General features: G+C 44.6%; 621 protein-coding genes, 1 tRNA gene, 1 other RNA gene, 8 pseudogenes, 1 riboswitch and 2 other annotated features (1 of these 634 running past the window's edge). Of the genes and pseudogenes, 493 read left to right on the top strand and 138 right to left on the bottom strand.

Features of this window, described 5'->3' with window-relative positions:
* Nucleotides 1-189: 189 nt before the first annotated feature.
* On the bottom strand, nt 190-822 hold the full coding sequence (locus AC58UW_RS03400) for a bifunctional 4-hydroxy-2-oxoglutarate aldolase/2-dehydro-3-deoxy-phosphogluconate aldolase (RefSeq protein WP_497419300.1): 633 nt from the start codon (nt 820-822) through the stop codon (nt 190-192).
* 169 nt (nt 823-991) lie between these two features.
* Here AC58UW_RS03400 and AC58UW_RS03395 point away from each other — a divergent pair, with 169 nt between their 5' ends.
* Both AC58UW_RS03395 and AC58UW_RS03390 read left to right on the top strand, forming a co-directional pair.
* Nucleotides 992-1,438, top strand: coding sequence for a DUF948 domain-containing protein (locus AC58UW_RS03395; RefSeq protein WP_497419299.1), 447 nt, complete (start codon nt 992-994; stop codon nt 1,436-1,438).
* Nucleotides 1,439-1,452: 14 nt separating this feature from the next.
* A complete protein-coding gene (locus tag AC58UW_RS03390) occupies nt 1,453-1,824 on the top strand; it encodes a YtxH domain-containing protein (RefSeq protein WP_497419298.1) in 372 nt (123 codons plus the stop codon).
* A gap of 53 nt (nt 1,825-1,877) precedes the next feature.
* On the opposite strand, the gene AC58UW_RS03385 is transcribed toward AC58UW_RS03390, so the two are convergent.
* Complete coding sequence (locus tag AC58UW_RS03385; RefSeq protein ID WP_497419297.1) at nt 1,878-3,002, bottom strand: phosphodiester glycosidase family protein; 1,125 nt, start codon at nt 3,000-3,002, stop codon at nt 1,878-1,880.
* A 118-nt stretch (nt 3,003-3,120) separates the two neighbouring features.
* Nucleotides 3,121-3,792 (bottom strand): helix-turn-helix domain-containing protein, encoded by a 672-nt coding sequence (locus AC58UW_RS03380; RefSeq protein ID WP_497419296.1) that lies wholly within the window; start codon nt 3,790-3,792, stop codon nt 3,121-3,123.
* Nucleotides 3,793-3,962: 170 nt separating this feature from the next.
* Here AC58UW_RS03380 and AC58UW_RS03375 point away from each other — a divergent pair, with 170 nt between their 5' ends.
* The 7 genes from AC58UW_RS03375 to AC58UW_RS03345 all read left to right on the top strand — a co-directional run bounded on the left by AC58UW_RS03375 (nt 3,963) and on the right by AC58UW_RS03345 (nt 11,410).
* Entirely contained in the window at nt 3,963-5,999 is a 2,037-nt protein-coding gene (locus AC58UW_RS03375) for a glycoside hydrolase family 15 protein (protein ID WP_497419295.1), read from the top strand.
* An 18-nt stretch (nt 6,000-6,017) separates the two neighbouring features.
* The gene (locus AC58UW_RS03370) at nt 6,018-7,175 is read left to right on the top strand and encodes a glucose 1-dehydrogenase (RefSeq protein ID WP_497419294.1); all 1,158 of its coding nucleotides are present in this window, start codon (nt 6,018-6,020) and stop codon (nt 7,173-7,175) included.
* A gap of 496 nt (nt 7,176-7,671) precedes the next feature.
* Nucleotides 7,672-8,091: a disulfide oxidoreductase gene (locus tag AC58UW_RS03365; protein ID WP_497419293.1), complete on the top strand. Its 420-nt coding sequence runs from the start codon at nt 7,672-7,674 to the stop codon at nt 8,089-8,091.
* Nucleotides 8,092-8,176: 85 nt separating this feature from the next.
* On the top strand, nt 8,177-9,166 hold the full coding sequence (locus AC58UW_RS03360; RefSeq protein WP_497419292.1) for a polysaccharide deacetylase family protein: 990 nt from the start codon (nt 8,177-8,179) through the stop codon (nt 9,164-9,166).
* Between the two features lie 114 nt (nt 9,167-9,280).
* Nucleotides 9,281-10,090 carry a glutamate racemase gene (gene racE, locus AC58UW_RS03355; RefSeq protein ID WP_497419328.1) on the top strand — a complete coding sequence of 270 codons (810 nt, stop codon included), beginning with the start codon at nt 9,281-9,283 and terminating at the stop codon, nt 10,088-10,090.
* 132 nt (nt 10,091-10,222) lie between these two features.
* Nucleotides 10,223-11,110 (top strand): M14 family metallopeptidase, encoded by an 888-nt coding sequence (locus tag AC58UW_RS03350; protein WP_497419291.1) that lies wholly within the window; start codon nt 10,223-10,225, stop codon nt 11,108-11,110.
* A 90-nt stretch (nt 11,111-11,200) separates the two neighbouring features.
* The gene (locus tag AC58UW_RS03345; RefSeq protein WP_497419290.1) at nt 11,201-11,410 is read left to right on the top strand and encodes a hypothetical protein; all 210 of its coding nucleotides are present in this window, start codon (nt 11,201-11,203) and stop codon (nt 11,408-11,410) included.
* 285 nt (nt 11,411-11,695) lie between these two features.
* Here the strand turns inward: AC58UW_RS03345 and AC58UW_RS03340 are convergent, their stop codons facing one another.
* Nucleotides 11,696-11,875, bottom strand: coding sequence for a hypothetical protein (locus AC58UW_RS03340; protein ID WP_497419289.1), 180 nt, complete (start codon nt 11,873-11,875; stop codon nt 11,696-11,698).
* Nucleotides 11,876-12,072: 197 nt separating this feature from the next.
* Complete coding sequence (locus AC58UW_RS03335; protein WP_497419327.1) at nt 12,073-14,319, bottom strand: FAD-dependent oxidoreductase; 2,247 nt, start codon at nt 14,317-14,319, stop codon at nt 12,073-12,075.
* 121 nt (nt 14,320-14,440) lie between these two features.
* Here AC58UW_RS03335 and AC58UW_RS03330 point away from each other — a divergent pair, with 121 nt between their 5' ends.
* Complete coding sequence (locus tag AC58UW_RS03330) at nt 14,441-15,223, top strand: helix-turn-helix domain-containing protein (RefSeq protein WP_497419288.1); 783 nt, start codon at nt 14,441-14,443, stop codon at nt 15,221-15,223.
* A 368-nt stretch (nt 15,224-15,591) separates the two neighbouring features.
* Here AC58UW_RS03330 and ytvI read toward each other — a convergent pair whose 3' ends face one another.
* The 3 genes from ytvI to AC58UW_RS03315 are packed head-to-tail and all read right to left on the bottom strand — an operon-like array spanning nt 15,592 to nt 17,869.
* On the bottom strand, nt 15,592-16,704 hold the full coding sequence (ytvI, locus tag AC58UW_RS03325; protein ID WP_497419287.1) for a sporulation integral membrane protein YtvI: 1,113 nt from the start codon (nt 16,702-16,704) through the stop codon (nt 15,592-15,594).
* Nucleotides 16,705-16,730: 26 nt separating this feature from the next.
* Nucleotides 16,731-17,477, bottom strand: a complete 747-nt coding sequence (gene map / locus AC58UW_RS03320) for a type I methionyl aminopeptidase (RefSeq protein ID WP_497419286.1) — start codon at nt 17,475-17,477, stop codon at nt 16,731-16,733.
* A gap of 32 nt (nt 17,478-17,509) precedes the next feature.
* Entirely contained in the window at nt 17,510-17,869 is a 360-nt protein-coding gene (locus tag AC58UW_RS03315) for a winged helix-turn-helix transcriptional regulator (RefSeq protein ID WP_497419285.1), read from the bottom strand.
* 250 nt (nt 17,870-18,119) lie between these two features.
* Here AC58UW_RS03315 and AC58UW_RS03310 point away from each other — a divergent pair, with 250 nt between their 5' ends.
* A complete protein-coding gene (locus AC58UW_RS03310) occupies nt 18,120-18,422 on the top strand; it encodes a HesB/IscA family protein (protein WP_497419284.1) in 303 nt (100 codons plus the stop codon).
* Entirely contained in the window at nt 18,422-18,643 is a 222-nt protein-coding gene (locus AC58UW_RS03305) for a DUF1450 domain-containing protein (RefSeq protein ID WP_497419283.1), read from the top strand. Before AC58UW_RS03310 ends, AC58UW_RS03305 begins: the two co-directional genes overlap by 1 nt.
* Before the next feature lie 46 nt (nt 18,644-18,689).
* Here the strand turns inward: AC58UW_RS03305 and AC58UW_RS03300 are convergent, their stop codons facing one another.
* A complete protein-coding gene (locus tag AC58UW_RS03300; protein WP_497419282.1) occupies nt 18,690-19,184 on the bottom strand; it encodes a glutathione peroxidase in 495 nt (164 codons plus the stop codon).
* A 114-nt stretch (nt 19,185-19,298) separates the two neighbouring features.
* On the bottom strand, nt 19,299-20,189 hold the full coding sequence (locus tag AC58UW_RS03295) for a TIGR01777 family oxidoreductase (RefSeq protein WP_497419281.1): 891 nt from the start codon (nt 20,187-20,189) through the stop codon (nt 19,299-19,301).
* Between the two features lie 133 nt (nt 20,190-20,322).
* Between AC58UW_RS03295 and AC58UW_RS03290 the strand changes: the two genes are divergently transcribed.
* The 6 genes from AC58UW_RS03290 (at nt 20,323) to AC58UW_RS03265 (ending at nt 25,964) form a co-directional block, all read left to right on the top strand.
* Nucleotides 20,323-21,330, top strand: coding sequence for a UCP032817 domain-containing protein (locus AC58UW_RS03290; protein ID WP_497419280.1), 1,008 nt, complete (start codon nt 20,323-20,325; stop codon nt 21,328-21,330).
* A 126-nt stretch (nt 21,331-21,456) separates the two neighbouring features.
* The gene (locus AC58UW_RS03285) at nt 21,457-22,158 is read left to right on the top strand and encodes a FadR/GntR family transcriptional regulator (RefSeq protein WP_497419279.1); all 702 of its coding nucleotides are present in this window, start codon (nt 21,457-21,459) and stop codon (nt 22,156-22,158) included.
* A 55-nt stretch (nt 22,159-22,213) separates the two neighbouring features.
* Nucleotides 22,214-23,446 (top strand): MFS transporter, encoded by a 1,233-nt coding sequence (locus AC58UW_RS03280; protein WP_497419278.1) that lies wholly within the window; start codon nt 22,214-22,216, stop codon nt 23,444-23,446.
* 21 nt (nt 23,447-23,467) lie between these two features.
* Nucleotides 23,468-24,274, top strand: a complete 807-nt coding sequence (locus tag AC58UW_RS03275) for an ABC transporter ATP-binding protein (protein ID WP_497419277.1) — start codon at nt 23,468-23,470, stop codon at nt 24,272-24,274.
* Between the two features lie 337 nt (nt 24,275-24,611).
* Nucleotides 24,612-25,040, top strand: coding sequence for a MarR family winged helix-turn-helix transcriptional regulator (locus AC58UW_RS03270; protein ID WP_497419276.1), 429 nt, complete (start codon nt 24,612-24,614; stop codon nt 25,038-25,040).
* Nucleotides 25,041-25,274: 234 nt separating this feature from the next.
* Entirely contained in the window at nt 25,275-25,964 is a 690-nt protein-coding gene (locus tag AC58UW_RS03265; protein WP_497419275.1) for a carboxymuconolactone decarboxylase family protein, read from the top strand.
* Nucleotides 25,965-25,987: 23 nt separating this feature from the next.
* On the opposite strand, the gene AC58UW_RS03260 is transcribed toward AC58UW_RS03265, so the two are convergent.
* Nucleotides 25,988-26,155: a hypothetical protein gene (locus AC58UW_RS03260; RefSeq protein WP_497419274.1), complete on the bottom strand. Its 168-nt coding sequence runs from the start codon at nt 26,153-26,155 to the stop codon at nt 25,988-25,990.
* Nucleotides 26,156-26,203: 48 nt separating this feature from the next.
* On the opposite strand from AC58UW_RS03260, the gene AC58UW_RS03255 reads away from it, so the two are divergent.
* The 14 genes from AC58UW_RS03255 (at nt 26,204) to AC58UW_RS03190 (ending at nt 41,337) form a co-directional block, all read left to right on the top strand.
* Entirely contained in the window at nt 26,204-27,619 is a 1,416-nt protein-coding gene (locus tag AC58UW_RS03255) for an MFS transporter (RefSeq protein ID WP_497419273.1), read from the top strand.
* An 11-nt stretch (nt 27,620-27,630) separates the two neighbouring features.
* The gene (locus tag AC58UW_RS03250) at nt 27,631-28,809 is read left to right on the top strand and encodes a LuxE/PaaK family acyltransferase (protein ID WP_497419272.1); all 1,179 of its coding nucleotides are present in this window, start codon (nt 27,631-27,633) and stop codon (nt 28,807-28,809) included.
* A gap of 36 nt (nt 28,810-28,845) precedes the next feature.
* The gene (locus AC58UW_RS03245) at nt 28,846-29,211 is read left to right on the top strand and encodes an iron-sulfur cluster assembly scaffold protein (RefSeq protein WP_497419271.1); all 366 of its coding nucleotides are present in this window, start codon (nt 28,846-28,848) and stop codon (nt 29,209-29,211) included.
* Nucleotides 29,208-30,374, top strand: coding sequence for a cysteine desulfurase family protein (locus AC58UW_RS03240; protein WP_497419270.1), 1,167 nt, complete (start codon nt 29,208-29,210; stop codon nt 30,372-30,374). Before AC58UW_RS03245 ends, AC58UW_RS03240 begins: the two co-directional genes overlap by 4 nt.
* Before the next feature lie 22 nt (nt 30,375-30,396).
* Nucleotides 30,397-30,699, top strand: coding sequence for a phosphopantetheine-binding protein (locus AC58UW_RS03235; RefSeq protein ID WP_497419269.1), 303 nt, complete (start codon nt 30,397-30,399; stop codon nt 30,697-30,699).
* An 18-nt stretch (nt 30,700-30,717) separates the two neighbouring features.
* The gene (locus tag AC58UW_RS03230; protein ID WP_497419268.1) at nt 30,718-32,478 is read left to right on the top strand and encodes a fatty acyl-AMP ligase; all 1,761 of its coding nucleotides are present in this window, start codon (nt 30,718-30,720) and stop codon (nt 32,476-32,478) included.
* Between the two features lie 25 nt (nt 32,479-32,503).
* Complete coding sequence (locus AC58UW_RS03225; protein ID WP_497419267.1) at nt 32,504-34,960, top strand: type I polyketide synthase; 2,457 nt, start codon at nt 32,504-32,506, stop codon at nt 34,958-34,960.
* A 14-nt stretch (nt 34,961-34,974) separates the two neighbouring features.
* Entirely contained in the window at nt 34,975-36,078 is a 1,104-nt protein-coding gene (locus tag AC58UW_RS03220) for a flavin-containing monooxygenase (RefSeq protein ID WP_497419266.1), read from the top strand.
* Nucleotides 36,029-36,745 (top strand): 4'-phosphopantetheinyl transferase family protein, encoded by a 717-nt coding sequence (locus AC58UW_RS03215; protein WP_497419265.1) that lies wholly within the window; start codon nt 36,029-36,031, stop codon nt 36,743-36,745. The genes AC58UW_RS03220 and AC58UW_RS03215 overlap by 50 nt, the downstream gene beginning before the upstream one ends.
* Nucleotides 36,746-36,896: 151 nt before the next feature.
* Nucleotides 36,897-38,123, top strand: coding sequence for an MDR family MFS transporter (locus AC58UW_RS03210; RefSeq protein WP_497419264.1), 1,227 nt, complete (start codon nt 36,897-36,899; stop codon nt 38,121-38,123).
* 100 nt (nt 38,124-38,223) lie between these two features.
* Nucleotides 38,224-38,317: riboswitch (cyclic di-GMP riboswitch) on the top strand.
* Nucleotides 38,318-38,420: 103 nt separating this feature from the next.
* Nucleotides 38,421-38,720, top strand: coding sequence for a hypothetical protein (locus tag AC58UW_RS03205; protein ID WP_497419263.1), 300 nt, complete (start codon nt 38,421-38,423; stop codon nt 38,718-38,720).
* 133 nt (nt 38,721-38,853) lie between these two features.
* On the top strand, nt 38,854-39,768 hold the full coding sequence (locus AC58UW_RS03200; RefSeq protein WP_497419262.1) for an exopolyphosphatase: 915 nt from the start codon (nt 38,854-38,856) through the stop codon (nt 39,766-39,768).
* Nucleotides 39,769-39,841: 73 nt separating this feature from the next.
* The gene (gene gloA2, locus AC58UW_RS03195; protein WP_497419261.1) at nt 39,842-40,240 is read left to right on the top strand and encodes an SMU1112c/YaeR family gloxylase I-like metalloprotein; all 399 of its coding nucleotides are present in this window, start codon (nt 39,842-39,844) and stop codon (nt 40,238-40,240) included.
* Nucleotides 40,241-40,560: 320 nt separating this feature from the next.
* Nucleotides 40,561-41,337 carry a metallophosphoesterase gene (locus AC58UW_RS03190; RefSeq protein ID WP_497419260.1) on the top strand — a complete coding sequence of 259 codons (777 nt, stop codon included), beginning with the start codon at nt 40,561-40,563 and terminating at the stop codon, nt 41,335-41,337.
* A gap of 197 nt (nt 41,338-41,534) precedes the next feature.
* On the opposite strand, the gene AC58UW_RS03185 is transcribed toward AC58UW_RS03190, so the two are convergent.
* Nucleotides 41,535-42,674, bottom strand: a complete 1,140-nt coding sequence (locus AC58UW_RS03185) for a THUMP domain-containing class I SAM-dependent RNA methyltransferase (RefSeq protein ID WP_497419259.1) — start codon at nt 42,672-42,674, stop codon at nt 41,535-41,537.
* Between the two features lie 116 nt (nt 42,675-42,790).
* On the opposite strand from AC58UW_RS03185, the gene AC58UW_RS03180 reads away from it, so the two are divergent.
* The gene (locus AC58UW_RS03180; protein WP_497419258.1) at nt 42,791-43,426 is read left to right on the top strand and encodes an O-methyltransferase; all 636 of its coding nucleotides are present in this window, start codon (nt 42,791-42,793) and stop codon (nt 43,424-43,426) included.
* 85 nt (nt 43,427-43,511) lie between these two features.
* Here the strand turns inward: AC58UW_RS03180 and AC58UW_RS03175 are convergent, their stop codons facing one another.
* Both AC58UW_RS03175 and AC58UW_RS03170 read right to left on the bottom strand, forming a co-directional pair.
* A complete protein-coding gene (locus AC58UW_RS03175; protein WP_497419257.1) occupies nt 43,512-43,730 on the bottom strand; it encodes a hypothetical protein in 219 nt (72 codons plus the stop codon).
* Nucleotides 43,731-43,810: 80 nt separating this feature from the next.
* Nucleotides 43,811-44,584 carry a metallophosphoesterase family protein gene (locus tag AC58UW_RS03170; protein ID WP_497419256.1) on the bottom strand — a complete coding sequence of 258 codons (774 nt, stop codon included), beginning with the start codon at nt 44,582-44,584 and terminating at the stop codon, nt 43,811-43,813.
* A 153-nt stretch (nt 44,585-44,737) separates the two neighbouring features.
* On the opposite strand from AC58UW_RS03170, the gene AC58UW_RS03165 reads away from it, so the two are divergent.
* Nucleotides 44,738-45,985, top strand: a complete 1,248-nt coding sequence (locus tag AC58UW_RS03165) for a CapA family protein (protein ID WP_497419255.1) — start codon at nt 44,738-44,740, stop codon at nt 45,983-45,985.
* 17 nt (nt 45,986-46,002) lie between these two features.
* Nucleotides 46,003-46,626, top strand: a complete 624-nt coding sequence (locus AC58UW_RS03160) for a fumarylacetoacetate hydrolase family protein (protein WP_497419254.1) — start codon at nt 46,003-46,005, stop codon at nt 46,624-46,626.
* A 53-nt stretch (nt 46,627-46,679) separates the two neighbouring features.
* On the opposite strand, the gene AC58UW_RS03155 is transcribed toward AC58UW_RS03160, so the two are convergent.
* Entirely contained in the window at nt 46,680-47,870 is a 1,191-nt protein-coding gene (locus AC58UW_RS03155; protein ID WP_497419253.1) for an HD domain-containing phosphohydrolase, read from the bottom strand.
* 175 nt (nt 47,871-48,045) lie between these two features.
* On the opposite strand from AC58UW_RS03155, the gene AC58UW_RS03150 reads away from it, so the two are divergent.
* Nucleotides 48,046-48,858 carry a DUF92 domain-containing protein gene (locus tag AC58UW_RS03150; protein ID WP_497419252.1) on the top strand — a complete coding sequence of 271 codons (813 nt, stop codon included), beginning with the start codon at nt 48,046-48,048 and terminating at the stop codon, nt 48,856-48,858.
* 79 nt (nt 48,859-48,937) lie between these two features.
* Here the strand turns inward: AC58UW_RS03150 and AC58UW_RS03145 are convergent, their stop codons facing one another.
* The 5 genes from AC58UW_RS03145 to AC58UW_RS03125 all read right to left on the bottom strand — a co-directional run bounded on the left by AC58UW_RS03145 (nt 48,938) and on the right by AC58UW_RS03125 (nt 52,924).
* On the bottom strand, nt 48,938-49,246 hold the full coding sequence (locus AC58UW_RS03145; protein ID WP_497419251.1) for a LapA family protein: 309 nt from the start codon (nt 49,244-49,246) through the stop codon (nt 48,938-48,940).
* A 64-nt stretch (nt 49,247-49,310) separates the two neighbouring features.
* Nucleotides 49,311-51,101, bottom strand: coding sequence for an oligoendopeptidase F (pepF, locus tag AC58UW_RS03140; RefSeq protein ID WP_497419250.1), 1,791 nt, complete (start codon nt 51,099-51,101; stop codon nt 49,311-49,313).
* 248 nt (nt 51,102-51,349) lie between these two features.
* On the bottom strand, nt 51,350-51,532 hold the full coding sequence (locus AC58UW_RS03135) for a hypothetical protein (RefSeq protein WP_497419249.1): 183 nt from the start codon (nt 51,530-51,532) through the stop codon (nt 51,350-51,352).
* Between the two features lie 88 nt (nt 51,533-51,620).
* Nucleotides 51,621-52,457, bottom strand: coding sequence for a YjbE family putative metal transport protein (locus AC58UW_RS03130; RefSeq protein ID WP_497419248.1), 837 nt, complete (start codon nt 52,455-52,457; stop codon nt 51,621-51,623).
* Nucleotides 52,458-52,732: 275 nt separating this feature from the next.
* Nucleotides 52,733-52,924, bottom strand: coding sequence for a hypothetical protein (locus AC58UW_RS03125; RefSeq protein WP_127454723.1), 192 nt, complete (start codon nt 52,922-52,924; stop codon nt 52,733-52,735).
* A gap of 254 nt (nt 52,925-53,178) precedes the next feature.
* Here AC58UW_RS03125 and AC58UW_RS03120 point away from each other — a divergent pair, with 254 nt between their 5' ends.
* The gene (locus AC58UW_RS03120) at nt 53,179-53,895 is read left to right on the top strand and encodes a methylase (RefSeq protein ID WP_497419247.1); all 717 of its coding nucleotides are present in this window, start codon (nt 53,179-53,181) and stop codon (nt 53,893-53,895) included.
* A gap of 128 nt (nt 53,896-54,023) precedes the next feature.
* The gene (locus tag AC58UW_RS03115) at nt 54,024-54,221 is read left to right on the top strand and encodes a cold shock domain-containing protein (RefSeq protein ID WP_028556542.1); all 198 of its coding nucleotides are present in this window, start codon (nt 54,024-54,026) and stop codon (nt 54,219-54,221) included.
* A 146-nt stretch (nt 54,222-54,367) separates the two neighbouring features.
* Here the strand turns inward: AC58UW_RS03115 and AC58UW_RS03110 are convergent.
* The 6 genes and pseudogenes from AC58UW_RS03110 to AC58UW_RS03085 all read right to left on the bottom strand — a co-directional run.
* Nucleotides 54,368-54,517 (bottom strand): annotated as a pseudogene (locus tag AC58UW_RS03110) (GntT/GntP/DsdX family permease); the annotation flags it as partial.
* A 127-nt stretch (nt 54,518-54,644) separates the two neighbouring features.
* Nucleotides 54,645-55,358 carry a GntR family transcriptional regulator gene (locus AC58UW_RS03105; protein WP_497419246.1) on the bottom strand — a complete coding sequence of 238 codons (714 nt, stop codon included), beginning with the start codon at nt 55,356-55,358 and terminating at the stop codon, nt 54,645-54,647.
* An 11-nt stretch (nt 55,359-55,369) separates the two neighbouring features.
* Entirely contained in the window at nt 55,370-56,386 is a 1,017-nt protein-coding gene (locus AC58UW_RS03100; protein WP_497419245.1) for a sugar kinase, read from the bottom strand.
* A complete protein-coding gene (dagF, locus tag AC58UW_RS03095) occupies nt 56,379-57,134 on the bottom strand; it encodes a 2-dehydro-3-deoxy-phosphogluconate aldolase (RefSeq protein ID WP_497419244.1) in 756 nt (251 codons plus the stop codon). The genes AC58UW_RS03100 and dagF overlap by 8 nt, the downstream gene beginning before the upstream one ends.
* Nucleotide 57,135: 1 nt before the next feature.
* Nucleotides 57,136-58,239, bottom strand: a complete 1,104-nt coding sequence (locus AC58UW_RS03090; protein ID WP_497419243.1) for a DgaE family pyridoxal phosphate-dependent ammonia lyase — start codon at nt 58,237-58,239, stop codon at nt 57,136-57,138.
* A complete protein-coding gene (locus tag AC58UW_RS03085; protein ID WP_497419242.1) occupies nt 58,217-59,314 on the bottom strand; it encodes an amidohydrolase/deacetylase family metallohydrolase in 1,098 nt (365 codons plus the stop codon). The genes AC58UW_RS03090 and AC58UW_RS03085 overlap by 23 nt, the downstream gene beginning before the upstream one ends.
* A 152-nt stretch (nt 59,315-59,466) precedes the next feature.
* On the opposite strand from AC58UW_RS03085, the gene AC58UW_RS03080 reads away from it, so the two are divergent.
* The gene (locus AC58UW_RS03080; protein ID WP_497419241.1) at nt 59,467-59,748 is read left to right on the top strand and encodes a hypothetical protein; all 282 of its coding nucleotides are present in this window, start codon (nt 59,467-59,469) and stop codon (nt 59,746-59,748) included.
* Nucleotides 59,749-59,795: 47 nt separating this feature from the next.
* Here the strand turns inward: AC58UW_RS03080 and AC58UW_RS03075 are convergent, their stop codons facing one another.
* The 6 genes from AC58UW_RS03075 to AC58UW_RS03050 all read right to left on the bottom strand — a co-directional run bounded on the left by AC58UW_RS03075 (nt 59,796) and on the right by AC58UW_RS03050 (nt 66,239).
* Entirely contained in the window at nt 59,796-60,443 is a 648-nt protein-coding gene (locus tag AC58UW_RS03075; RefSeq protein WP_497419240.1) for a nitroreductase family protein, read from the bottom strand.
* Nucleotides 60,444-60,523: 80 nt separating this feature from the next.
* The gene (locus AC58UW_RS03070) at nt 60,524-61,627 is read right to left on the bottom strand and encodes an efflux RND transporter periplasmic adaptor subunit (protein ID WP_497419239.1); all 1,104 of its coding nucleotides are present in this window, start codon (nt 61,625-61,627) and stop codon (nt 60,524-60,526) included.
* 13 nt (nt 61,628-61,640) lie between these two features.
* Nucleotides 61,641-62,990 (bottom strand): ABC transporter permease, encoded by a 1,350-nt coding sequence (locus tag AC58UW_RS03065; RefSeq protein ID WP_497419238.1) that lies wholly within the window; start codon nt 62,988-62,990, stop codon nt 61,641-61,643.
* Nucleotides 62,987-63,679 (bottom strand): ABC transporter ATP-binding protein, encoded by a 693-nt coding sequence (locus tag AC58UW_RS03060; protein WP_497419237.1) that lies wholly within the window; start codon nt 63,677-63,679, stop codon nt 62,987-62,989. Before AC58UW_RS03060 ends, AC58UW_RS03065 begins: the two co-directional genes overlap by 4 nt.
* Nucleotides 63,680-63,703: 24 nt before the next feature.
* Complete coding sequence (locus AC58UW_RS03055; RefSeq protein WP_497419236.1) at nt 63,704-64,882, bottom strand: MFS transporter; 1,179 nt, start codon at nt 64,880-64,882, stop codon at nt 63,704-63,706.
* A 22-nt stretch (nt 64,883-64,904) separates the two neighbouring features.
* On the bottom strand, nt 64,905-66,239 hold the full coding sequence (locus AC58UW_RS03050; RefSeq protein ID WP_497419235.1) for a multi antimicrobial extrusion protein MatE: 1,335 nt from the start codon (nt 66,237-66,239) through the stop codon (nt 64,905-64,907).
* A gap of 181 nt (nt 66,240-66,420) precedes the next feature.
* Here AC58UW_RS03050 and AC58UW_RS03045 point away from each other — a divergent pair, with 181 nt between their 5' ends.
* The 5 genes from AC58UW_RS03045 to serS all read left to right on the top strand — a co-directional run bounded on the left by AC58UW_RS03045 (nt 66,421) and on the right by serS (nt 71,058).
* Nucleotides 66,421-66,735, top strand: a complete 315-nt coding sequence (locus tag AC58UW_RS03045; protein WP_497419234.1) for a hypothetical protein — start codon at nt 66,421-66,423, stop codon at nt 66,733-66,735.
* A gap of 30 nt (nt 66,736-66,765) precedes the next feature.
* Nucleotides 66,766-67,398 carry a hypothetical protein gene (locus tag AC58UW_RS03040; protein WP_497419233.1) on the top strand — a complete coding sequence of 211 codons (633 nt, stop codon included), beginning with the start codon at nt 66,766-66,768 and terminating at the stop codon, nt 67,396-67,398.
* A 1-nt stretch (nt 67,399) separates the two neighbouring features.
* Nucleotides 67,400-68,455, top strand: a complete 1,056-nt coding sequence (locus AC58UW_RS03035) for a tetraprenyl-beta-curcumene synthase family protein (protein ID WP_497419232.1) — start codon at nt 67,400-67,402, stop codon at nt 68,453-68,455.
* Between the two features lie 35 nt (nt 68,456-68,490).
* Nucleotides 68,491-69,459 carry a 6-phosphofructokinase gene (gene pfkA / locus AC58UW_RS03030; protein ID WP_497419231.1) on the top strand — a complete coding sequence of 323 codons (969 nt, stop codon included), beginning with the start codon at nt 68,491-68,493 and terminating at the stop codon, nt 69,457-69,459.
* A 315-nt stretch (nt 69,460-69,774) separates the two neighbouring features.
* Nucleotides 69,775-71,058 carry a serine--tRNA ligase gene (gene serS, locus AC58UW_RS03025; protein WP_497419230.1) on the top strand — a complete coding sequence of 428 codons (1,284 nt, stop codon included), beginning with the start codon at nt 69,775-69,777 and terminating at the stop codon, nt 71,056-71,058.
* Nucleotides 71,059-71,116: 58 nt separating this feature from the next.
* Here serS and AC58UW_RS03020 read toward each other — a convergent pair whose 3' ends face one another.
* Together AC58UW_RS03020 and AC58UW_RS03015 are read right to left on the bottom strand one after the other, a co-directional pair.
* Nucleotides 71,117-72,076 carry a D-2-hydroxyacid dehydrogenase gene (locus tag AC58UW_RS03020; RefSeq protein ID WP_497419229.1) on the bottom strand — a complete coding sequence of 320 codons (960 nt, stop codon included), beginning with the start codon at nt 72,074-72,076 and terminating at the stop codon, nt 71,117-71,119.
* Between the two features lie 140 nt (nt 72,077-72,216).
* Nucleotides 72,217-73,401: a putative glycoside hydrolase gene (locus AC58UW_RS03015; RefSeq protein WP_497419228.1), complete on the bottom strand. Its 1,185-nt coding sequence runs from the start codon at nt 73,399-73,401 to the stop codon at nt 72,217-72,219.
* A gap of 102 nt (nt 73,402-73,503) precedes the next feature.
* On the opposite strand from AC58UW_RS03015, the gene AC58UW_RS03010 reads away from it, so the two are divergent.
* Complete coding sequence (locus AC58UW_RS03010) at nt 73,504-74,661, top strand: MFS transporter (RefSeq protein ID WP_497419227.1); 1,158 nt, start codon at nt 73,504-73,506, stop codon at nt 74,659-74,661.
* Nucleotides 74,662-74,703: 42 nt separating this feature from the next.
* On the opposite strand, the gene AC58UW_RS03005 is transcribed toward AC58UW_RS03010, so the two are convergent.
* From AC58UW_RS03005 to AC58UW_RS02985, 5 genes are all read right to left on the bottom strand, one after another.
* The gene (locus AC58UW_RS03005; protein ID WP_497419226.1) at nt 74,704-74,940 is read right to left on the bottom strand and encodes a Sec-independent protein translocase subunit TatA/TatB; all 237 of its coding nucleotides are present in this window, start codon (nt 74,938-74,940) and stop codon (nt 74,704-74,706) included.
* Between the two features lie 129 nt (nt 74,941-75,069).
* Nucleotides 75,070-75,228: a hypothetical protein gene (locus AC58UW_RS03000; protein ID WP_407945420.1), complete on the bottom strand. Its 159-nt coding sequence runs from the start codon at nt 75,226-75,228 to the stop codon at nt 75,070-75,072.
* 162 nt (nt 75,229-75,390) lie between these two features.
* Nucleotides 75,391-76,215 carry a YitT family protein gene (locus tag AC58UW_RS02995; RefSeq protein WP_497419225.1) on the bottom strand — a complete coding sequence of 275 codons (825 nt, stop codon included), beginning with the start codon at nt 76,213-76,215 and terminating at the stop codon, nt 75,391-75,393.
* A 149-nt stretch (nt 76,216-76,364) separates the two neighbouring features.
* Complete coding sequence (locus AC58UW_RS02990) at nt 76,365-77,054, bottom strand: DUF4247 domain-containing protein (RefSeq protein ID WP_497419224.1); 690 nt, start codon at nt 77,052-77,054, stop codon at nt 76,365-76,367.
* 51 nt (nt 77,055-77,105) lie between these two features.
* Nucleotides 77,106-77,642, bottom strand: coding sequence for a DUF4178 domain-containing protein (locus AC58UW_RS02985; RefSeq protein WP_497419223.1), 537 nt, complete (start codon nt 77,640-77,642; stop codon nt 77,106-77,108).
* A gap of 292 nt (nt 77,643-77,934) precedes the next feature.
* Here AC58UW_RS02985 and cshA point away from each other — a divergent pair, with 292 nt between their 5' ends.
* Nucleotides 77,935-79,554: a degradosome RNA helicase CshA gene (cshA, locus tag AC58UW_RS02980; protein ID WP_497419222.1), complete on the top strand. Its 1,620-nt coding sequence runs from the start codon at nt 77,935-77,937 to the stop codon at nt 79,552-79,554.
* 70 nt (nt 79,555-79,624) lie between these two features.
* Here cshA and AC58UW_RS02975 read toward each other — a convergent pair whose 3' ends face one another.
* Complete coding sequence (locus AC58UW_RS02975; RefSeq protein WP_497419326.1) at nt 79,625-79,708, bottom strand: YjcZ family sporulation protein; 84 nt, start codon at nt 79,706-79,708, stop codon at nt 79,625-79,627.
* Between the two features lie 153 nt (nt 79,709-79,861).
* Here AC58UW_RS02975 and AC58UW_RS02970 point away from each other — a divergent pair, with 153 nt between their 5' ends.
* The gene (locus tag AC58UW_RS02970; RefSeq protein ID WP_497419221.1) at nt 79,862-80,749 is read left to right on the top strand and encodes a YesL family protein; all 888 of its coding nucleotides are present in this window, start codon (nt 79,862-79,864) and stop codon (nt 80,747-80,749) included.
* A gap of 50 nt (nt 80,750-80,799) precedes the next feature.
* Nucleotides 80,800-80,981: non-coding RNA, 6S RNA (gene ssrS / locus AC58UW_RS02965), on the top strand.
* 72 nt (nt 80,982-81,053) lie between these two features.
* Here the strand turns inward: ssrS and xylB are convergent.
* Nucleotides 81,054-82,574: a xylulokinase gene (xylB, locus tag AC58UW_RS02960; RefSeq protein WP_497419325.1), complete on the bottom strand. Its 1,521-nt coding sequence runs from the start codon at nt 82,572-82,574 to the stop codon at nt 81,054-81,056.
* Nucleotides 82,575-82,730: 156 nt separating this feature from the next.
* On the bottom strand, nt 82,731-83,231 hold the full coding sequence (locus tag AC58UW_RS02955) for a GNAT family N-acetyltransferase (RefSeq protein WP_497419220.1): 501 nt from the start codon (nt 83,229-83,231) through the stop codon (nt 82,731-82,733).
* A 160-nt stretch (nt 83,232-83,391) separates the two neighbouring features.
* On the opposite strand from AC58UW_RS02955, the gene AC58UW_RS02950 reads away from it, so the two are divergent.
* Entirely contained in the window at nt 83,392-84,741 is a 1,350-nt protein-coding gene (locus tag AC58UW_RS02950) for an Nramp family divalent metal transporter (RefSeq protein ID WP_497419219.1), read from the top strand.
* Nucleotides 84,742-84,886: 145 nt separating this feature from the next.
* Nucleotides 84,887-85,276, top strand: a complete 390-nt coding sequence (locus AC58UW_RS02945) for a DUF1499 domain-containing protein (RefSeq protein WP_145659234.1) — start codon at nt 84,887-84,889, stop codon at nt 85,274-85,276.
* A gap of 48 nt (nt 85,277-85,324) precedes the next feature.
* On the opposite strand, the gene tpx is transcribed toward AC58UW_RS02945, so the two are convergent.
* Nucleotides 85,325-85,843: a thiol peroxidase gene (tpx, locus tag AC58UW_RS02940; RefSeq protein WP_145659233.1), complete on the bottom strand. Its 519-nt coding sequence runs from the start codon at nt 85,841-85,843 to the stop codon at nt 85,325-85,327.
* Nucleotides 85,844-86,003: 160 nt separating this feature from the next.
* Between tpx and gltC the strand changes: the two genes are divergently transcribed.
* Nucleotides 86,004-86,888: a glutamate biosynthesis transcriptional regulator GltC gene (gene gltC / locus AC58UW_RS02935; protein WP_497419218.1), complete on the top strand. Its 885-nt coding sequence runs from the start codon at nt 86,004-86,006 to the stop codon at nt 86,886-86,888.
* A 56-nt stretch (nt 86,889-86,944) separates the two neighbouring features.
* On the opposite strand, the gene AC58UW_RS02930 is transcribed toward gltC, so the two are convergent.
* Both AC58UW_RS02930 and AC58UW_RS02925 read right to left on the bottom strand, forming a co-directional pair.
* Nucleotides 86,945-87,637 (bottom strand): zinc metallopeptidase, encoded by a 693-nt coding sequence (locus tag AC58UW_RS02930; protein ID WP_497419217.1) that lies wholly within the window; start codon nt 87,635-87,637, stop codon nt 86,945-86,947.
* Nucleotides 87,638-87,658: 21 nt separating this feature from the next.
* Entirely contained in the window at nt 87,659-88,099 is a 441-nt protein-coding gene (locus tag AC58UW_RS02925; RefSeq protein ID WP_127454568.1) for a MerR family transcriptional regulator, read from the bottom strand.
* Nucleotides 88,100-88,403: 304 nt separating this feature from the next.
* On the opposite strand from AC58UW_RS02925, the gene AC58UW_RS02920 reads away from it, so the two are divergent.
* Genes AC58UW_RS02920 through AC58UW_RS02910 form a run of 3 tightly spaced genes read left to right on the top strand, consistent with a single transcriptional unit; the run spans nt 88,404 to nt 91,689 of the window.
* Nucleotides 88,404-89,789, top strand: coding sequence for an ammonium transporter (locus tag AC58UW_RS02920; protein WP_497419216.1), 1,386 nt, complete (start codon nt 88,404-88,406; stop codon nt 89,787-89,789).
* A 38-nt stretch (nt 89,790-89,827) separates the two neighbouring features.
* A complete protein-coding gene (locus AC58UW_RS02915) occupies nt 89,828-90,910 on the top strand; it encodes a DUF294 nucleotidyltransferase-like domain-containing protein (protein ID WP_497419215.1) in 1,083 nt (360 codons plus the stop codon).
* A gap of 44 nt (nt 90,911-90,954) precedes the next feature.
* Entirely contained in the window at nt 90,955-91,689 is a 735-nt protein-coding gene (locus tag AC58UW_RS02910) for an exonuclease domain-containing protein (RefSeq protein ID WP_497419214.1), read from the top strand.
* Here the strand turns inward: AC58UW_RS02910 and AC58UW_RS02905 are convergent.
* The gene (locus AC58UW_RS02905; protein WP_497419213.1) at nt 91,683-92,111 is read right to left on the bottom strand and encodes a M67 family metallopeptidase; all 429 of its coding nucleotides are present in this window, start codon (nt 92,109-92,111) and stop codon (nt 91,683-91,685) included. The genes AC58UW_RS02910 and AC58UW_RS02905 overlap by 7 nt on opposite strands.
* 45 nt (nt 92,112-92,156) lie before the next feature.
* A complete protein-coding gene (locus tag AC58UW_RS02900; protein ID WP_497419212.1) occupies nt 92,157-93,476 on the bottom strand; it encodes an MFS transporter in 1,320 nt (439 codons plus the stop codon).
* 133 nt (nt 93,477-93,609) lie between these two features.
* On the opposite strand from AC58UW_RS02900, the gene AC58UW_RS02895 reads away from it, so the two are divergent.
* Entirely contained in the window at nt 93,610-94,143 is a 534-nt protein-coding gene (locus AC58UW_RS02895) for a TlpA family protein disulfide reductase (protein WP_497419211.1), read from the top strand.
* A gap of 58 nt (nt 94,144-94,201) precedes the next feature.
* Here the strand turns inward: AC58UW_RS02895 and cimA are convergent, their stop codons facing one another.
* Complete coding sequence (gene cimA, locus AC58UW_RS02890) at nt 94,202-95,821, bottom strand: citramalate synthase (RefSeq protein WP_497419210.1); 1,620 nt, start codon at nt 95,819-95,821, stop codon at nt 94,202-94,204.
* 212 nt (nt 95,822-96,033) lie between these two features.
* Here cimA and AC58UW_RS02885 point away from each other — a divergent pair, with 212 nt between their 5' ends.
* The 7 genes from AC58UW_RS02885 to AC58UW_RS02855 all read left to right on the top strand — a co-directional run bounded on the left by AC58UW_RS02885 (nt 96,034) and on the right by AC58UW_RS02855 (nt 105,317).
* Nucleotides 96,034-97,335, top strand: coding sequence for a DNA polymerase IV (locus AC58UW_RS02885; protein ID WP_497419209.1), 1,302 nt, complete (start codon nt 96,034-96,036; stop codon nt 97,333-97,335).
* 7 nt (nt 97,336-97,342) lie between these two features.
* Nucleotides 97,343-97,849 (top strand): molybdopterin-guanine dinucleotide biosynthesis protein B, encoded by a 507-nt coding sequence (gene mobB / locus AC58UW_RS02880; protein ID WP_497419208.1) that lies wholly within the window; start codon nt 97,343-97,345, stop codon nt 97,847-97,849.
* A 66-nt stretch (nt 97,850-97,915) separates the two neighbouring features.
* The gene (locus AC58UW_RS02875; protein ID WP_127454548.1) at nt 97,916-98,149 is read left to right on the top strand and encodes a ferredoxin; all 234 of its coding nucleotides are present in this window, start codon (nt 97,916-97,918) and stop codon (nt 98,147-98,149) included.
* A 163-nt stretch (nt 98,150-98,312) separates the two neighbouring features.
* Nucleotides 98,313-100,160: a CHASE2 domain-containing protein gene (locus tag AC58UW_RS02870; protein WP_497419207.1), complete on the top strand. Its 1,848-nt coding sequence runs from the start codon at nt 98,313-98,315 to the stop codon at nt 100,158-100,160.
* A gap of 31 nt (nt 100,161-100,191) precedes the next feature.
* Nucleotides 100,192-101,982 carry a FecR family protein gene (locus AC58UW_RS02865; protein ID WP_497419206.1) on the top strand — a complete coding sequence of 597 codons (1,791 nt, stop codon included), beginning with the start codon at nt 100,192-100,194 and terminating at the stop codon, nt 101,980-101,982.
* A 27-nt stretch (nt 101,983-102,009) separates the two neighbouring features.
* The gene (locus AC58UW_RS02860) at nt 102,010-103,629 is read left to right on the top strand and encodes a stalk domain-containing protein (RefSeq protein WP_497419205.1); all 1,620 of its coding nucleotides are present in this window, start codon (nt 102,010-102,012) and stop codon (nt 103,627-103,629) included.
* 128 nt (nt 103,630-103,757) lie between these two features.
* Nucleotides 103,758-105,317: a L,D-transpeptidase gene (locus AC58UW_RS02855; RefSeq protein WP_497419204.1), complete on the top strand. Its 1,560-nt coding sequence runs from the start codon at nt 103,758-103,760 to the stop codon at nt 105,315-105,317.
* 158 nt (nt 105,318-105,475) lie between these two features.
* On the opposite strand, the gene AC58UW_RS02850 is transcribed toward AC58UW_RS02855, so the two are convergent.
* Nucleotides 105,476-105,610: a hypothetical protein gene (locus AC58UW_RS02850; protein ID WP_497419203.1), complete on the bottom strand. Its 135-nt coding sequence runs from the start codon at nt 105,608-105,610 to the stop codon at nt 105,476-105,478.
* A 365-nt stretch (nt 105,611-105,975) separates the two neighbouring features.
* Between AC58UW_RS02850 and AC58UW_RS02845 the strand changes: the two genes are divergently transcribed.
* The 15 genes from AC58UW_RS02845 (at nt 105,976) to AC58UW_RS02775 (ending at nt 121,169) form a co-directional block, all read left to right on the top strand.
* Complete coding sequence (locus AC58UW_RS02845; protein ID WP_497419202.1) at nt 105,976-107,340, top strand: ABC transporter substrate-binding protein; 1,365 nt, start codon at nt 105,976-105,978, stop codon at nt 107,338-107,340.
* Between the two features lie 87 nt (nt 107,341-107,427).
* Nucleotides 107,428-108,333 (top strand): carbohydrate ABC transporter permease, encoded by a 906-nt coding sequence (locus AC58UW_RS02840; protein WP_497419201.1) that lies wholly within the window; start codon nt 107,428-107,430, stop codon nt 108,331-108,333.
* A 46-nt stretch (nt 108,334-108,379) separates the two neighbouring features.
* The gene (locus tag AC58UW_RS02835; RefSeq protein WP_497419200.1) at nt 108,380-109,219 is read left to right on the top strand and encodes a carbohydrate ABC transporter permease; all 840 of its coding nucleotides are present in this window, start codon (nt 108,380-108,382) and stop codon (nt 109,217-109,219) included.
* Nucleotides 109,220-109,357: 138 nt separating this feature from the next.
* Nucleotides 109,358-110,806 carry a PTS transporter subunit EIIC gene (locus AC58UW_RS02830; protein WP_497419199.1) on the top strand — a complete coding sequence of 483 codons (1,449 nt, stop codon included), beginning with the start codon at nt 109,358-109,360 and terminating at the stop codon, nt 110,804-110,806.
* Nucleotides 110,807-110,891: 85 nt separating this feature from the next.
* Complete coding sequence (locus AC58UW_RS02825; RefSeq protein WP_497419198.1) at nt 110,892-111,725, top strand: PRD domain-containing protein; 834 nt, start codon at nt 110,892-110,894, stop codon at nt 111,723-111,725.
* A gap of 152 nt (nt 111,726-111,877) precedes the next feature.
* Nucleotides 111,878-112,975: a quinone-dependent dihydroorotate dehydrogenase gene (locus tag AC58UW_RS02820; protein WP_497419197.1), complete on the top strand. Its 1,098-nt coding sequence runs from the start codon at nt 111,878-111,880 to the stop codon at nt 112,973-112,975.
* 26 nt (nt 112,976-113,001) lie between these two features.
* Nucleotides 113,002-113,799 carry a GTP diphosphokinase gene (yjbM, locus tag AC58UW_RS02815; protein WP_497419196.1) on the top strand — a complete coding sequence of 266 codons (798 nt, stop codon included), beginning with the start codon at nt 113,002-113,004 and terminating at the stop codon, nt 113,797-113,799.
* Between the two features lie 3 nt (nt 113,800-113,802).
* Nucleotides 113,803-114,231 (top strand): DUF309 domain-containing protein, encoded by a 429-nt coding sequence (locus AC58UW_RS02810; protein ID WP_497419195.1) that lies wholly within the window; start codon nt 113,803-113,805, stop codon nt 114,229-114,231.
* Nucleotides 114,224-115,228 (top strand): ABC transporter ATP-binding protein, encoded by a 1,005-nt coding sequence (locus AC58UW_RS02805; RefSeq protein WP_497419194.1) that lies wholly within the window; start codon nt 114,224-114,226, stop codon nt 115,226-115,228. Before AC58UW_RS02810 ends, AC58UW_RS02805 begins: the two co-directional genes overlap by 8 nt.
* On the top strand, nt 115,225-116,040 hold the full coding sequence (locus AC58UW_RS02800; RefSeq protein WP_497419193.1) for an ABC transporter permease: 816 nt from the start codon (nt 115,225-115,227) through the stop codon (nt 116,038-116,040). Before AC58UW_RS02805 ends, AC58UW_RS02800 begins: the two co-directional genes overlap by 4 nt.
* An 18-nt stretch (nt 116,041-116,058) precedes the next feature.
* Entirely contained in the window at nt 116,059-116,844 is a 786-nt protein-coding gene (locus tag AC58UW_RS02795; protein WP_497419192.1) for an ABC transporter permease, read from the top strand.
* A 162-nt stretch (nt 116,845-117,006) separates the two neighbouring features.
* Complete coding sequence (locus AC58UW_RS02790) at nt 117,007-118,602, top strand: spore germination protein (RefSeq protein ID WP_497419191.1); 1,596 nt, start codon at nt 117,007-117,009, stop codon at nt 118,600-118,602.
* A gap of 14 nt (nt 118,603-118,616) precedes the next feature.
* Nucleotides 118,617-119,816: a Ger(x)C family spore germination protein gene (locus AC58UW_RS02785; protein WP_497419190.1), complete on the top strand. Its 1,200-nt coding sequence runs from the start codon at nt 118,617-118,619 to the stop codon at nt 119,814-119,816.
* Between the two features lie 4 nt (nt 119,817-119,820).
* The gene (locus AC58UW_RS02780; RefSeq protein ID WP_497419189.1) at nt 119,821-120,054 is read left to right on the top strand and encodes a hypothetical protein; all 234 of its coding nucleotides are present in this window, start codon (nt 119,821-119,823) and stop codon (nt 120,052-120,054) included.
* Between the two features lie 11 nt (nt 120,055-120,065).
* Complete coding sequence (locus AC58UW_RS02775; protein ID WP_497419188.1) at nt 120,066-121,169, top strand: GerAB/ArcD/ProY family transporter; 1,104 nt, start codon at nt 120,066-120,068, stop codon at nt 121,167-121,169.
* 35 nt (nt 121,170-121,204) lie between these two features.
* Here the strand turns inward: AC58UW_RS02775 and AC58UW_RS02770 are convergent, their stop codons facing one another.
* Nucleotides 121,205-121,714 carry a thioredoxin family protein gene (locus tag AC58UW_RS02770; protein WP_497419187.1) on the bottom strand — a complete coding sequence of 170 codons (510 nt, stop codon included), beginning with the start codon at nt 121,712-121,714 and terminating at the stop codon, nt 121,205-121,207.
* A 146-nt stretch (nt 121,715-121,860) separates the two neighbouring features.
* Here AC58UW_RS02770 and AC58UW_RS02765 point away from each other — a divergent pair, with 146 nt between their 5' ends.
* From AC58UW_RS02765 to AC58UW_RS02730, 8 genes are all read left to right on the top strand, one after another.
* The gene (locus AC58UW_RS02765; protein WP_497419186.1) at nt 121,861-123,372 is read left to right on the top strand and encodes an RsmB/NOP family class I SAM-dependent RNA methyltransferase; all 1,512 of its coding nucleotides are present in this window, start codon (nt 121,861-121,863) and stop codon (nt 123,370-123,372) included.
* Nucleotides 123,373-123,378: 6 nt separating this feature from the next.
* Nucleotides 123,379-124,131 (top strand): pseudouridine synthase, encoded by a 753-nt coding sequence (locus AC58UW_RS02760; protein ID WP_497419185.1) that lies wholly within the window; start codon nt 123,379-123,381, stop codon nt 124,129-124,131.
* Between the two features lie 179 nt (nt 124,132-124,310).
* Entirely contained in the window at nt 124,311-125,354 is a 1,044-nt protein-coding gene (locus AC58UW_RS02755; RefSeq protein WP_497419184.1) for an S-layer homology domain-containing protein, read from the top strand.
* A gap of 3 nt (nt 125,355-125,357) precedes the next feature.
* Nucleotides 125,358-132,383: a PKD domain-containing protein gene (locus tag AC58UW_RS02750; protein ID WP_497419183.1), complete on the top strand. Its 7,026-nt coding sequence runs from the start codon at nt 125,358-125,360 to the stop codon at nt 132,381-132,383.
* Nucleotides 132,384-132,496: 113 nt separating this feature from the next.
* Nucleotides 132,497-133,297: a Cof-type HAD-IIB family hydrolase gene (locus tag AC58UW_RS02745; protein WP_497419182.1), complete on the top strand. Its 801-nt coding sequence runs from the start codon at nt 132,497-132,499 to the stop codon at nt 133,295-133,297.
* 116 nt (nt 133,298-133,413) lie between these two features.
* Nucleotides 133,414-135,081 carry a hypothetical protein gene (locus tag AC58UW_RS02740; protein ID WP_497419181.1) on the top strand — a complete coding sequence of 556 codons (1,668 nt, stop codon included), beginning with the start codon at nt 133,414-133,416 and terminating at the stop codon, nt 135,079-135,081.
* A gap of 13 nt (nt 135,082-135,094) precedes the next feature.
* Nucleotides 135,095-136,531 carry a glycosyltransferase gene (locus AC58UW_RS02735; RefSeq protein WP_497419180.1) on the top strand — a complete coding sequence of 479 codons (1,437 nt, stop codon included), beginning with the start codon at nt 135,095-135,097 and terminating at the stop codon, nt 136,529-136,531.
* 305 nt (nt 136,532-136,836) lie between these two features.
* A complete protein-coding gene (locus tag AC58UW_RS02730) occupies nt 136,837-137,910 on the top strand; it encodes a hypothetical protein (protein WP_497419324.1) in 1,074 nt (357 codons plus the stop codon).
* Nucleotides 137,911-137,977: 67 nt separating this feature from the next.
* On the opposite strand, the gene AC58UW_RS02725 is transcribed toward AC58UW_RS02730, so the two are convergent.
* The gene (locus AC58UW_RS02725; protein WP_497419179.1) at nt 137,978-138,607 is read right to left on the bottom strand and encodes a nitroreductase family protein; all 630 of its coding nucleotides are present in this window, start codon (nt 138,605-138,607) and stop codon (nt 137,978-137,980) included.
* Between the two features lie 169 nt (nt 138,608-138,776).
* Here AC58UW_RS02725 and AC58UW_RS02720 point away from each other — a divergent pair, with 169 nt between their 5' ends.
* From AC58UW_RS02720 to AC58UW_RS02680, 9 genes are all read left to right on the top strand, one after another.
* A complete protein-coding gene (locus AC58UW_RS02720) occupies nt 138,777-139,064 on the top strand; it encodes a hypothetical protein (protein ID WP_497419178.1) in 288 nt (95 codons plus the stop codon).
* Between the two features lie 64 nt (nt 139,065-139,128).
* Complete coding sequence (queD, locus tag AC58UW_RS02715) at nt 139,129-139,602, top strand: 6-carboxytetrahydropterin synthase QueD (RefSeq protein WP_497419177.1); 474 nt, start codon at nt 139,129-139,131, stop codon at nt 139,600-139,602.
* Nucleotides 139,602-140,282, top strand: a complete 681-nt coding sequence (locus tag AC58UW_RS02710) for a 7-carboxy-7-deazaguanine synthase QueE (RefSeq protein WP_497419176.1) — start codon at nt 139,602-139,604, stop codon at nt 140,280-140,282. Before queD ends, AC58UW_RS02710 begins: the two co-directional genes overlap by 1 nt.
* 63 nt (nt 140,283-140,345) lie before the next feature.
* Complete coding sequence (gene queC, locus AC58UW_RS02705; protein ID WP_497419175.1) at nt 140,346-141,050, top strand: 7-cyano-7-deazaguanine synthase QueC; 705 nt, start codon at nt 140,346-140,348, stop codon at nt 141,048-141,050.
* Nucleotides 141,051-141,084: 34 nt separating this feature from the next.
* Complete coding sequence (locus tag AC58UW_RS02700; RefSeq protein WP_497419174.1) at nt 141,085-141,762, top strand: response regulator transcription factor; 678 nt, start codon at nt 141,085-141,087, stop codon at nt 141,760-141,762.
* Nucleotides 141,759-143,150: a HAMP domain-containing sensor histidine kinase gene (locus AC58UW_RS02695; protein WP_497419173.1), complete on the top strand. Its 1,392-nt coding sequence runs from the start codon at nt 141,759-141,761 to the stop codon at nt 143,148-143,150. Before AC58UW_RS02700 ends, AC58UW_RS02695 begins: the two co-directional genes overlap by 4 nt.
* A gap of 115 nt (nt 143,151-143,265) precedes the next feature.
* Nucleotides 143,266-146,379, top strand: coding sequence for an efflux RND transporter permease subunit (locus AC58UW_RS02690; RefSeq protein ID WP_497419172.1), 3,114 nt, complete (start codon nt 143,266-143,268; stop codon nt 146,377-146,379).
* A 12-nt stretch (nt 146,380-146,391) separates the two neighbouring features.
* Nucleotides 146,392-147,690: an efflux RND transporter periplasmic adaptor subunit gene (locus tag AC58UW_RS02685; protein ID WP_497419171.1), complete on the top strand. Its 1,299-nt coding sequence runs from the start codon at nt 146,392-146,394 to the stop codon at nt 147,688-147,690.
* A 37-nt stretch (nt 147,691-147,727) separates the two neighbouring features.
* A complete protein-coding gene (locus AC58UW_RS02680) occupies nt 147,728-149,443 on the top strand; it encodes a hypothetical protein (protein ID WP_497419170.1) in 1,716 nt (571 codons plus the stop codon).
* A 50-nt stretch (nt 149,444-149,493) separates the two neighbouring features.
* Here the strand turns inward: AC58UW_RS02680 and AC58UW_RS02675 are convergent, their stop codons facing one another.
* Nucleotides 149,494-150,399 (bottom strand): AraC family transcriptional regulator, encoded by a 906-nt coding sequence (locus tag AC58UW_RS02675; protein WP_497419169.1) that lies wholly within the window; start codon nt 150,397-150,399, stop codon nt 149,494-149,496.
* Between the two features lie 154 nt (nt 150,400-150,553).
* On the opposite strand from AC58UW_RS02675, the gene AC58UW_RS02670 reads away from it, so the two are divergent.
* The 3 genes from AC58UW_RS02670 (at nt 150,554) to AC58UW_RS02660 (ending at nt 153,940) form a co-directional block, all read left to right on the top strand.
* On the top strand, nt 150,554-151,396 hold the full coding sequence (locus AC58UW_RS02670) for a sugar phosphate isomerase/epimerase family protein (RefSeq protein WP_497419168.1): 843 nt from the start codon (nt 150,554-150,556) through the stop codon (nt 151,394-151,396).
* Nucleotides 151,397-151,399: 3 nt separating this feature from the next.
* Nucleotides 151,400-152,419, top strand: a complete 1,020-nt coding sequence (locus AC58UW_RS02665; protein ID WP_497419167.1) for a Gfo/Idh/MocA family protein — start codon at nt 151,400-151,402, stop codon at nt 152,417-152,419.
* 138 nt (nt 152,420-152,557) lie between these two features.
* Nucleotides 152,558-153,940, top strand: a complete 1,383-nt coding sequence (locus AC58UW_RS02660) for an MATE family efflux transporter (protein ID WP_497419166.1) — start codon at nt 152,558-152,560, stop codon at nt 153,938-153,940.
* Nucleotides 153,941-154,109: 169 nt separating this feature from the next.
* Here AC58UW_RS02660 and AC58UW_RS02655 read toward each other — a convergent pair whose 3' ends face one another.
* Entirely contained in the window at nt 154,110-154,874 is a 765-nt protein-coding gene (locus AC58UW_RS02655) for a MerR family transcriptional regulator (RefSeq protein WP_497419165.1), read from the bottom strand.
* Nucleotides 154,875-155,036: 162 nt separating this feature from the next.
* Here AC58UW_RS02655 and AC58UW_RS02650 point away from each other — a divergent pair, with 162 nt between their 5' ends.
* The gene (locus tag AC58UW_RS02650; protein WP_497419323.1) at nt 155,037-155,663 is read left to right on the top strand and encodes a LysE family transporter; all 627 of its coding nucleotides are present in this window, start codon (nt 155,037-155,039) and stop codon (nt 155,661-155,663) included.
* A gap of 2 nt (nt 155,664-155,665) precedes the next feature.
* Here the strand turns inward: AC58UW_RS02650 and AC58UW_RS02645 are convergent, their stop codons facing one another.
* Both AC58UW_RS02645 and AC58UW_RS02640 read right to left on the bottom strand, forming a co-directional pair.
* Complete coding sequence (locus AC58UW_RS02645) at nt 155,666-157,066, bottom strand: amino acid permease (protein WP_497419164.1); 1,401 nt, start codon at nt 157,064-157,066, stop codon at nt 155,666-155,668.
* A gap of 75 nt (nt 157,067-157,141) precedes the next feature.
* Nucleotides 157,142-157,438, bottom strand: a complete 297-nt coding sequence (locus tag AC58UW_RS02640; RefSeq protein ID WP_497419163.1) for a Rieske (2Fe-2S) protein — start codon at nt 157,436-157,438, stop codon at nt 157,142-157,144.
* A gap of 99 nt (nt 157,439-157,537) precedes the next feature.
* Here AC58UW_RS02640 and AC58UW_RS02635 point away from each other — a divergent pair, with 99 nt between their 5' ends.
* The 4 genes from AC58UW_RS02635 (at nt 157,538) to AC58UW_RS02620 (ending at nt 161,247) form a co-directional block, all read left to right on the top strand.
* Entirely contained in the window at nt 157,538-158,635 is a 1,098-nt protein-coding gene (locus tag AC58UW_RS02635) for a threonine aldolase family protein (protein WP_497419162.1), read from the top strand.
* Between the two features lie 46 nt (nt 158,636-158,681).
* Entirely contained in the window at nt 158,682-159,587 is a 906-nt protein-coding gene (locus AC58UW_RS02630; protein ID WP_497419161.1) for an ATP-dependent DNA ligase, read from the top strand.
* Between the two features lie 111 nt (nt 159,588-159,698).
* Nucleotides 159,699-160,001 (top strand): Dabb family protein, encoded by a 303-nt coding sequence (locus AC58UW_RS02625; protein WP_497419160.1) that lies wholly within the window; start codon nt 159,699-159,701, stop codon nt 159,999-160,001.
* A 160-nt stretch (nt 160,002-160,161) separates the two neighbouring features.
* Nucleotides 160,162-161,247 (top strand): peptidoglycan-binding domain-containing protein, encoded by a 1,086-nt coding sequence (locus AC58UW_RS02620; RefSeq protein ID WP_497419159.1) that lies wholly within the window; start codon nt 160,162-160,164, stop codon nt 161,245-161,247.
* A gap of 59 nt (nt 161,248-161,306) precedes the next feature.
* Here the strand turns inward: AC58UW_RS02620 and AC58UW_RS02615 are convergent, their stop codons facing one another.
* Nucleotides 161,307-161,705 (bottom strand): helix-turn-helix domain-containing protein, encoded by a 399-nt coding sequence (locus AC58UW_RS02615; RefSeq protein WP_497419158.1) that lies wholly within the window; start codon nt 161,703-161,705, stop codon nt 161,307-161,309.
* A 452-nt stretch (nt 161,706-162,157) separates the two neighbouring features.
* Between AC58UW_RS02615 and AC58UW_RS02610 the strand changes: the two genes are divergently transcribed.
* From AC58UW_RS02610 to AC58UW_RS02600, 3 genes are all read left to right on the top strand, one after another.
* Nucleotides 162,158-162,382 (top strand): helix-turn-helix domain-containing protein, encoded by a 225-nt coding sequence (locus AC58UW_RS02610; protein ID WP_497419157.1) that lies wholly within the window; start codon nt 162,158-162,160, stop codon nt 162,380-162,382.
* Nucleotides 162,383-163,278: 896 nt separating this feature from the next.
* The gene (locus tag AC58UW_RS02605) at nt 163,279-163,506 is read left to right on the top strand and encodes a hypothetical protein (RefSeq protein ID WP_497419156.1); all 228 of its coding nucleotides are present in this window, start codon (nt 163,279-163,281) and stop codon (nt 163,504-163,506) included.
* A gap of 980 nt (nt 163,507-164,486) precedes the next feature.
* On the top strand, nt 164,487-164,954 hold the full coding sequence (locus AC58UW_RS02600) for a hypothetical protein (protein WP_497419155.1): 468 nt from the start codon (nt 164,487-164,489) through the stop codon (nt 164,952-164,954).
* Between the two features lie 571 nt (nt 164,955-165,525).
* Here the strand turns inward: AC58UW_RS02600 and AC58UW_RS02595 are convergent.
* Together AC58UW_RS02595 and AC58UW_RS02590 are read right to left on the bottom strand one after the other, a co-directional pair.
* Nucleotides 165,526-166,128 carry a hypothetical protein gene (locus tag AC58UW_RS02595; protein WP_497419154.1) on the bottom strand — a complete coding sequence of 201 codons (603 nt, stop codon included), beginning with the start codon at nt 166,126-166,128 and terminating at the stop codon, nt 165,526-165,528.
* 75 nt (nt 166,129-166,203) lie between these two features.
* Nucleotides 166,204-166,905 (bottom strand): N-formylglutamate amidohydrolase, encoded by a 702-nt coding sequence (locus tag AC58UW_RS02590; protein ID WP_497419153.1) that lies wholly within the window; start codon nt 166,903-166,905, stop codon nt 166,204-166,206.
* Nucleotides 166,906-167,106: 201 nt separating this feature from the next.
* Here AC58UW_RS02590 and AC58UW_RS02585 point away from each other — a divergent pair, with 201 nt between their 5' ends.
* The 6 genes from AC58UW_RS02585 to AC58UW_RS02560 are packed head-to-tail and all read left to right on the top strand — an operon-like array spanning nt 167,107 to nt 175,487.
* Nucleotides 167,107-169,722, top strand: coding sequence for a putative amidoligase domain-containing protein (locus AC58UW_RS02585; RefSeq protein ID WP_497419152.1), 2,616 nt, complete (start codon nt 167,107-167,109; stop codon nt 169,720-169,722).
* Between the two features lie 50 nt (nt 169,723-169,772).
* The gene (locus tag AC58UW_RS02580; RefSeq protein WP_497419151.1) at nt 169,773-171,176 is read left to right on the top strand and encodes a Mur ligase family protein; all 1,404 of its coding nucleotides are present in this window, start codon (nt 169,773-169,775) and stop codon (nt 171,174-171,176) included.
* 35 nt (nt 171,177-171,211) lie between these two features.
* Nucleotides 171,212-172,105: a phosphoenolpyruvate mutase gene (gene aepX, locus AC58UW_RS02575; RefSeq protein ID WP_497419322.1), complete on the top strand. Its 894-nt coding sequence runs from the start codon at nt 171,212-171,214 to the stop codon at nt 172,103-172,105.
* Nucleotides 172,102-173,232: a phosphonopyruvate decarboxylase gene (gene aepY, locus AC58UW_RS02570; protein ID WP_497419150.1), complete on the top strand. Its 1,131-nt coding sequence runs from the start codon at nt 172,102-172,104 to the stop codon at nt 173,230-173,232. The genes aepX and aepY overlap by 4 nt, the downstream gene beginning before the upstream one ends.
* Nucleotides 173,225-175,090, top strand: a complete 1,866-nt coding sequence (locus tag AC58UW_RS02565) for a 2-aminoethylphosphonate aminotransferase (protein WP_497419149.1) — start codon at nt 173,225-173,227, stop codon at nt 175,088-175,090. The genes aepY and AC58UW_RS02565 overlap by 8 nt, the downstream gene beginning before the upstream one ends.
* Entirely contained in the window at nt 175,071-175,487 is a 417-nt protein-coding gene (locus AC58UW_RS02560; protein ID WP_497419148.1) for an NUDIX hydrolase, read from the top strand. Before AC58UW_RS02565 ends, AC58UW_RS02560 begins: the two co-directional genes overlap by 20 nt.
* A 110-nt stretch (nt 175,488-175,597) precedes the next feature.
* On the opposite strand, the gene AC58UW_RS02555 is transcribed toward AC58UW_RS02560, so the two are convergent.
* A complete protein-coding gene (locus tag AC58UW_RS02555; RefSeq protein WP_497419147.1) occupies nt 175,598-176,026 on the bottom strand; it encodes a hypothetical protein in 429 nt (142 codons plus the stop codon).
* Here AC58UW_RS02555 and AC58UW_RS02550 point away from each other — a divergent pair.
* Both AC58UW_RS02550 and AC58UW_RS02545 read left to right on the top strand, forming a co-directional pair.
* Nucleotides 176,001-176,205, top strand: a pseudogene (locus AC58UW_RS02550) (heavy metal-binding domain-containing protein); the annotation flags it as partial. The gene AC58UW_RS02555 and the pseudogene AC58UW_RS02550 overlap by 26 nt on opposite strands.
* A 737-nt stretch (nt 176,206-176,942) precedes the next feature.
* Nucleotides 176,943-177,536, top strand: a complete 594-nt coding sequence (locus AC58UW_RS02545) for a dihydrofolate reductase family protein (RefSeq protein ID WP_497419146.1) — start codon at nt 176,943-176,945, stop codon at nt 177,534-177,536.
* A 231-nt stretch (nt 177,537-177,767) separates the two neighbouring features.
* Here the strand turns inward: AC58UW_RS02545 and AC58UW_RS02540 are convergent, their stop codons facing one another.
* Nucleotides 177,768-178,193, bottom strand: coding sequence for a transposase (locus AC58UW_RS02540; RefSeq protein ID WP_497419145.1), 426 nt, complete (start codon nt 178,191-178,193; stop codon nt 177,768-177,770).
* A gap of 91 nt (nt 178,194-178,284) precedes the next feature.
* Between AC58UW_RS02540 and AC58UW_RS02535 the strand changes: the two genes are divergently transcribed.
* Both AC58UW_RS02535 and AC58UW_RS02530 read left to right on the top strand, forming a co-directional pair.
* The gene (locus AC58UW_RS02535; protein WP_497419144.1) at nt 178,285-179,034 is read left to right on the top strand and encodes a nucleotidyltransferase domain-containing protein; all 750 of its coding nucleotides are present in this window, start codon (nt 178,285-178,287) and stop codon (nt 179,032-179,034) included.
* A gap of 251 nt (nt 179,035-179,285) precedes the next feature.
* Nucleotides 179,286-179,918 (top strand): histidine phosphatase family protein, encoded by a 633-nt coding sequence (locus AC58UW_RS02530; RefSeq protein ID WP_497419143.1) that lies wholly within the window; start codon nt 179,286-179,288, stop codon nt 179,916-179,918.
* A gap of 261 nt (nt 179,919-180,179) precedes the next feature.
* Here AC58UW_RS02530 and AC58UW_RS02525 read toward each other — a convergent pair.
* From AC58UW_RS02525 to AC58UW_RS02505, 5 genes and pseudogenes are all read right to left on the bottom strand, one after another.
* Nucleotides 180,180-180,599: pseudogene (locus AC58UW_RS02525) on the bottom strand (transposase); the annotation flags it as partial.
* Nucleotides 180,600-180,605: 6 nt separating this feature from the next.
* Nucleotides 180,606-181,190 (bottom strand): GNAT family N-acetyltransferase, encoded by a 585-nt coding sequence (locus tag AC58UW_RS02520; RefSeq protein WP_497419142.1) that lies wholly within the window; start codon nt 181,188-181,190, stop codon nt 180,606-180,608.
* Nucleotides 181,191-181,220: 30 nt separating this feature from the next.
* Nucleotides 181,221-182,402, bottom strand: a complete 1,182-nt coding sequence (locus tag AC58UW_RS02515; protein ID WP_497419141.1) for an ATP-grasp domain-containing protein — start codon at nt 182,400-182,402, stop codon at nt 181,221-181,223.
* On the bottom strand, nt 182,399-183,610 hold the full coding sequence (locus AC58UW_RS02510) for an MFS transporter (RefSeq protein ID WP_497419140.1): 1,212 nt from the start codon (nt 183,608-183,610) through the stop codon (nt 182,399-182,401). The genes AC58UW_RS02515 and AC58UW_RS02510 overlap by 4 nt, the downstream gene beginning before the upstream one ends.
* Before the next feature lie 26 nt (nt 183,611-183,636).
* Nucleotides 183,637-184,914 (bottom strand): tetratricopeptide repeat protein, encoded by a 1,278-nt coding sequence (locus tag AC58UW_RS02505; protein WP_497419139.1) that lies wholly within the window; start codon nt 184,912-184,914, stop codon nt 183,637-183,639.
* 181 nt (nt 184,915-185,095) lie between these two features.
* Here AC58UW_RS02505 and AC58UW_RS02500 point away from each other — a divergent pair, with 181 nt between their 5' ends.
* From AC58UW_RS02500 to AC58UW_RS02385, 24 genes and pseudogenes are all read left to right on the top strand, one after another.
* Nucleotides 185,096-185,320, top strand: coding sequence for a hypothetical protein (locus AC58UW_RS02500; protein WP_497419138.1), 225 nt, complete (start codon nt 185,096-185,098; stop codon nt 185,318-185,320).
* Nucleotides 185,321-185,401: 81 nt separating this feature from the next.
* Entirely contained in the window at nt 185,402-186,325 is a 924-nt protein-coding gene (locus AC58UW_RS02495) for a GHMP family kinase ATP-binding protein (RefSeq protein ID WP_497419137.1), read from the top strand.
* A complete protein-coding gene (locus AC58UW_RS02490; RefSeq protein ID WP_497419136.1) occupies nt 186,315-187,385 on the top strand; it encodes a cysteine synthase family protein in 1,071 nt (356 codons plus the stop codon). Before AC58UW_RS02495 ends, AC58UW_RS02490 begins: the two co-directional genes overlap by 11 nt.
* A 16-nt stretch (nt 187,386-187,401) precedes the next feature.
* A complete protein-coding gene (locus AC58UW_RS02485; RefSeq protein ID WP_497419135.1) occupies nt 187,402-188,388 on the top strand; it encodes an ATP-grasp domain-containing protein in 987 nt (328 codons plus the stop codon).
* Nucleotides 188,385-189,608: an ATP-grasp domain-containing protein gene (locus AC58UW_RS02480; RefSeq protein ID WP_497419134.1), complete on the top strand. Its 1,224-nt coding sequence runs from the start codon at nt 188,385-188,387 to the stop codon at nt 189,606-189,608. The genes AC58UW_RS02485 and AC58UW_RS02480 overlap by 4 nt, the downstream gene beginning before the upstream one ends.
* Before the next feature lie 30 nt (nt 189,609-189,638).
* Nucleotides 189,639-190,880: an ATP-grasp domain-containing protein gene (locus tag AC58UW_RS02475; protein ID WP_497419133.1), complete on the top strand. Its 1,242-nt coding sequence runs from the start codon at nt 189,639-189,641 to the stop codon at nt 190,878-190,880.
* A 70-nt stretch (nt 190,881-190,950) separates the two neighbouring features.
* On the top strand, nt 190,951-191,619 hold the full coding sequence (locus AC58UW_RS02470; RefSeq protein ID WP_497419132.1) for a response regulator: 669 nt from the start codon (nt 190,951-190,953) through the stop codon (nt 191,617-191,619).
* Between the two features lie 299 nt (nt 191,620-191,918).
* Complete coding sequence (locus AC58UW_RS02465; RefSeq protein WP_497419131.1) at nt 191,919-193,739, top strand: WD40 repeat domain-containing protein; 1,821 nt, start codon at nt 191,919-191,921, stop codon at nt 193,737-193,739.
* 30 nt (nt 193,740-193,769) lie between these two features.
* Nucleotides 193,770-194,522 (top strand): ABC transporter ATP-binding protein, encoded by a 753-nt coding sequence (locus AC58UW_RS02460; RefSeq protein WP_497419130.1) that lies wholly within the window; start codon nt 193,770-193,772, stop codon nt 194,520-194,522.
* Complete coding sequence (locus tag AC58UW_RS02455; RefSeq protein ID WP_497419129.1) at nt 194,512-195,303, top strand: hypothetical protein; 792 nt, start codon at nt 194,512-194,514, stop codon at nt 195,301-195,303. Before AC58UW_RS02460 ends, AC58UW_RS02455 begins: the two co-directional genes overlap by 11 nt.
* On the top strand, nt 195,287-196,090 hold the full coding sequence (locus AC58UW_RS02450; RefSeq protein ID WP_497419128.1) for a hypothetical protein: 804 nt from the start codon (nt 195,287-195,289) through the stop codon (nt 196,088-196,090). Before AC58UW_RS02455 ends, AC58UW_RS02450 begins: the two co-directional genes overlap by 17 nt.
* Before the next feature lie 26 nt (nt 196,091-196,116).
* Nucleotides 196,117-197,478: a gluzincin family metallopeptidase gene (locus AC58UW_RS02445; RefSeq protein ID WP_497419127.1), complete on the top strand. Its 1,362-nt coding sequence runs from the start codon at nt 196,117-196,119 to the stop codon at nt 197,476-197,478.
* Entirely contained in the window at nt 197,475-198,242 is a 768-nt protein-coding gene (locus AC58UW_RS02440) for a formylglycine-generating enzyme family protein (protein ID WP_497419126.1), read from the top strand. Before AC58UW_RS02445 ends, AC58UW_RS02440 begins: the two co-directional genes overlap by 4 nt.
* Before the next feature lie 15 nt (nt 198,243-198,257).
* Nucleotides 198,258-198,902 carry a class I SAM-dependent methyltransferase gene (locus AC58UW_RS02435; protein ID WP_497419125.1) on the top strand — a complete coding sequence of 215 codons (645 nt, stop codon included), beginning with the start codon at nt 198,258-198,260 and terminating at the stop codon, nt 198,900-198,902.
* A 95-nt stretch (nt 198,903-198,997) separates the two neighbouring features.
* On the top strand, nt 198,998-200,830 hold the full coding sequence (locus AC58UW_RS02430; protein ID WP_497419124.1) for a WD40 repeat domain-containing protein: 1,833 nt from the start codon (nt 198,998-199,000) through the stop codon (nt 200,828-200,830).
* A gap of 16 nt (nt 200,831-200,846) precedes the next feature.
* Nucleotides 200,847-201,656 carry a GTP cyclohydrolase II gene (locus tag AC58UW_RS02425; protein ID WP_497419123.1) on the top strand — a complete coding sequence of 270 codons (810 nt, stop codon included), beginning with the start codon at nt 200,847-200,849 and terminating at the stop codon, nt 201,654-201,656.
* A gap of 49 nt (nt 201,657-201,705) precedes the next feature.
* Nucleotides 201,706-202,794 carry a bifunctional diaminohydroxyphosphoribosylaminopyrimidine deaminase/5-amino-6-(5-phosphoribosylamino)uracil reductase RibD gene (gene ribD / locus AC58UW_RS02420; protein WP_497419122.1) on the top strand — a complete coding sequence of 363 codons (1,089 nt, stop codon included), beginning with the start codon at nt 201,706-201,708 and terminating at the stop codon, nt 202,792-202,794.
* 517 nt (nt 202,795-203,311) lie between these two features.
* Nucleotides 203,312-203,641: pseudogene (locus tag AC58UW_RS02415) on the top strand (phosphotransferase-like protein); the annotation flags it as partial.
* Nucleotides 203,642-203,772: 131 nt separating this feature from the next.
* Complete coding sequence (locus AC58UW_RS02410; protein ID WP_497419121.1) at nt 203,773-203,985, top strand: helix-turn-helix domain-containing protein; 213 nt, start codon at nt 203,773-203,775, stop codon at nt 203,983-203,985.
* 157 nt (nt 203,986-204,142) lie between these two features.
* Complete coding sequence (msrA, locus tag AC58UW_RS02405) at nt 204,143-204,664, top strand: peptide-methionine (S)-S-oxide reductase MsrA (RefSeq protein WP_497419120.1); 522 nt, start codon at nt 204,143-204,145, stop codon at nt 204,662-204,664.
* Between the two features lie 222 nt (nt 204,665-204,886).
* Nucleotides 204,887-206,026, top strand: a complete 1,140-nt coding sequence (locus AC58UW_RS02400) for a response regulator (protein ID WP_497419119.1) — start codon at nt 204,887-204,889, stop codon at nt 206,024-206,026.
* A 240-nt stretch (nt 206,027-206,266) separates the two neighbouring features.
* Nucleotides 206,267-211,198 carry an S-layer homology domain-containing protein gene (locus tag AC58UW_RS02395; RefSeq protein WP_497419118.1) on the top strand — a complete coding sequence of 1,644 codons (4,932 nt, stop codon included), beginning with the start codon at nt 206,267-206,269 and terminating at the stop codon, nt 211,196-211,198.
* Between the two features lie 164 nt (nt 211,199-211,362).
* Nucleotides 211,363-212,163: a polysaccharide deacetylase family protein gene (locus tag AC58UW_RS02390; RefSeq protein WP_497419117.1), complete on the top strand. Its 801-nt coding sequence runs from the start codon at nt 211,363-211,365 to the stop codon at nt 212,161-212,163.
* A gap of 66 nt (nt 212,164-212,229) precedes the next feature.
* Nucleotides 212,230-212,529: a DUF6509 family protein gene (locus AC58UW_RS02385; RefSeq protein WP_497419116.1), complete on the top strand. Its 300-nt coding sequence runs from the start codon at nt 212,230-212,232 to the stop codon at nt 212,527-212,529.
* A gap of 95 nt (nt 212,530-212,624) precedes the next feature.
* Here the strand turns inward: AC58UW_RS02385 and AC58UW_RS02380 are convergent, their stop codons facing one another.
* Nucleotides 212,625-213,758 (bottom strand): GGDEF domain-containing protein, encoded by a 1,134-nt coding sequence (locus AC58UW_RS02380; RefSeq protein WP_497419115.1) that lies wholly within the window; start codon nt 213,756-213,758, stop codon nt 212,625-212,627.
* 172 nt (nt 213,759-213,930) lie between these two features.
* Between AC58UW_RS02380 and AC58UW_RS02375 the strand changes: the two genes are divergently transcribed.
* The 5 genes from AC58UW_RS02375 (at nt 213,931) to AC58UW_RS02355 (ending at nt 220,447) form a co-directional block, all read left to right on the top strand.
* Nucleotides 213,931-215,100 carry a glycosyltransferase family 4 protein gene (locus tag AC58UW_RS02375; RefSeq protein WP_497419114.1) on the top strand — a complete coding sequence of 390 codons (1,170 nt, stop codon included), beginning with the start codon at nt 213,931-213,933 and terminating at the stop codon, nt 215,098-215,100.
* A gap of 20 nt (nt 215,101-215,120) precedes the next feature.
* A complete protein-coding gene (locus tag AC58UW_RS02370) occupies nt 215,121-216,398 on the top strand; it encodes a metallophosphoesterase family protein (protein WP_497419113.1) in 1,278 nt (425 codons plus the stop codon).
* Nucleotides 216,395-219,628, top strand: a complete 3,234-nt coding sequence (locus AC58UW_RS02365) for an AAA family ATPase (protein WP_497419112.1) — start codon at nt 216,395-216,397, stop codon at nt 219,626-219,628. The genes AC58UW_RS02370 and AC58UW_RS02365 overlap by 4 nt, the downstream gene beginning before the upstream one ends.
* Nucleotides 219,629-219,700: 72 nt before the next feature.
* Nucleotides 219,701-219,985, top strand: coding sequence for a hypothetical protein (locus AC58UW_RS02360; RefSeq protein ID WP_497419111.1), 285 nt, complete (start codon nt 219,701-219,703; stop codon nt 219,983-219,985).
* Nucleotides 219,986-220,015: 30 nt separating this feature from the next.
* Nucleotides 220,016-220,447, top strand: coding sequence for a hypothetical protein (locus tag AC58UW_RS02355; RefSeq protein WP_497419110.1), 432 nt, complete (start codon nt 220,016-220,018; stop codon nt 220,445-220,447).
* Here the strand turns inward: AC58UW_RS02355 and AC58UW_RS02350 are convergent.
* Complete coding sequence (locus tag AC58UW_RS02350) at nt 220,388-221,428, bottom strand: YkvI family membrane protein (protein WP_497419109.1); 1,041 nt, start codon at nt 221,426-221,428, stop codon at nt 220,388-220,390. The genes AC58UW_RS02355 and AC58UW_RS02350 overlap by 60 nt on opposite strands.
* Nucleotides 221,429-221,570: 142 nt before the next feature.
* Between AC58UW_RS02350 and AC58UW_RS02345 the strand changes: the two genes are divergently transcribed.
* Nucleotides 221,571-222,176: a DedA family protein gene (locus AC58UW_RS02345; RefSeq protein WP_497419108.1), complete on the top strand. Its 606-nt coding sequence runs from the start codon at nt 221,571-221,573 to the stop codon at nt 222,174-222,176.
* 65 nt (nt 222,177-222,241) lie between these two features.
* Here AC58UW_RS02345 and AC58UW_RS02340 read toward each other — a convergent pair whose 3' ends face one another.
* Entirely contained in the window at nt 222,242-222,964 is a 723-nt protein-coding gene (locus AC58UW_RS02340) for a hypothetical protein (RefSeq protein ID WP_497419107.1), read from the bottom strand.
* Nucleotides 222,965-223,245: 281 nt separating this feature from the next.
* Between AC58UW_RS02340 and AC58UW_RS02335 the strand changes: the two genes are divergently transcribed.
* Nucleotides 223,246-223,815, top strand: a complete 570-nt coding sequence (locus AC58UW_RS02335) for a xanthine phosphoribosyltransferase (RefSeq protein ID WP_497419106.1) — start codon at nt 223,246-223,248, stop codon at nt 223,813-223,815.
* An 80-nt stretch (nt 223,816-223,895) separates the two neighbouring features.
* The gene (locus tag AC58UW_RS02330) at nt 223,896-224,222 is read left to right on the top strand and encodes a hypothetical protein (RefSeq protein WP_145662633.1); all 327 of its coding nucleotides are present in this window, start codon (nt 223,896-223,898) and stop codon (nt 224,220-224,222) included.
* 83 nt (nt 224,223-224,305) lie between these two features.
* Here AC58UW_RS02330 and AC58UW_RS02325 read toward each other — a convergent pair whose 3' ends face one another.
* Nucleotides 224,306-224,623 carry a hypothetical protein gene (locus AC58UW_RS02325; protein WP_497419105.1) on the bottom strand — a complete coding sequence of 106 codons (318 nt, stop codon included), beginning with the start codon at nt 224,621-224,623 and terminating at the stop codon, nt 224,306-224,308.
* Nucleotides 224,624-224,769: 146 nt separating this feature from the next.
* Between AC58UW_RS02325 and AC58UW_RS02320 the strand changes: the two genes are divergently transcribed.
* Genes AC58UW_RS02320 through AC58UW_RS02310 form a run of 3 tightly spaced genes read left to right on the top strand, consistent with a single transcriptional unit; the run spans nt 224,770 to nt 225,807 of the window.
* Complete coding sequence (locus AC58UW_RS02320) at nt 224,770-225,033, top strand: hypothetical protein (protein WP_477502193.1); 264 nt, start codon at nt 224,770-224,772, stop codon at nt 225,031-225,033.
* Nucleotides 225,020-225,172 (top strand): hypothetical protein, encoded by a 153-nt coding sequence (locus AC58UW_RS02315; RefSeq protein WP_497419104.1) that lies wholly within the window; start codon nt 225,020-225,022, stop codon nt 225,170-225,172. The genes AC58UW_RS02320 and AC58UW_RS02315 overlap by 14 nt, the downstream gene beginning before the upstream one ends.
* Nucleotides 225,169-225,807, top strand: a complete 639-nt coding sequence (locus AC58UW_RS02310) for an adenosylcobinamide amidohydrolase (RefSeq protein ID WP_497419103.1) — start codon at nt 225,169-225,171, stop codon at nt 225,805-225,807. The genes AC58UW_RS02315 and AC58UW_RS02310 overlap by 4 nt, the downstream gene beginning before the upstream one ends.
* 302 nt (nt 225,808-226,109) lie before the next feature.
* On the opposite strand, the gene AC58UW_RS02305 is transcribed toward AC58UW_RS02310, so the two are convergent.
* Nucleotides 226,110-226,289 (bottom strand): hypothetical protein, encoded by a 180-nt coding sequence (locus AC58UW_RS02305; RefSeq protein ID WP_145662629.1) that lies wholly within the window; start codon nt 226,287-226,289, stop codon nt 226,110-226,112.
* A gap of 121 nt (nt 226,290-226,410) precedes the next feature.
* Between AC58UW_RS02305 and AC58UW_RS02300 the strand changes: the two genes are divergently transcribed.
* The 3 genes from AC58UW_RS02300 (at nt 226,411) to AC58UW_RS02290 (ending at nt 228,200) form a co-directional block, all read left to right on the top strand.
* A tRNA-Leu gene (locus AC58UW_RS02300) sits at nt 226,411-226,494 on the top strand.
* Between the two features lie 135 nt (nt 226,495-226,629).
* Entirely contained in the window at nt 226,630-227,448 is an 819-nt protein-coding gene (locus AC58UW_RS02295; protein WP_497419102.1) for a DUF695 domain-containing protein, read from the top strand.
* 98 nt (nt 227,449-227,546) lie between these two features.
* The gene (locus AC58UW_RS02290; RefSeq protein WP_145662623.1) at nt 227,547-228,200 is read left to right on the top strand and encodes a Bax inhibitor-1/YccA family protein; all 654 of its coding nucleotides are present in this window, start codon (nt 227,547-227,549) and stop codon (nt 228,198-228,200) included.
* Nucleotides 228,201-228,567: 367 nt separating this feature from the next.
* On the opposite strand, the gene AC58UW_RS02285 is transcribed toward AC58UW_RS02290, so the two are convergent.
* Nucleotides 228,568-228,774: a hypothetical protein gene (locus AC58UW_RS02285; protein WP_497419101.1), complete on the bottom strand. Its 207-nt coding sequence runs from the start codon at nt 228,772-228,774 to the stop codon at nt 228,568-228,570.
* 169 nt (nt 228,775-228,943) lie between these two features.
* On the opposite strand from AC58UW_RS02285, the gene AC58UW_RS02280 reads away from it, so the two are divergent.
* Both AC58UW_RS02280 and AC58UW_RS02275 read left to right on the top strand, forming a co-directional pair.
* The gene (locus AC58UW_RS02280; RefSeq protein ID WP_497419100.1) at nt 228,944-229,225 is read left to right on the top strand and encodes a hypothetical protein; all 282 of its coding nucleotides are present in this window, start codon (nt 228,944-228,946) and stop codon (nt 229,223-229,225) included.
* Between the two features lie 78 nt (nt 229,226-229,303).
* On the top strand, nt 229,304-229,495 hold the full coding sequence (locus AC58UW_RS02275) for a YqzE family protein (RefSeq protein ID WP_497419099.1): 192 nt from the start codon (nt 229,304-229,306) through the stop codon (nt 229,493-229,495).
* A 61-nt stretch (nt 229,496-229,556) separates the two neighbouring features.
* Here AC58UW_RS02275 and AC58UW_RS02270 read toward each other — a convergent pair whose 3' ends face one another.
* From AC58UW_RS02270 to AC58UW_RS02260, 3 genes are all read right to left on the bottom strand, one after another.
* Complete coding sequence (locus AC58UW_RS02270; protein ID WP_497419098.1) at nt 229,557-230,516, bottom strand: hypothetical protein; 960 nt, start codon at nt 230,514-230,516, stop codon at nt 229,557-229,559.
* A 116-nt stretch (nt 230,517-230,632) separates the two neighbouring features.
* Complete coding sequence (locus AC58UW_RS02265; protein WP_497419097.1) at nt 230,633-231,622, bottom strand: YqhG family protein; 990 nt, start codon at nt 231,620-231,622, stop codon at nt 230,633-230,635.
* A complete protein-coding gene (locus AC58UW_RS02260; protein WP_497419096.1) occupies nt 231,619-233,409 on the bottom strand; it encodes a DEAD/DEAH box helicase in 1,791 nt (596 codons plus the stop codon). The genes AC58UW_RS02265 and AC58UW_RS02260 overlap by 4 nt, the downstream gene beginning before the upstream one ends.
* A 268-nt stretch (nt 233,410-233,677) precedes the next feature.
* Here AC58UW_RS02260 and AC58UW_RS02255 point away from each other — a divergent pair, with 268 nt between their 5' ends.
* Nucleotides 233,678-234,517: a lipoate--protein ligase family protein gene (locus tag AC58UW_RS02255; RefSeq protein ID WP_497419095.1), complete on the top strand. Its 840-nt coding sequence runs from the start codon at nt 233,678-233,680 to the stop codon at nt 234,515-234,517.
* 397 nt (nt 234,518-234,914) lie between these two features.
* On the opposite strand, the gene dat is transcribed toward AC58UW_RS02255, so the two are convergent.
* A complete protein-coding gene (gene dat, locus AC58UW_RS02250; protein ID WP_497419094.1) occupies nt 234,915-235,742 on the bottom strand; it encodes a D-amino-acid transaminase in 828 nt (275 codons plus the stop codon).
* A gap of 345 nt (nt 235,743-236,087) precedes the next feature.
* On the opposite strand from dat, the gene AC58UW_RS02245 reads away from it, so the two are divergent.
* Both AC58UW_RS02245 and AC58UW_RS02240 read left to right on the top strand, forming a co-directional pair.
* Nucleotides 236,088-238,730 carry an adenosylcobalamin-dependent ribonucleoside-diphosphate reductase gene (locus tag AC58UW_RS02245; RefSeq protein WP_497419093.1) on the top strand — a complete coding sequence of 881 codons (2,643 nt, stop codon included), beginning with the start codon at nt 236,088-236,090 and terminating at the stop codon, nt 238,728-238,730.
* Between the two features lie 200 nt (nt 238,731-238,930).
* Nucleotides 238,931-240,523 carry a TniQ family protein gene (locus tag AC58UW_RS02240; RefSeq protein ID WP_497419092.1) on the top strand — a complete coding sequence of 531 codons (1,593 nt, stop codon included), beginning with the start codon at nt 238,931-238,933 and terminating at the stop codon, nt 240,521-240,523.
* A gap of 88 nt (nt 240,524-240,611) precedes the next feature.
* On the opposite strand, the gene AC58UW_RS02235 is transcribed toward AC58UW_RS02240, so the two are convergent.
* The 4 genes and pseudogenes from AC58UW_RS02235 to AC58UW_RS02220 form a co-directional block, all read right to left on the bottom strand.
* Nucleotides 240,612-240,899 carry a hypothetical protein gene (locus tag AC58UW_RS02235; RefSeq protein ID WP_497419091.1) on the bottom strand — a complete coding sequence of 96 codons (288 nt, stop codon included), beginning with the start codon at nt 240,897-240,899 and terminating at the stop codon, nt 240,612-240,614.
* A gap of 285 nt (nt 240,900-241,184) precedes the next feature.
* Nucleotides 241,185-241,469: pseudogene (locus tag AC58UW_RS02230) on the bottom strand (CPCC family cysteine-rich protein); the annotation flags it as partial.
* Between the two features lie 114 nt (nt 241,470-241,583).
* Nucleotides 241,584-242,195 (bottom strand): glycyl radical enzyme family protein, encoded by a 612-nt coding sequence (locus AC58UW_RS02225; protein WP_497419090.1) that lies wholly within the window; start codon nt 242,193-242,195, stop codon nt 241,584-241,586.
* 102 nt (nt 242,196-242,297) lie between these two features.
* Entirely contained in the window at nt 242,298-243,908 is a 1,611-nt protein-coding gene (locus AC58UW_RS02220; RefSeq protein WP_497419089.1) for an RCC1 domain-containing protein, read from the bottom strand.
* 291 nt (nt 243,909-244,199) lie between these two features.
* Between AC58UW_RS02220 and AC58UW_RS02215 the strand changes: the two genes are divergently transcribed.
* From AC58UW_RS02215 to AC58UW_RS02205, 3 genes are read left to right on the top strand one after another with little or no spacing between them, the layout of a single operon-like run.
* Nucleotides 244,200-244,847: a Tn7 transposase TnsA N-terminal domain-containing protein gene (locus AC58UW_RS02215; RefSeq protein WP_497419088.1), complete on the top strand. Its 648-nt coding sequence runs from the start codon at nt 244,200-244,202 to the stop codon at nt 244,845-244,847.
* Nucleotides 244,848-244,898: 51 nt separating this feature from the next.
* Nucleotides 244,899-246,986: a TnsB C-terminal domain-containing protein gene (locus AC58UW_RS02210; protein ID WP_497419087.1), complete on the top strand. Its 2,088-nt coding sequence runs from the start codon at nt 244,899-244,901 to the stop codon at nt 246,984-246,986.
* The gene (locus AC58UW_RS02205; protein ID WP_497419086.1) at nt 246,967-247,959 is read left to right on the top strand and encodes a TniB family NTP-binding protein; all 993 of its coding nucleotides are present in this window, start codon (nt 246,967-246,969) and stop codon (nt 247,957-247,959) included. The genes AC58UW_RS02210 and AC58UW_RS02205 overlap by 20 nt, the downstream gene beginning before the upstream one ends.
* A 2-nt stretch (nt 247,960-247,961) precedes the next feature.
* Here the strand turns inward: AC58UW_RS02205 and AC58UW_RS02200 are convergent, their stop codons facing one another.
* From AC58UW_RS02200 to AC58UW_RS02190, 3 genes are read right to left on the bottom strand one after another with little or no spacing between them, the layout of a single operon-like run.
* A complete protein-coding gene (locus AC58UW_RS02200; protein ID WP_497419085.1) occupies nt 247,962-248,279 on the bottom strand; it encodes a hypothetical protein in 318 nt (105 codons plus the stop codon).
* 4 nt (nt 248,280-248,283) lie between these two features.
* Nucleotides 248,284-249,444, bottom strand: coding sequence for an EVE domain-containing protein (locus AC58UW_RS02195; protein ID WP_497419084.1), 1,161 nt, complete (start codon nt 249,442-249,444; stop codon nt 248,284-248,286).
* Nucleotides 249,437-249,871, bottom strand: a complete 435-nt coding sequence (locus AC58UW_RS02190; protein ID WP_497419083.1) for a DUF6884 domain-containing protein — start codon at nt 249,869-249,871, stop codon at nt 249,437-249,439. The genes AC58UW_RS02195 and AC58UW_RS02190 overlap by 8 nt, the downstream gene beginning before the upstream one ends.
* A 262-nt stretch (nt 249,872-250,133) precedes the next feature.
* Between AC58UW_RS02190 and AC58UW_RS02185 the strand changes: the two genes are divergently transcribed.
* The 4 genes from AC58UW_RS02185 to AC58UW_RS02170 all read left to right on the top strand — a co-directional run bounded on the left by AC58UW_RS02185 (nt 250,134) and on the right by AC58UW_RS02170 (nt 257,634).
* On the top strand, nt 250,134-251,069 hold the full coding sequence (locus AC58UW_RS02185) for a YxiH-YxzG fusion protein (RefSeq protein ID WP_497419082.1): 936 nt from the start codon (nt 250,134-250,136) through the stop codon (nt 251,067-251,069).
* A gap of 17 nt (nt 251,070-251,086) precedes the next feature.
* The gene (locus AC58UW_RS02180; RefSeq protein ID WP_497419081.1) at nt 251,087-252,412 is read left to right on the top strand and encodes an SMI1/KNR4 family protein; all 1,326 of its coding nucleotides are present in this window, start codon (nt 251,087-251,089) and stop codon (nt 252,410-252,412) included.
* A gap of 103 nt (nt 252,413-252,515) precedes the next feature.
* The gene (locus tag AC58UW_RS02175) at nt 252,516-256,676 is read left to right on the top strand and encodes an AAA domain-containing protein (protein WP_497419080.1); all 4,161 of its coding nucleotides are present in this window, start codon (nt 252,516-252,518) and stop codon (nt 256,674-256,676) included.
* A 73-nt stretch (nt 256,677-256,749) separates the two neighbouring features.
* Nucleotides 256,750-257,634 (top strand): hypothetical protein, encoded by an 885-nt coding sequence (locus AC58UW_RS02170; protein ID WP_497419079.1) that lies wholly within the window; start codon nt 256,750-256,752, stop codon nt 257,632-257,634.
* 168 nt (nt 257,635-257,802) lie between these two features.
* Here AC58UW_RS02170 and AC58UW_RS02165 read toward each other — a convergent pair whose 3' ends face one another.
* Nucleotides 257,803-258,147: a helix-turn-helix domain-containing protein gene (locus AC58UW_RS02165; RefSeq protein WP_497419078.1), complete on the bottom strand. Its 345-nt coding sequence runs from the start codon at nt 258,145-258,147 to the stop codon at nt 257,803-257,805.
* A 168-nt stretch (nt 258,148-258,315) separates the two neighbouring features.
* Here AC58UW_RS02165 and AC58UW_RS02160 point away from each other — a divergent pair, with 168 nt between their 5' ends.
* The 10 genes from AC58UW_RS02160 to AC58UW_RS02115 all read left to right on the top strand — a co-directional run bounded on the left by AC58UW_RS02160 (nt 258,316) and on the right by AC58UW_RS02115 (nt 266,721).
* On the top strand, nt 258,316-258,648 hold the full coding sequence (locus tag AC58UW_RS02160) for a nucleoside triphosphate pyrophosphohydrolase family protein (RefSeq protein ID WP_497419077.1): 333 nt from the start codon (nt 258,316-258,318) through the stop codon (nt 258,646-258,648).
* A complete protein-coding gene (locus AC58UW_RS02155) occupies nt 258,645-258,926 on the top strand; it encodes a TniQ family protein (RefSeq protein WP_497419076.1) in 282 nt (93 codons plus the stop codon). Before AC58UW_RS02160 ends, AC58UW_RS02155 begins: the two co-directional genes overlap by 4 nt.
* Before the next feature lie 306 nt (nt 258,927-259,232).
* On the top strand, nt 259,233-260,339 hold the full coding sequence (locus AC58UW_RS02150; protein ID WP_497419075.1) for a hypothetical protein: 1,107 nt from the start codon (nt 259,233-259,235) through the stop codon (nt 260,337-260,339).
* Between the two features lie 594 nt (nt 260,340-260,933).
* Nucleotides 260,934-261,884 (top strand): caspase family protein, encoded by a 951-nt coding sequence (locus tag AC58UW_RS02145; protein WP_497419074.1) that lies wholly within the window; start codon nt 260,934-260,936, stop codon nt 261,882-261,884.
* Nucleotides 261,885-261,921: 37 nt separating this feature from the next.
* Nucleotides 261,922-262,332, top strand: coding sequence for a TIR domain-containing protein (locus AC58UW_RS02140; RefSeq protein WP_497419073.1), 411 nt, complete (start codon nt 261,922-261,924; stop codon nt 262,330-262,332).
* An 85-nt stretch (nt 262,333-262,417) separates the two neighbouring features.
* Nucleotides 262,418-263,287: a type II toxin-antitoxin system PemK/MazF family toxin gene (locus tag AC58UW_RS02135; protein WP_497419072.1), complete on the top strand. Its 870-nt coding sequence runs from the start codon at nt 262,418-262,420 to the stop codon at nt 263,285-263,287.
* Nucleotides 263,288-263,373: 86 nt separating this feature from the next.
* Entirely contained in the window at nt 263,374-264,288 is a 915-nt protein-coding gene (locus AC58UW_RS02130) for an MvdC/MvdD family ATP grasp protein (protein ID WP_497419071.1), read from the top strand.
* A 1-nt stretch (nt 264,289) separates the two neighbouring features.
* A complete protein-coding gene (locus AC58UW_RS02125; protein ID WP_497419070.1) occupies nt 264,290-265,438 on the top strand; it encodes a hypothetical protein in 1,149 nt (382 codons plus the stop codon).
* Between the two features lie 7 nt (nt 265,439-265,445).
* The gene (locus AC58UW_RS02120; protein ID WP_497419069.1) at nt 265,446-265,901 is read left to right on the top strand and encodes a hypothetical protein; all 456 of its coding nucleotides are present in this window, start codon (nt 265,446-265,448) and stop codon (nt 265,899-265,901) included.
* 319 nt (nt 265,902-266,220) lie between these two features.
* On the top strand, nt 266,221-266,721 hold the full coding sequence (locus AC58UW_RS02115; protein WP_497419068.1) for an RDD family protein: 501 nt from the start codon (nt 266,221-266,223) through the stop codon (nt 266,719-266,721).
* Here AC58UW_RS02115 and AC58UW_RS02110 read toward each other — a convergent pair.
* The gene (locus AC58UW_RS02110) at nt 266,663-266,863 is read right to left on the bottom strand and encodes a hypothetical protein (RefSeq protein ID WP_497419329.1); all 201 of its coding nucleotides are present in this window, start codon (nt 266,861-266,863) and stop codon (nt 266,663-266,665) included. The two genes, AC58UW_RS02115 and AC58UW_RS02110, sit on opposite strands and share 59 nt — an antisense overlap.
* Before the next feature lie 370 nt (nt 266,864-267,233).
* Complete coding sequence (locus AC58UW_RS02105) at nt 267,234-267,542, bottom strand: hypothetical protein (protein WP_497419067.1); 309 nt, start codon at nt 267,540-267,542, stop codon at nt 267,234-267,236.
* Nucleotides 267,543-268,041: 499 nt separating this feature from the next.
* Between AC58UW_RS02105 and AC58UW_RS02100 the strand changes: the two genes are divergently transcribed.
* The 6 genes from AC58UW_RS02100 (at nt 268,042) to AC58UW_RS02075 (ending at nt 272,408) form a co-directional block, all read left to right on the top strand.
* Complete coding sequence (locus tag AC58UW_RS02100) at nt 268,042-268,620, top strand: TetR/AcrR family transcriptional regulator (RefSeq protein ID WP_497419066.1); 579 nt, start codon at nt 268,042-268,044, stop codon at nt 268,618-268,620.
* A 31-nt stretch (nt 268,621-268,651) separates the two neighbouring features.
* A complete protein-coding gene (locus AC58UW_RS02095) occupies nt 268,652-268,843 on the top strand; it encodes an SDR family oxidoreductase (protein WP_497419065.1) in 192 nt (63 codons plus the stop codon).
* A 79-nt stretch (nt 268,844-268,922) separates the two neighbouring features.
* The gene (locus AC58UW_RS02090; RefSeq protein ID WP_497419064.1) at nt 268,923-269,699 is read left to right on the top strand and encodes an SDR family NAD(P)-dependent oxidoreductase; all 777 of its coding nucleotides are present in this window, start codon (nt 268,923-268,925) and stop codon (nt 269,697-269,699) included.
* 87 nt (nt 269,700-269,786) lie between these two features.
* A complete protein-coding gene (locus AC58UW_RS02085; RefSeq protein WP_497419063.1) occupies nt 269,787-270,266 on the top strand; it encodes a DinB family protein in 480 nt (159 codons plus the stop codon).
* Nucleotides 270,267-270,418: 152 nt separating this feature from the next.
* On the top strand, nt 270,419-271,240 hold the full coding sequence (locus AC58UW_RS02080) for an enoyl-CoA hydratase/isomerase family protein (protein WP_497419062.1): 822 nt from the start codon (nt 270,419-270,421) through the stop codon (nt 271,238-271,240).
* 52 nt (nt 271,241-271,292) lie between these two features.
* Nucleotides 271,293-272,408, top strand: a complete 1,116-nt coding sequence (locus AC58UW_RS02075; RefSeq protein WP_497419061.1) for an alpha/beta hydrolase — start codon at nt 271,293-271,295, stop codon at nt 272,406-272,408.
* 600 nt (nt 272,409-273,008) lie between these two features.
* On the opposite strand, the gene AC58UW_RS02070 is transcribed toward AC58UW_RS02075, so the two are convergent.
* The 3 genes from AC58UW_RS02070 to AC58UW_RS02060 all read right to left on the bottom strand — a co-directional run bounded on the left by AC58UW_RS02070 (nt 273,009) and on the right by AC58UW_RS02060 (nt 274,741).
* The gene (locus AC58UW_RS02070) at nt 273,009-273,362 is read right to left on the bottom strand and encodes a substrate-binding domain-containing protein (RefSeq protein WP_497419321.1); all 354 of its coding nucleotides are present in this window, start codon (nt 273,360-273,362) and stop codon (nt 273,009-273,011) included.
* Between the two features lie 380 nt (nt 273,363-273,742).
* Complete coding sequence (locus AC58UW_RS02065) at nt 273,743-274,249, bottom strand: DL-endopeptidase inhibitor IseA family protein (protein ID WP_497419060.1); 507 nt, start codon at nt 274,247-274,249, stop codon at nt 273,743-273,745.
* Nucleotides 274,250-274,273: 24 nt separating this feature from the next.
* On the bottom strand, nt 274,274-274,741 hold the full coding sequence (locus tag AC58UW_RS02060) for a DL-endopeptidase inhibitor IseA family protein (protein ID WP_497419059.1): 468 nt from the start codon (nt 274,739-274,741) through the stop codon (nt 274,274-274,276).
* A gap of 323 nt (nt 274,742-275,064) precedes the next feature.
* On the opposite strand from AC58UW_RS02060, the gene AC58UW_RS02055 reads away from it, so the two are divergent.
* Entirely contained in the window at nt 275,065-275,559 is a 495-nt protein-coding gene (locus AC58UW_RS02055) for a DL-endopeptidase inhibitor IseA family protein (protein ID WP_497419058.1), read from the top strand.
* Nucleotides 275,560-276,282: 723 nt separating this feature from the next.
* Here the strand turns inward: AC58UW_RS02055 and AC58UW_RS02050 are convergent.
* The gene (locus AC58UW_RS02050; protein WP_497419057.1) at nt 276,283-277,134 is read right to left on the bottom strand and encodes an aldo/keto reductase; all 852 of its coding nucleotides are present in this window, start codon (nt 277,132-277,134) and stop codon (nt 276,283-276,285) included.
* Nucleotides 277,135-277,342: 208 nt separating this feature from the next.
* Nucleotides 277,343-278,260, bottom strand: a complete 918-nt coding sequence (locus AC58UW_RS02045; RefSeq protein WP_497419056.1) for an AraC family transcriptional regulator — start codon at nt 278,258-278,260, stop codon at nt 277,343-277,345.
* A gap of 160 nt (nt 278,261-278,420) precedes the next feature.
* Between AC58UW_RS02045 and AC58UW_RS02040 the strand changes: the two genes are divergently transcribed.
* The 7 genes from AC58UW_RS02040 (at nt 278,421) to AC58UW_RS02010 (ending at nt 284,981) form a co-directional block, all read left to right on the top strand.
* Nucleotides 278,421-278,750 (top strand): carboxymuconolactone decarboxylase family protein, encoded by a 330-nt coding sequence (locus AC58UW_RS02040; protein WP_497419055.1) that lies wholly within the window; start codon nt 278,421-278,423, stop codon nt 278,748-278,750.
* 37 nt (nt 278,751-278,787) lie between these two features.
* Nucleotides 278,788-279,789 (top strand): aldo/keto reductase, encoded by a 1,002-nt coding sequence (locus AC58UW_RS02035; RefSeq protein ID WP_497419054.1) that lies wholly within the window; start codon nt 278,788-278,790, stop codon nt 279,787-279,789.
* Nucleotides 279,790-279,807: 18 nt separating this feature from the next.
* The gene (locus tag AC58UW_RS02030; RefSeq protein ID WP_497419053.1) at nt 279,808-280,788 is read left to right on the top strand and encodes an aldo/keto reductase; all 981 of its coding nucleotides are present in this window, start codon (nt 279,808-279,810) and stop codon (nt 280,786-280,788) included.
* A gap of 438 nt (nt 280,789-281,226) precedes the next feature.
* Nucleotides 281,227-281,385: a hypothetical protein gene (locus AC58UW_RS02025; RefSeq protein ID WP_497419052.1), complete on the top strand. Its 159-nt coding sequence runs from the start codon at nt 281,227-281,229 to the stop codon at nt 281,383-281,385.
* 201 nt (nt 281,386-281,586) lie between these two features.
* Nucleotides 281,587-282,561, top strand: a complete 975-nt coding sequence (locus tag AC58UW_RS02020) for an aldo/keto reductase (RefSeq protein ID WP_497419051.1) — start codon at nt 281,587-281,589, stop codon at nt 282,559-282,561.
* Between the two features lie 470 nt (nt 282,562-283,031).
* Nucleotides 283,032-283,883: an ATP-dependent sacrificial sulfur transferase LarE gene (gene larE, locus AC58UW_RS02015; RefSeq protein ID WP_497419050.1), complete on the top strand. Its 852-nt coding sequence runs from the start codon at nt 283,032-283,034 to the stop codon at nt 283,881-283,883.
* Nucleotides 283,884-284,102: 219 nt separating this feature from the next.
* Nucleotides 284,103-284,981, top strand: a complete 879-nt coding sequence (locus AC58UW_RS02010) for an aldo/keto reductase (protein ID WP_497419049.1) — start codon at nt 284,103-284,105, stop codon at nt 284,979-284,981.
* Between the two features lie 289 nt (nt 284,982-285,270).
* Here AC58UW_RS02010 and AC58UW_RS02005 read toward each other — a convergent pair.
* The 3 genes and pseudogenes from AC58UW_RS02005 to AC58UW_RS01995 all read right to left on the bottom strand — a co-directional run.
* Nucleotides 285,271-285,500 (bottom strand): annotated as a pseudogene (locus AC58UW_RS02005) (4-hydroxythreonine-4-phosphate dehydrogenase PdxA); the annotation flags it as partial.
* A 62-nt stretch (nt 285,501-285,562) separates the two neighbouring features.
* On the bottom strand, nt 285,563-286,522 hold the full coding sequence (locus tag AC58UW_RS02000) for a 2-keto-3-deoxygluconate permease (RefSeq protein ID WP_497419048.1): 960 nt from the start codon (nt 286,520-286,522) through the stop codon (nt 285,563-285,565).
* A 331-nt stretch (nt 286,523-286,853) separates the two neighbouring features.
* Nucleotides 286,854-287,795: an aldo/keto reductase family protein gene (locus tag AC58UW_RS01995; protein WP_497419047.1), complete on the bottom strand. Its 942-nt coding sequence runs from the start codon at nt 287,793-287,795 to the stop codon at nt 286,854-286,856.
* 246 nt (nt 287,796-288,041) lie between these two features.
* Between AC58UW_RS01995 and AC58UW_RS01990 the strand changes: the two genes are divergently transcribed.
* Nucleotides 288,042-288,533 (top strand): hypothetical protein, encoded by a 492-nt coding sequence (locus AC58UW_RS01990; protein WP_497419046.1) that lies wholly within the window; start codon nt 288,042-288,044, stop codon nt 288,531-288,533.
* Entirely contained in the window at nt 288,523-289,002 is a 480-nt protein-coding gene (locus AC58UW_RS01985; protein ID WP_497419320.1) for an HD-GYP domain-containing protein, read from the top strand. The genes AC58UW_RS01990 and AC58UW_RS01985 overlap by 11 nt, the downstream gene beginning before the upstream one ends.
* A 248-nt stretch (nt 289,003-289,250) precedes the next feature.
* Here the strand turns inward: AC58UW_RS01985 and AC58UW_RS01980 are convergent, their stop codons facing one another.
* Genes AC58UW_RS01980 through AC58UW_RS01970 form a run of 3 tightly spaced genes read right to left on the bottom strand, consistent with a single transcriptional unit; the run spans nt 289,251 to nt 293,160 of the window.
* Nucleotides 289,251-290,279, bottom strand: a complete 1,029-nt coding sequence (locus tag AC58UW_RS01980; RefSeq protein WP_497419045.1) for an alpha/beta fold hydrolase — start codon at nt 290,277-290,279, stop codon at nt 289,251-289,253.
* 33 nt (nt 290,280-290,312) lie between these two features.
* On the bottom strand, nt 290,313-291,893 hold the full coding sequence (gene ggt, locus AC58UW_RS01975; RefSeq protein WP_497419044.1) for a gamma-glutamyltransferase: 1,581 nt from the start codon (nt 291,891-291,893) through the stop codon (nt 290,313-290,315).
* A gap of 37 nt (nt 291,894-291,930) precedes the next feature.
* Complete coding sequence (locus tag AC58UW_RS01970; RefSeq protein ID WP_497419043.1) at nt 291,931-293,160, bottom strand: MFS transporter; 1,230 nt, start codon at nt 293,158-293,160, stop codon at nt 291,931-291,933.
* A 523-nt stretch (nt 293,161-293,683) separates the two neighbouring features.
* Between AC58UW_RS01970 and chrB the strand changes: the two genes are divergently transcribed.
* The 27 genes and pseudogenes from chrB (at nt 293,684) to AC58UW_RS01835 (ending at nt 326,677) form a co-directional block, all read left to right on the top strand.
* Nucleotides 293,684-294,262 carry a chromate efflux transporter ChrB gene (chrB, locus tag AC58UW_RS01965; protein ID WP_497419042.1) on the top strand — a complete coding sequence of 193 codons (579 nt, stop codon included), beginning with the start codon at nt 293,684-293,686 and terminating at the stop codon, nt 294,260-294,262.
* Nucleotides 294,259-294,801, top strand: a complete 543-nt coding sequence (gene chrA / locus AC58UW_RS01960) for a chromate efflux transporter ChrA (protein ID WP_497419041.1) — start codon at nt 294,259-294,261, stop codon at nt 294,799-294,801. The genes chrB and chrA overlap by 4 nt, the downstream gene beginning before the upstream one ends.
* A gap of 119 nt (nt 294,802-294,920) precedes the next feature.
* Nucleotides 294,921-295,019, top strand: a pseudogene (locus AC58UW_RS01955) (AsnC family transcriptional regulator); the annotation flags it as partial.
* 490 nt (nt 295,020-295,509) lie between these two features.
* Entirely contained in the window at nt 295,510-296,571 is a 1,062-nt protein-coding gene (locus AC58UW_RS01950; RefSeq protein ID WP_497419040.1) for a HupE/UreJ family protein, read from the top strand.
* 160 nt (nt 296,572-296,731) lie between these two features.
* Nucleotides 296,732-300,076, top strand: coding sequence for an FN3 associated domain-containing protein (locus AC58UW_RS01945; RefSeq protein ID WP_497419039.1), 3,345 nt, complete (start codon nt 296,732-296,734; stop codon nt 300,074-300,076).
* 22 nt (nt 300,077-300,098) lie between these two features.
* Entirely contained in the window at nt 300,099-302,549 is a 2,451-nt protein-coding gene (locus AC58UW_RS01940) for an S-layer homology domain-containing protein (RefSeq protein WP_497419038.1), read from the top strand.
* Between the two features lie 238 nt (nt 302,550-302,787).
* Nucleotides 302,788-303,660: an HAD family hydrolase gene (locus AC58UW_RS01935; RefSeq protein ID WP_497419037.1), complete on the top strand. Its 873-nt coding sequence runs from the start codon at nt 302,788-302,790 to the stop codon at nt 303,658-303,660.
* A gap of 22 nt (nt 303,661-303,682) precedes the next feature.
* Nucleotides 303,683-304,513, top strand: a complete 831-nt coding sequence (locus tag AC58UW_RS01930) for a DeoR/GlpR family DNA-binding transcription regulator (RefSeq protein ID WP_497419036.1) — start codon at nt 303,683-303,685, stop codon at nt 304,511-304,513.
* Between the two features lie 19 nt (nt 304,514-304,532).
* Nucleotides 304,533-305,870 carry an ABC transporter substrate-binding protein gene (locus AC58UW_RS01925; RefSeq protein ID WP_497419035.1) on the top strand — a complete coding sequence of 446 codons (1,338 nt, stop codon included), beginning with the start codon at nt 304,533-304,535 and terminating at the stop codon, nt 305,868-305,870.
* Between the two features lie 23 nt (nt 305,871-305,893).
* Complete coding sequence (locus AC58UW_RS01920) at nt 305,894-306,694, top strand: sugar phosphate isomerase/epimerase family protein (protein WP_497419034.1); 801 nt, start codon at nt 305,894-305,896, stop codon at nt 306,692-306,694.
* A gap of 5 nt (nt 306,695-306,699) precedes the next feature.
* Complete coding sequence (locus tag AC58UW_RS01915) at nt 306,700-307,578, top strand: carbohydrate ABC transporter permease (protein WP_497419033.1); 879 nt, start codon at nt 306,700-306,702, stop codon at nt 307,576-307,578.
* Between the two features lie 176 nt (nt 307,579-307,754).
* Entirely contained in the window at nt 307,755-308,408 is a 654-nt protein-coding gene (locus tag AC58UW_RS01910) for a carbohydrate ABC transporter permease (protein ID WP_497419032.1), read from the top strand.
* 66 nt (nt 308,409-308,474) lie between these two features.
* Nucleotides 308,475-309,413: an aldo/keto reductase gene (locus tag AC58UW_RS01905; RefSeq protein ID WP_497419031.1), complete on the top strand. Its 939-nt coding sequence runs from the start codon at nt 308,475-308,477 to the stop codon at nt 309,411-309,413.
* A gap of 62 nt (nt 309,414-309,475) precedes the next feature.
* Nucleotides 309,476-310,360 (top strand): aldo/keto reductase, encoded by an 885-nt coding sequence (locus tag AC58UW_RS01900; RefSeq protein WP_497419030.1) that lies wholly within the window; start codon nt 309,476-309,478, stop codon nt 310,358-310,360.
* A 611-nt stretch (nt 310,361-310,971) separates the two neighbouring features.
* Nucleotides 310,972-311,853, top strand: a complete 882-nt coding sequence (locus tag AC58UW_RS01895) for a carbohydrate ABC transporter permease (protein WP_497419029.1) — start codon at nt 310,972-310,974, stop codon at nt 311,851-311,853.
* A gap of 12 nt (nt 311,854-311,865) precedes the next feature.
* Nucleotides 311,866-312,690 (top strand): carbohydrate ABC transporter permease, encoded by an 825-nt coding sequence (locus tag AC58UW_RS01890; RefSeq protein WP_497419028.1) that lies wholly within the window; start codon nt 311,866-311,868, stop codon nt 312,688-312,690.
* Nucleotides 312,691-312,723: 33 nt separating this feature from the next.
* Nucleotides 312,724-314,049, top strand: coding sequence for an ABC transporter substrate-binding protein (locus tag AC58UW_RS01885; RefSeq protein ID WP_497419027.1), 1,326 nt, complete (start codon nt 312,724-312,726; stop codon nt 314,047-314,049).
* Between the two features lie 38 nt (nt 314,050-314,087).
* Complete coding sequence (gene nagA, locus AC58UW_RS01880; RefSeq protein WP_497419026.1) at nt 314,088-315,242, top strand: N-acetylglucosamine-6-phosphate deacetylase; 1,155 nt, start codon at nt 314,088-314,090, stop codon at nt 315,240-315,242.
* The gene (locus tag AC58UW_RS01875) at nt 315,232-315,675 is read left to right on the top strand and encodes a hypothetical protein (protein ID WP_497419025.1); all 444 of its coding nucleotides are present in this window, start codon (nt 315,232-315,234) and stop codon (nt 315,673-315,675) included. The genes nagA and AC58UW_RS01875 overlap by 11 nt, the downstream gene beginning before the upstream one ends.
* An 89-nt stretch (nt 315,676-315,764) precedes the next feature.
* Nucleotides 315,765-316,514, top strand: a complete 750-nt coding sequence (locus AC58UW_RS01870) for a glucosamine-6-phosphate deaminase (RefSeq protein WP_497419024.1) — start codon at nt 315,765-315,767, stop codon at nt 316,512-316,514.
* A 2-nt stretch (nt 316,515-316,516) separates the two neighbouring features.
* Nucleotides 316,517-317,668 carry an N-acetylglucosamine-6-phosphate deacetylase gene (locus tag AC58UW_RS01865; RefSeq protein ID WP_497419023.1) on the top strand — a complete coding sequence of 384 codons (1,152 nt, stop codon included), beginning with the start codon at nt 316,517-316,519 and terminating at the stop codon, nt 317,666-317,668.
* Nucleotides 317,669-317,788: 120 nt separating this feature from the next.
* Nucleotides 317,789-321,811 carry an S-layer homology domain-containing protein gene (locus AC58UW_RS01860; protein WP_497419022.1) on the top strand — a complete coding sequence of 1,341 codons (4,023 nt, stop codon included), beginning with the start codon at nt 317,789-317,791 and terminating at the stop codon, nt 321,809-321,811.
* A gap of 430 nt (nt 321,812-322,241) precedes the next feature.
* Nucleotides 322,242-322,367: a hypothetical protein gene (locus AC58UW_RS01855; RefSeq protein ID WP_497419021.1), complete on the top strand. Its 126-nt coding sequence runs from the start codon at nt 322,242-322,244 to the stop codon at nt 322,365-322,367.
* A 36-nt stretch (nt 322,368-322,403) separates the two neighbouring features.
* Nucleotides 322,404-323,201: a sugar phosphate isomerase/epimerase family protein gene (locus tag AC58UW_RS01850; RefSeq protein WP_497419020.1), complete on the top strand. Its 798-nt coding sequence runs from the start codon at nt 322,404-322,406 to the stop codon at nt 323,199-323,201.
* A gap of 17 nt (nt 323,202-323,218) precedes the next feature.
* Nucleotides 323,219-324,562, top strand: coding sequence for an extracellular solute-binding protein (locus tag AC58UW_RS01845; protein WP_497419019.1), 1,344 nt, complete (start codon nt 323,219-323,221; stop codon nt 324,560-324,562).
* A 126-nt stretch (nt 324,563-324,688) separates the two neighbouring features.
* On the top strand, nt 324,689-325,765 hold the full coding sequence (locus AC58UW_RS01840; protein ID WP_497419018.1) for a carbohydrate ABC transporter permease: 1,077 nt from the start codon (nt 324,689-324,691) through the stop codon (nt 325,763-325,765).
* Nucleotides 325,766-325,783: 18 nt separating this feature from the next.
* A complete protein-coding gene (locus tag AC58UW_RS01835; RefSeq protein WP_497419017.1) occupies nt 325,784-326,677 on the top strand; it encodes a carbohydrate ABC transporter permease in 894 nt (297 codons plus the stop codon).
* 117 nt (nt 326,678-326,794) lie between these two features.
* Here AC58UW_RS01835 and AC58UW_RS01830 read toward each other — a convergent pair whose 3' ends face one another.
* On the bottom strand, nt 326,795-327,685 hold the full coding sequence (locus AC58UW_RS01830; RefSeq protein ID WP_497419016.1) for a LysR substrate-binding domain-containing protein: 891 nt from the start codon (nt 327,683-327,685) through the stop codon (nt 326,795-326,797).
* A gap of 155 nt (nt 327,686-327,840) precedes the next feature.
* On the opposite strand from AC58UW_RS01830, the gene AC58UW_RS01825 reads away from it, so the two are divergent.
* From AC58UW_RS01825 to AC58UW_RS01750, 16 genes are all read left to right on the top strand, one after another.
* On the top strand, nt 327,841-328,788 hold the full coding sequence (locus AC58UW_RS01825; protein WP_497419015.1) for a carbohydrate ABC transporter permease: 948 nt from the start codon (nt 327,841-327,843) through the stop codon (nt 328,786-328,788).
* Nucleotides 328,785-329,621 carry a carbohydrate ABC transporter permease gene (locus tag AC58UW_RS01820; protein ID WP_497419014.1) on the top strand — a complete coding sequence of 279 codons (837 nt, stop codon included), beginning with the start codon at nt 328,785-328,787 and terminating at the stop codon, nt 329,619-329,621. The genes AC58UW_RS01825 and AC58UW_RS01820 overlap by 4 nt, the downstream gene beginning before the upstream one ends.
* 50 nt (nt 329,622-329,671) lie before the next feature.
* Nucleotides 329,672-331,015: an ABC transporter substrate-binding protein gene (locus AC58UW_RS01815; protein WP_497419013.1), complete on the top strand. Its 1,344-nt coding sequence runs from the start codon at nt 329,672-329,674 to the stop codon at nt 331,013-331,015.
* A gap of 43 nt (nt 331,016-331,058) precedes the next feature.
* A complete protein-coding gene (locus tag AC58UW_RS01810) occupies nt 331,059-331,778 on the top strand; it encodes a 2-phosphosulfolactate phosphatase (RefSeq protein ID WP_497419012.1) in 720 nt (239 codons plus the stop codon).
* A complete protein-coding gene (locus AC58UW_RS01805; RefSeq protein WP_497419011.1) occupies nt 331,775-333,232 on the top strand; it encodes an alkaline phosphatase family protein in 1,458 nt (485 codons plus the stop codon). The genes AC58UW_RS01810 and AC58UW_RS01805 overlap by 4 nt, the downstream gene beginning before the upstream one ends.
* Nucleotides 333,233-333,691: 459 nt before the next feature.
* The gene (locus AC58UW_RS01800) at nt 333,692-334,012 is read left to right on the top strand and encodes an NIPSNAP family protein (RefSeq protein WP_497419010.1); all 321 of its coding nucleotides are present in this window, start codon (nt 333,692-333,694) and stop codon (nt 334,010-334,012) included.
* Between the two features lie 69 nt (nt 334,013-334,081).
* On the top strand, nt 334,082-335,032 hold the full coding sequence (locus AC58UW_RS01795; RefSeq protein ID WP_497419009.1) for an aldo/keto reductase: 951 nt from the start codon (nt 334,082-334,084) through the stop codon (nt 335,030-335,032).
* A gap of 36 nt (nt 335,033-335,068) precedes the next feature.
* Nucleotides 335,069-336,025, top strand: coding sequence for a bile acid:sodium symporter family protein (locus AC58UW_RS01790; protein ID WP_497419008.1), 957 nt, complete (start codon nt 335,069-335,071; stop codon nt 336,023-336,025).
* A 54-nt stretch (nt 336,026-336,079) separates the two neighbouring features.
* Nucleotides 336,080-337,303 carry a multidrug effflux MFS transporter gene (locus tag AC58UW_RS01785; RefSeq protein ID WP_497419007.1) on the top strand — a complete coding sequence of 408 codons (1,224 nt, stop codon included), beginning with the start codon at nt 336,080-336,082 and terminating at the stop codon, nt 337,301-337,303.
* Between the two features lie 429 nt (nt 337,304-337,732).
* Nucleotides 337,733-338,038, top strand: coding sequence for a winged helix-turn-helix transcriptional regulator (locus AC58UW_RS01780; protein WP_497419006.1), 306 nt, complete (start codon nt 337,733-337,735; stop codon nt 338,036-338,038).
* Between the two features lie 295 nt (nt 338,039-338,333).
* The gene (chrS, locus tag AC58UW_RS01775) at nt 338,334-338,792 is read left to right on the top strand and encodes a chromate efflux transcriptional regulator ChrS (RefSeq protein WP_497419319.1); all 459 of its coding nucleotides are present in this window, start codon (nt 338,334-338,336) and stop codon (nt 338,790-338,792) included.
* A 288-nt stretch (nt 338,793-339,080) separates the two neighbouring features.
* Nucleotides 339,081-339,212 carry a hypothetical protein gene (locus tag AC58UW_RS01770; protein ID WP_497419005.1) on the top strand — a complete coding sequence of 44 codons (132 nt, stop codon included), beginning with the start codon at nt 339,081-339,083 and terminating at the stop codon, nt 339,210-339,212.
* Between the two features lie 141 nt (nt 339,213-339,353).
* Nucleotides 339,354-340,247, top strand: a complete 894-nt coding sequence (locus tag AC58UW_RS01765; protein ID WP_497419004.1) for a DMT family transporter — start codon at nt 339,354-339,356, stop codon at nt 340,245-340,247.
* A 417-nt stretch (nt 340,248-340,664) separates the two neighbouring features.
* Nucleotides 340,665-342,248 (top strand): spore germination protein, encoded by a 1,584-nt coding sequence (locus tag AC58UW_RS01760; protein WP_497419003.1) that lies wholly within the window; start codon nt 340,665-340,667, stop codon nt 342,246-342,248.
* Between the two features lie 19 nt (nt 342,249-342,267).
* Nucleotides 342,268-343,371, top strand: a complete 1,104-nt coding sequence (locus tag AC58UW_RS01755; RefSeq protein ID WP_497419002.1) for a GerAB/ArcD/ProY family transporter — start codon at nt 342,268-342,270, stop codon at nt 343,369-343,371.
* Complete coding sequence (locus tag AC58UW_RS01750; RefSeq protein WP_497419001.1) at nt 343,368-344,525, top strand: Ger(x)C family spore germination protein; 1,158 nt, start codon at nt 343,368-343,370, stop codon at nt 344,523-344,525. The genes AC58UW_RS01755 and AC58UW_RS01750 overlap by 4 nt, the downstream gene beginning before the upstream one ends.
* A gap of 166 nt (nt 344,526-344,691) precedes the next feature.
* Here AC58UW_RS01750 and AC58UW_RS01745 read toward each other — a convergent pair whose 3' ends face one another.
* Nucleotides 344,692-345,861: an iron-containing alcohol dehydrogenase gene (locus tag AC58UW_RS01745; RefSeq protein WP_497419000.1), complete on the bottom strand. Its 1,170-nt coding sequence runs from the start codon at nt 345,859-345,861 to the stop codon at nt 344,692-344,694.
* 720 nt (nt 345,862-346,581) lie between these two features.
* On the opposite strand from AC58UW_RS01745, the gene AC58UW_RS01740 reads away from it, so the two are divergent.
* From AC58UW_RS01740 to AC58UW_RS01505, 48 genes are all read left to right on the top strand, one after another.
* Complete coding sequence (locus AC58UW_RS01740; protein ID WP_497418999.1) at nt 346,582-347,916, top strand: ABC transporter substrate-binding protein; 1,335 nt, start codon at nt 346,582-346,584, stop codon at nt 347,914-347,916.
* A 73-nt stretch (nt 347,917-347,989) separates the two neighbouring features.
* Complete coding sequence (locus AC58UW_RS01735; RefSeq protein WP_497418998.1) at nt 347,990-348,883, top strand: carbohydrate ABC transporter permease; 894 nt, start codon at nt 347,990-347,992, stop codon at nt 348,881-348,883.
* Between the two features lie 12 nt (nt 348,884-348,895).
* Nucleotides 348,896-349,759: a carbohydrate ABC transporter permease gene (locus AC58UW_RS01730; protein ID WP_497418997.1), complete on the top strand. Its 864-nt coding sequence runs from the start codon at nt 348,896-348,898 to the stop codon at nt 349,757-349,759.
* 37 nt (nt 349,760-349,796) lie between these two features.
* Nucleotides 349,797-350,816 (top strand): C45 family autoproteolytic acyltransferase/hydrolase, encoded by a 1,020-nt coding sequence (locus tag AC58UW_RS01725; RefSeq protein ID WP_497418996.1) that lies wholly within the window; start codon nt 349,797-349,799, stop codon nt 350,814-350,816.
* Between the two features lie 8 nt (nt 350,817-350,824).
* Nucleotides 350,825-351,589 (top strand): amidohydrolase family protein, encoded by a 765-nt coding sequence (locus AC58UW_RS01720; RefSeq protein WP_497418995.1) that lies wholly within the window; start codon nt 350,825-350,827, stop codon nt 351,587-351,589.
* Entirely contained in the window at nt 351,586-352,332 is a 747-nt protein-coding gene (locus tag AC58UW_RS01715) for an amidohydrolase family protein (RefSeq protein WP_497418994.1), read from the top strand. Before AC58UW_RS01720 ends, AC58UW_RS01715 begins: the two co-directional genes overlap by 4 nt.
* Nucleotides 352,333-352,357: 25 nt before the next feature.
* On the top strand, nt 352,358-353,086 hold the full coding sequence (locus AC58UW_RS01710; protein ID WP_497418993.1) for a glucosamine-6-phosphate deaminase: 729 nt from the start codon (nt 352,358-352,360) through the stop codon (nt 353,084-353,086).
* 12 nt (nt 353,087-353,098) lie between these two features.
* Complete coding sequence (locus tag AC58UW_RS01705; RefSeq protein WP_497418992.1) at nt 353,099-354,238, top strand: NHL repeat-containing protein; 1,140 nt, start codon at nt 353,099-353,101, stop codon at nt 354,236-354,238.
* A gap of 41 nt (nt 354,239-354,279) precedes the next feature.
* Complete coding sequence (locus AC58UW_RS01700) at nt 354,280-355,437, top strand: N-acetylglucosamine-6-phosphate deacetylase (protein ID WP_497418991.1); 1,158 nt, start codon at nt 354,280-354,282, stop codon at nt 355,435-355,437.
* Nucleotides 355,438-355,647: 210 nt separating this feature from the next.
* Nucleotides 355,648-356,694: a LacI family DNA-binding transcriptional regulator gene (locus AC58UW_RS01695; protein WP_497418990.1), complete on the top strand. Its 1,047-nt coding sequence runs from the start codon at nt 355,648-355,650 to the stop codon at nt 356,692-356,694.
* A 192-nt stretch (nt 356,695-356,886) separates the two neighbouring features.
* Nucleotides 356,887-358,029: a GerAB/ArcD/ProY family transporter gene (locus AC58UW_RS01690; protein ID WP_497418989.1), complete on the top strand. Its 1,143-nt coding sequence runs from the start codon at nt 356,887-356,889 to the stop codon at nt 358,027-358,029.
* A complete protein-coding gene (locus AC58UW_RS01685; RefSeq protein ID WP_497418988.1) occupies nt 358,013-359,524 on the top strand; it encodes a spore germination protein in 1,512 nt (503 codons plus the stop codon). The genes AC58UW_RS01690 and AC58UW_RS01685 overlap by 17 nt, the downstream gene beginning before the upstream one ends.
* Entirely contained in the window at nt 359,521-360,690 is a 1,170-nt protein-coding gene (locus AC58UW_RS01680) for a Ger(x)C family spore germination protein (protein ID WP_497418987.1), read from the top strand. The genes AC58UW_RS01685 and AC58UW_RS01680 overlap by 4 nt, the downstream gene beginning before the upstream one ends.
* A gap of 27 nt (nt 360,691-360,717) precedes the next feature.
* A complete protein-coding gene (locus AC58UW_RS01675; RefSeq protein WP_497418986.1) occupies nt 360,718-360,948 on the top strand; it encodes a hypothetical protein in 231 nt (76 codons plus the stop codon).
* Nucleotides 360,949-361,609: 661 nt separating this feature from the next.
* Nucleotides 361,610-364,624 (top strand): glycoside hydrolase family 2 TIM barrel-domain containing protein, encoded by a 3,015-nt coding sequence (locus AC58UW_RS01670; protein WP_497418985.1) that lies wholly within the window; start codon nt 361,610-361,612, stop codon nt 364,622-364,624.
* Between the two features lie 189 nt (nt 364,625-364,813).
* The gene (locus AC58UW_RS01665) at nt 364,814-366,451 is read left to right on the top strand and encodes a sensor histidine kinase (RefSeq protein ID WP_497418984.1); all 1,638 of its coding nucleotides are present in this window, start codon (nt 364,814-364,816) and stop codon (nt 366,449-366,451) included.
* Nucleotides 366,433-367,623 (top strand): response regulator transcription factor, encoded by a 1,191-nt coding sequence (locus AC58UW_RS01660; protein WP_497418983.1) that lies wholly within the window; start codon nt 366,433-366,435, stop codon nt 367,621-367,623. Before AC58UW_RS01665 ends, AC58UW_RS01660 begins: the two co-directional genes overlap by 19 nt.
* 154 nt (nt 367,624-367,777) lie before the next feature.
* Nucleotides 367,778-369,115, top strand: a complete 1,338-nt coding sequence (locus AC58UW_RS01655) for an ABC transporter substrate-binding protein (RefSeq protein WP_497418982.1) — start codon at nt 367,778-367,780, stop codon at nt 369,113-369,115.
* A gap of 100 nt (nt 369,116-369,215) precedes the next feature.
* Nucleotides 369,216-370,097 (top strand): carbohydrate ABC transporter permease, encoded by an 882-nt coding sequence (locus tag AC58UW_RS01650; RefSeq protein WP_497418981.1) that lies wholly within the window; start codon nt 369,216-369,218, stop codon nt 370,095-370,097.
* 19 nt (nt 370,098-370,116) lie between these two features.
* On the top strand, nt 370,117-370,989 hold the full coding sequence (locus AC58UW_RS01645) for a carbohydrate ABC transporter permease (protein WP_497418980.1): 873 nt from the start codon (nt 370,117-370,119) through the stop codon (nt 370,987-370,989).
* Between the two features lie 25 nt (nt 370,990-371,014).
* Nucleotides 371,015-371,641 (top strand): bifunctional 4-hydroxy-2-oxoglutarate aldolase/2-dehydro-3-deoxy-phosphogluconate aldolase, encoded by a 627-nt coding sequence (locus tag AC58UW_RS01640; RefSeq protein WP_497418979.1) that lies wholly within the window; start codon nt 371,015-371,017, stop codon nt 371,639-371,641.
* 16 nt (nt 371,642-371,657) lie between these two features.
* A complete protein-coding gene (dgoD, locus tag AC58UW_RS01635; protein WP_497418978.1) occupies nt 371,658-372,806 on the top strand; it encodes a galactonate dehydratase in 1,149 nt (382 codons plus the stop codon).
* Nucleotides 372,807-373,702: 896 nt separating this feature from the next.
* On the top strand, nt 373,703-374,731 hold the full coding sequence (locus tag AC58UW_RS01630) for a LacI family DNA-binding transcriptional regulator (protein ID WP_497419318.1): 1,029 nt from the start codon (nt 373,703-373,705) through the stop codon (nt 374,729-374,731).
* 245 nt (nt 374,732-374,976) lie between these two features.
* Nucleotides 374,977-376,302 (top strand): ABC transporter substrate-binding protein, encoded by a 1,326-nt coding sequence (locus tag AC58UW_RS01625; RefSeq protein ID WP_497418977.1) that lies wholly within the window; start codon nt 374,977-374,979, stop codon nt 376,300-376,302.
* A gap of 63 nt (nt 376,303-376,365) precedes the next feature.
* Entirely contained in the window at nt 376,366-377,283 is a 918-nt protein-coding gene (locus AC58UW_RS01620; RefSeq protein WP_497418976.1) for a carbohydrate ABC transporter permease, read from the top strand.
* The gene (locus AC58UW_RS01615; RefSeq protein ID WP_497418975.1) at nt 377,270-378,166 is read left to right on the top strand and encodes a carbohydrate ABC transporter permease; all 897 of its coding nucleotides are present in this window, start codon (nt 377,270-377,272) and stop codon (nt 378,164-378,166) included. Before AC58UW_RS01620 ends, AC58UW_RS01615 begins: the two co-directional genes overlap by 14 nt.
* A 22-nt stretch (nt 378,167-378,188) precedes the next feature.
* Nucleotides 378,189-379,598 carry a glycoside hydrolase family 30 protein gene (locus tag AC58UW_RS01610; protein ID WP_497418974.1) on the top strand — a complete coding sequence of 470 codons (1,410 nt, stop codon included), beginning with the start codon at nt 378,189-378,191 and terminating at the stop codon, nt 379,596-379,598.
* Between the two features lie 242 nt (nt 379,599-379,840).
* Nucleotides 379,841-380,698 (top strand): alpha/beta fold hydrolase, encoded by an 858-nt coding sequence (locus AC58UW_RS01605; RefSeq protein WP_497418973.1) that lies wholly within the window; start codon nt 379,841-379,843, stop codon nt 380,696-380,698.
* A gap of 250 nt (nt 380,699-380,948) precedes the next feature.
* Nucleotides 380,949-381,896, top strand: coding sequence for an ABC transporter permease (locus AC58UW_RS01600; RefSeq protein ID WP_497418972.1), 948 nt, complete (start codon nt 380,949-380,951; stop codon nt 381,894-381,896).
* 13 nt (nt 381,897-381,909) lie between these two features.
* The gene (locus tag AC58UW_RS01595; protein WP_497418971.1) at nt 381,910-382,779 is read left to right on the top strand and encodes a carbohydrate ABC transporter permease; all 870 of its coding nucleotides are present in this window, start codon (nt 381,910-381,912) and stop codon (nt 382,777-382,779) included.
* 71 nt (nt 382,780-382,850) lie between these two features.
* Complete coding sequence (locus tag AC58UW_RS01590) at nt 382,851-384,437, top strand: extracellular solute-binding protein (RefSeq protein WP_497418970.1); 1,587 nt, start codon at nt 382,851-382,853, stop codon at nt 384,435-384,437.
* A gap of 89 nt (nt 384,438-384,526) precedes the next feature.
* Nucleotides 384,527-386,266 carry a sensor histidine kinase gene (locus tag AC58UW_RS01585; protein WP_497418969.1) on the top strand — a complete coding sequence of 580 codons (1,740 nt, stop codon included), beginning with the start codon at nt 384,527-384,529 and terminating at the stop codon, nt 386,264-386,266.
* A gap of 2 nt (nt 386,267-386,268) precedes the next feature.
* Nucleotides 386,269-387,888, top strand: a complete 1,620-nt coding sequence (locus AC58UW_RS01580; protein WP_497418968.1) for a response regulator transcription factor — start codon at nt 386,269-386,271, stop codon at nt 387,886-387,888.
* 100 nt (nt 387,889-387,988) lie between these two features.
* Entirely contained in the window at nt 387,989-390,205 is a 2,217-nt protein-coding gene (locus AC58UW_RS01575; RefSeq protein WP_497418967.1) for an FAD-dependent oxidoreductase, read from the top strand.
* Nucleotides 390,206-390,222: 17 nt separating this feature from the next.
* Nucleotides 390,223-391,431 (top strand): SGNH/GDSL hydrolase family protein, encoded by a 1,209-nt coding sequence (locus AC58UW_RS01570; protein ID WP_497418966.1) that lies wholly within the window; start codon nt 390,223-390,225, stop codon nt 391,429-391,431.
* A gap of 13 nt (nt 391,432-391,444) precedes the next feature.
* Nucleotides 391,445-391,639: a hypothetical protein gene (locus AC58UW_RS01565; protein ID WP_497418965.1), complete on the top strand. Its 195-nt coding sequence runs from the start codon at nt 391,445-391,447 to the stop codon at nt 391,637-391,639.
* A 25-nt stretch (nt 391,640-391,664) separates the two neighbouring features.
* Nucleotides 391,665-391,910, top strand: coding sequence for a hypothetical protein (locus AC58UW_RS01560; RefSeq protein WP_497418964.1), 246 nt, complete (start codon nt 391,665-391,667; stop codon nt 391,908-391,910).
* A 313-nt stretch (nt 391,911-392,223) separates the two neighbouring features.
* Entirely contained in the window at nt 392,224-393,633 is a 1,410-nt protein-coding gene (locus AC58UW_RS01555; RefSeq protein ID WP_497418963.1) for a sulfatase family protein, read from the top strand.
* 99 nt (nt 393,634-393,732) lie between these two features.
* Nucleotides 393,733-395,967, top strand: coding sequence for a helix-turn-helix domain-containing protein (locus AC58UW_RS01550; RefSeq protein WP_497418962.1), 2,235 nt, complete (start codon nt 393,733-393,735; stop codon nt 395,965-395,967).
* A gap of 157 nt (nt 395,968-396,124) precedes the next feature.
* Nucleotides 396,125-397,096 (top strand): ABC transporter permease, encoded by a 972-nt coding sequence (locus AC58UW_RS01545; RefSeq protein ID WP_497418961.1) that lies wholly within the window; start codon nt 396,125-396,127, stop codon nt 397,094-397,096.
* A 1-nt stretch (nt 397,097) separates the two neighbouring features.
* Nucleotides 397,098-397,997: a carbohydrate ABC transporter permease gene (locus AC58UW_RS01540; protein ID WP_497418960.1), complete on the top strand. Its 900-nt coding sequence runs from the start codon at nt 397,098-397,100 to the stop codon at nt 397,995-397,997.
* A 59-nt stretch (nt 397,998-398,056) separates the two neighbouring features.
* On the top strand, nt 398,057-399,724 hold the full coding sequence (locus AC58UW_RS01535; protein ID WP_497418959.1) for an extracellular solute-binding protein: 1,668 nt from the start codon (nt 398,057-398,059) through the stop codon (nt 399,722-399,724).
* 17 nt (nt 399,725-399,741) lie between these two features.
* Nucleotides 399,742-400,572: a ThuA domain-containing protein gene (locus tag AC58UW_RS01530; RefSeq protein ID WP_497418958.1), complete on the top strand. Its 831-nt coding sequence runs from the start codon at nt 399,742-399,744 to the stop codon at nt 400,570-400,572.
* 2 nt (nt 400,573-400,574) lie between these two features.
* Nucleotides 400,575-401,567, top strand: coding sequence for a zinc-dependent alcohol dehydrogenase (locus AC58UW_RS01525; RefSeq protein WP_497418957.1), 993 nt, complete (start codon nt 400,575-400,577; stop codon nt 401,565-401,567).
* 7 nt (nt 401,568-401,574) lie between these two features.
* A complete protein-coding gene (locus tag AC58UW_RS01520; RefSeq protein WP_497418956.1) occupies nt 401,575-402,420 on the top strand; it encodes a sugar phosphate isomerase/epimerase family protein in 846 nt (281 codons plus the stop codon).
* A gap of 13 nt (nt 402,421-402,433) precedes the next feature.
* Nucleotides 402,434-403,234, top strand: coding sequence for an alpha/beta fold hydrolase (locus AC58UW_RS01515; RefSeq protein ID WP_497418955.1), 801 nt, complete (start codon nt 402,434-402,436; stop codon nt 403,232-403,234).
* A gap of 28 nt (nt 403,235-403,262) precedes the next feature.
* Nucleotides 403,263-404,159 carry a sugar phosphate isomerase/epimerase family protein gene (locus AC58UW_RS01510; RefSeq protein WP_497418954.1) on the top strand — a complete coding sequence of 299 codons (897 nt, stop codon included), beginning with the start codon at nt 403,263-403,265 and terminating at the stop codon, nt 404,157-404,159.
* Between the two features lie 3 nt (nt 404,160-404,162).
* Entirely contained in the window at nt 404,163-404,981 is an 819-nt protein-coding gene (locus tag AC58UW_RS01505) for a sugar phosphate isomerase/epimerase family protein (protein WP_497418953.1), read from the top strand.
* A gap of 71 nt (nt 404,982-405,052) precedes the next feature.
* Here the strand turns inward: AC58UW_RS01505 and AC58UW_RS01500 are convergent, their stop codons facing one another.
* Both AC58UW_RS01500 and AC58UW_RS01495 read right to left on the bottom strand, forming a co-directional pair.
* A complete protein-coding gene (locus AC58UW_RS01500; protein WP_497418952.1) occupies nt 405,053-405,481 on the bottom strand; it encodes a YuzB family protein in 429 nt (142 codons plus the stop codon).
* A gap of 61 nt (nt 405,482-405,542) precedes the next feature.
* Nucleotides 405,543-406,277, bottom strand: coding sequence for a phytanoyl-CoA dioxygenase family protein (locus AC58UW_RS01495; protein WP_497418951.1), 735 nt, complete (start codon nt 406,275-406,277; stop codon nt 405,543-405,545).
* 133 nt (nt 406,278-406,410) lie between these two features.
* Between AC58UW_RS01495 and AC58UW_RS01490 the strand changes: the two genes are divergently transcribed.
* The 6 genes from AC58UW_RS01490 (at nt 406,411) to AC58UW_RS01465 (ending at nt 412,553) form a co-directional block, all read left to right on the top strand.
* Nucleotides 406,411-407,253 carry a helix-turn-helix domain-containing protein gene (locus AC58UW_RS01490; protein ID WP_497418950.1) on the top strand — a complete coding sequence of 281 codons (843 nt, stop codon included), beginning with the start codon at nt 406,411-406,413 and terminating at the stop codon, nt 407,251-407,253.
* Nucleotides 407,254-407,452: 199 nt separating this feature from the next.
* Nucleotides 407,453-409,147: an ABC transporter substrate-binding protein gene (locus AC58UW_RS01485; protein WP_497418949.1), complete on the top strand. Its 1,695-nt coding sequence runs from the start codon at nt 407,453-407,455 to the stop codon at nt 409,145-409,147.
* Between the two features lie 66 nt (nt 409,148-409,213).
* Nucleotides 409,214-410,146 (top strand): ABC transporter permease, encoded by a 933-nt coding sequence (locus AC58UW_RS01480; RefSeq protein ID WP_497419317.1) that lies wholly within the window; start codon nt 409,214-409,216, stop codon nt 410,144-410,146.
* A gap of 21 nt (nt 410,147-410,167) precedes the next feature.
* Nucleotides 410,168-411,091, top strand: a complete 924-nt coding sequence (locus AC58UW_RS01475) for a carbohydrate ABC transporter permease (RefSeq protein ID WP_497419316.1) — start codon at nt 410,168-410,170, stop codon at nt 411,089-411,091.
* 12 nt (nt 411,092-411,103) lie between these two features.
* Nucleotides 411,104-412,204 carry a fatty acid desaturase family protein gene (locus tag AC58UW_RS01470; protein WP_497418948.1) on the top strand — a complete coding sequence of 367 codons (1,101 nt, stop codon included), beginning with the start codon at nt 411,104-411,106 and terminating at the stop codon, nt 412,202-412,204.
* 28 nt (nt 412,205-412,232) lie between these two features.
* Entirely contained in the window at nt 412,233-412,553 is a 321-nt protein-coding gene (locus tag AC58UW_RS01465) for a MocE family 2Fe-2S type ferredoxin (RefSeq protein WP_497418947.1), read from the top strand.
* A 217-nt stretch (nt 412,554-412,770) separates the two neighbouring features.
* Here the strand turns inward: AC58UW_RS01465 and AC58UW_RS01460 are convergent, their stop codons facing one another.
* The 3 genes from AC58UW_RS01460 to AC58UW_RS01450 all read right to left on the bottom strand — a co-directional run bounded on the left by AC58UW_RS01460 (nt 412,771) and on the right by AC58UW_RS01450 (nt 415,512).
* Entirely contained in the window at nt 412,771-413,613 is an 843-nt protein-coding gene (locus tag AC58UW_RS01460; protein WP_497418946.1) for a helix-turn-helix transcriptional regulator, read from the bottom strand.
* A 38-nt stretch (nt 413,614-413,651) separates the two neighbouring features.
* The gene (locus AC58UW_RS01455; RefSeq protein ID WP_497418945.1) at nt 413,652-414,410 is read right to left on the bottom strand and encodes a phytanoyl-CoA dioxygenase family protein; all 759 of its coding nucleotides are present in this window, start codon (nt 414,408-414,410) and stop codon (nt 413,652-413,654) included.
* Between the two features lie 241 nt (nt 414,411-414,651).
* Nucleotides 414,652-415,512, bottom strand: a complete 861-nt coding sequence (locus AC58UW_RS01450; protein ID WP_497418944.1) for an enoyl-CoA hydratase/isomerase family protein — start codon at nt 415,510-415,512, stop codon at nt 414,652-414,654.
* Nucleotides 415,513-415,728: 216 nt separating this feature from the next.
* On the opposite strand from AC58UW_RS01450, the gene AC58UW_RS01445 reads away from it, so the two are divergent.
* Nucleotides 415,729-416,565, top strand: a complete 837-nt coding sequence (locus AC58UW_RS01445; RefSeq protein ID WP_497418943.1) for a M15 family metallopeptidase — start codon at nt 415,729-415,731, stop codon at nt 416,563-416,565.
* 171 nt (nt 416,566-416,736) lie between these two features.
* Nucleotides 416,737-417,246 carry a GNAT family N-acetyltransferase gene (locus AC58UW_RS01440; protein WP_497418942.1) on the top strand — a complete coding sequence of 170 codons (510 nt, stop codon included), beginning with the start codon at nt 416,737-416,739 and terminating at the stop codon, nt 417,244-417,246.
* 126 nt (nt 417,247-417,372) lie between these two features.
* Here the strand turns inward: AC58UW_RS01440 and AC58UW_RS01435 are convergent, their stop codons facing one another.
* On the bottom strand, nt 417,373-417,720 hold the full coding sequence (locus AC58UW_RS01435) for a hypothetical protein (protein ID WP_497418941.1): 348 nt from the start codon (nt 417,718-417,720) through the stop codon (nt 417,373-417,375).
* Nucleotides 417,721-417,890: 170 nt separating this feature from the next.
* Between AC58UW_RS01435 and AC58UW_RS01430 the strand changes: the two genes are divergently transcribed.
* A complete protein-coding gene (locus AC58UW_RS01430) occupies nt 417,891-418,730 on the top strand; it encodes an MFS transporter (protein WP_497418940.1) in 840 nt (279 codons plus the stop codon).
* Between the two features lie 146 nt (nt 418,731-418,876).
* Here AC58UW_RS01430 and AC58UW_RS01425 read toward each other — a convergent pair whose 3' ends face one another.
* Complete coding sequence (locus AC58UW_RS01425; RefSeq protein ID WP_497418939.1) at nt 418,877-420,517, bottom strand: multicopper oxidase family protein; 1,641 nt, start codon at nt 420,515-420,517, stop codon at nt 418,877-418,879.
* Nucleotides 420,518-420,776: 259 nt separating this feature from the next.
* On the opposite strand from AC58UW_RS01425, the gene AC58UW_RS01420 reads away from it, so the two are divergent.
* The 5 genes from AC58UW_RS01420 to AC58UW_RS01400 all read left to right on the top strand — a co-directional run bounded on the left by AC58UW_RS01420 (nt 420,777) and on the right by AC58UW_RS01400 (nt 427,250).
* Entirely contained in the window at nt 420,777-421,730 is a 954-nt protein-coding gene (locus AC58UW_RS01420) for an aldo/keto reductase (protein WP_497418938.1), read from the top strand.
* 78 nt (nt 421,731-421,808) lie between these two features.
* A complete protein-coding gene (locus AC58UW_RS01415) occupies nt 421,809-422,756 on the top strand; it encodes a hypothetical protein (protein ID WP_497418937.1) in 948 nt (315 codons plus the stop codon).
* A 197-nt stretch (nt 422,757-422,953) separates the two neighbouring features.
* On the top strand, nt 422,954-423,862 hold the full coding sequence (locus AC58UW_RS01410) for an SDR family oxidoreductase (protein WP_497418936.1): 909 nt from the start codon (nt 422,954-422,956) through the stop codon (nt 423,860-423,862).
* A 63-nt stretch (nt 423,863-423,925) separates the two neighbouring features.
* Nucleotides 423,926-425,491: a multicopper oxidase family protein gene (locus AC58UW_RS01405; RefSeq protein WP_497418935.1), complete on the top strand. Its 1,566-nt coding sequence runs from the start codon at nt 423,926-423,928 to the stop codon at nt 425,489-425,491.
* A 133-nt stretch (nt 425,492-425,624) separates the two neighbouring features.
* Entirely contained in the window at nt 425,625-427,250 is a 1,626-nt protein-coding gene (locus AC58UW_RS01400; protein ID WP_497418934.1) for a right-handed parallel beta-helix repeat-containing protein, read from the top strand.
* A gap of 88 nt (nt 427,251-427,338) precedes the next feature.
* On the opposite strand, the gene AC58UW_RS01395 is transcribed toward AC58UW_RS01400, so the two are convergent.
* Together AC58UW_RS01395 and AC58UW_RS01390 are read right to left on the bottom strand one after the other, a co-directional pair.
* Nucleotides 427,339-428,943, bottom strand: a complete 1,605-nt coding sequence (locus AC58UW_RS01395; protein WP_497418933.1) for a response regulator — start codon at nt 428,941-428,943, stop codon at nt 427,339-427,341.
* On the bottom strand, nt 428,918-430,684 hold the full coding sequence (locus tag AC58UW_RS01390) for a sensor histidine kinase (protein ID WP_497418932.1): 1,767 nt from the start codon (nt 430,682-430,684) through the stop codon (nt 428,918-428,920). The genes AC58UW_RS01395 and AC58UW_RS01390 overlap by 26 nt, the downstream gene beginning before the upstream one ends.
* A 183-nt stretch (nt 430,685-430,867) precedes the next feature.
* Between AC58UW_RS01390 and AC58UW_RS01385 the strand changes: the two genes are divergently transcribed.
* The 12 genes from AC58UW_RS01385 (at nt 430,868) to AC58UW_RS01330 (ending at nt 454,354) form a co-directional block, all read left to right on the top strand.
* Nucleotides 430,868-434,233, top strand: a complete 3,366-nt coding sequence (locus AC58UW_RS01385; RefSeq protein ID WP_497418931.1) for a cadherin-like beta sandwich domain-containing protein — start codon at nt 430,868-430,870, stop codon at nt 434,231-434,233.
* A 93-nt stretch (nt 434,234-434,326) separates the two neighbouring features.
* Nucleotides 434,327-435,850, top strand: a complete 1,524-nt coding sequence (locus AC58UW_RS01380) for an extracellular solute-binding protein (protein ID WP_497418930.1) — start codon at nt 434,327-434,329, stop codon at nt 435,848-435,850.
* Between the two features lie 26 nt (nt 435,851-435,876).
* Nucleotides 435,877-437,517, top strand: coding sequence for a hypothetical protein (locus tag AC58UW_RS01375; protein WP_497418929.1), 1,641 nt, complete (start codon nt 435,877-435,879; stop codon nt 437,515-437,517).
* 17 nt (nt 437,518-437,534) lie between these two features.
* A complete protein-coding gene (locus tag AC58UW_RS01370) occupies nt 437,535-438,473 on the top strand; it encodes an ABC transporter permease (protein WP_497418928.1) in 939 nt (312 codons plus the stop codon).
* A gap of 10 nt (nt 438,474-438,483) precedes the next feature.
* Nucleotides 438,484-439,356, top strand: a complete 873-nt coding sequence (locus tag AC58UW_RS01365) for a carbohydrate ABC transporter permease (protein WP_497418927.1) — start codon at nt 438,484-438,486, stop codon at nt 439,354-439,356.
* A gap of 54 nt (nt 439,357-439,410) precedes the next feature.
* Nucleotides 439,411-440,973, top strand: a complete 1,563-nt coding sequence (locus AC58UW_RS01360) for an extracellular solute-binding protein (protein WP_497418926.1) — start codon at nt 439,411-439,413, stop codon at nt 440,971-440,973.
* A 67-nt stretch (nt 440,974-441,040) separates the two neighbouring features.
* Nucleotides 441,041-442,465, top strand: a complete 1,425-nt coding sequence (locus AC58UW_RS01355; protein ID WP_497418925.1) for a sialate O-acetylesterase — start codon at nt 441,041-441,043, stop codon at nt 442,463-442,465.
* 285 nt (nt 442,466-442,750) lie between these two features.
* The gene (locus tag AC58UW_RS01350; RefSeq protein ID WP_497418924.1) at nt 442,751-443,914 is read left to right on the top strand and encodes a DUF4317 domain-containing protein; all 1,164 of its coding nucleotides are present in this window, start codon (nt 442,751-442,753) and stop codon (nt 443,912-443,914) included.
* Between the two features lie 628 nt (nt 443,915-444,542).
* Nucleotides 444,543-448,337: a rhamnogalacturonan lyase family protein gene (locus tag AC58UW_RS01345; RefSeq protein ID WP_497418923.1), complete on the top strand. Its 3,795-nt coding sequence runs from the start codon at nt 444,543-444,545 to the stop codon at nt 448,335-448,337.
* A gap of 151 nt (nt 448,338-448,488) precedes the next feature.
* Nucleotides 448,489-449,499 carry a zinc-dependent alcohol dehydrogenase gene (locus AC58UW_RS01340; RefSeq protein WP_497418922.1) on the top strand — a complete coding sequence of 337 codons (1,011 nt, stop codon included), beginning with the start codon at nt 448,489-448,491 and terminating at the stop codon, nt 449,497-449,499.
* A gap of 113 nt (nt 449,500-449,612) precedes the next feature.
* Nucleotides 449,613-450,488 (top strand): helix-turn-helix domain-containing protein, encoded by an 876-nt coding sequence (locus AC58UW_RS01335; protein ID WP_497418921.1) that lies wholly within the window; start codon nt 449,613-449,615, stop codon nt 450,486-450,488.
* A gap of 110 nt (nt 450,489-450,598) precedes the next feature.
* On the top strand, nt 450,599-454,354 hold the full coding sequence (locus AC58UW_RS01330; protein ID WP_497418920.1) for an OmpL47-type beta-barrel domain-containing protein: 3,756 nt from the start codon (nt 450,599-450,601) through the stop codon (nt 454,352-454,354).
* Nucleotides 454,355-454,684: 330 nt separating this feature from the next.
* On the opposite strand, the gene AC58UW_RS01325 is transcribed toward AC58UW_RS01330, so the two are convergent.
* Together AC58UW_RS01325 and AC58UW_RS01320 are read right to left on the bottom strand one after the other, a co-directional pair.
* Nucleotides 454,685-456,436: a cache domain-containing sensor histidine kinase gene (locus tag AC58UW_RS01325; protein WP_497418919.1), complete on the bottom strand. Its 1,752-nt coding sequence runs from the start codon at nt 456,434-456,436 to the stop codon at nt 454,685-454,687.
* A gap of 17 nt (nt 456,437-456,453) precedes the next feature.
* A complete protein-coding gene (locus AC58UW_RS01320) occupies nt 456,454-457,998 on the bottom strand; it encodes a response regulator transcription factor (RefSeq protein WP_497418918.1) in 1,545 nt (514 codons plus the stop codon).
* A 225-nt stretch (nt 457,999-458,223) separates the two neighbouring features.
* Between AC58UW_RS01320 and AC58UW_RS01315 the strand changes: the two genes are divergently transcribed.
* The 12 genes from AC58UW_RS01315 to AC58UW_RS01260 all read left to right on the top strand — a co-directional run bounded on the left by AC58UW_RS01315 (nt 458,224) and on the right by AC58UW_RS01260 (nt 472,487).
* On the top strand, nt 458,224-459,147 hold the full coding sequence (locus AC58UW_RS01315) for an ABC transporter permease (RefSeq protein WP_497419315.1): 924 nt from the start codon (nt 458,224-458,226) through the stop codon (nt 459,145-459,147).
* Between the two features lie 29 nt (nt 459,148-459,176).
* Nucleotides 459,177-460,067, top strand: coding sequence for a carbohydrate ABC transporter permease (locus tag AC58UW_RS01310; RefSeq protein ID WP_497418917.1), 891 nt, complete (start codon nt 459,177-459,179; stop codon nt 460,065-460,067).
* A gap of 104 nt (nt 460,068-460,171) precedes the next feature.
* A complete protein-coding gene (locus AC58UW_RS01305) occupies nt 460,172-461,791 on the top strand; it encodes an extracellular solute-binding protein (RefSeq protein WP_497418916.1) in 1,620 nt (539 codons plus the stop codon).
* Nucleotides 461,792-461,876: 85 nt separating this feature from the next.
* The gene (locus AC58UW_RS01300) at nt 461,877-463,916 is read left to right on the top strand and encodes an alpha-galactosidase (protein ID WP_497418915.1); all 2,040 of its coding nucleotides are present in this window, start codon (nt 461,877-461,879) and stop codon (nt 463,914-463,916) included.
* A 110-nt stretch (nt 463,917-464,026) separates the two neighbouring features.
* Complete coding sequence (locus AC58UW_RS01295; protein ID WP_497418914.1) at nt 464,027-464,626, top strand: TetR/AcrR family transcriptional regulator; 600 nt, start codon at nt 464,027-464,029, stop codon at nt 464,624-464,626.
* A gap of 63 nt (nt 464,627-464,689) precedes the next feature.
* Nucleotides 464,690-465,886 carry an MFS transporter gene (locus AC58UW_RS01290; protein ID WP_497418913.1) on the top strand — a complete coding sequence of 399 codons (1,197 nt, stop codon included), beginning with the start codon at nt 464,690-464,692 and terminating at the stop codon, nt 465,884-465,886.
* A gap of 282 nt (nt 465,887-466,168) precedes the next feature.
* Nucleotides 466,169-467,053 carry a carbohydrate ABC transporter permease gene (locus AC58UW_RS01285; protein WP_497418912.1) on the top strand — a complete coding sequence of 295 codons (885 nt, stop codon included), beginning with the start codon at nt 466,169-466,171 and terminating at the stop codon, nt 467,051-467,053.
* 21 nt (nt 467,054-467,074) lie between these two features.
* Nucleotides 467,075-467,998 carry a carbohydrate ABC transporter permease gene (locus AC58UW_RS01280; protein WP_497418911.1) on the top strand — a complete coding sequence of 308 codons (924 nt, stop codon included), beginning with the start codon at nt 467,075-467,077 and terminating at the stop codon, nt 467,996-467,998.
* A 92-nt stretch (nt 467,999-468,090) separates the two neighbouring features.
* Nucleotides 468,091-469,395, top strand: coding sequence for an extracellular solute-binding protein (locus tag AC58UW_RS01275; RefSeq protein WP_497418910.1), 1,305 nt, complete (start codon nt 468,091-468,093; stop codon nt 469,393-469,395).
* A gap of 15 nt (nt 469,396-469,410) precedes the next feature.
* Nucleotides 469,411-470,133, top strand: a complete 723-nt coding sequence (locus AC58UW_RS01270) for a glycerophosphodiester phosphodiesterase (protein WP_497418909.1) — start codon at nt 469,411-469,413, stop codon at nt 470,131-470,133.
* A gap of 12 nt (nt 470,134-470,145) precedes the next feature.
* On the top strand, nt 470,146-471,342 hold the full coding sequence (locus tag AC58UW_RS01265; RefSeq protein WP_497418908.1) for an ROK family transcriptional regulator: 1,197 nt from the start codon (nt 470,146-470,148) through the stop codon (nt 471,340-471,342).
* Nucleotides 471,339-472,487, top strand: coding sequence for an MFS transporter (locus tag AC58UW_RS01260; protein ID WP_497418907.1), 1,149 nt, complete (start codon nt 471,339-471,341; stop codon nt 472,485-472,487). Before AC58UW_RS01265 ends, AC58UW_RS01260 begins: the two co-directional genes overlap by 4 nt.
* Before the next feature lie 165 nt (nt 472,488-472,652).
* Here AC58UW_RS01260 and AC58UW_RS01255 read toward each other — a convergent pair whose 3' ends face one another.
* Nucleotides 472,653-473,441 (bottom strand): GNAT family N-acetyltransferase, encoded by a 789-nt coding sequence (locus AC58UW_RS01255; RefSeq protein WP_497418906.1) that lies wholly within the window; start codon nt 473,439-473,441, stop codon nt 472,653-472,655.
* 381 nt (nt 473,442-473,822) lie between these two features.
* Here AC58UW_RS01255 and AC58UW_RS01250 point away from each other — a divergent pair, with 381 nt between their 5' ends.
* Nucleotides 473,823-474,482: a type 1 glutamine amidotransferase domain-containing protein gene (locus AC58UW_RS01250; protein ID WP_497418905.1), complete on the top strand. Its 660-nt coding sequence runs from the start codon at nt 473,823-473,825 to the stop codon at nt 474,480-474,482.
* 243 nt (nt 474,483-474,725) lie between these two features.
* A complete protein-coding gene (locus AC58UW_RS01245) occupies nt 474,726-475,607 on the top strand; it encodes a LysR family transcriptional regulator (protein ID WP_497418904.1) in 882 nt (293 codons plus the stop codon).
* 510 nt (nt 475,608-476,117) lie between these two features.
* Here the strand turns inward: AC58UW_RS01245 and AC58UW_RS01240 are convergent.
* Nucleotides 476,118-476,990, bottom strand: coding sequence for a LysR family transcriptional regulator (locus AC58UW_RS01240; protein ID WP_497418903.1), 873 nt, complete (start codon nt 476,988-476,990; stop codon nt 476,118-476,120).
* A 195-nt stretch (nt 476,991-477,185) separates the two neighbouring features.
* Between AC58UW_RS01240 and AC58UW_RS01235 the strand changes: the two genes are divergently transcribed.
* The 8 genes from AC58UW_RS01235 to AC58UW_RS01200 all read left to right on the top strand — a co-directional run bounded on the left by AC58UW_RS01235 (nt 477,186) and on the right by AC58UW_RS01200 (nt 486,163).
* Complete coding sequence (locus AC58UW_RS01235; RefSeq protein WP_497418902.1) at nt 477,186-477,653, top strand: DinB family protein; 468 nt, start codon at nt 477,186-477,188, stop codon at nt 477,651-477,653.
* A gap of 116 nt (nt 477,654-477,769) precedes the next feature.
* Nucleotides 477,770-478,807: an NADH:flavin oxidoreductase/NADH oxidase gene (locus AC58UW_RS01230; protein ID WP_497418901.1), complete on the top strand. Its 1,038-nt coding sequence runs from the start codon at nt 477,770-477,772 to the stop codon at nt 478,805-478,807.
* Between the two features lie 187 nt (nt 478,808-478,994).
* The gene (locus tag AC58UW_RS01225) at nt 478,995-480,425 is read left to right on the top strand and encodes a PTS mannitol transporter subunit IIBC (RefSeq protein WP_497418900.1); all 1,431 of its coding nucleotides are present in this window, start codon (nt 478,995-478,997) and stop codon (nt 480,423-480,425) included.
* 65 nt (nt 480,426-480,490) lie between these two features.
* Nucleotides 480,491-482,530, top strand: coding sequence for a BglG family transcription antiterminator (locus tag AC58UW_RS01220; RefSeq protein WP_497418899.1), 2,040 nt, complete (start codon nt 480,491-480,493; stop codon nt 482,528-482,530).
* A 23-nt stretch (nt 482,531-482,553) separates the two neighbouring features.
* Nucleotides 482,554-482,988: a PTS mannitol transporter subunit IIA gene (locus AC58UW_RS01215; protein WP_497418898.1), complete on the top strand. Its 435-nt coding sequence runs from the start codon at nt 482,554-482,556 to the stop codon at nt 482,986-482,988.
* The gene (locus AC58UW_RS01210) at nt 482,988-484,145 is read left to right on the top strand and encodes a mannitol-1-phosphate 5-dehydrogenase (protein ID WP_497419314.1); all 1,158 of its coding nucleotides are present in this window, start codon (nt 482,988-482,990) and stop codon (nt 484,143-484,145) included. The genes AC58UW_RS01215 and AC58UW_RS01210 overlap by 1 nt, the downstream gene beginning before the upstream one ends.
* Nucleotides 484,146-484,175: 30 nt before the next feature.
* The gene (gene ptsP / locus AC58UW_RS01205) at nt 484,176-485,903 is read left to right on the top strand and encodes a phosphoenolpyruvate--protein phosphotransferase (protein WP_497419313.1); all 1,728 of its coding nucleotides are present in this window, start codon (nt 484,176-484,178) and stop codon (nt 485,901-485,903) included.
* Nucleotides 485,900-486,163: an HPr family phosphocarrier protein gene (locus AC58UW_RS01200; RefSeq protein WP_497418897.1), complete on the top strand. Its 264-nt coding sequence runs from the start codon at nt 485,900-485,902 to the stop codon at nt 486,161-486,163. Before ptsP ends, AC58UW_RS01200 begins: the two co-directional genes overlap by 4 nt.
* A gap of 397 nt (nt 486,164-486,560) precedes the next feature.
* Here the strand turns inward: AC58UW_RS01200 and AC58UW_RS01195 are convergent, their stop codons facing one another.
* Nucleotides 486,561-487,226: a hypothetical protein gene (locus tag AC58UW_RS01195; RefSeq protein WP_497418896.1), complete on the bottom strand. Its 666-nt coding sequence runs from the start codon at nt 487,224-487,226 to the stop codon at nt 486,561-486,563.
* A gap of 154 nt (nt 487,227-487,380) precedes the next feature.
* Between AC58UW_RS01195 and AC58UW_RS01190 the strand changes: the two genes are divergently transcribed.
* From AC58UW_RS01190 to AC58UW_RS01130, 13 genes are all read left to right on the top strand, one after another.
* The gene (locus AC58UW_RS01190; RefSeq protein WP_497418895.1) at nt 487,381-489,216 is read left to right on the top strand and encodes a cache domain-containing sensor histidine kinase; all 1,836 of its coding nucleotides are present in this window, start codon (nt 487,381-487,383) and stop codon (nt 489,214-489,216) included.
* Complete coding sequence (locus AC58UW_RS01185) at nt 489,209-490,798, top strand: response regulator (RefSeq protein WP_497418894.1); 1,590 nt, start codon at nt 489,209-489,211, stop codon at nt 490,796-490,798. The genes AC58UW_RS01190 and AC58UW_RS01185 overlap by 8 nt, the downstream gene beginning before the upstream one ends.
* A 90-nt stretch (nt 490,799-490,888) precedes the next feature.
* A complete protein-coding gene (locus tag AC58UW_RS01180; RefSeq protein ID WP_497418893.1) occupies nt 490,889-491,995 on the top strand; it encodes an ABC transporter substrate-binding protein in 1,107 nt (368 codons plus the stop codon).
* A 1-nt stretch (nt 491,996) separates the two neighbouring features.
* Nucleotides 491,997-493,088 (top strand): ABC transporter ATP-binding protein, encoded by a 1,092-nt coding sequence (locus AC58UW_RS01175; protein WP_497418892.1) that lies wholly within the window; start codon nt 491,997-491,999, stop codon nt 493,086-493,088.
* A complete protein-coding gene (locus AC58UW_RS01170) occupies nt 493,081-494,763 on the top strand; it encodes an ABC transporter permease (protein WP_497418891.1) in 1,683 nt (560 codons plus the stop codon). Before AC58UW_RS01175 ends, AC58UW_RS01170 begins: the two co-directional genes overlap by 8 nt.
* A gap of 38 nt (nt 494,764-494,801) precedes the next feature.
* Nucleotides 494,802-496,058, top strand: a complete 1,257-nt coding sequence (locus AC58UW_RS01165; protein WP_497418890.1) for an extracellular solute-binding protein — start codon at nt 494,802-494,804, stop codon at nt 496,056-496,058.
* 38 nt (nt 496,059-496,096) lie between these two features.
* Nucleotides 496,097-503,164: a DNRLRE domain-containing protein gene (locus tag AC58UW_RS01160; protein WP_497418889.1), complete on the top strand. Its 7,068-nt coding sequence runs from the start codon at nt 496,097-496,099 to the stop codon at nt 503,162-503,164.
* A 158-nt stretch (nt 503,165-503,322) separates the two neighbouring features.
* Complete coding sequence (locus AC58UW_RS01155; protein WP_497418888.1) at nt 503,323-504,456, top strand: glycoside hydrolase family 88 protein; 1,134 nt, start codon at nt 503,323-503,325, stop codon at nt 504,454-504,456.
* A gap of 155 nt (nt 504,457-504,611) precedes the next feature.
* Nucleotides 504,612-505,598, top strand: coding sequence for an ABC transporter permease (locus tag AC58UW_RS01150; RefSeq protein WP_497418887.1), 987 nt, complete (start codon nt 504,612-504,614; stop codon nt 505,596-505,598).
* 12 nt (nt 505,599-505,610) lie between these two features.
* Nucleotides 505,611-506,486, top strand: a complete 876-nt coding sequence (locus AC58UW_RS01145) for a carbohydrate ABC transporter permease (protein WP_497418886.1) — start codon at nt 505,611-505,613, stop codon at nt 506,484-506,486.
* A 103-nt stretch (nt 506,487-506,589) separates the two neighbouring features.
* On the top strand, nt 506,590-508,281 hold the full coding sequence (locus AC58UW_RS01140) for an extracellular solute-binding protein (protein WP_497418885.1): 1,692 nt from the start codon (nt 506,590-506,592) through the stop codon (nt 508,279-508,281).
* A gap of 241 nt (nt 508,282-508,522) precedes the next feature.
* A complete protein-coding gene (locus AC58UW_RS01135; protein ID WP_497418884.1) occupies nt 508,523-510,736 on the top strand; it encodes an AraC family transcriptional regulator in 2,214 nt (737 codons plus the stop codon).
* 106 nt (nt 510,737-510,842) lie between these two features.
* Entirely contained in the window at nt 510,843-512,342 is a 1,500-nt protein-coding gene (locus AC58UW_RS01130) for a glycosyl hydrolase family 28-related protein (protein WP_497418883.1), read from the top strand.
* A 98-nt stretch (nt 512,343-512,440) separates the two neighbouring features.
* On the opposite strand, the pseudogene AC58UW_RS01125 reads toward AC58UW_RS01130, so the two are convergent.
* Nucleotides 512,441-512,904: pseudogene (locus tag AC58UW_RS01125) on the bottom strand (hypothetical protein); the annotation flags it as partial.
* Nucleotides 512,905-513,064: 160 nt separating this feature from the next.
* On the opposite strand from AC58UW_RS01125, the gene AC58UW_RS01120 reads away from it, so the two are divergent.
* The 8 genes from AC58UW_RS01120 to AC58UW_RS01085 all read left to right on the top strand — a co-directional run bounded on the left by AC58UW_RS01120 (nt 513,065) and on the right by AC58UW_RS01085 (nt 519,703).
* Nucleotides 513,065-513,667 (top strand): TetR/AcrR family transcriptional regulator, encoded by a 603-nt coding sequence (locus AC58UW_RS01120; protein ID WP_497418882.1) that lies wholly within the window; start codon nt 513,065-513,067, stop codon nt 513,665-513,667.
* 5 nt (nt 513,668-513,672) lie between these two features.
* On the top strand, nt 513,673-514,416 hold the full coding sequence (map, locus tag AC58UW_RS01115) for a type I methionyl aminopeptidase (RefSeq protein ID WP_497418881.1): 744 nt from the start codon (nt 513,673-513,675) through the stop codon (nt 514,414-514,416).
* 325 nt (nt 514,417-514,741) lie between these two features.
* On the top strand, nt 514,742-515,668 hold the full coding sequence (locus AC58UW_RS01110) for a polysaccharide deacetylase family protein (RefSeq protein ID WP_497418880.1): 927 nt from the start codon (nt 514,742-514,744) through the stop codon (nt 515,666-515,668).
* 11 nt (nt 515,669-515,679) lie between these two features.
* On the top strand, nt 515,680-516,438 hold the full coding sequence (locus AC58UW_RS01105) for an MOSC domain-containing protein (protein ID WP_497419312.1): 759 nt from the start codon (nt 515,680-515,682) through the stop codon (nt 516,436-516,438).
* Between the two features lie 188 nt (nt 516,439-516,626).
* Nucleotides 516,627-517,043 (top strand): hypothetical protein, encoded by a 417-nt coding sequence (locus AC58UW_RS01100; protein ID WP_497418879.1) that lies wholly within the window; start codon nt 516,627-516,629, stop codon nt 517,041-517,043.
* 427 nt (nt 517,044-517,470) lie between these two features.
* Nucleotides 517,471-518,085, top strand: a complete 615-nt coding sequence (locus AC58UW_RS01095; protein ID WP_497419311.1) for a YdcF family protein — start codon at nt 517,471-517,473, stop codon at nt 518,083-518,085.
* 409 nt (nt 518,086-518,494) lie between these two features.
* Entirely contained in the window at nt 518,495-518,998 is a 504-nt protein-coding gene (locus AC58UW_RS01090) for a hypothetical protein (RefSeq protein WP_497418878.1), read from the top strand.
* A gap of 192 nt (nt 518,999-519,190) precedes the next feature.
* Nucleotides 519,191-519,703 carry a hypothetical protein gene (locus tag AC58UW_RS01085; RefSeq protein WP_497418877.1) on the top strand — a complete coding sequence of 171 codons (513 nt, stop codon included), beginning with the start codon at nt 519,191-519,193 and terminating at the stop codon, nt 519,701-519,703.
* 138 nt (nt 519,704-519,841) lie between these two features.
* On the opposite strand, the gene AC58UW_RS01080 is transcribed toward AC58UW_RS01085, so the two are convergent.
* Nucleotides 519,842-520,846, bottom strand: coding sequence for a methyltransferase (locus tag AC58UW_RS01080; protein WP_497418876.1), 1,005 nt, complete (start codon nt 520,844-520,846; stop codon nt 519,842-519,844).
* A 118-nt stretch (nt 520,847-520,964) separates the two neighbouring features.
* Between AC58UW_RS01080 and AC58UW_RS01075 the strand changes: the two genes are divergently transcribed.
* The 6 genes from AC58UW_RS01075 (at nt 520,965) to AC58UW_RS01050 (ending at nt 526,461) form a co-directional block, all read left to right on the top strand.
* Nucleotides 520,965-521,432, top strand: coding sequence for an ASCH domain-containing protein (locus AC58UW_RS01075; protein WP_497418875.1), 468 nt, complete (start codon nt 520,965-520,967; stop codon nt 521,430-521,432).
* Between the two features lie 266 nt (nt 521,433-521,698).
* Nucleotides 521,699-521,966: a binding site (T-box leader), on the top strand.
* Between the two features lie 95 nt (nt 521,967-522,061).
* Nucleotides 522,062-523,522: a lysine--tRNA ligase gene (gene lysS, locus AC58UW_RS01070; RefSeq protein ID WP_497418874.1), complete on the top strand. Its 1,461-nt coding sequence runs from the start codon at nt 522,062-522,064 to the stop codon at nt 523,520-523,522.
* Nucleotides 523,523-523,705: 183 nt separating this feature from the next.
* Entirely contained in the window at nt 523,706-524,260 is a 555-nt protein-coding gene (locus AC58UW_RS01065) for a DUF1572 family protein (protein ID WP_497418873.1), read from the top strand.
* Nucleotides 524,261-524,406: 146 nt separating this feature from the next.
* On the top strand, nt 524,407-525,498 hold the full coding sequence (locus AC58UW_RS01060; protein WP_497418872.1) for a hypothetical protein: 1,092 nt from the start codon (nt 524,407-524,409) through the stop codon (nt 525,496-525,498).
* Nucleotides 525,499-525,657: 159 nt separating this feature from the next.
* Entirely contained in the window at nt 525,658-526,134 is a 477-nt protein-coding gene (locus tag AC58UW_RS01055; RefSeq protein WP_497418871.1) for a UPF0158 family protein, read from the top strand.
* Between the two features lie 72 nt (nt 526,135-526,206).
* Nucleotides 526,207-526,461, top strand: a complete 255-nt coding sequence (locus AC58UW_RS01050; protein ID WP_497418870.1) for a DUF5662 family protein — start codon at nt 526,207-526,209, stop codon at nt 526,459-526,461.
* Between the two features lie 128 nt (nt 526,462-526,589).
* Here AC58UW_RS01050 and AC58UW_RS01045 read toward each other — a convergent pair whose 3' ends face one another.
* On the bottom strand, nt 526,590-526,808 hold the full coding sequence (locus tag AC58UW_RS01045) for a hypothetical protein (protein WP_497418869.1): 219 nt from the start codon (nt 526,806-526,808) through the stop codon (nt 526,590-526,592).
* Between the two features lie 24 nt (nt 526,809-526,832).
* The gene (locus tag AC58UW_RS01040; RefSeq protein WP_497418868.1) at nt 526,833-527,345 is read right to left on the bottom strand and encodes an acyl-CoA thioesterase; all 513 of its coding nucleotides are present in this window, start codon (nt 527,343-527,345) and stop codon (nt 526,833-526,835) included.
* A 359-nt stretch (nt 527,346-527,704) separates the two neighbouring features.
* Between AC58UW_RS01040 and AC58UW_RS01035 the strand changes: the two genes are divergently transcribed.
* The 20 genes from AC58UW_RS01035 to AC58UW_RS00940 all read left to right on the top strand — a co-directional run bounded on the left by AC58UW_RS01035 (nt 527,705) and on the right by AC58UW_RS00940 (nt 544,278).
* Nucleotides 527,705-528,205: a GNAT family N-acetyltransferase gene (locus tag AC58UW_RS01035; protein ID WP_497418867.1), complete on the top strand. Its 501-nt coding sequence runs from the start codon at nt 527,705-527,707 to the stop codon at nt 528,203-528,205.
* Between the two features lie 639 nt (nt 528,206-528,844).
* Nucleotides 528,845-529,102 carry an NADPH-dependent FMN reductase gene (locus tag AC58UW_RS01030; RefSeq protein WP_497418866.1) on the top strand — a complete coding sequence of 86 codons (258 nt, stop codon included), beginning with the start codon at nt 528,845-528,847 and terminating at the stop codon, nt 529,100-529,102.
* Nucleotides 529,103-529,164: 62 nt separating this feature from the next.
* Nucleotides 529,165-530,166, top strand: coding sequence for a type I glyceraldehyde-3-phosphate dehydrogenase (locus tag AC58UW_RS01025; RefSeq protein WP_497418865.1), 1,002 nt, complete (start codon nt 529,165-529,167; stop codon nt 530,164-530,166).
* 117 nt (nt 530,167-530,283) lie between these two features.
* Nucleotides 530,284-530,868, top strand: coding sequence for a GNAT family N-acetyltransferase (locus tag AC58UW_RS01020; RefSeq protein WP_497418864.1), 585 nt, complete (start codon nt 530,284-530,286; stop codon nt 530,866-530,868).
* A gap of 273 nt (nt 530,869-531,141) precedes the next feature.
* Nucleotides 531,142-531,780, top strand: coding sequence for an FHA domain-containing protein (locus tag AC58UW_RS01015; protein ID WP_497418863.1), 639 nt, complete (start codon nt 531,142-531,144; stop codon nt 531,778-531,780).
* Between the two features lie 18 nt (nt 531,781-531,798).
* Entirely contained in the window at nt 531,799-533,091 is a 1,293-nt protein-coding gene (gene murA / locus AC58UW_RS01010) for a UDP-N-acetylglucosamine 1-carboxyvinyltransferase (RefSeq protein ID WP_497418862.1), read from the top strand.
* A gap of 166 nt (nt 533,092-533,257) precedes the next feature.
* The gene (locus tag AC58UW_RS01005) at nt 533,258-533,707 is read left to right on the top strand and encodes a GNAT family N-acetyltransferase (protein WP_497418861.1); all 450 of its coding nucleotides are present in this window, start codon (nt 533,258-533,260) and stop codon (nt 533,705-533,707) included.
* A gap of 80 nt (nt 533,708-533,787) precedes the next feature.
* Nucleotides 533,788-534,015: a binding site (T-box leader), on the top strand.
* Nucleotides 534,016-534,081: 66 nt separating this feature from the next.
* Complete coding sequence (locus tag AC58UW_RS01000) at nt 534,082-534,888, top strand: class I SAM-dependent methyltransferase (protein WP_497418860.1); 807 nt, start codon at nt 534,082-534,084, stop codon at nt 534,886-534,888.
* A gap of 33 nt (nt 534,889-534,921) precedes the next feature.
* Nucleotides 534,922-535,356, top strand: coding sequence for an HIT family protein (locus AC58UW_RS00995; RefSeq protein WP_497418859.1), 435 nt, complete (start codon nt 534,922-534,924; stop codon nt 535,354-535,356).
* 14 nt (nt 535,357-535,370) lie between these two features.
* A complete protein-coding gene (locus tag AC58UW_RS00990; protein ID WP_497418858.1) occupies nt 535,371-535,850 on the top strand; it encodes a DinB family protein in 480 nt (159 codons plus the stop codon).
* 409 nt (nt 535,851-536,259) lie between these two features.
* Nucleotides 536,260-536,385 (top strand): hypothetical protein, encoded by a 126-nt coding sequence (locus AC58UW_RS00985; protein WP_497418857.1) that lies wholly within the window; start codon nt 536,260-536,262, stop codon nt 536,383-536,385.
* Between the two features lie 194 nt (nt 536,386-536,579).
* A complete protein-coding gene (locus AC58UW_RS00980) occupies nt 536,580-536,888 on the top strand; it encodes a hypothetical protein (RefSeq protein ID WP_497418856.1) in 309 nt (102 codons plus the stop codon).
* Nucleotides 536,889-536,991: 103 nt separating this feature from the next.
* Entirely contained in the window at nt 536,992-538,185 is a 1,194-nt protein-coding gene (locus AC58UW_RS00975) for a sugar phosphate isomerase/epimerase family protein (RefSeq protein WP_497418855.1), read from the top strand.
* 233 nt (nt 538,186-538,418) lie between these two features.
* The gene (locus AC58UW_RS00970) at nt 538,419-539,393 is read left to right on the top strand and encodes an SDR family NAD(P)-dependent oxidoreductase (RefSeq protein ID WP_497418854.1); all 975 of its coding nucleotides are present in this window, start codon (nt 538,419-538,421) and stop codon (nt 539,391-539,393) included.
* 158 nt (nt 539,394-539,551) lie between these two features.
* Complete coding sequence (locus AC58UW_RS00965; protein WP_497418853.1) at nt 539,552-540,199, top strand: hypothetical protein; 648 nt, start codon at nt 539,552-539,554, stop codon at nt 540,197-540,199.
* 176 nt (nt 540,200-540,375) lie between these two features.
* Nucleotides 540,376-540,957 (top strand): dienelactone hydrolase family protein, encoded by a 582-nt coding sequence (locus AC58UW_RS00960; protein ID WP_497418852.1) that lies wholly within the window; start codon nt 540,376-540,378, stop codon nt 540,955-540,957.
* 171 nt (nt 540,958-541,128) lie between these two features.
* A complete protein-coding gene (locus AC58UW_RS00955) occupies nt 541,129-541,458 on the top strand; it encodes an antibiotic biosynthesis monooxygenase family protein (protein WP_497418851.1) in 330 nt (109 codons plus the stop codon).
* A 654-nt stretch (nt 541,459-542,112) separates the two neighbouring features.
* Nucleotides 542,113-542,352: an aldehyde dehydrogenase family protein gene (locus AC58UW_RS00950; RefSeq protein ID WP_497418850.1), complete on the top strand. Its 240-nt coding sequence runs from the start codon at nt 542,113-542,115 to the stop codon at nt 542,350-542,352.
* Between the two features lie 267 nt (nt 542,353-542,619).
* Nucleotides 542,620-543,567: a hypothetical protein gene (locus AC58UW_RS00945; RefSeq protein WP_497418849.1), complete on the top strand. Its 948-nt coding sequence runs from the start codon at nt 542,620-542,622 to the stop codon at nt 543,565-543,567.
* 105 nt (nt 543,568-543,672) lie between these two features.
* The gene (locus AC58UW_RS00940) at nt 543,673-544,278 is read left to right on the top strand and encodes an S-Ena type endospore appendage (protein ID WP_497418848.1); all 606 of its coding nucleotides are present in this window, start codon (nt 543,673-543,675) and stop codon (nt 544,276-544,278) included.
* A 7-nt stretch (nt 544,279-544,285) separates the two neighbouring features.
* On the opposite strand, the gene AC58UW_RS00935 is transcribed toward AC58UW_RS00940, so the two are convergent.
* From AC58UW_RS00935 to AC58UW_RS00915, 5 genes are all read right to left on the bottom strand, one after another.
* The gene (locus tag AC58UW_RS00935) at nt 544,286-544,633 is read right to left on the bottom strand and encodes a DUF3992 domain-containing protein (protein WP_497418847.1); all 348 of its coding nucleotides are present in this window, start codon (nt 544,631-544,633) and stop codon (nt 544,286-544,288) included.
* 21 nt (nt 544,634-544,654) lie between these two features.
* Nucleotides 544,655-545,032, bottom strand: a complete 378-nt coding sequence (locus tag AC58UW_RS00930) for a DUF3992 domain-containing protein (RefSeq protein ID WP_497418846.1) — start codon at nt 545,030-545,032, stop codon at nt 544,655-544,657.
* 175 nt (nt 545,033-545,207) lie between these two features.
* A complete protein-coding gene (locus AC58UW_RS00925) occupies nt 545,208-546,842 on the bottom strand; it encodes a type 2 periplasmic-binding domain-containing protein (RefSeq protein WP_497418845.1) in 1,635 nt (544 codons plus the stop codon).
* 24 nt (nt 546,843-546,866) lie between these two features.
* Nucleotides 546,867-547,748, bottom strand: a complete 882-nt coding sequence (locus AC58UW_RS00920) for a carbohydrate ABC transporter permease (RefSeq protein ID WP_497418844.1) — start codon at nt 547,746-547,748, stop codon at nt 546,867-546,869.
* 11 nt (nt 547,749-547,759) lie between these two features.
* Entirely contained in the window at nt 547,760-548,620 is an 861-nt protein-coding gene (locus AC58UW_RS00915) for an ABC transporter permease (protein WP_497419310.1), read from the bottom strand.
* Between the two features lie 354 nt (nt 548,621-548,974).
* On the opposite strand from AC58UW_RS00915, the gene AC58UW_RS00910 reads away from it, so the two are divergent.
* The 21 genes from AC58UW_RS00910 (at nt 548,975) to AC58UW_RS00810 (ending at nt 576,051) form a co-directional block, all read left to right on the top strand.
* Entirely contained in the window at nt 548,975-551,215 is a 2,241-nt protein-coding gene (locus tag AC58UW_RS00910; protein ID WP_497418843.1) for an AraC family transcriptional regulator, read from the top strand.
* Nucleotides 551,216-552,153: 938 nt separating this feature from the next.
* The gene (locus tag AC58UW_RS00905; protein WP_497418842.1) at nt 552,154-553,815 is read left to right on the top strand and encodes a sensor histidine kinase; all 1,662 of its coding nucleotides are present in this window, start codon (nt 552,154-552,156) and stop codon (nt 553,813-553,815) included.
* A 48-nt stretch (nt 553,816-553,863) separates the two neighbouring features.
* A complete protein-coding gene (locus tag AC58UW_RS00900) occupies nt 553,864-554,484 on the top strand; it encodes a response regulator (RefSeq protein ID WP_145655808.1) in 621 nt (206 codons plus the stop codon).
* Between the two features lie 397 nt (nt 554,485-554,881).
* Nucleotides 554,882-555,625, top strand: coding sequence for a YveK family protein (locus AC58UW_RS00895; protein ID WP_497418841.1), 744 nt, complete (start codon nt 554,882-554,884; stop codon nt 555,623-555,625).
* A complete protein-coding gene (locus AC58UW_RS00890; protein WP_497418840.1) occupies nt 555,609-556,250 on the top strand; it encodes a CpsD/CapB family tyrosine-protein kinase in 642 nt (213 codons plus the stop codon). The genes AC58UW_RS00895 and AC58UW_RS00890 overlap by 17 nt, the downstream gene beginning before the upstream one ends.
* A 31-nt stretch (nt 556,251-556,281) precedes the next feature.
* Nucleotides 556,282-557,220, top strand: coding sequence for a UTP--glucose-1-phosphate uridylyltransferase GalU (gene galU, locus AC58UW_RS00885; protein ID WP_497418839.1), 939 nt, complete (start codon nt 556,282-556,284; stop codon nt 557,218-557,220).
* Complete coding sequence (locus AC58UW_RS00880) at nt 557,189-557,872, top strand: sugar transferase (RefSeq protein WP_497418838.1); 684 nt, start codon at nt 557,189-557,191, stop codon at nt 557,870-557,872. The genes galU and AC58UW_RS00880 overlap by 32 nt, the downstream gene beginning before the upstream one ends.
* Before the next feature lie 24 nt (nt 557,873-557,896).
* The gene (locus AC58UW_RS00875; RefSeq protein ID WP_497418837.1) at nt 557,897-558,832 is read left to right on the top strand and encodes a glycosyltransferase; all 936 of its coding nucleotides are present in this window, start codon (nt 557,897-557,899) and stop codon (nt 558,830-558,832) included.
* Nucleotides 558,833-558,840: 8 nt separating this feature from the next.
* Nucleotides 558,841-560,178 (top strand): O-antigen ligase family protein, encoded by a 1,338-nt coding sequence (locus AC58UW_RS00870; RefSeq protein WP_497418836.1) that lies wholly within the window; start codon nt 558,841-558,843, stop codon nt 560,176-560,178.
* The gene (locus tag AC58UW_RS00865) at nt 560,178-560,963 is read left to right on the top strand and encodes a WecB/TagA/CpsF family glycosyltransferase (protein ID WP_497418835.1); all 786 of its coding nucleotides are present in this window, start codon (nt 560,178-560,180) and stop codon (nt 560,961-560,963) included. Before AC58UW_RS00870 ends, AC58UW_RS00865 begins: the two co-directional genes overlap by 1 nt.
* Nucleotides 560,964-560,994: 31 nt before the next feature.
* Nucleotides 560,995-562,467: an O-antigen ligase family protein gene (locus AC58UW_RS00860; RefSeq protein WP_497418834.1), complete on the top strand. Its 1,473-nt coding sequence runs from the start codon at nt 560,995-560,997 to the stop codon at nt 562,465-562,467.
* Nucleotides 562,409-563,776, top strand: coding sequence for a lipopolysaccharide biosynthesis protein (locus tag AC58UW_RS00855; protein WP_497418833.1), 1,368 nt, complete (start codon nt 562,409-562,411; stop codon nt 563,774-563,776). The genes AC58UW_RS00860 and AC58UW_RS00855 overlap by 59 nt, the downstream gene beginning before the upstream one ends.
* Nucleotides 563,777-563,803: 27 nt before the next feature.
* Nucleotides 563,804-564,640 (top strand): glycosyltransferase family 2 protein, encoded by an 837-nt coding sequence (locus tag AC58UW_RS00850; protein ID WP_497418832.1) that lies wholly within the window; start codon nt 563,804-563,806, stop codon nt 564,638-564,640.
* On the top strand, nt 564,624-565,886 hold the full coding sequence (locus AC58UW_RS00845) for a glycosyltransferase family 4 protein (protein WP_497418831.1): 1,263 nt from the start codon (nt 564,624-564,626) through the stop codon (nt 565,884-565,886). Before AC58UW_RS00850 ends, AC58UW_RS00845 begins: the two co-directional genes overlap by 17 nt.
* Nucleotides 565,855-567,000 (top strand): glycosyltransferase family 4 protein, encoded by a 1,146-nt coding sequence (locus AC58UW_RS00840; protein WP_497418830.1) that lies wholly within the window; start codon nt 565,855-565,857, stop codon nt 566,998-567,000. The genes AC58UW_RS00845 and AC58UW_RS00840 overlap by 32 nt, the downstream gene beginning before the upstream one ends.
* Before the next feature lie 30 nt (nt 567,001-567,030).
* Nucleotides 567,031-568,131 carry a glycosyltransferase gene (locus AC58UW_RS00835; protein WP_497418829.1) on the top strand — a complete coding sequence of 367 codons (1,101 nt, stop codon included), beginning with the start codon at nt 567,031-567,033 and terminating at the stop codon, nt 568,129-568,131.
* Nucleotides 568,132-568,135: 4 nt separating this feature from the next.
* Entirely contained in the window at nt 568,136-569,467 is a 1,332-nt protein-coding gene (locus tag AC58UW_RS00830) for a UDP-glucose dehydrogenase family protein (RefSeq protein WP_497418828.1), read from the top strand.
* Nucleotides 569,468-569,508: 41 nt separating this feature from the next.
* Nucleotides 569,509-570,879, top strand: coding sequence for a sugar phosphate nucleotidyltransferase (locus AC58UW_RS00825; protein WP_497418827.1), 1,371 nt, complete (start codon nt 569,509-569,511; stop codon nt 570,877-570,879).
* 133 nt (nt 570,880-571,012) lie between these two features.
* Complete coding sequence (locus AC58UW_RS00820) at nt 571,013-572,515, top strand: glycosyl hydrolase (protein WP_497418826.1); 1,503 nt, start codon at nt 571,013-571,015, stop codon at nt 572,513-572,515.
* Between the two features lie 20 nt (nt 572,516-572,535).
* Nucleotides 572,536-575,145 carry a discoidin domain-containing protein gene (locus AC58UW_RS00815; RefSeq protein WP_497418825.1) on the top strand — a complete coding sequence of 870 codons (2,610 nt, stop codon included), beginning with the start codon at nt 572,536-572,538 and terminating at the stop codon, nt 575,143-575,145.
* A gap of 330 nt (nt 575,146-575,475) precedes the next feature.
* Nucleotides 575,476-576,051 (top strand): TetR/AcrR family transcriptional regulator, encoded by a 576-nt coding sequence (locus AC58UW_RS00810; RefSeq protein WP_497418824.1) that lies wholly within the window; start codon nt 575,476-575,478, stop codon nt 576,049-576,051.
* 33 nt (nt 576,052-576,084) lie between these two features.
* Here the strand turns inward: AC58UW_RS00810 and AC58UW_RS00805 are convergent, their stop codons facing one another.
* Entirely contained in the window at nt 576,085-576,954 is an 870-nt protein-coding gene (locus AC58UW_RS00805; RefSeq protein WP_497418823.1) for a helix-turn-helix transcriptional regulator, read from the bottom strand.
* A gap of 116 nt (nt 576,955-577,070) precedes the next feature.
* Between AC58UW_RS00805 and AC58UW_RS00800 the strand changes: the two genes are divergently transcribed.
* From AC58UW_RS00800 to AC58UW_RS00755, 10 genes are all read left to right on the top strand, one after another.
* The gene (locus tag AC58UW_RS00800; RefSeq protein ID WP_497418822.1) at nt 577,071-578,180 is read left to right on the top strand and encodes a glycoside hydrolase family 172 protein; all 1,110 of its coding nucleotides are present in this window, start codon (nt 577,071-577,073) and stop codon (nt 578,178-578,180) included.
* Nucleotides 578,181-578,460: 280 nt separating this feature from the next.
* On the top strand, nt 578,461-580,053 hold the full coding sequence (locus AC58UW_RS00795; protein WP_497418821.1) for an ATP-binding protein: 1,593 nt from the start codon (nt 578,461-578,463) through the stop codon (nt 580,051-580,053).
* Nucleotides 580,054-580,244: 191 nt separating this feature from the next.
* Complete coding sequence (locus tag AC58UW_RS00790) at nt 580,245-582,551, top strand: helix-turn-helix domain-containing protein (RefSeq protein WP_497418820.1); 2,307 nt, start codon at nt 580,245-580,247, stop codon at nt 582,549-582,551.
* 287 nt (nt 582,552-582,838) lie between these two features.
* Nucleotides 582,839-583,735, top strand: coding sequence for an ABC transporter permease (locus tag AC58UW_RS00785; protein ID WP_497418819.1), 897 nt, complete (start codon nt 582,839-582,841; stop codon nt 583,733-583,735).
* Nucleotides 583,736-583,753: 18 nt separating this feature from the next.
* The gene (locus AC58UW_RS00780) at nt 583,754-584,650 is read left to right on the top strand and encodes a carbohydrate ABC transporter permease (RefSeq protein WP_497418818.1); all 897 of its coding nucleotides are present in this window, start codon (nt 583,754-583,756) and stop codon (nt 584,648-584,650) included.
* Between the two features lie 117 nt (nt 584,651-584,767).
* On the top strand, nt 584,768-586,450 hold the full coding sequence (locus AC58UW_RS00775; RefSeq protein ID WP_497418817.1) for an extracellular solute-binding protein: 1,683 nt from the start codon (nt 584,768-584,770) through the stop codon (nt 586,448-586,450).
* A 90-nt stretch (nt 586,451-586,540) separates the two neighbouring features.
* Nucleotides 586,541-587,431 (top strand): SGNH/GDSL hydrolase family protein, encoded by an 891-nt coding sequence (locus AC58UW_RS00770; RefSeq protein ID WP_497418816.1) that lies wholly within the window; start codon nt 586,541-586,543, stop codon nt 587,429-587,431.
* Nucleotides 587,432-587,538: 107 nt separating this feature from the next.
* Nucleotides 587,539-587,952, top strand: coding sequence for a DoxX family protein (locus AC58UW_RS00765; RefSeq protein WP_497418815.1), 414 nt, complete (start codon nt 587,539-587,541; stop codon nt 587,950-587,952).
* Between the two features lie 74 nt (nt 587,953-588,026).
* On the top strand, nt 588,027-588,725 hold the full coding sequence (locus tag AC58UW_RS00760; protein WP_497418814.1) for a pirin family protein: 699 nt from the start codon (nt 588,027-588,029) through the stop codon (nt 588,723-588,725).
* Nucleotides 588,726-588,745: 20 nt separating this feature from the next.
* Entirely contained in the window at nt 588,746-589,072 is a 327-nt protein-coding gene (locus AC58UW_RS00755; protein ID WP_497418813.1) for a hypothetical protein, read from the top strand.
* Between the two features lie 266 nt (nt 589,073-589,338).
* Here AC58UW_RS00755 and AC58UW_RS00750 read toward each other — a convergent pair whose 3' ends face one another.
* Nucleotides 589,339-590,253, bottom strand: coding sequence for a helix-turn-helix domain-containing protein (locus AC58UW_RS00750; protein ID WP_497418812.1), 915 nt, complete (start codon nt 590,251-590,253; stop codon nt 589,339-589,341).
* A 121-nt stretch (nt 590,254-590,374) separates the two neighbouring features.
* On the opposite strand from AC58UW_RS00750, the gene AC58UW_RS00745 reads away from it, so the two are divergent.
* From AC58UW_RS00745 to AC58UW_RS00715, 7 genes are all read left to right on the top strand, one after another.
* Nucleotides 590,375-592,888 carry a glycoside hydrolase family 2 TIM barrel-domain containing protein gene (locus AC58UW_RS00745; RefSeq protein ID WP_497418811.1) on the top strand — a complete coding sequence of 838 codons (2,514 nt, stop codon included), beginning with the start codon at nt 590,375-590,377 and terminating at the stop codon, nt 592,886-592,888.
* Between the two features lie 24 nt (nt 592,889-592,912).
* On the top strand, nt 592,913-594,064 hold the full coding sequence (locus AC58UW_RS00740) for a glycoside hydrolase family 88 protein (protein ID WP_497418810.1): 1,152 nt from the start codon (nt 592,913-592,915) through the stop codon (nt 594,062-594,064).
* Between the two features lie 508 nt (nt 594,065-594,572).
* A complete protein-coding gene (locus tag AC58UW_RS00735) occupies nt 594,573-595,013 on the top strand; it encodes an SDR family NAD(P)-dependent oxidoreductase (RefSeq protein ID WP_497418809.1) in 441 nt (146 codons plus the stop codon).
* 4 nt (nt 595,014-595,017) lie between these two features.
* Nucleotides 595,018-595,251 carry an SDR family oxidoreductase gene (locus AC58UW_RS00730; protein WP_497418808.1) on the top strand — a complete coding sequence of 78 codons (234 nt, stop codon included), beginning with the start codon at nt 595,018-595,020 and terminating at the stop codon, nt 595,249-595,251.
* A gap of 107 nt (nt 595,252-595,358) precedes the next feature.
* Nucleotides 595,359-595,544: an NIPSNAP family protein gene (locus AC58UW_RS00725; RefSeq protein ID WP_497418807.1), complete on the top strand. Its 186-nt coding sequence runs from the start codon at nt 595,359-595,361 to the stop codon at nt 595,542-595,544.
* 325 nt (nt 595,545-595,869) lie between these two features.
* Nucleotides 595,870-596,169, top strand: a complete 300-nt coding sequence (locus tag AC58UW_RS00720) for a hypothetical protein (protein WP_497418806.1) — start codon at nt 595,870-595,872, stop codon at nt 596,167-596,169.
* Between the two features lie 41 nt (nt 596,170-596,210).
* On the top strand, nt 596,211-597,953 hold the full coding sequence (locus tag AC58UW_RS00715) for an AAA family ATPase (protein WP_497418805.1): 1,743 nt from the start codon (nt 596,211-596,213) through the stop codon (nt 597,951-597,953).
* 654 nt (nt 597,954-598,607) lie between these two features.
* Here AC58UW_RS00715 and AC58UW_RS00710 read toward each other — a convergent pair.
* A complete protein-coding gene (locus AC58UW_RS00710) occupies nt 598,608-598,751 on the bottom strand; it encodes a hypothetical protein (protein WP_497418804.1) in 144 nt (47 codons plus the stop codon).
* Nucleotides 598,752-598,860: 109 nt separating this feature from the next.
* On the opposite strand from AC58UW_RS00710, the gene AC58UW_RS00705 reads away from it, so the two are divergent.
* From AC58UW_RS00705 to AC58UW_RS00685, 5 genes are all read left to right on the top strand, one after another.
* On the top strand, nt 598,861-599,820 hold the full coding sequence (locus AC58UW_RS00705; protein ID WP_497418803.1) for an acetylxylan esterase: 960 nt from the start codon (nt 598,861-598,863) through the stop codon (nt 599,818-599,820).
* Nucleotides 599,821-599,849: 29 nt separating this feature from the next.
* Entirely contained in the window at nt 599,850-600,710 is an 861-nt protein-coding gene (locus AC58UW_RS00700; protein WP_497418802.1) for a sugar phosphate isomerase/epimerase family protein, read from the top strand.
* Nucleotides 600,691-601,185 (top strand): SRPBCC family protein, encoded by a 495-nt coding sequence (locus AC58UW_RS00695; protein WP_497418801.1) that lies wholly within the window; start codon nt 600,691-600,693, stop codon nt 601,183-601,185. Before AC58UW_RS00700 ends, AC58UW_RS00695 begins: the two co-directional genes overlap by 20 nt.
* Before the next feature lie 172 nt (nt 601,186-601,357).
* Nucleotides 601,358-602,059 (top strand): hypothetical protein, encoded by a 702-nt coding sequence (locus tag AC58UW_RS00690; RefSeq protein ID WP_497418800.1) that lies wholly within the window; start codon nt 601,358-601,360, stop codon nt 602,057-602,059.
* A 17-nt stretch (nt 602,060-602,076) separates the two neighbouring features.
* Complete coding sequence (locus tag AC58UW_RS00685; RefSeq protein WP_497418799.1) at nt 602,077-602,910, top strand: hypothetical protein; 834 nt, start codon at nt 602,077-602,079, stop codon at nt 602,908-602,910.
* Nucleotides 602,911-602,962: 52 nt separating this feature from the next.
* Here the strand turns inward: AC58UW_RS00685 and AC58UW_RS00680 are convergent, their stop codons facing one another.
* Entirely contained in the window at nt 602,963-603,880 is a 918-nt protein-coding gene (locus tag AC58UW_RS00680; RefSeq protein ID WP_497418798.1) for a helix-turn-helix domain-containing protein, read from the bottom strand.
* Nucleotides 603,881-604,025: 145 nt separating this feature from the next.
* Between AC58UW_RS00680 and AC58UW_RS00675 the strand changes: the two genes are divergently transcribed.
* The 34 genes from AC58UW_RS00675 to AC58UW_RS00510 all read left to right on the top strand — a co-directional run bounded on the left by AC58UW_RS00675 (nt 604,026) and on the right by AC58UW_RS00510 (nt 668,825).
* Nucleotides 604,026-605,171, top strand: coding sequence for a glycosyltransferase WbsX family protein (locus AC58UW_RS00675; protein ID WP_497418797.1), 1,146 nt, complete (start codon nt 604,026-604,028; stop codon nt 605,169-605,171).
* Nucleotides 605,172-605,240: 69 nt separating this feature from the next.
* Entirely contained in the window at nt 605,241-606,464 is a 1,224-nt protein-coding gene (locus AC58UW_RS00670; RefSeq protein ID WP_497419309.1) for an MFS transporter, read from the top strand.
* Nucleotides 606,465-606,753: 289 nt separating this feature from the next.
* Nucleotides 606,754-608,370: a response regulator gene (locus AC58UW_RS00665; RefSeq protein WP_497418796.1), complete on the top strand. Its 1,617-nt coding sequence runs from the start codon at nt 606,754-606,756 to the stop codon at nt 608,368-608,370.
* Nucleotides 608,371-608,372: 2 nt separating this feature from the next.
* Nucleotides 608,373-610,169: a cache domain-containing sensor histidine kinase gene (locus tag AC58UW_RS00660; RefSeq protein ID WP_497418795.1), complete on the top strand. Its 1,797-nt coding sequence runs from the start codon at nt 608,373-608,375 to the stop codon at nt 610,167-610,169.
* Nucleotides 610,159-611,148, top strand: coding sequence for a substrate-binding domain-containing protein (locus AC58UW_RS00655; protein WP_497418794.1), 990 nt, complete (start codon nt 610,159-610,161; stop codon nt 611,146-611,148). Before AC58UW_RS00660 ends, AC58UW_RS00655 begins: the two co-directional genes overlap by 11 nt.
* Before the next feature lie 26 nt (nt 611,149-611,174).
* Nucleotides 611,175-612,452, top strand: a complete 1,278-nt coding sequence (locus AC58UW_RS00650) for an ABC transporter substrate-binding protein (protein WP_497418793.1) — start codon at nt 611,175-611,177, stop codon at nt 612,450-612,452.
* Between the two features lie 222 nt (nt 612,453-612,674).
* Nucleotides 612,675-614,066: an ABC transporter substrate-binding protein gene (locus AC58UW_RS00645; protein ID WP_497418792.1), complete on the top strand. Its 1,392-nt coding sequence runs from the start codon at nt 612,675-612,677 to the stop codon at nt 614,064-614,066.
* A 153-nt stretch (nt 614,067-614,219) separates the two neighbouring features.
* The gene (locus AC58UW_RS00640; RefSeq protein ID WP_497419308.1) at nt 614,220-615,101 is read left to right on the top strand and encodes a carbohydrate ABC transporter permease; all 882 of its coding nucleotides are present in this window, start codon (nt 614,220-614,222) and stop codon (nt 615,099-615,101) included.
* Between the two features lie 13 nt (nt 615,102-615,114).
* Complete coding sequence (locus AC58UW_RS00635) at nt 615,115-615,963, top strand: carbohydrate ABC transporter permease (RefSeq protein ID WP_497418791.1); 849 nt, start codon at nt 615,115-615,117, stop codon at nt 615,961-615,963.
* A 32-nt stretch (nt 615,964-615,995) separates the two neighbouring features.
* On the top strand, nt 615,996-621,155 hold the full coding sequence (locus AC58UW_RS00630; protein WP_497418790.1) for a discoidin domain-containing protein: 5,160 nt from the start codon (nt 615,996-615,998) through the stop codon (nt 621,153-621,155).
* An 83-nt stretch (nt 621,156-621,238) separates the two neighbouring features.
* Nucleotides 621,239-625,204, top strand: coding sequence for a family 20 glycosylhydrolase (locus tag AC58UW_RS00625; RefSeq protein ID WP_497418789.1), 3,966 nt, complete (start codon nt 621,239-621,241; stop codon nt 625,202-625,204).
* 92 nt (nt 625,205-625,296) lie between these two features.
* Complete coding sequence (locus AC58UW_RS00620) at nt 625,297-628,476, top strand: beta-N-acetylglucosaminidase domain-containing protein (protein ID WP_497418788.1); 3,180 nt, start codon at nt 625,297-625,299, stop codon at nt 628,474-628,476.
* A 389-nt stretch (nt 628,477-628,865) separates the two neighbouring features.
* The gene (locus tag AC58UW_RS00615; RefSeq protein ID WP_497418787.1) at nt 628,866-632,381 is read left to right on the top strand and encodes a LamG-like jellyroll fold domain-containing protein; all 3,516 of its coding nucleotides are present in this window, start codon (nt 628,866-628,868) and stop codon (nt 632,379-632,381) included.
* A gap of 248 nt (nt 632,382-632,629) precedes the next feature.
* Nucleotides 632,630-637,666 carry an Ig-like domain-containing protein gene (locus AC58UW_RS00610; RefSeq protein ID WP_497418786.1) on the top strand — a complete coding sequence of 1,679 codons (5,037 nt, stop codon included), beginning with the start codon at nt 632,630-632,632 and terminating at the stop codon, nt 637,664-637,666.
* Between the two features lie 20 nt (nt 637,667-637,686).
* Complete coding sequence (locus AC58UW_RS00605) at nt 637,687-638,709, top strand: S-layer homology domain-containing protein (RefSeq protein ID WP_497418785.1); 1,023 nt, start codon at nt 637,687-637,689, stop codon at nt 638,707-638,709.
* Nucleotides 638,710-638,782: 73 nt separating this feature from the next.
* The gene (locus AC58UW_RS00600; protein ID WP_497419307.1) at nt 638,783-639,742 is read left to right on the top strand and encodes an ABC transporter substrate-binding protein; all 960 of its coding nucleotides are present in this window, start codon (nt 638,783-638,785) and stop codon (nt 639,740-639,742) included.
* A 126-nt stretch (nt 639,743-639,868) separates the two neighbouring features.
* Nucleotides 639,869-641,620, top strand: coding sequence for a sensor histidine kinase (locus AC58UW_RS00595; RefSeq protein WP_497418784.1), 1,752 nt, complete (start codon nt 639,869-639,871; stop codon nt 641,618-641,620).
* Entirely contained in the window at nt 641,614-643,179 is a 1,566-nt protein-coding gene (locus AC58UW_RS00590; protein WP_497418783.1) for a response regulator, read from the top strand. The genes AC58UW_RS00595 and AC58UW_RS00590 overlap by 7 nt, the downstream gene beginning before the upstream one ends.
* Nucleotides 643,180-643,323: 144 nt before the next feature.
* Nucleotides 643,324-645,546: a helix-turn-helix domain-containing protein gene (locus tag AC58UW_RS00585; protein ID WP_497418782.1), complete on the top strand. Its 2,223-nt coding sequence runs from the start codon at nt 643,324-643,326 to the stop codon at nt 645,544-645,546.
* A 224-nt stretch (nt 645,547-645,770) separates the two neighbouring features.
* Nucleotides 645,771-646,697 (top strand): ABC transporter permease, encoded by a 927-nt coding sequence (locus tag AC58UW_RS00580; RefSeq protein WP_497418781.1) that lies wholly within the window; start codon nt 645,771-645,773, stop codon nt 646,695-646,697.
* Nucleotides 646,698-646,734: 37 nt separating this feature from the next.
* Nucleotides 646,735-647,634, top strand: coding sequence for a carbohydrate ABC transporter permease (locus AC58UW_RS00575; RefSeq protein ID WP_497418780.1), 900 nt, complete (start codon nt 646,735-646,737; stop codon nt 647,632-647,634).
* 37 nt (nt 647,635-647,671) lie between these two features.
* Nucleotides 647,672-649,366, top strand: a complete 1,695-nt coding sequence (locus tag AC58UW_RS00570; RefSeq protein WP_497418779.1) for an ABC transporter substrate-binding protein — start codon at nt 647,672-647,674, stop codon at nt 649,364-649,366.
* A gap of 22 nt (nt 649,367-649,388) precedes the next feature.
* On the top strand, nt 649,389-650,660 hold the full coding sequence (locus AC58UW_RS00565) for an alpha-L-fucosidase (protein ID WP_497418778.1): 1,272 nt from the start codon (nt 649,389-649,391) through the stop codon (nt 650,658-650,660).
* Nucleotides 650,661-650,664: 4 nt separating this feature from the next.
* Complete coding sequence (locus AC58UW_RS00560; RefSeq protein WP_497418777.1) at nt 650,665-651,537, top strand: sugar phosphate isomerase/epimerase family protein; 873 nt, start codon at nt 650,665-650,667, stop codon at nt 651,535-651,537.
* A 516-nt stretch (nt 651,538-652,053) separates the two neighbouring features.
* Nucleotides 652,054-653,670, top strand: coding sequence for a response regulator (locus AC58UW_RS00555; RefSeq protein WP_497418776.1), 1,617 nt, complete (start codon nt 652,054-652,056; stop codon nt 653,668-653,670).
* Nucleotides 653,671-653,672: 2 nt separating this feature from the next.
* The gene (locus AC58UW_RS00550; protein ID WP_497418775.1) at nt 653,673-655,469 is read left to right on the top strand and encodes a cache domain-containing sensor histidine kinase; all 1,797 of its coding nucleotides are present in this window, start codon (nt 653,673-653,675) and stop codon (nt 655,467-655,469) included.
* Nucleotides 655,459-656,451: a substrate-binding domain-containing protein gene (locus AC58UW_RS00545; RefSeq protein WP_497418774.1), complete on the top strand. Its 993-nt coding sequence runs from the start codon at nt 655,459-655,461 to the stop codon at nt 656,449-656,451. Before AC58UW_RS00550 ends, AC58UW_RS00545 begins: the two co-directional genes overlap by 11 nt.
* 25 nt (nt 656,452-656,476) lie before the next feature.
* On the top strand, nt 656,477-657,748 hold the full coding sequence (locus AC58UW_RS00540) for an extracellular solute-binding protein (protein ID WP_497418773.1): 1,272 nt from the start codon (nt 656,477-656,479) through the stop codon (nt 657,746-657,748).
* A gap of 187 nt (nt 657,749-657,935) precedes the next feature.
* Entirely contained in the window at nt 657,936-659,309 is a 1,374-nt protein-coding gene (locus AC58UW_RS00535; protein ID WP_497418772.1) for an ABC transporter substrate-binding protein, read from the top strand.
* Between the two features lie 55 nt (nt 659,310-659,364).
* Complete coding sequence (locus tag AC58UW_RS00530; protein WP_497419306.1) at nt 659,365-660,288, top strand: carbohydrate ABC transporter permease; 924 nt, start codon at nt 659,365-659,367, stop codon at nt 660,286-660,288.
* A gap of 13 nt (nt 660,289-660,301) precedes the next feature.
* The gene (locus AC58UW_RS00525) at nt 660,302-661,150 is read left to right on the top strand and encodes a carbohydrate ABC transporter permease (RefSeq protein ID WP_497418771.1); all 849 of its coding nucleotides are present in this window, start codon (nt 660,302-660,304) and stop codon (nt 661,148-661,150) included.
* Between the two features lie 30 nt (nt 661,151-661,180).
* On the top strand, nt 661,181-664,444 hold the full coding sequence (locus tag AC58UW_RS00520; RefSeq protein WP_497418770.1) for a family 20 glycosylhydrolase: 3,264 nt from the start codon (nt 661,181-661,183) through the stop codon (nt 664,442-664,444).
* 144 nt (nt 664,445-664,588) lie between these two features.
* Complete coding sequence (locus AC58UW_RS00515) at nt 664,589-667,738, top strand: LamG-like jellyroll fold domain-containing protein (protein ID WP_497418769.1); 3,150 nt, start codon at nt 664,589-664,591, stop codon at nt 667,736-667,738.
* Nucleotides 667,739-667,808: 70 nt separating this feature from the next.
* Nucleotides 667,809-668,825, top strand: a complete 1,017-nt coding sequence (locus AC58UW_RS00510; RefSeq protein ID WP_497418768.1) for an S-layer homology domain-containing protein — start codon at nt 667,809-667,811, stop codon at nt 668,823-668,825.
* Between the two features lie 55 nt (nt 668,826-668,880).
* Here AC58UW_RS00510 and AC58UW_RS00505 read toward each other — a convergent pair whose 3' ends face one another.
* Nucleotides 668,881-669,684, bottom strand: coding sequence for an AraC family transcriptional regulator (locus tag AC58UW_RS00505; protein WP_497418767.1), 804 nt, complete (start codon nt 669,682-669,684; stop codon nt 668,881-668,883).
* A gap of 174 nt (nt 669,685-669,858) precedes the next feature.
* Here AC58UW_RS00505 and AC58UW_RS00500 point away from each other — a divergent pair, with 174 nt between their 5' ends.
* Nucleotides 669,859-670,683 carry a phytanoyl-CoA dioxygenase family protein gene (locus tag AC58UW_RS00500; RefSeq protein ID WP_497418766.1) on the top strand — a complete coding sequence of 275 codons (825 nt, stop codon included), beginning with the start codon at nt 669,859-669,861 and terminating at the stop codon, nt 670,681-670,683.
* A gap of 82 nt (nt 670,684-670,765) precedes the next feature.
* Here AC58UW_RS00500 and AC58UW_RS00495 read toward each other — a convergent pair whose 3' ends face one another.
* A complete protein-coding gene (locus AC58UW_RS00495; protein ID WP_497418765.1) occupies nt 670,766-671,608 on the bottom strand; it encodes a GNAT family N-acetyltransferase in 843 nt (280 codons plus the stop codon).
* 133 nt (nt 671,609-671,741) lie between these two features.
* Between AC58UW_RS00495 and AC58UW_RS00490 the strand changes: the two genes are divergently transcribed.
* Together AC58UW_RS00490 and AC58UW_RS00485 are read left to right on the top strand one after the other, a co-directional pair.
* On the top strand, nt 671,742-671,963 hold the full coding sequence (locus tag AC58UW_RS00490; RefSeq protein ID WP_497418764.1) for a hypothetical protein: 222 nt from the start codon (nt 671,742-671,744) through the stop codon (nt 671,961-671,963).
* A gap of 82 nt (nt 671,964-672,045) precedes the next feature.
* Nucleotides 672,046-673,188, top strand: a complete 1,143-nt coding sequence (locus AC58UW_RS00485; protein ID WP_497418763.1) for a stalk domain-containing protein — start codon at nt 672,046-672,048, stop codon at nt 673,186-673,188.
* A gap of 74 nt (nt 673,189-673,262) precedes the next feature.
* Here AC58UW_RS00485 and AC58UW_RS00480 read toward each other — a convergent pair whose 3' ends face one another.
* Nucleotides 673,263-673,718 carry a DinB family protein gene (locus tag AC58UW_RS00480; protein ID WP_497418762.1) on the bottom strand — a complete coding sequence of 152 codons (456 nt, stop codon included), beginning with the start codon at nt 673,716-673,718 and terminating at the stop codon, nt 673,263-673,265.
* An 83-nt stretch (nt 673,719-673,801) separates the two neighbouring features.
* Nucleotides 673,802-674,680: a helix-turn-helix domain-containing protein gene (locus tag AC58UW_RS00475; protein ID WP_497418761.1), complete on the bottom strand. Its 879-nt coding sequence runs from the start codon at nt 674,678-674,680 to the stop codon at nt 673,802-673,804.
* A gap of 129 nt (nt 674,681-674,809) precedes the next feature.
* Between AC58UW_RS00475 and AC58UW_RS00470 the strand changes: the two genes are divergently transcribed.
* The 13 genes from AC58UW_RS00470 to ppdK all read left to right on the top strand — a co-directional run bounded on the left by AC58UW_RS00470 (nt 674,810) and on the right by ppdK (nt 700,108).
* Nucleotides 674,810-675,787, top strand: a complete 978-nt coding sequence (locus AC58UW_RS00470) for a Gfo/Idh/MocA family protein (protein ID WP_497418760.1) — start codon at nt 674,810-674,812, stop codon at nt 675,785-675,787.
* 31 nt (nt 675,788-675,818) lie between these two features.
* Nucleotides 675,819-676,805 (top strand): Gfo/Idh/MocA family protein, encoded by a 987-nt coding sequence (locus AC58UW_RS00465; RefSeq protein ID WP_497418759.1) that lies wholly within the window; start codon nt 675,819-675,821, stop codon nt 676,803-676,805.
* A 483-nt stretch (nt 676,806-677,288) separates the two neighbouring features.
* Nucleotides 677,289-678,308, top strand: a complete 1,020-nt coding sequence (locus tag AC58UW_RS00460) for an S-layer homology domain-containing protein (protein WP_497418758.1) — start codon at nt 677,289-677,291, stop codon at nt 678,306-678,308.
* A 151-nt stretch (nt 678,309-678,459) separates the two neighbouring features.
* Complete coding sequence (locus AC58UW_RS00455) at nt 678,460-680,238, top strand: cache domain-containing sensor histidine kinase (protein WP_497418757.1); 1,779 nt, start codon at nt 678,460-678,462, stop codon at nt 680,236-680,238.
* 116 nt (nt 680,239-680,354) lie between these two features.
* Nucleotides 680,355-681,674, top strand: a complete 1,320-nt coding sequence (locus AC58UW_RS00450; protein WP_497418756.1) for an ABC transporter substrate-binding protein — start codon at nt 680,355-680,357, stop codon at nt 681,672-681,674.
* Between the two features lie 67 nt (nt 681,675-681,741).
* Nucleotides 681,742-682,623 (top strand): carbohydrate ABC transporter permease, encoded by an 882-nt coding sequence (locus AC58UW_RS00445; RefSeq protein WP_497418755.1) that lies wholly within the window; start codon nt 681,742-681,744, stop codon nt 682,621-682,623.
* A 1-nt stretch (nt 682,624) separates the two neighbouring features.
* A complete protein-coding gene (locus tag AC58UW_RS00440; RefSeq protein ID WP_497418754.1) occupies nt 682,625-683,521 on the top strand; it encodes a carbohydrate ABC transporter permease in 897 nt (298 codons plus the stop codon).
* A 30-nt stretch (nt 683,522-683,551) separates the two neighbouring features.
* Complete coding sequence (locus AC58UW_RS00435; RefSeq protein WP_497418753.1) at nt 683,552-685,240, top strand: response regulator transcription factor; 1,689 nt, start codon at nt 683,552-683,554, stop codon at nt 685,238-685,240.
* Nucleotides 685,241-685,656: 416 nt separating this feature from the next.
* On the top strand, nt 685,657-690,426 hold the full coding sequence (locus tag AC58UW_RS00430; RefSeq protein WP_497418752.1) for a DUF4073 domain-containing protein: 4,770 nt from the start codon (nt 685,657-685,659) through the stop codon (nt 690,424-690,426).
* A 214-nt stretch (nt 690,427-690,640) separates the two neighbouring features.
* The gene (locus tag AC58UW_RS00425; protein ID WP_497418751.1) at nt 690,641-695,089 is read left to right on the top strand and encodes an endo-alpha-N-acetylgalactosaminidase family protein; all 4,449 of its coding nucleotides are present in this window, start codon (nt 690,641-690,643) and stop codon (nt 695,087-695,089) included.
* Nucleotides 695,090-696,207: 1,118 nt separating this feature from the next.
* A complete protein-coding gene (gene gap / locus AC58UW_RS00420; RefSeq protein WP_497418750.1) occupies nt 696,208-697,263 on the top strand; it encodes a type I glyceraldehyde-3-phosphate dehydrogenase in 1,056 nt (351 codons plus the stop codon).
* Nucleotides 697,242-697,427, top strand: coding sequence for a GapA-binding peptide SR1P (locus tag AC58UW_RS00415; RefSeq protein WP_497418749.1), 186 nt, complete (start codon nt 697,242-697,244; stop codon nt 697,425-697,427). The genes gap and AC58UW_RS00415 overlap by 22 nt, the downstream gene beginning before the upstream one ends.
* Nucleotides 697,424-700,108 (top strand): pyruvate, phosphate dikinase, encoded by a 2,685-nt coding sequence (gene ppdK, locus AC58UW_RS00410; protein WP_497418748.1) that lies wholly within the window; start codon nt 697,424-697,426, stop codon nt 700,106-700,108. Before AC58UW_RS00415 ends, ppdK begins: the two co-directional genes overlap by 4 nt.
* A gap of 152 nt (nt 700,109-700,260) precedes the next feature.
* On the opposite strand, the gene AC58UW_RS00405 is transcribed toward ppdK, so the two are convergent.
* Entirely contained in the window at nt 700,261-700,740 is a 480-nt protein-coding gene (locus tag AC58UW_RS00405; RefSeq protein ID WP_497418747.1) for a hypothetical protein, read from the bottom strand.
* A 202-nt stretch (nt 700,741-700,942) separates the two neighbouring features.
* On the opposite strand from AC58UW_RS00405, the gene rfbG reads away from it, so the two are divergent.
* Genes rfbG through AC58UW_RS00380 form a run of 5 tightly spaced genes read left to right on the top strand, consistent with a single transcriptional unit; the run spans nt 700,943 to nt 705,426 of the window.
* Nucleotides 700,943-702,058 (top strand): CDP-glucose 4,6-dehydratase, encoded by a 1,116-nt coding sequence (gene rfbG, locus AC58UW_RS00400; protein ID WP_497418746.1) that lies wholly within the window; start codon nt 700,943-700,945, stop codon nt 702,056-702,058.
* Nucleotides 702,048-702,593, top strand: a complete 546-nt coding sequence (rfbC, locus tag AC58UW_RS00395) for a dTDP-4-dehydrorhamnose 3,5-epimerase (protein WP_497418745.1) — start codon at nt 702,048-702,050, stop codon at nt 702,591-702,593. The genes rfbG and rfbC overlap by 11 nt, the downstream gene beginning before the upstream one ends.
* A gap of 1 nt (nt 702,594) precedes the next feature.
* A complete protein-coding gene (locus tag AC58UW_RS00390) occupies nt 702,595-703,593 on the top strand; it encodes a glycosyltransferase family 2 protein (protein WP_497418744.1) in 999 nt (332 codons plus the stop codon).
* Between the two features lie 7 nt (nt 703,594-703,600).
* Entirely contained in the window at nt 703,601-704,305 is a 705-nt protein-coding gene (locus AC58UW_RS00385; RefSeq protein ID WP_497418743.1) for a GNAT family N-acetyltransferase, read from the top strand.
* The gene (locus AC58UW_RS00380) at nt 704,296-705,426 is read left to right on the top strand and encodes a DegT/DnrJ/EryC1/StrS family aminotransferase (protein WP_497418742.1); all 1,131 of its coding nucleotides are present in this window, start codon (nt 704,296-704,298) and stop codon (nt 705,424-705,426) included. Before AC58UW_RS00385 ends, AC58UW_RS00380 begins: the two co-directional genes overlap by 10 nt.
* A gap of 180 nt (nt 705,427-705,606) precedes the next feature.
* Here AC58UW_RS00380 and AC58UW_RS00375 read toward each other — a convergent pair whose 3' ends face one another.
* Nucleotides 705,607-706,596: a glycosyltransferase family 2 protein gene (locus tag AC58UW_RS00375; protein ID WP_497418741.1), complete on the bottom strand. Its 990-nt coding sequence runs from the start codon at nt 706,594-706,596 to the stop codon at nt 705,607-705,609.
* 43 nt (nt 706,597-706,639) lie between these two features.
* Nucleotides 706,640-707,410: a glucose-1-phosphate cytidylyltransferase gene (gene rfbF / locus AC58UW_RS00370; RefSeq protein ID WP_497418740.1), complete on the bottom strand. Its 771-nt coding sequence runs from the start codon at nt 707,408-707,410 to the stop codon at nt 706,640-706,642.
* 230 nt (nt 707,411-707,640) lie between these two features.
* Between rfbF and AC58UW_RS00365 the strand changes: the two genes are divergently transcribed.
* Nucleotides 707,641-707,859 carry a hypothetical protein gene (locus AC58UW_RS00365; protein WP_497418739.1) on the top strand — a complete coding sequence of 73 codons (219 nt, stop codon included), beginning with the start codon at nt 707,641-707,643 and terminating at the stop codon, nt 707,857-707,859.
* 364 nt (nt 707,860-708,223) lie between these two features.
* On the opposite strand, the gene pdxR is transcribed toward AC58UW_RS00365, so the two are convergent.
* Nucleotides 708,224-709,663 (bottom strand): MocR-like pyridoxine biosynthesis transcription factor PdxR, encoded by a 1,440-nt coding sequence (gene pdxR / locus AC58UW_RS00360; protein ID WP_497418738.1) that lies wholly within the window; start codon nt 709,661-709,663, stop codon nt 708,224-708,226.
* A gap of 219 nt (nt 709,664-709,882) precedes the next feature.
* Between pdxR and AC58UW_RS00355 the strand changes: the two genes are divergently transcribed.
* From AC58UW_RS00355 to AC58UW_RS00340, 4 genes are all read left to right on the top strand, one after another.
* A complete protein-coding gene (locus AC58UW_RS00355; protein WP_497419305.1) occupies nt 709,883-710,539 on the top strand; it encodes a GntR family transcriptional regulator in 657 nt (218 codons plus the stop codon).
* 25 nt (nt 710,540-710,564) lie between these two features.
* Nucleotides 710,565-711,647, top strand: coding sequence for a mannonate dehydratase (uxuA, locus tag AC58UW_RS00350; protein ID WP_497418737.1), 1,083 nt, complete (start codon nt 710,565-710,567; stop codon nt 711,645-711,647).
* A gap of 2 nt (nt 711,648-711,649) precedes the next feature.
* Complete coding sequence (locus AC58UW_RS00345; protein WP_497418736.1) at nt 711,650-712,504, top strand: SDR family oxidoreductase; 855 nt, start codon at nt 711,650-711,652, stop codon at nt 712,502-712,504.
* A 217-nt stretch (nt 712,505-712,721) separates the two neighbouring features.
* Nucleotides 712,722-713,627 carry an S-layer homology domain-containing protein gene (locus tag AC58UW_RS00340; RefSeq protein ID WP_497418735.1) on the top strand — a complete coding sequence of 302 codons (906 nt, stop codon included), beginning with the start codon at nt 712,722-712,724 and terminating at the stop codon, nt 713,625-713,627.
* A 40-nt stretch (nt 713,628-713,667) separates the two neighbouring features.
* Here the strand turns inward: AC58UW_RS00340 and AC58UW_RS00335 are convergent, their stop codons facing one another.
* Nucleotides 713,668-714,519 carry an AraC family transcriptional regulator gene (locus AC58UW_RS00335; protein ID WP_497418734.1) on the bottom strand — a complete coding sequence of 284 codons (852 nt, stop codon included), beginning with the start codon at nt 714,517-714,519 and terminating at the stop codon, nt 713,668-713,670.
* 117 nt (nt 714,520-714,636) lie between these two features.
* Here AC58UW_RS00335 and AC58UW_RS00330 point away from each other — a divergent pair, with 117 nt between their 5' ends.
* Nucleotides 714,637-715,416, top strand: a complete 780-nt coding sequence (locus AC58UW_RS00330; RefSeq protein WP_497418733.1) for a phytanoyl-CoA dioxygenase family protein — start codon at nt 714,637-714,639, stop codon at nt 715,414-715,416.
* 76 nt (nt 715,417-715,492) lie between these two features.
* On the opposite strand, the gene AC58UW_RS00325 is transcribed toward AC58UW_RS00330, so the two are convergent.
* Nucleotides 715,493-715,654: an asparagine synthase gene (locus tag AC58UW_RS00325; RefSeq protein WP_497418732.1), complete on the bottom strand. Its 162-nt coding sequence runs from the start codon at nt 715,652-715,654 to the stop codon at nt 715,493-715,495.
* Between the two features lie 210 nt (nt 715,655-715,864).
* On the opposite strand from AC58UW_RS00325, the gene AC58UW_RS00320 reads away from it, so the two are divergent.
* Nucleotides 715,865-717,358, top strand: a complete 1,494-nt coding sequence (locus AC58UW_RS00320) for an alpha-N-arabinofuranosidase (protein ID WP_497418731.1) — start codon at nt 715,865-715,867, stop codon at nt 717,356-717,358.
* Between the two features lie 6 nt (nt 717,359-717,364).
* Nucleotides 717,365-717,643, top strand: coding sequence for a DUF6171 family protein (locus AC58UW_RS00315; RefSeq protein WP_497418730.1), 279 nt, complete (start codon nt 717,365-717,367; stop codon nt 717,641-717,643).
* A 35-nt stretch (nt 717,644-717,678) separates the two neighbouring features.
* On the opposite strand, the gene AC58UW_RS00310 is transcribed toward AC58UW_RS00315, so the two are convergent.
* Both AC58UW_RS00310 and AC58UW_RS00305 read right to left on the bottom strand, forming a co-directional pair.
* Nucleotides 717,679-717,837 carry a hypothetical protein gene (locus AC58UW_RS00310; protein WP_164819394.1) on the bottom strand — a complete coding sequence of 53 codons (159 nt, stop codon included), beginning with the start codon at nt 717,835-717,837 and terminating at the stop codon, nt 717,679-717,681.
* A gap of 24 nt (nt 717,838-717,861) precedes the next feature.
* A complete protein-coding gene (locus tag AC58UW_RS00305) occupies nt 717,862-718,185 on the bottom strand; it encodes a winged helix-turn-helix transcriptional regulator (protein WP_497418729.1) in 324 nt (107 codons plus the stop codon).
* Between the two features lie 172 nt (nt 718,186-718,357).
* Between AC58UW_RS00305 and AC58UW_RS00300 the strand changes: the two genes are divergently transcribed.
* Both AC58UW_RS00300 and AC58UW_RS00295 read left to right on the top strand, forming a co-directional pair.
* Entirely contained in the window at nt 718,358-719,578 is a 1,221-nt protein-coding gene (locus AC58UW_RS00300) for an MFS transporter (protein WP_497418728.1), read from the top strand.
* 67 nt (nt 719,579-719,645) lie between these two features.
* Complete coding sequence (locus AC58UW_RS00295) at nt 719,646-719,999, top strand: group I truncated hemoglobin (protein ID WP_497418727.1); 354 nt, start codon at nt 719,646-719,648, stop codon at nt 719,997-719,999.
* Between the two features lie 415 nt (nt 720,000-720,414).
* Here AC58UW_RS00295 and AC58UW_RS00290 read toward each other — a convergent pair whose 3' ends face one another.
* Nucleotides 720,415-722,793, bottom strand: a complete 2,379-nt coding sequence (locus AC58UW_RS00290) for an immune inhibitor A domain-containing protein (RefSeq protein ID WP_497418726.1) — start codon at nt 722,791-722,793, stop codon at nt 720,415-720,417.
* A 218-nt stretch (nt 722,794-723,011) separates the two neighbouring features.
* Between AC58UW_RS00290 and AC58UW_RS00285 the strand changes: the two genes are divergently transcribed.
* The 8 genes from AC58UW_RS00285 to AC58UW_RS00250 form a co-directional block, all read left to right on the top strand.
* Entirely contained in the window at nt 723,012-723,167 is a 156-nt protein-coding gene (locus AC58UW_RS00285; RefSeq protein ID WP_497418725.1) for a hypothetical protein, read from the top strand.
* 101 nt (nt 723,168-723,268) lie between these two features.
* A complete protein-coding gene (locus tag AC58UW_RS00280) occupies nt 723,269-724,363 on the top strand; it encodes a low temperature requirement protein A (protein ID WP_497418724.1) in 1,095 nt (364 codons plus the stop codon).
* Nucleotides 724,364-724,402: 39 nt separating this feature from the next.
* Entirely contained in the window at nt 724,403-725,320 is a 918-nt protein-coding gene (locus tag AC58UW_RS00275; protein ID WP_497418723.1) for a nucleoside hydrolase, read from the top strand.
* A 384-nt stretch (nt 725,321-725,704) separates the two neighbouring features.
* Nucleotides 725,705-727,051: an ABC transporter substrate-binding protein gene (locus AC58UW_RS00270; RefSeq protein WP_497418722.1), complete on the top strand. Its 1,347-nt coding sequence runs from the start codon at nt 725,705-725,707 to the stop codon at nt 727,049-727,051.
* Nucleotides 727,052-727,134: 83 nt separating this feature from the next.
* Nucleotides 727,135-728,091, top strand: a complete 957-nt coding sequence (locus AC58UW_RS00265; protein ID WP_497418721.1) for a carbohydrate ABC transporter permease — start codon at nt 727,135-727,137, stop codon at nt 728,089-728,091.
* Nucleotides 728,088-728,969, top strand: coding sequence for a carbohydrate ABC transporter permease (locus AC58UW_RS00260; protein WP_497418720.1), 882 nt, complete (start codon nt 728,088-728,090; stop codon nt 728,967-728,969). Before AC58UW_RS00265 ends, AC58UW_RS00260 begins: the two co-directional genes overlap by 4 nt.
* A gap of 34 nt (nt 728,970-729,003) precedes the next feature.
* Nucleotides 729,004-729,921, top strand: a complete 918-nt coding sequence (locus AC58UW_RS00255; RefSeq protein WP_497418719.1) for a class II fructose-bisphosphate aldolase — start codon at nt 729,004-729,006, stop codon at nt 729,919-729,921.
* A gap of 34 nt (nt 729,922-729,955) precedes the next feature.
* Nucleotides 729,956-731,797: the 5' portion of an alpha-mannosidase gene (locus AC58UW_RS00250; RefSeq protein WP_497418718.1), read on the top strand. It continues 594 nt past the right edge of the window; only the first 1,842 of its 2,436 coding nucleotides appear in the window; it begins with the start codon at nt 729,956-729,958; the stop codon falls past the right edge of the window.

The following is a 731,797-nucleotide window of genomic DNA, read 5'->3' as shown; positions in this document are numbered from 1 at the left end:
AGCATTGTTTGTTGTATAGTAGGCATGAGTAGGGTTCCTTTCTTGGTGGTGTCGCAATCCCGAGAATACCCTACTTTTTTGCTGCCTGGCTAGGCTCCAAATCTTGGTACACAAACAATTTTACACCGTCCCCAACCCCGCGCAGAGATCAAATTAGCGGTGGATTTTCCTTTTATTCCAGCTCAGCAATTATCGTGAAGCCGCAAGCAGGCGGGCAGCTTTGTCTGTTACCCATTCGTAGCGACCGGCTTCGATCTCTTTTAGATTAATAAGCGAGCCGCCAATTCCTAATCCATAGCAGCCTATATCCACAAATTGCTTAATATTCTCCTCGGTTACGCCACCAACAGCCATCATAGGAATATGGTCTAGCGGCCCCATTAGTTCCTTGATGTAGGTCAGTCCAAGGCTGGCGCTTGGGAAAATTTTGATCGCTGTCGCGCCTGCTTTCCACGCTTTGACGACCTCGGTTGGTGTCATCGCTCCCGGGAAAATCGGAACTCCCTCACGGTTTGCATAACGAATGACGTCCTCGTCCAAATTCGGCGTCACCAGAAAAGAGGCGCCTGCTTGAACAGCTTTCTGCGCACCCTCTACATCGAGCACAGTGCCTGCGCCAATATACATTTGTTTACCCAACCTATCCTGCAGCTCACTAATCATCGCCAAAGCGCCAGGTGTGTTGAGCGTTACCTCCATTACGGTGACTCCGCCTTTCAAGAGCGCTTCTGCTAAAGCAACAATATGAACTTCTTTCACGCCTCGAACAATGGCGATAATGCGCGTTCGTTCAATTTCCTTCAATCCTTGCTCTCGGTTCATGTGACTCCTCCAGATGTTCATTTGTTTTTCATTATGACAGGTCCCTGAAATTTTTCCAGTTTTTTTGTGTCAAAACAAGCTGCTCCTACCTATACTGTAGTAATTCATAGGCATTCGTCTAGAAGCCGTCATCAATCTACGCAGTTTGCAGACCCAGGAGGTGCCCGTCATGACGTGGATGGAGATTAGTGCAGTTAGTTCGGCTCTTGCTTTTATCGTGTTAGTTGTATTTGCCGTTCGCATGCTGATTACAGCAAAACACATGTTACAGCAGCTTAGTAATACGGTTTCTCAAACGGAGCAGCATGTAGCAAAGGCAGCAGGGGAAGCCGAGCAATTACTGAAGCAAGCGGGGCAACTGACCGAAGAGGTGCACTTGCAGGTACTGGCGCTAGAGTCAACCGTTCAATCCATCGAGAAGACTGGAGCAGCTATAGGGGATGTCGCTTCGGTTCTTCGCAAAGGTGCACGAATGATGAATGATTCGCTTCACGGTGCGGAAAAGGTTGTACATACCCACCAGAAGCGTATACAGGACGTCATGGAGTGGGCAACGACGGGTTATGAGCTGTGGCAAAGATGGCAGGCGAATCGGAAAGCCAAATCAGACCATTAAGGAGTGGATTTCACATGACAAGCGAAAAAAAAGGTAAAGATCTTCTCATCGGCGCGATAGTTGGAGGTTTACTTGGCGCAGCGACAGCTCTCCTGCTCGCACCGAAATCCGGACGCGAGCTTAGAACTGACATTGCGGAGAACGCCAAAGCCGTTAGTGACAAGACAGTACAACTGGCAAACTCAGTCTCCCAAAAAACGCAAGAGGTTGCAAAATCTGTAACCACGACAACTTCTGATTTCGTAGGCAAAGCGAAAGACACAGCATCCAATGTGGTTGGCACGGTTCGTTCCTGGAAAGAGTCCAAGAATGACGATACGGAATTGCTTGATGACGTGGAAGTATCTGAAGCAGCAGAAGATTTAGTAATCCTAGGTAATCGCTAAAAGGAACTTAAAAAGCAGCAAGCTCAAGAACTAGAGCTTACTGCTTTTTGCATTTACCATTTGGATGGGTCAATTTTGCGAATATCCAAACCTTCCCAGACGTTCTTGATGGGAGCCGTTTCCGGATGTTCGAAGAGCAGCCATGCCGTAGGAAGATACCTCTCCCCGTATTCACTGGAGGGCTTGTTGATGATTGCATTATTATGCACAAGAACGGTAGAGGCTCCACCGTCTAAATTAGCGGCTGTGACAGCGCCATGCGCCAGGAAAATCTCCTGAATATCGTATAGCGTTGCTCCTATGCTGTGCTTTTGTCTGCCGTCGATAACAGCGAATAGAATGGAGCCGTCTTTGGTTTGCGCCATGCTGGTTCGCGGAGCAATGCCCCAGCCATCGGCTTGGCTTTTAATTTGTCCAACGCCATTGACGATGAACCGTGGGGAAAAGGAAACAGCTTCCTGAACACCCATCTCCACCAGCTCGGAGACTTTATATTTGCCTGCGATCATGCGACCTTCTTTGTCGATGCCGACCACTTGGACAGTGCCGTTCATCCCTTTGTCATTGTAAAAGATTTTGCCCCCGGACATGACGATGCCTTCCGGTTGAAACCCATTCCCCTCCCAGTTGGGGTCAATGAAGCCTCCGCCGTTAACGCCGAGGATCGCTCCCGTTCTTTTGACCATGGAGGATACTTTCTCGCCTTTGCCAACTTTCTCTGGAACGGCAATTCGAAGCTTTTTTGGATCCGAAATCGTAACAAGCTGCCCTTTGAAATTCGTCCCCGAAATAGGTTCGATGGTCACGAGCTCCTTCTTGACGGCCGCCGCTGGGGCTGCCTGGCTCACAGGCTCAATCTGAACAATTCCTTTATCCTTCTCGTCGCCCATCTCGTCAAACTGCTTCCAATAAGCTTCCACGCGCTTCTGCAATTCCTCAGAGCCAATTAAATATTTGGCCCAATCCCGATGCTGTGTTGTAATCAAAGTATCGGCCATCATTAGCCGAACACTCGTGCCTGACGAAGTAAGGAAAAACCAACATAAGGACAGGATAGAAACAAGAATAAAGCTTAGAATCGTATACAGAAAAAAACGCATGCCCACAGAACGTTTTGTGTTGTTCTTTCTCGCTAGTCGAGACTGTGTCTGTGTGGAGGTGGTCTGTTGTACAGCCATGAATTCATTACCAACCCTCTCTGCCAAAAAATCAATGTAATCAACCCTTATAGATAGACGAAAAAAAAGGAGTAAAGTTTCATTATTGATGAACTTTACTCCTTTTTTATACTTGGTGTTAGATTGGACGCTTTACTGAAGACAGCAATGAATCTGCTGCGGAAGGACGCTCGTAATGAAATTCTAGGCCCATGCCCGTATTCCGAGCTACGCTGCGCAGAATAAGATCGTGGTACTTCTTTTGACGAATCGCAGCGATAACAACAAATTTCGAGATGCCGAGGGCGTCGAAATAAAGTTTGCCTTCTCTTTCATTATACTTTTGCACATGATTCATATTGACGAAAAGGTCGGTATCCATCTTTTTAAAGCCAATTTCTTCAAGCTTATCTAAGAAAAGACTGAAATCGAGCAATGAATTTACAGCTTGGCTTATACGTTCAAAACGAGTATGATAAATCATTTCTTTCGAGCTGACTTCAATAAATAAAGTATCGTTCACGGAAACAGGTTCCTGCAATGCGGCTTTGCTGCTGCCAACTTGCTCACTCTCGTTCTCGAGGTAGCCGGCTTTCTCCATTAAATCCGTGTATGGAATGTTGTAGGCATCCGACAGCTTTTTAAGCGTAACAGGCGATGGGTTGATTTTCTCATTGGTCGAGCGATTGCGCTCTAATTCCAAATCTCTGATGTAGGCGTGTGAAAGTCCGCTTTTGTTAGCTGCTTCGCGCAGGGACATTTTGCCCCGTAAGCTTTCCAAAAATTTACCGAATCCTTCTAATTGCTTCATAGTGATGAATCCCTCCATATTGTTTAATTGTAAATGTTTTTCATGGAAATGAAAATGTGTAAGCGTGAATTGGTGCCATTTTCCTGAAATCCCTGCCATGTGGGCTGCGTGCATATTTATGCTTAGCGATTGGAAAATTAGTAGCATCATCATGGAAAGAGGCTGATCGCATGGCAAGGGATTTACCCATTGGGAACGGGAATGTACTCATTAATTTTGACGCTGCTTATAATATTCGTGACATGTATTACCCTTTAGTAGGTCAAGAGAATCAATCTAGCGATCATCTTTCACATTTTGGTATTTGGTGCGCGCGAGATTTCTTCTGGATCGACCATCCGGAGGTCTCAAAAAAGCTGAATTACCTAGAAGATTCGCTGGTTACCAACGTTGAATGCGCCCATGAGAGGCTGGGATTAAGCTTCGTCATTCGAGATGGCGTTGATGTTCAACAAAATGTTTTTTTACGCAAAATTAAGCTGCAAAACCATTTTGATGAGGAAAGAGAGATAAAACTTTACTTTCATTTGGATTTGCAAATCTATGGCAATGGTGTCGGCGATACGATTTATTTTGACCCGGAGTTGAATTCGCTGTTGTTTTATAAAGGGCATCGCTACATGTCTTTGTCGGGTTTATCTCCAGATGTCGATAAGCCGTATCCCAGCGGTTATGCAACAGGGCAGAAAGGGATACATGGTCTCGAAGGCACATGGCGTGATGCGGAAGACGGCCACTTAGGGGGGAATCCGATTGCACAGGGTTCAGTTGACGGGACACTTGAGTTGACGATGCTGCTGCCTCCCAAAAGCTCGAAAGAAGCATGGTTCTGGGTTTGTTTTGGTCATACGAAACAGGAGGTAGAGCGATTGGAAAGCTTGGTGCGCACAGAGTCGCCACAAACTTTACTGCAGCGCACCCATGATCACTGGGTCAAATGGGTCAACCAAGATGCTCATCAGCTTTCCTTGCTGAAGCCGGAACTAGCTTCCTTTTATAAAAGATGCCTGCTGATCACTAGGACGAATGTTGACAATCGCGGTGCGATTATTGCAGCAAATGATTCGGATATTTTGAAGTTTGCCAAAGATACCTATTCCTATATGTGGCCGCGGGACGGGGCGCTGGTGTCTCATGCTTTAGACCGGGCCGGGTATTATGAGCTTTCCAGGAAATTCTTTGACTTTTGTCTAAAAGTGTTGACACCTGAAGGCTATCTCATGCACAAATACAATCCAGACAGCTCTGTAGGCTCAAGCTGGCATCCATGGGTGGACGGTCAGGGGAAAAAACAGTTAGCCATTCAAGAGGATGAAACGGCACTCGTTCTGTATACCTTGTGGCATCATCATAAGCTGGCAGGCACCATAGAGCGCTCCCGGGAAGATTACGAGAAGTTTGTGAAACCCGCTGCGGACTTCCTCGTTCATTATCGGGACGCCTCTGGGCTTCCGCTGCCTTCCTACGATCTCTGGGAAGAGCGCTATGGCGTACTAGCCTTTACAGTCGCATCTGTGTATGCGGGTCTAGTTGCTGCTGCTCGTTTCGCTGATTATCACCAGGACAAAGCACGAGCCGTTTATTATGCAGATATCGCGAGTCAGGTGAAAAAGGCAGCGGAACAGCAGTTGTTCGCGGCTGACCAGAATCGGTTCTTACGTGCTTTATATTGGAGCTATAATGACAATAAATATGTGCCTGACTATACGCTGGATATGAGTATGTACGGGCTATTCGACTTTGGATTGTTCGAGTTGGAGGATCCGAGGATCGTGACGACGATGAAGGTTCTAAAGGAGAAATTGTGGGTACATACGGATATCGGCGGCATTGCCAGATATGAGAATGACTACTACCATCAAGTGACGAATGATGTGGCTAAAGTGCCAGGCAATCCGTGGTTTATTTGTACGCTTTGGTATGCGGAATGGCTGGTGGCCTCGGCAAAAGCGATTGAAGATCTGCAAGAAGCGGAGAATCTGATGTTCTGGGCGATCCGCCACGCGTTGCCATCGGGTACGATGGCGGAGCAAGTGCATCCGTTCACAGGGGTGCCGCTTTCCGTTTCGCCGCTAACATGGTCACACGCTTCTTTCATCAAAGTAACGCAAGAATATTTGTCTAAGCTAAAGAAATTAACCTTGATGGGAACCAAGCAAGCAGCAGATGCCAGCGAAGACAAGGTGTTGGAGCCGGTTGTTCAATAGTTGGGAGGAGATGATGAGATGAAAGCGATTCGCGTCAAACAACTGCGACAGGGCAATGCATCGATTGCGTTAGAAACCGTAGACGATCCCGTGATTTCTCATCCGCAAGAAGTGATTGTCAAGGTATTGGCAGTAGGTTTGGACGGTACGGATAAGGAGATTCTGCAGGAAAAATACGGTGTTCCACCGGAAGGGGAGGACGATTTGACGACTGGTCATGAATCCCTTGGTGTTGTGGCCGAAGCTGGGGCAGATAGTGGATTCCAGCCAGGGGATCTCGTGACCGCAATTGTGCGGCGGCCCTGCCGAAATCAAAGCTGCGTCAATTGCCGGAACGGTCACTCTGACTTCTGTCAGACCGGGGAATTTGTGGAACGCGGAATCAAAGGCGCGCATGGCTTCCTCTCGGAATACTACAAAGAAGAGGGACGTTACCTCGTACAAGTTCCTACTGAACTGCTTGAGCAAGGCGTGCTGGTAGAGCCGCAGAGCATTGTTGAGAAAGTATGGGATCAGGTGCTGCGCGTGCAGCAGCGGCTGATTTGGGAGCCGAAGACAGCGCTTATTCTTGGCTCAGGCCCATTAGGGCTGCTCGCTGCCGTCACATGCAGACTGCTCGGCTTGGATGTGCACGTGTGGTCCAGATCCCCGCAGGACAGTCTGCAAGCGCAGCTTGTTAAGGACTGCGGCGGTGTGTACCAAACCGCGGACGAAGGCGGCGCCGCGAGTTTGACAGCTTATGCGGAGGGACTCCGCAAGCCGTTAGATCTGGTGCTCGAATGCACGGGCTACAGCCCGCTTGCCTTCGAGGCCATGGCTGTGCTAGCACCGAATGGCGTGCTGGCGCTGCTCGGGGTCACGCCAGCTGACCGCAAGCTGGAGATTTCCTCCGACATGCTCAATCAGAGCATGGTGTTGGAGAACAAATGCGTGATTGGCTCAGTGAACGCGGCGCGCAAGGATTTTGAAACGGCCATCTACCGGCTGCAGCAGATGGAGCGGTTGTACCCCGGTTGGCTTGACCGATTGGTCACCAACCGGATGAAGCTGGAGGCTGTGCCGGAGCTGGATTTTGCGAGTATCCCGATCAAAGCGGTCGTCGACATCGTTCCGGTGGAACAGTGGCGCGGGCTGGTGAAACAAACGAGAGAAGTCGCGTATAGCTTCTCGGTTTAGAACGATTAAGCGGGCAAGTTGTGGCCTGCTTAGTCGTTTTTTTGTGATGCGCGCTGAGGAGCTTGGTCCGAGAGAGCCGAAAAGGCCGTCTCGGAAGCCGAGGCGGCGTGAACAAGCCGCGAGACGTTCAGAAAGGCCGTCTCGCGTACGGATTTGACGGAGTGGATGCCGAATGCCCGTCCGAGAGAGCCGAAAAGGCCGTCTCGGAAGCCGAGGCCGCGTGAACAAGCCGCGAGACGCTCAGAAAGGCCGTCTCGCGTACGGATTTGACGGAGTGGAGGCCGAATGCCCGTCCGAGAGAGCTGAAAAGGCCGTCTGGGAAGCCAAGCGGCGTGAAACAAGCCGCGAGACGCTCAGAAAGGCCGTCTAGCGTACGGATTTGACGGAGTGGAGGCCGAATGCCCGCCCGAGAGAGCCGAAAAGCCGGCTCACCCAAAAGGTTAGACTTCCCTCCTATATTTTTCTATAATAATGGGGAAGGGGAGGACGAGCACAAATGTCAAAAAAATTCTTAAAAGAAAACGGTATGTACCTATCCTGGCTGATTGCTTTAATCGCCACATTAGGGAGTCTGTATTTCTCGGAAATTATGCATTTTATTCCTTGCAAACTATGTTGGTATCAACGTATTCTCATGTATCCGCTGGCTATCATCTTGGGGATCGCAGCTGTGCGTAGAGACTATAAGCTGACGATTTATGTTCTACCCTTGACGATCTGGGGAGCCTGTATTTCCGTTTATCACGTTTTGCTCCAATCTGGGGTTTTCCACGAATCCGCAACGGGTTGCGGGCCAATCCCATGTGATGTAGATTACTTGAACTGGCTTGGATTTATTACGATTCCTATGCTTGCCGGAACTGCTTTTATTTTGATTACTATTCTCCAATACTTGACATACCGAGCTACGAAATAAACCCCCGTACCAAAAATAGGCAGGTAATTTGTCTAGCACTGTCGAAAGGAGTACTGAACGTATTCCTAACTAACGAGGTGCTACGATGACACCAATTACCAAAAGTGCTGCACTGCTGATCCTTTTAAGCGCAACATTGGTCGGTTGTGCAGACAAGAGCCTGCTTTCTCCAGCAGCCGAAGCTGTAACGACGCCAAATCCGCAAGCAACTACCATAGCGGTTGAGCCAACGCCAACGCCAACTCCTAAACCAACAGCAAAGCCCATAGCTACTCCTAAGCCAAGCGTAGTACCGAGTGCAACTCCGCAACCAACGACGGCCCCCAGCCCTACAGCATCAACAAAGCCGGCAGCGGGCACGACAATTACAAAGACCCCCACAGGGGACAAAGTGCCTTATTCGTGGTATTACATGAAGAAGAAAACAGGACAAGTTCCCGATTTTCCGAAAGAAACGAAATCTTTTACCGCTGATCAGAAAGCCGTTTGGGTAGGGACCGGGAAAAAGGTTTACTTAACGATTGACGCAGGAGGCCCGCTGATTGAAGTGGATTTAATGCTGAAATCCTTGAAGGAAAACGGTGTGAAAGCGAACTTTTTCATATCAGGCAACAATATTAAGTTAAATCCGGATTATTTAAAAAGAGTTGTGGCCGACGGCCATTTTGTTGCCAATCATACGATGACGCACAAAGATTTCAATGAGCTGAGTGATGATCAAATTCGCAAGGAAATTACGGATTTTGAAGCCTTATATAAGAAACTGACGGGTAAGGAAGTTGAGAAATATTTCCGCTTCCCTTACGGTCACTACAATATGCACAACTTAAGTTTAGTATCCAGTATGGGGTATACGTCTGTCTTTTGGTCGACAGCCATGCGAGATTGGGAGCCAAGAGAGAATGGAGCCGAGGATCCGTACAACGATATCATGAATAATTTGCATGATGGCAATATTATTTTGATGCATCAGGGTTCTTTGGAAAACATGCAGGCGCTCGCGCGGATCTGTAAAGAAATCAAGAAGCGGGGGTATGAATTCGCCCTTGTGAATGATTTGCAGCCCAAAAAATAGGTGACCGACCACCTATAATCAGTGTTGTAAGCCTAGGTACCTTTCAGCTTGTACGTTCATATTCTATCCATGTAGCCTGTGAAATTCATTAACCGGCAAAGGATGCGGATAGGTGTGCAGCAAGCGATAGCCGTACTGGACTCCGGAGTCGGAGGATTAACTGTAGTAAAAGAACTCATGAGGCAGCTGCCGCAAGAAAAAGTCATCTATTTCGGTGATACGGCTCGAAGTCCTTATGGTCCGCGATCAGCTGTAGAAGTACGTACATTTACCCGGCAAATTGTGGATTACTTAATTCAATTTAACCCTAAAATGATTGTGATTGCTTGCAATACGGCAACCGCGGTTGCCATAGAAGATATTCGAGAACGGGTCTCGATTCCGGTGCTGGGGGTCATCTCGCCAGGCGCGCGAGCCGCAATAAAGCATACTCGAACCGGTGTTGTTGGGGTTATCGGTACGGAAGGGACGATCAAAAGCAAGGCGTATGAACATGCCTTAAGGTTAATTTCACCGAACATTCAGGTGTACAGCGAGCCTTGTCCGCTTTTGGCGCCATTCGTGGAGAAAGGACTTTTTGGCAAAGCACAAGAGCAGGAGATTGTGGAGCAATCGCTTCGGCCGCTGGTCGGCAAGCCAATTGATTGTTTAATACTGGGATGTACGCATTATCCCTTTCTGATGGAGCCGATCTCCCGGGTTATGGGGCCGGATGTCACCTTGATTTCATCTGCGGACGAAACGGCAAGAGAAATCAGCACGATTCTGTACCATCGCGATCGAATGGAAACATCGGGGATACTGCCCATTCACCAATTTTTTTGCAGCGGAGAACCTACATTATTTAAGCGTATTACAGAAAGCTGGCTCAAAGATCAGATTGCCATTACACCTGTCGTCTGGCAAGTGCCCACTATTTTTTGATTAGACCCTTAGGGGTCTATTTTTTTGTTGGGAAGTGCCCATAACATAACTTCATTACACCGCATGATTCTAATGGAGCAGGCATATTCATAACCTACGTAGGAGATCAAAGAGCTGTGAGGTGGTCGTATGTTGGGTTACGGGTATGGGACGTTGTGTGATGAATTAAATCGGCTGGGCAGGATTTATCCTTTCCTGCATGTCGAAGTTATAGGGGAAAGTGTGATGGGAAAAGGCATACCGGCGCTGCGCATCGGTCAGGGGGCCAGAGAGCTTCATGTCAACGCAGCGTTCCACGCAAATGAGTGGATTACCACACCGCTTCTCATGCAATTCGTGGAGGATCTTGCTTGCTCCTATGCCAGAGGAACGGCATGGCAGGGCAGAAACACCAGACGCCTGCTTTCAGAGTATTCCCTATGGGTAGTTCCTATGGTGAATCCTGATGGCGTAGAACTTGTCCTTAATGGCATCAGCCCTGATCATCCTTATCAAGCTAACCTGCTCGAATGGAACGGAGAACAGCCGGATTTTAGCAATTGGAAAGCGAATATAAGGGGCGTAGACCTCAATGATCAATTCCCTGCCCATTGGGAAGAAGAGGCTGAGCGAAGAGGCCAATTGGGGCCGGGGCCGCGGGATTATGGCGGAGAGGCGCCGTTATCTGAGCCAGAGGCTGCAGCACTTGCGCGTTTTACAGAAAGCCATCCATTTGAGCTTGTCGTTGCCCTACATACCCAAGGGAGAGAGATCTATTGGAATTACCGCGAGTATGAACCTCCGGAATCCGAGTCATTTGCCGAACAATTAGCGATCGTCAGCGGTTATGAGGCCGTGAAGCTAACAGATAGCGATGCAGGGTATAAAGATTGGTTCATTCAGCAATTCCGAAGGCCTGGATTTACTGTCGAGGTGGGAGTTGGCGTCAATCCGCTGCCTGTGGAATTCTTTGCCGACCTGTATGCGGAGATCGTCCCGATCCTGCTGGCTGCGCTGGAATTGCAAACAGTTAACCGTTAGACAAGTACTGTGAACATAACCTTGTTTCCCAAGAACCGATCTGTCCATACTTCATATACTGGAGTAAGGAGACGGTTGGGAGGCGAGGTTATGGCACCACCTAAAGGTAAAGGCAAGGTTGCTAAGAAGAAAGTAATATCTTCCAGAGAGCAGTACACGATGAGAATTGTGGAGTCGTCTACGTGCGCGGTTTGTAAAACACAATGTACAAGAGGACTTCGTTATTTAGAACAAATGTCTCAGCCGGGGGCTGTTGGTAGAGGGGTTCCATGCATTTTGACAAGAAGAAAAATCAATTAATCGAAAAAAAAAGTCCACGCCTAATGGTAGAGAAGGCATGGACTTTTCTTTATTTGTGTCCTTTATTGCTTTTCTGATCTTGCGTTTTCGTCGTTGTATTTTTGCGGGATTGTCCTTGCTGTTTATGATCTTCTGACATGGCTGGTCCTCCTTGAATATCGTTGTTGGAAAGCGCGTGATTATTATAAGCAGTTGGTTGATTTTGATACAGCTCTAGGTGGAAAATAAAAACCCAACGGACGATGGTTATCGTTCGTTGGGCTGTATGCGAAGGCGTAGTTGCGATTAATGGTTAGGAGTAAGCAGCTTATCTTCAAGACGTTGTTTCACTTTTTTGATAGCGTCTGTCTCTAATTTGTGGTTCAGGTTGAATTTCGCACCTGTAAGTGCAAGCGCTTCCTTGACAGTCATTTCTACATAAATAATCTCTTCACCTTGACGAATTTGAACAGAATTTTGTTCCATTTCTATCACTCCCATGTCAACTTTTTGAAGAGGAAACCTTGATTTGACGCACTTTTAATATAACATATCATGTGAGGTTAAACAAGGGTTATTAAGACCTATTTATTAAAAAAGATTGTCGGAAACCATGCCGAGCGGCAAAGGAAAAAGCACGCGAAACGGCAGCGTAGGCTAGACCATTTAGCGTGCTTTTGATATTAACTGTAGCAGCGAATCTCAACGATTTCGGCTCGTTCAGCTCCGTTGGTTGACTCCACAAGCAAACGTAACCGATTGGTTTCTACGGATTCTGGGAATGTGTGGGTATGACGGCGTGTGTGATTATCAAGTTCTTCCGCGACCGTTTTCCACTCTCCGTGAACAAAGGCTTGCAGCTTGTAATCTTTAACCAACTCAGGAATAACCTCGAACTCTGTCCGATGGTGATGCAAATTAATTAGATCCTCATGGACATCATCATTCAGTGTAAGCTCTACGCTGCGGATCGGCACTGCATTCGGCCAGCTGACCTCAAGCCATTCCGGTTTACCAGCTTCTAGTTGAGCCGAAGACCACATGTTAGGGCCGCCGTAAGGCCGTTTAAAGCCATTGGCAGCTTTATCTGCTGAGAAGGCAGAAGTAGGAGAGAGCAGTCGGAAGCAGATCGGCTGGCGATTGAATTCCCCAGGTTTCCAATCAGCGGCAGGCTGGTTCGGTATAGTGTCACCATAATCTACCGACATGCTATTTTCTTTATGCTTGAGTCCAAGGACGCCAGACTGTAGTTTGTCGGACTTATGGATAGATAGATCAGGATTGCTGCGTAAAATAATAAACGCATTTTGGGCGGTATCCGGGTGCCAGCTTAGCGGAACTTTGACCCACTGCTCCGAACCTTGCGAGACGGCTATTTGGACGGCTGCTACTTGCGTGTGCGGGACGTAGTTTTGCGGCTTACCGGTGCTCCACAACTCAACGGATAGTTCCGTATGCTCCGAGGCGTCAAGCAGCAGCTCTATGCCTTCTATATAAGGATCTACGGGCACGAGAATTGCTACATTATCGGTAAGCTGATGCACCGACGCAGACTTCTCAACCGCCAGCTGGCTTAAGGTGCTGGAAGCTGTTAATGACGCGCTAAGCACGAGGTCAGCGGCGTCGGCGTTCTTGATCCCGAGCACAGAGGCATCCTGCCGCAGCAGCGTTTGCTGCAGCTCGCTCAGATGGCTGTTATGCAGCTCGCGAGGGGAAATGCCTTTCGCTGCGCAGAGCGCAGCGCCAGTTCCTGCGGCTTCGCCGATGACGGCACAAGTCGCCATGACGCGCGTTGTGCCAAAAGCAACGTGGGACGCGCTGATATTGCGCCCAGCCATAAGCATATTCGTCGTATTGATCGAATAGAGGCAGCGGAACGGTATGTGGTAGCTGCCATCCACATGCATGTGCTTGGAGCCGCTGGCTGTAGCGTACATGCCTTGCGGCGGATGTAAGTCAATCGACCAGCCGCCGAAGGCGACGCGGTCTTCGAACGGCACCTGCGCGATGACATCATTTTGATTCAGCACGTAGTCCCCAACGAAACGACGATATTCCCTTTTGCCTGGAACGGATCCGATCCATTCGAGGGTAAGGTTATCGGCTTCGAACTTACCGGAATTTTTGATATAGTCCCAAATCCCGTAAATCACGGAAGACAGTTCATCGCGGATTTTTTCATTATCATGAACCGTATCCAGCTCGCCGCCCCATTCAACCCACCAGTAAGAGCAACCGTTGTCTCCGCTGCGAATAACCCGTCTCATAGGAATAGTGGTTTGTGTAATGTCTTTAGCGAAGCTTGGCGCGATGTATTTCACAGGTCGGCCTGCGTCTTTGGTATAGAAGAGCAGTGTGCTCCCTAGCGTAATATCATCTGGTACGAGAGGTGCCCACTCTTCATTAAACTCCTCTTGCGCTTCACGGCCAATACGGAACTTAGCGCCTGCCAGAAAACCGACGAGCCCGTCGCCTGTGCAGTCCAGATAAATGCGACTATCAAAACGGATACGGCGTTCCGAGCCCATCATCCAGCCTGTAACGGATCGGATCGTCCGGGAAGCTTCTTCTCCGTCCGCATCAACTTCATGAACATCTGTATTCAAGAATAGGGTAATGTTTTTCTCAGCTTTTACTTTTTCGAGCACAATCAAATCCCATAGATAGGGATTTCCATCGATATTGCGGTATTGATTCTCAACAAACATTTCACCCATGATACCGGTTTCACGCGCGTACCGATGAAGTCCGTGGGAAGTAGCTCCACAAACCCACACCCGTACTTCACTGCTGGAGTTGCCTCCAAGAACAGGGCGATTTTGAACAAGTGAAACAGTTTGACCTAATCTGGCAGCTGCGATTGCGGCGCATACACCTGCTAACCCCCCGCCGACAACAGTAATGTCGGATGTAACGATTTCGTGTTTCATGACCAGCACCTCACTAGTTAATAGAATGTCTTTGATTTCATTGTAAAAGATTCTATTCCCATTGAACATGCAGTCAGTTACAATTGTCATATACTTTATTTCACAATTAGGGAGTGGGAGTATGGCCTTTCGTGATGTGGCGGTGAAACTCATTTCCCATGTATATTGGCATCGGAAAGATGAGTTTATGTATGATGAGGACACCTATCCTTGCTGGACATTATTTGCCGTGGAAGAAGGGAGATTTGTCTATGGAATCGAGGATCATAAGGGTGAAGCGGGATTCGGCGAGTTTGTCATCTGTCCACCCCATGTTGGCTTTCGAAGGAGGACGCTGGAGCCGCTGTCGTTTCATTTTCTGCAATTTGTCTGGTTGTCAGAGCCAAATTCAGAGGAAGTCAGCAGTTGGAGAGGCAAGCTCGTCATTAAGGATATAGAAAGATTGGCCTCGAATTATCACTATTTGAAGAAGCTGCCAGGTTGGGATGAAGAGAGCACGCTGCATAAACAGCATATGCTCAGCGATATGTTTCGATTGGTCACAATTGAACGAGAGCTCGAAGACGACTTCGCCATAGAAACCGATATCTTAATGGAAAAAGCACGCAAATATTTGACGGATCACGCATACGGAAATTTATCGATGTTGGACTTGGCGGAGAGCCTGGGGCTTACTCCCGTGCAGTTTACCCGAAGGTTTCGCAGAGCTTTCGCGTTAACTCCGTCTGAATTTCTGAATGAGCTGCGCCTAACAAGAGCTCGCCATTTGTTGGAAGGTTCTACCATGACGTTAGATGCGATCGCTGGAAATTGCGGCTTTGATAACGGGTTTTATTTGAGCCGCGTGTTTACGCAAAAAGTCGGCATGGCTCCTTCGGTATACCGCAGCATGTATCGTGTTTAACGCAGAAAAAAGGGGCTGTCCCGATAGTCATTTAATGACCGAGAGACAAGCTTTTTTTGAACTTTTGGGAGCACCTATTCAGATTAAAGGGAAATACTACCGCTAAATCGTTTAATAACACAGCAACAGATATGAATAAATGGAATTTCTCCTGTTAATGCGGACGATTGAGCTTAGAAACAGGGATAATGGAGTTAATTAACGGTAATTTTACTAGTTATTAGCTTTATATAGCGAGGACTTGCTTGAAATAAAGGGAGTTTTTCTCGCTATTCAATTCGGCTCCATAAAAAAGAGGCTATCCCAAGTCATCTAATGACCGAGGGAGCGCCTCTCTTTTGAACCTTTTGGGACAGCCTCTTATATGGTTATGGGCCGGACGTAGGAAGTCTGCCCTGACCATATTCGTCCTCTGGCTTACGTATCCAACGCTGGAAATAGCCTTGCGTATACAGGGCTTTGAGCAGGATGATTAAGACAGGTGAGAGGATGACTCCCGCAACGCCAAACAACGAAAGGGACACAATCATGAAGGCTAACGTAGTAAAAGCCGACACGCCTAGGGATTCCCCTGTAATTTTAGGTTCCATGATCTGTCTGACAAGGATAACTACGAGCAGCAGCGCGCTTAACCAGATCGCAAGTGTTGTCTGACCCACGATAAATAAGTAAATGATCCATGGAATAAACAAAGTGGAGACACCCAGCAGTGGCAAAACATCGAAGATCGCCGAGAGCAGGGAAATGGAAAATGCATTATTGACGTCGAGCAGAAGCAACGCGAAGAAAACGACGATAAACGTTAAGGTAATCAGTTTAAGCTGAGCTTTTACATAAGAGACAATACCCTTGACGACATTTTCCTTTAAAAAGAAGAAAACCGATTTGAACGTTCTTGGTGTTTTCTCACTGGCAAGACGTTTCCAAGAGTCGATTTCTATGCTGAGGAAGTAGGCCAATATGATTCCGACAATGAAGTTGAACATGAAGGTGGAAAAGGAAGTCAGCGAGGCTACTAAACCGGATAAGAAAGAAATAATGAATTTAGACGCATTGCCTGCGAATTGTCCAGCATATTCTTTGGCTTTGACAATCACATCAGGAGGCAATGTTTGGAAACGATCATTTAATTCGCTAATCTTATGTATGATTTGGTCATTAAAAACGGCTTGATAATCGTCTACTTTATCGACAAGACTCATGATCTGGCTTGTGAAAATAACAGCGGCACCCGTTAGTGCGCCCAAGATGATCAGGACGAAGAGGAGTGTCGAGATTGCGGATGCAATCGACTTTCGCATTCCTTTCCGATTCAGAAACCTAGCAAAAGGCTCGATCATCATGAAAATGATCAGAGCCAGAAAGATAGGCGTCGCGATGCGGTACAGATAGCTGAACAACAGCATGAAGAGGTAGACGGTTAGAACAATGAGAGCAATGTCAAAGGCAGTTCTCCAATATTTCTTATAAAAAGAAATCATGCATGTTCCTCCGGGGGGCTTTATGTTTATTGTTCCGTCAAAATAACGGGTCCTTGGCTCGTAATCGCAATCGTGTGTTCATATTGGGCAGATAGACTGCCGTCGTAGGTTCTTGCTGTCCATCCATCGCTATCTACCTTGGAATGGTATTTGCCGACATTGAGCATAGGTTCAATGGTGAATACCATGCCTTCTTTAATGCGCGGCCCTTTGCCTGCTGGTCCGTAATGCGGAACCTGCGGTTCTTCATGCATTTCGGCGCCGATTCCGTGTCCGATAAAGTCTCTAACGACGGAGAAGCCGTGAGATTCTGCGTACACCTGGATCGCATGTGCAACATCGCCGATGCGGTTGCCTGGAATCGCTTGCTCAATGCCTTTATATAGCGATTCTTTGGTTACTTTAAGCAATTTCTCGGCAGTAGGAGAGATGTTCCCAACCGCGTAGGACCAAGCGGAATCCGCCAACCAACCATCAATCCGCACAACCATATCAATGGTTACGATATCGCCGTCATTTAAAGCCTCTTTCTTCGGGAACCCGTGGCAGATAACGTCGTTAACGGATGCGCAAGTGGCGTAAGGGTAGCCGTGATAGCCTTTTTGTTCCGGTGTTGCGCCGTGCTTCGCCAAAAAGCCCTCTACGAATTGGTCGATTTCCCAGGAGGTGATGCCAGGGCGAATCATCTTGGCAATTTCTTTATGGCAATCGGCTAGTATGCGTCCAGCTCTGCCCATTTTTTCAATTTGCTCTTTCGTTTTAATGATAATCACGTAAGTCCAACTCCTCAGCTGTTATTCACTCATTATGTCCACTTTGCAGACCATAGCTTCATTTCTTTTAATATTTGATGCAAATCCTGACCTTTCGGTGTCAATGTATACTCAACGGTAACAGGGACAGTAGGGTATGCCATTCGCTCTAAAACACCATGCTCCTCAAGGTGACGGAGAATATCCGTTAGAGATTTAGGGCTAATTCCATTTACTTGACGCTGCAGTTCGCCGAAACGCTTCGTACCGCAAAACAGTTCCCGAAGAACGAGAAATGCCCATTTACCGCCGATCACTTCAAGTGTTCGTTCAATAGAGCATTCAATTTCTTTCGGTACTTTAGGGACATAGTTGCTGAGTGGGGCGACTTTTTCATTTTCAAGAGTTGACATTCAGAAACGCGTCCTTTCCATTTTGGAATGTACATAACTATACATGAAGTAAGTAAGTTACCATCTTGTATCTAGGGTAAAATAGACTCACTACTATTTATTTTAAAGTTCGTGAAGCCAATTAGCAAGAGTGAGGCTTAATTGTGACGATTGTAAATCACTATCAAGTCAGTCGTGGACAAAGGTTGATTTCGTGCCTTAGATTCTTTACAATAAGAAATAAAATTATTGTTTCAGGAGATGTGTACATATGAAAGTCAAAATTTCCCGTAATGCAGCGAAAGTACTTCAATTGGAACTTGAAAAAGAAGAAAACAAAGGCCTGCTGGTTCGCGTTCAAGTGACTCATAAGCATGGTGACCATGCTCACTATGGCTTGGGTCTTGACGATAAATCTGATAAAGACGTCGTTGTAAGCACGGATAAAGGCATTGATGTTTTGTTGGATCAAAGTGAACCATTGCTTGATGGCATCCGTATTGATTACTTCTACACACCAGAAGAAGGTTTCATGATTACGAACCCAAGCAAGGGGAACCACGGAGATCACTAATGCGCAATGATATTCGCATTTGTGATAAATGCAAACATATGAAAGTGAAATCTGCACTTTCAAAAATTAAAGTCATTGCACCTGAAGATGAAGTCAAAATTGCCTGTAAATCATATTGCGGTCCTTGTTCTCGTTTTGCTTTTATATTCATTAATGGCCGCTATGTGACAGGAGCAACAGAAGACGAGGCCATCGAAAAGGCTAAAAAGTACGTCAAATAAAAAGAACCGTCTGGGCGAATAAAGCCTAGACGGTTCTTTTCTTAGATTAAACATGTACGGAAGAATTCGCGAGCAATTTGCGAATTTGACTTTCAATTTTACGCGGCGTTGTAGTGGGTGAGAATCTTTTAATAACGTTGCCGTCTTGATCCACCAGAAATTTGGTGAAATTCCATTTGATGCTGGAGCCAAGCAGACCGGAAGCTTGCTGCTTCAAGTAGCGGTAAAGCGGATGGGTGTCAGCGCCGTTGACATCAATCTTGGAGAACAAGGGAAAGTTCACGCCAAAATTGATTTGGCATGCCTGTTCAACCTCCGCATCATTTCCAGGCTCTTGATCTTTGAATTGGTTGCACGGAAAGCCCAATACGCTAAAACCCTGATCTTTATATGTGTCATGAAGCTCTTGAAGTCCCTTGAATTGAGGTGCGAATCCGCATTTGGTTGCGGTATTCACAATGAGCAGCACTTGCCCTTTGTAGTCTGCAAGCGGCTTATCTTCACCGCGGATCGTCCGGGCTGAAAATTGATGAACGGTCAAAAGAATCACCTTTTTCGCAATTATTTTATACAATTTAATTTTACACAATTTTAATTGGTTTGTGAAGTGAATACTTATAGGGCAAAAACCCGGATCGAGCTGAGCTCTCCTGGTTTATTTGTTTACGATATCCGCCAGGGCATTGTCAACGGAACTATATGTAAAGCTGAAGCCATGCTGGAGCAGTACATGCGGCAGAACTTTCTGTCCCTCCAGAAGCAGTGTGGACAATTCGCCGAAAACAAGTTTCATGACAAAAGCAGGGAGCGGGAACAGATTCGGTCTGTGCAAGGCTTTGGCGAGTAGCGCTCCGAACTGCTTGTTCGTGACCGGACTTGGGGCTGTCGCATTGACAGGCCCGCTGATTGTCTCGTTATGTATGCAGAAATCGATCAATCTCACCATGTCTTCAATGTGAATCCAAGACATCCATTGTTTGCCGCTGCCGACAGGACCGCCAACGCCAAGCTTATAAGGTAAAGCCATCTTTGGGAATGCTCCCTCTTTCCCGTCGAGCACAAGTCCAACCCGAACTTTTACGATTCGCGGTCCTTTGATTTGGTCTGCCGCCTGTTCCCATTTGTCCACGACACTAGATAAGAAATCCATCGTATGGTGCGGGCTGCGCTCATCGAAAGTGGCAGTCTCTGATGTGCCATAAATAGACATGCCTGAAGCGTTAACGACGATCTTAGGTTTCTTGTCCAGCCGTTCTATCAGTTGCGCCACTTGCTGTGCAGCTTTGATGCGGGACTCTAGGATGCGCTGCTTCGCGGCTGCCGTCCAGCGCTGATTAATCGATTCGCCGGCCAAATTTACGATGGCATCCAACCCTTCAAGCTTCTCAGGCTGATCATGCAGTTCTTCCCAAGTTACCGTGCGCGCACCTTGTACGACTGCTTGGGAAGAGCGTGAAATCGTAATCATATCATGGCCGCGCTGATGGAAATAGGCAATTAAACGTCTTCCGATAAAGCCGCTTCCGCCGGTTACCGCTATTTGCATCGTGAACACCTCCTTCAAGCTATTATATCATTTACAAAATTTGCATGTCATCTTCGCAGGTTGATGAAATCCATATCCATCCATTGACATGGAATAGGAAGCAAATGGTATATTAGGAAAAGGAGGGATGCCTATGTTTCGTTTTTTATTTGGAAAATCATCTAAACCGTCTAAGCGCAATCGACCCGGTAAAGCTATGCCAGTCTATCGGGCCTCGGAACTGCCTAATGGTTTAGGGGTGCTTGAAGGTATTCCGTTAGATCGTATTGTTGCTAAGTTGAACAGCTCAATTCCCGCAGACTATGCTGAAAGAATTCAATATCGGGTGAAAACCGAACATCCACGTATGACTGACGACGAATATGCCTGCAAATGGTTTGAATTACAGCGTTATTTCGTAATGAGTCTCATTCTGAAATCAACACCGATGTTTAGCGGCGAAATCGATGAATTGTGGCACGAAATGTTGATGTTCACAAGGGAATATCAGCGTTTCGGAGAGCAGTTTGCAGGTGGGGTTATCCATCACTCCCCAGAACGTGAACCGAAGCAGATGCCAGGAGAGCGCGCTTGGTTTGACTGGGTGTATGCACACCTGTTCGAATTCGCGCCGAGCAGCAAGCGCTGCTGGAACGGATTTTTCCGTAATGCTTTAGATCCTGAACGTACAGAACTGCTTCGCGAAGGAAATGTGGACGCGATTACCCGCAGCTTATTCAATATGGAGCAGGCTGGCCGATATCCTGAGGTTGCAGAGACCATTCGCATCTTAGTTGAGCAAGCCATTCTGGAAGCTAATAAGGCCGCAAACAGTCGTCGTTTAGTGGATACGGGTTGGGACTATTCCGTAGCAAACCCGAACTCAATGCTCTATCTGGCAGGCGCCATGATGTTCTTCTCCATCCAAAGTCCCCATAGCTATGCCAGCGATATGAATGCGAATTACCCAGAGAATTACCCGGGAGATCAACGAGATAAGCATAGCAACTGCTCTTCCTCGGGCTGTGGAACTGTAGGTAGTGGAGATAGCTCCGGAGATCAAGGAGGAGGCAGCTCCTGCTCGTCAAACTCTTCTTGCTCATCAGGCTCCTCTTGTTCATCATCTAGTTCAAGCTGCGGGTCCAGTTGTGGTTCGAGTTAATGGCCATAAGCACTTTCCTAGGAAATCTCAGGGAAGTGTTTTTCGTATGCAAGGGCATGCTAAAATTTAGACTAGAAAAATTCAGATGCTCTATGCTATACTCATTTTCAAACGGGAGATGATCAGATGAATTCTAAAATGTCTTTCCAACCGCTGAATCGCCCAAAGTTGGTAGACGATGTAGTGAATCAGCTGCAAAAGAAAATTTCAGAGGGTGAAATAAAACCTGGTGATAAGATTCCGACGGAGCCGGAATTGATGCAGCAGTTTGCTGTGGGCCGTTCAACGATTCGCGAAGCGGTCCGTGTACTCGTACACGCTGGCCTGCTTGAGAAGAAGCAGGGCTTCGGTACTTTTCTGAAGGCGCAGTCAGCCGTGCAGGAGCCGCTTGATCACAGGCTGCGTAGAGCTCAGATTCTGGAGGTTTACGAGGTCAGAAGGATGCTCGAGCTGGAAATTTCTCGATTGGCCGCTGAGCGCCGTGATGAGAACGACCTTGTGCAGATGCGAAGCGCACTCGATCAACGATATGAAGCATTGGAGAAGGATGACACTGACACGTATTTACGCTCTGATGTGAAATTCCATCTGTCCATTGCTATCGCCAGCAAAAATAGTGTTGTCATCGACCTCTATCGTTCCTTCACATCGGCACTTTTGGAGGCATCTCAAAAATTGATCGTGACGGTGCAAGATCCTCATCATCTTTTTCACGAAAATATGTACCAAGCTATCAAAGACAAGGATGTCGCGGCTGCTGAGTATTGGACCATGAAAAATCTCGATGAAACGGTTACACAGCTTAAACAATTTGTAAATCAGGAGTAGCTTCACCCTCCTATGGATTTAAACGTCAGATGATATGATGAAAGGAGTTAGTTCAATGTCAGACACGAGTTCAACACGCAATCATACGGTTTATGCAATTTTATTCTCAATCTCTCTAGTCCATTTATTGAATGATGCCATTCAATCCGTTATACCTGCTGTTTTCCCGATTCTTCATAATTCGCTACAGCTGAGTTTTACTCAAATTGGGTGGATTGCTTTTACGCTAAACGTAACAGCCTCCTTGTTCCAGCCTTTGATTGGCCTGTATACAGACGCAAAGCCAAAGCCGTTTTTGTTGCCCGCAGGTGTCTTTTTCTCGTTATTAGGCGTGATTTTGCTCGCCGTAGCGTCTTCGTTCGTTCAAGTGCTAGGAGCAGTTGTTCTTGTTGGTCTAGGCTCCTCCGTGCTTCATCCAGAAGCTTCGCGCGTGGCCTACTTGGCTGCTGGACCTCGCAGAGGACTTGCGCAGTCGATATTCCAAACAGGCGGTAATATCGGGCAGGCCCTTGCTCCAATTTTTACAGCGCTGATTTTCGTTCCTTTTGGTCAATTCGGGATTATCTGGTTTTCGTTTGTTGCCGCGGCAGCGATCATTGTTCAGTTTTTCGTAGCCAAATGGTATCGCAGCGCTGGCAGCAGCCGATCGGCGGCTACAAGTAAAGCATTTGTTAGAAAACAGCCACTGCCGCGCAAAACAGTTACCTATGCGATTTCGATTTTGATTATGCTCTTATTCTCCAAGTTTGTTTATGTGGCCAGCATGACAGGCTTCTACGCCTTTTATTTAATTGAACACGATCAACTCTCCGTTGAAAAAGCGCAGCTATTTATTTTCACTTTGCTTGCCGCTGGAGCAGTTGGTACCTTCATGGGCGGCCCGCTCGCGGATCGATTCGGAAGACGAAACATGATCTGGTTTTCCATTCTGGGAACGGCTCCGTTCTCCCTGTTATTGCCTTATGCCAATTTGTTCTGGGCGGGTGTTTTGTGCGCTTGCATTGGATTCATTTTGCTATCCGGCTTCTCCGTCATTGTCGTTTATGCGCAGGAACTGATGCCTGGCAAGGTAGGGACAGTATCCGGCTTATTCTTCGGCTTGGCTTTCGGGTTAGGCGGGATCGGCTCAGCCGTGCTTGGTACACTTGCGGATGCAACCAGCATCTCGTTTGTCATTAAACTCTGCGCTTTCTTGCCGCTAATCGGGCTGTTAGCTGCTTTCCTTCCTTCGGATAAGAAATTAAATATGACCCAAGCTGAGCTGCCTCAAATTGCAGTAAAAGCTTGATTGATCAAGAGGTGAAACGGAATGACAACGATTATTGAAATGAACAACGTCTCCTGGTACCGAGATAATAAAACAATACTGAATCAAGTGGACTGGCAGGTGTTCAAAAATGAGCATTGGGCCGTATTGGGATTGAACGGTTCAGGCAAGACGACCATACTGAATATGATTAATGGTTATATCTGGCCTAGTCAAGGACAAATGGCGGTGCTTGGCTATCCGTTTGGAACGGTAGATTTAAGAGATTTGCGTAAAATGATTGGCTGGGTAAGTTCCTCCCTGCAGGAGAAGTTGTACGCCTCTGATAAAACGCAGCATGTCGTTATTAGCGGTAAACATGCTTCAATCGGGTTGTATGAGAAGCCGAGTTTGGCGGATTTCGAACAGGCCAAAGAGCATATGCAGCGGCTTAATTGCTTGCATTTATATGACCGAACTTATCAATCGTGCTCACAGGGTGAGAAGCAAAAGCTTTTAATCGCACGTGCATTAATGGCCTCGCCTAAGCTGCTGATTCTGGATGAAGCAACGAACGGATTAGATTTCCTTTCCCGAGAAGCCTTACTTTCCAGCATTCAAGAGTTAGCTAAGGAACCGGATGCTCCGACATTAATATTCGTGACGCACCATATTGAAGAAATTCTCCCCGTTTTCAATCAAACCTTATTGATTCGCCGTGGTGAGGTATTCGCCAAAGGACTGTCGCGCCATGTATTGACAAGTAAAGGTTTATCCTCTTTTTTTGAGACGGAGGTAGAAGTGAAATGGCAGCGTGAACGCCCATGGCTTTCAATTCCTGCGAGTAATGCAGTGACGTTAGATTCATAAAAAGGTTCAAAGAGTACTTTCTTTATGGAAGTGCTCTTTATTTTGTGGGAATTATTGACATGCGGTTCTTGGTATCATACTATATATTTAGATATCTAATTAATTAGTGAGAAAGGAGGTTACAGAGTGAAATCGTGCCCGATTAATCCTCAAAAATCACTACTGAAGCCCAGGTTTTTCGGCTGTTTCATCTGTTATACAGCTGGTTGGATTTCGTATTGGAATGCGAAGAGGAAAATGTCCAAAGGCCAGTACTAAGGTTGCAATATGTTCATCAGAGAGGTGATCGTATATAATGGCAATATAACGTAAAGCAACTTGTAAAGGGAGAACCAACATGAACGCCACACTACATGGATCTATTGGATTCTGGTTGAAGAAGAATTATCGCAACGCCTGCAATTATTTGGATCAAAGGCTAGAGGAAGAAGGTGTCACGAACTCTCAGCTAGGTGTTCTTATGATTCTATGGGAAGAAGAGGGACGGACACAGAAAGATATGGTACACATTCTAGGCATTCAACCAGCTTCCATGACCTTTCTTCTTCGCGGTTTAGAAGACAGGGGTATGATCAATCGGTTACAAGACAAGTTGGATTCTCGTATCAATCGTATTTATTTGACGGAGAAAGGCTCCTCGATTAAAGAGGCTTGTTTAGCTATTGTCGAAGAGGGAGAGAAGATGATTCGCCAAGGATTTTCCGATCAGGAGATCGCCTTAATGTTGCATTGGATGAAGCGGGTTGACAGTAATTTTCAAATGTAAGCAGACTGACAGATTCAGGTTAAATTTCAGTCTTTTTTTAATTATATAGTTAGATATCTAATTTAATTTGATTCGGATTGATTTTATAACAGGTACTATTACAGCTTATTTCAGGCCAATGATGAAGATATTAATGTAAATTTAACAAAATAAAGTCGAAATATATATATGTTGACAGTTAAAATTAAGTTAGATATCATATTATTTAAATCGTAGAAATGGAGGAATATGGGAATGGATACTAAAAATTCTAATTCATTGTATGAACGTAGCAATTTGAGAAGGGTAGCGGAACTGCAAGAGATTGTGCCACAAGGATCCAAAGCATTTTTTCAGTTTATGGGTGAAGCTTTTGCTGAGAGGGCTATTACTTCCAGAACCAAAGAATTAATTGCCGTTGCTGTAACACATGTTACAGGATGTCCTTACTGTATTGATGTTCACACGGGCAAGTTCAAAAAGCTGGAAGGTTCTGTCGAAGAGGTAGTGGAAGCGATTCTTGTGGCAGGGGCTGTGAATGCAGAAACGGTGTTATTTCATAGCGTGAACGCATGGAATACCATGAATGATATTGTTACTAATGAGCTTTATGCAACGAGCAACGTAAGCAAACTGCCTCAGGTTAAGGAAACACGTCCAGAGACGTTTGCAGCTTTTGAACAATTCCAGTCCACTGCCATGGCGGATGGGGCTATCGATGCCAAAACGAAACAGCTGATTGCTGTAGTCATCGCACATGTGAATGGCTGCGCTTATAGTATTGACAACCATACTCGAAAATTCAAAGAGTTGGGCGGGACAGCGGAGGAACTAATGGAAGGACTGCTAGTCGGCGGTGTTGCGAATGCAGGCTACGTCCTGACTCATGGAATCAACGCACTCAATGCCTTTGATTATCATTCCGATGTAGTAGCCCAGAATTAGAAACTCACTTCCATGATGCTTCATTATGAAAGGAGGAGTACAGTGTCCACGTTAACGATGGTGGTTGTTGGATGTTTGCTAGTCTGTTGCTGCGTATTTATCGCCATAAGCATGATGCGTAAAAGATCAAAATGAAGTAAGAGCAGCTTTTTGGGCAGCAGTTCAACCATCTTTGGCTCTAGAATTTGCATGCAAGGATGGTTGAATGGCTTACATCAGGATGGGAAGGTGAGTGACGAATGCAACTTGAATTAAAAGGTGCTCCCCCCACAGCAACAGGGATGTATCAGGTAATTGTGATTAGTCTTGGGTTGTTTGTCATCTTTCTCGACAGTACGATTGTCAATATTGCACTGCCAACGATTATTGTACAATTTGCCATTTCCCTAAAAACGGCAGCATGGGTGATGAATGCCTACACAATGACCGTAGCCATTTTACTTGTATTTATGGGGAAATTGGCTGATCTCTACGGGAGAAAGCGGCTGTTTTCATTAGGCTTGATTTTATTTATGTTGAGCTCACTTTCGTGCGCTTTGGCACCGAATGCATCGTTCCTTATCGCAGCAAGAACCTTGCAAGGAATTAGCGGAGCTATGGCGATTCCCGCAAGCATGAGTCTTGTTCGATCTATTGTCCCTAAAGAAAAAGTTGGAGCAGCTATGGGGATCTGGAGCGCTGTTGGCGCTTTAGCCATAGCCATCGGGCCTAGCTTGGGCGGTTTGATAACGGAAGCGTTCAGCTGGCATTGGGTATTTTATATGAATGTTCCTGTCATCCTCTTTGCGCTTTTTCTACAGAGAGTTGCTTTAAAGTCTCATCAAGACCAAGTGCAATCTGGTAAACTTGATTGGTGGGGCACATTATTGCTTTGCTTGGGTTTATTCTGTTTTATTAATGGATTCTTACAGGTGACGGAGTCTGGTTGGTTAAGCCGGGCAGTTTGGTGGCAAATCTTGATCGCTTTACTCACAATCAGCGGGTTCTTATGGACTCAAACAAAACGTGTCAACCCTTTATTAGATCTCACTATTTTCAGAAACCGTCAGTACTTGGCCGGACTCCTGTCCAATACTTTAGGCGGTCTCCTGTTAATGGGAACGATGATGATCTCCCCGCTATTTTTAACTCGCATTTTGCATTTCAGCACACTTAAAGCTTCCATCCTGATGACGCCATTGTCTGTTAGTTTACTGATCATCGCACCATTCGTTGGTAAATTAATTGATAAAATCGGTAGTCGAATTCCTCTAACAATCGGGTATGGTATTACCATTATTAGTTTTATTCTCCTTGGAACACTTCATTTGCAATCTTCATTAAGCTTATTTGTTAGTTGTTTAGTTTTAGCAGGAATTGGTATAGGTATTTTAGCTATTGCCAGCCTTACACTCAGCACGATGTCCATCCCGGAAGAACAATTGAATATAGCTTCAGGTACCTTCGCTATGTTTCGTAATCTTGGAGGGGCGCTTGGAATTGCGCTATTCGTTTCAGTTACTTTGGGGAGCGCTGCTGAAACTGCGAGTGCTGTGGAGGCATTTAGAACGGAGGGGTTTCAGCATGCTTACCTTAGCGGAGCAGGTCTAGCCATTGGTTTTATGTTTTCATTAGCGCTTTTGAACAGAAGGAAAGAGGGAGTAACCCAAAATTAAGGGGGCTAAACATGACTTCGTATGGTGATTTTTTTGAAAAATCAATCCAGCTAGGGATGGATCCTGTTGGCAGCGTTATTGCGTCTATCAAGTCTATTTATCAATTGCCATATGAGTTGCAAAACGAAATGAAACTAGAGCTAATTAAACATAGCTTCCAGTATCACTATACGCATAATGCGCTTTATAACAAACTTTGTGAAGAAAAAGGAGTGACATTGACGGATTTTAAAAGTATCGAGGATCTCGCATTGATTCCAGCTATTGGTATTGGGAAATTTAAGGATGTCAATGCTCATTTGTTATTAACGAAGCCGATTTACGAATTAGAACATGAGTTGAGAAGCACGGGGACTAGCGGAATCCCTAGTATTTCCCGCAGGGATGAGCACACATTAACTCGCAGCGTGTTCAGTATTTTCTCCATGTTTCGAGAGATGTTTGGTTTTTTTGGCGGAGCAGCCATTTATTTAGCGCCGTCAGCAGAGGAAATGCCAGAGATGGGACTAGTAAAGCTGATTAATATGTTCTCCGGATTGCTAGATTCAAACCGATTTTTTATCAGCGGGCATGCGTTTGACCCAGAGGCTGTTATACAACAATTGAGAGACTGGGAGCATGTGCACACCCGTCATATTATCGGCCCGCCCTTCCTGGTCGAAAGGTTGGCTGCTTATATCGAGGAACATCAGATTGATATTCAACTCGACAAGCAGTCACAAGTTATTACACTGGGAGGCTGGAGAAGCTTTACAGGAAGGGAGATTAATCGGCTTGAGTTCTACGAACAAATAGCGCAAATATTTGGCGTCAATCAGGGGCAGGTGCGCGATATGTTCGGATTAGTCGAAACGAATTTCATGGCTATCGAATGTGAGCATCATGCTAAGCATGTTCCTCCTTGGGTTCATTTTTCCATTCGTAATCTGGATAAGTTAGAACAAGAGGTGGCGCATGGTGAGCCAGGGCGCTTAGTTGTGTATGACCCTACCTCATTATCGTATCCAGGTTTTATTATGACGGATGATCTTGTATATGTGGACAAAAATTCTTGTCCTTGCGGCAGGAAAGGACAAGTTGTGAACTATATGTACCGTATCAAAGGGGCCGAAGTAGGCTGCTGTGCCATAAATTTGGAAAAATTCATGTCAGATAGAGAAGCAAGAATTACACAATGCCCTATTGGATAAACGGATACTCAACCTAATAAAAGGAGAGTAGAGAACATGTACAATGCAATTATTTCTGATCATTTTATGAATCCTAGAAACATTGGAGAAATTATCCATCCTGATTTGGAATTCCGAATCGGCAATCCGATTTGTGGGGATACGATATATGTTTGTGTGAATTTTCATGAAAGCAAAATAAAGGAAATTAAGTATAAGGCCTATGGCTGTGCAACATCTATTGCAACAGCAAGCATTTTTAGCGAATGTGTACATGGAAAAGCGATCGAAGAATTAACTGACATCACACTGGCAGGGCGTGAAGAAATGCTTGGGGAGCTGGAGCCTAACCAAAAGCATTGTCTTGATATCCTAAATGAACTATTCGCTTCTTTTTATGAACGTCAGGGGTGCAAGCCGTGATAGGTCGTTATTTTGATTATAATTCAACGACGCCAATCCATCCTCTTGTACGAGAGGTCATGACGGAAGCTTTAGAAACTTTTGGCAACCCTTCAAGTGTTCACGGTGTTGGCAAGAATGCCAAAGTCGCGTTGCATTCAGCACGCGAGCAGATCGCTGCATTATTGAATTGTGAGCCAAGTGAACTCTATATGACCTCAGGTGGAAGTGAAAGCAACAATTGGGTAATTAAAGGGTATCTAAGCCGGTGGGCAGGGGCGCCTTTTCATGTCATTTCTTCTGTCATTGAGCATCCGTCTATACGCGAAACGCTTCGGTACTGGTGCCATTTTGCAGGTGGAGAGGTTACATTCGTTCCTGTTGATGAAAGTGGATTTATTTCCTCAGAGGCAGTGATTAACGCGATCCGACCAGACACCAAATTGATAAGTATCATGCTTGCCAACAATGAAACAGGAGCGATTCAACCCATACAGGAAATAGCTGCAGTTGCTAGATCAAGAGGAATCTTCATCCATACGGATGCCGTTCAGGCCGTCGGGAAAATGCCAATCCATGTGCAAGAGTTGGGGGTCGACGCGTTATCTTTTTCGATTCATAAGTTGTATGGTCCCAAAGGAACTGGGGGAGTGTACGTGAATAAAGCGTATTTGCTGGAACCGCTTATTCATGGAGGCGGGCAAGAGCAAGGACTGAGAAGTGGTACGGAGAACGTTGTTTCACTACTAGGTGCAGCAGAAGCTTGTCGCGTGGCTCAAGTGGAGATGGAACTTTTGTATGACAGAATGACAATCTACAAACAAGTTTTAGTTGATCAACTGAGCTTGCTTGCTCCGAATTTGAGGATTAACGGGACTTTGGATCCAACAAATACGTTGGCAAATACACTGAACATTGCAATTCCTGGTATCCGAGGAGAGGCGTTGGCCGCCTATTTAGACCAATGCTTCGGTATTGCTGTTTCTGTAGGCTCTGCATGCAGTTCAAACAATGAGAAGAAACTTTCCTACGTTTTGCAAGCAATGGGGCTGGACGAGAATGAGATTCGTTCGTCATTGCGTATTAGCATGGGCTTATTTACAAAAGAGTCGGATATTCACTATTTCTTACAAAGCATGGAGCGTACATTAGCTCATTTCTATCAATGCATGCCAAGCCGGTAGACGATATGGAGAGGTGGACCCTATGGATAATAAACCCCAGATTTATGATAAAGCAGAAATAGCGAAGCTGATTAAACAAAAGATTATTATTGAAAACCTGGAGTTAAAGGGGGTTTCTCCGGAAGATATTGTAGATCATGCGCCTTTGTTCGGCGAAGGACTGTGTTTGGAATCCGTTGAAGCATTCTATATTGCCGTGGGCATTGAACAACAATTCGGAGTTCAAATTGATCGCACGAAACTTCATCAGTTGCGCCATCATTTTCAATCCGTTGAAGCACTGACTTCTTATGTATATGAACGCATTGCATCTTCCATATCATAGAAAGAGTGGAGGGAATTTATGGAAAGCAGCTTAATGAAAGCAACCATTCATTCGAATCTTGTGGACTTGCTGCAGTATCGGGCATTAGTCACGCCAAATCTTAAGATGTACACATACTTGGTTGATGGAGAGAATCAAGAAGTGAGTGTGACTGCGGCAGAGTTGAACAAACGAGCAATGACGATTGCTTCGTCTCTTCTTAAGTGTGGCAGTCAACATAAGACGGCATTGCTGCTTTATCCACCAGGATTGGAGTTTATTTCTGGATTTATGGGATGTCTATATGCCGGTGTGATTCCAATTCCAGCGTACCCTCCGCATATGAGACGCCCTTCACCGAGACTTGATGCGATTATTCATAATTCGCGCACCGAGATCGCGCTATCTACAGATAAAGTGATTATAGACATAGTATCAAGCGTTGATAAAGATTCCTTGCTTTCAAAGTTGGAATTTATGGCTACGGATCATCTAGTCTCAACCGGCGGATTTTTCTGTATGCCTTGTGAGGCCGATGATATCGCATTCTTACAATATACATCGGGTTCTACGGCAGATCCCAAAGGGGTCATGGTCAGCCATAGGAATTTAATCCATAACATGTCATTAATAGCGAAGTACTTTCAACTTTCAGAAACAACTCGCATAGTGAATTGGCTGCCTGCTTATCATGATATGGGATTGATTGGACAATTGCTTATGTCTCTATATTTAGGTTGTGAACTTGTTTATATGTCTCCGGTTAGTTTCATGCAAAAACCAATACGGTGGTTGCGGGCAATTACTAAATACCGCGCAACTTACAGCGGAGCCCCTAATTTTGCCTATGAGCTATGCGTAGAGAAATTTAATCCGGAAATTGACGGAGATATTGATCTCAGCAGTTTGGCGCTGGCATTCAATGGCGCAGAACCAGTTAGAAAAGAAACCTTAGAGAAATTTATCCGCACATTTGTCCCGTACGGGTTTCAGGCAAACAGCCTCGCACCGTCCTATGGATTAGCCGAGGGTACTCTATACGTTTCTGGCTACAAACGGGAAGAACTATACACAGCATTATGGCTGGATACCAATCTTCTCGAGATGGATCAAGCTGTACCCGTTAACGAAGATTCGAAGGACGCTCGAGCGGTGATTGCATGTGGCCTTGTAGTTCCTGAACAACGTACAGTTATCGTGAGCCATAAGGATGGCCGGCTGTGCAAGGAAAGAATGGTTGGAGAAATTTGGGTGAGTGGGTCCAGCGTTGCACAAGGTTATTGGGCGAATGAGGAGGCAACGCAACTATCATTTCAAAGCGAGTTGGTTCATTTCCCAGGTGAACGATTCCTACGTACAGGCGATTTAGGTTTTATTAAAGACAATGAACTCTATATTACTGGTAGAATCAAAGATGTTTTGATTGTCAACGGACGCAATTTGTATCCGCAAGATATAGAATACTCCGTGCAGAATTGTCATCTAGCTGTGCGCAAGGAATTCCTTGCTGCTTTTCAACGTCAATGTGCCGATGGTAGCGAAGAAATTGTCGTTGTTGCAGAACTCAACCGCGAATACAGGAGTCGCAGCAAGGAAGAAGAGACTGTTAGTGAGAGAAGTATACAGTTACAGAACGAAGTGTTAGCAGCAGCCCGCAGGTTATTATGGGAGCAATGTGAGATTCACCTGAACGATCTTGTGTTGATACGCACAGGGACGATTCCGAAAACCTCCAGCGGCAAAATTCAGCGCAGTTTGACGAAAAAATGGTATGAAACAGGCGAACTTCAACGTAGTTGACTAGCCGATTCGGAGGAGTACATTGATGAAGTCGATTGAAGTGATGCATTGGTTAAGAAGTGAAATTGCGCTACTGGTTGACCGAAAGCAGGAGGAGATTGATATCCATGAGCCTTTTAGTTCTTATGGACTAGATTCATCAAAGACGATGCTGCTTTCAGGTGAGTTAGGTGCAGCGCTGAATATGCCTGTTTCTCCGACGATTTTTTGGGACTACCCGAGCCTTTATGAGTTGTCTCATTATTTGGGTGGAAACGAAGAAGCACGAAAGCTCAATCAGGAGCCTGCTGCTTCAGGAGAAATGCCGGGTCGACGAGATCCCATCGCTATTGTGGGTATTGGCTGCCGCTTTCCTAATGTATCTGGAAGCGCAGAATTTTGGGAGCTTCTGCTTCAGGGGGGCGATGCAGTCAGACATTACCCCACTCAGCGTGAGCAGTTAGGCGAATTGAAAGTGGAAAGGCAAGGAGGCTATCTCGATCAGATCGATGGCTTTGATTACCCTTTCTTTAACGTATCCTATCGGGAAGCGATTCGAATGGATCCGCAGCAACGATTACTATTGGAGGTCGCTTGGGATGCCTTGATGGATGCTGGAATTTCACCGGATTCGTGGGCTAACACGAAGAGCGGCGTGTTTATTGGAATTTCCAATAGTGATTATGGAAGAAGGGAACTTGAGTCCTCGGATGACTTGCATATTCATTCGGTCGTTGGCGGGGCACTCTGTATAGCGGCAAATCGACTATCTTATTTTCTGGGTCTTCAAGGACCAAGTATGGCGATTGATACAGCTTGTTCCTCGTCGTTGGTCGCTGTGCATCAAGCCTGCAGCAGCATATGGTCAGGGGAAAGTGAGCAAGCCATTGCCGGCGGTGTGAATGTCATTCTTTCCAACGCGATTACAACAAGCTTAAGCAAAGCAGGTATGCTTGCAGCGGATGATCGCTGCAAAACCTTCGATGCACAGGCGGATGGTTATGTTCGAGGGGAAGGTTGCGGAATTGTAGTGCTCAAGCCGCTATCTAAAGCGCTGGGAGATGGTGATGAGGTGTATGCTGTCATTCCGGGTAGTGCTGTCAATCAGGACGGCCGCAGTAACGGGATTACAGCGCCGAATCAATCCTCACAGGAGAAGCTGCTTGAGTCGGCATATGAGAATGCCGGCATACAGCCTCATCAAATTGGCTATATTGAAGCACATGGTACAGGTACTTACCTTGGCGACCCTATTGAAGTAAAGGCACTGGGAAAAGTGCTTGCTCAAGACAAAGTAGCTGGTGAGATGATTTATCTAGGTTCAGTGAAAAGTAACATCGGACACTTAGAGTCTGCGGCAGGGATGGCTGGACTCATTAAGTCTGCACTGATCATGAAACACGGAATCGTTCCGCCAAGCTTGCACTTTCAGGATTGGAATCCTGAAATTCCACATGAGAGTTTTCCATTTGTGGTACCTACACAAAGTGTGGAACTGCGATCTGGGAATGAAGTATATGCCGGCGTTAGCTCGTTCGGGTTTGGCGGGACCAATGCGCACATTGTGGTTGGCAGGCCAATTCATCGATTGCCAGCGAAATCTCAATCGGAGTATTCGCCATTACTATTTACGCTGTCTGCTGCGAGAAAAGATAGTTTATCGATTTTGGCTCAAAGATATATGGATTGGTTGAAGCTCACGGATCAGCCTGATCTTCTGTCAATATGCTCAACCTTGCTGAAGGGCAGGAGGCATCATGAACATAGATTGGCTATTGCAGCATCTTCTAAGGAGACACTGGTGGAAGGATTGCAAGAGTATTTGAGTGCTCTTGACAGCAATCTTCTGTGCAAGAGCTATGGTCATGTGCTGTCTAATTCACCTGGGATTGTGTACTACTTTCCTGAGCACGACATGATAAATGGTGATGCAAGGAAGGAAGTATTGACTTGCGATGCGATTTTTCAACAATCTTATTTTGTAGTGAGCCAACTGTATCGTCAATTGGCGTCGGAGTCGATGCAAGAGCAGGACGAATGGCGAACTTTCGCGAAACAATTTGCACATGCGGAGATGTTGCGAAGTTGGGGATTAAGGCCGAATAGTTGCCTAGGCGAGGGAGTTGGAGGTTTAACAGCAATGGTTGTGGAAGGGGAATTGTCACTGCCAGAAGCCATTGAACGGCTAGTCCGCGGGGAGTTTAACAGTTCCGTGAGATCTGAGTCGGAGATTGCTCGCGGCGATGTTGTATTATGCCTGTCGTCTGTACCTGCCTGGTTCCAAGGAAAGGATGAATCCATGATTGTTTGCAATTGCAACGATGAGCATGGGAAGCAGCAATTACAGTGTCAATTATTTATTAAAGGTCTATTTGTGCCTGAATGCTCAGAACAAAAGAAACAATCACATATGCTCCCGGGATACCCGTGGAATCATATTTCATGCTGGAAGCCCATAGGAAAGAATGAGGCGGAGTCGAATGGCATGACTTGTTTTTGTTAATTGGGGGAGTAGCATTGAAAAGAATTGATATCGTTGTAATTGGCGGAGGGCAAGCAGGTCTATCGACAGGTTATTACTTAAGCTCAGAGCAGCGGGAGTTCATTGTATTGGATCAAAGCCATGAAGTGGGATATTCGTGGAGCAGCAGATATGACTCGTTAACTTTGTTTACTCCTCGCATGTATAGCAGTTTGCCAGGTTTACCGCTAGAGGGAGATCCATGGGGCTACCCAACAAAGGATGAGATGGCAGCTTACTTACAACAGTATCAAGAGAAGTTTGCCATTCCCATCCAGCTATCAACAGAGGTAACAAGATTAACCTATCAATTAGGGAGATTCCTTGTAACGACGAATAATGGAGCATGGTTAGCCAAGCAAGTCGTTGTGGCTGCGGGTCCCTTTCAAACCCCATTTATTCCTCCGATTGCACAATCACTGAGTTCAGAAGTTTTTCAACTACATACCTCCGACTATCATAATCCCGGAATGCTGCCACAACAGGGAGAAGTGCTCGTAATCGGCGGGGGAAATTCCGGAGCGCAAATAGCGCTTGAGATCTCTCAGCAGAGAAATGTTTATTTGTCATTGGGTCATGACATCCAGTATTTGCCCTATCGTTTATTCGGAAGAAGTCTTTTTTGGTGGTATGAGAAGGTCGGGATATTGCGAAAAAGTCCAGAGTCATGGGTCGGGCGAAGATTTATTAAAAAGAAAGATCCGCTCTATGGCTTTGAACTTAGGAATGCAATAAGCAGTGGAAGGGTCAATTTATTAGCGAGGACAACAAATGGCAGCGAGAAACAGTTGAAATTTGCCGATGGCTCATCTCTTGAAGCGGGAACGATCATATGGGCTACCGGGTTTCGGTCCAATTATCCTTGGCTTCATATTCCCGAGATTTTAAATAACAAACAAACGGTCATTCATGAACGGGGCGTTACGTTAATTCCCGGGTTGTATTTTGTAGGTCTACCTTGGCTGTCCTCCCGAGGGTCTGCATTAATAGGATGGGTACATCGGGATGCCAAGTTCATTTGTCAAATGATTAAACAATATGAGGATCAGTATGCAAATGAAGATTATTGCTACGAGGATTTACCCTCACACGGGAGTTGACATCTGGAAGTTATTTGGTTCACTTCTAGACCAGGTAAGAAGGTCTAAGATTGACAAATGTCTGCAAAAAGATCAACAGCAAAGAATGATCGTAGGGGACATTTTGCTCCAATTTGTGCTGCGTAACGAACTATGTAGGATTGGAAAAAGAAGACCTAGCGTCATATACAATCCATTAGGAAAGCCATCCCTAAGCGACTGGCCAGATATTACTTTTAATATTTCTCATTCCGGGGAGTGGGTCACTATTGTCCTTGCTTCTTGTGAGGTAGGGATTGATGTTGAAAAGCAAGATCCGCGTTTTGTTAATTTGGAGGAATGTATATTATCTCCTTCGGAACGCAGGGAATATCGTACGATTCAAGATCGTGAGGCCTTTCTTTGTGAACACTGGGCGATGAAAGAAAGCTTCGCCAAACTGATAGGCGTCGGACTTGGTTATCCATTTACGGAGGCATCATTTGATAAGTTCACTGCAAGTGAAGCCGTAACCATTTACGAGAATAAATGCTATTTTTGCAGAACCTTTGTGTTGGATGCGCTGAACAGCGAGAAGCCGTATCATTTAGCGGTTTGCAGTGAAGCCTATAACTTCCCTGATGAGTTGACCATTCTTCCTTTTGATAGTTTAAAATTATGGGCACTCAGTGCCGCGAAAAGTGTTTAAAACAGGCTTCCCGTTCGATTACGGGGAGCCTGCTTTTTATTCGACAAAAAATTATAATTAAGGACACGAATAGCCTTTTTTCGTGTATAATGGGTTCTTGATCTCATTTTCTTAACCTATGGTAAATTAACAGCGAGAGGAGTTCTGACAGATGAATCGGTTACGCGGTTTTCTTGGTTCGTATCATCCGATTGTACATACGTTAATTTTAGGAACGGTTATGGCCAGGGCTGCGTCTTCCATGAGTCTGCCTTTTCTAGCAATTTACTTAGCTAAGCATACGTCGATGAGCGCGGTAATGATCGGGGCCGTTATTGGAATGGGCGCCTTAGCAGGAACAGTTGGAGGATTTATTGGTGGTAACTTATCTGACCGATTCGGCAGACGCGTCATCATGCTGGCTGCTCTTTTTGGATGGGGGGTTGTGTTTCTAGGCTTTAGTATTGTGAAACTGCCGATTTTGTTCATGATGCTGAATATGCTTAACGGCTTGTGCCGCTCCTTCTACGAACCAGTCTCTCAAGCGTTGATGGCGGATTTGACCGAGCCGGCCAAACGACTCAGTGTGTTTTCAATGAGATACATGGCGATTAATGTCGGTGTTGCTGTAGGACCTTTATTAGGGGCCTTTTTTGCAACGATGGATGGCTCACTGCCGTTTCTACTGACTGGAATCGTATATTTTCTCTATGCGGTTACACTTTATGTTCTCCTCATCGTTTTTGGCATTAAGCAAATAGAAGGGGAGAAGAAACAACCGGTTACGTTTGTCTCCGCTTTGCGGGTCATCCAACGTGATGTCACGTTTCGCTACTATATTCTGGGCGGAATTATCGGGGCTATCGGCTACTCGCAAGTCATGGTGACACTATCGCAATATTTGGAACAGAATTTCACTGAAGGTGTGAGAATGTTTGCTGTCCTTATGAGTGTCAATGCTATCGTGGTCATTGCAATGCAGATTCCTCTTACACGGATCTCTGATAAATACACACCACTTGCAGCCATTATTTTTGGCAATTTGATGTTTGCGTTAGGGGATATCGGTTTTGCGTTCTCGCACTCGCTAATTCCAATGATTGCTTCAATGGCGATTTTTACTCTAGGCGAAATTTTGAATTATCCCGCGGCGAGCATGCTGATTGATAAGCTGGCACCTGAGCATATGCGAGGTACTTATTTCGGTGCACAAACCTTAACAAACGTAGGTCACTTTATGGGACCATGGGTTGGAGGCTTTTTGCTTGTGACGTATGGGGGTACTACGCTTTATCTCATCATCGCCTTTGTGACACTTGCGGGCTCACTCTTTTACTGGAAAGGCGCCAATAATCTACAAATGCTTTTGAAAAACAGGTCGAAAAAAGAAATTTTTTGATAGATCTTGCAAAAATAGTTCTTGAGAACTATACGATTTCAAAACAACTTCCCTTATTCTTGAGAGTGTAGTTATTTCTTGCAAAAGACTTCACAACACATCTCGACAATGGCAAAACTGACGAAAGTCAGTGACGCAAAGCTATAGGGGCTACCTTGTTCCTGAAAAGGACTTGTTGCCAGCCAGCTGCCGAGCGATTGGGTATTCAACTTAGAGCCCCTCCGATCGGTACACTATGGTGGGGTTTTTCTCTGTCATAACTTTCATAAACAATGGATAAAAGGAGGACCAAGCAGCATGCAGTCTGAATTACATGAAGAGCAAAAAGTAACATCACTTTGCGGCAATCATGTTGCCCGTTTGGTGCCATCCTCGGATGGACCAAAGCTATTGATTAATTTAGAAGAATACGCACTTAATGAAGCATGTTGGGATGTTGAGATGTTTCAGGGGAGAAGCAACAGCATTTTGATTTTCTACTGGAAAGGTGAAGTTAAGCTTTCCGTGAAAATGCCTCCGATGCCTCAAATTGAGGCTTTTATGACTAGACTCTATCAAATTTTGACGTCCAAATTAAGAACGGTTCAGCCAGTATAGGCGAACTGTTCTTTTTTTTACATCCGAAAAGCCCTGACGACAAAATGATTGTCACAAATCGACAGGTGCTGATATAATGGAACACATAATCATACATAGTTCTTAAGTACTATTCAGTAGGGGGCTTTGCGTTATGAGATTAATTACGCGTTCGGATTTTGACGGTTTAGTATGCGCAATGCTTTTCAGAAAGTTAAACATGGTTGATGAAATGAAATTCGTTCATCCCAAAGATATGCAGGATGGTTTGATCGAGGTTACCGAGAACGATATTTTGGCCAATGTGCCTTATGTTGCAGGCTGCGGATTATGGTTTGATCACCACTCCAGCGAACTTGAGCGGATGGGCGAAAAGGTGGCATTCAAAGGGGAAACCCGCATTGCACCAAGTGCAGCACGCGTCGTTTATGATTATTATGGAGGGCAAGAAACCTTCGGTGATATTGACGATATTATGCAAGGCGTAGATAAAGCGGATGCAGCACAATTTAGTAAAGATGATATTTTGAACCCATCCGGTTGGGATTTGTTGTCATTCATCATGGATGCTCGGACGGGTTTAGGACGTTACCGGGACTATCGAATTAGCAATTATCAGCTTATGGAAGAGCTTGTGGATCATTGCGACGTGATGACGGTTGATCAAATTATGGAGCTTCCGGACGTGAAGGAACGGGTGGAACGGTATTATGAACTAGATGCTCAGTACCGTGAAATGCTTATTAAGCATACCTGTACAGAAGGAAATGTGATCATAACGGATCTTCGGGACGTTGAAACGATCTATCCCGGCAACCGATTCATGGTTTACGCGCTTTTTCCAGAGCAGAATGTATCCATATGGATCGTGGACGGGCGCAATAAACAAAATTGCGTATTTGCTTGCGGGCACAGCATCGTGAATCGCTCCTCCCAAACGAACATCGGGACTTTGATGCTCCAAAATGGCGGAGGAGGTCACCACGCAGCAGGCACTTGTCAGGTTGAATATGCGCAAGCTGAGAATATTTTGAAGAAAATTGTTGAAACGATGAGAGCAGACGGATAAAATAATAAACGAACCGCAGGATGGGGAGTTCCCGGAATGCGGTTTATTTACGGAGCCGGGGGGGGGCGTGTTAGTGAAAATCGATCGCATTCATCATGTGGCTATTATTAGCTCGAATTACGAACGGTCGAAGCATTTCTATGTTGAACTACTAGGAATGACGATCGTCAATGAGTCGTACCGGGCAGAACGTGATTCCTATAAGCTGGATTTGCGCATAGGAGAAACAGAGCAGCAGATCGAATTGTTTTCGTTTCCTAATCCACCATTAAGAGTGAATAGGCCAGAGGCGCGAGGACTTCGGCACTTGGCTTTTGTTGTTGGGAATATGGACGAAACCGTCAAAGAACTAGAAAGCAAGGGAATTGCCGTTGAACCGATACGAATTGATCCCATAACAGGCGATCGGTATACGTTTTTTGCAGACCCCGATGGACTCCCGCTAGAGTTGGTGGAACATGCCGAACGATGATTTATCAAAAAATGAACAAAAAGCGAAATTAGGTTTCGCTATAGGGTGCTTATGGAGTATCCTACTGTCTATTCCACTCTGGGCCATAGTGATTTGGCTTTTGATGAAAAAATAAATCCCTCTAACGCTCAGCTGACCACAAGTCGGAGTAGCGATAGGGATTTTTTTATTGGATATCGGCGGTAAATAGGGGACTCCTCCCAAAATAAGGAATCATAATTGAACTCTTATACTCATGTGGCATTAATGTATTAACACTATAATAAAAATTAAAATATATGTAATTATTATTTGATACGCTTTTGCTGAGGAGGATGAGCTTGGAAGGAAATTTATTGAACTGCCTTTACTTATTCTTAGTGGTGTTTGCTTGCTACATAATCTTTATTTTACCGACACAATGGCTGAAAATTGAGCGGATTAAATACCCACTTAATCTAAATGTGAGAATTCTACAAATAAGTGATATGCATGTTGAAAGATTAAGAATTAGTCCTTCCAGAATAGCCGCTATTATTAATGATGAAAAACCGGACTATATATTTATTACGGGTGATTTTACCAAATACCGAAAAAGGCTTCCTAGACTAGAAGAGTACCTAAGAGCTATGACTATTTCCAACGTGCCCGTATATTGTGTTCTTGGAAACCATGATTATCAGCAGAAGAATGTAAAAGATATTGTCAAGCTTCTAAGAAAATATGGGTTTCATTTGTTAAGAAACGAGTCGTTACACTTAGAACGATTTGAATTAATAGGAATCGATGATTTCGATTCAGGTAAAAGTGACATTGAAGCTGCGTTTCAAGCTGTTGATGAACGTAAAACAAAACTGATTATTACCCACGATCCTAACGTAGTTCTACACTTAAATAAAGATTTTGACTATTTAATGGCTGGACATCTTCATGGTAAACAATTCAATATTCCATTTTTCTTTCATATCAAAAACGCTGGTAAGCTGCCTAGAATGGGGATTTATAAAGGATTACATAAACATCAATTTGGGGCTTACTACATTACTAAAGGTATTGGGCAGACAGGAATTAATGCAAGATTTCTTGTTAGAAGCGAAGTAACGATGCATTATTTATAAAAAAGTGAGGGTGTCCGTTAGAGTTCAGAATCGGCGATATTTCGCCGAATAAGGCCTCCTGTGCCCGTTAGCCAGGCACGAGACTTATCGGTCTAGAAATATTCTTGGGTTAATGGGTTACCCACGTAAAGATCAAAAAAATTGGCCGCTAAGACGTAAAGTCTCAGCGGCCGATTGCTCATTCCGTGCTATACGCCCTACCTACGCGGAGGAAACGGCCCAAGATACTGATACAGATTACACTCAATCCGTCCGTTAAACAACTTCCGCTTCTTATCAGCGCGGCGGTTCATATAATGCTCGAGCTGTGTGCTCGGGCTGAGAATGAACATGCTCCAAGAAGGCATTGGAGCTGTAAGAGCACCGAGCTCGCGCAGCGCGATCTCGACATCCTTGGCCTCACCAAGCCGCTCGCCATAAGGCGGGTTGGTGATCAAGCAGCCATAGTCGCCGCGCGGGCGGGCTTTGGCCACCGGTTCCACGCGAAGCTGGAACTGCTTCGTCAGCCCAGCCGACTTCGCGGCGGCTTCTGCCACTTCGATGGCAGACGGGTCAATGTCACTGCCGATAATGTGAAGCGGCACCTTATCGCGGACCGCGTCGAAGGCTTCGTCGCGTGCCTTGTCCCAGAGCTTGCGCGGCACATTGCCCCATGCCTCGCTAGGGAAGCTGCGCCGCAAGCCTGGCGCAATATTCCAGCCGATCATGGCAGCCTCGATCGGGATCGTTCCCGACCCGCAGAACGGGTCGTAGAGCGGCCGATCGACGGTCCAGCGGCTGAGCAGGATCATGGCTGCTGCCATGGTCTCCTTCAGCGGCGCTTCGGTCACGAGCTTGCGATACCCGCGCTTGTGCAAGCTTGGGCCTGTGGTGTCGATCGTTAGTGTCGCGATATCGTTCAGAAGCGCTACCTCAATGACGTACCGCGCCCCGTTCTCGGGGAACCATTCGGTGCCGTATTGAAGTTTTAGCTTTTCGACGACAGCTTTTTTTACGATGCCTTGGCAGGCGGGGACACTGGAAAGCTGTGACTTATGGGAACGCCCTTGCACAGGGAATTCGGCATCGTTCGGAATCCAGTCGGGCCAAGCGAGCGCCTTTGTGCCTTCAAAAAGCTCATCAAAGGTAAGGGCTTTAAACTGGCCCATAAGCACCAGAATTCGGTCCGCTGTACGTAACCATAGATTGGCTCGGCAGATAGCAAGCTCGTCTCCCATAAAGCGCACGCGGCCGTTCTCAACGGTAACCTCGGTATAGCCGAGGTCACGGATTTCGCGGGCAACGATAGCTTCAAGTCCCATTGGGCAAGTTGCAATTAGTTCGATAGATTGTGGCATGTTTAGATTCCTTCCATCCGGGTTGTGCTTCGTTCATAAAACTCATACAATTAACAAGTATAGGACAAATAAGATATACTTACAAACGAAACAGGCAAACTCTTAGGAGGAATGACATGGAAACCATAACAGCTGAAAGCTATATGGAAGGCTTATATGCGGATGATCCCGTGCTTGAGCGGGTAAAGGAAGTTATACGAACCAATAATATGCCAGAAATATCAATCGCACCTGGTTACGGCAGACTGCTCACAATGATAGTTACGATGATTGGCGCAAAAAAGGTGCTTGAAATAGGAGCTTTAGGCGGTTATAGCGGGATTTGTCTGGCAAGAGGCCTGCAAGAAGGCGGCAAGCTCGTCTCGCTTGAGTTAAAGCAGGAATTCGCCGATGTAGCCAAACAAAATGTGGTTGAAGCGGGTCTAGGCGAGTTCGTCGAGTATCGCATTGGCGAAGCGTTGACGCACCTGAATGAGCTGCTTGCGCAAGGGGAGCGCTTTGATTTCTTTTTTATCGATGCGGACAAAGTGAACTATCCAAACTATTTGGAGCTTGCCATTCAATTAGCGAATCCAGGGGCTATCATTGCAGGCGATAATACGCTGATGAGAGGCAAAGTGGTTGACGCAAACCAAACCAAAGCCTCCGTGCAAGCGATGCGCAGCTTCAATAAGCTCATTGCGATGGATCCACGTTTGGAAAGTACGATCCTACCAGCCTATGATGGCTTAGCGTTAGCTCGGGTGAAATAAGGCATATACATATCAAGGGCTACCTAGAATGTCTGATAAGACGTTCCTGGTAGCCCTTTGATTATGGCAGATGAGAAGGTCTATCTTAAGAAGTTAGCTGATGCGCATGAAATAATTTGAATTCGGTCATTAGCCATGGTGCCTTCTCTTCTAGCTGGGTAATAGGCTGAGCGGGCTGTGGCGTGGATATAGGGTGTACAATTTGCTGTTTCTTGAAAGGTATAGCGCTCATCCCATTCCAGTAAATAAGCAAAATCTCCGCACATAAAACGATAAAAGCAATTTTGGGCCAGTTTAGCTTCATGGAGGGCATCCTCGCTTTCAATGATGCACCTATATTATCATGTAGTGGAATTAATTTCCATAATAATTTTGTGGAATCCGTTATTTATGTACCAGTCCAGTTGAAATCTCAAGCGAATAGCGCTTAGTCTCAGGCATATTCACGGCGTTAGCTCTATTGATTGCATGGTCGATATCATACGGTACCCGTACATATTGAATGGAGAATCCTGCTTGTTCTTGACTGCCCATATTGCCTTCCAGAACGCAGTAGCAGGCTTGTGGAATGCCATCATAGGGGATGCCCACGCTGCCCACGTTAAAGAGCATTAGACCGCTGTCAGTATGCTTTGTAGCGCTCTTTTCGGAGGGGTTCTTCATGGTAATCAAAAATGGGATGTGAATATCCGCGTAGCCGACAATATCAGGCAGCTTCCCGTTAGGAGCTGCACCGGTCATTTCTGTATTTTGAAACAGTGCCAGACGTTCTTGTTTGGAAGCTTTACGCTTTACACGATGGTAGACGCTTTGTGAGGAAGCGTGGAATAACCGGAACATTTTGCCGCTAAGGTAGAAGTCGACGGAGAAAGGCAGCCCTTCCAAATATGCAAGCCTTTCAGGCCCTAACTGCTGCTGCTGCCAAATGCCTGCTGGCTGGTCTTGAGGCAAATTGATGCCTAAGTCCCAATTCCCCTGGATGACAACCTCACAGGTCCTTTGTATAGAGTCAACAACGGCGGCCGGATCAGGCCCTTTGCCGACTAGGTCGCCTAAGCAATAGATTCGCTCAATGCCGCGCAGCTTGATATCAGCAAGTACGGCTTCAAGTGCAGGTAAATTTCCATGGATATCTGAAATAATCGCAATTTTTTCCAAAATGTTGAATTCCTTTCCGGGCTAGTCTCATGTGTAAATCTTAATGCTTCTGTTATATCATACGGAAACCATTCTGAAAATGAGTGTGCTTGACTATTACCCAATGCTAGATTCTTCTGCTATAATTTGTAGGGGGAAAGGGGAAGGTTTTGAATGGAATCCAGACTAGAGCGTCATCGCAAGGTGAAGGTAGAGCGCACTCCTCAGAAGAAAACTCCACTGAAATCAATTGGGGGACTCACACTGGCCGCTGCGGCTTGTTTCGCCATTGGGATCGGCGCGTCCTATTGGACGTCGAACGGTAATACAGTCGAAGAACAAGAGGCAGCTTCACCATCGGTGGCTACTAATTCGCCTCAACCTACGAATGCAGCGACTACGCAGCCCAGTCCTACAGCTACAGCAAACGCAATCGTTCCATCGCCATTACCGGCAGTTACAGACAAGCCAACGAACAGTGCCGGACAAGTGAATCTGACTTTTGTGGGAGATGTGCTGCTAGCCTCAAAAGTGGAAGATATTTTGAAGCAAAAAGGTTATGATTACCCTTATGCGTTTGTTAAAGACTATTTGACCAAACCGGATTTCACCATCGCTAATTTGGAAACACCCATAACGACTAGAGGTACTGTTCAGAATAAGGATTACGTTTATCGTTCTTCGCCCTTAGCTTTACCTCCATTGAAGGCTGCTGGCGTTGATCTCGTCAATTTAGCCAATAACCATGTCATGGATTATGGCCCCGAAGGTTTGCAGGACACGATGAATGCCTTGGACCAAGAGGGTATTAAACGCATGGGAGCGGGCAATGATTTGGATGAAGCCTACCGGCCAGTCATTATGGAAAAAGACGGCGTAAAAATTGCCTTCTTCGGGTTTAGCCGCGTTGTTCCTGAGGCCTCTTGGAAAGCAGGCCCTGGACGCATCGGAGTGGCGGAAACTTACAATTACAAGCCGCCTGTTGAGGCCATTCAAAAAGCGAAAGAGAGTGCAGATCTTGTTGTCGTTGTTGCTCATTGGGGTGTCGAACGAAGCGATCATCCGGATAAGTATCAGACGGATTTGGCACACCGTTATATCGATGCCGGAGCAGACTTGGTCGTTGGCGGCCATCCGCATGTGTTGCAGGGCTTTGAGCAGTACAAAGGCAAATGGATCGCTTATAGTTTAGGCAATTTCATATTTACAACGAATGATATTTCAAAGACATGGGAAACAGTTATTTTGGAAGCATCATGCTCGAAAGATAAATCATGCAATATTCATCTTGTACCTATTTTGAGCAAATTCGCACTCCCTACACCAATGAATCTGGCAGACAGCTCCAAGCTGTTCCAGAGATTAAGCCAAATTTCAATTGGTTCCAAGGTTGATGCGGAAGGTAATGTTAGCAAGAAATAATGTGAGGAGAAGACAACATGACAGATATTCGCAATATTTATTGTGTAGGACGCAATTACCGAGCGCACGCCGCCGAGCTGGGGAATGATGTTCCGGATCAACCGATGATTTTTACGAAACCGACGCATGCCTTGGCTGATATGAGTGGCGGCGAGCTAACGCTTCCAGGCGATCAAGGCGAAATTCACTATGAAGCCGAATTGGTACTGCATATCGCTAAGCCCTACCATGAAGGCATTCAGGTTGATGAGATTGTTGATAAATATGCTCTTGGCATTGATTTTACACTAAGAGATGTGCAGTCCGTTATTAAGAAAAAGGGTCAACCTTGGCTGCCAGCCAAAGGATTCCTGAAGTCAGCGCCAATCACGGATTTCCGTCCTTTCCCGGGGGCTACCAAACTTACGGAGGAGAACTTCCAACTTCGCCAGAATGGACAAGTCGTTCAAAACGGTAACATCAGCAATATGATTTTCGATTTGCAAACAATCATCGATTACATAGCTAAGCATTACGGGCTTGGCGTAGGCGACATCATTTACACGGGAACCCCTGAAGGCGTAGGGCCAGTAAATAATGGCGATCATTTGGAATTAGCATGGGGCGAAGAGGTATTTGGGGCAGTAACCATTCGCGTATAAAACAAAAAGGGCAGTCTCTTAAGGTCATCATTGACCTGAGAGATTTGCCCTTTTTATTGTACATCTGCAGGATCCTCTAGAGCACTATCGGCATACTGTTCACGCGCATGAAGGATCGCCGGTAATTGTTCAAAAAACACATCAACGATGTGAGGGTCAAAATGTTCGCCTCGTTCTTCTGTGAAGAGCTGTAAGATGCGGTCTAGATCCCATGCTTTTTTGTAGATACGTTCACTGCCAAGCGCATCAAACACGTCAGCAATCGCAGTAATACGCCCGTAGATGTGAATTTCTTCACCTTTGATTCCTCTCGGATATCCGCGACCATTCCATTTCTCGTGGTGCTCATAGGCGACAACCGCAGCGGTTTTGAGGATATGACGATTGGAGTTTTTGAGCAAGTTATAGCCGATCACGGTATGATTTTGCATGAATTTGAACTCTTCATCGGTTAGTTTGCCTGGTTTATTAAGCACACTGTCAGGAATGGCTACCTTCCCGATGTCGTGCATGGGCGAAGCAATTTTGAGGAGATCCGACTCTTCCTTACTCATGCCTAATCCACGTGCAAGAATATAGGAATACTCGGCAACACGTTTGACGTGGTTACCCGTTTCTTTGGAGCGGCTCTCGCCAATTTCGCCCATTCGGAAAATGATTTCTTTCTGTGTTGCTTCAATCTCGCTAGTGAGAAGGGCTGATTCTAAAGATTTACCCGCATAAGAGGAGGCAAGTGTTAAATATTCCATATCTTTATCCGAAAATTGCTGGCATTCCGTTAGTTTATTAATGGCTTGATAAGCGCCCATAATTTCGCCTTGGCTGTTTCGGAAAGGAATAACCATCAAGGCTTTCGTGCGGTAGCCTGTTTGCTGGTCCGTGTGCAGCGCACCATGAAGCAAGTAGGTTTTATATGGTTCATTCGTGTAGGCGTCATCAATAAAGACAGCTTTATCGTGTGTGACCGCATAACCGACAAGCCCAGCTGATTTTGGAATACGAATCTCATCGAGTCCATGGGCCACTTTGGACCAGAGCTCATTTTTGCTCGTATCTAGCAGCCAAACTGTACAGCGATCGGAGACAACCATTTCCCGACCCATATCTGCCATTAGCATAAGGACGTTCTCTAGGACTCGTTCATTGGCAATTTTGGCTGCATAATCAAAAATAACGCGCAGCATTTCTTGCGGATCCAAGTCTTGTTTTATTTGGGATTTAATTGTAATCTGGTCGTTATCCATGGCAGCCTCCTAGCTTTCGGAAATTATCTTACCATATTATTCTCGTAAAAAGGTTAACTTCCTGCTAGAATGACTTCGAGAAATGATTGATTTTGTCGAAAAAAAGTACGTGCATTCAGGATGAATTACATCACCGTGCTATACTACAATAAGAAGTGGAAATTGAGGTGGTCAAATGGAATGGATTTGGGGTTTAGCCGGCAGTTTGCTCATTGCAGGCGCAGCTTACTGGAGAGGGTCCCTCTCTGTATCTGGTTTGATTTCTGCCGTTATTCTTGGGACCTTGATGTTTGTATTTGGAAGTTTAGCCTGGTTTGGGACACTGATCGCCTTTTTTATCTCTTCGAGCGTGCTGTCGAAGCTTAAGCATCAGCGTAAAGCCGCTGCGGAAAGTGGTTATGCCAAAGGCGGAAGACGAGATGCCGGACAAGTTGCGGCTAACGGCGGGTTGGGCTTAGTGCTTTGTATAGGCCATGCGATTTGGCCTGATCCTGTTTGGTGGGTGTTGTTCGTTGGCGTGATGGCAACCGTCACAGCGGATACGTGGGCAACGGAAATTGGCGGGATGAGCCCATCAGCACCAAGGTCGATCCTCACTGGGAAGCGTGTTCCAGCTGGAACGTCTGGTGGCATTAGCACGATTGGACTGCTGGCTTCTGTGGTGGGAGGAGCCTTCATTGGATGGCTCAGCGGTTGGTTCAGCACCATGGGCGATAGGGGTTACGAAGCAGTAGCCATTCCTGTTTTAATCCTATTCGGTGCCATTTCAGGCATGCTTGGTTCTTTAGCTGATTCATGGTTAGGGGCAACCTGGCAGGTGATGTATCAGTGTACGGTTTGCGGTAACACAATTGAGAAAGAAGTCCACTGTGGTCAGAACGCAAAGCAAATACGCGGTTTCCGTTTCATGACCAATGATCGGGTAAATGCGCTCTCCTCGCTGATCGGTGGCGTACTTTGCTACGTCTTGTTTCTATTATTGATGTAGCTCTGGAACACATATGGGTAAAAAAAGTGCAGCAAATGTATGAATTTTCGAATTCAATAGATTTGCTGCACTTTTTACATTAATGCACGGTGGGCGACGCCTCTCCTGCTGTTTCTCTCACAGGCTGCGCGGCTGGAGGCAGGACGGCGTCGTGCAGCTGTTTTTCCAAGTGCTTTACTTTCCGATGCAGCTTGTACTGACGAACCATTCCGAAGAGACCGACAATCAGACCGCCTAATAATGTAGATGTTAGAATAACGAGAATGAGTGGCGTGGATGTTTGGGCGAATATGAAATTTACTTGCACCGGTTCGACATTCACAACCGCAAAAACGGCAGTAATGAGGGCGAATAGTAATGCGCAGATCAGAATCCATTGCATCTTCATCCAGCATTCATCCTTTCAATGGAGAAAAGGTTGAAGGCTCACGCCTCCAACCTTACTCTTGTACTTACTTCGTAAGCTCTTCCATCTGATCGAGCAAGGAGCTGAAGACGCTCATGGCTTGCTTGATCGGCTCCGGTGTCGACATGTCAACGCCGGCTTTTTTCAGGATGTTCAGCGAGTAGTCGCTGCCGCCGCTTTTCAGGAAGCCCAAGTAACGGTCAACGGCTGGTTGGCCTTCATCCAGAATTTGCTTCGCAAAGCTGGTTGCTGCCGAGAAGCCTGTTGCGTATTTGTAGACATAAAAGCTGTTATAGAAGTGAGGAATACGTGCCCATTCCATCTCAATATCCTGATCCACGACCATGTCATTGCCATGGTACAGCTTGTTCAAGCCGTAGTAGATTTCACTGAATTCTTGCGGTGTAAGCGACTCGCCTTGCTCCGATTTCTCATGTGTAATCATTTCGAACTCAGCAAACATCGTTTGACGGAAAACGGTAGTACGGAACTGATCCGCATAATAAGTCAGCAGATAGAGCTTCTCTTTTGGATCCGTTACGCGTTTCAATAAATAGTCCATGAGCAGCGCCTCGTTCAGGGTAGAAGCGACCTCTGCAAGGAAAATCGTATACTGCGCATAGCGGTACTCTTGATTTTCATCGGACAAATAGGAATGGATGGCATGACCCATTTCATGTGTCAGGGTGAACATGCTGTTTAAATTCTCTTTATGGTTCAGCAGCACGTAAGGATGTGTGCCGTAGGCACCCCAGCTGTATGCGCCGTTACGCTTATTCTTGTTCTCATAAACGTCGATCCAATGGTTGTCGAAGCCGTCTTGAAGAATTTTCAAGTAATTTTCGCCAAGTGGAGCTAGGCTTTTCTTGATTTCTTCTTTGGCTTGCTGATAAGTGATATCCATTTTGAACTCTTCAACCAGTGGGGCAAAGAGGTCATACATATGTAATTCATCGACTTTCAGCAGCTTTTTACGGAGCTTCAGATAACGCTGCAATTGTGGAAGAGAGTCGTGAATGGTGGAAATTAAGTTCGTGTAGACTTCCTTCTTGATGTTATCGCCGAATAGGGTTGATTCCAGAACGGAAGGATAGTGACGGGCTTTGGCATAAAAAATATTTTTATTAATATTCGCGCTGAGCGTTGCGCCGATCGTGTTCTTATTGTTACGGTAAGTTTCGTAAACGGCAAGGAAGGCATTTTTCCGAACTTCGGGATCACGGCTCTCCAGGAATTGAATGTAGCTTCCGTGGGTGAGCTCGACTTCCTCGCCCTTTTCATTCTTGACTTTAGGGAACTTCAAGTCAGCGTTGTTCAACATACCGAAGATCGTGCTTGGCGCTCCCGCCATGTTGCCTGCTTGAGCCAGCAGAGCTTCCTGTTCTTTGGATAGCGTATGCGGCTTCTGACGAATCATTTCTTCGAGCGTGTCTTTATAAAAAGATAAAGAAGGATCGTTCACCAGCTGCTGAAGCTTTTCGTCAGATAAACTTAAAATTTCCGGCGAAATGAAGGAGAGAGCTTCGCCCACTTCGACGTTGATTTTTTTCGCTTTATCGGATAAGGCCTGGTAAGTAGGCTCTGCTGTATCTTCATGATGTTTCATGTTGGCGTACACATAGAGTCTTTCTGACTTCAGAGAGACCTCATCTTCCAACTGGAAGCATTGCTTGACGGCATCGGCATCGCTAAGTTTTCCTTGGAAGGCGCTGATTTTGCTGATTGAGCCTTTCACATCTTGAAATTCTTTTTCCCAAGCCTTCGCATCGGCAAATAAATCTTCCAGATTCCAACGGTGCTCGGCAGGTACTTGTTTGCGTTCCAATAGTTGAGCCATGGGAGCCCTCCTGTTCTTGTTTTGAGTTTGGGGTAAACGGTTTTCCTTCGCATGCAAATCAGCTGCTGGGACTGAGCTGAGCAGAAGTCCCATTGCAACAGTTACATAGATCCAGCGCATTACGGTCACGCTCCCGGCTTATACCCATTTGGGGGTTTCTTGATCTAAACCCATTTCATGGTTTTCACCTAGTATGACCGTTAACCCACTCATTTATGATTATAAGAAAAAGCTGGAAGGAAGTAAATTTACTTTCCGGCGCCAAAGAAACTGATCAAGATAAGTACAAACGAAATCGAGACCATGACGATTGCGAGCAAAGCGAGATAGCGTTTCATTTGGGCTGGAAGGCTGTCTTTTTTCATAATCAAAATGATGGCAAGGCAGAAGGATACGAGTACAAATGTGAGTATAGAACCGGAATCGGTCATGGGTGAATCATCCTTATCCCTATAAAGTATGACGCTTGTTAACTACTGCATGATAGTAAATTTCGCTGTATTTAGGCAAACTCCTTTTTCAGCCGGCATGCTGCATGGTTTCATCAGGATTTTCATCATCTTCTGTCTTCACCAGTATTAGCTTGCCTCGGGAATCCATTTTGACTGTAAAACGATCTTCTGGAGCAATTTGGGCTTCATCGCTTAATTCTTTAGGCAGTTTTAATTGTCCGCGGTCTCCGACTTCTACGAGGTAACCAACCATTTTGGACCATTTGCCTGCCGCAAGCACGATGACGACGAGCAGACCGATAAGCAGCCATTTGCCGAGCGGGTTTGAAGAGAAATAAGGGGAGAGGAACTTTTCGCCGGTAATCATTTTACCTGCTGTTAACGCGAGCACACCTGCGCCGATATACATGATCCAAGGATAGGTTTCAATCCATTTGATGAACAAGGTGCTGCCCCAGACCACGATTGGAACACTGACAAGCAGACCGATTACGACGAGTAGGAAATTTCCATGAGCAGCGCCAGCAACGGCAATAACGTTATCCAGACCCATCACGGCGTCGGCAATAATAATCGTACGAATCGCAGCCCACATGCTGCTCTTGGCTTGAACTTGTTCGTGATTTTTCTTTTCGCTGAGCAGCTTATACGAGATCCAAAGAAGGAGAATTCCACCTGCTAAGAGAAGTCCCGGAATTTTCAAAAGCGTAACCACGATGAGGGTTGCCAGAGCACGAATAACGATGGCGCCTACTGTTCCCCATAAGATGACTTTCTTTTGTGTTTTCTTTTCCAAATTACGTGCCGCCATACCGATAACGATTGCGTTATCTCCTGCAAGTACCAAATCAATGAGAATAATGCTGAGTAACGAAACGAAAAAACCAGCTGATAACCATTCCACAACGACCACTCCTTTAGCAATTTTTTTTGAAAAAAAATAGAGCCCAGCACCGATGACCGGTGAAGGCTCTAATTCATCAAAAAAGACCTTCACCAAAAAATTGGCAAAGGTCTTGCTAACAACGATAGTCGTTGCCAATAAAGCCGGGATCTGATGAGGATCCGAATTGACGACTTTACTGTATCAGCTACTCCCCTTTGGAGTATTGCGTATGAACTTATAACTTGATTATAAAAAGATAGAGAATGAAAGTCAAGGCATTTGGTCTAATCTGCTTATACTTCTTTGAAAGCGTCCATAATCGCTTGCCATTCTTCCTCAGTACCATCGAACTTATCCTTAGCAAATCGCTCATTAGCCCAGTGCAGCATCGCTGGCCGCCCGATGAAGGTATGGCACTCTTCGCCCCACTGATCGGAGATCTCGGTTAGCACAATTTTGGTCCCTTGGACTTCAACGTTGAGCATGTTCCATTTATCTTTTTTGTAGATGGTATGTTTCTTGAAAGGTTGTTTTGACACGGTTGTTCCTCGTTTCTGTAGTAAGCTTAAAGATATATGCAATCGTATCATAAATAGGTGTGATTTCCAAACGGGTCATCAAGAAATTCCTATTGCCACAAGCTGTCCCCCATGGTAGTATTCTCCTAATCCTTTCCAGAGGGAAACGGGTTACGAGGGCAAGGTGTTGCGCAGTATAGAGGAGCTGAGGAGAGATGAGCATGGAACAGAAGCGTATTTATGAGCAAGTCGGAGTCGCTATGACCTCAAGATCGTATGCAGAGTATGAGAAAATGTTTATGCTTCAGACTGAACGCTTGCAAGGTAAACGTGTCCTGGATGTTGCTGGCGGAGCTTCTTCATTTACGGTAGAAGCAAGGCAGCTGGGTATTCTCTCAGAAGCGGTTGACCCGCTGTATGAGAAGTCAGCTGAGGAGATTGACGAGCATGGCAGGCAAGAAATCGAGCTCGTTGCGGCAAAGATGGAGAAGCTCCAGGATGTCTATGACTGGACGTTTTATGGTTCGCTTCAAAATCATACGGCAGGACGTATAAAAGGCCTAGAAAGGTTTGTAGATGACTTCTCAAGCCGTGATGGAGTGGCAAGGTATCATGTGGCTTGTCTTCCGGTTATGCCGTTTGAACAAGAATCCTATGATCTTGTGCTTTGCAGTCACTTTCTCTTTCTGTATGAAGAGCAGTTCGATTATGCTTTTCATCTAGAGGCGGTGCGAGAGTTGATTCACGTCGCAAGGTCAGGTGGAGAAGTAAGGATTTATCCGCTGCTAAGTTTCCGAACAGAGGAGTATAGCAGATTGCCTGATTTAATAAATGAACTCACAAATGAGGGGCATTTGGTTGAAAAAAGAGAGGCAAGCCTACCATTTTTACCAAATTCTCATCAATATTTAAGCATAATTAAGATGGCCTCTGCATAGAGGAAAAACGTTGGTACATCAACAAATTTTAGCATGTCCAGAGCTTTTTATTCGTTGATTTATCCCAAATCTGGTGGTATAATTTCCTTATTCGTCATAGATGGCGATATTTTTAGGAGGTTGTTCATTTGAAAGGTACAGTTAAATGGTTTAACGCAGAAAAAGGCTACGGTTTCATTTCTGTTGATGGAGGCGACGATGTATTCGTTCACTTCTCCGCAATTCAGGGCGAAGGATTCAAAACATTAGAAGAAGGCCAATCCGTTGAGTTCGATATTACTCAAGGTAACCGTGGTCCTCAAGCAGCTAACGTCACAAAATTATAAGAAATTGGGAGTCCCCACTTATAAATAGAGTGTCATAGCACAAACAACAGAGACAGTCCCCTGTGGGGCTGTCTTTTTTGCTGTAAGAAATGCCTGTACACATCCATTCATGGGTGTGCACAAGCTTTTATTTAAACGAATATATCGATAATCAGCTTAAATCCGCCGCCGGCACCGATAATCAAAATAATCGAACCAACGGGCAGCAGGCAATCGTGCGACAGTTTGCTGATATAATTTTTATTCATACCTTGGCGAATGCCTAGGAAGTAGAAGGCAGCGAAACAAGAGATGACGTTAAAGCTATAAAGTCATGCCATTTCCACCAGGCTACGCCAAGAATGACAATGACAATGACAATAGCAAGCAGGGTAACTATCAATGTGTCGGCGAGAAAAGGAAACGAGCTTCAAGCCAGTATTCCTAAGTATCGTAATTAACTACATACTTGTGCATTTCGGTACTGTAATGCCCAGCACTGAATTCGATTAAAGTGCCTTGTTCATCATAGGAATATCGCAATCTGTTCAGTAAGGGCGTGCCGGCTTTCACCTGCAGCATGTCCTCCACATGAGAAGAAGCGATGACAGCAGCAAACTCATCCCGATATTTTTCTAAGACAATACCGTGATCTTCAAGGAGCTCATACAGAGATTGTTCGTTCAAATCCGTGAGTTCGATCGTGGCCATCTGCAGTGAAAGATAGTGGGAATAGTGAATATAGGGTCTATCATTTAAGTGATAAAGGCGTTCGATATAGAAACATTGCTCTCCAAATAGCTGATAAGGCAATGTTCCTGGTGTATTCGAGACTTTTTCTGCTCGCAGCAATTGCTTGTGAATCTGGTGGCCTTCTTCAACAAGGACCTCCGTGAAACGTTTCCATTTGGAAAGCTTGGACAGAGAAGCATTGCGAATAACTTTGGTTCCTTTGCCGCTTCCTTTTTCCAAATATCCCTCTTGTGCCAACTCTTTGATGGCATTTCGAACTGTGATCTTGCTGACGTTGAATTCCTGCTCCAACTGAGGTTCAGAAGGAATATTGGTACCCAAAGGATACACACCGTGTAAGATGCGATCCTTTAGGATATTCATAATTTGCAAATATAAGGGTCGTTTATTGCGGGATAAGTTCACCTAAACGTTCACTACCTTTCTACGTCGCCCACTGCTTCCGTCATCGCACGCAGGATATCGCTTTCGGATGACATGGGCGTATCACCAACAATGGTATGGGCGAGCATGCCCGCGGCAGCTGCAAATCCGACTGTTTTTTCAGGTGAAAATCCTTCGATTTCCCCATGCACGATACCGCTTGTGTAGGCATCTCCAGCACCAATTCTATCATAGATAGAAAATGTGAGCAGATTAGAAAAGGTGAACGCTTGATCTTTATAAATAAATCCACGTAAGGAATGGGTATTGTCACTGTTAATGTGACGATGTGTTCCTGCAATGACAGCGATCTGATACTTGTCTGAGACCATTGGAATCAGCTCCATCAGCTGCTCTTGACGTTCGGTGTGATCGGTATGCATACCCAGGATGTACATGGCATCTTTCTCATTCATCATGACAATGTCAGCGAGTTGCAGCATGTCTTCGTAATGAGGTTTTGCTTTCGCGTAACCGCCTTCACCCCAGTGGGCTGGACGATAATTGCAATCGAAAACAACTGTGCCGCCGTGAGCTTTGACTTCTTGGGCCAGGGCTTTCATATGCTGGCGCACGTTATCATTCATGGCGAGAGTAATCCCGCAGAAATGAATCATATCGATATTTTGGGCAATTTCAGCAAAATGATAAGTGCTTTCAGGGGCAGTGTTGAAACTGCTTTCCTGCCGATTGGAATACGTCACGCGGCTGGGCCGGGCACCGAAACCATTTTCTAAAAAATACATACCGACATCGTTGCCGCCGCGAGTAATCATGGATGAGTTGATGCCTAGCTTGCGTAAGTAAGCTTCCGCAGCATCTCCCACAGCGTTGGACGGCAATCTGGAGATCAGGGATCCGGTATGTCCGAATCGAGCAAGCGCAGAGCTGATATTCACTCCTGTGCCGGAGAACGTGTAGCTCAGCGAGCTAGCTTGGGATAAGAGTTCATAACCTGGAACCTGCAGGCGCATCATAACCTCTCCAAAAGCAGCGATTCGCTTAGCCATGTTGATCAACCAGTTTCTTCATGATGCTGAGCAGCTCACGTACATCCGATGTATTCGTTTTCCCGGTTTCTTTGTCAATGATCGACGAATACACGTGGGGAATGACTTGCGGAACTTTCGCTTCGAGCGCGATGCGTAGAATCGTTTCAAAGTTTTCCATGTCGATGCCGCCGGTTGGCTCTAATGCAAAGCCTTCTTCGCCGCAAGCCTGTGCCACGGCACGAAGCTCGTCTTCACGGCTTAAGCCGTTCATCGGGAAATACTTCAAGGCATTACCGCCCATGTCGCGAACAAGCGCGATAGCTGTTTTAACAGGGACGATAGCGTGCTCAGATTGAGCTGCGCTCACAGGACCTGTTGAGATATTGACATAGCCGACGCGGCCAGTAGGAGAGACCAAGCTGTTGATCCAGCTGTCTTGCTCGCCAAGGTTTGCGCGCGTAGCGCCAACAGCAGGGAACACTTGATTGATGTGAGTGCCTGGATACTGCTTGGCAATCGCGGCAACCACAGCTGCTTGACGGTTGTCACCAGCGCCTAGACCGATAGATACGGCTTCGTCAATCGCTTTGCCGTACTCTTTCATTGCAGCAACGGCTGTTTCCACAGTTGGATAGTCTTTCGAAAGAACGCCGACAAGCACATAACCTTCTGCGGCTTCGAATACTTCTTTCGCGTTTTCAACGGAGTTCGCAAGCACGTTGAGTGCTGCGCGGCCTTTATACATTCTTTTTGCCATGTTGGACATGTTATTGACCTCCTGCTAGTTTACGTATTTGAGCAGCGATAACCTCAATATCATCGCCTTGAAGCGGACGTGGATCGATATCAAAATAGCCTTGTCTCACGCCATAATCACGTGTATAAATAGCGATTTCACCTTCGCGCAGCCCATTCACGACTTCCTTAGCTGTCGTTCCGGCTTGCTCCGGATCAATTTGAATGCGTCCGCGAAAAATGGCACGGCCTGCTTCGTCTTGTACGATCGTCACTTTGATACCTTTTAATTCGCTGAGAGGCATTAGAACCTGCAAAGCTGCTTTTTCTTGCTCGCTTTTGTCTTCCTTGACTCCATATTCATCAAGTGCTTGGAGCAAGCCGAAGGAAGTTTCTTTGCCTACTTTCATGCTCCGGCCAATGCCGTGCAGTTGGACTTTAAGCCATTCGATATACGTGCGTTTGCCGCCGACAATACCTGAAGTAGGTCCTTCAATTGCTTTGGAACCGCTGTAAATAGCTAGATCAGAGTATCTTACATACTTTTGAATATCTTCTTCAGCAGCAGCATCTACGATGAGCGGCACGTTATTTCGCTGAGCGATTTCCCATGCTTCTTCAACGGAAATCATGTTTTTCTGTACAGCATGATGGGATTTCACATAGAGAATCGCGGCTGTGTTTTCGGTAATCGCGTCTTCAATATGCTCAGCTTTACCTTCATTGGCATAGCCTACTTCGACGAGCCTGCCGCCACCAAGATAAACCATGGTTTCAACAGGAGCTCCGTATTGAACGTTGTGACCTTTGAGGATGATGATATCACGTTTGGCAATCGGGTCCTGATGCAGTCGCTCGCTTGCTCGGCGATTTCCTTGAGTTACCACGGCTGCGACGGAGAGCGCGATGCCGCTGGAGGCTGAGTTAACGACAACGGCAGCTTCAGAACCAAGAATTTTCGCGATGTAGTCGCCGGCCTTATCAACAAGATCAGCAATCTCAACGTAATTTTGTCCGCCATGTTTCATAGCCTCCATGACGGTGTCCGTCGGAGCGGATACCCCTAGAATACTCATGCGTCCACTTGCATTGATGACACGTTTAAGACCGTATTTAGCATTTAATGAGAGCACCATTCACAACTACTCCTTTAGATTGAATTTGTCGATCGGCCGTGCGCTTGTCCCCTTCAGAGTCGATGAGCTGAGTCTCTTCATTCTGAACAGTAAATAGTGTGAGATTAGCTGTATCTCCAACCTCAATTCGACCTAGCTCCGGTTTGTTCAGCCAATTAGCAGCATGAGTAGTCACGGCAGCAATGACCTCTTCGAGCGAGTAGCCCAGATACAGAAATTTCGTCAGCACATTGGACATACTATAAACAGGACCATTCAAACGATTCCCACGATAAATATCCGTTGAGATCGTGTCCAAACCGATATGATGCTTCTTCGCGGCTTCCGCAACTTTGAATGAAAAGCTAGCAGTGCCGTGTCCGACATCCAGATGTACGCCTCTATCAATCGCTTCCACAAGGACAAGCAGAGGCTTGCCGCCATCAAAAAGATTATTAGCCTTCCCATTCAAATAATGGGTAATGATATCTTTCTTTTCTAAAAGCGAAATGACGTCTTCAATGCTTGGTGGCCCAGAACCGATATGAACCATCAAAGGAAGAGCGGTCGCTGCTGAAAGTGCACGTGCAGCACGCAAGGGCTCAATGCCGGAATCGCGAACAACACTTTTGCTAATTCTTGCCTTTAAACCGACGATGAAGTCTGCATAGTTCCTCACAGCTTCTACAACCTTCTCATGATTAATCCAAGCCATGTCCGATAATTCATCGATCCTTTGCAACCCAATGTGCGAAATGTTCAAAAAAGCAAACAAGTTCGTTAAAGCGTTTTGTCTGCTTGCCGCTAATTCGGCGATACGGTCAGCTCCGCAGCTACCAGCGTCAACAATCGTGGTGACACCTTGCTTGATGCCAATCTCATCGATTTCATCACCATAGGGATCAAAGGCTGGGAAAGCATGAACGTGCATATCAATCCAACCGCTTGAAACATACGCGCCTGAGTAGTCAACGATTTGTTTTCCTTGTCCATGTCCAGGACTAGTCAATTCTGCAATTTTTCCGCCTTCGATTACAATATCGAGAAATTCACCGTTTACATGCTTTACATTGTGTAGGACGAATCGCTCATGCATGCCTGTCACCTTTTTCCATAACTCGAATTGTGAAATTGAGTATAACGTTATAATGTTAGATTAACATATCATATTGTTTAAGTAAATATAACGTTATAATGTTTGGGATGGTAATTTTGATATAGTTGCGAAGACGATTTTGTCATGTTGGTGTGGGGGAGAAAGGCGGTATTTTGGAGCTTGTTGTTGAGTGCGCTTACAGGCAGGGGTCTCGTACAGGTAAAGGAACAAGAGGGTGCTATTTATGGGGAAAAGCGCGTAGTGCTAGCTCAGACAGACCTGTTGGATGGGTCTTATTTGCGCACAAATGGGTGTATTTCCTCCAAAATGGGGCGAATAGCGGAGCGCAGTTCCCACCGCCGATGCGCGAAATGGTTGATTTGTGGCAGGTCACGATTGTTAATCTGCGAAGGCGTAAATCTCTTGCTCAATAAAAGAAAGAAGCTGTCCGCGAATTGCGGCAGGCAGCTTCTTCTTGTAATTAGTCGATGATTTGAAGAATATCATCAATTTCTTTGCGGGCTAATTTGCCCGGACGATCCTTCGGATGACCGAGGGAAATAACCATATTGATCTGACATTCTTCCGGAATGTTCAGATACTCGCGAATTTGATCTTGGGCTAGCAAGACAGGCCCTGTCATCGGACATGTTGCGAGACCTCTGGCATGCGCGGCAAGCATCAAATTCTGGGAGGCTAGGCAGGAACTTTTGATACCTTCTTCCGCCCACACCGCATCTTCAACAAGCTCAATCGGATCAAAAATCCGTTCGCGGAACTTCGATTCGTAAGGCGTTGCTAAACAAATGATCAGTACAGGAGCGTTGGAAAACGCAGTAGCATAAGGTCCAAACGACTTCACAAGAAGGCGTGCTTCTCTGGAGAGACCTTTCTGCTCGGCTTCAGATGCCCTGAGATGAAGCTGATCCCAAGTTAATTGTTCGATATGTTTAATCTTTTCCGTATTTCGTATCGCAATAAACTTCCATGTCTGGGAGTTCGTATCGCTTGGCGCATAGCGGGCACAGTCGATAATTTCTCGAATATCTTCGGTCGCGACTTCCTGATCTGTAAAATTTCGAACGCTGCGGCGCTCCAACACAATAGACTTGAAATCCTCATAATTCATAAAAAAATATTACCTGCCTTTGCTGCTTCATTTTCGCCACCATTATTACTTGGTCCTAAGACTATAGTATAAAACAGTTGTCACTGCAGCACAACCGTGTCACCTTCTTGTAGACCCTTGATGACCTCCGTTTTTTCAGGTGTTTCCAAGCCGATCTCGATTTCACGGCGTTCTGTCCCTTGCGGAGTCTGCAGCATGACGTAGTAAATATCCTTCTCATGCATCACAGCTAGCGTAGGAACGACCGTTGTTCCGCTTTTCTTCTCGGTCTCGATTGTCCCCGAAAGACTGAGTCCTGCGATAAGCTGCTCATCCGGTTCTAAAGAAATAGTAACCTCGAATTGTGCGGAAGCGGAGCCTTGGTCAGTGCCAGCCTTTGCAAATTTGGAAACTTTCTCAACTTTGCCTTGCAGCTTTTTCTGTTTCAGTGCATCTACTTTGACTTGGACGGTCATACCTGGCTTAATCAGGAATACATCAAACTCGCCAACCGTACAAACGAGCTGAAGTTTCGTCAAATCCACAATTTTACCGATGCGTACGCTTTCCTCGACCGACTTGGGGATTTTGGAGGAATCCTCGAATAAGAAGATGCCGTCCTCAGGTGAAACAAAAGCCGCCTGTTCCACTTTCTCTTGCTTTTTTGCCAGCTGCAGTTGAATGGATTCATCGTTAACTTGATTCAACTGCTCCTGGATTCTGCGTCCTTCGGAAGCAGCAAAACGTGAACGGGAATCATCTTCGCTGACAGCGCCAGCCGGAGTGCTGGTTGTTTCTCCCTCTGGTCCAGCTGCTTTGAAATTCGCCAGATCAGCCTCAAGCTTCTGCTTTTTCAAATTGGATTGCAGCGTTGCGATTTCACTTTTCAGCGGTGTGGCATCAAGCTCAAACAGCAGCTGTCCCTTTTTAACTTGAGCGCCGTCCGTGATTTGCCATGCTTTAATTTCGCCGCCAAATGGCGCGTAGACCCGTGTTTCCTTCTCGTAAGAGGACTTTCCTTTTACTTCAACACTGTTAACCAGATCCTCTTTAGTCACATTAAATTGCAGTGCCCCGGGAGAGGCGGAGATTTCCGTATTTGCTTTCTTCATGGCACTGGGATGGCTAGATATGTATAAAAATCCGCTAATGCCGCAGATCAGGAGGGCTGTAATAAGCAGCACCCATGTTTTCTTTTTCCTCATGCTAGGCAAACTCCTATTCTCGTTTAATTGCTGTCAACGCGTCCGTGCGCGATGCTTTAATGGCGGGGTATAGCCCTGAAAGAACGCCGGTCATAACAGCGAAGAACATCCCTACGGGAAGAATCCAAAAGGAAATGAATAAAATTTCAGCAGGCTCTCCGGAATTAGATCCGAATCGAATAATGATTAGATTGATTCCCCATATAACCCAATAAGAAAGCATAATACCTACAAGTCCGCCTAGCATGCCTAAAAGCGATGATTCTACAATAAACATATTGCGGATTTGTTTTAAATTCGCACCCAACACTTTCATGATGCCAATCTGCCTCCGGCGTTGATGAGTGGACATCGTCATGGCAACAACAATAGAGATCGAGGCTACGAACAGAACAAAAAGACCGACACCCGTGAGCAGCAACCGAACGATAACGAATTCGCCTTTCATCCGATCCTCTTGATATAAATTGGTTTGCGTATTGAGCTGGAGCTTCTTTATCCACTCATCCACTTGCTTGACATTGGCGCTATTGTCGATTTTCACTTTCACTTCGGAATATTGAACGCGGCCGTTTTGTGCTGATTTGTTCAATGCCTCCAAAATTTTCTGGCCGGTTTGCGGGGAGACATAAGCTGTTTTGTTCCCTTGCAGCATAGAGTCCGGAAGACCATCCGGCTTTTTTAGTATGCCAGTAACCCGAAGTGTCACTTCTCTCGGTTCAGCCAAGATTGTACCTGAATTCCTTGCGGATTGCTCTTCGTAGTTATTTGCTTTGAGCAGCAATTGCTTCTGATAAAGGGGATAAGGGATTGCACCCATTTGACGGTAAGTTTCAGACTGCTCCTTGGTTGGATTCTGCTGCATCAGCTTATTCCTAGCTTCCATCGTCTTCGAATCCAAAACGCCGAGGGTTGTCCCGTAATTGAGTACAATATGGTTGTCTTGATTACTAGCTCCGCCTTGCGCAAATTTAGAATCGAAATCTTCCAACGCACTAAGTTCAGTGGCAATCAGATGAAGATAACTTTGTTTGCCGTCATCAACGGTAAAGCTGAATTGTCCTAAATCTTGAAAGCTAGCAACGGATTTAACATGTGGAAAAGTACGAATGAGATCGAGCTTGCTCGTTGTTAGTTTAGGAGGATTGTTCGGGTCATTGTTTTGTTCTGTAATCGTAATTTCATCTGTTTTGAGATAGAAACTCATTTGCTTCTGGCTGTAGTGCTGAATGGATTCCCCGAAGCCGAGCGCCACCATAATGGATGCCGAGCCGATGGCGATTCCTACCGTACATAAGGCTGTGACGACTTTGCGCCGCTGCAGCTGGTCCCAACCAAGACGAATATAATCTTTAAACTTCACCGGGCCTCACCTTCCTGCTCATTTCCTTCCAGTAAGTAGCCGTCTCGAAGCTGCAAAATTCGCTGTGTTCGGCGCGCTACCTCATGCTCGTGAGTGACGATAACGAAGGTAATGCCCGAGTTCTCATTTAAATCGATGAGTAAGTCGATGATCTCGGCTTCCGTCTTCGTATCTAGATTTCCTGTAGGTTCGTCAGCAAAAACGATGGCCGGCTTCGTAATTAGGGAGCGGGCGATACTGACGCGCTGCTGCTGTCCGCCGGATAACTGGGAAGGAAATAGATCCGATTTATCACCGATACCAACTTGTTGCAGGAGCTCCATGGCTCGTTGTTTGCGTTCTGAGGCGGCCACACTTTGAAAGACGAGAGGCAGCTCAACATTCTCGCGGACGGTTAAATGTGCTATTAATTCATAAGATTGGAAAATGAAGCCGATATGCGTCCTTCGAAATTCCGCCAAGCGGTTTTCGCTCATTTTCTCAATTGCATGTCCTGCGATGCTAATACTTCCTCGGGTGGGCTTCATTAAGCCCGCCATTAAATTTAGCAGTGTTGATTTCCCGGAGCCTGAGCTCCCAAGCAAAGCGACCATCTCGCCTTGCTCTACCCGGAAGCTAAGTTCATGCAGAACGGGAGTATCCTCTTGCCCCGTGCGGAAACTATGAGATAACCGTTCAATGGCTAACACGTAATCATTCCCTTCAATAAAAAACTATCTGCTGCCAGGCAAACGATCCCCGTCTTGGAATAGATGTGTGGCAAGGAAACCGATCGCTGCAACGATCGATAAACAGCCGGCAATGACGTAGACCGTGCTTCCCCCTAGAGCGTCATAGATCCAGCCGCCTAACAGGCCGCTGATTAATCCAGCTACACTTGACCAAGCTGCAGCAAAAATCGCTTGCCCGGACGAGCGGTATTCGTCTGGTATAATTTGACTCAAATAGCGATTGGCGGTAATGAGGAATACACCGAATGTTAAGCTATGCAGAAGCTGAACGCCGATGATCCATGCGGGATTATGGATAGAGCCCATGATGAAAAAGCGCAGAGCATATATGATTCCCGCAAAGGCAAGAAGCGGCAATTCTTTAAACCGATGCCCATGCTTGCTTAGAAAAAAGAACATGGGGATTTCACTTAGTGCGGATGCCATCCAAGCGTAGCCGATCACGGAGTCAGAGGCCCCGAGTTGCCGCATATAGAGGGCCAGGAAGCCGTCATTAAAGCGGTGGGAGACCGACATGATAATGATCAATGTTAAGAACCAGACAAACTTCTTCGAACGTAGAATGCTTAGCATCCCGCCTAAAGCCATTTTCTTGCCGCTTTGACGCGCGTCCTTTAAGAAGAAAACAAGGATTAACGTGCAGACAATAGTGAACAGACATAGAATCGGCGTGAGACCTGTCCCGTAATGTCGAAGCAGCAAACCAAAAACGCCGGCTGATACAGCGAACCCGATGGAGCCCCACACACGAAAAGAGGCGTAGCTTTTGCCGCTAGCCCGAATGCTCAACATGAGTTGGCTGTCGTTCAGAGAATTAACCGGTTGCTGAAAGAAGAAAAACATTGCTAAATAAACATACAAAAGGTAAAACCATCCCGCTGTAAACACTAAGATGGCCGTGATGAGCTGGCCAAAGATAAGAATGATCATTATTTTTTTGACCGTTTGAAAACGGTCGCTCAAGAAACCCCACAATAAATTTGTTGCGATTCCAATCAACGGCCCGATGGCATAAAGCAATCCAATTTGGAGCTTGGAATATCCCTTGTAATCAAAGTACAGGGGGAAAAAAGTGACCACGATGCCCATTGTCATAAAAAAGGAAAACGTGAACAATCGAAGCAGGTGATGTTGTGACTTTATAAGATTAGACGTACTCATAGATGGTTATCACTCGTTTTCACTACAAATTTTTTTGAGAAAGATTTGGCTGAGGCTCTTCAGACGTACGTTTGAGCACATAAACCACAACCAGCAGCTCAGCTAGCGTGCCAACAGATTGTGCTAATGCGCCAATCATTCCATTCCAATCGGGTACTGCCCAAATGGCGATGAAAAGCGTCAATACCGTTATGGTAGCATTCGCCGATTGCGAGAAAACCATAATTTTTGTTTGTCCTCTGAGCATAATAATTCCGTTCATATAATCCAGCCAAGGGAATACTAATGTCATAATCATAAAGATACGCAGTGCATGCAGACTGGCATACATAAGCTCAGAATTAACACCCATCACATGGATCATAAACCAAGGACCAAGAGGTGTATAAGCAAGAATAGCGATAAGAGCTCCAGGAATAAAGCTAAGTATAAGTACAAACCGCAGAACGGATTTGGCATCTTTGCGATAGAAGTTCAACACGATTTGATGGGTATAAGAGAAAAAACTTATTACCAACTGCGTTAATGAGCCAGCAATCGCAAAAGATGAGATAGCAAGATGGATATGGGTTGTTTTACCTAAAACCGCGTTAATGGCCGGACCGATGATGACGGCGATGATGGATGAATACAAGAGCGGCTTATAGAAGCTGAAAATTTGTTTTTTGGTTTCAATGGGGTGGCCAGGCGCCTTTTCAGGAATTACTTTTTTAAGTAAGCTGGTGCCTTCCCAGATGGCTACTAAGGCTTCTATCACCATCCCCATTAGAAAAATAATAGCGCCAACTCGCCCGCTAGAGACATTATCTGTTGTAATAAAATATAACGATAATAAATACATAGCGACGATTCGTACGGCCATCCCGATGGTTAACCACTTGGTCCGCATGTTAAAAATAATAATGCCGTGAAATAAGCACCGCAGTCCGGAAAAAATGCTTACGTACATCAAAATACGGTAAACACTGATTGTAGATTCCAATAGCTCGCTTTCAACGCCAAAGAAATAAAGAAATACCCACTCTCCGACCGGTGTGTAGCATATAATGAGACCAAGAAGGATGATACAAGCAAATACATAAGAACTGACTGCTGCCATGGCTCGAAATGAGATACGGTCCCTGACGAGGGCTGAACAAGCTTGTCTAAGCAGAACAGCGGGTCTCTCGGTTATACCTAACAGACTTAGCGGTAGCGCATAGCTGGCAATGACCAATTCGGGATTATCAGCTCGGGCGAGTGTGCTATTAATGATAACGTGCGAGAGGGTAACTAACGTTGCGGAAAGACCGAGGGGAAGAAAAAAGGCGATAAGCTGATTCCATGAGATCGTTCTTTTCACATCTGAAGCGGTCATTTCTGTATCTCTCCTAACGAATTGTCCCTTCTAAAAACGTTATTTAAGTATACCAGAAAATGAAATACTGTTGACATACAATTTTAACTGGAAACCCAAGGTTTGAAGTGATACATTTAAAGGTAGAATGTTTCTTGAACTATCGCAGCATGTTTTTACTGCAAGGAGGTAATTCAGAAGAATGAGCTGCTACTTTCAATACGATGCCAGACTCGGCATCGAGACGCCAACTTTAGAACAAGATTGGGACACTTACCCCTCTGATGTACGTGTTGAAATCTTATTTCAATGGGAACAAATTCGAGGAGTTATACCCGACCGAATCATGAAGCTAGAGCGCGCAATTATTCGTAAACAAAACCAGTTGGATCAAGAGGATGATTTTATCACTTCCTGTCGTTTGAATTCCGAAATTGCTGATTTGGCATCGATCATAAATGATCTTCACCTTTGGTTCCGGATTAATCAGGATTTGGAAGCGAAGACCCACCATTAAGTTTGTCTAATGAAAGGGAGAGTGACTGGCATGCATAGCAATAAAGAAGATGCAGACTGGCTGGAAGCTATTGCGAAGCCGCTCTTGGAGCATCTGCCTGCCTTATATCCAATTGAAGAATGGGATCTAGCAATGGATGCGAACATTGAAGCGATGTTACCGGCTCATATGAGCCAAGGCAATCCAGAGCAACAAATGTATGGATTAGCCATCAAAGCTGGTCTTTATTTACTGAATGAAAGCCTCGACAAGTCGCATGATATTTCCCAGGAAATCACAAATGCTACTGGAAGCTATTGGCATGCTCTTATGCATCGGATGGAAGGCGATTATAGCAATGCGAAATATTGGTTTAATGATGTCGGCCATCATCCTATTTTTTCAAATTTAATTGCATGTGTGAGAGATTATTTGAGTGTGAAAGACTTAGCGGATCTAGACAATGAGGCGTTGCGTCAGAAACTGGAAGTGCTGATTACTTCTCCTGTTTGGAATCCATGCGTATTTATTGACGTTGTAGAGCTTCAGGTGTCCCTGGTTCAAAATTCAACAGTCGATAGTTGGCTGAGACATATACAACGTTATGAAATGCAGCTGCTGCTGCAATATTGCTACGAACAAAGTTGTGGAGGAAGTCTGCTTGAAGCAATTGGACAAAAGTAGTATGAAGGTTCCGGAAGGTCCGCTCCGGTTAATGCTCAGGGTGTATCGGTACATCTTACCGGATGTAGGCGAACAGCTTTCCATGTGGAAAACAAGAGCGGAGAACATTCCAGATACTGAACTGCGTACGCAAGCTTTAGCCAGCATAGCAACGAAGAAATTTCATTGTCAGGGCGGCGCCGTCTATGCGGCTGCCAATTTGTCGATGCGCCATGTTCTTATTCCGCTCATTGTTGCTTTCCAGACGATCAGCGATTATTTAGATAATTTATGCGATCGCAGCACTTCATTAGATCCTCAAGATTTCCGAAAATTGCATCAATCGATGCTGGATGCCGTAGATCCTTCCAAACCTCTGCATGATTATTATGCGTACAGACAAGAGAAAGAGGACGGCAACTATTTAAGGGATCTTGTTCTGAAGTGTCAATCCTGTATCGATTTGCTGCCGTCGTATGGACAAGTCGCGGATCAGGTGCGGGATTTCGTTGCTTTATATTGCGATTTGCAAGTGTACAAGCATATCCGCAAAGATATGCGAGAGCCCGAGCTCCAGCAGTGGTGGAAGCTCCATCATCATCGCTATCGCCAGATTGATTGGAATGAATTTGCGGCAGCTACAGGGTCGACATTAGGGATGTTTATGCTGTTCCTGGCGGCATGTGATATGCAGTTGGATGACAAGCAGGTGGAGGCGATTCGTGAGGCGTATTTTCCTTACGTCTGTGGGCTTCATATTTTGCTTGATTATTTAATTGATCAGGAAGAAGATGTTCTTGGTGGAGATCTGAACTTCTGCAGCTATTATGGCTCTATGGAGGACACGGTAGAGAGGATTGCATTTATCGTGCAGGAAGCGCGCAGCAAAATTTTGTTCTTGGAACATCCGCGATTTCATCGTATGATAATCGAAGGTTTGCTTGCGCTCTATTTGTCAGACCCTAAAGTGAATGGACAACAACAAGTAAAAAACATATCCAAGCGTCTTATGAAAAATAGTCCGATAACCCGGTTGTTTTTCTGGCTAAATAGCATGTATATCCGTACGACATCATGAATGTCATTCACAAGAATTTGAAGGAGGAAAATGAAATGTCAGCAGTAAAGTCAATTGCAGTTTTAACAAGCGGAGGAGACTCCCAGGGGATGAATGCGGCAGTTCGTGCGGTTGTAAGAAGCGCATTGTTCCATGGACTTGAGGTTTATGCCGTACAACGCGGCTATCATGGATTAATTAACGATGATATTCGCAAAATGGATCTTAGAAGCGTTGGGGATATCATTCAACGCGGAGGAACGATCCTGCAAACAGCACGATGCAAAGAATTTTTGACTCCCGAAGGCCAACAAATCGGTGCTGATAACCTGCGTAAGCGCGGGATTGACGGCTTGGTTGTTATTGGTGGAGACGGTTCTTACCAAGGAGCGAATAAATTAAGTAAGCTGGGTATCAAAACGATGGGTCTGCCAGGGACAATCGACAATGACATTCCGTTTACAGACTTTACCATCGGTTTCGACACAGCGGTAAGCATCGTAGTGGATGCGATTAATAAGCTTCGCGACACGATGACGTCCCATGAGCGTTCATCGGTTGTAGAAGTTATGGGCCGTCATTGCGGAGAGATCGCGCTCTACGCGGGATTAGCCAGCGGCGCGGAAACGATCATCGTTCCAGAGGTTGAAGTTGACATTTGTGAAGTGGCTAACCGTATGAAAGAAAACTTCTCCCACGGCAAACGCCACAGTATCATCCTGATCGCAGAGGGAGCAGGCACTGGCGACGGAGTTGCGAAGCAGATCACAGAAGTTGTCGGTATTGAGCCGCGTGTTACCGTTCTTGGTCATATCCAGCGTGGTGGAACACCAACGCATAACGACCGCATCTTGGCAAGCCGTCTTGGTGATTTTGCAGTTCGTAGATTGATGGAAGGCGATTCTTCCAAAGCATGTGGCGTTATCAAAGGCGAGTTAGTCGCTACGGATATCGACTTAGTAGTAAATACCAAGCGTGAGTTCAACAAAGAGCTTTATGAATTGGCAAGCCGTTTATCTCAATAAGGCTAGTAAGCAGGGAGCCTATTGACCTGAGGGTTGACTTCGTCTATAATATCCTTCAACGTACAAAGCGACATTATGTCTATGAAGAGCATCCAACTCGGAGACGTTTATGATCGGAACGGTTGATGACTGAATAAGCATCGACTCTCTCTAAGTAAACCGGCACCGCCCGTTATCGCGGAACCAAGCGGATGATGGCAAGTAATTGTCGTCATCAAGTTGGGTGGCACCGCGAGCAGAACGCTCCTCGTCCCAATTCGGACAGGGGCGTTCTTTGTCTTTTTCTCATAATCGAAAAGGAAGCGGTGACGGAGAATGTTGGATATCAAATGGATTCGCAACAATCAAGATCAGGTTAAAGAAGCTGCTCAGCACAAGGGAATAGAATGTCCCTTGGAGGAGCTTCTCGAAGTAGAAGAAAAGAAGAGGCAGATGCAGCATTGTGTTGATCTGCTTCGAGCTGAGCGCAATCGTGCGACTACACAAATTGCAACGTATATGGCTGAGAAGAACCGAACGGAGGCCGACGTACTGAAGGAGCAGGTTCGAAGCTGGAATGTGAGCTTGGCAGCGGACGAAGAGGAGCTTGCGAACTATGAGGAACGGTTCAAGGAGCTTATGCTGACGGTGCCGAATCTCGTTTCGCATGATACACCTGAAGGAGCTACGGATCAAGATAATGTTGTCGTGAAAATAGCAAGAGAGCCTGCATCGTTTGCTTTTGAGCCTCGTGATCATCTGCAAATCGGGGAAGACCTGGACATTCTTGATATACCAAGAGGTGTTAAGGTAGCTGGAACTCGCAATTATTACCTCAAAGGAATGGGGTTGTATTTGCACCGGGCGGTTCAACAGCTAGCCATTGATCTGTTAACGGATCGTGGCTTTACCGTCATGGATGTGCCGTTGATGGTTCGTGAAGAAACACTACTGAACGCAGCGTTCTTTCCGGCAGGCAAGGATCAGACTTATGAGCTGCAGGATGAGAACAAATGGTTAGTAGGTACATCGGAAGGACCACTTGTTTCGTACTATGCGAATGAAATTGTAGATCTCTCTGAGGGTCCTATTCAGCTAGCAGCGGTATCGAATTGCTTCCGTAAGGAGGCTGGTTCGGCTGGCAGAGACGTGCGTGGATTGTATCGCGTTCATCAATTTGCGAAGGTTGAGCAGGTAATTATTTGTAAGAATGATCCGGAGATCGCTGAACATATGTTGGAGCAGCTCACTCGGAATGCAGAAGATATTCTTGATCTGTTGGAGCTGCCATATCGAATCGTTGCCGTCTGCGCTGGTGATATGGGGGCTAAAAATTATAAGCAGTACGATATCGAGACATGGATGCCAAGCCGGGGGGCTTATGGCGAAACGCATTCGTCGTCAAGCCTTCTTGATTTTCAAGCACGCCGCTGCGGGCTGCGTTATCGAGATCAGAATGGCGAACTGCGCTATTGCTACACACTCAACAATACAGCTGTAGCCACACCGCGTATTCTGATTCCCTTACTTGAAAACCATCAACAAGCAGATGGTTCGATCTATCTTCCTGAGGCTCTTCGTCCCTATATGAGAGGATTATCGGCGATAACTGCCAAATAAGGATAAACGCACCTTATCACTCGGAAGCTATTCCGTTTAAGATAAGGTGCGTTATTGTTTAGTAGCCTTCGTGGATGTTTACCAAGTTCATCATTTCTCCACCATCCAGGAGCGCTCGCAAATTATGATAAAAGATCGTGGATACACGCTCTGTATAATGCGAGGATGAGCCTGCAATATGCGGGGTTACAATCACGTTTGCCATGCTCCAGAGTGGAGAAGTCTCCGGTAAAGGTTCCTGTTCGAAAACATCGAGTGCAGCACCAGCAAGCTTACCTTCCTGCAGCATAAGCGTTAATGCACTTTCATCAATCACATCGCCTCGAGCGAGATTGATCAAGAAGGCGCTTGGCTTCATTAGGCTTAGATGTTCTTTCGTGATTAAGCCTCGTGTTTTCGGAGTGCTGGGAAGAAGCAGGACGACGAAATCACTTTCTGCAAGCAGGCTGCGAAGCCCCTCATTGCCGCTGACGGTTTGATCATAACCAGGCTGTGGCGTGCCCGAGCGGTTTAAACCGATGACCGACATATCGAATGCTTTCGCTTTGCGGGCAACAGCCTCACCAATAGCTCCGGCACCAACAATACCTAGCGTTTTACCAGCAAGCTCGCCAACGGTGATGCGTTGATACCATTCTTTCTGGAGCTGGCATTCATACAGCTTGTTTGATTTGCGTACCCACTGAAGCATAAGACTGAGCGTGAACTCACTCATCTGGATCGTATGCACGCCACGCGCGTTAGTCAGGGGGATTTCCCTCTCGTCCAACTCTAGTAGGGGCAGTTTGTCGACCCCAGCGGATAAGGTTTGCATCCATCTGAGCTTAGGGGTTCTTTCCTTAGAGACGAATTCCGGATTAATCCGACCGGCTGTAATGAGTACTTCAGCATCAGCAATATGTTCTTGAGCATCTTTTGAAGATCTAAACCATTGGAATTGGGTGCGGTTCTTTAAATCCTGAGGCATCTGCTCCTGCATAAGGGATAGATCCATATCCGTGATGGCAACAATTTTCATTTCTTCAACTCCTTTTGAGTTACTCATGTACTTAATTCTTGTGAAACTTTTAGTGTACAGCTTAACCTCAAATCTGGTAACATAATCTTGATTATACGATAAAACACCCTGAGGTACATAGCCTCAGGGTGTTTACTTGATTAATAACTAACATTTGGTGTGTAGTTGTTATTAGCATTCCAAAGCAGGAATTCGTCTACGCCATTATCTTTCAGCGCGCGAATTTGTTCTTGTACCTCATGCGGGCCGTATTTAATGTAACCAGATACCCATGAGGCAGTGAAATCTTGAATCCAAGGGCGAACGACTGGCTTCCAACCTTTTTTGTCAATGGCTTCTAATTTCTTCGTTGTATCCTTCGACGCTCCGTTAATAGTCACATAAGGAGCGGCATCGGGTACTTTAGCGCCAAACCAACCCGTGCTATAATGACTCGGATAAATCATCGGGGAAATGACATCGACATTTTGAGAAATTTTCTCGAAATCTTGACCAATGCCCTCAGCTGCAGGGACCGATGCGGCGTATCCGAAAATGTCAACGGAAACACGTACACCAAGTGGCTGTAATTGTTCTTTGGCATATTTGACGAAAGAAGCTACAGCATCGATGCGAGGACGCTCATCTTTGGTGTATTTGAGTGTGTCTGCTCTTTTCTCAAAGCCTTCCGGGAACCGGACGTAATCGAACTGAATTTCTTTGAAACCGGCCTTGACCGCTTCCTTGGCTACAGCAATATTGTAATCCCATACTTCTTTGTTATATGGATTTACGAAGCTGTCCGGCGGATTTTTGCCATTGCCCCAAAGTGTGCCGTCTGGGTTAACAAAGGATAATTCTGGTTTCTTCTTAGCAAGAACGGTGTCCTTGAAAACAACAATGCGTGCAATGGGATAAATGTTATGTTCATTAAGCGTGCTCATAAGTCCAGGCATATTGCCAATGATTTTCTGGGTGGTGCCCATTGCGTCAAGCTCTGGATTGCCAGTTTCCCACGTGATGTAACCCCAATCGTCCTTGACGTCGATGACCATTGAGTTTAGTTCCGTGTCGTCCATCAATTTCACAAGCGTATTGAGACGGGAACCTCCGGCGCTATGCGCAGTAGCGTATACACCTTTTACCTTGGGGGCATCTTTTTGCGGATCTAGTTTGTTAACTGGGGCGAGAGGATCAATTGGATCATTAGTTGGGGCTGGTTGAACGATAGCTACGGCATTCTTAGCGTCCAAGGATGCTTGTACGAGCTGCTCGAAGCTTGCGTCAGGGTTAGCAGCAGTAACATTGCCCCAAATAAGGGCGAGTGAAGCTAGTAAAATTTCCATGATGTATAAGTCCTCTCCAATCTTGGTCTAGCTTTATTATAAAGCAAGTGGCAAGCTCCGCACAGAGGAAATTTGTTGAGAGTTGTAGAAAGAAGGTAGTCGTTGTTGAAACTTGATAAGCAAATTGTATCTTTGTCGGGAGTTAACTTTTTTTACTATGCTTCAAGCGCAATCTTGTTGCCCTATTTACCCTTGTATTTGCAAACAAAAGGCTATACAGCAGCAGAAATTGGACTCTTAATGATGATAGGCCCCTTTATCTCCATATTCGCTCAACCCTTCTGGGGGTATGTAAGCGACAGGTTCAATTCAGTAAAAAACATTGTGTTTCTGCTGTGGGTGCTTTCATTATTAGGGAGCTTTGGACTATTTTTAACGAGCGGGTTCGGTCTTACATTAGGTTTCATACTGCTTCTGTATTTCTTCTTGCTGCCATCGATTCCACTCATCGATAATTTGGTGGTGAAGTCAACCGCTGTTCGAGGAATGTCTTATGGCTCAGTTCGGGTATGGGGCTCCATTGGTTTCTCAGGGGTTGCGTTAATCTCGGGGCTGCTGCTGGATCAATTGGGCGGAGTAGCAAAAATTCCATATTTTTATTGGGTTCTGTGGATTTTTCCATTCCTGCTTCTAGCCTTTATTAAGGATGAGAAGAGTAGTGGGCAGCGAATTACGTTAAGTGCAATTAGTATTATTTTTAAAAATAAAAGCTTTCTGTGGTTTATGTTAATGATCTTGATTATTTCAATCCCACATCGCATGAATGATGCACTATTAGGCTTATATCTCAATAAGTTGGGCGCCACGGACGCGATGGTAAGCTGGGCATGGGCGATTGCTGCATGTAGTGAAATCCCTGTATTTGCCTTAATAAATCGATACATTCACCGCTACCATGAGCTGACCATTCTTGGAATTGTCGCTATTATCTATACAATTCGTTGGGTTCTTTATTCGGTCATCACGGACCCATGGGTGTTAATCGGGCTGCAAGTGACACAAATGCTCACCTTCGCAGTGTTGTGGATTGTCGCAGTTCAATATGTCGTTCGTTTGCTGCCAGAACAATTTGGATCTACGGGTCAATCGATACTTGCCATGGTGTTCATGGGACTAGCAGGAATTATCGGAGGTTCGATTGGAGGCTGGTTAAGTGAAGTGTGGGGAGGCGCCAGCATGTATGTATTCGCGACAGTTATGTCTGCCATTGCGGCAGTTATGTTCTTAGGTACACAGGCGGTTATGCGCGGCAAAAGTTAAAATAAAAGCACCCTGTAGAGGAACATTACCGGGTGCTTTTCATTATTTGTTAACCTGACCTGTCTCTGTATTCGTTACTTCTGCAGGGTTAATCTCTTTACGAACCGGTACAGGCTGATCATCAGATATGTTGTTACCGCCATTTCCACTCGTTGCATCTTTGAATTCACGAAACATTTTGCCAAAACCTCTGCCAAGTTCAGGCAGTTTATTAGGCCCGAACAAGAGAAGGGCAACAATTGCGACTAAGATGATGTGCCAAGGAGATAATGCTCCCATAGTAGACACCTCCAATAATTTATCTTAAGCTTTATTATATCATGTTCTTATCATAACCTATATAGCCTAATTATTACAAACTCGATAACAATGTGTAAAAATTTGTGTCAAATCAGAAAAAGACGCCCCTTAATGATAAAGGGCGTCTTTATGATGTTCCGAAATACTGAACTGAATAATCTCCATGACATCTTCTGCCTCGAGCGCCTCAATACCAAATCGAAGGACGATCTCAGAGTCCAGCTCACAGCTGGTTAAGAAGGGGTACAACTCGGGTGTTAATTTCATTACAATCCTGGATAATTTGACTGTTTCCACAAGCATCACCCTTCCAATCATAAGATTAGAATAAGAACTACGCCTGAACCACTCACGATGAAACCAGAACTATATGAAATTACAATCATTATAACACAATTTAATAAGGATGTAAGAGGCGGGTTACACGGTTTACGACTTCAGCTTGCGGAATTCGCCAACGACACCAACGGTTTCAACGATATTTACGAACGCTTTTGGGTCTATCTTCTTAATAATTCGTTTTAGCTCGGCAAGCTCATATCGGGTAGTGACGGTCATGAGCATATCATGTTGTTGTTTCGTATAAGCGCCTTCTGTTTTTACTAGTGTGACACCTCTAGGAAGCTGCAGCAGCTCATGTGTCAACTCATCCTTCTGTTTCGTAACGATGAACGCTGTCACCTTAACGTGGCGAATATGTACCGTATCGACGACTTTGCCACAGATATAGATGGCTAACATGGAAAAGAGGGCAAGGTCCCAATTGTTTTTAAAATAACCGAGAGCCACAATTACGATCCCGTTCATAGCAGATATAACATTACCCAATGGAAAATCAAATTTGCGGGTTAATATCAAGCCTACAATATCAAAGCCGCCGGTGGAACCGCCAATTCTTAAGGTTATACCGCTTCCGATCCCGATCAAAACACCGCCAAACACTGCGCCAAGGATAGGTTCCTGCGCAACATAACTAGTAGGCAGAATTTGCATCAACCACGCGGTTAAAATGACAGAAACAACACTGATCATAATGAATCTGCGGCCGATCGAAATCATTCCCCAAATCATGAGGGGCAGGTTAAAAATTAAATATAATAAGCCAATGTTCCAGTTCGTAAAATAGCCGATAATCATGGCGAATCCCGACACCCCGCCGCTAAGCAGCTGGTGAGGGATGAGAAACATGTTGAAGCCAACCGCGACAAGCAGAGCGCCAACTAAAATGATGACGGCATCCAGCGCTTTTTTCAAAAAAAATCACCTCTAAAATAGTATGCAGCATAATGCAAGTATAATTCATTCTTTCAAAACTTCAATCATTATTTAACCAGTGTATAATTAAAATAAACGAAAATAAAAAAGCTGTGTCCATTTCGTGGACAACAGCTTTTCTAATGTGACTAGCGCCTTTTGAAGGAGCCGGTCTTTTTCGTTGTGCTAGGCTTGCTGGTCGAAGGCTTCGTCACCTTATTAGGTGTGGAACCGTCGTTCTTGCGTGCCGTGGAGGAACTGCCTGAACTAGGATTTGCCGTCCCGCTCTTGAAAGTTCCCGTCCGATCCGATGTTGTCGGTTTTTTATCCTTGGAGGTATCGGTTGTCGGCGTAGTTGGCTTACCGGAACCTGCATTATAGGTCGGTGTCTTCGTATAGCCTCGATAATCGTAGGACCCTCTATTGTTGAACCAGCTTCCCCCGAAGAGGTTTTGCAGTAAGGCCGCTGTCAAAAACCCTTGTAAGAAAGAGGAATCATAATGGGTTTTTGCATATTCTATACTGTCTACCTGAACCAGGGTGTTCTTGCTCTCATTAGGATCTTTCTGAATGTTAATGACTTTATCACTATAAACAAGGAACATTTGATCTTCGGATTCCTTGCTCTTTTCTTTCGGTGACTCTTTCGCGGCCAGTTCAGTTGCAACAGCAGGGACATTTTTACCTTCGACTAAATATACTTTAGAAAGGTTAGTGCCTTTACCTTCCACACTGACAAGCGGGTACTCATCTTTGATATAACGTACGGCATCAGCGCCACACCCGGTAAGAAGGGCGATGATCAATAAGAAGGAAAGCCATGAGGTCCATCTTTTCACTTTACAGTAAACCCTCCTTTTGGGGTATGACTAAATGATATCACAGGTGGATTAATGCGTCGATTTCAAAAATTTAATCTGATTCCCCGGCGTCCGCTCCCCTTCGAGGGCGACAAATTTGCCATCTTGCCATTGAAGGAAGAAAAACCTGCGATCAGGGCCGAAGTAACGCCAGAAGATGATATCATCACCACTCCGGAAATCAGTATTGCCTTCAGTCCGTGTAACATCATTACGATGAAACTCTAAGTCGAACGTTAAATCGTCATCCAATTCAAGACGGGTTGGGACATCATTGGGGTCATCGAGTGCACCTTCAACAAAGCTGCAAAGGAAACAATCATAGGTTCGTCCTTTTTCCACAATCAGACACTGAATATTTTTGCCGCTTTGCAAATAATAGGCGTAGCGATGCGGAGCAAAACCCCGGTCGAAATAAATGACTTTACCGGATACGACGTATTCCTCTAAGTCTACATTTACAATATCCCCAACTCTGGCGTCTTCAAGCGGGTTGCCAGCGGGGGTTGTTTCCGGTACTTGTTTCTGACTTCGCAGAATGCTGCTTACACGTTTAAATATGGACATTGAAAAACTCTCCTCTGTTCCGAATGTTGTTCTAATCTGTAATACGTTTAGCTTATGCTTAAGGTTTCGTTCTCATCATTCGTTGTGTTCATGAAAGCAGCCTCTGGCATTGTGCATATAACTTGTGCTATAATATTTTAGATGTTCTTAAGGGCGGCCCATTGGATCATGGAAGATGATGAATCGAAATGTTATCCACCAAGAAACTATAGACACGGATAGGAAGTCGTACTTAAGGGTAAAAAAGATACAAGGCATTAGCCTGCCCTGTACAAAAGGAGATTGAATTTATTTGAAAACATTTCAGGAGTTTGGTTTAGAGCCGGCGATTTTACGTGCGGTAACGGAGATGGGGTTTGAAGAATCCACACCGATTCAAGAAAAAACGATTCCGTTAGCCATGGAAGGCCGGGATTTGATCGGTCAAGCACAAACAGGTACTGGTAAAACCGCTGCTTTCGGTATCCCGCTAATCCACAAAATTAATATGAAAGAAGAGCGTATCTCCGCTCTTATTATGTGTCCAACACGGGAACTTGCCATTCAGGTTGCGGAAGAGATTGAAAAGCTCGGCCGTTTCAAAGGCATTCGTTCCTTACCCATTTATGGTGGACAGGATATTGTAAAACAAATCCGCGCCCTCAAAAAGAAACCGCAAATTATCATCGGTACGCCTGGTCGTTTGCTTGACCACATTAATCGCAAAACGATTAAACTTGATGATGTTCAAACGGTTATTCTGGATGAAGCAGATGAAATGCTTGACATGGGTTTCATGGACGATATCCAATCCATTTTGAAACTCGTTCCGGAAGAGCGCCACACAATGCTGTTCTCAGCAACGATGCCGGCAAACATTCAGAGATTGGCACAACAATTCCTGCGTAATCCTGAGCATGTATCGGTTATCCCGAAACAAGTCAGCGCACCGCTTATTGATCAAGCTTATATCGAATTGCACGAAAAACAAAAATTCGAAGCATTAAGCCGCTTGCTTGATATGGAAGCTCCGGATCTGGCCATCATCTTCGGACGTACAAAACGCCGCGTTGATGAATTAGCGGAAGCTCTACAAAAAAGAGGCTATGCTGCAGAAGGTTTGCACGGCGATTTGTCCCAAAATCAACGTGATAACGTAATGAGGAAATTCCGTGACGGAAGCATCGATGTGCTCGTTGCTACGGATGTCGCGGCTCGTGGACTTGACGTATCCGGTGTAACGCATGTTATCAACTTTGACCTTCCGCAAGATCCAGAAAGCTATGTTCACCGTATCGGTCGTACAGGACGTGCTGGTAAAGAAGGTACAGCTTGGACGTTTGTAACACCAAGAGAAATCGATCACTTGCACTTCATCGAGAAAGTTACTCGTCATAAAATTAGCAAAAAGCCGCTGCCTAGTTTGGCAGAAGCAATCGAAGGCAAGCAAAAAATGACAGCTGAACGTATTCTTGATGTGCTTCAAAATGATGCACAATTCGAATTCAAAGGTTTGGCTATTCAAATGCTTGAGCAATACGATTCAGTAAACTTGCTTGCAGCTGCTATGAAGCTTCTAACAGGCGATAAAAAAGAATTGAATATCGAATTGACTCCGGAAGATCCAATCCGTGCTAGAAAGAAAAAATTCGACGTGCGCAGCTCAGGCCGACGCGTTGGCGGCGGATATGGTTCAGGATCAGGAGATCGTCGTCAAGGCGGCGGATACGGATCTGGTTCTGGTGGTTCCAGCAGCTCTAATTCCCGATACCCGCGTAAAGATGGTGGCGGCAGAGATTACGGTTCAAACAGAGAAGGTGGAGAAGGACGCAGTTCCTCTTCCAGAAACCGCGAATACGGAAGCAACAATCCGGGCAATCGCGACCGTTCCAGAGCTCCTCGTAAAAGCGAAGACACATTGGTGAACAAATAAGGGGTTACACCCACAAATAAAGGCGGAGATCCTTGGAGGATCTTCGCCTTTTTTCAATAATTATAGGATTTTAGAGGACAAAAGAGCTAGTGATAATAACAAGTAGGATAAAGAGAACCAAAACAGCACCTGCAGATGCACCAACTGCTGACATAGTATCTACCTCCTAATAAAGATTTGGGGTTGGTTCTAATGACACAATATTATACTATGTAAAAGAACCTAGAACGACTAGACGTCTACCTATATGTTCAAAAATAGGCTATAATTAAACTATGGTTGGTCGAGACAAGCTATTTAATTATTTATGGACTATCAACGTAGAAAGTTTCCTAAAGGAAACGCTAAGGAGGAAGCGGTTTTGGAGTTTAGAGGGGTTATGGGAGGACTTTACAAAATATCAGAATGGATCATGCGTTTATCGGTGATTAACCTGTTGTGGATGTTGTGTTCAATTCCGGTTTTCTTTTTTGGTTTTATGGGATTGGTAAGTCCATCTCCTGATGGGCTGAAAGCCATGTTACCGATCATTGCAGTTTTGGCACCGTTTACTTTATTCCCGGCGACTTCTGCCATGTTCGCAGTTGCTAGGAAATGGGTTACTGGAGAAGAAGATGTACCTCTGCTTAAAACATTTTTCCGCGGATATAAAGAAAACTACAAGCAAAGCATGGTCGGCGGTATTTTCTTCGTAATCATATTCGTAATCATTAGCGTGAACTACTTCTTTTACTTAAAACAAGGCACCTCACTCAAAATATTGGCCGTTTTGTTCATTGCCTTCACAGTGATTATGATAATTTCCCTATTTAATTTCTTTTCCATCATGGTTCACTTGCATATGAAAATCTTCCAAATTTTAAAAAATTCCGTCTTGATTTCAATTGGAAATCCAATCAACTCCATCGTGTTGTTGCTTTGTAATGGAGCGATTTTCTACATTTGTATTACGAAATTTAATTTCTTCCTTGTTGTGTTCTTCATGGGAAGTATTATGGCAACCTTTTCATTCTGGCAGTTTAACCGCAGCTTCACGAAACTGCAAATTAAGCAGCAGGAGCTTGAAGAGAAAGAACTACAAAAGCTTGAAGAAGCTGAAACGGAAGCTAATTCGGAAGAGTTGGTTGAAGAGGAAACAGAAAACAGAAATTCTGCTGTCAGCTTGCATAAAAATGATGAAAAGAATAGAGAATAAAGCTACCAGTTGATTATCAGCCGGTACAGCACTATAATAAGAACTACAAAAGAATCCTGCGATGTACGTAACGGTTTTAAGTTGTTTTAAACCAATGACTGTTTCTAGGGAGACCTATATCGAAGTGTGGCTGACATGCCCTCGAAAGGGGACCTCAAATACACTTCTGCGGACACCCACCTGCGAGAGCGGGTTTGAAGCACCAAAACCGGACGGCATAGGCGGGTTTCTTTGCGCCTACATACGTAAAATAAAGCGGTTGATCAGGGGATTTCCTGTTCAACCGCTTTTTCAGTTCTTACAATTAAGATTGACCGGCAAGGTCGCTTAATTGGTGGAAAGTATTTTGTAGCGTGCCGTAGAGGCCACGGTAAATTTGATAATAAGCCTCATACTTAGTTTGATTATCCGTGTTTGGCTCTACGCGATCTGTGACCTGAATCCACTTCTCACAAAGCGATGTGATATCCTCTCCAAGGACACCTGAAGCAGCCATAATGGCAGCACCATAAGCAGGGCCGTCTGTGGAGTTAACCGTGACAACAGGGATACCGAAAATGTCAGCAATCATTTGACGCCAGAACGGGCTTCTAGCGCCGCCGCCGTTCACGCGAAGTTCGGTCACCTCGACACCGGACTCCCGTATTAATTGAAGAGAGTCGCGAAGCCCGAATGTAATGCCTTCAAGAACAGCGCGGGTCAGATGCGCTTTGCCGTGTCTGAGATTAAGGCCGATGAATGCGCCGCGGGCTTTCGGGTCTGGGTGCGGCGTTCGCTCCCCAGATAAGTAAGGCAGGAACAACAAGCCTTCACTGCCTAAGGGAGCCGTGGAGGCCTCAGACGTCAAGATCTCGTAGACGTCTTTGCCTTCCTGCTGCGCACGCTCGAACTCTTCGTGCGCGAAGTGGTTGCGCCACCACTGGAACGAGCCGCCGGCCGCCAGCATAACTCCCATGCGGTGCCATTTGCCAGGCACGCCGTGACAGAATGAATGAAGCCGGTACGCTTCATCCACTTGATAGGTGTCGTCGTGGACGAAGACGACACCGGATGTGCCGAGCGCCACTGACGCGATGCCTTGTCGGACGACGCCAACACCAACGGCGCCGCAAGCTTGATCTCCGCCGCCGGCTACGATCGGCGTGCCTGCGGCTAGCCCGGTCAGGCTGGCTGCTTCCGGCAGCAGGTGACCAGCCACGTCGCCGGACTCAAAGAGCGGAGGCAGCCACTCGAGCGGAATTTCCAGCCGCTCGGCTACGGTCTGAGACCAGCTGCGGTGGGCGACGTCCAGCAGCAGCGTGCCGCTTGCGTCGGCCATATCCATGCCGAACGCGCCCGTCAGGCGCAGCCTGACGTAGTCCTTCGGCAGAAGCAGATGCCGAACGCGTGCGTAGTTCTCCGGCTCATGCTGCCGGAGCCAAATGACTTTGGGCGCGGTGAAGCCGGTCAGCGCCCGGTTGCCCGTAAGTCGGCCGAGTTCGGCTTCGCCGACGGTCGACTCGATGTAAGCGCACTGCTCAGCCGTGCGCTGATCGCACCAGAGCAGCGCAGGCCGGATGACCTGCTGCGCCTCGTCAAGGAAGACCGACCCGTGCATCTGGCCGGAAAAGCCAATACCTGCAACATCGCTGCCAGCGATGTTTGTTTTCGTTAAGAGCGAGCGAATACCTTGAATGGTGGCGTTCCACCAGTCCTCAGGATGCTGCTCTGCCCAACCGGGATGAGGCTGCTGAAGCGGGTATTCGACGCTATGGCTTCCAATGACCGTTCCTGAATCATCCACAAGAATACATTTAACTGCAGAAGTTCCTAAATCTAACCCCATAAAATAAGACATAAGAATTCACCCTTTGTTGAAAATAGAATGTTGATCTTTATAATCTTTGTTTGTTTAATAAATATACAAAGATAGATTATTTATATTATTCGCACAAAAACATTAAATTCCTTCTTTATATTCTGATTTTTTTCGTTTTATCGTTTATTGCCAAAGCAAATGCATTTCGTGCCACTGGACTCCGCCGTGCTCGGATGCTGATGGGGCGATGTACTGAAATCCATGTTTTTCATAGAATGAAATCAAGTGTTTTTCACACATTAAAACAATGCCTTTTAAGCTTTCTTCTTTGGTTTTTCGAATCATTGCTTGAAGGAGTTTAGCGGCAACACCTTGCCGTTGATAATTTGGCTGAACAGCAATTGTAAGCAGACAGAAATAACCGCCGTTACTATCATAATCTACGCCCTGTTTGATACTCTCATCAGCGAGGTCTTTGTGATTCAGTTTCACACCGTTGGCTACACCAATGATTGTATGCTCGGAGCTTGAATCGAATTCAGCTACCAGAAAATAAGGACCGAATACGGCCATCCTCATTCGAAAAGCCTCCCAAGTAGCAGCGGATTCTTTCGCATAAACGCTCATTTCAATGTCATGAGCTGCTTTCAATTCTAAGTCATTGGCAATTGGACGAATATTCATAGTGAGATTAGCTCCTCGGTGTTGGTTTTTCCCATGGGAAAATTTATTTCATATGCACATAAGTGTTTGCCTATAGCATAGTATGGGGTTATATAGTATAATTCTAATTAAAAAGTTTCCTTAGGACAACATTATTGGTCTTACGAAAGAAGGAGATATTATGTCAATAGCATATAAAGAAGCTGAGCATGAAGGTGAAGGCTGGAAAGGCAAACCCTCCATGCCGAGCTTGCCTGAGGTTCATCAAAGTATGCGAGTACCTAAAAAAGCGGGATTCTTCCGTAAATTGCTTGCCTTCGTAGGTCCTGGCTATCTCGTTGCGGTAGGGTATATGGATCCTGGCAACTGGGCAACGGATTTAGCAGGAGGTTCCAAATTTGGATACACGCTTTTGTCTGTCATCCTAATCTCAAACCTGATGGCAATTCTCTTACAGGCTTTAGCCGGCCGTTTGGGTATTGTAACAGGGCGTGACTTGGCGCAAGCATGTCGAGATCATTATAGCAAGCCTGTATCGTTCGTGTTGTGGATTCTATGTGAATTAGCGATCGCGGCCTGTGATTTAGCAGAAGTTATTGGCGCAGCAATTGCCTTGAATTTGCTGTTCGGTATTCCGTTAATTTATGGCGTTATATTAACGGCTATAGACGTACTTTTAGTGTTAATGCTTCAAAAAAGAGGCTTCCGTTATATTGAAGCTATGGTTATTAGTCTGATCGCACTTATCACTTTTTGTTTTGTGATGGAACTCATTTTTTCACAACCTGATTTTGCGGCTGTAGCAGCGGGATTCATTCCTACAACTGAAATTGTTACCAATCCTGCTATGTTATATATTGCTCTTGGTATTTTGGGTGCGACGGTTATGCCTCATAATTTATATTTACATTCTTCAATCGTTCAAACACGTAAAATTGAACCTACTATTAAAGGAAAACGCGAAGCGATCAAATTTGCAACGATTGACTCAACTGTAGCTTTAATGCTTGCTCTATTCGTAAATGCGGCTATTCTTATTCTTTCTGCGGCAGCTTTTCACTCGGCAGGCACAGAAGTAGCTGAAATCCAGGATGCCTATCATCTGCTGGGACCTATGCTAGGTACTGGCGCCGCGAGTATTTTATTTGCAGTTGCGCTACTAGCTTCTGGGCAGAATTCAACGCTCACAGGGACATTAGCCGGGCAGATTGTAATGGAAGGCTTCCTAAATATTCGTCTTTCCCCATGGCTCCGTCGATTGATTACCCGATTGATTGCGATCATCCCGGCGGTCATCGTGATTGGTATCTATGGAGAAAGTGGCGCTACGGATTTGCTCATCCTAAGTCAGGTCATCCTGTCCTTGCAGCTTTCCTTTGCTGTCATTCCGCTAGTGAAATTTACCTCTGATCGTAAAAAAATGGGTGAGCTTATCACACCGAAGTGGATGATCGTGCTTAGTTGGTTCGTGGCGGTAATAATCGCTGGTCTAAATGCCTATTTGCTTTATACTACCTTTTTTGGAAATTAATCAGTAAATCTGTCGGAATGACGGTTGAGTAATCCTATCGATTTCATTTTCCCTCTTTTTCTTATCCCCAAACAGTGGTAATATAGAGAACAGTGTAGAGAAGGCAAGCGGTCTAAATGCACTTCATTGAAGGGGGAAAAGGCTTTTGCTTAAGAGAACTTTAATCGGATTACTTCGCAGTCACGAAACGACCGGAGATAAAGCCAAAGATCCTTTGCTTAAAACAAGGTATTATAAGCTTTCCAAAGAGCAAGTTTGGGAAGAGGTCACGGCTGTTTTGAAGAAGACACCAGGTTATAAGCTGCTCCACGAAGTCCAAAGTGTAGGTGAGATTCTCGCTGAACGCAAAACAATGACAGGCAGGACACAGGATGTTACTTTGACACTGTTCGCGATTAATCCCGTGAAAACGGCAGTGGATATATATTCAGCATCCCGCGGCTCGATGGGGGACCTAGGTTCCAACTACCGTACGATTATAGATATTTACAAACAATTAGACCGTAAACTAGCTCAATATAAGATTGAAGGATAATAAAAACAGCAGGGAAGCTTGGCCTCCTTGCTGTTTTATTTGTTTCTATTAGATTAATTTTTTAACAGCTGCTACGGCTGCTTCGTAGTTAGGGTGAGCAGTCATTTCGCCCAGATATTCCACGTATTGTACGGTATCGTTAGCATCGATAACGAAGATTGAACGCATATCAAGTTGAAGCTCTTTGATCAATACGCCATATGCTTCACCGAAGGATTTTGTTTTGTAATCGGACAAAGTGATAACTTTATCGATTCCAGCTGCGCCACACCAACGGGATTGCGCGAAAGGAAGGTCAACGCTGATTGTCAATACAGTGACATTATCGCCAAGGCCAGCTGCTTCTTCATTGAAGCGGCGAGTTTGTGCGTCACAAACACCTGTGTCCAAGGATGGAACTACGCTGATCAGCTTTACTTTACCAGCATAATCTGCCAAGGTTACTTGTGTCATCAAGTCTTTGTTAACAGTGAAGTCAGGTGCTTTGTCACCTACTTTAATTTCAGGTCCTACCAAGGTGATCGGATTGCCTTTGATTGTAGCAACACCAGTACGGTCTTGAGCCATTTGAACAGTTCCTCCTTTGATTTCCATGCAATTTAACAACTTTTTCATTATAAGCTTTTTGAAGTTAGGTTGTCCAATTGAAGATGTGAGGCTATAATTTAGATGCATAAAATGTTGACAGATTCGTAATCCTGTAAGAAAAGCCGGGGGATTCATCCAAGTGGAATTAAGACAATTGCAGTATTTTGTGAAAGTTGCAAGAAAGCAGCACGTAACTCAAGCCGCAGAAGAAATGCATGTGGCTCAGTCGGCTGTTAGCCGCCAAATTCATCTATTGGAAGAGGAACTTGGCGTAAATTTATTTGTTCAAAAGGGACGTAATCTGCATCTGACTTCGGTTGGTCACTTATTCCTAAGTCGCATCGAGGGGATACTGACGGATTTGGAACGTGCTGTTGGTGAGATGCATGAATTTCTCGATCCTGAGGCAGGGGAAATTCGCATTGGTTTTCCACACAGCATGGTCATTAATCTGCTGCCTGCTGTCGTCGCGTCTTTTAAGAAAGATCATCCTAATGTTAAATTTCGGCTTCGGCAAGGGACGTACACGTCTTTGATTCGAGATGTTACAAAGGGTGAGATCGATCTCGCTTTTATTTCGCCATTTCCAGAGTCGCATGAGCATGTGACAGGTGAATTATTACTGACAGAAGAATTGTATGCGATTATTCCGGCCAATCATATCCTTGCTGATTATACGTCGATTCGTCTCGAGCAGTTGAAGCATGAGAACTTTGTTATGTTTAGTGAAGAATATACGCTGCGCTCGATTGTCATGGAGGCGTGCTTGAAGGCGGGCTTCGTCCCAAAAATCGAATTCGAGGGAGAAGAGACGGATACGATTCGAGGTCTTGTTGCTGCGGGGATGGGGGTTAGCTTGCTACCCTCCATGGCACTAATCGAAGGCGGACAGATGCAGCCTGCCAAAATCCGTGTGACCGATCCGCAAGTGACACGAACGGTTGGTTTGATCAGCCGGAAAGGCGAGAAGCTTCCGTTAGTAGCTGAAGTATTCAGACGCTTTCTGCAAGAATATTTTCAATAATAAAAGCTCTCCTTGTGCGCTGCTTAGGCTGCGGCACAATGGAGAGCTTTTGTGTATTAATCGTCGCTGTTACGACCGCTAAATATCATGATATATTTCAGTAGCTCAAGAACAGAAATTAACGCTGCCGCGACATAAGTAAGTGCTGCTGCATTGAGGACCTTGGCTACTCCACGTTCTTCCTGATTCGAGATGAAACCCTCGGAAACCATCAAATCGCGTGCTCTAGAGCTAGCGTTGAATTCTACCGGCAAGGTTACTAGTTGAAAGGCGACTGCGGCTGCGAAAAAAATGATACCCAGACCGAGAAGCCATGGAATTTGCTGGAACAAGAAACCGGCTAATATTAAGAATGGAGCTACACCAGATGCAATATTGACGACTGGGAACATATAATGTCTTGCGACGAGCATGGGATAATGTACTTTGTGTTGAATCGCATGCCCAACTTCATGACAGGCGACGGAAACGGCTGATATAGAGCTTTGATAGTAGACAGGTTCTGATAATCGAACAACTCTAGCCAAAGGGTCATAGTGGTCGGTTAACGTGCCTCGCACGGCTTCAACAGGGACATCATAGAGCCCATTGGCATCCAGCATCCGACGTGCGGCTTGGGCGCCTGTCATTCCTGAATAGACAGGGACACTAGACCATTTGTTGAATGTTCCGCGGACTCGGAACGAGGCCCACAAAGAAAGAGCAAATGCAATAATAATGAGAAAATCCATTGGGTGAAAAAATAACATTTCACACGCCTCCGTAATTCGTTATGAGAACGGATTTTTACCTAGAAGAACAATTAATGCTTCAATGCACGCTGCAGTTGGCTGCGTTAGTATGCGGTAAAGCTTTTTTAGTTGATTTGGCTTCAGCTGCTGGATGATTGGCCCAAGTTCTTTGGCTTCCTTCATTAACTGTTCAAGATGAAGTTGGATAGATGTCAGCTTATCTCTCACTGTATCATCCTGGGACACCTTGCTCCATTGCTGTAAGTTTGCTTTGATCTCCTCTAGGGTATATTTCTCGTTCTTCATAGTTTCAATACGTTTAAGTCGATTCAAAGTTTCATCGCTATAAAGCCGGTAATTCGTGTCGGATCTTTTCTCGGGCTCGATCAAGTTAAGCTTGGTGTAGTAATCAATGGTTCGAGAACTAACATCGGCAAGTTTGGCTAGTTCCCCGATTTTGTATAGCTTCTCATTTTCCATATTTCATTCACCCCTACTCCAATGTCATATAATAAATTACTTCTATAATAATGATACCTGATTACAAACCGTACAGTCAAACGTGATGCTTATCATAGCTGACAAGGGTTTTAAGATAGGAATCTTAACATTTTTTCACAAATAATTATGAAAACACGAATTATGCCTGTTCGATGTCAGGTTATTTTTCGTTTTTTTCATTTTTTTAGAGAAAATCCTATTGTCAAACCCATATAACCTGTATATAATGACATTAAGAGTTTCATTACATGTTATTTAATCTAACATTAAAGGAAGTGGTCGTATGGTTAAGAAGTTGTTGTTAGCTTTTGGTGTCATGGCCTTGTTGTTCCCTACTCTCGCATTTGCTGCAGATGAAGCAACAATTCCCCAATTGCAAGGTGCAATCGATGCTGTTTGGGTCATGTTAGCCGCTATTTTAGTTATCTTCATGCAAGCTGGTTTCGCCTTATTAGAAGCAGGGTCGACTAGAATGAAAAATGCCGGTCACGTAGCTGGTAAAACAATCTTGACATTCGGATTATGTGCCATTGCATTCTGGGCTGTTGGCTTCGGTTTCGCCTTCGGTGACGGAAATGCCTTCTTCGGTACAACAGGGTTCTTCGTTACAGGCTTGGAAGATCAAGCTGCAGCGGCCTTCGGTTCCTTGTCCTTCTCTGATGTGCCAATCGGCATCAAGTTCTTATTCCAACTAGCTTTCGCAGGTGTATCCTTGGCAATTGCTTGGGGTGGATTTGCAGAAAGAGCTAAGCTTCCTGTTTACTTTATCTTCGGAATTTTGTTCACCGTAGTGATTTATCCAATCGTTGCTCACTGGGTATGGGGCGGCGGCTGGTTGAGCAAGCTTGGTATGCAAGATTTCGCAGGTTCAACTGTCGTTCACTTACAAGGTGCAACAGCAGCTTTAGTAGCTACGATCTTGTTAAAACCACGTATTGGCAAATATAATAAAGATAATACGCCAAACCTTATTCCTGGTCATAACCAAGTGTTGTCTGTTCTCGGTGTTATCATTCTTTGGATCGGTTGGTTCGGATTCAACCCAGGTAGTACGCTAAGCGCAATGGGTGATGGATTCTTCGGTTATATCGCCTTAACAACGAACATGGCTGCTGCAGCAGGCGGCGTTGCGGCGCTGATTATTTCTTGGATGTACTTTGGTAAAGCAGACATTCCTAGCATGTTGAACGGTGTTCTTGCAGCACTTGTTGCGATTACAGCAGCGTGTGCGTTCGTAGACACTTGGGCAGCGATCGTTATCGGAGCAGTGGCAGGTATTGTTACTTTCTTCACGGCACAATGGTTTGAAAAAGCGGGTATCGATGATCCAATCTACGCTTTCTCGGTACATGGTATCGCTGGTATCTGGGGTACGCTTTCCACAGGTTTGTTCGCCACACCTGAACTTTCTGCTAAAGTTGGTATCGGTGGCGCGGGGTTATTTTACGGTGGCGGTTTGCACCAATTAGGTATTCAAGCGCTTGGCGTTTTCGGAGCATTGGCATTCGTACTTGTTCTTTCCTTCATTATCTTAGGAATTCTTAAAGCTACAGTTGGTCTGCGTGTAACTGAAGAAGAAGAAATCATTGGTCTGGACTTGTCTGAACATGGTTCATACGGTTACCCAGAACAAATGAAAAAAGCAGCTCAAAACGGCGTGTCCGTTTAATATCACATAACTTTCTACTTGGGCAAAGGGGATGCAAAATGAAACATCTCTCAATGGAACAGATCCTGGAGCGTATCTATCTATCGGAACAGTTCGATGAGATGCGAATAACCAGAGATCAGGTGCATGAGATGTTTCGGGAGCATCTCCTTTTCTCTCATACACCTGAATTAGGACGAAAAGTGAACGCCATTCATGATGCTCTTATACAAAGGACGATCGAGCTTGCTGAACACATTTTAGAAGATGAAGGCTTTGGGAAACCACCTGTGCCGTATGCTTTTATATTGTTCGGGAGTGGAGGGCGAAGTGAACAAACACTTTGGAGTGATCAGGATAACGGGCTAGTATACGGAGAAAGCGAAAAGCATCTGGAAGAAGAAGTAGAATCATACTTCATAAAATTGGTTGATTGTATTTTACAAGGTCTAGATGCATTAGGATACCCGCCGTGTGAAGGCAATGTTGTTTCTAGTAATAAACAATGGCGAAAGCCGTTAACAGAGTATACCCAAATGATGCTGGAATGGTTGCAGGAACCAGAGTGGGAAAATATCCGTTATCTGCTCATCATGGCGGATATGCGGTGTATATACGGATCGCATAATTTGGTCGATCAACTGAAAGGTACGTTTTTAACCTATGTTCAGGAGAATTCGGGTATTTTGAACTATTTATTATCGAATACACTCCACCACAAAATATCGTTAGGTGTCTTTGGCCAGTTAATTACTGAGAGGTATGGCGAGGACGCAGGTGGTTTTGATATCAAATATGGCGCTTATATTCCTATCGTAAATGGTATTCGCCTGCTCGCTATCCAAGCTGGAATTATGCACTCATCCACGTCGCAAAGGATTAAGCAATTAAAGGATAGTGAGTTTATACCAGAACAGTTAGCAGATGAATGGTTAGAGGCATTTGGCGTAGCGCTTAAACTTAGGGATTTGACACCGTTCCAATTGGAAGATGATATGTATACAACGCGGGGGAAGCTAGCCGCAGATCAATTGACCAAGGAAGTCAAACAAGAATTAAAACAATGTTTGCGCGCTGGAATTGAGTTGCAGAAATATGTAAAAAAGTCGATTGTTTCGCACATAGAGAGAGAAAAAGGTTAGATAGATCGGAATACATTTTTCTTGTGTTGGAGAGGTGAATTGGGATGAAAGATATGCGACCTGCCGGACGTATGTGGCACCTGTACAAGATGGGGGGGCTAACACCCGCTATTACCTCCATGTTTGATGTACAAAGTGCTCAGCAGATGGCTTTTATTCGCTCCATGTTAAAAGAACAGCGGAAGGATTCCCTGTTTGAAATACCGCTGCACTCGATGGAAATTGTAGTTTTTGATTTGGAAACGACAGGGTTTTCTCCTTATAATGGTGATGAAATTATTTCGTTCGGTGGCGTCTCCGTTATAGGAGGTGAAGTTCAGAGAGATCATACCTTCTATAGTATGGTAAATCCAAAACGTAAAATCCCAGAAGAAATTGTTGAACTGACGGGGATTACGAATGAAATGGTGGCAGATGCGCCTGAACTGATCGGCGTTTTGAGTGATTTTCTGGAATTTGTACAGCAGCGAATTTTGGTTGCGCATGCTACTGGACACGATAAAAATTTTCTGAATTCTGCGCTTTGGCGGACTTCTAAGGTTAGCTTATCTCATCGTGTTCTTGATACAATGATGATTGCGAAGTGGCTGATGCCAAAAAGGAAAAATTTAAGCTTAGATTCTTTGCTTCATGCCTATGAAATTCCGGTTACACAGCGTCATCATGCCTTGGAGGATTCCTTGATGACAGCAGAGCTGTGGTCTAGATTCATGGACGAGATTAAAGCGAGGAATGTGGATACGTTAGGTGATCTATACGCCCTCTTAAGCCATCATTGACCGATTACAAACGCGAGTTTGTGATAATTGGTTGATGTGGCTTTTTTTATTGTGTAAAGCAGCAATTCGGGCTTATTTGGATGCATCAAAGACAGGATCCAATAAGTAGGAATTGTGTGCCAAAGGGTTTGCAAGTCCGCGGCGGATGGTACCGCGGGAGCTGTTGGGTGTGAGTGGAATAAGCCGATCACAGGATTTTCGCTATTTGTTAGAAAGGGAATCATCTCTACTGGGCTGAGCTCGAAATGAGTTCGAGGACTGATGGAGCAATTACGCATCGGAACAAAGGAAGAGGCTAGAAGCTCCTCATTTGTGCTTGAAGAATGTTTGCCTATAATGAGGCCGCAGGCTTCCTCGGGCAGTTTTTGCTGACTGAATTGAAGCAGCTGAGTGTAGAGTTCTTCTTTTAAATATACGATCATTAGCGCTCCCACCTTATTAATACGACTAAGATTGAGGCTAGTATATCATGCTTTTTCTTTCAGGACTTCATTTGGTTTGATGCAGAAAAAGACGAGCACTAACATCAGAAGAGCCATTGAGGCAACTGATATAAATAAGGTTTTGTGGGACATGTTCATGAGCCACCCGAATAATGGCGGGCCGAATGCTACGCCGATAAAGCGAAGGCTATTGTACAACGAAGTGATCATACCGCGTTGATCGCGTTCTACAGAGCCGGTGATCATGGTGTTTAAGCAGGGAAGCAGGAGGCCAGTTCCTATTCCGCTAAGCGATAGAAGTCCGATGAAAACATACAGGTTTGTGTTGAGAAAGATCGCTAATGTTAAAGAGACTGTCATCATAATCAGTCCGATATTCATTAACCAACGCATCAACGTTCCATTTTGCTTGATTTTGGCACCGGTTGTGTACGAAGTTATGACCATGCAAAGCAGGGGGATTGCCAGCACGAACCCTTTGCGGACTCCCACGATACTGTAAGGTTCTTCTTCTAATATTTGAGATAAATAAAAGAGTACGCCGAAAAGTATAAATAGGGTGATCGCTCCGGCAAAAAATGATGGGATAAGCCACTTTCCTTTTTCCCGATGGATATCTCTAATTTGCTTTAAGTAGGTGCCAAGAGGCTCAGCTTTTTTCTCATTCGGCGGTTCTTTGATCATAAAAATAACGGCTAACAAGGCTAATACGCAAAATATCGGAAATGCGAAAAACGGGGCAAACCAGACGATTAAGGCAAGTAAAGAGCCTAATATTGGGCTAACTACCTTGCCTGCCCCATTGGAAGCTTCTATGAGCCCTAGCGCTTTGCTCGCATCTCCGCCTTTATACAGATCGCCAACTAGAGCCATGGCTATAGGGGCTGTACCAGCTGCTCCCAGGCCTTGTATGGCGCGAGCAATGATAAGGATGGGATAAGAGTTCCAAACGGCTCCAAAGCCTGCTAGGACGCCAGCTGCGCCATATACGACGAGAGATGGAATGATGACGGATTTCCGGGTAAAACGGTCTGATAAATACCCTGACACCGGAATGATGATCCCTGCTGCGATGGAGAATAGTGTAATGACTAATGAGCTCTGGAAGCGTGAGATGCCCATCTTTTCCTGCAGATCAGGTAAAATGGGGACTAGCATGGAATTCCCTAAGACGAGAACTAAAGGTATTGTTGCTATCGCGATATATTCCCATATGGAGCCTTTGCTTGATTTGTCTTTGGATTTACCGTTCGATTTGTTGTTTGAAGTGTTGTTAGAACCGTTGTTGGCATTGTCACTAAATCTGTTTTTGGTTCGGGCGTTGGATGTTGCAACTTTGTTCACTTTGGTTATTCCTTTCAGAGCAATTGGTAGACTTACTTTTCCCGTAAATGGGGAAAGCATACTTTGTTGACTTGCTGATGTTGGAAATTAGGCTGAATTGGAGATAATATAGACAGTGGAGGTGAACACTTTTTTGAAGAAGAATGTATTTGTGATCGTATTGGTTGTATTATTAGCTGGGATAGCTATCTATCAAAATGCCCAGCATAAGAATAAACAAACGTTAATGCCTACAGAGCAAGCTCCTCAGGTGAATTTCTTAGCACCTTCGTTTACCTTGACAGGGCTTGATGGAAAGGCGTATACGATTGGCGGTCCGCGTGAGAAGCCTTTGCTCGTTAATTTTTGGGCATCCTGGTGTGGTCCCTGTGAGGAAGAAGCGCCGGATCTGGTGAATGTATATAACAAATACGAAGGACAGTTTGATTTGTATGCGGTGAATGTTACACCTGGGGATAAAATGGAGAATATCAAAAAGTTCGTGGAAACGTATAAATACCCTTTCCCAGTACTTTTAGATAAGCAAGGAACGAACGCGGATACGTACCGAGTCGTTGCGATTCCAACCAGTTTTCTGATTGATAAAAATGGCGTTGTTCGTGAGGTTATTCACGTACTTTCGCCAAAAGAGCTGGATAAGAAGATTGCGAGTCTAATTAAAGGATGACAAAAAAGCTGCAAGTTAGCCTGAGGGCTAATTTGCAGCTTTTGTCTGTCCGAAAGCTTTAGTGATTGATCAAACCAAGTCGCTCGTTCTGCTCTTTGTTGGTTGGCTCAACACGTTGTCTGCTGATAAGCGCATAGCGCAAGCTGTCCACAAGGGCATACCAACTGGCTTCGATGATGTTACTGGACACCCCGAGCGTATTCCAAGTCGTGTTAAAGTCTGTTGTTTCCATCAAGACGCGAACTTTACCGGCTGTGGCGCCTTTCTCGTCAAGGACACGCACTTTGTAGTCTGACAGATGAATATTCTTAATGTCCGGATAATATTGAATAAGCGCTTTGCGTAAAGCATTATCCAAGGCATTGACCGGACCGTTACCTTCTGCCGCGGTGTAGATCGTTTCGCCATGAACCTTCACCTTGACAATGGCTTCAGATACGACAGATTGATTCGCAGATTTCTCAACAAGCATTTTGAACGATTCTAAGGTGAAAATCTCTTCTAGTCCTTCGAAGGCTTCGCGCAGCAACAGCTCAAGTGTTGCGTCCGCACCTTCGAATTGGTAGCCTTGATGCTCTAGATCTTTGATCTTCTCGATCACTTCTTTGGTTTTCTGGTGCTCTTTATCGAAGTCTAAGTTCAGCTCTTGCGCTTTGACAAGCACGTTGCTTTGGCCGGCAAGCTCTGAGACAAGGACGCGCTGTTTGTTACCGACTAGCTCTGGCTTCGTGTGCTCATATGTGCTTGCATCCTTAAGGATCGCAGATACGTGAATACCGCCTTTGTGGGCGAATGCAGCGTTGCCGACGTAAGGCTGGTTGATTGGCATATGCATGTTGGCAATTTCGCTGATATATCTTGAAACTGGCGTTAATGTTTTCAATTGTTCTTCAGAGATCACGTGGTAGCCGAGCTTCAGTTGAAGGTTAGGGATAATCGAGCTCAAGTTGGCATTCCCACAGCGCTCGCCGTAGCCGTTAATCGTACCTTGGACTTGTCCGGCACCTGCTTGAACAGCAGCAAGGCTGTTGGCTACACCTAACTCGCAATCGTTATGAGCATGAATACCAACAGGCGTAGATACGTGCTGTTTGACTGCTGTCACGATAGCTGTTACTTCGCTAGGAAGCGAGCCACCATTGGTATCGCATAATACGATCCAATCTGCGCCTGCTTCTTGAGCTTTTTTGATCGTTTGCAGGGCGTATTCAGGGTTATTTTTGTAGCCGTCAAAGAAATGCTCTGCGTCATAAATGACTTCTAATCCGGAACTTTTCAAATAAAGAACGGAATCATAGATCATGGCCAGGTTTTCTTCTAACGTTGTTTGAATAGCCGTATGCACGTGGAAGTCCCATGACTTCCCGAAGATTGTTGCTACCTGCGCACCTGACTCAACAAGTCTGTTCAGATTGATGTCATCTGAAGCTATGGAATCCTTGCGTCTTGTGCTTCCGAATGCGGCAATCTTGGCATTGGTGAAGGTCATATCGCGGACACGCTCAAAGAATTCGATGTCTTTGCTGTTGCTGCCCGGCCATCCGCCTTCAATATAATGAACCCCAAGCTCATCGAGCTTTCGGGCAATTTTAATTTTATCCTCAACTGATAGGCTGATGCCCTCTCCTTGAGTTCCGTCTCGTAGTGTGGTGTCGAAGATTTTGACTGATGTTGGCATGGGTTCCTCCTTCAAAAGCTAGCAAAAGTGACTTGGATGCTTATGTGCAGGTTAATATGCTTGCTTTAAAGCGCTAATGTATAATTTACGATTATACCATAATATTACGGGTAAAGACATCATAACTCAAAATTGCGTTTGCTTGAAACAATATTTTTTTGTATGCTGAAAATGGCTTTAGTCTAGGTCTTTGATCATGGGAGGGTTGTGAAATGACGACGGTCGAGCATCACTATCCCAAGCAAGGCAGAGTTATTTTACATATCGATATGAATGCGTTCTATTGTTCGGTCCATGAGGCTGTTGAGCCAGAATTATATAAAGGTAAACCAATTGCAGTTGCAGGGAGTGTCGAGCTCCGAAGAGGGATTATTGTTACTTCATCTTATGCTGCACGATCGATTGGGATTAAGACAGGCATGCAAGTCAGACAAGCGTTGAAAATCTGCCCTGATTTGATTCTTATCCGTCCTGATTTTGAATTGTATCGCGGTTTTTCAAGACGTTTTATGCAAATCGCCTATAGCTATTCGCCAATGGTTGAATCTATGTCGATTGATGAGTGCTTTGTAGATATTACTGGGTCCAAACAGTTCGGCACTCCGCTTGAAATTGCCGCAGCGATTCAGCAGAGGATTATGAACGAGCTGCAGCTGCCCTGCTCCATTGGCGTTGCGCCTAATAAATTATTAGCTAAGATGGGCTCGGATATGAAAAAACCGAATGGAATTTCTGTTCTGCGCTTACGGGATGTGCCTACTGTCTTATGGGACAAACCGTGTAACTATTTATATGGAATCGGCAAAAAGACGGCGGATAAGCTAACGAGGCTGGGGATACTTACACTAGGTCAATTAGCTGAAGGCGACGAGCTATTACTTAGTAAGCATTTTGGCATTATGGGTCCACACTTAAAGCGCGCAGCTAATGGCATTGATAACTCACCGGTTAACCCGGAGCAAGAGCAAAGCAAATCTATCGGTCATACGACTACACTGCCTCGGGATTATATAGAAAGAAAAGAGATTCACCGCGTCTTCTTGAATCTTGCAGATCAGGTAGCCAGACGGCTCCGAAAGCAGGAGTTGATGACGTCTACCATCCAAATCACCATTCGCGATCCAGAAATGAGGACGATTACGAGATCCGTTACTTTGCCTACGCCGACGGAGCACATGGATGATATCTACAGAACTTCCTGCCAGCTATATGATCATCAGTGGGAGGATGGAAACCCTGTTCGGTTGTTGGGGATTACGCTGCAAAATCTAACTAGCAAAGAAGAGACGTTTGTACAGCTTGATTTATTCGACTATGAGAAGCAGCCAAAACGTGAGAATTTAAATAAGATCATGGATGGACTTCGAGATAAGTTTGGGGAGAATGCGATTCTGACCGCAGGCATGATGAGTGACGACCCTTCCGCTTTCATTAGAAATCATAAGTCAAGAGGAACTTCCTTGCAGATGGATCACTTGAAAAATAATCCGCTTCATAAGGAAGAGGAGAAGTGAGGGAACTATGGCACATTGTATCGGTTTCGCCGGCTATTCGGGCAGCGGCAAAACGACGCTGATTACCAAACTGGTCATAGAAATGAAGTGTCGCGGAAAGCGGGTTGCTGTATTGAAACATGATGCTCATGGACACTATAAGGAAGCGGCCGGTGCGGATTCTACAATTTTTGCTCAATCCGGTGCGGATGCGGTTGTGACAATTTCTACGGATGCTATTCATGTCTATGAGAAAAGACGGAAGCCTGACTTGCAAGAGCAGATCAACGCATATTCACACATGGATTATGTTTTTGTTGAAGGATTTAAGCGGGAAAAGCATCCAAAGATCGCAGTTTTTCGTACAATAGAGCAGAGTGAAATTATTCAAGCTCTAGAACAGCAACCAGTAGCAATTGCAACGGATATGCAGGCGCTGGATTCGCTTTTAACAAACCTGCCAACGCTTGATTTGAATGACGTTGTTGCTCTTGCGGACTTTGTTGAGAGGTATTTTAAGGTAGAACAATTTTAAGGTTTGAACTTTGTCCTCATTTATATTATATTTTACAATGAGGATAAAATGAGGAGGAGTTAAACTATGGCAAAGTATACATTCGTTGATAAAGATACTTGTATTGCTTGTGGCGCTTGCGGAGCTACAGCACCAGACATCTATGATTACGATGATGAGGGCTTGGCAGAAGTGATTTTTGATGGAGATGGCAATAAAGGGGTAACTGAAATCCCGGAAGATCTATTTGATGATCTTCAGGATGCACAAGATGGCTGCCCAACTGATTCCATCAAAGTTGCGGATTCACCTTTTAACTAATCATAACTCAACTTGTGGAGCGTTCCACAATATGTCGAAAAAGCTCAGTTCCTGTAATGGGACTGAGCTTTTTTTTGCTACAATTTGTATTTTTTTGTAACAATTCATTGCCAATTGTTTCCCTCCATCTTACAATGAAGCTAGTATGCATGGGGAGGCTCTTATGGGTAAAAAGAAATGGATCAATACGTTGGCAGCAGGACTAGTGTTGATGCTGTTGTCGACATATTTCTACACGGTGAACTCGAGCGGATTATTTTATTTTATTGAGGGTCCCCTTCAAGATGTATTGCGTAAAGCCAAATCAGTCGATGAACGCCAACCTGAGGATCGGATTAAAATTGTCAAGATTGATGAGAAATCTTTAAAAGCAATCGGGAAATTCCCATGGGACCGAACAACGTACGCACAATTGATCGAAAAGCTGGAGCAGTCCGGCGCAGCTGCAATCGGCATAGACGTAGTCTTGGCTGAACCTTCAAAAATCCCCGCAGACGATAAAGCTTTGGCTGATGTGCTAGCCAAATATCATAATGTTATCCTGCCCGTTCAAATCAATTACCCCTCCAAACAACAGCAAGCAGGAGATCTAGTGCCTGAGAAAGTTGACTACCCAACGGCAGCCTTGACCACTAACAAACAGCAAATGGCACACATTAATGTGTTTGTCGATAAGGATGGAAAGGCCCGAAAGCTCCCAGTTGGATTGCCGGATGAGAATGGGACTTTCATACCAGCTTTCAGTGTCGCACTTGCCAATCTAGTTCTTGACGATAAAGAGAAAGTTAAGAGAGATGAAGTGACGGGAGAATGGAAGCGCGGCAGTATCGTTATGCCAACGAATGAGAGAAATCAAGTAACGACTGAGTTTTTTACACTGCCTAGACAGAAAGTCGATGCTACTTCCGGATACGAAATGCTTTCATTCGTAGATGTTTTGAATAGTAAAAATCCTTTGCCCCTGCAGGGCAGCATTGTGCTGGTTGGGCCTTTCGTTACAGCGATGCAGGACGAATATCCTACGCCGATTAGTTCAGTCAAAATGTTTGGGATTGAAATACATGCCAATATGATTCAAACCCTGTTGGAAAGTAAATTTTATAAAGACACAAGTACAACAGTTGGTATTGGTCTTATTCTACTAATTTCTTTGCTAGCAATTTACTTATTTGAGAGATTCAAAGGAAAGACCGCTCTATTTATTTTTATTGGCATGTTCGTGATTTATGGCGGTGTATGGTTAGTCTTTTATATTGCAGGCTCAACTTTTGCTCCGCTTGTTTATCCGCAATTTGCCTTAGTAACGATATACATATGGTCATTAGTAAGTCATTACCTGGAGGAGCGTAAGGAACGTAACCGGGTAACAGGGATATTTGGCAGATTTGTTTCGAAGTCGGTCGTAGACGAGCTGCTGCAATCTGGAGAAGATGTCAAGCTCGGGGGAAGTCGCAAGGATATATCGCTTATTTTCGTTGATATTCGCGGGTTTACGCCAATGTCAGAGAAGTTAGAACCAGAGCAGGTCATTCAAGTTCTGAATGAATATTTGGATGTATGCACGAAAGCGATTTTTAAATTTAATGGAACGCTTGATAAGTTCATAGGTGATGGGGTTATGGCGATGTTCGGTGCTCCCATTGAATATGATAATCACCCGGAAATGGCTGTTCGCGCAGCGATTGAAATGAAGTCACAGACGAATGTGCTTGAACAGAAATTGATCGAGAAGTATGGAGTCGGCGTGAAATTCGGTCTAGGAATTAATAGCGGACCCGCTGTAGTCGGGAATATCGGTTCCGAAGAACTGCGTTTGGACTATACGGCGATCGGGGATACCGTGAATTTATCGGCACGTCTGGAATCGAATGCGAAGCCAGGACAAATTCTCATTAGCGAGCAGACGTATAAGCGAGTCAAAGACCTTTTTGTCATTGAGTCTATCGGTGAAATCAAGGTTAAAGGAAAAGAAAAACCCGTAGAGGTATTTGAAGTAATCGGGAATCTTTAAAGTTGGAAACTAGGGAGGAAGCAGTGTGGGGATGTCCAAGAAATCATTTGTCTCAGTATGTTTAAGCTTAAGTTTGATATTTAGTTTGATCTCAGTGCTGCTTGCGAAGCCTGTAGACGCCAAAACCGTTCGGGTAGCTGTGGTATCGTCATTGTCAGGAGAAGTAACCGTCAAAAAAGGCGGAGGTTCCAAATCATACGATGCTTATGAAAGTATGAGTTTAAATCAAGGTGACACTGTTTATACGGGGGCCAGCTCATCTGTAACGCTTAATTTGAGCAGCGGGGATGCCGATGTAACCTTGGGAGAAAATGCGGAAATCAATGTATCCGATCTCAATTCTTCGGATGGAAACAAGAAATCCAAGCTCAAAGTATGGGCTGGTTCGTTATGGGTGAAAGTGAAATCATTAGCCGGTTCTAATGATGAATTTGAAGTTGAAACGCCGACTGCAGTCATGGGTGTGAGGGGAACGCAGTTCTTTGTCATGGTTGATCCGGTTACTGGGGCCATCAAAATGGCCGTTGGGGCAGGGAAGGTTTCTGCTTCTACGGTAACGAGCACAGAGGATTCGGAGCAGAAAACAACCGTTACCTATTTGTATCCAACACAACAAATTTCACTTGATTCCAGAGATGAAACTGAGGATTTGTCATTGAAGGTGGATTTCCTTGATCTGGATGATTTTGTTAAACAGGCATCGCCTGAAGTCATCAAAGAGTTCATTCTGAACAAAGCGGAAATTGATAAAGAAAATGATGAGTTTCTTGCCGAAAAAGCAAAAGAACTTGCAGAAGGCAAAGTAACAGATGATGAGAATTTAGTCGTGAAGAGCAAAGAAGACCTCGATAAAGTGAAGCAAAACTTCGATAATTTAATCGGAAACATTGCCAAGAAAGCTTTGACGGAAAAGAAATTTGATCAATCTTCGATGGATAAAGTCCTTGCAGAAGTCAATAAAAAGATTGCTGAGGAAAGCAAGAAATTAGATTTAAGCAAAGTGAAGGATTTGGATAAAACAGCGGGTATTGATGCCGAAAAAGAGAAACAAAAGCAAGAACTTTTGAAGAAGCTTGAAGCTGAGAAGTTGAAAAATAAGCTAGAACAGGAAAAGAAGCAAGCTGAGCTGAAGAAGCAGCTGGAAGATCAACTTAAACTGCTGGAAGAGCAGAAGAAAAAGATTGAGGCAGCTACGAAAGCGGCCGAGGAAAAGGCTAAAGCCGATGCATTAGCAAAGTTGAAAGAATCGGAAGTCGTTAAGCCACCGGCGACTGGCGGCGATTCGGATTCTGGAGGAAATTCTGGTGGAAACACAAGCCCGGGCAATCCTGACCCAGGAACACCTGAAACACCAACGCCATCCGTAAGTTTAAAAGCGACATTAAATGAGGCTAGTCCTAATGCGAATACATACAACTTGGATATTAATTTAAGCAATTTCGTTGGAACTAATGATATTTATGGCGTTGAGGTCCATTTGTTGTATGGTACAAATACTTTTTACACAGCAGATAAGCCGCTTGTAAATGGGGCGATTTTTGGTCGAAACAATCTTACGAATTATGCCAAGAATATCAAAGAATATGAGAGTAATAGTCAAAAAGAGCTAGTTTACTCGGTAACAGGCTTCGGGGATGCAAGTAACATCGCGGTTTCAGGCACTCAAAAACTCGTAACAATTCCGATGAATGGCTATGGACATCAAGAGGTTAGTGTTGGAAAAATTGTTATTGTACGTAAAAATGGAACTTCCGTTCAAATCATCCCGATTGTTGAATCCGGCATTCAACCTGCAATCCTAGATATTCATACTGGTGTTTAATAGAAAAATTAATGAAAGGAGAAACCTATGAAACCCTTAAAATATATACTTATTTCCACCCTAACGGCTGCAACTCTACTTGGAGGTTCATCCGTGTGGGCGGCGGGCTTGTCTGCGGATGCCCTGCACGCAAGCAATGGCCAAATTCTTGCGGATGTTACGACCTTCGCTGGAATTGGGGATTTTGAAGATGGGAATGGCGATGCCCTAAGCGCTGGATTTCGTGCTCCTGGCAGTGTCGTTCAGCTTCCTGATGGCAGCATTCTAGTTGCAGATACTCGCAATCATCTTATTCGTAAGGTTACTGGAGGCAAAGTCACGACGTTCGCAGGACCGGAGGTTGTTATAACTAAGAATAGCCTAGGATTTCCAACGGGGGGACTCCTTGATGGCAAGGCCTCTGAAGCATTTTTTAATGCACCATCAGGTTTGGCAGTCGACGGCAAGGGAAATGTGTATGTAGCTGACTCTGCGAATAACGCGGTTCGAAAAGTGGATACGAACGGACAAGTTACCACGCTTGCAGGAAATGGTATTCCCGGTAAGAAGGATGGCAAAGGACCAGACGCAAGCTTCGATCATCCAAGTGATGTTGCGGTAACTGCTGACGGAAATGTGTATGTAGCGGACTCCCTCAATCATGTGATTCGTAAAATTACAACGGATGGTACGGTATCAACACTAAATGCGGCTTCTACTCGTGCGATTCTGATTCGTCCTGGAGAAGCGTCATTTGCGGGTGAGTACAAAGATGGCAGTTTAGCTGAAGCAAAGTTCAACGAGCCTGCGGGACTTGCTCTGGACAGCAAAGGAAATCTGTATGTGAGCGACACGGGTAATCAGCGCGTGCGTTATATAGATCTGCAAACTGGCACCGTGAAGACGGTTGCTGGCTCAACAGCACAATTAAGCAATCATACAATTTATGAGAAAAATGAGCTGTATGCAGGCGGAGACTACGCAGATGGTGAAGCGCTAAAAGCTAAGTTTGACTTTCCGAAAGGACTCGCCGTGACGTCTGAAGGTGGAGTTTTGATTGCAGATAGCTTAAATCATGCGATTCGTTATTTGTTGGATGGTAAGGTGACAACGATTTCCGGTACGGTTCAAACGGGTGAGACAGACGGCGTGGAACGGGCAGCTGAATTTTACAATCCTAGTGATGTAATGGTAACTGTTCAAGGAAATATGATCGTTGCAGATGCTTCGAACAACAAGATCCGTAAAATAACGCCGTATCATTTACCTGCAAATTTAGCTAGTCAAGGAATTAAGGTCGTAAACGGCGACAAAGCAATTTCATTCGATGCTCAGCCTGAGATTCAGGGTGGACGGACAATGGTTCCAGTTCGCGCGATCAGTGAAACATTTGGTTTCGAAGTTAAGTATGCGGAACAAGCGGGCAAAAAAGTCGTTCTGTTAATTAAAGGAAACACGACTGTGGAGTTAACCATCGGTGAAACAGGTGTTGTGCTTAAACAGGCAGGGCAAGCTGATCTGAAACAAGCTACGGATGTTTCACCGTATGTGAAGCAGGACAGGACGTATGTACCGATTCGTTTCTTCGCGGAACAGATCGGTTTGGATGTGCAGTGGGATGAAGCAGCACAAACAGCGATTTTACGTACAAAATCTTATGTGAAGTAAGAACGAAACGAGTCTGGCGGGGGAAACCTTGTTGGGCTCGTTTTTAATTTAAGCTTCAACTCCAAGCCTCATCTGCCGATAAATTTGAGAGAGTTAGTCTCGAAGTTCGTGCGGGGGAGGTATCCGAGGTGAAAAATAATCATCGCCAAGATCAGCTGGAACGATTTTTTCAGCATAATCCGATCGAAGATCCGCTGTATCTTAAGAAATATGTCAAAGAGCATCCTGAACACAAAATGGCTTGGTATTTGTTAGGGCGAGAATATGCGGCGCAAGGAAAAGAAGGTAAGGCGGCCTACTGTTTTGCGCAATCTGGCGAGATCTACGAGGCTTTTGAGCGTCAAAAAATAACGATTGAAGGGCCGCTGCCTTCTTCCTCATCTGCCCCATTTGCCGGCTCTAAGATCGCCAAGGATGCGGATCATGCTAGCCGTGGGAAGGGCAAAGGGAAGTGGCTGCCGCTTTTAGTCCTTTTGCTGCTTTTGGCAGTTCCAGCCGCGATAGATTCTGCGCAGAGCGGCGTGTCTAGTAGGGCTGTAAAGACAAATCCAAGCACAGACACGGGTGCTCTTGCTGTGGTTAAACCAGCTCAAATACAAGGAGATTCGCACGGGCCCGGGACAAAGTTATACTTCTCAGGAGAGGACTGGGGGAGAAAGCTTCAACAAGTCCTTGTTTCGTCTAGCGCGAGCCCTGGTGAATCGGTTATTATGCAAGCGCCGCGAAGTGCAGATGGCAAATGGATCGAGTGGAACAAATCGGTGAGTCCGCTGATAAGTGTTACATCCGAAGGTGGAGGCGCCGGCTCATCTGCCTTGAAATACTATCAGTCGCAAATTTGTTCCTGTCAAATTGCTGATAGCACGGCGCTTATTCCGATCATTGATCTATGGATGCGGGATCGTGAGCAGGCAATCGTTCTACAAAGCGCGATGAAGGCCTATCAAGCAAAAACGGGTTCGCTGCCTGAGACACCTGATCAGCTAACCAAGCCATACCCGGATAATTTGCTTCCGGGGCTCACGCCAGAGATGCTGGAGCTTTTTCCGCAAACGCTCAAGCTGCTGAAGGCTGAACCTGCTATGCCAGGACAATCTCAGGAGACGAAGCAAGCGGATGGGCAAGGTCTGCAGTCTAATCAAGATTTCAAAGAGATTGCCGTGCCAAGCAGCTCGCAACCCAAAGCTTCAAGCGATCCTCTGCGTGAACCGCTCAGAATTATGATTGATACGGATAAGCACCTTCTTGTCTTAGTTAGCGGAGATAAGATCATTCGGAGCTATCCCGTTGGGTTAGGCGGCGATAAAACGCCTCAGGGTGATTTTATCATTAGTGAAAAAGTGCGCAATCCGAACGGTAAATCGAATGGTGAGTTTGGAAGTCGAGGTATGACTTTATCAGATACGCTGTATGCTATTCATGGTACGAATAAGCCTTCCAGCATCGGCAAAGATGAGTCGCACGGCTGTGTTCGGATGCAGCAAGCGGACATCGAAGAGCTCTACAACATGGTAACGCATCAAACGAAAGTGACCATTGGCAAGGGGATACTGCCTGAGCCGGGTTCAGCTGAAGGATCAGGGTCCCCAGGCAGTGGAGCTGGGAGAGGGAAACCAGAGCAATCCTTCGGATTGCCGCTGCAGACAAATGACAGCAATCCAGGCAAAAAGTATAAATGGTTGGATTAGTCCTATCAGCCTTATCATTATCGAAGCAAACCCCGCCTGAACTAAGATTCAGACGGGGTTATTCGTTGCTCGTTAAAACAACGACGGATTTCTATTGACATTCATTAAGAAAGCGATTACAATTCAAAATGTGATAAATTCAATCATTTCAATTGCAATCATTTGTCCAAAATGAGCAGTAATGCCATTGCTATTATGATAACACCCAAAGCGGCGCCTGTCCAAATGATAGCTTTCTTATTGACTTCCTCTTTGGCTCTTCGATTAACGGCTGTTGGTTTACGTTTGGACATAGGAATCACCCTTTACTTAGGATTAACGATATGATCTATCATATCACAAGATGGGTCGAACATAGAATATAGTAGTCACAAGGAAATTTTTGAATCATGTATTGACGACCATGTCATTGTGTTGTAAGATTTAATCACACAAGGCAACGAATATAATTGAATATGTTAGTTTTAATAACATGTTACCGTAAGGGCATTAGTTATTAGAAGAATGCAAATCTTCTTCTATAACTATGCCCTTTTATTTTTTTTCAACAGTTGAATGCTGAAAGGGGTTGGTCGCGCAAACGACGGAATCATAGTAACCGGTAATTCGCTACTCCAAATAACAAACAGATTTATTAAAAAAGGGAGAAGATGAACACATGAATATGAAAAAATGGTCAACAATGGGCTTGGCTGCATCGATGGTACTTGTAGCAGCAGGCTGCGGTAAAACCGCTGCTCCGGCAGAAACGACAAAACCAGCTGCATCTGCAACAACTGCACCTACAGCAGCTGCAAGTGCTGCGCCTACTGCGGCAGCTGCGAAAAAATTAACAGGTGATTTTGAAATCCAATACTTTGTTGGCGGATACGGCGACAAATGGTGGAAGAAAGTTATTGCTGATTTCCAAGCAGCAAACCCAGATTTGAAAATTAAAGAAAGTGCGGGACCAAAAATCAACGAACAAATGAAACCCCGTTGGATCGCTGGTACCCCACCTGATTTCGTATATATCGACGGACCTGAATTGTTCGATCGCCAAATGGTGACAGACGGTCAACTGGAAGATTTGACAGAGTGGATCAAAGACGCGAAAAACGTTGACGGCGATAAAATTATGGATTTGCTTGCTCAAAAACCACAAGAGTTTGACGGTAAAATCTATAACGTTCCTTTCGTAATGAGCTCATGGGGTATTTTCTACGATAAAGCCCTATTCAAAGAAAAAGGTTGGGCAGAGCCTAAAGACTTTGAAGAGTTCTTGGCTGTAAGTGAGAAAATTAAAGCCGCGGGCATTAATCCTTTCATTCACACAGGTAAATACCCTTACTACATCAATGGCGCTGTACTATTCCCTGCAATCGTATCTGCTAATAATAATGACTACAAATTGCTGCAAGATATGTCCACAAATAATCTTGAAGCTTGGAAAAACCCAGCAATCATCAAAGGTCTAAACAAAATCGTTCAATTGCGTGATAAAGGATTCATCGACAAAGCATCCGTTCAAATCAACCACACGGATTCCCAATCCTTGTTCTTACAGCACAAAGACGCTTTCATCCCGAATGGTCTGTGGCTGCCAAACGAAATGGCGAAAGACGTTCCAGCTTCCTTTGACTTCGGATTCATCCCTTCCATCACGCAAGATAAAGGTGGAAAAGTTGTAGCGAACACGTCCACAGCGACATTTGCCATCGCGAAAAAAGCGAAAAACAAAGATGCTGCTAAAGCATTCATGCAGTTCGTATTCTCCAAAACGCAAGCTTCCCAATGGGCTGAGCTGAGCGGTGCTCCTTCTAACGTTAAAGGTGATATCTCCTCCTCCAAAGCACCTAACTTCGTTAAAGACGCTGCAAAATTCTTATCCTCACCTGACACAGTGGTAGTACCTACGGTTTCCTTTGCAGCAGACGTTGACAAAGCTATGCAAGATGCGAGTGTTGCTTTGACTATCGGAACAATCACACCTGAAGAGTGGGTAAAACGTGTTACTGATGTCGTAGCCAAGCAGAAGAAATAGGAACTGAATGAGGCAGTGCGGAGAACAAATAAGGCTAAGTGCCCTAGGCGTTCTCCGCCATTTTAATGATAGGACGGTGAGGATAGAATGAAGGCCAAGTCAAAAGTGTGGAAACGGAATATGTTCATCGCTTCATTCATCATTCCGACTTTTTTGTTCTTCTGTGTGTTTACGATCTACCCTGTTATACAGGCCTTGCAGAAGTCATTCTATGATTGGTCAGGAATGTCGGAGAACAGCACGTTTATCGGTTTTGACAATTTCAAAGAGATATTCAAGGACCCAATTATCCTTAGAGCCATTGGGAATGATTATTTCTTAGTCGTTGGAAAAGTGATTGGCATTATGATTCTGGCAACGTTCTTCGCAGTTGCTTTGACACGCTTCAGAGTAAAAGGGGCTGGATTTTTCCGAGCTATCTTTTTTATCCCAAATGTGATCTCGGTCGTTGTTATCGGTGTTCTCTGGAACTTCATCTACAATCCGCAAATTGGATTCCTGAATGCTTTCTTATCCCTTTTTACTGGGGAAAAGGTTGATATTACTTGGTTAGGCTTTCCTCAGCATACGATTTGGATGTTACTGCCGCCTACAATCTGGGCAGGTATCGGTTTCTATATGATCTTGATGATTGCTGCAATCGTGAATATTCCTGCTTCTTATTACGAAGCAGCTAATATAGATGGAGCCGGTCAATGGTCGCAATTCCGCAACATTACGATGCCGCTCATATGGGAGCAAATTAAAGTCTCCGTTGTTAACATTGTTATCACGACACTAAACGGTTCCTTCGTAATTGTTCAGCTTATGACAAACGGCGGACAGCCTGATAATACAACCCAAGTGATGGGATCTTATCTGTATCGGATGGCTTTTCAACAATATCATTTCGGTTATGGAGCGGCCATCGGTGTAATGATCCTAATCGTCTCACTGATCACAACGCTTATTCTTCAGCGCGTTATGCGCCAAGAAACAATCGAAATGCATTAAGGTCATCTTAGAAAAAGAAAGATTCTGAAGGAGGGGGAACTATCATATGGAGATCAAAAATCCGTTAGCCAAATCGATTGTCTGGATTATTCTTTTGATTTGGAGCATTGCCGTGCTATATCCTTTGTTATGGACGCTGCTCGACGCACTCAAAAATAATGAGCAATTTTTCCTGAACGCCCCTTGGGCGCTGCCGAAATTCCCACTGTTATGGTCCAACTTCTCCTATGTCTGGAGTAAATATAACTTTAGCACTTATTTTCTCAATTCCATTGTTGTTACAGTAGGAAGTACCCTGCTTGGTATGATTCTTGCGGCGATGACCGCTTATATCTTAGCTAGATATGATTTTAAAGGAAATAAAATTATCTTTACGATTTATATCTCATCTATGATGATTCCTTTTGCGTTAGCTTTGATTCCCCTGTTCTTCTTGCTCAATGATTTGCAGTTGATCAATACGTGGCTTGGCTTGATTCTTGTCTATGCGGCGCTTAACCTGCCATTCGGAATCTTCCTGCTGGTTGGGTTCTACAAATCGCTGCCAAAAGAAATTGAAGAAGCCGCTATCATTGATGGGACCTCTCATTACGGTACATTCTTCCGAGTCATGCTGCCGCTGTCGCAGCCGGGACTAATTACGGTTATGATTACGAATATGCTGAACAACTGGAACGAGTATTTCTTAGGTGTCGTTTTGACGAATGAACCAACGAAGTACACGCTTCCAATCGGTCTTGCCGTTATGCAAGCGGAAATGCAATATCGAGTGGAGTGGGGGCCGTTGTTCGCAGGACTTCTGATTACAACGCTTCCAACGCTGATTGTGTATATCATCTTCCAACGCCAAATCGCAAGCGGGATTACGGCTGGAGCGGTGAAATAACAGCATACTGTTGCATAGAAAAAACACCTTATCCTAGAGGATTTTATCCTTTCGGGAGGGTGTTCTTTCTACTATAATTGGGATAGGAAAGAGCAAACAAGAAACGGCCAAACTTGTGGGCTTAATAGGTGAGACATAATGAGAGCGATGTATCTTTTGCAAAAAATGGGACGTTCCTTAATGATTCCGATTGCGGTGCTGCCGGCGGCATCCATTCTTTTACGAATAGGCAAAATGACGTTCAGTGATCCTTTTCTTATGCAGGTGGCTCATATTTTTGAGTCAGGCGGAAGCGCGATTTTTGATAATTTACCATTAATCTTTGCGATTGGCATTGCCATCGGGTTGACGTCCGGAGATGGCGTCGCGGCATTGGCAGCAACGGTTGGGTATCTTGTATTTAACAATGTTTTGCAGCTTTTCCATACAGGTACGGACTCGGCTGAGCGCTTGGATATGGGGGTACTCGGGGGGATGCTCGTCGGCGTACTCTCTGCTTCTCTCTTTAACCGCTTTCAGCATATTCAACTGCCTAAATCATTAGGCTTTTTTGGTGGGAAACGTTTTGTTCCTTTACTGACCGCGATGGTCATGGTTTTTCTAGGGCTGCTGTTGGGCTCCATTTGGCCTCCGGTACAAAGATCGATTAGCGTTTTCGGGTTATGGATTGTTGATAATGGGAATATCGGTGTGCTCATCTATGGCATTATGAATCGGCTGCTGATTCCTACCGGCTTGCATCACATCATTAATAATATCGCCTGGTTCCAAATCGGGGATTATAGCACGGTAACTGGCAAAATCGTGCACGGCGACATCTCCAGATTTTTCGCAGGTGATCCTGAAGCGGGTATGTTCATGACTGGATTCTACCCCGTGATTATGTTCGGGCTTCCTGCTGCAGCTCTAGCTTTGATTCAAAGTTTACCGACGGTCAATAAACCGCTGCTAGTTCCAGTTCTGTTAAGCGCCGGTTTGACCAGCTTCTTAACAGGTGTAACAGAGCCGATCGAATTCGCTTTTATGTTCGTTGCTCCTGGCTTATACGTCATCCACGCATGCTTAACGGGTATTTCGATGCTGCTTATGAATGTGCTTCAAGTAAAAATGGGGTTTGGTTTTTCAGCAGGATTTATAGATTTTCTACTTAATTGGCACATTTCGACGAACCCATATCTCATTCTCATTGTTGGTTTAGGTTACTTTCTTCTCTATTATGTAACGTTCCGGGTCTATCTGTATTTCTTTCCGATGAAAGTGCCAGCTCGTGACGAAACGGCTGAGCTAGAAAATGTGGATGAAAGTCCTCCAATCGAGACGAAAGAAGATCGTCCGACCCGTATTCTAAGACATATCGGCGGACCTTCCAATATCATTTCGATCGACGCTTGCATCACGCGACTGCGCTTGCTAGTTAATGAAGAGAAGCTCGTCATGGACAATGAACTCAAAGATCTCGGTGCGATAGGAGTTATCAGGCTTGGCAAAGGAAATGTTCACGTTGTATTCGGTACGGAGTCTGAGCAGATTCGCGAGAGTATTAAACCTATGCTTCACACGCAAAAAGACAAATCAGGACAAGCCTAAATTTACCCCGCAAAGTGACGTATGACTTCGAAGTTAATTCCGATTACTTTGCGGGGACCTCGAAACAAATAGTAGGAGGTGTCTTATGATTGAACGGACGATCATTCATGTACTCTCACACAATGTGGTGATGGCACATTTGACATCAGGGAAAAATTCGATAGCTTTCGGTAAGGGGATCGGCTTTAAAAAGGCACCAGGGATGCCGATAGCTGATGCAGAGATCACGCAAGAATTCCTATTGCATACATCAGAGGTGCTTAAGAACTATGAGCAAATCCTCAACGCTGTAGATGTGAAAATCATTGGGATCACGGAAGAGGTGATCGCATACGCGCAGAGCATGCTGGAAGGTGATTTCTCGGAAACGATTCATGCCTCGTTAGTAGACCATATCAATTTTGCGGTTGAGCGGCAGAAAAGAGGCATTTTCATCACAAATCCCTTTGCCTATGAAATTGGCTATATGTACCCGGAGGAGTATAAAGTAGCCAAGAAGTCAGTTGAATTCCTCAACGATCATCTTGATGTCAAATTGCCAGAGGATGAGGTCGCCTTTTTGACAATGCACTTTAATAGCGCGCGCAAAAAGGAGCAGGCGTCGGATTCCTTGGCGGTTGTCAGAATCGTATCGAAAACGATCGAATCGGCCAAAGAATTAGGCTTTAATTTCGACGATTCCTTCTCCACCTTGCGGTTCATCAGTCATTTGAAGGGTGTCATTGAACGGGTTAAACAAAAGAAGACACTTCAAAATATGCTGCTGGATAAAATTAAAGAAGAGTATGGGGACACCTACGTGAAGGCAAAAGTACTGTCGCTTATGCTCAGCGATGCACTTCAATTGGAAGTGCCGGACGATGAAACAGGTTATCTTACGATGCACTTGGAACGACTGCTTATTCGCTCAGAAGTATAGAGTTGGTTAGAGAAATTCATTCCCTTGCAACCTTCATGGAGCAGGGATTTTTTGTTTTAAAAAATAGGTTTATACCTTACTGCGGATTGCATAATTGGGCATTGTCAGATAAACTGACTGTTAGAGTCATTAGAGAACGGAGTGCATAGGACATGCTGTATAAGAAGTTAGCAAAACCGATTTTGTTTCGAATGGATCCTGAGAAGGCCCATCATCTGACCATTGACGGTCTAAGTGCGGTAACTCGATTCCCAGGCGGAGCGCAATTACTTAAATCGATGTACGGAGTGCAGAACTCGCCTCTCATGAACCAGCGTATATGGGGACTTGAGTTCGCCAACCCGGTTGGCTTAGCCGCAGGATTAGACAAAAATGCAAAAGCAGTAAAAGGCTTCTCACAGTTAGGGTTTGGATTCATGGAGGTTGGAACGATTACTCCCAAGCCGCAACCAGGCAATGAGCTGCCGCGGTTATTTCGTTTACCCGAAGACAGGGCGCTTATCAATCGGATGGGCTTCAATAATGTAGGGACGGACGAGATGGCGCATAACCTGCAGAAGACGGGCAAGCGTGATATTCCTGTCGCAATCAACATAGGTAAAAATAAAACGACTCCGAATGAGCAGGCCGAAGAGGATTATCGGGCTTGTATTCGGGAGTTATATACATATGGTGATTTCTTTGTCGTCAATATTAGCTCACCAAATACGCCGGATTTGCGTAATTTACAGCATGGGAATGATTTGAAGCGATTGCTTGATGCGGTTACGGCCGAGATGCAGCTTCAACAGCAAAAGAATGGCCATGCAGGCAAGCCTGTACTTGTAAAAATAGCGCCGGATCTCACGGATGATGAGTTGGAATTGACCGTGCACACGATTAAGGACAGCGGAGTATCCGGAATCATTGCGACGAACACAACGCTAAGCAGAGATGGACTTGTGCATGCGAATCGTTCGCAAACAGGCGGGCTTAGTGGAAGTCCGCTCACGGAGCGTTCCACTGAGGTCATTAGACGCGTCTACCAGCTGACGGAAGGCAAGCTTCCAATCATTGGGGCTGGCGGTATATTCACGGCTAAGGACGCTTACGACAAGATTCGTGCCGGTGCGAGCTTAGTTGAAGTTTACACAGGATTAATCTATGAGGGTCCAGGCATTCTTACGAACATCAATCGAGGACTTGTAGATTTACTCCAGAAAGATGGGTATACTCATATTTCCCAGGCAATCGGTGCAGATCACAACTGACTTCATTCGGAATGGAGGATAAATCAATGGATGGACGAGACTGGAAAAAATTTCTCCTGCCTTACGAACAAGCGGTGGAAGAGTTGAAGGTAAAATTTAAAACGCTGCGCGGCGAACTCAAAAGCAGGGAAGAATATGCCCCCATTGAATTCGTAACAGGCCGCGTTAAGAAAATATCAAGTATGCTAGAAAAAGCGAAGCGTTTGAACGTGCCGATGGATCAATTAGAATCTGGCATTGAGGACATTGCCGGAATTCGGATCATGTGTCAGTTTGTTGCGGACATCGAACGTCTGGCCGAACTCATTCGCAGTAGGCAGGATATGACGATTGTCTACGAGAAAGATTATATTACCAATAAGAAACCAAGCGGATATCGAAGTTTTCATATCATTATTGAATATCCGGTACAAACCGCATTAGGAATGAAACGAATTTTGGCTGAGGTGCAAATTCGAACGCTTGCCATGAACTTCTGGGCTACCATTGAACATTCCTTGAATTATAAATATAAAGAGCAATTGCCAGCTGATGTTAGGGCTCGCCTGAGCAAGGCGGCAGAAGCTGCCTACCTGTTAGATCAGGAAATGTCCAGCATTCGCGGTGAAATCGTTGAATCGCAGAAAATGTTTGAAGATAACTCGAATTTAGTCAATAAAGTTCTCAGCAACATTCAGGAACTTTATTTCTATCATAGGGTTCGGGAAGCAGCTCAATTTCAGCTAAGATTCAACGAGATTTGGGAAACGGAAGACGGTTTAAGCGACTTGTCTGCCGATATTGAGATCGCAATCGCCCGAGCGAAAAAAGGAGATCAAAACTGATCTATGGCTGCTTACGATCGATTATATGTTGCTTACTTATATTATTTTAACGAGCTGCGCGATTATTTTGAATGTCATGAAGTGATGGAGGAGCTCTGGTTGGAAGAAGGCCGGAGCCCACTATATCAAGGTCTGCTGCAGATTGCAGTGGGCCTTTATCATCATGCGAATGGAAACGTAAGCGGTTCCATCAAGCTTTTTAGCGCAGGATTGGATAAGTTAGCGCCATACCCGGTGGATTCACTTGGAATCGATTTAGGAAGATTGATCGAAGAGAGTAAGACCTATGTAACGAAGCTGCACCGGATTAAGGAAGAACCATTCGCTCCGTATGACCTGACCATTGATCTCATAGACCCGGAACTCAATGATCTTCTGGATGAAATGAAGCAGAATCCACCCCACCATGAGGAGGAGGAAGGTCATGATTGAGGTTCGTAAGCTGAGCAAATGGTATCAAGTCCACGAACGGGAGCCGGGCTTCATCGCTTCGCTCAGAAGCTTGTTCCACCGTAAGTTCCGTACGGTGAAAGCTGTAGATGAAGTGTCCTTCTTCATCCCGGAGGGAGAAATCGTCGCCTTTCTTGGACCGAATGGTGCTGGCAAAACAACAACGATGAAAGTCCTCACTGGACTGCTGCATCCTTCAGGTGGTGAAGTGAATGTAGGCGGTTTTGTTCCCTTTCAGCATAAAAAAGAATTCAAGAAGCAGATCTCTCTGGTCATGGGGCAGAAAAGCCAGTTGATCTGGGATCTTCCCGCAGCAGAAACGTTTCTCGTAAATAAAGTTATCTACGAAATACCCGATCAGGACTACGATGAGACATTGGGAGACTTGGTACAGCTCTTAGAGCTGGAGGAAGTTATCCGCAAGCCGGTCAGGCAGCTCTCACTTGGAGAGCGAATGAAATGCGAACTAGCTGCTGCGCTGCTGCACCGGCCAAGAATCGTGTTTCTCGATGAGCCGACGATTGGGCTTGATGTGAACATGCAGGAAGTCATGCGCCGGTTCATTCAGGATTACAGCCGCAAATATAAAGCGACCATTCTGCTCACGAGTCATTACATGGCTGATGTTACAGCATTATGCGAGCGTGTGCTTGTCATCGGCAAAGGGCGTCTTCTATATGATGGAGCGATCAATCAGCTGATAGACAAATATGCGCCAAACAAGCGTATTCGTCTTCAACTAGCTAAACGCGCGCATGAGCGAGAGCTTGAGGATGTTATCCACGGGATGGGAACGATCATTCACTATGCGTTTCCGGATCTTGATGTGGATGTCCCTAGAGAGCAAGTTTCCGAGCTTTCGGCAAGGCTTTTATCCAAGCTGAACGTCATTGATTTGACGATCGAAGATCCATCCATGGAATCGGTGATTGCCCAAGCATTTGAGGCAAAGACCGAAGGGGGTAGTGCCGGCTCATGAAGGGATTAGCTATATTTTGGCATAAATATCGCGTCTTGCTTCGGGTGGAGTGGGCAGTTATGTTTGCGTACCGCAGTGAATCGCTGATCTGGATGGTTGGCGCTTTTATACAGCCCCTTGTTTCTATGGCAGTTTGGCTGTCGATTAGCAACAATCAAGCTATTGGCGGATATGATGCTCATGATTATATGGTGTATTTTCTAGGTGTTCTTGTCGTTGACCGTTTAACGAGCACTTGGGATGTATGGGAGCTAGACGCTAGCATTCAGGATGGCTCGTTGTCTTCAAAGCTAGTTCGCCCTTTCCATCCCGTGCATTGGAGCATTTCTCAAAACCTCGTATACAAAATGTTTTTCGCTTTTCTCTTAATTCCGGCTTGGGTGATTGCAGCCGCATTGTTCCCTATATTAAGGCTGAGTATTTCCTTGGAAATAATTTTGCTTTTTTTATGCGCAATCGTTGTTTCTTCAGCAATCCGCTTTCTGATCGGCTTTGAGTTTGGTTTGCTGGCATTTTGGACGAATCGGGCTACGGCGATTTACAGTCTTTACGAGGGATTTCATCTCTTTCTTGCCGGTCGGATAGCACCTTTAAGCATGTTTCCCTCTTGGGTTGAAGAGGTTGCTGCTTGGCTGCCATTCTATGGCACCGTTGGTTTTCCAGTAGAGCTCCTAGTTGGTAAAATCGAGGTGGGTTCTCCCGCAATTCTTCAAAATTTCGCGATCCAATTTGCTTGGCTCATTATTCTGTTTGTATCATTTCGATTGCTGTGGAGAAAAGGTATTAAGAAATATGGCGCTGTAGGCGGATGAGAATGGGGGAAGCCTTCAATGAAATACTTGCGGCTATTTCGTGAATTTATGCGTGCATGCTTGGTAGAGGAGTTTGAGTATCGCGCTAATTTTGCAGCAAATATGCTGTCGACGGTGTTTTGGCTGGTGATGGCAATCCTGACCGTGCAATTATACTTTTATCGGACACAGGAAATTGGCGGTTGGGATTTCTATGAAGTGCTTGTCCTGCTGGGCATTTTCAATGCGGTGCATGGTTTTATAGAATTTATTTTACAGCCCAATATGTCCCGTCTTGTTAATCATATTCGCAAAGGGACACTGGATTTTGTCTTGACGAAGCCCGTAGATAGCCAGTTTTATATTAGTTTCAGGCATCTTGTTTTCTGGCGCTTATCTGACGTTGTACTCGGATTTGGCTTAGTTGCTTATGCACTTTGGCAGCTTAACGCCGTACCAAGTTTCGTCGAGCTTATACAGTTCGTTATCGTGTTCTTGGCGTCTCTTGTTGTCGTCTATTCGCTTTGGATGGGGATGATGATGTTTTCCTTCTGGGCTGTAAAAGTAGATAATTTATCCTATTTATTCGGCTCGTTTTTTGAGACGGCAAGGTTTCCGGTTTCTGTATACAAAGGTTTTTTACGTTTCACGTTAACCTATATATTTCCGATTGCTTATATCACAACCTTTCCTGCTTCTGCACTTATTGGACGCATTAGTAGTTGGCAGGTCGCCTCGAGCGTTGGGATTGCAGTCATCTGTTTGGCATTGACACGTGTGTTGTGGAAATTTGCTTTGCGGCATTATACAAGTGCAAGCAGTTGAAAATGAATTGTGCAACGAGTAAAAAGGACTTCTTCCCTTACGGCGGCAGAGGTCCTTTTTGCTTTGTGTCTGATATTCTATACATAATTATGAGAGTGACAGGGAAAACTTCCCACAAGATGAACTGATTTCAAAAAGAGCTTGGTGGAGGCGATAATAAGAATGTCTTGGACCAAGACGCTACATCAACTATTCAACCATAAAAAAACTCCAAGCACGCGCTCCCAAGAGCAGGAAGATCCTATTTCGCATATAAGTCTACTTAGCGATAGCCTATTGAATATCGAACAAATCAAAACGACCTTTGGCGATAGTGACGACCTTAAGACTGGGGAAATGTACCTGGAACTGGATACCAACTGCAAAATTGGTTTCGCCTTCCTTGAGCAGATGGTAGAGAGAACATTATTTCAGGATATCATGAACGGTTTGACGGCTAAATCGGCTGAAATCGTAGAGGCCATGGAAACGGGTTTCTATGAGCTGCCTGATTTGATGAAGAATATTCTTCAGAACTTAGGGGAAGTCAAAACGATTAATGACTACCAAGAGGTATGTTATCGGATTTTGTCAGGAGAAACTGTTCTTTTTGTCGATAGTTATACACAGGTGTTATCTGTGAATACGGCTGCTGAAGAACAGCGCTCGGTAGAGGAGCCAATGACGCAGTCCGTTGTTAGAGGTCCTCGAGATGGTTTTACGGAGTCGATAGGCACGAACATCTCTCTTATTCGCAAGCGTATCAAAAGCCCGAATTTATGGCTGGAGAGCATGACAATAGGCAGAGTTACGCAAACAACGGTTTCGATGATGTATATAAACGGGATTGTGAATGACAAAATTGTAGATGAGGTGCGGCAACGGCTTGAGCGTATTGATATTGACGGCATCCTTGAAAGCGGCAATATCGAGGAACTTATCCAGGATGAAACGTTCACGCCGTTCCCAACGGTATATAACACCGAACGGCCTGATGTGATTGCATCTGGCTTGTTGGAGGGACGCGTTGCCATTCTGGTGGATGGAACTCCCTTTGTGCTTGAGGCTCCTGTCATTTTCACGCAATTTTTTCAATCTGCCGAGGACTATTATCAACGAGCTGAATTTGCAACATTGATCCGCATGTTGCGATATGTTTGTTTTTTTATCTCGTTAATGGCACCTTCTTTCTACATCGCGATGACTACGTTTCACCAAGAGCTCGTGCCCAGCTCATTATTATTTAATTTAGCGGCGCAGCGGGAAGGCATTCCTTTTCCTGCTTTTGTGGAAGCCTTATTAATGGAAGTGACATTTGAGATCCTGCGTGAAGCAGGCGTGCGACTTCCTAAGACGGTAGGTCAAGCAGTATCTATCGTAGGTGCGCTAGTTATCGGGCAAGGCGCCGTGGATGCAGGGCTGGTTTCACCGGCGATGGTCATCGTGGTTGCGATTACAGCGATCTCGAATTTTGTTATACCAGCATTTAGTATGGGGATTCCCATACGCATCATGCGTTTTATTTTGATGGTATTTGCCGCTACATTTGGCTTATTCGGCATTACCGTTGGTTTAATCGCGATGGTCCAGCATCTATGCTCACTTCGTTCATTTGGGGTGCCGTACATGTCTCCGATGGCTCCGTTCGTAATGGCTGACCAGAAGGACACCATTCTTAGATTGCCGCAATGGAGCCTATTCTCCAGACCTCGATTTATTAGCCAAAAGAATATTATTCGTGAAAACAATGCCCCGACAACCAAACCAAAACGAAAATAAAGGGGGATCAGCCAATGAAAAGATTAGGTTGTATACTGTGTACACTAAGCTTACTTGGCCTTGTGCTCTCGGGGTGTTGGGATCGTCATGAACTGAATGATTTGGCAATTACGGTTGGCGTGGGATTCGATAAAAGCGGTGACGAATATTTAGTTACGGCACAAATCGTGAACCCCAATGAGGTAGCTTCGAAAAAGGGAGCAGGCTACAGTACGCCTATCACGACCCTTTCAGCGAGAGGGATTTCAACGTTGGAAGCGGCAAGGAAATTAACGACTTCGGCTCCTCGTAAGTTGTTTGCATCCCATTTGCGTATTATCGTGATCGGTGAGGAGCTTGCGCGTGAAGGGGTTTCTAAAGTCATGGATGGCATCACCAGAGATCACGAAATCCGATCCGACTTCTACATCATCGTGGCCAGAGGTACGACAGCCGCCAAAGTGCTGCAAATATTGACACCAATTGAGAGGATTCCAGCGAACAAAATGTTCAAGACGTTAGAAACGTCAGAGAAGGCGTGGGCACCAACGGTTAGTGTACGTATCGATCAGTTCATAACGAAGCTAAGTGAACCGACGACGGAATCGGTATTAACAGGCATTCGAATTGTGGGTGATTCAAAGAAGGGAAGTTCGAAGTCGTCCCTAGCGGAGACCAATCCAATCACTAACTTGGAGTATACCGGGCTAGCCCTTTTTAAAGAGGATAAATTGGTTGATTGGCTGAACGAGGATGAGAGCAAAGGGTTTAACTATATCATTGGAAATGTCAAAAGCACGATGGGGTATTTGAAATGTCCCAAAGGCGGAACGATAACGGTAGAAATTATCCGTGCTAATTCCAAGATCAAAGGGGCGGTGAAAAACGGGAAGCCTGAAATTAATATTAATGTCATGTTGGAAGATAATGTAAGCGAAGTGCAGTGTGATATTAATTTGTTGGACCCGGATACGATCCTTGAACTTGAAAAAATTGCGGCTAGTACCCTGAAAAAAGTTATGTATGCCTCGATTAACAAAGCAAAGGAAAATAAAGCAGATATCTTCGGTTTCGGTGAAGCTATTGAGGATGCATCCCCCAAGACGTGGAAAAAGCTTGAGCCGGATTGGCAGAATGAATTCGCCAAGCTGCAAGTAAATATCACCACGGACTTACATATTCGCCGCTTAGGTACAACGAATAACTCCATCATTATGCGCCCAAAGGAGGAGTGATGACATGTGGGTTGTCATCTCGGTTTTGATCATTGCGACTCTCGCGGGGTTACTTGAACTCCCGCAACTACTGCGCAAACAGCTAGTTGCGGAAAGCTGGGTATTCTCTTCGCTTTTATTCATAGGATCTTTGCTTTGCATTCTCCATTTCCAGAGAGTGAAGATTCCGAATCCGCTGGAATGGATTACGTATATCTACCAACCGGTGAGTCAATTTGTTTTTGGCATTCTAAAATAGAGGTGAATCACATGTTTGAGAAGGGTAGGATAGGCGTTCACCAGTTTACGATATTGACTATTCTTTTTACGATTGGCAGCGCTATCCTCATCGCTCCTTCGGGACTTGCCTATGATGCCAAACAGGACGCTTGGATTGCTTCCATTCTAGGACTCTTAGTAGGCTTGTTGCTCGTTATCTTATACCTTGCTCTTGGACAACGTTTTCCTCAAAAAACACTGGTTGAATACGGTGAGGAGTTGATGGGAAAATGGGTCGGAAAAGCCATCGGCTTGCTTTATTTCTGCTTTTTCTTTATATTAGCAGCGTTGGTGCTTCGTAACTTAGGCGATTTTATTTCAACCCAGGTCCTTGTGGACACACCGCTGCAATTTACGCATATCTTCTTTTTGGCGATCGTCATTTTGGGCATTCGAAATGGACTAGAAACCTTCACGCGTACATCGGAAATTTTCCTGCCATGGGTGCTGCTATTTTTCTTCCTCATGTTCATCCTGCTGCCAACGCAAATGAAAACAACCAATATACTACCAGTACTCGGGTACGGCTTCAAACCTATTATACGTGCTTCCGTACCGCTCATTGGAACCCCATATTTGGAACTTGTCGTCTTTTTAATGATTCTGCCTTTCGTAAATCAAACCAAAAAGCTGGGAAAAGCGTTTCTTGTAGGTGTTTCCATCGGAGGCTCCTTGATTGTTATCATTTCGCTTTTATCTATTCTAGTGTTAGGGGATGATTTGACATCGGTCCAAATGTATCCTAGCTTCTCATTAGCTAGAAGAATTTCTATTGGCAGCTTCCTTGAACGTCTTGAGGTTGTAATGGCGGGGATTTGGTTCATCACCATTTACTTTAAACTAACGTTATGCCTGTATGCGTCTGCGGTGACTCTGGGCGCTGTTTTTAAACTGAGTGAAATCCGGCAGCTCTATATTCCTTTGGGAATGAGCTTAGTTGTACTTTCGGTCATCGCCTACCCGAATGTCGCGTATTTCATCCAGTTTGCCTCTAAAATATGGGTCTTCTACTCGGGAACGTTCGGACTCATTATCCCCTTATTGCTATTAGGTCTAGCTATTTTTCGCAAAAAAAACCGGAAGCCATTGAAATAAAAAAGCAGCGGAATCCGCTGCTTTTGTCGTACCTATTAACCTTTGTATTTCTGGAAAAAAGCTTTAAACATCTCTGGCGTATTACCGCCTGCAGCGCCGGCTTCAGGAATACCGCCAACAATGCGATCAACTTCTTTGCCATCTTTGTAGTAAATAAGGGTCGGTGTGGAGTCAACTTTGTACTTTTCCCAACCGTCTTTGAATTCTTCCAGATTGAATTGTTTGACATCAATGCCGAGCTCTTTTTCGATAGGAACAAGAACAGGAGTCGTTACTTTACAATGCGGACAAGTGGAAGCGTAATAATATTGGAAAAATGTTTCTTTGTTTTTCAGCCTTTGATCGAGATCTTTAGGCAGAATAAGGTTCTGATAGTTCGGATCGTTTAATTGCTTCACGGTTTCCGGGTTTAGCTTGGATGCTGCAACACCGTAAGGATTACCAGCATTGGCCTTATCCGATGATTTGGTAGACTGCTGATTAACGAAATATAAACCCCCGAATAAAATAACGACAATGCCTAGATAAATAAGCAGCTTCTTCATTTCATGCACCTCATCTTGTGTTGTATACTAACTACTAATTTCGATAAAAAGTATAGCATATCCTGTTCATATTTTGAAAATAATTGGCTGTTTCGTGACAGTTCAGCTATAATAGCGATGATAAAAGAGGAAAGAGAAGATGTCGGATGACGAAGCAACTGCCACCCTTATTTAGGGATAAAATGATTGATTTATTAGGGGAAGAGGAATTTGAGCTCTTTCTGGCTTCTTATGACCAAGCGAGATCTTTTGGTTTAAGGGTGAATACGGGTAAAATCACGAAATCAGATTTTTTGGATAAAAGTCCTTTCTCGTTGGAGCAGATAGCATGGGCGTCGGAAGGGTTTTATTATGAAGAAGGAGAACGTCCTGGTAAGCATCCGTATTATCACGCAGGACTTTATTATATTCAAGAGCCTAGCGCAATGGCGCCAGTAGAGCTGCTTCAGGTTCAACCTGGTGAGAAAGTGCTCGATTTATGTGCGGCTCCGGGCGGGAAGTCTACTCAAATTGCAGCTAAACTGCAGGGCGAGGGAGTTCTTGTCGTGAATGACAACCATTCGGATCGGGTGAAGGCGCTTGTCAAAAACTTAGAGCTTTTTGGGGTCCGCAACGCCGTCGTTTTGAATGAGCGGCCGGAGCGGATGCTGAATGTGTTTCAGGGCTATTTCGATAAAATATTAATAGACGCCCCTTGTTCAGGGGAAGGGATGTTCCGCAAGGAAGAAGATATGATGCAGCAATGGGAGCGCCATACGGTACAGGAATTTGCCGTAATGCAGAGGGAATTACTTGGACAAGCGGCTCAAATGTTAGCGCCTGGCGGAACAATTGTGTATTCCACCTGCACGTTTTCTCCGGAGGAGAATGAGGCGCAGATTGCGGAATTTTTGGACAAACATCCTTCGTTTGATGTGGTGCCGATTGAGCGCTTTGACCATGGACAGCCGGATTGGCTGCGTGAGCCGTGGTGCGAGGAGCATTATTCAGCTCGCGCTAGAGAAGCAGTTGCTGGGACTGCGCGGCTTTGGCCTCATCGTTTGCGCGGTGAGGGGCATTATGTGGCTGTGCTGAGGAGTGGCGTTGAGTCGGATGCGGGGGTTGGGGGGAGAGTAAGGACGGACGCCGACGTTGTTTTGGCATCTAGAGCGGGGCGCAGCGGACGTGATGCGCTGCGTGGGAAGGTCCGCGCGGGGACTGAGTCCCGAGTGAGCTTGGAGCCGCTTCAGGCGTTCGAAGACGAGCTGCTGCGCAGCGAGCCTTTCGCCGCATTGCGGCTTGTATGTTACGGCGAGCACGCATATGCGTCGCCAGCGGGTTTGCCCGAGCTGCACGGACTGAAAGTCGTGCGGCCTGGTTGGTACATCGGCGCGCTGCACCGCGGCCGATTCGAGCCGTCCCATGCGCTAGCCATGGGACTTCGCATGCGCGAAGCCAAGCGAGCGCTGAGCTTGGCTTCGAGCGACGAGCGAGCCCTTCGGTACCTGAAGGGCGAGACGCTCGAAGTCGCGGAGAGCGAGATTATCCGCGACCCGGAAGTGACCAAGGCAGCCAAAGGCTACTGCCTTGTCTGCATTGATGAGCATCCCGTCGGCTGGGGCAAATGGCTGGATGGGATGCTCAAAAACGAATACCCGCCCGGCTGGAGGTGGACCTAATCGGTCATGAAACAAACACAACGGCTCGATAAAATACTCGCCCACGTGGGCATCGGCTCGCGCTCTGAACTCAAACGCCTTGCTAAGGAAGGCGCAATTTATGTGAACGGCGCGAAGGTTAAAGACAGCGGGATGCAGGTCAACCCTGATAAGGACATCATTCAAGTAAACGGCGAAACTGTGCTTTACAGGGAGTTCATTTACTTGATGATGAATAAACCGCAAGGCGTGGTTTCCGCTACAGAGGATAATCGTGATCGTACCGTGGTGGATCTTTTGGATGCGGCATATGCGCCATTCGAAGTTTTCCCAGTGGGTCGATTAGATAAGGATACCGAGGGTTTTCTTTTGCTCACCAATGATGGGAAGCTTGCGCACAACCTTCTTTCTCCTCGTAAACACGTATCCAAAACTTATTTTGCTAGGGTAGAATGGGAGGTTACCGAGAAGGATATTGAGGCATTTTCGCAAGGCGTGACCTTGGATGATGGTTATGAGACATTGCCAGGTATCTTGAAAATTCTTAGTTCCGGTAATGAAGTTAGTGGATTGCTCTCCGAGATTGAGTTGACAATCATGGAAGGTAAGTTTCATCAGGTGAAACGAATGTTTCAAGCTGTAGGAAAGAAAGTCGCCTACTTAAAACGCATTTCCATGGGACCGCTTGCCTTGGATCCTAACTTGGCATTAGGTGAAGTGAGAGAGTTGACGGATGAGGAGCTTACTTCACTTAGAAATGCTCACGACATTCAAAATTAGAGATTTACAAAAATACTAGTATATGGTATTTTTGGAGTAATACAAATGTCTTTGAGCGGAAGAACCGCCCATGTCATCGTTGCGTTTCGTGCATCGCGATGGCAGGGTGGTTTTTTATGTTGTTTTTAGTGGTTTGATACCAAACATGTCTGCTGTTAGCAATGAAAGAGGGGTTAAATATGAAAAAAAGATTATCTGTACTAGGAATTGCAGTGCTTTGTGCTTTATCTATTGGCTATGATGCCATGGATTCCTCCGCGCAGAGTCCAACTCGTTTCAAAGACACATTCCAGCACTGGGCAGAATTGTCTATTCAAACTGCCGTTCAAAAGAAGTACGTTGACGGTTACGAAGACGACACTTTTAAACCTGATGCCCCAATCAGCCGCGCTGAATTTATCAAAATGGTAGCATTGGCAACAGGGGAGAAGGTCAACAAAATTGATGGGGATGGGTGGTTTCAGCCCTATGTGGATCGGTTGAAGACGCAGGGAATAATCCCTGCTGAGTTTCCAGAGAGATATAACGAACCACTCCAAAGATATGAGATGTCTATTTTGAGTGTGCGAAGTATTGATAAGACTTTAAAGGGATCAATGGTGGACTCTACGAAAATGGGGTTAATTCATGGCGTAAGCAGGACCGATTTGGACGTGTATGGGACAAGTACGCGTGCTCAGTCGATTACGATCATTGAGCGGATTCTTGCTGCCAAGAATGGGGAGAAGCTGCAGGTTGATAAGTATGCTGCGAGTGCGGCTGAGATTGCTGCAACTGGGAGCAATGTGGGGACTATGTTGGGGTTAAAAGCGAAGGAAGTAGGGACTGAGTGGCCATATGGCACTGGTGTGACAGTGAAGTTGAACCAATTAATCATAGCTGATCCATCGGATCCTGATGATCCATATATGAATTTGATTGATATGAGTACTTTTGATAACGAGTTAGATAAGTCCGAAAATGTAGTTGTTCTTGCTCATTTCACTGTCAAAGTTGAGGATGCAGGAGTAAACAATGGTGATCTTCATCCCTATCAATTACTCACTTTGCTTGATCAAACTGATCAAATGTTACTTGCAGAGCAACAATTAAAACGTTGGATACGTTTTGATGAACCACAAATTCAAACGGGCTTTGTCGCTTATTCTAGACTGAGAAATAGTACCACTAATGGATTTACATTTGACATTTTAGGAAAGAAAGTTCCAATGGCGAATAAGTAAGGAGTGAAGAAACTGCGGATTTTTTTACATTGCTCAATCGTGATTTTATTGTTCTTGGAGTTATTACTTCCATTTTTTGAGATCAATTCTGCTCAAGCATCTGGAATAAAGAGACTATATTATAATTATGAAACGGCCACCTATCTTGAATCGATGATTGAAACTCAATATTCTTCCTCGCCAGTAAAAAGTTTTGCTGAGGATATTAGTTCTTATATAATTGGTTCTATAATTGGTGTAAGCCTAAAGAACAATGGAGTTGATAGATCTTCGAATGTCACGTTCTCAGGAACTTCAGTTTCAGTCACTAGTCTAGAAGGCTCAAATCTAACAGTATATGGAAAATCAGAGACTAAACCAATGCATCAAGTTTATCGTCAACCGAAAGGTCAGATTTGGGAGCATAAGGGAAGTAAAACATTAGCAATAGAATTTAACGGCATATACGGATTTCCTAAGTCTCCTTATCCAGGAGCTATTCCTCTGTACGGTCGTGAAAGATATAATACAACCCCATTTAATTACTCATCAGTCACTAGCAATGGACCTGATTTAAGGTATTCATATAGTTCCAGTCAATATTTAAAAGATGGTCAAACAAACATAACTGGTCATGTTGCAAGTGGAGATATGGTCAAAGATTACAATAAAGAAGGTTACGCAGTAACTTCTGCTTACGAAGTTACTAGACCAGATAAATGGTTTAGTTTAGCTTCAGCAGCATCACTTGATCCGCTTGATCCTAATGCAATTATTTCAGACGGGGACAAACTTGCACAGAATTCCATTGAAATCTATGATGCACAGAAGTATAAATCCTCTTATGGTGCTATTCCCTTATCTGTAGGCCAAGGAACACTAGCAGGTCAAGGCATGATTCGTACAATGATGTTGCTTGATGATTCTGTTCCGGAAGAGCAAATTGAAGAATACCCAGATACTGACGGCTCAGGAGGCCTATCCCGTAACTACCACATGTACGCCATAGGCCTATGGAAAGGAGAAACCTACAAATACCAAACCTATATCGAAGTCACCTACACCCCACCCAACAAACCCGATCTAGCCGCTATATCGATCGACGCCGGCAGTTGTGTCCTCTCGGGTTCAAGTACTAACCTCACCATCAAGTTCAAAAACGTGGGTACTTCCATCTCGAGCGGCAGCTCATTCAAAGTTACAATAGCTGCCGACGGCGCAGTATTCAAGACCTATACCTACACGGCAGGACTTCCGCCGGGCGAGACCAAAACCGAGACAGTCCCCTACACCTTCAACAGCATGAAAAGCATCACATTAGCCGTAGATTCCAATGACGATATCTCAGAAACCTCTTCCACGAATAATGTGTTTTCTCAAATTATTACCCCGCAAGCCAGCTGTTCGCCTACAGGCGGTAGCTATTCTGGAAAAACCTCTGCAGACAAACCTACTATGCCATGGAAAGATTCCAACATAATTAAGGCGGAATGGACCATACCGTCCAGTTGCACGCCAGTTAGAGGACGTTTTATTTTATCTCAAGCAACTGGGGAGTCTGTTCAATATGGTTGGAGTACTCTGAACAGCACATCAGTCAATGACATGTCTATTTTTGCTTATGGAATGATGGGCTTCATTGGCTACCCTGGCAACATGCAAAGTGGACAAGTAGATATCTCTTACAAACTTGAGGATAGTTGTGGAGGAACTTCTTATTTTTATGAGGGGAAGTTTACAATAGGCCCTAAACCTCCCAATAGACCGCCACAGTTCGAAATCGGATGGTTTCCAGAAAATGATTTTAACAGTCGTACACCGATGTCGGAAGCGGTAGTTGGAGACAAACTAAATGTACGCTTGCTGCCTGAAATTTCGCCTAACCATTATGATCCTGACGATGATTTTGTTACTTTTGAATGGTTGTTCGCGAACAGCTCGAGTGATTGGGTCAAAAGTTTTCCTTCCAGGGGTTATTTTAAAAATGAGGAAAAACTGACATGGCTAACGGCATCAACAGCCGGAGATCATACAATTTCGGCAAAAATGTGCGATGACAAAGGAGCATGCACGCAAAAGGAAGCGACAATAACCATCATGCGACCAGATCCCATTCCGTGCATAAATGTTCCAAGTCGCGTTGTGCAAAATCGCCCTCTAGTCCCAAATGCTATCAATGGCGCTTGCAGCCGGCCAGCCAAGAACAGGACAATTTCGGAATATTTTTGGACGAATAATCTTGCAGTATACCCCAATGTTGGTATGGAGACTGTCACTCTCGAGGTCAAAGATAACTATGGCATACGCAGTTTGCCAGAAAATATAGCAATCAAAAACATCAATGTTGTCGAGGATAAGCCGCCTATTGCTGCAATTAATCTTCCGCTTTTTGCGGTTCGTGGAAACGTTCCATTTCGAGATATTTCTTTTAGTCCCGACGGAGACGTCATTACTGAAACTACAATTAGCTATATATACGACCGTAATAATGATGGGGTTTTTAATGATCACATGCCATTCAATCTACCTATTGCAGTAGGAGGAACGTCACAACTACCTGCCGCAAAGGTTGGTAAGTATAAGTTAACTGTCATAACGAAGGAAGACTGGGGACTAACAGACACGAAATCCTTTGTGATCGATATCAAAAATGAATCGCCTGAGGTCGCATTCACGGTAACAAGTGCAAATCCCGAACCTCCTTTGTTTCAAACCGTAAATGAGAACGAAATGCTAATGGCATTTGGGGATCAATGGGAAGGTTCATCACTTACAAATACAAATTTACATAGAACTAAGGATCTTGGTTTCACATACAACCCTGTTACGAAAGGATTTACTTCTCATTTTGGAAAATCGCCATATAAAGCTCCTGCCAATGGTTTGATTTTTACTCGCGCTATGGAGACCGTTGGGATTGATATGGGCAGCAGTTTTAGCATACCACTTTTGTATGGTACTCAATTTATAGGTAATAAAAGCGGATCGGCTGTTCGTGGTACTATCCCCTATACATTGCAAATGGTTAATCGGGATGGAGTTCCTTTTGGCCCACCAACGACAACACAGCTTAGCGGTATTGGAATTACCGCGTCGCCGACAGCGAGTAATCCGGGCAATTATTTAATGTATGACGCCAAAGGAGGCAGCTATAGTTTATCCTGCAAATATTTTTATGAAAATGTCCCGGATGATAATGATGACTATCATTGGTGGTGTGACTATACGAGGAAAAATGCTTCTGGTCAAACTTCCTGGATTAAAAGCTTTGAGAATTACAGCTATTCGATTTCCAGTTATTTCGAGCTGCCGACACAGTCTTACCATATTGGCAATGCAAATAACATGGAAATTAATGATGATGGTACGAAAATAAAACTACCATACGTACTTTTTAATCCTAGTAACTGTTTTTACTGCGGTGGCGGAGATCTCTCACGTTGGTATGATGTGGAATCTGGATTAGAAGTAGCGTCTGGAACAATTACGAGGTCAAGTGGGAGTGGAGCTGTATATGAAGACTCCGAGGTATCCGTGTACGCACATCAAGATTATTCGAGTACCTATAGCAACTCAAATTATTCAAATAGTGGCAGCAGCTCGGCCGACAGAGGAACCTACAACAATTATTTGACTTCGTATAACAAGCAAACGGGCATTACTAAACGCTTAGACGTCAGTACGGTCAATCGAGATGATAGCAGCCAAGTCCGAGATGGAGTTGTTATTAGAGGGGAAGGTTGGGACCATTCAACAAGCTCGATTGTGCAAGTAAAGTGGGATGTTTCTGAGGATGGATACGTGTACATCGTAGATGGATTTAACAAGGTAATTGTGGCTGACAAATATGCTAATAAAATAGCGGAATACACAACGGCAAATTTACGTCCAATGAATTACTCAAGTAATGAACAGCTCTTATACGAAAAAAGACAGTTTATAATAAGCGCATCAGGATTTGGGAATGACGGTGAATATTACTTACAGCTCCAAGAACAATACTACAAGCTTAGAAGATATAATTTTAAATGGGCGTCATGTGGCGGCTGTAGTAGCGGCAGTTATGTCTCAAGTTATGACGAAGATTCAACAGGTTCGTTTAACAAGTTCTATTCCTATACGATAAAGGGTACAATTGCTAGTCCCAAAATCTATGCATCCTCTGAGGTTGGCCAAGTTTTAAAAAAGGATACAGAGATTGCCGATGCGGATTACTACTTTGACTTTATGCAATCGAGTTTGAATTATAGCTTGAATTCACCGTCCGGGTTTATTTTTAGAGCACAAAACAATCGGAATATGTATAGGCTGGAGTTGACATCAAATTGGATTACTCTTTCTAAAATTGTGAACGGGAATCGTACCGTCCTTAGAACTAGCCCTAATAGTCTTAACACGACTGATTTTATAAACCTCAAAATTTCAGTTAGAGGGTCAAAGATGAAGGTCCGATTAGGTCAACTCCCTGTTATGGAAGTATCGGACTCCTCGTTCACTTCTGGGACCTATGGAGCATTCATCTGGGGATTCGGCTCTCATTTTCGTAACGTTTTTGTGAAAATTCCTATAGTAGATAACACGACAGTTAGCGATGTAGGAATAGCAGGGGAGGAGCTAACCTACGGAATAACGTATGATGACCCTGAAAACGATCCGCATCTAGCTGCTAAAGACAAATGGACATATGAGCACACGAATTCAGCGAAATTTTTGGATGCAGGTGATGGAAAAAGCGGCTTGTCCGGCTATCATGGTCAAACATTAATAGGCGCCCCAATGAAAATACTTGATAAAGTTGGTCTGTATAAATTGACGTACATCGGTGCTGATGATCCTGCTCCACTAGACTATACGTATCCAAAAGCAACTTTTGCCGATTACATATCTGAGTCGGATCCTTATTCGAGAAATGTTTTGATTCATCGAAAACCAATTAGTAAGATAGCTTGCAACCAAGATTTGTATTATAAGGTGACATGCGACGATTCACAAAGCTATGATCCGGATCGATGGTTAAGTTCAACAAATTACTCTTCAGAGTCTACGGGAATTAACTATGGCTCAACCAAAGGTATCCTTGATCGCAGGTATGAATATATCCTTCCGGACGGAACTACAGTGCCTGGACTGATCGATCGGGTCAAAGAAATAGGATTATATACGTTTCGGGTAGCGGTAAAAGATGAGTACAACGCATGGTCCGACTGGGCAGAAGCGTATATCTGGTTAGAGGCTCCACCTGCCAATCATCCGCCTTTTGCAGATATAACGAACCCTGCCAGTTCTGACTTTAATAATCCATCTGGGACGGCATCATCAAACCCGATTTTTACATGGAATGCTGTTGATTTCGATGCGGATAGTTCCATTGTAAAATCTGAAATCCAAGTCCAATACTACAATTATGATTATTATAGTAACCCGCAGTATCAATGGGTAAATCAGTTTTCTTCTGCTCTTTCTCTGAGCAGTAATCTAAAAAGTGACGGTTTGACGGTTGGCTTAAGTTACACTGCTCCAATGTCTTTACAGGAGAATAAGATTTATAAGGCTAGAATACGGGTACAGGATGAAAAAGGGTTATGGTCGGAATGGTCGGAGAAATATTTCAGTAAGGGATATCCGCCATCGTCTGTGCTGACTTATCCGAATGGAACATATTCTAACCCTACTCCGATTACAAGCGGATTGCTAACACCTTCTTGGAATCAATCGGATCCTGATGTTCCAACCCAATTTAAAAACTATCAGTACAGAATCCTTGATGAAATGGGGACTCAACTTACATACACATATCGTGGGTATACGAGTGATGCAATTCGGGGAGGCAGCTATGCCCATTCGTGCACCTATGATAATGAAACAAGGGTATGGCAGTATTGTAATTATTATACGACAAGCACTTCTTGGACGGTTCATCCAAGCGAACAATTCGACTTGTCGGTACTTGAAGGAATATTAGGTCCGTTTCAAGTTCAGGTTCGTGTATCTGACGGTAGGTACTGGTCCGAGTGGTCCAACTCCGGATGGTTCAATTTGAATAGGCCTCCCTCTGTGACTATGAAAATGCCTAATGGGACGCAAGCTGTACCTTCCATTTATTCTGAGCTCCGTCCAACCTTCCAATGGACTCAAACGGATCCAGATCTTGGAACAACTTTCACGTATGCTCAGGTGCAAATTACGAATGAAGCTAATGACGTATTGGTTCTGGATTCGGGACAATTTTATCAAGGAACTGCTTCCAATGAGGGAAGCTGGCAAGTCAGTCACGATCTCCCTTCTGGGCAAAAACTACGCGTAAGAGCAAGAGTATTCGATGGTATTGTTTGGTCTGAATATTCAGCGCAAACTTGGTTTTATATCAATCGGCCGCCTGTTGCTGAGTTTGACTGGACGCCTAAGCCAGTTTGGGAAGGGGATGTGGTTCAAAGCATCAATTCCTCCGTTGATCCGGATGGAGATAATCTGAGCTATACATGGAAATTGGAGCAGCCGAGTGGAACGGAGGTTATTTATTCCTCACAAAATATTAGCCATCAGTTCCTAACTCCTGGCGTTTATAAAGTTACGCTTACTGTGTCTGATGGACTGCTTTCAAACTCGATTGTCAAATTGATTACAGCTGCACCGCTGGCAATTCACTCCGACGTTACTTATACCAACAATTGGCTGCTTTTACATGAGAAAAAAGGCCACCAAACAAATGCGGCACCCAAGGATTTTTACTCGGGTGAAATATTCGTTGTATCAAGTCAGAGCTCGCCGGCACCTGTTGACGAAGTAACGGCTTGGATAGATACATCGGGGTTGGACGGTAAGCTTCTCTACGTATCCGAGCGTTTAACTCCAGCAGCAGGAGATGCGACATCTTTTTGGGGAGAAATTTTTGATATGAAATTTCAGTCATTCTCGGAGGGGTTGCCTGAAGGATTGCAAACGATTCATTTTCGTATGCGATATCGCAATGGCGTCATAAAAACAGAAGATATTCACGTAAATATTATTGGCAATGTCAATAAATCAGTAGGTGTTCATAGGGTTCAATAATTTCAAAGCAGTTATCTTCGGATAGCTGCTTTTTGGATGAAACGGTGAATCCTAAGCTGTCCTATGATACAATTAGTCGATAAAAAAGCTATGCCTAAGGGAGCGAGAAAACCTTGAACTATCGTCTAATTGCATTGGATGTTGATGGAACGCTTTTGAATGACGATCATGTATTAACCGAGCAGACGATTGAAACGATTCAGGAAGTACATGATCAAGGAGCACACATCGTATTGTGTACAGGAAGAGCTCCTGACAGCACGCTGCCTATCCTGCAGCAGCTTGGACTAGAAGGAACGATGATTACGCATAATGGAGCGGCAACCGTTCACGCAGATGAGCGCGGGAAAGCACTAATCAATGAGTTCTCTTTTACGCTGCCAGAAATTGCCCCTATGTTGGAGTATGTGAGAAGAGAGGGCATTCATTTCGATGTCTGCACGTCTTTTAACATGTATATCGAGCGAATTGGCGAATACGAAAAAGAGATGTACACGAAGTTTCTGGTTAATCCCAAACTCGTGACGGATGTTTCCGAGCTAGGGATGCCGATTGTGAAATTTACACTTTTCGGTAAGCCAGAGGTCCTAGATCGTGTTCAACAGGAATGGGAAGAACAACAACTATACGGTCAATTGCGGATGATTCGGAGTGGCGATTTATTCATTGATGTGATGAGCGCTAAAGCGAATAAAGGAAATGCGTTGAAAGCTCTGGCTGCGTCCTTGGAGGTCGATTCGAGCGAAATTATGGCCATCGGCAATTATTATAACGATTTGGAAATGATGACATTTGCCGGACTCGGTATCGCTGTAGAGAATTCGCCAGACGGGGTGAAGGAAGCCGCGGATGCGGTGACCGCATCAAATAACGATGAGGGTGTGCATAAAGCCCTAGTTAAATATTGTTTATAAGTTAAATTTCCTATAAAATCCTCGATTTTTGGGGATTTTTGTCGTTTTAGGGGTTCTTCCTACTACTAGGCTATGGTAGAATGAGGGAAATAAACTAGACGGCGGTGGTGTAAATAATGGGAGAAGAGAGAAAAACATTTAGTAGAAAGAAAAAAATAGTAGGGGCTATTGCAAGTACGGCGATGATCGCTGTGCCATTTTTGACTGTGCCAGCTGCGGCGAATGAAATTGGAATTCCTCCATTACCAGTAGAAGTGGATAAGATACAAACGATTATTATACCGCAGAATGGATCGAAATTTATAGATTTAGGAGCATTGGAGTCTTCTTATGCCGCTATATATCCGTCTATTATTCAGGTTGAGAATCCAAATACAAATCCTGTTGCAATTAGTTCCTTTACAGGTATAAACGGCATTTATCAAATTAAGGCTAGTGGCAATTCAGTAGGTAAAGCGACATTCACGGTAATAGGTAATCGCTACAATGGTGAATCAGAGGTACCGAAGATAGTCACAGATTCTTTCGATGTTATTGTTGTTTCTAGTACTGGCGATGCGGATGCATATAAGTTTGATATTTCGAATGTAGTAACTGCAATGATGGAGTCCCCCGAGCATTATCAAACTAACGATCAGGTCAAGGGGTTGCTTCGCAACGTAAGTCCTAAGACAGTTGTTGAGAATAGTCCAGTTGATTATGACGGACATAATACCGCTCCATATCCAGTTGATAATGCGGAGAGAATCCAAGGTGTCGTTGGTCTAGGAATCTCTAGTCATTCAATTCGGCAAAGCTTACATAATTATTTTTTCGATGCGGATGTAAGACCAGTTGATGGCGAGTATTACGAACATGATGAGTTAGATGCTATTTTCGTGGAAAACGAGAATATCCGAATCGAAGAGGAGTACAACGGATATAAGCTAATTCCGCTAAAAAGTGGTGATTTTGACCTAGATGTTATAGTTGTCGATCATCATGGAGGCATCACGAAAGGGAAAATTCCATTCCATTTTGGAAATGAAGAACAATTCTACTTGGATGATGAGTCAACAATAAAGGTAGATTTACGTGATTATTTCCCGAATACTCATGAAATTGTATATTTTGATCTGGAGGATGGTAACTCAAGCTTCGTAGACATTTCGGGCAATGAAGCTACGTTTAAGGCGGACATTGTGCCTCATACCTATACAATTGTTGCTGGTTACGGAAATGACAATACAGAATATTACATATTCCGTGTTTTTCCAAAAGATAGCTTGAAGAATATTAACTTGCTCACAAGCAGTGAATTGGATTTGAAACTGCCATCTTTACTCCTGCCAAATCCTAGTCCAAATGTAACTTATTCTGTATATTCAAATTCTGAACATGTTGGTGGATTATCGTATGGGATAGAAAACGCTCAAAACTTAACTTTCGAAGCAGCGAATGATGCACAGATGAATTCAATCATCAATGTCACAGTGACAGCGAAAGATTTAACGAATCATATAACCATCAAAGATAACTTGCAAGTAAAAGTTGTTCCCTATATAACTGAAAATTATAGCCAACGGGTTGGTTTGAGAACGACAGAATTATTTAATTTTGGAATTTACAATAATGAGGTTGAGGTTACTTCACCATTTATCCTATCCGGTATGTTTGGGAGCTACAGTACGGTGAGTGCGCCGGCAGACAGCGGAACAGGCACTGTTGTAATAACGTTAAACTACAAAGATGACATTATTTACAAAATTCCGTTTGCGTATCCAAACCAACCAGCAATAGACTAATCAGGTGACACCTATGCAATCAAAACAATCTCTTATCGACGATTTAAGGAATAGAAGATACAAAGACGCTGAAACAGCTTCTAAGGATTTAATTAGAGCAAATCCCCTGGAAGCCCAATCTTGGGTTTTTCTCGGAGAAGCACTGATGCATCAAGGATACGGGGATGCAGCCAATAAAGCATTTCAGCGAGCATGGCTCCTTGATCCTGAAGCAACTTGGGTAGCTCCTATATTAAATGCACTTAAATCGGTTCCTCCCGGGGATGAGCGTGTAGACATAGAAGGTCTGCTCCGAGTAAGAAAGGTCACGATTACCGCTGGCATTATTTCCTGCAATATGGAGGATACGATTGCACGTTGTTTGGAATCGCTCCAAGGTGCTGTTGACCACATTGTATTAATGGATTGTTCCACGGATGGTACGGCAGAGCTTGCTTCGCAATTCGCCAATGTTACGGTCATTCCTTTTGTATGGGAGGATGATTTTGCCGCGGCTCGAAATTTGGGGCTGATGCATATGACGACAGATTGGGTATTCTGGATTGATGCAGACGAGTTTCTGATCCAAGAAGATGTAAATACGATTAGAGAAGTTGCAGGTATTTACCATGATTCACCCATTCCCGTTATTTTGAGTCTATGGCAAATTAATTTTATACAAGGCCAATTGAAGCACAATTTTGCTCAAACCAGACTATTCCCTCTCCGTCGCGGGCTTCGGTATTGGGGAAGAGTACATGAACAGGTTGGGACCGAATTAGGTTTATATCATACGGAGGCTTCACGTCATAAAGTTAAGGTTCGAGTTTTTCATGATGGTTATGAGCCAGAAGTGATGACAAGCAAGAGGAAGATCGAGCGAAATTTATCTTTATTACGAATGATGATTCAAGAGGAACCAGATAACCCCGCATGGTGGTTTTATCAGGGTAGAGAGCTCCATGGGGCGCGTCAGCAAGAAGAGGCTATTAAATCACTTGTCGAGGCAGAACGAAAAGCATGGGCTCAACCTCTTTTTGGAAGATTACTCGAAATTTATAAATTTTTGATAGATATTTATTTCTTGCGTAGTGACTGGAAGCAGGCAGAATTTTTTTGTAAGAAAGCATTGGAATATCAATCTGACTTTCCTGATGCCCATTACATGCTGGCCCAGGTCCGTATGAAACAAGCTGATCAGTTGTATAAGGATGCGGAGATTGGACTTAAGCAAGCTAAAGAATCTTTCCATTCTTTCCGGAGCATCGTAGCACCTGATCATGAGATTGCGGAATGGAAGTCTGATGCGGGACTAGGGGATATCGCGTTTCGTGCCGGGAAACTTGCCATGGCAAGGACTAGCTATACGAATGTTATTCGGAAAAACAATTCAAGCTTAACAAATGTCATAAGTAAAAAACTCGCTGCCATCGAAGCCGAACGGCAACGCTTGAATCAACAAAGCGAATAAAAAAAAGACTGTTCCCCCATCTTGAGATGGTGAAGGAACAGCCTTTATTAGTTCATCAAAGATTAAAGAACAAATGCACTAGTGATGATAACCAACAAGATGAAAAGCACTAAGATCGCACCTACGTTATTGTATCCAGCAGACATGTCAGAATCCCTCCCTCTTGACTCTATAGGATAGCATATGAAGTGAAGGACATAAGTGTATAGACGTTTACCCTGTATACTCATATTTTGGACGATATTGGGACAATCTACAGAAGATTTATTAGATCTGTAGAGGAGGCGAAGAAAGTCGTGGCCGATATGATGCTTAGACCCGACCTGAAAACAGCAGGCGGAGAAGTCTGCGATATTATGTACAATGGGGAGTTTGTCGGTACGTTAACGCTAGTCTACAGGGAATCGGATCGACTTAAAGGCTCGATTCATCTGGAGCGGCAGTCCATTGCACAAGAGGACAAAGATAGTGTGTATGAATTTGTCCAGTCGTACATTCAGAATGTAATTGATGCACTAGATATTACGGAGTGCGAAGTAGTAGTCAGCTATAGTGATTATGATTTTGTGATCGCGACTGATCATGCCATTGGGCCAGTGATTATGGAAGAAGATTACAGCTCAAGTAATTACTACTTAGATGATGATGCTGATTATGAATGGGTGAACGATGATGAAACCAGGTTTGATGATATCGAGGGAACGAACGGACCCGAAAGTTTGCATATGATTGAGCTGCGCAGGCAGCAAATGGGGTACGAGCTTGTCCATGTCGGGGAGTATAGAAATCTTGTGGAATACCATGTGTATGATAAAGACTCGGAACTGGTTGCTGAAGTCATCACGCATGTGTACGGTTCAGACGTGATTGGGGAAGTCACATGGCAGTTTGATCCTTTTGATGAAGAAATGGACACGGTGACGGAACTGGTTGTAGCCGATTACGATGAAGATGAAACGGATACGTTCGTTTTCAATATGATCTATGAAGGTGAAATTATTGACACCGTCGAGCTAACCCATATTGATTTATTGGAGCTTGTGGATGACATTAGGGAAGAATCGTTAATTCCACCGAATCCAGAGGATTATTCGATTATTCTGGCAAGGGATGACGGGGATACGTTGACTTATGAAATATATCAGCAATCGTATGGCGGTCTACCGATCGGGACAGCAACGGTGGATATTAGTTCTCGGCAGTTAACCGGCTTTATTGACTTCCGGGAGCCAGGAGATTCTGATGATCGAGAGCTGATTGCGGCTTTGTTGCTGGATGAGCTAGATAAGGAAAAAGATTACGAAACCTTCAATGTGTCCATGTTGTATCGGAATAAGCTGATTGACGAAATTTGGTTTGAAACCGATCAGTTGCATTGACTGTGGTGAAAAAAAGAAAGGCATGCACTCCTATTCTGCTTGGAGAGCCATGCCTTTTTTTGCCCGATTAGAACGTGTTGGAAACTGTGATTTGATCCAAAGATAAACGGCCAGCGGAACGAGCAGGAGTAGCCGCCAATCCAACAGTGATTAGCATAACTGGAACGTAACGAGCTGGAACATTGAAAGCTTCAACGAATTTCGCCGCGTCGTATCCGCCCATTGGGCAAGTGTCATAACCCATTGCTTTAGCAGCAATCATAAGCTGCATAGCGGCAAGGGAAGCATTGCGAATCGCTTCATCACGAGCAACTTGTGGGTATTGATATACATTTTCAATTTGAGCGACAAGGCCGTCTTTCACCTCTTTTGGCAAGTGACCAGCTTCAACAGCTGGGCCAAAAACAAGCTCAGCATTTTTGTTAGCTTCGAGATCACCAAGAACGGCGATAACAACAGAGCTTTCTACGATTTGTTTTTGACCGTATGCAATTGGAAGCAATTTCTCTTTTTGAGCTTGGTCGTCAATAACAACCAGCTTCCAGTGTTGAAGGTTCCATGAAGATGGAGCTTGGGAAGTAGAAGTTAGAAGCTGTTCAAGATCAGCTTTCGGCATTTGGTGTCCAGCTTGGTAGTGCTTAACGGAATGGCGATCTTCCAAAACTTGTAAAACGGCAGATTGTACTTGTGTGCTCATGTAAATTCCTCCAAAAATTTATTTGTTAAATTATTGTAAAAGTAATAAAAATTGTAATTTCTAAAAAACAATTTACTGTAATCATAAATGTTATAGTTATTGTTGTCAAGGGGCCTTTCGTGATGTCGGAAAATGTTGGATAATGGTAGTAAGAAAGGGGATGTCCCTCTTGAAATTGACGCAAAAAGAGTTAAGCCACCTTGTCTTTCTATCTGAGGTTGTCCTGACAGGCAAGAAAAAAAGCCTAATGGAAGAAACGCTGCAATCCCTGCTCTATATCGTGAAATCATTGGAAGAAGTTGAGCTTCCGGATACGGTTGTCGATCAAATCAAATGTTTGATGGCAACGATTGAATCGGATTTGCGCGATGAAAACGAGCGGATGCAGGAAATTAGGGGCCACTTGGATTGGACGCAAAAGCGAAGGCGGAATCCGCCAGATGTTGATAGATTGTGAGAAATGGTCCTCTCATGATATAATGTAGAGTACTGTTTTTTTTTATACTTAAGAGGTGATAGATATGAGCTATGAAATCCCAAGAGATGTGCAAATGTTGGGGCGTGACATCACAGAGAACCAATTAAAATATCATCACAAATCCGTTTTGATTTCTAAGGAATTTACGTTTGACAGTGCGCATCATTTGCATTGTTATGAGGGAAAATGTAAAAATCTGCACGGCCATACCTATAAGCTGCAAGTCATTATGCGCGGTAAGGTAGATAGCCGGGGGATCACAATAGATTTTGGAGATATTAAACGTATTGCGAAAGAACGCGTCATTGATCGTTTGGATCATAAATATTTGAATGATGTGCTGCCGCCTATGAATACAACGGCTGAAAATATGGTTGTTTGGATATATGAGGAGATTCATCAGGCGCTCCTGGATGAAAAGTTGTATCCAGCCATTAAGCTGGAAGAAATCCGGCTGTGGGAGACGCCGACCTCCTACGCGGCCATCACTCGTTCGATGATGGAGGAGGAAGAGTAATGCGAGATATCCGCATTCCGATGGTTGAGATCTTCGAGACGGTTGAAGGCGAAGGGACCCGTGCCGGGTTCCCAACGGTCTTCGTCCGTCTTTTTGGTTGCAACCTGCGCTGCACCTGGTGTGATACCAAGTACAGCTACCCGCCAGCGGAAGCGGAGAACGTCATGACCATTGCTGAAATTGTCAGCAAGGTCACTTCGTTCCGCTCCCGGCATATTTGCCTGACCGGCGGCGAGCCGCTCCTGTACGGCGAGAAGTCGCTCGCACTCATCGACGCGCTCGCTGAGCTGGAGCAGGTCGATGACCTGCACATAGAGACGAACGGCGCGATCGATCTCGCTATGTTTGTAGAGCGTGTTGCCTCACCGAAGGTGCGATACATTATGGACTTTAAGCTACCTGACTCCGGTGAGATGGAGCAGATGATTGTCAGCAACTTCGGCTTGCTGCGCGAGCAGGATGAGCTGAAGTTCGTTATCGGCAGCGAGCACGATTTCCGCACGGCGGTGGACGTGCTTGAGAAGTATCCGACGAAGGCGCTGCCGATGTTCAGCCCGGTGTGGGAGACGATGCCGCCGCACAAACTCGTTCAGCATATGCTAGAAGCTGGACTTTCCAAAGTAAAGCTGAATATGCAGCTGCACAAGATTATCTGGGATCCGGCGATGCGCGGCGTTTAAGCCGCTCGTCAGCCGTGGTATCCCTTTTTTCACAACAATTTAGAAGATAAATGAGGTGTCTTTATGAGCATAAGCAACGATAAGAAGAAAAGAGCCGTTATTATTTTGAGCGGAGGCCTGGACAGTACCACGTGCATGGGGATTGCCCAAGAGGCGGGATACGACCTGTATCCAATTTCTTTTGACTATGGACAGCGCCATAAGATTGAACTGGAAAATGCGAAGCAAGTCGCGGAGCACTATGGTGTGAGCCAGCGGCACAAAATAATTAAGCTTGATTTCTTTCGTGACTTTGGCGGCAGTGCCTTAACGGATGATAGCATTGATGTGCCTAATGTGATGAACGGAGAAGCGGAAGAATCTGAAATTCCGGTGACTTACGTGCCTGGCCGCAATCTGATGTTTCTTTCCATCGCAACGTCTTATGCGGAAGTAACGGGCTCCGAGGCGATCTATATCGGTGTGAATGCCCTTGATTACAGCGGATACCCGGATTGCCGTCCGGAATTTATTCATAAAGTGGAAGAAGTGATCGCCCTGGGAACCAAGGTAGGTGTAGAGGGGAAAGGTATCACGATTGAAACGCCCCTCATTAATTGGACGAAAGCGAAGATCATTGAGGAAGGTTTGAAAATCGGAGTTCCCTACGAGCTGACAACTTCTTGCTACAACGGAAAAGCTGAAGCCTGTGGCGTATGTGACAGCTGCAGACTGCGGTTGAAAGGCTTCGAAGAAGCGGGTTCGAAGGACCCTATCCCTTATCTGTAAGCAGTTCAAAGCTGGATGAAAGGCAGGGCGTATCGTGACCAGAATCATGGTGGTGGATGATGACGCGGACATCAGGGAGCTGATTCGCGTATATTTGGTTGGAGAAGGCTTAACGGTTTCGCAAGCTAGCAATGGCGTGGAGGCGCTCAGCATGCTTGAAACGAACCCGGCGGATCTAGTCGTTATGGATATTATGATGCCCTTGATGGACGGTTGGGAATTATGCCGCGAGCTCAGGACGCGTTACGAAGACTTGCCTCTTCTAATGGTTACGGCCAAAAGCGAGTCCGTACATAAGGTGAAAGGGTTTCAGCTTGGCACGGACGATTACCTTGTGAAGCCCTTTGACCCTTTGGAACTGGTGATGCGGGTCAAAGCTTTGCTGAAGCGATATCGTATTAATGCCTCGCAGACGATCTCGGTCGGTAATGTCGTCATAGACCGTACGGCTTATGAAGTGCGCTTGCAGGATCAACGGCTGTCCCTCCCGCTCAAAGAGTTTGAATTGCTTTATAAGCTGGCTAGTTATCCCGCACAAATTTTCACACGAACACAGCTCATTGAACAGATCTGGGGGATCGATTACGAAGGTGATGATCGGACTGTTGATGTACACGTCAAAAGGTTGCGAGAGCGGTTCGAGCCGTTGACCGAAGAGTTTCGGATAGCCACAATCCGAGGCTTGGGGTATAGACTTGAGGTGAAAGCATGATCAAGTCGCTCTACCTCCGCGTGGTGCTGACTTTCTTAGCCGTTGTAGTCGTGAGTGTGTCCGTCGCATTTCCGCTTGCAACGATATTTTTCAGAAGTCTGATTACGAACGAATTCCAGGATGAGATGCTCACGATCGGCAATCAAATCATCAAGCTAAGCGAAGACATGCAGGTTAGACAACTTGATTCCTTTGTTTCGGGGAGCAACCGTTTTAATGATAACTACATTTTTACATTATTTAACGAAAATGGAGAGCCCATGACGGCGGTTTCACTAAATAAAAACGGTGTCCCTCGTATTGAAGCATCGGAAGTTGCCTTTGTTTTGAAAGGCAGTGTGTACAAAAGCTTAGATTATGGCAGGATTAAAGACCCCCTGAAGGATATGAAAGTAGGCATCCCGCTTAAAGTGGGAGATAAGACATTTGCTCTTTTCATTCATCCTTACTTATCCGAAGCGACCCGCCGGCAAGTACAGACTGCTGTCATTACCGTTCTGGTTATCGTGCTTGTTGTCGGCAGCCTGCTCATTCTCATTGCATCTCGTTATTTGGTGAATCCACTGAAGAAATTAACGCTGGCTACCCAGCGGCTGGCTCGCGGGAACTTCAACGTGCACGTCGCGGTCAGGCAGAAAGATGAGCTGGGACAGTTGGCCGCTAGCTTCAATCACATGGCTGGCGAGCTGAAGCAGCTTGAACAGATGCGCCAAGACTTTGTTTCGAACGTGTCACACGAAATTCAAACACCGCTTACGTCGATTCGCGGCTTTTCCAAAGCATTGCGGGGGACAGAGATTGAGGAGCCAGAACGAGAGCGCTACTTGGAAATCATTGAACGTGAAAGTGAGCGTTTATCTCGCTTAAGCGATAATTTGTTAAAGCTGGCATCGCTGGAATCCGAGCATCACCCGTTTCATCCGTCGACATTTGATTTGGATGAACAACTACGAAGAATCGTCGTCTTTTATGAACCGTTATGGTCAGAAAAGCAGCTTGATATGGACCTGTCTTTACCGAGAGTCAAAATTTCTGCGGATTCAGATCAATTGAACCAGGTGTGGATGAATCTGATTGGAAATGCGGTTAAATTCACGCCTGTCGGAGGCCATATTTTTGTAAAGCTTGTCCCTTTAAGAGATCGCGTTCAGATCTGGGTTCAAGACAACGGGATCGGCATTGCGGAGGAAGATCAAGGGCGGATTTTCGAGCGGTTCTTTAAAGTAGATCAAGCTAGGCAGCGGGATACGGGGAGCGGGCTTGGGCTCGCGATTGTAAGGAAAATTATAGACCTCCATCAGGGCACGATCGAGGTTCAGAGTGAACAAGGAAAAGGAACTCAATTTCTAGTCACTCTTCCAATTTTAACCTATAACTTGAAGAAATAATGAACACTGAAAGCTTGGAAAGCTTATTTCCAGGCTTTTTTGATGTTTGTTCATATTGGGTTCATATTTGAAATGTATCTTATAGAAACAATCATTAGACGAGGGGAGTAAAGGAATGAATCGACTCACATACTTTTCCATGAAAAATGTTTCGGCATTATTCATTATCATGATCATGCTTTTTGCAGGCGGCTTGTATTCTTCATCGCAGCTTAAAGTAGAGAACATGCCGAACGTTTCTTTCCCAGTAGTTGCTGTTACGACTACGTATACAGGTGCACCAAAGGATGTCATGGATGAAATTACATCACCGATAGAGAAGAAGCTTGCGAATCTAGAAGATCTGGATTCGATGCAATCGACATCAAGTGATAACTTCTCCATGATCATTTTAATGTTCAAGCAAGATGTGGATGTTGACAAAAAGAAACAGGCTGTTCAGGATATGCTTGGTGAAGTTTCTCTCCCTGCAACAGCAGCAGCTCCTAAAGCGTCGACATTCGGCGCGGCTTCATTCCCTTCCAACTATTTAGTTGCCTATGCCGATAATGGCATCAGCCAAACTGAGCTTGATAAATCTTTTAAAGATAAAATTAAGCCAGGTCTCGAAGGAATCAAAGGGATTGACCACATGGACGTGATCGGAGCCAGAGACACCTCGCTGGATATTGAGCTTGATGCCTCCGCGCTTGATGTCTATGGCTTATCACCAGGCATGGTGTCGAATGCGATTAATGCCGCTGCGACGAAAAGTCCGATCGGCAGCGTAGAAATCAGCGGCAATGACAAGATGACGCGTGTCACGGGCAACTTGTCAAGCTTGTATGAGTTGGAGCAGCTAGAAATCACAACGCCAAAAGGCGATATCGTAACCCTAGATCAGGTTGCGAACGTCAAAGCGATTACGGAATCTGATTTCATCGGTCGATTGGATAGCAAGCCGGCGATTGGAATGATTTTGTACAAAGCGGGCAGTGCGAATGCCGTTGAATTCTCTGATGAGATTCAGAAACAGATTGAAGACTGGAAAACAACTTTGCCTAACGTAACTTTCAAAAATACGTACGATAGTGCAGACCAAATTAATGAATCGATTTCAGGACTTATTCGTGAAGGTATCGTAGGGGCTATATTGGCCTCCTTGATGATCCTGATTTTTCTCCGTAATGTTCGGATGACGCTTATTGTTCTAGTGTCGATCCCTCTTTCGATTTTGATTACATTACTATTAATGTCTAGCTTAGGCTTGACGCTCAATACGATGACCCTCGGCGGTATCTTTATTGCAGTAGGCCGGGTCGTGGATGACTCGATTGTTGTTATTGAAAATATATATGCCTCCTTGCAGAAAGCGCAGGAGCGCAATGAATCCGTTATTGCTTTAGCGACGAAGCAAGTTTCGATGGCAATTACGTCTTCCACGCTTGCAACTGTTGGGGTATTTGCACCGCTTGCTTTGGTTACGGGCGTTGTCGGCGGATTCTTTAGACCTTTTGCCTTAACAATCGCTTGTGCGTTGCTTTCTTCCTTGATTGTAGCTTTAACGGTTATCCCGATGTTGGCTAAGCTGCTTGTTCTTCGCAGCAAACCAAGTAAAGTTCATCACGATGAGTCGCAACCAACGAAGCTAACTACGTTTTATGAGAAAGTATTGACTTGGAGCTTGAAAAACAGAATCAAAACGCTGCTTGCCTCAGCGCTAATGCTTGTTGTGACAATGGCAGGAACCATTCCATTCTTGTCCGTGGCCTTCTTACCTGAATCAAGTGCCGCGACGACGATGTATTTCCAATTGAAACTGCCATATTCGACTTCATTCGAAGCGACAGATGCGAAAACGAAGGAAATCGAAAAAGTCTTGTTAGATACGAAAGACTCGAATGGCGAGCCTGTCTTTAAATTTGTGGAATCCTTAATCGGTTATGCTGGGAATGACGATGAGCGTACACCGTATGCTTCACAGATTTTCGTTCAAGTAAACGATAAAGTTGATGGTAATCAAGTAAAAGATGAAATGAAGGCTTATATTCTTTCAGAATTGCCAAGTGGATCTGAGGTTGAACCTAAAGCAATGGAGGGTGATTTCGGGGTTTCATCGACGGATTTTGCCTATACGCTGCAAGGCGAGGATCAACTTCAACTGGAGAAAGCTGCGAAGATCGTGAAGGATAAGCTGCAAACTTTCCCAGAGCTTTCTGAGATTGAAGATAATTTAAGTGATGCCAAGACAGAGATAGAGATTGCTGTAGATCAGAATAAAGCAAGAGCCTATGGCCTCAGCTCCGCATCTGTTCGAGATACAGCACGTGCCTGGATTCAAAAACAAAGTCTGGGAGATATGAAATTCGATAATATCACGTATACAACTACGGTATCGTTAGACAAATCGGACAAAAATACGCTTGAAAAATTAGGCAACATTCCGTTAGCTGGATCAAATGGATCAACGATTCTGCTCAAGGAAGTAGCCAAAATTAACGAAACGAAGGGCGCTGCGTCCCTTGCACGTGAAGATCAGCAGCAGCTTGTCAAAGTATCAGCCAAAATTAATGATACCAATAAAACCGGCGTAAGTGCTAAACTTACCGCGGCATTAAAAGATGTTGAATTACCAGAAGGCGTGACACCGAAAGTAACGGGTGTTTCCGACGATGTCAATGAGAGCTTCGGTCAATTGTTCGTCGCCATGGGAGCTGCGATTTTCGTAGTTTACCTCATCATGGTTCTGGCTTTTGGAAACGCAAGTGCACCATTTGCCATCTTGTTCTCACTACCGCTTGCGGTTATCGGAGGGCTGCTCGGACTCGTTATTGCCCGCGAGCCGCTAACCGTTACATCTATGATTGGTTTCCTCATGCTCATCGGAATTGTCGTCACGAATGCGATCGTCTTGATCGACCGTGCGCAGCAGCTGCGTCATGAAGGCTACACGGTTCGCCATGCTCTAATTGAAGCTGGGAAAGTACGACTTCGTCCGATTATTATGACAGCTGGAGCTACGATTATGGCTTTGGTGCCGCTGGCATTAGGTATTTCTGCAGAAGGCGGGTTGATTGGTAAAGGACTGGGTGTTGTCGTTATCGGTGGTCTCATTACCTCTACCGTTCTTACTCTAGTAGTCGTACCTATTGTTTACGAGTTGATTGAAAGCATAAAGAACCGTATAGGTCGCATGTTCAGTCGTAAAAAAGAAAACCAAAACACAACTACAAGTACGATAGAGGTATAAGGAGGCACATAGATGATTAACGATAGTTCGCGAAAACGTAAATTTAGATATCGCTCGATGGGCGTGATTGCGCTACTGACCGCTGCTGCGGTCTTAGCGTCCGCATGCGCAGCGCCAGGGTCCAAGGGGGCTGCGACGGTTTCGTTGGCGCCAAAAGCGGTTAAAACAGAAGCTATTAAGAAGCAAAAGATTAGCAATCCCATTGAGCAAGTTGCCGATGTAGCAGCAGGAACGACTCTGGATGTTGTTTCCAAAGCAAATGGTGAAGTGCTGAGCGTGGTGAAAAAACGAGGAGAGTACGTGGAAAAAGGAGAAGTCCTGTTCGTTATCGATAATAAAGACGCCTTGTCTGCGAAACGCAAAAATGAATTAGCTTTAAAAAGCGCGCAAGAATCTTTACAACAAGCAAGAGACAATAAAGTGAACAACCGCAAGGATCTGGCGGACAATGTGGTGAGGTCGCAAACGGCCTTGAAAAACGCTCAACAGGATTACAACAAATCCCGGAATGATTTTGATGCAGGTACGGCCGTTCAGCACCAAGTGGATCAAATGAAGCAGGCTTTGGATAACGCTCAAATGGCCCTGGACGCCGCACAAAGCAAGCTGTCGGCCTTTGATAATTCCGATTCGATCTCTGCTGCACAGACACAGGCAGAATCTGCCAGTTTATCTTTAGAGGATGCGACTCGGTCTTTAGAGAATTATGAAGTTAAGGCACCGAGCAGCGGTGTACTAACTGACTTCAATGTGGTCGTGGGGCAGACAGTATCTGCGGCTGCTGGAAAGGTCGGTCAAGTTCAGCAAATTGATCCGATTAAAATCAAAACGGAGCTTACAGAAACCAACTACCAACTTGTTAAAGGGAAACAAGAGCTTGTTTTCTATAATCCAGATACACCGGACAAAAAAGGAACAGCGAAAATTAGCTATTTAGCTCCAATCATGAGCACAGCTACCAAAACGTACACGCTTGAGTTGGAGGTTCCAAATAGTGATCACGCGCTTCAGCCAGGTAACCGATTCATGGTACAGTTGACAACGGAAACCGAAGAGCAAGTTGTATCTATCCCAACGCTCAGTGTGATTCGTGAAGAGTCGGATACTTTCGTCTTCGTTGAACAAGGCGATCAGTATGTGAAACGTAAAGTGAAACTTGGACGTATCAGTGGAGAGTTCCAAGAAGTGATAGATGGCGTAAAAGAAGGCGAGAAATTAGTCATTTCCGGACAGAACACTTTGAAGGACGGGCAAAAGGTAGAGAGCGCCAGTGCTTCTCCAGCAGCGACTACAACGCCAGCAGCGAAATAATCAGCAGCGAAATTACTCAAAAGAGGAGCGTATATACATGAAAAAAAGACCATGGAAATCTAGTCTGACCGCCATTATGCTTGGCGCGATGATCGTGCAAGGCGGTACCGCCGTATGGGCAGCTGATGCTGCGCCAACCGCACCTGTTAGTGCACCTACTGTTAATTATGGATTAACAAGTGACATCCGCGCAGCCGTGAAAAGTGTAGCCGTGACACCAACAGCGTCCGGTTCACAACTTGCTGTTACGGTTCGCTTATATAATGGCGGCGTGACACAGAACCGAATACCTGAGCACGAGCTTCGTGTGCAGACTTCGAGCGGCGTTTCCTACACGCTGAAACCAAGCGGAACCAATAAAGAGTCCTTGCAGCCGAAGGAAATTGGCGAACTTGTTTATATGACAGCTGTTGATACGAAGGAAATTGGCACGATTGATCAGCTTTCGTTCGTCAACGTTGATGTGTACTCTTACCCAAAAGTAGAAACAACTTTGCTTGCTATGCCAACTAAATCCGTTTGGTATGGCGCCATGGGAAGTTCAGCTTTGAAAAGTTTAGACAACGTTGCTTGGGGCCAATCGTTCTTGATCCCAGGTGTTAACTCTGGATTAACCTATACAGCGGTTGAAACTTCTATGCAAAACACAACGGCTGGCCGCGTAGCTGTCGTGACTGTTCTTGCTAACAATCCGGGTGCAGGCCGCGAAACAGTGCCAGCCTTCCGCATGGATGCTCAGTCCGAAACGAAGAACTATGAAGGAAAACGTGCGGAAGTAGAACCTGTTACGTTGGAAGCCGGTGAGCAAAAGTACATTCATTTTGCAATCCCAGTTGAAAACGGTGTGACATTGTCTAACCTGGTGGTCTTATCAACAGATACCTTTGTTCCAAAAGGTGCAACCGAAGCGGCAACAGTAGCAACAGGTAAGCTGGCTATCGCATGGCCGAAAGAACAAGGGGCTACAACAGCCGTTCCTTATACCATCGGTCAACCGATCGCTTTTGATGCTTTGACTAAAGTGGTCGACAAATCGACGCAAGTCTCTTTGATGGAGCTTCATCTGCATGAGAATCCAGGCGAAGGTTTCAAAACAGCAGTAGCGAAGTTCAAACTAACGAATACTAGCACTTCGCCTATTGCATTGCCAGCCTTCGTGTCGGAATTGGTGAGTACACAAGGCTTAACGTACCAAGGAGCTCGTCAAGCCAATGTGACAGAAATGATGAACCCAGGACTTAGCTACGTTGTGAGCTACTCCTACATTGTTCCACAATCGGAAGAGGGAACAAGCTTCTCCCTGAAGCTGCTTGATACCGTTGCTGCCGCGCCGTATACAACGACAATTGCAGCACTTCAAACGGATCTGCAGCAGGAAGAAACAGATTCAACGGTTTCCTTGTATCCATTCGATTTGAAAATTAATGATGTGTCAGTAAATACGCAAACGACAGCTCAACTGATGTATACGTACAAGGTTCGTCTGGATTTGGACATCCAACAAAAAGAGAATGTCGTCGTAGACAATAACTTCTCAAAATTGAGATTCGAGATTGTTGACAGTGCGGGGCGTGTTCTGGGCTCCAAGGATGCGGCTTTCACAGGCGTAAATAAGTTGATTAGCGGGATTCAAATGCTAGATGCTTCGAACATTACAACGGATCAATTCAGCTACCCATTCACAGTGAATGTGTATGAAACAATTGAAACGGCTAACGGTACAGCGAAACGTTTATTGAAAGTAATTAAATAAAGCGGATGTCAAAAAAAGCACCCTTCCCGGGTGCTTTTTGCTGTATATGGTTAGACACGCGCTTTAACCGATTTCGCATAATCCGAGGGAGACATGCCCACCGTCTTCTTAAAGTCTCTGGAGAAATAATGAATGCTGGCATAGCCGAGCATCGCGGCAATTTCCGTGAAATTGTACCGGCCTTCTCTAATATAGGTTTTGGCTTGTTCGATTTTCAGAGATTTGAAGGCTTCCATGACGCCGGTTTGCATTTGTGACTGGAAAAGCTCCTTTAATCGGCTTTTGCCTAAGTGAAATATCTGGCATAACTGATCCTGGGTAAAGGATTGGGAGAGATTTTCCTGCAAATAAGCGATAATTTGCTGAACGATGCGCTGTTCGGCCTTTTCTTTTTGAAGTGATGACTGCTTAATCTTAATGGCCGCATCTATGGGGGTAGAGGCTCGTTTTTGATTGCGAATCAGGGTGATAAGCAAGGCTTCCAAGTACGATTTGATCAACTGCTCGCTGGCAAAAGGGGCTTCCGGATTTCGTTCAAGATTATGAACGAAAGGCCTGTCGAAGGGAGGTAGAAATGCCTGAAACCCCTCTTGAATTATGAGGGATAGCATATTCCTTTCCCGGTCGCCAAGGGGCAAAACTTTATTCTCAAAATCAGACATCGCTGCTGACGCGCATTCGAAGGAAATGACGATAAGATTAGGCGGTTTATGTTCATGCTTAACGCTAACCGTATGGAATTCTTCTGGTTTATGAAAGATCATATGACCTTGCTGCAGGGTATGAATGTGATCATCGGCCCGCACCTCGACCTCACCTTTGTCGACATATAGAATTTCCCAGAAGTCGTGTTGTTCGCCGTCAAACACATATCCCTTTGCATACTCAAAATAGTGAAAGGAAATGAGATTTTGAATGGATATTGATTCTTGAAGCTGTATGCGTGGGAATTCCATGCTGTCCGTCCTTTCTTAGCGTCGTTGTAGGGGTAGGACCCAGCCTTATTTTAACATATTCGTTTTTGCAAAAGTGCAAATTAATCGGCTTTTTGGATAAATCTTATCTTGCCAACCTCTTTTATAATAAAGGAAAGAGACGGAGGAGATAACGATGAAAAAAGGGATTAATATTTGGTCATTTCCAGGCTCCATGAAGGTCGAGGAATGTATAGCTGTCGCGAAAGATGCTGGGTTTGACGGTATCGAGCTGGCTTTGAACGAAACAGGTGAACTCAGCCTTGAAAGTAATGAAAGCGAAATCAAACAATACCGCCAGCTTGCCGATGGTAAAGGGATTGAGCTAACGAGCTTAGCCAGCGGTTTATATTGGATGTACTCCTTGACTAGTGGACATGCTGGAACGCGTCAAAAAGCGAAAGACATCATCAAAAAGCAGTTGGAAAGCGCAGCGATTCTAGGCGTAGACACGATATTAGTTGTACCTGGCGCGGTTGGCGTCGATTTCATTCCGGACTCTGAAGTTGTGCCATATGATCAAGCCTATGATTATGCGCTTGAAGGGATCAGTGAGCTGTCTGCGGTGGCAGAATCTCTGAAAGTTTCCATCGGCATTGAAAATGTTTGGAATAAATTATTGTTGTCACCGCTAGAACTGAGAGATTTCATTGATAAAATCAATTCGCCGTATGTTGGTTCCTACTTCGACGTTGGGAATGTCTTATTTGCAGGTTACCCGGAGCACTGGATTTCGATTCTGAATAGCCGCATCAAAAAAGTTCACTTCAAAGATTATCGCCGAGCCGCAGGAGGTTTGCACGGATTTGTTGATTTGCTTGCAGGCGATGTGAACTATCCAGAAGTGATGAAGGCTTTGCAAGCAATTGGCTACGAGGACTACGTTATCGCGGAGATGATTCCTGGCTATACGCATCACGGTCAGCAAATTATTTATAATACATCAGGTGCTATGGACGCCATTCTGGGGAGGAAATAAGCCATGTTAAAAATCGGATTAATCGGATTAGGCTTTATGGGGAGAACGCATTTGGAGAATTACATTCGCCTTGAAGCCGAAGGGGTTCCAATTAAAGTCGTTGCCTTATGCGATATTGATATCGTAAAGTTGGAAGGACAGGCGGCTGGAGGCAATATTGATACTGGAGCTTCCGGCATCGACTTCAGCGTCTACAATAAGTATACAAGTGTTGCTGAAATGCTTGAGAATGAGCAGCTTGATTGTGTGGATATGACACTGCCAACGTTTTTGCACAGAGAAATTTCCATTCAATGTTTGAATAAAGGCCTTCATGTTTTGTGTGAAAAGCCGATGGCACTGAATGCAGAAGAGTGTAAAGACATGATTGAAGCTGCCGAGCAAAACGGGAAACAGCTGATGGTCGGTCAATGCCTGCGCTTCTGGCCAGCCTATGAATATTTGAAACAAGTTGTCGCAAATGAAACGTATGGCAAAGTTCTCGCTGGTTACTTCTACCGCGGCGGCGGAACGCCGACTTGGGGACCCTGGCTGTTGCAGAATGCGAAAAGCGGTGGAGCACTGCTCGATATGCACGTTCATGACATCGATATGATTAACTGGTTGTTTGGCAAACCGGAATCCGTCTCCTCCTTGGCTCGCAACGTTGTTCCAGGCAGTGGGTACGATATCGTTTCAACGAACTATTTGTACGAAGATGGCAAGGTTATCAATGCCCAAGCGGACTGGACGCTGCAAGGGGATTACGGCTTCGATATGCAGTTCCGGGTTAATTTCGAAAAAGGCAACGTCGTATTCACAGCGGATGGCTTGAAAGTGAATGTGAACGACGGTCCTGGTTTCACTCCTGAGATCTCCGCGGAAATGGGCTATTATCAGGAGCTCAAATATTTTGTAGAGACTTTGATTTCTGGACAAAATGTAGCAACTGCTACACCTTTCAGTACGATGGACAGCATTGTTATCGCAGAAGCTGAAATTGAGTCAGCTGATAATCGCGGTGCATGGGTTCGCGTCAAATAGCTTTGAATCATGGAGCAACCTCGGATTTCCTCGAAAGAGAGATCCAAGGTTGTTTGTTTTATTGGATATTAATAGCATTTGACTGAAATCGCTTACGTATCCTAAACTAAAAGCATTTGAAATTGAGGAGCATAGAGAATGATAGACACTCAGTCAACAGCAACTTGGAAAAAGCTTAGTCTATTCGCTATCACGTGGCCGATCTTCATTGACTCCGTTCTAAGGATGATGCTCGGTACCGCGGATGTGTTCATGCTCAGTCGAATCTCAGATGAAGTAACCGGAGCTGTCGGATTAGCGAATGGAATCATCGTATTCTGCATCCTGATGTTTGGCTTCGTCGGAATCGGAACGAGTGTAGCGGTTGCCCAAAATTTAGGTGCAGGCAGAGCCAAGGAAGCAAGTCGTATTTCGGCACAGGCGATAACCATTAATTTATTATTCGGGATCGCGGTCAGCATCGTCTTGGTTGTATTTGGCGAATCGATCATGCAGCTAATGAACTTGGCTCCTGACCAGATTGCTATAGCTAAGAAATACCTGAATCTTATCAGTGCTTTCATTTGGATCGAAGCGCTGTCGTATGCAGTTTCGTCCGTACTTCGTTCGAATGGTCAGACGAGAGACGTTATGTATGTGACACTCGGCGTGAACCTGATCCATGTCGTTGGTAATATTCTGCTCATCTTCGGGAATCTCGGGTTTCCTGAATGGGGGGTAACGGGGGCTGCGGTCTCCACGGTCGTAAGCCGTTTACTTGGACTCATCGTACTTTTTGTGATTTTATATCGCCGGATTCCTTTCCCGATTCGCCTCAAGGATTACTTCACTTTTGACAAACGTATCGTGAAGCAAATCTTGAGCATTGGACTCCCTTCTGCGGGCGAGCACTTGTCTTGGCAATCTCAATATTTAATGATAATGGGCTTCGTTAATATCATTGGCCAAGTCGCGTTAAGCACTCATGTGTATGTGATGAATGTAACGAATTACTTTATGGCACTCGGTATGGCGATCGGTATGGGGACGGAGATTATCGTTGGTCATATGGTTGGAGCAGGCGAGTTTAAGGCAGCGTACCACAAGCTCATTCGCAGTCTGAGAATGACATTCTTACTGACCTTTGTAGTGGTTGGTATAGCTGCTATCTTCCGCAAAGAGCTGCTCGGGTTGTTTACGGATAACCCAGAGATTATCGCGATGGGATCGGGGATCCTGCTGCTAAGCGTAATTCTGGAGCCTGGACGTACCTTCAATTTAGTTGTTATAAATTCACTCCGCGCAGCAGGTGATGCTAGATTTCCAGTTGCCATGGGAGTTCTCTCCATGTGGGGCGTTGCGGTGCCGCTTGCGTATTGGCTGGGCATTCATATGAGCATGGGGCTTCTAGGAGTATGGATTGCCTTTGCTGTCGATGAGTGGTTGCGAGGTTTGATTATGTATTTACGGTGGAGAAGCCGCGTATGGGAGACGAAGGCGTTGATCAAACCTACTGGCGGCGGCGTTACTGCCAACTCCTAACACAAAAGCACAGGGCCCCTAAGGGTTCCTGTGCTTTTTGGGCTGGAGGTTGACATACACACGGCTGCTGGTGGCTGGTGTAATACTATTCTATTCAGGTTTCTTCTAAATAACTGGATGTTTGCAGGATATAGTAGAAAAAATGCTAGTGTCCCTATTCACTGGGTTATTATTTCGTTAAACCGGTATAAATGTATATGGCATCCCTCAGAAATTCAGCGGTTCCTGGTTGTTTATCGTCATAGTATGCCTTAAATCTCTCATCATCCACATACATTTGGGCTAGACCGGCATGAGCCTCTTTGCTGTATTCGCTCCAGTAATAGGATAGCCATTGCTTGTGCAGATCCGCGGCTTTTTGGGCGGCTGCGCTAGCTGGATCTCCCGTTTTGAAAGCTTCAGCAAGTGAGGAGATGACTTCATTGGTCAGACGTGTAACCTCGTCATGCTCCTCTTGCGTCATGTTTTTCAATTTTTGATTTGATTTGTTCACTTGTTCATCGCCATACTTCTCGCGAATTTCTTTCCCATACTTGTGCTCGTTCTCATCAATAAGCTGTTGTTTAAAGCCTTCGAATTTCTCCTTATTTGACATGGATATTCTCCCTTCATGTAACGCTATCGTTTTTTCAACATTGGCAATCAACGCATCAAGCTGGGCTCGCTTGTCCAGGAGCTGTACATGATGTTCTTTAAGTGCATCAGCTCCATGGAAGGTGGGGGCGGTTATGATCTCTCTGATGCGATCTAGATTCACACCTAATTCTCGGTAAAATAAGATCTGCTGTAATCTATCAACCTCCGCCTGGCCATAGATTCGATACCCGGAAGAATTGATTCTTGCCGGCTTAAGAAGCTCAATCTCATCATAGTACCGAAGCGTTCTGGTGCTTACACCTGCCAATTTTGAGAGACTTTGCACGGTGTATTCCATCTGTTCACCTCCTGACAACTTAACTCTACAGCTTGACGCTGCGTGAATGTCAACGACTTTTTTATAGCAAAAGCCCAAACAAAGTTATACAAGCCCTGTTCAAAGAATAGGATAATACGAGCCGTAAGGCTTGTATGTATAACCGACGAATGGGTGATCGAGATGTATATGATGCTAAGTTTTTTACTATTGGGTTTGTCACTTTCCGCGCCGATTGGTCCTATTAATGCCGCCATGCTAGACAGAGGCATCAAGCGCGGCTTTATGCATGCTTGGATGGTGGGTATAGGAGGCATGCTCGCTGACGTCATATTGATTGTGCTCATTTATTTCGGTCTTGTACACTTTCTTACAACACCATTTATGAAGACGTTTCTCTGGCTGTTTGGTTGTTTTATTTTACTCTACACAGGAATCGAAAGTGTCATTGGTGCTGGCAAATTGAAAACGGAAGGTTATAGATCAGAAGAAACGTTGGCGAAATCCTTTTTTACTGGATTAATCATGGCCATCAGTTCTCCCTTATCCATCCTATTTTGGCTAGGGATCTATGGGTCGGTGTTAGCAGAAACCATTGCAAAGTATGATAGAAACCACGTGCTGTTGTATACGGGGATCATGTTCGTGGGGATTATCCTGTGGGATCTCATCATGGCTTCGTTAGCCAGTGTATTTCGCAAATACCTTACGCCACGCGGACTTTCGGTCATCTCCATCGTTTCAGGTTTGTCCCTGATCGGTTTTGGTCTGCATTTTGGAATAAAAGCTTTTCACGCCCTCTTCACTTAACGTTAAGTTGCCCCTTCACGATTATCAGGGTCCTGGATGGACAAATTGTCAGTATGGAATGTAGCGATGGAACTTGGCGCATTCTTCTTCCATTTGAAGCTCAGTCCCAAAGTCACAAGGCCAATGATCCCGATGAACAAGAGGCTGACCCAGAAGCCTGGCCTGCTCGTCGGATGAAACGCCGTTCCTGTGATTGCTGCAAGGATAAGTAACACGCCAGTGTACCTTTTGATTTTCCCCCACATAGATAATTGCAATAAGCGTCCTGATGATAGGAGGATGAACAGCCAATTCATCAGCAGCATAATGCCTGCCGCAGTGGTGATATACGCATACAATTTCTCAGGCAGAAATAGAGCCATCAGCACCGCTGCCGTTATTCCGCCAGTCGTAAATCCGATGGCGGGTAACGGTATTTTGCGTTTGCCCTCTGTTCGTCTGGCAAATATGGCGGGAGCATTGTGATCTTGTGCTAACGTGATAAGGATCGTTGTAACCGCAAATAGCGAAGCGACCATCGTCGAGAATCCCGCGATGATCAAAATCGCATTGAAAGCATGGGGGACAAAAGGGAGCTGGTAGGAACCTAAGGCCGCCTGAAAAGGGCTTTCCTTTCCCTGCAGTTCGCTCAAGGGGATCAAAGTCAGGGCAAGAGCTAACGAGGCGATATAGATGATGGTTAAAAGAAGTATCATCATATTCCCGGCTTTTGGGGCCTCTTCAGGCCGCTTAAGCCTTGCGGCCATGATGCCCATGATTTCAATGCCGCCAAACGCATAAAAAGCATAGATGAAAGAAGACCAAACACCGACTCCCCCTTTTGGAAAGAAGGCCTCCTTGGTAGTCGGAAACTTCGGCGGGTGTGTGCCTGTAAGGAATCCCAAGACCGCCGCACCTGCGATAATCACAAACATGACAATCGCAGACACTTTGATAATGGCAAAAACATGCTCAGCACGTTCGAAAACTTTGGTCCCGAGCAGAATAACGCCAAGTCCTAGGAGGGCGTAGGCCGTCGCAAAGACCCACATCGGTAACCTGGGGAACCAGAAGCGGGTGAAAAATGATAAAGCTGTTAACTGACTTCCCATAATTAATAGCTCTGAACACCAATAGACCCAGCCGCTGCTGAAGCCTGCCCAGCGGCCGAAGGCTTTGGCGGCATAGGTCTGAAATGAGCCTTGCTGGGGATCTTTGCCCGTCATTTTGGCCAGAACATCGAAGACAATATAAGTGCCGAAAGCTGCGAGTATAAACATAAAAAGGACGGAGACGCCGCCCATTTGAATTGCGATTCCGGAGCCTAGGAAATATCCGGTGCCTATGGTGCAGGCGACTCCGAGCAAGCTCAACTGCCACCACTTCATTCCCTGGGACTTACTCGTGCTTATCTTGTCGGTCATGAAGCCTCCTAAAGCCGTTCTTTTAATAACAACAGCTGTTATTATAGCTTGACCACTGGTAAAATATACGTAAGATCATGCCATCTGAGCGTACAACTGGTTGTCACGAAGGATGACGTTATAAGAAGCAAGTCTGGCGCTAGGCACATTATGACAACGTCCTGTATGGACTTCAAAGGTCCAACCGTGCAAAGGGCATTCAAGCTCCCCGTCAATCAGATCCACCGTGTAACCGCCATGAGGGCAAACACTGGAGTAAAGGTTGTACTGGTCATCGTCTACCTGCATCAAAAAATACAGATCACGGTCAAGCTCAACCTCCACAGGAAAAGTAGTAAATTGATCAATGGAACCGATGAGGATTTCCTTCATGGCTTGAGTCTCCTTTTTCGAATAGAGTTAGTTTGATTATAATCCACTGCCCTTCTAAGACCAAGAGTGAGCCGTGACAAACAAAGGAGTACGATACAAATGAACAAAATCAATCCATTATTAGCAGCGTTTCAACAAACCAACTACCCATTGGGTGGACATGGCAAAAGAAATATTCAAGTATTGATAGACGCATTGCAGGACGTTGATGGTCTTACGGATGGAGATACATATGGCAATGGGAAGTTAATTGAAGATTTCCAAGAGGAAATGGCCGCGTTTCTTGGTAAAGAGTCAGCCGTCTTTTTCCCTAGTGGAACTATGGCTCAGCAAATTGCTCTACGTATCTGGTGCGATCATAAAGGGATCAAGAAGGTCGCCTATCATCCGCTCAGCCATCTGGAAATTCACGAGGAAGACGGGCTGAAGGAGCTTCATCACATCGAGCCTATCCTGCTTGGTGGTAAGGGTCGTCTCATTCGTCTAGAAGATGTGCTGCAAATAAAAGAAGACATCGCCTGTTTATTGCTGGAATTGCCGCAGCGGGAAATTGGCGGGCAGCTTCCTGATTACGAAGAGCTTACACAGATCTCAGCCTATTGCCGCAGCCATGGCATCAAATTACATTTGGATGGGGCTAGACTATACGAGATTCTTCCTTATTATCAGAAGTCTGCGCGCGAAATCTGCGAGCTGTTTGATAGTGTGTACATTTCGTTCTATAAAGGGATTGGCGGCATTGCTGGGGCAGTTCTTGCGGGAGACGAGACATTTACGAAAGAGTCTAAGGTGTGGAAAAGGCGCCACGGCGGCGATTTGATTAGTCTGTACCCGTATATCCTTAGTGCAAGCCATTATTTCAAGCAGCGTCTGAACAAAATGGAGCAGTACTATGAGGAAGCCAAAGAACTTGCTGCTTGGTATAATGAGGTTCCTGGCGTTGTTACGAACCCTATTAAGCCAGTCACAAATATGTTCCACGTTCATATCCATTGGCCAAAAGAAGAGATGGAGTCCCTATTAATTAACTTATATGAGGCAACAGGGGTTGGACTCACTCAGTATTTAAAAGAGTTGAACGAGACATCATGCGGTTATGAGGTTTCCATCGGGGATCGGTATGCCCATGTACCGAAGGAAGAGCTGAGCAAAGCTTTTGCATGGTTGAAAGGTCATATGAAAGAAAATGGCGTTTAGACTTAAGATTAAATCCCCAAACTGGTAACAGGAGGGGATTTTTCTCATGTTATTTTCAGCTATAAAGCCAATGGCCGTCAGTCTCGGTCAGGAGCCTTTTGATGATCAACAATTTATTTATGAGCCGAAGTGGGATGGCGTTCGAATCCTTATCCATAAGCAAGGAAGCCGCATTGAAGCCTACTCGCGGAGCGGAAGAGCAGTAACCCACAAATTCCCAGAGTTGCAGGATGCATTAGGAGGGATCAAGTCGCATTCTGCTATTTTAGATTGCGAAGGGATCGTATTACGTGAGGGCTCGCCTGCATTTGATGACTTTTTGTATCGGGAGCGAATCAGTCAATCAGGGAAAATAAACCGTGCGGTGCACACGCATCCGGTGACCTTTGTTGCGTTCGATCTTTTATATACGGATAGAGAGCATCTAAATGAAGCATTAATAGAGAGGAAAAAGCGTCTAGCGGCTGCCGTTGATTCTACACCCGTACTGATGCCGACGTTGTTTGTGGAGACGCAGGGGAAGGCGCTTTTCGAAATGATGAAGGAACGGAATATGGAAGGGATCGTGGCCAAACGGAAGAGCTCGACTTATGTGCCTGATAGCAGAAGCAGTGAGTGGCTCAAGATTAAGTATGTGAAATCCATAGATGTGGAAATATTGGGGTACAACATGGACCCTTTCGAGCTTGTCATCGGATTGAATTTCAGGACGGTGAAGCATAAACCGGTTGGTGTAGTGGGAGCGGGTATTACAAAGGCGGACAAGGAATTATTTCTAGCGTTAGCAGCGCCATTAGGTACGGTGATAAAAGGAAACACGCAGTGGATGGAGCCGCGATTATGCTGCCGCATCGATTATCTGGATCGAACGGATATGCATCAGTTAAAGATGACGACGTTTCGGGGATTTCTATTGGATAAGAGGCCTGAGGATTGCGTTTGGCCGTATTGAGATCTGAACATTAGCCTCCTCAGATTGAAACACTTCAGCATGGTAAAGAAAGTATGATAAAATAGTTTGATGTGGAGTAGAAGAAAATAAGCAGGAGGTTGGTCCGACACGATGTTTGAACACTTGGTTTGTTTTAAATTTAAGGAGACTTTAGCTGCGCAGAAGGAACAGGAATTGATTGAGACGTTATTATCTTTTAAAGGTAAAATACCGGGCATTGTCCAGATTACTGCAGGTGCGAACGAGACAGAAGAAACAGGGAATAGGCAGGGGTACACACTTGGATTGCGGGTGACCTTCCAAGATCGTGAGTCTTTGCAGCAGTATGGCCCACATCCTATTCATCAGGAATTCGTGCAATCGCTTAAAGGCATAATCGAAAATGTAATTGTGATTGATTACCCTATTAAATAACGATAGGGATTGATAAGAAGGGGACTGGCAGCTTTTGCCGGTCCTCTTTGTTTTGGGAACCACAGAATTTCCCATATAGGAAATGAAGTAGCAGGCCAGAGAGTTGGGGAATAGTATTACCGCGGTAAAATAATTTTCAGCTTAAGGAAGGTGTCTGCTAATGCAACAATGGAAGGAAAGTAAAAAGCAAAGAACGAGAATCGGTATGTTTGCAGGAAAATATCTGGGCGTTGCTATTCTGTCGGTCATGCTTCTACTTTATGTGCCGAACCTGGCAGGAGCAGTTGGGAAACCCGCGAATGGTCCTGACGTATATGTCATTCAGGGAATGCTGAAGACACTGGGAAGCTATTCAGGTGAAATTAACGGTTATTATGATGATTTGACAGTGAGGGGAGTTAAGTATTTTCAGAAAAAACACGGACTTCCCGTGACAGGTGCGGTAGATAACCGAACTCTCGAATCAATCACATACGCTTATATAAGGGCTAAAGGAGCCGGCCAAGGCGGAACCGGAAGCGGCAAAGGCGGTGGCCAGGGCCATGGGGAAGGTAAAGGTCATGGCGGAGGCGGCAAAGGTCAAGGCGGAGGCGGAGGCGGACAAGGTGGTGGCCAAGGCGAGGGCGAAGGTAAGGGCTTTGGCGGAGGCGGCAAGGGTCAAGGCGGAACCGAAGGTGGACAAGGTGGAGGCAAGGGTAATGGCGATGGTAAGGGCTTTGGCGGAGGCGGCAAGGGTCAAGGCGGAACCGAAGGTAGACAAGGTGAAGGCAAGGGCAATGGCGAAGGTAAGGGCTTTGGCGGAGGCGGCAAGGGTCAAGGCGGAACCGAAGGTGGACAAGGCGGAGGCCAAGGCAAGGGTGCTCCGACACCAGCACCGAACGGCAATGGCATGAAAGCGCCGAATGGTAACGGAGGACAGACACCGATGCCCAATGGCAACGGAGCTCCGACACCAGCACCAAACGGAAATGGCATGAAGGCGCCGAACGGTAACGGAGGGCAGGCACCGATGCCCAATGGCAATGGTGCTCAGACGCCAGCACCAAACGGCAATGGCATGAAGGCGCCGAACGGTAACGGAGGGCAGGCACCGATGCCCAATGGCAATGGTGCTCAGACGCCAGCACCAAACGGCAATGGCATGAAAGCGCCGAACGGTAATGGAGGACAAGCGCCTGCACCGAATGGTAATGGTAATGGTAACGGGAATGGTAATGGGAACGGTGGTCAGTCAAACGACGATTAATAGAAAAAAGACTTCGTGAGGAGAGCCCATTTCATTCTAATAGAATGAAATGGGCTTCTTTATGTCGTATGCGGATCTACAAGCTTGGATTCCTGACGCTGCTTCCAGAATAAAACGGTCAGCATCCGCTCGACCCATTCCTTGTCCTCATCCGTTAAAAGTAAGCCATCGAACATAAGCTCATTCTCGCGAAGAAAGCGCCGTAAATTGACGGGGTTGCTTTGAAATTTCTCTGTTGACGGCGTTGATTCCAAGTACCCAGCCAGGTCCATTAGCTCAGAATACGACGTGTTGAGTCCTTCGGAAAGCTTCATCAACACTTCTGGTGATGGGATGCCGCGATTGCCGTTTTCTAACTGGGAGATGTATGCCGCAGAAACGCCAGAACGGTCAGCTAGCTCCCGCAGAGTAAAACCTTTTAATTTACGCAAATCTCGTAATTTATCATAGAAATACATTGTTTTCACCCTCGCGATTCGAAAAGTAAACAGTAGTAAACATTTTAATAATATCAGTATACAAAAGTAATTACAATGAGCGGAGGGTTGGAAGTTATCCGGAAAGAATGTTGTTTAAAGTAAACATTTTTGGTTGCAATAGTTAAATTCCGTGATATAATAGAAACTAGGGGAACAAAATGAGAACGGGAGGGGAGCAGAAACGAATGATGTGGGAAAATAAAGATCGTTAGTGGAAAATAAAGTGTGTTAGTGGAAAATAAAGTTCGTTAGTGGCTGTTAACTTCTGTAAACAAGCGGTTTTTGGAAGAAATAAATGAAAAATTATGAAATTTATTAGAATTTAGTTCAGATTATTCGGTTTCCTGATGGTTAAAGCCAAATAAGGACATTAAATATTTATTTTTCAATGATGAATTATAAGGTTTTTTAATAAGTGCTTATGTTATTGGATGAAGGAGAGCAGGGATATGAGGATTATGGCTAAAACCGATTCGTTTATGAGGGCTCGAATTATCAAAGGGTACTCCCAGAGGGAGTTGGCAAAACACTCGGGGTTAAGTCATTCCTATATCAGCTTACTGGAAAGATCATTAAAGTCAGTGGGACCTGCAACAGCGAAGAAGTTAAGTGATTTATTGGGAAAGGATTTGGAGGATGTCTTTCGGATTGATTAAACATATAAATGGAAATGACTAAGGACCGGTTTCACAGTGTCCTAAATTTTAGATTTTAAACTATGAAAACTTAAATTTATGCTCGATTATTATTTCGTCTGGTATGAGAGATTAAAGGCTTACATATCAGGCGAACCGACAATGAGGTATAGAAAGACCCATTGTTTGGAAGATGGGGTGAGGCGATGGGGCATATCCACGCTGCTTCAAAAGAAGATATTTCCAGATATTAAATTCCAGGTGTGAATAAACAATCAGCAATTTCGAAAGTTGATCTCGAATTAGACCCTGCGATAAATTCAAAAGATGTTTTATCAGTGTCAAAACTGTAAAAATACATATCTTAGACCTATTGAGGATTAATACTAGGGTTAAAATAGTAAATTGATTTTTACATATAAAAAAGGCAGAAGAAATTCTGGCTTTTTTATTTATGTAATGGGGGATAGAAAGCCATTACTAGGAAAATTATCCCATTTAATGTTTATAGAAGCGATGATAACGGGGATACAAAAGCGAAGATTGATCTGTTCCTTTACATCCACCCGAACAAATGTTTTTTCATTGGAAGATGGGTTAGAATTGCAGTAACAGGCTCAACTGATCAAAAGGTGCTTAAGAAACTTGACAAAAAAAATGGCATTGTTCTTAAAGTAGGAGGCGGTGATTACAAAGAAGATTCCTACGAGATTTCTAAATCATTATATGTTCCAACAATGAAATATTTATTTGAAAAATTAGCTGATTGGTACTGCTCCGAAAAAAAGAAACATAAACAATCCGTATAAAGACGCAGAGAAGAGACTTAATACGGATTCTTTTTTATAAGCGATTTGATGGGCTTGTTTTATTCACATTAGCTTTCAAAGCATAATGTGTAAAGGGGGATGCGAAGTATGAATAACCTTGAAGCATTAGCCGCTATTAACCCTGCGTTGTACCGTAAGATGCGTCTATCATATGTATGCGAAGACGATTTTGCCTCTAAGTTTAATGCTGCATTACCTGATGCCGTAAGGAGTGAAACGGCTGATGAAGTACCGCGTGATGAAGTGGCGATGTTTTGGCTGTTTCTACCGATATTTGAGCATATAGAGTTCATGGTGGTTTGTAATTTGTTATGAAGCGAGGCTAAGCGTCACGTAAAATTGAAAAACTGCTCCAAGCGGAGCCGTTATAGTGTAATAATAGCTTAGTCCCGATCTTCTGATTGGGACTTTTTGTCGATTGGTAAAATAAACTTCTGATCGGTTAGTTCTTGTGGACTAGACTGTGATATTCATGATATTCTTTTTTGTGGGTATTTTTGGATAATATTCAATGCAAAATTGGGATTTTAAAGTGCATAAAACAAATATTTCTTTTGATATTTAATCTCAATATTTGCATGTCGAATTATTACGGGAGATAAATATGATTGATGATTATTATGTAAACATTGAAAGTCTAGAGCGTTTTATTATTAAGATGCGTCGTAATTCATTAGACTCAAAACTTGAACTTTGTAGAAAGTTGAGCCATATGATTCGCGCTTAGGGAATCAAAATTTTTTACAGCATACATTTATAAATGCAAATCCTGCTTATTATGAAATTATCCGAAAGCATGTTCATTTCTTTGAGCTCGATTCCATTAGCAACATGTCTATAATTCATTTTCACGTTTAATCAATTTGTTAAAAAGTTATAGCCCTCCATTTAAACATGTGAATGATGAAGACAAAGTAGACCACAATATAGATCTATTTTTTACGAGAGCTGCCTTACAACAGTTTAAATATCAAGAACATCCGTTAATTGGGTTATATCGCTAACCAGTTCTTGTTACTGGTGAACCCGAGTATTCTATTTCAATATTTGCATTCGATAAAGTTAAAGGTAGAATTCAGAATGGTAAAGACGATGAGATTCCATTTTACTTTGATGGTTATATCGAGGCTGTTGAAAAAGGTAAGAAGACAGGATACTCTGCTACAATTGTATCAAGCTCAGAGATTGAACAAACGGAAAACGTTACTAAGAAAGCCTACCATTCCTCCATGAATTGCAACCAAGTGTTTCGACAATCGTAATACAGCATATACTGATGTACGGAGGTGCTTGAGATGGATTTTCTGAAGGATTTAGGCAAGCTGGCAGGCGATGTGACAGGCAAAGTGCTTGGAGGAACTGTCCGTGTGGCAGGGGAGCTTGTTCGCAGTGATTATATAAAGGAAATCGGGAATGATGTAGAACAGGTCACGGCTAAAACTGGAGAGATCGCAGGCCATGCAGCGAGCGGTGTATGGGATTTAGGCGCAGGCCTAATTACCGCGGATAAGCAGCAATCGAAAGCTGGACTCCATGAACTTGAACGAACGGCCATTACAACGACAAGAGGAGTTGGCCATGGCATCGAGTATGTGGTTGAGGGTGGAAAAGATGTCGTGACAGGCTTCAAGGACAGCGATAAAGCGCGGTTGAAAGACGGCTTGAAAAAGCTGGGAAAAGCGGCCGCTATCAGCATTCTGGCTATCGGTGTGATCGATGTCGTCGATGGTCCGGACATACCGGATTCTTCGGGTACGGTTTAAAACATGTGCCGTCATAAAACAGACCCAACGAGATATTGTTGGGTCTGTTTATAGTACTAGTTAGTGTACCACAACAGTGGTCAAGATAGCTGAATGAAGACACCTCGGCAATCGGCCTGACAACCGGTTGCCGTTTCCACGCTAAAGGGCAGATTTGCTCAAAAAAATGTATTCCCTCTAGTAACGGATTCTAATAAAATTATTACGATTCAACCTTGAGATGGAGGGATTTGGTGAGTAAATTTAAATTACTTCCTAACATAATGCTCGGGCTTTTATTTTCAGTTTTATGGATTTCAATTGGAGGTATTATTTACATTAATTCACTTTCAACAATGCCAAGAATTTTACACTCCAACAGTGGAATGAAGTTCTTGCCTTATTTCTTATGGGGCATTCCCTTTTTAGTAGTTGTATATTCCGAACGCTAGTCCGCTTATGCTCCCAGGAACTGTAATAGAAGATTGTAGGGCGTACAGGTTCGGTTGTACATAAACTGGGCTAGGTTGCTCTCGCTGCGCACCATTGTTCTCGAAGTTAAGTGAAACAGAAAATTCTCTGAGCGTATCATCTAGCATGGTAGCTGAAACGAGTCTTGCTTTCGGTAAGAATCGACCGGTTTCAGCATTAATAACGGTGGACGCTTGATTGGCAATCGAAAACCAACTTTACAACCTCCGACTATTAACCATGAAAACGGGTATACGTCGACACTGGTGATACCTCCGGGTCTTGGCGGTGGCACTAAATCTACACTACCGTTTAATATGTCCATGGAAAGATTGAACACGACGTAGATAACCCGTGATAACAGGGGGCTTGGATTCGGTCCATTAGCCTCCAAGTCATTCTTTTTAGCCAAGAATAACTCTACAGCCTGCCTCACTTGCACAAATGGAACAGTATAGAATGTGAGGTGGTCATACTTATGACGAAACCATACGATTTGTGTGGGGACTTTAGGTTCTGTGCCGTTTAAAACGTCTCGTGGATTAGTTTGTTTCTGTATGAATGTCGTTTCTGGAAAAACGATGTGGTCAATCACATAGGGGATAATATGACCATTCTCATCTGGTAGGGACAAATCCTGGCCGGCCGCAATATCCAAATTCCGTAAACGAAGCCATGTGATGTTTGCAAAAAAGTTTCCTTCAAATTGAAAATCTAGAAACATCCTCTTATCTCCTAGATAATTTATTTAAGTGCACGTAATTATTTCAAGTAATCATTATGAAGAAAAAGGCGAACCTTAGGGTTCGCCTTTTTCTTCTGCAATCGGCCAAGTTACAAACTGGGACTGAAAATCCTGGATCACCTCAGCCAGAAGCAGGACGATGGTGTCCCGGTGGAATTGGCGGAGAGTGCGAGAAATCTCGATTTGGAACGAGTGGAAGTTTGGCCCATATCCCGGGTATGCAATACCATCACCAAGCCGATGGTAGGCAAGTGATTTATCACCACGAAAGTTTCGATCGAACACGATGCTGATTTCGGGCATGATCGCTTTGACCTTGTCCGTTAAGGCAGCCTGCAACCATATTCTCATCTCTGCCGAACAAGACGCATCATTCAAGGTACCAACCTCGATGGCATGAGGACCATAATGTACATCCTGCATGCCATGGATCGACAAGTGGAGAAAAGGCTTATTTACGAGCTGCTGGTCATCAAGTATGCACAAATGATCCAGAATACGGCGCAGTGTTTTCTTATATTCGTGCAGCGCTTCGTTATTTGTACCGTCAGGAGCTCTGTTCAGATCCGCTTGTGTCCTTGATACTGTGCCAATGATACTTGCAATCCCGAGCATTTCTATAAGTTTTATGACGATTTTATCCGTATTCAGATCGGCTTTCGGTGGGGTGGCATGAACCGCATCCAGATGACAGCACCACATTCCGTTGCCTTTGTGATATTTCAAATAGGTCAAGTGTTTGAACGAGAGGGACATGAATAACACTCCTTTACAGACGGTTGGCTGAAAAGATTCGATCGATTCTACGGGATTGCCTCGTACTATAGCAAATGCGCAAATTGATAGCGATGTGATCATGGTTGCAACTTGATGAACAAATTAGTTGAACGCACAGGAAATCTGAAATAAACCACATACACTAAAACTAACTTCTTTAACAAGATGGAGGACATACATGTGGAACGACTGAACGAAGGTATCGGGCAGACGATCGATAAAGAGCTCCTTCTCCAAACGCTTACATTGAATAATGTTCCCGCCATAGAGCTTGTGGATTTGAAATCATGCACGTATCCTGTTGTCGGTCGTAAATACGGTCATCATGAAGGAAAGGACCTTTCCATCGTCTATACACAGGAGCAAGCCATGGAAGAACGAGCGGATTATTTGACTAAGCTGTATTGGATTGAAAAAGAATATCGACTGGTCATCGCAGGCCTCCATGTGTTGAGTGCTCAGGAAGCGAAGGCGCAGCAAATGGTATTCAATGAAATTCCCGTACGCACGGCAAGTTATGGTTGGACATGGCAGGACATCAATCCTGCTGATTTACCGCTGGAATGGTTAAGCTTGTCGACTCGGGCCTTGTATGTGACCGGTTTGACGAACGGATACGTAAAAATCGGTCAATTAATGAACCAAACAGCAATCGTCATCGATATTCAAGAAGCAGTTCTGCCGCTTGATGCACCGCTTGATGAGGATCCAAAGCAATGTTCGATGGGTGCGGATATCGAATTTATGCTGCGTTGTGATGGTGAGCTTGTGGCGGCGTCACACTTTTTTCCTGTTGAGGGTCCGGTCGGGTGCGATGATCGGCAAATCGAGCAGGACAGCGGTGAATATGCGTTGGCGGAAATACGGCCCAAAGAGGCTAGCGAACCACATGAGCTTTTTAACAATATCCACTTGCTTATTGAGGATGCGTCGATGAGGGTTCCCTTTGCGAATGTGGAGTTTTTGGCAGGAAGCATGCCGTTCTCGGGATATCAGTGCGGCGGGCATATCCATTTTGGCGTGCCGGTAACATTACCTTTCCTGCGTGCACTCGATGAGTATTTGGCGATCCCTATGGCCATGGTCGAGGAATCGTACACTGCCAGACAAAGACGCAAAACGAAGCATGGCGGTTTGGGCCGTTATCGGGTGAAGCCGTATGGATTCGAGTATTTATCGCTAAGCTCTTGGATCGTAGATCCGCAAATAACACTTGCCGTACTCTGTCTCGCCAGTCTCATCGCCACACATCACCACGAAATGCCATGTAGTATCTTATTTGAGCCTGTCGTTCAACGCGCTTATTATCAGGGAAATCAAATGCTCCTCAAACGTTATTGGCATGAACTTAAGAAACGGATCACGCAGACCTCGGGCTTTTTCTCGTATGAACGGGAACTTTCCATCCTTTTTGATCGGATTGAATCGGAGGATATTTATAATGAAGCAGTCGATATTCGAAGAAACTGGGGATTCCAGGCGGAACATCGGCTGTTTGATCGGGGGCTGATTATTCAGGTCCCTAAGAAAATAAGAACGAAGTGTAATCTTCAGGACGGACAAATGGTTCACGTTCGTGTTGGGAAGTCTTTGACTTCGGCGACCATACGAGCATATCCGTTTTCTTTCATGGATGCGAACAGGGTATTGCTTTCAAAATCGCTTTGCGAAACACTGTCGATACCCAAAGATTGGAATCCCAAAATTCATGCGCACAAAGGAGTGCTCTCACTAGGGCCGGTGCTGGGGATTCTGGCAAATCGTCCTTTTGAGCGGCAAGCTTCGTACTTCCAGCATCTCTCTCGTCTGGCCAAAGAGAAGCAGATGCTTCTTTATGTGTTCGAACCCGGAGATATTCATTGGGAGAAAATGCAGATTAGGGTCTCCTCCATTTACGGAGAGGGTATTTATCCATTTCCATCTGTTGTCTATGACCGCTATTTTGCGGCCAATATGGAACAGGTTCAAACATTGAGTGATCTGCGTTACAAGCTACAGTCCGTCTATGAAATCCCATTTATTAATCCCCCGAGTTTGTTTCAAATTACCGGCGATAAGTGGAGTTCTCACCTCGTCCTTGCCAAGTCGCTTCAAGATCATCTGCCGGATACTCGTCTGCTCGAGAGTTTATCCGGTGTGATGGAGATGCTTGACCGTTATGGCGAAATATTTTTGAAGCCTTCGCAAGGCGCATTCGGAAGAGGCGTATTACAAATCGTCAGACGTCCGTCGGGCATCTATTGGATGCGCTCAGGAGAACGATTATTTAAGAAGCTGACGAAAATGGAAGAGTTAGAATCCCTTGTAACGACTTTGAAGACAAATGAAACATACCTCATTCAGGAAGGCATTCGGCGCAAACAGCTCGGTGGCAATCACGTGGAAATCCGCGTTTATATGCAGCAAAACGGCCAGCAGAAGTGGGTCCGAACGGGAATGGTTACACGGCTTACAAGTGTAGGTGTGCTGACGGATGAATCGGAAATCAATAGGCGATCCAGTCAAGTGCTTGACCGAATCTATCCGAATGTCGCAGATAGAAACCGCATGCGGGAACAACTGGCGGAGGTAGCAAAAAGTGTGGTCTTAGCGATCGAAGAAGTATCCGGTGCCTACGGTGAAGTAGCTATTGATCTTTGCATTGATGCCTTTGATTTCGTGAAAATTTTGGAAATTAATAGCAAGCCAGATAATTTATTTTCACAAATTAAGGCGTATAAGCTTCGCAATCTGGCCGGCAATCGGCTGCTGAATTATGCAGTGTCATTAGCCGGTTATAACGTCGATGAGAGCTGAGCTCAAACTAATGAGCAAGTTACAAATCTCCTTCAATGAGGTGATGTCCATTGATAAATTTGCCGCTGAACGAGATTATTGGTGTGACTGGCGGTCAGCTACGTCATGGTTCGGGCAACCCGGTTATTTCGCATGTAATAACTGAATCCTTGAAAGAAATCGAAGACGGCACACTCGTGTTTCATCTCGATCGCGATCCAATCAGAGGGGGTTACTGGAAAAAAAACAGTTCCATTGTAATCATCACTGATGAGCCTGAACAATGTACAGACTTGGGTGAGCATATCGTTCTGATTGAATCTGCTGATATTCATGAAGCCTACTGGAACTTTGTCCATTATTACAGAAGCTTAATTCACATTCCAGTCATTGGCGTCACGGGCACCTGCGGCAAAACAACGACAAAGGAAATGATCAAGCATATTCTTAAAAAGGATTCTAAGGTCAAAGCCACCTGGATGAGCCTCAACTCCAAGTCACATAACTTGCGTTATTTACTAGGTATTGATGAGAATACAGGTGCGGCAGTGTTTGAAATGCCGGTCGTCTATCCGGGTTATTTGCGGACCAGTTGCGAATATTTTAAGCCGCAAATCCGAATTTTGCTGAACATCGGCGTTCATCACTTAGCCGATAGCGAAACACCGGAGGCGTACATGAAAGCGAAAGCGGAAATCATGCACGCGATGGATCCCGAACATGATACGCTCATCCTGAACGCGGATGATGACAATATCCGCAGATATGTTGATGCAAGCCATCTGCAACGGGTTGTCTATATCGGCAAGAGCAGCCATTCAGACTTCCGAATCGGATTTATTGCCTATGATGAAGATGGAATGACCTTTCAGTTTGAGCATGAAGGACAGTCCTATGAGGCGTTCGTACCAGGTTACGGTGAACATAACGTGTACAATGCATTAGCCTCTATTGCAGCCGCATCTCATGCAGGTGTTAATATTCGGACATGCGTGATACGGATTGCCGATTTCCAGCAAGTGGAGGAACATATGGAATTCAAACGAGGTAATAATGGCTGTACGGTCATTGACGACACCTGGAATTCTTCATCCATGTCAACAATTACTGGACTTCAAGTGCTGCAGGATGTTTCTATGGGGAAGACATCAATAGCCCTTCTTGGCTACATTCCGCAGTTGGGAGAAGGACCCTACGCCGATTATGAATATGCGTTATTAGGGGAGAAAGCGGCTGCAGCGAATGTCGACCTGCTTATCGCAGTGGGACCGGAAGCGGTAGGGATCGGGGAGCGTGCGATTGAGGTCGGGATGGATCCAGCCAAAGTACGCTTTTGTGAGAATGGAGCTGAAATCTATAAGGTGCTGCAGCCCTACTTCAATGAAAATACCGTTATTTTACTTGAAATTACTCACCGTGTGATGACACAGCCTTCCTTCGCAGCGCTCAAGCAAAAGCTCATCCCAGAAGATTAAGTGAAAAGAATGGGGGAAGCTTGATGAATCAAGTAATGAAAAAATCGGCGCAATTAAGAAGCTTAATCTACAGTGATAAGCTGGAGATGATTATGGAAGCGCACAACGCGATATCTGCGAAAATCGTGGAAGAAGCCGGTTTTCAAGGGATATGGGGAAGCGGGTTATCCATATCTGCAGCCTTAGGTGTCCGCGATAACAATGAGGCCTCATGGACGCAGATCCTGGATGTATTGGAATTTATGAACGATTCGGCTTCAATTCCGATTTTGCTTGATGGCGATACGGGCTATGGAAATTTCAATAACGCCAGACGATTGGTCAAGAAGCTGGAGCAACGGCAGATTGCAGGCGTGTGCATCGAAGATAAGCTGTTTCCAAAAACAAATTCGTTCATCAATGGTGAATCTCAACCGCTAGCGAATGTGGATGAATTTTGTGGCAAGATCAAAGCGATGAAAGATACGCAGAACGATCCGGATTTTGTGGTTGTGTCCAGAGTCGAAGCGTTCATTGCAGGACATGGACTGAAAGAAGCGTTAGATAGAGCGGAAGCTTACCGGCAAGCTGGAACGGATGCGGTACTGATTCATAGTAAACGGTCCGATTTATCTGAAATTGAATCGTTTATGAAGGAATGGGGGAAACGGCTACCTGTCGTCATCGTTCCGACAAAATATTACACGACACCAACCGAACGATTTAGGGAGCTCGGCATCAGTCTTACGATCTGGGCGAATCATAGCCTGCGTGCGTCCATTACAGCGATGCAGCAGGCTACTCGGCAGATTTATGCAGACGGACACCTGATGAATGTGGAAAATCGTGTCGCGTCTATGGAAGAAGTGTTCCGGCTGCAAGGGGCAGCTGAGCTTGTCGAAGCAGAGAAAAAATATTTACCTGCTGGTAGGAACGGTGATGCAAATTGATCGAGACTAACAAATTTGGTGCCAAACTGAAGCGGATGGGGTATGACTTTTACAGTGGGGTACCCTGCTCATTTCTAGAAGCCCTAATCAATTACTCTATCAACGAGTGCCGTTACATCAAGGCCTCCGGAGAAGGCGAAGTAGTCGCCATAGCAGCAGGCGCATATCTTGGAGGGTCCAAACCCGTCGTGTTGATGCAAAATTCTGGATTGACCAATGCCATTTCACCGTTATCCTCGCTGATCTACCCTTTTCATATTCCGCTTCTTGGCTTTGTGAGTTTGCGTGGTGAGCCAGGTCTTGCCGATGAACCGCAGCACGAACTCATGGGGCAAATTACGGAACAGATGCTTACTCTGCTCAATATTAAATGGGAATATTTATCATTCAACCTTGACGAAGCTATCATACAACTGCAGGCTGCAGATGAAACCATCATGAATAATAGCCCGTTCTTCTTTATTGTGCGAAGCGGAACATTCGAGCCGGAGCCGCTTCGTAATCAGGACACTACGGCATCCATCAATTTGCTCAAACAGCCTAAAAGGAACAAGGACCAGTTTCCTACTCGCTACGAAGCTTTAGGTGTTATAAATGAGCTGAAAGATGAAAGCACGGTCATGCTGGCGACCACTGGCAAAACGGGCAGAGAACTTTATACGCTAGAGGATGCACCCAATCACCTATATATGGTAGGCTCCATGGGATGTGTGAGCACGCTTGGACTAGGGCTATCATTGAAGCGCAGCGACAAACAGGTCATTGCTATTGACGGCGACGGAGCGCTGCTCATGCGGATGGGCAGTCTTGCCGTCAACGGCCATTACAGTCCACCTAATCTCCTCCACGTTCTCTTGGATAATAATGCCCACGATTCTACCGGAGGGCAGCAGACCGTCTCACATACCGTGAACTTCGTTGAGGCAGCCGCAGCTTGCGGCTATGAGAATGCAATTTACATCCATCACCTGGATGAATTGAAGGCTGCGATTGCAGCTTGGCAGAAAAAGCCTAAACTTACTTTTCTTCAAATGAAAATAGCGAAAGGATCATTGAAAAATTTGGGACGACCGCAAATGAAGCCTTACGAAATCAAAGAACGATTGCAGGTGTTTCTGAATGATTAGAACAGCGGCCATTGTTGCGGCAGGTCTGGGAAGCCGGATGGGGGCGAGGACGGCCGATCGTCCCAAAGGTTTTTTGCTTGTGGATGACCTGCCGCTCATCGAGCATTCGATCAATAAGTTAATCGACGCCGGCATCCGTAAAATCATCATCGGCACAGGATATTTGAGCGAGTGGTATGAGGATTTAAGCAGGCTGTACCCGCAAATTATTTGTGTTCATAATCCGGATTTCTCTACAACCGGAAGCCTGCAAACCCTCTATCAATTAAAAGAAGAAATTGATGAAGATTTTCTCCTGCTGGAATCGGACTTGCTTTATGAACGTCAGGCGCTGCACGCTTTGCTTGCTCATTCACAGGCTGACATCGTATTGGCAAGTGGACCCACGCATTCGAGTGACGAAGTATTTATTGAAGCGGATGAGCGTCAGCACCTTGTTCATATGTCGAAAATCGTGACAGAGATCAGTTGTCTTTACGGCGAACTGGTCGGAATTACCAAAATTTCATTAGCTGTCTTTCGGCAAATTTGCGAATTTGCGGCTGTGACATTGTGTGAAAAGCCGGAGCTTCACTACGAAGATGCACTTGTGGGCATCGCCAAACACGCGAACATTCTCGTCCACAAGGTGGAGGATCTGGCCTGGTGCGAGATGGATAACGAGCAGCATTTGCAGCGAGCGCTTCATGTGATCTTTCCAATCGTTCAAGCTAGAGATGCAATGCCCGTTAACGTAGTAAGGAAGGTGTTGCTGAACCCCGGTCCAGCCACGACAACGGATACCGTTAAATATGCTCAAATCGTTCCTGATATTTGCCCGAGAGAACAGGGGTTCGGTGAGGTGTTGACGTTCATAGCCACCGAGTTGACCCAGTTTGCAGCAGATGACCCTGACACCTATACAACCGTGTTGTTCGGCGGCTCAGGCACGGCAGCCGTGGAGTCGATTCTCAGCTCCGTTGTCGATCAGAATGCAATTATCATCATAAATAACGGCGCATACGGCAAACGGATGTGCCAAATCGCAGAAGCGTACGGGCTGCCACTTTTGGAATTTGTGAGTCCCGTGGACGACGCGCTCGATCTTGCAGCTTTGGAAACCTTCATAGCGACAAGTGCACAGCCCGTTTCCCATCTGGCGATCGTGCATAGCGAAACGACGACAGGGCTTTTAAACGATATTGAAGCTGTCGGAGCACTTTGCCAAACGTATCAAATCCAAATGATCGTAGATGCGATGAGCTCGTTCGCCGCCATCCCGATTCAGATGGAGCAAATGAATATAAGTTACTTGGCGGCAAGCTCGAACAAAAATTTGCAGGGAATGGCCGGTATTTCTTTTGTTATCGCCAAAACCGACCATTTGGAAGCGTCACGGCTTATTCATCCAAGAAACTTTTATCTCCATCTTTATTCTCAGTATCACCATCAGAAGACGACGCAGCAAATGCGGTTTACACCGCCTGTCCAAACATTCTATGCCTTAAAACAGGCCATCATCGAGACGAAAAGGGAAGGGATTCCTTATCGATATGCACGCTACCAAAAGTCATGGCGCGTGCTCATTGAAGGGCTTCAGAAGCTCGGTCTTTCCTATTTAGTTCCCGACAAGCATCATTCGAAGCTGATCACTTCAATTGTGGAACCGTCCTCCGAGAGCTTCAATTTCCTTGAAATGCACGATTATTTCTACAGCAATTCCATTACGATATATCCAGGGAAATTGGATCGTTTGAATACTTTTCGTATTGCCAATATAGGGGATATCACGTATATGGATATTGAACGTTTTCTATATCTTCTAGAACAATATCTAACGAAAGTGGGAGGTGGCGCAGTTGACCATTCGAACACATAGACTGGCTGTAGCTGTTATGGTCTTGACAGATGACGGCAAAGTGCTTTTAATGTATGATCACCGCAGAGGCTGGGAGTTTCCAGGGGGGTATGTCGAGGAGGGGGAATCCTTGAAGTCAGCGGCAATAAGAGAAGTCGAGGAAGAGTCCGGTATCCAGATACGACTGACCCGTTTTGCCGGGATTGAACAGGATGTGTCGCGTTCCCTGTGCGTCTTTTTATTTGAAGGGAAACCTATCGGCGGTACGCTGGCTGGCTCCGATGAACATCAGGATCTCAGTTATTTCCCTTTGGAAGAGGCGTTCAACAAGATCACGCTTCAGATATATAAAGACCGCATTCATCGTTACATGAATAAGAAGAGACAGGCATTTATCATTGAAGTTAATGGAGATTAGTTTCAAAATCCCCAACGTGATTGCACGGCGGGGATTTTTGTTTATGTAAATAATACCAAATGACAAGAACTTTATCCCATCATCACCTGGAAACGCGGCACATTGAATCATTACATTCTCCCGGCGAACGGTTTATCGCCGTCAGCCGTTAACCATATATCGAGCTGCTTGCCGTAATATTCGAGGTTTAATCTCGTATTCATGCGCCAGGTTGCGGGAACGTGAGCGAGGTCAATCCGGTAGAATCCGTTCTCGTCCGTTACGGCTTGCATGTTGCTGTCGTAGAGCAATAAATTATCCGCATTTATGATTACATCCGGTATAGGGTTACCCTGCCCGTTAAGCAAGTAGCCCTTTACGACGTACGGTTCAACTTTCCCTGCAGACGGTACGGGTACAGGTGTCGGCGTTGGTGTCGGTTCCGGGTCTGTGGTTTTTCCAGCGCCCTTGATCTTGATAGTCCAAACATTGCTGCTACAGGAGAAGTCGACATGAGGAAACGTCAAGGGCGACAGTCGTGGGCTTAGCGCTGACATCATAGCAGGATTCAAAAGTTTGGTGGGAGGCGAAATCCACGGACCGCTTGGTACAAAATGCTCAGGCAATGGGCGCGAACGCCATCGTGATGGTCCGCTTTGATTCAGGGGAAATTGGAAAAACGATGGGCGAAATTGTAGCATACGGCACCGTCGTAGTGGTTGAAAAAGATAGAGAATGAACTGGATCCTATAGAAAAATGGAAAGAAATAACGCGCTCAACGCCGATTTTGAATAAAAATAAGAAGAGAGAGCAATAGAAAATACGTTGCAAGGTTTGACTATTTATCGCTCAGAATCCGAATGCAGACCTTTTTCATTATTGAATGGTGGGTAAAACAAGAAAAGTTAACAGTAGGAGAGAAGGTTGGAATGAGTTGGTCTTAATTTTGAAGACGAAATGGCTACGAAACTTCCTGTTGGAGTAGAAATTTTTGAGCCAATCAAGAAAATTGGACCAGTATTAATAGTCAAATTAAATGGTAAGGAAATTAGATATTTGGGATTAATCGAGGGTTAAATCTTTGTCTGGCGTTCCGCTCACTTGTCATTTATCGGAACAAATTGTCGGGTGACAAGAACTTTATCTCATTCCCGACGGAAGGCCAGGGGGAGTTTTTTCCAAATGATTAAATAAACCGAGGGACGGGCAGGATTGCTTAATAAAATGTGGAATTATAATTACTATTTAGTGTAGTAGGCGGGTGACTTGTAAAAGACATTAGCAATGTCGACTTAAATAACGAAAAATGAATTTGCTCGGATACGATATTGCTGGAGATTGGGGTAATTGTTGCGGCAGCATGAGGGCGGGCAACGTTATGAACAATTTCAAAAGATATACGGAAGAATTCTAAGACCAAATTAATGAAAGAACATTAAGTCAGTTAGTAATCCAGATATAGGAGGAACTCAATAATGAGAAAAATTATTGTGCATGAACATGTCTCCCTTGATGGTGTCATACAAGCCCCAGGCGGGCCAGACGAAGATGTCAGCAATGGCTTCGCATATGGCGGGTGGTCAGCGCCATATTCTAACGAGACCGTTGGAACGCTCCTGAGAAAGCAGATGAACATGCCGTTCGATCTGTTGTTAGGACGCAAAACCTATGAAATTTGGGCACCGTATTGGCCGCGACATGCGGACGTATGGCCAAGGGCTAACAAGGCAACCAAGTACGTCGCCTCAAACACCATGACATCTGGCGAATGGCAGCCGTCCGAGTTTTTAAGTGGAGATATTGCTGAAAAAATCACTCAAATCAAGCAACAGCAAGGGCCAGATTTGCATGTTTGGGGAAGCGGTGATCTCATTCAGACGCTTTACAAGCATGATTTGGTCGATGTGTTCTGGCTGATGATATATCCTATAACGTTAGGCAGTGGAAAGCGGTTGTTTGCTGATGGCACGATCCCGGCGGCATTCAAGGTGACGGAAAGCAAAGTCGCTCCGAATGGCGTTATTGTCGTGAATTACGAGCGTGCCGGCGCAATCACAACCGGGAGTTAAAACAAAACCTGCTGCTTAACTACCATGAAAAATAAAATGCAGGCAGTCGAAGAAAAAGACATCACTAAAGAAGAAGCGGCACAGACGCTTTTTAAAATCTGAAATGCAAAGGAGGGATTGGTAAACCTTGGATCAGGAGACTTCAGAAATTGTAACGTTTAGCCTAAGGTTTCAAGTCTTCGGACTGAATTTCTTACAATAGATCCAAGCTTTTGTTTATCAAAATAATCTTCACCTAAATCTACATACATTTCTTTTCTTGTCAGTAGATAAAAAGCGATTCTTAGCATGGCGTGTGCTACTACAATAGCTGCGCGTTTCCTGCCTTTTCGCGCTAATGTTCGCCTGTACATAGCCCCAAGGTAGTTTTTTGGATGCACCTACGGAGTGTGCGGCTTCTGTTAATGCAGATTTTAGATATTTGTTTCCTTTCTTTCCTTTAGAAGACTTCCTTTTGCCAGCGCTCTCATTATGTCCAGGTACTAGTGCTGCCCATGAACACAAGTGAGCCGCGCTTGGAAACTGGTCATTAATGTTTGTTCCTATTTCAGCTAGGATTTGCTCAGCCATTCGAGTGGCAATTCCGGGTATAGAATCTAATCGCTCGATATCCTCTTGATTTGAGATGACTCTCTGCGAAACCTCTTGATCTAACATCTCAATTTGCTCAGTAAGGAAGTCAATATGAGCTAAAATAGTTTTTATATCGTCGATACTTTTAAGGCCATCATTGGTTAAGAGGGTGGAGGTGAATGAATTGATAAACGAGAAAAAAGCATGGCAGATTGCAGAGGAATTTTCTCGTGAAATTGCGAGAAAAATTGATGGTCACCTAAAGGCTGTTGTAGTTATTGGCTCATTAGCAGATGGAAATTATAAGCCTGGAAAAAGTGATATAGATACAGTGCTAATCGTAGATGATGATTTTACAAGAGAACAAAAAATTGAGGTTAAGGAAATAGCAATATCATTCCGAGATAAATATGGGATTCCAAAAGATTTTGGGGCTGTTGTAATCAAGGAAACGGAATTGAAACCACCATTTGACCCAACTCAAGAACTTGTGCCAGAAATCCTGAGATTAAAGCGCCAGGGGGTCATCATTAGCGGAGATTACGTATTAAATGACATATCTGAGCCTACAAATGAAGACATAAAAGATTTTGTTCGAACATTTTATCCGTGGCTAAGGACGAACTACATTGACAAACGTCCAATTGAAGCACGAACAATTGAAGCAGTGGTAAACACGCTTCTTTATGAATTGCGATTATATGTCTGGGCATTTCAAGATGAATATGTATTCAACAAAGATGCGGTGCTTAATCGGTTCCTAACAATACCCGAAGGGAATATCTTTCACTCCAAACTTCAAATCGTTGCTCAACATTTTAACGGCGATATATCTACTGTCAACATTGAAGAAATCGAGGCGCTTTTGCTTGATATTTCGGTATTTGTTCGTAAGGAAATCCCTTGGTCAAACAGAATTGGCTAAGGGAACGAACATAGTATGAATGTTAATACGGAACTTTCATTACGCTAACGAAAACTTTAGTACATTTACGAGGTTGCCCGAAACGATAGCTGAGAAGCTTGCTTGATGGCAGGCTTCTTTTTTATTCTCTTTGATGTAACACGTATGAATTAGATTTATTTATCTTTCTAAGAACATAGAAATAAAGTACAATCTAATTAGATGCACATCTAATTAGACGTTAATAAAATTGCTAAAAAGGAGTGCTGATAATGAGCACTGATTTTTTTCTTGTAAGACATGCTATTAAAGAGAAAGATATAGGTGATGTCTCTATTTCAGTTGAAGGCTTAAAGCAAGCACATGTAACGGCAAGCCATTTTGAAAAATTGCCCATATCTAGAATATTCAGCAGTCCTCTTAAGAGAGCGAAACAAACCGCTCAGATCATTGGTAACGCAACAAGATTACCGATTTTAGAGAATCTTCGCTTGCGAGAACGTGCTAATTGGGGTGACATATCAGGACAAACCTTTCAGGAGTTTGTTGAAATGTGGAATCGGTGTACGATAGAAAGGGACTTTTTGCCTCCCATCGGAGATTCCGCAAGAATTGCTGGTGAGCGATTGTCTTCATGTCTATTAGAAATATCAATTCAATACCCTCAGGAAAGCATTGTCATAGTTACTCACGGCGGATTGATTACAGACTTTTTACTAAATGAATATTCTCAAGATGAGCTGAATAAAAAACACCCGAATTTTATAGTTGAGCAAAGCAATAAGTACACGCGGTTACCCCGGCAACTCGGCAGCCGCGTTAAGCTAACAGTAAGCGTTAGTGGAACATTTCTCAGTATTTCAGAAGAGAGGGGTAAATATTTTGGAGAACAAACTAACTCCTAAGCTCCTAAGCAACAAAAACGACAGCAAGAGCGTGAAATTATTGACAAGTATCATAAATTCGTAACTGAACAAGCACTGGAACCCTTGTACCAATCTTTTTTGGATTGGAAATCAGAGACATTGTCATACTCTGAACTAACTGAACTAATTCACCTATTCCATAAGAAGAACCAGGAGATCTACAAGGACTTTGCGAACTCAGATCATAAAAACCTCCTTCTACTAGCAAAACTCAGTTGCGGGATGAAATATTCAAGGAAACTAGGGACTATCTTGTATCAGAGAGCACTCAAACCATCCTTGGTTGTAGTCTTCATCACTACGGGCCATTCCTACTAAGAGTCGAGCTAGCTTTCCACAAAGCTTCATAATAGACTTCATCTTTTTAAGCTTTTTCACCTGAACATTGTAGTGGTATAAGGCTTTAAATTCTTGGTTACTCATGACCATGCATATGGTAATTAAATAGAGAAAGTGACGCAGGCGTGGACGGCCTCGTTTACTGAGCTTCAGTTGTGCCTTCCATTTCCCAGAGCTTGCTTCGGTCACATTGAGGCCTGCATGACGAAGTAGAGCGTTCCCGTGCGCATAACCTCTAAGATCCCCAGACTCTACTAAAACACCAACTAGAGCAATTGGATTTATGCCAGTAATGGCAAGGATTTTGCCTGAATAGGGGATATCTCGCTAAGAAATTCCGTTCATTAATTCCCATTCTTCGCGGAGAATTCCCATTTTTATCGAATCGTAATAAACTCCGTTAACTATACGAGCTTTTCGAATCCTACCCTCATGAAGCATACCGATTTTTTCTGCCAGACGAATCATTCGATCATTTCCCGACCATGTCGATATACCAACGCGTGCAACATCAATATGCTGAAAAATATAATCCGTCCACATTTTAAACGCTTCGGTGCCGTATCCACCAGACCAATAATTTGAATTTAAGATAACAATTCCATTATTTAGCCAGTTAGTTTGTTTATCAACCCAATACCAACCAACCGTGCCGATAAGCTGGTTGTCGGCTTCGATAACCAGCTTTGATCTTGGCTGCTGTGTTCCCACAGCAGATAATATTGGCTCATATTCGTCCCGATAAAATGATTCAAAGGATTTAGGCTGGGGAGGATGATAAGGCGCATTCCAATTTAGATGTTCACGATCTTTTGCTTCGTATCTCCAAAAGTAAATTTCTTTCACGTCTTGCATCGTTAAATCTCTTAAGAGAACCTTGTTTCCAAGTCTCATTACAAGTTTGGTTGTCATTGGCTAGCCATCCTTTTCTAGGCAAGATTATTAATCTTCCCATATAATTTGTTTGCGAAACCAGGAATCGAGCTCTAGAATCTTTTCTTTCAAGCCTATCGCGGTAGTATCTTCAATAACAAAGCCCGCCATTTTATCAATACTTCGACTGGGATTACTATAATTTTCTCCGATGATCCCAATCTTGTCATACCTCTTAACCCAATCGAATGGAATTTCATCTGGGTATGAGACTAATTTGGACTTTTTCGGAGGAACAAGTAACCAGCCATTTAATTTTTGTGGAGTATCTATTGTTATTTCTTGAACCGAAAGATTGGACATAGCTCTCAGCCAATAACTAAAGAGATTAATGGTAAATGAATTAATTACTGCATCTAGTATATAGGCTCCGCCTATACGGCTGGCAATTTCACAGAAAATCAGCTCATCTTCCTTTGTGCGGAAAACCTCTAGATGATAGGCACTAGTTGAAGGAGCAGGCATACTCCTTAAAACTTGATAGAAATATTCTTTAAGACGACCATACATACCATCCGAAGGGTGCAATTGGTAACTACCTAAGCTTTTTTGTTCAATATATGCAAGACAACCATTAATGTATTTAGATATAGAAATTACAACTTCAACTTGATTTACAAATAATGCATCTATATGATACATTTCGCCATCAATAAATTTTTCAACCATTAGATTTGTCTGCCAATCCAGCTTTGAAAACATTTCAAAATCATTATTATTTGAGATGATATTAATATTAACTGATGCAGCCGCATCTACCGGTTTAACAACAATAGGATAATCGTGTAATGAAATAAAGTCATAAAGCTCCGAAATGTTATTGATCTTTTGATAAGCAGGCACTGGTATTGAACTAGAAAGAATATTTTTCATCAGGACTTTATCTCTGAAAGCAAGAGCACTTACTTCGCTTTGTCCCGAAATACAAAATCGATCTCTTAGTCGACCAGCTAAAACAAGATCAAACTCATTTTCTGCAATTATTGCTTGAAATTGAAATATTTCATGAAGCTTAATTCCACATAGTTCCGCATAGCTAGTTTGGGATAAATCAGGAATGTATTCGAAGTGTTTAAATTTTTCTGCGTCAGGAAGTTTATGAGTACTTAAAACTACGAGTTGGTCGCTTACTTCAGCTAGTATTTCAGAATATAAATAGTTTTTATATCGGTTAATTAGCAAAATGCTCAAAATGCTTCCTCCTTTTGAATAAATAATTGTTTTCTGTGATGGGAACTAATTACATAACTTAGCATGCTTATAAAGAAAATTAGAGAGCAAAAATAAAGTAGTACGTTATTAGAATAATGTTGAAGAAAATACATCCCAGTAATAGGTCCAAATGCATTTCCAAGTGTCGTTAAACTTCGGAATCCAAAATAGGTTCCTTTATTAGAGGAATTAGAAAGATCAAGCATACTTTTTTGTACGCCGACAAATGAAACAAGCTCTCCTAAGGTCAAAATAACGATGCCGAACATATATGTCCATAAACTATAATTTTGGAAAGTTAAATAAGCAATTGAACATAGGCAAGAAGAAATAACCAACAAAATATATGGATTCAAGCGGTTTAAATATTTCGCAATCGGTATTTGAAGGGAAAGAACGATAACTGTATTCATTGTTATCATATAACTGTACCAGGTAACACCAGCACTATTCCAAACTTCTTCCATATGTATAGGTAATGTGCTTGTTAGTTGGCAAAAAGAGAAATTGAACAGAATGCCGCCTAAAGTAATCCAGAAAAGAACGCGATCATGAAATACCAATTCCAATGTTTTTAGAAAACCCAATGATTTTTTAGGTTTATCTGAAGCCAGCACAATTCGCGCAGGTTCTTTAATAAAGAAAAGGATAAGCAGGAGTAGTAGGAAAGTGAGCGTAGCAGTAAAAAGAAAGATGTACGGGGCTGATGATGTAATCATTACTGAACCCAGTAACATACCAATTACATATCCTGAATTATAAGCTGTCTGGTCGTAACTAAGTATGTGGACTCTCCGATTGTCTGGAACTAGATCAGTTAATAGTGAACGAGATACGGGATTAAAGGCGATTCGCGAAAAACCACATAGCATATTGATCCAGAAAAAACTAGCCCCATCCCTAGCATATGCTAGTCCGATTGTTGATATAGTAGACAGTATCAAAGCAGCAATCATGATAGGTTTTCTTCCATAATGATCAGAAAGATAGCCACCTATAACTCCACCAAAGATACCGGCAAGAGGGGCAATACCAACAATCAAACCAATCTCGGAGAGAGATAGGCTTGATTGTTTATTTAAATAAGTGCTTAAAAATGGAATCATTGCAGAATGTGCCATTCCTATCAGAAAGCTTGCAAAAATGAGGATGCAGATTGGAATCGATATGTTAAGTTTATTTTTCATAGAATCACCTCTATTGGTGCAATTGACTATCTATCTTGGTTCAAATCTGAGTTTGATCCTAACCTGTAATAGTATGCTGCGGATTCAAAATCTTTTTCTAAATAATAAGCTTCTCCAATGAATAGATATAGTTTTTTTAACTTTGTATTTTGTGAGGTTTGCTGATAAATAGTTTTTGCTTGAAAGAAGTATTCCAGAGCTAAACTAAGGTTGCGTTCTTGTGAGCTAATTCTACCCAGTACTACAAATAGCTGAGATTTTGTTTGTGATTTTAATTCAAATAATAATAATTCATCACATAGTTGTTTAGCTTCAACATATTTCTGAGTGCTCAAATAGATTTCAGTCAGTTCGAGCTTTGCATTTAGCATGCCACTTGAATCCGACAATGAAGTATATATATCTGTTGCTTCATGAATGTATTTTAAAGATTGATCAAACTCCTTCATTATATTGGATAAAATACTTAAATTCACAAAGATACCTGCTTTGAGTCGTTCGTTATTTGTTTCACTAAAGGAATGCAGGGCTTTTAAATATGATTTTTGTGCCTCTTTAATATTTCCAATCCTCTTGTAACAGACTCCTAGGGTCATAAAAACTTCACCAGACTTATAGAAGGTACCCTTACTTTTATTGATTTGAAGTGCCTCTAACAAATAGGTTATAGATGAGGTTAATTCATCCATATGAAAATGAAAAATTCCCAGGTTCAACAATACTTCAACATATAGAAGCGGATTGGATACAAACTGTTGCATCAACTGAAGCGATGTATTGAAGCTTTGCATAGCATCTTGTAAACGATCTAATTGATAGTAAATTAGTCCTTGTAGATTAAATGCTTTGGCACGGTATTCAAAATTTGCCGGATAAGAGTGTTGAATACTAGCTTCAACGTGTTCTTTGGCTAGATCAAACTTTTTATCTTCAAAATAATACTGAGCATATAGGAATTCTTTGATACAAATACATGTGCTATCCAGATTGTACTCATTAATAGCAGACATAACGGCAGAAAATTGATCCATTAAACGTTGTTCTAAACATTGTTCGGCTTGGAAGAGAAGAGCGGGTGCTAGAGATGAATGTTGATTGTTTTCATTATCAGATATAAAGTAAGCAACCGAACAATTTAATCGAGTTGCAAGTTTTTCTAAAATGTCATAAGAAGGAGAGGCATCCCCCTTTTCAATCTGACTAATATAACTTCTGGATACAATTCCTTCAGCAAGATCTTCCTGTCTCATCTTTAAAGAGACACGAAGTTCTTTTATTTTTCTTCCAATTATTTTTGGATCCATTATTATCTCCTTTCAATTATCATCAACTAATAACATATTAACATTTATGTTACTAAAGTCAACCTTGATTATCCCTTTTTGGAATTTCAAATTAACTGTTGACTATAAAATGTTTGTGATAGTAGAATGATGTTATTGAAAGCAACAAACAAAAATTCCCAATAAAGGAGTAGTGTTGTAAATGAAAATCAAATTATTAAGAGTATTTGCAATTGTAGCAGTTTCTGTCGTTGCTTATTGGGGTAGTTCGAATTTTGCAGAAGATGTTACACCATGGTCAATAAGTGATAAAATGCTGGCAATCGATGTTACACCATGGTCAACGAGCGATAAAATGCTGGCAATCGATGTTACGCCATGGTTAAAGAGCGATAAAAAGCTGGCAGTCGATGTTACACCATGGTAAATGAGAATAAACTGCTCGCTTCATTAAAATACCTTCATATCGTGATTAATAATAAAATTAATTAATTAATTAACGTAAGGAATGATTAATTTGTTAACTAATATTGAAGAAGTTGATGTTAAAAGAGGATATGGGGAATCATTCGGCACGTTTGGGGAGTTATTACAAGGTGTTCTTCCTAATGGACAAGATTTTCTCGTTACATTTCCAGTTGATAGATACACAAAAGCATCTTTTATTTCATTCCCCCAGAGTGATACCTTAATGGTTTTTCCTGCCTTGAAACTCAAATCAAAAAAACTAGCGCATATGATATTAACTTATTATTCCTTGCCACAGGGAGGCTGCTTGGAGTTGGTGAGTGATATTCCTGTAGGTAAAGGATTAGCAAGTTCATCCGCAGATCTAGTAGCGACAGCTCGTGCTATTTCTGACTTTTATAATCTAAATATGACAAATGTACAACTACAAGAATTTATGCGGTGTGTAGAACCATCTGATGGAGTGATGTATGCAGGAGTATGCTCATTTCTTCACAAAAAGGTGGAATTGCTAGAGTGTTACGGAGAACTATTGCCATTAACTGTTCTTTCAATTGATGAAGGCGGTATTGTAGACACGATTGAGTTTAATAAGTTAGATAAGAAATATACCAAATTAGACAAATTGGAATACGGGAAGTTATTAGAGGAAATGGCAAAGGCAATTCGATACGGAGATGTATCCAAGATTGGACAGATTTCAAGTCGTAGTGCCGCAATCAATCAAAAGGTGCAGCCAAAGAAATTCTTTGAGAAAATAATGCAAATTTGTCAAGAGCATAATTGTCTAGGTGTGATGGTAGCTCATAGTGGAACTTGTATCGGTATTTTGCTGAATCCTGAAGAAGAAACATACGTCCATAAAACAGCTAGAGTATACGAGGCACTTCTTAATTTAACAGAAAACGTTACAATTTATCATTCCTGGCAGAAGAGTAGGGAGAGTAAACGTTATGCTGTTTAGTGATATGATTTCTGGCATAGGGAACACACCATTGGTTAAATTGAAAAGCGATGAAAACACACTGTGCGTAGAGGTCTATGCAAAACTTGAGCTGCTAAACCCGTTTGGTATGAAAGACCGTGTAGCCAAAAGGACCATATTAGAGGCGAAAAGTAGAGGGCTTCTAAAGGAAGGCAGTCCAATCATCGAAAGTTCGTCAGGGACTATGGCTTGTGGCGTAGCATTAGTGGGTACCTACTTAGGACACGAGGTACATATTGTCACGGACCCCCGTATTGATCGAATCACACTAGCGAAACTGACTTCACTTGGTTGTAAAATACATATTGTAGATAAAATGGGATGTAACGGTTGGCAAAGCGCACGTTTGGAACGCTTATACGAATTATTGAAAGAATACCCGGGGGCATTCTGGCCTCAACAATACCAAAACCCAAACAATCCCAAGGCTTATGAAGAGCTGGCAAATGAAGTTCAAAAAGATCTAGGACGAGTAGATGTGCTCATTGGTTCTGTAGGAAGTGGGGGTTCCTTGTCTGGTACGGCAGAGGCCCTTCGAAGATGGAACAAAAGCATGAAGGTGATAGCTGTTGATTCTGTAGGCAGCGTTATTTTCGGTCAACCAGATATTCCAGGACGGTTACAAGGGGGACTTGGCAATAGCTTAATTGCACCCAACGTGGATTTTTCCATCATTGATGAGGTCCATTGGCTGAACGATAGAGAAGCATTCGCCGGTACCTTACAGCTTGCAGATCGAGAAAAAATTTTTGCAGGAAATAGTTCGGGATCCGTGTACGTAGTTGCCAATTGGATTCGAAAGCAATATTCGAAGAATGTAAATATTGTAGCCATTTTTCCGGATCGAGGAGATAGGTATGTCGATTCCATCTATAGTCCTGTATACCTGCAAGACAAAAGTTTAGATATCACTTCTCTCCCTGAAGGACCTGAACAATTACAATTCCCAAAAGTTGTGAATTCATGGTCTTGTTTATCCTTGGAAGGAATTACGTCTCAGTCGCAAATAATTGTTGATGACAAAACTATAAAAATATAAGTTGGAGGCAATGTATATGAGAGTTCTTATTTTAATTAGTTCATATCATGGTGTAGACCAAGCGTATATGGTGAATGGCTTTCTGAGTAAAGGGATTTCTGTTGATCTAGGCCTGGTTAATTCCCTCACTACAAAAGATTACCACGTATTTGGTGACGTTGTGTCTGTTTATTCCCCTATTTTGCCCTACGGGAGTGTAGAAGGGACGATAAACCAACTTTCAATGGAGAATTATGATCTGATTTGGGTTATGAATCAACCCCATCAATCTATTTCTCAAGATATTTGGCAAATTCTCTGGCTACTTTCCCAGCGTGTTCCCTTCGTTAATAAGGTAGAGGCAATGGTTTTCTTAAATAATAAAAACAATCTCGGTTTAATTGTTCCACCTGAAAATCTTGTTGAAAACTATATTGCTAGCAGCTTTGAGTTTTTATGGGATGTCTATGAATCTCACAGCGACGAAAAGTGGATTGTTAAGCCAACTAACGCTGGTTGTGGGGAAGATGTCTTTTTATTGGAACCAAAGGGTGCCAATAGTCGCGCAATTTTACAGTCTATGACGGGAAATACTGTAGCACGTCATTCGATTACTTTCGATAACAGTTTACTTGGAATTCAAAACAAATATTGTAGTTTACAAAAATACGCGCCAGAAGTGAAATTGAATGGAGAAAAAAGAGTAATAATCGCGGGGGGCCAAGTAATTACTTCCCATGGACGTCGATTAGCGGATAATGATCACCGGTCCAACATTGCTCAGGGAGGACATTTTATTGAAGACAATCTTACACCAGATGAGCAAAGTCTCTGCAATTTATTAGCAGAACGACTTCTGGACTATGGAATCGGCTTTATTGGACTCGATATGTCTTTCCCTTATATTTTTGAATTCAATATTGTCAACCCGGCAGGAGTAGAGGATATTGAAATCGCTACTGGGATTAACCATACTTCTGCAGCAATCGATGCCATATTGGAAGCCCGCGTAGCCCGCATATGAATAAACATATTGTAATATTAGAATCTACAACCTCCGGTTCCGGTTTAGAGATCATTCGCGGAGCTATGGATTTGGATATGGAAGTTACTTTTTTAACAAGTGACCCCATGAAATATTTCAAAACCAAGGATGATAAAGAATTTTTAGGACGGTCTATCCGAATTATTGTCACTGACACTAGAAATGTAATGACGCTGATACAGTTATTAGAGAAATTAAAAATAACGAATCCATTTCAAGGGATGGTAAGTTTAACGGATAGTTACATGGAGATAGCTGCTCAAGTAGCAGCTCATTTCAAACTTACCTTTATGTCCACCGAAGCAGTTTCAATTGCTCGGAATAAAGACCAAATGAGAGACTTATGCAGTCAAATAGGTATACCAATACCCAAATATCAAGTAATCGAAGAGTTGGATCACGCACTCCATTCTGCACAAAAATGGGGTTATCCATGTGTCATTAAGTCTTCGAGGGGGACGGGGAGCGATCAAGTTATGTTGTGTCGCGACCCCGAAGAATTAGAATATGCATTTAGAACCATTCAAAAAAGTTGCAATTCTTTAAATAGCCGAGTGTTAATTGAAGAATTTGCGCGAGGTCCCCTTTATAGTATCGAAACTATAACTTTTAGCGGTAAAACAACATACCTCGGAATTACAGACAGAACTTTAGGCGGTTTTCCTCACTTTGTAGAGATTGCAGACTCATTCCCTGTTAATATTGGCGAAAAAATGTATGAAAGAGTAAAAGAAATAGTAGGTGAACTATTTCAAAATATGGGTGTTGATTACGGGACAGCGCACACTGAGTTCATCATAACCGAGTCTGGACCCGTGATCATCGAAGTTAACCCTAGACTTGGAGGTGCTATGATTGGACCGATGATATCAGCAAGTTATGGAATAAACATTTATCATCAGATCATTCGTATCGCACTAGGCGAAATCCCAATATTTCCGCCTTGCCCTGTAGGTGGAGCTTCAGAGTATTTCGTATATCCCAATTTTGAGCAAGCGATAATGAATATTGGCGGAGAGGAATTAGCGAGAACATACCCCGGAGTACAAAATGTTGTGATTTCTGCCAAAATCGGAGATATTGTTAAGCCGCCTACAGATTATAAGGGGGAGATTGCATATGTTTGGGCGATCGGCCCAACGCCTGAGGCAGCTGCGTCTAACGCACGATCCTCTGCAAATGCGATTTGGTGGAACTAAGAATCAATTTAACAAAGGAGAATATGCGCGGTGGCCATTGTCATTTTAAATAAATCAAGACATGCAGTCTTTCCTTATGAGCAATGGTTGAAACATACAGGTGAAGATTTAATTCTTCTAAATAGTGGAAAATCCGCTGCTGATTATTACAATAAGGACTACTTTAATATTGAACCGTTCGCGGATTATGAGAGCAATCAACTAGAAAATCGGGTTTTGGAACTCGCCCGAAAATACCCTATTAGTAGACTGGTCAGTGTTTCCGAAGACGATTTAATTAGGGCGGGAAGATTACGTGATCAATTGGGTGTTGTAGGACAAACGTTTGAAAGTGCGCTTACTTTTCGTGATAAGACATTAATGAAACAAACGGCAAGTGCAGGTGGAGTCAGAGTTCCAAAGTATCAAAAAATTAGGAATTTCAATGATATAGAGAATTTTATACAGAATCACAGTTATCCTGTTGTTTTAAAGCGAATAGCTGGTTCAGGAGCAGAGTATCTTTACTTTGTTGACCGAGAGGCCGACTTGTTGAAATTTAAAGAAGAACAAAAAAATAATCTGCATGAATACGAGATAGAAATCTTCGTTACAGGAGAGTTATATCATGTAGATGGCATAGTAGTAAATAATGAAATTAAGTTTATTTGGCCATTTAAATATTTGGATGGTTGTAGTCTTCGTTCGAAAGTAATAGGAAGTTATCTGTTAGATCAAAATAACCCGATGAAGAGCAGGTTAATCGAATTTGCAACCAGGCTTTTGCAAGTAATGCCTACACCTGAGCATGCGGCATTTCATATTGAAGTTTTTCATACACCGGATGATGAATTAGTTCTATGTGAAGTTGCAAGTCGTGCAGGTGGTGGAATGATTGGAGATTGTATTTATAAATCTTTTGGTCTAGACATGAGAAAAATGTGGGTTCAAGCACAATGTGGTCTATTCGATGAAACATCGGAGCTAAAAAGTTTAGACACAATAACACCAGATATGTATACTGGCTTTGTTCTGATACCCAAAAGAATTGGAGTGCTTTCTGAATTGCCCAAAGAATCGCCTCCTGAATGGGTTCAAGAATATGTAATAAAGGCTGTGGAAGGGCATGTCTTCACGAATGATGCTCAACATACAATTGATTCTATTGCTTCTATTCTAGTAGCAGGAGAGACAGAAGAACAAGTAAAAGAGCGATCAATGGAGATGTTTGATTGGTTTATGAAACGAACAAAATGGAAAACAGCCATGGTTTGCAATGCTAATCCCTCCTAATGGTCGGTCGGGAACAACACTTAATATGCGCATCCGATATTACTTAGTGTAAAAGGAGTGGGTTATGTGTATGGATAATATCAACATTATGTTAATAGAAAGCAATGAATTTTGGCTAAGAAAAATCCTTAATCCCCTACAAAGTAGCCCTGATTTGAATGTGGTTTCAATTGTATCCGAAACAAAAGCTGCCTTACAGGTAATCATGAGTAATACTAAAAAAATTGATATTCTTATTATTGATATCAATATGGATAGAGGTTACAGCGAAGAGATTGATCTAGCAATTGAGATTGTAAGGTTGAATTCTGATATTAAAATTATTATGATTTCATCTGCGATTGATGAAGAGTTGATTCATTTATGCCTAGGTTATGGATTAGTAGAAAATTTCTTAGTCAAAGATTACATCATGGATATTCCTGAAGTGGTTAGAGCAGCATATATAAAAAAATCTTCCATTCATTTTAGTTCAGCATATATTTTTCGAAACAAATGCATGAAAGAAAATATAAAGAAGTTTAGAAAAGAAACAACAATGACAGAACGGCACATCCTTGATCTACTAAGCCAAGGGTATTCTTTATTTGACATCGCAGAAATAAAAAGTGTCAGCTATCAAAGCCTTAAGAACGAATTATATCGATTATCCAAGAAATGTACGCATCTAAAAATGGTTTGGGAAAAGGCTGGAAATAGGGAACTAGCAGGAAGGGCTAAAAAATTGGGGTTGTTCTAGGTTAGAGTAACCAAAAAACTGGGTACTGATGAAAAGAAAATTGTGTTATATAGTTAATTTCATGAGATAGGCAGTTGAAGATTGAATTGCGAAGAATAAGATTCACCTGCTCAATCCATACGAAGTAGACTATTCAAATTCCATGAAAGGAGTTGAAAAATATGAAATTGCCTGTAAAAACACAACCAAAACGTCTTTCTGGAAAAGTTGAAGTAGGTTAAACCAATATCCAAATGAATACATCACAGTGAAGATTATAATCTTCACTGTGATGTATATTTCTAGATGGGGGAATTTATATGATTCGAGAACGGATACAGCATATACGATATTCTAAGCATCATACCAAAATTATTGCTGCCGGACGTGAAGGTGGCTTGTACTCGCTTGATCATGGACTAAACGTCTTGCAATCATCACCGGTAACCAAGTACAACTTTCCAATTTGCGCTATGGATAGTAATGAACGGTTTATTTTTACTAAAGATACGTTTGGTACTATTACAAGATGGGACGCAGAATCCCTGAGACCCATTGACTATCTATGTTCAGGTCAGTTTTCTGATCAATCTTTATTAACAGAAGATGATATCGTCATTCCAAGTACTAATCATGCTTTAGCTATTCAGGAAGATCGTTTGCTAGTCACTAATGGCTATGGCCAACTGCTAGAATTATCTCAAGACCCGTTTTCATTAATACGTATTTCAGATCCTCTAAAAGATGTACATGCTGAGACAATTGAGACAAAAAAAGATGGGATTACGGTACTTTCAGATTTTAAAGGATTTGTTACATTTGTTGACCTGGTCAATAATGAGGTAGTTCATAAAGTGCGTCTCGATTTTGGACCCGTTCATTGCGTGAAATATGACCCGCGCCATGACCGTTTTTGGGCAACATCAGATAATAACTACACTTTTTATATTCTAAGCACGCAAGGTGAGATTACAGCAGAGTATCGAATTACCAACGATGACATCGAATGGATAGATTTTAATTCGGATGCCTCAATTGCATATTTGGCCTGCTTCGATCATCACTTATATATATATTCGAATGAGACCCAGACACCAGTACTTAAACAAATTATTGGACCCTTCAAGTTTCAATTGAAGCAGGTTCTTTGTGTAAATGATGATTATACATATGTACTGCTGGAATCCGGCGAAATCTATCGAGTGGATCAAGATGGTCTCATCAATAAGCAGAGCTACTTCACAGGGAACTGTGTATGGGGACTTGATGTGCATCCATCCAATGAAAGTATTGTTTATGCTGCGCTTGAGGACAGCAGTGTAGCTGTGCTCCAATACGATACAGGAGCCTATAACAGCTTAAATATACAACAAATACAACGTCATCGTTATGGCTTTGGAAGAATACGCAGAGTAGTTCCATTCCGTGATAGTTCTTTTGTAGCCATCTCATCTAAAGGCACGGTTTTTAAGGCCAATGCCCAAGGGGATATTATCTGGCACACTACTATTCTGGGAATTTGTCGTGATGTGGACGTAAACACCGATTACACGAAAATTATCGTAGGAACAGAAGCAGGTATTGCGGTTGAATTCGATGCACAAACTGGAGAAGTTCTATACACCTATTCTGTCGGCTACCCAGTCTGGGCCGTATGCTATTCTCAATCTGGTCAAATTGTAATTGGCACAAGAAGGAAAGTAATGTTCATCTATGATGGGCAAACCAATAAACTCGTACATGAGCTGCAGGTAAGAGATAACATAAAACGTTTCCGCCGTCTAGAGAATGGGAATATTTTAATGAACGGACCAGAAGGTATCGTTGAATTTAACCCTGATGGGTGGGAAATCTCCAGAGACTGGAGAGAGTGGATAACGACTACTGTCGAAAATGCAATCGTATTACACGGCTTTGTGCATACGATTAGCTACAGTTATGTCATGACTACATATGATTATGAGGTCGGGGAAGTTGTAGATAATCAAATTACAGTTCCTGATTTTCCTAAAGGGTTAGCAGGACGTACAACAGAAGATGGTCAGACACTATTATTAGTTGCTGGTAGAGGCGCATATGTAAGCCTTTATAGCATTAATGAGAACGGTGAACCAATTAAATCCAGAGACTTATATCTTTAAATTGGATAAAAGTTTGAAGGAGGAGCACGGATGATTGAAACACAAAACATTTATTTCTCTTACAAGCCTCACAAAAAATGGTTTCAATCTAACTCCAAACTTACTCCTATTCCTATATTAAATGGAGTAAGTTTGACGGTAAAACCTAACCAAATATTTGGTCTAATCGGCCCTAATGGTTCGGGTAAAACAACGCTGACCAAATTACTGCTTGGAGCCTATGAACCGGATGAAGGTCATATATGGTTTAATGGCAAGAGTAGACCGAATCTTGACAATTCAGCATGGAAACAGAAAATTGCTTGGCTATCAGGAGCGTCATCTCGGTTGTTTTCTACAATTACGCTTATCGAGCATATAGAAATGTTTAGAAGCATCTACCGTCATTTCGATGAAAATTGGTTTAAAGTGACTATAGATGAGCTTGGGCTTGCGGAACATCTTACTAAAAGACCTACAGCCCTATCATTCGGTGAACGCATTAAATTTGAAGTTGCCATAAGTATGGCTTATAAGCCACAGGTTCTTATTTTGGATGAACCGACAGTTGGATTAGATCCACTTGCTATCACACAGGTTCGGAGATTAGTGCAAGCCTATATGGAACACAATAATGTGTGTGGATTAATGACTTCTCACAATTTAAAGGATATTACAGAACTATGTTCATCCGGAGCTTTTTTACATCAAGGCACATTGATTGACTCTATTGAATCTCGATACCTGGGAAGTGTCACTTTTTTGGAGGAAAGGTATAGAGAGGTCTATAGCAATGAGAGATAGCTTGTCGCAGATAAGTCGTATTTGTGGAATTGACATTTTGTATCGGGTGATCCGATCAACTGTGAAGCAAAAGGCTGATTGGTTACTGGTCATTTATTATTCACTTCTTGTATTGGCAACAGATTGTTTCATTTGGCTTTCAGCAGGAACGCTATCCGGATATACATGGGAATACCTAGTTCAGTACTCCCTAATGTCGTATCCTCTTTGGATGATCATTGCTATCAAAGGTATTGCCAAAGAACAAGCAGATTTACTGGAGACTTCAAGATGGCAGGCTGCTGATCTCCTACCTTGCAGCCCCTCACTCCTTTTCGTTGCTCATTATATGGGGAAAACTATTAAGCAAAGGCCGCTATATGTATGGTTATTTATTTATATTATCTTGGTTCTATACCATGGAAATTCATTGTTTTTAATTGTTCTTGGTTTCATAAATCTATGTATGGGAACCATTAATCTTACATTAACTTCCATACTTACAAAGTATTATTCTCCGAGGGGTTATTCCTCGGTTATACAATCTATTTTTTACAATATGACTTGGATCTTTTCTGGTGCAGTGTTTCCACTGGGGATGATTAGCGAATCACCATGGTTCTATTTGTTTAATCCTTTTTCAGCTGCTATCTCGTCTCCATTACTTTTATTGAATGTGCATCCATCTTCAGAACTTCATTTAACCATGTTAAGTCAGTCGGCGGGAAGCTGCCTCTGGTTTGCCTTATTGATATTGCTTGCTCTTAGAGCGGAGAGGTTACGCCGTGCCAAATTCTATTAATGAGAAATTGCTTGATAATATGAACTTAGTTAAATGTGCTTGGAGAGTCAGTAAAGTGGGAATCAGTGAACGATGGCATTATGGATTGATTGAACTCATACCAAATCTAGTGTTTTATAGTGCTCATTCCATAATAGTACTTATTATGTTTCGCAATATTAATGGCGTACCTATGGACTCATCGTATCTTATCTTTTTTCTTCTAATCATGTTTTGTGTGGATTCTATAGGCGACGCTCTTATTTTTAAAGGATTAAATGAATATATTCGCTCTCTCCGTCGTGGCGAAACATTACACTACTTATTAACTCCTGGTGCCCCTTTTATTAAAGTATTTTGTTTTAGATGGGATTTTCCTATGATAGCGGTTGGATTTGTATGCGGGCTTGCTGCTATACTCATGGGATTTAAAATATTCGGACAGTCTCCTTTCATTATTTTTTTGTGTTTGACAGTAGGTATATTTGCCCATGTCGTGCTAACAAGTGCATTTCATATTATTCAAGCTCATTTCGATCCAACTATGCCTCTTCCTTTAGGAAGTCCAGCAACTAGGTTTTATACAAAACCATTGCATCTCTTCGTCAATAGTAACATTGCCATTGGAATAACAGTCATTCTTTACCCAGCCTATCTAATTACGGCTTTACCTTCTGGCATAGGTTCCAATTACCTAGTTGGAAATATGTTAACTCCGGCCCTTTGCTATATAGCGGGATTAATCAGTTTGTTACTATGGATGATCATGCTCAATAAATTGATTGTGAGAACTTGCAGGCAGAGGTGATAAGCATGTTATGGAATCTGAATACGATGTATCCGAATAATGAGGCTGACTATCTATGGACGATGGACTATACAAAGGCACAACGTTTGTGGGAAAAAGGCCTGATTTCAGAAGCTGAAGAACTTCAATCATATCTATGGACGTATGCTTACGCTAGACATGCTATGGATACAAGGGAACAGATATGGATTCACCGTGTAAATGAAGTAGATTCGTTATTTCTATATGATGAAGACGGATATGATTGCCCAGAAGAAGCAAATGAACGATACAGTTATGCAAAGAAGAATTACGAAACGTTAATTGCTACCTTAAAAGCAAAGAGATTTAATGGTCTGACTTTACATCAGGCTACGAACTCAAGTCAGATTGAGGTACGTAGACAAACCTATGAAGAAGTGAATAAGTTTGTCATGGAGCATCTCAATGAGTTTACCGAATCCCTGTTAATTCTAATTAAAGAACCTATTATTTTAGAAGAAAATTATGTAACGGTGAAGTGTAAGTTGGAATCGCAACTTCCCTGGTTTCAGGATTATTTTAGTCAAATAAGTCAGAAAAGTCATACCAAACAATTGGACTGGTACAATTTGCTTCCGCAAACGAAGAATTCAATCCAAGTTAACAATGTAGATGAAGCAGTTGAACAAATTAAAAAACTTTATAAAAAATACTCTGAAGAATGGGAAAACTGCTTCATAGAACTTATAGGACAGAATCGTATTGATATTTCGAATCAACCTTTCAAAAAACAAGCCGCTTTTACTATGCCTCTCGCTTATCATCAACTTCCTTTATGCTTTGTTCACAGTTTTAAAAATAAACTTAGTATAGAAGGTTTATTGCATGAAACGGCACATGGCATTCATTACTCAATGAATCGCCATCATCGTGAAAATTTTATAGTTCCCCATCTGTCCGTTGAGGAAATTTTTCCAACAGTCATGGAACTTTTATCTAAACTTGAATGGGAGGGGGTAGAAAGCTACTCTAACAGATTGGTAGAATTGACTTTCCTCCAGTTCATGCATGTGCAATTTAGATACAACTTAAGTTTAGTAGAGGCACATAGTCTCCAGGATATGCAATCAGTATGGACAAGCACATGTCATTCGTTCTTTGGTGGTGACATCATTCGTAATAATGAAACCAATTATACGTGGATGGTTGGTCGTCTTTTTTCGAGCCCACATGAATATGGACAAAGCTATGTTTGTGGAAGTGTAGGAGCATGGAATCTTGCAGACCAGATTTACAGTGGAAGTCAAGTGTTACCAAATCTTCTTAGTAAAGCTCTTGCGTTCTCACCTAAATTAAAAGTTCAGGATTGGAACCATGTATTAGGCTTCAATTTGTATACAAATTCTTTTCGGGAGGGAAATACGTGACAAAACCAAAGTGGATTCCTGTTCCTACCGGATCGGCCTATATAGGTAGTACGCTGGAAGAAGTGGATGAAGCCTTTCTTTTTTGGCAGGATAAGCTATTGAATCCAGAGTACAAGGTATCTTTTAAAAGTTATCTGATGAAAGAGTACCCTCGACAGACGTTACAAATTCCTGGATTTGAGATTACGGATATTTTGGTAACAAATGCGATGTACAGAGATTTTGTAGAAGACCAGTTTGAGAGAGTTCCAGAAAGCCTCACAAATTCTGATTTAGGTGGTGAGGAGGATCATCCGGTCTGGGGAGTAACCTTTGAAGAGGCAGAACGTTATTGTCTATGGTTAAGTAAAGAAACAGGACGCAATATTTCACTACCGACAGAATCTCAATGGGAATATGCCGCACGCGGTCCAACTACCCGTCAGTATCCATGGGGAGATGAATGGAACCCGCACTATTGCAATTCATACGAAGATGGAATGGAAAAAACAACCTTTGTTCGAAAGTTTGAGACAGGAAAATCATATTTTGGACTATATGATATGGGAGGAAATGTGGAAGAATGGGTATCGACCCGCTATATGGAATATCCAGGTGGAGAGTACGTTAAAGACGACATTTACTTTGCAGTAGGTGAGGATTACCGCATTCTCAAAGGAGGTTCCTTTGCAAGAGGAGGTGATTTGTGCAGAGTATCAAGAAGACATGGTCCTTTTCCTGCTCCAGAGTTTAGGTTTACAGGATTTCGTTTGGTTCGGTACTAAAAGGAGGATACGATCATGCCTATTTCTTTGGGGGCTAAAAATTACAAATCGGTGATGACGGAGGCATTTCGCAAACATTATGACCAGCAAAGTGATGTTTGGTCCAGTGATCACTCATTAATTCATTCATCTATACGAACTCTTCATGTATGGCTACATAATAATAAATTAGAAAAAGCAAATATTCTTGACATCGGTTGTGGTAATGGAAGGCACCTTAACTATTTAAAGGATGGTGCTAAAAGCTATACAGGTCTTGATATCATCAGCCAATCGAATTGGAAAATAGAGCAGGAGCAATATACATTCTCAGTAAAATTTGTAGAAGTGGATTTTTTGTCGTGGAACAATTCCAATCAGCTAGAAATGGATGTGATTCTTGATCAAGGGACATTTCACCATCAACATCCGGATGACAGAAATAACTATTTAGGCAGAGTAAGGAGAAACCTAGGGTCTACTGGATTGTTTAGTTTAGTTGTATGGGCAGAGGCCTTTATTGAGGGAGATATGGATACATTCGGACGTTTTCACGCTCATTTCGATAAAGCTGAATTAAGGAGTCTATTACTTGCTAACGGATTTCATGTCATTGAAATTAACCCGTCCATATCTAAAATAGGAAAGCAACAGTGGCATGCAATAGCAGCAATCTCATAACAATATAAGTCAGAAAATTCAAAAAAATACCGAGAAAATCCAATGATAATTTTACAATGTATTTCCAAATATACAAAGGAACAGGAGCTTATTTTATGATAACAGAGCAAGCAACGTACAATGAAACGAAATTTATTAGACACAGAGGCCCTATTACTGCAGTTACACAAATTGGAGATTTTCCTTGGGTAGTAACTTCTGCTTATGATGGGGCGGTTGCTAAGTATGCATTAGACTCTAACGAAGTTTACTTGCTTGGATATCATGATCATTTAGTAAATAAGGTTGTAGTAAGTCCTGATGGAGCTAGTGCTGCATCGTGTTCTTCTGACTACTCTATTATTATTTGGTGCTTATCGAAGTTCTCCAAAGATAAAGTTTTATTAGGCCACAGTGATGATGTAGAAGACTTTGTATTTATTGATAGTGAGACAGGGGCTTCCGCATCTCGAGATGGTCGAATCATTTTGTGGAATCTAACAACAGGCGCTGTTATTCGGATTTTCGATGGTCACAGCAAAGATGTACTATCTCTAGCCTATCATAAAGGCAAATTATATTCTTCTGGCGATGATAAAACACTTCGAGAGTGGGATGTTCAAAGCGGTAAAAACATTAACGTATGGGGACCATTTGAAGTTGAGACAGATACTTGTGCAATTGATTTAATACATGAAAGAGTTATTTTAGGTTGTGATGATGGGAAAATTCGAATTTTCAATTTACACACGGGTGTATTAATAAATGAAATTGAAGCGCATTCATCGGGTATTAAAAAAGTCTCTCTCTCTCCAGTGACGGGAGATATCCTGTCAGCAGCGTATGATCAGCGAATATTAGTTTGGGACGCGATAAGTTTTCAAATGAAACTTGAACTTGAGCAAAGCTTTATTAAGTGGGAGCGGTCTATTACATGGTCAACTGATGGAAGCAAGTTGTTGGCGGGGACATTTGATGGGACTATAATCGTATGGGATTCCCAGGCGGGACACATTCTGTGCCAAAAAGGAGCTGACCCAGATACTATTGGAAATGCATGTTTTAATGATGTTTCAATGCTAACTACGAATACTATCGTAACTGTAAGTGACGATGGTTTTGTACGCTTAATTAATCTTGAAATCCAAGAGTCAACCCGAACTGAACCTCATTCTGGGCGTTTTTTAATGAATGGTTTGGCAGCAGATTATGATATGAATTTAATCGTAAGTGGTGCGCATAATCAAAAACTACATTTCTTTAGTTGTGATAATGGATATTTACGCACAGAGAAGGAAACCTGGATCGGTGAAGGACCAATAAATTCAATACGAATTTCATCTGTTGAAAATTTTAAGAGTAATATTTTTGTGGCTTGTTATAGCGGTGCAATAGTTAGAGTTAGTAAAGATCATGGAATTCTTGGGACATATCGTCTTCATGATGGTGCGGTGAAGGCTCTACGACTACATCCAAGTTTGGATTTCGGAATTAGCTGTTCTGCAGCAGGGGAACTTATATCTTGGAGCTTAGACGGGGAGCTGTTTCAAAAGTATTTGGGGCATACTGCAATTATTAACGATTTGGATAATAGCCCCGATGGTAAACTTATTGCAAGTGTTTCCAGAGATTTCACACTAAAAGTATTTGACTTTCAAACGGGCAGATTGTTGCATTCAATTGGCTTAGGACGTCGTTCTTTAAAATCGGTTCAGTTTTTTAGTGATGATTTAGTAGTTGTTGGCGATTATTGGGGCAACATCATCTCGGTAAATTTAAACTCTGGGGAAATCAACCATAAAAGGATAGCGAAAAATGGGATTAGCAGTATCGTAAGACATGAAGATCATGTTATTGCAGTGTCCTACGATGGTGGAATTTATATGGTTCATCCAATGTCTTTAGAAATAGTTGGTGGCTATTCGGAAATGAAGCAGCGCGTGTTATAAGAGAAAGTAGGTGCGGATGTTGAAACAGGAAGTTTTAGAGATACTTTCCCAAAAAATAAATGTGTTAAAAGCTACAAATAATTATATTTACTTGTTTGGTCCTGTAAATATGCCAATTAAAATTGAGGATGAAATGTACGATTTCAATTGGTACACCTGGATCACATACGATTCGGATCAACTAAATGCAGAACAATTGATTCAGACTTTTTCAGAAATAGACATGGCACAGTATCAAAATAGTTCTATATTGACGTATGGTGAATTCCATGATGCAGATAACGCGTTCGTACGATTACATAGTATTTGTCATACTGGCGATATTTTTAATAGTCAACGATGTGATTGTGGAAGTCAGTTGCAAAATGCTCTAAAGATGATTGTTCGTTACGGTGTTGGAGGACTGGCGTATATCGCTAACCATGAGGGTAGAGGCATTGGATTGTTTAATAAAGCTATGACTTATGCATTACAGGGCGTAGGTATGAATACCGCAGAAGCGAATCTTGCATTAGGGTTTGATGTTGACAGCAGAGATTACTCGGAAACAGCCATCGTGCTCCAGTTCCTGAGAGAGAAGCCGTTCACTCTCCTGAGTAATAATCCTAAAAAATTGAGTTCCCTTTTAAAGAATGGAATTAAAATTAAGGGACGAGAAAGTTTATTAGGTACTATTAATAAGTACAATGAAAGATATCTAACTACTAAGAAGGAATTATTTCAGCATGATTTAAAATTATGTACAAGTACCTGTTCTTTAAATAAAAATGATTATAAATGTAAGTCAATGACTTGTGTAGAATCATTTGTAGTCAGCCCCTTATGAAACCCGTTAGTACGGGTTTTATTTTATCTTAAGAAGGTGAGTGTTTTGAATGAATGATTCCCACTACATGCAATTAGCAATTAATTTGACATCTAATCTAAAGGGACAGACTCTTTCTAATCCTTTGGTAGGCTGCATAATTGTAAAAAATGGAAACGTTATAGGAATGGGAGCGCATCTAAAAGCTGGAGATGCACACGCAGAAATTCTTGCTTTAAATATGGCTGGAGAAGCAGCAGCAGGAAGCACCATGTATATAACGCTTGAGCCCTGCTCACATTACGGTAGAACGGGGCCTTGTGTCACAAAAATAATTGAGAGTAAAATTTCAAGGGTTGTTGTTGCTCAATCCTATGATCCTGATGACAGGGTGTCGGGACAAGGGATCGAAATACTTCGAAAAGCAGGAATCGAAGTTAAAGCAGATGTAAAAAAAGAGGCAGCGGAAAAATTAAATGAAGAATACATATATTTCAAAAAGAATCAGTTGCCTTTTGTAACATTGAAAGTTGCATCATCGTTAGATGGTAAAATTGCTACTTCAACCGGGAATAGCCAATGGATTACAGGCAATGAGGCAAGATTGGATGGACACAAACTTAGACATGAACATTCGGCTATTTTAGTGGGCATTGGAACCATTATCAAAGATAATCCCCAATTAACTACAAGGCTGGAGTTAGGCGGAAGAAACCCCATCCGAGTGATTATTGACTCTAAACTTTCCATTCCTCTTGATAGTCAAATATTAAAAAATAATGAGATACCCACTTGGATTTTTACGACAGATCAATATGATGTATCCAAAAAGAAAACGTTAGAGCAACTTGGTGTGAAAGTGATTACGACTGGGGAGAAGCATAACGTAGATATAAACGTCCTACTAGAGTACCTTGGGAATCAGCAAATTAGTACGTTGCTGGTGGAGGGGGGGAGTGAAGTGAATTCCGCATTTTTGCAAGGAAAACATTTTCAAAAACTGGTTTTATATATAGCTCCAAAACTAATAGGGGGAAAACTTTCAGCTTCTTCTTTTGGTGGCGAAGGTTTTAAATATATGGATCAATCGCTAAATCTTAATATTAGTAGTCTCGAAAAAATAGGTGAAGATATTAAGATAGTCGCCTATCCACATTAAGAAAAATATAAAAGAGGTGCTCAATGGTTATTCAAAAACAGTATATTATTGAAATTCAGGCTATACTGGACAATTGTTTTTCCGATGCTAAAGACCATTATTTCTGGAAGTATTGGTACTGCTAATAATTTAAAGCGTATACTCGAAATAAGGAATCAAATAGACGACGGAACAGGGGATATATCGTTTTTTCAATCCAGTATCAAGATTGAAGATGTAGAAACAATATATCAATATAAAAATCTTTTATTAATGCTAGATGCATTGAACTAACGAAGGAACGATAGCGGAATATGCAGGGAGCAGCTCGCCACGCGGCAGCCGCTCCCTGCTTTCGTTAAAGTAATGAGCAGGTTAATTCAATCGTTTCTCGAATATTTTCTGAGTTGGATAATTTTATGAACTTTGTGAACATAACGTTATCTGAAAAATATGCAATGATTATTAATTGAAGGGATGATTAAATTGAAGCAAGGGAGTTTTTCTAAATGGAACTTCAAGTTCTGGAAAGACCTCCATATCAACTGAACTGATAAATTAGAAAGAGATTCCTTTTTATCATTTATCAATTGATGATTTTTTTAATAATTACAATGATTTTATTAATAATAAATTTCCAGATGAACCTCCAAGAGAAATAGATCATCAAGTTGTCTCACAAATACTTGATGATTCCATTATTTCAGTGTACCATTCGACAATTAAATTGTTATCAGAATTGGGTTTTAATGTAGTAGTAGATACCGTAATCAACAATGACAAAAGGTTCAATGAGTTTCTTGATCAATTTTTCGATCAGCCCACGTTATTTATAGGCGTTACAATATATGAAGAAAAACCATTGAAATGAATTTACAAAAGTAAATATTACTAACGAACTTTATTTTCCACTTTTACTGAACAATTCTTGAAAAAATCATTTAACTAACGAACTTAATTAAATTACAGCATTGAATGAAAATGATGAGCACGAAGATCATGGCTAACACAGATGCTTTTATTAAGGCTAGAGTTGTCAAAGGTTACTCACAGCGAGAACTGGCGCGACATTCGGGTTTAAGTCATGCATATGTCAGTCTGCTAGAACGAGCGATTAAATCGGTAGGGCCCTCCACTGCGAAGAAATTAAGCGATCTGCTCGGTAAGGAATTGGAAGAGCTGTTTCGAATAGAGATGCAGCCGAGATCATAGTGAACTCCTGGATTAGCCATTCATTATTTATAATGATTGGTTTTTTTGTTTTACCTGAAAGATAGTTGATGTAAAATGGACTTATTTAACGTAAATAACTATAATAAATATCTATACAAACAACGCTATCATACATGATGGTGAAAGGAGTAGACCTATGATACAAAAAGCGACTTTTGCCGGCGGCTGTTTCTGGTGCATGGTAAGTCCATTTGAAGAACAACCAGGCATTCATGGTATTGTGTCTGGTTATATGGGCGGTACCGTGGAGAATCCAACGTATGAACAAGTGAAGACTGGGGAAACCGGTCATTTGGAAGTTGTCGAAATAACGTTTGACTCGGCCATCTTCCCATATGAGAAACTGCTCGAGTTATATTGGCCTCAGATAGATCCTACCGATGATGAAGGGCAGTACATTGATCGCGGTAGTCAGTATCGTACAGCTATTTTTTATTACAATGAAGAGCAGCATAAGCTTGCATTAAAATCGAAAGATGAGCTTGGGCAAAGCGGACGTTTTGATAAGCCGATTGTAACGGAGATCAGGCCGGCAGCTACTTTTTTTTCTGCAGAAGAGTACCACCAGAATTACCACATCAAGAACCCAAAGGAATATAAAGAAGAACGGATTTCCTCTGGGCGCGATGCTTTTGGTGAAAAATATTGGAATAAGTAATTATATCCGCCTGTAGGAGGGTACAAAAGCTGTAACAGCGCATTTCCTGTTACGGCTTATTGGTGCTTGGGAAGCGTAAGCAATAGGAAGATGATGGATAATCCAAAAGTCCTGAAATTATTTTAAAAAACAGGTATAATGACCTATGAATCCTTTCTGAATAACGGAATGAACATATAAAAATGAAGCGTTTCAAATAGATTCCGAAAAGAGGTGATGAGTATGAGAGTGCTCATAGTTGATGATGAGCCACTAGCTCTAAAGAGTATCGAACAATTACTTGAACAGCATGAGGGGATTGAGATTGCAGCTTCCGTATTAGATCCCAGAGAAGCTCTGATTCTGTGTGGCCAGATCAGAGTGGATGCTGTTTTTCTTGAGGCGGTAATGCCTGAGATTGGTGGTATGGAGTTGGCTGCGAGGATATCTGTGCTACAGCCCGATGTGCAGATCATATTCGTTACGGCTTTTGAAAAGTATGCCGCTCAGGCATTTGAACTGCATGCCTTAGACTACCTCTTGAAGCCTGTCTCGGATAACCGTTTGGCCAAAACAATAGAAAGATTGCGTAGAGCGTTAGCTAATTCAGGACGCCTCCCCGTACAAGTAAACCACTATACGCAGCTTGGATGTCTCGGCACACTGCATTGGAAGAAATCATCCGAAGAGATCCGCACTTTTACTTGGCGTACAAGCAAGACACAGGAACTATTCATATTTCTGCTGCATCAAAGGCGTGGGCCAGCGATTCGCAAGGAGACCATACTTGACGTACTGTGGCCGGAACAAGATCCAGTCCGCGCAACAGTACAACTGCATACGACCGTATATCAAATTCGTAAAATGCTGAAAGAACAAGGGCTTGCCATCCAGGTTGTTTATGAGCAGGAAGGCTATCGTCTGCAGCTCAATGATATTCGCGCGGATGCGGATGTGTGGGAACAAGAGTGTGCCACAGTACCGGTGCTAGATACTGCTTCCATAGAAACGTATAAACAATTGCTTGCTATGTACAAAGGGGACTATTTCGCGGACTCCCCGTTTGAGTGGTTGGAAGGGGAACGGGAGCGTTTGAGGCAGCTCCGGTGGCAGTATCTCCAAAAGTTTGCTGATTTTTGCCTGGCGCAGGAACTTTTGCCGGAAGCGGGGGGGGCCTATCAGCAGATGAAAGAACATTTTCCGCTTGTCGAAGCCGGATATTGGGGTCTTATGCAGGTTCATCAGAAGCTTAACAACTATGCGGAAGTTAAACAGCAGTATGACATGCTGCGGGCTCGACTTGAGGAAGAGCTGGGCATATTGCCAAGTTCGGAGATAAGGGAATGGTTTGTTCATGTGTTTGAACAGAGACAGCACACATAATCCAACAAAATCCGCCAGGAATGGCGGTTTTTCTGTTTTTAAAGGACTTTAGTCCTATTTTTTTGTCGAATGTTCAGATTTTGTTCAGTGAAATGTGGTTTAATGTCGAAAAGAAGATGTTATTCCTAGGACTAAGGTATCATCTTTTGGGTATTTACATAGGTCATTGCCACCAATCTGGGATAGGTTGATGCTGCGATTTGTAAAAAACAAATTTATATCGGGTAAGGAGAACGAAAGATGAAGAAAAGATTGTTTAGTAAGCCGTTCTTGTCTCTAGTTGCGGCTTCTTCTATCGCGGTAAGTGTGCTGCCACAGGCGGCGTGGGCTACCCCGGTACCTCAAGATGGCTACACATCATTTGTAACCACTGACAATTGGGGGGGCGGAAGTGAAGGGGACGAGCCGAAAGATAATGATTTGGACTCGTATACCCCCTCTCCGTCAGATAGCAATGACGGTGGTGATATCCGCAAAAAGTATGATCCAAGTAGTGGCTCGATGATCAAAAATGGAACGGCTGTGAAATACCCATTTGAGTTCAAAATCCCTGTTCCTGCGGAGAACTTGCCGCATACGAGCGCTTACTTATTAATTCGCGCTTATGATGTGGATGAAGAATCAGGAGAATGGGATCGTGTGTACCTCTCCAATACTCCTTTGGCACTCACAGCCAATTCAAACCTTCCAAATGGGTACACGGAGCCTGAATCATGGGGAAATACATATAAAAAGAGTTTCCCGCTTGCTAATTATGTTGGAGCCCTTTCAGGAAACAACGTTAAATGGAATACAACTGTTTTTAAATTAAATCTCAATCAGGTAAGCGCAGGAGATAACTACATAGGCATATCTGTTCATTCCAATCCAAAGGTAAGCAGCTTTAACAGCGGATGGGAGACAACGATTGATTGGGGACAACTGATTCTGGATGGCGGCAGCCGCACAACTGGCGAGATGAAGGATGTCAATATTGGAGTTGTTAATGGCAAAGTAACGGTAAACACGACCGTACAACAAAACGGGGAAGGTAATAATTTCCTAATCGAGGCTAACATTATTGATAAAGCCGGGAACAACATCGCGACGGAAGTTCTAAAGGTTCCAGAAGAAAATGACGGAAGACCGCTGCAAATTCAATTAAACAACCCTAATATTGATGCGAGCAAAGAATATACCGTTAATATTATTTTGTTCGATGAAGAGCCGGAAACAACGGGTCCGAATGCGGGCGTGTCAGGGTTAGTGGTTCCAACCAAAGCAGAGCATATGTATTCTATTTCTACGATTCAACCGAAGGTCGGAAATATTGCTAAGACAGGATTTCAGTATGATCCGACAGCGTTTCAGGCGAATGATTTCAAAAACCAGTATTTCGTTAACAACAACGTCGCCTACGGAGAGAATCTTGAGAAAATTCAAATCAAGTCGCTTCCTTCAGCAAGCATAGGCAAGCTGCAGTTGAATGGTACAGACATAGTCCTCAATCAGGAAATCCTCAAGGGGAATTTGGGACAGCTTAAGTTCGTGCCTGTTGCTGCTGGATTTACGGGCACAGTTACTTTTGACTGGAATGGTAATAACGGCACGAAATACGCGGATACCGATGCGACTGTGACAATTACAGCCAACGCAGCGCCTATCGTAGAGAACATTAGCAAGAGCGCAAATAAAGGCTCCGAGATCCCTTTTATCACAAGTGATTTCGAACTGGCAACCCAGGATAGCGATGCATTGACAAAAGTGAAAATTACAACGTTGCCTACAACGGGGACGCTAACTTGGAACAACACCAATGTAACCGTTGGACAGGAAATTCCAGCAGCAGAATTAAATAAATTGAAATTCGTGCCTGCTGAAGGTCAAACCGGTGGAGTATCTTTTGAATGGAATGGATTTGACGGCAATCAATATGCCAAGGATGCGAAGCTTGTTCTGATTACGATTAACACGCCTCCGACAGTAAGTCTACTACAAAAAGCAGGACTAACAGGAGAAACCATTCCTTTTTTCGAAAATGACTTTGTTAGCCATTATCAAGACGCCAACTCGGATGTTATGACCAAAGCCACGATCACTTTACCTAGCGGCTTTGACCAAAAAGGTAAGCTATGGTACACCGATGTTACGACGGCTGTCTATCTGCCAGCGGGGAGTTCAACTGAATTAACTGGTGTTAATCTTGATTCCTTGAAGTTCTCACCTTCAGCAGAGTTGCCGAATGGTAGCAGTGTGACGTTCAATTGGTCAGGCTTTGACGGGAAACAATATGCCGAGACGGCAGCAGCTGTCACTATTTCTTATAATGGCAAGCCAATTGCCGAGCCTCAAACAGTGAAAGCTGAACAAGGTAATCCATCCATTCTGATATATGTAACGGGGAATGATCCAGAGACTATAACGGGACTAGTGTATGGTATCGTGTCTCAACCGGCCAAGGGAACTTTAACTCCGACTAGTGTGCCTGGTATCTATACGTTTACGCCGAATGCTAATTTTGAATATGGAAAAGATAGCTTCACGTTCACGGTAACAGATGCTGATGGTCAAGTCAGCCAGCCGGCGATTGTGACGATTCAAATCAACCGTACATTAGATGGTTGGGTTGGCAACAAAGAGCAAAGCGATATGACTACAGTGAAAGCTCTGCCTGGTGAGCCACTCAAGTTAAGAGCGGTGAGCTCGCTGCTAGCTGATCAAGTGACCGCAACCATTAATGGAGCTGTCGAATCGTTAATGCTTATGAATGCAGGCACAGCGGTGGCTGACGGATACAAACTATGGGAGAAAACAAACTTCGTGCTCCCACAAGAGACACACGCAGGCAGTTACGCAGTTACTTTCTCATCTGTACAAGGCAGTACGCCGCTGCCGGCAGAGACTGTGCTTGCCAATAACCGCTTTGAGGTTATTCCTGCCATATTGAAGCTAACAGCAAATCCGGAAAAAATCGTCGGAGACGGTAATTCCAAGACTGAGCTTCAAGCTTTGTTGACGGATGAGGATGGAAATCCAATTCAAGGGGTAGAAGTCACATTTACTGCCCCAGTAGGAATCGGTTCGTTCGTTGGCTCGAATAAGGCGATTACTAATTCACAAGGGCTTGCTGCTGTTACTTACAAGTCATCCAAGATAACCAGTGATATGGAACAAAATGTCCCTGTGAAAGCCAATGTGCACGATATAGAACGCAGCCTATCGGCAGAAGATGAAATTCAAATTGTTTTCCAGCCGGCTGTCATTAGTGGTGTCATTACACAAGGCGGTACAAATCAGGTTGTTGCTGGCGCTACTGTAAGAATTACGCTTGATTTGAACGGCGATCATGTCATTGATGCTGAACATGATTTTATCCGTACGGTTGTTACAGATGAGCATGGTGCTTATTCCGTTCCTGTCCCCCAAGGCGACAAGGTATACGATTTGGAATTCACGCAATTAGTTAATATCGGAGGAAACGCAACACCGATAACCTATAAGCAAAAGGCTGAGGTAGGCACAATTACTGGTGGTGGCAACGAGGAGTTTAATTCTGTCAAAACAGTCACAGGTATTGTTCTATTGAAGTCCTCCTCAGGTGAGTCGAATATGCTTAGTGATGAGGCCAAAGGCAAGACGAAAGTATATTTGAAAGATCAGTTTGGCAATTACACAGTGGCTCCGCTGCAAGCAAATGGTGTATTTAGTGCTGAGGGCTTAACCATTGGCTCCTATAGCATGGAAGTGCGCTACGAGTTAGCGCAAGGGCAGGAAATCGTTATTAAGCGCAGCAATGTTACCGTGCTCTCCAATGGGGAGATGAACATTGCCGAGGAGTTGATTGACCCTTATGGTACAGTAACGGACGCCGTTACAGGTGCTGTAATTCCAGGAGCGAAGGTGACTCTGTATTACTCCAACTCCACTAGGAACGGTGTGAAAGGCGGTACCAAGGTTACGCTTCCGGCTATTCCTGGATTTGATCCCAACGACAATGCAAGCCCAGAGCAAAATACAGATGTAAATGGCTTATATGCTTACATGGTTTATCCGAACACCGACTATTACTTGGTAGTCGAAAAATCAGGCTACGAAACGTATGTGAGCCCGATGATTCCCGTAAATGCAGATATCGTTAGACATGATATTAAAATGAATCGTCCTTCATCCGATAGCGTGTATATAGCGCCATCCCAAAATCCTGTGACTTTGAGTCTTTCTGTCGACAAGAATCAGGTGGAGGAAGGCACATCTTCATCCATCCTTGTCGATTATAAGAATACGGATAACTTCTCGATTAATGATGGGGCTATTACGTTACAACTACCTGCCGGTCTGGAAGTCATAGACGCAGATGGAGGTAAAGTCGATGGCAATACGATTACTTGGAAAATAACAGATCTAGCAGTTGGAAAAAGCGGTAACTATACGATTGTGGTCAAGTGGCCGCAATTAACCGAAGCTAATAAGGAATTTGATATTCCTGGCGTGTTTAAGGCAGGGCCAGCAGACAGCAGGGAAGCAAACTCGGATGTGAAAGTTAATGTGTATTCGAACCGTTTCGGGAATTTGCAGCATCAACGGTATATTCTTGGATATCCAGACAAACAGTTTAAACCGAACAATTCCTTGACTCGTGCTGAGCTCGCAGCCATTGTTGCAAGACTGACCGAGAACCAAACGTTGAATGACTCGCTTCCATACAAAGATGTCTCTAATAGCCATTGGGCAGCTAACTACATCAAAATTGTTACGAAGCACAATTATTTTAGCGGTTATGCAGACGGCAACTTCCGGCCAGAGGCGCCGGTGACACGTGGCGAACTAGCCTCCGTTATGACTCGTTTCTTGAAGTTGAGCGTTAGCGATCCAACGAACCTCCACTTCACGGATGTCAAAGAGCATTGGGCTGCCGCAGCCATTGAGCAATTGTATCGCTGTAAATTCCTTTCCGGCTATCCGGATGCGACATTCAAGCCGAATGAAGCGATTCGCAGGGTAGAAGCGGTGACGATGATCAACCGTATGCTGTACCGTGGACCGTTAAAAGGAGTCAATGCCTTATTCCCTGATGTCAGTTCTGATCACTGGGGCTTTGGCGACGTACAAGAAGCAACCTTCTCCCACGAAGCTACTCGAAATCTGGATGCTAGCGAGCAGTGGAAGTCGAACCTGAAAGATGATGTTCAGTAAGTAGAGAAAGCAGGGGCCGATCGGGGTGCCCTGCTTTTTTTTGTTTGGATAAAGCGATGGTGGAGCCTTATATTTGGGAACTAAGCGGAATTCACTTGCAGAAATCGGACAACCCTAGGTAAAATATGGTAGTAACTTTATTACGTACTTATGGGGGGAAAGCAATGCGTATTCGCAATGACCGATTTCCTGGCGGGGTTCACAAAGCCCTGACCCTTAGTTATGATGACGGAAGAGTGCATGACCGTAGACTCGTGGGGAAGTTAAATGAATACGGGATCAAAGGAACGTTCCACTTGAACAGTGGTTTTTTGGGCAAAGAAGGCTATATTTCAGCGGAAGAAGTTGCTTCACTTTTCACAGGGCATGAGGTCTCGGCGCATACGGTTGATCATCCCTTTCTGGAGCAATCTCCGACTGATCAAATAGTCACGGAAATCGTGGATGACCGCAGAGCTTTGGAGTCGCTAGTTGGCTATCCCGTCAGGGGGATGAGTTACCCTTTTGGAACACACAGTGATCGTGTAGTTTCACTACTGCCTGCTCTCGGCATTGAATATGCGCGAACCGTAGCCAGTCACGGGAAATTTCAACTTCCGGACGATTTTCTAAGGTGGCATCCTACCTGTCATCATAAGCAGATGATGGAGTACGGAGAGCAGTTTGCCAAGCTTGAGCAAAGGCACACACGCATGGCCCTGTTCTATGTATGGGGACATAGTTATGAATTTGAAAACGATAACAATTGGGACCTTATTGACCGTTTTGGAGAGATGATAGGCGGGCACAGCAACATTTGGTATGCAACCAACACAGAGATCTTCACCTACTTACAGGCTGTGGAACAGTTACGCTACTCGGTTGATCGCCATCTTGTTCATAATCCCGCAGCTACTTCCGTTTGGATCAGTGTGGAGGGGGACTCGGTCGAAATTCCCGCGGGACAAATCGTGAAGCTGATCTAAAGCATGTGTGCGATTCTTCCCATAATCAGGTATACTATAGCCTGCAGAAGAAAAAGGGGGGATACGATGTTTACGATTACGAGCTATACAGTTGAAGTGATCAAAGATCCGTTCGGTATTTTGAGCGGACGACGATACGAATTTCTCATAGATATCGAAGTTGAGGAAGATGATGAGCTGTATTCCGAAAGCGGGTTGTACATTCGTGCGATCTATAACGTTGAAGAAGGCAAATCAGGTCTATTGAAATACGAGCTTTATGAGAAAACGACGCAAGTGTACCTGGATTTTGATCTTGAGGATGATGAAGTCGCGGCAGTAGATGCATTTTGCAAAGCGCATGTGCTGGAAGCGGACGACGAGTAGAAGGAATAGAGTGAGTAAAGGGCTGTCTCCGGGTCATTTATGGACCTTGGGGACAGCCTTATTTAATCTTGTTTTTCAAGAGGGATCAACGGCCTTTAATATTTAACGACCTTGTTTTTCCCGGTTGTTTTGGCCTTATACATGGCCTGATCCGCTTGCTTGATAAGCTCTTCGGCGCTTACGCCGTTTTTGTATTTGCTGTAGCCAATGCTGGCGGTAACAATGGTTTCTTTCTCAATCCGGCTGCGAACGCGTTCCGCGAACACATCCATTTTGACACTCGGATCAGTTACCATCACGACCATCTCTTCTCCACCGTACCGGCCAGCAATGCCGCATTCCTCGGCTTCATCCTTCATAATTTGCGCCACTTGCTTGAGCACATCGTCGCCCATCTGGTGACCCTTGGTATCATTTAATTTCTTGAAATTGTCAATATCGCTGAACAAAATATAAATAGGAAGATGCCTCCCTACATACTGCGAAACACGATTATAGAAAAATTTGCGGTTATACAAGCGAGTTAGTCCGTCCGTGATGGATGAATTATAGATGGCTTGCATGAGCTCAACGACACGATCAAACAGCATGATAAATAATAAAAAGTAAAAGATGATCGGCAAAATATTGCCCGCCAAGGTGAGCCAAATCTGATCATTGCCATACATATACACATTGATTAAATGACAGGTTTGGATGAAGAAAAAGATCGTAAGCGCCCACTGATACTTCGCTTGTTGACCGATATAGGGAGGTATCATGTAAAAACACAGAAAGATTAGCACGAAAACATAAAGCTCAAGACCAATGTCTTGCAGCAGTCGAACCTGCTGAATCGTTCCATTGTACATTTGAGGCACACTAAAATGAAGAATAGAGACAACGAATCCCATAATGATCAAACCATAGAAAAATATGTACTGTTTGCGGTGCGTTCGGTTGTATAATTGATAAACTCCAAAATTTAAAAGTACGAATGAAACAATTTTCAGCATTAACAGCACGTACGACGTTAAGCTTGTATCTAATGCTGTGAGCAAAACGTATATCTTAAGCAGGTAATGAATGCCAACGAGAATAACGGAGAAGGTCATCGACATGTAGCCTTTTTTGCGGCGATCGAGAAACAATCGAAGAGAAATGACGAACATTAGTGTCACAATGACCAATACAATAGCATTCGATAATAATGAAGCTAAATCACCGAACAAGAGATCAACAGCTTTCATGTGTTCCCCCAAATCCCCTATTTTTCGACAAGATGTGATTCTATTATAAAGGAAAATGAGAGAGAGGGATAGAATCGTTTCGAGTGGCATGAAGTTGTTCTCTTTTCTATTCGGCGCACACAAGTTACAATAAGAAGGTAAAGCTCAAGGCTTTGGGAGAGGGGCTCATGCAATGAACATCTTGCAAGCATTATTTTTCCCACCGGAACAACCGGGTGGGGTGTCATCCATGGTTCCCTATATATTGGACCGATTTAATAAAAAGGGATGGGAAATGGAACTCTTTTCGCTGCCAAAAAGGATTCGTAATAAAGGCACAGAGGAAGTGGAATTCGTCACTTTCGATTGGCGGAAGTATGCCGGTAACCCGATCGTTGATAAATATATACAGACTTACAAGGACTACGTTTGGTGGACGAAGCTGCGTGTGACCAAGAAGTATGACATTATCCATGCCCATCATCCTATTGCAGCCATGGCGATGAAGCAAATTTATCCGGAAACACCCGTGATTCTGACCATTCACTCCAGCTTTGAGAGAGAGCTTGTGTTGAACGGGCGCATCAAAGAGAATGGGGTGGAGCATCAGTTCCTTACCCAGATTTATGAGGAGCTTGAAACGAAGGTCGATCAGATTATCACGGTGTCGAATTCGTTCAAACAATATATCGCCGAGTATGTGCAGGATAGCGAACGGATTGGCGTGATCCCGAACGGTTTTGATGAGAAACGTTTCCGCCCGATTTCCCATGAGAATGCGGTAACGCAATTCATTACGGTGTGTCGTCTCGTACCTGCGAAAGGGCTGGATACCCTGCTGATCTCTTGCGGAGAACTGAAAAAGCGCGGACATCCCTTTGTTTTACATATTATTGGGGATGGACCAAGCCGGGAAGAGCTGGAGAAACTCGCCATTCAGCAAAATATTTATGAAGAAACGATTTTTTATGGCTATATGCTGCATCCAGAAGAATTCATGCCGTTCTTTGATGTCTTCGTATTGCCGTCGCGCGCGGAAGCATTCGGTTCTGTATTTGCAGAAGCAGCGTTATGCTGGCTAGCTTTGATTGGGACTGATGTCGGCGGGATTGCGGAGCAAATCGAACATGGACATAACGGTTTGCTTGTGCCTGTTGGAGATGCATTAGCGTTAAGCCACGCTTTGGAGAAGGTGGTCATTGATCCAACGTTCCGATACAACCTAGCGCGTACCGCCTGGGAAAAAGCGAAGAAAACCTATTCGTTGAATCGTGTTCTACGCCAGCTGAAAAGTGTTTATGAGAGCTATCAAATAGAGGAACATACAAAGGTAAATAACGAAGAGCAGAACGAAAATAGCTAAAGCAGGAAGGCGTTAGAGACATGAAACGACTGCGGTTTATGCATGCCGCCGACTTGCATCTGGATTCCCCGTTCAAAGGCATGTCGGCGCTGCCTGAACGAGTTCGTGAGCGCATGCGAGAATCAACATTTGGCGCGCTCAAGGAGCTCGTCGCGGCAGCTGTTCAAGAGCAAGTGGATTTTGTACTTATCAGCGGGGATGTCTACGATTTGTCGGATCGTTCCCTTCGCGCGCAAATTCGCTTTCAGAAAGCGTTGGAGCAATTAGCTGCGCAAGGAATCCCTACTTATATCATTCATGGAAATCATGATCCGGAGGATGGACGTGCCGCAAAGCTGGTTTGGCCGGCAGACGTCCATTTTTTTGCGTGCGATCAAGTGGAGACGCTGACGGTAACGAAACCGGATCGAGGTATCATTGCACAGATTCATGGGATATCCTACCGCAGTGCAGCGGTTATGGAGAACTTAGCACTGAAGTTTAAGCCAGGTCACGAAGATGCGGCTCAAATTGCTCTTTTACATACGAATGTCGATGGTGACCCGGCTCATGATAATTACGCCCCATGCAGCAAACAGGATTTGCTGAAAGCTGGGATGCACTATTGGGCCTTAGGCCACGTACACACAAGAAATGTACTTAATGAGCAGCCGGCAATTGTGTATCCGGGGAACCTGCAAGGACGAAATATTAGGGAAATAGGGCCGCGCGGCTGTTATATCGTAGATCTGTCGGAAAATGGGCGAGCGGATCTCGTGTTTCGTGCGCTAGATCAGGTGCGCTGGTTCCAGCAGCGGCTGTCTGTTGCCGGCATGCAGACAGAGCAAGAATTAAAGGACAAGATCGGCGACCAACTTGAACGGGTTAGGGCTGAAGCGGACGGACGCGATGCTGTCGTCCGTATTATTTTGGAAGGGCGCAGCGCGGTCTCCAGCATGCTCCGCAAAGGGCGGTTGCTGCAGGAACTAATCGCTGAGCTGCGGCTGGACGAAGCAGAGCGAAGCCGCTTCGTCTGGATCGAATCGATCGAGGACCGAACGGCAAGTGAGCTCGATCTGGAGCTACTACAGCAGGAGAAGAGCTTTCTTGGCGATCTCCTGCGGATTTCAGCTGCGCTGCGCGGCGACGACGCCGCGCTGAAAGCGTTCGCGGGCGAAGCACTCGCCGCGCTGCAAAGCCTGCCGCAGTCAGCCGGAGATCCGGCTGCGGCTGATCCCGACCGGCTGCGCGAATGGCTGCGCGCCGCAGAGGAAATGGCCGCGGATCTCCTATCCGCGGATGGGGGGTGGCCTGGATGAAGATCGTATCCATCCAGGTAGAGGGCTTCGGCAGCCTGCGGCAGCGGCAGCTTGACACGGACAGCCCGCTGGCGCTGTTCTACGGCGCGAACGAAGCGGGCAAGAGCACGCTCATGGGCTTCGTCCGCGCGGTGCTGTTCGGCTTCCCGACCCGGCAGAACCGGTCGGAGCGCTACGAGCCGCTGGGCGGCGGCGCCCATGGCGGCGCATTGACCCTGCAGGATGAGCAGGGTCAGCTCATTCGCGTCGAGCGCTACGACGCGCCCGCCGCAGGCGGCAGACGTGCCTCTGCGGGGCACGTTAAGGTTACCCTCGGTGATGGCACCACCGGGGGAGAAGAGCTACTGAACACGCTGCTGGGCGGCCTATCGGCCGACCTCTTTCGCAGCTTGTTCGCTTTTGGTTTAACCGAGCTGCAGGAGCTTCGCACCCTGCAGACGGACGAGCTCAGCGGCTATTTGTATAGCGCTGGGCTTGGTGTAAGCGGCTCGGCCATCATGGAGGCCGAGCGCAAGCTGACGGCGCAGGCCGACGGCCTGTACAGACCCCGTGGGCGCAATCAGGAGATGAATCGTCTCCTGAAGGAGCTGGAGGGTCTGGAGCAGTCGCTGCGCCGCAGCCGTGACTTGGCAGCCGGTTACGACGCGCTGCAGGGAGAGCGCCGCTCCGCGGAGGAGCGCATTGCTGCGCTGGAGCAGCAGCAGGAGGCGCTGCGCGCGGAGCAGCTTAGGCTCAGCCTGGCCGGCAAGGCGCGCAGCGGATGGATCCGGCTGCGGCAGATCGGCCAGGAGCTGGCGGCGCTGCCGGAGCTGGCAGGCTTCCCCGAGCGCGCCTCGGCGAGGCTGGACGCGCTCGAGGCGGAGCTGGAGCGCCTCCATGCGGAGCGCGCAAGGCTCAGCCTGCGGCAGCAAACGCTAGCGGATCAGCTTGGCGAGATCCGCATCCAGCCTGATGTGCTCACGCATCAGACGGAGCTGAATCATTGGCTGGAGCAAGCCGCCACTTATGAAGAACAGAAGCGCAGTTTGAACGGGCTGCGCGTGGAACAAGAACACGGGCGCGCGCAAATTGACAGACTGCTGAAGCAAATAGACGCTGCGGACGGGGAAAGCCAGATGGATATTGGCGCATTTGCGGTGTCCATCTCCCTTCGCGAGCAGATTCGATCTTTCAAGGAACAGTTCCACAAGTGCCGGGCGGATGAACTGCGTGTTCGAACAGAGCTGGAAAGCCTGGAGCAGCAGCTCCTGCGTGCCGAAGATACGATTCGCATCCTGGAAACCGATGTACGGTTAGCTCCATCATTTCCAGGAGGGATCGACCCTGGAGCGGCGCTGCAAAGAATCGCAAGAGATTATGCGCAGTGGCAGCTTCTGGTCAGGGAGGTTCAGCATCACAAAGAGCGGGAAGCTGTGCAGAACCAGTACAAGCTTAGTCTGGAGGAAGCGGCGAAAGCAGGTAAAGCTGCCTCGCGGAAGCTTCGAAAGCGTATGGTGCTTTTAATCGGCGTATTGGCAATTCTTGCCCCTATTCTCTTGGCATGGCAGAGCAGCTGGGTAATGGCTGTTTGTGCGTTCGTGCTATTTGCTGGCGCTGCACTCTATGTCCAGTTCGGCGATCGCTCGGCTTCGGATAGCCGAGCTTCCCGGACAATGACGGCGTCTTCCGGCCAGGAGTCCTCGCCAAATGAAGCGATCATTCGCAAACTTCTTGACTTGGAGCGGCGTTTGCAGGAACAAATTACAGCGTACATGGAATCTAGTCAGATGCAGAGTGGCTTTAACGAAGCTGCGGCAGCATCTGCATTCCACCCTTCGCAGCCGATAGGCCGTGCCGACTTGCACTCTCTTACTAGCTTCCAGCCACAGTTAGATGCCTGGTTGAGAGAAGCGGAGAACAACAAGCAGCAGCTTGGCCAGCAGCAGCGCAAGGTGGAAAAGCTGCAGGATGCGAAGGAAATGCACGAGTCCCTTCAACACCAAGAAGGGCAACGAGGAATTTTATATGAACAGCACGTAGCGGACTCTGAGCAGCTTCAGAGGGATTGGAGCAACTGGCTTCAATCCCTTGGTTTAAGTGGGCGATTGTCCCCTGATGCCGCTATGGAAACGATTCAGACGATTGAGCAGGGGCAGGAAAGTCTCCGTCAGCTCCATAAACTGGAAGAAAGGCTGGCTTCCTTGTTAAGAAGTGTAGAACAATATGAAGAAGCTATCGTATTGCGGCTTCAGTTATCTCCTGGACAAGAGCCTTTATTTGCGCTAAAAAGCTGGAAAGAGCAGGAGCAAGAGCAGCTGAAGCTGCTTGCAGCGCGAAAGCATAGCGAAGCGCTTTATGCAGAGGTTGCAGATGAGCTGCAGCTTCTGGAAGCTGCCGAGCAACGCACGCGTGAGCGGCTTGCCTTCTTGCTGCAGGATGCCTCTGCCGCAGATGGCGAAGCGCTGCGCTTGCAGGAAAGAGAGCAAGAGGAGCGCAAGAAGTTGACAGAAGAGCAGAAGCTGCTGGAATCTTCGCTTGAGGCTTTGCTTAGCCGCGCGTCGCTTGCCAGTTATACGCAGCTGCTCGAGACGCAAGGGGAAGCAGACATGGCTTACCGCATGGAGACTCTTGAGCAGCAGATGGCGGAAACGGCAAACTTAACGAACGAACTCCGCGAAGCAGCCGGCAAGCTGACAGCATACATCGAACAGCTGGAGCAAGGCTCCGAGCAAGCCGACGGCCAACTTCAGGCTGAAGCTTTTCGGGCTTCGATTCGGGAACAGGTCGATCAATATGCGGTGGCTTCCTTTGCTTCCCTGCTCATGAAGAAAGCACGCGAGATCTATGAGCAGGAACGACAGCCTGGTGTGCTTTTACGTGCATCCGATTATTTGGACAGAATGACGAATGGAGCGTTCACTCATGTCAAAGCGCCTTTCGGAGAACAACGTCTTGTTGCGGTTAGATCGAATGGGCAGTCCGTGGACACGAGTCAACTCAGTCGGGGAACTGCGGAGCAGCTCTATCTATCGATGCGCTTTGCGCTTGTGGAAGAATACGCAGGCAAAGCGGTATTACCGATCGTCATGGATGATATTCTCGTCAACTTCGACGAGGAACGGATGGAGAGCTGTCTACGTGTGCTCGCTGATTTAAGCAGCAGGCATCAAGTACTGTTGTTTACCTGTCATGGGCATGTGCGGGATGCGGCAGCACGCGTTATTCCCGAATACCAATTAATAAACTTGTAGAACGGTTGCCTGCATGACATGAGAACCCGTTCAAGATCATATAAGTTGAAGAAAAAAGCTGGAGGAATCAAAGTGGAACCAGGAAGCGAGAAGAAGAAAGAGCATCGAGAAATGACGTACCAGGTTGGTTGGAAAAAAGGGAAAATCGAGTGGAATGAAGGGGCAGCGGAAGCGTTATCCGTTAAATCACTTAAGCCGGCTGAAAGTCCGGAGGAGGCAGAAGTGAGACGGCTTCAGCTCCTGTGGAAACCAGCGATGAAACTTCCAAGCTGGATGCTGTTTCCTCTTCTATATGCGCTTCCGGTTCTTTGCTTTAGTTTAACGCTTATCCTCATTTATGGTCTGCGGCATGGATAGTCGACAATTAGGAAGGGGGACTTCTTAGGCATGAATATGCTATTAGCGATAATTGGCGGATTTCTAGGTCTTTTTGTAACGGGTGTTGCTATTTATACGGCTTGGATGATCCATCAGCTTTGGCGCCAGCAGGCTGCAGCGTCAAAGGCACTCAGCCAAGTGGAGATTGCAGTGAGCTATTTCTCACGCTGGACGATAATGGATTATGCGGTGATCGGACTGTTTATCAGTGGTTTGTTGCTGCTGTTAGCTCAGCTATTCGCGATCCTGCGCGATCAAACGGCGACGACTGCTAATTTTCATTTTGCCTATTTGCTCACTGGCCTTATTTTATGCGCGATGGGGATGCTCCTATTGATGGTCCGTTTGATCGTCGTTCTCGGCTTCGCCCAGACAGGGGTCTTACACCGCACGTTTACGGTTGCGCCAGATCATCAGCACGAGCCAGACAACGCTAATTAAGCCAAATATAGGGTACAGAGCGGCAAGAAGCGTTTTAAAACCAATTTGACTGACCAGATAACTAAGTCCTAGGATGCTGAGCAGCAATAACTTAGGGGGTAGTTTCGTACGTTGCTGCAACTGCAAGGACAGGCCATACGCATCGGCAATAAATGTTGTGAAAATCTCTCCGTAAATAACGAGCAAATACGCGATTTGCGGGACAGAGCCCAGCCTGTTAATGATATTCCCCATTGGAATCTCATACTGCGCAATACCAGGCATTTGCGCTGAAAGCGCATAGTGGGCGGAGAGGAGCAGCAGTCCAATGCCAGCTCCTCCAATAAGCCCGCCCCAGTAAAGTTCTGAACGCTTCGAGATGGAAGCTCCCATCGGCACCAGAACGGCTTGTGCCATAGCCAAATTGAAGGCTGTATAGAGAAATGGGGCGAACCATATTTTACCGAGTGAATCATCCGTTGTGATCCGCAGCCAATTTCCCGATGATGGTGAATGCCACGTATAGACGACGATAACCACGCTAAAAAGCAGCATGATAGGAACGACTATCGAGTTGACTGTCATAATGGCTCCAATGCCTCGCGATAAGACGAGATAGGAAAGCACCAAGGTGACCAAAAGTCCAGTCTGATAGGACAGATGAAGCTGCTCCTCAAATACAGTACCGCCACCGGCAAGCATAACAGTTGTTATTCCGAAGAGAACAATCATAGTAAACAAGCTGATCCAATTCCCTATTTTCGGTCCAAAAATGACCCGGTTCAAATCCTCATAAGATGCGGCTTTCAATGTATGAGCCATTAGCATGAGTTTAATGCCAATCCATATAAATAGGACGGTGGATAAAGCGATCGTTAATGTAGCTATCCATCCGTAGCGCGTAAAAAATTGCAAAATCTCTTGTCCAGAAGCAAAACCTGCTCCAACGACAGTTCCGATATAGGTAAAGGCAATACGGACGATCTGTGACCCTTTTCGCATGGATTGCCCCGCTTTCTTTCGTTTGGTATAGTACAAGGTATGTTCGCGAAGACAGTAGCATGACTGCAACTTGGGGCAAGCCATCGTTTTTGATAAAATGGTTAGGAACAGAAAGACGTAAGAATTTGGGAGTGTGTCTTTTGTGAAAGAAGCTCTTTATGATTTCATTGGGCATTATGGCTATATTGCTCTCTACCTTTTGTTATCTGCCGGGATTGTTGGCGTGCCTATACCAGATGAGACGTTGATGGCTTTCGTGGGTTCGCTGACCGCGCCAGGAGGTCCATTTGAGTATGGGACAACACTAATTGTGATTTATGCAGGTACCATGACGGGAATGATTGTGAGTTACCTCATTGGTCATCGGGTCGGCAAGCCATTCTTGTACCGGTATGGAAAATGGTTCAAATTGACGCCGGACCGCATTGAAAGAGCGGAAGGTTGGTTTCATAAATATGGTCTTTGGACCGTATTCTTCGGCTATTTTGTGCCGGGGGTACGCCATTTCACCTGTTATTTATCTGGGGTAAGCGGAGTTAAATTCTACAAATATATGCTTTACGCGGGGACTGGGGCCTTGTTATGGTGTACAACCTTCCTCACCTTGGGCCATTTTATCGGCAGCAATTTGGACGGGTTGTTCAATCTGATACATAAATATATGGGTGTTAGTCTCATCATTATTGCGGTTGTGGCTGCGATAGGAGTGGCGATTTATTTCCGCTTTCGGAAACGAAGAGCGATCTAAACACAAATAAAGACCATACGTGTCATCCTTGCGGAGACGGTATGGTCTTTGCTTTTCGTGCGGTATTAACGATCTGCAAAAAGCTTGATCGACTGGATCGTGTTGGCATTCGGGTCCACGTCGAGCTTCAAAAGAGTACCTTGTGATTTATAAGAAAGCACGTAGGTTGTGTTGGAATCCGGTTTGCCGAGAATGGCAACGGCATCCTCAACTTTCTGACCGAGGTGCAGGCCCCGTAGTCCTGGATCAATATCAGTGGAGTGTACATCCACGAATTCAAGGGCATCCTTGACATTGAAGCCAACGGAGAAATCACCGAAGTCGTAGACTTGAATCGCATCATCGTCTTCATCCATAACGAATTGTTTCTTTGCTTTGCCGAATCGCTCCAGCACCGTATTTTTGCTCGTTCCAAGTTTTAAGCCCATGAGGGTCGGTTTCTCCTGCTGGTAAGCATCTTCAGCTTTCACCCGCGGCTTTGACGTTGGTTTGGCACTAGCAGCGTTCTGTGGCAGATCCGCTAAGTCTGTTTTGTTCGTGCCTGCAACTTGCGCTTCGTGCTTGGCTATTGTCTCCTCCGGCATAGGGGAAGCAGTTGGAGTTTCTACAACCAACACGGGAGGCGTGTTGACCGGGCTTGTGCTTTGATTCTGCTTCTGTACATGAACCGATGGATCTATAGTAGACTGAGCGGAAGGAGCAGATGACTCTTGGCAGCCAGCTACGATAAGCAAGGAAAATGCAACAGGCACAAAGCCAAGCATGACGGGTCTCATAGCATTGTTCATCATCATCTTTCCTTTCTGCTGAATAGTTGTCTTAATAATTTCTTAAAAAATAGCATTTACTAATCATACTGCGTTCGGGTTGTCAATCTCAATGGATCTTGCACCTTAAATGTGAGCATTTCTAAACAAATTTCAAAAAATTAAAGCCTATATGATTATAGACACCTATTGGGAGGGAAAAGTTTCACGTTCAAGAACGATATTCGCAAATTGGGACTTGAAACCTACTTCATCCTTATGGTAACTTACTCATAATAGACAGGACTAAGGGGGCCAGTATCATGGAATTGTTAAAGCAGCGGATCCAAGAGGTCGGTGTCGTTGTATCGGATAAAGTACTTAAGCTGGATGCCATTCTTAATCATCAAGTGGATCCGGTTTTGACCATGGAGATGGGACGGGAGTTTGCAAGACTTTTTAGAGACTCCAAACCGGACAAGGTGTTAACCGTAGAGTCGTCTGGAATTCCAATTGCCTTTACGACAGCTTTGCATCTTGAGATCCCTATGATTTTCGCTCGCCGCAAGAAGACATTAACGATGGATCAAGATACTTATAGTGAACGTGTGCCTTCTTTTACCAAAGGAATCGTGACCGACATTATGGTATCCTCACATTTATTGCACAAAGGTGACCGCGTGTTGCTCATTGATGATTTTATTGCGAATGGGGACGCTGCTCGCGGTTTAATTCGGATTATTGAAAAAGCGGAGGCTGAACTTGTCGGAGTTGGCATCGCCGTGGAGAAATCCTTCCAATCTGGCGGCAGTTCGATTAGAGAACGTGGTATTCGAGTGGAATCGTTAGCACGAATTGCCTCGCTAGAGAACGGGCAAATCACTTTTGACTGATTTTACATCTAGTCTATGACTTCCCTGAACGCCAATTATCCATTATAATGGTTATAAGGTAAGAGAGGAGGCTGACATCTATGGGTATCGAAAATGGTTCCATTGAATATTTCATGACTAAGCTTGGGGAAGCCAAAACACATTTTGAACGTGCACTTGATTGTAAGCATACAGAATTTGATGATCTATATCCGTATATGATCGAACATCCTCAATTTTTCTGGTACAAACGATATGTTGCCTGGTCTGAGTTGTTAACGATTGTAAAACTTTGCACAGAGCTGACTATTGAATGGGAGCAACAATTTTCCGTGGCACAAGTGGAATATATTCAGAAGCGTGTAATGTCAAGCAAAGTCCTTGATTTCTGGTTTGAAACGAATGATTCCAAGGAACATGTAAGCTAATGCAAATTCAAGAGACCAATGGATCCATTGCGGATTCGTTGGCCTCTTTTTTATTCCATAGACATTCTGCAGGAAAGATTTTGTTAAACACCATTTTGTAAAATATTCATGCTTTCAATATGCCTTTTGGTTTGTTCATTCCCTAATCGATGTAAGGCTCGATAGACTTCCGTCAAATAATAGTCATATTCTTGATTTTCTTCATTGGAGTAATAAACGTTCCAAGGAGTCCAAGAGGTAGCATAGCTAGCTTGGGAAGTGTTATCTGTTTCCTCAAAGAGCTCCTGCAGCTGATCAAATTCCTCATCGGTAGCAGAGATTTCAAATTCATAATTGAGTGCTGTACTGTCTTCTAGTACTTCGCCTGTGCCGACGTTAACGTAATAAGTTTTTTTGTCCAATATAAAAACCCCCAAGGTTAGGATGGCGTTCTATTGCTTCGTCATGATTAAGTTAACCCTGATCTAGCGGATTTATGTAAAGTTTCACTAAGGCAGGAATTGGTGTATGCTAAAGGTGTAAAACTGGATGGTTGGAGGTAAAAGGAATGATAACAGAAGATCAATTGGATCTTTATCGTGTAGAAAGCACATTGCTTCGCGTTATTCGCGATGTTAGCCCAAGGAATGATGTCCGCGGCATTGTTGTCGCTTGGGATGATGACAGTGTCTTAATCCGCAAAAAAAATCGCAGAGTGGTCAAGCTTGCACGCAGCTATGTGTATCAGCCTTATGAGGCTGAGCGGCCACCGGAATATATGCTTCCGCAAGAACTGATCGAGCCGGATGATGCTTCGGATGAATCTGAATAGAGTTCCAATCACCGGTGTTTACATGGAATTGGTGAAATCCGTTCACAGCAGCTACGTGTTAATTCGAAGCGATAGTCCGATGCGGACCTTGAATTCTTCGCCATGGGGCGGAGGATTCGGGTTGCATACCTCGCTATGAATCGGCAGGTAGACAAGCTATATAACGAGGCTGATCCCCTTCGTGAAATGGACGACTTTATCCAACGTGAAGGGTTGAATTCTCGAGAAACAGCTGGTATGCTCACCGCAGCGCTGGTGAAGGATGTTGGGTACCGCACATTAACCTGGACGCGAGACGGCGCTGAAGATTGGAGCCATAAGCAGTTGGTGGAGCAGGCGAGCGAGACTGGGAATGAGACCATGGCCGAGACCGTGGCCGACACCGGGACGCATCCCTTGCATGTTTGTGCATGGGTCACGGTAGGTCTCGGGAACAAGGCTAGGGCAGGGGCAGAGTTGCCTGCTGCCTCGATTTATCCCGGTACGATTAATACCATTATCGTCATAGATGGGCAATTAACCGATGCCGCGATGGTTGGCGCGGTCATCACCGCGACTGAAGCTAAGGCGGCTGCGCTTCAAGCGTTAGGCGTTGAAGTGGCCGGACAGCCAGCTACTGGAACAACCACGGACGCGGTGCTCATTGCCACAACATGCTGCGGCCACTTGTACAGCTATGCGGGCACGGCTACTGCGCTGGGTTACATGATTGGAAGAACGGTGTATGAGGCCATCCTGGCATCGGGACAGTTGTATGAGAAAACGCCCTACTGATCCGTGAGGATACTGCGGGGCGTTTTGTATGTCTGGCAGTAGGCTCGGAGAATTCACCGATTTTGAACATCGTGAATTCCGCTGAGGCTTAACCGAAGGAAACTGGAGTCCGCTATTTTGGAGGAAAACAAGCGGTTTCCTCTCTGAGCGGAACTACAGGACCTTATTCGGCCCCCAGGGCATGTTTTTCAGGTGAAATTGAAAAAATAGCGGACCCTAGTTCCCCTTACTGCCGGAAATGTGCCTTTTCAGAGAAATAAGGGCCTGTAGTTCCCACAAAGCCATGCGGTGGATCGCTTGCTCTATGTTCTGCGGGTAACCCCGAAGGCAAGCCCTGCTGTAACGGCATCAACGCCTGCCGGATCGTCTTCTTCATTTTTGTAATTTGGATCATGTACAATACCTTCTGCTTCACCTTCTGTAAGATGCCTCTCATTGCCTGTATATTTGGGCTCGAGAGCTTTGATTTCTTCCTTATCCATCGTCATCCCTCCTTTGGGAATAGGGTTAGGAGCGGGGTTCGAATTTATGCATGGATTGTAAAAGTTTCGTTGACGAGCTTTCGAGTCCCATGTTATATTTAATTTTGTCACCATATGATGCGCGATCATGGCGGAATTGGCAGACGCGCACGGTTCAGGTCCGTGTGGGCTTACCCCCGTGGAGGTTCGAGTCCTCTTGATCGCATCAACCGTAACAACCCCTTCAGGTTCTGAAGGGGTTGTTTTTTATTTCCTAGGAAATAATGCTCAGGTGGGTAGGCAGCTAGGACTAAGCCTTATATAATAAAGATTATCTGAGAGGAAATAGGGAGGTCATCCTATGGAAGAAGATTGGAATTTGTTTGAACGCATCCGAGATCGGGAGCAGGTTCTAATCTTTATGAACACTGCTTTGAAGCAGAAGGCTCCTTTCATGGGATATGGTCAAAGAATTACGATCGTATTTAATATGTATAGCTTGTGGGACCTCTCGGACAGCTCGACGCAAAAGGCGCAGCAAGCCTTCTACGAGCTTGAAGACAAGCTCATTTCACGGTTGAAAGATAAGGGATATGCGCTATATGCAGGGCGTATTTCATCCCATAATAAAATGGAAATGTACTTTTATGCCAAGGATGATTGGGACTGGGAGCGGGAAATGAAGCGGATCCTGATGGATTTCCCTAACTTCCGCTATTATTTTTCGATGAATTTGGACGTAGATTGGAGCTTCTACCTGGAAGAAATGGCGCCTTCACCTTTGGAGGAGCAATGGATGCGCAATGCTAAGATTGCCTACGCGCTGAAGCGTCGAGGGGACAATTTGGAGAGAGCCAGGGAGGTTCAGCATTGGCTGCACTTTCCGGATTCAACGCGGATGGATGAGATGAAAAGCAAAGTGGGTCCGCTTGGCTACAGGGTCATTGTCTCCGAATTCGATACGACACGGCAGGTGGAGCCATACGTGCTTCACCTGAGCAAATTGCATACGCTTGATGTTCCAACCGTCAATGCCATCACCAAAGAATTGTTCGTTCTAGCCTCAGAAGTTGGCGGGACCTATGACGGTTGGGGGACGCGTCTTATTCTTAAGTTTCCTGCGAAACTTCGTGCGCATTTGAAACGTATCTTTATTAAGATGATTGCCGTATTCAAATAGTTGCCTACGGTCTAGGCGTTATAGCGGTTTTCATGAAGATTAGGTATAATGCATAGTATAGATTGTACATGTTTTCTAATAAAAGGAGTTGACGTTTCGTGGATAGAACGGTCACGGTTTCTCATTCAGGCAGTTTTGCTCATGTGCTTCAAACGTTTGCCATCTCCCTTTTGGTATCCTTTCTGGGGACACTGATCGGCGCTATGGTCGTTCCGCCTTCGATGATTATGCTTTTCGTCATTGCTGAAGTAGCCATGCTGGTGGCAGCCATCGTTATTCGGATTCGCGGCAAAAATATCGGATATGGTTTCCTTTATGCGTTTACTGCGATTTCGGGTGTAACTTTATATCCAGTCATCATGGCATACGGGGGTATGCTTGGAGCTAACGTGGTATCGGGTGCCTTCTTCGCGACAGCGGCGATTTTTGGCGGTCTTGCCTTCTATGCCCACCGTTCGCAACGTGATTTCAGCTTCCTCGGCGGCTTTTTGTTCGCTGGAACGATTGGCCTTGTGTTGATGAGTGTAATTGGCATGTTCGTTAACTTTGGTTCGATTACGAACCTGATCTGGTCGATGCTCGGTATTCTGATTTTCAGCGGTTGGGTGTTGTACGATGTGGCTCAATACCGTAATGGGGTATCTTCCGAAGAGGTTCCACTGGCTGCACTCAATATTTATTTGGATTTCATCAATCTCTTCTTGTACATCTTGCGCTTCTTGGCTTCCATTGTTGGAATTAGCCGAGACTAACGAGTATATGGCAATGAAAAAGAGGCTGTCTCAAAAGTCATTAAATGACCGAGGGACAGCCTTTTGTGCGCTTGGCAGCGTCTCTTTAGATTAACGGGAAATACTACCGCTAAATCCTTGAATAACACAGCTACATGCACAAATAAATGGAATTTCTCCTGTTAATGCGGACGATTGTGCTTGGAAACAAGGTTAATGAAAAGAATTAGCTGGATTTTTTCCAGTTATTAGGTCGCTAGAGATGTGACTTTCTTGAAATAAAGGGATTTTTTCCCTTTATTCGATTTGGCTTCAGAAAAAGAGGCTGTCACAAGTCATTAAATGACCGAGGGAGCGCCTCTTTTTTGAATCTTTTGCGACAGCCTTTTTAGTTATGAAAATATGGGATATCCCCGCGAAAACATCGATTAATTTCCAGCAGGGTATGAAGAAGTAAAATGAGCTCAGCATGACTTAGCAGAACTGTGGAGAACGTATCTTCCTGATCGTGGTCACGCAGCTTCAATTCCAGCATGTGGTTGGATTTATCCATGTGGATGTTGAGCTGTTCAGTTAGGAGCATCTCTTCCCACATTCGATGCACCCCTTTCTCTCTAAATTACTTTAATATATGCAGCAGGGACGAGGTTAGAAGCGTGTTTGGAGGCTCAAAGAGCTGGACTGATTTTTTTGAAACAAGCACGATTTAAGCCCTCTCTTCATACAATTTAGTGATCCTATATGGGGAGAGAGGAGATTGACCTATGGCGGCTTGCAGTACTTGGACGTATAGAGGGATTTCGTCTTCGGTATTTCGATCGTTGCAACAAGTGGGCAAGAAACAGGGCTTCACAATTCCAAACGCAGCATCGGGTAAATTCATGATTACCGTGGTAGGAATGAACGTCGGTTTCCAATATGCCTGGGATATGAATGCGCAGACCTTGCTGCTGCAGTGTGATAACAAACCGATGCTGCTCGGCTGTAGTACAATTAAGACATTTGCGGATAAAATTATTGGAGAGAGCGGCGGAAAAGTCAGTTGAATCCATGTCTTCCACCTGTCTCAACCGTTTAAGCCCGGAGCTCTCTGGTTACACTAGGGAGAAAAGGCAGGTGGGTGTATGGCCAAAAGTGATGACTTGGTCAAGTACATAACACAGCAGGTCGTGACGTTTATTGATACCCCAAGAGATGTCCGCCAACAAGCAAAAGCGATGCATAAAGAGCAGCGCGAGCAGTGGCAGACACGTTGGTTTGGCATGCTGCCTTTGGCAGCCCGGATGCTGTTTGACCAGTTTAAACCCAAGAAATAAGTCACACAAAAAGAGCTGCCCTTAAGTAGATTAGTCTACTTGAGGGCAGCCCTTTTTAGATTTAGTAAATGTGACCCAATTTAAGGGCAGCTGGCAGTTGGATGAACCTCGGTCCCTCATGCTCCAGAACGAGATAAGGCGATCCTTCCTGCCATGATTGATAGCCCAATACGGCGAGTGGCAAAGTAACTTGACCATCGTAAAGCTCGGTGACATAGGTTAGATTTTTATCGGATGCAAGAGCACTTTGGAGTTCAGTCAGACCTGTGACAGGAATCGGTGAGCCGACAATCCAAGGCATACGTTCATAGGGATCAAATGCTTGATGCATCACGGTATTTGCTTCTTTCAACTCAGTAGTCATAGGAATGTTATCTTCGGCCTGAAGCTTGGGTGTAGGGTCTTCTTTTATTGGAAGCACCTCACCTGACTTGGCGTCCGCATAGTAGGTTTGATTGTTAAGCTTGATTCTCCAAACAGCGGTTAAGCCGTCCATATATAAGCGGTCTTTGGCGATCGTTTCACTCGCGATAAAATCAGAATAAGTAATTGTTGTAGGTATGAGTTCTTGCTGTACCAAAGAACGATACAGCGTGGTCAAACTGAAAAGCGGGTGTTTACCTGTTCCGTATTCTGTTAATCGGAAGGAGCTATTATCTACGGCTTGTACGATCATATAGCCGACATCCTCGCCATGATCCGTGAGAATAACAACCCAGCCATGTGTCCCGGGACCAAGCGGGTAGCTGTTCCAAGCTGCCGATTGCCAGTTATGGAACCCTTCTTCACGAGCGAGCGCCACCCGCCATTTATCAATGGTTGCTGTTAAAGTGGATTCGCTTCGCAGATCCGGTGCGGGCTTCGCAGCTTCAGCTAATTGACTAATGGCTGCGGGTTGTCCTGTCTGTTGCACGAGGCTTGTCCGATCTGGATTATCACCCGCTGAGCTTTGGGTTGGTATGAATAAGAGACTGCTAATACATAGGAAGCAAGTTGCTGTCCATGCAGTCCACAGCTTCATCCGCGTTCACCTGCCTATCGCTAACTTCTCATTTGTATGAATCTATTGTAATTCTTATGCTATAAAAAGAATGTTAGAACCTGCAGCGTTAATTTGCGAGGTTTTAGCGACTATCGTCAGTTCCTAGGCGATCGCCCGGCGGTTAAATGAAACAATCCGCAATTGATGACAGAAACGGCAATACGCGGCTTATGCTGCCAGTCGATTTCACTGAGGCGGTTGCGGCATTGCGTTTCGATTTCGTCTCTTTTGTCTGGCTCTGCGTTTAGCAAAAGGCCGTTGTAAAAGGATTCGACACGGTCAATCTCGCTGCGGTGCTGCTCGTTCGCCTCGTCTGCCCATCTATGGTCATAGGTGCTGACTTTGCGTTCGAGCGTCGTTTCAAGCAAGTTCACGGCTTTGGACAGCGAGATCGTATCCGGTAAAATATGACTATTCGCAGGCAGTTTAGGAGAAAGGCTTTTGGTTAGCAGATGTTTATGAAAATTCTCACGAATCTCGCCGTTGTTCAATTGAATGGCAAGAGAGTGGATTTCACTTCGCTTGCGGTCGCACGCGAGTTCAACCTTGTAATTGACGCAAAACCATGTATCATACACAAGCGCAGCATGGTACGTAGCTCCTGTCGGAAAAGGCTCCTCAAAAAGATGAACGAATTTCCCGCGTTCCCGGACGATATTGAACATTTGTTCCAGGCGCCTGCTGCCAAAAGTGACATCATCCTGTGGAACACGCGCTGTGATCGTCGTCGGAACGAAGCCAAAATAACGTCCCAGAATGCTGTCGGAGGAGCCGTCAGGTGCTTGCTCCTGGTTCGGTACGGCAGGCACGCCTGTATTAGGCGGACTCTTCACGGCAGTTGATGCAGCCTTAGTCTTGGTATCGAGCCTCAGTTGTTCCGGGTCGAAGACGAATTTATAGGTCATAGTTTCGGCAGGCGTCCCGGTTCGTTCCACGAAGCTCCAATAATAGGGCCGGCCAGTCATTTCCCGATCTGCTTCCGGTGACAGCTTGGCTGTGACATAAGAGGGGCTTTTCTCTAAAATCGTACAATCATAGGCTTCAAGAAATCGCATGACAAAGGTATGAACGTTTCGTTTGTTCATGGTCTGACCTCACTGCTTTGCGCGCCGCCTACGGCATCAAGGATATGTTGAAACTCTGCGCCATACACAGGATTTTGTTCAATTTCTTCTTTGATTTCGGAGAAAGAATGCCCGAGCTCGTCAATTTTTCTGCGAATATCTGCGCTCGACCCTGCTTCCATCACCATACGGAATAACGAGGTTTCGAGAGAACCTTTCTTTTCAATCTTCTCCAAAATCGTATCGAGCTGTCCGATGACCATCTCAAACATATTGATCTTCTCGTGCAGCAGGGAGAGGATATGCTCTTCAATCGTATTATTTGTAGATAGATTATAAATGTTCACATCATGCGTCTGGCCAAGGCGATGGACACGGCCAATCCGTTGTTCCACGCGCATCGGGTTCCACGGCAGGTCGAAATTAATCATGTTATGGCAAAACTGTAGATTAATTCCCTCGCCGCCTGCTTCCGTTGCTACAAGCACTTGTACGCGGTTGCGGAATAAATCCATCATCCAATCCTTTTTCCCACGGTTCATCCCGCCGCGATAAGGGACTGCCGTAATTTTATGCTCTTTCAAATAGTTGAGCAGATATTCCTGAGAAGCGCGATACTCCGTGAAAATAATGACTTTATCATTAATTTCCTGAACAAGCTTCATGGTGGTTTCTGCTTTGCTATTCGATTTAATGCTGCGGATCAGCTCGACAAGCTCCCATATTTTTGCACGCGTTGGAGAGTCCTCCGCTGTTTTTTTGAACAAATTGACGAGGGTGATGAATACAGCATCCCTTGAGGAGCAAACCTCCCGCTGTAGTGTGATGAGCGAAAGCATGCTGCTTAAATCGCCGCCGCTTTCTGCGTACCTCGTGCGGACGAAATTAGTGACGCCATCGTAGAGCGCTTGTTCATCCGGTGAAAGCGTCAGCGGGATGTTCTTCACCACCCGCTTGGTGTAATGAACACCGCCATCGCCACGACGATTCCGGATCATCACCTTGGAGAGCTCCTGCTGCAGCTGGATCTCATTTTTCGGTATCCTTTTGCCAACAACGAAATTGGACTTAAAGGAGCTGTGCACCCCAAGTTGACCGGGTTTGAGCAGGGTGATGAGATTATAAAGCTCTTTCAAATCGTTTTGAACCGGTGTGGCGGTAAGCAGCAAGCAATATTTTTTGCGCAGCTCATTGACAAAGGTGTAGTTGGTCGTTTTTTTATTTTTTAATTTATGGGCTTCGTCGACAATAAGCATGTCGTATTCCAGACCCAGCACGATTTCCCGGTGAGGATCGCGTTTGGCGGTGTCCATGGAGGCAACGATAATATCGCTTTGCTGCCACATATACGCTTTTTTGTGAGCGATGGCTGGGATGCCGAATTTGGTGTTTAATTCACGGACCCATTGCAGGACAAGGGATGCCGGCACCAGGATAAGTGTTTTGCGGACCAAACCGCGGATCATGTATTCTTTTAAAATTAAACCAGCCTCAATCGTTTTCCCGAGTCCAACCTCATCGGCCAAGATGGCTCGACCGCGCATCTCATTGAGCACACGCTTCGCTGTATCGATCTGATGAGCCATAGGCTCAAGCTGCCCCAAATGAGGGAGGCACTGCATTTCATCAAACGTAGAAATAAGCCCCGATTCTTCCGATTCGTAGGCCAGCTGGTATAAGGTCCAATCGTCCCATGGCCCTCCTCCGCGCACACGATGATCCAGCTCAGTAAACCAGTCCCTCTCAAAGTGCATGTCCAACCGATGATGAATGGGGCGAATGTTCTCTTGCTGTTCATGTTGACGCATAGTTGTGCCCTCCTAAGAGTTTTCGTAAGAAAACTGACTTCGTAAACATAAACTGAGTTTTGCTTGGCTATGATGCACGGACGCTAAACGCCGAATACGTGTTAGTATGTCCATAAGAGGCGCTTTCATAACTTTTCCATTGCAAAACAGACGAGGAGATTAGGCGGGAGCTTGAAGAGGGGGAGGAATCGTAACAGAAGGTGATTATGTGGTATGATAGACGTTGTCTTTTGACAAGCAATGCAGGAAAGAAAGGGTGAGGGTTTCGATGACAGCATGGCGATTTATACATACGGGAGATCGTTCTCCTGCTGAAAATATGGCTTTAGATGAAGCAATTTTGACCGCTCATAGTGAGGGATTGGTGCCTCCTACGGTTCGTTTCTATGGATGGAATCCAGCAACCCTGTCGATCGGCTATTTCCAAAAAGCGTCAGAGGTCGATCAAGAGGCCGTAGCGAATGAAGGGATTGGCTTCGTACGTCGTCCAACAGGAGGCAGAGCGGTTCTGCATGATAAGGAACTGACATACAGCATCATTGTGGCTGAGGATTACCCGGGCATTCCCCGAAATGTCACCGATGCTTATCGCGTCCTGAGCGAAGGACTGCTGCAAGGCTTTCGCGCGTTAGGACTTAACGCCGAGATGGTGCAGCTTGCAAGCGATGAGGAGAAGGAGAAATATGCATCTGCAGGCTCAGCTGCTTGCTTCGATTCTCCCTCATGGTATGAGCTTGTCGTTGAGGGGCGTAAAGTAGCCGGCAGCGCGCAGGTACGCCAAAAGAACGTCGTGCTGCAGCACGGCTCGATTCTACTGGATATGGATACGGACCAACTGTTCCGTATGCTGCGTTTCTCGAGCGAGAAGATGGCGGAGCGGATGAAGACAAGCTTTTCGAAAAAAGCTGTGGCGATTAACGAGCTGCTGCGGGCACAGGGGAAAGAGGCTGTTACCTTAGGGCAAGTTGAAGAGGCATTCCGCCGTGAAATTGCACTGGGTTTGGGTGTGGAGCTAGTGGAGGCGTCTTTGACACCGTATGAGGTTGAGTTGACCGATCGTCTCGTGCAAGAAAAGTATGGGACGGATGAGTGGAATTTGCGGCGGTAATGGTGAGGCGGAGGCGTCTTGTTGATCCCGATCTATTACCTTGTACAAGGTAACTTTAGAAGATCTAGGGAAACTAGAGTAGCTAAGTTAGGGCTAGCTGAACCAGCTGAACCAGCTGAACCAGCTGAACCAGCTGAACCAGCTGAACCAGTAAAATAGGGGAACTAGGGGACGCTATTTAGGGGGAAAGTGGCTGTCGGGGAGCTGAAACGGAACTACAGGGTCTTATCACAGCAAAATGAGGGCTAAATCGGACGAAAGCTCCGAAATAGCGGCCTGGAGTTCCCTTTCGTAGCTCAAACAGTGGATTTCGCTAAAATAGCGCCCTGGAGTTCCTTTATTATTGCGTGAGGATTTAAAAAACCTAAGGCAGTTGCCTTAGGTTTTTTATGGCTAATTATGAAAACGTGCGAACAAACGCCTCTTGCAGTTTGCGGGTATATGCCCCGGGCGTGCCAGCTCCAACTGTGTGGCCATCTACTTCTAGAATCGGCGTTATTTCTACCGTTGTTCCAGTGATAAAGGCTTCGTCAGCTGCCAGAAGCTGTTCCGTCGAAAAAGCTTCCTCTTTAACCGGTATTTCTAGAGAAAGGGCTAGTCTTAGAACAACGGCCCGGGTGATGCCATGTAAAATCAAATGATTGGCCGGGTGTGTATAAAGCACGCCATCCTTGATCATCATCAGGTTAGATGCGCTGCATTCCGTCACCGTACCTTCACGATGCAGCACAACCTCCTGCACGCCGTGATCGAGAGCTGCTTGCTTAGCCATGACATTGGGCAGCAAATTGAGCGTTTTGAGATCGCATCTTAACCAGCGAATATCGGCAAAAGTAATCGCTTTGATACCGTTATGTATGGTTGTTACAGGTCTTGGCACTTCTGTACAGTAGGCGAGCATGATAGGTTCTGCTTGAGAAGGAAATGGATGTGCGCGTGGGGCTTCCCCTCGGGTGATTTGCATATATACGGTGCCTTCGATCAGCTTATTTCTGTCCACTAGCTCCGTGAGAATTTGTCCGATTTCTTGGATGGTATAAGGGAGCGTAAGCCGGACTTCGCTTGCGGTTCTTTCGAGCCTCTGCATATGTGCATCCTGCTCATATATTTGGCCCTGATACAGTCGGAAAACTTCATAGATACCGTCTCCGAAATAATAACCGCGATCATCGGGTGAGAGATGAATATCCGCTTTATTCATAAATTCATTTTTATAAAAATACATGTCTCCAACATCTCCTTAGTGTTTACTTGGGAAGTTCATTTTCAAAAATAAATAACGAACAAATGTTCTAATAGGAAGCGAATTGTGGTATCCTAAATACAGGTTAGCAGAGGAATCCGCTATCGTCAAAAGCAACGAACAGCTTGCTCGCTTTCTATAAAATAAAGAGAGATTTAGAGTAAATTCTAGCTAAAGCGATATTTACTTGTCTTATTAAACAAAATTGGTCCTTTGGCCATTCGAAGGTCCATATCTAGTGTTGTATAATGGATTTCTCACACCATATATTGTAATTTTCAATCTAGTTGGAGCTGAATCTGTAGCTTATTGGGAGGGCATTTATCAATGGGGATTTCGCAATCAAGTAAGAGGCTGGAAGGGTTAAGCGAGAAAATATTTTTGGATCGCTATGCACTCAAGAATGCGGATACGAGCTTTGCTAAGGTAGGGGACACCGTGCTCGTATTGACGAAGGATGATCCCAAATTCCCAGCCAAAGAAGTAGGCGAAATTATTAGCCGTGAAGGCGACATCGTTCAAGTAAGAACACGCAGCGGTGAGACAGTCAAATCTAAGGTAGAGAAGCTTACGCTAAACATAGAAAAGACACCTGAAGAACTGTGGGATCGTTTGGCCGGAGCCATGGCTTCCGTAGAAGCGACACCCGAGAAACGCAGCGAATGGACAGAAAAATTTAGATATATTTTAGATGATTGGAAACTTGTTCCAGGTGGACGAATTGCGGCAGGAGCGGATGCAAGTGATGAATTAACGCTGTTCAACTGCTATGTCATTCCTTCTCCTCACGATAGCCGAGGGGGCATTATGAGCACGCTTTCTGAAATGACGGAAATTATGTCACGCGGCGGCGGAGTCGGCATCAATCTATCTTCCCTTCGTCCACGGCGTTCTGTTGTGAAGGGAGTTAACGGTTCTTCGAGCGGAGCAGTATCCTGGGGCGGCTTGTTCAGCTATACAACGGGTTTGATCGAGCAAGGCGGCAGCCGTCGGGGCGCCCTTATGCTGATGATTAATGACTGGCATCCTGATCTAGAGGATTTCATTACGGTGAAATCAACCATGGGGCAAATCACCAATGCCAATTTATCCGTTTGCGTAAGCAATGGGTTTATGAAGGCTGTGAAGGAAGATTTGGAATGGGAACTCGTCTTCCCAGATACGACGGATCCTGAATATAACGACAAATGGGACGGCAATTTGGAAGCTTGGAAACAGCTTGGCAAAACCGTCAAGCCTTACCGCACAGTAAGAGCTCGTGAAGTATGGCACACAATAATTGAGTCTGCTTGGAAATCAGCTGAACCTGGTGTTGTATTCATGGAATACTACAACCAAATGTCGAACAGCTGGTATTTCAATCCGATTATTTGTACGAATCCTTGCGGGGAGCAGGGGCTTCCAGCTTGGGGAGTCTGCAACTTATCCGCGATTAACTTATCGAAGTTTTATGATGCGGAGAAACACGATGTCGATTGGGCGGATCTGGCAACGGTTGTCCGTTACTCGACGCGTTTCCTCGATAATGTCATTGACAAGACGCCTTATCATTTTGAAGAAAATCGTGAGAATCAGCAGAAGGAACGCCGCGTTGGCCTAGGATCAATGGGCTTAGCGGAATTAATGATTAAGTTGAAAATTCGTTACGGCAGTCCGGAATCCTTAGTGTTTTTAGACAAAATCTACGCTTTCATGGCAAGAGAAGCTTATCTCGCATCGGCTGAGATTGCCTGCGAGAAAGGATCTTTCCAAGCTTTTATCGCAGATAAGTTCCTAGAGAGCGGCTTTATGAAAAATATGACCCATGTATTCCCAGAAGTTGGCGAAGCCATTAAGAAGAGCGGCATGCGCAACGTAACGGTCATTACGCAGGCTCCTACGGGAAGCACAGGGACCATGGTTGGCACTTCAACGGGTATTGAACCGTACTTTGCATTTGAATATTTCCGTCAAAGCCGCCTGGGCTTCGATAAGCAATATGTGCCGATCGCTCAAGAATGGAAAGACGCCAATCCGAATCAGGAATTGCCGGATTACTTCGTAACTTCCATGACCTTGACGGCTGAAGATCATATCCGAGCACAAGCAGCGATCCAAAAGTGGGTTGATAGCTCGATCTCCAAAACAGCGAATTGCCCATCCGATTTCACAGTTGAAGAGACCAAACGGTTGTATGAATTGGCTTTTGATCTCGGCTGTAAGGGTGTCACTATCTACCGTGATGGAAGCCGCGATGTGCAGGTTCTTAGCACAAGCGCTGACAAGAAAGAGGAGAAGAAAGAAGAGAAGGAAGAAGCAGCACCTGTTGCTGTAGCAGCGGAAGCAGTGAAGGAAGAAGCCAGCTTAACGAATCTCTCAGGCAAGCTTGCGGTTAATGTTGACGCGAAAACAGAGCAAGTTTTCGATAAGCAATATAAGCGCCGTCCGCAAATTTTGCGAGGCGCAACATATAAAGTGAATACACCATTCGGCATGGCGTATATCACGATTAATGATATGAACGGAACGCCGAGTGAAATTTTCCTCAACGTGGGCAAAGCCGGATCAGACGTATTTGCGATGTCTGAAGCACTTGGCCGCGTGTGCTCGTTGTTCTTGCGCTACGGCGACCATGGGGACAAAGTGAAGCTGCTCGTGAAGCACTTGAAAGGCATTGGCGGCTCCGGCGCCATTGGATTCGGCACGAACCGCGTCGAGTCTATCGCTGATGCGGTTGCCAAAGCGCTCGAGCAGCACGACGAAGTGATGAACGAGCAAGACGACGCGCGGAACTACGTGACCGCGACGAGTGAAGTGCTGGATGCGCCAGCTCCGGCACCGGTGGTTGCTCCTAGCGGGCACTCCGCGCATGGCGGCAGCACAGCTAGCGCCGCGACGAAGGACTTGTGCCCGTCTTGCGGGTCCGCTTCGCTGATTAACAGCGAAGGGTGCAAGAATTGCGCGAACTGTGGCTATAGTCGCTGTTCGTAGGAAAACCAGGGGGAGTTCCCCTGGTTTTTTGTGAAATTCCAGAAATAATTAGAATTGTTTCAAAAATCGATGGACGATTTATTTCAAAATTCGTTGGAATGGATTATCATGCGCAAAAATGAATAAATATACATCAAGGGTAGGCGATGAGGGAACATTGCCTACCCTTATTATATTTTTGGTCTGGGGAGATTATTGAAATGGAGTTTTCTAACCAAGTAGAAATGTATTCCAATGAATCTTATGAAGGATACCTTCATCGAGTAGCAATCATAAACCACCGTACTATAAATGACATTGGTTTCAAGTATATTCGAGATTACACACAAGAAAGAGATCTTCAATATAATTTGGAACAGGTTTTTGCACTTACAGGATTAAACAAATCATTAGACGAAGTTTATCCTTATGTTTGGTATTTGCAGGGTTTAACATTGCCTGAATGGAAAACAAAACAATATTCTCGGTATTGCTCACAATGCCTACAAACAGTTGTATACCATAGGTCTGAATGGTGCTTGACTCACCATACGTTCTGTTATCAACATAGAGTCTTTCTGTTGGAGAATTGTCCAAGATGCTTTGAGAAAATAAAAGTAATCGATACAGTAAAGGGACATTGTAGCCAGTGTTCTTATAGTCTTAAGGACTGCAATATGATCGAAATGGATATGACTCAACTTGGTGAATTATATTTACAAGAAACTGGTGAATTCTGTGGGGTTGATTCACCTTATTTGTCACTTCACTTGAGTCGCACTGAACAACTGATATTAACTCAGTGGTTAGCATATTACTTGGTAGAAAAGACGAACCTTTACGAACTAAACTTGGGTATCACGGAAAAGAAGCGTTTAGCTTTTAATGGTTATTGCAGGGATACAAAACTTCAATTTGAGGTAATGACTAATGCTAGGCAATTATTAACAGGTTGGCCAACAAAATTAATTTTGTTTTTGAAAGAGCAGTTCTTGGATAACAACGATAAAATCCAAACTTTCTTTTTTAATTTTGTTTATCATAACAGAAATGAAAACATTAAAAGAGTTTTATGGAACTCTTACTGTAAAGAAATAGGTTTTAAGAGGTATACAAACTTTGAAAGTGAACATATACAATGGGACCTTAATTATATAGCTTTGGATGATTTGAGATTGAAATGTGATGTTTATCATGAATCCTTTTGTACATTACTTCATGATTTAAAGGTTGAAATCATCAAGCACCCTAGATATGAACGCAAAATTCTACATAAAGATTATATACCTGAAGTTCTGAATCGAATTAAAGATTTGAAGCAAATACCTCGTTATTACACCTTAAAGGAATTAGCTGTACTTCTAGACAGAAATGAATCCTCTCTTGAAGTCATTTGTGAATACTTAAAGGTATCAGTTAGGAAAATTGTTGATGTGGATTGTTACCATCTTGAGTCACTGAAAGAACATTCGGAGAAGTTCAATATTTATATTAGCTTACATGACATTTCAGAGCAGAGTGTTTGGGACCTCTATACATTAAATCACTTTTTAAAGAAAAATAATTTGAAAGAGGTTTATTCGTCCAGAGTGGGTTCAATGAAAAAGCTTTATTTTAAAACGGAGGTAATGAGTGTCATTCTAAATCTAAGTAATAACTTTGAAGATTACATATTAAGAAGGGAAGCAATGAAAAGACTCGGCGATGAATTATTTAGAAAGGCAGAATTGGAGGCTTATTACCCGCGAGTATCTCCAAACGGTAGAACCTTTTTTTTGAAATCATCGATAGAAGAAATTCTGAAATTAAAATAAATCCAATGGCAAGAACAGTTGATTCATTCCTATTTGAATAATAGTCTTAGCCACAGCTTTGTTCAACTATCGTTCTGCATATGAACAATCATTTGGAGTCAACAATATCATCGAACCGTGTAGCTAACTTGATAAATTTTTCACCCCAACCACTCTCAATTGATATTTCTTGGAATGATCCAGTTGGACCAAACAAGTTTATTAGCTCAGATATTGCTTTATCTTCTCCAAGTTTGAGCCCCTGTTTGAGCGTATCTAAGGTCGTTAGTACATCCTCAACGTTTTCGAAACGCGACCATGTGACATCAGTATTTGGAGAGTCTATCAAATTCCTTAATTCAATTAACAATTCCAATAAATCATTAAGATTGTGCAATATGTATCACTCCCAATTTCCTAACATAGAAAGTCAATTATTTCCTTCAATAGTAATATTCAATTTTTCAAGCAATGCATTAACCACACCTAGTGCTTCATCTCTTTGCTTGAAATCAGAAGTACAAAATCTAATCAATTCTAAATCGTTTTCTGTATGTTTTATGAGCTCTGTAATTTCATCGGGCACAGCTATCCATGATAAGCTATGTTCTAATTCAGCAATGCTAAAAGTACCTTTAATGAACTTACGACAAGCTAACTTGAACTCGTACAGACTGTCATTAATTGGATTCCAATCAGGGTCTCTTTTGTCTTGCATTGTTGGTTTTCTAACATTTTGGGTTGCTTTTTCTTCGCAAGCACCATATCGAATATAATTCTTTTGTGCCTCCACCAAGGGGATTGAATTTGCTCCTAAATCATATTCATTCATTTTTTGAAATGGGTCATCTTCCCAAAAGCAAATTGGACATATGTCATAATTCCCATCACTGCCAATCGTTTTATACCCACAACATGGGCAAGAGTATTTTTTCACATTACACCTCAATGGCTTTTTATTTATCATAAAACATCTAACATCTTATTGCACGATTCTGCCCGTTACATGTATGAACAAAAAAAGCTGCCGCGAGGCAAGCTCCTTCACTATTGTTTTCCGTTAAAAGCATCGTTACATTGACTAAGATAATAAAACATATACATTTTTCATGAAACTATTTAGTTTTTTTATGGTTTCACGATCACTATAAATCAATGTTAAATGTTGACCATCATTAAAGTAGTAATACTGTTTTGAATCGCTTTTTGAAGCTAACTTCCCTAATTTTCGTAACAGATTGAAGTCTACCCAATCATCTTCGAATATTATATCCCAATTGAATTTCACTCCATCATACTCGAAAGATATCTTTGCTATCTCATCATCAAAATCTACAGAACTTTCCACGTTTTTTAAAACAAATTCGCCCTTGGAAAGTTTAGTGAACTGATCAACTAGATAGTAATAAATTTTCTCATCATCCACACATTCTGCATCAAAATTCCAAATGTCACTAGAAAATCGTATCACGTTATCTTCTTCATCAATAAGTTCAGCGCCACAAACTGTAAGAAGCAAACCATAGGGATCATCTTCATAGATGTCTCTCTCAAAATGTATTATTAATGAATCTATCAGATCTTTATCATCGACGAGATTAAATTTAAATCCAAGTTGTTTAAGGGTAAGTATCTGTTCTTCAAGCGAAATACTAGCATTCTTTTTCTTTCGATTGCTAAATAGACCGAACATTGTTTGTAACCTCCCAGCTGTCTTCTGCAATTTAATAATTAAATCATTAATTGCCTTTAACTTGATGAGGCTACGAGTCAAGTTAAAGGCAACCTTACCGAATCAATATATCTTTAAATCTATTAGCTTGTTACTCGCATCCCATATAACTTGCCCACCGAAGGATTCAGTGATAAAACGCAATGGAACAAGTGTTAATTCATTCTTAATTACTGCGACTTGATCAAGGAGCACTTTTTCGTCGTTGATATATGCCGTGTCAGAGTTGACTGAAAGCTTCACGGTTACATTTCCTCTAGTAGCTGAAATGGACTGTGTAATACTATCCCAATCTATGGTAGCCCCTAACGACTCAAATATCTTTCGAAGCGGTACCATAGTTGTCCCATTAATTATCTCTGGATATTGTTGAAAAGATAATATATCTCCGTTTAGCCTCACTTTAATTATTGAGGGTATAGATACTTTAATAGGTTCGTTAAAACTCCATCCGCCTGGGCCTACTTGCCCCACCTGATTGAATCCCCAAGCCCAAGCGGTACCATTATTGTCTAATGCAACAGTGTGTGTGCCGTCATAATAATAACGATTTCCACTAACTTGAATTATAGAATTAATTTTAGAATTTAAGGTCATTTCCGACACCCCCTCGTAACTTCCGTTGCCGAGTTGGCCGAGATTATTCTTTCCGAGACCCCAAATGGAGCTATCCTTCTTCAAAATGATCACAGAGTGATCCGCATAATTGCTTTGAGATGAAAGCAGTATTGTCTTTACGTCGGTGAGTGCGGGTACCATCTCTGGAACAGCATGAACATATGATTGATCCATGCCCTTCAATTTAAATATATCAGGTCCCCACTGAAAGACAGAGCCATCCTCAGTAATAGCAGCGCTTGAGGCACGTCCAAGAGTCATGATTGCTTTAATATTACTCGTATTTTGTACTTGTACCGGAAGGAAACTTCCTTCATTTATTATTCCAGTACCTAGGGAGCCATCTTTATTCAGTCCCCATGCCCATACAGTCCCATCTTTTTTTAAGGCTAGACTGTAATTTGTACCGGCTGCAACTTGTATGACATCAGTTAGTCCAATAACCTGAACTGCGGTGGAATGTTTTGCACGAGAATCCCCGCTTCCAACCTGTCCTGACATATTATTTCCCCATGCCCATACAGTTCCGTCCTTTTTTAACGCGAGGACATGGGTCCCTCCTGCAGAAACAGCAATAACATTTTTTAAATCTTTTACTTGAACAGGTTTAGTTTCATCGTTTTTTATCCAATTTGCTTGTAGGTCTTTTGGTGATACAACAATGTTTTCAATATTGCCCAATTGTCCCATGTGACCGTGTCCCCATGACCAAACAGTTCCATCCTGTTTTAGTGCAATCGAAAAGTCAGAACCTGCTGAAATAGAAGTAACATCTGTTAATTCCGAAATTCGCTGTGGTTTCGCACGATAATTTTCCGAAAACATACCATTTCCGGTAGTGCCATCTGCTAACTGGCCATATGTATTATCGCCCCATGCCCAAACGGTTCCATCCTTAAGTAACGCTAGATTAAAACAATATCCAGAAGAGATCTGGAGTATATCCCCTTTGTCTGTTTCGGAATACGCAATATCTGATGAAAAGTAATTCGCAAAAATAAGTATAGACAGAGAAAAAATAAAATATCTAACAGTTATTTTACAGACTTGAACCACAATATTTCCTCCTATGATACATTATCAATTGATTTAACGAGTGATACTTGATGACAGCATAATATTTATTCGTCAGAAAGTGGGGGTTCCCTTTTTCTGTAATAAAGGATTGCTGCTTAAAACTCCACGTTGAGTAACCGAATGAAAGTCTACATCTTTATTTTCACGGTCTAATACTATATATTTCTACATTAACTCAGCCATTTTTTCTTCTTATCGCGTATTGAGCAAAAGAAGTTTGCGGAATTTACATTTTGGGAACAATGGATTCTAACGAATTCTGTTATAAGGATGAGATCTATGAACCTTAAACCGGCCCGAAAAATCCGGCCAACCAAAGGACCTAATTACAGGTGTAAAATTTCCAGGTCCAAGAACTTGAGCATTGTTCACTCGGAAAGTTTATTAGAACGTGATTTCGTAAAGATGTGTAATTTTGACTCCTCTATATTAGAGATCTACTTTCAGCCTTATGGTATTAGGTATCACTATAAAGGAATTAGACGTAGATATTTCCCTGACTATTTGCTTTTGACCAAGGATGGTCGTTACTTACTTGTTGAAGTCAAGCTGAAAAAGTACACAGACACTGATTTAAATAAGGCCAAGTTCATTGTTGGGCAAGAATTTTGTCGTGAGAGAAATTGGACATATCATGTGGTCACAGAAGATCAAGTGAGACCGGGATTTTTTCAAAGAAATCTTTCCTTATTACTTGAAGTGAAATGTCACGAATCGGATCCGGTAGTGACGGAGTATATTCAGACTGTTCTGCAATTTGAGGGGCCATTAAGTATTCAAGATTTAAGAAAGAAATGTAAATTGGTCGATGGTCCAACATTAATGATCAACTTATATAAGCTAATTTACACGAATACAGTGCATACGGATTTGATTTCCCGAAAATTATCAGACGACTCAAGTGTTTGGGTCAGCTAAGGAAGGATAATTATGTCAAGATGTAGTTTTTCTTATGGAACAAAGTTTCTTATGGACGGCGTTGAACACGTCGTTAAAAGATTAGATCGGAATGAAGTGGTCGTTGAACTGATTAAATATAAGCAAACTAAGAGTTACAATGTTCGTGAACTTGAAGAGGCATGGGATGAAGAACGATTGGCTTTTGAGGATCCAGGTAAAAGACTTGGTAAAATAAAACTTGATTTAGGGCAGTTGACCGAAGAGGAAAACAGAATAATCAAGTTGAAACTAAAAATACTAGAACCAGTAATTAAAGGTTATTATCACACTATAAATTTAGACGTATATTTGGCAGATTTACGGTCTAAAGGTATTGAAATATGTAAAGCCACATTTTATAACTGGAAGCAACTTTGGGAGGATTACGGTGATGCAAGGTTCTTATTGAATGGTAAACCTGGTCCCAAGAAACGCAGAACTGAAAAGGAAGTACTCGATGTTCTTGGAAAGATCATGGATGAAAACATCTATGGTGGTGAGCATGTTAACTACCACCTAGTTTATGGCGAGTATAAAGATAGCATCAATAAAATAAATGAATTGAGAGAAATTGACAAACAGGTCATCGTTCGATCTTTTCAAACAGTTTGGAGAATAATTAAGGAAAAACGTGATAGATACCGAGAACAGAAAGCTAGAGAAGGACACGTTGCTGCTAATCTTGAAAAAAGTGGTTCTCAAAGCACAGCGAAACCCGAGCGACCACTACAGCGAGTTGAGTTGGATTGGACTCCTGTTGATCTATACTTAGTTGACCCGGTTACTTTGAAGGCTAAAAAACCTTGGCTTATCTATGCAATCGATGTTTACTCAGGAAATCCGTTAGGCTTCTACATAACATTCGAACATCCTGATTCTTTTGCAATAAAACAATGTCTTCTTCATTGCTTCTTACCCAAAGTTTATGTGAAGAAGCTATATCCTGAAATTAAAAATGTATGGACAGCGTACGGGATTCCAAAGGAGATCGTCGTTGATAACGCATCGTCTAATAACTCATATGATCTCGAAGACGTCTTTAATTATTTTGGTATCGATCCACTGTTCCCAGAAGTTGCTGCTGGACATAAAAAGGGAACAGTTGAGAGAGGTTTAAAATCATTTAATGATATTATTCACACATTAAAAGGTACGAGCTTTTCGAATATTTTCGAACGTAAACACTACGACTCAGAAGGAAAAGCATGTATTACTTTGCAGGCGTTTTATTACATTGCTCATATAATATTCATTGACATCATTTCACACAATTACAGTCAAAGGCGCTTGGGTGGAACACCTCACGAAAATTGGGAAAAAGGTTTTCTGGAGAATCCACATCTATCCAAAGACCTACCATTTACGAAAAAAGAAATAAAACTCGCACTCTGCGGTGGTAGGGAGAGAAGAATTATTCAAAGTAAAGGAGTCGTTCTAGAAAGAGTATGGTATACAAGTGATGAGTTAATGAAATTAAGATATCGCCTTCTACAGGAAGGGCGCGAAGAAACACAAGTTGTTATTCGTTATGATTTTTCAGATGTCCGTAAGTTGTATGTGGAGAACCCATATGATCATTCGTTTATAGAAGCGCACGCTGACTCGAGTATACTACAGGACTATGAAAAGGAATTCAGTGTTGAACCTTCACTTCCAATTCCATTTCAACAAATAAGAGCAATTTGCCTCGAATTGGGGCGTGATGCAAGAGGCTTTGACGATAGTCATGTAATACAAGCAATTAAGGAGATTAAGAAAATTCAGAAGGAACAAGAAAACGATAAAAAGAATGGCTATGTCAAGACGTTACAGGAAGAAAAGAACATTTTAGAAGGCCTTGCGCAGCAGAAATTTCAGCTGGATGAATTAAGTGGAATTACAGAACCCGAGACTTTCCAATATGTAGGGGAACTCACTGCAGAAGAACTAAAGAGCACCTCCAGCCTCGGAGGTAGAGTTGATGTCGATAATCAACAGAAATCTCAGCCATCTGTAGGAAGGGAGCAGTCTCAGGAGTGTTCCATTGATAACTTAGAACAAGTAGTTGAAGCCTCAGACTCGTTGCCAGTCTATAAAGTAAGGTACAGGGGAGGAAATCATGAGCAAGAGGCATTATGAACGATTGAAAGGCATTTCAATAACTGAAGAAGAATTAGCTCGGAGACTGGGCGTATTCGAGTCTATAGTAATTACTCATAAAAAATTTGAAGAGCTATATGAGACGATTCGAGAATGTCATGTCCTGCAGAAATATAGTCCAAACAAAAAAGGAATTTGTTTTCTAGGAGAGACTGGCGCTGGTAAATCAACTCTATTAAAAATCTATGAGGAAGATAATCCGAGTTTTAAAAAGAAAAAAATTATTAATGGACACGAATGTACATCAAAAATTACTCCTGTATTACGGGTAGAGTTAGATTCAAATTCAAAGCCGGCAAATGTCGCATCAAAAATGTTAGAGGTGCTTGGAGAGCCATATTACTATAAGGGGTCTGAAAAGGATCTTACATTTAAACTTAAAAGATATTTAGAAGACGGCGAAGTTGAATTAATCATTATAGACGAGTTGCAACATCTTGTAGATACTGATACCAAACGTGTTATTAAGAAAGCTGCTGATTGGTTAAAACAGCTGCTTAATGATGTAAATATACCTATTGTGTTTAGTGGAATTAGAGAAGAAGCAAACAAAATATTCAAAAATAATGACCAATTGGATGAACGATTCCCGCATAAAATATTTTTTTCGGGATTTAAATACTCAGATGATAAACAGAGCAATGAATTTCGAGCCTTTCTGAAAAATATGGATTGTGAGCTTCCATTAGCTGAGAATTCCAATTTATCTGATCCATATCTAACAGAAAAAATCTACTATGTCACCCTAGGAATGCCGCGTACTCTCAATCACTTATTATATTATTCTCTCAAAATTGTACTTAAAAATGGATCCGACAAGATAGAGGAAAAAGATTTAAAGGAAGCCTTCGATATGTTGACTTTCTCGACTAGGCCTAAAGCAATTAATTCATTTAATGGTAAACCCTTTGATTTAAAAATCGCCTTAGAAAAGGAAGGCTTGAAGATGTGAGTTTACTTAGGGTTATACCCCATTTGGGATAAACGTTTGCGAGCAGCATCACGTTCCTCGTCCGTAAAAAGCTCGGCAAACTCCGAATGGTAACCAACAAGCGCCTCGACTGTAAGATCAAGCCTTCCCCTTTTCCATAACTCTGAGAAGCCATCACTTGCTGTTGAGGATAATACAAACTTCTTGGCTGTGCGTATCGATTCGTCGGGAGAAGTTAACATTTGAACGAATCGGTTTGCATTGTAGTTCAAGTCCTTTTTTGCGATTTGATAAATGTTGAGCATTGCTCGATGAAACGCTATTTTTAGAGGTTCAATCATTGCTTCACACCTTCTCCTTCAATAGTTGTTTGAGTTCGACCATTTTGATCCAAGGGCGTTTTCGGTGTAGCATACGATGACAATTCGAGCAGACCAAGGCAATATCCTCGATCTTAGCATGATATTCACCTGACATCTCAGAGATAGGGGTAGTATGGTGCCCTTCAATGAAATCTTCCCCTATCGCTCCATATTGCTCCACGAACGAAAAACTACAAGCCATACATCTAAGTTCCCCATGCAGATTTTTGAATTTTTCCTTTGCCGCTTTGATTAGATGAGGGTTTCGCTCAATGATACGATGCTGTCGATACACCCGCTTACCCTCTGGGAACAGATAGGCCTCTTCATCATCTTCACGAAAATCAACCTCAGGTTTACCCCAAAGTTTATTTAGTTCAGTGGCGTGCACATCGCTAATTTTATAATTTGTTTGATTAGCCATTCGCAGAATCAGTAAATCTTGAAGAACCTTATTTTCTAAGATTTTTTTCCGGGGAAGAAAGCCGTCGATTACTTTTACTTCTTGCAGTTCAACCGGAACACCTAACCCGGGTACCTTCCATTCATCTGTCTTCCAATATTGTGACGCTTCTTCATCTGTACGTATGGTTGGTGGCCCAACGATTATCCCCCTTGCAATAATACCACCATTACCTGGTTGATCAGACTCAGTTCTCCATAAAAAAACCTCATCTCCTGTCTTTATTTCTTGCTCAAAATGCTTTTGACGGAGGCTCCACCAGATATATCTTCTGTCCATTACATACTTGTTGATATCAAATTTGTTTGGATTACCTTGAAAAATCCAGGTCGTATACTCCATTCCGTCCGGCTGTTGAATAAGTTTTAGCGAGACTGGTTTTGAGTATTGCACTTCCACCTCCGGTAATAAGGAGAATAACGCCATGATAAACGAAGAACGATGCCTTGCTTGCCCAGGTATATCGTCAGCTGTTATTACTCTCTTTTCGTATAAAGCATCCCACGCGTCAGAGATCCACTTTTTTAGAACCAGCTGGGGATCTCCTTTAGTTTCAACTAAAAAGCCGTCTTCTGATACTTTGTGAATCGTATTTAATTTGTTTTGAGATAATGTCAAGACACGATTCTGGTTCACTTCTGCAGTTCTCACTAGTCTTAACCATATCGATTCATTAAACATGCTGTAACCGCTCCTTGTACCATTGTAATTGCTGTCCTATTCCTAGACCTTTAAGTGGTTTCTTACAACAGTATCCAGCTTGCTCGAGAAGCGGAATTAGAAATTTGGTGTAGTCTTCACCTGCATGAAAATACAGATCAACACCCTTGGACGGAAATTTCTTAATGATTTGTTCTGCTACTGCTAATGACCATATTCTCTTCTTTTCAGCGGGAGCTTTCACTAATGTTACATCGTATGGATTCAAACTATAGGACGGTTCGATTAGATGATGTTTTGCACTTAATATGAACCAAGCGTCATAGTTCATCATTAAGTATCGGGAGGTTAATGAGAACAAGTTTGATTCACTATATAATTCAATTGCCTCACTGGCATAGTCCTTCTTTTTCTTCGTGCATGCAACAAATCCTATCTTAGATCTCATAAAATGCCCCCAACGGTTGATTATAAAGTGAATGTCAGTTTCATTATACGATTTTATAATGACTATGATAAATTTTGTACAACAAGAATATAGAAATAGTATAGTAAAGGATAGCAAATGGCTCTTGTCGAAAAATTATATACCAATATTTTCAATTGGAGGAAGCCACTACTACTACTACTAAACAATGCAGGTTAATATTTAGAATATATACGACAAAATTTCTTGGAACGACTGAACATTAGATTAAGGAGCAAAGCGAATGAGCAAATCAAGAAAAGTGACCTTATCCCCTATACAAGATATATCAGAATATGCGAAACATAGTAAAATCGTATCCTGCTCTCAAGGACCTCATGTTAATGAATATTATATCTTATTTATTGATGAGGAGCCTCAGAGAATCAATGGGATGTTTGTTCAATCCAAGACCGAGAAGCCACATGATTATAGAGTACTATCCATTAATAATGATATTTACACTGAAGTTTATTTACCAAAACAAAAATATAATTACCACTTTGTTCAACCTATAGGTGATGATCAGCTAATTCTAATCGGGGCAAGATGTAGGCATTATGGTGGGGTGAATTTCGAAAAAAACGGAAAGATCATAGATTATTACGGTGTGAAGATTAATGAGATTCTATTGGGGGATGGAATACAAACGATCCAATCTACGAAGAATGGGAATCTATGGACCGGTTATTTTGATGAAGGCGTGTTTGGTAATAATGGCTGGAGTGAACCAGTAGGAGCACCGGGATTGGTTACTTGGAATCGTAAGGGTGAGGTTGTTTATAAAAATACCTCATTTGATATTTGTGACTGCTACGCTTTAAATGTGATTAGCGATGACGAAGTATGGTTTTATTATTATACTGATTTCCAACTTGTACGACTGTACCAGCAACAGCTCGAGAAATACAAACCTAAGATATCGGGGGCAAGCGGATTTTTAGTTTATCGCAGTTATTTTTTGTTTGATAAGGGTTATGGCAAGCATAGCAGATATGTTTTACTCCAACTGATAAGCAATGGACAAATGAAGGAATTATGCGAAATTATCTTGGTTAATGAAGCAGGTGATCTTTTCCAGTCTTCCTGTCGAGATTTTAGAAGGGACACTTTACTAATCACAGAGAATCATTTGATTTATCGATTTAGTTTAAGTGATCTTGTACGAACACTAGTTTAGATAAAATGGAGGAAATGATGAATCAATTTATACAATATCGAACTAAATGGGAACAAACTCAAAAGAAAATTCATTCAATTAAAGGTAAAGCCTCTCCTTTGATCTTAGAGCCTCCTGCAACAATAGAAGAAATTGGTCAAATTGAAAATAAACTTGGTTACAAATTACCGGCAAGCTTTCGAAATGTTTTGATTCAATACTCAAAACATGTTTACTTTCGCTGGACGTTTCCGGATAAAACGATAGTTCCTAATAAGTTCAAGGAGATTTTTGCTGGTGAATTAGGCTGGAATACGAAGTGGGTCGAAGATTTGACATCTATATCAGATGATATTGGGAACGGTTATGGTGAATGCTTAAGAAACAAGTTATCTTTCTTCCAGGTCGGTAACGGAGATTACTTATGTTTGGATATGAGTATAGAAACGGCGCCAGTTGTTTATTGGAGCCATGAGGAAGATGAAATCATTTACATTGCAGATTCATTTGAAGACTACATTAGAAATGTTACTGAGATACAAAGTGTAGGTTCGGAAATATGGCAAATTGATTATTTTCTGAATTCAAAAGGTTTGGATCCTTATTCACACGCTTCCTTGGAGTGGATAAATTGGTTCGATTATTTGACTTCCACGAAAATAGAGGATATTTCTCACTCTGTTCCTGAGTTACTTAAATATATTTTAGTAAGAGGATCAATCGATGAAATTTTGTCTGTTCTAAAAATACATAGCCCTATTGAAGTTTTTGATAATATTCTTTCAAAACTTCCAACTGCTGAACCTGACCAGGTCAACGCTTTATGTACTACTATAGGTGAAGTGCTAGACATCAACGCCGCAGCTTGGGTTAAACAGCTTTGGAAAACCGAGGTCCCTTTCTTAAATGGATATCAACGTTCCTACCTAACCTCCCGTTGCATCCCATTGGAAGAAGGGCTTTCGTTAGTCTTTAACTATTTAGAACAGAATTATCCAGACCGTATTCCCTCTCCTGAAGCTAAGCAGCACTTAATCTATTTCCGATCTAACCACGTGATAAAGTGGATGTTAGATAAAGTCACACTACCAGTTAATATCGGATGGGATACCTTGTACGCTTTCTCAGAACCTGAATGGAGCGATGTTGTACAATGGTTCAACTTAGAACAATGCCATCAGATGACTGTACTTAACGCATTGCATTTGATTTACTGTAAAGAGAAGGGCAAAAACGAACAATTGAGCGTTTTTCATAAGCCTTCTATTAAGGAAATGAAGAACTTTTTAACAAAAATGAAAGCTAATGAAATTTTCCATAACAAGAAAAAAATTTACGATGAGATTATTAATTGCTTATTATGAGACCTTAGAACCAAAACAAGGATGCCATTCGTTGTAGAAAAACTAATTAGCAACGAAATAATCCAACATATGATAAAATATGAGTGAGAACAAAGACCTAACTATGATTACGGAGTGGAAAACCATGATTAATGAGATAACACAGTCGAAGGAATTCCTTTCTGAATTGGCTCGATATTATATGGCCTTCTTAGAGTCAGATTTTTCGGGTAGGTCCGCACCGAGTCGCAAGATTGGTGCGGAACCCGATTCGGAAGTCCATTTATCGGACTATCCAGGCGTAAATGAGATGGCTCTAAGGGCTCTGCTATCCCATTTCACTTATAATCCATTTGAAGCGATTAACCGGGACTCTGCAACAGTTCGTATTCCCGAAAATATTAGAAAACAAGCAGTAAATGGAATCGATGAAGATATCATAGATTTTGTGTCGTTTGAATCGTACATTAATCGTGAACTGCGTAAGCATAAGTTGCCAGGGAAATTTAAGATTGAACAACTGCTTGATGCAGTCCCGGAACCAACAATCTCCGATATAGTCAGTTTTTTGGATGAATATCGATTGGCTGGATTATACGAAGAGCTATATGAGCTTTGGAAAAACAAACTCCTGACGGATAAACATGAGTTTTACCTATATTTCTATGACATCTGTTATGAGGAGCAGCGGTACCCTATCTTCTATATCCCACTTTCAGTTGAGCAAAATGATCAAGGTATCTTCTCGCTTGAGTTTGACCCGGTTTTGCTCATTAATAAGAAAGCTATTGAATATATAACGGGAAAATATGCGGAAGAACAAAAAAAAGATTGGCAAGTTGAGCTTCCGCCGCGGCATATTTATTTGGCGAATTTTCAAAATCCAACGGAGTTCGTTACTTATTTGCAAAGCATATTAAACGAATTAACCAATTTCCTTGGGATTCGAGCCGTTGACCTTGCCTCCGCTAAGGATTCAGGATTGAAAAATAAAACTGGTAAATACGAGATTACGAACCAGAGTTACCTCGTGCTTGCTGATAAGTCGGATGAATCCTTGCTAAACGATTATGAGGAGCTGCTGACACTACTTCAATCCGGTGAGAACTCAGAAGCATTGGAACTGTTTAGCAAGATAAGTGAAGACTTCCTTGTTCGCAATCCAAAATCTTTTGCTAGGGTCATTGAAGACGATTATGAGAATCAGTCTAGTAGCGAAAGATTAAGCTATTCAAGTCCTATTCCTTTGAATAAAGAGCAAATCCAAGTGCTCAAGTCCATTGATACGGAGGGTTGTGATCGAATTATAATCGAAGGTCCTCCTGGTACAGGGAAGAGCCATACAATCACAGCAATAATTTTTAATGCTCTCATGAGTGGGAAATCGGTTCTGATGGTCAGTGACAAGAAAGAAGCACTAGATGTTGTCGAGGACAAGATCAACTCTGTGTTGGATAAAATGAAGCCGGATGATTTCGTTCAAAACCCGATTCTGCGGCTTGGCAAGAAGGATTCAAATTTCGCCGGTATCTTCAAAACCGTGAATTATGAGAAAATCAAAACCCGTCATGGGGCATATCGTAGACATAAGGAACAGATTGAGTCCGAGATTAGAGAAACCCATACTAAAATTAAGAGTGATATTGAACGTGAAATTGACTCACAGTATTTCCTCCACTCGGATCAAGTTCAAAAGTATGTTTCCTATGAATCGATATTTGATCAACTTTGGAAAAATCGGTTGAATTTAGATGAGATAAGTGATGGTAAGAAACCACAGAGACTTTACGATCTGTGGAATTCGTTATCCATTATTCTTAATCATTTGGATCATCTAAAAGAGTCAAGTAAAATCAAATTTCAATTTAATGGCGTAACATTGGATATTTGGAGATCTAAGCTTGAAGAGCTATTGAGAGAACTGCAACCAATACAAACAAGTTTAAATAAGGCACAGAATAATTTCAAGTTTCATCGCGTTATTGAAGCAGCTAAAGTTCAAGTTCTTGAGCAATCTTTGAAAGAGCTTGAGGACATACGAAATCCTTTGTTTGGATTTTTATTTGCAGGTAAAAGGGTTAGAGCAATGGAGCAACGACTATTCGAAGAGTTTTTCGGCGTTGAGCCATTTTCCTTGAAGGCTGAACGGGCTACACTTCAAAACGAAAACCAATTCTATAAACAGCTTTCAAAGGTAGAACATAATTGGGCCACAGAATCCCTGGATCTTTTCAAAACAATACGTGATGGATCTTTGTCAATAGTTATCGGGCAATTAGAGGATATTGTTACTCAACTCCGTGAAGTGGAGAAAGTGAAAAAGGAACTAATGAAGTCTGTACAAGCTCTCGGGATGGAATCCGATCAGTTGGATAACGAGAAGCTCTGGTCTTTTGCCAGAACTACTGAAGATGATATCAAGAATGTCGTTTCATACCTGCAAACCCATTATTTTATTAACCAAGACAAGGAGCCTTCGGCTAATCTTTACGTAGAGCAACGGGGAACCTTGGAGAATAGGCTCATCTTAAAGATGACCAATATTTTGGATGATAGTGTAGTTCAATTTCGTGAGAATTATAGGAATGATGCTGAAGAACTGCGTAAAATCTTTCGAGCAAAGAAGAGAATACCCAGACATTTGCTGAATCCATTGGTGCAAGCTTTTCCTTGTCTCATTGTTGGAATTCGCGAACTTGGAGAATTTATACCTTTAGAGGCTAATTTATTTGATGTGGTGATTATAGATGAGGCTTCCCAGGTAAGCATTGCTCAGGCTTTCCCTGCCATTATTCGGGGGAAGAAAACAGTTGTTCTTGGCGACACTAAACAGTTTGCGAACGTGAAGTCGCACAATGCTTCTACTAAAGTTAACAACGTATTATTCAATCGAGTGCGGGATGCATTTAAGAAGGATGTTATTTATCTCCCAGAGTCTGAACGTGAGAGTCTGGAACTGAAGATTGATAATTTTAATATTAAAAACTCGATTCTCGATTTTATGAAGAATATCCCTAATTACGAATGCAGCTTGAAGAAACATTTCAGAGGCTATATCGAGCTCATCAACTATTCAAACAAGAACTTTTACCAAGACTCCCTTCAAGTGATGAAGATACGTGGCGTTAGTTTGAACGAAGTGTTGCAGTTTCATGTCATACAGGCAGATTCACGTAACGAAAGGATAAAAAACACTAACACAGATGAAATCCATTATATCCTTGGAGAGCTTGAGCGGTTGAAAAAAAACAATTATCAAGGAACGGTTGGAATCCTAACGCCCTTTACCAATCAGCAGAAGCTCCTAACAAGCAGGATTTTGGCTTCAAAAGATTGGGAGTATTACATGGACAAGTTTCATCTTAAAATTATGACCTTCGACTCCTGCCAGGGCGAGGAAAGAGACATCATTTACTACTCCATGGTAGAAAAGCTTGGAGAGGATAGCCTAAAGTACATCTTCCCTGTGCGGCTTGATAAAGCTGCGGAAGAGGAAAACGGGACACTAAAAGCGCAACGTCTAAACGTTGGTTTTAGCCGTGCCAAAGAAAGCATAAGATTTGTCCTAAGTAAGAATCCCGAAGACATCCAACACGAAGCAGGCCGGGTACTTCAATACTTCAAGAATATGTTGGAAGGTCCGGATGCAGCTCTTTTGTTAGAAAAAACGGATAGCAGATCCAAGATGGAACCAATGGTCCTACAATGGATTCAACAAACCAAGTTTTATAAACAAAATAAGGAGTACATTGAGATTATTCCGCAGTTCGATATCGGTAGGTATATCAAGCAATTGGATCCTATGGCTACGATACCGGCTTATCGTACCGATTTCCTGTTAATTTTTCGAAAACCAGGTGATCGGGCACGTACTTCGATTATTGAATATGATGGCTTTGAGTTCCACTTTAAGTCAAGTGCTTTAATTAATGAGTTTACTTACTCCCGTTACTACGTAGAGTCGGATGTTGAACGCCAGAAAACGATTGAATCCTATGGCTACCCCTTCATCCGTCTTAATAAGTTCATTGTTCGTGACAATCCAATACAGTATTTGGATCGTCAATTATCCCGGATTTTTAAAATATCGGAAATTGAAGATGAGGACGATCTGCGCAAGGAAGTCGCGGAAACATACGAGAAGATCGAGAACAAGCAAATTAAAAAGTGTGGAAAATGCGGGCAAATGAAAGATTTATCTGAGTTTTATGATCCCACTTTAGCAACCCAATATGGACGGAACTGCAAGACATGCAAAGGCAAGGAAATGGTACGATACAGATAATACATTTAAACATTAAGCTAAGTTAATTTTTGTTGTTGATTTACTCTTACGAAAGACTAAGGAGTTGATTAAAATGCAAAAAGGTTTATTGTCATCAGATTATGCCATTGAAAAAGAAATTCATCCGTATGATCTAGCTTTTTATCTGTTTTCGATTTCGAGTAATAGAGCAACGGAAATTTTTCCATCAATTCGATCTCTATTGAGTAAAATGAAGTCCGAATTAAGTCCATCAATTAGTGATTTTTATCTTCACTCAGAAGTGCATGCTGCATTACTTAGTTTAGCAACTTTGAATTTTAAGGAATCCATCTATTACGATAAAGTTATTTTTGAATTTAGAAAACTAATTTATCCATTAAGAGAGAATGGAGACTATTTATTTAATCTGTTTTCTAAAGAGTATTCTCTAGCAAATAGTAATAACGAAAATCCATATATTATTATATCTACAACCTTGTTGAAAAGTTTCGAAATCGAACAGAGTCCTGAGAATCTATCATTCATGAAAAATGAAGTTAGCAAGTGGGCTGATAGCAGATACATGGCTAATTTTCAAGGTTACATAATAAACAAGAAAGTTAAGCGCACGACAGTTAAAACTCAGAGGAAATTTCATAGGGCTATGTCTTTTAAGCATTTTAAATCTTTGCTTATTGGGATTGCAGGCATCGTTGTAGTTTATGGAGTATTGAATCTCATTCTTGTCGGCGGTCAATCATTATGGCACTCTGGAGACAATAAAAAGCTTGATCAACTTAAAGCGGAACTTGAAACAGAAAACGTTGAAATAGAACGGTACGAATCAACAGCAAAAACTCGAAATCTAAGCGTTACAGAAATTAACGATTATAAAAGAAAGATAGACGAATATAATAAAAATGTAGAAGAAGCTAATAAGTTAGCAAAAGAAATTGGCACTACATGGTATGTCGTACCAGTACCAGGTCATAAATAGGGTATCTAATTGCTGAGAGAGAATTTTATCGACGCTATAAGTTTCAATCACCATCCTAAACATTTTTCTTTTGATCAAAAATCAACATTCAACGATAACTGAGCCAAACATTAAAATACTAAAGGGCAACTTCACGGGACGTATATGTCCCGTGAAGTTGCCCTTATTCTAATTCTTAAAGACTTCTTTTATAATTGATTTAACTTTTCTGACATCTCTTATATCATACCGCATTAAGATATTAACGACTTCTTGTATTTCCTCTTCCTTATCCGAACGTGGGACATCGATATTTTTGGAATACCTAAATAACTCATGAATATCGATTCCTAAAGCATCGGCAATCTTGGCCAGATTTAACAATGAAATGTTCTTCTCCGCCCGTTCGATACCACCAATATATGAAAAATGAAATCCAGCCATTTCCCCTAGTTGTTCCTGGGAAAGGCCTCTTTCTTTTCGAATGTCTCTAATTCGTGCACCAACGTATCTTAGAATGTTTTCAGACATCATTACACCTCTTATAAGAAGTGTAGACAGTTGTATCTTTAAGAAACATACGTTGATTGTTATCAAAATATAATTTGATACATATATGTATCAAATCTAGCGAATTAGAACATAATGATTACTAGAGAGAATGATAGATTATAAATTTTAACTTTGGCAGGTGAAATACTAATGATTATTCTAGAAGTACTTACCTTAGATTATGGGACAATTACGAGAAATGGGATTGCTTTTAACGGTTTTTATTTTACTGCATCAATTGCAATAAGAGAACAATGGTTTTCTGTAAGTAGTGAATCTGAATCGAGAAGCATTCCTGTATATTTTGATTCGAATGATCCGCAAAGTATTCTATTAGTTGTTGAGGAAGTAGGACTTGTCCGAGCGATTAGGGTTCAGGAGAGTCCCAACATAGAAGATGAAATCTTACAGTCGTATTTTTCGAATTTTAAAGAGCTTAGAAACAGATGGAAGAGTAAAAAATACAAGAGGCGAAGAAAATGATGACTTTTAGAAATTGTCCTGAATTGATGGAACTGGAGAGTCTCGCAAGTTACATATACAGGGTCGCCGAGGCAAATCACTATTCAATTTCCGCGATTGCTTCTGAACTCCAAATTACAATACCTCGCTTAAACAACAACGACTTCTCCCTTGAGCAATTGATGAAGCTTAGTAATAGAACCGGAATTCCAATCGAGTTATTACTTAATCGAAGTGTATATCTGCTAGAAAGATTGATTGACCCTGCCTCATTAAATAAATTCATTTTGAAAAATTGAGTGAAATATTGTCCTGAATGTATTAGAGAATCTAAGCTGCACTATTTATCTTGGAATATTTTGCAGCTGAATATCTGTGTAAAGCACCGAGTACAACTTCTAGAGGTTTGTGTTGCCTGCAAAACTCATATTTCACTAACAAATTTGATGATGGGGTTCTGTCAATGTCGCCATAAATACGAACACGCTAAGTTTAGTGTCGAGCAGAACGAGCTGATTCAAAATTCGCAAACATACCTCCATTCCTCACTATTTCTACCGGAACGAACTCAATCTATCCTTCCTCCTTTATCAGTAAATGACAGCATGATGTTAATTGGCTGTACTTTCTACCTTCTCGAAGGTTTGAAAAGTTATCTGGGCGATGACCAAACGATCAGAGCATTCAACAAAAGAAAGAATGAGAAACGCACCAGTTCTATTCAAGCTCATGCTTACAATAACGTGTTCTGGATGTATTTGAATTTCCCGGATAACTTCTATCGGGTCTTAAATGATTTCCATACAAAAAAGCATCCCTCAATAATGTATGAGCAGAAAAAGCAGTTCGAACAACTGCTAATAAAAGATTCATATTCAGAAATTGCTTCTGCCTATTATCAATATTGGCTTGAAAAGATCGATCAAGGGATTATTCGTCGGGATTTTTCTATTTTTAAAGAGCTACCGGAATTGTTGGAAATGCGTAAGTTTATTCGTAAAGATGAGATAAGAACGTCAGTTGGGATCAGCTATGAGAAGGTCGTTCAATTACATGAACATAAGGAACTCTCAATGAGGATTGAACACGTAGGAAACCAAGTAAAATATCTAGTCGATAAACAGTCATTGGAAGATTTCCAACAGGAAGAACAAAAGTTGATAACGAAAAAAGAAGCCGCGTTAATACTTGGTATTCAAAAAGACTCAATTCCTAAGCTTATTTCTGCTGGCATATTGCAAACATATCGAAAAAAAACGAGTCGAAATGAACTTCTTTCGTTAGAAGAAGTTAAATTGCTGTTGGATGATTGTCGCGGGAAGCTTATGAGTGAAGATATAACAGGAATAATGTTTCACGATGCTCTAATTAAATACTCGGTGAATGGATTGACTATCGTCAGAATCATTGGATTTACGAAAGCTGGGGTCTTAGTACCAATCACACACATGTTAGATGGGACATTATCAGACAACTTTTATCTTGTAGATCAACTTGAAACATGTATCCACATAATAAAAAAGGAACAGATGAATGAACGGGGTTATTACCTATCGGAAGTGTTAAAAGTACTAAAAATCGGGGAGAAAAAAGCTTGGGCTTGGATAAATAGCGGAGTGCTTATCCCTGATAACGTAATTACTTTGAAAGACGGACGAAAAAGATACTTATTTAATAAAAGCAAAATTGATGCAATAAGAAAAATAGGTTAATTCCCATAAAGGAGGGAAAATGATTTGCAAAGAAAACTCCGAGCTCTAATTGGGCACAAGTTATATCTAGGCATGTACTTAAACAAGAGAGCTGATGGGCTTACTGGTGATATGTTCGCCGCGATTCGATTTACTGATAATTGTGATGCAAGTGAATGGTTATTAAACAGTATTTATGCCCCAAAACATGTTGAGGACTACTGTTGTGTACAAGTAGAGATACTTATCAAGCCAATTAATTCGATTATAGTGAATGATTAGTGGATCAATCGCATTTTTTAGTAACCGCATAAATTGTTCTGAAATAATGTATAACTATGCAATTGTATAATGGATGGTTATTATGAGGTGTAATTTAAATTTTAATAAATGGGATATCAAGACTAAACAATGACATTGATTTAATCGTTAATTTGAAACAATTTGGGCAGTTAATAATGGAGTGTATATGAACATCAATGATGGAAGAAAAGTTATAGTGTATTTCAAAAAAAGTAACAGATTCAAACGTTATGAATGGAGGATTTTGGAAGTTAGAGTCGAATAATTAACTTTTAAAAAGAAAAACATCATAATTTTGAAAAGGGTGTCATAATGCGAAAAGCTTTAACAATCGGAATAAATGCATACCCAGGGGCACCTTTATCTGGTTGTGTGAATGATGCAAATGAGATGACAAGGCTATTAGAACGAAATAGTAGTGATGGTTCCCCGAATTTTTCTGTTAGAAAATTAACAGCGCCAAATGAAACAATTAGTAGGGCGTCAGTAAGAAGAGCTATTGAGCAATTGTTCAGCGCTCCTTCTGAGATTGCACTTTTATATTTTTCAGGGCACGGATTAATGAATGCTAATGGCGGTTTTATTGTTACCCCTGACTATGAGGATAATGATGAAGGAATAAATATGGATGAAATCCTAAATATTGCAAACCGTTCAGCGGCTAGAGATAAAATTATTATTTTAGATTGTTGTTATTCAGGAAGGTTTGGTAACCCGGTTAACCAGGGTGGAAATATTGCTCAATTAAGTGAGGGGTTGACGGTTCTTACTGCCAGTAGAGGTTCTGAACCGTCTATTGAACTTAATGGGACCGGCGTCTTCACATCCTTAGTTATTGATGCTTTAGAAGGTGGAGCAGCTGATCTTCGAGGTTATATAACGCCAGGAAGCTTATATTCATATATCGATGAAGGTTTAGGAGACTGGGAACAAAGACCAATATTTAAGACAAATGTATCAAGGTTTACACCATTAAGAAGGGTTACTCCCCCCATTCCTCTTGAGATATTAAGAAACATTGTTGAGTATTTCCCTAATCCAGAAGGAGAACATTATCTCGATCCTTCATACGAATTCAGCAGTAGTCATGCTGATCAGAATAAAGTAAGAATATTTAAAGAGCTACAGCGTTGCGTATCCGTTGGTTTAGTTAAACCAGTAAGAGATGAACATATGTATTTTGCTGCAATTAACTCAAATAGCTGCAAATTAACTACACTTGGTGTTCAATATTGGCGCATGGTTAAGGAAAACAAAGTCTAAAATTTATTTGTTAATTAAATACATTGGAGGTATATTAATGGCAAATCCTAGAGCATTTATAAGTTTTGACTTCGATAATAATGAAACAGAGAAAGTCTTATTTGTTGGACAAGCAAAAAATTCTAAGTCTCCTTTTTCAATTCAAGATTGGTCTGCAAAACAAGCCATGCCTCAAAACATATGGGAAGAAATTGTTGAGGAGAAGATTAAAAAATGTAATATGCTTATTATATTAGTAGGTAAATACATGTCTTCTGCCATTGGTGTTAAAAAGGAAGTTCAAATGGCTACAAGAAATAATGTTCCTGTATTTGGCATATATGTGGGCGGTGCAGATTCATACTGTAACTTACCTGAGGGTCTCCAAAGAAACAGGACAATTCATTGGGATTGGGATAAAATTTCATCAGCAATTATTCAGGTATCTAAAGAGGGTAAGAACAAGTAAGAAGTATATAGTGACAAAGCAACTTAACTACCGTCACAATTCTGACGGTACTTTTTATTTATTATAGAAATAATGAGGGATGAAAATGATCAGGGGTTCGATATATTTTTCAAACTTTAATTCTAATGGCGTTGAAAAAACAAGACCAGTCCTAATATTACAAATCATGGGAGATAGTATAGTAGTTGCACCCATTTCTAGCAATATAGATAAGAAATTGAAAAACCCAAATCATACTTACTTTCTTAAGAAGCAAGATTCTGGATTAAATCGTGATTCGGTTATCTTATTATCTAAAATAGTCACCATTGCTAAAAAAATGCTTTCACGACAAGTGGCCATATTAAATGAAGACATAATTAGTGACATACTATCTCAAATATCTGGACTGTTTGAAAATTCTTTTAGTTCATTTGAGTTGACAAAACGAGCAGAAAACACGTTGGAAAATAACAATGAATCGGCTTTGAACTATATTGAAAAAGAAACACTCAAAACAAAACCTGAGCATTACAATATATTCTTATCTCACAGTTACTTAGATCAACTTGAAATAATAGGTTTAAAAGAAGAGTTGGAAAGGCTCAACTATACTGTATATGTTGATTGGATCGTTGATAGTAATTTAGATCGGAAATTTGTAACTAGAGACACAGCTGACGTTATGCGGCGACGAATGGATAGTTGCGATTGTCTTTTATTCGCTGTTTCTACTAATTCAAAAAAATCAAAATGGATGCCCTGGGAACTAGGGTATTTTGATGGTAGAAAAGGCAAAGTTGCTGTAATACCAATCGCTAGATCATATAGGAGAAGGAAAACATTTTATAAGGGACAAGAATACCTTCGATTGTATGGACACGTCTCAAAAGATAATATGGATGGAGGAACTCTACTCACTATAAATTTAGAAGAGAATAATCCAATGAAATTTGATAAATGGATTAATGAGTAATTTTAATATATTAAGTAAGAAGTTTAGTGATTGAGTAACATACATAAATGAGAAAAATATATTATTATCTTTTCAAGGAGAAAAAGTTGAAGACAATATTGATTTTAACAAGCACTATTGATATAACTGTTGATTACTTAATACATCATTTTGGACAAAAACTTCGTTTTTTTCGAATTAATGTAGATCGATTGAATGAATATCAGTTTCTGGTGACGGAAAAAGGTATTTCAATAACCGGACCTTTGGGAACAATTTATGATTTTGACATTGATTCAATTTATTACCGTAAACTTGCATTCCCTGACTTATCATCTTTTAACCCTTTATTTCAGTCACTTATGCAGAGAGATATTATCAGTTTAATCGATGGGATAGCAGAGACATGTGGTAGAATGTGTTTAACGCGCCCATCAATACTCCGTAAATCTGAAAATAAGGTTTACCAGTTAAAGCTAGCTAGAGAAGTAGGATTTAAATTGCCAACCTCTCTTATAACAAATTCTAACGAATCAGCTAAATCTTTCTGTTTTACTCAGCCTAGCATAGTAAAACCCCTCTCTGTTGGTAAAATTATGACAAAGGAGAGCATTAATTTTATTCAAACAAATTTGGTTGATATGAAGCGACCTATTGAAGGATTGGAATTATCACCGTCTTATTTTCAAGAGTATGTGAAAAAAGATGCTGAATATAGAGTTACAATTGTTGGAGATGAAGTATATGTGGTTAAAATCAATTCATCTAATCTAATCGATTGGAGGAAAAGAGAGGCACGTGTATCTTATACTATTGGAACACTACCATCTGAACTAGTTGATCGCTGCTTTACGCTTATGAAGCAAATGAATCTTCAATTTGGTGCTTTTGATTTTATTTATAGTAATGGAATTTATTATTTTTTAGAGATAAATCCGAATGGGCAGTGGCTCTGGCTTGAACAAGAGCTTGGACTTGGTATTTCCCAATCAATTGTAAAACTACTAACCGAGGAGCAATAGTGTGTACAGATTACCTTTGTGGTTCTATGTAATATCTAAATTACTTTCTTTTTCCCCTTTCTTTCGTTTCATTGATATTGATTGGTTTGGTCAGATTAATCGCGGGTCCAAAAAAATGTGGATTAGTTTTTTCAGTTTTAATTTTGGTACACGTATCTTCTGTTTGGGAAGTTTATTCGTTAATTTAGAATTGATTAATACCTGGTCCCTTTCAGCCTCACGAACGTCTTTTCCATATAGCTCTTTTATGTTTAAATGGGGAAAAATTTTTAATTTAAAGAATATTCAGCCTCGGGTAGATGAAATTGAACTTAACCAGAAACGTTCATTATATGAAACATTCCTAACGACCAAGCAACCTGATGAACGTAAAATACTTACTGAAGCGATTCAGCATAAAATTAATGAATTATACACAGGAAAAGCAAAAACCTTTAATAAGTTTTTAGCTTATCTAGCCATTGTTTCCTTTTTAATTCCAATTTTTGTGCCTTATGTTTTTAAGGTAGAGGCAATATTCACAAAATTATCAATATTAAATGTGTTTTACGGATTTTGTTCAGTGGTGTTAACTTATTGTTTTTTAAATGTATTCTTATTTGTATATTCATTTATACAAGTGAAAAGCCAATATAGATTCACTTTTGGCACTCTTAAGAATTCAACTTCCGTTTCTGATTCTTTTGCTTCAGGGTTATATCACGATTGGTTGGATATTCAAAATCAAAGTTCAATTGAAGTCACTTTGATAAAGAACTTAGAGAAATACTTGATATGTGTTTTCATTTGGAGTATTCTTTTTATGTTCGGAAATGTTTTAGTAAATATTACTACCCCACTTCTTAAGGATAAAGCTTCTGTGCAACAAAACAGTTCCAGAAATAGCATTAAATTAATAGATTTATCAACAGATGACTCGAGTGAACTTTTCACTAGTAATAAGGATTTTATAGATCAGCTTCAAGAAAGTTTATTGATGAATCAAATTAAAGAAATAATTCTTATCAAATCAGTGGAGTCTCTCTCTCATTCCAACTATAGGAGAATGAAGAGTATAATCGAATCTTACAATATACATAATGTTCCTATCATAGAAGTTGATGATTTTTCTGTTCCAAATGTATTAAAAATAATTGTTATTAGGAGGTAAGTTTATAATGAGGTTGCCATATATCGGAACTTATATGGAGTCAATTCCTTTGATTCAAACGAGCTATATATATTCCCCAACTGAACAATTATCCTACATTGATGGAGATTTGATTAAAAAAGTCGTGTCCCTCTCAAACGAACAAATAATAATTACTGAAACTATTGAAGGTTCAGTTCCTGATGAGATTAAATTGCAAGACTCAAGTAGATTGACAGAAAATTCGGAGCAATCTGATCCAGATGAGATTATCATGATATTAAAATCAAAAATAGAAACAAGAACATTAGAGCAGACCCAACCAGATGAAGAGATATTGATGAACAATCAAGGATCAACAAGACAAACCTATACACTTGAACAAACTGATGCAGATGAGTATGTAGAATTTGAATTTCAAGTGTCGACAAGAATTACTAAAACAATAGAAAATAGTGACACTGATGATATTATTGTTAACTAAGTTATTTTAAGTAAGCATCGAGACGGTAATTTATTGCTGATTCTGATGCTTTTTTATTATTTTCAAAATTTCCATTTTGAATCAGGTTATGTTTTTAAACTCTGGATTTTTTCTAATGGAGACAAGCTCCAAGGATATGTATGTTTAGATTTTGTTCTCATAGGTACTATATTCGGAACTTAATCATTGGAAAAGGACGGATGAATAGAAAGTGAATACTGGAATGGAGCTTAATCAAGAATTGAAACCAACGGATTCAACAGGATATATAGGGTTTTGGAAGTGAGTCCGTGCTCAAGGATTAGAAGTGGTAATCTTTATGATACCGAATATTTTTATTTATCAATTTTGTTTGAAATTGTCATTTGAGAAAAATACAATACTGCCGTTTGTCTTTTTTTATGCTATTTATTACGCAATTGTCATAGTGCTCACAGTGACTATCGGAGCATCTATCGGTAAGTTAGTACTTGGGTATAGAATTGTTACTGTTCAGGGGAAAAATATTTCGTGGATTCAAGCCATTGGCAGACAATTCTTTAATTATTTGTATCCCATTCTTTTTGTTCTAAATATCCATGAGCAAATAGTTCACAAAATTCCAACGAAAGAAGTACATACTTTTGATGGGTTATATGCGGTTGTAGCCATTTTGGTATTCGTAAATATAGTAACTATTTTTCTGAACCCCCGCAGACGAGCACTTCATGATTACTTAGTGAACACATATGTCGTGACAAAGGAATTATTCCAGCAGACAGTCATACATTGCCTAACCGAGTTTCAATCTTTTTATTCAAGTTCTCGTCGTTTCTTCTAACTGCTTCATCTTGGATTGTTGTAATTTCATTCTTCATAGGATTGGTAATGAAAACAATCTCAATTATTTTACCGAATAATACTGATGCCGTCATTAACATCGGGGCAGCATCGGTAGTATCTACTCTTTTCTTTGGATTCATAGGAATTGGATTTAGTGCCTATTTATTATTTATTCCTCTCATTCCAAGAAGGAAAGTGAGTATTCAATTAAGCATAAATATTTTCGCGATTTCCGTGATTTTCCTTTATTCTATGTTTAGATAATATTTGATTAAAAGCATGATTCTACCTGACCTGGTTCTCCTTGGATTTAATGCAAAAATAAGCTTAAGCATGATCAAATAGTTGATGTGTATATTTATGCATAGACTGTATATAGGATTAATAATTTTTTTCTAACGAATTGTGCAACAAATCGCCAATTACGTCGCGGCGAGTAGAAAATTCTAACAGATTCTGAAACAACAAAAACGGAGCGCCGCGGGTTTGCGGGCTCCGTTTTCTAATTAATTATGGAATATCACATTTTTTTTTGTTTTTGTGTGGTGTCATAGTAGATACTGAGAAAATTTTTCGAGTTATTGAGAAAAAATTTTCGTAATTTATGATAAATGCATATTTATGCGACGTTATACAATGATTTGTGCTGTAATCCTTGCTGTATTGCTCAATTGCTTGACCGACTGTTGTAGCTGCCCATGTTTGGGTAGAAGCTCCTTGACCGATCGCTTTGTAGAAGTCAATTTTGTCGATGTGATTTGGCAAGAAGAATGCACTTTTTCTTAGTTCAGCGAAAAGATAATGAATTTGTATTTCCATAGTAGTTTTTCTTATACTTTGAAGTAAATATTCATTGTTAAGCGGAACATAAATGATATTTTCATTAAAAAAAATGAAACTTTTTCCCTGGAAGGTATTTCTTTAGTGGGAAAGGAGTATCCGGATCCGCCATCAAAGCGAAAACGCCCATTTACAACGTTTATGGGGAGATTATCGGCGTCTCGTCTGTCGGATTCCTCGACCTAGATGTCCGTCAGAAGATCTTGCTATATCGTCAGGAGATCATGGGACTAGCCTGTTTGCTGCTTATTTTAGGAATGATATCATCCGGAGCTCCAACAATTTCTGGCCAAACGCATGAATGCGAAGACCATCGAACTTAAATCGAGTCACGTATCGCTGGTGTCTCACCAGAACACAGCACCTGCTGCATCGTCTCGTCGGCCTCTCGGGATTTTTTATTTAGAACAATCGGTCAAATAATTCTTGACCGATCGTTCTAGATATGTTAAATTGACATAGAAAGGAGGGAAGCGAGATGGCCAGGACAAAGGAATTTGATGAAGATGCCGTTCTGCTTAAAGCCATGCGGTTATTCTGGGAAAAAGGCTACGAGAAGACATCCATGCAGGATCTGGTCTCCCATATGGGGATTAATAAAGGGAGCTTGTATGATACCTTTGGCGATAAGCAATCCTTGTACATCAAGGCATTAAAACGCTATAGCGGTATGTTGGAGCAAAACGTTAAGCATCGTTTGACGGATACCCGTTCTGCCAAACAAGCAATCCGACAGATTCTTGAAATGGCAGTCCAGCATCAAGACGAGTATCCTATTGGCTGCCTTGTCGTGAACACCGCGGTTGAGTTGGGCTCACATGATCCGGAGTCCCGAGATTGTGTTCGGCTGGACTGGGCCCGTATAGAACAATTGATACACGACTTCATTGTAGAAGGCCAACAGTCGGGAGAAATTTCCAAGTCGCATAACGCGGAATGGCTGTCTAAATATTTTCATAATGCCTCGATAGGTCTTCGCGTTATGATCAAGATGACGACGGACAAAGAAAAATTACGCCAGATTATTGATATGAATATGTCGATATTGGATCAATAAGAGGTGAACAACATGGGATAACTGAACAGGGATGCTTCCGAGTTGTCGCCGAGGGTATCCTTGTAAACAATGTTCTCTTAAGCGCTTGAGTTATCCAGAGGAAGTAACCAAGGCAGCCTTGTTCCTGGCTTCTGATTCTTCAACCTATGTACAGGGGCAGAAATTGCATGATGGGGGAGTATTTGCAGCTCCGTTAGGAGCGCCAACCTACCGTCAAGGATAAGTAGGGTTGATGTCTTTATTTTTGAACAATCGTTCAAATTAAGTGAATTAACAATGTTAAAATTGTGGATTGAGAAAACATGGGAAAATTGACTGGGAAAGTAGCTTTTATTACAGGAGGTAATAGCGGAATCGGTTTGGCAACGGCAAAATTGTTCGCGGCTGAAGGTGCGAAGGTTGTCATTACAGGCCGGAATCAAACCACGTTAAGCTCGGTGGCTGAGGAGCTTGGCGCCAATGTCCTTGCAATTAAGGCCGATGCAGCCGATCCGGCAAGCATGGAAAAAGCGGTGTCCTCAGCGGTAGCAACCTTCGGCAAGCTTGACATCGTATTCGCAAATGCCGGCATAGCAGCAGCTCCCACACCATTAGGAAGTACGGAGCTTTCGGTTTTTGAAGAAATTCTTAAGATCAACGTAACCGGGGTCTTTTTCACAGTACAAGCAGCGTTACCCTATTTGAAGGAGGGGGCTTCGGTAATCTTGACCCGCTCAACGCTTGCAACAAATGGCGGGCCCGAAAGATCTGCCTATGCGGCAAGCAAAGGAGCCATTAGCAGTATGACTAGAGTTTTGGTTTCCGAGTTGTCGCCGCGCGGCATTCGTGTGAATACTCTCGTGCCTGGGGCAACACGAACTCCAATCTGGGGTAAATCTAAACCTGAAGAAGCAGCGAAACTGGAGGCTGCCCTTGCGCCGGCGATTCCTCTTCAGCGCATGGCCGACCCGGAGGAAGTTGCAAAGGTTGCCTTGTTCCTGGCTTCTGATGATTCTTCCTATGTCCAGGGGACAGAAATTGTCGTTGACGGGGGAGCAGCAGCAGCACCGCTTGGAGCTCCAATCTACCGTCAAGGATAATTGAATTTTTTATATTTATATTTGAACGATCGGTCAAATATCATACCAAGTTGAGCATAAAATTCAAAAAGTAAAGGAGCGATGCAAATGGATAGAAATCTTTTCGAGCAATTGGCCTTTATCAGAACACAAACGCTTGAATTGGTAAGGGGCATAACGGAGGAGTTCGCAGATCAAATTCCCGCCGGTTTCCGCAATAATATCCGTTGGCAGCTCGGTCACGTCTATACCGTTACGGAACTCCTGATGTTTTCGCAATTGAAAATTTCGATGCATCTGCCGGAAGGCTTCATGGAGCGGTTTCCTACCGGCAAGTCTCCGATGGACGATGCAGTAAAATCAGTCCCTCTGCCGACGATAACGCAGTTGGAAACCCTGTTGAAAGAACAGCCGGAGAGATTTCGATACGCGGTACCATACAGCCGCATAAACGAAAGCGTTTCTGCCATTAAAACGTCAACGGGACTCGATCTGCTTACTCCAGAGCAATCGCTTCGTTATAACTTGTACCATGAAGGAATGCATTTCGGGATCATATCCTCATACAAAAGATTATTGTCAAAGTAACGGCGTTGATAAAACGCCCGATATTGGGGCCTCCTACTGGTCGGTTGCGAAAGTTTATATGACAACCGTACTTTGTTTTAATTTCCATCTTCTTTTTTGAATTAACGTTCAAATTACCTTAATCATTCATGACTAAAAAAGGAGCAATGACTATGAACACCAACCGTCAATTTACCGTACATCGCAAAACGCCAGCTTATTGGCGCATTACCTTCCATAACCCGCCGATTAATCTCCTTGATCCGGATTCGATCTTTGAGCTGTTAATGCTGATGGATCAATTCGAGACAGACCCTAATCTGAAGGTGGTCGTTTTCGACAGTGCCGATCCTGAATATTACATTGCGCACTATGACATGGCGCGTGCTGGAGAAGAGCAAAAAGTTCCAAAAGAAAGCGATATCCCCGCATGGTTTGATTTCACGACACGTCTTGCCAAGTCTTCCGTTATTAGCATAGCGGAAATTCGGGGTCGGGCCCGGGGAATCGGCAACGAATTTGCGCTTGCCTGTGATATGCGGTTCGCAAGTATTGAGAAGGCTCTATTTGGACAGCCGGAAGTGGCTGTCGGCGTCGTACCGGGAGGCGGCGGTAATGAAATTCTATCCCGCCTCGCGGGACGTGCCCGGGCTCTGGAGATCGTCCTTAGCGCCGACGACTACGAAGCTCAAACTGCAGAACGCTATGGATGGATTAACAGAGCGATCCCTGACGCGGAATTGAGTGGTTTCGTGGATAACCTGGCTCAAAGAATTTCGGTATTCGATAAACAGAACATAAGTGAAGCCAAGAGGCTCATCAATCGTGCCGGAATCCCTGAAGTCTCCGAATTAATTGAGTCTCGGACAGCCTTTATCTCGTTAGCGATGACAAAAAATACGCAGGAAGCAATGATGAAAGCCATGGCACAAGGCCTGGGTAAACAAAGTGATTTCGAGCTTCATCTGGGTCAACAATTAGGAAATGTAAAATAATGGCGTCATTTTCAGATTCAACAACAAAAATGAATTCACCAGGAGGATTAATATGTCAGGAGTAAAATCTAGATTGTTTACCAAATTGATGTCTACTACGGCGGTTATGGCGCTGATGCTTCTTTCAGCTTGCGGAGTTAACAATAATCGGCAAGTTGGAATGAGTGCAGCCGATAAAGCTCCGAATCAAGCGATTTCAGACTTAGGTAATACCCAGGGCAGCCAAGTTAAGCTAGCTAAAGTAGATAACCAGGATGCAAAAAAATCTTATTCGGATGAGGAGCTCGTCAAGGAGCTTCCAGGATTCAAAAACGGGTATAAAGAAGTAAATGGATTCAAGATTCACTATGTAGAGGGAGGTGAGGGTGAACCGCTGTTCCTTCTTCCAGGCTGGCCGGAAACATGGTACGCATATCACAAAATAATGCCGGATCTTGCAAAGAAATATCATGTTTACTCCATCGATTATCGTGGAATGGGAAGTTCCGGCAAGCCTGAATCAGGCTATGATTTCAAGACGATGGCTTCAGATATTTATGCTCTTGCCCAACAGCTTGGCTATACGAAAATTGATATCGCAGGACATGACGTCGGGGCCCCGATTGCTTACGCTTACGCGGCTCAATACCCGCAAGCCACGAAGAAAGTAGCCTTGCTGGAAGTCCCTCATCCGAACGAGGACTGGCTGAAAATCCCGGTCTTGGCACCATCCGTTGTGTACGATGAGAGTAATCCTAATCATCCAAGATTCCCTTGGTGGTTTGCATTCAATACCATTCCAGGATTGCCGGAGCAATTGCTGCAGGGTAAACAACAGCAGGATATCTTCTACAATTGGATCTTTGATTATTTGGCCTATGATAAAACCGCCATTAACGAGAAAGAAAGAGCGATTTACATTTCGGCATATGCAAAACCTGATGCGCTTCGCGCAAGTAACAATTGGTATAAAGGAATCATTCAAGATATCCAAGATCTGAAAACTTATCCGAAGCTGACCGTGCCGATTCTCGGTCTTTCAAGTGAGTTCAATGTTGATTCTCTTAATTCTTTCTTCCAAAAATACACAATCGACTCGAAGCTGGTAAAATTAGATAAAACCGGACACTGGATCGCAGAGGAAAGCCCTCAAGAAACCATTAAAAATCTGAGCGAGTTTTTCAATTAACCTCAGGACGTCATCTACATATTACGCCGACTGATGATTACTGTTGGGAAAGAGTTGATGAAAACTTTGATAGGAAATATATAGTCATATACAATTAATATTAACCCAATAGTTTTCCCTTTGTTTATCGAGCTCTTCTTGAGTAATGATTCCTTGTTTGAGCAATTCTGAGAGTATAGATAGCTCGTCGGCTACCGAAGCTGAGGCAGTCTGTTGTGAAAGTTGTGAAGCTTGTTAAGCTAAGGTAGCTCGGTTATAAATAATTTGTAAGAAGTATTTCAAAACTAATTTGTAAATCGAACAATTTGCCCCAAAGTCCATTTCATAACTTTATTTGTCATTTTAAATTTCACAAATAAAGTTTAGAAGTAGAAAATAAAAATTTTGATTAGTTCTTCTTAGCGTTCACTCACTTGGGTGAACGCTTTTATTAAATGAGATGACGGATGCATGCGGTGGGCGATTATACTACTAACCGGCAGTAATGTAGAGCGATGGTAACACAAAATTACCTTTGTAAAAAGGACGTAAGATGCTTCTGAACGAAGATAACCCAGAGTGAATCATTTGAATAATGAAAGCGAATGTATGTGGTTCTGGTTAGGCGAATACTACGAGCTTGATCAATGAGTTCGATAACGGATTGGACTGCCGTGCGACCCATGAATTCTTGGGTACATTGACTGTTGTCAGCGGCGGCGTTGTAAATTGAACTAAATGATGTCCATCAAAGCCAACGACGCTAAGATCTTCCGGTATTCTAATGTTTGCTTCTTTAAAGAACTTTATGGCTCCGATAGCAAGCGGATCATTGGCGAAAAAAATTGCAGTAGGCAATGGTCCTGCTTCATATGCTTGCTTCATTAGCTTGTACCCGCTTTGAGGTCTATGCTCGCCAATATATACCCGTGAGGGATTGAAACCTGAATACTTCGACATGTACCGCAAGAAAATTTGGTCTCTTCTTTAAAAGGTCAACGCTGTGAACATCTACAACAACATGGTCCCGTAGCAATAAGGACCACCAGGGGCCATCGGAACTGACCCCATAAGTGAGATGAGTCAAAACCAAACAATTTAAAAAATACGTATACCAGTATGTAGCTCGATTAAGAATATAAAAACAAATCAGCGCTCCCAATTTAAATGGCAACGCTGATTTGTTTTATAGAAAAGTCCAGAATAATGTGCGTGCGAAGAGAGGCTCTAAGCATTAATGTGCTTTGCATCGATGGGAGACATTTAGGTTGGAATTGTTGAAAACACCATATTAAACAAAATGGGTAGCCCGCTGTCTTCTTACGGCAGCGGACTTACTTTATTGCTTTATGGGTTTATTTTTGTCTTCTTAGTATCCTACTACCTTTTTTGCAAGGATCGTAACGGTAATCGGCAAATCGGCTTCTGCGCAAATTGATCGTAAGTACTTCGGTAGTTGGGTGGCGCAAGATGAAATAACGAACAGTTTCCCCATCATCGATTGAGTCGCCTGGCATACCTAGAATAGCGTCAACTATTATATTGGTGCTTGTTTGGTTTATTATTTTTAAATTCAACACTCTACTAGGTAATCCTCCCGTATCTGCATCAGGAGAGTAAAGACGCCCTTGAATGTTTTTGAAACCTGCGGAGCAGATCATGCGATTTGCGTACACACTGTTCCAAAATTGGCGATAATACCGAAAAATTTTGATTCGGGTCGAGAAGCGTAAGGGAAGTCTGTAGTAATCAAAATCGCCGATTCGAATCGGTTTACTGTTTAGATCATACGAAAAGACTACTCTCTCCCAGGCCATTTCCGCACTCTGAATAAATGCTATAAGTCGGTTTCTCGAAACCATGTCGTACTCCTCCTATTCGATCTTTCACAGGTAATCACAAGGACGGTATCGATAATCAGGAGAACTTCTGAATACAATTGTTAGCTTGCCTGTTAAAGTATTTCTAGAAATCGTGTAAACGACTGTTTGCTTTTCAAAGTCTGAGGACTGTAGAACAGCTTTAACTACAAGTCTGTTGATTGCACGGCTTAGGATAGTAAGTCGAACAACCCGCTCAGGCAAAGGACCTGCATCTCCTGCAGGTATATACAGTCTTCCTCCTATTGATCGTGCATTCGTAGCACAAAACATTCGTGTTGAGTAGAGGGTGCTCCAATATTTGCGAAAATAAGTCACTACTTTAGAACGAGTCGAAAATTTCATTGGAAGTCTAAAATAATGATCACCTCGTATAATGATAGATTTCCTCTCTGCGGATGCAATGACTTCTTCCCATGCTAATTCTGCTTTCTGAATAAAAGATACTACTTCACTCCTTGTGGGTCCAGGCACGGAAATCCCTCCACTAGACTATTTATTTTTGTTCTATCCTATAAATTATGCACAGAGCAGGGATAAAGATTATAATAATGCGTATCTACTTAAATTTATACGTATAACTATTTTTGGTTAATGAATGCCTTTTTTTGGGATTTTAGGTGAGGATAATTAACACACAACAGGCTTTCTGAATTTACTAAGTTAGGAAGTAAAGATGAAGGTGAAAATATTAATTCCTGCCCATAGTTAGAAGAAAAACAACAATAGTCTATAAACGTGATTGTTCTCAAGGCTCATTATAGCTTTTCACGTCCCATACATAGGTTATCCAGGAGGTGAATCATACGACGACCTTATCGCAAACTGAATCAACACTCCGAGACATTATTAACCAAGCCGAAGTTATTTGGTTTAGAGTGTACGACTCTAAAGAGAACGAAAGGATTATTGTTATTGATGGTACAGAATATCAAAAACTTCCTGTCCGATTTAATACGAGATCAAAAATTATTACCTACTTCAAACGCTATTGGAGTCAACGCTTGAGTCTTATTATGCTGTGTAATTTAAAACCACTACGTTACCGTGGGCAATTATATCTAATTGTAGGAGATCCTGGACCTGTTCCATACCAAGTAGTCTCATTGAAAGTTCTTAGCAAAAATACAAAGCTAATCAGAGTTAGCGCGGTGTTAGAAGGCAACCCTGACGGAAATGAGACGATAGTTTATACGTTTTCTCAAGTAAACAACCAGCTCGCCATAACCAGCAGTACAAAACGAATTAACGATTACCGCTATGCACCATGTAGATTAGACACCACTAAATAACAATTAATGCTACGTTATTCAACATGCAGCTTAATATGGAGCAGTAGACACCTCCTGAAATCTTATATATTCTTTGCTGAAAAACTTTCCCTAAGAAAAACACCAGTCAGCAATGAATGTTCGGTCTATAATAGCCATGGACGGGAACAAGTTTGGTGGCCTCGGTAATACTTTTGACGAAAAATGGAACAGATTTATTAATTTTAATGAAAGAACACTTTAATTTTATTTCTTCAATTGCAACTAGAGTAGATATAAAGATTATTTATCTTGGGGTTGAATCTTCGAAAAATTTAATTTACCCGAGACAATATTTATAAGAAGTTTAACAATAAATTATCAAGTATCTTAGAGATTCAAGTACATTGCTAGAGTTGTATTAAAGATGCTTTTCGAATTTTTATAGATGGGTAAAAATAATGCTTAAGTTTGACTAATTGAAGTCAACACTTAAGCATTTTTTGTTGGAAAAAGTCATAATAAAACCTCAAGTGTTAATAATATACATTTATTGCATAAAAAATGTATGATGATCTTAAGGATAATTCTCAAAAATTTTGAAAAAACGAGCTTGAAACGAACTTAATCGAAATTCTATTCTCATTAATTATGAAAAACTCCACCTGAAATTTATTGTATTAGATTAATATCATCAGCTTGAGCAAGGGCTTCATCAAGAGAAGAGGCTACAGCTAGTTAACGGCTGCAGCCCCAATATTCTTATTAAATATCAAGTTTACGGGTTCCAAGCCATTTCACCTTTTCAGGATCGCGATGTGAAAAGAACAGGCTCTGTTTCGTATCTAACTTAGTAATGAACGCCATATCTTCTTGGCTTAATGTAAAGTCAAAAATGTTGAAGTTTTCAATAATTCTTTCTTTACGGACAGACTTTGGAATCACGACGACTTCTCTTTGTGTCAACCAGCGTAAAACGACTTGAGCAACGGATTTATTATATTTTTCAGCTATATTTATCAATACCTCATTCTGGAACAAGTTATTTTTCCCTTCAGCAAAAGGCGCCCAGGATTCAATCTGAACATTATTCTCTTTCATGAATTTTGCATTTTCGATTTGTTGGTTGAAAGGATGTGTTTCAACCTGATTTACTGCAGGAACGACTTCATTATGAATGATCAAATCGATCAGACGATCCTCATGGAAGTTACTAACGCCAATTGCACGGACCTTTCCTTCACGATGCAATTCTTCCATAGCGCGCCAAGAACCATGTACATCGCCGAATGGCTGATGAATTAAATACAAATCCAAATAATCCAATTGTAATCTTTCCAATGATTTTTCAAATGCCTTTTTTGTGCGCTCATAACCAGTATCCTGAACCCAAAGTTTCGTAGTTATAAATAACTCTTCTCTTGCCACGCCGCTACGTTTAATCCCTCTGCCAACTGCTTCCTCATTTAGATAAGAGGCAGCGGTATCAATCAAACGATATCCTGCCATAATAGCGTCATAAACGCTTTGTTCACATTCATTTGCATCTTGGATTTGAAAAACACCAAAACCGAGTACCGGCATCTGGGTACCATTGTTCAAGATTACATTTTGCATATAAAATCCTCCAGTTTTTTATGATTATGTGCAAGTCAACTCAATCATATCCATAACAGCCACTCTTATCACAATCTTATTATGCATCAGATGATAAAGCGATCGTTATCCCAATCGTCTCAAATGTTTGCCTAAACCTCTCGCCGCCACATGAATAACGTTAAACAGGGAGCAGTCGCCTAAGCTACTGCTCCCTGTTTTGCTTGCTTTACGCGTGGACCCGTTGGTTGTAGCCCGCCTTCAAGCGCTTTATATCTTCTCTAGGTGGAAAACCAAACATACGAGAATATTCACGGCTGAACTGCGATGCACTTTCATAGCCTACTCGGAAAGCCACATCGGCGGCATCCGTTGATTCGGACATTAATAGGCGCCGGGCTTCCTGTAATCGCAGCTGTTTTTGAAACTGAAGCGGACTCATGGCAGTTACTTCTTTGAAGTGCCTGTGAAACGTAGAAATCCCCATATTGGCTAATTCCGCAAGCTCCTCGATTCGTAAAGGCTTATCCATGTTATTGATAATTTGATCGATAGCCTCCCGGATTCGGTAAGTGCTACTACCTTCCATCGCGATTTGAGCCAGAGTAATACCGTACTGCCCTTGAAGAAGCCTGTATAAGATTTCTTTTGTGTAGTAGGGAGCCAGAAACGGAATGTCTGTCGGTTTGTCCAGTAAACGAGACAATCTCATGATCGCATCCAATATGGATAACTCGATCTCGCCGACAAACATCGCACGTTTTGTACTTTCTTGCGGGTTGATTTGAATATTTCCCTCATTTAATACCTCTAATATTTGGTTCTGCGTAAATTCCAGCTTTAAGCTAAGATAAGGCTCATCGGGAGAAGCCTTTATGACGTGACCGATCACCGGCAAGTTCATGGACGATACCAGATAGTCAGCAGGTCCATACTCAAATCGCTCCTGGGACAGTAGTATGTCTTTAAAACCTTGAGCGATGAAACATAAGCAAGGTTTGTATACTCTGTAAACAGGCTGAGATACTTGCGAGGCACGAACAATAAATAAAGATGGAATCTTCGTCTCGTAAACACCGTCTTGACCCGCATGTCGCTCAATTAGTTCGGCGAGTTCATTCTGTAGGTTATCAATACGTTCTGACATACTATCCTCCTTACGAGTTGACCTTTGATGATCTCATTATAATATAACAATCTTCAATTTCGAAAGTAGTGGCGAGAGGATTAGGCAATCATTTGAGACGAATGGGATAACGATCACTTTGCAAAGTGTAGCATAATAAGTGTGAAAGGGAGCGATTAAAATGTCAGATTTCAAAGAACTTACTATTGCTCAAAAGGCGATCGGAGATTTCGCGCCTAAGTTGGTTGAACTAACTGACGAAGTATTATTTGGAGATGTATGGAAGCGCGAGGGACTTTCTCCGCGTGACCGCAGTTTGATTACCGTAGCGAGCCTAATCACTGGGGGAAATACGCAGCAGCTGAAAAACCATTTAAATTTAGCAAAACAAAACGGTCTGTCGGAAGAAGAGCTAATCGAAGCGATGACCCATCTTGCCTTCTATGCAGGTTGGCCGAAAGCAATGTCAGCCATTATGTTTGCAAAAGACGTATTTACACCCGAGAAATAATTAACTATTCGCCCTACCCATCAAGAGAGGTGATCAAATGGAGATTCGTTCATTAGGAAATACGGGATTAAAGGTAACGAGTTTGTGCTTGGGAACAATGACCTTTGGCAACCAAGCGGACAAAAAGGTTTCCTTCGAAATTTTGGACAAAGCCTATGAGTCTGGTGTGAATTTCATTGACACGGCCGATGTGTACCCGATTGGAAGGCAATCGCATGCCGTCGCCGGTGCAACCGAGTCGATCATCGGGGAGTGGCTGCAAGGTAAACGAGACAAACTGGTGCTTGCGACAAAGTGTTTTGGCGCGATGGGACCTGGCCCCAACGAAAAGGGCTTGAGCAGGAAGCATATCTTCACTGCGGTTGAAGACAGTCTGCGCCGCTTAAAGACGGACTATCTTGATCTTTATCAAGCACACCAATACGACCCAGACACGCCCATGGATGAAACGCTCCGCGCGATGGGCGATCTTGTCCAGCAAGGAAAAGTCCGTTACATCGGGATCTCGAACTGGCGCGCCTGGCAGGTAGCCAAGGCAAACGGCATTGCGGAGCGGAAAAATTACGCCAGGATCGTAAGCGTTCAGCCTCGGTACAATCTGTTGTTTCGGATGATTGAGGACGATTTGGTTCCTATGGCACTTGATGAAGGGATCGGCATTATTACATACAACCCACTCGCTGGTGGCATGTTGTCGGGCCGGTATGGAAAAAACGCTCTTATCGAAGAAGGGACCCGGTTTGGACTCGGGAACAATGCGGGGATCTTCTACCAAGAACGATACTGGAAAGAAGCGACGCTCGACGCAGTTGATCGGTACCGGGTCTGGTGTGAAGAGCACAATTTGAATCCTGTGACAACTGCCATAAAGTGGGTCACGCAGCAGCCGGGCATTACCTCTGCCATTATTGGCGCCAGTCGTCCGGAGCAATTGGATGCGAGCTTGCAAGCCGCTGACATGAATGTCTTGACGCAGCAGCAGATAGCATGGCTCGACGGACTGTGGTTCTCACTGCCGCGCCGCAGCGAATTTAGTTAGAAAAGAGGAGGCAATAAAATGGAGTATGTGAAATTCGGAAATACCGGCATGGACGTATCAAGGTTGTGTATTGGCTGTATGAGTTTTGGTGTTGCGGAGCGATGGAGTCATCCGTGGGTACTAGACGAGGAACGGAGCCGACCGATCATAAAAAAAGCCCTCGAGCTTGGCATCAACTTTTTCGATACGGCAAATATGTACGCTGTCGGAACTAGCGAGGAAATTGTCGGGCGGGCGCTAAAGGATTACGCTAATCGGGATGAAGTTGTTCTTGCGACGAAGGTACGTTTTCCAATGCGCCAAGGTCCGAATTCAGCAGGTTTATCCCGGAAGGCAATCATGGCGGAAATCGATCATAGTCTAAGACGTCTGGGTACGGATTACGTGGATTTGTACCAAATTCATCGCTGGGATTATGAAACGCCGATCGAAGAAACGATGGAGGCGCTTCACGATGTGGTGAAGGCCGGCAAAGCGAGATATATTGGCGCTTCTGCCATGTACGCGTGGCAGTTCCTGAAGGCGCAGCATATCGCGGAGAAAAATGGATGGACCCGATTCGTATCGATGCAGAATCATTATAACCTTATCTACCGGGAAGAGGAGAGGGAGATGCTCCCGCTATGCAAGGACCAGAAGATAGCGGTTATTCCGTATAGCCCGCTTGCCAAAGGAAGATTGACGCGAGACTGGGAAGAAGCAACCCATCGCTCCGAAACGGACCAAGTGCAGAAATCCCAATACGGCCCGCACGAGGACGGAGATCGGGTGATTGTGGATCGGGTTGCGGCACTCGCGGAGCAACGCGGAGTTCCGCGCTCCCACATCGCGCTTGCCTGGGTGTTGCAGAAGGAGCCCATTACGTCACCGATTATCGGGGTGACTAAAGTATCCCATCTGGAAGATGGAGTAGCAGCTCTTTCAGTCACGTTAACGCCTGACGAGATTGCTTTTCTAGAAGAGCCGTATATTCCTCATCCATATATCGGCTTTCAATAAAGCTGTTGACTACGGGGTGGTTGCTCCATACTTCAGCCCGAATTTTCCCTCCGAGTAGGCATGAAAAAGCAGATGTTGTTAAAAACTACAATTGTACAAAGCGAGGAGCAGGTCTGCCGCCGTGGCAAACTGCTCCTTTGTTCAGTTGTTTAGGATTTGTTTAGATTATCTCCTATTGTTGTTTATGATTTATTGCTATGATTAGAATTCTTTTAAACATGCATTGCATGCGAGACTTTTTATAAAGCAGAAGATTAACGTATTAAAAGTAATAAATTTATCGTTTGTGTAAGCCTACAGTTAACTACAGGTAACTTAGTTTAAAAATATTCACTCCTTCTCAGGGGAGGAATGGTTATCTATAATTGATAATGTGAATGACAATTCATATGCGTGAAGGCCTCGTGTAATGCGAGAAGCACGCGTTTCCAAGAACGGGTGGAAGCCAACCAAGTTAAGCTGGGAACTATTTGGCAAGCTCTGCCGCAATTCTTGAATACGTTGCGAGTAAACGATATCAAGTTGATGGAAGAATCTATGAACCATCTGGATGGAATTTTCCCAGGTCCTGGTGGCGAGACTGTCGATTATGGCTAAGTCTTTTCTGCTCTTTACTTTTTTTGTGGATAAACGCGTGTTAAACGAGATAGATATCAGGTACTAGTCGCAGGAGACGACCTTAATTTTGGAATTGGATTGACAAAGCGTATCATGCGGATGTTTGGTGCTGCACAATAGGTTGAAGAGACGGGAAAATATTTGATCTTATTTTCATGCAATATTAATGGGGGGATACAAATGGAGTACAGAACTCTTGGAAAAACGGGCATTCAAGTTTCCAGCCTTTGCTTTGGGACAATGTCCTTTGGAGGTGCTGCCGATGAACAAACATCGGCTTCCATGTTTAAGCGGTGTCGGGAGCTGGGGATCAATTTCTTCGATACGGCCAATGCATATAATGAGGGCCGTTCGGAAGAAATACTAGGCAAGTTGATTGCCGGCAGCCGTAATGAATTAGTGCTTACTTCCAAAGTGTGTATGCCGACCGGGAAAGACGTGAACGCGAAAGGGTTATCCCGAAGGCATATTATGCTGGAGGTTGAAAAAAGTTTAAAACGATTGAATACCGATCGTTTGGATTTGTATTTCGTCCATCATTTTGATCCAAATACGGCAATGGAGGAAACGCTCAGAGCCTTAGACGATCTACAGAAGCAAGGGAAAATTATTTACCCGGCTGTCAGTAATTGGGCAGCGTGGCAAATCGCCAAGGGGCTTGGGATTTCCTCCAAGGAAAGCCTGGCCCGATTCGAATGCATTCAGCCCATGTACAATTTAGTCAAAAGGCAGTCGGAAGTGGAAATTCTACCATTGGCTGAGTCCGAGAAGGTCGGTATTATTTCGTACAGTCCGCTCGGAGGCGGGTTATTGACTGGAAAATACGGATCCGGAAATGCATCGGTCCAAGGTCGTTTAGTTGAACAGAAGATGTACAACCTGCGGTATGGCGACAGCCAATATTACCAGATCGCGGAACGATTCACCGAATATGCGCAGGTGCGCGAGCTGCATCCGGCATCGCTTGCCGTAGCATGGGTCATGTCTCATCCAGCGGTTACGGCGCCGATCATAGGGGCTCGTAATTTGGAACAGCTTGAACCTTCTCTAGCGGCACTGCAAATACAGATGACTCCGGAATGGCGCCAGGAAATTTCCGGGCTTTCGATAACTCCGCCGCCGGCAACGGATCGCAGGGAGGAAGCGATAGAATAGCTGCGTTTCGGCTTGTTTCGGAGGATCATCCTTTAAGGCCGATAACGGACTATGGAAGAGGGATAGCCGGCGAAGACAATGCGCTGTTGGACAAGGTTTTCCGTTAAGGACTCCATTCCTTCTTGCATATGGATGATGCTGCTAAGGAGTTTGATGGGATAATTGGCAAAGCATACTGCACCGGGAAAACTTACAATCTGGACCGCACGGATTTGTCACTTGGGAAGACCATCATCGCAAGGCTATGAAGGTCATGAACAGATCAGGAACGGTTTTGCAGTGAAATTTTTGCCCATAATGTGTACATGGACCGCAAAAGCAAAATGCCGAATTCTAGTCGGAAAAACTGGGACGCCATCGTAGATTCCTGAGAGCGTGAGCTTCTTGTAACTGATGTCTAAGACGGATCTCCGCATCATGAAAATTACAAAACGAAGAATCAATTTGTTGAATATGGAGGAGAACCGGAAATGGCTATAACGCTGACTTTGCTTGAAAAGGACCGAAAGCTTGGTGAAATTCTAAGGGGAATGGGCCGTGTAATGATCGCCTTTTCAGGAGGCGTCGACAGTACGTTTGTCCTGAAACGCGCCACGCAGGAACTGGGAGATCAAGTCCTCGCTATAACGGCTGCTTCTGAGACATTTCCGACCCGCGAATTCGATGCTGCGGTGCAACTTGCCGCCGATATAGGGGTTCAGATCTATAAAACGGAAGTGAAGGAATTCGAAAACGCCAGCTTCGTTGCCAACAACCCAGACCGCTGCTATCACTGCAAAACCGGACTATATACTCACTTGCAGGCGGTTGCGGCGGATATGGATTACCCTTATTTGCTGGACGGCTCCAACATTGACGATCTCGGCGACTACAGGCCTGGTCTTCAGGCTAAAAATGAGCAGGGGGTCCGCAGCGTCCTTCAGGAAGCGGGATTGAAAAAGGATGAAATCCGCCAGCTTTCCAAGGATTTGAAACTACCGACCTGGAACAAGCCTTCTTTCGCCTGTTTGTCATCTCGGATTCCATACGGTACCAAAATAGAAAAAAATAAAATCGATCAATTGGACGAAGGCGAATATTTTCTGTCTACATTGGGCTTTTACCAGATTCGGGTGCGTCACCATGACAAAATCGCCCGAATCGAAGTGATGCCGGAAGAAATCCATAAGGTCCTTGAGCATCGCGAGCAAATTTACGCTAAATTCATCGCACTGGGTTTCTCTTATGTTACGCTCGATTTGCAAGGATACCGGACCGGCAGCATGAACGAGGTACTCGGCAGCGAAATCGTGGATAAAGCTAAGAAAGCCACCGCCCAATAATGGATATCGGCACATTCTGAGCTTGTTTAATCGGGAGACCTGTCAGATGAGGAAGCCGAATTCCTGTTGAGGCGCATCTTGACGGCCGAAGATGATATTGGTTTAAGGCGTTGAATTCACATGATCCGGGGCACGCTGGCCACACACATTGAACCAAAGCACCTATAGTGTTCTATAGTTTGAGCTAGAGATTAATACTTTCAAAGGAGACAATCAACAGTGGAAAACAAATTGGAACGCCGCAAGCTGGGCCAGATCGATCAAGAAAGTACGGTTGTTATTTATGGAGCTGCCAGCTTGGGAAAAGTCACTCAGGATCAAGCAGACGAATCGATTCAGTACGCTCTAGATGCGGGTATTAATCATTTCGATACGGCGGCCAGCTATGGCGATGCCGAATTGCGGATGGGTCCCTGGATGCCGAAGATCCGCAAGGATATCTTTCTCGCTACCAAAACCGGAGAACGTCAGAAAGAGCCGGCGATGCGGCAAATCGAGCAGTCTTTAATTCGTCTTCAAACCGATCAGGTGGACCTGCTCCAGCTGCATGCTGTGACGAGTTATGAAGAGCTTGAGGCGGTTACAGCCAAAGGCGGAGCGCTTGAAGCCGCTATTTGGGCGAAGGAACAGGGCATGGTCAAGCATATCGGGATTACTGGGCACGGTCATATCGCGCCGGCTGTTCATCTGGAAGCGATGCGCCGGTTTCCGTTTGAAACAGTACTGACGCCTCTCAATTTTATTTTATATCGCAACCTGGAGTATCGGCGCATTTTTCATGAGTTAGTGGAAGAGACGACTCGTCAAAATACCGGTTTGATGATCATCAAGGCCGTGGCCAAAGGGGAGTGGGCGGAAGGTACGGAGAAGAAATACGCAACGTGGTATGAGCCATTCGATGAGCAGTCGATTACCGATGACTGCGTCTCCTTCGTGCTCTCCCATCCCGGCATAACCGGGTTTGCGAGCGCAGGCGACATTAGCCTCCTGCCGGGGATTGTCGAAGCCGCCAAACGGTATCGCAAGATGAATGAGGAAGAGCAGGAAAATCTGATGGCTGTTGCCGGCAAATACGGTTCGCCTTTCGGACAATTCTAAATCTTGTTATCTCTTGTTATTTGTGTAAGCCATTGCTCCAGCCTGCGAGGTAGAAGTGCGTCCCAGCAGAAGCGGAGCCTTGCGTGGATGAACTTGCCGCATCAGCTGATTCGGCTGGTCTGGCGATGTAAATAAGGATTGTGGTTTTTTATGAACTTTTGTTTTAGAAGTTGAATTGGATCAAAAAAGTAAAATGGCAGATCAAGGGTTATTCCTTGACCTGCCATTTTTTTTAGTGCGGATTAATACCGCAGACAGCAATTTTAGGAGATGTATAGTCTGCCTTTTACAGCGTTTCATTAGCCATTCGAATGACCTTATAAACATGTTCCGGATTGATCATTTTAACAGCATCAATAATTCCAACATGAGTTGTTACATGAATAACCTTGAGCTTTGGCGAAGACAGCATCATCGAGAAATCTTTCGTACCCGTTAAGTCGGCCAAAATCTCGGTATGACCGGATAAATATGCCTGTCTTTGTGAAATGCCTCTTAGTTTAATGGAGCTGTACAAATAGTTACTTAGTGGCGTACAAGTTCCCAGAAGTCAACCCCGGGAAGATATGAGATGAAATTAACTATATGATTTGACTTTTGACACCAATTTTTTTGGCATACCAAGCAGTAACGATCGGTACAAGAATGGCAGTTACGATAACACAGGAAGCAATCAAGGCAGTTGCTGAGGGGACAAGAGGAGCATAGGCTGCATTGACAGCAGCTACAGCAGCGGGTACACCAGCTGCATTACCGGCAGTTGAAGCTGCCGACAATCCGGCAATTCCGTTACCGCCGATTAATCGGTCTGTGAGAATTAGTGTTACACCTGTGATTAGAACGACAGAAGCACCTAGCAATACGCCTAAGAACCCAGCTTTCCAAACAGTCTGAAGATTAAGGCCAGCGCCAAGAGCAAAAGCAAAGAAAGGAACCAAAACGGGAACGGCTTTTCCAAGAAACTCACGCATATCTTTATCTAGGTTTCCTAAGATCATTCCCACAATTAGTGGCAGTATTGCACCTACAAAGGTTTGCCATGGAAAGGCTGCCAGTCCTGCAACGCCTAAAGTAATCATAGTAAAGAATGGTCCAGATTCCAGGCTCATGACTGAGTAGGCGCCGACATCTTCTTTTTTGCCGAACTGACCCATTAAAGCCATGTATAATCCGCCATTGGTATCATTCATAGCGGCTACTATAGCTAGAACGGAAATTCCTGCAAAAAAGCCGCTGCTTATCATATCATTTCCAAGAAACTGTGCAGCGATGAAACCGACTACTATAGCTGTAATGATTTTAGTGGCAATTAGAGTGCCACCTTTTTTCATAATATAAGGAGTTGCCTTGAAATTTATTGTAGCTCCCATACAAACGTAAAAGACTGCCAAAATCGGCAGTGATCCTGTCATAAGAGCGCCAGTAAATGAACCAAAGGTTTTTCCCATAGTTGGAAATAAAGTGGTTATAATGGCTCCTAAGAGTAACGGAACGATCATCATGCCCCCGGGGAATCGTTCAATTGCAGCCTTTATTCTCATGCTTCCTACCTCCTGTAATTTTAGATCTCAATACACGTGTTTTAAAATGCAACACCAACGAATTGAAACGTTTATACGTTAATTATAAGTGAAGTATTATGGTGCATCAATAGACATATTGTTTAAAATTGCGACACCTACGCTTGGGTGACCTCGAACGGAACAACTTGCTGCTCAATGGGATATGCCATGACGTACTGAGGTGTTATCAATGGACATTAAAAAGATGACTCCCGAAAAATGCAGGAGCCATCTTTTAACAGCTTACTTAATGATCTTTCTTTTAGGTCTCCACAAATGGGGTCACAGTTCAAATGTGTCGTTTAATTTATTAGCTTTGCAAAATAGCCTCAATGGAGCTAAGGATATCCTCAGACAGCTCAATTCCGGAAGCGGCACAGTTCTCGACAACCTGCTCAGGACGGCTAGCACCAACCAATGCACTTGCTACATTAGGCTGACGTAAAATCCATGCTAATGCCAGTTGCGAAACCTTGATGCCGAGCTCGTCAGACACCTTGATCAATTGTTCTACTTTATTCAGAGTAGCTTCCGTAAGCTTATCATCGCCCCAGCTTTTACTTGCAGCCCGGCTGTCGGAAGGAATGCTTGCGCCAGCGCGATATTTACCAGTAAGAATACCTTGTGCCAGTGGAGAGAATACAACTTGACTAATTCCTTTAGACGATCCAACAGGGATGATTTCTTTCTCAATGTAACGGTTAAACATGTTGTATACGGGTTGGTTGACCACGATACGGTCCAGCAAATACTTATCAGCGATCGACAATGCTTCGACCATTTGTGTTGCTGTCCATTCGCTTACACCTACATAAAGCACTTTGCCTTGGGATACAAGATCATCCAAAGCGCGAAGCGTCTCTTCAATCGGTGTTTCTGGATCGAAGCGGTGACAGTAGTACAAGTCCACATAATCGACATTTAGTCGTTTTAAGCTAGCATTACATTGCTCAATAACATGCTTGCGGGATAAACCTCGGTCATTCGGACCATCACCCATTGGCCAAAATACTTTCGTTGCCAATACATACGAATCTCTCGGATAAGCACTCAAGGCTTTACCCATTACCTTCTCAGCTTCACCGCGCTCATATACATTCGCTGTATCGAAGAAGTTAACGCCTAAATTGTAAGCTTGCTCGATGGATTTGACAGACTTATCATCTTCAACATAACCTCCGTATGTCATCCAACTGCCTAAGCTGATCTCACTTACTTTTAGCCCGGTATTGCCAAGTTTACGATATTTCATGGTTGGTACCTCCAATGGAACTCGATTTGTATTTTCAGTTGCATTATAGAACACATGTCCTGTGTTTGTTAAGTACTGAAAATATATTGCCTTAGTAACTCCAATGTATCCTAGTTACCTCAAGATAAGTTAATAAGAAGAAGGTCACTCCTTATATTTCAGTCCATATTTCTATACAATAATATTTCAATCGTTTTATAAGTGGGAGTTTGCGTTGATCAAACATAGTGGAAAGGAAGAATTAATATGAAAAAGTACTTTTTAACAAACATAGAAAATTGGATAAATCATATTGCTTATTTTCGAGTATTCTTTTTTATTACTTTATTTATTACGGTCTTGTATGATGTATTTTTTAATGAATTCTCTATTGTACAAAGTGCTTATCTTGCGCTTTGCGTCCTTTTAGGTTTTGCTTATTGGAAGGAACATTGGATTCGATTTATCTTGGTGGGATTAATTGTGGGTTGTCGGTTACTATTAGAAGATAATTCATTATTCGGACCTTCTATGTTCGCCTTAAGGTTTGTCAATTTATATATAGATTATTATCTAATAACTTTTTCTGTATCTTTTATGGTTATGACTTATATAAAAGAAAAGAAAAATACATTTCTATTAACATTTACTCTGGCCAAAGCGCTAGATTCGAGGGATCACTATACCGCAAACCATTCAGAGAATGTGGCTAATTATGCAAAGAAAATAGCCCAGGAAATGAACCAAAATCAGATGTGAAAATATTTATATAGGCGGACTTCTTCATGATATTGGGAAAATTGGTGTTCCGGAAGTACTCCTGAGTAAACCTGCTCGATTAACTAATGAGGAATTTGCAATAATCAAACAGCATCCAGTCATTGGATTTGATATGTTACAACATATTTCTAACTTCAAGCGTAATGGGATTTTGGATATAATTTTACATCATCATGAGCGGTATGATGGCAAAGGGTACCCGCATAGCTTGGAAGGCGCAAATATTCCATTAGCAGCTCGTATTATAGCAGTGGCCGATAGCTTTGATGCAATGACTTCAAAGCGAGTATATCGAGGAGAGCGTGATTTAGAATATGCAATTGATGAAATCCGTAAAAATGCTGGAAAGCAATTTGATCCTGAAGTAGTAAATGTTTTTTTGAAAATTTGGGATCGAGAAGGGAGAAAATTAATGTCTGTCCGTGAGGTTATGGCCGACGGCTCATAAGTTACTCCTTCCATCTGTCAGACAAGACAGGCAACAAGCCATATGCATACAAGAGTATATTTGCTTCGTAGAAAATTGAAAAAAGTGTATAATTTCCAACTATTCATGGAAATATACCCGAATAAGCGGTATGTTAGCTTGATGTAGAAAAGGACGAAGCGAAAACTCGCTCGTCCTTTTACGGCAGTTATTGATCGTCTACTATGTGCTAGCAGTTAGTGGTTTTCCATGCCAACCGACCGTTTATTTTACATGCATAATAACTCTTTGATTGCATTGTCGACGAAGTCAGAGTCCGATTTGTTAAGTCCTCTGCCGGCATAGTGACCGTAAATACTTGGAATTACGCGGATCTGGGCATTTGGAATAAACTTCGCTTCATATTGAATGTCCTCAAGTGGAAAATATAGATCCGTCTGTCCCGGAAGGATCATCGCTTTTGCTTTAATGCGGCTTAAAGCTTTCTCGCGGTTGCCGTCACAACCAGGTGTCATGCCAATATCGCCATGCTGCCATGTCCAAGCCATCGATAGCAAATTGTTTGCATCTTTGCGCAGGAAATTGCCTTCCCAAAAGCCGATCAGGAAATCCTCAAGCGATGAATATCCGTGCTCGAGATAAAGCCTTTGGTAATAAAAGGCTTGCGATAATCCCCATCCGGCATAAACACGTGCTAATGCCCGCAACCCTGTACTTGGCTGCAAACTATAGAAGCCGTTGTTCCAAGCCGCATCAGCACGCAAAGCATTTGCAAACCCCTCAATAAATACAAAATTGTGAGGTGTGGTGGATGCCGTTGCGCACCAAGGTGCAATGCGCTCGACCATGTCTGGATAAGCAGCAGCCCATTGGTAAGTTTGCTGCGCAGCCATTGAATAACCGCATACAAGCGCCACGCGTTCAATGCCGAATTTTTCAGTCACCAGCTTATGCTGGCATTCGACATTGTCAAGTATAGTTATGCGGGGAAAACGTCCTTGATTGTAAGGAGCGGGGGTATTGCTCGGCGAAGAAGATAATCCGTTCCCAAGCTGATTAAGCTGAATGATGAAATATTTGCCCGGGTCTAATGCTTTTCCTTCACCTATCATATATTCATCATTTTTATGCGTGCCGGAAAAGAAGGTTGGAAACAAAATCACATTATCTTTATTGGGGTTCAATGTCCCGTGGGTTTTATAGGCAAGCTTTGCATTGCGTAAAGTAGCTCCGCTTTTTAAACGAACATCGCCTAAATTAAAAGTTTCATAATCCGTAATAAGGTCATATTCCGTCATATTAAGAGTTCTCCTTCCTTGGTCATCTAGTTATTACCAGCCAATGGCCAAACCATCGCCTCTCGGATCGACGCCTCCGCTTAAAAAGCCTTGATCATCAATCCGAATCGCCTGTGCATGCCCCATTACTCCATCAAAATCAGTCACCATTTTAACCTTGTGACCCGCTTTTCTCAATAATTCAATCGTTTGCAAGTCAACACGATTTTCGATTTTTAAGTCTGACGAGCTTTCTCCCCAAGTACGTCCCCATACCCACCTTGGTTCGTTGATGGCTTGCTGTGGATCCATTCCGTAGTCAATCATTCTTGTAATAATGGCGGTCTGTGTTTGGGGCTGTCCTTCGCCGCCTTGAGTTCCGTATAATATACTTGGTTTCCCGTCCTTGCAGGCAAGGGCAGGCATTAAGGTATGGAAAGTTCTTTTATGAGGCTGCAGATAATTGACATGGCCGGGATCCAACGAAAAAAATGACCCGCGATTTTGCAACAGAATCCCCGTATCTCCAGCGACAACCGCTGAACCAAATTCGAAATACAGACTTTGAATAAACGATACCGCATTTCCTTCTTGATCCACCACTGCAGCATAAGCCGTATCGTTGCCCATTGAACGGGAAGTCACAGCTTGCTCTTGCTGCATGTCGATTTGTTGCACCAGTTCAGCAGCATAGCTTTTACTTATTAACTGATTGATTGGAATATCGTAAAATGCAGGGTCCGTTAATACATGATTCCGGTCACGGAAGCTGAGTTTTAATGCTTCTATAAGCAAATGATAATATTCGAACGATCCGTGGGGAATTTGATCCAGTTGAAAATTCTCCAGCATATTCAATGTCATTAACCCTGTAAAGCCTTGTGAATTGGGCGGAACTTGATAAACGTCATAACCCCGATAGGTGGTTGATAACGGCGTAACCCAATTGCCTATATGATCAGCAAAATCATCTAATGTCAGGTATCCGCCATTGCTTTGTAAATATGTAACGATTTTGTGAGCGATCTCTCCTTTATAAAAACCGTCTCTTCCTTCTTTAGCTATATATCGTAAGCTTTGCGCTAAATCTTTTTGTACAAATCTCTCACCGATACGGGGAATTGAACGGTTTGGTGTGTAAATATCAGAAGTAATGGGCATTTTAGACAGTAAATCAATATTTTTTTCTGTATTCTCGTATTGATCTTTTGTAAATGGAAATCCGTTCACTGCATACGAAATAGCTGGCTCTAATACTTCCGCGAAGGAAAGGCGACCATATTCTTGTAAAAGCGCGTTCCAACCATCTACCATTCCCGGAACGGTAATGGCACTTTTTATACCACGGTTCGGTATGGAGGCTTCACCTTCATATATGCCGGAATGAACCTTGTAACCAGAACGTCCGCTGGCATTATAGGCACGAACTTTTGAATCCTTGGCATTGTACATTAACCAGAAGGAATCACCGCCCAAACTGGTCATATGCGGATATACAACCGCCAAACATGCACTTACTGCAATTGCGGCATCAAACGCATTTCCGCCCTTTTGTAATATTTGACTGCCTGCCATTGAGGCAAGATAGTGAGGGCTGACTACCATCGTTTTTGTGCCGATTATCGGTTTATTCATTCATATTTTCCTCCTTAAGAACTCTAAGTGTCATATCTTATCCTTCGAAGATCTCTTTTGTTTCGGGAGAGAAGGAGGGTTGGACTGATTTCTCTTTCGTAAGCATAAATAAAATACCGCCAATCAATAATAATGCACCCGATATATAAAAACCAATTTGAAGCTCTCCGGTAGCTTGCGCAAAGTAACCTGTAATGTATGGGGCAAAAATCGACGAAAGCATCCCAGCAAAGTTAAAGAAGCTATATGCTCTTGAGTACATATGTGGCGGAGTATTTTCAGCAACAAAAGAGATAAGAATCGGGTCGAGCGCTAATTTTCCAACAAGTCCGTAAATGACCAAGCCAACGATCATTAGAGAAAAACTTTCCGCATAGGGAATTAAAAATTGACAGAAGGCACCGGCAAGTACCAAAAATAAAATGAGCGGTTTTTTACTTTTGGCTTTATCGGAAATATAGGCGAATAATAACGCCCCGGGAATGGAGGCCCAAGGAACCAATGAAGAAATAATGCCTGTTTGCGAGCCTTGTATGCCTCTTACTGTTTGCAAATAATAGGGCAGCCAAGTCAACATTCCGAAGAAGCCGTATAAGGAACAAAAGATCAAAATATACGTTAGAATATGATTCCGGGTGAAAAGAAGTTTTAAATCAGACTTTGGCTGATTCGTTACGTCAGCAGATTTTGCATCGAGTTTAACAGTATCTTTTACAAAGAAAGCGATCAGCAAGGCAACAATAATCGTTAATCCTGCGAATAGATAGAAAGTGAACTGCCAAGGTTTATTCAATGTAAATGTAAAGTAACTTGACGCAATAAAGCCAACAGATATACCGACTGCCATACCGCTATTGATCAATGCGGAGGAGATACCTCTATATTTGGCGGGAATGGCATTGGAAGATATTCCGTATACAGGTCCGTAGTAGGTTCCTTCTCCAAATCCGGTTATAACTCTGAAAAGGAGAAATATCGCGAAACCGGGAGCAACTCCACTCAAAAGCGTTCCAATACCAAATATGATATACCCGATGACCAAGACCTTAACTCTCCCGAAGCGATCAGCCAAATAACCCGCTGGAATTTGCATAGCAGCATACGCAATAAAAAACACGGTTGACATCAAGCCCAGTTGAACTTTATCAAGTCCCCATTCCTTGCCGATGACCCCCATGACAGGAGACAAAATGTTACGATCGGCATACATGAATGCCCATCCAAGGGCAAACAACAAAATAATTACAAAAGGCTTATTTGTTTTCATTTTGACAACTCCCTAATCTTTTTTTTAGAGTCTTACTTAACTAACGCAGTATTGCTAAATTCACCTCTTTTGAACGACACTTTCACTTCGGGAAATATGACATTTAAAGTCATATAACTGTTGTTTTGGGTCGTTATTTCTTTTTTTTAGAATTCGTGTTAGATAATGTTCCACGAATCAAAAATAGCATAGGGCATAAATTTTAGTCAACAGTTTTTTAATAAAAAAGAAAGTGTAATTGTTGTTTTATCTATATAAAGTAACTTACTTTATTATATATTGATAAAAAAGAATGTTGTTGTTATGATTATCCTGCATATTGAAATTATCAATACATTGCCAATAACCATGTATCCATAGGACTTTCAGCAATGAAACTTAGATGTTTTGTTAGTATATATTACGCGGAAGGGGACATATGAGATGATCAGTTGAACTTGGATTAATATGGGATTTGATTGTCGGACTCTATTTCAATAAAAGTCTTGTGGGAATGAAACTGAAAAAAAGGATGATATATACAATGTCTGTTACTAATCTTATTATCGCTATGGTCCGAACAGGTATCTTGGGGTACGGTGGCGGTCCCTCAGTAATTCCACTGATCCGTTATGAAGCAGTTATAAGATACAAATGGCTGGAAGATGACGAATTTGGTGAGATTCTCGCTCTTGCCAATGCACTTCCGGGGCCGATTGCGACGAAAATGGCGGCATATCTTGGGTACCGCATAAAAGGAACGATAGGAGCTGTAATTGCGATACTTGCACATATTCTACCGACAAGTGTCGGAATGGTTGCCTTGCTGGGCTTCCTTTACTCCCTTAATCACTCCCCCATTGTTGCAGGGATGATCAACGCGGTACGACCGGTAATTATGGTTATGCTAGGAATGATGGCATATGAATTTGCCGCTAAAGCATGGAAGGGGCTTGGTAAAATAGTGGGGATCAGCTTTGGAATTATTGCTTTTCTGCTGCTATCCTTTATTCACCCCGGTATTGTCGTCGCCATCTTCCTGGCTTACGGAGCATTTCATTTTAAAATCGCAGAACGTATAAAACATAATAGATCCGATAAAGGGAAAGGGGTTTCCTTATGAATTGGTGGGATATATTTTGTGGATTTTTTGTAGCCAACGTGCTTGGATACGGGGGTGGTCCCGCATCGATTCCACTTATGCAGGAAGAGATTGTAAATCATTACGGATGGTTGACAAACGGACAATTTGCGGACGTACTGGCTGTGGGGAATGCTTTACCTGGGCCGATCGCAACTAAGATTGCTGCCTTTGTCGGCTATGAAGCGGCTGGTTGGATTGGATTTTTGATTGCGACTATAGCGACAGTGGTCCCGTCAGCTATTGCTTTGATTGTGATGTTACGGATTCTTAATCATTACCGGCAATCTCCCGCAGTGAAAGGTATGACCCTTCTTGTACAGCCGGTAATCGCCATTATGATGGCAATATTGACGTGGGAATTGACGGATGTTTCCGTAGGGACGATTGGTATTTGGCAATCTCTCGGTATTTCCGTTGTCGCCTTCTGGGCATTAACAAAAGGAAAAATCCATCCTGCTTTTGTGATTATTGCCGCTTTCGTTTATGGTGGATTGGTTTTATCCCACACGAGCGTCTGATAAGGGATTTATCTATAGATGGTTGAAAAATGTATGCTACCGACTTCTTTTGCTTGCAGCTCTAAATGGATTGTGCTCCTTCTTCCACTTTAGACTGTTGCAGGCAAAATGGGTGAAAGGAAAAACTTTATGTGCTTCCGGGAATAACGAGTGTTGATTGTCAAATATTGATTACGCGATATAAAAATCAAATGGGAATCAATATGAAAACAAAATGAAGGGGGGACGAGCTTGCCAATTTCAGATCCTTAATCCTAACACCAGAACCCACCAGACTTGTAACTTAACCAATTCTTTAAGTTTTCATATGAAAAATTGCTATATACTAGTGATATTAAAATAATATTTTTTAAGGTTGATAGATATCGATATCTAAATTCCCGGAAAAGCTAGGTGGTTCTCATCAATAGTTATATTGCGAGAATAACATATTCAATTATTTGTACTTTATCGATAGAACTCGTGGTGCAAATGAACGTAGAGAAATATTTTTTTGATTAGAAAGAAATCGATTTCTGTTAGTGCGTGAATTTTATTCATTTGTCCCAAAAAATTCTGTTTTCGTCTTCGGCTTGATCGGCAGTCTTATCCCGGCATTCAGTTCATTCCGGAAGGAAGTGTCGAAAAATTTAGATTCTACGTAAAAAGGTGGGGAGACGAATGCCAAAAATTCGAAGGAGTTGTCTCCGAGCTGCCGCAATACTGTTGATGGCTTTATGGTGTGCTTTGTCGGCAAACACGATTCAAGCTCATTTTCAAACAATTGCGTATTCGGATATTACCATTCAAGACCAAACGATAGATTATTCGTTGTTGTTGGATCCTTATGAGCTGATGCAAGTGTTTCCGGATTTGGACGCAGATCTTGATATGTATGTAGAGCCTGAGGAAGTGTTGAATTATCAAGAGATGTTAATTGACTTTGTGAAAGACAATTTGTCGGCTAGGAACGAGGGAGTTGACGGAGAGGTTCAAATAAAGGAGGTGAGGCTTGAGGGTCATAAGGAAATACCGATGGTTCGTTTCGATCTGAATTACACATTTGCTCAACCGGTCAGCAGTTTCGAATTGGATTACCGCTTCTTCTTCGACAAAGAAGACCCTCTGCATCAAAATTTCGTTACCATGAAAGCGGGAGACCGCACGGTAGAAACGGTCGTGGAGAAAGATAATCATATTCTGACACCTGAGAATCTAGGGGTGAACACCATTACCGTAACTGTCCCGGACTGGACCAGTATTTTGCTCCATTACATGGGTCTTGGCATGGAACACATATGGTCGGGGATTGACCACATGCTGTTTCTTGTCGTACTTATTATCGGGGGCGGCAGCAGAAAAGAGTATTTGAAAATTTTAACGGCTTTTACAATCGGGCACAGCATTACCTTGGCCTTGTCGATCATGGAAGTGGTCACGATTCCGCCGGACATTATCGAGCCCTTGATCGCACTAAGTATTGTATATGTAGCTGTAGAAAACATTGTATGGAAGAAGCTGCAGTGGCGCTGGCTGGTTACCCTCATTTTTGGATTGATCCACGGCTTCGGGTTTTCTTATATCCTTCAAGGGATGTTAAGCGGTCATTTCGCCTTGTCCTTGTTTTCGTTCAATCTGGGTGTGGAATTGGGGCAAATCGTCGTGCTTGCCGTTCTCCTTCCGCTTGTATGGTACTTGACGAAAATAAAGTGGCTGCTTAAAACAAGCTATGTCTTATCGAGTTTAGTTGGACTTATCGGTGCTTATTGGTTTGTTGAACGGTTGTTTTAGTAAAGGGTCTAAAAGAACATGTTCGCAAAAGATAAAAAAAGATAATACCTCTGCTGCTTACAACGGGTATTGCATTGCAAGCGTTAGTTCCAAAGTCTGCAATGACCAATGATGTAAAGGCCGGTGTGAGCACTAATACTTTGCAAGGAGTAGGATGAATTTGATAACTAAAAGTACAGGTAAGAAATGGATTCACGTTTTGTTAATCGCATTGTTTGCTTTTAATATGATAGGGTTTCATGTAGGTGAAGTTTATGCGGATGCGGATGCGAACGTAACGACATTTGAAGCATTGGCATTGGAAGTTGCGAGTGCTCAGGAAGCGACCGAGAAGGTAATCATTCAAATTGACGCTGACATAAGGTTTAGCAATGACATAAACATTGGCAACAATGTTGAACTTGTTGCGATGTCTCCAGTTACCCTAAACCTGAATGATCATAGAATTAATGTTCAGCCTAGCGCCATTTTAACGATTAGAGGCAATATCACAGTATTGCAGCCTTCAACGGGTAATGGCCATCCGTTAGTTGTAAGAGACAACGCTACATTGAATGTTATTGGCGCGAAGATCGAGTCTCAGTTATCCAATACAAGCAGTTATACCATTGATGCGGTAGGTCCTAATATTAAGGTGAATCTGGACCATGCCACGATCACGACAATCAAAGGTCGTGCAGTTTACACGAATACGGCTTCCAATATTATTACCTTGAAAGATTCTACAATAACAGCAGCCGAATCGAGCGGGATCGGGATCTATCGCGGTGTTTACGTTATCACGGGTTCCACTACGATAAACGGTCAAATAGGCGGCGGAGCAGTCGTGTACGATTTCCGAAATGTTTCGCTACAGGTTACGCCGGAACCATCTAGCTTTACATCCGGGAATGCTGTTACGATTGTCAAAAGTGGTGACGGGGCCGGGAGTGCGATGGGGAGTCTCATTTACTACACTACCGATGGAAGTGATCCGTCGATATCGGAAACGGCAAAGCAATATACGTCCCCTTTTAAAATTCCAGTAAATACAGTCGTTAAAGCAGTTGTCGGCAAAAACGGCTATTATGGAGCGGTACAACAATTCAACTACAATTCAGATACAGACTCGGTAGCCGGCAATGTTTACTCCGTCAGCACTCTTGCTGATTTGGTTGCTCCTGCAGGCTCCGATATGAGCGACTTGGTTCTCCCAGACGCTCTTACGGTTACGCTTGGCGACACCAGACAGAAATATGTTGCAGTTGATTGGGTTGAATCCAATCTCGATTTAACAACGCTTGGTGACTATACGCTCGAGGGTACGCTTGTTCTTCCAACTACGATTACCAATACTAGCAATCTAAAAGCGAGCATTACCGTTCGAGTGCAAGAAACCGAAATTCAAGATTTCGAGATAACTCCAGCACCTTTTTTACAGAATGGTAAAACCAATGTTCTTCCCAATGCGACAGTGGCAACAATGTCGGCGAAGGGCGGAGATGGAAGAAACTATAATTATTCACTTGGAACCGATCTTTCATCGAATAACAATCTTTTCAACATTTCGAATAACGCTTTGATTGTTAAAGATGCCGTATTAACTTCAGGGAATTACACCATTAACGTAGCCGTATACAGCGGAACGAAGAATGCAACACAATCGTTTAACATCGAAGTTGATGCAGCTGATCCGAAATGGGATATTATTAACCCATATGAAGGGGTCAATTGGTCCACCACACATCAAGTGAAAGCAGCGTTACATAACCACACAGTCAATACGAATGCTCCAATCGGAGAGTGGAATGACGGTGTTTCCGGCACAGTCGCTTCGAGAATTCCCGTGTATCAAAGCCAAGGATATGGAGCGGTAGCCATTACGGATCATGATTATGTGTCCTATCCATGGAGCAATTTTGGTTTATCAGACTCTCCGCTTATTTCGATTCCTGGTAATGAACTAAGTAAAAATGCGCATATATTGAGCTATTTTTCTACTTACTTTGATCGAAAAGGCGAAGGCCCGGACGTTACGAACGGAATGGATCAGAACATAGTGAATGTTGGTAATCTGGGTGGTTTCCTCTACATCGCGCATCCGAAAAGAACGAGTGGCGCAGAACAAGATCCTACCAACAATCTGAATTTGTTGTCAAATCCTCAGGTCAGAGGCATTGAGGTGTTAAATGCGGGACAATTCACGAACAATCAAAGTGAAAAGATTTGGGATATGCTCCTGACTAGAACGATGCCGAACCGCAACATCTGGGGAACAGGTTCCGACGATACGCATGGTGACGGTCTAGGTTCTCTTGGATCAGGCTGGACAATGCTGCTGCTAGATGAAAAAAGCCAAGATGGGGCCAGAGAGGCATTAATCAATGGGCAAACGTATTTCTCCTCCTACCGTGTCGTAATGGGCGAAGATGATAATAAGACAAATCCTGGAATACCTGCTCCCACTATTAACAATATTAATGTAGATAAGGCAGCAGGAACGATCACGCTTGGTGTAAACGATGCAACGACGATCGAATGGGTGTCCGCTAATGGCGTGAAAGTAGCTGAAGGAAATGTCATTAACGTTGATACTACACCTGGAGTCAACCAATACGTAAGGGCTAGAATGTACGGTCCTGGCGGTCAAACGATGATCCAACCGTTCGGTCTCAAGAACTCCACATCAATAGATACTGATGCGCCTGTCATTACTCTGGATGCTGCTCTTCCTGTAACGGCGTCTTTAAACGACACTGTACATTTGTCGATAGCTTCTGCTACGGACAATGTGGATAATAAGGTGTTCGCATATGCATCTGTGACGGATCCGGAAGGAAATCGAATTGTTGCTATGGATAATAACTTGAATATTTCGAAGTCGGGCACCTATACGGTGAAATACAAAGCTGTCGACAGTTCCGGAAATCGCGCCGAAGCTGTCTATTCCATAGAAGCAAGCTATAGTAAACCGAATATTATTGTCGATCAAGTGCCACAAGAAGGTATTGTAGGTCAATCCATTACATTACCCGCAGGCTCTGCAACTGATGCTGCAGGAAGTGCTTTGATACCAGGAGTTTCAGTGACGGACCCGGCTAATAATCCAGTTCAGCTTCAAGGAAACATATTTGTACCTGGGCAAACAGGAACCTATACTGTAGTTTATTCGGCAACAGACAGTAATGATAATACAAGCACTCGCAGTTTTACAATCACGGTGTATGCGCCTCTTCTCTCCATTGGTTCGGAAAGAACCGGAGGTGCAGGATATACGAGGACGCTCAGCATTGACCCATCCTTCGACCGAACGGGTAAATACGTTGTGGTTCAACTGACAGAAGGAACAGGCGTAAGTGCAAAAGTATCTGTTATCATGATTTCTGCCGAAAGCAGCAATTTAACTGTCTCCTATCAAACGGCCGGTACCCGAATCGAATCGTGGCTTGCTAGCGGTATGCCAAACCTTGCCGATGCTGAATTGGGTGTGGAAATTTACGCTCATAGCAGCACGGCAAGCGAATAATTCGGGAGCTGGGGGAGAATGTATGAAAAATCGAATCACAGTATTCATCTTATTGGTGGCGTTAAATTTATCGTTCCTTACCGGTACAGCGTTAGCAGTCGTTGTTTCATCAATTACTGCGAATTATGCGAATGGAGTAGTAGCGGTTAGCGGAATCCATTTTGCAAACGATCAAGAATATACGCTAAGAGTAGTAAATACGGTTACGTCTGGTATCGTTGCAATGGGGCAAGCAAAAGCTGATGGAAGCGGAAACTTCTCCGCTTCCATCACGGCCGGCGCTTTGTCAGATTTGACAGACTACAAAGTATATGTAAATGCGCAGAATGGACTGCTTGTAGCAGAGGGTACATTTGCATCTTCAGATTATGGCACAATCAGCGGAACTGTAACAGACGGTAGCGTTCCGGTTCCGGGAGCGACTGTGAATCTGACCGTTAACGCAATTGAGTATAAGGCCGTTACGTCCGGTGATGGAAGTTACATCATCATCAGTGTTCCGGAGGGTACGGGCTATACCTTATCAGCGAGCAAGGACGGGTATACGAGCGGCAGTGTAGAAAATGTAAGCGTGACGGCGGACACCGTTGCCGCCAATGTAGATATTATCATGGATCGGAGCTTACCTTTAAGCTCGAACGCTAACTTAAAAGCTCTGCAATTAAGCAACTCAACCATTAATTTCTCGGCAGACAAAACAGAATATGCGGTAAGTGTAGGAAACAGTGTGAACAATGTTACCGTTACAGCAATTGCGAATGACACTCATGCTACCCTAGAAATTAATGGAGAAGCAGTAAGCAATAAGCAGATAAATCTAACCGACAGATTAAATACCATCACGGTTAAAGTGACGGCGGAAGACGAAACAACAGAAAAAATTTATCAACTATTCATCACAAGAGCTGTTTCTCAAACAGTAACCAATACACCGGTACAAGTATCAACTGATCCTTTAAGTTTGATCATTCCAACTGGAGTGACCGATGCAAGCATCCAAGTCGCACCTGTTCTAACAGGGACTGCTAAACAGGCTAAGCTGCCGTTAGTGGAAGCAAAGGCAATTACTACACTTGGAGAAGTTAATGTATCTTTCGCTTCGGGGACAACCATTTCGGCGCCCACTTCTTGGGATGGAACGATTAAACTTCCAGAGGTTCAACCCAATAACAGCATATCGGTTAGCAACGGAAATGTAAGTGCAGTCATCGAGGTAGGATTACCGAATATGACACTAACCTTTGATAAGGCTGTAAGGTTGTTAATACCGAACCAGGCAGGTAAGTCAGCCGGGTTTGTTAGAGAAGGAGTCGTAGCGCAGATTACGAACACAGTCAGCGCAGATACTCAAGAGGCTGCGGATAAAGAAATTGCCGCTGATGGTGAGGCTAAAATCAATGTAGGCAACGACTTGGTGATTTGGACAAAGCACTTCACCCAATTTGTCAGCTATACGCCAGTAGCCAGTCAACCAGCAACCCAACCTAGTGACTCGGGTGGTAGTACTTCAGCGATTAACACGGGTATGATCTCTGCATCTTCCGGAGGAACGGTTTCCATTAATGGAATCAAGATCGTAATTCCGGCAGCTACAATTGATACCGACATCGAGGTCACCGTTGATAAAGTGACAAGTACTGCTGACTTAGCTCCAGATGCTTCTTTCAAATTGATTAGCGACATTTTTGAAGTTAAGAAAGACAAAGAGAACAAATTTACCAAGCCTGTGTCAATTACGTTGCCGTTCGATAAAACGAAGGTTGACACTCTAAAGTCCAAGATCTCAATTTATTGGTTTGACGAGACAGCGCGCAAGTGGACTGCATTGGATAATCCTCAAGTGGATATCGAAAATGCTGTCGTAACCGGAACTGTAGATCATTTTACCAAGTTTGCCGTCTTAGCAATGGAAAATCGAGAAGTTTCTAATCCTGAACTACCAACGCCAGCTTCTGTAGATCTTTCCGACATGAAGGGACATTGGGCAGAAAATAGCATTCGTGAACTGATTAAGTCAGGCGCTATTGAAGGATACCCTGATGGAACCTTCGGTCCTGAGAAAAACATCACCCGTGCCGAATTTGCAGTCGTATTGGTAAAAGCATTCAAGCTTGGTGAAAAAAGCGGGAGGGCATTTGCGGATACTGTAAATCATTGGGCGAAAAAATCAGTTGAAACGGCAGCGGCCTACGAAATCATATCGGGCTATACCGACAACTCTTTCGGACCTGACGACCTAATTACTCGTGAGCAAATGGCTGCAATGATTGTTCGTACGGCGAAACTGCCATTGGTAACTAACCAAAATACATTTACAGATAGCTCAACTATTTCCGAATGGGCAAAATCAGCAGTGGCCACGGCTGCTGCAAATGGGATAATGGATGGTTATGGAAATGGAACATTCAGACCAACATCAAATGCAACACGTGCAGAAGCGGTAACTGTCATTTTAAAAGCAATAAAGAAGTAATGGGTTAAAATGTCCCCTCTAGAGCAAGTAGTTCTAGGGGGATTTCCTGCTTCAAGAAGTGCTGATCGGAGATACTTTTAATTGTCATGATTGAAATAGATGACCGTAGAACAGGAAAACGGTCAAAAATATATTAAATTACTACAAGATCGTTACATTTTTTTATCGTGTCTTTAACACTCAACTTATACAGCATTGCTAAGATAACAATAAGTTTCAAGAGAGGAGTTAGAGAAGATTGAATAATTTTAATAGCTCGGACATACATGGCTGGATGAAAAGGATTCGGCTGCTCGTATTGGATTTGGATGGCACTTTGTACCATGATCATGATTTTATCTCGCGTTACATGAGTCATTTGGTAAAAGAGACCAGGCACCAAAGCAAAGTCGATGTATTCATTAAAGAAGCCATCGATATTCTCGAAGGACGTCACGCCGTGAAGTTAGGGACGTTCTACGATTCTTTGAATAATGTCATACTGCATCAAGAAGGCAATTCCGTTGTAAGCAAGTTTTCATGGGATGGAGAATCGTTAAAATCATTGCTTGAAGAAGATAATGTTATAAGCTTACATCAGAGCCACATTCATTATGTAGGTGACGAATGGGGGGTTATTAAGGTTCTTTCCCATCGAATGGGTCTAACAGACGAACAACTACAAACGGCCTTTCTTGCGGTTCGAGAAGAGATGATTTCTCCCCAAGGTTTCCAACCACATGCGCGACTTGTCCAGTCTTTGAATAACTTGAAATCCCCAGCTTTTCGCAAAATATTGATTACGAATGCGCCTGTTTCGACCGGTTTTAATTTCGTTCGCCATGTAGGGCTTGAAGGTATGTTTGACAGCTACATTTTTGATGGCGGCAAGCCTGCAACATTGCCTGATCACTTGCAAGCCTGGATTCGTAAAGAACAACTTGCGTTTGATGAGATTGTCTCGATTGGCGATAATGCATGGAATGACTTATACCCGATCAAACATTGTGGCGGTCGGACAGTTTGGGTTTCTCCTTACGAATCCAATGAAACAAACACTTGGGATTTACAGGTACGCTCATTAGATGAGCTTGCCGATTTTATGGAAACATTAAAACTTTTAAATGAATAAGGAGGGAATGGCAAATTAATTAATGAATACAACCATTCATAGACGCAACTTGATTGTAAAGGCGATAAAAAGAAATGGTAGTGTCGAAGTAGATGCATTAGTGAAACAATTCGAAGTTTCCGTGGAAACAATTCGTCGGGATTTGCGGTATTTGGATGAAAGAGGTCTGATTAAACGCTCTTATGGCGGAGCGGTTAAACGAGAGCAAAGCACCTTTGAGATGCCCTTTAACGAAAGGATTTTATTTCAGCAAAATCTAAAAGAGGCTATTGTTCACGAAGCTGTAAAGCTGCTGGAAAGCGGAGACAGAATTTATATTGATGGGAACACAACCTGTGTTATATTATCCCAATTTATACCTGTAGATATCGAATTAAGCGTTGTGACCAATTCATTCCATATTGCCTGGATTTTAAAGCAGCTTAAAGGACGAATAACGATCTATTTAGTGGGTGGGGAGCTTGGAGATGAAGGAATGACCTTCGGACATAAGCTGATTACTGAGTTAAAGGGCTACTATTTTGACAAAGTGTTTTTCTCTTGTTTGGGTGTTAACGCTAAAGGCTGTTATTTCTCCAAGAGTGAGCCGATGCAGACAGCCCAAACCGTAGCAGCGCAGGCCGATCGAGTCATCCTTCTAGCTGATTCTTCCAAAATGAATCGAAACGGACTTTTTTTAGGGATGGAACATAAAGATATTGATTGCCTTATAACAGATGATGGAACGCCTGAATATCTGTTGGACAAGATTCGAGAAAAAATCAACGATGTCATTGTGGCGCCGATAACCGATGGCCATGACAAAGAAAGACCAGATATTGGACTGGAATCTCGAGATTCCAAAAGATATTAATCTGTGGAGGCGAATGTAGTTGAAAAATGTAAATGTGAAGATGACAGTAACGTTGCTATCATTTAGTTTGATTGTAACGGCATGTGGCGGAAATCCGAATAACACTGGAACTCAGCAGGCGCAATCGTCCGCTCCGGCGCCGGCAGTGGCAGTGGATAAGGTTGTTAATATTGAGTTTTGGAATAGTTTCTCTGGACCACTTGGGGATAAAGTAAAGGAACTTCTGTCACAATTCGAGGCGACACATCCGAATATTAAAGTCAAATCGGTGCAGGTTCCTTTTGACGCAATGCTCCAAACAATGCTCTCAGCGGTTGCTGCAAAAAAACCTCCTGCTGCCGTACAGCTTGAGACAACCTTGATGGGCCGGTTGGCAACCGACGGTGCTTTGGCCCCCATTGCCGATTTGGTAACAGCCGCAGAAGCGAAAACTCTTGGAGATTCGATCATTCCTAGTATTCGTGAAGCGAATTCATTTAATGGAAAATTATACACGGTTCCAATGGGTTACAATTCGAATGTACTTTATTACAATACGAACTTAATCAAAGATGCCGGCCTAACGCCCGCTGAGATGCCGAAGACTTGGGATCAATTAATCGAAGTGTCCAAAAAACTGACTAAAGATACGAATAACGATGGTCAACCTGATGTATACGGCTATGGATTCCCATCACGTGCTCCCTGGATTCTTGAAGTTCGTTTGTGGCAAGGGGAGGCGGAGTTGTTTGACCAGGCTGGGAAAAAAGCGACGTTCAACTCGGATGCTGCTGCAAATGTATTTAACAACTACTTGAAGCTATTGAATTCGAAATCGGCCAAAATGGTTCCGACGGATAGCGCTGTGAACCAACTCACCGATATGTTTGCTGCCGGCCAAGTTGCTATGTTTGAGCAATCTTCGACCGCCTTCCTCGGAATAATCGATAAAGCCAAATTTGATGTAGGCGTTGCCCAGTTTCCGACAATGGGAGATCAAGTCTTTAGTTTGGGCGGTTATAATTTAGGCATCTTTAAAGATGCACCGGACGACCAGAAAAAGGCTGCTGCCGAACTGGCGAGATGGTGGGCGAGCCCTGAAGGCGCAGCGAGATGGACAAGCATTTCCAATTATATGCCGGGAATTCAAGCCGCATGGGACACAGACACATTGAAAAATTGGCTGAAAGAAGATCCTCGCCGTGGCTTCGCTTCTCAGCAAATGCCAAATGCCCGTCCTCGCCCGACGCTGCCTGCATATCCGGAGATTTCCAACATTATCACGGATGCCTTTGAATCCAGTATGCTTAGCAAAGGAACCCCTAAAGAAAATTTGCAGGCTGCTGCCGATAAAGCTGACAAAATTTTAAACAAATAATAATTAATGGAGGGTTATCGATTATGAAAATTATACCTGCTGTTGCAACGTCCATCATGAATCTGGATACGATCAGAAGCTCTTCCTCTTTCATCCGGGCATTTGAATTATCCGTTGATTTTTCTATGAATATCGTGGATGACGCTCATCTTCGAGAGCTTAATAGGATTAAGCAAGAATACGGTATTGAATATACGGTTCATGCCCCTTTCCGAGACGTCAATATCGCTTCCATGAACCAAACGGTATTTGAAGCGGCACGACTAGATATGATTAAATCCATTGAGATGGCTGAGAAAATTGGAGCTTCGTTAGTCGTCGTTCATCCCGGTATCACGGGATTTTTCCCGGCTGAGTATTATCCTGAGATGAAACGTCGCGAGCTTAGCGTATTTGAAGCGCTTGGGGAATTTGGTGACAAGCACGGAATTCGGGTGACTGTCGAAAATCTGCCCAAAATGAATGTGCATTTTGAAGATACCTGGACTCTAGAGGGGACGATCAAGCTTCATGATGAATGGACATCGGAGCTTAAAGGGGTATGCTTTGACGTAGGACATGGCTATCATGCCGGACTTGATGTTGCTGCAGCGGTGCGTCGATTGGGAAGCCGCATCAAGCACCTTCACCTTCACGACAATCATGGCGGGATGATAGATGAGCATCTTCCGATTGGTCAAGGTACAATACCATGGGACAATTTCTTTCAAGCTTTAGATGAAATCGGATTTGAAGGATATGGCGTTTTTGAGTTCGGACCTCCAGATCGTCAGCGTGAAGCGGTTCAATCATTAGAAAACCGTATGAAGCAATTCAATGCGTGACCGATATGGCAGGTATACGCTTCTACCGCTGGATGCCGTTTGTATTTGTCATACCTTCCATCTTCATGCTGATTTTGTTTGTTTTTTATCCTACTGCCAATGCTGCGTGGATTAGCTTAACGGATTGGAACGGTATTGCGGATAAGGCGAAATTCCTTGGGGCCAGGAATTATGTGGAACTATTTCATGATGAGGATTTTCTAAAAGCTCTTATTCATACATGCGAGTATATCCTGATGACCCTTCCTGCAACAATCGTTTTGGCTTTAAGCGCAGCCCTGATCGTCGAGAAGAAAGGCTTGTTATCCTCCTTGCTCAGAATGACATTCACCGTTCCTTTTGTTGTCAGCATTGTAGTTGTATCTGTAGTTTGGTTATGGATATTAGATCCGAATTTCGGCATTTTGAATTACGTATTCGAACAATTGGGTTGGAAGAAGCAAAGCTGGCTAAACGATCCGGCGACGGCCATGGGTATGGTAGCTATACCTTCGGTCTGGCGTCAGTTCGGTTATTTTATGCTCATCATATTGGCTGGACTTAAGGGATTGGATTCCTCTTATCAAGAGGCTTCCAAAGTGGATGGGGCATCCTATTGGGTTCACACAACCCGAATTACGATCCCCCTTCTCGGACCTCAACTGTTTTTCTGTCTTGTCCTAGGCATGATCGACTCATTTCAAGTTTTTGCGCAAGTAGACCTGATGACTCACGGAGGTCCGTTAGATAGCACCAACGTAGTTGTGTATTACTTGTATCAGCAAAGTTTCGAATTTTTTCATACCGGCTACGGTTCTGCGATCGCAATTGTGATCATGGTATTGCTCGGGATTATTACTTATGCACAACAACGTTGGATTGGATCGAAGGTGTATTATCAGTGAATGCTTATCCTATAGTTTTGGTAAAACGACTGCTATTCATAAGTCTTAAATTGTTATTGGCTGGTGGGGTCGCTTTCCCAATAATTTGGATGTTACTAACGTCTTTGAAAAGTCAACCCGAATCGATCGCATGGCCTCCAACCATATTTCCTCATGAATGGAAATTTGAAAATTACTTGTTAGTACAAAAGGCCGGGCCATTCTTGCGTTGGTATATGAACAGCCTTGTTGTCGCTTTTTCTATCATAATAGGCAACTTGTTATTCGGAATTCCTGCCGCATTTGCCTTTTCCCGTGCCAACTTTCCCGGGCGCAATGCATTGTTTTTTGTCGTACTCAGTACGTTGATGATCCCGGGTGAAGTGCTGCTACTGCCGATATTCATTCTGCTTAGCAAGCTAGGATGGGTGGATACGTATCCGGCTTTAATTGTACCGTTTGTAGTTAATGGATTTATCATTTTCTTGCTAAAGCAATTTTTTGACACCATTCCGAGAGCCTTAGAAGAGGCGGCGATTATCGACGGGTGTGGTCCTATCCGTTTGATTCGTTACGTGTTCATTCCTCTTTCTTTGCCGGCGCTGGGAGTATGTTCATTCTTCACATTTATAGGGTCGTGGAACAGTTACTTGTATCCGCTGATCGTAACGCGCACGGAAACAATGCGAACCGTTACTGTGGGGTTATCCTTATTTAAGGATGAATACGGCACAAACTGGCCATTGTTGATGGCGGCTTCAACGTTGATCGCTCTTCCAGCCATAATTGGTTTCCTTTTCATTGAAAGACACTTGAAAGATACGATGGCGATTAGCGGGATCAAAGAGTAGCTCTCACAACTTAATTAATAAGCGATATTCACAAACTATTTCTGATATATAAGGAGTTGTTGATCTATGAAATACCGTAGACTTGGAAAGACGGAACTTAAGGTATCGGTTATAGGAGTTGGCACTTGGCAGTTTGGTGGAGCCTGGGGGAAGGATTTCGCCCAGGACGAAGTCAATGCTATTCTAGATAAGGCTAGAGATATCGGAATTAATTTACTTGACACAGCAGAATGCTACGGTCATCATCTTTCCGAGAGCTTTATTGGCCAATATATAGAAAGCCGGAAAAATCGAGCAGATTGGGTCATTGCGACAAAATTTGGCCATAATCATTTGGATAATAAGAATCCTTCAAAAAATTATTGGTCGGCGGAAGAAGTTTTGCAGCAGTTGGAGGATTCATTAAAAGCTTTAAAAACTGAATATGTTGACTTATATCAGTTCCATTCAGGATCAAATGAAGTATTTGATAATGACAAATTGTGGACGATGTTGGATAAACAGGTGCAAGCTGGGAAGGTTAGGCACCTTGGGATTTCCATCGCTAAGGACGGTCAAGGCAATTTGCATCAAACAGATTCTGCAACGAAAATAAATGCAAAAACCATACAAGTTGTTTACAATCGACTCGATCAAAGTCCTGAAAGCGAAGTGTTTCCATCTTGTCATAGTCAAGATCTTGGTGTGCTTGCGCGTGTACCGCTCGCCAGTGGGTACTTAAGCGGAAAGTATAAACCGGGAACCATATTTCCTGAGAATGATGTCAGGTCCAGACACGACCTAGAAGAAACAGTGATCAAGCTTAAGCGAGTTGAAGAGATTCAACGAAAAGAAGTGCCGCAAGGAGCCAACATGGCGGAGTGGGCTTTGGCATGGTGCTTGAAGCATCCAGCCGTAACCTGTGTTATTCCGGGATGCAAGAGCCCTGAACAGGTGGAAATGAATGCAAAAGCGGCATTTTTTGATTTTGTGAATGATAATCATCCACAAGCATGGAAAAAATAGAGTTAATTCAATTTCTGGGGCTGGTTAAACGATAAGCAAAAGATAACTAGGAGAGATCAAGAATGATGAAACATCAGTATAAACGGCTTGGCCGAGAAACCTCGGTCGTCATGTTTGGCGCTGCCAGTCTGGGAAAGGTGACGCAGGAAGAAGCCGATGCTTCCATATCTCTTGCACTGGAACACGGTGTCGATCATTTTGACACCGCTGCGGGCTACAGCAACGGCACCGCCGAACTGCGAATGGGCCCGTGGATGCCGAAGATCCGCTCTGACATTTTTCTTGCTACTAAAACCGCCGAGCGAACGAAAGAGCAGGCGAAAGCGCAATTTCACAGCTCTCTGGAGCGTCTGCAAGTCGATTACGTCGACCTACTGCAGTTGCACGCCGTAGGCGACATGGAAACTCTGGATTTATGCACGTATCCGGGAGGCGCGCTTGATGCACTGCTCGAGGCGAAAGAGGAAGGGCTTATCGGGGCGATCGGCATTACCGGTCACGGTCATGAGGCGCCGGCTGTTCATACAGAGGCGCTGCGTCGGTTCCCGTTCGATACCGTGATGACGCCGCTTAACTATCATTTGTATTCGCTGCCGGACTATCGTCGGGACTTTGATCGACTGGTGGATGCTTCCCGGGAAAGCGGGGCCGCTCTTCGCGTCATCAAAGCCATTGCCAAGGGGCCTTGGGCGGTGGAACAACCGCGTACATATACCACTTGGTACGAACCGTTCGACATGCAGGACGTGATCGATGCCTGCGTCCATTTCATACTTTCGTTCCCCAGTATCGCCGGCTTCGCCACCGCAGGCGACGTTCGCTTGTTTCCGAAAATCTTGGATGCCGTCGAACGTTACGGCTCCATGGACAGCGAACGGGTAGAAGAGGTGCTGAAAGCGGCTCAAGGGTACACAACCCCGTTTGGGGCACTGACGTCAATTAAGTAAGACTAAATTGCTTTCCAATGGCGGATTGCGACCCGCGAGAGATACAGAATAAGAAGGATAAGGGAGTGTCGTAAGCAAACTACTCTCCTTATTAAGCTCTAAAGTAATAACGTTAGTTGAACTACAATGGGAGCAGTTCGCCACGGCAACTGCTCTTTTCTAATTCATTTACATCAAGTCCCCGAAGAGAAAATTGATAATTTATGCATCGTATATATGTACAGTAATCGATTTCTAATAATATTTATAAATAAAAATTAATTGAATAAAAAAGCTTTTTGTCTTTTGTAAGTTTATGCTATAATAAATTATGTTATATTATGTAACACTTTATAATTAAAATTACGCTTATTTGGGGGTGATTTTCTATAAATATAACACAAATATAACTTTTGTTGTCACTGAATCCAACGAATTAAGGTTGTGTGAGGATCAGAAAGGTATTTATCTATGAAAGTAGCTAAAGTAGTGCTCGTAATGTAGGTGAATCTGGCATCATAGTAATCGATTACTACATAAAAAGAAATCGATTACTGTAAGTTTTTTTCTGGTTGGACGTTGCCAGAGTCTTTCGGATTCTTACATTAAAAATTCAAAGGGGGGTGAAAGCGATGCAAAAACGAAAAGGAATCTATGGAATATTATTTATTTCACCGGCGTTTCTTTTCATCTTTTCTTTTATGATTTATCCGCTGGTTTATTCATTTTTTATCAGTTTAAACAAATTCAACTTTGTTTATGATAGCTTTCCACAGTTTTATGGAATTCGAAATTATATTAATGCTTTTCAAGATGCCAATGTACTCGTTGCCCTGAAAAACACTTTCACCTTCGGTATTTGGTATTTTGTTTTAATTATGCTTCTCTCATTATCTGTTGCCTTGCTTCTCTTCCATATTAAGCGGGGGAATGAAATATTGCGCACGATCATTTTTATGCCGATCGTAGTACCGCTTTCATTGTCCGCGTTAGTGTTTATGTGGATTCTACAGGAGAATTACGGCCTACTCAACTACATTCTGCGGGATGTACTGAATCTATCATTTTTAGCTAAGCCGTGGCTCAATAATGGGCCAACTGCCATGGGAAGTCTTATAGGTGTCGGATTGTGGGCGACTGTAGGCTTTGAAACCATTCTTTTTCTTGGCGGGATTCAATCGATTTCCAAGGAAATTTTGGAGGCAGCCGAAATTGACGGGGCTAGCGGACTAAAGCGAATTTTCTACATCATCCTTCCTAACTTAAGAGAGACCTACGTATTGACTGGCTTGTGGGCAATCCTGCATGGTTTAAAAGTGTTTGTAGAACCGATGGTTATGACGAACGGAGGACCCGGAAATTCCACCATGGTCATGTATCAGGAAATTTATCAGACAGCTTTTACTAATTTCGAGATGGGCTACGCTTCCGCCATGGCCTACATTCTTGGGGTGATAACCATGGCGTTTGCATTAATTAATTTCTATATTAACAGGTCAAAGGACCATGCATAAGGGGGAGAAGCTATGGCCAGAACCGCACCTATGAAACTTATCAATTATTTACTGTTAATTGCGGTAGCCGTTTTTATAGCTACTCCATTCATATACACTTTATTGGATTCATTCAAGACGGATAAGGAGATTTTACAAGTTCCGCAGTCTTTTTTTCCCAAACAATTCGTGTTGAATAACTATGCGAATATCCTTACGGGAAATTTTATCGATTACTTCCTAAACAGTGTCGTTATTACGTTTTGGGGCGTTTTATTCGTCGTGATCTTGAGCGCATTAGCTGGATACGCTTTGGCCTGGCTTCCTTTTAAAGGCCGAGAGTTTTTACTCGTATTACTTCTATTGATCATTACCATGCCGCTCGCTATTTTCCTCATTCCCATGTATATCATGGAAAATGCAATTGGAATCTTAAACACGAAGCTGGGCTTGATTCTGCCCAATGTCGCCGTTGTTCTCCCATTTGCTATCTTTATTATGCGCGGGACGTTTGTTGGAATCCCCAAGGAGCTTGAAGAATCTGCAGAGATGGATGGGTGCGGAGTACTCCGAACTTGGTGGAGCATTATGCTGCCAATTGCCAAAAACGGCTTGGTCATCATCATCATCCATGCTTTTTACAACATTTGGGGGGAATACACGCTAGCCAAAACGCTGTCAACGGATCAAAATTCGATGCCTTTAACAGTAGGCCTAACGTTGTTTAAAGGGGAGGCTTGGGCGTTTGGCACATTATCTTCCGTAATAGTTCTGTCCATGCTCCCGCCAATTATCATATTCATCTTATTTCAGCGTCAATTGGTCGAAGGCATCACGCAAGGATCAATTAAAGGCTAATAACAGTAAAAATAATAGAAAAGAGGAAAAACGATGTACACAAATAAAGTTAAAGCTTTTGCCATATTAAGCGTATGTTCCGCACTTATTTTTACAGTAGCTTGTTCAAATGCCCAACAAAACGCCCCTGCGAATTCTGGCAATGCAAGTGCACCTGCCGGTGCTGAACCAAAAACGCTAAAAATAGCACCTGACGCATGGATGATCGAAAAGCTGCAGATCAATACAGCAGTAGCCAAATTCAAAGAAAAGCATCCCGATATCAACGTAGTGCTCCAGCCCTATCCGGATAAAACCGTACTGGCAAACTTCGCATTACAATGGAGTCAGAACAAAACGGATGCCGATATCGTAATGGTTGACGGTTCACAGGAAGCTGTGCAATATCTGGCCAAAGATTTGTTGGTTGATTTTAACAAGACGAACTTTTTTACAGGTGCGACGGCAAAAGATAAGTTTGTTGGAACTACACTGAAATATGGGGATGTAGACGGTTTTCAATTTGCCATACCGTTTAGTTTGGAAACTTATGCGATCAATGTTAATAAGAAGATGTTTCAAGAAGCGGGGTTAACAGACACGCAAGGTAACGTGATCGTGCCTAAGAGTTGGCAGGAAGTTTATGAATATGCCAAGAAGCTGACAAAGAAAGACGCCAATAAAGTGACCCAGCAGGGCATGACGATTCAATGGGGCCCGAATGCGCAGTCCACGCTTATTGCCGTAGAGCAAGCGGCCAGGGGAAGCTTCTATAAAGATGACAAAGTGTTGACCTTCGATACGCCGGAAATGAGTGAAATCTTGAATGTTTGGAAAAAAGGAGCGGACGAAGGGGTATTCTCTATTGATACGTTTACGAACAAAGATGCAGGCCGCAATAATTTCAGCGCCGGGCAAGTAGCGATGCTCCTGCAAAGCGGTTCCACTGCAGCAGAAGCCGAGCCAACGATTGGAAAAGGAAATACAACCGTTATTCCGATTCCAGGTTCCGACAAAAACGGTTCCTATGCATTTACCGCCGGAATCATTGTGCCGAAAGCTTCCAAAGCTCAAAACCTTGCTGTTCAATTTATTCAAGAAGCGTTAATGGATGAACAAGTACAAATTGACGCAGCGACCAAATGGGGGAAGCTCCCGGTTATTAACGATTATTTTAATAAAATTAATGCGGAATGGAAAAGTAATCTGTATACAATTATTCAAAAGTCAGTAAATGCACCGTTCTACCGGGATTATCCTGTCTTGGACAAAAACATGCCGGTTGAATTGCAAAACTACTTAACAAACAAGACTGATTTGAATACATTCACCAAAAATGCTGAAAAAATAATCGCCGGCATCAATAAAAACGTGAAATAGCGCGAAAAATTATTTTCCATGAAAGTGAGGTAATGAAAGTGAGCGAAACATGGGTAGGTAAACATTGGCTGTCTGGAAAGACGATTAGTGTTACAACAGAGCACGGTACGATCGTTTCCGTTAGTGATACAGATCTATCATCAGAGCACTGGATTGCTCCGGGCTTGATTGATATACAGCTAAACGGAATCGGCGGGTTTGATTTAAATACGCCGGACCTTACGGTAGACACAGTTAAACAAATTGTAAAGGTGCTGAACAAAGGTGGAGTAACGCGATTTTGTCCAACGGTGGTTACTGGGACGAAGGAACGAATGCTTCACTGCATCCGCGTTATTGCAGAGGCATGCCAAGCCGATACTACGGTTGACCATGCGGTTATAGGCATACATGTAGAAGGACCATTCATCTCTCCGGATGACGGACCGCGTGGAGCACATAATTTGAACTGGGTAAGGGATCCTGATTGGACTGAATTTGAAGAGTGGAATGAAGCTAGCGGAGGCCGGATTTGCAAAGTGACGTTGGCACCGGAAAAAAATGGAGCAATTCCGTTCATTGAAAAACTTTCTAAATTAGGGATAGTCGCTTCAATAGGACATTGCAATTCTTCAGAGGAGCAAATTCAGGAGGCGGTTCGAGCTGGCGCCACAATGAGTACACACTTAGGCAATGGAGCCCATCCATATATTAAGCGGCACCCGAATTACATTTGGGCACAGCTGGCTGACGATCGCTTATGGGCCGGACTCATTGCAGACGGTTTTCACTTGCCTGCCTCCACTTTGAATGTAATGATTCGTGCGAAAGGGAAAAAAGCGATATTGACCAGCGATGCGGTCCATTTGGCAGGAATGCCGCCGGGGCGTTACAAAACTCACATCAATGATGATGTGATATTGGAAGATAATGGATTTCTTCATTTGGCCAGCACCCGAGATATTTTGGCTGGATCCGCAACACCGCTACATATCGGGGTACAAAATGTGGAGAAATTCGGAATTTGTTCACTTGGCGAGGCAATCAATATGGCGTCTCTGCATCCAGCGGAATTGTTTGGTTTGGCAGAAAAGGGAGTTGGAACTCTGGCTGAAGGCTCTCCGGCCGATTTTATCTTATATGAGCATGAGGAATTCGGTTCTTGGACGATTAAAAAAACCGTAGCGGCAGGTGAGACGGTATATGAACAATGAACGAATTCTTAAAAGCTTATCCTCGGAGTCTTTTAAGCACTATGGCGATATTATTGAGTTTAACACGAGCTTGCAAGATCGCTTTCAGGTGATTGTGAATGAGCCGCAAACGGAAGGTTGGCGTATCGCGATCTCGCGTTTGGCTAGAGGTAAAATTAGCAAACTGGGCTTGCATCCGAACACTCGCGAATCATTCGAGCCTTTAGAAGGAATCAGTGTTCTGCTTGTGGCCTTGGAAGAAACACCGGAACAACTAGAGTTGTTCTTACTGGATCGCCCGATTTGTATTCATCGAAACATTTGGCATGCTACGGCAGCCTTATCTTCTGAAGCTTATATCAAAATTACAGAAAACAGTATTGTCCAAAGTAGGGAACATATCTTGAAAGCGCCACTAGAGTTCGGAATGTTTTCTTTAGAGTCGACAGTGTGATTCTTGGCATTTTTTTAACTAAAAAGAAATCGATTACTGCTCTGCATTGTAATTAAAAACTATATGGATACGAAAAAGGAGAAGTATATATGAAGCTAAGCGTTTTGGAAACTGCTCAGGACTTAGGAAAAATGGCGGCGTCACTATCTGCTGAAATTATTAATGAGGTATTATCCCGAAAGGATAAGGCTAGGTTGGTGCTCTCTACAGGAGCTTCACAATTTGAAACACTGGAAGCGCTTGTGAACATGGATATTGATTGGAGCAGAGTTGAAATGTTTCACTTGGACGAATATGTAAATCTTTCGGAACAGCATCCGGCAAGCTTTAGAAAATATTTGAAAGAACGATTCGTTGAATTAATACCTATTCAAAAGGTTCATTTTGTTAATGGGGAAGGAGATATACAGAGCAATATTCAAGCACTAACAGATGAAATCAGGAAAGAACCTATCGATCTAGCTTTGATCGGAATCGGGGAAAACGGGCATATCGCCTTTAACGATCCTCCGGCCGACTACAATACACAAGAAGCCTATATTGTCGTGGATTTGGATGAGATCTGTAAAAAGCAACAAGTGGGAGAAGGCTGGTTTCCGACCATCGGAGATGTACCGAAACAAGCGATTACAATGACTGTACATCAAATTATGCAAAGCAATGCCATCATTTCATGTGTCCCGCATAAAGTGAAAGCGAACGCGATACGTGATTTTATTGACAATGAGGTCAACAATCGGTTTCCGGCAACCATATTAAAAACGCATTCCAATTTCAATCTATTCCTGGATAAAGAATCTTCATCAGAAGTCGATCAGCGCTTCATAGAAGAGGGTTGAGTATGGAGCAGGTATTTACGGCAAAGCACTGGCTAACCGGCGAAGTAGTGGATATCAATGTTTCTCATGGTCAAATTGTCTCAATTATACCATCGGATACGCTGACAAATTTGTGGGTTGCTCCTGGACTGATCGATATCCAATTAAACGGTATCGGAGGAATAAATTTAAATAATTCTGATTTAACGGTTGAAGACGTAAGTCAAATTGTAAGGCTCATACAGCAAGGCGGAGTTACCAGGTTTTGTCCGACTGTCGTAACAGGTCCCAAGGAGAGAATGCTGCATTGCATAGGTATTATTGCGGAAGCTTGTAAGAGAGATCCGTTAGTGAATTATGCAATCCTCGGTATTCACGTGGAAGGCCCTTTTATATCCGATGAAGACGGACCACGGGGTGCCCATAACAAAATATATGTGCGGGATCCGAACGAAGACGAGTTTATGGAATGGCTTGAGGTTGCAGAGGGGAAAATCTGCAAAGTAACTTTGGCCCCCGAAAAGCCAGGTGCCATCGAATTTATTCGACTGTTAAGACAGAACGGCATAGTGGCAGCAATCGGCCATTGCCATGCAACAGAAGAGCAGATTTGTTTGGCTGTTGAAGCCGGCGCCTCTATGAGTACGCATTTAGGCAATGGTGCCCATCCCTATATAAAACGTCATCCTAATTATATATGGGCGCAGCTTGCGGACGATCGCCTGTGGGCAGGAATGATCTCAGACGGTCATCATCTTCCGGCGTCAACTCTTAAGGTCATGATTCGTGTTAAAGGGCCAAGGGCCATACTTATAAGCGACGCGAATCATTTGACGGGACTCCCTCCTGGACGTTATACAACACATCACGCCGATGTGATCTTGGAGCCTAACGGATTGCTGCATTTGGCGCATACTCCTGACATTTTGGCAGGGGCCGCAACACCGTTGCATCGGGGCATCGAGTACGTAGCAAGAACGGGAATCTGCTCCTTGGAAGAAGCGATTCAGATGGCTTCGTTGCATCCAGCTCAACTATTCGGCTTAGATCAAAAAGGTGTAGGAACTTTGGAGTCTGGTTCCCCCGCTGATTTCATTTTGTACAATTGGGGAGAAGAAAAAGTATTCAATATTGTTCAAACAGTTTCAAACGGAACTGTCGTCTATACAGTGTAAGATCGAAAGTAAATTAATTTTACTAGCACAACGCCTGCAATGTTGCAGGCGTTGTGCTTCTAACAAGGATGGGTTGGAAGAGCAAAAATTACACGTAACTATAATAAAAGGAGCACATCTATGTCCAGAAAGAAACTATTGTCATTATTACTTGTATTTGCCTTGTGTGTATCTTTTTTTGCGCATTATTCCGCAATGGTTTCTGCGGAGGAGGTTCTTGCAGAGGACAAGCCGATCTTAAATAACGGGATTTACGAAATTTACAATCCGGAACAATTACTCTATTTAAGCCAGAATTTTGGTGATCCCGAGGTTCCCAAAGACGGTTACTACAAGCTGATGAGCGATATCGACATGAAATTAATTACTAACTTTATGCCATTTGGCAGATTTTACGGCACTTTCGACGGCAACTACAAAACGATATCCAATATCAGAATCGATACGCCGAACAGCGGGACCGTAGGTTTCTTTAACCATCTTGGCGATTCCGATGTTCAGGCGCTTGTCAAAAATCTTGGCCTTGTCGATGTTTATATCAGAGGAGGTCAGACGGTTGGCGGTGTGGCCGGTATGCTGTGGGGCACAGTTGAGAATGTATACGTGACGGGCGAGGTCATCGGTAGTGACCACAGTGTAGGTGGCATTGCGGGCCGAATTCCGGAGTATTCTTCGGGCACGATCAAGCAGACGCCACCACAGGAAAAGGCTGCACATCCAACGATCAGGAACAGTTATTCCCTCGTTAATGTCAGGGAAGAAGGCACTAAAGACAGCCAAGGCGGGCTGGCGGGACGTGTTCTGAACCCTAATACACTCATTGAAAACAGCTATGCTGCTGGCATTATAGAAGGTTACTTAAGAGTTGGTGGGCTTGTTGGCGATTTGAGAACCGGGATCATCAGAAACAGCGTAGCTGCTAATCCGGTGATAACAGCTAATACCGAAACGGGAATTGCAGGTTCTGCTGTGGGAAGAGTAAAGGCTGTTCCTGATCCCGATCCAGACCCGAATGTAGATTTGTATCCACAAGCTGTTGCTACGAACTTGTTGTCATTCAATAAAATGAAGAAAGTCGGTCCAGCGAACAGCGAGTCGTTTGACGGTACAAGCCAAACGGAAGCGCAGCTGTATGGACAGGCAACTTACGAAGCTTTAGGATGGGACTTTACGCACACATGGGAGATGCTTACCGTTACTGACGGAGGCAAGACGTTCAGTTCACCTGTGCTGCGAGGATTTGAACACCAGGGGCTTGCCTATGATTTCGAAAACTATCTTTCCAGTATAGAAGTAACGGCACAGGCGAACGATATCGAGTCCAATTCGGTCACCATCTCCGTTTATGCGTCCGATACGGAGAATCGGGAAGCTCTGATCACGGATTACAGCATTATTCAATCCGACAAGCGGCCTACCTCCGATCAAATCATATGGGAAAATCAGTCGCAGAAAACAATAACGGGTCTTTCTCCTGCAACACAGTATTCCTTCTGGATGAAGGTGAAAAGCGAAGATGGGAAGGAGAGCGGTTGGTCTCAAATTAAGCAATACACCAAATATGAAATTTTGACTGATAAATCGCCAAAGGATATAACCAATGCCATTACATTGGACCCTCAAACTAGCGTGTCATTGACTTGGGCGACAGACAATATTGATCTTGCGGACAGTACCGTCCAAATTGTCAAGAAGTCTGAATCAGCTGCACTGCCGTCAGATAAAGCGCAAATGTTCAAGGGGACTAACGAAGTTAAAGAAGTGCATATGACCCCCGCTGAGCTGGTCTTTGACGGAATAAGAAACTTTCACAGTGTAAATGTGTCAGGCCTCGAGCCGGGAACAGAATATATGTACCGGGTAGGCGACGCGATTGAAAATGTGTGGAGTCTGGCAGGCAGCTTCAAAACGGCGCCTACATCAGATGGACCGCTGATGTTCACTTACATGGCGGATCCGCAGGTTTCAACCTCGGGAGCTGCAAGTGCGGCAACATTCAAGACCGCCAAACAAATGTTCCCTGAAGCGACTTTCACCTATCTTGCCGGAGATTTCACCGAAAGTGGTTCTTCCAACGGTCAGTGGGACACCCTTTTTCAAGCTGGACAAGCCTACTTAATGAACACACCGGTCGCGTCCGTTCTGGGCAACCATGATAGGGAAGATTTGATTAATTATTATATTAATAATGCCAGCGATCCTGACGCCCCATTCTCCGAAATGTATTCTTTCGATTATGGTCCAGTTCACTTTGCAGCACTAAATACGGAGCATTACTCCGAGGAAGATCTGGACAAGCAGGTTGCATGGTTGAAGCAAGATATGGAAAGTTCGAATAAAGAATGGAAAATCGTTTTGCTTCATAAATCCGTGTACGCAGCGACGGACCATGTAGACGATCCGGATATTAACAATGAAAGAGTCAAGCTTGTGCCAGCATTTCAGGAATTGAAAATTGACGCTGTGCTGATGGGACATGACCATAGCTTTTCCAGAGGTTTTGTCAAGGATGGATACAATGCCAAACCTCAAAAGTTGCTAGACGGTGATAGCGAAATTTTCATCAAGCCTGATTCGCCTTTGTATCTTGTGAATGGTACGATGGGGAACTCGAAATGGTATCAAAAAATAGGTTACGATAATACCTTGTACCATGTTTCTCCGGAATATGAATTTGTCGATAAAACATCGGCAGACTATGGCAACGCCATCGATCAGCAGAGCTTTACAGCTGTAAAAATCGAAAATGGCGTCATGTCCGTGGATACGTATTTCCTCAACTTTGATCCGAATAACCCGAATGGATACACGGTAGATCCGTATCTGTACGATTCCATCAAAATTTCAAAAAACAATTATTGGCCAAGCAACAGTACGCTAACAGCAAGCAATATATCAAAAAGCGGTTTGACACTGAACTGGACAGACTTAACTACGTTACCGGATACCCAATATAAAATATATCAGGACGGATCAGTGCTTAATACCGTTTACGGCAACACTTACAACGTCATTAACCTGACACCGGGTAGAACGTACAACTTCAAAGTCGAAGCTGGCGATGCTGCCGGAAGCTGGAGTACCAACGGACCCGTTGTATCAGCAACGACACGGGAGTCTGATAATAGTGTCCCCACCGATAGTGGCGGAGGTAGTGCAGGACCGCAAGCCGTTACCTCCACTAACGGTTCGGCGACCATCACACCTGGTGTTGGCGGTACAGTCAGCTTCGGAAGTGAAGCGTACGTCGAGGTGCCGGCCGACGCGCTCAACGAAACCAGCGGAGTAGAAGTAAAAGTACAGAAAATAGCTGCCCCGCCCGCCGTGCCCGCAGGTATTAAACTGGTCGGCAGTGTATACGAGTTCAGTGTGGGAGATAAGAACAGCTACAGCTTTGCCAAAAATGTGACCATCAAACTCAGTTTTGATCCTAGTGCTATCAGCGAGGGCGAGTCCCCTACGATTCAATACTATGACGAAGCTCTGGGCAGATGGATAAACGTTGGCGGTACCGTATCCGGCAATACCGTAACCGTGCAGGTGAATCACTTCACCAAGTTTGCCGTAATGGCCGTGAAAGCTGAAAAAAATCCTGCCTCTGACAAGACCCCGGCTCCAACATTAAACATACAACTCAATGATATTGCCGGTCACTGGGCTGAGAGCAGTATAAACAGGCTGACCGAGCTTGGTGCCATCAACGGTTTCCCTAACGGCAGCTTCAAGCCCGATAATAACATTACCCGGGCTGAATTTACCACCATGCTGGTGAAGGCGTTCAAACTGACGTCCCAGGACGGCAAAGTATTCACAGATACAGCCAGTCACTGGGCCAGGGACTACATCGCGACAGCAGCAGTAAACGGGTTAGTCGACGGTTATGACGTAAACACCTTTGGTCCGGACAACCTGATTACTCGCGAGCAGATGGCAGTAATGGTCGTTAAGGCAGCCAAGGTCACCCCAGCAGCGAAAGAAATCCTATTCGCTGATGGCGAAAACATTTCCGATTGGGCCAAGGAAGCTATTGCAGCGGCAACGGGGAACGGAATTATGGATGGATACCAGGATAGTACGATTCGCCCCCAAGGCAAAGCAACACGGGCAGAGGCCGTGACAGTTATTGCAAACGCGTTGAAGTAAATAATGATCACTTCAGAGCCAATAACCCGTGGGTAAAACATCAAACAAAAAGAGAAGTCCCGCATCTGCCTGAAGGTGCGGGACTTCTCTTTATGGACTTTCATTACCGCAAAAAAACAATAATGACCGTTTTTCTATAATACTTGATCGTTGGACGGAATAACGGTCAATCTCAGAACCAATTGCTACGCATTCATTATAATTCTTTATCTTTGGGATGACAGAGCATTGATATTTGAAAACTACAATTAGTGCAGAAGCAGGAGAGGGGATGATAATCGTTTTGGCAGACAGGAGAATGTCATGAGGAAGCTACAAATATTTTGAAAGGAAACCACGCAGTAAAGTTGGACATGTTTAACGATTCACTGCATGATATCGTCCTGCATCACATGGCTTCGATTGGCAGCTGTAAATGGGAGGATGGCACTTGGGACATGCCTTTCAACGAACGGATCTTATGCAAGAAGGAACAGAAGGAGCTGTAGCCCGCAAGGCGGTCAGTTTGCTGGAGACTCTAAAGGATACAATAGCGATCAGCGGGATCAAGGAGTAATGCAAACACATAAAAAACTATTTTGGAGGGATTATCGTGAAGATCATACCATCAGCCTCTTTGTCCATTATGAATATTGAAACTATCAAAACGTCGTCGGAATTTATCAAAGCATTTGAACTGTCGTTGGATTTTGGAGAATGTGAAATTAACGACGAGCATATCTCGGCTTTGCGCGAGCTTCGTCAGCTTAAACAAATAGAATATTCCGTGCACGCCCCTTTTCGCGATCTGAATAGTGCGGCATTAAACGACGAGATTTATGAAGTGACCAAGGACCAACTGCTTCGTTCCGTTGAAATTGCTGGTGCAATCGGCGCCAAAGTAGTGACAGTCCACCCGGGACGTCACTCGTTCTACTCGCTGTCCAAGTTTCCAGAAATGAAGCGAAGAGATTTGATCGTTTTTAAGGAGATGTGCCAAAAAGGCGAGCAATTGGGAGTCCGGATTGCGCTCGAAAACTTGCTTGATCAGAAGGGAAGTTTTGAAGATACCTGGACGCTTGACTATCAAATCGAGCTGTTCGAGAAGTTACAATCGCCGGCATTCGGGATTTGCCTGGATGTGGGTCATGCCAATCAGGCCAGACTGAACATTAAAGAAACGATCCGCAGATTAGGGGCCAGATGCATCCATCTGCATTTCCACGACAATAATGGCGGCTGGGATGACCATCTTCCGGTCGGCGAAGGATCGATCGATTGGAGCGAAGTTGTGAACGCTCTAGGCGAAACGAATTATGAAGGCTTTGCCGTTTTCGAATTCGGTCCTCCAGAAAAACAAAAGCAGGCCATCGAGTTTCTGTCGCAACTGCAGCAATCCGTAACTCTATAGTTTAAAGGAGAGGACCCATGAAAAACTTTCGAATTGTGACATCGATCGTGCTTGCGTCGGTCATGGTAGCTCTTGCTGGCTGCGGAAGCAATAGCGCCGCTCCGGCGCCGACAAGCAGTCCAAGCGGCCAAACGCCGGCCAAGACAACAGAGCCTTGGGCCAATGGTCCGGTTACTCTTGAGTTTTGGCATTATTCTGCCGGCAATTATGGCGATTCGGTTAAGGAAATCGTCGCTCAGTTCAATAAGGAGTATGAAGGCAAAATCATTGTCAAGGAAACGTTCCAGGGCACTTACCTCGATTTAAACAAAAAAATTAGAGCGGCTATCCAAGGCGGAGGATTGCCCAACGTCGCGGTCGGCACCGATAATGAAATTTTGCAATACATGCAAGGGAACGCTGTTAGAGCTTTGGATTCCTTTATCAACGACCCCGTTTACGGATTGACCCAGCAGGATAAGGACGACCTGATTCCGGCCTTATTAACCAGTCAGATTCCTCAATATAAAGGGGTCACAACGGCTTGGCCGTTCGGAAACAGCTCTATGGGGATGTATTACAACATGGATTTGCTGAAGAAGGCGGGATACGATAAACCGGCTGCAACCTGGAAGGAATTCGAAAAGCAAGCAATAGATATTGCTGAAAAAACGGGAGTGCCGGCTCTTTCGATTACAAGCGGCAATAAGGGAAATCTGTATCGGATTTTATTCAAAACGCTCGGCTACGATCCGATTGCAAGCGAAGGCAATTCCGTTAATTTCGATAATCCGCAAACCATCGAGCTAGTAAGACTCACGAAAAACTTAGTCGAACATAAAGCTATCGTGTTTTCCCAGGATACCCAACAAGAATTTACAAATGGCCGTGCAGCCATGGAAATTGCTTCATCCGCTGGAACAACCACCAAGAACGATTTGATCAAAGATAAATTCAAGTGGGGTCTTACTCTTCCCCCTCAGGTTGACAGCAGTAAAGAGGCCAGAACCGTGCTGTTCGCCGTTAGGCAGGAGATGTTCAAATCAACGCCAGATAAAGAGTTGGCTTCATGGCTGTTCATGAAATATTTTGCAAGCGCAAAATCCCAGGCTATTTTCGCCTCCAAAACCGGGTATTTTCCGTCCGTCAAATCTTCGTTGGATTCGGACCTGCTAAAGAAAGATTATGCGAGTATTCCTCAGAAAAAACAAGGCTTTGATGAAGTGTTTGCCAATTCCGTTGTCGAATTCCCTTCCCCGGTTATGAACGCGATTGATTCGGCTATCGGCGATGCTTTGGAATTAGGATTAAATAACAAAATAAGTCCTGAGGATACCATGAAAAAGGCGCAAGCGGATTCGATGAAATTAATAAAAGAATAAAAGAAAATTAATGTCAAGCCAAATATTGTAATCTGGAAAGGGCGGCCGAATGAAGTAATTCGACATGCACTTTCCAGATCTTTTGATAGTTTCGAAAACCGGAAACGGTCTGGAGGTAGTCATAAGATGCTGTGGAATCATACAACCACTCATGCGGAAATAGTTAAGCTTGCCAAATCAAAGAAGTCGGCTCGACGACGCATCAGGAGTCAGCGGAGCAAAGAGGCGATCATCGGTCTGTGTTATGCATTGCCAGCCTTGCTGTTGCTGGTTCTTTTCCGTTTTTGGCCGCTTGGGCTCGGGATATGGATCAGCTTATGGAAATGGGGATTCGTACCCGAGAAGTTTATAGTTCTTGATAATTATGTCCGTATCTTTACGGAAGAATTTCTGGTGAAAGATTCGCAGAATGTGTTGCAGTTTGGACCTGTGGGTCAAAGTGTGCTGGTTACATTGTATTATGCGATAGGCACCATCCCTATTGCCATCGCATTATCTTTTATCGTCGCTTATTATTTGTTTCAAAATTTCAAGGGCAAAGGCGTGCTCCGTACGATCTTTTTTCTCCCCTATATTACTTCGCATGTGGCTGCGGCCATCGTATTTAAATGGATTTTCCATCCTGAAGTAGGCGTGGCCAATTCCGTTCTGCAAAAGCTAGGCTTCCCTAAACAAAACTGGCTTGTAGATCCGGATCCGATTGGACTGAAGCTGGTCGGTGTGCTTGGAGGCCATTGGCCTGCATGGCTCCCGGAGCAGCTTGGCGGACCGACCTTGGCGTTAATGGTAATTATGCTGTTCACGATATGGAGCAGCCTCGGTTTCAATGTTGTCGTATTGATGGCCGGTCTCGGCAATGTTCCGAAGGAATTAGTTGAAGCGGCGCGAATCGACGGAGCGCGAACGCCAGGCATTATCCGCCATGTGACCCTGCCTATGCTGTCGCCTATGCTGTTTTTGCTGACGATCGTGTCCCTCATTGGTGCATTTGAATCGTTTAACGCGTTTTATGTATTTTCCAATGGAGAAGGCGGTCCGATTAATTCAACGATGTCTTTGTCACTGTACATTTTTCGTAGCTTTTATGTCAATGGCCAGGTCGGCTACGCCTCGGCCGTGTCGATATTTCTGTTTGTCATCATTTTGCTGCTGACCTGGGTACAGTACCGTTTTGGCGAAAATCAAGTGCACTACCAGCACTAGGGAAAGGAGTCGAGCTTCATGAAAGACTGGAACCGGTCCCGATTCAATTCCCGTTTGATTTGGACTCTTATTACGTTAACGATCATAGCTTTGGCTTTCATTTCTATGTTTCCTTTTTTGTGGATGATTCTGACCTCGTTTAAATCGGAGGAAGAAATCAATATGATGCCGCCGACGTTTTTGCCGCAAACATGGCAGTTTGAAAATTACTCGCACGCCTGGAACACACCGGAATCCGGATTTGGACGATATTTTATCAATACGCTCGTTGTCGCCGGACTTGGCACACTGTTGCAGATTCTGATCTGCATTCCGATTGCGTTCGCGATTTCGCATTTCAGGTTCAGAGGCAGAGGCATAATTTTTTTGCTGGTGATTTCCACTATGATGATCCCTTATGATATCACGTTGATTCCGAACTTTGTTACGCTTCGCCATATACCGTTCGCAGGCGGTAACAATGCGCTGGGACAGAACGGTCAAGGCTTTTACGATAGCTACATGGGCATCATGGCTCCCTTCTTGGCGGAGGCGTTCACAATTTTTCTGATGCGTCAGGCATTTCTGTCGGTGCCTCGGGAATACTGGGAGGCGTCGCAGGTTGACGGCATGCCGCACTTTCGCTATTTATGGTCCGTTTTGCTGCCGTTGTCTGCTCCTCCTCTCGTTACAGCGGGACTGCTCGCGTTTATCGGCAAATGGAACGGCGTGCTATGGCCGCTCTTGATTACTTCCAGTGAAACACTACGACCGTTGCAGGTCGGATTGCTCTATTTTGTTAGCGAGGAAGGACCGAATTATCATCATTTGATGGCCGCTGCGACCTTTACCATTCTGCCGATTGTCATATTGTATTTTGTGTGCCAAAGATGGTTTCATGCCGGCGTTGCCACGACGGGAATTAAAGGCTAGAAGATCATCGGTACCAATCAGAGCATATCGTTACGACGATATGCTTTTTCCTGAAGAGATTTTCAATTTCAGCGGATCTCGATACTGTTTGAAATATCGAAAGCTGACACTCTTTCTTCAAAATCGCGTCGTTTGGAAGAAGTCGATAAACTCCTTAACGATCGGTGTAAAAAACCGGTTTTTGTTGTAAATGAAAAATATACCCCTCGATAAATTCTCTGAGTCCAAACTTTTATAAATCAGCTGTCCTTTCTTTACCTCTTCCTCTACGGCTAAACGCGAGAGCAACGATATGCCCACCCGGCATATGACGGCACGTTTAATCGCTTCCGTCGTCCCAAGCTCGATGCCGCCCTTGCTTTCGATCTGATGCTGACCTTTCCACTCCTCCATCATTCGACGGGAAGCCGAATCCTGTTCTCTTAAAATCCAATATTCGTTTTGAAGCAGCTCCGGTCCGATTTTGTCGACGTTAGCCAGCGTATGGCCGGGATAAACAACCAGACCAAGCTCATCGTCAACCAAAGGCATACAAACGAGATCAGGATCGTCGACTTTGTTTTCGGCGACAAGACCGAAATCAATTTCGAATTTTCTCACCATATCTACGATTTGCGGCGAATTCTTCACTTGCAGGACAATTTGAACGTCAGGATAAAACTCACGCATCCTGCCGAGCAGCTTAGGTAGGAAATATGTCGCCGGCGTATTGCTCGATCCGATTACGATTTTTCCGATTTTAAATTGTGCGTAGTCGGACAGTACCTGCTGTGCTTCATCTGCCCAGGAGATAATGCGGGAAGCATAATGAAGGAGCGCTTTCCCTTCTTCCGTTAATATCACCATCTTATGCTTATAAATAAAAAGCTGTACGTTCGCCTCCCTCTCCAGATTCTTCATATGAAATGTGACGGATGGTTGTTTGATCTGAAGCAATTCCGCGACAACCGTCAGCTTCTTATATTCGTGGATCAATACTAAAATCTTCAACTGCTGCAAATTGAACAAATATCCTCGTCTCCTTCAACTATAGATTATATCTATAGAATACCGCGAAATTATCATGTGATTATTAACTTTATATTAATTCCAGGTTAATCTTCCACTGACACTTGCTTATTAAAATGAGGATAATTCAGATAGATGAGGAGGAGATGGCCGGCGTGGAAGATCAAGTTGCAGCAAGCAGAATAGGAAGAGTGCAGGCCAAGCAAACGAAGCAAATGCCACAGAGAATAACGAACATCAGTCGTATACTGACGCCGTATCTATTCATATTTCCGGCAATGTTGTTTCTGTTTATATTTGTGCTTCTGCCGTTGATCCTGACGTTCGTACTGAGCTTAACGGATTGGAATTTAATCTCGATAGACTTTAATTGGGTCGCCTTAGACAATTATCGTAAAATGTTGGGAGACCGAGACTTTTGGAAAGTAGTTAAAAATACTCTGGTGTTTGGCTTTTTTTCAGTCGGCTTTACGATTGGCGCCGCTTTGCTTCTTGCGGTGATGCTTGATAAAAAAATGAAGGGGATCCGCTTTTTCAGGAGCTTGATTTTTTTGCCCTACATCACGCCAATGGTTGCAGTCAGCACGGTCTGGATATGGATGTACGATCAGCATTTCGGTTTGATCAACTGGTTTACAGGGCTACTAGGAGTGCCTCAAATTCCGTGGCTATCCAAGCCGGGTTGGGCAATGACTGCAATTATTATCGCAAAGGTTTGGAAGGTGGTGGGGTATTACACGATACTGCTGATTGCCGGGATGCAAACCATTCCCGAAGACTTGAATGAAGCAGCCCGGATTGATGGAGCCGGTAATAAGCAGATCTTTCTCAAAATTACACTGCCCCTGCTATCACCCTATATTCTGTTCATAATGATTGTGGCTATTCTCGCTTCATTCCAGGATTTCGATATGGTGTTCACAATGACCCATGGCGGTCCGGCCGATAGCACGAACATGCTCATTTATTATTTGTATCAATTCGGCTTCGAGTTTTTTGAGGTAGGCTATGCGTCTTCCGTCTCGGTGTTCCTGTTTATTGTATTGTTTCTGATCACTTGGCTGCAAATGTATGTTTCGAAAAAGTGGGTGCATTACTCATGAGAAGATTGCAGTCTCTGCAAAATATGGTGCTCATCGCATTCTTATCCGCACTGTCGCTGTTCATGGCACTTCCATTTATTTGGATGTTCGCCACATCTTTCAAAGTCTATGACGAAGTTTTCATTTATCCGCCGCAGTTTATCCCGGCGATGTTTCATTGGTCGAACTTTGCCGATGTGATGAAAGCTGCGCCTTTTGCGAGATACTTCTGGAACAGTGTTTCGATGACGATCCTGATTACAGTCCTTCAATTAGCCAGTACCGTATTTGCCGCCTATGCTTTTGCACGCATGAGCTTCAAGGGCCGGCAAACGATGTTTCTGATCGTTCTTTCCACAATGATGGTCCCGATTTATGTCACTTTTATACCTAATTTTTTGATTGTTAAACAAATCGGGATCTTCAACACGTATTGGGCATTGATTGTTCCGTTTTGCGCCAGCGCCTTCGGCATTTTTATGATGAGACAAGCCTTTCTACAGGTTCCGAAGGAATTGGAGGAGGCGGCCACGCTCGATGGATGCAATCATATGCAAATCATTTGGCATGTCATGATCCCGTTATCGATGTCATCGATCCTTACCTTTGGTTTGCTTAGCATAATTTGGCACTATAACGACTTCTTCTGGCCGCTTGTCGTAACGAACAGCGAAGAACTGCGAACGCTGCAGGTAGGTCTGGCGAGCTTGATTTCACAGGAGGGCGGGGGCAAAGGAACACAGTGGAATTTAGTAATGGCCGCATCGTCGCTCATTATTTTCCCGTTAATTATCTTATTCTTAATGGTTCAGAAGCACATCGTCAGAGGAATTGCCACTACAGGCTTAAAATAGTTAAGCCATTCGTTACCCACCATCATCTAATTGAGAAGGAGCAACTTCATATGAATAAGAAAAGTATTATTATGTTAACCTCTCTTGCCATGCTCACTTCGGCTTGCGCAAGCTCCAAGCCTGCTGCTACCAGTAACGCTAGCACGTCTGCCAATCCTGCAAGTTCTGCTGCGACAACGAATAAAGCACCCGTCGAAATCGAATTTTGGCATGCTATGGGCGGCGATTTAGGAAACGTTCTGAAAGAGCAAATCGACACGTTTAATCAATCACAATCTGAGGTTATCGTCAAACCGGTGTTCCAGCAAAGTTATGACGTAACCGGGGAGAAATTGCAGGCTGCCGTTGTGGCCGGAAACGTTCCGGATATAGTCCAGCTCAATACGCGTGTTTGGCCGGCATTTGCCCAAAACGGCGCCCTGCTAGCCTTGGACGACTATGTAAAAAACGATAAGGACTTTAACGCCGCTGATTTGAAAAAAGGCTTGATGGTCAACACTGCATTGAACGGCAAACAATATACGCTGCCTTATAACCGCAGCACACCGATATTGTACTACAATAAAGATATTATGAAGGAAATCGGCCTCAATCCGGAAGATCCGGTGCATACGTGGGATGAACTTGTTACCGCAGCGAAAAAAGCGACGATTGTCAATAATGGCAAAACTGAGCGCTTCGGCTTTGCCGCCAGTATGTCGGGATGGTACGATTATTCGATGATTTGGTCTGCCGGCGGCAATGTTCTCGGGTCTGACATGAAGACTGTTCTGCTTGACCAACCCGAAGCGGCGCGTGGATTGCAGTTGTGGGTCGATATGGTTAATAAAGATAAGAGCATGATGCCTCCTGTCGGTGGAACAAGCACAAGCGGCACAGGTGCAGGTCAAAGCTTGGATCAAGGTTTTTATAGCGGCAAAGTCGCCTTCTTCATCGGCAGTACAGCCAGTCTTTCGACTGTAATGAACAACGCGAAGTTCTCGCTTGGCGCTACATTCCTGCCGAAATTCAATGAATACGCGACTCCGACGGGTGGAGCTAACTTAGCGATTTTGGCCAAGACAACCAAGGAAAAGCAGGATGCGGCATGGAAGTTTATCAAGTTTATGACATCCAAGGAGCAGACCATTTTCTTCTCGCAAAAATCTGGTTATTTGACAATACGCGACTCCGCGGAGAAAGCGACGGAGATGCAAGACTATTATAAAAAATTTCCGCTCTTTACCGTTGCTTTGAAACAGCTGGATTATGCCAAAGAAGTGCCATCACTGGAACAAACAAAACGGATTGAGACGGAAATCGACAAAGCCATGGAAAAAGCAGTTACGACCAATATCCCTGCCGAGCAAGCGATGAAGGAAGCGGCTGATAAGATTAGAAGTTACATCAAATAACAATGGATTACACGGATCCACCGGGAAGGAACATCATACGTTTATGGAAATCAATATCTATCATTTCGTCGAAGGTGCGCAGCAGGCGAAAGGCTTAACGGTCATCATCGATGTATTTCGAGCTTTCTCGGTCGCCTGCTATGTAATGGACAACGGTGTTAAAGACCTGTTTCCGGTTGGAAGTATGGAGACGGCTTATGAACTGAAGCGGGAAAATCCCGATTATATTTTGATGGGGGAAAGGGGAGGACTCATTCAACCTGGTTTTGATTACGGCAACTCCCCTTACTCTGTGAAATCCGTTGATTTTACAGACAAAACCGTAGTGCATACGACAAGTGCAGGTACGCAAGGAATTGTAAATGCGGTTCACGCCGATGAAATCATTACAGGAAGTTTTGTCAACGCGCAAGCGATCATAGATTACATCCGCGGGATGAATCCGGACCAGGTGTCCTTGGTTTGCATGGGGTGGGAAGCGTTGGAAGAGGCGGATGAAGATACGTTATTCGCGAATTATGTGAAAAACGCGCTGGAAGGCAAGCCCAATGATTTTGCAGCCATCGTCCATTACATGCGCCACGAAAGCAAGACCGGCAAGTTTCTGGACGTCCGCGGAGAAGCTTCCGCACCGACTGAAGATTTCGATTTGTGCTTAAGTCTTGACCGTTTCCCGTTTGTTTTAAAAGCCGAGCAGTTCGGAGATTCTTTGATAAGGCTGAATAAATTGAATATAAATAAAGATTGGAGGGCTATAGGATGAATTTACATGAAAGGGATCATACAGGGGATCGTCGTGTGCTGATTATAGGAACGGACGGCTTGAGACCGGATAGCTTTGATCCCGAGCTTATGCCGACCTATGCCGAACTGATGAAACGCGGCACGCTGTTCACTTCGTTTCATGCTGCTTTTCCATCAGAAACGCGGGTCAGCATGACGACGCTCACGACCGGTAGTTACCCCGGCAGCCACGGTGTAGTCAGCAATCTGAAATATATACCTGGCTTTGGCGAGGACGGGTTTGTCCAAACAGGAAACGATAAGCATTTGTTGTCATATAGGGAGATGAAATCCGAGCCGTTCATCCTGCTTCCCACCTTGGGGGACCGGCTGCACGAACAAGGGAAATGTCTCGCAGTAGCCGCCTCCAGCTCGCCGGGAGCCTCGCTCTTGTGGAACTTGAATCATCCAGAACTGGTCATCAATCCGTCTTCTTGGTATGGAATAAGCGAGCTTGAACAGCTTCATAACCGGCTTGGCCCCGTTCCGGAAGAGCTAACCAATGTGAAGAAGGAACGCGCATTATGGGCTGTACGGGCGCTGACTGATATTCATTTGAAAAACCCAGATAACCAAGTAATGGTTTTATGGTTATCCGAACCGGACATGAGCCAGCACAATTACGGACTCGGGTCTCCGGAAAGCAAAGAAGCGCTCCAACTGATCGATCATTGCGTATCGGATGTTCTAAATGCAGTGGAAAAAGAAGGTCTAAGTGATCAACTGGACATCTTCCTGATCAGTGACCACGGTCATTCGACACTGCAAGCGCAGGGGTCGCTGGAGGGACATCTGCAAAAGGTGTTCGATGAATTGGGGCTGCAATCCCAGTTTGTTACATCCGGACATTATATCTACGCTTCCGAGGGACAAGAACCATCGTTACTGGATATCACTGCTGTCGTAAATTGGCTGCAAGCTCAGGAGTGGTGCGATACCGTTTTCTCCGGAGATCCATTACTCTGCGATTTACCTAGCGTCCTGCCGCTGGAGCTTTTACTCGGACCAATCAAACATAATCGCGCTCCGCTTCTTGCGATCCAGCCCAAATGGGATAACTCGACGAATGAATATGGAGTTCCCGGCACGATTCATGCTCTTACATCCTCTTTGATTCATTCGACGCACGGCACGGCGAGCCCGTACGATGTACATGCTTTTTGTTTGGGTGTCGGCAGCAGCTTCAAGCAAGGCCATGTTTCCGATATTCCTTGCGGCATTGTCGATATCGCTCCGACGGCCTGTCATTTGATCGGTCTTCGTACGGAATCCGGCTTCGATGGCAGGATCCTATCCGAAGCGTTCCAATCGGAGTTGATTGACGAGCGACTTCCGGATCTTCAAATTTCGAGAACGAAAGTGGACAATGGGCTTGTAAGCGCAAAAGGTATAAACGTGTTGAATGTAAACGGGACAACATACGTCTCCGGCTAGTAGAGGAAGAGCTGGACTGGCCCAATTACAGGATTCATTTTCTTGTGAAATACTCATGTTGTATTTGCATGAAGCCCTTAAACCTTTTTGCGCTGTTTTAGCTTCCTTTGTTATTCGAGATCGTTATCTCAACCAGCTTTAAACATTGTGTTTATTCAAGTAGGGGTAAACAGTCTAACACAAGGGAGGATGGTACCACGTTGAGTGACATTCTACCTTGGCACTGTTAAATATTCTCCTCAAACAGAGAGGTCAGCCAGAAGAAACTGGCTGACCTCTTAATCCAAAAGGGAACGATAGCACAAAGACAAACGGCTACCAATATCAATATTTATTTCAAGCTACGTAATTTGAACAGTTAACTCCAGGTAACTTAGTATAAACTTTTTCACTTCTTCTCAGGACAGGAATGATTATCTATAATTGAACAAACGTTAGTTGATCTGAGGTGATTGATGAATGATTTACGAATTGAGAATTTATACGATTCTTCCAGGAAGAATCGAAGCAATACGAAAACGCTTTTCCGATCATACGATTGGTATTTTCGACAGATTGGGCATGCAGATATGTGATTTCTGGGAAGATATGGAGGAACAACCCAAACTCTATTACACGATGAAATACGAAAGCATCGAAGAACGGACAAGACAGTGGGTAACGTTCTCACAGGACAAGGAATGGATCGAAGTGAGACAGAAATCCGAGGAGAGCGGAAAAATTGTCGAACGAGTCGACTCGATTTTTCTGAAACGAGCGGGCTATTTTGATAAAAGATAGAGGTTTACCACATCGACAATTAAAAAATGCAAAACTGCACATAGTGTAGAATCAGGAGGAGATTTGTTTATGAAATATCGTAAACTTGGCAAAAATGGTCCTGAAATTTCAGTTATTGGCTTCGGTTCCTGGGCGATCGGGGGAGGAGGCTGGGCGAGCGCTTGGGGCAACCAGGACGATGAGTTGTCCGTTGAAAGCGTGCGTGTTGCATTGTACAACGGAATCAACTTTTTTGATACTGCGGCAGTGTACGGACTAGGGCATTCCGAGGAAGTTATTGGGAAAGCGTTGAAAGGCGACCGAGACAAAGTGGTGTTGGCGACTAAATGCGGTCTGGTTTGGGACGAGAACAATAACATTTCCAAGAACGGAACCTACGACTCCATCCTTCGCGAAGCTGAAGCATCACTACGTCGTCTAGGTACCGACTATATCGATTTGTATCAAATGCACTGGCCGGATACGGATGCGAGCGCTCCGGCGGAAGAGACTATGCGCGCCATGGATAAGCTTGTACAAGACGGCAAAGTACGTTATGTAGGTGTAAGTAATTACAATGTTCCGTTATTGGAAGATTCACTCTCCGTTAGACATGTTGATTCACTTCAGCCGCCGTATTCCATACTAAGGCCTGCCGTTGAGAAGGAGATTCTACCTTTTTGTCTGGAGAAAGAAATCGGCGTCGTTGCTTACAGCCCGTTAACCTCAGGTCTCCTGTCAGGAAATTACACTTACGAAACCAAATTCTCAGACGACGACTGGCGCTCCCGTAACGCTGCACATACGGGGGAGGGTCTGAGGAAAAATGTGGACCGTGTCGAGAAACTGAAAGTTATCGCGAGCCGGTTTGGCGCTACCATGCCGCAGCTTGCCATCGCATATGATCTAGCCCATCCGGCTTTGACTAGCGCTCTTGTAGGCGTTCGAAAGCCGAGCCACATCTTAAGCGTATTGCCAGCCATCGATCTGATTTTGGACGATACTACAATTGCAGATATTCGCAAAATAGCTGTCGAATAAAAGACTCATATTACATCATAAGTGAGGGTTGGTTGAATGAGCGCAGTTGCAAAAGTAAGCCGCTTTGTAGGAGGGACATTTTCTCTATGGGTTATTGTATTTGCTTGTCTGGGATTTTTTTGGCCTGAGGTCTTTAAGCCCCTAAAGGGCTACATTTCTATTTTTCTTGGCATTGTCATGTTCGGAATGGGACTTACGCTGTCCTCTGCCGATTTCCGTGAAGTATTTCGTCGTCCGTTAGAAGTGTTGATTGGTGTTGTCGGCCATTATATTATTATGCCGCTGCTCGCCTATGTGCTGGCGATTGTGTTGAAGCTGCCGCCAGAAATAGCAGTTGGCGTCATTCTCGTCGGCTGCTGCCCGAGCGGCACTTCCTCCAATGTGATGGCGCTACTTGCTAAAGGCGACGTTGCGCTTGGTGTTTCCATCGCTTCCGTTTCCACACTTATCGCACCGATTGCTACACCAGCTTTAATCAGCCTGCTTGCGGGACGCTGGATGCCGATTGATGGCGGGGCGCTTATAAAGGATATTTTGATGGTTGTTATTTTCCCAATTCTTCTTGGTCTTATCGTCAAGAGTTTGTTTAAAAAGCAGGCCGAGGCCAGCGTCCAGGCGCTTCCACTCGTATCTACACTGGCGATTGTCATCATTGTGGCTATTGTTGTAGGTGGTAGCAAAGCTAAAATTATCGAAAGCGGCTTGATTATTTTTGCGGTCGTTATTTTGCACAACAGCCTCGGCTATTTATTGGGGTACTGGTTCGCCAAGTTGTTCCGGATGAATTTTAGCAAACGCAAGGCGATTTTGTTTGAAACAGGAATGCAGAACTCCGGTCTCGGAGCTGCGCTGGCCTCGGCTCATTTCAGCCCGATCGCAGCCGTTCCCAGTGCAATCTTCAGTGTATGGCATAACATTTCTGGTTCTCTGTTGGCCACATGGTTTGCGCATCGTGCTGAGAAAGAGGTCTTGAAGGCAAGCCAAGCCGATTGATACTCCTCTATCTAACGTAGATATAAAAGAAATAGGATTGGAGTAATCTAAAACATGCAAAAAGAGAAAAAAAGTAGCCGGAGACTCGTACTGTTGTTAGGTGCTTTTTCAGCTTTGGGGCCGCTGACGATTGATATGTATTTGCCGTCTTTTCCTGAAATTGCGTCGGATTTTGGCACGCGAGCGTCGCTGGTGCAACTGAGTCTTACTGCCTGCCTGATCGGCCTTGGGCTGGGGCAGATTATTATGGGCCCTCTGAGCGATGTGCATGGAAGACGCAGGCCTGTTATTTTATCGCTGATTCTTTATTTAACAGCTTCGTTTGTTTGCGCGATTTCGCCGAATATTTATTGTTTTGTTGTAGCACGTTTTATTCAGGGCTTCGCCGCCTCCGCAGGGATTGTGATTTCTAGGGCGGTCATTCGCGATTTGTATAGCGGGACGCAGCTGACACGGTTTTTTTCCCTCCTGATGTTGGTGAACAATTTGTTTCCGCTCATCGCGCCAGTGGCGGGAAGCGCCGTGATCTCATTTACGACTTGGGTTGGCGTTTTTATCGTTTTAGGTGCGGTGGGAATCGTGCTGGTTATTTTGGCAACCGCGGGCTTGAAAGAGACGCTGCCACCAGAGAATCGGATGTCCAGCAATTTGGATCAGCTGTTTAAAGGGATCATAACACTGCTTCGCGATCGTGAGTTTCTCGGATACGCGCTGGCACAGGGTATTATGATCGGTGGCGTCTTCGCGTACGTTTCGGGAACGCCATTTATTTACCAAAAGATTTATGGAGCATCTCCGCAGCTGTTTGCGTTATTGTTCGGCTCAAACGGTATCAGCCTGATTATCGGTTCCCAACTTGTGGGCCGCTTGAATCATGTCATTTCGGAGCGTTGGTTCCTGGTTTTTGGTCTGCTGTTGTCAGCGGCTGCCAGTTTGACGGCTCTGGTGGTTATTTTGCTGCACGGGCCGCTGTTAGCCCTGGTTGCACCGCTGTTCTGTTTTGTTGCATCGATTGGGATTACGTCCACTGCCGCATTCTCGCTGGCCATGGAATCCCAAAGCCATATGGCAGGAAGCGCATCGGCGCTGCTAGGTCTGATGCCGTTCCTGCTTGGCGCAGTCACGTCTCCGTTGGTTGGTATTGCCGGGGAATATTCGGCCGTTCCCATGGGCGTGATCATCCTGTCGACCAGTCTATTGGCGCTGCTGGCTTACTTTGGCTTTGCACAAAAATCCAAAAACATCAAGCTCGCCGTGCGAGGGGAATTGGGTTCGTAAGGGGAATTGAATACTGGAAGAGAATTTATGTGGACATTCCCGCCCTGGAAAAAGCACAATAACCGAGCACTTAAAAGGTACGGTTCGCTTAATGAAATGAATAAAATCCTATTGATAACAACTCAGGTTCGCGAATAATTAATAATAATATTAAGCTCCTAAACTAGGGATGCGGTCATATCAATCGACCGATCCTCTTTTTTATTGAATTTTTAAATAAAATATTAGTTTGGTGAAAACTACTAACAGTGTGTCGACTCTAAATTATTTCTTAGGAAATAATTTAGGTTTCCTATTCCGAATGCGCGCCTCAACTTTCGCAAAAATATCGGTTTTCTTGAAGCTTTTTTGCCAATTGCTTTTAAGTTCTGTCATACACCAAAAAAGAGAGTAGATGAAAAATTGAAAATAACATCAAATAGTGATCTCTTGGCAGTTGACCTTATTTGTTCCATTGAAAAGGCTCTCGATATTATTGAGGGAAAATGGTCTTTTCTCGTTATAAAACAACTATTAGGCGAAAAAAAAGGATTTGGCGAATTACGAAGGACTATCAGTAACATTAATTCAAAGTCGCTGTCCAACACACTTCGCCATTTGCAAAAAAAACAAATAATTGTGAAAACCATTTATCCGACAGTTCCTATAACAGTAGACTATGAGTTGACTGAAAAAGGAAGGGACTTACATAAGGTACTAAATGAAATGAAATTATGGGGGAGCCGATGGGGGTAAACGCAACTTTAAACGATGAAATGTTAATCGAATTGCAGTTACAGCCATGTTAAACAATGGCGGCGGTATCCACGCAACCCCATAGTTTCAAACTATAGAAGACGTAGACAAGCTTTTTCTAAATGGACTGTGCTCCTGCTTCCACTTTAGACTGTGTCGGGCAAAACGGAGCTATTTCCCATTCATTTTCAATTTTCAACAAGTATGATTGTTAGTTAATTTGAAGTATACTCTTTCTATAAGACACTTTTATTATTAAGGAGATCATACTGTGAGCAATAGTTTACCTTTTGATATGTCCAATATTCAAATTGATGATATTGACAAGAAAATCATTACCTTACTTCATGATAACGGTAGGATCTCTTATACCGATCTTGCTAAAGAAGTCGGACTCTCCCGTGTTGCCATTCAAGCAAGGGTGAATGCCTTGATGGATAACAATATTATTGAAAGATTTACAATCGTAATTAACACTGAAAACATAGGTATGGCTGTATCCGCCTTTTTGAACGTGGAAGTTGAACCGAAATATTTGGAGCAAGTCGCTGAAACACTTGCTGACGACCCTTTCATGACAGCTGTGTATCATATGACGGGTCCAAGTAAGCTTCATATGCACGGGGTGTTTGCAAATAATCAGGAAATGGAAAGGTTCTTAAAGGAAAAACTTTATGTACTTCCGGGGATAATGAGTGTTGATTGTCAAATATTGATTACACGATATAAAAATCAAATGGGAATCAATATTTAAACAAAATAACTTTGATGATAACAAAGATCAGGCTACCACTGCGGCCTGATCTTTTTTTAATTATGAATTTCGAACAACGCAATGACTAGCAGCAGAGTTGTGCAATCTCCTTCTTTGGTTCCTGGAACCATCGTCTTAACTGCCTATAAAGTTAGTATTTACTGCTATGGTTACTTCAAGGTAACTTATTAAACTATATTTCAGTACTTAAAATAATTGGCGTTATTCTATATCATTAATAGATACGCCTTGCAAAATTGAGCTGCAGTACTGAAGGGGGAAATAGAAGTGGGGGAATCACAACCGGTTGTCATGATTACAGGTGCGAGCAGAGGAATCGGCAAAAACGACAGCGCTTCTTCACACTGGATTATGATTCAGGGCGCGTACACCGTTTTGTCGGTTATATTATTGATCTGAATGGCGTTTCGTTAGAAGCTGAGAAGATCGACGTGGGGATGTACCGATCAACGGACGGTTAATGCATGAGAATTTTCTGGTTACTGGTGTGAAATTCCCCATAAGCCCAGGTAAACTAACACAACAAAGAAGGTGAATGGCTTGGGTTATGTTCTGCTCCTTCTTGCCACATTGGCCTGGAGCTTCGTAGGTGTTTTGGTTAAGACCGCGTCGACGATGGTGGATAGCTCCATTATTACGTTCTCCCGATTTTTCTTCGGTGTCGTCTTCCTCGGCATATTACTGCTGATTAAGGATCGGCGCATCCGGCTTCGGACGGGTCTGAAATGGATCTGGCTCGGAGCTGTTGGCAAATCCGCCAATTACATATTCGAGAATATCGCCATCACAATCGGATATTCGTATGGAAACATTCTTGTTCAGCCGGTACAGACGGTTACGTTACTGATCACTGCAAGCCTGCTGTTCAAGGAACGGGTGACTTTACGTGGATGGCTCTCCGCAGCGTTCTGCGTGGTTGGGGTGATCGTTGTCGGATGGAACGGATTGCCGCTTCATGAATTGATACAGAGCAGCGGACTGACAACGCTGCTGTTCACATTGTCAGGAATTGGTGCCGCCGTACATGTGTTGAGCCAGAGGCTGCTAGTGCGGACGATGGACTCAGGTAATATGAATTTCTCCGTCTTCTTCTGGAGCACACTTCTTGTTGCCTTGCCGGTACCGATCCAGTCGGAAGGTTTTACCGGCACTTTCACGTTATATGCTTGGGTCGCACTCATATTGCTTGGGGTCATTACGGGATTAAGCTTCTTTTGGTTTGCTGAAGCGATGAAGCGGGTACCTTTTGCGATCATCGCCATTGTGGGCAACAGTTCGGTAATGTTTAGTATTCTGTGGTCTTATCTGTTTTTTCGTGAGCCGATTACCGAGTATGTGATCGGAGGAACACTTGTATTCATTGCTGGCTTCCTTTTGATGAATTTTCCTGCTCCCCGCCGGGTGGCTAAAGAGGTATCGGTGTCAGAGGCATAGTAAAGGGTATGCGATTGAAAAAGCTTAAGTCTCGTGTGCCCTATGTGCTTGTGCACGTAGGCAGTAGGCTGGAAGCAGAATTTTTCCTGCACTAGGCGCAACGATTTGATGACTCGTTGCCGCAAAGCTCCGGATTCCATTTAATATGGAGCCCGGAGCTTTAGTTTGTTTGGCGATTAGGAACTTTCAGCAAATGATGCCGTAGTCGTCGCGTCCCTGTTGATCCTGTATGAATGCTGGATAACCATCTATCAGGATAGAAGGCTTATTCTCCCATTTCGTGCATTGATAATTCAGTTCATATGGTTAATTTAGGAATGATATTATTTTTAATGGGAATAACAATGTAAAGGTCCATAAAGTTTAGTTTTTAAGCCGGAGGATTTTATGAAAAGAGGGATTTTCAAATCATGGCTGATGAAAACTTCTACATATACGAAAACATTGAACAAAGCTGAGGTTTCCAATGAAATAAGTTCCAGTCTAAAGGATATAGAATTCAGCTCGGACATTTTACACAACGAACAAATGCTTAGGGATATCTTCAAAAATTGTTACGATGTTGTGTTCCGCTTTATCCAAATAAAGGATCAGAATAAACTTCTGCTGATTTTTATAGATGGACTCATTGACTCAAAAACTCTAGATCTAACCATCCTTAAACCATTGACGTTCGAAGGATTGCCGCAAGGTCTGGTTAAGCTGGACAGTATCGGACAAATGATTAATCAACAAGTTATCGCTACCGGGAAAACAAGATTGGTTAATCAAGTAGCAGATGCAATAGATGACATCTTACGAGGTCATATTGCAATCCTGGCTGATGGCGAAAGAAATATGTTACTTGCTGAGATGAGCGGTTTTGAAAAACGCGCAATTGAAGAACCTGTGGCAGAAGGAGTTGTTCGCGGTCCCCGGGAAGGATTTACGGAAACCTTGCAGGTAAATACCAGCTTATTAAGAAGAAGAATTCGGAATCCGCAGCTCAAAATGGAGTCGTTAACCCTCGGTAAGCTCTCGAAGACGGATGTCGTCATCACATATCTCGAGGGGACTGTAAATGAATCTGTGTTGGAGGAAGTCCGAAAAAGAATAAGCCGAATTCAGATTGACGGAATATTGGACTCGGAGTATATAGAAGAATTCATTCAAGACCGTCCATACTCACCTTTTCCGCAAGTGCAGAATACGGAACGTCCCGATGTTGTTGCTGCAAACCTTTTGGAGGGCAAAGTGGCAATTATTACGGATGGAAGTCCTTTTGCGCTTATTGTTCCCAGCACATTTTGGGGGTTTCTACAATCCGCAGAAGACTACTATGAACATTTTTTGATTATGTCTGCCATTCGGTTTGTTCGGTCTTTATTGCTAAGCGTATCGCTACTTTTTCCTTCGGTTTACGTTGCCGCATCAACCTTCCATCCGCAGTTAATTCCAACTCAATTATTACTAAGTATCACAGCTGCCCGGGAAGGCATCCCATTCCCCGCATTGATGGAAGCCCTATTAATGGAATTCATGTTTGAAGCTTTAAGAGAGGCGGGTATTCGTTTACCTAAAGCTGTTGGTGCCGCAGTCAGCATTGTAGGAGCCCTTATTATAGGGGATGCAGCAGTAAGTGCGGGGATCATATCCGCTCCGATGGTCATCGTTGTATCAACGACTGGAATCGCATCTTTCGTTATTCCACGCTATAATTTCGGGACAGCCATGAGGCTTCTTCGTTTTCCCATGTTAATTTTTTCAGGTACGCTTGGTTTTTATGGGATGGGTTTATTCATGCTCGTCTTGCTCATCCATTTAGTTAACCTTCGCTCGTTTGGCGTTCCGTATTTCACTCCGGCGGCCCCGCAGATTCCAGGTGAACTATTCAAGGAACTTTTTGTACGCGCACCTCATTGGTCGATGTATAATCTTCCTCGGGAAATTGCCGGACAGGACAAGCAACGTATACCTGAAGGACAAGCACCGTCTGAAAATAAAGGGAAGCAGCAAACTTAAAACGTGCAGGAAGGATAATTTGGACTTGAAAATAACCGGATTCCAGATGTTTTGGTTAATATTTTCTATGCAAATTGGGATGATTTTACTTCGATTAACGCAGGCTATAGCCGAGTCTAAACAAGACGCCTGGATTTCTGTCCTGATTGCCGGGGTAGTTGGTATTGGAATTACATACGTTTCTGCCAAGGTTTCCGTTCTTTATCCTAATCAAACCTTTATTGTATATACCCAGACGATCTTGGGGAAATGGCTTGGGAAGATCGTAATTATTACTTACTTTCTCCAGTGGTATACAGGATCGGCTGTTATTATACGCAGATCCTCGGATTTCATTCACCTCGCGTTGTTTCACAGGACACCCCTACTAATTCTCACTCTCTCCATGCTGCTCGTCGTGTTGTACGGAATATATGAAGGTGGCATAGGGGGAATAGCACGGTACAGCGAGGTAATAGGGCCCGTGATTTGTATCATGCTTCTTTTCATTTTCTGTCTGAGCTTGAACAATCTGGATTGGCATCTTTTGCTTCCGGTCTTTGCTGATTCCGGTTGGAAGGATATCATGAAAGGCTCCCTATCGCCAACTTCTCTGTTGGCGGAAACTTTTATGGTGACGATGCTCATATCCTTTATGAATGAACCAAGGAAAGGGCAATCGCAAGCGATATGGGGAGTGGGTCTTGCGGTCAGCTTTGTTTTTATCGCTACTCTATTCGTCATCATGACGTTCGGACCTAATTTCTCAAGTCAGATGATTTATTCATTTTATGATGTGGTCCGGTTTATTTCCATGATGGAGTTTATCCAAAACGTGGATGTAATTATTATCGTGGTCTGGATGGCCAGTTTTTTTATTAAAATGTGTTTATATGTGTTTTTATGCTGCTATGGGACTGCGCAATTTTTTCAGATCCGAAATTGGCGAGCATTGCTTTGGTTCGTAGTGCCTTGTGTTCTTATCCTAGCCATGCTGCCTGCTAACGAACTTTTCGGGATTGAATACAACCAGAAATACTTAATCCCCTTTGTTCTTCCAGTAAATTATATATTGATTCCACTGTTATTATGGTTTGTCGGTTCAATCCGCAAGAATACAAAGAAGGAAGGGGAGAACGCATGAGACGGATTACTTCTAGTCTGATTATGTTACTCTCCATGTTTATTATTGCAGGCTGCTGGGACCGGGTAGAGTTAAACGACCGTGCTTTTGTGCTGGGATGGGGAATGGATCACCTAGATAATGGTTCTTATCGGGGAAGCGCTCAAATCGTTGTCCCGTCGAAACTGGCTGGTCCTAGAGGTGGATCAGCCCAAGGTTCGCCATACATCGTGAAAACAGGAACTGGAAAAAATATCCTGGAAGCTGCGGATGCCATTCAAAAGAAGCTTTCTCGTATGTCTTTCGGAGGCCATCGCAGAGCAATCTTTGTGGGAGAGCAATTAGCGAAACACGGTATTCATGATGTAATTGATGAATACGTCCGCAACCCGGATATTCGTTTGCGTTCGGATATGTTTGTTATAAAAGGCGGCGAGGCACTTGATATTCTAAAAATGCCTTATCCTTTTGAACGTATTCCATCTATGGCTTTGATAAAAACACATGAAAATGTTGGCGTTAAGCCTGAAACAACATTACGAAATTTCCTAATGGCAGCCTCTGGAGTGGAGAGCAACCCAATCCTTCCTGTCTTGGAGATGGGAAGTGTTAAAGGTGAAAGTAATTCCAAAGAATGGGCACTTGGAGGCATTGCTATCTTCGATAGGGAACTAAAAATGGTCGGATACTTATCTGCAAATGATGCTTTCTTACGGCGGTGGATCGTTGGAGGTATTACGGCTAAGATTCTGTCGACTTCTCTACCTGAGGATAAAGGGACTTTTGTCGTTGAGGCCGTTCAGTTAAAAAGTAAAATTCAGCCTGACATGATCGATAAGAAAATTAAGATCACCCTATCCGGCAAGGGGATGATGAGGGAAAATAATACCAATTTAGACATAAGCAAATCCAAGAATCTTAAACTCCTGGAGGACACATTAAACAAGAACACAGAAAAGGAAGTTTTAAATGTTATTCAAAAAGTACAAAAGCAGTATGGTACGGATGTTTTTAATTTTGGTACAGCCATTCACCGGAAATATCCATATAACTGGAAAAAAATAAAGGACAATTGGAATGATGAATTCTCAAAAACAGATGTTTCTGTAGAAGTAAAATTGACTATTCAGAGGGTAGGACTAACCGGACCGCCGGTAAGCTCAAAAGAAAAATAATGACAGCTGTCTCTTCCGCCTTCTTCAGCAATAGCCACAGCAACTTTTGATTTGAACACGTCTAAACCAACGTATTTTGTGGAATTACTGATAATTGAAACCGACTCCTTTTGTTTTGTAGTTTTGTAACAGCGAACAGGATGTCGGTTTCGTTCACATTGTTATATTATAAGCTCATTTGCAGGATATTCTTGACATCTTGCTCGGAGAGTGGATTGAACATGCCGACTGGTCCGAAACGTACGGTTTCCTTGGCCATGCGGTCCAACTCTTGTTCGCCGATGCCAAGTTCCGTAAGGCAGGCCGGCGCTCCAATGCGCGTGAAGAATGCCCGGGTAGCTTGAATACCTTCGAGAGCCGTTTCTTCCATGCTCTTGCCCACAGGATCTACATTCCAAACGCGGACGGCAAATTGGGCAAAGCGATCCAAGCGTTCACGGTACACATATTGCATCCAGCTCGGGAACAGAACGGAAAGTCCTGCAGCATGGGGGATGTCATAAATCGCACTTACTTCGTGTTCAATCATATGAGTGGCCCAGTCGTTCTGCATGCCAACGCTGATCATCCCGCCGTTCAAAGCGTAGGTACCGCAAAGCATCAGGTTTGCACGCGCAGCGTAATTTATCGGGTCGTTAAGCGCAATTTCGCTGTTCTCGATTACCGTTTGAAGGATCGATTCGCACAAGCGCTCTTGAAGAGGCGTATCTGGAGTCTGGCTGAAATATTGCTCGAATACATGAGACATCATGTCAACGATCCCGTTAATTGTTTGGTCTGAAGGTACCGAGTAAGTTAAGGTAGGATCCAAGATCGAAAATTTAGGGAAAGCGTGAATGCTGCCAAACGACTTCTTCAGTTTTTCTTCCCAGTTCGTAATAACGGAGTTTCCGTTCATTTCCGACCCAGTGGCGGAAAGCGTGAGCACCGTGCCGAGAGGCAGTGCACTTGTAATTTCAGCTTTGCGCATCATGAAATCCCATACGTCTCCTTCGTATGGCACGCCAACGGCGACGGCTTTAGCGGCGTCCAGCACGCTGCCTCCGCCTACAGCCAAAATCAAATCGACGCCTTCGGAACGACAAAGCTCAATGCCCTTACGCACCGTCGTTACCCGAGGATTCGGTTCCACACCGGGCAATTCGACCGTCTTAGCTCCAATTTGCTCGAGTTGCGAAAGAACGCGGTCAAACAAGCCGTTCTTTTTAATGCTACCCCCACCGTATACGAGCAACACCTTTTTGCTGCCTAATGCTGCGACCTGTTTCCCGAGTTGGTCAACCATTCCCGCACCGAATATAATTTGGGTGGGGTTATAAAATGAAAATGTATTCAACTTTTTTCCTCCTTATTTTGTTGCTAGATACTAGAAACCCCTTTAGTATACTTCTCGAAAGTGAAGAAGAAAATAAGTGAAAAAAGGATAAGTAACTAACCTTAAAGTTAGCAAGCGGTTAGATTGCGTGTATTTTTGCTTTCATAAAAGAGTATGTAATCGAATTTTTCTCTGAAATAATCTTTATCTAAAGATTAGAGAACGTTCGGTGGTTTGTATTATCTTTCTATTTTCAAGCTATAGTTAACTTGAAGTAACTTAGTTAGAAATTATTCACTCCTTCTCATAACAGGTATGACTATCTATAATTGAAAATGTTAGGGGCGCCATCCAACGCTTAGAATATTGAATTTTCATAGAAATCGATATCTAAAAAATTAGAAAAACTAGGTAATTATCATCAATCACCACATTTTATTTCAAAAAATGTATGTAATTAAATATAACATGTTAGTAACATAATCAATCGTTATGTTGCGGTTTGATTGTTAATTCTATTGACAGGAAGTATGTTAGTTAGTATTATGTTATTAAAACTAACATATAAATTAAGAGAGGAGACTAAAATTCAATCAACTAGAGCTTTTCTTTATGAATAGAACTCGTGGTGCAAATGATCGTAAGCATAACATTTTTTTGAAGTAAAAAGAAATCGATTTCTATTATTGCATGAACTTGGTTCACTTGTCCCAAAAAATTTCTGAAAAAGAGGGAATATCGATGATTAGAAAATGGAAAATGATTGTAACGTCTATTTTAGCCATTTCATTGCTTTCAGCTTGCTCCAGTCCAACGGACACGTCAACGAGTTCGACAAGCACTCCATCCGGAGCTGGAACCGGAAGCAATCAAAACGTAACCATCGATTATTGGTCGGAATTCAGTCAAGGCGAACCGCTGCAAATTTGGCTAGACGATGCGTTTAAACAATTTGAAACAGAAACGGGCATCAAAGTAAAGCCGACCTGGGCAGGCAGAGATGTTATCACCACGTTGCGAAGTAAATTAATGTCAAACCAAGTTCCCGATCTTGTCGAGCAGTCGAACTCAGAGCTGACGGCAGGCCTGGTCGATAATGGTCTTGCTGCTCCGTTGGATAATTATTTGGCGACGAAAGCGTACAATTCCGATCAAAACTGGGTGGACACGTTTTCGCCAAATGTATTAAACCTAATGAAATATAAAGACAATAGCATTTATGTGCTGCCAAGGGATACTTATACTTCAGGATTTTTTTACAGCGCTGCTTTGTTTAAGAAAATGGGTCTTCAGCCTCCGCAAACCTGGGATCAATTCTTACAAGTATGTGAAGCTTTTAAGCAGCAGGGAATCGCTCCGCTAGCTGCAGACGGCAATATTCAGTTCTATAACTTCTGGTATTTCGCTTGGCTTGCAATGCGCGAGGTTGGACCGGACAAGCTCTATGCGGCAGCCGCAGACAAAACGGGCGAGTCCTGGAAGGATCCGGGATTCCTTGAAGCGGCTAAGAAATTGCGTTACCTGGTCGATCAACAATATTTTGCCAAAGGTTATGAAGGCTCCGCATACCCAGCCGGCCAAGTGAACTGGGTAAACGGCAAAGCGGGAATGATTCTAAACGGAGCTTGGCTGCCATCCGAATTAGCGAAGCAAACACCGGATGGTTTCGATATGCAAATGTTCAAGTTCCCTGACCTCGGCAAGTATGATGGGAAAGTAGCGGAAGTATGGGTGAACGGTTGGGTTATGCTAAAGGATTCCAAAAATAAAGACGCTTCCGCACAGCTTCTGAAGTTTTTAACGTCCAAAGTGCAGATGGATAAGCTGGTGCAATTGGGTACCCCTGGGTCGTTGAAGGATGCGGCAATGCCGAGCGGATTAAGCGCTCAGACCGAGATTTTCAATACAGCAACGAAGGTTGTTGCAAAATGGGGCGGCTTGGAGAAGGATTTCGCCGAATTAGATAAGAGGGTACTGTGGGCTGTTGATGATCAATTATTTTTCGGCAAAATTACGCCGGAACAATTCATTGAAGAAATGGTGAAACAGCAAAAGGCTTACTACGCTAGTAAATAAGATTGAAGTAACTATTAAACTTATAGCGTCCCGATCTGTTCTTAAACTGATCGGGATACTAGGGGAGGGAATTATGAGGCAAATCGGTGGGTCGAAGATCATTATCCCTTTTTTAGCACCGGCAGTTATCATCTACGGTCTATTTTTTTTCTACCCCACGCTTCAGGCCCTCTGGGTTAGCTTTAACGAGTGGTCGGGATTTGTTCCGCAGATGCAATTCGTCGGCTTGAAGAATTTTAAAGAGTTGTTTAAAGACGGCATGTTTCTAACTTCGTTGAAGAACACCTTAACGATAGCTTTTGTCGGTGGTTTATTTGTTATCGGATTGGCGCTGCTGTTTTCGGGAATGTTGAATAGGCCTAATCTGAAAGGCACTAAGTTGATGCGCTCCATCATTTTTTATCCGAATGTCGTGCCAGCCGTTGGGTTAGGAGTACTTTGGGTATTCATGTACAATGATACGTTTGGCCTAATCAACGGTATTTTAAGGTTATTAGGACTAGATGCCTGGACGCAAACATGGCTGAATACCAGTTGGGCTCTTCCATCCGTGCTGGCGGCGATGGTCTGGACTTATGTAGGGTTTTACCTAGTCATTCTGATGGCAGGTATCAGTAAAATTCCGGAGACACTGTTTGAAGCAGCTAGAGTGGAAGGGGCTGGGCATTGGAAAATATTTTTTACGATTACCATTCCATTGATCATGGATACAATCGTCGTTGTAATCGTCCTTTGGTTTATTAACGCAATCAAAGCATTCGATTTGATATATGCGATGACAGAAGGCGGGCCTTCCGGGGCGACGCAGACGGTGAGTATTTATTTGTATGATATCGCGTTCGGCAAGCGTGTGGCGATATTCAGAATGGGTTACGGAACTTCGATGGCGGTCGTATTGCTCGTGTTGGTCATTGTAGGGACCTCGATCATCCGTTTTGCTTCGCGACGTGAAAAAATCGAATTTTGAGGAGGGGATCACGTGTCAGGAACGAATTCCGCTTATAAACGTAAGTTCGTAAGACAGCTTGCCGAGTTACCGTATTACGTGTTATTGGGCGGTTGGTCCATTTTCACGATTTTCACCTTCATCTGGATGATTTACACTTCGTTTAAAAACAACAAAGAATTATTTTCTAATGTTTGGAGCTTGCCTTCCGTGCTGCAATGGCAAAATTATGAGACAGCATGGGTTTCTGCGAAGATGGGCGCTTATTTTTTGAACAGCGTCTGGGTAGTGGGCGGCTCGATCGTATTTACAATTGCCTTGGCTGCGCCGGCAGCCTACGTATTGGCCAGGTATAAATTTTGGGGCAATTCGGGGATTATGTCCTTGTTTCTAGCGGGGTTGGGGGTACCGATCCAACTGCTGCTAGTCCCGCTGTTCACGCTGCTGAACAAAATCCATTTAACCAACTCGCTCACTGGCTTAATTCTAGTATACACAGCCGTTTCATTACCATTTACGATATTCTTGCTGCTGGGCTTTTTTAGATCGCTGCCTTCGGAATTGGAAGAATCTGCAGCGATTGACGGCGCGTCGGAATTTACGACCTATTATAAGATCATGTTTCCACTGGCGCTTCCGGGTGTCGTAACGGCGGTCATCTTAAACTTCATTATCCTTTGGAGCGAATATTTGCTCGCGTTGGTATTAATCAACGACGAGGCGAAACGCACGTTGTCGCTAGGCGTTTACAATTTGAAGAATACGATGACCTACACTTCCGACTGGGTCGGCATGTTTGCGGGGGTCGTAATCTTATTGCTTCCTTCGATGATTATCTTTGCTGTCTTGTCGGAGAAAATCACTTCCGGAATGACCGTCGGCGCGACAAAAGGATAATTTGTTGGAAACATAACCAATTTTGGAGGCTGATGAAATGCTTCACATATCCATGTCCGGTACACCAAAGGAACGCGGTAGAGTACAAGGTGAATCCTTTCGACCGCAAATTCATGAGCTCTTGGAGCTATCGAGATCGATGTTCTTATCAAGCATAAAGTTAGATGATGTGAGTAAACTGTTGACTCAGATGTATTTTTATACAAAGCAATTTGAGCCTGACTTGATTGAAGAGATGGTTGGCATAAGCGAAGCGGCGGCGGTCGATCTCCAGGAAATATTTTTACTGCATGCGGCTTCGGCAGTGTCTTCATTAGGTCCGAATTGCACCAACATCGTGCTCAATCAGAATCCGGATGGGCCACTGTTGGGAAAAACAAGCGATATTGGCGATGATTACAAATATTATATGCTGCAGCAAACCACCACGCACGACGGTCAGCGGTTTATCGCGATCGGTTGGGTTGGAACTGTATGGATCGAAGTCGGAATGAATCATCACGGGCTTGCCATCGGACAATCGTCAGCCCCGGTCGCGCCAAACCAGGACGGTTCCGGGTTGCCGACTTTGATCTGTCCGAGACCGGCGTTAACCCGCTGCAAGAACGTCTCAGAGGCAATTCAATTTTTCGAAACTCGCAAAATGGCCGGCAAAGGTCTGAATATGATGCTTCTCGATCAGGACGGAAATAGCGCTGTCGTGGAAAAATCGGGTTCGTACCAGAATGTGCGTTCTGCGGTCAATTCGGTTCTCTTCTGCACGAATCATTTTATTTCGGAAGAAATGAAAGAATTTCAGGGATTGAATATTGACGGTATTCAAGAAAATTCGCACGCTAGATTTACTTATTTAAGCAAGACGCTTTCAAGAAATCCGGAGCAATTTGATAAACATATGCTTCAAGAAGTGCTCAAAAGCCATGAAGCCCCTATCTGTCAGCACGCCGATGCGAACCTAAGCACTCATTACGCTTATATCTTGGCTCCGCGTCAGTTGGAATTCAGTATTACCGACGGTCATCCTTGCGAGAATGAGTTTCAGACATATCGAGTATAAGGAGGTAGATGAACATTAGCAATTTTATAGACGTTCATTGTACGGTAGGCTCAGAGCAGGATGTTCCTTTTTCCGTTGAAGAGCTGCTTGAAGTTATGGATCGATTTGGAATCGAGAAAACCGTATTATCACCTTCACATCAACAGATGGCAGTTGAAAATGAAATAGGAAACAATACTATCCTTACTTATATGAAGAAATATCCCGATCGTTTATTAGGCTATGCCACCGTGAATCCATGGTATGGAAGCAAGGCAGAGCTCGAGCTGGAAAGAGCTCTTGACTCAGGAATGTCGGGGGTTAAATTCCACCCGGCGCTGCAAGGATTTTTTGCATTTGACAGCGGCAAGATGGATCCTCTGATGAAGATAGTGGAAAAGCACCAAGTTCCAGTGTACATTCACACGGGTACTCCGGTTTTTGCGCTGCCGCTTCAAGTGGCGGAGTTGGCCTTGAACTATCCGAGCATCCCGTTCATTCTGGGCCGTATGGGGAATACGGATTTTTGGATAGATACACCAAGAGCTTTTGCATTGGCATCCAACTTGTATGTAGATACTCCGTATACAATGCCCCGAAATATTTCACGCTTAGCCGACATTGATATGAACCGGATTTTATTTAGCGCCGACCTACCTTATTCCCATGCTGAAATTGAGATGAAAAAAATTAAGGACATCGGGCTGGAAACAATCGACTTTAATAAAATCGTTAGGGATAATTTCTATCGGATTTTTGGCAATAAGTCTCTGAACGGAGGGATTTCCGGATGATCATCGACTTTCATACGCATCTGCTAGGAGGCAATGCATTTAACATCGGTCTAAAGACAGGCCATGAAGCGATTGAGGTCATGGATCGGCATGCGGTTGATAAAGCTGTGATCTTTACCGTTGACGGGTTTTGGGGAGATTATGTCGACGACAACACTTATATGTACGAGCAATCTAAAGCTTATCCAGATCGGTTGTTTCCGTTTGCGACGATAAATCCGCGAGACGGTGAGCGGGGGCTGCTTGAGCTGAAACGGTGTTTGTCGGACTTGCACATGCGAGGAATCAAATTTCATCCATGGCTGCAAGGATTTTCGCCGCTCGAGCCTTTTATGGACGATATTGCGAAAGTCGCCATCGAGTATGACGTGCCTATATTGTTTCACGACGGAACGCCGCCGTATACAAGTCCGCTTCAAATCGCGCTGCTTGCCGCAAAGTTTCCTGAACTGAAGGTCATATTAGGACATGCCGGCTTGATGGATTTGTGGCCGGAGGCAATCGTTGCTGCAAATCGCCATCCGAATATCATGTTATGCTTCAGCGGTGGGACTCCTTATAAGATATATGAAAAAATCATCGGTTTGACGGATGTGGACAAAATTGTATTCGGCTCCGATGTATTCGGCGACGATTACGTGCTTCCCTATCAACTGGAGAAAATCAGAAAGCTTGCGGTCGATGATGATACAAAAAGAAAAATATTAGGTGAAAATGCGAAGCGGCTGCTCAAGCTGAACTAAAAATCGACTTCATGGAGGTAAAACAATGGAACTGAAAGTTACTGCAAACCCTAAGGAGCTTGGTAAGGAGGCTGCTCGAATAGCAGCTGAATCGATCCGAAAGGCAATCAATCAGCAAGGAGAGGCGCGAATCGTGTTATCAACTGGCGCATCACAATTCGAGACTATCGAGGAGTTGATCGTCTCCGACATCGATTGGAGTAAGGTGGAGATGTTTCATTTGGATGAATATGTCGGCCTATCGGAGCAGCATCCGGCAAGCTTTCGCAAATACTTGAAGGAACGTTTTACGAGCAAAGTTTCATTAAAGAAAGTTCATTTTGTTGACGGCGAAGGAGATTATTTAGTAAAAATGGCAGCATTGTCGGATGAGCTGCTTAAAGCGCCAATCGATCTGGCCTTGATCGGAATCGGGGAGAATGCACACATCGCATTTAACGACCCGCCGGCGGATTTTAATACGGAAATACCTTTCATCGTCGTTAACTTGGATGATGCGTGCAAATCTCAGCAGGTGCGGGAAGGATGGTTCCCGACCCTAGACGATGTGCCGAAGCAGGCAATATCCATGTCGGTGCATCAAATCATGCAGAGTAAACATATTATTTCTTCCGTTCCTCACAAAGTAAAGGCAGAGGCTATCAAAAATACGTTGGCGAATGAGATTACTCCGGAGATTCCCGCAACGATATTAAAGAGCCATTCTCAATGGTCGCTGGTTTTGGATGCCGAGTCGGCTGCCACTATAAAATAGAGGTGATGTGAAATGTTGAAGTCCAGGGCTTACAAAATTATGGATCAAACGTTCGATAATTGGGATGATGTAGTTGAGGGCAAGTGGCTTTACGACGACTTTTTACAAAATCACGATTATAAACACGGCTGGATCTCTCTGACCAGCTTGCTGAATGATGAAAAACATAAATCGATTTACGTCGGTATCGGGGCATTTGACACGAATCTGCTGTATGCTTTCGATCGGGAAAATAAGACGTTTAGCGATTTGCAGTATAAGGAGGTTGCAGATCCGTATGACGCAAAGTTCCATTGCTCGCTGGAAATGGACGATAACGGGGACATTTACGGAGCATTAGCCCAGTTTCACGACGTTGACAAACAGTTTGAAGCTAAAGGCGGGCGTATCGTAAAATATGTTCCCTCGACCCAAACTTATGAATTTTTGGGGATTCCTGTGGAGGGGGCCTACATCCAGTCTATAACCTTGGATCGGAAACGCCGAATGATTTATGGCTTTACGCTGTCACCGGAATATTTGTTCCAACATAATTTGGTAACCGGAGAATCGAATATCGTGATGAATGTTGGCAATAACTTTGAGCTCTGCCAGAGCCACAACCCGGTCATCGATGAGGAAGGGAACGTCTGGGGTACATATGGTATCACCCGCGCTTTCCTATACGATATGGGAATCGATTCCATTCGCTTGTTCAAATACAATCCGGTCGATAGCAAGGTTCAATTTTTCAAGCACGGGCTGCCCAGGCTCGGCGAGAAGGATAAGGGGAAGATTGATCGAGCCATCAACATTGGCGATGGCTATTTATATTTCGGTGGGGTTGCTGGCTCTTTTTCGCGCTTGAATCCGGCAAATGGCGAGGTGAAAAGCTACGGGCAGCCTTGCCCTAACAAGAGGCTTGCCGGTCTTTGTTACGGGAAAGACGGATATATCTATGGAGCCGGTGGAGATAATTATTACGTGTTCATATTCCGCTTCGATCCTGTAAAGGAGTCTTTCGAGACACTTGGTAGAATATATGACGAGACGACTGGGGATGCGCCCGTACGTATTCATACGATGACGATAACGGATGACGGTGTCCTTTATTGCGGAGAAAACGATAACAATCATCGTTCAAGCTATTTGTGGGAAGTACAAATTGTATAATGGTTTACAAGGAATATATTGGAATCTGAGGTGAACGGTTTATGAACCAGGTATTTACGGCTAAACATTGGTTGAGCGACCAGACTGTAAATGTTACCATGGCGAACGGCCGAATCGCCAGCATATCGGAAACGAATCATCCATCTCATTTGTCGATTGCGCCCGGATTAATTGATGTTCAGCTGAACGGAATCGGTGGATTTGATTTGAATTCTTACGATATGACCGTGCAAACGGTGAAAGATATCGTAAAGATTTTGCATATCGGCGGAGTCACCCGATTTTGCCCTACGATCGTTACCGGTCCGAAGGATCGAATGCTGCATTGTATTCGAACGGTGGCGGAAGCATGCGAATCTGATCCGATGGTCGATCATGCTGTCATCGGTATTCATATCGAAGGACCTTTTATCAGTGATGAAGACGGACCTCGGGGAGCGCATGACAAAGATTGCGTACGTGATCCGGATGAAGAAGAATTTAAACAGTTGGATATCGCTTCGAACGGTAAAATTTGCAAGGTAACACTAGCTCCTGAAAAGCCCGGGGCAATTGAGTTTATCCACCTGCTGAAGGAAAAAGGAATTGTAGCGGCGATCGGACACTGTCATGCAACGGAAGAGCAAATCCTTATGGCTGTTGAAGCAGGTGCGACGATGAGCACGCACCTCGGGAACGGGGCTCATCCTTATTTGAAGCGGCACCCGAATTATATTTGGACCCAGCTAGCGGATGATCGCCTTTGGGCAGGTTTAATACCAGACGGGCATCACCTGCCCGCATCCACATTAAAGGTCATGATCCGCGTCAAAGGACAGAAAGCTATTCTCACTAGCGACGCTGTTCATATTGCCGGTCTTCCGCCAGGACGTTATTCCACCAGCCTGAGTGGCGAGGTAATTTTGGAGGAAAATGGATTTCTTCATTTGGCGCATACCAAGGACATTATGGCAGGTGCGGCTACACCGCTGCATCTCGGTATTCAGTATGCAGTTCGCTCGGGTGCCTGCACCTTGGTAGAGGCGATACGAATGGCTACTCTGCACCCTGCGCAGCTCTTTGGATTGGAGCAACAAGGCGTGGGAGCTTTAGAGATCGGATCCCCAGCCGATTTCATCTTATACGAATGGGGAGAAAACCAAACATTTCAAATTGTCCAGACGATTTCGAACGGATCGGTTGTATATCAATCTTCGTGATTTTACGTGTGCAACTGCTCCTCGTCTCAACGTGAGAGCACAAAATTCAATAAAATATTTATGATAAAGCTGTTGGGTTCTTTTTATTCCAACAGCTTTTTCTTTTCTCTGGATCAATCCTCCGTTAATGTGTTCATATGGTATAATATACGTAACGAATTGCAAATTAACGACTTGATCCTCGTAAAAAATAAACGAATGGAGAAGCATATGAATAAACCGGTAACTATTCATGATATGGCCAAAATGCTAAACGTATCGCCGGCAACGGTATCTCGAGTCGTTAGCAACAGCTCTTATCCTGTTAGTAGTGAACTACGCAAAAAAATTAAAACTTTAGCCAAGGAACTCAACTATACGCCTAACTCGTTCGCCAGACAGCTGAAAACTAATAATAGTATGACTATTGGAGTGGTCATTCCGACCATCAGCAACCCTTTTTATGCCGAAATAGTTTTGGGTATTGAGGAGGTTGCCCGCAATCACGGCTATCAAGTGTTGCTTTGCAACTCCCAGCAAGATTCAAAATTTGAAGGACAATATCTTCAAACGCTTCATGAGAAGCAGGTTAAAGGACTCATCATTTCAACTGTTTCCAATCCAAAAAATTTGCTGAATGAATATATATCTAAAGGCATGAATATCATTTGCATCGATCAGATGATCGATGATGCCAATGTTTATCAGATTGGTTTTAATTACAGGCGAGGCGGGTATTTGGCTACAAAATATTTAATTGAGAATAATCACAAGAAAATAGCGTTTCTTTCCGCTCCTCTGAACCGACCGAGCAGGTTGGGCTTTTTTCGAGGGTACCAGGATGCGCTGCAAGAATCGGGGATAACGATGTCCGATTCATGGGTGCAGGTTTCCGTATCTGACACAAACGGGGACGAAATCCGGGGGAGCACGTTTGAATTTATGAACGGTAAACAATTAGTCCGTAATCTGTTGAAACTGGATGATCGTCCCACAGCCATTTTAACTTGTAACGATTTGACGGCTTTCGGTATTATCAATGAATTAAACACGCAAGGAATAGATGTACCGGGCCAAATGTCCGTAATCGGCTTGGACAATATTGAATTATCTCAAATGACCACCCCCCCTTTAACAACAGTCGACCATCCCAAATATGAAATGGGCAAGTTTGCATGCAATATGCTCATGGATATACTAAATGGTTCTCAAATTAACGTAAAAGAAATCGTTCTTCAGCCTAAGATGGTCATAAGAAATTCAGTAAGAAGCATCTAGGCCTTAACAGAACCGTCACAAAATGGATCCCAATAATAGAATATGGATAATCACCCTGACAAAGAAGCCGGTTCTACACAGACCGTGCTTTTTTGTTGTTACCTTCCATTCACAATCCACATATTTTTCTCAAATTTTGCACAAAATAGTTAAAAACGACAAGCTGAATAGGGAAACAGGGGGGGCTGACAAATGCTTGAGAAAGGAAAAATTTCCGCATTTCAAATGGCCTTCTTGATGTTCCCGACTGTTGTATCGACAGGGGTTCTTCTCGTTCCGGGCATCTCGGGACGATTGGCGGGCCGTGATATGTGGATGACTCCGCTGATCGGTTCGATCGCGGGTTATCTCATTGTTTACATAGCTATTACGCTGCATAAACTTTACCCTCAAAAAACAATAGTGGAATATAGCGTGCAAATCATTGGACTTATACCGGGTAAAATTATTGGAGCGGCTGTCTTGCTTTTTTTTCTGCATATGAATGCCGTCATTACAAGGCAATACGGCGAATTTCTCGTTGGAAACTTTTTGCCTCAAACGCCACTCATAGTGGTGATGGCCAGTTGTTTGCTGGTATGCTCCTATACAATACACGGGGGTATCGAGGCTATGGCTAGAACTTCCCAGCTCATCGCACCGTTGGTACTTGTGCTTATCACACTGCTGTCACTGCTGCTTTTTCCCGATATGACGTTCACAAAGATGCTCCCAGTCTTGGATCAGGGTATCGTTCCCGTCCTGAAAGGATCAGTCATTTTGCAGAGTTGGTATTCCGGTTTTTTCCTGATCACGTTTGTGCTCCCTTCGTTGAAGGATCCGGAAAAGGCGATGAAATGGGGAATGATCGCGGTCTTCTTTGTCATGCTGATTTTACTTCTAGCCACGTTTGTATGCCTGTTCTTATTTGGAGATATGAATGCCGAAATCCTTTATCCGATGATGCTGGCGGCCCGTTATATTAGCTACGCGGACTTTTTCGAGCATTTGGAAGTCATTGTCATGGCCGTATGGGTAATGGGGAACTTTATTCAAATGATCATTTTTTATTACGGTGTCGTTCTCGGTACCGCCCAGCTGCTCAATCTCAAAGATTTTCGGCCTCTCATTATCCCGGTCAATTTTTTGATTTTAGTCATGGGTTTCTGGATTTCGCCCAATTTGGCTGAGTTATCCAAATTTCTAGGAACTATACTGCCTTTCGAAACTTTTTCCATGCGGTTCTTTATTCCAGTACTCCTGCTCTGCATCGCTTGGATTCGCCGGAGTAACCGGCGTAAAGGCGGCTCCGAAAGCAGAATGACAGGAGGGGTAAAAGATGAGCCTTACGAATAAATCCATCACTCATCCGCTTTCCGTGAGCTTGAATGAAAATATGAAATACCTTCATTCACTTTATGAGGACTGCCCGGATATCATCTTCCGGGAATGGTTCATTTTCGGAACGACAGCCGGTGTCCTCATTTACAATGACGGTCTTACCAACGTCGAAGAAATCCATGAAAACGTTCTTGCCCCGCTGATGGAAGAACGGGATTCCCATCAAACGGAAAATCCAGTTGAGATATTGAAGCAAATAACTCGTGTAGCCAAAATGAAAGAGATTCATAATTATGGGGATATCGTCGAGAGCGTTTCAACCGGGCAGCCCGTCGTTCTGATCGAGGGACAAAACAAGGGTATCTCGCTCGGCTTGGGTAAATGGGAAAAGCGAGGCATGGAAGAGCCGAAGGCTGAAAGCGTAATCCGAGGGTCACGGGAAGGCTTCCTGGAAAGCTTATCGGATAATACCGCCATGCTTCGTAGAAAAATTAAGAGCCCGTCATTAAAATTCAAACTTTTCACTATCGGCCGCTTAACCCGGACCCAGGTATGGGTGGCTTATGTGGATGGCATTGCAAATCCAGATGTGGTCAGGGAAGCTGCCGACCGACTGCGCAGAATCGAAACGGATGATATGCTTGAAAGCGGGAACATCGAAGAGTTGATCAAGGATAACCCCTATTCCCCGTTTCCTCTGCTTCAATCGACGGAACGTCCCGATGTCGTTTCTTCAGCATTATTGGAGGGACGCATCGCGATTTTGACAGAGGGTACCCCCTTTGTGTTGATCGCTCCAACCACCCTTCCGGCTTTGCTGCAGTCACCAGAAGATTATTATCAGAACTTTATGTTCGGCACGGCCATACGCTGGCTGCGTTATTTATTCATGTGCATTGCTTTGCTGGGACCATCCGCTTATATTGCCGTCGCTTCCTATCATCAAGAAATGATACCTTCCGCGCTCTACCTGACAATTGCCAGATCGCGGGAGGGAATCCCGTTTCCCGTCGTGGTTGAAGGCTTAATTATGGAGCTCATTTTCGAAGGGATAAGAGAGGCAGGAGCAAGACTGCCCAAACAGACCGGTGCGGCGGTCAGCATCGTGGGCGCACTTGTCATTGGCGAGGCAGCAACCGCTGCCGGAATCGTATCTTTCCCAATGGTTATGATCGTGGCGCTCGCCGGGATCGCTTCTTTTATGATGCCGACCTACACCACGGGGATTGCGTTTCGAATGCTGAGGTTCCCGATGATGATTCTTTCGGGATCATTGGGATTGCTCGGTTTAATCCTCGGCATCCTTATGATCTGGGTGCATTTGTGCAAACTTCGGTCTTTCGGGGTTCCTTATCTGACCCCCGTGGCCCCGTTGATTCCGGGCGATCTGAAAGACGTTGTGATCAAGGCTCCTTACTGGATGCACGATGAATATGCGGGTACGAAGGAAAATACGTCGAATATGCATCAAGAAGCTGGACAGATCGATAAAAGGAGGGAAGATCGATGACTATTCCGTTTCCGTGCCGAAAACTCGTACATGTGTTTCTCCTTTCGGTTTGCTGTTGCTCCCTTGTATTACTTACCGGCTGCTGGGACCGAACCGAGATTAATGATTTGGCTCTCGTTACAGCGGCCGGATTCGACTTTAATGGTGACAACGATGTTGAATTGTCCATTCAAATGTTCCTTCCGAAAGGCGATGAAAAAGGTCATGAAAAGGGAGGCAGTGGCGGCCAGACGGTCGTGAAAGAGATGACAGGCAAAACGATTGCGGACGCGATGTCGCGGCTCCAGGAGCAGATTCCCCGCCAAATATTTTGGGGTCACTGTGATGTGTTCATCTTCGGGATGAGACAGGCCAGGGACGGAATACCTAGCCTCATCGACTTTATCCCAAGATTTACGGAACCTCGTGAACGATCGTATGTTTTTGTCAGCAGCGGAGCCGCGAAAGAGGTTTTAAAGGTAATTTCCCCGTTCGAACTGAGTTCGGCGGAAGCCCTTCGGGAATTAGCTAAGTCGCAGGTGCAAATTAGCATGACCGTGAAGGAGCTGTGGGAATCGTTAGCCAATAAAGATCAGTCCGTTCCACTCCCGATTGTTGTAATAATGAAGCCGGAGGAAGAAGACAATCAGCAGAAAATGCGGACGAATTCATTGAATAAAGGAACAGCGATTTTAAAAAACGGAAGGCTGGTCGGAAGTGTTAATGACAAGGTGACAAGGGGAGTCTTATGGATTCGAAACGAAATAACAAGAGGCGTTATGACGGTTAAACCGAACGAGGCGAAAGGATTGGCATCCATTAAATTGATTAGGAGCAGAACGAAACTGCAGCCTCTTATCCGGGACGGGAAATGGAGCTTAACGATCGATGTCGCTATGGAAGGAGAAGTCATTCAAACCACGGCAAGGCTGAATGTCGGGAAACCACCCGAGATTGCGGAGCTGGAAAACCAGCTGACCAATGAAATCAATTGGTATATTACAATGGCCCTCGCGGAAATCAAGGAGGGAATGCATGCCGATGTATTCGGATTCAACGAAGCTTTTCACCGAAAGTATCCATCGGAATGGAAAGAAGTAAAAGGACGTTGGGATGAAAAGTTACCGGAAGTGGAAATTCATACAAATATAAAGACGAGTATATTACGACCGGGTTTAATCAGGTAGAAGTCCGCAGAAACGAGGTAAGTCGTCATGAAATGGGGAGATTTGGGACTGTTAACGTTTCTAATGATCATATTCGCTCTTTATGAGTGGCCAAAAATAGATAAAAGTTTGAAGAAAGAACGGGCAGCCTATGCTGTGCTGAACGTTACGGTATGGATTTTGTCTCTACTGCTCGTTCTCTTCCCCAAGCTTCTCGGACCCACCCAGCTGGTGGAAGCTGTGTTTAAACCGTTATCCAAGATTTTAGAAACTAAATAAGCAACCTTATGTTTGCAGCAGTCCGTATCGCGGTTATAAATTAAAAGCGCTCTGGTCAGTAATTATTGCTATGGTTACTTCGAGGTAACTTATTAAACTATATTTCAGTACTTAAAATAATTTGCATTATTGTATATCATTAAAAGATGTATCCTGCAAAATTAGAGCTGCAGTACTAAAGGGTAACTTAAAGTAAGCGAATTAAAGTATCAGACACGGACAAAGCGGCGGAGTGTGTTTTTGCAACAGGTTTTGTAGCAACGCCAGCCTATCGTGAGGTTAATAGTGATACAGTTGCAGCAATAGGGAAACAGTTCAGGGGCATTCGTCTTTTAGGTTCAGCGGCTTTAAGTCTGGCATACGTAGGAATTTCTTGATATAAAAAGCCCAGGGGTCCATCACATCGCATTAAAAGTAAGAAATAGGCGTCTCGATTGTATCAATGGCACACTTGGAAGCGGTAGCCACATCTTCAAACAAAATAACGAAAAAATCAAACGAAAGTATGATACGGGGCATTTGGATCAGCCAAGCATGCGTATTTCGAAAAAGAATGCACCATTTTCAAACATCTGTCTGTGCGAAAATAAGCGCATTCCAACTAAAATTAGAGAGTAGGTTGTAATCGTTAACTAAACACAAGGTGAGGAGTCATACTAAGGTGATAAACATTGAGAAATATTGGGAAAACTTAGATATTCTGCATATTAATAGAATTGCTCCGCGAGCCTATTATATCCCCTATGCGAATGAGACAAGCGCATTCAATCACAAGAGAGGAAAATCCCCGTATTATCAGACTTTGAACGGACTTTGGAAGTTTCAATATATGCGTAGCGTTAAAGAGGTGCAGGACGGTTTCTATCATGCCGCAGCCGATGTGAACGGTTGGGATGATATGATCGTGCCATCCTGCTGGCAAGTGAACGGATATGACCAGAATCATTACACGAATGTAAACTATCCATTTCCATGCGATCCACCTTTTGTGCCCAATGAGAATCCGGCAGGGTTGTATGTAAGGGACTTCCAAATTTCAGAGCAGTGGGCGGACAAAGAGAAATATATAGTTTTCGAAGGTGTCAACTCCTGTATGTATCTATGGGTGAATGGCGCGTTCGTCGGTTACAGTCAAGGCAGCCGAGTCCCTGCAGAGTTCGATATCTCACCTTATCTTAAGGGTGGCAAGAATCGGATGGCGGTCATGGTATTAAAGTGGTGTGACGGGACGTATCTGGAGGATCAAGATCTGTGGAGATTTTCCGGAATTTTCAGGGATGTCTACCTGCTTGCGCGCAGCAAGAACCATATCCGGGACGTGTTCAACCGTCAGGAATTATCGGAAGATATGCGCCAAGCCACCATTCGCTGTGAGATTACAACAACGGGCGCTTTACCAACGAGGGTCGAATTAAAAGATGCCGCAGACCAGCTCATCCAAGAGGGAAACTCAATTATAGATAAACGCGGAACCATCGAACTTCAAATAGACGACCCTAAGCTGTGGAATGCAGAGCAACCTTATTTGTATCAGCTTTACGTTTACGCTGGCGACGAAGTGCTGTTGTTTCAAGTCGGATTTAGAAAAATAGAGATTAAAAATGGTGTATTCTTAATCAACGGTATGCCGGTCAAATTAAAAGGGGTCAACCGTCATGACTCGCATCCGGAGCTAGGGCAAACGATTCCTATGAATCATATGATCAAGGATTTAATCTTAATGAAGAACCACAATATTAACACAGTTCGAACATCCCATTATCCGAACGATCCTCGGTTTTTAAATCTGTGTAACGAATATGGGTTCTATGTCATCGATGAGGCCGATTTGGAATGTCATGGCGTGTTCCACGCAGGGGACTACCATATGCTGACTAAGAATCCGGCTTGGCAGCGAGCTTTTGTCGATAGGGCGGAACGAATGGTAGAAAGGGATAAAAATCATCCTTCCATCGTGATGTGGTCAATGGGCAACGAGTCCGGTTATGACGTGAACCATATTGCCATGGCTGCATGGACGAAGGGCAGAGACCGTTCCAGACCGGTCCATTATGAGGGCATCGATCCTCGGCACAAGGGCAGCGCTAACAGGGAAGTGATCGATGTGGAAGGCCGCATGTATTCTTCGCCTGCCTATATTGATGCTTATGCCAGTGACGAGAATAGCACCAAGCCAATGTTCTTATGCGAATACAGCCACGCGATGGGTAATGGGCCGGGCGATCTGAAAGATTACTGGGATGTCATCTATAAGCATCCCAAACTCATGGGCGGCTGTGTCTGGGAATGGTCGGATCACGGCATCAAGACGCGTACCCAGGGCGGCACACCATTCTTTGCTTACGGTGGCGATTTCGGTGATCAACCGAATGACGGCAACTTCTGTATTGATGGGCTCGTGGACCCCGACCGCAAACCGCATACAGGTCTTTTGGAACTCAAAAAAGTGATTGCGCCAATTCGGGTAGAGGCCACGGACCTGCGTAACGGAGTCATCTCAGTGACGAACCTGTATGACTTTCTGGATCTTGCCCATGTCGTTATGACTTGGAAAGTGGAGAAGGATGGGCGAACCACTGAAATGGGCGAGATGAACGAAGTCAATGCCGCTCCTCATCAGACGCGAACTGTAATCATCCCATATAAGCTGCCGGAGGACCCATCAGCAAGTCGATATTTCCTTACAGTAAGCTTCAAACTGCGCAAGGATACCGAGTGGGCTGCAGCAGGTCACGAGATTACGTTTGAGCAGTTCGAGTTGCCGGTTATTGTGGAGAAGCAGCCAGTGATCGAGTCGAATGTCAAGATTGAGTTGCAGCAGCAAGATCACAGCCTAATCGTAGAAGGATTTGATTTCCGCCATGTTTTTGATCTGCATGACGGTACATTCACGCGGATAACCAAGCATGGCGTGAATATGATTGAGGCTCCTCCGAAGTTCACTATTTGGCGGGCGCCAACGGATAACGACCGCAAAGTCAAACGTTTGTGGTTTGAAGACAATTACGATCGTACGATTATGCATGTGTACAAGGCGGAGATCAGCAAGCAATCGCCAACAGATGTGGAGATTACGGTTGATTTTTCACTGGGCGGTTATATTAAGATTCCCCTGCTTCACGGTACAGCGATCTGGAGAATCGACGGTACAGGGGCAATTGCCCTGTGTGTGAACGTGAACGTCAGAGAGGGACTTACGTTCCTTCCACGCTTTGGCTTGCAATTGACGATGCCTGGCGGAACGGAAGAAGTAGAGTATTTTGGACTGGGTCCGCATGAAAGCTACATCGATAAACGCCAAAGCGTAAGAAAAGGCAAATATCTGCTGCGTGTGGATGATATGTTCGAGAATTATATTATGCCGCAAGAGAATGGAGCCAGATACGGCACCGAATGGGCGATAGTGTCCAATGAGCAGGGGATGGGCTTGCGCTTTACAAGCAATGGCGAATTCAGCTTTAACGCATCACACTATAGCTCGGAGGACTTAACGCTTGCTTCGCATGATGTTGAGCTGGTGAAACGGAAGGAAACGTTCGTTCATCTCGATTACAAGATGAGCGGTGTTGGATCGAATTCGTGCGGTCCAGAGCTTCTGGAGCAATATCGATTGGATGAGAGAGAATTCCAGTTTGAACTGCATATCATGCCGATTTTTAAAGAAGACGAATTATAATCCCGATAAATACGTATGGAAGTGTCCCCAAAGTTGCTGACCTAGGGGGCACTTGTTCGTCTTTTCCCGTTGTTGATACTATAAATACGAGTTTATGTGATAAAATATAGGAACTCGATGATTATTCTTACTCCATGTTGAAGAAGGCTGATAGGGATGAAATCCAAATATTTTCCGTTGATTAAGAGCGTGAACACCAAACTACTTGTTTTTTTCTTGACGGTAGCGATCCTGCCTCTACTTACGCTCTGTTATTTTTCAACCAATAAGTCGTCTGAGATCGTGAATAAGCAGTTTGGCAATTATGGACTTTACGCGGTAGACCAGCTCAAACTTCATCTGGATGCCAGTTTAAAGCAAATGGATAATATTTCTGGCAATATATTAACTTACCTGATCTCCTCGTCGATCGTCATTGATGATCATGAACCGACAACGTATAGTGAGTATACGGAAGAAAAGGGATTCAAGCGGTATATGTCTTCTTTTGAGAATACCAATATATTAAGTGTGAATGTGGTAACACCGAGTGGAAAATTCATCGGCAATGATGGAATCGTGACGGAGCGGCTGCTGAACTCTGATTTTTGGCAGCAAGCGTCGCTGCAATCAGGTAAGCGCATTCTTATTCATCATCCCGATTATTATTCTTTTGCGCTTGCTGGTGATGTCATCAGTTTAATTCTTCCTATTAAGGATCATTATGGCTTGCCTGCACAAAGTAAAATACTAATCGACATGAAAGCGGATTCAATCATGAGTCTGCTAAAGGCATTTGAAGACGACACGAAGAGCCATTTGCAAGTTCGCAATTTGGATGGGGGTATCGTGCTGCAAACATCAGCTTCTTATGTCTCGCATGCGAACGACATCGTATGGTCGAAGCCGTTGGAATCGGAGAATTGGGTGGTAGAAGCCAGTATTCCATATCCTTTATTCTTCGAATCTTCCCGTATTATTTTGAAATATTCGTTATTTATTGCTGTGATGAGTCTGGTTCTTGGCCTCGTGATAGCCGGCTTCTTCTCTTTCCAGATTACGAAACCGATCAAGAAGATGGCCCAATCTATGCGGAGGTTCGGACAAGGAGAGCTTTCGATTCAGACGCCGATCTATGCCTCGGACGAATTAGGTTATCTGGGCGAGACTTTCAATCGGATGACGGGCCAGATTAGGGATTTAATCGATGAGATTAGCACGACGGAGAAGCTTAAAAGCGAAGCCGAATTAAAAGCGCTTCACTATCAGATTAATCCCCATTTATTATTCAATACCTTAAACAGCATTCAGTGGAAGGCTCGGCTTGCAGGTCAGACAGACATTCTCAAGATGCTGGAGCATCTAGTGGCGGTGTTGGAAGGCAGCTTTAACGTGAAGCAAGTCTTGGTGCCCCTGCATACGGAACTTGAGATCATTCATCATTATTTACAGATGCAGCGTTACCGATATGGAGATGTTTTTACGTATACTTTACAGATCGAACCGGGACTTGAGCAGCGCCTGGTTCCGCGTATGGTGCTGCAACCATTGTTTGAGAACATCTTTTTCCACGGATTTATAGATGGTCAAGGCCATATCGCATTTACGATTAGTTCCAAGAATAATCACATTCATGCAGAGATTGTCGATGACGGCATTGGCATTCGAGCAGAACATATGGCATTCATTTCTACTGGTCAAGTCATTCCAGGGAAAACGGGTGGACTTGGGATGAGAAATGTGGATGAACGGTTTAAACATCATTTTGGCGAACCCTATGGATTAGTTGTCCATTCGGAAAGAAATAAAGGAACAAAGGTGAAGTTAAAATGGCCGAAAACACTGTAAGCGAACCTTACATTAAAGTGCTCATTGTCGATGATGAACAATTGGTTCGCAAAGGACTGCGCCTAACAACGGATTGGGCCAAGCATCAGATGGTCGTCGTTGACGACGCGCCCAATGGAAGTAGAGGCTGGGACAAGTTTCTGGAACACCGGCCGCATGTGGTTATTACGGACATTGTGATGCCAGAGATGAGCGGCATTGAACTCGCCCAGAAGGTGAGAGCGGAAGCGCCAGATACCAAGATTTTATTCCTGAGCTGCCATAAAGATTTTGATTATGCCAAACAAGGGATACAGATTGGCATTACGGATTACATCGTGAAGACAAGCCTGGATGAACAGAAGTTGGATCAATGTTTGGATCATCTGCACCAGGAAATTGCCAAGCAGTTGTCTAAATCAACGGGTGCAACCCCTGATGAGCCCTCTGTGGAGCTTAGTAGATTGGATGAATGGCTTATTGATAAGAAACAGACGGCCAGAAATCAGTTCATGCTGCGATTGGAGAAGGAATGGAATTGGATGACGGCCGATGGTTACATGATCCATATATTTCAAGGTGGGAATTCGTCTTCGAATCGGTCTGATGTATTAAGGGAATTATCCTTTATTATCACAGAACAAGAGGATATGTTGCTGCTGCCTAGCGAGGAAGATAGTTATTTCTTGTTCTGCCGCAGTCAAGGTCTTCAGACTTGCAGCGAGGAACTGCTACAAAGCAAGATCAACAACCACGCCATCGGCTGGAGGCAGGCAGGACCTATCACGAGCCCTGATCAGTGGATGGCATCCGTACATCGTTTGCATCGTCTGAGGCATATTGAACAGGAGTTCGAACTGGTTAATGACGCGCATAAGGAGGATATTCTGAATGCGATTGACTATATCGACCAGCACTTGTATCTGGATCTCCGGGCGGCGGATATTGCCAGCAAAATAGGCGTAAGCCGCAGTTATTTTAGCACGATTTTTAAGGAAGCGACGGGTTCCAGCCTCATTTCATTTATTTCCGACCGGAAATTGGAAAGGGCCAAAGCATTGTTACGGAGCACCTCGTTCCGGGCTGATGAGATTGCGGAGAAAGTCGGCATTAATGACGCCAAATATTTTTCCAAATGGTTTAAAAAGAGCGCTTCCTTGACGCCAGGGCAGTACCGGCTTCAAACAAAATGACGAGAAAACCAGACAAAAATGCACCTGTCCCTGAAGGGGGGCAGGCATTTTTTCGTTTTCGATAAAGATTGCACTTTTTCCAAACATTCGTCGGTATGAAACCCTTTTCATTTACTTTAACATAAGGATATAAACATACAGGGAGGCATTCTTCATGAAAAGAAAAAGTTGGTCACTCTTATTGGCAAGCTGCTTGTCAATAAGCTTAGTAGGGACAGCTTGTTCCAATTCTTCATCCACTACCAATTCGGCGGGCGGTGCTGCAAGTCCAGCCAATTCTACCGGGAAAGTCAAGTTAGTGGTGTGGATCTGGGAGTCGGCTAAAGTTGGTTTGGACGCAAACATGGAAGCGTTCCAAAAAGAGAATCCAAATATTGAAGTGGAATATCAGATCATGAAATCCACTGATTTATACCAGAAGTATCTGATCTCTTCCAATACGCAAGATGCGGTACCAGATATTGTAGGTCTGGAGTCTACCAATATGGCCCAGATGGTGCAGATCGATTCACTCTTGGATATTACCAAGCGTGTTGAACCGTATAAGGATAAAATGAACGCCTACAAATGGGAAGATGCGACCAAAGATAACAAAGTATACGCAATGCCTTGGGATAGCGGTCCAGTTGTGATGTTCTACCGGAATGATATTTTTGCCAAAGCAGGTCTGCCAACGGATCCGAAAGAAGTCGCTCAGAAGATCCAAACATGGGACGATTATTACCAAGCAGCCAAACAAATTAAAGAGAAAACTGGCGTTCTCATGTTCGGCGACTCCAAGACGAATTCGAGCAACCGTGTTTTTGAATCGATGATGTGGCAGCGGGGACTTTGGTATTTTGACAAAGAAGGCAATGTATCGGTGGAAAAACCGGAAGTCAAAGAAATTGCCGATTATCTAGTCAAAATGCAAAAGGAAGATCTTGTCTATGACGCGCGTGCTAATACCGATCCTTGGGGCAACGCGATTAAAGAAGGCAAGGTTGCAACTGTAGTAGGCGGTTCCTGGCACGATGCGATTATTGAAGGCCAATATGCGCCTGATGATAAAGGCAAATGGTCGGTAACAACGATGCCAAAATGGTCCAAAGATGATAAGTATACGGGCGCCAACCAAGGCGGATCGAACTTAGCAATCAATAAAAATTCCAAGCATCCGGAAGAAGCGTGGAAGTTCATTGAATTCATGTTAGGTAAAGAAACGTCGCAAATTAACATGATGAAAAAAGCAGGTCTATTTCCATCTTTAACGACTACTTACAGCAACGAAGCAATTAATGAGCCATCTGCTTATTTTAACAACCAACCAATCCGTCAGGTGTATGCGGAGTCTCTAAAACAAACGTTTCCGCTTGCTTATACATCGGACTTTCCGATGGCCAATAAACGGATGACGGATGTATGGGCGCAAATTTTCTTGAATAATGTGCCAACTGATCAAGCTTTGAAAGCAATGGCTGACGAGCTGCGTCAGAAAACAAAAAGGAAGTAAATCACTTTCGGCATCCTGTTCGATAAACGCGTGCATCGCTGCAGCCGTTTATCGGAGCGATGCCTCCTTTTTTCTTTTTACCCTTTAAGGAGGTACAATCATGAGAAGTCCAGGCTGGAAACTGCAGCTTCGTTTAGCCCCCTATTTTTACATTTCGCTTTACTTTCTGTTGTTCTTACTTTTTTCGCTGTATCCAATTATCTATTCGTTCTATCTTAGCTTTACGGATTGGAATGGCTCCAAGGAAAAGAGTTTTATCGGCTTTGATAACTATGTCGTTCTACTAAAAGATCATACTTTTTGGCTTTCCCTGTGGAACTGTGTTGTTATTTTCCTGCTCTATGTGCCGATCATGCTGTTCTTAGCTTTGATTTTTGCTAGTCTGTTAAATGCGAATTGGATGGTAGGCAAGGGCTTTTTCAGGATGGCTCTGTTTGTTCCCAATTTTGTGTCCGTTGTTGCCGTGTCCTTTGTATTCGTGCTGTTATTCAATACACAGGATGGGCTGATCAATACGCTGTTGTCGAATTTGCACTGGACCAGTAAACCGATCCCTTGGTTAGAGTCGCCTTGGTGGGCTCGAATATCTGTTGCGATGATGGTGCTGTATCGTTGGCTCGGCTACAATATGTTGCTGGTGTTGACTGGTCTGCAAAGTATTCCCAAGGACTTGTATGAGGCTGCCTATGTGGATGGTGCAACCAAAATTAAAAGCTTTTTCCTGATTACGGTGCCGCTCGTCAAGCAGATTTTACTTTTTTGCACGGTATTGTCAACGATCGGGACTTTCTCCCTGTTTACAGAACCGTTCATTCTGACCAAAGGTGGACCACTTAATTCGACATTAACGCCCGTTCTGATGCTATTTAACGAAAGCTTCCAAAATTTTAATTTCGGCTATGCCTCTTCGATAGCTGTTTGCTTTTTTATTCTGATGATGGTCATATCTTTGATCCAGATGCGTTTGTTTGATGAAAAATAAGACGTAAGGAGGGAACACTTTGCAAAGTACGGTCAGTCTTAACCGGCCGGTTAGGCCGAAATCAAGTACGGGAAAGACGCGATGGACAGCCATCATCCTGTTCATTTTGATGGTCTTGGTCTCGTTTCTCATGATTTTTCCGCTGCTGTGGCTGTTCGGCTCATCTGTTAAGTCCATCAGCGAAATATTCACCAATCCACCGACCTGGCTTCCGCACGTATGGCAATGGGGGAATTTCACCGAACTTTTTGTAAATAGAGGCTTTGGTACAGTGGCATGGAACAGCTTGCTGCTGTCCAGTGTTTTTACCATAGCAACGCTATTCCTATGTGGTTTGGGGGGATTCGCTTTTGCGAAATATCAATTCAGGGGCAAACAAGTGTTATTTATTTTTGTGCTTGCTTCGCTGATGATTCCCCATGAGGCCACAATGGTACCGCTATTTGTTATTTATAAAAGCTTTCACTTGATCGATAATCTCTGGGGGGTTATTCTTCCTGATTTGGCCAATGCGTTCGGCATCTTCTTTATGCGTCAATACTGCAGGTCTATTCCTGATGAGATGATGGAAGCAGCGCGCATTGACGGATGCTCCGAATTTACCTTGTTCCGTAAAGTAATTTTACCGAATTTGCGATCCGCTTTTGCGGCGCTCGGCATCATTTTATTTGTAAAACAATGGAATAACTTTATGTGGCCCGTTGTCATTCTAAGATCCAAAGAAAATATGACCCTCGCTGTCGCTCTGAAGGCGCTGGAGGACAGCAACAATACGCCCTATCATTTGATTATGGCTGGCTCGGTGATCAGTGTGCTGCCTCTTTTAATCATTGTGCTTATTTTTCAAAAGCAATTAATTTCGGGCTTGACCGAAGGGGCTGTCAAAGGATAACAGGAATTGGAAGGAGCAGAATCGCATGTCCATCTTGTCACAGATTCTTGAACACAAAATTATCAGCATTGTGCGGGGTACGGAACTGCAGCATGTGCTGCCCGTAGCACAGGCGCTGCATGCTGGAGGCATCCGGCTGATCGAAGTCACTATGAACACGCCAGGTGCTCTAGAGGCCATTCGTCTGCTGCGCGCCGAATTCGGCGATGACATGTTGATTGGGGCGGGGACCGTACTCGATCCAGAGTCGGCACGAGCAGCGCTGCTTGCCGGAGCCTCGTTCCTCCTCTCGCCGTCGCTTAACGTGGAAACGATACGTTTGACTAAACGTTATGGTGCAATCAGTATTCCCGGCGCTTATACGCCTACGGAAATCGTGACAGCTTATGAACACGGTGCCGATATCGTGAAAATTTTCCCGGCTGACACCATCTCTCCTTCATTTATTAAGAGCCTGCGAGGACCCCTGCCGCAAATTCCGTTAATGCCAACTGGCGGTATAGATCTGAACAATATTCGCGCTTTTGTTGACGCTGGCGCTGCTGCCATCGGAATTGGCAGTTCGCTTGTTCCAGCCAAGTGGGTTATCAATATCGATTCTTTAGAACAATTAACACACAAAGCAGCCCAATTCGTCAGGGCGACCCAATAGAGAGGAGATAAGATTTATGAAAATTACCAGCTATGAACTATTCAAAGTACCTCCGAGGTGGCTATTCCTCAAATTGGAAACCGATGAAGGCCTTATAGGCTGGGGGGAGCCTGTGATCGAAGGCAAGGCAGCCACGGTGGAAACGGCGGTTCATGAATTGATGACTTATCTGATTGGTAAAGATGCACTACGTATCGAAGATCATTGGCAAACAATGTATCGCGCAGGCTTCTATCGCGGGGGACCGATTCTGATGAGTGCGATTGCTGGCATCGATCAGGCGTTGTGGGATCTTAAAGGCAAATATTATAATGCCCCCGTCTATCAATTATTAGGTGGCGCTTGCCGGGATTCGATCCGTGTCTATTCCTGGATTGGCGGAGACCGTCCAAGTGATGTCGGTCAAGCTGCTAAATCAATTGTTGACGCGGGATTCACGGCCGTCAAGATGAATGGGACAGAGGAACTCCAGTATATTGATTCCTATGAAAAGATCGATCAAGTCTTGGAACGTGTTGCTGCTATTCGCGAATCTGTTGGCAAATATGTGGGGATTGGCGTTGATTTTCATGGTCGCGTCCATAAACCGATGGCGAAGATTCTCGCTAAAGAGTTAGAGCCTTTCAAGCTGATGTTTATTGAGGAGCCTGTCTTAGCAGAAAATAACGAGGCAATACGCGAAATTGCCCGGCATACATCTATACCTATCGCAACTGGAGAGAGAATGTACTCCCGGTGGGATTTCAAGTCTCTGCTGGCGGATGGGTATGTGGATATAATCCAACCCGATCTCTCGCATGCCGGGGGGATTACAGAGTGTAAGAAAATTGCTTCGATGGCGGAGGCCTATGATGTTGCTCTGGCACCGCATTGTCCGCTTGGACCTATTGCTTTGGCGGCATGTCTTCAGGTGGACGCAACAGCACATAACGCGTTCATCCAGGAACAAAGTCTGGGCATTCACTATAATCAAGGCAGTGATCTACTAGATTATATAGTTGATGGTTCTGTATTTGCGTACAAGGATGGATTCGTCCAAATCCCTCAAGGGCCTGGTTTAGGTATTGAAGTGAACGAAGCGCATGTCAGGAAGATGGCAGCCATCGGGCACCAATGGCAGAACCCTGTATGGCGGCATAAAGATGGGAGTATCGCCGAGTGGTAGGTGAAGTCAAATTTTGAATTTGATTCGTGCCTACAGGGTTAAATAGAGAACGTGTAGTTGGCCAGGATGTGTCATTATAGCCCAACTAGCGTGTTTTGTAGGAGCAAACGGCTTTTGTTCTGGGCGAGAGATTAGGGAAACGATTTAGTGTAACCCTAGTTGAAGTTTGGTTCTGGCATAGTGAATTTTCGTTGCTCTAAAGGCCCATAGCTTAATTCTAGGAAGAATACTGCATGAACTGGAATTTTTCAATGCAAATAATTTTGAAACAGGACTTTTTATAGCGGAGCTTCAACATTTAATTAGAATTAATTATGAAACAATAAAAACGGAGCGCTGCGGGTTTGCGGGCTCCGTTTTATAAATAATTAGAGGTAAACGATAACATAAATCGTTTGCCTCTTTTTATAATAATCGTAGAAGTAATGGAGCTGAGGAACTATGAATAGAAAGAAATTGCAATTTTCGCAGCGTAGTTCGCCAAACAAACCCTTGATATAACAAGGCACACTAGAGATCCATTCGCTGAGTTGACAAAATACTAACGGCTTTTCACGTTTGGTTCTTGCATGAGTCAACTGTATAAATAAAGCCATAAGTTGCTGTAGAGCAGTCTGATAATCTTAAAGCAGTTTGCCGATTTGCAGAGTTGAAACAAGTTGGAAAAACGAGTTTTTGCCTGTTCAGACAAGGATTTTTGGTGTACTATAGGAGTTGCTCACCTTTCATTGTTTGCATGGTTGCTAAACACTTCCATGATACCAAACTAAGAGGGTTTTTTTCTGTCAAGAGGAGCAAAGAGAAGTCAAAACGATCGTCAGGTATATTAATTTGAATTCCGTACGGGAAATGCTATCATAGGTTGCAGTATCTAGGATGAAAAGGTGATGACAGAAGTGAAACACATAACGATATATGACATAGCCAACGAAGCGAAAGTATCTGTAGCAACCGTTTCAAGAGTTTTGAACAATACGGCTCCCGTAAAAGAAAGCACCCGAAACAAAATCATGCATGTAATTGACAAGTACCAATTTCATCCAAATGCGCTTGCTCGAAGCCTGTCCAAGAAAGAAACGGGAACTTTAGGCATCATTGTGCCGGACATAACAAACCCTTTTTACCCGGAAGTCATCAGTGGGATTTACAGTCAGGCGCACGAAAAAGGATACACTTTCTTTCTGTGCGATTCGCTAGGGGATTACGAAAAGGAATCGCAATATTTGAACAAGTTTCGGGAAAATCAGGTCGAAGGCATCATTTTCCTTGGCGGACGCATTAACCTTTCTAAATGCAAAGTGGAAATGATCGAAGAAGTAGTGGAAGTCGCCTCACGCATTCCTCTCGTGCTGGTCAACGGAAATTTACCGGGCAGCCGTCTGCATCGTGTGATCACGGACGAGGCGAAAGGCGCGGAAATCGCGACCCGCCATTGTATCGAACTCGGTCATAGGGAAATCGCCTGCATTGCAGGGAACGCTTACATGTCAACCACAGAGCAGAAGGTTAAAGCTTTTAAGAGTGTCATGGATCAAAACGGGCTCCGTGTCCCCAAAGAGCGCATCCTTTACGGCGATTTCTCGATGTCCTGGGGAGAACGCGCTATGGATATACTGCTTGATTTACCGTCTCGTCCGACGGCGGTGATTTGCATCAATGACAATACAGCCGTTGGCGCGGTAAAATCGGCTTTCAAAAAGGGACTGAGGATTCCGGAAGACATATCGATCGTCGGTTTCGACGATATTCCGTTAGCTTCAGTTATCAACCCGGAGCTTACGACGGTGTCCCAGAAAACGGATCTGCTCGGAAGGACGGCTTTGGACGTTCTTCACAAACTGATCAGCAAGGAAAAGGCGAAGCGAGTCACCGTTATAGAGCCGGAACTGGTTGTTCGCGGTAGCAGTCGGGTATTATCAAACTAAAATCATCGAAGATCCGAGACGCGGCATTAGCCCTTAAAATGTCTTGATGCCGCTAAAAATCGAAAAAAGGATATTGACAGAGCGAGATTTGTGGCATACAATTTCAAATATGAAACCCCTTTCATAAAGAAATAGATTGTGACTGTAATAAGCGCATTCTTTTTTTTATTTGAAAAATGTAACCCGTTTCATGAAACGGGTTACATTTTAAAAGCGGGTTTCAATAATAGACTGGAGGGGTCTACATGAAGAAGTTTCGGTTATGGACAGCATTGGTTATTTGCGTAACGATCATACTAGCTGGTTGCGGTAAAAATGATGGTACAACGACAAACAGTTCCCCAAGTGTAAGCGATGCGGCCAGCCAACCGCCGTCTAAGGAGGCAAAACCTTCGGGCGAAGTCTCTGTTTCCTTCTGGGGAAGCGAAAATGACATGAAACGGATGGAAGCGATCAAAGCGGAATTCGAGAAAGTGAATCAGGATATCAAAATTAAACTGGTTCAAATTCCGAATGGTAATAATTCTGCCTATGAGACAAAAATGCTATCGACCATGACGGCAGGAAATCCTTACGATGTCGTTGCGCAGGGTGAAGCGTTCACCAGATATGCTGCTAAAGACCAGTTGGAGGATCTTACTCCTTACATTCAAAAAAGCGGATTAAAAATCGACGACTATTACAAAGCCGGGGTCGACGCTTACAGCTATGATGGCAAAGTAATGGGCGTTCCGTTCCGTATTGGTACGATGCTTCTTTTCTATAACAAAACGTTGTTTGACAAAGCGCAAGTTGCATACCCGACCGACAAATGGACGTGGGACGATTTCCTGAATGCGTCCCAGAAAATCGCAAATAAAAAAGAGGGCATCTGGGCACTGCCGAAAATCGATGACTGGTTTGCTTTCCAACAATTGTTCGTAGAAACGCAAGGCGGCTCGTTGCTTAATGCTGATAAGACAAAGTTTACAATGGATTCTCCGGAAGCGCTGAAGGGATTGCAATTGATGCAGGACTTGTTGAACAAATACAACGTCGTTCCTCGTGCGGACCAAAGAGCTCAAGGCGCGGATCTGTGGACGAGCGGCAAGGCGGCCATGATGATCGACGGTCCTTGGTGGATTGTCGATAGCCAAAAAATCAAAAACTTTGATTGGGATATCGCACCTCCGCCTGTAGGTACTAAAGCGGCAAATCCGTTGTTCTCCAGCGCTTTCTCGATTACGAAAGCTTCCAAAAACAAGGATGCGGCTTGGGTCGTCCTGCAGTTCTTGACGGGCAAAGAAGGAATGGCTGTTGTCGCTAAAGAACATGCAGATATTCCTGCACTCAAATCCGCGGCAGGTTCCGATGCGTATCTCGATCTTGGCGGCAAAGCGCCGGTCCACTTCAAATCGCAGCTGGTTGCGGCTGAAGGGGCTACTGCTCCTCCAATTACGACCAAATGGGAAGAAATATCCAACAAAATCGCCAAAACGTACATAACACAAATCCTCGATCAGAATAAACCGGTGGCAGAAGCCATGGCTAAGATGAAAGTGGACGTAGATAAATTGCTTTCTGCAAAGTAAGAGGTTCGAAGCAGGGCGGGGGTGGGTGGGGCCCGCCTTACTTCTTATAAGGAGGGAAGAAGTATGGCTAGAACAACGGCATTAAAAGGATATGACAAAAATGAAGCGAGACAATTTTGGTTTTATGTGACGCCCTGGATCATAGGGTTTCTGGCTTTTTATGCAATACCTTTTTTTGTCTCAATCGTCCTTAGCTTTATGGAGTGGGATATTCTGTCGCCAGCTAAATGGGTCGGTTTGCAAAATTACATCGAGTTGAATACAGATCCTTATTTTTGGCCTGCTTTTAAAAATACAATTTATTACGCAATTGTCGGTGTTCCGATAGGCACGCTCGGCGGACTCCTCGTTTCCTTATTGTTATTTAAAGCAATAAGAGGAATCAACTTCTTTCGAATCGGATTCTATATTCCGTCCATTTTTGGCGGAGTTGCCGTCGTCATCATGTTTCAATATATGCTCTTGCCTGGCGATGCTACCGGAAACAATATGGGACTTATCAATACGGTGTTATCCTGGTTCGGAATCGATGGCCCGGGTTGGTATACTGCCGAGAATTGGGCCAAACCTTCCGTTCTACTAATATGGCTCTGGGGCAACGTAACGAGCAGCATCGTTATATGGCTTCCGGCGCTGGCAACCGTTCCGAAAGATTTGCTCGAAGCGGCGGAAATGGATGGGGCGAGCCGATATAGAAGATTTCTTACCGTTATTACACCCTATATATCTCCGATTATCTTTTTCCAAATTACAACGAATATGATCAACATATTCAAAATTTTTAACGAACCTCAGGTCTTGCCGGTCACTCAACAAGCCTGGACCGACAGCTTGATGGTCAATTTGGTCGAAAACGCTTTTCAATTTTACAGGATGGGTTTTGCTTCCGCTATTGCTTGGGTTATCGTGACGTTGATATTCATTGTTACTGTGTTGAATATGTATGTTTCCAAAAGGTGGGTCCACTATGAAACCGATTGAGGCACAACTTGCATCGGGTCTAAATCAGAAGACGGCGTCAAGGTTCAAACCTTTAAAAGCGGCGAAACGTCTAATCCGTTATCTCGTTTTGTCTGTTGGGTTGCTTTCTTTTATTTTGCCGCTCATTTGGACTCTCTCAGGCTCGTTCAAGCCTTCGCAAGACGTATTTTTAATACCAATCAGATGGATTCCAGAAGTATGGGAATGGAACAATTACGTTCTCGTTTTTACTGAGTTTAATTTTTTTCGCTATTTTGGCAATTCGCTTTTTATTACGGTCATGAACGTCATCGGTCAAGTCATTTCATCGATGATCTTTGCATACGGTTTCGCGAGGTTTCGCAGTCGGGCCAACGAGCCGCTTTTCTTGCTGGTACTGGCTACGCTGATGCTCCCGAGCGAAGTGCTGCTTATTCCTACATTTTTAATGTATAAACAATTGGGCTGGGTCGGTAGCTATTTGCCTCTAATCGTTCCGGCGTTCTTCGGTAATGCCTATAATCTGTTCTTCCTGCGCCAGTTTATTATGGGGATTCCGAAAGAAATCGATGAATCCGCCAAAATCGACGGCACGACAAGTTTCGGGATTTTGGTTAGAATCATCGTTCCCTTATGCGCCCCGGTCATCGCAACCGTTGTGGTGTGGACGGTTAACAGTACATGGAGGGATTTTCTCAATCCGCTTATTTACATTAGTGAACCGCTTCGGTACACGCTGCAACTTGGGATTAGTAACTTGATCGGCGGCCAAGGAACCGTTGTCGACTACGGCTATGTATTTGCCGCCACGATTGTCGTATTGATTCCGAATTTAATCATCTACGCCTTCGGACAAAAGTATATTTCCCGAGGGTTAACTTTGTCGGGCTCCGTCAAAGGCTAAGCAATTAAGAGGAGGATTTATGTTGAATTCAGACAACTTAGCTCAGAGCCGGGAAATAAATGAGATGAAAACCGACAATCTGATTCGTGTACAGCCTTCTGAAGGATATGAAGGTTTTGAAGGCTGGGGGACCACGCTTGCCTGGTGGGGGCATATGCTTGGTCAGTGGCAGAATAAAGATCGTCTAAACGAAGTTCTGGACCTTATATTCGATACGAACAAAGGACTCGGTCTTAATATCGTTCGTTATAATATCGGGGGCGGCGAGAATCCAGCTATTCAACCGAATTCTTTGCGTCCAGGCGGCGATGTTCCAGGATTTCAGCCGCAAGAGGGACAATGGGATTGGACGGCGGACAATGGCCAGAAGTTTGTGTTACTTGGAGCATTCGAGCGCGGAGCGACGATTGCGGAAGCATTTTCGAACTCGCCGCCTTATTGGATGACCATAAGCGGATCGGTAACCGGAGCGGTAGACGGCGGAAACAATTTGAAGGAGGAGTACTACAATAATTTTGCCGACTATCTGACGGAAGTGGTGAAGCATTATAAAGAAGAATACGGGATTTCGTTCAGAACGTTGAATCCGTTGAACGAGCCCATATCGAATTGGTGGAAGAAGGGCAATATTCAAGAAGGCGCTCACTTTACGCTTGATAAACAGATGGTCCTCATAAAGGAAACCGCCCGTTCTCTTCGTATGAAAGGCTTGACCGGAACGACTGTCAGCGCGCCCGATGAAAACAGCGTAGACGAGACGGTAGAGATGCTGTATGGCTATGATGATGAAACGTTGAACAGCATCTCTCAAATCAATACCCACACCTATAATGGCTCCAAGCTGGAAGAGCTTCGTGTGCTGGCAAAGGAAAAAGGGAAGAGGTTATGGATGTCCGAGTTCGGAACCGGCGGCTCCGAGCCGCATGACCATGAAGATATGAGCGGAGTGATGGAGCTTGCGGAGAGAATTATATCCGATTTGAGGATCCTGCAGCCCTCCGCTTGGGTCTATTGGCAAGCTGTTGAAGATGAGGGTGCGCAGAACAATTGGGGCTTTATTCATTCTGATTTCACACAAGGCGAAAGCTATGAATTTACGAAGCAATATTACGCAATGGCTAGTTTCAGTAAATTTATTCGGCCAGGCAGCCGAATCATTTTTACCGATAACGAGTGTTCCGTTGCGGCATATGACAAGGATAAAAAGCAGCTCACCATCGTTGTACGAAACGAAGGCGATGAAAGAGAGGTTCATTTCGACCTGACGGCATTTACTTATGACAGCCTTACGGCCAAAGTCTATCAGACGTCGCAGCTCGCGAATTTATCGGAATCGGAGCTTCTGATTGCCGGCAGTGGATTCAGAACCGTTCTTGGCAAGCAATCGGTAACGACGATTGTCATCTCAAATATGGTGATCGGCAAGCAGTGAATTGGAGGAAAGCAGCGATGAATGAGACGATTGTCGTGAACCAAGGTGTGGGGGGAGTGAATGTGTTTAAGCATCTCAAACGAGGTGCTTTTTACTTTCCGAATTAAATGCAACATCACGGGTAAAATAACAAAAACGTGGCAGGATCACGAGGCCTGTCATCACGATGTCGGAGCAAGGGGAATCCGGTATGAGAGTTGCAATTAGAGTGCCCGACGAATGAGCATAAGGGAGAAGATACCATGAATGTAATTGAAGTAACAGCAGAAACAGCAGAAACAGTAGAAACATCGTATATTGATGCTAAAGGAATCCGATTTGCATACCGGACATTCGGCAAACCATCTGAAGTGCCGCTAGTGTTCTGCCAACGTTTTAGAGGTACGATGGATGACTGGGATCCTGCCTTGGTCAATGCTTTGGCGGAGGAACGCAGGGTCATCCTGTTTGATAGTGCAGGTATCGGATTGACATCGGGAGAAGTTGCAGAATCATTCTTTGAAACAGGGGAATATGCAATCACTTTTATTGAAGCGCTTGGTCTTAAACAAGTGGATCTCATCGGTTTCTCTATGGGGGGTTACATTGCGCAGGTAGTGACAGTGGCTCGCCCTGATTTGATCCGTCGTTTAATCTTGGCAGGTACAGGGGGCGGGACCGGGGAAGGTACACAATCTGGTAAACCTGAAGTGTTCAAAGTTGCTTTTAAACCGGTGAACGAGCCGGAAGATTTCCTTTACTTGTTCTTCGAACCGACAGATACAAGCAAAGCGTCAGGATTACAGTACCTAGACCGGCTTGCTAATAGAAGAGAAGACGACCGTGCGCCACTAGTTAGGGCTGAGTCGGTTCAAGCGCAGATAAAATCGGTTGTGGCGTGGGGGAAGGATTCGACTTTTGACAGACTCGGGGAGATTAAGCATCCCGTACTTGTTGCTAATGGAAATAATGACATCATGATTCCGACTATCAATTCTTATATTGTTTCCCAACGCATACCGAATGCGCAATTGATTATTTATCCGGATTCAGGTCATGGGTTCTTGTTCCAATACGCAGATTTATTTGCCGAACATGTTAATTTGTTTTTAAACACTTAGCAGGATCGTTATCTGAAGAGCTTGTGGAAAGGAGGGGATTGCTACGCGGCAGCTCCTTTTTCATGATTACGGACAAGAGTGAAAGCACCTGTAAACGGTAGCGCTCACTCTGTCCGTTTTTTTATGTTTTTTATTGGAATTATCCAAGGTCCCACTTCCTTAATATCTTGTAAGAAATTCTTGAAATCACAGAAATTTATCCGAAAGGGGGGTGCTATTATACAAATATAAATAAAGACGAGGTGATGATATGCAAGCGAAATTGGCAGCGGACGCCATTTCCCTCCCCAAAAAGCGGAATTCATGGATAAGAACGATACAGAAGTATAAAGTGTTGTATGCTCTCTTATTCCCGGCATTGGTTTACTTTGCCGTATTCAAATATATTCCCATGGCAGGAATCATCATTGCTTTTAAAAACTACAACCTAGCCTTGGGACTATGGGAAAGCCCATGGGTGGGATTGAAAAATTTCAAGGATTTTATGAATGGCGTTTATTTCTGGGACATTATGAGAAATACGATTATCATTTCGCTGTATAAGCTATTGTTCGGTTTCTCCGCTCCCATCATACTTGCTTTGCTTCTCAATGAAGTTTATACCCAATGGTTCAAAAAAATTGTACAAACGATCACGTATTTGCCTCATTTTCTTTCATGGGTCATTGTTTATGGACTGATGGTGGCATTATTAGCCCCAGGGGAAGGCCTTTTTAACATGATTTTAAAGCAAAATGGTATTGGGCCGATCTCTTTTCTAACGGAACCTGCCTGGGGCAGAGTGTTGATCATCTCATCTGAGATATGGAAGGATATTGGCTGGGGAGCGATATTGTATCTCGCCGCATTAGCAGGAATTGATCCAAGCTTATATGAAGCTGCTCGAATTGATGGCGCTTCCAAGTGGAGACAGCTATGGCATGTCACATTACCCGGCATTCGAGGCGTTATTATTCTGATGCTGATCCTCAAATTAAGCCATATTCTGGATGCTGGTTTTGACCAAATATTCATGTTTGCCAACAGCTTTAACCAGGAGAAGATCGATATTATCGACACATGGGTATACCGTGAAGGGTTGGAGCGTCTTAAGATTGGCTTGGCAACGGCTGTGGGATTGTTTAAAGCTATCATCGGATTTGCTTTAGTTTTGGCTGCGAACAAGCTTGCAAAAAAATTCGATGGGCAAATTTGGTGAGGTGGTTTTCAAAATGATTAACATGACAATTGGGGAAAAAGTATGGCAAGCAGCCGTATATATGATTCTTATTGTACTATCCCTGCTTTGCTTACTCCCTTTTTTATATGTGGTTGCTGTTTCAGTGACGCCAGAATCGGAAGTGTTAAGAAGAGGAATTGTGATTATACCTGAATCCTTTACCTTTCTAGCCTACAAAGAAGTATTTTTTTCTCATGGTATAGGGCAGGCGTATAAAATCACGTTGTTTCGAACGATTGTAGGTACTGCGCTTAATGTGTTTTTTACGATCATAGCGGCTTATCCGTTATCCAAAAAATATTTGCCAGGACGCAGCATATTTTTAATATTCATTGTGTTTACCATGATGTTTGGTGGAGGGTTAATTCCAACGTATTTGTTAATCCGCTCTCTGGGATTGCTAAACAGTCCGTGGGTATTAATTATTCCACATCTCATTAGTGCATTTAATCTGGTGATCATTAAAGGCTTTTTCGAGCAATTGCCTGCCGAAATCGAGGAATCAGCGAGGGTCGATGGCGCAAGTGAACTTCAGTCGCTATGGAGAATCATTTTACCCCTGTCCTTGCCCGTCCTTGCCACGATTTCCCTCTTTTATGCCGTGGGGCATTGGAACAGTTATTTCGATGCGATTGTTTACTTGAATGATTCAAACTTAATGCCGCTTCAAGTTGTCTTGCGCAACATTCTGCTTAACGTCGCAACACAAAGTGCGGACTCGATGGCCAATTCCGGAACGATTAGCAAGTTCGCCGTGCAAATGGCTGCTGTTGTCGTGACTACGGTTCCGATCTTGATCGTTTATCCATTTATGCAAAAGCATTTTACGAAGGGTGTACTCATGGGATCGATTAAAGGTTAAAAAGCAATTCCTACCTAGGTTGTTACGGGGAAGCCGTGATAATATAGATACAAGCAAAAGGAGAGGTCAATATGCTACGTAAAAAGGTTTCATTTACTGTTCTGGCTGCTACCATAGGGCTGGGAGCGCTATTGTCAGGATGTGCGGACAAAGAAGAAGTTAAGCCTGCAGCTTCAAGCGGCCCTCAATCCGAAGCTAACAAGTTCGCGACCAAAATGAAAATCACAATGTTTAACCAAGGTACTTTCAATGCTGCCGCTCCGATACCTCCACGTGATGAAGATGTTCAACGCCAAATGTTGGAGAAGGCAGTAAACATTGACTTGGATATGATGGTTCCCCAAGCTGGGCAAGCAACAACCAAACTGAATACGCTTATTGCGGGCGGGGATATTCCCGATTTGCTCTTCTTGAAGAGTCGAGCCGATCTCGCACAATATTATGATCAAGGTGTTCTTGCGGATCTGACGCCATACTTGGATCAATTTCCTGAATTGAAGAAGCGTTTTGGTAATGACTCCTGGGAGGCGACGTCCTATCTGGGAAAAACCATCGGAGTTCCGGGTTATGATAATGTAAACGGTATCAGTCGAAGCTACTTCATCCGCAACGATTGGTTAAAAAAGCTGAATATGAAAGTGCCGACAACCCCTGACGAGCTGTACGAAGTAATGAAAGCCTTTACGGAGAAAGACCCGGACGGAAACGGCAAAAACGATACGTACGGATTCATAGGCGGTATGAATAAAGAAGGCAACCTGCAAACCTACGGCTTCGATAGCTTGATGTGGATGTTTGGCGTTAATCCGCCTTCTGCCATTGAAGTGAAAGACAATAAACCAGTGTTCCTATTTATCGATCCCAAAATGAAAGAGGCGCTCGCTTACATCAATAAAATGATGACAGCGAAAGTTGTGGACCCAGACTGGGTGACGATGAATACGCCAGATTTGTTGGACCAAAAGTTATTTAAAGGTAAAGTTGGCTTCATGATCAGAGACGCCCGCAGGCTGGAACCGGATTATCAGCAGAAAATGAAAGAAATCGGTGGAGAGATACCGGAATGGATCGTCATTCCTCCAATGAAGGGGCCATACGGCGATCAAATCGTGGAGAGAAAATCATTCCAAGGCAATTCATGGGCGATTTCCAAGAAAGCCGACAAAGATAAAATCATTCGAATCTTGTCAATGCTGGAATATCTCTTTACGGACAAAGAGGCCTATCCCAACTTTGCATACGGAATTAAAGGGATTCATTGGGATGTGGTAGACGGCAAGATCAAAAATAAAACCTCTGAATTATCCAAGGAAATGAAAGAAAAGTACTTATGGGTCGATCATTATAGAATGCCGCGCCGTGGCGAGGATGCCGAGTACTTCAGCTTCCAGAACCCGAAGACAGCAGAAGCGTTCACGAACAATCAGCAATATGTGGGTCTTACTTTGCCCGGAAATTTGTTGACGGCAGACCCGAGCGATACCTTGGCAGCGGACCGCACACGTTTCATTAATGAAAGCTTAGTCAAGTTTATGTCTGGCAAAGACCCTCTTACGAACTGGGACAATTTCCTCAAAACATTGGATACGAAGTTTGACATGCAGAAATATAAGGATACGGCAGTTAAGCAATTTAAAGAAGCTGGCCTAATCAAGTAAATAAACGAAGAGAGTGGCGATAAATAGCCCCTCTCTTTGTTGTCCTATGCTATGCTTAGTTGAATACAGATGTAAAAGGAAGATGACCGATGCGAAGAAGAATTAGCTTGCCTTTAAAACTATTTTTGATTGTGTTTGCGTTTGTATTAAGCTGCATCATCTTGATAAGCCAATTGTCCTATCGCTATGTTCAAAAGGAGATAAGAACCAACGATATTTATTACACAAACCAAATCTTGGACAAAGTTGACCAGTATTTGACTGTTAATTTTTCCTCCTTCCAGACGATCTTGTTTTCGGTCGAAACATCAGTGAAAGCAAACATTGACAATACAGAAGTAATCAAAAAGCAATTAAGAGAGTTATATGAACTCAACAGTAATTACGTCAGCAACATATACTTGATTAAAAGTGATTTATCCATTCTAGGCGGAAGCACGCCTACGCGAATTTTCGATGAACCTTTATCCGACAGAAAACCTTTATTTGATGCGGCCGACAAGAATAGAAGGACTACGTTTGTAAGTGATCCTTATCAATCGAAATATTCCGGCTGGACCGTTACGATGGTGCGATATCTGAACGGCTCTCCGTTTCCTATGGCTATAGCAGTAGATTTGGATCTAAATGCCATTGAAGAAACCTTGTTCAAGATTAATAAGAAAGAACAAATGAATCTGGCTCTTATCACCGCATCGGGTAAAATCATTGCCGGATTTTCGGAAAATAGAGGACCCCTGAATATTCAAGATCATACTTTTTCAATCGGGGAAACGTCGGCGGAACAAATTCTTGATACGACAGGAACAAGTCTTCACCTGCATACTAAAGAGGGTTTACCGGTCTACATTCTGAAGAAACCGACGGAGAAATTCAATTGGTCCATCATTTCGATCAACGATGAATCTCGTTTGGAAGCTGCGTTGTCCAGATTGGAAACTTACTATATCGGGCTTCTAGTTGCAGGTCTTCTCTTAAGTTTGTTCATTTCCTTTTTTATTGCCAAATATATAAGGAATCCGCTCTATGCGCTCAAAACAAAAATGAAGCGGGTAGAGCAAGGCGATCTGACCACGACAGTTACCATTAAGCGAAACGATGAATTCGGCGACCTTTCCCGCGCATTCGACCGTATGCTGCAGCAAATTGTGGAACTGATTCGTAGAGGAGAACAGCATAATGAACTCGAGCGGAAGCTGGAAATCCAAGTGCTGCAATCTCAAATAAACCCTCATTTTCTATATAACACACTTGGAGCTATTAGCAATGTCATACGCCTCGGTCAAATAGAGAAAGTAGATGTGGTAATCGGGTCTCTCATTTCATCATTGGAATATGGGATCGCCGACGCTTCTGAGAAGGTTTCACTACGTCAGGAGTTGCAAAATGTTTCGGACTATATTGCGATTCAGAACATCCGATATAACAGGCACTTCGACTTGATTGAGCATATCGAAGAGGGGTTAATGGATTTTCCGGTTTTTCGAATGCTGCTGCAGCCCATTGTGGAGAATAGTATTTTTCATGGCTATAACGGAGGGGGAATCGAAGGTTCGATTACGATTCATGCCTACAGGGAGGGCGGCATCGTCATAATAGAAGTCATAGATCAAGGCGAGGGAATTCCAACGGATAAAATAAAGCATATTTTAACGGCGGAACCGAGTGATCTGGAAGTAAAAAGAAAAAGAATCGGGTTAAATAATATTCATGGTCGAATAAGACTTCACTGTGGGGAGCAGTACGGGCTCCAAATCATAAGCGTACCGAAGGAAATAACCCGTGTCCGCGCCATATTCCCGGCAGGTTTGTTTAGAGGAGATGTATGAGGGTGAGAGAGTACACTTGCTTCATTGTTGACGACGAAGATCTAATTATTCAACGATTGGAATTATTTTTTAGCGAGCTCTCCCATAAGGAAAGGCGATTCCAGTTAGTGGGAAAAGCGAATAATGGGCAGAAGGGGATAGAGGAGATATTAAAACGAAAGCCAGATATCGTCATTTCCGATATCGTTATGCCGAGAATGGATGGGATATCCATGATTGAGCAGTTGAAGCCGGAGCTGCCTCATACCCAATACATTCTTTTGACTGCCTATTCGTCATTTGAATATGCACAGCGAGCTATTCATGCCAACGTATTGGAGTACATCGTTAAGGTTCCATTAAATGAAGCAGATTTGGATCGAACTTTGAATAAGGCAGCTGGAATTTTGGATGAGGTTAAGAAAAAAGAAGAGGAATTCCAATCTTTAAACGTAACCGTTCTTGAAAATAAATATAGAGTTCGCAAACAATTGTTTAACGAACTGATCAGAGGCGAATTACCTTCGCATCGGGCATCGAATCTTGTGGGTAGCATGCAGTTTCATTTCTTTCAAGCTAACTATTGCTGCTTTATTGTTGAAATGAATCAGTATGAAAATTTTCGAAATGAATATTCAGCGGTTGATCAAAACATCTTGAAATATGCGATTACGAATGTCATCGAAGAAACGGTGTTGAATTGTGGCAGTGGTGTAGCAACGGATCTATCCAATAATCGGTTTATTGGCTTTCTTTCCTGGGAACATAATCGCAGTGACATGGATACGGAATATGCTTGCCAGGCATTGGGGAGTCAGATCGTCTCTCACCTGTATAAGTACTTGAATCAAAGGGTTTCCGTAGCTTTTGGCGGTCCGCATCGAGGCTGGGAATCCATCAAACAAGCTTACACGGAAGCTCACAATGTGAGTGAGGATTTCTATTATCATGCAGAGAAAGTAGTCAAAACACCAGCGCATCGGTTCCATTATCGGAATGACAAAAGAGATGACTTTCAGCAGAAACTGGCTGATTTTCTTGTATGGGTGCAAAGACAAGTTGCCAAAGAAGAGCTGGAGAAAGAATTTGATGATTTAAATCAATTTGTTACAGATCATAAAATCCATAAGTCCATCATGGCACCTATGCTTCGAGACTTCTACAGAGATATTACTGTGAAATTTAAATCGGGGAATACGCCATCCACGGAAGTAGCGGAGTTTCCCATCGAATTTATGGCATTTCGGGAGCAACTAGCCTATATTAGCGACTTTACATTCGAATATGTACACGCTGGCCAACTAGTACATCGTGCAGAAATCATGGGAGCCATGCGGTTTATAGAGAAAAATTTGAAACAACGTTTAACCCTGGAGGCTATTGCAGAGGATGTGAATTTAGCGCCATCGTATTTTAGCAGCCTATTTAAAAAAACAATGAACGAAGGGGTTATCAGCTACATCAATCGAAAAAAAATACAGTTGGCTCTCGAACTGTTAAATGTTCAGGATTATTCTTTATTGGAATTGTGCGAGGAAGTAGGCATTGTCAATGAAGGGTATTTTTGCAAACTATTTAAAGAATATACGGGGGATACACCTAAGCAATATCGGATAAAAATGACAAGATATGAAACCAAATAAGTTTGCAAAAAAATGTATGAATTTTTCTCGAAATCATGTAAAAAAAAGGGGGTTAAAAGGACTACCATGATAGATGTAAATTATCATGGAGGTTATCAAAATGGAGCTTATTAAAGCGGATGTAACCGTCGTAGGCGGAGGTATTGCTGGACTATGTGCCGCCATTGCTGCCGCTCGTCAAGGGTTGCAAGTGTCACTTATTAATGATCGGCCGGTTCTTGGGGGAAATGCCAGCAGCGAGGTTAGGGTCCATATTAACGGGGCGGCCTATCTCGGCAAAAGTCCATCCTATTATGCGCGTGAGGGCGGGTTGGTGGAAGAGCTCAAATTGAAGATTTTTCACTATAATCCGTTGTATAACAAAAAGCTTATGCTTTCGCTTTCGGATACGGTCTTGTTGGATATGGTCTATGATGAACCTAACATTTCTCTATTTCTGAATACATGCGTGCATGAAACGGGAATGGAGAACGGTAGAATCAAATGGGTGGAGGGCCTTCAATTAGCTTCCGAAAGGAAATTCCGTTTTGAAAGCAGAACCTACATCGATTGCTCCGGAGACGGGATTGTCGGATATCAGGCAGGTGCTCTCTTCCGATGGGGAAGAGAAGCGAGGCATGAATACGGGGAAAACTTAGCCCCTGAAGTGGCGGACCACTACACCATGGGAGACACGATCCTTTTTCAAGCTCGTGATGTAGAGTATCACGTTCCATACAAGAGGCCTGGCTTTGCGTATGATATTACGAAGTTGCCCTTTTTCGATAGTATTAGAAAGGGTTTAAATCATCGGGCTTTTCCTAGAAAAATCAACGGGCTTGGCGGATTGTGGTGGCTGGAATACGGCGGGCATATGGATGTAATCACAAACAATGAAGACATCGCATTAGAGCTGCGGAAATTGGTTTACGGGATTTGGGATTATATCAAAAACAGCGGCGAATTTGATGATGTGGACAATCTCATCTTGGATTATGTATGCCCGATTCCGGGAAAGCGGGAATCGAGGCGCTTTATAGGGAATCACATGTTGTCTCAAAACGATCTTACAGCAAAGCCGTATTTCGAAGATGCTGTATCCGTCGGGGGATGGTATATGGATTTACATGCTGCTAAGGGCATCTACGATGAGGGACCGGCTACAGCATGGAATTTCGTTCCTGGCTTGTACAATATTCCGTTCCGTAGTTTATTTTCCCGAAATATACCTAATCTCATGTTCGCTGGTCGCAATATAAGTGCTACCCATGTTGCTTTCGGGTCTACGAGGGTAATGGCAACCTGCGGTTGTATGGGGCAGGCGGTTGGAACGGCCGCTTCGTTATGCCTGAAATATGAGGTAGACCCCGCAGACATCGCCCGAGCTCATATGGGAGAGCTGCAGGCGATGCTGCTTCGGGACGGGCAAACGATTGTAGGGCTTAAAGAGGAATTAGATCCTTACTTCGCTGAAGGATTACATATTCGTGCCTCGTCTCAGCGCAGCTATGACAATCTTCATCCAACCGAAGCGATTTCCTTGGAGCAAGGGGTATGTTTGGTCTTGCCCATTCAGACATCTGTTGCGGAGAGCGTACGGATCAAAATTAAAAATAGTTCCGAGCATTCGGAAATGCTGCATGTGAAGCTGTTTGGCGGGGAACGGAAGGAAAACTACATTCCCACCAGCCGAATGAAGGACTACCGCTTGGCCATTACAGCTGGTCATGACGACTGGATTACGCTGGACTTGGGCTGCACGAAGCCAGCGGACGACAAAATATACATCGTACTTGAAGGTACGGAGAGCCTTGCCGTATACAGCAATGAAGAAAAATTGACTGGAGCGGTCAGCTTCTATTATAGGCCAGAAGAGCCGTCCAGACTGAAGAAATTCAATAAGAGCATTTGCTTTAAAGACCTACAGCCATCCCAGAATATGTATAACCCCGAGAATGTCGTCAACGGCTACTCTAGACCTTATGGTCTGCCGAACGGCTGGATTTCGGAGCGTACAGAGGGACAGGAATGGTTGGAGTTCTGTTTCGCTAACCCCAAAAATCTGGATGAAATCCATCTTGTTTTCAATTCACAGCTGGATTTGGAGCATTTCGACGATCCGATCGAATCCCTTATCCAAGATTATGATGTGATCTTAACCTTTGAAGACGGAACCGAGAGGGAAATCAGTATCCGTGAAAATTATCTCACGTTGAATAGGCATATCGTGGATGCGAAATGTGTAACCCGAATCCTGATTCATTTCTATGCAACCTATGGTTCGCCTTATCATGAAGTGTTTGCTGTAAAATTGTTTGCTCCTAAAAACGAAAAGTGAGGTCAGGTGAAGTCGCGATGCAGGAATTATTCCCTCGAAGAGGGTTACCTAATGTCATTCAGAAGTTGGAAAATGGGGAAACCGTGACAATGGTCTATTTTGGCGGCAGTAATACGCGCTCTGAAGGATACAGGGTTATGACGGCGGATTGGCTTCGGGGACAATATCCCAAGGCGGATATCCGCTGTGTGAATGCAGGCATAGACGGTACGGGATCGGATTTGGGCTGCGCCCGTTTGGAGACGGATGTATTGCGCCATCAGCCTGATCTAGTGTTTGTTGAATTTGTCGGTAATGATGGCGGCGTTCCCGAGTCGAAGGCGCGGATCGAAGGCATTGTCCGTCAAATCCGCAAGCGGAGCCGGTATATTGATATCCTGTTCGTTTATACGCTGAAAGAGCGGGATGTAGTAGGATTCCAGTCTGGGGAATACCAGAAGGGAGCTCTTATGCAGGAGGATGTGGGCGACTATTACGGTATTCCTTCGATTCATCTGGGTGTAGCGGTCAGTCATTTGGTGACGGAGGGCAAGCTCGTTTTCACTTTAAGATCAGGAGAGTCCATTCCTGGGACCGTTGTTTTTACGCATGATTCGATCCATCCGATAATTCCTGAAGGACACCAGATTTATACGGATACGATCACTCGGTCATTTGAGCGGATTCGTGACCTTCAGGTTAGTTCGGGAAGTGTTGAACATAACCTGCCTCAGATCCCTCTGGTCCCGTCCAATCCTTGGGAGTACGCAACAATGCTGCAACTGGATGGCCATGCCCATTTATCGGCAGGATGGTCTTACGTGACTCCCGATGATTTTGCGCTGGCCCGCAAGTACGATTGGTTGTTCCCCGGCCTATGGCGGGCTGTCGTTCCGGGAGAGGCTATCACGGTGGAGTTTCAAGGCACCCACATCGGGTTGTTCGATATCGGGGGACCTGATTCCGGCAGGTTGAAGGTGACGGTGGATGGCGGGGAGCCGTTCCTAGTCGACCGATTCACGCCGTACAACGATCATAATCGGAATCAATATGTATTTTTGCCGGAGCTTCCGAATGGGAACCATACGGTTCGTTTCGAAATCGATAACGAGAAGACAGACAAAGCGGCAGTGTTTGAGGCATCCGGCAATGAACGAAGTAAAGAGCATGTTCAGCAACATCCGGATTGGTACAATCAAACAGTGATTCAGCTTGGGAAATTGTTGTTGGTTCAGCCGCCAGTATAACTGATGTGTCCCCTTGAAAGACCTTGGATTGCTGACCCCTCAAAGCCTTGATGGAGCAACAGCTCACATTGAGGTATGGGCCACCGTAACGATGGACGGAGTGACCTTAACAACACTGCCTTTGACCATAGCGATCAGAGATCTGACGGTTATCGTCAACAGCACGAATACGACCGGGTTATACACGACGGAAGGGTCTTGGAGATAAAGTAATTTAGCCGGCTACAAAATTGGTGTTAAGTCTCGTTATTCTACGGTTCAAGGATCATCGGCGACTTGGAAGGCTCAGTTTCCAGACAGTCGGTTCGTCGGGTTGGGTTAATCTTGGAACGTTCGACTTTACAGGAGACGGCAGCGAGTGTTTTCAAGAAATTTCTATTGAATTGTTTCCCTTGGCCACAAAAGGAGACGAGGTTATTAAATTTAAAGCAGATATTGGGAAGCTCATTGATAATTATTTTAAAAATCAAAAAGGATAAAGGACTATTACTCCTAATAAAACTACTGAAAAAATAATCTTCTCAGAGCTTATGGTTAACTGTCGCTTATTTAGCGACAGTTTTTTTCGTTGTCATTTAGAGTCGAGTGTCTACCAACACCTTCATCAAGTTTCGGGCGAAGTTAAAGTTTACCTTGGAAAAATGTTATTTCCAGACGTTAGAGGATCCTAAGCGCTCATTCAGGATTATTGTATAGAGGAGAAAAGATGTAAATTGCAAGTAGGATAGGTGTAAGTTATAGTAGCCTCATTGTATTTGAAGGAAACTTCCAACAATGGAGGAGACGTATTGTATGGAAAATCGCCCCAACATACTTTATATCATGAGTGACGATCATGCAGCCCATGCGATGAGCTGTTACGGGAGCAAGATCAACCAAACGCCTAATCTGGATAGGATTGCGAACGAGGGAATGCGCTTTGAGAACTGTTTCTGCACCAATGCACTTTGTACGCCAAGCCGGGCTTCGATTCTAACGGGTACATACAATCATATCAATGGTGTCAGGACCCTCGACTCACAGCTGGACGGGAGAGGGATCACCTTTCCGAAGCTGCTGCAGCAAGCAGGTTATCAGACCGCCATAATTGGCAAATGGCATCTGGGACACGGAGGGTTCAACGATCCAACCGGCTTTGATTATTGGAATATACTTCCTGGACAAGGGGCCTATCATGATCCCGAATTTATAGAAATGGGAGAAGAGAAGACCGTGCCCGGTTATGTGACTGACTTAATTACGGATTATTCCTTGCAATGGCTGGAACAGAGGGATAAAAATAAACCTTTCCTGCTGATGTGTCATCATAAAGCGCCGCACGATAAGTTCGAATACCATCCGAAGCATGCACATTTGTACGAAAATATTGACATTCCGGAGCCGGAAACTTTCTTGGACGACTATGCCAACCGATCCGATGCAGCCAAAGAGGCTACCTGCAAAATATCCGATATGGACAGACATTTAACGGAGACTGCACCCGAACATCTTACAGGCGAAGCACGGAAAAAATGGAACTATCAGAAATTCATTAAAAACTATTTACGCTGCATCGCTTCAATTGATGAAAATGTCGGGCGGCTATTGGATTATTTGGACGAGCAGGAATTAACGGATAATACGATAGTCGTCTACACATCCGATCAAGGATTTTTCCTCGGCGATCATGGCTGGTACGATAAAAGGTTTATGTACGAAGAATCGCTGAGGATGCCATTCATTATGCGTTACCCGCAGGAGATTAAACGTTTTGCGTCGAATTCATCGATAGTTCTTAATGTAGACTTTGCACCTACGCTGCTGGACTGCGCTGGCGTGGAAATTCCGACGGACATGCAAGGAAGAAGCTTCCGAACGATGTTTAAAGAGCAAGTCCCTCCTGATTGGCGGCAATCAATGTATTACCGTTATTGGATGCATTTGGCTCATTTTCATATTAAAGCGCACTATGGCATGCGAACCGACCGATACAAGTTGATTTATTATTATGCAGAAGCGCTTGGGGTGGAAGGTGCGATCGATGAGACGAAACCGACGGAATGGGAATTGTTCGATCTAGAGCGTGATCCTTACGAGCTGCTTAACGTATATGATCATCCGTATTACCGTGATAGGGTAAGAGAACTTAAAGAGGAGCTTATCAGGCTCCGGCACGAAGTGAAAGACGATAGTTGTGATTTTCGCATGGAACTAAAGCCTTAACCTGAAAGGGTTAGGCTTTTTTCATTGTATTGTCAGCAAGTAGACGAACTGATAAAATGATAGCGTTACCATAAAACTCGTATAGAAAGGAAGATGTTGATGAAGAAAACATGGTATTACCGCTTGCTTTTTTCTTACATGCCGGTTTTCCTTTTGATCATTTCCTTTTTGTTTTTTATTTTTTTTCAAATTTTAAGCGAGCGGGCGCAGCAGGATGCGGCCAGTGTTTACACAAGCATTAATAACCAGTCGCTTCAGACAGTGGAGCAGACGCTGCAATCGATTGATCATTTAATGGTGACCAAACAGACAAGAAATAATAACCCATCCGATTTCAATATGTTAGACTTTTTCAATCAGAGGGCCCAACCTTCAACCTATTTTACCTACCAAGTCACTCAAGAATTCAATAATATGAAGCAGTTGAATCAATTTATACATTCCCTTTATCTCGTACGAGATAGTGATGGATATGTGCTCAGCTCCAATACGGTAGCTCCTTTGCAAGATTTTGCCGATCGGGAATATATTAAAGGACTGATGAAGGATACTTATTCTTATCATTGGACAGATAGGCGGCTGTTCAAGGAGTTTGGAACGTCCAGAATGGAAGCAGTAGTCTCATTAGCGCGCAAGTATGTAACAAGCTCGGGAGAAAGCGGCCTCATGGTAGTAAATGTGTCAATCAATGCCTTGCATCAGCTGATCTCAAAAAGTTTGGATCAATCGGTCAGTTTTGTTATGGTTACCGGCTCAGAAGGGATAAAAATGTTTCCGGAGAGCGAAGATAATGACGATACCCGAAAGGTTATGTCTACGATTGTATCCGAATATACGGGATGGACGTATCAAAGCGGCTTGGTTAATGGGAATCGCTTTTCTATTCTCCAAGTGTTCTCAGGAATTTGGTTTGTTTTTGCCGCAGTTGTCGTGTTGATTGGGTTATTATCCATTCTTTATATGACGAACCGGAACTATAAGCCGCTGCGGGCGCTTATTTCCAAATTGGATGAGATGTCGCAAGCTGGCGCGACCCAAAGCGGAAATAACGATAATGAATTTCATTATATCGAGACAACGTTCCATTCGCTCGTTGAACGATTCAATGTGTTTAAGACCCAGTCGGATCAAAATATTAATTATCGTAAAAAATCCATTTTCCTCGAGGTTATGAACGGTTCCAGATCGTTAGCGAACGAGGAGTGGGTTGACGAGCTGGAGAGGCACGGGTTCAAAGGCGGGTTCAAAAAAGCGGCAGTCTTAGTTGCTTCTATCGATAAATATTCTGAAATCCGCAGCCGGTTCACGGACCATGATCTTATTTTATACCGCTTCATCATTCAGAACATGTATACCGAGCTTGTTCAGAAATCGTCGCTTCGCAGCTGGACCGAGTGGATTAACGATAAGGAAATGTGCGTTTTCATTTTTACGCAGGAGGATATTCCTAACGAATTATTCGATAACATCAAGCCATTCACGGAGCATGCGCTTTCCTGGGTTCGTAACAACCTGCCTTTTACAGTAACTTTTGGCATAGGTCAGGTAACGGAGACAGTGCCTCAGCTCAAAAACTCCTATAAGTCAGCCATCGAAGCGATTAATTACAGGTTCGTGCTTGGCAATGACCGTGTAATCGGGTACTGGGAGACTTCCAAAGAATACGAGGTTGAGCTGTATTACCATCTTGAACGGGTTCGCAGTATGGTGTATTCAATTCGGATGTTGGAGCCGGATTGGCGGACCAAATATAACCGAATTTTTGCGGAAATCATTGCGGACCGGCTGAAGCGTGACGATATTGTCAATTTGCTTCATTACTTATCTTTCCATTTGTTTGATCATATTCAAGGTCTTGTTAGGAACGATGAGATCGTGCGTACGAATAAAGCGATTATGAAGGATGTTATCGAACAATTCGAAACGCTTGAGGATGTACAGGATCAGCTGCTTGAAATTATGGAGAAGTTGGAATATGTTATGTCGGAGAAAGCCAGTAATGGTAGTGAACAGGTCATGGCACTTGAAATGAAGCAGTATATCGCCGAACACCTCTCAAATCATGATTTGTCGCTTGTTCATCTTAGCGAGCAATTCGGCATTCCTTCAAAAAATGTCAGCTCGTTGTTCAAAGAGCAATTCGATATTAAGTTTATTGATTATCTCATCAACCGTAGAGTCGAGTTTGCGAAGCAGCTCCTGACAGAGACGGAGTTTAGCATACAAGAGGTCGGCTATCGGGTAGGTTATTTGAATCCTGTATCGTTTAACCGCGTTTTCAAGCGATTAGTAGGCTTGACTCCAGGCGATTACCGGAAAGAGCGGCAATGTTAATAGCAGAAAATTGTTAATCATTACGTCGGATCGGGTCATTATGGCCTGATCCGATTTTTGTTTACCGCCAGAAACATGTAAATTGCAGGGCTGTTCTTGGATGGGGTATAGTTGCCTCATCAACAACAATTGCCTTATGGAAGGAGAAGGGTTCAAAATGGCGGAAACAGCCAAAATGTCATCTGTGTCAAAAGTAAAGAGCAGATCTTCAAGCAGCACGCTCTTGGGCGGATCACTCAAAAAGATGCGGCGGCATTGGCAGCTTTATCTTTTAGTTTCACTGCCGGTTGCCTATTTCATTCTTTTTAAGTATGTGCCCATCCTTGGCGTACAGATTGCCTTTAAGGATCTGAATCCGATCAAAGGCATATGGGGCAGCCCATGGGTAGGGTTCAAGCATTTTCAATCATTTTTCGAACACCCGAATTTCTGGTTGCTTATTAAGAACACCTTATATTTAAGCTTGTATTCGTTAGCTGTAGGTTTCCCTGCACCTATTTTACTTGCGCTCATGCTGAATGAGTTGAAGAATGGATTGTTTAAACGTTCTGTACAAATGATTACTTATGCGCCCTATTTCATCTCTACAGTCGTTATGGTCTCGATGATTATTTTGTTTCTGTCGCCTAGAATTGGCGTTATCGATCATATCCGGACATCGCTTGGCTTGACTTCGATTAACTTTATGGGCAAGCCTTCCTTATTCTCGACCATCTTCGTTCTCTCCGATGTATGGCAGTTCATGGGGTACAGCGCAATTATCTATATTGCAGCCCTTGCCGGCGTGAATCCGCATTTGTACGAAGCATCCAAAATAGACGGGGCGACCCGAATGCAGAAAATCATTCACATCGATATTCCCAGCATTATGCCGGTTATGGTGCTGCTGCTCATTTTGAACATGGGTCATCTGCTCAGCATCGGGTTTGAGAAGGTGTATTTGCTGCAGAATCCGCTAAACATTGGAACCTCGGAAATTATTTCGACCTATGTGTACAAAGTCGGCCTCGTCCAAGCGAATTACAGCTTTTCATCGGCAGTCGGCCTGTTCAATTCTTTCATCAATTTAATACTGCTACTGTTTGCAAATTACGGGGCAAGACGAATTACAGGATCGGGGTTGTTCTGACATGGAGAAAACAGTCAAAATCAAGGAACCGCTTGCGGATAAAATTTTACTCGTAATCATTCATGTCGTTCTGTTCCTCATCCTTGTTATTGTACTGTACCCTCTTATTTACATCATCAGTTCTTCGATCAGCTCTCCGCAGGCTGTGGTAGCAGGAAGAGTTTGGTTATTTCCGGTGGAGCTATCTTTGAAAGGGTATACGGCAGTTTTAAATAATCCGCGTATTTGGTCAGGTTATTACAACTCTCTCCTTTATACGGGAATAGGGACACTAATCAGTGTATCACTAACGATTGCGCTCGCCTATCCGTTGTCCAAACGAACCTTTCATGGCAGAAAGCTCCTTATGTACATGATTATGATCACAATGATTTTCAGCGGTGGGTTGATTCCTTACTATTTGACCGTAAAGGATTTAGGACTGATCGATACGCGTTGGGCTCTGCTTCTTCCGCAAGCGATAGCCGTATGGCAGGTTTTTATTGCGAAGACATTCTTTGAAGAAACGATTCCGGAAGAATTGAATGAGGCTGCTCAACTTGACGGCTGCAGTGACTTCAAATTTTTAAGCGCAATTGCGTTGCCGTTATCGAAGCCGATCATTGCCGTGCTTGTACTTATGTATGCGATTGCAAACTGGAACGCGTATTTTGATGCACTCATCTTTCTGCGAAAGCCTGACTTGTTTCCGCTGCAGCTCATATTAAGGGAAATTTTAATCCAAAATTCGGTTGATAATACAATGATGGTTGATGTGCGAACAATGGAAGCCAGACAAGGGATGAAAGATTTATTGAAATTTTCGCTGATCGTCGTCTCTAGTTTGCCGGTACTTCTCATATATCCATTCGTTCAACAATACTTCGTGAAGGGGGTTATGATCGGTTCATTGAAAGGATAAAGGAAAAAGGTTGCGTAAAGTAGAACTGTATGTGCAATCATTATTCAGGAGGGTGTCAAATGGGGAATTTATGGAAAGCAGTTGCCTGTACAGCTCTAACGGCCGTATTGCTGCTCAGCGCTTGTTCGAATGATGGCAGCGGAGGCAAGGGGCAGGAATCCAGCACAAGTCCTAGTGGCGGTGACGGGGCGCAAAAGGCATTAATGATAAGCGCGTTTATTAACCAGTCGCCTAACCTTACAACCTTAGACAATCCGTTTACGAAGCAAGTTGAACAGAAAACAAATGTGAAGCTGAATTTCGTCGTCGGACCGCCGAATGATAATAATGACAAGCGCAATGTTCTGATGGCAAGCGGCGATTATCCGGAAATTTTCCTGAGCGGCAACTTCGCGACTGCGGATCAAATGAAGTACGGTAAGCAGGGCATTTTCCTTCCATTGAACGATCTCATTGATCAGTACGCACCGAATATTAAACAAGTACTCAAGGATCGTCCGGATTTAAAGACGGCGGTAACGTCTTCCGACGGAAAAATCTACGCAATGCCGGAAGTAAATGAATGTTATCACTGCTGGTATTCCCAGAAGTTGTGGATTAACCAAGCGTGGCTAGATAAGCTTGGTCTGAAAATGCCGACGACCACTGAGGAATATGCGAGTGTGCTGCGTGCCTTTAAGACGAAGGATCCGAACGGCAACGGCAAAGCTGACGAAGTTCCGCTAAGCGGAGCATTGTATACGTGGCATGGCGACTTGACCGGCTTTCTCATGAACGCGTTTATTTATAACACAGGAGACGGACAGTCTTATTCTTATATCCGAGTTAAGGATGGCAAAATTCAGCTTTCGGCGAGCCAACCGGAATGGAGAGACGGTCTACGTTATATGAATTCGCTTTATAAAGAAGGATTGATCGATCCGCAAGCTTTTACGCAAAATCAAGAAGGCTTGCAGCAACTCGGCAATAAAGCAGGAGAAACTGTACTGGGATCATTTACGATCGGCCATGTACGAATGGCGGTTGGCGCCGCCGACCCTCGGAATAAGGACTATACGGCGGTTCCTCCGTTAAAAGGGCCGAATGGTGTGCAGTTATCGGGTTTTTACAAATCCGTAGGCAACCAGGGCCGATTCGTTATTACCAACAAAGCAAGCAAAGAAAAGCAGATTGCGGCCATCAAAATGCTAGATTATTTATGGACCGAAGAAGCAACAAGAGGCCAAGAGTTTGGTGTTGAAGGCCATATGTGGAAAAAGGCCGACGAAGGTCAGTTGAATGTCAACGGCAAACCTGCAAAATATCAAGTGGACGAGAAATATCGCACAGAGACGATTCATACCGACGGCTGGGATCAGGCCGGTCCGGATTTTCGACCTCGTGAGCGCTTTGAATCGCAAGCGGTTTCACAGGATATGTTTTCACCGGAAGGTTATGAGTTGCGATTGGTGAAGGAAACGCAGAAGTACGACGGGTTCCAACCGAAAGAGCAGGATTTCTTCCCGATCGACATTTTTATTAGCGCTGAGGAAGGCGAAGCAGCCGCTCAACTAAAGGCGACCATCGAAGATTACGTCAAATCAAATATGCTTCAGTTCATTACAGGAGATAAAAACATCGAGAGTGGCTGGGATACTTATATCAAAGGCTTTGACGGCTTAAAGCTGAATGATTACTTGAAAATTTTGCAAAATGCTTATGATGCCGATCGCAAAAAAGTAAAATAATCACATCAGAAACATGAATGGGAAAGACGGCCTGCGGCAGAGTGCTGCAGGCCGATTGTATAAGAAAGCAGAGGGTGGAGCAGATGAATGAAACGTTAAAAGGACGCCATCTTGTGTTTGTAATCGGAGAAGATGAATATGAGTCGGAAATCACGATGCCGCTTATCGCTCAAGAGGCTGAGCATAAGCATGGAGCTCAAGTGACTGTGTTATTCGCGCATCCGGGACCAGCTGAGCCTGCAAATATTCCAGGACTGGAGGCACTTCAAACAGCTGATCTCGCCGTGTTCTACCTGCGGTTTCGGCAGCTGCCCGAAGAGCAGTTTGGTTATATTCGAGCGTATTTGGAGGCGGGGAAGCCGGTGATCGGTTTGCGTACCAGCACGCACAGCTTCCAGTATCCGGAGGGGCATCGGCTGGCGCGCTGGAATGACGGCTTCGGCATCGATGTGCTTGGCGCGCCATGGATTCGGCATTTCGGGCATTCGTCTTCGACGGATGTGTCCATTGCCTGGGGGGCGAATGAGCATCCAATTCTAAGAGGCGTACCAACGCATTTCTCATGCCGTTCTTGGCTGTATCAGGTACTGCCGTATCCTCCGGAAGAAGCATTACTGCTGTTGAACGGACATACGGTAAACCCGGAGGATAACGGCTGGTCGTATACGGAAGATACGCCGAGGATACAACCAGTGGCGTGGACGCGTACACATTTCGGAGGCGGCCGTGTCTTGACGACGACGATGGGGCATCCCGAGGATTTCGAGCAGCCTGCTTTTAGAAGACTGCTGTTGAATGGCATCCACTGGGCAGTCGGAGCCGAACATTTGATATCGGAAGGAGAATGAGGATGAAAATTGCAGCGATTACAGGTGTAAGACAAGCGGAATTGGTAGACAGAGAGAAGCCGGTCCTCATGGAGGGCTGGGCGCTAGTTAAAGTGCATGCAGCGCCGATGTGCGCGGAATATAAAGGGTTTGTTCATGGACACACATCGGACTGCCTCGGGCATGAAGCGGCCGGTGAAGTGGTTGAAGTGGCGCCGGGCAGCAAGGTGAAGGTTGGCGACCGGGTCGTCGTCATGCCGCAGTATCCTTGCGGTGAGTGCGAGCTATGTATTGCAGGTGATTTCATCTATTGTGAGCACAATATGGATCATTACGAGCCTACGATGACCCAGTATATTTCCAAGCCTTCCTGGATGCTGGCACGAATACCTGACGGAATCACTTACGAGCAAGCGTCGCTTGCCTGCTGTGGGCTCGGCCCCTCTCATGGCGCCTTCCAGGCGATGGGAGTAGACGCTTTCACGACAATCCTCATCACCGGGCTTGGTCCTGTTGGACTCGGGGCAATAGTCAATGCGAAATTTCGCGGTGCGAAGGTCATTGCGGTTGAGATGAATCCGTATCGCGTCGAACTGGCGAACAAGATGGGAGTCGACAGTATTGTCGATCCGCGTGATCCCGATGCGGTACAGCAAATCAAAGCTTTAACCGGCGGCAAAGGGCCGGACTGCGGACTAGATTGCTCAGGCGTCGTCTCGGCTCATCGGCTTCAGATTGATGCGGTGAAGCGCAAAGGCAAGGTCGCTTTTGTTGGAGAGAGCTTTACGGAGACACCGATTAAAGTTAGTGATGATATGCTCCGTAAGGGCATTCATCTGATCGGATCGTGGCATTACAATATGAATGAATTTCCGCAATTAATGAAAGTGATCGAGCAATCGCCGTTAACCGGATTGCTGATCTCACATACGTTTCCAATGAGCCGCATTCAGGAAGCTTTCGAAGTGTCAGCCTCACAGCAAAGCGGAAAAATCATTTTGAAGCCATGGGAGTGAGCGATTAATGAAGATCGGTATGAATTTATTGCTTTGGACGGATCAGCCTAAGCCTTCCGAGCATTTAGAATTGCTACAGTCTATCAAGCAGTGGGGCTTTGACGGGGTGGAGTTAGCTGCCGACTCGATGGATTCAGCGGATGCGCGCGCTTTTGGCTTGATATTGAGGGAGCTTGGCCTCGGATGCACCGCAATTGCCGCACTTGATGCAGGCTCGGCGGATCCGGCGAGCCGGGACAAGGTGCTGCGGCAGTCTGCACTTAAAACGCTGAAGCGGGCGATCGACAACACGAAATCTTTGGGGGCGGAAGTGCTGTGCGGGCCATTATTTCAGGGATTGGGACGTTTTTCCGGCCATGCTCCACAGCGGGATGAGTGGGATTATGCCGTTGAAACGCTGCGCGAGGCCGGAGAATACGCGGGTTCAGTTGGCGTAAAGCTAGCGCTGGAGCCGATAAACCGCTTCGAGATGTATTTGGTGAACACGCTTGCAGATGGAGTGCGTTTCGTGAAGCAGATAGGCTTGTCTAACGTTGGCTTACTAGCGGATACGCATCATGGCAACATCGAGGAACGCAATGTGCCTGAAGCTTGGCGTCAGGCGGCGGCGCACATCGTGCATGTTCATATTTCAGAAAATGACCGCGGAGTGCCTGGCTGCGGTCATGCGGTACCAAAAGAAATATTTGAGGCGCTTACAGAAATCGGTTATGACGGTTGGCTCACAATCGAAGCATTCGGGCAACAGGTTCCCAGACTGATCTCACGACTCCATTTGTGGCGGGATTATGCGAACCACCCGGATGATGCCGCACGTTTGGGTGTTCAATATATTCGGCAGCAATTAGGTTAAGGAGGTTCGGTTCATGCCAATCGTTCACGCAAACGGGATAGAGCTTCATTATACGGAAAGAGGCCAAGGCCAGCCCTTGGTTTTACTGATGGGTCTTGGGGCGGACGGGAGCGTCTGGGAGGAGCATGTGCGCGTCTATGAACAGCATTATCGCTGCATTATGGTTGATAACCGGGGAGCGGGCAGCTCCGACAAGCCGGAAGGCCCTTATACGACACGGATGATGGCCTTAGACACCATCGGATTGTTGGACGCGCTTAGGATCGACCAAGTGCATTTGTCCGGCATCTCGATGGGCAGCGCCATTGCGCAGGAGGTGGCTTTGGCCGCTCCGGAGCGTGTCAGGTCTTTAACGCTGAACTGCTCGTGGTCGGAATGCGATACGTACACTACGCGCATCTTCGAAACGTTCCGTGCAGGCTATCAAGCGATGAGAGCAGATGATTTCCAGAAGCTGCTGCAGCTCATTATTTACACGCCGGCTTATCACGAACAGCATCTAGATAGACTTATTGAAGGTCAAGACAACGCATTGACAAACGACAATCCGATGCCGCTTCATGCGTTTCAAGCGCAATGCAGCGCTTGTATGTCTCACCATACGATTGGCAAGCTCGGGGCAATCACTGCTCCTACGCTGATCACTGTTGGAGACCAAGATATATTTACGCCGGTTCATCTGTCGTTGTCGATTGCAAGAGAGATTCCTCATGCTGAGCTAAGCATATTTGAAGGCAGCGGCCATACGCATCACTGGGATCGGCTGCAGGATTTTAACCGGATGACGCTAGATTTTCTTAACCGTCATCAATGATCTGAATAAAGCTTAAGGAGTGATTGCATTGAATCCCAAAATATCAATTGGCTCTTGGGCGTTCGCTTTCGGCCCGTTCGCTCGGTCCCCGTGGCCGTTTACACAAATTTTGCAGTATGCCGGGGCATCCGGTTATGACGGTGTGGAAATCAATGGCTTTGCGCCTCACCCTACCCCATACAGCCATCCGACCAAGGAGAGCCGTCAGGTGCTGTTGGAAGAGATTCAATCTTATGGGCTCGGGATATCCGGCTATGCGCCGGATTTCACCTCGGTGCCCCCCGACCGGTGCAACAAGGACGATTATTTGGAGCTGCTGAGAACGTATATCACGTTTAGCGCTGATTTGGGCATTGATACAATTCGTGTGGATACGGTCAGTCCGCCGGTGGAATTGTCCGTGGGTGAGTATGAGGACAATTTCAATAGACTCGTTGCTACTTGGAGGGCATCGGCAGAGCTCGCTGCAGTGGCGGGAATGACCATCGTTTGGGAGTTCGAGCCCGGCTTTTGGCTGAATAAGCCAAGCGAAGTGAAGCGGCTTGTGGAAGCCGTGGGTCACCCTGCCTTCAAAGTATTGTTCGATACGAGCCATGCGTATATGAGCGGAGTTGTCGGTGCGCGCCATATTGGAGAGAAGGAGCTGCTGCAGGGAGGTATTATTGAATATGCAAAGTTGCTCCAAGATCATATCGGTCATCTGCATCTCATCGATTCAGATGGAACGCTTCACGATGAAGAAACGAGCACGCATGCTGCATTTGGGGCGGGGAAAGTGGATTTTGCCGGCTTTTTATCGGCAATGAGACCGGTCATATCGCAGATGGAATGGTGGTGCGTGGATTTCTGCTTTAATGCGGAAGTTGAGGAATGGGGCCGGCGCGCAATTCCTTTCATTCGCGAGGCGATCAAGGAGGTTGATTAAGCGGTGGCAATTCAATATGGATTTCAAACATATACGTGGCAAATGTCTTATGCGAAATATGGCAATCAGTTGGACCATATTCTCGATGTGATCAAGCAAGCGGGAGCTGCAGGTGTAGAGCCAGAAGTATGCATGCTCGGGCCGTATACGCAGGAACCGGCTGCATTGCAGGAAGCGCTGGCGCGCCGGAACTTGCGGCTCAGCGCCCTGTGTCTCGCGCTCGATTGGCGCGGACCTGAAGAAACAGAGGCTGAACGAATGGAAGCGGATCGGGTGATTCAGTATTTACAGCTTTTCCCCGATACGGTTCTGACGCTGGTACAGCTTCCAGGCAAGGACCGGAGCGATCTGGAGCAGCGGCAAAAGAATGCGGTGGCAAACATTAACGTCGTTAGCCGCCGAGCATCCGAGAAAGGGATCGTTTGCGCCTATCATCCGAATTCGCCCGCGGGGTCTGTCTTCCGCATCGAGCAGGACTATCGAATTTTGCTGGAAGGACTCGATCCTCGGTACTGCGGCTACGCCCCGGATACGGGACATATTGCCAAAGGAGGGATGGACGTGGAAACGGTTTTCCGCACGTACCGCTCCCTGATCAAGCATGTTCATTTCAAAGATATGAACACCATGACGGGTGCATGGTCAGCTCTGGGTCTAGGCTTAATCGATCATCTGCGCATTGCGCAGTATTTGAGCGCTACGGGGTACGACGGGTGGATTATGGTCGAAGAGGAATCAGCTGCAGCGGAGGCGGATCCCGATCTGGTGACTTTGGAGAACGGAATTTATATACGAGAAAGGCTAACCGCAGCAGATCAATAACGAATCAAATGCTAAAAAACGCCATCCCGCTTAACAATGCGAAGGGATGGCTTATCTTGACTTAAATCAGTTCAAATGACTTCAGATGAGGCATAATCGTTGAACTGTGCATGTTCTTCCTGTGCGATTTCGAGTTTAGCTCGTAAATCGATCATTTCTTTTGCGATTTGAACGAATCGGGCATTGAGCGCGCAGGCCGTCTCAAAATCATTTTCATTACATAGGCGCATAAGCAGGCTATCAAGTTGAACTTCCAACTCCTTAATACGAGCCATCATGCTGTCATGAACCGAATGCGGAAAGGCTGATAGTGGTGTCAGCGCATACGTCTCACCATTGCGGATGTAATGAGCTGAACGGCGGCATGTGCCGCAATTGTTCAAACACCGCTCGACCTGTATGGAGCAGCCGACTTGCTGCAGCTTGGCCAAGTCATCGCTCAGCTTATGATGGATAACGTTCGAAAGACAGAAACGGATGCTGTTAGAATCTCCTGACATGTCAATCACTCCACTCCGGAGCTGAATATCGCTACCAGTAATGCTGCGCATTTCATTGCGCTCACCTCGCTTGCTTGAGGTACACATACTCGCCATTCTTCGTCATGACCGGTCCGTTATCAAACGCAATCCCGGTCTCGGGATTCACAGCACCTGCTGCGGAATATTGAAGCACCAAGCCTTTGCGGGTTGCGCTGCTGCGGTTCGGCGTGCTGCGGTGGAACAATAGGGAATGAAATATCACCATACTCCCGCTTTTCAGCGGAACCGGAATGCCCGGGTCTTCTCCAAAGTAGCACTGCCATCCGATATCTGTCTTCTTGTGTTCCACAAAACCTTGTTTATGAGATTCCGGCATAACCCAGATGCAGCCATTTTCTAAAGTAGCGTCCTCCAAGGCGATCCAGCAGGTTAAATAATGCATCGGTTCGATCGGTGCATAGCCGTTGTCCTGGTGCCAAGGGAAATCCCGGTTTGCCTCAGGGCGTTTATACACCGACTGGTCAAAATAGAGCTGGACATCCGGACCCAAAATATCCATTGCGATGGCTGCCATTTTATCCTGACAACAAAACTGTTGGATATCTTCACTTTTTTTGTTGAGCTGCGCGTTGAAATTGATTTGCCCAGGGATATTAAGAAAATTTTGTCCTAATTTTTTCAATTCTTTTTCGGCTTGCTCATCGAGTGCATCAATCTGCGCCGTCACTGCGTCGATCTCCGCTTTCGAAAAAAATTGATCAAAAATAATATAGCCTTGATCTTTGTACTGCTTCAGCTGTTCATTGGTTAGCATGGCTATTCGCTCCTTCAAGTTGGTTTTAGGAAGAATGTGATTGTGATTTTATTATGCTTACAGGCAGGATCTTCTCACAATGGCGAAACCGAACTACTTATTGTAAATTTGGAACATGACGGGGGTGCTGTTGGTGCACACAAAGCTTAGTATCCGTGAAAATATGGACTTTTCTTTGTATCATGTCGAGAAAGCCGCGTATGACTCGTTTCACCTGGAAATGGTCAAACCGTATTGGACGGTTTCATTTGTGCTGGAAGGAGAAGTGGAATCAAGGTCGTGCGGTGTGGCGGATATGGCGAAGACCGGGGATGTGATGATCCACCCTCCGAATTTGCCATTCACGGAAATTGCCGTCGGACCAGGGGTTCATCTGTGGATGTTGATCGATGTACGGGTCATTCCGCAGCTCAGCTTTTTTCAACGGTTTCCCGTAAGCCGGGTCATCACGCTGCTTCATGCGGATAGTTATGCATCCGCCTTTGAGGTGCTGCTCCATGTTTGGAATGAGCCGCCGTCACCGCTTCGCGATTATAAGGGGATATCGATTGCCATTCAGCTATTGGGTGACATTTTGGAGAGCTGGATGGTTTCCGGCAGCCCAAGCCGACCTGCCTCGAAGCTTTCTGCCGAGGACCGATTTCTTCAAGTCGTGAAGCATATGGAAGATAATCTCGACAAAAAGCTGATGAGAGAAGATTTGGCCCAGCTGATGCATCTGCATCCGAGTTATTTTAACAGGGTGTTCAAGCAAACTTACGGCGTGTCGTCGGTGCAGATGCTGAAAATGCTGAGGCTGCGCAAAGCTATGCAGATGCTGGAGGAGCCGGACAATACGCTCGATCGGATCGCAGCGATGTGCGGGTTTGGCGATGCCGCCTATTTCAGCAAAATATTTAAGGAAAGCATAGGGAAAACGCCGGGAGATTACCGAAAAAGTATCAAAAGTACAAAAGAAGGCTTTGTATCCACTTGAGCGCACAACGGATTCTTCAGGCTGCAAATTTTTATCGCGCTGCCTGATAAAGATGTTCCAAAAATACAATAGGTTGTTCACATCGTAGATTGTCCGCGGTTTGAAAGCTCCCCTATACTTTATGTATGTTCCAACATGACATGTTTAAGGAGTGTAGACCATGATCCGGAACCAATTAGCGGGAAGGGGCAACAAACAAATGAAAAACAGAAGTTTCAGGTTCGTATCTTTGATGCTTGCAATGATGATCTGGATGATCGGTTGTTCCAATGCCAGCACTACGAATCAAAACGCAACCGCTTCCAATGCACCAAAATCGCAGACGGACGACCTGTCAAAACCAGCAAAGCCACCTGTGACATTTACTTACTTTAATGCGGCGCGTCCAGGCAAAGATGTCAATACGAACGAAACGACGATCGGTAAAAAGTTAGAGGAGCAGACTGGGGTTAATTTTAAAATTGAACATCTAGTCGGTGATATTAATACGAAAATCGGGGTTATGGTTGCCAGCGGAGATTACCCGGATGTGCTTATTCCGGATAGTGCAATGGATAAAGTTCTCGATGCCGGGGCCTTTATTCCGTTGAACGAGCTTTTGAAGGAACACGCGCCTAACATTATGAAGCTCTATGGTCCTTACTTGGAAATGATGAAGGCTAAGGATGGAAACATATATCATATTCCATTCGAGGCGGCGCAGGGATATATGCCTGACCCGAATCCGACTTCCGGCTTCTGGATTCAGCGGGGCGTGCTGAAGGAATTCGGTTATCCAACCGTTACAACGCTGGATGAATACTTCGACATTATTAAGCGTTATAAGGAGAAACATCCTCAAATCAATGGAAAAGATACAATCGGATTCGAAACTCTGACGCATGATTGGAGATTCTTCACGCTTACGAATCCGCCTATGCATCTGGCCGGTTATCCGAATGACGGCGGCGTTATCGTCGATATGAAGACGCACGAGGCGCAATATTACGGCGATAATGAGGTTACGAAAAGGTATTTAAAAAAGTTGAACGAAGCGAACAATCAAGGCTTATTCGATAAAGAATCGTTGGTAGCGAATTATGATCAATATTTGGCCAAAATTTCATCTGGTCGCGTGCTCGGCATGTTCGATTACGCATGGCAATTCCAGCCAGCGAGCCAAAGCTTGCTAAAAGAAGGCGACGACGATAGAAGATATATTGCTTTGCCTATCGTATTTGACAAGGGGACGAAGGACCAATTCTTGGATCCGCCTACATTTGTTCAAAATCGTGGAATCGGCATCACCGTCAAAGCTAAAGATCCGGTTCGCATTATTGAATATTTCGATAACATGGTGAGGGAAGAGAATCAGAAACTCATTAACTGGGGGATTAAAGGTGAAACCTACGAGGTGGAGGCCAACGGTAAATTTACCCGCTCACCGGAACAAATTAAGAAAACGAGCGATCCGAGCTTTCAGCAGCAATTTGGCATCGAAATTTACGGCTACTTATGGCCGATGATGGGCAACTTCAGCGTATTCGCCGACGGCAATCCCAAAAATCCGAGTTTGCAGCCGACAGTAGTGGAACAAGGTTATACGGATGGAGACAGAGCAATTTTGAAGGCCTATCACGCAAAAGTATTCTCCGATATGTTCTCGCCGCCTGATGAACGCAAATGGTACCCGGCATGGAGTGCAGGGATTGAAAAAGGCACGCCGGAAGATATATTTGTCCCAAAAAGCGGTGACCTGCAACGCAAATATTTCCCGAAAATGATCTTAGCCTCGGCAGCCGATTTTGGATCGCTATGGGATGAATACATCAAAGAATTCAACAAATTAGATGCCAAAACTTATGAAAATACGATAACCCGAATTGTAAAAGACCGCATTAACGGTAAATGGTAAACGCTTTCGATTGGGGTGAATACAGTGGCTGATTCTATTGCAAAGCCAGCAACCCTTAAGAGGACGCTGGTACTTAAACCGACAGGGGCTAAACTTTTTTTCATCAAATTGAGAAATCAAAAAGCATTAGCCGCCATGTCCTTGCCGTTCGTTATTTGGCTGCTCTTTTTTAAATATGTCCCCATATGGGGCTGGACGATCGCTTTCCAAAACTTTAAACCGGCGAAAAAGCTGGCTGATCAGCAGTGGGTGGGATTCGATAACTTTAAATTTTTGTTTCTGGACGATGGATTTTATCGAGTCATGCGCAATACTGTGGTCATGAGCTCCATCAATCTGGTGCTTGGCTTTGTGACTGCGATTACGCTGGCTATCTTATTAAACGAGTTGCGCAGGGCAATGTTCAAACGGTTCGTGCAAACCATCAGTTACTTACCTCATTTTATTTCTTGGGTCGTGGCGGCCAGCATCGTTTCTAGCGCTCTATCGACTGAGGACGGTATTGTCAATATTTTGTTGATGAAGCTTCATGTGATTAACGAGCCTATTCTTTGGTTGGCTGAGGGGAAGTATTTTTGGGGCATTCTTGGTGCAGCCGAAGTGTGGAAAAATGTAGGGTGGAATACGATCATTTATTTGGCTGCGATGACGACGATCGATCCGACCTTGTATGAGGCGGCAGAAATGGATGGGGCGAGCCGATTTAGGAGAATTGTGCATGTCACTTTACCTGCATTGAAGCCGATTATTGTTATTTTGCTTATTATGAATTTAGGCAACATCCTGGAATCTGGCTTTGAGCCTCAATACTTGCTCGGCAACGGATTGACAGCAGACTATTCCGAAAATCTGGATATATTCGTTCTGAAATACGGGATTGCGATGGGTAAATTTTCGTTCGCGACCGCTGCTGGTATGTTCAAGACAGTCATCAGTTTTATTTTTCTCTTCTCTGCAAATCATTTGGCTAAGAAATTAGGCCAACCACGGCTGTTTTAAGGGGGGACGAGGACGTTGTCAATGAAATCCATTTCAGCCAAAAGAAGTGACAGCCGTTTAGGCGATCGTATTTTTGATTGTAGCAACTATGTGTTTATGATTATGCTCATCGTCGTTACGCTTTATCCTTTCATGAATACGCTGGCGATTTCATTGAATGATGCCAACGATTCGATTAGGGGCGGCATCTTCCTCAAGCCGAGAGTGTTTACTTGGTATAACTACGCGTATGTGTTCAAGGAAGCGAGCATTTTTCATGCGACACTTGTTTCCGTGTTGCGGACCGTGCTCGGTACTGTTATATGCGTATTTTGCTCAGCGATGGTAGCTTATACCATCAGCAGGCAGGAGTTCGTGCTGCGCAAGTTCGTAACCATCGCTTTTGTGCTGACGATGTATTTTAACGGGGGATTGATTCCGAATTATTTGCTGATCAAAGAGCTTCATTTGCTTAATAGTTTCTGGGTGTACATTATTCCAGGCGCGGTGGGCGTGTTCAATGTAATCGTCATTCGCTCCTTTATCGAGGGGCTTCCGGAGGGGATTTTGGAAAGTGCTCGCATGGACGGATGCGGCGAATTTACTACATTTATGAGAATTGTCCTTCCGCTATGTACTCCGGTGCTTGCCACCGTCTCGTTATTTGTTGCGGTCTGGCAATGGAATTCTTGGTTCGATGTGTTTCTATATAATTCATCTAATATTAATTTAAGCACATTACAATATGAATTAATGAAAGTATTGCAAAGCTCGAACGCTTCTCTATCGCAGAAATCGGCTGCAGATGTGTTCAGCAATGTGGCCGGACAAACGACGAATCAGGTTACGCCGCTTTCCTTAAGGGCAACAATGACCATTGTGGCGAGTCTGCCAATCATCGCAGTCTATCCATTCTTGCAAAAATATTTTGTGAAAGGGATGACCTTGGGCGGAATTAAGGGATAAGGGGGATAAAAAATGGCTAATCCCAATGTAAAAAGAAGAGACTATCGTGTGAGTGGTCCTGAAAACAAACGCGCACAGGACAAGGGACTGGCAGAGGCGGATTGGTATACGTGTCCGATTCCACGCCAGCGGCTTAAGGAGCTTATGAAACGAAAAGACAGGCCTGCGATTCGAGACACAATCATCTGGTTTGGCATGCTTATCGTACTGGGAATTTTTGCTTACTATTCTTGGGGATCATGGTTGGCCATTCCAGCATTCGCACTTTACGGCATTCTATACGCAACTCCCGGTGATTCAAGATGGCATGAATGCGGTCATGGGACAGCTTTCAAGACGCCATGGATGAATGAAGTTCTGTATCAGATCGCATCCTTCATGGTTTTGAGGTCGGCAACACCAATGCGATGGAGTCACACCCGCCATCATACCGATACGATTATCGTCGGCAGAGATCCGGAAATCGTGATGGAGCGACCTCCTATTTGGAAAATTATATTTATGCAAATTTTTCATCTCTATGGGGGACCGCGAGAATTTTATAAATTCTTCCTTCATTGCTTCGGCAAGCTCGACAAGGAGGAATATACATATATTCCTCCATCGGAGCACAGGAAAACATTTTTGGAAGCTCGTGTATACTTGCTTATTTATGCAGCTATCATCGTGTGGTGTATGCAAGCGGGAAGCCTTTTACCGGCCATGTTTGTCGGCTTACCTTCTTTTTATGGCATGGTATTTGTGCTTCTATTCGGTATGACACAGCATTTAGGGCTGCATGAAGATGTGCTTGACCATCGGTTGAACACGCGTACGATCTACATGAACCCTATTCTACGGTTTCTTTATTGGAATATGAATTATCATGTCGAACACCATATGTTCCCCATGGTACCCTATCATGCTTTAGCGGAGCTGCATGAAGAGATCAAAGGGGACTGCCCGCCAGCATCCCGTAGTTTCGGGTCTGCTCTTAAGGATGTGATAGTTGCACTTGTGAAACAGGGGAAGGATCCTGCATTTACAATCGATCGTCCTTTACCAGGTACTGCCCGTTCCTATAAGTTTGGTCCAGAGGAAGGGGTGCTTGAGTCGGATCGTGTTGCCACTTGAATGATGCGAATAGCTGGAGGAATCGGAGATGGAACATAAAGGTTGGATTGAAACATGTGCTGCTGAAGATATCAACCAAGAGGATGTCGTGCGGTTTGACCTTGGAGACCGTACATTTGCTGTCTACCGAACGGATAATAACGAGTTTTTCGCGTCAGACGGCTTTTGTACACATCAAAAAATTCATTTGGCTGACGGCTTAGTTATGGGCCATACCATAGAGTGTCCGAAGCATAACGGTCGATTTGATGTGAAGACCGGAGAGCCTAAGCGTGCGCCGGTTTGTGTCAAGCTTAGAACTTATCCTGTCAAAGTAGAGGTTGGCAAAGTGTATATCAAAATTGACTGAGCCAACGCTCCCCCATTAATATTGCCGGGAGCCCTATCAGCAATTAATATCTTCTTAATACGCCAAGTCATGTCGGCGATACCCAAAGAACTTTATGAAAGCGCACGTTTGGACGGCAGTGCAGAATGGGGGACGATGCGGCAGGAGCTGTAAAAGGATGATCAATCAAGCCCGGCATTTCGCTTTGTAAGCGCTGGCCGTGCTTGATTCTAAATCCCTATGGTTTCGTTTCTCCAGAACCAAATGGCTTGTTGTAGTTCTCCTTTCGAATTTCACTGGGTGTCAGACCGGTATGGCGCTTTATGGTGCGGGCAAAATGGTAGGAGGTTTTGAAGCCGGACTGTTCGGCTACTTCACCGATATTGAGGCCTGTGCTGCGCAGTAATTCCAAGCCCTTCTTAACTCGGTACTGCCACAAGTATTGTATCGGCGTAACCCCTTCATCACGCTGGAACAGGCGTATCATATGCTCGGGCGTTTTCCCGGTAATTTGGGATAAATCGTTAAGGTTTAGCTCTTCACCAAATCTTTCGTGTATGGTTTCTACAGCAAGGAGAACAGCTGGATGTTTCAGGTGATTCAGTCCCAAATGCAAATACTCCGTCGCATACAACCACACAGCGGAATGGCCTAGAGCTTTTACGACTTCCTCCCCCGAAGAGCATCCGTCGTTTTGCAAAGAAATCAGCATATTCGTCAATTGATTTAGTCGCGTCGTCAAAGGGATGTAAAGCGGTAGCGACTCGAAATAAGCCGCTGCATCCGGTAATAGTGGCTCGACAGTCACAGCAATCCAACGGTGCCACGTGTCACGTTTCTCATGAAAATGAAACATCTCCTCATGTCCCGGTTTGAGCAGCGCAATGCTCTCTGGAGGAACAGTGAAGGGTACACCGTCAATTTCTACAATCATGGAGCCGCTATGTACCAGGACAAGCTGCAGATCCATCTGAATACGGGGACCATATTTTCCGCCGGGGCCATAGACTACGGTACCTGCGTAGGTATGGGTTACAACAAAAGAAGGTGGAATGACTTCCACCTTGGTTTCTGTTTCCATTCGATCATTCCATCCCTCTCGGAAAACCTTTTCTTTCATTATACAAGAGGGATTTTCTTTTTTAAATCTTCTCTCTCAATCGTTGAGTCATGGCGGATGTAGTGGCAGACATAGGAACGTCTCCAACGGTTGGATCGGTTTCGTGTAGAAGAGTGAATAAGGTTGCTGTCAAAAATTAATACATCCCCTTTATCCAAAATAACCGGAATTTCCTTGCTTAAATCGATGTCTTCCACCTCATGGGTCCAAGCTTCGTGTTCCTGTAGGTTTTTCACATCGCCGTGGGGTAGAATTCCGAGTTTCTGAGAGCGGGGGATGACATACAGACAGCCGTTTTCTTCATTTGTATATTCCATGGCAACCCATGCTGCGGTCAACGTATTCGGATCGTTCTTAATATAGTAATAGTCTTGATGCGCAGCTTGCCCGGGAGAGCCGGGTTCTTTGTAAAAGTACATGCTTTGTACGCCTGTGGCTTCATCACCCAGAACTTGGGCCAGTGCCCCGCGTACAACCGGCAATTTCATCATTTGTAAAGAAAAGCCGTCATTCAGATGAGGATTGAACAACCGGATGGAAAAGCGGTCCTTGTCATCCACCACGGCTCCGCCTTTTCTTGGTTTTGCCCATTCGGGCATAGATTCGGAAGAACGGATAGAATGAATATGCGAGTTAAAGGCATCGATCAGGTCGTCGCTGCAGCCTTTTTTAATAATAATATATCCGTCTTCATGGTACTGCTTGATCTGTTCCGGTGTTAGTGGATTTACTCTCTCCGATTGAACTTGAATATTCATAAAAAAGCCTCCTTGGTTAGTTTAAAACTGATGAGTAATTCCTTCATATCTATAATAATAGCCCCTTTAAAAGGGGAATAAAATGCACATGAATTAATAATTTTGTGTCTGTAATTGATAAAAACGGAGCACCGCGACTTGGCGGGCTCCGTTTTCTAGTTAATTATGGATTATCACATATACAGAACTATCTGTATGATTATGAGTTCTATCCTTATACTTGTCTACTAATAACTTACAACTACACGTGAGTTTTACTAACGGTGTTTTCATTATTGAAGTCAATTTCACCAAGAACTTTACCGTAATTAAGTTCGAGATCGCTGTATGTGCCGTGGCCATGTTTAGTGAGGATAGGAATCCGTTTAGGAGGACCTTCCCACTTGTAGGCGCTGAAAAAGATTTTCATCGATTCATCAAGCTCCTGCGCCGTCGGCAAATCGTGACGAATATTGACAAGATGCTTGATTTCCGTAATAGCTCGTTTATCGAAGGAAGCCACACGTTGCGCGAATCGTTCTACGAAATTTTCAAACTCGGCATCTGGGATAGCACGATTTACCCAACCATAACGCTCGGCCGTAGCAGCATCGTAATCATCGGCGCTAAGCGCAATTTCGAGCGCGCGAGCGCGGCCAACGACTCTTGGGAGTTGTTCCAGGCCACCACCGCCAGGGAACAGTCCGAGTCCGATTTCAAATTGACTTAGAATTGCTTTTTCCAAGCTGGCGAAACGGATATCTGTCGCAAGAACAAATTCCGATCCGATACCGCGTGCGCGCCCACGGATGGCGGAAATTGTCACAACAGGGAGTCTAGACAGTTGAGAAGCAAAATGAGCCCACGGGAGCAACCCGTCTGGACGAGGGGTGAGCAGGTATTTCGTTCCAGCAGCCGGAGTGAAGTGAGAAATGAAGAAATCTGGATTCGCGCTGTCAAACACAATGACTTTAAGCTCTTGATCAGCCTCAGCCAGCTCCAAAAGCCTCATATACTCAGGGATTGTGTTATCATCAATCAAATTTAGAGGCGGATTGTTAAAAGTAACTCTCCAATAGTTAGCGTTTTTACGATCAATCGTTAGCTGCGTTAATTCGGACATCGTTCATACACTCCTAATGATTTTTGATTAAAGCAAACCTGGATGGAGCCGAAGGAAGGATTGATTCGCAACTAACTTTCCCCGACACGATTGATGGTATTCTAAATCCAGAATTTTTTGTTGTTCATTGGAAAAAATAATACAGTAGGATATTCATTGTAATTTCAGTTATCACCGTACTCTTAAATAGAATCAAGCATACGGAGTGTGGAACTAATGAAAACATGCAATCAAACAAAAGTAATTGTAGTGACGGTAATCATCACTTTGACTGTTGTATCCGGTTGTCGCGTCAAAGGTACTGACCAAACAGCTTCTCCTGAGCCAAGCCCTATAGTAACACCGACGCCCACCCCAATGCCCACTCCTACGCCTGTGCCAAGCCTGCCAATGCCGACTCAGTCGGCAGCGCCAAAGCAGACGCCTGAGACTAAGCCAAAACCGAAGACTGCGGTTCAAGTAGTAGCTAATCCGACAACCATTGCCGTGTTAGTTAATAAATCATTTTCATTACCGAATCCATATATTCCTAAAGATCTAGTTGAACCAAACGTAGACTTTATTTTCCCGGAGCACTCAGAAAAACGATACATGCGCAAAGAAGCTGCAGGAGCCCTTGAAAGCCTTTTTAAAGCTGCCAATGCCGATGGTTTGCCGCTTGCAGGCGTATCTGCTTACCGCTCATTTGAAACTCAACAGTATCTATATAGCCATTATGTGGAAAAGGACGGCGAAGCGGAAGCAAACAAATATAGTGCTAAGCCCGGGCAAAGTGAGCATCAAACAGGACTGGCCATTGATGTATCTGGGGACGATGGCAAGTGTGCGGCAACCGATTGCTTTGCGGCGACACAGGAAGCAACATGGCTTAAAAATCACGCTGCGGATTGGGGCTTTATTATCCGATATCCGAAGGGCAAGGAGAAAATTACGGGATATCAATATGAACCTTGGCATATCCGATATGTCGGGGTAGACATGGCAAAAGAAATTGCAAAGCAAGGGACCACACTAGAAGAGTTCCTTGCTAAAACCTTGCCAGTCAATAAATAAATCAGCGTTAAGGGTAGTACCAGTACGTATGCTCTCATAAGCCGCTAACGGCGACTCCGAAAGGGTGATCACTTAATTAATAATTAATTTATACCTTCCATTTTATATCCATTTACTACATTATTAGAATATTATTGAAACTATAATGAATCGTTGGAAAGGGGGGCAGGTATGAAAATTGAAGTTCAACAATTATCTATTAACAGTTGTAATGAAAAGTATGAAATGCTACAAAGCATAAGGAACAACGAAAATGGTTTTTTCAACCCAGTATATGAAATGTCGTACAAAGAATATCTTCTGTGGCTTCAAAGGGAAGACGATTATTCGAAAGGGCTTAATCTGCCTGATGGTTGGATTCCTCAAACAACTTTCTTCTTATACATTGATGAAAAGCCTGTTGGTATAGGAAGAATTAGACATAGTTCTAGCAAATATTTAGAAAGCCTAGGTGTCGGCAACATGGGGTATGCAATTAGTAAAGTGCACCGTGGTAAGGGTTACGGGAATATTCTATTTAAGGAATTATTAGAGAAATGTCTCTCGTTTGGTTATGACAATATTAAGTTATTTCCATACAAAAACAATATTCCAACTGTTAACATCATGCTCAAGAATGGCGGACAGATAGTTGATTCTCTTGATGACAATAAATATATAGTAGTAATACCCACGAAATAGCATGTAAACGATAAACTATGAGAATAAACAGGGAGCATTGCCATGGCAATGCTCCCTGTTTTCGTTGGTTGTGTTTGAAAAGCAAAATGCCATACTCTTTTATAGGATTAGCAACTTAAGAAATAATTACTCAGCTAAATTAAAACAGAGTTTTCTCAATTGTTCAATGATGCTTTTAAGCTCATGCTCTTTCTTCAAAAACTGAAGCATAGCAAGGATTAGTACAGATCTAGGCTGCTCTCGCTCTACTTCCTCCTGGAGTATAACGAGCGCTTCATGCAGTTCGGTTTTGTGATGATTCGTTATTGCCAATTCTTTTAGGGTAGAGAAAAGAAGTTCGAACAACTTACGTCTTTGATCAATTACAGAAACAGAGTTTCCCTTACAAGTTGATTCTACATAACTATCCATCATCGTATTTTGTAAAATTGCTTTTGGTTTCTTATTGAGGACGCCGACAACAACCTCCTCCAAGAGATCCACAATAAATACAGAAACATCTTTGATATTTAACGGCCTGTTATCAAAAATGATTAAGAATATATACTCTTTAACGATTCCGTTATAAATCGACACAAGGTCCCATATATTAAGTTCTATTAGATAAATTTGGAGCCAAACGAATATTCCTTATTACGATTACCTTGTTTACTATTGGTTCAGTGCTTTGTGCTTTCGCCCAAACTCCTGAGATGCTCATATTATTTCGTATCATACAAGGTCTTGGCGGTGGAATGGTAACTCCGATCGGTATGGCAATGGCTTTTAAGATGGCCCCTCCCGAAAAAAGAGGAGCCGTTATGGGGATGCTTGGTATTCCTATGTTAATTGCCCCAGCTACAGGCCCTTTGCTATCTGGATGGTTAATTGGAATAGCAGCTTGGCATTGGATTTTCCTAATCAATTTGCCTATTGGCGTCGCTGCCCTGATTTTAGGTCTTAAACTTCTGCCCAATCAGCAGCGTGGTAAAGCACCTGCCCTCGATATTCTAGGAATGATTCTCGCACCGATCGCCTTTTCCATGCTAACTTATGGTGTGAGTGAGGGGGGACAGGGCTGGAGTTCCACTGGCGCATTAACGGGATTGATTGTTGGGGGTGTCACACTTCTCCTATTCATTTTCGTGGAGCTACGTCATAAGCAACCATTACTGGAGCTGCGTGCATTTAAATCATCAGATTTTACCCGCGGTATTCTTATAACTTGGGCTTTACAAGCCTCCATGATCGGGACGATTCTTTTGAATCCCTTATTCCAACAAAGCGTATTAGGTCGAACCCCCCTCGTAAGTGCGGCGATCTCTCTCCCCATTTCTTTCGGAGGTCTACTATTTACGCCATTCGCGGGGAGATGCAAAAAGCAGGTATGCCTTCTGAATCGTCGAAGGCTTGTTAGAACATTATCAACTTATGAAGTTAGGACACACAGCAAAAGTTTCCAATGCCGTAGAAGAAATAACCGGACAAAAAGCAACCTCTTTTGAGACTTTTGCTCAAGTAAATAAGGAAGCATTTAAGTAGACCCCCTTTAAAATATAAATAATTATGACCCACAGCCCGTCGCTGTGGGTCACTTTTTTCAACCATTAAAGTAGAAGGTTTATTTTCTACAAATAGTAAGACATTCGCGCTATTGGATAACAATATACGGTCTCATCATTTCATTATCCTCATGCTCCAATACATGACAGTGCCATACATACAATCCTGTATAAGGACCAAACTTCATAATAATTCGAGTTACTTGGTTAGGATTAGCTCGAACAGTATCCTTCAATCCTCGTTCTTGCGGTTCTGGAGGGATCGCCGGACCCGTATACTGGATGATTCCCTCCTTGTTAAACTTTTCAGCATCAATATCTCTGCGGTCGATTATTTGAAAATCAACTAAGTGAAGATGAATCGGGTGTGAATCCGGAGAAACGTTAATGAGATACCATATTTCTGTTGATCCTAATTTAGGGTTTTCACTTATCGGGGCGTCCCACTGTTTATTATCCAAAAGCATGTATGGGCGACCGAACTTATCCAGATCTTTTTTAAATGATAAATATCTATTCTTTGAGACTGCCTGTTCGTTTATTTCTGGCACCGAAACCAGATTAGCAGGAATCACACTTGTATCAATAGTTGAGAGCGGTAGCACCACTCTAAACTGCATCACGATACCTGTATTTTCGTCTACCGGAACCCCGCTCGGGAAGGGAGTAGGGGCATCGTTGGTCATGATTACATTCTTGCCTTCCAGATTGGTAAAATCAATGATTACTTCTGCTCGTTCTGCTGGAGATAACATAATTTCTGTAACTCCTATTGGGAACTGCATGAAACCTCCGTCCGTAGCAATTTGATACAGAAGTTGTCCTGAATCAAGCTTAATCCTAAAAAAACGAGTATTGGCTCCATTTAACAGCCTAAATCGGTATTTTCGTGGTTCCACGTTTAAATAGGGATGTACTTTGCCATTAACCAAATTGGTTTCTCCAATAAATTGAGGAACGACTGACGTTTCTAATTCTGGAATAGATGGATCTGGCTGCTTTGGATAAAATAGAGAACCGTCTTTATTCAAAGTCTTGTCCTGAATAATGAGGGGAATTTCATATTGTCCACTTGGTAAATTCAATAAGCGTTCCCGTTGATCTCTAACCAAATAGAAGCCTGCCAATCCAGCATAAACGTTAAGCCTTGTAATCCCAAGCGTATGATCATGATACCAGAGGGTACATGCTTGATTGCAATTATCATACCGATAGACTTGCTTTCTAAAATAACGGCCAACTTCTTTGAATCCTTTTGTAAACCAAGCCTCCGGGTAGCCATCGCTTTCCCATTCGACACAAGCACCATGTACGTGTACTACCGTTCGAACTTCCGGTACATCCTTATGTGCACCATGTACTGTATGGTCTACTGGCAAAAGATGCTGATTTGGAAGATTGTTGATCCATTTAATAAACACTACCTCTCCGCTAGATACTTCAATCGTAGGTCCTGGATAGCTGCCTTCATAGCCCCAAACCGTTGTATCATTTAACTCACTATGGAGAGATTGTTTGAATTCCGTCATATTCACCTCGTAATAAGTATGAAATTGATCTTTCCTACGAGGTTTCAAAACAGGAGGAATGGGAAGTTCATCTACAAATTTAGAAAGCGTTTTATTAGGACAGGGTTTAGAGAAGGCTTGCAAGTTATGCGAAAAGCCGTTACTAAACTTCATAAAAATACCCCCATCTGCTTGCCCAGAAATACGAAACTCTGTCGTCATAAATTACTGTTATGACAATATAGAAGTCTCTATTCAACAATTTTAGGTCATATAGTGAACAGTATGTTGATGAGGATTAGGAAAATGAGAGGGTTATGGTGGCATATTATGCAAGCAACAGTTAACTTCAGGTAACTTAGTATAAAAGTTTTCACTTCTTCTCATAACAGGAATGACTATCTATAATTGAAATGTTAGATGAATGCACATGTTGATTCTAAAAGTATTCTTTTTCATTATTAACGAGAGGTGAGAGATCATGGAATATGTAAAGCTTGGGAAGTCAGGCTTGAAGGTATCGCGAATCAGCTTGGGATGTTGGAACTTCGGAAGCGCGACACCGCGTTGGGGAAAACCGGGCAAAGTGAGCCCGGAGGATTCGATACGGATTATTCATGCCGCAGTGGATAAAGGAATCAATTTAATCGACAATGCCAATCGGTATACAGGCGGCGAAGCGGAAGAAATTCTCGGCCGAGCGGTCAAGGGAATGAGAAATAGGGTTGTCATAGCTACAAAGGTACACGGAGAAGTAGGGAGTGGTCCGAACGAGAAAGGGCAATCCCGTCAACATATCATGAGAGAAGTCGAAAATAGCCTTCGGCGTCTTGGAACAGACTATATCGATCTTTATCAGGCTCACGGCGTAGATTGGGATACCCCTCTGGAGGAATCGCTTCGCGCTTATGACGATTTGATTCGTCAGGGCAAAGTAAGATATATAGGATGCTCTAATTTTCCGGCATGGGTCCTCGCCAAATCGCTATGGGTCAGCGATGTCAACAAGATCTCAAGTTTTGTATCTGTTCAGCCCAATTACAGCCTGATCAACAGGGCTGTGGAGAAGGAACTGCAGCCGCTCTGCGTGGATCAAGGAGTTGGCATGATTCTGTACAGCCCTATAGGAGGAGGAATTCTCTCTGGAAAGTACGAGAATGTGATTCCCGAAGGAAGCCGTGGGTACATGGAGCCGGCAGTTGCCGAAAAGGCGGGAAAAGTTCAGTACGCGGTCAAGCAGTTGAGGGCAATAGCAAGCGAATTGGGAAAAACTCCTGCACAAGTCAGCTTGAACTGGATCATCCATCGTCCGGCTGTATCTTCCGCAATCATAGGTGTGAGTCGATTAGAGCAGCTGGAGGAAAACGTTGGGGCAGTCGGCTGGAAGCTCTCCGAAGAGCATGTACGTCAGTTGGATGAAGCTTTCGCCGAATAAACTGTATCCAATGCTGCTGAAGAATTTGATAGGAAACTGCCGTTTTAAAAAACTTGAACTTGTAAGGAGATTGCTGCGATGACAATACCTTTATTGTTCGGTCCTTACGGTAGCGCAGAGCTGCCCGATAATGTGAAGGATTATGGGGTCAATGCTGTGTGGTTTCACGGTTTTAACGAACATTCGTTCATGGAATGTGAAAAACGGGATCTGCATGCCTGTGTGGAATTTAAAACGTTTCGAGCAGATTTTGGACAGCATCCTGAACTGATTCCAATAGGAAAAGACGGTAAGCCGATTCGTTATGGCAAACTGGTGCAGGGCATTTGCTTATCGCAAAGAGAGTATCTGTCCCAAATCGAGGAGCAATTGATAGACGGGTTGAAGAAATTTCAACCAAGAGGCATCTGGCTTGACTATTTGACCTACGGAGGTTGGTTCGAAGAGCCGGAACCCGATTTGCAGGAAAGCTGTTTTTGTTCAACATGTATCGAGGATTTTTGTCTTCATACAAACATTGATGCAACGACATCGGATGAAATTTTATCGAATTATGCGAAGGAATGGACATTACACAACTGCCGGAAAATAGCCGGATTTGCGCTTCATTATTCGAAGATAATCAAGAACAAATTACCAGAATGTATAGTTGGTGCTTACATGTGCCCGTGGACTCCCGAACAATTCGACGGGGCTTTGACACGGATATTCGCCCAGGACTACAGATTGTTAAAAAAATCCATTGATGTTTTCACACCTCTCATCTACTGCACAAAAAGCGGCCAAAATCCGGGCTGGGGAAGGACTTGGCTCGAGCATTCGCATCATTTCGTACCCCGGGATTGTAATGTTCAACTGATCCTGGATGTTTTGGATTTTCCGATGAGCCTTACGAGATCAGCGACTTCCCAAGTACCGTCTTTTGGATTGCAAATGTTTGGTGGAGCCCCTTTATTCCAAGATCCGGATAAAGCCCTCTTGTTTAAATTCTCAGTTGAAGTGATCAGGGATCGTCTAAGTCAATGAACGCGAACGCATTGTTTCAAGGGATTACGATGCTAGTACGCTGTCTCATTTTACTCTTAGCTCCCCCCGAGGGGTGACTTTAAATCCATAACATATCTCTAAAACCTCATGAATAGACTTAGATGTGGCTCAGCATGGATCATACGAAGGGAAGTTGCTAGCCAACATCTTATGCAATTATTCGGAGGCGGTTACCCATGCAATTCTCCTATCCCGTGTACCCATTCCTTGGTTATCAAACGAAGGTCATACAGGAGCCAATAGCATTTCCACCACAGCATCAGGATCAGGTCCCTGGTCTCGAGTATCTCATGGTGCCGCGTCCCATATTTGATTACCCTGGGTACGTGGGCAGCTGCAAACTGAAAGGGAAGGTAGCGATCATTACGGGAGGCGACAGCGGATTTGGACGTGCGATTGCAGCCGCTTATGCGAAAGAAGGAGCCGACCTGGTTATTGTCTATTTAAATGAACATATAGATGCGGAAGAAACCAAAAAATACGTGGAGCAATTTGGTGTTCGCTGTTTGCTTTTGGCCCGAGATCTTCGCGATCCAGCGAGTTCGCCAGATATTATAGCTCAAACACTGAGCCATTTTAATAAATTGGATATCTTAATTAATAATGCGGGGGTTCAACCTTTTACTGGCAGTATCATGGACATTTCCGATGAACAACTTGAAAACACGTTTCGAACGAATATATTCCCCTTGTTTTATTTAACGAAAGCGGCTTTACCTTATTTGGCAAAAGGCAGTGCCATCATTAATACAACTTCAAGGGTCGCCTATGAAGGAGACAAGGATGTCATTGATTACTCCGCAACGAAAGGTGCAATTGTAAGTTTTACTCGCAGTATGTCACTGTCTTTGGCTGAGAAAGGGATCCGGGTCAATGCGGTCGCTCCTGGTCCGTCCTGGACGCCTCTGAATGTTAGTACCTACTCGAAGGAACATGTAGCCACTTTAGGTACAAACAGCCCGCTCGGACGTGCAGGACAACCTTTCGAGATAGCGCCAGCCTATGTATACCTTGCAGCTAATGAATCGATGTATGTCACAGGTCAAGTCATTCATGTGAATGGAGGTTTGATCCGCTACTCGTGAAAATAACCTAATTAGGAAATCTTGATTTCCAAGTTCACGAACAGTGAGGAGGTCAACACTCATATGCCTGCAAAAGTAAAACTTCAAAAATTCGTGGATAAACTACCGATTCCAAAAACCATTTCACCGAAAAAACGAGATAAGAAAGGTTCGTATTATGAAGTTACCATGAAGGAATTTTGTCAAAAACTACATCGTGATCTTGGGCCTACCCGCTTATGGGGGTATAACGGAATGTATCCTGGCCCTACTTTCGACGTGAGGAAAGATGAAACGGCATATGTCAAATGGATGAATGATCTGCCCAGAAAGCATTTTCTCCCCGTCGATACGACCATTCACGGTGCAGGAAAATCTTTTCCACAGGTTAGGACTGTGGTTCATTTACACGGTGGAAAACAGCATGACCATAGTGATGGGTACCCTGAAGCTTGGTTTACGAAAAACTTTGAACAAACAGGACCTATGTTTCGAAGAAAAGTAAGCGAGTACCCCAACCTTGAAGCCACTACGTTATTTTATCATGACCACACCATGGGTATTACAAGATTGAACAATTATGCTGGACTTGGGGGCTTTTATATTATACGTGATCAGCATGAACAATCGCTGAATCTACCTGCTGGAACCTATGAAATCCCTCTTATGATCCAGGATCGCTCTTTTAACCCGGACGGCTCGCTTTATTACCCCGCTACGCCAGATAAAAATAATCCTCGACTTCCTTATCCTTCAATTGTTACACCTTTTGATGCAGATTACATGCTAGTAAACGGTAAAGTATCCCCCTATCTTGAAGTAGAACCGAGAAAATACCGATTCCGCTTGTTAAATTATTGCAATAGTCGAGCTATTACATGCCACCTGGACTCTGGACAGCCATTTTATCAAATTGGAACCGATCGCGGATTATTGGAGAAACCAGTGAAAATGAACGAGATCCTCCTTCTAACGACCGAGCGGGCAGATGTTATCGTTGATTTTTCTCGATCCTTTGGCAAGACGATCATTCTTAAGAATGGCTTCAAAGGTGCTTCTCCCGATACAACCGATGTGATGCAGTTTAGAGTAACCACTCCGTTAAAAGGTAAAGATACCAGTTCGCTTCCAGATGAATTAACGAAAATTGATTTTCTCACTAGAGAGATGGCAATTAGGACAAGAGACCTTACACTCATACGGGTGGAGGATGGATATGGAAGGTCGCTGAATTTACTTGATGGTAAAAGGTGGAGTGACCCTATATCCGAGAAAATGGACTTAGGAGCTGTTGAGATCTGGCGGTTAATCAACCCTACTGCGGATGACCATCCCGTTCATTTACATGTCGTTGACATGCAAATTCTAGAGCGCCAGCCTTTCAGTGCTGCTCAATTTCGAGCCACAGGTAAACTTCAATTTACAGGACCGGCGCGTCCTCCTGAACCAAATGAAAGGGGATTTAAAGATTCGATTCGTGCTCCCGCTGGTTGCGTTACCTCCTTTATCGCGAAATTCGATCCTTTCCCTGGGCTTTTTGTATGGCATTGTCACATGCTCGAACATGAGGATTATGATATGATGCGGCCATTTGAAATCCTGAAGGAGAAAAATAGTATTAAAAAAATACGAAAGGGGATTTTTTGGTAAATCAAGATAGTTATATTTTTAACATAGTTATATTTTTAACTTTTTCGTTAAATCCTTCATATTTGGCGGGCTAAGGAAGCTTTATAATGATGACATAAAGAGAGCCTTTGGCGGATTGAAGGAGGAATTTCTAATGTTTTCTGATAAAAGCATCTATGTCAAAGATTTTACCCGTCCCTCTGAGGAGGACAGCGCAGCAGGTATTCGCGAAGCGATTGATAAGGCTATTGCTGTAGGAGCGGAGAGGGTCGTGTTTGAACCAGGGAGATATCGATTAGTTTCCGTTCATCTGCTGCAGACCGAGGGGATGGTACATGATGCCGGAAGCGGCAATCAACACTCGAAAGAATGCCACCTTCCAATTAAGGGTGCTAGTGGCTTAACACTGCAAGGTGCGGCAGGAGAAAACGGCGAACCTTCCACTGTCCTTGTCGGTTATAATGACGGAACTATTCATGGCTATATGCCAGCCATTCTTTGGTGCGAGGACAATGAGAGTCTGACACTCCAAAATCTAGCATTTACGAGAGAGCCTGTGTTCGCATCTGCAGGAGTCGTTATAGATCGCACGGAGAAATCGATTGCAGTTGAGGTCTTCGAGGGCAATCCGTGCTATGAGAGAATGGGTACATACTGTATGAACCGATTAGATCCCGTAACGGGGGCACTGATAGGGGAAAGTGTCACTTATGGCGGTGGGGCTGACGCCGGTTGGAAACAAATAGGTGAAAGAACGCTTATTCTAAATAGTGAGAGCGTTGCTTCCAAGGTTCGACTTGGCGAGCATCTTTCATGGCATCAAGGAGCGCAAACAGACTTCCAAACTTACTTTGCAAGATGCAATCACCTTGTGCTGAACAATCTACGTGTTATGAATGCCAATGGTTTTGCGATGCTAGCAGAAAGCTGCCGCCATATTACAGCAGATCGAGTCGTTTTTAAACCGGATGGGAACCGTTTGTTCACTGCACCGCGAGATGCATGGAAGCTGTTTAAGTGTGGGGGACAAATTGAAATCAGCGGGATGTATGTGGAAGGCGTTAGAATGGACGGGCAAAATATTCAAAGCAACTGGCTGTTCTTTGGCAGCAGGCTATCGCCTGAAGAAGCACTGTTCTTTGGGAAGTATACGTTCGCAGCTTTGCAGTCCGGCAGTCACATTGAATTCTACAATGGTGAATATATGGAGAAAAGAGTGATTGCCCATTGGTCGCACGAAGGGAAGAAAGATGGGGGCCATTTATATCGCATTCGATTCACGGAGGATATTCCTGAATATGCCGCAGAGGGATCTTTATGTGCAGCCGATTACTGGGAGGCTGACAGCTATACGTGTTCCCACTCCGTGTTTTTCAACATTGCAGGAGCTGGGCATCTGGTGAGGAATGATCATGTCCTTATTACGAATTGCACCTATCGAAACACGATGAATCCGGGGATTCTGCTAGGTGCGGAACTGCCGACTCATGCCGAGGGAGGACATGCAACGAACATTCGAATTGAGGATTGCGAATTCGATCATTGTGGATTTTATCCGCGATATGGCGCTGAGGGATGCATAGGCATCAAATCCGCAGGATTCGAAGGAAAGCATAATCGGAATATTACGATTACGGGGAACCTCTTCAAGAATTCATCAATTGGCGTTCATGCCATTGACGCAGATGAAGTGGTCATAAATAACAATCGATTTGAACGTGTGGATCAGCCCTTGGTTGTTAGTTCAGGAATCACGGGCACAATTGATTTCATAATTTGAGCCAGATAGCAGGAACTCAGAAAAAAAGATTGCCAACCACCTGGCCAGGAAGGCAGGAGAGGAGGCAATCTTTTTTTGTAGTGAATGGTCAAGGATTCACAAGAGGTTGATGGGCGTGTTTGTATTCATTAGGCGTTAACCCTGAGTATTTCTTGAATAAGGTGCAGAAATACGAGTAACTGCGAAAGCCGACCTTCGATGCAAGTTCATAATTCCTGTACTGCCCGGTCTGCAAGTACACCTTGGCTGTTTCCATGCGCTGCTCAAGGATGTAGTCCACAATGGAAACGCCAACTTCTTTTTTGAACAGATGCCCTAGGTAGGATGGACTTAGCTTTACTTTGACTGCGATCGACTCCACATTGAGATCATCGCTTAGATGCGCCTTGATGAACTGGATCGCGGAGGAAAGCTCATGTCTCAATTGCAGCGATTGCGTGCTTCGCTTCCTAATTTCGATGAATCGTCCTATGACTGCATCGAGAGCGCGGAGGAAAGAAGTCTCTGATTTCAGACTGACAGGAGCTAGCGGATTCATTTCAGGAGCTCCGCTACCTGAAGTAAGTAGAGATTCCAGCCAACTTATCGCTATGGATGGATCTGGCTTATACATGAGATATTCATTCCGCACCATTGCAGCCCAATCTCGATAATCCGGTTCTTCCGGATGGTTAATCAATTCTTCTAGACGCATTCGCATTTTATTTAGTGTTTTATCTGGTATCGTCCGGAATGGCAGCGCTTGATCTACGAACAAAGGCTCAGCCGCATCTGAATAAAAGTGGTAAACACCATATTTCACTGTATCCATATAGACGGAACGAAGGGAGGAAATAGTCGTAAAAGGCCGGCTGACGGTTACTATGAGCCGGAGCTTTAAATATTGCTTGAGCGGGTTTGAGAGTTTGCGAATAAATAAGATCATACTTTCCTTAAGAAGACCGTTACTTGATAGTGGTTGACCTGTCAGGAGTAGAATGAACCTCCCGAAACTAACAGGAAACAGCTCGAACCTGCAAGGGAAATCGGCTTGAGCACATTCTCGAATGATCTCGAGCATACTGAATTCAATCAATGAACGGTCTTTAATTGGGTAACGCTGCTCGAATTTGGTCAGCTCATCGACACAGCATTCCATTAATACATAAGAAGACTGAACGAGGTCGATACCAAGCTTCTGCCCATGTGCTACGATTTCCTCCGGTTTGGCTAGTAAAGAAGAGAGAATATCCTCAAGAAACTTTTGACGAAGCGGGTACTGATAATTTTGCACCAGCACCTTGTAGCTATGTTCACTGCTTTGTAGTCGACTCGTCTTGTCAAGCTCCTCACAAGCCTTCGCTAGTGCGGCTTTAAGCTCTTCTGCTTCAATAGGGGATTTCAAAATATAGCCATCGGCACCACTTCTAATCGCTTCTTGTGCAAAGGAGAAGTCCCGGTGAGCGGTTAACATAATGCAGCGCACATGAGGATAATCCTTCTTCAGATGATGGAGAAGTTCCAATCCGCTCATTAGCGGCATTGTAATATCCAGCAGCATGATGTCCGGCTGAATGGAGCCGCACTTCTGCAAAGCTTCAACCCCATTTTCCGCTTCGCCAGCAATCAAGTATCCCCAATATTCCCAGGGAAACTGCGTGCGTATGTATTGACGGGCCAACGGCTCGTCATCCACGATCAAGATGCTCTTCATTCGGATCTGCCCCCAATCTGATTAATAGCCTCGTGCCTTCTTCTTCTGTGCTTTCCAAGTGAATACGGTATCTGTCTCCGTACATCATTTGAAGTCTGCGGTGAACATTCACAAGACCGATGCTATGTCCGTTATTCGTTTCTTCCGTTGTTATTATTCCATTACTGCTATCCGAAGAAATCGTCAGTCGCTCCATGATATCCGATATCGTCTTAGCCGACATGCCCTTGCCGTTATCTTCGATCATAATATCCCAGCCTTCCATCCCAATGGTTGTGCCAATGAACAACACGCCATCCTTGTGATCCGGCACCAAGCCGTGGAAAATGCTATTTTCCACCAAAGGCTGCAGTACGAACTTCGGCAGCTTTCTCTCCAAGGTCAGTGGATCTAGGTCCATGTGAAACGAAAATTTGCCCGGATACCGGATATGCATCAGATGAACATAGTTCTCTAAGGCGATAATTTCCTCTCTTAAGGTAACAGGTCCCGGACTTGCTTTTAATGTATAATCCAGCTGAGCTGTCAAGGAAGAGACAAGCTGATCGACTTTGTTGTACTCACCGGAACGAGCGGCCATGCTGATGGAATTCAACGTATTAAATAGAAAATGCGGTTTGATCTGGGCCTGCAGAGCTAGAAAGTCAGAGATCTGTTTCTGTTTCTCTGACTGCTTCAAATTCGCGATAAGATCGCGAATACGAGCTGTCATTTGATTGAAATGTTTAGCGAGCAGTCCGAGCTCGTCCTGTCGATTTAGCTGAATCGATGTGTCCAAATTGCCAGCGCTGACAGTGTTCATGGAGTTAGCGATCTTACGTATGGGTCTGCTTATCAGCAAGGAAATGATATAAGACATCCCAATGGACAATAACAACGAGATCAAGCCTAGCGCCCAAGTAAACGAAACGGTTTCTTGAAGTGGCTTCAACAGTGCTGCTTTGTCGAGGATCCAAACAACATCCCAGCCGATTGCCGAATTAGTCACTCTTGTAAGGACCAGATTTCGCCCATCAGCTGTTTGACGTTCGGATTGTTTCCATCCACCTTCGAACCATCCGGCTTCGAGTCCATGTAGCTCATACGATTTATTAAATACATTATATTGCGAATAGGGAGGACGTCCAAAGACAGGGCGGTGCAATCGATCAAGCAAAATGATTTCACCAGTAATCCGATTTGTGGACTGGGACTGCAAGGAATCATACAATCTGGCTAAATATAGATCGAGCAGAATAATCTTGTCTCCATCGGTGGAAGGAAGCTTCATTGCTGCTGTCACCGTATAATTGGAGGGCAGTGAGAAATAGGGTCCGATCCAATACACGATGCCGCTTAGCTTAATTTGCTCTAATTCCTTGGTTAATGAGGGGCTATCTAATAGAGCCCATTGCACATAAGAAGTGCTGGCAGCTAATCTTCCCTGTTCAAGCAAATGAATATTGTACACGTTAGGCATATAAGGCAGCAGGCTGTTATTAAACCAACGAATGATTTCCTCGCTTGAGCCGTGCTGAAACCGGCTATCAGTACCAACTGTAATGAATAAGTTACGGATATTCTCCAAAGTTACATTTAAATAGTCATTCGATTTGCTTGCAATCTGGTCCGCATAAGCATACTGGGCATTCAATAAGGAATCTGAGGCATACCGGTAATACCGGTAACCCAGCAAGATAATAATGGATTCCACCAGCAAGAAGGAGATAACGAACACTTGGACAGCAATACGGCGTTTCATAGATGTCCCCCTAAACCGATCTTCTCCTCTCCATTATAAAGGCTTTTCGAGTGAAAGTTAGTGTAAAAGGTAACTTCGTTGAATTTTGAAGCATTTTAATAAATTTTGAATACAGGTGATGGATCAAATGAAGTGATAATGAGGATGTTATTCGAATTCATTGGAAAATAGGGGGGATTTGTCATGTATCAATCGTTCAGACGTACGGTTTACGGCTTTCTTGTACTAGTGCTTCTAATGGCTTCAGGGATAGGCGGCATTTTTGAAGCATTTGGAGCTAATCAAGCCTATGCATCAGAAGCTGTGCAACAAACCATCATTATCGATAACGATAATGATGGGGCGTCCAATAGCGTAGGTGGACTGCCCACGACGACGAAGGGCTATTCCAGCTCGGGCATGCTGGGCGGCGGTGTCAAAAGCACACTTGCCTATGCGAAGGGCTCGCAGAACGCCAATACGAATACAGCCTACGCCACGTACACGCCATCTTTAAGCGAGCAGGGTTTTACAATGGGGACATATCGCGTATCCGTATGGGTTGTTCAAAGAACGGCGGCAAGTGCGAGACTAATGACCGAGGTATATCGGAATGGAGAGTCAACCAAGACGGCATATGATAATGCGGCTCCAGCTGGTGGTTGGGTAGAGGTTGGCATTTTTGATTTTCAAGGAACGGGGGAGGAGTATGTGAAGCTATCCAGAGACCCGGGAGGACCAACCGGTTATTTCAACTCGGATTCAGTGAAGTTCGAGAAGCTGCCATCGCGAATCCATACGCTCAGTCATCTTCAAGTAGGCAGCGCTTCGATTTTACAGCCTACAGTAACTTCATATACATACCTTGTTAGTAATTCCGTTCAAGTGATAACAATTACACCGACAGCGACAGACCCAACATCCGAAATCAAGGTAAATGGTTCGGTTGTAAATAGTGGAAATTCAAGTGAGCCCATTCCACTTAGCGTTGGCGATAATGACATTCAAATTATCGTTCAAGCGGAAAATACGAGCTACATGCAACCCTATCACGTTATCGTTAAGCGTTCCACTGGCAACAACACGAATACACAGTTAAGCGCTTTGCAGTTGAATGGGGTTCCCTTGCAGGGGTTTAACCCAAGTGTGACCACGTATACGTATACAGCTTATTATGAGAGCGCATCCATTTCTATCCTTCCTACAGCAGCTGATGCTGCCGCATATGTATTGGTGAACGGAGCAGTATTCAACTCTGAACAACCGGTGCCTGTTGATTTAACTGTGGGAAATAATGAGATTGAAGTGAAGGTCATAGCTCAAGATCCAGCTTATACGCAGACGTATATGCTGCATATTTACCGTCAGAATGCGGATGCAACGCTGAGAAAATTACAGATCAACGGTCAAGAGCTGACGAGAGGCTACAATGCTATGCCTGGACAAAATCAATCGCCAGGCTTTGAGCCCGATTTGATGACATATGCCTATGAGGTTCCGGCGGGAGTGAATGAAATTATCGTAACGGCAGAGCCAAATGATTCGAAGGCGATCTTTTCCGTAAACGGTGATCTGATAAATAGCGGTACAGATTCTTTACCGATCACGCTGGCACATGGTGTTCAAACCATTCAAGTCGAAGTGCAAGCGGAGGATCGTTCCATCAAGAAGCAATATAACCTTACGGTAGGTAAAGGGAATCATACGAGTGGAAAACCGGCTAAAGCTTCTCAGGAATATTATTTGACGCCGGGGAAACAAGCTGTGGATGGCGACGGGGCCACCGAATGGCGGAACGTGCTGGCAGATGGCACCCCGTATGTCTGGTTGGAGGTAGATTTACGCCGTCATACATCGTTTAATCGGGCGGTTGCTGCATTTTACAACTACACAGACATGCAAAATTTCAAAATTCAATATTCGGACGATGGCATGCAATGGCAGGATGCTTATGTCAGCCATGCAAAGCCTTCCTCGATTGAAAGCGTCAGCTTCCCTGAAGTGACAGCCAGATACGTGAGATTTTATGCGGATAAAGCCAAAGATTTGGTATTTACCGGGCTTTATTCCTTTGAAATTTATGGGACGACGCCACCCACGGACGAACCTGGTGAGAATTATGAACGGTTATCCAACATGTTATTAACAAACGGGCTTATTTCATTTGATCCTTATCTAACCGATTATACGATCGTAACGGATCAAGACATTACAGTAACACCGGTGAAGAGCGCCCTAGGTCAGACATTAAAAATGGATGGTCAAATTCAAAATAGCCTACTTGTTACCAAAGAATCTTTATTCGGCCAAGTCAGAACCGTTCCCATCGAGGTTACGTCCCAGGATGGGGGTCGCAAGATCATCTATCATTTGCATATTGAATTGGTGCCGTCTGTACCGGGATCCGGCTATACGCTTGCTTTTGAGGACGAATTTAATGGCTCTGCGCTGAATAACGATCAGTGGTACTATCGAATTGGAAGCAATGCGTATACCGAGAATAAGAAGGAAAATGTGTCTGTATCGGATGGCTTTCTTAGAATCGCTTTGAAAAAGGAGCCTGCTGGCAGCGGCGGAAAATCCTATTCCGGCGGAGGCATCATCACCAAGCCGCTTCTGGGTTATGGTTACTATGAAACCAGATTTAAGCAATGGAACAAGGAAGGGTTTCACAGCTCCTTTTGGATTGCGGGCTTGAATCAGCGTGTATCCGTTCTTGATGGGGATCAGCTCTACTCACCATCAACGGACTATCAAGTAAATGAAATTGACGGCTTTGAGATTGATACTTCACACCCGGATGGATTAATGACAGCGGGTCATTATTGGTGGCCTGGAGATGCTCATTTGACTTATGTGCCATATACCGCGTACAAGGAAGTGGACTCCTCGGATGGATACCATACCTACGGAATGGAGTGGACTCCGACAAAAATTAAATTTTATGTGGATGGTAAAATGTTCAGAGAAGAATTCTATCCCGGACCGCATGGAGCGGGAACGCAAGGAAGAGGTCAGCATCTATGGTTGACATCATTGGTGTATAAACTTCCTGTCGCGGATGATCAACTGCCTGCAGAAGTAACCTATGATTATTTCAAATTTTACACGAAGGATTATGGATTGGACGCACCTCTTGATGCTGTTATCGTAGACAACGGAGATCCAGGCTATTCGGAAACAGGTACTTGGTCTTCCTCATCAGACGCTTTCGGTTATGACGACAATGACACCAGATTTACAAGGAATATAGGCGATCAAGCCAATTGGAGCAAGGCTGTTGAATCGGAGGGGAACTACGAAGTCCGGATATGGAATCCGTCCTTTCATAATAGTACAACGCAAGCATCTTACACTGTGCAGCATGCGGGTGGAGCAACGTCCGTCATGGTCGATCAGAAGCTGGGAGGCCAGCAGTGGATATCGCTCGGCACTTATCACTTTACACAAGAAGTGGAAGCATCCGTTACGATGACTGCCATGGATAAGGGATACCTACGTGCGGATGCGGTGATGTTCATTCCTACTACGAATGATCCAACCGATCCGGCAAGTGTATTGAAATATTGAAGATTTTTATGAAATGTTGAAAGGCTATTTGGGCTCGTAGACTGTACAATAGACGTATAGCATCACTTTTATTGCAATGAGGGAGAGAGATTTATGGACTTGAAACGATGGCAATCGATTCCCGCTTTGGTGATATGCGTATGTTTGGCCATAAACTTAGCCGGCTGTAATCAACAGTCTGCGAGCCCGAACTCATCTGATGCGAACAATCAAGTCGGAGGAGGGGTGAAGATTGAGGTGCTGGTAAGCGCAATTAACAACCTGCCAACCGATCCGGCCATGGATATGATTAAGAAGGAGCTAGATACAAAGCTTGGTATTGATTTGAAAATAACAGCAGTTGTGGGGGACGAAGATTATAGGAATCAGCGCAATCTTCGCTTAGCGAGCAACACTTCTGCAGATCTGTTTTATGTGGATCGGAGGGATATGATTAAGCTATCACAGCAGGGTAGTTTATTGGATCTATCACCTTATGTGGATCAGCTTCAAGCGACGAAGCAATTTGTCGGTGGAGAAGAGGCGATGGCGGCGGGGACGTTCAAAGGTAAGGTGTTCGGGATTCCGAAGGTACCGCCTGCATCACAATTCACCTTGTGGCTGCGTCAAGATTGGCTGGAACAGGTTGACATGCAGGCACCGATATCACTCGTCGAACTGCTTCAGCTTATGAAAGCATTCACCGAGAAGGATCCAGATCAAAATGGTAAAAACGATACTTACGGTTTTACCGGCAATCCACAATTTAATGCGCTGGATCAAATATTCGGAGCCTACGGTACTACGTATCCAGGCAAGTTTTATTTGAAAGACGGAAAGCTTATGAACTCCATCTACGATCCTCGTCTGAAGCAAGCGCTTCGGTTTATGAATGACATGGTCCAGCAAGGTGTCGTTGATCCCGATTTTCTGGCGAATACGAAAGGACAACAGAAAGATAAAGCCTATCAAGGACAGGTTGGATTGCTGAATATCAATTGGCCAATCGTGGTGAATAGCGATGCCGCTAAACAAATTAGTGCCTTGCAGCCGCAAGCAAAATGGGTTCAAATACAAGCGCCAATAGGACCGGGAGGCTCCTATAACGGTTATGACGACGTGGGTGCACGCAGCATGCTGGTTATGCCTGCTTCGCTTCAACAAGAATCGGAAAAAATGAAGAAGGTTATGGAACTGCTGAATTATTTATCCTCTACAGAGGGTTCTCGTCTTGTGCAGTATGGACTCCCTGGCATTCACTATCAATTGGATGGGGATACCATTACGGCAACCAATCAAATTCATGATGTTGTATATTCGCACTTGTACCAATTAGTCGGACGTGATGAAATGACCTATTTACGAACGAAATTCCCAGATGCCGAACCTTATTATCGTTTCGCGATTGAGCAGCCAAGGTTGAAGGTTTATGACGCTTTTATCGAGCTGCCGCTTGGATATAATGCTACGGACGCGAATCGGTACATAATGGAGGAGACGTTCAAATTCATTTACAATAAACGGCCGATTTCGGAGTATGACGATTTCGTTCACACGTTGGAGAACACCTATCATTATGATCTATACATGGAAGCAGCTAACAAGCAGCTAGTAGAACAAAATTTGGTTAAACCGTAATTCGTTATCTAGGAAGGTGCTATAACATGCTGAATGTAACAGAACAAGATTCACAGAACTGTGTACTTGCCAGGGACTTTGGAGCCGTACCGGATGACCCATCTGATCAGGCTGAGGCGCTTCGAAGGGCTATAACGTTTGCTGCTGCGAATGGAAAATCGCGCGTACTGCTTGATCCTGGAAAATACTACCTGCATAGCTATGTGACAGATAGGGAAACGGAGCATCAGAATTGGGCTCGCAGACATCTTTGGATTCGCGATACGCATGACTTGACGCTTGAAGGCGCGGTGGATGAGGGTGGCAATCCGGCATCAATGCTAGTTGGTTGTCACAAAGGAGAAAACGAAGTCTATTTGCCTGCTATCTTATGGGCAGAGCGCTGCTCCAATTTGCAGCTGCGAAACTTGAAATTTTCGAGGGAGCCAGCGTATTCCAGTGCTGGAGTCATCGTCGACAAAGGGGATGATTTCGTTGTCGTAGAGGTATTTGAAAGCAATCCATATATAGATGGCATGGCGTGCTTCTGTGCAAATCGCTTTGATTTGCAAGCTGGCGCACTGGTTGGCGAAAGTGTCACTTACGGCAAGGGCGCAGGTGTCAATTGGCGAAGCATTGAAGGAGGCGAGGGATGCAGGTTGAGGCTTGAAAGCCCTGATGTTGCTGAGAAAGTAGCCATTGGCGAAGGGCTATCATGGCATTTTGGAGCGAATACGGAGTTTCAAGTGCAGTTCAAGGAATGCCATCATTTGAAGCTCGACAATCTGCACACGGTTAGCTCGAACGGGTTTGCGATGCAGACAGAATGCTGCGATGGCGTGAAAGCAAGTCGTGTGCGATTTCAACCGGAAGGGAAGCTGCTGTTCACAGCGCCAAGAGATGCGTGGAAAATTTATAAGTGTGAAGGTGATTTTGAGATCGAGCACATGTTTGTAGAGGGTGTGCGGATGGACGGTCAGAACATGCACAGCACGTTCCTCTTGGTTGACAAGGCGATTGATCGCCATCGCCTGCGCCTCTGGGCGAAATGGAGCTATGCTCCGCTTCGGAATGGCAGTCGACTTACCTTCTATAACGGCGAAGAACAGATGGAGAATGCGATTCGATCCTGGAAACCGGACGGTCATGGCAATGGTGGTCACTATTACTTGATCGAATGTGAAGAACCAGTGGATTTGCAACTGGACCTGAACGCGCATGCTGTCCCATCCTGCTGGGAGCTAAACGCTTATACGATGAAACATTCCGTGTTTCGTAATATAGCTGGCAGCGGACATATCGTGAAGTACAGTCAGGTTACCATTGAGGACGTTTCCTATGAGAATTTAATGAATGCCGGCATTATAATTGGTGCCGAGTGGACTGAATTTTACGAGGGTGGCCATCCGAAGGGAATTGCAATTCGCCGATGCAGCTTTGATAACTGCGGCTATACGCCCCGTTGCGGAGTAACTGGCGGCATTGGCATTCGTTCGGAGGGACTTGAGGGTTACTATAACAAAAACATCGTCATTGATGAATGTACGTTTCGGCATGTACCCATCGGGGTGGACATTCATCATGCGGAAGGTGTTCACCTCGTTTGTAACCGCTTTCACAGTGTTGAGCGGCCATACAGAATCGACCCGCATACAACCAGAATGATCGTTACGGAAGAAAGGAAGTGAAGCGTTTGGACATAACTGTGGAAAAACATATCACCTCAAGGCAGATAGAACGAAGAAGTGCGACCTTGAAGCACTTTAAGCATCACAAATGGCTGTATATCTTTTTGATACCGGGACTGCTTTATTTGCTAGTTTTCAAATATATTCCCATGTTCGGAATTGTTATCGCCTTCAAAGACTTCAGCTTAGTTCGGGGAATATGGGCAAGCAAATGGATAGGCTTTGAGAATTTCACCTACTTGTTTCAATCACGTGACTTTTACAAAGTGTTAAGCAACTCGTTAATCATTAGCTTTTATCAGATATTGTTCGGATTTCCGGCTCCTATCCTATTGGCCGTCATGCTCAATGAAGTCAGAAATCTCATGTTCAAACGAATATCTCAGACGATCCTGTATTTGCCTCACTTTATTTCCTGGGTCGTGCTCGCAGGGATGATCATTAATTTTTTATCGCCATCAACGGGACCGGTCAACTTTCTGATTAAAGCCTTGGACTATGAGCCGATTTCTTTTCTGTTAAAGCCGGAGTATTTCAGAACGATTCTCGTATCGGCTGAAGTTTGGAAAGGAGTTGGGTGGGGAACCATCATCTATCTAGCTGCAATGACCGGTATCGATCCCTCCTTGTATGAATCGGCCAAAATGGATGGGGCATCCAGACTGCAGCAAATCCGCTATATCACATTGCCGGGTATTACGACGACGGTCGTCGTCCTGCTCATTTTGCAGCTCGGCAACATTCTTGACAATGGCTTCGAGCAAGTATTCCTTTTGTATAATCCAATGACCTACGAGGTGGCCGATGTCTTCGAGACGTATACGTACCGAATTGGTTTAATCGACGGCAGATTGTCATTCGCTGCAGCAGTAGGACTGTTTAAAGCTGTGATCGGTTTCGTTCTCATACTAGCGGCGAATCGGATTGCAAGATTGTTCGGAAAACAAATTTGGTAGGTGAGAGTACATGAGCATTAAGAAACTAGAGCTTTTCGATGCCATCAACTATACGCTGCTCACGCTCATCTGTGTGGTTATGCTGTATCCGTTTATCAATGTAGCCTCAGTTTCCCTGAGTTCCTACTCGGCTTACGTTAATAATCCAATGATGATCTGGCCGCATGAGTTCAACTTAGCTGCTTATCAAGAGATCATGTCGCGTGCACTACTGTGGAGAAGCTACTTGAATACAGTGATTGTTACGATCTGCGGAGTAAGCATTGGCATTTTCTTATATATCATCACGGCATATCCATTGTCCAAAAGTGTGCTCAAAGGTCGAAAGCTTCTCATGGTGCTCATCGTATTCACGATGCTATTCAACGGGGGATTGATTCCCAATTATTACTTGATGCGCTCGCTGGGGCTGCTAGATACCCTTGCAGCTTTAATTCTGCCAGCCTTGTTCTCAGGCTTCAGTCTTATTCTGATGAAGAATTTCTTTGAATCGCTGCCCGAGGAGCTGGAGGAAGCAGCACGAATGGATGGCGCATCGGATCCCTATATCTTATTTCGGATTATCGTTCCTTTATCGATGCCAATTATCGCGACCTTGTGTTTGTTCGCAGCGGTAGGCTATTGGAACAACTTTTTTAATGCGATCATTTACATTCGGAGTGTAACGAATTGGCCGCTCATGCTCTACCTGCGTGAGGTGATTGAAGCGGCTAGTATGATGGCTCAGCAATCGAATGCCGCGGAGACGGGCTCTCAGCAGGTGACAAGTGAAACCTTAAAGTACGCCACTCTGATGATTGTGATGATTCCCATATTATCTGTTTACCCTTTTCTGCAAAAGTATTTCGTTAAAGGGATCATGTTAGGTTCAGTCAAAGGATAGTCATCGGGGAAACCCGCACTATAGTTCAGCTTTACTTAGAGGAGGGTATTAGAAATGAGTAAGAAACGTAAAGGAATGGTGGTTGTACTTGCAGGTATGATGCTGTTAACGGCTTGTGCTTCAAATTCAACGGATCCAAGCCCAGGTTCAACGGCAGCAAGCACGCAACCGGCACAATCATCAAGTCCAGTAGCTTTGAAAATCATGGCTATGCACGACCAACCAGAAATATCGGTAACAGATGCCAAGTTTATTGCGGAGTTGGAAAAGAAGAACAACGTGAAGCTGACTTTTGATATTCCACCGGTTACAGGGTATAAAGAGAGGCTGCAACTCATGCTCGCATCAGGCGAATATCCAGACATTGTTTTCTTCGAAAATACGACGGATCAGGCTTTCCAGAACGCTGTTCGTGATGGCATCATTGTTCCGGTAACCGATTATCTGAAGTCAGCTGCCAACTTGAACAAGTATACGTACCAAGCTTCTTGGGATCAGCTGAAAGTTAACCAGGATGGAAAGATTTATGGTATTCCACGGACCTCAGTCGTTCGCAATGACGGGTATTGGATAAGGAAAGATTGGCTCACGAATGTAGGTCTTTCGGCTCCGGAAAATGCGGAAATAACGATTGCGCAGTTTGAAGACATTTTGAAGAAGTTCACCTTCAACGATCCTGACAAAAATGGGAAAAACGATACGTACGGATATGCTGGGGCATATAACGCACGCAAGGTGCTGGATCCGGTTTTAACGGGACCATTTGGTCTCTTGGGTTGGCAGAAGACAGCAGGCGGCGAGTATGAATATATGAACGCCATGTATGATCAGAAAGGGGATGCCTTCAAAAAGGCCCTCGAGTTCTCGGGCAGGCTCTACAAAGAAGGCGTCTTCGACCCAGATTCGGCGACGAACGACGGGACGAAACAGCGTGAACGCTTCTGGCGCGGATTGACTGGAGTTTATCCTGGCTTCGCAGGACACTACACTTGGCATCTTCCCGAGTTGAAAAAGCAGCAGCCAAATGCGGAATTGACTTTTGTTCATGTGAAGAATGAAAAAGGTGAAGTTAAGGGCGGTAATCTGGCGACAAGTCCGACAGGACTATGGGGCTTCTGGGCCGTTACCAAAAATGCAAAGAATCCTCAAAAAGTAGTGGATTTGTTTGATTCATGGATTTCGGATGACATGTGGCCGACTGTCGTCGATGGGTATGAAGGCTCGGATTACACAATAACGGGTACTGAGAAGAAAGCGATTGTGTCGCCACCGAAATTCTATATTCGTCGTAACTCTATGCGAAGAGCGAATGATACAGAATTCTTCATCACTACAGGAACTCCTAAGGATGTCGTGGATCAAGTGAAACCATGGCTGAAAAAGTCGGTAGACACGGTTGTTCCTGGTATGGATCTTGGTTTCCAGCCGGAAGCTGCGAAAAAGCCAAATTATATGGATTTCCAAAAAACATGGGATACAACAACGATGAAAATTCTGATCGGTGAGGTTCCGGCTAGTGAATTCGATACGCTGTTAGCTGGTTGGTACAAAAACGGCGGTGCCGATTATGTGAAGCAAATGAATGAATTTATTAAAAAAATCAATACAGGTAAATAAAGCAATAATGACAAAGGGAAGCGGTGCACGATGGGGCTGCTTCCTTTATTAATTGGGGGAGAGAAAAATGGAACAATCGCTTAAACAAGATGCCGAGAGAATGGAGAGTGAACCCGTTGGAATGCGGGTAGAAGGACCAAGTCCGCAAAGGGTGTATCAGCGCAATACGATGGGGCTAGCCGAATTGACTTATTCATTAAGGTTTACTTTGCCAGCTAATGGACATGTGGAAGTACGAACCGCGATGGACGGAGACTGGATATATGCAGGATTGATCCGTGATCAAGAATCGTTCGATGGTGTTCTGACTGGGCTGTCTGCTGGAAGCCATTGTCTGCAATTTCGCATTCGCGATAGCTCAACTGAAGAGCTAATAGCTGAGACGAAAGTGGAGCCTGTCTTCGTTGGAGATCTCTGGGTGCTTGCCGGTCAATCGAATATGCAAGGCTGCGGCACGCTTCTTGAAGTGGAAGAGCCACAGGAAGGGGTGAGCTGCTTCTACCTTGATGACCGTTGGGGCATAGCGGAGGACCCTATGTGTTGGTATTTTGAAGCCGTGGATCCTGTACATTGGAGCGTTCCCGATGAAAATCTACCAGAGGCGCGCATCAAGGATCGGCAGACCAGGTCGCGCGGGGCAAGCCTTGGCATTTCATTCGGCAAAGAATTGCTGCGAAATACCGGTGTCCCCGTCGGACTCATCGTTTGTGCACATGGGGGAACAAGGATGACACAATGGGACCCAGCGCTGCGGGAGCAGGAAGGAAACTCCTTATACGGGGCCATGCTGCGCCGGGTTAAAGCAACCGGGGGCAAAGTGACAGGTTGCTTATGGTATCAGGGAGAGAGCGATGCCAATTCGGAGCAGGCTCCGATGTATGCACAGCGAATGGAGGCGTTCGTCCAACGACTGAGAGAAGACTTACAGGAGCTTCAGTTGCCTTTTATTTATGCGCAACTGGCACACTTTCATTCGTGGGATAAACAGCATGAATGTTGGTGGGACTTTATTCAACACGAGCAATTACGTCTAGAGCAGAACTTGGAGCCATGTGCTCTTGTATCAACGGCGGATGCTACACTTTCCGATCCTATTCATCTGGATGCCTCTTCTTTGAAGGAGATCGGCAAACGATTCGCATGGCAAGCGTTAAGGCTGGCTTATAGCGAGAGCCGCCCAACAGGCCCACGCGCAAGTGCCTTCACATGGAATGCCGATCGTACGGAATTGATGGTTCATTTTACGGGATTGAACGGCTCATTTCAGCAAGTTAATAGAGTCTTCGGTTTCCAGATCGAGTTGGCAGACCAGGTCTGTCTGCCCGTCGCATCTATTCTTTCAGAAAATCGGCTGGCCGTTATACTCCGTTTCGAGCAAAATATTTCCTATACAGCTAAGCTGAAGTATGGAGCCGGCTACTATCCGGCACTTAATTTAAAAGATGAGTTAGGGATACCCATGACGTTATTTGGTCCGGTTCATGTTCCTTAATTCGATATAACTTTTGTATGTTCGGGATAGGCGTTTGAGTGAAGTTGGATAGGTGGGTATATGAACCGGAACTCCGTTGGAGTTCCGGTTTGTTGTTTTTTCAGGAGCGATTATCGTGCAATTGATCTTGTTGAGGAAATGGATCAGCGTGATCAGCGACAGTATGTCTCTGTTCCCTTGACAAGTTTCCTGGTATTCCTTACGATTGACCAAGTCCTCTTGTATCCGAAAATAGAGTTTATTCTGGTAAAGCAATTTCACTTCTTAGGAGATGACCGACGGCTCATGATGAAAAAAGAAATCGCACATATTCGCAAGCAATTTAAATTAGATCACGAGATGCTTAAACTTTTCGATATTTTTAACGTGTATATTATGAAGGAAAGCAACGAGATCTACCACTATGAGCGCCAGCCATTCGCCCTATTGGACAGGGAGAAGCAGGAGTTATATATGGCCAATTTCAAAAAACTGCTGACCGGCGAATTAGATCAGAAGATGTTCGAGTTAAAATTTCAAGAGGAAGCGGAAGAGCCTACACAGGTGCTTCTTCATCAAGGTTTGATAACCGGCAATGCGCAAGAATGGCAGGACTTAATGCTCTTGTTGGTGGACAAAATGTTGGTAGATACCGTATACGAACAGGATACGGTGATTACTTTCGTTCGCGGACAATATTCCCGCCCGACCAAGGCGAGAAACGATGAAGCCGAACAGAGCGAAAAGGACGAAATGTTCGCGAATTTGTTCATTCTGTGCAGCGTGAATTCCACAGAGCAACAGCGGAAAACGCTCATGTTTGATTACGTCGAGAGGGAATTTAAGTATAATGTCTTCGTAGATCCGATCATTAAATTAAACACGCCAGAGCAAGGTTTTTTCTACCCTAGTGTGACGGACAACTATTCCGACGTTAATCGTATTCTATATTGCTCAGGGAGAGCGAATGAACCCAACGTGGCCTTCATCGATCAAGTCTTAAATGCCGAGAAGACCGTAACGGCGTTAGAAGAGAGAGCCATTTTTGAGGATATCGTGAAGGAAGTGGCAGGCGAACACCTGGATGCGGCAACGATCGCTCAAGTGTACGAGGAAATTCATCGGGTCATCGAATCCAACGAGGAAGAAGAGCCTCCGAAGCTGGATTATAAAGATGTGGAACGCATGCTGGCGGTGAGCGGCGTGGAGGACGTGACGAGGGAAAAGGTAGAACGGGCATTCCAGAATGTTGTCGACGACAAAAACTACGAAATCAAAGCAAGCAGCGTCATTCCGAAGTTCACTTCGAAATCAATTAAGATTGATACGAAGGTAGCCACGATTACGATCAGTCCGCAAGATTTAAAGTACGTGAAACAGGTGAATTATCAAGGAAAACGATGTATTTTAATTGAGGTTGACGAAGACGCCGTGATCGAAGGATTTACGCTCAGTACGGAGACGTTGTAAGGTATAGTATTTTAAGTTAAAAGAATTAATTTAGCAGCATGCAATAGACCGCCGCAAGGGTCCAATGACAAACTTCACTTTGTCAATCGTCCCGAGTGGCGGTCTTTTGTCTATCTTTGATGCTTCCGGAAATCTCCCGGCGTCGCGATAACAATCACCACTGATTTTTGAACAAATAGGTATGATTTTTAACCTACCCCTTGACCGGCTCGTGGTGTAAGGTGGGATTAACTGGATATCGCAGCGATTCTGGTGGATTTACGACGAAATGAAATAAGAGGGGGTGAATTGAATGGTCCACGCCAACTAATTAAAATCGCGAGATTAAAGTTAAGTGAAAATTCCTCCGGTCTGCATGAAGGATATAACGCATCTCCAAACGAAGCGGAAAAATGCTGCGATAGATATTCCTAGTCTTGTAGAATCATAAGCTGCGCAGAGATCCACTGTGCATCACATAATTTCCAATCACTACTTTCCACCATGATCCGCGTAACGTACCCATATGCTGGAATAGTTTCACATCATATAAAACAATTTTAGAAAGCGTTTCCATTTTTTCTTTGGCACTATACAACGGATCAACCCGTTGACACATCAACATTTGTTGAAGGAGGAGAACAAAAAAATGCAAAAGACAATGCAAAAACTCGTATCTCTGTCCCTAGCGCTGGCCATGTGCCTGTCCCTGCTGACCTTTAGCGTCCCGGCTGCGGCTGATGACGGGGGGCGCAATCTGCGCCAGGTAGAGTATCTGACACGCGGCTTGGTCGCTGCCCAGGTCACAGGCGGTATATTCCTGAGCTGGCGCTTTCTGGGAGACGAGCCCGATGGCCTCTCATGGAACGTCTACCGTAAAGACGGTGAAGCAGATTTTGTGAAGATCACCACGATCACACCCCGGAATGTACAACCCGAGAGCAACTACGAGACAAACCCCGGCATTGTGAAAGAAAATGTCACCCCATCGAACTACACCGACCCGAATGGTCTCCTATCTTCCATCTATGAGGTAGCACCGGTCATTAGCGGCATTGAAGGTTTGAGACAAGGGATGTCTGTCCCCATGTTGTCGGCCTTGGCGGGAAGCGCGGGACAGGCTGGCAGAGGCGCCGTACAATATATCCCGATGAAGCCAGCTCCGGCACCAGTGCCGCTCGCGCACTTCATGTACCGAGACAACAGGTTCGGCCCAGGCACTAATCTGAACGCGGCTAACATGGTGATCCCAGGAACGGGCGGGCAGCACTGGTACGTCGTCGATATGGATTTGCTCAAAGCTTTCCGCGAGCCCCATGACAACAAGACACCGGTCAGCGTGACTGATCTGAGCGGATGGGTCACTAAGCTGGACGCGTACAATCATGAAACCTGGCAGCCGACCAACTCCCTTGGGAACGACGGCATCATCAGCGACGCCTTGTACACGGAGCTGGAGGCCAAGTTCATCAAGTACGTCGAGGAACTGGACAACGGCACCAAGCTGGCCTACGCGAAAACCAGCACTGGCGCCATCTATACATCCCAAAGCTCCGCCTACGCCACCCATGACATGACGGTGGGCGATTTCGACGGCGACGGCGAATACGAGATCGTCGTTAAGTGGCGCAGTACCCAGCAAGACCCCATGTATTCCGAACCGATCTTCAGCGGCGGTAACAACTTAACCGCTCCCGAGTACATAGACGTGTACAAATTGGATGGAACCCTGCTGTTCCGTGTCGACATGGGCTATAACGTAAGGGCGGGGAACGACCACGAGACTACACTGTTTAGCGAAGACTTTGACGGTGACGGCAAGGCGGAGCTAATGCTCAAGACGGCCTTAGGCACCCGTATCGGCAACTGGGATGAAGCGTCGCAGTCCGTTGTATACCCAGATACCGTGAGCACCGTCGTTGGTGGCGAGAACGGTCTGAACGCGACCACGGACAAGTTCAAGGAATACTTCACCTCGGGCAACGAACAGGCCCTTGACAACAATTGGTCTCTCCTTAACAGCTTCACCATCTCCTACCGCAGCCCGATAGCCGGAGGCGGCAACGACGGAGTTAATGATCCGACAGTCAAACGGTGGATTAAAACCTATCACGTCGGTCCGATCGGCCCCGCCAAAGACGACCAGGAGTTTTTCTCGGCCTATAAGTGGGACGATGAAGCGGGTAAAGGCGTGCTCGTAGACAGCGCCAAGTATCCGTTCCCCTACAAGGGCAGTGTTGATGGCGATAACTGGGCTATGACGCCAGAATCCCAGCGCGGCAATTTCTCATATCTGGCCTTCCCCGGCCCTGGAGTTGGTAGTTCAGCTAGTGATTATAAAGCACAGATTATGGCTGAGAAAGAAGCCTACTGGCTTGAGCATCCATGGAAGGCTGCTGTATGGGGCGACGCGCAGGGCAACCGCGCCAACCGCTACCTCGGCATTGTGGCCGCTCTTGACGGCGTTAACAAATACGCCGTTTCGCAGCGTGGCTATTACGCAAGGACGACATTCGCCGCCTTCAATATCGTGAACGGCAAGGTCAAACTCCAGGCCAGCTTCGACTCGGCCGATCCGCGATACTGGGCTCTGGGCGGCACCGCCTACGATTACCAGAACCGTGGCAACCATCAAACCCAAACCGCCGACCTTGACGGCGACGGTCGGGATGAGATCGTGATGAAAGCCATGGTCCTAGGCCTGAGTTCCGACAAGACCATGATCCTGCCCAAGGTACTTAACGGCGATATCATGCCTACAATTGAGGGGCAGAACAGCATCCCTCCGGTTGCTGACAGCTTTGAGTTCGCGACCGACGCGGTGCGCAGCAACCCGCTGAACAGGTGGGCACCGCTCCGCCACGGTGACCGCAGCGCACTGCTCCCGGTCGACAAGGACAACAGTATCAAAATGTGGTCAGGCAGCGAGGAGCACATTTTTGATGACATCCGCAACGGCAAGCAATACGGATGGCTGCCTGGTCCGGAGGCCCACGACCCGATGAAGGGCAAACGGCTTAACGAACAAGGCCAGATTATCTATGAAAACTCGCTGATCTTCGGTGTATACGCCGGCAGCGACGCCGAAGGCGCAGTGGCGGGCAACTTCTCTAACCGCTGGCCAGGCGCGCAAGGATATTCGGAGAACGGCGCCAGAAGCATGATTACCGGCGAACTTCTGAACGGCAGCAGAAACCTGGGCAGCGGCCAGAACGCTATCTGGTTCGGTGGCGGCTTGACGGCCATGGCTGTCAGCAGCGCCACCATCAGCACGGTCAACGATCTGACCTTCGCGACCTCCTCTTATCTCGCGACCGGCCTCACGTCGACCGGCAATAAAAGCACACCAACACTCAAGGCTGATATGTTCGGAGATTGGCGCGAGGAGCTCATTCTCCGAGGCAGCAATAACCGTTTGGCTATCGTCACAACCCTATCACCGACGGAGTACGGCATTCGCACACTGATGCACGACCCGATGTACCGCAGCGGTGTGGCCAACAAGAACACGGGCTACGATCAGATGGGCTTCGCCAGCTTCTATCTGGGTGACGAGGCTAGGCTGCCGTCCAAGAGGACTGATATCTCAGTCCCAACGATGGCACCCAATACCCAGAGTAAAATCAAGCTTACGGGCCCGGCCACGGTACGGCCCGGCGAAACGTTCGAGCTGATTTACAGCGGGAAGGATCTGGAGTCCGGAGTCATAGCGCAGGATCTGACCTTCGAGTTCGATCCGACAGTCGTGGAGCAGGTATATAATCCAGTCACGATGGCCGAGGGGCAATTCGTCATTGTTAATCAGAAACTGGTGGACGGCAAGCTGCGCGTACTGGGTGTTCATCTTGGCGACAAGCAGACAGATCCGAACGGAGATCTATTGAAGCTGAGCCTGAGGGCGAAGCCGGAATCGGAAGGGAATACGTCGATTCTGCTCAGCAAGGTGGTTACGGCGGATGCAAACGGCGTTGAGACGACGCTCGCAAGTGTGAGCCACAGCCTGAGAATTGAGCAGCAGGCGGTGGTAGATAAGACGGCTCTGAATGCGTTGATTGCGGATGCACAGGCTAAGCATGACCAAGCGTCGGAGGGTAGCGGAGTCGGTCAGTATCCTGCAGGCTCGAAGGCGACGCTGCAGGCGGCGATCGATCAAGCCAAGGCGGTTGCGAATAACCCGGCAGCCGATCAGGCGGCGGTGGATCAGGCGACTGTGCTGCTGCAGACAGCGTTGCAGACGTTCGTGAATTCGGTGAACAAGCCGATTGGCGGCGACTACAACAATGACAACAAGGTCAGCGTCGGCGACCTTGCGATGGCGGCTCAAGCCTATGGCAAGTCGTCCACGGATTCTGACTGGAGCACTTGGCAGAAGTTTGATCTGAGCGGTGACGGCAAGGTAGACATTCAGGATCTGGCTATGCTTGCTAGCCAGATTCTGAATTAGCAAACAACAACAACGGAGTACCGCGTGTTCGCGGGCTCCGTTTTCTATTTATCGTGTTTTTCGATAAAAAATCATGCTTTACGTCAAAGACGCTCCAAGTAAAAACATTTATATTGAAAATGAGATCACTATGAAGGAGTGTTTCGACGCGATGAACAACAAAAAAGTAATTTTTCTTAATCCGTGGCAGGTTGAAACGGTGGAAGAGAATTTCTCTAGGCAGATTGGCGAAGGGGATGTTCTGGTCAAGAAGCTTTATACATTAATCAGTCCAGGAACTGAATTGGCTATGCTGTCTGGAAATGAAGCCTGGTTCCAGATGCCAGGCATACCAGGTTATGCGGCTGTGAGTGAGATTGTGGAAGTGGGAGCGGGAGTGACGGGGTTTAAATCCGGTGATGTTGTATTTCATTATGGGAGCCACTCCAAGTATGAGGTTGTTTCAATAAGGGGGACTTTTCTTAAAGTTCCGGAGAACCTGGATTTGAAATGGGTGCCGTTTACTCGCATGGCCACTGTCGCAACGACGGCAATTCGTGTTTCAAATATTGAGTTTGGGGATTATGTAAGCGTAACTGGGCTTGGACTCATAGGGAATATGGCCGCTCAACTGGCGCAGGCTCAGGGAGCTGCTGTTATTGGGATAGATTTATCGGTGGAACGACTTCGAATTGCCGAGCAGTGTGGTTTGATCTATGGTGTGAATGGTGGACAAGTCAGTGTGAAGGAACGGATTGCCGAAATCACTCAAGGGAAGGGAGTGTCTACGCATATAGAGGCTACGGGAGTCCCCAGTGTAGCGGTCCAGAGTCTTTCCTATATCGCGAAATTAGGGGAAATCATTCTCTTAGGTAGTCCTCGCGGTGAATATAACACGGATGTGACGGAAGTTTTGAATTACTGCCATTTATATGGCAGGGGCAGCATTACGTTCAAGGGTGCGCATGAATGGCGTTATCCTATTGAACCTAATGAGTTTGTCAAACATTCTTTGGTCAGAAACTCGAACATCATATTCGAAATGATGAAGCAGAAACGGCTGCAGATCGAACCTTTAATCAGCCATGTGCTGAAGCCGGAGGAAGCCAAGACTGCTTACGAGGGTCTCCGATTGAATAAGGATCAGTATAGCGGAGTTTTATTTGACTGGAGCGAGTCATGAGTTTTAAAAAAGCAGTTCGCCGCCGTTGCGGCTCTGGTCAATAGGAATCCCCATCCGTTATACTTGGGAAATGATGGGCAATCATTCATTATCATTCGGCAGGAGGGAAGTACATGGAGACATGGATGAACAGCTTGACGCCTTTCGTCAGAGTGGTCAAAATTCATAAATCCTTCTCTCTGGCTGGTGAATGGATGGATTATGACCATGTGTTTACCTATATCGAGCAAGGAGAAGCTGAGTTTTTTTTGGATGGGGTCAAATATCAGGTGAAGGAAGGGGACATTCTCCTAATGCCTCCCTTCATGGCGCATATTATTCGCTCTACGTCAGAGGTGCCATTGATTCAATATATCGTTCATTTTGATTTGTATTATGACGAAGAACGAAGCTCTTGGAAGGACCAAGCGATGACGGAAGAGCGTAAATTAGTGGTGGAGAAGGAGATGCAGCTAGCATCTACAATCCCCATTTCCCGTCTGACGCTTCCCGATCGGATGGAGTTGAAGAAAAGATTTCTGATCATGCAGAAGGAGTTTCTGGATAGGAGATCGGGTTATTCGTTGGTCCTAAAAGGAATTTGTTTGGAATTATTAGTTCTTTTTATGAAGGGACAAGTGAGCTGTAACGATAAAGAAGGTAAGATGACGAAGGGTTGGGTGTTCATTGAAAACACCATCAAATTCATTAATGAAAGATACTGGGACCCAGAACTGGATAACCATACGATAAGTGAGCATGTCGGAATATCGACCAATCATTTGTCGTTTTTATTTAAAGATCAGCTTGGCATTACGATTCATAAATATTTGACACATATTCGAATCGAACAATCGAAAATACGTATGATCGAAGGGACTCAGACATTAACCGCTATTGCTGAACAGGTGGGCTTCTCGAGCATTTATTTATTCAGCAGATCTTTCAAGGCTATGGTTGGAGTGATGCCCAGCCAGTTTATGGCGATGAATTCCGATATTGAGTTATAAAGTTCGTTAATTATCGTTATATTTCTGAAAATAATCGTGTAGAGATCTCTCTGACTTCATTCCTATAATGGATATGAAAGGGTTTGCACACCTTGAAAAGGAGAGATTTTATGCGAAGAAGGATTTCAAAATGGCTCGCTTTGCTCATGCTTTTGATGGTTGCCGTCCCTACCAACATCGGAATCGGCGTACAAACGGCTTATGCGGACAGCCAAACGTATGAAGCGGAAGCACCAGGTAATGCTTTAAACGGCAATTCAGCGGTCGCCGATTGTGGGGAATGCTCGGGCGGCAAGAAGGTTGGTGGCCTATATCAAGGCAGTACGCTGCAATTTAACGAAATTACAGTGAGCGAGGAGGGAAGTTATAAAGTAACGGTATCGTACATTTCCGGTGATCCTCGCTCGGTGAACATCCGTGCAAACGGTGGGAGCGCGGAAAACTATGATTTTCCGAAAACAGCGGACTGGAACACGGTCGGCAGCTTCGATATCACGCTGCAACTGAATGCCGGTAAGAATACGATCTTATTCGCCGACGGCAACTGGTATTCACCGGATATCGACAAGATCGAGGTCGCTCCTTCGACGGATCCAAATCCCGGAGACGGTGATGGAGATGGTGACGGATCGGAGCCGATATTTGCTCAAATTTATGAGGCGGAGTCAGCCGTGAACACGCTCGCAGGTAAAGCGGCCGTGTCCAACTGCGGCTCTTGCTCAGGAGGCAAAAAAGTCGGCGATTTATACCAGGGCAGCTCGCTGCAATTCAATCAGATCCAAGCAAAAGCCCCGGGTATTTATACGATCAAGCTGATCTATATTTCTGGCGATCCGAGGTCCATTCAAGTCAGTGTGAACAGTGGAGCGGCCGAGGTGTACGATCTTCCGAAAACGACGGACTGGAATACGGTCGGTACATTTGACGTCGATGTCACTTTAATGGCCGGCAACAACATCATCCTGTTGTCGGACGGTAATTCGTACTCGCCAGATATCGATAAAATTGAGGTCGGTCCTAAAGTGGTTGCGAATCCCGGAGATGACAATAACGTCGACGCCAGTCTCGGCGAGCCGGGAGATTCGAAACAATACGGCTCTATTACCGTAACGCATTATACGTACGGCGCTACGTTTTCGAACGGTGAGACTTCAATTGCCTACCATACGGACACAGGTCTAGCGGATTACTCCTGGAAAGACGTCAAAATTGTAAAAGGGGCATACGGCAGCTTGCAACTGGAGCAACCCCTCACTAGTAAGAGTTATACCAGTCATGCGTTATCGGATGCTGCGATCGTCCCGGTTCATGACGCATTCGGCACCGGAATCAGATTCACTGTCATCAATGAATCCTCCGGTAAGCCTGCGCTGCATCAAATTTATACCTTGTATGAAGGAAAAAGCTTTTTCTTGACACAGTTAAAAGCAGTAAATGCCTCTTCCATGACAACCAACAACATGGCTCCTGTCGTGGTGAACAATAGTGGCGGTGTGAATATCGGGAGCGGCACAGACAATCGAGTGCTGTTTGTTCCTTTCGATAATGATAATTGGATCCGATATAAGGCGCAACAGATCAACACGGCGAATACGGGGTATGAAGTAACAGCTATTTACGATAATACAAGTCGTAATGGCCTTGTAATTGGTTCGGTGACTCATGATACCTGGAAAACGGGCATTGCCTGGACCGGTTTTAATAACAAATTGAACAACCTGACAGTGTACGGGGGAGCATCTTCCAACATTACGCATGACGTTGAACCTCATGGCAGCATTTCGGGGGCACAAATCACTTCACCGACCGTGTTTGTCGGCTATTTTGCAGATTACCGTACCGGTCTTGAAGAATACGGCCATGCGAATGCCTTCATTACACCGCCCTTAAGCTTCCACGGCGCAGTTGCCGATGAAGTGCCGGTTGGATGGAACAGTTGGGGAGCTTTCGGCAGCAATCTAACCTACCAAGATGTCATCGATACGTCGAATTACTTCAAAACAAATCTTCAAAATAAGAATTTTAATAACGGCGGAGCGCTATACATTAATTTGGATTCTTACTGGGATAATTTATCGGATACCGAGCTGCAAAATGCCGTGAAGACGATTCGGGAAAATGACCAGCAGGCCGGCATTTATTGGGCGCCATTCGTCTACTGGGGCAACGATATGAGTCAGTTCGTTGAAGGAACGAATCATTCCTATACGTACGGCGACATTGTATTAAAAGACAGTACAGGAAAAGTTCTTCCTACTTTGGATGGCGCCTACGCGCTTGATCCGACTCACCCGGGCACGAAGGCTCGCATCGACTATTTCCTGGGCAAGTTTAAGTCCTTAGGCTTTACATATATTAAACTAGATTTCTTAACCCACGGTTCATTGGAAGGAAGACATGCCGATCCGTCCGTGACGACCGGCATCCAGGCGTACAATCAAGGGATGGCTTACGTGAACAGCGTTATTGACGGCAGTATGTTCATCAGCGAATCGATCGCTCCGATATTCCCTAGCCAATATGCGCACAGCCGTCGAATCTCCTGCGATGTGTACGGCAAAATTAGCGAAACGGAATATGAGCTGAACTCGCTCACCTATGGCTGGTGGCAGAACGGCACGATTTATCCTTATACGGATCCTGATCATATGGTGTTGTCCAAGGCCAGTTCCTTGAACGAAGCTCGCAGCAGAGTGAATTCCGCCGTTATTTCCGGCACGGTATTTTTGAATTCGGACGACGTTCATAATACGACCGCTCAAGCTTATATGAACGAGCTGCTAACGAACAAGGAAGTCAACCAAGTCGCTTTGCTGGGCAAAGCTTTCCAAGCGGTTGAAGGGAATACCGGTGCTGGTGCGGCCGATACTTTCGTGTTAAATGACAATGGCACTTATTACTTGGCTGTCTTCAATTACAATGCCGCTTCCTCCGTAGAGAAGACCATCCAATTGGACCGTGCAGGCATGGCCGGAGTCGGATCTTACCTTCGAACGGATCTATGGACAGGGGCTGAAGATACGGTGAGCGGAACCCTTCATGTATCTTTGCAGCCTGCCGAGTCAAAGCTTTTCAAGTTTCAGCTGGACTCTACGCCTCCTGTAACGAACGTCACTTTAGGCGGAATTAGCGGTTCTGGAACTTTTACGAACAAGAACGTCATCATGACGTTTCGTGCAGAGGATCAGCGGGGAGGTACCGGCGTCCTTTTGACTGAGTATAGGCTGAATGAAGGAGACTGGGTGACGGTTAAAGGGCCTGTGACTTTATCCGAAGAGCGCTTATACAGCATCGACTATCGTTCAAAGGACAGATCCGGCAATGTGGAGCAAGCCAAGCAAATAACGGCAGGCATCGACCGGACAGCGCCAGTCATCCAGATTACGGAGCCGCTAGCGATTTGGCAAACGGATACGTTGAATCTGCCTGTTCAAATCACAGATTCATTAAGTGGTATTAGCGGTAGCACCGTTCGATTGGATAACAAAACTGCCGGCAATCCGATTAAAGTTGGCCCCGCAGCATTAGCCGTCGGCAATCACCTGATCGATATAAAGGCAATGGATTTAGCCGGCAATGTGACATCGAATACGTATACGCTGCAGGTGAAGATTGATGCCAATCATTTCATGGATCTGATTAACATCGGCGTTGCGAACGGTTCGATCACGATTTCGGACAGAGGGAAGGAACTGCTGGCCAAAGTGGAAGCGATTGTGCGAAGCAGCAATAAAGAAGCGACGGTTCGGCAATTAAAGGCACTGCGCATCTTTGTCGAAGTTTTATCGGGCAAAAAAATCAGCAAACCATTTGCCACGATCCTCATCGCCGACATTGATTACTTCATCCAACAAGCAAACAAATAAATGAGAATCACAAAAGGCTGTCCCGAAAGTCATTGAATGACTGGGGGACAGCCTTTTGTGAACTTTTGGGAGTGCCTCATTAGATGAACGGGAAATACTACCGCTAAATCGCCCAATAACTCAGCTACATGTGTGAATAAATGGCATTTCTCCTGTTAATGCGGACGATTGAGCTTGGAAACAGGGTTAATGGAGATAATTAACGGGATTTTTTCCAGTTATTAGCTTTGCCTAGCCGAGGATTGCTTGAAATAAAGGGAATTTTTCCCGCTATTCAGCTAGCCCAAATCATCCAATAATCGAGGGGGCGCCTTCTATTGTTCAATAAGACTATGAACTAGTACCGTGCAGCGGAATGCGAATCTGTGCCTTCGTGCCGATACCGAACTTACTGTACAGCGTAACGCCGTATTCATCGCCAAATGCCAGTTTAATCCGCTGATCTACATTGGTAATCCCATATCCCGATACATTGTCGGTTTTATTCAAAGCACGTTCGAGCGTTTCGGGTCGCATGCCCATCCCGTCGTCGATCACTTCCAAATAAATATCACGATCATCCTTATAGGCTTTAATAATGATATTAATGCCTAATTCGTCATCCCAAATCGCATGATTAATGGCGTTCTCGACAAAAGGCTGCAGTGCCAGCTTGACCGTCTGGTACACAAGCACCGAGTCGTCAATCACATAATGAAGCCGAAGCAGTCCTTCGAACCGATTCTGCTGGATGGCAATGTAATACTTGGTCAGCTTGATCTCCTCACTGATCGGCAGGATCATTTTGCCTTTGTTCAAGGAGATACGGTAAAACTTGGCGAGGTGCGAGACCATTTCGTTAGTGGTAGTGTCATTGTGCTTGATAGCTAGCGCTGATATCGAGGCCAACGTATTGTACAAGAAATGCGGATTGATCTGGGCTTGCAGCATGTTCATTTCCGCTTCTTTTTTTGAAATTTCTTTCTTATAGACCTCGTTGATCAGTTCTTTCAAGCGGCTAGTCATTTTCTGAAAGGCGAAGGACAGCTGACCGATCTCGTCATGCCCCATAAATCTCATCTTGACATTAAAATCTTCCCGTTCTATTCGTCTGATGACATGAAGCAGCGACTCGATCCGCTTGGTGAAAAACCGGGCTGTGATGTATATCAACAGGATGGAAATGGCCATGCTGCCGAGTGCGATGAACAGAATCCTCTTGGAGGCGTTCTGCGCGTTCGTAATGAAGCTCTTATACGGGATGACGGAAATCGTCTTCCAGCCGTTTTTAATCGTATTATAGACGACAAATGATTTCTCGCCATTATATATGCTGTCGAAGCTGCCAGAAGTGCTTTCCCCGAACGTGCCAGGAATTAGCTGGCTTATATGTTGATTCAGAAGAGATTTATTCTGATTAGACAAGATCGTCCCGTTTTCGTCAACGATATAAATATCTTTTTGTTTGTCTTCCTTTGCCATGAGCCTGTAAATTTCGGCTTCGGCAATATTGAACGTAAGAATACCGTAAGGATAGTTAAGGCTGTTGTTATTGAGCAGACGCGCCAGAGTGAAGATCGGCTCAGGGTTTGTCGTATCTGAAGATACACTATATGTCACATTCCCGTACGTATGGCTGATCGCCTCGTACCACCTTGTTGCTTTGGCCGCATCGTCAATCCGTTTAATAAACACGCTGTCAGCTGGAAATGTCGTGTTGTTCGTGTAGATGGAGGCTGTCCGAATGTCGGGATTCGCAGCCAACACATTGTTAATGACATTATTAAAGTAAGTATACGAGTCCAGGTAGTCTGTACTGTCTGTATAATCTTTGGTTAACAGAAGCCGAAGTGTGCTGTCCAAATAGATGGAGGCGGATATTTTGGAATAGGAATCTAGCTTCGTTTCCAAGTTGGCGTTAATTTGATCCGTCGTTGCGATCATATTCGTGTAAACTTGCGCTGTTAGCTCCCGCTTGGTCGTGTCATACGAATATTTAACGAAAAATAACAACGGAAGAATCGAGACGATGCAAAAAACCGTAAACAGCTTTCTGTGCAGGCTGAGATTAAGGAATGTTTTGGCTATAAACCGGAATGGCATTGGCAATCGTCCTTGTATCATAAAAGTTTTTTGCGATATTCGTTAGGGGTCGTCCCTTTGAATTTCTGAAACACAGAACAAAAGTAAGAGACGTTCTCGTAACCTACCGCTGTAGAAATCTCATGAATTTTCTTAGATTTGTCTTTGAGCAGCTCAGCAGCATGTTGAATCCGCATACGTGTCAAATATTCAAGAATCGTTTCCCCGGTTTTTTCCTTAAAAAGGGTTCGTACGTAATTGTGGGAGAGATACACCTGCTTGGCAATATCCTCAATGGTCAACGGCATGCTGAAGCTTCGGTCGATCAGATTCGTAATTTGATGAACGATATGAAGGTTTTTGTCCTTGTCCTTATCCTTCATCAGGGCAAGAATCGAAAGGCATACGTCCGTTATGTGCGCTTCGATTTCGTAGATCGTTGCATATCTCGAAATCCGCTTCCAATCATCGACATACATGGAATGGACCGAGCCCCCTCCGAGTAAATTGGCAAAGTGCTGCTCAATGGCCGTAACCAGACGCAGAGAGGTGGAGCCTACCAGATCTTGATCGACCCTTGAATTGCGCATTGCGGCAAAAAAGCTTTGAATCCCGGCAACAGCCGTTGATTCTTGCAAGTGAGCGATGGCGTGGCATATTGAAGTAATCGCCGGTTCAGGATTCACCTCTTCGTACACCGGAACGACCGTTTGATCGGCCGATATGCATGTACCCAAGCCATAATAAAATTTGCTCGCATTCGCTTGATTGGCGGCTGCGCACAAGTCGTACAGGCTTTCTATGCCCATAGCGACGTTGGAAATGCCGATGGAGATGGTGACGCCACTGCTCCTGTCGCTTGCATGCCGAATCAGCTGCTCCGCCATATCGTAGAGTTCTGTGGATGATGCATCCAGCTTGCGGCAGTAGAGAACGGCGAACGTGCCTTCCTTGATTTGACAGAGAAAGGCACTAGGCATCTCCGTCTGCACGAATCGGCGAATAGGCATCACGGCTTCCATGCCATGTTGGCTGAAAGAATCAGCCGTTATATATAAAATTTGAAAGAAACCGCTCGCCGGTAGGGGGGACGGCAGAAGCTGCAATTTCTCAATCCATTGTGTTCTAACCTTATGATTGCTTTCCAAGAAAAGCTCTCGCAGATACGTTTCCTTGAGTACGCCCGAGGTTTGCGAAGAAATGCTAATTTCTTCACATTTGTGTTTGATTCTATCCATCAGAGCTTGGAGCTCCTCCATATCGAGCGGCTTTAGCAAATAGCCAATCGCTTCCACAGACAAAGCCGCTTTAATGTAGTGAAACTCATCGTGCCCGCTTAGAAAAGCGATTTGGACGTTGCGGTCGATCTGCTTGGCCCGTCTGCTGAATTCCAGTCCGTCCATAATCGGCATCCGCACGTCCGTCAAAATAATATCAGGACGAAGCTCTTCCATGCGCTGAAGCGCCTCTCGGCCATTCTTCGCCGTTCCGGCGACACGAATGCCCATATCTCCCCAACGGATGTAATCGGCCAGCATCTCGAGTTCCATTTTTTCATCGTCAACCAGCAGGATACTATACATTGAAAGCGTTACCACCTTTCCAGACGCATGTTTTTACTCATTTATTGTAGAACGTATAACACAAATAAACAATGACTTCCCAGAAGGATTGTTATTTTGGTATATGATTCTGAAAATGCTTGTATAGAATTCTTCTCAGCCTGTTCCTATAATGAGATCATACCAAAGATTATGGAGCTGATGAGCGGCTCGGCCGCCGCAGCCTGGAAAAGGCGGGTTGTACATATGGAAGCGTCACTCAAAAGGATGAAAGGACAGAAATATTTATACTTGATGATGCTGCCTGCTTTCATCACCACCTTGTTATTTTCGTATGGGCCGATGTTCGGGTTGTACATGGCATTTATCAATTACTCGCCTGGCGGGGGTTCTTTTTTTCAACAGTTTTTTACAAGCAAGTTCGTCGGCTTCGAATGGTTTCGGTACTTTTTTACAAGCGGAGACTTTTATATCATTATGCGTAATACGATTGCGCAAAGCTTCTTGTCACTGCTGGTCGGTTTTCCGGCACCGATCCTGCTGGCTTTGATGATCAACGAAGTGAAGACAGGCTTATTTAAAAAAGTGGTGCAAACGGTTTCCTATTTGCCTCATTTTATTTCTTGGGTTATTGCTGCGAACATCATCATCACACTGCTTTCATCGCAGGGACTTATCAACAAGCTCTTGGTGATGCTGCATATCACGGATGAGCCAGTGCAATTTTTCCAGAATGGACATTATTTTTGGGGGATCATTGCCGTATCCAACATGTGGAAAGATATGGGGTTTAACGCGATCATGTATTTGGCTGCCATATCCGCGATTAACCCCGAACTATATGAAGCAGCGAGAGTTGACGGAGCAAGCCGCATGCGCCAAATGTTTCACGTCACGCTGCCTTCCTTGCGCCCGACAATCGTGATTTTGGCTATTCTGGCAATTGGGGGCATCTTGAACGCCGGGTTCGACCAGCAGTATCTGCTGCAAAATAATACGATCTTGAAATATTCCGACGTCATCGATACGTATACGTACCGATATGGGCTGCAAAATGGTATGTTCTCTTACGGGGCAGCAGTCGGGCTGTTCAAATCGTTCATCGCCTTCATCTTGGTCGTCAGTGTTAATTCGCTCTCCAAGCGAATGAATCAGCAATCCTTATTTTAGCGAGAGTAGACGGGAAAGGGTGGGTCTGAATGAGAACTAAATCCAGTGGCGATATTGTTTTCGCCGGGTTCGTATATGTATTTCTCATATTGGTGTTTATTGTGACGTTCTATCCATTCTGGAACATCCTCGTACTGTCTTTGAATAGTGCGGAGGATACGATTCGGGGTGGCATTTATTTCTGGCCGAGGGTATTTTCCTTAACAAGCTACCAGCAGATTTTAAGCGATCAGGAAATTTTAAACGGAGTCAAAGTGACAGTTGCGCGTACGCTGATCGGCACGCCACTCGCTGTGTTCGTGATTAGCCTGCTCTCTTATCCGCTCAGCAAGCGCGATTTGGTCGGAGGAAAGTTCTTGACGCTTTTCTTCATATTCACGATGTACTTCGGCGGCGGATTAATTCCGTACTATATGATCTTAAAAAGCTTACACCTCATCGATACCTTCTGGGTATATATAGCTCCAGGTCTAATGAATGTATTTTTCATGATACTGGTGCGCACGTTTATTCAGCAGCTGCCTGGGGAATTGGATGAATCTGCGAAAATAGACGGTGCGAACGATGTGCAAATCTTCCTCAAAATCGTGCTCCCATTGACAGTTCCGGTGTTGGCTACGATAGGTTTGTTTACTGCGATCGGTCATTGGAATTCATGGTTTGATTCCTATGTCTTCACCTATAAACCGGAGCTGAAGACGCTGCAGGCTGTTCTCGTCAAAATTTTGAACCAATATCAGACGTCAACGATGGTGTCGGATGCGCAGCAGATGGCCGATTCAGCCAAACGTCTTGCCGTATCGTCGGATTCGATCCGGATGGCAGCAACAATTGTCGCGACACTACCTATTGTCATTGTATATCCGTTCTTGCAAAAGTATTTTGTCAAAGGCATGACTGTAGGAGCGGTGAAAGCGTAATCGAGCTTTTCTTAGGTATGAAAGGCGGTGGTTTGGGGCGGATCTTGCATGAAGCAATGAATTTGCAGTAATTAATCATGATGAGTCGAGGGGGAAATAGTTCTATGTTTAAAACAAGGAAAACGTTCAACGTCCTGCTTTCAACGGTACTAATGGGTTCTGTCATCGCTGGCTGCTCCACAAAGGAAAATACAGCTTCTTCCAGCGAGAAACCAGCTGTTTCAGCAGATAGCAAAGCAAACGATACGACGCCGATTAAATTGACGTTTTTTGATAAAAATACAGGCGATGCCTTCACGAATGAGGTTGCCAAAGAAATTACGAAACGGACAGGTGTTACGATCGAAATTCAGCAGCCGACGGGCAATCCTGCGGAGAAACTGAATCTGATGCTCGCCAGCAGCGATCTGCCGGATGTCGTGCTGATGGACCGTGGAGGCGATATCGTCAGCAAATATATTGCTGCTGGGGCGATCATTCCGCTAGATGATCTGATTGCGAAATTCGGTCCCAACGTGAAAAAAATGTACGGCGACACCTTGAACAAGACACGCTTCACTGACGGAAAGAATTACTATCTTTCCAACTGGTACGGTGCAGAGAACGAGCCGGTATTCGGCATGAGCATGCGGATGGATTGGCTTAAGCAGATCGCGCCTGACAAGGCCGAAGGCGGGAAGCCTTTCACGACGGACGAATTCGAAACGCTGCTGAAAGATTTTAAATCGAAGCTCGGTAAAGTCGACGGCAAAGACGTATTCCCAATGTCGTTTAACGGTGAAAATATGAGTGCCGTGCTAGGAACGTTTAAAGGCATGTGGGGAATGAAGTCCTTTTATGAAAATAACGGGACGCTGAAATACGATGTGAAAGATCCAAAATATAAGGATATGCTGCTGTATTTGAACAAACTGTATCGTGAAGGCTTAATCGACCCGGAATGGCCGGTCAACAAGAAGCAGACATGGGAGCAGAAAATTTCTAACGGTCTCGTCTTCGCAACACCAGGCGCTTATTGGGATTTCGGTACGCCGAATGGCGTGCTGAAGAAATCAGGCGGACCCGAAAAGCAGATGTATCCTTATAAAATTGTAGGACCTGGCGTCGACCCGTCTAAGACAACATTGGGGCCTAAGAGCACGCTCGGCTGGGATGCGATTGCCATTACGAAGACGAACAAAAATCCTGAAAGAACGATGAAGCTCATTGACTTCCTGGCAAGCGAAGAAGGCCAGTACCTGCTCATGTGGGGCATCGAGGGTGTTCATTGGGATATGAAGGACGGCAAACATACGCCGCGTCCGGAAGTGCTCCAAGGATTTAAAGACGATTGGGATAACTATGCGAAGAAAACCGGTATCCGTAAATGGACTTGGTTCGTTAAGAACGGCAAAGGCTCCGACGGTACGCCGTTTGATTTGCCAGGCCGTTACATACGCGGTGAAATTGACCAGATGGCGCTCAAGAACTTGTCGGATACGGTATGGGATACATCGATATACGACAACTTGGGCCCAGCCGGCGGCACGCCAGATGCGTTAGTCAGTCAAAAGGTTACCGATATTATGAACCAAACGATTACCAAAATCATTATTTCTAAGAGCGAAGCCGATGCAGCTGCTCTGTTCGATAAAATGCTTGCTGACATGAAGGCAGCCGGTGACGAGAAAGTAGAGAAAATCCTTAGCGACAACTATAAGAAACGCACGGATCTTTGGAAATAAGGATGCGGTTCAGGGAGGCCGGAGCATAATCCGGCTTCCTTTTTTCTTTTATCAGCTATGCATATGGAAGGGAGCGGGTTTATCAATGGCATCCGATATTAGGATTCAAATGACCAATGGGCAAGTGATTGGGGAAAATGAAGCATGCCGAATTACAATCGATTTGACGAGCGGTTCGGCTGATTATGAATGGTCTTCCGGCAGCGGAGTGACAGGCGCTTATAGTACAGCGAAGCTTGGAGAGAAGCTTGTTCGATCGACCGAATACACGGAGCACAGACTGGACGATGGAGGCGCTCGAACGATTCACGATGATTTCGGTTCTGGCTGCCAATTTTCCGTCATTCATACCGCTGAAGAGCTTCCCGTCATGCGACAAACATTTTGGATGTATGAAACATTGCCCTACTTTTTCGTTCAAGTTGCGTTAGAGGGCGGAACTGATGCACTGGAGACGAACTATATGTCGCCGTTGACGGTTGATGCAGCACTGGGATCATCGGCGATTTCATTGGGGACAGGCGCAGCCGAACTGAGGGCGCTGCTAATTCCTTTCGATAACGACAAGTGGGTACGTTACGAATCAGTCGTCATGCCCGGCCAGTTGGAAAGCTACGAGGTTACCGCTATTCTTGAGCCAGCCTCCAGAAAAGGCTTAATCGTCGGTTCTGTCACACATGAGACATGGAAAACCGGGCTGAAAGTCGCCGGAGAAGAAGGAGCAGCGATCCATCGATTGGAAGTATACGGCGGAGCGGCCGGCGAGTATACGCGCGATACGGTTCCTCACGGGTCGCTAATCGGGCAAACCATTGCTTCACCTCGAATCTTTGTAGGTATGTATGACGATTATAGAGAGGGACTGGAACAATTCGGGATGGCGAATGCCAAAGTGGCGCCTCCGCTTCGATGGGAGCACGGTGTTCCTTTCGGATGGAATAGCTGGTCGGCCGCAGGGGCTGACCTTGACTACGATCTTTATGTCCATACATCGGACTTCTTGAAAAGCTTATACGACGGAGGTTTCCACCATCATGGGACCGTCTACATCAACTTTGATTCGTTCTGGACAAACTTAAGCGAGGTGCAGCTCGAGGACGCCGTGCGTCACGTTCGTGACAACGGGCAGAAAGCAGGCATTTATTGGACGCCTTTTGCCTTCTGGGGGAATGATTTCGACCGGATTGTGGAAGGAACGGACGGCAAGTATACGTATCGAGATCTCTTGCTTCAAGATGATCAAGGGCAAATATTGCCTGATTTGGACGGCGGGCTTGCGATCGATCCTACGCACCCGGGCAGTCTGCTGCGAACGGAGTGGTACCTGGAGCGTTATGTCCGAGCGGGTTTCGAATATATTAAGCTTGATTTCCTCGGCCATGGTGCTCTGGAAGGAAGGCACTTCGACCCAGAGATACGTACAGGAATTCAGGCATACAACTTTGGCATGGAGCTAATCAAGAGAAGGCTCGATCCGGAAGTGATCGGACGCCCGTTCTTTATTAATTTGTCTATCGCGCCGATGTTCCCGCATCAATATGCCCATAGCCGGCGCATTTCCTGTGATGCCTTCGGTACTTTGAAAGATACGGAATATATGTTGAATTCACTTACTTATGGCTGGTGGATGAATGGGACTTTGTTTCCTTACAATGATCCTGATCACACCGTGCTGTACAAAAGCTTTAACCAAGAACCTACGATAACGCAGGAAGGTCGCAGCCGTCTTAACGCTTCCATTATTGCCGGGACGGTTCTCTTGATGGGAGACGATTTCCGTCTGGAGGAAGCGAGAGACAGGGCCAGCGCCTGGTTGACCCGCTCGGAGCTGCTAGAAATCGGACGGACAGGAAAGAGCTTTAAGCCGCATGAGGGAAATATCCATAACTCTGCTGATGATGTTTTCTTCAAAATGGAAGGAAATAAGGAAGTTTATATCGCGGTGTTTAACTATAATAAAGATGAAACGGTTGAGAAAACCATTTCCGTAGAGCGTTTGGGCCTGCCCAAAGAGGACTCTTATACGCTATTTGATCTTTGGGAGGAAACTGCCCTTTCATCGTCAGGGGATATCCAGGTTCGCTTGGAACCGGCCATGTCGAAAGTTTTCAAGTTGTTAATATAACGAGGTTTGCAATGATTTCAATAATCACCTATAATACTGAATGAATGTTCAGTATTATAGGTGATTTTCATTTTTAAGATCTGCAAGCTAGAAGGTGTGGTGAAGCATGTGTGAATAAAAAGAAACAACAAACCGAGCAAACGAAGAAAAAGATTGCTGATGCCGCAAGAGTTTTATTTGCTCAAAAGGGCTACAAAGCAACCGCTATAGAAGACATTGTAAAAGCAGTCGGGTGCAGTGCAGGTAACATTTATTATCATTTCAAGAACAAGGAAGGGCTTTTTCTATATTTACTTGAGGATTGGAACAGGGAATGGGATAGCAATTGGTTGGTCAAGGAAAAGTTGTATACGACTACAATCGATAAATTATACGGCATGGTCGAATATTTGGCGCTTGATCAATTGAATCATCCGCTTACGAGGGCTGCTGATGAGTTTTTCAATAACGCGGAGAAAGCTCCAGATGTGGAGGAGCGAATAAACGCAATGGTCAAAGGGTATATTGACTTTAATCGGCAGTTGCTTCAGAAGGGGATCGATAACAACGAATTTGAAATAACGAATGTCACCGGTCACGCGATTATCTTGGACAGTCTGTTGCTTGGTCTAAGTCAACATAGTCGGAGAATGGAACGAGACGAAGCGCTAGCGGCATATCGGTTGGCTATGAATGTGTTTCTGCAGGGCATTGCCAAGCCGAGCCACTAGCCTTTTTTTCGCAATAATACTGAATATCCATTCAGTATTATTCGATAATAGGAGGAATAATAAATGACATTATTAACAAGACATCAGGGAGCTTTATTAGTACTCATGCTTAATCTTTTTCTAGTCTTTTCGGGAATCGGACTTGTTATTCCTATTATGCCTAAATTCATGGATAGTCTAGGCATTACAGGAGGGATAATCGGCTTGTTGATTGCCTCTTTTTCGCTGACGCAGTTTCTTTGTTCGCCATTAGCGGGTCGTTTGGCCGATTCTTTTGGCAGAAAAAGAATGATTGTCATTGGCATGATTGTGTTCGCCGTCTCAGAGGGAATCTTTGGATTAGCTTGTTCGTCTGTCCTGCTCTTTGTTTCGAGGATGCTAGGCGGCATCAGTGCAGCAATGATCATGCCGGCCGTTATGGCTTACGCAGCAGATATTACGACAAAGGAAGAACGGGCGACAGGGATGGGGTATATTACAGCTGCAATTACGACGGGCTTTATTATTGGACCGGGAGTAGGTGGTTATATTGCTGAATTTGGTATCCGCGTACCGTTTTATTCCGCTGCAGGTGCGGGGCTTTTCGCGGCATGTATCACAATGTTTATCCTTCGGGAGTCGCTGCCTACAAAAGAGATTACAACAGATACGCCACCAAGCGCAGTTGAACGAAGAGGGCTTTTTTCACAATTGAAGTATGCCTACAAAGAGCCCTACTTTTTAAGTTTAATCATCGTTTTTGTTATGTCCTTCGGGCTTGCTAATTATGAAACGATCTACGGGCTTTTTGTGGATCAAAAATTTGGTTTTCAGCCAAAGGATATCGCCTTTATCATAACATTCGGGTCCATAGCTGGCGCCGTAATTCAAGTTACGGCCTTCAGCTGGATTTTGAATCGTTTTGGGGAGCAACGCGTCATTTCTCTTTGTCTTTTCTTTGCAGGTTTGTTTATTCTGCTGACGCTTTTCGTTCACCAATTCTGGATGATTTTTGCTGTTACCTTTGTTGTATTTTTGGCCATCGATATCTTACGGCCAGCCATCAGTACCCAATTGTCAATGGTAGCTAAGGATCAGCAAGGCTATGTTGCCGGCTTGAACTCTGCCTTTACCAGTCTTGGCAATATAGCTGGACCTATTGCAGCAGGTTTTTTATTAGACTTGAATGTCAATTATCCGTATACACTGGCGTGCTTAGTCTTGTTTATTTGTTGCGCCTTATCGGTTAGGGCTACAAGGCTTAGCTTGCAGAGCGCCTAATCATGAAATTAAAAATATAAACGGAGCCCCGCAGGTTTGCGGGCTCCGTTTTCTTGTTTAGAACGGAAATCCTTCCATAATCGCTCGTATTACTCAAATCATTTGGGTTGCAGCCAAATTTATCAACTAAATTTAGATAGACTCTTGCTCTTTTACATTTTCTTAAGAGCAAGTTAACACAGCAATAATCATGGGCTGATAAGCTTGACTCATTAATAAGTCAAATTATTTTACTAAGAGATATCGACAACAATAGCGTGCTCGAAAAGGAGGATCATAGTTTTGAAAGAAAAGAAGTGGAAAACGAACATGGCGGGTTATGTGATGCTCGCGCCTTCCTTGCTGGTGATAGCTATTTTTGTTCTCATCCCTATTTGTTACAGTGCCGGGTTGAGTTTATTTTCTTGGGATATGCTGCGGCCTACCCCAACTTATATCGGATTGGAAAATTATCAGAAACTATTTACGAATGAAGAATTCTATCATTCTTTGAAAATTACGTTTCTGTTCGCTGCGATGACAGTTCCTACTTCCATGCTGGTGGCGCTAATCTTTGCCTTACTGCTGGACAGAGGTTCGAAGAAGCTGATGATCACCTACCGCTCCATGTTTTTTGCGCCGATGGTTACATCGACTGTGGCTATTTCCGCTGTATGGATGTTTATTTTTCATCCGGATCATGGGTTGGCCAATGCTATTTTGGAAAGCTTCGGGTTTCCCGAGCTACGTTGGTTGAATGACGCGAATACGTCGCTCATTTCACTGGCTATTATGTCCATTTGGAAGACGCTTGGCTACAACATCATTATTTTGCTTGCCGGACTTCAAAATACGGATTCAAGTGTTTTAGAAGCAGCAAAAATAGATGGGGCGAATGAATTTCAAATTATCAAGCGGATCCGTATTCCGCTCCTAATGCCTTCCATTTTTCTGTTGCTGATCTTGCTGACAATTGAACAGTTCCAGACTTTTACACAAGTAAACGTGATGACGAAAGGCGGTCCGGCTAAGAGTACAGAGTTGATCGTCGTTCAACTTTACCATTATGCTTTTGAGCTATTCCAAATGGGCTATGCTTCAGCGATATCCATGGTGATTTTTGGGATTGTGTTAAGTTTGGTACTGATCCAAATGCTTGTAATAGGCCGAAAAGTTCACTACCAATGATTGATAAAGGAGCGAATGAAGTTGGAAATATTATCACCGTCTACGCTACTAGAAAAGCAAGCCAATACGCCTCAAGATAATCAACCAGCAAGACCCCAATTATTAGCAAAACCGAGTCGATTCAAAAAGGTCAGAATCAGCGCTTGGGTTACGCATATAGTCCTTCTAGCTTGTTCGTTATTCATGGTAATTCCATTTATCTGGATGTTCTTAGCAGCGGTAAAGTCAACGGAAGAAATCTTCTCTGGTTCATTTCTTAGTTTACCTGAGGTTTGGCATTGGGAGCATTTTGCAGAGGCTTGGAAGATGGCACCGTTTAGCCGATTCTTTGTGAACAGTTTTGTTATGTCGGTAGGGGTTGTCCTAGGCCAGATTATCACATGCTCGATGGCCGCATATGCATTTTCCTGGGTACCTTTGAAGGGGAAAAATATTCTATTCATTCTAGTGGTGGCATCGACGATCGTTCCTTTCGAGTCCACCATGATTCCTTCTTATTTGGTGATCAAGGAGCTTGGGTGGATCAATAGCTATGCTGGACTCATTGCACCAAGTATTACAAGCGTGTTTGGCATATTTTTACTGCGGCAATTTTTCATGACGATTCCCCGTGATCTGATGGATGCTGCGAGAATGGATGGCTGTGGTCACTTCCGTACACTGCTGCAGGTCGTGCTGCCAATTTCCAAAACTGTCTTAGCTACGCTCAGCTTGTTTGCCTTTCTGCATGCATGGAACAACTACTTGTGGCCTCTCCTTATTACAAATTCTTCGGAAATGCGGACTGTTCAGGTAGGACTTCGCTATATGATGGACGTGGAAAAAGGTATCCAATGGCCTCATTTAATGGCTGCTTCCACATTCATTATTATGCCTGTACTTCTGTTTTTCCTATTAACTCAAAAATACTTTGTTAGAGGGGTGATGCATTCAAGCGTGAAGTAAGCATCTTATTGGTAGAAAATGTGTCATTACAGAGATAAATTTTCGGATAGGTTTATTCATTTAATCTAAAAAAAAGTGGAGGAAATAAATTTATGAAGAAGTTATTAGTAGTAGTAATGTCGCTTTCTATGATCGGCTTGACTGCATGCGGCGCAGCCAAAGACGCCCAAACCAGCCCAGCCGCAACATCAAATGCTCCAGCAGCTACAAATTCGGCTGAACAAAAACCAGTGACACTAACCTTATGGTCAACGAACAAGGATATGCTAGCGGATCAAGTGAAAGCTTTTGAAGCGCAGCATCCTAACGTGAAAATAAAGGCTGAATTTATGGGCGGTTACGATGAAATGGCCCAGAAGGTTATGGCCGCAGTCGTTTCGAACACGCTTCCCAACATCGTGCAGCTAGGTCAGCGTTACGGGATTCCGCAAATGGCTGACAGCGGGAAGATGATTCCAATTGAGCAATTTATTAGCGATCAAGAGAAGAATGATGTATACCCTGCGTTCTGGGATCGTTTCCGATATAAAGACAAGCTTTGGACGATTCCGTTCAACAGCAGCACACCTATGTTATATGTGAATAAAACGCTACTCGATCAAGCAGGATTAAAAGCACCGAACACATGGGATGAGTTGGTAACAGCAGCAAAGGCATTAACGAAAGACACGAACGGCGATGGAAAAACGGATGTTTGGGGATTTAACACAGCAGCCGATTCCCCTTGGTATTTCCAACCGATGACATGGAACCGCGGTGGCACGATTATCGATAAGAGCGGCAAAGTGACAGTCAACGGCAAAGAAGCTGTAGAAGTGCTTAAATCATTCCAGGATTTGGTCAATGTGGACAAAGCGATGGCGCCGAATCAGCACAAAACTGCGGAAGAGGATTTTGCTTCAGGCAAGCTTGCTATGATCTTTAAATCCGGTTCTGCGCTTGCGGCAACGCAAGATCAGGTTGGTAAGAAATTCGAGGTTAGTGTCGCTTTCCTTCCTATGATTAAGGATCGTAATGTACCGATCGGTGGGAACAGTCTGGGGATCTTTAAATCTACACCGGAATTGGAAAAAGCGTCATGGGATTTCGTTTCGTTTGCTACCAATACAGAGAATGCGGCGAAATTCAGCATGTCGTCGGGTTATGCGCCGATCAAAAAATCTGCGACGGCATCCGAACCGTTCCAAAAGAAATTGAAAGATGACCCTAGTTTCAAAACAATTATGGATCAAAACCAATACTTGAGAAACCAACCTATGCATCCTGCTGATTCACTAATCTGGAACGGTCTGGTCACCGCACTGGAAACGGTGGAAGGGGATCCGAAGGCTGATCCGCAAAAAGTATTAGATAAGCTGCAAGCTGATGTAGACGGTTTTATGAAAACTTATAAATAAGGGAGTGGTTCGACCATGTTTATGAATTTAGCTCATCGTGGAGCCTCGGAATACGCACCAGAAAACACGTTTGCCGCTTTTTACAAAGGAATCGAAATGGGTGCTAACGGGATAGAAACCGATTTGAAAATGACAAAGGACGGCGTCCTGATTTTATTTCATGACAATGAACTTCAGCGCACGACCAACGGTCAAGGACTCCCTTCAGAATATACCTGGAAGGAGCTCCAAGAGCTCGATGCCGGTTCGTGGTTCTCACCTCTTTACGCAGGTGAGAGACTGGTATCGTTTGAACAGTTTCTGCATTATTTCGCCAGAAAAAATATCATCTATGCTTTAGAGTTGAAAGACAAAGGAATTGAGCTTCCTGTTCTAGAAATGATCAATCAATACGGCATCCGAAACCAATCGACGGTTACTTCTTTTTCGTACGATAATATCAAAGCCATGCGAGAGGCGGACTCTGACATCAGGATTGGACATTTGATCCGCAAAATTGATGTGGAAGCCATCGAGAGGCTGAAGGAAATCAACGCACAGCAAATTTGCCCATCCACTGAGCTGCTTACGGAAGAGGATGTCCTCCTAGCCAAATCACACGGTCTAGAGGTTAGAGCATGGGGCGCATTTACCATGGAGCTTATGCATCATGCCTTGAAGTGCGGCGTCGACGGGACGACCATCAATTTCCCTGATAAGCTTACAGAAGTCTTAACCATGCAAGAGGAGCTTAAATAGGAGGAAATACATTTGAACGAGGATTATAACAGCTTCCGATGGATGAAGCTTCATAACCAGAAAAAAGTGCTGGAGCTCCTCCATCAAGAGAGACTTATTTCACGCATTGACATTGCGCGAAGAGCCAATCTTCAGAAACAGACGGTGACCAATATTGTAAACGAACTGCTAACCGATCAGTTAGTCACTGAGGAAGCTGTCCTTGCAAAAAAAGGGGTCGGGCGCAAGCCCGTCCTTCTTCGTTTGTTAGGGGAGAACCTGATTGCTGTCGGTGTCGAAGTGACGAAAAGCTACCTATCCGGTATGGTTATGGACTACAATAAGACGGTCATTTATCAACATAAAATTACTTTTCCAGTACCTTTTTCCACGAATGAACCTTCATTTCAAGGGGAAGCTCTTCTCGATGCATTGATTGAACTTATCGATTTATTACTTGAACATGTTCCTCCTTATGGTAAAAACCTAGGAATCTGTGTGGGAATCCAAGGAATTATTGACCCCATCAAGGGCGAGGTGATTCATTCCCCTTATTTGGGATGGCACCATGTTGCTGTTAAGCAGCGCTTGGCAGAAAGGTATCCCGTACCTGTTTACGTTGAAAATAATGTTAGAGCTTTTGCAAGGGGCGAGGTCTGGTCGAGAACCGGGGAGAACGGTGCGGGTTTGAGCCATGCTTTATGCATTTACTTGGACGAAGGCGTCGGGGCGGCATTGGTTATGAACGGGCAGGTCTACACCGGTGCGAATCACTATGCGGGTGAAATGGGCCACATGAAGATTAGCGCGGGCGGCCCTTTGTGTTATTGCGGAAAAAGAGGCTGCCTCGAAGCTTATGTTTCCGTACAAAGAATCATGCATGAGCTTAATTTGACAGGCGGGTCGTTTTCTCAAACGATAAAGCGGCTGGAAGATGGGGATACAATGGCTCTAGCTGTATTAGAAGAAGTGGGACGGCACATTGGCTTCGTCATTGGCAATGTCTTAAATTTGCTGAATTCTGCAGCGGTTATCATCGGGGGAGAGTTGACACTGGCATCCCGTTGGATTAAAGCATCGTTAACCCAGACGTTAGGCCATACTGCAATTGCCACAATAACTGATACGCCGATTTATTTTTCCGACTATAGTCGTAACAACTGTGCCTTGGGAGCAGCCGCACTCGTATTTCACGAATGGATATTGCAATCGGGAGCTAGTAAAGGATGATAGTGAAACACCGCAATACGCTGCTGTTCTTCAGCTCGTTCTACTTTCTTTACTATGGAACTACAGCATTTAGTATGATTTACCTGCCTATTCTTTTAAAAAATAAATCACTGCTCCCTGGACAAATCGGAACACTGCTCGGTATTGCTCCCGTCATCAGTCTGCTTGCACAGCCGTTCTGGGGTTGGTTAAGCGATTCAATCGGTGGTGTGAAGAAGATCGCCCTGTTATGTATGGCAGGGCTTACCTTCGGACTGGGCGTTCTTCTGGTATCGGACAGTCCTCTGGGCATTTATGCGAGTTTAATCATGTTCATGTTTTTTTCCTGTTCGGTCGTACCTTTAACAGATTCATGGAATTTGACGCTTAGCACTCAAAATGGTTTTTCATTCGGCAGTTTGCGAATTTGGGGCAGTCTTGGTTTTGCTGCAGTTGCTCCAATTATGGGGTGGGTGGCTCTTAAGTTTGGATCCATGGGGCTTTACGGTCTTTTTGTTATGTCAATCCTTTTTGCTATGGCCGCTCTACTCCCGATTCCTGACGAAAAGCGGCAGGAACCGATCAAAGTGAATCTGCTGGTACAGTTACGAGCCCTCAAGAAGCCAGCAATTTTGGCGGTTCTGCTGCCCTTATTTGTACTTGGCACAGGGGGCCGCGCCGTCGATAGTTTTATCAGTATTTACATGACCCAGTCTGGGGTATCGGAGCTGTTAGTGGGGCTTAGCTGGACATTAGCTGCTTTAAGCGAGATTCCGTTCTTTTATTTTGTATCGCGTTGGATACAAAAAATAGGGCCAATTCGGATATTAGCGGCGGCGTCTGCGGTTTATGCGGTTCGATGGTTCGTGCTGTATATGTTCAGCGGCAGCGAAATATTCTTTGCCGTGCAGTTATTGCAAGGTGGTTCCTATGTGTTGTTGTATGTCGGGGCAATGACGTACATTCGGTCGCAATTCCCGGAAACCCTTCGTTCTACGGCACAAATGATGACATCCGTGTGGTTGTTCAGCTTACCAGGGATTTTTGGGAATGGATTAGGCGGTATTGTGTACCAAAGAGCACCACAGGCTTTATTTTTGTGTGCTTCCATCTTAGCTTGTGTCGCCTTCATGATGCTAATTCTGTTTCCTCGTTACCAAAGGTGACCAATTGGTATGATGATGACATAGAGGAATAAGCGAAAAAACAAGAAAAGACCGATTGGACGGGGGGAAGACTCGGCCAAACGGTCTTTTTTACTTGCACACATTTAAACGCTAGTCAATCGACTCACGGTCATGAAAAGCTGAAACCGCGTCGACGTAGCCTCTTTATCCTATATAAAAATCGATGGTGACTTCTTCGCTGAATCCCAGCGCTCGATATACGCTGACTCCCATCTCGCTTGACTGCAGCACGGCTAGCTTCCCGCCTGCGGCTTGTCCTTCACGAAGGGCATGCGCTGTCAAAGCACTTCCGATCCCTCCCCGCCGGTACTCTTCAGACGTAGCCACATTGTAAATGCCGATCGTTTCTCCATCCTGAAAGGCAGTAACAACTCCTGCAGGACGGCCATCCAGGAATCCGACATAATGCTGTAATTTGGCTTGTTCACCGAGTCCTAACCATTCATTAACTTGCATGAATGCATCGCCTAGTTCTCCCTGTAGGCCGAATGCGGGAAGTGCAATCTCTTTGAACCATGAGAATTCCGATTTTGTTCGGATAGGTTTGATGTCGAAGTTGGGAATCGTTGGGGCATTGTACGTCCAATCCGCAAGGGAAAGTGACATCCCCGGTGAGTGACCGGACTTTTTAAGTCCTTGTTCCTCTAGTACCCTTGCCAACTCAGCGGCGTCGGTATCATGCGACCAGATCAGCCAAGAGAACGGGAGTTTAGATGCCCGGTAACGGTCGGCAATCGATGCGATATCGGTAATAGCTCCTTTGGAATTCAATCCTTCATAGGTAATAATACGATTAAATAGGGGATGAGGGAGATCGCTCTCGTAACGAATCGCTTGTGGCGTCTTCACGAAGGATATACGGGGAGAGGAGCCGCTCATTTGCTTCATAATATGAATCATGTTTTGTTTAATGATTTCAGGCGTGCTTGTCATGGTTTGACCTCACTTGGTAATAGATTAACCGCCATCGATCCACGGAGGTTTGTATGCGGAATGGCACTACATTATTGTAAATGGTAATATTTCGGCAAGCAAATAACGAAATCTTACTACTCGTATAAGTATTTTTATCAATAGGCGGCTGTGCATTCTTTTCATATCATCCCTCATAACCTTTGATTATGACTCCCCCAACATATCTGTAGTACAATCCGCAGCGCAGAGGTGTTACAGTATGTTTACCGCCTAAACGAAAGGCGAATGCAATTGCTGTAATTCTCTGAAAAAAAATAGCCATATTTGTGTGATGTGTATTAAGCATCTTAGAGGCAATAATATCAATCGTGAGTCAACTAGGTTAAGGGGGAAATTACAATGACAAAACGTATTCTAATGGTAGTTACGACTGCCGATAAAATAAATGAGACAGAACGAACAGGCTTATGGTTATCAGAATTTGTAGAGCCGTACATCGCATTTGACAAAAAAGGGTATGAAGTTACGATAGCAAGCCCATTAGGAGGGAAGGTCCCACTAGATCATAGAAGCCTGGAAGGCGCATCTCAAGAGATGTTAGATATGGCCAAATATCTGCAAGATACCATTAAGCTGGAAAATGTGAACGATATTCATTCTTATAATGCCATTTTCATCCCGGGTGGACATGGAACGATGTTCGATATGCCAGATAACGAGTTGCTTCAATCGATGATTCGTACGATGTATGAATCCGGCAAAGTCGTTGCTGCTGTTTGTCACGGTCCTGCAGCCCTTGTTGGGGTGAAATTGTCGGATGGTACGCCATTGGTAGCAGGAAAAACGATCGCTACTTTTACCGATGAGGAAGAAAGAGAAACGACATTGGACAAATACATGCCATTCTTATTAGAAACACGACTTCGCGAATTGGGAGCTACTATCGTATTAACACCAAACTGGACGGATAATGTTCAAGTTGATGGGAATCTCATTACGAGTCAGAATCCACAATCTGCGGAAAGTGCCGCGCGGGAAGTTATTCGTCAACTAGGTTAATCGCGAAACTGATTCATAAAAAACGAACTTACAAGCACTTGTAAGTTCGTTTTTTTATTCCCATGTACTCCCCGAATAAGTCTAGCTTCCGCCATAACTATTCGTTATGCCCTTCCTAACCAAATGGTAGTACAATCCTCGGATTCGTAGTGTTACTGTATGGCTACAGCAAGTCGTATTAATTAACCTGTAAATCTTACAATTACATTATTTGGTTCTTTCATAAAAAAGGAAGGAGTAGCTATGGTCGATTTTGAATGGTACAGAAGCTTTATTGCCATTTTTAAGCACAATTCAGTTTCGGAGGCTGCTAAGACACGGATTATGACCCAACCAGCGATGAGTCAGCACCTTGCTTGCCTTGAATCCGAAGTTGGTGAACTGTTGTTCACTCGAACTGCACGAAAAATGGTACCGACCGAACGAGGAAAGCAGCTGTATTCTCATCTAGCACCTCTTATTGAGTCATTAGAGGAAAAGACAATGGGATTAAAATTGCATTTATCACCTACCATGATTACGATTAAAATCGGTGCCATACCAGAGTTGTTCACCGAGAAAATATTGCCTCATCTGCCAAGCTTGAATCTGAATACGATAACGTATTTCGGCGGAACGGACCAATCACTGGAGCTTCTCAAAGAGGAACGTGTAGATATTATTTTAACCAATCAAAGATTCATGACGCCTGGTATCGAATACGTACGGCTTATGGAAGAGAGCTTTGTCATTATTGCACCGTTTGAAATGGTGGTGCCGGATTTCACACTTTTGAAGGATAGGGAACGATGGCTTTCAGAGCAAAAATGGATCAGTTACGGCCTTGAGCTTCCTATTATTAGAAGGTACTGGAAAGAGTATTTCAAAAAAGGGCCACTAATTAATCCAGTCCATGTCATTCCTAGCTTTGATTTGATTTTAAAAGCAATTGAAGAAGGGGCCGGGGTGAGTCTACTCCCAACCCATGTTCTGAGGCATCAGAAGGTTTCAGAGCCTAGATGGAAAATGGTATTCGAAGATATGATGGTTCATAACGAAATATTAATTGGGTTTAAGTCGAAGCATAAGCACGTACTCATCATCAATGAATTTATTAAGAATGTGTGCGAGCACAATGAAGGATGATCCGAATGAGGACTGCGAAACTTTCCATGCTCTTTCTGGAGAGATTGAAGCTTGGGTCGGAGATACCTGTCATAAGGAGCACGAATCTTCGAGATATGGAAAACCCTAAGTTCGGACCGTTTAACGGTAGTTTCTTTAGCTATTTCTGCTGAGACGCTTTAATGGATCAATCCCGCAGAACTGGGTAACCAATTGGGTAGTGGATTACTATAAGCAACGCCAATTTCTACTGCTATTTTCTGCAATTGTTCTACTATAGCCCAATTAAATGGATTTTCTACATCTAATTTAGCGAAATTCACCAGATTTTAGGTAACTACCGACGCTTTAGCTGGACTTTCTACCGCTAATTCTATTGCTGCTACCGAGAAGCGTAGATTAACGGTAGTTTCTCCAGCTATTTCAGCAGAGGAGCCTTGATGGGGCATCCCATGACTGATGGTTTATGAAATTTGATATAGGCTGATGAGATGGAAGTTGGCTGTATAGGAAGTTTTTTTTATTTTAGTGTTATTTCGTGTTCGGATTCATTAAAGTTAACAACTGTTTACTTATCGATTTGTCGCGAGTAATTACTGAGATTTGACGGTTCAATCCAAAATCAGTAATGGGGATTGCTTTAATCGTATCCTTGGCTTGGACAATGAAGATTTCAGGCAAAATGGTTACCCCCAAGTTGGCGTGTACAAATCCAAGGATGCTTTGTCCCAATTCAATTTCCAACGCAATATGTAACGTTTCATCTCTAGTTGAAAACTCCTTCTCAACCAACATCCTAACATCACACCCCTCAGGCAACATGACGAAGAGGTCATCCTTTATCTCATCAAAGGATACTTTTTCTTTATTACCATACTTGGGATGACCCACGTTAACAAATAAGAAGAAATTTTCCTTAAAGACAGGTGTCGAATGATAATTATGCTGCACACCTCTGTCATCAAATAAGGCAGCATCAATGGTGCCGTTTTCTATATTTTTTAGCAAGTCAAAAAAACTGTAAAATACTCTGATTTTGAACGCCGCTTTGATTTCTTCCTGTTTATTAGCTGCCATAAGGCTAGGTAAATAAATAGTCGCAATGCTTGGCCAAGATCCAATTACAAGGTCTAGTTTTCCCTCTTCTTGACTTAATGTAATCTCTCTTCTCAGCTCATGGAGTTCGTTCATAATTTTCTTGCTTCTTTCAAGTAAAATCTGACCAGGCTGCGTCAAAGTCACGCCAGTGGAGGAACGCACCAACAATTGCGCTCCCACTTCATCCTCTAAATTGCGAATTTGTTTGCTTAAGGCGGGCTGACTAATATGCAAGATTTCACTAGCTTTCGTTAAACTTTTCGTTTCCGCCGTCTGCCGGAAGGCTTCTAACCATTCGATCTTCACGTCCATCCCCCCATAACCTTTTGTTATTCCTCACCAAACATATCGGTAGTTCGATTCACAGCTCTGCGATGTTACAGTATGGATACGGCAAACGCAACGAAATGCTTAAGATGATCTATTGCATTTCGCGAACAAGTTATTTGCTGAAGTATACCGATTGAAAATACGCTCATTTAACATTAGGAGGTAATATATATGACTAACGAATTAACGAATGGACAACAAGTTTTGAAACGTTGGAAAATGCATCGCAATGCTTTACTAGAGCTTGTAGCGGCATTACCTGAAACTGGCGGGGACTGGCGCCCTTGGGATGGCGGGATGACAACACTAGAACTTGTCCATCACCTTGCTTGGACACCAGACTTCTTCTTTTCTGCTATTGAGAAACGCGAAATGAATATTCCACCTGTTCCATCGACTCTACCTGAAGCGCGGGAGCTTCTTAAGCAGCTTACGGATGAATGTGATAAGAAACTTGCATCCTATACGGAAGTAGACTTACAGCAGATTGCTACGGTTGAAGCCTTACAAGTTACGGAGCCAATCGTAGAAATTCTTCATCGCCTAATCGGGCATGAGGTGCATCACAAAGGCCAACTATTCGTATATGCCCGTATGCTTGGCGCAACACCGCCATTTTATGCAGATTTAAGTGTTTAATAGGACTCTATTCATTTTGGATATTGCAATGTCTGATGGTTATGCTACTGATTGTGGTTATAGAATTGTTGATGCCTTTGTCAAATCATTCAGAGTATCGATAGGAGGAAGAAAAAATGGATCATTTATTTACGCCATATAAGTTAAAAGGTTTGGAACTGAAAAACCGTGTCGTCATGCCGCCAATGTGCCAATACGCGGTCAAGAACAACGACGGAATCGTAAACGATTGGCACTACAATCACTATCTTAGCCGCGCAATTGGCGGCGCGGGACTTATCATCATCGAGATGACGGATATTGAGCCGGATGGCCGGATTACTGACTTTGACCTTGGGTTATGGTCCGATGAGCATATCGCTCCTTTGAAGCGAATCGTCGATGCCGTTCACCAATACGGGGCCAAAATAGGCATTCAGATTGCTCATGCTGGACGTAAAGCGGAACACGCGGAAAAGCCAGTTGCGCCATCCGCCATTCCATTTGATGAAACCGAGACGTATAAAACACCACGTGCGCTGACAACGGACGAAATCAAGCAAATGGTAGAAAAGTATCGTTTGGCTGCGGAGCGTGCAATCAAAGCTGGCGTAGATACGATTGAAATTCATGGTGCTCATGGCTACTTGATTCATCAGTTTCAGTCTTCGTATACAAACAAGCGCATGGATGAATACGGCAAAGATTTGGCATTGTTCGGCCAGCAAGTGGTTCGAGCGGTCAAAAGCGTGATGCCAGAGGATATGCCACTTATTATGCGTATTTCGGCAAGAGAGTATGTCGATGGCGGTTATGGACTTAAGGAAAGTATTGCATTTTCCCAAGTGTATAAGGAGGCGGGCGTCGACCTGTTTCATATCAGTTCCGGTGGAGAAGGTCCTATTCTAGCGCACGGAAGACCGGGCACCCATGTGGCGTACCAGGTACCTATGGCACGAGAAATTAGGAATGCGTTGAACGTACCTGTTATTGCGGTAGGACGGTTAGATGATCCGGCATTAGCCAATGCCGTGATCGGCAACGAAGAAGCGGATCTCGTAGCCGTCGGCCGCGGGATGTTAAGAAATCCTTATTGGACGCTTGAAGCTGCCAAGAAGCTTGGGAAAGAAATTGAGTACCCTGGCGTTTATGGCATGGGGTTTGGACTTAAGTAAACTAGATTCTATGGTGACAGCCGGTGATTAACCGGCTGTCTTTTGCATGCTAACGGGAAAACTTACGATGGCAGGTTTAAATGATGTCAACATCATTCATGACGAAAAGGGATTTTGATTTGATTGATCATGTAAGCGTTTTTGCATTACGATATGAACATGAAACAGACAAAGGGAGGTTATTCTATTGAGTGAGATTGCTGCACAAAAGCAAGCATCGTCCGGTGGATTCCGGGTGAAAGTGCAAAGTTTCGGTCGTTTCTTGAGCGGCATGGTGATGCCTAATATTGGGGCGTTTATCGCTTGGGGATTGATTACGGCTTTATTTATTCCGACCGGCTGGATTCCAAATGAATATTTGGCTAAGCTCGTAGGTCCAATGATAACTTATCTGCTTCCTCTCTTGATTGGGTATACAGGAGGAACGATGATTCATGGCACACGTGGTGGTGTCATCGGGGCCGTAACCACGATGGGGGTCGTCATCGGAACGGATATTCCGATGTTTATGGGAGCCATGATTGTAGGTCCCTTCGCCGCATGGGTGCTTAAGCAGTTCGATAGGTCGATTGAGGGTAAAATCAAGTCCGGTTTCGAGATGCTTGTTAACAATTTCTCCTCAGGTATCATAGGAGCCATTTTAGCAGTTCTGGCTTATACGGTTGTCGGACCTGCCGTTCAGGTAGTGAGCAAGGCACTTGCTTCCGGAGTTCAAGCGCTAGTCAATGCAGGATTGCTTCCGCTAGCGAATATTCTCATCGAACCAGGTAAGGTGCTGTTCTTGAACAACGCGATTAACCACGGTGTTCTGAGCCCAATCGCACTTGATCAAGCATCCAAAACAGGCAAGTCCATCTTATTCATGCTGGAGTCTAATCCTGGTCCAGGACTTGGTATTCTGCTTGCCTACTGGATTGTTGGACGCGGCGCAGCTAAGCTTTCCGCTCCTGGTTCTGCTATTATCCACTTTTTCGGCGGTATCCATGAAATCTATTTCCCATACATCCTAATGAATCCGCGTCTTATTCTAGCAGTGATTGCAGGTGGTGTGACAGGTACGTTCACATTCTCTCTTTTCAATGCAGGTCTGGTTGCCCCTCCTTCACCTGGAAGCATTTTTGCTTACATCGCAATGGCTCCAAAAGGCGGTATGCTGCCGATTTTCACCGGCGTAATTACCTCTACAATTGTCTCTTTCGCGGTAGGTGCCCTATTGTTGAAAACAACGAAGCAAACGGAAAGCGAAGATTTGGAACAGGCTGCAGCAAGAATGAAAGAAATGAAGCAAGCCCCAGCTGCTGCGGCAGCAGAGCAGTTGGATGTTCCTGTAACTAAGCCTGTAAACCAAGTACAGAAAATCGTCTTCTCCTGCGATGCTGGGATGGGATCAAGCGCAATGGGAGCTTCTATTTTAAGAAAGAAAATGAAAGAAGCTGCTATCCATATCACCGTCGTCAATACGGCAATTAATGATATCCCATCCGATGCTGATATCGTGATTACGCATAAATCCTTAACGGATCGTGCACGAAATAAAGCACCGCAAGCTGAGCATATTTCCATTGATAATTTCATGAAAAGCCCGGAATATGATGAGCTTGTGAAACGATTGGGCTAAATATAGGTATCTAACGCTGGCATCTTGCCGGCGTTATCTCCATTTTGTTCGTGAGGAGAATAATCATGAGCCTCTCAAACAGGCATCGGCAAATCCTTGAGCTGTTAATGAATCAAATGGATGACATTACAGCGGGAGAGATTGCTGCTGAGATCAATGTAAGCACTAGAACAGTTCATAGAGAACTGTCTGAGTTAGAGACTATTTTGGCGAAATACGGTATAGAGCTGCGCAAGAAATCGGGAAAAGGCATTCAGCTCCTAGCGGGGCCGGAGAAAATAGAGGCTTTGAGGCATCTGTTAGATGGCAGGGTGGATGTGGAGTATTCGGCTGAGGAACGAAGGATGCTGCTGCTGTGCCTACTGCTTCAGGAGGAGGAGCCCGTTAAGCTCTTCACGTTGTCGCATGATTTAGCCGTAACGATTCCGACGATCACCAATGATCTTGATGAGTTAGATAGCTGGGCCAAAAGGTCTAATCTCATCCTCGTTCGCAAAAGAGGCTATGGCGTTGAGTTGAGCGGCACTGAGGCTAATAAGCGCAGGATGATCTTACGTCTAGCGAAGAACGGGCTTGATGAGTCTGATCTCTTTGGAAAAAGTGAGAACCAGCACTCGCCGTTAGCGCAAAAGCTGCTGAAGCTTATAGGAAAAGAGAATTTCACAAAAGTGGAAGAAGCGCTTTGGCTTGCTGAAGATGAAGGCTTGAGTGACATAACGGAGGAGGAGTATACTAATTTACTCATTTCCCTCTCGATTACGGTTGCCAGAATTCAGATGGGCAGACAGATCGAGGTGAATAGTGACCATCACTTGACTCGTCCAAGCCAACTGCTTACCCATACGATTGACCACTTGAGCCAAGTCATCCCAATCCAGTTAATTGCAGCTGAAATTTCGTATATTGCTGAGCTGCTGGAGCCAACTTCTGCGGCTCATTCCAATCTGCTGCTGCCGATAGATGAGTTGAGCTACATGGAAATAGTCTGGAAGCTAATTCGCAGAATGGAACAAAGTCTAGGCGTGCCGTTCAGCGACGATCGTTCCTTGAAAGAAGGACTGCTGAGTCATCTGGAGTCGGCGATTAAACGGCTATTGGCGGGAGCAACGATTCGCAATCCGCTTTTGACACAAATTAAAAAAGATTATGAAGTGCTGTTCGAAGCCATTCGCGAAGCCGTCGATTTGACAATCAGTGAAATTGCCATACCGGACGAAGAAATCGGGTTCCTGGTTATGCATTTCGGTGCTTCTATCGAGAGGCAGAAACAATTTAAGCGGAATGTGAGAGCGATTCTGGTCTGCACAAGCGGTATAGGCACTTCCAAAATGCTGGCTGTGCGCCTAACGAAGGAACTCCCTCAAATTCATATTATTGGCAATGCCTCCTGGTTTGAAGCTGCGCGTATTCCTGAGAAGGACTACGATTTAATTATATCGACGGTGGATCTGCCGCTCCCTTCAGAACAATACATGAAGCTCAGCCCGTTATTGACGAAAGATGAGGCAGAGCGGTTAAGGCTTTTTATTCAAAATGTAACTTTGCAAAAAGCGTCTGGTGATTCTGTCCACATGCAGCCGGAAGCAGGATCTAGAGATCGATTGCATCGTACTCAATTCTATATTAATGAAATTATTAGTATCATTGATCAATTCATGGTGTATCACATCGAGCAAAGTTACGAAGACTTGGAAGACGCCTTGCAGGATATATGCAGCTATGTGAGTAGATCCGGTGTCATTGAGGATGTAAAACCTATCGTCGATCTTCTGCTTGCGAGGGAGAAGTTGAGCAGTCAGGTGATTCCTGACACGGGTCTTGCACTCTTTCATATACGAAGTGAGCAGGTTAAAAAGCCTTCCTTCACCTTGTTTCGATTAGCGGAGGATTTGCCGTTAGAAAGCGGAAAAAAATCGGGTGTGAGACAAATGCTGCTTATGCTCGGTCCTCAGGAGCTTTCGAAAGAGAGCTTGGAAGTGCTAAGTGAAATAAGCTCTTTCCTGCTCATCCCTGAAATGATCGAACTGTTGAAGTTGGGCAGCCAGTCAGAGATTAAGCGTTTTTTATCGCAAGAGTTAGCAGCTTTTCTAGAGAGTAAAAAATAATCGGATATGGGGAGAGACCTACGATGAGTATCTTATCAACTAATAAAGTAAAGCTGAATGCCAAACCCAAAGACAAATTCGAGGCTATTCGAATGGCGGGCCAATTGCTAGTAGATGCAGGTCATGCTTCGGCCGCTTATATCGATAAAATGATCGAAAGAGAGATGACATTATCCACCTTCATGGGCAATGGTTTGGCAATTCCACACGGCACGCAGGACTCCAAATCATTGATACTTTCAACGGGGCTGTCTATTGTTCAAATTCCAGACGGCGTGGACTTCGGCGATGGAGAGACGGCCAACTTGGTGATTGGGATTGCAGCAGCGGGGAGTGATCATCTTGACATTTTGACCAATGTAGCGATGATCTGCTCGGAAGATGAGAACATCGAGCAGATTATGCAAGCTTCAACACCAGAAGATATGGTGAAGATTTTCGAAAGCGGGATGGAATGATGAAGGCTGTGCATTTTGGAGCTGGAAACATTGGAAGAGGCTTCATAGGTTTGCTTTTGTCACAAGCCGGATATGAAGTTATTTTCTCAGATGTTAATGATACCTTGGTCGAGCAACTGCAGGAAAGAAAATCGTACACGGTGCGTTTGGCGAATGAAGCGCAAGAGACCTTCACGGTTGCTGGTGTTACAGCTATCAACGGCAAGAATCTAGAAGCAGTGGCTGAAGCAGTGGGAGAGGCCGATCTAGTGACAACCGCGGTAGGTGTCAATATCCTGAAGCATATTGCAGGCGGAATCGCCAAAGGGATCGAGCTAAGAATTGCGAGGGGAGCCGCGCCGCTGCACATCATCGCGTGTGAGAATGCGATTGGCGGAAGCTCGCAGCTCAAAGAACACGTTTATGCTTTGTTAAGTGAAGAGCTGCGTACGAAAGCAGATGCTGTCGTTGCATTTCCCGATGCTGCTGTGGATCGAATCGTTCCGATTCAGCATAACGAGGACCCGCTTCAAGTGACTGTGGAGCCTTTCTATGAGTGGGTTGTTGATGAGTCTCAAATGCTGGAAGGCTTCTCTCGCATTGCTGGGGTTCATTATGTCAAGACGCTAGAGCCTTACATTGAGCGTAAGCTGTTTACCGTAAATACAGGACACTGCAGCGCTGCCTATCTGGGATATCTTCAAGGCTATGCGACGATTCAAGAGGCGATGGCTAATCCGCAAATTACTTCATTAGTAAGGCATGTTATGCATGAGACGGGTTCTATTCTGATCAAGAAGCATGACTTCGAGTTAGCACAGCACGAGATTTATATGGATAAAATACTGCAAAGATTCACGAACCCACATTTGATTGATGATGCAGCGCGTGTAGGAAGATCGCCGATTCGTAAATTATCTGTGAATGACCGGCTGGTCAGACCCGCTTTACAAGGGTATGATCTAGGAATGACCCCTACGTATCTGACCATGGTCATGGCTGCTGCCTTCTTATTTCAAGAGCCTTCAGATCCCGAGGCCGCCCAAATTCAAGCCGATTTGCGTGCTATTGGCCTTGCTCAAACGATTACCAAGTACACGACTATTGGTGAAGAGCACCCTATTCATCAGCTGATTCTAACGCATTACGAACAATTCAAACAAACCGTTGTTTCTTAAAGAAAGGGGAGTTTCCTCATGGCGAACATGATGACTGAACGTCTAACCGGCATAGCTGCTTCCCCCGGCATTGCGCTGGCCAAAGCTTTTCGATTGAATAAGGAGCATTACGTGCCCGTGGCTGAGGAAGTGGCCGACAAGGATCAGGAGATCCTTCGTTTTAGGAAAGCTGTGGAAGAAACCAAGCAAGAATTAGAAGAGATTAAAGAGTTGACTGAGCAGCGAATGGGTGCGGCCAAAGCGGAAATCTTCGAGGCACACTTGATGCTTCTTGAAGATCCTGATTATATAGATGCCATCATTGAAAGTATAAACGATGAAAGCATGAATGCTGAATTTAAGCTACATGAAGTGGCAAGCAGCTTTATTGAAGTGCTCAGCGCGATGGATAATGAGCTGCTTAGGGAGCGTGCGGCAGATGTTCGTGACGTTACCGGACGTATGATGAGCAAGCTTCGAGGAGTATCCTATGCAGCGATTTCGGCTATTAATGAGCCGTGCATACTGATCGCAGATGATTTGACGCCTTCCGATACAGCGCAATTAAATCTTGACTATGTGCTTGGCTTTGTTACAGAGGTTGGTAGTCGTACTTCTCATTCTGCAATTATGGCCAGGTCCCTGGAAGTGCCTGCAGTCGTTGGTGCAGGTGAAGGAGCAAAAGACATCGTGACAGGTACGATGCTCATACTAGATGCGGTTGAGGGTACTGTGTTCATCGCGCCAAGTGATCAAGAGGTTGAAACTTATCAGGCGCGTAAAGCATTGTATGACGAGAGAAGAGCCCAGCTGCGCAAGCTCATCAATGAGCCGACTCTCTCTGCGGATGATCATCGTGTAGAGCTGGCTGCCAACATTGGCAGTGTGGAAGATTTGCAAAAAGTTCTTGCCAACGGAGCGGAAGGGATCGGCTTATTCCGAACCGAGTTCCTCTATATGGGACGCAGCGCGCTGCCTAGTGAAGAAGAGCAGTTTCAGATCTATAAACATGTTCTGGAGCGAATGAACAACAAGCCTGTCGTCATCCGCACCCTTGATATTGGCGGAGACAAAGAACTGCCATACATGAAGCTTCCGATAGAAAGCAATCCATTTCTTGGCTTACGTGCGGTACGATTATGTTTGAGCCAGGAGGACCTGTTTCGTACGCAGCTTAGAGCACTTCTAAGAGCAAGCAGCTATGGGCAATTGAAAATCATGTTTCCTATGATTGCTGTCATGGATGAGCTGCTTGCCGCCAAGCAATTGCTGCAGGAAGAGAAAGAGAAGCTTATTCAAGAAGGAATTCCTGTGTCCCCTAACATTGAAGTAGGGATTATGATTGAAGTGCCGGCTGCTGCCATTGCAGCGGATTTTTTAGCGAAAGAGGCAGATTTCTTTAGCATTGGTACCAATGACCTCATTCAATATACGATGGCTGCGGATCGGATGAATGAAACAGTTTCCTACTTATATCAACCTTGTCATCCATCCATTCTTCGCTTAATCCAAATGGTCATCCAAGCTGCGGGCAAGGAAGGCAAATGGGTAGGCATGTGTGGAGAAATGGCTGGAGATGAGCACGCGATTCCGATTCTACTGGGCATGGGACTTCATGAATTCAGCATGAGTGCCAGCTCGATTTTACCTGCCAGAGCTTTAATTAAAAGGACCTCTCAAAAAGAATGGGCTGGTTATACGCAGCAAATTCTAGCGATGAGCACCCAAGATCAAATCAAACAGTTTGTAGAACAGAAGACAAGGAGTGATTTAACATGATATCTCAAACCTTTACGATCTTGAATCCATCAGGCTTTCATGCCCGTCCGACCAAAGTGTTCGTTCAAAAGGTAGGTACGTTTCCTTGCAAAGTAAACGTCATTAAAGGGGATAAGAAGGTCAACGGCAAGAGCTCGTTAAGTATGCTGACACTTGGCATTCAACAGAATGATAAAGTGACATTAGAAGTGGATGGAGAGCAAGAAGAGCAGGCGATGCAAGACCTTGGAGAATTGCTGACGCGTATATTTGAGGAATAGGAATCGGTAGATAATGATAATAAAAAAGAGGAGGCTGTCCCGAAAGTCATTTAATGACCGAGGGAAAGTATGTTTTTACCTTTTGGGAGCGCCTCTTTAGATTAACGGGATATACTACCGCTAAATAGTTGAATAACACACTAGAGGCATGAATAAATGGAATTTCTCCTGCTAATGCGGATGATTGAGCTCGGAAACAGGGTTAAAGGAGAGAAGTAACGGTAATTTTTCCAGTTATTAGGTATATCTGACGGGGAGTTACTTGAAATACAGGGAGTTTTTCCAGCTATTCGATACGGCTCCATATAAAAAGAGGCTATCCCAAGTCATCCAATGACCGAGGGAGGCTTCTTTTTTAAACCTTGTGGGACAGCCTCTTCTTTCTTGTTGTTACGTACTACGCAACAGTTACTAGCAATGTCCATCCACCGGCGATTAAAGCGTCAGATATTTGATTTACATCATCAATTGTATATAAAGACCAAGTACCGTTCGGATTTGTACCATTAAACACATTGAACAAAGCGCCATATGGCGGTATAGGTGCTGGCAGAGGAAACGTGATGGTTGGCGGATAAACGCTTGGTTGATAAACACCTGTCACCAGTGGTCCCGCGTCAGGGATTTTGCCAGCTGCACTATCATCAAATGTGATTGTTTGGTTAGTAACCGCTGCGTCACCTCCAGCGCTAGCCATTAGATATACGGACTGACCTCCTGGCCCAACAAGCAAAATATCTTGTTCTTCAGGACGAAGGGAATTATATGCATGAAGGATAACACTTACTTTAATTATAGTACCAGGTAAGCCGGATACATTAATCGTAGAAGGATACGGAATACCTTGGCTAGCAGTTGGGATTGGAAGTGGCGTGAAGTTAGAAAAGGTAGCAGTTGCGGGATTTCCGCTCCCTTGAACACTTAGATTTATATTCTGGTTTTGAACAGGATTGCCTACATTAGAAAGTAGGTTCCCTTGACCCTGACCCTGAGCTTGTGCTTGTCCAGTCAATGATCGCTGTAATGCAAAAATGCTTCGTGTGATGCCGTTAATATTAACCATTTATTCACTCCTTCGAATTTTTTGTCTTGCCTTAGCATTATATGAATTTTAATTTAATAGATTGGATTATATTGCTAGAGTTGCATGGAATTTATTATAAATTGAATGTAAATTCAGCTCCTCGAATATCATCTTATGCTAAAATGGGGTCTCAATGGGAAGATTATGGGCACACAAAGGAAGCAGGAATGGAAGAGTGCTAAATAAATTTATCGTAAGCATTGCTGGAATGGATCTCAAAAGAAAGCTGATTATTCTGTTCATGATCATCTCTGTGATCCCTCTTACTGCGCTTGGATTACTGTCCTACAATCACGCATCTCATACCGTTCAGCAGAAGGTCTATCAGACAATCCTCGAAAGTCTTTCGCAAATCACGTTCAGCATCAATTATGTTATTAGCGATGTGGAGCAGCTATCTATGTATATATACAGCAATAGCGATGTTCAGCAAGTACTGTCCGTTGACGGAGAAGAGCGGAATGTAGCCGACAGATACAGGGACGAGCAGCGGATCAAAACGATTCTGGAATCCTTAATTGGCTTCAAAAATTGGGACATCGAGATTTATATACTGGGAGCAAACGGCGAGCGCTTTTTTACAGGAGATGTGCTGCCTAAGCAATATGGGCAATATGACCCGGACTGGGGCTTGTTTCGCAAAGCACAGCTTGCAGGTGGGAATACGGTATGGGATACCCATTACACGTTGAAAAAGTTGTATGATTTCGGGACAGCACTTAGCACAGGACGCTTGTTGAAGAATATAGAAACAAATGAAACCCTTGGATATTTGGTTATTGATATTATGGAATCTGCTTTCGTAGATAAGTATGCCAAGGCGCATTTATTCCCAGGTGGAGAAATTTTCATGCTGGACAAGTTCGGCAACGTGATTTCCAGCAGGCCAAAGCATCAGATTGGGACGAAGCTGCAGGTTGATTATTTACCACAGGTGCTGGAAGGGACAAAAGGATATTTTCAAACAACAGACCCGAATGGTGAACGTAAGATGATCATTTATGACACGTCGGAAGTGACTGGCTTCAAGATGGTGAGCGTTATTCCGGTGAAAGAGGTCATTAAAGAAAGTGAGAGTATACGAATACTGACCTTCGGCGTTCTGTTAATCGGCATCATAGCTGCTTATTGGTTTGCTAATGTAGTTTCCAATCAAATTACTGACCCTTTGCGCAAATTGCGGCTGCTGATGAGGAGAGTTGAAAAAGGAGATATGAATGTCTCTTTTCCTTCCAAATATACAGATGAGGTAGGTCAATTGGGCCAAAGCTTTAACCGGATGGTTGAAGAGATCAAATATTTAATCAAGGAAAACTATGAGAAGCAATTGCAGCTTCGTGATGCAGAATTAAAAGCCATCCAAGCGCAGATAAACCCTCATTTCCTATACAATACGCTTGATTCCATCAACTGGATGGCGAGGATTCACCAAATTGATGAGATAAGCGATACGGTAATATCACTCGGTGAGCTATTTCGCTACAGTATTCGCAAAGGCAATCAGGTAATTACCATTCGTGAGGATATCAAACAGATTCAACATTACTTATCGATTCAAAAGCTGAGGTTTAGGGATAAATTACAACTTGTCATAGAGATCGATGAGGCCATAATGCCGCTGTATACCCTTAAGTTGTTGATTCAGCCAATCGTGGAAAATGCCATCATTCACGGACTAGAGAATAAAAAGGGGCCAGGCACGCTGCGCATCGCAGGTAACTTAATGGAGGATAAGGTTCAATTTCTCATCGAGGATGATGGAATTGGATTTTTGCCATATCCCCTTTTACAGGAAAGAATTACAAAGAACAATGACAATACGGGGATTGGTTTGGAAAATGTGCATAAGCGATTAAAGCTCCAATTTGGCGATGATGCATCGCTTACGATAACAAGTGAGCTGGGTCAAGGGACTACGGCCATCATTAGAATACCTCAAATTAAGCACGAGGGTGATGTAGATGTATAAAGTGATGATCATTGATGATGAGTGGATTGTGCGTGAAGGCTTGAAGCGGACGATTCCTTGGCAAGAGATGGAATGTGTGATTATAGCGGATGCTGCTGACAGTGAGGAAGCGCTTAAGCTAATTGAAGAGCTTCGGCCTGATATTGTCTTGTCGGATATTCGGATGCCGGGTATGGATGGGCTAGAGCTTGTGGAAGTCATTAACCACAAATATCCGGATATCCAGGCGATTTTTCTAACAGGATTTGACGACTTTACCTTCGCCCAGCAGGCTCTTAAGCTTGGAGCCAGCGATATCCTCTTAAAGCCTTCCAATCCGGTGGAAATACGCCGAGCCTTTCGTGAAACCACGCTCAAACTTGCAGCTAAACGACAGCAAGCAGCCTATCTGCAGAATCTGGAGAGCATGAAAAAAACAAGCCAGCCCTTCATTCTGGAAAAGGTTATTCACAATCTATTTTATGATAAAGCTGGCGCAGATGATTTGAATTTGCTGTATGAGCATCTGCAAGGAAACTTGGAGTCATTCCATGCATTTCGAGTGGCGATCATCGCGTATCGGCAGAGTGAGAGTGCCACAGCCGCTGGACATAGCACGGGCAGTCTTCTTGAATTATCCGCTATCGGTGCTCTTCTCGCGGGCTACTCCTTCATCATGCCTGTGCAGGTGGGAGCGGGCAGTTATGCGCTGCTGCTCATTGAAGCTGCCGATAAGAAATGGGAAACGGAGCTGCGGCAATTAATAGGGTCAAAGCACGAACAGAATGTGACCGTCAGCGTCAGTCAAATTCACCATGGTCTGCTTACCATAGGACAGGCTTATGAGGAAGCTCGTCTAGCTCAGCTTTATCAGGTAGTGCATAGGCAATCCGTGCTCATCCACTATGCATCCATAGCAGTTGAAGCCAACTCCTTCTTAGGCTGGGATGATGCTGAGCTCGTGGAAGCTGTTAAATGGGGTTCGGCTGAGGACTTGAAGGAATCGCTGGAAGCTTTGTACAAGGGTTTGTTATGGCAATTCGAGTCCAAGAGTCTTGGACAGCAGCAGATTGGCGTTCAGCTTGCCTTTGGCGTATATAACCTCTTAACACGGCATTTTCCAAATACGAGTGGACTGCCCGAGATGAAGCAATTTCTTGAAAACATAAGTAACAGACCTTCCATGGAGCTTCTTATGGATTGGTTAGAGCAAATGGCTAGTGAGGTGCAGCGGAATTATTTGGCTAGCAAACATCGGAATAAGAGTGAACTCGATGAAATCCTGGACTATATACACGAGCACTTTACAGAAGATCTTGTCATGTACGAATTTGCGCTCCAACTGCATATGAGTGAAAGCAAATTTAGCAAGGTTTTTAAGAAAAAGGTTGGGAAAAGCTTTATGGATTATATCATTGAATTACGCATTAACAAGGCCAAAGAGCTGCTAAGGGAGCCTGAAGTGAGAATCGGCGAGATTGCGGCGATGGTCGGCTATCAGGATTCACGTTATTTCAGCCAAATGTTCAAAAGAGCGACAGGAGAACCACAAAAAAGCTTTCGCGAGAAGTTACAAAAGCTTAATAATTCGACAGAAATTTAGCGTACAAATCAGAATCGTTACCACATTGTTACCCACCTCCAATCGCTCTATAGTTAGCATGTACCTACAAAAACAGGAGGCAAGGCATAGATGAAAAGATTTAAAGTGATAGGCGTGTCGATGGTAGTAACAATGAGTTTGATGTTGACAGCATGCGGAGCGGCTACGGGTAAAAGCGGAGCGCCAACTGATAGTGTGAAGGCAGCAGCTAGTCCATCGGCTGAACCGAAGGCAGCAGGAACGGCTTCCGGCGAGCCAGCCAAATTGAGCGGCAAAGTGGTTGTTTATTCGCCAAACACGGCGGACATTAATAACCCGATTGTTAAAGAATTCCAAGATTTCACAGGTGTGCAGGTAGAGCTCATTTCCGGAGGCACAGGAGAGCTGTTGAAAAGAGTTGAAGCTGAAAAAGCGAACCCATTGGGCGATGTATTCTTTGGAGGCGATACCGCATCGCTGAAATCTTACGCGGGTTATTTCCAAGCATACGAAACCAAGGAAAAGTCGAATCTTTCACCGGCATACCTAAGTCCTGATAATCTGTATACCCCGTTTACAGTTCTTCCCATGGTCATCATGTATAACAAGGATCTTGTCACAGAAGCCGATAAGCCGAAAAGCTGGAATGATTTGCTCGATGCCAAATGGAAAGGCAAAATGGCCTTCGCAGATCCTGCGAAATCAAGTTCTTCCTTTACGCAATTGGCAACGATGCTTACGGCTTTTGGCAAAGACAACAATCAGGGCTGGGATTATGTTAAGAAATTCGTGAAGAATTTGGATGGGAAATTACTATCAAGCTCTGGTCTTGTTTATAAAGGCGTCGGAGATAAAGAATTTGCTATCGGCGTTACGCTTGAAGAGGCTGCACTTCGTTATGTTGAAGGTGGAGCTCCTGTAGGAATTGTTTATCCATCCGAAGGCACGGTTGCTACACCTGACGGTATGGCGATTATAAAAGGGGCCAAAAATCAGGCAAACGCGCAAGCCTTTATTGATTTTGCAGCAGGCAAGAGTGTACAAAATTTGCTGCAGAAAGAATTTTTGCGTAGATCGGTAAGAAAAGATGCAAGTAACATTCAAGGTCTGCCTACGCTCGATGCTATTAAAAAAGTAGACTATGATTACGAATGGGTTTCACAAAATAAAAAAACGATCAGTGACCGGTTCATGAAGATTGTGACAGGTCAAGAGTAAGATGAACATAGGCTTTGAGCAAGTAACTAAGCTTTTTGGCAGCGCAGTTGCCGTGAATCAAATCGACTTTACGATTAAGGATGGAGAATTCTTTACGCTGCTTGGACCAAGCGGGTGCGGTAAAACGACGCTGCTGCGCATCATTGCTGGCTTTTATCGTCAGGATCAAGGCAATTTGTATTTTGGCTCACGGTTAATGAATGAAGTGCCAACGCATCAACGCAATATTGGGATGGTCTTCCAGAATTATGCGATTTTTCCGCATATGTCCGTTTTTGATAACGTGGCCTACGGTCTCAAAGCACGCAAAGTGAGAAAACCTTTGATCGAACAAAAGGTTATGGAAGCCTTGGAAATGGTGGAGCTTCAGCACCTGAGAGACCGTTCACCATCGGAGATGAGCGGGGGACAGCAGCAGCGGATTGCCTTAGCGCGAGCGGTTGTTATCGAGCCAGGATTGCTGCTGATGGACGAGCCTCTCTCCAATTTAGATGCCAAACTAAGAATCAAGATGAGAGCAGATATCCGCGCTTTGCAAAAGAAGCTAAAGATTACGACCATTTATGTGACCCATGATCAAGAGGAAGCGTTGGCGGTTTCTGATCGAATAGCTGTGATGAGCGCGGGTACTGTACAGCAAATCGGTAGTCCGCAAGACATATATTTGTATCCAGTGAATCGTACCGTTGCTCATTTCATTGGTACTTCTAATTTCGTCGAAGCTGTTGTCAACGAATATGACGCTATTACGGGTTTAGCAACAATCCTGCTTGGCACAATCACACTGAAGCTGAAACTAATGCGTAATTATGTAGGCAAAATATTGTTCTCTATCCGACCGGAAAGATTAATGATTGTTAAAGAGCGCCAGCATCCCCTGCAGCTTCCTGGGGTAGTGGAGCAAGTGACATTCCTAGGCGGGAAAATTCAATATGGCATCCGCAGTGCAGGCGACCAACTCTTTGAAGTGGATCATCAGCTGACAGAAACAAGAGAATTACTAGAGCAAGAGCAGCATGTGTATCTAGATCTTCAACTGGATCGGGCCATCGTTTTTGATGGTCAAGGACAGGAGGTTCTATATCGTGCCTGACCAACCTCGACAACCGAAAGCCCTTCGACGCTTGCTGCCGAAGAAGCTGGATGTATGGACGGTCGTAACCATGGTTATGTTTTTGTTTCTGTTGGGATTCGTCGTATATCCATTGGTAACTCTGCTGATGAACAGCTTCTTCAATGAAGCGGGACAGGTTACGCTGCGCAATTATGCGAATTTTATGAAGCTGAAGTATTACTATATTGCTTTGTTTAACAGCTTCAAGGTATCCTTTTTCGCAACATTGTTCGCTGTTCTAATCGGTGTGCCCCTAGCTTATCTGACGACAAGGTTCAACATTCGCTTCAAAGGAACTTTGAATATCTTGATTATCCTTTCGCTGATGTCGCCTCCCTTTATTGGGGCATATGCCTGGATCTTGCTCTTGGGGAACAACGGTTTCATTACAAGGTTTCTCAATATGATCGGTGTGCCGTTTGAATCCATTTATGGGTGGCAAGGAATCGTATTCGTGTTCGCGATGCAGTTTTATCCACATATTTATCTCTATGTTTCTGGCGCGCTCAAAACGATTGATTCCTCCCTGGAAGAGGCGGCGGATAGCTTGGGTATGTCAGCCTGGCAAAGGGTCATCACGGTGACCATGCCGTTAGTGCTTCCATCGCTATCTGCGGGAACCCTGCTTGTGTTTATGGAGTCATTTGCGGATTTTGGTACACCTATGCTGCTCGGACAAGGCTTTAAGCTGATGCCGGTGCTGGCTTATGAGCAGTTCGTTAATGAAATGGGGGGCAATCTATCCATGGCTAGCACGGTTAGTGCGGTCATGCTAATGTGTTCAACTCTTGTGCTATTCATCCAGAGATTTATATCTTCCCGTCATAATTACGCAACCTCGGGCATGCGGGTGGCAAAGGTTAAGCAGCTTCCGCTTTCCATGGGGTGGTTTCTGACAGTTCTAGCTTTTATACCTGTGAGCATATCCATTTTGCCGCAATTGACGGTAATTATATCCTCATTCTTGAAGAGGAAGGGACCCGTGTTCCACAGTGGCTTCAGCCTCGATAGCTATGCGCAGATTGTCTACAAAGTACCGAAGGCGATTATGAATACCTTCAGTTTCTCGCTCATTGCCATGGCGATTATGATCGTAATGGGGATTTTGGTCGCCTATGTATTGGTTAGGAGGCCTTCTAAGGTTACGGGACTGTTGGATTCAATTATCATGCTTCCTTATATTATTCCAGGCACTGTGCTGGGCATCAGTCTTATTATTGTATTCAACAAACCGCCTGTGATATTAACCGGGACGTGGGTTATCCTGGTGATTGCTTACGTGGTGCGTAAGATTTCATACACGATTCGTTCCAGCGTGGGCATTCTGCAGCAATTGGAGCGCAGTGTCGAGGAGGCATCCATCAGTCTAGGAGTTCCTCCAATGAAAACTTTTTTCAAAACAACGGCAAGAATGATGATCCCCGGTGTCATGTCAGGTGCAATTATTAGCTGGGTGGCTGTTATTAATGAACTAAGTACAACCATTGTTCTGTACCATGGAGCGACTGCGACCATATCAATCAGCATTTATACGGAAGTATTCAGCTCTAATTACGGTGCAGGCGCAGCACTCGCGACCCTCTTATCGGCATGCACCTTGCTATCGCTGATTCTCGCCAAACAGTTTTCTAAAGGCTCCAAATTTATTTTGTAAAAACGGCTATTTAGCGGTATCAAAGGACGGTGGAGATCGTGAACTTTCGGTGGCAGAAACATAAAAAGAAGCTTGGGGCAACATTAACCATATCGGTATGTGTGTTCATGCTGCTGTGGATAATGCGGCTAAATCAAAATCAGCCTCTACAATATGCCCTGCAAACGGATGTTTCTTTGACAGCATGGATTTACAGCAAACCAGTCAGTGAGCTGCTAACCGATTTTCAAAATCAAAATCCCGGTATTCATATCCAAATTCGCACTTTCCGCTCGGAAGAGCAGCTTTATGAAGAGCTGATGGCAGCCATTTCCGCGCATGCACCTCCCCATTTTGCTGAAATTGGCAGTGCCTTTGGGATTGGAGAGCTGGCGGATACGGGGGCGCTGCTTCCCATGGACGAACGCATGTTACAGGACATAGGGCAGTCGATTGACCCGAGATACGCTAGTGCCTTTCAGTACAATAACCACCTGTGGGCAATGCCCTATGGCACGGCCGTTCCCGTTATTTATTACAATGAAAATTTGCTCAGCTATTCAGGTTTTTCGCCTAGCACCGAGGCTTTATCGTGGGATCAGCTGGTGTCCATTAGCATGAAGCTGACGCAGGATCACGATGGCGATGAGGAGACTGATATTTGGGGGCTTGTCATGGATCCTGAAACCCCTTGGTATTTGCGCAGCAGCATCTTTCTTCAAGCACCGGCATCCGAGAACAGGGCGGAACGCATGTTTCGATTATGGCACGATATGATCTATCGCTATCAAATGACGCCTCCGCTCAAGCATCACTTGGCCGTGAGTGATTTCATTAACGGAAACGCCGGCTTACTTTTATCATCATCAGAGAAAGAAATATTGCTGGAGCAATATATTGGCGGAACCTTCAAATTTGGCATTATGCCGTTTCCAGCATTTGGCGAAGAGGAGGCGTTTGAGGCACGCGTGAGCGGCTTTATTATGCTGAAGTCGGGTGCGGAGATGGAGAAAGCTGTACGCCAGGTTATGGAATTTCTGCTTACCCCAGCGATTCAACAACGTCTATTGCCTGAAGCTTCTAAGATCTCTATTTTGAAAAGCAGTGATCCTAATCGTGACGAGCAGCCGTTCTTATCACCACGAGAAAGTTCTATACAGAGACTAGCTGCGAGAAATCTGTATGTGCCTGCCTCAGAGACGAAGAGCAAGAAGCATTGGGATCAAATGTTTAAGGCCCAAGAACAGCTAGAAGCTTCGGAGAATGTATGTATCTCATGCTTAAGTGAAGCCACCGTGAATTTGAATAAACCTTGATGGATGAAACGACCTAGTACGAATAAGGAGGACTAATCATGCACCCAAATAAACGAACATTTCTGCGCCGTACTTATTCCTGTATGCTCTCTTTTATGCTGCTCTGGTCAACGATGATCTCTGTGCTGCCAGCTGCAGCTGCTACTGCTGAACCAGAAAAGGTGACACAGAATGCTTTATCACCTAGCGCCAGCGCTAGATTGCTTGAGTTAGATTTAAATATAGGCAGTCTTAATCCTATATTTAGCCCAGATACAACTGATTATACCGCTGCTGTTCCTGTTGCCTATGACCAGGTTACGGTAACGCCAGTTACAGAGGAGAATGGAGCGTCCGTCGCAGTTTCTATTAATGGGGAAAGCTCAACGACAGTGACGAGCGGAACCTACAGTTCTCCCTTGAAGCTGGAAATTGGCAATAATATCATTTCAGTAAAAGTGACGTCCAGCAACAGTGCATTAAGTCGCACTTATCGAGTTACGGTGCCTAAGACGGCTGTCGTTCTTCAGCAGGGCATCAATACCTATATGGGTACACAAGATGCGCATGTCAGTGAAGGTATTCATGGTGTAAAAAACACAGGCATGAATAACGCATTTGAAGTAGGGTATTACGATCCGTTAATGACGGATCGGAAGCTAGGGCTGCTGCGTTTTGACTTAGCTTCAATCCCTTCTCAAGCGATCGTCTCTGAAGCCAATCTTGATTTGTATCTAATGGGCACGCGTGTCCGTAATGGAAATTCTTTCTATAATAAAAATTTCTATCTTCACGAGCTGACTAGTGACTGGGTAGAAGGCACAGGAACTGGCTTTGATGGAACCGTAAACGCACCAGGTGTTGTTTGGAATACCAGACCATCTTACAATGATACAGTTACTTCGGTGACCTATAATAACAAAGTCAATGTAGGAACAACTCCGAACCAATGGTACTCTTGGCCGGTAACAAATTTAGTGAAAAGCTGGATTAACGGAAGCTTGCCTAATTATGGTGTGGTGTTGAAAGAAGCCGACACGACCAGCAATGCAGACACGTTGCCTTCAACGAAGGATTTTGCTTCCGCACAATACCCGTCAGCAGCAGCGCCGATTAATCTCGCGCTTAATAAGACAGCTACGGCTTCATCCATCTACAGTGGCAGCTATGCGGCACAACTGGCTATTGATGGCAACACAACGACCCGATGGGCGCAATCCAGTTCAGCATCAGGTCCAGCATGGCTTGAAGTAGATTTGGGAGCCAGTTATGCAATTGCAAGCACCAGCATCCTGTTTGAGTTAAATACGGGGTATCAGTACAAAATCGAATATTCGGAAGACAAGTCGAATTGGTTTGTTTATAAGGATAAATCAGGAGCTGTTACGACACAGCAGCAGAATAATGATACCAAGAATGTAACGGCAAGATACATGCGGGTGAATGCCAGCAATGTTAGTAATTTAGGAGCTAGCATTTTCGAATTTGGCGTCTATGCGATACCGAGCGAGTCATTGACACCGAAGTTAAGCTTGAACTATAAGCTGCCACTGCAAGGCGTAAAGCTGGACAGCACGCAAGTGACACTGAATGTTGGAGATGCTCCGATTCATGTTAATGCCTTTGCTAGACCCTTAAATGCCGTGGATACCAATGTGTTATGGTCAACGTCGGACACGGCAGTAGCATCGGTTGATGCAACAGGTAAGATAACTGCAATTGGGGCAGGGACAGCGATCATAAAAGCAGCAGTTGGAGGGTTTGAAGCTTTGCTGAATGTGACGGTAACCGCTAATTTCAGCAAAGGCACATTAGCCGATTTGAGTTTGAATGGCGCTAAGCTTGAACCGACTTTCAACTCGAATCAGTTTAGCTACACAGCGAAGGTACCATTAAACGCTAGGAAAATAAGTGTAGTGCCTACGGCTTCCGAGTGGAATGCGAAGATTACTGTTCGCAGCGGGGATGGACAGCCGCAAACGGTTAACTCAGGCAGCAAGAGCCTGCCCGTTGCTCTGGATTCTGGCAGAGCCACACTTATTGTAAGGGTCGAGTCAATTGAACCGCTGTCGCCAGGCGAAATAGGCGTACACGAGTATACGATTAATGTGGCATACAGGCAACTTGGTGGGGAAGCCGATAAGATTATCTCCAATTTTTTGGATCCGAATGGTAATGTAATGGTTATTGCGCATCGCGGGAATTGGCTCAACGGAAAGCCGGAAAATGGACTGGATTCTATCCGAGAATCGATATCTGAGGGCTTGGATATGGTCGAGTTGGATATTCGGAATACGCGAGACGGTGTGCCTGTTCTGATGCATGATGATACGATTAACCGCACCACGAACGGTAACGGAAGTGTTTCTTCCTTCACGCTTTCCGAGATCAAGAGCTATTGTCTCAAAACGCTCAGTGGAGCTGTAAGCAATCCTTGTGAAAAAATACCTACGCTAGAAGAAGCAATGCAAGTAGCTCGTGGCCATATCATGGTTAACTTGGATAACAAAAATCCGTTTAATCTGGCAAATCTGAATAGCATGTGGGAAATTCTCGAAAGAACAGATACGACGGATCATGCACTATATAAAGCGAATGGCTCCTATAAGTCTGTTATTACTACATTTATGAATCAATTTAAGGACTCGGCAAAGCAACCGCTGTATATGTTGCTTGCTACAGATCAAGCCACTGTCTATGATTACTTAAATCCGCAGACAGCGCAATTTCCTACACTTGCTGTTGAGCTAAGTTTCAGCAACGATGATGATCCGGTTATGGACCCGGCATTTCTAAAAAATATGCATAGCCTGGGAGCGAGAGCTTGGGTCAACACCATTTACTCGGTACCCGGCTTGGTAGGCAGACACGGGGATTATGCCTTCCTGACCGATCCGACGGCGGGTTATCCTTGGCTGTTGGGACGCGGAGTGGATATGTTTCAAACGGATACGACCTCGCTGTTGTTGAAGTATCTAAAGGATAGACTCAGTGGTGGAGGCGGAAATCCTGGCGTAACGCAAACGGTTGTCCTTCAAGATGGATTAAACGGCTATAAAGGGACAGCAGATACCCATGTAGCCGAATTAGCAACAAACAATAACCATCTGCATAACTTTGGGGGTAATTCCCTGATTAAAATGGGGCCAATCAATCCACTTATCAATTGGATGCCAGGTCAAGTATCGCAAAAAGTCAGCGCGATTACGGCAACAGGCTCAAGCCCAGCCAATCAAACCAAAGACAACCTATTGGACTCGGCTATAGCGACCAAATGGTTAGCTTTCCAGAACACGGCGATCCTTACCATGACGATGCAGCAGGCGACCAAGGTAGCGGGTTATGCGATTTCTTCGGCAGAGGATGTTCCAGGGAGAGATCCGCGGAATTGGACCTTTGAAGGCTCTATGGATGGTTCAGATTGGGTAACCTTGGATACAAGGACCAATGAAGTGTTCATTAATCGTAATCAAACCAAATTCTATAAAGATTTTAATAATCAAACGGCCTATGCGTACTATCGCTTAAATATTACGGCGAACAACGGCGAGCCTTATACTCAGATTGCAGAGCTTCAGCTCTCTGATGGTGGACTGCAAGTGAAAGATAGCCTAACGGGTGACCGTGGGTATGGTTTGGTCCAATTTGATCTTGCACCTGTTCCCCAAGGAGCCAAGGTGGAAAGCGCCAAATTGGAGATGTATCTGGTTGGAGCCGGCAACGTGACCGATCCGTCGATATCAAGAGATGTAAAGCTGCATAAAGTGACGGCAGCATGGGCGGAAGGGAATGGAACGGGAACAACGGGCAGCACGATACCGGATGGTCAAAATTGGGTAAGTTGGGCAACGAAGCCACCCGTTTCGAGCAGCGTATCTGCCAAACAAACGATAGGTACGGAGTTGTATAACTGGTATTCCTTTGACACCACGAAGCTTGTAAGCGATTGGCTGGCTGACAGCAGCACTAATTTCGGAGTCATGCTAGATCCGGGAGAAATCTCTTATGCATTTTCCTCTTCTGAGAATGGGGTGCAGAACTGGAGTCCAAAGTTAACGGTTACGTATTCGATACCAGTAACGGCAATTGATGTGGCACCGAAATCAGCTACGCTAAAAATTGGCGAGCAAACGAAGCTGACGGCCGCTTTACAGCCAGCTAACGTGACGAACCACAATGTGGAATGGAAGTCAGCGGATAAGACAATCGCAGCCGTTAGTGCAGACGGTATCGTGACAGGAGTTCGTACAGGGATTACGACCATCACGGCAAAGTCACTGGATGGAGGCTTCGAAGCAACAGCGGAGATAACCGTCGAATCTTCAGGCATTAACGCCAATCTTTCTGGCTTGTCACTTAGTAGCGGAACATTTACCGAAGCCTTTGTCAGTAGCCTAGAGCATTATACGGCCATTGTACCGGAAACATTCAATCAGGTTCAGGTCACACCGATATCAGAGGATAACCTATCCACGATAACCGTATCACTCAATCACGGAGAAGCGAAGCCGGTCATAAGCGGCCAGCCAAGTGATGCGCTCCAGCTTGAGATAGGGAACAATTTGATTAGTGTGTATGTTTCATCACCAGGAGCCCAGGTGCAGCGTACGTATACGATCGAAGTGGCCAAAACAGCTGTCATTCTCCAAGACGGGGTAGGTGGCTATAATGGGACCACCGATACCCAGATTTCCAAAGGAACTGGAGGCCAAGGCAATAAATATTATCAATACAACCTTGGAGCGCAGCATGGCATGGAGGTCGGGTATTACAATCAAAATGTTATGGATGAAAAATATGGACTTATCCGATTCGATCAATTACCTATTCCGCAAGGTGCAACGATTACGAGTGCATCACTGAATTTGTATCATTTTGGTTCTCGTGGAAGCAACGGAACAATAGCGAATGCAGATAAGGAAATTTTTGTACATCAGGCGAATGCGCCTTGGGTTGAAGGTAGGGGCGGCAATAGCACAAGCAATGACGGCAGCCCTGGCGAGCCTGGTGAGGTAACATGGGAAAGCTACATCACCAACCTCAGCAATTCCTATGATCCTGCTGTGGTTGATAGTTTGGTTGTGACGCAAAGTCCGAAATGGAACACATTTGATATTACTGGGGTTGTGCAAAAGTGGACTGCGAATCCTGAATTAAATGACGGCGTCTTGCTGAAACGTGAAACCTTCGCGGACACGAGCAATTCAAACATGATTGGTACGAAGCAATTCCGTACATCCGAATACAGCACAGTTGAACAAAGACCTTATTTGCGTATTGTATATGAGATGGCTTTGAAAGGTATTGAACTGGATCGTTCTGAGTTAACACTTGGTCTTGGAGGAGGAGCCAAACAGCTCAAAGCTAATCTGATCCCGTTTAATGCGGTTGATCAGAGCGTGGTCTGGGCTTCATTGGACCAAACAATAGCTGCCGTAGACAATCAGGGTAACGTGACTCCAGTTGGTGAAGGAAGTACATTCATTACAGCAACTAACGGAATTGGCGTCCAAGCCCAAGCTAGAGTAACGGTTCGGAAGCCTAGTACGCAAGCAGGGTTGACAGGGCTGGAGTTATCCGCAGGTAAGCTAGATCCTACTTTCGCTACGGATACGTTAGTCTACACAGCAGCAGTTCCTTTAAGTACGGCAAGCCTCACGCTGACACCAACAGCTGAAGATGTTAACTCGCTCATTACCGTGCGTACCGGAAGCGGTGAGCCGCAGACGGTTGTAAGTGGTACTCCAACGCTGCCAATTGCGATCAATGATCAGAATGAAATCATGATCCATGTGACGTCCGAGGATGGCCAGATGATCCGTGAATACAAAGTTATTATCGCGCAGCAATTTGGTCTCAGCAGTCTAGGTGTATCAGCAGGCACTTTATCTCCAGCCTTCGCAAACAACGTGCTGCAATACGCTGTAGATGTTCCTGCAAGTACTACAGGTATATCGATAAAACCAGTTGTCATGGATCCGTTGTCAACGGTTCATGTGATTTCGGGTACTGGTGATTCACAATTGGTAGAAAGCGGTACAGACAGCCAATTGATTGTGCTGAATCCAGGCTTGAATGTTGTATGGGTTCAAGTAGAATCGATAAATCGATCTGTGAGTAAGACATTTTATATGGCTATTTACCGAAAATCTTCCGAAGTTTCTGGTGGATCGGGAGGTGGTGGAGGCGGTCAGGGTTCTAATGCCCCCGTATTGCCAGAACCTTTGAAGCTTGATGACGAGCTTTCCGTGCAGTTGCCTGTGGAAGAGGCAGGTTTAAAGCTGACACTCAAAAAGAGTGATGAAACAGTAAGTGTCGGCAATTATACGGCACTAAGCCCGGTATTTGAAATCATGAAGGATAAAACAGGCACAACAACTAAGCCATTAATCCTTACTTTTGCTTTCAATGCTTCCCGCGTGGGAGCGGGCAGACCTTCTGTGTTCCGCTATAACGAGAATCAAGGGAAGTGGTTGGAACTAGGTGGCGATGTAAAAGGTGAAACCATATCTGTAGCTGTCTCAGATGTAGGCAAATTCGCCGTGCTATTGATTCAGCCTGAATCAGGGTCAGGGTCAGAGACGGGATCACTTGCTAGCTGGCCTGATGTGAAGTCTCATTGGGCAAAGCAAACGTTCATCACTGCATTTGAGAAAGGAATTATCAACGGTTATGCCGATGGAAATATGAGACCGGATGAGCCGATTACACGCGTGCAGTTCGCGACAATGCTTGTGCGTGCACTTGGACTCAAAAGTCCTTCTACCGGCGTTGCTTTCGCTGACAAGCTGGATATACCGGATTGGGCTGCCAGCCAGATGGCATCGGCAGTGGAAGCAGGTATACTGACGGGCTACGAGGATGGGACATTGCGTCCGAACGTGTTAATTAACCGCGCTGAAATGACGACCATGCTGCTGCGGGCTTATCATGTGAACGCAGGAGATCAGGAAGACGGCTCCTTTAAGGATGAAGCTTCCATTCCGAGCTGGGCAAAATCTTTTATCGCAAAAGCTGCAGAACTTGGCATCATTTCAGGATATGAGGATGGCACCTTCAAGCCTATGAATGGTGCAACAAGAGCAGAAGCTCTAACTGCGTTGTTACAAATGGCACAAGCCAAATAATAGTAGCGAAAGCCTTGTCTCCCAAGGCTTTCGCTTTTTTTATGTTCGGGGGAGATTATGACCATTTTTATCCACCTGTTAATCTAACAAAAACATGTATATTGAGCCGCATGCGCTGTTCTGCTTATGCTAGGAGCACAATGGATGGGAGTGAAAGCATGAATAGAACAGAGCAATGGATAGAAGATGCATGGAACGCAGGGATCAGCAAGGTGATGAACACAAGCCAGCGAATCGGAGACGCATTCCCGCACGGCTCGCATGATGGACAGTTTCAACTCATGTCGCCGCACTATTGGACGGCCGGCTTCTGGCCTGGATTGTTATGGCTCGTCTATAGAGAAGGGCAGGCTGACGAATTACGGGGACTGGCTGAGAGCTGTGAAGAGCAGCTGGATAATGTGCTGCATAGCTACGAGCAGCTGGATCACGATATGGGCTTTATGTGGACACTGACCTCTATCGCCAATTGGCAGTTGACTAGGAATGAGAAATCAAAACGTAGAGCGTTGATGGTCGCCAGCCATCTGGCAGGCCGTTTTAACTTGCAGGGCAGTTTTATCAGGGCTTGGAACCATCCCGAGCGTGTCGGATGGGTGATCATTGACTGCATGATGAACCTCCCTCTTCTGCACTGGGCATCAAAGCAATCCGGCGATCCCCGGTTCAAGCATATGGCCATCGCACATGCGAAGATGGCTGTGAAACATTTTATACGCGAGGACGGTTCGGCTTCTCATGTTGTATGTTTCGATCCAGAAACCGGGGAACGGACGGGAGCACTCGGCGGTCAAGGCTACGCAGAGAATTCCGCTTGGGCACGAGGCGCAGCGTGGGCCATTCATGGCTTTATTCTGAGCTATCAGCATACGGGAGATAACGAATTCTTGGAAGCGGCGGAGCATGCAGCCAACTATTTCCTGACTCACCTTCCAGCGGATAAGGTGCCGTATTGGGATTTCCGACTACCTTCTTTCGAGGGGGCGCCGAGGGATTCAAGCGCAGCAGCCATTGCGGCAAGCGGGCTGTTAAATTTGGCAGCTGCCTGCCAGAGTGAGCGGGCTTCTTTTTACAAAGATCAGGCGTGTGCCATCCTTCAATCCTTATCCCAGAACTACGTGGCAGGTGATTCAGAAGAAGCGATCCTTGTAGCGGGCACAGGCAATTTGCCAGGCAATCAGAACATCAATAAGCCTTTAATCTATGGCGATTACTTTTATATGGAAGCCCTGTCCAAGCTGCGAGGTCATTCCTCCTTCTGGGAACCGGAGTCACAAGTCGCACAAAAATGATATTTATTTACAGGTGTATGAATAGAAAAAGTGTATATTGCTGCTCAACTATCCGCACAGCAAGCGCCTGTTAACTCATCGAAATCATGTATATTGTGCGTACGAACCAAAGCCCGGTAAGATGGGCTCAATTACAAGACGAGGAAGTGACAGCAATGAATAAGACGCTCCCGCCACCCTCGCCAGCCATCACAGGTCAGCCGCAAGCTGCTGCCAAGGCCAAACCGAACTGGTTGGTAAGGAAGTATGGAAAGCGGGTATTGAAACAGAACATTCCCTTATATATCATGTTTCTGCCTATCATGATTTTCTTTCTGGTCTTTAAGTATTATCCGATGACAGGCCTCGTGATCGCCTTTAAGAAGTACAGCTTTATTAAAGGGATATGGGGCAGCCCTTGGGCAGGGCTCAGCTCGTTTAAGCTGATTTTCAGCAACGATCAAATGGTTGATATCATTTGGAATACGCTGCTCCTCAGTGGACTCTCGATTGTAATCGGCTTTCCGGTCCCGATCATTCTTGCGCTATTACTCAATGAAGTGAGGAAAATGGCGTTCAAACGAATGGTTCAAACGTTCGTTTACCTTCCTCATTTTCTCAACTGGGTCATCGTCGGGGGCATTGTCATTACCATGTTCTCCCAGAATACAGGCACAATTAATCATGTGATTGAGCGGGTTTTTGGAACGACCATCCCGTTCTTATATAACGAGGTAACATGGACAGGGATCTATATCGGATCGGGGGTATGGAAAGATGCCGGTTGGGGAGCCATCATTTATCTGGCGGCGCTGACGTCCATCGATCAAAGTTTATATGAGGCGGCAAGCATAGACGGAGCCAATAAGTGGCAGCAGATGCTTCGAATTACGCTGCCGGGCATTTTGCCAACAATCATTATTATGTTGATTCTGAAAATAGGCCACCTGATGGAAGTAGGCTTCGATCAAGTGTATGTCTTACAAAACGATGCGGTTTCGCAAATATCGGAAGTCATTAGTACGTTTATGTACAAAATTGGGGTTCAGCAGGCGAACTTCAGTTTAGCTACTGCGATGGGGCTGTTCGAATCCCTTGTCGGATTGGTGCTAGTTGCTCTAGCGAACCGGATCGCGCGTCGTTTTGGTCAAGGCCTATGGTAGGAGGAGAAACTCATGAGCAGCACTAGAGGAGAGAAATGGTTTTATGGCATTAACTATGTCATTTTGTTTGTGATCGGTATGAGCTGCCTGCTTCCGCTCGTTCATATTTTGGCAATGTCCTTAAGCGACAAACATGCCTTGATGTCCGGAGTGGTGAGCCTCTGGCCAGTGAATTTGGACTTTAGCGGTTATGAAGCCTTGTTTAAGGAAACGCCGATCTTGAGATCGCTTGCAAATAGTTTGATTATTACAATCGTAGGTACCGTTCTTAATATTAGTTTTACAGTACTTGCTGCGTATCCATTGTCGAAGCGCTATTTTATCGGACGTAAAGTGTATTCGTTCGCCATCATTTTTACGATGATTTTCTCGGCAGGATTAATTCCGACTTATTTGCTTCTCAAAAGCTTGGGCTTACTAAATAACTATGGCGCTTTATGGCTGCCTGGGTTAGTGAGCGTCTGGAACCTGATGGTGTTAAGAAGCTTTTTTGAAGCGATTCCTGAGGAGCTGGAAGAGGCTTCGCGAATCGACGGCTGCTCCGAGTGGAGGCTGATCCTGCAAATCGTATTGCCGTTATCGATACCGGTTATTGCGGCATTATCGCTTTTTTACGGTGTTAGTCACTGGAACGCTTTCATGAATGTGCTAATTTATATCAATGATGCAAGCAAGTTAAACTTAACGGTTCTCGTTCAGCAGCTGATTCAGAACCAAAGTCTTATGCAGGAGATGGCGAATACGCAGCCTGAAATGGCTATGAAGCTAACGCCAGAAGGAATGAAGGCGGCGGGTGTCATTGTCATGACGCTTCCGATGCTAATCGTGTACCCCTTTTTGCAAAAGTATTTTGTTAAGGGTGTCATGATCGGAGCGGTCAAAGGATGATTTACCAAATTAAGGAGGTGATCCAGCCCTTCAAAACGTGTTAGATTTAGACAATAACGAACATGTATAGCGGCGGATAATTCACTAAGGGGGACAACTTAACATGAAGACAAACAATTTGATGAAAACGGCATCAGTGACATTAGCTATGGTTGTTTCGAGCTCAGTTTTACTTACAGCTTGCATGGCGGGTAAAGAAGCGGCGAATACGGCGGCCTCTACGCCTGGCAGCGGGGCAGCTGCAACAGCAAGTGCGAGTGCGAAACCGGCAGGACCCAAACCGAAAATTACCGTTTCCATCTACGATCGGAATGCGGTTCCTGAGGGAGAAGGCACGATCACGAATAATCGCTGGACGAAGTGGATTAACGAAAATGCACCGGTTCAAGTTGAATTTATTCCCGTTCCTCGTACAGGTTCAATTGAGAAATTTAACGTCTTGTTTGCATCGGGCGGGGCGCCTGACTTGATTATGGAGTTTTCGAATCCGTACATGAAGGATCTGGCATCCAAAGGGCAAATCATCCCGCTCGAAGATGCGATTTCCAAATATTCGACGAATTACAAAAAGCTGTTCCAGGAAAATCAGAACATTCAAAAGCTTACCAAATTTAACGGTAAAACGTATTTCTTCGGAAGAACGACACCGTTTACGTCGAACCACTTCCTGATGATCCGCAAAGATTGGCTTGATAAGCTCAAGCTTCCAATGCCTACGACAACAGAGGAATATCTGAAGGTTGCTAAGGCGTTCACCGAGCAAGATCCGGATGGAAACGGTAAAAAGGACACGCTCGGAACAACATTCTGGGATGTCGATTATTTCTTCCAATTAGGTCAAGCGAGTGATGAGTTAATGCCGATGTCGTCTATTACTTCTTATCATTTGTTGAATGATCAATATACACGGACTTGGGACCGACCGAAGGCCGATCTGGCATTCAAGAAAAGCCTATATGACGCAGGTGCCGTAGATAAGGATATTTTTGCCGACAAAACCGGCGCGAAAGCACAACAGGACTGGGTCAACGGCAAGCTCGGCATCTGGGGGTCTGGCGGTATAGAAGGAGCGACAGTCTTCACAACGTATGAGACGTTCAAGAAAAACAACCCATCGGCAGAAGTAGCGATCCTTCCGCTTCCGAAGTCGGAATTCGGCCAGTTTTCACCAGCAGCCAACCCCAACATGCAGTTTGTAGCAGGAATTAATGCGACAGCCAAGAATGTAGAAGCCGTCGTGAAATATGTCGATTGGCTGATGACACCAGACGTGCAGAAGACGCTCATGTTCGGAATGGAAGGCGTACACTTCAAGGTTGGCAGCGACGGATGTCCGAAACCGATCGATCTGGAGAAAAATAAAAAAGAGCTGAGCTGGAACGGCGACTTCCAAATGATGACTCAGACCGGCACCATGGGCAAATGCGTTGAGTATTCGAATCAGCTTGATCCAAATAAACCGCTGGACAACGAATATTTGAATTTGATTGCACAAGCACGCGCAGCGTATATTACGCCAGATCGTCCAAATACAACCGAGGCTATTCTGCCAGTCAGCTTACCGGATGATATGACGGTCATTAAAAATACGCTCAAAACGACATTAACGAATACGTATACGAAAGCGATTGTAAGCGGGGCAAGCTATTCCGTTGACCAAGCCATGAAGGACGCGCAAGATACTTGGGAAAAGGGCGGCGGCAAAGGCGTCGACGAGTTCTTGAAGAAAGCTTATACCGATAACAAGAACGATGTTATTTTCACCAAAGATTATTATAAGTATCTGAACAAATAAACCGCAGCTGAGCTGATCTCATCAATCAGTGGCAACGCCAGCTCGATGAGCGTGGATGATGTCAAGGTGAGCTATAATCCGTAAGGACATTTTCACTCTAAAAGGCCTCTCTAGCGCTAATCAGGCGCATGAGGCCTTTTCACCATGTGTGTCTATGCAGCGAAATTATGTATATTGCCCACGTATCGGGGCTGTATGATAAGATAGTTGTACTAATCATGCTAAGGAGAGAATTTCATCCATGAGAAGAAAATGGTTTCATCGCTTGCTTCTTTCCTATTTACCGGTACTCATCATGATAGTTTGCTTATTTGTTTTTATCGGGATTGTGCAGCTCAATGACCTGTCCAGAAAAGAAGCGATGAAATCAAGTCAAGTTTATGTTCAAAATATCCAAAACAGCATCGACATGTCCCTGAGGTCGATTGAGATTATGATGCTGGAGACGAATACGAGAAATGTGAAACTCACGTCCTTTGTTGGCATGGAGAGCGATTCTTCGTTTATCATTGAGCTTTCGCAGCTGCTTCAAAACATGACAACTTCGAATGCATGGATCGATTCCGTTTATATTTACAGAGCGGGTGACGGAACGATTGTTAGCGATAAAACGATTTTAAATATTAAACAGTTCGAGGATAGCGCTTACATTGAAAGTAACGTGAATCATCCACAAAAAGGCCGATGGAGTGTTCCACGCACGTTCCGCACCATTCAGAATGGGAATCCCGTAGAAGAGAGCATCATCTCCATCAGCAGCGGCGTGCCCATTAATAGCAAGGGGATTGGACTTCTTGTTGTGAATATCAAGATGTCTGCGATTCAAGAACTTTTGGAGAAATACGGGAATTCGGAAGTTAACAAAATCGCGGTTAGCGATACCGAGGGCAATCAACTGTTCGGAGCTTCCGGCATGGAAGCGAAAGCCGGTGATACGACGCTGGTGTCGGGATATACGGGTTGGAAGTATTCGAATAGCTTCAAGACGGAAGGTCTTGGCAACATTTATTTTTATATGACAAGCGGTTGGTTCATTATTGGATTCCTTGGTATGCTGATCGGAATTGGCTGGGTCGTCTATATTACGCGTCAAAACTACAAACCGATTGAAACGATCATGTCGCGCATCCAGAAATATAACCAGGTGCACAAACATAATCCGATTCAAGGCCTTTCGGTTGATGAGCTTACTTATATCGATTACACGCTGAGCACCATGATCGAGGTAAGTGAGGAATACGAGACACAGTCCAAGGTAAATGAAAAATATAGACAGCTTATGTTGTTTAAGGAGCTCGTTGAAGGAAGCAATCCGATTGATCGGGCGGAATGGGAAGCGGAGCTTCGCCAGATGGGCATTGCTTCCTTCGGCAGCGCATCGGTCAGCATTGGCGAGATCGACAAATATATCGACTTTCTGAGTCAGCATTCACGGAAGGATCAGGGACTTTTCAAGTATATTTTGAAAAAGGTCGTCGAAGAGACGGCTGAAGCGAAAGGTCTTCGCATTTGGCAGGAATGGATCACGAATCACCGGTTGTGTATCATCTTCTTTGAAGAGCAGCAACAGCCTGCGGAATCGCTTATGCTCGAAGTATCCGAGCAGGTGCGCAAGTGGCTGCAGGATAATTTGAATTTAACGGTAACATTTGGGTTAGGTAACACCGTATCGGAAGCAAATGTCATCGTGCAGTCCTATGAGGCGGCTGCAAGGGCGCTTGATTATAAATCAGCGCTTGGCAGTAATCGCGTAATCGGACATTGGGAGATCGAGCTGCTGTCGCACGATGATCTCTATGTGTATCTGCAATATGTGCGCACGATCGCTCAAGCGTTCCGGGTAGGCAATGACGGCTGGGAGGAGCAATTGCGGCTCCTGTTTGAAGGGCTGCGCAGATTGATGCTGCCGAGAGAAGAAATTAGCGGTATTCTAAGCTATATGAACTATTATTTTTACCGGGAAATGATGGAGCTGCCTCCGGATTATCAAGAGCTGTGGAATCGCGAGTTTCGAACCCCTTGGGATGAAAATATGGATGCTCTTGAGACGTTGGAAGAGCTGGAGTTTTTCTATTCGAAGACACTCAACTCTGCTGCCAGAAAAATAGAAGCGATCCGCGAAAGCAAAGGGAATCATGGCGTCGTACAGAAAGTGAAGGAATATATCGAGGGCAATTTCAACAATCCCGATCTGTCCCTATCCAGTCTAAGCGATCAGTTCCATATGAATGCCTCCAGCTTGAGCACTTTGTTCAAAGAGGACTTCGGCGAGAAATTCGTCGTCTACTTATGCCAGGTTCGGATGGAGCATGCGAAGGAGCTGCTGCGTGGCACGAACCTTCCGATTCAAGAAATTTCGGAGCGGGTCGGCTACCTACATCAAATGTCCTTCATTCGTGCTTTTAAGAAAATGATCGGAACCACGCCTGGCGACTATAGGAAGGTGCATCAGTAAGGATTGTTGAGAAAGGCATGCCGATGCATACGAACCGTACACCTTTGTGCAGTTCGGTTTGCAGTCTGCGCCTTATATAACCTGTGAAACCAAGGAGAGATAGCCCATGCAAACAATGATTGAGACATACGCCGTACCATCGATTTACACGGAATCGACCTACTTTTCGGTAAAAGCTAGCGATAGGACCGTTCCGGTCATTTCCTTTTTGACGGATCGCGATTATGATTATGCTCATTTCTCTTTTGCTGGCGCTGCTGCCATCACCATCAAGGTGTGTGAGCCAATCGTCAGCTATTCCATTAGCCCGTTGGCCTTTGAAATCCAAGGTACCGTGAACGGGAATGAGCTTTCTTTTGACCTGCAGGAATCCCGCTATTTAATCGTGAAAATCAATGATTTGAAAGAGCTGGTCCTAGCAGCTGACCCCCTTGAAGAGAACCCTCCTTCTTCCATTGGGGATCGAATTTATCATATCGTTACGGACTTTCATGCCGATAACACGGGAACAACGTTTGCCACTTCTGCTATACAAAATGCTATTAACGAGGCTAACTCTGCCGGCGGAGGGATCGTCTATGTGCCCGAGGGCGTGTTTTTGATCGGTAATCTGACACTGAAAAGCCATGTTACTCTCTATTTAAAAGGCGGGTCTGTCCTTCGAGCGTCGAATAGGAGAGATGACTACACCTTTGATTTCCATAAGGATAGTTTGAACTTAGACGGCACGTGGCTGATTCAAACTGAGCCTGAGTCAACCGGTATTGCCATTATGGGGAGAGGAACGATCGATGGCAATGGGTCTTGGCTGCGAGCGAATCAGAGCTTTGTCAGCAATCTGATCATTCCATTGGCAACATCACATTTTACGATTGATGGCATTATCGGGCGAGATGCCGGTCTATGGGCGCTCATTCCAACTCGTTCCAACCATATTAACATTACGAACTATAAGGGCTTTCAATCGTTAGTTGACTACGAGGATGATGCCATTGACATCGTTGAGTCGCAGCATGTGCTTGTTCAGCACACGATCGCCATTTCGGAGGATGATCCGTACTCTACCAAAACATGGGATGAAACGACGGATATTGCCCGGAATTGGCCGGGCACGCCGCAAGCGCTGGAGCATGTGATGTTCCAGGATGTTATCGCATGGACCTGCTGCGCTGCTTTTAAAGTAGGCATGGGGGTTCAGCAGCCTCAGCGGCATGTAACGTTTCAAAACGGTTACGTCTACCAAACCAGCCGGGCCATTGCGGTTCATCATCGATTCGGCACAGCTGTCGCGGAAAATATTACGTTCGAGAATATTGATATCGAGCAAGTCATTCATCATCGAAACGGGCCCTATTGGCTGCAATTAGAGATTGAAGAGCATTTTAGAGGGATAGGGCCGGTTACGCATGTAACGTTAAGGAACATCAAAGTTCGAGATGCCGGGCAGCTGCCGTCGAAGATAAGGGGTAAGGATCAATTTAAAATCGAAGGCGTTAGCTTTGAACAGATTTTTATGCCGGGCAGCGCGGAGCCTGCGGTTTCGTTGGAAGAGATGAACATTTTGGACTGTGAATTGTATACGATTAAAGACAGGCTTCCCTCGTAGCGGGGGCAGCACTAGCATGGGATTCGGCAGTTAATGCTGCGATATGATAACGGCGGATGCTTAAAAAAAGTTGGTCGGGGTCCCGACCAACTTTTTTTTTACTTAAAGTCGCCTAGCAAATAATTGTAGAAGGGTTCGTCCACCCAGAACTTATAGGAGTCGACGTTCAAGCTGGCGTTGATTTTCTTGCTGGAATTTGTTCTTCTGCTCAACGTTATTAAATTCAAACTCAATGTCGTATTCCTTGGCATAGGCTATGAAATTTCCGTTCTCAATTTGGACGACTTGATAATCCTCCGATTGTGTCGGTTCGCCCCACTCTTTTAAATAGATAAAGGCAGACGTTTTGGGCTCTAACTGTACTTTCGCCTGGATGTTCTCGCTGCGCAGCAATCCGATTAACCTCATCAAAAACAGAACGTAAATCCGTTGATGAAATGATGTCCTCCGTATGCCAGGCCTCATTAATTTTACGGAATATATCGTCGTCGGAAGTCGTTCCAAGATAATGCTTGTATTGCCCATTAAAAGTAAGAATTTTACCAAGCAATTCGGTAGCAAAGGCTTTGATAGTTTATTGAAATATATCAGTTAAGATAATAGGTGTCAATAAATAGGCAGTCAGAAAATACAGGCGCATAGAAGAAGTACTTGATCCCTACTTTTAAATGAGGTATATTAATTTTACATTGACATTACAGCAGGTCTAAAAAGGAGGAGCTATGTCACCACGTACCAAAGAACAGAATGATGCGATCCGGGTGATGCGGATGGACCAAATTATGCAAGCGGCTGCGGAAGTATATTTGGAGAAGGGCATTCAATTGGAAATACGCGATGTTGCGGTCAAGGCAGAGCTCGGCTACGGAACCGTGTATCACTACTACAAAAATAAGCACATGCTCTTGGAAGACTTACTATGGGATGCCCTGAGCCGAACAGAGTCGGCCGTACTGCCCGCTTTGACGGGGGATGGCGGCAGTTTGCTTAAAGCTGAGCTGTTCTCCAGGCTGCTCCTGCGCAAGTGCATTCAGGATCCTTCCGTGTATATTTTGCTTAAATCGGTTGTAGATAATTTTCATCATTTCCCGGGAAACCGGTTCATCAAGCTGTTTGCCGATTTTCAGGAACGGATCTATTTGCCGTTTGTGGAAATGATTCGTGAAGGAGTCAGTTCCAAATCACCGGAGAAAACAGCTAATCTGATATTTGGCTCGCTTGTTGGCTGCGCAGCATTGAACATCCACCACAATATGCGCAGCGAGACGGATGTGGAAGGGATCGTCGATATGATTTTTTCAGGCATACAGTCAAAGGAGAGATGAATGGTATGGTCATCCTGAAATCGAGAGCAGAAATTGAAGAAATGAGAAAAGCCGGCCGAATTGTCGCTGCTTTTCATCAAGCAATCGCAGGTATGATACGACCAGGTGTCACGACACTCGATATCGAGTCGTTCGCGCTGCGGTTCCTGAAGGAGAATGGCGCTAAGGCTTATACGATTGGCTACAACGGCTATCCTTTTGCGACATGTGCGTCTGTCAACGACGTCATTGCGCATGGTTTTCCGAACCGGAAGCTGCTCAAGGAAGGCGACATCGTCACGATCGACATCGTCGCGGAAGCGGATGGCTGGATCGGCGATTCAGCTTGGTGTTATGCGGTCGGAGAAGTCTCGGAAGAAGCCCGTAATCTGATGCGGGTAACGAAGGAAAGCTTATATCTTGGTATTGAAAAAGCTGTTGTCGGAAACCGGATTGGCGATGTGATGCACGCGGTTCAAACCCATGCCGAGCGTAACGGATTCTCGGTAGTGCGCGATCTGCTCGGTCATGGCGTAGGAAGGGAAATGCACGAGGAACCTAATTATACCCACGTCGGGAGTCCGGGCAAAGGGTTCCGCTTGAAGGAAGGGATGGTTCTTACGATTGAGCCGATGCTAAATGCCGGTAAAGCGTTAATGACAATTGATGCCGATGGATGGACCGCCAGAACCGCTGACGGCTCGCTTTCCGCACAGTACGAGCATACGATTGCCATTACAGCGGATGGCCCGATTATATTGACCGCATAATAGAATTCGTTCCTTTTATTTGTTCAAATTTGATTTCAATACGGTGGGCTGCCAGCATCAGTGGCAGCCTATTTTTGTGGCGACGTCTGAATGATTGACAGAAAATTGAAGGCAGGAAATTAATGAGGGGGATCCAAATGAAAGTAGGCTTCAAAAAAAACCTGATTCCGACAGAGGAACTTGGGAACAAATCCTAAAACATTTAAAAATATTAACAAAGGAAAATTCGTACAAACAAGCGATTTTGAAGCATATATTGAGTATTAGACCTATGGTATATTTAAATCAGCTTTGTTACTTGTTAAAATGGGAAGGACGACCGGCTATGAGCAATAAGTTTCTGATTATTAATTGTGATGATTTCGGTCAAAGTGCGCCGACGAACAAGGCCATTATGCATTTGCTTGAGGAACGCAAGGTATCATCGGCTACGATGATGGCTCCTGCTCCCGGGTTTGAAGAAGCGGCGGAATGGTCAAGGAAGAGACGGCAGTCCAACATTGGACTGCACTTGACCTTAACCAGTGAATTCGACGCGCTGCGCTGGAAGAGCTTGACGGGTGACGCGTCCTTACATGATGAGAACGGGTATATGCACCAAACGGTAGAGGCATTCGAGCGAAAGGTCCATACAGCTGCTGTTGTAAGGGAACTCGATGCGCAGTATGAGCTCCTGCGGAGTTATGGCATTCCCATTACGCATGCTGACAACCATATGGGCAGTTTGTACGGCGTAGCTACAGGGAGAAGTCACCTCCCTCAGGTGTTGAGGAAATGTGCCAAGTGGAACATACCTTTCCGACTGTTCCGTAAAGTACATCCTAGCGACACCGTGTTAGCCAAGATTCCTGGCGTGGAACGGATCGTCGCTAAGACGTCAGCGCTTGCAGGTTTATTCGGTGTTGCGATTCCCGACTATTTGTTATCCCATCCTGTTGCCGAGGAAGAAGGGGAAACGTACGAAAGCTTTAAGCGAATGATGATTGCCAAAATGTACAATTTACCGGAGGGCATTAGTGAAACTTACATTCATCCAGGCGTAGAAGACACAACGATGCTTCAGACCATCCCTCACTGGGAGAAACGTGTCTGGGAGTACCGCCTCATGCTTGAAGAAGATTTTTCTTATGCGATTAAGGATGCCGGTGTCATTTTAACCGACTACAGGTATATCCACGAGCAAGGCCAAACATCTAGAATATCCAGAGTACGATCGGCCTTGACGCTAGCACGCGAGCTGATAAGAAGATAACGTTCTCATTTATATATAAACGAAGGCGAAATTGTTATTCGGAGGGGAGTAATCTGGCATCGATAGTTGGTCAAATTAATGAAATACACAGATATCCTGTGAAATCATTCGCAGGAGAGAGCTTGGAAGTTTGTGCAATTGATACATATGGGTTATATGGGGACCGTTTTTGCGCTTTTCTTGATGAAACAAAGGGGGGCTGGAATAGCTTTATCACGGCTAGAAATATCCCTAATATGCTCACTTATAAAGCTAATCTCGTTGATGAGGGAATACGCATTACATCACCTAATGGAAGAACCTTTGGTTGGAATGAAGAACTTTTAGATGAAATTCAAGGATACTACAAAAGAAAAATCTCAATGTCAGACTATAAAGCGCCGAACCCTGAGGACCCTGGCCTTATGTCTGTTGACCAAGCTAGTATCCTTATTATTTCAGACTCTTCGCTGCGAAAGCTTGAAGGCATATGGGGGAAGCAACTAAATAAACAACGTTTTAGAGCAAACTTGGTTATCTCACTAGATGAAGAAACATTTAACGAAAAGGATTGGCTTGGAAAGCAGTTATCTATAGGGGAAGTAGAGTTACAAATCGAATCTTATTGTGAGCGTTGTTCAATAATAACGATTGACCCGGATACACTTGAACGCGATCCTATATTGTTGAAGAAAGTAAATGAGCAAATGAATTTAAGTTTTGGTGTATATGCCTCTGTTAAAAAGACGGGTTCGATTCATGTCGATCAGAAGGTTTATTTATATGATTGAATAACGGTACGAAAGAGAGTAGACGGCAGCCAGCGGGTTGTCGTTTTTTCGGCTAGGAGGGAGGTTAGGCTAACGGTAGGATGGTCTCCTACCAAGACATGGCCGTAAGAGTATATGATAATCAAAATGGTTCGTCATTTCGGTTGCGAATTGTTTGAGAGGAGTGGGGTCTGATCCAATCAATTCAATTGAAACTAGAAACATATATTAACAAATATTTGGACTTGTGGGACTTTTACGGCGTTATTCAAGTCACCCGTAAAGGTGAAGTGCTTTTTGAGAACGCATACGGATATGCAAGTATCGAGTTCGGGATTAAAACGATACAAAATCGTGCTTCTCAATTGCTTCCATTTCAAAACAGTTTACTGCTTTTGCGATGGATCATTGGTAAAGCAACAAGAATACCGATTTTAGAGGATCTTCGCTTACGAGAACGTGCTAATTGGGGTGACATATCAGGACAAACCTTTCAGGAGTTTGTTGAAATGTGGAATCGGTGTACGAGAGAAAGGGACTTTTTGCCTCCCATCGGAGATTCTGCAAGAATTGCTGGTGAGCGTTTGTCTTCATGTCTATTAGAGATATCAGTTCAATACCCTTAGGAAAGCATTGTTATAGTGACTCACGGCGGATTGATTACAGACTATTTACTAAATGAATTTTCTCAAGATGAGCTGAATAAAAAACACCCGAATTTTATAGTTGAGCAAAGCAATTTGGTTGCAGATGCACTAAAGTTAGTTGTGTCGCTGAGGGCTTTAAATTATTTGATTTTGCCAACATTACTCATTTACATTGTTAATGCTGAATGATAACTCCATGAACAATAAGTACGCGCGGCTACCCCGGTAAAATAGGCAGCCTGTAAGCTAACGGGAGTTATGTTAATTAAAATACAAAAAAATGGAATGCAGAAGAGCTACTGGAATATTAATTTTACATAACCTTTAAGGAGTGATATCTATTCTAAAGAAACCAATTCCCAAATACCCAGAAGTCCCAAAGCTTACTAATAAACAAATTGAGGAAATGACTAATATTTGTTTTCTTAAGATTCATGAGCCATTATCTTGTGATGCAATTTTTTTGTTTGGTGGGTCTCATCCTGGTAATTTTGAAAAGCCTTTGGAAGCATATCAAAAAAAATTAGGTAGAGCTGTTATTATCACAGGAAACAACAGTACATGGGGGATGATACATCCTTCTTGGAAATATGGGGACGTACCCCAAGCGGGAGTTATTGTATCATATCTTATTTCTAATGGTGTTCCAGAGGATGCTATTGTGTATGAAGAACGTTCTAAAAACTCCTTAGATAACGTCTTGTTTGCAAAAGAAATATTCGATTTTGATAAGATAGATAGTTTGTTGTTTATCACAAAAAGTTATGGTGCAGGGCGACAATGGAGATTATTAACAAAGCATTTTCCACAGCATATTAAGTATGTTCCATATCCATTTGATACAAATTTTTCAGATGATGAGCCTACTATGACAAGGTACAATTGGATGAATACACCTAAAAATTGCTCCTTAGTATATGGGGAATACTTGCGTATAGTTTGCTATGGAAAGAAGGGGGATATTACCCCCTTAGACAATCAGATAGAGGGTCTTGAAAATTACGTATCAGAGTATTGTTAACCAATCGTATTGCGCTAAGTTGCGCTAACGGGAGATTTGTTTAATTGTGCAATCATGAACACTTTATTGCGTATGTATAAGTAATACAATTTGTGGAGTTGATGGAAGTGCCAATCACATCATTATATATTACGTATGGAAAATGACTCAGAGCTGGAAAGCTTTAAGGGAACAACCAAAATCATATTTCATCATTCAAAGAATCATCGCAAGCGTTTTCGCATTAATTGGTTTATCTTTATTATTATTGACTCACCTTTTTCACTACCGGGCAGATTTGCGGAATTGATTGTCATATCGGACCGAATTAAGCATTTATCAAATCATATTATTTTTATTTCACTCACAAAAATTTCCTATCTTTCGAAGTTATCTATTGATCAAATATCATTCATAATTGAGGTGCTAAATGAAAAAAGAAGACTGGCTTGAATCATTAGATAAAGACAACAGGGAAAAAGCAGATAATCTAATAATCGCTTTCGAAAAATTAGGGCATCCCAATCCTTTATATGGCACATTCATGGAGATGACTGATAATAATTCAGCTGAGTTGGCACGATTTAGATTCCTATATGGCTTAAAAAGGAGTTTGAACACAGATTTTGATGATCCCGAGAAATATGTTAATGATTTAATTAAACATGGATACCCAGATACTAAAGAAGTCATAAAAAAGATGGTTGATGCAGATATAAGCGTCAATGAGATTATTTCAGTTGTTAAGTCATTTTTTTGGGATGGGATGTATTGGACAGTACAGCAGATCGGAGATCCTGATTTTGATAATTTAGACAGAGATAAAAATATAAAATTTCCTAGATGGTCACTTCAAGAAGTTGATGAAAAAGGTAAATCAACAGGTCGAGGAGTTTACAACCTAAATGATGATATGAGCTGGGTTAAAAAATAAACATTTGTATTAAAGTCACTTGCTGATGGAGTGAAAAAGTGAAACACAGTGCTAACGGGGAACAATAGTTGAACGAACAAGGGAGCAGATTGCCGCGGCAGTTGCTCCCTATTTTATTAAACTAAAGGGCAGGATAGTTTAGTCACTTAACGAATTATTTAAATATCCTACATCAGTGAGGGGGCGACGTTTTTGAATGCAATTTTAAAAGACTCTGAACAGATTCAATACTATACATACCTTGGACCAATATTCGAGGCACTTCAAAATCGACAACACGATTATAATTGGTTATTAACAGATTTAGAACTAAACTGGATACCAGATGATTTTTTGAACTACTTCGAAAAATATCAAATAAACAAAGGGGCTTGGGATAGAGATAATAAATACTGGATTTCAGGCGAACAATTGACAAACTTAATTAGCATAAATAAAATCCAATTTATTTGGGGTGTAATATCAGGGTTTAAAAAGTCGGAGATGATTGATATTAATAATTTGAGCGTTATTCCGTTTGCTGATGGTAACCCAGGGTTTTGGAAACCAGGAGCCAAAGTTCAACATCCAAAAGCTGAAGTAGAAATTGTCTGTTGGGATTCTGGACTTACCCTCATGATAAGTAAAGACCAGTCCTTAATTAAAAGCTTTATGGATTTTTTTAAAGACGCAATAGACCTTGATGAGTACAATTTGGAAGACTGATATTCAGTACGTCATTCAACTAACGGGACACGATAGTTAAATTAAACAGGGTATCATGTAGCAGCTGCTCCCTTTTTCCATTGAAAGGGTAGGATCGGTCAAACTCATCTCGAATATATTAGTATAGGCGTAGAAGTCCTATACTGGTATTCCTTCGATAATAAAATTGTTCATTGGCGTAGGGATTATTTTCGATAATTTAAATCCTGCTTTTTCGAACAGTTCGCTAAACTCTGCTTCCGTTCGCTCTTTTCCAGTTAAGAGCACAGCCATTTCCAAATCTACAAAATTGAGAAAGGGATCAGATTCGTTACCTGTTTCAATGACATTTTCAATTAATATAATTTTTCCATGATCAAGTATTCCTTGTCTGCAATTTTGAAGGATCTTGACGGACTCTTCATCGCTCCAGTCATGAATAATACTTCTTAAAATATAAGCATCTGCGCCAATAGGAACAGATTCGAAGAAACTTCCAGCGATACATTCGCAACGATTATCAAGCCCTGCGCTCTGGATGAATGTTTTTGTTCCGTCAATGACAGCTGGAAGATCATAAATCGCTCCTGTAACATGAGGATGTTTGCACAGTATGCCTTCCATCAATCTGCCATGTCCACCACCGATATCGATAATTTTGTTGAATGGAGAAAAGTCGTATACTTCAAGCATAGGTCCAATTATTTTAGAAAAACCTGACATCGCATTATTAAAAATCTCTCCAGCTTCTTGGTTCTCCGATAAGTATTCGAAGAAGGGGATGCCATATGTTTTCAGAAAGGCGGGTTCCCCGGTTTGAACGGCATGCAGAAGGTTACTCCATGAATTCCTATCCCATTCTTCTCCTACCATAATGGCTATGCCTCTTGCAGAACCTTTAATTTCTGTCTGTAGGAATACACCAAGCGGACCAATTTCAAAGCACTTATTATCCAACTCTTTGAATATCCCGGCGCTTGAAAGCGCTCGCAGTAGACGATATAGCGTAGGTGCATGAGTTTTTGTTTCTATAGCAAGTTGTTCATGGCTTTTAGAAGATTCTTTTAACAAATCCGGAATGCCCAACTTCGCCACAACGGATATGGATTGTTGAATCCATCCACCAATAATCAATTGGTACAACTGCTGCGACTCGCCTGCCATGTGATCTCTCCTTCATTTGATAAATTTAAGATTAAATTTATTCGCTTCTCATAACATGTAGAACGGTGCGGCGAGATCTAAATTCAATATGTCTGAAAGAAAGTAGGTTGATAATAATATGGAAAATGAATCGGCTATTCAGTTATGGGAAGACTACCGTAAAATAAATGCAGATGCACCAAAAGAATATGTCGCATGGGCATTCGGAGACTCAATTGAGATGGCTGATGAACTTGCCAAATTAGTATTAGAAGGAACAAAAACAGCAACTGCAACTACCTGTACGTTTTTCGAAGTGCGAAAAGAACCAATACCAACTGTTGGTCAACACAACATTATTCTTGATGGCAACGAAAATGCTGTTGCAATTGTGGTAACCACGCATGTGAGCGTTGTTTCATTTGATGAAGTTACCGCTGAACATGCATACCTTGAAGGAGAAGGAGACCGTACATTAACATATTGGCGGCACGTTCACGAACTTTTCTTCAAGAAAGAATTGGAGAACATGAATCGAGAGTTCCATTATAAAATACCGATAGTATGTGAATGGTTTCAGATAATTTATAAGAAAAATAATAAGTAATGAGTTATTATTCACAGGTGTTGAATCAGAATGAATAAATGCTTGGTTGTGTCAGTGATGTTGTTACAACAGGTTTTCTTTAAGGTTCCGATGATAAAGTGGTTAGTGCTAACGGTAACGACATGACGGCAGCCGGTACACGATCGACTGCCGTTGTCCGTTGAAGTAACGGGCAGAATAGTTAAATTAAGACAAACACGGATTTTGACATAAGTTTGACTAGATGATATATTTTTGTTAAAATTATTTAAATATTCAAAAAACAATATTCGGCTATGATGAGAAAAGTAATTTAGATTAATTATTTGCAGAGAGCTCCTGTTTGGTGTGAAGGAGTAATAATGATCTTAATGAAAAAAGGCTCGGAGCTTCGCACGGATCTGAGATGTAATTCTTAGTGATGCTGCGACGGGATCTCCCGTTACTGAGATAGGGTATAATCAATAAAATATTGCCGTACTCGAAGAGGTTGATATGGTAAACATATCAATAAACTGAGGTGGTACCACGAAGCTAACAACTCTCGTCCTCAAGATGAATAATCTTGGGGGGGGGAGTTTTTTGTTGTTTAGTTATATATGTGCTTTTAAGTCCAAGTTCCGATAACAATATGAATTGGAGTGATAAGAATGAGTAATGAACAAATTCTCCTTAGATTAGAGAATTTAGATAGTTTAAGATCTCAAGGAATTCCTGTATATCCGGAGAAATTTGAAACAAATTATGAACTTTATGAAGCATCCTTGCTTGAAGATGGTACTTCTAGTGTGCGAGTTGCTGCTAGAATAATTGGTATTAGGAACTTCAGTAAATTTATTTTTATTACAATATCGAACATAGAAGGAAGTTTACAGCTACTCTTGAGTAAGGAAGAGGTTGGTGAGAGTACTTTTAATCAATTTCATAAATTAATTGACATCGGGGATTTTATCGGTGTTGAGGGACATATGTATACGACCAAGACAAATGAGAAAACACTGCGAATAGATAGTTATGTATTCCTTGGTAAAGCATTACGTACTTTACCAGAGAAATGGCATGGATTAACTTCCATTGAAACTCGATATAGACAACGATATTTAGATTTAATAATGACAAAAGAAACGCAAACACGTTTATTAGCTAGAACTAAGATGGTAAGTGCCATTAGGAGATTCTTTGAGGATCAAAATTTCCTAGAAGTAGAAACACCAGTCTTACAGCATACTTCCTCGGGTGCAATTGCTAAACCTTTTAGGACATATCATAACTCGTTAGACACTGAATTAAACTTACGCATTGCCCCGGAAACCTATTTAAAAAGATTAATTGTAGGTGGTTTTACCAAAATATATGAATTTGCAAAGTGTTTTAGAAATGAAGGGATCAGTCCGCAGCATCTTCAAGAATTTACAATGGTTGAAGGATATGCTGCATATTGGAACTATGAGGATACAATGAAATTAATGCGTGATATGGTCCTATATATTCTTGATCGAACCTTTAATACAACTACCATTACGATGAATGGTCACATGATTGATTTTTCATTAGAATGGGAGATTATCTCCTTTAGGGATTTAATCTTAAGAGACACAGGGATTGATATCGATCTTTATCCTGATGTTAAAGGTTTATACCAAGAAACCAAGAGGAAAAATATTCACTTAGAACAATCGGATATTGAATCTTTAGGTAGAGGTAATTTCATTGATCTTCTTTACAAGAAAATGTGCCGACCTCAACTGGTAAAACCAACTTTTTTAGTCCAGCACCCTATCGATTTATCCCCATTAGCTAGAGCCAATGATCAAAACCCAACACTTACAGATCGGTTCCAACTAGTGGTGAACGGGGCGGAAATTATTAATGCCTATTCAGAGTTGGTTGATCCATTAGAACAAAGAAAAAGGTTAGAGGTTCAAGCCCTTCTTAAGAGCAATGGAGACTTAGAAGCTATGGAGATGGATGAAGATTATCTAGCAGCTATGGAATATGGGATGCCTCCCATTTCTGGTTGGGGATTTGGCATTGAACGCCTGTTAATGGTGTTAACTGATAGTGCTACTATTAAAGATTGCGTTCTATTTCCGTTGACTAAAAAACTTTAAAATTTACTCTTAATAGATACAGATTCAGGGACTAAACCTTATTCTAACGGATAATGATATTTGAACTAACCACAACATGCTGCCGCGTGCAGCATGTTGTGCTAACGGCCAGATTAGTTAAAGGTAAACACTCTTAATTAAGCGAATTATTATAAAAATGATATGTACACTTTTATCAAATAAATGGCAGAGGGGGGAAATGTCGTGCTAGACCTGACAAAGAACGTACTCGAAGACATGAACAAACAACTTGAACGAATCATTAAGAGCATAAACCAACTCGATAATGATTTGATTTGGAAAAAAATGAAGGATTCCATGAACAGTATTGGTAACCTTTGCTTACATTTAGCAGGAAACGAGTATCAGAACCTCATAAGTGCAATTGGGAACAAACCTTTCATTCGGGAACGCTCTCGAGAATTTAATTCTGATGGTAGTATATCAAAAGATGAATTGAGTAGTCTTCTTTTGAGGACACGGTCCGAATCGACAAGTATATTATCAGTTTTGTCCGAGGAGGATTTAAAAAGGGAAGTCATAATCCGCTATGACTTGGACGATTGGAACAGAATGCTTCGGGTTAACGCTTTAGAAGAGGAAACCTATGAAGTGAGAGTAATCAGCCGACTTCTTGTTCAAGTAGCGGCTCACTACGGATACCATGCAGGGCAAATTGTGCTACTCTCCAAATTATTAAAAGATTCGAATGAACACATAACAGGACAGTATCATTGATTACTCATTCAACTAACGGAGAAACTTTTGTTCAATAAGAAATTAGGACGAGGCTTCCGACTTCAATTGGCAGCCTCGTTGAAGTAACGGGCAATTATGATTAAAAATAAAAATCCCTAAGAGGATAATTGTTTAGAAATATAGAAATGAATACTTATTCTAATCTTTCTCAAAGGGAGAAGATGCGTTTGTACAAGCAAAATTTCCATGATGCTTTAAATGAAGCCTTAGAAGACAGGGAGAACATAATTCTTTCTAATTCCATACTTGGCAAAACAAGCACTGAGCAAATCGTGTTAGAAATAAACAATTTCTGTATACAAAATCTTGGAAGTTCCATATCTTCATGTTTATACATTGGATTTAGCGTGGGAGCTTCATTCGGTCTAAAACTGGAAAATGGAGTAGACCTATTTTTAAAGGTACATAAACCTACATCAGAGAAGACAATAACAGCAATTTCCAAAGAATCTTTAACCGCTATATCAAGAGTACAGAAATCCCTCTCAAAAAGCGGCTTCCCTTGTCCAGACGTTATATTAGAACCTACGGAGTTAGGGAATGGAATTGCAACAGTAGATGTATTCGCAAATCCTGGTGAACTCCAAGATGCCCATAATCCAGTGATTAGAAGAAGTATAGCTTATACACTGGCTGAATTGATTACGAAAACCGAGCCATATAAAAATATGAAGGGGTTAACATATGGCCGATTTTGCCATAGTGAAACACTATATCCTATCCCACATAATGATCTATTCGACTTTAGTGGAACATCAAAAGGTGCTGAATGGATTGATGCAGTAGCTGAAAATGCCAAAAAAACAGTCAATAATATAAACGGTAATATGGTGTTAGGTCATATAGATTGGTCGCTCAAACATTTTCGTTTTGAAAACAAACAGGTGGTCATGATTTATGATTGGGATAGTTTAAAATTAGAAGACGAGCTTAACGTTTTAGGTATTGCTGCGGCTACTTTTACCACCACATGGGACATCCCTGTGAAAATAACACCAAATCAAAAAGAATCATATTACTTCGTAAAGGAATATGAGCATTTTCGCTGTAAAAAGTTTACAAATGAAGAAATGACTAAAATATCTGCAGCGGCTACTTATTGTATGGCATACGTTGCGCGTTGCGAACATGCACTTGACCCAAAAAGCAAAAACTATGAAGGAAGCTTTCGACAAGCATTAGCTTCAATGGTGGGAGATAATTACTTCAATTTATAGAGAAGTTTTCGGTTTTTTATTGTATAGCGAGGAAAGATAGTGCAAGATAAATAGCAAATAAAAGTGTTGTACTGGTCTTACTTGAATGAAACTGCTGCTGATAGGTAGCTTCATTTGTTTTTGGATATGATGTTATTATATCGAAAGGGGCAAAATCAATTGAAGAATAATATGCCAGTAAGTTTGGATGATCTTATTAGTGAAATTGAGGTTCAAATTGATGATACTTTTACTTTTATAAACACAAATACAGGGGAAGTTATTACATTAATGAGAGAAGAAATGAGAGCTGCAGAAGATGAAGAACCACTTGAAATATTTCCTGACTGGCAAAGAGAGAATATCGAGAAAGCTATCAGCATAATTGATGATGAAAACGGGGTTTACGTGGACTTTACATTAAGAAACAACTTCAATGAATATGAAATCATGGAAGAGTTTATTGTAAGTCATAAGGATCAAAAAAATAGAGAAGAACTGTATGACACCATTCAAGGAAGAGGAGCTTTTCGAAGATTTAAAGATAGAATAATAGAACTTGGCGTTGATGAGCAATGGTACAAGTACAAAGAAAGTAAGATAAGGCAATTGGTAATTGAATGGTGTAATGAGCACAACATAGAAATCCAGATTTAAGAACGGAATCTTGTCGTTTCGACTACCGCGGGGATTACGCTCAGAAAAATCACTCTGGAAAACCTGCATGCCATGTTTTCCAAGTTTTCACCGACGGAGTTCTTTCCCTACGCAAAGAAATTTTATTCCAGAAAACCTTTGGGCCTGGATGAGGAGCTGGATTGGAAATATGCTTGGCTTCATCATCAGCGTAAGAATAAGCACCATTGGGAGTATTGGGTTATTAACCCCAATACAAAAGAGGCACTGCCCATGCCAAAGAAGTATGTGATTGAAATGGTATGTGACTGGCGTTCCTTTTCAAGGAAAAATGGGGGGAAAAAGTAAAAGATTCTACGCTAAACCTTACAGATAGCATAGTGGTCCATCCGGAAACGAAAAGAGAGCTTGAACTTATGACATCCAAGCACTAAGTTTCCAAATTGAGGAGAAAGATGCCGTTATTATCGGATAACTCAGGATTTTATAAGCTCTTTTTTCCAAAACTCAATTACAGTATGGTCGGATAATTGCATGGATGCCCATGAGTTTTTACCCTTAAAGCCTAGATCCTCCATGATTTCCACGATGTGATCCACTTTCGAATTATCTACTCTCAGTTCCATGGATAATGCATTTCTTATGATGTAGGAGTATTCATTCATTTCATCAACAGTTGTTTGAAAGTTTGTCATTTTCTTCCTCCTTCTTAGATATGTTCACTCCCACGGATACGTTGTGACCAAATAGTGAGCGAAATTTTTGCTTGCTTCTCTTCTGATTTTACGCATTTCCGCGCGGTGGCTTGCAGTCTCGTATAGTTTTCGTTCCTCTTCGGTTTCTGGCAGGATTCGGGGTACAGGGATTGGATTGTTGCATTCATCAAGTCCGACGAAGGTTAAAAAAGAAGTTGCAGCTATATCCCTTTTTCCAGTGCGCAAATCTTCCGTAATCACTTTGACGAAAACTTCTATGGATGTTTTGCCCGTCCAAGTGACGAAAGATTCCAAGGATACATAATCCGTCGGACGGATCGGTTTCAAAAAGTCGACGGAGTCCGTGGAAGCCGTTACTGCCGTCACCCGACATAGTTTGGAAGCCGTAATGGATGCGATATCGTCGATCAGGGACATGAGCTTTCCGCCGAACATCGTGTTGTGGTTATTGACATCCAGCGGAAACACTCTTGAAGTTTTGAAGCATCTAGTCTCTCTAACGTATTTCTGTTCCAACACTTTTCCTCCCCATCGCATTTTTATTATAGAATGCCCTATGGAGGAATATTTAACATAACAATGAGCCGCTAAAGAACAGGGACTGCTGGAGCTGGCGATTTTTTACGTTCGGTACTGCGGATGCGTATCAGCCTACCGGTGACCACGATATATAGTTGATCAATTTATGTCGGGCAAAAATCCGGGAGACATTCTGGCATTTGTATTTGAGCATAATCGTTTGGATTAAGTAAGTGGTAAGTTCAATGACGGTAACCGGGAAGCTTGGTAAAAAGAAAAGTAAGCATTGAATCTTGTGTTTGCGGATATCGTTAAGTTCATTATCGATTCTTTCAGTAATATACTGAACTGGGGTGATGGAAATGGATAAAAATGGTGAGATCAGGATTCTAGCTCCTATGAGCGAAAACGATTTGGAATGGCTGAAAGAACAGTGGTTACAGTGGGGCGACGAAACCATGATAACCAAAGGTAAGAAGCACCATATCAAGGACTTGGATGCATTCATCGCCTGGGTCGATGATAAACGATTCGGTGCAGCTACATACCGACTTGGTATAGATGATTGCGAGTTAACGAGTATTAATGCGACTGTACAAGACACAGGTATCGGGAGTAAATTACTTTCTACAGTGGAACAGATGGTAAAGCAATCGGGAAGAAATCGCATTTGGCTTATAACCACAAATGATAATGTGGATGCGTTAAGATTTTTTCAACGACGCGGGTATCGAATAACGGCCGTATATCCCGATTCAATTGATGAGGCTAGGAAGCTGCTGAAGCCGACAATCCCCAAAGTGGGTTATTACGATATATCGATTCATGACGAAATTGAACTCGAAAAAATACTATGATTATATGAAGAGCTATAGTTTAGGGGCTTACTTCGCGGCAAGCTCCTCTTTTCGTTATTGAAGAAGAATGCGCTATTGTTCCACACCTATTGACTGGAACAAAATGTAAGCTTGAAGACATAGAAGGAATTGCAACTGTACACGTAAATAGCTGGATGACAAGGAAGATGAAAAAGTATTCGTCGAAGAAGACGAGGAAGGTAAGATCGTTGGGTTCTCCTGCGGGGGGTAAAAATCGTAATGATGAGTATAAACATGAGGGTGAACTTTATGCGATCTACTAATTAAGAGAGTATCAGGGTGTTGTCAGCGGCGGCGTTGTGAATTGAACTGAACTGTACCCTTTTGTCCGATAGATTGTCTGTCATAGCCGATTCCACCTTTCTAAATATATTTGTGGTTCAGGCTTTAGTCTTATAATAAGGCTAATGTTAATTGTTTACATACGGATATTCCGATTCTATCGTTCGGGATCATTGAACCGAGGCAACAGAAGTAGTTATTGACAATTATCTCAAAATTATATATCTTAAATTTAAGATATTATTCCGTAATAACAGCCGTGGTAACCCTAAACTAAAGTTATCCCACGCAAAATATGGAAAGTATTGTATGATTATATCAGGATAAATTCTGGAGGTGGATGATGTCAAAAAGAATAGGATTATAGTAGGAAGTTTGAGAGAAAATTCGTTTAATCAAATGATAGCGAATACGATCCCAGAACTTGTAGATACTGCAGAATATGACTACGTATCGATTGCTAATCTTCCTTTGTATAACGCGGATTTGGATCATGGTGTAGGGCCAGATTCAGTTATGCATTATCGCGAGGCCATTCAAAAGACAGATGGCATCATCATAGTTAGCCCACCAAGCATTTGTGCAATGGATTGACCAAGTACAGTGGCTGAATAAGCAGTAAGAATATAACTAATCTAATTTATATGGAGGCTATTATGGGTAAAATTGCGCTTTTTGGATTTGGACGTATCGGAAGACAGCTCCTTCGGGCGGGATTGTTACAAAATTTGTTTGTCCCATTTTCCATCTCAGATATTAAAGATGAAGCTACACTTGCTGCACTTTTTGAAGTGGATACAAATTACAAACGTTGGCATGAGAAAGTATCGGGTCAGGAAGGCTCAATTGTAATAGGCGACCGGGAGATTCGGTATTTGAATTCGGCCAGTCAAATGCCAAATTGGGGTGAGTTAGGCGTTGACTTGGTCATTGATTGTACCGGACGCGCCGTTACACGACCGATAGCCGAGATGCATTTGGAGCGAGGCGCCAAAAGAGTGCTTGTCAGCGGCCCGAGCAAAACCTTAGAAGACTGCGACGCAGTATTACTTAAAGGAATCAACTTAGAAAGCTTCGATCCGGAAAAGCATAAAATTATTAGCATGGCGAGCTGCACGACCAATGCGCTTGCACCGGTTGTCAAATTAGTTAGAGAAAACTATGGCATTCAATACGGCCTATTCTCTACAGTACACTCGTATACAAACACACAATCGTTAACGGATCAGCCGATGAAGGACCGCCGGGATTCATGGGCAGCTGCCGAGAACATCATTCCTTCGTCCTCAGGTGCAGCCAAAGCTCTGAAATTCATTTGGAGTGACCTGCAAATTACGGGCAAAGCCTACCGGATTCCGACCCGTACCGGAAGCATCGCGGAACTTAATCTGATCACGGAAAAACCATGCACCGTTCAAGAGATTAACGACATGTTTCGAGAAGCTGCAAAAGAAGGCGAGTTAAAAGGCGTTCTTGATGTTTTGGAAGGGGAATGGGCCTCTTCTCGTATTGTGGCGGATCCACATTCTTCGATTATCGACTTGCCTTTAACCCAAGTGCAAGGTGAACTATTATCCGTCGCTACCTGGTATGACAACGAATGGGGTTATGCTTCTCGGTTGGCTGAGGTAGCCGCTTATCTTGCTGCAAAGTCATAAGCTGAACCAAGGCGCACGCTAGTCCTCTACTCCACATTAAAAGGCCGAGAAGATAACTACTTCTTGGTCTTTTTCGCTCCTGATGGAATCCAAATATTCTCTAATGGAGGTTATTGAATGAACTTCAAACCAACCGAACCGATCTTATTTACGATACCTGAGAGCTTTGAAAGTAAACGTCTGCTTATAAGAGCACCATTATGGGGAGATGGCGTGAGGATAAATGAGGCAGTTAAAGAAAGTATTGAAGAATTGCGCCCCTGGCTGCCGTGGGCTGTGAATGTTCCTACAATCGAACAGTCTGAAATAAATATCCGACGAGCTAGGCTTCAATTCTTGGATCGTACCGATCTAAGATTACACCTTTTTCAGAAAGAAACAGGTCAATTAATTGGTAGCAGCGGTCTACATCGAATTAATTGGCAAGCGCGAAAATTTGAAATTGGTTATTGGATACGTACATCTTTTGGCAATCAAGGCTATATGACTGAAGCAGTAGAGGCTATTACAAACTATGCTGTGCATGAGTTACAAGCTAATCGAATTGAAATCCGATGTGATGGACGCAATATTCGAAGTTCACGAATTGCCGAACGCCTGGGATTCACACTAGAAGGAATTCTTAGAAATGATATGTGTGATGTAGATGGATTATTGAGAGATACTATGGTATTTTCTAAAATTCGCGGTGCAGAGTTTTAATTTGATGAAACTTTGTACTAAAGAAGTTAGGTTTCCTTAACCATACAATGAGGGTGCCGAATTCATAAAAAGCCTCTTCCCAATGTTACTGAAATGTGAGTGAGGCGTCAGTGTTTAGCGGTTTTAAAAAGTCTCAGTTTGAGTTACGATAATTATTGAGGTATTTTCCCGCTAGAAGGGGTAAAGCTGCATGAGCAAATGGAGGGGAGAAAGCTGGAAAACTTTGCATGCTTATACATCGTACGAGGCGATCCATTTCGATCGGGCACTTGCGTGAATCTTAGTGAGGATGAAACATTGGTCGGCCGAGTATCCAATCAGTTAACTCCGGATTTGGCCTTTACGAACGCCTTTATTTCCCGGGAGCATTTCGTCATCCGCAAAGAACAAGACATGGCGGTGCTATATGATTTAGGGAGTCGTCACGGAACGGAGATCAACGGCATGTTGCTAACGCCGCACACACCATATACGTTGAAAAATTTTGATATCATTAAGCTTTCTAAGGGGATGACCGTCATCCACTTTTCTTATATGTTTGCCGATCAGACCCTGGAAATTGAACCGCTCAGCATCACCAGGCAACTAGAGATTCCGGAACTGCCACTAACGATTCATTGGGAGAGAAGAGAATGTGTTGTGGAAGGTAAGCGAATCCTAATGTCCGAAAAAGAATATTTGTTGATTCGTGTGCTGCATGAAAATGCCAATCGACTCGTTCCGCTCGAGGAAATAAAATCTAGAGTATGGCCGGAAAGGTCAACGGGAGCAGAAGGCTTCTCAGATGTAACTCTGGACGAACTGAATGCTCTCGTCTACCGGGTGCGAAAAAAATACGGAAAAGCTACCTTCCTGATTAGCGCAGTGCGCGGAAGTGGCTACATGCTCGAAACGGAATTGAAATCGTCATAAGGAAAGTAGGGACACTTCTTGAAGTATATACGAACAGAGTATTCAGGCCCACTTAACGGAACGGTACATATACCGGGAGCGAAGAACAGCTCCCTTGCCTTACTTGCTGCCGCTTGTCTGGCAGATAATATAGTAAATTTAGAGGGAATCCCGCGTATAGACGATGTCCGAATCATTGCGGATATTGGGCGTGATATCGGAATGCAGCTGCATCAGGAGAACGGCAAAGTCATCATTGACCCGCGATGGATTCACAGTTCCGTGATCGACCCAGGTAAAGCTTCGAGCTACCGGGCGTCTTATTATTTTGCAGGCGCTTTACTGTCCAAATTCGGTAAAGTCACGATCGGATTACCTGGCGGTGACAATTTCGTTTCAAGGCCGATTGATCAGCATATCAAGGTTTTTAAAGCGCTCGGAGCGCAGGTACATCTCTTTAATGATTACTATGAGGTCGAGGCTGCCGAGCTGAAAGGGGCGGACATTTATTTCGACACCATCACCTCTGGCGCGACGATTAATGCAATGCTGGCGGCTGTGCTGGCAAAAGGGCGGACACAATTGTACAACGCAGCTGTTGACCCAGAGGTGTCCGATACAGCAAGCTTCCTTAATCAATTAGGTGCACGAATCTACGGGGCGGGAACGGAACATATCCGAATAGAAGGCGTCTCCTATTTGAACGGGGGAACACACACGGTTATTCCAGACAGGCTGATTGCTGGAGCTTTTCTGATGGCGGCTGGGCTCCATGGGGGTCAGGTTACTGTTATGGACGTCATCCCGGAGCATCTTGGCTCATGTTTAGCTAAGATGGAGGAAATAGGAATGCATGTGGAGCGCGGCGAGAGCCATATTACCGCTATTGGTACGAATTCGCTGAAAGCGACGCGTATTCGCACAGGCATGTATCCGAGCTTTGCCACCGATCTGCAACAACCAATGACCGCGCTTCTACTGCAAGCCAAGGGCAAGAGCATAGTTACAGAACGAGTATATCCAAAGCGGTTCGCTCACGTTCCGCAGTTGCGGCGGCTTGGCGCGGAGATAGAATTACGGCAAGAAAGTGCGTTTATCAGCGGAGGACGCCCATTGCAAGGCGGCTGGGTGCACGCTTCTGATGTGCGTGCAGGCACTTGTTTGCTGATGGCCGGTTTAGCGGCAGAAGGCAGCACGTGTATTACAGGTGTTGAGCACATCGAACGCGGCTATGAAGATGTTATTGGCAGCTTCCGATCCCTAGGTGCTAAGCTCTCGATGCGCGAGATAGATGCGCAGGAGCATCTAAGCCTGATCCGTGAATCTCATTGATGTAGGTAAAAGAGAAATGATACATTAGCATAAAACAGCCGAAGTGTTTAATCGATAAAAACATAAACATCGCCCTCGAAAATGGTGATGTTTTTTTATTGATGAATATATAATAGGTAAGAATGTCAGCATCCCCGCTGTTGAACAGAAAAAAGGAGATGATCGAATGGACATTACAATTATCGAATATGACCCTTCCTATGGGTTACAAACGGTTAAGATGTGGAGAGAGAGCAAGGAACAAGCGATTGGGCAAAAGGACATACATTCTGTTGAAGATCATTTATTTTTTCTGAATCATATTTTGATCAAAAATAATAAGATATATCTTGCCATTGAAGCTTTAGGGGAGCAAGTAGTCGGTATACTGGCTTGTAACGAGAATTGGGTTAATCAATTATACGTTCATACGCAATATCTAGGGAAAGGAGTAGGGAGAAAGCTCCTGAACCTCGCCAAACAGCAGTCGGATGGAAGGCTTTTTTTATATACGTTTGAAGTTAACAAGAATGCGCAAAAATTTTATGAGAGAAACGGATTTAGGATTATTGATAGGGGAAATGACAATGAAGAGCAGCTTGAAGATATAAAGTATGAATGGACAAGGCTTATGTGAAGGAAAACATAGTACAGAAATAAGTTTATATTGACAGGGATTATTTGGCAACTGTATACTAAGTCCAATCAAAATACGGACTAAACGCAATGATTGGGAGTATTAAGGAATAACTATTGCTCAGAGAACTGGTCGTTTGGTGCAAGACAGTCAATAAGTTCCCCAACTCGCCCATGAGCGGTAAGATCGAAAATCAATAGATCTTAACGGTTAACCTCCGTAATCGGGTTATTAGATTTCGTTGTTTTTTGATTAACCAACGAATCAAGAAGAGTGGTACCGCGAAGGTCAAACCTATCGCCTCTTTGTAGGCGATAGGTTTTTTCTATTCTTTTACAAGAAAATATAATTATTTATGGGAGGAGTTATGACAGATGAAGAATGTTATAGATTATTATTCTAGCTTTGACGAATGGGGAAGGTTGGAAAGAGAACCGTTGGAATTCACTATTAATTTTCATTATATAAGGAAGTATCTTCCTTCGTGTGGAACCGTGCTGGATAATGGTGCAGGACCAGGTAAATACGCAATTGAACTAGCGAAACTCGGATATAACGTAACCCTATCTGACATGACACCTAAGCTAGTTGAAGTGGCTAAACAGAAGGCATCTGAATTAGGTTTAACAGGACAATTTAACGGATTTCATGTATTAAATGCAATACATCTAGATGGGGTACCTGATGAGTTTTATGATGGTTCTCTGATGTTAGGCCCCTTGTATCATTTGCAAAAAGAGGGTGAGCGAGTTTCAGCAACTAGGGAGTTGTTTCGTGTGACAAAGCGAAATGGCATCGTATTTGTTGCTTTCCAAAGTAGGATGAGAATGGCACTTACTTCATTACAGTTCCCTCAATATTGGAAACCAAATGACAATATGGATACAATAAATGAGTTTTATGAAAATGGGATTTTTAATCATTTCGATAAAGGTCGATTTACAGGAGCTTATTATTTTAACATTGATGAAATAAATCCTTTTATGGAGAAGTTCGGATTTGAAACTATTGATTTAATTGGTTCTTCTAGTATTGGAGGAATGATAAGTAACGAACAGAAACAGTATTGGAGAGAGCAAGGCGAATATGAAAAGTTGATTAAATTTCTCATTAGCACTGCCAAAGACCCATCCGTCTTGGGAGTTTCATCGCATCTGTTATATATAGGTAGAAGAAAATAAAAGATTTTTCCATTTAGAGAGAGTTAACTATACTTGAAAGAGGCGATATGCATGCCTTGCTTCATTTGTGACAAACATGCTGGAAATTCTAACCAACCGCCTGGTGGGTATATTTATGAGGATGAGCACTGGATGGTCTGCCATTTTCCTGCTGAACAATCGGTTCTAGGGCAGTTGGTGATAGAATCGAAACGACATTTCCTTGATTTCTCTGAGATGACAGATAAGGAAGCTAGTTCTTACGGGTATCTGGTTAAAAAAATTTATTCGACTCTTAAAGAGATTATGGATGCGGAACGGATTTATTCACTTGTAACGATTGACGGAGTCCCGCACTTCCATGCACATTTCATTCCCCGAATGGGTCATAGTGAAACGAAAGGTATGAAATTCATTGCACAGGAAAGATCATGTGATGAAAAAGAAATCGCTGAGTTAGTCCAAAAACTATACGGCAAGTTTAACTAAATGGAGGTTCCAATATGATCAACTTGGGGAATAGCACGATTCTTCGGTATAAAGAGTTTACAGAGTGGACAGATACCTTACATGGTGTACATAATAGCATTTGGTTACAACCAATTGCTGAAGGAAAAGCATCCGTAGGCGAAATAATTTCACATCTTAAAAATTGGGATTCTTACCTCATCTCTACGATTATCCCAGCGATTAAAAATGGCGAAGGAATGGTATTTCCGGAGTTCAATTCGTTTAATAAACTAGCTTATGAGTATGCCAGATCGGGCATTTCTAAAGATCGTCTGCTCGATGAATATAAGCAAACTCGTCTTAATCTAGTTGAAATGCTGTTAGCTGATCCTGATATTGTTGCCAAACATGTTACTGCGAATGGAGTAGAATGTTGCCCGCACACAGGCACATCCTATTCTCTCCTTTACATTATTCACGAGTTTAACGATCACGACCATCATCATAAAAATCAAATTTTAGCGGTAATTTAACGAGCAGGAAAATTTATCTACCTCACGAATATAAAATTACAACTAATTTAGCGATGGTCAAATACAGCTAAGGAGGATCATTAGATGTCTACTGAAAATCCCGAATGGCAATTTCATAACCCAAAGCAATCAGTCATAGAGTGGCTGCTTGGCGGGGACCCTGCGATCCGTTGGCAAGTGATGCGTGACCTAACCAAAGAGCCCGATGACCGCGTTGCCGCAGAGCGATCTCGGATTGCATCGGAAGGCTGGGGTGCCCGGGTTCTCGGCCTGCAATCTTCCAAGGGCAACTGGGGCGGTGACGCCGACGCACGGAACTGGCTATGTACGAGCTACACGTTGCTGCTATTGAAGGATCTGGGCTTGGATCCGTCGGGTGAGGAGGCCCGTAGATCGATCGGTCTTGTGCGTGACAACATCACTTGGCCGCAACAAATGGGAGGCCAGCCCTACTTTGACGGGGAGACCGAGCCCTGTGTCAATGGATGGATACTTGGCGCTGGTTCCTACTTTGGAGAGGGAAGTGCTCGGCTAGTCGATCGACTTCTCAGTGAGCAGCTTGAGGACGGAGGATGGAATTGCAACGCTCCTACAAGTCGGCGATCCTCCTTCCATAGTACCATCTGTGTCCTGGAAGGATTACTAGAATACGAGAAGGCTAAGGGTGAAACTGCTGCAGTAACCGAAGCTCGAGCCCGGGCACATGAGTACCTTTTGGAGCGCCGCATGTTGAGATCACTCTCCTCTGGCGAGGTGATCGATCCCAATTGGGCGCGGTTTTCGTTCCCAACGACATGGCATTATGACTTACTGCGTGGTCTGGATTACTTACGCAGCGCTGGTGTTAAACCCGATGAAAGAGTCACCGAGGCGGTCGGTTTGGTTGCGAAGAAACAAGACGAACATGGGAAATGGCTGCTTGAGAACTCACACCCCGATCGAGTTCACTTCGACATGGAAGGTGTGGAAGGCGAGCCGAGTCGTTGGAACACTCTTCGCGCCTTACGGGTGCTGAATTGGTACTCAATACAACACTGATATATCTTAGGTGAAAAATGTTTGAAGGCAGCCATTGGCTGCCTTTTCAGCTAAGTTTAAGAAATGCAAAGAATTGTAAAACCGAATTGAAGGGAGATGCTGTATGATAGATCCTAAGCTTTATTTGGCTGTGGATAATTGTGTCCTTTCAAAGAGATGGACGCGCCCAGCGGAATGGATGAATTTACTCAAATCAATGGGTGTTTATTACATTGAAGCTAGCGCCGATAATGAATGCGATCCTCTTTATATGGGCATGGATTATATGGAAAGATGGGTTCAAGAAGTGAAAACCGTAAGTGAGAACACGGGTGTAAAGGTAGCGAATATGTATTCCGGGCATGGCACATATGCAACGTTAGGATTGGCTCATCATGACATTGCTGTCCGCGAGCGCATTCAAAATAATTGGATTAAACCATTGGCCGATATTGCGGGAGACATCGGGGCCGGAATCGGCTTTTATTGCCATGCCTTCTCCGATTATGTCCTACAGAACCCTGTGGTTTATCGCGAAACGGAAGAAGATTTAACTGCCAGACTCGCAGATATTGCAGCATATTGCCAAGATAGGGGGATTCGCACCCCTGGTGTCGAGCAAATGTACACGCCGCATCAAATACCGTGGACGATCGACGGTTCAAAACGTCTGCTTAAGGAAGTGTTCCGCATATCCCAAGCGCCGTTTTATTTAACATTGGACACCGGCCATCAAAGTGGACAGCGTAAGTTCCTTCGTCCAGATATTCCAATTATGAAGGAAATGGCGAATCGTTTTAGACTAAAAGGGAGTCTCGATTCATTTTGGATAGGCTCAACATCCTCTAATGATTTATTTCAACAAATGATACATGCGCCAGAAGAGCATCAGCTGGGTATGATGGAGCAAATCTTGCAAGAAATAGATCGTTATCCCTATCTATTTGCTGCTGAATCGGATGGTGATACGTATCGTTGGCTTGAAGAGCTTGGCTGTTATTCCCCAATCGTACATTTACAACAAACAACTGGTACATCCTCATCCCATCAGCCTTTTACGGAGGCTTGCAACCGCAACGGCATCATTTTTGGAGAACCTGTGTTACAGGCACTTGCGAAAGCCTATCAAACTCCTGACGAAGAGGGGCTCCCTCCCAAATGCAAGGAAATCTATCTAACGCTCGAGATATTCTCTGGCACTAGCGAGATGAACATCGATATTAGGAAGAAATTGCAGGATTCCATTGATTACTGGAGGCAGTTCATACCTGTAGACGGCATGTCATTGAGTGAAATATTGAAGCATTTGGATCGGTAATAAGCGTTAAGAGAATGTAACAGAATTGAAATCTTACATTCATGTGGCATTAATAAAATAAGCCTATAATAAATCTCGACCCCCCTTTAAAATATAAACCTTAGACCCTCAGCCCGTTGCTGTGGGTCCCTTTTTTTTCAAAAAAAGTGATTGACTAATCAATAACTAAATGATAAGATGATTTCAAGTTAGTGATTGACCAATAACAAATATACGAGATGGAGCTGATAATAATGAATAAAGCAATCGTAATTGGAGCAACGGGCGGAACGGGAGCAGCAATCACAGAAGAACTTGTCAAAAAAGGTGTTGAAACCATTGCATTTGGACGTTCTCGCCAGAAATTAGAGCAGTTCGCTGGGAAACTTGGAAATCCGAACAATTTGACTCTTTCCGTAGGAGACGCCATGCGCCCTGATGACATAGTGGCTCAAGCAGGTGGAGCTGACGTATTGTTCCATTGCGCGAACGTACCTTATCACGAAATGATAACCAAACTCATTCCATTAGGCGAATCAGTGATGGAGGCCGCGGAACGGCTCGCGATTAAAGTCGTAGCGATCGACGGGATCTATCCTTATGGGAGAAGACAGATGGAGCTTGTAACAGAAGAACATCCCAAGCAGCCTCATACAATAAAAGGAAAAGTTCGACTGGACTACGAACGGATGCTGTTTAGCAAACGGTGGAGCAAGGCACAAGTCATGATCGTTCGGTTGCCAGATTATTATGGGCCTACTGCTAATGAAGCTTCCTATTTAGGCTCAACCCTGGAAGCGATCGCTGCTGGCAAAATGGCCTTCTACATCGGCAACATGCAGGTCCCCCGCGAATTCGTCTACTTACCGGACGCAGCTGCGATGGTTGCTGAACTGGCAGGCAAAGATTTCACTTATGGACAGAATTGGAATATCCCAGGTGGTGGCGTTATTTCAGGGCGAGAGATCGTGCGGATTGCCCAATCAGCAAGTGGCTTTGTTAAACCGGTCATCCCTTTGAAAAAATTAGGGTTATCGTTGATTGGCATAGGGGTCCCTGTGATGAAAGAAATCGTCGAGATGCTTTATTTAACCGAGGAGCCGCTGGAGTTAAGCGGGGAAAAATACAAACGGTTCATCGGACCGGTCAAAGCGACGCCGTTCAAGGAAGGTATAACTGCGACTGTTATGGCATTGCAGGAGAGTAAGGCTTCACACGCACAAAAGTAATTGATCAATCAATATTGAAGGGGGGGTTAATGTCAAGCCGACTGCCGATAAGTGAACAAAAACGGAGCCAAGCGCATTTGCTTGCTCCGTTTCCCTTTTTTCACAAGCCTTTACTTGGCAAATAGTGGATTGCTTTAATAATACGAACGGTTCTCGTTTTGGATACGACGAAAATCTGGATGGTTGATCCTTATGGAAATGGCTATGTTATACCCAATCCCAAAGGGACTGTTATAACTAGAGGCGTGCAAAACTCAAAAAACTCAGTAGGGAGCGCAAGCACTTCGGGCAATTATACAACAGCCTATATCAATCATGGCGCAGCGCCTCAAGCAGCGGGATATGAATATGCGATTAAGTTAGGCGCAGGCGCTACGGGCACCTCCATTTTCGTTTCCAAAGTGAGATATACGGTCATGCAGAAGGACAGGAAGTCACATATCGTAAGGAATGACGATCCAGCTTTGCGTATTACAGGCTATGCTATCTTCGATAGCATTTCTGACATAAATAAGGGACTGTTGAAGCGGGTTAGTAACCCCATGTTGCTAATGATACAGAGTGTCGACAGCAATAACCTGAACTTGAGTATGTCAGATCCGGATCTAAGGATGAAGACGGTGCAGGAAGACACTTCTGCACCGAGTGTGATGAAACAGGATACTGTGACCTTGAAAGGCCTATGGGCCTTGAAGCAATCCAGCCCGTTTGCTAGAGTAATACATACAGCAGATTCCACGACAACCATTCAATTTAATTGTGTGGATGGGAAATCAATCGATATAAGCCTTGTCCAAGCTGACTAATCTTTTATCCTACTATTCAAATGGGTTCGAGAATCTCGCAAGAGAAGATCGAGCCTTTTTATTATTTTCTCGAAAATGTCAAAGGATTTCCAACAGGCTGAAAAGAAGTATAAAAGTAACCTGTTTTTGAAGTGTGTGGATGACTGTAAATAGATATTGCGAGGAGGAGAAGAAAGATGGCCGAGATTCTTATATTTCATCATGCGCTGGGTCTGACCAAGGGTATTCACATCTTTGCTGAGGAGCTTAGAAATGAGGGGCACACGGTACATATTCCTGACCTTTTCGAAGGTCGCTTGTTTACCACAATCAAGGACGGCATGGGTTATGTCAAGGAGATTGGGTTCGAAGAGATTATGGAGCGCGGCGAACGTGTGGCAAGGGAGCTTCCAAAAGACATTGTTTATGCGGGGTTCTCGCTAGGTGTACTCTCTGCCCAGAAGCTCGCCCAGACTCGGGATGGCGCTATTGGCGCGTTGCTCTTCTACTCCTGCGTTCCAACCTCGATGTTTGAGTCTCCCTGGCCAGTGGATCTGCCAGCACAGATTCACGGTATGGACGCTGATCCGTACTTCGTTGACGACGGCGACATTGAAGCGGCTCGTGAGCTCGCGGCTTCGGCCAAGCATGTCGACCTCTTTCTGTATCCAGGCGATCAACACTACTTCGCTGATAGCAGTTTATCATCCTATGACGCTGATGCTTCTGCGTTGCTGTTGCAACGTGTGCTCGAATTCCTCCGTCAGTTGAGTGTTTGATAGAGAACGAAATAGAGGGTTATCTAACAAACAAAAACTCGACTGCCTGCTTGTTCCGGGCTAATCGGGCTTTTTGTTATTGTTTAGTTTTTTGGATCAGACTCTTGCATGAATAAGATGATGTCACAAAGCGAAAGATACGCGAGAATAAATATAGGAGGAGCTATATTAATGACACTGATATCAACGAATAATAACGTTCTTACATTTATTAATGTGTTCACAGTGGAACCCGAAAATCAAGAACATCTAATCGATTTACTCACTAGTGCAACAGATGTCTCCGTTCGATACGCGACAGGATTTATTTCTTGCAGCCTCCACCGAGGGACAGAAGGAACTAAAGTTACGATGTATGCACAGTGGAGGAGTATGGAAGATTACCAAGCGATGAGAAATGACCCGAAACCTCTTCCATATCTTCAGGAAGCTATGAAGATAGCTACGTTTGAACCGGGCAGCTATGAAGTCGTCAAAACTTTCGAACCCTCCACGGAATAAGGGCCTGCCTACTTGACTTCTGCCTTTGGATATAATCAGTTACCTTCTCCAAAAATATTTAAGCGAGCAAACGTAGGGTCTGGAACGATGAAGCGAGCTTGTATGAGCGGCTCAGGTGTCTTCAGTTAAATAGACTGCAGTTCGGTATTCATTGTCCGAAGGAGTTCATGTTTATCGACAGCTTTTCCTATTCACCGTATATCTCACCTGAGTTGCGGTCGATGGACGATGCCCAGAATTCCCGAGATGTCATTATTTCTTTGATTGTCGAGGGCCAGAAGCAGGGCATCAAAGAAATGGATTCTCATTTGTGTCACCAGCTCATCCACGGGATGATAGCTTCTATTTTGAAAGGATATTAGGTACGGGAATATCCGATGAACGAGCTCCAGATTCAACAAATTATGGAGGCCTCGTGGAAAGCAATACTTGTCTGAAAAACAGTCTTTGGGACTTTGGGTCTCGCAGCCTGTTTTTTTGTTTTTTATAATAGAATGAAAATTCCGAAATGCATTGACTTTCAATGGCTGAGGGAACAATCGCAAACGCAGTCGACCAAGGCAAGTTAGCGGAAACGAAATTTCTTTATTATCGCTGGCAGTTATTACGACTTTCGGGTCGATGATGGCCGCGCCGGCAGTTAAACCACTGGCGATGGCCAATAACACGGACTACGGTCTGGGTGCATATATCAGCACTGCGAACCTGGAGAAAGCTGGCGAGTTGGCGTCCCGTATCCAAGCCGGCGTGGTGCTTATTAACGGGGCAGGTTTTGAAATGAAGGCTCCTATCGGCGGTTTCAAGCATTCCGGTATCGGTCGTGAATACGGCATTTACGGTCTGGAAGATTGCCTGGAAACCAAAACGATTACTGGTTACGATCTACCGATGTAATATATTCGTAGTTTCTACATTAATATAGGGTTCTAGGTTTTGTCTCCTGACAAGAATTTGGTCCTTTTTTGTTATGGATTAAGACTAACGTACAAGCATTAGCTAGGGGAAATGCATTTACTAGTAATAGAGTTGTTATGTGTAATGTAAAATGCAATTGGAATAAAGAAAGGGGCTGCTAGAATGTCATATAGCTGCTCAAAATGTAACAAAGTATTCTTAGAATCTTCCTATTCTAGTTGTTCAAGTTGCTCAAGTTATGGCTCATTGAGCTGCGATGGGATTTCGAAGAAGAGAGGTGCGACTGGTCCGACGGGAGCGACGGGAGCCGCGGGGCCGACGGGAGCAACGGGAGCCACAGGAGCGACGGGGGCCACGGGGGCAACGGGAGCCACGGGAGCCGCGGGGCCGACGGGAGCAACGGGAGCGACGGGAGCAACGGGAGCGACGGGAGCAACGGGGGCAACGGGAGCCACGGGAGCCGCGGGGCCGACGGGAGCAACGGGAGCGACGGGAGCAACGGGAGCGACGGGGGCGACGGGGGCCACAGGAGCCGCGGGGCCGACGGGAGCAACGGGAGCGACGGGAGCGACGGGAGCAACGGGAGCGACGGGGGCGACGGGAGCAACGGGAGCGACGGGAGCGACGGGGGCCACAGGAGCGACGGGAGCGACGGGGGCCACAGGAGCCGCGGGGCCGACGGGAGCAACGGGAGCCACAGGACCAAACTTCGCAGCAGTTGGGTTTTCGGCTTTCTTGTCCACAGTTTCTGTTTCTGCGAGCTCACAGCTTACGAATTGGTCGACGGCGAATCCTTATTATGGCCATGCCAATTTTAATGCAGTTACTGGAAATTTTACAATCCCGGTTACAGGTAGATATACAATTCTGGCCACCATCAATTACACGACGACAGCTGCTGTCTCTGTAAGCCTTGGCGCAGGGATCAATCCTTTTTTTGTCGTGCAACGAACATCGCCAACGGTAACGAATTTGGTGAGCGGGCTATTACCTATTTTAAATGTGAACGTGGCCCTAGTTTTAAGCTTAAGGGCTGTTTTGGGAAATGGAAATATCACATTGGCGGGGGAGGTATCACTTTCTGCAGGAGATGTTATTGGACTTTTTTATAATGCCGACGCTTTGACTATCAATTTAAACATTGGAAATGGTGGTTCGAATGGTGTTGTTTGGTCCGTACATGAGATAACTTGAATTTCTGAAAAAAAATTTCTTTTTTAATGAATGACCATGTGCGGAGTTGATACATTTAATATCAAGTGTGCATTTGCAATATGGCTTTTGAAGGGAGGGGGGGAAATGCTGAAAAAGAGAAAAGGCTGCAAGAAGAAAATCATGTTATCTTTGAAGATCACGCTCAAGCTAAAGCCCACATGCCGTTCGAAAAACAAACAAAAAATAACCTATAAACTTCGCACACCATGTCGTAAAAAGAAAGCACCCAAAAGGAGACTTTCGCTCGTTTTTCGCTGCCCTACAAAAGCTTGCAAATTCCAAAAATCAATTCCATGGGCGTATCCAATCCGAATACCTTGTACAGATCCGCCGGTTAAAACTGCCTCCAAGTTGGTTGTTGATAAAGAGTGCTGCGGAAATATTTTATTTCAAGGACAGCAGCCTGGATTCTATATATGGGAATCGGATGTTGACTCCAATATCACGATAGCCCAAATAAGTATCTTTTCGAATTCAAGCAGTACTGAAGCATTAGAGGTGAAAGTTGATGGTACAGAAAGTAAAATACTGACTGTACCACCAGGCAGTACGATCAATTTTATAGGGCAGGGGACGAAATCCATTTATATTTCCGTGCAAGCTACAGAGATGACGTATGTGGAAGGGAAATATGTCATTTCAACAACTCTGCAGGTACCATCGGAGTCCGATTGCCGTAACGAGGAATAACTCGGTTTTAAAGGCTATAACGTACGGTTATACAAAATTCGCCTTGTGCAGTCCCATCTGTTGCGAAAAAAATGCTATCAAATCGTCCTACAGTGAAAGTTGCACTTCCTCCAAAGGGAATGATAAGTGTTTGAATGGGAGCGACGACTCCTGTTCTAAAAAAGTTAACAGTCAGCACGGTAGTCGTAGTGCCCGCTTCAAATTTCACATACCCTGTTCCATTAATGATGCTGGAGATGTTATCCGAATAAATGATTTGTGTATCTGCGGCAGTAAATAGCCAATTCGTGCATACTTTATCTTGCACAAATACTTTATCCGTACAACAACTAAGTGCTGTATCACACATATCCATGTGTCCCTCCTTTTGTACCTCTTATTGGACTGGATAACGAGTTGTTATGCAAAACTCTCCTTGATAAATCCCAGCGGTTGCTCCAGGCAGAGTTAACCGGATAGATCCGAATCTTCGATAAGTAAAAGATAGACTCGATCCAGGGGAAATTGTAATTGGAGAAATCATGGCAACTCCTGCACTATTCAGCAAATCAAACGTGATATCAGCAGGTCCAACGTCATATTGCAAATAGCCCGTTCCGACAATATTTTGATTGATGTTATTTGTAAATACGGTAAGTAAAACAACAGCGGCTACGACAGTGCCACTCCATGGTGTACATACTTTATCCTGAACAAAGGTTTTATCCGAACAGCAAGTTAAAGCAGTTGCAGATGCATTGGTATTGCAGCCCATAGCAAAATACCTCCCATATTTATTTTCACAACTAGTTAATGCAGACAATTACCTGCTTGCTTGGACAAATGACTCATATTGTTAAAATAAGGGAGAAAGGCTAGACCAAAAAAATAAAATCCCACGCTATCGATGGGATTTTATTTATGGGTTGTGTAGATTATGTGGTTATCTGCTAGTGGGTACCACCGGAATATCTATCGTAGGCAGCTTTATAGATGGACATATATTGGGCTACGCCCATTTTATCTACATTCGCAACATATTTGTCCCAGTCATCGAAGGAAGCTGTGCCGTTAATAAGATTAGCCTCCGTCTCGGTGATGAATTTCTGTATATCAGCGCCTTTGGAGCTCATGAATGCTGTTTCCTCTTCCGTAAAGTTAAAGCTGTACCACATTTCTTTAATGAGGTTTTTGGATGCTTTTTTACCCGCCTCGACGGATTCCGGCAGACTTTCAGAGCCTTTGAAATATTTCTCTTGGACATATCCCGGATAACTGCCACCTGGCCATGTCGTGAATTTGGCTACCGCTTGATCTAGGGTCAGTCCGTTTGGATTATTTTTCACTTCGTCTGTAAACTCAAGCTTGCCGTCTGATTTTTGGATATAGGTGGCATCTTTTTGTCCCATAAAGTAGAAAGTAGCTCCTTCATCGCCATAGAAGTAATCCATCCAGCGGAGCGTAGCCTCCGGATTTTTGTTTTTATCTGTCATGACGAAGGCACCCGGCCATGCGATAGGGTTTTTCACAGATACATATAGCTGATCCCCATGAGGGCCTTTAAGCGCACCAAGTCCTACATACCCCTTCTGATTCATTACCGCTTGTGGATGAGGGACGAATGCCGATCCTAACAGACTTTTCTCGCCTTTCGCATAAAGCGCCGTATCCTTCAACGTGAAGATTTCTTTATCAATTAGACCCTCAGTATAAAGCTTGTTCATATACTGCAGCACTTCTTTGTATTTTGGATCGGTTCGGTAGAACCTTAGATTGTTGGAAGCCGGATCTACGTCCACGTAAGGGTGGGCGACTGCACCACGGTTTCCGAAGCCCCATCCACCGCCGATGTAGCGTTGTATCGTTTGTATACCGAACATTCCGCTTAACGGCACCTCATCCTTTTGACCATTACCATTCATATCCGAATCTTTGACAGCTTTCAAATAGGTATAAAATTCCTCTGTCGTTTCAGGTTCTTTCATATTAAGCTTGTCCAACCAGTTCTTGTTAATCCATAGCGGCGTGCCGATAAGCATAGGCAGAAATTCAGGACTATAGAAGGATGGAAGGGAATAGATACCGCCGTCCGGCATGGTCAATCCCTTTTTCAAATCAGGATACTTGTCCAATAGCTTCTTAAAGTTAGGGGCATTCTTCTCGATTAGATCATTCAGCTTAAGGAAGACGCCTTGGCTGCCGTACTTCATCAGGTCTGAGACAGGCACCCTTGCGGAATAGAAGGCATCGGGGTAATCCCCGCTTGCCAGCGCCAGGTTTCGTTTCTCTGTAAGACTTTCAAAAGGAATCAACTGAAACTCAGCGTCAATGTTAGACATCTTGGCATACTCTTTCCAAACGGTTGTATCCTCAAATTTATTGCCATTCTGCGGGGATTTGCCCGTAAACAATTTGAGATGAAGCTTCTCATTCACAATCGGAAAACCAGTGGCATTCAGATTCTGTGCTGCTTTTTCATCCGTTTTGGCGATATTTCCTTTATTCTCAGAGTCTCCGCAGCCGCTTAAAACGCCTAAAGTAAGTATGGCGGATAGGGCTAAGGCTGTCGTTTTGGTTGCTTTCATAATGAAATTACCTCCGTTATATGATTATCCTTTGAGGGCGCCGACCATCACGCCTTTATTAAAATATTTTTGCAGGAACGGATATAAAATGAGAATAGGCAGATTCGCTACAATCACAATAGCATACTTGATGGATTCTACATCGAGCACGGAATTGGACAGAGATCCTTCAGAGACATCGACCATATCCTTAGTCTCTCCCTGTACTAGAATTTCTCGTAAAATGAGCTGAAGCGGGTACTTATCCCGATCCGACAAATAGATCAACGCATTGAAGTAAGCATTCCAGTGCCCGACACTATAAAAGAGTACCATAACGGCCAAAATAGGTGCCGATAGAGGAAGCACGATTCTCCATAAAATTCGTAGATTCGAGCAACCGTCAATGGCCGCAGCTTCCTGCAGCTCGAAGGGCAGCCCGTTTTGGAAAAAGGTACGCATCAGCATAATGTTCCATACGGAAACCGCTCCTGGTAGAACCATGACCCAGTATGTATTCAGCAGCCCGAGCTGCTTCATTAAGAGATAGGTCGGGATCAGTCCGCCACTGAAGAACATGGTAAACACCATGAAACCCGAGATCCAGTGTCTGCCCAGCAAATTCCGCCGTGATAAAGGAAAAGCCGCCGCTACAGTAAGAGCAACATTGATGGCCGTCCCGCTGATTGTATACAGGATCGTATTGCCGTAACCTTGCATGATCTCCTTGTTTTGAAACAACTTCTCATAACCTCTCCAAGATAGGTCTTTCGGCCAAATCCAGATGTCTCCATTCAGTACCAGCTGTGGGCTGCTGAAGGAGGCAATCAGAACGAAGTACAAAGGGTACAGCACGATCAACACGATAACGAGTAAGAAGCAATATACCAACATGATAAAAATCCGGTCCATCCAGCTTTGATTCATTGATTGTCTCCTTACCATAGGCTGGTCTCACTTACTTTGCGGGCGATGGCGTTCACCACAACCAGCATCACAAAATTGATCAACGAGTTAAACAGGCCGACTGCCGCAGAGAAACCATATTCCGCTCCGAGAATACCGCTTCGGTAGACATGCGTGGAAATGACGTCGGAAGCCTGCATATTCAGAGCGTTTTGCAGTAAGTAAATTTTCTCGAATCCGACGCCAAGCACCGTACCCATATTCAGTATGAGTAAAATAATGAGGGTCGGTCTCAGTCCTGGCAAATTAATATGCCAGATACGCCGAAGTCGGCCGGCACCGTCCATTTGAGCGGACTCATGCAGATGGGGATCGATGCCAGCTAATGCAGCGAGGTAGATGATGGAATTCCAGCCCATTTGCTGCCAGATGCCGGAAGTCACATACATGCTTTTGAACCAGCCCGGATGGGTCAAGAAGGCAATCGGTTGAAAGCCCAGCCAAACAAGCACATGATTGACGAGACCGTTTTCCTGCGATAGGAAGATCATCATTAACCCAACTACGATTACGGTAGAGAGAAAATGAGGGGCATACAGAATGGTCTGAATCCATTTCTGGTATTTTTTCCGCCTGATCTCATTCACCATTAATGCCAGTAGTATGGGGACAGGGAAGCCTGCGGCGATCTGATACACCCCGATGGACAAAGTATTGGTAAGAATTCTCCAAAAATAGAAGCTTTCAAAAAAGCGCTTGAAATGATCCAATCCGATCCAGGGACTCCCCCAAATTCCTTTGGTTACGAAGTACTGTTTGAAAGCAATCTGTAAACCGTACATAGGTACATATTCAAAAAGGATGAAGAAGACAATCACCGGAAAGAGCAGCATATATAAATCCCAATTGCGCCTAATTTCCTTCCACCGTTTTCTCCAGCTCTGTCCAGCGGGCTTTTTCTTCGGATACGTCTTACCGCCCGGTATTGTTTGCTCCAAGAGTCACACCTCCTTTCTTCGTTTTCAAGGTCGATCATAGACGGTAGCTGGTAGAAATGAAATTGACTCTTTTTTAGACGATTGACAGATTCTTTGATTCTTCGGAGAGAGAAATAGGCCAAATCCTTACGATACGTGGATTTAGCGACCTTTTAGAGGAGGATGATAAGGTTTTGTAAAGGTGTTGCTTGTTGCTTTTACGACCTGCTACATTGAGCGTAAGAGATTTAGAGGGTAAGGAGGGGCATCATGGAACTCTTGAATCAGAAGAGCAAATCGTTTCTCGTCCGGATATTTATCAGCTTTTTGACGATCATTACGCTGTTATCCGTTTTTAATTTTGTGCTATTTTCATTTTTTCAGCAGAATATCAAGCAGGAGATCATTCGGTACAATGAGCGTATGCTGACTCAGGCTGCGGAGAATTATAACAGCCATTTTAACCGTCTGAGAACCGTACTCTTCCAGATGTATCACGACAATACGATTACCAAATTTAACACGCAGTTAATTTCCAACGAAAACGGAGATGCCAATTATTATTTGGTAGTCGATATGGTGCGAAAGCTCAGGGAAACAGCTGGCAATCCGCTATTTTACTTAGATAACCTTATGGTGCTTTACCGCTCGAATCTATTCATGGCGGACAAGGAAGGCAGCAGTACGGAAGTCGCTCTGGATGTCGAGCCGAACTTCCATCCACCGTATGATTTGGCTTACTGGGAGAAGGAATTTGAGCGTCCAAGGAACTATTACTTGCACCCTGCGAAGGATTATCCACTAGATAATTTCAGCAAGGAGCAGAAGACTTACATTCCGTTTTCATTTAAGCTGCCGAATGCGAATTATGAATTAATCGCTATGCTCGATGCCGACAAGCTGAACCAGACGTTACTAGGAGATGTACCGTTTATCATACAAACCGAGGAAGGCGAGAATCTCTATCGATCCAATTCTTCGGCATCCATTGATGAAATGCCAGTTTTTGCTGCCGGCGAATCTTATAAGTTATTCAAAAACAGCTATTTCTTTATCCATGAGGACCTGGAAAATCACCTTCGTTACGTAACCGTTGTTCCGTATGCTAGTATCGCAGCACAGATTTCTAAGCTTAGGGTAACTCAGATCGTCGTTTTGTTCATTTCCATAGCTATCGCTTTGGTCATGTCTTACTGGTTCAGCTCTCGTCTACAGTCACCGGTGAAACGTATTATCGCCTCTCTGCAGCATCCGGAAGGACAACAACTGCGGATGGACTCCTACATTTATGAGTTTGAAACGATCAGCAATCACATTGATAAGCTGTCGGAAGAGCGGACAAGGATTCATGATGAGCTGAAAAATAGCAACTCGCTTCTGACTAATTATGGTTATATCGCTAAGCTGAAATCTCTTCATGTGGGCATCTCGGAGCTGCGTGAATTTGCCCAGGCGGAAGGGCCTTTCACGTTAGTTCTGTATCAGCTGAATGCAAGAAGTATGGAAAGGTTAGGCGAGGATATCAAACGTTATATCGGGGAATATATTGAAATCGTGCTCTCCGAGTATGGGCTGAATGCCTATACATTCCAGATTGAGAACGATCAGATCATCTCCGTTGTTTTCCGGCAGGACATGACGGATCGGTTGACGGAAGCGCTTCAGCAAGTCAAAGAAACACTGGATAAAGACCGTCAAACCTGCCTGATTATGATGGCAGTCAGCTCTGTTTGCGAACGGAGCATCGAGCTGAATATGGCCTATGAGCAGGTATCGGGAATGCTGAAGCAGGCCCGTCCTTTGAATGAAACACAAATCATCGTTAAGCAGGAGCCGGCAGCATTCTTATATGTTTTTACCACGGAGCAGGAGCAGGAATTGCACGCTCATCTGCAAGCCGGCAATGAAAAGATGTGCCTTCATACTATACATCGGATGCTTGAAGCGATGGAGCGGAGCCAGGCGACATTAGTGCAGTTTCGCCATTTCAGTGAGGCGTGGGCTTCGAGGATCGTGAAGTCATTGGAGCAAAATGCAGCGGATAGCGAAGTAAGTAACCAGGTCGTAAGACTGCGGAAGCAATTAGATTTCAGCTTTACCTTAACGGAGTTTCAGCAAATCTTCGACTCGCTGATTCCTATTTATGCGGAGTGGGTGCGCAGGAAGAAGGAGGAGAAAGACGAAGTTATCGCGTTTGTAATGAAAACGATGGAAACCCAATATTCGGAGGATATTTCGTTAGATTTGATCGCGGAGTCACTGGACATGTCCAGTGCGTACTTGTCCGTCTACATTAAAGAGAAGACGGGGGCGAATTTCAGCGATCATATGAATCGGGTGCGGATTCAGAAGGCCAAAGAGCTGCTTATCGGCTCTAATCTCAGCATTCAGATTATCGGAGAGCAGATCGGCTACCGCAATGGCACATCGTTCATCAGGATGTTTAAGAAAATAACCGGAGAAACACCTGGTGAGTTTCGTCGCTATCAGTGGCCGAGCGCTGCTCCATAAGTCCAAGTTAATTTTTGCTGATGAGCCGACAGGGAATCTGGATTTTTTCGACATTATTCTTGCTAATCACCGAAAATACGTCATAAAATTCCGACAATACATTCCTATACAGCATGTATAGTATTATTTATACATATAGAGATAAAACGTAATAACTAGCATAGCATTTGGCTTGTTTTTTATATGCTACTATAGAAATTATAGAGGAATAAGAAACATGCCGTCCTGTCCGCTGACCATTACTAGATTGTTGGGCAAAAAAGATGAATATAAAGTGGAGTGGAAACTTTATGAGCGCTAATTTAGTGAATAATAACAATATAACCGGTCAGTAGCAGGTAACAGAAATCAAGGCTTTACGATTGAGGGATGGGAGGATGAGACCTGGTTAGCCAATCAGCTAAGACAAGCGGCAGGTTTGCCGCTGGAATAGTGAAAAGCCTCCCTCAAGCCGGGAGGTCTTTTTGTTTTTTTGAAGTTCGTGGGGCTGAATGCAAATTACGACTCCTGCGCGGATTTATCATATTTAGGCGCCACATTTATACAAAATGGGGCTCTTTTGGATTAAGAATAAGGTATGTCTTCGACAATAAGCAATAAATCAAAGAGTTAAGCGTTAACACGACTTAACTCTTTTGTGTTTTACAAATTTTTATAGGAATTTTATGGTACAAAAGGATGAATTTTAATTTGGTCATTCCAATCTGGTTTACATTTTTTTCCGACAAAACGTTAGGTCTAAATGATCAAACATATAGATCGTAACTCCTGAAAATAGCAATAATATGTTTCATAGAGACAGAAAACTACAAAAATAGCGAATTGTATAGTCATGTAGTGCTCTTTTGACTGTAAGAATTTAACTGTTATGATTATGGAAAACATGGGTATTGTTGAAGGAGCCAATTACAAATATCGGTTAAAGGATGATTACACAGATGAGAAAGATGTTCTCAGGTGAGAGTAGAGTCTTTTACTTGTACAGGTTTATTTCGCTTGCTGGGACTTCGCTAGTGTACGCTATTGAGGATCGTGGTCCTCCGATAGGTGTGAAAATTGGCATCATCCTCGTGTTGTTCATCTTTGCTACATGGATTACAGACATGTACACCCAAAGCGGCAAAGCCTCTCGCACAATTAAAATAACCGTAGGCTTGGAAATGACGGGGATGATGGTCCTCCATCTTCTAAGCGGCGGTATGGACAGTCCGTTCCTGTGGTGTGTTTTCAATCCCGCTTGGATGGCTGCCAGCTATCTTTCCTCCGCCTACTGCTGGTTCATGATGCTGAGTTACTTTTTATTCATTACGGCTTTTTCCTATTTTTTTACGAACGGACAAATGCAGACACTTGGCAGTATTCTACTGAGTGAAAATCGATTTTACCTGATGCTGCTGTTTATGACGCTCACCATCCAATTATTGGCCGGCGTTAAGAATCGTCTGGAGATTGCGAATGCTCGAACCACAGAAACGATGGAGCATATGAAGTCGCTATATCAAATTGTGGAAGCAGCAACCCATAGTGATTCGGAGAACTTAAAAATTATTTTTACGGAGTTTGCTCTAAAATTGACCAAGTTAAGGATGTCTTTTTACTGGGATGTCAACGGGCATAGCAAGCCGGATCAACTAATTACACAAGGTGTCTTGCCGATTGGCATTGAAACCTCCCTTTCTGAAGCTTTTGATTTGCAGTTAGCCGAGCTTAGACAGCTCGATTCCAGCAGGCTGATGAGCGTGGCGGAATATGGTGACTTTCTTGTGATGCCGATCAAATCGTCGACCCGATTTTGGGGAGTCATGGGCGTTAAGATTGAACCTGCCAGCTACGAGGAAGGCAGACAGGGGTATATTAAACAGCTGGGTTTTCTATCAGAGCTTTGCTCCGTCATTCTGGAGAGGCACCAGCTGGAACGAATCGAGAATCAGTTGATGATTATCGAGGAACAGAATCGGATTGCCGATGAGATGCATGACAGTGTTTCACAGTACATCTTCGGAATTGTCTATGCCGTGCATTCACTCAGTCGCAAGTGGAAAGAGATTTCAAGAGATCAGATCAAAGAGCAGCTGCAAATCATTCAAGAGTCATCTGTAGCAGCTTCTCAAGAGCTTCGTTCCACCATTTATAGCCTGAGCTCCAGGAAAAATGGCGGTAATTTTTGGATAACGACTGTCAAATCACATCTGGACAGCGTGTCCAAGCTGCATGCTGTGAAAGTGAATTTGCATGTAACAGGCGATGATCATCGACTGCATGTTAATTATCAAAAAGCTTTGTTTCGAATTATTTCGGAATCCACTGGAAATGCCATTCGTCACGGGCACAGCACACTTATCAAGGTTGAGCTTCGTATTAAGTCCGATGAGGTGAGTCTTTCCGTTTTGGATAACGGAAGTGGCTTTCGTGTAAAAGAACGATTATCAGATCCCAAGACTGTTGGGCTAGGTGTAAACAACATGGAGCTGCTTGTCCATTCACTCGGTGGAACGATTAGCATTCAGAGTACAGAAGGAAAAGGTACACATATTCAACTGACCATCCCATTCCAACCACAGGACAACAAGGAACTAAATGAACTTCAAATGATGGGCTAAATCAAGGTCATGTAGGCTATTCCCATTCAAACGAAAGCAGGTGGAACTTTGAAAGTTGTTATCGTAGATGATCATCCGTTGGTGCGTAGAGGATTGTCAGCTGTGCTAAAGCTTGAAGCAAACATCGAAATTTCTGGTGAATCGGAGACGGTGGAGCAAGCATTGGAGCTAATCAAGGAAACAAAACCGGATTTGGCTATTGTGGATCTAAAGTTAGGGAATCGTTCTGGTCTTGAAGTGGTTGAGAATATTAAAGATACATCATGCCGAAGCATCATTTTGACTTCATCGACCTTGGAGCAGGATGTAAGAAAAGCCGAAGCTGTGGGTGCGGATGGCTATGTGCTCAAAGAAGCGCTTCCAGAAGAATTGCTTTTGGCCATTAAATTGATTTTCAAAGGGAAAAAGTATTTTGACCCAGGTCTCATGGAAATGTTGTTTAAGAAAGAGGAAGAGGACAGCTTCAGCAAGCTAACGCCAAAAGAGCGAGAAGTGTTAATCGGTCTAGGAGAAGGTTTATCCAATCAAGGAATGGCTAAGAAACTAATGGTCACAGAGTTTACAGTCAAGAAGCATGTTAGCCAAATTCTAAATAAACTATGCGTCAACGACCGTACACAAGCAGCTCTGTTAGCGCAATCCAAAGGATTAGTCAGCGGTTTTCAGTGAGTTTTCAGTTAGTTCTACAGCTGATATGGTCCGAAAGTATACCATCGCTTTATTACATATAGGTAAGGGTGGATACACGAAATAGACCCAAAAATTATAATATCGAGTAATATCATAATTTTGGGAATTCATTTAGTATTTGACTATAACCAATTAAATGACAAAAAGCGGCATTCTTCATTCCATTTGGTAGAGTGCTTCAACTAGCTTCCAAGCTAGTTATCACCATCGAATAGTGATTGTAGAATGCTCTGAATAAAAGGAGTGATTGAATGTCGTTTCGATAGGTGGGGATGAGGGGAATAAAACGCTTTCATTACAAACATCTTAACTGAAAAATTTCGGAAAAGCAAGACTGTATTTCTTGATTTACTAACTATTTTTTCGGGAGGGAACCATGGAGAAATCGATCTTAGATTACTTTGTACTCATTCGCAAAAAGCTATGGATGATTGCGTTGTTCGTTCTTCTCTCGTGTCTGACAACTTTCTATGTCAGCAAAACTTTTGTTGAGCCCGTATACAAGGCGAACACACAAGTACTGGTAAGCAGTACGTTCAAAAGTGAAGAAGCGATAGATTTGAACGACGTGTCAATGAACATGAATTTAGTTGAGAGTTACAAGGAAATCATTAAATCGGATCAGATCATTCAGAAGCTCTTGCAGGATCATCCGGAATTCGGTATGACGCAGAAAGAGCTGCTGAAGAACTTGAAGGTGAGCTCAACCGATAAGACGCAAATCATTAAAATCGAGATGGAAGATCCTAGTTATGAGAAAGCTGTCGCGATGACGAAAACACTTGCGGATACATTCATGAGTGAAGTGCCGACCTTGATGAATATGAACAATGTCAAAATACTTTCTAGCTCTGATGTAGCTGTGAAGCCTTTGCCAGCGAATGGCAGTATCGTAATCAACTTGGCTTTGAGCTTTATTTTATCGGCGATGGCAGCTATTGGTGTGTTTTTCTTTTTTGAAAATATCAACGATACGATTCGCTCTGAGAAAGAAGCTGAGCATTTCGTGGGCCTTCCCGTTCTTGCTTCCATCGGAACGATAAAAAAGGGCAATGCAACAAAGACGTCCAAGGCGCTGAGCAGAGAGGTAGGGGAACAGACGTATGTTACAGCTAAGTAATGTGCTTGTGACTGAATTAGATCCCATTTCGCCCGTTTCCGAATCCTATCGCTCTTTACGAACGGCGGTACGCTTCAAAAAGGTTGTGCCCGCTGATCAAAGGCTGGGCATGGTATTGATGGTTGCCTCACCCAAGTCGCAAGAAGGCAAGACAACGACGCTTGCTAATCTTGCCGTAACGTATGCTCAGGAAGGCAAGTCTGTCGTGATCGTTGATAGTAACTTGCGTCAGCCATCGCTGCATAAATTATTTGGTATGAATAATACAAAAGGCTTGCTCCACTTTTTTCAAAAAGGGCTTGATGTAGATGATGTCATCACACCGACAGGAATCATTGGACTTGATCTCATCGTTGCTGGCGGTCAACCCGTGAATCCTTCAGAGTTGGTAGGTTCCTCCCAGATGTTGAACCTGATGAACCAACTGAAACAGCGATATGAGGTTATCCTTATCGATTCACCGTCAACGCTTGATTATACTGATGCAAGCTTGCTCACAGAATACAGTGATGGCGTACTGCTAGTCGCTAGGAACGGTAAAACAAAGCGGGAATGGGCGAAGCAAGCAAGAACTCAGCTCGAACAATCAGGAGCCCGCATGCTAGGTATGGTTTTCAACCAATAATTGAATATGTACTCTTAGGAGGATGAGAAGGATGAAGACGGTCAAGAAAGCAATTATTCCGGCCGCGGGGTTAGGAACGAGATTTCTACCCGCTACGAAAGCGATGCCTAAAGAGATGCTCCCAATCATCAACAAACCAACTATTCAATACATCGTGGAAGAAGCCATCGAATCCGGAATCGAAGATATTATTATTGTAACCGGTAAAGGAAAGAGAGCGATCGAAGACCATTTCGATAATGCTTTCGAGCTTGAAAACAAGCTGATGGAAACGGGGAAGCTGGAGCTCTTAAAAGAAGTTCAGCGTTCATCCAAGGTAGAAATTCATTATATTCGTCAAAAAGAACCCAAGGGACTTGGGCATGCCGTCTGGTGTGCAAGAAGGTTCATTGGAAATGAACCATTCGCTGTACTGTTGGGCGATGATATTGTCACAGGGAAGGTCCCCTGCTTAAAACAGCTGATTCAACAATATGAATTATCAGAAAATTCTGTCATCGGCGTCCAAAAAGTCCCGCCAGAACTCACGAATCGTTACGGTATCATTGATCCTGGTGAGCAAGATAACCGCCTTTATCAAGTAAAAGACTTTATTGAAAAACCAAAATTAGGTACGGCCCCTTCCAATCTTGCCATTATGGGGAGATATGTGTTCTCTCCTAAAATCTTTGAATTTTTGGAGCTTCAGGAGAAAGGCGCTGGCGGCGAAATTCAGTTGACAGATGCGATTCAGAAGCTTAATCAGATAGAACGTGTACTTGCTTATCATTTTGACGGCATTCGTTATGATGTTGGTGAAAGACTTGGTTATATTCTTACCACGATGGCTTTCGCACTCGAGAGCAAAGATCTTCGGTTAGATGTACTTGATGCGATGGCTAAACTCCTCATTGAGGAGAAGTATGCACCTATCTTAAACCACTTGGGAGGTGAAGATTATGAGCTTGCGAGAACTGCAGGAGGAATATGAGTACTACTATCCGGCAGCTACAAGATTGCAGGAAAGAAAGAGCATAACTTCTTATTCCTTTATGAAGCGTACGCTAGATATTCTTCTTTCCCTAGCAGGTCTTATTTTCTTGATGCCTTTGTTTATCGTTGTGGCAGTTTGGATCAAGCTGGAAGATCCGGACGGCTCCGTTTTCTTCAAACAAAATAGGGTTGGCAAAGATGAAACCTTGTTCCCTATGTATAAATTTCGCTCAATGGTGTCCAATGCGGAAGCATTGAAGCAGCAGTTAATGAGCCAAAATGAAGTCGAGGGCGCGATGTTCAAAATGAAAAATGATCCTCGTGTAACTCGCGTTGGCAGAGTACTGCGCAAAACGAGCATTGATGAGCTGCCGCAATTGTGGAACGTACTTATCGGCGATATGAGCTTAGTCGGGCCAAGACCGGCTTTGCCAAGTGAAGTTAAAGAGTACACAACCTATGACAAGAAACGTTTGGCGGTAACACCTGGCTGCACGGGTTTATGGCAAGTTAGCGGGAGAAGCAATCTAAGCTTTGAGCAAATGGTAGAGCTTGATTTGACTTATATCCGTGAACGAAGCGTTTTCTATGATTTGAAAATTATGATGAAAACCGTTTCGGTCCTTCTCGGTTCCAAAGACGCTTTCTAAAAAAAGTAAGAAAGGAGTACTGCAATGGTGCATGATCAGCCACAACCAAGGGTATCAATTGTCATCTGTACCTATAATCGCGCGGATTTGCTTCAGATCACGTTGGACGCACTGCCTGCATTAGCTGCAATAGAGATGGCTGAGATTCTTATTGTGGATAACAATTCCACGGATCATACACGTGAGATCTCCGAGTCATTTGCCCTTCGTCAAGCTGGGGTCATGCGTGTTCGCTATCTATTTGAACAAACCCAAGGACTGTCAGCTGCGCGAAATAGGGGAATACAAGAAGCAAAGGGTGATATTATCGCCTATCTCGATGATGATGCGGTTCCTTGTTTGGGGTGGATTCGCACGATTGTGGACACCTTTGATCTTCGGCATGATGTATATGCCATTGGTGGCATGATTCGTCCGAAGTTCGAAAGCGAGAGGCCGACATGGCTGACGAAGTCACTTGAACTTCCTTACACGATTGTAGATCGGGGAGAAGCTGTGCATGAATATCCGATAAATAAGCATCCTTTCGGAGCGAATATGGCAATTCGCAAATCTTTTCATGACACACATTTGTTTCCAACAGACCTTGGAAGGAAGGGAACGCTCCTGCTGTCTGGCGAGGAGTCTTGGCTGTTCGAGCAGATGCAACAGGAAAGAAAGACGATTCTTTATCATCCTTCCATGATCGTGGATCACTTCATCCCCGATAATCGCTTAACAAAAGATTGGATCAAGCAGCGTTATTATTATCAAGGTATTACGAATGGCTCCATGCACAAAGGATTTGTGAGTAAATTAGCTTTACTCGTTAATGTTACCTGCAGGGTGCTCTACATCGCTGTAAATGCCTTGTTTGCACGTACAGAAGGTGAAAAGTTACTCATTGCATGTCGGATGCAAAGTATAAAAGGCACATTGCTCACGATGCGTAGTCGTGTGAAAATGCGCTTAACAGGGTGAGGGTGTTTATGTCGGTGCTTCCAATACAGCTCAAAAAACCGATGTACTATGCTCCGTTCTATGTGCTGCTTGCAGTGATCATGGGTGTAGCGGCTGTGTATCAGCCTATTATCAGTATGTTGGGGCTTGGCGTACTTTTCATGTGCATCTATGCCATCTACCAACCGGAAAAAATGAGTTATATGGTTCTGCTTTCAACCGCCATATCCATTAACTACATTGTTGAAGCGAATTTTCCAGGGCTGGAGATCCTTTCACTTTACAAGCTCGGGATTCTAATTCTATTAGTTCCCAGTATGCTTCAAAATGGACTTCGGTGGAAGTTCTTTTACCCTATAGCAGCTATTGCCGGCATGTTGTTCATTACCTTCTTTTTCTCAGAATGGCATCCGAGACTAACCCTTTCGATCACCGTGAAAGCCTTTATCGGACTTGCGCTCCCTTTCTTTTTTCTCATGATCAAATGGAAAAAGGAAACAGCGCAAAAGCACATCCGGATCATCTGCCTGCTTCCAGTGGTAAGCGTGGCGACGGGAGGAATCCTTCAGGTAGCTCATCTGTATTCGTTTCTCAACGTTGAGTTCACAGGGGCTATCCGAGTACAAGGGGCGAATATCGCGCCTCATTTGGCGATGTTGGCTTTTATCGGCATTACGGTTGCTTTGATTGAAACCAAACGCAATCCGCTGAATGCCAAATTCTTATATTGCACATTGGCTGCCAACTTTGCGATTCTGATCGCTACGGGAACAAGAGGGCCAATACTCGCCATGATCGCCATGGCTGGGTACTATTTCTTCGATATGGTTAAGCAGTATATCAAAGGGAAGCTGATCTTATTAATCCCGCTGGTCTGTTCCATGGCCTTGATTGGTGGAGCCGTATATGTACAGTGGGACAATATGACAAAGCGTTCCTTCGAGCGCCAGACGGGCACGGGCATCGACTTGTCGGGAAGGACGGAAGCGTGGAACTACTTCTTAAAGGGAGTGCAGGATTCCCCGCTGACTGGCAGAGGCCTTGGCGCCGTTACTGTAGCGAATGACGGCAGTTTATACGTTGGCTTTGTGGTTCCGCATAACGAATATATCCGCTTTTATTATGATTCAGGGTATATCGGTTGCATCCTGTTGTTCCTATCTTTACTTGTCTTGTTTCGAATGATTTATCGCGTCATTCCACAGCGAATTAAAATTTATTATGCAGCATTTATTCTGGCATTCTTGCTATATTCCTTGTCGGATAATACATTATCCACGATTCAATTCATCATTCCTTTTTGCTGGTATTTGAATGGTTTGTATATTCTCTCGACGACAAATTCGAAAAAAGAAGAGTTGATCTGATGAGTAGAGTGACTATGTTTGATGTTCATTTTGATAATTATGACTTTCTGGACTTGCTTGCTTATATGGATGAGGTCATTCGCCAGAATAATCATTCTTACATTTTAACCTGCAATGTCGATCATCTAATTAAGCTCAGAAAAGATGCTGAGTTTCAAAAAGTATATTCAGATGCGGGTGCTATCGTTGCAGACGGAATGCCAATTATTTGGGCATCTAGAATGCTGCGTAAACCGCTCAAGCAAAAGGTATCCGGGTCTGACTTGTTCGAAAAGTTAGGTAAAGCTTTCGCAGAACGCCAATATAAGCTCTTTTTCTTAGGTTCAGCGGCCGGGATCCCGGAACAAGCGGTTAAGAATCTAAAGCTCGTATTACCCAATTTGAACATCGTAGGCTGCTACTCACCTTCTTATGGTTTCGAGAAGAAACAAGATGAGAATGAGCGTATTGTTCAAATGCTGATTGATACGCAGCCAGATATCGTGTTTGTTGGCGTCGGCGCGCCGAAACAAGAGAAATGGATTTATCAAAACTATCTCCAATATAAAGTGCCGATTTCAATTGGCGTTGGCGCAACATTCGATTTCCTTTCGGGCACAGTTAAGCGAGCCCCGAACATTATGCAGAGAACAGGGTTCGAATGGTTTTGGCGGCTAGTGCAAGAGCCACGGCGGTTGTGGAAGCGTTACTTGGTACACGATGCGATGTTTGCAGTATTGCTATGGCGTGAGGTTGTTAAGCAGTTAAAGCTGAAACGGGAGGGGACGGGAATCAACAGTGGATGATTTCAGCAAAATGAGTAAGCCCCCTTTGATCATGACACAGACGGGTCGGATGACGATGTTATTCGCTGGAATGGCTTTGGCCGTCTCTCTGGTCATTGGTTATTCAAGTGCAACTCTGGATCCTGATCTTAGTATGCAAATTTCAATCTTAGCTATGCTGTTATTTCCTGCCTTTATATTAGCTTTATTGGATTCACGCCGATTAATTCCCTATATCCTGCTGGTCTGGGTCATTTGCCCGGAGATTCGCAGAATACAAGATTGGATGGAAGGAACCTACCATTCGGTTTCACTGTTAAGTATAGCTCCTTTGTTAACGAGTGCTGTGCTTATCATTCCAATTTTGGCAAAGTTTCACCAGATGGAATCGCGCATCTACAAGCTGCTTATTTATATGGCTATCGTGCTGCTGTATGGCTGTCTAATCGGTGTAACGAAGAATGGCAGCGGGACCTTTTATGATTTAGCGAATTATGTGATTCCGTTGTTGTTAATCCCTTATGCCGCATTAAGTGAATTCGACAATAAAGCGTTAGACCGTTTAATTGTTGCATTCTCTAATACCGCCATCCTGGTTGCTGTTTATGGCATTCTTCAATATATCATCGTGCCGCCATGGGATGCATTTTGGATGAATCATGTGGAAATGACATCGATTGGGCACCCTTTCCCTTTGGAGATCAGAGTATTCTCTACACTGAATTCCCCAGGTCCTGCGGGGATGTATATGGGAACTGCGCTTGCACCGATGATTCTGGAAAAAAGGTGGCGGGGACCGTTAGGCTGGATCGGTATTATCCTTGTGACGGTTGGACTGCTGGTCACGCTAGTCCGTTCTGCCTGGGTTATGCTTTTCATCGATATCGCCATCTATACAGCTGTATCGGCCGGCAGACAAAAGTGGAAACTGATTGCTCAATTAACAGCTGTTATTGGAGCTATGTATGTCATCATCCCGAAGCTGCCTGGTGCGCAAGGTCTTATCGCTCGATTAGATACGATGACGGCCATTCAGGATGACCACTCTTATAATGAGAGACTAGATTTCTTTCATACGGTTTTCCCAATGATGTTTTCTAAACCGCAAGGATTAGGGCTAGGGAGTATTGGTGTCGGCACCAAGCTCAGTAACGGCGGAGCATTAGGGGAATATGGCATCTTCGATAATGGATTTGTCGCCATTTTTCTAACCTTTGGCATTCTTGGAGGCTTGTTGTTCCTATGGGCTTTATGGCTTGTCACCCGTTATCTGTTATCTCAGAAAAAACAACCTGGTGGGATAACCGCCTACGGTAAGCTGGGACTCTCCGCTTTGCAAGGAAGTATCGTTTGTCTCGTTTTTGAAAATGGGTACACAGGTTTGAAAGGTTTTCTATTATGGATGGTCGTAGGCATTGGAATTATGGCGCATCGAACGATCGTTCAAGAGAGGAGGCAAATTTCGGATGCAGCAGCCAGTCAACTTGAAATTAGTCCGCATAAAGCCTCTGTTCGGCTTCATTAAAGCCTTTTTTTCCAGTAAAAGTAATTTGTCATCTTCCGTTAAAACGATGTTTTTCAGTGTACTTATCTTAGTGATCAATATGCTAACAGGCATACTAACAGCGCGATTTCTTGGGCCATCCGGCCGAGGAGAGCAGGCAGCTATGGTTTTATGGTCGCAATTCTTAGCCTTTAGTTTCACATTTGGTATGCCTTCCGCCATTATTTACAACGTGAAAAAGAACATGAAGGATTCCGCCAAGCTTTATTCGACCGCTGTTCTCATGGGTTTGACAGCAGGCATGCTTGCGATGTGCTTAGGGATGTTGGTTTTACCCTACTGGCTCCGTTCGTATTCTGACAGTGTGGTCCTATTCTCGCAATGGTCCATGGCTATCGTACCTCTTATCGTATTGTCACAGATTAATAATGCGATGATGCAGGTAAGAGGCGAGTACAAACTATTCAATCGTCTGCGATTTCTTATTCCGCTGAGTACACTCATCGGCCTTGCTCTGCTAATCCTAACTAAAACCATGACTCCTTACACGTCAGCTGTAGCTTATCTCGCTCCGGCGGTACCCTTTTACATATGGACGACTGTGCGTTTGCTTAGACAGTATCAATGGGTGATTAAGGATACTCTCCGCTCCTTTAAGACATTAATCAGATATGGTATTGGATCCTACGGCAACGATTTAATGGGCAATGTTTCCTACTACATCGATCAAATTGTTATTATCGGGCTTCTGAATCCCACGGAACTTGGACTCTATGCGGTAGCGGTAAGTCTATCCCGTGTGGTTAATATTTTCTCAACGTCCATTATCGTGGTGCTGTTCCCCAAAGCTTCTGGATTGCCCAAGGATAAAGTGGTTGAGATGACGTTCCGTGTGTACAGGATCAGCACATGTGTGGCTCTCTTTTGCTCCCTGATCATCATGCTGGTTGCTCCTTTCGTCATGCCTCTCTTGTATGGCCCTGATTTTAAAGAAGCCATTAGTGTATTCCGAATGCTGCTTCTTGAAGTGTCAATTTCAGGTGGAACAATGGTCTTAGCTCAAGCGTTCATGGCCTTAGGCAAACCCAAGATTGTAACAATTCTGCAAGGAATAGGGCTGCTTGTTGTCATCCCATTGCTGACAGTGCTCATTCCAAAGTTCGGACTCGCCGGTGCGGGAATGGCCATTTTGTCATCGGGTATACTGCGATTTATCTTTATTTTAATCAATGTCAAATTCACCTTGAAAACGAAACTACCTAGATTACTGTTGAATAAAGAGGATATCCGTTGGTTGCTTTCAGCAATAACAGCATATAAGGCCAAATAATTGGACATTGGGGGAGGGGCGAACGAAATGAGTCGCTATCGTGACGCTGTGGGAGTGAATCGAATTTCTGTTGTCATCATTGCGCAAGACGATGAATCGAGAATAGCTAATGCGATCGCCTCCTGCAAGCCTTTTGCAGACGAGATTGTTGTAGTCGATGGCGGGAGCAAGGACGGAACCGTTCGAGTCTCCGAGCAATTAGGCTGCAAAGTCTATGTGAACGCATGGCCTGGTTATGCGAAGCAGCGTATCTATGGCAGTGATCGCGCAGCCTATGACTGGATTTTCGTAATCGACACGGATGAGGTTGTTAATGAGCAGCTAGCTTCGTCCATTCTGAAGCTGAAAAGTGAGCTATCTGATCCAAGCAAAGCCTATTCCGTTCTGCGGATTGGAGACTTCCTAGGGCGCTGGATGGGGAAAGGTGAGCGGTTAGTCCGCTTGTATAACCGTTCACAAATTCAGTATAGGGACAGTCTCGTGCATGAAACACCGGATGTAGCGAGTGAGGATGTCATCTTCATACCAGGGGTCTTATGGCATTATGGTTTCCGCAGCATTCATGACCACATTCAACGGTTTAATAAATATACCGATCTGGAGGCAGAAGGCGCAGTGGCGATGGGAAAAAGATTTAGCTTACTGCGGATGCTCGTTAGACCTCCCTTGCGTTTCATACAGAAATATATCGTTCATGGCTTGTATAAAAAGGGAATCCCGGGACTTGCCGTGGCATTTTTCTGGAGCATCTATGAGTTCCTGATCTGCATGAAACAGTATGAGCTTGGATTAGCTCACAAACGTGTGAAGCAGTCCCAAGACGGGCCAATTAAGGAGGGGAAAGCTTATGCAACGATACAATGATTTGCGGATTTTGTGTACCGGAATGGGCTGGCCCTCATCTCAGCCAGGTGGATTAAATACCTATTTCAAGCATATATGCGAAAGCTTAGCTGCACATCATGAGCTTGAAGCTTTGGTGTGCAGTGCAAATAAGCCGGAAGTGAAAAGTGGTCTTCGTGTCATCAATGTGTCCGGTACTAACTTGAAATTAAGCAAACGGCGTGATGCCTTTCGCGACCAAGCCGCAGAGATGATGAATGGGCAGCATGTTGATATCGTTTATTCTCACTTTGCTCCTTACAGCTTGGGTGTGGCTATGGAGGCGAAAGCACGAAATATCCCAGTTGTTATGACATTTCACGGTCCATGGAGTGAGGAAATAAGACTTGAAGGCAAGGGTTTAAAGCATCGCTTTAAAACAATGATCGCTAGAAGCTGGGAAATGAAAGCTTACCAGCTGGCGGATGCCTTCATCGTGTTAAGTGAAACCTTTCGCGATATTCTTCATCGCCAGTATGGCATCCCGCTTGCCAAGATACACATCATACCTGGCGGGGCGGACGTGGCTCGGTTCAAGCCGGCTGCGAATCGTTCATCCATAAGAAAGAAGCTGCAGCTGCCTGAAGAGAAAACCGTCGTGTTGACTTTGAGAAGGCTGGTCAATCGAATGGGTTTGCTTCAATTGCTAGAGGCTTGGAAAGATGTTGTCCGTACAAAGCCAGATGCTGTGCTGTTAATAGGCGGCAGAGGTCCGCTGCAAGCTGAACTGGAAAGCAGAATTGCTGAATATGGGCTCCAGTCTAGTGTTAGGATGCTGGGTTACATCCCCGACAGTGAGCTTGCTGATTACTATCAAGCAGCCGATCTGTTCGTTGTACCTTCACAAGCTCTAGAGGGCTTCGGATTAATAACCGTAGAAGCAATGGCAGCCGGAGTTCCAGTCATGGCAACTCCGATTGGAGGGAATCGTGAAATTCTTGAGAAATACCGGCCTGATATGCTGTTCGCAGGAACTAGCAGTAGCGACATAGCCTCAGGATTGACTCGTATATTGAAGCACCCTGAGTTGTGGCCTACAAGTGAGCAGTGTAGGGATCATGTGCTGGAGCATTATACGTGGAAGAGAGCTTCCGAGCAGGTAAATGATGTATTTAATTCCGTTATTGATCTTGATAATCATGCTTATGTTAGGAATCAATCGATTGCAGCCAGGAAGAGAGGAGGACGTGAACAAGATGAGAGTAGCTTATCTGGATCATACCGCTAGATGGAGTGGGGGAGAAGTCGCACTTTATAATCTTATTACGAATTTCGGCAATGAGATTGATCCGTTAGTCATTGTGGCTGAAGAGGGAGCGCTTGTTGATCGTTTAAGAGCTAAAGGGATTGATGTTCGCGTTTTACCTTTAAGTGATAAGGTGCGTAATCGCAATCGAAATGCCGTGAATTTTCAAGCGGTAACGGCTGCCTTTGAACTTCTGAGCTATGGGAAAAGGGTAGCCAAATTACTGAAGGCTGAGAAAGTTGCCTGTGTACATACGAATTCATTGAAATCAGCATTTTATGGAGCTGTAGCTGCCAAATGGGCAGGAATTCCACTCATCTGGCATATCCGGGATCATATTGGTGTTCCGTATTTGAAACCAATCGTTGCCCAAGCGATTCGCTTGATGTCCCGATTGCTGCCTAACGGTGTTATAGCTAACTCAAATTCTACGTTAAATGCGTTGAACTTGCCGAAGTCCAAGAAAACATTAGTCGTGTACTCGGCGTTCGCGAATTCCAAAACCAAAGGCCTATCGATCGTCGAGAAAGCATGGCGAAAGCCTTACGTAGTCTTACTTGTTGGCCGGTTGGCGGAGTGGAAGGGCCAGCATATTCTACTTGAAGCGGCTAAATCTTTTCTGCCGGATGATCAGGTTCATTTCTGGTTAGCCGGGGATGCCCTATTTGGCGAAGATGCCTATAAGAAGCAGCTGCTGCAGCAAATTGCCGATAATCAACTGAACAATGTCACCTTACTAGGTCATGTTGAAGATATTCAGGGTTTAATGCAGAAAGCAGACCTTTTGGTGCATACTTCCATCACTCCTGAACCTTTCGGTCAAGTTATTGTTGAGGGTATGGCAGCCGGTTTGCCGGTTATTGCTTCTAACGAAGGCGGTCCTACTGAAACTGTCGTACATGGTGAAACAGGGCTTCTCATTACGCCAGGGAAACCAGCCGTACTTGCGGATTCAATTCGGTATCTGCTAGAGCATCCTGAGGAGCGACGCCGAATGAGTGAGAATGGCATCAAGCGTGTGGAGCAACACTTTGTTATCGAACGAACCGTTACCCAAATCACTCATTATTATGCAGGTTTCATCGCTAATTCGTGATGACCGCTTAGAGAGTAAAGGATGGATCAAATGAAAATAGCAATTGCGCATGATTATTTGGTTCAAATGGGCGGAGCCGAAAGAGTTGTTGAAGTCTTTCACCAGATGTACCCGAGTGCTCCCATTTATACGACCATGTTTAGCAACAATCGTCTGCTCGATGAACTGAGGGATGCGGATATACGAGCCTCTTGGTTACAAAAAATGCCTGGAGGAAAGAGTCATTTTAAAGAAATGCTTCCTCTCTATCCATTTGCGATTAAGGATTTTGACTTTCGAGAATTTGATATTGTGCTCAGCTCAAGCAGTGCGTTCATGAAGAGCATTCAGGTGCCGAAGAACACCTTCCATCTCTGTTACTGCCATACCCCAATGCGTTTCGCATGGGATTATGACACCTATATGGAGCGGCAAACGAAATCCAGTGTGATGAAACGTCTTTTGAAAATTTATATCGATCAGCTCAAGCAATGGGATCAAAAAACGTCAGCGAATGTGAATCAGTTTATTGCGAATTCCTCGGTCGTCAAGAATCGCATCCGAAATTATTATCACCGCGATTCCGATGTTATTTTTCCACCGATTAATACAACTCGCTTTCACAGCTCAACGAACATTGATAATTATTATTTGATTGTATCGAGACTTGTGTCCTATAAACGTATTGATTTGGCTGTAGAAGCTTTTAATCGAAATGGGCTGCCTTTGCATATCGTTGGGGAAGGGCCAGATCTGATGAGACTTAAGGCAATGGCCAAAGGGAATATCCGTTTTCTGGGAAGATTGGATGACGGTTCAGTAACTAAAATGATGGCAGAGTGTCGAGCATTAATCTTTCCAGGCGAGGAGGATTTCGGTATAACTCCGCTGGAAGCTAATGCGGCTGGAAGACCCGTTGTTGCCTATCAGGCTGGTGGCGCGCTAGATACGATTGTGCCTCAAGTAAATGGTGTTTTTTTCAAACGGCAAGAGGTAGAGGATTTGCTGATGGCTATCGAGGAAGTGGAAAACCATGCCTGGGACGTGAGCCGAATTATTGGGCACGCACAGAAATTTGATGAGAAAACATTTATGGAGAAATTAAAAATCTACATGGCTAAAGCTTATCAACAATTCAGAGAGGGGAATTAATCGTATGGATATTGCAGTAATTGGAACAGGCTATGTGGGATTAGTTTCCGGGGTGTGCTTCGCTGAGGTGGGTAATAATGTTATCTGTGTGGATCAGGATGAACAGAAAATCGAAAAGCTGCAAAATTTGATTTCACCCATCTATGAGCCTGGCATTGAAGAGCTCATGGAGAAGAATATACATGCTGGCCGGTTAGCTTTTACAACGGATTTGGGTGATGCCATCAACCAATCTGAGCTCATTATCATTGCCGTAGGCACACCTTCATTGCCTAATGGCGAGGCTAACTTGTCCTATATTGAGCAAGCAGCTATGGAAATTGGAAAGGCGATGAACGGGTATAAAATCATTGCAACGAAAAGCACAGTTCCCGTTGGAACGAATGAGCATATTCAAATGATTATTGCGATGAATACGCAGCAGCCTTTTGATGTCGTATCCATTCCAGAGTTTCTACGCGAAGGTTCAGCCATCGATGATACTCTTCATCCGGATCGCATTGTGCTTGGATTGGAAAATCCGAGTTTAGCTGAGCCGCTAACGAATTTGCACCGTGCCTTTACGGATCAAATCTTCATCACAAGCATCCGAAGTGCCGAGATGATCAAGTACGCTTCGAATGCTTTTCTAGCGACTAAAATTTCATTCATCAATGAAATCTCCAATATTTGCGAGAAGGTCGGAGCTGATGTCACGGAGGTTGCCAAAGGGATGGGGAAAGATAAGCGAATTGGTTCATCCTTCCTGAGTGCCGGTATCGGCTACGGAGGCTCTTGCTTTCCGAAGGATACAGACGCTTTGATTCAAATTGCAGGCAATGTCGATTATGAGTTTCAATTGCTCAAATCCGTAGTAGAAGTGAATAAATCACAGCGCTACAAGGTGATTTCTAAGCTGGAAGCCTCTCTTGGACTGCTTAGCGGCAAAGTTGTGGGCATCTGGGGGTTATCCTTCAAGCCCAATACCGACGATATTCGCTATGCCCCATCGATTGAAATTGTTGAAACACTGATCCGTGCAGGAGCAACTTTGAAGCTGTACGATCCGATTGCGATGGATAAATTCAGAGAGCGTATCGATCATCCCGCGATTCAGTGGTGTGAGAATGCCATGGAGGCCGCAGTCCAAGCTGATGCCATTTGTTTGCTAACGGATTGGGAAGAATTCAAAACACTCTCCTTGTCACAGCTTATTTTTATCATGGAACAGCCTATTCTCATTGACGGCCGCAATGTGTACAGCCAAGAACAAATTCAAGGAACTGGACTCAAATATTATTCCGTTGGGCGACCTGATTTGCTCGGTGTATCCAGGCCTAAAGCACTGGTTAGATAATTAGCTTGTATCGCAAATAAATCAAATGGAGCGTGGTTTTCATGAAATTGGTTCTTCTTTCAGGCGGTTCCGGTAAACGACTTTGGCCATTGTCCAATGATTCTAGATCCAAGCAATTCTTAAAGGTACTTGAGGACGAGAAAGGCAAAGATGAATCCATGGTTCAACGTGTATGGAGACAACTGCAGAATACAGGCCTTGGCGATGATGCGTACTTAGCGACGAACCGCTCGCAGGTCGAAATGATTGTTAGCCAGCTTGGCGGAGACGCTCCTCTTATTATTGAGCCTGAGCGCAGAGATACCTTCCCTGCCATCGCGCTAGCTGCTGCCTATATGTATGATGTGGAAAGCTTACCCCTTAATACCGTGATTACGGTGTTACCGGTAGACCCGTATGTCGATGAGGCCTTTTTCCAGAAAATTAAACAATTAGAGGATGTTCTACACGAAACAGACGCGAATTTAGCGCTAATGGGTGTTGTTCCAACAGTTCCGTCGGAGAAATATGGGTACATTGTTCCATCGGATGAACGCCGAGAAGGGACAGAAGCAGTAGCTGTTCAATATTTTTTCGAAAAGCCCAGCCGTGAACAAGCAGCCATTTTGATTGATCAAAAAGCGCTTTGGAATTGTGGTGTCTTTGCTTTCCGACTTGGCTATCTCATTGAGGTCATGATGGATAAAGGGATTCCGATTCAATACGAGGAAATGGTCAGAAATTATCATAAGTTAACGAAAATCAGCTTTGACTATGAAGTTGTTGAGAAAGAAGCAAGTTGTGTCGTTGTTCCTTATGATGGCTTCTGGAAGGATTTGGGAACTTGGAATACCTTGACGGAGGAAATGGGACGTTCCCAAATCGGAACGGGCATCGTAACGACTGATTGCGAGAACACCCATTTAATTAACGAGCTGGACATTCCTGTCACCGTAATCGGCATCCATGATGCTGTCATTGCCGTGAGCCCGGATGGCATTCTAGTGACGAACAAGTCGGAGAGCCCTCGCATCAAGGAAGTCATGAATAAAATCGAGCATCGCCCGATGTACGAAGAGCGCAGATGGGGACGCTATCGTGTAATCGATTATGTCAAATATGCCGAAGATAATGAAGTGCTCACCAAACGTATTCTCGTACATGCCGGTAAAAATATAAGCTATCAGCTGCATTATAAACGAAGTGAAGTGTGGACAATCGTGAGCGGCGTAGCGGATATTATCATTAACGATAAGCTCTATCAGGTGAAACCGGGTGATGTTGTGCGAATTCCGGAAGGGACTAGACACAGCGTACGGGCAATCACGGATGTTGAATTTATCGAGGTACAAAGCGGATCCGATTTAGTCGAAGAGGATATCGTTCGTATTTGTATGGACTGGAAGGACATCCCTCTTCATCAATTTATTTAAGTTTTGTTTTGAAACAAAGAACCGCCTTCTATTCGATTTTTGGGAATGGAAGGCGATTCCTTGTTTGAAGGCATAGCTAAAAATAACAAATATAACCATTTTGTGCTCTAACAGCTTTTAACTCACAAAGAAGATGGTGATTCCAATTTTAGGAGAGGCAGGTGTACGTAAGAAAGTGGTTTCCTTATTGTTCTTACTCTCTTTAGTAGCTCCGAATTTCTTGTTTCAACCGCAAGTTACAGCATCTGCGACTACGGTTCCAGTCAACTCGCAAGCGACGATTGAAGCAAAGGTGGTACTGCAGAAATTAAATGCCGTTTCGGGTGTTAGCACGATTAGCGGGCAGCATGATTACCTGGAAAGTCCAGATGAATGGACGAATCAAGTGAAAGGCTGGACAGGTAAATTTCCTGGCCTTCATGGCTATGAATTCGGTGCCATTTTGGCTCAAAACGAAAGCCAATTGGCGCAACAAAGGCAGAAGGTAGTCAATAGCGCGATCGCTTGGAATCAGGCTGGCGGCCTTGTCACCATCTCCTATCATCAAAGTATTCCTGGAACCTGCTTATGCTGGTCGAATGTGGAGAAGAAAATGAGCCAAGCGGAATTTGATAAATACGTGACTCCTGGCACTCCCCAGTATGCGAAATTGATTGCAGATTTGGATAAAACGGCGGTTTACTTGGGGAAACTGAAGGATGCGGGAGTTCCTGTCTTGTGGCGGCCCTATCATGAAATGAATGGGGACTGGTTCTGGTGGGGCAAGAAGAACAACTTCTCAGCGCTCTGGAATATTATGTACGATCGTTTCGTTCATGTACACAAGCTGAATAATTTGCTTTGGGTTTGGAGTCCTAATGCGCCGAATGCGAATGCAGACCCTTACACAGCGACATATCCAGGTGCGAGTAAGGTGGATGTTCTCGCAGTAGATATCTATGATAATGATTACAATCCAGATTATTATAAGAATATTGTTCAATTAGCAGGCGGCAAGCCTGTGGCGATAGGGGAGAATGGCGAACTGCCAAGTGCTGCGGTCTTGAAAGACCAACCCCGATGGGCTTATTTCATGACATGGGGCAAGATGCTGAGTGAAAATAATAATAAAGAAGAGATTAAATCGTTCTACTCGCATTCGAAAATACTGAGCAGAGAATCCTTTCTGCCAGTTAAACAGCCGCAGATACAGCCCATTTCGCTGCCGGATAAGAAAAATGGATTGCGAGCGGAATATTATGATAATAAGGATTTGACCGAGCTAAAAGAAACAAAGGTGGATGCCAAGATTGATTTCAATTGGTCGACTTCGGCTCCTATATCCTCTATGCAAGCTGATACGTTCTCAGTGAGATGGACAGGTAAGCTGCTGCCAGCCTATACGGAAAAATATCAAATATCGACCTTAAGCGATGATGGTATCCGAGTTTGGGTGAACGGCAAGTTGGTTATTGATAGTTGGTATAATCAAAGTTGGGTGGAACGAACGGGATCTATTGGCCTTACTGCTGGCGTGCCCGTTGATTTGAAAGTGGAATATTATGATAATCAGAATGGTGCCGCTGCTAAACTCATGTGGAAGAGTCCTTCCCAAACGAAAGAAATAATACCAGCAAGTGTTCTATTACTACCTTAGAGGTTTGAGAGGTATCTAACATGATGAGATATGTGATTGTGCCATCGGCCTTGTTGATCTTACTGATCCTGATCTCGGCTTCGACGAATTACGGTGCATCTGCAAGAACAGAGTTGGTAAAGGTGATGACAGAATCCAATCAGATTGGCAATCAGATCTGGACGTTAGGCAAACCCGATGATTCTGATTTGGAATTTGGAAAAGAAAGCGCAGCTCCGATTAGTTATACCGTATCTTCTGACGAAGAGCAGCCGGAGACTTGGAGCTCGATGCCGCAAGGTCTTAATAAATCGTTGAATCCTACCTTGTCTGTCAACTATACCTTAGCTGAAATACCCGAATATGGGGTTCATTTCAGAGTGAAAATTCTAGATGCGCATAAGTCGGTTCCTCAGATGGCGGTGTTCTCCAATAGCATGCTTTCGGGCATCATCCAGATCGCCGGTGTCGGAGGAACGTCTAGTACTTATGAGTATAAGAAATTATATGAGCTATATATTCCTAAGGAGCAGCTGCAGCTGGGGAATAACGTACTGAAGCTGTCGGCCGAAGGTTGCTTGTCTTGCAGGGCAGATGAGAATAAATTTCTTTGGTGGAAATGGGACTATCTCTCCCTTGATGCACTTGTTGCACCTGCCCAGGAACCCATTCACGGGCGATATGTGGAATCCGGCACCAAAGTCAGTAATTTGTCCTTTTATTATGACCAAGGAGCAGTTAAGCACCTACCCTATGTCTTGAAGTGGCTGGGAATTGCCTATAGCGGCAACGTGATGAGAGTGGATTGTGCGACGGATGTCAAAGAGGGATGTTCTGCAATTAAGTCGTATTACGAAACTCTGCGTGACTACAATACGCAAGCGGTAGCTCTTCATTTGCATACAGGCAACATTAGGCTTAAAGACGATGGCACTCTGCCAGCAGATGCCGAAAATAAGTTAACGGACTATGTGAAGCAGTATGGCTCCATGTTCCAATATTATGAGATAGATAATGAACCAGGCTTATTTAATCGATCCAAAAGTGTGAATTTAGCCATAGCCAAATGGCTCAAAACCAACCTGCCTGAGATCGCACCTCATGTAAAAACGGTCGCTCCAGGCTGGGCCTATGCGCCGGAATACAGCATGAGGACCTGTCGGAATCAAACCTCATCAGGCATGTTCAGCTGCGGAGATCCTGACGGCTGGGAAGGCGATCCGAACCAGCGTATGGAGCTTGAAGAGATGACGGATTTAACGAATGGACATTCCTATGGGACCTCTTATGTAAACAATAAGGATGGAAGCTTTCTGGAGAACATGCGAACCTTCGGAGGGGCTGAGAACGGTTTACAGAAGCTGATGCTGAATACGGAGTATGGCACATCGGATAGCCATAAAGATCCGACTGAATATGGCGCGGCGGAGCCCCATGCAGCCGTCTTTGATCGCATTATGAGGGCTCATATCGGATATGCGGATATGTTCATGCAGCATGCGGCATTTTACCCGGAATATGCCTTGTTTGAACCGGGCATTGATTTGAATACACAGAATCCCGCACAGATGCAGATTCATAAGAATTCGTTGGAAAATGATACGCGAGTCGGGGTGATGCGGCGCTTAAATCTAGCGTATGCGACGCATGGCAAGCCGCTGGTTTACGAAGTAACGAATAAGCCGGAATTATCGAATAAGCTGGTTTATTTCCGAGGTGTTGATACATCGACATTACCCGCACTTCCTGGATCAGGAGGGAAATCGGATAAGATTTTACTCAACTTTGTGAATTTTGAATCGAGTCCGCAAACGATACAGGTCAAAGTCACGATGCCGGAGTCTGCAATATACGAAGGAGAAAGGTTCGGAGCAGGTGATACCTATGAGTCCGCTCGATCCTATCTGAGCGGCTTGGAAGCTGCTCCGGAGTTATCTTTTAAGGAAACATTAGGCCCAGGCGAGGCTGTGCAGTATATCCTATCGCGAGCAGATGGGGTGAAGCCAGTTGCACCTTCGTGGATACAAGCTAAGCCAGCGCAACAGCATGCGATTGAGCTCAGCTGGAACGAGTCTGAAGTAGCACAAAGTTACGATGTTTTGCGCAAATCAGGCGTGGGTGAGGACAAATACGAAGTGATTGCTGAGCAAGTAGAAGGTACCGAGTATGTAGATACAAGTACAGAGATAGGGAACCAATACTTGTATCAGATTAGACTTTCAGGTACAAACGAAGTTTCACAACCAGCGGCCGCAGTCGCAACAGATAGTGTGGCACTGGATCGATCGGACTGGGAGGTTACCAGCAGTTCTGGTAAACCTCAAGGGGCGATCGATAGTAACATCTATAGCCGTTGGGACACAGGTGTGGCTCAAGCTCCCGGGCAATTCTATCAAGTGGATATGAAAACGCCAACCACAATCAACCGAATACGGCTTTGGAGCGAGGGTTCCCCGAATGATTATCCTCGGAAATATGAGGTATATGTATCTACGGATGGAAGCATGTGGTCTCAACCGGTAGCGACCGGTAGCGGCTCAAGCATATTAGACATTGACTTTCGTCCAACGTATGCAAGATTTATCAAGATCATCCAGACAATGAGGGCAGGGAATTTCTGGTCCATTCATGATCTGCAGATTTATGGCTAGAGATAGAAGGTTTCGTCGTTTAACTTTTACGCGTTGAAGCTACGATTAGAAACAGAATTAATATGAGCAACCAGATGACTTGAACCATATTATCCTCGCCTTTTGATATAATAAGTCAAGTCTAACAAGAATTCTTGTAAATTTCTGTCTTAAATCAAACAAAAATGTTGGATTTATGCTAAATATTACTAAAGTAATTATTGAAAAGTCATAATTTCATGTCAATTTATGATGGAAGTCCTCACTTTGTGGGGACTTTTTGTCGTCCAGATCCATGCGGGAGTCTGCAAGATCATGCTATACTAGACATTGTAAAAGAGGAGGCTGAATATGGCTAGAAACAAAGAGTTTGATGTAAGTACCGTGCTGCGAAAGGCCATGCATCTATTTTGGGAGCAGGGCTATGAGAAAACTTCCATGCAAGATTTAGTGACACATATGGGGATACATCGAAGAAGTATATACGATACATTCGGAGACAAACATAGCTTATATATGAAAGCCGTAGAGAAATACGGGGAATTGTTGGAAAGTTCTGTTCATAAAAAAGTGGATGATCCTACTCCGATTAAGCAAGCAATCAGACGAATGTTTGAATTCGCCATCATGGCAGAGAATGATCGACCTAAAGGGTGCTTAATAGTGAATACAGCTGTTGAGTTGGCTATTTGTGATGCCGAGGCCGCTGACAAAGTGAATCAAAGTTTTATTAGAACAGAGGATACTCTATACGAACTAGTGTTGCGTGGCAAGGAAACGGGAGAGATTGGAAGTCATCTTGATGTACTTAAGACTTCGCAGTTTTTAAACAATGCCTTCATTGGATTATGCGTGTTGGTTAAAACGACAGATGATAAAGATAAACTAGTGGGTATTATTGATACAACACTAGCTATATTGGATTAAAAAATAGACGGAGCCACGCGGTAAGTGGCCCCTCTATCGGTTTACCCGAAAGTGCGAGGGGCTTTTGCCCATAACGGTTTTAAACGCTCGACTGAACGTATGGATATTAGCAAACCCCAGCTGTTCAGCGATCTGACTCAAGGGTGTGTTAGAAAATTGAATTCTATTCTTGGCTCGTTCCATGCGGATATGTTGATGGTACTGGATGGGAGTCATTTGAAACATCGTTTTGAATAGATGAATAAGATGAAATTTACTCACATGAAACTTCTCCGATAACTCCTCGAGTGTCACGTTCTGATTGACATGTCGGTCAATATAGGTGCGAATTTCGGATAAAAATTCGACCTGGCCCACTTTGTTTGTTTTGCCGCCATAATATTGCTCCCGTAAGAGAATAGCAAGCAGATCAAGCATAGCGCCTTTGACACGGAACGCATAATAGGGAGGTTTGGTTTCATGCTCAAGAATGAGATCGAACAGCACCCGTTCCAAGTGGGCGGTATCCCGAGGACGAAAATGATTCGGGATGAAATAAGGAGGTGTGGAGAGCAAGTCCTCCCGAAACCATCCTTTTTCTTTCTCGGTCATCTGATCGATGGTCTTAAATGAAACGGTAACCTCTTGGCTATCCGGCAGAACGTTAAGGTCGAAATGAACATGAGGCTGCCGAATCGTTTGTGTCCCTTTTGACTTTATCGCGTGTCGTTGGCCCGGTTTAAACAAGAATACATCCCCTGGACAGCCTTCGTAAATTTGCTCTTCCACCCTTACTTCCAAATGCCCTTCCATCAGAAACAGAAGCTCATAATCCCAAATCATACGTTCCTCAATGGTCCATGGAGTCTCGATAACACTATCCATCGCGACACGGATATAAGGTGAAATTTGATCCAATTCCATCATAACACCTCAGCAATATATGGTAAGTAAATCGGCAATCTATGCTAAATAAATGAGGATAAAACGCTTTATAATGGTAGTATCTACAACAATATATGATACAAGAGGTGATGGACATGCTGCAACTGCATGGTTTGGGAAATGGCTTATCTACGGCTCCTCTCGTGACAAACGGGCGGACACGTTCCATTACGGCGGAAAATATGGCGGGGGAGAAAGGGCAGGGAGGCAAGGCAGCGAGCAACTTAGGAATCGCCAGAAAAGGGCGTCCTTGCATTGATTTAAAACAAGGTGAAACGGCTACGCTTGCCCATATCCAGGGCGGCGCTGGCGTGCTTCAGCACTTTTGGATCACGGTTACTGATAAAACAGGTGCCAAAGGGCATAATGCACAGTTCGTACTTCGTGACCTGGTGCTTAGAATGTATTGGGATGACGAAGAAACGCCATCCGTTGAAGTTCCGCTTGGCGATTTCTTCTGCAATGGCTTCGCCAGACGAACTAACGTCAATTCGCTGCCGATTTCCGTGAACCCGACCGGCGGGATGAACTGCTATTTCGCCATGCCTTTCCGGACCTCAGCGAAAATAACAATTGAAAACCAACACGCCTATGATATTGGCGGATTCTTCTATACATTTAACTATACGCTTGTTGATGAGCTGCCCGAGAATGCGGCTTATTTCCATGCTCAATGGCGCAGAGAGCGCCTCACCGAGATTGGTAAGGATTACACGATATTGGACAATGTCAAAGGTTCTGGTCAATATGTGGGTACATACTTGGCATGGGCAGCGCTTGAAAGGAATTGGTGGGGAGAAGGCGAGATAAAGTTCTATATGGATGGCGATGACGAGTGGCCGACCATTTGCGGAACAGGGACCGAGGATTATGTCGGGGGCGCGTGGTGTTTCTCCAATTTGAAAATGGGCGAACCAGAGTCCTATTCAACGCCTTATTTAGGATATACGTACTACAAAGATACAACTAACATTGATCCATGGTCTGGTCACCAGGTGCCTATGCATGGGATGTATCGCTGGCATTTGCCCGATCCCATCCGATTTGAGAGTGATCTGAAAGTAACGATTCAGCAAATTGGTCATGATCATTCGCAATTATTTGAGAGATCCGATGATGTCTCTTCGGTTGCTTACTGGTATCAGATGGAGCCCCATGCGGATTTTCCAAACCTGCTGCCGGTCCAACTTAGATGGCCTAGATAATGGCATTTAGCGTGTATTCCGCGGCACTAGATCGTTAATCTTCGGTATCTAAAAAATAGGGGTTGTCTCTTATGGTCTACACGGCCAAGAGGACAATCCCTCTTTTTTGTGCCTTTGTGATCATTAGAGGCAGCGAAATGGAGTGAGAATGTGCCTAATATAGTACATTGGTTTTATATTTATTAGATAGTGTACTATGGTATAATTTACTAAAATAGGATTGAAATCAAGATCTGAGTCAATGTCGTACCGAAAGATGAGCAAAAATGAGGAGAATCATATGGAACTATGGATTGAAGAATCCCGCCAAAGGTGCTCGCAGCAAGGTTTGGACCCCACCAAAATACCTGTACCAGGTTTTAAACTGACGGCCAAACAGCTTCAAGAAGAGAAGCATAAGTATCGGAAGATTCTAGTGGTAACTAATTATTTTGCAGAAAAATTATTAGCCTTCTTGTCAGGGACACCTCATCTCATAGTCGTAACGAATGATACAGGTTATATAATAGATAATTATGGCGATGAGACGATGAAGTCGACAATCAATAGGCTTGGCATCCAAGAAGGCATCAAGTGTGATGAAGAATTTATGGGGACGAATGTGGTAGCGCTTGCTCTTCTTGAACAGAAACCCATTCAGATTATCGGTAAAGAGCATTATCATAAGATGCTGGAGGAGAGTGCTTGTTATTGCGTTCCCTTCCATTTCTCCAACTTCCACAACTTATCAGGTGCCATTTCAATCATGACCTCAGTAGAGCATCATCACCCTACGTATCTAGCCCTGCTTGCTAATATGGTGGATTCTATTGAGCGTGAGTTGTCTCTGCGCCTCACGAATCATAATCAGAGCCTGATTCAGCAGCTTGTGGTGAACAATATGCGCAATGGGATCATTATGACGGACGAACGAGGGATCATCACAGAGTTCAATGCGTATGCGGAAAAAATTACGGGAAGAAATCGGAAGAGTGTGACAGGCACACCGGTATTTCCTTTTGAACATTTTGGCAGCTATTTTTATCAAGCGCTGAAATATCGCAAGCAAAGCGAGAATATCGAGCTTACTTTTCGTTATTCTTTGGATCAAGAAAATGTGTGCCTCTTTGATGTGCTTCCCATCTTGAATGAACACGGTGAACTACTGGGCGCTTTCGCTCAATTTCGTGATATAACAGATCGTGTGATCTTGGAGCGTCAGTGGATTAATTCGGAGAAGTTTTCGGCCATTGGCAAACTGGCAGCGGGTTTAGCACATGAAATCAGGAATCCTCTTACAGCTATCATTGGTTTTTTTCAGTTAAGTAAACAGTCTAATGATCCTACCAAATTATGGAGTTACGTTCATCTAATCGAAACTGAGCTTCAAAGTATGAAGCAGCTTGTATCCGATTTTGTCGTTATGGCCAAGCCAAGCACACCAGAACGAAAAGCCGTGAACATGCAGGAATTTCTAAAGGATACGGTGCGATTCATGGATAGTCAGGCTATTCTAAAAAACACATCGATTACGGCGACAATGGATAACGCCCTAATGGTTGCGATGATTGACCCTACTCAAATCAAACAGGTCCTTATTAACCTTCTTCAGAATGCGATCGAATCGATTGGGAAGAATGGAACCATTCAGCTGTGCGCCGAATTGGCACATGACCATCAAAGCTTCAAAATCAGTATTGAAGATAATGGCATCGGCATGACGAAGGAAGAATTGGATCAAATTCTGAACCCCTTCTTTACAACCAAAGAGAATGGATTGGGACTTGGCTTATCGATTTGTTATCGTATTATTGAAAATCACAAAGGAACAATTACAGCAACCTCTCGAAAAGGCTACGGGACGCGGTTTGAGGTTACGTTGCCTTTAGATTGATTGGTCGATAGCCGGGATAAGTGCTCGCTCACTTCAGTTGAAGTGAGTTTTTTATTTCGGCGAGAAAACCTGATATTTTTGCTTGAAAAGGAAATTTGTATGGTTGTAAGACTATTGTACCCTATGCGATAATGCCCTAATTTTATATAATGAATAGAGGGTAAGCGCTATCTCAGAAAGGGGAATTACTAGTGCCCAAGTTCTCAGGCGTGTTTAGGAAGTTTCTTTTTTCGTACATCCTTATTTTAATCATTCCTAGCATTGCGGGGTACATGTCTTACCGCACCTCAATTGCTGTCACGCAATCCATTTCGATTGATAACAATGTGACGCAGCTGCAGAAGAGCCAAGAAATTCTGGAGCGCAGAATGGCTGAGGTGGAAAGCTTCACTAGGCAGCTGGCTTTGAATCAAGATTTAAGCGTGCTCTTGAATGAAAGCGTAGTGGATCAGAAAACCAATGTGTATGGCATTTGGAAAATATCAAGGGATATTATGGCGTATAGTCAGACCAATGACTTTTTGAAGCACTTTTTTATTTACTTCACCAAGGTTAACGTGCTTGTGACGCCTGGGAACGCCTATTTTCGACCGGAGCATTTTTATCAGACTTCGCATTACAACAATCTTTCATTAGATGAATGGAAAAAAACCATTTTAGAAAAAACGCATAGCAATGAAATCATGCCGCTGAGTCCTTACGTTACTGGTGGAACACAGACTTCCGTCATTACATTTATGCAATCGCTTCCATTAGATAGCTTTAGTGACTCTTCTCCAGCTACAGTGGTTACGATTATAGATGATAAAACGATTAACAGCGTGTTATCGGGTTTGCGAAATGAAACCGGCAGTTGGATGTACATTAGCGACGCGCAAGGACATACCATTAGCCTGCAGGGAATTACCCAGCCTGAGATTGAGCAGCTCTCTGCAGATCCACAGTTTGATAAAGGGTCTGTCAGCCAATTCTATAAGGACGATCTCGTGATCAAAATTCGTTCCAAAACAACGGGCTGGGTTTACAGTACGGGGATTCCAAGACATGTTTTAATGGCAAATGCGAATAAAATCAAATACATCACCTGGTCGGTAACAGGTGCTGCCCTGCTGATTGGTCTTCTTGTAGGCTACTTGCTTTCGTACCGCAACACGCTTCCAATTACAAGGCTGCTTCAGGTAATGAAAGAGCATTTTGGCAAGGAAGAGGCGCAAGCGCGCAATGAATATGATTTTATACAGGGTAACATATCGAATATTTTGATGAACAGCAAACACTTAGAGTCTGAGCTCAAACGGCAGCTTCCATTGATTAGGGATGCTTTCTATAAGCGGCTAATTGCAGGCGAGTTTCAAACCAGGGAAGAAATCATGTCTGCGGCTGCTCAGGCGGATACCGGTGTCAGCTTCAACTCTGGATACACAGGTATTCTGCAAATCAATGGATACTCAGATATGGAAAGCGTTGAAATTCTTAACGAATTGAGCGCTGCCAGACTGATCCTGAAGCAAATTTTGATGGAAGATGAAGGTCGCGTGCTGGTCCATATGACCGATTTGGGTTCGGATCGATTGGTTCTCCTCTTGACATCCAGAGATCAAGAAGCTGGGGAGGAAGTCAGTAAGGATGATGTTGAGCAGCTTGTGAACAGGCTAGTCAATCTTGCCTTTGGTGAATACCGCATTACGATAACGGCAGGGCTAAGCGACCCCTTTACCTCCGTGATGGAAGTTAGCCGATCCTACGAGCAAGCAAGGCAGGCATTGGAAAACGCTATTTATATGAACAAAAAAGGAATCGTATGGTTGGGCGATACACGAATTGAGAGCAATACGTACTATTATCCCATCGATTTGGAACTGCGATTGATTAGTACAATCAGGGCAGGCGATGACGAGGAAGCAGGGCGTATCGTCAAGTCGATGATCGAGCAGAATACGGACAATCGCGAGCTTTCCATGGAAATGAAGCACCAGTTCATCGGGGAATTGAAAGGAACGCTGCTCAAGCTGCTAGACCAGAAGGCGATTATGGAATCCCCTTTGTTCGAGAAAATCAAAAATCGTATTATTGCTATTGTGACCAGCGAATCCATTGAACTTATTTCCCAAGAAATAAATGAGATTATTGCAGAGATGTGCGGCCTTATCACGAATAAAAAGAACGATGCTCACTCTCGAACGGTGAAACAAATTAATGAATTTATCGCGGCCAGGTATGCAGATCCAGATCTTAACTTATACCGAATTGCGGAGCATGTAGAGCGGCCAGAGAAATACATCTCCCAGCTGTATAAAGAGGTGACGGGGACGAATTTATCCGACCATCTGGAGAAAGTGCGAATGGATCATGCGGCGAGTCTTCTTAAAAGGAACCAATACAATGTCGACGAAATTGCTTCGCATGTCGGCTACAACAGTTCCCATTCTTTCCGCCGGGCATTTAAACGAGTGATGGGTGTTTCGCCAAGCTCGTTCCGACAATCTGTCGAGGAATGAAGTCGTTGCAACAATAATCTCGTCCAACTGTGTCGTTTCACTCATAGAAACCAATAAAAGAGACTATCCCTCCGTCATTTTTCCATGACCTATGGGACAGTCTCTTTTTTGGCCTGAAGAGGTGGCAACGGGTTAATTGGACGTTCTTTTAGGAAAATGGCCTGCGTGATTCGGGCTTTATGTTCGCAATTTGACGCAAATGTACCTATACTACGGCCTCGGCAGCCACCTATAATCAGCCATATAGAAAGCGCTATCACACTTTATCGGATTGTAGGAGGGAGCATGTGAAAAAGAGTCTTATCAAACATTGGCAGCTGTATCTGATCGTGATTCCACCATCTTTATTTTTTCTTATTTTCAAATATTATCCAATGCTAAATGCGGTTCTTGCCTTTAAGGATTACAACGTGACCAAAGGGATTTGGGGAAGCCCCTGGGTTGGCTTTAAGCATTTTCAGCTCTTTTTTGAGAATCCGCTCTTCTGGAGCTTAATCAAAAACACGCTGCTTATCAGTGGTTATTTACTTCTTGCCGGCTTCCCAATTCCTATTTTATTAGCACTGGCGCTCAATGAAATCCGTAATGGCAAGTTTAAACGATTCGTGCAATTAGTTTCGTTTGCCCCTTATTTTATTTCCACCGTTGTCATGGTTTCCATCATCATGCTGTTTCTAGCTCCTCGGCTTGGTTTTGTAAATGTAGCTATGAATTATCTGGGAATGGACTCGATCAATTTTCTCGGGCAACCGGGGATGTTTCGCTCGATCTATGTATGGTCGGATATTTGGCAGACTGCTGGTTATTCTGCTGTTATCTTTCTGGCTGCGCTGGCCGGTGTCGATCCTTCGCTTTATGAAGCAGCCAAAGTGGACGGAGCTTCGCGGTTTCAGAAAATTCGACATATTGATCTGCCAGGCATTCTGCCGACAATCACGATCATCTTTATTTTGAACGTAGGCAGTGTTATGTCATTAGGATTCGAAAAAATTTATTTGCTGCAAAACCCGCTGAACAAAATAAATTCAGAAATAATAGCTACTTATGTGTATCAAATCGGCCTATTAAATGCGAATTATAGTTTTGCGACGGCGGTCGGCTTATTTAATTCCTGTATCAACTTAATTCTGCTCGTTGCTGTGAATCGAGTAGCGAAGCGGCTCTCGAATACGAGTATTTGGTGAGAATGGAGGAACCATGCGATGAACACCGTGAAAACAACGATCCGAGAGTCAGCGGGTGATAAGTTATTTGTAATTAGCATCTACGTGATCCTGAGTCTGCTCTTAGTGATCGTTTTATATCCGCTGATTTATATTCTTAGCTCCTCGTTCAGTTCACCAGCGGCTGTGACGTCAGGGCGAGTGTGGTTATGGCCGGTGGAATTTTCTCTTAAAGGATACGCCCAGCTCATGGAAAATCCGAAAATCATCACCGGCTATGCGAATTCCTTATTTTATACAGCGGTTGGCACACTGATCTCGGTAACGCTTACGATTATGATTGCTTATCCACTGTCACGTAAAACATTCAAGGGACGAAATGTCCTTATGATGTTAGTTACATTCACGTTGTTATTTACCGGCGGGCTTATTCCTACTTATTTAGTCGTGAAGCAGATGGGACTTATTGATACGAGATGGGCTTTGTTAATTCCCAATGCGATTTGGGTCTGGCAAGTCATCATTGCCCGAACGTTCTTTCAAACCTCGATTCCCGATGAGCTCATTGATTCCAGTGAGATTGACGGCTGCAGTGATCTCAGATTTATGTGGAGCGTCGTGATTCCGTTGTCCAAACCGATTATCGCTGTTTTATTCCTCATGTATGCGGTTGGTCAGTGGAATGCCTATTTCGATGCGCTTATTTATCTCAAAACCGCCCAGCTTTTCCCACTTCAACTTATTTTGCGCAGCATTATCATTCTGAATAACAGCTCGAATGCAACGGATGCTTTGAAGCTGGTTGAAAGACAGCAGCTAGCTGAGCTTCTGAAATATTCGCTGATTGTTGTTGCGACGATTCCTGTGCTGATTATCTACCCGTTTGTACAGCGCTATTTCGTGCAAGGGATGCTAGTTGGTTCTGTTAAAGGATAGTGAAAAGAGGGATAAGGCCATCGCTTGAAGAATTGAAAGGGGTGATCGACGGGAACTTACAGGCTAAGGATGAACCTATAAGTTAGCTTTTCAAATCAGTAAAGGGAGCGGATATCATTGAAAAGAAGATCGGTCAGCGCTTTGATTTTCATCATAATGTTAAGTATGGTTCTTGCTGCATGCACGAGTACACAAGAGGCATCGCCATCGCCATCGTCTAAGCCTTCAACAGATACAGCTTCGCCGAGCGCGGCGCAAGCAGGTAAATCTGTACAAATCAGCGTTTTTGCGCAACAGGCGAACGATATTGATTTGAACACGAACCTGTTCACGAAGCATTTGGAAAGTAAATTTAATGCGAAGTTCAAGTTCGATGTGATCCCTTACGACGGTGCCAAAGAAAAGCGCCAAATCTCGTTAGCGAGCGGCGACTATCCCGAAGCGTATATGTTAACCGCTTATATCGATCAGTTCTCGCAAGCGGATCTTTTGAAATTCGGCAAACAAGGTGTTTTGCTGCCACTTAATGATTTGATTAACCAATATGCTCCTAACATCAAAGCGGCAATGGAGAAGGATGCAACATTCAAAAGCTTTATTACAGCGCCAGACGGCAAAATTTATGGTCTTGGCTCCTATACGCAATGTTTCCACTGCTCTTACCCGAACAAAATGTGGATTAACACAAGCTGGCTGAAAAAATTGAACCTTGAAATGCCGAAAACGACGGAGGATTTCAAAAAGGTGCTCCAAGCCTTCAAAAAGAATGACCCGAATGGCAATGGCAAGGCGGATGAAGTTCCACTTAGCGGTTCGACCGAGGATTTCGGTGTACGCGTCATCCCGTTCCTGATGAACGGCTTCATCTATGATGATGATCGAAATTATTTGAACCTAGTGAATGGGAAAGCGGATACAGTGGCTAATAAGCCGGAATGGAAAGAAGGCCTTACTTATATTAAATCCTTATACGATGAAGGTTTGATCGATCCAGGTGCGTTTACTCAAAATGCGGAAGCTTTTAAGAAAATCGGTGAGAATGGGTCAGGTCAAATTCTTGGTGCAGGCGCGGGCATGCATCCAGCCATCTTCGTTAATATTGATAAAGGCAATAAAAACTCAGCTGATTATAACCCGGTTCCGCCACTTACAGGACCTCATGGCTCCCTGTCCACACATGATGGCGGCGGTCTAATTCCAGGTGCGAAATTCGTCATCACGAATAAGGCGAGCAAAGAAGCGCAAGTTGCCTTAATCAAAATGGTCGATTACATGTTCACCATGGAAGGTCAAACGAATGCGGCATCCGGTATGGAAGGCATTGACTGGAGAAAGCCGAAGGAAGGCGAAGTGGCACTGGGCAAAGGGGTTACACCACAAATCGCAACGATTCCTGCGGTTGACGGACAGCCGCCTCGTAACGCGGGATGGAGCGGTATGGGCCATTTCTACCAGCCGCAGGAATATCGCGACAGTATCGTACAAGGTACGGATGTATACGATTCCGCCAATTACGAGCGCAGATTGTATAATGCGACATTGCTGTACCAAGGACATGAACCGAAGGAACTGTTCCCGATGTGGGCGATATGGATTGATCCGGCGCTGACAGATGAGGCGAGTATTCTTCAAACCAACATCAAGAACTATATCGAGCAAAGCGCGCTCCAGTTTATTACGGGGAACAAAGATTTGAATAAAGATTGGGACGTTTATGTGAAAGGTCTCGACAACCTGAAGCTCGGCAGATATCTGGAAATTCTCCAAAAAGCGTACGATACGGCAGCGATTAAGAAATAAGGTATGGGATGGGGCTGTCGAAATGGGTCAGGAGTGACCTGTTCAATAGCCCCATTTTTCGATTGACAATACTAGGTGGGGGTATTATTGATGACGGAAGGAAAGAGAATCCTGTTCCTGGGGGACAGTATAACGGCTGAAGGAACGTTTATTGCCTATTTAGAGACATGCCTGCTTCAACGCTTTCCTGATCAGCGGTTTACATTGATTAACCTTGGTGTGCCTAGTGAGACAGCTTCGGGTTTATCAGAGGAAGATCATCCATTTCCGCGGCCTTGTGTCCATGAACGGATCGAACGTGCGCTACGGATAGGTAAACCCGATTGGGTCGTGTTAGGTTACGGCATGAACGATGGAATCTATTCACCTTTTTCCTTAGAAAGATTTCGAGCTTATCAAAATGGGTTGCTTGAAGCTATCCGGCTTGTCCGCTCAAGCGGTGCCAAGGCTATCGTCATGACGCCGCCGCCATTTGATTCATCAGCCATAAGACGAGAAACCCTCCTGGCTGATGGTAATAATGATAAAGCGTACAGCTATTTGACTCCCTATGAACATTACAACGATGTTCTTAGAGCTTATGCGCGCTGGTTACTTTCGCAGGATGGGATTGCTGATGAGATGGTGAATATCTATGATCCGCTGCAGCAAGCTAGAGAACAGGCGCGAATTAACGATCCTGACTATCGCTCTGGTGATGGGATTCATCCTCACGCTGACGGCCATTGGTTAATCGCCGAAACGCTTCTCACTCATTTATTTCATGTGAGCTGTATACCAAGCCCAACGTATGTCGATCAGCCAGAGAGCTCGCCATTCTTTCAGCTCGTTTTGCAGCGCCAAAAAGTGCTAGGTGCAGCTTGGAAAGAACATATCGGTCATTCCAATCCGAATAAAGCGTTAGCCTTACCTCTGGAAACTGCACTGCTAGAAGGAGAGAACTTAGCGGGGCAAATGAAAGACCATTCTTCTATTTTTTAGAAGGTGGTCTTATTTAGTTGCTTGACAAAAGTAAGTATATAACGATATTATACGTACATAAAGTTAAATACTTTAAAAAAGTTAGCATTGAAAGGGGAAGTTATAGAGTGAAGAGTTATCAACAAATGGGTGCATTGCTATTAAGAGTGCTGCTCGGAATTATCTTTTTGTCACATGGTGTTGCAAAATTCCAAGGAGGAATCGGCAATATTGCAGGTTGGTTTGAAAGTATCGGTATTCCTGGATCCATGGCCTATGTCGTGGCAACGATCGAATTGGTTGGTGGGATTGCTTTGATTCTAGGACTAGGTACACGTATTGTGTCCGCAATATTGGCAATTATTCTGCTTATTGCAACGTTCAAAGTGAAGCTGGCTGTCGGTTTTCTTGGAAATGGCCAAATGGCTGGATATGAGCTAGATCTTGCTTTGATCGGTATGGCTGTCTATCTGTTATTCAACGGAAGCCATAAGCTTGCGATAGATTCGCTCTTTAAAAAGGGTCAATCTACAGCGCTATAAACGTTCAAATATAAGGTATATGAGTTTCTTACTTGTAAATAATAGGTCGGTGGAGTTTGAAACGGAGGGGTCCTATGATTCAGATTTATGCAGCAGACGACCGTTACCAAGTCAATTTAGGATGGCTTCAAAGCCGATTAAGCTTCTCGTTCGGGGAGTATTATGATCCGACGAATACCGACTTCGGGGTTATGCGTGTTTGTAACGATGATGTTGTTGCACCGGGCAGAGGTTTTGGCGCTCACCCGCACAGTGATATGGAAATCGTGACGATTGTGCTTACAGGAGCAATTCAGCATACGGATAATCTTGGCAACTCGGAGATTACATCAGCGGGAGAAGTGCAGCGGATGAGTGCGGGGACGGGGATTGTACATGCAGAATATAATGCTTCCAAAACAGAGTCGACACGTTTTTTGCAGCTTTGGTTTGAGCCTAATGAGCTGGGATTGTTGCCAACTTATGAAACCCGCCGATACGCCTCCGATCAATTGCGAAATGCATGGTTGCCCGTTGTAACACCAGAGGGATCTGAGCAAGCGGCGATGATCAACCAAGACCTGACGCTTTATTTGGGACGACTTGATCAAGGAAAGGCGTTATCATTTGAGCAAAAAGAAGGGCGTCGCGTGTTTATGTTTGTCATCGAAGGACAAGTTACCCTAAGTGGAAAACAGCTCAGAGAAGGCGATACGGCTCGCATCGAGTCTGAATCCAGCCTAACTGTTGGAGCAGAGGAAGACGCATTTATCATGCTGATTGATCTCCCATAACGGAACCAAGGAGGTATGTAATGAAAGAAGTACTCATTGTTAAACATGCCGTCGGAGGCCGTACATTTATTCACTCAGGAACAGAGTCACTTAGCTATGACGTACTTCCAGATGGTGAGGGCTGGCGTATCACGATTGCCACACCTAATAACGCGGCTATCGAGGAGCTGCTTAAATGGAAGCACGAGCTGAATGTTTTTCTCTTTCAGGAGTTTGACGATCAGCCGACACGGAAAATTTGGTTCTACGTAAAAGAAGGTCCGGTCAAGTATGAAGACCAGCTCCAGCAGCTGACGATCAAGGCTCAGTCCCGGATTGATTATGTGCCGGATGAGTTTGACATGTGAAAACCATATATATAGAAGAAAGCTGTCACAAAAGTAGATTTTTCTACGTTGGTGACAGCTTTTTTTGATGGGTATAGACACTGGGCTGCTCTTGTAGAAAAGCATACTGAACATTTCCGGCCCAGATTGGGCACCTGAATTGTTATCTCATTGGACGAATTCCAATGAACCAAACTCCACCAACCAAACCCCACCTACCAAACCCCACCCAATTAAACCCAAGCGAAGTTTTGATTTTAAGGGACTTTCTTTATTAAAAGAGCGGGTTACTCTTGACTTAATGAAGCGATATCCTCATAACGATGCATCCCTTTAAACGTGTAAGGCGTGTACCCGACATGTTTTTTGAACAGCTGGCAAAAGTATGAGAAATTGCCAAGCCCAACGGATTCCCCAATGTCTTGAACAGACATGTCGGTTGTTTTGAGCAGCCAGCAAGCCTGACGAATGCGTCTGGCAGTCAAATATTCCGTAATCGTGCTGCCGATCGATTGCCGGAAGGTAGCAGACACGTGGTTCGGAGTAAGGTGAACTGCTTGAGCTAGGTCCTCCAGCTTGAACGGCTTGCTATAATTCTCTTCAATCCAAGAGAGCATTCGCTCAGCCGTTGTTGAGCTTTTGCGCGGATGCACTTGCGCAAGGTCTGTTTGAGAGGTGATGGTCGTCTCGAAACCTGTGCGTACTTGATGGATAAAGGCAGTTAGAAAAAGCAGCTGCTCCTCAAGCAGCCTTTCTGTGCCTTGATCAATAGCAGCCTCAATTCTAGGCGCATAAAGGCGGAATAATTGTTCGAGCTCCATAAGATCTGAACACTGGAACGATTGCGGAGATAACGGATCTTTCCACAGCTTGCGTATAAATTCTTGCAGCGACGGAAAGGCAGCAAGGGCTGCCTCTAACACGGCTGGCTCGAGTACGAAAAGCGAGCGAACATAACGTTCCTGCGGAAGGTTATACATACGAAGACGATGCAGCTGAAACGGTCGAAAACAAAAGATGGCCCCCGGTGTCATTTCAATGATTTGTTGCTCAATTATGGCTATGCCTCTACCTTCATGGACGATGAGAAGCTCCATCCCCTGATGGGCGTGAAAGATTTCCTCGAACTCATACGTTCTATTTTTGAAAAACGATAATTGCACAGGATGAACATTTAAATTCATGTAATTCATTAGCTTCATAATGCAAACTCCTTATCGTAATCTAACAACATTTTATCATAAGAGGGCTAAACATTATTCGCTTTTTTTTTGGTACGATAAAGGTAGGGTATTGAGCAGCAAGAGGAGGAACGACTCGTTCATGAAAAAATGCAGGTTAAACGAAAATTGGGAGCATTATCGCGGATCTTTAGGCGGCGCTTGGGAGGTTTGGCGGTCTGATAAGCTGCAAAATCACTATAACGTGCCGTGGGAAACGGTCACGCTTCCCCACACCTACAATGGGTATGATGTCATGGACCCGGATAGCAAGTACTATCAAGGACAAGGCTGGTACCGAAGCCGGCTGGAGGTCGACAACCCATATCCGAAGGGGAGGACTCTGCTGCATTTTGAAGGTGCTGGACAGCGAACGGATGTGTATGTTTACACGGAGAAAGTGGATTCGCATCTTGGCGGTTACGATGAATTTACCATTGATATCACGGAGGCTGTGGAGCGGGCTAAGGGAATAGAGCGCTATGCGGGGCAGGTTCCAGTGGCAATTGCATGCGATAACAGCAGGGAGCTAGAGACCATTCCCTCTGATGCAAGCGATTTCAATTTGTATGGCGGAGTGTATCGCTATTTGAACCTTGTATATGTACCGCAAATCTCATTGTCCAGTGTGCACGTGCAGACTGATTTGGATGAGATTATGGGTGGAAAAGCGGCGAACGGGAAAGTCAAAGTGCGTGCTAAGCTCTATAATCCGGATGCGAATACCGGAAATGTAACTTTGACGATTACGGTAAAGCAGCAGGATGGCGCGGTTATCGGGCAATCCGAAGTAACTTTACCGGCATGGCAGGGGGAGCAAGAGCTCGCTGCTTTGGAAGTACCACAACCGCAACTATGGTCGGTCACTGAGCCGAACCTCTATCATTGCTCGGTGGCGCTGGTTTGTGAAGATGGCGAAACGACAGTGAATGAGCGCTTTGGTTTTCGCAGTTTTGAGTTTGTAAAGCATGGACCTTTTAAGCTGAATGGAGAGCGTCTTCTGCTGCGCGGAACGCACCGCCACGAGGATCATGCTGGCGTAGGCGCGGCGATGAGCGAGGATTTGATTCGTGAAGAAATGCAGTTGATCAAAGACATGGGCGCTAATTTCATCCGCCTTGGCCACTATCAACAGTCACGAATCGTGCTTGACTTATGCGATGAGCTTGGACTTCTCGTCTGGGAAGAGATTCCTTGGTGCCGCGGCGGTCTTGGCGGACCGGCTTACCGCGAGCAGTGCATCGACATGCTCACCGCGATGATTGAACAGCATTACAATCACCCTTCGATTATCTTATGGGGATTAGGCAATGAGAACGATTGGGAATGCGATTTTGACTATTTCGATCAGCAGGAAATCCGCACATTCATGAAAGAATTGCACGATCTCTCACATCAGCTGGATCCAAGCCGATTAACATCGATTCGCCGCTGTGAATTTTGCAAGGATATCATTGATGTTTATTCGCCTTCGATCTGGGCTGGTTGGTACCGAGGCGTCTATACAGACTATGAGTCAAGCAGTAAAACGGCTTTCGAAAATGTGGATTCCTTCTTCCATATGGAATGGGGCGCAGATAATTTGCCGACGCGGCATGTGGAGGAAGCATATACAGGCTTTACCTTTATGAAGCAATCCGAAGGTGCAACCGACGAGCGGGATGGCGATTACTTGTTGACTGGCGGCGAGCCACGCGTGTCTCGTGATGGCGACTGGTCAGAGACGTATTTCTGCGAAATGATCGATTGGTACTTGAAGTCGCAAGAGAAGATGAGTTGGTTGACTGGGGCAGCACAGTGGTCTTTCAAGGATTTCTCTACGCCGGTGCGGCCGGATTCGCCCATTCCTTATTTGAATATGAAAGGGATCGTCGAACGGGATTTGACGCCGAAAGAAGCCTATTATGTTTTCCAATCGTATTGGTCGGAGAAACCGATGGTGCGCCTATATGGGCATACCATGCCGGTACGCTGGGGAGCTGAAGGCGAGCGGAAGATGATCAAGGTGTATTCCAATGCAGAGGAAGTGGAGCTGTTCCTCAACGGTGAAAGCCTTGGCGTGAAGCGCCGCGATTCGCAAAATTTCCCTTGCGCAGGCTTGCGTTGGGAGACGTTACTCCGCGCAGGCGAGAATCATTTGCGCGCGGAGGCGGTTCGGGATGGTGTTGTAGTGAGCGACGAGCTGAGCTTCCGTTATCAAACGGTGTCATGGGGCGAGCCAGTGCAGCTGGAGCTGACGACAAAAACGTTGGAAGACGGTCGGGTCTATGCAGAAGTACTCGCGTATGATGCGGCAGGTGTGTTTTGCCCGGATGCTGCGGCTTTTGTCCGGTTTGGACTAGCTGGTGACGGAAAGCTGCTGGATAACTTGGGTACGATTCGCGGTTCGAGGCTTACACAGCTTGCGTCTGGCCGAGCAGGGATCTATGTGGATCCGTATGGCGGTTTACCGGCAGGGATTACGGTGACGGATTTTGTGAGTGCAGGCGGCCCGGCATCATCCCTGATCTCAAAGTCGGATGGCAGCCGTGAGGGGCAGCGCCAATATACATCTGTTATCAGTGCGGCTTGCGAAGGAATGCCTACCGTTACAAAGGTAGTTGTAGTGAAGGGTTGAAACCATTAATAGGAGGTAAACGCGATGAGTGTGAATCAAACAGCAACATGGAATGGTGCTCAGAAGTTTGAAGAAATTATGCCACAAGTATGGGAAGCGCTGCAGGTAAAAGTCGATCGGATGATCGAGCAGCTTGGAGAGAAATCCCCTCATGTGGCCAAGGAAGATGGTCTTTACGATGACATGCGGATTGATTGGTGGACATCCGGTTTCTGGCCGGGAATTCTGTGGATTCTTTATGATATGACAGGTAAAGAGCATTATAAGGAAGCCGCATGGCGCTGGGATGAGAAGCTGGAGCAAGCTAGCGTTCGGGCTAACAATTTTCATCACGATGTTGGTTTTCAATATTTGCCTACTGCCGTTATCAAGCATAAATTGACAGGCGACAGTGATGGATTGCGCCGCGGTCTGCAGGCAGCTAATTTCTTGGCTGGCCGGTTTAATCTGGCTGGCAGCTTCCTTCGCGCATGGAATCAAGAGAAAATCGGCTGGTCCATCGTCGATTCCACGATGAACCTGTCCATCCTGTTCTGGGCAGCGGAAATGACGGGCGATCCGCGCTTTGAGCAGATCGGCAGGGCACATGCGGATACGGTTGTTGACAAATTTGTCCGCGAAGACGGCTCGGTGAATCATATCCTGAGCTTCGATCCGAAGACGGGCGAGCTCATTGAATCATTAGGCGGTCAGGGTGCTGGACCGCAGTCAGCTTGGAGCCGCGGTGCCTCATGGGCGCTGCATGGTCTGGCGAACGTCTACCGTTACACGGGAGAAGTGCGTTACTTGCGTGCGGCACAGCGTGTAGCAAACTATTTCTTGGCGTGCCTGCCAGAGGATCATGTGGCACATTGGGATTTCCGTGCGGCTGAATCGTTGGATGATGAGCCAAGGGACACATCGGCCGCTACTTGCGCCGCATCGGGGTTGATTGAACTGGCGGAATTCTTGCCAGCCATTGAAGGCAATGTATACCGCCGCGCAGCGGAGCGTATGCTGCTGTCGCTCACGCAGAATTACGGTACGTGGGATCAGCCGGAGCATCAAGCCATTTTGCGGGAAGGCACTGGCAACAAACCGGCTGGGCAAAACGTGAACGTGTCGCTTATCTACGGCGACTACTATTACGTGGAGTCCATCGCCAAGCTGCTGGGTTGGAAGCAGCGGATTTTCTAGGGCTGTGATACGCCCGTATAATTAGAACCGTCAGGAGGATTAATCTTTCCTGGCGGTTTTTCTTATTTAAATTTTAGCTGTCTGAATTCTTGGTATATAACATCATCATTCTATAACCCTCTCCGCTTTAATCGGAGCTGCTCCCATCCTCCTCTTGGGTGCGTTGAGCCTGCCGCTACTTGTAAATAACGCCAATTACTGAAGCTAATTGCCGCAACTTCTCTACTTTTCTGCAAATAAGTGGAATTTCTGCCGCTAATCCGGTTAGCTATACCGAGTTATTAAGCATTACAGACGATTTAGCTGTAGTTTCTGCAGCTATTTCATTCACTGGACCGACGTGGAAGGTATTAGCTGTAGTTTTTCCTGTTATTGCAGCTGGCGGCGGTGGAATGGATCGCCGTTGCACGCAATGGCAGCGAGATTAATCACCGCATTGTGCTAACCGGCCATTCAGATATACTAAAAAAACCTACCTTTTAATAGGTATACAAAGGAGAATATAAAAATGAGTTTTCAAAATAAAGTAGTCGTCATTACAGGTGGAAGCAGCGGTATTGGAAAAGCAGCGGCAATTGAACTAGTTAAACGAGGGGCTAACGTAGTCATCAATGGGCGCCGCGAACATGAGCTAGCCGAGGTTGCAAGAGAGATTGATCCCTCGGGTGCAAAGATCGGATATGTTGCGGGTGACATTTCAGATCCCCAAACAGCTGCACGCTTAATCAGCATAACACTTTCCCGATTTGGCCGTATCGACACACTAGTGAATAACGCAGGTATTTTTATAGCGAAGCCATTCGCGGATATCACTGAGGCCGAATTTGAATCTGTCCTATCGATCAATGTGGAAGGATTCTTCCATGTTACTGGGCGTGCGGTGTCCGAGATGTTGAAAGCAGGTTCCGGCCACATCGTTAACATTACGGCAAGCGGAGCAGCCTATTAAAGCCGTGCCATCTGTACTTGCTGCGTTAACCAAAGGAGGCTTGAACGCTGCAACGAAATCACTGGCGATTGAGTATGCGGACAAGATCATTCGCGTGAATGCTGTCGCACCAGGGGTCACGAAGACGCCGATGCATGCTGTTGAGACACATAATTATTTAGCACAGTTGCACCCATTGGGCCGAATGGACGAGGTTCAGGATATTGTAGACGCCATTATGTATCTGGAATCAGCATAATTCGTGACCGGTGAGATTCTACATATTGATGGCGGCCAAAATGCCGGACAGTGGTAAGTAATAAATAATCTGCCGCATTCAGACAAATATTGAACGATATAAGGAGGATGGCATTTATGCTATACGAGCTGCGGATATACGAAGTGACTCCTGGGAAAATGGAAGCGATATTGAATCGGTTTCGGGATGGTACGATTAGCATTTTTGCTAAACATGATATGAAGGTAACGAATTTTTGGGTAGATGCGGACGAATCCAAGGAGCGGTTGAAAAAGGCATCATTTTTCGAGTAAAAAGATGGTTTGTGCGATCCGGGGAAAAGCTTGAAAATAATAGGTCAACCAGGATGTCTGGTTGGCCTTTTTATCGTTGGCTGCCAGGATGACTGTAGGGCCGCGTTAAGCATTTGCTGTCATTTCCTATGTCAAAATTCCAATCTTTGCATCCGTTTAACTGTAAATGGAGACCTCTTAACATTATGCTTGATTTTAAACCGCACTCGGTCTTAATATGAAATAGATAGAATATATTGGTTTTAATCTAGTTTCGAACTGAATCTCATATCAGTTTCACCTGTCAGTATTCCTAGCATACGATGTAGGAAGGTGGTGGTGAAAAGTGATATTAACAGTTGCGGGCTGGATGATTTATACATTATGGGCCATATTTGGATTAATGATCGTTCATTTTCTGATTTCCTTCTTTAAAATGTTTTGGGAGGGAACTTTCAATGTTACATTCGTATTAGGTTACTTAAAAGATGTCCTCTATTATGTATTGCCTTTGAATGTGCTTGTAAATCTAAGTTCGATCGATCCCACAGGTTGGATTCTTGTGATCTTTTATTTTATCTGTGGGGTCGCTGTCATTCTCAAATATTTATTGGATATTAAAAGAATTTTTCCAATAAATAACTAGCGGGCCTTCTTTAAGTTGGTCCCAGGAAAGGAAGTGATGCCATGAGGAGATATCAATGGATTAGGTGGCGGAAATTCATCCTCTGGCTAACAGCCCTCGTTATTATCGGTTTGTTGTTATGGGTAGGAGGGCCGACCTATTGGAATGCCGCGTTAACCATCGCCAGCCTGTTATTCCAGTTGTTATTCGCAGTATTATTCATGATCATTCAGTTCGTAGCGCTCTTCTGGTTTCTTGCGAGGGGACGCACCTACTGGATATTACCTGGCGAGACCGGCGCAACCTGGGACGATTATCGGGGGAATCCCGAAATTGTTGAGAATGCGAAACGGATTGTGACCCTGCTCAAAGGGGTCAAAGAGTTCAAGGAGATGGGTGGGGAGGCAATCCGAGGATTGCTGCTATGCGGGCCTCCCGGCACCGGGAAATCTTACTTGGCTCAGGTAATTGCCAACGAAGCGCAAGTGCCTTTCGCTTACGCTTCAGCTCCCAGCTTTCAGAACATGTTCTTCGGTGTAGGTAACCTGAAAGTAATGGGTATCTTCCGGAAGGCGCGGAAGCTTGCGAGAGTGTACGGAGCCTGCATTATCTTCATTGACGAGATCGATGCGATCGGCATGAGTCGTCAAGGAGGCGCTGGCGCAGGCATGATGGGGATGATGGGCATGGGCGGAGGCTCTGGACTGCTCAATGAGCTTCTTCTGCAGATGGACCCGCCGAATATTGACACGTCCAAAATTGCTAAGATGCTCCGTTCGTTGGGACTGCGCCGTAAAAAGGCGGAGCGTCCAGCGGTACTGACCGTAGCGGCAACGAACCTGCCTGACGTCCTTGATTCTGCTTTGCTCCGGCCCGGTCGTTTCGACCGGCAGTTGTGGGTCGATGTTCCTGACTATGACGGACGGGTAGATATCTTCCAGTATTATTTGAAAAAAGTGAAACGGGACGCAACGCTTACCCCGGAAGCAGCGGGACTCGACTCCATCGGATATAGCCCGGCGCAAATCAAGCATATTGTTAACGAAGCCGTTGTAATCGCGCATCAACGCGGTGCCCAACTGGCTAGTTACGAAGACTTCCGAGCTGCGATGGAGACCTATGAGTGGGGCCTCAAGCAACCGCTTCGCTCGATGAGAGACGATGAGAAGCGGAATGTGGCTTACCATGAAGCAGGCCATGCGGTGGCGCAGTTCCTGCTGAAGCCGCATGAACGCGTGTGGAAGGTGACGATCATTCGCCGGGGCGGCGCGCTTGGACTCGCTGCTACGAAACCGACGCATGAGCGTTATAACCGAAGTGACAGCGAGATTTTGGCGGAAATTCAAGTTTGTCTGGCCGCTCGTGCTGTGGAAGAGGAATTCCTAAACAAGAAATTAAACGGTGTTACCTCGGATCTCCAGCAAGCAACGGAGTTGGCAGGCGCTTATCTGGGCATGGTCGGGATGGGCGACGAACTATTCAGCTGGCTGGCTATTGGCTCTAGGGCTGAGGGACTGAAGGCGCTCCGGCCTAAGATTAATGAACTGCTGAAGGATCAGATGCTGGAAGTGAAGAAGCTCGTTCGGGAGTATGACGGATTCGTTCATACCATCGCAGAGGAGCTGCTGAAGCGCGGTGATCTGACTGGAGATGAGATTGAACAAATCTTCGTGCAGCTGTATGGGCAGAGTCGCCCTGTGCTGCCTGAGGTGAAGCCGCCAGTGTTCAATGCGCCGAGCAAAGAAGCACCGACAAAGCAGCTTGATGTGAATGAGAACGAGGATGAATCCAAGGATTCCGAGTGAAAGTAATGTCCCAGGGGGCTGTTGATGCCGCTGGGGCATTTTTTTGTTTGGTATCGGCTGTGCCCATTGGATGAAATCTGATGAAATCCAATGAGATCGGTTAATCGTACCGATATAGCACCTGAAATTGCAGTTTCATTGGAATTCATCCAACGAAATGTGCAGTTCAGGTGCTCCGTTGGTGTTTTCATTGGAATTCGTCCAATGAGACTTGTGGCGGAGGAGTAATAGAAGGGGTGTTTCTACCTCGAACCCTCTCGAGCACTGTTCTACGTTGCACATTCTGCAACATAGAAGCGGCATAAACAGCACAAACCTTACTCTCATTGCATAAAGTACAATCATTTTACCTAGAGTGACCTCTGGAGTGGTCCTTTCTAAAGAAATTGTTGCACAAAGTGCAGCATAGAATGGACAAGGTGCGCTCAAGCAGCCTTTTTGTTGCACAAAGTGCAACATAGAATGGACAAGGTGCGCGCAAGCAGCCTTTTTGTTGCACAAAGTGCAACATAGGGCAGTCTTGGTGCGTGTAGTTTGTGGGGGGTTGGTGGGGCGCGTGAGTGTGGGACGCAAGTCTGCGAGTTCGTATGTCAGTTTAATCCTCATTGGATGGTATCCAACGTAAAGGCGATTTGTGCTGCTTTTACAAGCGTTTCATTGGATTTCATCGATTTCGTCCAACGAAAATTGTGCGCCGTTGGAGTTTTCATTGGATTTCGTCCGATTTCGTCCGATTTCGTCCAATGAGGCTGCACGGCTCCAATCGCCGCACGATGTTCCCTTATCTGGCGTGGGCATCCTTTGTGCTCGTCGTAACTCAGTTGTGCCTTATCACACCTATATACATTTTAATTCAAGAGAGGTAGCATAAAGAGGAAATCTGCCTATCTGGAAAGGATGTCACGTTATGAATGCTTTCACGAAACGCAAAAGAGAACTGGAGCAATACGCTCCAGAACTAACGCTCGATAGGAACAGCATCGATAGCTATTGGAACAACACGCTCGAAACGGCAGCACGGCAGCCGTTGTCAGTCCGAAGGGAGCAGCAATCCCCGCTTTTTCCTTCTGTACGGATGGACAAGCTGAGTTATCTCGGCCATGACGGCACACCAATTAACGCGTGGTTTCTTGTCCCTGATCAACCGCGCGGGAACCAGAAGCCGTCATGTGTCGTTATGTTCCCAGGGTATGGCGGAGACAGAGGCCTCCCTGAGCGATACGCCGTCTGGCTGCTGCTAGGCTATGCCGTTCTGGCCGTGGACGCCAGAGGGCAGACTGGGGAAACAGGCAATCTCCTTCAGGATGATGCCGGCTCTTCAAGGGGCTGGGTATCACAGAACCTGCTCAACAAGGAACGCAGCTATTATTTGGCGCTTGCGCTGGATGTCGTTAGAGCCGTAGAAGCCGCCAGGCAGCAGCCCGAAATCGATGCTAGCCGGATAGCCGCTGTCGGCGCAAGCCAAGGAGGTGGCATGGCGCTACTTGCCGGGGCGCTCAGCCCTCATATCACGGCAGTCGTTGCCGACATTCCGAATATGTGCCATTTAGATTATGGTATTCTGCATTCCACAGGTTCCCTCACAGAAATCGCCAACTACTTGAAACGCCATCCGGATAAGTTGGGACAGGCTTTAGAATCATTGGCTTATTTTGACATTGTGAACCTTGCTCATCGTATTCAGGCGCCAGTGCTGATGTCGGTCGGTTGGAAGGACACGGTCTGTATGCCAGATACGATATATGCAGCTTATAACCGATTGACTTGTTCAAAGCTTATCTACGATTATCCATTCTCGGGGCATGAAACCAGTGAAGAGCATCTCAGAAAGGTTATTCGGTTTTTGCAAGAAGGCTTTGGTGAGTGAAATAGAATCTGTGCTGGAGGTTGACATTGATGACGGTTAATAGACATTTACGATTAGATGTTCAACAATCATGGTGGGCGATGTCCGGATTGGGAGACGGTGAGACCGAATGGTCAATGGAACAGAAATTTGAGAGGTTGGCGGAAGCCGGTTTTACCGGTATTTTAGGAAGATTGCCTCAAGGGGATGAAGCGGATAAATGGCATCGTTCGCTGCAGGATTACAGCTTTAGTTTTGGGGTGCAAATGGCTCCCTTCCCGCATGCAGGAGAAGATATTACCGCTTTCCTGCAGGCTGCGAAGCAATTTGGAGCTAGGTATGTCAACGCCCAAGTACTTGATCAATATACAGTAGGTACGGAAGCTATTTCGGGGTTGAATGGTCTAATTCAGCAAGCTGAGAAAGTAGACATCCCGTTCTATGTTGAGACGCATCGCGGACGTATTACCCAAGATCTGCTCCGGACAGCAGAATATGTTCAAGCACTTCCAAGGCTGCAGCTAACGAACGATCTTTCACACTATATCGTCGGATCCGCCATCGGTGAAGAAGGGGCTGATTCCGTGACCGAAGGCTTATTCGCCAAGCTGCTGCAGCGCACCTCAAGTATTCATGCGAGGGTATCGAACGGCAATCAAGTTCAGGTGGATATCGGGGAGCGTGGTGAGCATCCGATGGTGAAACATTTTGCTCAGTGGTGGCGCGAAGGGATGAGCCATTGGGCGCAAACAGCTGATGATGGGGACTCTTTCCCATTTGTATGCGAGTTGGGACCGGCTTCCTATGCAATAGTTGGAGAAGCTGGGAAGGAAATCTCCAATCGCTGGGAGCAAGCGCTGGTCCTAAAAAAAATCGCAGAGGAACTTTGGCATGCCGTCCATTCGAATTGAACTACTCATTAAAGCACCTGCGGAAGTGATCTTTGACTTGGCAAGAAGCATTGATATCCATGCGAAGTCTACCGCGCACACAAAGGAAAGACCGATAGCAGGCCGGACAAAGGGACTCATCGAATTGGGGGAGTGCGTGACTTGGGAAGCAATCCATTTTGGGATCAAACAGAAGCTTACCGCGAAAATTACGGAAATGGAGCGCCCCCATTATTTTGTTGATGAACAGGTTCGTGGAGCATTCAAAAATTTCAAACATACCCACGAATTTATTGCTGCCGAAGGCGGAACACGGATGATTGATATCTTTGTATATACATCGCCTTTGGGCGTTCTGGGGAAATTAGCAGATAAATGGTTTCTGGAAGCCTATATGCGTGACTTTTTGATGCAGAGGAATCTGTATATCAAGTCTGCGGCTGAGGAAGCAATGAGACTTAATAAAGGCATCAATGATGCCGTAAGTGAGAAATAAAAGGGAATCCCAAAGGCCGCGATAAGGGGCTGGGGATTCCTTTTTACTTTTTCTTGCAGATGACTTGACAGTTTTATTGAGAAACATTATCATTTGATTTATCGAGTGAAATTGAAAATCATTATCAATTAGTTCAAGCCATCAAGCACATCACGGGGGGTGTCCCATACATATGATTAACGAAAATGAAGTCGGAACGGGCATGGGAACCATGCAAGTTCTTACTGATTATCAACTGGAGCGTTGGATTCGGAGCCATACGCAAGGTATCAGTAAGGGACGACCGGATGAACCGGATTGGAAGCAACTTACGCAGTATGCCGCTTATCACGCGATTAGCGAATGGTACTCACTGCCGCTGAAATCTCGAACGTTTCTGACCTTAACGAGCTTATTTGAGCGTCATTGGACGAATAAATTTCGCAAGTTTGATTCACTTGGATTCTATGTGGATGTTAAGCGAAGCGTGCTTAGGCAACTTTATAAAGCACTCACTGGGGAAAATTCGGTGGAATGCCCGCTTATGCTATTTGAGAGCAGCAATGTGTGGGTGGAAGAACTTAATTTGGGTTTGTCTATGATCATGCAGGTTATGGAGCCGACCAAGGATTCGTTCGTAATCCATAAATATATGATGGAAGAAAACGAGGCAGCGGTGCAGATGTTTTTCCATATGACCGTCGTTTATTGCTATAAAGCATTTGGAAAAATGCCGGAGCGTTTGCAAGTATGGAATATGATGAACGGGAAGCAGTACCGGATTAACCGGGAGGATATGGATGTAAGCAGCTCCATGGACTATTTAAAATTGGTTTCAGAAGTATATAGGCAAAATGATAACTGTCCGTGCTGCTCCGGCAGGTTAGTCATGTGAAAAGTAGGGGGAGCTTCATGGATAGCAATCGATTCTGGCAGTCCAGTAATGACTTACTGCCATTGCGTTTCACAACGTTGACCACTTCAAATGAAGGGGTTCTATATGCTGGAACAGATGGAAAGGGTGTATTTCAATTCACCCCTCTCCGCTCCTGGGAGAATGCTTCCCAAGGGTTACCTGATCATCTGCGAATTAACCGCTTGGACTGGGTAGATTCTCAATTATACGCATCAACGAGTTGTGGTTTATATGTGTTCGAGGACGAGGTTTGGCAACAAACCTCCGTCAGTGATCCCTGCTACCGGGTGATCGGTTGGGGGGATCGTTTTCTCTTGACCTCCAAAGGGCTCCTTTGCGGCAGCGAAGGAGAGTGGCAACCACTTGCCTATCGGGACAAGAAAACGTTCGATATGCTGGTTACCCCGCATTTTCTATTTCTTGGATATGAAGATGGCGTCGCGTTCTATGATTTATTGACAGGGGATTGGTGCGACCTTCCGCTCAATCAAGCGGTGACAAGTATGGCTGTCTTCAACCAAATGTTAATAGGCACAACTTCGCGCGGAGGTTTGGTGATGGGCAATAAAACGGGAGGCTTCCATCAAATACGTTTTGAAGGGATGTATTTGAACCGGTTAGTCTCGCATCAAGGAGAGGTGTACGCATGTGCCAATACAGGGATCTATAAGTTAATAGATTTAAAAGGGCGCATTCTGCTGCATTCCTATAATGTGCAAGCTGAAGTGACCGATTTGCTGATTTGGAGAGATATCATGCTGATCTCCACACTGCAATGCGGTATTAAATATAAAAACGAGCATAAATCGGCATTTCAGACCATTTTATAGGATAGAATCCCCCTCTCAACAGTTCAGTTGGCAGGGGGATTTCTCATGTCTTTTACTTATTCAGGAGCAGTTTGCGATAGGCGCTTGGGGTTAGGCCGGTATGCCTTTTGAACAGCCGGTTGAAATAATCGGCATTTTGGAAGCCTGAAGCGTGCATGACTTCATAGATTTTCAAATGCGATGACACCAGAAGATGGCAGCTATGCGTGATTCTTTGCTTTTGTACGAAACGCATATAGCTGGTACCCAGGTGTCGATGGCATATTCGCAGAATCTGACGCTCGCTCAGCTGGAACTTCTCAGACAACATCGGCAACGCATAATCATCGGGCAGCGCATGGGTAAGGTAATCAAGAAGTTGTTCAACGTTGTGGCTTGAGCTTCTAGTTGGAGGAAGGGTCAATGACTGTGCCATGATGGGGACAAACCGCCATTCGGTGCAGCGGATTAATAATACGAGCAGCTCGGCAACCAAGGCCATGGCATGCGTTAAATAAGCAGCGTCGCGCTTAGCAAGAATGTCCTGCATGCTTTCACTGATCCTGCGGATCGCGCCTAGGTGATCGGATGCCTTAGCCCAACGCTGGGGTGAGTCTCTGTTATCTTCCTTGCCAATCAGCCAGTCTATCAATTGCTTGATGGATAAGTCAGGAAGGCAAGCCTTCAGATGCTCGAGCCATTCCGAGCGAATGATGATATTGCGAACGATCAGCGGAGCAGCACTCTTGGCCGGTGAAGGACGAAAAACATGAGACACACCGATGGGCAGGGCAAAGACATCCCCCTCCTGAACGTGCATAGGCTCACCATCGATATACTGGATGCCTTTGCCATCAAGCACAACGACGATCTCTATAAAATCGTGAACATGCTCAAGCAGCCATTGTGTTTCTTTAACTTCATTCACATAGAGAAAACCATTATCTTCGATGTATTCAGCGGCAAAATAGGACCCGAGCTTTCTTGGCATGACGATTGCGCTCCCTCATTTCTTGGGACGATGTCCGAAATGGTGGTAGGTAGGTCTGTTTTGTAAGTGGTTACAAGATTACTCCAATTATACAATATAGACAGGTTTGAAACTATTGAACTTGTCTAAGAGGTGAGTGACGAAGATGGCGACCTACGAAGCAGCAGCCTATTATTTTCCAAATTATCATCGCGATAAACGAAATGATGCGTGGCACGGTGAAGGATGGACGGAGTGGGAGCTTGTAAAGCGTGCGGAGCCTAAATTCCCTGGGCATCAGCAGCCCAAAGTGCCTTTATGGGGCTATGAGGATGAAGCAGATCCGGCTGTTATGGCTCGCAAAATAGCAGCGGCGGCCGATCATGGCTTAACGGCATTCATTTTTGATTGGTATTGGTATGAGGATGGTCCATTCTTACAGCGCGCATTGGATGAAGGGTTCCTGCATGCTCCGAATAATGACCAACTGAAATTTGCCGTCATGTGGGCGAATCATGATTGGATCGACATTCATCCTGCTCAGCGCAGCAGACCTTTTAACACGCAAGCCGAGGGCCCGATCAGCGAGAAGGGCTTCGCCAAGGCAACGGACCATATGATTCGGAACTACTTTTCACATCCTTCCTATTGGCGTGTAAATGGAGGACTATATGTCTCGTTCTACGAAATTCACAGCTTAATTCGCGGTCTAGGCGGAATCGGGGAAACGGCGCGAATTCTACAAGAGTTCCGTGAGAGAGTACGAGCGGCCGGGCTAGGGGAGCTGCACTTGAATGTAGTCGTCTGGGGTCTGCAAATCCTTCCAACGGAGCAGAAGATAACGAATATCCACCAAGTGCTGGAGCAGCTTGGTCTGGACAGTATTTCTTCGTATGTTTGGATTCATCATCAGCCTCTGGAACAGTTCCCGGAGACCGATTATGCGGCCATTCGAGAGAAGTCGCTGCATGATTACGAGAAGTTCACGGCGGACTATAAGCTGCCTTATTACCCGAATGTAACGATGGGCTGGGATTCCTCACCGCGAACAGTGCAATCCGATACCTTCGAAGATTTGGGGTATCCCCACATGGCCACCCTAACAGGGAATACACCTCAGGAGTTTAAGCTTGCTTTGGAAGGCGTCAAAGAATTTCTCGATGGCGGCATGACGAAGCCCCCCATTTTCACCATCAATGCGTGGAACGAATGGACAGAGGGCAGCTATTTGGAACCGGACACGATCAACGGAATGGCCTATTTGGAAGCGATTCGGGATGTATTCGGCAGCAAGCCGGATGAGGGAGAATGAGCCTCTACGAAAAAAACACTTGAACGCTAAGTGTACTTGTCGTACAGTTTTAATAACCTTAAGTCGGAGCTGGCCCTTCATCTTGGAGGGCTGGCTATTCATATTTCTAGAAGGAAGAAGGGGCTTACAACGAGACTCTACGCATTTATGTTGTTTTATGCAGTTATTTATATGGGGAATGCGGTGTATGGCACATTTTTACCAGTGTACCTGTATAACGTCAAATTTTCTCAGGAGCAAATCGGCATGTTGCTTAGCCTTGGGCCGCTCATTGCCATGTTAGGCCAACCGATCTGGGGAGCGCTTGGCGATCGCGCCAAGACCAAAAATAGCGTGCTAGCTTTGCTTTTGATTGGGAGCGGTATTTCCATTATGTTCTTCCCGCTTTCACATCAGTTCATTTATTTGCTTGTATTAATTTGTGCGTTTATGTTTTTTCAAACGTCTATTTTTGCGCTAAGCGATGCGATTACACTAGAAGAGTTGGATCGGCGTCCCAAATGGAATTTTGGTTGGATCCGCCTTGGAGGCACCATCGGTTTCGCAACGATGTCGCTTGTGTTCGGTTTCGTCGCCAAATCGCACATTAACGCCATGTTCCCTGTCTATGCAGGAACGATGGTTGCGGCTTTGCTGCTGCTATGGTGTTTTCCGCCAGCGGCGAGCCGTCAGGCTAACGTAACCGGCAGGCGGTTTCGGGAGCTTTTCCGTAATGGGAAGCTGATGTTTTATTTGGGCATTAACTTTATTGTACAAGTTACACTCGGTTATTATTATGCCTTTTTCCCCATTTACTTCAAGGAAATGGGTGCCGATAGCTTGCTGCTCGGCTGGTCGATGGTCATTTCTTCGATGAGCGAGCTGCCGTTTCTGCTGTTTTCCGGCTGGATTTTCAAGCGCATTTCGATCTCGATGCTGTTGATCATTGCCGCACTCGGGTCAGCAGTCCGGTGGTTCTTATTTTCCATCATTGACCAACCGCATTGGATTTTACCCGTGCAGATGCTGCATGGTGTGATTTTCATTGTATTGTCTGTCACCCTGGCGACATTCATTAACCGTGAAGTGCCTGCGGAGTGGAAAGCCAGCGGTCAAACGCTGAACGGCTTACTCAGCCTGGGAGCCGCCCGCATCATCGGCAGCTTCTTGGGTGGAATCATGAGTGCCGCTTACGGCATGAGACAAGTTTTCCTGTATAGCTCATGGGTGTCTATGGCTACTGTGGTTGTATTCGGGCTCGTTGTTTGGCTGCGCAGAAAGCAGAATGTGTCGAGTGTATCGTTAACGAAATGAACATAAGGTTAGACGAAGCAAAAGGGCTGCTGAACTAGCAGCTCTTTTGACGTTGAAGCTAAACCAAGACAAAATTAAATGCAAGCGCATTTATTTTGTGCATTACCTTGCTTCCGCTTGGGTGTTCATACATTTATTGGGATAGATCGACAAAATCATACAAATTAGACTCCTTTCCGATGCAAGTAAAGACTTGTATAATATTAGGAAATGAAGCATCCGCAGCTGTAATCGGGTTCCTGACATTAGCGGAAATCCGTTTTTTTATGTAGAGACAGGGGTGTACGCCATGTATAGAATCGTGATCGTTGATGATGAAATCGAAGTGAGAGAAGGCATCATAGAGAGCATCGAGTGGGAACGGCACGGATTTGAATGTATTGGGGATTACAGAAATGGCAGCGAAGCATTAGAAGCAATTTCAGAGCTTAGGCCGGATCTAGTTTTGTCTGATATATGCATGCCCTTTATGGACGGGATTGAATTAACTAGACAAATCCATTTGAATTATCCGTACATTAAAGTCATTATCCTGACTGGTCATGATGATTTTGATTATGCCCAGAAAGCATTGCGATTGAAAGTGCACGATTTTATTGTAAAACCGATTACGGCGAACGAACTTCGCATTTTACTGGACAAAGTGAAGTTAGAAATGGACAAGGAAGCTGAAAATCGCGAGAACCTCTCACTTTTGAAGATGCAGCTTCATCAAAGCTTGCCTTTATTAAGAGAACGATTTCTTGAGCAGTTGGTGGGAGGCACTTTGCGAGATTTCAGGCTGCAAGAGAGATTTGAATACTTCAGCCTTCCTTGGATTGCCCCGCCTTATCTGGTTGTAGCCATCGACATAGACGATTTCGACGCAATAAAGAAAGAAAAATGGCAAAACGATCCGGAGCTTTTCCGGTCCGCTGCCTTCAATATTGTGCAAGAAGTGATGGAGGGAAAAGAGGCGATCGTTTTTCGAACGAAGGAAGAACGCATCATAGTCATCTTTTCCGGGGAAGCGGAAGAAGGGACCTATGAAGCTGCGCTGGGCGCATCTGAGGTGATCCGCTTTTGCATGGAGAAATATTTGAAATTCACCGTTACCGTGGGGGTCGGCACGTTGTGCAGCGCGTTACACGAGCTCCCGCTTTCTTACAATGGGGCGATCTCCGCACTGGATTACCGGTTTTTGCATGGAAAAAATAAGGTGATCTCTATCCTTGATATGGAAGGCACCCATAAACCCGTTCAGCAATTGGACATCGAATGGAATCGCAGAGTTGCTACCCTTATCAAAACGGGAACACAAGGTGAAGCGCAAGTTCTCATCGGTCAACTGATCAGCAACTTAAAAGCTTCACTTATGCCAATGGGAACTTGTTATTTTCAAATTCAGTCGATCATTATTGCCGTTATGAATACGATTCACGAATTCGCAGGCAATGACGCTGTTCATTTTAAGGGACATGAAATCGTTCTCAAAGATATCAACCGCTTTCAAACGTTGGATGAAATTGAAGTATGGCTCCTAACCATTTGTAAAGAAGCGATTTTATATATATCAGAGCAAAGAAGCGACCTAACGAAGATGCAGGTGCTCCGTGTCATTGATTACATTGAAGAGCATTATTCCAACGAGAACTTGACGGTTGATGAACTTTGCCGTCATGTACATTTGAGCAAGAGCTATTTCAGCACCGTATTCAAGCAAAATAAAGAACAAACCATTATGGAATATGTCACACGGGTGCGGATTGATAAAGCAAAGGATTTACTGCAGCAGACTGCTATGAAATCCTATGAAGTAGCGGCAAAGACCGGCTATAGCGACCCTCAGTACTTTAGTGTGTTATTTAAAAAACATACAGGGACAACCCCTACGGAATACCGAGAAAAGTTATTGAGGGAGAAATAATGATGAGAAAAGAATGGGATGTTGGATCATTTCTTTTCAAATTTCGAAGTATTCAATCGAGTATTTCCGTCGTCTTTTCGTGCTTGATTTTATTTCTGATCGTAATCACAAGCTACATCTCTTATCATCTGTCGGCTCAAGCGGTGGAAATGAATTCAAAACACTATATTTCCGAAATTGTGCAACAGGTGAATATCAATATTCAATCGTACATAACCAATATGGAGGACATCTCCATGCTTGCATCGACGAACAAGGACGTGAAATATTACATTACAGAGACGAGCTTTATCAGTGATGAAGAACGTAGACCGTATGAGAAACGAATATCCGATTTATTTCAATCTATCTTGATTACCCGTAAAGACATTGCTTCGATTATGGTTTTTGGCTACAATAACCGATTTGTCTCAGACCGTCGAATTACAAGTCTGAATATGAACGCCAACGCCCAGGAACAGCCCTGGTACAAAAATGCAAAGGCAGAAGGAGGGAAATCTGTTATTTCTGCTCCCCACGTCCAAAACATTATCCAGAATGAGTACCGTTGGGTCGTTTCCTTAAGCAGAGAACTGAAAAGCGCAGACGGCATTACGGGAGAAGGGATTTTCCTGGTCGACTTGAATTTAAATGTCCTTGGTGAAATTTGCAATCATATTAACCTGGGAAAAAGAGGATATGTATTCATTCTCGACAAAGATGGAAGCATCGTGTATCACCCGCAGCAGAAGCTGATTAACAGCAATTTAAAGGAAGAGATGATCGATGAGGTCAAACAGTCGGGGAGCGGAAGCTTTACAACAGGGGATGGGAACAAAAAACGGATCTATACGATCCAAGAGACGCACTTTGGCTGGAAAATTGTCGGGGTTGCCTACGCCAATGAGCTCATTGCGAATCAGTATCAAATTAACATTTCGTATTTTTTATGGACGATTCTAGCCTTAGTCATCGCATTGTACCTCTCCTTCTTTATTTCCCGCCACTTATCAAGACCTATCAAACTACTGCAGAGCAGTATGAAGCAAGTGGAAAAAGGCGACTTCAGCATTCGTTCGGACTTTCGCAGCGAGAATGAAATTGGACAATTGGGCCAAACCTTTAATATCATGGTCGGCCGAATCAAAGATTTAATGAATCAAATTATTCAGAACGAGGAAAGCAAGCGAAAGAGTGAAATGAAGCTGCTTCAAGCGCAAATTAATCCTCATTTCTTGTATAATACGTTGGATTCCATCATATGGATGGCGGAACGTAAAAAGCATGATGAGGTCGTCCAGATGACCTCTTCGCTCGCCAAGCTATTTCGCGCAATTATTAATAAAAATAATGAAACCGTTCCCGTTCGGGTGGAAATCGAGCATATCACCAACTATCTGCTCATTCAATCGATGAGATATAAGGATAAGCTGGATTTTCAAATTGACGTTGACCCTGGGATTCTAGAGGTCCATATTCCGAAAATAATTTTGCAGCCTATTGTTGAAAATGCGATTTATCATGGGATCAAAAACAGTTTGGAGCCCGGTTTAGTAAAAATAACGGGGAAAGCAGACGGAGATAACATTGTGTTTATCGTAGCGGATAACGGTGTCGGCATGGAACCGGAGCAGTTGGAGCAAATTTTGAAATTGAAAGATGGCGTCATCAAGGGGATTGGGGTCAGCAATGTAAACGAACGCATTCAATTGTTCGGTAATGAATTTGGTCTTACTTTTAAAAGCGAAAAATGGGAAGGTACGGAAGTTAGGATTGTACTCCCCAAAAGTGCCCAGAAAGGAGTCATCGATGGCCATTAAAAAGCCGGTTTTCTTGGCTGTACTGTTCGTGATTGTGATTGGTTTTGTCGTAATAACCATCATGGAAATGCTGCGTATTACGAATCCTAGAAAGCTTGAGATCGCTGTTGTCTTAAAAACGAACAATATTCGCTCGGATTATTGGCAAATGGTTCATACAGGCATAAAAGCTGCAGCTAAAGAGTTCGCTGTAAATATTGATATTACTGGCCCCATATCGGAGACGGATACTGCAGGACAAATTCGGAATGTCGATGAAGCGCTTGTGAAGAAGCCTGACGCTATCATTCTTGCAGCCACAGATTATGAGAAGCTTGGACCTGCTGCCTTAAAAATAAAGGAGTCTGGAACGAAACTCATCTTAATCGATTCACCGATTCGTACCCGTGTAGAAGCAAGTCTTATTGCAACCGACAATACCGAAGCGGGGAGAAAAGCCGGACTTATTTTGGCAGGTGGACAGAATGGTAAATTATTTCGTGTGATGACGCTTAGCGGCAATAAACAGACAATAGCCGAGAAGGAGCGTGAGAGCGGGTTTAAGGAAGCCATAGCTGATTTTCCCGGCGTAGAATTCGCGGGGAGTTATGGGTTTGACGGTACTGAGGATGCGGCCTACGAACAGGTGAAAAATCTGCTGGCTATGTATCCGAACATTGAGGGGATTGCAGCATTAAATGAAACGGCTACACTAGGGGCAGCTAGGGCAATCAAAGAGAAAAAATGGGAGAATCAAATTAAAATTGTCGGTTTTGATAGCTCTATTTATGAGATTAAGCTTTTGGAAGAAGGGGTCATTAAAGCCACAATCGTACAAAAGCCGTTCAATATGGGGTATCTATCCGTTGAAACAGCGGTGCAAGCTTTATCCGGTATTAAGGTGGACCCCAAAGTGAATATAGACGCCGATGTCATAACCAAAGAAAACATGTACACCCAAGAAAATCAGGAGCTTCTCTTTCCTTTGGTGGAAAAGTAGTGATTTGACGGAAGGGGGATCAAAAAATGAACCGAATAGGTAAAATAAAAATAGGTTCGTCGCTTATGCTCCTGCAGCTTACGGGCATTTTACTCACCGGATGCATCAAAGAGGAAGTTCACCATCCGGCTTCTGCTGCCGATCCTGATGCGAAAGCGACGATTACGTTCGTGGCTGCAGAGTACAGTACATCTACGAAGCCCTATTTTGAAAGTCTAGTGAAAGAATTCGAAACGAAGTATCCGACGATCAAGGTGGAACTGCAAGTCATTAACTGGGACATTCTAGATAGTGCATACAATACCATGATAAGCCGCAATCAACCTCCGGATTTGCTGCTCACGAACATTTACGCGCATTTTGCAAAGGACGGATTGCTCAACCGCATGGAGGATCTTCTTTCCCCAGAATTGAAGGAGAAGTTTTACCCTTATCTGCTGGAAAGCAGTAAAATGTATGACACGCAGTATACGATACCTTACGTAACGACCATTCGCGAATTGTATTATAACAAAGATATTTTCAATGAGGTTGGCCTTACAGAGCCGCCAAAAACATGGAGCGATCTAGAGGAGGATGCGCGCAAAATAAAAAATACCAAACAAGTGGACGGCTTCGGCGTCGATTTGACGGATAATGAGATTTGGGCGTATCTCTCTTATTTTTTTTATGGTGCTGGCGGTGGCTGGATGAAAGATGGCGAGTGGGCGATTAATTCACCTGAGAATGTGGAGGGCATCACCTTTCTAAAAAAACTATATGAAGAAGGTCTAACGGATCCAGAGCCAGCTGTGACAACACGCGATGAAAAACAGCGAATTCTAGGAAACGGCAAGTTAGGCATGCTGATTTCCGGCAACTATTTTGAGGCCGTTGTCCCGCATGAGTACCCCGGGCTGAAATGGGCGAAAGGGCCGATCCCGGTTAAAGAGGGGCAGACGCCACTGGTGCTGGGGGTGCAGGACGTTTGGATGTCTTTCAAAACGGACCATACCAACAAGGATGCGTTGTCCAAGTTTCTCGATTTTATTTATGAGGATGGACGTTACGAGGAGTTCGTTCTTCGAGAAGGTTTTCTTCCAACCATTCGTACGGTAGGCAATAAATTGGCGGATAATGATCCATCCATGAAGCAAAATTTGGACTCCATTAAAAGCGCAAAGTTTTACCCCATTAATAATCCCGCATGGTCTGCCGTTCTGAACGCGACCAGAAATATGGGGCAAACGGTTTTGCTCGGCCAGATGTCGCCTAAGCAAGCGCTTGACCGGCTGCAGCAAATCGCCATTGACAAAAGTCACTAAGCTAAATTTCGGCAAAGGTCAGGAATTGATTCCTGGCCTTGTTTCTTTTTACAACAAGGTACAAAAAGACAATACTTTTTTAACTATTTACAGTTATTTAATCAATGGTTGAAAGCGGTGAAAATTACTATGATAAAGGTGTACAAAGAAATTGGAAATTAGTAGAAGCGGATGCTTTTAATAAGGACAGTTGCACCGCAAAACTCTAGGGAGGTCTTTACGATGATGAAACCAAAAAATGCAATGGCATGGGGTATGTTGGTATCGACTGTTGTACTTACGTTAACGGGCTGTGGAAGTAACAATGCGAATACGACTAGTGCGTCAGTAAAGCCTGTTGACAGTGCAAAACCTGTGGAGAGCGCCAAACCGGCTGATAGCGCGGGTCCTGCGGGAACAAAGCTTACTGGTGACTTTGAAATTCAATATTTTGTCGGCGGATACGGCGACGCGTGGTGGAAACAAGCGATCGCTGATTTCCAAAAGCAGAATCCGGATTTGAAGATCAAGGAATCCGCTGGAGCGAAAATTAACGATCAAATGAAACCGCGTTGGATTCAAGGGAATCCGCCTGATTTTGTTTACATTGACGGAGCTGGCTCCAATACAAGACAGATGGTAACAGATGATCAACTGATGGATATTACGGACTGGCTGAAGGAGGCCAAAAACGTAGATGGGAAGAAAATTCTAGATCTCCTGATTGCTCAACCTGAGGAGTACAAACCTGGCAGAGAGTTCGCTGTCCCGCTCGTTTTCGGCTCTTGGGGAACGTTCTACGATAAAGCATTATTCAAAAGTAAAGGTTGGGATGCGCCTGTAGACTTCCAAAGTTTCATGGATTTAGGTGAGAAAATTAAAGCAGATGGCAAAATGAGCGATTATATCCATACAGGGGTTTATCCGTACTACATCAACGGCGGATTGCTAGACCCAACGATTATTGCGATGAACAACTATGATACATCCATTTTCAAGAAAATTAATTCCCTCGAAAAGGGTGTTTGGAAAAGCGAACCTGTCATGAAATCTCTTGACCGAATTGTGCAAATGAGAGACAAAGGGCTCATCGATAAAGGGTCACCAGCTCTGAATCACACGGATTCCCAGACGCAGTGGCTGCAGCACAAAGCCGCTTTCATACCGACAGGTATTTGGGTTGAAAGTGAAATGGCCAAAGATATTCCAGCTGGATTTGAATTTGGATTCTTGCCTTCCATTGGTCAAGACAAAGGCGGCAAGTTCGTAGCGAACCCTTACACATCCACAGTCGCCATCGCTAAGAAAGCGAAAAACCCAGAGGCAGCCAAAGCTTTCATGCAATTCATTTTCACCGAGAAAGAGAGTAAATTATGGGCAGAGCTTTCCAAAGCCCCTGCTAACATCAAGGCAGATCTTGAAGGAACCAATGCTCCAGCGCTTACGAAAGAAGCAGCCAAATTCTACAATTCACCAAACACCGTTGTTGCGCCTGAGGTTGTTATCCCTGAAGAACTTGTAACAGCAAGAAACAACGCAACGCTCGCTCTTACGAAAGGTGAAATTACACCGCAGCAGTGGTCAGACCGTATGGAAGAGGCTACAGATAAAATTCGCGCGAAAGAAAAAAAATAAGCCATAGTAAGTTATGAGTGATAATAAGGGAATGCTTCGGATTCCCTTATTATCATTCAGAAGCTTAGATTGGAGGAAAGTATGAAAGTGAGCAAGACATCCGCAACGGCCAAGTTAGAGCAGAAAACAAGTGAGAGAGTCGGAACCGCAAAGATGAAGCGGAATATGTTCATTCTTTCCTTTATCCTTCCAACTTTGCTTCTATATCTCGTGTTTACCGTTTATCCAATGTTTAAAGGGATATATCTTAGCTTATTTGATTGGTCGGGCGGCTCCGAAACCTATAACTTTATCGGCCTTGGAAATTTCAAGGATATGATGGATGACAGTGTGATTCTGAAGACTATTCGAAACGACTATATTCTCGTCATCGGGAAAGTCATTGGTTTTATGGTTTTGTCCATGGTATTCGCGCTGGCGCTAACTAGGTTGGGCATCAGAGGTTCAGGTTTTTACCGTATCATTTTCTTCCTTCCTAATGTGCTCTCGGTTGTTGTCGTTGGGGTTCTCTGGCGCTATGTGTATAATCCAAACCTTGGATTTTTGAATTCCTTCATCTCCTTATTTACAAATAAAAAGTTTGAATTCGCCTGGTTAGGCGACAAATGGTCGATATTGGCGCTGCTGCCGCCTTCGATCTGGGCAGGTATCGGCTTTACAATCATTTTGCTGGTCGCCGGTATTCTCAGTATTCCATCGTCATTATTTGAATCAGCTGACATTGATGGAGCGTCACAGTGGGATCAATTTTGGTTGATTACCCTTCCTCTTTCGTGGGAACAAATCAAGACTTCCGTGGTATGGATTGTCATGACGACACTCAATGGGTCGTTCGTCATTGTAACGATCATGACCTTTGAAGGCGGAGTGGATAATGCCACACAGGTCATGGGCTCCTATTTGTATTTGAACGCATTCAAATTCGGCAAGTTCAGTTATGCGTCTGCGATTGGCGTCCTCATTCTGATTCTCTCTTTAATAACAACAGCAACCCTTCAGAGGCTGATGAAGAGAGAAACAATTGAATTAACGTAGAGGAGTTATTCATATGAGTCAAGGTATAGTCAATCCTGTATTCCGGCTGTTTTTCAAATTCATTCTCATCGCTTGGGCGATATGTGTCCTATATCCACTCATCTGGACTATCCTCAGCGCTTTGAAAGATAACCAGCAGTTTTTCTTGGGAAGACCTTGGGATCTGCCGAAGTTACCTTTGCTTTGGTCCAATTTTTCGTACGTCTGGGGAAAGTATAACTTTGGTCATAATTTTATGAATTCACTGGTAGTAACATTGGTAAGTACGATACTTGGAGTGTTCTTATCGGCCACAACGGCTTACGTGATTGCCCGATTTACGTTCAGAGGAAACGGCTTATTGTACTATTCGTATCTCTCCTACATGATGATCCCAACATTTCTTGGCATCATCCCCCTATTTTTTTTACTAAATGATCTTCATCTAACGAACAATTTATTTGGCCTTATTTTAGTCTACATGGTCACAGCCGTGCCGTTTGCCGTATTCGTCTTGGTCAGCTTTTTCAAATCACTGCCAAGCGAACTGGAAGAGGCCGCCTCCATGGACGGCGCTTCTCATTATGGCATTTTTTTTCGGATTATGCTTCCACTTGCCAAGCCGGGACTGATGTCTGTTGCAATCATTACCGTGCTGAATATTTGGAATGAATATGTATTTGCGCTAGTGCTGATCAATGATCCAACGAAATATACGATACCGGTAGCCATTGCGGTTATGCAGGGTGAAATGCAGTACAGAACGGAATGGGGACCACTCTTCGCTGCCCTGATGATATCGATGGGTCCGACGATTGTGTTTTATAGTATTTTCCAAAAACAAATTACAGGAGGGATAACGGCTGGTGCATTAAAAGGGTAAAATGGTTGATTCTGAAGAGGAGAGTGTAAGAAGTGAAGACGCTTAAACATGCTTTTGGCTTTGTTTTTTGCCTGGTTTTCGTCGTAGCTATCGTATGCTTAGGTGGGACAACGACACATGCAGCAGCGGTTGGCGACATCACGAATTTCGAGAAAACAGATGCGAAGACATTTACAATTACATCTGGCACCGATAAGGTAAAAGTTATTTTTAATCGCGATGATATGGTGCGGATCTGGCTTGGCGTAGGAGGTAATTTTCAAACGCTGGCTGGTAAAAGCTCCCCAACACCTAAAGAGCCGATTGTCGTGAAGGAGGATTTTGGTCCGGTAGCCGTGGATTGGACAGATGAGGGCAGCTACTACAAAATGGTAACGGGCAAGTTCGTTTTACGCGCTTACAAAAGCCCGTTCAAATTCGCGATGTACAAGAGCGACAACGCAACGGTCGTATGGCAAGAGGAGTCACCATTAAACTATAGCTCTTCCTCAACAACTCAGAAGCTCGTTAGAGGAGCCGATGAATATTACTACGGCGGAGGGATGCAAAATGGATTTTTCTCTCACCGTGACAAAACGATTAAGATTTCCAAAAACTTTGGCGACTGGGGCAGCGGTACCGTCTCCAATCCTTCTCCGTTCTATCTGAGCACGGCTGGATATGGCGTACTGCGGAACACGTTTCAAGATGGTACATACGATTTCGGCAGTCCTGCACAATTGACACACAATGAGAATCGATTTGACGCGTATTATTTTTACGGCGATACCATGAAGGATCTTCTGAACGGCTATACAGATTTGACAGGCAAGCCTTCGTTAATTCCCAGATGGGGGATGAGCATGGGGGATGCGGATTGTTACAATACTAGCAACACCGGCGCTAACAAGCCGAATAAGCTGACGACGCCGGATGTTTTGAAAGTGGCGCAAGGCTTCCGCAACAATGATATGCCAGGCGGATGGCTGCTGCCGAACGACGGCTACGGCTGCGGTTATGTACAGCTGCCAAGTACCGTGGCACAGCTCCATGATTTGGGCTTTTACACCGGTTTGTGGACGCAGAACGGTCTTGCAAACATCGCGACCGAAGTAGGCGTGGCTGGTACTCGTCTGAATAAGCTGGACGTCGCTTGGGTCGGACCCGGCTATGATTTCGCTCTCGATGCAACAAGACAGGCTCATGATGGCGTTGAAAACAACTCGAACGATCGTGGTTTTGTATGGTCTGTCGGCGGATGGGCAGGTACGCAGCGTTATTCGACGGTTTGGTCGGGAGACCAATCTGGCAATTGGGAATATATCCGTTTCCATATCCCTTCAATGATTGGCGCCGGGCTGTCAGGCATGACATACGCAACCGGTGACGTGGACGGGATCTTCGGCGGCAGCGCTCAGACGTATGTGCGCGATTTACAATGGAAAGCGTTTACACCGATTCTTATGAGTATGTCCGGTTGGGCATCCGTAGATAAGCAGCCTTGGCGCTATGGTGAGCCTTATACAAGCTATAACCGGGATATTTTGAAGCTGAGACAGCGTTTGACGCCTTATTTCTATACCTATTTAAATGAAGCTTATGAGTCGGGTGCACCGTTCACCAGAGGGATGGTTTATGAATTCCCGAACGATCCGAATACGAAGAGCACATTGACTCAGTACCAATTCATGTCCGGGCAGTCATTGCTCGTTGCGCCGGTTTACAAAGATACGTCAGTAAGAAACGGTATTTACTTGCCGAAAGGCAAATGGATTGACTACTGGACGGGTACGGAGCATTACGGATCCAAAATGCTGGACGAATACAGCGCTCCGCTTAGCCGTGTGCCGCTTCTCGTCAAAGCCGGCGCCATTATTCCGATGTATCCGGAAACGCTTTACGACGGCCAAGTGCCGCCGAATCCGATTACGTATGATATCTATCCTTACAAAACTTCCTCTTTCACGATGTATGAGGATGATGGGGTATCCAGAGAGCACCGCAGCGGCAAATTCGCGAAAACGTTAATTACTTCGATTGCTCCAGAAACCGGAACTGGCGATTTGAAGGTTCAAGTAGGAGCAAGCGTTGGCGATTACAACGGCAAGCTGGCAGCGCGTACGAACCAATTCCAAATTCATATGCATGCGAAACCGGCAAGCGTTGCGGTTGGCGGCTCCGCCTATACGGAGTATGCAAGCAAAACGGAACTGGCGGCTGCGACAAGCGGTTGGTACTTTGATAGCACGGATAAAGGCGGAATCGTCTACGTGAAAACGCCGGATATGCCGTCTGACCAAGGATTCGAAGTGAAAATCGCCGGTTTTGCAGCGGATACAACGCCATTGACTGACGCAACCGTCATTTCGCTGCCGGAACCGGATAACGATCCAACCAAAATCGTGCAAGGAGACATCGTGGCAACGGCGACAAGCACGGATGCAACCTCTCCGCTAGCGAATGCGCTGGATGGCAGCACAGAGACTGTCTGGAGCACGAAGTTGGATGGCAGTGCGCCTTTGCCACAGTCAATTACGCTAAATTTGGGCACGAAGTTTTCTGTGAACAAACTGAAATATTTGCCAAGACAATATTTAGGCACGGACGGCATTATTACAGCTTACAACATCTACGTGAGCACGGATGGAACCAATTTCACCAAAGTTGCCACTGGCACGTGGAATGCGGATAAGTTGGAAAAAACAGTGACGTTCCCTACCGCAGAAGCACAGTATGTGAAATTGGAAGCAACAGCTGGTGTGAATGGCTTTGCGGCTGCGGCTGAACTCAACGTGTACCGTGACGGTTCAGTGCCAACGCCTTTGGCAATTGCAAAGAATCAAATGACGGCTACGGCATTCAGCGCTCAACCAGGCAGTGAAGCTTCCAAAGCCATTGATGGGGATTCGAACTCTGTCTGGCACACGAAATGGGACGGTTCTGACAAATTGCCGCAATCGATTATTATCAATCTCGGCAAAGTTCGCAATATCAGTCAATTCCGTTATGCACCGCGTACAGACGCTGGGAATGGCACGATTCAGACTTATAATTTGTATGTAAGTACCGACGGAACGAACTATACGCAAATCAGTACAGGTACCTGGACCCGCAACAATATTAAAAAGTATGTCCAGTTCACACCTGTTGACGCTCGTTATGTGAAGCTGGAGGCGGTAGTGGCAGTCGGCAATTTCGCATCTGCTTCCGAAATCGATGTCTATGAAGCGCCTCAAGCTCCTCCTGTTTTGGGCGATATTTTGAAAGGCAAGCCGGCATCGGCAGACAGCGTTGATCCATCGTTCCCTGCGTCTAATGCCAACGATGGGGATTCAGCTACACTATGGTCGGCAAATGATACAAACGCAGGCCACGTTTGGTCCGCCGATTTGGGTAAAATGCATGCCATTCAAGGACTAGAGATTTCCTTTGGACAGAGCGATAAAGTGTACCAATACAAGCTGGAAGTCCGCGAAGCGGGCAGCAGTAATTGGATTCAAGTATTAAACCGCATGAACAATACCGAAGCAGGCCAAGTGCTCAAAGATACTTTTGGCAGCCAAGGGCGCTATGTGAGAATCACGATTACCGGACTGCCTGATGCAAGCACGAAAGCTTGCATCGCGGATGTGAAGCTGATCGGCTTGCCAATCATCGGAACGGCTTCTGTGACGGGCGTAACATTGGATCGCTCATCAATCACGATGAACGTGCTCGATGCGCCGATTGCCTTGGAAGCAACCGTAATGCCGCTGAATGCAGCGAATACATCCGTTGTGTGGAGCACAAGCAATCCTGCTATTGCGATGGTAAACGAGAGCGGCGTCGTATCTCCGAAAGGCGCAGGAACGGCTACCATTACTGTAACTACCGCGGATGGCGGCTTTAAAGCTATGGTTGATGTCACAGTAACCGGGCAGGCCGGTTTGGTGAAAATCCCGCAAACACAGATGACGGCGACGGCTGCTAGCATCCAGGCAGGAAACGAGCCGGGCTTGGCCATTGACGGAGATCTGAGCACTTGGTGGCACATCAAATGGTTCAACGTTGATCCGCTGCCGCAATCGATTGTTTTGAATTTAGGAGGAACTTACAAAGTCAGCAGGCTGGAATACACGCCTCGTCAGGATGCCGGTAACGGTACAATTACCGCCTACAATGTATACGTCAGTGAAGACGGTAATCAGTATACGAAAGTAGCGAGTGGAGCATGGCTGCAAAATAACAGCTTGAAAGAAGTGAATTTTACTCCGGTAAATACTGCTTTCATCAAGCTCGAAGCGACAGCTGGTGCAGGCAATTTTGCTTCCGCATCTGAGCTGAACGTGTATAAGCTGGATGTAGTGCCAACCTTGCAAACCATCGTCTTTGACGCTGCAAGCTATGAACTGCAACAAGGGCAGACCACACCTGTTAAGGTAACTGCGACGTATTCGGATGGAACGAATCAAGATGTGACTGCTGCATCCACGTTTGAGATCGCAAATCCGCTGTTTGCCACGGTGGCAAGCGGTACGATCACGGGTATTTCCCAAGGCGAAACTGTTGTTACGGCTACGTACGGAGGAAAGCAAACGACTGCAGCTGTAGTGGTGAAAGTGGTCGCTCCACAAAGCCCGTATACAACGTTAACGGGAAGCTCCAGCGTTGAAAGCGGACAGCCGATAACGATTACTTATGGGGTGAGCAGCGTATCGCAGCAGGTGTATGCAGAAGACATTACGCTAAACTACGATCCGAACGTAATGACATTTGTGTCGGCGGACTCATTGCTTCCGAACCTCACCATTGTGACGACGGTGAACGATGTGCCAGGTAAACTTCGCCTGATTGCCGCCAGCCAAGGGGCAGGTCACGCAGTAACTGGAAATGCGCAGCTGTTCAAGCTTACATTTAACTCGAAAGCGCTGACTGTGGTTACTGCATCCACGATTGAAGTGACCGACACCATGCTTGGGAATGAGCTAGGTAACGAGTTCAAAGCGTTAAATTCCTCCCTAAGCATTCAAGTTACACCGGTTCCTGTCGGCACTCCTGGCGATTTGAACCATGATGGAAAAGTATCGATCGGCGATTTGGGCATGGTGGCAGCTAATTACGGCAAAAACTCCTCAAGTCCAGATTGGGCAAGCATTAAACACTTAGATTTTAACAATGACGGACAAATTGAAATTGCAGATCTGGCCTTCATTGCTTCGAAAATAATGGAATAAGACAGAGAAAAGAGGCCCTTAGACAATTCGTTCAAGGGTCTCCTCTGATTTATGGCTCAAAAAACATTCAATGAGGTGTAAAGATGAGAAAGACAATAGGTACAGTTTGTCTGCTTGCTTTACTTGTGTTCTCGCTGCCGCTTCAACCTGCTCAAGCTGCCGGTACGGAACCCAACCCGAAGCCAATCGTGATTCCTAGCTTGCAGGAGTGGACGGGGAATACAGGTACTTTTACAATGAGTGATCATTCACGGATTGTCATTCCGCCATCCAGCTCTTTGCAAAACACAGCTGCAGTTTTTCAAGAAGACTTAAAGGAAATCACGGGTCGCAATGTTCCCATTGTGCAATCGAATTCACCAGCTATGGGGGATTTCTTCCTCACATTGAACGAGCAAAACGACGATGCCATCGGAACGGAAGGTTACTATTTTGAAGTGGGCGATAGGGTTAACATACACGCCAATACGACTACCGGTGTATTCTACGGCACAAGATCTGCACTTCAAATCTTACAGCAAGATACGGCGAAGTCGAGCATTGTTAAAGGCATCGCGAAAGATTATCCCAAGTACAAAGAGCGCGGTTTCATGCTTGATGTTGGCCGCAAGTTTTTTACAATGGATTTTTTGAAGGATTATGTGAAGTTCATGTCCTGGTACAAAATGAACGACTTTCAAATTCATTTGAACGATAATGAAATTTTTAAAGACAACAGCAGAACGCATTGGGATAAATATTCGGCGTTCCGTTTGGAAAGCACCAAGTATCCTGAACTTACAGCCAAAGACGGTCATTACACGAAACAGGAATTCCGTGAGCTGCAGGATTTAGCCAAAGACAGAGGGATGACGATCACTCCCGAACTTGATACGCCCAGCCATGCGCTTTCCTTCACAAAGGTTAGACCAGATTTAGTAAAAGACACGCTTCCTGTTGACCATCTGGACATCACGCGTCCGGAGGCGGTTGAGTTTGTCAAAGACGTATGGAGCGAGTATTTGGACGGTAATTGGTTTGACGCCAAAGAAATTCACTTTGGAGGGGACGAATTCGACCGGAACGATAAAACAACTGTGGAGGCGTACCGCCGGTACTTAAATGAGATCAATGCTTTTTTCAAAAGCAAAGGCAAAACGGCAAGAATGTGGGGCAGCTTGACATTCTTCCCGGGCGCGACACCAGTAGACAACGATATTACTTTGAATGGCTGGAACAACGGCTGGCAAAATCCGATTGATGCGATTAACGAGGGCCGTAAAATCATTAACACGACGGACGGCTTGCTATATATCGTGCCGAAAGCGGGTTATTACTACGATTATTTGAACACGAAGTGGCTGTATGAAAACTGGGAGCCTACGTATTTCAGCGGTTCCATGCAATTAAATGCCAACAATCCAAACTTGCTTGGCGGCATGTTCGCGGTATGGAACGATATGCTTGGCAAAAAAGTGAGCGCAACGGATGTGCACGATCGCGTAAAAGACGCGCTGCCAACAATGGCCGAGAAACTGTGGAGAGGCCAGTCCAGTGATGCGACCTATGACCAATTTCGTCAGTCTAGCGGTGTGATCGGGGATGCGCCCAATACGAACTTGTTACATAAAGTCAAAACGAAGACCGAAACGGTGATCAACTATCCATTTGACGAAGGTAGCGGTCAATCGGCCGGCGATATTTCCGGCAATGGCTATAACGGTACTTTAAGCGGCGTTCAGTGGACGAACGGAAAGACAGGCAATGCAGCGCTGTTCAGCAATCCTGGTGCTCACATCGCGACTGGGTTGACGACGAAAGGGTTTCCGTGGACGGTATCGGCTTGGGTGAACATGACCGACAGCACGCAGCCGGAAGCGATTCTGCTCGAATCCGCAGACGCTTCGATTAAATTAAAGCAGAAGGAAACGGGCAAAGCCGGCTTCTCCCGTGAGGGCTTTGATTTCAGCTTCAATACGGCGATTCCGACGGGACGCTTTGTGCATGTCGCTTTGAAAGGAGATTTAAGCGGAACATCGCTGTTTATTGACGGGGAGCTAAAAGATAAACTGACGGAGACGACGCTGCTGCCTGCGGCTGTTGTAGGTAGTGCGACACAGGCTTTCCAAGGCGCATTGGATGATTTGAAAATCGTAGATCGCGCGTTGACAGCAAAAGAAATCGCAGTTGCTGCTGGTTCGCCTACATGGACGATTAACATTGCTGCACGCCAGCCGGCAGTGGCTTCTTCAGAGGAAGTCAATTATTTAACGGCAAACCTGGCTTTTGATGAGGATGAGTCGAAAAATTCACGCTGGGCGTCCAAATATACCGACAACGAATGGATTTACGTGGATCTCGGCAAAAACTACGACTTTAACAAGGTGATTCTGAAATGGGAACCTGCTTACGCCAAAGGGTATAGAATTCAAGTTTCAAATGACGCGCAGACTTGGAAAGATGCCTACATCACGAACGCAGGCGTCGGTGGCACGGAAGTCATTAAGTTCCCCACTGAAAATGCTCGTTATGTGAAAATGCAGGGCGTAAAACGGGCTGGCACGTATGGCTATTCCCTATACGAGTTCGAAGTCTATCAGCCGAATCCGAACGATATCCCAGTGACTGCGCCGGTTCCAATTCGCTATGAGCAAACATTTGAGACGAATCAACTGGGTGGATGGCAGCATATGATCGGGGCTGGAACAGGCAGTATGGCGGTTGTTGGCGATTCGTCCCAAGCTAGCCAGTACGCGCTGCAGCTTACAGCTAACAATACGAGCAATGTCTTTATTGACCAGAATTCTCCGGGCATCAAAGACGGTGAAATTGAATTTAAAGTAACGCCGACAAACTCCGGAAATATTCGCTCAGGTGTCATATTCCGCTACACGAACAATGATTCGTGGGCATCGGTCGGTTACGATAACGGCAGTTGGTATTGGGTGAACGCACAGGACAGCTACGGGCTGCTGACGAACAATACGGCAGCAAAGCTAAGTAAAGGCGTCACTTCAACGGTCAAGATCAAATTCGAAGGATCCCTAGTAACCTTGTTTGTGAACGGTACACAGTATTTCGAAGGCAGCTTAGCCTCAATTCCAAATGTGGAAGGCAAGATGGGGGCTAGAGTGTTTGGTCCTACAGTTGCTCAGTACGACAACTTTAAATATCGCAATAATGTGCCGGATTCGGCCGTGTCCGTAACCAGCGTTCAGCTAGATAAGCAGGCTCTTACGTTGAAGGAAGGGGAGACAGCTGAAATTACGGCTACGGTACAGCCGAATAATGCGACCAATAAGCTTGTAACTTGGAAGAGCAGCGACGAAACCATTGCTACTGTTGCAGATGGCGGAAACGGCAAAGCTATGGTGACAGGACTTAAAGCGGGAAGCGCGGAAATTACGGCGAATACGGCCGAGGGAAATTTTACGGCTGTTAGTCAAGTAACGGTAGAAGCCGTTGTTCTGGCAGCACCTGGAACGACTCTTAGCGGTGCAGACTCCGTTGTCGCAGGCAGTGAGTTCACGGTCCGTTTCGGACTGAAGAATGTCACGCAAAGCGTGTATGCGCAGGACATTCAGCTGAACTACGATGCCAATGTCATGGAGTTTGTATTGGCGAAGTCAACGCAAGACGGGATTAGCATCGTTCAGTCCAAGGATCAAGCAGGAACGCTCCGCGTCATCCTCGCAAGTCAAGGGGCTGGCCATGCCGTTACCGGTACTATTGAATTTGCTGACATCATCTTCAAGGCGAAGAATGTACAGGACGCGGCAAATGGACGCATTGCGGTTGCAGAAGCAACGTTAGGGGATGAGCATGGGAACGAAACGAAAGCGGACGCATCTTCGATCACGGTCCGAATTACGCCGATACCAGTTGGCACTCCGGGAGATGTGAACGGGGATGGCAAAGTGAGTATCGGGGATCTGGGCTTTGCTGCGGCTAACTACGGCAAAAACGCCTCAAACCCGGACTGGAATGAAGTCAAAATCGCAGATGTCATCCACGATAACGTGATTGACATTCTCGATCTTGCGGCAATCGCGAACAAAATTATTCAATAAGCTGCTGCAGGGTGTGAGCTTAGGGAGCTTCTCTCTAAGCTCGCTCCAAAGCTTGGTTTTGACTTCCAATTTCATTGAAAAGGTGGATGCATATGAATTTTAAAAAAATGATTTTCAATGATGGCTTATGGAGAAAAACAACAACTTTGTTCCTTGCAACTGCCATTGCCGTTCCTTTGTTCAGCGTACCAATTTCGCAAGCGGCAGAGACTGGGCCTATTAGCAGCATTCCTGCCATATCCCCTATCCCGCAATCAGTTACTGCGAAGGGGCAGGGTTTCGCAATCCCAGCGGAAGTAGGTCTCATCACAGGCAGCGGCACAGATCCGGCAGCCGTTCAAGCCGTGGAACGTATTCTGCAAAATGCGGGGGTTAATAACATTAAACGAGCAAGTGATAGCGGCGCCCTTCCAGATGCTCAGGTAAATGTCTGGGTTGGTGGACCTTCAGAGAATATGGCTTCGGGCTCCGTTCTTCAACGTTTGGGTACGACAGGGCCGGAAGATTTACAAGATGACGGATACGTGCTGGCTTCAGGCATTGATCAAACGGGTCACAAAAACATTGTTCTAGCAGGCAAAAATCAAACCGGTACTTTCTATGCCGCCCAAACATTGCGTCAGGTCATTACTTCGAAGCATTCCAGTTATTCGATCCCAGGACTTACGGTAAGAGATTGGCCGAAGATGAGTTGGCGCGGATCGATTGAAGGTTTCTACGGTGATCCATGGTCGCATGAAGATCGTCTCAATCAGCTGGCATTTTACGGGGAGCAGAAAATGAATATGTACATCTATGCTCCGAAGGATGATCCCTATCACAGGGATAAGTGGCGTGATCCTTATCCGGCCGATAAAGTGGCCCAGATTGCTGAGTTAATCGACAAAGCGAAGCAGGAGCATGTGGAGTTCGTATTCGCCATTTCTCCGGGTAACTCTGTGTGCTTTTCGGACAACACGGATTTCCAAGCTTTGACGGCAAAAGCGCAAGTGATGTGGGATAAAGGCGTGCGTTCTTATGCGCTGTTTCTCGACGATATTAATAAAACATTGACATGTAACGCGGATAGAACCAAGTTTAACGGTGATGCCAATCCGCCAGCGGCTGCTCAAGCTTTTCTGCTCAATCGGTTCAAATCAGAATTTATCGACACTCATCCGGGCGCTCACCGCTTGATTACAGTTCCGACGGATTACGCCAATATTACGACAACGACTTATATCAACCGTTTTTCAGCGCTTGTTGATCCGAGTATCATCGTACAATGGACGGGGCCGGCAGTCGTGCCTGCAGGCATTTCTGCAGCGGATGCCGATAAAGCCAAAGCGATCTATAAACACGATCTGTTGATCTGGGATAACTACCCGGTTAATGATTATGCACGGGATAAAATTTACTTAGGCCCGCTGTATAACCGTGATGCCGGATTAGCCGACCATGGCATTATCGGCCTAACTGCAAATCCGATGAATGAAGCGGAAGCCTCAAAAATTGCGCTGTTCTCCATTGCGGATTATTTGTGGAACCCACAGGCCTATGATCCTGATAGCTCTTGGCAGCTTAGCCTAGAGAGACTTGGCGGTTCGGCTGCAGAAGCGTTAAAAACATTTGCCGAGAATCACTACTCGTCGCCTTTAAATGCGAAGGAATCGCTAACCTTGCATCCGCTAATCGATAATCTCTGGACGGTATTTACGGGTAATGGAAATATAACGGAAACCGTGAATCAATTAATTTCCGAATTCACGAAGCTGCAGCAAACTCCTGGAATTTTGCGCAGCACATTAGGGAACCCGAACTTTATCTCCGAGACGAACCTTTATTTGAATAAGGACGAATTATATGGAAAAGCAGGCGCAGAAGCTGCTCAAATGCTGCTTTCCCAGAAACGCAACAATAAGCAGCAAGCTGCAGCTCACAGAACGGCGCTGGATACGCTCAGAACGCAGATTAGTGCCATTACACTGGTTAAGGCAAATCAAGTTTTTGAAGACTTTTTCGCACGTGCGATCCGGGAAAATGACAATTGGCTAGGCATTGTTCCCGTAACTCCTTTCCCGATTACGACAATGGGGACGTACCAGACGAATACGCCTGACAAAATGCTAGACGGAAATCTCAATACCTATTTCTGGAGCAATAATAATCCAGCAGTAGGCGACGTGTTAGGTGTGGACTTAAATGAAGTGCGTAAAGTGACCAACGTGCAGGTATCCATGGGCAAGCCCGGCAGTTTGTCCGACTATATTCATCACGGCATACTTGAATATTCCGCAGACGGTGCGAATTGGACGCCGCTTGCCACTTTGGAGGAGCAATCCGAGATCAACATTCCGGTTGAAAGTCAGAAGGCAAGATTCGTTCGCATCAGGGTAACAGACACCCAGAATTTCTGGGTCATTGTCAGAGAATTCAAAGTAACATCCGAGGCGATACCCAAGGACCCTGCTGTCGTATTGGGGGGAGATGATACCGTTCAGTCTGGGGAACCGTTTACGCTTCAGCTCGGGCTGGATCATGTGACGCAAAGCGTATATGCACAGGACATCTCCATGGCCTACGACTCGAACGTCATGGAATTCGTCTCAGCGGATACCATTCTGGATGGAGTTCAACTGCTGGCAACTGTGACAAATCCAACCGGTAAAGTTCGCCTGATTACGGCAAGCGAAGGCGCCGCACATGGCGTTACGGGGAGCGCGCAGTTGTTGAAACTCACGTTCAAAGCGAAACACGTGACGCAAGCGACGGAAGGGCTAATCACTGTTTCCGATATGACTTTGGGTGATAGTCAGGGAATGGAAACAAAACTGGCTTCAACCGCAATAGACATACAAGTCACGCTTCCTCCTGTGGATAAGTCGGATTTGAACGCTCTTGTTCGTGAAGCTCAGACGGCACACGATGCGGCCATAGAAGGCACGCAAATCGGGCAGTATCCGAGTGGAGCGAAACAGCTGCTTCAAACAGCAATCGATGCGGCTAAACTTGTGGCGAACAATATCAATGCTACACAAGAACAAGTAGCTGCTGCAGTCGCTGACTTGCAACAAGCTTTCGATACCTTTAAATCTTCCGTCATAACGCGAGACAACAGTGATATCAACAGCGATGGGAAAGTGAGCATTGGGGATCTTGCAATCGTGGCATCCTTCTATGGCTTAACATCGAGCAGTCCGAATTGGACGCAAGCGAAGAAAGCCGACATCAACGGTGACAATGTAATTGACATCGTCGACTTGGCTGCACTTGCGACGAAAATCATCGAGTAATGATAGATTAGAATCTTCACCGAGGGGCACGAACTTAAGAGCGTATTGTTAAGTTCGTGCCTTTTTTTCACAAAAAAATATAAGAAATGATTCCATAAGCTCACTCATTCATGAATAAGAAGACGAAAAAAAACACATTGCGGGAGCTTTTGTCGAAAGTCTTGCCACTTCTTATTTTCTCGAATATAATAACAGGTCGGCTAGTTGTTATTTCGTGTTTTGTTATTGTTTTTGTTTTGTAAACTCAATTTTTAGACTTGTCAATTTCCCTTCTCTCGAATAAGATCACAGAGTAACTAGTTGTTATTGTGTGTGTTTATATTGTTTTGTTTTTGTGAATTTGCGGGCAAGCAACAGAAACTATTCTTTTATTTCGGGAGGATGACCAAGTGAAAGTAAGGTTTAAGCAGGTTTTCATGTCTACGTTAACAGCTGCGTTCCTAGCAACTTCTAGTTTATCGGTTACGCTGCCATTCATGGCGCAAACCGCCTACGCCGCAGTCGCTGCTTCGGATTTTGCGCTTCAATTGAAATTTGAGGACAATGCGGTTGACAGCTCCACAAACGCAACCAATGTCACAGCAGCGGGGAATCCGACCTATGTGTCAGGAAGAGAAGGGAAGGCACTCAATCTCAACTCAACGAGTGCAAACAGACAATATCTGAATTTGGGCAAACCAGCTAATCTACAATTCGGCACGAGCACTAACTTTACATTGGCCTTCTGGGTGAAGTCACCTGGTGTGTCAAGCGATCCGCCGGTTATTGCCAACAAAAACTGGGCAAGCGGCAGCAATGTAGGTTATGCCTTGTCTTTACAGGGGAATAACAGTTTGAAATGGAACTATAACACACAGGGCGGCTCGCGGGCGGATGCTGAGATTCCGAATGTAGCTGACGGGAAATGGCATCATATCGTTGTTTCTCATGATCGAACGACTGGACGTGCGGATTTCTATAAAGACGGAATACCTGTAGCGATTTCGGTGAAAAACGGCACGTTATACCAAAGCATAACGAGTAGTATGAACATTGCCGGCAGAACGGGAACGATTGATTCCGGATTGTCCACGATGATCGGCAACGACGGTACAGGGAATTACGAAGTAAGCACGTTTGATATGCAAGTGGATGAAATGCAGGTTATTAAACGGGCCGTCACTGCACAGGAAGTCGGGGATATGTTTAACAGTGCGCCTCCCGTGGAGGTAAATGAGAATTTTAAAGGTTCTCTGAACTTAATTGGCGCGGAACATGCGGTACAAGGGGGTACATTCCGAGTCAATTTAGATCTTCGTACGCCAACGATGAGTACGGCAATTGATAAATCAGTTATTGAGCTTGCCTATGACAACAACCTGTTCGAGTTCGTAAGCGCAACAAATGCGATATCAGCTGATACATCCACCCCGGGTATCGTGAAGTTGGCCATTCCAGGCGGCATCGTATACGGCCAATCCAATCCGCTCGAATACAGCAAATCGAGAATTTCTGAAGTGTTTTTCAAAACGAAAGCGGCTTCCGGACAAGGGCAAATTCAAGTAAGCAAGGCAGAGTTTTATGCCGGCACGACCAAGTTGGTGAATGAAACATTTAATTCACCGCCAGAAACGGTTCAAATTCATCCGAAAGCGACAGAAGACTTGAATATGGATGGCGTTGTCACGGTAGGTGATCTTGCACTTGCACAGGGGAATTCCGCAGATCTGCAGAATGCAATTGCCGCCAATGCACAGTACGTTCCGTATAAAAGGGTTGTCGTCATAGGTATGGACGGCGGCGGTTTGTCCGTGATGCCAAATGCGCCGTATTGGGAGACGCCAAGCTCTCTGAAGCAGCAAGTCGGTAATAGGCAGATCGCACCTAACCTGCGCAGTCTGATTGAAAAAGGCGCTGCCAGTTACACTGCCAAAACAACACTGCCATCAAGTTCATCCCCGAATTGGGGCGCTATGTTGAATGGCGTTGACTTTAGCAAACATCAAATCAACAACACGGAGAGCGGACTCTTTTATTATTCGGAAACATCCTCTTATCCATCCGTATTCAAGAAGGTACGAGAAGCGTTGCCTAACAAGAAATTGGTCGCTTTCGCACAATGGAAAAACATTTTGGACGGACATATTGAGCCATCTGTGGGCGTTGAGGTCGGTACAGGTAACGATGAAGCGGACGCAGCTGCCTTCGCGCAATATGTGGCTAGCGGAAAAGCGCTCGATACATCGCTCATGTTCATCCAATTTGACGATATGGATCATGCGGGTCATGGAGTCGGCTTTTACACCAAACAATATTACGAGCAGTTGACCAAAACGGATCTGAATGTTGGAACAGTTGTAAACGCTCTGCGCGAAAAAAACTTGCTGGATGATACGTTGATAGTCATGCTGCCGGATCACGGCGGAGGTACGGAGAACGCTAACACGACGCTGGGAAGCGCGACTTCACACGGTCAAGATTCACCGCTGGCGACGACGATTTTCTTTGCGGCAAACGGAAGAACGGTTGCAACAGATACAGGCAAGGAGAAAATTTTGCAAGGTGGAACGACCAAAGACTTGGCTGCCACGGTATTGAAGGCGCTAGGCATTAACGGAACAATCGGTGATTCACAAGGGATAAACGGCATGTTCGTGGCACAAAAAGATCAAAACAAAGCGGATGCGCCTAATCTACAGCTGACTAAAGTGGTAGCTCCAACAACGCAGCAGTTTAAGTATTACGAGTTGGCTGTTAGCAATACGGCATCCGCTGCCAAAGCAATGGATATCGTCGTAGCGACGAACGGGCTGAACGTAACGGCTGTAGAATCCGCTCAAGAGGGCGTGAAGGTGATTCGAAGCGAGTCGGCTAACGGACGTACGAGAGTCGTGCTCAGTGCAGAGAACGGCATTACACCGGATGCAGCTTTGTTGAAGATCCAAGCGACACCGCAAGATGAGTCTGCCACTGCATCGTTGGAAACAGCTGTTGTTGCCAATGCGCTTGGTCAAGAAGCACTGCCGAATTTGAAAAGTGCGGTGCGTGAGGATACATCTGTGCAGATTCCAGTCACCGGATTGCAGCTCGATAAGTCATCTGTAACAGTCAAACAAGGGCAGTCGACAGAGTTGACTGCTGCTGTACAGCCAGTGAATGCGAGCAACAAGAATGTCACTTGGAGCAGCAGTGATGCTACTGTAGCGAGTGTGGAGAATTTAGCGGGTAAAGGGGTTGTAACCGGAATTAAACCAGGGACGGTTACGATTACAGCCACGAGCGTTGACGGCGGTCTTAAAGCGACCGGCCAAGTGACTGTGGAAGCAGGCGTGCCTTCAGGTGCGGAGACGACGCTCGGCAGCGTTTCTTCCGTCACTCCAGGTAGTGAATTCGTTGTTCGTTTAGGGCTGAACAAGGTAACGAGTCAAAGTTATGCGGAGGATTTTGTGTTGAATTATGATGCAAACCTAGTGGATTTCGTGTCGGTCAAATCGGTCAAAGATAAAGTAAGCCTCGTTGAATCCAAGAATACGGCAGGTAAATTACGTCTTATTTTAGCCAGCCAAGGGGCAGGGAACGCGATTACCGGCGATACGCCGTTGGTGGAAATCACCTTCCGAGCGAAGTCGATCTCGCAGTCGGCATCCGCAGCGATCACTGTAGCAAGCGCTACGCTTGCTGACGGCACGGGCGCAGAAACAACGGCAGCAGTTTCATCGGTAGGGGTGAATATTACGGTTGGCACTGTAGGTGATATCAACCACGACGGGAAAGTAAGCGTTGGTGACCTTGCTTTTGCAGCTGCACATTATGGTAAAACAACAGCAAGCGCAGATTGGCAAGTTGTGAAAGCAGCGGATGTTAATGACGATGGCAAGATTGACATCAGTGACCTCGCAGCGATGGCAACGAAAATTCTAGAATAACTGAAGAGTGTGGAGATCGGAGAAGATAGTTTCTCTGATCTCCTTTTATCTCAAGTGATGAATGATACATAATGTGTCATTGCTCTACACAAGTGTGTGATTTCCGAAAATTTTGTCGAATTTCTAATGTTAAACAAGTAAAGAATTTAAACGAAAAAGTAAAGATAATGCACACGATTTGGACAATACGTACTGTATCATATGGAGAAGACTATAGCTTCTCATACGATACAAAGGAGCCGTGAATCATGCACTTTATTAAAACGTTTAAACGCACTGTTTCTTTCGGTGTTGTTTCGCTATTGGCTGTCAATGTGGTGAACTTTCCTCTCGGAAGCAGCAGCCAAACAGCCTATGCGGCAGTTATTCCATCGCCTTCGGCTATACCATCGGTAGTAAGTACTTATGTGGTAGCTGACAAAGCGCAGATTGCGACGCTTGGCGAGCAAGTTCAGTTAAAGGTAATGGCACATATGAGCAATGGGACGGAAGTAGAGCTAAAGAAGACCGCCGCCTCCAATTCGACAGATCCTGAGCTCAGCAGCGTTCATTATACCTCAACTGTTCAAGGTGTAAAGATTGATGATGCAACAGGCATCTTGACGTACGATGGCTCAGCGGGCAATGTGCCTGTAGATGTTAAAGCTGACATCAAGTATTTGGATGTGAAATATGTTGAGGGGTTTGAAAGCGGGAATATCAGCAGCTTTACCTACGACCCGAGTGCCACCACAACGGCATCAACTGCCGTAGTGGCCAAAACAGGGGCCGGCATTCCAGCGCATAGCGGCACGTATAGTGCTAATCGTACAGGACCAACAACGAATACCGTAAGAGTTGACATGGGCGCACCCCTGAATGGGGTTGTGACGGCATGGTTTTATAATGGGTCTGCAGGCGCAACTTCTCCCATTGACCAGTCTCGAAACAATATCTATGTAGGTGCCAAAACCACATCTGGAGCCGTAAATGTATCAGCAGGGCTGCTCATGGGGGAGCATTGGGATGGGGCTACGGGTTCGGGGACTAAATTCACGACGAGATTGATGACTTCCTCTTTTTCCCCTTCCTCCGTGAATCGTGGAACAACACCAGCTTGGCATGAGTTCAAATGGGACCTAACATCGGGCACCGATGCCAAGATGTACATAGACGGAACTTTGGTTGGCACGACAACAGCAGAAACGAAATATCAATACGTCGCATTGCTTGGCAACTGGTTGCCTAACAATGCTGTTACTTACTACGACGATATTAAAACTACGCAGCTTGGAACGAGTCTCTCGTCGACACTGTCGATTCCGGTTACGACGGCTGATCTGGAAGGATTGACGGTAGCCGGACAAGGCGGAGCAGCAGCCATTACGGCAGATGCAGGTACCCTGCAAATGACAGCAGCTGTGAATCCTGCTGGCGCACCTTCCATGGTGACATGGAAAGTGGAGAATGCAGACGGTACGCCAACGAACAAGGCAGAGATATCGGCAACGGGCTTATTGTCTGCGATGGGGAATGGGACCGTCAAAGTAACGGCGACTTCCACGGTTAAGCCGGAAATATCGGGCAGTGCTTTAATCACGATCACTGGACAGACGATTAAAGCAACAGCTATCACGATTCAAGCGCCAGCGGGAGCAATAAGTTTCACGACGCTTGATCCTGTAGCGCTTAGTGCTTCAGTCACTCCGGTAGACACGGCAGATCCATCTGTTACTTGGGCAATCCTGCAAGGAGCGGATGTCGCAACGGTTTCGAACACAGGTGTTCTTACGCCAGTCAAAGCCGGCACCGTGCAAGTTCAAGCAACAGCCAATGATCCAAGCGGAGTTAAAAGTAATGTTTTGCAGCTAACATTTGATGTCAAAATGACCTCTCTGACGGTGACAGGAGCAGGCGGAGCTACTGAGATTACTTCGCGTGCAGGGCAGCTCCAAATGGGAGCGACCGCTCAGCCTGGAGGAGCATCAACCACCAACGTAGCTTGGTCGGTAGAGAATGGGACAGGAAGTGCTTCAATTAGCAGCACGGGTTTGTTGACAGCTCTTGACAATGGCTCTGTGACTGTCAAAGCAACAGCGCAAGACGGCAGCGGTGTCGTCGGTCAAACGAACATCCAAATTTCGGGTCAGGGAAGTCATACCTTCTATGTCAGCTCCTCCTCAGGCGATGACGCGAATGATGGACTAAGTGCAGCTGCACCATGGAAAACTTTGAGTAAAGTCAGCAGCACGACATTTATTCCTGGCGATAAGATTTTGCTCAAAGCCGGCGATTCATGGGACGGTCAATTATGGCCGAAAGGTTCAGGAGCGGAAGGTAGTCCAATTATCATCGACCAATACGGCACAGGCAACAGACCCCTTATTAACGGGGAGGGGAATAATTTCGATCAAACGATTTACAACTCAGGGACGACCTACAACACAGGGGCAGTGTTTCTGAAAAATCAGGAATATTGGGAGCTTAATCATCTAGAAGTAACGAATGATGACAATTTTACGATCGAGAATAACAATTCTGCGGCGTTTAGAGCGGGAATTTTCTTTACCATCGATGCTAATGAAAGTGATCGGGTATATAACCACATTTATATCCGAAACTGTTATGTACATGACATTGACGGCAACAACAACGCGGGTCCTAAAGAAAATGGCGGCATTATCGGCGTTGTCAAAGGAACAGCTCCAACTAGCCAAGTGACATCGGCTAGATTCAATGATGTGAAGGTTGAAAATAATACGATTCGCAAAGTCGATCGCGTGGCCATTCGTGTTGCTGCTCATGCAAACTATGTAGGCGACGATTCGTTTTCAACGACAGCCACATTCAAATATGGCAATTGGAACACGGGCTTTTACATCGCACACAACACCATGGAAGATGTGGGCGGTGACGGCATTATTTTAAGGGATACGGATGGGGCAGTGCTGGAATATAACTACTTGAACAAATTCGGTACGCGGGTTGCGAGCAGTAATGCCATTGCAGGGATTTGGCTGGCAGTGGCTAAGAACACCCTTATTCAGTATAACGAGGTTACGGGAGGACCTGCTAATAATCAGGACGGATGCGCCTTTGACTTCGATGAGTTCCTGATTAATACGGTTTACCAGTACAATTATAGTCATGACAATCCGATGGGCTTTATGCTCCTGATGGGAACCAATGAGAACGATGTATTGCGCTACAACGTCAGTCAGAATGATGGCATTATTTTCAGACACTTTGCTTTTGACGAGAAGACAACGGGTTCCATTTACAATAATGTGTTTTATTATGATGGCAGCAAAAACCAAATGATGGGATCAGGCAACACGGTGAAGGGCGGTTATAGCTTCTATAACAATATTTTCTATAACACGAACACGACGACACCTACAAATTGGTTGAACAACAGTTGGAGCAATGCTTTATTCAGCAACAATGTGTTCTATGAAGCGGGAGGCATTCATCCTGCCAATGAGCCTAACGATGTTAACAAAGTGACAGCTGAACCTAAGTTTGTGAATCCAGGCGGTGCAGGATCAGGTTTGGCAACAGCAAATGCCTATGAACTGCAGCCAGACTCACCTGCTATTAATGCAGGAGTCGTGATGAACAATCATGGCGGCAAGGATTATAAAGGCAGTCCGTTATACAAAGGATTCGCGGATATTGGAGCGTTCGAATACCAAGGCGAGACAACAGGAGTGAATCACCGTCCATTGATCTCGAATGCGAAATACAGCGTGAAAGTAGACCGCCCGGTCACGGGCAAGCTCGCTGCAAGCGACCCCGATGGCGATCAGCTTCAATTTTCAATCGTGAGTAACGGATCGTTAGGCACTGTTCAACTGTTGGATAATGCGACAGGAGACTTTGTATACACGCCTAATCCAGGTGCGACAGGGAACGATAGCTTTACATTCAAAGCTTCTGATGGCTTGGTCGATTCTAATGTCGGAACAGTAACGGTAGCCATAGCACAGTCGAACTTGCTCCAAAACGGCGGATTCGAAGCGGGAACAACAGCGCCGCCTTCTGGCTGGACTTCGTTCTATGGTACAGGCGCCACAATCATTAGCGATCCGGCTAATGTACATTCTGGCAGCAATGCGGTGAAGTTTATTAGCAATAATTCAGGTGCTGAACAAGTGGTAAGCGGTTTGACACCGAATACGAACTATGTAGCTAGAGGCTGGATTAAAGTAATGGATGCCGGAAATACACAAAGCATTGGTGTCAAAAATTATGGCGGCAGCCAGATTTCAAAATCAATAAGTACACTGGATTATTCAGAAGGTAAAATCATTTTCAAAACAGGTGCTGCGAATACATCTGCCAACATTTATTCATGGAAAAATACGAATGCAAGCAACGATGGGAAAGTAGCGTATTTAGACGATTTCTCCCTCTCGTTATATGAGAGTCCTACAGCTGTAAGTGCAGCTGTGAACACCGTGCAAGACGCTGTCTACAATGGCAAGTTGTCGGTTAGCCGTTATGATGGGGATGCCCTTGCGTATTCAATTGAGGTGGGTGGCACGAAAGGAACAGCGGTAATTACCAATCCAGCAACAGGTGAGTTCACGTATACACCGAACCCAGGCGCAACTGGAACAGATTCATTTACTTTCAGAGTAAATGACGGTATAGCTGATTCTGATGAGGCTGTTATCACGGTTCACATTGCGGCTTCACCGGTAGTTCTCTCGACGGAGCTTACAGGTAGCGACACCGTTAAATCTGGCGAGTCGTTCAAAGTCACTTATGGTTTGAAAAACATAGCACAGGCGGCATTAGCACAAGATGTGACCGCCCAATATGATGCCAATGTGATGGAGTTTGTATCTGCGAAATCTGTGATTGACGGCGTCACCATTATGGAGCCGATCACGCAATCAGCGGGTAAGCTGAGGATGATCATTGTTAGCCAGGGCGCAGCTCATGCGGTTAGCGGTAATGCGCAAGTTGTGGAACTGACGTTCCGAGCCAAAGTTGTCACGGAAAATAAGACGGGGACGATGGCCATTTCGAAAGCGGTGTTGGGCGATGCACAAGGTGGAGAGGCAGAAGCGGCAGCTTCTAGCTACAGCGTAGCGATTATTGCTCCGATTCCTGGCATTCCTGGCGATCTTACGAACGATATGAAAGTGACGATCGGCGATTTGGCCATCGTAGCATCCCATTACGGCCAAGATACAACCAGCCCGGATTGGGAACAAGCTAAGAAAGCGGACGTTACTGGCGATGGTCATATCGATATTAACGACCTTGCCTTTGTAGCCGCCAAAATAATCCAATAAATCGTAGAGGATGACTCCTAATGAGACGTAAAATCATATTTGCCACATTAGTCTGCAATCTTGGTTGTTCCTTAGCATTACTAGGTCCGGCTTATGCGGAGGAAGCCTCCCAATTTGTGATGAAGACCTCGGATGCTGAGTCAACAGGCGAATTTACCGTTACGCTGCAAGGGGAAAATATGCAGGATTTATACGCGTACGAAGCAAAATTCTCCTTTGATGCCAGCAAACTCGAAGTCGTCAAAGCGGACACCAAGATAGAAGGCTTCTCTGTTTCGCCCATTGTGAAGAACAACGAAGTGACATTTGCGCATACCAAAGTGGGGAAAGTGGATGGCGAGAAGGGGAATGTGGACATCGGTACCATCACCTTTAAAGCCAAGAAGGTTGGGTCCTCCCAAGTTACGTGGACTTCTATGAAAATCGTGGATCACAATTTGAAAAATCAATCCATTACGCTTAGTAAATTCGCCGATTTCACCAAAATATTCAGCGATCTTGCCGGTCACTGGGCCAAATCAGATATTATGCTAATGGTCAATAAACAGATTGTAGAAGGTATGGATGACGATCATTTTGCACCGGATACGAATGTAACAAGAGCACAGTTTGCAACCTTAATTGCCAAAGCATTGAACCTTAAGGAAGGCGCGGGGCTTAATCCTTTTACTGACGTGGCAGCAGGCTCCTGGTATGAGGGCACTGTGAAGAAAGCTTATGCAGCAGGATTGATCAACGGAGTTGCTGATGATACCTTTGCTCCGGAGAAGAACATTACGCGTGAAGAAATGACAGCCATGCTCATGAGAGCGAAGGCTAAGGTGACAGGGACGAAAGTCGAAGATATGACGGCAAATACCTCGACCCCGTTCAGCGATGAGAATTCCGTCAGTGATTGGGCAAAACATGTCGTAGCACTTGCTGTGGACGCTGGTTTAATGAATGGCCGAACAGAGCAAGAATTTGCTCCGCAGGAGCATGCCACCCGAGCAGAAGCGGTGGTTGTGCTGAAAAGACTTTTAGCTGGTATCAGCGCGAAATAATCGATTAGTTTGATAAGATTGCTTTCTACCGGACCATTCAGGTCAGGTGGTTGGCAATCTTTTTCATTTGTAGATAAGAAAGAATGTAAAACCCGAAGAAGATTATTACATTAATCCTAAAGTGAATGGGAAATATTTCGCGACGATGCTGACATCAAGTCCTTATTTTGTGCTGATCAATGAGGATGCATTGAAGGAAGCCAATCTTCCGCTGCCATCCTTCGATTGGACGTGGGACGATTTCCGGGAGTATGCGAGTAAACTTTCGAAAGGCGAAGGCAACGATAAACGATACGGCGCTTATTTCCACACATGGGGCGAGTATACGAATTTAATTGCGTACTCCGATCTCAAGAGCCCTTATCTGACTAGCGACCTCAAGCCTGGTTTTAATGATCCGTCATTTGCCTATTTCTTCAATCTGCGTCGCTCCATGGAGAAAGATGATAAATCCGTTAAGCCTTTGGCAGATGTTGTTGGGGCGAAGCTCAGCTATATTACGGAATATTTGAACGGTAAAGCGGCTATGCTGGCAACGGCGCCATTCATGCTCGATAATGTGATGAACAAAGAGAAGTATCCTCATACATTTAAATCGGTCATTGCCCCGCTGCCTCGCTCATCCAAAAGCGGAGAACAAGGCATGACGAACATAGGAGGATCTTACGTTTCGGTTGCCTCCAACTCTAAGCATAAGCAGGAAGCTTACGATTTCATTCGTTATATGACGACGGAACAAGAGGCAAGACTCGAATTGTCCGGCTATAAAAAGGCTGACCCCAAAGCGATTGTAGATCGCTTATATGGCAAAGCGGCGGATATTATCGATGTAACGTCGCTGCAAGCAACTATTTTTGATAAGAAAATAAAGACCAATTTTGATCCTGCCATTTCCGTCTCTTACGGCAACCAATTGAAGGGCATATTAGAAAAAGGCTTTAGCAAATTTATGCTCGACAACACGACAGCTGAGGAAGCTCAAAAGTGGATGATGGATGAATCGGATAAAATCGCCAAACAAAATGCGAAATAAGGTCCTCATGGACACACCGGATAGAGGGCGTAACAACGTCCTCTATGTTTTTCGTTCATAGGGTAACAGGCGTTATGCTATGATAGGAGTAGTGAATTAAGCATCTAGAAGGCAAAAGGAGTTCCTATGAGAATAAACTCACTATTTCGATTTTCTTTTTATCGACGCATTCAAATCTCATTTCTCTGTTTTATTTTGCTGCCAACGGTGGTTGCCTCCTTTCTCAATTATTCCATTACGCATAAAAATGTGAGGGAGAAAATCTTTCTCAGCAATCAAATGGTGCTTACCGTCATTGCCAAGGATATCTCCAAAACGATTGATGATATGACGTATGCTTCGAACTTTTTTGTTCAGGATGAAAATGTGAAGAACCAGCTGCGCAATTTTATGGCGATGAAGCGTATTGAAAGCTTCCATGATTTTGAGACGTATTTGCAAATCAAAGACTTTTTCAGTCTCGTTGATGTGAAAACGATGAATCCGGATATCCTCATGTACGTGTCCAATCAAGCGGGATTTATCGTGCAGTCCAGTGAGATTCAAGGGGCAGACCCAGAAGTGACGAGGCAGCAGTACGAAGTCGTCAAATCGCGTGTGGATCTGTCAAAACCTAATATTTTGCAATGGCTTGGAACCGTGCCCACACAGGGGGCAAACGCAATAACCAATAAAGCCTATTTGCTTGCGAGGGTAGTCAAATCTCCAAGTGATACCCGGCAGTTGGGTACATTGTTTATTTCCATCCCTGAGCGCTATTTTATGAAAGCGTTCGCTCAGTTAAGTGCTTCGAAGTTGGCTCTGTTTGATGCTGAAGGCATTATGATTGCAGGGAATCCGGACGTCTCTTATGGCATGGAAGCTACCGCGAAAAATAGCATTAGAAATGAGAGTCTTATTCAATATTCAGGCTGGAAGCTTATCAGTGAAACGCCGGACGAGCAAGCTACCGGTGAAATTACGAAGACATTTTTCATTACGTTGCTGCTGATCATTCCTTTTTTTCTGATCTTTTTCGTCGTCTCGATGTATGTAGCGAAGCGGCTTCATCGGCCTATTCGGCAGCTTCAAGCTGGCGTGAAGCAATTTGGTAATGGCAACCGACGAATTCGGTTTGAAGCAGATGGCAAAGATGAAATTTCGGATCTTGGCCGAACCTTGAATATTATGCTGGAGCAAATCAACCAGCTTATTGTGGAAAACGAGCAGGAGCAAGAGCAGAAGCGTGAATTAGAGCTTCAAGCGCTTTATTCACAGATTCGTCCTCATTTCCTGATGAATACGCTGAACTCGATTAAATGCAATTTAGCTTTAGATAACGAGATGGTCCATAGTCAAAAAATTAATTCTTTGATGAGCTTATTAAGGGCTTATATGAAGTTCAATGAACCCTCTAGTCTAGGAAATGAATGCAAATTGCTGTTTCATTATGTGGACATTATGCAGATGCGAAGTGATCTTGTGGTTCAGTTGGATATTGAGCTTCCTCCGGAGCTTGCTAACTTTGCATTCCCGAAGCTTCTGCTTCAACCCGTCGTGGAAAATGCTTTTGTGCATGGCTTTAAGAAAGCCGTTGGTCAGCCCCGAATCGTCATACGCGCTGAGCAAAGAGAAAATAGCGTGGAAATTGCTATCTCCGATAACGGACTAGGACTGAGTGAGGAGAGAATAGACCATCTCAATACCGAGCTGCAAAGCTCGCAGGATACAGAAGCCTGGCAATCGGATAAGCGAGTAGGCTTGTGGAACGTTTTCCAACGTCTGAAGATGACATATGGCAGCGGCTCATCTATAACATGTACACAGAGTGAGCTCGGCGGCTTGACCGTTAGACTCGGATTTAAAGAGAAATTAGATACAGGGGGATCTGCATGTTGAATGTCATGTTGGTAGATGATGATGTGCCGATGATCAAATATTTAACGAAACTGATTTCTTGGGAATCGTTGGGGCTGCGGCTTGCTGCGACTGCACATTCGGGAGAAAGCGCCATGCAGATTTTCCATGAAACGCAGCTCGATTTGGTGATTACGGATATTGGGATGCCGCAAATGGATGGCTTGGAGCTGGTAGCTCAGCTGAAAGCGCTCAAGCCTGAGCTTCAGGTCGTGTTTTTGACCTGTCATGAAGAATTTCATTATGCCAGAAAAGCTGTGCAATTAGATGCTGTCGATTATTTGATTAAGGATGAGTTAACCACGGAGCAGCTTGATGAGAGCCTGCGCAAAGCGATTCAACTGCTAACTGAGGCCAAGAATCAAGTAGAGGATATCGTATATAAACAAGATTTGATCAAAAATAAGGATTTGCTCAAGCAGACGTACTTTCAGCAGCTGCTTACAACGTCATCTGCCCCGGAGATGCTTAGTTACGGGAAGCGCTTAGGCATCAACTGGGGACATTCGCACTTTCTTATGGCGGTTGGTTCCTTTCATAGGGCTTCCGTCTATAAGCAATATAGATTTGAAGATATGAATTTGCTATTGTATGCGGCTGGGAACATAGCCAATGATTTGTCGCTGCAATCGCAGCAGCAGGTCACGTTATTTTCCGATGCTGACGGTCAATTGATTTGTATTTATAATTATCAGCCGAATCTGAGCTTGAATACGACAACCTTGTTTAAGGATTATTTATTATCTTTACGGGAACTAATTAAACAGTATTTGAAGATGGATATGTTCCTTCATTACGGGATTCCTTTCAAAGGTGTGGAGGGAATAAGAGCAAATTACAAGACGATGAAGATGTGGCAGAAGTCATCTTTTTATGAGGACGATACGTTTGGGGCGATAAAATCACGGGAAGTCCCCTTGTGGAATGTCAATCATTCTCTGGAGGAACAATGGGATCGGATCACAGAGGCTGTCAAAGATACCAATGCTAATGGGATTACACAATCCTTATGTGCGTTAGTATCTTTCGCTCGTGAAGAGCGAATTGAGTCGGGGATGTTTCTTGCAGCGTGCTCGCATCGAATTCGCCTGATCGAATTGGAAGCTAAGCATAAGAGCGAAGAAACATTTCATAGCTGTTTGCTGAGGTGCAAGCGGTTGAAAGAGAGTCTTGAATTAATCAGCTGCAAATTAGAAGAGCTGCATACGGCTTCTATTCATACGGTGATTGATAAAAAGCCGAAGCTGCAGCAAATCGACCGGTACATAACGGATCATTTGGCTGAAAATATTTCGATGGTGGATATCGCTGATTATTTATTTCTGAATCCAAGCTATTTTTCGCGGTATTTCAAGCAGGAAACGGGTGTGAATTTCGTTGATTACTATCATCAATTCAAAATGAAAATTGCCTGCGGCTTATTAAGAGAAAAACAGTACAATATTGAGATGATAGCGCTAAAGCTAGGCTATATGGAACGCACGTATTTTTCAAGAATATTTAAAAAGTATGTAGGGGTCAGCCCCAAGCATTACAAATGAGGCCGACTGCGTGACTTAGAGTGGACGATATCAGATGTAAGCGTGTACACTGGTAGATAGACGCAAAAAAGGCAGAGGCATCCATACGATGCATGCTCCCCTTTGCTCACCGTCGTCATTCCGTTTGAACAATGGAGGCTGAACATGAGGAAAACGCTATTTAATCGGCTGCTGCTTTCCTATATGCCGATTTTTATTATCGTGGTCACGTTTACGTTTTTCGTGTTTTTTCAGGTGCTGAGTGAACAAAGCCGCAAAGAAGCGCTAAATGCCAACAAAATGTTGTCTTTACAGGCGATGCGCCTGATCGACACCTCGTTGAAGGCAATTGACAACATGGTGATGATGGAAACGATTAATAATAAGGAATTAATCGATTTCTTCAATCATGAAGCCAAAAGTAATGTTTTCATCAATATTAGCGCGGTAAAGAAAATGCAGGATATGATTTCCTCGTACCCCATGATTGATTCGATCTATTTGGTGCGGTTTGAAGACAATTTTGTGCTTAGTAATGCAACTAGTGATCAGTTAAGCAACTACAAAGATGAACCGTTTATTCAGAGAGCTAGAGATCCGCTAGGAAGCAAAAAATGGTCAGGCGTAAGAAATTTCGAGCAATTTTCTGTAAAAGGCAGTAAGCCAGTGGTCAGTCTAGTGCGGGGTGCACCTTTCATCACAGGCGAGAAGGGAATGATCGTCGTCAATGTGGCGACGGATTCATTACGGACCAGTATCGCCGATCTGTACGATTCCAAAACAAGTTATATCGGCCTTAGGGACGCCGTGGGCAACGATTTGTTTCGTGATTTCAGCTCAAACGATCAAACAAGGATTTTCTCGAATTATGTATCGAGTTATACGGGATGGTCCTATCAAAGCGGGCTTGTTAACGGCAAGGTATTTCATGTCATTTCCTCGCTGTATAACGTTTGGTTCATTATCGGAATCGCGATGATTGTGGTTGGCTTTGTGTGGCTGCTTTATGTGACCAGACGCAATTCGAGGCCCCTAGAGCAGATCGTGGCGCGTATTCGTGGTTACCGTCTTCCGTTGTCCAAGGAGGGGGGAGATGAATTTTCGTTTATCGAATCAGCTTTGTCCAATATCATTGAACAATCAAATCAGTATCAGCAAAAGCATGAAGAAGACAGGCATCTCCGAACGAGGTACTTGTTCCATCAGCTTATCGAAGGCGACACGGGGCTAACGCATGATGAATGGGTAGAGGAAACAAGCAGCCTGCAGCTTCCCTACACTTCCGATCGACAAGTGGTGCTGGTGATCGAAATGGACAAATACAGTGATTTCTGCTATCAATACTCACGCCGAGATCAGAATCTTCTCAAATTTGCGCTGCGCAGCGTCATTCAGGAGCTCTCACCGAAATATGAGCTCGTGCTTTGGGCAGAGTGGACTTCCGCTTATCAACTCAGTGTTATGGTGTTCACCGATAACGAGGAGGAAGCCGGCGCTACCTCGATCCTTCAGCTTTTTGATCATGTACGTTTGTGGGCTCAGGAGAATTTGAAGTTTACGGTAACGGTTGGAATTGGTGAGCAGGTTTTACAGCTTGCGAGCGTTGCAACTTCGTATAAAGAAGCGCTAAGGGCGCTTACCTATAAAATTGTGCTTGGCGAAAACAGACTGATCACCAGTGAGCACATCGCCAATCACGGCCAGGCCGAAGTATTTTCACATCTAAATGCCATTCGCTCCATCCTGCAGTCGTTCAGACTTCTCGAAGATGAATGGAAGACCAAGTATGATGAGCTATTTGGCGAAATGAAGCTTGGGTTATTAACCAAGGATGAAATTACGAATCTGATGAATTATTTAATCTATTATTTGGGACGGGAAATGGCCGGGATGACCAAAGAGTCTCAAGACATATGGGTGCAGGACGGCCTGCCGAGGCTGAGTAAAGTCATGGATGACTGCCATTCTCTTGAACAAATGCGGGAAGAATCCTTCAGCGTGCTGAACAGTTTGTACACAGGTCTGCTGGAAGCGCAGGACAGGCGTCTACATGCAGCTACGATTCGTGATATGCGGAAGTTCATCGAAGAAGAGTATGCCAATCCGAATATGTCGCTTGATTACCTCAGCGCAACCTTCAAGATTAATAGCAAATATGTGAGCAAGCTGTTTAAAGAAGAGACCGGACAGAAGTTCGTCGACTTCCTGATCGATATCCGTATCCAGGTAGCGCAGCGATTGCTCGTGGAATCGCAAGCACCGATGCAAGAGGTGGCTGAGCAGATCGGTTATACAAGTGCAATCTCTTTCAGCCGGGTGTTTAAGAAAGTGGTTGGCTGTTCACCTAGCGAATTCCGCGAGGATGCGGTGCGCAAACAGATTGGGTGAATTTGGTTAAACCGTAGAAAATCGTTTGCTCAGCTGATTTGCCTAGCCCTAATAACCAGAATATCAAGCAGCAGCTCCGGAGAATCTCCGGGGCTGCGCGCTTTTTCAGGCAATGCGAAAACGGTTAAGAGCGCGATTCTTGTTTCTTGCAGCAGCCTGTGATCGCCTTTACGATGAAGGTGTGAAAGCGCAATCCATCCAGATGAAAGGAGGAGAAGGAGCCTATGTTAAGCATGCAGAAGGAATTAGGAACGTCCATGAAAAAGATGAAGCGCCACTGGCAGTTATATGTAGTCGTAGGTTTACCGCTGCTATATTTGGTCATCTTTAAGTACATTCCTATGGCTGGCGTCGTCATTGCTTTCAAAGACTACAACGTCATCAAAGGCATTTGGGGCAGCCCTTGGGTAGGTCTGAAATACTTCGAGCAGTTTTTCGAGTCCCCGAATTTCTGGCTCTATTTGAAGAACACGCTGGGCATTAGTATGTACGGTTTGCTTGTGGGCTTTCCAGCTCCGATTCTATTGGCGCTTGCTTTGAATGAGATTCGTAACGGTTTTTTCAAAAGCAGCGTGCAAATGATCACTTACGCGCCTTACTTTATTTCGACGGTCATCATGGTGTCTATCCTTATTGTCACTTTGTCGCCAAACGTTGGAATTATCAGCAAGTTTCTGCACGCGCTCGGTGTGGACAATACCAACTTCATGGGAATTCCCAGCCTGTTCAAATCGATCTATGTTTGGTCGGATGTTTGGCAGCATACGGGTTACGGCGCCATCATTTATATTGCGGCTTTGTCGGGAGTTAACCCTGAACTTTACGAATCGGCCAAAGTGGACGGCGCGTCCCGTATGCAGAAAATTGTAAACATTGATATTCCGAGCTTGATTCCGGTTTCCGTCATCCTGCTTATTCTCAATTTAGGCAACATCATGAAGCTTGGCTTCGAGAAAATATATTTGATGCAAAATCCACTCAACGTTAGCACTTCGGAGGTCATTTCGACCTATGTGTACAAAGTGGGACTGCTCAGTTCCAGCTTCAGCTTCTCGGCAGCGATTGGTTTCTTCAACTCGGTTGTCAATCTGATTCTTCTTGTAGGGGTCAATTACATAGCCAAAAAGTTGTCCAGTTCGAGTTTATGGTAACCGCTGGCGCCGTAATCCGTAGTAAGGAGGATCCTCTATGATAAAAACGTCCAAAATTCGCGAATCGCAGGGCGACCGATTGTTTCTGCTCGGTATTTATATCTTTCTGATCGCGGTGTTAATTGTCGTCCTGTTTCCGCTTATTTTCATCATCAGCTCATCGTTTAGCTCACCGCAGGCGGTCGTCTCCGGCAAAGTATGGCTGCTTCCTGTTGATGTTACGCTGGAGGGATATAAAGCAGTATTCCGCAATCCGCAAATCGTAACCGGTTACATGAATTCGTTCTTTTACGCCGTGGTGGGCACCATCGTCAACGTCGCATTAACCGTCATGCTGGCCTATCCCATCGCCAAAAAAACGTTCTACGGCCGCAATGTCATCATGGTGCTTCTTGTGATCACGATGATGTTCGAGGGAGGACTGATCCCGTTCTATCTCGTGGTCAAAAACCTGCATCTACTCGACACGCGTTGGGCGATGATTTTGCCGGGAGCCATGGCGGTGTTTCAAGTGATTATCGCCCGCACCTTTTTTCAAACCTCAATTCCTGATGAAATTGCAGAAGCGGCGGAACTCGACGGGTGCAGCGACATTCGATTCATTACGAGTATTGTACTCCCGCTCTCCAAACCGATTCTGGCCGTGCTGACATTGATGTATGCTGTGGGCCATTGGAACGCCTACTTCGATGCCTTGATTTTCCTGAAATCGCCGAATTTGTTCCCACTCCAGATCGTTCTGCGCAACATTCTTATTCTCAATACGATAGATCCAACCATGGTGTCCAAAGTCGATCAGATGCTGGCCCAGCAAGGGCTGAAGGACCTGCTTAAGTATTCGCTAATTGTTGTGGCAAGCGCGCCAGTCCTCATCATTTATCCGTTTGTTCAGAAGCATTTTGTAAAAGGTGTCATGATTGGCTCATTAAAAGGTTGAATTTACATGGTTTGTTAAAATGGGAGGAGTTGTCACTATGAGAAAATGGAAAAAATCATACAACGGCGCGGTAGGGGCCGCACTTTGTTTCTCACTCATCTTGAGCGCTTGCAGCACAGATTCCGGTACACCTGCGGATAACGCACCTTCAGGCAGCGCGCCAGCCGCAAGCGAGGATTTCACGCCTATTGGGCAATATCCGATTGTGAAGAAGCCGATGACGATCAGAATGTTCGCACCACAGCTGGCCAGTATCGAAAATATGGAGACAAACTCTTTTACCAAATATCTTCAGGACAAGACGAACATTCAAATTAAATGGGATCTCGTACCTGACAAAGCGCTGAATGACCGCAAACAGCTGATGCTCGCAAGCGGCGATTACCCTGAAGTGATTTTGCAAGGGGCATTAACCAAAGATGAGCAGATGAAGTACGGCAAGCAAGGCGTGTTCATTCCGCTGAACGATTTGATTGAAAAATATGCGCCTAACTTCAAGAAAGCAATGGCTGACCTGCCTTATTTAAAAAGTTCCATCACATCGCCTGACGGCAACATCTATGCCCTTCCTCAAGTGAACGAATGCTACCACTGTAACTATGCCCAAAAGCTGTGGATTAACCAGGCTTGGCTGGATAAGCTCGGGTTGAAAATGCCAACGACGACGGATGAGTTTTATGAAGTGTTAAAGGCATTTAAGGAAAAAGATCCGAATGGCAATGGGAAAAAAGACGAAATACCGCTGACTGGTTCAGACGACATGTGGGCGGGCAACATCGCGTCCTTCTTGATGAACGCATTCATCATTGACGATCAGATTGATAAAGACAGCGGCACTTTCCTTCAGTTAAAGGACGGCAAGGTGGATTTGGTTGCCAATAAGCCGGAATGGAAGCAAGGTTTGTTGTACCTAAACAAGCTGTACAAGGAAGGATTGATCGATCCAGCGTCCTTTACACAAAATTCGGATGCGATTCAGCAGTTGGGTAACCGTCAGGACGCAAATGTGATGGGCGGCATAACAACCGCATTGATTAGCTACGCGCACTCTCCGGATGAGAAGCACCCTCGTCACAAAGAGTACGTTAGCTTACCTCCGCTCAAAGGACCTAACGGTGTGCAGCAAGCCGGTTATTTTGCGGGAGTGGGCAGCTCGCAAATGGCGATTACCAACAAAGCGACCAAAGAGCAGCAAATTGCTGCGATTCGCTTGGCCGACTATTTGTACACAGAAGAAGCGATTGTACTGGAAGAGCGCGGCATGGAAAATGTAGGATGGCGCAAAGCGAAGGACGGCGAGCTTGATATGAACGGCAAGCCGGCGAAATATGCGGTTATTCCAAAGGTTGACAACAAACCTACTCACAATGATGGTTGGGAACAAATCGGGCCTTCGCTCCGTACGTTCCAATATCGCGATTCATGGGCAGCTCTGCAAGATCCGCAAGCAGAAGGGGCGTATGAAGTGCGTTTGAAGCGTGAATCAGCGAAATATGAACCCTTCCAATCCAAAGTCATGTATCCACCTAGCGTATTCATCGCACTGGAAGATGCGGAGGTTGCAGCGCAGTTGAAAACAACAATTCGTGATTACATCAAGTCCAACTCGGCGCAGTTCATTACCGGCAGCAAAGACATCGACAAGGAATGGGATAGTTATGTGAAGGGCTTTGATGGCCTGCAGCTTGGTAAATATATGGAGATTTATCAGAAGGCTGTTGCCAAAAAGTAGGAAATGAGAAAGGTCGGATGATATGAATCTTGTTCAGAAGCTAACCCCCACAGCCAGACAACTAGCTTATCAAAACTGGGAATTTGGATTGTTTCTTCATTTTGGACTGCGCACGTTCTACGAGGGTTATGTTGATTTCGATGAAAGAAGGATGGACCCGTCTGCTTTTAACCCCGCTCATTTGGATTGTGAGCAGTGGATTCGTACCGCCAAAGAGGCCGGAATGAACTACGCAGTTCTAACGGCGAAGCACCATGACGGGTTTTCCAACTGGCCTTCCCGCTACAGTCAATTTAGTGTGGCAGCCTCCGCGTGGAAGGAAGGGAAAGGGGATGTCATTCGCGAATTTGTTGATGCATGCCGCAAATATGATGTGAAACCAGGGTTGTACTATTCACCGTACGATGGTTCTGCGGATTTTTACACCCAGGATGCGAAAGCCTATGATGATTATTTCGTCAACCAAATAACTGAGCTGCTTAGTGAATATGGTGAAATTGACATCCTTTGGTTTGACGGTTGCGGCTCTGAAGGGCATTCGTATGATTGGAATCGCATTATTGGTGAAATTCGCCGCATGCAGCCTCAGATTTTAATTTTTAATATGGGCGATCCCGATTTCCGGTGGGTAGGAAACGAGGACGGCATTGCACCTGTGCCCTGTTGGAATGTCGTAGAAGCCACGGAGTTTTCCATTTTGACGGAGAAGAAAGAGCAGCTAGGTGATCGTCTGTGGCTGCCTGCGGAATGCGATGTCCAGATGCGGGGGAATTGGTTTTATAGCGACAGCGATGAACATACCCTGAAAAGTGTGGAAGAACTACTGGGCATTTATATGCATTCGGTTGGCAGGGGCGCAAACTTGCTGCTCAATATCGGACCGGATCGTAGCGGCCTGCTTCCTGAGAAGGACGCGGAAAGACTGCTTGATTTCGGTTCGGAAATTCGCAGACATCTGGGAAGCCCTTTTGCAGCGCTGGCGCAATGCGATAAAAGGGGCAATACGTGGGTTTACGAGACGGAGCAAGCGCACATGCTTGATCTTGTTGTCCTTGAAGAGGATTTGACTGACGGCGAACAGGTAAGAAGCTTTAGGATTAGTATCATCACTCACAAATCGAGAAGACCTGTAACCATTTATGAGGGACAACATATCGGTCACAAAGCTATCATTCGAGTCCCAGCCATTAAAGTCCGCGGCGTTATTATTGAAATCATTGAGAGTGATCAAGAAGCTAATCTTCTAGGGCTAAGCTTTCATCATGTTGGTAATGGAAACGACTACGGGAGGTAAGAAGATGAAAATCGGATTAAGTTCGTATAGTTTACTGCAGGCATTGAAATCAGAGAGAATGACAATTTTGGATGCTGTTGACTGGGTGAAAGAGAATGGGGGCGAACATCTGGAGCTTGTTCCTTACGGTTACACGCTGGTGGATAATTTGGAGCTCGCTGATCAGCTTAGAGATAAGGCGAAGGCGGTCGGCATCGACCTCTCCAACTATTCCATTCCCGCCAATTTCGTGCAGGATACGGAGTCGGAATTCGAAGAGGAGATGGATCGCGTCAAGCAGCATGTTGATCTTGTGCATCGGTTAGGCATTCGGCATATGCGTCATGATGTTACCGCTTTCACTCTGCCTCCTGAGAAAATGACGATCCAATACTTTGAAGATAGTTTGCCGCTCATTGTTCGGGGCAGCCGAGTCATAGCTGACTATGCGGCAGAATACGGCATTACGACGACGATTGAAAATCACGGATTTTCCGTACAAGCAAGCGATCGCGTGCAGCGTGTGCTGTTCGAAGTAAATCGGCCTAATTTTAAAACCACCTTGGATGTAGGCAATTTTATGTGTGTAGATGAAGCCCCGTTGGTCGGCGTGCGCAAGAATTTGCCGTATGCATCCTTGATTCATTTTAAGGATTTTTACTTCAGACCGTATTTCCAAGACCCCGGAGAAGGCAATTGGTTCCGGACGTCCAGCGGGAATTATTTAAGAGGCGCGATCGTTGGGCAAGGAGATATCGAGATTCGAGAAGTCGTTAAGCTGATCAAAAGCTCAGGTTACGACGGCTATGTAACGGTGGAATTCGAGGGAATGGAAGATTGCGAGTTGGGATCACGGCTCGGCATGAACAACTTGCGAAGATTGTGGAATGAAAATTAATATGAAACAATGGGCTGCCTTCGCTGATTCAAGCGATTGGCAGCTTTTTTAGGTGGTGGCAGCGGTAATGTGGAGTATGGAGCTGCGCCACGTCGCGCAATGGGGAACTACAGGGCACTATTTCACCGAAAATAGCTTTGGGAGCGGGTGGATGGGATCTACAGTCCTCTATTTCGCTATATCGGATAGTCATGGTTCCCATTCAGCTGAAATAAGACCCCACAGTTCCCCTCCAGCACCCAAACCTCCCATTTCCGCCGAATTAGCGGCCTGGAGTTCCCCTAAAAAGGGATTGCTCCTGCAGATTGCTCCTACCAATTGCTTCAGTAGGGCAAGAATGCTAGAAATTAGACTCTTCACGAAGATAGCAAAGACTTGTATAATGATGATGAAACACGAAAAACAAATGAAATACAACCGTTAAAACGTGTGTTTCCTTTGTTTAATATCCTTTTTTTGTCAGGATTTCTGGAATGACTGGAAGTCCATTTTGCGCAAAGAAAAAGGGGGGGCTCTATGTATAAAATAATAATCGTTGATGATGAAGCGGAGGTTAGAGAAGGCATCAGGGAGAGTATTGCATGGGAACAGCATGGTTTTGAATGTATGGGAGACTTCCAGAATGGCAGCGAGGCACTGGAGGCTATTGCTGATCTCAGACCAGACCTTGTATTGTCGGATATTTGTATGCCTTTTATGGACGGAATTGAATTTACGAAGCAAATTCAAATGAGCTATCCCTACATCAAGGTCATCATCCTCACCGGTCATGATGAATTTGACTACGCACAGCAAGCGTTGCGCTTGAAAGTTCATGATTTCGTCCTCAAACCGATTACGGCAAACGAGCTTCGCAGTCTACTGAATAAAGTGAAAGATGAGATGGATAAGGAAGCGGAAAGCCGCGAAAATCTATCCCATCTGAAGATGCAGCTTTTTCAGAGTCTGCCATTATTGAAAGAGCGGTTCTTAGAGCAATTAATTGGCGGCACGCTAAGTGAAGCGAATATTATGGAAAGGCTCGATTATTTCGGACTTACGCTGATTGCTCCGAATTATCTTGTCGTAGCGGTTGATATTGACGATTTGGACGAAATTAGCAGGGAAAAGTGGCATAATGACCCCGAGCTTTTTCGATCCGCGGCTTATAATATTGTGCAAGAAGTGATGGACGGAAAAGAAGCCATCGTCTTTCGAACGAGAGAAGAGCGAATGATCGTCATCTTTTATGGCGAATCAGATGATAAACTCGATGAAGCCGCGCTTAATTTGTCAGAAGTTATTCGCTACTGTATGAAGAAATATTTGCGTTTTACAGTGACGGTTGGTGTCGGAACGCTTTGCAGCGCATTAACCGATCTTCCCATCTCGTACAAAGGGGCCATCTCAGCGCTGGACTACAGGTTTTTGCTCGGTAATAACAGAGTTATTAGCATTAAGGATATGGAAGGGCATCGTAAACCTGATCTTCATTTGGATCTGGAATGGAACATGAGGTTATCCACGTTGGTGAAAACAGGGACTTTCGAGCAAGCACAGCTGCTAATCGAACAAATAATAAAGAGCTTGAAAGCTTCGATGATGCCGCTCGGGGCATGTTATTTGCAAATCCATTCTATTATTATTGCCATTGTCCGTACGATTCATGAATTTACAGGAGATGATATCGAGCAATTTAAAGGATATGAGATGGTGCACAAGGAGATCAGCCATTTCAAAACATTGGACGAAATTGAAGATTGGCTCAAAATCATTTGTCAGAAAGTCATGCAATATGCGTCAGAGCAACGAAGCGATCAAACAAAGATGCAAATTCTAAGTGTAATCGCATACATTGAGGAACATTATTCCGATGAGAACCTTTCTGTCGATGAAATTTGCCGTCATGTCCATTTGAGTAAAAGCTACTTCAGCTCCTTATTTAAGCAAAACAAAGACCAAACGCTAATGGAATATGTAACGCGTGTCCGCATGGATAAAGCCAAAGATTTGTTGAAGCTGACTTCCTTGAAATCATACAAAGTGGCGTCAGAAGTGGGCTATAGCGACCCTCAATATTTCAGTGTGACATTTAAAAAACATACGGGAACAACACCTACGGAATACAGAGAAATGCTGCTAAGGGAGAAATGAGTATGAAGAAAGAATGGTATATTAGATCATTTCTATTCAAATTCAGAAGCATTCAATCCAGTATTTCTGTTGTCTTCTCTTGCCTGATCCTAATACTTATTATTATTACAAGCTCTATGTCCTATCGGCTTTCGGCTGAAGCGGTAGAATTGAACTCCAAGCATTATATTTCAGAAATTGTCCAGCAAGTGAATATTAATCTTCAATCGTACATTACGAACATGGAGGATATCTCGATTCTGGCATCCACGAATAAGGATGTGAAATATTATATTACGGGAACGAGCTTTCTCAGCGATGAGGAGCGCAGGCCGTATGAGAAACGAATTTCCGATTTATTTCAATCCATTTTGATTACCCGTAAAGATATTGCTTCGATTATGGTATTTGGGTATAACAAGCGTTTCGTCTCAGACCGTAGAATTACAAGCCTTAATCTGAACACAAATTTCCAAGACCAGCCATGGTACAAAAACGCCGTGACAGAGGGAGGGAAATCCGTTATTTCCGCTCCGCACGTTCAGAACGTTATCCAGAATGAGTATCGATGGGTTGTTTCATTAAGCCGCGAGCTCAAAAGCGCGGACGGCATCACAGGCGAAGGCGTCTTCTTAGTGGATTTGAATTTGAGTGTCATTAACGAGATTTGCAAGCATATTAACCTTGGAAAACGAGGGTATCTCTTCATCGTGGATAAGGATGGCAACATCGTGTATCATCCGCAGCAGAAATTGATCAACAGCAACCTCAAGATGGAAATGATCGATAAAGTCAAACAATCCGGAAGCGGCAGCTTTACAACCGGAGAAGGCAACAAGAAACGAATGTACACGATTCAGGAGACGCATTTCGGTTGGAAAATCGTCGGGGTCGCTTATTCCAATGAACTCATCGCTAATCAGTATCAAATTAATGTCTCTTATTTTTTATGGACACTTTTCGCCCTAGCCATCGCATTGTTCCTCTCATTTTTTATTTCCCGCCACCTATCTGGGCCTATTAAACAGCTGCAAAGAAACATGAAACTAGTGGAAAAAGGAGACTTCAACATCCGCTCGGAATTTCAAAGTAAAAATGAGATTGGGCAATTAAGTCGTACGTTCAATATCATGGTTGGCCGCATTAAAGATCTAATGAATCAAATTATTCTGAACGAAGAATCCAAACGCAAGAGCGAAATGAAACTGCTAGAAGCGCAGATCAATCCGCATTTCTTATATAACACGCTGGATTCTATCATTTGGATGGCTGAACGAAAAAAGCTGGGTGAAGTCGTTTTGATGACATCTTCTCTAGCCAAATTGTTTCGGGCAATTATTCATAAAAATGAGGAGACCGTTCCCGTTCGAGTCGAAATCGAACATATTACGAATTATCTCTTGATTCAGTCGATGAGATACAAGGACAAGCTTGACTTCCAGATCGATGTTGATCCCTTGATTCTGGACATGCATGTTCCCAAAATTATTTTGCAACCGATTGTGGAGAATGCGATTTATCATGGGATCAAAAATAGTTTGGAGCCTGGTCTAGTAAAAATAACGGGAAAAGCGCAAGAAGATACGCTTGTTTTTGTTGTTGCGGATAACGGTGTTGGCATGGAACCGGACAAACTTGAGCAAATATTGAAAGTGCGAGACGGCGTCATCAAGGGAATAGGGGTCAGCAATGTAAACGAGCGCGTCAAATTATTTGGAAATGAGTTCGGTCTTTCCTATAAAAGCGAAAAGTGGGAAGGCACGGAGGTCAGCATCGTTCTCCCCAAAGACATTCGGAAAGGAGTTAACCATGCCCCTTAAAAAACCGGTTATTTGGGCCGTACTGCTTGTCATTGTGCTTGGTTTTATTGTTGTTACCAGCATGGAGCTGCTGCAAATCACGAATCCAAGAAGACTTGAAATCGCGGTTATCCTAAAAACGACAAATATACGTTCTGATTATTGGCAGATGATTAGTTCTGGTGTGAAAGAAGCAGCCAAGGAATACATCGTAAACATTGACATTACAGGCCCTTTAACGGAAACGGATACGGCTGCACAAATTCGCAAGGTGGACGAAGCGCTGCTAAAAAAGCCAAATGCGATCATTCTCGCAGCAACGGATTACGAGGGGCTTTCGGCTGCTGTTGAGAGGATCAAGAAGTCAGGAACAAAGCTCATATTGATCGATTCTCCTGTTCATGCGCAAACAGAAGCAAGCCTTATTGCTACTGACAATGCGGAAGCGGGGAGAAAAGCTGGGGAGTTTCTGGCAGGAGGACACAACGATCAATTTTCTCGCCTTATTTCATTAAGCGGTAGTAGTCAGGCCTCGAGAGCGGAGAAGGAGCGCCAGAGAGGCTTTCAAGAAAGGCTTGCTGCTTCCCCTGATATTGAATATGAAGGAAATTTCGAGCTTGAAGGAACCGTAGATGCCGCATATGAGCAGGTGAAGAATCTGCTGGCTAAATACCCAGATCTCCAAGGCATTGCGGCATTCAATGAAATTTCCACCTTAGGGGCTGCTAGGGCCGTCAAAGAGAATCAAAGAGGTAAGGGCATCAAAATCGTCGGCTTCGATAGTTCCGTGTATCAAATTAAGCTTTTGGAAGAAGGTATTTTACAGGCGATTATTGTGCAAAAACCATTTAATATCGGCTATTTAGCGGTTGAAACTGCGATTCAGGCTTCAACTGGCATTAAGGTAAAGCCGAAAGTGAGCATCAGTGCCCAGTTGATTACGAGAGAGAATATGTATACCCAAGAAAATCAGGAGCTTCTCTTTCCATTGGTGGAAAAGTAGAGAAATGATAGAAGGGGGTCAAACGATGTGTTTATTTGATAACAGAAAAAAGAGTACGGCAACGATCCTGCTCGCTCTTACGGTTTTATTTATCACGGGCTGCTTGAAAGAGAACCATTATACCGCTTCTACCGATCCCGAGGCTAGAGCGTCGATTACTTTTGTAGCTGCAGAGTATAGCTCAGCTACGAAGCCCTACTTCGAGAATCTGGTGAGGGAGTTTGAGACCATGTATCCGAATATAGATGTCGAGCTGCAGGTCATTAACTGGGACATTCTCGATAGCGCCTATAATACAATGATCAGCCGTAATCAACCTCCAGATTTGCTGCTCACGAATATTTATGCGCATTTTGCCAAGGATGGGCTGCTGAACAGTATGGAGGATATTCTTTCTAATGAGTTAAAAGACAAAATTTATCCATACTTACAGGATAGTACCAAAATGGATGGCACCCGATATACGATCCCTTATGCATCGACGATTCGCCAATTGTATTTTAACAAAGATATCTTTAATGAAGTCGGACTGACAGAATCGCCAAAAACCTGGAAAAGTCTTGAGGAAGATGCACGTAAAATAAAAGAAAGCAAGCAAATTGACGGCTTTGGTGTCGATTTAACGGATAATGAAATTTGGGCATATCTGTCTTATTTTTTTTATGGCGCAGGCGGAGGTTGGATGAAAAATGGGGAGTGGGCAATCAATTCTCCGGAGAATGTGGAAGGCATAACGTTCCTAAAAAATCTGTATGACAAAGATTTAACAGATAGCGAGCCAGCCGTAACAACACGGGATGAAAAGCAGCGCATCCTTGGAAACGGGCAGCTGGGGATGCTGATTTCCGGCAATTATTTTGAGACTGTCGTCCCCTATGAGTATCCCGGTTTAAATTGGGGCAAAGGGCCGATCCCGGTTAAAGAGGGGCAGACACCTCTCGTTCTTGGCGTACAGGATGTCCTTATGTCTTTCAAAACCAATCATTCGAATAAGAACGCTTTGTCCAAATTCCTCGATTTTCTGTATGAGGATGCACGATATGAGCAGTTTGTTGTCCGGGAAGGGTTTCTTCCAACCACACGTACGGTTGGCGATAAACTGGCGGCTACGGATCCATCCATGAAGCAAAATTTAGACGCGATTAAAAGCGCAAAGTTCTACCCCATTAATCATCCTGCTTGGTCGGCTGTTCTTAATGCAACTAGAAACATGGGGCAAACCGTCCTGCTCGGTCAGCTAAGTCCTAAACAGGCACTGGACCGGTTGCAGCAAATTGCTCTCGATAACAACGATTGAATTGTGCATGAGAACAAGGACAAGGACAATTTATCGGCGTTATTTTGTTTCTTTCGACAAGATGAGCATAAAGACAATACGTTTTTAGACTATTAATAGTTTTTTTCTCAATGGTTGTCTTCCGCGAAAGTCACTATGATTAAAGTGTAAGAACAGCTCAACAAAACACTTAGGGAGGTCATTTCAAATGAGAAATACACAAAAAGTTATGGCATTGGGTATGTTGTTGTCGACAGTAATGTTCACACTAAGTGGCTGCGGAGGCAACAAGGCGAATACGATATCGACGTCAGTCAAGCCTGCTGAGAGCGCCAAACCGGCTGACAGTGCAGCACCAGGGGGAGCCAAGCTTGCAGGAGAATTTGAAGTGCAATATTTTGTTGGCGGATATGGAGATCTCTGGTGGAAGCAAGCGATTGCTGATTTCCAAAAGCAGAATCCGGATTTGAAGATTAAAGAGTCTGCTGGAGCGAAAATTAATGATCAGATGAAACCGCGCTGGCTGCAAGGCAATCCACCTGATTTTGTTTACATCGACGGAGCTGGTTCCAACACAAGACAAATGGTAACAGATGACCAACTCATGGATATTACGGACTGGTTAAAGGATGCGAAAAACGTAGACGGAAAGAAAATACTTGATCTTCTGATTGCTCCTCCGGAAGAGTACAAGCAAGGAAAAGCTTACGCGGTTCCATTAGTCTTCGGATCTTGGGGAACGTTCTACGATAAAGCATTATTCAAAAGCAAAGGTTGGGAAGCGCCAGCTGATTTTGAAAGCTTCATGGCATTAGGCGAGAAAATTAAAGCGGATGGAAAGATGAGCGATTATATCCATACAGGCGTTTATCCTTACTATATCAATGGAGGTTTGCTGGATCCAACCATTATTGCGATGAACAACTATGATACATCCATTTTCAAGAAAATCAATGCTCTTGAGAAAGGCGTTTGGAAAAGTGAACCTGTTATGAAATCGCTCACAAAGATAGTTGAAATGAGAGATAAAGGTCTCATCGACAAAGGATCACCTGCTCTTAACCACACCGATTCCCAGTCCCAATGGCTGCAGCATAAAGCAGCGTTCATCCCGACAGGCATTTGGGTGGAAAGCGAAATGTCCAAGGACATTCCAGCCGGATTTGAGTTCGGATTCTTGCCTTCCATCGGTCAAGACAAAGGTGGTAAGTTCGTAGCGAATCCCTATACGGCAACTGTAGCTATAGCTAAGAAAGCAAAAAATCCTGAAGCGGCTAAAGCGTTTATGCAATTCATTTTTACGGAAAAACAAAGTAAGCTGTGGGCTGAACTATCCAAGGCTCCATCGAATATTAAGGCGGATCTAGAAGGAACGAATGCACCTGCACTTACGAAAGAAGCAGCGAAATTCTATAACTCACCTAATACCGTTGTTGCACCGGAAATCGTGATTCCAGAAGAGCTTGTTACAGCAAGAAACAACGCAACGATCGCACTTACCAAAGGTGAAATTACACCGCAGCAGTGGGCGGATCGCATGGAAGAAGCGACAGAAAAAATTCGCTCGAAAGAAAAGAAATAACGTGAGCATTGGAGTGGAGGAAACCATGACAGAGATAAAGACGTCCACAACCGTCATGAATGATCGGAAAACTGGTAGTAGAACCGGGACTGCAAGAATGAAGCGTAACCTCTTCATTCTTTCCTTTATCCTTCCGACTTTATTGCTCTATCTAGTCTTTACCGTTTATCCGATGTTTAAAGGGATTTATCTTAGTTTGTTTGACTGGTCTGGCGGCTCTGAAACCTATAACTTTATTGGTCTTGGAAATTTCAAGGATATGCTTCATGACGCTGTGATCCTCAAAACCATTCGAAATGACTATATTCTGGTTATCGGCAAAGTCGTTGGATTTATGATCTTATCTATGTTCTTCGCAATCGCACTAACTCGATTCAATCTGAAAGGCTCCAACTTCTATCGTATCGTTTTCTTCATACCAAATGTGCTTTCCGTTGTTGTTGTCGGGGTCCTCTGGCGCTATGTCTACAATCCGAACCTGGGATTCCTGAATTCCTTTATCTCCTTATTTACGGATAAAAAGTTCGAATTCGCTTGGTTAGGCGATAAATGGTCGATCTTCGCGCTTTTGCCGCCTTCGATCTGGGCTGGAGTAGGCTTCACGATTATATTGTTGGTCGCTGGCATTCTCAGTATTCCATCGTCGTTATTCGAGTCAGCTGACATCGACGGTGCGTCGCAATGGCATCAATTTTGGCTGATTACCCTCCCGCTTTCGTGGGAGCAGATCAAAACATCCGTGCTCTGGATTGTCATGACGACTCTAAATGGATCCTTTGTTATCGTGACAATCATGACTTTTGAAGGCGGCGTGGATAATGCCACCCAGGTTATGGGCTCCTACTTATATCTCAATGCCTTCAAGTTCGGCAAGTTTAGTTATGCATCTGCCATTGGCGTTCTTATTCTGGTCCTTTCATTGATCACGACGGCAACACTACAAAGGATGATGAAGAAAGAAACCATTGAATTAACGTAGAGGGGTAATTCTTATGAGTCAAACAACGATACATCCTGTATTTCGTTTATTTTTCAAAGTGTGCTTAATCGCCTGGTCCTTTTGTATTCTTTATCCGCTATTATGGACGGTTCTAAGTTCATTGAAGGATAATCAGCAGTTTTTCTTGGGAAAACCTTGGGATCTGCCGAAACTCCCCTTGCTCTGGTCAAATTTCTCCTTTGTTTGGGAGAAGTACAATTTCGGTCATAATTTTTTGAATTCTTTATTTGTAACCGTAGTAAGTACGCTTGTCGCCGTTCTTTTATCAGCGACGACCGCTTATGTGATTGCCCGATTCACGTTCAGAGGCAATGGGTTGCTGTATTATTCGTACCTTTCTTACATGATGATTCCCACATTCCTAGGTATTATTCCCTTATTTTTTCTTCTGAATGATTTTCATTTAACAAACAATTTGATTGGATTAACCCTCGTTTACACGGTTACAGCGGTACCATTCGCTGTTTTCGTCCTCGTTAGTTTTTTTAAAACGTTGCCAGGCGAACTCGAAGAAGCGGCATCTATTGATGGGGCTTCCCACTATGGCATATTTTTTCGAGTGATGCTTCCCCTCGCTAGACCGGGATTGATTTCAGTTGCTATTATCACGGTGCTGAATATTTGGAATGAATATGTATTTGCACTCGTGCTTATTAGTGACCCCGCGAAATATACGATTCCGGTTGCAATCGCTGTTATGCAAGGTGAAATGCAGTACAGAACGGAATGGGGCCCCCTCTTCGCCGCATTAATCATATCGATGGGGCCGCCGATTCTGTTTTACAGCATCTTTCAAAAACAAATTACTGGAGGTATTACGGCTGGAGCTTTAAAAGGTTAATAAGAAAACGATAAAATGGAGGAGTTCAACGTGAGATACTCTTTTTTAAAAAGAAGATCAGTCATAGCGCTAATGGTATTTTCCTTACTAGTTTCCTTATTACAATTGCCTTCTGTCTCCTATGCGGCCAATGCGGCTCCCAATGTGGTTCCCAGCTTGCGAGAATGGACAGGGGGAACAGGCGCTTTTCAATTAAAAGACTCCTCACGAATTGTTATTGATTCGTCCTATGGTGCAGAACTTGCGGACACGGCAGCGGATTTCAAGGAAGAATTAAAGCTGATTGCCGGCAAAGATGTTTCTGTTGTTCAGGCTAGTTCAGCCAATGCTGGCGATATTTTCTTGACACTGGATACCACAGATTCGGTAATCGGCAACGAAGGATACGTGTTGGAAGCAGCAGCCTCCATCTCAATTAAAGCGCATACATCCGGCGGTGTATTTTACGGGACTCGAACGATATTGCAAATTTTACAGCAAGATGCAGTGCGATCGAATATCCCTCGTGGTTTAGCCAAGGATTATCCGCAATATGCTCAGCGTGGAATCATGCTTGACGTCGGCCGGAGATATTATTCCATGAGCTATTTAGAAGATACGATCAAACGGCTTGCGTGGAATAAACTGAATACATTCCAAATTCATTTCAGCGAATGGAACGGATTCCGATTGCAAAGTGAGACCTATCCGGGTTTGGCTTCTGCCAAATCGTACAGCAAGGCTGATATCGAACGATTGAATGAAATCGCAGAACGTTATCATGTATTAATCATTCCTGAATTAGAAATGCCCGGCCATGCGGCCATTCTCAACAAGTACAATCCAGCAATGAAATTCAGCTGTTCTTCGATGGATACAGATACGACGGGGTGGGATATTCCACAATTTACAGTCGATTATACGAAGCCTGAAACGCGTGCATGGATCAAAGCGCTTCTTGATGAGTTTGTTCCGTTGTTTAAAGGACCTTACTTCCATATCGGCTCTGATGAAATTCAATCAGAATCCAGAATGAATGCTTGTGCCGAGCTTGTTACTTACAAAACGACTAACAACTTGCCCAAGGTCGGAGACAGCTTCATACAGTTCATTAATGAAATGAGCGATCATGTGAAGCAGCTTGGGAAAATCCCTATGAACTGGAACGGGTTTGAAGATTATCATCCGAGCATTTCACTGAATACAGATAACGTGATAACGGTTTGGAGTGATGAGGCAAGCTCCTCTAAGCAAGCAATTGATTTTGCCAGAGATGGATATAAAGTTTACGCTTCTCCGGGTGATGTGTTGTATGTAACGGCAGGTAAGGGTCTTTTGCCTAAAACAACCTCCTTGTATGAGACGTGGGCTCCAGCTGTTCATGCCAATATGATGGGCTATTTCCTCTCCATTTGGTCTGATTATTGGAATCTGGTCAAGACACCGGATGGAAGAACCGGGTATGAAAGCGGAAGTGCGTTCAATGGCTCAGAAGTTGGGGATGGTGAATATATTATTCCAGAATCCAACTTTGAAGATGCATCTAGAAAGCCACGTCAAGCACTCTCTGAAAGAATGTGGGGAGGACCTAGGTCGGCTAGCGTTGCTGAGTTCTTCAACCGAGTGAGTTTAATTGGAGATGCTCCTGCTGTCGTTAACCCTGCGCAAGCAGATCCGTTAGGAGTCACAGTAATCAATAACGATGCTAGAGGAACAGATATCAATAAAATTAATTATTCACCCATCAGCACAAGTGGCAGCACAGGTTGGGTCGTTTCATCGGATAGTTATTCGGGCTTGACCAATAGCTATTTTGAAATCAAATTTATTGGAACACAGATTAAGTTGCTTGGCGGAATAGCTCCAGGGCATGGTATTGCAGCCGTATCTCTCGATGGCGGCAGCGAAGTTGATGCGGATCTATACGCTTCATCACGCCAAAATACGACGGCTTGGTATACATCGCCTGTCCTGCCGTATGGCGAACATACCGTCAAAGCCAGAGTAACGGGAAGAAAGAATAGCTCGTCTACCGGTATGTTCCTTTCGCTTGAACGCGCCGAAGTTTACAATCGGACAGTGATTGAGAACAGTACGAGTGGAATGAACAATAACGAATTCTATTTTACAGGTACGTGGAATCATGGCAATGAGAGTGCCAGCGCAACAACGAATGATGCTTATGAGATGAAATTTGAAGGAAAACAAATCATTCTAGTTGGCACGAAAGGACCTGATCAAGGAATTGCCGGCATTTCCATTGATGGTGGTGCAGAGCAAATGATTGATTTGTATGCTTCGTCTACCCAGAGCGGGGTTCATTCGTTCGTATCTCGGGCTTTAGGTAAAGGCTTGCATACGATTAAAGTCCGAGTAACGGGAACAAAAAATAGTGAATCAACAGGTAAAACAGTTTCAGTGGACCGAGCGGAAATCGTTCCGTTTGAACAAATTGCTGTCACTGGTGTCCGGATGGACCAGGAACAACTGCGTTTGAAAGCTGGAAAATCGGGCGAACTTGAAGCGGTTATAGCGCCGCTAAATGCAACGAACAAAAACGTTACATGGAGCAGCAGCGATGAAACAGTAGCCACTGTCGTTGACAGCGGAGATGGCAAAGCTGTTGTGACTGCGCTCAAAATGGGCAGTGCAACGATTACCGCCACTACGGCTGAAGGCAATTTTACGACTGTTAGTCAACTAACCGTAGATGCTGCAGACCCTGGAACTACGCTCAGCGGTGCAAGCTCCGTTGTCACAGGTCATACCTTCACAGTTCGTTTGGGCTTGAACAATGTGACGCATAGTGTATATGGTCAAGATATTAAGCTTACCTATGATGCGAATGTCATGGAATTCGTATCGGTTGCTTCAGTGAAAGCTGGAGTCAGCATTGTGGGATCGAAGGATCAGGCGGGTACGCTTCGACTTATCCTTGCAAGTGAAGGAGCAGCCAATGCAATTACAGGTACAGCGGATATCGCCGAGATTGTCTTTAAAGCGAAGAATGTCCAGCAATCGGCAAGCGGGCAAATCTCAGTCACCGATGCAACACTAGGCGACGAGAATGGCGTCGAATCCAAAGCAGACGTTTCGTCGATGACGGTCCAAGTAACGGTAGTACCTGTAGGAGTCCCAGGAGATGTGAACGGGGACAACCAAGTAAGTGTTGGCGATCTTGGCTTCGCAGCAGCCAATTATGGCAAAAACTCTTCAAGTCCGGATTGGAATTTAGTCAAAATCGTAGACATGAACAACGACAATGTAATTGATATTATTGACCTTGCAACCCTCGCACGCAAAATTGTTCAATAACTTAAAAAGTCGAAATAGCGCGCAACTCTATACTTTGTGGTACTGGGGGAAATTTCATTGAAAATTACATGTAAGCAAGTTTGCATATCTACGTTAACCGCAACTCTCTTGACGACAGCGGGGCTACCCTTAGGGGTTCCCTTCTTGGGACAAGCTTATGCGTCTGTCGTCGATTCGGACAAAGAGGTTCAATTGAAGTTTGAGGACAACGCTGTTGACAGCTCACCCCATGCAACGAGTGTTACAGCTCATGGGAATCTGACCTATGTACAGGGAAGAGACGGAAAAGCAATCAAGCTCAACTCTACCAGTTCAGATAGGCAATACCTGGATTTGGGTAAACCTGCGAATTTGCAGTTCGGCACGAACACCAACTTTACATTAGCATTTTGGATTAAATCGTCCGGTGTATCCAGTGATCCGCCGGTGATTTCAAACAAGAATTGGGATAGCGGAAGCAGTCCGGGCTACGTTCTGGCTTTATTGCCGAATAATAGTTTGAAATGGAACTATAACACAACGGGCGGCTCCCGCGCGGATGCCGAAATTCCGAATGTGGCGAATGGAAAATGGCATCACATCGTTGTTTCTCATGACAGAGCGACTGGAAGGGTAGATTTCTACAAGGATGGACTTCCCGTCGACGTTGCCGTGAAATCCGGAACTTTGTATCAAGGGATCACGAACAGTATGAACATTGCCGGACAGACAGGAACAATTGATGCAGGGCTAAAAACCATGATCGGTAACGACGGAACAGGTTCCTATGGGGTCGATACGTTTCAAATGCAAGTTGATGAAATGCAGATTATCAATCGGGCCGTAACCGAGCAAGAAGCTGGGGAAATGTTCAGCAGCGCGCCAGTGCAAGAGGATACGAATGACCCTTTTAAGGGTTCCTTGAACTTAATTAGCGCCGAGCATGCCGTGAAGGGAAGCACGTTCCGAGTTAATCTGGATCTTCGCACACCGCTAATGAGCACCTCAATAGATAAATCCGTCGTTGAACTCACCTTTGACAGTAATTTATTTGAATTTGTAAGTGCAACGAAAGCAGTTTCGGCTGATACATCCAGGCCAGGTGTTGTCAAATTGGAAATACCGGGAGGTAACATCTACAACGAGGCAGATCCGCTTGAGTTTGCCAAATCAAGAATTTCTGAAGTGTATTTCAAAACGAAGGCTGCTTCCGGTCAAGGGCAAATTCAAGTTAGTAAGGCAGAGTTCTATGCAGGCACCGCCAAGTTAGACAATGAGGTATTTCAGTCACAGCCGAAGACTGTTCAAATCCATCCGAAAGCAACAGAAGACTTGAATCAGGATGGCACGATCACAGTAGGAGATCTAGCGCTTGCGCAGAGCGCTTCCGAAGCGGTGCAGAGCCAAATTGCCGCAAATGCGAAGTATGCCCCCTATAAGAGGGTTGTGGTTATCGGGATGGATGGCGGCGGAGTATCCGTGATGCCGAACGCACCGTACTGGGAGACGCCAAGCTCGCTCAAAGAACAAGTTGGCAATCGACTGGTTGCGCCTGCTATACGAAACCTGATTGAACATGGAGCTGTCAGTTATTCGGTCAAAACGACGCTCCCTTCAAGCTCATCTCCCAACTGGGGGGCCATGCTTACTGGTGTTGATTACAGCAAGCATCAAATTGGCAATTCAGAAAGCGAGCTTTATTATTATTCGGAATCATCGCCATACCCTTCTATTTTTAAGAAGTTAAGGGAAGTTATGCCGAATAAGAAATTGGCAGCTTTCGCTGGATGGACTAATATTTTGAACGGGCATATCGAGCCATCCGTTGGTGTTGAGGTCGGTTCTGGGACTGATGAACAGGACACGGCTTCCTTCGTGGACTATGTCAACAGCGGCAAGGCGCTCGATACGTCGTTGATGTTCATTCAACTGGATAATATGGATCATGCAGGACATGACTTCGGTTTCTACACGAAGAAATACTATGAACAATTAACGAAGACGGATCTGAACGTAGGAGCGATCATGAACTCCCTGCGGGATAATGAGTTGCTGGACGATACGTTGATTGTCATGTTGCCAGATCACGGCGGAGGAACGGAGAATCCGAACACAACATTGGGAAGTGCTACTTCTCACGGTCAAGATTCACCTCTGGCGACAACGACTTTTATAGCAGCTAACGGCAGAACCGTTGCAACCGATATGGGTAAGGAGAAAATTTTGCAAGGCGGGACAACCAAAGATTTGAACGCTACTGTATTAAAAGCATTAGGTGTTAACGCGATGGGCGATTCCAATGTGATTAACGGCATGTTCGTCGATCAGAAGGATCAGAACAAAGCGGATGCCCCGGAGTTAACGTTGACTAAGGTGCTGGTTCCAGGTACGCAGGAGTTTAAGCATTATGAGTTGGCAATTAGCAGCGAGCAGTCGGCAGCGAAGGCGATAGACGTGGAGCTAGCGACTGTAGGGCTGAATGTCTACGGGGTCGAATCGCTTCAAGATGGCGTAAGGGTGGTTCGCAGCGAGTCGGCTAATGGCCGAACGAGAGTCATTCTGAACTCGGATAACGGGATTACGCCGGATGCAGCTTTATTGAAGATCCAAGCTACACCGCTGGGCGAGGATGCTTCAGCATCGCTCGAAACAGCCGTTGTTGCTGATTCGACAGGAAGAGAAGTATTGCCAAATCTGTTAAGTGAAGTGCGGGATGATGTGTCCGCAGGTCCGTATACAAGACTCAATAGTGTGAAGGCTGTGGACGCAGGCGAGGAGTTCGTTGTACATCTAGGGGTCAGCAGAGTGACAGATGCCGTTTATGCGCAAGATTATGTGCTAAATTACGATGCTAACCTGCTTGACTTCGTTTCGGCTAAGACTGAGAAGGATAAAGTAAGCCTTATTGAAACACAGGACACAGGAGGTAAGGTGCGCTTTATTCTGGCCAGCGAAGGCCCGGAAGGTGCAGTTACGGGCAATGAGCAGATGCTCGAAGTAACGTTCAGAGCGAAGACGATCTCACAGTCGGCTACTGCAGCGATCACGGTAGAAAGCGCCAAGCTTGCTAATGCAGCCGGTGTGGAAACGTCGATCGGCGCGTCTTCAATCGACGTCAATATCGAGGCTGCCGTCCTTGGCGATGTCAATGGCGATGACAAAGTTAGCATCGGTGACATCTCGATTACTGCCGCTCACTACGGTAAAACAACGGCTAGTGCAGATTGGCAGATTGCGAAGGCAGCAGATGTTAACAGAGACGGTAAAATTGACATCGATGACCTCGCTGCCATTGCGATGAAAATTTTAGAGTAACCGGAAGCGAGGAGATCAGATGAGGTTTTATATTGATCTCCCTCTTTTGGACACGAGAGGATGGATTAGGATGAGACGTAAGATCATTCTTGGTACATTAGTCTGCAATCTTTGTTGCTTCGCAGCCTTATTATCCCCTGCTTATGCGGAAAATGCTTCGCAATTTGTCCTAAAGACTTCGGCTACGGAATCGACAAGTGAATTTACCTTAACTTTGCAAGGTACAAATATTCAGGACTTATACGGTTACGAAGCCAAAATCAGCTTTGATGCAAGCAAACTAGACGTTGTCAAAGCGAATACGAAGATAGAAGGCTTCTCCATTTCTCCCATTGTCAAGGACAATGAAGTTACCTTTGCGCATACAAAAGTCGGCAATGTAAGTGGGGAGAAGGGAAACCTCGATATTGCCACGATCACTTTTAAAGCCAAAAAGCCAGGGACATCCCATCTTACATGGAGCTCTATGAAAATCGTGGATCACAATTTGAAAAATCAAACCATTGCACTTGATAATTCATATGATTTTACCAAAATTTTTAGTGACCTTGTTGGGCATTGGGCAAAATCAGATGTGATGTCAATGGTTGATAAAAGCATTGTGGAGGGTATGGACGACAATCATTTCGCACCAGACGCCACGGTTACAAGAGCGCAGTTTGCAACATTGATTTCCAGAGCATTAGATTTGAAAAGCAGTTCTGTACAGTCACCATTCTCGGACGTCGCAGCCCGCTCCTGGTACGAGGATACGGTGAAGAAAGTATATGCGGCAGGCCTAATCAACGGCGTTTCTGACCGTGAGTTCGCCCCAGAGAAGAACATTACGCGTGAAGAGATGGCAGCGATGCTGATGAGAGCGAAGTCGTATGTAACTGGGATGAGAATAGAAGATATGACAAGCAGCTCATCTCTAATATTTAACGATGAAGATGCAATCAGTGAGTGGGCGAAAAAAGTGGTTCAGCTTGCTGTTGATGCCGGCTTGATGAATGGTCGAACAACCGTGGAGTTTGCTCCGCAGGGACAAGCGACGAGAGCAGAAGCCGTGGTCGTACTGAAAAGACTGTTAGCTGGATCGAAATAAGCAAAACGATAATAAAGGCTGCCATCGCTTGATACAAGCGGTTGGGCAGCCTTTGTTAGGTTAGACGGCGATAAGCGCTAGGCGACAAACCGAACTTCCTTTTAAACAACTTGGAAAAGTGAAATTCATCGTAAAATTGCAAATGGGCTGCGATTTCTTTGACGGATAAGCTCGTTGTCTCCAGCGATATTTTGGCCGATTCGAGCTTTAAATTCAACATGTATTCGTTGGGGGATAAGCCTGTTATTGAGCGGAAGCGAGTGAAAAACGTAGTCCGAGACATGCCGCTTTGGGCAATAAGCTCATCAACCCGGATCACTTTGTCCAAATTCCGGTGGATGTAGATCATAATTTTATCGAGCTCTGTATGGCGGGTAGTAGGGGCTGCTGAATGCTCTCTAGCAAAGAGAAGCATCACTTCCTGCAGAAGGATATTGGAAGAATAGGCGAATCCAAATGGCTCAGCAATCAACAGATCAATGATTCGTTCACACAATTGAATGGCCTCAGCTGCTTTCCCCGTTGAAACCACCTCGTTTACGGGCAGCTGCAAAGCGTTCATGGCATCCAGGGAGCTAAATTCCAGAAAATAAAACTTCCAGTCATTGTCCTGACATCTGTAAGATGTGGGCTTCCCATCCGGAACGAAAAAATAAGTGCCTGCGTGCAAGTCATATTGCTGTTCCCCTTGCGTGAGAAGCCCCTTTCCTTCGTAGGTAATAAATAGGCCAGGAACCTCAAAACCATTCGCTTTCATGTTCGTGTAGGTGTCATTTGCTTGCACTTTCCAAATCGAACTGAATGATGCGAAAGGGATCGGCGTATTTCTTAAACTGTAAGGGATATTCATGAAGGACATAAAGCGACGCCTCCTTGGAAATCGTTCTACTGTACATTAAAATGAGGGATTATAGCGGAAACGATTCAGATATATGTACAATTATACATGGATTTAAACCATCCATCCATGGATGAAAACAGGTAATTCCTCTACACTTAAATCAGATGCCATAAGTAGAGGAGTGTATGTACAATGATGGTGAAGGTAGGAAATCGTGAATTAGAGATGGATGGCGAGCAATTGACGGAGCTTAGAAGCTCCAATGATATTTTGCATGATCAGCAGGCGCTGCGTGAACGGATGGAGGAAGACGGCTATTTATTAATCCGCGGGTTCCATAATAGAGATAGGGTGCTGGAAGCCCGGACGAGTATTTTGGAAAAAATGGCTCAAATGGGCAAGCTGGATCGCGACACACAGCTCGAAGACGGCGTTATGGCCGACGGCAGTAAAACCATTTTCATGGGGGGAACGAATGAAGACCTGCCCGCACTGTTGAATGTGTTAAATGGCGATCATATTATGCGCTTTTTCGATGACTTCATTGGGGAACAATCGCTTACGTATCATTACAAATGGCTCCGCGCCGTAGGCAAAGGCGATTTCACCGGAGCGCACTACGATATCGTGTATATGGGCAGAGGAACTCAGAGCGTCTACACCGTATGGTCACCTCTCGGAGACGTTTCGTATGAAATGGGTGGACTGGCTATATGCCTTGGTTCTCATCGTTTCGAAAAATTGAAGCAATCTTACGGCTCCAAAGATTCAGACCGCGATGGAGTTGGCCACTATACCGATGATCCGCTGGTCATAACGGAGAAATTTGGCGGCAAGTGGGCAACTACCGAGTTTCAGGCTGGGGATGTGTTGATATTCGGTATGTTTTTGATGCACTGCTCGCTTGAAAATACGACGAACCAGTATCGGATTAGTGTTGATGCGAGATATCAATCGGCCAGTGAGAAGGTTGACGAGAGATGGAGCGGCAAAAAACCGAAGGGCCATTATAAATAAAATGCGAAGAGGCTGTCTCAAAGTCAGAAATGACCTAGGAGATAGCCTCTTATTTTATTGATCGACTCCGTCACTTCTGGCGTCATTGGAATTGGATGACGATTGAATCCATAGTCGCTTCGTATCCAATTTGCCTATAAATATTATTCGATGTTGGATTGCTCTGATCTGCGTATAAGCTTGTTGTTTGGTAGCCACGATCCAACAGCTGTTGCGTAAATGCTGACACACAATCAGAGGCATATCCCTTTTTTCTTTGGATGCTAGGTGTATATACATAGGTGATGGTAATATTGTGCCCCGTAGGGCGAGTGGCATAGGCCATGGAAACCAACTCTCCATTTACTTCCCATGCTACTAAATTTCCTTTATTAATCAGAAAGGTGGCCTTGTTCGACGCGTCTTCTAAACTAAGAGGTTGTTTTGTTTCCATGCCGAAGCCATATACCCACTCTTGTATGAGGTGATGGTCTTTTTCAATGACTTGCCGTAGTTTTCCCTTCGTTTGCAACGTACTATTAACCTTCTCTAGTTTGTAAATGGTTTGCATCATGAGGACAATGGCAGAAGTCCCCTTTGCTTGGGATATATACAAGGCAAGTTCGGTCGTTATTTTCTTTTCACCAATAAAGCCTGGGATGGTTCGAACGGTATGCACCAGCTTTTCACCAAGATCGTGTACGTCCTGGGATGAAAGAGCAACGGGTTTTGATAAAATAATTTGTTTCGGATGTGTTTGAAGCAAGATCAGTCCGATCTCGTTTAATTTCCGAACTGTAGCCATCAACAGGGGAGTTTTATCCTGCTCGCTCAAAGATTGCAGAACACCTAATAATAAATTGTTGGCGGCTTCATCTTGTTCTAAGAAAGAGATCACATCTTTTTTAAATGCGGTCAGACTCTCATACTTGTCAATACGTATCAATGGCACCATCCCCTTTCGAAATATCAGCGATTACGAATAAAAGGTTAATACATCATAAGTTCCTACATATACTCAAGTATTATTTTGTAAAAAGCGGGTCGCAATTGACCTATCCGAAGGTGAGGCTGTACCCATGCAAAAGATGTTGGAATCTGATGCGGATCTTTTTATCGCAGCTTTGTCTCAAACGCCGGTTTCCGTGCTTCAGACGGACGCTGAGGGTGTTTATTGTGAAGTAGACCGCGGAATAATCGAAAAATTCACCAACAACACCGTCCGCTTAAGCACGATAATGGATGAAATTGCGTATTACTACCGAGATGATGGGACGATTTTTCGGGTGGAAACGACATAAATGGGGAGATATCTTTCGAATAATTTAATGTTAGGCGAAAGAATCCACAATATCAATAGGTAAATGGGAGAGTGACCATACATTGGGTAAATGGAAAGCGGGAACAGTCGGCTTCGTATGTGGCGCCTTATTCTTCTCAGGGCTTACTTACGCGGCGACTGATGCGGTTGGGATCGACGTTTATTTTCGCAAATTACAGTATTATTTCGATGGTGAGAACAAGCAGCCCCCGAAGGATTTACAGGGGTTTATCTACAAGGATACGACCTATGTACCGCTAAGATTTCTGTCTGAATCGCTAGGGAAACCGGTAAGTTGGGATGATGCAACAAGTTCCATCTATGTTGGGGACAAGCCTGTACAGAATCCAGCACCAGGAGGATCGGCTGCGTTGCAAGTATTTCCAAAGGATAACCCATGGAATACCGATATTTCTAGCTACCCTGTCCATCAGAAATCGGCGCAGTTTATCTCTTCGATTGGCTTAAATACGAGTCTGCATGCGGATTTCGGCACGATGTGGGAAGGCGCCCCAATTGGGATTCCATACACAATCGTTGACGGTAATCAGCCGAAAGTAAATGTGACGTTCACCGACTATGGCGATGAGAGCGATCCTGGTCCTTATCCGATCCCGCTGAATTCGCCCATCGAGGGCGGGCCTAACAGTGACGGCGACCGCCATGTTATCGTTGTTGATAAAGACAATCAGAGCCTGTATGAATTGTATAATGCGCATCCGACGGCAGATGGTTGGAAAGCTTCGAACGGCGCCAAATGGGATTTGAAATCAAACGCATTGCGGACCAAATACTGGACATCTGCTGACGCAGCCGGTTTGCCGATTTTCCCAGGTCTTGTCCGTTATGACGAAGCTTCTGCTGGGGAAATCAACCATGCCCTGCGGTTTACAGTCCGCAAAACACAAAAAGGATTCGTCGCCCCAGCCACCCACTATGCTTCGAGCAGTACGGACTCCAATCTTCCGCCAATGGGACTAAGAATGCGGCTGCGGGACGATTTTGATATTTCCGGTTACTCACCTACGAATCAAGCCATCCTTCGTGCCATGAAGAAATATGGCATGATCGTCGCGGACAACGGCAGTGATCTCTATGTCAGCGGAGCGCCTGATCCGAAATGGGATGACGATGACTTACGTAAGCTGAGCAAGCTGAAAGGAAGCGACTTTGAGGTCGTGGATACCGGTCCAATTGAAAAATAAGGATCAATAGAGTTGTGAAATAAAAAAACAGCTGTCCAAAGTAACCTTTGAACGGCTGTTTTTTTTGTTTCTAATTATTTCAGCACTTTCATCATTGCGGAGATAACGCCCAAATGATTGGCTTCATGCATAATATTAGTGTTGATTAACTGTTCAATCGTCGCAGCGTGCAGCATGTTCTCTTTGACTGGCACTTCCAGCTTGTCGTGAAAGGTATTGCGGATCTGAGAAGGTTGTTCCTTCAGTTGCGCGATAATCGCATCCCACGCAGGCGGTTCTTCGTGCCAATCCGCAGGTTTCGTACCATTGCCAAAAAAGGATAAATAGTTCGCTGGAAGTAATGAAGTTTGCTCGGAAAGAACGAAGACGATGCGATTCGTCACCGAAAGCACGTGACCGATCTGCCAATGAATGCTGTTGTTAAACCCTTCAGGCACGACATTTCTTTTGTCCTCAGGACATCCTTCCGCCAACTGCAGCAAGCGATTGCGGTACTTGTCCATTGCTCCGAATAAAAAGGTATCTCTCATTCTTATCAATCCTCCTGAAGTTATGGGATGGAACGTTATCGACTCCTATTGTACCATTCTTAATCCATGCTCTACATTAAAAATCAGCTTTCCCGCAGCAGCTTTCTGACATATTCCTTCGGCGTGCAGCCATTATAGCGCTTAAACAGCTCATAAAAATGAGCCATATTCTCGATCCCCACAGTTACGGCTATATCGGTGACAATGTCGGTTTTGGTGATGAGCAGCTGCTCGGCCTTTCGAATCCGCTGCCGATTCACATAGTCAGTGAATGAGACGCCAACGCATTTTTTGAAAAACTTCGAGAAGTACGTATAGCTCATTCCAGCGCTCCGGCTAACGTCTTCCATTTCGATTTTTTCCCCTAGATGGGCTTCCACATAATCGAGAATGGGCCTCATAACAGCCGCGTCCACAAAGCCGAAGGGCTGGAGCAACTCACGCCGGTCATGGCGCAGCAGCGTTACCAGCAGATGTTTGATGTGCATGCTCATGGCAATTTCATAGCCTTTGGTTTTGTTCATCATCTCAGCATGAATGTCGACGATGATTCGGCCGATCTCCTGTTTGGCGCGCTCATTTTCAAGGAACATATAGTTCAGATCTTCGAGTGGCCGCACCATTTCCGAAAAATGCCGGTAATACATCATCATCGCAGGATCAAAGTAGGGCTGAAGATCGACGTGGAGCACGATGTAGACGAGAGGTTCGTCTTCCGGCTTACAACTGTGATGAAGCTGGGAAGAGCCGATAAGGGCGACTTCTCCTGGTGAGAGGTGATAGAGATTGTCCGGCGTACGAATATCCAGTTTTCCTTCTTGCACGATAATCAGTTCAACCTCTTTATGATAATGCCATTGCTGCCCGAGCGGATGACTCTTCGGACTTGTATTGGTGAACTGCCAAACCTTCATGCATAGGTGTTCATTCTGATAATGAATGGGTTCTTTGAACGTTTCCATAAGTAACATCACCTAGTCCATCACGGCAAATTTGGATATAAACTAGACAAACCGCGTCATTTTTGAAAAGCTGTCGAATCGGTATGATTGCTTTAATTAGTATACAACAATTGAAAGGGCGAGTGAGAGATGAAAGTGGCAATAGTCGGCTGTGGCGGTATGGGTCAGTGGCATGCAAAGTGTTATGCGAAGATGCCCGGCGTAGAACTGGTTGGCGTATGTGATATTAATGAAGCGTATGCGGCAGAGGCTGCAAAAAAAGTGGGAACGGCAGCTTTCGCGACGTTTGAGGAGATGATTTCTACTGTCGAATTTGACGTGGTTAGCATCGCAGTTCCTACCTTCTTACATAAAGAGGTTGTTATTCAAGCCGCAAAGGCAGGGAAACATGTCATCTGTGAGAAACCAGTGGCGCTGCATTTGGAAGACGCCAAAGAAATGATCGCTTGCTGCGAAGAAAATGGGGTTCGTTTATTCATTGGACACGTCGTGCGCTTTTTCCCTGAATATGCGCAGATGAAGCAGCAAATTGATGCCGGTCAAATCGGCAGGGTCGGTGTTGCGAATGCCCGGCGTGTAGGTGGCCATCCTGGAGAGGCCAGGTCTTGGTTTATGGACGCAGACAAAAGCGGAGGCGTAATCGTCGATTTAATGGTGCACGACATCGATTTCATGCGTTGGACACTAGGCGAGGTCAAGTCGGTTTACGGGATGAACAAATGTGATGGAACGATGGATTATGCGCTCGTTACGCTAGTTTTTGATAGCGGCGCAGTGGCTAATCTCGAGGCATTCTGGGGATATCCGGGATCCTTCCGCTATGCGGCAGAGTTTGCAGGCTCCGAGGGACTTGTTCGCACTGACAGTATGAACGCGCAATCTTTGCAAATTCGCAAGGCTTCCCCTCCAGAGAGCGGGGGGAAAGTTGTTGAAATTCCGCAAAGCCCGAGCTTCTATGATCCGTATTACACCGAGCTTGAACATTTTCTGACTTGCATCCGCGACGGCAGCGATCCGATCGTAACAGCGCACGATGCATGCGAAGCACTAAGGATCGCCAAAGCTGCGCTTGATTCGATTCAATCTGGCAAAGCTGTGCTGCTGTAATAAGAGCCAAACATTCCGGGAGGGACCTATCATGGATTCATTGAAAATAGGCATGATTAGCTTCGCGCACGGTCATGCATTCAGTTATTTTAATAGTTTACTAGAGCTGCCTGATGTCAAAATCGTTGGAATTGCAGATGAAGTGAAAAGCCGGGTTGAAGGCATCGCAGAACGCCATGAAGTTCCGTATTATGCCGATTACCGCGACTTGCTCGCACAAGATGTGGACGCTGTGATCATTTGCTCGGAGAACGTTCATCACGCCAAGCTTGTAATCGACGCAGCGAATGCGAAGAAACACGTGTTATGTGAGAAGCCGCTCGGCACGACCATGGAAGAGATGGAGCAAATGATTGCTGCCTGCAAGCATAACGGTGTGCAGTTAATGACAGCTTTTCCTTGCCGCTACTTGGCGGCTGTGGTGCGGGCGAAGGAAGCTATCGAGCGTGGCGATATCGGTGACATCGTCGCGATTAAAGGGACGAATCACGGGGGTAATCCTGGCGGATGGTTCATCGACAAAAGCTTATCGGGAGGCGGAGCCGTTCTCGACCACACCGTGCACGTGATGGACTTGATGAACTGGTTTTTACAGTCGGAAGTGAAGGAAGTGTACGCTTATGCGGCTACGCTTTTCAGAGAAGATCTCGATGTGGAAGATGCCGGCATGCTGCACATCAAGTTCGAGAACGGCGTATTTGCAGTGCTGGATACGAGCTGGTCGCGCCCCAAATCGTTCCCAACATGGGGAGACGTGACGATGGAGATTGTCGGCACCCGGGGCGTCATCACGGTAGACGGCTTTGCTCAGAAAAATGACCTGTTCAGCAATGCTGCGGGGAAAGGGCAATACACCTTCTGGGGCGACGATATGGATGCGTTCATGATCCGTGACTTCGTCAAGGCGCTGCGCCAAGGCGAGCAGGTGCCGGTCACAGGTGAAGACGGTTTGAAAGCGGCGCAAGTAGCGCTTGCTGCATATGAGTCTGCCAAGCTTGGGCAGCCGGTCGCGATGTAGGATGAAAGCCCGTTTCATTTAGTCTTTTGGACTAAGTGAGCGGGTTTTTTTGTGTAGCGATGGGAGACACGCGTTGGAAGCTTCGCTTGGTGTGGGGTACTAGCGAGAATTCCGCTAAGGATTTACTGAAGGGAACTGAGGTCCCCTATTTAGAGAAAAACGAGCTATTTCCTCTCTGAACGGAACTAGAGGATCTTATTCGAACACCATGGCACGTTTTTCAGGTTAAATCGGCAAAATAGCGGAACCTAGTTCCCCTTGCAGGCGGAGAATGCGCCTTTTCAGTGGAATAGCGGCCTGTAGTTCCCCAATATCCATCCGGGAGAACGATCGCTCGCTGTTCAAAAAACATCATGAATAGAACAAAAAACATCATGAGCCTTCCTATCAGGAATCGCTATAATTTACTTGAGAACTTTCTTTTCCATCTATATTTGAAAGCGTTTGCAAAATTTGTCGAACGATAAGAAAGGATGAACCCAAATGAAAAATAACCTTATTCTGAGTGCCGCCGTATGCATGCTGTGCAGCACGTTTACCTTCACTAATGCGGCCCTTGCGGAGGAAGCATCCCAATTTACGATGTCGACGTCCGATACGGAATCAACGGGGGAATTTACAGTCACCTTGAAGGGGGAGCAGCTTGCTGATTTATTTGCGTATGAAGCCAAATTCAGCATCGACGCAAGCAAGCTGGAAGTGGTTAAAGCGGAAACGAATATAGAAGGTTTCTCCATCTCGCCTATTGTGAAAAACAATGAAGTAACCATAGCTCACACGAAGATTGGTAAGGTCAATGGTGAAAAGGGAGATGTCGTTCTTGGCACCATCACCTTTAAAGCCAAAAAAGTAGGCAAAACGAATGTGAAATGGACGTCTCTGAAAATGGTCGATCACAATTTGAAAAGTCAAACTCTCGCTTTGAATTCGTCTCAAGATTTCACCAAAATTTTCAGCGATCTGGCAGGGCACTGGGCGAAACCCGACATTATGGAGATGGTCGGCAAACAAATCGTGGAAGGAATGGATGACGATCATTTCGCACCGGACACGAATGTAACAAGAGCGCAATTCGCGACACTCATTGCCAAGGTTTTAAATCTGAAGGACAGCGCCGGCCCAATTCCGTTCGACGATGTTGCTTCAGGCTCTTGGTACGAATCTACGGTGAAAAAGGCGTATGCGGCAGGTTTGATTAATGGCATATCTGAGCATGAATTTGCCCCAGAGAAGAATATAACCCGCGAGGAAATGACAGCAATGCTCATTAGAGCGAAGGCGCATGCAGCCGGAACCAAAGTGGAAGCTATGCAAGCGACAGGCGCGATTCCATTCAGTGATGAAGCTGCCGTTAGCGAATGGGCGAAGCCCTTTGTTCAGCTTGCTGTGGAAGCGGGCTTAATGAACGGAAGAACCGACCAAGAGTTCGCTCCACAGGAGCATGCAAGCCGAGCCGAAGCCGTGGTCGTACTAAAGCGGCTTTTAAAAGAGGCTAGCCATTAAAAGCGCAACCGAACTGAATCGGCAGCTCAATCATGTCGAAATATAAGAATTTCTGTCGAATCCAAAAGAGAAAAAAGGACATTCTCTCAAAATGACCGAATGTAAGGTGAGAAAGTCATCTATCGTATTTTGACATGACGGGGTGCCCAGGATGAAGTTGTTAGCTAAACCGTGGACGTTTTCGGCGACGCTCCATGTCTTGTTAGTTGTGATGGTTGTGTTCCCCATCGTAATTATTTCGACCATGATTCTGCAAGTATATAAACGCGATCTGCTGCAGCAAACGACAGAACGTTCATTGCAAACGCTTCATGCGGTCACCTATTCCGCCCAGCAGGAGATCAGCAAGATCGAGTACGTGACGGCGGCCGTCGGCGTCGATCGGGATATCTTGTCGATTGCCACAGCGCTGCATCAAGCAGATGAAAGCAATCGCTACGCTTACATTTATGCGCTGGAGCTTGCGCTTAGCCGATATACCTACTCGATGTCGAGCCAGCTTCTGGCGATCCATTTTTTTTACAAAGACGGTGGTGTGTATTCGTTCCAACAAAATCTGTCCACGGATGAGCAGGAAGTTCGTGCGATGGAGTGGTACCGGAGGACGTTGCAGCAAACGGATAACGTCCAATTTCTGGGCCTCCAGCGGATGATGTTGTTTGGCCAGACTGTACCGTCAGGATTGTCTGCAGCCATTGCACCGAGTGCTTTTCATACGTTAAGCGATGTTGAAATGGTTTGTTTTACATTGAACGAAGAAGCGTTCGACAAAATTTTCCTGCAGCAGCCCTATGATAAATCCGCTTTTGCTATTGTGACGGGAGAGGGTCAAGTCATTTCTTCCAGCAGCAACTGGAACGAGACGAGTGAGAGTCTTGCCAGGCTTGAGCAAATAAAATTAACTAATGAAGGGCATTTTATCGACAAATTCAGTAAGACTGAGATGCTCGTTACATATGCTGCCGTTGGTCAAACAGAGTGGAAGGTCGTACAGGAAATTCCGTATAGCGAGCTTACCGCCAATTATAACCGAATTTATAAAATCGTCCTGTTTGCTACACTTGCTGTTATTGCGGTATTTTTGCTTATCTCCTTCTATTTGGTAAAAGGTCTGACCCGGCCCATTCATGTGTTGGTACGTAAAATGTCCCTAGTTATGGAGGGGGATCTGAATGCCAAAATCGGCACATCCGGTATTGCAGAAATGGCTACGCTTGGCCGCACGTTCAATCATATGCTGGATCAGATTAAGCTGTTGATTCGTCAACGTGAGGAAGAGGAGCAGATGAAAAGAAAGGCGGAGTTCGCTGCCTTGCAATCGCAAATTAACCCGCATTTCCTGATTAATACGCTGAATGCGATTAAATTGATGGCGCTCATCAGCAAGGTGGATAACATTCGAAACATGACCAATGCCTTGATGCGGCTCGTTTCTTCTTCTTTTAACAGGGGAGGCATTCTTACACGTTTTTCCGATGAAGTTGAAAATTTAAAGCATTATTTATACATCATGGAAATCCGCTATGGTCATAAATTTGAAGTAGAATGGCAGATTGATCCGCAGACGGAGTCGAAATATTTGCTCAAGCTGTTGCTTCAGCCCATTCTGGAGAACAGTATCGTACACGGGATGGCCGGTAAGGAATCGCAGGGTAAAATCGTGATAGCCGCCAATGTTCATGAAGGCAGTCTATACATCGTGATAGCCGACAATGGCGAGGGGATGAAGGAGGAACAGCTAACGCAGTTCCGAGCGAAAAGCAGTCCGCATACGTTTACGGGGATGGGGTTTGCCAATGTGCACCACCGTATTCAGTTGCACCACGGGGAAGATTACGGCTTGACACTTGCAGCCAATGAGCCGGAAGGAACGAAAGTTACCATGAAAGTTCCACTCATTTTCAAAGATAAAGAAGATAAATCATTCTAACGGTTCAAAAAAGATCAACTCTACAGCCGAAAAGATCATTTGGATGCGTTTACATCGCGGGTATGATGAAAGTAGCACAAATGATTATTGAATCAATCATTGGAGGGGTAACGAAGATGGGAAAAAGAAAATTAGTAGGCACAGCATTAGTCAGCGGGATCATGCTGCTTAGCACCTTGACAGGTTGCGGCAAAGACACGGCTACACAGCCGGCGGCATCTACCAAGCCTGTAGAATCCCAAGCGGCAGCAGCACCGACACCGAAACCGGCCAATCCTGTTAAGCTGAAGCTGGCGATGTGGGACGCAAAAGGAGATTTGACATTTTGGCAGGAGAAAGTGAAAGAGTACACCAAATTAAAGCCGAACGTAACGGTTGAAGTGGAAAAAGTCCCCGACAATGGCGGTCAGTACTTAAAAGTGCGATTAGCGGCAAACGACTTGCCAGATCTCTTCTACTTGAAGCCAGCGCATATGCAGATTTACAAGCAGTCACTTCTGACTCTCGATGAATTAAATGGAGCAAAAAATAATAAATTCCCGGCCAAAATTGATGGAAAAATTCTTGGAGCGCCTCTCGTGTCATTCTCTGAGTTCGTTTATTTCCATCCAAGTGTGTTCAAAGAACTGAACTTGGAAGTGCCAAAGACGATGCCTGAGTTCATGTCTACGATGGAGAAAATTAAAACAAACGGCAAATACACGCCGATTGCCATTGGAGGCAAGGAAGATTGGACGTTCTATCCGTTTATGGAATTCGGACCGCATATTCTTTCGGGCGATGAAAACTACCTGGGTACGTTAGCCAAGACACCTGAACCGTTTGGAGACGGCAGCACATTTGATAAAGTTGGCAAAGTAATTAAAGAAATGTCGAGCAAAAAGTTAGCTGGACCCGATGCACTTTCGATCTCCTTCGATCAGTCTACACAGCTGTTTGAATCCAAGAAGGCAGCTATGATCGCTGCTGGCCAATGGTACTACGGGGATTATGCCAATCGCGTGAAAACGGATGAAGATTTGGGCGTGTTCCCGCTTCCTTTCCGAAACTCGGAGAGCGAGCCGTTGACTGCCATGACGCTGTCCGATATGAACATCGGCATCAATAAAAACAGTAAAAACGTAGAAGAAGCAAAAGCGTTCTTCGAGTGGATGTTCAGCAAAGACGTCTACCAAGGCTATATCAATAGCGCCCAGCAGTTCTCCACGATTAACGGTGTGAACTCGGAAATTCCATTCTTCAATAAATGGACAGAAAAATATCCGTTTAAACCGTTCATTTACTCTGCGACGGATGAAGCTTTTGCGAAAGTAAGCGGCGCAGCACAATTTGATTTTAAAAAGGCGGCGCAAGAAATCTACTCTGGCAAACCAATTGATACGTTAGAGAAAGAGCTAAACAACAAGTGGAAAAAAGCGGTTGAATCGAACAAATAAGTTTCGAAGAGAAGGCACTACCTAGGCGACTGGCATAGTGTCTTCTCTTATATACAGGAGTGATGATATGAATTATCGCATGCAGCAAAAAGTCGTTATTTTCTCGTTTCTGTTCGTTCCGGTTACCCTCTTGCTATTGTTTCTCATCTATCCGACCCTGCAGCTTTTTCACTACAGCTTAACTAGCTGGGACGGCTACAGCCCGAGCTTCAAGTACATTGGCTTCGACAATTATGTCCGCATGCTGTTTGATTTCCCAGAAGCTTGGCATGCGATAAGGAATAACGGGATCTATTTCTTGCTCCATAGCGTTGCAATTCCGCTTGAACTGGTGACGGCTGTGCTGCTAAACAGAGTGCTGCGAGGGAGCGCATTTTTTCGATTCTCAGTCCTAATGCCTTACATTATTAACGGAATTGCAGTCGCCTATATGTTCAGCTACATATACAATCCTATTAATGGCCCACTTAATGAGTTGTTAAAAGCTATCGGATTAGAGTCATGGATTCAAAGCTGGCTAAGTGACGCAAATGTCGTCAATTATTCCTTAGTAGCAGTTTCACTATGGCGCTACAGTGGTGTCCATGTCGTCCTATTTCTAGCCGGACTGCAGTCGATTCCAAAGGATCTTTATGAAGCGGCCGAGATTGATGGGGCGAACTTTTGGCAGCAGCAGCAGTTTGTAACTTTGCCTGGTATTCGCCGAGTGGTGGAAATTATTTTGTTCATGAATGTATCTGGAGCCCTTCTGCAATATGACATTCCGCTTGTCATGACGAATGGCGGTCCAGGCAGCGCAAGCTCGACATTTGGTTTATATTCGTTGCAAACGGCGTTTACGTATAATAACTACGGTTTGGCCTCGTCAATGGCGGTGATGCTTTTGTTCTTAATTATTGTTTTTTCAGCGCTGCAGGCATGGATCGTGAAAGACAGGAGTGAAGCTTGACATGGAACGTACTCAGTTATTGAAACAAACGTATAAGCCGGAGGTACCGAGCCGGACTCGTTCGATGAGCTCACAGCGATTAATAGGCCATATCGTTTATTATGTGCTTTTTACCTTAATGGCGGCGATTGTTTTCGTACCCATTCTGCTGGTTGCATTCGGTTCGTTTAAGACGAATTTGGAGCTGGCTGAAACGTCGCCTTTTTCTCTGCCGAGAAGCTTTCTGCATATCGACAACTATGTTAGCGCCTTGAAAGAAGGCAATATGGTGCGTGGGCTGGGCAACTCAGTGCTGCTCGTTGTGTGCAGCATGCTCGGGAATATGCTGCTCGGCACGATGACGGCTTATGTGCTGAATCGCTTTCAGTTCCGTCTGAAAAAAGTGATTCTCATTATGTTTATGGCTGCGATGATCATTCCGGCCTATACGACGGAAATTGCCCGGTTTCAGCTTATTCATGCTCTTGGTGTCTATAATACACTGGGTGCACCACTGCTCATTTATATCGGAACGGATATTATGCAGATCTACATTTACATGCAGTTTCTCGAAAAGATTTCCGTACAGCTCGACGAGAGCGCGATGTTGGACGGAGCTTCTTACGTGCGAATCTTCCGCTCTATTATTTTCCCGCTATTGCTGCCAGCAACGGCTACTCTAGCTATACTAAAAAGTGTTACAATAATGAACGATATCTTCGTCCAGCAGCTCTACATGCCAAGCGCGAAGCTGGCAACGCTCGCGACTTCATTGACGGCTTTTGTCAGCACGCGCAGCTCTGATTTATCTCAGCTATGCGCAGGAATTATGATTGTTTTGCTGCCAAGCGCCATTTTTTACATCGTTTTTCAACGTTATATTTTCAAAGGTCTCATGGATGGGGCTGTTAAAGGATAAGGTAGAGTCAGTCAACTTGGCCATTGGAGGATGAATCGGTTGCTTAAAATGATGATTGTTGACGATGAACCGCTTGTTCGCCTTGCACTTCAACATATGATTGATTGGCCAAATATGGGGATTGCGGTCGAAGTCGAAGCTGCCGACGGAGCGGAAGCGCTTGAGATTCTGAAGCAGCGTGACGATATCGATCTCATGCTGCTGGATATCGAGATGCCGAGGCTTAGCGGAATCGAACTGCTGCGGGCCTACCCGGCCGTTATGGAAAAGCGGAGACCCGTCACGATCATGCTAAGCGCCTATAGCGATTACAGCTATGTTAGGGAAGCTTTTTTACTCGGTGCCATCGATTTCATCGTCAAGGCGGATATGGATGAGGAGCATCTTGTGCCTGTCGTTCTCAAAGCGATCAGCGAGCTTCGTAAGCAAGAACCTCCGTTAAAACCGCTGCCGACTAGTGAGGCCCAAGACGACATTGACGCGAAAAATGAGATTCTTCGTCAGCTCATCACGTTTGATCCGAACCAGCAGGAGGATGCAGCAGCCGTTGTGGCGACAGGCACTCAGGAATGGCTTGGTGAATCCAATCAGTTAGTTGCTGTTATGACCATCGCGCATGGATCAGCGAATAGCAGGCTGGAACGCAGCATAAATGATGCCAAAACGCAGCGTTTTATTAGACAATCGATGCAAACGGTGCTGGACGCCATGTCGATTCGGCATTTTATTTATCGCAAAAGCCAAACGGAATACGTGCTGTTTTGTACGCTGGCTCAGTATCGAAGTGAAAGTGTAATCCGCGAAAAAGTGCAATCCGCCTTTGCCATGATGCAAACTCGGCTTATTCAGTATGTGAATGTGTCGATATCTATCGGGGTGAGTGAGCTGGCCAGCGGAACGAAGCATTGGTACCGCCTGCATCAGCAGGCAGCGCATTTGGCAGCGATGAGCTTTTTTGCCGGATGGAACAAAGTGTTCTATCCCGAAAGCTGTATGGATCAGGGAAGAGCTGGGTCTGGAGCGAATGCTGGTCAGGATCATGTTCGCATGCTGCAGCTGACGCTGAAAGCAAACGGTGCCGGGATCGCTCAGCTGCTGGAGCAGGCAAACCCGGAACTGTGGAACAGGGAGTTTGAGCAAATGCAGCTGCTGCTGGGACAAACATGGGGGTGGAAACCCCAGGAAGTCCAAGCTGCACTTGAAAATTTGCTCTGGGAGCTCGGCGGCTTACTGTATCGCAAAGGCATAAGTTGGGATGAGCTGGAGGAAGAGCTTCAGCATCCATTTGACTATATGAGAAGTCTCGAGACTTTGGAGGAAACGAAAAACTGGCTGCATCGGCTCTGCACAAAATTGTACAGCTGGCTTCATGGCAATCATAAAACCGAAGTCAGCTACAGCACTGTAGTGGCAACAGCTAAACAATTCCTTGATCTTCATTACATGGAGGACGTAAACCTGGCGTTAATCAGCGAGATGGTTGGCGTCAGCGAAAGCTATTTAAGCAAGCAGTTTACGAAGGAAGTCGGCAGTAATTTCATCCAGTACTTAACACATTTGCGCATCGAGGAATCCAAGCGATTAATGAAGAAGAAAGGCTTTAAAATTACTGACATTGCCGAGACCGTAGGTTATCTAAATGTCGAGCACTTCAGCCGGATGTTCAAAAAAACGACGGGATACAGCCCCAAGCTGTATCGGGAAAGTTTGCTGAAGTGAGGCGGGGTGTGAAAAGGAACTGTGGTCGGGGCGCAAAGTGCGAATAAGGGAACGCTAGGGCGCTATTTCAGCGATATTAGCCGTTTGAGCGAGCGAGAGGGAACTGAGGTCCGTTATTTCGGCATTTTCGCTGAAAATGGGTCCCATATTGCAGAAATAAGTCCCTGTAGTTCCTCTTAACCGCCTGAAGCTCCGCTTAACGGCAAAATAGCGCCTTGTAGTTCCCCTTGGGAGGGAATGGAAGGGAAGATCTCAAAGAAAACGCTCGTCCTACGAAGAGGACGTTTATTCTTGCACGTCCTCTATGATACAAGTCGTATCGTGTAGTAATGAGTCATATTTTGTAGAACTGAAAATAGGAAATAAATCAACTTTTTAACAGGCAAGGCAACTCAAAAACAGAAAGGGTGATAGATTTGCGTAGATTATTGAAGACGCCTTTCAAAAAGAAAGCTGTACTAATCGTCATGATGACAGCTTGTATCTCTTCCGGCTTTACAGGCATTACGAGTGTATTCCCGCTGAGTACGGCTCATGCGGCAGCAGCAGTTACTTACACAGGATCCGCCCCGGCCCCGGCTCATAACTTGTCGTTATGGTACCGGCAGCCAGCAACGGATTGGGAAACACAAGCGCTTCCGATTGGAAACGGTTACATGGGTGGGATGGTTTATGGCGGTGTGGAACAGGAGCATATCCAATTTAACGAGAAAACATTATGGACCGGAGGCCCGCGTTCTAAGGCTGGCGGCGGAAGAGATGGCAACCGGGATGGTGCAGCCGATCATTTAGAGGACGTGCGGCAGAAGTTGGCGAGCGGGGATGTATCCGGAGCGACAGCGATTGCTGAACAATATTTGACAGGCACCTTAAATGATTATCCGCAATTCGGAAATTATCAAAATTTCGGCGATATTTATTTTGATTTTGCGCTGCCTGCTTCTGTGACTGTGTCTGACTATCGGCGTGAGCTTGATCTCGAAGATGGCATAGCACGTGTGACATACAAGCAGAACGGAATTGACTATACACGTGAATATTTTATGAGTTACCCAGATCATGTGATGGCGATGCGGCTTACGAGCAGTCAACCGAATCAATTAAACTTTGATATTAAGGTTACAAGTCCGCAAACGTCCCCTTCTATCGTGGCGAATGGCAATACGCTGACCCTAAGCGGTAAGCTGGCTGATAATAATATGGCTTATGAATCGCAGTTTCGTGTGCAATCGGATGACGGCAGCGTAACGGCTGGCAGCGGAAAGCTGACGGTATCGGGAGCCAGTTCTGTGACCATCCTTATGTCGGCAGCAACGGACTATGCCAATCATTATCCCGATTATATGGGAACAGATCCTCACATTACCGTAAACAACACCATGGCAGCAGCCTCGTCTCAAACGTATGAGTCGCTGCGGACGCGTCATTTGGCTGATTATCAGAAGCTTTTTAAACGGGTATCACTTCTTTTAAATGATCAGATCGCAACGATGCCGACAGACCAGCTGCTGGCGAATTATAGGAGCACTCGCACCAGCGCGCTGGAGTCACTGTTCTTCCAATACGGCCGGTATCTGCTTATCGCCTCATCGCGCGAGGGTTCGCTTCCCGCCAATTTGCAAGGTGTCTGGAATAATTCAAAAACACCCCCATGGGGAGCGGATTATCACACCAATATTAATCTTGAAATGAACTATTGGCCTTCGGAAGTAACCAATTTAAGCGAAACGGCGATTCCTTACGTGGAATTTATCGATTCCTTGCGGGAGCCGGGCCGGGTTACGGCCCAGAAGCATCATGGCGTAACGGGCCCAGGTTGGACGATTCATACGTTTACAAGCGTGTTTGGTTATACAGCGCCAGGCTGGGATATCAGCAACTGGGGATGGCAGCCGGCAGCCGGCGCTTTCCTTTCTCAGCAGCTGTGGGAGAAATATTTGTACACTGGCGACAAGACATACTTGCAGAATAAGCTGTACCCAATCATGAAAGAAGCGGCACAATTCTGGACAAAAACGCTCGTAACAGATACGGACGGCACCTTGGTATCTACACCAGGCGTTTCGCCTGAGCACGGTTCCTTAAGTATTGGAGACTCGTATGACCAAGAATTGGTTTGGCAATTGTTTACGAATTGCATTGAGGCGAGCGAGGTTCTTGGGATTGATACGGATTTTCGAAACGAGCTGATCGATAAACGAAGCAGGCTTTCTATGCCGAAAATCGGGAAATATGGTCAAGTGCAAGAATGGAAAGAGGATATTGACGATCCGAATGATACGCATCGCCATATCTCTCATCTTGTAGGCTTATATCCCGGTAACATGATCAATAACGTGGCAACCCCTGACTTGTTCAGTGCTGCGAAGGTGACATTGACGCAGCGCGGGGATGAAGCAGAAGGTTGGAGCCGAGCCAACAAACTGAATATGTGGGCTCGCACGCTGGACGGAGATCACGCAGAGAAGATTCTCCGTGGACATCTTGACAGCAGCACATACCCGAATCTATTCAATATTGGTCCGCCGTTCCAAATAGATGGTAATTTCGGGGCAACGTCAGGGATTGCGGAAATGCTTTTGCAGAGTCATACGGGAAGTATCGATTTGTTGCCGGCTCTACCCATGGCTTGGTCCAAGGGGGAAGTAATGGGCTTGAAGGCAAGAGGGAATTTTGATGTGGATATGAGCTGGGACGGTACGATTTTGAAGAGTGCGTCGATTACTTCCTTACAAGGAAATACCGCCATAGTGAAGAGTAAGACCTTTACGCATACCGGACAGTTTCAAGTCTTAAAAACGGACAATACACCAGTCAGTTATACCGTTAGTGGAGATATGATTACGTTCAATACCGAAGTTGGACAAAAGTATGTCATTATCTCCAGTGTTACACCACCGCCACTTCCACCGACAAATGTAGAGTCGCCTGCGCATACGGATACCAACGTTGATCTGAAATGGACGGCTCCGAGCAGCGGCGCTGTCGTAACGGGTTATGTTGTTGACGTTTATCAAGGTACGAGTAAAGTAAAAAGCATTGATGTGGCGGCAGCTAGCACGAGCCTTCAAGTAACCGGACTTAGCGAGAAGCAGCTATACCGTTTCGTTGTATGGTCCAAAGATGCGAGCGGGACCTTATCTGCAACAAGTGCCGAGACTACTGCCTATACCTTTATAGGCGACGTTTATTTGCAAAACTTTGATAGCGGAGAGGTTGGAGGATGGAAGAAGACGTCAACGACCGGTAGCGCTACGTTCCGTGTAGAAAGTAACGCTTTGAAGGTTGTCTCCGCCCCTGTAGCTATTATGGTGGACGATAACTCGCCTGTGTATAAAGATGCTGATTTGGCTATGAAGCTGAAGATCCAGACAGGAACGGGCAGAGTCGGGATGCTGTTCCGGTACAATGACGTGAACAACTATGCTGGCGTCATCTATGACTTGGGCAAGTGGCTGTGGTATTACGTGAAAGACGGAACCGAGCATTATGGCGATCTAGCTTCAGTTGCGATGACGAATGGCCAAACCTATGACGTTAAAGTGAGCTTCGTTGATACCACGATGAAGTTGTGGGTGGATGGTCAGCTTGTAGGCACTGCGACTGTCGGAGATATACTGAATGTGCCAGGTAAAATTGGGCTCAGAACGTGGTTCGATAGCAAAGTGATGTTCATCGATGACGTCACGTATACGAACACTAGGCCGGCCTCCAACATCTCAGTAACAGGCATTACGTTGGATAATCCGGTTGTTGCACTAAAAGAGAATGAAACGGCCCAATTAACCGCCACAATTCAGCCGGCGAATGCGACAAATCAGAGCGTTAGCTGGGCAAGCAGTAATCCACTCGTTGCCAAAGTTGAGGTTGTTGGTGGCAAAGCCGTTATCACAGGTTTAAAAGAGGGAAGCGCCGATATTACGGCTACTAGTGCAGACGGTGGCTTTCACGCGACTGCTCAAGTGACTGTGGCGAAAGCGGGCAGCGGCGTACAATTAATAAAAGTCGATGATCGCGATGCGGCTGTTGTATACACGGGTTCGTGGAACAATTACAGCGACGGCGGGGATTATAACGGTACTGAGAAATATAGCAGTACCGCTGGCGATTCGGCACAATTTACGTTTACCGGCACCTCCATTCAGTTGATCAGTATGAAACAGAGGAATATGGGAAATGTCGATGTGTATGTGGACGGCTTGCTGGTTCAAGCGGATATTGATAGTTATGCGCCTAGCACCATCAAGCAGGTAGTCCTCTTCAGTAAGACAGGGCTTCCGGCTGGGCAGCATACGATAAAGGTTGTAGTCAAAGGGACAAAAAGCGCGCAAGCCGTGGATAAAATTGGCGCAATCGATGCCTTCGCTTATACGCCGGCAATAGCAGCACCGAGTGTAACGGCTGACGACGCAAGCAATGTCATTATTGGCGCAGACGAAAACATGGAATACTCCGTAGACGGCGGGCTGAGTTACACCACGTATCATGCCGCTCAAATTCCAACGTTTAGCGGAAATCAAACCGTATTGGTTCGCGTTGCAGCGAATGAAACAAACGCAGCAGGTTTGACGAAATCGCTTACGTTTACAGCGAATCCAATCGAACTGGCAGCTTCTTTGACAGGCCCGGGCTCAGTTGCAGCAGGTGCTCCATTTACCGCAGTGTACGGACTGAATCATGCAGGGGAGGTATATGCACAGGATGTAACGATTACTTATAATCCTGAACTTGTGACTTTCCTTTCCGCAGAATCTCTCAAAGATGGTTTGGTCATTGTCAAACAAGCAGGAAAGACTGGCCAGATTCGATTTATTACAGCAAGTACGGGTGTAAATTCGGCTAATGCGAATGGCGACATGCTGCAGCTGCATTGGAAAGCCCAAACGATTTTACATGCGCAAAGCGCAAATTTCACACTATCTAACCTGAAAATTGCAAATGGGGACGGCGTAGAAACTTCCGTGCCTGTCAGCTCTCTTCGTGTTCAAATTACCGTTAATTCCATCGTCGGCGATTTGAACGGAGACAGGAAAGTATCGATCGGAGACTTAGCTATGATAGCTGCTGCTTATGGAAAAACAGATGCAGATTCGGATTGGAATCAATACAATTCAGCGGATATTAATCATGATCACAAAGTAGATATTGATGATCTTGCGGCAGCAGCGGCCAAAATATTAGAATAATCACCCAGGCTGCCCGCTCATTATGGGGAGGGTAGCCCGGTTCAAAAAACATCAAAACTTAAGCAAAAAAGATCATTTGTATGCGTTTCCATTAGAAGTATGATGGAGACAGGCCAGAGAAGCAAATAAGCGGTACCCCGCGACCGACATGATACATGTCGTATCATGTCGAAAGTTCGCGAATGGAAACCTATTTAGAAGGGTGGTTGCAGGAATGAAATCCAGTAGTCCCAAGTTGAAAAAAGGTGTCACGGTATCTTTAGCTTTACTAACTGCTCTCCAAATGTATACGGTCATCCCAAGTGGAACAGCTCTAGCTGCTGATGGAGAGGCTTATTTCCAAGACTATAATAACGGACAGATTGGCGGTTGGAAGAAAACCTCCGGTAACGCCACTTTCAGCGTAGTGAATAATGCGCTCAAAGTTGTTACATCCGGGGTGACATTGATGGTGGATGACAATTCGCCCTCCTATCAGAACGCCGAGCTAGAAACGAAACTGAAGGTCGAGAGCGGGCAAGGTCGGTATGGCTTTTTGTTTCGGTATGTTGATGTAAATAATTTTGCCGGGATAGTCTATGACAACGGTACCTGGCTCTACTATTACTATAAAAATGGGACGGAATCCTATGGCAACATCGCTTCCAAGACCATGTCGACCAACCAAACCTATGATATCAAAATCAGGTATGTAGATTCGGATATTATTTTATGGATCGACGGGGAGAAGGTTGCAGCCGCAACGGTTGGAGGGATGCCATCCGCTCCCGGCAAAATCGGAATGAGAACGTGGTTCGACAGTAAAACGATGTACCTCGACGATACCAAGTACACACCCTACACGAAGCCAACGCCTCCACAGCCAGATCCGAATGCGGTTAACTACATCATTGAATCGGGCACCTTGAAAGCGGAGTTGGACAGTACATTCCCACGCGTAGACAACTATATATGGAAAGCAACCGGTGCTGTCATGAACGGGCAGAAGAATTATCTATACGCAGTGAAAATAAACGGAGAAGAATACTGGCCGAAGACAACATCGGAAAAAGTAGGCAATAGCGTTATCTATACGCTGAATGTGGAAGAGCTCGCTGTTCAAATGAAGGTGAAAATGGAAGTGGTGGACAATACGCTCGACCTGAAGTTCACCGAGATCCAGGAGAACGGAACGACGAAAGTAAAAACCATTGAATTCCCGAATCATAGTTTGGTCTCCGTTTCTTCGACACAGCCAAAAGCACAGGAGACAGCAGCGTGGTTTACTGGCGAGTGGAATAAAGTTTTTGAGGAATACAACGATTTGAAAAATGGGGCGCAGAACTTGAATCCGAGCGGACGTACCTTCGGGTTCGTCAATTCCGATAAATTGGCGGCAACGATTGTCAATAATGTCATCAATGGCAACGATAAAGTGCGCACCAGTGTATCAGATGCAGCGCCAGGCGAGAAGGTTGCAGCGCTCGCGAACGGCGCGTGGACGTACCGTGAAAGCATGGTCGCTCCAGCGCCAGAAGCGCTGCCTTGGTCGAAAGTCATTATTACCCCTGACGCTAATCAAGACGGTGTTTTGGACTGGCAGGATGGTGCCATTGTGTACCGCAGTCACTCCGATATGCCGCATGGCAGCGATATGATTAAAGATAACATTTCATGGATCAGCATGAATATCGCAACGACAGCTATGCCGTTCCTTCGCTCGCTGGACCATGGCAAGAAAATCGCTCACTTGACCGACGGCTTCGGACAGATTGTGCTGCAGAAGGGTTATCAAGCGGAAGGACACGATGACTCGCATCCCGACTATGGCGGCCATATTGGTATTCGCCAGGGCGGGAAGGATGATTTCAACTACTTCCTGACGGAAGGCAAGAAGTATAACATCAAGGGCGGCGTGCATATCAACGCCACGGAGTACCATTTGGATGCCTTCCAAACCAAGATGGCCAACATGATTGCACCGCTGAGCAAAGGGTGGGGCTGGCTCGATCAGGCCTACTATGTGGATCAGCGCAAGGACATTGAGTCCGGCGAACTGAAACGTCGCTTGGATATGCTGAAAGCAGATACAGGAGACAATCTCGACTTCGTCTATGTTGATGTTTATACAGGAGCAGGATGGAATGCGAAGAAGCTGGCCGATTACGTTAACGGCAACGGCTGGATGCTCGGCACCGAATTTGCCGGTCCGCTGCAAGAACAAGCGGCATGGGTTCACTGGGGGACAGATCCGGGCTACCCGAATGAAGGGGACAACAGCAAAATCGTTCGTTTTATTCGAAACAGTAATGTGGACGGGTTCATGAGCGATCCGCTTTTGAAAGGCAATAAGCAGTCCGGTGTCGGTTATTGGCAGCCTAACTCACAATTCTACAGCTATCAAGAAGTGACGAAAACGTTTTTTAACCAAAACTTGCCGACGAAGTACATGCAGTATTTCCCGATTATGAAAATGACGAACGATCGTGTGGATTTTGAAGGAAATGTATCCGTGGCACGAGCTGGGGATGGGAAAATTCATTTGACCAAAGACGGCAATGATATTGCGATTATGACAGACTCTAGCAATGTGAGTAACAGTACGGTATTCATCCCTTGGGATCCGGTGAAAGAAGATAAAATTTACCACTGGAATCCGGCTGGCGGCAGCACAACATGGAAACTCCCTGCCTCATGGGGCGGCGTACAGACTGCGAAGCTGTATAAGCTTACTGATGTAGATCGTCAGTTCGTTGGGGACGTGAGCGTATCGAATGGGCAAGTGACTCTGACAGCCGAGTCCAATGTCGGTTATGTGCTGTACAAAACAGCAGCGCCGCAAGAGGCGGAAACGATCTGGGGCGATGGCAGTCCGGTCAAAGATCCAGGCTTTGACAGCCATAAGTGGGGGACTTGGAACAAATCGTCTTCCGCTGGAACAACGGATCACATCAGCTTCAAGAAAAATAGCAACGCTGACGATTATCTGGAAATAAAAGGCTCTCAAGATGCGAAGGTGGAGCAGGTTATCACAGGACTTGAGCCCGGAAAGACCTACAGCGCATCCGTCTGGGTGAATGTATATGGAACGGATCGCAAATCCGCCATTAGCGTGAAACAAGGTGACAAGGAAGTTTCTAATTACTTGGAAGATACGAAACTGAAGTTCTTCGCTCCGCAGCATAAATATTACAACACGAACTTCCAACGTGTGAAAGTGAATTTTGATGCCGTTAGCGATTCGGCAACCCTAGCGCTTAACGTAGCACCAGGTGACGGAGTTGTTTCCTTCGATGATGTTCGGATATGGAAGAATCCGGGGAAAACCGATGGAGCGGGCATGGTACTTAATGAAGATTTTGAGAATGTCGATGAAGCTTGGGGACCTTTCGTCTACGGGAAGGCAGGAAATGTTCAAACACACATGGTTGAAACAAATGGAAATCAAGTGAAATCATACGTATTGGATGGCAGCTTCTCATTGAAAACAAATGAAGGCGGTACTGGTGAGTGGCTGCGCACATTGCCGCAAACACTGCGTTTGGACACGAATAAAACGTATCATTTGACAATGCAGGCGAAAGCGGATGCGGCGAATCAATATACGGTTGCCGTTCGAGTGAACGATAACGGCACGGTCCGTGATCTGGCGACCAAAACGCTGCCAGCTGGAGCAAGCACAGTTGACTTGACGTTCGCGACAGACAATGCCAAGAATGCTTATCTGGCTATTGTGAAAGGCGCAGATAACAGCAGTGCCGAGCTCGGAGGCCAGCTTGTTGTAGATAACATCCGTGTGACAGATCAGACATTGACTGCTGTGACAGGTGTTGTGCTCGATAAAACGGCGGTTTCCATCGCTGAAGGCGGTACTGAGGAGTTAAAGGCAATGGTGCAGCCTGAGAATGCAACCAACCAAAATGTGACATGGGCCAGCAGCAACGCATCAATTGCAAAGGTTGAGGTTGTGAATGGCAAGGCGATTGTTACAGGCCTTAAAGCGGGGAGTGCGAAAATTACAGCGACAACAGCGGACGGCAGCTTCCATGCGACAGCACAGGTTAGTGTCACGAAAGCAGTGACCGTACCAGCGACTGCGTTACTGGCACCGAGTTCGGTTCAAACGGGTCAAACCTTTACGGCGCGTCTAGGCTTATCAGATGTTACCGAAGCGGTCTACGCTCAGGACTTAACGATTACCTACGATACTTCGCTGTTGGAACTTGTTTCAGCCAAGTCCGCTCAAACGGGGATCAGCTTGGTATCTCAATCGGAGTCCACGCCTGGCAGTGTTCGCTTTATCCTTGCGAGCCAGGGCGCTGGTCATGCAATCAGCGGTAGCGGCGATGTGCTTGAGATGACCTTTAAAGCGAAAGACATCACGCAACCAGCAACAGCTCTTCTTTCCGTTAAACTGGCGGTTCTTGGGGATGCAGCAGGGAACGAGACGAACACAAAGCTTGGATCGGCGAACGTTTCGATCACAACACCTCCTCCTGGCACGCCTGGCGATATCAACGGCGACAACAAAGTGTCGATCGGCGACCTTGCCATGATCGCAGCCAACTATGGTAAAGATGCGAGCAGCCCAGATTGGATGCTTGTGAAGAAAGCCGATGTTACTGGTGATAACAAAATCGATTTAGACGATCTTGTGAGAGTGGCAAGTCAAATCATCGAATAACGCTTATGCCGTCAGGATGGAACTTCATCCTGGCGGTATTTTTTAATATAGATGTTTTGGGGATAAGCTTCGCTTACCTTTATTGATGTTCGCTGGCGGAGTAACTGGAATTTCTACTGTTAAAAATGGCGCGGAGTGAAACTTTAATGAAATAACTGGAAATTGTGCAGTAAATTTAGCCGATTCGCCTCGTTTCTGACGGAATTTGAGGAATTAGAAGGATGATTTCCATTTAATGGATCGATAGCAGCAGATATGAACAAATTAGCAGTACATTTTCCCGTTAAAGTTTAAATGATGGGAGTTGGGGGGATGAGAGAGGGTGATGAGCGATAAATGGTGTGACGGGATGAGAAGGTGATGAGTAGTAAATGGTGTGACGGGATGAGAGAGGGTGATGAGTAGTAGATGGTGTGATGGGATGAAATTGTGTTGAGTAGTAAATGGTGTGACAGGATGAGATGGTGTTGAGTAGAAAATGGTGTGATGGGATGAGATGGTGTTGAGTAATAAATGGTGTGATGGGACGAGAGAGGGTGTTGAGTAGTAGATGGTGTGATGGGATGAGAGAGGGTGATGAGTAATAAATGGTGTGATGGGATGAGATGGTGTTGAGTAGTAAATGGTGTGATGGGATGAGAGAGGGTGTTGAGTAGTAAATAGTGTGAAGAGATGAGAGAGTGATGAGTAGTGGTGTGATGGGATGAGGAGACGAGGGGACGTCTGAGTAGCATGTTCAAATTCGAAGGCTTATGTTGCATTTAATACAACATATTGGCGTGGCTTGACCGCGAATGCGGTTTTTCGTTGCACAATATACAACCATTTGTAGCGAAAAGGTGAGATTTAAGCAGTTTAGTGCTTAAATGGTTGCACAAAGTACAACATAGGGCTTACAGAGGCCGAATTTTAGGCAAATGGTTGCACAAAGTACAACATAGCATGTGGTTGCTATCGCAACTTGACTATGAATGATGATTCTTATATATGACGTAATATATAATCACTCTACTCTCATCCATACGTTAATAGCCTGTTTTAACCTAAGTCAGCAAATATATATTGTGTATTATATTAATATATGATACATTTATGACGTACTAAATGAGGTGAGGGGGATGGAGATGCGAGTTGGACTCAGCGGTACTGGAAGAATTGGAAGGCTCGTCTTGAGAAAAGCTTTGACTAGTTCGCAGCAGGATTTCCACATAGCAGTAGTAAACTCAACTTGTCCCATTCACGTATTGGCCCATTTGTTGAAATACGATTCCGTGCACGGCACTTGGGACGCCATCATCGAAGTGACTCCAGATAACCTGCTCAGCATTAACGGACAATTGATTCGCGTTATTTGCGAAAGAGAGCCAGATTTGTTGCCTTGGAGAGAATTGGGCGTCGAAATGGTTGTCGATGCCACGGGGAAGTTTAATCATCGGCATGGATCAGAGCGCCACCTATTCGCAGGTGCCAAGAAGGTTCTCGTTACGGCTCCAGGAACAAATATGGATCTGACGATGGTTATGGGGGTCAATGAAGATAAGTACGATCCATTGCAGCATCGCTTGATATCCGCAGCCTCTTGTACAACGAACTGTATAGCGCCTATCTTGCACCTCTTGGATCAGGCTTTTCAAGTCAAAATGGGATGGATGACAACGGTGCATGCCTTCACGAATGATCAGAACCATTTGGACAATCCGCATAAAGATTTACGCCGTGCCCGTGCTTGCACGAATGCCATTATTCCGACCTCTACCGGGGTGGGGAAAGCGTTAGTCGATGTTTTGCCGCATCTTGCTGAGCATATTCAAGGGGTTTCGGTTCGTGTGCCGACACAGGATGTTTCACTGTTGGATCTTCAAGTGGTAGTTGGTCGCAACGTACAAATCGAGGAAGTAAAGCTGGTCATGAAACAGGCAGTTGCCGGCCCAATGGGGGACTTTGTAGACTACAACGAGTTGCCTCTAGTTTCAGCAGATTACATCGGAAATGACAAATCCGCTATTATAGACGGTCTTACGATTATGACGAAGGATGATCACATTAAGCTTTTGGCCTGGTATGACAATGAATGGGGCTACGCTTGCCGAGTCATAGACGCAGTAGCCTATATCTCTCGTGCAGAACGCACGCATGAAAAGGAGGGAACGTCATGTCTCATTCAAACAGTGTAACAATGGAAGCGGCGATAGCTGCGTGGCGAAATGAACTTGGCCTTATTATTTGTAAATCGTGTAATGAAGTACTTGCAACGCTGCCTACTGATGGCTACAAAAAGTTTTATGTGGTGTGCCAAGCATGTGCATGTAAAGAAAACAATAAGGAGGCAGCGAAATGACAACGCAGAAACAAGTGGTCCCCTTTCACGAAGGAGATGCCTCAATGATAGCTCTTCTTGGCGGAAAGGGGGCCAATCTAGCGGAAATGACGCGCGCCGGCCTTCCCGTTCCTCCTGGCTTCACCATTACGACGGAAGCATGCTTAGCCTTTTTTGAAAAGGGAAATCGGCTATCGGATGCACATCTTGAGCAAATCGAAGAATCGCTTAATCAGCTAGAGAAACAGAAAAATCAGACATTTGGTGATGCAAATAATCCGCTGCTTGTTTCTGTGCGTTCCGGTTCAGTAAGCTCGATGCCAGGTATGATGGATACGATATTGAATTTGGGATTGAATGATAGAACCGTGCAAGGATTGGCTACGCTTACAAACAACGAAAGGTTTGCTTATGACTGTTACCGGCGCTTGTTGCAAATGTTTGGCAGCGTCGTGTTTGGCATAGAGCCTGGTCATTTCGAGAGTTTGCTGCATCGTCTGAAAGAGAAAGAGGGAGCTCACCTGGATCAGGATGTGACAGCTAACGGGTGGAAGGAGCTAATTGAGGATTATAAGGCGTGTATGTTGAGCAGAGCGGGCCGAGCCTTCCCGCAGAATGTTTATGAACAATTGAAGCTGGCGATTGAAGCTGTTTTCAAATCGTGGAACAATGCAAGAGCTCAAATTTATCGTAAAATGAATCGGATTCCGGATGAGCAGGGAACGGCTGCCAATGTGCAGAGTATGGTTTTTGGCAATATGGGAGGCAATTGCGGCACAGGTGTCGTCTTTACGAGAAATCCGTCCACAGGAGAGAACACGTTTTTTGGTGAATATTTAATCAATGCACAAGGGGAAGATGTAGTCGCTGGGATCCGAACACCGCTCGCAATTGCCGCACTTCAAGAGGAAATGCCTGCTATTTATGAGCAGCTTGTAAGTGCCTCTAAGCAGCTTGAGATGCATTACAAGGATATGCAAGATATTGAATTTACTGTGGAAAATAATAAGTTGTACTTGCTTCAAACGCGAAGCGGCAAAAGGAATGCTCAGGCTGCGCTTAAGATAGCTGTTGATTTGGTGCATGAAGGCGTGTTGACAAAGCAGGACGCCGTCAATCGTATTGAGGTGCTGCATTTGGATCAACTGCTTCATAGAGGAATCGATGAAACGGCAGTTGGCGATGTGTTGGCGGTTGGGCTTCCAGCTTCGCCGGGCGCAGCGGTTGGCCAGCTCGTATTTGATGCCGATACGGCGGAAGAATGGGTTCGGGCCGGCAGGGCAGTCATCCTGGCCAGAACCGAGACGACGCCGGAGGATATTCATGGCGTTATCGCTGCGGAGGGCGTGCTTACAAGTCGGGGCGGAATGACGAGCCATGCGGCAGTAGTTGCTAGAGGGATGGGTAAGCCATGCGTGTGCGGCTGTGAAGAGATTCGAATCGTCCCAGAAGAGAAGCGCATGTTTGCGCAGAACAGGCTTCTAGAAGAAGGGGAATGGATCACGCTGGACGGCGCCACCGGTCGCGTCATTACTGGGGCCATGCCTTTGCAAGAAGCGCGAATGACGGATGAGCTGCTCGTAATTCTAAAGTGGGCGGATGAGATTCGCACGCTGAAGGTATTTGCGAATGCGGATAATCCGCACGATGCCGGTATCGCAAGACAGCTTGGCGCCGAGGGAATTGGGTTATGCCGAACGGAGCATATGTTTTTCTCCCCGGCTCGCCTGCCTGTTGTCAGGCGCATGATCCTTGCAGAAGATAAGGAGGAGCGCATGAAGGCGCTTGCCCAACTGCTTCCCATGCAGCAGTCTGACTTTGAGGGTATTTTCGAGCAGATGGATGGCCTCCCGGTAACGATTCGCCTGCTTGATCCACCGCTGCATGAGTTTCTACCTAACCTTGATGATTTGCAAAGAAAGCATGCGCAGTTGACGTACGAGCGTGACGGTTCCATCAAGGAAAGAGACGAAGTCGCCTGCCTGCTCCGTAAAGTGCAAGCGCTGCATGAAGCGAACCCCATGCTGGGACAGCGGGGCTGCCGATTAGGCATTGTGTATCCAGAAATCTACGATATGCAGATTGAGGCTATTTTCCGCGCAGCATCCAAGTGTATTGACGCAGGTGTCCGAGTGCACCCGGAAATCATGATCCCACTCGTCGGCCATGCCAACGAATTGAAAATTCTTAGAGAACTAGTTGACTTCGTTGCACAGCAGGTGCTAGGGAAAGATAAAGTGCGTGAATGTCCTTACAAAGTAGGGACGATGATTGAAGTGCCACGAGCCGCATTAACTGCACGCCAGATTGCAGCTCATGCCGATTTCTTCTCATTTGGCACGAATGATTTGACGCAAATGACGTTTGGCTATAGCCGAGATGATGCGGAAGGGAAGTTTCTGACCCATTATGTCAATCACAAGCTGCTGCCGCATAATCCGTTTCAGGTGCTCGACACCGAAGGCGTCGGTCAATTAATTGAACTAGCGGTGAATGTAGGTCGTCTAGTGAAGCCGTCGTTAAAAACAGGCATTTGCGGGGAACATGGTGGAGACAGGGAATCGATATTTTTCTGCCATCGGATCGGATTAGATTATGTAAGCTGCTCGCCGTACCGGATTCCTTTAGCTCGGATAGCCGCTGCTCAGGCGTTTCTCTTGTATGGCGAGTCTGGAGCAAGTGATGTCGCTAAAGCGATATGACGTAGATGGGGAATTGGAGTCCGCTATTCAGCTGAAAGCAGCCATTTGGCCAAAATAACACCCTGTAGTTCCCCAATCGCACATTTCATAGCACTGAAAAATAAAAGACCATCCTTTTGTAGAAAAATCTACTCGGGACGGTCTCTTTTTTATTACTTCACAAGTTTGAATTGTTTCAGCAAGCCTGTGATTGTGTCTTGGTTCAAGTTCATTGTGCCCATTTGACCAAGCAAAATAGCTTCAATTTGAGAAGCAAGTCCGCGAAGTGCTGCTAAGTCTGCAGAAATCGATTCTGGAGTTGGGTTTGTTACATTGAGTTGCGCTACGAATTGACGAACGGCTTCAAGCACTGCGGGAATGGCTGTTCCTGGCAAAACGTTTGTACCAGCAAAACTTTTGACTTGATCAAGAATGTTTTGCATGTCTGTCATAGTGCCTTCGCCTAAATTCAATTTGCTCAATTCGGCTTGAAGCTGGTTAAGCCACTGGGAGCTTGTTGGGTTATCCATGTTTGCATCCAAAGCAGCTTGGACTTCACCGAGTTTTTGTAAAACCGCGCCAACAGGGCCTTCCGTTACTCCACCTGGAAGTTGTTTAAGCATCTCTTCAAGTTTTTCTAAAAGTTGACTCATCTGCTATCCCTCCTCTCTAGTATCTATCGTATGTATGTTGTAGCTGATGTGATTGGATGATAGCTTATTATTTTTATTTTCATAGACTAGATTTTTGTCTCTTTCGGGTTTGTTCTAGTGAACATACGATATTTTGATATGAAAAACATTTGATAGAAACTGTTTCTCTATCAAGACGACCGAATTGGGAGGAGGGACAAAGATGCCAGATAACCGGATTCGGATTAACTCCGACTTCTGGAAGGGCAAGCGTGTATTTGTCACAGGTCATACAGGGTTCAAAGGAACTTGGTTAAGCTTATGGTTGCAAGGCATGGGAGCTAACGTGACCGGATATTCCTTACAGCCGCCTACGGAACCGAGCTTGTTTGAGCTTTGTAGAATGAAGGAGATCGTATCGTCATACACCGCTGATATCCGCGATATGTCGGCGTTATCCGAAGCCATCATAGAAGCAGCCCCGGACATCGTTTTTCACTTGGCTGCTCAACCGCTGGTTCGAGCCTCTTATTTAAATCCCATAGAAACCTATGAGATTAATACGATGGGTACGATTAATTTACTAGAATCGGTGCGCCAAGCTAAGAGAAACGGTGTGCCAATCAAGGCTGTTATCCATGTTTCAACCGATAAGGTTTATTCACAATTGGATGAGGCGAGAGGATACCGTGAAACAGATCGTTTAGGCGGCGGTGATCCCTACTCGAACAGCAAAGCTTTAACGGAATTGATCGTAACCAGCTATCGGCACATTTATGCAAAGGAAGAAAGAGAGTGGAGCGAGCCTGTTGCGCTTGCGTCGGTGAGAGCCGGCAATGTGATTGGCGGCGGGGATTGGGCAGAGGATCGGCTGCTTCCCGATTGCTTTCGAGCTATCCTTCAAGGGGAGCCGGTTAAGCTGAGATATCCGCAAGCCGTTCGCCCTTGGCAGCATGTGCTTGAGCCGCTGCATGGCTACATGTTGTTGGCCCAGCATGTGTATGAAGACAAGCAATATGCACAGGCGTGGAATTTTGGCCCCAATGAGGAAGATACGATTGCAGTTGAGCAAGTAGTAAGCAGCTTGTGCAAGAAATGGGGAGATCAGGCAGCCTATCAAATCGATTCAGCGGAGCATCCGCATGAAGCGCATGTTTTGCGATTAGATTGCACGAAATCCCGCAATCTGCTGAAGTGGTCACCTCGCTGGAACCTCGATATGGCGATTTCCAAATCGATTGAATGGGTCAAAGCCTACGACCAGTTGGGAGATTGCAGGGAGCTTTGCAGCAAACAAATACAGGAATATGTTGAGGGAAGTGAATCTCATGATCATTAAACCTGGTAATCTCCAGGGGATTTATGACATCACATTAGCTCCCAATACCGATCATCGCGGTTATTTTACCCGTCTGTATGATGTCAACACCATGATGGCGCATGGCCTTCACCGCAATTGGGTGCAAGAAAACCGCTCTTTTTCCAAGCAGAAAGGTACGATTCGGGGGCTGCATTTTCAACGCGAGCCACATGCAGAAACGAAGCTTATATGGGTAAGCAGAGGATCGATCTTAGATGTGTTTGTAGATGTACGACAAGACTCCCCCACCTTTGGCTGCTATGAAAGCAGGGTGTTGACGGAGGATAATTTTGCAATGGTATATATTTCTCCCGGTTTTGCGCATGGTTTTTGTACCTTATCGGACAATTGCGAGGTTGTCTATAAGGTAGACAATGTTTATTCACCAGCGCATGAAGGTGGCATTATGTGGAATGATGCTTCGCTTCAAATTCCATGGCCTGTTGATCAGCCAATTATTTCGGCTAAGGATCAACGGCTGCAAGCGTTAGATACATTAAAAAGGAGAGATTGAGATGAATCCACTTGTTAGTATTCTAATTCCAACCTACAACAGGCCCCATTATTTCGAACAAGCGCTGCAGAGTGCGTTTAACCAGACATATGACAATATTGAGATTATCGTTAGTGATAACAGTGACAACACTCAGACGGAGCTTGTCGTCCAAAAATATCAAGCGATGCCGGGCGGTACAAAGATCAAATATTACAAAAACCCTCAAAACTTGGGTCCGATCGCGAATCAGCAGCAATGCTTGGACTTGGCAACTGGTGAGTTTATTAATTATCTCATGGACGATGACTTGTTTCACCTGCAAAAAATAGAAAAAATGATGGCTTACTTCATACAGTATCCCGATGTCACGATGGTCACATCGCAGCGAAGAGTGATTAACGCTGCAGGCCGTCAAATCTATGTTCCGCCTTTTGGAACTTTTAAACAATTGTACATGAAAGATACGGTAGTCGACGGCCGAGTGCTTACAAAGAGAATGCTGGAAGACCGAATCAATTATTTAGGCGAGCCGACAACGGTTCTATTTCGAAGAAATGCTTTGGCGGAGCCCTTTGGCGTGCTGCTGGGCAGACAGGCCTATTTTGCTGTGGACATGGCGAGTTGGCTGAGTTTGTTAAGCAAAGGAAAAGGCGTCTACATGGTCCAGCCGCTCAGCTATTTGCGATATCACACAGAGCAATTGTCGCAGCATGAGATGGCCAAAGAGGTGGCCCAAATGGATATCGAAACCTTTAAGTTTTTTGCCGTCAATCAGGGGTATGCGACACAACAAATGATCAAAGACTTTGAGAAACAGCAAGGGAAGAAGAAACAGAATAACAATCAGAGAACGAACCAACAGACGCTTCAGCAAATGAATCAGAAACTGCTTCAAGGTGCGAATAAGAAACCGAACCAAAAGTCGAACCAAAAGCCGATTCAGCCATTCAATCCTTCACAGCTTCAAGACACGATCAATAAATTGATCAAGCAAACGAATGTGAAAAAGAAAGGGTGATTAATCGGTGAAATCGATTCTACGGGAATATAAACAAGCGCGTAGCGATCAAATCTCGTCGTATTGTTTGCCCATCATCGTCGATGGCAAGGTGCTTGGCCAACTTAAGCCGCTAACGATGGAATCCATTGAGAATGAGGAAGTCATTAAAGCGCTAATGGACTGGAGGCTTGCCGCCGGCCAGTGGTTTGCCACACAATTCCCTGCGAATGAGGAAGGCACAAGGGCATGGGCACAACATCAGATCCTTGAAGTGGATGACCGGATTTTATTTATTCTAGAGGATGAGGAGCAGACGCCAATCGGTCAAATTGGTTTAATGCACTATGATGAAGTGGCCAACACTTGTGAGTACGATAATTTACTAAGAGGCCGTAAAGGACGATATGGCAATATTGTGATGCATGCTCTGCTTACTTTAGGCGCATGGAGTTTGCGTGAGTTAGGCTTACAAAAAGGATATCTGAATGTACTTTCGGATAATGTTCGCGCGATTCATATTTATGAGACTTTAGGAGCTGTGGAAGTGAAGCGTACACCGCTGCGCAAAGAAGTTGTGGGCGAAGTGATTCGCTGGGTACCCGTTGAGGGTCAATCGACAGGTGAGCCTGAACGTGAAATGGTCACGATGGTCGTTACCCGGGCAGCTTTTATGAGCAGATTCGGTAAAATGATTGAGCTCGGTATGGAGGTGGGGAAATCGTGGACATAAGGCTGTTCAAGCCATCTGTTGGCAATGACGAACTGGAAAGCATTAAGCAAGTATTTAATAAAGCATGGCTTGGACTAGGTCCCCGAGTAGGCGAGTTTGAGAAAAAATGGAGCGACTATATCGGCTGCGCTGAATCGGTAGGGGTCAATTCCTGCACGGCTGCGCTGCACCTTGCTCTATCTGCTTTTCAATTCCCCAAAGGTAAAAAAGTGCTGGTTCCTGTCGTCACATTTGCGGCAACCGCGATGGCCGTTCTATACAATGGGCTGGTTCCAGTGTTTGTGGATGTAGATGAAACGACCTTTGGTATCAGCTTGGAAGATTTGGAGCGGAAATATGATCCAGATTGCGTAGCGGTCATTCCCGTTCATTTTATGGGTCATCCTGTCCCTATGGACCACCTGATGCCGTGGGCTAGGGCGCGTGGCTTGAAGGTTATTGAGGATACGGCGCACTCGGCCGGAGGGAAATATTTGGGCAAAGCCCTTGGAACTTGGGGCGACATAGGATGCTTTAGTTTTGAGGAGAAAAAATGTATGACAACCGGTGATGGCGGGATGATTTCGTCGGGCGATCCTGAGCTGCTGCGGCCTTTGCGGCATTCACGCTGGGTCGGGATCAACAAAGATACCTGGGAGCGTTACGAAGAAAACGCTTCGTATCATGCGGATGCCAACAGCTGGTACTATGAAATATCCGACATTGGCTACAAGTACAATATGAATGATCTTATGGCCTCCATTGGCCTCGTTCAGTTGGCAAAGCTCGATACGATGAACCGCCGAAGAGAAGAGATTATTCGTCAATACGTAGCCGGTCTTGCAGGCAACAACCTTGTCCAGCCAGCCATTCCCTACAACTTGAACGACTCTTCCTATTGGGCATTTGTTGTTCGTGTGAAGGAGAGAGAGCAGTTTATTCTGCACATGAAGAAAAAAGGTGTTTCGACCGGCGTGCATTATATGCCGCTGACGATGCATCCGCTCTTTGTTCCTTATAAGGCAGAGACGCCGGTAGCGGATACGCTTTGGCGAGAACTCGTTACTCTCCCTTTGTTCCCTGACTTAACGGATGAAGAGATTACGTATGTCATTGAGAGCGTACAATCTTACACGCCTTAAGTGAACAGTTGAATCCAGGAAACTTAGTATAGACCGAATGCCTTGTGCAGGATCGGTCTATTTTTATGAGCATTAGCTGAAATTCGACTGCGCATACTTAAAAGACCTGCAACTTTAGCAGGCCTTAGAGCTTGTTCTATCTTGAGGCTGCGATTCTTACATCGCAAACCTCGTTTGTTATTAAGCCGGTTTCTTTCTATTTTCGAGCTGTTGAGCGAGTTTCTTCAAGTCCTTGGTGAGAGAGGATAGTTTTTTGGTCTTCTCGCTTACAGTTACTAGTTGACGCACTCTTATCAGCAATTCATCCAGATATAACCCATTGGTGGCTTCATTCCACTTTGAAAAATTGTCCAGCACAGTTTTTCCTAGTCGGTTTACGATCTTGACAAACGTGGAAGAGTCGTTAAAAATGTGCTGTTTTTTTGCCAAAAGGGTAGCGTCTATCCAATCGCATTCACATCCCATTTGTGACAAAAGTGTGTTGGTTAATTGTGTAGGATGTTTGCGGAAGGAGCTCAAAGGTTCTTCAAGAAATACGGCATCTTTATTGACTAGCAAAGCGATCCAAGAGGCTACATCGACGTTGTTATACGCTTGTTTTCCGGCAAAAGTGCCAAAAGGCTCAAGCAGATCGGCTTTTCTAAAAAGAACCGTTGTCGGCTCGCCAATGAAGTTTTTGGTGTCAGTCAGCATACTTTGGATCAAGGCTTGCCCGTTGATGGCAGGCTTTTTTGTCGTGGATAGTTTAAATGGGGGAGCATGAGAGATTCTAACGGGTTCCCCAACTTGATTAATAATTTGTTTCAGCGAGGTGACGAGTCCAATTTTGGGATTAGCAATCAGGTAAGGAAGCATGAGCTCGATTTTTCTCGGATGAAACAAGTCGTCATCCATTAAGTAGTTGATATACTCGCCATTTGCAAGTTGGAAACACTTCTGCTGGTTTGCAGTTGGACCGATGTTTGTTTCGTTTCTAACGTACTTAATCTTGCTGCCGTTCGGTGAGGTCAAGTACGAATTCACCACTTGCTTAGTTGCATTATTTTGGCTATTATCGCAAATGATAATTTCAATATGGGAATAAGTTTGGTTTAGTGCGCTGACTAACGCTTGCTTCAGAAACTGTGGACGATCAAAGGTTGGCAGCAAAATACTTACAAGTGGCGTCATCGTACTCCTCCTTTTTCACCGGTATTAGCTGGTGCTCGGCGAATTACCAAATTTTCCATGGAGCTTGGCCTGAGTCCCAAAGCTTTTGTAACTGTTGTTGATCGCGAAGCGTATCCATGGCATACCAGAAGTCATCATGCTTATATGCATGCAGTTGCCCGGAGGCAGCTAACTTCTCCAAAGGCTCCTTTTCGAAATGGGTCGGGTCACCGTCGATATAATTGAAAACCTGAGGCTCCAAGACAAAGAATCCACCGTTTACCCAGCCGCCTTCACCTTTTGGCTTCTCTTGAAATTTAGTAATCTCTGTGCCTTTTCCAAAAATAAGCGAACCAAACCTAGCCGTAGGCTGAACCGCTGTCAGTGTGGCAAATTTGCCGTGATCTTGGTGAAACTTCACGACTTCAGGAATGTTCACGTTGGTCAATCCGTCTCCGTACGTTAAGAGGAAAGGCTCATCACCGATATAATTCTGTATTCGCTTAATTCGTCCGCCCGTCATCGTCTCGTCACCTGTGTGCACGAGTGTAATTTGCCAGGGTTCTGCTGGCGATGTAAGATACTGAATGGTGTTTGTTTGCAAGTCAATCGTTACATCGGAAGCGTGCAGGGGATAGTTGGCAAAAAAGTCTTTAATAACTTGCCCTTTATATCCTAGGCATATAATAAACTCATTAAAACCATAAAAGGAGTAGATTTTCATAATATGCCACAGAATTGGCTTTTCACCGATGAGAATCATAGGTTTTGGCTTGGAATGGGTTTCTTCACGAAATCTGGTGCCAAGTCCGCCAGCTAGAATTACAACTTTCATCCCTCATTCCTCCTTTCTATGTTTCTAAAAACTAGCTTGCTATATCATATGTAAATCTCGTTGAATTGACAGAGACAACTATAAATAGATATGTATAAATGGGTGTATATGTAACGGAATTATCAAATTGGATGGTTGAAAAAGCGCAGAAGTGGAGGATGAAAGCACGACCACTTTTCGCTATAATGAGGACAACAGGGCATCTAATAAACTAAAATGGGGTAATCACTATGAACATGTATATCTACTATGCGATTTTTTCGCTTATCTTGCTATTTGGATTGGTTACAACGGTGATGATTGGCTTTTCTCGTAAAAACAGGGAAGGCGACACCACATACTTCCAGAAAACGGGGATAAAATGGGCGCGTCTCACCTCTTTGTATGTGGTGTCGATCGCAGCGGGTTTGTTGGCGTTGGTGGCATATATTTGGTATTTAATTCAATAAGAAGGACCGCATCTTTGCAGCATGATGGCAAAGATGGTCTTTTTTACGTCTGCCGCTGAGGACTGGGCAAGGGAGTGGACGGACTACTTGCTTCTGAATAACGCCGATTACTCCTGCTAATTTCCGCAATTGCTCCACTTTTGGGGAGCTAACTGGATATAGTACCGCTAATTTCAACACATCTACCAAATTTCAGGTAACTACCACCGATATAGATGGAGTTATTACCGCTATTGCCTTTCCAGCCACTGAGCTGCGCTGATTAACGGTAGTTTTTCCATTTGTTCGACTGGAGTCTTTGGGAATCATTCTCTCAGTGAGCAAGTTAAGTAGCTAACACCATAGCCTGTCGGAGTTTCATCCGTCAGGCTTTTTTGTGATGTTGCAACGCTTCGAATAGCTGGGCAAGGCCCGGACGGATCTCGTCTTGACGCGGTCTTGCAAAGCTGACGCGCATATGCCCTTGATCCGAACCGTAAACGCTCCCCGGCACGAACAGCACACCTCGCTTGATCGCTTCATCCAACAGCTTGAAATCATCGACCTCGCGATTGAATTTACACCAAAGATTCAGCCCGCCCTGCGGTTCCATGAAGGAGACGGAGCTGCCCATGATGTCTTGCAAGCCGGACATAAGGACATCGCGTTTATACGTTAAGCTTTTACGCAAAAGATGAATTTGATTCTCGAAATGACCATCGGCAATAAAATGGTTGGCGACCCACTGTGGGATGCGGCTTAAGCCAAAATCCATTTGCTGCCGCGCATCCGTTAAACGGCTTACTACGGCTTGAGGAGCTAGTAACCAGCCAATGCGCAAGCCGGATGCAGCAATTTTGGATAATGAGCCAATGTATAAGACATTGCCGGTTTTATCTAGTGATTTTAAAGTCGGCGGCGGAGTCCCGTCAAAAGCTGTTAACGTGAACGGATCATCCTCGACAATTGGGATGCCAAGCTCTGAGGCAATGTGGAGCAAGCGAGTTTTGCGTTCAAGCGAGAGGACGCTTCCGGTTGGATTTTGAAAGTTAGGGTTAACAAATAGCATGCGGATTCGGTGCTGCCGATGCAAGGCGATAATATCATCCGGATTCATCCCCTCCTCATCGACAGGCAAACGAAACAGCCGAAGTCCCGCTGATTGAAACATCGGTAACGAATAACAGTAGGAGGGATCTTCAATAGCAACAGCGTCCCCGGGACTCAGCAGGCACTGTGTAATTAAATAAAGAGACTGCTGCGAGCCGGAAGTAATCAGAATGGATGATTCCGTGCTGTGGATATCCAGCTGCGTCTCAAGAAAGTGAACGAGGGTTTCCCTAAGCGGGGAATACCCTTGCGGATCATCGTAGCCGAGATCCTCCTGGAAAGACTTTGTTTGCAGGAGCTCGCGGATGATGTCATTCGGGAATAAATCGGTCGAAAGTTCGCCGCTTGCAAAATCGATGGCTTCAGGGGCTATCCGCAGCTCTTCGCGAATTCGCCGGATGAAGGGCAGATTCGGCAGGAAGGTGCCGCCTTCCACATATGTTTTCCAATTGGGGGTTTGTTTCGGCGTAATTCCCCATTTATGCTTAGTCACCCTAGTGCCGCTTCCTTTGGCGCTTTCAATAATACCGGAAGCACGCAGCTCTTCATAAGCAAGGATAACCGTACTGCGGTTTACCCCAAGGTTGTCCGCTAACTTTCTTTCGGAAGGCAGCGAACTGCCTGGCGGGAATTCTCCGAATGTTATTCTTCGTTCTATATAGTCAGCGATTTGCTGATAAATTGGCTTCTTAATGGATCGATCTGGCTTCCACATCGCGGTGTCAACACCTTCACTTAAAGTATTTCCTAGTTGGAGAAAATATTGCAAACCAATTATATCATCTCGGGTGCAGGCAGATTGGTGCCAAGTTATCCTAGAATGTTCCAAAATGATGAACAGGAAGAAACCTCTTTCGTACTACCATACTTGTATGGTAGTATGGTAATAGCGATTGAATCTGGGAGGTGAATCTAAACATTGTATATCAAACCAATGATCAGTACGACCCGCGATGCCGTCTATCATGCTCTTAAGGAGCAAATTCTTATGCTGGACTTGCTGCCGGGAACAGGTATTTCAGAGAAGGAAATCTCGGTGCAATTTGGTGTGAGCCGAACACCGGTTCGCGAGAGCTTCGCTCAGTTATCCCAAGAAGGTTTGCTTGATATCTACCCGCAGCGAGGTACGGTTGTTTCCCTGATCGATTTGGAGCGAGTGGAGGAAGCTCGCTTTATTCGAGAACAGCTCGAGCGGGCTGTCATTTCCTTAGCATGTGTTAATTTTCCTGCGGATTCGATGCAGCAGCTTCGATCTAATCTCGCCTATCAGCAAGTTTCCATGCGGGAGAAGGATTTTAAGAAGATGTTTGAATTGGATGAAGCGTTCCACCGGACGATCTTTGAGGGATGCAAGAAGCTGAATACCTGGGCAGTCATCCAGCAAGTGAATGTTCATCTGAACCGGACTCGCATGCTCAGACTGGCCGCGGATCATAGATGGGATGAGCTGTATGAACAGCACGAACAGATGTTGGATGCGATTGAACATCACGAAGCCGGCAAGGCGGAACAAGTGATGAACACCCATCTTCACCTCACGATTGCGGATCAAACCGTATTGAAGGAGAAATTTCCGACGTATTTCAAATAAGGAATGGCAGGAGGCGCTAACGACAATGAAAATGGTATTTCGCTGGTTTGGCGAAGGCAACGATACGGTAACACTTGAGCAAATCAAGCAAATTCCTGGTGTAGAGGGCATTGTTTGGGCGCTACACGATGTTCCGGCTGGTGAAGAGTGGCCGATGGATAAAATTTTGCAGATCAAAGAATCAGCTGATAAGGCTGGTCTTCATATGAAGGTCGTCGAAAGCGTTAACATTCATGAAGATATCAAGCTTGGGCTGCCTAGCCGCGATATCTACATAGACAATTATAAGAAGACGATCGTGAAGCTGGCTGAGGTCGGCGTGAAAGTGATCTGTTATAACTTTATGCCCGTTTTTGACTGGGTAAGGACTGATCTGCATAAGGAATTGGAAGATGGATCCACAGCGCTATTTTATGAAAAAGAAAAAGTTGCCCATCTGAACTTGGAGGAACAGGTGCAGCGGATTAACGCCAATCCGAACTTCACAATGCCGGGCTGGGAGCCGGAGCGTCTAGGACGTCTGACTGAACTATTCGATGCCTATCGCGATGTGTCGGAGGAGCAGCTATTCGACAATGCCAAATATTTCCTTGAAGCCATCATTCCTTTCGCAGCTAAATATGATATTCGCATGGCGATCCATCCGGATGACCCGCCTTGGCCAATTTTTGGACTACCGCGCATTATTACGGGCCAAGCCAATATTCGCCGTTTCCTAGGACTTGTGGATAGTCCATACAACGGCCTTACAATGTGCAGCGGATCGCTCGGAGCGAATCCGGCGAATGATATCGTTGCGATCGTGAATGAGTTCGCGGATCGTATTCCATTTGCGCACATCCGCAATGTTCGCGTGTATGACAACGGTGATTTCATTGAAACTTCGCATCGGACAACAGATGGCACAGTAGACATCGCCGGGATTGTGAATGCGCTTCATGAGAATAATTATGAAGGATTTTGCCGTCCGGATCATGGACGTCATATTTGGGACGAGCAGTGCAGACCCGGTTACGGCCTGTATGATCGGGCGCTCGGTATTATGTATTTATGGGGATTATGGGACGCAAACCGCAGAAAATTACAATCAGGAAGGATGGGGGACTAGATATGAAAGGCATTACGAATTTTCCAGCATTGCAAGGCAAAGTTGTTGTTATTACAGGAGGAGCCGGCGTATTGTGCCGGGTCATGGCATTGGAACTCGCGCGTCAAGGCGGACGAATCGCCATTCTGAACCGCAGCGTGGAAAAAGGGCAGGAGGTTGCGGATGAGATTGCCGCAGCAGGCGGTGAAGCCATTGCATTGTCCTGCGACGTAACGGATGCAGTGAGTGTAGCGCAAGCGGCAGAAGCGATCATGGAGCAGCTTGGACCGTGTGATATCTTGATCAATGGCGCCGGAGGCAATCATGCCAGTGCGAATACGACGAACGAAACGTTCAAGCTGGAGGACTTGGCGAATCCGGACATCCAGACCTTCTATGATCTTAGCGTGACAGGCTTCCGCAATGTGCTTGACTTGAACTTTGTGGGAACGTTGATTCCGACGCAGATTTTTACAAAGCAAATGATCGGTCGACAAGACGCGACCGTCATCAATATTTCGTCGATGAGCGCGCCTTCGCCGATGACGAAAGTTCCGGCTTACAGCGCTGCCAAAGCCGCCATCGATAACTTCACGCAGTGGTTAGCTGTGCACTTGGCGGAAAGCGGCATTCGCGTCAACGCGATTGCGCCGGGGTTCTTCTTGACGAAGCAGAACGAGAAGCTGCTGTTGAAGGAAGACGGCACGCTTACTGAGCGCTCGCACAAAATCATTTCCCATACGCCGATGCGTCGTTTCGGGAAACCTGAGGATCTGCTCGGCACGCTGCTTTGGCTAACGGATCCGAACATGTCCGGCTTCGTAACCGGCGCCACCATTCCGGTGGATGGCGGATTCATGGCTTACTCGGGCGTATAAGGGATGGATGGGATGGGCTGCCGTGAAAACGGCAGCTTTTTGGCTAATTTGAGGCGCATCTGCTCCTTATTAGCGTAGTTCCGCGATGGTTTTCACCATGTTACATAGCTTTTCGAAAAAAAATTTCAAACGCGTGCAACCTTTTTTGAAACTGCTCCGTTTAATAGGTAACTCGAAAGGGTAAAAAAAATTACTTATTAAAAGGAGAATAGTTACTGTGAAAAAATTAGCTACTGCAGCATTATCGACTGTTTTGTTAGGAGCACTATCATTCAATACCGCATTTGCCTTCTCGGATGTTGAAAGCGGACAAGCCGAGGCGATTAATGCCCTGCATGATCGAGGGGTTGTAAGTGGTGTGGATCACGAACATTTCGCTCCTAAAGGACAAATCAGTTATGCGCAATCTGTACAGATCATTGTAAAAGGTTTGGATCTGAACATGGACTTGCTCCGTTTCGTCAAGCAGCCGCTGGCTTCTGACTTCTATACAAATATCCAAAATGACTCGTGGTATGCCGAGGCATTCATCATCGCTCATTACAACGGCGTAGATCTTCCGAAAGATGTGAACCCGAACGCAACAATTACACGTGAGCAATTCGGGGCGCTCTTGATGCGTGCACTTGAGAAAAAAGGCAATTTCCCTATGATTAACATCAAACCGGCGGATATTAAAGATGCTGACCAAATTACACCAGAGTATCAAGGTGCTCTGCAGCGTATGCTCGCATATAAAATTGCCGCGCTCGACAACAATGGCAAGCTAAGCCCGAAAGCAGTAATTACACGCGGCGAAGCAGCAACTTGGGTTTATAACGCTAGCAAAGTGTTGGACGCACATACACAGGTTCCAGTACCAACAGAAACCGTTGCAGTTAATGTTGAAAAAGTTTCCGACGATGTTAACAAAGTGACATTGTCTCGCGAGTCCAAACCTACTGCGGGCTACAGCATTGAAATTACTGGTATCCAATTTGGAGAGGACGGCAATGCCGTTATTTCTTACAAGCTGGTTGATCCGCAACCAGACTCCATGAACGCTGAAATGATTACTGAACCAAAAGCTGTAACGTATGTTTCTTCCAAATACAAAGCGGTAGCTGCACCAGCCGTAAAATAAGAACCAAAAGTGCTTCCTCGTCATGAGAGAAGCACTTTTTTTATTGCGTATTAACGGCCTGCGGAGTTTGTCGGAGAGTTTCTTTCCGAAACGTTCCTGGAGCGTACCCCGTCGCTTTTTTAAACAAACTTTGAAAGGCTGTGACACTCTCATATCCGACTAATCCTGCAATTTGCTCCACTGAAAGCGCGGTTGTCGTCAAATAACGGCGGGCAGCATGAATGCGCTGGCGAATAGCAAATTGAATGGGACTCTCTCCGTAGGCGTCTCGAAACAAGTGGCTAAGATGCGATGGACTTAGATAAACGTGGTCGGCAATTTGTTTGATCGTCAGTGGTTCATGATACTGTTCTTCAATGTATCGTCTTGCCTTTGTTATGGCAGCTCGTGTGGGCAAACGCGCTTTTTGTCCAGAAGGATGCTGTTTCGTTCGGTGTACTTCCAAAAGTACCAGCTCTAGCAGCAGATCGGCGGAAGTTAACGTCTCCGACCAGCCTTCGTTCACCTCATCGCAGAGCTCTTGAAAGAGACGCTTTATCCGCTCATCATTGGAACGCACAGAGAACACGGGCTGTTCGTTGTCCTCCAAAAGGCAATTCGCCGGCAATCCTTCGATCTGCAGAGAGTGAAATCCCGCATAATAAAAGGAAAATGGTGTATGCGTACGAGACCTCTCCTCATGCCAGACAAGTGGATGAAATATGACGAAATCCCCGGCTCGCGCTTCATAATGCTTACCGTCAATCCAATAGTCCGCTTCTCCTTCGGCTACAAAAAGAATCTCCATCATGGCTTCATGACGGTGAAGGGGAAAATGACAGCTTTCTCCTATTCTGCGATGAAAAGCAATCGCGCCTTCCAAGACCGGGCGCTTTAAGAATATAGTGCTCATTCTCCATCCCCTTTTGCAAGAATGAATAGGTTTACAGCAGCTCTCAGAATCGATTGTTCCACAAGATTAGCTTAGCATATAAGTATCAAATGGAACAATGATGAGGGAGGAATATGCGTGAATAATACCGCGACTATTCACAAGATTGAAGAGGCTTTGCTAGCTTTAGGCGCTACAGATGACCTATTAACGGAGGAGGAGAAAAAGAGTCTCGATGAGAGAGGCTTCGTCTTGTTTACCGGCATGTTGAACACAGATGAGCTTGAAACGTTTCGTGCCAAGTACGAGGAGTTGATGGACAAAGAGGGGATGAACGCGGGGAAAGAGGTGCATCAGGAGGAAGGGACACGGCGGCTCTCCGACCTTGTGAATAAAGGTGAATGCTTCGATCGCGTGTATACACATCCGAAACTGCTCGCAGCCATCTACCATGTGTTGCAGCGGGAATTCATGCTATCCTCGTTGAATGCACGTGATGCTATTCCTGGCGCTGGATTGCAGGCACTGCATGCAGATTGGGGCGCACGCATAGAGCACGAGCCTTTCCACGTATGTAATTCGATCTGGCTTATTGATGACTTCACCCCAGAGAACGGAGCTACCCGAGTCGTACCCGGAACGCATAGACTGCCCGGCAATCCGCGTGAATATGACATCGATCCGCTCGCGCCTCATCCGCAAGAGGAGCTGATTGTCGCGCCGGCCGGCTCAGTCGGTGTCTTCAATTCGCACCTCTGGCATGGCGGCACGCTGAACCAAACAGCCAAGACGCGCCGAGCTCTGCATGCATATTTCTCGGCGAGAGAACACAAGCAGCAGCTCGATCAGGCCGCGTATATTCGCAAGAGCACTTATGACCGAATAAGCCCGGCCGCGCGCTATATATTGAATGTATAAGTTCATTCAACTTAAAAAGACCTAGCGGATAATCATCATCCGTTAGGTCTTTTTAACAATCTGCCGGCCTTCCCAATTACTGCCGATGTTCGATGAGGTCAATAGCCCCTAAAACGACATGAGCCAGGCCAAATCCCAGCACACCAGTTGCTGCAAGCTTATACTTGCTTCCGAGTAGTGAAGCAGCAGAAGCCGTTACGACAGTTCCAAGAACAGCAGGGATCAAACCTTCGCGCATGTGTATCACTCCCATTGGTTTATTTGGAAAGACAAAGCTTATTTTAGAACAAAAGAGCGGAAATTATCCGTCTACAAGCAAAGGCGATCCTCGGAGCTAGCCGTTCGAAAAAAACGGTTGCAAAAGCCAGAGGTTCAACTTATGATAATAAATGAATTCATGAAATTACTTACTGATTAATAAAAATATTAATTTAAGGAGCGAATTTCTGTGACCAACCGGATAACAATTAACGCCGATCGGGCGAAAGGCACGATTAATCGCAATATTTACGGACATTTTTCTGAGCATCTGGGTCGATGCATTTATGAAGGTTTATGGGTTGGCGAAGATTCAGAAATTCCGAATACGAATGGCATTCGCAATGATGTCGCCGCTGCGTTAAAAAAGATGAAAATCCCGGTATTACGCTGGCCTGGCGGCTGTTTCGCAGACGAATACCACTGGAAAGACGGTATCGGTCCGAAAGAAAACCGGAAACGAATGATTAATACCCATTGGGGCGGCGTGGTGGAAAATAACCATTTTGGGACACATGAATTTATGATGCTCTGCGAGATGTTAGAATGCGAGCCGTATATTAACGGCAATGTAGGGAGCGGAACCGTTCAGGAGATGGCCGATTGGGTCGAGTATTTGACCTTTGAGGGTGTGTCTCCAATGGCCGAAATGCGTGAGGCAAACGGTAGACCAAAGCCGTGGAAAGTGAAATACTTCGGCGTGGGGAATGAGAATTGGGGCTGTGGAGGGAACATGCGGCCTGAATATTATGCTGATCTGTACCGTCAATTCCAGACCTATGTCCGTAATTATGGCAGCAATCGTATACATAAAATTGCTTGCGGACCGAACACAGACGACTATCACTGGATGGAAACGCTAATGAAGCAGGCTCATCGTTTTATGGATTCAATTACGCTGCATTATTACACGGTACCCGGCGATTCCTGGCAGGAGAAGGGGGCAGCAACCGGATTCCCTGAAGAAATGTGGCACGTAACTTTGAAAAAAGCCTTGTTCATGGAAGAGCTGATTAGCAAGCATTCCGCTATTATGGATCAGTATGATCCAGATAAGCGAATCGGCTTGCTCGTTGATGAGTGGGGAACGTGGCACGATGTAGAGCCAGGAACGAATCCAGGCTTTCTATATCAGCAGAACACGATCCGCGATGCACTCGTCGCAGGGATTTCGCTGAACATTTTTAACGAGCATTGTGATCGCGTCCAGATGGCGAACATCGCTCAGCTGGTGAATGTGCTGCAGGCTGTTATCCTCACTGAAGGGGAGAAAATGGTGCTTACGCCAACCTATCACGTGTTCGAGATGTACAAGGTTCACCAGGATGCGCAGCTGTTGGATGTTCATCAGTCCATTATAGAGCTTGGCGAAGGGAAACAAGCCATTCCGCAAATCTCCGTCTCGGCTTCCAGAGATGAAGAGGGCCGCGTACACATCAGCCTTTGCAATCTGGATCATCAAGCTGGCGCAAACGTGGAAGTAGAGCTGCGCGGCTTAGCCAACAAGTTTGTCTCTGTGAAAGGAACTACATTGACCTCAGACACAATCGACGGCCACAACACCTTCGAAGAGACAAACAAAGTAGCGCCAGCGGAGTTCACAGCGTTCAGTTTGGCTGATCAGGTGATCCATGCGGAACTTCCTCCGATGTCCGTCACTGTAATGGAATTGACCACGGAGTAGAACGTGATGCTTGAGAATCGCCAGTGCAAAGGATGCCGCGAGGAGTTCAAGATTACGGATGCGCAAATTGACAAGATGCTGCAAGCACCCATGTTTCAGTCCGAAGACGCGTGCGTGCCTGATTCGGTGTATCACGAGCGGTTAAGCCAGTGCAGCGAGTGTCCTAAGCTCACTTTCGGGCATACATGCTCGCTATGTGGATGCATAGTGCGAATTGCCGCCAAGCTGCGGGACAAAAGCTGCCCGTATCCGGGCGCAACGGGATGGCAGCGTTATAGGGCGTAGTGGAGGTGTACTACTTCTCACGCAAAATAGGCACCTTACTTCTTGATCAACTTCAACTGGATGGCTTGCTCTTCTGTCAAAATGAATTCCTCTTTGGGCCATATTTCCTCGTTTTTATCTCTACCAAAGAGACGCAAAATCTCATTCCATACGCCTTTTTCAATGGCTTCCGCGGCTGAAATCATGATTTTCACATCAATCGCCTCCAATTGTTGTTTCTAGACTTCTATGAGCTCGTTTTGCTGGATATGCTGCTCTCCCCAAGCACACATGGCATCCAGTATAGGTTTGAATGACCAACCATACGGTGTTAATGAGTAGACAACTTTGGGCGGTACTTGCTCATAGCTCGTTCTTTTCACCATGCCATCCTGCTCAAGTTCACGCAGCTGTTGGGTAAGCATTTTCTGGGTAATATCAGGCATCAATCTTTTTAATTCGCTTGTACGTTTGTCGCCTTTATCCAAATGGCATAAAATGACGACCTTCCACTTGCCGCCAATTACATCAAGCGTAGCTTCAACGGGAACATTATAGGGCATGGTCTACCTCCGTATTAAGAATAGGAACTTTTAAGTACCTATAGTACTTTGGAGTATCTATAGAACTTCAAAGTGCGTACTTATCAAATAGTTCTTGTGATCCTATAATAACACTCAGGCATCAAAAGTAAAGTGTTGCTGCAGGTCACATTCATTCAAATAGGAGGAAATTATGAGTCAAACTATCGCACCAACTGCTTCTATACAAAAAGAAAAGCTGCATACAGGGAAGTGGGCACTCCTTGCGCTGGCCATCAGCGCATTCGGTATTGGAACGACAGAATTCGTTCCCGTTGGTCTACTGGCATCTGTCGCAGATGATTTGCATATCGGGATTACGCTTGCTGGACTTCTAATCTCCGGTTACGCCATTGGGGTTGCGCTTGGCGCTCCAATCCTTACTGCACTCACAAACCGGATGAACCGCAAGACATTGCTGATGCTTCTCATGGTCATCTTCATTGTTGGAAATGTCGCTGCCGCGCTTTCCGCATCGTTCTCATTATTGCTGGTCGCTCGCTTTATAACCGCATTCTCACATGGTGTCTTTTTCTCCATAGGCGCGACGATCGCTGTCCAGCTTGTTCCGCCGCAGAAAAAAGCCAGCGCCATTGCCTTAATGTTTACAGGATTGACGGTCGCAACGGTCACCGGAGTACCTCTTGGAACGTTTATCGGACAAACGTTAGGTTGGAGAGCAACATTTTGGGGAGTTGCTTTGCTTGGTGTTATTGCAATCATCGCGATCACAGCGTTAATTCCCAAAAATCTGCAACAGTCGGCTCCTGCTAAATTTTCGGATATGCTTCGTCTTGTTACGAACTCTCGTTTGATTCTGGGATATGCCATCACAGCGCTTGGATATGGAGGAACATTTGTTGCATTCACATATTTAACCCCAATTTTACAAGATGTAACAGGGCTTAATCAGCATGTGATCTCTATTGTTCTGCTTGTCTATGGGGTTGCAGTAGCGATCGGTAATTCAGTCGGCGGAAAATGGGCCAATCATAATCCGCTTCGCGCTTTATTCTGGATGTTTATTGTTCACGCAGCTATTCTGATCGTGCTTACTTTCATGCTGCCGTTCAAAGTGGCCGGTTTGATTGGGATCTTTCTAATGGGGCTGCTCGCGTTCATGAACGTGCCAGGTCTTCAATTAAATATCGTACAGCTCGCCGAAAAATATGTGCCATCCGCCGTAGATGTTGCTTCTGCCTTGAATATCGGGGCTTTCAACGTCGGGATTGCTTTAGGTTCATTGATTGGCGGGTTGATTGTTGACACTATCGGACTAAAGCATACACCATGGATTGGTGGTTTGATGGTCTTGGTTGCTGTGATTCTCACGGGAGTATCTGCCAAGTTGGAAAGAAGAAAAGCGCAGGGATGAATCTAATTAATCAGGGAAAAATAACCATAGAACTCACTTGTAAAGGATGAACTCTGTGGATCAAACAATGTCATTATACGAAAAAGTTGGCGGAGAGCCCGCAATCGCTAAAGTAGTCGATTATTTCTATGAACTCATTTTAGCTGACGATACGGTGAATGAGTTTTTTAAAAACACGGATATGGAGAAACAACGCAAGCATCAAACCAAATTTATCTCGTTCGCTTTAGGAGGACCGAATCAATATTCGGGTTTCTCGATGGCCAAAGCTCATAAGGGAATGAATTTACAACCGGTGCATTTTAATGCCGTTGCCAACCATCTCTCGGAGGCTCTTGCGCATTTTCAAGTGTCGAAACCAGATATAGATCTAGTGATTACGCACGTTGCTTCGCTCAAAGACGATATTCTCCATAAGTAAGCGGCCATTGCGGTAAAAAGAGAGGGGACTGTCCCGAAAGTCATTTAATGACCGAGGGAAAGCATGTATTGACCTTGTGGGAGCGCCTCTTTAGAATAACGGGATATATATACTACCACTAGATAGTTGAATATCACACTACAGGCATGAATAAATGGAATTTCTCCTGTTAATGCGGATGATTGAGATAAGAAACAGGGTTAAAGGAGAGAAGTAACGGTAATTTTTCCAGTTATTAGATTTATCTGGCGGATACATGCTTGAAATACAGGGAGTTTTTCCAGCTATTCGATTCGGTTCCATAAAAAAAGAGGCTATCCCAAGTCATCCAATGACCGAGAGAGGCCTCTTTTTTTAACCTTTTGGGATATTCCCCTGTTTTTTTCATAAGATTCGCATTATGTTACCTGTGATCTTACTTGTGAATCCAAATCAAGCCAGCAGAATTATCTTTCGCTTCGCTAATTACCCGGAATTTCAAACCGAATTTCGGAACTAAGCGGCCTGCGTCTGGAATTAGCTCATTCGAATACAACTTGGCATCCGAGAATTCCTCTACGCCTGGTAGTGGTTTGTAGTTATACTCGCCTCGCGTCTCATTATTGACGTACCACGCAGGTGTTTTATCCAGTGAAAACGCCGCATCCGCGACTTGGTAACGGGTTGTTTGAGACACCGAATCTTTTCCGTCTTTCTTGAACACCATTGCTGCAGCATGAGAATCTACAACACCGAGGAAGCCTTGACCTGGATGAACACCAACCCAGTTATCTAGATAACTGTCATCGGCATACCAAACGACGAGACCCGTGTTGTATTTGACACCGCGGCTGAACGCCAGAGCTTTATCGGCTCCTTCGTAGTTTCTCCACTCCAGATAATAGTAGTGCTTCTTGAATTCCATCCCATTGGATTGCACGAATCCGTCCAGTTTAAAAGCAGAAGCTCCTTCAGCGTCATCAGAGAACGCTACTTTTCCATCCACGGTTAGTTTGGCGTTATCCATGGCAAAACCATTTAGAGCTAGGCCGCCATCGGTCACATAGTCGAAGTTCAGCGTCACTTTTTTGCCAATGAATGGCGCTAAGTTGTAGGACTTATCCACCCAAGCCCCATTCGAGGTTTCCGCGCGTGCGTCACCGTTGGTGTCATTGTCTCCAATAACATCTAGCGTTACTTCTTGTCCATCGTAGGTAGCCGCAGTCACCGTCATATAGTCGTATTCGAATTCAACCTCATACAAGGACTTGAAATCAAATGTAGCGGTTTGCGCATGAGTCAAATCAAATTCTGGCGTAGATAGTGTCGTATGCAGATTATCGCCTTTTGTACTGTAATAGTAACGGGAGCCGAAAGCCGGTTGAATGCCTTGGACGGCCTTATCCGGCAAATTGACTTTGACGATGCCTGGATTTTTCGATTTCGTTACGCTTTGATCAATGATAGCCGCCTTGCCTAATTGGTTAATGTCAGAGGAGCTAACTTCAGTGACATTTGCCCAATTGCCGCCCATCGTTTTCTGGAAGAAATCTTTATTTTGCGGTGAAAAAGAGCTCGGTGTCGTGCCGGCAATATTCCCGTTCCAGCTGCCGCCGCTCATAATGGACCAAGAAGCAATCGGCTCGCCTTGCCCCGTGTATTGGGTGTCGTATTCATCCGGCAATCCCAAGTCGTGCCCGAATTCGTGAGCGAATACGCCGACTGCGCCATCTTCAGGCTGAATCGTATAATCGTAAGCGGCCATTTTGCCGCCCCAATAACTGACTGGGGTTGATGTTCCCGCAATCGGGTACACGCCATCCAGTGTCCAGCGGTGAGACCAAACGGCATTGTCGCCTAAGGCGCCGCCGCCAGCTTCTTGACCCGTACCCGCATGGATGACCATTAAATGGTCGACTAGCCCGTCGGGTTCATTTTGATTGCCATCGCCATCTAGGTCATACAAATCGAATTTATCATAATCGGCTAAGTTAATGCCCTTGGCAACAGCAGCATTAAGCGCATCTTTCACGAGATCGCGAGGACCAAGCGGGGCTAAGTTGTCATGACCGCCAGCGGGGTTATCATCTCCGTACTGAGCGGCACTGCCGGGAACTGTCAACCAGTCGGAAACGAAGCCATTAACCGTATAGCTGCCACCGGATTGCTCTTCGTAGTACTGCTTAAAGGTTTGAATTTTCGATCCATCGAACAATTTGAAATCTTTATCGCCAAACATGAGTTTACGATAATGCTCCGGACTGAAGTCCTTGGCGTACATGAAACCTGGTTCTTGTTTCACGTTGTTATGTTTTAAGTCCGCAAATTCTGTCAAAAGGACGAGTACTTTGTCCTCGCGAACCGGGCCGTTATAGCGATCTTGCCGTGCGGATGGGATCGGGATGCCGTTGCCGTTTCCTATTTTGAGATTATCCATGCCGTGGTTCATTTGCGATAATAACTTATCCTTTTGTTTGGCGACGAAGTCCTTCGACTTTTTGTCCATTTCATCATGCAGTTTGTTCTTCTGATCAGCTTTGGAGTTTGCTAGTTTTTTATTTTTGACAGATAAATAGCTTTTTACTGCTTTGGATATTTGTTCGGGTGTTGCGCTTTTGTTTAAAAGCCCACGGTCCATTAGCCCCTTGGCCAGGCGCTCGTCGTCCACGATCATAGCGTCAATCGGCGGTGCGTCAAGAGCCTCTAGTGCTTCCGAGTAGTCGGTTTCTGCGGCGGATGCGGTGGATGCAAAAAGTCCTACCGTCAAACTTGTTGCGAAGAACAAGTGAGTCATTTTAAAAATGGTCTTATTCAATAATCAAACCTCCTATTAGAAAATTTAATTGACCGTAGTACAGTTAAATTAAATAATAGATTCCCAAATCTAGTAAGTGCTGCTAGACCTGCACATTCTGACCTACCACTTATTCCCTATTTCGACTTTTCCTGCTTATTGGAAAGGTGAATATGTAGAATAAAAGGGGATGAAAGAGGTTAATTTATCCAAAAGGTGTATTTCAGGAGGTTGTCATTATGTCGTTCGACCTAAGTAAAGACCCATTTCCACAGTTTCCAAAATCGGTTTGGCTTAGCGAAACAGCGATGCCATCTTATCCAAAGCTAGCAAATGACATCCAAGCTGACGTGGCTGTGGTAGGAGCAGGACTAACGGGGATGACAACCGCTTAGTCAAGTGGAAGCATTCGCTCAAAAAAAATAACATTCATCCTCCCTTTGTTCGGTATAATATAGGCAGCAAGCTATTTGATTCCAATTACTGGGGGACTGATATGAACATCGCGAAGAAAGTAACGTGGTTGGAGCTTTTTTATGACTTGCTGTTTGTAGCGGCCGTTTCTAAGGCTACACATGTGCTGCTGCATGCTGACCACGGGACGATTTCACTCGAATATATCATCAAATTTATACTCATTTTTATTCCCATCTGGTGGGCATGGGTAGGGCAAACGCTGTTTAATAACCGATATGGGCAGGATGTGTTCACTCACCGCATCTACATGATCCTGCAATTGTTTTTTGTGCTTATCATGACATTTAGTTTATCTACGGATTTTGATCGGTACTACGTTCCTTTTTTCATAGGATACATAGGATCGAGGGCGTTAACAGCTATGCAATATTTGGCGATTCAAAAAGGGGAAGTATCCCACCGTGCTGCGACAGCGCGATATCTGGGAACACGGTTTTGGATCGGAATCGTGATTTCGAGCGCATCTTTATTTTTTGACTCCTGGGTCAGATATTTGATTCTTTACGCGGGAATTGCGATAGATGTTCTACTGCCGGTTATCGGCAGACGATTCTTGGTGCATACGCCGATTAATACGCATCACTTATTAGAGCGTTTTGCCTTGTTTACTCTGATTCTCTTAGGGGAATTAGTTGTGAGCACGTTAGCTGTTTTACAGAATAGCAACGGTACGTGGGCATCGATTTTGTTTGCCGCACTGAGTTTTATTCTTGTCATTGGGATTTGGTGGCAGTATTTTGAGAATATCGAGAGAAAAGTGGATAAAGCGCTGCAAACGGCTGGACAAACGATTATTTATGTACATTTATTCGTTTACTTATCTCTGAGTACAATCGCGGCATCGATTCAGTTGCTGTATTTGGATCAATTGGAGTACCACTTTATATTGGCGATGGTGTTTCTTTCCGTTCTGTTGTATTTCATCTCTACGACGATCATCTTTCATCGGTATAGGCATAAGCACCTTCAGCTGAGACCGATTCATCTGGCCGTATTTTTAGGAATTTTAGGCGTTTTTTTTGTAATAGATTTGTTTGTTGTTGTGCCCAACTATGTGATTCTTGCTGAAATGGCGCTGTTTTTTCTGGTTTATGCGAGATTAGCCACCCGTTAGTAGTCCAAGAATGTAAGTATTCAAGGGAGGTACCGATCAATGATTTCATTTCCGAAAATAACGCAAGAGAAGCTGCTGCAGCGACTAACTCATCCGGGCAAAAAAGTCCGCATGGTGCTTGATACGGATACCTATAATGAAATCGACGATCAATTCGCTGTCGTATATGCGTTGAAATCCCCTGAGCAGCTGCAAATTGAGGCTTTTTATGCGGCTCCATTTCATAATGAATTGTCAGACGGACCAGCAGATGGCATGGAGAAAAGCTATCTAGAACTGCAGAAAATTTCTGCGCTGCTGCCAGAAATGTCTGAAATCCCGATTTATCGCGGATCGACGGGATATTTATCTGGAGCGGAGTCCCCGCAAGAAAGCGAAGCGGCGAGAAACTTGGTAGAGCGGGCGATGGCCTCGCCTGAGGATGATCCGCTTTACGTGGTGGCGATTGGCGCCATTACGAACGTCGCTTCGGCGATATGGATAGAGCCTCGTATCATCGAGAAAATTGTCGTCGTCTGGTTGGGCGGACATGCTCTGCCTTGGCCTGATACCAAGGAATTCAACCTTGCGCAAGATTTGCACGCATCTCGAACCGTGCTTAATTGCGGTGTGCCGCTCGTATTAATTCCGTGCATGGGTGTCGCTTCGCACCTGCTCACAACGCTGCCGGAGGTGCGTGAGTATGTGAAAGACCAGGGAGAGATCGGTAAATATCTCTATGAAACTTACGAGAATTGTGCAAAAGACCATTTTGCCTATTCCCGTGTCATTTGGGATATAGCGACGATCGCTTACCTGATCGATGAAAGCTGGCTGCCGAATGAGCTGGTGCACAGCCCGATTCTGTCGGAGGATTTCCGTTACAGCTTCGATGCTTCGCGGCATTTTATTCGTTATGTTCACTTTGTTCGGCGTGATCGTGTGTTTAAAGATTTCTTCAGCAAGCTGGAAGGCTGAGACAAACAAGAAAATAGGGAATCCCCCATCCTTTGGATGTGGGGATTGTTTGCGTTCCTGAAGCGAGAATAGTGGTATCGGTGAATATGCAAGCGTCCCCATATCGCTCAGCAAAATGTGGTATTTAGAGGTTTGTGTCGTACAAACCCCACACTAAAACAAATGTAAGCGTTTAAAAAATGATTGACAACGTGGTATTTGCGAGTATTATATGGATATAGGCTTCAAAAAGCCACATTGTAAGCGTTTTACCTTGTGGGGTTGTTAATCCTTTGTGTGGAGTTCTACGTCCGCAGTGTGGGATTGATAGTCCCAATAGCGAGGCCTCGTAAATCAGCTATGTGGCATAGGTTGTCTAATCATTTTATAGGGGGAATGAAATGTATGAAGAGAGCAAACAAATCCTTGTTGGTTCTAATGAGTACAGCACTTACAGCTGGTATAGCGCTGACAGCGTGCAGTACTGATAAAAGCCCGAGCGCAAGTACGGGTACAACGACAGCACCTGCAGCAAGTACGGCCGTAGAGAAGCCGAAGGGTAAAGTGACACTGGATTTTTGGACTCACTGGGGTTCCACGACGCGTCGTCCAATCATCGAGAAAATTATTAGTGATTTTAATGCATCTCAAGATCGCATCACGGTTAAACATACTTTCTTACCTTATGGAGATGGTTGGACGAAAGAACTGGCTGCTATTGCTGCTGGCAATCCGCCCGATGTCATTATCCACGATATTACCCAAGTTGCGCAGCGCGCCAGCAAAAAGCAAGTAACGAACTTAACGCCTTTTTTGGCCAAGGATAATATAAAAGACCGATTCTTCCCGCACTTATACAATGCGATGACGTACAAAAATGAAGTGTATGCGCTTCCTTTTGTAACGGATACACGTGTATTGTTCTACAACAAGGCGATTTTCAAAGAAGCTGGACTAGATCCGGAGAAGCCGCCAACAACTTGGTCACAACTGGAAGAGTACGCCAAGAAGATTGATAAAATCAATAATGGAAAAATCGAACGCTTAGGCTTCCATCCCAGGTTGGCGGGCGGACAGGATATTTTCCTGAACAACGCCGATGGCGGAAGACCATGGCTGGACGATAAAGGCGTATACATCAACTCGCCGGCACGTATCGCTGCCCTTGAGTGGTATAACAGCTGGGATGCTCGTCTAGGGAAAAAAGAAGTCGATGCCTTCAAAGCAAGCTTTGGCAGTAAAACGAATGACCCGCTTATCGCTGGAAAATTAGCTATGAAAATAGATGCGGGCACATTCTGGACGCAAATCCGTGATTTTGCGGCCAAAAAAGAAGATTTCGGCATCGCACCAATGCCTGAATTCAAAGAGGGAAGCGGACACTGGAGCATTGGCGGAGGATTCACGATTGAAATTCCATTTGGCGCCAAGCACCCAGAAGAGAGCTGGGAATTCATGAAGTATATGACGGATGTGGATGCGCAGAAATATTGGGCTCAATTTAATTTTGATAACGTTTCCAATATAAAAGCTTCGAACGATCCGGAACTGATTAAGGATCCGGTGTACAAATTTACGGTAGATAACTTGAAAGATACCGTACTAGGGCCGGTTCCTGTAACAGCGCCAGACTTTTTCAATCTGCTGAACCCGCAAATCGATGAGGCTATTCTGGGCAAGCAAACACCGAAGGAAGCCTTGGATAAAGCACAGAAAGCAGTCGAGGATTTGGTGAAATCGAATACGAAATAAATAAGAGCTCATAAGGGTGGAGACATGATGGTTGACTGCTCCACCCTTTACGCATACGAAGATAATGTTTAGGAGGGACAACTGTGAATCCCCAATTGCATGAAGCGAAGGTTACCCAGCCGAAAAAGAGAAAATGGTCGCTGGATAAAAGAGAAGCATTAGAAGGTTATGGTTTCGTGGCCCCGTGGTTTTTTGGATTTCTGATTTTTACGGCAGGACCGTTGCTGTTCTCATTGTACGCCAGCTTTACGAACTATGACATCACATCCCGCATGGACTTTATTGGCTTCGACAATTATAAACGCATGTTTACGGAAGACCCTTTGTTCTGGAAATCACTCCGGAACACGTTGTACTACGTTGCGCTCGCAGTACCTTTATCGACGATAGGTTCTGTCGTTCTTGCAGTTCTATTGAATGTGAAAATTCCCGGCATGCGTTGGTTTCGGACGATTTATTACCTGCCAACTGTGTTGTCCGGTGTAGCCGTTTATATGCTCTGGATGATGCTGCTTAACCCGGATTCGGGTCTCATTAATACCGTGCTTGGTTGGATTGGCATTGAAGGACCTTCGTGGCTTACGGATCCTGCCTGGACCAAAAATGCGATTGTCATGATGAAAATGTGGGCGGTTGGCGGAGGGATGCTCTTGTTTCTGGCAGCGCTGCAAGGGGTATCCGACCATCTATATGAAGCGGCTGAAATTGACGGAGCCTCTAATCTACGTAAGCTTTGGCACATCACGGTGCCGATGATTACTCCGGTCATTTTCTTTGATGTTGTGACGAGTTTAATCAGCGGTTTTCAGATTTTCCAGGAAGGTTATGTCATGGCCGACGACCCAAGCGCGCCGGGTTCTCCAGCGAACTCGTTACTATTTTTCAACCTGCATATGTTTCTGAAAGCATTCAAAGTCTTCGATATGGGTTATGCCATGGCTATGGCCTGGTTCCTCTTCGTTATCGCCATTATCGTGACCATTATTAACATGGTGATGTCCAAATACTGGGTTCACTACGAAGGAGGAGATTCCCGATGACGGTTGCTGCAGCAGCTCCTAAGAAATCGTACTATCAAAGCCGCCGGACGAAGCAAAGGATATCCAAGTGGATCGTGACCCTTATTCTAATTGCGGGAAGTTTGTCCTTTCTGATGCCCTTCTGGTGGATGATTCAAACCTCATTGAAATCGCTGACGGAAGTCGTAACCTACCCGCCAACCTGGTTTCCGAAGAAATTTGTTTGGACGAACTATAAAGAAGCGTGGGAAGCCGGCAATTTTGCCAGATATTCGGCAAATTCACTTCTCATCGCGGTTGTTGCGGTGTTTGCGCATGTTATCTCTAACTCTTTCATTGCTTATGGCTTTGCCAAGATTCGGTTTCCGGGAAAAGGGCTGCTATTTTCAATTATTCTTGGGACGATGATCATTCCAGGCTTCGTAACGTTGATTCCGCAGTATATTTTATTTTCCAAATTACACTGGGTGGGGACTTATTTACCGCTCGTTATTCCTGGTTTCTTCGGAAGCGCGTTTCACATTTTCCTTATTCGTCAATTTTATCTGGGTATTCCCAATGATCTCGTAGAAGCAGCAAAAATCGATGGTGCCAACCATTTGTATATCTGGCGATCCATTATGCTTCCTCTGGCTAAGCCTGCGCTTGCGACGGTTGCGATCGGGACTTTCACGGGGGCTTGGAATGACTTTCTTGGACCGCTGCTTTATGTGAATGATGAGTCCAAATATACGCTTCAGCTTGGTTTGCAAGCCTTTAAGGTCAGCTCTGGCGTCAGCCAATGGCACTTATTGATGGCAGGATCTGTGATGGTGATGATTCCGGTCATCGCGATATTCTTTATTTTCCAAAGATACTTTATTGAAGGCATGAACATCAGTGCAGGAACCAAAGGGTAAAACAAATAAAAACAGAAATTAGGGAGAGATTACCATGACGACTGGATTAAGACCGAAGAATGTACTTACGTTAAAACAAGCCTTAGAAGTTGCTGAGAAAAATGGTTTCGCTATTGGCTCATTTTCACCGAGATATACGCCGATGATTACACCGGTGCTGCGAGCAGCCCAGAAGATGAAATCACCAGCTATTGTGCAAATTTCTCATAAAGAACTCGTTCGATACGGCATTACACCGAACGAGTTCGCAGATGAATTTTATAAAAAAGTAACAGATGAAGGGATTACGGTGCCTCTGGTGCTGCATTTGGATCATACGAAGGAGCTTGGGACGATTGCCGAAGCCATTGAAGCGGGCTTCACCTCGGTGATGATTGATGCTTCGGAGAAAAATTTGCAGGACAATATCGCGACTTCCAAAGAGGTAGCCGATTATGCACGCGCGAAAGGCGTCTCCGTTGAAGCAGAGCTGGGGATGATCGGTACAACGGATTTCGTAGAAACGGATAAGGACGAGGAGCTGTATACCGATCCGGTAGAAGCTAAGCGTTTCGTTCAAGAAACCGGCATTGACGCGTTGGCTGTTTCCTGCGGAACCGCACACGGTGTGTACATGGTTAGACAACCTAAAATCGATACGGAACGATTGCAAGCGATTCGCTCGCTTACACCCGTACACCTTGTCCTGCATGGTGGATCTGGTGTTCCAGCGGACATGATGGCAGGAGCGATTCGCCTCCCAGGAGGCGGAGTCAGTAAAGTGAACATTGCTACAGATCTGGAACTTGCTTTCTTGGGTGCTTTGGGGAGAGAAGAAAGACTGACGAACGAGGAATGTCAAGCACTAGCGCCTGAGGCCATGGACAAAGGAAGAAAGGCCGTCGAAGACACGGTCATGGATAAAATAAGCCATTTCTTGGGCAGCAAAGGGCAAGCTGTGCATTTTGAATAAAACTTCAAATATCTAAGAAAGGCAGGAGAACATAATGAAACAAAAAAAACTTTACATGATCGGCAACGCCCATCTGGATCCTGTGTGGCTCTGGCAGTGGCAGGAAGGTTTCCAAGAAACAAAAGCAACCTTCCGTTCGGCCCTCGACCGTATGAAAGAATATGATGATTTTGTTTTTACATCAAGCTCGGCTGCCAATTATGAATGGGTTGAAAATAACGACCCCAACATGTTTGAAGAGATTAAGGAGCGCGTACGAGAAGGTCGTTGGCAAATTGTGGGCGGTTGGTGGATACAACCGGATTGTAATATTCCCGGCGGTGAATCGTTTGTGCGTCAAGGATTATACGGTCAGCGTTATTTTAAAGAGAAATTGGGAGTTACTGCGAAAGTCGGGTATAACGTCGACAGCTTCGGACATCACGGCATGCTGCCGCAAATTTTGCTCAAAAGTGGAATGCCTTACTATATTTTTATGCGTCCAATGCCTAATGAGAAAGGCTTGCCGGGACGTCTGTTTCACTGGGAATCGGACGATGGCAGCCGCGTGCTGACTTACCGGATTCCATTTGAGTACTGTACCTGGGGCAAAGATCTTGAAAAACATGTTCGCCGCTGTATGGAAGAACTGAAGGACCCATTTGGCAATTTGATGGTCTTTTACGGGGTTGGCAACCACGGAGGCGGTCCGACGAAGGAGAATATCAACAGCATTAAGCGGATGAACGCCCTGCCCGAGTTTCCGACGATGGAGATGGCGGCTCCGAATGAGTTTTTTGCCGACATGGAAGCTTTGGAGTTGCCTGTTCCGGTTGTTCATGACGACTTGCAGCACCATGCCAGCGGTTGTTATGCGGTTCATTCGGGTATTAAGCAGTGGAACCGACAAGCGGAGAATACCTTGATCGCCGCTGAGAAGTGGTCATCGCTCGCAGAGCTTGTAACTGGCCAGAAGTATCCGGAAGACTATCATCGCGCATGGAAAAATGTTCTGTTCAACCAATTCCATGATATCCTTGCCGGCACCAGCTTGGAGGCAGCATATGCGGATGCAAGGAATATGCATGGAGAAGCGATGACGATTGCAGAGCGCGGTTTGAATTATGCGATTCAATCGTTCTCCTGGAATATCAGGATTGAACAGGAAGATGGCTTGAAGCCGATTGTCATTTTTAATCCTCATTCGTGGGAAAGCCGTGTGAACGTGGAGCTGGAAATCGGAGGTATGAAGGATACGACGATCGTGGTCGATGAGTCCGGCAAGCAGATTCCTTTCCAGCTGGTCCAGTCTCAGGCAACATCCGGCGGCAGATTCCGCCTAAGCTTCGTCGCTCAACTGCCTGCTATGGGATATCGCGTGTATAAGGCGTTGGCTGCTTCTCCGGAGCCGAAACTGGCTGTACAGCCAATCAAAGCGAATGACTATGCGCTGGAGAATGATCGGTTCCATTTGGAATTTGATCCGAAAACGGGCTTCATTTCCAGCCTATTTGATAAAAAGGTGCAATATGACGTCTTCCGCGGACCAGCGGCAAGACCTGTCGTAATCGAAGATAAATCGGATACGTGGAGTCATAATGTTTTTCATTTTAACAATAAAATGGGAGATTTCATCGCGACAAGTGTACAGCGTGTGGAACATGGACCCGTGAAGTCCGTGATCCGAGTCAAAAGCGAGTACGGGAAATCCACGATTGTTCAAGATTTTGCGATGTACAAAGAGTTGGATTACATTGATGTCAAGGTGACCGTGGATTGGCGCGAGACTTTCAAAATGCTGAAATTGGTATTCCCAATCAATCTGGTATTTACGAAGCAGACGTATGAAATACCATATGGCTTTAAGGAGCGGGAGCATAACGGGGAAGAAGAGCCA

This window comes from Paenibacillus sp. J22R160 (assembly GCF_059692135.1).
This window is presented reverse-complemented; position numbering and strand designations above follow the sequence as displayed.

What these genes read in the sequence shown, in the direction of transcription:
- gap (WP_497418750.1), top strand. Translation starts at nt 696,208, where the DNA reads ATGGAGATGCGAGTTGGACTCAGCGGTACTGGAAGAATTGGAAGGCTC.
- AC58UW_RS01655 (WP_497418982.1), top strand. Translation starts at nt 367,778, where the DNA reads ATGAAAAGAAAAAGTTGGTCACTCTTATTGGCAAGCTGCTTGTCAATA.
- AC58UW_RS01785 (WP_497419007.1), top strand. Translation starts at nt 336,080, where the DNA reads ATGCAAAAAGAGAAAAAAAGTAGCCGGAGACTCGTACTGTTGTTAGGT.
- AC58UW_RS01530 (WP_497418958.1), top strand. Translation starts at nt 399,742, where the DNA reads ATGGGAAAGACGGCCTGCGGCAGAGTGCTGCAGGCCGATTGTATAAGA.
- xylB (WP_497419325.1), bottom strand. Translation starts at nt 82,574, where the DNA reads ATGGGGTTAGATTTAGGAACTTCTGCAGTTAAATGTATTCTTGTGGAT.
- AC58UW_RS01590 (WP_497418970.1), top strand. Translation starts at nt 382,851, where the DNA reads ATGCTACGTAAAAAGGTTTCATTTACTGTTCTGGCTGCTACCATAGGG.
- AC58UW_RS01500 (WP_497418952.1), bottom strand. Translation starts at nt 405,481, where the DNA reads ATGTCAGGAGATTCTAACAGCATCCGTTTCTGTCTTTCGAACGTTATC.
- AC58UW_RS02730 (WP_497419324.1), top strand. Translation starts at nt 136,837, where the DNA reads ATGATGCTTAGACCCGACCTGAAAACAGCAGGCGGAGAAGTCTGCGAT.
- AC58UW_RS02915 (WP_497419215.1), top strand. Translation starts at nt 89,828, where the DNA reads ATGAAACATCTCTCAATGGAACAGATCCTGGAGCGTATCTATCTATCG.
- AC58UW_RS01355 (WP_497418925.1), top strand. Translation starts at nt 441,041, where the DNA reads ATGGAACAATCGCTTAAACAAGATGCCGAGAGAATGGAGAGTGAACCC.
- AC58UW_RS01940 (WP_497419038.1), top strand. Translation starts at nt 300,099, where the DNA reads ATGAAAAATCGAATCACAGTATTCATCTTATTGGTGGCGTTAAATTTA.
- AC58UW_RS03375 (WP_497419295.1), top strand. Translation starts at nt 3,963, where the DNA reads ATGGCAAGGGATTTACCCATTGGGAACGGGAATGTACTCATTAATTTT.
- AC58UW_RS02075 (WP_497419061.1), top strand. Translation starts at nt 271,293, where the DNA reads ATGTCAGGAGTAAAATCTAGATTGTTTACCAAATTGATGTCTACTACG.
- AC58UW_RS00285 (WP_497418725.1), top strand. Translation starts at nt 723,012, where the DNA reads ATGTCGTTCGACCTAAGTAAAGACCCATTTCCACAGTTTCCAAAATCG.
- AC58UW_RS00295 (WP_497418727.1), top strand. Translation starts at nt 719,646, where the DNA reads ATGTCATTATACGAAAAAGTTGGCGGAGAGCCCGCAATCGCTAAAGTA.
- queC (WP_497419175.1), top strand. Translation starts at nt 140,346, where the DNA reads ATGAGCATAAGCAACGATAAGAAGAAAAGAGCCGTTATTATTTTGAGC.
- AC58UW_RS01640 (WP_497418979.1), top strand. Translation starts at nt 371,015, where the DNA reads ATGTCCATCTTGTCACAGATTCTTGAACACAAAATTATCAGCATTGTG.
- AC58UW_RS02045 (WP_497419056.1), bottom strand. Translation starts at nt 278,260, where the DNA reads ATGTCAGAACGTATTGATAACCTACAGAATGAACTCGCCGAACTAATT.
- AC58UW_RS03215 (WP_497419265.1), top strand. Translation starts at nt 36,029, where the DNA reads ATGCAAATGAAGATTATTGCTACGAGGATTTACCCTCACACGGGAGTT.
- AC58UW_RS02810 (WP_497419195.1), top strand. Translation starts at nt 113,803, where the DNA reads ATGGCTGCTTACGATCGATTATATGTTGCTTACTTATATTATTTTAAC.
- AC58UW_RS02615 (WP_497419158.1), bottom strand. Translation starts at nt 161,705, where the DNA reads ATGTATTTCTATGATAAATTACGAGATTTGCGTAAATTAAAAGGTTTT.
- AC58UW_RS03175 (WP_497419257.1), bottom strand. Translation starts at nt 43,730, where the DNA reads ATGAAGCTAAACTGGCCCAAAATTGCTTTTATCGTTTTATGTGCGGAG.
- AC58UW_RS01570 (WP_497418966.1), top strand. Translation starts at nt 390,223, where the DNA reads ATGCAGGAATTATTCCCTCGAAGAGGGTTACCTAATGTCATTCAGAAG.
- AC58UW_RS00660 (WP_497418795.1), top strand. Translation starts at nt 608,373, where the DNA reads ATGAGAAAAGAATGGGATGTTGGATCATTTCTTTTCAAATTTCGAAGT.
- AC58UW_RS01600 (WP_497418972.1), top strand. Translation starts at nt 380,949, where the DNA reads ATGCAAGCGAAATTGGCAGCGGACGCCATTTCCCTCCCCAAAAAGCGG.
- AC58UW_RS01735 (WP_497418998.1), top strand. Translation starts at nt 347,990, where the DNA reads ATGAGGCAAATCGGTGGGTCGAAGATCATTATCCCTTTTTTAGCACCG.
- AC58UW_RS02040 (WP_497419055.1), top strand. Translation starts at nt 278,421, where the DNA reads ATGTCAGATTTCAAAGAACTTACTATTGCTCAAAAGGCGATCGGAGAT.
- AC58UW_RS02330 (WP_145662633.1), top strand. Translation starts at nt 223,896, where the DNA reads ATGGGTATCGAAAATGGTTCCATTGAATATTTCATGACTAAGCTTGGG.
- AC58UW_RS00910 (WP_497418843.1), top strand. Translation starts at nt 548,975, where the DNA reads ATGGAACTCTTGAATCAGAAGAGCAAATCGTTTCTCGTCCGGATATTT.
- AC58UW_RS00915 (WP_497419310.1), bottom strand. Translation starts at nt 548,620, where the DNA reads ATGCTGCTCTTTCCGGTGATTGTCTTCTTCATCCTTTTTGAATATGTA.
- AC58UW_RS00550 (WP_497418775.1), top strand. Translation starts at nt 653,673, where the DNA reads ATGAAGAAAGAATGGTATATTAGATCATTTCTATTCAAATTCAGAAGC.
- AC58UW_RS01760 (WP_497419003.1), top strand. Translation starts at nt 340,665, where the DNA reads ATGAAAACTTCTACATATACGAAAACATTGAACAAAGCTGAGGTTTCC.
- AC58UW_RS00935 (WP_497418847.1), bottom strand. Translation starts at nt 544,633, where the DNA reads ATGGATATGTGTGATACAGCACTTAGTTGTTGTACGGATAAAGTATTT.
- AC58UW_RS00595 (WP_497418784.1), top strand. Translation starts at nt 639,869, where the DNA reads ATGAGAATAAACTCACTATTTCGATTTTCTTTTTATCGACGCATTCAA.
- AC58UW_RS00585 (WP_497418782.1), top strand. Translation starts at nt 643,324, where the DNA reads ATGAGGAAAACGCTATTTAATCGGCTGCTGCTTTCCTATATGCCGATT.
- AC58UW_RS01245 (WP_497418904.1), top strand. Translation starts at nt 474,726, where the DNA reads ATGGTCGATTTTGAATGGTACAGAAGCTTTATTGCCATTTTTAAGCAC.
- AC58UW_RS00365 (WP_497418739.1), top strand. Translation starts at nt 707,641, where the DNA reads ATGAACATGTATATCTACTATGCGATTTTTTCGCTTATCTTGCTATTT.
- AC58UW_RS00640 (WP_497419308.1), top strand. Translation starts at nt 614,220, where the DNA reads ATGAAGCGGAATATGTTCATTCTTTCCTTTATCCTTCCAACTTTGCTT.
- AC58UW_RS02545 (WP_497419146.1), top strand. Translation starts at nt 176,943, where the DNA reads ATGAGAAAAATTATTGTGCATGAACATGTCTCCCTTGATGGTGTCATA.
- AC58UW_RS02675 (WP_497419169.1), bottom strand. Translation starts at nt 150,399, where the DNA reads ATGGAATTCCCACGCATACAGCTTCAAGAATCAATATCCATTCAAAAT.
- AC58UW_RS03145 (WP_497419251.1), bottom strand. Translation starts at nt 49,246, where the DNA reads ATGAAGATGCAATGGATTCTGATCTGCGCATTACTATTCGCCCTCATT.
- dagF (WP_497419244.1), bottom strand. Translation starts at nt 57,134, where the DNA reads ATGTCCAACATGGCAAAAAGAATGTATAAAGGCCGCGCAGCACTCAAC.
- AC58UW_RS01795 (WP_497419009.1), top strand. Translation starts at nt 334,082, where the DNA reads ATGAAATATCGTAAACTTGGCAAAAATGGTCCTGAAATTTCAGTTATT.
- AC58UW_RS03035 (WP_497419232.1), top strand. Translation starts at nt 67,400, where the DNA reads ATGAAGGTTCCGGAAGGTCCGCTCCGGTTAATGCTCAGGGTGTATCGG.
- AC58UW_RS01475 (WP_497419316.1), top strand. Translation starts at nt 410,168, where the DNA reads ATGAAATCCATTTCAGCCAAAAGAAGTGACAGCCGTTTAGGCGATCGT.
- AC58UW_RS00800 (WP_497418822.1), top strand. Translation starts at nt 577,071, where the DNA reads ATGCTGCAACTGCATGGTTTGGGAAATGGCTTATCTACGGCTCCTCTC.
- AC58UW_RS03295 (WP_497419281.1), bottom strand. Translation starts at nt 20,189, where the DNA reads ATGCAAATAGCGGTAACCGGCGGAAGCGGCTTTATCGGAAGACGTTTA.
- AC58UW_RS02455 (WP_497419129.1), top strand. Translation starts at nt 194,512, where the DNA reads ATGAGAGATAGCTTGTCGCAGATAAGTCGTATTTGTGGAATTGACATT.
- AC58UW_RS03040 (WP_497419233.1), top strand. Translation starts at nt 66,766, where the DNA reads ATGCATAGCAATAAAGAAGATGCAGACTGGCTGGAAGCTATTGCGAAG.
- AC58UW_RS01575 (WP_497418967.1), top strand. Translation starts at nt 387,989, where the DNA reads ATGGAGCTTATTAAAGCGGATGTAACCGTCGTAGGCGGAGGTATTGCT.
- AC58UW_RS03015 (WP_497419228.1), bottom strand. Translation starts at nt 73,401, where the DNA reads ATGGAAATTTTACTAGCTTCACTCGCCCTTATTTGGGGCAATGTTACT.
- AC58UW_RS01895 (WP_497419029.1), top strand. Translation starts at nt 310,972, where the DNA reads ATGCAAAAACGAAAAGGAATCTATGGAATATTATTTATTTCACCGGCG.
- AC58UW_RS03365 (WP_497419293.1), top strand. Translation starts at nt 7,672, where the DNA reads ATGTCAAAAAAATTCTTAAAAGAAAACGGTATGTACCTATCCTGGCTG.
- AC58UW_RS02670 (WP_497419168.1), top strand. Translation starts at nt 150,554, where the DNA reads ATGAAAAAAGGGATTAATATTTGGTCATTTCCAGGCTCCATGAAGGTC.
- AC58UW_RS01400 (WP_497418934.1), top strand. Translation starts at nt 425,625, where the DNA reads ATGTTTTCTGATAAAAGCATCTATGTCAAAGATTTTACCCGTCCCTCT.
- AC58UW_RS02020 (WP_497419051.1), top strand. Translation starts at nt 281,587, where the DNA reads ATGGAGTACAGAACTCTTGGAAAAACGGGCATTCAAGTTTCCAGCCTT.
- AC58UW_RS02260 (WP_497419096.1), bottom strand. Translation starts at nt 233,409, where the DNA reads ATGCGTCAACATGAACAGCAAGAGAACATTCGCCCCATTCATCATCGG.
- AC58UW_RS01685 (WP_497418988.1), top strand. Translation starts at nt 358,013, where the DNA reads ATGAGCCTTACGAATAAATCCATCACTCATCCGCTTTCCGTGAGCTTG.
- AC58UW_RS00570 (WP_497418779.1), top strand. Translation starts at nt 647,672, where the DNA reads ATGAGAAAATGGAAAAAATCATACAACGGCGCGGTAGGGGCCGCACTT.
- AC58UW_RS00275 (WP_497418723.1), top strand. Translation starts at nt 724,403, where the DNA reads ATGATTTCATTTCCGAAAATAACGCAAGAGAAGCTGCTGCAGCGACTA.
- AC58UW_RS01065 (WP_497418873.1), top strand. Translation starts at nt 523,706, where the DNA reads ATGGCAGAGGGGGGAAATGTCGTGCTAGACCTGACAAAGAACGTACTC.
- AC58UW_RS02875 (WP_127454548.1), top strand. Translation starts at nt 97,916, where the DNA reads ATGGCAAAGTATACATTCGTTGATAAAGATACTTGTATTGCTTGTGGC.
- AC58UW_RS01920 (WP_497419034.1), top strand. Translation starts at nt 305,894, where the DNA reads ATGAAAATTATACCTGCTGTTGCAACGTCCATCATGAATCTGGATACG.
- AC58UW_RS01680 (WP_497418987.1), top strand. Translation starts at nt 359,521, where the DNA reads ATGACTATTCCGTTTCCGTGCCGAAAACTCGTACATGTGTTTCTCCTT.
- AC58UW_RS01650 (WP_497418981.1), top strand. Translation starts at nt 369,216, where the DNA reads ATGAGAAGTCCAGGCTGGAAACTGCAGCTTCGTTTAGCCCCCTATTTT.
- AC58UW_RS02305 (WP_145662629.1), bottom strand. Translation starts at nt 226,289, where the DNA reads ATGGATAAGGAAGAAATCAAAGCTCTCGAGCCCAAATATACAGGCAAT.
- AC58UW_RS03070 (WP_497419239.1), bottom strand. Translation starts at nt 61,627, where the DNA reads ATGAGGAAAAAGAAAACATGGGTGCTGCTTATTACAGCCCTCCTGATC.
- AC58UW_RS01790 (WP_497419008.1), top strand. Translation starts at nt 335,069, where the DNA reads ATGAGCGCAGTTGCAAAAGTAAGCCGCTTTGTAGGAGGGACATTTTCT.
- AC58UW_RS00445 (WP_497418755.1), top strand. Translation starts at nt 681,742, where the DNA reads ATGAATTATCGCATGCAGCAAAAAGTCGTTATTTTCTCGTTTCTGTTC.
- AC58UW_RS02610 (WP_497419157.1), top strand. Translation starts at nt 162,158, where the DNA reads ATGAAGGAGAGCAGGGATATGAGGATTATGGCTAAAACCGATTCGTTT.
- AC58UW_RS02955 (WP_497419220.1), bottom strand. Translation starts at nt 83,231, where the DNA reads ATGAATATTCGTCCAATTGCCAATGACTTAGAATTGAAAGCAGCTCAT.
- AC58UW_RS00620 (WP_497418788.1), top strand. Translation starts at nt 625,297, where the DNA reads ATGAATTTTAAAAAAATGATTTTCAATGATGGCTTATGGAGAAAAACA.
- AC58UW_RS01980 (WP_497419045.1), bottom strand. Translation starts at nt 290,279, where the DNA reads ATGACGGAATATGACCTTATTACGGATTATGAAACTTTTAATTTAGGC.
- AC58UW_RS01525 (WP_497418957.1), top strand. Translation starts at nt 400,575, where the DNA reads ATGAAAATTGCAGCGATTACAGGTGTAAGACAAGCGGAATTGGTAGAC.
- cimA (WP_497419210.1), bottom strand. Translation starts at nt 95,821, where the DNA reads ATGCCAACATCAGTCAAAATCTTCGACACCACACTACGAGACGGAACT.
- AC58UW_RS02340 (WP_497419107.1), bottom strand. Translation starts at nt 222,964, where the DNA reads ATGAACAATGCTATGAGACCCGTCATGCTTGGCTTTGTGCCTGTTGCA.
- AC58UW_RS01150 (WP_497418887.1), top strand. Translation starts at nt 504,612, where the DNA reads ATGAATAAGACGCTCCCGCCACCCTCGCCAGCCATCACAGGTCAGCCG.
- AC58UW_RS00575 (WP_497418780.1), top strand. Translation starts at nt 646,735, where the DNA reads ATGATAAAAACGTCCAAAATTCGCGAATCGCAGGGCGACCGATTGTTT.
- AC58UW_RS02200 (WP_497419085.1), bottom strand. Translation starts at nt 248,279, where the DNA reads ATGATTGAACCTCTAAAAATAGCGTTTCATCGAGCAATGCTCAACATT.
- AC58UW_RS00300 (WP_497418728.1), top strand. Translation starts at nt 718,358, where the DNA reads ATGAGTCAAACTATCGCACCAACTGCTTCTATACAAAAAGAAAAGCTG.
- AC58UW_RS01140 (WP_497418885.1), top strand. Translation starts at nt 506,590, where the DNA reads ATGAAGACAAACAATTTGATGAAAACGGCATCAGTGACATTAGCTATG.
- AC58UW_RS00810 (WP_497418824.1), top strand. Translation starts at nt 575,476, where the DNA reads ATGGCTAGAAACAAAGAGTTTGATGTAAGTACCGTGCTGCGAAAGGCC.
- AC58UW_RS01375 (WP_497418929.1), top strand. Translation starts at nt 435,877, where the DNA reads ATGCTGAATGTAACAGAACAAGATTCACAGAACTGTGTACTTGCCAGG.
- AC58UW_RS02410 (WP_497419121.1), top strand. Translation starts at nt 203,773, where the DNA reads ATGGCTAACACAGATGCTTTTATTAAGGCTAGAGTTGTCAAAGGTTAC.
- AC58UW_RS00705 (WP_497418803.1), top strand. Translation starts at nt 598,861, where the DNA reads ATGAATGCTTTCACGAAACGCAAAAGAGAACTGGAGCAATACGCTCCA.
- AC58UW_RS02090 (WP_497419064.1), top strand. Translation starts at nt 268,923, where the DNA reads ATGGGAAAATTGACTGGGAAAGTAGCTTTTATTACAGGAGGTAATAGC.
- AC58UW_RS02215 (WP_497419088.1), top strand. Translation starts at nt 244,200, where the DNA reads ATGAGATCTATGAACCTTAAACCGGCCCGAAAAATCCGGCCAACCAAA.
- AC58UW_RS00850 (WP_497418832.1), top strand. Translation starts at nt 563,804, where the DNA reads ATGAGTCGCTATCGTGACGCTGTGGGAGTGAATCGAATTTCTGTTGTC.
- AC58UW_RS01620 (WP_497418976.1), top strand. Translation starts at nt 376,366, where the DNA reads ATGGCTAGAACAACGGCATTAAAAGGATATGACAAAAATGAAGCGAGA.
- AC58UW_RS02505 (WP_497419139.1), bottom strand. Translation starts at nt 184,914, where the DNA reads ATGGATCCAAAAATAATTGGAAGAAAAATAAAAGAACTTCGTGTCTCT.
- AC58UW_RS02095 (WP_497419065.1), top strand. Translation starts at nt 268,652, where the DNA reads ATGCTTCCGAGTTGTCGCCGAGGGTATCCTTGTAAACAATGTTCTCTT.
- AC58UW_RS00710 (WP_497418804.1), bottom strand. Translation starts at nt 598,751, where the DNA reads ATGCCCACGCCAGATAAGGGAACATCGTGCGGCGATTGGAGCCGTGCA.
- AC58UW_RS03315 (WP_497419285.1), bottom strand. Translation starts at nt 17,869, where the DNA reads ATGTCAACTCTTGAAAATGAAAAAGTCGCCCCACTCAGCAACTATGTC.
- AC58UW_RS01485 (WP_497418949.1), top strand. Translation starts at nt 407,453, where the DNA reads ATGAAAAACAGAAGTTTCAGGTTCGTATCTTTGATGCTTGCAATGATG.
- AC58UW_RS00760 (WP_497418814.1), top strand. Translation starts at nt 588,027, where the DNA reads ATGATTCAGATTTATGCAGCAGACGACCGTTACCAAGTCAATTTAGGA.
- AC58UW_RS02140 (WP_497419073.1), top strand. Translation starts at nt 261,922, where the DNA reads ATGGCAAATCCTAGAGCATTTATAAGTTTTGACTTCGATAATAATGAA.
- ppdK (WP_497418748.1), top strand. Translation starts at nt 697,424, where the DNA reads ATGACAACGCAGAAACAAGTGGTCCCCTTTCACGAAGGAGATGCCTCA.
- AC58UW_RS01520 (WP_497418956.1), top strand. Translation starts at nt 401,575, where the DNA reads ATGAAGATCGGTATGAATTTATTGCTTTGGACGGATCAGCCTAAGCCT.
- AC58UW_RS00830 (WP_497418828.1), top strand. Translation starts at nt 568,136, where the DNA reads ATGGATATTGCAGTAATTGGAACAGGCTATGTGGGATTAGTTTCCGGG.
- AC58UW_RS02375 (WP_497419114.1), top strand. Translation starts at nt 213,931, where the DNA reads ATGAACATCTTGCAAGCATTATTTTTCCCACCGGAACAACCGGGTGGG.
- AC58UW_RS01615 (WP_497418975.1), top strand. Translation starts at nt 377,270, where the DNA reads ATGAAACCGATTGAGGCACAACTTGCATCGGGTCTAAATCAGAAGACG.
- AC58UW_RS00940 (WP_497418848.1), top strand. Translation starts at nt 543,673, where the DNA reads ATGCTGAAAAAGAGAAAAGGCTGCAAGAAGAAAATCATGTTATCTTTG.
- AC58UW_RS01210 (WP_497419314.1), top strand. Translation starts at nt 482,988, where the DNA reads ATGAAGGCTGTGCATTTTGGAGCTGGAAACATTGGAAGAGGCTTCATA.
- AC58UW_RS00740 (WP_497418810.1), top strand. Translation starts at nt 592,913, where the DNA reads ATGAGTGTGAATCAAACAGCAACATGGAATGGTGCTCAGAAGTTTGAA.
- AC58UW_RS00470 (WP_497418760.1), top strand. Translation starts at nt 674,810, where the DNA reads ATGAAAGTGGCAATAGTCGGCTGTGGCGGTATGGGTCAGTGGCATGCA.
- AC58UW_RS01275 (WP_497418910.1), top strand. Translation starts at nt 468,091, where the DNA reads ATGAAGAAGTTATTAGTAGTAGTAATGTCGCTTTCTATGATCGGCTTG.
- AC58UW_RS02065 (WP_497419060.1), bottom strand. Translation starts at nt 274,249, where the DNA reads ATGGTTTCGAGAAACCGACTTATAGCATTTATTCAGAGTGCGGAAATG.
- AC58UW_RS02180 (WP_497419081.1), top strand. Translation starts at nt 251,087, where the DNA reads ATGAATCAATTTATACAATATCGAACTAAATGGGAACAAACTCAAAAG.
- rfbF (WP_497418740.1), bottom strand. Translation starts at nt 707,410, where the DNA reads ATGAAAGTTGTAATTCTAGCTGGCGGACTTGGCACCAGATTTCGTGAA.
- AC58UW_RS02735 (WP_497419180.1), top strand. Translation starts at nt 135,095, where the DNA reads ATGCAATCAAAACAATCTCTTATCGACGATTTAAGGAATAGAAGATAC.
- AC58UW_RS00835 (WP_497418829.1), top strand. Translation starts at nt 567,031, where the DNA reads ATGAAAATAGCAATTGCGCATGATTATTTGGTTCAAATGGGCGGAGCC.
- AC58UW_RS01380 (WP_497418930.1), top strand. Translation starts at nt 434,327, where the DNA reads ATGGACTTGAAACGATGGCAATCGATTCCCGCTTTGGTGATATGCGTA.
- AC58UW_RS00880 (WP_497418838.1), top strand. Translation starts at nt 557,189, where the DNA reads ATGAGCTTGCGAGAACTGCAGGAGGAATATGAGTACTACTATCCGGCA.
- AC58UW_RS02710 (WP_497419176.1), top strand. Translation starts at nt 139,602, where the DNA reads ATGCGAGATATCCGCATTCCGATGGTTGAGATCTTCGAGACGGTTGAA.
- AC58UW_RS03285 (WP_497419279.1), top strand. Translation starts at nt 21,457, where the DNA reads ATGAATTCTAAAATGTCTTTCCAACCGCTGAATCGCCCAAAGTTGGTA.
- AC58UW_RS00455 (WP_497418757.1), top strand. Translation starts at nt 678,460, where the DNA reads ATGAAGTTGTTAGCTAAACCGTGGACGTTTTCGGCGACGCTCCATGTC.
- AC58UW_RS02155 (WP_497419076.1), top strand. Translation starts at nt 258,645, where the DNA reads ATGATGACTTTTAGAAATTGTCCTGAATTGATGGAACTGGAGAGTCTC.
- msrA (WP_497419120.1), top strand. Translation starts at nt 204,143, where the DNA reads ATGATACAAAAAGCGACTTTTGCCGGCGGCTGTTTCTGGTGCATGGTA.
- AC58UW_RS01035 (WP_497418867.1), top strand. Translation starts at nt 527,705, where the DNA reads ATGGAAATGGATAAAAATGGTGAGATCAGGATTCTAGCTCCTATGAGC.
- AC58UW_RS02620 (WP_497419159.1), top strand. Translation starts at nt 160,162, where the DNA reads ATGCAACAATGGAAGGAAAGTAAAAAGCAAAGAACGAGAATCGGTATG.
- AC58UW_RS03270 (WP_497419276.1), top strand. Translation starts at nt 24,612, where the DNA reads ATGAACGCCACACTACATGGATCTATTGGATTCTGGTTGAAGAAGAAT.
- AC58UW_RS01915 (WP_497419033.1), top strand. Translation starts at nt 306,700, where the DNA reads ATGGCAGGTATACGCTTCTACCGCTGGATGCCGTTTGTATTTGTCATA.
- AC58UW_RS02640 (WP_497419163.1), bottom strand. Translation starts at nt 157,438, where the DNA reads ATGAAGGAAATCCTCATCGGTTCCATTGATCAATTTACTACTTTTCCT.
- mobB (WP_497419208.1), top strand. Translation starts at nt 97,343, where the DNA reads ATGGCACATTGTATCGGTTTCGCCGGCTATTCGGGCAGCGGCAAAACG.
- AC58UW_RS01120 (WP_497418882.1), top strand. Translation starts at nt 513,065, where the DNA reads ATGTCACCACGTACCAAAGAACAGAATGATGCGATCCGGGTGATGCGG.
- ribD (WP_497419122.1), top strand. Translation starts at nt 201,706, where the DNA reads ATGAATGATTCCCACTACATGCAATTAGCAATTAATTTGACATCTAAT.
- AC58UW_RS02190 (WP_497419083.1), bottom strand. Translation starts at nt 249,871, where the DNA reads ATGAGATCTAAGATAGGATTTGTTGCATGCACGAAGAAAAAGAAGGAC.
- AC58UW_RS03165 (WP_497419255.1), top strand. Translation starts at nt 44,738, where the DNA reads ATGGAATCCAGACTAGAGCGTCATCGCAAGGTGAAGGTAGAGCGCACT.
- AC58UW_RS02950 (WP_497419219.1), top strand. Translation starts at nt 83,392, where the DNA reads ATGTCAATAGCATATAAAGAAGCTGAGCATGAAGGTGAAGGCTGGAAA.
- AC58UW_RS01300 (WP_497418915.1), top strand. Translation starts at nt 461,877, where the DNA reads ATGGCATCCGATATTAGGATTCAAATGACCAATGGGCAAGTGATTGGG.
- AC58UW_RS02600 (WP_497419155.1), top strand. Translation starts at nt 164,487, where the DNA reads ATGGATTTTCTGAAGGATTTAGGCAAGCTGGCAGGCGATGTGACAGGC.
- galU (WP_497418839.1), top strand. Translation starts at nt 556,282, where the DNA reads ATGAAGACGGTCAAGAAAGCAATTATTCCGGCCGCGGGGTTAGGAACG.
- AC58UW_RS03085 (WP_497419242.1), bottom strand. Translation starts at nt 59,314, where the DNA reads ATGCATGAGCGATTCGTCCTACACAATGTAAAGCATGTAAACGGTGAA.
- AC58UW_RS02910 (WP_497419214.1), top strand. Translation starts at nt 90,955, where the DNA reads ATGAAAGATATGCGACCTGCCGGACGTATGTGGCACCTGTACAAGATG.
- AC58UW_RS02030 (WP_497419053.1), top strand. Translation starts at nt 279,808, where the DNA reads ATGGAGTATGTGAAATTCGGAAATACCGGCATGGACGTATCAAGGTTG.
- AC58UW_RS02930 (WP_497419217.1), bottom strand. Translation starts at nt 87,637, where the DNA reads ATGTTATTTTTTCACCCAATGGATTTTCTCATTATTATTGCATTTGCT.
- AC58UW_RS01305 (WP_497418916.1), top strand. Translation starts at nt 460,172, where the DNA reads ATGTTTAAAACAAGGAAAACGTTCAACGTCCTGCTTTCAACGGTACTA.
- AC58UW_RS01740 (WP_497418999.1), top strand. Translation starts at nt 346,582, where the DNA reads ATGATTAGAAAATGGAAAATGATTGTAACGTCTATTTTAGCCATTTCA.
- AC58UW_RS01155 (WP_497418888.1), top strand. Translation starts at nt 503,323, where the DNA reads ATGAATAGAACAGAGCAATGGATAGAAGATGCATGGAACGCAGGGATC.
- AC58UW_RS00675 (WP_497418797.1), top strand. Translation starts at nt 604,026, where the DNA reads ATGGCGACCTACGAAGCAGCAGCCTATTATTTTCCAAATTATCATCGC.
- AC58UW_RS00315 (WP_497418730.1), top strand. Translation starts at nt 717,365, where the DNA reads ATGCTTGAGAATCGCCAGTGCAAAGGATGCCGCGAGGAGTTCAAGATT.
- AC58UW_RS03185 (WP_497419259.1), bottom strand. Translation starts at nt 42,674, where the DNA reads ATGCCACAATCTATCGAACTAATTGCAACTTGCCCAATGGGACTTGAA.
- AC58UW_RS03400 (WP_497419300.1), bottom strand. Translation starts at nt 822, where the DNA reads ATGAACCGAGAGCAAGGATTGAAGGAAATTGAACGAACGCGCATTATC.
- AC58UW_RS00580 (WP_497418781.1), top strand. Translation starts at nt 645,771, where the DNA reads ATGTTAAGCATGCAGAAGGAATTAGGAACGTCCATGAAAAAGATGAAG.
- AC58UW_RS01000 (WP_497418860.1), top strand. Translation starts at nt 534,082, where the DNA reads ATGAAGAATGTTATAGATTATTATTCTAGCTTTGACGAATGGGGAAGG.
- AC58UW_RS02085 (WP_497419063.1), top strand. Translation starts at nt 269,787, where the DNA reads ATGGATAGAAATCTTTTCGAGCAATTGGCCTTTATCAGAACACAAACG.
- AC58UW_RS02530 (WP_497419143.1), top strand. Translation starts at nt 179,286, where the DNA reads ATGAGCACTGATTTTTTTCTTGTAAGACATGCTATTAAAGAGAAAGAT.
- AC58UW_RS01260 (WP_497418907.1), top strand. Translation starts at nt 471,339, where the DNA reads ATGATAGTGAAACACCGCAATACGCTGCTGTTCTTCAGCTCGTTCTAC.
- AC58UW_RS01230 (WP_497418901.1), top strand. Translation starts at nt 477,770, where the DNA reads ATGGATCATTTATTTACGCCATATAAGTTAAAAGGTTTGGAACTGAAA.
- AC58UW_RS01625 (WP_497418977.1), top strand. Translation starts at nt 374,977, where the DNA reads ATGAAGAAGTTTCGGTTATGGACAGCATTGGTTATTTGCGTAACGATC.
- AC58UW_RS02785 (WP_497419190.1), top strand. Translation starts at nt 118,617, where the DNA reads ATGAAAAGATTAGGTTGTATACTGTGTACACTAAGCTTACTTGGCCTT.
- AC58UW_RS03050 (WP_497419235.1), bottom strand. Translation starts at nt 66,239, where the DNA reads ATGACCGCTTCAGATGTGAAAAGAACGATCTCATGGAATCAGCTTATC.
- AC58UW_RS01325 (WP_497418919.1), bottom strand. Translation starts at nt 456,436, where the DNA reads ATGCCATTCCGGTTTATAGCCAAAACATTCCTTAATCTCAGCCTGCAC.
- chrB (WP_497419042.1), top strand. Translation starts at nt 293,684, where the DNA reads ATGTCTGTTACTAATCTTATTATCGCTATGGTCCGAACAGGTATCTTG.
- AC58UW_RS01810 (WP_497419012.1), top strand. Translation starts at nt 331,059, where the DNA reads ATGGAAATCAATATCTATCATTTCGTCGAAGGTGCGCAGCAGGCGAAA.
- AC58UW_RS01390 (WP_497418932.1), bottom strand. Translation starts at nt 430,684, where the DNA reads ATGAAACGCCGTATTGCTGTCCAAGTGTTCGTTATCTCCTTCTTGCTG.
- AC58UW_RS02800 (WP_497419193.1), top strand. Translation starts at nt 115,225, where the DNA reads ATGAAGGGATTAGCTATATTTTGGCATAAATATCGCGTCTTGCTTCGG.
- AC58UW_RS01005 (WP_497418861.1), top strand. Translation starts at nt 533,258, where the DNA reads ATGGACATTACAATTATCGAATATGACCCTTCCTATGGGTTACAAACG.
- AC58UW_RS02795 (WP_497419192.1), top strand. Translation starts at nt 116,059, where the DNA reads ATGAAATACTTGCGGCTATTTCGTGAATTTATGCGTGCATGCTTGGTA.
- chrA (WP_497419041.1), top strand. Translation starts at nt 294,259, where the DNA reads ATGAATTGGTGGGATATATTTTGTGGATTTTTTGTAGCCAACGTGCTT.
- AC58UW_RS02145 (WP_497419074.1), top strand. Translation starts at nt 260,934, where the DNA reads ATGCGAAAAGCTTTAACAATCGGAATAAATGCATACCCAGGGGCACCT.
- AC58UW_RS02820 (WP_497419197.1), top strand. Translation starts at nt 111,878, where the DNA reads ATGCTGTATAAGAAGTTAGCAAAACCGATTTTGTTTCGAATGGATCCT.
- AC58UW_RS02490 (WP_497419136.1), top strand. Translation starts at nt 186,315, where the DNA reads ATGCTGTTTAGTGATATGATTTCTGGCATAGGGAACACACCATTGGTT.
- AC58UW_RS00590 (WP_497418783.1), top strand. Translation starts at nt 641,614, where the DNA reads ATGTTGAATGTCATGTTGGTAGATGATGATGTGCCGATGATCAAATAT.
- AC58UW_RS02740 (WP_497419181.1), top strand. Translation starts at nt 133,414, where the DNA reads ATGGGAGAAGAGAGAAAAACATTTAGTAGAAAGAAAAAAATAGTAGGG.
- AC58UW_RS00335 (WP_497418734.1), bottom strand. Translation starts at nt 714,519, where the DNA reads ATGAGCACTATATTCTTAAAGCGCCCGGTCTTGGAAGGCGCGATTGCT.
- AC58UW_RS01495 (WP_497418951.1), bottom strand. Translation starts at nt 406,277, where the DNA reads ATGCTAACCAATGAACAGCTGAAGCAGTACAAAGATCAAGGCTATATT.
- AC58UW_RS02425 (WP_497419123.1), top strand. Translation starts at nt 200,847, where the DNA reads ATGTTGAAACAGGAAGTTTTAGAGATACTTTCCCAAAAAATAAATGTG.
- AC58UW_RS01835 (WP_497419017.1), top strand. Translation starts at nt 325,784, where the DNA reads ATGAAAGACTGGAACCGGTCCCGATTCAATTCCCGTTTGATTTGGACT.
- AC58UW_RS02605 (WP_497419156.1), top strand. Translation starts at nt 163,279, where the DNA reads ATGAATAACCTTGAAGCATTAGCCGCTATTAACCCTGCGTTGTACCGT.
- AC58UW_RS02390 (WP_497419117.1), top strand. Translation starts at nt 211,363, where the DNA reads ATGCGTATTCGCAATGACCGATTTCCTGGCGGGGTTCACAAAGCCCTG.
- tpx (WP_145659233.1), bottom strand. Translation starts at nt 85,843, where the DNA reads ATGGCTCAAGACCGTACTGGTGTTGCTACAATCAAAGGCAATCCGATC.
- AC58UW_RS01290 (WP_497418913.1), top strand. Translation starts at nt 464,690, where the DNA reads ATGACATTATTAACAAGACATCAGGGAGCTTTATTAGTACTCATGCTT.
- AC58UW_RS02540 (WP_497419145.1), bottom strand. Translation starts at nt 178,193, where the DNA reads ATGTTAGATCAAGAGGTTTCGCAGAGAGTCATCTCAAATCAAGAGGAT.
- AC58UW_RS00500 (WP_497418766.1), top strand. Translation starts at nt 669,859, where the DNA reads ATGATGGTGAAGGTAGGAAATCGTGAATTAGAGATGGATGGCGAGCAA.
- AC58UW_RS00305 (WP_497418729.1), bottom strand. Translation starts at nt 718,185, where the DNA reads ATGCCCTATAATGTTCCCGTTGAAGCTACGCTTGATGTAATTGGCGGC.
- AC58UW_RS01410 (WP_497418936.1), top strand. Translation starts at nt 422,954, where the DNA reads ATGCAATTCTCCTATCCCGTGTACCCATTCCTTGGTTATCAAACGAAG.
- AC58UW_RS00990 (WP_497418858.1), top strand. Translation starts at nt 535,371, where the DNA reads ATGATCAACTTGGGGAATAGCACGATTCTTCGGTATAAAGAGTTTACA.
- AC58UW_RS02725 (WP_497419179.1), bottom strand. Translation starts at nt 138,607, where the DNA reads ATGAGCACACAAGTACAATCTGCCGTTTTACAAGTTTTGGAAGATCGC.
- AC58UW_RS01345 (WP_497418923.1), top strand. Translation starts at nt 444,543, where the DNA reads ATGCAAAAGACAATGCAAAAACTCGTATCTCTGTCCCTAGCGCTGGCC.
- pepF (WP_497419250.1), bottom strand. Translation starts at nt 51,101, where the DNA reads ATGGCTCAACTATTGGAACGCAAACAAGTACCTGCCGAGCACCGTTGG.
- AC58UW_RS00825 (WP_497418827.1), top strand. Translation starts at nt 569,509, where the DNA reads ATGAAATTGGTTCTTCTTTCAGGCGGTTCCGGTAAACGACTTTGGCCA.
- AC58UW_RS00435 (WP_497418753.1), top strand. Translation starts at nt 683,552, where the DNA reads ATGAATCGGTTGCTTAAAATGATGATTGTTGACGATGAACCGCTTGTT.
- AC58UW_RS01725 (WP_497418996.1), top strand. Translation starts at nt 349,797, where the DNA reads ATGCTTCACATATCCATGTCCGGTACACCAAAGGAACGCGGTAGAGTA.
- AC58UW_RS01840 (WP_497419018.1), top strand. Translation starts at nt 324,689, where the DNA reads ATGCTGTGGAATCATACAACCACTCATGCGGAAATAGTTAAGCTTGCC.
- AC58UW_RS03055 (WP_497419236.1), bottom strand. Translation starts at nt 64,882, where the DNA reads ATGAGTACGTCTAATCTTATAAAGTCACAACATCACCTGCTTCGATTG.
- AC58UW_RS03075 (WP_497419240.1), bottom strand. Translation starts at nt 60,443, where the DNA reads ATGAATTATGAGGATTTCAAGTCTATTGTGTTGGAGCGCCGCAGCGTT.
- AC58UW_RS01750 (WP_497419001.1), top strand. Translation starts at nt 343,368, where the DNA reads ATGAGACGGATTACTTCTAGTCTGATTATGTTACTCTCCATGTTTATT.
- AC58UW_RS01545 (WP_497418961.1), top strand. Translation starts at nt 396,125, where the DNA reads ATGGCGGAAACAGCCAAAATGTCATCTGTGTCAAAAGTAAAGAGCAGA.
- AC58UW_RS00780 (WP_497418818.1), top strand. Translation starts at nt 583,754, where the DNA reads ATGAACACCGTGAAAACAACGATCCGAGAGTCAGCGGGTGATAAGTTA.
- AC58UW_RS00805 (WP_497418823.1), bottom strand. Translation starts at nt 576,954, where the DNA reads ATGGAATTGGATCAAATTTCACCTTATATCCGTGTCGCGATGGATAGT.
- AC58UW_RS03045 (WP_497419234.1), top strand. Translation starts at nt 66,421, where the DNA reads ATGAGCTGCTACTTTCAATACGATGCCAGACTCGGCATCGAGACGCCA.
- AC58UW_RS03125 (WP_127454723.1), bottom strand. Translation starts at nt 52,924, where the DNA reads ATGCTCAACGTTGAAGTCCAAGGGACCAAAATTGTGCTAACCGAGATC.
- AC58UW_RS03205 (WP_497419263.1), top strand. Translation starts at nt 38,421, where the DNA reads ATGCAGTCTGAATTACATGAAGAGCAAAAAGTAACATCACTTTGCGGC.
- AC58UW_RS03310 (WP_497419284.1), top strand. Translation starts at nt 18,120, where the DNA reads ATGAAAGTCAAAATTTCCCGTAATGCAGCGAAAGTACTTCAATTGGAA.
- AC58UW_RS00680 (WP_497418798.1), bottom strand. Translation starts at nt 603,880, where the DNA reads ATGCCAAGAAAGCTCGGGTCCTATTTTGCCGCTGAATACATCGAAGAT.
- AC58UW_RS00735 (WP_497418809.1), top strand. Translation starts at nt 594,573, where the DNA reads ATGAGTTTTCAAAATAAAGTAGTCGTCATTACAGGTGGAAGCAGCGGT.
- AC58UW_RS02105 (WP_497419067.1), bottom strand. Translation starts at nt 267,542, where the DNA reads ATGGAAATACAAATTCATTATCTTTTCGCTGAACTAAGAAAAAGTGCA.
- AC58UW_RS02485 (WP_497419135.1), top strand. Translation starts at nt 187,402, where the DNA reads ATGAGAGTTCTTATTTTAATTAGTTCATATCATGGTGTAGACCAAGCG.
- AC58UW_RS02255 (WP_497419095.1), top strand. Translation starts at nt 233,678, where the DNA reads ATGACAGCATGGCGATTTATACATACGGGAGATCGTTCTCCTGCTGAA.
- AC58UW_RS00665 (WP_497418796.1), top strand. Translation starts at nt 606,754, where the DNA reads ATGTATAGAATCGTGATCGTTGATGATGAAATCGAAGTGAGAGAAGGC.
- AC58UW_RS03120 (WP_497419247.1), top strand. Translation starts at nt 53,179, where the DNA reads ATGGAACAGAAGCGTATTTATGAGCAAGTCGGAGTCGCTATGACCTCA.
- AC58UW_RS00925 (WP_497418845.1), bottom strand. Translation starts at nt 546,842, where the DNA reads ATGAAAGCAACCAAAACGACAGCCTTAGCCCTATCCGCCATACTTACT.
- AC58UW_RS00845 (WP_497418831.1), top strand. Translation starts at nt 564,624, where the DNA reads ATGCAACGATACAATGATTTGCGGATTTTGTGTACCGGAATGGGCTGG.
- AC58UW_RS02625 (WP_497419160.1), top strand. Translation starts at nt 159,699, where the DNA reads ATGTTTGAACACTTGGTTTGTTTTAAATTTAAGGAGACTTTAGCTGCG.
- AC58UW_RS00490 (WP_497418764.1), top strand. Translation starts at nt 671,742, where the DNA reads ATGCAAAAGATGTTGGAATCTGATGCGGATCTTTTTATCGCAGCTTTG.
- AC58UW_RS00695 (WP_497418801.1), top strand. Translation starts at nt 600,691, where the DNA reads ATGCCGTCCATTCGAATTGAACTACTCATTAAAGCACCTGCGGAAGTG.
- AC58UW_RS02830 (WP_497419199.1), top strand. Translation starts at nt 109,358, where the DNA reads ATGAGAGCGATGTATCTTTTGCAAAAAATGGGACGTTCCTTAATGATT.
- AC58UW_RS01060 (WP_497418872.1), top strand. Translation starts at nt 524,407, where the DNA reads ATGAATACTTATTCTAATCTTTCTCAAAGGGAGAAGATGCGTTTGTAC.
- AC58UW_RS02770 (WP_497419187.1), bottom strand. Translation starts at nt 121,714, where the DNA reads ATGAAGAAGCTGCTTATTTATCTAGGCATTGTCGTTATTTTATTCGGG.
- AC58UW_RS01900 (WP_497419030.1), top strand. Translation starts at nt 309,476, where the DNA reads ATGATGAAACATCAGTATAAACGGCTTGGCCGAGAAACCTCGGTCGTC.
- AC58UW_RS03210 (WP_497419264.1), top strand. Translation starts at nt 36,897, where the DNA reads ATGAATCGGTTACGCGGTTTTCTTGGTTCGTATCATCCGATTGTACAT.
- AC58UW_RS01820 (WP_497419014.1), top strand. Translation starts at nt 328,785, where the DNA reads ATGAGAAGATTGCAGTCTCTGCAAAATATGGTGCTCATCGCATTCTTA.
- AC58UW_RS00405 (WP_497418747.1), bottom strand. Translation starts at nt 700,740, where the DNA reads ATGAGTCAACTTTTAGAAAAACTTGAAGAGATGCTTAAACAACTTCCA.
- AC58UW_RS00815 (WP_497418825.1), top strand. Translation starts at nt 572,536, where the DNA reads ATGATGAGATATGTGATTGTGCCATCGGCCTTGTTGATCTTACTGATC.
- AC58UW_RS00325 (WP_497418732.1), bottom strand. Translation starts at nt 715,654, where the DNA reads ATGCGCGAAGGTTTGATCCCTGCTGTTCTTGGAACTGTCGTAACGGCT.
- AC58UW_RS02925 (WP_127454568.1), bottom strand. Translation starts at nt 88,099, where the DNA reads ATGGAAAATGAGAAGCTATACAAAATCGGGGAACTAGCCAAACTTGCC.
- AC58UW_RS00875 (WP_497418837.1), top strand. Translation starts at nt 557,897, where the DNA reads ATGGTGCATGATCAGCCACAACCAAGGGTATCAATTGTCATCTGTACC.
- AC58UW_RS03330 (WP_497419288.1), top strand. Translation starts at nt 14,441, where the DNA reads ATGGCCTTTCGTGATGTGGCGGTGAAACTCATTTCCCATGTATATTGG.
- AC58UW_RS02320 (WP_477502193.1), top strand. Translation starts at nt 224,770, where the DNA reads ATGATAACAGAAGATCAATTGGATCTTTATCGTGTAGAAAGCACATTG.
- AC58UW_RS00650 (WP_497418793.1), top strand. Translation starts at nt 611,175, where the DNA reads ATGAACCGAATAGGTAAAATAAAAATAGGTTCGTCGCTTATGCTCCTG.
- AC58UW_RS02430 (WP_497419124.1), top strand. Translation starts at nt 198,998, where the DNA reads ATGATAACAGAGCAAGCAACGTACAATGAAACGAAATTTATTAGACAC.
- AC58UW_RS02120 (WP_497419069.1), top strand. Translation starts at nt 265,446, where the DNA reads ATGAGGTTGCCATATATCGGAACTTATATGGAGTCAATTCCTTTGATT.
- ggt (WP_497419044.1), bottom strand. Translation starts at nt 291,893, where the DNA reads ATGAATAAACCGATAATCGGCACAAAAACGATGGTAGTCAGCCCTCAC.
- AC58UW_RS01675 (WP_497418986.1), top strand. Translation starts at nt 360,718, where the DNA reads ATGAAATGGGGAGATTTGGGACTGTTAACGTTTCTAATGATCATATTC.
- AC58UW_RS01720 (WP_497418995.1), top strand. Translation starts at nt 350,825, where the DNA reads ATGAACATTAGCAATTTTATAGACGTTCATTGTACGGTAGGCTCAGAG.
- AC58UW_RS02435 (WP_497419125.1), top strand. Translation starts at nt 198,258, where the DNA reads ATGCCTATTTCTTTGGGGGCTAAAAATTACAAATCGGTGATGACGGAG.
- AC58UW_RS03260 (WP_497419274.1), bottom strand. Translation starts at nt 26,155, where the DNA reads ATGCAAATTCTAGAGCCAAAGATGGTTGAACTGCTGCCCAAAAAGCTG.
- AC58UW_RS01890 (WP_497419028.1), top strand. Translation starts at nt 311,866, where the DNA reads ATGGCCAGAACCGCACCTATGAAACTTATCAATTATTTACTGTTAATT.
- AC58UW_RS01420 (WP_497418938.1), top strand. Translation starts at nt 420,777, where the DNA reads ATGGAATATGTAAAGCTTGGGAAGTCAGGCTTGAAGGTATCGCGAATC.
- AC58UW_RS02035 (WP_497419054.1), top strand. Translation starts at nt 278,788, where the DNA reads ATGGAGATTCGTTCATTAGGAAATACGGGATTAAAGGTAACGAGTTTG.
- AC58UW_RS00355 (WP_497419305.1), top strand. Translation starts at nt 709,883, where the DNA reads ATGATCAGTACGACCCGCGATGCCGTCTATCATGCTCTTAAGGAGCAA.
- AC58UW_RS00840 (WP_497418830.1), top strand. Translation starts at nt 565,855, where the DNA reads ATGAGAGTAGCTTATCTGGATCATACCGCTAGATGGAGTGGGGGAGAA.
- AC58UW_RS00345 (WP_497418736.1), top strand. Translation starts at nt 711,650, where the DNA reads ATGAAAGGCATTACGAATTTTCCAGCATTGCAAGGCAAAGTTGTTGTT.
- AC58UW_RS03180 (WP_497419258.1), top strand. Translation starts at nt 42,791, where the DNA reads ATGGAAACCATAACAGCTGAAAGCTATATGGAAGGCTTATATGCGGAT.
- AC58UW_RS01180 (WP_497418893.1), top strand. Translation starts at nt 490,889, where the DNA reads ATGAAAAGATTTAAAGTGATAGGCGTGTCGATGGTAGTAACAATGAGT.
- AC58UW_RS00545 (WP_497418774.1), top strand. Translation starts at nt 655,459, where the DNA reads ATGCCCCTTAAAAAACCGGTTATTTGGGCCGTACTGCTTGTCATTGTG.
- AC58UW_RS00440 (WP_497418754.1), top strand. Translation starts at nt 682,625, where the DNA reads ATGGAACGTACTCAGTTATTGAAACAAACGTATAAGCCGGAGGTACCG.
- AC58UW_RS02850 (WP_497419203.1), bottom strand. Translation starts at nt 105,610, where the DNA reads ATGTCCAAACGTAAACCAACAGCCGTTAATCGAAGAGCCAAAGAGGAA.
- AC58UW_RS01335 (WP_497418921.1), top strand. Translation starts at nt 449,613, where the DNA reads ATGGAGACATGGATGAACAGCTTGACGCCTTTCGTCAGAGTGGTCAAA.
- AC58UW_RS02635 (WP_497419162.1), top strand. Translation starts at nt 157,538, where the DNA reads ATGAACAAAATCAATCCATTATTAGCAGCGTTTCAACAAACCAACTAC.
- AC58UW_RS02370 (WP_497419113.1), top strand. Translation starts at nt 215,121, where the DNA reads ATGAAACGACTGCGGTTTATGCATGCCGCCGACTTGCATCTGGATTCC.
- AC58UW_RS02835 (WP_497419200.1), top strand. Translation starts at nt 108,380, where the DNA reads ATGGAGATCAAAAATCCGTTAGCCAAATCGATTGTCTGGATTATTCTT.
- AC58UW_RS00610 (WP_497418786.1), top strand. Translation starts at nt 632,630, where the DNA reads ATGCACTTTATTAAAACGTTTAAACGCACTGTTTCTTTCGGTGTTGTT.
- AC58UW_RS02080 (WP_497419062.1), top strand. Translation starts at nt 270,419, where the DNA reads ATGAACACCAACCGTCAATTTACCGTACATCGCAAAACGCCAGCTTAT.
- AC58UW_RS02110 (WP_497419329.1), bottom strand. Translation starts at nt 266,863, where the DNA reads ATGAATCCAAAGAAAAGAGTAGATACTACCGATGCTGCCCCGATGTTA.
- AC58UW_RS02100 (WP_497419066.1), top strand. Translation starts at nt 268,042, where the DNA reads ATGGCCAGGACAAAGGAATTTGATGAAGATGCCGTTCTGCTTAAAGCC.
- AC58UW_RS00920 (WP_497418844.1), bottom strand. Translation starts at nt 547,748, where the DNA reads ATGAATCAAAGCTGGATGGACCGGATTTTTATCATGTTGGTATATTGC.
- AC58UW_RS01715 (WP_497418994.1), top strand. Translation starts at nt 351,586, where the DNA reads ATGATCATCGACTTTCATACGCATCTGCTAGGAGGCAATGCATTTAAC.
- serS (WP_497419230.1), top strand. Translation starts at nt 69,775, where the DNA reads ATGTTGGATATCAAATGGATTCGCAACAATCAAGATCAGGTTAAAGAA.
- AC58UW_RS00635 (WP_497418791.1), top strand. Translation starts at nt 615,115, where the DNA reads ATGAGTCAAGGTATAGTCAATCCTGTATTCCGGCTGTTTTTCAAATTC.
- AC58UW_RS03005 (WP_497419226.1), bottom strand. Translation starts at nt 74,940, where the DNA reads ATGGGAGCATTATCTCCTTGGCACATCATCTTAGTCGCAATTGTTGCC.
- AC58UW_RS00690 (WP_497418800.1), top strand. Translation starts at nt 601,358, where the DNA reads ATGATTAACGAAAATGAAGTCGGAACGGGCATGGGAACCATGCAAGTT.
- AC58UW_RS01465 (WP_497418947.1), top strand. Translation starts at nt 412,233, where the DNA reads ATGGAACATAAAGGTTGGATTGAAACATGTGCTGCTGAAGATATCAAC.
- dat (WP_497419094.1), bottom strand. Translation starts at nt 235,742, where the DNA reads ATGTATTTTTATAAAAATGAATTTATGAATAAAGCGGATATTCATCTC.
- AC58UW_RS00560 (WP_497418777.1), top strand. Translation starts at nt 650,665, where the DNA reads ATGAAAATCGGATTAAGTTCGTATAGTTTACTGCAGGCATTGAAATCA.
- AC58UW_RS01350 (WP_497418924.1), top strand. Translation starts at nt 442,751, where the DNA reads ATGATGAAAAAAGAAATCGCACATATTCGCAAGCAATTTAAATTAGAT.
- AC58UW_RS01160 (WP_497418889.1), top strand. Translation starts at nt 496,097, where the DNA reads ATGCACCCAAATAAACGAACATTTCTGCGCCGTACTTATTCCTGTATG.
- AC58UW_RS01175 (WP_497418892.1), top strand. Translation starts at nt 491,997, where the DNA reads ATGAACATAGGCTTTGAGCAAGTAACTAAGCTTTTTGGCAGCGCAGTT.
- AC58UW_RS02885 (WP_497419209.1), top strand. Translation starts at nt 96,034, where the DNA reads ATGACGACGGTCGAGCATCACTATCCCAAGCAAGGCAGAGTTATTTTA.
- AC58UW_RS01025 (WP_497418865.1), top strand. Translation starts at nt 529,165, where the DNA reads ATGGGTAAAATTGCGCTTTTTGGATTTGGACGTATCGGAAGACAGCTC.
- AC58UW_RS02695 (WP_497419173.1), top strand. Translation starts at nt 141,759, where the DNA reads ATGATCAAGTCGCTCTACCTCCGCGTGGTGCTGACTTTCTTAGCCGTT.
- AC58UW_RS02510 (WP_497419140.1), bottom strand. Translation starts at nt 183,610, where the DNA reads ATGAAAAATAAACTTAACATATCGATTCCAATCTGCATCCTCATTTTT.
- larE (WP_497419050.1), top strand. Translation starts at nt 283,032, where the DNA reads ATGGCTATAACGCTGACTTTGCTTGAAAAGGACCGAAAGCTTGGTGAA.
- AC58UW_RS03230 (WP_497419268.1), top strand. Translation starts at nt 30,718, where the DNA reads ATGGAAAGCAGCTTAATGAAAGCAACCATTCATTCGAATCTTGTGGAC.
- AC58UW_RS01845 (WP_497419019.1), top strand. Translation starts at nt 323,219, where the DNA reads ATGAAAAACTTTCGAATTGTGACATCGATCGTGCTTGCGTCGGTCATG.
- AC58UW_RS02380 (WP_497419115.1), bottom strand. Translation starts at nt 213,758, where the DNA reads ATGAAAGCTGTTGATCTCTTGTTCGGTGATTTAGCTTCATTATTATCG.
- AC58UW_RS00655 (WP_497418794.1), top strand. Translation starts at nt 610,159, where the DNA reads ATGGCCATTAAAAAGCCGGTTTTCTTGGCTGTACTGTTCGTGATTGTG.
- AC58UW_RS01190 (WP_497418895.1), top strand. Translation starts at nt 487,381, where the DNA reads ATGGGAAGATTATGGGCACACAAAGGAAGCAGGAATGGAAGAGTGCTA.
- AC58UW_RS00530 (WP_497419306.1), top strand. Translation starts at nt 659,365, where the DNA reads ATGAATGATCGGAAAACTGGTAGTAGAACCGGGACTGCAAGAATGAAG.
- AC58UW_RS02365 (WP_497419112.1), top strand. Translation starts at nt 216,395, where the DNA reads ATGAAGATCGTATCCATCCAGGTAGAGGGCTTCGGCAGCCTGCGGCAG.
- AC58UW_RS00870 (WP_497418836.1), top strand. Translation starts at nt 558,841, where the DNA reads ATGTCGGTGCTTCCAATACAGCTCAAAAAACCGATGTACTATGCTCCG.
- AC58UW_RS00700 (WP_497418802.1), top strand. Translation starts at nt 599,850, where the DNA reads ATGACGGTTAATAGACATTTACGATTAGATGTTCAACAATCATGGTGG.
- AC58UW_RS02480 (WP_497419134.1), top strand. Translation starts at nt 188,385, where the DNA reads ATGAATAAACATATTGTAATATTAGAATCTACAACCTCCGGTTCCGGT.
- AC58UW_RS02495 (WP_497419137.1), top strand. Translation starts at nt 185,402, where the DNA reads ATGATTAATTTGTTAACTAATATTGAAGAAGTTGATGTTAAAAGAGGA.
- AC58UW_RS00930 (WP_497418846.1), bottom strand. Translation starts at nt 545,032, where the DNA reads ATGGGCTGCAATACCAATGCATCTGCAACTGCTTTAACTTGCTGTTCG.
- rfbG (WP_497418746.1), top strand. Translation starts at nt 700,943, where the DNA reads ATGCCAGATAACCGGATTCGGATTAACTCCGACTTCTGGAAGGGCAAG.
- queD (WP_497419177.1), top strand. Translation starts at nt 139,129, where the DNA reads ATGAGCTATGAAATCCCAAGAGATGTGCAAATGTTGGGGCGTGACATC.
- AC58UW_RS00540 (WP_497418773.1), top strand. Translation starts at nt 656,477, where the DNA reads ATGTGTTTATTTGATAACAGAAAAAAGAGTACGGCAACGATCCTGCTC.
- AC58UW_RS00565 (WP_497418778.1), top strand. Translation starts at nt 649,389, where the DNA reads ATGAATCTTGTTCAGAAGCTAACCCCCACAGCCAGACAACTAGCTTAT.
- AC58UW_RS01095 (WP_497419311.1), top strand. Translation starts at nt 517,471, where the DNA reads ATGACTAATATTTGTTTTCTTAAGATTCATGAGCCATTATCTTGTGAT.
- AC58UW_RS03390 (WP_497419298.1), top strand. Translation starts at nt 1,453, where the DNA reads ATGACAAGCGAAAAAAAAGGTAAAGATCTTCTCATCGGCGCGATAGTT.
- AC58UW_RS00270 (WP_497418722.1), top strand. Translation starts at nt 725,705, where the DNA reads ATGAAGAGAGCAAACAAATCCTTGTTGGTTCTAATGAGTACAGCACTT.
- AC58UW_RS02270 (WP_497419098.1), bottom strand. Translation starts at nt 230,516, where the DNA reads ATGAAGCTGTGGACTGCATGGACAGCAACTTGCTTCCTATGTATTAGC.
- AC58UW_RS01405 (WP_497418935.1), top strand. Translation starts at nt 423,926, where the DNA reads ATGCCTGCAAAAGTAAAACTTCAAAAATTCGTGGATAAACTACCGATT.
- AC58UW_RS01130 (WP_497418883.1), top strand. Translation starts at nt 510,843, where the DNA reads ATGCAAACAATGATTGAGACATACGCCGTACCATCGATTTACACGGAA.
- AC58UW_RS02975 (WP_497419326.1), bottom strand. Translation starts at nt 79,708, where the DNA reads ATGTCAGCAGTTGGTGCATCTGCAGGTGCTGTTTTGGTTCTCTTTATC.
- AC58UW_RS03275 (WP_497419277.1), top strand. Translation starts at nt 23,468, where the DNA reads ATGACAACGATTATTGAAATGAACAACGTCTCCTGGTACCGAGATAAT.
- lysS (WP_497418874.1), top strand. Translation starts at nt 522,062, where the DNA reads ATGAGTAATGAACAAATTCTCCTTAGATTAGAGAATTTAGATAGTTTA.
- AC58UW_RS00750 (WP_497418812.1), bottom strand. Translation starts at nt 590,253, where the DNA reads ATGAAGCTAATGAATTACATGAATTTAAATGTTCATCCTGTGCAATTA.
- AC58UW_RS01050 (WP_497418870.1), top strand. Translation starts at nt 526,207, where the DNA reads ATGTTTTCCAAGTTTTCACCGACGGAGTTCTTTCCCTACGCAAAGAAA.
- AC58UW_RS02920 (WP_497419216.1), top strand. Translation starts at nt 88,404, where the DNA reads ATGGTTAAGAAGTTGTTGTTAGCTTTTGGTGTCATGGCCTTGTTGTTC.
- AC58UW_RS02195 (WP_497419084.1), bottom strand. Translation starts at nt 249,444, where the DNA reads ATGTTTAATGAATCGATATGGTTAAGACTAGTGAGAACTGCAGAAGTG.
- AC58UW_RS01365 (WP_497418927.1), top strand. Translation starts at nt 438,484, where the DNA reads ATGAGCATTAAGAAACTAGAGCTTTTCGATGCCATCAACTATACGCTG.
- AC58UW_RS00390 (WP_497418744.1), top strand. Translation starts at nt 702,595, where the DNA reads ATGAATCCACTTGTTAGTATTCTAATTCCAACCTACAACAGGCCCCAT.
- AC58UW_RS00415 (WP_497418749.1), top strand. Translation starts at nt 697,242, where the DNA reads ATGTCTCATTCAAACAGTGTAACAATGGAAGCGGCGATAGCTGCGTGG.
- AC58UW_RS01270 (WP_497418909.1), top strand. Translation starts at nt 469,411, where the DNA reads ATGTTTATGAATTTAGCTCATCGTGGAGCCTCGGAATACGCACCAGAA.
- AC58UW_RS01815 (WP_497419013.1), top strand. Translation starts at nt 329,672, where the DNA reads ATGAATAAGAAAAGTATTATTATGTTAACCTCTCTTGCCATGCTCACT.
- AC58UW_RS02165 (WP_497419078.1), bottom strand. Translation starts at nt 258,147, where the DNA reads ATGATGTCTGAAAACATTCTAAGATACGTTGGTGCACGAATTAGAGAC.
- AC58UW_RS02335 (WP_497419106.1), top strand. Translation starts at nt 223,246, where the DNA reads ATGGAATTGTTAAAGCAGCGGATCCAAGAGGTCGGTGTCGTTGTATCG.
- AC58UW_RS00905 (WP_497418842.1), top strand. Translation starts at nt 552,154, where the DNA reads ATGAGAAAGATGTTCTCAGGTGAGAGTAGAGTCTTTTACTTGTACAGG.
- aepX (WP_497419322.1), top strand. Translation starts at nt 171,212, where the DNA reads ATGAAAAAATCGGCGCAATTAAGAAGCTTAATCTACAGTGATAAGCTG.
- AC58UW_RS02645 (WP_497419164.1), bottom strand. Translation starts at nt 157,066, where the DNA reads ATGACCGACAAGATAAGCACGAGTAAGTCCCAGGGAATGAAGTGGTGG.
- AC58UW_RS01385 (WP_497418931.1), top strand. Translation starts at nt 430,868, where the DNA reads ATGTATCAATCGTTCAGACGTACGGTTTACGGCTTTCTTGTACTAGTG.
- AC58UW_RS03160 (WP_497419254.1), top strand. Translation starts at nt 46,003, where the DNA reads ATGACAGATATTCGCAATATTTATTGTGTAGGACGCAATTACCGAGCG.
- AC58UW_RS01220 (WP_497418899.1), top strand. Translation starts at nt 480,491, where the DNA reads ATGAGCCTCTCAAACAGGCATCGGCAAATCCTTGAGCTGTTAATGAAT.
- AC58UW_RS03150 (WP_497419252.1), top strand. Translation starts at nt 48,046, where the DNA reads ATGGAATGGATTTGGGGTTTAGCCGGCAGTTTGCTCATTGCAGGCGCA.
- AC58UW_RS01860 (WP_497419022.1), top strand. Translation starts at nt 317,789, where the DNA reads ATGTCCAGAAAGAAACTATTGTCATTATTACTTGTATTTGCCTTGTGT.
- AC58UW_RS00770 (WP_497418816.1), top strand. Translation starts at nt 586,541, where the DNA reads ATGACGGAAGGAAAGAGAATCCTGTTCCTGGGGGACAGTATAACGGCT.
- AC58UW_RS03250 (WP_497419272.1), top strand. Translation starts at nt 27,631, where the DNA reads ATGACTTCGTATGGTGATTTTTTTGAAAAATCAATCCAGCTAGGGATG.
- AC58UW_RS00895 (WP_497418841.1), top strand. Translation starts at nt 554,882, where the DNA reads ATGGAGAAATCGATCTTAGATTACTTTGTACTCATTCGCAAAAAGCTA.
- AC58UW_RS02400 (WP_497419119.1), top strand. Translation starts at nt 204,887, where the DNA reads ATGAGAGTGCTCATAGTTGATGATGAGCCACTAGCTCTAAAGAGTATC.
- ptsP (WP_497419313.1), top strand. Translation starts at nt 484,176, where the DNA reads ATGACTGAACGTCTAACCGGCATAGCTGCTTCCCCCGGCATTGCGCTG.
- AC58UW_RS03280 (WP_497419278.1), top strand. Translation starts at nt 22,214, where the DNA reads ATGTCAGACACGAGTTCAACACGCAATCATACGGTTTATGCAATTTTA.
- AC58UW_RS00725 (WP_497418807.1), top strand. Translation starts at nt 595,359, where the DNA reads ATGGCATTTATGCTATACGAGCTGCGGATATACGAAGTGACTCCTGGG.
- AC58UW_RS01425 (WP_497418939.1), bottom strand. Translation starts at nt 420,517, where the DNA reads ATGACGACAGAGTTTCGTATTTCTGGGCAAGCAGATGGGGGTATTTTT.
- AC58UW_RS00280 (WP_497418724.1), top strand. Translation starts at nt 723,269, where the DNA reads ATGAACATCGCGAAGAAAGTAACGTGGTTGGAGCTTTTTTATGACTTG.
- AC58UW_RS01080 (WP_497418876.1), bottom strand. Translation starts at nt 520,846, where the DNA reads ATGGCAGGCGAGTCGCAGCAGTTGTACCAATTGATTATTGGTGGATGG.
- AC58UW_RS02160 (WP_497419077.1), top strand. Translation starts at nt 258,316, where the DNA reads ATGATTATTCTAGAAGTACTTACCTTAGATTATGGGACAATTACGAGA.
- AC58UW_RS02775 (WP_497419188.1), top strand. Translation starts at nt 120,066, where the DNA reads ATGTTTGAGAAGGGTAGGATAGGCGTTCACCAGTTTACGATATTGACT.
- AC58UW_RS01200 (WP_497418897.1), top strand. Translation starts at nt 485,900, where the DNA reads ATGATATCTCAAACCTTTACGATCTTGAATCCATCAGGCTTTCATGCC.
- AC58UW_RS03225 (WP_497419267.1), top strand. Translation starts at nt 32,504, where the DNA reads ATGAAGTCGATTGAAGTGATGCATTGGTTAAGAAGTGAAATTGCGCTA.
- AC58UW_RS02790 (WP_497419191.1), top strand. Translation starts at nt 117,007, where the DNA reads ATGTCTTGGACCAAGACGCTACATCAACTATTCAACCATAAAAAAACT.
- AC58UW_RS01455 (WP_497418945.1), bottom strand. Translation starts at nt 414,410, where the DNA reads ATGAATATTCAAGTTCAATCGGAGAGAGTAAATCCACTAACACCGGAA.
- AC58UW_RS02650 (WP_497419323.1), top strand. Translation starts at nt 155,037, where the DNA reads ATGTATATGATGCTAAGTTTTTTACTATTGGGTTTGTCACTTTCCGCG.
- AC58UW_RS02275 (WP_497419099.1), top strand. Translation starts at nt 229,304, where the DNA reads ATGGCCAAAAGTGATGACTTGGTCAAGTACATAACACAGCAGGTCGTG.
- AC58UW_RS01660 (WP_497418983.1), top strand. Translation starts at nt 366,433, where the DNA reads ATGGCCGAAAACACTGTAAGCGAACCTTACATTAAAGTGCTCATTGTC.
- AC58UW_RS01145 (WP_497418886.1), top strand. Translation starts at nt 505,611, where the DNA reads ATGAGCAGCACTAGAGGAGAGAAATGGTTTTATGGCATTAACTATGTC.
- AC58UW_RS01045 (WP_497418869.1), bottom strand. Translation starts at nt 526,808, where the DNA reads ATGACAAACTTTCAAACAACTGTTGATGAAATGAATGAATACTCCTAC.
- AC58UW_RS01215 (WP_497418898.1), top strand. Translation starts at nt 482,554, where the DNA reads ATGAGTATCTTATCAACTAATAAAGTAAAGCTGAATGCCAAACCCAAA.
- AC58UW_RS03100 (WP_497419245.1), bottom strand. Translation starts at nt 56,386, where the DNA reads ATGGCTAAGCGAATCGCTGCTTTTGGAGAGGTTATGATGCGCCTGCAG.
- AC58UW_RS01805 (WP_497419011.1), top strand. Translation starts at nt 331,775, where the DNA reads ATGAATTTACATGAAAGGGATCATACAGGGGATCGTCGTGTGCTGATT.
- AC58UW_RS01020 (WP_497418864.1), top strand. Translation starts at nt 530,284, where the DNA reads ATGAACTTCAAACCAACCGAACCGATCTTATTTACGATACCTGAGAGC.
- AC58UW_RS02970 (WP_497419221.1), top strand. Translation starts at nt 79,862, where the DNA reads ATGGACTATCAACGTAGAAAGTTTCCTAAAGGAAACGCTAAGGAGGAA.
- AC58UW_RS00755 (WP_497418813.1), top strand. Translation starts at nt 588,746, where the DNA reads ATGAAAGAAGTACTCATTGTTAAACATGCCGTCGGAGGCCGTACATTT.
- AC58UW_RS02825 (WP_497419198.1), top strand. Translation starts at nt 110,892, where the DNA reads ATGATTGAACGGACGATCATTCATGTACTCTCACACAATGTGGTGATG.
- pdxR (WP_497418738.1), bottom strand. Translation starts at nt 709,663, where the DNA reads ATGTGGAAGCCAGATCGATCCATTAAGAAGCCAATTTATCAGCAAATC.
- AC58UW_RS01135 (WP_497418884.1), top strand. Translation starts at nt 508,523, where the DNA reads ATGAGAAGAAAATGGTTTCATCGCTTGCTTCTTTCCTATTTACCGGTA.
- AC58UW_RS00645 (WP_497418792.1), top strand. Translation starts at nt 612,675, where the DNA reads ATGATGAAACCAAAAAATGCAATGGCATGGGGTATGTTGGTATCGACT.
- AC58UW_RS03370 (WP_497419294.1), top strand. Translation starts at nt 6,018, where the DNA reads ATGAAAGCGATTCGCGTCAAACAACTGCGACAGGGCAATGCATCGATT.
- AC58UW_RS00890 (WP_497418840.1), top strand. Translation starts at nt 555,609, where the DNA reads ATGTTACAGCTAAGTAATGTGCTTGTGACTGAATTAGATCCCATTTCG.
- AC58UW_RS03020 (WP_497419229.1), bottom strand. Translation starts at nt 72,076, where the DNA reads ATGAAAATTGTTGCCATCACGGATATGGATCTATCCCTTATGCAGGAG.
- AC58UW_RS02050 (WP_497419057.1), bottom strand. Translation starts at nt 277,134, where the DNA reads ATGCAAAATGTAATCTTGAACAATGGTACCCAGATGCCGGTACTCGGT.
- AC58UW_RS00960 (WP_497418852.1), top strand. Translation starts at nt 540,376, where the DNA reads ATGGCCGAGATTCTTATATTTCATCATGCGCTGGGTCTGACCAAGGGT.
- AC58UW_RS00260 (WP_497418720.1), top strand. Translation starts at nt 728,088, where the DNA reads ATGACGGTTGCTGCAGCAGCTCCTAAGAAATCGTACTATCAAAGCCGC.
- AC58UW_RS02905 (WP_497419213.1), bottom strand. Translation starts at nt 92,111, where the DNA reads ATGATCGTATATTTAAAAGAAGAACTCTACACTCAGCTGCTTCAATTC.
- AC58UW_RS02865 (WP_497419206.1), top strand. Translation starts at nt 100,192, where the DNA reads ATGTCCAAGAAATCATTTGTCTCAGTATGTTTAAGCTTAAGTTTGATA.
- AC58UW_RS01315 (WP_497419315.1), top strand. Translation starts at nt 458,224, where the DNA reads ATGGAAGCGTCACTCAAAAGGATGAAAGGACAGAAATATTTATACTTG.
- AC58UW_RS03305 (WP_497419283.1), top strand. Translation starts at nt 18,422, where the DNA reads ATGCGCAATGATATTCGCATTTGTGATAAATGCAAACATATGAAAGTG.
- AC58UW_RS00510 (WP_497418768.1), top strand. Translation starts at nt 667,809, where the DNA reads ATGAGACGTAAGATCATTCTTGGTACATTAGTCTGCAATCTTTGTTGC.
- AC58UW_RS00950 (WP_497418850.1), top strand. Translation starts at nt 542,113, where the DNA reads ATGGCCAATAACACGGACTACGGTCTGGGTGCATATATCAGCACTGCG.
- AC58UW_RS02385 (WP_497419116.1), top strand. Translation starts at nt 212,230, where the DNA reads ATGTTTACGATTACGAGCTATACAGTTGAAGTGATCAAAGATCCGTTC.
- rfbC (WP_497418745.1), top strand. Translation starts at nt 702,048, where the DNA reads ATGATCATTAAACCTGGTAATCTCCAGGGGATTTATGACATCACATTA.
- AC58UW_RS03345 (WP_497419290.1), top strand. Translation starts at nt 11,201, where the DNA reads ATGGCACCACCTAAAGGTAAAGGCAAGGTTGCTAAGAAGAAAGTAATA.
- AC58UW_RS03380 (WP_497419296.1), bottom strand. Translation starts at nt 3,792, where the DNA reads ATGAAGCAATTAGAAGGATTCGGTAAATTTTTGGAAAGCTTACGGGGC.
- AC58UW_RS01550 (WP_497418962.1), top strand. Translation starts at nt 393,733, where the DNA reads ATGAAGAAAACATGGTATTACCGCTTGCTTTTTTCTTACATGCCGGTT.
- AC58UW_RS02630 (WP_497419161.1), top strand. Translation starts at nt 158,682, where the DNA reads ATGTTATTTTCAGCTATAAAGCCAATGGCCGTCAGTCTCGGTCAGGAG.
- AC58UW_RS02185 (WP_497419082.1), top strand. Translation starts at nt 250,134, where the DNA reads ATGAGCAAATCAAGAAAAGTGACCTTATCCCCTATACAAGATATATCA.
- AC58UW_RS01330 (WP_497418920.1), top strand. Translation starts at nt 450,599, where the DNA reads ATGCGAAGAAGGATTTCAAAATGGCTCGCTTTGCTCATGCTTTTGATG.
- AC58UW_RS00535 (WP_497418772.1), top strand. Translation starts at nt 657,936, where the DNA reads ATGAGAAATACACAAAAAGTTATGGCATTGGGTATGTTGTTGTCGACA.
- AC58UW_RS03245 (WP_497419271.1), top strand. Translation starts at nt 28,846, where the DNA reads ATGTACAATGCAATTATTTCTGATCATTTTATGAATCCTAGAAACATT.
- AC58UW_RS03255 (WP_497419273.1), top strand. Translation starts at nt 26,204, where the DNA reads ATGCAACTTGAATTAAAAGGTGCTCCCCCCACAGCAACAGGGATGTAT.
- AC58UW_RS01090 (WP_497418878.1), top strand. Translation starts at nt 518,495, where the DNA reads ATGAAAAAAGAAGACTGGCTTGAATCATTAGATAAAGACAACAGGGAA.
- AC58UW_RS03385 (WP_497419297.1), bottom strand. Translation starts at nt 3,002, where the DNA reads ATGGCTGTACAACAGACCACCTCCACACAGACACAGTCTCGACTAGCG.
- AC58UW_RS00860 (WP_497418834.1), top strand. Translation starts at nt 560,995, where the DNA reads ATGACACAGACGGGTCGGATGACGATGTTATTCGCTGGAATGGCTTTG.
- AC58UW_RS02115 (WP_497419068.1), top strand. Translation starts at nt 266,221, where the DNA reads ATGATACCGAATATTTTTATTTATCAATTTTGTTTGAAATTGTCATTT.
- AC58UW_RS02780 (WP_497419189.1), top strand. Translation starts at nt 119,821, where the DNA reads ATGTGGGTTGTCATCTCGGTTTTGATCATTGCGACTCTCGCGGGGTTA.
- AC58UW_RS00460 (WP_497418758.1), top strand. Translation starts at nt 677,289, where the DNA reads ATGAAAAATAACCTTATTCTGAGTGCCGCCGTATGCATGCTGTGCAGC.
- AC58UW_RS02315 (WP_497419104.1), top strand. Translation starts at nt 225,020, where the DNA reads ATGAATCTGAATAGAGTTCCAATCACCGGTGTTTACATGGAATTGGTG.
- AC58UW_RS01605 (WP_497418973.1), top strand. Translation starts at nt 379,841, where the DNA reads ATGAATGTAATTGAAGTAACAGCAGAAACAGCAGAAACAGTAGAAACA.
- AC58UW_RS03000 (WP_407945420.1), bottom strand. Translation starts at nt 75,228, where the DNA reads ATGAAATTAACACCCGAGTTGTACCCCTTCTTAACCAGCTGTGAGCTG.
- AC58UW_RS00715 (WP_497418805.1), top strand. Translation starts at nt 596,211, where the DNA reads ATGAGGAGATATCAATGGATTAGGTGGCGGAAATTCATCCTCTGGCTA.
- AC58UW_RS02555 (WP_497419147.1), bottom strand. Translation starts at nt 176,026, where the DNA reads ATGATGTCAGCGCTAAGCCCACGACTGTCGCCCTTGACGTTTCCTCAT.
- AC58UW_RS01990 (WP_497419046.1), top strand. Translation starts at nt 288,042, where the DNA reads ATGAAAAAGTACTTTTTAACAAACATAGAAAATTGGATAAATCATATT.
- AC58UW_RS00480 (WP_497418762.1), bottom strand. Translation starts at nt 673,718, where the DNA reads ATGAGAGATACCTTTTTATTCGGAGCAATGGACAAGTACCGCAATCGC.
- AC58UW_RS02500 (WP_497419138.1), top strand. Translation starts at nt 185,096, where the DNA reads ATGAAAATCAAATTATTAAGAGTATTTGCAATTGTAGCAGTTTCTGTC.
- AC58UW_RS02565 (WP_497419149.1), top strand. Translation starts at nt 173,225, where the DNA reads ATGATTAGAACAGCGGCCATTGTTGCGGCAGGTCTGGGAAGCCGGATG.
- AC58UW_RS02470 (WP_497419132.1), top strand. Translation starts at nt 190,951, where the DNA reads ATGGATAATATCAACATTATGTTAATAGAAAGCAATGAATTTTGGCTA.
- AC58UW_RS03335 (WP_497419327.1), bottom strand. Translation starts at nt 14,319, where the DNA reads ATGAAACACGAAATCGTTACATCCGACATTACTGTTGTCGGCGGGGGG.
- AC58UW_RS02520 (WP_497419142.1), bottom strand. Translation starts at nt 181,190, where the DNA reads ATGACAACCAAACTTGTAATGAGACTTGGAAACAAGGTTCTCTTAAGA.
- AC58UW_RS00475 (WP_497418761.1), bottom strand. Translation starts at nt 674,680, where the DNA reads ATGGAAACGTTCAAAGAACCCATTCATTATCAGAATGAACACCTATGC.
- AC58UW_RS02660 (WP_497419166.1), top strand. Translation starts at nt 152,558, where the DNA reads ATGATAGACACTCAGTCAACAGCAACTTGGAAAAAGCTTAGTCTATTC.
- AC58UW_RS01320 (WP_497418918.1), bottom strand. Translation starts at nt 457,998, where the DNA reads ATGTATAGTATCCTGCTGGTTGACGATGAAAAAATGGAACTCGAGATG.
- AC58UW_RS00525 (WP_497418771.1), top strand. Translation starts at nt 660,302, where the DNA reads ATGAGTCAAACAACGATACATCCTGTATTTCGTTTATTTTTCAAAGTG.
- AC58UW_RS01360 (WP_497418926.1), top strand. Translation starts at nt 439,411, where the DNA reads ATGAGTAAGAAACGTAAAGGAATGGTGGTTGTACTTGCAGGTATGATG.
- AC58UW_RS03155 (WP_497419253.1), bottom strand. Translation starts at nt 47,870, where the DNA reads ATGGATAACGACCAGATTACAATTAAATCCCAAATAAAACAAGACTTG.
- AC58UW_RS00555 (WP_497418776.1), top strand. Translation starts at nt 652,054, where the DNA reads ATGTATAAAATAATAATCGTTGATGATGAAGCGGAGGTTAGAGAAGGC.
- AC58UW_RS01250 (WP_497418905.1), top strand. Translation starts at nt 473,823, where the DNA reads ATGACAAAACGTATTCTAATGGTAGTTACGACTGCCGATAAAATAAAT.
- AC58UW_RS02265 (WP_497419097.1), bottom strand. Translation starts at nt 231,622, where the DNA reads ATGAACAAACGAAACGTTCATACCTTTGTCATGCGATTTCTTGAAGCC.
- AC58UW_RS00450 (WP_497418756.1), top strand. Translation starts at nt 680,355, where the DNA reads ATGGGAAAAAGAAAATTAGTAGGCACAGCATTAGTCAGCGGGATCATG.
- AC58UW_RS02310 (WP_497419103.1), top strand. Translation starts at nt 225,169, where the DNA reads ATGAATCGGCAGGTAGACAAGCTATATAACGAGGCTGATCCCCTTCGT.
- AC58UW_RS02355 (WP_497419110.1), top strand. Translation starts at nt 220,016, where the DNA reads ATGAATATGCTATTAGCGATAATTGGCGGATTTCTAGGTCTTTTTGTA.
- AC58UW_RS02805 (WP_497419194.1), top strand. Translation starts at nt 114,224, where the DNA reads ATGATTGAGGTTCGTAAGCTGAGCAAATGGTATCAAGTCCACGAACGG.
- AC58UW_RS01695 (WP_497418990.1), top strand. Translation starts at nt 355,648, where the DNA reads ATGAATAAACCGGTAACTATTCATGATATGGCCAAAATGCTAAACGTA.
- AC58UW_RS03395 (WP_497419299.1), top strand. Translation starts at nt 992, where the DNA reads ATGACGTGGATGGAGATTAGTGCAGTTAGTTCGGCTCTTGCTTTTATC.
- AC58UW_RS01970 (WP_497419043.1), bottom strand. Translation starts at nt 293,160, where the DNA reads ATGAAAACAAATAAGCCTTTTGTAATTATTTTGTTGTTTGCCCTTGGA.
- AC58UW_RS01450 (WP_497418944.1), bottom strand. Translation starts at nt 415,512, where the DNA reads ATGTCCGAATTAACGCAGCTAACGATTGATCGTAAAAACGCTAACTAT.
- AC58UW_RS02465 (WP_497419131.1), top strand. Translation starts at nt 191,919, where the DNA reads ATGATTCGAGAACGGATACAGCATATACGATATTCTAAGCATCATACC.
- AC58UW_RS01700 (WP_497418991.1), top strand. Translation starts at nt 354,280, where the DNA reads ATGAACCAGGTATTTACGGCTAAACATTGGTTGAGCGACCAGACTGTA.
- AC58UW_RS01555 (WP_497418963.1), top strand. Translation starts at nt 392,224, where the DNA reads ATGGAAAATCGCCCCAACATACTTTATATCATGAGTGACGATCATGCA.
- AC58UW_RS02240 (WP_497419092.1), top strand. Translation starts at nt 238,931, where the DNA reads ATGGAGTTTTCTAACCAAGTAGAAATGTATTCCAATGAATCTTATGAA.
- AC58UW_RS02280 (WP_497419100.1), top strand. Translation starts at nt 228,944, where the DNA reads ATGGCGGCTTGCAGTACTTGGACGTATAGAGGGATTTCGTCTTCGGTA.
- AC58UW_RS01460 (WP_497418946.1), bottom strand. Translation starts at nt 413,613, where the DNA reads ATGGAAACAGAAACCAAGGTGGAAGTCATTCCACCTTCTTTTGTTGTA.
- AC58UW_RS02590 (WP_497419153.1), bottom strand. Translation starts at nt 166,905, where the DNA reads ATGTCCCTCTCGTTCAAACACTTGACCTATTTGAAATATCACAAAGGC.
- AC58UW_RS01515 (WP_497418955.1), top strand. Translation starts at nt 402,434, where the DNA reads ATGCCAATCGTTCACGCAAACGGGATAGAGCTTCATTATACGGAAAGA.
- AC58UW_RS00625 (WP_497418789.1), top strand. Translation starts at nt 621,239, where the DNA reads ATGAGAAAGACAATAGGTACAGTTTGTCTGCTTGCTTTACTTGTGTTC.
- AC58UW_RS01705 (WP_497418992.1), top strand. Translation starts at nt 353,099, where the DNA reads ATGTTGAAGTCCAGGGCTTACAAAATTATGGATCAAACGTTCGATAAT.
- AC58UW_RS03200 (WP_497419262.1), top strand. Translation starts at nt 38,854, where the DNA reads ATGAGATTAATTACGCGTTCGGATTTTGACGGTTTAGTATGCGCAATG.
- AC58UW_RS01885 (WP_497419027.1), top strand. Translation starts at nt 312,724, where the DNA reads ATGTACACAAATAAAGTTAAAGCTTTTGCCATATTAAGCGTATGTTCC.
- AC58UW_RS03135 (WP_497419249.1), bottom strand. Translation starts at nt 51,532, where the DNA reads ATGACCGATTCCGGTTCTATACTCACATTTGTACTCGTATCCTTCTGC.
- AC58UW_RS01865 (WP_497419023.1), top strand. Translation starts at nt 316,517, where the DNA reads ATGGAGCAGGTATTTACGGCAAAGCACTGGCTAACCGGCGAAGTAGTG.
- AC58UW_RS02170 (WP_497419079.1), top strand. Translation starts at nt 256,750, where the DNA reads ATGCAAAAAGGTTTATTGTCATCAGATTATGCCATTGAAAAAGAAATT.
- AC58UW_RS01185 (WP_497418894.1), top strand. Translation starts at nt 489,209, where the DNA reads ATGTATAAAGTGATGATCATTGATGATGAGTGGATTGTGCGTGAAGGC.
- AC58UW_RS01440 (WP_497418942.1), top strand. Translation starts at nt 416,737, where the DNA reads ATGAAAATTGAAGTTCAACAATTATCTATTAACAGTTGTAATGAAAAG.
- AC58UW_RS01905 (WP_497419031.1), top strand. Translation starts at nt 308,475, where the DNA reads ATGAAATACCGTAGACTTGGAAAGACGGAACTTAAGGTATCGGTTATA.
- AC58UW_RS01995 (WP_497419047.1), bottom strand. Translation starts at nt 287,795, where the DNA reads ATGAAATATCGTAAACTTGGCAATACCGGGCTAAAAGTAAGTGAGATC.
- AC58UW_RS03360 (WP_497419292.1), top strand. Translation starts at nt 8,177, where the DNA reads ATGACACCAATTACCAAAAGTGCTGCACTGCTGATCCTTTTAAGCGCA.
- dgoD (WP_497418978.1), top strand. Translation starts at nt 371,658, where the DNA reads ATGAAAATTACCAGCTATGAACTATTCAAAGTACCTCCGAGGTGGCTA.
- AC58UW_RS02175 (WP_497419080.1), top strand. Translation starts at nt 252,516, where the DNA reads ATGATTACGGAGTGGAAAACCATGATTAATGAGATAACACAGTCGAAG.
- AC58UW_RS00865 (WP_497418835.1), top strand. Translation starts at nt 560,178, where the DNA reads ATGAGTAGAGTGACTATGTTTGATGTTCATTTTGATAATTATGACTTT.
- AC58UW_RS02685 (WP_497419171.1), top strand. Translation starts at nt 146,392, where the DNA reads ATGATTAACGATAGTTCGCGAAAACGTAAATTTAGATATCGCTCGATG.
- AC58UW_RS02445 (WP_497419127.1), top strand. Translation starts at nt 196,117, where the DNA reads ATGTATCCGAATAATGAGGCTGACTATCTATGGACGATGGACTATACA.
- AC58UW_RS02135 (WP_497419072.1), top strand. Translation starts at nt 262,418, where the DNA reads ATGATCAGGGGTTCGATATATTTTTCAAACTTTAATTCTAATGGCGTT.
- AC58UW_RS00745 (WP_497418811.1), top strand. Translation starts at nt 590,375, where the DNA reads ATGAAAAAATGCAGGTTAAACGAAAATTGGGAGCATTATCGCGGATCT.
- AC58UW_RS00855 (WP_497418833.1), top strand. Translation starts at nt 562,409, where the DNA reads ATGCAGCAGCCAGTCAACTTGAAATTAGTCCGCATAAAGCCTCTGTTC.
- AC58UW_RS03290 (WP_497419280.1), top strand. Translation starts at nt 20,323, where the DNA reads ATGTTTCGTTTTTTATTTGGAAAATCATCTAAACCGTCTAAGCGCAAT.
- AC58UW_RS00975 (WP_497418855.1), top strand. Translation starts at nt 536,992, where the DNA reads ATGATAGATCCTAAGCTTTATTTGGCTGTGGATAATTGTGTCCTTTCA.
- AC58UW_RS02210 (WP_497419087.1), top strand. Translation starts at nt 244,899, where the DNA reads ATGGACGGCGTTGAACACGTCGTTAAAAGATTAGATCGGAATGAAGTG.
- AC58UW_RS02655 (WP_497419165.1), bottom strand. Translation starts at nt 154,874, where the DNA reads ATGGAATACACCGTGCAAAGTCTCTCAAAATTGGCAGGTGTAAGCACC.
- AC58UW_RS02460 (WP_497419130.1), top strand. Translation starts at nt 193,770, where the DNA reads ATGATTGAAACACAAAACATTTATTTCTCTTACAAGCCTCACAAAAAA.
- AC58UW_RS00970 (WP_497418854.1), top strand. Translation starts at nt 538,419, where the DNA reads ATGAATAAAGCAATCGTAATTGGAGCAACGGGCGGAACGGGAGCAGCA.
- AC58UW_RS01690 (WP_497418989.1), top strand. Translation starts at nt 356,887, where the DNA reads ATGCTTGAGAAAGGAAAAATTTCCGCATTTCAAATGGCCTTCTTGATG.
- AC58UW_RS01710 (WP_497418993.1), top strand. Translation starts at nt 352,358, where the DNA reads ATGGAACTGAAAGTTACTGCAAACCCTAAGGAGCTTGGTAAGGAGGCT.
- AC58UW_RS02760 (WP_497419185.1), top strand. Translation starts at nt 123,379, where the DNA reads ATGAAACAAACACAACGGCTCGATAAAATACTCGCCCACGTGGGCATC.
- AC58UW_RS01930 (WP_497419036.1), top strand. Translation starts at nt 303,683, where the DNA reads ATGAATACAACCATTCATAGACGCAACTTGATTGTAAAGGCGATAAAA.
- AC58UW_RS02840 (WP_497419201.1), top strand. Translation starts at nt 107,428, where the DNA reads ATGAAGGCCAAGTCAAAAGTGTGGAAACGGAATATGTTCATCGCTTCA.
- AC58UW_RS01255 (WP_497418906.1), bottom strand. Translation starts at nt 473,441, where the DNA reads ATGACAAGCACGCCTGAAATCATTAAACAAAACATGATTCATATTATG.
- AC58UW_RS00465 (WP_497418759.1), top strand. Translation starts at nt 675,819, where the DNA reads ATGGATTCATTGAAAATAGGCATGATTAGCTTCGCGCACGGTCATGCA.
- ytvI (WP_497419287.1), bottom strand. Translation starts at nt 16,704, where the DNA reads ATGATTTCTTTTTATAAGAAATATTGGAGAACTGCCTTTGACATTGCT.
- AC58UW_RS00820 (WP_497418826.1), top strand. Translation starts at nt 571,013, where the DNA reads ATGGTGATTCCAATTTTAGGAGAGGCAGGTGTACGTAAGAAAGTGGTT.
- AC58UW_RS01595 (WP_497418971.1), top strand. Translation starts at nt 381,910, where the DNA reads ATGATTAACATGACAATTGGGGAAAAAGTATGGCAAGCAGCCGTATAT.
- AC58UW_RS00605 (WP_497418785.1), top strand. Translation starts at nt 637,687, where the DNA reads ATGAGACGTAAAATCATATTTGCCACATTAGTCTGCAATCTTGGTTGT.
- AC58UW_RS02395 (WP_497419118.1), top strand. Translation starts at nt 206,267, where the DNA reads ATGAAGAAAAGATTGTTTAGTAAGCCGTTCTTGTCTCTAGTTGCGGCT.
- AC58UW_RS01950 (WP_497419040.1), top strand. Translation starts at nt 295,510, where the DNA reads ATGGCTTTATGGTGTGCTTTGTCGGCAAACACGATTCAAGCTCATTTT.
- AC58UW_RS01235 (WP_497418902.1), top strand. Translation starts at nt 477,186, where the DNA reads ATGACTAACGAATTAACGAATGGACAACAAGTTTTGAAACGTTGGAAA.
- AC58UW_RS02205 (WP_497419086.1), top strand. Translation starts at nt 246,967, where the DNA reads ATGAGCAAGAGGCATTATGAACGATTGAAAGGCATTTCAATAACTGAA.
- AC58UW_RS03235 (WP_497419269.1), top strand. Translation starts at nt 30,397, where the DNA reads ATGGATAATAAACCCCAGATTTATGATAAAGCAGAAATAGCGAAGCTG.
- AC58UW_RS01540 (WP_497418960.1), top strand. Translation starts at nt 397,098, where the DNA reads ATGGAGAAAACAGTCAAAATCAAGGAACCGCTTGCGGATAAAATTTTA.
- AC58UW_RS02295 (WP_497419102.1), top strand. Translation starts at nt 226,630, where the DNA reads ATGGAAGAAGATTGGAATTTGTTTGAACGCATCCGAGATCGGGAGCAG.
- AC58UW_RS02150 (WP_497419075.1), top strand. Translation starts at nt 259,233, where the DNA reads ATGATGTTAATTGGCTGTACTTTCTACCTTCTCGAAGGTTTGAAAAGT.
- AC58UW_RS00685 (WP_497418799.1), top strand. Translation starts at nt 602,077, where the DNA reads ATGGATAGCAATCGATTCTGGCAGTCCAGTAATGACTTACTGCCATTG.
- AC58UW_RS01195 (WP_497418896.1), bottom strand. Translation starts at nt 487,226, where the DNA reads ATGGTTAATATTAACGGCATCACACGAAGCATTTTTGCATTACAGCGA.
- AC58UW_RS01585 (WP_497418969.1), top strand. Translation starts at nt 384,527, where the DNA reads ATGCGAAGAAGAATTAGCTTGCCTTTAAAACTATTTTTGATTGTGTTT.
- AC58UW_RS02000 (WP_497419048.1), bottom strand. Translation starts at nt 286,522, where the DNA reads ATGAGAATAAAGGCTGCAATTGAACGATTCCCCGGGGGCATGATGATC.
- pfkA (WP_497419231.1), top strand. Translation starts at nt 68,491, where the DNA reads ATGTCAGCAGTAAAGTCAATTGCAGTTTTAACAAGCGGAGGAGACTCC.
- AC58UW_RS03265 (WP_497419275.1), top strand. Translation starts at nt 25,275, where the DNA reads ATGGATACTAAAAATTCTAATTCATTGTATGAACGTAGCAATTTGAGA.
- AC58UW_RS02860 (WP_497419205.1), top strand. Translation starts at nt 102,010, where the DNA reads ATGAAACCCTTAAAATATATACTTATTTCCACCCTAACGGCTGCAACT.
- AC58UW_RS01875 (WP_497419025.1), top strand. Translation starts at nt 315,232, where the DNA reads ATGAACAATGAACGAATTCTTAAAAGCTTATCCTCGGAGTCTTTTAAG.
- AC58UW_RS02870 (WP_497419207.1), top strand. Translation starts at nt 98,313, where the DNA reads ATGGGTAAAAAGAAATGGATCAATACGTTGGCAGCAGGACTAGTGTTG.
- AC58UW_RS03340 (WP_497419289.1), bottom strand. Translation starts at nt 11,875, where the DNA reads ATGGAACAAAATTCTGTTCAAATTCGTCAAGGTGAAGAGATTATTTAT.
- chrS (WP_497419319.1), top strand. Translation starts at nt 338,334, where the DNA reads ATGTCCAATATTCAAATTGATGATATTGACAAGAAAATCATTACCTTA.
- AC58UW_RS01870 (WP_497419024.1), top strand. Translation starts at nt 315,765, where the DNA reads ATGAAGCTAAGCGTTTTGGAAACTGCTCAGGACTTAGGAAAAATGGCG.
- AC58UW_RS00255 (WP_497418719.1), top strand. Translation starts at nt 729,004, where the DNA reads ATGACGACTGGATTAAGACCGAAGAATGTACTTACGTTAAAACAAGCC.
- AC58UW_RS00795 (WP_497418821.1), top strand. Translation starts at nt 578,461, where the DNA reads ATGGAACTATGGATTGAAGAATCCCGCCAAAGGTGCTCGCAGCAAGGT.
- AC58UW_RS02285 (WP_497419101.1), bottom strand. Translation starts at nt 228,774, where the DNA reads ATGTGGGAAGAGATGCTCCTAACTGAACAGCTCAACATCCACATGGAT.
- AC58UW_RS02765 (WP_497419186.1), top strand. Translation starts at nt 121,861, where the DNA reads ATGACGAAGCAACTGCCACCCTTATTTAGGGATAAAATGATTGATTTA.
- yjbM (WP_497419196.1), top strand. Translation starts at nt 113,002, where the DNA reads ATGGATGGACGAGACTGGAAAAAATTTCTCCTGCCTTACGAACAAGCG.
- AC58UW_RS00425 (WP_497418751.1), top strand. Translation starts at nt 690,641, where the DNA reads ATGAAATCCAGTAGTCCCAAGTTGAAAAAAGGTGTCACGGTATCTTTA.
- AC58UW_RS00955 (WP_497418851.1), top strand. Translation starts at nt 541,129, where the DNA reads ATGACACTGATATCAACGAATAATAACGTTCTTACATTTATTAATGTG.
- AC58UW_RS01800 (WP_497419010.1), top strand. Translation starts at nt 333,692, where the DNA reads ATGATTTACGAATTGAGAATTTATACGATTCTTCCAGGAAGAATCGAA.
- AC58UW_RS01340 (WP_497418922.1), top strand. Translation starts at nt 448,489, where the DNA reads ATGAACAACAAAAAAGTAATTTTTCTTAATCCGTGGCAGGTTGAAACG.
- AC58UW_RS01415 (WP_497418937.1), top strand. Translation starts at nt 421,809, where the DNA reads ATGACAATACCTTTATTGTTCGGTCCTTACGGTAGCGCAGAGCTGCCC.
- AC58UW_RS01110 (WP_497418880.1), top strand. Translation starts at nt 514,742, where the DNA reads ATGAGCAATAAGTTTCTGATTATTAATTGTGATGATTTCGGTCAAAGT.
- AC58UW_RS01445 (WP_497418943.1), top strand. Translation starts at nt 415,729, where the DNA reads ATGAAAACATGCAATCAAACAAAAGTAATTGTAGTGACGGTAATCATC.
- AC58UW_RS02755 (WP_497419184.1), top strand. Translation starts at nt 124,311, where the DNA reads ATGAAAAAAAGATTATCTGTACTAGGAATTGCAGTGCTTTGTGCTTTA.
- AC58UW_RS01535 (WP_497418959.1), top strand. Translation starts at nt 398,057, where the DNA reads ATGGGGAATTTATGGAAAGCAGTTGCCTGTACAGCTCTAACGGCCGTA.
- AC58UW_RS02350 (WP_497419109.1), bottom strand. Translation starts at nt 221,428, where the DNA reads ATGCGAAAAGGGTCACAGATCGTCCGTATTGCCTTTACCTATATCGGA.
- AC58UW_RS02985 (WP_497419223.1), bottom strand. Translation starts at nt 77,642, where the DNA reads ATGTCCATATTTAAACGTGTAAGCAGCATTCTGCGAAGTCAGAAACAA.
- AC58UW_RS02225 (WP_497419090.1), bottom strand. Translation starts at nt 242,195, where the DNA reads ATGTTCGGTCTATTTAGCAATCGAAAGAAAAAGAATGCTAGTATTTCG.
- uxuA (WP_497418737.1), top strand. Translation starts at nt 710,565, where the DNA reads ATGAAAATGGTATTTCGCTGGTTTGGCGAAGGCAACGATACGGTAACA.
- AC58UW_RS00505 (WP_497418767.1), bottom strand. Translation starts at nt 669,684, where the DNA reads ATGTCCTTCATGAATATCCCTTACAGTTTAAGAAATACGCCGATCCCT.
- AC58UW_RS01395 (WP_497418933.1), bottom strand. Translation starts at nt 428,943, where the DNA reads ATGAAGAGCATCTTGATCGTGGATGACGAGCCGTTGGCCCGTCAATAC.
- AC58UW_RS00375 (WP_497418741.1), bottom strand. Translation starts at nt 706,596, where the DNA reads ATGACGCCACTTGTAAGTATTTTGCTGCCAACCTTTGATCGTCCACAG.
- AC58UW_RS01075 (WP_497418875.1), top strand. Translation starts at nt 520,965, where the DNA reads ATGGAAAATGAATCGGCTATTCAGTTATGGGAAGACTACCGTAAAATA.
- AC58UW_RS02665 (WP_497419167.1), top strand. Translation starts at nt 151,400, where the DNA reads ATGTTAAAAATCGGATTAATCGGATTAGGCTTTATGGGGAGAACGCAT.
- AC58UW_RS02245 (WP_497419093.1), top strand. Translation starts at nt 236,088, where the DNA reads ATGGGGATTTCGCAATCAAGTAAGAGGCTGGAAGGGTTAAGCGAGAAA.
- AC58UW_RS02680 (WP_497419170.1), top strand. Translation starts at nt 147,728, where the DNA reads ATGAAAAAAAGACCATGGAAATCTAGTCTGACCGCCATTATGCTTGGC.
- AC58UW_RS01310 (WP_497418917.1), top strand. Translation starts at nt 459,177, where the DNA reads ATGAGAACTAAATCCAGTGGCGATATTGTTTTCGCCGGGTTCGTATAT.
- map (WP_497418881.1), top strand. Translation starts at nt 513,673, where the DNA reads ATGGTCATCCTGAAATCGAGAGCAGAAATTGAAGAAATGAGAAAAGCC.
- AC58UW_RS01470 (WP_497418948.1), top strand. Translation starts at nt 411,104, where the DNA reads ATGGCTAATCCCAATGTAAAAAGAAGAGACTATCGTGTGAGTGGTCCT.
- AC58UW_RS03090 (WP_497419243.1), bottom strand. Translation starts at nt 58,239, where the DNA reads ATGGTGCTCTCATTAAATGCTAAATACGGTCTTAAACGTGTCATCAAT.
- AC58UW_RS02690 (WP_497419172.1), top strand. Translation starts at nt 143,266, where the DNA reads ATGAATCGACTCACATACTTTTCCATGAAAAATGTTTCGGCATTATTC.
- AC58UW_RS02845 (WP_497419202.1), top strand. Translation starts at nt 105,976, where the DNA reads ATGAATATGAAAAAATGGTCAACAATGGGCTTGGCTGCATCGATGGTA.
- AC58UW_RS02595 (WP_497419154.1), bottom strand. Translation starts at nt 166,128, where the DNA reads ATGTTTCTAGATTTTCAATTTGAAGGAAACTTTTTTGCAAACATCACA.